This is a genomic window from Lysinibacillus sp. YS11 (genome assembly GCF_002896375.1).
Lineage (GTDB): Bacteria > Bacillota > Bacilli > Bacillales_A > Planococcaceae > Lysinibacillus > Lysinibacillus capsici.
The window spans coordinates 430858-1353603 of record NZ_CP026007.1 but is presented as its reverse complement, the minus strand read 5'-3'; the positions used below and the strand labels follow the sequence as shown (position 1 = coordinate 1353603).

The window sequence follows — 922746 nt, the reverse complement described above, 5'->3', positions numbered from 1 at the left end:
AGCTCTCCATTGGATTTACGTGGTTTTTATTGTGCTCATCATCGGATTTATGGTTAAACGTCGCGATACCACCCTCATTTGTGTAGTAGGCATCTTTATGCTAGCGATTGTTGCAACTGGTGATTTTACTTCTTCCATAAGTGGTGTGTTTAACAGCTTTATTTATGCCATAACTGAGCTGCTATCAACGATTCTTATTATTTCGATTATCGTGGCGATGAGTCGGGTCATGATGTCTTCAGGTATTAATGAGGTTATGGTGGCCCCTTTCACAAAGATCATTAAAACACCCGCACTCGCTTATTGGACGATTGGACTTTTAATGATGTTTATTTCTTGGTTTTTCTGGCCATCACCTGCAGTAGCGCTATTAGGAGCCGTGCTCTTGCCTGTTGCGATTCGGGCGGGCCTCCCAGCACTGGGGGTTGCCATGGCCATGAACTTATTTGGGCATGGTATTGCATTATCGAGTGATTTTGTCATTCAAGGGGCTCCAAAATTAACGGCTGATGCTGCTGGTATCCCTGTTGGAGATGTTGTTTCAGCCAGTATTCCGCTTGTTATCACAATGGGCGTTGTAACGACAATTGTTGCTTATATTTTTTTAAGACGTGATATGAAACGAGGAACGCTACTTTTAAATACTGGCAACAATGAGGAGGAGGATGGTGAACAAGAAACTGCGGAAAACTTACTGTCAATTGGGCAAAAACGATTCTTCGCCGTACTTATTCCTATTGCCTTTATCTTAGACGTTATCGCTATGTCAGTATTCAATTTAACGGGCGGCGATGCAACGGCTTTAATCGGTGGAACCTCTGTTTTTATTTTATTGTTGCTTAGTATGGTTGCTCATAAATCAGCGGGATTAGAAAAGACAACAAGTTATTTGATTCAAGGATTTCAATTCGGCTTTAAAGTCTTCGGACCCGTAATTCCAATTGCTGCTTTCTTCTATCTTGGAGATGCTGGCTTTACACAAATTCTTGGAGATCACCTCCCCGCTACTTCACACGGTATTGTCAATGATCTGGGTGTCGGTCTTGCAGCAATAGTTCCGTTAACAAAGGAAATTGCTGTTGTCACACTAGCAGTTGTTGGCGCAATTACGGGGTTAGATGGTTCGGGCTTCTCTGGAATTTCTTTAGCAGGTTCGGTTGGTAGTCTATTCGGGAATGCTATTGGTGATGGAACAGCAACTTTAACAGCTTTAGGGCAAATCACAGCGATTTGGGTTGGTGGTGGTACACTAATTCCTTGGGCATTAATCCCAGCAGCTGCTATTTGTAATGTCAGCCCATTTGAGCTGGCAAGACGAAATTTAATTCCTGTAGTCATTGGACTGATTGTGACAACGATAGTTGCTGTATTTTTAATTTAATAAAAATAGTAAGAGATGGTCACTAGGTTATCAGTAGCCATCTCTTTCACTCTCCGTATAATACTTTTGTAAAATGTCATAAAACATTTCTTTTAGTTGAGATTTTTTCATGCCTAAAATATAAGCCTCTATCAATAATTGCTCCACTTTCATAGCTATTTGGTGACATGAAATAGTCGTTGCTTTATTAGGATCTACGATAACAAATGCTCTAGACTGAGGCTTAATGGTGATGATCCCCTTTTTTTGAAGCTCTTTGTAGCTTTTATGAACTGTATGCAGATTGAGGTTTGTTTGTGCTGCTAGCTGGCGAATTGAAGGCAAATGGTCCCCCTTTTTTAAGCTTCCAGTCGCTATGGATAAAAGCAACTGCTGTGTGAGTTGTTGATAATATGGAATTTTGCTTCTTCGATTTACTTTTACATTCATTTGTCGAGGATTTCCTCCATATTAAAATTTCTTTTTGGCAATAAAATGATGCATGATAGCCATCATGAATAGTACAAGTAACAGTGTGACAATAATATTAAAGCTATACCATTTTTCTATGTCACCTGTCATTATTATCGTTGTAGCATACAAACTATTACTAGCTGGATTTATGACATCTAAGAATGGATGTAAACCAGCACAAAAACGACAAATAAATAAGACACCAATACTAATTAAAGCAATAAATGTTGTACTATTAAAAAATGTACTCATCATGGCAACAAATGTAATGATGAACAACAGCCAAATACAATAAAATGCTAAAGCTATCAATGCACGCGTTATCGGTACAGAGGTAAATAAATAAGATGTATAGCCAAGGGACATTGCATAGCCAAGCGAAATACATAGGACGGCTAAAATATAATGAGTAAGGAGTTTACTGTTTAAGTAGGATGTGATTGATACTGGCCTTGTTAAAATGAAGGCCATCATTCCATTCGCTTTTTCTCCTTGAATAATACCCATCGTTGCAATAGCAAGGATGATTATACCTAATTGATCAAATTGCGAATTAAGGGTTGAAGCAAGCACTTCTTCTCCCCCTGGCTTTGCCATTGTTGGATCAATTATAATCCCTTCTATACCACCCATTGATTGTAAAATAGCAGGCAAGAAATACATCATAATCGGCTGAGTTAAACCTAGGAGGATATAGACGATTGGTAGCCAAACGACTTTATATTCCTTTGTCATTTGATTCATTTCTTTTTTACTTAGTGCTATAAACGTATTCACTTCAAATTACACCACCAATTCTAAAAATATTTCTTCTAAGCTTTCTTGAAGGCCAAGATCAAACTTTGTAAATAGTACATTTGAATCCAATCCGTACTGTAGCAATCGATGGGCGTCCTTTTCCAAGTGATTGACATATACTTTAAAACCTTCCCCACAATTTTCGATTCTCTTTACATAAGGTAAATGTTCAATCGTTGTTAGCCACTTCACATCTTTCTTTTGAACCGCTAAAAAGATAGCTGAATCTTGATAGCGATTAAGTAACTCTAATTTTGTTGCATCTTCTATTTTGTAACCATTTTTAATGACCACAAAGCGCTCACAAACTTCCTCCGCATCGGCTAAAATATGTGTAGAAAGTAATATGGTCGTTTCTTTTTTATGTCTTTTAATAGATTCAGCACTTCACGTCTACCAATTGGATCTAGGGCTGAAACTGGTTCATCCATAATGATGAAAGCTGGCCTGTGTAATAAAGCTTGTGCGATTCCAAGACGCTGTTTCATACCTCCTGAAAATGTTCCAACATGAGCATATGCTTCTTTCCCTAAGCCTACCTTTTCCAGAAGAATTGGGATGTCTTTTTGTAATTGATTTTTCGAAATACCCGAAAGTGTCCCCATAAAGGCTAAAGTTTCAGAGGCTGTCATCCACGAGAAGAAATTAGGGTACTGTGGTAAATAACCAATATGATTTTTCATCTTTGAAATTTTTTGCCCATCAAGTACAATGTCCCCTGCATCTGCATAAAGAATATCAGCAATAATCTGAATTAATGTAGATTTTCCTGCCCCGTTTGGTCCAATAAGCCCTACACATTCATTCGAATCTATAACCATTGAAAAGCTACTTACTGCCGTTTTCTGTTTAAATTTTTTCGTAATATTATTAATTTCTAAGCGCACGTTTATTGACATCCTTTCTTCCCATCACGAAATATAGAACAGAACCAATTGTATTAAAGAACAAAATAATAATGGCCCACATTAGTATGTTTTCTCTGCTATCTCTATGTTTATATAAATCTATTAGTGCAACAGTGATAAGTAAAAAACCTACGAGTACAAATGGTAAAAGAATTGGTAGTATGTTTGCCCAATCAATTTGATTTAAGTCTTCAAAACCATAGTGTAATTTCATTTTTATAACCCCTTTCATTATCATTATCAATAATGATAACAAAAGAATGAAAAAATTTCATTACCTTTTTACTGTACATCTTTAAAAAAACGCTATAGTATATTTTTTGATAATGTTCTCAAATTGATAACATTTGATTGCTTCCCTTGATACTATCTCATTTTCTGGTAGGAGGATCGGTTTATGCGTAATAAAGCAGAGGTATTAATGCACCCTGTGAGAATGAAAATTTTACAAGCTCTGATGCACAATAAAGAAGAGGGTTTAAGCACATTGGAGATGATTTCTGTCATTAAAGATGTACCACAAGCCACTCTATATCGTCATATCCAAATTTTAGTCGATGAAAATATCATAAAAATTGTGAAAGAGCGAAAAGTTCGTTCTGTTACAGAGAAGTTTTATGCATTAAATGAAGGAGCAGCAAAACTTAGTAAGGAGGATTGGACTCAACTCACAACCAAGCAAAAATTAAATTATATTTCCTACTATCAATTGGCTTTACTATCTCAATATCAAAATTATTTGCATTCACTTGATGAAAAAGAAAGCACAACAGATTTAGCAACTTTTTCTTTAATCGACTTAACGTTAACGGACGATCAATTCAAAAACTTTGAAAATGAATTAAACGATTTATTAACTAAATACTATAATATGACCGATTCAAATAAAGGTTTGGAGACTAAAACAATTGCTTTAAATATTATTCCAAAGCCTTAGGTACTATTGACGTAAAGAAATGGAGAAGATTTATGAAAAAAGGAAAGTCACTAGAAAATATACGAAAATTAATTATGATCATTATTGGGGCAGTTATAGCCGCATACGGACTAGAGGCCGTGTTAATTCCGAATGCTGTCATTGATGGCGGTGTAACAGGTCTTAGTATTATGGGTGCGCACCTCTTTGGTATCCCGTTAGGCGTACTGCTCTTTGTATTAAATATTCCGTTCATTTATATCGGCTACAAGCAAGTTGGAAAAACCTTTGCCTTAATGAGTAGCGCTGGTATTGCAGCATTATCGATTTCTACAGTGCTTTTACATGACGTCAAAACCATTTTAGGCCCAAATGATCCCCTCCTAATTGTATTATCTGGTGGTATGCTCCTTGGTGTGGGTATTGGAATTGTCCTACGAAATGGTGGCGCTTTAGATGGCTCAGAGGTTTTAGCTGTACTATTATCTCGTAAAATTCCATTTTCAGTCGGCGATATTATATTATTTATCAATGCCTTTATTTTCTTAGGGGCAAGCTTTATCTTTGGCTTAGAGAGTGCTCTCTACTCAGCGTTAACTTACTATATTGCCAAAAATGTTATCGATATTATCCAAGTTGGTTTAGAAAAATCAAAAGAAGTTCGTGTTGTTAGTGGAAAATCCGAGGAGATTGGAGACGCTATCCAAGCCCGCTTAGGACGTGGTGTTACCTATACACATGGACGTGGTGGTTTCTCCAATGAACCAACAGAAATCTTAAACTGTGTCATTAACCGTATGGAAGAAAATAAATTAGTTTCGATTATTAAAGACATCGACGAAGGCGCTTTTGTAGTCATTTCTGATGTGTCAGAAGTTCGTGGTGGTAACTTTAAGAAACGAGATATCCATTAATTTCAAAGTAAGTAAGGCGCACTATGCCTTACTTACTTTTTTTAGTTGCTTCTATCATATTTTACGCCTCCTATTAAACATAATCCTCCCAGCATTACTACTAAGGAAGCCCCAACTAAGGCATACTGATAGCTATTTGTGTAACTTGCAAGTGTGCCTGCAATGGATGGACCAATCATTTGTCCGAGCGCATAGCCAGCCGTTAAATAACCTATCATTTGATGACTATTAACTGGTGCAAGTTTCCTCGCTAATGTTGTACAAACAGTTGTAATTCCCATAAAGGTTGCCCCAAAAATGAAGGCACTAGCATAAAGGGTCATCGAATTTGTAGCTAGCGCAGGTAAAACAATACCTATCGCTTGCAGTAGCATAGAGATGAGTAAAATTTTCACATAGCCATAACGCTGTGCTAGCTTAGACCAAACGATACATGAGGGAATTGCTGCAACACCCACAACAAACCATACAAAGGCTGCATCTCCATGAAAGCTTGTCGACTCCTGTGCAATTGATACAATAAATGTGCCTGTGACAATATAGCCAAGCCCCTCTAAGCTATAAGCGATGATTAACCATTTCATCCAAGACTGAGGAGGCGTTTTCTGTGAAATTATCTGGCTTTCCACTAGTTGTTTACTTGGTGTAATAGGCTTAATGAATAGTACAATCAAGACAAACAATACAATACTAAATAAAGCTAATACGATCCAAGTTCCATTCCAATGGAAAACAGCTTGGATTGGTGAAACAATTACCGCACTTAATGCAATCCCTATTCCCACCCCACTATAGAACAGCCCCGATAGATGCATATGACTACTGCTGGCTAACTGGTCTAGTATAAGGCTTGTTATAACAACAAAAATAAAAGCACTCACAATACCCGAGATAAATCGTAATAAATACCAAATGATGATTACATTTGTAAAGCCCATGAAGGCTGTTGTTAAAATGCTGATAACAAGGGTAATTTGCAAAAAGAGAATACGTTTATTCCCTATTGGTAAACGACCTGCCACCCAGGCTCCAACCAAATAACCTAAGTAATTACTTGTTGCTAAGTAACCTGCTGTTGCTCGGCTAAATTCAAAAGTTTCTTGCATATAAGGTAAAATAACCGTATACGAAAAACGGCCGATGCCCATAGCAATAACTAAAGCAAAAATGCCCCCGATTAAATAGCGTACGGTTTCCTTGTGCATATCATCACTCCTTCTATTTCACTATATCGAATATCTAGGTATCAAAAATAGATCTAATTCTTTATAATAAGTATCAATAAAATTGATAGCTGGAGGGCATATGAATATTAATGATTTAACGATTTTTCGAACAGTCGTCCAAACAGGTAGCTTTTCTAAAGCTGCCACAGCACTTAATTACACACAATCCAACATCTCTATGAAAATACAAAGTCTTGAGGCACTCTACGAAACAACCTTTTTTTATCGTGGACATCGAGGGATACGGTTAACATCAAAAGGAGAACAATTCTACGAGTTAGTCCTAAAAATGCTTCATCTCTATGAAAAAACCTTTGAGATCATACATGAAACGGAGGAACAACGAGGCGTTTTACGAATTGGTTCGATGGAAACAACTGCTGCATTACATTTACCAACTCTGTTAAGCACATTTCATCAAGCACATGAACAAGTGGATATCACCATATTAACAAGCCCTTCTCAGTACAATATTGAACGGGTAGAAAACTATGAACTAGATGGCGCATTTGTTACCGGACCTGTTTATAAAGAAAATATAATGATGAAAGAGTTTGTCTGTGAAGAGCTTGTTATTCTCACTTCTAGCAAGCATAAACCTATTAAGCATCTACAGGATTTAGAGGGAAGCACTGTGATTACATTCCGCCACGGCTGTTCCTATCGAGCCATCTTGGAACATTGGTTACATGAAGAAGGGGTTCGACCACAAAATCGAATGGAGCTTGGTACGCTTGACGGTATTATTGGCTGTGTTGCTGCTGGGTTAGGTATTACCTTACTACCACTTGCCATTGCGGAAAAATATATGGCAACACAAGCATTAACATTGCACAAGATAAAGAACAAGCAAGCACGTATTCCTACATGGTTTATTTATCGTAAGGACGAAGTACAATCCCCCATCCTAACTTATTTTTTAGAAGCCATAGAAGCTTATGACTATCCGACAGTTTGAGGGTTCTATCCTTCAGTTTTGAAATTCTATCCTTCAGTTTTGAAATTCTATCCGTCAGTTTTGAAATTCTATCCGTCATTTTAACAATTCTATCCTTCCCCTAATAAAAAAGCTGTTCAGCAGATTATCTCCACTGAACAGCTTAATATTAGGCAATAACGGTTTCCGCTATGTTAGAAGCATGATCACCAATTCTTTCTAAATTACTCACAATATCCGCAAATACAATACCTGCTGAACCTGAGCAAACTCCTTCATTTAATCGCTTAATATGCAATTTACGTAAACGTCTCTCCATATTATCAATTTCATTTTCTTTTTCTATCACTTGCTGTGCTAAGGAAAGGTCACGCTTATCAAGGGATTCAATAGACATTTTCACAGTTTCTAATGTAAAAACAAACATATCTTCTAACTCCTGCATCGCTTGTTGACTTAAACGAACGCGATTACTATCCTTGTATTGCAGAAGCTCAATTATATTTTCTACATGATCACCAATTCGTTCGATATCCCGAATATTTTCAAATAAAGCATGATGCACTTGGGAATCATGGGTTGATAGAGATTGTTTTGATAGCTCCACTAAATATTCCGTTGATTTGCGGTCTAAATTATTAATGGCTTCCTCCAATTGGCCGACCTTGCCGATTAACTTAGCATCATCCGTTTTCAAAATCGTTAACGTTTCTTCTAGACCTTGAATACTATACTCGCCCATGCGCACTACTTCCATCTTTGCTTGACCTAATGCCACTGATGGTGATTTGATAATCAAATTTTTATCCAAAAATTTTGGTTTGTATTCAATAACTGAATCTTCGCCTGGAATTAGTTTCGTTACGACATAAGCCCAAACACCTATGAATGGTAACTGAATGATTGTATTGATGACATTAAACGTTCCATGTGCAAAGGCTATTTGCATTTTCGGCTCTAAATTGAGCACCCCTGCAATCCATTCCACATAGTTCGTAAATAATCCCAATATGAGCATAAAGATAATTGTACCCACTACATTAAATAGTAAATGTGTGGCAGCTGCTCGCTTTGCTGCAATAGAAGCACCTAAAGCGGCTAGAATTGCTGTAATCGTTGTACCAATATTATCTCCAAACAAGACAGGTAATGCCCCGTGTAAAGTTATTAAATCTTCAGCATAAAGCCCTTGTAAAATCCCTACTGTAGCTGAGGAAGATTGAACAATCAGGGTGAATATCGTTCCTACTAATACCCCTAAAATCGGCACATCAGACATTTGTACAGTCAAATCTAAAAATGGTTGCCAATCTCTAAGCGGCTTCATTCCACCACTCATAAGCTCTAAACCAATAAATAAACCTGCAAACCCGAATAATACTTGTCCCATATTTTGAATGAAACTCTTCTTAAAGAAAAATAAGCATATCGCGCCCACTGCCATAATTGGATATGCGTAAGCACCTACATCTATTCCTATAATAAATGCTGTGATGGTTGTCCCAATATTAGCTCCCATAATAACGCCTATTGCTTGACGCAATTTCATAAGTCCTGCGCTCACTAGTCCAACAGTTATAACGGTCGTACCTGAACTTGATTGTATGAGAACTGTAACCACAATACCAACTAGTACACCCATCAATGGGTTTGTTGTAAATTTATCTAAAATATCTCTTAGTCGATCACCTGCAGCCTTCTGCAAGCCATCTCCCATAAATTTAATAGCGAAAAGAAATAAGCCTAACCCTCCAAGAAATTGAAAAATCATCTCCTGTACATTGATAGCCAATCCATTCAACCCTTTCCTTGTTGTCAGACTTTATTATTAATAGTTTTAAGCTAGCTGTACATATCATTTACAATGGATTAAATTAATGTTTACACGCCCTTTACAATTAGTCCAAAAAACGGACATATTCAAATCAAATTCAACAAAAACAAACAAAAAAAACATGAAAAAATCTTCAATCAGATTTTTACATGTTTTCTTTTGACGACTGAATGCATTTCCATTAGGCTGTAATTAGACACTGAAGGGAGTTTTTTATGGATATTTTTATAGCTAGTAACCGCCAATTACCGATCCGCTACTATGTGCAGGAAGCAATTTGGATTCGACGTGGTGGCAGTATTAAGCTGCCAGATTTAACACTGCCATTTTTCGTTGAGGTAGAGATTAAAAATCAATATAATTTACATATCATTGCAGATTATATTATGGACTTTCAACGACAATACAAGCATACTGAAATCCAATTATTAATCAGAAACACAGCTACCCTAGCAACCCTGCAAGACATGCTGTCACATCATACACAAACACAACATGCCATTACTATTCTTCCATTGTAGTCAGTTATGTAGCTGCTAACGGCAATGTGATAATAAAGTACAGTGTCTCATTTTTGTATTTTGCGTGAATCGTTCCTCCGTGAAGCTCCACTATGCTTTTGGCAATCGCTAGTCCAAGCCCTGAGCCCTCGGTTACATTTGTTCTCGATTGATCTTTTTTATAAAATCTCTCAAATAAACTAGCAAGCTCCACCGATGTAAAGGCATCACTTTGATTCGCTACACAAATACGCACATGGTGTGCTTGTCCTTCAAGGGAAACCATAATTTTCCCTTCAGCAGTACTATAATTGATCGCATTGATGAGGAGATTATCAAAAACTCGTACAATCTTTTCCGAATCCAGCGCAGCAACAATTCGATTTTCTGGAAAATGTTTTATAAAAATACGTTGTTTCTCCTCTGCTAACGGTACTAATTCCTCCATTAGTTGTTCGAGCAGCTCATTTACACAAACTTGTTGTCGCATTAAAGTATTTTTATCATTCGTGAGCTTAGTATATTCAAATAAATCGTCTATTAAATTTTTTAATTGTTCGGATTTAGAAAAGGCTATTTTCAAATATTCGTCATATTGCTCTTTTGTCTCATACTTCTCTTCTCTTAATAAACGCAAATAACCCATGATTGAGGTAAGAGGTGTTCTAAGGTCATGTGAAACATTTGTAATAAGCTCGTTTTTTTGTTGCTCAATTTTCCTCTCCATCTCGATACTTGTCATAATTTCTTCTGCCATTTGATTAACATTATCCGTTAGTGAAGCAATTTCATCTTGGCCTTTTTTCTCAATACGAAAGGCTAAATTTCCTTTTGCGATTTCCATAACCCCCTCTGCTAATGCCTCAATTTGATTCATTTTGCGTTTTGTTATCGAGAAAAATGATACGATAAACAACATAACACCAATGAAAAAAGGTATGGGACCTTCATTCGTACTTGTGATGGCTTCTCCTTGTGGAAGTCCACTAACAAAGAAGTAATAATTTTTATCTTGTAAAGTTAGTGGCACTAATGTAGTAAACTCTTCACGAGAAGTTTCGATCATATGATAGGCATTTTCAAAAGGTTGATTCATTGTAAAGCCCATGACATGCCTTATTTCTTCATGCAAATCGATTTGTTGCTCTTTTACCTGCTTTGTTTTATATAAGATCTTACCTGCCTCATCTGTGACGACAATTTTGAATGCATTGTCCTCATTTTCTATTTTTCCATTTTCTTGATCGATCAATTCTCTTAATGCTTCAACACTATTTTCTTGGGTTGCCAATGCTGCTGTATCCTGTGCATGATAATACATCATCTTCATACTACCACTATAATCCACAATCACTGTCTCATTGTTATTCTCAAAAAATGGCACTACTGCACGTGCCACTAAAAAACTGCCAAGTGCACATAATAAAAACGTTGTAAATAGTTGAATACGAATGCTACGTTGAATATTATTTTTTATTTTCGCACCAATTTGCTTCAGAAACCTTGGGAACTTTAAAAGCCTAAAGAACTTTTTCAACTTTATACCCTACTCCCCATACGGTTTTAATATATTGTGGATTCCTTGGATTTGCCTCAATTCGCTCTCTAATTTTTCGAATATGTACCATTACAGTATTTTCCGATTGAAATGCTTCCTCTTTCCAAACTTTTTCATAGATTTGCTCTGCACTCATGACAATGCCAGGGTTACTAACAAGCAATTCCAAAATAGCAAACTCCCTAGGTGTCAGTTTTACTCTTTCATTGTTAACAAAAACTTCATGTGTCGCTGTATTGATACGTAAATCGCCAACTTCCAGCTCCTCTCTATTGCTGCTATGTAAGCCACTCATTTTCAGATAGCGACGGAGCTGTGATTTAATGCGGGCAATTAGCTCTAACGGATTAAAGGGCTTAGTCACATAATCATCAGCACCTATCGTTAAACCACTAATCTTATCCATATCTTGAGATTTGGCAGTTAGCATAATAATAGGCATTTCTGCTATTTCTCTTACCTTCATACACATTTCAATGCCATTTACTTTAGGCATCATTAAATCCAATACAATTAAATGTACTTTATGCTTCTTTACTAACTGTAAGCCCTCTTCTCCATCACATGCCTCTAACACATGAAACCCCTCATTTTTCAAATAAATGCCTATCAGATTTCTTATCTCTTTTTCATCATCTACAATTAAAATTGTTTCATTACTCATCTAATCCCACCATTAATCAAATATTTTCCATTCATAATGCTCCTCCATTTTAGCTATTTTTTTATTTTCCGTATATAAAAATAATAAATACAGCTAACAGTCACGATGAATAACCCAAAGTACATACCATATTTCGTAGCAATCAAAGAAATATATTCAATTTGACTGCCAAATAATAAACCTAGTGTAAAATAAATCAATGTCCAGACAAAGCCTGTTGTATAGGAAAATAAGGCATATGTTTTAAAAGACATATTATTCATTCCCACCAAGTAAGGGAGGATATGTCGAACAATTGGAATAAAGTAACTCAGGACTAATGCAAAGTGTCCATATTGATCTAACAATTCTTGTGATTTGGTTAAGTACTTTGCCTTTTTCTTTTTCACAAGTTTATCGAGTACACGATGACCAAATAGTTTTCCAAGTATAAATCCTAGAGAAAGCCCTGAAACAACGCCTAAATAAGTAAGTAAGAAAGATTTCCATATGATCAATTTTCCTAGCGACGATAGAAAACCACCACTCATGACAATCATTTCATCTGGTAGCGGCATGCCTATGATCCCTAGCCATAAACTAAAAAACAAAGCAAAATAGCCATATTGTTCAATAAATAATAAAAGATCCTTTAGCTCCATTAGCTGACCCTCGTATTTCCTAGCCTACAGCTCAATACATAGGCTGGTGGCATATTAATCCATACTTTCTCATGTGAAATATTCTGAAAATAGGTTTGAAAAAATGATTTTTTCACAAGTGAATATTGGAAAGTAATGAATTTTCCATTGTACAAACAATCCCTCACATTTCTTAAAATACAACACGATACTTCCGCCTTTAACGATGTAAATGGCAGTCCAGAAATAACATAATCTATTTTTTCGATATTCAAATCTGTCAAATATTGCTTCAAATTTTCTGCTGAACCATGGATCACTACAACATTGGCTACATGAGCAAATTGCCTACGCAGTTTCTCACAAAAAATCGCATTATGTTCAATGAGAACAAGCAATGTAGCTGGCTTTTTTCTTTTCACAAGCTCCTTTGTAAAGGCCCCCATCCCAGGGCCAAGCTCTATAATGCATTGAGCCGTCTCAAAGCAAATAGGTTGCACCATTTTATGCGCTAATTTCTTAGAACTAGGTGATATAGCGCCTATTGTTTTTGGATGCTTTATAAATTCAGTAAGGAAGGTGATGAGCTGCATTTAGTTGTCTCCTCGCTTTGCTTTCTTTATTGATGGTTTTAACTATAAAGAGACTTTCTTAAAGATTTGCAAGGAGAATTCTTAACTTTTTCTTAATAATTGACATTATTTAGTTAGTAGATCAACACGATCTCATACGGTGAAACAAAAAAGTCACTCATGTTCATTCATGAGTGACTTAATTGCTTGATTTCTATATTCATCTTCTTTTTTCTTTTTACACTCTTCATCCCTAAATGCTCATAAAATTCAATTTCATTGGTATTGAACTCACACACATTAATTCTATAGATGTAGCCCCCTCCCCATTTTTTACAACGTTCAAGTAACCGTTTCCTCAAGATGATTGATCGCAATATAATCTTCATTTTTAGCTGTATCAATAGTAATGATCATATTTCCCTCTTTTCTTATAAAGGCATGGTTCTTTCTTATACGACTTATTGTAATTTTAATCTTTTACTCTATGTCTCATGATTCCTTTTCTAATCCCTCTTGTAATTAATTGCCCTAAAACATAAAAAAATGAAACAAAGATAATGGCTACATCTCTTCCAAAAGGCTTAAACCAACTTCCATCATCATCTATAAAAAAATGGCCTAACATTAAAGACAAAGCAGTCATCAAAAAATTTAGGACAATGAACAAAGGTAGCTGATCATTTCTAGATACTATGCCAACTCCAATAATGAAAAAAAGAAATAACGGAAATAAGAAGCTAGCCTCTTGGTTTGTGAGGTGGCTATTATACTCGTAAAAATGAAATAAAAACGGGAATGGAAATAGCGACAACATACTTTGAATAAATCTTTTCATTTCAGCTACACCTCCACAAAAATATAATATGATTATTTAAGTGTAATTTTACACTAATTATATTCTTTTATCTATAATAAATAAAATGTATAGGATGGTAATTCTTCTGTATTAACTTCCTCCTGAACATCAGTACAATTTCCCTTAAGATTCATAAAAGATTAAAAGGTACTTCGTTCTAATGACTATTTCCTACATAAAATAGGCATACAATTGCTGCCAATCGAATAGAAACCTATATAGGGAACATTTAGTCATAGGAAAAATAAAGTGGGGTGTGTAAGGATGCTTAAAGTAAATGATACAAAAGAAATGGTACTTGAAATTGTGCAAGATGACCCATTGTTTGTGGCACTGCAACATACACCTTTAGAGGAAAACCTCTATAATGATGGGTATTTAGCAGAGATCGATGAATCGAAACACTATACAATTGCAGAAGTCGCGGGCTGGTTTGATATTACAGACGCCATGCTTCGCTACTATTTAAAACCGTTTGAACAGTATATTTTTGACAATGCTTCGCCCAATACAAATAGCAATATTCGTTTAAACCTACCTGCTATATTGAGATTGCGCATGATTTTATTATTGAAGGATGAGTATCGTGTAAGGGGGATTAAATTATTGCTAGGTATTGATGATAACGGTCAGTTGCTGAAACACCAAATTACCGCAACGACCATGGATTCTGAGGATTTATCACATAAAATCGATTTGCTTGGAAACGTCCTACAGCAAATGATTCAAACAGGTCTTTTTCAGATTTTGCCGAATGAAGAGCAAGGGACATTACAAGTTAACATTAATCAGGACTTTCTTGACAAAAACATTCAACGTCTTTCGACCGATTCTATCCTTCAAGTGGAAGAAATTCAAAAAGAAACGTTGGAGCTAAAGCAGGAAAATGAGCATCTACAAAATCAAATTACCGAGCTGCAAGAAAATAGCGTGAAGGACATTGTCCAAAAGATTAGAGAGCGTCATATAGAAAATGAAATCGTTTCTACATTACGTACAGAAGCATTACAGCAATATTCCCAAAATCATAAAGTCGGTTTTTTCACCAAATTTTTCAAGTCCGCACAAATTGAAATGGACAAAGAGCAATTCGTTCTAAGCTATATTTCAAAGCATTTAGAAGAACGTTTAGAAATTGCATTGAACAATTATTATGATAAGTAAACTGAAGCAATGGAGAGCATGAGTGAGACTATTGGAAATGGTCAAAATCATGTTCTTTTTTATTTTCCCAAATCACATTGACCACAGTAGTCAATTTCTATATAATGGCATAAAATATGACGGAAAGGAGTAAAAAATTGTATCAAGCTTTTATGAATTTAACCGAAGAAAAGCGCCAAGCAATTATTAATGCTGCCTTAAGGGAATTTTCGCTCAATAACTATGCTTCCGCTTCAACAAACAAAATTGTGAGCAATGCCAATATATCAAAAGGCATTTTATATCACTATTTTGGTAGTAAAAAAAATTTATATCTTTTCTTATATGACTATACAACTACTAAATTCTCCGTGGCACTTAATCGCCAAATTGATTTAGCAGAGCCTGATATTTTTAAGCGTTATGAACAGATCATGAAAATTAAAATTGATCTCATGAAGCAATATCATGCGCTGTTTGATTTTTTGAAAAAGGCCTATGCTGAAACAAGCTCTGAGGTACGAGATGAACTAAATCATTACAATGCCGCTTTTCAAAAAAATGCTTATGTAACTGCATTCGAAGGAATTGATACTAGTTTATTCCGAGAAAATTTGGATATAAAAAAGGCAATTGATACTATTCAATGGGTAACAGATGGTATCAGTCATCGTTATGAGGAAAGATTAAAAGCGCATGTAGATAATCAAGAGCTCTTTAATGAATTAATCGAGCAATGCATGGAAGAGGCTAGTGAATATTTTCTATTTTTGAAAACATTATTGTATCAATAAAATGGGGTGAGTGACGTGTCCATGATTGAAGTAAACCATTTAACTAAAAAGTTTGGCGATTTTTATAGTATACAAAATGTTCATATACAAATTCCAAAGGGTGAAGTGTTCGGTTTTTTAGGACCAAATGGGGCAGGAAAATCCACAACCATACGCCATTTAATGGGTTTTTTACAGCCAACTGAGGGCTCTTGTTTCATTAACGGTTTAAATTGTCGGGAGGCATCTGCAACCATCCAACAAGTTGTTGGCTATTTACCTGGAGAAATTGCGTTTATTGATAAAATGACGGGTAAGCAATTTATTCACTTTATTGCTAAGTTAAGAGGGATGAATGATTACACCCATGCCGAGGAATTAATGCATTTCTTTGAATTAGATGCTTCTCGGCTCATAAAAAAAATGTCGAAAGGTATGAAGCAGAAGGTTGGTTTAGTTTGTGCCTTCATGCATCATCCCGAAATTGTCATTCTAGATGAACCTACTAGTGGTTTAGACCCGCTCATGCAAACCAAATTTATTGAATTCATTTTAGCTGAAAAGGACAAAGGAACGACCATTTTCATGTCCTCTCATATGATTGAAGAAGTAGAGAAAACTTGTGATCGTGTAGCGATTATTAATGCAGGTAAAATCGTGGCGACTGAAACCATTACAGATTTAAAGAAACGTAAATCTAAAAAATACATGCTTGAGTTTCAAGATGAGCAAGAGCTCACTCGCTTCCTTGATGAGGAATATGTACTTGAACGTATCTCTTCTACAAAAGTTATGATTACTATAATGGGAGACCTTCAAGCATTTCTCCATACGCTATCTAACTATAAAATTATAGACTTAGACGTTATTTCCCAGTCACTAGAAGATATTTTTATGCATTATTACGAAAGTGGAGGTGCTTAATCATGAATTTTACCCTATTCAAGCATGAGTTATTTGCCTCTCTTAAACTATTCACCATAATTATCGGTGTACTAATGCTATATATTGTCAGTGTAATTTATATGTATAACCCAGAAATGACGGATACACTAAAAAAATTAACAGAAACAATGCCTGAGATGATGGCAGCCTTTGGTATGACCAGCATTGGCGATACCTTGATAGAATTTCTCTCCACCTATTTATATGGATTTTTATTAATGATTCTTCCTTTGGTATTTTCTATCATGTTAGCTAATAAGCTCATCATGGGCTATATTGATAATGGTTCGATGGCATACTTAATCGCTACACCGAATACACGTTTTAAAATTGTCTTTACACAAGCACTATTTTTGATCATCAGCCTTTTTACACTCCTTGCTGTTACTACGTTGGTCATGATTGTCTTTGCAGAAATATTATTCCCTAATGAGCTGGACATAACGGCCCTACTGCTGTTAAATTTCGGGCTATTTTTATTGCACTTTGCCATTAGTGGATTCTGTTTTCTTATGTCTTGCAGCACGAAAGATTTAAGAACATCCTATGCCTATAGTGCTGGCATTCCCATTGCCTTTTATCTGATTGAGGCACTGAGCAATATGGGTGGTTCACTAGACAAATTACAATACATTACAATCTATTCATTGTTCGATTCCGTTCAATTAATTCAACAAAATAGCTCTTGCTGGTGGATGCTAGGTACACTTTTCCTCATTGGCTTGCTTTGCTATAGTCTAGCAATTCGTTTTTTTGTAAAACGAGATTTACATCTCTAAATTTCTAGCCGCTACAGATCCAGTGCTGTAGCGGTTTTCATTAAATAGTACCTACTACATTTCCTAAAAAACGTATTAATCGAAAATGTAGAGCGACCATTTCTTCTACTGTTAAGTTCTCGTTCCCCTTGTCCAACCACTCCTGAATGACCCCTAAAATGGCAGATGCTATAAAGGCTTGTAAGTATTGTTGAAACTCTGGATCTTGTGCTTCCTTGCGTATAAGCGATAATCTGTCCAAAATATGACTCCCAAAGATCATTTTCACCTTTTGTGTAAAGCTAGGGCTCCCCTGCTCTCCTAATAACATACGAAAAGCTGGTGCATGCTCTTTTATACACGTTATCACCTTGATAAATGGCTGATAGAGTTGCCCCATTTTTAACGTTTGAAAAGCATCCAACGGCTGAACATGTTTGACATAGCGCTCTAACTCCTTTAATAGCTCTTGCTGCAAATCCTCCATCACATCATATTTATCTGAATAATGTAAGTAAAACGTGCCACGATTAATTTCAGCTACAAACGCTAAATTCTTTACAGTCACACGCTCAAAGCCTACCTCCTCTACTTGTTGGATAAAAACATTTTTAATGGCTTGCTTCGTTTCAAAATTCATTTTTTCATGTACAGACACATATTTCCCTCCATTTACTTAACACTTGCTGATAAACTGTTGATTGTATTTGCTCACATGCTACAGTAAAATTTTTATCAAATCAACATTGTGTTCAGTGAAGGAGTGAGGACCATATGGGCAACCAGGCAATCTCTATTAAGTCTCTCGAAAAACGATTTCAACATAAGCAAGTTATTGCCCCCCTTTCTTTGGATGTTCCTAAGGGACAGTTAATGGGCTTACTCGGTCCGTCAGGCTGTGGTAAAACAACACTAATCAAAATGATTATGGGCATGCTGAAACCTGATAGTGGTACTATTCAAGTATTAGATTTGAATGTTCCTCATAAACAATTATTAAATGACATTGGCTATATGGCACAATCAGATGCACTTTATACAGATTTAACGGGAGAAGAAAATCTACATTTTTTTGCAAAGCTTTATTCACTATCTAAAGCGGAACGAATAGAAAGAGTAGCCTATGCAGCAAGCCTCGTTCGTTTAACAGATGACTTACGACTAAAAGTAGAAAATTATTCGGGGGGAATGAAACGTCGATTATCTCTTGCTATTGCCCTTATTCAAAATCCTAAACTACTCATTTTGGATGAACCAACGGTGGGGATAGATCCTGTCTTAAAAAAGGAAATTTGGCAAGAACTGATTCGTTTAAAAGATCAGGAACAAAAAACCATTTTAGTGACGACGCATGCGATGGATGAAGCGGAAAGATGTGATCAATTGGCCATGCTGAGAAGTGGACATATTATTGCACAGGGTACCCCACAAGAGTTAAAAGAACATTATCAAGCAAAAGACTTTGATGAGGTGTTTGTAAAAGCTGGAGGTGACGTTCAATGAGAATAAGTGCTATCATCACAAGAATCATCCAACAAATGAAAAGAGATAGACGGACACTTGCTTTATTATTTTTAGCCCCACTTCTTGTCTTGTCCTTAATGTATTTTATTTTCAATAGTAATGAGGCTTCCGTCACACTTGTGGTCTCTAATGCGCCCGCCCCATTGATCGACAAATTAAAAGAGACTGATTTTACCATTATCGTGGACAATGATTTTTCAAAAAAACAGCTACAAGATAAAGAGTATAATGGTTGGCTAGCAGTAGAGCAAAATGTTAGTAAGTTAACTTTATTAAATGATGATCCTTCTCTGGCAAAGGCTTTAACGATGCAACTTGCTCAAATCTTACAGCCTACACAAGCCTCTATAGGCAGTATGAAAACGGACTATGTTTATGGTGATCAGGATACGGCTATTTTTGATATATTTAGTCCTATGCTCATTGGCTTCTTTGTTTTTTTCTTTGTTTTTTTAATTACGGGCATTGCCTTATTAAAGGAGCGTACTTCTGGAACATTGGAGCGTTTACTAGCGACACCGATTAAACGTTCAGAAATTGTAGCAGGCTATATGGTTGGCTATGGTTTATTTGCGTTCCTGCAAACAATTATTATCGTCCTGTTTGGTATTTATGTGCTCGATATTGTCCATGTAGGCTCCATCTGGCTTGTCCTACTCATCAATATGATGGTTGCTCTTGTCTCGTTATCCTTAGGTGCGTTGCTATCTAGCTTTGCCTCTTCAGAATTTCAAATGATGCAATTTATTCCGCTTGTTATTGTTCCTCAAGTGTTCTTTTCGGGTATTTTCCCGCTGGATAGTATGGCGGAATGGCTTCAAAACATTGGGCGTATCATGCCTCTATACTATGCTGCGGACGCATTGAATGGTGTGATGTATAAAGGTTATTCACTTTCTGATATTATAGTGAATCTCAGCATTCTTGCTTGTTTTGCCATTGTTTTCATTACGTTAAATATTATCAGTTTAAAAAAATATCGTTCGTTGTAATCAATCCTTAAAAGTTCTGCTATTTAAAAAGCAGAGCTTTTTTATGTAATTGAAATAACTAAAAACAGGAAATATAACCAATTTAATTGAAGTGAATGGTCGATTTTCATTATAATTATTTTATGGAGAAGAATTATCCAAAATAAAGGTGTGTGAAGATGACTACTATTTTGGAAATACAAAACATCTGTAAACAATACAATGGGAAAAAAATTTTAGAGAATGTATCGTTTTCAATTGCGTCCAATCAAATCATTGCTCTAGTAGGGAAAAATGGTTCTGGAAAAAGTACTTTACTCAAGATTATTGCAGCATTCATTAAACCAGACAGTGGTTCTATTGTGAAGCATAAAACGTCTTTAAAAGTTGGCTATGTACCAGAAACAACTCCTTCTCATATTTTATTTACGCCTCAAGAATATCTTTATCACATGGGCTGTATAAGAGGTATGGCTAAAAAGCAGCTTTTGCAGAAGATAGAAGAATTACTTGATATGTTTCAACTAAAAGAGGAAAAAGATACAAGGATTGTCCATTTCTCTAAAGGGATGAAGCAAAAGGTGATGATTATGCAGGCGATGCTAGAAGAAACTGATCTACTGATAATGGATGAACCATTGTCAGGACTTGATGCCAAGGCACAAAATGATTTCGAACAAATCTTAGCTAGAGTAAGAAGCAAAGGACTCAGTATCCTCTTAACCTGTCATGAAACCAAATTACTCGAAAACCTTGTAGACTCCGTTTTACTTATTCAAGAGAATACGATCATTCAGATAGAGGGTTTCGATCGCAATCCAACGCATCGATTAATTTTTGAGATTGCTAGCCTGTCATTACTCGATGAAATCATACCTTCTATGGAGATTCAACAAAAACAACTTCTAGTGAATGGACATTATGAAATAGTGACGATTGTTCCAGCAAAGGATTCAGATGAAATTTTACTGAAATTATTACAACACAATGCTTCAATTAAATATTTAGCTACTGTCCACTACAAAAAAGAACAATTCTCTTCTCATTTTTGAAAGGAGGAATCGAAAAAGATGAGCAGTTTAGTACGTTATCAATTGATAAATTATTTAAGAACCTATCAATACGTTCCACCTTTTACAATCTTCATTCTATGTCTTATCGTTAATTATACTTTTGTGCCTAATCCAATATTAGATAGTTATTCATTTACATCTCTTGTGCTCTTTTTTTTAATGGGCTGGTTTACTGTTACATTATTTCATGCTGAAGATGAAGGACAAAAAATGATTACTACCCTTCATACGAGAAAAACAATAGACTACAATTTAGGGATATTCATCATTTGTGGGCTGCTTGCCTTTAGCCTAAGCTGTGTTTCTGTCATCTATCCAATCCTAATAGAGGCATTTTTTGAGAAGCCCAAACTATTACATATTTTACTAGGTTTCTTATCTCATTTTAGTTTATCGTTACTTGCCATTGCACTCACTGCTTTATTTACTAGGGAACTCGTGAAAAATAGGCGAAATACGTGGTGGGGTGTAATAGGCATCCTTATTATTTCTGTCGTGATCGCTACTTTAAAAGATTCTATTCTAACTGGACTTCTTTGGTTACTTCCTCCTCTTCATTTTTCATTAGAAATGATGAGTGTGGGCGATCAAATTGAAGTTATACCCAACGTTTTTTATTGGCAATACACATGGATTATAATTTATGCATTCCTTATCATTGTTTTGTTTTTTTTCCTAGTCAACCGAAGAAAATGATTTAGACATCTTACTAAGGAGAGATAGTATGTATGAGCAACGGGAACATCAAAGTACTAATTGTTGAAGACGAAAATGATATAGCTAATATTATAAGGGACTACTTAAGTGTTAATCAGTTCGATTCACATATTGTTCGAACAGGTCATGAAGCAATCCATTATTTGCAAGAATCTAAACCTGAATTCATTATCCTTGATCTTTCTCTACCCGATTGTGATGGCATTGAAATATGTCGTAAAATCCGTGAAAATAGCAATGTTGCCATTCTTATTTTAAGTGCTCGAGGAAGTGATACAGATAAAGTACTGGGATTAGGTTTTGGAGCAGATGATTATATGACAAAACCGTTCTCTCTAAGTGAACTTGTCGCAAGAATTAACGCTCATTTACGAAGACAGGATAGATGGCTTCAGCATAATGGACGGCATATGGGAGGAGATGTCATTCACATAGATAATATGGTCATAAATAAACAGGAATATATTTTTTTACGTGATAGCAAGCCAATACCGCTGTCAGCAAAAGAGTTTGAACTGCTATTTTTCCTAGCTAAAAATAGAAATCAAGTTTTCTCTAAAGGTCAGTTACTTGATGCCGTTTGGGGTTATGAGACCTATGGAGATGAAAATACAATTACAGTTTATATTAGAAGGCTTCGAGAAAAAATTGAAGTAAGCCCTTCTCATCCTGTTTATCTTCAAACGGTTTGGGGAGTCGGTTATAAATTCAGTACACCCAATCACTCATAGGAGAATCAAATGTACCTAAAAAATTGGATGAATAAGTGGTTATGGACCCTATTAATCTGTGTTGTATTATTGTTTATCGTTGTCCTTTCACTATACTTTGCAACAGAGACCTCTCAAGAAGAATCACAAGATAAATATGTTATTAATCAAATTCGTTTATCAGTAAATCCATTATTATTGTACATAGAAGATCATTTTCCAAATTTCGCATTAGATTCAGCTGTACGTAGCACGCTACAACAAATGAGTGATGACAAGAATATTGATATTACAGTAGTTCAACTAGATGGAACAGTAAGTTACACTTCAATTAAGAATGATGTTTCAACTACTATTCATATTAAACATGATATACATTATGATTTATTTACCTCACAACAAGAGCCTGGAAAGATTAATATAACCTTTCCGATTATGAATGGAGAAAGCAATGAACAGATAGGTAATGCTATTTTTTCCCTGAACAAAGACATTCTCTTTCCTTTAAAACAGACTAATTCCAACTCGATTCTTTTATTAGTCTTTATTGGCTTCTTGAGCCTTTTGATCATTTGCCTTGCCCTATTCATAGTAAGGAAAGTTCATAAAGATATTTTAAAGCCTTTAGATGAGCTAAAGGACAACACAGAGGAAATTGTAAAAGGAAATTACGAACAAATTACCATCCACTCGAAAATGGATGAGATTGGTGAATTGTATGCAGTATTTGATCAAATGCGATTAGAGATTAAACAGTTAGCCATCCAGCACAATGAACAAGAGCAAACTCAAAAGAAGCTCATTTCTAATATATCTCATGAAGTGAGAACTCCCTTAACCACAATCAAAGCATATTTAGACGCTATTTCAGAGGGTATTTGTCGAGATGAAGATTCGCTTATGGCCTATATTCAAATCATGCAGTCTAATACAGATAAGATGTCGAGGCTAGTTGATGATTTATTTATTCATACCTTAAAGGAGCTTGGTCATATCCCGATCCATTTAAAAGAACAATATAGCCAAGACGTTCTTACAAACATTCTGAAACCAATTCAATATTATGTCCAAACAACAAATATTCATTTTATAAGACCTACTAGTATTCCGAATGTCCTTATTCTAGTAGATGCTGATCGACTAGAGCAGGTGATCTCCAACCTTATTACCAATGCGTTAAAACATTCTTCTCATGAAGATACCATCACCATTACTACCTATATCGAAAATCAATCACTCTATATCCAAGTAATAGATACTGGTAATGGAATGCTTCCCGAAGATATGCCTTTTATTTTTGAACGTTACTTTAGAGGTCGGCAGCCTGGAAGTGAATCAGTCATTAAAAATGAAGGAGCAGGACTTGGCCTATCCATTTGTCAGCATATTATGGAAGCGCACCATGGGTCCATTTCATTTCATAGTAAGCCTAATGAAGGCACTACCTTTACACTTATACTCCCCATCTCGTAAAAAGACTCCCGTTTTAGGAAGTCTTTTTTTCTTTCAACGTTCTTTTCTTATATGCTAAAAAGAAAGAAAGGGTAAGTATACTACCAAAAAATGAATCGATAATACGGACAACCCATATTCCATAACTTCTTAAAGGAATGCCGTTAATAAGCTGCCATAGACATACATATCCGAGCGTTAAAACAGCTAGTAAACTCCAAAAGATGCGTTTTTTCCGTGGCGATATAGCTGGTATTTTTTTATCTTTGCTTAAAGTTGCTCTGTAATATACATATCCAAAGATTAACACAATGCCAAACAAGGTACTCCCGTGTTGTAGAAATTTATAAATCGGTATTTGATAGCCAAAGAAAGTATATGTTTGAGTAAGAACTCGAAGTTTTGTCACCATAAGCCCATTTTGATGTGTAAATGAATCCCATATGACATGTGTTAACATACCCAGCAATGCAGAGTAGCCAAAAACAAATACTTTCCATATGTTATTTCCTGCAATTTGATGGCTTTCTGTAGCTTGTAAAAACTCTGGTAAATGGCTCATGATTGGCTGTTGGATAAACCGTTGATAAATCAAATAGATGAAAAGAACGAGTGGCAGATTGAATAAAAAGAACCCTACAAAGGTATGACCAATCTCCCCTATTGGCCGACCTCTTAAATAATATTCAAAATCTGGAGCCATACTTCCTAAAACTAATGCAGAAAAATGAATATATTTACTTTTTCGAGAAAAAGGTAAGACTGCCGCTGGATGAGCAAATGTTAAGGGCATATCTCAAACCTCCTTATTTATTTCATCTATTAAATCGCATATTATAACGTTTACTATTAAGAAAGGTTACTCTGTCTGTAAGAATTTATTAATAATTTCATAAGGACTTACTAATAATTACATATTACACTAAAGAAAATGAGTTAAGGAGGCCTTATCATGGAAAAAGAGATACTGATTCGAGCCCAAAATTTATGTAAAACCTATTCAACCGGCAGCGAACAATTCCATGCTATTAAGAATATGAATGTCGACATTTATAAAGGGGATTTCACCGTTTTTATGGGGAATTCTGGTTCTGGTAAATCAACGCTTCTTTATCTTTTAAGTGGGCTTGATGCCCTTACAGCAGGTGAAGTTTATTTTCAGGGAGAAAAACTTGATACCTTTTCTGAACGAAAGTTAGCTACTTTGCGTTCACAGAAGGTTGGCTATATCTATCAAAGTAGCAATCTCATTCCAGATATGACGCTACTAGAGAATATTGCTCTTCCTGGATACATCGCGAAAAAAATAAAAAGGAAGTCATACAAAAAGCGGAGCAACTACTAAGTTTAATGGGACTTGAAAAGCAACGAAATCGATTACCCTCTCAAACATCAGGTGGACAGCAACAAAGAGCTGCCATTGCTAGAGCGTTGGTCAACAATCCTGAAGTGTTATTTGCAGATGAACCTACTGGTAGTTTAAATTTTGATCAAGGTGTAGCAGTATTAGATACCTTAACGAATTTAAATAGAAATGGGCAATCCATTGTCATGATTACACATGATATGAAGGCAGCTTGTCGTGCGAATCGTCTAATCATCATTCAGGATGGAAAAATAGATGGGATCTTAAACTTTGAAAAATATGAACATACCAGCATACAAGAACGGGAACACATTATCTTTTCTTATGTTGCCGGGAAGGAGTAAAAAATGTACGCGATTATAACCATTTGCTCTTCCTATATAAGAAAACGGAAAATACAAAATGGACTGATGGTTGTCCTTATTTTTTTATCAACACTTTTACTGGCGACTTCTGTCACTATACTGACCAATACAAACAATATTTTTGAAAAAGCCCATCATGATTCAAATGGTGCCCATCAAATTTTAACAATGGGTAACAATATTCATAACCCGATTGCTGTAAACGAATGGTGGCAGGAGCAACCAGGCGTGACTACTTCTAGTCTCATACCCTATAGAAATTTATCTAGATTTACCTTCAATGGGAAAGAAATATCCAATATCTATTTATTTATGATGAATACGCCAAATACACCGTTTATGATTGATCAATTACTATTTTCTGAGGGTGAAAAGCAACTCTCTCCTCCTAAGGGTACCATTTGGATTCCCACATCATTGGCATCAAGCGCTACCATTTCGCTCGGTGATGCAATTGAATTTCATACAGGTGAGAGCACGTTTAATTTAACAGTGTCAGGTATTGTGGTTGATATGCCATACGGAGGCCCTTTTACAACAAATGCTCGTATCTGGATGAACAATACTGATTATCAACAGCATTTAGCAACCATGACAGGTTCTGATCAGTACATGATGGCATTACGCTTTAATGACTATCAGCAAAACACCAATTATTGGGGTGATTTTGAAAAGTATCTGCAGGGACCTTATCTTGAATCTAAAATGGAATATGAAGAAATAGCTTCTTTTTATTTGATCATTAATAAAATCATTGGCTTTATTATGATCGCCTTTGGTATAGCTATGCTTTTGGTTTCCTTGTTTGTTATTGGTTTTAGCATTTCCGATGCCATTTTAACGAATTACAGAACAATAGGCGTTATAAAATCATTGGGTCTTTCTTCTCGAGAGATAAGTATCACTTACGTATTACAATTCGGATTGTTATCTGCTGTCGCGATTATACCTGGCATCATCATTAGTAAATTCCTTTCCAGAATAATTATAGAAAGCTCCTTATCATATATGAAGGCAGGAAATCATTTAACCATACATCAAGATACTCTATTTAACATAGTGATTGCTCTCATCTTATTTGGCATCGTGCTACTCACTGCCTATTTCTACTCACACAAGGCGCGAAATGTAGAGCCTGTTCAGGCCATCAAATATGGGATGTCAGAAAGTGCAAATAGTAAAATGAATCGGCGCAGAAACAGCTCGAATAGATTATTTCGATTAAGCAGTCTACCGATTCAACTTCAAATTGGTCTTAAAAGTATCACAAAAAACATAAAAAGTTCCATTCTTGTTATTGCACTTACTTCCATTACGTCTGCCATACTAGTCTTTAGTGTAGTCATATTAAATAGCTTTATTTCCATCAAAGAAACATCTCCTTCATGGGGATATGATGCCTCACATGTAGTAGTAACTGTATCTAATAAAGAAACTTTTACAAAACAACAATTTGAAGATTTTTTAATGGCTGATGAACGGGTTAAAGATCATGCATGGCTTGATCAATTCACAGGCATACTTCCTAATGACAGCAATCCCCCATTAAATATTAATGTCAATGTGATTGAGGGTAGCTTTGATGCCGCTGGCTATGTGACAATGTCTGGCCGTAATCCAATCAGTAAGAACGAAATCGCGATTGGACTCAATGTCGCTCGCGCTTTAAATAAAAATTTAGGCGATATTGTAGAAGTTTATCTTGAGGGGAAACCGCATTTTCTTATTGTGACCGGAATCTATCAATCGATAGCAAATATGTCGAATTCAGCAAGGATTACAGCAGAGGTTATTAAAGTTTATAATACTACCTACACTACTTCAGAAGTAAGTATGATTAATCTTTTAGATGAAACAGTCGCTACGCCATTCGTTGAGGATTTAAATACGCACTTTAAAAGTTCAGTATCAGCTGTCACACAACAGCTATTATTAGATGCCGTCTTTAAAGAAGTCGTGGCCGTTTTAGTCATTCCCCTTTCAATCGTTGGTATTTTATTTATCATCGTAACCTGCATCATTATTTTTAGTGTATCACGAATTAATGTTAGAAAAGAAAGTAGCACGTATGGCATTTATAAATCGATTGGAATGACCTCTACAAATATTAGATGGTCGATTACAATCGGTATTTTAATTCTATCCATAATAGGTGCATTAGCAGGAATCTTTATCGGGATAAAATTAATTCCTCTTGCACTTCAGTCAATTATTTTAGATTATGGCTTACTCGAACTACCGCTTGTTATAAACTGGCCAACAAGTATCGGTATAAGCTTTGTAAGTGTAATAGCTGCCATTTTTGGCGGCTGGATTTCGACCAAAATAATTGCTAAAACGTCGCCTCGCATATTAATTGTTGAATAAATAAATTTGGCCCCTACTAGTTTAGGGGCCTCTCTTTAATCATTCAAAAAAATTCTCTTCAGATAGCACGACGATATTGTTTCTTCGAAGCAATGCCGTAGTTACTCCTTCGCCAGCTAATTTTGTTCCAATAAACGCACCGTTATAAATCTTTGCACTGCCACAGGATGGGCTATATTCCTTTAAAATGACATGAGTTGCCCCTACCTCAAGTGCTTTTTGTAAGGCTGCATAGGCTCCCTTCAGATATAAATCTGTGACATCTCGTCCAGAACTTTCAACCACTGTTGCGTTGCCATCAAGTACATCTTGTCCATTGCCACCTACAATTTCAGCCGGTTCGCGGGGCGTTGAAAAGCCTCCCATCAGCTCTGGGCAAACCGTGACAGCTTTATTTTCTAACACAAGCTTTTGTATTTTTTTATCTAGACTGTTTGTGCCATTATAACGAACATTTAAACCTGCTAAGCAAGCACTTATTAAAATCATCTTTTTCACACTCCCTCTACTATCTTTATTCCACTATAACACGCGTGCTACAATAATTTTATGAAGACCAAGGGAGGAGATAAAATGCTTGATCCTATTTTGATTTTACCTTATACAGATGAATGGGCTAAGGAATTTCATAGCATAGGCTGTCAATTACGGGAGGTCTTAGGAAACATAGCGCTGAGAATTGATCATATTGGCTCAACTGCTGTAACAGGGCTAGCAGCAAAGCCTGTAATTGATATACAAATATCCGTCGCATCGTTTACACCATTGGCAGCATTTAAAGCTCCATTAGAATCTCTAGGTTTTAGTTATCGAGCAGAAAATCCAGACAAGTCTAAACGCTATTTTCGAGAGGCTCCTAGAGATAGACGGGTACATATTCATGTTCGACAGGCTGGTAGTTGGGCAGAGCAGCTAGCCTTATTATTTCGAGATTTTTTGCGCCGTCATCCAGATTACTGTCGTCGCTATGAGCAGGTAAAATATGAATTGGCTAAGAAATACCAATATAATCGTCAACTTTATACAAAATCTAAAGAATCGATCATATGGGAAATTTTAAAACAAGCAAATCATTGGAGTCAGCAGACTGCCTGGTCTCCTGCCAATTCAGATAACTAAAGAAAAGGAGGAACAAACTTGGCTGAATTTACAATCTGTTTTCTGAAGAAGGGAGATTATATCCTTTTATTGAATAGAGATAAGCCTCAGTGGATGGGCGCATGGAATGGTGTTGGTGGCAAAATTGAACAGGATGAAACACCATTAGCTGGTGCCTTACGAGAAATTAAAGAAGAAACAGGCATCACGGTTGAGGATATTACCTATAAGGGTAAAATAACCTGGACAGATGGGGTTGTTAACTATGGCTGTATGTATGCGTTTATAGCGGAACTACCTGAATCTTTTCCATATGTAACACCGATAAAGGTTGCTGAGGGCATTCTTGATTGGAAGGAGCTTACTTGGATTTTACACCCTGAAAATGTAGGTATTGCGGACTTAAAATATTATTTACCTAAGATGCTCAATGAAACAGCAAACTATGATTATATTTTTACATATCAAGATAAGAAATTAGTCAATATCTCTTCAGCACCAATTGAACAAACATCGACTGTCTAATAATAAATAAGCCTCGTCCATGCAATAGGTGCATAACGAGGCTTGTTTTTAGAATCTTGGTTGTGCAAAGCGCATTCTGCACATGGACCAATTTAAGCTTGTAGTTTGGATTTTATCATGTATTTCCCATAAGCTATCCACGATTTGCAATTCAACATTGCGCTCCAATAATGCTTTAGCTATATCATTGATCTCTGAGACATGGATGGGCATTTGTGTTATTTCACTCGTATAATAGCCCGCAATATCATCCTGTAAAGTGAATCCATTACTATCAAACTCATATAGGTAAAGACTTGTAGTTTTCAATACTTCCCACCACTTGTTTTCTATGACTACTACATGTGAAGCTTGATGTAGATATTGCTGTCTGTCCTGCTCTGTTGTTTGATCTCCTGCATGAAAGCAGACACGCGGACAATCTCTTGGCGTTAAATAGTTTGGCAGGCATCTTTCGTTGATTGCCCATACTAGCCCTTTTTTGGCATCTAAATCTGGTCGCTCAGGCAGTCGAGGATGAAAAATCATAATAGTAGGGTCTTCACTGACATGAAATAAACGCATCGGTACTTCTCCTTTATTTCTTTAATTTAAAAACAATAAAATCTGCACAATGCAAATCTTCCGCAAATTGAGGGTACTTCTTTAGCATGTCTTGTGATGGCTTGGGCTCTACAATAGTCTCAATAGTAAATCCAGCTTGCCTAATTGCTTGCACATAGCTTGTTAATGTTCGGTGGTATAGAACTATTGGTGGGTCAGCATCTAGCTGGTGATACTCCCCTTCATAAAAATAACGTTGGACTTTCCAATACTGTTGATCTAGCTGCTCATGTCTCATCCATCCACTATTTGGTGTCACAAAGCATGGATGTAAAATCGAAAAAATAAAAGTGCGATTAGGTTTTAATAATCGAAACATCTCACATAGAGCAGCCTGATAATCCTCTAAATCTTGGAGAACCATATTTGAAACAATACCATCAAATTGTTCATCTGCTAAAAAGGATAAATTTTCACAATTCCCGTGTAAAAATTGAATAGCTTCCTGCTGTGGTGTTCTTTCCATAGCAATGTCTAGCATTTTTTGTGAAAAATCAACAGCTGTTACTCTTGCACCCTTCTTTACCAGTAATCTGCTTAAATAGCCTTCTCCACATCCTGCATCTAATAGATGGTTTCCATCTACCTCACCTAGCAAAGAAAAGATAGTGGGATTTAACAGTACGACACGATGAATATCCCCCTGCTCATCGTAGTTTGCTGTATACCTTTCCGCATATCGATTCCAGCGTTGAATAGCTTGTTCTGTGTTCATTTACAGTCCCCATTTCAAAGTAAAATCGTAACGTTACGTCCTGTGTGCACTTGTCTATTTTTCCATATAAAGAAAAAATATATAGACTTTTATTTTATTTTTTAATATCATGTAGATAGAGGCACGGCTTCTTTAAGTAAATGATAAAGCCAGAAATCCAAATAGGATCTCTGGCTTTTATGCGTTATATAGAAATTGTATGTTCAGCAACAGCTTCTTTTTTTACAGTTAGCCATCTACCAATTACCATAACGAGCAATGCAAGAAACACTATGACACCAGCAAATATAAGTGCTGCTTTATAGCTACTATAAACTTCAACCAGTTTTCCTGCGATAATCGGTCCGATAATTTGTCCAAAAGCATAAAAGGTTGTTAATAAAGAAACAACGAATCCGCTCTTTGTCGGGAATAGCTGTCGTGCATAGGAAGTAGTTAGCGTGACAATTCCTACAAAGGTTAGACCGAATAAAAAAGATGCTAATAAAACGCTCCATACCGTTTGTGCAAAAACAGGTAACAGGATACCAACCACTTGCAGTATGTATGCCACAAACAAAATTTTTATAGCTGAAAACTTCTCTAATAAGACCGTCCAAACAGGAGCTGATGGAATAGCCGCGAGCCCCACAATGACCCAGCTATAGGAAGAGTAAGCTTGAAGAGAAGGAATATTATGAATAATATCGACTAAAAAAGTACCTGTAATAATATAGCCTAACCCCTCTAAACCATAGGATAAAATCAGCCATGGCATAAAACCCTTTGTCATTTTTGTATCAAGAGATTTCGTAACTTTTGTGATGTCCTGCACCACTAAACTTCTCCATAAATAAGAGGTAATAAATAAAAAAATCGCTGATAAAATTCCTAAGCCTAACCATGCACCCTGCCAAGCAAATCTTGCTTCTATAGCAGGTACACATAAACCTGAAATAGCAATCCCTAAGCCTATACCACTAAATACATAGCCAGACCATCGTGATAATGAATGCTTCGCCAAGTAATCCATAATAATACTCGATGTTAACACAAAAATAAGGCCCCCTGTAATGCCCGCAATTAAACGCAGAACTAGCCAAACACTATACACTTCTATTAAGCCCATTAATATAACAGATAGGACATTGGTAACAACACTTGCCATTAAAACATTTTTACGTTGACGATAAATGAACCCTGCCCATAATGCGCCAATGAAATAACCAATATAATTGCTTGAAGCTAAAAAACCAGCCACTTCCAATGAAAACCCTACATCATGACGCATAAAGGGTAGAATCGGTGTGAAGGCAAATCGACTAATCCCCATAGCAACAACTAATAATAAAATTCCTCCAAAGACAATTCCTATATGTTGTCGATTCATGATGAACCCCCTCTCATATATTCTACTGTAATTAAAAGGATACAGAGCGCAAATTAATAAATCTAATATATAATGTATATAAAAGCATAAAAAAAATTTATGAAAGGTGTAACGACATGAATTTACATGCTCTACGTTTATTTACAAAGGTGGCTGAACTCAATAGTGTTTCCAAAGCGGCACAGACACTTATGATAAGTCAGCCTGCTGTAACCATTCAAATTCGAAATTTAGAGAAAGAACTAGGCTTGACACTGCTAGAAGCCAAAGGTAGGGGCATTTCGCTAACACAAAATGGTACTTTTTTATACAAACAGGCACAGCGCTTATTTGATCTAGAAACTGATATTGAAAATAAAGTTGAACAGCTTAAAAATACGGGCAATGAAGAACTGCAAATTGCCTCCACGCATGTTCCCTCCCATTTTTTACTACCTAAATGGTTAGCTCAATTTAAACAAGTTTATCCAGCAACACATATTCATTTAAAGACCGCCAATTCCCAGCAAGTGATTGAGGATTTACTCCATTATAAAGCTGATTTAGCTTTTATCGTCAAAGAAGATGGACATCATGCTGATATTAATTATCAATTTCTAATGAATTTGGATTATTGGTTTATTGTGCCGTACAATCATCATCTGGCAGGTCAAACAGTATCGCTTGCAGAACTTATGCAGCAGCCCTTCGTCACAAGGGAGGATGGTAGTTCCACAAAAGAATACTTAAATGCCCTATGTAAAGTGCATAAAATTCCTCCACCGAAAGTAGGTTTACAACTAGACGGGATTAATGAATCCATACATGCCATTGCGGCAGGTTTTGGTACAATGCTAGCACCATCCATAGCAGCTTCTAGCTTTATTCTACAGCAGCAAGTTGCCCGCGTTTTTATTAAGGACATTGATATCCAACGACCGATTTACCTTTGTACAAGAAAAAATGAATTGCATCACTCCACATCCTTTAATAATTTTCTTCACATCATCAATGAATCGATCATATAGAAAGAAGGCACTCTCAAATAGATGCCTTCTTTTATTATCTATCAACGCTTGTCAAAGCTGTAAAAATGTAGTTAAAAAGGTGCATGCATTTCTTTAGTCATTATATTAATATTCGTTTTTTTGTAGACTTAATAGTTTTTATAGCCTATAATAATCCGTGTTATTATCAATAAACGAACATTAAGGTGGTTTTTATGTCTGAATATACGCGTATTTTCAAAGGAACAGCTTTTACTAGTAAATCTGCTACTGACGTTCACATTTTAAAGGATTATTTATTTTTCATTAATGCTGACGGTATGATTGTTAAAACTATCGCTCCCGAACAACCTGATTACCAACAACTATTAATTACATATCAAGATCAAAATAACTTCCATGCATTAGCTGAAGGCCAATATTTCCTACCGGGATTTGTCGATTTGCATGTACATGCACCTCAATGGGCACAATCTGGGACAGCTTTAGACATTCCTCTTTACGATTGGTTAAACACCTATACTTTCCCTATCGAATCAAAATTCTCCGATTTAGTATTTGCTCAAGAAGTTTATGAGGATTTAGTAAGCACACTACTTGCCAATGGTACAACTACATCATTATATTTTGCGACGGTCCATAAGGAGGCCAGTGTACTTTTAGCGAAAATCTGTGCTGAAAAGGGACAACGAGGATTAGTCGGAAAAGTGGTCATGGACGATCCTGAACAGAATCCTGATTTTTATCGAGATGAAAACACAAAAACCGCATTAGAGGATACGGAGGAATTTATTTTAGCTGTAAAAAATTTAGCCAAAACGACTAAACAGGGTGTTTACCCCGTTGTCACTCCTCGCTTTATTCCAAGCTGTACAGACGGTGCCTTAAAGGGCTTAGGTGAATTAGCTGCGAAGTATGATACACATATCCAATCACACTGTAGTGAAAGTGACTGGGAGCACAGCTACGTTAAAGAACGATTCAACAAAAATGATGCCGTCGCTTTACATAATTTTGGTTTGTTAGGTGAAAAATCTGTCATGGCTCATTGTAATTTCTTAAGCGATGAGGATGCCAGATTATTTGCTGAAACTGGCACTGCCATAGGTCATTGTCCAATCTCTAATGCCTATTTTGCTAACAGCGTGATTCCAATCGCCCGCTTTCATGCAATGGGCGTTGATATTGGACTAGGTTCAGATGTTTCAGGCGGATTTTCTCCAAGTCTTTTTGATAATGCAAGACAAGCTGTTATGTCATCGAGAATGCTAGAGGATGGTGTAGATACAACCATTTCCGCCGAAAAGCGTGGTATCCCAAATTCACGCATTACAATAAATGAGGCCTTCTATCTAGCGACAGCTGGTGGTGGAGAAAGCTTAAGTCTTCCAATTGGCCGTTTACAGGAAAACTATACATGGGATGTACAAATTATCGATACAAAAATTCCTACTGCTAGGCTTCCGATTTTTGATCCAAATGAAGATTTACACGATATATTCCAAAAAATCATGTATCTTGTACGCCCAGAAAATATCCGCGAGGTATGGGTGCAAGGAAATAAAGTTCATACGAGAGGCTAATCATTCTCTTATTCTCTAATAAAAATCTATCATTTTGAGGTGGACAACTTCGTGGAAACACAACATAGAAAACTAACTAATCAAACAAAACAAACACAATTAACCGTGTTACCAGATGAAAAAATTTCGTTCGGTCAGTCTGCTCTACTCGGTTTACAGCATGTTATGGCTATGGATGTTTATGTGGTGCCCTTTTAATTGCCATGCTAATCGGTCTACAAACTGGTCAGGCAAGCGCCTTGATTCAATCAACCTTTATTGCAGCTGGGGTCGCGACGATTGTGCAAACACATTTTTGTATGAAATTACCGATGGCACAAGGTCCATCCTATGTTCCACTTGGTGCCATTGTTGGGATCTATGCAGCAAGTGGTAGTGGTGATTTAGGTTGGAGTACTGTGCTAGGTGCTAGTTTAATTGGAGCCATTTTGGTTATTATTTTAGGCTATACAGGTATGTTCAATAAAATTGTCCAAACATTTATTCCACCAATTGTTGGTGGAACGATTATCTTTGTGGTTGGATTGTCCTTAATGCCTGTTGGTTTAAGTGATAATATTTTTAATGGTGCAGGCGCATCCATAAATCAAAACATTTATTTAGCACTTATCTCAGCATTCGTATTAATTATTTGTGTCATGTTAGGCACAGTCTTCCATCAAAAAGGACGTCTATTCCGAATTGCTTCTGTCATCATCGCCTTAATTGCTGGTAGTATTGCAGCAAATATCATGGGTGTTTTAGATTTATCTCCTGTATCGCAAGCCAAATGGTTTAGCATGCCACAACTTCCATTTGCAGATTTTAGTTTTAGCTTTAATTTTTCTGCTATTATCACAATGGTCATTATATATATTGTCTTAATGGCTGAAACAACAGGAACATGGTTTGCCATTAGCAATGTCATCGACCAACCTTTAACAAATAAACAAATTAACCGTGGTGTTATTGGTGAAGGAATTGGCTGCTTTATTGCTTCTTTACTTGGCTCCACTCCTGTGACAGGTTATTCAACAAATGCAGGTGTTATCTCTATTACTGGGATTGCGAGCCGTCGTGTCTTTATAGCAGCAGGTATTTGGTTTATCGTCTTCGGCTTCTCTGGTAAATTAGCAGCACTCATCTCAGCAATTCCTTCAGCTGTTATTGGTGGTGTATTTGTGATCGTCTGCGGCATAATAGCCATTAGTGGTTTACAGGTCATGAAAAATGAACATATTGGTGAAAAGGAAATGTATGTCATCGCGATTCCTGTTATTTTAACGTTAGCATTGACATTATTGCCTGATGATTTCCTGTATTCCTTACCTACAACCGTGCAGTATTTATTTGGTTCGCCTATTGCAACCGCTGCGCTCGTAGCGATTTTCCTTAATAAAATTTTACCAAGCTCAAAATAGTAGCTATCTACAACGCACAGCATCTCTAGTCCATTCGGATTCCAGGTGCTGTGTCTATTTATTTTCTAAAAATTCTGTTTCCTTCCCTATAAATCTGTTATACTAGAGTAAAAAAGTAGGGATTAAAATGGACTATGATGTCATAATAGTTGGTGCTGGCTCCATGGGGATGGCGGCTGGTTACTTTTTAGCAAAGGAAGGAAAAAATGTACTTATGCTAGATGCCTTTACTCCACCCCATGAAGAAGGTAGTCATCATGGGGATACAAGAATCATTCGCTTTGCCTATGGTGAAGGAGCTAGCTATGTACCTTTTGTAAAAAGAGCTGGCGAGCTTTGGCAAGAGCTAGAGTCTTTAGCAAATGAAAGCTTATTTTTACAAACTGGTGTAGTTAATATTGGAGAGCCAACATGTGCCTTCATTCAAAATGTGAAGGCTAGTGCTGCGCTCTATAATTTAGCGCTTGAACACTATTCACCTGCTGAAGCAATGAACAAATGGCCAGGGTTATTCTTGCCAAAAAATTTAGTTGCTTGCTTTGAACCTACTGCTGGTGTACTTCGTGTTGAAGCATGTATTCACGCCTATAAAAAATTAGCCTTGGAGGCGGGTGCAAGCCTCCGAACAAATGAAAAAGTATTGGCTATACAAGCTGGTGATATTGTACAGGTACAAACAGTACATAATAGCTATAAAGCAAAGCAATTAATAGTAACGGCGGGTGCATGGGCAACAGAATTATTACAAACAGTAGATGTGAGCATACCCGTCACACCAACGCGGAAAACCTTTGCATGGTTTGAGGCAGATGAGCAGCTGTATCGTGATGAAGTTTTTCCTGCCTATTGCTTTGAATTTGCCGATTCAACCTACTACGGCTTTCCAAGTATTGATGGAGCGGGGTTAAAACTTGGACGACACGATGGTGGTGATGTGGTTAATCCAAACGACCCTCTACGTCCGTTTGATGCGTCTGATGCTGTTGACTTACAAAACTTCATTGATCAGTTTATGCCTCAGCATGGAACGCTTAAATACGGAAAAACATGTAAGTATTCGATGACACCAGATGAAGATTTCATCATCGACTTTTTACCTGAACATCAGAATATTGTGATTGCTGCAGGTTTTTCTGGTCATGGCTTTAAATTTAGTAGTGCCGTTGGAGAAGCTCTTGCAGATTTAATTATAGAAGGCAAAAGTAAACAAGATTTATCTACCTTTAAACTTAGTCGATTTTAGCAAAAAAGGATTGGTACAACGGTTAGTCGTTGCACCAATCCTTTATTTTGTTAACATCGTTTGAAACTCTTGCCAATCATATAAACGTGGAAGATTTACATGCTGGTTATAAGATTGATTCTTTAAGATTACCTTAGTTGTCACATCATGAAGTGTCTCAAGTACTGCTGGTTTATCATCTACATAAATATCTAAAGCAAGCTCTTTTATAATGGCTACCTTTTCTGCATCTTGCATGCCACAAAAAAAATGACCGTCTGTTATTGGAAAGCCCTGTGCCTCCATCCAAGCTTTTGTTTGCGCACAATATTGCTTTGGACGAGATGTAATATAGTAAATGTCATGTCCCTGCTCTGCTAAAGCTTGGAGGGCTTTTAAAGCACCATCAAAAGATGGACAGTCCGTAAAATAGATCTCTTCCAATGCGCTATTCCACAAGGCAGTTCCTTCCTCATCTGTTAATCCAAATGGTTCATGAATTTCTACTCGTTGTATCGCTTGAAAGGTTTCAAAGGAAACCTTTTTGCCAAGCTTTTTATTATAAAGTGAAAAGGCATGTGCTCGTAAATCAATTAATGTGTCATCTATATCAAAGCCAAACTTCATCTAGTTGTTCGTCCTTTCACGAAGCCTTGTTTATAAAGTTAGAAGCAAATGTCTGTTCTTTTTCAATTTGTTTTGCTAATACTTCCTCAATGGCTTGCTTACGCATTTGTTGAAAATATTGTACGTTAAATTGTGCTAGTGTGTCTTTATTTAGCAATGATGCAAGACAATCTGCATCTTTTAGTGCACTATTCAGCCCAAAAGCGCCTGTTGGTGTCATTGTATGAACAGCGTCCCCTAGCAAGACAAGGCCCTTTGTCCCCCAACTATTACAATGGCTACTAAAGACATCAAGCAAAACAAAATCCTGCCAGGAAGTTATCTGTGCCTGCACTGTCTTCGTTAATTCTGGAAATGCCTCCACAAGCTGCTGGATAAAGGGTGTAAATGCTAGTTTTCGAAGCTGAGGGAAACTACCTTGCTCAATATTCCAGCCTATTTGAAGATAACCACCAACTTGTGTAAACAATGACAGCTGCTTATTATCGATGAGTGCCATTTTTATGGATGGTTCCCAATCAGCTGGCGCAGGAATTTTAGCCCACAGTAAATCAAAGCCATGCTTCTGTTTCTGAACATCAATATGTGCTTGCTTACGAATAGTAGAATAACGACCATCTGCACCGATAATTAACTGACTATCGATTTGTATAGGGTCTCCGTTTTTTATCGCCATAACGCCTCTATAATGACCAGTAGCATCCGCGATCAGCTTTGTTACCTTTGTATGTAGCAAGCATGTAAAGTTAGGGAACAGCTGTGCTTTTTGTAAAATTCCTTTTAATAAATTTGCCTGTGGTACATGAATGCCTAAATGTCCTATTGCTTCATCTGGAAGAATTGTTTTAAATGCTCTGCCACCAGCATAATACTCAAGTTTCTCCATTCGTAATATACCGAGTGCCTCGACTGCTTCGAAAAGATGGTGGCTTTTTAAAACAGCCTCCCCTTCCTCATTTAAATGCTCGCCACGAAATGCCTGACCAAGTGCTACATTTTGCTCTAATAAAATCACTGACAGCCCTTTTTTAGCAAGTAGGTAGGATAACAATGCACCAGCAGGACCTGCCCCTACTATACAGACATCTGCTTGATAGTTCACTTTTTTTCACCCTGCTTTGGATAGGCAATAATACGCAAATCCTCGCCTATTTTATCAAATGATGCAAACTCAACATTCCATGCCTCATGCATGAGAGAGGGATTATAGCCAGCAAACGGCGTTAACGATAGATTTCCACCCAAAACTTTAGGTGCTATATATACTACATATTTATCGATTGCACCTTGCTGTAAAAAGGAAGCATTCATTTTACTTCCACCTTCTAGCAAAATATCTGTTATGCCGTGTATATAAAGCTTTTCAAGCATCTCATCAATCTGTAATCCATATTCATTTTTTTGTACGGGTAAAACTGTAACACCTTTTTCTGTAAATAAATGAATTTTTTCTTGGCTTACGTCGTCACTACAAACAAGAATCGTTGGTGCATCCTCTGTATTCAAGACATTTGCATTGTCAGGTGTACGTAGAGAACTATCCATAATAATACGTGTTGGGTTTTTTCCATATCCTTCTTTTAGTCTTGTTGTTAAAGAAGGATTATCAGCAATGACTGTACCCACGCCAACTAAAATTCCATCTACTTCATGACGAATATGGTGAACATCCTCACGTGCACCCTCTCCAGTTACCCATTTTGAATGTCCTGTATGCGTAGCAATTTTCCCATCTAGAGTCATAGCAAATTTTGAAATAACAAAAGGACGATGCGTAAGCATATTGTGAATAAAACGCTCATTTAAACGGCGCGCTTGTTGCTCTAAAACCCCCACTTCCACCATTATTCCAGCATCTTGTAGCAATTGGATGCCACGACCTGCTACTGCTGGATTTGGATCTTGCATAGCAATTACCACTCGACTGACACCAGATTCCTTCACTAAATTGGCACAAGGAGGTGTCTTACCATAATGTGAACAAGGCTCTAACGTTACATATAACGTAGCACCCAGTGCATGCTCTCCAGCCATTCGAAAAGCATGCACTTCAGCATGTGGTTCCCCTGCTTTTCTGTGTAAACCTGTACCTACAATCACACCGTTCTTCACGATTACAGCCCCAACAAGTGGATTAGGGTTCGTATTTCCTTTAGCACTAGCTGCTAAATCCAAAGCCAGTTGCATATACTTTTCATCTACATTCATCATCATCGCAACCTCCACCTATTGCTTTTCACGTATATGTCCAGATTTTTCAACTTTCGTTTCTAAATAAAAACGATTCGTCTCTGTCAAACCGCCCCATAAAGGAACATGCCCTTCCGCAGCCATGCCACGAGCCTGTAATGCAGCCAATTTCTTCGGATTATTTGTAATAAGTGTTACTGGTTTGGTACGCAGTGTAGCTAATACCGCAAGTGCTTCGTCATAAGAACGTGTATCATCTGGGAAGCCAAGTGCATGGTTTGCTTCAACTGTATCGAGCCCTTCCTCTTGCAATAAATAAGCAAGAGATTTAGAGAATAGTCCAATACCACGACCTTCATGATCAGCTAAATAAAATATAGCACCACAGCCATGCTCAACTATCATTTTCATAGACTCATGCAACTGGTATCCACAATCACAACGCTGGCTGCCAAATATGTCGCCTGTGTGACAAATACTATGCATTCGGATTAAAGCATCTTCTGAATGGGTAAAATCACCATATACAAGCACAGAGGATTGTTGTAAAAATGCTAAATTAGCAGCGGCTAATCCATCAATGATTTCTTCTTTAGTTAAATTCGCATCAATTTTAAGCCAGTTATACCATTGAAAAGTTGCAGAAAAATCGCCTTGTTTTACAGGTAATTTCACTGGTCCAACTAGGCAAATATTCTCTGTATTTGTATGCTTTACTAACGTCATTTTATCTTTTACTAAGTCCATCACTTTAGTTGTAATTGTCATATTAATCTCCAACCTTCTATAGAAACAGTTGGCTAAATTCACCAACTGAGCACATGTATTTTCACATCACTTACATAACGTAACTTAGTTTATAATAATAACTAAAAAGTGTCAATCGACAGCTATTACTCTTTAATTATAATTATTAGGGATGATAATTTTATTATTACTTTTTCATCATATACTACTAGCTTATGGAGATGCTATTTTTTCTGTGCAGGCTAGTCTATAATAAGCTGTGGTACTGTAATGACGAAAGGAAGTTTAACATGAACTTAGAAAAAAATGTTCAACTAAAGCAACCAAAATATCAACAAATAGCCATTGATCTTGCCTCCAAGATTGTTGAAAGAAAATACAGCATTGGCGATAAAATATATGCAAGATCCTCTCTTGCCAGTCAATATAATGTTTCTGCTGAGACTGCAAGAAGAGCTATTGCCGTTTTGCAAGACTTAGAAATTGTTGAAGCTTCAAAAGGTAGTGGCGTAATTATAAAATCGTATGAAAAAGCGGCTCAATTCGTCAGACAGTTTCATGATGTACAATCGATTCATGAAATACAAAATGAGCTTTTGACAAGTATTCAAAAGCAACATCATGAATTGATTAATTTACAAGACAAGGCAAAGCAACTAATTAGCCGCACCGAGCATTACCGGTCAGTCAATCCGTTCATCCCCTATCAATTAGAAATGACAGCTGATAGTCCATGCATTCATCAAACTGTACAAGCTTTAAATTTTTGGCAAAATACTTCTAGTACTATCGTTGGTATTCGACGTGGCAATGAATTATTACTATCCCCTGGTCCTTATGTCTCATTTGAAGAAGGGGACATTATTTATTTTGTTGGAAATGATGAAAGTTTCGCTAGAGTTCAAGGCTTTTTATACCCAAATTAAAATCCGTTTAAGCGCTGATATAACAGCGTTTAAGCGGATTTTTTCTTATTTGTCGATTTGACAAAAGTAACAACCCTTTGCTACAGTAAGGTTGTTACTTGTTTATTTTTGGGTATCATTATCCTCACATAGTAATAATCTACGAAAGGAGTGCTTCTATGGAAAAAATTAAAATAGAACACGTATCGAAAGTGTTTGGCAAACATATTCCCCAAGCACTAGAACTCGTTAAGCAACAAAAAAGTAAGACTGATATCTTAAAAGAAACAGGTGCAACTGTTGGAGTATACGATGCAAGCTTTACTGTCAACGAAGGAGAAATCTTTGTTATTATGGGATTGTCAGGAAGTGGCAAATCCACGCTTATACGGCTTTTAAACCGCCTAATTGAACCAACGAGCGGAAATATATATATCGATGGAGAAAATATTTCTACCATGGGAAAAGAAAGTCTACGGTCTGTACGAAGAAACAAAATGAGCATGGTTTTCCAAAACTTCGGTTTATTCCCCCATCGTACATTACTTCAAAATACCGAATATGGCCTTGAAATTCGAGGTATTTCAAAAGAAGAACGGCAAGCAAAAGCTGAACAGGCTTTAGAAAATGCTGGATTACTCGCTTATAAAGACCAGTATCCAAATCAGTTATCAGGTGGTATGCAGCAGCGTGTTGGTTTAGCACGAGCCCTTGCTAATGATCCTGAAATATTACTAATGGATGAAGCATTTTCAGCACTTGATCCATTGATTCGCAAGGAAATGCAAGATGAGCTACTCGATCTACAACAAACATTGAAAAAAACAATTTTATTTATCACACATGATTTAAATGAAGCATTACGCATTGGGGATCGCATTGCCATTATGAAGGATGGCTCTATCATTCAGATTGGTACGGGTGAAGAAATATTAACCAACCCAGCAAATGATTATGTCAAAACATTCGTGGAAGATGTGGATCGTTCTAAAGTATTGACAGCTGAAAATGTCATGGTACGACCAGTTTATGTCAATACAGACCTAGATGGCCCTAAAGTGGCACTAAAGCGTATGCGTCAAGAGGCTGTAAGTTTATTAATGGCTGTTGATAAAAATAGACATTTAAAAGGCTATATCACTGCAGACGATGCACTAGCTGCAGCGAAGAAACAAGAGCAAACCGTCCATTCTATTGTGCAATCAGAAGTATTAACTGTTCCACCAGATATGCTACTACAGGATATTTTAGGGATGATTTATAATTCTCCTACTCCTATTGCCGTTGTGAAAGATGGTCGCTTGCTTGGTGTACTAATTAGGGGCGTTGTCATCCAAGCACTGTCAACTAGCGATGAGGAGGCCGAATCACATGAATAACTTTTTAGATAATATTCCAACATTACCACTAGCTCCGTGGGTAGAATCAGCTATGGACTGGTTGACGAGTAATTTTTCAGCGTTCTTTAACTCTATTCAGCAATTCGGAAAACTACTCATGAATCAGGTCACTGATTTATTAATTAGTATCCCAGCCATTATTCTTATACTTCTTGTCGTGATATTTGCCTTCTTCGTTTCAGGCAAAAAGTTAGGGCTTGCTGCATTCTCATTAATTGGCTTGTTGTTTATCTATAACCAAGGATTATGGACTCATCTTATGGAAACAACCACGCTTGTGATCTTTTCCAGTATTATATCCATCATCATCGGTATTCCACTAGGTATCTTAATGTCAAAATCAACGGTAGCTGAAAACATTATTAAACCAATACTAGATTTCATGCAAACAATGCCTGGCTTTGTCTATTTAATTCCAGCCGTTGCCTTTTTTGGTATTGGTATTGTACCTGGTGTCTTTGCATCCGTTATCTTTGCTTTACCCCCAACTGTACGTATGACAAACCTCGGTATTCGTCAAGTACCAAAAGAATTAGTGGAAGCTGCAGACTCCTATGGTAGTACAGCTAGCCAAAAATTATTTAAAGTAGAAATCCCCCTTGCTAAATCAACCATTATGGCAGGGATTAACCAAACCGTTATGCTGTCACTTTCTATGGTAGTTATTGCCTCTATGATTGGGGCTCCTGGTCTAGGACGTGAAGTATTAACAGCCCTTCAACGTACTCAAGTTGGGAATGGCTTCGTTGCAGGATTAGGCTTAGTTATTTTCGCGATCATTATTGACCGTTTAACACAAAGCCTCAATAAAAAGAAAGCATTATAGAAATGTCATCTTTCTTGCTACCATCCATCCTCCGGTGGATGTCGGCAGTTTGGATACAAAATGATGAAGAGAAAGGGAGATTCGATGAAACTGAAAACACTATCAAAGTTAGGAATGGCTCTAGGTCTAGGCTTCATGCTTGCTGCATGTAGTGGAGGCGACTCAGGCTCAAGTTCTGGAAAAAACAGTGATTCTAAGGAGGTAAACCTAGCCTATGTTGAGTGGGATACGGAAATTGCCTCAACGAATGTTGTTGGGCAGGTACTCGAAGATTTAGGTTATGATGTAACATTAACTCCTCTGGATAATGCGATCATGTGGGAGGCTGTCTCGAAAGGAGAGGCTGATGGAATGGTTGCTGCTTGGCTACCACATACACATGCTTCACAATATGAAAAATATAAAGCTGATTTAGATGAGCTAGGTGAAAACCTTGCTGGTGCAAAAATTGGTTTAGTTGTACCAAGCTATATGGATGTCAATTCTATTGAAGATTTATCTAATGAAGCAGATCATACAATCACTGGTATTGAGCCAGGTGCGGGCATTACTGCTGCTACAGAAAAAGCATTAGAAGAATATGATAATTTAGCAGATTGGAACTTTATTACTTCTTCTTCTGGTGCGATGACAACTGCATTATCAAAAGCACTGAAAGATAAGGAAGAGATAATTGTCACAGGCTGGTCACCACACTGGAAATTTGCGAAATATGATCTTAAATACTTAGAAGATCCAAAGGGTGTATATGGTGGAGAAGAAACGATTAATACATTCGTACGTAAAGGCTTAAAAGAAGATTTACCAGATGTATATTCAGTACTCGATAACTTCCACTGGACAGCAGAAGATTTAGAAAGTGTTATGTTAGAAGTAATGGATGGTAAAGATCCAAAAGATGCTGCGAAAGAATGGGTTGATGCTAATCCAGATAAAGTGGCTGAATGGACAAAAGACGTAAAAAAATAATATAAAAACAGGCACTCCTGCATAAGAGGAGTGCCTGATTAATTATGATAGCAATTTCAACATGATTGCTGCTCCTAATACAAGGATAATACAAACGATGCGTCGCCAGTCCTTAGATTCATTAAAAAACAGCATACCTAGCAGCGCTCCTCCAGCTGCACCAATCCCTGTCCAGATCGCATAGGCAGTACCCATTGGTAATGTTTCCATCGCATAGGCAAGGCCTGCAAAACTTAAGGTGAATGCACCAATCAACAGTCCTAAATTTTTCATACTCTTTGTCTTATTATATTTACTAATCATATATACGCCCAACATTTCACATAACCCTGCAACAACTAATGCCATCCATGCCATTATTCGCTCACCTCTTGTTCCTTAGGCTCTCCTGTTACTAGCTTTAAGCCTACAACTCCTGCAAGTAACACAACAATACATATGATTTTTGCTAATTTCCACGGCTCTCCAAATAGCAAGCTATCCGCACATACAGTACCAGCTGTTCCTAATCCGACAAAGATTGCATAAACGGTCCCAACTGGTAGATGCTCACCTGCTTTAATGAGCAAATAAAAACTAATAAAAATGGCAATTGCTGTACCAATCCATTCTAGTACACTTGTTGCATGCTTTAACCCAATGACCCAGCCAACTTCAAAGCAAGCCGCTATAATGACGCTGATCCATTGTTTATTCATCATAAATCCCTCCATTTTATAAGACACGGCCGAATAATTGGATAATCCAACTACTTTTTCAGCATTCGCCAAATGACTTGATTTTAGCCAAACAAAAAAGCCTGAAGAAACTGTCTTTAAACAGTATCTCCCAGGCTTTTATCCTTCCGTGTCACAAAATCAATTTGTGGTTTTCTCTCGGACCAGACTAGCAAGCGCTACGGAACCCTAGAAAACTTTTATTCGATTATTACTCTTAGTATAGCAAACTATTCAATGATTTTCCACTGGTACATAGCCAACCTTTTCTACCATTGCCTGCCCTTCCTCAGAAAGTATCCAATCAATCAGTTTCTGTACATTTTGATTTTCCGTTCCTGCTGTGATGGCATAAAATTCAGACACTAAAGGATATGTACCATTTTGAATATTCTCTTTTGTTGGTGCTACTCCGTCAATGGATAGTAATTTGATCTTTTTGTTACCAACCATCTCTGTAGAATAATATCTAAACGTAAAGCCCAAGGCATTTTTATAATTTCGATATTGCGACACTTCACGAATGATTCCACCCATTCCTGATGCAACATCTTCAGTGGGTGCCTCCATGATTGGCGTATTGCCCATCAGCTTTTCTAATGTCGTTTGGCTTCCACTATCTGCTGGGCGTTGGAAAGCACGAATGGCCTCATCCTCCCCACCCACTTCACGCCAATTAGTTATTTCTCCAGCATATATTTTTTTGACCTGCTCAAGTGTTAAATTATCGATTTTATTTTTACGATGCACAAAAAAGACAAATGCCTCTCTACCAATTGGCGTCATATCAAATGTAAGTCCTTCCTTTTCTGCCTGCCATTCTTGTGAGATGGACGGGGCTGCCACAAAGATTAAATCAACATCTCCAGCTATTAAATTTTGATAGGCCTCTGGTGTACGACTTACTTGAACTCTACTATTATATGGAGGATATTCCCCTTTGGGATACGTAGCCTCCACAAAAGCCGCATATAAAGGGTACATGGCTGTTGCACCATCTAGTCGTGGTAATGACTCTGTCAATTGTAAGGAAGCTTTATTTTTCACTTTTTCATTGCCAGGGACAAATGGCTGATAGACTGTTACATCAATTTCCGCATCAACAGTGGGAATACTCATTTTATAATAATGTTGAATCGGTTTAATGGCTGCAATCAACAGGGCGATTCCCATGACACCAAATAGCAAGCCCCTTCGTTTTTTTGTGTTGGTCCATTTAAACATACTGCAAACAATCCAGACAAATAAACAAACAGGTATAGTAAAGACCAAATTAATTAAATGCAGCCCACCACTTAATGTGATCATGAATGCAACCATTAATGTCACAACGGATAAACCAATTAGTATCGATACTATTTGTATAAACTTAAGCATACAAAGACCTCCCTAGTGTAATTTTACACTCCTTACACCAATGGTACCCGAAAGATAAAGCATTCACAACTATATATTCTGAAAATTATGGTAAAATTAATTTTGTCTGGATTTAATGAATGCTTTTTGTATGAAGGTGGTATATCAACTATAGAAAAGGGATCTTTTCGAAAATCTCAAAAAATCTCGACAACCTATGCTAGGGCATAATTGATACAAGTAGGAGGGTGTACATATGGCAATTGAAAAAGTACGTCGCCATTTAGCACAATGGCATGTAGAACACAAAATACAAGAATTAGAAGAAAGCTCCGCAACAGTTGAGTTAGCAGCACAGGCGCTTGGCTGTGAGCCAGAGCGCATAGCAAAATCTTTATCTTTTCTTGTAAATGATGGACCGATCTTAATTGTGGCTGCTGGTGACGCAAAAATCGATAATGCAAAATATAAATCCGTATTTGGTACGAAGGCAAAGATGTTATCCAAAGATGATGTGGAGACGATGATCGGCCATGATGTCGGAGGTGTATGCCCTTTTGGTGTGAATGAGGGCGTAGCCATTTATTTAGATGAATCTTTAAAACGTTTTACTACAGTATTTCCAGCGTGCGGTAGTAGTAATTCAGCCATTGAGGTAACCATTTCAGAACTTGAAACATATGCTCCCTATAAAGAATGGATTGATGTCTGTAAAGGCTGGAATGAATAAGGACCAAACGATTGGCGATACTTTTAAAAGTCTCGCCAATTCATGTTGTTGAAAAAAGATAATATCGCTAGGAGAAATAATACCTTTTGGCAAGGTAAGGGTTGATTTCCGTTCCGCCAGCGTCCTTTCCAATCAACCATTCTGCAAAGTGTCTTTACTTTTTTAATAGTAGCATAGTAATAAAATCGCCCATTATCTGTATTCATAGAGGGGATAAGCTCTTATTTTCAATGTGGAGAAGTGATGAGTGACAAGAAGTGAACACCTTCACTTTATTTGAAAACCTTTGCTAAAAAGATAACACTTTTGTAGGTTGGAGTGGAAGGCTACTTGACTCCCGTGGGATAGCGAGTCAGGCGAAACCCTGCACGGAGCGAAGGAAGCGGTTCGACGCTCGCCCACAGGAAAGCAAGTAGCCTGCAACGGCAATCCATTTTCACCTTCTAAAAAAATTTTATGGGTGGTTTTGTTTTTCAGCACTATAGATTTGCTATTCCTTGTAACCAACGGCTAACCAATGTGAATCCCATTCTGTAATTTGATTGCCTACCCGACAGCTTAAACCACATGCACGATTATCAGCAACAAATGAGCCAATTAGCCACTTCTTAGCACGATATCCTTCTTTTAACTGCACTTTTCTGCTAGGCATCTCCACATACTGTTGGTAAATAAACAAATTATCATCATAGTGTTTGGATGTGGAAGCATTTACTCTCCGCCCACTTCCTGCGTAAATTTCTACTGTATTTCCCTCACGAGAATAAACAGGCTTCTTGACATAGGGTACATCATCGCGAATAAATGGTTCTGCTGTAAGGTATGTAGGAAGCATATATTGCAAAATAGCTGCTCGTTCCTCGGAAGTAAAGAGCAATGGATCATTTCTCCGCTCCCATATTAACCATAATAAGATTTTCGATTGTAATACATAGGCAGCAGGTGGATTAATAATTGCTAGCTGTCGTTTTTTGACAAGCTCTAAAAGATGCAAGCCAATGCGATCACCATCTGCTGCCACATCATCTATTAAAAACTCTACAGGGTGTGCGGGTCTAAATAAAATATCAATTTTCTCCATTGTAGGTGTATAAAGACCTTGTGCTACCTCGGACGTGTCATTAGAAAAGATAATAAGCTTTTGTATGGGCACATACTCAATGTCAAAAGGAATACAAGACTTGATAAACTGTACCTGGCAATACTCTTCGTAGTCCTCTTTCGCTGTTTTTCCTGTGATGACAATCTTCGGCTTTTTGACATTATGTAAATATTGAATGGCAGCAAAAAGAGCGCCCGACAATGCTTTTTGTAAGGCTGTTACATCATTGGGATTTTTATAGCCAAAATGCTGACATAGTGCGTCATTCATCTTGAAGGTTTCTTGTACAAGAAAAGGGGTTTCTCCATTTAACTCTAAACATTTAATGTAGCCCTCCTCTGTACAAATAAAATCAAATCGTGCCAGAATTGATTGCTGCTGTAAATAATCTAATTGAATATATGGGATCATTTCTGGTCGAATACCTAAGGCTAAGAGCTGATCGACCGATAAATGTTTAAATTGTTTCCCGACTTTTAAAAAGATGCGCCAAAGCATTTGTGTTGCATAATGAAGTTGATCAATTTGTTGCTTTGGCAATTCTAAAACATCATATAATGCGTACTCTAAATCCTCAAAGTCAGGAAAGAAGTCAGGGAATTTTGAGTAAAATGCTTGTCGTTGCTGTGTGTGATTCATCATGTTCTTCACTCCCTATCCTAACCTTACGAGGAGGACGAGCCGCCACGAGATGCCCCACCTGAACCAAAGCCCGATTTTCCTGTGCTTGAGGAAGAGCTATTGGAGTAGGAATTGGAACTCTTAGATGAACTATCCGTCGAATAGGAGCGTTGTCCACTCGAATAAGAATTTGATCCACTTGAAGTTGAGCTACCTGAAGTTGAACTAGCCTTATTTTGCGTACTGTTTGTTATACCATTTGTTTGTTTACTTTCATCCTTAGCGCTTGATGACGATCGTGGCACTGCTGAGCCGCCACCATTGTTTTGCTCATTCCGATCTGTACCATTTTTTAAATTGCGACTTTTATATATCGCACTTCCTATCATGGCTCCAGCCGTTGCATACATCAAACCATTAAAGAAATGCTGGGCATAGTAAGGTGAATTTTCATCGATACATTCAAAGGAACCATCATCACCTTCTTGCCATTCATCACAGGCATCAGCCATTTCACTATTGTAAACACTTTCTATTTCATCACTTGTATTTGCTTGATTTTGATCTTCAGTGATCTGATTAGAAGTAGTTAAAGGGTATTCTTCTGCTGTTTGAGTTTCACTATTTCCACATGCTGCAAGCTGCACAGCCATCAAAGATGCCGTTGTCACAGCCATATATTTTTTTATTTGCTTAGCCATATTATAAACGCTCCTTTATTTCTGGTACCTAGTTTACGATTATCTCCTATTTTAGGTTTCATTTTTTACAAAAACATACAATTTATTTTAGCAGAAAAAATCCCAAACAGTAGGATTGTTTGGGATTTACAGTATTTTACGATTGTTTGGACACGACTTTTTTTCCATAAGTCATATATCGCCATAATTTTTCAAATGGTCCTATTGTAAAGAACTTAAACCAAATCACGCTAAAAATTATTTGAATGATAAACGTAATACTCGCTATCACTACAATATCTGATGGTGAAACTACTTCTAGCCCCATTAATGAAATGATGGCTGTTCCAATAAAGCTTTGCGCTAAATAATTTGTAAAGGCCATTTGCCCCACACGTCCAATTGGCTGAAGTAGCTTCGCTATTGTTTTATGTTCTAATAGAATAAACAAACAACTTAGATAAAAATAGGTTGTTGGAACAACCCCTAAGCCAATGATAGATTGAAGCTGTTGGTCATCTGCTTGTGAGGCAAACCAAATCCATAATGAGAATCCAATAAAGAACGGGAAAGTACTATAAAGCAACCATTTTATTTTTTGACTATGCGCTCCAATGTGCCCAATCCAATCAGCTTTTGCTACTAAAAATCCACTTAAAAACATAATAAAGATGGCTACGGCATCATTGCCTAAAAAGCCAAATATAGCTGACGAAACTGCATTAGACGGCACATACATTTGTCCTAATAATGCCAGAATATGCAGTGTGATAATCGTAAACAACCATTTAGAAATGGTTGAAACCTTCGCAGAGTAAAATGGTAACAATAAAAAACCAATCACTGCGTAAATGGCTAGGATAGAGCCCCAAAAAATAAAAATATGAATAATACCTATAACCAATAGAGCCAATAAGCGTCTTGCAAAGCGCATTCTCGGTCTATCTCCCCGCGCTTCTGCACGTGTAGCAAAAATATAAAAACCAACCCCAAATAGGAATGAAAAGATAGAGAAAAATTTCTTTTCTATAAAAATATTAATAAGTGAATCAATAACCCCATTGATTCCACTCATATCAGGCATTGGTGCACCCTCCATCAAGAGCTGATAGGCACCTACATTAATAAATAAAATACCAAATAACGCTAATCCTCGTATAATATCTAAGGCAATGATTCGTTCTTTTTGTGTAACGGATGGATTCATGTTGAAAAACTCCTTATCTTTTATGCTATAGCTAGCATAACTCCCCATCCTTACAAGTAATTATTTTTAAGCTTACAGGAACCTTACAAATCAAAAAGAATAGTCTTATAGTTTTTTATCCTCTTCTACGATGAAATATTACATATTTTATAGTAAAAACATCGAAAAGAGAGGTTTAGGAGATGAATAGAAATCGCAAGCTCGGTTTTTGTTATCCCGGCTACCGATACTGTGGTCCTGGCTGCTCAGGACCAGGTACGCCTACAAATGCAGTGGATGCTTGCTGTAAACTGCATGATGAATGCTATGAACGCCACGGTAGCACAAAATACTGTGATGAATTGTTTCAACAATGCCTCCGTCCCCATATGAACGCTCCAAATAAAATGGCTAGAGACGCTAGACTATTCTATCGAGTTTTTGAATTACGAAATCGTTTCTTTTAAAAGCAGATAAAGCTCACGATGTTTTTAATAACCGCGTGGGCTAGCTTTTTGTATAGATAATATATTTTTGTGGTGTCGTAAAACCAAGCTTTGTGCCTAGGTGAATGGATCCTGTATTCGAAATGTCACAATCCCAACAAGGCTTTAGCTGGTTGACAAGACAATGATCTATAAATGTTTCTGCAATGCTACTTGCTAATCCTTGTCCTCTAAAATTCGAATCTGTCATAATATCAATTTCTGCATACTCATTTGATTTAAATATAGAGACCGCTTCACTAATGATTTGTTCTTTATGTACCAAACAAAAGCCAAAGCCATTTTTGAAGAAATTAGAGGTAGAATCCCAATATTCCTCATAATATGTCTGATCAAATTCCAGTGAATTTTTAATCAAGGGTTCAGTAATAAATTTGACTTCGTAATCACGTTTCCCATGCTTCTCTCTATGATTATAAATATTTTCATCAAATGTAAATGTATAGCGTTCTAGCTTTCTCAGCTGGTTATTTAACAATTGTTCGATTTTAGAATTCCACTGTTCTGAATAAGAAAATAAGGTAAACCGTTTCTGTTGTTCTATAGCCTGTTGCAAACAATAGGCAAGCTGATGATCAATCGAAGTCTTATTTTCATCGCCATATACATAGTATATCCCTGATTTCGTGTGAAATAATAATGTTTGAAAAGCAGCTGTATCGGAATAGACAGCTCCTTCTATCATTCGATCTAGTATACTATAAACAAATGTGGGGGCACTTGAAATAAATTGTTTAATGATAGGATATTGCTCTTCCGAGACTTTTATCATGCTATTTCCTCCAGTATTTTGCAGTATGTATCATTTCTATTATAATAAACTTATATCCATATGAAGGGACTGAATTATGCGCAGATAGCAATATTTTTCATCCAACATCATCATAATTTTGGAGGTAAAAGTATTGATTGAAAATATCGACACGGAAAGATTGCGGTTACAAAAAATGGAGAAAGCTGATGCTAAAAGTTTATTAACCATTTGGTCTGATCCTGATGTAACCAAGTATATGAACATTACACAGTTTACACAAGAAGAGCAAGCCTTGGAAATGATTGAACTTCTAGAACAATTAGCTAAGCAACACAAGGCAATCCGCTTCTCTATTTTTGAAAAGGCATCCAATCATATCATTGGGTCATGTGGCTTTAATATGCTTGATTATGACAATGCTCTAACAGAGATTGGCTATGATTTGGGCAAGGAATATTGGGGAAAAGGCTATGCAACAGAAGCTATAACTGCTTTAATTGATTATGCCTTTAAGCACTTAAAAATGGAAACCATTGTGGCAGAAGTTGACGCTGCCAATATCAATTCAATCAAGGTTTTAAAAAAATTGAATTTCATTTACCAAGAGAAGCACAATACTGATGATACTCTACAACTTTACACTTTAACAAAATCGTAAGAAGAAAAGGCTAAGCATGGTAGAATTCAACCAATACTTAGCCTTTTTGATTAATGATACATGCGGTTATTCATTTTCCCTGTCAGCTTTTCTATTTTTACTTCAAATAGTTCAATTTTCGGCATAATCGGATAGCCTTCTCTTTCAAATGTCCATTCAGGCTTGCCATACTTCTCCAGTAACGCATCAAAGAACCATTCTTTTTTCGTTTCCTCTTCAATTCTTTCGATATGTCCAAACAAAACAACACTTTGATAAACTAGTGCGGATTGACAGGCATATTTTTTGCCTGGATGTAAATCACCCATATCGCAAACTTCTATACAAATTTTAGGATTTTGTTTGATATTTGACCAAAAGTGACTTTCTCGAAGATTACCAATATGCAAGTATAGTTTGTCCTCCCCTTCATATACATAGACAAACGGAATAACATAAGGAAAACCTTCCTCATCAACTGTTGCAACATGCGCAACTTTTCCCAACTTTAAGTATTGCTGTGCATCCTCTTGTGAAATTTCAACACGTTTGTTTTGAATCGTACCTCTCATCATTTCTTAACCCCCTCATGAAATTATGTAACGATTAATAAACGCCATTAAACAGTTTATTTCAAAATTTACATCTTTAACAAAACTAAAAAAGGGAAATTTTTTCAGTAGAATAATAAAAGCCAAAGATGCACTAGTATAGCATCCTTGGCTTTTTTGTTATTTAATTGGAATCCAAATTTCTGAATACGCATCAGGGCTATAAGCATCCTCTTCAGGATAAACCTCCAACTCTGCTGTTCCTGCTGGTTCATATGGGTTGGATGGGAACCACTCTGAATAAATTTGTTTCCACGTATTTTGCATTGCATCAGGCATAGGTCCATGTACTTCAAAGATAACCCATTTGGATGCAGGTACTTCCATTGTTAAGAGATCTTCCCCTACTTCTCCTACATGATCAGTAGCAATCCAATAATCAATGAAGCCCTTTTGTCCCTGTTCAGTATTTGGTACACAAACACCTAATACACCATTGACCGTGCCATTATTTAATTGGTATAGCTGGTGATCAAAGCCACTTTGGTTTACCTCTTGCCAAAATAGAGGTATTTCCGTTGTATTCTCCCCATTTTGACAGTTGTATGTTCTTTTTACACCCACAATTTGAAACTTGTCTTTTTCAATAATTTTATATTTCATTGGTTCTGCTCCCTTCAAGCTTACCTGTATGACCAGGCGATTATATGATTGTAATGGTCCTTGCTTCTTTCTTGCTTCACTAGGCGTAACATGGTGCTGTTTTCGAAACGCTTTAGTAAAGGCTTCAGGAGTTTCATAGCCGTATTTGTAGGCGAGATCGATTATTTTTTGTTCAGTACCCAGCAATTCTTGTGCAGCTAATGTTAATCTTCTTCGCCGCAGATAATCTGCAATAGACATATCTGTCAAAATGGCAAATGTTCGCTGAAAGTGAAAGACAGAAGAATTAACCTCCTGCGCAATCTGTTCAATCGTAATATCCTCTAATAAATGCTCCTCCATATAATTAATGGCCTTTTGTATCGACTCAATCCAACTCATTGCTTTCACTCCTTGATTCCATCTTAAAATAGATATCGCTGTATAACCTGTCTTTTTATGCTAACTTTGGACAGGTTTTAAGGGAAGTATTTTTTATATCTACTCTCCTTGCTTAATTTCGTCCTTTATCTACACTTTTTTCTCTATCTCCTCAAAATTTCATTGTACTCGAAATCAAAATATATTGAAAAATAACAATAATGTATTTATAATAACGGACAAGACCTTTATTGTCCTTAAATAAAAATAAAGCGTCCTAAAAAAGGAGGAAGAATTGAATGAGTGAGTTACATACGCAATTGAGTGTTGGCAAACGAAATTTTATCTTTTCATTATTATTTCTAGCATGGTTAGTCGATTCATTAACTTTGTTCGGTATGAATGTGGCCATTATCCCCATTAGCAAAGAATTACATTTAACACAGACACAAAGCGGGTTGGTCATCAGTAGCTTTTGGCTAAGCAGTGCACTGATGACATTGCTAGCAGGATGGGCCTCTGATAAGTTTGGCTCACGGAAAATAATTGTTATTGCTGTTTTCATGATTTCCCTCTTCTCCCTACTGACTGGGATGATTGGCTCTTTTATGGCAATCTTAGCTATTCGTTTTATTCTTGGTCTTGGTGATGGTGGTTTACCGACAGGCAGTGGCGTTGCCATTACAGAGATTTTTAAAAAAGATGTTCGTGCACGGGCTAAATCGATGCTTCTAGCTGCTCAATTAATTGGTGGTGTTCTTGCTTTGTATTTGGCTGGTTTAATTGCTGATACTTGGGGCTGGCGCACAATGTTTTACATTATTGGTGGTGTTGGTCTAATTGTCACTCTTTTATTGTTTAAGTTTTACAATCCCCCAAAGCTTATTAAACAACAGGTGGCAGAAACTTCAAATGGTCGTCCAATGAAAGAACTCTATAAAAGTTCATTTTTATGGATGCTTGTCGTGATGTACTTTTGCTCAAGTACAGTCCATTGGGGTTTCTCGTCATGGCTTCCCTCCTATTTGGAACAAACGCGGAATTTAAATTTACGAGAAGTCGGATCACTTGCTATGATTCCACAGGCTTGTGGATTAATCGCAGCTATTATCACAGGATTTTTAATTGATAAAGGACTTGCTGGAAAAGAAAAAATAATTATATTGATTGGTGCCATTGTTTCAGGCCTATGCCTTTATATGATGTTTAATGCATCGAGTATTCAGTTAGCGATTTCCTTTCAGAGTATCTTCTCTATAGGGGATTCAGCCATTTCAATGGCAATTTTGGCCATTCCACTTAAGTATGTTTCTCAAAAATTATAGGCTCTTTTTTAGGCATGATGTATTTCGCTAGTGGTATGGCTGGCTTTATTGCCCCAACAGCCATGGGTGCTCTTATTGATGGTTTTGGAGGCTCATTCCAAGCAGCCTTCTTCTTCCTAATCGGTGCCTTAGTCATCGTGGTAATCTGTGCGGTATTCTATAGAATTCCATCAAAGAATAGTAGTTTAATTGATCATGCATAAAAAGAAAGGTAAGGGTGAGTTTATTTGACCAAACATAGTAGACTATCACAAATTATTGAAGAAAAACGAGAAAAATTAATTGAAGTGAGTAATCAAATCTGGCAATATGCAGAAACAGGATTTGAAGAATTTAAATCTGCTGAACTATTAAGCAAAGCACTAGAGGATGAAGGTTTTGAAGTGGAGAAAGGTGTTGCCCAAATTGAAACCGCCTTCATAGGAACGTCTGGTCATGGCAATCCTGTCATCGCATTTCTAGGAGAATTTGATGCGCTTACTGGTTTAAGTCAACATGGCGGTATAGCGCAGCCAAATCCACAAGAAGCAGGAGGTAACGGTCATGGGTGTGGACATAATTTATTAGGTACAGGTTCACTTGGTGCTGCTATTGCATTACGTGATTACATGCAAGAGAACAATATCGAAGGAACGGTCCGTTATTACGGTTGTCCTGGGGAAGAAATCGGTGGCGGTAAGACCTTTATGGCAAGAGAGGGTGTTTTTGATGATGTTGATATTGCTTTGACTTGGCATCCAGGAACAACGAATAATATTATGTCGGTTGCCACACTCGCTTGTTACGAAGTGTACTTTAAATTCAAAGGTAAAAGCGCCCATGCAGCTGCTAGCCCTCACTTAGGGAGAAGTGCTCTTGATGCTGTGGAGTTGATGAATATAGGAGTAAATTATTTACGAGAGCATATCATTCCTGAAGCAAGAGTCCATTATGCCATTACAAATACAGGTGGTTTTTCTCCAAATGTTGTACAAGCAGAGGCAGAAGTTTTGTATTTTGTAAGAGCTCCAAGAGTTTCTCAAACGGAGGATATCTACCAACGTATTTGTGAAATTGCAAGAGGTGCTGCTCTGATGACTGGTACTGAGGTAGAAATAGATCTAGCCTCAGCTCTTTCTAATGTGCTTCCAAATACAACATTAGAACAGGTTATGTATGAAAATTTCATTAAATTAGGTACACCTTCTTATTCAGATGAGGAAATACAATTTGCTAGTGCTATTCGTAAAACACTATCGGAAGAGGAAAAAAAGGTGGATGTGCAAAGAAATCGTCAATTAGCTGGAAAAGATATTGCGGATATTATTGATCCATTTAAGCCTGATGAATTTATGGCTGGATCTACTGATGTAGGTGATGTTAGCTGGCTTGTCCCAACTGCACAATGCATGACCGCATGTGAACCACTCGGAACCCCTCTTCATACATGGCAAATCGTAGCGACAGGGACAACTTCCTTAGCACATAAAGGCATGCTTCATGCAGGGAAAGTTATGGCTTCTACAGCACTGGATGTCCTTCTACAACCAGAATTAATTGAACAAGCGAAGGCAGAATTAATTGAACGTCGAGCTGGTGAGGTATACACTTCCCCTCTGCCATCAGATGTAAAGCAATACAAAATTCGCTCATAGCATAACAAGAGAGTCCATATATCTATGGACTCTCCTTAGAATGGAGAAATTTTATAAACCTTACGTGGACGTCCGCGTGTATGGGGTTTCTCCTCTGCAACGACTTCAGCAAATCCTTTTTCCTCAAGAGTTGTTAATATTCGGCGCGCACTTCGAGCTGGTATCTGCATATATTTTGCTAGCTCATTAGCATTCAGCTCATCACTTGCTAATTTTTTCAATGAGGACTTTAACTTATTTAATGTCATCACACTTAAGGTGGTTTTCTGACTTAAAGCCTCTAATTCTTCTGAGGTATAGGAGTATGTAAGTTGTTCAGGCTTTCCAAGCGGTCCTGCAATTTTTTTATCATCAAAACAAACCATCCATGAACCCTTACCGCATTCCTTTGCATGCAATAAGGCATTTCCAGCGTTTATTTCTGCGTCATATACCGTTTGACCAATCCCAATTCCACAAGTCATGGCCTCTTGATCTAGCGGTGTGAAATCTTCTATATCAGGCATTTGGTTAAAATTCTTCGTTATATCCTCCATTAAGCCTCTCGTAGTGAAAATCACATAACGCCCAAATCTTGTAGATTTAATGGAACCATGGATGCTTTTTGTGTACGTCAGCAAATGCTCCATTATCTTAAGTTCCATTCTAAACAGCTCATCTGTTGAGAAGTTATTTTTTGCGATTCCTAAAAATGGATCAATTTCGATTATTTGTACAGCAATTTGAGTCGCCTTATAGCGTAGCATTTCATATGTTCGTAGCATATTCGTAATAACAGCCTCTACAGCCATCGAGGATGGGAACAATCGATAGGTTGGAACACCTAGCAGTTGTAGTTCATGATGAATGGGATGACCAGTAATGGCAGCCTTTGTTTGGCCACTTTCCCAAAGCTTAAAATGATAGTGCACAAGCTCTTTTAATGAAATTGTCTCCGATTCCACAAATTTAGGCTTTACTTCAATCCCTGCCTCCACCAAGGCCTGCTCCCATGCATCACTATTACCAGCATCGTAGCTAATTTCATTCACGTCGATTTTGTGTTCGTACAATACCTTTAACACGGTTTTATATAAGGATGATCCTTTATACATAACATAAAAAACTGGTGTCTTTAGTTGGTTCCAACTTTGCACAATATTATAGGTGATGGGCCCTGTACACAGCCACATATCCATTTCTTCCATCAATAAAGGTGTCACTTTTTCATCTAAATCCTCTTGTGCTAGACATTCTATCGAGGTAAATATAAACTCTGGCCAATTTTTCAAGACAGCTTCGACAAATTCAATCGAGTCTGAAGGGCCAAGAAGACCTAACCGTATTTTCAACCAAACCCCTCCTTTGTTCGATGAACATGATAATTTTATTATAGCAAAAGTATATAAAATACATATAAATTTCCGACAACTATCGATTTTCATTTACCCACTGTAAATATAAGAGAGGAGGTATTTTTTGTAAAATACCAAGGTGCTTTGGATAAAAAAATAGGTCTTTCCATCAAGTGGTAAAATGGCAGTAGAAAACTTTGAGGCACGCTACATTCGGCAGGATAAACAGGCCATCTCATTAAGATTATTAAAGAAGTTATTATAAGACATAATGAAGTTGTGGATGTTCATTACTTTGAAACTGTACTGGTTAGGGAGAAAAATGATGATCCATGATCCAGATGAATTAATTTATGACAATCTTAGGAAGAAGAAACCCGATTACCATTAACCTTTCCCAACAATCGAGTTTATCTTTTATTAAAAAAAGTCATGTCTCATCGACATGACCCCTCTTGTTAAATAGTGTAATTGTTTTGCTGATAAATAATTAAAGCAGAATGGATGACCGTCTGCTCTCCAATAAAGAGCGTATTGTATTTGATATCAAGTATGAAAAAGCCTTTTAAATCTACTAAAGCACGGTTAATATCAAGTTCAAATTGAACAATATCATTGTTTTGAATTGTCACAACTTGAGTTATCTGTGTCATCGTTCACACTCCTTTAATCTTATGATAGAGCAAAAAGAAGTACATGTCACATAAAAAAGTTGGAGCTAAAAAAGCCCCAACACCTTTAGTACATCGTTAAATATTCCTCACGCTCCCAGTTATGGACACGTGTGCGATATTTATTCCATTCAATTTCTTTGGCAGCTGTAAATTTATCATAAATATGGTCACCCAATGCATCACGAACAATGGTATCCATCTCTAATTCAATTAGCGCAAATTCTAATGAGGATGGTAAACTATCAATCCCGTTCAACTCCCGATCTGCTGCTGTCATTTTATAAATATTACGATCTACCGCAGCTGGTGGTGTTAAATCTTTTCGTATACCATCCAGCCCAGATGCTAGAATTACAGCCATTGCTAAATAAGGGTTTGCTGCTGGATCAACTGAGCGCAATTCAATTCGTGTAGATAAGCCACGTGCTGCTGGAATGCGAATTAATGGTGAGCGGTTTTGAGCAGACCACGCTACATAGCAAGGGGCTTCATAGCCAGGTACTAATCGTTTATAGGAATTGACAAGTGGATTCGTGATAGCTGTAAAACCATGCACATGCTTCATAATTCCTGCCATAAAGCTACGTGCGGTTGCGCTTAATTGCAAGTCTGCATGTTCATCATAGAAGGCATTTTTATCACCTTCAAATAAGGAGAGATTAAAATGCATTCCTGAGCCATTGACCCCAAATAGTGGCTTTGGCATAAATGTTGCGTGGAGACCATGCTGTGCAGCAATGGTTTTTACCACCAGTTTAAATGTTTGGATATTGTCACATGCCTCAATAGCACTCGCATACTTAAAGTCGATTTCATGCTGGCCTGGTGCTACTTCATGATGAGACGCTTCAATTTCAAAGCCCATCCCCTCTAGCTCTAAAACAATATCACGACGACAGTTCTCTCCCAAATCAGTTGGCGCTAAATCAAAATAGCCTCCACTATCATTTAATTCCAGTGTCGGATGCCCTTTTTCATCCAACTTGAATAGGAAAAATTCAGGCTCTGGCCCTAAATTAAACGACGTAAAGCCCAGCTCCTCCATTTCCTTCAATACTCGTTTTAAATTGGAGCGTGGATCTCCTTCAAACGGTGTACCATCTGGTCTTGCAATATCACATATAAAGCGAGCTACTTTCCCCTTTTCAGCAGTCCAAGGAAAAATCACAAAGGTATTGATATCTGGCTTTAAATACATATCTGATTCTTCAATACGCACAAAACCTTCGATTGAAGAGCCGTCAAACATAACTTTATTATCTAGCGCTTTTTCTAATTGACTGACAGGAACTTCCACATTTTTGATTGTCCCTAAGATATCTGTAAATTGTAGGCGAATAAATTTCACATTTTCTTCCTTCACTCGGCGTATAATATCTTCTTTGGTATAATGTTTCATTCTTCACCACTCCAATGTAATTTTAATTAACACGTTTTTTATAACTGCTCTAAAAATACATTAAATTTGAAGAATAAGCAATATGTATGTAAGGTTTTATGACATGCTTTTTATCGAATATATTAATCCTTATTTTAGATTAATTTTTCTTACCACATTTCCATCTCAAATAGCGATCTTTCATCTTTAAAAAAGGGCAAAATTACTACTTTCTACAAAAGGCCTTTAGTCTTACAAAAATTCTTCGTCACTCTAAAAATGAACAGTCTAGTATCATGACTAGAGACGAAGTATTCACTACTTCCCCATGCATTAATTGTAGATATATCAAGAACATCGTTAAAAAGATAACCCGTGAACCCTATCCAAGAACCAAGATGTCAAAAATCCTATTGATTAAGTTTTACTTTATATCACAAAAGCCTTGTATAATGCGATATTTATTGGTAAATTTATAGCAAATTAGAATTTTAATTTATTCATATTATCAGTAAATACGGAGTATATAATTATGGTTAGAAATCATTATGTTGGCTTCCAGGAAATATTTAGTTATAGATACATAAGGCGGTGAATTAAGTAGGCATGTCAGTATTAATTATTGGCAGCGTAAGTAATGATGTGCTACGTCTGCAAAAGTATTTTCATCGTATCAGCATCCCCAATATTTATTGCTTTTCAACAACGGAAGCAGCAATGAACTATTTAGTAGATTCAGCTTTGAAAGATGAGCTGGAATTAATCGTACTTGACACGAAAATGACACTCAGCAATTGCGAGGAAATTTGTCAGCACATTCATGTACTTAAAAATTGGATAGATGTCCCTATCCTTCTATCTACTACCTACGAAAAAAACATAACAATCGATAGGGTTTTTGAAGCAGGCATTTTCGACTTTATTTTAAAGCCGTTTGATTTTACTCATTTTAAGACTCGAATTCAAGTAGCCTTAAAATATCAGAGGGAAGCCAAGCTTCGAAAGCAGCAAGAAAGTATGATTCAAAAAGATTTATTTGTTGCAAAAAAATTCCAAAAGAACGCACTATCTCCTCCATTAAATCTTGAGCAAATACAGGTTGATGGTCTTTACGTAACATCCAATACACTAGGAGGTGACATGTACTGCTGGTTTAAGATTAATGACCATTTAACCGCCATTCTTCTGTACGATGCAATGGGGCATGGCATAGCTGCATCACTCGTTACTATGTCCATCAGATCATTATTAAAAGGAATGATTACTAAGTTAATTGATCCAGTAGCCGTAATCCAAGAACTTAACCGCCAAATTTACGAGCTATTTTCTGATGAGGATATGGACCGTTTTTTAATGACAGCAATCTACATACTTCTAGATACAAAAAACGGCACTTTGCACTATGTGAATGCGGCTCACCCTTCTGGTTTTTTATTTGGAAAATTTGGAGAAACAGTCTTCCTCCCAGCGAATACGCCTATCCTCGGACTATTCCCTACTATTCAAATAAATAAAAAAACAATACCTTTATCAGGCTGGCATCGTATTATTCTTTATACGGATGGATTATTAACATTGAACGAGCAAAACTCAATTGATATGGACTTTTTCTACGCCTATGCTTCACAGGATAACAGCTATGCACTACAAAAGTTTTCTCAAAAGTACAATTTATTTGATAATGATTACAGCGATGACATCACAGTCGTTTCAATAACAATTACATTAAAGGGTAGGTGATTGAAGATGGAATTCACACTCAATGTAAATCCTGATACACAAGCTATAGCCTTTATTGATCAAGTAATGGAGAATTATACAGAGTTATATAATCTACCTTATAAACGAGAGTTAAGATTTGTTGTTCATGAACTAGTCATCAATGCCGTAGAGGCTATGGGAAAAATTAATACACCCGCTCAAAAGAAGATTCAAATACAAGTAACTCAATCAAACGAAGAGATAAAAATAACAGTCACTGACGAAGCAAAAGGCATTGACAAAAAGGACTGGGACAAAGTTCTTCAATTCGATTTAGACAAATTTGATTATGCTGATCGTGGACGCGGTTTATTTTTTGTCAAAAATATGGTCGACCATATTTGGTTCGAAAATATTTCTGAAACAAAATTTTTAGTTGGTATTTCCAAAAAGATTCATCTATAAAGTAAACGTAAAATTGGGGGCGTTTTAATGAAGTTATCTATACGAAAGAAAATGAATCTGCTTATATTTGGTTGTATTATTTTACTTACTTCCCTTTTAGCAGGAGTCAATTTTTTTGTTGCCAAGAACAATCTATTAGAAAGTGCTGATACAAAGCTTTTATCAGATATACAGTTGAGCTATGAATATTTAGACGCTAAATATCCTGGTGAATGGTCCATTAAAAACAACCAACTCTATAAGGGCGATATCAATATGGTAGAAAACTTTGAGGTAGCTGATAAAGTTGGAGAACTCACAAACGGGAATGCTGTATCCATCTTTCAAAACGATACGCGTATAAGTACCAATATAGTGGATAATGGTGAACGCGCTTTAAATACAAAGGTTTCTGACGAGGTTGCTACTGTTGTACTAGGAGAAAAAAAGCGCTTTATCGGCTCTGCCAATGTCTTAGGAAGTTTGCATCAAGCAGCCTATGATCCGATTGTAAATAGTCAAGGCGAGGTTATCGGTGTATGGGCAACCGCTGTCCCTACCGCTCCTTATATAAGCATTGCCACAAAATCAGCACTGGAGAATGTAGCGATTTCCTTAGTGATCGCCATTGTAATGATCGGAGGAATTAGTTGGTTCTTACAAAAGCAAATTGTTAATCCTATTAACATTCTAAGTACCAATGCCAAGGAACTAGCAGAACTAAATTTAAATGTTAAACTGTTAAACCCTAAAGGCAAAGATGAAATCGCTGAATTAGCACGCGCATTTAGTAGTATGAAAAATCATTTAACAGAGACGATAAAAATTGTGGCTGGTAGTGCACATCAAATTGCAAAGTCATCACACACTTTGGCAGAATCATCACATCAAACAAGTGAAGCATCTAATCAGATCGCACTAACAATGAATGAAATCGCCGTTGGTACTACCACTCAATCTGATCAGGCTGAACGAATAGTTTCAATGATGCAAAAAACGCTTGAGGAAGTATCAAAGAGCTTACAAAAAGCTGAAATCACTTTAAATAGCGCTATCGAATCCACTCATATCGCACGTAAAGGAGAAGAAGCCATCAATGAAGCGATTATGCATCTAAGTGATGTTACGAAAACAGTGTCTTATGCAACAGATTCTATCCAAAAATTAGGCAAGCGCTCTGAAGAAATTGGTGGTATTATTACCGTTATCACTGGCATCGCAGAACAAACGAATCTGTTAGCACTCAATGCGGCCATCGAGGCAGCACGAGCAGGTGATCAAGGGAAAGGTTTTGCTGTCGTTGCATCAGAGGTTCGTCAATTAGCTGAACAGTCAAGTTTAGCAGCTGGACAAATTACTAATCTTATTAATGATATCCAAGCGGAAACATCTGTGACCGTACGAACAATGGAAAGTAATTTACTAGCTGTCGAGGAGCAAGTAACGATCATCAATAAAGGCGGAAGTGCCTTAAAAGAAATCGTGGAGAAAGTTGTCGAAACTGAAGAAGGTGTCGAACAAATGAAAGTGGCATTTACACATGTTAACGACAACTCCCTAGATGTGCAACAAGCCATTCAAGATATTTCTCGCATCATCGAGGACGCTGCAGCAGCTACAGAAGAGATTGCCGCAACCTCAGAAGAGCAATATGCGACTGTTGCCGAAATTACACAAAGCTCAGATGAGTTATCATCAATTGCTGATAAATTACAAAATGAAGTGAATAAATTTAAGTTTGAATAAATCCCCAAACAAGAAAAGAAAAATGGAGGCGCTATAGGATGAATCAGAAGAAAATTGCAATGAATATTGACACAAAGGCTGATTATATTGTGATTGCGTTTACAGGCGATTTAGAATACGGGATGATTGAAGAAATAAAGTCAGAGCTGCAAACACTTAGCTTAGACACAAAACACGGATACATTATCGATATGCAAAGGGTAACAAATATTGATAGTACTGGATTCGGGATGATCGTTAATTTTGCTAAGAAGGTGTCTGTAAAAGATAAGAAAATCGCCATTATTGTCGTCGATGATTTCATTCGCAACTTATTCGCTATTTCACAGGTTGATAAAGTATTCCCTATTGCCGAAAGTGAAGAACAAGCAAGGAAGATTATTAAAGAAGATTGGCTAGGTGAGCTATCACTTAACGATTATTAATCTCTATAATCATAATAAAAGGTGTATTCCTATTAGACGGAATACACCTTTTTATGTTGTTAAAAAAGAAGATGTCAACGGTAGAAATAGTAACTTTGCAAGGCGAGAGGTTGATTTCCGTTCCGCCAGCGTCCTTTCCAGGGGGGGCGTCCGATGAGCCGCTAAATCCCATAGGAGTGACGCTATCAACCATTCTACAAAGTGTCTTTACCTCATAGTAGCATAGCGATCAAATCTACCCATTATTTGTATACTTAGAGGGGATAGGCTCTTATTTTCAATGTGGAGAAGTGATGAGTGACAACACCTCTTCATAAAAGGGTAATGAACTCCTTTACTTTATTTGAAAACCTTTGCTAAAAAGATTGAGATTTTTTGGGTTGGTGTGGAAGGCTTCTTGACTCCCGTGGATTAACGAGACAGGTGAGCCCCTACACGGAGGAAGCTGCTGGCACTCGCCCACAGGAAAGCAAGTAGCCTTGCAATAGAAATCCATTTCTACCTTTCTATTGACTGTTATGTTTTTAACACTAAGAGAAGGTATTTTTCCTATGACGAAATATACCTTTTCTTTAATACTGCAGTAGCATATTAACAAACACAACTAGAATGATAATCGGTACAACAACTAGCATTAACATACGATATGTCGAATAATACCCTTGTCCCATTTGACTACCCGTTAGCAATTCTCTCTTCACAAAATCTTTATCCACTACATAGGCAATAAAAATAGCAATGAATAAATTCCCTAGCGGAAGCATGATATTCGACACTAAAAAATCGGTTGCATCAAAGATACTTTTCTCAAAAATCATTATATCCGATAAAACACTCGAAGAAAGTGCTGCTGGAATAGCTGCAATAAATACGACTATACCAAGTAAAAGTGTCCACATTGGACGGGATTTCTGACTATGCTCCATAAATGCCGCGACGATAATCTCATATAAACTAAATGATGACGTTAATGTAGCAAATAAAAATAGCAATAAAAACATGGCTAAAAACACTTCACCAAATGGCATTTGACTAAATGCTGTTGGTAGCACCATAAATAGCAAACCTGGACCCGCTGCTGGCTCTAAATCAAAGGCGAACACAACAGGGAAAATCGCTAAACCTGCTAAAAATGAAACAAGCACGGTTAACAGCACTACAGAACCCGCTGAATTCGGAAGACTGACATCTTTTTTTAGATAAGAGCTATATGTAACTAGACAAGAAAAACCTACTGCTAACCCAAAGAACGATTGCCCTAAGGCTTCTAATAATGCCTTACCCGTAATATTCGAGAAATCAGGCCATAAGAAGAATTTTACCCCTTCCATTGCCCCATCTAATGTAACTGCACGCACAACAAGGACAATAAACATTATGAAAAGTAACGGCATCATCCATTTATTGGCCTTTTCAATCCCATTTTGTACACCTAATGAAATCACAAGTACGTTGGCTAATGTAAACAACACTAGACCAACTAGCGTAATCCAAGGCGTGCCTATAATTTTTCCAAATAATTCAGCAGGATCTACTGCTGGATCAATTACCGCGCCAGCTACACCTAGCCCGCTATAAATAAAGATCCAACCTCCAACAACGCTATAAAAAGTTAATAATAAAAAACAGCCTAGCACGCCCATTCGACCAATCCAGGCCCATCCTGGCTTAGTTGGAGCAATTTTTTTATACGCTGTTACAGCCTCGGATTGTGTACCACGTCCTAAAACATACTCGGACAATAACATCGGTAGTCCTATTAACAAGGTAAATAACACAAAGATAAGGAAAAATGCTCCTCCACCACTTTGTCCTGTTACATAAGGAAGTTTCCAAATTGCCCCTAGTCCGATCGCCGCACCAGCTGACGCTAAAATAAAACCTAATTTACTAGACCATTGTCCTTTTTTTCCACTCATCTCTTCAAACTCCTCAAACATTCTAAACTCTTCTCTATTTTACATGAAAATATAGCTTTCGACTAGATTATAATTATAAAGTACTAGTTAGCTATTTTACTCCATTACTTTTTTCTATATTTATCCGTTAGTTTTGCCTTTCTTTTCTTCACACCTTTCCCTATCCATCATTCCTTCCAAAAAAAAACCTCAGGTATGTTCACCCGAGGTTAGTAAAAATTATTTTGTTATATAGATAGAACGCTGGCGGTCGATCCACTTGCGCATAGTTGTAAATAAAAACGCCATAATAGCCGTTAATAAAACACCTTTCACAATGTTAAATGGTAAAATCCCAGCGATAATCATTTTATAAAGTGAGTCACCTACAACCGGTTCCATTCCTAAGAAGTATGTGTACATCGGTAAAAATACTGCGTAGTTTAAAATACTCATCCCTACTGCCATTACGACTGTTCCTGTCGCTAAACCTCCAACAAGACCAGCAATTGTTTTAAAGCGATTAAAAATAAGGCTTACAGGCAAAATAAATAAAATACCTGTTGCAAAGTTGGCAATATGACCTACTGGCACACCTGTTGGCGTTCCAGAGAAAATCCAATCCAATACATTTTTAAATAATTCTACTAAAATACCAGCTACAGGCCCCATTGTGATGGCTGCTATTAATGCAGGCATATCACTAAAGTCGACTTCCAAGAATGCTGGGAATGGTGGAATTGGGAAATTAAAAAGCATTAATAAAAACGAAATACTGCTCAGCATGCCAATCGTAATAAACGATTGAAGTTTAACATTTTTCTTCATAGAAAACTCTCTCCTCTTTGCTGATTCAATCTCGCAAGAAGAAAGGTGACGATCTTTCAATTGTTAGCACGAAAAAACCCTTATGCATAAAGAGCACAAGGGAGAAAGGCATGACGAATAAGCGTCAATTTAAACTATTTTTGAGCACTGTTTAAAAAGCCATACAAAAAAGCGCTCGGTCATAGTTTATTTCATAACAATGAATGACGATCGTACCTCCATCTTCTCCCATCCAGACTTTAACTGTCGGCCTCGGAATCACACCAAGTCAGCCATGCAAATAAATTTGCACAGGTCGCGGGCTGAAGAGCGAAGCATAAACCATTCGAGTTAATGGAAACATTAACGGTTCACCACTCTATTACCGCCGGTCGGGATTTTCACCCTGCCCCGAAGATGAATCATATTATTTTATACTACAACCTTACTATAATTAATTATTAAGAAAAAGTAAATAGTTCTGCTTAAAAAATTCCGATTAGATTTGTAAGTATTGTAAAAATGGAGCATTCCATGTTACAGGAATGCTCCATTTTTGATTTTGACTAAGGCATATATTGTTTATTTGGCCCCACAGGCTTGGGCAAATACGTTTTTAAATCGAATCCTTCCCAGCTTTCTTGGACCACATTATCCAAGCGTAATTGTTGGTCAAAGCTAGCAGCAGTTAACATCATAGCTTCAATCAATTGGGTAGCGCGAATTGGCTCCATCGATGCTAAATCTAAGGGAATATCGAATGTTACGACTACACCTTCTGCTTCCTCTTTCACGGTATATGTTACATTTTCAGGAACCACTGTTACATAAACATCATCATTTTTGTTTTTCATTAGTGTAAGTGCCTCTGTAACATTAGCAAATGTTTGACGGAAATCTGGTGACAGATATTCTGCCCCACTACCATCTTGGTATAAATAATAATTAAAATGCTTGGCGTTTGTTAATGACATGGCTTGACTTGGCTCACTCTCCTGAGAAAACTCATAAGGTGTGCCATCTTCATTTTGAATCTCAACTTCCGTATATTCAGAATCCGAGAAGGTATCCTCTAAAGTCCCTTTGTACTCATTAACGGTAGCTGATGCAACATCATAGTCATTGTCCTTTGGTAATACGTGGACAAGCTTGTCTTCCTTCTCCTTCAGTTCACCTTTAAAAGGATGATAATCCGTAAACCCTTTGGCTTCTTCATCTATTTGAGGAGCATATTTTTCATACATCTGTAGGGTAGAAGGCTTTTCAGTTCCAAAATCAGTTGCTACACGCTCATTTGGTATCACATATGTCATTGGAACACTTTCTGCATCGCGTCCTGCCAAACCAATACGGAAAACGACAGCATCTTTCACATCTTCCTCATAGACAGACGACCGTAAAGATAGCATACGCTCATGCTCCGATACAATACTGGATTGAAGTGCCTCATCCTGGGTAGCTGCCTCTTTAGCAGAACGATCTTCCTGTAACGTAGAGTAATTAGCCGTTTCTGGCGTACTAGCTAGATCTTTTTGGCTAGCGTCATTATTCATGAACATGAAGCCAACGAGTACCGTTATCGCGAAAACTGCTGCTACACTCGTAAAAATCGGCATTTTTCGGAACTTAAATCGTGATGGTCGTTCATCTTGTATTAAAGATTTACTTTCTTGTTGTGCTTCTTCATTCTCTATAGGTTGTTGTATCGCTTCTTGTAGGTGACTATTATCCTGCAAGCGAGCATCTGCCATTAACCGATTTAATATTTCTTCTTTTGAACGGCGGTCAGAAAGCTTAGGGGCATTGTTCAAGACATGTTCAAGCTGTTCATCATCAAATGGCTTATGCGTCATTGCCGTTTCGCCTCCTGTTCTCTAATCGGCTGTAGCTGTTGCCTTAAAAATTTAATGGCTCGATGCTGGGTCGTTTTTACCTTAGCTTCTGTCCAATCTAGTATTTGCGCTGTTTCTGCAATCGATAAATCTTGAAAATAGCGCATAATAATGACCATTTTTTGGTCGCCTGTACAGTTTTCAAGTGCTGATTCTACCTGCATAAATTCATCACTGGCCTGTAGCATATCTTCCGGTGATGGCGTGGTTGAATGGAGCTGTTCCGTTTCCCAGTCAAAGAAATCATGTGAATGCTTTTGACGTACAGCTTGCTTTCTAAAATGATCAATTGCTACATTTTTAGCAATAGCAAATAGCCAAGTTTTCTCACTACTATTGCCTGCAAATTGATCGTATGAGCGCAACACTCGTACATAAACTTCATGTGCTAAATCTTCGGCAAGTGTACGGTTTTTTACTAAATATATTAAAAACTGAAACACGTCTTGGTGATATGCATCGTATAGTCGATGGAACACGGAGTCATTCAAAGCACTCCACCCCCGTTCTATAATATTTGTCGTCTTACATTCATAGAAGTTACAGCCAATTAATAGCAATACTTGTTATTAATCGAACGGTAAATAAAACGTGAAGGTCGTACCCTCTTTCAACACACTGTCTACCATAATATTACCTGAGTGTGCCTTGACAATATTTCTAGCAATGGCTAAGCCGAGACCAGTTCCACCCTTGGAACGAGTACGTGCCTTATCTGCTTTATAAAAACGTTCAAAGACATAGGGTAAGTCCTCTTGAGGGATGCCATGTCCTGTATCTTGAACAGATATTTTAGCAAATGTCGGCTCCTGCTCTACTTTTACAGTCACAGACCCTTCATCTGTATGTCTCAGGGCATTGTCAACTAAATTTGTAAGCACTTGTTCAATGCGATCCTCATCTATATTAATCATGGCCTCGTCATTAAATTCACTCTCAAACAGCAGACGAACGTGCTTTTCTTTTGCTACCTGTGCAAATTTTTGTGTAATACGTTCAAAAGTAGAATTAATTGGTAATTCATCTTTATAAAGCGTCATATGCCCTGATTCCATACGTGCCAAATCTAATAAATCTGTCACAAGGCGACCCATTCGCTTCGATTCATCATAAATAATTTTGGTAATCTCATTTCGCTCTTCCTGATCCTGAATAAAATCGTCATCCATTAATGCTTCTGAGTAACCTTGAAGCATGGCAATCGGTGTCCGAAGCTCATGAGAGACATTCGCAATAAAATCCGATCTTAGTTTTTCTAAGCGATGCTGTTCAGTCATATCACGAATAACAGCGACAGCACCACGTATCATTTCCCCACTATAAAGAGGACTAATGGTAAATGTATAATAGCTGCCATCCATTTCAATTTCCTCTTCTAGTTTATCCTCAAACATCAGTACATGATCAAGCATATGATACAGCTCAGGTGGAATTGGTTTAGCACTTTGGGAGCCTTTGTTGACAAACCATTTTTGCATCAGACGCTCGGCTGGTGGATTACTTAATAATATTGTACGATCCCGATTAAACGTAATCACTGCATCTGTCATAGATGTCAAAATATTAGAAAGCTGTTCGTTTTCTTGATTGATAACCTCTAAATTATGCTTTAATTGACGGCCCATTTGGTTGAAGGCAACGGCAAGCTGACCAATTTCGTCATTTTGGGTAGTAGGCATTTTCGCTTCAAAATTCCCTTTTGCAATTTCAAAAGCTAATTCACGCATTTTTCTTAATGGCGAAGTTATACGTGAAGAAAGGAAGAATGCGAAGAATGTCGTCAGCACAAATGCTATAAAGGCTGCTAAAAAGACAATTTTCGTAGTTTCCTTAGACGTTTTATGTAGCGCATCTGGGCTTTGGTAGATGAAGACAGCTCCATGTACTGCATTTTCAACATTTAGGGGAAAACCAAGTACGACATAAGATTCCATCTTTTCTTGATCAGTTGAAGAAGGCATCATCATTTCTTTAATAATCGGCTCATCTGATTGAAACACTTCATGAAAAGATTTATTGGCTAATATAGTATCTTGTATTTCTTTTTTGTTGACACCCTCTTGCATCGCAAAGGACACTTCAACATGACTGATAGCGATCAATGCATTGGTCCCTGTAGGTAAAATATCTTTTAATAATTCAGAGGTAGATTCGGCTGTTTCATTGTCATCTACTATACTTGCTACCGTTGCTGCTGTTTGTCGCAATGAAATTTCTGCTTGCTGCATATGGTAATTTTGAAGAAATTCAAGCATTAATACCGTGAAAACAAATAATACAAATGAAACGAGAAGCAATATGGTTACCCATAGCTTCCCGACAACACTATTCCATATTCTATTCATTGACAACCTCAAATTTGTATCCAACGCCCCAAACCGTCACAATCATTTTAGCAGCGTTTTCAGAAACTCGGTTGAGCTTTTCACGTAAACGTTTTACATGTGTGTCTACTGTGCGTAAATCACCAAAGAAGTCATAATGCCATACCTCTTTTAGTAGTTGTTCACGGTCAAATACTTTGTCTGGCGATTTCGCTAAAAAGTACAGCAATTCATACTCTTTCGGTGTTAAATTAACCTCAATGCCTTCTGCAGTCACACGGTGTGCATCATGATCAATCATTAAGTGTTGGAACACCACTAAATCTTTTGAAGAAGATGCATTAGTCGTTGGTGAGAAAGCCTGTGAACGACGTAAAATAGCCTTCACACGTAACACAACCTCACGAGGACTAAATGGTTTTACGATATAGTCATCTGCACCAAGCTCAAAGCCTTGTACACGGTTCGCTTCTTCGCCTTTGGCAGTTAATAAAATAATTGGTGTTGCTGCGCGCTCTCGAATTTCTGCACACACTTCTAGCCCATCTTTTTCAGGCATCATAATATCAAGTAAAATACAGTGATACTCTTTTTCTAAAGATTTCTCGATCGCTTGTTCTCCATTTTCGGCCTCGTCAACAAGGTATCCTTCTCGCTCAAGATACATTTTTAATAAGCGGCGAATACGATCCTCGTCATCTACTACTAATACTGAAATATTTTCTGACACTTTCACGATCCCTCTCTTCCATCTTTCTCTAACTTCTATTGTACATGGTGTGACACATATTGAAAAGAAAAGAAAGCCTCTTCGCTACAGCGAAAAGGCTTGTTGCTTCACAGGTTACGCGTAGGAGTGTAAACCTGCAAGAATTAAGTTAACAGCAATTAGGTTGAATAAAATAATCCCAAAACCAATTAGTGCTAACCAAGCAGATTTTCGACCTTCCCAGCCTTTTGATAGACGTAAATGCAGGAATGCTGCATAGAATAACCATGTAATAAGAGCCCATACTTCTTTTGGATCCCAACCCCAGAAACGACTCCAAGCAATTTGTGCCCAAATCATCGCAAAGATTAAAGCACCAAGGGAGAATACAGGGAAACCAATCAGCACTGAACGATAACCAATTTCATCAAGTAATTGTAAATTGACACGTTTAACAAGTGGTTGGAAAATGGCACTAATTCGACGGCGAGCTATTAAACGAATTAATAAATACAACACAGATCCTACCAATAATGACCAAACAACGGTTGTTAATTTTTTAGCATTGATTAACGCTGGCATTTCTACTAATGGCGACATGCCATGTTCTTCTATCACTTCATATTCATTCATACCGAATACTGGAGGTAAATTGTAAATAATTTTACGAGTAGTACCTTCTTTATCCACATAATTATAGCTAGACTCATAATCCATAGCACTAAATGTAGATGTTACCGCGACAAATCCAACAACTACTACAAGACAGTACATGACGGCTTCTAACCAAAAACGTTGTTTAGAGGGCTTTGTTAAATCTACTACTTTTAATAAGTAAATAAGTCCTGCCACAGCACTAATGGCTAAAATAGATTGCCCTAATGCTGCTGTAATAACGTGAATTGTTAACCAATGACTTTGTAATGAAGGCACTAATGGACTTACTTCTTTCGGGAACATTGCTGCATAAGCAATAATCAAAAGCGCAACAGGCAGTGCCACTAATCCAAGTGCAGTCAAACGATAAATAAAATAAATTAAGATAAACGCGCCGACAATGAACATACCAAAGGCAGTTGTAAATTCGAACATATTACTTACTGGCGCATGTCCTGTATAAATCCAACGCGTAATAAAATAGCCAAGCTGTGATAGGAAACCAATAATAGTAACCACAATGGCAAGCTTGCCCCATTTGCCAGTATTTTTACCAGTAGCATTACCTTGCTTAATTGAACCACCAAATAATAATGTCGCAACTAGATAAGCAATAAACGCTACAAATAGTAAGTTTCCACTTAAGTCAATCAAACTCATAAGGTGTTGTCACCTTCCTTTTCTTTAATGCCACCAGTAGTGGACTCTTCGCCAGCCTCATCTTTCTCTAACTGATCTTTATACGGAGGCAATGCAGCAAATGTTGTAACAGCATCTAAATCCTTTTTCATGCTGAACATATTTTTGTTGACATGGGCAGCCATTAACACACGGCCGTCTGGTTCCACTTGAAGCCATAAACGACGATGATTCCAGTAAGAGCCAATGGCAACACCGATCATAAAGATGACCCCACCAACAAACAGAATAGGGATGGTACTATCTTTTCGCACCGTAATACCTGACATATCACGCATCTCTGCACTAGCAAATTTCATTCTGTATTTATTTTCACCCAGTGGTTCTAAAGGAGGCTGCATAATTTCAACAAAGCTTACTTCTCCTTCAGGAGTTTCTGGTGTAGTCATTTTAAATAAAAATGCAGGATTATTTGGAATAGACGTTTTAGTCTGAGGTTCTCCATTTTCAAATCCATCAAAATCAGGTGTATAGACAAGAATTTGAACGGATGAACCATTCCCTAAATCATATTCTTTTTTAGGATTTGTTAAATCAATCTCTACCTTACCTAATGATTTCTCTGTCGTCTTATTAATTAATTCAAAGTTCATCTGTTTTAATTCATTTAGACGATAATCCATCTGGTAAAGAGCAAAGCCATCTTCTTTCAAAGGATGGTTTACACGAATAGAATAGTCTTTTACTTTTTCTAGATTTTCCGTATCCCCAGGCAATGCGTCTTCAGGTTGCTTGTAAAGTGTAATATCGGTCTGGAAGTTTTTAGCCACTACATTCACACCCTGTTTAACTTGCTCACCTTGAGGTGTATTATCATGTGTTTCTAAAATAAAGTCACGGTTTTCAATGAAATAGCCTTCCATTCCAGTGATAGCTCGTGTTTCACCTTCACGCACCCATATCGATTCATCAACATAGAAGCCTGGAACTAGACGTAGCATGACCCCACCTAAAAAAATGATGAGACCTACATGGTTTATGTACGGACCGTAACGAGAAAAGCGTCCTTTTTCAGCTAAGAGAGCGCTACCATCTCGACGAACAGAATACTTCATCTCAGTCATTTTTTGAGCCACTTTATCAAGCGTTTCCTCCGCACTCGCTGACACTTGTCCTTCTGCAACAATGCGCTGGCGCTTCATAAAGCTTTCATGTCTTTTAACACGTTGATTCTTTAATGATTTATAAAGTGGAATGCCTCGGTCAAGACTTGCCACTATAATTGAAACTGCTAGCATACCAACTAAAATCTGGAACCACCATGAGCTATATAAATCCGAAAGCCCCAACGTATAATAGATTTTACCGAATGTACCATATACGTCTGCGTAATAAGCCCCCTTCTCCATATCAGAAGCTTTTACGTAAAACTCTTGCGGTAGTAATGTTCCGACTGAAGCAGCAATTAATGTGATAATAATTAAGGATATACCAACTTTAACACTTGAGAAGAAATTCCATATTTTATCAACAAATGATTTGTTATATGTTTTGGAGCGAATGGCCATACCATCATAGCGCATATCAACAACTTTATTTTGTTTTTCTTCTTCGGTTAAAGGACGACCACATTTTTCACAAAGCTTCGTGCCGTATGGATTACTATGACCACAAGCACAAATGATTTTTTCCATCGTCATTACTCCTTATTTGGCTTCACTAATTCCATGTACGAAGCAATATCTTTCTCCGTCATTTCACCTGTAATAATTTTGGCCACCTTGCCTTCTGGATCAATTAACACTGTTGCAGGTAATTGTCCTACATTATAAGCAGTCATAACACTTTTTGTTTTGTCGATAACTACTGGAAATGACAACCCATATCGATCGACAAAATTCTGTACTTCAAAATCTGTTTGAGCAATATTGACAGCTAATGTTTGTACACCGTGATCCTTAAATTCTTGATACTGATTGTCCATTGCGGGCATTTCCTTCTCACAAGGCTTACACCAAGTTCCCCAGAAATTTAAAAATACCCCTTGCCCTTTATAATCCGACAATTTATGTTTTTCACCGTTTAAATCTACTAACGTGAAGTCAGGTGCCTCAGAGCCTACTGCTACTAACTCTACTTTTTCCTTTGTTGCTGTTCCATATACTGTGTACCCGATTGCCAACGCTAACACAGCTAAAATGACAGTTCGCAGTACAAGACGTTTTTTCTTTTTCTCCAAGTTAATAAACCCCCTATCAATTACGGCTTGCGTTGCTTTTACATATTGAAGAAACAAATAGAACTTTTTCACTCTCTATACGTCTATAAATATGTAAAAGCTTCTTTCACATTGACGTCAACAATACCGGATTAAATGTGTTACAGCTTTTTTGAACAAACTGCTACTAGGTGTACTATTCTCACCTATTATAGCAAAATGATACAAAAACACTTAGCTATTAATTATGAATGATTTATGAACGATTTCACCACAAAGAAAGTGTAAACATCCAAATACCTCTATTGGTATCCACACTTTCTTCTGGCAACATTGCATTAATCAAGCTTTCCTGTTTCTGCTAACACACGTAGTTGCTTTACTTCATGCTTTGATAATTCACGATATTCTCCTGGAGCAAGACCAAATAAATCTAAAAAAGCAAAGCGTTCGCGTTTTAATTTAACAACGGGTGTTCCAATCGCTTCAAACATACGACGAACTTGGCGATTGCGCCCTTCATGAATCGTAATTTCACAAATAGCTTTGCCCGCTTTTTCATCGAAAGATGTCATACTTACCTTAGCAGGTGCTGTCTTTCCATCCTCTAATTTGATCCCTCGTTGAAGCTTTTTAAGCCCTTCAATTGTTGGCACTCCTTTGACACGAGCGATATATGTTTTGTCAATTTTAAATTTCGGATGTGTCAACATATAGGAAAATTCTCCATCATTTGTCAATAGCAATAATCCAGATGTATCATAATCAAGACGACCAACTGGGAAAATACGTTGCGGAATATGATGAAATAAATCTGTGACAGTTTTGCGTCCTTTATCATCTGTAACTGCAGAAATTGTTCCACGTGGTTTGTAAAGTAAGAAATATACCTTATCTTCTTTTTCTAGTTTTACACCTTCTACTTCAATTGTATCGGAATTAGATACCTTTGTTCCTAACTCACGAACCACTACACCATTTACTTTAACTTTACCTTCTAAAATCAATTGCTCTGCCTTGCGCCTTGACGCAACACCTGCATAGGCAATGACCTTTTGTAATCTTTCCATTTTTTCACCTCTAGTTTTCTTTCACATTGACACGTTCGTCATCATTCGATTTCGATCCAATGAATAGGGTTATTTTTCCCGCTAATCTGTGAAAATTATGTCATACTTTTAGACATTATTAAAGAAAAACAAATTTCACATTTTTTAATTAAGTATTCCGACTAATTTCTCGTTCGTTAATTTCTTAACATTTGAACCGAGATTTTGTTTTGTTTACTAGCAGTATACTCATTTGATAATCATGCGAATCGATTGTAAAATGTTTATTTTGACACAAAAAAGCTACCATTCGGCAGCTTTTATTTGTATACATTTTCAATTGTTAGGCCACGCTGCTTTAACTCATTGGCTATATAGTTTTTAGCCAGTACCATGTTGCCTGCCAAAGGTTCCTCAATTGTGGAACCATCTTGAAATGTAAAAACCAGATGATCAGGCTTTGTCACACCACTTTTTTCTAGATTAACCTGCTCAACTTTCACTATTTCTTCCCACTCGACAAAATTTACTTTTAAACTAAAAAATGGATTCATATGAATACCTCTTGAATCTATCCATTTATAAGTATTAAAGCTTAATGCGATGAAGCCTAAGGCAATTAATAAGGAAGTAGATACTAGACCACGTTTTATATTCTTTCTTTTTTTCGTTTTAGGTATGATCAAATAATTGATTAGTAGTACGAGGGCCATGACAAATAAAGAGACCATAAAGATAATATAAGCATTAAAATAAGGTGCAAAATAATAAAATTCATTAGGTCGATATAGTATCTCTTGAATTGGATATAGAAGAATGACAGGCACAATTAAACTTGATAAGAATAAGATAATGATTAGCCCAAATTGAATTTGCCTACCATTACTTTCCATTGAAGCTTCCCTCAATTTCCTCACCCCTTTTTTTCGAAAATTAAGAATTTTACATTCATTATCATTTTACCAAATTTAACATCAATTGATCAAATAATGTAAAAAATCAGCAAATCGTTTTTAACGATCCGCTGATTCAACTTTTACTGGCGTTGCATAAATCCGTTCTTCTCCTATAAAGATAGACAAGACTGCTTCTTGGCGTTTCCTTGAAACATGTAATACTTGCCTCACCTGTTCTTTTTCCTCTTTATTTAACTGTAGTCGAACGGGCTCTTGTAAACGAATAGCCAACTTTTTATTGACATTGTATTTACCCTTTTTCACTACTGTTTCAAGACTATAATCTTGCCATACTTTATTGGATAAGCCTCGATGTACATTCCAATCATCTGATTCATTTAATGTGACGACAACGCAGATTTGCCCGTCCTTTTGAAAGGCCGTTGCAAGTGTTCGTCCAGCAACCTTAGTAAAGCCCGTTTTTCCAGCGAAAGCAGTGCCAGTGGCTGACTTTAAGGAACTAACAGGCTGTTCTGTCTCATCATCTATATCTGCTGCCATTCCTGAACCTTCTCTTAATAGACGGTGTTTATTTTCCCATAACATTCCGTTTACTGTATTTGCCCGATAAAGTACCGTTGAAGCAATTTTCTCAAATGTTTTATTTTGCAACGCAAGTCTTAACATCTCAGCAGTATCTCTTGCAGACGATAAATGCTCATCATGATGAAGACCAGAAGGATTCATAAAGACGGTATTGGTAAGACCTGCAATAACAGCTCTTTCATTCATTAATTTGACAAAACCCTCTACAGACCCTCCTACATGTTCGGCTAAAGCTGTTGCAGCATCATTGCCGGAACGTAGCATTAAGCCATACAATAACGTTTCAACTGTCACCGTTTCACCAGCCTGTAGGTAAATAGAGCTCCCCTCAGCCATAGCAGCCTTAGGGGATATAACGACTTCATCCTGCAAGTCACTATTTTCAATTGCCACAAGTGCTGTCCAAATTTTTGTGAGGCTAGCAATAGGTAATCGTTCATCGCTATTGGATCCAATTAAAAGTCGACCTGTATCGCCATCCAAGACAGCATAGCCGCTTCCTCCTCTTGCAAAGCTAGTCTGAGGAAGCATTACCATTAACACAATGATCATAAACAGTGTTAAACGAAATAACCGAAGCAACGAGCCACTCCTTATTCAATGTGATAGGAAATTATAGATTTAAATTTATGTTGAAGGCTACGCATTATACCTAACCATTATTTTGCTCCGCTAAAAGTCTCTTGGAACTTCGTCATAAATAAATCTGTTTCTTGTTCTGTATCAGCAAGGTCCTCTTCAGGTAGAGGAGGCATTTCTTCTATACTATTTAAGCCAAAATAATGTAAAAATTCTTTTGTTGTTCCATATAAGATGGCACGTCCAGTCCCTTCTGACCGTCCTACCTCTTTAATTAATCCTCGTGAAACTAATGTTTGGATTGGTCGTTCACACTTCACACCGCGCAAATCTTCTATTGCTACACGTGTAATGGGCTGTTTGTATGCAACGATCGCTAACACTTCAAGGGAGGCTTGAGATAAGGATTGTGCGGTTGGATTTTCTACTAATCTTTGAATCGTATCGGCAAAATCAGATTTTGTAATGAGCTGATAAACGCCTGCAATTTCTTTCACCGTAATTCCTCTTGTTAAATCTTCTTCATAGGTTTCTCTCAATGTATTCATTGTTTGCAGAATCAGCTCTTCCTGCTCTCCTAAGAGTTGTGAAAGTTGTTTAATCGTTAAGCCATCATCTCCCACAACAAATAATAAGGCTTCAATTCTACTCTGTAACATCAATGTTTTCGTCATCTTCCCATTCCTCCTTCTGTAAGGTAACCGTTAATTCTTCAAAGTTACCATCTTGCTCTACGATGACGACCTGACGTTTCATCAGTTCAAGAAGAGATACAAACGTCAGAATAAGTGTTGGCTTATCTTCATAGGGAAAAAGCTCGAAAAATGATGCACGTCCACCTGTTAATCGTAAAGAATCCACAACAGAGCGCATTTGATCTTTTACTGATCGCTCCTGCCTTGCTACAGTAGTTTTTAATGGTTTCTTTAATTTTTTGCGACGCATTAATTTCTGAAATGCTCCAAGCATATCATAGATATTCACATTCAAATCAAATAAAGCCATCTGTTCTTCTGAGGCTAATCCTGTTAAATCAGCAGGTGGCCTCGTAAATACCTGCGCTCGGTCTGTTTCAAGCTCCTGCAAATTACTAGCTGCTTCCTTGTATTTTTTATATTCGATTAAGCGTTGCACCAGTTCTTCACGAGGGTCAGGGCCGTCCACTTCTAATTCTGCGTCCTCCATCTCTCCTTCGTGAATTGGCAATAACATGCGGCTTTTAATTGCCAGTAACGTTGCTGCCATTACTAAATATTCACTTGCTTCATTTAACTCTAGTACTTGCATTGCATGAATATGGTCGATATATTGTTGTGTAATTTCAGCCATTGGGATATCATAGATATCAATTTCCAATCTGTGAATTAAATGCAATAATAAATCAAGAGGCCCTGAAAAGGCTTCTAATTTTACTTCATAAGACATTATTTTACCACCCTGAGATTCTATGTTCTTTTAGTATAGTGGAAAGGAGTCCAAAATGCATCCACAGCATCATACTTTATTTATAGATTACTGTGCCTATTTTAATGGCAATCAAGATTTTTTTGAATGCCATGAAGTGCTAGAGGAATATTGGAAGGAAATTGCACCTAGTGATAAAATGCATCCGCTTGTCGGCTATGTGCAGCTGGCAACAGGTTTCTATCATTGGCGACGTGGTAATAATACTGGTGCTAAACGAATTTTAGAAAAAGCACTTCATAACTTTCAAGTAAATGAAGGGCATGTTTTTTTCCAAGAAATTGATTATCTTGAACTCCTAACACAAATAACAAAAGCTATCACTTCGATTGAAATGGGCAAGTCCTTTCAAACTTTCCAGCTTCCTCTCTCACCTCACTTGCTGGATTTAGCCCTAGCACGTATAAAGCTTTTGCCATCAAATAGCTCAAATTATCTTCTTCATAAACATATGCTTCGAGATCGCTCACATATTCTTGCAGAGCGACAAGAAAGCAAACAAAGAAAAAGCAGACGTTGTTAATCGTCTGCTTTTTCATCGATACAATGAATACATTTTTGAACAAAACTACGTGTTTCATCTGTAGCACGCACACTTTCATATTGGCCAAGTTCCGCCACTTCTTGAAGCATCTCCGTTGCTACGCCCTCTCCCCTATAGGAAGGGATCACCGACACGTGCTGGATTGTGGCTATATTATGCTCGTCAACAACAAGCCCTACAATGCCAACATATTCATCATTCTTTTTCCATAAGTATAAAACCCAATTATCGTCATTTTCATAGGAGTGGATGGTTTCTGTAAGCTTTTTTACGTCTTTTTCGTTAGGCATAAATGAAAGTAGCCCCATTGCTATTTTCTCTAAAGCTTTTTTATATCGAATTAACATATTTGTCTATTCCCTCTTTTTCTAGCTGTACATAATCTTTGACTATCCTACACGATTTGTACTTTTACCGCAAGCCAATTTCTGTCTTACGAACCAGGTCCGAGAATACCTTTCGACGCCAACACCCAATAGACTACGCCCCATAATAAAATAAATGTTGTAATGGACGCTAGTAATACCCACTTATTTTTCCTCAAATTTACTCACCCTTTTTTAAAGTTAGCGGGAGATCGTTTTGCACAATATCTTCATAACTTTCGCGGCGAATAGCTAGTTGATGCTGTCCATCCTCTACAAATACAACTGCAGGTCTTGGCACACGATTATAGTTACTAGCCATCGAATAACCATACGCACCTGTACAGAAGATGGCTAACACATCACCTGAAGCAGCATCTTGTAGTTTAGCATCAATAATTAATTTATCGCCAGATTCACATAATTTACCAGCAACTGTATAAAGCTCATCTTTCGGCTCGTTCGCCTTACTTGCGATGACTGCCTCATACTTAGCGTCGTATAATGCGGGACGGATATTATCGCTCATACCTCCATCGACAGCAATATATTTTCGCACATCTGGCACAATTTTTTGTGAACCGATTGTATAAAGAGATGTTCCTGCATCACCTACAAGTGATCGACCTGGTTCAATCCAAATTTCCGGCATCTTCAGTCCAAGAACAGTTGCTTTATTTTTGACAACTGTAATCATATCCTCTACATATACTTGTGGTTCAAGCGGTGCATCTTCTTCAGTATAACGAATACCAAAGCCCCCACCTAAGTTTAACACAGTACATGTAAATCCGTGAGTCTTGTTCCAATCAGAAATTTTGTCAATCAATTTTTCTCCAGCCAATCCAAAACCAGCAGTGTCAAAAATTTGTGAGCCAATATGGCAATGTAAACCAAGTAGCTCTAGGAATTCATGGTTAAATGTTTGTTGGAATGCTTCATCTGCTTGACCATTGTTTAAGTCAAAGCCGAATTTTGAATCTGCTTGACCTGTCGTGATGAAATCATGCGTATGTGCTTCAACACCTGGTGTAACACGTAATAATATACGCATTTTTTGCTGACGGCGCTCCGAAATATCTTTTAAAAGCTGTATTTCATAGAAATTATCTACAACAATACATCCAATCTTGGAGTCAAAAGCTAGCTCTAATTCAGCAATGCTTTTATTGTTACCATGAAAATGAATGCGCTCTGCAGGGAAACCTGCCTTTAAAGCAGTAAATAATTCTCCACCAGATACAACATCCAATGATAAATTTTCTTCTGCTGCTAATTGATACACCGCTACACATGCAAATGCTTTTGAAGCATAAGCTACTTCTGCTTTTACACCTAGTTTTTTAAACGTATCGATAAAGCTGCGCGCACGCTTACGAATAAGTGCAGTATCATACACGAAAAGTGGTGTACCATACTCTTTTGCTAGCTCTAATGTGTCTACCTGTCCAATTGTTAAATGACCATCTTCAGAAATCGCTTGTGTTCCATATAAATGCATGTGCATCTCTCCCTTTTCACATCGTTCCATCTTGTTATTTTTACGGTTTGAAAGTGGAAGGGTTCTTTACTATATTAGAACCATTCCATCAAAAAATTATTTCCTTCACATATAAAAAAACAAATGTATAGTACTTGCTTTTTCTTGAATGAAAATAATTTTTGCAAAAATCACAAAATACTATATGTGAACTTTATCACATGAAAAAAACGAGTGCAACGGCTCCTATGATCTTTTTCGCTGTTTGGAAGCGACTACATAAGGTCTTAGTGCATCCGCTGTCATTGGGAAGCGAATAATGACGCGAAGCATTGCTGTTGGAAAGAATGGAACAAGCGGCCATAAATAAGGTGCCTGCATTGGTCGCAATGAACATAAATACGTAAACAATAAAAATAAACCAATAAATAACCCATTGACACCCCAGAGACCCGTCATCAGAAGTAGCAGTAACCTAAAAATTTTAATGGAGATACTAAGCTCATAGGACGGAATAATGAAAATAAGAATGGCTGCCACCGCTGTATAGAGAACCACCTCTGAAGAGAATAATCCAACATCAATCGCAATTTGACCAATGATTACCCCCGCAACCAATCCCATCGCAGTGGACAATGGTGACGGAGTATGAATGGCGGCCATCCTCAAAAATTCTATTCCAATATCTGCAATCAAAATTTGTAGTAATAAAGGTACATGCGATTTCTCCTCCGTACCTAAAAAGGAGAGGGCATCTGGAAGTAGGGATTCATTCGTTGCAAATACATACCACAATGGCAATAAAAGTAAACCCATTACAGAGCCAAAATATCGCATAAAACGTACAAACGTCCCTACTGTGGGTGCCTGACGATATTCCTCTGCATGCTGCAATAAATGAAACACTGTAACAGGTACTAAAATAACAGATGGAGAAGTATCGACTAATATAGCTATATGCCCTTCAAGTAGATGAGCTGCAGCAATATCAGGTCTCTCCGTATAACGTACAAATGGAACTGGGTGGAACTTTTGTTTAAAGAGCCATTCTTCTAATGATTTATCGGCCATCGTCAAGCCATCATGATTTATTTGTCCAAGACGCTGTCGTAAACTTTCGAGCATATCTTCATTGGCAACATCCTTCATAAACGCGATCGCCACGTCGGTTTGACCGATTTTGGATATTTTATGTAGCTCGAAACGTAGATTACTATTACGAATTCGCCTACGTATTAAGGCTGTGTTTTGAGAAATCCCTTCTGTAAAGCCATCCCTTGATCCACGGATAACTTTTTCATTATCTGGCTCTTCTGGAGAGCGTCCTGGATAGTTTCTAAGCTCTGCAACATAGCAATAGCCACTTTTAGTAATAAAGGTGACTTGTCCACTTAAAATGGCTAGTAAATAGGCTTTACGCTCTGTTTCTTCTGAACGTCCATGGAAATTAAAGTAAGACTCAAAATATTCCTTCTCATCCTCTACATCAATTTCAATGTCCTCATCTGGAAGCATGCTAGACAGCAACTGTGTTAAAGCTTCTCCATCTACAAGCCCACTAATATATGCACAAAGGACCGGCAAATCTTTGACAAATAAGTGTTTAATACCAACGTCAAACGATTCGCCGTCACCAAATTGTTCTATAAGAAAATCTTCGGCTTCTTCTAAGCTGTTAAATAATTTATTTGTCATGCTGTCACCATTTTCTTAGATGTCTTTTTTTATTACTTCCTGCTCCACTGTTGCACTAGTTGCCATCCAACTTTTCAGCTGGGCAAGGATTTTTTTCTCTAATCGGGAAACCTGTACCTGCGATATACCTAATCTATTTGCAATTTCAGTTTGCGTGCAATCTGAAAAATAGCGAAGATATATGATAGACTGCTCTCTTGGCTCAAGTCTCGTTAGTACTTCTTTTAATGGGATGTAATCAAATGGTTGCTCCGATTTTTCATCCTTCATTTGATCCATTAGTGTAATGGAATCACCCTCACTCTCATACAATTGCTCATGAAGAGAGGCAGGGTCTCTCAATGCATCGGATGCTGTAACAATTTCCTCTGTTGTCACACCAAGCACCTGAGCAAGCTCTTGAATGGTTGGTGGATGTTCGTTCTTTTTAATAAATTCATCTGTAGCATGACGGATTTTAAAATTGAGCTCACGAATAGAGCGGCTCACCTTCACCATACCATCATCCCTTAAAAAGCGCTGAATTTCTCCAATGATCATCGGTACAGCATAGGTTGAAAATTTCACATCATAGGTTAAATCAAATTTATCCACAGATTTCATGAGCCCTATGCAGCCAATCTGGAATAAATCCTCAAGCTCAACACCTCTCGTTGTAAAACGTTGAACAATGGACCACACAAGTCTCGTATTGCCTTCTACCATTCGTTTACGAGCCTCATGATCGCCCTGCTGTGCGCGTGCAATTAAATCACGCATTTCCTCCTGAGACAATAGCTTATCGGACGACTGTTCTAACGGCTTCACGGATTTAACCTCACATTACCGCTGTGCGAACTGTGTAAAATTTCTTCGTGAATGTTACAGTTGTTCCTTCTTGCCATTTTGATATAACTGTCAGCTGATCTGAGAAGCTATCCATAATCGTGAAGCCCATACCCGAACGCTCCATCATACTTTTTGTTGTAAATAATGGTTCCATCGCTCGACTAACGTCTTCAATTCCTATCCCTTTATCCATGACAGATACTGTCACAATATCATCCTCACGTTTAGCATGAACTGTCACAACACCCTTACCATCTTCTTCATAGCCATGAATAATAGCATTGGAAACTGCTTCTGAGACAACTGTTTTAAATTCTGATAGCTCATCAATAGTTGGATCTAATTGAGCAATAAAGCCTGTAACAGCTACACGCGCTAAAGCTTCATTTTCACTAATTGCCAAAAAAGTTAATGTCATTTCGTTATCCATTTACAATCCCCCTTACGCGATCAATCGCTTGTTCCTCTGTTGCATCCATCATCCACGGTCCTAAACCTGAAAATTGAAATACTTTTCGCATTGTTGGCGATGGATTCAATAATATAGTTCGCCCAGCAACTGCCTCTAACTCACGCATACGACCAAGCACTAATCCAACTCCCGAACTATCCATGAAAGATAGTCCTTCCAAGTTCCAAATGATGGTCGTCACAGTGCCTTGAAAAATTGCTGCAGAAATTTTCGCTCGAATTTGTTCAACGGCATGATGATCGAGCTCCCCAAACAAACGTATAACGACTGTCTCTCTTGTGACCATTTCTAATTGATAATGCATGAACATCGCCTCCTCCTCGTGCAATTCCACATTCAATAGGTTGAATCCTTGTGGCTGACAGAACTAGTGCAAAGTCTTCCGAAATAGTGTCTAATCGACATACTTATAGCTTTTTAGGTTATGTGCAGTATGGGATAAATCTACAATTTCTAAACGCTATCGAGCTCTAAATTTTGGCGATTCATCGAACGCACAAAAAAGCGAGAACCCTCATAAGTGAGGGCTCTCGCTAAAAATCTTTATGCAATTGTATAAGCTTGCTGAATTTTATTAATTGTCTCTTCGTCAATTGGCTGATTTGAATACAAATAAGCAATCGTATCGCCATTATTAACATGATCACCTTTTTTGGCGATTAGCTGAATTCCTGCATCATAATCAAGCTTTGATTCCTTCGTTAAACGTCCAGCGCCTAGACTAACACTTGCTTCTCCAACTAATAAAGCATTAATCGTCTCCACCGTGCCCTCTGAAACCGCTGTCACTGCTACTTTATGAGCTGTGTCATTTTGAACGATATCAGAGACTACTCCTCCTTGCGCCACAATAAACTCCTCGAATTTTGCAGCTGCAGAGCCATCTGCTAGCACTCGCTTAACAGCAGCTGTCGCTTCCGATTCATTCACACCTGCCGCAATTTGGTACATCAAGGAAGAGATGACAACACATTCATCAACCAAATCTTCATGCGTTTCTTCCATACGTCCACTTAATAGGGCATAAGCCTCCACTACCTCAAGCTTATTACCAATCATTTTCCCTAAAGGATTATCCATATCACTGATGTGTGCGATGACTTTACGGCCAAGTTTTTCTCCAATAGCCGTCATTGTATCTGCTAAACGCTGTGCTTCTTCCTGCGTCTTCATAAACGCACCTGAGCCACATTTTACATCGAGGACTATACCATCGGCACCACTTGCAATTTTTTTACTCATAATCGACGCTGCGATTAATGGAATAGAATCGACAGTACCTGTCACATCACGTAATGCATATAATTTTTTGTCGGCTGGTACTAGATTACCTGTTTGTCCAGCAACGGCAATTTTATGCTGATTGACATTATCAATGAACTCCTGTGATGAAAGCTCTGTTTTAAAGCCCTGAATGGATTCAAGTTTATCAATTGTCCCCCCAGTAATCCCTAAGCCTTTACCACTAAATTTCGCAACAGGAATTCCTAGAGCAGCAATAATTGGCGTAACCACAAGTGTAACCTTGTCACCAACCCCTCCAGTTGAGTGTTTATCAATTTTAAAGCCTTCAATAGATGTTAAATCAATGACATCGCCTGATTCGATCATTGCCTTTGTTAAATAAAATGTCTCATCATCAGACATGCCTAGTAAACGTATCGCCATTAATAAAGAACTTGCTTGATAATCTGGGATAGAGCCTGTCGTATAGCCTTCAACAAAATACTGAATTTCAGCTTGAGAAAGCTCTAATCCTTGTTTTTTCTTTTCAAACAATTGAACCATATTCATACAAAAAACCCCCTTATTTCAAATCATGTAAGAAACTTTTACCGAATGGCGGTGCTTCTACATGAAAGTTTTCTGCAACTGTTGCTGCAATATCTGCAAAGGTTTCACGAAGCGCAAGTTCCGCACCACCTTTAAAACGTGGTGAATAGACAATGAGTGGTACATATTCGCGTGTATGATCTGTCCCTGGGAAGGTTGGATCATTGCCGTGATCTGCTGTAATAATTAATAGATCGTCTTCTGACATTACCTCTAGAATTTCTGGTAGACGTGCATCAAATTCTTGTAATGCCTGTCCATAGCCTAGAGGATCACGTCGATGGCCGAAATTGGCATCAAAGTCGACTAAATTTAAGAAGCTTAGACCACGGAAGTCACGACGTACAACTTCTGCAAATTGATCCATACCATCCATATTATTTTTTGTACGTACAGCATCTGTCACACCTTCACCATTGAAAATATCTGAGATTTTTCCAATTGCAATCACATCAAACCCCGCGTCCTTCAAAACATTCATTGTTGTACGACCAAATGGCTTTAACGCATAATCATGACGATTGGATGTACGAGTAAAGTTTCCAGGCGTACCCACAAATGGTCGTGCGATGACGCGACCTACTAAATATTCAGGCTGTAATGTTAATTCACGAGCAATTTCGCAAATTTTATATAACTCTTCTAGTGGAATGATTTCTTCATGAGCAGCAATTTGTAAAACAGGATCGGCTGATGTATAGACAATAATCGCACCTGTTTCCATATGCTCCTTCCCAAAATCTTCAATTACTTGTGTACCACTTGCTGGCTGATTGCATAGCACTTTCCGACCTGTACGTTTCTCTAGCTCATCAATTAGCTCTGCTGGAAACCCATCTGGATACACTTTAAATGGTTTATCAATATTTAACCCCATGATTTCCCAATGGCCAGTCATCGTATCTTTACCAACTGATGCTTCTTGCATTTTACCGTAGTATGCTTTAGGGTCAGTAGTTGCATGCATTCCATGCAATGGTTCAATATTCGCTAAACCAAATGACTCCATTACTGGCATTGTAAGCCCATTCATTTTTTCAGCGATATGTCCTAGTGTATGTGCGCCAACATCCCCAAATTTAGCAGCGTCTGGCGCTTCACCAATACCTACGGAATCCATGACAACAACATGGATTTTGTTAAAAGGTTTATTCATAATGGTTGCCTCCTAATCTCATGACTCTATTTTACCAAAAAAATGCGAAAAATAAAGGTCAGACATCCGACTGAAACATAATTTTTTCCTATTATCTTTTAAGCACGTGGATGGAATTGCTTATAGACCTCAGATAATCTTGTTTTGCTAATATGTGTATAAATCTGGGTAGTAGAAATATCTGCATGACCAAGCATCTCCTGCACCGCTCGTAAATCGGCTCCATTTTCAACCAAATGAGTGGCAAAGGAATGACGCAATGTATGTGGTGTTAATTCATGTTGGATGCCTGCCTTTAACGCATGCTCCTTCATTAATTTCCAACAACCCTGCCTTGTTAAACGTTTCCCTCTTTGATTAATAAAAAACGCATCTGTTTTGGGGTACTTTCCCTGTAATTGACTACGAGCACCATTTAAATAGGCATTTATTGCCGAAAGTGCGCTTTTGCCGAGTGGAATGATTCGCTCCTTGCCACCCTTCCCAAATACACGTACAAAGCCCATGGTTAAATGAATATCAGCTAAATCCAGTGCAATAAGTTCACTGATGCGCATACCAGACCCATATAGTAACTCCAGCATGGCAAGATCACGTATACCTTGTGGCTTACTTTTATTTGGAGCTGTTAGTAAAGCCTCAATCTCTTGGATAGATAAAATATTAGGCAACTTTTGCTCAATTGTCGGCATCTCCAAATGGACTGTCGGATCAGTTTCTGCGCGCTTTTCTCGTAGTAAAAATTGATGGAAACTTCGAATCGATGAAATATGACGGGCAATGGTACGACTTGTCTTTCCCTGTGCCCGCAATTGCTCTAAATGGCGTAATATAGTTGTCCGTTCTACCACACTAAAATCAGACATACCTTCTGCTTCCTTTAAAAAATGTACATAGCTTTCTAAATCTCGGCGATAGGATGCTAATGTATTAACAGATAACTGCCTTTCCACCTGAATAAAATGGATATAGTCCTCTACTGCATATTGAAATTCATTCATCACAACGCCCCCTCACTGTCAATTATTCTCTATTTTAGCATGGCCTTAAGAAATGTGCTAAAGGACCCTCCATTCGACATAAACCACCAACCCTAATGGTGTCTATACTTCAATAAAAAAAACAAAAAACTGCCCGATTCAATCTATACCAAAGATTAAAACAGACAGTTTTTCGTTATTTTTCTTCATTCGATTCGTCGTTTTTATCATGACAGCGCCAGCATATGCCGTGGAAAGTTAGTCGGTGATCTTTTATGATAAAGTTCCAACGTTTTTCAACAACGGCTTCCACATCTTCAAGTAAATCTTCTTGAATTTCATCAACAGCACCACATTCGATACAAACTAGATGATGGTGGAAATGGGCAGCTCCCTCTTGGCGTAAATCATAGCGCGATACGCCATCGCCAAAGTTGATTTTGTCGACAATTTTGAGCTCAGTTAATAATTCTAACGTTCTATAAACAGTAGCTAGACCAATCTCAGGTGCTTTTTCTTTTACTAAAAGATAAACATCTTCAGCACTTAGGTGGTCCTCTTCGTGCTCAAGCAAAACAGCAACTGTCGCTTCTCGCTGCGGCGTCAGCTTGTAACTAGCACTATGCAACTGTTTTTTTATACGATCAATTCGGCTCTCCATGTGACGCCCCCCTAAACTCTTTCCATTATACCAAAGGAGTAAATCCTATTACAAGATAGTGAATAGATTTCTAACATGCTTCTACTTTTTTATCTGATCACAATTTTGGTCTATTCAATCCATCATTTTAACACATAAGAAATAACAATAAACTCAGCAACTATTATGATGAAAAATGCGATAAAATTCAACAAAATTGTCCGACCAGATACTTGTTTCCCGATTTTTCGCTTTGACCAAGCGGGTACAAGTAAATTGCATAGGACTAGCAACAATATACAATAGATGAGCTGAAATGGAAACCACCAAATCGTATAAAGCCAAAAAGCTTCAAGTTTTTGTAATAAAAAAACCGAACTAAAGCCAAAAAAAGTGGCACGCATGGCTACAGTCACACGCACTAACACCTTTAAGACGCTATGTGTTGCTAGTAATAATATAAGACCTATGGAAATAGCAACAGGCAGTACTAAACGAAAAATGGATTGCCTGTCCCCATCTGCTAAACGAGGCTCTATAAATAATATAAAGGGTTCCGCTTTCGGTCCACCAATAATATGAAAGAAAATAACGCCACAAACAAAACTTACTGCAATGATGGAAGCGTGATAAAAAATAGACACCGTACGAGACATAAACATGCTCCTTTTCTATCAAGGTTTGTACAGCTTATGCTCGTCCGTCTCTATTATGCTAAAAGATTATTTTCTAAATTTGCAGCTAGCCATAGCACTGCGAATGCTGTTTTAGCATCATATATACGCTGGTCAGCCACCATTACTTGTGCTTCTTCCAACGAAACTTCTAATAGTTCGACAAATTCATCCTCATCTAAATCTGCTTTATTGTCTATTGTATATAATCCCCTCGCCACAAACAAATGAAGAACTTCATCCGCAAAGCCTGGTGATGTTGCAAATGTTTGTAAAAAAGTAAGTTGATGCGCGCCATAACCTGTTTCTTCCTCTAATTCTCGACGTGCTGTTATCACTGGCTCCTCACCTGGCTCTAGCTTTCCAGCGGGAATTTCAATAATAGAACGCTCCAGCGCTTTGCGGTATTGTTCTACTAACACTAGTTTACCCTCGTCCGTAACAGCAATCACCGCTACGGCACCTGGATGCTTAATGATTTCACGTTTTGCAACCTGTCCATTTGGTAAAGTGACATCATCAATTTGTAGTTTTATTATTCTTCCGTCATAGATCGGTGTCGTTTTCGTTGTTTTTTCCTCAAACTTTTTCATTGACGATAACCTCGCTTGTTCTTCAGATATGTTCATTGTACCATTACAAGTAGAGAAATCGAAGGAGGTCATTCGTATGAAAAAAAGACAGCTTGGTACAAGTGAATTGTTTATTTCAGAGATTAGTTTAGGAGGCATGTCTCTTTCGACAGATAAAACACAAGCAGCTGCCATTGTCGATATGGCATTAGATGCTGGCATTAACTATATAGATACAGCTGATTTATATGATTATGGTGCAAATGAAGAGATTATTGGCGCAACGTTAGGTAAGCGTCGTCATGATGTCATCCTAGCAACAAAGGTAGGTAATCGGTGGGCAGAAGGGGTAGATGGCTGGCATTGGGATGCATCACCATCCTATATAAAAGAAGCTGTCCATGCTAGCTTACGACGTTTAGGAACAGACTACATTGATGTATATCAATTACACGGTGGCACAATCGAAGATGATTGGGACGGGATAATTAACACATTTGAAGGACTTAAAAAAGAAGGGCTCATTCGTGAATATGGTATATCCTCCATTCGTCCTAATGTATTGCAGCGATTTTTACCTGCAAGCTCGGCTAGAAGCGTCATGATGCAATACAGTGCCCTCGATCGCCGCCCTGAAGAATGGTTTAACTTTATTGCGAAACAGGATGCTTCTGTTGTAACACGTGGCACAGTGGCAAAGGGCTTATTAACAAATAGCTGGCAACAACGTCTTCAACATGTTAATTGTTTAAACACCTATACTGCTGAGGAGTTAACAACAACGTTAACAGACTTAGCTTTACACTATGATAACTTGCATGCTTTGGCTATCGCTTTTAATCTAAAAGAGCCGACAATCGCTTCTACGGTCATTGGCGCAAGCTCTCAACAACAACTAGCACAAACGCTTGCTTCCTACGAGAAAATTAATTCAATAACAGATTTCAAGGTAGCTAATGAGCTAACAAAAAATGAGTACTATCAAGAACATCGATGAAAAAATGGCTAATTTTACTCATTTGTCTAGTTGTGCTAGTAATCTCCTCTAGTATGACCTATGAGCAACAGAGTATACTACCAGAATTAGAAGATTTGCTCGCCAATAAACCTTTTGAAAAACAACTATCTATTTTAAAAATTCCCTATTGGGGAACCATCGTTTCAGTGGAAGAGCGAGGTTATTTTCCATTTGTAGAGTTTTTAATTCGTAAATTGACACACTTCATGGGATTTGGATGCATCGCACTTGGCCTTTACTTCGCCTGGGGAAAAAGACGTTTTGCAGCAAGTATTGCTATCGGTGGAACGGCTACAATCGCGGTGCTTGATGAATTTCGTCAAAGCTTTACGCCAGGTCGTACAATGAGTGCTCAAGATGTGCTTGTCGATACAGCTGGAGCCATTGTTTTTGTTAGTCTCGTTGTTGCACTAAGAAAAATACTCAAAAATAAAAGACAAAAGGCTCAATTATAGCCTTTTGTCTTTTATTTAAAGGTGGAACCGCCAAAAATAGAGGGACTTCGTTTCTTTAAACAAGACAGCCCCTGCTTTTTCCAAAACTCGATGGGAAGCCATATTTTCTTTTTCCGTGTCAGCGATAACGTATTTTGCATTTGGCTGATGGAGTAACCAGTCTTTTAGAGCTATGATTGATTCTGTCATATAGCCCTGCCCCATATAAGGAGGCAAAGTATAATACCCGATCACCACTTCCCCTTGCTCATTTGGCGTACCTTTTAGCATTATGCCACCAACAGCACAATTTTTTTCTTTTAATACAAGTAACCAATTCGTATGCCATAGATAATTTGGCTCATCTTCTAATACTTTGCAAAGTCTAAAATACAGCGCTTGTTTAAGCTCGCAATCTAAACTCCCTACACCTTTACTTAATGACAACTCCGCCGCCATTTGCTCCTCATGCTCTATTAGTAAATTAAGATACTTAGCATTTAAAGGAATTAATCTTATTCTTTTCGTTTGTAATTCTACCATGTTGGTCTCCTAACATAATTTAATTGATACTAAACTACAATTAGGTATATGTTATTGGCAGCGTCTCCCGTTCCATTAATTTCAAAAATCTCTCCTTATATATCGACCACAACCATATAAAAGTTATGCTGTAAATATAAAACAGCGAACCCACCTATGTGAATTCACTGTTCTCTCTTAATATTTAGTACCTTTATCGCCGTATTCGTTTAAAAGTTCTTCAAACGATTTGTTTTTTTCTCGTTGTTTACGTTCAAAAGCTAATTTTGCCTGACGCTCTTCTTCTGCCGCCTGCTCTTTAGCAGTTAAATCTTGCTTCGCTGCTTTTAATTTTGCTAGCACATCGCCACCTAGCTGATCTGCTAATGTAACGGCCTCTTGCTTAGGTAGGCTAGCTGTTACGCTATTGTCAGTATGTTGTTGCTGTTTTCGTTTCTTTCCCATTTCTATATTCACCTTCTTATTGACATCAAGGGCGCTTCACAACTGTTGCTACGCCTTGTCCACCACCGATACATAATGTGGCTAAGCCCGTTTTCACATCACGCTTTTCCATCTCATGTAATAGCGTTACCAAAATCCGAGCACCACTTGCACCGATTGGGTGACCAAGAGCAATAGCACCCCCGTTAACATTTAGTTTATCATGATTAAAGCTTAATTCACGATCTACAGCAATTGATTGTGCTGCAAATGCTTCATTTGCTTCAATTAAATCGATATCGTTTAAAGTAATCTCAGCCTTTGTCAGCGCTTTTTGTACTGCTTTTACAGGACCTGTACCCATAATTGCAGGATCTACACCAGCACTAGCATTCGCTGTAATGATCGCAATTGGTTGAATGCCTAGCTCTTGTGCTTTTTCCTTTGACATCACCACTACCGCTGCCGCACCATCATTAATTCCAGACGCGTTCGCTGCTGTGACAGAGCCATCCATTTTAAATGCTGGTCGTAGCTTACCTAATGATTCTGCTGTCACACCTGCTCGTGGAAATTCATCTTTATTGAAAAGCAGTGGCTCTCCCTTGCGCTGTGGAATCTCAACAGCAACGATTTCATTTTCAAACTTGCCCGCTGCAATTGCTGCCTCTGCGCGTTGCTGAGAACGAGCTGCAAAAGCATCCTGCTCTTCTCGAGAAATTTGATACATATCACATAAATTTTCAGCTGTAATGCCCATATGATAATCGTTAAAAGCACACCATAGGCCATCTTGTATCATTGTATCTACTACCTTTTGGTCGCCCATTCGGAAGCCTTCTCGTGCATTTTTTAAGACATATGGAGCCTGGCTCATATTTTCAAATCCACCTGCAACAACAATCTCTGCATCTCCCGCTAAAATCGCCTGTGTTGCTAAATGAACAGCCTTTAAACCTGATCCACATACTTTATTAATTGTTAAAGCTGATACCTCTTGAGGTAACCCCGCTTTAATTGCCGCTTGACGCGCTGGATTTTGTCCAAGTCCTGCCGATAAAACATTCCCCATAATGACCTCATCGACCTGTTCTCCTGCTACGCCAGCACGCACTAATGCCTCTTTAATGACAATGCTACCTAACGTTGTCGCTGGTACGTCTTTTAATGTCCCCTGAAATGAGCCGATTGCTGTACGCACCGCACTCACGATTACTACCTCGTTTGTCATAATCATTCTCCCCTTTTCCCCGTTCAAGAATCAACACTGCATGCATATGCTACTAGCAGATATGTATATTTTAACAAATATTTTGACGATTTTCGATAATAGAAATAATCGCAGTTTTGCCAAAGATATTGTAAAATGTTGACGTGTTTTAAACAATCTTAGTTGGGAACATTACAAATAAGAAACAGCATGTGGAGGTGTTTTATGATGAAAAAGAAGATGCTTTTATTCTCTGGTATTACAACAACGCTAGCCGCCGCTGCAACAGGTCTGTTCGGCTTCGCGCTTTCCAATAAATTAATGTATATCCAACAAAAAGACCCTGAATTTATACGGGAACGAGAAACGACCGCAAAGCGCTTTGATGAGGCTTGGTACAATAAAAACTTGAAATGTGAACTGAATATTGATTCTCCAAATGGCTATACAATTCGAGGCATTATGTTTCAGCCATTGCAAACAAATAACACGATCATCATTTGCCACGGTGTTACCGAAAATAAAATAAATTCCGTGAAATATGCTCGCCTTTTTGAAAGACTTGGTTATAATTCCGTTATATTTGACCACCGCCGCCATGGTGAATCTGGAGGCAAGACAACAAGCTATGGCTACTATGAGAAAAACGATCTTGATGCCGTGGTGAAAACAGTAAAAGCCATGATTGGAGAGGATGCTATACTTGGCATTCACGGTGAATCGATGGGTGCTGCAACCATGCTCCTCTATGCAGGAACAGTCGAGGATGGCGCTGATTTTTATATCTCAGATTGCGCGTTCTCGGACTTTTCTATGTTACTCAAACAAATTGCGAAAACTGAATTTAAATATGGCTCCATTATTCCTATTCGTTTTGCTGACTTTTTTGTTCGTCTTAGAGATGGTTACTCATTTAAAAGTGTAACACCTGCCGAAGCCGTCACACATATTGAAAAACCTGTGCTCTTTATCCATAGTATTCCAGATACGTTTATTCCAGCTTCCATGTCACTCGATCTCTACAATAAAAAAACCGGTCCAAAAAAATTAAAACTTTTTGATACGGGGGCACATGCACAATCCTTTAATGAAAATATGGATGAATATGAGGATTTAATTCATGATTTTTTAGACAATTTTATTTATCAAAAAATCAATCGGGATTCTTCTTCTTCGAATGTCATTCCATTCCATTTTTAGGGCAATGAAAAACCTTGCGTCATTTTACTCGCAAGGTTTTTATTTTATTTAATCTTCAAAAATAATATGCCATTCATCACGTTTCGCTAAAAACTCTTTCGCTAATGCTTGGGCCCCTTCTAAACTATGGCTAGCAGCCCAGCCACATTGCACTTCATTGCAGGCAGGCACTGCGGTTGCCTTTGTCACATCTGTAAATGTGTTCTCTAAAATAGCTAATAAATCCTCATAATCATTATGATTGATCAAGGACACATAGAAGCCTGTTTGACAACCCATTGGACTGAAATCAACAATATGATCAGAGTAATTACGGATAATGTCAGCAGATAAATGCTCTAAAGAATGTAATGCAGGCATTTCCATATGCTCCTTATTTGGCTGTTTAAAGCGAATATCGTATTTATATACCTCATCGCCATTTTTGCCCGTTTTCACACCTGCTAAACGAACATAAGGTGCCTTCACTTTTGTATGATCTAAATCAAAACTTTCTACATTTGTTTTTTCTTTTTGCAATATACACAACTCCCTTCCGTATAGTAACTCCATTATACATAGTTTCCCGATAGAGTTGTATGATTTTCAAGAATTATTTAAATACTATTAAAAATAAAAAAACAACTAGTTAAGCTTGAACTAGTTGCTCGGAACATTCCAAATTACTTCTGGAATTTATTCATTTGCGCCATCATTTGACGTACTTGCTTTTCAGACGGCGTACGACCCATTTGCGCCATCATCATACGAATCATTTGCTCATTAATAGGTGGGTTTTCTTTCAAATATTTCATCATAGCTTGACGAGCGAAATAGAAACCAAGTGCTGCGCCCGCTGCTAATGCGATAATTACGATAATAATCCAGCCCCATGTAGGCATACAACCAACCTCCTCCACTACAATATACCGAGAAAAACTCTCCACGCTCCATTATACACCAAATAATAGCGTGTTACTATATATTGTAGTGAATTTTCCTAGTGCATTGTATACTTCATCGGCTTTAACCACCCACACTCATTATCCTGTTTATTAAAAGCAATAAAACGTTCACTCATTTTAGCAAGCATTTGAAATAAATCTAAATCTAGCATTCGCGAACCTTCGCAATAAACACAAATTTTACGATCTACTAAATAAATAGCCATTTTACCTTTAATCGGATGTTCTAAAAACAAAGCATTACGAGCTCTTTCTAGGTGTGCATATTTGGAATCAAGTTGATGCTCTAACATGGCTGCAATCTCCTCAAAACGAACGGATTCACATATATATGCAAGCTCTTTTAAGGATTTCTCATTGGCATCTTCACAACCTTGCATCATCTCTAACAACTTACGCTCTCTGCCAAAAATAAACGTTAAATGCTCTTCTTTTATCTTATATATAGAATAGGTTCTCACCAGAAATCCTCCTTCGCTCAGTTTCTTTTTCATAAGTATAGCTCATTCAATCTTGTTTATTTGTCAAACGAAGGAGGGATCTCTCTTCTATTTTTGTCGAAAAAATTCTAGTTTCGGGTCTATAAATGACTTTATGACAAATGGTACTTTCAACCAAAAATAATTAATATTTTTCCAAAAACAAGCAAAAAGCTTGTTAAACATGGCCAAAAACCTTCTATTATGGCTGCCTAGATGAATCTCAGCCTCAAGACCTAGTTCAAAATCAATTTCGAGTCCGTTTTAGACAATCTTGTAAATAGGTAACATAAAGGTACAAACGAAAGGAGCTAAAACAAATGAAAAAATTTCTTTTATTAACTGGAGGCGTCATTGCAGCATGTGTTGCACTAGCGTTAATTGGACCACTGGCGGGGTTACTATTCTCTGGATTATTTGTAGCACTGGGCATGCACTTCTACATTGCTAGTAAGTCATCTTTTGGTAAAATTTTCTGGTTTACAGTTGGTCTAATCGGTGTCCTATCAGCAGTGTCTAACATTCCAGCAATGGTAGGTCTTGCTGCCATCGCCATTATCTATGTTATCTATAAAAAATGGAATGGCGAAGATGTAAAAATCCCTACAATTGAAGAAAAAAAGAAGAAGATCCGTTTACAAACTTTGAAAAAGAATGGTCAAATTTAACAAAATAAAAGGAGCGATTTTAAATGAACTTATTTCAACGTTTTAGATATACAGTAGAGGCAGACTTACACCAATTATTTGATAAGAAGGAACAAAAAAATCCGATTGCGATGTTAAATCAATACATTCGTGAAGCAGAAAAACAAACAGAACAAACAGGCAAATTATTAGAGCGACAAGGGCAATTAAAAGAAAAGCTAGAACAAGAATATAAAGAAAACGCTGATTTACTAGCGAAACGTGAATCTCAATTAGCATTAGCAAAATCTGGCGGAGAGCAGGACTTAATTGATTTCGCTACGGATGAAGTAACAGCTTATTCAGCTCGTAACCTTACATTAAAAGCTAGCATTGAAGCAAGTACTCGTGAATACTTCGAGCTCGAGCGTAAATTTGAAACAATGAAGCATAAAATTAAAGATATGAAAGTACGTCAATTACAGCTGATGGGGAAAGAAAATGTAACTCGCGCCCATCATCAAATGGATGGAATGATTGCCAAAAATAATAAAACAAACTTTGAAGATTTAGAAGCATATATCGATAAATTAGCTTATCAAATCGATAAAGACCATGAGCTTACAACTTTTGAGGCAAGACTGGCAGAATTAGAAAAAAAAGCAGTAGAAGAAAGCTCACCACTGCTAATTGAAAATAAATAACATGGTATAATGAAAGCAATGCGCCAACATTAAAAGGCGCATTCTTTCACGTTTAAGAATAGAGGGTCCCATTCCCTCTCTTATACTATTAGTAGAAGGAAGGGTGACCCTCATGCAAAATTTCACAACAAATAAGCTCACATTTTGGGTTCTTTGCTTCTTTTTACTCGTCTTTGTGGAGCTAACTATATTTAATAATGGTGGTGCCTTCTGTTTATTGATTGGGGCTGTACTTCTTTATTTAAGTTTTTCCAAAAAAGTTCGATTTTTTAAATGGACAGGAATTTTCTTTATTGCCATTGCTTTGTTCACGATGTGGAGCTTACGTTTATTTATCGTCATCATGCTCTTATATATGCTCTATCAATACTTGCAAAGAGAAAACGAGCCAAAAGTAGTTGGTGCAGAGCTTTTTGAAAAACTCCCTGCGATTAAAAATGACTTAATTGGTACAATGCCAGCGCCTATAGAAGCTTATAAATGGCAAGATGTACAAATTCAGCGCCTCGCTGGAGATATTACCATCGATACAACGCAAACGATTTTACCAGCTGGCACTAGTCTTATTACAATTCGACAAGGTATTGGTAAAGTTCAAATTTATATTCCTTATGAAATTCCATTCCGTTTACAGTATACGACGTTATTTGGTGAGCTCTCCTGCTTACATGTAGGGCCGCAACGTATAGTAAATGAAAGTATTACTTTCTCAGACGGCAACCCTGAGGATGCTAAACGTGTACTAATTATTCATGTCGCAACCTGGCTTGGAGATTTGGAGGTGCTACGAAAATGATAGCCTTTATCTCAAGATTATTTACATTACTTTTTATTTTAATGAGTGCTGTTTTCGGTCTTCTTGTTGCACTATGGGGAAATCCTGATGAAAAAACATGGGAGCCCTTATGGCAGCAGAATTACGATAATATCCCTCTAGGTGGCATCATCATAGTTAGCCTGTTTATACTTAGCTTCCTGTTTGCCAGCTGGATCAGTATGACTGCAAGGGCACGAGAAGCGCAGGCAACACGAATAGTGAAACAACTGATCGAGCCTGATTTTGTTTTTCCTAAAAAACAAGCTCTTCCGAAATCGTTAAAAAAGGCACTTGTCCAAACGAGTGAATTAATTGATACGCAACGTAAAAGTTTACAGCGTTTGTCCAATGAACGGGCTGAGGCCAATGATAAAATTATTCAGGAGCGTATTATTGCTGAACGCCAACGACTAGCTAGAGAACTCCATGATTCTGTGTCACAGCAACTATTTGCTGCCTCTATGTTACTATCTGCATTAACTGAAAATGACGAACATGCTACTAGCTTAAAACAGGTGGAGAAAATCGTTCAGCAGGCTCAGCTAGAAATGCGTGCATTACTGCTACACTTACGGCCTGTAGCTTTACACAATAAAACATTGGCACAAGGCTTAGAGGAATTGATTATTGAACTTCAGCAAAAAGTTTATTTCCATATAGAATATGAATTAGAAGAAATGGCCTTAACTAAAGCAGAGGAAGATCATTTATTTCGTATTGCACAGGAGGCACTCTCCAATACGCTGCGTCATGCCAAAGCAAGTGAGGTGGAATTACTTCTTGTGGCACGAGACGACTTAGCTATTTTACGAATTCAAGATAATGGTTTAGGCTTTGATGTGGAGGAAGATAAATCCACATCATACGGTTTACAAAATATAGCTGAACGAGCAGTTGAAATTGGCTGCACCTATAAAATTGTATCAGTGCCTGGTGAAGGAACAATTGTAGAGGTTAAAATTCCTTTACAAAAAGAGGAGGTCAATGTCGATGATACAAGTGCTCATAGTGGATGATCATGAAATGGTACGGATTGGTGTGTCAGCCTATCTTTCAGCACAGCCAGATATTACGGTTGTAGGTGAGGCTGAGAACGGTAAAGAAGCTGTGGAACGTGCCCTAGCGCTAAGGCCTGATATTATTTTAATGGATAATGTGATGCCTGTTATGACAGGAGCAGAGGCAACAGTGGAAATATTAGCAGCATGGCCTGAGGCAAAAATCATGATGGTGACTAGTTTTTTAGATGATGATAAAGTATATCCTGCCTTAGAGGCTGGCGCGGTAAGCTATATTTTAAAAACATCTAATGCCAAACAAATTGCAGATGCTATTCGAAAAACGATGGGTGGCGAAACGGTATTAGAGCCAGAGGTCACTTCCAAAATGATGCACCGCATGCGCCACGGCAATAGTACGCCACTATACGAACAATTGACTGAACGTGAAATGGAAGTATTATTGCTAATGGCCCAGGGTAAAGCCAATCAGGAAATCGCTGATGAGCTATATATTGCCTTGAAAACGGTAAAAACACATGTTAGTAATATTTTAGCAAAGCTAGAAGTTCAAGATCGTACTCAAGCCGTCGTCTACGCCTTCCAAAACGGACTTGCTAAATAATCCTACATAAAAAAACTGCATGCTGACATGCAGTTTTTCGTGTTTTTAGAGGTATTTTAGGAGATCATTTACATGGTCCACAATATATGTAGGCTCTTCATTTTTTAATTCTTCTAGCGACCCAAAACCATATGTCACACCGATGGCATCGATTTGATTTTCACGAGCGCCGATTAAATCATATTTTCGATCCCCAATCATAATAAATTGCTCTTTTGGATAGGAATCAAGTTGTTGAAGTACCTCTGCAATAATCTCACCTTTGGCAGAACGTGAACCATCTAAGTGACTTCCTACGACAAGATCGAAATAGGACTCTAGCTGAAAATACTTTATGATTTGTTCCGCAAAGACAGTTGGTTTTGAGGTGGCAATAGTTAGTATATATCCTTGTTGCTTTAAATGAGCTAACAATGCTGGAATATCTTCATATAATTTATTTTCAAACATTCCCCTTTCCGTAAATCGTTCTCGGTAATCTCTAATTGCTCGCGTTATTTGTGTATCATTGAATCCATAGATTTCTTGAAAAGATACTTGTAATGGTGGTCCAATGAATGGTTCGAGTTCATCCAAATCATTCACCATGACGCCCGCCTTCTGTAAAGCATGTTGGACTGATTTAGTGATTCCTATTTTGGGATCAGATAACGTTCCATCTAGGTCAAATAACACAACGCTATAGTTCTTCATTCGCTCACCCTTTTTATGGAGTTTTTACATGACTATGTTTGCCGCTAAAAAAAGTACCACAACACTCAGTTGATGTTTAAATCGCTGAGTATTGTGGTATTTGTTGTAAATTATAGTGCTTTCACTTTTGCTACTACGTTTTCAACAGTGAAGCCGTATTTTTCCATTACTAATTCGCCTGGAGCAGATGCACCGAACTTATCAATTGCTAGAACATCGCCTTCAAAGCCAGTATATTTATGCCAGCCGAATGATGCCCCCATTTCAATTGCAAGACGTTTTGTAACAGCTTTTGGTAGAACAGATTCTTTGTAAGCTGCGTCTTGTTTTTCGAAGCGATCCATAGATGGCATAGAAACAACTGCTACATCTATTCCGTCTGCTTTTAATGCTTTTTGTGCTTCGACAGCAAGCGAAACCTCAGAGCCTGTTGCAATTAAAATAGCATCTGCTACTTCTTTTGTAGCTGGAGACACTGTGTAAGCACCCTTTGCTACGCCCTCACGTACTGTTTCAATAGAAGCGTCAAGAACAGGTAAGTTTTGACGAGATAATACAAGAACAGTTGGTGTTTTTTCTGCTGCTACTGCAAGCTCCCACGCAACTGCTGATTCATTTGCATCCGCAGGGCGAATAACAGATAGGTTTGGCATTGCACGTAATGATGCAAGGTGTTCGATTGGTTCATGTGTTGGACCATCTTCCCCTACTGCAATCGAATCATGTGTGAATACATATGTTACAGGAAGACCCATTAATGCAGATAGACGAATTGCTGGACGAACGTAATCAGAGAATACGAAGAATGTACCACCGAATACATTTAAACCACCGTGAAGAGCCATTCCGTTCATAGCAGCACCCATTGCAAATTCACGAACACCAAACCAGATGTTACGTCCAGCATAGTCGTCTGCTGAGAAATCTCCTGCACCCTTCATCGTTGTTTTATTGGAGCCAGCAAGGTCAGCTGAACCACCAAAGAATGAAGGTGTTTTCTTCGCAATAGCATTAATTGCATCGCCTGAAGAAGAACGAGTTGCTACAGATTTACCAGCTTCATATACAGGTAACTCAGAAGCAAAGTCTTCTGGTAATTCACCATTCATCGCTTTCTCGAATTGAGCTGCTAACGCTGGGAATTCTTCTTTGTATGCAGCAAATTTTGCATTCCAAGCTTCCTCTGGTTGTGCGCCTTGCACTTCAGCAGCCGCATTAAATGTATCGTAAACTTCTGCAGGAATTTGGAATGGTTCATGTGCCCACTCATAGGCTGCCTTCGTTAAGACAACTTCATCTGTACCAAGTGGTGCACCGTGAGAATCTGCTTTACCAGATTTATTTGGAGAACCAAAACCAATCACTGTTTTCACTTCAATTAATGTTGGCTTGCCAGTAGATTTTTTGGCTTCTTCAATGGCTGCATTAATAGCATCTACATCTGTACCATCTGCCACTTTTAAATAATTCCAACCATAAGATTCAAAGCGTTTTTGAACGTTTTCTGAAAATGACTTTTCTAAGTCACCATCTAAAGAAATATCATTAGAATCGTAAAGTACGATTAATTTTTCAAGTTTTAAGTGACCAGCTAATGAAATCGCCTCTGCTGCAACACCTTCCATTAAATCACCATCGCCACATAACGCAAATGTGTAGTGGTCAACAATGTCATGACCTGGTTTATTGTAAGTAGCGGCTAAATGGCGCTCAGCCATTGCCATACCAACAGTCATAGCGATTCCTTGTCCAAGAGGACCAGTTGTTGCCTCTACCCCTACTGTATGACCATATTCAGGATGTCCTGGTGTTAATGAATCCCATTGGCGGAAGTTTTGAATTTCTTCCATTGGTAAACCATAGCCTCCAAGGTGGAGTAAGCTGTATAAAAGCATTGAGCCATGACCTGCTGATAGTACAAAACGATCACGGTTAAACCATTTTGGATTTGCTGGATTATGGCGTAATTGTTTTGTCCAAAGCGTATAAGCCATTGGTGCTGCTCCCATTGGTAAACCTGGGTGACCAGAATTTGCTTTTTCAATAGCATCGATTGACAAAGTTCGGATAGCATTAATAGCTAAAAGATCCGCGTGTTGAGTCATTATATTGTGACATCCTTTCTCGTCCTATATATTGTTCTTTTACAGTTTAGTCAACATTGCTTTAGAAAACAATGCTTTTGTTATACTATTTGCGTTTTCATACATACTTTATTGAATTGTGTCACATTAATTTAGAAATTTATTTTTTTGTGCTTGTTTTACCTTCTCAGGAGTTACATCATTTCCTTCTGCATCTACCACTTTAACGTTTTCAATCGTATCTCGCATAGTTGCTCTAAACGTATCTAAATACTCCTTGCGAAGCGCTGTTCGCTCCTTTGCTTCTTCCTCTGTTAATTGTCCGCTTTTTGCTTTAGCAGATAATTCATTAATTCGGTTAATTTTTTCCTTTGATAACATGGTTACACACCTTTCAGTACCTAGCTTAATGACCTCAGTATGCAAAGTATAGCATGGTTTCCCTTAAAATGCAGTTATACCAACCCTTAAAAACACTTCTTAGCCATTATTTACATGACTTCCAGAAGTTAGAGGTGTATAACTAATAATAAAAGGAAAAATTTGATAGATAATAGGAGGAGCTATCATGAACATCACAACACCTAGACTACTTATTCGAACATTTGAAGCCCAAGATTGGCAGGCTGTTTATAGCTATATGTCCGACAAAACGGTCATGCACTATATGCCAGAGGGTGTGTTGAATGAAGATCAGGTTCAAAATTTCGTAACAGAGAATAGCAACGAGCAAGCAAAACATTTCGCCATTGTTTTACGTGAACAACAGCGAGTCATTGGTCATCTTGTTTTCCACAAATACTTTGGCGACCATACGTATGAAATTGGATGGGTTATGAATCCTGCCTATCATAATCATGGCTATGCTTCTGAAGCTGCTCAGGCCCTATTAGATCACGGCTTTAATAAAATGAAACTTCATCGAATTATTGCCACATGCCAGCCAGAAAATATCGCTTCTTACCGAGTAATGGAAAAAATAGGAATGCGCCAAGAAGGATTTTTCAAAAAATGCATTCCTCATGGAGAGACTTGGTGGGATGAATACTATTACGCTATTTTAGAGGAAGAATGGAACAATCTAAAGGTAAGAGGTGTATGAAATGAAGAAAACTGCGGTGTTATTATACCCACAATTTAGTGAATATGAATTGAGTGTTGCTTTGTCCATATTAATGCAAGGCGGTAAACCCATCATCACACTTGGATCGAATACCAAACCTATCAGAGGAGAATCTGGTTTAAATTGTATAGCTGATTTATCCGTGAATGAGGTAGAGCTTGACGATATTGATAGTCTACTATTACCAGGCTATATGGATATTTCTACATTACAACTTGAAGAGAGCTTACTAGACTTCATTCGTCTTCTATCTGCAAAAGGAGGAATAATTGCAAGTATTTCTAGCTCCCCTTACCTATTAGCAAAAGCAGGGGTCTTAAAGAACAAAAAATATACAGTAGGACTACCTTTAGATGGCATGGAGCAGTTAGGGTGCTTTGAACTTCATAACTATTCAGATGAACTAGTGGTACAAGATGGAAATATCATTACAGCAAGAGGAAGAGGTTTTATTCCTTTCGGTATTTGTTTCGGGTATGCGTTAAAGCTAAATTTTGATGAAAATTGGTATTAAGTGATGATTTAAAACCTAAATGTCCAATTAATCGGGCATTTCATGTTGTTGAAAAAAGATGATGTCATTAGTAGAATGAGAACTTTTAACAAGGCTGTGGGGTGATTTCCGTTCCGCCAGCGTCCTTTCTAGGGTCTCATCTGTGACGCTAAATCCCCTAGGAGTGACGCTGGCTCCACTCCAATCAATCCTTCTGCAAAAGTGTCTTTACTTTTTTCATACTAGCATAGGAATCAAATAGTCTAATATCTGTATTCTTAGGGGGATGGATATAAATGTCTAATACTTTGGACAAAATGGAGGGATAATTCTGAAGAACATCATCAAAATTTTAGGAAGAAAATTAGGCATAACACAAGCGTCACTTGCAAAAGAATGTGGAGTTGTGAGACAGACGATTAATAATATTGAAAATGATAAATATGATCCGACCCTAGAATTAGCTTTTAAGATTGCTAAGGTTCTTAATAGCCGTATTGATGAGGTGTTTATCTATGACTAAATTTCACCCAGATTATATGATTACAATGAAGGATTTTGTGAAAGAACACTCGGCAATTTTAAGAAAACAAACTCAAGAAGTGTCGAGACCAGTGACCAATGAAGACCGAAATACCCTCCTAGCCATGCTGCAATATCTGAAAAATAGCCAAAATCAAACGCTAGCAAAAAAATATAAGCTTCGCCCTGGAAGTGACTCTCTGCTAATCAAATTGGCGTAGATAAACGAATGTTTGCTGTACTCTTTGATGACCAAGAAATGATGCTGATTAACCCTAAAATAATGAGTCATTCCCTTAATATGATTTATCTACCGGAAGGAGAAGGCTGTCTATCTGTAAATCGACCTGTCCCTGGTTTTGTACCGAGATATGAGAGAATTAAAGTCAAAGCTTACGACATCGATGGACATGAAATCATTGTACAGTTACAGGGCTACGGGGCCATCGTTGTACAGCATGAAATCGATCATTTAAATGGCATCATGTTTTATGACCGAATAAATAAAGAGCACCCTTTCCAACTGCCAAATCATGTTATCATCGAAAGCTTTTCTTCCCTTCAGTAGTTTTTTACAAAAAAAAATTAGCAGGAATATTATTTTCCTGCTAATCTTTCTTGGTGCTCTTGGAAACGACGATGTACTGTCGCCTTACTTACCTCAAAGCCTAACCCTCTAAGCGTTATAGAAATTTCTTCAAAGGTAAATCCACGTTTGCGTAGCTTCACAATTTCCTCTACAGGTAGATCTTTTCGCTCCTGCCCCTGCGGATTACCTCGATTCGATAAATTATTTTCTGGACGATAACCGTTTTCTACAGCACGTCGCATACCTCGTCGAATTTTAGCATTATGGATTCTACGCTGATATTCCTCTACAATCGCTAAAATTTCAAGCAGCATCGTATCCATTTCATTTAATTGGACTGGGCCTGCATCACGCATAGAAAAAACATCAGTTGCTGACTTTTGTAATAAATGTAATACAGCCATCCTTGCATTGCCTCGTCCTAAACGAGTTTCATCTTGGACAAAAAGAGCATTAATGTTCTTATCTTTTATAAAATCAAGCATTTCTAGTAAGCCTTCACGTTCTACATCATAGCCACTATGTTGATCTTTAAACACGCCCTTCACTGCATAGCCTTGCTCTTTAGCATAGCGCAGCAACTCTTCCTGCTGGCGCTCTAATGAGGAGCTTTGTGTTTCTTTTTCAGTACTTACGCGACAATAGACAACAGCCGATAGTTGATTATTTATCATTGTTCATTTCTCGCAATTTCGATAGTATTGATGGGACTGGCTTGATCACTCACTACAGGTATAACTAGAGATTTTCCCGCTACAATTTTAATATCTGCTAGTTCATTTTCAGTTTTTACAAGCTTTATCCAATCATCAGTACTCATTTTACCACGATATTGCTCGGCTAACGACCACAAGCTATCCCCATGTTCGATTTGAATTTCTGCGTAACTAACTTTTCCTGGATCAGTAATGTAAAGGTATGCTGCAAATAATAAACAAGCTCCTATTAAGATTGAGATATGTGTGTTTTTCTTAAACCATGTCATAATCATTACCCCTTTTTAAGAATGTTTGTTCGGAATGTATGTTCCCATAATAAAGCGAACAAACGTTTTTGTCAAACACTTTTCGAACCTATGTTTGCATACATGTTCGCATTCTGTTATACTATCAAATAAGAAGAATGATTTTAGAAAAAAGAGGTGAGCACTCATGAAAAAAGTTTCGAAAAGACAAGAGGACATTTTAGCTTTCATTAAGGAAGAGGTACGAGCTAAAGGATATCCACCATCAGTACGTGAAATTGGTGAAGCAGTTGGACTTGCTTCCAGTTCAACTGTTCATGGACATTTAGCTCGATTAGAACAAAAAGGCTTTATTCGTCGAGATCCAACAAAGCCACGCGCAATTGAAATTTTAGAGCCTGAAGAATCCATTCAAAAACAACAGGTGATCCATGTCCCACTTGTCGGGAAGGTTACAGCTGGTTCTCCAATTACAGCAATTGAAAATATTGAAGAATACTTCCCATTACCCGATACGTATGGCACAAGTGAAGATCAATTGTTCATGCTAGAAATCATGGGGGAATCAATGATTGAAGCTGGGATTTTAGATGGAGATTTAGTCATTGTAAAACAAAAGGCAACAGCTAATAATGGGGATATTGTTGTAGCTATGACAGCTGAGGATGAAGCAACTGTAAAACGTTTCTTTAAAGAGAAAAACCATTTCCGTTTACAGCCTGAAAATTCTTCTATGGAACCAATTATAGTCGATCAAGTTTCTATTTTAGGACAGGTTGTAGGTCTTTACAGACGTGTACATTAACGATTAAAGCAGATTTTGAGGATTATGTTCCTTCTAAGAGCATGTATCCTCTTTTTTACGCAAAAAAAGAATCCACATACGATTGGATTCTTTGTACAATGCCTCTTCTAAGCTTCCTTCTTAAATTTTAAGCTCGCTTCAATAAAGGCTGAAAATAGCTTTTGAGCACTCTCATCTCCTACTATGGCTAGTTCCTCAGGATGCCACTGAACAGCTAAGCAAAATGGCATCTCCTCATGAACTACCGCTTCGATAATACCGTCGTTAGATTTTGCCGCTACTTTTAATTTTTCTGCTAAAACATTCACCGCTTGATGATGAAATGAATTCACTGCTATTTTCTCTTGTTCAACGATAGTCGCTAATAGATTGTCAGCAATAACCTGTACAGAATGGGTAGCTACAGCTCGACCTGATTGCTGCATATGTTGGAGTAACTTGGTACTAAAGTGATCACTATCAATATCCTGATATAAGGTACCACCTAATGCAACATTTAGTATTTGAATTCCTCGACAGATCCCGAAAATAGGCATCTTACGTTGGAATGCGGCTTCAATCAATGCTAACTCAATCGTATCTCGCGCTGGATGAATTTTTCCAAGCTTTAATGAAGGCTCAGCCCCGAATAGAAATGGGTGCACATCATGACCACCAGATAATAATAAACCGTCTGTAAGGGCTAAAATCTGGGCTGCCTCTTCTTCTACTCCAATTGGAATAATCAGTGGAATTCCACCTGCTTCAATGATGCTTTTACTGTAAGCAGCATTTAATCGAGAGGATAAATCATCCTCAACAAAGGCTGTAATACCAATAATCGGTTTCACTTGCTTCCCTCCAAATTCTTGAAAATTGCACAATTACCAAAAGCCTAGATACCAATTAATTAATACATCGCCATAGAAATAAACAATAACTGCGGCCAATGCAATAGATGGCCCAAACGGAATGGGTGTTTTTCTCCCCTGTTTGTTTTTCGATAACATGGTAATCCCGACAATCATACCAATAAGTGCAGCTAAAAATAGCGTTAACAGTGTATCAATCGTACCCAGAACGAGACCAATTAAAAAGAATAATTTAATATCGCCTCCACCCATGCCACCGTTTGATAGCACAGCAATGATATATAATATGCCAAAACCAACCACAGCACCCACAAGAGAGTCCCACCACGGTGTTAATGGTGACAGCACTCGTCCAATAGCTAGCAAAGGTAAAAAGAATACTAACACCTTATCTGGAATTAGCATATAGGCTAAATCTGATACAACGATAATAACTAATAAGGAGATAAAAAAGAGTGCTACTATCAATTCTATGCCCCAGCCTAACTGCCCATAAGCAAAGGCAAATAATACACCTGTCATTAATTCTATGACTGGGTAAACCCAAGAAATTTTATTGCCACAACCACGACATTTTCCTCCTAAAAATACATAAGACAAAACTGGTACTAAATCAAGCGCCGTCAGTCGTCTCTGACATTTTGGACAATGTGAAGGAGGATGTACAATCGACTCCTTCTGTGGTACACGTAAGCCAACTACATTATAAAAAGAGCCAAAGACAAGTCCAAATAAAAAAATAAAGATCGTATAAGCCATTTCCAATTTTATGTCCTCCTAAACCAATAGGCGCCCATACAAATGCAGTATGGTGCGCCTATCAATAAAGTTATTGTTGTTCTTCGTAATAGAACGTTGTCACTTGCACTGTTGCCTTTAACGTAAGATCTGCATCTTTCTCAAGCTGTGCCTGCTCTCCAGGCAATTTAAATTCAATCTTATCGGTTTTCATGACACGCTCTAATTGTTCAACCTCCTGTAAAAAGCTTTCAAGAGAATTAAAATCAAGCGCACCCACCTCTAATATAAAAGTAACAAGCTTTAAATTAGTTGGTAAAGAGTCCTTCGAAAGAGATGCAATTGGTGTAGTAGTCTCCTTGTTCTCCTGATCACCATTGACCTCTGCTTCAGCCTGCTCCAACATATTAAGATCATTCGATACATCTGAAGGTGTCACAGTGCCGTCCTCACCTTGAACAGTTAAAGACAGTATACGAGTTCCTGTCACCTCTTCAATCTCAGCTAAATCAAGAATAATCTTTTCAACGGCTCTTGTTGCAGGTAGCTTTTGTCTTAAGGCTAATATATTGATAGTAGGCTGTCCCTGCTCTTTGTCTAATTGTGCTAGTTGTTCTTTGACACTAGCTAATTCTTGCTGCACCTGCAATACATTACTCTCTTTCTCATTCACTTCATCCAATTTTGGTGAAAGCAAATAATAATACAGCGCAAATAAAATAGCAGCTATCAGCGCCAGTAACAAGATCATAGATGAATTTTTACTACTCGTTAATTTATTCATGAGCGTCGTCCTCCAGCTAAATACATAAAATCGATTGTCGCTGTAATGGACACTGAATATCGCGGTACTTCTTTAAATTTTTGTTGGGGTGTTAACACCCTTTGTTCACCTAGCTCTATTTCAAAGTTTGAGACAGTGTTAATTTGAGCATCTGTAAAATAGCTACTCATTAAAAGTCGCTCCACATATTTCGATATATCTGTCATCGTTTCAAAATCCACTTCAATATTCACCGAGTTCTCTCCGAAAACATAGCTACGTAAATAGGAATGAGTTGGTAATAAAGTTTTTGTTTCATCAATTAACGGTGTTACAGGATAAGAAACGCTTTGAATAAAAGTTACTGACTCTTCCAACGAACCCTGATCTACATTTTGTCGTGCGTCTAGCTCTTGCTGCAATTGATCAAGCTGTGTTGTTAATGCCTGTTCCTCTGCAGTCAATCGTGACAATTCACTTTTGGATGTAAAAAATAAAAAAAGTAAATAAGCTACAATAAGTCCCACAATGACAATCACCAAGCTATAAAAAAGCTTGGGAGAGGTTGTTCTTTTTCAAGTTGTGGTAAGAGGTTTATATCTGGAACCATTAACGAACCTCCTTCAAAGCTAAGCCAAGCAACGTTGAAAATTCTCGCTTAAAGCGAGGAAACGATTTCTCAATTTTTTTCCCATCGACAACCCTTAGTGGTGGTTCTAAATTAGAAGCGAGTAAGTTCCCAATTGATTTCAATAGTGGGTTATCGCCAAGCATGATAATTTCATCCACTGTTTTTTCACCTTTATGTAAAGAAAACTTAAAGAAATTCATCATCCGATCAATCTCTAAAACCTGATCCATTACGACCATTTGATAATTCTCTGATTCGCCATTATAAATAAATTGATAGCTAAACTCATTCTCTTTCTTCCCCAGCCATTGTGTCATATCTACTTCAATGGTTTGATAGCGCAAAAACTCCACTTGGCCATTGGAAAAAATACTGATAGAGAGTTCATTAATCGACCATTCTGCAATTAAATAGGTTTTATTAGGCATTAATAAGGACATGTGCTCTAATAAGCGTATATTACAAAGTGCACGAATATCGGCAGCTTCGGGTTCTAATGAAACATCTAACAGCATCCCTACCAGTTTCGTAATCTCTTCAGAAGGTGCAGCAAATAAGATAGCCTTGCCATCCTCGGCATCTGCATCATACACATCAATTAAAGGGTCTTGAAATGGTAAATGAATAGAATGTCCCAATTCCATTTCAGCATATCCTCTTAATTCCTGAGGCTTTACATCTTTAGGGTGCTCAAAGTTTTTTAATAGAACTGTCGTATCAGGTACAAACATGCGAACTGCCTGTTTTTTCCCTGTCCATTTCATCACTTGCTCTTTAATCACCTCAAAAAGAGCTACCTCGTCGATAATAGTCCCATTTTCAACGATTCCAGCTGCTAAAGGGTATTCATAGCCCTGCCACTGATTAGGCTCTGGTCCTTTCGCCACAATCGCACGTAGCACATAATCCTTCAGTTCAATCGAAACATGCGACTTTCTTTTTCTCTTAAACATGTGAAAAGACCTCCTTATCCTACTCAGTATAAATGATTTTTTCAATTAGTCATCCATTTCCCAGCCAGAAACACAAATTTTCTTGCGCTTCTGAGTGGGTTGGGAAGACTGATTATGGCGTTGGGTTTGTAGGCTCTGTCTCTGGTTCACCGCCAGCCTTTGTCAAGTTTTTATTTAAATTAGCTTCCGTTATAGTGCTCGAACTAATATTTTCCTTAAATTCTTTTAATTTTATATCATCTAATCTTTTGTAAGTAATTTCCCACCCATCTGCTGTTAATTCAGCAGATGTATTTTCTAAATCTATTCCATCCACATAGGGTTTTAATGCATCTTTATCACATTTACCATCAGTACATGCTCCATCAATATAAGCAATCTTTGCTCCAGAAAGAATATTTGATGCCTCCGCTAAAATTGCACGGTCCTTCGACTTATTAATAATATTACCAATTGCAGGTACAGCGATTGCTGCAATAATTGCTAGGATAACAATTACAGCTAATAGTTCAACTAATGTTAAACCTTTCTCATTTTTCAATAGTTTTTTATTTTTCCATTTTTTTAACATAATGAAATCCTCCTTAATAGTTTTATATGAAGTGTGTGTACACGCGCTTCTGAACATTATGGCGAAGCTGCACAATCTCGCCCAATACATTTGCCACCAGTTCCCTTGCTGCCCTTACGAATATCGTCTGCAATATGCTGTAAGGTGGCATTATCGAAATTTATATATTTTCCATTGCTGTAATAAATCGCATGCGCATTGAAGTAGTAGGTGCCCTCGATAAATTGAACATTGGCACTCTGACCCTCTTTATCTGCCTCTAATATTTTGCCAGCACTGTCTAAATAACCGCCCGATACTAATTTTTCCACTTCGACGATTTGCCATTGATCAGCGGTTGGATGCTCCATAAAATAAAACTGCGCGGCATGAATAACATTAATGGCATCTGCTTTTAATGCCTTATAACGTGAATTATCAATGACATTACTTATAGCTGGGATTGCAATGGCAGCAACGATAGCTAGAATAACAATGACTGCCAATAACTCGACTAATGTTAAGCCCTTTTCGTTCTTTACCCTAATTTCCATGTCCAGTCTCTCCTTTAATACTTAACCATGAAGATACCTACTTGCCGCTTCCTTTTGTTAGCAAATCTAAGTAGATATTTTCTATTAAGCGGAACAAAAGGGCATCCATATAAATATTGTAAACATTACATATTTTCATATAGTTGGAACATTGGTAAGAATATAGCCGCAACGATGACTCCAACAACTAGAGCCAGTACCACAATCATTAAAGGCTCAATGAGTGACTTCATGGTATCGACAGCACGGTTTACTTCCTCTTCATAAAAATCAGCGATCTTTTCGAGCATGTAATCCAAGGACCCTGTTTTCTCGCCAATTGATGTCATTTGTGTTACAAGCGGTGGAAATAGCCAGCTTTTTTCAAGTGGCTCTGATAATGTGCCACCCTTTTCTAAATTATCGCGCGCTTCCAGTACTACTTTCCCCATTACCGGATTACCACCAACCTTTTCGACAATTGTTAAGGCTTGTAAGATTGGTACGGAGCTGCTAAAGAGTGTTGACAAGGTTCTTGTCATTCTCGCGATAATATCCTTTTGCAAAAGCTGTCCAAAGATTGGCATACGCAGTAAAAATACATTGACGGCATAATGAAACTCTTTATTATTTTTATAGAAATAGTGAAGGCCCACTACTAATACCAATAGCCCTAAAATCACAAGGTACCAAAACTGAATGAGCCAATCACTAATACCCACTACAATGACCGTTATTAACGGCATTTCCAAATTCATTTCTTTAAATGCATCCATAAAGGTTGGCACAATGAACACCATTAAAAACATACCAACCACTAGTGTTAGAAGCGATAAAATCGCTGGATAGGTCATAGCAGATTGAATTTTTTTCTTAATGTTGTATTGCTTCTCTAGTGTGCTTGCAAGACGATCTAATGTATCGTCGACGTTCCCTGTAGCCTCACCAGCACGCATCATATTGACAAATAGCAATGGGAACACTTTTGGGTGTTTGCCTGCTGCATCTGAAAATGCCATACCATTTCGAATATCCTCTTCAACCTGCATCAATGCTCGCTTTAGTGGTTTACTCCGTGTTTGCTCACCCAAAATATGGGTCGCTTCAACGACAGGAACGCCAGCACGAATTAATGTCGCATATTGTCGACAATAAATAACAAATTCCTGGTGCTTTACTTTTGTCCCAAAAGCAATATCTTTATGTAAAATGCTATTTGACTCCTGAAGTTCTCGTGCATTAATTCCTTGTGCTCGAAGCTTTTCCATGGCTACCTTTTTATTCGGTGCCTCGATAATGCCCTTTTTAGGTGCTCCTGTTTTGGTCCGACCACTATAACGAAATATCGTCAACTATAATCACCAGCGTTCATATATGGTCTTGCATCCTCTAGTGAAATCTTACCTGTGGTAATTAGGTGTTGCATGGAATATTCCAATGTGTGCATACCCAATGCTTTACTTGTCTGCATCACACTTGGAATTTGGTGAATTTTTTCGTTACGAATTAAATTTGAAATAGCAGGTGCCTGTACTAAAATTTCTGTCGCAGCAATACGCCCTTTTACATCCTTACGTACAAATAAACGCTGAGAAACAATACCTTGTAGTACATTCGCAAGCTGCACACGAATTTGACTCTGCTGATGCGGTGGAAATACATCGATAATACGGTCGATCGTCGTTGGTGCACTACTTGTATGCAGTGTAGCCATAACTAAATGCCCTGTTTCAGCAGCCGTAATAGCCGTTGAAATGGTTTCATAATCTCGCATCTCCCCAACTAAAATAATATCTGGGTCTTGACGTAATGATGCACGTAAACCATTGGCAAAGCTCATTGTATCGACACCAATCTCACGTTGATTGATGACAGACTTCTTATGTGTATGCAAATATTCAATTGGATCCTCTAACGTAATAATATGTTTAGATCTTGTTTCATTGATGTGATCTATCATTGCTGCCAAGGTAGTTGATTTCCCTGAGCCTGTTGGGCCAGTTACTAAAATTAAGCCTTGTGGTTTTTCCGCAAGCTTATATAACACCTGTGGCATATTGAGTGCTTCAATAGAAGGAATTTTAGCCTCAATTAAACGAGCTGCAATCGTCACTTCATTTCGCTGATGGTATGCATTGACACGGAATCGACATTTCCCAGGCAATGAAAAGTTAAAGTCCGTTTCTCCCTTATCCTCAAATTCCTGTTGTTTATGGACAGGAAGAATGACCTTTACCATTGCCTTCAAATCCTCTGTTTCAAGTGGGATTGTGCCATAATGCTCTAGTTGCCCATGGATACGATATACTGGTGGAATACCTTTTGTTAAATGAAGATCAGATGCTTTTTCTTCAAATGCATGTGTTAATAATTCAACGATTGAATATGCTGTCATTTTTTTCACCCCTAGTCTGCACTTGCAACACGTAATATTTCTGAAGTGGTTGTTTGGCCTGCTACAACCTTTTGTAATCCATCCACTAATAGGGTATGGTAGCCTTTTTCTTTCATATAATCGCGGAGGACGCGATCACCAACACGATTTAAAATCATATCCTTTATTTGGCGATCAACAGGGAGGATTTCATGAATCGCCATACGTCCTCTGTAGCCTGTTTGATTGCAGGCAGGACATCCACGCCCTTTTTTACCATGTGTTACACCTTCCACCCCATTCTCCTCAAGTATTTCTAGTTCACGAGAAGTGAATATATATGGTTCAGCACAATCACGACAAACTTTTCGTACAAGACGTTGCGCCATGATTCCTACAAGAGAAGAGGATAATAAAAATGGCTCGATCCCCATGTCATGGAGCCGTGAGATAGATTCGATGGCACTGTTAGTATGCAGTGTACTTAATACTAAATGGCCTGTTAGTGAAGCACGGATAGCAATTTGAGCTGTTTCAAGATCACGAATTTCCCCTACCATTACAATGTCGGGGTCCTGTCGTAAAATTGAGCGTAACCCTACCGCAAATGTTAAGCCGACTTCCTCTTTTACTTGAATCTGATTGATACCATCTAACTGATATTCCACTGGGTCCTCAACCGTAATTATGTTGACGCCTTCTTCATTTAAATGAGAAAGGGCCGCATATAACGTAGAGGACTTACCTGAGCCTGTTGGTCCAGTAATCAGCATCATACCGTTTGGATGGGCTATCATTTTCCTGAAAAGTGCTTCATTACTTGCACTAAAGCCTAATTTATCAATATCATTGGCTGAATTAGTTAAATCTAAAATACGCATAACTACCTTTTCACCATAAACTGTTGGTAGTGTAGCTAAACGGATATCGACAGGTCTAAAATTAACATTGGTTTTAATACGTCCATCCTGCGGAATACGATTTTCTGTAATATTTAAATTCCCCATAATTTTAATACGCGCCAATACGACGTTTTGCATGTGCTTTGGCAAGGATCGCTCAGTACGTAGCACACCATCTACCCGATAGCGGACACGAAGCTCTGTTTCTTGCGGATCAAAATGGATATCACTAGCGCGCTGTGCGACACCATTCGCAATAATTTGATTCACTAAACGAACAATAGGTGAATCCTCATTCTCTATTTCCTCTTGTGTTTCCGTACTTGTGGCAGCCAAATCCAACATTGCCGCATCCATTGATTCCTGTAAATCATAGTATTTTGTTATCGTCCGATATAAATCATCTTTTGCCGCAATACTTGTCTCGATTTGACAGCCTGTCGTCATACGAACTTCTTCAATGGCGAAATAATCCATTGGGTCTTCCATTGCAATAAACAATTTATTTTTTTCTTTGCGAATCGGCATAATATTTGTCCGCTTCGCCAGCTCCGCGGGAATAAGCTGTAATAATTCGGGACTAATTGAAAACTGATTCAGGCTGATATGAGGGATACCAAGCTGGAATTCTAAGACTTCAATAAGCTGCTGCTCTGTTAAGAAATTTTCTTTGATAAGGAAATCACCAAGCTTCTCATTTTTCATCTTAGTAGTTAATGCGTACTCAAGCTGGTCAGCTGTGATAACACCTGATTCCACCAGTAAATCCCCTAAACGTTTACGCCCTGGCTTCATTGCCATAAACATACCTCCAATCGTTATGGACTTGTTTGTACAAAATTACCACCCTTATCATAGTAGCCATAGACAATTTCTGGTCCATCTTCTTGCTTTGTTTCCTCTGATTTTGAAGGTTTCACATCAGGCAAACCATTACCATCTAAATCCACTTCTAAATCAGGATCTGATGCACCCGCCCCTACGTTCTGAGTAGGCGTTGTGATAATAACAGGCTCCTGCGAAGAACGCATAACAATTCGATTTTGAGGTGCATAATAATCTCTACTAATGAATTGTTCTTCTGTTGCTCCGTTCTCTAAAATGGAACGATATACTTCCACTCTTGAACCCTCTTTCCCCTCTTGCTCCACTCTTTCTTGTCCAGCCTTTAACTCCTTCGAATAGCGATAAATAATGCGTGGCTTTACAATTTTATCCTTACTAACACGTACTGTGATGTCCTTGTCTTTCGCGGCTGCAAAAACTTCTATCTTTAATTGATTACCCTCTATAGATGCTTTCAGTTTACCGAGCTGCTCAGACCGATTAATAAATTGTAAGTCTTTTGCTAATGCTGCATTGATATCTGCCTCAATTCCCTGTTGCAAATAGCTTGGATTTATTTCCTGAGAGTGTCTTTCTAAAATTTCGTAATCCGTTTGAAGAATTACACTATATAGCATTGATGCCACAAAATCTAAACCTGCATCATTGACAACCCCAGCCTGTTCACCTAAAAGTGTAAGCAACGAGATGGATTGATTTGGAACTAGATTTACATCATTTAATAACGGAATGATTTTTGCTACTCCTTGACTATTTGCTGGTAGCTCGGCAATCTGAAAGGCAATCCTTTCCCCGGTTTGCATGGAACCTTCATTGATAACGGCTTCGACCTTATGCTCCTTCAAATAGCTGGCTTGTAAGATTAGTTTCTGGAGTGTTTTATCTGTATCCCAAACACCTGCTTCATCTATTTGCTGCGTAATTGCTTCATTGACGGTAACAGGAATGGGAATATGAACGACTTTTTCTTTTTGCCAAAAAGCATACCAAGGCTTTTTAGTCAGCATTTCGTACTGAGCAATAGCTGCTGATGGATCAAAAACAAATTGTTTCGAGTCAATGGTTTTGGCTATACCATCACTAACAATTTCCATTTCGGCACCTTGCCATTCTGAAATTGCATTTTGTAGCATAGTTGCTAAATCTACTGTTTTCACATCATGGATCTCAATACCCCCAATAGTTGAAGATTTAGGACCTTCTTTAGCAAAAACTGTGTCATTTAGCACAAATGATGGAACAAAAAATCCCACAACTAGAACAATTACCAAAAACAAGCTAATTATTTTTATGTATGTTTTCATCCACATCATCCTTTATTTAACTTAGTGGTTTTTCTATTTATATACAAATGATACTACAACTATGGTATTCTGGCACTACTAAAATGCAACTTTGTTCCGATTTTGACTAGATATTTCACATGAAAATTCAAAAATAATTCAACAATTAGCCATAAAGAACTATACATAACCTTAAATTTCTTTCGATACATATTTAGAATTTGTTATAATAGCCTTAATTAACTATTTTAATTCCTTATCTTTTTAAACTTACATACATATTAAGAAATTTTTATTTTATAATAAATTGAAGCTAACTATATCTTTAGCATTAAAAATAATTATGGTATTTAGGAGGTTTTACACACTCTATATGAAATTTATGATTATGAACACCAAATGATGAAAGCTTTGTTAGTGGTCAATCTATTGATAAAGCGTTGCTCCGTGAGGTCCACATGATCATAGGAGTGGACAAAGACACTGTAAAATAAATCAATAAAACAAAATAGAGCTAAATATCGACATACAATATATTTTCGGTTACTCAACATAGACCAAACTATTGATAGATCAATAGTAATATAGGGAGGGGAGGGAATTGATTTTGATAAAATATCTTAAAAATAATCAAGGCATGACTTTGATTGAAGTTGTTGCCGCCCTTTTAATAATAGGCATTGTGTTAATTTCATTTTTTGGCTTGCTCGTTCAATCAAATAAGACAACGCATAAGTCAAATGATATTATGGATGCTACTTATGCCGCTCAAGTAAAGATGGAGGAGATTTATAATGCATCTGGTGGAGCTGTTACTTATGAAGATTTAGCAGGTGGCTATGAATTAGATGAAGAGAATGCTAAAACGTCCTCATCTTCTTTACCCACTAACCAAGTGTATAAATATCTACCACACAAAGAAGATCGTTTTACCTACTATTTAATATTAGAAACATTTCCTGCAGATACCGCTTATAAAAATGCGGTTTATGTACATCTAGAAGTTATTGAAAATAGTACAAATAGTAAAGCTACAATGGAAAATGTGTATATACTTGGGGGGGCAAAATAAGATGAAATGGCTCTTAAATAGCAAAGGTCTTACATTATTTGAAGTGCTCACAGTCGTTGTTATTCTTGCCGTCGTATCCATGCTGAGTATTAGTATTGTAACATCTGCTACAAAGCAACAACTCGAGCAAAGTACACATAATCGTGATATTAAGGATTTATCTTTTGCCTTAAAAGTAATTACGAAGGATTTTCGAAAAAGTGATAACCTTATAACAGAATCTGATGATACAACAGACCCTCCGAAAGAATTACACACATTATTGTTAGGTGAGGAAGTTGTATCAACTTATAGATTAGAAAATAATCAAATTATTCGAAATTCAAATGGCAAGGATGAAGTCATTGCATATAAAATATCATCATTTACGATCAGTGGAGGCGCTATTGAAATTATAAGTGAAGATGGCCAAACAGCAGCAACAGATATTACTCAAAGGAGAGGAAAATAATGAGTAAACAAATTAAAAATCAACGAGGTTCAGCACTTGCCCTTGCATTATTTTTAGTTGTGATTATTTCAATCCTTGGTATTTCTTTACTCAGTGTCTCTTCTAACAGTCTAAAACAAGTAGACTACGAGAGAAAAGATCAGGCTGTCTTTTATATTGCTGAGGCGGGGATGAGTTTAGCGAAATTAGAAGTAAAAAAAGAATTATCAGAAATTCAAAGTAGGTCCTATCAGCAAATTACGAAATGGATTGATAGTGAAAATACAAGAAGAAAAAGCACTCGACCTCAGCTTCCTCGTTTAAAAAAGGCGGAGGCGGAGGCGGAATACAGAAGAATTTTAAATAGTGAATTTAAAGCGTTTAAAAATGCCCCTTCTATACTAGAATCACATGCCATTTCGACAGGAAAAGTGGCATCTATTACATTAGATACTGAATTACCAGCAGATGGGACACCATTGCTTTATCGAATTAATATTGTATCAAAGGGCAGCATTGAAGGCTCCAAAGAACGAGAAGTAACACAAGAAATCGAAATTGAACCTCGTCTTCCGTTTTCGGAGGACGGTGATAGTGGTGATGGCACTGGTGAAAATAATAATGAACAACCACCTGGTAGCTTCCCTGATGGCTATGCTTCAATTGTTTCAGGAAATATCTCCATTACAGAGGGTGGTTCTGTTACAGGAAATGTAAGTTTGCAAAATGGTACTTTTACACTTAAAGGTGGAGCAAAAGTTAATGGAGATATAAGCTTAGAAAATCCAAATAATATAATTGCGGATCACTGGCTTTCATATACTACCGTTCCGAAGTTGAATATCGATCCAAAAAGTTATCTACCCTCAACATTTTTTCCAGATGATAAGTTTTTAGCTGCAAACAATATATCTTATGCATCTAAACAAACAATAGGAGATCAATGGAATCCGTATGATGTTATTGACAATCAAGGAAACTATAACGCTCCCCATACATGGAGAGATCCAAAATATACGTTAAACCTTTCTACAGGATCTTCAAGTATTAAGTTTAGAAATTTCACTGTGGATACAGGTAATGATTTCACAATTGATGTAGGAGATAAAGAGGTTGATATTTATATAGATAATTTAAATATTAAAAACGGGAAAATTTTTATTAAAGGGAACGGGAAGCTAAATATATATGCAAAAAATATAAGTAATTTCATTGGCCCCTTCAACCAAAATGGGAATCCATCTCAATTAAATATTTATCATCAAGGATCATCTACAATAAATCTTAATGCTAACTCAAAAATAGCTGGATCTATTATAAATAAAAGCTCAAACATGGTTTTAACATCAGGAGCAGCTATCTACGGAAATATTATTTCAGGAGGTAGAAGCATAGAAATTAGTGGAGGCATGCAAACTAATGGGCAATATATAATTGCACCGAATGCTACTATTAATTTAAGAGGAGGGGGAAATATTACAGGTATTGTAGTTGCAAATAATATATCCTCAAGCGGAGGTACTAGTATCACTTATGGAGGACCTGCTACCCCTCTACCTCCAGGTGTTGTACCTGAAACAGAAACATCAGATTACCCTACTCCAAATGTAAAAGATAATCTTTTCTGGACTGAGGAAACAAGTATGATTGAAAATTAATGCGACAAAACAGCCATGAGAATTTTTTGTATGGCTGTTTTTCGTCTTACTTAATTTCATAAGGGAAACTATTCTTTCATTAGTAATTGCTTGTACGATAATCATTAAGTGTCTTAGATGAGGAACTTATAGCAAAAATGTCAAAGCGCTTTTTAAATAACGCTTTGACATTTTTAATATTACTATTTACTAATATCTATACACACTAACTTTATTCATTTTTCCTCAACAACCTACCCGACAATAGCATTCCAATACCACCAATGGTAATAAATAGAACAGCTCTAATCAGTAAATCAAGGGCAGATAAGTCAAAGAAAATTAGCTTAATAAATGCGATAACTAAAATAATAAAGCCTGTTGTGCGCAATGTTTTTAAATGATGTGTGGAACTAATCCATAGTGATACACTAGCAGTTAAGAATAATGTAATAGTTGTAAGAGCGATACTTAGCTTCCAATCAAGTGCGTTGTTAAATGTAAACTGATGGATCAGTCCCCATATCGAAATCATCGTGAGCACAATCCCCGTACTTACAATGGCGTCCACATATTTCCCCAGACGGTCCTCGTACAATCGATAAATAATTCCTTTTACAAGCACATCAGCGACAATCGCTACAATCACTGCTAAATAAATTAATCTAGTGATAGTGTTTAAGCTTTCCAACATTGACACTCTAGTGCTGATCATCAAGGAGACTAGTAGGAAAAATGCACCAAGTACTGGTGTTAATGCACGTCCTTTGTAAGTTTCCTCTACAAATAAAGAACCAGTAAATAAGACAGCTAGTACGATACACACCATATATGGAATGCCATTTGTGGCTGTAAAGTATACGGCATCTAGCTTGCTAATATAGGCTAAGAAATAGCCAGCTGTGACCACTGCTAAAATATCGATTACATACAAATCCTTCATGACCTTTTCAAAAGGTGAGAGTGTCTCTTTTGGACGTCTTGCATATAAATAAATAATGATGAAATAGATGATTGGCATAAATAAGCTTAGATGATCGATGCTGAAAAATGGATTTGGTTCATGGAAAACAAAGTTTAGTGTAAATGTCATCACAAGGGAAAGTGAAGTAACGACCTTCATCATACTTGCACGTATTCGTAAGCTCATCATCACGCCTGCAAATGCAATCAAAGGATACAATAAATCATCCACTTTATTCGGAATATTCAATAGAAGTATCATATTACAGAAGGTGATAAACACAAGTGTCACAGCACTATCCAGTACCTCCTGCCATTTTTGACGATAGCTATAAAACGCTACAGCGCCAAATAAAGCCATTAAAATGAGGAGTAGCATTTCTCCATTTTCAAGAGAACGAATGATTAAATTCAGCAGTAATAAACTAAATGAGCCTAAAGAAAATTGGAGTCCAATGTGAAGTGGCTTCCATTTGGATTGTGCGTTATACAGTAAACACCATATTGCATAAAAGATTGCTAGAATTACAAGTAAGCCAAGTGCAAAAACTACTTGTTGATCACTATTCATAAATGCTACAACACTCACTGCTAGCACTGAAAAGAATGTGGCGATATAAAGGGCTAGTTTTTGCTTGTGCTGGTAAATAACTAATTGCAATGCAGCAAACAATACGACCACAAATAATAAAATAATGACAGCACTAAAATCCATATATTCTAGTAAGTAAGGTAGTAATAATGATGTAAAGGCAACAAAAACAGTTAGTGCTTCATTTTTCTTCAAATAGCTAATAGCAATACCATAGCCAATATAAAGCAGCGTAATGCCTAGTGCTGGAATAAGACCAATGATTTCATATAATATGGCACTTGCTGCGGTTGTTAAAATACCGACAATAAATGCCCCACCATATAAAGAAATCGTTATAGCCGATGAGCCTACTTTCCTACGCTCTAGTACATAGGCAATAACCGCCAATCCCAACGATAGTACATAGGCAAGGATGATTTTCACGCCATCCGATAAATAGCCATAGTCACTGACAAGTTTTAGACCCCAAAGTACGCCCATTACTAAAATAACCATGAATACTTTTGGAAGTGCCCACATAACACGTTCCTCCATCGATGGCTGTGGTTGCACTTCTTTTTCCGCTACTTTAGTCGGGATAGGCTTCGACTCCAGTACTGGTTTTGGTTTAATTGGTTCTGATTGCTTGATCATCGACTGTCTGGCATCAAGAGTATTATTTTTTTCAGTGCTTTGCGAACCTTTTAATATTGACAACTCCTGACGTAAATCTGCCATTTCCTCCTCGAGCTTCGCAATTCTGCGCTCCAATTCAAGGGACATTCAATCATCCTCCCCACTTTATCAATTTTCTAACATTATAACATATTTATCCTTATTGTAAAATTACACTTTTTGTTCATTTTATCTCGGTCTCCGATACATTAAGGCACGTTCACTATCACTAGTGCCACGTGTGGTTGGATCGACAATGACCCCCATTAACACAAAAATGGATAAGACTGTATTTAAAATAGATGATATTTGCTCACTCATCACACCTGTAAAATCATAGCCAAAAATTGCAGCCACTTGTTGTGCGAGTAAGAGCAACAATGAAAATAGCCCTAGTAGAAATGGAATATGTTGAAGACGAACCTTCCAATTAATTCTCATAAAAGCTCACCTCCCCCCCTCTTGCCACAGTATATGCATAGTGGTTATGTGACACATATGCAAAAATGGAACTCTTGCCAAGTTACTAGGATTTTTTGATAATATTTTGTGATGCAATCTATTTTCAAATATAGAAAGTGAAGGAATTTTTTTCATGAATAACATGTTCATATATTTAGTTTACTTAGAGCCCTCTCAAGAATGAGAAGGTTTTTTTCATGTAAAAATTTTTGTACATTTTTTTACCAAATCATTGACAATGGATGCCATAAGTTATATGGTTAGTTACACAAGTAATTAACCAACTAACAAGTGAGGTGGATTGTGATTCATTCTTTAAATAACGAAAAGCCCATTTTCCAACAAATACGTGAAAGAATAGAAGATGCCATTCTAGATGGACAGCTACAGCCTGAAGATCGCATTCCATCTACAAATGAGTTTGCAAAAGAATACCAGATTAATCCTGCAACTGCTGGGAAAGGCGTGAATGAATTAGTGGATAAGGGCGTCATTTATAAAAAGAGAGGTGTCGGTATGTTTGTACATGCAGACGCCAAAAATATTTTAATTACTGAGCGTAAAGAAAGCTTTTTCCAGCAACATATTGAACCATTGAAAAAGGAAGCAAGACGTCTAGGCATTTCAGATGAAGAGTTACAAAAATTGATACTAGGGGGATCATGAATGAAAATTAATGTGAGCAATGTCACGAAATCCTATAAACATAAAGCAGCTTTGAAAAATATCTCTTTCACCATGGAGGGACCAAAGATTATTGGCCTTTTAGGTCACAATGGAGCTGGTAAAACAACTTTTTTAAATTTATTATCAGGCCTCATCTCTACAACAAGCGGAGAAATTTTAGTTAACGGAGAAAATGTCTTCAATGCCCCTTCCACATTACGTGATGTTTGCTTTGTCGCTGAAAGTGGCAACTTTCAAGAAGAAATGACCATTGCCCAAACATTAAAGGCCAATCACTTCTTTTATCCAAAATGGGATGAAGAGCTAGCTCAAGAACTGCTACAAGTATTTGCCCTGAATCCAAAAGATAAAGTGCGTAATCTTTCAAAAGGGATGGTCTCTGCACTTGGAATTATTACAGGCTTTGCGAGTTGTACAGCTATAACTATATTTGATGAACCTTATATCGGTTTAGATGTAGCAGCGCGTAATATGTTTTATGATTTGTTAATTGAGCAGCAAACAGAAAATCCGCGATTATTTATTCTATCTACACATTTAATCGATGAGGCAAGCGAGCTATTTGAGGAAATTTTCATTCTACATGAGGGCGAACTTTTGCTCCAAAAGACCACTGATGAATGGCGAGAGCATATTGTGGCTGTAAAAGGCAATGCCTCAGATGTTGAGAGAGCAATTGAGGATTTACAAGTAATCTATCAACATACATTTATGCAAGAGATGACAGCTATTGTCTTCGCAAATGGTCAATCCATTGAAGATCAGAACATTACGCTTGAATCTGTCTCTCTTCAAGATATGCTCGTCTATTTAAGTAAACAGAAAGTGAGGCCGGGGCGATGAACACGATGAAAGGCAGTTTTTATATCTTATTTCAAAGCTATAAGAAGCAAAATATTATTTTTTGGAGCATTTTATTTTCTATCGTGCTTTTGTCATTTTTCTTAGATGCATTTTTTGGTCAATATGTATCATTTGCTATGACTATTTCAATTCCTGTTTATATTTTTTACAGTATGATGGCAACAAAACTTCTCAATAAAACCTTACCCTATTTTTTAAAGCTAGGATTAAGTCGTCAGCAATATATGTTGTATGTCGGGCTATTTTGTATCAGCTGGAGTCTGGTCGGTGCCTTGATTATTGCGTGTGCTCATCAAATCATTTCTTATGTTTCTACCCTATTCAAAATCAAAGATATTATTATCATCCACCCTATCTTATTTTTTGATATTACCCATTCATTTTTACAAACAGTAGTATTGGATACGGTCTTGCTTTTATTTTGTCTAAGTTCTGGCCTTCTCCTTAACGTTGTTTTTTATCGTTTAGGCATACTAGGAGGCTATAGCTTAATTGGTTTCCTTGCATTAATACCTATATTAATGGTGATCTTTGAATGGTATTCTCCGTTGTATAAACTATTAGCCAATTCATCTATATTAGCGATTTTAGGGAGCATGTTTGTTTTTAGTATTTTCCTCTATCTAGTTATTTCAGCTAGTATGCGAAAGGTTTCTGTCAATCCTGTATAAATAGAATAGGAGGAAGATAATAACATGAACCCAAAAATGTTGATAAAAATAATTGGTTTAGAGTCTCTACTCATATTTTTCTATGTTTTAAATGGTGCCTTTGTTTCTATCAAACAACCTTTAAGCCCTTTTCTACAGTTTGCGCTGTTAATCCCATTTGCATTAGGGCTCTTCATGTATATAGCGGCGAAAAAGAAATGGAGAGTATATTTCTTTTATCCTATTAAAAAGAATCATTTCTTCATCACCTTACCACTTCTTCTTATTTTAGGCATCATCTTAGTAAGCACAAAAGGATTGAATATGACATCTATTAGTGATTTAATTGTCATGTTTATCATGCAAATTTTCATAGTAGCGTTTATTGAGGAGTCTGTATTTAGAGGCATTATGCTACGCATGCTATTAGCAAAAGGGGCTTTTTCTGCTGTCTGGATTTCTAGTATATTGTTTGGCGTCACACATGCGTTACAATTACTAGGTGGCCAATCTCTAGAAGATACGATTCTTCAAATCATCTATGCTCTTTTAGTTGGCCTTGTTCTAGCTTTACTTGTATTGGAAGGTCAATCAATTATCGTAACAATTATTTTCCATGGACTGAATAATTTCTTCAACATTATGGGAAATACGGAAGGCTCCATGTTAAGTGCCTATCTTATCATTTTTGTACTCTTTATCTACATGCTTACGTTATGGAGACGTCTAAAGAAAATCGATCACAATCTGTTTATGAAAAATGCCAAGTCCATTTAAGACTTGGCATTTTAGTTAGAAGAGTAGATGACCAACCAATGCTGCAATTGGAAGAGAAATAAGCGTACGTAGTATAAATAAGACGACTAAATCCAAAAACTTCAATGGAATTTTTGTACCTAAAATAAGTCCACCTACCTCAGACATATAGATCAGCTGTGACACAGAAACAACAGCGATAACAAATCTAGTAACTTCCGATTCAATCCCTGCACCTAAAATAGAGGGTAGAAACATATCGGCAAAGCCTACGACCATTGTTTGCGCTGCTTCAGCCGCTTCAGGCAAGCCGAGGACGGTTAAAATTGGTTCAAACGGTTTTCCTAAAATCGCAAAAATACTTGTAAATTCAGCAAGCATTAAGGCAATTGTCCCAAAAGCCATAACGATAGGGGCCACACCTACCCATAAATCAATTACATTTCTAGAGCCATCTTTGAAAAATTGTCGAGGATCACGATTTGCATGTGCAACAGCAAGTGCATTTTCTAAACCATGTGAAACAGAATTATAGCCATCTGGTAATTTCTCACGTGAATAATCCACTGGTGTCCCATCTATATACGTATCCTCCTTTTTCGCAAGTGGATAGATTCGAGGCATAATAATGGCTAATACAATTCCACAAAGGACTACTGTCAAATAATAAGGAATAAAATAGCGTGCCAAATGTACAGTATCCAATACAACGATACAGAATGTGATGGACACTACTGAGAAACTTGTGGCAATAATCGCAGCTTCTTTTTTTGTGTAGTTCCCCATCTCATATTGTTTACTGGTCATTAACACACCTATTGTGCCATCACCTACCCATGACGTAAGAGCATCGATTGAAGAACGCCCTGGACTTTTAAACAGTGGCCGCATAATTTTCACCATCATTGTCCCGAAAAATTCAAGTAAACCGAAGTTTGTTAAAAATGGTAAAAGGAAACCCGCAAACAAAAAAATGGTAAATAAAAACGTCACAAGTCCCTCATTTGGATCCATGAGAAGTCCACCCGTATTTTCATTATTGATGGCAGAAGGTCCAAAATTGAAGACCACCATTGAAGCAAAGGCTAAACCGATAATACGAGTAATTGTCCAAAACCAATTAACATAAAACAATGTATCCAACATACTAGGTTCTTTAGCATTTTTACGAGGGATAAATTTCGCTATCAGTGCACCAATTGCAGAGATGGCAAACATTCCAATTGTAAAATAGCTAATGATCGGGGCCACAATCCCCGCTAAAACATTGGCTAATATGGCAATGGGTACTTTCCAGCCCTCTTCCGTTAAAATGGGGGTCATAAATAGAAAGACACCAATTAAAGACGGAATAATGAAGTAAAAATATGTAGCAACAGAATACTTTTTCATTTTTTTATAAAACCTCATCTCTTTTAATCTCAATAATTTATGTATTTTGCATAACAACAATTAAAATAGTGTTTATAAGAAACATTTATTTATCAATTGTTGAACTACTATATAAGCAAAAATATGTTGTTTTCATTCAATATCTCATCCCTCCTTCTGCTATAGAACGATTTTAAAAGCTTTGAAGTATTGAGCATTAAACAGAAAAACACTCAAATTATTCATGTTTTTATAACATAAACGTGATATAAAACTATTGTAAACGCTACAACGCAATTGGTTCAACCTCACAATATTCAGAATATTTATACATTCATAAAATAAAAGCCTAACTTCTTAATTAGAAATTAGACTCCTTTGAATTAGCTAGTAATTCTATGATGCATCAGTGATTTTTTAATTGTTTTATTGGACCTTTCGTAACTTCAGTCAGTTTTGAATTGATAGCAAAGATTTTTGCGTTGATCGTAGGGATTCCAAATTCAGCTAGCCTTTTTGAATGCATTGCTATATATTGTTCAGCTGTGCGTTTTGATTCAAATAGATAGATGCCGCCCGCTTCGTTTGTTTCAGGGCTCTCTGTCCAAATTTTCCATAAAAGTCCTTCCTCTTCATAAATACTTTTTGCTAAGTCAGAAAACGCTTCTGCCATCAAATCACCAAATGGTCCATCCAATTTAAAATCTACTTGTAATACGTATGTCATTGTCATTCTCCTCATTATTTAGTAGTAATATAACATTCACCAAGTATTTCCTTCATTTCATATTGATCTGATGAAAGCTCTTTTTTCACATAAGATATAACCTCTGACTTTTCCAAATCATACATGACTTCAATTTCTTTCGAAAATAGAAGCTTTTCTTTTTCAAGCAAGCTTAAAAGAGATGGCTGTTGTTTTGGTTGCAGCTCTTCAAAATTGAGAACCTGTTTTAGTCCTTCCACATAGTTTACAAATGGACGCCCACCAACAATTTTCAACCCTTTATTATCTTCATTCATTATAATAATAGTTGGAAATCCTCTTACGCCCAGATTTCTTGCAAGGTCAAAATCTTCATTTAATAACTGTTGCCCGCTTGTTTGTTCTGATTCGTTTACAATAGCCGCTCCATCAAGCCCCAGTCTATTTACAATGTCAATCATAACGGATTTATCTGCAATATTTTGATTAAATACGAATAGCGCTTCTCTTGCTCTGCGCAAATATTCAAATGCTATAGCATCATGCTGATTTTTTTGAATCACTTTAAAAACACGAGATGGTGGATAGGATGATTGCACTGGATTGTTCATCATCACTGTTCCATCTATTGGCATGCGATAATATTCTCCAACTTCTCTCCAGTGTCCTACAACGTCGGCAGGTCCAGATATTCCATTAGCAGGGTCTACTGGACCATCACCCCATTTTTCTAGTAATCCTCCCATAATCGTATGAAAGTTAAAATAGTGTCCGTACTGCTCGATAAAACGTCGAAGAACGGGTTCGAGTGCCCAACAATGAGAACATATTGGATCCGTTACATAGTATACTTCAATGGATTTCTTTGGTTGATTAAAATCAATTATCCCCAATTCCTCCTCGCCAGCTACTCCACATACACCTGTCTCTAAATCACAAACCATTGGATGATTCTTCAATAGACTATCCCCTTTTCTTACTTTCATTAAGAATAAATATATAACTCTCTTATTTGCCTTACAGTTGTATTTTATTCATAATAAAATCATCAATAAACCAATAATCTATTTGAATTGTTGTTTATACAACACTTTGAAGAAATTGTTTAAAAAGGAGTGTAAGTAATGACCTCATCTAAGACAGATCTTCGTGTTATACGGACTCGTAAATTAATCATGGATTCTTTCATTGCACTTTCTAGTAAAAAAGAGTTCAAGGATATAACGGTTAAGGATATTACGACAGAGGCCATGATTAATCGTGCGACTTTTTATTATCACTTTGAAGATATATATGATTTGTTAGAGAAGGTCCTATCAGAAGTATTATTAATTAATTTGAATGATGACTTTCTACAGCATAACGAACTTAATGAAGGAGCTTTCATTATTCTCTTTAAAGCGATAACTAATTTTCAAAAGTCATTGTCTAATCGTTGTCATAGAGGCTATGAAGAGACAATTGCTCGCATTATTAGAGAGCAGCTTGAAATTATCTTTTACAAAATGTTATTGAAACAAAATGCAGCGACAGAGAACGAAGCGCTAAAAATGACTGCTGTAATATTAAGCTGGGGAATCTATGGCGCTTCTATAGAATGGAGAACTAGCAATCAGGAGATACAGCCCGAAGAATTTATCAAACCTGCAATTCCTTATTTAATGGCAGGTATTGATGGTCAAAAATAAAAGTGAGTAAACACCTATGAAATGCTATAAGTGTTTACTCACTTTTGGTGGTTTAGAGATTTTGTTGTTATGATTATCTTTTTATTTTTGGACAGGAGATACAATAATCATTTGCTTCATCAGAGGTATGATAATAGAAACAACATGTTTTTCTCAAGCGTACAGGTTGCTCCGATTCCATAATTGTCACTTTAGGACCACAATAGTCCGTCAAAGGATTTTTTCTCTCTCCAAAAATGGAGCCTGGTGCTAGGTTTACAATATAGTGATAATCCTCTTGTATACGAGCCTTTTCTTGCTCACTGGCTCCTTCCCCTATTTTCGTTTCATAGAGCCAATTCACATAAATAGCTGTGTTTTCCCATAAGATTGTTTTTGGAATTTTACTTATTTTCGCTAATGACTGCCAAACCTTCGCTAAATTATTCGCAAAGATTTCTCTAAGAACCTCATCACGCCATTTTTCACGGTCTTCAGTAGGTATAGACACTGTGCAATCGATTAGCCGAATAGTAGGAAGCCAAGGTTTTGAAGATTCCGCTTCTACCCACATATTTTCAATTCTGCAATGTAGTCCTTTATCGTATCTGGACATAGCATAGAAGGCTGAAGCTATCGTTAAGACGCTATAGCGCTTCGCAAACAACGATGCCGTAACTAGGATAGAAGGCGATTGAAAGAAATGGGCAATTTTTTGTAAATAATCTAGAGCTTGTTCATTGTCCAATAAATTTTTGGCATATAAAGAGTATGTAGCATCTACTGCAGGCTCTATCGACAATCGATACTCTCTTAGTAACACGGATGTTTCTTCAGCTGACAGTGATAGGCTCAACAGATCCCTACCTCCTCTAATTCCACTGTTTGAACTGTTCGCCCCTTGCCATGTGGCACACATAAAGGTGTACCAAAGAGCGGATCTTTAATAATGGTACAATCCATACGAAAAACAGCCTGGACCATCTCTGCTGTCACCACTTCCTCTGGCTTGCCTTGGGCATAAACCTGTTTATTACGTACCGCCACAATATGATGGGCATAGCGACAGGCTAAATTTAAATCGTGTAATACCATAACGACAGTACGCCCTTCCTTGTCATTTAAATCAAATAGTAAATCTAAAATTTCTACTTGATGTGCCATATCTAAATAAGTTGTAGGTTCATCTAGTAAAATAAGATCTGTTTTTTGCGCTAATGTCATAGCAATCCATACACGTTGCCGCTGACCACCTGATAATGCATCTACTGGACGATCGGCAAATTCAGTCATCTGTGTTACTGCAAGCGCATTGTTAACAATTTTTTCATCCTCCGTAGACCATTGCTTTAACCAACTTTGGTGTGGATAACGACCTTGCTTAATCAATTGCTGAACAGTTAATCCTTCTGGTGCAACAGGGCCCTGCGGTAGAATAGCTAAACGTTTCGCTACCTCTTTCGTTGAAATGGCATCTAGTTTATTCTCATCTAAAAAAATTTCACCCGACTTCGCTTTTTGTAATCGTGCAAATGTCCGAAGTAGTGTAGATTTTCCACAACCGTTGGCCCCAACTAGTACTGTAATTTTTCCTTTTGGTATTTGAAGATTCAAATCCTCTAAAATAAGATTTTCTCCATAGCTTACATGTAAATTTTGTGCTTCTAAGACATGTTTCAAATTCCTGTCACCTTCTTCTCCCGCTTTTAACTTTTTTATTATGAAGCTTTATTGATTGCGCGTTCTAAATAATAAATAAATAAAGAATGGTGCGCCAATTGCAGCAGTAAAGACTCCTGTAGGTAAGTCCTTTGGTAAAAAGGCTGTGCGTGCCACCATATCAGCCACAATGACAATGATTCCACCTATAATAGCTGTCACAGGAATTAATCCTGCAAAGGAACGCCCAACAAGCATTCTGCTCATATGAGGAGCCACTAATCCAACAAAGGCGATGCTACCAGCAAAAGCTACTGCAGAACCAGCTAGCATGACACTAATGAGTAGAAAAAGTAAACGATACACTTGTACTTTTACTCCTAGCCCTATCGCTATTTCATCGCCTAATTCCTTCACATTCACCGTTCTTGCTAAAATAAATGTTAGTGGCACTAAAATGACTAGCCATGGTAATAGCAAAAAGACATCCTGCATATTGGCCCCATACAAACTACCTGTCAGCCATAAATAGGCTTTCGTTGTAGCGGCTACATTACTGATTACAAGCAGCATCGTCACAACCGCCTTTGCTAAAGCTGAGATGCCAATTCCAATTAGTACCATTCGAATTGGTGTGACTCCTTTTCTCCATGATAGTAGGTAAATGATGAAGGAGACAATACCAGCACCTAATATAGCAGCTAACGGTAAAAATTGAATGCTGACTGATCCCATAAAGTACACAATAAAAATAATTGCCCCCATCGATGCTCCGCTCGTTATACCAATAATATCTGGGGCAGCAAGAGGATTACGGATAATTCCTTGTAAAATTAAACCGGCCACTCCCAGCGCAGCACCAACTAATAAGGCCATCAACACACGCGGGAGCCTTAATGTATGTAAGACAAAATCGTAATCTCCATTGCCATAGCCTAATAATTCTTTCACCACAGTGACAGGATGGATAAACTCGCTCCCCGCAGATAAACCAAGAACCGTTATGAGGACTAATAATAAGCTTAAAAGTAGTAGAATCCAAGCCGTTCTTTTAGCAATTTGAAAAGATATACGATTAGTTTTCGTTCGAACCGACACATAATTAGGCATTTTTTGCTAACCCCTTTCGTGCAATATAAATGAAGAAAGGAGCTCCGATTAAGGCTGTCATGACACCAATCGGCATTTCCAATGGCATAATCACATATCTTGCCGCAATATCAGCCAACAGTAGCAATATTGCTCCCAACACGGCACTGTAGGGAATAATCCAGCGATAATCCGTGCCAACAAGATGGAGCGCCATATGAGGGACAATCAAGCCAATAAAGCCTATTGAACCTGCAACAGCTACTGAACTGCCTGCCAGTATGATAATAATTATGCCTAGCGTGATTTTCGTGAGCATTGTTCGTTGTCCTAATCCTTTGGCAATATCATCTCCTGATTGTAAAATATTGATTGAACGCCCCATAAATATTGCCACGACTGTCACTCCTAAAATAAACGGTAGGACAGGCACGAGCATTTCAATACTACGCCCCGATACAGAACCCGCTAACCAAAACAGGACACTTTGTAAACCTTGTTCATCGATGACTAAAAGCCCCTGCGTAAACGAGACAAATAGAGCTGTAATCGCTGCACCAGCTAATACTATTTTTATCGGTGTTAACCCATCTCTTCCTAATGAGCCTAGGAAAAAAACCATCGCCCCCGCTGCACCTGCCCCTAAAAGGCAATCCACATATAGCTCATTAAAGATTGAACGGAAAAAAGAGTAATAGCACTGACAATAAAAAATATGGCCCCTGCATTAATACCTAAAATATCAGGAGCTGCTAAAGGATTTCTTGTTAATGCTCGCATTAATGCGCCCGCAATGGCAAGGCTTGCGCCAACTACTGTAGCGATCACAGCTCTTGTAAATCTAGATGTTCGAATAATGACATGCTCCTTGTTAGCAGCATCAAAATGAAAAATAGCATCATAGATTGACGAAAAAGGTATGGGCGTTTGACCAATAGCTATGCTGATTATAAATGCCAGCAAAAGAATCAAACAGCTGATGAATAAACCTATTTGTTTCATCGGTGTACTGGAAAGAATAATTCTCATGTTATGCCAACTTTCTTGATCCACAATTTAGCTTATGTAGGTTTCAATTATGCTCAAACACTACAATGAGAGGGCTGTTATTCAAGTATTCTCTAACACTTTTAACAGCCCATCCTCCATTCACTATTTTTCTAATTCAAACTTGTCATAAATATCATCTAGCATTAAATTAGCACTAGTAATACCACCTGCTAGATTCCAATTAATTTCATCTACCTGATAAACTTGATTCGCTTTCACTGCGTCAAGCTCTTTCCAAAGTGGATGGTTTGTCCAATCTTCATAAGTTTTTTTCACTGTCTCATCATTTTCCATAAACATATAAATAACATCAGCATTCATTTGTGTGATGCTTTCCTTGTCAGTTAGCTTCACAATTTCTAAAGAATCATCTGTTAAATTTTTAGGACCTTGGAATCCAAGCTCAGATAAAATAGAACCCGCATAACCTGTCACATAAATACGAGCATGGTCTGCTCTGAAGTTGACAACAGAAACATGGAATGGCCATTTATCGCCAAGCTTCTCTTTGATTTTTGTTTGGAAATCAGCTACTCGTGTATCCCAATCGCCAAGTAATTCATTCACCTTATCTTCTTGATTCATTGCTTGACCCATCATTTCAGCTGTTCCTTTGAAATCGAAAACCGTTTCATGAGCAACTGTTGGTGCAATCTGCGATAACTGATCATAAATTTCTTCATGACGTACTTTAGAAGCAATAATTAAATCTGGTTTAAGCTTTGCAATTTCTTCAAGGTTTGGTTGTGTTTCTTGTCCTACAATTGCAACGCCATCAAGCTCATTCTTCATATAATTATAAACAGGCGCTTCTGCCCAAGATTCTACTACCCCAACTGGTTTAATGCCCATAGCAACTGCAACATCTGTTGCGCCTTGATATAGTGTAACGATTTTTGTAGGTGTGCCTTCAATCGTTGTAGTACCCATTGCATGTGTAATCTCACGACTAGAAGATTCTGATTCAGTGTTGCTTTCTTCTGCTTTGTCGTTCTCTTGTGAACTACTGGAGTTCGATGTTTTCTCCCCACACCCAACTAATAATAACGCGAAGGTTAATAGTAGTGTGAAAAGTACAAAAAAGTTCTTTTTTTGCAGTGATAATTTTGGCATACATTTCCTCCTAAGAAATAATCGACAACGATAATCATTATCAATTAAAGAGTATACTGTACGATTGTTTTATTGACAATATCTATTTTTTCAAAAAACATACTTTTTTAATAAAAATTTATTTTACATTATGACGCTAGGAAGAACGTTATTTGAAAAACCTATTCATCGTGTTGAAAACCAAGCATTTGGATGGTTGTTAGACTCATTATCTTCACTTTAAAAATATGTGCTATTTTGTTCACTACTGTTAGACATGAAAGAAGTTTTGCAGCATGATCAGGGGAGGATCATCGCCCTTTGGAAAGGACGATGATGGAACGGAAAACACCTCGCCCTGCGAAATTGCTTTTCTTGCCGTTGACATCATCATTTTCAACAATATGTCATGCTTTCATTTCACTCAAAGATGTAGGCAAATTGATTATAGATTTTCTACTATTTTAGTTACTTGTTAGATTTACCTATGCATTAATAGGCAAATAAATAGACCCTATCGACGTATATCTCATATCTTAATAATGAACTACAACTTATCAAAACAGGAGGTAATAACATGTTTCAACGAAGACGCCACCCGGCTAAAGGTCCACACTGCTGTCCGCCACAAATGATGCCAATGCAATATGATCCACCACAATTTTTACCACCAGAGCAATATGTACGCACAAATTATATCCATACAGTTGTTCCACACGTACAACCTGCACATGTTACAACAGTGAACAAACATATGATTGATCATCAGTATTATTTCCCATGCACAGAATCTGTCGTGAATGAATGCTGTGAAACACATACAATGTGCGGTATGCCACCTAACCCTTGCCATATGCCACACCATCATAAACATATGCGCTAATACTAAAATAACGATGGGGTTGTCAGATGACCCCATCGTTCCTAATATGTTCAGAAAAAAACCGAGTACCCTTTATCAGGCACTCGGTATCTTTATGATTAATACATTTTTAAATATTGATCGCGTTCCCATTGATGAACAGTTGTACGGTACATATCGAACTCGATTTCTTTTGCTTCTTTAAAGTTTGCATAAATATGCTCACCTAATGCTTCCTGTGCTACTTGATCTTTAGCAAGTAATGTTAGTGCATCATCAAGTGCTGCAGGTAGGTTTTCAATACCATTTGCTTGACGCTCTTCTTCCGACATCACATAGATGTTGCGGTTAATAGCAGCAGGTGGTGTTAGGCTTTGACGAATACCTTCAAGACCTGCTTCTAAAATAACAGCCATCGCTAAATATGGGTTTGCAGAAGGGTCTACAGAGCGTACTTCAACACGAGTTGAAAGGCCACGTGCAGATGGAATACGAATTAATGGTGAACGGTTTTGTGCAGACCATGCTACATAACATGGTGCTTCATAACCTGGTACTAGACGTTTATAAGAGTTAACTGTTGGGTTTGTTACAGCTGTGAAACCTTGTACGTGTGCAAGAACACCCGCCATGAATTGCATAGCTGTTTCAGAAAGACCTAATTCTGTAGATTCATCATAGAACGCATTTTCTTTGCCTTTAAATAGTGACACGTTAAAGTGCATACCAGAGCCCGCTTCACCAAATAGTGGTTTTGGCATAAATGTAGCGTGTAAGCCATGTTTACGAGCGATTGTTTTAACAACTAATTTGAATGTTTGGATGTTATCACACGCAGTAACAGCATCCGCATATTTAAAGTCGATTTCGTGTTGTCCTGGAGCTACCTCATGGTGTGATGCTTCAATTTCAAAGCCCATTTCTTCTAGCTCTAACACGATATCACGACGGCAATTTTCACCAAGGTCTGTTGGCGCTAAATCGAAATAACCACCATGGTCATTTACTTCTAATGTTGGTTCGCCTTTTGCATCTAATTTGAATAAGAAGAATTCTGGCTCAGGCCCTAAATTGAAGCTTGAGAAGCCCATTTCTTCCATTTTTTTAAGAATTCGTTTTAGGTTGTTACGTGGGTCACCAGCAAACGGTTCGCCTTTCGCAGTGTATACATCACAGATAAAACGTGCTACTTTCCCTTTTTCAGAAGTCCAAGGGAATACTACGAAAGTATCAAGATCAGGATATAAATACATATCAGATTCTTCGATTCGAACGAAACCTTCAATAGATGAGCCATCAAACATCATTTTATTTTCAAGTGCTTTGTCTAATTGACTTACAGGAATCTCAACATTTTTGATAGTGCCAAGAATATCTGTAAATTGTAAACGAATAAAGCTTACGTTTTTTTCTTCGATGAGACGTTTAATGTCCTCTTTTGTGTATTTACCCACAGTTTTCCACACTCCTATAATTTGTCTAGCTTTTATGTTTACCCTACCCTATTTATTAATAGAATCGAGATAAATCCCCTCTTCGGATGGACGATTTTTGCATGCGCTGTGCTTGACGCATTTCTTCGCGCATAATTTGGCGTAATTCTGAATCACTTAAATCTTGCTCATCAGTTGTTGCAACAGGATTTTTCTTTTTAGCAAATATTTTTTTAATCTTCGCCATATTCATACCCTGTTCTAAGTAATCTTTAACCTCAAGCAATGTGTCGACGTCATTTAGTGAAAACATACGTCGATTGCCTTCTGTTCGGTGCGGCTCAATTAAATGGTGTTCTTCATAATAACGAATTTGTCTTGCCGAAAGCTCTGTTAATTGCATCACGATACTCATCGATAATAACGGCATAGTTCGTCTAATTTCACGACTCATTTAAGTCCTCCTCCAATACCCGCTTATCATATAACGAAATTTTTTTACTGTCAACCAACCATGTAAGGTTATCTAACATGGTTGGCACTATTTTTTTCAATTCGATTAAAAATTGTAAAAAACTATTCATATTTAGGCTTTATCTATTGTCTTGTTATGCTTTTTGAATGGCTTGAACCGCACTGCAAATAGCAAATTTAACGTGTTCATATGTTAGTCCCCCCTGGATAAATGCTGTATATGGAGGTCGTATTGGGCCATCCGCTGTTAGCTCAATGCTAGACCCTTGAATAAATGTTCCAGCTGCCATAATGACATCATCTTCATAGCCTGGCATATAGGCTGGTTCAGGAGCATAATGGGCATTTATCGGTGAGTTCGCTTGTATTTCACGACAAAAATCAATCATTTGCTGAGCCGTTTGGAACGATACTGATTGAATTAAATCTGTACGCTTCGCGTGATAGCTCGGAGAAGTGCTCATGCCGATTTCCTCAAGCATTGCAGCTGTAAATATCGCCCCTTTTAGTGCTTGCGATACAACATGTGGTGCTAGGAAAAACCCTTGATAAAAATCACCTAGTGTATTTAATGTGGCCCCCGCTTCTGCTCCAATACCTGGAGATGTCATACGATAGGCACATTTCTCCACTAAATCTGCGCGTCCAGCAATATAGCCACCAATTTTAGCCAAGCCTCCACCTGGATTTTTAATGAGCGATCCTGCCATTAAGTCAGCCCCGACCTCTGTAGGTTCCTGCGCCTCTACAAACTCGCCATAGCAGTTATCTACAAAAATAATAGCTTTCGGAGCTAATTTACGTACCTTTACACACATTTCTGCAATTTCTTCAATTGTAAAGGATGGACGTGTTGCGTAGCCTTTTGAACGCTGAATCGCAATCATTTTGGTTTGTGCTGTAATGGCCTCTTCAACACCTGCCCAATCAATGACCTGATTATCTAGTAAATCCACATGTCGATAACTGATTTTATAATCTTTCAGTGAACCTGTATCTTTATCACCACCATCGACAATGGATTGCAATGTATCATATGGCTGACCCGAAATATAAAGCAGCTCATCACCAGGACGCAAAACACCGAATAGACTAAGCGTGATTGCATGTGTGCCTGAAATAATTTGCGGTCGGACTATGGCTGCCTCTGCACCAAATACTTCCGCATAAACACGCTCTAGATTATCCCGCCCCTCATCATCATAGCCATAGCCGTTTGATGGGTGTAAATGATAATCACTTACTTGATGCTTTCTGAAAGCTGCTAGCACCTTCTGCTGATTGTAGAACGCCATTTCTTCTACCTTGGCATGATAAGGCCGAACTTGCTCCTCTACTTTTGCCGCTAACGATAGCGTTTCTGTTGATAAATTTGATGTAAACGTCATTCTTTCTTCTCCATTTCACAATGTCTCGCATTTCAATCAGTAAGATTTATTGACTATCTAAATTGACTTCAATCACTCTAGAATTCCCTAACCAACTACTGGTATATAAACGCTTTTGACGAATGTTTTTCTTTATTTTAATCACATTTTATCAATTTGTATGTGCACCTGTAAAACTTGCCTATTGTTTCTAAGAGGATTTTACGCTAAGCTAATGTGCGGACTCATTTCAAGATGCGTATTTAATGACCGATTTTGGCTATTAAATTCATAGATTCTGTTACGTAAAAAGTCTTTTAACTTTTAATAAAGTTTATTTATTGATAGAAGGGGTGAAAGGGATGGCTTGGGAGGTTTTTAGTATTATAGGAACAATTGCCTTTGCTATTTCTGGGGCAATTATTGCCATGGAAGAAGAATACGATTTATTCGGTGTATATATACTTGGTATTGTGACTGCTTTTGGTGGAGGAGCTATCCGAAATTTACTCATTGGACTACCTGTCACAACACTTTGGGGACAGGATATGATGTTTCAAATAGCGCTTGCTGCGATTACGATATTCTTTATTTTTCCGCATCATCTGATTCAACATTGGCATCGTTGGGGTAACTTCACAGATGCGATTGGCTTATCAGCATTCGCTATTCAAGGCGCACTCTATGCTGTTAAGCTTGATATGCCAGTAAGCGCAGTTATTGTAGCTGCTGTTTTGACAGGTTCAGGTGGGGGTATTGTACGAGATTTATTAGCTAGAAGAAAACCATTAGTTCTCCGTGATGAAGTTTATGGTGTTTGGGCAGCTCTTGCTGGACTGCTAATCGGATTCGAGGTTTTTACAGGGGACATTTTCCTTTATATTTTATTCGCAGTGATTACAGCTTTACGAATTCTTTCCTATATGATGAAGTGGCGCTTGCCATTACGAAAATTAAATCGTGCATAAATACCATTCAGCCAATGACCAAAAATTAAGTCATTGGCTGTTTTATTGTTTTTATCTTTTTAACAACTGCATTGATTCTTCTAAAGTCACCATGTTTTTCATCATCGAGCAAGCTGCATCTAAAATAGGAAAGGCTAAGGCTGCTCCAGAACCTTCGCCTAAACGCATATTCATGTGCAACATTGGTTCAATGCCTAGTAAGGCAGCGGCAATTTTTGCCCCTGGTTCCTCTGAAACATGGGAAGGAATGATATAATCGATTACTTTTGGTTCGAGCTTATAAGCAATGAGGGCTGCTATAGTTGAAATAAATCCATCAATGACAACGGGTTTACGATGGGCAGCAGCGCCAAGAATAATACCTGTCATCGCCCCTATCTCTAACCCTCCAACCTTAGCCAGAACATCAATAACATCATTTGGATTAGGCTGATTTAAGGTAATTGCTTTTTCAATAACTGCCGCTTTATAGGCAATGCCTCCTTGGCCTACTCCTGCACCAAACCCCGTTACTTCGATAGGGTTGCATCCCGTCAAAACAGCTAATATCGCAGCACTTGGTGTTGTATTGCCGATGCCCATTTCTCCAGTCCCAAGTACATCAGCACCTTTTATGATTTCCTCAGTGGCCACACGGATTCCTACTTCTATCGATTGAATGGCTTCTTGTTTGGCCATAGCTGGACCTTGTGCCATGTTATCTGTACCATATTTAATTTTATGAATAATGACACCTGCATCAAGTGGAATATCTTCTTTTACACCCACATCTACTGTGACCACCTTTGCATTGGTAATCCCCGCAATCGCACAAACGCCTGTACCCCCCTTAGGAAAATTTAATGTTTGAAAGACCGTAACATCTTGTGGATTCGTGGTTACACCTTCCTCGCAAACACCATGATCTGCAGCACAGACAATCATCACTTTTTTGTCGACCATCGGATATAATTGTCCTGTTATACCAGAGAGCTGTACGGCAAGTGATTCTAGTTTACCCAAGCTACCTGGGGGCTTACAAAGCGCATCAATCCGCTTTCTAGCTTGCTCCATACTTTTCATATCAGCCCCCTGAATGTTTTGAATCGTGTCTTGTAATAATTGCATGATTATTTCTCCTCTCGTTCTCATTAAGACAAAATAAAAAGTCTGTAGTTTATTGTCATGACAAATAAACTACAGACTTTTCCATCATCTATATCTTCTATAGCATGTAGGCAGGTCTCCTGGCTCAAGTTCAACATCTCATAGTACCTTCCCAGCAATTTGCTAGTGGCATACACTACGAAACTCCCTCATACAGTGGCGGGTCCGCTAAAGCTTTTCACTTTATTCCCTATTCTCCCTAGTGGGCACCTATTGCTTTATGTAATTATGTTAAATCTACTTTACAACTTTTTTAGTGTCAAGAGGAAAAAATTTTTTGAGTGTTAACTTAGTACATACTGCTATTCACAATAAAAGCTTATCAAGTGCTTGTCCCAATAAATGAATCCTTCACTTGATTCCTAGTCTTCCATAATTAGTGCTTTTTAGAATTCTCTATGTCTAACACTCGGCTTGTACAAAAATCCATTACTGAATCAATTGCCATAACAAGTAAACTCAGACTTTTCAATCATCTCTATCTTCAATAGCATATGTTCTGCCAATTCACTGAGTAATGTTGAACATAAAAGTTGAAACCTTAATAATCTGTTCAATGTAAACATAAATTATTTCTATGATTAAAATTAGGGTAAGTATCAATAGTAAAACGATGAAAAGTTAGGAGTAGATACGATGAATGCAAAACAATTAAGAAACGCTATTGCTGAAACCTGTGAAACGCACGATAGCCTCTATGCCAAACTCGTAAAACCGATCAATCAGTTGTTAATCAATATCGACGCTTCGATCAGTGAAGAGACAGCAAATAAAATACTAGAAAATTTAAAGTTATTTCATAGTGGTGATAAATACATTACGGAGTGTCATTTCGAGGAGAGTCAAAATTTCTTGAAAGATGGCATTGAGCTTCTCCAAAAAGGGGATTTGGCGAATGGAGCACTACAAATTTATGGAGCTGGTGTAAACTTTGCTAGTTATGCTTCAAAAGTGCAGGGACAAAAAAATGTTAATATCTACAAAAACTTTGAAGAGAATTTTAATTTTATCATGGATGCCTTGAAAAAATAATCATGAAAAAAGAAAGAGTGTATACTCTTTCTTTTTTCATGATTTATTTAAATTCTAATTCTCCATCATAAGCCAGCATGCCGCCTTCAAGGTTTGTTACATCAAATCCTTGGGCCTCTAAGAAAGCACACGCATTGGCAGAACGAGCTCCAGCCTTACATACAATAATATATGGCTTTTCTACATCTAATTCCTCTAAACGTTCAGGGATAGTTCCGAGTGCAATATGTTGAGCACCTGGGATCATGCCATGGGCTACTTCATCCTCTTCACGTACATCGATAATATATAGGTCCTCATTTGCATCTAACAGATCTAATAATTGTGTTGTTTCCATTGTTTTCATAAACTTTGTCCTCCAAAATATCAAATTCCACTATCATTATAGCTTGTAGCAAAAAAAACAGCCAGTGTGAGAACACTAACTGTTTAACAAACTTATTATACTTCTGTCTCTAAAAACTCTATTTGTTTTGCTGGTACGAATGTAGAAATGGCATGCTTATAGATTAGGTGCTGCTTATTCTCAGCATCAAGTAGTAATACTGTAAAATTATCATATGATTTCACAGTCCCTTTTAACTGAAATCCGTTTAATAGAAATACAGTTACAAAAACACTGTTTTTACGTAGTTGGTTCAAGAACGTATCTTGCAAATTGATTGATTTCATCAAATAGCCTCCCTACTAACTTTCTACCTCTTCATTCCTATAGTAGCACGTTCTACCAATTTATCAATTAGTAATTTTTAGAAATTTTTCTTTATTCTTATAATCGATCATCCGGCGTAATAAAATGGACATCCATTTTATTACGGAAATAAGTAAGCTGTCTTTTTGCATAGCGACGGGAATTTTGTTTTAAGCTATCAAGGGCTTCCTCTAGGGTACATTTGCCATCTAAATAATCATATAATTCTTTATACCCGATGGCTTGTATAGACTGCACTCCACGGATATTTTGCTGCCATAATCCCTTCACCTCTTGCAGAAGACCATTTTCCACCATTAAATCAACACGACGATTAATACGGTCATATAGCACGTCACGGGACATGTTTTGACCTAGCCCTAAAATAACATGGTCGTAAAGGGGTACTTCCCCTCGATTTTGCGCTTCTGCTGCTTTTGATACACCGCTTAATTCCAGCATTTCTAATGCACGAATAACACGACGTGTATTGTTTGGATGGATTGTCTCCGCTGTTTGAGGGTCTAGTTGTTTTAGTTTGTCATGCATTGCCTCAGGGCCAAGCTTTGCTAATTCCTCATAGTAGGCTTTTCGTGCTTCTTCATCTACTTTTTCATCAGTAAATTGGAAATCATAGAGGACAGCTTGTACATATAAGCCAGAGCCTCCTACTATTATAGGTAATTTTTGACGAGCTTGTATTTCCGCGATCTTCGCACGTACTAATTTTTGATAATCTGCTACCGAAAAAGATTCTGTAGGCTCTAAAAAGCTAAGTAGATGATGAGGAACGCCCTCCATCTCTTCTTCGGTAATTTTAGCTGTCCCAATATTGAGCCCTTTATAAACTTGCATGGAATCACCATTAATGACTTCACCGTTATATTTTTTTGCCAGTTCAATGCTTAATGCCGTTTTACCTGAGGCAGTCGGTCCCACTATTGCTACGACCTCTGCCTGCTGCAATTTAGTTTCTATCATATTTTTCTAACCACCGTAATAAAACTTGAAAGACCGCTTCTTGATTGTCTTCATTTAAAATTTCATGTCGTTTATCCTCGAATAAATAAACCGTTACATCCTCTACACCCACCGCTGCTAACTGTTCAGCAACTTTGTAAACGCCTAGCCCCTGTTCACCAACCGGATCTTTACTGCCACTAATCAAGAGAATAGGGAGGTCTTTTCTTACTTTTGCTAATTCTTTTTTACGATTTAGTGTGGCAAAGCCAGTTGTCAAATCCACGAAAAATTGATTCGTTGGAATAAAGCCACAATAGGGATCATCGATATACTTTTCCACCTCTTGTTGTACTGAACATAACCAATCATAGGCAGTCTTCGGATTGGGAAATTGCTTATTAAAGCTACCAAAGCTCAATTGATTTAACAGCTTACTTTCAGTTTCTTTTCCTAGTCCCTTAGCTAAAGCCTTGGCTACTAGATTTCCTACAGCATGCAAGGCTGTCACATTTCCAGTACCACAGAGAATAACATTATCTACTTGCTCTCCGTATAATTGAATATAGCGTCTAGTAATGAAAGAACCCATACTATGGCCAAAGAGAATTAATGGTACATTAGCGTATGGTACGTGAAGTTGTGTAATCACTTCATGAGCATCTTTTACAACACGCTCAAATCCGTTTTCTTCAGCAAAAAAGCCCAATGTCCCATTATATGCTGCCGTTTCACCATGCCCACGGTGATCGTGCATCGTCACAACATAGCCTGCTACGTTGAGTGTTTTCGCAAATGTTAAATAGCGACCGCTGTGCTCTGCCATGCCATGCAAAATGTGAATATGTCCAATACATGGCGTTGAAGGCTCCAATGTTCGCGTGAAGACAAATTGTTCATCCGACATTTGAATATAACGCTCCATCCCTTACTCCCCTTCTTTCACAAAATTTGTTGCATCGTTAATGGCTTGCTCTAATTCAGCAATATATCTATTTTTTTGCTCCTCTGTATAATTTAAGCGTTGTTGCATCACCTGAATCACTTGCTGTTTATAAAGCTTTACTGCTTCAATATCGAAGTATAATAAACCAGTCCGACGGATAAAGAAGTCGCTTGGTGTATAGACCATTTCGGCTTCAATGCCATACAGTAGCATCGCATGTAAGGCAAGAGGCATTGTACTACCATGTTCATGTAAAAATTTCACCCGATCAAATAAGGCATCTACATTCGTGCCATACTTTTGTACGAGATGCTTGGCTTCATCATAATTTAAGCCATATTGTACGCCTTCACGAGCTTTATAGGCAATATAGTCAGGGAAATTAATAGCGTTAATTCCCTTTGCACCAGAAAGTGCTAGCTCACGTGTTAAACAGGCACTTGCATGCTTGTAGCGACGGGTCTTCACAATTTTATCCACAATCGTTTCAGCCATTTGGCGATAGCCCGTAAGCTTACCACCCGCAATCGTCATTAAACCACTTGGCGCTGTCCAAATTTCATCTTTCCTTGAAATTTCTGATGGATCCTTACCTTTTTCATAAATCAGAGGTCGGACGCCTGCCCAAGAGGATTCAATTGTGTCTCTTGTGATAGTAGCAGTTGGAAAGACCTTTTTAGCAGCCTCAATTAGATAATCCACATCTTGCTGTGTTGCCACTGGATGTACAGGATTACCTTCATAGACAGTATCCGTAGTCCCTACATAGGTTTTGCCATCTCGTGGAATGGCAAAGGCCATACGACCATCAGCAATATCAAAATAAACAGCTTGCTTTAGCGGGAAATCCTTTTGTTTGAGGACAATATGAACGCCCTTTGTTAGACGTAATTGCTTGTTATCTGCTACTTTATCTTTTTGTCGTACGTCATCAACCCAAGGACCCGTTGCATTCACAATTTGGGCGGCATGGACATTGAGCATTTTCCCCGTCACATGATCCCTCACTTTAATGCCAACAAGCTTTTTCTTTTCATAAATAAATTCCGTCATTTCAGCATAGTTGAGGCAAAGCGCTCCATATTCTACAGCCTTTTTTAATACTTCAATTGTTAGACGGGCGTCATCTGTACGGTATTCTACATAATAGCCACCGCCGACTAAGCCATCTTGATTGAGTAAAGGCTCTAATGCCAGGGTTTCCTGAGCATTTAACATCGTTCTACGTTCATGTTTTTTGACGCCCGCCAAGCGGTCATAGACCTTTAATGCCATAGATGTTGTGAAGGGACCGAGTGAACCCTTTTTATATAAAGGTAATAGCATTTTTTCAGGCGTTGTGACATGTACAGCATTATCATAAACAATTTCACGCTCTCGCCCTACCTCGGCTACAACTCCTACATCAAATTGCTTTAAATAACGTAGACCACCGTGAATCAATTTGGTTGAACGGCTCGACGTACCAGCTGAAAAATCCTGCATATCAATTAATGCGACAGAAAGGCCTCTTGATGCGGCATCTAATGCAATTCCTGCACCTGTTATACCACCACCAATGACTAATACGTCAAAGCTATAGTGCTCTAGATAATATAAAATTTTTGGTCGCTGCTCAAATGAAAACATACCTTTCTCCCCCAATAGCTATGATTTAAAAATTCGTGTTGCCTCTACTGCCTTCTGCCATCCTGTATACAGAGCTGTGGCTTGTTCTTCATCCATGTGAGGTTGATAGGTTTCCCCACTCACCCATAATGCAGATAAAGCCTCTTGGTTTGGCCAGAAGCTTGTCGCCAGCCCCGCTAAATAGGCTGCACCGAGTGCTGTTGACTCATTCAGTTTTGCTAGCTCTACTTGTAGCTGTAAAACATCACTTTGGAACTGCATTAAAAATTGATTTTTGACAGCTCCACCATCTACACGGAGTACTTCAATCGGAGTACCTGCTGCTTCTTCCATTGCATCTAGTACATCTTTCGTTTGATAGGCTAATGATTCTAGTGTTGCTCGAATAAAATGTTCTTTTGATGTTCCACGTGTTAACCCAAAAATGGCGCCACGTGCATCTGTATCCCAGTAAGGTGTACCGAGTCCAACAAAGGCAGGGACAACATAAACCCCATCGGTATGATCTACTTTTCTAGCATAGGATTCAGAATCCTCTGCTGTACGAATCATCCTAAGTCCATCGCGTAGCCATTGAATAGCTGATCCTGCTACAAATACACTACCTTCCAATGCATAGGTCACTGTCCCATCAATTCCCCACGCAATGGTTGTCAATAAACCATTTTCCGATGTCACTGCCTGCTCTCCTGTATTTAATAGCATAAAGCAGCCAGTGCCATACGTGTTTTTAGCCATTCCTTTGGTAAAACAAGTTTGTCCAAAAAGTGCGGCTTGCTGATCACCCGCAATTCCAGCTATCGGAATTTTTTCTCCAAAAAATATACTTGGAGCCGTTTCTGTATATATTTCTGATGAATTTCTCACTTCTGGAAGCATGGACATTGGGATAGCTAAAAGCTCACAAAGTTCCTCATCCCACTTCAATTCATGAATATTGTAGAGCATTGTTCGAGCTGCATTTGAGTAATCGGTCACATGAGCCTTTCCCTTTGATAATCGCCAAACAAGCCATGTATCAATCGTCCCAAATAATAAATCCCCATTGTCTGCCTTTTCACGAGCGCCTTCAACATTATCTAAGATCCATTTAATTTTTGTCGCTGAAAAATAAGCATCTAAGCGAAGCCCTGTCTTTTGCTGAAAATGTTCTTCCTGTCCTTGTTCTTTTAAGGTATTCACAATGTCCTGTGTTTGGCGTGATTGCCAGACAATCGCATTGTAAATCGGCTGACCTGTGTGTTTATCCCACACCACTGTTGTTTCGCGCTGATTGGTAATGCCGATCGCATGAACCTCACTTGCTTCATGGCCACTTTCGGTTAATACCGCCGCAATAACGGACAAGATAGAACCCCATATTTCATTGGCATTATGCTCTACCCAGCCAGCCTTTGGAAAAATTTGTTGAAATTCTTTTTGTGCTACATGAACAATTTGACCTTTTTTATCAAATAAAATGGCTCTTGAACTTGTCGTTCCTTGATCAATCGCTAAAATAAATTCACCCATCCATTTTCCCCCTCTCCCTTACATAACCCGTTTAAACATTTTTTCCACTTCATATGATGTAAAGTGAATAAGCACTGGACGTCCGTGTGGGCATGTAAATGGATTATCTGCATTGCGTAAATCTCGTAGCAATGTTTCCATTTGCTCTTTTGTTAAATAATGATTGGCTTTGATTGACTTTTTACAGCTCATCATAATTGCGGCTGCCTCACGTAGTTTTTTGATATCAGCCTTTTTAGTTGTCAACACCTGTTCAATCAAATCCTCAATGATTTCCTGTTCCTCCCCTTGTGGGAACCAACTCGGATGCTCACGTACAACAAAAGATGACTGTCCAAATTCCTCTAAAAATACGCCTACAGCTTCTAATTCATGCCTGTGTTCTCGTAAGATCAGAGCTTCATCTGCTGCATAATGGAATGTTAGTGGTAACAATAATACCTGACGTTCATGAGGATTAACTTGACCGACTTTTTCACGGAAGAATTCGTATTTAATACGTTCCTGAGCAGCATGCTGATCAATTAAATAAAAACCATCCTCCATTTGTGCAACAATGTATGTGCCATGGATTTGTCCCACTACTTCGAGTTCAGGAAAGGGTTCCTTCGTAGGCATCTCTTCTAATATTTCCGACTGTACGGCTATTGTTACTTCATCAATTGTTTCAGCCTCTATTTGTGATGTAGGCTGCCAACTTGTCTCTCGAACCGTAGAAATAGGCTTAGGCTCATCTATTGGTTCAGGATTGTTTTCTTGAATGGTTTGGACATCATATAATTTTTCTACGATGGCATTCATTTTCTCTACATCGATCTTCGGAGCAGGCTTCCAAATGTTTAATTGCTCAGTAGCTGGTTTAACTATTTTTTCTTTCTTTTCCATTTGTGGGACTCGAATAATGTTGCGTATTGTTTCACGAATGGTTTCCTCTATTAACTTTAAAAGCTCAGCCTCTTTACTTAAACGAATTTGATGTTTTGCAGGATGCACATTCACGTCTGTTAAGTAAGGATCACCCTCTATATATAGAACAACTATTGGGAAGCGCTCGATAGGTAAATACGTATGGTAAGCATCCACAATGGCCTTTTGTACTAAATAATGCTTGACCCAACGACCATTAACAAATAGAGACATATAATTTTTAGAAGCACGTGTTACCTCTGGTAAGGATACAAAACCAGAAATTCGATAATCATGTGACTCGCCTTGGAATGACACCATTTTCTTCGCATTATGTATTCCATAAATAGCTGCTAGCACTTGTTGTACATCTCCTCGGCCATTTGTTTGCAGTAGTTGTTGACCATTATGCAATAATCTGAATGCTATTTGTGGATTACCAAGTGCGAGGCGATTCATCAGGTCTATTGTATGCCCTAGTTCGGTTTGAATGGTTTTCATATATTTTAAACGGGCAGGTGTATTAAAGAATAGCTGGGAGACTGTTAAATCAGTCCCTTTACGTAACGGACCAGGTTTATGAGTGAGGATATGTCCACCTTCAAGTTCTAAATGTGTTCCAGATTCACCATTTGATGTAATCAATGTCATTTTAGAAACAGAGGCTATGGATGCTAAAGCCTCACCACGGAAGCCAAGTGTTCGAATACGAAATAAATCATGTTCCTGATGAATTTTACTAGTAGCATGACGAGAGAATGACATTAGAGCATCCTCTTCATCCATACCGCTACCATTATCTATTACTTGAATAGAAGTGAGACCTGCTTCTAGTAAAAAAACATCAATGGACGTACTCCCAGCATCAATAGCATTTTCCACTAGCTCTTTGACAACAGAAGCTGGCCTTTCTACTACCTCTCCTGCTGCGATTTTATTGGATAGCCATTCGTCCATAATTTGTATGTTTCCCACTAACGTATCACTCCTTTATTTTTTAGCGTTCACTAGCTCTTGCTGTAGCTCATATAAAATATTCATTGCCTGCATCGGTGAAGTACCTAGAATATTTACCTTTTCTAATTTCTTTAGCACCTTTGTCTCGGCTGGGGAAATCGGTTCTTCTTCTGTAAATAAAGACATCTGTATTGGTTGTTCAGCTATCACCTGTGTTTCGGCAACTACCTCTTTCCCTGCCTCAAAGTTCTCAAGTAATACACGTGCTCTAGCTAAAATTTCCTCAGGTAATTGAGCAAGCTGTGCCACATGTATACCATAGGATTTATCAGCCGCTCCTTTTTTCACCTTATGCAGGAAAACGACCGTACCATTTTTTTCAGTGGCTGAAACATGCACATTTTGTAAGCGTGGCAAATCCTTTTCAAGTGCTGTCAATTCATGATAGTGCGTAGAAAATAACGTATTGGCTCCTATTTTGTCATGAATATATTCCATCATCGATTGTGCCAAGCTCATACCATCATAGGTCGATGTTCCACGTCCAATTTCATCAAATAGCATTAAGCTATTTTTTGTTGCATGCATAATAGCATGTTGCGATTCAAGCATCTCCACCATAAATGTAGATTGTCCTGCCGCTAAATCATCAGCCGCCCCAATCCGAGTAAAAATTTGATCGGTAATTGGTAGCTTCGCTTTTTCAGCAGGTACATAGCAGCCCATTTGTGCCATAACAACAATTAATGCTACTTGACGCATATAAGTACTTTTACCAGACATATTCGGCCCTGTAATAAGCATCATATTGTTCTGCTCTTCTAGCACACAATCGTTTGGTACATACATTTGCTTGTTCAGCATTTTTTCAACGACAGGATGGCGTCCTTCTATAATTTTAAGGGCACGTCCACCATGAAATTCTGGTTTCGTAAATCGATATTTTTCTGAGACGCTTGCAAAGCTTAATAAGACATCCAATTCACTAATGTTTGCTGCTAGTGCTTGGACACGCGGAATATAAGTTTTTAATACATCACGAATTTCTACAAACAGGTTGTACTCTAATGTTAAGCTTTCTTCTTCAGCATTTAAAATCAATGCTTCTTTTTCTTTTAGTTCCTGTGTAATATAGCGTTCCGCATTTGCCAGTGTTTGTTTTCGCTCATAGCGTGTTAAATCTGCTAAATGAATATTTGATTTTGTAATTTCTATATAATAACCAAAAATGCGATTATAGCCTATTTTTAAATTTTTAATACCCGTTTTCACACGCTCTTCTTGTTCAAGTTGGGCAATCCAATCCTTACCATTACGAGCGGCATAGCGAAGTTCGTCTAAGCGTTCATTATAGCCGTCACGGATAACATCCCCTTCTTTAATGGTAATAGGGGGATTATCTGTAATCGCTTTTGCTAATAATGCCTCGACATCTGAGCATGTATCAAGTTCCGCACCTAATTGCTGTAATGTTTCTTTATTTGACCCCACCAACTGCTGTTGAATAGTTGGCACTTGGCGTAAAGAATCACGCAATTGGGCTAAATCTCGTCCACCCACATTGCCAAAAGCAACACGACCAGCCAAACGCTCTAAATCATATACTTGTTTTAAGGATGCTTGAAGCTCTGTTCGTACAAAATATTCTTCCAATAAATCCGTAACAATCGCTAGTCTAGCCTCGATTGCTGAACGTGTGGCAAGCGGTTGGTGTAGCCATTGCTTTAATTTCCGTCCACCCATCGCTGTCACCGTGTCATCTAATAGCCATAAGAGTGTACCTTTTTGATCGCCACCACGAATCGATTGAATCAGCTCTAAATTGCGCTTTGAGCTAGAATCAATGCGTAAATAATTTTTAATTTCATTAAACGTGAATGCCTGAATATGTGATAAAGATCTCATTTGTGTTTGGTCAATATAAGCTAACAATCGAAGACACGCAATTTGTAACGGTTGTGGTACAGCTTCTAGATAACTTGCTGCTTTGTCCATTGGCATTTCATTCACTTCAATTGAAAGTACGATCCCAGCATTGACGGCATGCTCTGCTAATAATAGCTGCAAACTATCCGTTACAATCAGTTCTCGAATTCCGTAAGCCTGCATTTGCATTAATAAGGCTTTTCCATCGCCTTCAATAGAAGACGCTACGGCTTCACCTGTGGATAAATCTAAATAAGCATAGCCAAATGTTGTGTCATCTAATTGCTCTGCCGCTCCAATAAAATGATTAGATTTACCATCAAGAGCCTTTCCTTCCATAATTGTTCCTGGTGTGATAAGCTGAACAACTTCACGTTTGACCACACCTTTTGCTTGCTTTGGATCTTCTGTTTGTTCACAAATAGCCACTTTATAGCCTTTTTGCACAAGTGTTTCAATATAATTTTTAGCCGAATGATGCGGCACACCGCACATTGGTATTCGCTCTTTTGCGCCTGCATCTCGGCTTGTTAATGTAATTTCTAAAATTTGTGAGGCATTGATTGCGTCCTCAAAAAACATTTCATAAAAGTCACCTAATCTAAAAAATAAAAAGGCATCTTTGTAATCTTCCTTTACCTGTAGATACTGTTGCATCATTGGTGTATATGTTGTCATATCACTATTTACCTCGCTCTTGCCTTATAGATATATTTATTATAACAAAAGATACATGCGAAACGCTTTATTCACCTTTTTTAAGATGCTAGCATTTCGCATGTATCAAAAAATGATGTTTTTTAGACTTATCTTGGTCGTTCATCAGGAAACGATGAAGACTCTAACACATACCTGCCTTCTCCTTCAGGACTTGAAGAGGAGCTAGAACTAGAGCTTGATGAGGATGAAGATGAACTTTCATCATTAAGGCTCCAATCTTCTTCATAGTCTAGTGGATGGACACTAATACAAATTGTTGTTTCACCCATTACCTCAACAACTACTTCACGTTCCACTACAATTTCAAACTTTGTACCACATGGAGAGATAATCGCTTCAATACAATTTGGTTCTTGTATCACACGTACACGAACATCATCACCAACGCTAATTTCACCGTCTCGATAGTGAAGCTTCACTTTGTCTTTATAGTGAATCGTTTCAGAAAACACAGCTGTTTTCGAATGATTACTATAGGCATACCAAACATTGACATCAAATTTCCCTGTTACTTCTACAAATTTCCCGACTCTTTTTGCAGAGCAAGTGTGATTGATTACCCAGCACCCTAAAATACTTGTCGGTTTATTTGTTGGTGATAATGTTACACGTTCTTCCGTTCTCTTCTTCCCTTTGGCAACTACTGCTTTCGTCACGATTTGTCGTAAACGTTTCAGCGCAATTCCTCCTTCGACTCTTTTCACTCCATCATATGCAGGTAGCGCCCATTGGGTGAACATATATTTTTAGAGAATGAAATGGATCATTTAAAACTTTTCGATGAGAGGTCTATTATAGCAGCTGAATGCTTCAATAGAAGAAGACGTAAAAAAAGCTCGAATGACAGCATTCGAGCTTTGATTTCTATAATCTGTTAAGAGCAGCTACCTGGTTGAGTATTTTCTACGTATGAACCCGTTTCACCACGAAGAACATCGCCACCAGTTGAGCGAATAATTTCATTTGTAACATTATTTGCGATCGTATTTGAAACAAGTTGCAATAAATCATTAACATCGCCTTGTGATTCTTTAAATTGTTGCACAACTGGGATGGCATTAATTTCTTCCTCGATTTTAGCAATTTTATCTTCAATCATTTTTAATGCTTTTTCTTTCCCTAGGTGTTGGAAATTAACCGCTTGTTTTTGTAAGCTTTTTAAGCTTGCAATACGTTCACGTACTTGTTGATTTTCGTTAATTTGCGCTTCTGCTTTTTTGAAAAATTCAACCTCTGGCGTATTTGCAATCATATGTGCAATTTCATGTGATTTTTTAATTAAATCTTCTTTTGTATATAAGACTTGTGTCATTTATGCTTCCACCTTTTCATTTTTTACGACTTCCACAAATTCACCAGTAAGTGAATAGGATGTAGTCTCTGTTATTTTTACTTTCACTAATTGACCAATTACTTCTGCTGGTGCTTTGAAGTTAACTAAACGATTTTTCCTCGTATAGCCCGCTAACACATCGTCGCGTCGTTTACTTGTGCCTTCAACTAATACTTCGACAACCTGACCATTTAAACGCTCTAATGCTTTGCGAGAGTATTCACCCACCACTTCATTTAAACGTTGAAGACGCTCTTTTTTCACCTCTTCAGGTACATTGTCAATCATTTTTGCAGCTGGTGTACCTTCACGCGGCGAATAAATATACGTAAAGGCTGCGTCAAAGCCAACTTCACGGTATAAGGACAATGTTTCCTCAAACTGTTCCTCTGTTTCATTCGGATAGCCAACGATAATATCTGTTGTTAAGGTTACTTCAGGTATTGCCGCTTTAATTCTATCCACTAAACCAAGGAAATGCTCGCGTGTGTATTTACGCGCCATAATTTTTAGCACGTCATTCGAGCCCGATTGTACTGGTAAATGGATATGCTCCACTAAGTTGCCACGCTTTGCAAGAACTTCGATTAAATGGTCATCAAAGTCACGTGGATGACTCGTTGTAAATCGAATCCGCGGAATATCGATCTTTCTTAATTCATCCATTAAATCGCCAAGACGATAATCAATATCCTCAAAATCTTTACCGTAAGCGTTGACATTTTGCCCCAATAACATAATCTCTTTGTAGCCCGCTGCCGCTAGCTCACGAACTTCAGCAATGATTTCCTCTGGTCGGCGACTGCGCTCTTTACCACGTGTATATGGAACGATACAATACGTACAGAATTTATCGCAACCATACATAATATTAACCCAAGCCTTAATGGAGCCAAGACGTTTCTTCGGCAGATTTTCAATGACATCGCCTTCTTTAGACCAAACCTCTATGACCATTTCTTTTGACATGTAGGCTTCTTTTAAAATGTTTGGCAGACGGTGAATATTGTGTGTACCAAACACCATATCAACATGTGGGTAGCTTCTTAAAATTTTATTAACCACAGATTCCTCTTGCGACATACAGCCACAAACCCCTATTAGCATCTCAGGGTTTTTTCGTTTATATTTCAGCAGGAAACCAAGTTCTCCAAATACTTTGTTTTCTGCATTTTCACGAATAGCACATGTATTTAGCAAGACAACGTCAGCCTCTTCAATCACCTCTGTTGGTGTGTAGCCTAGCTGCATAAAAATCCCGGCCATTACTTCTGTGTCATGCTCATTCATTTGGCAGCCATAAGTCATGATATGATAACTTTTTCCCTCGCCTATTCCACGGAAACCGTTTTCTAAAGCATATTGAATATGTTCAGCTACTGTTTTACGTTTTTTTCCATCAATCATTGATGGCCCTTGAAAATATGTTGAATAATCTTTTTCTGATTCTTTATTTTTATTTTTCGGTAATGTTTTTAGTTGTTCTTGCTCTAATTCAAAAACACTCTTACCTGTTCTCATTTCTTCACTCACTAAACGGACGCTCCTTCCTCACAAATGAATTATACAATTATTTTTATGTTTTATCATTAATAAGCAAAAAGTAATTGTTACAAAACTAAAACGTCACATTTCCTGTCCATACAAATAATTTTTACTAATCCTTTATAATAGATGAAACTTCACCTTTCTCAATAGTTATAACAATAATTAGAATAGTTTATAAATAATTCCAAACCTTTGTTATTATTGATTTATATAAAACAAAGGAGTTTAGGCATTATAGGCTTTACTGTTGTAGCTGACAAATCAGTGGAATTACAAACGATCTTGAAGGAAAACCCGACATAAGTAATTTTGAGTACAAACCAGGGTATTTTTGAGTAGATAATGATATTACTTCAATTTATGACTTACATTCAACTGCAAAAGATGAATTGTTAGTTGTAAATGGAGGCACAGCTTTGGACAGATTGCATTATTATCAAAGGTTACAAGTGAAGAATTTAAACCTCTTTTAGCTAAAGAAGGTGGCGGTTCAAAATATATAATGGCTTTAGCTCAAACTGTTATTGTTGATGGTAAAACTGTGTCGAACAATTTGTTTTCAGATTATTTGTTCTACAATCAAAACAGGCTATACTAATATTATTTTGGAAGCAACACCCTCAAAGTTATAAAACTAAAGCTAATGAATACGAAAATGTACGAACATTGAAAGATTGAGATATTATTGATCAATAATAAATAACAAAAGACACCAGAGTAATGAACTGCTCCCTGTCAAGTAGACAGTGGAAATAATAAAAAATGTATTAAGCGGCTTGAGCCCTGAATTCTAAAGGACTCAAGCCGTTTAATCGTTTCTGATAACGATAGTAATTATAAAAATGAATATAATCATCAATCGCTAGTTTTAACCCTTCATATGAATCGAACTTATGCAAATAATACTTCTCACACTTCAATGTGCCCCAAAATGATTCAATTGGTCCGTTATCAATACATCGACCAACACGGGACATACTTTGTGTCATATTGGCTGTTTCCACAATTCGTTTAAATCCCTTCGATGTATATTGAAAACCTCGATCACTATGTATTAATGGCTGCTCGCCTGATTGTAATGATTGAATAGCTGATTTTATTGTTTTGAAAACAAGGGAATTATTATTCGAATGACCTAACACATAACTCATAATTGAACCATCATATAAATCGATAATTGCACTTAAATAAGGTTTTTTCCCGTTTCTATACTTAAACTCTGTGACATCTGTACACCATTTTTCATTTGGCTTTTCCGAGGTAAATGCCCGATTAATACGTTCTCCGCCACTGATGCGCTGGAGATTTACGATAAGGCTTTCTCTTTCGCCTAATAACGGACTTCAATCCACTCACCTGCATTAAACGATAAATACGCTTCTCGTTAACCGTCGCTTGATTATTCTTTATTCGCTGACGATTGATTGTCAATGTCATACGACAATAGCCGTAAATGCCATCTACTTGGTGGTAAAGGAGATCAATATCCTTTGAAATGGCTTCATTTTCAACTTCTCTGTTAGATGACTTACGACTTAGCCACTTATAGTAAGCGGCGCGCGAAACACCCACGATTTCACATAATAAAAGAATCGAAAGTTTCTCCTCTTGGTGTAATTCTTGAATTGCTAAATAGCGTTGTTGTAAGCGAATTTGGCTTAGCGACGCCTCCTTTCGATTTACCTCTAACTTTTTTAAAAATAGATTTTCAGCACGTAAGCACTCATTTTCACGCTCGATTCGTTTGATTTCTAACCTTAAGTTTTTCTTCGGCTGTTAATTCAACTTCATTTTTTGTTCGACCGCGATGATCACGTAATCCCTCTTCATCAGTCGCTTCAAATTTCTTCACCCAATGGTATACCTGTTGATACGAAACATCATAGGCTTGTGCTGCTAATTGATAATTTTTCTGGCTCTTCAAACAGTAGTTGACAATTTGAATATGTTCCTCAAACGTTTTCTTTCTTCCTTATATAGAACTATTTACTTATGCAATATTTGCACAGATTTAATAAATTATTTAAATTTAAAATGTACAGATTTAATATTTCATAAATCGAATATTTAAATAAAGCACTACGTTAAATAAAGATTATGAAAAGCTATATAATTTTATCTTTGGTTAAAACCCTATTAATAATTCCACAATTGGATAATCATTATCAAAATTGTTAATATTTGTTTATTTTTGTAAATTATTATGTTATTATATAAATAATCTACTAGAAGGAGGTTACTAAATGGAAATAATATAGTTTACTAGATATTGGTTGTCACACAGTGTTGAGAATCATATTATTAAAAGGATGGGATAAAAAATGAAAAAAATTATTACAGGAATCGTTGCAATAATTTTTATGTTTTCAATAACAACGCAGTTTCCCGCAACCGCAGCACAAATAGAAAATGAAACAATAGATAATTTATCGACTATTCTTACAAGTGTATTAGAATTAGATAAAGAATTTGATAAAACAATAGGTTTCGATGGAGACTATATTGCTATAGATACTAATTTAGCAAAAAAACAAGGTGCAACAGATTCTGATATCAAGCTTGCAATATCAAAAGTAAATGAACATAATCAAATAATAAACGATACATTGGCTATACAGCCATTTGTAACATATGATGAAAATGGTTTTTATTTTGATGAAGAGTCAGCTAGAAAAGAAAATGTATCTGAAGACTTAATTGAGTCTACTACAAAAGACTTTGAATTAATGAATTCTGTCCAGCCGTTAGCTGCATGTAACGGTAAAAGTAAGTATGAAAAGACTTCAGTTGGATTCTATACTTACTTTGATAGTTGTCAAGCTTCCAAGATAATAACTTATATTCAAATTGGAGCAGGAATAGCTACACTTGGAGCTGCTATCGCTGCCTTTATTGCTCCTCCTCTTGGATTAGCTACTATTATTGCAATAGGATTAATTGATATTGGGGCAACTGCCTTAAACTTATCAAGCGTTAAGGACTGTGGATTATGGATTAAATGGACAGGTACAGTAAATCCAGATCCTTTCTGGATAGGTTCTCAATGTTAATTATTAAAAAAGGGGGATAGTTGTGTTATCTATAGTTCCTATTATTCTTTTTGGTATTTCACTCACCCTTTGTATTGTACTATTTCTTAGAATGAATCGAATCAAAGAACGTAAAGAGAAATTACCTCTAATAATTCTATTTAGTTTCACTCTACTTAGTTTTTTAGTGCTATTGTATTCTGCACTATTTCATTAAATAACATTGTTATTTTTTTGAAGTGGGAATGAGCAGAACCTCTGAATCAGACTACTATTCAGAACGATGAAAGCTGAAAAAACACTCATTTGTTTTAGAGTTAAAAACAAATGAGTGTTCTTTTTTATGCTATTCTAGGTCACGTGCGCACACGCCTTTTCTTATACTACACTATATTTACAATGTCATAAAATTACCATAAAATACACACTCATTTTCACTTATATATTTTGTAATTTAAACATAAATTGATATGATAATAGTGGGGATTAAAGAATAACTTAAAATAACAAATATACCTTTTTAAGAGGTGATAAGAGATTGAGCTATAAGTATGATTTGTCGATTCGGCAAATATAAATCGGTAAAATTTAAATATTCTCATCAAAATATGTTTGAATATTCCGAAACTGTTATTGCTATAAATAACCAAAAGAAAAAGCACAGTCTGTAAAGATAAGATTCTATCATTTCATTTTTAAAAATTATTTCTTTAAAAGACCAATAATTCTACTAATTTTATAGGAAACTAAATAATTCTCTACATTTCTCTCTATCTCCACTTCCTTCTAAAAGCGAATATATTTGAAGTAATTCAAAATAACCTTAGTGCTCCACTATTTTTATTTGATATCTAAGTGACTTTTTTAAAAGCCGCAGCAACTATATAATGTATTGTATCAGATACATAATTGTTATATCTGTAATCTGAATAGCTACTTTCTCTTAGATAATCAATTAAGCGAATTAAGTCTCCATCGAAAAAATCTTTGAGATGTTTTCGTTGATATCATTTCAATATTAATAAGATTATTGGTTAAATCTTTTCCTACTGTTGGTTTAGTTTTTCTTCTAAAGTCAACAAATCAATCTTTATATCTTTAAATTCATTAGATAAACTTTAAATAATTTGATTTCGGATTTATACAATTTATGAAAATACTCTATAGCTTTTAATTGTTCGATATTATCCACAGCGCTCTCAAAAGAGTCTTTCCTAACCCTATTGTCATACACATGTGAACTCGCTATTAAAAGATTTTATAAGCATAATCAATATTATATTCACTAATTATTTTTAACAAATTGAAATACCCATCATTTTCAATTTTATTTTTGCGCAATTCATCCGTTATTTCCAATAAAGTACTACAATATTTTTTTACTATATTTGAAGGTACCAATTTTTATTTATCAGCTATTCGAAGCTTTCTAAAACAATTTCATCTAAAAGATAATCCTTTCTTTGATTCATTCTTATTAAAGCATTTTCTATACCTAAATTTAATGTCTCATAACGCTTTTCAATATCTAAATCACTTAACAAAATGAAATAATAAATACGAATCTTAAAGCCCTATCCTTCATTTCACATATGCTAACCATTGCTTTTGTTAAAATACTTGCTGTATTTTATCTGTAAATATGAATGATACAATTTCAGCTTTATCCAACGCTTGATATTCATATCTTCTTTATATAGTAATGCATCCGTGTATTGCCCTTCTTTCATTAATTGCTTTGCTTCTATTTTTAATTTTTCATTCTTCATGTATTTAAATAGTGTTTTTGAAGGAAGTAGTGACCATACATGCTTCGTCTGGACATATGTTCGTTCATGATGAACCTGGTATAAATAATCATCCACCACATATTGCATTAAATTATACCCGCTTGCGGTCACATAGTAGCTTGAAGCCCCTGCTCGCAAATTCATTTCAAATAGCTTGTATTTCCCGTCCCTTGCATCATATTTCATATCAAAATTAGCAAAGCCCGTATAGCCGATGTCCTCTAAAAAATGCCGAATGGATTCCATTAGCTGTTCATCATAATCGGTCATAACAGCTAAAGAAATACCTTTGTTTTGTGGAGATGGATCTTCGAGTAGCTTGTTGCTAAGACACATTAATTTTACTTTTCGATCTCTTCCTACATATACATCTAGAACACGGATATAGGAATCGTCGCCTGGAATAAATTCTTGAACGATTAAGGTGTCTTGATAGCTAGAACGATAAATACAGCCAATGATGTGCTGCATCTCATCTGCATCGTGCACTAGATATATTTTTTTCTTTTCAGGAAAGGAACAGTTCGTATAGGCCACGGTATTGGAGGGTTTAATAATAATGGGATACTGGATTGGAATTTCTCTATTTGAATGATGTTCCTTTGTTATAATGATGGTTTTGGGGTATTTTAACTGATATTTATCACAAAGCCTGTAGAACTTCTCCTTTGTTTGCACCCTATTTAGTAAAGCCTGATCAATGTAAGGTAAAATAAAGTACTTTTCAAGCTGCTCTTTATTTTCAATGATAAGCTCTGCATAGTAGCAGTCACAAACTAATAAAATCAATTTCTTTTGTTGGCACTGCATGGCCAATCCCACTAGCGCTTGTACAAAACGGGTAGGATCATCTAAATGTTCAACGTATTGAAAATCCAGAATACCGCTATTCTGCGTGGCAATTCCCTGTGAGCCTTTCAAAAGGAGTGAGCGCATCGTCCTCCCTTTTTTTACTGGCTCAATGACAAGACTTTTCATGCGGTAGGCTGCATAAAATGAGCGTGCTACCCCGTATGCATGCTGACCCGATTGTATAATAATAGGTAAAAAGGGTTGTTCTTTAATAGATGTCAATCTGAATCGCCTCACATTATAAAAATGAATTTAATCATTTGTATGCGAGTAAAATTGTACTTATGTAATACGAATAAAAGGCACTACATTGAAGCTTTAGTGCCCTTTACTCAACCTATAACGTCATCATTTTTTTCACTCTCTGTTCAAAGGAGGCAATAGCTTGAACGCCATAACCCTTTAGCAGCTCTGTATTGGCAAATGTATATTTACCTAAATCATCTGGGAAATGTGCATCAGAGGATACAGTAAAAGCAACTCCATGCTCAAGTAAGGTTTGTAAAAAACGAGGACCCGGGCACATTTCCTGTACAGGGTAACGATAATACAGCCCGGCATTGATTTCAGTGGCGGTTTCAGTAGACGTTAGTGCCTTTGCAATACGTTTATACCAAACTTCAAGAAACGCACGATCCTCCACCTGATAATTAAATACTTTAAAATTATCTAAATGGGCAACAAAATCAAACATATTGGAAAGAATCATTTTCTCTACTACTTTAAAAAAACGCTCATAATTTTGTTGTAAAGAGGGTTGATCCATTTGCTCAAAAAGATACTTTGTTTGTGGATTATCAAAGCCCCACCCATCAACAAAATGAACAGAACCAATTACATAATCCCAAGGATAACCTGCTAGCAAAGCAGTTAATTCCTCCTCACCACCAACAAAATAATCTGCCTCTATACCAAGTCTCAGTGTAATGCCATGTTGACGCCATTTTTCCTTTGCCTGCTGAATGGTCGTCACAAAAGCATCCATATTTTCTGTCATCACACGATCCAGCCAATAGCGCTGAATTTGTCCAATTTTACTTTCATCCAGCCTCATAAATCGCTCAAAATAGGCACGCGTTTCTTGAAAACGATATAAGTGATCGACAATCCCCACCTCACGTAAGCCAAGCTGCTTTGCCTGTTCGAGATATAAATCCAACCATTCCTCACTATAACAGCCATTTTTCACACGCCTTGCTAGCCGCTGTAAATGACAAGTTATTTGTTGTTTGGAGCCTTTTTCCGTTTCATCATTCGAATGAAAAAACTCCAGTGCCTGCGATGTACGCTCTAGCCAGCGAAATGAATAAGGTCCCTCTTCTAAATGTACATGATAATCAATTGTCATCCACTCTTCCCTCCATTACATATCGTCCATTTTTCCTCATACGCCTGCCATTCTAATGGACAAGTGCTTTCGCAAAGAATTTCTGTACATTCATCAAGATGACAGATTTGAAAAAATGATTTGCCATTAATTTTAGATACATCGGCTAATAAATAACTCACTTTGCTATGCTTGAGCATTTTCTTTGAAATAAGAGATTCATCCAAATCGTAATCATAAACAATGCCCTCACTCATGCCACCACACGATAAAAAGGCCTTATCAAAATTCATATTATCTAGCATTTCTAACGTCATAGCACCTGCAACAGAAGATTGTTTTGGATTCGCCGTACCTCCTAGTAATATAACCTTGCCTGTCATGCGTCGTTCTTCTATGGCTAAATTAAATTGAATAGCTGCTGCAATTGAATTCGTTACAACCGTTATATCTTCCACAGCTAGTAAAAAATCGGCTATATGTACTGTTGTAGTACCTGTATCTACTGCAATAGTATCGCCGTCGCAAATGCGTTTTGCAGCAATACGAGCAATTTGTCTCTTTGCGTCCTTGTGCATTTGTAGCTTGCGTAAAAATACCGGTTCATTACGTACATTCGTATATTTAATAGCCCCGCCATGAACTCTTGATAATAAATGCTGTTGTTCTAATTCATCAAAGTCTCGGCGAATTGTTTCTGGTGCTACCTGAAGGGCATCGGCAATATTGGCAACAATAATTTTCCCTTCAGAATCTAATTGTTTTAAAATAAATTCAAATCTTTCCAGTTTAGCGTAAGTCATGATAGCGCAATCACATCTTCTTGTGCGACATAACACTTATAGGATTTTCCCATTTCAATCGAATACCCTTGTTGATGCAGTTGTTCCATTGTAAACGCCATTTCTCCTTCAAACGTAGTACGAATAATATTGCCGCTCATTAATGATTGTTTGGCAACCCCAAAGAGACATAAGTCCCCATCTCGTTGATCGAGATGTAACGCCTCAGGTCGTATAGCAAATTTCGTGGCTTGCTCTATTAAAGATGCTCCAAGCATTTTTTCTAAAGTTTGGCGAGGAAAAACATTATAATGACCGATAAAATTAGCAATAAATTCATTATTTGGTTTCGTATAGATTTCCGTTGGCGTACCATTTTGGGCAATGCTGCCATTATTCATGACAAATATTCTATCCGAAACAGCCATTGCCTCTTCCTGATCATGAGTAACTAGAATCATTGTCATATTTAATTTTCGCTGAATTGCTCGTAAATCTACTTGAAGTTTTTTGCGAATTTGAGCATCGAGCGCACTAAGCGGCTCATCTAATAACAGTACTTTAGGTCGGACAATTAATGCACGGGCTAGAGCAACACGCTGCTGTTGACCTCCAGATAATTCTTTCGGGTACGCATTAGCTTTCTCACTTAGATGAACAAGCGCTAGCATTTCATGAACACGCTGCTCTATATCTGCCTTATTAACTTTTTGCATACGCAAACCAAAAGCAACATTTTCGAGCACAGTCATATTAGGAAAAAGTGCATAGGATTGAAAGACCATACCCACTTGACGATCCTTCGGTTGTACGCCACTCATATTTTTTCCTTCAATCAAAATCTTACCTGCCGATGCATCTGTTAAGCCTGCAACAATACGCAAAATCGTACTCTTTCCACAGCCACTAGGACCTAATAGTGTGATAAATTCTCCTTTTTGAATTTCCATATGAATATTGGTTAAAACAGATACTTGTCCATATTTTTTATGAAGCCCTTCAATAACAAGATAACTCATAGATTTGTAGCACCTTTCGATCGTTTCGTTACGATAGCAATGACGAATGTTAAAAGACCCATTAGCACGAGATAGATGAAAACAACAGCACTAGCAATATGTCCACTTGTGCTAAGCTTTTTCATTAAATAAATTTGAACGGTTTCAAAGCGAGAACCTACAACAAGATTAATTAAGACAAACTCACCAAATAAGACAGAGAAGGATAATAATGCCCCTGCAAATAAGCCTGGATAAACGGTAGGCAGTAAAATTTTTGTGAATGCCTGCCTTTTGGATGCGCCTAGTAATTGAGCGGCATCAAGTAGCTGCCTCGCATCTATATTTCTTAAACTATTTCGTGTACCTTGATAGATATAAGGAAGAATTCCCACAACATAGGCACCTAAAACAACAAATATCATCGGTATACCTATTTGGCTATAAACGCGTATAAACCCTACAGCTAAAATGATTCCTGGAAAAGAATACACCATCACCACTGCCATCTGTATCCATTTTTCATATCTTGGAAAGTATAGGACGATGACGAAAATGGCTGGCACAATGACAAGGAGTGCAATGCTAACTGCCCCCCCTGCTAAAAATACTGAACGACCAAATGCCTGAATAAAATCGGTATCCTGAAACAATGTGGAAAGCCATTTTAGTGTGAGTCCTTCTGGCAATATCGTTTTATTCCATTTTGTTGCAAACGCATAGAGCATTGTTGCTAACACAGGTAATAGTAAATATCCCACGAGCAGAAGGAAAAAGAAATCAGCCAAACCACGCTTTTTCATTTTACTTTCCTCCTTGTTTTAGAGATGCTCCACTCACTGATCAGCATGGCCGTCACCATTGTCACTGCTAATATAACTGCAATGGCACTGGCTAGCTCTGGCTGAGCAAAAATATCACCTTTTATTAAGGAGCCGATACGAATCGCCACTAAATTATAATTACTGCTTGTTAATGCATAAGCAGAGGCATACGCACCCATAGCATTGGCGAACAATACACTAAAGGTTCCCACAATTCCTGGGAGCATAACAGGGAGACCAATTTTCATCCAAAACTGCCAGCTAGATGCACCAAGAAGGGCTGCCGCCTCCTTCCACTGTTGCTGAATTCCATCATAAATGGGATATAGCAGCATTAGTGATAATGGCAGCTGAAAGTAAATGTAAATAAGTAACAAACCGCTCCAACTGTATAATGAAAAGGATGTCAACGCCTCAATATCCCATTTGTCAAATAACAATGTAAATAAACCACTATTGCCAAGTAAAACGATAAAAGCAAATGCTAGCGGAATACCTGAAAAATTGGAGGTTAAGTTAGTAAGTATTAAAATCTTCTCCCGTACTGGCTCTGAAAACTTCATCATGGCATAAACTGCAAACAAGGTGATAAGTAACGCAATCATAGCTGAGATAACAGATAAAGTAATACTATTTTTAAAACCTTGAAGAATGTAGTCGTTCGTAAAAATTGATTCATACTGCTTCAGAGTAAAGCCCTCACTATTTTGAAAGCTTGTAATGAGCATATATAGGAGCGGTACTAAGAAAAACAGTAATAGTAATACAAGAAAAGGCGAAAGCCAAGCAATGGATTGCCGCTTCGATATCAACACACTCACTTCTTTCTATAAATGACTTGCGGCTCATGGGGATAATAGCCGCTCCTTATAATAAGAGCGACTACTATTATTTAAACCTCTTTTGCTGTAAACACACCTTCTAACAGGAGTGGTACCATATCTTCAGCAGGCTTGATATTTAATAAATGACAGCACAGTGGTGCAACTTGTAATTGAGAAATAATGCCTTCTTTTATGCCAGCCTTTACAGCATCTGAAATGACAAATAGCGGGACATGACGATCCTCATGTGTGGTACCGCCATGATTACCATCTCTTGTCATGCCATGATCAGCCGTAACGATAACCTCATAGCCCAGCGCCATACACTTTGGAATAAACAAGGATAGTAAAGCATCCATCGCTAAAACTCGATTGCGATATTGAGCAGAATCTGCCGTAAATTTGTGACCATCATCATCAACATTCATTGGATGAATATACAGGAAATCAGGCTGCTTTTGAGCCATTAACCATGCTGCATCGGCAAATACATGACTATCTGGATAATGATCCTCAAAATAGAACATACCATTGTCAATTGGTAAATGTGTATCGAGTTGTAACCTGTCCTCCATATGATTAAATGGCGCTCTATTATAAAGCTCACTCACCCAATAATAGGCGGAGGCTGCTGTAGTTAAACCATGCTCCTTTGCGATATGAAAGATACTTTGCCCTTTCGATAAACGCACTGTCATATTGCTGGTAACGCCATGTACAATAGGGGGTGTACCGGTTAAAATCGTCTCATACAATGGTCTTGATAAAGAAGGCACCTCTGAGCAAACCTTATAGCGAGCAGCTACCTGACGCTCGACTAAATGGTGCAAGAACCCCATATGTGTGCAGGCTGTGTCAAAGCGCAAGGCATCGATAACAATGAGAACCACTTTGTTATTTTGCATGGATTAACACCTGCTCTTGATAGAGTTGTGGGATTTGCTTTGTTGTATCTTCCCATTTCTTTTGGTCTTTAACAGGTTGTGCATTCGTATACATATCAGCAGGTAATAGTAAATCTTTTACATCCTGTGGTAATTTCACTCCGTCCCGAATTGGACGCGCATAGCCTTTTGCTAAATTTTCTTGACCTGCATCAGATAAAATATATTCACGTGCTAGCATGGCAGCATGTGGGTTTTTGGCATATTTATTAATTACCGTTGCATAACCAGAAGTGACAGATCCCTCCTTAGGTATCACTACATCAAAGCGGTCCTCATCAATTTGATGACGATAACCTAATGCATTAAAGTCCCATAAGATCGCAACATCTATTTCACCTTTTTCTAGGTTTGCTACTGATGGATCTCCCTGTAGACGTCCTTGCTTCGCTAATTCAGCAAAGAAATCTATACCTGGCTGGATGTTGGACTCATCTCCACCAAATGCCATAGCTGCTGCTAAGATGGCAAACTGTGCTTGGTTAGCTGTTAATGCATCCCCAATACTTACTGTGTAATCTCCATTTTTTAGGTCTTCCCATGATGTTGGAGCATTCTTCACATTATTTTTATCTGTCAAAAAAGAAATGGTTCCTGTATAGCCAACAATCCAGTGTCCTTCATCATCTTTAGCCCAATCAGGTATTTCATCCCAATAAGACGTTTTGTATGGTAATGTTAAGCCCTTGTCCTTAGCGATTGGTCCAAAAGCAATCCCGACATCTCCAATATCTGCCGTAGCATCATCCTTCTCTGCTTCAAACTTCGCTAACTCCTCTGCACTCGACATGTCCGTATCCTTGTGTTTGATGCTATATTCGGTCCCGAGTTCCTCCCAGGTTTCTACCCAGTTCGCCCATGTATCTGGCATACCGACAGAATTAACAGTGCCCTCTTCCTTTGCTTTTTCTGTAATGTCCTCAAGCGATAAATCCTTGTTTACCTCATTTGCACTAGATGAACTGTCAGAACAAGCTGCCAACATGGAAATAGCTAATGCACCAATTAGACCTTTTTTCCACAGTTTTTGAATTGCCATGTGTTGGACCCTCCATTTGTTTTGCTTTATTTTTATTTGCTTACAAACGTTATGTTATAAAACAAACATTAAGCAAGTATGGAGGTGTTAAGAATATTTAGTAAAAATTATTGAGGAATTATAAATATCTATGAATTTAATAAATAAATGAAGTAGGCTTGTAAAGCTAGCGGGGGAAGATAAGAAAAATCTAAGTATGTGTACGTTTGCTTTACAGACGTACACATACTTAGATTATTTGGAGAGACCTAAAAAATCAGCATATGTATGCGGCTCATTTTCCTTGAGAATTGTTAAAAATGTAAATGCCAATTGCACAACTGACCACCATCTCATATTGTAGGACATTTCAAAACGAGAGGGCTCTAATGAAAAGACATCTTGAAAAATATCTAACGGTTCTATTTGCTCATCCTTTAAAATGGATAGAAAGCCAAGAAATAACGTATGATCTTTAACCTCAATCAATTTGTCCTCTACAAGAGCGTCAATATTTTCAGGGTGTTGAAAATTACATTGTGTAGCTACATAACGTTCTAAATCCTGAGCACGCTTTCGGTCTTCACGTTCCTTTTTTTTTGCAATAAAATCAATGACGTTATTCACGTACATCGCCTCTTTTTTCTTTTATTGTAGCATTTTTTTAAAGAATATTGCCTGCACCGCCCCCTACAATTTTTACATGAAACCTTTAATTGTGCTTTTACTCGCGGTTGATCGCTAAATACTAGTGAATCCAATAAAAAAAAGACATCTTATAATTAAGACGTCGCAATGGTGGCTATCACTTTTCCTCCTCCCGTTATGGAATCATTAGCCAACGTTAGTGTTCCACCATGTTTTTGAATGATGGACTCGGCAATATAAAGACCCATGCCATGATGATTTGCTGTATTTCTACTTGGATCTCCCCGATAAAATTGCTTTGTGGCTTCCTTTACATCTTGCGGTGAAAAACCAGCACCACTATCTATCACAGTAAAATGAATAACATCTGCCTCTCCCTGAACAGATAAAGTGACTTTGCTATTATATGGCGTGTGCTCTATAGCATTGACAATCAAATTTAATAAAGCCCGATAAAAAAGCTCCTCCTCTATCATAAAGACATCAGGCAGTTTATCCTTTTCTACACTAACTTCAATTTTTTTTCTAAAGCAAGTGCCTTCATTTGCTGTTCTAGCTGTTGAATAAATGAAGCCATCTCTACAGTTGTTTTTACACCACCAACACTTTGCTCCATATTGGAAATATCTAATAATTGCTTTGTGAATTTTTCAATTTCTAGCGTATTTTTTAATATATAAGTGTTGTATTCTTTTTGTACTTCATCTTGAACAGTATCCAATAAAAGTTCCGCATTTCCTCGAATAATCGTAAGAGGTGTTTTCAAATCATGGGCAAGGGCAGAAATTTGTTCTCTGCGCGCGCGCTCTGCTTGCCATTGTTGTGTCAATGAAGTATTTAATGCTTCCTTCATCTGCTCAAAAGAAAGTGCAATATCATCAATTTCTCGAATCCCAGATGGTTTTAAATGAAAATCTAAATTTTGATGTTGGATTTTTTCAATGGCTTCTTGTAAGCCCATCATTTTTCGTTTAAGTCTTCTGCCGAAATGCACAGCAAGCACCGTTGCCTGTATGATAACGCCCATAATAAACAATAGTAAAACCGTTAATTGAGGATTAGGTAAATATTTTCTCATAACAGGTGTGCGATACTCAGGGACTAAACCATAGCGTAAAATGCACACTTCCTGTTCTCGCTCAACGAACGCATAAAATCGAGCATTACTTTTCGTCTCTCCCCTCTGCTTTAAACGCCATGCATGGGAAGCCTCTTTTTCTGTTAAAGTACCAGAAAGAAATTCACCCTTATTAGAAATCACTGCGTAGTCTACAAGATCAGGGATCATCTCGTCCGTTACCGAGCTGCTTGTAGCAATTCTGTCTTTTGCTAAAGTGATTTGTGTCTCTGCATAATTTGCAGGTAAAATAATATTAGCTGAAAAGGCAAACATAAATAGACCGATTAATAGTGCCACTAATAAAATGATACCTAAGCAAAGAAAGAATAAATATCTCAGGAAAAATGTATGAAGATGTGTTCCTTTCCTCGGTTTTATCGTCTCCATTTATAGCCGATCCCCCAAACCGTATCAATGACTTCTATGTCAAACGCATGTAGCTTTGACCGAATATTTTTGACATGCTCTGTTATCGCTGTACTGTCACTTTTGCCATCAAACCCAAAAATCGTTTCGTATATCTGCTCTTTTGAGAAAACCTGCCCGCGATGACGTGCTAAAAATTCACATATTTCATACTCACTTTTAGTTAGCAGAACGCGCTCATTCTGAACAAACAGTTCTTTACCAGAAAGATTAAAGTGAACTTTATCGCTATAAAGGATGTTCCGCTTCTCTCTGCTTTCCCTTCGGATATGCGCATTCACCCTTGCCCGTAGCTCTCCAATGCCAAATGGTTTAATCAAATAATCATCTGCGCCTAGGCCTAAACCATACATCACATCTTCTTCTAAGGATTTAGCTGTAAGAAAAAGAATAGGACAATCTACAGCGTGCCTAATTTGCCCACACAATGTAAAGCCATCCATAATAGGCATCATCACATCAAGCAAAATTAAATCAAAGGAGCCTAAATCCATCTTGCCTACTTCTGTCGGTTTAGACACAATGGTTACCAAGTGATTATCTTTATAAAGTGCATTTTTTATCAGCATTAAAATATCCACTTCATCATCCACTACTAATATATTTGCCATAATTCACCCTCTAATTTTCAGATGCTCTACCTTCCCATCTCCAAAACCATAAACAAGACAGCGTAAAAGTCAATAGGATACCCCCTAAGCACGCCATTATGCCCGTCTGGATACTTGTTTCGAGCAATGTTAAATTTGTTCCTGTCGATGATAAAATCCATAAAGAAACAAAATGACCGCTCCATCCATAAGGTAAAAAGGGCCAAATACGATCCCCTAAGCCTGTAAGCAATAGGGCGACCAGCAGAGCTTCTACAATACCTAAACCAATCGAAGCGCCTTTACCAAATTGGAAGCTTACAAACAAATGTAACATATAGAAAATCACATGACTGCCGAATAGAATACAAGCAGCCATACTATAAAATGAATAGCCCAAATCTACTTCATGTAATAGTTCTCTAAAGCCAAAACTAAAAATAGCTATAGATAGAAAGATGGCTCCAAAGCTAAACAATAATAATAAGATAAGCTTGCTCATATATGTCTTTATTTTTATGTTTGTTGTAGCTAGCATACCTTGGAAACGACCAGCGTTTGCTTCCTGCTCAGATGCCATAGCACATACTAATCCTATTATAATTGGTAGTCCACAAGCCAGCCCCTGAAAATAGGCAGTTACTTTTCCTTGAAAATTCCATGGCGAATAGGAGTAGTAGGCTAGAAATAGCCCAGAAATAGCAAGGGGGACAAGTATATGTGTCAGCAAAAAAGGTGTTCGTTTTGTTTTAAGGCATTCCACTCTTAATAATCGTAACATGTCCATCCGCTATTTCGCCTCCCTTTTTGTGAACCACTTCGCCGTAAGAAAGCTAATCATCATAAACCAAGCTAATGCTATCAGTAAGCCTGGAAGTATAACGCCTTTATCCAATAAAGGACTACCTTGTGGTACTAATAAACCATTTGGTAATATGCCAAGTGTCGAACATAACAAACGAGGACCAATCGCAAATGGATAGTAATACCACATTTCCCCATCTGCAAAGGCAACAATCCCTACGATATTGGCTACTACATTGAGTAAGATGGTCAAATAGGTACCTAGTTTAGCTGCTAAGAAAAGACATAAAGGTATTTGCCACAAAAACGTCAGGAAAATAACAAAAGTACTTAGTAAACTGCTCGCTATTGGTAAACTATGACCAAATAGCAAGCCTCCAGCCGTGATTCCTCCAAAGAAAATAATCGTAATCAGAAAAAGCCATATGCTTGATGTTACTATTTTTCCTAGCCAAATCCTTTTAAGATCAAGTGGTAAGGCAAGAATACTATGGTATTTTATTTTTTTATCCTTTTCGATCACTAAGGCACAGCAAATCGTCAGTGCACCTGGCAGAAGCATCGTATACCACCAGTTATAAGCTCCTGTTTGAAAATATTCACCTCCCATAAGTACAGCGCTTATAAGTAAGGTTATAAGTGGCGTAAGCCAAAGTAATTTGGGAATAAAAGTTCGCTTCCATTTTAATTGTTCCGCTTTCATAATGGCTATCATGCTAGTAACCCACCTTTCTATTGGTGGCAACAACCTGCATGAATAGTGATTCTAATTCCTGACCTTGCGGTGCTGGTCCCTGATAGCCAAGCTTGCCATCAGCAATAATGCCAATGTCATCCACAACCTGTTCCACCTCTGACAAAATATGACTAGATAAAATCACAGTGATGCCTTGCTCTGGAAATGAGCGAATAAGCTGACGAAGCTCCTGTATACCAATAGGATCAAGTCCATTTGTAGGTTCATCTAAAATTAACAGCTTTGGCTTGTTTAGCAGCGCAATCGCTATACCTAATCGTTGCTTCATTCCTAAGGAAAACTGCCCCGCCCGTTTTTTTCCTGTATTCGTTAAATCTACAATTTTTAATACTTCTTCAATACGACTTTGCGGTAGACCTAATGCTATCGTGCGAACTTGTAAATTTTCCGTTGCTGTTAAATTATCATACAGGGGAGGTGTTTCAATTAACACGCCGATGTCCTGTAAATCATTTCGTGTCCATGTATGTCCATTAAAAATGATATTCCCAGCATCTGGTCGTAACATACCTGTCATCATCTTTAATGTTGTGGATTTCCCCGCTCCGTTTGGTCCAAGTAAACCGTAGACCGTATTAAGTTGGACTTCTAACGCTACATTATCCACAATTTTTTGCCCTTTAAACGACTTATTAAGATTTTCTGTCTTTAATATCAAATCTTTCATCATTAGTCATCATCCTTTCGATGACCTTAGTGTAAAAAAAAATTATAAGGATTTTATAAGGATTCAATATCAAAATACTCGCGGTAGCTATGCGTTTACCCGCGATAGATCACTAAATACTGGCGATTCTTTCATCAAGCATAAAAAAAGCATTTGGAATGACTTCATTCCAAATGCTTCGATCTCATCAATTTTACATAAATTCTTTTACTAAATCATTAAAATCATTTTCGCTCATTTTGATATCGATATCTGTTAATGGTAACTCAGAGTAGCCAGGTACTTTTTCTTGATACGACGTTGTTTCCGTATCATGATAAATAATGCCTGTTACTAACCCCTCGTGTTCCATCACTGTACGCATTGCCATACCACGATCTGAGTGATCATAACCTTCAACATCTGCTAATTTTGTTAAATTTTCTTTAAACCAATCATATGTGTTCACTTTGTTATACGTTACACAAGGTGAAAAGACATTGATAAATGAGAAACCTTTATGGTTAATGCCAGCTTCAATTAGTGCTGTTAATTCTTTAATATCTGTAGAGAAGCCCTGCGCCACAAATGTTGCACCACTTGTTAACGCTACCTCTAAGGGTTTCAATGATGGCTCAATCGCTCCACCTGGTGTAGATTTTGTAATAAATCCAGCAGCTGAACGTGGAGATGTTTGACCTTTTGTTAAACCATAAATTTGGTTATCCATTACAATATAAGTTATATCAATATTACGGCGGATGGCATGAATTGTATGCCCCATACCAATAGCAAATCCATCACCATCACCACCAGAAGCGATAACATGTAAATCACGATTAGCCATTTTCAAACCCTGTGCAATCGGAAGTGCACGACCATGAATACCATGGAACCCATAAGAATTGATATACCCTGAAATTCGACCTGAACATCCAATTCCTGAAATGACAGTAAGTTCATTTGGTTCTATGCCGACATTTGCAGCAGCACGTTGAATAGCTGCTTGTACTGAGAAGTCTCCACAGCCTGGGCACCAGTTTGGTTTCACTGTATTACGAAAATCCTTAAATGTTGCCATTAGCGAGTCAACTCCTTCACACGATTTTCTAATTCACCAGGCAAGAATGGTGTACCATTATATTTAGTGATTGTCGCGATTTTATCGTGACCACCAACATTCATCTTCATAATATTAGCTAATTGACCTGTATAGTTATTTTCTACAACGATCACCTTTTTCGCTTGTGCAACAAGAGGTGCTATTTCTGCAGATGGGAATGGGTGAATTAAACGAATATGGGCATGATTCACTTTCATTCCTTGTGCATTCAGTCGTTCTTGCACTTCTTCAATAGCTCCTCTTGTTGAGTTAAAGCCTACTAATAAAATATCGGCTTCCTCATGTGGTGCATTGACAAAGACTGGGTTATCAAATTTCAAGCTCTCTAATTTGCGGAAGCGTTTATCCATTTGAGTTTGGCGATTACCCGTTGCCTCAGATGGCTTCCCTGTTTCATCATGTTCAACACCTGTAACGTGATGAATACCATGCAATGTACCTGGTAAGACACGAGGTGAAATGCCATCTTCTGTATCTTCGTAACGCTTGAAGTAGGCTTTATCTGCCGCTTCCTCAAGATCATCCATCACAATTTTACCGCGACGAATTTCAATTTTATTATAATCAAATGGCTCAACAGATTGTTTACCTAGAGATAATTGTAGATCTGTCATTAAGATTACTGGTAATTGTAATTCCTCTGCAATGTTAAATGCTTGGATCGTATCAAAGAAAGCTTCCTCCATTGTAGACGGTGCAATGACTACTTTAGGAATTTCTCCATGAGTACCGTAAAGCATAGCCATCAAGTCAGATTGTTCTTGCTTAGTTGGTAACCCAGTTGAAGGGCCTCCACGTTGTGTATCCACTACTACTAAAGGTTGCTCTGTCATACCTGAAAGACCAATTGCTTCCATCATTAATGAAAGACCAGGACCAGCAGAAGCGGTAAAGGAACGTACACCGCCAAAGTTAGCGCCAATAGCCATTGTTGCTGCTGCAATCTCATCTTCCGTTTGGATAACCGTTCCACCGAATTTTGGTAATTTTTTAATCAAGTATTCCATAATTTCAGATGCTGGTGTAATTGGGTATGCTGCCATAAAGCGTGTCCCAGCAGCTAATGCACCAAGTGCTATCGCATCGTTCCCAATCATAAACATACGACGTTTACCATCTGCAGGTGCAAGCTCCCATTCGCCTATACGATCAACTAACAGCTCATTCATAATTTGACGACCACGTGTAATGGCTTCCATATTTTTTTGTACGACTTCTTCGCCCTTTTTACCAAAAATATCATCGACAACATTTTGGAATACTGCGTCTTCTAGGTTTAGCAATGATGCAGTTGCGCCGATAGCCACCATGTTTTTCATTAACGAAGTACCAAGCTCTGCTGCTACTTCTGTAAACGGTACTGCAAATAATGGTGCTTTTGAATCCTCTGGTTTAACAGGATCAAATTTTGCATCGGCTAAAATAATACCCTTTTCTGTAAGCTCTTTATAATTGACATCAATTGTTTCTTGATCGAATGCCACTAAAATATCTAAATCATCCGCAATTGAACGTACTTCTGTTGGACGAACTGTAATTTTATTATTCGTATGGCCACCTTTAATTCGAGAAGAGAAGTGACGATAACCGTATAGGAAATAACCTAGACGATTCATTGCCATTGAGAAAATCTCACCTGTACTCTCAATCCCTTCACCCTGTTGCCCACCGACTTTCCATGAAAGCTGATGTAACATGTCAACAACTCCTTAAATCCAATGTGTACTATTATTTTTCCTTCATAAGTTTAACACGAAGAAACCGTCTGGACTATTGTTTCTCCACGATTTAGGCGAAAATCAGACCTTTGACTGAAAATCCTGTTCATAAAGTTGTAATTTTCAAATCTAAGCAAAATCACGCCCCTATTTCAAGTGACATCTATCATATGTAAAACAGGAAAACGAAAAAATGCTCCGCCACAATATTATGTGACAGAGCATTTTACTTCATTACTTTTTTATCGAATACGTTTTTCCACTAGCAGCTTTAATGCTGTTCGTTCTTCTCCAGCAATCAAAATATCGGCAAACGCCGGCGCGCAAATTAAATCTGTGCCACTTGGCGCTACAAATCCGCGTGCAATGGCCACTGCTTTCACGGCTTGGTTAAGTGCACCTGCCCCAACTGCTTGCATTTCTGCCTGCCCTTTTTCTCTGATTACCGCGACTAATGCACCTGCAACTGAATTTGGATTAGAGCGTGATGATACTTTTAATGAATCCACAATTATTCCTCCCCGTTTCGCGAATAGTGTTTACGCTCAACAACTCATGTCCCCCTTTTTGGACCTCAAGTTATTGTCCGTAGCACATTTTATGCTCCGCAAAACGGAAATAGACTAGTTTGACAAAGAAACCTATATCCCCGTAAAAGAAACGTAAAAAAACATTCTTCGACTTATCTACCCTTGAAATGGATAGTCTTCATTTATATAAATGCGTTCACAGGCAATAGCTTTTCCTGTTCGATCATCCATCTCGACAAAGAAACCACTCAAAACCTCTCGCCCTTTTTTCGGAACTTCAAAACGAGATGGCATGTTTGTTTGGAATTTATAGATGACACTTTCCTTCGTCATACCTAAAATTTCATCGTACGGCCCTGTCATACCAACATCCGTGATATAAGCCGTACCTTGCGGGTAAATTCTTGCATCTGCTGTTTGCACATGTGTATGTGTCCCAACAACCGCTGAAGCCTTTCCATCTAAATGCCAACCAAGAGCGATTTTTTCACTAGTCGCTTCAGCATGAAAATCCACGAAGACAAGTGGAGATATTTGTCGAGCCTCTGCAATCAATTGATCTGCCATTGCAAACGGATCCTCATGTGGAGGTAAAAATACGCGACCATGTAAATTAATGACAGATAATGTCACGCCATTTTTAGAAATCTGGACCATACCTTTACCAGGTGCTTCACTTGAAAAGTTTGCCGGACGGATTAAGTAATCCGCGTCATCAATAAAATCAAAAATATCTTTATTGTCCCATGTATGATTCCCCATCGTAATAACATCTACACCCATTTGTAGCAAGCTATTATAAATATTACGAGTAATCCCTCGTCCTGCCGCAGCATTTTCCCCATTTGCAATCACAACATCTGGATTATACTTCTTTTTTAAGCGAGGTAAATATTTTTCCACCGCATCTCGACCAATTGAACCAACAATATCACCAATAAATAGAACTTTCATTATGCAAGACCACACTTTCTCTAAATAACATCTTTTAGTTTACCATCTTTGCTTTGGCAATCGCAAAGTAAATCGCAAGCCTTACCCCATTTACACGTTTAAATACCAGTTTATTTAGGATTTCTGGATGGGAAATTGTGCATCTTTTTTATTAGATGAGGCCCCATTGGTATTGAGTTGCCCTATAAAAAAAGCGCCTAATTTCCATTTACTCATTATATATGTTATACAAATGGAGCAACTGAGACTGACAATAAATGAAATGGCAATGACAGAAAATACACTTAATGTTTTGATAAAATTCGTTAAAAAAATTTTAAGTAGGCTATTAACTAGGGGATGTAATAAATATATACCGAAGGAATAACGACTAATAAAAATGATAAATTTCGGCATTTTTCTTCTTTTACTCGCTATGAAAAATAACAGAAAAGCTACACTGAATGTATAAAGGATAACGTCTATTCTCTTTGAATGAACTTCCGTAATAATACCTGATAATTGAGTGGTTAGCAAAAGACTTACTGTGATTAGTAATACTGCTAGTAACAAATAACGAAAACGCTGTAACCACGATAGAAATTTATCATAATTTTTTCCACAGTAATAAGCTACTGCAAAATAAGCAATCCACGCAGGAAATGGCATCTTATTAAAAAAATCCCATTTTAAACTAGTATACGCTAAATCAGGAAAATACTTAAATGGATCCAAAAAATTAAAAAAGGCTAAGTAACCAAAATTAATGATAAAAGCAGTCATTATTACTTTATAGGCAGGGTATCTTGAGGCAATAAATTTCACAAAAAATGGATGAATGATATAAAACTGAAAAATGATCACGATAAAATAACCATGGAAGTCACCTTCCAAATAATTTAGTAGTAGTTTTTTGGCAAATTCAATAGAAGGCGATTCAATTGATTTAAGAACGGCATCGAGTAGTCCAATAAAAAGAAATGGCGTTAACATATATTTATAACGTTTTACATAAAACTTTTTCGGCAAACGATCTGAATAGGAATAGGCAATGACAAACTCTGAGATAAATATAAAAAGAGGTGTCCCGAACATAAAGATCAGCTGAATAGATGTCAGGATTACGAATAGTGGACCTTCTTCTATGTCATACATGTTCAATGCCAACGTAACACTATGCATTAACACAATCCCTAAGCAAGCAACGAATCGTAGTAAATATATTTCTTTGACTTCTCGCTTCATCACCCTCACCTGCCATTTCAAAGGAATCAATTTGCCTTTCAATTATGCTACTTACCTTACTCAATGCAGGGATAAAATTATTTACTATTGGTAATTGTTCTCTTTAATTGCACCAAAATATCTCGCATTGTTTGAGGCTCAATAATAAAATTACCTACTAATAAAATAAACATCGTCCACAAGGAAATACATATAGCTGCTACAAGCCATGAACCTGCAGATGTAATATGGAGCTCGATAAAAAATATAAATGGTATTGCTGCAGTAAGTGCAAAAATACTATTTTGCACAATTTTTTTGACAGTATCTTTAGGTGAATTTTGTAAAATCTTTTTAGAAGAATAAATGATTAAATCATAAGTACGATAGCCGTATGAACAAATTCCTCCCAGTAATATTCCTTCTGCGCCAAAAAACTGTACAAAAACAAGAGAAACTACAAGGTTGATTAATGCTTCCATAATGGCACGATTTTTCGTCTCTCTAAAATGGCCTGCAGCATTCACTAACGTATTGGCAGGAATCCGAATTGTATTCGCTACTCCTACAATGACAAACAATATTGCTAACCAGGGCCTTATGTAATTGGCATCTTCAATCCCTGCTGTATAAATCTTTATAAATGGCAATATTAAAATAGCTGTACATGTGTAGCTAAAAGCAATGATGCCATAAAAAATATATTCAAAGTGATGAAAATATTTCCGAAGAACGTCCTTATCCTCTTTGACAAGAATGTCTCCAAAAGCTGCTAATATCGCCCCTGAAAAAGTGGATATAAACAATGTGACTGCATTAAACACCATACTATAAACTGTAAACACACTGACTTCTGTTAAGCCCAGAAAAATCGTTATTAAAATAAACGGCGTGTTAAACACCACTAAAGAGGCAATTTGATGAATTAAAGCATCCCATTTATCTTTAATTGCTAACGTATTCGCTTGTTTTTTACTATTGAAATATGGATATTTCTTTTTAACATACAATCTTAAAAAAGAATATCCAGTAACAATAAGACACTTGAACTAGCAACAACAATGACGATGGAAAAACCTAATGCTATCAAAGTAACTGACAATAGTGCACTCGCAAAAAGCAACATTGTTTGAATGCGAAAAATAACATAGCTTTTTTGATCTGCCGACAGTAGAACTAAATATTTCCCTATAAAAAAATACTCCCACATGCCACTAATCCCCAAAATAAGTACCATGTAAAGAGCCGTTCGCGGATTCACTTCATCTCCTACTAATAACGGATAACAAATAGCCAAAATGGCGACTAAACCAACAAAGACATAACCCGAACGTCTATAAAAACGATTAGTGGCTGAAAGAATTCCATTTATTTGGTCTTTATCACCCTTGGCTAGTGGCTTATAAAGTGCCACTATCGATGCATTACCAACCCCAGCCTCTACTATTTTTAAATAACTTAAAAATTGCTTAATCGACGAAACAAGCCCGTTTGTAGCAGAGCCGTATGTTGTCATAAATAGTCTAGGTAAAATGAAATTAATAACCGCTGCAACAACTTGTAGTAATACATTAGACATTAAATTTAAAACTACTCTCTTAGTTCTCATGCTGGTAAGCACCTTTTCTTTTAGTAAAAGTAGGAATTAAACCTTTGCAATCACTGATCCGCCGATTAAGCCTATTCAACATGAAAAGTAAAAGAATTTGTTTTTTCTTTAATAACCAAGTATAGATCTTTGATTTGAGCGGCATATTTGTCATCCGAATCGCATGCAACGATCCATGAAACGCTTCATGAATCAACATTTTCTTAATAAAGGTACGCTTTTCATGTAAACGCTTATGGTTGAATCTATTCAATTCATTATTCACAGCTGCCATCACTAAATAAGTAAAATAATACTGAAGTTGTTCAGCAAAATTAGGAACCTGGTCTGCTTTCCTGTACTTTAAAACTTTCAATTGTTCATACAACACAAGTATTTTTTTAAAAAACATCTGATCATAACTAGCCGTCATGGAAGAAGAATGCTGACGGTAATGGTAGAGATACTGATTTTCTAATATATAAATACTTTCTGCATCAAGTAAGCTAGGATATGTACAAGCAGCATCGTCCCCCATGCAAATTTGATCATCCACATCAAAGAGATTTTTCTCTAATAGGTCTCTTTTAAATATTTTATTAGATAAAGATGGATATAAGCCAAAACGGTAATACTCGCCCGAATATAGCATAATTGGATATACTTCTTTTTCCATTCTATCCTTCCTGTACAAACCAGGCGAGACAAGCTGTGATCTCTTCACTTCTTGGAGTGGATAATTTTCTACAATGTCACAAATAACAATATCTACATCAAAAACACGTGCAGTATTACATAATGATTTATACATATCAACTTCAATCCAATCATCACTATCTACATAACCAATATACTGTCCTTTGGCGACCCTTAGCCCTGCTTTACGGGCACTGACAGCACCACTATTTGCTTGATGAATGACGGTAATTCTTGTATCAGATTCGGCATATTCATCGCAGATTACTGAGCAGCTATCAGTCGAGCCATCATTTACTAATATCAACTCAAAATCTACGAATTCCTGTCTCAGAATACTATCAAGACACATTTTTAAGTAAGGTTCCGTATTATAGACGGGGACAATAATGCTTAAATATGGCACTCACCTCACCTCTCATTCATAGTAGTTCCCTTACTTTTACTCATAGTCAGTGCAAACATAATTAATAAAATATGATATGGAAAATAATCCATGACAAATGAATCAAGTCCTATATTCGCTATTAACATGATATAGAGAGGAATAGCGTTGATTGAAAGGATTTGAAAGCCTGGTCTATTCATAATTCCGACATTCTCTCTAAGTACTTTATAGAGGCTTGAAATGTATAGTACTGACAAGACTATTCCGATTAAACCTATATAATAGGGAGTTGATAAGTACATTGTATGTGCCATCTTTACCTTCGCAAAGCTTGTGCCAAAGCCTGCACCCAAAACAAATACTTTCGTGTTTTGAAGGATTTCATTTACAAATAGGCTCCAACTACTCACTCGACCAGTGGTAATGGCATCTGTCGATATTCCTGACCCAAAAAACCGAATCCAATAAATTTCGAATAACTTCTCGTAAAAAAAATAGAGGGCACCCCCACAAATAATCACGATAAAAGACGAAAATTTAATAGCAGTCTTCACATTATTTCTAATGAATACAACAAATGTCATCATAATGAAAACGATTAATGTAATAATAAACATTTTGGAATATGTCAGTATGCCAAAAAATGCTAATATCACGAGTAATACAATTGACTTTTTCTCCTTTTTTCCATCCAGATTAAAAAGCACTAATAAACAAGCCATAGCTATTAATACTTGCAAACTAAAGTAATTTGGATCTAAATCTAAACCCGTAAATCTTGTACTAATCGAGTTCATTGTCTTCACTGTATTCACAATGGTCATTGACTCTATGAAATGATCAATTTCTGGGATAGAATAACTAATCAATCGAACGATTGAAGCAGCTAGTAAACCCGATGCATAGATATACGTATACCTTCTGAAATATGCCTTATCATCGAGGGTCAATATTGCACAAAAGAGCACACTATAATTCAACACAAAGCCTAAAACTGCAATAAGATTACCACCACTAACTATCGTTACGGCCACCGTATAAAATGCAAATAAAAAATAGGTTAATAGGAGTCGTTTTGAAATACCTTGCTTTTGTAAAAAGAGCGTCAAAATACTTAACAAAATATAGAAAGAACTAAGTACAACAAGCAGTGAATATCCTGATATATCGAATTTAATGACATACACCCACGAAATAAAAAACAATAAATAGTCAATTCGATGCTGCTGCTTATCTAGCAGCATCGCCAAACTAGTTAAAAGGAAGAAGAGCCAGAGAAATAGATTACTACCTGTATATATTTTGAATACGACAAAGATACTTGAAATTATACAAATGAGCACACTAAAATTCTTAGATTCTATCATGTACATCAAACTCCAATACTAGTTGCTCTTGAGCTTTTTTGTTTGTGTAGTGATTTTCCTCTATGTAATTTTTCATATTGTGTAGTAATTCTGTATTTTTCATAACACTAGAAATGACTTGAAAGATATCTTGAATGTTAAAGCCTGTTATCAATCCGTTATGACCATTACAAATTTGTTCACCTGCTGCGGCAAAGTCCGTTGTAATAACAGGCGTTTGTACAATTAATGCCTCCCCAATGACCATTGGATAGCCTTCGTAGGCAGATGTTAAAACGAATACATCACTACATTTTATAAATGGATACGGATTTTTCATTTCTCCTACAAATTCAACTACATCCTCTACACCTAGTTGCAAAGCTAATTGCTGATTTGAAAGTAGGTCTGGTCCATCCCCTAAAATGCGCCAGCGAAAATTATTTATAGAAGCTTCCTTTAACAACTTACACAGATGTGGAATAAGGTCGAACCTTTTTGTACTATTTTCAATTCGCCCGACAGATATTAAATCCAACTCGCTTTTATGAAACGGTGTATATTGACATGCCAGTTCTTTAATCTCTTCGATTGGAAAAAAATTATAAACCACTTGAATTTTATGTTGATATTCTGGAAGAAAATTTATTAAATTTTCCTTACATGCTACTGAAACACATAACAATCGATCAAAATTTTTATAGGTTTTGACACAAGCCTCATAATTAAAATTCGCTTTAATGGGATCTGTATGAATCCATGCGAGCTTACGATTTGCTATCACAAACTGATCTACAAATAAATTGGTCCCCTTATTGAAGTATTGATTGGGTACATCATTAAAATAAGATATGGCGATATCATAATGACAATTATTGCGATGTTTTTTTAAAAGCTTCGAATAGAAGTTATGGGAACCTATTAATCGAATAACTATCATACACACAATGCGTAAAATAATATGCCATACGTTATTTCTTTTTTTCACTTCAGCAAAAGGTGTAGCAATTAGTTGTAACAGTAAGTTCCCTGTAGTTACCTTCACATTGGAGGGAATATCGTTCATTAATTCCCCTCCACTAAATGTGAAAACATCTATCTCATATTTCTCGTAGAGGCTGATTTCTTTTAGCATATTAATTAACGCCTTTTGGATGCCACCCATTTGAAAATTTTGTGCAACAAATAATATTTTCATATTAGCCCCCTAAAAATACTACTGTAAATTTTCATATTGCTCTTACGTTTGTGGATAAAAATTGGATCGATAGCCGCTACGAGCTACTCCCTTTGCTACTCACACTCCGCATAGCTTTTATAAAATACTGTATAAATCTGTTATCCGTTTCTCCATTTTCGCCCAGCTGTAACCTTCTTCGTACAGTGCCTTCATTTCACGAGAAATTTCTGGCCATTCTTTTCTACGCTTTACCAAATTCTCAATTCCGTTTTGTAAACTCTCTCTATTGTAATCAATAAGTTCTCCAAAATTATTTGCTGCAACTACTTCTGACATTCCCGTATTTTTCACCATAATCAAAGGCTTACCAAGCATTAATGCTTCATAGAATTTATTAGGTGCAGCATAATAATGGTTAGAGATGGTAGGATCATAAATAGCCGTCATAATGTCACAACTATTTTCTAACTCTATTGTTTTTTCATAGGGTAACTTACCATAAAAGTGTATATTGTCATGCATTTTCGAAGCTTGCAGCAATGTATCAGCTAACTTACCAAATCCACCAATATGCAGCTCATAACTTGGCGTATTCTTTACTACTTCAACCAATTCACTAATCAATCGATTTTCAGTAAGTATACCTACATAGACTATTTTTACTTTTTTCGGATTCAACTCTAAGCAATCATTGGAATCTATATAACGTGGAGTATTATATATGACCTCTATTTTTTTAGGTGAAGCCTTAGCAATCTGTTCTTTGCGCTTTTCTGTACATATAATGACTGCATCCACACTATTCATAAGGCGTATATCTAGACTAGCAATGACCTTTCCAATAATCTCTGGTCCATAAAATGGTGATGTATACGAATCAAATACGTCGTAGATTACTTTTTTACGAAGTAATTTCCCACATATTGTACCTATTAACGCTGTATCAAAATCACAAGCGTGAATCATATCATACGTATTTTTATGGCGAAGTAACCATTGAAAAAGTTTAAGTTGAAATTTTATAAATGGGACTAAGTTCTTTTTCAAACCTCCTCCAAATGTTGCCGGAATACCAAACCTTGTAATACGAATTGCCTGTTCACCTTCTAACAGCTGGTTCTTTATTTTATATTTTTTATCTCTATCCCAAGCTAAAATGTGAACCTTCCAATTATTTTTCGCAAGGCAATGTGCTTCCTTTTCAACCCTTGGATCTGGAGAAACAGGGTTACTCCTCATAAAAACAACTCGCATCTCATATGCCCCCCTTAAACATAGAATGTCTCTAGTGCTTCAGCTACTTTTTCCTACCTTTTATGTCCTTACAACTTAAAGGTGCTTTCCCATTTTAAAAAAACTTCCACCATTTTTTTGTGAAAGTATCATCTGGTTCATATACAATTAATGGAAGATTGTTAATGATTCGTTCGTTATTTTCAAGCAAAAATTCTACCATATCCAAATCTTTTTGTTTTTCTAAAAATCTAAGTCCCTTTTCAAATAAGAAAGGACGTGTATTTAAGTTATGCACATCTGAACCGTATGTATGGACAAGATTCGAGCGCACTAAATTTAGCGAAAGTTTTTGGACGGTTTTTCCAAACAATCCTGCTAAACTCCCTGATGTAATTTGTGCAACTGCCCCCTCGCGTATAATTTGTTCCAAATGACTTGGATTTTCTGAAATGACTCTATTTCGCTCTGGGTGTGCAATAATTGGTGTTATGCCTGCTGTTAATAACGAGTAAATGATATCCTTTGTATATTTGGGAATATGATTAGAGGGAAGTTCCAACAGCAAATAATTGGAATTTGCTAATGTATGTAATTGTTTTTTTTCATACAATTCTAGAATGTTACCTGCCAAGCGTACCTCTTGTCCCGTGTAAAGTTTTAACGGCATATTACGTTGGTCAATTGCCATTTGTAACTGTACAATTTGCTCATTCACGACATCAAAGGGGACATTATACAATGGATGTAAAGCATGCGAAGTGGAAACAATCGTTGAAATCCCCTCCAAAACTGCCTGCTCAAATAAACAAAGTGTCTCTTCAATCGTTTTCGGACCATCATCGACATCAAATAATATATGACTGTGCATATCAATCACTGTACTTCACTTCCCTGTCTAGATACTTGAATTAACGATAATATTGCTCATAATATTGATGGAGTGGCATTTTATAGTTATTTAATACTACGCCTAAAATATTTGCTTTTGAGGCTTCAAGGCTTGACTTTGCTTTTAACACACTTTCATTTTCTGCAACTCCACTGTTCACAATTAATAATGTACCATCACATTTATTAGACAAAATTTGAGCATCTGTTACAGATAATAGGGGTGGCGCATCAAAAATAATGATGTCAAACTCTTTCTTTAGTTCCTCAATTACACTCCCCATTAAGGTAGAAGCTAGTAACTCTGCAGGATTGGGGGAATAGGCCCACTTGTCAAGACATATAGATTAGCAATATCTGTATTATTGACGACTTCGGAAATTGTAAAATGTCTTGTTAGTAAATTTGATAGACCTCTAGCATTTTGCAATAGAAACGTATAATGCATTGTTGGTTTTCGTAAATCTGCATCTACGATGACGACCCGTTTTCCTTCTTGTGCGAAAACAACACCTATATTGGCTGCATTGGTTGACTTTCCTTCACCTGGTGTTGCAGATGTTACTAATATTGTTTTAATTTCTCTATCAGGCATTGAAAAAGTAATATTTGTTCGGATTGTTCGAAATTGTTCAGAAATAAAAGAATGGCCATTTGCAATCGTCACAAGTTTTCGTGCCATTTTCACTAACTTCTTCTTTTTCTTTTTTTTCCAAAACATTATGATCCTCTCCTCGTTTTACGAGATTTTATCCTAGTGCTTTTATTGTGAGCATCACTAATTTGACTAATCAAGCCAATAATCGGTAGTCCTACTAGCTCTTCAATATCTTGCTCCGTCTTGATTGTAGTATCTAAGCTCTCTATTATGATGATGATAGCAGCACTTAAAACAAAGCCAATAAATGAGGCTGCTACTATATAAAGGGTTTTATTTGGCGCAATCGGTACAGGTTCCTTATCTAATTGTGCAACTGACAAAATATTAACATTATCAACCGTCATTAAAACTTGGATCTCCTCTTGAAACACATCTGCTATTGTATTGGCAATTTCGACAGCCAACTCTGCTTGCTTGTCTACAACATTAATATTGACAACTTGTGAGTTATTGGCACTAGATACAGTAATTTGATCCATTAAAACTTCAGGTGTGACATCCAAATCTAGCTTATTTATAACTTTAGATAAAATAGCAGAACTTGTTATGATAATGTTATACGTATTAATAAGTCGGAGATCTGTTTCAACCTGTTGTACACCTAAATGTGGTTGCTCTATATTTTTTTGATTAACTAAAATTTGCGTTTCTGCCTCATAGGTAGGTTTTAACACAAAGATACTAATAAAGGCTGTAACCAACGCTGCAAAAAGTGTAAAACTTATGATAAAAAGAAAGTTTTCTCGGACTATTTTCAATATATCTTGTAATGTGATTGTTTCTTTCAATGCTCTTCACTCCTTGTCAAAACATAAACCAGTTGTAAAAATGGAGTATAACTAGGCTGGTTAATTTTTAAAAGGTATTCTTGTTGAGGCTAGTTCACTATGCTTTATTCCATACTATATTGTTGGAATCATCCATTTATTCTTACTGGGTAGATCACATCGAATTTATTCACATACAAAAAGGCACCCCTGACCTTGGTCAAGGGATGCCTATTATTTTAATATTTATTTCGCGTATTCCACAGCACGTGTTTCGCGAATAACTGTTACTTTAATATGACCTGGATAATCGAGTTCTTCCTCAATACGTTTGCGAATATCACGCGCAAGACGATGAGACGCTAAATCATCAATTTTTTCAGGTTGTACAATAATACGAATTTCACGTCCAGCTTGAATCGCATAAGATTTTTCTACGCCATCATAGCTTTCTGAAATTTCCTCTAACTTTTCAAGTCTGCGGATATAGTTTTCAAGTGTTTCACTACGTGCACCTGGACGAGCAGCTGATAATGCATCAGCTGCAGCGACTAATACCGCAATAACAGATGTTGCTTCAGTATCACCATGATGCGAAGCAATACTATTAATGACAACTGGGTGTTCCTTATACTTTGTTGCTAATTCCACACCTATTTCAACGTGGCTTCCTTCAACTTCATGATCGATTGCTTTTCCAATATCATGTAATAAGCCTGCACGACGAGCCAATGCTACATCTTCACCAAGTTCAGCAGCAAGTAATCCTGCTAAATGTGCGACTTCAATTGAATGTTTTAGGACATTTTGTCCATAGCTTGTACGATATTTCATGCGGCCTAAAATTTTCATTAAATCTGGATGTAAGTTATGAATACCAATTTCAAATGTAGTTTGCTCACCTGTTTCGCGGATTTGTTCATCCACTTCACGTCGAGCTTTTTCCACCATTTCCTCAATACGAGCTGGGTGAATACGACCATCCTGTACAAGTTTTTCAAGTGCAAGTCGAGCTGTTTCACGGCGAATTGGATCAAAGCCTGATAATATAACCGCTTCTGGCGTATCATCAATAATTAAATCAATTCCTGTTAACGTTTCCAATGTACGGATATTACGGCCTTCGCGACCAATAATACGTCCCTTCATTTCATCATTTGGCAAGTTCACAACAGATACAGTTGTTTCTGCTACGTGATCTGCAGCAAAGCGTTGTAGTGCTAATGATAAAATTTCACGTGCTTTTTTATCTGAGTCTTCTTTCGCACGTGTTTCAGCTTCTTTCGTCATCACAGCAATATCAGTTGATAACTCTTTTTCTACTTCATTGAGGATAATTGATTTAGCTTCATCCCTAGTTAAAGCAGAAATACGTTCTAACTCTGTTTTTTGTGATGCCATGAGCTCGTCCACTTTGCTCTCCATCTGTTCAATATGCTGTTGTCTTTCAGCTAGAGCTTGTTCTTTGCGCTCTAAGCCAGCTTCTCTCTTATTTAGAGCATCATCTTTGCGATCAAGATTCTCTTCTCTTTGCAATAAACGGTTCTCTTGTTTTTGAAGTTCTAAACGACGTTCACGAATGTCATTTTCAGCTTCAGTACGAAATTTGTGAGTTTCATCTTTGGCTTCAAGTAGTGCTTCTTTCTTCATTGCCTCCGCTTCTCGTTTTCCTTCTTCAACGATTGTTTCAGCGACATGTTTAGCACCAGTGATTTTTGAGTCATTCACTTTTTTCATGTAGATATAGCTAACAGCGGCACCAACGATGAGTCCAAGCAAAGCGGAGATGATAGTAATTCCATCCATATGAACACCTCCTCTTGCTATTTGGGTATTACAGTTTCAGTCGGCGCATACATCTATGTCGCCTTAGCTAAAATGCACCAGATTTTGTTAAAATTTATGCAAAACCCGTTTCATTGGCCAAAGGCATTATCTTCATCCAGTAGGCGTTTAGACATCCATTTTAAAGGATATTTCACTATAAAACATTTGCTAAATGAGGATAAAATGTACTGCCTATTTAAAGTCATAATTCAGAAATTATACATATTTAATTGTATAGCTAGCCTCATGCTCTGTCAAGGATAGTCAGGCGTATGTTCGCCACCTTAGCCAAAAAAAGTAAGTCCTATCCATTCAGTGAATTTTTTCCCTATTACTATTTCACTAGAAAATTTTCCATGTTAAATACAATTAATAAAAAAACAGTACATAAGAAATAAACACATAGCCTCTCTCTTATTATGTGTAAAAATTTAAGAATATAGACAAAAAAATGCATTGCCCCCTCAATAAAGTGGGAACAATGCAATCATTAATTATTCTTCTTCCAGAAGTAACATTAATTCTTCATCCATCTCTTCTTCATCATCATGGGCAGCAATTGTATAAGAAGAAGCTGCAATACCATAAGAAGCTCGGATTTTATTTGCTATGTCTTCTAGGACAGCAGTATTTTCTTTTAAATACTGTTTAGCATTTTCTCGTCCTTGACCTAAGCGCTCATCGCCATATGCATACCAAGAACCACTTTTTTGTACAATGTCTAATTCTACGCCTAAATCGACTGTTTCGCCTTCTTTAGAAATTCCTTCTCCATACATAATATCTACTTCAGCTGTACGGAAAGGTGGTGCTACTTTATTTTTTACAATTTTAATTTTAGTACGGTTACCAACAATATCATTACCTTGCTTAATAGCTTCTGCACGTCGCACTTCTAAACGGACAGAGCTGTAGAATTTAAGCGCTCGTCCACCTGGTGTTGTTTCTGGATTACCGAACATAACACCGATTTTTTCACGAATTTGGTTAATGAAAATAGCAATCGTTTTTGATTTATTAATCGCACCTGAAAGTTTACGTAAAGCTTGAGACATTAGACGTGCTTGTAAGCCGACATGAGAGTCACCCATATCCCCTTCAATTTCAGCTTTTGGCACTAAGGCAGCAACAGAGTCAATAACGATAATATCAATAGCCCCACTGCGCACTAATGCTTCTGCGATTTCAAGTGCTTGCTCACCTGTGTCGGGCTGTGATAATAATAGCTCATCAATATTGACACCTAATTTTTGTGCATAGATTGGATCTAATGCATGCTCCGCGTCGATAAATGCTGCTTGTCCACCTGATGCCTGTACTTCAGCAATGGCATGTAGAGCAACAGTTGTTTTACCAGATGATTCTGGACCGTATACTTCAATAATACGTCCACGTGGATATCCACCCACTCCTAATGCAGCATCAAGTGCAAGTGAACCACTTGAAGATGTCGCAATTTCTAAATCGGTTTTTTCACCGAGTTTCATGATGGAACCTTTACCGAAATTCTTTTCAATTTGTTTTAGAGCCTGTTCTAAGGCTGCTTTACGATCACTCATTCATTTTCCTCCTTCGAAAACTGTTCACTGTTTTTATCTATCTCTACTATACTTGTTTTTGAGAAAACACGCAAGAAAAAAGCGAACATTTATTCGATTTTTCTTCAAAATAAAAATTTGGATAGTTTTCCTCTACCCAAATTCCTATGTTCTACTCTATTTTAATATCGTTTTGTGTAGCCACGTTCTTCTAAAAGTTGCATTAAATAATGGCATGTAAATTTCACCGCACGGAGTCGATTCGTATTCCGCATGCCTGATAAATGAAGTAAATATGTAAGCGGCTCCTCGTCATTTATGGCAATACCAATCCAAACCGTACCTACTGGCTGATGATCATGTGCAGTGGGACCTGCTTCTCCTGTAAGACCAATCCCAATATTTGTAGCAAATTTCTCACGAACAGCACTTGCCATTGCCGCTGCACACTCAGCACTCACAACACCATGTGTATCAATTAATTCTTGTGAAATGCCTAGCTGTTTTACTTTCGCATCTGCTGCATAGGTAACAACGCCTCCTATAAGTGCATTGCCTACCCCTGGAATTTCCGCAAGTTCAGATTGAAATAAACCAGCAGTTAAACTTTCTGCAGCCGCAATTGTTAGCTCATTATCCAGTAGCATTTCTACCGTTTTTGAGGCAAGGGAATCATCATCTACACCATATTGATAATCACCAACAAGTGCTTGTATTTCTGCAACCTTTGCCTTAATAAGCTGGCCAGCTTGTTGCTCTGTTGCGGCTTTAGCTGTTACGCGTAACGTTACCTCACCATCAGAAGCAAGTGGAGCAACTGTTGGATTGGTTTGTGCATCTAAAATATTTTGAACTTGTACTTCAAGCTCGGCCTCACCAATTCCATAAAATCGCATAACATGTGATGCAATGATCCCTCCATCATTAAGCATCGCAGCAAGTTTAGGTTTAGCCTCAAATTGAAACATTGGTTCTAACTCTTTTGGAGGTCCTGGTAATAAAATATAAGTGCGATCATTTTTTGTGAAGATCATACCTGGAGCCATTCCATGGTGATTAGCTAATACTTCACTCCCAGCTAAAATTAATGCCTGTTTACGATTATTTTCCGTCATTGGACGTCCTCGTTTAGCAAAAAATTGCTCAATATACGTCAATGCTACTTCATCAAACTCAAGAGAAACACCAAGATGACGTGCAATCGTTTCCTTCGTTAAATCATCTTTTGTTGGACCAAGTCCTCCCGAAAAAATAATGAGATCTGCACGAGACTCTGCCACTTCGATAGCTTGTTCTAAACGCTTTGCATTATCGCCTACTACGGTATGATAAAAAACGTTGATGCCAAGCTCGGATAGCTGGCTTGAGATAAATCTCGCATTTGTATTCGTAATTTGACCTAATAATAGTTCTGAGCCAACCGCAAGAATTTCAGCATTCATGATCCCAAGACCTTTCTTATTTAGACTCAAGTAATACACGTCGATTTAGATAGAAATAATCCCATCCTGACCAAAGTGTAAAGAACAATGCAACATAGAGCATGATTGTATCAAATGGAATACCAACCAATGTAAAGATTGTATTGTGTAAAAGAGCAGCAGCAATCGCTACAATTTGTGCCCAAGTTTTAATTTTACCAAGCTGATTGGCAGCTACGACTTCTCCTCCACCTGCCAAAATCAAACGTAAACCCGTTACAGCAAATTCACGACTAATAATAATGATAATTACCCAAGCAGGTGCCATCTTAAGCTCGACCATTAAAATAAAGGCTGCTGAGACAAGTAACTTGTCAGCTAAGGGATCTAAAAATTTCCCAAATGTCGTTACAAGATTATACTTACGTGCGTAATAACCATCCACCCAATCGGTTGTTGAAGCAAAGATAAAAATAAGTGCGCCTATAAAATGATGGATTGGCATCTCTGCACCAAAAAGTGATAATGTTCCCCAGCCAAAATCAAACATCATAACAATGACAAAGAATGGAATAAGTAAGATTCGAGAGATGGTAATTTTATTTGGAATGTTCATTTTTCTAACACCTTTCATGATGAAAGAAAGTAGTCATCATGTGATGACTACTGTTCTTTATTGAAATTGATGACGATATTTTGCGTTACAATTTGTTGTGCATACGTTAGAAGTTCGTCATTAATATAGATTTTAGCTTGCGTTGAATTACCGAGACGAATACGAACATAGTTTTGTGTTGAGGCGTCAAATTCAACTACTTCCCCGGCATTATAGACACGCGTATCTGTTAAGATTTCTTGTTGCTGTTGATTGCGAATACCAACAAATGTAGGGCCTGATATTTCGATTTTCAGTTTCATTGTATCCGTCCCTGTTAACGTATAAGAAGTTGTCGCTCCATCTGCTTCAACAGTACCCGCGGAAATTGTTTGCTTCATCTCTTCAGTTTGATCAGTGTCATCTTCATCAGTTGGTGTTTCTTCTGTAGCTTTTGTATCTTCTTTATCATTTTTCTGTGCATCTTTATTTTCTTGTTCTTTTTTATCCTTCTCACTATCAATTGGCTTGACATTTGTGTCATATTCAATCTCAGGAGTTGGATTTACTTCTTCGCTTGTCCCTGGACTGTTTTTTGATTGCCATAGCACCCATATAGCCACAATAATGACTACAATAAATAAAGCAACAATGATTTTTGGCATAGCCTCCATCATTTTATTCGAAGGGCCTTTCGTTACTTTTCTTCTGCTGGGGCTATTCGTCATCGATTGACTTACTTGATCGTTTGGAGTGCTCGGTAGTTCATTTTTATATGTCTCTAAGATTTCTTCCGCATCCAACCCAACAGCTTCTGCATATTGTTTGATAAAAGCTCGTACATAAAACGAACCAGGCATAATGGAATAATTGCCCTCTTCAATCCCTACTAAATAACGTTTTTGGATTTTCGTTATTTCTTGTAAATCGTCTAAGCTGTAGCCTTTAGACAGTCTCGCCTCTTTCAGTCGAGTCCCTAATTCTGCCACTAATAACACCTACTTTAACATCAAATTAAAAATTAAATCCTCCAAAAGAATCGGATTCGGACATATGATTTTTTTCCATTATTTCATAAGTAATTTCTTCATCAGTGTGATGACGTAGTTCAATAATATAATCAAAATCCTCTATTTTATATTCTGAATGCTGAACAAACATATCTGGATGCTCTACAACTTTGATACAAGGCATATTCATCATTTCACGCACTAATTGCAAATGTTTCTCATCAGATGAACGTCGAGTCACAATACCATCTAAAATAAAAATATTGTTACGACTAAATTCATCTCCCACAAGCTTATTACGAACTGTTTGCTTAATCATTGTAGATGATAAAAAGATCCATTTTTTATTGGCACAGACACTGGCGGCTACTATGGATTCAGTTTTTCCAACACGTGGCATGCCACGAATACCAATCAGCTTATGTCCCTCTTTTTTAAAGAGTTCTGCCATAAAGTCGACTAAAATACCTAATTCATCTCTTACGAAATGGAATGTGTTTTTTTCATCTGCATCTCGAGGAATATAACGACCATGCCTAATGGCTAAACGGTCGCGAAGTTTTGGTTGTCGAAATTTGGTTACGTTAATATGTTCCATTGTCGAAACAATTGTACGAAAACGCTCAATTGCCTCATCATTGTCTGTATGCACTAACATACCACGTCGATCCTCATCTACACCATTTATTGATATAATATTGACACGAAGCATCCCTAAAAGTGAAGCAATATCTCCTAATAATCCAGGGCGATTCACCTGAATTTCATATTCAAAGTACCAATCGCTCAACACACTCGTTCCCTTCCTATTAGTTAACGTAAAAAATCCTTTATAAGTTCCATCATAGCTGATTTTTTATGTAATGGAAAGTTAGAATACATGGAATTACAGTGTTATTTACTAATTTTTTTTGATGACTGTTAAATAGGCTTACATACGTTCCCGTTTTCACAGATAAAAAGTTTATTGTATAGCAAAAAGAGGAGATTGGCTCTCCTCTTTTATTTACTGCACATGCTTATTTTGTACAAGCTTAATGACACAATTCGCTAATGCATGTTTTTCATCTTCAGAGGCAACGCCCCATAAATCCGACAGCACTCGCTCTTGTTCGTTTTTAGGATCGACATTAGTCGCCAAATATTCCCCAATTTGGACAGCAGCCGTTTGAATCATTTTCTTCGGCATACCACTTGATTCAGCTTGCATAACGTTTTGTCCTAAAAACGATGTCCATTTTTGCCAGTTTTCTAAAATGGTCATATTCTTCCTCCTCCTTTACACAAGTAGTATGTGCAAAAGAGATTATTATATGTACCAGCCTCCATTTAATCGTACGATTTGTCCTGTCACATAATCAGCTTTACCAGACAAATAAAAACGTACCATTTCAGCCACATCTTTTGTTTGTCCAATGGAACCTAGTGGGATATCGTCCAAAATGTATTGAAGCTCTTCTTGATTTAGATGGCTGTTCATTGAGGTATTTATAAAACCAGGAGCAATAGCATTCACTCTAATCCGAGATAATGCCGCTTCTTTTGCATAGGATTTAACAAAAGCATGTTGCGCACCCTTAACAGTTGCATAAAGTGCCTCCCCCGCTGAGCCAGCTTCTCCCCAAATGGAACCTATAAATAGTACATAGCTCACTTCATGCTTGCGAAGTTTTCCAGAAAGTAAAGCTGTTAGTCTCATAGGATTTTGAACATGAACACGCCATAAAGCATCCATATCCTCAACTGTCGTATCTTCGAGCAATGAATAATGGGCTTGTCCATTAGCAAAAACAATAGCCTGCACATTGAAAATTTGCGCGGCTACTAATTCTGCTCCTTTAACAATTGAAAAATCCCCCTGTACAAGCATAAATTCTTGTGCAGGGAAATTTTCGGTAAGCATTTCACATAATCTCTGTGCCGCATTTTGATTGTTTGAATAATGTACATAGATGGACCAGCCGTCCTCAGCTAAGCTTTGACAAATGGCATGACCGATATCACCTGATGCACCTAAAACAAGGGCAAATTTTTTCACTGTGCATCCTGCTTACTTGGCAGAATTTTAAAGACCGTTTGCTGTGTTTCACCTTGGATAGAAGCAAATGCTTTTTGTAAATCATCCACAGTTAATGTCTCAAGTACTGGTACTACATCAAATAAATTCATGTCATTAAAGGAATATCGTGTGAATTGGTTTGCGATAAACTCGATCGAATTTAGTGCACGTAGGAAGAACCCAATTTTTTTGCGTTTTATACGATCCAAACCAGCACGATCAAACTGGCTATTTCCTTCATATTTTGCTAATTCGTCCATAATCGTTTTTGCCAATTTATCAGGCTCTGCTGAATCTGATCCGATCATGGCAAACCCAAAACCATTTTCTAAGGTAAAATCAAAAGCATATGTCTCATCAATTAAACCTTCCTCGTAAACACGTTCATAAAAATCAGAGGTACGTCCAAAAATAAGCTCAAGTGCAATTTGAACCGACAACTCATGCTTTAACATGTCCTGACCTGATAAATTAGTGTCTTTCGCTTTTAAACCTACATAAATTTTTGGTTTTTGAACATCCATATTTAATGTACGTTCTTTAATAGCTACCTCTGTTGGTTCTATATCAAAGAAGCGTTGAATAGGCGTTGGTTCTGGGAACTCTTTTTTACCTTGATTCTCACGAATAAACGTCATCATTTCTTCTGGTTCAACAGCACCAATCACAAATAACAACATATTGGAAGGATGATAAAACGTATTGTAGCACGTATATAAGTGCTCGGCTGTAATGCCATCAATCGATTCAATTGTACCAGCGATATCAATCTTTACAGGATGATGATGATACATATTTTCGATTGTGCCAAAGTATAGACGCCAGTCTGGTTGATCATCATACATTGTAATTTCTTGCCCGATAATTCCTTTTTCTTTATTGACAGTAGCTTCTGTAAAGTATGGTTCTTGGACAAAATTCAATAATGTTTCTGTACTTTTATAAATATTGTCAGTAGATGAAAATAAATAAGCTGTACGCGTAAACGATGTAAATGCATTCGCAGAAGCACCATATTCGCTAAATTTTTGGAAAACGTCTCCATCCTCTTTTTCGAACATTTTATGCTCTAAAAAGTGTGCAATACCATCTGGTACAGTAATACTTTCTGTGTCACCAATTGGCACGAACGTACGATCGACAGAGCCGTACTTTGTTGTAAATGTAACAAATGTTTTGGAAAAGCCTTTTTTCGGCAATATATAAACATCTAAGCCATTGTCTAGTTTTTCATAATAAAGTATTTCATCTAATTGTTTAAATTCTATTGTTTTCATTGTGCGGCTTGCTCCTTTCCACATAAGAAATAGACCGCTTCAAGCTGCACTTGCTTTGCCATTGCAACAACATCTTCTTTTGTCACAGCTTTCCACTTATTTGCCCAGGCTTGAACTGAGAATTCCTCAGGTAAATCCTTATATTGATCAAAAATTTCAATTTGACCTCGTGCCGAATCTAAAGATTCTTTTAGCTGATTCGTCAGCATAGCCTTTGTTTGCTCCAGCTCTAAATCGGTAATGTCCCCAGCCTGCATGACGGCAAGTTGTTCTTTAATTAAAGATAGCGCTTTTTCTTCATTTTTAGCTTCAATCCCAGATACAACAAATACAAGTCCATAATGCGAAGCATAGGAACTAGAAGCATAATAAGCAAGACTCTCTTTTTCACGAACATTCATAAACAGCTTAGCATGTGGATATCCACCAAAAATCCCATTAAAAATTTGCATCTTAGAGAAATCTGCATCACCAAATCTAACAGGTGTGCTAAAGCCAATATGAAGTTTACCTTGTTTCATTTCATGCTGTTCTCTTACATAATCATTGTCTGGATGTTGTTGGGGGAGTACTGCTGGAACTTCCTCAGGAGTACGATCCTTAAATGGTAGTGCTTTTTTTAATTTCGCAACAATTTCCTCTTCATTAATGTCTCCAGCTACATAAATATCGATTTTGTCGTTAGCTAGCATCGATTGATAAGCCTCAAATAATGAGGCAGGGGTAATCTTTTGAATTTCTTCGACACTACCATTCGCTGAAATTGATGCTGGCTCATTTGGTCTCAAGATTTGTTGTAGACGGAATTGAGCAAAGCGAGATTTATCGTCAAAAATAGATTCAATACGTTGAATAACTGTCTTTTTCTCACGCTCAACAACGGATTCCTTAAAGACACCATTTTCTAGATTAGGCTCAAAAATAGCTGTATGCAATAAACCAAGGACTTCGTTTAAGACACTTGTATTTGCTAGATAATGATCATTAACAGTCTCTACATTCATAAGAACCGTATGCTCATTTCCGCGCTTCGATGTATCAAAATACAAAACTGTACCATACAAGTCATCTAAAAAGCTTCGAAAAGCAGCAGTTGTCTTATATTTAGCATTACTGTGCTGCAGTACATTTGTTAATACTGTACGCTCTGATGCACTTTTAGCCGTTAATGCTCTTCTCCATTTAATTGAAAAATTTACGGTTTTAAATTGGGTCGTTTGTCGGATATGCAAATTGACACCTTTTGCAAAAGGTATTGTTTTAAACATATGAAACCCTCCTATCCTTCTTAATATAACGATGTACTACACATACTATACATGTCTATTGTCTATAATTGCAAAAGGAATCCAAAGTATGTATGGGAAAAATTAAAAATTACGCCAATTATAATAAAAAAAGGACCGAGCATAGTGCCCAGTCCTTAAAATGCTTTTCTTAGCGTTTACCTTTAATATAAGGTTGTCCACTCGCTTTTGGAGCGTTTGCTTTACCAATAAAGCCTGCTAAAGCAAGAATTGTTAACACATACGGTAAAATTTGTAGATATACTGCTGGAACATTCTCGATTAGCGGAATTTGATTCCCTGCAATACTTAATGTTTGTGCTAAACCGAAGAATAAGGCTGCACCTAGTGCTCCAATTGGATGCCACTTCCCGAAAATCATTGCGGCAATAGCCATGAAACCTTGACCAGCAATTGTTGCGTGTGAGAAGTCGTGTGTAATTGTTTGTGCATACACTGCACCACCAAGACCACCTAATGCCCCAGAAATCATCACGGCAATATAGCGCATTTTATTTACATTTATACCCATTGTATCTGCTGCCATTGGATGTTCACCCACTGCACGCAAACGCAAGCCGAATGGCGTTTTATAAATGATAAACCATGCCCCGAATGCTACAGCGAACGCTAAAATAGATGTGCTGTAAACATCATGGAACAGTAAACGACCGAAGAACGGAATATCCTCTAAGTAAGGGACACCAAAACGACGAATCGGTTGGTCAATCATATCTGTTTGACCTTTATCATAAATCATTTTTACTAAGAATACGGTTGCAGCTAAACCTAATAAGTTAATAGCTACCCCTGATACCGTTTGATCGGCACGGAAAGAAATAGAAGCTACAGCATGGAAAAGTGAGAACACAGCACCAATCACAACAGCTGCTAGCATTGCTACCCAAACTGTTGCTGCCCCTAATGATGAAGCGAATTCTAAATTGACAAAAATACCAACAAACGCACCGACAATCATTAAGCCTTCTAGCCCGATGTTGACAACACCAGAGCGTTCAGAGAATACCCCACCGATGGCCGTAAAAATCAAAGGTGTTGCATAAAGAATCGCTGAAGGGATGATGAAATATAACATTTCTAAAAAGCTCATGTTATTGTCCCTCCTTTTTCTTGCTCAGCTTTTGTAAGCCTACTCGAATAATATAGCCTGATGCAACGAAGAAGATAATCAATGCAATAATAATGGATACGATTTCTTCTGGAATTCCCGCAGCATTTGGCATATTTAATGCACCATATTTTAAAGAACCAAAAAGGGATGCCCCAAACACTACTCCAAGTGGTGTATTGGCACCAAGTAGCGCAACGGCGATACCGTCAAACCCAATTCCCGTAAAGCCAGGTTTAATGGATGCGTTTTGGAATGTCCCTAAAGCTTCCATCGCACCACCCAGACCTGCAAACATACCAGAAATTGTCATAGCTAAAATAATATTTTTATTGACACTCATACCTGCATAATCAGCGGCATTTTTGTTAAAACCTACTGCTTTTAGCTCGTAGCCACGTGTTGTTTTTTCTAAAATGAACCACATCACAACTACCATTAAAAGTGCAACAATGATCCCATAGTGAAGACTTGAGTTGTCTGTAAGCTCTCTTAAAAACGGAGAACGTAAAGAAGCTGACTCATGGATACGTTCTGTTTTAAAGCTGCCATCGGACAATTTTTTAATCACTGCATTTGCAATATAAAGTGCAGTGTAGTTCAGCATAATTGTCGCAATAACTTCGTGAACTTTAAATTTCGCTTTTAAGAAACCTGCAATAAAGGCCCAAAATGCACCTGCAGCAGCTGCTGCAAGCAATGCTAATGGTAAGTGAATGATTTTAGGAAGTTCAAACGCATAACCTACCCATGCAGCGGCTAACCAACCTAAAATTAGCTGACCTTCAACACCGATATTGAAGAGCCCTGTACGGAATGCAAATGCTACCGCAAGACCTGCTAAAATATATGGTGTAATTTGACGAATTGTGTTCCCGATTGAATATGAATCTCCAAAAATACCTGTCCAAAGAGCGATATAACCTTGCACTGGGTCATAGCCACTGACTACCATAACGATAGCCCCTACAATTAAACCGATAATGATAGAGATGATAGGAACGAGGATATTAATGACACGATTTGACATTAGTCGTTCCCCTCCTTCGCATCACGCTTTATATTTTTTTTACTTTGTCCTGCCATTAGTAAGCCTAGCTCTTGTTCAGTCGTTTCTTTCGGATTTAACTCATCAACAATTTGTCCATCATAGATAACAGCAATTCGATCCGAAACATTCATTACCTCATCTAATTCAAATGAGATTAATAAAACGGCTTTCCCTTTATCACGTTGCTCAATTAGACGAGAGTGAATGAATTCAATAGCTCCTACGTCAAGTCCACGTGTTGGTAGAGCAGCAATTAATAGATCAGGGTTACGGTCAATTTCACGACCAATAATTGCTTTTTGTTGGTTACCACCAGATAATGCACGAGCTGGTGTCATCTCTCCATTACCAGTACGCACATCATACTCTTTAATGATTTGGCGAGCTTTCTCTGACACCTTTTTATAGTCCATCACAAAGCCCTTCGCTATTGGAGATTGGTAATATGTTTGCAATGCAATATTATGACCAATTGGGAAATCTAAAACTAATCCATGCTTATGACGGTCTTGTGGAATATGTCCTACGCCTTCCTCTGTAATTTTACGAGGCTTCATGTTAGTAATATCTTTACCATTCAGCTTGACTTTACCACTTTTAATTTTGCGTAGACCTGTAATGGCTTCTATTAACTCTGATTGACCATTACCATCAATACCAGCAATACCTACGATTTCACCTTTACGAACATTTAAATTAAGACCTTTAACTTTATCAATATTTCGATAGTCTGTAACAACCAAGTTCTCAATCGCAAGCACTTCGTCAGTCGGAGTCGCATCCGTTTTTTCCGTTTTGAATTCAACCTGACGGCCAACCATCATTTCAGCAAGCTGATCAGGATTTGTGGCAGCGGTTACAACTGTGCCAATCCCTTCTCCCTTACGGATAATCGTCACACGGTCTGAAACTTCCATAATTTCTTTTAGCTTATGCGTAATTAAAATAATGGATTTACCCTCTGCGATAAGACGGCGCATTATTTGAATTAATTCGGTAATTTCTTGCGGTGTTAATGATGCAGTTGGTTCATCAAAAATTAAAATTTCGGCACCACGATACAATGTTTTTAATATTTCTACACGCTGTTGCATACCAACCGTGATATCCTCGATTTTGGCGTTCGGATCAACATCTAATCCATACTTTTCAGAAAGTGCTTGTACTTTCTTAGCCGCATCTTTTATATTCACAATTCCCATTTTAGTAGGCTCAGTGCCTAAAATGATATTTTCTGTTACCGTAAAGTTTTCTACCAACATAAAATGTTGATGCACCATGCCAATCCCTAAATCATTGGCAATATTCGGGTTTGTAATTTTTACAGCCTTCCCACGTACACGAATTTCGCCACCCTCTGGTTGATACAAACCAAAAAGGACGTTCATCAAAGTCGATTTACCTGCACCATTTTCACCTAGCAATGCATGAATCTCGCCTTGTTTCAGTTGGAGGGTGATATTATTATTCGCCACGAAATTACCGAATTCTTTACGGATTCCTAGCATTTCAATCACATAATCCAAATTTGTCACTCCCTTAATAGGCACTATTATTAAGTATTTTCATCTTAGCGTATAGTATCTGCTGCTACATGATGGATGGTACAGATAAGCCATACGTCCAGTAATAAATTTTCTACTAGAGGCTATATTTTATTACCGATTTAATATCCCACCTATAGAGGTAGATGTTTTGCTAAATTAATACAGGAAAGGTCATCGTTAGAAACCTTTCTTCTATTAACTTGTTACCATCATTATTCAAATCATAATTACTACCTCTATAAGGTTTCTATAAATCTAGTTAAATAGAGTATTGCGAATAATCTAAATATAACGATAGATTGAAAAATCATCATAAGGTCCTTCTAAGAGTCCCTTATGATGATCAAAAGATGAATTATTTTTCCACTTTTTCTGGAACTTTGATTTCACCCTTAGCAATTTTTTCTTTATATTCGTCGATTACTTTTTGTACATCTTCTGGAATCGCACCGCGAGAATCCGCAAGTTTAACGCCGTCTTCAGCTAAACCGTAAACAAGTGTTTCTCCACCTGGGAAATCACCATTTTTCGCTCTATTTGAAATATCTACTACTGCTGTATTAACACCTTTTAACATAGAAGTTAATGTAACGTTTGTTTTATCGTCTACTTTACCTTCTTCGTATTGGTCAGCATCTACACCGATAACCCATACATCAGCATTTGGATCTTTCGCTTTACGCTCTTTTGCTTCAGAGAATACACCGTTACCAGTTGCACCAGCAGCGTGGAAGATTACATCTACACCTGAAGAATACATGCTGTTCGCTGTAATTTTACCAAGATCTGCTTTATCAAAGGCACCAGTATATTTTACTTGAATATCGATATCTGGGTTTACTGCTTTAGCCCCTTCAACGAAACCAGCGTGGAAACGGTTAATAACTGGAATATCAACGCCGCCTACGAAGCCGATTTTACCTGTTTTAGATGTTTTCGCTGCAGCAACACCTGCTAAGAAAGCACCTTCTTGCTCTTTGAACAGTACGTTTACTACGTTGTCTGCTTCTACTTCAGCATCGATTAATGCAAAGTGGTTATCTGGATTTTCAGAAGCAACTGCATCAATTGCATCAGCCATCATGAATCCGATACCAAATACTAAGTTAAAGTCACGACGAACTAAGTTGTTTAAGTTTGTTTCATAGTCAGCATCTGAAGCTGATTGTAGGTAGTCAAAACCACCATCACCTTTTGATAAATCATGCTCTTTACCGTAAGCTTGTACACCTTCCCATGCAGATTGGTTGAATGATTTGTCATCAACGCCACCTACGTCAGTAACCATCGCTACTGAGAAAGCTTCTTCTGTGCTTTCGCCACCTGAAGCATTGTCATTTTCTTTCGCTGGCTTTTCGTCGTCTTTCGTACCACAAGCACCTAAAATAGCACTTGCCGCTAATACTGATGTTAATACTAAACCAAATTTACGTTTTTTCATTTAATTAACCCCCCAAAGGTATTGTAATTAGCAGGAAAAAATTTAGAAATGTTCTACACCCGTTTACGAACTACATGGAAGCTGAATTTATCAGCTCGGAAATAATTTTTTGAATAGAGCACTACTTGATCATGATCATCATAATGCAATTGCTTTAACACTAAAAGAGCTGTCTCACGTCCACAATTTAAAATCGGTGAGGCTTGTTCATGATACCCAACTGGATCAATATAGGTTACAGCATAAGCTACATGAATTTTGCCAGATTGCTCAAGTGCAGAGAACAGTGAAACTTCTTTTTTTTCGACAAAGTCAGTAGGCAGGAAGCTTGCAGGTAGCCTGTCTATGCAGTATACTACTGGCTCACCATCCGCTGTTCTGACACGTTCAATCGTGAGTATTTTATCGTCGCCATCACTTTGGAAGCGTTTTAAATCTTCCTCAGAAGGCACATGCTCAGTCGCTTTTAAAAATCGCGAACCTGGCTCCATACCTGCTGCCTCGATCATAGAAGAAATACTAGATAAATGCTCGATGCCTGATGTAAACAACGGCTTCGGGTTGACAAAAGTCCCAACCCCATGTCGGCGCACAATCACATTTTCCTCTTCCAACAGTCGAAGTGCTTCTCTAAGTGTTGCTCGACTGACTCCTAGTGATTTCGATAATTCAAATTCTGAAGGCAGCTTTTCATTTTCTTTAAAAACGCCAGCCTCGATGTCAGATTTTAAACGATCGATTACTTGAAGATAGAGATGACGATGATCTGCTTTAATAGTCACATATATCACCACCAAAATCAGAGATCAGACATCTGATGTACAACATTCCTACTAATCGTTCATAAATATAACATTTTTGCAGAATGAAATAAACAGTTTTGAGTAAAATCTGTTATAGAATTCATTCTTTCTTTATTTTATCTGCAAATTTTTGGACAAAAATACAAATGCTCCCACCATTTTCGTCTTCATTTTTTGCTTAGTTATCGTATTGGTGAACAAGTACTTGGCGAGGTTTACTACCCTCTGAAGGCCCAACAATACCGCGTTGCTCCATCTGATCAACAATACGTGCAGCTCTTGAATAACCGATACGGAAGCGACGTTGAAGCATAGAGACAGATGCTGTTTGCATATTGACAACTAATTGGACTGCTTCATCATACAAATCATCCGTTTCCTCTAAAATGGTCTCTTCTTCAGTAGGAATCATCTCCTCCTGATACTGAGCTTTTTGCTGTTCTATAACAAAATGAACGACTGCCTCCACTTCTTGATCTGATAAAAAGGCACCCTGCACCCTTTTTGGTTTAGAAGCTCCAGCAGGTAAAAATAACATATCGCCTCGTCCTAATAATCGTTCAGCTCCACCCATGTCTAAAATTGTTCTTGAGTCAATCGCGGAAGAAACTGCAAAAGCAATTCTGGATGGAATATTTGCTTTAATGACACCTGTTAAAACATCTACACTTGGTCGTTGTGTGGCAATAATCAAATGAATGCCAGCTGCCCTTGCCATTTGCGCTAAACGTGTAATCGAATCCTCTACATCACTTGATGCGACCATCATCAAATCCGCTAACTCATCTACAATAACCACAATATAAGGTAGCTTTGGATGCTTTTCCTCTGTTTGATCATTAACCTTTTGGACATGTGCATTATAGCCCTCAATATTTCTTGTACCTGTATGAGAAAACAAATCATAGCGACGTTCCATTTCAGATACCACTTTTTTCAGTGCTTGCGAAGCTTTACGGGCATCCGTTACGACAGGCGCTAATAAATGTGGAATCCCATTATAAACGTTTAATTCAACCATTTTTGGGTCTATCATCATGAGCTTCACTTCATGCGGTTTTGTACGCATTAGTATGGATACAACAATGCCATTTATGCAAACACTTTTCCCACTACCTGTAGAACCAGCTACAAGTAAATGTGGCATTTTATTGAGCTCTGCTAATACAGCTTGTCCTGTAATATCTCGACCAAATGCTACTTGTAATAATGCTTCAGGCTTAGCACCATCTTTCGATTCTAATACCTCACGAAGTGTTACAATGGCTACCTCACTATTAGGTACTTCTATACCAATCGCAGATTTCCCAGGAATTGGCGCTTCCATACGAATATCTTTAGCTGCCAATGCTAATGCAAGATCATCTTGTAAATTGACAATTTTGCTTACTTTCACACCGATATCTGGTAAAATCTCGTATTTCGTAACAGCAGGACCTAAATGCACCTGTGTCACCTTTGCCTTTACGCCAAAACTTTGTAATGTCTGCTCAAGCTTTTTGGCATTTGCCTGAATCACTGAATATTCACCACTTTGATCATGTTGTGGAGGTAATTGTAATAAATTATATGATGGGAGCTGATAATCTGCATTTTCTACTGCATCTGTGCCCTGAATCTGGACATCATCCGATGCTTCTTCAAGTTCATTTTCCACCATGTGAGTTGTATCAATCACTTCTCTTTCTTGTGAAACATTCTGTGTAAAAGCAGAAATAATTGGTTCATGTGGTATTTCTTCTTCTTGTTCAGGCATATCTATAGATTGATTAACAGCTGCTACTTCATCCCCACTCTCTACTCTTGAACGACGATTATTTGGTTTTTTCGGTGTATTTTTTTTCTTATCACGATGCTTTTTTTTCCATTTTCCAAATATATCTGGCGTTTTTTCTGCTAAATAAGGCACTAATGCTTTACCAGTGACAAGAATTAAACCAATAAAGAAAATAACCCAAGCAACAACTTTTGCCCCCGAGGCTTCAAACAGCACATGAAGCCCACTAAATAGTAGGGCACCAATCATGCCACCCCCTAAAGCATTACTACGATGAATGATACCATCTGTATTAATCAAAATTCGCCATGATTCACGTAGCACAGAATCAGATAGTAGACCACCTGATTTGGATAGTTGTTCAAATAATATGCCATGACTAAAAATCGTTAAGCTCATAACAATGAGGAACATGCCAAGTATTAATCGATCCTTTATCCCAACTTTTTACGACCAATCATCATTAACAATGCAACAAATATAAGCATAAATGGAACAGCAAAATGTAAATTACCAAAAAGGAACATGGCGATTGTTTGTAGAATCCGCCCGATCATGCCGTATTCAAAAATCATAATGACTGCTAATGCAATTAAGAGCAACCCTAATATTTCGTACATAAGCGGATGCATTTCTTTTTTTCTGTTGTCGCTTTACTTTTAGTAACTTTTTTTCTCTTACTAACTGCCATCAAATTCACCTTCTTCTGCAATCCATTCTATATATGTAGCGAATCATCACATGTAGAACTTGAATATTTCAAAAAAAGGATTTTCCACCGCAATTGGGAGAAAATCCTTTATCATTTATTTTTTCCTCAAAGCATATACGATGAGCTTGTTCAATTAATATTCCATAATAATAGGAATAATCATTGGGCGACGTTTTGTTTTTGGAATAAATACGTATTTAGCGTATCTCTAATTTCTTGTTTTATGTTCGTCCATTCAAAGGTTTCTTTCCCAACGTACTTTTCAATCACATTCCTCGCAATGTCAGAAGCCTCAATCATTAATTCCTCTGATTCTCGTACATAGACAAAGCCTCGTGATAAAATTTCTGGCCCAGAGGCAATTTTCTTTTGTGCTCGATTTAATGTTACCACCACAATGAAAATACCATCCTGCGATAATAATTTACGGTCACGAAGGACAATATTACCTACATCGCCTACACCAATACCGTCAATTAAGACATTACCAGCTTGTACACGACCACTCATGCGCATTTTATTATTTTTATATTCTACGATATCCCCTTTATCAGCGATAAAAATTTGGGATTTTTGCATACCTAGCTGTTGTGCTAATTTAGAATGCGCAATTAGCATACGGTATTCTCCTTGTACGGGAATAAAGTACTTTGGTTGCATCAAGTTTAGCATCAGCTTTAAATCTTCTTGGCTACCATGTCCTGAAACATGGACATTTTTGCTAGAAGTCAAAATTTCAGCGCCTGCTTTTGACATAGAGTTCATTGTATTCGCCATTTGAACTTCCATGCCAGGAGAAGGTGTAAAGGTAATTAGTACCGTGTCACCTTGTTTAATTTTAATGTCACGATGGTGCTTACGGACAATTTTTTCTAAAGCATCGAGAGGTTCTCCTCTGTTGCCTGTTGCAATAATGATAATTTCATCATCTTGATATTTTTGCATTTCCGAGATCGGAATAATTGTATCTTCTTCGACTGTTAAATAACCAAGCTGTACGCCTAAATCAACTGCCTTTTCCAATGGTTTGCCCACAATTACAACCTTACGGAATGATTTCTGTGCTTGAGCAAATACTTGTTGAATTCGAATAAAATTCGATGCGTAAACAGCTACTAAAATACGACCTGGTGCTGAGTGGAATGTTTTTGATAATTGTTCTTCAATGACAATCTCTGATGTCGTATATCCTGGTCGCTCAGCTTCGCAAGACTCAGATAGTAAAATGAAAACGCCGTCTTCTCCTAGCTGTGCCATTTTTGCTAAATCAGGTTTAAATTTACCTGTCGCTGACTGATCGAATTTAAACTCTCCTGTATGAACAATCGCGCCTTCAGATGTATGGAACACTACCCCTAACGAATCGGGAATACTATGTGTTGTGTGGAAGAATGTTACATACGTTGAGTTAAAATTCATACGACTACGGTTTGTTACTTCAAAAAACTTCACTTGATGTGGTGCAGGTAATTCTTTTAAATGTTCCTTTGCTAATGCAATAGTTAATTTCGATCCGTACACAGGTGCCTTTATTTTTTGTAATACATAGGCAATAGAGCCAATTGCATCTTCATGACCATGTGTTAAGAAAATACCTTTCACACGTTCTTTATTTTCTTCTAAGTAAGTAATGTCAGGAATCACGATATCTATACCTAGCATTTCATCTTCTGGGAACATTAAGCCGCTATCCACCACAAATAGCTCTTCATCAATTTCTACTACGTACATGGCTTTCCCAATTTCGCCTACACCACCAAGAGGGATGATGCGGATTAATTCATTTTTCTTTTTTGTCAATTTATTTCCTCCTAAAAAATATCCCGAACAGCAACCACTTAACATTTATTATACGGTTTGCAAAGCTTTTGCACAAATTAAAAATACATGTTTCACGTAGGAAATAGATTTTCCTGCTATTTGCTTATTACTAGCAGATGGAAAACAAATATTGGCTATCCTGTATAAATAGAGCTAAATAAGTATTTGTAAGGACGAGGAGTTACAAATTTTGTACATACTTTTTATTTAAAAAATATAAAAAACGAGGCTGAAATGCTATCAGCCTCGCTCCTATTTATCTAAAACTTTTCGCTTTTTCTTGATACGTATCCCAAATTCGGTCAAAATTAGCTTTCTCTTCATCTGTCATTTCCATCATCGGCAAACGAACATTGAGTGTATCAAATCCTAATTTTGTCATCGCATATTTAATCGGTGAAGGGTTGGGCTGAGCGAACAGCGCACGTACTAAAGGTAATAAGGCTCGGTGAATTTGGGCTGCTAGCTTATGATTTCCTTCTTCAAACGCTTTAATCATTAATTGCATATCATTGCCTACCACATGGGCAGCTACAGAAATAACACCTGCTCCACCAATGGCCATTAGTGGGAGTGTTAAACCATCGTCCCCACTATACACTAAGAAATCATCAGCTGGATCAACATTCTCAATAACATCACCCATCTGATCTAAGTTACCGCTCGCTTCCTTAATCCAAGCAATATTAGGAATCTTGCTTAATGCAACAGAAGTTTCATAGGCAACATTGACCCCAGTACGCCCTGGAACATTATAAAGCATAACAGGGAGACTAGTTTGTTTAGCAATGGTTTCAAAGTGAGCATAAATCCCACGTTGATTTGGCTTATTATAGTAAGGAGCTACAAGCATAATGCCGTCTGCTCCATTTTCTTCTGCCTTATGTGTCATCGCGATAGAGTAAGCTGTTTCATTATCCCCAGTACCTGCAATAACTGGTACGCGACCTGCTACTTTCTCTACGGTAAAGCGTACAACTTCAATTTTCTCTTCTGTAGACATAGTTGGGTTTTCAGAAGTCGTACCACAAGCAACAATACAATCAGTACCATTGTCTATTAAATGATTAATAATACGTTCTAGTTCTGGATAATTAATCGTGCCATCATTTTTGAACGGCGTAATCATTGCCGTTCCAATTCGACCTAAATTCATCCTTACACCTCTCTTATAGTAAGTTATCCTCAAGCATTGCTTCTGCAATTTGGATAGAGTTTAATGCGGCGCCTTTTAATAAATTGTCAGAAACGATCCATAGATGGAACCCTTTGCTGTTGTCTAAATCTTGACGGATACGTCCTACAAAAGTAGCGTCTTCCCCTTCTGCATAAATAGGCATTGGGTAAGTTTGTGTTGCAATATCATCTTGTAATACCACACCTGGTGCGTTGCGTAATACTTCGAAAATCTCTTGGATTGACGCGTCTTTCTCTACCTCAATATAAACAGATTCAGAGTGACCTGAAACGACTGGCACACGAACACAAGTAGCAGCTACTTTTAGCTCTGGTGCATGCATGATTTTTTTCGTCTCATTAATCATTTTCATTTCTTCGTATGTAAATCCATTATCTGTGAATTTATCGATTTGTGGAATGACATTACGAGCAATTGGGTAATGACGTTTATCACTACCAGACGGTAAAATATTTGCTTCTACATCTTTACCTGCATCCCAGTTTTCGCTTTGTGCCTTTAATTCTTGGATCGCAGAAATCCCTGCACCTGATACTGCCTGATAAGTTGAAACAATTACTTTTGTTAAACCAAATGCATGACGAATTGGTTCAAGCGCAGCTACCATTTGAATTGTCGAGCAGTTTGGATTCGCAATAATTCCCTTATGCTTCGCTAAGTCGCCTCGATTCACTTCAGGCACGACAAGCGGTACCTCTGGATCCATACGAAAATGGCTCGTATTATCAATAACTACTGCACCACGCTTAGCTGCTTCTGGTGCAAGCACAGCTGATACTGAACCACCAGCTGAGAATAAAGCGACATTGACGCCTTCAAAAGCCTCAGGTGTCGCTTCTTCAATTGTATATGTTTCCCCATTAAATTCGATTGATTTTCCTGCTGAACGAGCAGAAGCTAGAAATTTAATATGTCCAATCGGAAATTTACGTTTAATCAACTGCTCCATCATTTTCGATCCTACTGCACCTGTTGCCCCAACAACCGCAACTGTTAACTGCTTTGTCATCTGTCATCTCTCCTTGAATACATGTTCCATAATGTGTGCTATTGTATCACAAAAATACTGAAAATTGTGTGTAATCTCTTATTTATTTGAAATATTGTATCAACAGCGGTTGTAATTGCTTTTTCTGCGTAATTGCTGCATGAACAGTATCCACCATTTGCTCAAAATCAGCAATTAAAGAATTTGGTTTGGAGTGAGGGGCATCCTGACCAAAGGGAATAAAATATATATTTTTAGCATTTAACAGCTTCATAATATTTATGCCATTTAAGCCTAGTGCATCGTTTGTGGAAATACCTAAAACTACAGGCGAACCATTACGCAAAGTTGCCTTTGCTGCCATTAACACAGGACTATCTGTTGCCGCATTAGCAAATTTACTTATACTATTCCCTGTCATGGGGGCTATGACCATTGCATCTAATGGATTGGATGGGCCAAATGGCTCTGCCTCTTTTATAGAAGAAATAACTTTTTCTCCTGTCAAAGCTTCTATTTTGGCAATCCACTCTTCACCTGTACCAAAGCGTGTAGCTGCATGTAAAACGGAATGGGTAATGATTGGAATAACTGTTGCTCCGACATCAATAAAATTTTGGATTTTAGGTACTACATCTTCATACGTACAATGAGAAGCAGTAATACCTAAGCCAATTCGTTTCCCCGTTAACAATTTTCTTCCTCCTCTATTGCCTTGCACAATATTGTAGCTGCATCATGTGCAAAGTATTTCCCAGGCAATGATGGCAATAGTACATACGTTTGTAATTGATCAGAATCTATATCTAAACATCCTGGCTCTGAAGCCAAGTCATATAAAACAGTTGGAACATGCTCTATAAAAGACTCTGTAATCCATTTAGCAGGAATTGTATTAATAAAAATGCCATCTGTAATAGACCATTGGCGATCATCTAAATTCGTGGCTTTATAACCATAAGCTTTTGCTTCACTCACTTGTACAACTGAACGTGCAACAATATGAACATTTGCACCCATCTTAACTAGTAAAGAGGCGAGCATTTTTGCGATGCGACCAAAACCTGCGATTGTGAAATTTTGTCCGTAAATACATTTTTGCTCGAGTCCGTAAAACGTGGCGATAAATCCCTCCGCTGTTAATCGAGCATTTTGCCAAATAAATGATTCTTGTTGTAAATAGCAAATAGATTCATTTTTCTCTAGTAATTGCTTCCAATGCATTGTTAATCGACCTGTATAAAATTTCACTTGTGATATACCATAGAGCTGCTCAACTTCTATTTTTAATGGAAGAATAGGTAATACGATTTTATTAGGCTGGAATTCTAAAACAAGTTTATTTAACTCTTCGTTCCATACGGTTGTTCTTTTATAAAATACTGTTCTCGATGGACTTCTTAGCATTGTAGCTAGTTCCTTTAATCGGGAGTCCTCACCGATAACAAGCCATTTTTCGTTTTCCAAAAGCTCACCTCACTGTAAATATTCTGACTGTACTGTAGATGTCTTATTAAATAAAATACGATCTTCACCAATTAAAATAATTTCGTGCCAAGGTATCATTTCACTAACTTTCATTTTCTTTTTTTGGAATGGTAGTTTATCTTTCACAATTTCAAAACCATGTATTTTTCCTGTTTGCACATCTAATAGGCATTCTGTATGTGCCAGGATGCCAAAATGTACGCCACCCTCAATTTGAATTAACTCCTTATCCACCATCTCAGATAGTAGCATGCCTCATCTCCCTCCTTGAGCCGTTACCTCAATATATGCGGACTTTTTGCAAATCGTGACCCCTACCTAAAGTACGAATATGTTGCATTTCCATCGCCTTCTGTATATAGTGTATATATACAGTTATAAGAGGTGATGATTTGTGCATATCCATTTAAGTAATGCGAGTGAAAAACCTATTTATGAGCAAATCACCATACAGCTCAAAGAGGCTATTTTAGCTAATAAATTACAGGCTGGTGATGCACTACCGTCTATCCGCGCTTTAGCAAAGGATTTAAAAATAAGTGTGATGACCACTAAACGTGCCTATGCTGATTTAGAGCGAGATGGTTTCATTGAAACTGTCGCTGGTAAAGGGAGCTTTGTCACAGAACGAAATCAAGACTTTCTACGTGAGGAGCTATTACGGCAGGTAGAGGGGCATTTGCAAAAGGCAGCAAAAATAGCGAAAACCGCTGGACTTTCTAGTGAAGAATTACAAGAACTACTATCTTTAATGTTAGAGGAGGATAAGTAATATGAATGCCATTGAAATTCATGATCTACATAAGGGCTTTGAAGGCTTTTTTCTTAAAGATATAAGTTTTTCCGTCCCTCAAGGCACGGTAATGGGTTTTGTTGGAGAAAACGGGGCTGGCAAATCAACAACGATAAAATGCATGCTGAATTTAATAAAAAAAGAATATGGCGAAATTTTGCTATTTGGCAAAGATCATGTCGAACACGAACTATCGATAAAAAACGACATCGGCGTTGTATTTGACGATTTACATGTACCAGAAACGCTAAATGCGACGCAACTCGACAAAATCATGAGAAAAGTATTTCAAACATGGGATTCAGACTATTATTTTGAAAGATTAGCTCAATTTAAGGTGCCAAAGAGGAAGAAGATAAAGGAACTATCACGAGGAATGAGGATGAAGCTATCAATTGCCTTAGCATTGGCACATCATCCAAAATTATTGATTTTAGATGAGCCAACAAGTGGATTAGACCCTATTATTCGGGATGAAATTCTGGATTTATTTTTAGCATTTATGCAGGATGAAACGCACAGCATTTTATTTTCTTCGCATATTACAAGCGATTTAGAAAAAATTGCTGACTATATTACGTTAATTCATAATGGTGAGATTTTATTGAGCGAGAGTAAAGATGCTCTATTATATGAATATGGTATTTTCAAAGGTAACAGTGAGGAAGTAAACGACTTGCCAGAGCATGCTATTCTAAGAACCCGTCCTGGTGCGTTTGGAATAGAAGCATTAGTTCTGAAAAATGAAGTAAATGAGGCTTTCAGACTTGAAAGGCCTTCTATAGAAGATATCATGCTATTTTTCGTGAAAGGTAGTGTTTAAATATGGTAGGACTTATCCTAAAAGATTTAATGACCATTCAACGACAAATGAAAGCACAAGCATTTGTTCTTATATTTCTTCTTATGATGGCGATTTTTATGCAGCAAAGCGCAATGCTTCTAGCTGTTATTGTTTTTATTGTTACGATACAAGCGATAACTGCGCTTAGCTACGATGAACAAAGTAAGTGGGATAAATACGCTAATACTTTACCAATTTCTAAAGCAGATATCGTTTTTAGTAAATATATACTTAGTGTGATGTTAATGATTTTCGGACTTGTTATGGCATTACCTATCCTATTTTTTATCAATTTTTTTACCAAAAACGACATCACTTCAGAATTTTTCCTAACGTTTAATTTGATCATAACATCGGCGCTCTGTTTATTAGCCGTATTACTACCTATCTATATTAAATTTGGCTCTATTAAAGGAAGAATAGTCCTCATTGCGTTTTGTTTTATCCCTGGCTTTTTAACGGGGATGTTTAAAGAATATATCCCTGATATGACTCAAACGTTTCTATATTTAAAGCAATACGTCTATTTAGCACCTTTGGGCGGGCTAATACTGCTCTGCCTCTCCTCTCTAGTTTCTACTGCTATTTATAAAAGAAAAGAGTTTTAGGAGGGATCTCATGCGAGCACTGTTGTTACAAAGAATTGTCGTACAAAAATGGACTATTCTTTTTACAATGACGATATGTTCACTTCTTCATTTTGTACATTTACCTTTTGTAGATAGTCCTTCTATCGGATTATTTGTTGTCGTTATTTCTGCCAACATCGTAGATAATTTATATAAAGGCGACCGTCAAGTAAAGTGGACAATGTATGTCAATACGCTACCTCTATCAAAGAAAACACAATTGCAATCCGATTTTTTATTTTGCTATGGCCTTATTGCATTGCTCTTTATTATCCTTGCGCCTATGTATTTCTCACAACCTGATGCATCTGAAAATTTTATCGAGCATCTTGCTATGTACTTTGCTTATATAAGTAGCGCCTCTTTCCTCATCTGTAGTCAATTTTATATTCAGCATCTTGATGAAACAGAGAGAATGCGAACGGTTAGAATGCTTACAGCTATTGTGCTTATCATTCTGCTAAATTTTGTTATTCATTATTATTTATCACTAGTAGCTGCAAATTTAATTATCTTATTCATACCAACACTGGTTAGTATCCTCATCACTTTTCTTGTGTTTCACAAATGTCTTTATTTATATTTGGCAAAGGAAATTTGCTAAAGCTAAATATTCATCAAAAAATAGGCTGCCTTATTTGGCAGCCTATTTTTAATCGTGTTGAATAGCAAAACAGTCAATCAAAAGGAAATGGATTTCATTGCAGGCTACTTGCTTTCCTATGAGCATGTGCAGAGCGGCTTCCTTCGCTACCTCTCCATTTAGAGAGGGTGACATGTCTCGCTATCCCCTTGAATCAAGTACCTTCCCTCGCCAGTTCATAAAGTGTTACCTTTTGGGTAAAGGTTTTCACTACTCATTTTATGGAGGGCTGTTGACTTATCCACATTGAAAATAAATGCCAATCTCCTATCTAATAATAGCTTGAACAAATGCTATCTTATTAAAATATCTTTATTCGCTAGGACCTATGATTGAGATAGCTGGTTCTGCTTTTAAAATTTTAGCAATCAGCCGATCCACTGACTCCATCGATACAGCATCTATCGATTTAAGAACCTCGTCTACTGTTCGATGCTTGCGATGGACAAGTTCACTTGTTCCATTTCGATTCATACGAGCTCCCGTCCCTTCTAATCCAAGGACAAAGCTTCCTTTAAGCTGCTCCTTCGCATTATCAAGCTCCTCCTCTGTCACACCACCCGCTACAATATCTAATAAAGTGGCATCAATTGTGTGCTGAAGCTGTGCTAATTGCTGTCGACTAGTACTACCATAAATCGTAAAAGCACCTACATCTGCATAACACGATTGATACGAGAAAATAGAATAGGCTAGCCCACGTTCTTCTCGTACTTCCTGAAACAATCGAGAACTCATATTGCCTCCAATTATATTGTTAAGCGCAATAAAGCTATACATATCTGGATCTTTTACACCAATTGCTGGATAGGAAATCGCGACATGTGCCTGCTCTGTATCGCGTATTTTTGTAATTTCCCCTGGATAAAATGAAGGATTTGTCAGGACAGGTGCCATAGCATGCGGTGAAGGTTGATAGTGACCAAATAAATCTTCAATCGTTTGCATAAGCTGAGATGAAACATTACCTGCAATAGAAATAACAACGGACTCTGGCCCATAATGTTTATCCATATATTGTCGTATAGCATCTGCTGTAAATGTCTTTAATGTAGCAGCCGTACCTAGTATTGGACGACCGAGTGCGTCATTCGGATACATGACACCCCACAGCTTCTCATGAACGTCATCATCAGGAGCATCTTCGCTCATTAAAATTTCTTCTAATACTACTTGTCGCTCTTTTTCTAATTCTTCTTCCGCAAAGGTAGAATTGAAAAACATATCTGCTAGTATTGTGACCGCAAGCTCCGCATGATGATCTAAAATCTTAGCATAGTAACATGTATTTTCTTTCGATGTGAAGGCATTTAGCTCTCCTCCGATTCGATCAAATTCTTCAGCAATTTGACGAGCTGAACGAGTTGTTGTGCCTTTAAACAACATATGCTCAATAAAATGTGTGATACCATTCTCTTCAGGTAGCTCATAGCGAGAGCCAGCGTTCACAAAGATACCTAATGCCACTGATCTTACATGATCAATTTGCTCTGATACAATTCGAACACCATTCTGACATGTATGTACTTGAACCAAACTATCTCCCCCAATTATAAAAATCCTCTACTTTTCTTCTTGCTACTATCGAAAAAGGCTGCGCAATTTACGCAGCCTTTTAACCAATATTATTTTTCTTGTTCAGCGCGCTCTTTTTCCTCTTGAATTACTACTTTGCGAGATAAATTCACACGACCTTGCTTGTCGATTTCAATCACTTTCACAAGTAATTGATCGCCAAGTTTTAAGACGTCCTCCACTTGCTTTGTTCGTTCCTCTTGAATTTCAGAAATGTGAAGCAAGCCATCTTTCCCTGGGAAGATTTCGCAAAAGGCGCCGAATTTTTCAATACGTTTCACTGTTGATAAGTAGTATTCCCCTACTTTTGCTTCACGTACAATATCTTCAATAATTTGTTTTGCACGTGCATTCATTGCTTCATCAGCAGAAGAAATATAGATTGTACCATCTTGCTCTGTATCAATCTTAACGCCCGTTTCTTCAATAATTTTATTAATTTGTTTACCACCTGGTCCAATTACATCGCGAATTTTATCAGGATTAATTTTTACAATAACAATTTTTGGTGCAAACGCAGATAATTGTTTACGTGGCTCTGGCAGTGTAGCAAGCATTGATTCTAGAATATGCATACGTCCAACTTTTGCTTGTGTCAGTGCTTCTTCTAAAATATTGCGAGATAAACCATCAATTTTAATGTCCATTTGTAGAGCTGTTACACCTTTAGCTGTACCAGCCACTTTAAAGTCCATATCGCCTAAATGGTCTTCCATTCCTTGAATATCCGTTAAAATAGAATAATGTTCACCTTTTTTAATAAGGCCCATTGCAATACCTGCAACTGGTGCTTTTAATGGGACACCTGCATCCATCATGGCTAATGTAGACGCACAAATAGAAGCTTGAGAAGTTGATCCGTTTGATTCAAGTACTTCTGATACACAACGAATTGTATAAGGGAAGACCGACTCATCAGGAATGACTGCTTCAAGTGCACGCTCACCTAACGCACCATGACCAATTTCACGACGACCTGGCCCACGAATTGGACCCGTTTCCCCTACAGAAAATTGTGGGAAGTTATAATGGTGCATAAAGCGTTTTGACTCTTCCACACCCAAACCGTCAATAATTTGTACATCACCAAGCGCACCTAATGTACAAATAGAAAGTGCTTGTGTTTGTCCACGTGTAAACAGACCTGAACCATGTGTACGTTGTAATAAGCCTGTTTCAGAAGAAAGTGGTCGGATTTCGTCGAGCTTACGACCATCTGGACGAATCTTATCTTCCGTGATTTGACGGCGTACTTCTTCTTTTACCATCTTGTCAAGAATTGTGTACACTTGTTTCATTGTTTCGTCATCTGCTTCTTGCTCTTCATAGGAAGCGATAACTCGCTCTTTAACAGCTTGGATTGCCTCATCACGAGCATGTTTCTCTGCCGTTTGAATTGCGTCATGCATATCAGTCTCACAAGCTGCTTTTATATCGGCTTGAATTGCTTCGTCAATTTCAAATAGTGTCACTGGTAACTTTTCTTTACCAACCTCTGCCACAATTTGCTCTTGGAAAGCAATGATTTTTTTGATTTCTTCATGACCGAACATAATCGCTTCTAACATGATTTCCTCTGGTACTTCAAGTGCTCCCGCTTCAACCATATTGATAGCATCTTTGTTCCCTGCTACAGACAAATGAATTGTTGAGCGATTCGATTGCTCTACTGTCGGGTTTACAATGAATTCCCCATCAATATAACCAACTTGTACACCTGCTATTGGCCCATCAAATGGAATATCAGAGATCGCTAATGCTAATGATGAACCAACCATTGCTGCCATTTCAGATGTACAGTCAGGATCATTTGACATAACCATAGAAATAACTTGTACTTCATTACGGAAACCATCCGGGAACATCGGACGAATCGGACGGTCGATTAAACGGCTTGCTAAAATCGCCTTTTCAGATGGACGTCCTTCACGCTTAATAAAGCCGCCAGGAATTTTACCTGCAGCATATAGACGCTCTTCATAGTTTACTGTTAATGGGAAGAAATCAAGTGGTTTAGGTGATTTTGACATTGTTGCTGTAGCAAGTACAGAAGTATCGCCATAGCGTACTAATGCGGCTCCGTTTGCTTGTTTTGCTAACTGTCCTACTTCAATTACAAGTGGACGGCCAGCCCATTCATAGGAATAGACTTTCTTTTCGTTCATTCAATGAACCCCTCTCTATTATAAAAACACTTACTTCGTCTGTATGTACTAATAGTAAGTGTACCAAAAATGCTTGTTCTATGCTAAATAATATTTCATGAAATAATCATACATTTAAATTCAGTTATTGCCAATTTATTTAAGATTTATTTCATTATTTTATTGAAAAAGCATTTTTGGTATATGGATTTTTTTATATTGATTCCTTCTTGACGAAAAGTAATGTATGTAAATGGAAATAACTGCTTCGCTAACATTAGTTTTTCAAATACAAGTTTAAACAATAGACTTATTATAACATGGAGCTTATCATACAACATCCTATAAGGTAAAAGAAAGTTGGATCATCTAGGAAAGTTAGTAAGTCAGGCAAATAATAGTCGGGATTTACATAGTGTTGAAAAGTAAAACCATCAATAGAATTTTTGTGAAATTTGCGTAAGTGAGTAAAGCTGGATCATCGGACCCCAGTGGAACGGAAATCACCCCCTCACCTTGCAAAAAGGGCTTTTCTGCTAGTGACATTTCTTTTTTCAACAACTTAAATACCCCACCCATATAATGGGCGGGGTATATTCAGACTAATGAGTAGTCTCCTAATATAAGATATGTAAAAAGTTTATTATGTAATTTTAACAGGTTGAACAACTTCTTTTTTCTTATTTCTCGCCATCTTTTCACCTATGATTGGCATAATGAAGCGGTCAAGCCCGAATTTCCCAGCATTGTAACCAGCAACGGCTATAAAGATTGCAAGTAAAATATCCCAAGGATTGCTAGATATAGTACCTGCCATTAGGAAGGCAAAATTCATGACCATACCAAAAAATGCAGCGTATGTCGTTAAGCATCCCAGAATTAATCCTAGCCCTACTAAAAATTCTCCCCAAGGCACGAGAATATTAATTAGCTCAGCATTTGGCAAAGCAAATGATTCAATAAACTTTACATACAGTGGGTAGGCGAGCTCTTCTCCACTTGTCACTGGATTTGCAATAGCATTGGCTAAAAAGCCAGATGCATCAAAGCCATTAAACAATTTTCCCCAACCTGCTGTAAGCCAATGCCAGCCTAAATAAACACGAATAACTGTTAAAATACCTGCAACAATATTATTCTCTCTTAATAATTGGTTAAACATCCTACTCACCCTTCTAAATGATTTAGTTTACATTTCACCAACTATTAACATAGAAAGTTTTCTAACCCATAGCCATCGTTTACTAGTATTCAATGATAGCATTTAGATTGTATGATTGACGCTTATGTACCAATTTTGAGCCTCTATCCTATAATTTGCTGGATTGTATTTCATGAAATATAATAGCAATCTAGCCTTCAATTTATCTACTTCAATTACACTTGCAAATGATGAACGCAATGACTATAAATGGGCTGTGAAATGTGATTAGAATATATCACCCTTTTATCAAGTATCAAATCATTTTTATCTATCGTTCATCGTAGTGTAAAAAAGTTATGGCTTATTGTTGAACAAAATTAACAAGATTATCTCAAAAAAAGACTGTAGACAAACATCAGTTTGTCTACAGTCTAATATAGGATTACTTTTGCTATTAATTAGCGACGTAAGCCTAAACGGTTGATTAATTCACGGTAACGTTGTACGTCTGTTTCACGAAGGTATTTTAATAAGTGACGACGACGACCTACCATTTTAAGAAGACCACGCTCAGAGTGGAAATCTTTTTTGTGAGTACGTAAGTGAGTATTTAGAGCATTGATTTCCTCTGTTAATACTGCAACTTGTACTTCTGGTGAACCAGTGTCACTTTCGTGAGTACGGTACTCTGCGATAATTTCGTTTTTACGTTCTTTTGTAATAGCCATTTGTATGGACCTCCTAAATTATAATTAATCCCCATTAGCACAGTAAACGTTGGAGTCATCGATATACCGAGCTAAGGTTAAGCATTTATGCACTTATGAATATTACCATAAATCACATAGTCAAGCAAGTAAAACGTCGACTTGGCTAATGTGACTACAGTAATGAAGTACTTCTTATAGCTGGTTAAAGTAACGGATTGCTTCTTGTTTATCCTTTTCAATTTGTGTTTTCAAGGCCTCAATACCATCGAATTTCCGTTCACTTCGTATACGTTTATACCATGCCACATGTACTTCTTCACCGTAGATATTTTTATCAAAGTTTAAAATATGGACTTCAATCGATAATTGCTTATCATTTGGATCTTTGAAAGTTGGCTTATAGCCCACGTTGCAAACACCATCATACCAGTTATTTTGTACAAGCAGACGAACAGCATAAACACCACTAGCTGGAATAAACGTTCCTTCTAATGCTTGGACATTTGCAGTAGGGAAACCAATAGTACGACCACGTTTATCACCATGGACAACAATCCCATTGATTTCAAACGGTCTCCCTAATAAAACTGTTGCTTCTTCCATATCGCCTTCTTGTAATAGCTTGCGTATACGGGTAGAGCTGATTTTCTCAACATCATCTGTTTTCTTCTCAACAATTGTAACGCCATAATCACCATTACTTAATAAACGCATATCTTCCATTGTTCCCTTACCAAATGCTCCAAACGAATAATCGAAGCCAGCTGTCACATGCTGAATATTTAATCCACGGATAAATGTATCAATAAATGCCGCTGGTGAAAGTTTGGCAAAATCTGAAGTGAAGTGGACAACGAATACCGTATCCACACCCTGTTCTTCAAACAGCTGTAATTTCTGTTGTAAGAGTGTAATATAAAAAACCTTTTCGTTACGTCCACCAAGGACTAATGAAGGATGTGGATCGAATGTCATCACTGCAGTTGGAATTTGTCGCTTGTCGCCCTCTTCCTTAGCTGCCTTGATAACTGCTTGATGCCCTCTATGTACACCATCGAAAAAGCCAAGAGCTAATGAATACGGCTGCATGCTTTCTCGTTGCTGTAATTGATGTGGGTATTTTAAATGAATGACCTCCATTGAAAAATCCTCCTACTCTATCGTCGGAAACATCTTATGTGGCTTCATCAAACCATCCTTTGTTGGGTGAGCTTGATAAACCGCAACTGCCTTTCCATTGATTCCATACACAATTTTATCATGACTATTTAATAATGCATCTGCTGGAAGCACTTGTCCATTGAAAATTTCTTTTTCATTGGCATTCGTAATCTCAATATATGGATAGTCTGCTAATGCATACTCCACAGGTAAAATGCAGGAAGCTACTTGCTCAGTCTCCATTAGCTCAGCAACCTGTGCTAACGTAAAACAATTATCCTGTGTAAAAGTACCAGAAGCAGTACGTACAAGCTCCTTCATATGTGCTGGATAGCCAAGAGCCTCACCAATTTGCACAGCTAGTGTTCGAATATATGTCCCTTTACTACAAGCGATGCGTACTGGAAATGTGATTTCTTGTCCCTCATAATGTGCTAGCTCATCAAGTAGCTCTAAATTATAAATTGTTACTTGGCGAGTTGGTCTTTCAACACTTTCACCTTTTCGCGCATATTCATAGAGGCGCTTCCATTAACTTTTACTGCTGAAAACATGGGTGGTGTTTGTTCAATAACTCCAGTCAATGAAGCTAAAACCTCTAACAACTGCTCACGAGAAAATTTTTTATCGTAAGATCTTCTTCAACGGTTTCACCTTCTGCATCCTCGGTTGTCGTGGTACGACCGATTGAAATGATTGCTTCATAGGTTTTCCCTGCGTCAGTTAAATATTCTGCTATTCGAGTTGCTTGGCCAATACAAATTGGTAGTACGCCCTCAACACCTGGATCCAGTGTACCTGTATGCCCAACTTTTTTTGTCCGCAAAATTTTGCGTAATTTAAAGACACAATCATGGCTTGTCATGCCTCTTTCTTTCCAAAGCGGTAAAATACCGTTCATATAGCTCCTCCCAAACTGCTTACTCTATCATTTATTTATTCATTGGCAATATAACTTTTTCCATGAAGCTAAAAAGTCTGCCTGCATAAACATGCATGTGGCAGACTTTTTTAGCTTATTCTTTGTGTAAATCTCTTAACAATGAATCAATACGGTTCCCATATTCAATCGATGAATCAAATTCAAAGATTAATTCTGGTGTACGTCGTAAACGAATGCGTGATCCGATTTCAGAGCGAATGAAGCCCGAAGCTTTTACTAAAGCTTTAAGCGTTTCCTCTCGTTCACGTTCGTTGCCTAAAGATGTAATATAGATTGTCGCTTGCTGTAAATCACCCGTTACTTCAACACCTGTAACAGTCACAAAACCAACACGCGGATCTTTTATTTTACGGCCAAGAATATCACCAAGCTCCTTTTTCATTTGCTCGGCAACACGGTTTGAACGTAGAGACATAATTTGTCACCTCTATTTCGATGTACAGATAGTTGTGTGTTCCATGCCTTCGTAAGCTAGACAACTATCTACTACTACTTATAAATAATCTCGCCACACATTAAGCTGTTCCCATGACGGATTTGACTCTAAATAGTGGAGCGCGTGATTAATTTCTCGTTCAGCTGCTTCTTTGGACGAAGAAACAGCAACAAGTGCTAATTTCGTACGCTGCCATACATTTTGATGGTCAATTTCCGCAATAGAAACGTTAAATTTCTGCTTTGTGCGGGTAATCATACGCTGTAAGACAGCACGCTTTTCCTTTAACGAATGGGCAGTTTGAATGATAAATTCAACCTCTGCATACACGATCATTAGGCGCGTTTAACCTCTTCCATAATATAGGCTTCAATAATGTCGCCTTCTTTAATATCATTGAAGTTTGTAATCGTAATACCACATTCGTATCCTTTTGCCACTTCTTTTACTTCATCTTTGAAGCGTTTAAGCGTATCTAGCTCACCTTCAAAAATAACGACGTTATCACGGATCACACGTACACCTGAATCACGTGTTACCTTTCCTTCTGTTACATATGAACCAGCAATTGTACCAACTTTTGATACTTTAATTGTTTGACGAACTTCTGCTTGACCAATAATTTTTTCTTCAAATTCAGGATCAAGCATACCTTTCATTGCTTGTTCAATTTCTTCAATTACTTTATAGATAATGCGGTGTAAGCGAATATCTACACCCTCTTCTTCTGCTGCACGTTTTGCGTTAACATCCGGACGTACATTAAATCCAATAACGATGGCATTAGAAGCTGCTGCAAGAGAAATATCAGATTCGGTAATAGCTCCAGCACCTGTATGAATAATTTTCACATTTACGCCTTCCACATCAATTTTCATTAGGGAGGCTGCCATAGCTTCAACAGTACCTTGAACGTCAGCTTTCACAATTAAGTTGAGCTCTTTCATTTCGCCTTGGCTCATTTGTTCAAATAAGTTATCAAGCGTTACACGTTGTTTTTCTGAACGTTGTGCTTGAATCGCTGACATTGCTCTTGTTTCTCCAACTTGACGTGCTGTTTTCTCGTCTTCAAAGACAACGAAACGGTCACCTGCTTGAGGTACATCATTTAAACCTGTAATTTCAACTGGAGTTGATGGGCCAGCTTCTTTTACTCGACGACCTTTGTCATTTACCATCGCACGTACACGACCATACGTATGACCTACAACGATTGGGTCACCTACTTTTAATGTTCCATCTTGTACTAAAAGTGTAGCAACAGAGCCACGACCTTTATCAAGCTGAGCTTCGATTACTGTTCCAAGTGCTAAACGTTCTGGATTTGCTTTAAGCTCGCCTACTTCAGCTACAAGTAAAATCATCTCTAACAATGTATCAATGCCTTCACCTTTTAACGCTGAAATTGGAACGAAAATTGTATCTCCACCCCATGCTTCAGGAACTAAGCCATGTTCTGTTAATTCTTGCATCACACGATCTGGATTTGCGGATGGTTTATCCATTTTATTCACAGCCACAATTATTGGTACTTCAGCAGCCTTGGCATGATTGATCGCTTCTACTGTTTGTGGCATAACACCATCATCAGCAGCTACAACTAAAATTGTTAAATCCGTTACTTTTGCACCACGCGCACGCATTGTTGTGAAAGCTGCATGTCCTGGTGTATCAAGGAATGTAATTTTCTTGTCGCCTTCTGTAACTTGGTATGCACCAATATGTTGTGTGATACCACCAGCTTCTCCTGCTGTTACTTTTGTATGGCGAATAGAGTCTAATAAAGTTGTTTTACCATGGTCAACGTGACCCATAATTGTTACAACTGGCGGACGTTCTGATAAATCTGCCTCGTTTACTTCTTCTGTTTGCTCGAAGTGTGTTTCTAAATCCGTAATATCTACACGAATTTCTTCTTCCACTTCTACACCGTAGTCTGCGCAAATTAATTCAATTGCATCCTTATCTAATTCTTGGTTAATTGTTGCCATTACGCCAAGCATGAATAATTTTTTAATGATTTCAGATGGCTCACGGTGTAATTTTTTTGCTAATTCTGCAACTGATAATGATTCAACAAAAGTAATTTTTTCTGGAAGTTCCTTTTGTTTCACTGGAATTGATGGTTGATGCGTTTTTGGATGGCGACGTTTGCCTCCATGAATCCCTGGTTTTGGACGTTGGTTGTAACCACCGCCACCTCTACGATTATTATTGTTATTATTATTATTTTGTGTCATATTTCTATTTTGATTACCTTTTGTATTCTTAGATTTTTCGTTAGACGAATTTGAGTTTTGCTGTGCATGTTGTTGATTGTTTACTTTTGGCTTAGAAGTAGCAGATTGCTGCCTTTGTCCTTCTTGCTTTTTCACCGAATGCTGTGGTTTTTGCTGGCCATTTGATTGAGGTTTTTGTGCCATGTTTTGAGTTGATTGTTTTGCTACATTTTTCTCAGGTGTTGCTTTAAATGTTTGATTTAACTTTGCCACAGCGTCTTTTTCCAACATAGACATATGGTTTGTTACACTCACATTTAATTTACTTAGTGCTTCAATAACCTCTTTACTCGTTTTATTCACTTGCTTCGCATATTCATGAACTCTGATTTTGGTCATCTGCTCACCCCCGATTAGTTTTCGTTGAGTAGACTAGACAATTTACTTGCAAAACCTTTATCGGTAATAGCTAAAGCCACACGGGCCTCCTTACCTGTAGCATGTCCTAGATCATATCGATCTCCAATTACATGATACTCAACGTTGTAGTACGTGCACTTATCTTGAATTTTTTTACTAGAGTTTTTAGAAGCATCGTTTGCAAGCAGTACTAGTTTAGCATTGCCATTGCGGACTTCCTTTACTACTAACTCTTCTCCTGAAATCACCTTACGTGCTCTTGCTGCGATTCCAAGCAAATTAAATATTGCTTGATTTATCATAAAATTGACTCCCTACGAATCAGCAAAATAAGTTCCTCGTATATTTCTTCAGGAATTTTCACATCAAGTTGGTGCCCTAATACATTTTTCTTACGCGCGAGGTCAACTGCCTGCTCTGATTTAGAGACATAGGCACCACGCCCAGGCTTTTTCCCGGAGACATCTACACTTACTTCGCCCTCTTTCGAACGAACAACACGTATCATCTCTTTCTTTGGTAGCATTTCTCCAGTTGCTACACATTTACGAAGAGGTACTTTTTTGTTTACAGCCATAAGAATCACCATTCCTCTCTGAAGCTTGTCGTAAGAGGTGGACAAGTCATGCTCTACTTGACGCTCTGACAGTATTCAGTCGGCGTAGGGGGCCCACTGAATACTGTCAGCTAACTTGTCACACGGGCTTTCTTACTTATTCTTCGTCGTCTTGATATAAGTCAACTGCTACATCATCAAAATCACTTTCTTCATCATGAGCAGGGATGAAAGTGCTTGTAGCCGAAGGATAAATACCTAATTCACGAGCATCAGTCTCACTCTTAATATCAATTTTCCAGCCAGTAAGCTTCGCTGCTAGACGAGCATTTTGCCCACGTTTACCGATAGCTAGAGATAATTGATAGTCTGGTACAACGACTGTTGTCGACTTTTCTTCTTCATTCACTTGTACATCTAATACTTTTGATGGGCTTAATGCATTAGCTACAAATACAACTGGGTCTTCAGACCATTCTACGATATCAATTTTTTCACCATTTAGTTCATTGACAATTGTTTGTACACGAGCTCCCTTTGCCCCAACACATGAACCAACTGGATCCACTTCCTCATTATGAGCGAAAACAGAAATTTTAGAGCGATCTCCAGCTTCACGTGCAATTGATTTAATCTCTACAATACCCTCATAAATTTCAGGTACTTCCATCTCAAATAATCGACGTAATAAACCAGGATGTGTACGAGACACAATCACTTGAGGTCCACGAGTTGTACGTTCCACTTTTGTAATATACACTTTAATACGATCATGTGGATGATAAGATTCACCTTGGATTTGTTCATTTACAGGCAATGCCGCTTCTACTTTCCCTAAACCTACATAGATATTACGAGCATCTAAACGTTCAACAACGCCAGTTACGATATCATCTTCACGGTCTACGTACTGCTCATAAATTAAACCTCGTTCCGCTTCACGTACGCGTTGTGTAACTACTTGCTTTGCTGTTTGTGCAGCAATGCGTCCAAAGTTACGTGGTGTTACTTCCTGCTCCACGATATCCTCTAGCTGATAGGCTGGATTAATGACTTTTGCATCTTCTAAAGAAATTTGCAAACGATCATCTTCTACCTCTTCCACAACATCTTTACGTGAAAATACACGAATTGAGCCCTTATCTAAATTTAAGTCTACTCGAACATTTTGTGCTTGGTTAAAGTTGCGTTTGTAAGCTGTAACTAATGCCGCTTCAATGGCTTCGATTAACACATCTCTTGAAATTCCTTTTTGTTCTTCTAGCGCATTCAGCGCATCTAACAAATCACTACTCATTTTGTTTTCACTCCTAAATATGCTTTATGCAGAAAAATCGATGGCAAGTCGTGCCAATGCGATTTTTTCTTGTTCAATTGTTACTGTTATTTTACGTGTTTTAATACGCACTTCCATCACTAATGTATGTTCATCGTATGACGTTAAGTAGCCTTGGAATTCCTTCATGTCCTTGATGGGCTCATAGGTTTTTACATAAATAAACTTGCCAACTGCTTTGACAAAATCCGTATCTTTTTTTAATGGACGTTCCGCTCCAGGCGAAGAAACTTCTAAATAATAGTTTTGTGTAATTGGATCTTTTTCATCCAATAACAAGCTTAGTCGTTCACTCACTTGAGCACATTGATCTATGTCAATTCCACCCTCAGGTGTATCAACATAGACACGTAAAAACCAGTTTCGTCCTTCTTTTACGAACTCAATATCCACTAGCTCAAGATTTAACTCATCCACAATTGGTTTAGCGAGCTCTTCAATTAAAGATGGTACTTTGCTCATTATTTCCTCCTGTATTTATCAAATTCTAGCGTATGAATTGTTCATCACTATCAGGTTAACGCAGTAATGAACCATAATAAAACAGAAATTCCACCAGTTGCTTTGGTGAAATTTTACGGTCTTACCTGCTGTTAGTCAAAATTTGTTTTGCTACGGTTAAACAACAGAAAAGAGCGGGTATGCCCCACTCTTTTGCTGGAAAAATATCAACAAATTATTACCATTAGAATAGCACAGTTCTCGACACAATGCAAATTTCCTTCATTATAGATAACCATATTGTGTCAGGAATTTGAATTTACATTGTGACCTTTCCATGCAAAACAATTGTAATACTAGAATAGCGATAACTGATTAGCATCAGGCATGCCTTCTAAACAACCAAGCTGGTCCATGTATTCGATAAGCGTTTTGGAAACACGACCACGTTGCTGTAAATCTTCCTTGGATAAAAACTCTCCCTCTTCACGAGCAGCTACGATCGTTTTCGCCACGTTGGTTCCAAGACCCGGAATTGCATCGAACGGAGGGATTAGTGAATTGCCATCAATGACAAACTCACTAGCTTGGGAACGATATAGGTCAACCTTTTGGAAACTCATACCTCGCTCACACATTTCTAATGCAAGCTCCAGCACCGTTAATAAGTTTTTCTCTTTAGTGGATGCATCTAAGCCTTTCATATTGATTTCATCAATCCGTGCTCGAATCATTTGCGATCCTTGCACCATTGCAATTAAATCAAAATCATCTGCTCGAACTGTGAAATACGCTGCATAATAAAGGATTGGAAAATGTACCTTGAACCAGGCAATTCGTACTGCCATTAGCACATATGCTGCGGCATGGGCTTTCGGGAACATGTATTTTATCTTTTTACAAGATTCAATATACCAACCTGGTACTTTATTGGCGAGCATCTCGGCTTCAAATTCTTCTGATAATCCCTTCCCTTTACGAACAGATTCCATAATTTTGAAGGCTAGTGACGGCTCTAGACCTTGATAAATTAAATACACCATAATGTCATCACGACAACCAATTACTTCTTTTAGCACACATGTACCGTTTTGAATTAATTCTTGTGCATTCCCTAGCCATACGTCTGTTCCATGGGAAAGTCCAGAAATTTGTACAAGCTCCGAGAATGTCGAAGGCTTCGTATCTTCTAGCATTTGACGTACAAAACGCGTACCGAATTCTGGTATACCTAGTGTCCCTGTCTTACAGCCAATTTGCTTTTCTGTAACACCTAAAGATTCAGGAGAACTAAAAATTTTCATGACGACAGGATCATCGGTCGGAATTGTTTTAGGATCGATTCCCGATAAATCCTGTAACATTCTGATCACCGTTGGATCATCGTGTCCAAGTATATCTAGCTTTAAAATATTGTCATGAATAGAGTGGAAATCAAAATGGGTTGTACGCCATTCTGCATCCTGCGCATCTGCAGGGAATTGCACTGGAGAAAAATCATAAATGTCCATATAATCTGGAACAACAATAATTCCTCCAGGGTGTTGCCCAGTTGTACGTTTTACTCCTGTACAGCCTTGAACTAAACGATCAACTTCTGCTCCACGAAAATGTAAATTATGATCATTTGCATAGCCTTTCACATAGCCATATGCTGTTTTCTCCGCAACTGTACCGATTGTTCCAGCACGGAATACATAATCCTCACCAAATAGCACCTTTGTATAGTTGTGCGCTTGAGGCTGATATTCACCCGAAAAATTTAAATCGATATCTGGTACCTTATCACCTTTGAATCCAAGGAAGGTTTCAAATGGTATGTCTTGTCCATCTTTTTTATAAGGTGTTCCACATTTTGTACAGTCTTTATTTGGTAAATCGAAGCCTGAGCTGACAGATCCATCATCGAAAAACTCAGAATGTTTACAACTAGGACAAATATAGTGAGGAGGTAATGGGTTAACCTCTGTGATTTCCATAAAAGTGGCTACTAATGAGGAACCCACCGAACCACGTGACCCTACTAAATAGCCATCAGCTAATGATTTTTTCACTAGCTTGGCAGAAATTAAATAAATTACACCAAAACCGTGTCCCAAAATCGATTTTAACTCTTTTTCAATTCGAGCTTTCACAATTTCCGGTAACTCCTCACCATAAATACGATGGGCCATTTCATAAGTTAAATTGGTTACTTCATCATCGGAGCCCTCAATTTTTGGTGTATATAGGTCATCCTTAATCGGTTTAACGTCCCCAATACTTGCTGCTACTTTTTGAGCATTCGTCACAACCACTTCTTTTGCAAGGTCCGGTCCTAAAAAATCAAATTCTTTCAGCATTTCATCAGTTGTTCTAAAATGGACTTCTGGCAGCTTAGAACGATTTAAAATGTTTGCTCCACCTTGTGAACCAATAAGTATTTGCCTAAACATCCCATCTGTCGGATCTAAATAATGAACATTTCCAGTTGCAACAACAGGTTTATCTAGCTTCTTCCCGAGTTTAACAAGTTTACGGATAATATCTTCTAATGTCCATTCATCACGTACAACATTGCGTTCGATTAATGGTGCATATACAGCCTTCGGTTGCACCTCAATATAATCATAAAAACGAGCGACTTTCTCTGCTTCCTCTGGAGACTTATTCATCATTGTTTCGAATACTTCACCATTACTGCAACCTGATCCAACTAATAAACCCTCACGATATTGTTCAAGCACAGCACGTGTCACCCGAGGAACACGATAGAATGTTTTTGTATGAGAGTGGGAGACGATTTTAAATAAGTTTTTTAAGCCTGCATTATCAACTGCTAAAATTGTACAATGCATAGGTCTACCTTTTTTATAGGCATCCCCACCACCAATATGCTTATTGAAGTCATCATGGTATTTAATAGCTAGCTCATCAGCATCCTTTAATAGCTGCAGGAGTAGAAATCCTGTCGCCTCTGTATCATAAATTGCTCGGTGATGCTGTGTTAATTCAATATTGAATTTTTTACACAGTGTATTCAAGCGATGGTTTTTCATTGTAGGATAAAGCAATCTTGCTAGCTCTAATGTATCAATGACAGGATGGACTGTGTCTTCAAGACCAAATTTTTTATAGCCTGTATATAGGAAGCCAATATCAAATGATGCGTTATGAGCGACAACGATTGCATCTCCAATAAAGGCATGAAATTCTTTAATGACCTGCTCTACCTCTGGTGCATTTCGAACCATATCATCCGTAATACCTGTTAATTCAATGGTAGTAGCCGAAAGTGGATGATGTGGATTTGCAAAACTTTCATATTTATCAATAACTTGTCCATCTTTAATTTTAACTGCAGCCAATTCAATAATGGTATCATATGCAGTTGATAGCCCTGTCGTTTCTACGTCAAAAACAACATACGTTGTGTCTGCCAATAAACGATGCTCTGGAGCATAGGCAATTGGTACACCATCATCAACTAAATTTGCTTCCAGACCATAAATAATCTTAATGCCATGTTTTTTGCCCGCTGCATATGCTTCAGGGAAAGATTGCACCACCGCATGATCTGTAATAGCTATTGCTGGATGCCCCCACTTTGCAGCTTGAGCAACAAGCCGATCAACAGGTGTAACAGCGTCCATTTGGCTCATTGGTGTATGCAAATGTAACTCAACACGCTTTTCACCCTCTGGTGCTAAATCTTGTCGTGTTTCTTTTTTGATTTCATTAATATCATTCGCCATAACGATTAAATCACGAATAAACGTATCAGTTTGCACAGAGCCTCGAACTTTAACCCACATGCCCTTTTTCAGATGTTGCATTAATTCAGCATCATCATTGTCACGAGAAAACATTTTAACAATGATGGAATCTGTATAGTCGGTAATTTTGATTTGTAATAAGGAGCGTCCACTTTTTAATTCTTTTATTTCCGTATCAAAGACAAATCCTTCAATAATAACACGGCGTTCTTCTTCAACAATCCGTTTAATTTCCATGATTTCATCATCTTTAATATGCATCCCAAGTTGGAATGGACGGTCGCCAAGGTTGGCCAGTGCCGGATTGTCTTTCTTCTCTTGCTCACGCTTTTGGAAATCTTGCATCGCTTGCTGTGCCAGAGCTACTTCTTCCAGACGTTTCTGCTCCATAAATGCTTCCTGTGCCGCTATCATTTCTTCCGTTTCTTCTTGTAGCACAAAGTCGATTGCCATACGAGGGAAACCAAATTGACCATAGCTTTCTGCTAGTTTGTCCGCATACTTCGTTTTGAGCATCATAAATTCCATTTCCTGCATACAGGATAAAGTCATTTTTTGGCCGTTCCATGTTGGTATTTGAGTGATGAGACAATTTTTAAGCGTTGGAGCCATCTCATCAATTTGTTCCACAACATTTAGCCAGTACGCTTGCACCAGTTCCTCTGTGACATTTTTTTCTAATGTTTCAAATGTCGTATTAACTTGTGCTATCGTTGAAAATTTCTCTGTCAAATGCGTACGGAAAAGCTGATATAACGGAAACGGTAATATATCCTTTAACTTAATTGTGAAATGCCAAAGTCTATCCTTTTTATGAACTGTCAGGCGTGATAGTTCACCTTCCTCAAAAAATGACATATATACATCATCTGTTAACTCTAGTTGTTGCAAGAGCATTCGAAGTCTCATTCTTGCCTCTTGTTGCTGTTCCAATCTAATGACACCTACTTTCAGAAAGAGGCAATTTCTTTAGCCTCATGTTCTAATTCGTCTCAAACGCATGATGAATTCAAGAAAAAAATTCGCTCCCACACTGCGGGCGCTCTTCAAGTTTAACAGATATTTTACCATCTGTTGTTGCTTGCTTGGCTCACTGTCCCGCAGAAGTGTCGCGAATTATTTATATCTATCTTATCAAAATTATACGAAAGCCTCTATTAAAAGCATCAAATTCTAATTATCACCAATTTTTAGCTCGTCATTAATTTTTACGGAAAAATTCATTCAGACGATCAATTACTTCTTCTTTTTTCCATTCAAATGTTTCACCCGTTTGACGGAATTTCACTTCTACAATACCTTCTGTTGCTTTTTTACCAACAGTTACTCGAACAGGTAAGCCAATTAAATCAGCATCAGCAAATTTTACACCCGCTCGTTCAGGACGATCATCTAGTAACACATCATAACGGTATGATTTTAATAAGCCATAAAGCTCCTCCGCTAATGTCACTTGTGCCTCATCTTTTGTGTTTACTGGCACAACATGAATATCATATGGCGCTAATTGTGTTGGCCATGTAAAGCCATTGTCATCTTGGAAGTGCTCCGCTACAGCAGCTAGAATACGAGAAACACCAATACCATAGCACCCCATAATAAATGGTTGAGCCTTACCTTGCTCATCTAAGAAAGTACCATTCATTTTAGCAGAGTATGTAGTACCTAATTTGAAAATATGACCAACCTCGATACCTTCTGCAAACTTAATGTTACCTTGTCCATCAGGAGAAGGATCTCCCTCTTGAATAAAACGAATATCTAAATAGTCGTTAACTGCAAAATCACGCTCAGGGTTAACATTGACTAAATGGAATCCATCTTCGTTGGCACCTGCAATACCATTACGGATAGATTTAATAGCATGGTCTGCTACTACTTTTACGTCTACCGGTAATTTCACTGGACCAATTGAGCCAACGCCACAACCTAATAATTCTTGAATCGCTGCTTCACTTGCAAGTTCCACAGATCCTGCATCAAGTGCATTTTTCAATTTGATATCATTAATTTCATGATCCCCACGTGAAAGCACTACTACAAGCTCTCCATCTACATCAAAAACTAGAGATTTGATGACATTAGCAGGTTCTACTTTTAAGAATGCTGAAACATCTTCAATTGTTTTTTGCTCTGGAGTTGCTACTTTTTCTACATCTTTTAAAGCTTCATCAGATGGTTGATAGTCAACAATTACTTCAGCCATTTCGATATTTGCTGCATAATCAGAAGTATCTGAGTACGCAATTGTATCTTCCCCAATTTCAGAAAGGACCATAAATTCATGTGTTCCTTTACCGCCAATCGAACCTGCATCTGCAATAACAGCACGGTAGTTTAAGCCGAGACGGGAGAAAATATTAGAATAAGCACGATACATATCTTCATATGTTTCATCTAAACTTTCACGTGACGCATGGAAAGAATAAGCATCTTTCATGATAAATTCTCTTCCTCGTAGTAAGCCAAAGCGAGGACGTTTTTCATCACGGAATTTGGTTTGAATTTGATACAATGTTAGCGGTAATTTTTTATATGATTTAATTTCATCACGGACTAAAGTTGTAATGACTTCTTCATGTGTTGGCCCTAATGCAAAATCACGGTCATGTCGGTCTTTTAAGCGCATTAATTCAGGTCCGTATTTTTCCCAGCGACCTGATTCCTGCCATAGCTCAGCAGATTGTAGAGATGGCATTAGTAGCTCAATGGAGTTGATAGCTTCCATTTCTTCTCGGATAATTGTTTCAATTTTTGTTAGCACACGTTTTGCAAGCGGTAAATACGAGTATACCCCACTTGTATTTTGACGAATAAACCCTGCACGTAGTAATTGCTTATGTGACTTTACCTCAGCATCAGCAGGTACTTCACGTAACGTTGGGATAAATGTTTTACTTTGCTTCATTCAGTGTTCCACCTTTTTCAATAGATAAGTTTATACTCTCAATAGCATAAACAAATTTAGCTTTGAGCGCAATGTTTCATCGAAATTGCGCTCAAAGCTAGGAAATCAAATTTCATTTAACTGTAAATGAATTAAAAGAAAAATCTTTGTATATCGTTCCATGTAACAACCACCATTAGAATCATGAGTAGGACGATTCCTACAAAATGTACAATACCTTCTTTTTGACGGTCAATTGGTTTACCACGTAAAGCTTCAAAGCCAAAGAATAATAAACGGCCTCCGTCAAGTGCTGGTAATGGAAGTAGGTTCATAATTCCTAAGTTAATACTTAGCATTGCTGCCCAATTCATTAAGTTCATAATACCATACTGGGCAACTTGCTCTGTTGCTTTATAAATACCTACAGGACCTGAAAGTGCGTCTATTGTGAACTTACCGGTAATTAGCATACCTAATAGTTCAAATATTTTCACTGTCATATTATAGGTTTCTTGAGCTCCATAAACAACTGCCTTTAATGGGTTAAATTCTCTTGGACTTTCATAGCGTACACCTATTTGACCATATTTCTCGCCATCCTGCTGGATTTCCTTAACAGTCATATTTAAGTTCACTGATTGTCCATTTCGTTCAACTGTCACAGCAATATCTTCGTTTGGATGATCTTGAACGATTGCAGCTAAATCTTGCCATTTTTCAACTGCTTGTCCGTTAATAGCTGTTACTCTATCTCCTGCCAGCATCCCTGCCTGTGCAGCTGGATCATTCTCTACTACTTCTGTGATAATTGGCTCGTATGTTGGTACACCATGGATCAATCCAATCACTAAATAAATCACAAACGCGAGAATAAAGTTAAACAAAGGGCCTGCAAAGATAGTCATTGCTCGTTGACCAACTGTCTTTGCATTAAATTGACGATCGTGTGGCGCAATGACAAGTTCACGACCATTTTCCACAAGCACACAGTCTCTAGCTACTTGATAACGAACTAGACGTTCTTCTTCATCATAACCCTCTACAAATAACTCCTTCTCTAAATCGGCGCGTTCAACTTCTAAAAATAATAAATCTGGTAACTGCTTATTATTTTGATTGAAAATAATTTTTTTAACAACATTATCTTCATTCACAATAAGCCCTATTCGGTAGCCTGGCTGTAATTCTGTGCCATCCATATCCTCGCCGGCCATACGTACGTATCCCCCGATTGGTAATAATCGAAGAGTATACATTGTTTCACCATGCGTTTTTCCATAAATTTTGGGACCCATTCCGATCGCAAATTCACGTACTAAGATACCTGCACGTTTGGCAAATAAGAAATGTCCAAGTTCATGGAAGAAGACGAGCATACCAAATATTAATATAAATGCAATGGCTGTTTGCATAATACCCCACCTTTAATAGCGATTAGTTAACGATACAGCGCTTTCGTTATTTTACCATGTCTAACACTATTTTTCTTGTCTCACTATCCACATGTAATATGGTTTGTAAATCTGGTACTGCAATGTTTTGGTGTGCCTGCATCACACGTTCAATCGTCTCATCAATTTCAAGGAATGTGATTTTCCCTTGTAAAAAGGCTGCAACTGCCGCTTCGTTTGCTGCATTCATTGCTGTCAGAATCGTACCACCCATACGACCAGCCTCATACGCTAAACGCAAAGCAGGGTATCGCTCAAAGTCCATCTCTTGAAAATGTAGTTGACCAATTTGTGCTAAATTTAGTCGCTGACCATTTTGTAATGGTATACGGTCTGGGTAGCTTAAAGCATATTGGATTGGCACACGCATATCGGGTGTACCTAGCTGAGCAATAACACTAGTATCATGATACTCAACTAGAGAGTGAATAATACTTTCTCTATGCAAAAGTACATCTATTTTATCATAAGGCATATCAAATAAAACATGTGCTTCGATGACTTCTAATCCCTTATTCATCATTGTAGCGGAATCTATCGTAATCTTAGCACCCATAGACCAGTTTGGATGATTCAGTGCATCTGCGACCGTCACGTGTTTTAATTGTTCTCGTGTTTTATCACGGAAGCTACCACCAGAAGCGGTAATAATCAAACGTTCGATATTTTTCGGATTCTCACCATTCATCGATTGGAAGATGGCAGAGTGCTCACTATCTACAGGCAAGATGGCTACTTTGTATTTTTTGGCCTCTGCCATCACTAAATGACCAGCAGTTACAAGCGTTTCTTTATTAGCAATAGCAATCGTTTTGCCCATACGAATGGCTGCTAATGTTGATTCAAGGCCTACACTTCCAAGCACAGCATTGACAAGTACAGTCGAATCTGGATGTGTTGCGACCTCTACAAGTCCTTTTGCTCCAAACGTAAATTGGATATTTGGAAACTCTTTAGCTAGTGTTAGTGCGTCTTCTTCTAATTGCACAGAAACTAATTCGGGCTTTAATGTTTCAATCATTTCTCGCGTTTTCTCTAGGTTCTTTCCTGATGAAAAAGCTACTAATTGAAAAGCATCACGTTGTTCTTTTAAGATATCGTAGGTTTGCCAACCAATTGAACCAGTTGCACCTAATAAACTAATTTTTTTCACAACAAATTGTCCCCTTTTTCTATCTAAGCAAATGATTTAGCAAAATGTCTTTTTAATTACCAAATAAATGCAAAAAATGAAGTAGAGGCACGACAAATAATAGACTATCAAAACGATCTAAAATTCCTCCATGCCCTGGTAAAATATTGCCTGAATCTTTTACATCAAAGTGACGTTTAATAGCAGATTCTACCAAATCTCCCATTTGACCAATAATTGAGGCAAAAATCGTTACAAAAACAAGTGATATATAACCATTTGCGAATGGGTAAATGAGTTGCATACCTACTGCAAAAATAACAGCAATGACTATTCCACCTATAAAGCCTTCGATCGTTTTCTTAGGTGAAATTTCTGGCCATAACTTATTTTTCCCTAATTTTCTACCTACAAAATATGCACCTGAATCCGTTGTCCAAACAACTAATAAGCAATAGACAACATACTCTAATCCAACATTTCTAGTTTCAATTAGATAATGGAATCCTAATCCCACATAAAATGCGCCTAATAAAATAAAGCCAACTTCGTCAAAAGTAATTTTATTTTTTACTAAAACCACGTAAATAAGAAGTAGCATCATTAGACCATAGACTACCATTAGATTAGACGAATAGCCTATTAATTCTACAACCCTTTCACTCCAGTCCTTCGGGATAACCAGTAAAATTAAAGTGATCAGTCCTAAGAAGCCAGGCACAGATAAGATGGAAATCCCTTTCATCTTAAGTATTTCATAAAAACCGACAATAGCCATTGCTAGCACAAGTAAGGCAAATGGTACTTTTCCATAAATAACGAATGGGATAAAAAGTGCTGCTGCAATTATTGCGGTAATAATTCTTTGTTTCAAGTTGTTTCTTCTCCCTTCAACCCACCGTAACGGCGATTACGTTTCTGATAGTTTTCCACCGCTTCGAGTAAGTTTTCCTCACTAAAATCTGGCCACAATGTATCTGTAAACCAAAATTCTGTATAGGCGAGCTGCCATAGCATAAAGTTACTTAATCGCACTTCACCACTTGTACGAATTAAAAGATCTGGTTCAGGTAAATGGGCCGTCATTAAATGAGATGTTAAGCAATCTTCTGTTATGTCTTGCATCGTTAATTGACCGTCCTGCACTTTTTGAAGCATCATTTTCATGGCATTGACCATTTCAGAACGACTACCATAATTCAGCGCAAAATTTAAAATAAGCCCTGTATTATGCTTCGTTTCTTCCATTGCCTCATACAACGCTTTTTGTGTATGGGCAGGTAATAAAGATGGGTCTCCAATCATTTCGACACGTACATTACGCTCCATCATTTCTGGTAAAAAGGAACCTAAAAACTCAACAGGTAGCCGCATAAGAAAATCTACCTCAGGTTTTGGTCTCTTCCAATTTTCAGTGGAAAATGCATAGACAGTTAAGACTTTAATACCCAAGTCTGATGCAAATCTCGTCACCTTACGCACCGTCTTCATTCCTTCATGATGACCAGCCACACGTGGCATAGCTCTTTTCTTCGCCCAACGTCCATTTCCGTCCATAATAATCGCTACATGGGCAGGAATCGGCTCGCTTTTAGCTAGGGCCACACGCTCCTCCAATGATAGTGTATCCATATTTATTTGTTTACCTAATAGCTTTTTAAACATGCTAACTCCCCCACTACAACTAATCGGACGTATACTAACCTATCATAACAAACAAAAGCGCCTTTTGTCTTTTTTTTCCCTCTAAATTGACTATGTATGTACTAGCTTATTTTAGAACTATACACATATTAAAGAATGAGTTTGTTAAATAATGATGATTGTATCATTAATGACCTTTTCACATTCATACATGCTCTCTATTTGAGTAAGCAATTTGGCTATGAATAATAAAGAGAAAAGACGTCCTGTTAAGTATAGGACGCCTTCATCTCATCAAAAAGTTCCATCATAGACGTGTAAAAGGTTTATTTACACCTCTAAAATTTCTTTTTCTTTATCTTTCGCTACTTGATCTACTTTCACAATGAATTCATCTGTTAACTTTTGAATATCTTCTCCATAGCCACGTAGATCGTCTTCTGTGATTTCGCCAGCTTTTTCAAGTTTTTTCAAATCATCATTTGCATCACGACGAACATTACGTACAGCAATTTTTGCATCTTCCGCTTCTTTTTTCACTTGTTTTACTAGATCCTTACGACGCTCTTCTGTTAAAGCAGGAATCATAAGACGAATGACAGAACCATCATTTGTTGGTGTGATACCAATATCTGATTTCATAATTGCTTTTTCAATATCACCTAAAATAGATTTATCGTAAGGTGTAATTACTAATAAACGAGCTTCAGGTATAGAAACACCCGCAAGTTGGTTAATTGGTGTTGCTGCTCCATAGTAATCAACCGAAATACGATCTAATAGAGATGCGTTCGCACGACCTGCACGAATAGATGCTAGTTCGCGTGAGAAAGCTGCGATTGTTTTGTTCATTTTTTCTTTAGCTTGTTCTAAAACTTGTTTAGCCATTATACATTCCTCCTAACAACTGTTCCGATTTTTTCGCCTTGTACAGCACGTTTAATGTTACCCGGCTCCGTAATTGAGAAAACAATTAGCGGGATATCGTTATCCATACATAAAGTTGAAGCCGTTGAATCCATTACTTGTAAGCCTTGTTGGATAACGTCTAAGTATGTGAGTGTATCATATTTAATGGCTGTCTCATCCACTTTAGGATCCGCTGAATAAACGCCATCGACATTGTTTTTAGCCATTAAAATTGCATCAGCATCAATTTCTGCTGCTCGTAATGCGGCAGTCGTATCAGTAGAGAAGAATGGATTACCTGTCCCTGCTGCAAAGATAACGACACGCTTTTTCTCAAGATGTCTAACTGCTTTACGACGAATGTATGGCTCCGCTACTTGAGTCATCACAATAGAAGATTGAACACGTGTTTCAATGCCTAATTTTTCAAGTGCATCTTGTAAAGCTAGGGAGTTCATTACGGTTGCCAGCATGCCCATGTAGTCCGCAGCAGCACGATCCATTCCCATTTCACTACCTATTTTCCCACGCCATATATTACCGCCACCTACAACAACAGCAACTTCTACATCAAGATCTACTACTTCTTTTACTTCTTCTGCAACAGACTTGATTATTTTTGGTGATAAACCGAAGCCCGCTTCTCCAGCTAACGCTTCACCACTTAGTTTAATAACTACTCGTTTATATTGCGGTACACTCATTGTAAACCTCCGTAAGACTTTATTTAAAACATCCCTATTCCCTTTTCCATTATAGTATATCTAACAATAATTGCTAGTTGTGAATAAGGCAGAATAGAAAATTATCTTCATTTTTTCATTCACTTCGGAAAAATAGGGAACACGCTATGTTGTGTTCCCCATTTTTTTGTCTAGATAATCTAGATATTATTTGATTAGAATCAAATGCAAGCTAAATTAGTTACCTTTAACTTGGCTCATTACTTCTTCTGCAAAGTTATCTTCACGTTTTTCGATACCTTCACCAACAGCGTAACGTACAAAGCCGTTTACAGAACCACCAGTTGAAGCTACAAAATCACGTACTTTTTGATCTGAGTTTTTAACGAAAGTTTGGTCAAGTAAGCAAACATCTTCGAAATATTTACCAAGACGGCCTTCAACCATTTTTGCAACGATGTTTTCTGGTTTACCTTCGTTAAGAGCTTGTTCAGTTAATACTTTACGCTCACGTTCAACTTCCTCAGCAGAAACTTCATCACGAGAAACATAAGTTGGGTTAATTGCTGCAATGTGCATAGCAACATCTTTAGCAGCTGCTGCATCAGTAGAGCCTTCTAAAGTTACTAATACACCGATACGGCCGCCCATGTGTAAGTATGAACCGAATGCATCTGCATCAGTTTTTGTTTTAACTTCGAAACGACGAAGTGTAATTTTTTCTCCAATTGTTGCAATAGCAGTTGAGATTTGATCTACAATTTTTACGCCTTCAGCATTTGCAAGCTCTAAAGCAGCTTCAACTGATGCAGGTTTAGCAGCAAGTAATTGCTCAGCTAAAGATGCAACTAATACTTGGAATTTATCGTTTTTCGCAACAAAGTCAGTTTCAGCGTTTACTTCAAGGATGATTGCTTCGTTACCTTGTTCTAAAATATAAGTTGTACCTTCTGCAGCGATACGGTCAGCTTTTTTAGCAGCTGAAGAAAGACCTTTTTCACGTAGGAAATCGATTGCAGCTTCTAAGTCGCCATCAGTTTGTACTAACGCTTTTTTACAATCCATCATTCCAGCGCCAGTTTTTTCGCGTAATTCTTTTACTAATTGTGCAGTAATGTTTGCCATTTAGTGTTTCCTCCTCAAATTGGTTGAACATAATTTAATGATAGGTTCTAAAAAAGGTGATAAGGGTTTTGAGCCACTTATCACCTTTTTGTAAACGTGAATTACTCAGCAGCAGCTTCTACAGCTGGAGCTTCTTCTTCACCTTGTTTTGACTCGATTAAAGCGTCAGCCATTTTAGCAGTTAAAAGTTTAACAGCGCGAATAGCATCATCATTAGCAGGGATTACGTAGTCGATTTCATCTGGATCACAGTTAGTATCAACAATACCTACTAGAGGGATGTTTAATTTACGAGCTTCTGCAACCGCAATACGTTCTTTACGTGGGTCAACCACGAACATTACGTCTGGAAGATCGTGCATATCACGGATACCGCCTAAGAATTTGATTAGACGTTCGTGTTCTTTTTTAAGTTGGATTACTTCTTTTTTAGGAAGAACTTCGAAAGTTCCTTCTTCTTCCATTTTTTCGATTTGTTTCATACGTGCAACACGTTTTTGAATTGTACCGAAGTTTGTAAGAGTACCACCTAACCAACGTTGGTTGATGTAGTAGTTGCCTGAACGTTCAGCTTCATCTTTGATCGCTTCTTGTGCTTGTTTTTTCGTACCAACGAAAAGAACTTTACCACCGTCTTGACCAACTTGACGCATGAAGTCATAAGCTTCCTCTAATTTTTTTACAGTTTTTTGTAAGTCGATGATGTAGATCCCGTTACGTTCAACGAAGATATATTTCTTCATTTTTGGGTTCCAACGACGAGTTTGGTGACCGAAATGTACACCAGCTTCAAGTAATTGTTTCATAGAAATTACTGACATGTGAATTTCCTCCTAATATGTTTGGTTTTTATCCTCCGCATTTATCATCTACAACAAGCTACCCTAATCTTAGAGCACCACTTACTGCATCAAAATGCGTGTGTAGTAATAACACCATTTGCAACTATATCATAGCTTTGAACGATTCGCAACAATTTAGTGATGGAATTTCAGTAAAAGCTCGATTTCTGTTTTACCCTTTTGCAGTTGTTTCGCTATTTCCTCTGGTGATTTTCCCTGTTTTGCTAATTCTAGAGCCTGTTGTTCCACTGTCAGCAATTTTTCAGCTTCTTTTTGCTCCTCCACTTTTAGAGGTGGAGCTGTTTTCACCATTTTCGAGCTTGTATGTTGCTGACGTGAATAAGCATTTGCGACAATATTTTTAGGTACATAGATACGTGCATCTTTCTCTAAAGATAGAGAACTATCACTTTTCACCTCGTGTACTACAGGCAAAGTTGGCTGCTCCTGAGGTGTCATATATTGTTCCGTTTGCAGCAAGCTACTAGCAGCTATTTCCGACTGTGAGACACTTTGTAGCTCTTTAATAAGACGGTCATTTTCATCTTTCATTTCAGCTAAATACACACTAATGGTGTCGTCCATTTCTCTCATTAAACGTTCTTGCTTCTTTTCCAAATCTTTAAACTTTGCTAACTTTGTATTTAAAATAATAAGAAAGTAAAATGAAATTAGCTGTAAAAAGAATAGCACCGCTATTAGAATGGTTGTCATTGTAAACTCCTATCCACTAAAATCCACGAAATTCCCTTTAAACGGATGTTGTGCCTGTTTTTCTTGTTGATCCTTTTTTTTCTTTTTATGAATCCCTGTTAAATACTCACCACCTGCATCTTCATCCTCACTAATTTCATCCATACCTTCTGATGTGTTGACAATTTTTTGTTTGCGCTCTACTTCTTTTTTTAATGCTTCATTTGCATGTGCTTGTTGAGCCAATACTTGCTGCTGTGCCTGATCAACCATTTTTCCTGCTTCAAATGTTTTTGGAATAGCAATCTGTAACTCGACACCTTTTAAACTCATTGGAATCTCTCCCTCAAGGATATTTACGCATTAATCATTTCACTAGATAATAGCTTTCGTAGCTTTAATAGCGCTTTTGAATGAATTTGTGAAATACGAGAGGTTGATAGTTCAAGCATTTCACCAATTTCTGTCAAGGTTAACTCCTCCGTGTAAAATAAACTAAGGACAAGCTGTTCTTTTTCATTGAGTTTCTGAATATTTTCCGCAAGATCATCTAACAATTCTGATTTAATGATAGTTTGCTCAGGTGTTTTTGTTGTATCGTCTCGTATGACAAATGACTTGCCATCTGTTTCTTCTTGGTCCTGTTGTTCATTAATAGAAAGAACATTTGAAAAAAAATGCTCTTGCACAGTTTGATAGACATCTTCAACAGATACTTCCATATGCTCCGCAAGTTCCTCAGGTGTTACATGACGCATATATTTTTGTTCTAGTTGTTCAATTTGTGCATCTAATTTTTTGGCTTTTTCACGCGCTGACCGTGGTAACCAGTCTTCTTTTCGTAAACCATCGATGATGGCTCCTCTTACTCTAAACGAAGCATATGTATCAAATTTTAAATCTCTGTTAATGTCAAATTTATTTAATGCATCAAAAAGTCCTACCATCCCTAAGCTCGTTAAATCGTCTCGTGATACGCTTTTTGGCAGACCTGCACCAATACGTTGGACATGATAAGATACTAAAGAAATGTATTTTTTTATAAGTAAATCACCAGCATCGGGATCACGCTCATGTATCCAGCGATTCCACAGTTTTTGCTCATCGTTCAGAATTGGTTGTGTCATGAAATCCACCTCTCTAAAAAACGCTTTTTCACGCCTGTTTACTAACGACTACTTGCGCTCTTAAAATTTATCATTCAACAGGATTTCTCAGTTGTTTTTTATAAAAATCCACATTTTAAGCTAATCTAGACGTGAGCCTGAATTGTTAAAGCCCGATAAGCAGTTGCCATCTTTCCTATATTATAACAAGAATCGACTATAATTTCATTTGTTTCTCTTAGTCTCTAATATATTCCTTTGTTTTTGAAAGACATAGAAAAACTGTATCCTAATTGTGTAATGACACTTGGATACAGTTAGATATGATTATGCTTTTACTAAGAAGCTACTGAATTCTTTTGATATAGTTTTAGCACTACTGTAGAGCAAAGAACAAATTAAACAAAAGAGCAATAATACCCAATATAAAAAACCACTCTTTATCAATAAATTATGCTTTAAATCGAACTAGAGACAAAGTTTCCATTGAATATAGTTGCCTTACGTAGAGATCTTCGAGCAATTGCTTCAGCAGAGCAAGAAGCCTCCACAAAAACCATATTTGCACTATCTCCCACTTTTGGCCATGTTTGCTCACCTGCTTGATTGAGTGGGGTTTTTCCCCCTGTAATAAATTGAAGGGTTTGGGCTAATGAGCGTTCATCTCCCCAACCTGAGCTTTTTGCCAAACGACCAGCTCGTTCTAATAAATCTCCGTTACCAAATGGGGACCAAACATCAAAGATATTGTCACACCCAATTGCAACGGGTACTCCTTTACTGTGTAATAAACCAACAGGTGGAAACTTTCTACGCAGAGGGACACTCGTCACAATCGTAATACCTGCATCACGTAAGATGTCCGCCATTTCTTCTGCCTCAGAGTGTGAAACATCTCCTAGCCCAAAGGCATGGCTAATGGCTACTTTGCCTTGTAAACCAGCTTCCTTTGTTAATTTGGCTAATCTCTTCATTGTAAAAGTACCTAATTGATCTGGGTCATGCAAATGCAAGTCAATCCCTGCGTTTCCTTCAACAGCGAGTTCCACCATTTGTTGTAAGGAAGCCTCAATATCTCCATCCACAGTAGCTGGATCGACACCTCCTACAAATCCTGCCCCAAAACGTAGAGCCTCCCTTATTAAATTGGTTGCCTTTGTTCGTAATAGACCATGTTGAGGAAAGGCAACGATTTCATAAGACAACTTTCCTTCAAAATTTTGTAAAGCTTTTTGAACCTCTTCTAAATTTTTCAACCCTACCTCAGGATATAAATCCACATGCGTACGTACATGTGTAACTCCAAACTGGACATAACGACTAAGTAGTTTCTCAGCGCGTTGTTGCGTAGTTGTATGTAAGGTTGGAAGTACCTCTTTTTCAATTTCACAACGTTCAAAAATATTATTCACTGGTGTGACTGCCCGCCATTTGTCGCTCAACAGAGTTTTATCCAAATGACAATGTTTTTCTATAAATGAAGGTAGTGCTAATAGCTGTTTCATATCTTTTTTTGGATAATCATCATCTAATAATAGGCTATCAGCAGAAACTATTTCTGCAATTTTCCCATCTTTAATGAATAGATGAGAACAAGCCGAGTTCGTTTTAGTAATCGTGTCGTTTTCAAAGTGATAATCTGTTTCAAGACGTACATTTGTTAACCAAAAAGTAGAATTCATTTCAGATTTATCCTTTCTTCTTCAAAAATTAAAGCTCACCCGCAACTATTTTCCCTGTAAAGAGCACCGCCACTCTTCTTGCTCTTCTTGCAACTGCTTCTGCTGAGCAAGTTGCATCTACAAACACGACATTCGCCATATCTCCAATTTTCGGCCATTGGGGCTGTCCATCCTTGTTTAAAGGTGTTATGCCTCCAGCAATATACTTTAGACTTTGACTAAGTGAACGTTCATCACTTAAGCCAAAGCGTTCAGCTAGCGTGCCTAGTTTTTCTAGGCTGTCACCTATACCAAACGGGGACCAGTGATCTGTAATACTATCTTCACCCAAAGAGATTTGAACACCTTTTTGATCTAATAACGGAATAGGAATGGTATGATCCAATGGAACAGACGAAGTAATGTCAATACCGTGATGAGCTAGTAACGCTGCCACTTCACTTGCTTCATTAGTTGAAACATCGGCTAAGGCCATGGCATGACTAATTGTCACTCGGCCATGCCAACCCGCTTCCTCCGTTAATGCAGCTAATCGTTTAAAGGTAAAAATACCAAGATGACCAGGATCATGGATATGCAAATCAACATTTGCATCAGCTTCTACCGCTAATTCCATCACCGTTTGTAAGGATTTTTCTATATTTTCATCAATCGATGCAGGGTCTACACCGCCTACTAGAGACGCTCCACTTCGCAAAGCTTCCCTTACTAAAGAAATGGATTTACTACGTAAGAGGCCATGTTGTGGGAAAGCGACAACCTCTAAATCAACTTTATCTTTGTAAGCCTCTTTAGCTCTTAAGACTGCTTCTAAATTTTTCAACCCAATAAATGGATCAATATTACAATGCGTACGAATAAGTGTTGATCCTGCATGTATAAGCAAATCTAGTAATTTTTTTGCTCGTTCCTCTGCAACAGGCAATAACCCTGGCAGTAGAATCTCTTCTTCTTTTAATCTTGTAATAAGACCTTCTGTGGGAATCGAAGGAGCCTTCCATGGTCCACCAAAATAGGTTTTATCTATATGAATATGCATATCTCTAAAAGAAGGGAGCATTAAGTAACCATGTGCATCTCGCTTAGGCAAATCAGTTTTTAAAGGCTGATCTACGCTAAGAATTTGGTTTATTTCACCACTTTCTACTTGTACATTAAAAAGAGCAGTTTTTGTTCCTATAACGACCCCATTATCGTAATGATATCCTGTTTCTAATCGTACATTTGTTAGCCAATACGCTGTTGGTATCATTGATTGAACCTCCCGAAATTTATTAAAGATTGATAGCTAGATGAACCATTTGAATGGCCCTCTCCTGATGGGGTAAAGAAAGTTCATGATAGATATAATCTTGACTAGGATTACTAGCATTAAAATAATAAACTGTAGAAATTTTAGAATAGTAAATGGCACTCAAACACATAGGACAAGGTTCTGTACTTGCATACATTTCACAACCTTCTAAATTGGTCGTTTTCAGTGCGTGACAAGCTTGACGGATTGCTTGAATCTCTGCATGATTCGTCAAATCATTGGTGATTGCAACCTCATTTACACCAGAGCCAATAATCTGTCCATTTTTAACTACAATTGCACCAAAAGGAGCACCATGTTTTGTTCTTTCATTTTCTTTAGCTAACTCAAGTGCTTGTTTCATAAAGTCATGAGATCTCATGTCGTTCCCCTCCTAGAAAAAGCGAAATTCTCTTTTCTTTTTATATATTGAAATGGTCCATTTATTGGAAATATGTTACTGCCAATACATCCTCCTGTGAAAAACTAAGCACTGCCGTCTGAGGTGTTTCTCCTACAAGACCAGTAAATGGTGCCATAATCAATATCTTTTCAGTTGATAAATTCCCCGGACAAGCTACATTTTTATATTTTGGAGTTTTTAGATCTAAAGCTATTTCCTTTGTATAAATATGCTAACATGAGGACTATATATATGAATAATATAAAAATAATTAATTTCACTTAAGTTTTTCGTATACTACAAACTCCAAAGCCAAAATAAAAAAGAGTCGTTAGTCACGACTCTTACTTTTACGCATTTACTTGTTGATCTTCTTCTCGATTCATCATCGTTCTTACTACTTGTGCAATTTCCTCGGAATTTTCATCTTGAAATTCAACCGTGGAATTAGCTATTGGCACTTCTTGTTTTACGCCTTCTATTGATTCAAGTTCCTTTTCTTCTATATCGACTTCAACCGCTTCCTCATCTTCCTCTGGTGTAAACAAGATGTAAGCAATTAGAAAACGTACAATAAACATTACAAAAAATGCGATGATTGCTACAATAAAAGAGCCAATCAGGATTCGCAAAGGCGTAAATGGTTTTTGAAATGTACTAAAAAAATAAATAGAAAAGGCAATTAATGCTCCCCATAGATTGTAAAATATAGAACCAAACATTAGATTTCACTCACTCCCTGGTTAACTGTTCGGATATGTAATATCGACGTTGCAGGATTAAATTCAATCGTTCTACCACTATTTCCACCAGTATCCTCGGCCACTAAAGGGATGCCCTGCCTCTTTAATTCATTTTTGACAGCTTCTACATTGCGGGGACCAATACGCATTGTATCTTTGTCGGAAGTAAATTGGAACATCTGCGCACCCCCTGCAATTTTTGCCTTGAGTTTAAATTTTTGAACGCCTTCTAACTTTAGTAAATCAATCATTGCAGCAATCCCTGAATCTGCAAATTTCGCGACATTGATTGACTCAGCTCTTCCTAAACTTGAATCTGGTAACATCACATGGATTAAACCAGCAATTTTTTTTGACTCATCATACAAAATAACACCAACACATGAACCAAGACCAGAAGTTCGAATCGTGTTAGGTAGCTTTACTACATCCATTTGTGCAATTCCCACTTTAATCACTTGTCCACTACTATTGGTTAACATATCACGAAACCCCTAATGCTTTAAAAATGGCATCAAACGAGTCAGGATCTGGTAGTAGGAAGAAATGGCCCCTCACCGTTTCATGGTCTTCCACACCTTCTTCAAAAATGGATGTATTTATCACAATAACATTATCACTGACATGAGATAATTCTATTAAACCAATGCTTATTATAGCTCCAAACATATCAACACTTAGACCTGGCACAGTTGGATAAATTTTTAAATTAGTAAAATCCGATAAGGCAGATAAATAGGAGCCCGATAAAATATTACCCATTTCTTGCATAGCTGATAAACCTAACTCTGAAACAGGTCGTTTTTTAAAGTCAAAAGAGTCATCGAAAATAAGCCGACGTATAAAGCGGTTTGCTTGTTCGATAGGTAATATAAAGAACATACTTCCCTCTGCATCACCTTCAATACGAAGGTAAATGCCAACAACTACGTTTTCTGATCCGCCAGCCAACTCCATCATATCGTTAAAGGACACCATCTCTACCTTTGGAACACGCATATCAATTTTTTTCCCAAGTAAATTGGAAAGTGCTGTCGCGGCATGCGCAGCACCGATGTTTCCAATCTCCTTTAATACATCTAAATGTAGTGATGTAATTTTTTGATTAAATGTCATTATCGATCCCTACTTTAGTGGATTTAATACTTTTTCTAAATGTAATAAGATTAATAATCGCTTCTCTACTTTAGCAACGCCTGAAATAAATTCTTCTTCAAGTGAGCCAACGACTTCTGGTTGCGGTTCAATAGCACTTGCTGGAATATCGATAACGTCGTTAGCGGAATCCACTACAAAGCCTACTTCCATATCTTCTAATGAAATAATAATAATGCGTGTTGTTTCTTCATGTTCAGAAATAGGTAATTCAAAACGTTCACGTAAATCCACAATTGGTGTGACAACACCTCGTAGATTGATTACACCTTTTACGTATTTCGCTGTTTTCGGTACACGAGTAATATGCATTAATTTCTCAATTCCTTGAACATGGGACACTGGAATTGCATATTCTTTATCTGCTAACTGAAAAACTATTACTTTAATACTTTCTTGCTCCACTGCATTTGTCATACTTTACACCTCTCTTATTCATTCACCTTATTTAATTAGTGCGTTGCAATCTACAATTAAGGCTACTTTACCATTGCCTAAGATTGTTGCTCCTGAAATGGCAAAGATATTTGTTAAGTAATTTCCTAAAGACTTCAAGACAATTTCTTGTTGGCCAATGAATGAATCCACCACTAAACCAGCAAGTTTTTCACCTTTACGGACGATCACTACTGAGTGGAATTCTTCATCTTGATGCTCTTGACGAGGTACCTCAAAGATTTCCTCTAAGAATACCAACGGCACAACTTTGCCACGGAAGTCGATTACTTTTTGATTATGCGCATTCATAATCTCTGATGAACGGATAATAGATGTTTCAATAATAGAAGATAGTGGAATTGCATAAATTTCCTTTTCAATCTCCACAAGCATAACTGAAATAATTGATAATGTCAGTGGTAATTGAATCGAGAAGATGGATCCAACATCCTGTGTTGATTCAATTGAAATATTGCCACCTAGTGATTCAATCGTTGTTTTTACAACATCTAAACCTACTCCACGACCAGATACATCTGAAATAACATCTGCAGTGGAGAAGCCTGAAGCTAGAATAAGCTCATTAATTTGTTTATCAGACATTGAATAGGATTGTTCTTGTGTAACAATACCTTTTGAAATAGCTTTCGCTAATACTTTTTCTCGATTTATGCCCGCGCCATCGTCTTCAATTTCAATAAAGACATAATTTCCGCTATGATAGGCACGCAATACGACCGTTCCTTCTTCAGGCTTGCCTTTTGCACGACGAGCAGTTGGATTCTCAATGCCATGATCCACAGAATTACGAATCAAGTGAACAAGCGGATCTCCAATTTCATCAATTACTGTACGATCTAGTTCGGTTTCAGCACCAATAATTTCAAGGTTGATTTTCTTATTTAAATCACGTGATAGTTGACGAATCATTTTCGGGAAACGATTGAAAACTGTTTCTACAGGTACCATTCGCATTGTTAAAATAATAGTTTGCAAATCACCCATCACACGACTCATACGCTCTACTGTTTCATTTAGTTCGCCATGATTTACTTCAGTAGAGATAGATTGCAATCGACCACGATCAATGACAAGCTCTTCAAACAAGTTCATTAAAATATCTAGACGTTCAATATTTACACGAATTGTTTTATTACCTACAGGTGCATGATTTTTGTCAGCCTTGGAAGGTGTAGCTTCTTTAGCAGGTTTTGCAACAGGCTCGGCTTTAGCAGCAGGCGTATTTGTTGGTATTGCGGCTACCTCAGCCACTGCTGTTGCAGTTGCTGCTACTTCTTGGTGCGCTTCAAATACTTTTTCACTAAATTTCCTTTGGTCAATTGTAGTCACAATAACCCCATCAACTTCAGAAACTTTCATTAGCTTTTTCTGCATATCCTCAGCTGTTGTTTTTGTGACAAAAGCAACATAAAATTGTTGATCAAACTGCTCATCTTCTAGCTTTTCAACAGATGGACTTGATTTAATGACATCCCCATCTTTTTCTAAAATCTCAAACACCATAAATACACGTGCTGCCTTAAGAAGGCAATCCTCACGTAATGTTACTGAAATTTCAAAAGCATTAAAGCCTTGTTCAGCCGATTGTGTAATGACTGTTTGTTCAAACGAATCATATTCTAATACACTTTCAACAACCGGTGCAGCAACCGTTGCTACCACCTCTGGTATTACTTCCTCACCTAGTTCTATACGCTTTAGTTGTGCGACAGTTGAGGAAACATCACGCTTACCATCTCCACCGTTAGCAATATCCATTACCATTTCTTCTAAATGATCAACAGATTCAAATACGACATCTAAAATTTCAGGTGTAACATGAATCTTCTCGTTACGGATGGCATCTAAAACATTCTCCATTTTATGGGTTAAATCTGCTAAATCTTCGAAGCCCATTGTGGCAGACATACCTTTTAATGTGTGTGCAGAGCGGAATATTTCCCCAACAATTGCCAAATCGTCTGGATTTTTTTCTAATTCTAATAAATGTTCACTACACGCTTGTAAATGCTCTTTACTTTCTTCAATAAACATCTCTAAATATTGATTGACTTCCATAAGAGGACACCCCTTTTAAGGCAAATATTTCATTATTGTTTGTGCAATATCATCTACATCTGCAACTTCATCAACAAGTTGCGTTTCTACTGCTGCTTTTGGCATACCATATACAATGCAAGTTTCAGCTGATTCTGCAATAGCAATGACATTGCCAGTATTTTTTAATGCTTTTAGACCATTAGAGCCATCATGACCCATACCTGTCATAATCACTGCTACTTTATCAAAATCTTTATATTGACTAACATCTTCGAACATTACATCTACAGAAGGTCGATGGCCAGATCTTGGTGCTTCTTGATTATCAAGAACAATGCCAAAAGTTGTCCCTACTTTTCTAAGTTTTAAATGATATCCACCTGGTGCAATATAAGCTACTCCATTTTGCAAAATATCGCCCTGTTCAGCTTCTTTAACAGAAATTTCACTTAGCTGATCAAGTCGGTTAGCAAGCGATTTAGTAAATCCAGCAGGCATATGCTGTACAATTAATATGGGAGCTTGAATAGACTTAGGAATTTTAGTAACAACCTCCTGAAGTGCGCGAGGTCCTCCTGTTGATGTGCCAATTAACACAATCTTCTTTCCTATTTTACTCCATTCTACCATTGGTTTAGTTACGGCTACCTTAGTAGAAACAACATTAATAGACGTATTTGTTCGTCCATGCTGTTGTGGTTCCTTTATTACGGTACTCACCCTTGTCACTTGTTCTTGTTGTCGTTTACTACCAGAAGGTTTTTTCAATTTGGAAATTGGCACCGTTGCAGCTTGTTCCACTTTGTGCACAAGTTCATTTTGAATTTTATGTAAATCAAGGGAGATGGTCCCGCTCGGCTTGGCAACAAAATCTACTGCCCCGCCCTCAATTGCAGCAATTGCATTTTCTGTCCCACGTTGAGTGGTACTTGAGAGCATTACTACAGGAACTGGACATTGTATCATAATTTCTTTTAAAGCATCGAGCCCATTCATTTCAGGCATCTCAATATCCATTGTCACAACGTTTGGCTTCAACGATTGTATCTTTTTGATCGCATCTTTTCCATTTCGAGCTGTTCCAACTACTTCCACCTTCGAGTTGCCAACAAAAAAGTCACTAATTAGCTTTCTCATAAAAGCAGAATCATCCACAACTAAAAGCTTGCTTTTATGCAAAAAGTCCAATTAATCACGCCCTTTCGAGAAAATACTTCTAAGTTTCGTTAAAAATTTTTTCGTTGTTTGATCATGTGCATGTATTTCCCCCGCACGTTGCTCCATAAAACGAACGACTATAAGTTGCAATGTCTTTGATATTAATGCGTCTGGATAAGCAAGTGAGAATGGCACTTGCTCGCGCACTGCCTTACGCACAACAGGGTCTTCAGGTAATGAACCAAGAATGATCGTTTCTTTGTCTAAAAAACGTTTCATTGTTAACTGTAAACGTTCATTCGTTTCTATTCCTTCTTCTTTACTGAAAGCGCGGTTACAGAGAATATAAAACTGCTTATCTGGATCTCGAACATGAATATATTTCATCATGGAGTACGCATCTGTAATAGAAGTAGGTTCCGCTGTTGAAATGACGATAATTTCATCAATAGATGTGAGTAAATCTAACGACCAATTAGTAGCACCAGCGCCCATATCAAATAAAATATAATCATAGTTTTTTTGAAGTTCTTCAAATGCTTGAATAAGTCGTTCAAACATACTATGAGACCAATCAAGCACACTCGTCATACCTGACCCACCTGAAATATACCTTAAATCGTAAGGCCCTTCAAATATTACCTCATCTAGTAGCTTATTTCCTTCTAAGTAATCTTTTAAACTATAAGAAGCATTTTTCCCAATTAAGATATGGATATTCCCCATCCCAATATCCATGTCTACAATGACAACTCTTTTTCCCTTTTGGGCTAAAGTCATGGCAAAGTTCATTGTGAAGTTACTTTTACCTACTCCACCTTTGCCACTTACAACTGCAATCGCTCTACCTAGTTCGCCTTGCTGTTTCATCATTTTTAAGCGTAATGCTTCAGCTTGGTCTCTCATTTTTCTTCACCTTGAAAAAACAAATTAAGTACTGCTTCTAAATCAGCTTCTTCAATATCTTCTGGTACTTCTTGACCATTCGTATAGTAAGCAAGTCCTTTATTATATTTAATCATTAAATTGATCATTGTGCCAATAGAATTTGTTTCATCAATTTTTGTAAAAATAAATTTTTGAATTGGTAATTGTTTAAATTGATCTACAATATTCTCCATATCCCTTTCTTTCGTTGTCATTGCAAGCACTAAATAAGATTCTGCATGATCATCGAATTTTATGAGGCGTTGGAGATCATCAACATACTTGACTTCTTTATAATTTCGACCAGCTGTATCAATAAAAACCAAATCTAAATGTGATAATCTCTGGATTGCTTGTTCAAAATCTGTTGCATTGTAAGCAATTTCTACAGGAGCTTGTAAAAGACCAGCATATGTTTTAAGCTGCTCTATTGCCGCAATCCGATAAGTATCTGTCGTAATAAAGCCAATCTTTTTCTTTTTTTCTAACACAGCTCTAGCAGCCATTTTAGCAATAGTTGTAGTCTTACCAACCCCTGTTGGCCCTAAAATGTTTATATATTTTCTTTCGTAGGATAATCCTCCGACTGGAAGTACTTCTAGCTTCTTACGTAATAAATTTTTTGCTATCAATTTACATTGTGAAAAATTTATTTCGGATGCTTCTCTAAAATGCATAAAAAGCTCATCACCTATCGTTGTGATGAGCTCTTCACTTAGCTCTTGCTGTCTTAAGTATTCAATGAAGGGTAAGAGTTCATCGGGATATTGAGCTTGGGTAGTCTTTTTATGCATCGATTGCATTAATGATTTTAAATCAGCAATTTCTTTTCTCAATTCTTCTGACATGCTAGCGTCCTCATGTACTGCTGCTACATCAAGGGGTGGTTCCTGATGCATTTTTGCTTGAATAGCATTTGTAATCTCTTGTAACCTTGCATTTTCTTTTTTTACTACAGGCAGTACAGCTGGTGTTGGAATTGAAGCCACTTGCTGGGGCTCCATTGCATCAATACCCGCAACCACTTCAAAACTTTTCTTTTTTATCATGCCAAAAAATTTCTTTGTGATGACGACTTTTGAATTTAAAATGACTGCGTCCTCACCTAATTCTGCTCGCACTTGCTTCATCGCCTCTGGTATGGATGATGCATAATACTTTTTCATTTTCATTGAACATTCACCACCCCAACACTTTGAATTTCAACCGAAGCATCCAATTCATTATAGGATAGAACTGGAATTTGTGGGAAATAACGCTCCGTTAGTTGTCGTAAATACATCCGAACGGCTGGCGAGCATAATATAATAGCTGATTGCTCCATAAACGAAACACGCTCTACTTCCGCTGCAATAGTTTCTAATACTGTTTGAGAATCTTGTGGGTCCATAGCTAAATAATTACCGTGATCCGTTTGTTGGATACTATCAGCAATCATTTTTTCTACTTTACCTGAAACCGTAATCACCTTTAATACTGAACTATCCCCAACATATTGCGCTGTAATTTGACGAGCTAATGCTTGACGCACATATTCAGCTAAGATATCTGTATCACTCGTTAATTTTGCATAGTCTGCAAGTGTCTCAAAAATAATAGGTAAGTTACGCACTGATACATTCTCTCGCAGAAGCTTACCCAGTACCTTTTGGATTTCTCCAGTAGATAAAGGTGCAGGTGTTAATTCTTCTACTAAAATTGGATGGGATTCGCGTAAGTGATCGATTAACTGCTTTGTCTCTTGACGGCCTAATAACTCATGAGCATTTGCTCGAATTATTTCAGTTAAATGTGTTGACACCACACTTGGTGGGTCCACAACTGTATAACCATACATTTCCGCATCCTCTTTTACTTGCTCTGTAATCCATTTAGCTGGTAATCCAAATGATGGCTCGACAGTATCAATACCCTCAATAGAATCATCGTCTCCAGGGCTCATCGCTAAATAATGATCTAGTAAAAGTTCGCCTCGTGCCATTTCGTTCCCCTTTATTTTAATTCGATATTCATTTGGTTGAAGCTGAATATTGTCTCGAATACGGACTACTGGGATCACGATACCTAACTCCAAAGCAAGCTGTCGACGAATCATGATAACACGGTCTAATAAATCCCCACCTTGAGCGGCATCTACTAAGGGAATTAATCCATAACCAAATTCGAATTCAATTGGGTCCACATTTAATAAATTCACAACATTCTCAGGGCTCTTCATGCCGTCAGTAGCCACTTCTTCTTCAATCTCCTGTAATTCTTCTTCATCCTCTGGCTTCTTACGTTCCATCATATAAGCTCCCGCAATTAATGAAAGACCTATTGGCAGCGTTACCCAGTTTGGTATTGGCGTAAATAGCCCTAGTAATACAATGGTACCTCCTGCTACATAAAGCAGCTTAGCTTGAGCAAACAATTGGCCTGTAATGTCTTGACCAAGACTACCTTTAGAAGAGGCTCGTGTTACGACAATCCCTGTAGCAGTCGAAATAAGCAAGGCAGGAATTTGGGATACAATACCGTCCCCAACTGTTAGTTTCGAAAAATGTGTTGCTGCTTCTGCAAATGGAAGCCCCATTTGTACAACGCCAATGATGATACCAAATAATAGATTGATAATAACCATTACCATTGAAGCGATGGCATCCCCTTTTACAAATTTCGTGGCACCATCCATTGCACCGTAAAAGTCCGCTTCCCCTGCAACTTTTTCACGTCGCTCGCGCGCTTCTTTTTCGGAAATAATCCCCGCATTTAAGTCAGCATCAATACTCATTTGTTTACCTGGCATCGCATCAAGTGTGAAACGTGCCGCTACTTCTGCTACTCGTTCTGCACCTTTTGTAATTACAATAAACTGAATTAACACTAAAATTAAGAAGACGACTAAACCAACAAGTATATTTCCTCCAACTACGAAATCACCAAAAGTTTCAACGACCGAACCTGCATCTCCATTTGCTAAGATGGCACGAGTAGTGGAAACACTTAGTCCTAATCGGAACAAAGTTAATAGTAAAATTACCGAAGGAAAAATGGAAAAATCCAATGCTTCTTTCATACTCATTGCTGTGAGCAGTACAATTAATCCTAATGTAATATTAATGACAATTAAAAAACTTAACATCCACGGAGGAAGAGGGATGATGAGCATCGCAACGATTAAAATAACCGCACCTAAAACCCCAATATCGCGAACTTTCATTTGTGTCCCTCCTACAAAAAGCCTTAAATTTTTCGCTTAATACGGTAAACATAAGCGAGTATCTCTGCTACTGCTTTGAAAAATTCTTCTGGTACCTGATCGCCTATTTCTACCTGGTCATACATAGCTCGTGCTAAAGGTCGATTTTCAACCATTATTACATCATGTTCTTTGGCGATCAGTTTAATTTTTTGAGCAATAAAGTCTGTCCCCTTCGCAATAACACGAGGAGCATCCATACTGTCCTCATTATATTTGAGGGCAATTGCATAGTGAGTAGGGTTGGTAATAACTACATCCGCACTCGGAACCTCTGACATCATACGTCTCATCGCCATCTCACGTTGGCGTTGTTTGATTTTTGATTTGATTAGGGGGTCACCCTCACTATTTTTATATTCATCTTTAATATCTTGCTTAGACATTTTAAGATTTTTTTCATACTCATGTTTTTGATACATCCAGTCTAAAACGGATACACAAAGTAATACTAAAGAAGCTGCTATACCCATAATACCAACAAGCTTTCCTACCGTAATGAGAGTCATCCATGGACTTTTAAACGATAACGCCAAAACTTCTGGTAAGTTTGACCAAATAATAATTGTTGTAACACTTCCGATAAAACCAATCTTTAAAACAGACTTTATTAACTCCACAATGGCTTTGACAGAAAATATCTTTTTTAACCCTTTAATAGGGTCCATCTTTTTCAAATCAAACTTCATTGGCTCTAACGTAAAAAGAAAACCAAATTGCAAAAAGTTACCTGCAAGTGCTCCGACAAATGCAATTGCCATAATTGGCACAATGATAAAAGCCATTTGAATCAAAGTTTCTGTAAATAGGTGCATCACACTATCAATAGTCAGTGATTCGATGCGTATGTTATGAATAAAGGTTTGCCTGAAAAAAGCTAATAGCTCGTCACGCAAAGAGCCTGCAAAGAAAAACAAAAAGATAAATACCATTAACATTACAATGGCACTAGAAATATCTTGACTCTTGACAACTTGTCCTTTTTTCCGAGCATCCTGTCGTTTCTTAGGGGTTGCCTTTTCTGTTTTTTCACCCGCAAAAAATTGTAGCTCTAAATTCAGTAGTAGTCTCATATTATCCACCACCTAAAATGGCCATTAAATCACGCATCCCATAAATCATAATCGTAATAAGCTTTTGAATAACTTGAATCATAACGGCCATCATTGTAAATAACACTAAAAAACTAACACCAATTTTAATAGGAAAACCGACAACAAATATGTTTAATTGCGGTACTGTTTTTGCAGTGATCCCTAAAGCTAAATCGACCAAGAATAAGGTCGCTACAACAGGAGCAGCCATCTGGAATGCTATGGCAAAAACTGCTGTGAAAGTGGTGATAATAAATTGAGGAAAGTTTTCGTTCATAAAACTAGGGAATTGATCCATCGGGAAAAATTGATAGCTGTAGTAGATTCCATTAAGAATCATATGATGGCCATCAATCGCTAACAATAAAAGCAGTGCTAGCATATTAAAAAACTGACCGATTAATGGACTTTGAGCACCTGTTTGCGGGTCAATTATATTAGCAATGGCAAAACCCATTTGAAAATCGATAAAGCTTCCTGCAATTTGAATTGCGGACATGATGATATAGCCCATTAGACCGAGTAATAGTCCAACTAGTGCTTCTTTCACCACTAATAATATGTAATCATCATTGAATGCAAATGGCTCAACATCAATTGTATAGTACATCATCCAAGCTAAAACCAGTGCGAGAGTAATTTTGACTTGAGGTGGAATGGTTCTATAGGAAAAAAAAGGAACCGTAGCAAAAAAGGCTGAGACACGTACAAGTACTAATAAGAAAACCGTTAAATGCGGAATTAATTCATTCATGTACTCACCCTATATAACGCGTTAAATTCTCGAATATGTCTCTCGCATAGCTTGTAACTTGAGATAGCATCCAAGGGCCAAAGAATACGATGGCCACTAAGACAGCAATAATTTTTGGTACAAATGCTAACGTTTGCTCTTGTATCGAAGTTGTGGCTTGAAAGATACTTACCGCTAAACCCGAGATTAAAGCAACTAATAGTAGCGGACCGCTTGTTAGAAGGATAATCATTATAGCACGCTCTGCAATGGAAATAACCAACTCACCTGTCATACTGTATCATCCCCTAAAAACTTTGTAGTAACGATTTCATAACGAGATACCAGCCATCAACCAGTACAAATAATAATATTTTAAATGGCAATGAAATCATTACTGGCGGTAACATCATCATCCCCATCGACATTAATGTACTTGCAACAATCATATCGATCACTAGGAATGGAATAAAAATCATAAAACCAATTTGAAATGCTGTTTTAATTTCGCTTAAAGCAAAGGCAGGTACAAGCATAGTCAGTGGGATTTCCTCCACGGATGCTGGTTTTTCTGCTTGATTATATGTTAAAAATAAATCAAGATCTTTTTGCCTAGTATGCTTACTCATAAACTCTTTAAATGGCACACTAGCACGGTCATAGGCTTCTTCTATACCAATTTCTTCAGCAAACAATGGTTGTAATGCCTCTTTATTGACCTCTTGAAAGGTTGGTGCCATGATAAAAAATGTTAAAAATAGTGCCAGCCCAATGATCACTTGATTTGGTGGCATTTGCTGTGTTGCCAATGCTGTACGCACAAAGGATAAAACTATGACTATACGAGCAAAGGATGTCATTAAAATTAAAATACTTGGTGCAAGTGATAAAACTGTTAGTAATAGTAAGAGCTTTACAGATGTAGAGACATTCGTTGGATCGCTGTTGGAAAAAATATTGATTAAATCATTCATTTACCATCCTTCTCCTTCTGCTTCCATCTCTCTATCTCATCACTACGCTCCTGTTTTATTTCTGATAGCTTTTTTTCGAATAGATTGCCAAATGAATCCTGCTTTTGCTGCTCATTTCGCACCTTCGCGCTATCTTTTCTCTTAAACTTAGAAAATACTTCTGCAATATACGGTGATGTTGCTGCAAATTCTTGTCTTTCGTTATATAGGGCTAAAAGAGCTTCAACTTCTTCAGGATCTGTAATTTCTCGTAAAAGTTGAACGTCTTCTCCGACCCCAACTAAATACAATGTTTTACCTACCTGTAAAAGCTGAACTGACTTTTGTGCACCTAACGATAAACCGCCTAAATTTTGTACCATTTGATTACGTTGGAAGTTTAAATTTCGTTTATTTAAAAACTTCATCAATCCATAAAATAAAGCTACAACAAAAATAAGCGCCAAAACCATTTTTATGTATTCCCATGCAGATATATCTCCAGCTGCTGTTACAGTTGTTTCTTGTTTAGCAGCTGGATCAGTCGTATCTCCATTACAAGCTTCTGGGTCTTTAATGCAATCCGTGACACTATTTGTATCAGCGTCTGCATAGACAGAAGTCGGTGTCGGGTACAAAAACAGGAAGGATACAAGAAATGCGAAAATCATCGTTAAACGAAATGATTTTAACATTTTCATGCAATCATCCTAGCGCTTTTTGAATCGCTTCAATTACACGATCTGCTTGGAAAGGTTTTACGATAAAGTCTTTCGCACCAGCTTGAATCGCATCGATTACCATTGCTTGTTGCCCCATTGCTGAACACATGATTACAGTTGCACTTGGATCTGTTCCCTTAATTGCTTTAAGAGCTGCAATACCGTCCATCTCTGGCATTGTGATATCCATTGTTACTAAATCTGGTTTTAGTTCATTGTACTTTTCGACAGCTTGTAAACCATCTGCTGCCTCTCCAACAACTTCAAATCCATTTTTTGATAAAATATCCTTGATCATCATGCGCATAAATGCAGCGTCGTCTACAATCAAAATTCTTTTAGACATGGTTAACTCCTCCAATTGAAACTATCTTAAATTATTTAAACGCTCTGCTTGACTTAAAACATCTGTAATACGGACACCAAAGTTTTCGTCAATAACAACGACTTCCCCTTTAGCAATTAAACGACTATTGACTAAAATATCAACCGGTTCTCCCGCTAATTTATCCAGTTCAATAATTGAACCACTTGATAGTTCTAAAATCTCTTTAACAGAACGTTTCGTACGTCCTAACTCTACAGTAACTTGCAATGGAATATCAAGTAGCATATTTAAATTTCTAGCTTCAGATTGAGAGATTACATTTGTATCGAAGCTAGCAAACTGCGCTTGTTGCACATTTACAGGTTGTGCAGGTCTTGCTGGTTGTGCAAATTGCTGTGGCTCCTGATAAATCGGTTGCTGCATCGGTGCTGACTGCTGTTGATAAACTGGTTGTTCAGATGGTGGTGCTACAGGTATTTGCTGTTGAACAGGCGGTGGTGTAACTGGTGGAGCCTCAGGTGCAATAGTTGCTGCCACAGGTTCCTCAAACACTCCTGTTTCACCTAATAAAGATTTTACAATATTTTGACTAAATTTAAGCGGTAATAATTGCATTAAATTCGAATCAATTAAATTACCAATTCTTAATCTAAATGAAACTTTCACCAGCAAATCGTCTTCTGGGATATTTTCTCGACCTTCATCTTGCGAGATGTTCATTAAATCAATTGTCGGTGGAGAAATATCTACTTTTTTGTTGAAGACCGTCGACATAGATGTAGCAGCTGAGCCCATCATTTGATTCATAGCCTCTTGAACAGCACTTAGCTGAATTTCACCTAAGTCTGGCTTCGGATTTAATCCATCGCCACCTAACATTAAATCTGCGATAATTGCTGCATCAGATTGTTTAATAACAAGTAAATTCATACCTGTCAAACCAATTGTATATTCAACTTGTACAGCTACATATGGATGAGGAAATTCCTCTTCTAATTTATTACGATTAATCATCGAAATACTTGGAGTTGTAATATCTACTTTTTGACCCAATAACGCTGAAAGAGCTGTGGCAGAGCTACCAAAGGATATATTGCCTACCTCTCCTAATGCATCTTGTGCAAACGAATCAAGGTAATCCTCCACTCGTATCTCATTTATTTCTTCATTTGTTGAAGCATCAGTGTCGTTGTTTTTATCTCCCAACGTCTCGCCCCTTAATAGCGCTTCAATTTCTTCTTGGGAGAGCATTTCATCACTCATCTTCGTCTCCTCCTTTCAAAGGGTCGATAATCTGGATTGCTAATTTTTTGCCCTTTTTACCTGGTTGAACAGTGAACTTCGGCAATGTACCTACTTTTAGTAGTAATGGCGCTTCAATTTTTTGATCTAACTGTATGACATCCCCAACTTGCATTGTTAGGAAATCTTCAATAGTGATGTCCGTTAATCCTAATTCAACTGAGAGTGGTAATTGGGCTTGTTTCACACGTGTTTCAAGCATTTTTGTTTGCTCTGGTGACATCTCTTTCGTATTGGTTTGCATCCAATAGCGAACCGAAAGATTTGGAACAATTGGCTCCAATACAACATGCGGAATACAAATATTAATCATCCCGCTTGTCTCACCAATTATCGTATTTAATGAAATTACGACAACCGTTTCATTAGGTGAAATCATTTGTAAAAATTGTGGATTTACTTCAAGTTCCACTAATATAGGATCAATTTCCGCAACATTTTCCCATGCTTCGCGTAAATTGTCGAATGAGCGTTCAAAAAGGTTTGTCATAATTTTTGTTTCTATTTCCGTTAGGTTATCTACATTACTATGACTTGCCCCACTACCGCCCATTAGGCGATCTAACATCGAATAGGCAATATTCGGATTAATTTCCATCAATATATTACCATCTAATGGTGGCACTTCAAATACATTAATGAGTGTCATATTTGGAATGGAACGAACAAACTCTTCAAATGGTATTTGGTCTACTGATGCAACCGTAATTTGTACATAGCTTCTAAGCTGTGCAGAGAAAAAGGTTGTCAATAGTCGTGCGAAATTTTCATGTATTCGGGTCAAACTTCGGATTTGATCTTTTGAGAATCGAAGTGCTCGTTTAAAATCATAAACTTTAACCTTACGTCCCTCGTCCTCTTTTTTTATGTCATCCGCTGACATTTCCCCTGTCGATATAGCGGAAAGCAGCGCATCTATCTCGGATTGAGATAACACATCTCCTGCCATTTGCCCACCTCCAATTCAAGCAGTTTCTGTTTTATTGAGTAATGAAGGAGGTAAAATATACTTCCTGGACTTCTCCCTCTTGCATCAACTCATTTAATCTTGTTTTTAATGATTTTTGGAATATTTGTTTCCCTTGCTTACCTTCTAAGTCCTTTTGCTCCATTTCAGAAAGCTCTTGAATGGCGATATTTTGCACTTGGAAAACGCGCTTTGTTAATTCTGCAGCAGCATCTTTGCTTGTCGTTTGAATTTTCAATGACAAGCGAACAACTCTTTTATCTGCAAGATTTGTCGTGATCTCTGGTATCTCCACTGTTGCCTCTACAATCTCATCAATGGACGGCTCAACAGCTCCTGTGGGTTTATTAAATTGCGTAAGCAATACAAACAAAATAACCCCAATCAGAATGACTGCTACTAGTAAAATAATAATCATTGTTAGCATTTTATTATTCTTCATCTTCTTCACCTCGTAGATGCGGGTTGGATAGTATTTGTATATTGTTATAAAAGGCAGTTACCTTTTGTCGCACCTCATCTTCACTCTCTAAAACAATTAATTTTGTTCCAGTTGTTAATGTAATAGTCGTATCTGGAAATGATTCGACTGTTTCTATGTATAAAGCATTTAATGTAAATGCTTTGCCATTTAGACGTGTTAGTTCAATCATGAATTAGGGCCGGGTCTAGCATGAGAGCCGGCCCGACCCTCCCTCATATGAAAATATGTTTGTTAAAGCGTCCGTTTTGAAAGGACTATTTTATTATCGTTTTAAGTTTACTAGTTCTTGTAACACTTCATCTGAAGTTGTAATAATACGTGTGTTCGCTTGGAAACCACGCTGTGCAACGATCATCTCTGTAAACTCTTCTGATAAATCAACATTTGACATCTCTACTGTCCCAGGTACTACTTTACCCATACCTGCAACAGTGGCTACTTGTGCATAAGCAGCTCCTGAGTTAGCTGTTTGTTGGTAATAGTTGCCTCCTACCTTAGCTAAACCCCCAGCATTCGGGAATTTAGCCATAATCAGCTGTCCTGCCCATTGACGATTACCATTTAAGTCTACATATTCAATCGTACCATTTGCTCCTATACTAATCTCTTTAGCAGTTGTTGGAATACGAATTGGACCAACAGTTCCATCATCAGGTGTTAATACCCCATCATCATCGAATAAGTTTGCACCTTCATCACCTGAGGCAACTGGTGCCTCATCTGGATTAATACCATCATCATCAGCTTCCATTACAATTTCATCTCCAGCAGATACACCTACTAGATATTTACCATCAGCATTAACTAAATAGCCATTGCTATCCATATAAAACACACCATTACGAGTAAATAGGGTATTGTTGAAGCCATCTTCATCAATAAAGCCACTATCAGGGTCTGGAGCTCCATTTGCATCGGCGACCATGAAGAAACCATCTCCTTCAATCCCTAAGTCAAGTCCTCGACCAGTCCCTTGTAATGAGCCACCACCATGTATTGTATCAATTGCTGCTAATTGGGCACCTAAACCAACTTGTTGTGGATTCACTCCTCCTCGCGTAGCTGTTGCTGCGGATGCACCTGCCTGCGTTTGAGACATTAAATCTTTAAAATTTACACGCCCTTTTTTAAAGCCAATTGTATTAACGTTCGCTATATTATTACCAATTACATCCAGCTTTGTTTGGAAGTTTTTAAGACCTGAAATACCTGAGTACATAGAACGTAACATATGTTTTCGTTCTCCCTTCGTTTTATATAGGGTGAGCCTCTATCAGTCAGCTCACCAAGGCTTCCTTACGTAAGAAGGTCCAGCCTTCAAAGCACAATTGTGCCATCAATATTAGTAAATAACTGTTGCTTTGCTTCCGTGCGATCCATTGCTGTAATTACCGTAGCGTTTTTAGCACTGATAATTAAAGCTGCTTGATCCATCAAGACTAATGGTTGTTTGACACCTTTTGAGTGTGCTTCAAATACCTTATCCGATACAACCTGCCATTCTTGTTCAGAGATATCAATTTTTCTCTCCATGATACGTTCATGTGCATGTTTGCTCACTTTCAGCTCTTGTCTAGACGCTTCCTGTAAATGAGCTTTAAACGATTGTTGTGTATTGATTGGCTTAGGCTGTACTGTGCGAATAGATGGATGCAAGGGTACACGATGAATTGAAAACTTATCCATCACTATTCTCCACCTTTATTCACTAATAACTGTAAAATCTTTATCTGTTAGCTTTTTATCATTGTCTAGTACGTAATTAATGACCCCATCTTTATTAGAAACAGAGACAATTCGTCCTGTTAGCTCTTGGTCACCGTCTTTATACGTTACATTCTTTCCAATTAATTGGCTAGCCTGCACTAACGGAGATTCTTGTACATTATTATTGCCATTTGAACTAGGATTGCCAGCTCCACTTAAAATTCCAGATATATTACCAGGTGAAATTTCTTTTCCATCTACTAATTTGAAAACAACACTACCATCTACAAATTTAAGTGATTCAATTACACCAGTTCCTTCATTTACCACAGGATTTCCTTTTTCATCTTTTTCTTCTGTTATTTCATGCCATTTGACTTCCTTGCCAATAAAGGTTGCATAGTTCATCATTTGTGATTGTTGCTGTGATGACAATAATGATTCTATTGCCTTTGTCATATTTTGCATTTGTTCCAAAGAAGAAAACTGCGCCATTTGAGAAATAAACTCCCTGTCGTCCATTGGATTTGTAGGATCCTGATGCTGTAATTGTGTAATCAACAATTGTAAAAAGGCGTCTTTACCGAGCTCACTATTTCCTGTTTGCTTCGTTGGCTTTCTATAATTTGAGTAATAAAGATCATCTGTTATGGATGTATTTGTCACTTTTGTTGTAGTATCTGCCATTGTTACACCTCCTCACTTATTAAATAGTCACTAAAGGACATTCCTTCATCTTCATCATCACTTTTTTGATCCTGTTCTTCGTCCTGTTGTTGTTTAAAGAAATTATTGAAGAAGCTTTGATCACGTTGTTGACGATCGGCATCTTGTAATGATTGTGCAATATCAAGGCGATCTACTTGTATATTTTGCTGAGCAAATGCCTGTTTTAGCTGGTGTGCTTGACTATCAAGCAATTCACGTCCATGAGCTGTAGAAGCCAGCAAACGGGCTGTAAGGACACCATCATTTTGTACAAGTTCAATACGAACCGTACCTAGATTTTCTGGATACAATTTTATGGTTAAACGTGTAATACCTTGAGCGTTCGAAATCTGTGCTCGATTGATAATGGCTTGCATTTCTTTTAGTAAAGCTTCTGATTGAGCAGGCTTAGCCGTTGGTAACGTTACATGAAATGTGTCTGGTTTCGTTTGTACAGTTTGTGGCATAAGCATGTCATTTGTATTTGTATCACTTTGTTTCGTTACTTGGACTTGCTGAACAACTTGCTGGAAGCCTAGTAATGGCAATGTAACAGTTGTCTTTGTTGTTACCTGCAAAGTTCCTACCTGCGTTTGTAATGACGTTAATAGGCTCTTCACAGTCGTTAGCAGGTCTTCTTGGGATGCTGTTAAGTCTGTCTTTTGCCCTACTAATTGCACTAATTTCAACACTTGAAGAAGTTGTGATGCCTCTTTTGGTGTCACTTGACCTTCGCCTTGTAAAGCAGTGCTTATATTCGCCTGTAGTACCGGCGCTTGGGCATCTACTAATGTTAAAAGCTCCCAAACATCACTTGCTTCCTTTTCTTCTCCTAGTAACTGTTGGACGATTTTTTGAAGCTGCTCTTCATCAATCCCTAATGCATTTAATATATTTTCTAAATGAAGCATTTCATCCAGTGCCACTGCCTTACCGTCTTCTCCAAGTTGAAGCATTAATAAGCCATCATCGTGAGAAATCCCGAGTAAATCTAGTACTTCCTCCATTGAGTCAGCATTTAATAACGCTTGTAAATCCGCAAGTTCATTTGATGAAGTCGTTTTTGATGATTGAGTTGTTTGATTTGAAGAAGTTAATACTTGCCCAAAAACAGAACCAAAATTTGATAAATTTTCTTTCTTGGGAATGCTGCCTATTTTTCCTTCAGCGTTACCAACTGTTGTTGACTTTGTTGCTGCAGTTTTAGTAGGTACTGTTTTATTAATCATTTGCATCATCGCTACATCCACTATTTTTTCACCTCCTTTCAATTATCCTACTGTTTAGCCATAAGCTCCGTATATTTTGCTGCATCTTTTGCATCCATTTTCTCTAAAATAGCTGCTAATTTATCTGGCTTTAAATTCGTTAAAATCCGCAGTGCTTCTGTATCACTCATATTGATTAACACAGGTGCCGCAGCTTTCGGCGACATCTTATCAAATGTTGATAAAATATCGTTAAAGTCACGCTTCACATCATCTTGTTCACGATTTAATTTTTCAATTTCAAATTGAAGCTGTTCCTTTTCTGTCAGCAGCTTCTCTTTTTCAGTTATTGTTGAATCTAATTTTTTTTGAAGCTGGGTAATCTCTGCTTCTTTTTCTTGTACTTCTGCCTGTAAACTCACTATTTTAGAGTCGTTATTAACGACAGCATCCTTTGCTTGTTGTTCTTCTGAGGGGATAAAAGGTAAACTACCAATTGCCTTTTTTCCTAAATCAAAGACATTTGTATTCATTAATGTTGCCACAACAAGCAAAACCGCTACTACAAACATAATCGGCAGTACAATCCAAGTAAAAAACTTAAGAAAGCCCCCAGATTTTTTCTTTGGTTGCTCTTCTACTAACTCTGTTGCTAATCGATTGTCTTTCTTTGCCATGAAATCACCTGATTTCTTTCTTGTTATACGTTTGTAATGAAATTTCATCTAAAAAAAGGCTTTCTATACGATCTTGCTCTTGTTGGAAATGCTTAAAATCCTTTTCTCTCATTTTTTCAAATTTACGTACTTCCAAGTTTTTTTCTAATAGTTTTTCTTCGTGCCAATTCATCTTTGCACGAGCTTGTATCACTTTCTGTTGTACATCTGCAATTGTTTTTTCGAGACTATCAATGAAACGACTATAATGGTGGATTTCATCTATGGATGAACCTATCATTAAACGCTCCTGCTGAAATGCAATTAAATCTTCTTTCTTTTTTAGCAAGTCATATAATTTTGTTGCTATTTCTTCAAAAGAACGGACAGATTCCTTATAAGCCATTTCGGTTTCGTTTTTTTCTTGTTCGCGAATGGTTAACACTTTTTCAAAACGATACACATAACTGACCATCTATTTCGCACCACCGTTCGATAATGTTATTAACTCATTGACACTTTGTTCTAGTGTCACTTTATCTAAGTAACCCTGTTTAAGATAAGCAGTAATGAGCGGTTCATAATGAATTGCTTCATCAATTTCTTTAGAGGTTCCTCTTTTATAAGCACCAATATTGATCAAATCCTCTGATTTGTCGTAAGTATAATAGAGTTCTCTTAATCGTTCAGCAGCTTTCTTATGAGTTGGCTCTGCAACATGATTCATCAAACGACTCACACTTTTCAAGACGTTTATGGCTGGATATTGCCCCTTGTTGGCAAGATTTCGATCCAATACAATATGACCATCTAATATCCCTCGCACAGTATCCGCAATGGGTTCATTCATATCGTCACCATCTACTAAAACAGTATAGAATGCTGTTATAGAACCCTTTTCATTGGTGCCTGTACGTTCTAGTAATTTAGGCAATATCGCAAAAACAGAAGGCGTATAACCTTTTTGTGCTGGTGGTTCTCCTGTGGCAAGTCCAATTTCACGTTGTGCCATAGCCACACGTGTTACGGAATCCATCATCAGCATGACATTTAAGCCTCGATTTCTAAAATATTCGGCGATTGCTGTAGCTGTAAATGCCCCTTTAATCCGCATTAATGCTGGTTGATCAGATGTGGCTGCAACAACAATCGATCGACTTAAGCCCTCAGCACCCAAATCACGTTCGATGAATTCCCGAACCTCACGACCACGCTCACCTATTAGCGCAATGACATTCAAATCTGCTTGTGTATTTCTTGCGATCATACCAAGTAAAGTACTTTTACCTACCCCAGAACCAGCGAAAATACCAACACGTTGTCCATTTCCAACTGTTAGCATACCATCAATAGCCTTGACTCCCACTTCAAGCCTTTCATTAATTGGTGGACGAGTTAGTGGGTTTGGTGGATCTTGTTCTGTAGGGACTGTCATGAGACCTTTAGGTAATAGAGTGCCATCAATTGGATTCCCCATAGAATCCAATACTTTGCCGATTAACTCAGGACCCACTTTTACTTCCAGTGGAGCTCCCGTTCCTTCAACAAGGCAGCCAATAGATATTTCACGTAAGGAGGTAAAAGGCATCAAGACGACTATTTCATCTTTAAAACCAACGACCTCTGCTAAAATAATCTGGTGACCATGATTTACAGTTTCCACATGAATTTTACAGACATCACCTATAGAACTATCTGGACCTTGCGACTCAATCATTAAGCCAACAACTCTAGTAACCCTACCGAACTTTTTAAAAGTTGGGATATGCGGAATTTGTTCAATTAATTGAGCCGCTTTCATCAAGATCATTCCTTACTCTCTAATATTTCATGTAACTTTAATCTGAGTGCATTTAATTGCTCATCGATGCTAACCATAATTCTTCCATGATTTGTTTCAATATAGCAATCTGTCTCATTATCCAAATCTTCATTAACAAAAATCATTAATGGTACGTCTATTGGGAACATTTCTGCTAATTCATCTCGGTTGGTCGTAATTAAAGCATAATAAGCTGGCGAAACATAAATTTTAATTTCCTTCATTTCTCTAGCTTCTTTCAGCCCTCTACGCACAATCGATACAAATAGTTCGTTATCCTGTTCTAACGAAGTACCAATAATTCTTTCTGCAGCAGTTAAACCTAACTCTAAAATTACCGCTTCTTGATCTTCAATATATTTTTGAGCATTTTCTTTCGCTAACATCATTATTTCGTTCGCTGTTTGAAGTGACTGAGCCATTGCATCAGTGGCCTTATTCACGCCATCTTCATAGCCTTGTCCAAATCCCTCATCATAAGCTTCTTGAACACGATTGGGTCTCTCTTCCTCCCAATTTAGCTTTAAATCTTCAATCTCTTGATAGTGCCTATGCTTTTCCTGTTCAAACATCTCTCGTTCAGCTTGCAAAGCAGTTCTTGCTTCAGTAAGTAAACGATCTCGCTCTGCCACGACTTCATCCAACGTTAATTGATGCTGAGGAGGTCCTTCCTCTTGGTATTCTTCCATCGCTTCAAACATATCACGGATTTGTATTTCTTTGACATTATCGCTATCAGACTTAGTGTAAATAGAACGGATGATTCTAGACAATGACGTCATCTCCTCCACCACGAGCAATAATAATCTCTCCAGCATCCTCTAGACGACGAATAACAGCAACAATTCGAGATTGTGCCTCCTCTACGTCACGTAAACGTACAGGTCCCATAATTTCCATTTCTTCTTTAAATGTTTCAGCCATACGTTGTGACATATTGCGGAATATAATATCTTTTACCTCTTCACTTGATACCTTCATTGAAAGCAGTAAGTCTTCGTTTTCACAATCACGAATAACACGCTGAATGGAACGATTGTCGAGTGTAACAATATCCTCGAACACAAACATACGTTTTTTGATTTCCTCTGCAAGTTCTGGGTCTTGTATTTCCAGTGCATCGAGTATTGTTTTTTCTGTTTGTCGATCTACTCCATTTAAAACTTCAACGACTGCATCAATACCACCAGTTTCTGTATAATCCTGCGTAACGGTTGATGATAATTTACGTTCTAACACAGATTCAATTTCGCTAATCACTTCTGGTGAAGTCGATTCCATGACCGCTATACGTTTAGCAATGTCAGCTTGTACTTCCTGTGGTAAAGAAGATAAAATAACCCCTGCTTGCCCTGCCTCTAAATAAGAGAGGATTAGGGCAATTGTTTGAGGATGTTCATTTTGGATAAAGTTAAAAATTTGCGCTGGATCAGCTCTTCTAGCAAAATCAAACGGGCGTACTTGTAATGAAGATGTTAGTCGATTGATGATTGTTTGTGCTTGTTCTACGCCAAGTGCTTTTTCTAATACTGTTTTTGCATAGCCAATACCACCTTGTGTGATATAGTCCTGCGCTAGTGCAATATTGTGAAATTCTTCAATAATCTCTTCTTTTACATTTGATTCTACTTTTTTAACACTTGAAATTTCTAATGTTAAACGTTCAATTTCTTCCTCTGTTAAGTGCTTATAGACAGAAGCTGAAACTTCAGGCCCTAATGAAATTAACAAGAGAGCGGCCTTTTGTTTTCCGGTTAATTCTTTATCTTTCTTGGACACAGCCGAACCTCCTAGTTAGTCTTCAGCAATCCAACTACGCAGTAACTTTGCAAAATCGTCTGGCTTTTCTTTGGCCATTTTTTCTAGCTGCTTACGACGCATTGTAGCTTCCGTTTCAATTTCTTCATTAATATCATCAACCATTAATTCTTCTTGTTCTTCTAGGATACTTAACTCTTCCTCTTCCTTCGCACGTTTACGTGAACGGATAATGAAGAATGCTAGTAATAAGATAACAGCTAACAAGATACCTCCGATAACCCAAACCCACCATGGAATGATTGGTTTTTCATCAGCTACCTCTGTTGCCTTACCGTATAATGGTTGTACAGATACCGCCACTTTTTCATCGATCTGCTCTTGAGTAAGTTCTGCTGCTACGTCTTTGGAAATTGTTGTACGTACAATTGTACTTAAAATTTTCTCAATATCTTCTCGAACACCGTCTGGTAATGACGCTGCGTCAGTTGCTGTCGGTGGTTCAACAATTACTTGAATCCCAATATCCTGAATTTTATAAGGAGCTTCTTGAATATCCTTACGTATACGGTTCACATCATTATTAATCGTTTCTTCCGTACGTTCGTAATCACCATTTCCTGCTGTACCTTCATTATAAGTTGTGAAGTTATCAGTAGTTGTTTCAGCTTCAGGTGTTCCAGCAGCGGCAGCTGCTCCTGTACCAGAATATTGCTCTGTAATTCGCTGAGCACTTATGGCAATACCTTCCATATTTTCTTCATCAACAGGTGTCACAAGATTTTCTTCACGATTTTCTTTCTTGAAATCAATATCCGTTGTGACAGAAACCATTACTTTATCTTGTCCCATCAACGTTCCAAGCATATTTTGTACTTGACGTTGTAGATCTCGTTCTACCAATTTCTTCATTTGTAATTGGCCTTCAGCTGTTGTTGTGGAAGTACCATCAGCTGTTGCTGCATTCAGATCAAAGTACTCTGAAAATTGGTTAGAGATCACGATATTTTCAGTCTTTAAATTCGGAATACTTTTTGACACTAAATTGTACATTGTAGTTATTTGCTGTTCCGTAAATTTATAGCCAGGATCAGTATTTAAAACGATAGATGCTGTTGCCTCTCCTTGAACATCCGTTACGAATACACCTTCCTCAGGAACAGTAATCATAACTTTTGCATCTTTTACACCTTCCAGATTTTTGAAAAGTTTAGCAATTTCAGTTTCAGTAGCTGCTTTTTTTAATAGGTTAAATTCATTATCAGTCATACCAAATCCTGAACTATTAGCAAATGAGTAATCGATTGATCCTGTTTGTGGATATCCCTCTGAAGCTAATTGCACTAATAAGGAGTCAACTTGCTCTTCTGGCACTAAAATAGATGTTCCACCTGGAGCAATTTGATAGGTTACACCTTGGGAATCTAGCGCTTCCTTTACCTGTCCAATTTCCCGTGTTGATAAATCTTTATAAAGTGGAACATATGTAGTTTTGGAAGCAAAAAATGTCACAATTGCTGCTAGTGCGATTACACCTACCACGGAGCCAATCATAACTATTTTTTGCTTTTTACTTCGACTTGTCCAAAATTGACTGGTGTCGTTTTTTATTTTTGTCAATCGTTCATTCATTATGAATCCTCCGGTTATAGTGAATAACCTAGCCATCAATAATTTGCGAACATAATGAGCCACTCTGATTTGTGGTTGTTAATTTATATTGAAAAGAGGTTTCTTATCTTTACAATAAAATTAAACACTCATGCGCATTATTTCTTGGTAAGCTTCAATCACCTTATTGCGAACTTCAATTGTTGCGTTTAGGGTAATGCTTGCCTTTTGCGAAGCAATCATCACTTCATGCAACTCCACATCTTCACCTTTAATTAGCTTCTGAGTAAATTTATCAGAAGTTATTTGTTGATCATTTACTTTTGCAATTGCTTCTTTTAACGAGTTCGCGAAGCTTTGTTGCGCTTCATAAGGTGTAGCATTCAGTTTATTCGTGTTATTTACAACCTGAGTAGGTGTCATTAGCGAAATGGACGAAATGGCCATGTATGTATCTTCCTTTCTACTTAAATTTATTTACCAATCTCTAAAGCCTTTGTAAGCATGGATTTATTCGCATTAAATACAGTTATATTCGCCTCATAAGAACGAGTAGCCGACATTAAATCAACCATTTCTTTTAATGGATCGACGTTAGGCATGTTTACATAACCATCTGCATTCGCATCTGGATGAGTTGGGTCATATACAAGTTTGAAAGGTGTTTCTTGATCTTCTGAGATTCGAGTAATTTTCACACCATTACCAACACCACTTTTTGCATTTTTACCTAGTGCTATATTCAAAAAATTAGAAAATTGTCCTTCTTGAGCTGACAGCGTCACGGACTTACGTCGATATGGTTCCCATTCCCCATTCACTTGACGAGCGCGAGTTGTATCCATGTTAGCCATATTAGAAGAAATAACGTCCATACGTAAACGCTGCGCTGTTAATGCGGAGGCAGTGGTATTCATCCCATGAAAAATAGACATCTATTACTTACCTCCTTTAATAACAGTATTCAATGTGTTTAATTTCCCATTAACACGATCGATTAGAGCATTATAATAAATTTGATTCTCTGCTAATTTCGCTTGCTCAGCATCCATATCTACAGCATTGCCATTGTTTCTATATCGCAAGTTCTCAACAATATTGACACCTGGTGTAGATTGTCGAAACGTGAAATCATAATGTCTATTATCAGTGCGGTATGCAGAAATAGCTATGCTCTTCTGCTCTTCCAACATATCCTTAAAACTAACATTTTTCGCCTTATAATTAGGTGTATCGACATTCGCGATATTATTTGCGATTGTTTTATGATTTAAAGTGGCATAGGAAAGTCCATTTTCCAGGCTACTAATAGTTCCTCCAAATAAATTCAAAACTGTTCACCTCATTTTATTTAAAATCTATGTACTTGTTAATTTATCCAATAATACAATTGTAATTAAGATGATACCTAGTGTCTATTGTCTTTTGTCACTTTTTAATAGTCTATACGCCCTATTTTTTCTCTCTCTCAACCATGACAAAACTTCCCCATCCTTTGCGTCTCTAGGCTTCAGTAAAGATTAATAATCATCTAGTTATTTTACACCATTTCGACAGTGTTTACGATTTTATTGTGAAAAATGCCTTTTTATGAGGTTTATCGCCTTTTTTAATCCTTTTAAATAAAGGTCCCTTTTTACTAGTTTAATCACTATGGGAGTATTTTTTATACAGTGACTATAAGTTTATTCACCATTATTCAAAAGTAACATATCAGCATTTTTTATATGCTAATTGTAGTGACAAATTATCGAACATTTTTAGGATAAAAGCAACGAAATCCATGTTTTTATATTAATTCTCTAAAAAAACAAATGCCCTAAAATTTCGAAAATACACAAAAGCGTCTATATTTACCATAGACGCTATCATTGTTTTGAAAAACAATACATTTTATGAAAGATGAAAACGGCTTTCATTCCACACTACCTGCTTGCCACTATACTTCTCTCTCACTCAGTTTAAAGTACAAAACTATCGCTCTGTTTAAGGTCTCCCCTTTCTCACACGGGAATCAATTAGCCTTCTACTCCTCCGTTCTACATTAAAAGAAAAAATACAATCACTAGTCTGAAAAGTCACTTTTCCTTATGTTTGACTAACGGATTCATTGTACGATCTCTGGATTGGATCATGACGAAACCTAAAGCACCCCTCACCTTTCTAAAAGGTCTTTTTCAACAACATAAAAAGCGTCTATGTTTACCATAGACGCTTTCATTAGCTTCTTAAAAGAAGTATTTATTTCATTTTAATTTCTGCTAAAGCATTTAAGAATTTATCGTTTAGTACTTTAATATAAGTACCTTTCATACCTAAAGAACGAGATTCAATGACACCTGCTGATTCAAGTTTACGTAATGCGTTTACGATCACCGAGCGTGTAATACCCACTCGATCAGCAATTTTAGAAGCAACTAGTAAGCCTTCATTACCATCAAGTTCTTCGAAAATGTGTTCAATTGCCTCTAACTCACTGTACGAAAGTGAATTAATAGCCATTTGCACGACAGCTTTGCTACGAGCTTCTTCTTCAATTTCTTCCGACTTTTCACGTAAAATTTCCATACCAACCACTGTTGCACCATACTCAGCTAAAATTAGATCATCATCTTCAAATTGTGAAGATAAACGAGCAAGGATTAATGTTCCTAAACGCTCACCACCACCAACGATTGGTACAATTGTTGTTAAAGCATTTTGGAATAAATCTTTATTTTCTACCGGGAAAGCCGTATGTTCATTATTAATATCTAAATTTGATGATGTTTCAGAGATCGTAAATAAGCTATGTGTGTATTCTTCTGGGAACTGTCTCTCTTCGAACATTTTTTTCATACGTTCATTTTCAATTTGTTGGTGAATTGAAATACCTAATAATTTACCTTTACGACTTAAAATATAGACATTACTATCGATAATATCGCCTAATGTATCGGCCATTTCCTTAAAGTTTACTGGCTTACCAGCAGAAGCTTGAAGCATCGAGTTAATTTTACGTGTTTTTTCTAATAAATTCATTATATGTTCCTCCTATAAATAATCCGAAGAGTATTTACTAAATATTCTAAAGGTTTTTATTATTGAATGATACTAATCAGCTTTATCTTACAGTATAAACTGTGACAAATCTTTATTTTTTACTATTCCCGCAAGTTTTTGATCCACATACGCCGCATTAATTGGGATACTAGCAGGCGCAATTTCAGATGCCTCAAACGATAGTTCTTCCAGTAAACGTTCTAATATCGTGTGTAAACGACGAGCTCCGATATTGTCTGTTTCCTGATTCACTTCAGTTGCTATCTCAGCAATTCGTTCAATAGCATCTGTCGTGAAATGAATTTCTACGCCTTCTGTCTCTAAAAGTGCTTTATATTGCAAAATTAATGATTGATCTGGTTCTTGTAAAATACGAACAAAATCCTGTTTTGTTAATTTTTCTAGCTCTACTCGAATTGGAAAACGGCCTTGTAACTCGGGAATTAGGTCTGATGGTTTTGACATATGAAATGCCCCAGCAGCAACAAACAGCATATAATCCGTTTTCACTGCACCATACTTCGTAGTAACCGTAGAACCTTCTACAATTGGTAAAATGTCACGTTGAACTCCTTCACGGGAGACATTCGCCGAAGTATTTCCTTCTTTACTAGCAATTTTATCGATTTCGTCAATAAAAACGATACCCGTTTGCTCAGCTCTATTAATGGCTTCCTGTGCTACTTCATCAGCATCTATCAGCTTATTTGCTTCTTCTATTGTTAAAATACGACGCGCGTCTTTTACTTGCACACGGCGTTTCTTCTGTTTTTTAGGCATTAAACTAGAGAGCATATCCTGCATACCACTATTCGCAGACATATCCATCCCAGTTCCTTGTAACGCATCAAAAATGGATGGATTTTGTTCTGTTACCTCTACAGTAACCCACTCATTTTCTAACTTACCATTGCGTAAATCAATGGCAATTTGAGCACGCTTCGAGCGAACTTCTCCATCATCTGCTGATGAATCATCATTTGTTGGTTGTTCTTTCCCACCAAATAGCATTTCAAACGGATTTTGCATCGCCTGTTTTTTACGTAAAGAAGGCACCAAAAGTTTCACGATTGCTTCATTTGCTAATTCTTCTGCTTGTTCCTTGACAGACTCCATCATTTCTTCTTTAACTAGACGGTGAGAAGCTTCTACCAAGTCACGGACCATTGATTCAACATCTCTACCCACATAGCCTACTTCGGTAAACTTTGTAGCTTCAACTTTTACAAAAGGTGCATTAGTAAGCTTTGCAATCCTTCTCGCTATTTCTGTTTTGCCGACACCAGTTGGCCCAATCATCAAAATATTTTTCGGAATAACTTCAGCCTTCATATCTTCATTTAACAACGAACGACGATAGCGGTTTCGTAACGCAATAGCTACTGCTCGCTTAGCTTCATTCTGCCCAACAATGTAACGATCTAAATGCTCAGTAATTTGTCTTGGCGTTAAATTTTTTTGTGTCATTAGTTCAGCGCCTCCACGATAATATTATGATTTGTAAATACACAGATTTCAGCAGCTGTTTCTAATGCCGCTTCAGCTATTTCACGAGCAGTCATTGTTTCACCTGCATATTTTTTTAATGCTCTACCTGCAGACAATGCATAATTGCCTCCAGAGCCAATGGCCAAAATGCCATCATCAGGTTCAATCACTTCTCCTGTACCCGAAACGAGTAATAAAGTCGTTTTATCCATTACTAGTAGCATTGCTTCTAGCTGGCGCAGCATTTTATCACCACGCCATTGCTTCGCTACCTCAACAGCTGCCCGTTGCAAATTACCGTTATACTCATTTAATTTGCCTTCAAACATTTCAAAAAGTGTAAAGGCATCAGCAACTGAACCTGCAAAACCAGCGAGGACCTGCCCATTAAACAGACGTCTGACCTTCCTTGCTGTACCCTTCATCACAACTGCATTTCCCAATGTTACTTGACCATCACCAGCCATAGCACAGCCTCCGTTATGATGAACCGCAAATATCGTTGTTGCATGAATTTGTCCCATCTGCCTTCCTCCTTAGCTCTATTATGCCCTTGGATGAGCATTCATATATGTTTGACGAAGATGCTCTTTTGTTACATGTGTGTAAACTTGTGTAGAAGATAAATGTGAGTGACCTAATAACTCCTGCACCGTCCGTAAATCTGCGCCATTATTCAATAAATGAGTAGCAAAAGTATGGCGAAGCATGTGTGGGTAAATTTTCGTATGGAGTGAGGCCTTATCAATCATTTCGTTTAAAATATGACGTACCCCTCTAGGAGTAAGTTCCCCACCACGCATATTGACAAACAACTGCAGATGATTCGTTTTTTTCATCAATCGTGGACGAGCTTGCTCTATGTAGTCCTGCATTGCTAAACTCGCAAATTGACCAAATGGAATGATTCGTTCTTTTCGACCTTTGCCCATTACTCGTATAATCGAATAATGAAAATCTACATCCTCTACTTGAATTGAAGTCAGTTCACTCACACGAATACCTGTTGCATATAACAGCTCTAATATAGCTATATTTCTTAATGATTTCAAATCATCACCAGTATTCGCATCAAATAACTGTTTCAATTCCTCTTCGTAGAAAAAATTAGGTAAACGTGATTCTTTTTTCGGATGATAAAGCGAACGAAAGGCTCCGTCATCTAATCCGTACTGTCTATTTAGAAAGCGAAAAAAGGAGCGTATTGAGGAAATTTTCCTTGAAATAGAAGCCCTTGCCCTTTTCTCATCGTACAACTTTGTTACATAAAGACGTGCATGTATATATTCAACACTTGCTAAATCATCGATTCCCTCCGTTTGTAAAAAGGTTAAAAAATCTAGCAGGTCTGATTCATATTCTCGCACTGTATGAACAGAGAAGTTCTTTTCAACTTGGATGTAAAGCATGAACTGTTCGAGTGCATCTTGGGACGAAACTAACACAGAAAGATTCACCACCAATAATTTATTAATAATTTTCTTAAATGACTGACACTTGTAATATAACGGATATACAATCCTTTGTCATCTCTTACAAGTTTGTATCGTTTTCCTGATCATTAATAAACATACATATTGACACTAAACCTATCTTCATAATATAGCAAGTGTAAATAGTTATATTTTGAGAAAAACTCCATACAAAATAATAAAATACGTCTAATTAAGCATTTTGTCTACAAAAAGAAAAAGCCTCTAAGAGTATAACAACTTTTAGAGGCTTTTGGCAATTAAATTGTTTGTGAATTCACAAAATTTCGAATTGTGCTTATTGCGCGTGTTGCATGCATTTCCGCACGCTCTGGCTTAGAACGACGACCAGGTGGTAAGTCAGGGAAGATGCCGAAGTTTACATTCATAGGCTGGAAGTTTTTCGACTGTGCTTCTGTTATATAACGCGCCATGCTACCTAATGCCGTTTCGAATGGGAAAATAATCGGCTCTTGTCCTAAGGCTAAACGAGCTGCATTTATTCCTGCAATTAATCCACTACCTGCTGATTCAACATAGCCTTCTACACCAGTCATCTGACCTGCAAAGAAAATATTCTTTTGCTCACGAAGTTGATATGTTTTTTCTAAAACTTTCGGTGAATTAATGAAGGTGTTTCTGTGCATGACGCCATAGCGAACAATTTCTACATTCTCTAACCCAGGAATGAGCTGTAACACTTCCTTTTGTGGCCCCCATTTTAAATGCGTTTGGAAGCCTACAATGTTGTAAAGCGTGCCTGCTGCATCGTCTTGACGAAGTTGAACAACTGCATATGGACGTTTTCCTGTTTTAGGATCCTCAAGACCCACTGGCTTCATCGGACCAAATAACATAGTTTTCTCTCCACGAGCTGCCATGACTTCAATTGGCATACAACCTTCAAAGTAAATTTCTTTTTCAAATTCCTTCAATGGTACAACTTCAGCTTCGATTAATGCTTGACGGAAACGATCGAATTCTTCCTTTGTCATAGGACAGTTTAAATAAGCCGCTTCCCCTTTATCATAACGAGATTTTAAATAAACTTTATTCATATCAATACTATCTTTTTCGATAATAGGAGCTGCTGCATCGTAAAAGTATAAATAATCTAAACCCGTTAAACCTTGAATTTTTTCAGCTAAAGCTTTTGAAGTTAATGGTCCTGTTGCAATAACTGTAATACCTTCTGGAATTTCTGTGACTTCTTCATGAATAACCTCCACAAGTGGATGGTTTTTCACAGTTTCAGTTACATACCCTGCAAATTCGTGACGATCTACTGCTAAGGCACCTCCAGCAGGTACTGAACATTGGTCTGCTGCCTTTAAGATAACAGAATCTAACATACGCATTTCTTCTTTTATAACGCCTACAGCATTTGTTAACCCGTTTGCCCGCAATGAGTTAGAACAAACAAGCTCAGCAAATTTATCAGTATGGTGCGCTGGTGTCTGCTTTACTGGACGCATTTCATAAAGTTTAACTTTTATACCCCGCTTAGCAATTTGCCAAGCTGCCTCACTACCTGCCAGCCCTGCTCCAATTACATTTACTACTTGTTCAGTCATGTTTCTTACCATCTTCCTATTATTGAGTTGGTGCTTCTTCATAGTCACACTTCGTACATTGAATTTGCACACCTTTTTTTATCTTTTTCTCTACTAATAATGCACTACATTTTGGACATGGTCTATTAATCGGCTTGTCCCATGAGACAAATTCACATTCAGGATACTGATTGCAACCATAGAATAGACGCTTTGTTTTACTTTTTCGCTCCACAATTTCGCCCGTTTCACAGGAAGGACATTTCACACCAATAGGCTTCATAATCGCTTTTGTATTTCTACAATCCGGGAAATTAGAACAAGCCATAAATTTGCCATATCGTCCAAGCTTAAAGACCATTGGAGATCCACAAAGCTCACAGTCTTCTCCTGCAGGCTCATCTTTAATGACAACCTTTTCCATAGCTTCATCCGCATGTTTTACATGGACTTCAAAGTCTTTGTAAAATTCCTCCACAACTTTTTTCCATTGTCGATTGCCTTCTTCAATATCATCTAAATCTTGTTCCATTTGTGCTGTGAATTCGATGTTTATGATATCTGGGAAAAATTCTAGTACGAGTTGGTGTACGATCTCTCCTAGCTCTGTTGGCATAAAGCGTTTAGCATCTAATACAACATAGCCACGGCGCTGAATTGTATCGAGGGTCGGTGCATATGTGGACGGGCGCCCAATTCCTAGTTCTTCCATTGTTTTAACAAGTCGCGCCTCAGAATAACGTGGTGGTGGCTGTGTAAAATGTTGTTTAGGCTCGATTTCAAGCGATTTTACTTGATCACCAATTTCCATCTCAGGTAAAAGTTTTGTCGTCTCTTCAGTTTGATCATCAGTACCTTCAATATATAGTTTCATAAAGCCTGCGAATTTAACTTGTGAGCCATTTGCACGGAATAAAACATCACCATTTTGAAGATCTACAGCTACAGTATCAAGTACTGCCGGTGCCATTTGACTCGCAATAAAGCGCTCCCAAATTAAGCGATATAAGCGTAACTGATCACGGCTAAGTACCGCCTTTAATTCATCTGGTGTCCGCATTGTACTTGTTGGACGTATTGCTTCGTGCGCATCCTGTGCATTTGAAGCTTTCTTTGTTTGTTTTATTTCTGTTGCAATGTATTCTTTTCCATATTTACCCTCAATGTACGTAACCGCTTCTGCTTTTGCCGTATCAGAAATACGTGTGGAATCGGTACGCATATAAGTAATTAACCCGACTGTCCCCTCTTTTTTTCCAATATCTATACCTTCGTATAATTGCTGAGCTAGCATCATGGTCTTCTTAGCACGGAAATTTAATTTTCGTGCAGCTTCTTGCTGTAAAGATGATGTTGTAAAGGCTGGTGCAGCATTACGCTTACGTTCCTTTTTCGTTACATTGACAACATCAAAGTTTGTTCCTTTAACATCTTTTAAGATTGCCTTTACTTGTGCTTCATTTGTTAATTTTATTTTGTCTTTACCATTTCCATAGTAAAGGGCATCAAATGATTTTTTTCCCTTTTCAAACGTTCCTTCAATTGTCCAATATTCTTCAGGTTGGAAGTTTTTAATTTCATTTTCACGATCAATGATCATTCGTAGTGCTACAGATTGTACCCGTCCCGCTGATAAACCTTTTTTTACCTTTTTCCATAGAATTGGGCTAATGTTATAGCCAACAAGTCGATCCAATATACGTCTTGTTTGCTGCGCATCTACTAAATCCATGTTAATTGGACGTGGGTTTTTAAAAGACTCTATAATTGCATCTTTAGTAATTTCATTAAATACAACACGACAATCTGAGTGAATATCAATATTTAATGCAGTCGCAAGGTGCCAAGCAATTGCTTCTCCCTCGCGGTCTGGATCGGCCGCTAGATAAACTTTCTTTACTTTTTTAGCAGCAGACTTTAATTCCTGTAACACAGGTCCTTTACCACGTATCGTAATATATTTAGGCTCGAAATTATTTTCCGCGCTAACGCCCATCTGACTACGTGGAAGATCCCGTACGTGTCCAACCGACGCTTTCACTTTATATTTCTTTCCTAAATACCGTTCAATTGTTTTTGCTTTTGCTGGTGATTCTACAATCACTAAATAATCCGCCATCTATGTCTCCCCCTTAGCGAGGTCTATTACTAATTTTTTAAGTTACCTGTTGCAAAATGTATAACAGATTTTAAGATAATGCAACTTTTTTTCAATTTTTGTTAGAAAAGAGGTCTAATGTTTCAATGATTTGATGACCATTCACTATGGGAATTGCTCCTTCAAAAAGCAATTGATTTGTCCCTTTTGATTGCGTTGCGTCTATAGGTCCTGGCACCACAAACACATCTTTTCCTTGCTCTAATGCAAGCTCTGTTGTAATAAGCGTGCCACTTTTTAATGCCGCTTCTGTCACAACTAATGCTTGAGATAAACCACTAATGATTCGGTTACGCATTGGGAAATGCCATTTTTCAGGCTTCATATAAGGAGGATATTCTGTCATTAATAACTGGTTCTCTGCCATTTGCGTAGCAAGAATGCGGTTTTCTGATGGATAGAGATAATTAAAACCATGTCCAAGCACAGCTATTGTATGACCGCCCATATCGATAGTCGCCCTATGTGCCATTGTATCTGCACCTCTTGCAAGCCCACTAACAACCGTATAATCACGTTGAATAAGCGGCGGGACAATTAAGTCTATCGCTCTTTTTGAATACGCTGTCGCCTTCCTAGAGCCTATAATAGCTATCTGTTTTTTGTTTGTTAACAGGGAATATTGACCTTTCACATACAATACAGTAGGTGGACTTGATATTTCAAATAATTGCGCCGGGAAATAGGGATGATAAAACGGGATGGGGAAAATATTAGCCCGTGCATAGGCCTCTTCAAACGGTGTTGTCATAATTTGTCGAAAGCGCTGAGAAAGTTGATGTGCTTTTTTTGCCGATATTTGTAAAACTTTTGCGAGGTCGTCATAATGAATGTCTTCAAAAGAGCTTAAAATATTCACAGGGGACAACAATTGCTGAAGTTTCTGTAGTGGTAATGGGTACACATAATGTAAGGCTAGTAATCTCTGCGTATCTACTGCGAGAATCATTCAATAAACCTCCCTTTATAATAGAAGAAATTAAATGACCGCATGATAATTTTCAACACAACATTGCATTATTATTTATAACATCTGCCACAAAATTGTTGATTTCTTCATAAGTAAGTAGGTAATTGTTGAATGAAGTATGATAAACAGTGTATAAATAATGAAAAGATGTAGCCGTAATGGCTACATCTTCCATTTTAATGGGTTTTACACTTTTCGTATAGCCCTTTTTCTTTAATTACTTTAATCAATGTTTCACCAATTACAGAAGGTGTTTCTGCAACTTCAATACCAGCTTCGTTCATTGCTTTAATTTTCTCAGCTGCTGTTCCTTTACCACCAGAAATGATAGCACCAGCGTGACCCATACGTTTGCCAGGAGGTGCAGTTTGTCCACCAATAAAGCCTACAACAGGTTTTGTCATATTTGCCTTAATCCATGCCGCTGCTTCTTCCTCAGCTGTACCACCGATTTCACCAATCATAACAACTGCGTATGTTTCTGGATCATTATTAAAGGCTTCAAGTACATCAATGAAGTTTGTACCGTTGACAGGGTCTCCACCAATACCTACTGCAGTTGTTTGACCAATTCCAGCTTGTGTTAATTGGTGTACTGCTTCATATGTTAATGTACCAGAACGAGAAACTACTCCTACATGGCCTTTTGTATGAATATAACCAGGCATGATACCAATTTTACATTCATCAGCTGTAATAACACCTGGACAGTTTGGACCTACTAGGCGAGTGTTTTTGCCTTCCATATAACGTTTAACCTTAACCATATCAAGGACAGGAATATGCTCTGTGATACAGATTGTTAATTCTAATTCAGCATCAACAGCTTCTAAAATTGCATCTGCCGCAAATGGTGCAGGTACATAGATAACTGAAGTTGTAGCACCTGTTGCAGCTACAGCTTCTGCTACTGTATTGAAAACAGGAACTCCCTCTATTTCAAGTCCACCTTTACCTGGTGTTACACCTGCTACGATTTTAGTACCATACTCAAGCATTTGCTTCGTATGGAAAAGAGCTGTTTCGCCCGTAATCCCTTGTACAATTACCTTCGTATCTTTGTTAATAAATACAGCCATTGTTCTCCCTGCCTTCCTTAGCCTACTAGTCCCACAATTTTTTGTGCACCGTCAGCCATTGAATCCGCTGCAACGATGTTTAAACCAGATGCATTTAAAATTTCTTTTCCAAGTTCAACATTTGTACCTTCTAAGCGTACAACTAATGGCACAGCTAAACCAATCTCTTTAGCAGCCGTTACAACACCCTCAGCAATAATGTTACACTTCATAATTCCACCAAAGATGTTTACGAAAATGCCTTTTACGTTTGGATCAGAAAGGATAATTTTGAAAGCCTCTGTTACTTTTTCAGCTGTTGCACCGCCCCCTACATCTAGGAAGTTAGCAGGGCTTCCGCCATAATAACTAATTGTATCCATCGTTGCCATTGCAAGACCAGCACCGTTAACCATACAGCCAATATTTCCATCTAATGAAATATAGCTTAGGTCATATTTCGAAGCTTCGATTTCTTTTGCATCTTCTTCGTCAAAATCGCGTAATTCGACAATATCCTTATGTCGATATAATGCATTGGCATCAAAATTGAATTTAGCATCTAATGCTACTACTTCGCCTTGTCCAGTTACAACAAGTGGATTAATTTCTACAATTGATGCATCTTTGTCGATAAATGCTTGATATAAGCCTAACATTAATTTAACAGCTTTCCCTACAAGGTTTGCTGGAATATTCATATTAAACGCCATACGACGTGCTTGGAAGCTTGTTAATCCAACTACAGGATCCACAACTTCTTTGAAGATTTTTTCTGGATTTGTTTCTGCTACTTCTTCAATATCCATACCGCCTTCTTCAGATCCCATCACTGTTACACGAGATGTGGCACGGTCTAATACTAGACTTAAATAGTATTCTTTTTGGATATCAGAACCCTCTTCAATATACAAACGTTTTACTTCTTTTCCTTCTGGACCTGTTTGATGAGTCACTAAAATTTTTCCTAATAACTCTTTTGCGTATGTGCGCACCTCGTCAAGGTTTTTAGCGATTTTGACACCGCCTGCTTTACCGCGTCCACCTGCATGGATTTGCGCCTTGACTACTGTTACGTTTGAGCCAAGTTCCTTCGCTACTTTTACTGCTTCATCAGGGGAAAAAGCAACTTTTCCGTTTGGTACAGCTACACCATATTTTCTCAGAATCTCTTTCCCTTGATATTCATGGATATTCATAATACATCCTCCCATCAAACATTTGCATAGAATTGTTTTACTAACATAGACTATTCTAACGAAAGATTCTGATAAAGTCTACACTTTGTCTTTAGTTCGAATTTTCTCTCTTATTATGACGCTTTTTTCTATTTTGTGTACTAAAACAGCTTGTAAAAATAATCAGAATAATTCATTTTTTCTATATTTTTGCGCATGTTGCTGATCCAAACGATAAATAAATGCGAAAACTTCTGCTACTGCCTGATATAATTCTTCAGGAATAGACTCATTTAAATCTAATTGACCAAGTAACTGCACAAGGTTAGGATCCTCATAAATCGGCACATTATGCTCATTTGCTCTTGCCAAAATGTTCTCAGCAATTTTCCCTTTTCCCTTTGCTACAACAGTGGGACTATCAAATTGACCAAGCTTATACGTAAGCGCAATTGCCTCTTTTCGAGTAAGTTTTTCTTCGCTCATACGCGGATATCCACCCCACTCTGCTCCTCTCGCTGTTCTACTACAGGACCTACTTTTTCCGTTTGCCCTTTATCAAATTGTTTAATAAACACACCTGAAAGTTGATAATTTTTTTCAGCCAGTCCAATTTTTAAAGCAGCCTTCAACGGTTCAGCAAGTGATTGAATTTCCGAATTTTCATTAAAGACCGTTACTGTGACAACTCTATTTTGAACCTGCATATCAATCACTGTTTCTTGCATAGATGCCATTTGTAAATAAAATAATACGCGTGCATAGTTAGCATCAATTTTGCCATTATCTTTCATGCGACCATTCCATTGTAAGGTTGCATCCATCTTCTTACCAAAAAATTCAAGTGGAACTTGCATGATGAGCTGATGTTGATGACCATTTTCTCCTGAAGATAGCTGCATTCCATTCATACGCGTCATAAGCATCTCTGCCGCTTCCTTCATTTGAGGTGGTATATTAGTTTCCTGCAATAATGTATGGAGCTGTGGCTTTAGCTGATGCGCAATCATGTGTAAATCAGCCGACTTGTTTCCGAGTGTAGCCTCGTAGCTAATTCCTAAATTTTTCAACACCGTTTTAAGTGCATGTTCCATCGCTTTACTATCCATTGAATTTTGTACTAGTGCTTCTGCTTGTGTCACAACTTGCTGTATAAATGGTTGCGAAGAATTAATACTATTTTTCACCAGATTGCGCATGAGTGCCTCATTCTGTGAAGGAGAATTGGCCTCTTGCTTAATTAGGGATAACAAATGATCTTTCATAGAAAGTGTATGGGCATCCTGTGTAAATAAACGATCAGCTGTATTTTGAGTAAAAGCTTTTAATAACTGATCCTGCATTTGTTTAGCAAAAACATCTAGCGTTTGTTTTGATACTGGTAGCTGATTAAAACGATCCACCAGCTGATTGATTTGCTGTTTTTGCTCATTCGTTAATAAATTTTGACTTTCGGTCCATGATTTAAGCTGTTCCACCAGTTGTCTAGCATTTTCTGGCTTTGTAGCAAGAATGGTTTGAATAACTTGACCAGCTTGCTGTATTGGCTGAAAGGCTTTTGCTTCATTCATTTTTGACCAGTTTTGCAATGTAGCCTGCTGGGGAAGAATCCCCGACTCTTTTAGCATTGATAAAGCTTGCATTTTTTCATTCATTGTCGTAGCACTATTCGTTAAACTTTGTAAAAGCCTTGCAAGTACTGCACTACCTGTTTCTACTTCAAAGGGCTTAGCAATCGCTTGTACTTGTTGCATTAAATTTTGCCTCAATGACTCAGATAGGGTTGTATCTTTCGCTAAAAGCTGAGCAAAGTTATCCATGATAGCAGTCATACCAGATGTCTTTTGACCACTCATCAATGCTTGAAACACATCGTTTATCATAGGCATTTTAAGCTCTATCATTTTTTGAATGGTTTGTAGAGCATCTACTTTTGATATACCCTCTGGCAATGCCTTTAACCACATTTCAGCTTGCAGCATTTGCTCTTTAGAAATGGGTAGCTGCGCTTTCATAAAATGCCCTAATAATTGCTGCATCTCTGCAGATTTTGGCAAATTCATGGATTCTAATAACTGATTAATTTGCTGACTCGGTGTAGATGCCTGCGCCATCGGTCCAGTCACTATTTTCAATTCCGTTTGTGGATTTGTCCCTGTTACCTGAAAGAAATGGGCATCCCCAGCTTTTAATGGTACTTCGAGTTTAGCTATAAATTTTTGATTACCTACTTGTATTTCTGCCATTTGATCTGGATATAATTGCTTAATTGTTCCATGAAATACTTGTCCTTGTTTTAAAGCAAGTGGTTGATTTGTCGAAGTCATTGCATTTTGCTGCATCTGAATTGGATTAAATGATGTGGCTGTCATATACATACTCCTTTCATCAATTACTCCTTCGTGTAATTGTCTACCGTTTTTTATCTTTATGAAAACATAGATTTTATTGGTTCAAATGATTTACGATGGTGAATAGTCGGTCCAAATTCTTCTAACGCTTTTAAATGTTGCTTAGTCCCATACCCTGCATGTTGCGCAAAGCCATACATTGGAAATTCCTCGTCTAATTGCTCCATATAATCATCCCGTGCTGTTTTAGCTAAAATGGATGCAGCTGCTATCGCTAAGCTCTTAGCATCTCCTTTTATAATCGAATCTTGAGGAATTGTAATAGGTAATGTCATAGCATCTACTAAAACAACATTCGGCTTCGTTGACAATGATTCAACACTTACCTTCATAGATTGTTTTGTTGCCTCATATATATTCAGTTCATCAATTTGTTGGGCAGATTGAAAATGAATAAAATAGCTTATGGCATGCTCTTTAATTAATGTTGCAAAGCCGTTTCGTTTATCCTTCGATAATTGCTTTGAGTCATTCAGACCAACAAGTGCCTCACAATTTGTCGGTAAAATTACTGCTGCCGTTACGACTGGTCCTGCTAGTGGTCCTCTTCCTGCTTCATCTACACCCGCAATAAATGTATCTGTTCCCCCATAGCTTAAATCAAATGTAACTTTTTTTGATGATCTTGCAGTAATTGATGTTTTTTATCTTGTCTCTTTTGCCAAGTTAGCCAAGCCTTTTGTACACCTGCTCTTTCATCGGCTGCAACTTCTTTCATCCAATCTTGCCATTCCTCAGCAGCTTTCAATGCAGTTGTAATTTCCTTAATGGTTTTCATTGTGTACTCCTTCTTGCTTCTATTCATTCAAACTATATCATGTTCAGTTATTATGTAGTCTCTTTAACTTGAAAACTATTTTCCTCTCTATAGTCATTATCGGTTAAAAAATGTATTCCTAAAAGAAAAACTGTCACAAAAGAACGTGTGACAGTTTTAAATACTTATAATTGTTCAGTTTCCTTTTCTAACTGTTCATCCACAAAATCAAAGGTAAGTTTACCTAATTGTAATCCACGGATATCTCGAACAATTAGTTGAGCTACTTGATCATAATCTATTTCTCCACCAGGACCAAATACACGACGCAGCTTACCAATATGGTCAAAAGTATCCACTAACTCCTCATGGATAAACTCAAGACCGTAACGCTCTTCCATACGCTTTGGGTAATGATTAGATAAGAAGCGTAATCCATAGACAGCTAGGTCTTCCATATTTGTAATAGTATCCTTAATAGCACCAGTTAAAGCTAATTTAAAGCCTACTTCTTGATCCTCAAACTTTGGCCATAAAATACCTGGTGTATCCAATAGTTCAAGCTCTTTACCAACTTTGATCCATTGCTGTGCCTTTGTCACACCTGGTGTATTGCCTGTTTTAGCGATATTTTTTTTCGCTAATCGATTTATCAATGTTGATTTTCCCACGTTTGGAATACCCACAATCATGGCACGAATAGCTCTAGGCTTCATTCCTCTTGCTTTCATGCGATCAAATTTTTCTTTTAAAATATCTTGTGCCGCTTTTGTGACTTGCTGTAAGCCCTTGCCCTCAAGTGAGTTAATGGCTACTGCTTTATGGCCACGCTTTGCAAAATACTCTACCCATTTCCGTGTTTCTTGTTCATCTGCCATATCCGCTTTATTTAAGATCAAAAGACGAGGTTTTTGGTTAATGACTTCGTCAATCATCGGATTACGTGAGGATAGCGGTAAACGTGCATCTATTAATTCAAAGATAATATCGACAAGCTTTAATTTTTCAGTTACTTCACGTCGGGCTTTAGCCATATGCCCTGGAAACCATTGTATCGTCACAGCTATACCTCCTAAACTAAAAGAAAAAGGGAGTGATTATGCTCTCCCTTTCTTACATTACTTTACAATTTTTATATCACTAAATGGCCAGAAAATCAGACTAGTATTACCGATAATTTCTTTTTGGTTAACAAGGCCAATATGTCGACTGTCTTTACTATATCGACGATTATCTCCCATAACAAAGATATACCCCTCAGGAATGGTATTGCTATCCAAGGAAACATCAATGTCATTTAAGGTGAAATCTTCTGTTAAAGTCCCCTCTGTGATTTGTGCTTTATAGGCATCTAAATAGGGTTCTTCAATTGGCTCACCATTTATATACAATTGATCATCCTTATACTCTAATGTATCTCCTGGCAATCCAATTACACGCTTTATGTAATTTTTTTGTTCAGGTGCATGAAATACAACGATATCAAAACGTTTAGGCTCACCTATTTTATAACCAATTTTATTCACAATCATTCGGTCGCCATCTTCAAGGGTTGGCATCATGGACTCTCCATCAACTGCAATGGGTGTAAATAAAAAATATCGAATAACTGCAGCAATCGCAAATGCAATTAATAGTGCTTTTGTCCATTCCCATAATTCATTTTTTTCTTTCACTTGTTTTTCCATTGAGAATTGCCCCCTTGTCTAACACCATTTTAGATGATAGTGAATAAAGATGACAAGCAAAAAGAAAAGAGGCTTGAACACAAGCCCCTCACTTTTAAGTCATAATTATCGAATTTCTTTAATACGAGCAGCTTTACCACGTAGGTTACGTAGGTAGTAAAGTTTAGCACGACGTACTTTACCACGACGTACAACTTCTAAGTTAGCGATCTTTGGTGTGTGTACAGGGAATGTACGCTCAACACCTACACCGTAAGAAATTTTACGAACTGTGAAAGTTTCGCTAATTCCGCCACCACGACGTTTAATTACTACACCTTCGAAAATTTGGATACGTTCACGAGTACCCTCTACTACTTTCACGTGTACCTTAACAGTATCACCAGGACGGAAAGTTGGTAGATCAGAGCGAAGCTGAGATTTTGTAATTTCTGCAATAATGTTTGACATTGTTTTCTCTCCTTAGACAGATGCTCTTGCACGCAATCTATGCCACAGCGGAACACCGTAATTCAGTACTCCACATAGAAGTACAGATTAGATGTTATCATAAATAGATTCGGCAATCAAGCATCTAGACGATTGTTTTTTAGTTTTTCTAGATACAATTTTTGCTTGTCTGTTAATGGGTATTGCTCCAGTAAGTCAGGACGACGCTCAAAAGTTCTTTTCAGCGACTGTTCCTCTCGCCATTGCTCGATTTTAGCATGATTCCCCGATAATAAAACATCAGGTACCTTCATGCCACGGAACTCCGCAGGACGTGTATAATGTGGATGCTCAAGGAGACCTGTTGAAAAAGAATCCTGGATATGAGAATCCTCTTGTCCTAAGACACCTGGTAACAATCTAACTACGCTATCAATAACAGTCATAGCGCCTAATTCTCCACCTGTTAAGACAAAATCGCCAATGGAAATCTCGTCTGTCACGAGATGCTGACGTATACGCTCATCATAGCCTTCATAATGACCACATAAGAACACTAACTCTGTCTCCTGCGCTAGCTCCTCTGCTTTTTTCTGCGTAAATCGTTCGCCCTGAGGACACATTAATATGATACGTGGCTGTTTCCCTGCAGTTATAGCCTCTACTGCACTAAACATTGGTTCAGGCTTTAATACCATACCTGCACCACCACCATATGGATAGTCGTCAACCTGATTATGCTTGTTCCCTGAAAATGTACGAATATCCGTTACCTCTAAATTTACAGCTCCCTTTTCTTGTGCCTTCTTTAAAATAGATGCACCAAAAACACCTGAAAACATATCAGGGAACAGGCTCAATACATGAATATTCATCATAATAAGCCTTCCATAACATGAATGACTATTTTTTTGTCCCTAACATCAATATCTTTCACGATATCTTCTATATAAGGGATATAATGTTCTTTCTTAGTCCCTTTCACTACCCATACATCGTTTGCCCCTGTTTGCAGGATATCTGCTACTATACCGATTGTCTCGCCCTCTTCAGAAATAACTGTGCAGCCTATTATTTCATGGAAAAAGAACTCATTTTCTTCAAGAAGATCATCAGTCATTTGATCTTTTGTCACTTTCAGCATGCCTTCTTTAAATGGCTCAACCAAGTTGATATTGTTCATGCCTTCAAAAGTTAATAAAATAAAGTTTTTATGACGACGCATAGAGTCAATCGTTACCCAGGTTGGCTTCTTATCGTCTTTTTTAAAGGCAGCAAGCTTATTTCCTACTGCAAAACGCTCTTCTTCAAAGTCTGTTGTCGATAATACACGTACCTCACCACGAATACCGTGCGTATTGACAATTCGACCTACATTAAACCATTCCATTCTATTTCACCTCGTAAAAAACATGCTTATCTTCACAATGCATCTGGCTCATCCAAAAAAGGTTCCGTTCTTGCAGATGTGCTTTGGAAGAATGTAGTTTTAGCTAAGACTCATTTGTCTTGTCAACAATAATATAAGCAATATCCTTTATCTATACTCCTTATTTAAGCTTTAATTTCCACTTAAACAGAAGTTATAGCGATATGCTGATGTTAAAAAAAGATAAAAAAAGGAAGGAACCTACAAGCTCCCTCCTTTTTCGTCCAGATTTTACGCTTTATACTAAAAGGCCACTTTGAACTCCTAAGCGACATGTAAACACACCTATCAGGACTCACTAGTACTTGTTGCAAGAGCGTGAAAATCTTTTCTATTAATCCAATATATCGACGTAGGTCTTCTTTTGATGGTGACTACCTGCCGCTGAATAAACAATTGTACGAATCGCTTTTGCTACTCGCCCTTGCTTGCCTATGACTTTCCCTCTATCCTCTGGATGAACAAAAAGTTTATAAACAATTCGATTTGCATTTTCATCCGTCTCAATACGAACTTCTTCTGGATAATCGACTAACGGTAAAACGATTGCTTCAATCAGCTGCTTCAAAGACGTCGCCCCCGATTATTTACTGAATTTTTGGTTATGGAATTTTTCCATGATACCTTGTTCTGAGAACAGGTTACGTACTGTATCTGATGGTTTTGCACCGTCAGCTAACCATTTAAGAGCTTTCTCTTCATCAATGTTTACAGTAGCTGGTTGAGTTAGTGGGTTGTAAGTACCAACTGTTTCGATTTGACGACCATCACGTGGTGAACGAGCGTCTGCAACTACGATACGATAGAAAGGAGATTTTTTAGCTCCCATACGTTTTAAGCGAATTTTAACTGCCATTTTAATAGCACCTCCGAATAAGTTTCACACAAGATAGTATATTATCAATGTTTAGGTTGTTTGTAAAGGGTTTTTTCTTAACACCTAAAAATTATTATTTAAACAATGAATCAAAGCCTGGTAATTTCATTTTTTTCTTCCCTTTACCACTTGCCATTCCAGTCATTTGTTTCATCATTTTTTTCATTTCATCGAATTGTTTAATGAGACGATTTACCTCTTGAATAGATGTCCCAGAGCCTTTCGCAATACGCTTTTTACGGCTACCATTAATGATTTCTGGGTTGGTCTTTTCAGCAGGCGTCATCGAGTAAATAATGGCCTCTACACGCCCCATTTGCTTATCATCAACTTTTACATTATCTAAGCCTTTGATTTTGTTAGCACCTGGTAGCATTTTTAAAATTTCATCAAGAGGGCCCATTTTCTTGACTTGCTGTAATTGCTCGACAAAATCATCAAAAGTAAATGTTTGAGATTTAAACTTTTCTTCTAATTCTTTTGCCTTGGCTTCATCTACATTTGCCTGAGCTTTCTCGATAAGGGACAGAACATCGCCCATACCTAATATACGAGACGCCATACGCTCTGGATGGAATGGTTCAAGCGCATCCATTTTTTCGCCCATCCCGACAAATTTAATTGGTTTTTGCGTCACAGAACGGATAGATAATGCAGCACCACCACGCGTATCACCGTCAAGTTTTGTTAAAACAACCCCAGTAATACCGATTGCTTCATTAAAGCTTTCTGCTACATTGACTGCATCTTGACCCGTCATGGCATCAACAACTAGGAAAACCTCATCTGGCTCTTTTAATGCACGAATATCCTTTAACTCTTGCATTAGGTCTTCATCGATATGAAGTCGACCAGCTGTATCAATAATCACTACATCATGATGCTCTTCCTTTGCCAATTCAATTGCCTGACGTGCAATTTCTACAGGAGATACCTCAGTACCTAGCGCAAAAACAGGTAGTGATAACTGTTTTCCTAATGTTTGTAATTGTTGGACAGCTGCTGGACGATAAACGTCAGCGGCAACTAATAATGGTTTACGATTATATTTTTTTCGTAGAACATTTGCCAATTTACCTGTAGTGGTCGTTTTACCCGCACCTTGTAGACCAACCATCATAATGACAGTGGGTGGCTTCGTATTAAACTTAATGGGACTTTGTTCGCCCCCCATTAATTCTGTTAGTTCATCCTGTACAATTTTAATAACTTGCTGACCTGGTGTTAAACTTTGCATAACATCAACACCGACAGCACGTTCACTTACCTTTTTCACGAATTCTTTGACTACTTTTAAGTTAACATCCGCCTCGATTAAAGCAAATCGGACTTCTCGCATCATTTCTTTAACGTCTTGCTCTGACACTTTTCCTTTGCCTTTAATCTTTTGGATCGTTCCTTGGAGTCGTTCCGCTAATCCTTCAAAAGCCATTGCTTTCGCCTCCTAATCCCATTCTTTCAGCTGCTCAATAAGTGCTAGCTGCTCTTCAGCTGTCATACTTTTTTCTGTAATCCCCTGTGTTAGCTGTGACAGCATTTGGGTACGTTGTTGAAATTTTTCAAGTAAACATAATTTTTCTTCATATTCCTCAAGCATCGCTTCAGTTCGACGAATATTATCGTAAACAGCTTGGCGTGAAACACCATACGATTCAGCGATTTCTCCGAGAGAGTTATCATCCAAATAGTATAGCTCCATATAACTTCTTTGCTTATCTGTTAATAATGCTTGATAAAAGTCGAAGAGAAAGTTCATGCGTGTTGTTTTTTCAAGTAGCATCGAATGTTTCTCCTCCCGCTATTAGTCATTTGTATCATAACGAAAAGCGCCCGTCTGTGTCAAGGTAATCTCCTTGTCTAAAATCCTAAATTACAACTTTCAGGCATTTTTTGCCTTTGGCTAGTAATACTCTTTTAAACAAGTCAATTCACCTATACACAATCGAGCGTTTTTATCTATTATGTGTCAGTGTCACTTTATCCAATTTTGTTCAAAAGCTGAAGCAAACTAAGCATCCTGCTTTCTGAATAGAAAAGAGATATATGACATTCAAAACTATTCAGCCACTGTTAGCTGTTTTCATCATTATTTTGTAGTTCCTTATCCAAACCATCAGCAAATAGTCCATAGACATATCGTTCTGCATCAAATGGCTGTAAATCATCCATTTTCTCACCAAGACCCACAAATTTTACAGGAATGTGCAGCTTGTTACGAATAGCAAGAACAATACCCCCTTTAGCAGTACCGTCTAACTTTGTTAAAACAATCCCTGTCACATTCGTTGCCTCTTTAAATGTTTGTGCTTGAACAAGCGCATTTTGGCCAGTTGTTGCATCTAATGCTAATAATACTTCATGTGGAGCATTTGGAATTTCACGTGAAATAACACGATGAACTTTTTCAAGCTCATTCATTAGGTTCACTTTGTTCTGCAAGCGTCCCGCTGTATCACAAATCAACACATCCGCTTTTCTGTTTTTTGCTGCACGAATCGCATCATACATAACTGCTGCTGGGTCAGAGCCTTCTGATTGTTTAATAACCTCACAACCAACACGATCTCCCCATACTTGTAATTGATCAATAGCACCTGCACGGAACGTATCACCCGCAGCTAATACAACCGTTTTCCCTTGGGATTTTAAACGGTGTGCTAGCTTACCTATCGTTGTTGTTTTCCCAACACCATTTACGCCAACAAATAGAATAACAGTTAATTCACCATCTGGCTGCATAGTTAGTTCAATTAAATCTTCTTCACCTTGCTCGTAAATCTCTACAAGCTTCTCAGAAATCACAGCTTGAATGCCATTTGTATCTTTAATATTTTTACGTTGCACTTCATAACGCAGTTTATCCATGAGTTCCATGACTGTTTCAAATCCAACATCAGCCTGTAATAGTAAGTCCTCTAATTCTTCAAAGAAATCCTCATCCACTTTACGATAGCGTGCAACAAGGTCATTCACTTTTGATGTAAAAGAATTACGTGTTTTTTCAAGGCCAGCCTTGAATTTTTGTGTTATTGACCAAGCAGAAGGCTTTTTCTCTTCCATTGGTTCATCCTCTACTACTGCTAGCTCCTGAACATCTAGCTGTGCTTCTTCTATTTCAGGTGAGGGCTCGGCTTCCACGTCGACTTCTTTCACAATCGCCATTTCTGGTGATTCTTCATCTTGTTCAGACACTTTTAGATCAACGGTTTCAATGGCAGCAGGTTCGTTTGATTCTTTAAACTCTGGCTCCGAATGGTCAGATTCCTGTTCGTTGTCGGTTGCGTCTAACTTCTCTTCCTCTGCTGGATTACCCATTAATTTATCTTTTAAACGTTTAAAAAAACTCATGCTTGTTCGCTCCTTTGCTCCGCAAGTACGGGTTCATCTTCTAGTTTTACTGATACAAGTTTCGACACACCTGATTCTTGCATTGTTATACCATACAAGACATCAGCTCCCTCCATTGTTCCTTTACGATGAGTAATCACAATGAATTGTGTGTCGAGACTAAACTTTTTCAAATATTGGCTATAACGCACAACATTCGCTTCATCTAAAGCCGCCTCTACTTCATCCAGAATACAAAATGGTACAGGTCGAATATTTAAGATGGAGAATAGTAAAGCAATGGCCGTAAGTGCACGCTCACCACCAGAAAGCAAACTTAAATTCTGTAATTTTTTTCCTGGAGGCTGTGCCACAATTTCAATACCTGTTTCCAATAAATTTTGAGGGTCAATTAAAACCAAATCAGCTTGCCCCCCGCCAAACAATTCACGGAAAACACGTTTAAATTGCTCTCTAATAGCGTAAAACGTTTCACTAAAGCGCAACGTCATTTCTTCATCCATTTCTTTGATTGCTTCATGTAATGTTTCCTGTGCAGCAAGCAAGTCCTCTCGTTGTTCAGTTAAGAAAGTATGACGTTCTAGTACTCTATCATATTCCTCAATCGCACTTAAATTAACAGGTCCTAGCTCTTCAATGGATCTTTTTAACAATTTAACACGTCTTCGCACAAACTCTTCATCTTCTATTGCAAGAGCTTCTTTCTCAGCCTCTTCGAATGTTAACTGATAATTTTCTTCGAGTTGTTCAATAAAATTATCCATTTCAAATTCTACACGATTACGTTTTAACTCATTGGCACGAATTGCTTCAAGGTATCCTTTATGAATACGCTGTAGTTCCTTGAGTTGTTCTTCTAATGTAGAGAGTTCTTGTTGTTGTCCTATTTTCTGCTCTTTCTTTTCAGAAATAGTCTCTTGTAAGGCATCTCTTCTTGCTTTCCATGTCACAACCTGTTCCTCGACCTCTTCATCACTTAAATGATTTGTCGATTCATCAGATTGAAGCCACATTATTTCCTGAGAAATATTTTTAACTTTTTGTTGTGCTTTGTTTAATTGTAGTGCCAGTTCAGCAGTTGTAATTTGAACTTGTGACATTTGTTCTTGCATAACCGCTAGCTGTGAACGTTTTTCGGCAAGCTGTTCTCGTAAGACATCTTTCTCTGTCTCCCCCTGTAACTTTACCTTACTTAATTGTTCGACAGTTTCATTGATTTCGACAAGCTCTACAGCAAGGGTATTTAAGCGCTCCTCTGCTGCTTGCTTTTGTGTTAACAATGCTTCCTCACGTGTTTTTACATCTTTTGTTTCAGTTGAAGCAAAGGTTACTCTAGCCGATAAGCTTTTTTCTACGACTTCTAGCTCACGAATACGACTTGACTGTTGCATCTCATCTTTTCGTAATTGCTCTCCTTCAAGCTTTAATTGCTCTACTTGATCTCGCAGTACTGCAAGCTTCTCTTTTTCGGCTGCAACAGCCTGTTCAGCACTATAAATGGAAGCCTGTAACGATTCTAGCTTAATGATTAAATCATCTAACTCTGCTTTTCTTGTAAAGAGTGAGGATTGCTGTTTCAGTGCACCACCTGTTAAGGAACCCCCTGCATTAACAATATCTCCTTCAAGTGTGACAACTCGGTATCGGAAACCACATAATCGGGCAATTTGACTTGCGCCTTCTAAATTTGATGCCACGATGACATTCCCTAATAGATTTTCAACAATTGTTCGATTATCTTCATTAAAAGTGACAAGTGCATCTGCCATTTGAACAAAGGCAGGATGTTCAGTTGCTAGCTGAATAGTTCCTGGATTAATTTTGCGTGATTTCATGACTGTTTTCGGTAAAAAAGTAGCACGTCCAGCTCGTTTTTGTTTTAACCAGTGAATAGCCTGTTGCGCATGGCGCTCATTGGTTGTGACAATATGTTGAGAGGCAGCACCTAAAGCTGTTTCAATCGCTTGTGAATACTTTCCTTCAACTTGGATTAACTCTGCTACAGCACCCTCAATACCTTGTAAATCACCTTTATCTCGAGCAAGCAAGACTTCTTTAACACCTTGGAAGAACCCAGAAAAATCAGCTTCGAGTTCAGCTAATGTATCTTTTCTAGCCTTTAGTTGTTGTTGGTGTTGATACGCTTTGTACAACATATCCTGTTTTTCGCTAAAAGAAATATTGACATTTTTCAACTGTATTTGTAAGGTTTCATATTGCTCTAATTTTTTCTGTAAATCATTGGTTGTCAAAGCATGTTCAACCACTAGCTTTTCTTTTTCAGCAATGATTTGCATAAGCTCTTGTCCAATTTCATCTGTTTGATCGGACATTTTTGCCGCCATTGCCTTTTGTTGAGCTAATTGCTGATCGATATTTTTTAATTCATTCTTGACTGTTGCTTCTTCATTTAATGAATCAATATATCGATTTTTATAGTCTTCTATTTCTTCCTCGATTTCTGTCACAGACCGATTTAATGATTGTTCTAACTGCTTGATGCTCTGCTTTAATACTGATACGGCTTGTTGCTTCTCGGAGAACACTTCTTTTTTCTCCTGTTCTTGAACCAGGAGTAATTCTACTTCCGCCTTAGCCTCTTGTAATGTTGTATTCAGTTGTAATAGTTGATTCGATGCATTTTGGCGTTTTTCAGCCATTAATGCCTTACGACCATCCCAACGCTCTACCTCCATAGTGGCATTGACAAGCTCAGCCTGCGAAACATCCAAATAATCATCTAGATCTTTTAATAGCTTACGTATATTGGCGGTCTGTTTATCAATCATTGAAATATTTTGAGCTTGTTCTAGCTCTGTTGCAGAAAGCTTCGTAAATTCCTCTTTAAGCGCATGCAAAGATTGTGCACAATTTTTAAAATCATGCACAAGAATTGCAATATCAAAATCCTTTAGCTCAGAAGACATTTGTACATAATCTCTTGCACTAGATGCCTGCATTTCAAGCGGCTCTAATCGGTTGTCTAATTCATGGAGAATGTCTAATACACGATACAAATTTTCATCTGTCTCAACAAGCTTATGCTCAGCTTTTTTCTTTCTTATTTTATACTTTAAAACGCCAGCTGCCTCTTCAAAAATAGAACGACGGTCATCAGGTCGACTATTTAAAATTTCATCAACACGACCTTGAGAGATAATTGAAAATGCCTCTTTCCCAAGTCCTGAATCCATAAACAAGTCCGTAATATCCTTCAGGCGACACTGTTGGTTATTTAATAAATATTCACTATCACCTGAACGGTATACGCGTCTTGTTACACTGACTTCTGTATAAGAAAAAGCAAGTTGCTCATCAGTATTATCTAAAATAAGTGTTACTTCTGCAAAGTTGAGTGGCTTACGAGAGTCACTCCCAGCGAAAATAACATCTTCCATCTTTGCTCCACGTAACGACTTTGCCGATTGCTCCCCAAGTACCCAACGAATCGCATCTGTGACATTACTTTTTCCACTGCCATTTGGTCCAACAACGGCTGTAACACCAGGTACAAAATCAATTCCAATGCGTTCCGCAAAAGATTTAAAGCCAATCACTTCTAGTCGTTTTAGGAACATCTATTAAGCCTCCTCTTTTGCAGCTTCTTCACGCATCATCCGCATTGCACATTGTGCAGCTTGCTGCTCGGCTTCTTTTTTTGACTTTCCACGACCAATACCAAGCTCTTGTCCATTTAATAATACGCTTGATACAAAGGTACGATTATGTGCTGGGCCTTTTTCATCGATAATCTCATAATGAAGAAGTCCATTATTCGTTTGCTGTACCATTTCTTGCAATTGACTTTTAAAATCCATCACATGCGAAAAAGCACCGACTTCTACTTTTGGGAACACGATTCGTTCTAAAAATGACACGACCGTTTGTAAATCTTGATCTAAATAGAGTGCACCTACAAATGATTCAAAGACATCTGCAAGCAGCGCTGGACGTTCCCGACCACCTGTTAATTCCTCACCTTTTCCAAGTAATACAAAGCGTCCAAAGCCTAGCTCGTTAGCAAAAATCACTAGTGATGGCTCACATACAATGGAAGCTCTTAGCTTTGTTAACTCACCCTCGCTCATATTTGGGTATTTCTCAAAAAGATATTTAGAAACAGACAGTTCAAGTACTGCGTCTCCTAAAAATTCAAGACGCTCATTATCCGTAAATAATTTACGGCGATGCTCATTCACATAAGATGAATGCGTGAATGCTTGATACAATAAATTTTTATTAATAAATGTGATATTTAATTCATGCTGTAACAGCTCAAATTGGTTGCGTACTTTTTCAGGAAGTACGCCAGATTTCTGCATAGTTCCTTTTCTTTTCATAGCCATTGAACAAATCTGCCTTCCTAATAGTTTCTACCGTTTTAGTGTACCTTTTTCAGGGCGTTTATGCAAAAGTATTTCGGCTTAAACACAATGTTTTGGAAATTTTTCATAAAATTCCTCTTTATACAGCATGCATCTCCCATGAGAGAGAATTTTGAAGCTGACTGGTCATTAGATTTTTAACATAAAAAAGGGACGTTAATAGATCGAAAACCGATCCATTTCGTCCCCTTTAAATACATCTTCATTCATTGAATCTGCTCCTTCAAACAAGGAATACAGAAAAAGTAATTTCTACTTTATTCAAGCTACCATAAAACCATTGTATGATTACGATGACCATTACACCATTAGAGGTGATCTATTTTCACTAAATAAAGTTTTAACGAAATTAGTTTAATTTACTTTCGATGTATGAGATTGCAGTACCTACTGTTGAGATTTTTTCAGCATCTTCATCAGAAATTTCCATATCGAATTCGTCTTCAAGCTCCATTACAAGCTCAACTACGTCTAATGAGTCAGCACCTAAATCATCACGGAAAGAAGCTTCAAGCGTTACTTCGCTTTCTTCCACACCTAAACGGTCCACGATTACTTTTGTTACGCGTTCTAATACTGTAGACAAATGATTCACCTCCCCTCAAATGATTATACAAAAAATCAGCTTATATGCCTAATTGAAATTACATAACCATACCACCATCAATATGAAGCGTTTGTCCAGTCATATAATTTGCGTCCTCCGATGCAAGGAAAGCTACTGCTTTTGCGATATCCTCTGGCTGACCAAGTTTCGCAAGAGGAATCTGTGTTAGCATACCTTGTTTGATATCCTCTGGCAATTGTTCTGTCATTTCTGTTTCGATAAAACCTGGTGCAATAGCATTAACTAAAATATTACGAGAAGCTAATTCCTTTGCCGTCGTTTTTGTTAGTCCAATAACACCTGCTTTAGCCGCAACATAGTTGGCTTGACCAGCATTACCCGCTACACCAACGATGGAAGAAATATTAATAATGCGACCTGCACGTTGCTTCATCATTTGACGTGTGACCGCTTTTGTACAAAGGAAAACACCTTTAAGGTTCGTATTTAATACATCGTCCCATTCGTCTTCTTTCATACGCATAATCAAGTTATCTCTTGTAATACCAGCATTATTCACTAAAATATCAAGGGAGCCGTATGTTTTCACAGCAGCATCCATTAATGCTGTCACTTCTTCTGTCTGAGAGACGCTAGCTTGTACAGCAATTGCTTCGCCACCGTTTTCTTGAATCATCGCTACTACTTCTTCTGCTTTTGCCTGAGAGCCACTATAGTTCACAACAACCTTAGCACCTTCTTCTGCAAGCTTTAAAGCAATAGCACGTCCAATCCCTCTTGAAGCTCCTGTTACAACAGCTACTTTTCCTTCTAATTTACGCATTAATTGACCACTCCTTCGACGCTTCTAAAACTGCTTCTAACGAAGCTTCATCATAAACACAATAAGTTGCAACAGAGCGATCAATTTTTTTCAAGAGACCGCTTAATACTTTACCAGGTCCACATTCGATAAAGACGTCAACACCTTGCGCAAGCATTTCACGCATAGAAGCTTCCCATTGAACAGCACTGTATACCTGTTCAACTAGCTCTTGTTGTATTGCTGCTACATCTTTTAATTCCTTCGCCATCACATTGCCAATTACAGGAATTTTAGGTGCAGATAGAGAAATCTCTGCCAATGCTGCTTGCAGTTTCTCTGAAGATGGACGCATTAAATCAGAGTGGAAGGGACCACTTACAACTAAAGGTATTGCTCGTTTTGCACCAGCTTCTTTGGCAGCAACACTTGCTTTATCCACACCTTCTTTAGTGCCCGAAATAACAATTTGTCCTGGACAATTCACATTAGCCACCTGAACAGAGTCACCTGATGCTGATACCTGCTTTGTTACCTCGTTCAATGCCTCTAGTTCCATTCCTAAAATTGCCGCCATTGCGCCTTGACCTGCTGGCACAGCTTCATTCATATAAAGACCTCGTTTATGCACGATTGACACAGCATCATCAAATGACATAACACCTGCTAACACCAATGCACCATATTCTCCAAGTGAATGACCCGCTGCGTAGTGTGGTTGAATACCTGCTGCGCGTAACTTTTCAGCCACCATTACACCAGTAGTAAGTAGTGCTGGCTGTGCATGATATGTCAGTGTTAACTCTTCTGCTGGACCTTCTAACATTAATTTAGATAATTCAAATTGAAGAGCTTGATCTGCGCGATCATAAAATGCTTTACTTTCTGCAGCATTTTCAACAAACTCTTGACCCATTCCAACTACTTGTGAACCCTGTCCTGGAAAAATAAATGCTATTTTTGTCATTTGAATAATCCCCTTTGCTTAATCAATTTCTATGTGGCGTACTGTCTCCGTAATCGTCGAAATAACCGTATGCTCTACCATCGTATTGGCTTGTCGAATGGCACTGAAAATCGCTTTCGCATTTGATGATCCATGTGCCTTAATAACAGGTGCTTGTAAGCCAAACAATCCTGCACCACCATACTCTGTATAGTCCATTTTATTTTTCAAGTCACGTAAATTATTTTTCATGAGCGCTGCTGAAATTTTCGTTTTCGTTGAAGACATAAAGGCCTCTTTTAACATAGAAAATAAAGCACCTGCTGTCCCTTCAATAGACTTCAACACCATATTTCCTGTAAAGCCATCTGTTACAACAACATCAGCTACTCCTTCAAGTAAATCACGTGCTTCTACATTTCCAATAAAATTCAAATCTGCTTCCTTCAATAATTCGAAGGCAGCTTTTGTTAATTCATTCCCTTTTTTATCCTCGGTACCGATATTTAATAAGCCAATTCGTGGTTTTTGCAAACCTCCAACCTTTTTAGCATAAATATCACCCATAATGGCATATTGCACTAAATGCTCTGGGCGAGCATCTGCATTTGCCCCTAAATCAAGCATCAAAAACCCTTTACCGTCTAATGTTGGTAGCGTTGTAGCTAATGCTGGTCTAGCTATTCCCTCAATGCGACCTACTTTAAATAGGCCACCCGCCATCAGGGCCCCTGTGTTCCCTGCAGAAAGGCAAGCATCTGCTTTACCCTCTTCTACTGCATCCATCATACGTGCCATGGAAGAATCCTTTTTTCTACGAACAGCACGGGCAGGATCATCAGTTCCTTCTACTGCTTCCTCACAATGTATAACCTTTAATCGATCATGTTGTTTTAAAAATGGTTCCAGCTTATCTTGATGACCATATAGTTGAATTTCTAAGTTTGGAATTTGCTCTAATGCTAAAAGTGCACCTTCAACAACTGACTTTGGTGCATTGTCTCCACCCATTCCATCAAGCGCTAATTTCATTGTTACTCACCTTTACCTTTCGTGCGGTACATATCAAACTCACCAACAAAAACGGTTTCACCATTAACGGTAGATGTTACCTCAACTTTTGTTCGGTGTGTTTGTTCATCTCGTCCGATAACAATCGCTTTTGTAATAACACGATTTCCAGCTCGTACAGGTTTCACAAACGTAATATTGGAATGTACGGTTAATGCTAGTTCGTCATCAATTACTGCAACCGCTAATGAATTTGCTTGCGCAAACAAATGATGCCCACGTGCGATGCCATTACGCTGAAAAACATGCTCTTCTTGTACATCAAAAATCGAGAGTGCTCGATGATCTAATTCAATATCTACTATCTCCCCAATGACCTCATCAATCGGGAGAGATTTTACTTCATTTTCATAGTTTTTTGAAGCAACATCTTTAATTCGCTCGCGTAATTCTGGTATTGATAATTCCATACGGTCTAAACGAATTGTTTGGACACTTACCTGAAACTGTGTTGCTAGCTGTTCATCTGTGACGAATGGATTTTCAGCTATCGTTTCAGATAGTAGTCGCTGTCGCTCTTTTTTCGTTCGTCTCAACTTCATTCGCCACCTTTTGAGTTGTTATTAGCACTTGGTACTAATATCAGTATATAGAGTATAAAAAAAGAATGCAAGACTTGTTTTGAAATCAAGTACTTACATTCTTTCTGTGCTAACAAGCTTCTCAGATTAATCGAAGCGCTCTCCTTGTAAAACACCAGTATCTTCTAGCATTTTACGCAAGTATTGATAGTCGTCATCCTGCCAAAACTCTTTTGTTTCAAGCATCTCTGAGGCATCTTTTCTAGCGGTCTCCAATATACGATAATCATGTACTAAATCAGCTACTTTAAAATCAGGTAAACCACTTTGCTTTCTACCAAAAAAGTCTCCTGGTCCCCTTAATTCAAGATCTTTTTCAGCTAAACGGAAACCATCATTTGTTTCTGTCATCGATTGCATACGTTCTTTCCCCTCATCAGACTTAGGATCTGCAAGTAAAATACAGTATGATTGGTGCTCACCACGACCAACACGACCTCGAAGCTGATGCAACTGCGCTAGGCCAAAGCGTTCAGCATCATAGACAAGCATAAAGGTAGCATTTGGTACATTTACACCTACCTCTACAACGGTTGTAGAAACTAAAACTTGAATAGTCCCTTCACTAAAAGCACGCATAACCGCATCTTTTTCATCAGCTGATAAACGCCCATGCATTAAACCGACATGATAACGATCTTTAAAATAAGTCGCTAGCTGCTCATAAATTTCCACAGCATTCTGAACATCAAGCTTATCGGATTCCTCGATAAGCGGACAAATCGCATAGGCTTGTCTTCCAGCAGCTAACTCTAATTCTAGCTTAGATAAAACAGAGCCGAATTGTTCTTTCTTCATCCAATGCGTTTCAATCTGCTTACGCCCTGCTGGCATTTCATCAATCATCGATACGTCCATTTCCCCAAATGCAGTAATAGCTAGTGTTCGTGGTATCGGGGTAGCTGTCATAAAAAGCACATCGGGATTCTCCCCTTTATCACGCAAAATACGTCGTTGCTCCACACCAAAGCGGTGCTGTTCATCCGTGATGACAAAGCCAAGTTTATGAAAAATAACATCTGGCTGGATTAGTGCATGTGTACCAATAACAATATCAAGATCTCCATTTGCCAAATCAGCTAATATCACACGTCGCTCTTTTGTTTTAGTGGACCCGGATAAGAGTGCAACACGAACACCAAATGGTTGGAACCATTCTTTCAAATTCTCTAAGTGCTGTTCTGCTAATATTTCAGTTGGTGCCATTAAGGCTCCTTGAAAACCTGCTGTTACGGCTGCATATAGCCCTATTGCTGCTACAACGGTTTTACCCGAACCTACATCCCCTTGTAGCAAGCGATTCATTCGATGCGGCTCCTTCAAATCCTTACAAATTTCATTCACCACGCGTTTTTGAGCATTCGTTAATTCATAGGGTAAGGAAGCGATAAAATCTCGTAACTTATGCACATTAAATTGAATAACTGTACCGTGTTCACTATCCTTCCTTATTTTCCGTAAAGCTTGAATACGCAATTGGAAGTTTAATAGCTCCTCATAGGCAAAGCGTCTCCTTGCTTGTTTAGCATGCCCAGCATCCAGTGGAAAATGAATACCCTCCAAGCCCTCTCTTATTGAAACAAGCTTATACGACTCTTGTAAATAATATGGAATGGTCTCTGGCAGTACTTCTCCACAATCGTCTAACACTTGTCGCATATATTTTCGAAATCTTTTTTGGGGGATCAAGCCTTTCAGACTATAGACAGGCTCAAAGTCAACTTGATCTGTTTTAGGACCAAATGTAACTGAAGTGCCATTGATTACTTGTCTACCTCGATCCCATTTACCAGTCACCGTAATAATGGAACCAGGTACAAGCTTTTGCTTTAAATAGCCCTGATTGAAAAATACGACTTTCACTAAATGTCTTCCTGCTAAAACAGTTACTTGGAGTCTTGACTTATTACGACCTAAAAATAAAATCGTAGGCTCCCGCTCCACCTTACACTCAACTGTAACCCGTTCGTTATGTGGTGTTTGCGCTAAATCTTTTAAACGAAAATCTTCATGTCGATGTGGGAACGTCCATAATAAATCAGCTATTGTATTGATTCCTAGTGATTCAAGATGGGCTGCTGTTTCTTTCCCGACGCCTTTTAATTCATTGACGGGTCCATATAATTCAGTCATCTTATCCCACAACTCCCTTCATTGATTGTTTATGTAGTGTTATACTTTCTCTATCTAATGTACCATAAATTATTTCCCTAACCCTACACATAAGCAAAAACCCTACCAATGATTGATAGGGTTAAGCTCATCATTTATATTTCCTAATAATATCAATGAAGAGCTTTATGGCATCAGGGAAAACATCTTCATCTAAATCAAACCTTGGATGATGATGAGGATATTGGCTTTTCTCACCACCCATTCCGACAAATATGAATGCACCAGGTTTATACTTTAGATAATATGAAAAATCCTCACCACCCATAACTGGATCGACAAGCTCAAATACATCTTTCCCAAATTCTTCACAAACAATTGATTCCACAAAGCGAGATTGCCGAGGATCATTAATGAGTGGAGGTGTCCCTATAATAAAGTCGACTTTCCCCTCCGCTCCAAACGAACGGCAAATCCCTTCTGTTAAACTCACCATCTTCGTTTGAATAGTGGCTACTGTTTCTGGTGTTAATGCCCTAATCGTTCCTATTAATTTTGCTGTGTCAGGAATAATGTTATACGTTGTTCCTGCTTGGATATTGCCTACAGTTATCACGCCTGCATCTATAGGATTAATAGTTCGACTAATGATACTTTGAAAGGCTTGCATTAAATGGCTTGCAATATAGATAGGATCAATCGTTTCATGCGGCATTGAGCCATGACCACCATGACCTTGAATCTCAATTTCAAAATCATCAACAGAAGCCATCATCGATCCATGTGTTAATCCAATTTTCCCCTTCTCTAAACCCTGCCATAAATGAATACCAAAAATAGCATCGACATCTTCTAGAACGCCGTTTTGAATTAAGAAATCAGCCCCACTTGGTGTAATTTCCTCAGCTGATTGAAAAATTAGCATAATATTTAGCTCAATTTCTTCCTTATTCATTGCTATCCACTCTGCCACTGCTAATAAGATGGCTGTATGGCCATCATGTCCACACATATGTGCCACTCCTGGTTTTTGGGAAATATATGGCTTATCACCTTCTTCAACTATTGGTAATGCATCTATATCGGCTCGTAAAGCAATCGTCTTTGTACCTTTTGTTCCTTGAAGCATAGCTATTACGTTTGGTGAATCATACGCTAATATTTCTAGTTGAAGATCCTCTAATCTTTTACGAATAAATTGACTTGTTTCAAATTCCTGACCAGAAAGCTCTGGATATTGATGAAGATAACGTCGATCTTCTATAGCTTGCTTTGCTAAATATTGCAAATTTATTTCCACTAAAAAAACTCCTTTTATTTACCTTTAACGCTCCTAAATAAGCAAAATCCCCTGAGATCCTATGCAGATTTACTTGCCATCAGTATTACTTGTACTTGTTTTATTATACTAAAATCTTTCTTAACTAACCCAACATAAAAACATGCTACCTATTTAGATAGCATGTTTCTTATATTTATTGAAGTGCTTTAATGCTTTGTAAGCCACCATTTTCAAGGATGGCTTTACTGATCGCCTTCCCTGTTGGTGTTGCTGCTAGGCCGCCTCGTGCCGTCTCTTTAAGATTAGGACTCATAGATTGTCCAATGCGATACATAGCACCAATCACTTCATCACACGGAATACGACTTGTTACACCAGCAAGTGCCATATCCGCCGCTACTAGGGAGTTAGATGCACCCATTGCATTACGTTTGACACAAGGCACTTCAACCAAGCCTGCCACTGGATCACAAACAAGACCTAGCATGTTTTTTAATGTAATGGCAAACGCTTCTGAACATTGCTGTGGTGTACCTCCAGCCATTTCGACAATAGCAGCTGCAGCCATACCTGCAGCTGAACCAACCTCTGCCTGACAACCACCAGCAGCCCCAGAAATGGAAGCGTTATTGGCTACCACAAATCCAAATGCTCCTGACGTAAATAAATAACGAATCATTTGCTCACGAGTTGGATTTAGTTTGTTTTTTACTGCAAACAGTGTTCCTGGCACTACACCTGCTGAACCTGCTGTTGGTGTTGCACAGATTGTTCCCATTGCAGCATTTACTTCATTAGTTGCAACCGCTTTACTTACTGCATCTAATAATAAATCACCTGAAAGTGACTTTCCTTGTGCAATATAATTTTGAAGTAATACGGCATCCCCACCAGTTAAACCTGTTACTGATTGCACACCTTGTAATCCACGTTCAATTGCTTCTTCCATCACTGTTAAATTTCGATCCATTTGCTGGATGATTTCTTCACGCGTTCTACCAGTTATCAATATTTCTTGTTCAATCATAATTTCTGATATTAATTTATCTTCTTTCTCTGCTCGTTCAACAAGTTCACGAACATTATGAAATAAAACGTCCATCACGGGACACCTCCTTAGTTATTAATTTTTGAGACCTTTGTAATATATGGAATTAAAGATATTTGCTGTAGCACCTTATCCTCAATGTTTTGATCAACTTCAATCACCATCAAAGCAGTTAAACCACGTTCGATACGTGATACCTCCATATGCCCAATGTTGACTTCATGCATCGCCAAGCAATTGGCTACATTGGCAATACAGCCAGCACGATCGTCATGAACAACAAGAATAGCTGGCATACCACCAGTTAAACGTAACTTAAAGCCATTGACTTCACTGACTTCAATTTTTCCGCCACCAATTGAAATACCGACTACTGACATTTCCCCTTCATCGTCTCCAATGACAAGTCGAGCCGTATTTGGATGCTCGGTATTAGCTGTTTCAGGAATGAATTCGTATTCTAATCCTGCTTTTTTGGCATCTTCAAATGCCGTTTTAATACGATCATCAAATGTATCGTAATTTAATAAGCCTCCTACAATCGCAACATCTGTACCATGCCCTCTATACGTTTCTGCAAATGATCCATATAAATGAATTTTTGCCCATTTAGGTTGTCTACCAAATAAATCCCTTGCAACACGCCCGATGCGAGCTGCTCCTGCCGTATGAGAGGAGGAAGGCCCAATCATGACTGGTCCAATAATATCAAATACTGAAGTAAACTTCATACAAACACCCCTCTATTCTATCCGTATAATAATATTTATTTTTATTTATATCATGCTTGATAGTTACTATAAAAGTAAAGCATTTAATTTATCAACTTTCAGAAAATTACCACTACTATAATTTATAGTAAATATTTATGCTTATTTATTGTCCGTACCATATATACACAACTACGAAAGCGGCGACATTCCAATATTTCCAAATTTTATATCCTGTGGGTACGTACATTGAATGATTCATATTTAGTACGTTTTTAATAAATTTAATCCAACATTCTCTTTGTAGCATAAACAAAAGCAGTACACGTTTTGTGCACTGCTTTCTTTACGGAATAGCAAAGTAGCATGTAATTATTCTACTGAAATAATATATGGATATAACCCTTGTTTACCATCAAATAATTCAACTTCTACATCCGGATAGTTCTCTTCTATGAAAGCTACCAACTCAGAGGCAGCTTGTTCAGTTGTATCTTCACCATAAATGACTGTAACAATCTCAGCATCTTCATTAACTAAATCCTTAATTACTTTTTCAGCTGCATCCTTTAGTGCTGGTGTAGAAAGGACAATTTTTCCTTCTGCCAATGCCATAAAATCATCTTTGTGAATTTCAACACCATCAATAGATGTATCACGCACTGCATAGGTAACTTGACCTGTCTTCACATTTGTAAATGCTTCTGACATTGTTTTTTTATTTACATCAACAGCTGCCTCTGGGTTAAACGCTAAAATCGCTGCCATTCCTTGAGGAATCGTCTTCGTAGGAACTACTGCTGCATCAATTTCTAATAGTTCAACCGCTTGCTCCGCTGCCATCACTATATTTTTATTATTCGGTAAGATTAATACTTTCTCTGCACCGATTTCTTGTACAGCCTTCACGATATCTTCAGTTGAAGGATTCATTGTTTGACCGCCTTCAATGACATAGGAAGCACCGATAGAGCGCAATAATTCTGCCACACCCTCACCCATAGCAATCGTTACAATAGCATATGGATGTTTTTCTACTTTTTTAGCAGGCGTAGGGGCTTTATGTTCCTCGCCAACGATTGCTGAATGCTGCTCACGCATATTATCAACTTTAATTTTTATAAGACTACCGTATTTTTGGCCAATTGATAGAACAGAACCTGGTTGCTCGGAATGGATATGAACCTTCGCAATTTCCTCATCTGAAATAACAAGTAAAGAATCACCTAAAGGGTTTAATTCATTACGGAATTGTTCTTCATTAAAAGGTTCTTTTCCTTCTTCTAAGCGAACCATTATTTCTGTACAGTAACCAAATTCAATATCAGCAGTGTTCATGAAATCTTGGGCTCTATGATGTTCTGCATTGATTAAATCATCTAGCGTCGCATCATTTTTCTCCGGAAGAGCCTCCCCCTTTAAGGAAGCTAAAAATCCTTCATACACAAATAGTAAGCCTTGACCACCACTATCTACCACACCAACTTCTTTTAAAACAGGCAGTAGGTCAGGTGTACGATCCAACGATGCCTTTGCCTCTGCTGTAAAAGCTTCCATTACGGCAATGATATCGTTTTCAGTTTCTGCTACTTCTACACCTTTTTTCGCAGCTTCACGTGCCACCGTTAAAATTGTTCCTTCTACTGGCTTCATAACAGCTTTATATGCCGTATCAACACCCGCTTGGAATGCTCCAGCAAAGCCCTTTGCATCAATTGTTGACTCCTTCTCAATAAACTTCCCAAAACCACGGAATAACTGAGATAGAATAACGCCTGAATTCCCACGCGCTCCCATTAACAAGCCTTTTGATAATGCCTGTGCTGTTTTACCAATATGCTCTGAAGCTGCATGCTCTGTTTCCTTTGCACCAGATGTCATCGATAAGTTCATATTTGTACCTGTATCACCATCTGGAACGGGGAAAACATTTAATGAATCTACATAATTTGCATTTTGGTATAGGTGATGCGCCCCCATTTGTACCATTTCAGCAAACTTTATACCGTCTAAAGACTGCATTCGATTTAGTTCCTCCTCTTAATTCGCTACACGAACGCCCTGTACAAAGATATTGACAGATTTTACGCTCATACCTAATGTTTTATCTACTGTATATTTCACTTTCGATTGTACTTGATAAGCCACTTCCGAAATTTTTGTCCCGTAACTAACAATAATGTACATATCTATATGTAAATCGTCGTCCTGTTGTCGAATTACAACACCTTTTGCGAAGTTTTCTTTACGTAAAATATCAGTTAGACCATCACGAATTTGATGTTTAGATGCCATGCCAACAATACCGTAGCATTCTACAGCAGCTCCACCAGCAATTTGTGCAAGTACATCTGTTGAAATATCAATTTGGCCGAATTCATTGTTTAATTCAATTGACATAGAAATGCCCCCTTGGCTCTTTTTGACTAAACTATATTGTAACACTTTCGTTATAATTTAAGCAACCTAAGGGGGTATTGAAGGGCTTCGTAGCAACGTTTTCTGACTTCAAATAGACGCATTTGCTTCTTCATCAAAAATTGCCATTTTGCAGAAATAGTTATTTCGTCCGTTTTGCTTTGCCAAATATAGCGCTTGGTCAGCTAATTCACAACATGTTTGTAAATGCTCATATTTTGCGATTTTAGCTTGACACATTCCAATACTAACAGTAACTTGTTGGGCAATAGTAGATTGTAGGTGCGGTATATTAAGTTGTCGAATTTCCTCTAAGATTTCTTCACATACAGGTTCAGCAACCTTATAAGTATGCTGGCTTATCATAACAAATTCCTCGCCACCCCAACGGGCAACAAATGCATTATACTTCCCTGCAATTTCCTCCAATAGAGATGCGACTTTGACAATTGCTGCATCTCCCTGCAAATGACCATAATAATCATTAAATTTTTTAAAGCAATCAATATCAATCATTATGACTGTTAAAGGTTGTGTTTGATAAAGTTGCTGTCCGATCTTATTCAATTTTTGGTTAAATGCACGTCGATTAGGTAGATTCGTTAAAGAATCTTTTAATGCTTGCTCTGCTAATTCATTATTTTTAATAGCCAACAATTCTGATAGTCGCTTCGTTTTGGTCATTTCCTCATTCAATAAAATATGCTGGGTATGGATTTGTTTACGAACCTTATAGGTCTGATATTGAATCATTACACCAATAGGTATTAATAATGACATGGGTAATATAATTTTTATATTTTCACTCGATATTCCAGCACTCATATATGCACTCACAATAATGGCTGATGCAGAAAGCAAAATAATCCAGACAATTTTTCGTAAAGGTAACGCGAATACTGTACAAATAATGATTAAAATAACCTCATAGAGTGCTGCATGACGGAAAAAGTAAACATCCAATACCGATATCGCAGTAATCAAAAGCATTATTGTGTAAATATAAACAACAACCAACCGTTCATACTTCTGTATATTAACAGGAGTAATATGAATTCGCTTTTCTCGGATAAACAATAATACTGCAACATCTATATAAAACATAGCGATATGAATGGCAATATAGACGGGAACCATGGCTCTTTCCGCCTTCACAAAAAATACCTCTCCATAATGTATTAACGAAATAATGACTGATACATACATGAGTGTCCAAGCAACTATTCTCATCCCTTTTAAATTCGACTGAACCATTTCTTCGCGAATAGAAAAAGCTAATTTTTCTTGATTTTCCATCATGCTCTCTCCTAATGCCCACTTTCAAATAATTATAATGTCCTATATGTATCGTCATGATAACGAAAAATACAAGTCAATCTAAATTTTTCTGATAAATAAAAAAGTTGATACCTTTATAGCATCAACTTTTTACATTGTATTCAATTAAATATCGAAAAATTTATTTGGCTAAAATAGACTTTTAATAAGCGTGTCAATCATAACAGGCATCTCTTTAAACGCACTATCCACATGCAATCGTTCTGTTTTTTGATGGGCATCCTTACCAAATGGACCGACATTTAAGACAGGACCTTGTAATGCCGCCATCTCTTTGAATGGAATATGATACGTATCGCCCCATACAGGTGTGTTCCGTTCAAATGCTAGCCACTCATTGGATGCATCTGAATAATTGACATAGCTTAAATCACAAATTCCATTAAAGTAGTGGATCTGCTCCACCTCAATATCAAATGTTTGAGCTGTTTGCTTCATTAATTCAATCGACTGTTTCACTAATGGATGGTTGGATGAATTAATGGCTGGATAGTAAGGTGGTGCATATAACAGAACTGTGGCAGGTGCTAATTCCTGACAGCGAATCATGAGCTGATCCACAATACGAATGGATTTTTCACGATCATCCCATGCAGGATGCTGCTGAACCTGGTGCTTAATCGCTTGTACTTCCTCAGCTCCTAACTTATGGATCGCATGCTCCAATAATGCCTCGTAGCGTAAGACCTTTACCTTGCCCACACCCTGAACATTTTCGCGTGTACAAATGTCCTGATAGTGCGCATTGCAAGCAGCCATTGCCTGTAACGCAACTTCCTCAAAAATAGCCATCACCTCAGCCGCTGTACGTTTTAATAAAAAGACATTGTAAAGTGCCGCCGCACGGTATGGTGTTTGTGTAGAATACTCCATTTTTAAATCTTTTAATTGTAGAGAGACGGGGAGTGGTGTGCTTTCGCCTAAATCTGTTTCACGGAAAAGGGGATTCCACTCCATATGCTGTGTCATATAGGAAGCGATAAAGGGAGCCGTCATCCCTTTTAATGGCTCACCAACATGTGTCTCTTTTCCGTAGAACAAAGCAGCAGGCATGATTTTACCAATTGTACCTGAATAAATATATTCATTCGTATCCGAAGGCCCTTGTGAAAACGATGGCTCACTATTTAAAAATAATTTATAGGTTAAGCCATGCTGTTCCCGCAGTCTCACCAGTTCCACAACAGCCGCTCTCATACCAGCAGAGTTGACTTCCTCATCAGGAACCGTTGTTAAAATTAAATTAATCGGCCATTGCTCAAAGCTTGCCTTTTCGATCAACTGCATGTGTAAGGCAAGACCCATTTTCATATCCATTGTGCCGCGTCCAAATAAATAATTCCCAGACGCCAAATCAATGCGAGCTGCCTCTGGTAAATCTTTTAGGTATTTAGGTTCCATTAGCTTTTTCGTTAGTTCTTCTGGAGAAAAGGCTAACGGCTCTAGTTCACCATATTCCTCTGTATGCACGGTATCGAAGTGACTGATTAACACAACGGTTTCAGTTGCGGTTGGATGCTTATAGAAGGCTGTCACTGCATTTCTGCCAAGTCCTGCATCATGTAATTCAATCAAGTCTGGGTGCTTCTCAAAATATGGAAGCGTTAACAATTTATCTTTTAGTCGAAAGGCAAATTTATTTTCACCCTCCGTTAATGTTCGGCTTTCCCAGCTCACAAGTTCACATAATAGGGCACGTAGTTTTTCGGGTGTATCCCACATAAAAGTATTCATGATTTTTTCTCCTTTTACTCCCATTCGTTAGAGGTACGATTAACGAACTTCTAGTGTTTCTTCACTTTTGCTATCTGTAGCAGCAGTCGCCGCTTTCTTTAATTTCAATTGATAAAAAATCATACAGGCAATAAAGAAGCCAATCCCGTATAGTAAACCAATCCTTTGCGTTGGATCAAACGCTAAAAATACTAAAATTAAAACACAAAAGATTATACAAAATACTGGAATCAACGGGAATAGTGGTGTTTTAAATTTTAGATCAGCCACATTTCCTCCTGACTTCACATAGCGATAACGGAACATTAACTGAGAAGCACATATCCCCATCCATGAAATTGTGACAGATATACCTGCTACCGACATTAGTAATACAAATACAGCATCAGCTTCCATTACACTAGTTAATAAAGATAAGAGTGAGAATACCATCGTAAAAATAAGCGCATTTAAAGGTACTTTATTTTTCGTTAATCGACCAAATAACTTGGGCGCCATCCCCTCTTGTGACATGGAAAATAATAAACGTGTTGATGCATATAAACATGAATTACCAACTGATAAAATAGCTGTCAAAATAACAAAGTTCATGATACCAGCTGCATATGGTACACCAGCTAAATTCATTAACGTGACAAATGGACTTTCCATAAGCCCAAGCTCTGATGCTGGAAATATTGCAGATAATACAATAATGGAAGCAATATAGAAAACGATGATTCTAAATAGAATTGTACGAATCGCTCTAGGAATATTTTTTTCAGGGTTCTCGGTCTCCCCTGCTGCAATACCCACTAGCTCTGATCCCTGATAAGAAAAAATTACATTCATCATTGTGACAAAAATAATCGTAATACCTGCTGGGAATAAACCAGAAGGTGCTAAATTTGTGAGATGTGGAGTAGGACGATCTGCTAATGGAATTAAACCAAAGATTGCTGCTCCACCAATAATGATAAATGCAATCACTGCAACAACTTTTATACTAGCAAACCAGAACTCTGCTTCAGCAAAGCCCTTCGTTGTTAAAGCATTTAAGACAAATAAAAGAACCATAAACACAGCACACCATATCCAAATTGGTACACTTGGAAACCAATGCTGCATTAAAATACCTGCAGCCGTAAATTCAACGCCTGCTGTGGCAGCAGATCCAACAAAATACATCCAACCTAATGAAAAACCGGCTGAAGGACTAATGAAACGTGTTGCATATGTTTGGAAAGAACCTGTAACAGGCATGTAAACAGCCAATTCCCCTAGACAATTCATGACCATAAACAAAATTAAGCCACCAAATAAGTAACCAATCAGTGCACCGCCGGGTCCTGCCTGGTTAATGGTATAGCCTACATTTAAAAATAAGCCTGTTCCAATAACACCCCCAAGTGAAAGCATTAACAAGTGACGACTTTTCATCGAACGCTTTAATTGATTATTGTGAAGCTGATCCCCTTTATTCAACATCCATCCCTACTTCCCATATAATGTAAAAATATTAAATATTCTGATATTTTAAGAATGAAAGTACCCAATCAATTTTCTCTTTTAAATTGATTGGGTATTGTTAGATTTACTTAAAAACGTAATGATAAACAGCTTAAACCACCATCGTGTTTTCTAAATTCAGACATATCAAGTTCAATTGTTTGATAGCCAAGGTCCAGTAATTTACGATTTGTTTCTGGATAGCCAGCTGGAATAATAATATAATCATTTACTTGAATACAGTTAGCTGAATATTCATCCTCTTTAGGAATCACGATTTTTTCGTAAGATTCAAATGCAGGATGATCGACAAATTCACCAGCTAGCACCATACGATTTTCCCCAACATAGGCAATACCAGTTTTTAAATGGAAGAATTCTTTTAATGGAATAATAGTTGCTTCATAACCTTCTTGTTCAACAATCTCTTTAAATTGCTGAGCGCCTTCTTCATTTGTGCGCTCTGAGATCCCTACGTAAAACTTTTTCTCTGCTTGTAGTACATCTCCACCATCAAGTGTTCCAGAACCTTTAATATAGTAAATTTTTTCATAGAATTGCTTTACAGCTGGTTCGATTTCTTCAATTTCGCGGTTACGAGCTGCTGCTCCAGGATTCGAGATAATAGCAAATTCAGGCGTTAATACAGCTGTATCCTCTACAAATGTTGAATCTGGAAATGCTTCATTTGCTGGTAATTGTGTAACTTCTACACCGCATTTTTTTAAAGCTTCTACATAATGTTCATGTTGTTCAAATAATTTTTCTAAAATCGGCTTTCCTAAATCACTAGTTGTTAAACCGTTTACAAAACTATTACCTGGATTTTTAACAATAACATTTTTAAACATATTCATCTTCTCCTTTATCCTCTTACTACTGGGCAAGTTAGGCAAGTCGGCCCACCTGTTCCTTTAACAGTAATTTCATCGCCTTTATATTCGTACACCGTTGCTCCAGCATCAAGTAGCTGTTGCTTTGTTTCTTTGTTGCCTTGAGGAATCACACATACCCTTGGTGCAAGCGCTAAAACATTACAGCCTAACGAATCGTATTCATCTTTAGGTACTTCTACTAGCTGGATGCCACGCTCAATTAGCAGTTGTCTGAAAAATACTGGCATTAAACGCGAATGCACAACAGCTAAATCTCGGTCTACCATACTTATGAAAGACATTAAATGTAAACATTCAGCTTCACCAAGATCATGTGGTAGTTGTACAACTATAAATTCATCTACCATATCGGCTGTCATTTCCTTTAACTGACGAATGGCTTCATCGTTTGTTCGATAACCTCTACCCACAACGAGCGTTCGATCATCTAGCCAAACAATATCTCCACCGTCTGAAACTGCCTCTCCAGTAAGTTCACCAATTATTGGTATACCTTTTTGCCGTAAAAAGTCCTTGTATACTGCTGCTTCTGGTTGTCTTAATTTTTTGCCTGATTTCAGTATTATGGCACCATTTGGAGTGAATTTAACTGGATCATGTGCATAAAGAGAATCTAATCCTACTTCATCTGCTATAGGCAGATATTCAATAGTCTCAACATACTTTCCAAGAATCCCAATAAATTCAGCGTATTCGCTTAGAGCTTCTTCATAATTAGGCTCAGATAAGTAGTTAAATGTTTTCCATTCCTCACTAAGATGTGTCTGGCTTCGGAAAGCATCTTTTGGATCTTTTACAATAACATGTTTCAAAGGCGCATACATTGATGAACAATAATGCATTCCTTTCACCCCATTTCCGTGTAGTGGAAAACGTTTCCGTTAAGAGGAAAGTTTATATGAAGAATATATTCGTTTTATGCTATACTGTCAATATATTTAGAAAACTTTTATTTTTCTTTTAATCTAGATTGCGTTCACCCTTGGAAAAAATGCTATCGTTTATTAAAGAAGCCTCTTAAAGGATCCTTTTGTAGCTTTCGTGAATTAAAATAAGCATTTGTTTAGACTTCTGATTTGTACGGGAATATTGGAACTAGACGTAGATGGAGAATAAAAATAAAATAGGATGAAGGGAGGTGGGACAAATGCAATTATTAGAGCGGGCGATGACAATTGCCAAGGTTTTAGCAGCTGATGCAAACGACAGTAGCTTGTCCATTTCAGAGCTTTCTACAAAATGCGATTTACCGCTAAGTACTTTACATAGAATTTTAAAAGCCATGATTAAACAAGGGATGATTGAGCAAGATGAACAGACTAAATATTATCGGCTTGGAACCATATGGATGGAACTTGGCTTACAGGTGTATGATACGATGGATTATATTAGCAAAATCAGACCTGAGTTAGAACGATTAGCCAGGGAGGTTGAAGAAAGCGTTTATTTAAGTAAACCAGCTGGATTAGATACGATTATTATAGAACGGATAGACAGTGCAGCTAATCCGATTCGTATTTATGATCAGTTGGGTATTCGCATTCCTATGCATATCGGAGCGGCCAATAAGGCCATACTTGCCTCAATGTCAGCGCTACAATCCAAAGAAATTCTAGAGCAACTAGTAACTAAAGATGAAATGGCCGAATTAGAGGAGCAGCTTCACCAAATTCGACAACAAGGCTATGCAATAAGTCATGGAGAACGAACTGCAGGTACTTCCTCCATTGCTGTCTCTGTTTTAGATGGTTTTGGTGAAGTGATAGGAGCAGTCAGTATTGGTTTTGTAAACTTTAATGTCTCTCAAGATCATATTAATACATTGATTGAGCGATTAGTTGATACTGGTAGACGTGTATCGCTGAAACTTGGTTATCGAGGAAAAGGATAGGAGAACTATTCCCCATTAAACTTCTCTACTTTTCATAAATGTTTTATGTCTGTAAAGGTTTTTTTCTTGAAAGGTTATGTGAAAACTGTTGCACTGAACGCCATCGTATGTTAAATTATTATGGTATGTGAAATACCGAACTGAAATAATAATCTTTCAGCATCAACAGTAAGGAGGGAATACAACATGCCAAAACAATGTGTAATCACTGGACGTAAAGCTCGTACTGGTAACAACCGTTCCCACGCTATGAACGCTAACAAACGTACTTGGGGTGCTAACCTTCAAAAAGTTCGTATCTTAGTTGACGGTAAACCAAAACGTGTATGGGTTTCTGCTCGTGCATTAAAATCAGGTAAAATCGAGCGCGTTTAATCGCTGCTTCTAAAAAATCGATTTCGCATTGAGCGCAATCGATTTTTTTCTTGATTAGTATTCTAGAAGAAAGTAAAAAATCCGACTAACACTAGTCGGATTTTTTTACTTTCTTATCTTTTTTAAATAGGTTAATACACGTACGCGTGATACTACTCACGAATTTCGGCAATTGGAACGTATATACTTTCAGGACTCTCTCCCCCTTACGCTAATCTATGCTTCTTATCATTAAACATATGCCTTGCGAGAAAGATATAGACCCTGAAGTTCCTATTATTTCATTACTTGTAAATCGAGATGTTCCTAAGGTAATTTCCTCATTCGTTGTTTCATATTTTACTTGTCGTAATGTTACACCTTGAATAGGCTCCTCGTGAGCAAAAAAAGACAAGTATCGGTATCGATCATCTGCATAAATTGTATGTGTACCTGGTAGTAAAAATTGCAACATATTAGTATGATTGATTATCTTTAACTCAATTTGAGGATGCTCTTTTTGTAACCGATAAATAGAACGAACAGCTGCCTCGTAATGATCTAAACGCCCACCCGTCACACCTGTCAAAATAATTTCTTGTGGTGCAAACGTATAGGCTTTAAGCAAAGCTAAATCCGTGTCTGTTTCATTTTTCTCTTCTTGAAAACGTTGTTGATCATTGGTTTGTGCCATTACTTGTCGATATTCTTCATCCGTTAAAGAATCAAAATCACCAACAATAGCATGGGGCGTAATTCCTTGCTCAATTAAATATAAAGCGCCACGATCAGCCCCGATAAACACAACATCCTGTTGTTGCTGAAACGATGAAAATGAACAAAGCTCATTTTTTGGACCACCTGCACAAACAACGACTGTCGTCATCCTTTAATCGCTGCCTCACCAGCTAGTAAAATCTCTTGAAGAGCAGCTGTTCGATCTTCTTTACTATAGATAGCTGACCCAGCTACAAAAATTGTCGCTCCAGCCTGTGCACATGGCACAATTGTTTCAGCAGTAATACCACCATCAATTTCAATGGCAATATCTAAGCCTCGCTCCTTAATTATTGTTGATAATGCTTCAATTTTAGGTACAACAGAATGAATAAATTTTTGTCCACCGAATCCAGGATTAACAGTCATTAATAATACCATATCAATATCTTCTAAAATGTGTTGAATTGATTCTATCGGTGTATGTGGATTTAATACGACACCCGCTTTTACACCAAAAGAACGGATTAATTGAATTGTTCGATGTAAATGACGGCATGCTTCTACATGTACTGTAATATAATCTGCTCCAGCTGTTGCGAACTGTTCAATATACTGATCTGGATTTTCTATCATTAAATGCACATCTAATGGTAACTTCGTTAATGGACGGATAGCATCCAATACAATAGAACCAAATGAGATATTCGGTACAAAGTGACCATCCATTACATCAATATGAATAAGTTGTGCACCTGCTTGCTCTACTTCCTTTACTTCTTCACCTAACTTTGCAAAATTTGCTGCTAAAATTGATGGTGCTATTTGTATCATCATTAATACCTCGGCTTTCGATCCATAATTTCTTGCATAAATTGTTCATAATGCTTGTAGCGGTAGTCTCGAATTTCCCCTGCTTCTACTGCTGCCTTTACTGCACATTTTGGCTCTTTCAAGTGTAAGCAACCTCTAAATTTACAATCATCCGCTACTCTAGCCATTTCAGGAAAACATACACCTAATTCTTCTTTCTCAATTTCGTCAAAATCAAAGGAACTAAATCCAGGCGTATCTGCTAATAAACCATCACAGACCTCTATCAGTTCAACATGACGAGTAGTATGTTTACCCCGTCCTAAGCTTTGGGATATAATACCCGTTTTTAAGTTCAACTCTGGAATGAGCGTATTAAGCAAAGTTGATTTCCCAACGCCCGATTGGCCAGCTAAAACGGTGGTTTTTCCCTTTAAAATAGGACGTAACCGTTCTACTAATTCTTCTTCATCTTTATATGTTTGCAAAACTGTATAGCCCATGCTTTCATAATCTGCTATATAATTTTGTAATTCATCACGTTCATCATTTTCTAGCAAATCCATTTTTGTTAAACAAATAATAGGATGTACATGGAAGGATTCTAACACAACTAAAAAACGATCCAGTAAAATGGTATTGAAATTCGGTTCCTTTACAGAAAACACCAAAATACCTTGATCAATATTCGCAATTGGCGGACGTACTAATTCATTTTGACGCTCAAAAATCTTTTGTATTGTCCCATCAGAGCCTTCAGTTTCCATTGTATACTCTACAATATCGCCTACGAGTGGGGATTCGCCACGATTACGAAATACCCCACGTCCTCGACATTGAATCAGTTGATGTCCATCAAATACATAATAATAACCACTTAATGCTTTTCTTATTTGGCCTTGCGCCATCCAATTCCTCCTTAATCGACATCATTATAATTAACTTTGCCTTCTAAAATTATTTCTGAGTCACGAATTATTCTATAACTCGCATCTTTGCCATCTTCAATTGTAAGCTGAATGTTGTATGGCGTATCACTTAAAATTTCAAATACTTCAACAGGTTCAGACAATGTATGATTTTTATCTTGAATTTCAATTCGAATATTTTGAGCTATTCCCTCTTCTGTAGGTTTATACTCAATGACTACAGGTATGACACGTAGTTTATCGGGCTGTTTTGCTGGCCCTTTACTTATTACAACCGATATCATAGAACCTTCTTCTACCATAGTACCCGCTTTTGTCAATTGCGAAATTACACTGCCAGCTGGGATGGTTTCATGATGTTCTTCACGAGATATACGCCAATTGAGACCTGCTCTTTTCACATAGTCATCCATATCAGCTTTCGTATAATTTACAACATTTTCAACCCTTACCATTCTAACTCCTTGGCTAACTTTAAACGTAATTGTTTCTTCTTTCGCTACTACCTCAGAATTTGGTGGTATGCTTTGTTCAATAATTCTTCCTTCTGGCTCATTAGAAGGGACATCCTCTTTTATTACGTCTTTATACTTTCCTTTTATTAAAGCTTCAACTTGACTATAATTTTGTCCTACATAATTATCAACAGTCGTCATCTCTACACCTAAACTAACGATTAAGTCTACCTCTGAGCCTTTTTCACGTAATGAATTTTTTGATGGGTCCGTTTCAATAACTTTCCCCTTCTCTATTTCCTCATGATTTCGCTCCTGATGCTCTTCACCAACAACAAATCCATCTGCTTCTAATTTTTTTGTCGCTTCCTCTATTGTTAAATTTGCTACATCTGGTATAGCCACTTTTTTCGGGCTAAATAAATCTTTTGCAAAAATAAAGAATAAGAAAATGACAACCGCTGCAATGAATAGTCCTGCAACATATTTGGGCCAATTTTTCTTCTTTGCCTTTACAGGAACTGGCTTTTCTACAGGCTTTTTAGGTTGTGGTTGAGAAGGTGCTTTAGCTTCCATAATCGGTTCAATAACTCTTGTTTTAGTTAGATCTTCGTCTTTTTTATGCATCTGCTCTTTAATGATGGGAATAGCTCTCGTTACATCATTATCCACAGGTATGACAAATTTGGGATCGTTGATTCTAGATGGTGTTAGTACGGTTTCCAAATCTTCATACATTTCTTCCACTGTAGTATAACGATGGGATGAATCTTTGGCAGTAGCCTTTAATACTACATTTTCCAAGCTTTGGGGAATCGTTGCATCAAAAGCACGGACAGAAGGCGTTTCAGCTTGTAAATGCTTAAGTGCTATTGAAACAGCAGATTCACCAGAAAATGGAAGTTCACCTGTTAATAATTCATATAACACGATACCGAGTGCGTAAATATCTGATTTGTTTGTAGCTGTACCGCCGCGAGCTTGCTCTGGTGATAAATAATGGACTGTACCAAGCACAGAATTTGTTTGAGTAAATGATGTAGCACTTAACGTCATGGCAATACCAAAATCCGTAATTTTCACATTACCTTCCGCATCCATTAATATATTTTGCGGTTTAATATCACGGTGGATAATATGGTTTTCATGGGCATTAGCAATGGCAGACGTTAATTGCTTCATAATATGCACACTTCTAGCAGGTGAAATTGGTGCAAATTCTTGTATGTACTGCTTTAATGTTTTTCCTTGAACATATTCCATCACAATATAGTGTAGATCTCCATCGTCACCTACATCATAAACACTAACAATATTTGGATGTGTAAGACTTGTAGCAGACAGTGCCTCACGTTGAAAACGTCGATGTAATTCATCCTCATTGGAAAAATCATAGCGTAATATTTTAATGGCTACATCACGATTTAAGATCATATCGTGTGCTAAATAAACATTGGACATACCTCCGCCACCAATGAGTTCTAAAATTTTATAACGGTCACTAATTCTTTTACCTACAAGCATTCTTACACCTCCTCATCCTTTTTCGTTAATAGCACGAGGGAGATATTGTCTTCTCCCCCGCTGGCATTTGCTAATTCTACAAGTTTACGCCCCTTTTCCTTAATGGAGTCTGGATACGTAATTATCGATGCCATTTCATAAACAGTTAGTTTATTGCTTAATCCATCTGAACAAATGAGTAAATACGATTCTGATGCTAAATCTACTTCATAAAAGTCTGGTTCGATTGTGTCCTCTGTCCCAACCGCTTTTAAGATGAAATTTTTCTTTGGATGTGTCAAAGCCTCTTCTTCGCTTATCTCACCATTTTCGACCAAGACGTTCACATATGAATGATCTCTTGTTATTTGTTGTGCACCATCTTCAAAGAAATAATACACACGACTGTCCCCCACATGTGCAATGAAGCAATGTTGTTCTTCGATTAACACTGCAATAAATGTCGTGCCCATTCCTTTACAGTCTTCATGTGATAAAGAATAGTCATATATTGTTTTATTCAATTGCTTAACTGTTTGTAATAACCATTCTTTTTTTGATGTTGTGGATACAAAATGATGTGTGTCTGCCTGTAAAAAAAAGGATTCCATTTGTTTAATTGCCATATCACTTGCTACATCACCAGCATTATGACCACCCATGCCATCCGCTACAAGTGCTAGTGCAAGCCCATCTGGACGTTTAAAGAATGCAGCACGGTCCTCATTAATGGATCGTTTTAAACCAATATCACTTTCGACTGTGTATTCCAATACTGGTCACCTCGTTTCTTCAGATCTCTCTTGTGCACGTAATTGACCACACGCAGCAGCGATATCTGAACCTTGCTCTCGGCGGATCGTTACGTTAATACCATTTTTCTTTAATGTTTTTTCAAAAGCAAAAATTTGACTACGAGATGTACGAACATAATCACGTTCTGGTACATAGTTTACAGGAATTAAGTTGACATGACATTTAATTCCTTTAATTAAAGCAGATAGTTCCTCTGCTATTTCTACTGAATCATTTTCACCAGACATCAGCCCATACTCGAAACTCACTCGTCGACCTGTTTTTTTTGTATAGTATCGCACAGCTTCCATTAATTCTTCCAATTTATAAGCACGGGCAATTGGCATTAGCTTTTGACGTGCTTCTTGGTTTGGCGCATGCAGAGAAACGGCAAAGTTAATTTGTAATTGTTCATCTGCAAACTGGTAAATTTTAGGGACAATACCCGATGTTGAAACTGTGATATGACGTGCTCCGATATTTAAACCTTTTTCATGATTGATCACTTTTAAGAAGTTCATCATTGCATCATAGTTATCGAAAGGTTCACCAATACCCATAATGACAATATGAGATACTCGCTCGTCCAATTCATCTAATGTTTGCTGCACTTTGACAACTTGCTCCACAATTTCCCCTGCTAATAAATGTCGCTTCAAACCACCTAAAGTGGATGCACAAAACGTACAGCCAATTCGGCAGCCTACTTGTGTTGTTACACAGACAGAATTTCCATATTCATGGCGCATTAAAACAGTTTCTATTGAATAGCCATCTTGTAATTGGAATAAAAATTTAATGGTACCATCTTTAGATTCTTGTTTAATAATGGTTGATAGTGTGGATAATGCAAAATTTGCAGTTAGTTTTTCGCGTAATCCCTTTGAAAGGTTTGACATTTCTTCAAATGTCTTTACACGTTTATTATACAGCCAGTCAAAAATTTGAGCCGCACGGAAAGGCTTTTCGCCATTTTCCTTTAGCCATTCTTCTAATTGATGAGGTTGTAACGAATAAATGGATTCTTTTAAATTTGGCTTTTCTTTTTTTACACGTCGAACGGGCTTTTCTTCTGCTTCTTCTACTAAATCGTTAATACGTTCATTAAATTTCTCTTGATCCACCATTAGTTGGATTCTCCTTTTTTACGAAAGGCGGCGACAAAGAAACCGTCACTGCCAAAGTCTTGTGGAAAGACTTGAAGCATGCCATTAGCTTGCTTTTCCGCTAATTTTGTTGGTAAAGATTCTAGTTGTATAGCTTCCATTTCTGGATGTGCTGTTAAAAAGGCTTTCACAGTGCCTTCGTTTTCTTGTATGTCTACTGTACACGTACTGTATACAAGCTTACCATCTGTTTTCAAAACTTTCGTTGCTGCATCCAGTAAAGCTAATTGGATTTTTGAAGACTTTCTAAATCTTCTTCTCGCTTTGTATATTTAATATCTGGTTTACGTCGCATAACTCCTAGTCCACTACATGGTGCATCGACTAAGATAGCATCAAAAGACGCTGCTTGTAAAAATTCTGGTGCTTTCCGTCCGTCTATTGGGGCTGTTTCAACAATATCAAGCCCTAGACGCTCTGTATTATGGTCGATTAAATCTAATTTATGTGGATGAAGGTCTGTTGCTAAAATAGACCCTTCATTTTTCATTATTTCGGCAATATGTGTTGTTTTTCCACCAGGTGCCGCACACATATCCAAGACACGCATACCTGGAGTTGGATTTAGCACATTAGCAGGTATCATTGAACTTTCATCCTGAATAGTAATCATACCTTCTTTGAAGGCTTTTGTACGAGCTGGTTGACCGTTTGTAATGTATAAGCACTCTGGTATAACGTCGCTTTGATTAGCCGTTAATCCTTCTGCCTCTAACTTGGCAATTGCTTGCTGAACAGTTGCTTTTGTCGTATTAACACGCACAGTCTGCACAGGCGGTCTATTATTTTCATGCAACATTTCAGTCGCTACTTCAAGACCGTAGTTATCAACAAATCTTTGAACTAACCACATTGGATGACTTGTTTCTATTGAAAGGCGCTCAATTGGATCTGCTATGTCATCTGTTGAAGGGACTCCACTCCGTAACACGGATCTTAATATGCCATTGACCATAGAAGCGATTCCACGATGCCCTCGACGCTTGGCAATTTCTACTGCTTCGTTTACTGCAGCGTGTGGAGGGATACGTGTTAAATAATGGATTTGATACAACGAAATTCTTAATAACCAGCGAACCCAATGATCAATTGAACCACGAATAAATGGCTCTAAGTAATAATCAAGTGTCATTTTATGCTGTAAAGTTCCATACGTTATTTCAGTCAATAAAGCACGATCTTTTGCTTCAATTTTATGTCGTTTAATTGTTTCATTTAGCAATAAGTTGCTATAAGCCTGATTTTTATCAACTGCTAATAGAATTGACAATGCGGCATCTCGTACATTGCCATCCCAAATCACTACACTTTTTTTACTCATTTAAATTGGTCCCCAATCTGTAATTTAGAACCTGTCCCACGTAAATATTCCTCTGCGGTCATGCGCTTTTTACCAGCTGGTTGCACATCATATAATGCTAAAGTTGTCCCGTTGCCAGCTGCTACCTCAAAATGATCTTTATCAATGGCAACCACTGTACCTGGATTAGCCTCATGCTTACTTTTGCCAATCGTTGCCCACCAAATTTTAAAATTACCATCCTCAAAAGTAGTATAAGCAACAGGCCATGGATGAAGACCGCGCACTTGATTGTATAAAGTAATAGCATCGTTGGTCCAATCAATTCGTTCTTGTTCCCTTGAAATATTACTTGCAAAGGTAACTTGTGCTTCATCTTGAACTGTACGGTTATTTGTACCATTTATAATAGAAGGAAGTGTTTCCTTAAGTAATTCACAGCCAACCATACTTAGCTTATCAAAAAGTCCACCAGTATGATCATCTTCTTCAATAGGGATCGCTTTTTGAGAGATAATATCTCCCGCATCAAGCTTTTCTGCCATATACATGATTGTTACTCCTGTTTCTTTTTCACCATCCATGACGGCTTGGTGAATCGGAGCCCCTCCACGATATTTTGGTAATAGGGAGGCATGGACATTAATGCAGCCTAGAGCCGGTGCATCTAATAATTCTTTTGGTAGTATCTGTCCAAATGCTGCTGTTATTACTAGATCAGGCTGTAAAGCAAGAATCTGCTGTAACTCCTCGGAGCCACGCAATTTTTCAGGTTGAATAATTGGCAAGCCAAGTTCCAAAGCCGTTGCCTTTACTGGCGGCGGTGTTAATACTCGCTTACGCCCAACTGGACGATCTGGTTGTGTTACAACTGCTTTAATAGTATATCCTTCATCATGTAGCATACGCAAAATAGGTGCGGAGAAGTCAGGTGTCCCCATAAAAACGATAGATGTCATTTTATTCCTCCTCTTCAGCGTACATTTCTTCTAGTTCTTCTGCTGTGACAATACGCTTGATTTTTGAATCGAAAAGCACACCATCTAAATGATCAATTTCATGTAAAATCGCACGGGCATCAAAGCCACCTGCCTCTAATTCATAAACACGTCCTTCACGATCACATGCTTCAATTTTGACATAACTAGGACGTTCCACTTCTCCATATAACCCTGGAAAGCTCAAGCATCCTTCAATATCTACTTCTGCTCCGTCCGTTTCAACGACAGTTGGATTAATCATTTCTAAAATATCACGTTCTTCACCTAGTTCAACAATTGCTACCCGTAACCCTACGTCTATTTGTGGTGCCGCAATTCCAACGCCATCATATTCCACCATAGTGTCATATAAATCATCAAGTAATGTAATAATTTCATCATTAATTTCTGTCACTTCAGCACACGGTGTGGATAGTACTTTTGCAGGATTTTCAATTACTTTTTTTATAGCCATTATTATTTCCTCATTTCTGCTTTAAAGCTAGTGCACTAGCTAATTGATACTTTTATTAAAAATCGTGCTATTATTACACGCTAACTATATAGTAGACGGATCTAAATCTACCGTCATTAATATTCCTTGTTTAATCCACTCTGCTCTATACATAGCAAGTAAACGTTGTAAAACGGGAATTAGATTTGGTTCAATTTTATATTTTATCAAACATTGATAACGATATCTATTTTGGAGACGAGCAATACTCGCAGTTGTTGGTCCAATTATTGCTACTTGATTCGATAAGTTCCCTCGTAACCAATCAGCCACTCGACCAGCATATTCAGCAGCCATCATGACATCTTCATGGGATAATTGAATAAGAGCTACAAAATAATAAGGTGGATAGTTTGATCTGCGACGTAAAAACATCTCACGTTCATAAAATGGTTCATACTCTTGTGTTTTAGCTAATTCAATTGCGTAATGCTCAGGTGTATACGTTTGAATGATGACTTCCCCTAGCTTGTCATGTCTCCCAGCTCGGCCACTTACCTGTGTTAATAGCTGAAATGTTCGCTCTGCTGCGCGGTAATCAGGTAAATGTAAGGATGTATCAGCACTAAGTACACCGACTAGCGTAATATTTGGAAAATCCAGACCCTTTGCGATCATTTGAGTACCCAGCAAAATATCTGCATGCCCTGCCCCAAATGTCTCTAATATTTCTTCATGTGCCCCTTTATGCTTCGTAGTATCTACATCCATACGTAATACTCTTGCCTCAGGAAACAACTTATACAGCTCCTCTTCCACCTTTTGTGTACCTGTACCAAAATAACGAATATGATCACTTTGACATTGTGGACATATTTGTGGAACATGTTCCTCGTAACCACAATAATGACATTTCAATTTTTCAGTTGTTCGATGATAGGTTAATGAAATATCACAATTTGGACATTGGACAACTGTTCCACAATCTCGACAAAGTACAAATGATGAATAGCCACGACGGTTTAAAAACAGCACCATTTGTTCTTTTTTCTCAAGTCTTAAACGGATTGCTTCTATCAGTGATTGGGAAAACATCGAACGATTACCTTGTCTCAGCTCTTCACGCATATCTGCAATAAAAACAGTCGGCAAAGCCTGATGTAAAGCACGGTGTTTTAAGGAGAGTAGCTTATATACTCCCTTTTTAGCTCTTGCAAATGATTCTAATGCTGGTGTTGCACTCCCTAAAATAATAGGACAGTTATAAAATTCGCTACGCCAGATGGCTACATCTCTTGCATGATAACGCGGTGAATCTTCTTGCTTATAAGTTGATTCATGTTCCTCATCCAATATAATAAGCCCTATATTCGTAAAAGGAGCAAAAATAGCCGAACGAGCTCCAACTACGACCTTCACTTTGCCTTGTTGGATTTTACGCCATTCATCATATTTCTCCCCTACAGATAATCCACTATGCATCACAGCAACCATCTCACCAAAACGACTGCGGAATCGTTCGGTCATTTGTGGAGTTAAAGAGATTTCAGGTACCAACATAATGGCTTCTTTTCCTTCTTCTAATACCTTTTGAATAGCCTGCAAATAAACCTCTGTTTTGCCACTTCCTGTTACACCATGTAATAAAAAGGTTTGCGCTATTTGCTGGTCCATAGCTGTAGTAATAGCTTGGAGAGCAACCTGCTGCTCACTCGTTAATTGTAAGGCATGTGTACGTGAAACTTCCTTCGTAAATGGATCACGAAATACTTCCTCTTGAATAAATTGAGCAGCTCCTTTATCAATTACTGCCTCTAAAACTGAAATAGAGACCTTTGCTTCGTCACAAATTTGTTGGGGAGTAAAAATCTCTCCTAAGTGTTGACACATCCATTGCAGTAATAGCCGTTGTTTAGCTGCTCTGGTTGACTGCCCTAAAGCACGTTCAATAAGTTGTTGGTCTGCTGTTATTTGAACCATTCGAATTTCTTTCACATTTCCCTGTTGCTTCACAACATTTTCGATTGAAACAATGTTTTCTGCAACCAATTGCTTCAAAAGGGGTAGTAAACCTGCTCGCTCAAATTCTTTAAAATTTGCTCGTTGACGCTTCCCGAATATAGCCTGTACCTCTAGTGGCAATTGTTGACCTTGTTGTAGCTTAATCATTTTTTCATACTTGGCTCGAAGTGCAGATGGTAACATCACTTGCAAGGCATCTATTTCATAGCAAATCGTATCGTTCTTCAACCACTTCGCCATTCGCAACATCTCTTCTGTCAGGACTGGCTCCATATCTAAAATTTGATTGATTACCTTTAGTTTATTTAACGGTACATCTGTTTCTTTCTTCAATCCAACAACAAAACCCAGGACATTCCTTGGACCAAATGGCACTTTAACACGACTTCCTAACTCGATAACACTAATCCATTCTACAGGTACTTGATAATCAAATGGACGGTCTACATGGTAAGTAGAGACATCTACAATGACCTCTGCTATCAAGAAGCTCATTGTTCCTCACCCTTTATAATATATGACCATAATGTCTGAGCAAAAAGTTGTGGGTTAATTGTAGCCAAAAAATGTCCGTTAAGCTGCGCTTTTTCACTAAAATCAATCCATCTCTCAGAAAGTATATTAAGCATTGGAGTTCCTTGCACTTTTTGTCCGAAAGTGATCGCTTTTATGCCTTCTACCGAAATGATCGGCGTTTCCTTTATAGTCGGCACATTTGCTGCATGGATCAATATTGCCTGAGGATATTGGATTTTATAAGCCTCCAGTTGCTGTATAGCATCAAACAAATTAGAATTTTCTATTTCAATTACATGTGCGCCTAACATTCTTGCTTCATGTGCTAAAGCTCGGCCTATGGCTCCAGTTGCCTGTGGACTAATTACATGCTGTTCATCCAATGGTACATGTAGGGCACCTGCAGTCACTATAACTGTTTTACCTGTTAGTGGTGTAGTTTTTCCCGAAAAAAAATCTTGAACAAGTGCAGTGATTTTTTCTGGCTCCTCTAGACGGCCCTTCCCGACATAGCCACATGCTAAAAAGCCTTCGGAAGGCTCAATAAATTTGTAGCCATCAGCTGATAGCCTATCCAAATTACGTTTTACCGCTGGATGGTCGTACATGTGTACATTCATGGCTGGTGCAATCCATACAGGTGCTGTCGTAGCAAGCAGGGTTGTTGTGATCATATCATCTGCTATACCATTGGCCATTTTTCCTATTATATTTGCTGTAGCGGGCGCTACTAAAATTAAATCAGCCCAGTCTGCTAAGTCTATATGAGCAATCACACTTGAATCTTTTTCATCAAACGTGTCAAAATAAACATCATTTTTGGACATCACTTGAAAACTTAATGGATTCACAAACTGTCTAGCAGAGGCTGTCATGATGACTTTTACATTGGCTCCTGCTTGTGATAGCTTGCTTACGAGTGCCACAGCTTTATATACGGCAATCCCGCCTGAAACACAAAGTAAAATATTTTTATTCATGCTAGGTGTCGTCCTTTCAAATGATAAGCTCCCAAAGAAGGATTCCCTGGGAGCTTTCGGCATTCTGTATAATCAAAATCTACTGCTAACTAGACTAGCATGCATGTAAACATAGTAAAGCTCTTTACATGATGTTAGATTTCGTCCTCATACACAGTTGACTCATCCTGTGATACTTTCGTAAGTACACCTGCCGCTACTTCTTCAAGTGCTTTCCCAACATATTTATGGGAAACATACTTGTGTAAGCGTTCTGTGTCTTGCTCTTCTTGCATTTGGCGAGCGCGTTTAGAAGCAAGGCTCACTAATGAATATTTTGAATCGATTTCCTTTTTTAAAGCGTCTACTGATGGGTATAGCATTGTTTTATTCTCCTCTCAACATTGACAAATATCTTTTTTCAACACGTTCTCTACGACAATGCTCGGCTTTAATAATCGCATTTATACGATCACAGGCATTCGTCACTTCATCATTTTCCACAACATAATCATACAAGCTCATCATTTCAAGCTCTTCACTTGCAGTAGCGATTCGTTTGGCAATGATATCCTCCGTTTCTGTCCCACGTCCAACTAAACGATCTTTTAATTCCGTTAAACTTGGAGGGGCTAAGAAAATAAATAAGGCATCTGGTGCTTTTTTACGAATTTGTGCTGCACCCTGCACTTCGATTTCTAAAAATACATCACGACCTGCATCAAGTGTTTCATTTACATAAGCTAATGGTGTTCCATAATAGTTACCGACAAATTCAGCGTGCTCTAATAAGCCACCTTGTTCAATTAACACTTCAAATTCATGACGTGTCTTGAAAAAATAGTCTACACCATCTACTTCACCTTCGCGAGGATTTCGTGTTGTCATCGAGATGGAATACTCATAATTCGTATTCGGCTGAGAAAATAATTCTTTTCGCACTGTCCCTTTACCTACACCAGAGGGGCCAGACAGAACAATTAATAATCCACGTTCTTTTATCATTTATTCTCTATATCTCCCTTAATTTATAACAGACACGTGCAAGTTATTCGATGTTTTGCACTTGCTCACGCATCTTTTCTAAAATTGTTTTCGCCTGAACAACAGCAACCGCTGCTTCTGTAGATTGATTTTTTGAACCAATCGTATTAATCTCGCGATGTATTTCCTGCATTAAAAAGTCCAATTTACGCCCAACCGAAATCTTTTCAAGTAATGTTTCCTCCAGCTGGTTGAAGTGACTATCTAATCTGTCTAATTCTTCGGAGATGTCTACTCGTTCTGCAAAAATCGCTACTTCCGCTAGTAAACGATCTTCTAGCAATGTGCCGTTTGCAACTTCATTAATTCGCTCTATTAATCGTGTACGATATTTTTCAACAGCAAGTGAAGAACACAAACGAATCTGATTGACTTGCTCCATTAACTGTTCTTTATATTGTACAACAACCTCTTGTAATTCTTGCCCTTCACGCTCACGCATTTGTACGAGCTGTTCAATCGCTTGTGAAATTGCTTGTTCAACAGCGCTGAGTAAATCCTCTGGTGTAAGCTGAGGCTTTTGCTGCACAAGGGCCTGCTCTAACGATAAAAGCTCTTGCATCGTCCATTTTTCTTCAAGTGGTACTTTACTTGCTAATTGCTCTTTTGCCTTACGATACGCTTCAATTAATGACCAATTAATCTCAATAGATTGCTCTACGTTCTCTAAGTCCTTCACATATACCATCACATCAATTTTGCCGCGTGACAAAGCTTGAGAAATTAGTTTCTTTGCAAAAATTTCAGCTTCAAGCCATTCTTTCGGAAATTTTGCATTAATTTCTAAAAAACGATGGTTGACCGAGCGCATTTCCACGGTTAATTGAAAGTCTCTAGTTGTTGTGACACCTCTGCCAAAACCAGTCATACTACGCACCAAGGTTCGTCACACCTTTCTTTGCATACTGGGATTATTATAACATAAGCTTTGTCGATTATGACGACTCTCCAAAAAAATTTGGTTAAAGTAAAAGCTAATTCTACCACAATTGAAGCTATATTTTAATATTCACCTAAAAAATGCTATGATAAACATACCAAAAGAGTATTTGCGAGCTTAAAAATAGTGCATGCAGATACATAAAGAAAAAATACGAAAGTACCAAGATGCTTGATATCGTTGGAAAGAGGAATTCATATGGCATTTGATGGCTTATTTACTTATTCAATAACTGCCGACCTACAACAGCTAGTCACTGGTCGGATTACCAAAATACATCAACCCAATGCACAAGAAGTTATTTTACATGTGCGAGCGAACGGAAAGAATCATAAATTACTGTTTTCCATCCACTCTTCTTATGCACGTGTACACCTTACTGAACAGGTGATTGAAAATCCAGCAGAGCCGCCAATGTTTTGTATGCTTTTGCGTAAGCATATAGAGGGTGGTTTTATTGCTTCTATAAAACAGCGTGATTTTGATCGCATTATAATAGTAGAAATTGAAAGTAAAAATGAAATTGGAGATCCAATTGTAAGAGAAATACATGCTGAAATTATGGGTAGACATAGTAATCTACTGTTGATTGATCAAGAGCAGGGAAAAATTATTGACAGCCTAAAACATCTACCGCCTTCAGTCAATAGCTTCCGTACTGTACTACCAGGGCAACCGTATTTTGCGCCACCCACACAAAACAAATGGAATCCTTTAACAGTGACAGATGAAGAGCTAACAGCATTTTTCGCTGAAGCAAAAACCTCTAAAGAGATCGTGCAACAATTAGCTGGTTTTTCACCTCTTCACGCGGAAGAATTATTGTATCGAATGAAGACGACTTCAAATACACTAGTATGTTTCAAGGATTTTATGGCCTCCTTTGCGAACGGTGGAATGAAGCCTATGTACGTACTCTTCAATCAGAAAGTATACTTTTCCCCTATCGAATTAACGCATTTGCATGATGGGGATATAACAATCTATCCTAATGTCCATGAGCTTCTTGATCGTGTATTCTTTGCCCGTGCAGAGCGAGATCGTGTAAAACAACAAGCAGGCGATTTAGAGCGCTGGCTACAAAATGAGATTGACAAATTAGCTTTAAAAACAAAAAAGTTAACAAAGGATTATGAACGTGCCTCCAAGCTCGATCAATTCCAACTATATGGTGAGCTATTAATGGCTAATATCTATGCCTTTGAAAAAGGAGTTAAGGAAGTTACTGTCACAAATTACTATAGTGAAACTGGCGAAGAAATAACGATTCCAGTAAGCGAACGTAAAACACCTATTGAAAATGCCCAAAGTTATTACACAAAATATACAAAGGCAAAAAATGCCTTGGTCATGGTTCAAGAGCAGCTAGAAAAAACTACTGATGAAATTTCTTACTTCGAAATGCTTGCACAGCAAGTTCAGCAGGCTTCTCCTGGAGATATTGAGGAAATTCGTGAAGAGCTAGCAGAGCAAGGTTACTTAAAACTACGTCATGCGAAGAAAAAGAAAAAACAAGCGAAACCTGAACCAGAACGCTATGTTTCTTCTACAGGTGTAACAATCTCTGTTGGAAAAAACAATAAACAAAATGATATGCTGACATTTAAACTAGCAAAGCGGACTGATATTTGGTTACACACAAAAGATATTCCTGGATCTCATGTTGTCATTCATTCAAGTGAACCCGATGAAACGACATTGCGAGAAGCTGCCACACTAGCCGCCTATTTTTCTAAGGCCAGAGAATCCTCTTCTGTGCCTGTAGATTATACCGAAATACGACAGGTCAAAAAACCAAATGGTGCCAAACCTGGTTTCGTCATCTATTTTGAACAAAAGACACTGTATATTGACCCGGATGAGGCAGTCATTTTACAGTTAAAGAAACAGTCATAAAGGAAGAAACCGATACAAATTGTATCGGTTTCTTCCTTTTTATAACGAGTACACGTAATCCGTACTATAAAACGATGAAAACAACCTTATCTTGATTGATTTTTACAGACAATCTTCCTTATTATAATAACAATATAAAAACACATGAATAATCTGCACTGTTTCCTTCAACGTATATTGACTTCTACTACTGAGAAACGCTAAATTAAAGTATAAAAATTTTTATAGAGCATTCAGGAAAGGGCGTATCTATATGTCTGTAGGTAAAAAATTAAGCTTTGGTTTCTTTGCAATTATTCTCACATTAATCATTTCTTTGTTCATTATGTTCCTGTTATTTTCAAACATTGAAAAAAAGATTGAAAATGCATTAGAAGGACATGTTGCCCTTGTAGAATTAGCAGATGATATTCAATACGAAATGGCTATGCAAGGTCTTTTCATTCGTGCCATCATCATCGAAGACAAACCTGCTAACAAAGAGAGTTTCTCAAAATATGCAAGTATGCTCGACACACATGTAGATGAAATCACTGAAAAATCGAATTCAGCTGAAATGGAAACATATGCACAGGAATTAAAAGTTCATAATGATTCTTTTAACAAGGCAGCAACTGAAGCAATAGCTTTATTTGAAGCTGGTAATCTAGAAGGTGCTTTGCAGAAGGTAAATGGTGAAGTCCAACAAGCTAATAAAGGTATACAAGATGTATCCGATCAAATTGGAAACTATCAAAAGGAACAACTAGATATTGTGACAAAAGAATCTAAACAGGCCGTGTTTAATTCACAAATTATTTCCATTATCGCAATCATTATTGGTATCGCTCTAGGTATTTTCCTTATTTTCTATATACAACGGACAATCTCACGCCCTTTAAAATCTGTCGTTCTGGCTGCAAACCATGTAGCTAATGGAGAATTAATTCATCCAGATATTACCCATCAATCAAAAGATGAAATTGGTCAGCTTTCAGCAGCTTTTAATGCCATGAAGGGTAATTTGAAAAATTTATTAACGCATATACAGGACAATGCAGAGCATTTAACAGCTTCAGTAGAGGAACTTTCTGCCTCAACTGAAGAAATTACTGCCACTGCTGATGAAATTACAATACGGATTAACGAAACAGCTGAGGCTGCAGTGACAGCTACAGTTGCAGCTAACGAAAGCGCACACGCAATGGATGAAACGGCTGTAGGTGTTCAACGAATAGCTGAGGCAACTCAACAACTACATCAGAATGCTATAACAACTTCAGAATTAGCAACAAATGGAAATGAGACGGTAGAAGAAGCTCAGCAACAAATGAATGTCATCCATGAATCAACACAAACGATTAATAATCTTGTTCAAAAATTGAGTAAGCAATCAGATGAGATTAGTCAGATCACAGCTGTTATTACAGCTATTACAGATCAAACAAATTTATTGGCACTCAATGCAGCAATTGAAGCGGCTAGAGCTGGAGAGCATGGTAAAGGATTTGCGGTAGTAGCAGATGAGGTTCGTAAGTTAGCTGAGGAATCCAAACAATCAGCCAACCAAATCGTTGCCTTAACGCTAGAAATTCAACAGGATACACATAATGTAGAAAAAGCAGTCTTTGATGGACTTCATTCTGTCACAGAGGGCGTTAAAATCATCGGACATGCAGGACAAGCCTTTGAAGGAATTGTGAAAGCAATTAATACGATGACAGATCAAATAGAAGATATATCAGCTACCTCTGAAGAAATTTCAGCTAGCGCTGAACAGGTTGCAGCGTCCGTTGCAGAAATCGCCCATGGTGCTTCAACTAGCGCGGATAATACAAAAATTGTAGCTTCAGCAACTAGAGAACAATCTATAACAGTACAACAAGTAAACCAAGTTGCCTCAGATCTAAGCGAAAAGTCCTTAGATTTACAGAATCAGATCAATCAATTTAAACTTTAAATAAAAAACAGTGCATTTTATAAATGGGATGCACTGTTTTTTATATTTTTTCATGGTATACCACTTAAAAAGTGGAAGAATATCCTTCTGAATAGCTATTGTTAACGTTTTCATTCGATGAATAAACAGATTTTTAGTAATTATTTGCATTATCAATCCTCTTCAGTAAGACAAATGACATCCTCAAAAAAACAATAAGATTTAAACAGTTCTCTTTGGAAGAATACAAGGCGAAATGAAGCATTCCTTTTATTTTTTAACGGATGAATAAAACAGTAACCAACTGCATATATGCATGTATATACAACTAGCTCCAAAATTATTTCAAAAAAACTTAATCTCGTAAACTAGCTTGTCACTAAATCCAAATTTTTCTTAGTATGGGTACCCTTTTTCATACAAATGCTCATTTTTTTCTTTTTCTTCCCCACAAATGGATAATCCTAGAAAAATACAAAACAAGTTTCTTATATATCATTAATAGATAAAAATATTCATGTTTTGCGATAATAAATTACAAGAAATTACCTGTAAAAGAATCTAATTCACTGAGTTTTACATAGATTTTCTACAAATCTATACAAATTCCTCAAGGTATTACATCTATGACTTTTGATTCATTTTTCAAATATCGATAATATTATCAAAAAAATAGGAATTTTCCGTATAGTAAATCATTTTTTTATTTTTACTTTATTTTTGATATTCAGAATAAGTAAATATCAAATTTTTAATATATATACACTTCGCCTCTTTAGCGTGATAAATCGGAAAAATTTATTATTCTCCTAAATGTCAGATAATACTATATAAATTCGAATCTTTTTTATTTTGTACACAATGATTTTTTTGGTATATTAAATAGGAGCTTCACAAAAGGCTTAAAAATTGTATAAGGGGGATTCACATGAATAAAAACAAAAAGTTTTTATTACTAACAGTCCTTGCAGTATTTTCTTTAGTACTTGCTGCATGTGGCTTCGGTGGAGATTCGTCTGACAAATCTAAAGACGAAGGAAAAGATTCTGGCTCTTCAGAAACAACTTCATCAGGTGGCGAATTAAATGTAGTAGTAGCTTCTGAGCCGCCATCTCTTCATCCTGCATTAGCAACAGATACAACTTCTGGTGTTATTCTAACAAATACTTTTGAAGGATTAACAACACTTGATGCAGACGCTCGTCCAGTTGCAGCTGCTGCTGAAAGCTGGGAAGTTAGTGAAGATTTAAAAACATACACGTTCAAATTACGTGATGCTAAATGGTCAAACGGAGATCCAGTAGTAGCTGGTGACTTCGAATACGCTTGGAAATGGGCATTAAACCCAGACAATCTTTCTGAATATGCTTCAATCCTTTACCCAATTAAAGGTGCTGCAGCATACAACAATGGTGAAGGTTCTGCTGATGATGTAGGCGTTAAAGCACAAGACGAAAAAACATTAGTAGTAACTTTAGAAAACCCAACACCTTACTTCTTAGAATTAACAGCATTCAAAACATATGCACCATTAAACCAAAAAGTAGTTGAAGGTAATGATGAGTGGTATGCAGATGCTGGTGAAAACTATGTAACAAACGGTCCTTTCACATTAGCTGAATGGAGACACAATGATACAATCGTATTAAAGAAAAACCCAGAGTACTGGGATGCTGATAAAGTTTCTTTAGAAACTGTTAATATCGGTATGGTTGAGTCTGAAGCAACTGCTGCAACAAGCTTCAAAGCTGGAGAAATTGACTACTTAGGTGCACCATTCCAATCTGTGGCACTTGATTCAATCGACGCATTTAAAGCTGATGGTTCATTAAATATCAATGACCAAGCTTCTGTTTACTGGTACAAGCTAAATACAAAAGATAAAATCACTGGAAACGCTAACATCCGTAAAGCGTTAGCTTTAGCAGTTGATCGTCAAGGTTTAATTGACAACATTACTAAAGGTGAGCAAAAACCTGCATTAGGCATGGTTCCTATCGCAGTTCATGGCTTTGAAGAAGACCGTGGTTACTTCAAAGATAACGATATCGAAGGTGCTAAAGCAGCACTTGAAGCTGGTATGAAAGAACTTGGAATTACAAACCCAGCAGATATCAAAATTAACCTTTCTTACAACACTAGTGAAGCACACGCTGCTATCGCTCAATACGTTCAAGAGGGCTGGACTAAAAACCTAGGTATCACTGTAGGTCTAGATAACTCTGAATGGCAAGTATATTTAGAAAAACTTAACCAATTAGATTACCAAGTTGGCCGTATGGGCTGGGTTGGTGACTACAACGATGCTTATACATTCTTAGAAATGTATGACACTGCTGCAAACGGTAACAACGATACTGGTTGGGAAAGTGCAGAATACAAAAAATTGTTAGATCAATCTAACGTTGAAGCAGATCCTGCTAAACGTCTTGAGCTTTTAAAACAAGCTGAAAAAATTGCTGTGAATGATTTCCCAGTTATTCCAATCTACTACTACACGAACCTATCTGTAGTACAAGATTATGTGAAAAACATGAAGGCAGACATCCTTGGTAACATCTCTCTTAAAGAGGTTAAAGTAGAGAAATAATCAACTATAATTCGCTTATTTAGCTCTACAGCGAAGAGCTGCCTCGTAGCCACTTCGGCGCGAGTCAGCTCTTTTTAAAATACGAAGGCATATATTTGTCTGAAAATTGACAAATAGAAGGAGGAGTTTTATGTGATTAAATATATTTTGAAAAGGCTGATGTATATACTTCTCGCGCTTTTCGTCATCGTAACGGTTACGTTTTTCTTAATGCGTCTCGCTCCTGGTAGTCCTTTCGCGAGTGAACGTAATTTCCCACCTCAAATTGAGGAGAAGTTAAACGAAACGTATGGATTAAATAACCCTTGGTATATTCAATATAAAGATTATTTAATCGATACGGCCACATTCAATTTCGGTGAGTCAATGAAATATAAAGCGCGTTCTACAAATGATATGATTTCTGAAAGTTTCCCTGTTTCATTAACATTAGGGATTGAAGCTATGCTATTAGCAGTTGGATTCGGTGTATTAATTGGCGTAGTTTCCGCGCTATATCATAATAGGTTCCCGGATTATTTGGCAACGTCCTTTGCGGTGCTCGGTATATCAGTACCTTCATTTATATTAGCAGGTTTAATGCAGTATTTCTTAGCCTTTAAGCTAGGCTGGTTCCCTATTAGTGGGTGGAAGGGCTTTATTTATAGTATTTTACCAGCCCTTGCAATCGCTTTCTCTCATATGGGCTTTATCGCAAAATTAACACGTTCAAGTATGCTTGAACAAAACAATAGTGATTATGTAAAAATGGCTCGTGCAAAAGGTATTGGTAAATGGACAATCGTATTCCGTCATACATTACGAAATGCCCTTCTGCCAGTCGTAACATACCTTGGTCCATTAACAGCTGGTGTTGTAACAGGTAGTTTCATTGTTGAGCAAATTTTCGCTATTCCTGGACTTGGTAAGCACTTTGTTCAAAGTATTACAAACCGTGACTATACAGTAATTATGGGTACGACGGTGTTCTATTCCATCATCCTTTTATTTGCGGTATTAATCGTTGATATTCTATATAGTGTGATTGATCCGCGTATTAAACTGAAAGGAGCGAAAAAATAATGACACAGCAACAAATTGAAAAAGATAAGTTTAAAATTGTTGGTGGAAATCATGAAGCAACGGAAAAATTAGCTGATAAATCAGTCTCCTTTTGGAAAGAAGTATTTCTCCGTTTCTCTCATAACAAATTAGCCATCATTGGGATAATCATTTTAATCATTGTTATTTTAATGGCTACATTCGTACCAATGTTTTCTCAATATAAAGCAAGTGATCAGCTAGGTGTTTACAACGCACCACCATCTGCACAATTTTGGTTTGGAACGGATGACCTTGGTCGTGATATTTTCGTTCGTATTTGGGAAGGCGCTCGTATTTCCCTTTTTATCGGAATTGCTGCAGCGATTATTGACTTAATTATCGGTGTTTTATGGGGAAGTATTTCAGGCTTAGCAGGCGGTCGCGTTGATAACATCATGATGCGTATTGCTGACGTTTTAACAGCTGTACCTTACCTTCTAGTAGTAATCGTACTTTTAGTTGTTATGCAACCTGGTTTAATTCCTATGATTATTGCCCTGTCCATCACTGGATGGATTAATATGGCTCGTATCGTTCGTGGTGAAGTATTATCTATTAAAAATCAAGAATATGTTCTTGCTGCTCGTACATTAGGTGCTAGTACAGGCCATTTAATTATTAAACACTTAGTTCCGAATGCTCTTGGTGCAATCTTAGTAACGATGACGCTAACAATTCCATCTGCTATTTTCACCGAATCATTCCTAAGCTACCTTGGTCTTGGGGTGCCTGCTCCAACAGCTTCTTGGGGTACAATGGCCTCTGATGGTAATAAAGCTATTGCCAATGCTCCATGGCGCTTGATTTTCCCAGCAGTATTTATCTCACTGACAATCTTTGCGTTTAACGCAGTTGGTGACGGCTTACGTGACGCTCTAGATCCAAAACTACGTAAATAAGGAGGTGGCCGAAATGAGTAAAACAATTCTAGAAGTAAAAGATTTAAGAATTAACTTTAAAACTTATGCAGGGCTTGTCCATGCTGTACGTGGTGTTAACTTTGATTTAAAGGAGGGTGAAACACTCGCTATAGTAGGTGAATCAGGCTCTGGTAAAAGTGTTACGAGTAATGCATTAATGAAACTAATTCCCCAGCCACCTGGTATTTATGAGTCAGGACAAATTTTATTTAATGGCCGTGATTTAGTTCCATTAACTGATAAAGAAATGTCTAAAGTACGCGGAAATGAAATTGCAATGATTTTCCAAGATCCTATGACAAGTTTGAACCCAACAATGAAGGTCGGACGTCAAATAACTGAAGTAATTTTGCAACACAAAAAAGTTTCTAAAGACGAAGCGAAAAAACGTGCGATTGAGCTTTTAACTCAGGTAGGTATCCCCTTCCCTGAAAAACGCTATAACCAATACCCACATGAATTTTCAGGTGGTATGCGTCAACGTGTTGTTATTGCCATTGCCCTTGCAGCTGATCCTAAGCTATTAATTGCAGATGAGCCGACAACAGCTCTAGACGTAACCATTCAAGCGCAAATTTTAGAATTAATGAAAGAAATTCAGAAAAACTCGCAAACATCTATCATTTTCATTACACACGATTTAGGTGTAGTGGCGAATATCGCTGATCGTGTAGCAGTAATGTACGCTGGACAAATCGTTGAATATGGTACTGTAAATGATATTTTCTATAATCCAAAGCATCCTTACACATGGGGTCTACTTGGTTCAATGCCAGATTTAGATAATGATACTGATGAGCTATTACGTACGATTCCAGGCTCACCACCAGATCTGACGAATCCACCTAAGGGTGATGCATTTGCAGCTCGTAACGAGTATGCTATGGCCATTGATTATGAACAAGAGCCACCAATGTTCCAAGTAAGTGAAACACATTTTGCAAAGACTTGGTTGTTGCATCCTGATGCACCAAAGATTCCTCTTCCAGATGCGGTTGCTAAACGTATTGAAGGGTATTTAGCAAAGGAGGCACAAGAAAATGACTAAAACTGGTGCGAAAAAAATTCTTGAAATCAAAAATTTACAGCAGCATTTTGGTTCGCCAAGTAATCCTATCAAAGCTGTAGATGGTATCAGCTTCGATGTTTACGAAGGTGAAACACTTGGTCTTGTGGGTGAATCAGGTTGTGGTAAGTCAACAACTGGTCGTTCAATTATTCGTTTATATGATATTACAGGTGGCGAGATTGTTTTCGATGGTGAAAATGTCCATGGAAAAAAATCTAAAAATGAGTTAAAGAAATTTAACCGTCAAATGCAAATGATTTTCCAAGATCCTTATGCTTCTTTAAACCCTCGTATGACGGCTGGTGAGATCATTGGTGAAGCCTTTGATATTCATGGCCTTTACAAGGATAAAAAAGAACGTCGTGCAAAAATTCAAGAGCTACTTGAAGCTGTTGGTTTAAACAAAGAGCACGCGAATCGTTACGCACACGAATTCTCTGGTGGTCAACGTCAACGTATTGGGATTGCCCGTGCACTAAGTTTAGATCCTAAGTTTATCATTGCGGATGAGCCAATCTCTGCGCTAGACGTATCTATCCAAGCGCAAGTTGTTAACTTACTAAAACAACTACAAAAAGAACGTGGCTTAACATATCTTTTCATTGCCCATGACTTATCTATGGTAAAATACATCAGTGACCGTATTGCTGTAATGTACCGTGGTAAAATCATGGAAATCGGTAAAGCAGATGATATCTACAATCACCCTGTTCATCCGTATACAAAATCTTTATTATCAGCTATCCCACTTCCTGACCCAATGTCAGAGAAGCGCCGTCAACGTATTCAGTACAAGCATACAGAGGTTGACGAAAGTGCAACCTACCATGAAGTAGGTGACCAGCATTATGTTTATGGTACTGCTGATCTAGTAAAAACTTGGGTTGCTAATCGCTAAAAGCTATAACTCCTATCGACAGTATAAAAACTGTGATGGGAGTTTTTTAATTTATACCCACATTTAACTGTAGTCTAAACCTGTATAACGTAATTATCAATAAAAGGCATATATACAAGACTTTTGTAATTGTTATTGAATGTTTAAAGTAAATTTTATTAACTTTTCTACTCTATAACCTCTTTAATTTTCTTTCTTTCACAGCATCTTTAAATAGGTTTTGAAAAAACAGTCTTTCTTCTATCAAGAAAGACTGCTTCTTTGATACCTATTATTTTATTGGAGCATCTGCTGTTAATTCAATATCTTGTAACTCTGTAAGATTTGCATAATCAACATTGTAATTTTTCACGCGTTTATTAACTGGAATAACTTCAGTTCTGAAGAATGTTGGAACTACCATTGCTTTATCACTCATATATTCTTGCCATTCACGGAAAGCTTTAGAGCGTTTTTCTTGATCCATAGCATCTTCGGAGTCGATAGCTGCTAATAATTTTGTTAACTCAGGTGATACATAGCGGCTAAAGTTGAATTCAGCACCTACACTATATAAGCCCGCTGGAGATGGATTTGTTCCTGTATTCCAAGCTGCCATAAACATATCGATCTCCGGATCATCTGCTTGTACTTTATCATAAAATGCATTGAACTCGATAAGACGTCCAGTTGTTAACTGTACATCTAAACCAACTTCTTTCCAATTTTGACGGAAGTATTCAACAATTGCTTCATCCGTTTCTGACCCAGCCATAGAAGCTAAACGAATTGAGAATTTTTTACCATCCTTATCTTCACGAATTCCATCACCATCAACATCTTTAAAACCAGCTTTATCTAATAACTCTTTCGCTTTTTCTGGATCGTAATGGTAACCCTCTAATGTTTCATCATAGAATGAGAATACTGGTGGAATTAAAGAGTTGCCACGTACACGCAAGCCTTGATAGAATTTTTCAGCAACTCCCTCAACATCTGTTGCGAACGCAATTGCTTGGCGTAACTCTACATTGTTCATTTTTGATTTTTCATCAAACACGTTTACTTTTGCTGTTGTATCATACTTTCCTAACTTAAAGCCGATATAAGAATAAGACAATTCTGGTCGACCAAGTACAGAAATATTTTCTAAAGATTTAATACTATCAAATTGAGTAGTTGGATAAGATGTTGCTAGATCATATTTCCCTGTTCTTAACGCCTCACCAATTGAAGTTGGTGGAACAACTTCGATTACAACTTTATCAACTTTCGGCTTACCTTTAAAGTAATGTTCGTTAGCTACAAGTTGTACAGATTCACCATTAACAACTTTATCAAGTTTAAATGCGCCAAGAGTCACCGGATTTTTTCGTACTGCATCTGAAGCTAGTAAATCTTTTACTGGAATTGACTCTAATTGATGTTTTGGTTCTGCATAACCCCATAAGCCATCCCCACCATAATAAATTGCAGGTGATACTTTTTTAAATTGAATTTTAATTGATTTATCATCTACTTTTGTAATACCTGAGATTGTATCAGCCTTGCCATTATGATATTCTTCTGCCCCTACAATATTTCTGAAGTCATCATCGTAACGTACACCTGTATAATCAGGATGTCCAATAATTTCGTAAGGATATATTAAATCTTCTGCTGTTACTGGTGTACCATCAGACCATTTATAATCACCTTGCAATGTGACTGTTGCTGTTTTAGCATCAGTATCAACTTCTAATTTTGCAGCGCCCTTATCAGTAATAAGGAAGTCACCATCAACGTCAAATATTGAATTTGTCATATAAGCTAAAATATCTGAGTCATAGGCATCTTCATAAAGCTCATAGTTGAAAATCCCTTGGAATGGAGAGCTTGCTACAAGTCCTACACGTAATGTACCACCTTGAATTGCTTCTCCTTCATTTGTTACCTCCATTGGAAGTAAAGAATCATTAGTTGCCTCAGATTCACCAGACTTTTCTGTTTCACCAGACTTTTCAGTGTTATCTGTTTCTGTGCCTTTTTCAGACCCACTACCTCCACCACCATTGCACGCTGCTAAAATTAGCATGAATGCAAAAAGTACGGATAAGAATAACCAATTTTTCTTCATGTGTAAATCCTCCCCTTTATCCTAATCGTTGTTTTGCGTCAGCCGCACGTCTTAGCGCTTGACCAACATAATTTATACCAAGCATCAAAATTAATATTAATAATGATGCGGGCAACCAAATCCACCATTTTGTAGATAATACTATTGGGTTTGTTGCATAGCTTACTAATGTCCCTAAGCTAGGCGTAGAAGGTGGTAATCCAAAGCCTAAAAATGATAGACCTGTTTCAATACCAACATTTCCAGCAAAGTTTAAAGTTAGCTCTACTATTAACAAAGAACTTAAATTTGGTAGTATCCCTTTAAACATAATGGCAAAATCACTAGTCCCCATTGTTTTGGATGCATTTACATAATCTCTTCGTCCCTCTGATAGAGCTTTACTTCGAACAAGACGCGCTGTACTGATCCATTGAAAGGCACTTAAAATCAAAATCAACTCTAAAACACCATATTTAGGAATAATTGTGACCAAAACAATGATAATCATTAAGGTAGGTAATGTCATAAGAAAATCAATGATACGCATAAATAGGTTATCAATAAAGCCACCATAGTAACCCATTATTATTCCTAGAGCAATTCCTAAAGCATTTGCAATAAGAGTGATTGCAATTGCAATTAAAATAGAATTTTTTGCACCAATAATAAGCTGTCCATACATATCACGCCCAGCTTCATCAGCCCCCAAAATATATCCATTAACACCAGGTTCTGTAAATCTCTCTAATAATTTAATTCGTAATATCTCATCCTGGTTCATAAAAGCAGACATAATTAATATCACAACTATAAGTAAAGTTATACCTATAAATGAAAATAATGCTAATTTATCTTTTCTGAATTCACGTATAACAACTTGAATTCCTGTTGGTGGATTACTTTCAACTTTCACTACATCATTTTTTTGCTCCATTTTATTCACCTCTCCTTATGCGTTCAATTTAGCTGCTAGTCTATGCGGATACGTGGATCAACAATGCTCATAATTATATCTGACAATAGACTACCTAATAACGCTAAGAAGCCATAAAGCATGACAAGAGCGGTAATAACACTATAATCGCGACTTGTTACAGAATGGATGAATAATTGTCCCATACCTGGGAAGCCAAAAATTGTCTCTATGAATATTGAGCCACCCAATAATCCTGTTATTGTAAAGCCAAGAAAGGCTGCAATTGGTAATAAGGAGTTACGGAAAATATGTCTTCTATAGATTATTTTCATTGGTACACCTTTACTACGTGCTGTTTTAACATAATCCTGTGTCTTGGCATCAATAATTTCTGAACGTAAGTACTGAATAATTGTAGTTGTAGCTAGTATTGCATATGTCATCGCAGGTAAAATTAAATGATACAAGCGATTCCAATAATACTCGAGCGTTCCCGGCTCTACACCTACATCAACAGTTCCACTTGTCGGAAACCACATTAAACGATATCCAAAAATATATAAGAAAATTAAACCCAACACAAAGGTAGGTATTGCATAACTTATGAAGCTATACAAAGTAATCGACTTATCGTACAAAGTATCCTGTTTACGTCCCGCTATCATTCCTAATGGAATAGCTATTAAATAAACAAGAATAGTGCTAAGCAAAGCGAGCCAGAATGTGTTTAATGCACGCTCACCTATCAATGTGGACACTGCAAGTTTATATGTATAGCTTTGTCCAAAGTCCCCCTGAAAGGCATTGATTACCCAATGGTAATATTGAATATACCAAGGGTCATAGTAACCCGCTTGAATCCTTAGTTCTTCGATTCGTGCAGGGTCAGTTTCTGGAGTAATTAACCCTGTAAAAGGATCACCTGGCATTTGTTTTGCTAAAACAAAAATAATTAAACTTAGTACAAACATTTGAGGGATCATTAAAATTACTCTTCTAACAATTGTTTTCCACATTTCACATTCCCCCTGACATTGCAACCATATGTGTGTCTGAAATGGATTTCAGTGGGTAGACTTTTCCATGCTCATCATAATATTTATGTTGCTCTTTTTGATAATTTTCCTCTACTTTTTGTCGAATTAATTTACGCTCATCCCTAGTCTCTGGTTCGATATTTGGAATGGCTGATAAAAGGCGGTTCGTGTAAATATGCTGAGGATTCTTATAAATATCATGTCTTGTACCAGTTTCCACAAAGCGTCCTTTATACATAATAGAAATATAATCACACATATGTTTAACAACACCTAAATCATGAGAAATGAATAAGTAAGTAAGACCAAATTCATTTTGGATATCTTTCATAAAATTTAAGACCTGTGCTTGTACAGATAAATCTAACGCAGAAACAGGTTCATCAGCGATAATCATTTTAGGGTTACATGCAACCGCTCGTGCAATTCCAAGTCGCTGCTTTTGTCCACCTGAAAATTCATGGGGATATTTGAGTAAAACGTCCTCTGACATCCCTACAATTGCAAGCAACTCTTTAATACGTTTGCGCTCCTCTTGATCACTAAGCTTCATAAAATTTCGAATTGGCTCTGCTAGTATATCAAGAACGCGTTTTCTAGGGTTCATACTCGAATGAGAATCTTGAAAGATCATTTGAATATCTCTGTTATAGGCAGAATCACGTTTTCTCTGTTGATTTGTCACATTTTCGCCCTCATAAACGATTTGCCCAGAGGTAATTTTTTCTAAACCTATAATTGCTTTGCCTGTAGTAGACTTTCCAGATCCTGATTCCCCTACTAGTCCATAGGTTTTCCCTTTTTCAAACTCCATTGTCACACCGTCTACTGCATATACTCGATCAACAATGGTATTAAAAAATCCACCACGTATTGGATAATGAACATTTAAATCCTTAATTTGCATAAAGCTCATACAGTCCCGCCCCCTTCTTCACCTTCAAAATGAAAGTGTTTCCAGCAGGTACATCTCACAAAATGCCCTGGTGCAATTTCATGTAATTGAGGTTTTGTCTCGTGTGAAGATGCATCAATCCATGGGATTCGTCCTGAAAAACGACAACCTTCTCGAGGTAAATTTATTAAAGATGGAACCATCCCTTTAATGACTTCTAGTCTTTCATTTTCGCTATGTGTTTGTGGAATTGAATTTAATAGCGAACGAGTGTAAGGATGTCTTGGATTATTGAATAGTTCCTGAACTGGAGCTTCTTCAACTACTTCCCCTGCATACATAACTACAACTCGATCAGCCATCTCTGCTACAACACCTAAATCATGAGTAATGAGAATAATGCCTGTCTCCGTTTCAGTCTGCAATGTTTTTAATAGATCTAAAATTTGAGCCTGAATCGTAACATCTAAAGCTGTTGTCGGTTCATCTGCAATTAAAATAGTAGGCTTACATGATAAGGCAATAGCAATCATGACCCGCTGACGCATACCACCAGATAACTGATGTGGAAATTGTCTAGCCACACGTTTTGGGTTAGCGATACCAACTTGATTTAATAGTTCTAAAACTCTCTCTTCACGCTGTTGTTTTGTAAGCTTAGTATGATAGATTAATCCTTCTTCAATTTGTTCATTAATCCTCATTAAAGGATTAAGTGCTGAAAGTGGGTCTTGAAAGATAAATCCTATGTCATTTCCACGTAAGTTATTAAATTGTTGTTCATTCAATTTAGCTAAATTTTGGTTATTATAAAAAATATCGCCAGATACCTTTGTATTTACTTCATTATGCAAGCCTACAATTGTAGTCGCTAAAGTACTTTTACCACAACCAGATTCTCCAACTATTGCTAATACCTCATTTTTTTTTAGCGAAAGTGAGACATCATCTACAGCAGCGTGGTATGTATCTTTAATTCGAAAACTTGTAGTCAAATTAGATATTGTTAATAAGTATTTTGCTGTATTCAAACAATCTCTCCTCTATAATTCAATATTCTGAAAATAAAACTTGATACTTATATCAGAATCATATTTAACTTTTCTCTCCTATCCTCTCCTTTTCTATTAGATAAGCGTGAATTTAATATTTTTTTTACTTTAAATCATTAAATCACTGATAGAATTATCTGAAAATTAAACCGTGATATTATTTTAGCTAGAAAACATGTATAAACGCAAGTACCTTTTTCAAATTATTACAAACCAAAATATAAATTTCCACCATACGTCTCTCTCAAAAAAATAGTAATTTTATTATTTCGATTTCAGAAACATTTTACTTTTTATTCTCAAAGTTACATTTCCTTCAAATAAATATTTTATAAATATAATAAATAGAATTTCTTACTATATTTTTTTACAGAAATTAAATACACAAAAATTCAATAAATTCAGTATTTTTGAGTGAAAATTAAAAATTACTTTTTATGAAAAAGTTATATTTTATTCATTTTTGTTTTCAATAAATAATTTTAGACTTTAAAGTGCTAGTATTTCAAATTACTTTAAAAAAATAATTTAACAATTATAATTTATTGTTACCTTACATACTTCTTAATATCTCAAGTTGTTTACTTTTTTCTTTAATTTCAAATATAGAAATACTATTTAGAATATTATATGAGGCAATTACATGTTTTTATGTTAAAATTTTCAATAACATAGTATTATCAAATATTGTATCAGTTTACGGATATAGAAGAGGGGTGTGTCAGTTATGGTAAAAATTAATGATGTATGGTTTACAGTAGAAGAGATAAACAATGAAACATTCGCTATAAGTGAGTATGGACATTGGGAAAAAGTGCATTCCTTTTTATTGTTAGGAGACAAGCGTGCGATTCTGATTGATACAGGTTTGGGAATTGATAATATTAATAGAATTATCCTACAATTAACTTCTTTGCCTATTACAGTTATTACAACTCATGTTCATTGGGATCATATTGGTAATCATGGGCAGTTTGATGATATTTATGTTCATAAAGATGAAGTAGATTGGCTAATTAATGGAATACCCAAACTATCTATCGACCAGATTAGAAGAGATGTTGGCCGTAACATCACGTTACCTACACCAATAGCGTTCGATCCATCGACCTACCAACCTTTTCAAGGGCAGCCTTCTGGTGTTCTAGAAGATGGAGATGTTTTCGATATAGGAAACCGAAAGCTTACTGTACTACATACCCCAGGGCATTCTCCAGGACATATTGCGATTTTGGATTATAAATATGGTTATTTATTCACGGGAGATTTACTATATGATCAAGCGCCTATCTATGCCTTTTTCCCGACAACTAGCCCAGAGGACTTAGTTCAGTCTTTAGAAAGAATCGCTAACTTATCTTCTCTAACAAAAATTTTCGGCTCACATCATACACTAGGAGTTGATCCTTCTATCTTATTAGAAGTGAAAACGGCAGTTAAAATGCTACGTAAAAATAACCTTGTACGATTTGGTACAGGAATTCACCACTTTAATGGCTTTAGTATCCAATTTTAACTTATTTGTTTCCTATTTAATAGGAAGAAAAAACTGTTCCATTGATCATCAACTATGACCTATGGAACAGTTTGCAATTACAGCTCTCCAGCTTTTAATTTTCCATGCCACTCTTTTAAGAATGGAATATCTTCTTCTTTAATAGCGCCGGATTCATTTGCTGCTTCAATCAGATAATCAAAATTTGTTAATGATACGTATTGGATGCCAGCCTCATCAAATGCTTGTTCAGCGCGTGGAAGATTATATGTGTATACACAAACAACTCCAAGCACCTCACAGCCTGCTGCACGCAATGCTTCTACTGCTGTAATGGAAGAACCACCTGTAGAAACGATATCCTCCACAACCACTACTTTTTGTCCTGCTACGTATTTTCCTTCAATTTGATTACCACGGCCATGCTCCTTCGCTTTAGAGCGTACATAAACCATTGGTAATTCTAAAATATCACTTACCCATGCCGCATGTGGGATACCTGCTGTAGCTGTTCCTGCTACAATTTCTGTCGCTCCGAAATTTTCTTTGATGACAGAGGCTAAACCATTTGCTAATTGTTTACGAATAATTGGATCGGAAATTGTTAAACGTGTATCACAGTAAATAGGTGATTTAATTCCAGATGCCCATGTAAATAGCTCTGTAGGATTTAATTCTACTGCTCCAACTTTTAACATAGCGTGTGCAATTTCATTTTGTAATGTCATAATTTATGCCTCCCATAATTCACTTACGATTTTATATGCTGCTACTGGATCCTGTGCACCTGTTACAGCACGGCCAACAACGATGAGTGATGAACCATCACGCTTTGCCCCATCAGGTGTTGCTATACGTTTTTGATCGTGTGTAGCACCTCCAGCTAAACGAATTCCAGGTGTGACACGTAGAAATTCATCTCCACACACCTCAGCAATCGCCTTAGCCTCATGGACAGAGCAAACAACACCTTGTAAGCCTGCTTCCTTTGTCAGCCCTGCGTAGTGTAGGACAGACTCTTGCAATGAAAGAGCAATCTTTTGTTCTGCTTGCATTTGTTCTTCTGTTGTGGATGTTAATTGAGTAACAGCTATTAGTGCAGGACGTTCTTTGCCTGTTGGTGTTCCTGCTTCAAGTCCTTCTAGAGCTGCTTCCATCATAGCACGTCCGCCTGCAGCATGGACATTGACTAAATCTACCCCTAATTTTGCTAGCCCCTTCATCGCAGAACCTACTGTATTTGGGATATCATGTAATTTTAAATCAAGGAAAATATCATGACCTAAATCCTTTACTTTGCGTACGATATCAGGTCCTTCTTGCATATATAATTCCATTCCAATTTTCACGAAAAGAGGCTCATCGAATTTTTTAAGAAAATCGAATACTTCTTTTTCTCCTGGAAAATCTAGAGCTAGTATAGGTTTCGTATTCATCAACGATGGCTCCTTCCAATAATCTCTGTTATATGTTCTACACCTAATGCATCCAGCTTTGCTGGTAATTCTTCAATAATGTTCGGGCAAACGAAATGGTCAACAAAGTTAGCTGTTCCTACTGCTACAGCTGAAGCACCTGCGGACATAAAATCAATGACATCCTGTGCTTCCGTTACACCGCCCATACCAATTATCGGAATATTGACAGCCTTGTACACCTCATAAACCATTCGTATTGCTACAGGTTTTACAGCAGGACCAGATAGTCCACCTGTGCCATTAGCTATGACTGGCTTACCTGTACGCTCATCTAAACGCATACCAACCAATGTATTAATCATGGTAATACCATCTGCTCCACCTGCTTCAACAGCTAGGGCAATATCAACGATGTTCGTCACGTTTGGTGATAACTTCACATAGACTGGCACTTCTGACACAGCCTTGACAGCCTTGACCAGCTCACGTGCAGTAGCAGGATCTGTTCCAAATTGAATACCACCACATTTCACATTAGGACACGAAATATTCAGCTCCAACGCTTTAACATTTGAGGCTGTTGAAATACGGCGTGCTACTTCTACATAGTCTGATGTCTCTGTTCCAGCAACATTGGCGATGATGGGCACATTATAATCCTCTAAAAATTTTAATTCCTCATTCATCACTTTTTCAATGCCTGGATTTTGTAGACCAATGGCATTTAACATCCCCGCTGCTGTTTCGGCAACACGTGGCGTAGGGTTACCTGCACGCGTTTCGACCGTTGTTGCCTTAATCATGATAGCCCCCAGTTTAGATAAATCATAAAGCTGTGCATATTCACGACCAAAACCAAAGCAACCTGAGGCTGGCATAATAGGGTTTTTTAAATCTAAGCCTGGTATTTGAATTGTTAAACGACTCATAGTGCCACCGTTCCTTTCGGGAAAACTGGACCATCAGAGCAAACTTTAACATAGTCTTTTTCAACCTGATCAGTTGTTTTGCATACACATGCAAAGCAAGCTCCAATACCACAGCCCATACGTTCTTCAAATGATAAATAGCCTTCTTTTTCAGGATAAAAGCCTTCTAATGCCCTTAACATTGGTAAAGGTCCACAGGAATAAAAAACATCAAATTCAGGAGCATGCGACTCTAAAACCGTTGTTACAAAGCCTTTTGTACCTTTCGAGCCATCCACCGTAACATAATGCGTTTCACCAAGTGCACTAAATTCATCCTCATAAAAGCAGACATCTTTTGTTTGGAAGCCTAAGACGTGGATTGTTTTCACACCACGAGCATTCAATTGCTTGGCTAGCTCATGTAATGGAGGGACACCAATGCCACCACCAACTAGTAGTGCAGTACCTCCCTCTTGCACCGCTTCTACTGGGAAACCATTCCCAATTGGTCCAAGTACGTTGACCAGCTGACCTTCTCGATTTGTTGCCAGAACTTTCGTACCACGCCCCTCAGCACGATAGATCATTGTAAACTCATTGTTGTCTTTATCAATATTTGCAATACTAATTGGTCGACGTAAAAGCGGCTCCAGTGAATCCGACACCTTTACATGGACAAACTGGCCAGGAGTCATCTCCTGAACCAGTTCACCATGAAGTGTCAGTTCGAAAATGTTTGTCGCAATTTGCTTTTGAGAGACGACCGTCATTTTCTCTTGACGTATCATATTAGTGTACTACCTCCGCTTTTGGCATTTGTTCTGCTGTAAATGTCATAGATTCGATAACACGTACCATTGCTTCTGCTGTATCTAAAGATGTTAGACAAGGAACACCATTTTCTACAGACTCACGACGAATTCGGAAGCCGTCACGAGCTGGTTGCTTGCCTTTTGTTAAAGTGTTGACAACAAGCTGAGCTTCCCCATTTTGGATAAGGTCAATCAATGTTTGTCCTTTCGCCCCAATCTTGCCTACTACATCAGTTCGTACGCCTGCTGCTTCAAATGCTTTTGCTGTACCTTCAGTTGCTACAATGCGATAGCCTACTGTTGAGAAGCGTTTTGCTAATGCAATCGCTTCTTCCTTATCTTTATCAGACACAGTGAATAATACTGTACCTTCTGTTCGTATTTCCATACCTGCTGCAACTAAGCCTTTATAAAGAGCTTTTTCTAATGTTGCATCTTTCCCCATTACTTCACCAGTAGATTTCATTTCAGGTCCTAATGTAATGTCTACACGTCGTAATTTAGCGAATGAGAACACTGGTACTTTTACAAATACGCCTCTTTGCTCAGCTGCTAGGCCTGTTGGATAGCCTTGCTCTACAATGGATTTGCCAAGGATTGCTTTTGTTGCAATATTAGCCATTGGGATATTTGTAATCTTACTTAGGAACGGTACTGTACGTGATGAACGTGGGTTCACCTCGATAACAAATACTTCGTTTTGAGAAATGACATATTGGATGTTCATTAAGCCGATGATGCCTAGCCCCTTCGCAAGACGAGTTGTATAGTCAACTAATGTATCTTTTTGTGCCTGTGTTAATTTTTGCGGTGGGTAAACAGAGATTGAGTCACCAGAGTGAACTCCTGCACGCTCGATATGCTCCATAATTCCTGGTATTAACACATTCTCACCGTCACAGATAGCATCTACTTCAATTTCCTGTCCTGTTAAGTAACGGTCTACTAATACTGGATGATCTGGAGATGCCTCTACCGCGTTTTCCATATAATGCTGTAATTCTTCTTGGTTATAAACAATTTCCATTGCACGCCCACCAAGTACATAAGAAGGGCGGACAAGCACTGGGAAGCCTAGACGCTCACCAATGGCAAGAGCCTCCTCAGTAGAAACCGCTGTTTCTCCTTGAGGTTGTGGAATATCTAATTCACGTAGCGCCTGCTCAAATTTATCGCGGTTTTCTGCACGGTCAATATCCTCAAGAGACGTACCTAAGATTTTCACACCATTAGCAGCTAATTTATCAGCAAGGTTAATAGCCGTTTGACCACCGAATTGAACAACAACACCAATTGGTTGTTCTAAGTCGATAATATGCATAACATCCTCAATTGTTAATGGTTCAAAATATAATTTATCGGAAATAGAGAAATCTGTTGACACTGTTTCTGGATTTGAGTTAATGATGATCGCTTCATAACCTGCTTCTTGAATCGCCCATACTGAGTGTACTGTGGCGTAGTCAAATTCTACCCCTTGGCCAATGCGGATTGGACCTGAACCGAGTACCACCACAGAAGGTTTATCTGACTTAATCGATTCATTTTCGTCTTCATATGTGCCATAGAAATATGGTGTTTCTGATTCAAATTCTGCTGCACATGTATCCACCATTTTATAGACTGGCATAATACCATGCTCTTTACGATAAGCATACAGTTCTTCTGGTGTTGTTTCCCAAAGCTCAGCAATTTTCTTATCTGCAAAGCCTAAACGTTTAGCTGTTCGTAGTACGTCTTTATCATTCTTATTGTCAGCAAGCGTTTGTTCCATATCCACAATATTTTTAAATTTATTTAAGAAGAATAGATCGATTGCTGACCATTCATGAATTTGTTCAATTGTTACACCTCGACGTAAAGCTTCACCGATGAAGAATAGACGCTCATCCCCAGCCTTGCGAATACGTTTTTCAATCCAAGAATCTGAATTTTCTTCAGCATGTTTTAACTCTAAGTGTACTTGACCTGTCTCAAGAGAACGAACCGCTTTTAGCATAGCTTCCTCAAAAGTACGACCTAACGCCATTACTTCACCAGTAGCTTTCATTTGCGTACCAAGATTACGTTTAGCAGATTCGAATTTATCGAATGGCCAGCGAGGAATTTTTGCTACGATATAGTCCAGTGCAGGCTCAAAACAAGCATATGTTGAGCCTGTTACAGGATTTTTAATTTCATCTAACGTTAAGCCTACTGCAATTTTAGCGGCTAGCTTAGCAATTGGATAACCTGTTGCTTTTGATGCTAATGCAGATGATCGAGAGACACGTGGATTTACTTCAATCACATAGTAATTAAAGCTATATGGATCAAGTGCAAGCTGTACGTTACAGCCACCTTCAATTTTTAATGCGCGAATAATATCGAGTGAAATATTACGTAGCATTTGGTTTTCGCGATCAGATAATGTTTGCGTTGGTGCAACAACGATTGAGTCACCTGTATGAATCCCTACTGGGTCAACGTTTTCCATGTTACATACAACGATGGCATTGTCAGCTGCATCACGCATTACTTCGTATTCAATTTCTTTATAGCCTGCGATTGATTTCTCTAATAGACATTGCGTTACAGGTGAATATTTTAAACCCGATGTCACAATTTCTTCTAAGTCTTGATCGTTGTAGCAAATACCGCCCCCTGTACCGCCAAGTGTAAAGGCAGGTCGAACAATGACAGGATAGCCAATTTTCGCAACAAATCTTTTAGCTTCATCTAAGTTATGAATAATATCAGATTCAGGAACTGGAGCTCCTAGCTCATACATTAAATTACGGAATAAATCACGGTCCTCTGCTTTATGGATGGCATCTAATTTAGTACCAAGAATTTCAATCCCAAGCTCATCTAGAATACCTGATTTGTCTAATTCGATCGCCATATTTAGGCCCGTTTGACCACCAAGTGTTGGTAAAATCGCGTCTGGACGTTCTTTACGTAATATACGCGATACAAAATCAAGAGAAATTGGCTCAATATAGACTTTGTCTGCAATTTCTGTATCTGTCATGATTGTAGCAGGGTTTGAATTGATTAAAATAACGCGGTAGCCCTCTTCTTTTAATGAAAGACATGCTTGTGTTCCTGCATAGTCAAATTCTGCTGCTTGTCCGATAACAATTGGGCCTGAGCCGATTACTAAAATAGTTTCAATATCTGTACGTTTAGGCATGTTGTTTCCCCTTCCCTGCTTCTACTTCCATCATTTCGATGAATTCATCAAATAAGTGGTTTGAATCTTCTGGACCTGGTGATGCTTCTGGGTGATATTGCACTGTGAAAATTGGATATTTTTTATGACGCACACCTTCACATGTTCCATCATTTAACGCGATATGTGTTAATTCTAAATCTGTATCTTTTAATGATTCGATATCGATGGCATAGCCATGGTTCTGAGATGTTAAATCTGTACGACCTGTACGTAAATCTTTTACTGGATGGTTACCACCACGGTGTCCAAACGGTAATTTAAAGGCTTTTGCACCACTTGCTAAAGAAAAGATTTGATGGCCTAAACAAATACCGAACATTGGCACTTTTCCAATTAAGTTACGTACTGTTTCAATGCCTTCTTGAACATCTTCAGGATTTCCTGGTCCATTTGACAGCATGATGCCATCTGGATGCCAAGCTAAAATTTCCTCAGCTGACGTATTATAAGGTACTACTAGCACATCACAATCACGTTTGTTTAATTCACGTAGAATCCCATGCTTCATTCCATAATCAATTAGGACAACTCGTTTACCACGCCCTGGAGATGGATAGGCCGCTTTTGGTGATACTTCACGAACATGGTGCGTAATGGCTGGCGTTGCTTGTAATTGTGCTACTATTTCATCCACATTTACTTCTTCATCAGCAGCTGTCAAAATCGCTTTTACGGAACCTTTACTACGAATAATACGTGTTAATTTTCGTGTATCAATTCCTTCAATTCCTGGAATATCCTTTGATGTCAAATAATCATCTAAAGTTAAATCACAGCGGAAATTTGAAGGATTTTTAGCTAATTCACGCACAACAAATCCACGAATGGCTGGCGTAATCGATTCAAAGTCATCACGGTTAATGCCGTAATTACCAACTAAAGGATAAGTTAAAGTGACAATTTGTCCATAGAATGAGGGATCTGAAATCGTTTCCTGATAACCCGTCATCCCTGTTGTGAATACAACCTCACCTTGTGAAGCACGCTCGCTACCAAATGCTGTCCCTGTAAATACTGTGCCATCTTCTAAAACTAGTAAACGTTTTTTCATTACTCTGCCTCCTGATATACGATATTGCCTTCAAAAATCGTTAGTACTGGCCAACCCTTTGCCACCCAGCCGTTGAATGGTGTATTACGACCTTTTGATACAAAGCCTTCTGCATCAATCGTTTGTTCTTTTTGAGTATCAATTAAAATCATATCCGCTGAAGCACCCACTTCTAATGTGCCATATGGCAGATCAAAAATCTCAGCTGCTTTCACTGTCATCCAATCAACTAATTGTTTTAACGTCCACTTTCCTGTTTCTACAAACTGTGTATAAAGTAGTGGGAAAGCTGTTTCGAAACCTACAATACCAAATGGTGCGCCAACCATACCGCAGCATTTTTCTTCTACTGTGTGTGGCGCATGATCTGTTGCAATGCAGTCGATTGTGCCATCAAGTAGTGCTGCATGTAGAGAATCTTTATCATCCGCTGCGCGTAATGGTGGATTCATTTTCCAATTAGCATCATCAGATGGAATATCCATCTCTTCTAGTAATAAATGATGTGGACAAACTTCTGCTGTGACACGGATTCCTGCAGCCTTTGCATCTCTTACCGCACGCACTGATTCCTTCGTCGATACGTGACAAACATGGTAACGAGCGCCTGCTGCTTCTGCAAGTAGTACATCTCGTGCAATTTGTACGGATTCACAAATGGAAGGTATTCCTGGGAGGCCTAGCTCTTTATTACGCTTTCCTTCATGCATCACACCATCATAGATTAATGAGTTGTCCTCACAATGTGCTACAACGACCATATCGTGCTGGGCCGCATCTTTCATTTGCTCATACATCGTTGAGGCTAGCTGGATACCAACACCATCATCTGAGAATGCCACTGCTCCATGTGCTTTTAATTCTTCAATATTTGTTCTAACCTCACCTGATATATCCTTTGTTAGGGAACCATATGGGAGTACTCGAATAACCGCACTGTCCTTAATGAGCCCATTGATGAGTTGCATGTTTTCAACCGAATCAGGTACTGGCTTTGTATTAGGCATTGCGCAAATTGTCGTAAAGCCGCCTTTTGCTGCTGATGCCGAACCTGTTGCAATGGTTTCCTTATGCTCAAATCCTGGCTCTCGTAAATGTGTATGAACATCGATAAAGCCTGGTGCTACGATTAAGCCATGTCCTTCAATCAGTTCTGCACCTGCTACAGTCACATCTTGACCAATAGCCGTAATCTTTCCGTCTGCCATTGCAATATTGACTGTCTTCAATTCACCTTGTTCATCTAGCATTTGTACATTTTGAAGTACCTTTGTCATGTTATTCTCTCCCCTTTAAAATGGTTTCCATAATAGCCATCCGTGTGTAAACACCGTTCCGCACCTGTTCAAAAATTCGAGAGCGATCACACTCGACTAACTCAGAAGCAATTTCGACATCACGATTGACGGGTGCTGGATGCATAATAATGGCCGATTCTTTCATTTGCTTTTCTCGTTCAATTGTTAAACCAAACTCTTGATGGTAACCTTCCTTTGAGAAGCTTTTATTTACTTTATGACGTTCATGTTGCACACGTAGTAACATAATGACATCACTTATTTCGATCAGATTATCCCATGAATGGTGCGCTTCAAAACCGCCAGACCATTCTTCTGGGCAAAGGAAATGAACATTTGCCCCTAAATTTTGTAATGCTGTTGCATTTGATTTCGCTACTCGACTATGAGAGATATCTCCTGCAATGGTGACATTCAACCCTTCGAAATAGCCAAACTCTTTTTTGATGGTATAAAGATCCAATAAGGATTGTGAAGGGTGTTGCCCAGCACCGTCTCCTGCATTAATAATCGCTACGTTGATACCATTCAGCAGCTCATTGTAATACTCATCTTCTGACGCTCGAATGATGACAGCATCTAAACCAATCATTTCCAATGTTTTGACCGTATCGTACATCGTTTCCCCTTTTGTAACACTCGAAAACCCTGCATCAAAAGGGATAACATGACAGCCAATTTTGTATTCTGCCATTTCAAAGCTTGTTTTTGTACGAGTACTTGGTTCAAAGAATAGGTTGGCCACTTTGTGAGTGCGAGATAACGATGATGTTTCACCATTTTCAAATGCTTGCGCAAGATCTAGGATTTGGTTAATCTCTTCTGTTGTTAAATGTTCCATCGATAATAAGTTCTTCATCATGTGACCTCCATTAGGTTGTGAATCGTGAACGTCTTTGTATGACGTTCTCTGTATATAAAGTAAAAGCCCCGTTGATGTCATCAACGAGGCATGAGGAGGCGTGACAAACTACAGCAAGACATACATCCTACTTCAGCCTGTCCACAACTTCCCTTTTTTTGCCTCTCTGGACAATTCATTAAAAGGTACTACTATGAATCTTTATTTTGATTGTATTGTACGGGTATATCAGCTTCTTTTTTGCCTGGTAGAATCGCATTCAATAGCACACCAATAATCGCTGCTAGGGCCATTCCTTCAACACTCAATGATTCTGAGATAACAAACTTGGCACCGCCGATACCAATGACTAAAATCACTGAAGCAATTACTAGGTTACGACTGTTACCAAAATCAATATGATTATCTACTAGCATACGTAAGCCACTTGCTGCGATAATTCCGAACAGTAAGATGGAAACCCCACCAAGTACTGCGGTTGGAATCGTTGCAATTACGGCCATTGCTTTCCCGAAGAATGATAGTAAGATAGCAACCACTGCTGCACCTGCAATAACGTAGATACTGTATACTCGAGTAATGGCTAGTACACCAATATTCTCACCATACGTTGTTTTCGGAGGGCCTCCGATTAAAGCACTCACAAATGTGCCAAGTCCGTCACCTAGTAGCGAACGGTGTAGTCCTGGCTCTTTAATATAATCCCGATCTACTACTTTTCCTAATACCAGTTGATGACCAATATGTTCTGAAATTGTTACAATAACGATCGGTACCATGATAAGTAGAATTTTTGTTGTTATTTCAAACTCATAATGCACACCCGGTATTAAGAAATCAGGCATAGCGAAGAATTTTGCTTTGGCAATCGGTGTATAGTCTACTATGTCAATTATCATGGAGTAAATGTAACCTACAATTAGGCCCATCAAAATTGGCATAGTGCTTAAAATTCCTTTAAAGAAAATCGTAAAGATGATAGCTGTAAAGACCGTAACTAAAGCAGCTGAGAAGTGTAAAAAGCTATACTCTCCATTAACGTTCATTGCCATATTCACAGCCGTACCAGAAAGTCCAAGCCCAATTACCATAATTACTGGGCCTACCACAATCGGTGGCAAGATTTTCATAATCCACTTATAACCACTTTTCCAAATGATTAAGGATACAATTCCGTACGTAATGCCGACAGCCATAGCACCGATCATGGCATTGCCTGGGTTTACACTCGAACCGTCTTCATTTAAACCACCTGCAGCAAGTAGGATTGGTGCAATAAAGGCGAAGGATGAGCCTAAATAAGCTGGTACCTGGAATTTCGTAATTAATAGGAAGAATAATGTAGCAATTCCGCTTGTTAAAAGGGCAATCGCTGGACTAAGACCTACTAACTGCGGTACTAAAATCGTTGAACCAAACATCGCAAACATATGCTGGAAACTTAATGTCACTAGCTGGAGCGGGGTCGGTTTATCCTTAATATCTAAAACTGCATTTGACATACTGTTTCCTCACTTTATTGTTCGTCTTCTTTGTAAATAATGACGCAATCTTCTCCGTCTACTTCTTCTAAATTGACAACAATGCGCTCAGAGCCAGAAGTTGGAACGTTTTTTCCCACATAGTCTGCTCTAATTGGTAGCTCTCGATGTCCTCTATCTACTAGAACAGCTAGTTGAATTTGTGCAGGTCTTCCTAAATCCATTACAGCATCTAGAGCTGCACGTACTGTTCGACCTGTATAAAGTACATCATCTACTAAGATGATTTTTTGATTTTTCACTTGATACTCGATATCAACTTGTTCTACATGTGCTTGTTCGTTTTCATGTTTCGTTGTTAAATCATCTCGGTAAAGTGTAATATCAAGTTCCCCTGTACGAATCGGTTTACCTTCAATTTTTTCAATTCGCTGCGCCAAACGTCTGGCTAGAAAGGCACCTCGTGTTTTAATGCCAACTAAAATACATTCATCGATTCCTTTATTACGTTCAATTATTTCATGGGCAATACGTGTTAATGCTCGTGTCATTGATGGGCCATCTAATAATTCATTTTGTGCCATATTCGTATCCTCCTCTCTTCAATCTATTATCGGCCATGTGTCCATAAAAAAACCTCTCGAGGCGAATAGCCTGAGAGGGTTGTATACGTGTCGAAAAAGCATGTTGGAAAAATTTGCAGCACAAATTTCCACAACACTATCACATGTCCCTTCTCAGCCTCTCTGGACTGCCATTAAAGGTGAATATTTAGTTATGTTGTTCATTCACTGTCGTTAGTATAGACTTTCTTTTCGTATACGTCAATGCCTATTTCGTAAATCATTTAATAATTGTTCATAATCAGCTGGAAGTGGTGTTTCAAACTCCAAGTATTCTCCAGATGAAGGATGATCGAATCCTAAAGTCGCTGCATGTAAAACTTGTCCCCCAAAGTTGATTGTCTTTTTCGGACCATATTTTGGATCTCCAACAAGTGGGAAGCCAATATAATTCATATGCACACGAATTTGGTGTGTACGTCCCGTTTCTAAACGACATTCCACCAGCGTATAGTCACCAAAACGTTCAACAACTTGGAAGTGTGTGACAGCATGTTTACCATTATCGACAACTGCCTGTTTTTGGCGATCTTTTTGGTCACGACCAATTGGTGCATCAATTGTCCCCTTATCATGTGCAATATGCCCGTGGACAAGAGCAATATATTTACGAGTAACTGTTTTATTCACTAATTGATTGACTAATGATTCATGAGCCGTATCGTTTTTAGCAACCATCAATAAGCCCGATGTATCTTTGTCGATACGATGGACAATTCCTGGTCGTAGTACACCATTAATCCCTGATAAGTCTTTACAATGATACATTAAGCCATTTACCAGTGTACCTCCCATATGGCCCGGTGCTGGATGTACCACCATACCCTTTGGTTTATTCACAACAAGAACATCTGCATCCTCATAAACAATATCTAAATCTAAATTTTCTGCGACAACATCCAATTCTTCCACTTCTGGTACATCAATAGCGATGATGTCACCAGCTTTAACCTTATATTTTGCCTTTACAGCATCACCGTTTACTTTAATGACTCCCTCACTAATCCAGTTCCCAATTTGCGTGCGTGACCACTCAGATTGTAAGCTGGAAAGTGCTTTATCAATGCGCTCTCCTTGCTGCTGTTCTTCGATTGTATATGTTACTTGCGTCATTGTTTCACCTGTTTCTTCTCTTTTTTATCTTCCATAATTAAGCCAATCATCAGCACGACAACCGCTATTGTTAATGCAGCATCTGCCACATTAAAAATAGGAAAATCATAATTAATAATTGGAATTAAAACATCTACAAAATCGACCACTTCTCCTCTAAATAGACGGTCTATAAAGTTTCCTACTGCACCACCAAGCAAGAGCATTAAGCCGACTTGAAAAACAGGCTTTCCCTTTGCTTCTTTATGATAAAAATAGACAATCGCACAGATAACAGCAACTGTGACAATACTAAACAACCACATTTGCCCCTCTAGCATCCCCCATGCTGCCCCTCTATTTCGATGAGACAAAATACCAAACCATGGGTCCCATACAGCAATGCGTTCAGCATATTCCATATTTTTCACAATCAGCCATTTTGTCCATTGATCCAGTAAAACGACAAATGCAGCTAATCCATAATATTTATACACAGACATTCCTCCGTTCACTCAACATCTTACCTATTCTACCATAACAGTACCATTCACAATAACTAATATCATATCTAAATATGGCTGATTCTAAATCTCTTCAAGAAATATAAAAAGGCTACCCCTATTACGTTTAAGCAATAGAAATAGCCATAACTTATTGGTTAGACAGTTTCAGATTCTTTTGAATGTACTCGCTTCATGAAGTCATTAACATCAGCAGGAACTTTGCGATCTATTAATGACACGATGATAACAGATAAGAAGCCCACAGGTACTGTCACAATACCTGGAATTTTAAACTGCAAGAAGCTTGGTAACGTTCCTGGTAAAAAGATCATCCACATAGACACGCCAAGTCCTATTAATAATCCTGCAATGGCTCCTTTTTCTGTCATGCCTCTCCACCAAATACCTAAAATGAATATTGGGGTAAATGTACTTGCAGCGACAGTAAAAGCGAGCGCCACTAAATGGCCAATAGATGCATCCTTTACAAGTAAACCCAATGCTCCATATAAAATACCTAATAATACAATAGCCACTTTCCCAGCAATAACTCGTTGTTTTTGTGTAATATCCTTTTTCATGATATTGGCATATAAATCATGAGCTAGTGCACCTGAGCTTGTAATAAACAATCCTGAAAGATTGGAGAAAATAGCTGCAAATGCTCCTGCTATAACTAATCCAAGTAGCCATTTGCCACCTAGTGCAAGGGCTGTAGTAGGAATGACCATATTATTCCCACCCAGCACTAAATCACGCATGACTTCCTCACTAGCTGTCCCAGAAATGAAAATAGATCGACCTACAACACCTAAATAAACAGCTAACAAGAAGAACGCGCTTGCAATTCCAATGGCCATGAGTGCAGATTTACGGGCTGCTTTAGCACTTGGGTTTGTATAAAAGCGCAATAAAATATGAGGAAGACCAATTGTTCCTAGCGCTAATCCTATCGTCATACTAATTGTTTGCCAGAACGTGGGGAAATAAAAGCCCGTGCCTGTCCAAGCAGCACCATCAAAATTGATATCATTGCCATCTAAGGCATACGGTGAAGTGCCTGTAATTGGACCGCTAAATGAATGGATGGCTGCTAAAATTTTATCATAATGTAAACCGCCATAAACTGCTGCAATTAACATCACAATAAACGCACCAAGACGAATCCACAACTCTAATGCTTGGTTGATGGTTGTTCCTTTCATACCACCAATACCTACATAAAAAATCATAACAACACAAGTAAATATAATGCCGAATTCATAAGAAGTACCGAAAAACATACTTAAAATCTGTGCAGCACCTAATAATTGGGGAGCTGCATAAAAGCCTGAAATAGCTAACACCACTGCCACAGCTACAAGCCGTGCTCGTCTACTATGAAAACGATAGCCTAAAAAATCTGCAACGGTAAATGCACCAAAACGTCTTAAAGGACCTGCCACAAAAATCGCTAATAATGTTAACCCAATGGAGAAGCAAAAAGCATAATAAGCACCATCATATCCAAGTTGAAATGTTAACCCTGCGATGCCCAGGAATGTTGCTGCACTTAAGTAATCTCCACCAATGGCAGAACCATTTGTAAACCATCCGAAGCTTCGGCCACCTACAAAGAAATCCGAAGCTGTTGCATTTCTTTTTGTTAAATACGTAATGTATACAATTGTTCCCATTAAAGCAATGGTCATTAACATCTTTGGTTCTAATAGAGCTTCCATCATTCAACATTTCCCCCTTTGTTCCAACTACTTATTTGCTATATCATATTGCTTTAGACGTTTCTCGTACATGGCTGTGTGAACATATGCAATAATAAATGCCATAGCCATCATTACAATCGTTGTCACAAACCATGTGACTGTCATACCACCCCAGATCTTCTTAAACGCAAATGCTGGCGCAAACCAATTCATAACAGGGATACTAAAAATCAAAATAAAGTAAAATATCGATAAACCTAAACCTGTTGTAAATTCATCTTTCATAATTTTGTTTGTTGTTGCATCTAAAGGTGGTAGATCTTTCACATCAATTGTTCCTGCTTCTACATAGTCATAATCATGACTGCCTACTTCCGCCATAAGCCAACTCCCCCTTTTCTGGTAAGTGAATAATTGTCTGAAATTTCAAATTATTATTCACTACAATTATTCTATTCTATTTCAACTTCAATATAGATATAAAATATTGCTGTATTAGTACAAAAAATTGCTATTTTAAGTTAAAATATTTTTATCTTTTTATTCGTAGGGGGCTGGTAGCATTTTAAAGGTGGTATGGTATATGGAAAGCTCATTTGACAAGCAGCAAATGAGTGAATGGTTAAAAGAGGTTTTACCAAACGCTTTAGAGGAATGTAAAGTGCCAAAGCCAGAAGATGAGGTCATTATTGTCTATGAAGTCAATCGGTTATTTGATTGGGTAAAGATTAATCGATTAAAAAGAAATTATCCTAATAGTATTATTGTCCCGTTTGTTACAGAACACCTTACCTACTCGACTGGTATAGCAATTGAATTAGCTTTACCTGCACTTCTCATAAAACCATTACAAAAATCAAAATTTTTACGAATTGTAAAAAAGTTGTATACGTCCTATCAGGAAAAAAAGGCGAGTACACTTACAATGCTTGAGCTATCACAACAAGTATCCCAACAACATACCTCTCCATTTAGGGAAGCATTTTTAAAACGCCTAATCCGTGGAGAAATTGACAATGAACAAGAAATAATACAATCTGCTTCATTTTTATCGACAAGCTGTATACCTAATATTGTATTTTTAATTCAAGGCTATATTGATGGGGCTAATAGGAAAGCTGTCCCACACGATGCAAGTAGTAGTATTACAACTGTTTTTCGCCAGCACTTTGCTGAGAAGGCCTCATTATCCTTTTTACATTTTGAACGCTATTTATTACTTCTCATGCGAATTCCTACTGACTACAACTCTTTCAAACATTGGACTGAGGGTGAAGCCTGTTTATTAGAGGTTATCGAGACCCTAAAAAGGGATTGTTCTATTCATCTTTTTATGGGGGTTGGAGGTGTATTTCAGGATGCTATGCAAGTGAAGGAATCCTATAGCCAGGCTAGAAAAGCACGTAGAAAACCACCTATCCATAATATACACATCCGATATTACGAAGATTTAACAAAGCATGAGCAGCTGCAAAAAGCTATTCAGTATATTGAAGAGCATTACGACGAACAACTGACCATTCGTGATGTTGCAAAATATATTAACTTTAGCCCAACTCATTTTAGTAGACTATTTAAAAAAGAAACAGGTCGCAATTTTGTTGACTATGTTGCTTATACACGCATTATCAAAACCTTACCTTTTTTACGCAAGTACGACTACACCATAGAAAAAATCTCCTCCTCCTGTGGCTTCAATACACCAAATTACTATAGTTTAACTTTTAAAAAATATGTAGGGATCTCTCCAACAGACTATCGCAATACGACAGAAATTTTATTTAAATAATGGAAAAGAATCTGCAAAACTTCCATGAAAAAAGCAAGCCTCCAACAAGGAGACTTGCACATCCTCTACATTAAAATGCAGATTCTTGTTATTTATAGATTAAACGTAATACTTTTCTACAACTTCTGCACAGCGAGCACATACTGTAGGTTGTGCTTCATTTGAACCAACTGTTTCAGAAATTGACCAGCAACGCTCACATTTCTCACCAGTAGCCTTCTCAACAACAATGGAAACATGCTCAAGTGTTAAAGCTTCAGCAGGTGCCTCCTCGATAGCAGCTACTTCAAAAGCTGAAACGATGGAAAGTTGTGCAAAGTCAATGTTGGCATCGTTCAATAATGCGACAACATCTTCTTTCGCGTAGACAGTGACTTTTGCTTCAAGTGATTTACCAATTGTTTTCGCATTACGTGCTTCCTCTAATGCTTTTAAAATATCATCGCGTACATCAATAATTTTTTCCCATTTTGTACGTAGGCTGTCAAAATTCGCTTGAACATCTACCTCTGGGAAATCTGTTAATTGAACAGAAACTTCTTCTACAATACCTTGAGCATGTAGATAAGACCACATTTCATCTGTTGTATGTGGGATAATTGGTGTCATGATTTTTACTAATGTCATCAATGTATCATAAATAACTGTTTGCATCGCACGACGATCCTTATTGTCATGACCCTCGATATAGACTACGTCTTTGGCAATATCAAGATAGAATGAAGATAACTCTACAGCAACGAAATTATTGACTACATGATAGACAGCAGCAAAATCATAGCGATCATAGGCAGCACGCACAGTTTTTAAGACATCCTGTAAGCGCATATACACATATTGATCCATTTCACGAAGCTCAGCATAACTTACACGATCTTTCGTAGGATCGAAATCAGCAATATTGCCGTGTAAGAAACGGAAAGTATTACGAATTTTACGATACACTTCAGATACTTGCTTTAACATATCCATAGAGATGCGGACATCTGCTGTATAGTCAACAGAAGCAACCCATAAACGAAGTATGTCTGCTCCATACTGATCCATTACTTTTTGCGGAATAATCACATTCCCTAAAGATTTACTCATTTTACGTCCTTCACCATCAAGTACAAAACCATGTGTTAAAAGTCCTTTGTATGGTGCATAGCCGTTAATAGCTACAGATGTAATAAGAGAGGAATTAAACCAACCACGATGTTGGTCAGAGCCCTCTAAATAGAGATCAGCTGGATATTTCATACCACGTTCTACTAGTACACCTTGGTGTGATGAACCGGAATCAAACCATACATCCATAATATCATTTTCTTTGGTAAATTCGCCGTTCGGGCTACCTGGATGTGTAAAGCCTTCTGGTAATAACTCTTTTGCTGTTTTTTGGAACCAAATATTTGATCCATTCTCACGGAATAATGCTGAGACATGACTAATTGTTTCAGGTGTAATAATAGGTTCACCATTTTCAGCATAGAAAATCGGAATCGGCACACCCCACGCACGTTGACGTGAAATTACCCAGTCTCCACGATCACGAATCATATTATAAAGACGAGTTTCTCCCCAAGCTGGTGTAAATGCTGTTGCTTTTACAGCCTCTAATAACTCCCCACGGAATGCTTCAACAGATGCAAACCATTGTGGTGTCGCACGATAAATAACAGGCTTTTTCGTACGCCAGTCATGTGGATAGGAGTGCGTAAAGAAATCAAGCTTTTCTAACGCTCCTACTTCTTTTAGTTTTTCTGTGACGAGTTTATTCGCATCATTATAAAACACGCCTTCAAAGCCAGGTGCTTCATCTGTATAGCAGCCACTATTATCAAGAGGGCTAAGAATACCTAAACCATACTGTTTACCAATATGATAATCGTCTTCACCATGCCCTGGGGCTGTATGAACACAACCTGTACCCGCTTCAGCAGTTACGTGTTCACCCACCATAATAAGCGATTCACGATCGTAGAATGGATGTTGTGCTACAATACGATCTAATGCCTCTCCTTTTACTTCTTGTACAACCTCATAGTCTACCCATCCAAGCGTAGTTGCCACTGACTCTAATAACTCTTTGGCAATGATGAATTTTTTATTAGCCACTGCAACTACTACATAGATAAATTCAGGATTCAAAGAAATCCCTAAGTTTGCTGGTAATGTCCATGGTGTTGTTGTCCAAATGATAAATTTAGCATCTGCTGGAACAACACCCTTCGCATCCTTAATTGCAAAGCTTACATAAATGGATGGAGATTTGATGTCCTTATATTCAATTTCAGCTTCCGCCAAAGCAGATTCAGAAGAAGGAGACCAATAAACCGGCTTTAACCCTTTATAGATATAACCTTTTTCCGCCATTTTACCGAATACTTCAATTTGACGAGCTTCAAACTCAGGCTTTAATGTAATATATGGATTTTCCCAATCACCTCGAATGCCTAGACGGCGGAATTGGGCACGTTGATTGTCAATTTGCTCATAAGCATACTCTTCACAAAGTTGGCGGAATGCTGCTACTGACATTTCTTTACGTTTTACACCTTTGTTAGTCAATGCTTGCTCAATTGGTAAACCATGTGTATCCCAACCTGGAATATAATTGACATGGTAGCCAGTCATGGAGCGATGACGTGTAATCATATCCTTCAATACTTTATTTAGAGCATGGCCTATATGGATATCACCATTTGCATAGGGAGGACCATCATGTAGAACAAATTCTGGTCGACCTTCCGTACGCTCCATCTGTAATTTGTTAATATCCATGCCATTCCATTTTTCTTGCATTTTTGGCTCATTTGCCGGTAAATTTCCACGCATTGGGAAATCTGTTTTTGGCATTAATAAAGTATCTTTGTATTCAACCATTAAAATTCCTCCTTTATTTTACACAAACAGGTAGACATTTTTCTCATAAGACAGTTATTGGCAAAATTATCTAAAACGATTCGGAAACAAACAAAAAAAGCCCTCAATCCCACTAAGGGACGAGAAGCTTCTACTCGCGGTACCACCCTAATTGTAGTACAAAAATTTGCACTACCTCTTAAAAGCACGTTTAACGTCGTGCATCACGAAATAACCTACTTTTTTCAGTTATTTAGCTCAGAAGTGATGTTCAATGCTAGTTGTATGTTTGGGCTCTCACTGTCCCCAAATCGCTTAACAACGCCTAACAAATACTGTCTTCGTCTCTGCTTTTATGCATATCTGTTCAAAATAATTACTATTACAAAGTATATGAAATTCAAACAATCGCGTCAAGTTTCATTTGTCAATTACATCAATTAAAAAGAAAAGTTAAATATCCTCAGAATCCTGTGCTTCTTCAACAGATGCTTGAATTTCTGTTAAATCGATATCATATTGCAGCAAATGATCCCAGTCATCTGCATTAAGTAAATCCAGCTGTGCTTCTACAAGCATCTTGAAACGATTACGAAATACCTTAGATTGCTTTTTAAGCTCATCAATTTCAATCGTCACCTTACGAGCCTTCGTCAAAGCTTCATTGACAATTCGATCAGCATTTTTTTCAGCTTCTTTTACAATGAGCTTTGCCTCTTTTTGAGAATTTCTTCTCACTTCATCAGCCGCTTCTTGTGCAACGACAATAGACTTCTGCAAAGTTTCTTCTAAGGTGTTGAAATGTCTCGCTTGTTCTAAAGCCATCTCTAATTGCTTATCAACCTCTTTTTTTTCACGAAGCAGAATTTCATAGTCTTTAATAATCTGATCTAAAAATTCATTTACTTCATCTTCAGCATAACCTCTGAAGGCTTTTGTAAACTCCTTATTATGTATATCAATAGGTGATAATGGCATACAATCCTTCTCTCCTTTACATGTACATTCGTAATTCCTATTATACAATTGTTCCGACAACTTAGCAGTAAAAATTAATGAAATTTACTTCACTTTCAGCTTTTTTGGGCCAATCGACCGACTTGAAGACGGATTTTATCTTTTTTGTTCGGCCTTCAGTCATAATAATTTTCACCCTACCACTTCCACGTATCGATAAAATATCTCCCTCTTGTAATTCAAAAGCAACTGTATCTCTTTCTGTCCAATTTACACGAACTTTTTTCCCAGTAATTAAAGCTTGAGCTTTTTGGCGTGATACATTTAATACAGTCGCAATAATTACATCTAAGCGCATGGAAGATACTGTATGAGATTCCTCCAACCATTCTTCCTCATTTACAATAAGGGAATCCGCTTCTTTTAAAGACTCAATATGCACCTTAACTTTACCAATACCTGTTAAATGTAACCGAACATATTCTGCTACCTCTTGAGCTACAACGAATTGCACCTGCTGATCATTTACACGAATATCACCAAATTTGCCACGGTTTAAACCTAATGAAAGCAACGCACCTAAAACATCAGGATGTCGTAATTGGACAAATTTCACTGGATATTGAATCGTAAATGCCACTAACTGAAAGTCTTCTTCTATTGCTTCATAGTAAGTAGGAAAAATAAGCATACGCTGCCTCTCCGCCTCTTCAAATAAACCTGTGCATGCAGTTTTTAGGGTATCATTTTGCCCAATAATCGATGTCACAATAAAACGTTGTCTTGGATCAAGAAAATCTGTCAGCTTAGGCGCATAACGATCTTCAACCTCACGCTGCCAGCTTATTACCTGTTCAATAAAGGGCTGTTCATCTTTTCGAAAATGCTGGATTAAGTGTTCCATCTTGTTGTCTCCTCTTTCACTAGTTCCATTTTGCTTTGTTAGTTGGAAACTTAGTATTCCCAATTAATGCGTTTGGACGTCATTGTTTTAAAATTTTTTATTAGTCGCATTAGTAGCATAGAAAATTAAAATAAATAAAAAATCCCCACCAAAACGTGAGGATTTACTTCTAAGCGAACATAAAATATATTTTCTGAATGACTATATAAAGCCCTCTTTCTATAAAATTCAGCATAAAGATGGCCACAATTGGCGAAATATCAATCATACCAAGAGGCGGAATGAATTTCCTAAAAATACCTAAATATGGCTCACAAACTTTTTCAAGCATGCGACCAATTGCTGAATTTTGAGCGGCAGGCACCCAAGACATTAAGATATATGCAATTAGCATGAATGAGTAAATCTTAAATGCTAATGATACATAACCAAGTATAATAAAAAAAGTCATATAAACTACAATCCTCGCTATTAATTATCGTCTAAAATAAAGTTTGTAATTTCACCAGTCACTTCTACATTATCTGGCGTACAAAGGAAGATATCTTTACCAATACGTTGAATATCTCCAGCAAGAGCATAGACTGTGCCACTTAAAAAATCAATAATGCGTTTACCTTGTTCTCTTTCGATACGTTGCAAATTGACAATTGTTGCACGTTTATTTTTAAATGCTCTGCGATATCTTGTGCTTCTGCATAAACTCTCGGTTCTATTAAAACAACTTTTGCTCCCTTAGAACTCATAGCTGCCTGCAAACTGACAATGTTATTAGGAGTTGCTGTGCTTTGTGGCATGATTTCATGAATAGGTGCTTTGCGTTCTTTCATCATTTTTTTTGGCTTAACTGAATGAATCGGTTGCTGTTGTTGTATGGGTTGTTGTTGCTGAATAGGAGCTTGCGTGATTTCTTCTTCTAATTCTTCTTCAAGGTAAAAGAAGTTTTTAATCTTATTTTTCATGCTCATCCTGTTCCCCTCTTTCATTTCCAACAAGAGCCGTTCCGACTCGAACAAAAGTAGCCCCTTCCTCTACCGCAATTTCAAAGTCATTAGACATGCCCATTGATAACTCGGTACAAGGTGCGTGTGCGAATCCTTGCTCGGCTATTTGCTGTTGACATTGTTTTAATTGCTTGAAAACAGAGCGAATACTTGCTTCGTTTTCGGTGTTTGGTGCCATAGTCATTAAACCTACAACTTGAATCTTAGTAAAACCTTTTAATGCTTCTACAAAAGGCAAAACTTCTTCGATAGTTAAACCATGTTTTGATTCTTCACCAGAAATATTTACTTGTACAAAACATTTAACAGGTTGTTCGGCTCTTTTTTCAATTTCTTCTGCCAAACTCAAACGATCTAAGGAGTGTAAATAATCAATGCTGTTAATCACTTGTTTTACTTTACGTGTTTGAAGCGACCCAATGTAATGCCAATGAACATCAGCATGTATCTCAGTAATTTTACGATGTAAGCCCTCTGGTCTGTTTTCTCCTAAATGAGTGAGCCCTGCTTCAATTGCTTCTTGTGTTCTTTCAACAGAAACTTCCTTCGTCACGGCAATTATTTGGACTTTTTCGCCCTCACGATTCCCTTTTTTTTCTGCTGCTGTTATTAAATCATTTAGCTTGTTTAAATTTGTTAAGATTTTTGTCACTGTTTTTCCCAACTTTACAACAATAGTTTCTTTTATTGTAACAAGCAATGCTTGATTTATCAATGAATAGCCTGACCTATGTCAGCATACAATTCTCATAATTTTAATGTGCCTATGTCTTAGGAAAGGGCTTTGACTAAAATAACATCCTTACCAACAACAAGCACATCCTTCATATACACTTTTCTCACAGACTCTTCACCTTTAAAAAAACCAAGATATTTGCGAGGCTCTGCAATCAAAAATGCTGTCACATAGCCTGTTTCTTTTGATACTTCAGCATCTATGACAAAGCCTATAAATCGTCCATTTCCTGCTTCAATGACTTCTTTTTGTTGTAACATCGAAAAACGCAATGACATACCTCCTCTATTGTTTACTTTCGTATAAACATTTCTACTACCATCAAACTTTGCTGTTACTTTATATTTATGTATCATTTGTTCATTGAATGAAGATAAAATGCGCACCGAATTATACGATGCGCATTTTTTTATTTGTAATCTTTTTGCATTGTTTCAATTGCATTTTTTTCAAGACGTGAAATTTGTGCTTGAGAAATCCCAAGTTCTTTGGCAATCTCAGTTTGGGTCTCTCCATAATAAAATCGTTTGGCAACGATCATTTGCTGACGTTCATCTAGCTTTTGCAAGCTTTCCTTTACCGACACATAGGCAACCCATTGATCTTCTGATACATCATCATCACGTAATTGGTCCATCATATAAACAGCATCTCCGCCATCTGAATAAATGGGTTCCTGTAATGAAACTGGATCTTGAATGGCATCTAAAGCAAATAAAACGTCTTCCTTTTTCATGTCAATCATCTCGGCAATTTCTTCAATCGTTGGTTCTCGCAAATTATCGGTTATCCATTGCTCTTTTGCCTGCATTGCCTTATAAGCTATATCTCTTAGAGAGCGAGATACACGTAATGCATGATGATCACGCAGATGGCGACGAATTTCACCAATAATCATTGGTACAGCATATGTCGAAAATCGTACATTATGCTTTAAATCAAAATGATCAATGGCTTTCATGAGGCCAATACAGCCTACTTGAAATAAATCATCTGCCTGTTCACCTCTATAGGCAAATCTACCGACAATACTAAGCACTAACCTTAAATTGCACATCACAAGCTCTTCTCTAATCTCTGTTTCTCCAGCTTGTAATCGGATAAAGAGTTCCTTCATTTCCTCGTGCTTTAGAATTGGCAAAGTCGATGTATCTAAGCCGCAAAGATCTACTTTTGTTCGCATATTCGATTCCTCCGGATGTTATTCTCTGACTAAACCGTGACATCAGTTTGTCCGAGAGGAACAAGAATATGCACAAAAGCTGCGACCAATTTTAGGTAGGATAAATTTCCCTTTCTAAGAAATTGGTTGATTTAAATTTTCACGTAAATCTTGAATAATTTTCTTTTCTAAACGGGAAATATATGATTGCGATATGCCTAAATGATCTGCAACTTCTTTTTGTGTCATTTCAACTTTTCCATTGAGACCAAAGCGACATTCCATAATATAACGTTCACGTGCACCTAGTAAATTAATAGCGTGGAACATATGCTGACGTTCAATTTTTTTCTCCACATTATCTAAAATAATATGCTCTTCTGTTCCTAAAATATCTGACAGTAATAATTCATTTCCATCTGCATCAGAATTTAGTGGCTCATCTAAGGATACTTCACCCTTCATACGACTTGTTTTTCGTAAATGCATTAAAATTTCATTTTCAATACAGCGTGATGCGTATGTTGCAAGCTTAATATTTTTATCCGTATTGAACGTCTCAATTGCTTTTATTAAACCAATGGAGCCAATACTGATTAAGTCTTCGATTGGCGTTCCCGTATTATCAAAACGTCTAGCAATATAAACAACAAGACGTAAATTACGTTCAATTAGTGTGTCTCTAGCTCGTAAATCACCATTCATAAAGGATGCAATGACTGTAACTTCTTCTTCTCGACTTAATGGCACTGGCAATGAATCATTTCCCCCTATATAGTACGTTTCACGACTCCGAAACTTACTCCATAATTTTTTCAAGCTAGCAAGTAGCCTAAGAAGCAATAGTTCTCCCCCTCTATGAGTTATTTGAAAGCGCTGAAAAATGTAAAATTGCTGCTGTGCTATGTGGAAAATTTTTAGCTTTTTTGGTTAATACGATATATTCATTCATTTTCACTTGCGAAGGCTCCCCCTTTATATGCCACTCATCAAAGCGAAAACCAAGGACAACGGATTGCTGCTGTACTGTATTGACATGAATAAATCGTATATAACGCTGATAATCTTCTGAAAACATAGATACATTGTACGGATCTGTTTCTTGCCATTCCATTAATGATTCCCGGAACGCTGAAGGTAAATGTGGTCTCAAAGCAGTATAGGAAACAAAATGAACCGGCTTTCCTGATAATGGCTCAACGGCTTGATTTCCTGTATCTACAAAGGCAGAAAGTGGTATCTTTGCCCCAAAGATTGTTAAAGTTGTATCAAATACAAATTGACCACTTAAGCGTTCTAATTTTACAAAACCCCATTGCTTATAAAATGCAATAAGATTTAAAACTGCAAGCAAAAAGCAAATCATAATGAAATGGGTGGAAGAAAGATTTTTTAAAAAAGGTTGTAGTGCTGTTAACAATCCGCCAATAACGATCGTTGCTGTTAACACAATAGGTCCTTGCTTCTGAAAGCTTCGAATCTTAAAGTGAAACGCTATACCAATTAACAATATAAAACTAAGAATTGTCGTCCACAGCATTTGACCGCCAATGACAGCTACAAAACTACTACAAATAGAACTCATTAATAATCTTGAATTTTTTACAAGGACTCCTGTTACTCTTGCCGTAAACGTGAGTATCGCTAGATTAAAAAGCGTATTAATGAGCACCAGCCATTCTCCATACATAACAGCCGCCTCCTACTTACAAAGTTAGCACGTTACTCCCACAAATATTGTCAAACAATCGCATCATTTCCTAAAAATGTTTTGACAAAAAACATGGTTTCCTTACACATTTGAACATCATAGCAGACAATATAAAAAGCTCGTATTTTACATATGTAAAATACGAGCTTTTTAGAAGTTAATTAACCACGATTTTTGCGGTTACGTAAAAATGCCGGAACCTCAAGCATGTCATCCTGTGCATAATTTTGCTGATTTTGACGTGGCTGCTCATGTTGAACATGCATTTCTTGTCGTTGTTCACGAATAGGTGCTTGTTGCTGTGGAGCAGATTGTCTGTTCATATTAAGTGTCGGTTTTGCTGTAGGTCGTTGTTGCTGTAAAGCTTCCTCTGTGAAGCCTGTCGCAATAACTGTAACAATGATTTCATCTTTAAGATTTTCATTAATTACAGAACCGAAAATCATATTTACCTCTTCATCTGATGCAGAAGCTACGATATCTGCTGCTTCTTGTACTTCAAATAAGCTAAGATTTGAACCACCTGTAATGTTCATAAGGACACCTTTAGCACCATCAATGGATGATTCAAGCAATGGACTTGAAATAGCTTTCTTTGCAGCCTCAGAAGCTCTGTTTTCACCTGTTGCAATACCAATTCCCATTAAGGCTGAACCTTTGTTGGACATAATTGTTTTCACGTCTGCAAAGTCTAAGTTAATAAGACCAGGTGTAGCAATTAAATCTGAAATACCTTGTACACCTTGACGTAATACATTATCGGCTTCTCTAAAGGCTTCTAACATTGGTGTTGATTTATCAACTATTTGTAGTAGCTTGTCGTTTGGTATCACAATCAGTGTATCTACTGCTTCTTTCATTCCGCCAATTCCACCGATTGCTTGTGTTTGACGTTTACGACCTTCAAAAGTAAAAGGACGTGTGACAACACCTACTGTTAGGGCTCCCAATTCACGTGCAATTTGTGCAATCACTGGAGCTGCCCCAGTACCCGTTCCGCCGCCCATACCAGCAGTCACGAATACCATATCGGCGCCTCGTAAAACCTCTTCTAGCTGTTCTCTGCTCTCTTCAGCAGCTTTTTTTCCTACTTCTGGATTTGCACCTGCACCTAATCCACGCGTTAATTTAGCCCCAATTTGTAGCCTTACTTCCGCTTTGGATAAATTTAATGCCTGAGCATCCGTGTTAACTGCGATAAAGTCAACACCTTGTACACCATGTTCTATCATTCGATTGACAGCGTTGTTACCGCCGCCACCAACACCTATGACCTTTATTACTGCAAGTTCATCAACACTTGTATCAAATTCTAACATCTCTTTTTCCTCCCACGGTAACTCGACTCTGTATCATTCATTACGCATTCTAGTTAATCAAAAAACTTATCAAATAATTTTTTTGCTCTCCCAATTACGCTTTCTTTTGGTTCTGAAGGTGCAGAATACTCTTGCTTTTTGCTTATAGCTGGTTGAGCCCCTACAACTGCATATTCAACAGGCTGCGTATTCGTACTTTTACCGTAAAAATCATCTTCTAAATAGGCGTAACGAATAAGTCCAACTGCCGTCGCAAATGAAGGCTCTCTAACACCGATATAATCGGGTGTATAGATTCTAACACGCGTTTGTAGAATTTGACGTGCTAATTGGGCAATCCCCTCAAGCTTTGCAACACCACCAGTTAAAACTACACCGCCTGGTAAATCTCTAACACCTAAACGTGCTAATTCATCTATAACTAACTCTAGTAATTCTTCTAATCTAGCACCGATAATCTCCGATATATAACGTTGGCTGTACTGATCAGTAGAATCTGTACCCACGACAGGCACTTCAAAGAGTTCGTCATCTGATGCGTCATCATAAAAGGCATGTCCAAACTGGTGTTTAATTTGTTCTGCTTGTTCTGTTGGTGTTTTTAAAACGATTGAAATATCTTTCGTTATATGATCACCACCAACTGGTATGACACCCGTATGCGTTAATAATCCCTCTTCAAAAACTGCAATTGTTGTAGATCCGCCACCTAAATCAATAAAGGCAGTTCCTTGGTTTTTTTCATCTTCAGTTAATGCAAAGTAGCCTGATGCTAATGGCTGCAAATATATTTCTCGTATACTTAAACCCGCTCGCTCAACACAGCGAAGAACATTGTGTAAAAGCGTTTTGGATGTCGTTATCATTGTTGCATCCATTTCAAGACGGATGCCAATCATACCACGAGGATCTTTAATTTCATCAAGGTTGTCCACAATAAACTGTCTTGGAATGATGTTAACTAATTCACGTTCAGGAGGTATTGACATGACTTGTGCAGATTCTACCACTCTGTCTAAATCATCATCTGTAATTTCTCTATTTTCACTATTTACAGCGACAACACCTTTAACTAGCTGTAACATCGTCTGGTTAGCTGGAACGCCTAAAACGACTTCATGGATTTGATAACCAGTCATTCGTTCGGCCTGTTCTATTGCTTTTCGAATAGATTGTACTGTTGCATCAATATCAACAATTGCACCTTTTCGAACTCCATTCGACTTTACATTTCCGACGCCAATTACATGTAATTGCCCGTCACTCATTTCACCTATTAATACCTTGACAGAGGAGGACCCAATATCAAGGGAAATGTATAAATCTTGCTGATTCAATTCGCTGCACCTCCTTGAAAAATGCTCTTGTTTTCATTCTATTGTAAATTTGGCATAATGTCTAAGCAAATCGAGTATTTTGGTCAATTTTTCTCTCATTCTATGGAAGTTTTTTTCCGCTTGTGACGTTTCTCATCTAACCGAGTTAGTAATATACGCCTAATAATTGCTATATTTTGGAATAAACGTACTCCAAAAGCGAAAATCGCTGCTAAATACAAATCTATCCCCAAATTCACTCCTATAAAAGCTAATCCTGCTGCTAGAACTATATTAAAAAAGAATCCTGATACAAAAACTTTATCATCGTAAACTTGCTGTAATTGAGCACGAATACCTCCAAATAATGTATCTAAAGCTGCTAAAACAGCTATTGACAGATAATTTTCATACATAGAGGGGATTTGTATATTTGTTAACAAGCCAAGGGCAAGTCCAAATACCAAACCTAAAAATGGTAGCCACATATATTAATCTCCTTTTTTTACCTCTGCTAAATAATCATTTGTCAACGGCTGATCAAATGCTGGAATTTGTAACTGTTCAATTGGTTCTTCAATTACTAAATTAAAATTGTCTAAATAAAATGAGTCTATAAATGTTGAGGCCTGCAAGGAATTATACATTTTTTGTGCTGCTTTATAATCGCTTGTCCCAACAAATATCTCAAATGAAGGCGAAGACAGTGGTATACTGTTTACTGTTGTCTTACCATTAATATCCCGTATGGCTGTTGTTTGTACTACCCGATTACCATCAATTGAGACATTAGTAGCATTGTTCTTAAAAAGGGTATTCAATAATTGAGTTAACAAATCGGGTGAAATCTCTTTAATTTCATAGCCCATTTCTATCAGTTCAGGTGCAGGTTCAACTCGAAGTACAACACCTGGCCCTATAACTTCTGTTAATCCTGCTTGTAGCTTTAAACGATTTAATGTTTCATTTAAAGCTGCTTGCTGATTTACTTTTTCAGATTGCTCATAGCGATCCACTACTTCATGAAGTGAGCGAATTTCTGCCAGTAGTGCGGAATGTCTTTGTTTTTCTTGTGCTAATTCCTCTCTTATTGCCCAAATATCTCGTGTATCTCGCTCAGCTGGTTTTTGTATGGTATTGTATTGTACCGCTATCATCAAACCGATAATAAATAGCACGATCGTTATTCGGGTGTACATATTTCTTTTCAAAATAGCCCCTCCTAGACGTATCGTATGCCCCTCAGAATACGACTTTGAATTGTATAATTTTCTACAATCGACTATATAACTGAAGGCTAAATTAAACATGAAGTTTAAAGTATAGAACTTGTCCTAACTTTCTATTTTTACTTTTGGCATGGTAAGCTTCTGATTTTCTTCAAGTGACACAACAATATTGTCATTTAATAATTGATCCACCACGCCCCCGTTTAAGTTTAAAGAAGCTATTAATGTATCTGAATCACCAACCGCTTCGATTACAAACGGAGCTGGATGTTGTGTACCATCAATTGTTATTACTGGGCCATTACAGCGAATATAAGAACTCGCTAATACACGTTGTCCATTAATAGCAATAGCTTGCGCGCCTGAAATTTTTAGTTCATTTAACAATTTAAATACATGACTTTCATGGACAATATAGTCATTTGGATTTAAGGATTTTGGATCATAGTCTCCATCTTGAAGGGTTATGCGTATGCCCTTCCCCTCACTCTTTAGTTCACCGAGTAAAAGCCGTAAATCTTCTGCTTGCTCAACAAGCTTCTTGTAGTCCTTTTCGTTTGAAGCAAAGGATTTTTCATACTTCCGAATTTGTTCTTGTAAATGATTTAGTTCTTCCGTAAGTTCTTTATTGCGCTCTTGTTGAGTGATTAGCTCCTCACGATAAGAATCTTCTTGCTCAAAAAGCTCAGAATTAATAGTGCCTGCTTCTCGATTATCTTTCGCCTGGTTGTATGAATAGCCGATGATAAATCCTGTTGTTACACAAACAATTAGTAATTCGAATTGTTTTCTAGTAAAAAAACTACCTTTGCTATTCGTCTTCTTGTTGTTCATCTTCTGTCACTTCCTGGTTAACCATTTCACCATCTGCATTTACTTCCATGTCAATACTAATCTTGTTGTATTCCTCGTTAAAAGGACGATAGTATGAACCGACCTCTAAATCAATCACACCTTTTTCTAAGTTAGCAATTTGTGCGACGATAGAGGGGTAGTAATTTAACTTTTCCGCTAGTGTCTGAATAACAGCACGTACTTCGTAGCCATCATTCATATAAAGCTTTACTGCATTTGGATTTGCTTCATTACTATTCGTGTTAACCTGAGAAATTAAAGCTAATACTTCGGGCTTTAATTGTGCTAGCTGTTCAACAAGCTTATTAATTGTCTTTTCACCAGTTATCCCGATAAAAACAGGTGCATCAATGGGTGTATCATTTCCCGTTTGTTCAAAGCGCTTGCCGTTTTCTAGCAAAGGATAATAAGTCCCATCCCCAGCAAAGTACGCAACTTTTTTCCATTCTTTAATATCAATTGTTACGCCTTGTAACCAGTTACGGTTAACCTGTACTTCTTTTACCCATTTATCCTTTAATAAAATCTGTTCAATATCTTCCACTTTGAAACTCCACATTGATTTTCCTGGCGCAAGAGTACTTGCCTCCAAATAATATTGGTCATTCGCTAGCTTCGCACCATTGACAGTGATTTTATTGATGTTACTGTATGGAGATTGAAAATAAAGGAGTACTGCTAACACAATAAAGAAAAGTAATATTAGCACTATAAATTTCCGGTTTGTACGCTTTTTTCGTCGCTTTTTTAGCGTAGGTATGCGTTCTTCTATATCAATTACTTTCTCCATAAAAGTACTCCTCCTTTATATTTATTTCGCTAATTGATAAATAATACCTATTATTAACCACATTGTTACTAAAGATGTTCCACCATAGCTAATAAAAGGTAATGTAACACCCGTTACTGGCACTAAACCTATTACTACGGCTATATTTAGAAAAGCCTGCACCATAAGCATTGTGACTAGCCCGATAATCGCATAATAGGACGTTCGGTTTTTAGCCTGTACAGCAAATCTATAGCCTGCATAGATCGTTAGTACAAAAAGCACTAAAATAACGAGGCCACCAATCAATCCGACTTCTTCTAAAATAATGGCGTAAATAAAATCATTTTGAGGCTCTGGTAAATACAGAAACTTTTGTCGGCTTTGTCCAAAGCCATGCCCAAAAATCCCTGCTGGACCGATAGCCATTAAAGATTGCACCGCTTGGAACCCACTAACCAAGGGATCAGCCCATGGATCAAGAAATGCTTCTATACGCTTTAGACGATATGGCGCTGTCGCTATGAGACCTACTAATCCAGCGACACCAGCTAGCATAATCATGGCGTATAATTTTAGAGGATAGCCAGCGACAAAAAACAATAAAAACACAGATACAACGAGAATAAATACTGAGCCAAAATCCGGCTGCAACATGATAAGAACAACAGGAAGTAACAGGATAAAACCATGTCGCCAGTTAACAACAGGAGTGCCCGTTTTATGTTGGGCTAATATATGGCTCAAGTACACAATGACGGTAATTTTCGTTAGCTCTGCCGGCTGTATTGTTAATGGACCTACACCAATCCAGCTTTGCGAACCATTTCGCACTAATCCTATACCAGGAATCAGGACGAGAACGAGTAAAATTAACGAAAATATATAGGCCATTTTCCAAAAGGACTGCTCTCTCAAAATATTTAATCGAATCGTGATTAAAAATACGACAATGGCTACCACAAAGTATACGCTTTGCTTCATATAAAACGGCATTTTTCCACTATAATGAACGGCACTCCAATAGGTACCTGCAGAATAGACGAAAATAATGCCGATTATTGATAGCATCAAAGTTGTGACGAGCAATAAGTAGCTTTCTTTACCTCTCAGTAATGCCATCCTTCCAAGTCAAGTATATTCTAAAATAGTTACAGGCTCATTACAGCTTCATTACAGCATCAATAAAAACATCTCCCCGTATTTCAAAGCTGTCATATTGATCCCAACTTGCACATGCTGGAGATAGTAAAATAACATCTCCTTCTGCAGACATCGGTGCTGCATATTGGACAGCGTCTTCTACATTTTGAGCAATGACGGTATGTTGGACACCACACGATTTTGCAAATTCTACAAATCGTAAGCCAGTTTCTCCAAACGCAACAACACCCTTTACATGACTCATACAAGGGCGAAGCTCTTCGAAAGAATGTCCACGATCTAAGCCACCTGCGAGTAAAATGACAGGAGCTTGGAAAGCATCTAAAGCACTCTTTGTCGCTAAGCAATTGGTTGCCTTAGAGTCGTTGTAAATCTTTCGACCGTTCCATTCACGTACGAATTGTGTACGGTGTCTAACTCCACCAAATGTCGCTAAAACCTCTTCCATCTTCTCTTTGTCACAGCCAACTAAAATACAGGCTGCCACGGCTGCTAGGATATTTTCTAAATTATGCTTACCAGGCAAGGCAATGTTTGCGCGATCCATGTATGGTTCACCTTGCCAATAAATTGTTGTATCATCTGCACTAATCCCATTTGCAGTACGCCCCTTCGAACTGAATGGAATCTTCTGTGCATGAGATTGTGCTGCATATCCAACCACTATCGGTTGGTCGGCATTATAAATAAAATAATCACTGTCATCTTGATTACGAGTTACGCCAAACTTCGCTTCAGCATAGTTATTAAATGTTCCATGATAGTCTAGATGCGCATCATAAAGATTCGTCAAAATAGCAATTTTAGGCTTAAACGTTTTAATCCCCATCAATTGGAAAGAAGATAATTCTGTTACAATGATGTCATCTTGATTAGCTTCTTTTGCGACGCCACAAGCAACTGTCCCAATATTTCCAGCAATTAAAGGATTTTTACTTCCGTTACTTAACATGTCGAATATTAAAGTTGTCGTCGTTGTTTTGCCATTTGAGCCTGTTATACCAATAAATGGTGCATCACTAATTAAAAAAGCTAGCTCAATCTCTGTCCAGACTGGAATCTCTCGACTAAGGGCATCAGCCACAATTCGATTGCTATAAGGTATACCTGGATTTTTTACCACTAACTCAAAGCCTTCATCAAGTAAATCTTCGGGATGGCGACCACAGATAACTGTAATCCCCTTCTGTAAGAGCCCTTGTGCATCTGGACTTTCATCAAATGGTTTTGAATCATTTACTGTTACAAATGCACCAAGCTCATGTAAAATTTCAGCAGCGGCCACACCACTTTTTGCTAGACCTAATACAAGTACTTTTTTATGTTGTAAATCTGTATAGTTTTTCATTAGAACGCCTCCGATAAGACTGCAATTAATGCTACTGCTAAGGCAGTTGACCAGAAGACAAGCACTACTTTCCATTCTGACCAACCCGATAATTCAAAATGATGATGAATAGGGCTCATTTTAAAAATACGCTTTTTTCGCAGCTTAAAGCTACCTACCTGCAAAATAACGGAAAGTGTTTCGATCACAAACACTAAGCCAACTAGTAAAAGCAAGAATTCTTCTTTTACTAAGACAGATACCATAGCTAATGCTCCACCTAATGCTAATGACCCCGTATCCCCCATAAATACCTTTGCAGGATTTGCATTAAATAATAAAAAGCCTAATAAAGCACCTGTTACAGCAAACGAAAATAGTGCAATATCTGCCTGACTTTGGAATAGCGCAATAACACCAAATGCTGCAAAGGCAATGGAGGCAGTACCCGCCACTAGCCCGTCTAGTCCATCTGTCAAATTCACTGCATTGGAGAAGCCTACTAACCAAAAATTAAAAAGGCTACATAGAATACATCTAGATCAATAGTCCACTCCGTAAATGGAATAGCTAACGTTGTATCAAACGATCCTACATGTAGAAGGAAATACGCAAGAATAGCAATAACAATTTGACCAATCAATTTTTGAAGAGAGGTTAAACCTAAATTTCTTTTAAATACAACCTTTAAACCATCATCTAATAAACCTATTAAGCCGAATCCTGCTAATACTAATAAAAGTACTACGGTCTGTGTCGTTAATAAATCTAAAAAGCTACCTACACCAACAGTTGTTACGAGGATGGATATTAAGAAAATGATTCCCCCCATTGTTGGTGTACCAGCTTTTTTCATATGTGATTTTGGTCCCTCTTCTCGAATACTTTGCCCAAACTTTAGACGACGAAGAAGTGGAATACTAATTGGTGCCAGGATAACTGTTACTATAAAAGCAAGAGCTAAAATGGTAAGTGTTGTTGCGAGTTTCATTGAAAAATCTCCTTTAAATCTTGTTTCACTTTCTTCTTTAAGAAAAAAGCATTAACTTTCATTTTATTATTACTACCCTTCATAATAATAGTGGTTCTTTCCCATTTTTTAAAGGTAAAGTTATTTTAGTTCTCCAAATATAAATGAATGGTACCATCTTGTTTGATAACACTATCCACTTCAGGTAATTGATTACCAATTTTAGTCCCTTCTCCATGCCATTCAATACGGAATGGATAAAATTGCTTGGCAATATCATCCTTTGTTTGACCAATAAAATTCGGTACCTTCACAGTAATTGGGTCACCATAACGATAATCCTTTTCCAGTTGTTCCTTCGATTTTTCAATACCTACAAAAGGCGCAACATCCTCAATAATTTGCCCCACTATAGGTGCTGCTACAACACCACCAAACTGGGTTGTCTTTTTCGGATTGTCAACAGCTACATAGACAACAATTTGCGGATTGTCTGCTGGTGCAAAGCCAATAAAGGATACGATGTATTCTCCACTTTTATAACGGCCATTTTCAACTTTTTGCGCTGTTCCAGTTTTACCACCAATTCGCAGTCCATCTCGAAAGGCTTGTCGACCTGAACCATTCGCTACTACTGATTCCAAAGCACCTCGAACCTTAGCAGAGGTTTCTTCACGAATTACCTGATTTTTAACAACTGGTTGCGTTTCTTGTATGACTTCACCTGTATTTGGATTAAATACCTTTTTCACAACATATGGCGTATAAAGCTTGCCTCCATTTATGGCAGCAGCTACTGCTTGAACTTGTTGAATAGGTGTCACGGCTACCCCTTGCCCAAATGAAGTGGTGGCCTGCTCAACAGGACCAAAGGCATCCTTGGAAAATAAAATACCCGATGCTTCACCAGCTATATTAGACCCTGTCTTTTTTCCAAAACCAAAGTCTTTAATATATTGTAGTAGTCGCTCATTGCCTAGACGCTGACCTAATTCTATAAAGCCTGGGTTACAGGAGTTCTCAACCACCTCTAAAAAGGTTTCATGCCCATGTCCTTCACGTTTCCAACAGCGAAGCTTTGCTCCCGCCACCATCGTATAACCTGGATCATAAAAGGTTTCATGCTCCAAATCCACTAAGTTTTCTTCCAACGCAGCACTAAGGGTAATAATTTTAAAAGTAGAACCGGGCTCATACGTCATCCATACAGGTAAATTTCGATTATAGATGGCTGGCTCTACTAATTGATATTCAGCTGGATGGAAAGTAGGATAAGAGGCTAATGCCAAAATTTCGCCAGTGTTTGGATTCATCGCAATCGCTAGTGCTTGGTCAGCTTCATAGCGCTTCATTGCTTGCGACATCTCACGCTCTACGACTTGCTGTACATCAACGTCAATTGTTAGCTCGATCGTAGCACCATCCTCTCCTGCTTTCCAAGCACTTGAAACATTAGGCAAATTATTACCTTTTGCATCTGTAAAGAGACGGATAGCAGAAGAATTAGCCTGCAGAAATTTATCATATTCATATTCAATCCCAGCTAATCCTTGGGCATCATACCCCGTAAAACCTAAAAATCGAGATAATAGCGTGCCATAAGGATAATCCCTAGAATAATCAACACCACTATACAATCCTTCAATTTGCATGCCTTGTAATTCTACTGCTTTTTCATAAGGTATATTTTTGCCTTCAGGTGCTAGTTTCACTAAGTACGCTTTTTTTTGCATTTTCTCTAATAGCTTCGCTTTATCCACTTCTAGAACCTGGGCAATTTTTTCAGCAGCTCCTTCAATATCATTACTTTGTGAAGGCATGAAATATAAAGTAGGCGCTAGCTTATTAGTTACAATACTCTCTCCATCTCGATCTGTTATATGCCCTCGTTCATTCGCAAATGGAATTTCCCTGTCCCAGTTCTCCTCTGCCTTAGTAGTCAATTCTTTTTGATCTAACACTTGCAAAAAGAACAACCTAACAACAATTGCCACTGCTACACACATAAACAACACATATAAAATACGTAAACGCTTTTTAGAATGGATAGAAATCCACTTCATTCGACATCACACCTTGTTTTTTACAACGTATGAAATAAAGTGGACTTCTATTCAGTATTATTCATCCTCTACTTCTTCAACTTCACCCTCAGAGGCAGCTTCAACGTCTTGTACAAAGCTTTCAGCAGGTGTTTTGAGCTTAACAACAATCGGGGAACTATCAGTGATGACGGTTCCAGCTGAAACGCTTTGACTTGCTACAAAACCTTCGCCGAATATTTCCATCTCTAGTCCAGTCATAGATTTGAAGACTAGTAAATTACGTAATGACCAATTCGTAAAGTCAGGCAATGTTACCTCGCCATCTGTCTTTAAAAATACAAAACTACCTTTTACCAGCTTTTGAGTGTTCGTTGGATATTGTTCAATAATTTTACCACCACTACCTACAACAATTGGTTGTAAACCATCATTGGCTAATTCTACTTCAACCGCTTCAGCACTTTGACCTGTAAAGTCCTGAATGCTGACTTTATTGACATGTTGAACATCGTCTGGGTTGATATTAAGGTGCTTTAAGCTATTTAACATAACTGGATTAAAGACTTTTGATACTGGTACAGATCCAAGCTCATTGTTCAGCTTAGGTTTTTTCACTGAGACATATACAATTAGCTGTGGATCATCTACAGGAGCCAAGCCTAAAAATGAATAAAGGTATTGGTTTGAAAGATATCCACCACTAGCTTTCGGAATTTGGGCAGTCCCCGTTTTCCCTGCAACCTCATAATCCTCCAATATAAAATCCTTCGCTGTCCCATGTTTTGATGTTAATGTTGAAGCTAGGATTTCTCGTACTTGTTTCGCTGTATCAGCTTTAATCGGCTGTCCTTTTTCAACAGGCTCATGATTTTGAATAATTTTCCCTGTAGAAGAATCAACAATACGGTCGATAACATACGGTTGCATCATCTTGCCATCATTCGCTATAGCAGTCATCGCTTGGATTAACTGAATAGGTGTTACTGTTGAACCTTGGCCGTAAGTTGTTGTTACTCGTTGAATAGGGTACTTTGATAAAATAGTACCCGCTGCTTCATTCGGTAAATCAATTCCCGTTTTGTGCCCAAAACCAAAGCGATCCAGATAATCAATAAATACATCATCGCCAATCTTAGTTAATAAATGGGCCATACCAGTATTGGCAGAGCGTTGAAAACCTTCTAAATAAGTAATTGGACCCCAACCATATCTATTGTGATCTCGAATCGTACGGTCAAATACTGTATATGAACCTGACATAAATGAATCATTCGGTGTCCATTTTCCCGTATCGATAGCTGAAGCAAGCGTGAAAGTTTTCATCGTTGAGCCAGGCTCAATTGTCTCCTCAATCACCTCATTCAGCCACTTCATATTTTGACTATCACGTGTTTCTGGGTTAAATGTAGGACGCTGTGACATTGCTAGAATCTTTCCGGTCTTCGGATCTGCTACTACCGCGGTCATGGACTCAGGATTATATTCCTGTTCAACCTTTGTCATTGCTTCCTCTAAGAAGCTTTGGATTGTTTTATCAAGTGTTAAATAAATGTCGTCCCCATTTTTTGCAGGTGTAATCATTTTCTCACTGTTTGGAAGCAAATAGCGGAAAGCATCTGTCTCATATTCCACCTTGCCATTAACGCCTGTTAATTCTTTATCATACGTATATTCTAGACCCATTTCTCCCTTGGTTGTAACCGTGCCATCTTCATTATCTTTTTGAGAGCATAGCCAATTAAATGAGAGGCAAATACACCATTTGGATAATACCGTTTTAAGTCACTCACAAAGAGAATTCCTGGTAATTTTTCTTCCTTTATTTTACTCATGACCTCGTGACTAATGCCACGGCCTGCGCTACCAAACTCAACTTGATATAAAGGTTCACCATCACTTCTATATCGATTGTTCAATTTTTTAACAATCTCGTCTTCCTTTTCCTTCATCGCTGGAATATATTTCGCTAGTACTTTTGCCGTTTTCTCCGAATCCACTACATGACGAGGATTCTTTGGATCTGTTGTAGCCTTTTCGCTTACAATGGCAATCATGCGATAACTCAATGTATCCTCTGCAATTACTTGTCCATTTTGATCATAAATCTTCCCACGATTAGCTGTAATTACACTTTCCTTACCATACTTAGCTGCTGCTCTCGCTGCAAGCTCTTGTCCTTCCACTTCACCTGTAGCCTGTAATGTCACCATTCTTGTGAATAATAGAAAAAAGAGCCCTCCATAAAAAATTAATAATAGAAAGGCTCCCCATTGGAATCGAAATCTCTTTTTTTTCATTCTCCCGGCACTACCTTTACATTTTTCTCATTTTGAGTTAAACCGAGTTCTTTGGCTTTTTTCCATATGTTTTCGTATGTAGAAAGTTCACTTACACGAACCGTTAAGTCAACATTCTGTTTCGCAATCTCTTCTGCTTCTGATTCGATTTTTTGAATGTCTATACTTGTTGTTTGAATCGCTGCTTGTTTATTTAATACAAGAATTCCTAGTACAGCAATAATGCCAATTAAAACAATTAGCATTGTCTTTTCAAACTTCTGGTTCGTTTTTTTACGACGTATGATAGTGGGTTGTGGACTAGGTGGTGTTATCGGTTGTTGCACTTGTTGATGTTGGTGCTGTTGCCTTACACGAACTGCTGCCATTTACTCACGCCCTTTGTCGTTAATTTTCTCCACCACTCTAAGCTTCGCTGAACGCGCACGATTATTAACTGCCAATTCTTCATCAGAAGGAATAATAGGCTTTCGTGTAATAAGCTTTAAAGTTGGCTTCATGTCATCAGGAATTACAGGTAAATTTGGCGGTAATTCCGGTAATGATGACGCTTCCTTAAAGATTGTCTTGCATAGGCGGTCCTCCAATGAATGGAACGTAATGACACTAATGCGCCCCCCTACGTTAATCATATCAATCGCATCGACTAATGAATCCTCTGCTGCGCCTAGCTCATCATTAACAGCAATTCTTATTGCTTGGAAAATGCGCTTTGCCGGATGTCCACCTTTTCGGCGTGCCGCTGCTGGAATACCCTCTTTAATTAATTCTACAAGTTGACCAGTTGTTTCAATCGGTGCTGTTTTTCGAGCCTCTTCAATTTTACGGGCAACTTGTTTAGAAAACTTTTCTTCTCCATAACGGAAAAATATACGAACAAGATCTTCGTATGCCCATTGATTAACAACATCTGATGCTGTCAGTGTTGCAGTTTGATCCATACGCATATCAAGTGGTGCATCGTGGTGATAACTAAAGCCTCTCTCAGGTGTATCTAATTGTGGAGAAGATACGCCTAAGTCATATAAAATACCATCAACCTGCTTAATGCCATGAGCTAATAGTTCTTCTTTTAAGTAACGGAAATTCGAATGTATAAATGTAACACGCTCTATATAAGGTGCTAATCGAATTTTCGCATTTTCAATAGCCGTCATATCTTGATCAAAACAAATTAAGCGGCCTTTATCTGATAATTGTTGTACTAGATATTCACTGTGTCCCGCACCACCTAGTGTACAGTCCACATATACACCATCAGGATCTATGTTCAACCCATCAACAGTTTCTTTTAATAACACGGTTGTATGATCGAACATACCACTCGCTCCTCTCAGGCCTTAACCTCATTCAACTATCACGTTGTAATGCCTATTACAAGTTAAAAATCAAAGCCAATCATATTTTCTGCAATTTCATTAAAAGATTGTTCAGACTCACTAAAGTAAGCTTCCCAAGCATCCTTAGCCCAAATCTCGATTCGATTTGAAACACCCAACACCACACATTCTTTTACTAGATGCGCATGCTGCATAAGGGTAGCTGGGATGTTGATACGCCCCTGCTTGTCTATCTCTACCTCTGTTGCTCCAGAAAAGAAAAACCTCGCAAATGCTCGTGTATCTTTTTTGGTCATTGGTAAACCTTTTAATTTCTCTTCGAGTTTTCGCCATTCATTCATAGGATAGCCAAATAGACAGTTATCGAGACCTCTTGTGACAACAAACGTTTCGCCTAAAGCTTCACGAAATTTTGCCGGTACGATTAATCGCCCTTTCGCATCAACGGAGTGTTGATATTCTCCCATGAACATACTACTCACCCCACTTTATTAAATAATGTACCACATCCCCCCACTTTCCTCCACTTTTTTTAAAAAAAACTTGACATTTTATCACTTAATATGCAATTAGACCTTTAGGAATTTTTTTGACATGTGCTAAATGATACAAAAAAAGAGCCACCCCTGGTAGGATAGCTCTTTAAATACTATTTATCTCGACATTATTCATCAAATTCACAGGATATCAAATTACTACTTAGGTAAAAAGTATCTGTTTATTAATTTTATAAATAAAGTAAATAGTGGTGTTTACCGATGCTATAATTTTGCTTCAGCATTTCAGTAATTAACATAGGTCCAAACTCATTGAAATATTGATAAGGATTAAAGGATCTCTCTTGGAAACCATCATTCGGATATAATTCATTTTGCAATGTCATAAATTTACGAATCGTCGTTTCATGCTTACCCAATACAGTTTGTTCAATTTTTTGCTGTAGATAGTCAAATTGCTTCGCATGATTTTCTTGATTTTTCTCAAGAATCTTATCTAATTGCAGATGCTGTTTCTCTAAATAGGAGGCTAGCTCTTCATATTTTTCTACTAACAACTGCTGCATAGCTTGAATTTGACGTTTGGCTTCACTGTCCTGTACATCTGCAATAAAACGTTCTTTCAGGTGTAATGCTTTCCCTTCCCATACGTCAGTAACAGTTAGTTGATGCTCGCGTAATAATTGCTCTACATGACGAGTGACAATAGTTATATGTAGGCGCGGAGCAAAAATCGGCATTTGTAAATCTAACACTGAAAATGCATTTTTCAGTGTCGCCCAATAAGCTAGCTCTCCTGGACCTCCAACAAACGCTAATACTGGCAATGTCATCTCCTGCATCAATGGGCGAGTTACTACGTTATTACTTAAACGTTCAGGATGATTATGCGCCACTTCTAATAGCTCTTCTTGTGTAAATTTAAGGTTTGCCGCTAAATTAACAAACAGATCATTTTTTCTTTCTAAAAGATGTCGCTCCCCATCTTCTACGTAAAATAAATTGGCGGCTTCATATGTTGCTAAAATAGGCTTACCATAGCCAGCACGTTCAAGCTCTTGCTCCTTTTCCGTTACTACTCTAGCAATTTCTTCATTGGATTGAATGATTTGAGCAAAATATTTATGTTCAAATTGACGGAATTGAAAGTTAGCGGCATCGATTAATAATAAGCCTTCCTCTTTGAATAATTGATTCATTAGACAGGCAAAGAAATCTGTAAATGTTTCACTATTGTTCAATGCGTCAACTAATTGCTTAATCAGCGTTTCTGTATACTCTGTTTCTCCAATATCACGAATAATTGTATTAATTAATTGCGTCATCGACTCTTTGTTGAGGGCTGTTGCAGAAGCCATCGTTTTACGTCTAGAGCGCTCCCCATAAGCTCTTTTTTTCAGCAATTCCCCATGTACCGTATAGGTGTGATTGATTTCTTCTAAGTCATGATCTTCTCCAGCTATCCAGAAAACAGGAATAACAGGCTGTTGAAGCTTCGTACTTTGCTCTTTCGCTAATGCAATAACTGAAATAGCTTTATGAACGGAGTAAAGAGGGCCTGTTAAGATACCTGCTTGTTGTCCACCAACTATTACCATAGCTCCTTGCTCTAGTTGTTCTAAATGTTCATTCGTTTTTTTGGATAACCCCAGCGGCTCCATAAATTGACGGATGATTGTTGTTAACTCTTTTTGATCACGGGAATTTCGCGCTAAATGCTCCGCTCTTTTCTCAAAAGCTTGATCATTGTATTCATACTCAAAAAATTGATGAATGGCAGTATTTGGCGACCAGTAATCTGCTAGTACATGATTTTTTATAGGTACTTGGATTGACTCCAGTTTCATTTAACATAAACTCCTCTACTCACTAAATCATTTCCTTACTCATAACAAGAAATTGAATTTCATTCATACTATGCACATGAGGCTTTCAATGTTGCCTTGACATTCAAATTGCTCAAAAAAATCCGCGGCATCTATTAGCGGCTTTTAGGCAACAATGTTGCAGCAGACATTTCGATTTAAAAGCCATCATTCTCCCTCGAGAAATATTTTCTATACCTAACTTTGCTTTCGGTAGAAAAAAACATGCGCTGGTTCACTTCCTCATATCACTGAACTACGCTTCTAGTTTCGAAGGTTTATGAATGCAATCCATATTCTCATCCCCACAGAATGATTTTTATAACTATTTTAATGCTATTATTTTAACGCTTAAAGCTTCAACATGAAAAGAAAATGCTTAGACAACCTGTAAATATTCCATAATGGATTGGATAACACCCACGATACATATTACTAGATAAGCTGTACTAAGTATTAAGAATAAAAAACGCCAAATTTTCTTTAATAACGGCTTTACTTCTATTTCCTTTTTAGTCCGCCAATCAATATATGTAAAAATCATGGCCATCATTATCGCAAGGATCACTAAAAGCGCCCCAACATTCACACGCCAAAGCACACCGATAGCTAACGGAACAGAAAAAAACAAGCACAATGTCGTAACATCAGAGGCTGCTCCAAAAGCATGTGTGCCTCGAATTTTAACTTTCCTGCCAATCAGATAAACAATTACGAAAAGAACAATTGGACAAAAAATAATGATACTAATAACTATATGTAAAAGGTCTTTCAACTTCTTTCACCGCTCTCCTCTATTGCAAGCACTTGATGATATAAAGTACGCAAAGTAGGTAAATTATGACCGTTTGCTAAAGCTTTATTTAGAATGACACCAACAATTGTTTCGATTTCACTTTTTCTCCCCTGCAGACGATCCGCTAGCATAGATGAAGTATTGTTGGCCGTTTTCCTACATAAGTCTATCACATCACTAAAAGATATGGTGTGTTCAATATCTTCAAAAGCTTCCGTAAGCTCTCGATAAATATTTTCTAGCAGTAAAAATGCTTGTTGATTAGTCACTAACTCTCCGTTCTTTACTTGCAATACAGCTGTCAATGGATTAATTAAGCTATTAAGTACCGCTTTTGCAAAAAGCATTTGCTCTGCATTACTAGCCAATTCAATAGGAAATAAGGAACGTTGTAATTGTAGTAGCTGTTGAAAAGCCTGGTGTTCTCCTCGTTCTATTGCTATTTTAAATAGCCCTACTCCTCTATGTTGAACCGTTGAATGGTCCAACAATTGAGCTCCAAAGGTCACTGAACCAAAGGCGATATTTTTTTGTGGCAAGAGTAGTGCCTCCTCAAAATGCGCTAAGCCGTTTTGCATAAAAAGCAACGGCATTTCACTTGAGAATAAGGCTAATTGATTGTAGAGCTTTTGCAAATGTCCGTATTTAACAGCAATCACTAGTAAATCTTGCTTTGGTAGATTAGCCAAATCTGTAGTAGCAACAATCCTTTGCACAGTTTTAGTCCCATCAACGTTGATACGTGTTAACTTCTTGGCATTTAGTTCAATTACTTGTTCCTGCCTTCTGGCAACCAACGTTACTGGTACACCAGACTCCGCTAAAAAACTTGCTGTTAATTGACCAACTGCCCCTGCTCCAAGTATCGCTACTTTCATTGTCTACACCCTTTCCAACTTTACTGATCAATGTTCCTCGATGTCACCACATCCATATTATCCCAAAATACTCAAAACACTCTGTGATACTTTGAAGCAACACAATACTATTCACACCATCAAAAAGGGTGACGCACTTTTTGGCGTGCCTCCTATAACAGCAGACTTTAAAACCCCCATCTGATGCTTCACCTCTGAATAGTATACTTTCATAAAACTATAAGAATAAGGTGCCTTAGAATACATCTAAGGCACCTTCTACGCAGGTTCTTTTATTATACAGGATAGACTGATTATTGACGATATACAGAAAGGGTTTTATGTCCATAAAAGAAAAGCAATGTAATTCATGTTCCAAAAACCACGTAATCATAATTTTAATCTTTCATTAATGAATAACCTTGCTGAAGCCATTTCACTAGCTTCTCATGCTCATTTTGCAATTCCCGATGCTTTATTTCAAGCGTTTGATAAGCCTCCGTTAATTCGTCAAAACTTGTCAACGCTAATTTCAAATGACTTCGCATAGATTGTTGGGGCTGATTTCGCACAGCTAGTAGTGACTGACTATATTGACCACGCAATGTTTTATTCCATCGGAAGCCACACGCTTGTTTTGTACGACCTAGTTCTATGGCCGCCATTTCAAAGGCCTCTAGCTGTGTTTTGCCATTTTGCACATTATGCAATACGATTTCTGCTAGTCTTTCATCATCTTCCTTTGTCCATTGATCTTTTCTTTTTTTCAATTCCATAATCTATCACCCTCGCATTTTTTACTACTATATGCAAAAGCAAGCAAAATAGAATCATTGCATGAAAAAAGACAGTGATGATGTTTTTACTCTCAACACTGTCTTTATACATTACTTATTATTCTTCTTTGTCAAGAAATTATTAACCGCTTGATGGTGCGCTTCACTTTCCCACAACTTTGCACAGGTACGAACTTCTTCCATCACACGCTCATACATATTTCGTTCACGCCACTTTCTAAGCTCAATCTCCTTATAAGCTTTATGAACAGAAGGATGAATTTTTCGCATATGTTCAATAAAATCGTTCAAGGCATCTTCTTTTGAGCCTTCAAAAACACGCATAGCCCACCCTATCTCATATAATAATTGCGCAGGGTAAGGCTTCGCATCCACGAGCATCTTCATCGCACGATCATGACGCAAACCTCGTTCAAATAAATATGTACCGCCACCCCAGCCACTTGTAATGGCCAGTGTTCCTTGAATAAATCCACATTTCGCATGGCTAGCTACTAAACGAAAATCACAAGCTGTTGCAATCTCACAGCCACCTCCAACAGCCGTACCATTTATAAGTGCTATAGTTGGTACAGGAAGCGTAGCAAGGTCATATAATATTTTCCCCATCTTACTTAACATACCAAATGCCTCATCCTCTGTTTCCAATGAATGAAACTCAGATAAATCCCCTCCTGAGCAAAACGATTTATCGCCAGCACCAGTCACTACTAAGAAACGCACATCTTCATGCCCACGAATATATGTAATGACTTCTTGAAGACCGTTCATCACTTCATCATTGACAGCATTCCGTTTCTCTTCACGGTTAATGGTAAACGTCATAATGCCATCATGATTGTCAATCGTATAAGACATATTACTACCCCCTTTGTCGCAATGAATAAATTGTATCACACAATTATTTCACTATTGTAAAGAACTTCATAATCAACGAAATATTCCGTCTTTTTAAGCAAACAAAAAGGCTAGTAAAGAGCCATGGTCTCTCTACTAGCCTTTTAAGTGAGCAAACACTGTATTATTTGCTTACTACTTCTTTACCTTTGTATTGTCCGCAAGCTTTGCAAACACGGTGTGATAATTTAGCCTCACCACAGTTAGGGCAAGTTACCATACCAGGTACAGATAATTTGAAATGCGTACGACGCTTTCTTTTTGCAGTTTTAGAAGTTCTTCTAAATGGTACAGCCATTGATGGCACCTCCTTACAGATCGTCTATTCGTCTGTTTGATCAAAATACTTAGCTAAAGCAGCTAGTCTTGGATCCACTTTTTGTTCGTCAGCTTTTTTGTGTAGCTCTACGTCTTCATCTGTTGCATAAGACCAATTTTTACCACCATGCACTTGTCCTTCAGAATCTTCCTTGAACACTTGCATTGGTACCTCAAGCAAAACTAATTCCTCAAGAACCGGTTTCATGTCGATGACTTCACCGTCAATATAGTGAATGTCTCCGTCATCGTCTCCTCGTTTATCTTCGTCAATCCAGCTAAAAATTTCAACTGTCTCAACTTCAATTGGAAACTCAACATCCTCCCATGTGCGAGCACATGGTAGTGTTAACGTTGCTGTCACAGTTAACTGACATGTCATTTGCGATGCACCAAAAGTACATAGCCCTTTTACATGAACGGGCGAAATTGCTCGAATATCCTGGTTTCGCTCCATCACTTCATCCAGCTGGACAAAGGCATCGATTGGCATCCCGTTTTGGCGGTATTTAGATAATTGATGAATTGACCATTTCATTCGTTTAATCACCTCGAGACAACACTGTTGATTATATAATGTGTAAAAATAGATGTCAAGATAATTTCTTGTCACCACTTTAAAACCCACCTATAATTATATACTATAAGAAGTGTATTTACTCCTAACAGTTTAAAATAAAGACACAAATTATAAGGGGGAGAAGCATGCAAGCAGTTGGAATTGTTGTTGAATATAATCCTTTTCACAACGGACATGCTTATCATTTAGAACAGGCTAAAAAAGCAGCACAGGCAGATCTCGTAATCGCTGTTATGAGCGGCACATTTTTACAACGTGGAGAACCTGCCATGGTAGATAAATGGACACGTACTAAAATGGCGCTTTCTGGCGGTGTAGATATTGTTATTGAACTGCCTTATGTCTATAGTACAGCACCTGCTACAGATTTCGCAAAAGGTGCCATTTCCTTATTAAGTGCTGTTGGTTGCAACTCTTTTGCCTTTGGAAGTGAAGACGGCTCTATACAGCCCTTTCTAAACACTTTCGAGCTGATTGACAGCCACCGTGCAGAATATGACCTGTTCATTAAAGACAGCCTTAAAACAGGTGCCAGCTACCCAAAAAGCCTACATTACGCCTATGAACAGCTTTCTCAGATGTACCCTGCTCCATACATCGATCTTGCACAACCAAATAATATATTGGGCTTTCATTATCTTGAAGCAGCGAGGGCACTTAACAGCAACATTAAACCATTAACAATTCCTCGCGTTGCAGCAGGATATCATGATGCATTAAAGGAAGATGCATCGATCGCCAGTGCCACTGGCATACGTAAAGCCCTTGCCTCTACAAATTCTTTACAAAGTGTACAAAATGTTGTTCCTACAGCTACTTTTGATTATTTAACAGACTGGCATACAAAGTATAACCAATTTGCAAGCTGGGAAACATTTTGGCCGTTATTACAGTTCACCATTATAAGACATACCCCTTCAGAACTTACTCGTTATGCAGAAGTAACAGAGGGCATAGAAAACGCAATTGTAAAAGCAGCCAAAAGCAGCTCTACATTTTATAGCTTTATGGAAAAAATAAAATCTAAGCGTTATACTTGGACCCGCCTTCAACGGATGATAACACATATCTATACAGGGTTTACCAAAAAGCAGCTTCAAAGTTTTAACGCGCCCTCTTTTATTCGGCTATTAGGTATGAGTTCGACAGGACAAGCTTATTTAGGTCAGCAAAAAAAGAATATAGAATTACCCTTAATCAGTCGAGTTGCAGCTACAAATGATGCAATGTTAGCTATCGATATACATGCAGCAGAGCTTTATAATTTAAGTATCGAGCAAGGAACAAAGGATTTTACGCTGCCGAAGGATTATCAAACACCACCTATTCGTTGCTAAAGACATCAAAAGGGATGCTAAAGTCCTTTTAGCATCCCTTTATATTATTTTGGTTGAAGTTGCTTTAAATAATTGATAGCATCGTCAACGCTCTTCACTGGAACGATTTTCATTTTTGTTTTAATCTCTTTGGCCGTTTTGACAGCCGTTGCATAATTCGATTCTAGCTCTGGGTACTTCGCTTTCATTTCTTGAGAGATTTCATCATCTGGTGCAAAAAAGATTTCCATGCCGTCACGATCAGCGGCAATAACCTTATAGTCTATTCCACCAATTCTTCCAACAGATCCATCTATTAGCATTTCACCTGTTCCAGCAATTGCATAGCCTTTTGTTAAATCTTCATCAAGTAATTGGTCTAATATTTCAAGTGTAAACATCAGTCCAGCAGAAGGTCCCCCTATATCCTCTGTTTTCATCGTCACTTTCGGATTAGTTTCAATCGATTTGCTTTCAGTATAAGAAATACCTAAACCCGCTCTATGTTCTTGGGCGTTAGGAATTTCCTGTAGTGTAATAGTCTCCTGGTGTTGTTCTTCATTACGTATAAATTGAATGGTTACCTTATCGCCAAGCTGCTTAGGTTTTAATAGATCCACAAGCATTTGCTGGCTAGTTATTCTTTGTCCATCAACCTCGACAATTTCATCACCAGCTTTTAAAATACCGTCCGAAGCTCCTCCGTCTAAAACGTTTAATATGAATACACCATTAAAAGAACCTTTGTCTCTAGCCCTGCTCTTTGGAAGGCTACATATTTGGCATTAAATTGTGAATCAGACATTAACTTTAACTGTCGAATATTATATTCCTCATCATCCTCTAAAGGATTTCGTACTTGTTCAATATCCATTAGCTTTTGATATTTTTGAACTTTCGCCCACAAATACGAAAATGGTGTGGCTTGCTGCATAGCAACTGTCATTAAACTTAAAGACCCCTCACTATCTGCCTCTTTACTATCCACAGTAACAAATTTACTGACATCATAGGCACTTCCAGGTTTCATAATATACGCGTCTAGTCGGTATAACATCATAAAACAAATCACGACTATCAACACTGCATAAATACTAATTTTTTTCTTCACTTGAAAACACCTCCTAGGACGCTTGCAAAACCATACGTTCATGTTTTTGCCTTTCTCACATATATTGATTTTAGCATTTGCCTATGTGAATGACAAAAAGTTGAAACGAGATGATAACATGTTTGCTACAATTCAAATAGTGCTCTGCGTAATTCTAATTCTCTTACTCTTGTTATTCCCACAAACCGCTCACAGTGGTACTGATTTAGGCTTAAATCTTTTCATGGAAGCACTTTTTCCGTACTTATTGCCGTATCTTGTGTTAACACAATGGCTTCTGCGTTTAACAGCCCCTATGCGTACCAAAACAAAAAGGGCTTCTTTATACGTACAAGCCTATATTATTAGTGCTCTTGGAGGCTATCCAACTGGCGCAACCACTATTGTTTATTTGAAAAATAGTGGTCAATTACACCCTAAAGAGGCAAATTTCTTGCTAGCTGTTTGTCATGCACCTAGTCCACTTTTTGTATTAGGTTTTGTAAGCCTTGATTTACTACACAGTAATACGTTTGGATGGTTGTTTTTATGTTTACTACATACGTTTAATATTTGTTGCCTAGTAACTGGCTACTTTTTCTTTCGCAAAACTGATTCACCTAATATCTCCGTACACAACACACCACTCTATAGTGCTCCATTTTCGGAAAGTATTAAAGAAACAGCCCCAACCATTCTTCTAGTTGGTACAACCATCATCTTTTTCACAACGATTCAAACCATTGTACAACAAGGCTTAGATCAGCTGATACCAAAGCTTCCCTATACGATTGAGCTTTCCATAGCAGCTGTTCTGGAGGTAACGAACGGTCTTAAAATGACAGTTACAGCATTTCCAGATCTCCCCTATATCCATTTACTTGTTGTGATTTTGTTAACGATGCAAAGTATAAGTATTCACTTACAAATTTTTGTTATCGCCAAATCTGCAAAACTTTCTGTACGACCTTATATTAAATTCCGCCTCCTTAGCATAATCATTGTACCAACTATTTATGCTCTATTTTTTCTAAAATAACAATCGCTCTAAATATCAAAAAGAGGATGTCATCGTTCTTTTGACATCCTCTGCATCCTTATTGTGTAAAACCATATTTTTCTTTTAAAGCCTTTACGACACATGTAGGGACTAGCTCGTTAACATCACTACCGTATTTCGCAACCTCTTTTACTATACTAGAACTTAGGAATGAATATTGATTTTTCGTCATGATGAAAAATGTTTCGATTGTTTCATCAAGGAAACGGTTCATAGATGTAATTTGCATCTCATATTCAAAATCTGAAACTGCTCGTAAGCCACGAACAATTGCCTTCGCCTTTTTTTCCTTAGCATAATCAATCAATAAGCCTGAAGAACTCTCTATACGAACATTAGGTAAGGTTTTTGTCACTTCAGCCATCAAAGCCATACGTTCCTCTACAGAAAACAAAGGATTCTTTGCTGAATTGTTTAATACTGCTACATATACGATATCAAACACATCAGCCGCACGTTTAATTATATCTAAATGGCCGAATGTTACAGGGTCAAAACTTCCAGGAACTACAGCAATTTTTTCAGACAACTTATTCTCCCTCTTCCTCTGTACAGCGATAAACAGAAATAATTGTTCCGCCATAGGTTTCTTGTCTTGTTAAAACAAACTCCCCAAAATTTTGAGGTAATCCTATCTCTTTTGCATGTTCACATAAAATAATACCATCTTGTTGTATTTTACGGTTATCGACCAAAATCTGTACGAGGTCATAATATTCCTGCTGATGGTAAGGTGGATCTAAAAAAACGAGTTTAAATGTAATATCACGCTTTAATAGCGCTTTCACAGCGCGCTTTGCATCTATACGAAAAAGCTCTGTATATTCTTCATAACGGCATTTTTTTATATTTTCTTGTAGCACCTGGAATGCTTTAGGATCTTTCTCAATAAAAATAGCACGTTCTGCTCCTCTACTTAATGATTCAATCCCCAAGCCACCGCTTCCAGCAAACAGATCTAACGCTAAACCTCCATCAAAAAATGGCCCAATTATATTAAAAATGGACTCCTTTACTTTGTCAGTTGTAGGCCTTGTCGTATTTCCTGCTATTGCTTTAAGCGGCATTCCTTTGCGCTCTCCTGCTACAACTCTCATATCAGCATCTCACCGTACTTTCGTCTATATAAAGTATTTTGCAGCGAAAGGTTGGCCCTCCGCTGCAAAAGTTATTGTTGCTCTTGTTTTAATACTTGAATACGCTCATCCTTTTTTTGTAGTTCAACTAGGAATAATCGTTGTAACCAAGCTTCTTCTACATAATAATGATCAGCAATCTTAATGATTGGTTCAGAGATAGTCGAATACCTACGCTGGTTGAATACATAAAATCCAGGCTCTTTAGGGAAACGGAATGTACGATGCTCACTATTTACATAATAGCCATTCTTTCCTTCCGCAGCTGAGTAGCCGAGGTAAGGCAATAATGTATCTGCCGTATACAATACCTGTCCCTCATAGAGAATAACATGAACATCTTCCTTCAATGTATCATCCACATAGACATCACGTGCATCCTCAAATAAAAGTGGATAGGTTCCATTTTGCTGAGCTGCATTTAATGTAAAATAAGATGTCTTGGCATCTAATACCTGTGATAAGTACTTGTCCATTGTATCTGGTGAAATCGATTCATCTCCAAGCTTTTTCAATGTTTCCTGCCAAGCTTGTTGTTGAGCATCCGTCATGTAATCATTTAATGTCTTGATGATTTTCTTTGTTTTTTCTCCACCAATTGGATCGCTTATTAAATAGGATGCCACAACCTCAGGCAACCATTCTGGGGAATCTACAAAATTATATTGTGATTTGATTTGTGATAAAATTACTTCTTGCTCTACAGCTTGTGCAGTAAGTGTTGGTAAAAATAACAATCTTTCGTCATGAACTGCTACTGGACTTTTTTCTTGAATAATTGCAATATGCTCATCACTTAGAAGCTGTAAATTTTTTAATGACTTTAGAAAATCATTAGGGACTTCTTGCTGGGCATAAATTGATAACACCGGTGTCTGTTCTTGCGCTTTAAGCTCCCCGGCTTGCCAATATAAATCTTGAACAGTACCGTTTCCTCTAAACATGGTGTAATTGACAAGTACAAGTTGTTGTTGACCTACTAGGGGCAAACCCGTAACCCATTGTCCTTTCACCTTACTGTCTGTAGAAATTGAAACAATTGAATACGATGCTTCACCATTTATTAGTGTAGCAAAAACATTTTGAAGGAGCATCTTATTTTTTAAGCCACCCTCAATTGGAATTATGTATGACACAGATTGTGATTTTGTCTCCCCTTTTGCAAAGTAAGAAACTTCATCTGATAAACGATCACAGCTTTTTTCATTTTCAATAAAGCAACTAGCGTTTGTTGCTTTTTCAGGCCATTTAATTTTCACCTTTTGATTTGGTAGGTTTTTAAAATGTTGACGAATATCTAAGCTATTTTCGCGATAGACAATTTCTATTTCCTGAGAATAATGAAAATCCCCTATGCCTGTTTCTAAATCAGATGAATAAGCATGGTATTGGAAAAATACAGTTCCTGTAATGATTAGTGCTAAAATAGAAAAAAAGCTTAATGCAAATTTCATGTGCTTGACCTCCCGCAGCATGATACTATGAATATTGGAAAGGATGTGCAATTATTATGCCACAACAATTTATAGAATTAGGTGAAGGCTATGGTGATGTTTACGAGCTACTCGAAATTATTAAAACCAACCAGGAACGTTTTCATCAAGCCTTTTTACTAACATCTACAAAAGAAGACAAGAAGGTGATTTCTTTAGCTGTCGCCCTTAAACCAGTCGGCGAAAGTAAATTCATGCCTATTTATATTTGTCGAGAAGGCATCCCATACAATGAAGAACAGCCAACACAGCGACAAAAAATGTTTGAAGCACAAATAGAACAACTCGGTCGAAAAGCAGTAGTTGTAGAAATAAAGCACTCATCTATATTTTCGGAATCAAAACTATTTTATCAATACTTAATAGGTATATTAAGACTAAATAACTATATACCTGCATTAACATAAGTTTATAGACCTACTTTGTAGTCATATTCCTTTGCTTTATCTGGTTTTGCATTTTCATATTCAGTTTTTACAAAAGGACGATAAGACGCCACAACGTCTTTCACAAATGGAAGGCGTTGTAGTTTTGTTGTCATCATGTCAATATCCTCACGATCGCAGTAAAGCACTACGTATTTTTGCCTTCTAGAAATATAAAGAACATGACCATATTTCCGAAGTGACTTCGCATGTTTTAATTGATGGACGTAAACGATTAGCCCTTGTCGTTCGTTCATAGTGGATTCCCTCATTTCTTACATAAAAGAATACCATAGACCAGAAAATGATAGCAACAGAGTTTAGCTGACAGAACGCTCAATTTTCCGTTATAATGGAAAAGCATACGACGTTGAACATCGTGAAGATGAATCAGTTGTTTTAATTAAATTCAATTGTAGCATCATTACAGGAACAGAAGAATGCTGAAAGATGATTATGCCTCAAATGAACCCTTTACAAGGCATTTGCACCTCCATAATGATTGTTTTTCAAATAGGATGGCAAAAATCAGCATAAAAAAATCATCATTCACTTATATAACTAATTTTAATAGTAGGCCCTGTACTTACTACTATTGATTAAACAATGAATTCACTACTACTTTTTATATGAGGATAATTGTTAAGGAGGACGAATATGGGTAAGAAAACAAAAATTGCGCTTGCAATTGCAGCAGCAAGTGCAGCGGCTTGGGCAGGCAGTAAAGCTATTTCAAAACCACAGCAACGCGAAGGTAAACAAGCATTACAATTCGAACGCCCCATAATTCTTGCACATCGTGGCGGAGCTCTTTTAGCACCAGAACATACAATGGTTGCATTTGAAAAAGCTGCACAGCTAGGTGTCGATGGCTTTGAAATCGACATTCGCCTAACAAAAGATGAGGAAATTATTGTTTTCCATGACGAGACAGTTGAACGTACAACAGATGGCTATGGTCTCATTGCAGATATGACGTTGGCAGAAATCAATGCCTTGAACCACGGCTACCAATTTGAAGATTTAGAAGGAAATTTCCCATATCGAGAGGATAAATTAAAAGTCGTAACTTTACGAGAGTTGCTTGAAGCCTATCCAAATATGTTAATCAACATTGATATCAAAGATGCTCCTGATACGTACGAAGGGAGTCTGATGCCTTCTAAACTTTGGCGCTTAATTGAAGAACTTCAAGCTGAACATCGTGTTGTTGTGACAAGCTTTTATGGTGAGCAAATAGATCGGTTTAATTTATATGCTCAAAATCAAGTAGCACTTGGTGCAGGTGAATCAGATGTCAGAAAAGCATTTGCTTCTTTCTCAAGTCAGTTTGGACATTTATATCACCCTAAAGTGGATGTTTTTCAAATTCCTCCAAAGTCAGGGGTTATTGCATTAGATTCTCCTAAATTTATTCAGTTTTTAAACAACCTTAATATTCCTGTCCACTATTGGACAATCAATGACCTAGATACGATGAAAAAATTACTCAATAATGGGGCAAAGGGCATTATTACAGATCGTCCGGATATTGCAGTTGAGTTATTACAAGTTCAAGAGTCTAAATAAGATTAGGAATGAAAGGGGAGCACACTGAACTGATGTGCTTCCCCTTCATGTAAATGTTAGATCCATTATTACTTCCCATTACAGTAATACTTATGTTAAATAATCTATGATTGCATCAGTTACTTCTTGTAGTGTGGCAGCTCCACCCAAATCAGGCGTTTTTATACCCCGCGCTAATGTTTGCTCTATAGCATTCAATATCCTTGTTCCCACATCTTGATAACCAAGAAAATCGAGCATCATCTTACCTGTCCAAATTTGTCCAATAGGATTGGCAATTCCTTGACCAGCTATATCTGGTGCAGAACCATGGACAGGTTCAAACATTGATGGATATAGCCCTTCAATGTTTAAATTTGCTGCAGGTGCAATACCAATGCTTCCCATAATGGCACCGCCTAGATCTGTCAAAATATCCCCAAATAAATTCGATGCTACGATAACATCAAAATTTTCTGGCTTCATCACTAAAAATGCCGCTAGTGCATCAATATGATTAGATGCTTGACCTACCTCTTCATATTCTTTTCCTACTTGAGTAAACACTTCATCCCAAAAAGGCATGCTATATGTAATCCCATTTGATTTTGTAGCACTTGTCACATGTCCATTACGTGTTTTGGCTAATTCAAATGCATAGCGCATCGCCCGTTCTGTACCCTTTCTTGTAAAAACAGCATTTTGGATTGCCACCTCATCTTGACCACTATGTATTCTTCCTCCGCTTTCAGCATACTCCCCTTCAGAATTTTCCCTTACAACAATAAAATCAAAATCATTTGGTTGTCGTAAAGGTGATGGTAACCCTTGAAGTAGCTTTGCAGGTCGTACATTAATAGATTGCTGTAGCTCACGTCGAATTTTAATGAGAAGGCCCCATAATGATACATGATCTGGAACCAAGTTAGGCATACCAACTGCACCTAAAAATATTTGGTCATACTGTTTTAACAGCTCAATGCCATTATCAGGCATCATTTTTCCTGTCTCTAAATAGTATTCACAGCCCCATGGAAAAGTTGTCCATTCAAATTGAAAGCGTCCATCTAACAACGCTGCCTGATCAAGAACTTTTATTGCAGCTGGCACAACCTCTTTTCCTATTCCATCCCCAGGTATTACGGCAATTCGATAAGTTTTCATTAATGCTTCCTCCTTGAATTTAATTATAAAAAAGACTGTAAACTAACTCAGTTGCCTTCGAGTTGTCTACAGTCTAGAAGAGATATGTTATATACACATCCTATTTACGCTGAGCAAGAGCATGAACCGCCCGAGCCACATCCACCTCCGCAAGATGAACCAGATGCAAAGAATGGATTACTAACAGGAACTTTTACCGCTTCAGAGACCGTTTTTCCTATTAATAGGCTAATCTCATCCAGTAAATCCTGAAAATCGTTTTCAGCAATTTTCAAGGCTGAAACTTTCTCATTTAAGTCAAGTGCCCTTTTCTGTTGGCGAATCGACTTCATAATTGTATGGTAGTCCGGATGATATTTTCCGAAACGTTGTACATCTTCGTACTGCTCTTTCATGCGATTAAATGCATATATAGCCTCTACAATTTGTGCATCACTATATACAGCTTCATACGCTTGTTGTAGCGCCATCGCAGGTTCTGAGGAAAGAATCATCTCACAAAGCGCTTCCGCCTCATCCAAAATGATTACCCAGTCAGAGGTCATCATCATCTTTAATTCCCCCAATCTCTTTCCCATCATAACAGATTTTATGGTAATTTTACATTAATGATAATTTTAATGAAAGAGGTTTTCCAAATGATGACAACATCTAAGGAGCAGGTTGAACAGTTAGTGGCCGAGATTTTACAAGACAGTACCGAGGAAGATGAAGAAGTTTTATTACATCTTTTAAATGGCCTACGGGAGAAACAGCAAGGCATTCACCGTCGTTATATTAATGCTACTTTACATATGGTAGGTAAATTTGAGCCTGAGGTCAGTGAGGTCCGTATCCCTATTACACCGGTCATCCATAATACGATAAAGGTGCCACACGGAGGTATTGTTGCAACGATTGCCGATGCCGCTATGGGAGGGCTTGCTTCGCGCTCTGTGCCTGAGGGCTATAATGTAGTTACTACGAACATGAATATATCGTATATTGCTACCACTACAAATAAAGAATTGATTGCACGTGGTCGTTTTGTTCATAAGGGACGCCAAACGCTTGTCATGGAATGTGATGTTGAAGATGAGACTGGTCGCAGGCTTGCCATTGCTACAGGATCTTTCTTCGTTATTCAGCGTCGTCCGTAATTAAACTCGCAAAATAGTCTTTAATACATTGTTGATCGGAAAAAGGGAACTTTTGATTTTTAATTTGCTGTGTTTGTTCATGCCCTTTTCCGGCAACAAGGACAATGTCTCCCTTTTCTGCCTTTGCTAATGCTTGATGGATCGCAAGTTTGCGATCTAAATAAATTTCATAATATTGTTGCTCTGTAAATCCAGCAATAATACTTTCATTAATCACAATAGGATCTTCATCACGAGGATTATCTGTTGTTAAATAAATAACATCAGCATATTTACTTGCTACTGCCCCCATTGCAAAGCGTTTCGCCTTGTCTCGATTTCCTCCACAACTGAAGACAAGGTAAATTGTTTTAGAGCGATCAAAGGTTTGCAATACCGCTTGCAATGCTTCTGCTGTATGGGCATAATCTACATAAACATCAATTCCTAATGGATTTTCAATCTTCTCTAGCCTGCCCTCTGGTAGCCTTAACGACCACATATGTCCAACTATATCTTCCATAGGGACACCTAAGCGCCATACAGCCATTAAGGATGCAACAGCATTTTGCACATGGTATTTACCGACAAAAGGAATTTCTACAATATGCTCACTCGCGGAAGTCTGTAAACAAAGTACGGTTTTTCCAACTGATTCACTGACGATTTGAATATGTAAATCATTGTGATTATCAAAACCAAATGAGCAAGATTTTTTCTTATCATAAATACCAACAGAACGGCAAAAATTATCATCTCCATTTAATACTAGCTTTTTTGATAAATCCGCTAAACGTTTCTTGGCACGTTTATAAGCTTCTAAACCTCCATGATCTTCTAAATGATCTTCTGATAAATTTAAAAATACACCACAGTCAATGTCACAATGATCGAGCCTATGCTGCTGCAACCCCATTGAAGAAGCTTCTAATACAACATGGGTCACACCTTTTCGCACACATTGCTTAAGAATGGGGTGTAATTCTTTAGCTTGCAATGTTGTTAATTGCTCATAAGCCGTTTGTTGTTTCTCACCATTGATGAAAAAGCCAACCGTTCCAATAACTGCTGCATGTTTATGTAGTGCATTTAGAAGCTGACTAACAAAATGGCTCACTGTCGTCTTTCCATTTGTACCTGTAATGGCGATAACAGTTAAAGCTTCTGCTGGAAAAGCAGCAAGCTTCGCACTTGCATACGATAAAAATAATGCTGTATTTGGAACCCATACAAAAGGAATTTCTTTATCTATAATTGGCAAAGAGATACTTTCTTCTGAAACGATGGCAGCAGCTCCACGTGCCAATGCCTCTTTGACAAACCGACTTCCCGATGTTTTTTTACCTTTTCGCACAATAAATATATCACCAGGTTGTACCGCCTGTGCATAGTCCTCTACACCAGTAATTTCTGTCCGTATAGATCCTCCCGTCACGCTACATGGCCAGTCTTTTAATAACTCTGCTAATTGCAAACCTCATTCCCCCTTTCAGTTCTCTATCATATGACGGCGTTTGTAACGGTGTGACGAAAAATGTAGAAGCCTAAAAGAAGGAAAAACTCCACATAAAAAATGAAGACAAGCCCGTTTGTTGAAAGCTTGTCTTCATCTGAATATTCTTCTGTTATGGTAAGGTTTGATTTGATTTATCTGTAGATTCTTCGCTATCTTGTTTTTCATTTTTCGTCTCTTCATTATCTTGCTCTTCTCTACCCACTTCTTGTGTAGTAGGTTCAAGATATATTTGTGTATAATAATCTACAAAGGCGCCAGAACCAACGCGGGTATATCGATCATTCAAAAGAACTTTTCTATGTTCAGGAGAATTTGTCCAGCCATGCATGGCTTCAATCGCATCAAAATAAGCAGTTGCCAGGTTTTCGTTCGCTTCACTATACTCGATTTTTTGCGTCTGTAATCGTTTTTTTAGATCCCCATAGGTTGGAGATTCATGCGCTAAAAAATTTTGCACCTTCATGTCCTCACTATGCATTCTTGCTGCTTCCTCCAATGATTCATCCATTTCTAAAGGAAGTAAATCATGATGGACTCTTGTTACATTTAGCAAATCGTCTAATTGTTTAGCGCTAGCCACATCAATTTCTTGCTGTAAGAAAGAGGAAGGTGGAGCACGTCTAACAAGCTCCCCTTGATAGCTCATTTCATATGGCTGATGAAGGACAAGTGTTTCACTGTCTGTATATCGTATCCCTTGCAACTCACTTGTCTCCCTATCTATGTAAAGCTGTGCATAAAGACCATCAAATTTGATAAGCAGCCTTGTTTGCATATCTTCTTCACTCATTGAGAAAATGAAAATATTTTCGCCTACAGTGGCGGCTACCTCATAATCAATGATCGTCATTCTGTATATTTCATCACGTTTTTGGCCTACTTTAAAAGGAAATGCATCAATTTCTTGTCCTGCTATGTAAATTTGTGTCACAATATTATTATCAATACCAATCATAAAAAAAGTTGAAACGTCTTCATTGTAGACCCACCATTGATAACCGAATGAAGACGGCTCTTTTCTTGCAGGCTCCCCATATTGTTCTAAAACAGTTTGTGTGCCTTTTCCTATCAATGTGGATATACCCGTTTGTGGACGTGTCATTGCTCCTATTGCAGGTTCCTGCTTTAGCTGTGTTTGAGGTATGATATTCGAATTGGTATTTGGGCCTTCTAGTGGCTCATTTTCCTTAGGGGTATTAAAAAACATAAAACCAATTAATGCAACTGCACCACAAACCATTAAAATGCGGAATAAAGCTTTCATACAGGGCTCCTTTTCATCACCATTATTGTAAGTTATTATATCAATTGTAATTGGGTTGACACAATGTTGTCATTGCAACAATGTCGAATATGCTCTATTATAAAAATGAGCGTATACTTTGTACGAGAACCTAAAGGAGGACTATACATGTATTTTGAAAATACTAACCTTGAAAATTTAACAGCTGATCAAGAGCTACTTGTCAGCATTATGAAAAAACATGGTTTAGAATGTGATGGCGGCTGGGATTACGAGCGTATGACATTTGATAAACGATTCGATACTCGTGAAGGTCGTTTTTACCTACGCGTATTCGCATATGCTATTTCTGGTGACGTAGGTGCACACGATGCTATCCTTACATTAATGAAACCAGTCCTTGGTAAATACTATTATCCGCATGGTGTTGAATATGGCGATGACGAGGTTTATCCAGCACACCTTGTAAAAAAATGTGAAGAAATCTTAAAAAAGGTTAAATTAGAGTTAGATCAATTCTCAATCGAGCCTACAAATAAAAATAACTTTGAACCTGTTAACGCACGCTAATCTTTCGTACATTGAAGTGACGGCAAGTAAGCGTAAATAGCTTCATGGTTGTAAAAAGACTGGTGGTCCAGTCTTTTTTTATTTTGAGTAAAAAAAATTTTTTTCTCATACTACCTATATCTATTACAAGATGTAGGTGAGAAAAATGTTATCATTTTTTAATCGTCCTTTTTTTCGTCATCCCATTATTGTTATTGCAATGGGTATACTGATCCTTTGGTCCATCTCCATATCATTACCAATTTTACTTGCCTACTTAACCGCGTTATTGTTAGAACCAATCATCGTTCGAATGAGCAAACGGTTTAGAAAAAAACGGAAAATCGTTGTCTTCTTCTTTTTTTTGTTTTTTCTAAGTATATCTTTATTATTATGTACACTTATCCTTTATATAAGCTGGAAACAATTTTCTTCCTTTATTATTGATATACCTGATTATCTTAATCAATTGTCTGCCCTATGGATTCAAATGCAATCTAAGCTCAGCAATTACACCTATCATTTACCTGTAGAGCTAGTTTCACAAATTCAATTTATGATTGCAAAAGCTTTAGCATCCATCGAAAAATTTTCTTTATCCTTAACGAACGTCAATGTTTGGTCAACGTTACTAACATATATTCCCACACGTCTTTTTGATATATTTGTTTATTGGATTGTGTTGTATATGTTGCTTTTAGAATTACCAACAATTAATCGTAAATTATTATCGCCCGTTCCTTTTCATTACCATCAAAAAATTATCTTTATTGGCCAACGTGTTAAGCTAGCCTTATTTGGATTTCTGAAAGCTCAATTACTTGTAGGGATAGGGATCTTTGCTATATCATTCGCTGCGTTTTATTTTTTAAAAACACCATTCCCTATATTGTTAGCACTTTTACTTGTTGTTTTAGACTTTATCCCTTTTCTTGATTCATTTATTTTATTAGTCCCATGGGCAATCTATCAGGTCTTTGCTGGCGATTATTTATATGCAGCTGTCTTAATTTTACTAACCATTGGACAATTTCTAGTCCGACGAATGATTGAGCCAAAAATTATTGGCGATAAAATTGGACTTTCTTCCTTGAATACCTTTATTGCCATGTTTATTGGTTTTAAAATCTTTGGATTTATTGGAATATTAATTGGTCCATTACTGGTTGTTGTAGTGCTTTCACTATTCCAACCAACTATAAAAAATCTCCCTCCTGCACAGAAATAAGGAGGGAGATTTTTTTAAAATCCTAAAATGGCTTTAATTACTGATGTTGTTTCACCAGGCTCAAATAAAATATACAATAATAAATAAACTAATACACCAGTTATGGCAACAAAGAACCAAATAATACTTGTAATTGGCCCAATTCGTCTGTGTAATTTAATGTTCATTTTCAAACCTGAAATAATACTAACGATACCAAACACAGCTCCAGATGTCGCTAAAATAATATGGAAAATCAAGAAGAACGTATAGTATGGTTTTAAATCTTCTCCACCGCCAAAAGCCGTATTTCCAATAAAGATTGTACGGGACGCATAGATGATAAAGAAAATAAGTGCTGCAACACCTGCAGCAAGCATCACTTTCTTATGTCCCTCTACATTTCTTTTTATAATTAAGCCCCACCCTATCGCTACTAGTACAGCACTAATAACGATAAACGATGTACTAATAGTAGGCAAAATTTGCAATTCCATTGTCAAAACCCCTTACACAAAGTAAATTTCTATTCTTCAATTAATGTTGCTGTTGACTTTCCCACTTCTTTTGGTGGGCAGCTAAAGCGTCAGCAGTGATTTTATCTGGATCTTTTTGCTCAGATCGATACCATCTTGTGAAGATCGTACCAATTAGTACACCAAAAATAAGCTCTTGTAGGATTTTCATTAACACGCCACCTAATTGCTGATCTGCAACTGGTTTCATGTCTGTAAATAGCTCTGGTCCAGATAAAGATAATCCTGACAATGTAGAGGCTGGTACACAAAGCTCCATTGCCTTTAACCATGCATCACCGTTTGTATATGTCTCATACATTGCATTTGGCGCAAAGATGATTAATCCACAAGCAGGTGTAATTAAAACAGCATTAGCAATAATATACGCCAATTTATGCAAAGGCTTCATTTGATTACTATTTGGCAAATTTTGAATTAAAGGCCAGTACATAAACACTGCAGATAGAAATAATACAAATGTATAGGTACCATGTAATGTTTCATTTAATTTAATGTAATCCAATATGGACGGTAAATGATAGAAAGAAAATAGACCGATAAATACAAAGACAGCAACAACTGGTAATGTTAGCACTTTAAACAAAGTTCTAACTACAGGTGCCTCAATAGCCACCTTCCAAACCCACCAGGGAATCCCTTTAATTAAGAAAATAGGGACCAGCAATAACAGAATAGCCATTTGCACCATGTGCATGGTAAACATAATATGAGCCATTAAATCAATCGGAGATCCTTTGATAATATAGATGGTAATCATAGCTAAAACAAAGTAAATAGCTTCACTTTTTTTCAAAGGTTCACTTACTTTAAAATCTTTACGCCACTTTGTTGTGACTAAAAAATAGATGATTGTTATAAAAACAAGAACCCCTATTAAATACGGGCTCCACAATGCTTGGAAACCAAATATACTAAGTGGCATATGGAACGCACTCCTTTAAACTTCAGTACTCCTATTATAAAACGCTTACAGCTATACTGCAATGAACGAAAGGTGAACAAATGTTAAGTTTCAACAGTGTTGCCTCTTTGGATACCTAAATAACCTCAAAACATAAGAAAAGCACGTTCGTACAAAATAACGAACGTGCTTTTTTGGTGATTACCACCAAATGATTGTTAAAAATGCTAAGAAGAATGTAAATGCGATTAAAATTCCCATCCACATGAAGAAACCAATAACACCACCAAAGTGAGTTTTTTATCTTCTAAGTGCATGAAAGAATAAAGTTGAAGTACAACTTGAACGCCAGCCAATAATAATACGAATGGCATAATTAAGTATTTAGAAAAATCAGCTGCAACTACTGCGAATGCGATAAAAGTGAAGAAAATCATAATCGCAAAGTTGATTACTTGTTTACGCATATGAACGGCATTATGATGACGATCATACTCATACTGTGCCTGTGACTTAGCAACTATAGGTGTATCGTGTGAAGACATTATCCGATCACTCCCATCAAGTATACTACTGTAAAGATAAATACCCAAACTACGTCGATAAAGTGCCAATATAAAGCAGCAACGAAGAATTTAGGTGCATTGTACAGGTTTAATCCACGTTTAGCATTACGGATCATTAAAGTACCAATCCATACAAGACCTAAAGTTACGTGGAAACCGTGTGTACCAACTAACGAATAAAACGCTGTTGCGAATGCAGATTGATTAAATGTAAAACCAAGGTGCACATAGTGGTTGAACTCATAGATTTCAAGTGCTAAGAATCCAAGACCTAAAGCTAATGTAATCGCTAACCAAGTTTGCATACCTTTAAAGTTAAAGTTACGCATATGGTAAATTGCATAAACAGATGTTAGTGATGATGTTAATAATAACATCGTCATAGCAAATGCTAATGGTAATTCAAATAAACCTTGAGTTGTGAACTCCATGCCAGCTGGCCCTTTGTTCTTAAGCGCTAAATAAGTAGCGAATAAACTTGCGAAAAGTACAACTTCACAGGCAAGGAAAATCCAGAAACCAACGACTTTATTTTTACCTTCCATCGTAGCTTGTTCAGGATGATCTGGCCAAGTATGAGGAGTAAATTTAGTATTGAAATCCATTATTTATTTCCTCCTTTGCCGTAAAGATGTTCTTCAATTTCAAGAATTTCTTCTTTGTGTAAATGGAAACCATGATCGTCTTTAACAGAACGAGCAATCATCGCACCAAATGTAATTGCTAAACCAATGATTAATACATAAATAGACCATGGCTTATCTGCGTCTGGATTGTAAAGTGCACCAAATGCTGCAATAAACATACCTAATGAAATAACGAATGGAATCGCTGAGTTATTTGGCATATGGATATCACCTAGTGGCTCAGCAAATGTTACTTCTTTATTACCTTCTTGTTTTTCAATCCACCATGGATCTAAACCACGAACAAGTGGAGTTTGACGGAAATTATAGAATGGAATTGGTTGTGGAATTGACCATTCTAAAGTACGTCCATCGCCCCAAGGATCGCGTCCTGCTGGTTTGCCCTTAATGGACATTAAGCAGTTGATTACCATTAAGATAACCCCTACACCCATCATTAATGCACCGATTGTAGAGATATAGTTGAATTGATCCCAACCTTGACCTTCCATGTAAGTGAATACACGACGTGGCATACCCATCAAACCTAAGAAATGTTGAAGGAAGAATGTTAAATGGAATCCGATAAAGAATACCCAGAAAGTAATTTTACCAAGCGTTTCGTTTAACATACGGTTGAAGAAAATTGGCCAGTAGAAGTGCGCTGAACCGAATAATGCTGTAACGATACCACCAACGATTACGTAGTGGAAGTGAGCAACGATAAAGTAAGAATCATGTAATTGATAGTCAAGAGGTGCAGATGCTTGCATGACCCCTGTAACACCACCCGCAACGAATGACGGGATAAATCCAAGTGCATAAAGCATTGGTGTTGTAACTTTAATAGATCCACCCCAAATAGTTAGGATCCAGTTGAATACTTTCATACCTGTTGGAACCGCAATTGCCATTGTTGCAACAGCGAAGATTGCGTTTGCTGTTGGCCCAAGACCAACTGTAAACATATGGTGAGCCCAAACCATGAACCCTAAGAAACCAATTAAAATTGTAGCGAATACCATTGAAGAGTATCCGAATAGACGTTTACGAGAGAACGCTGGAATAATCTCAGAGAATAAACCGAATGCTGGTAATACTAAGATATAAACCTCTGGGTGTCCGAAGATCCAGAATAAGTGTTCCCAAATTACTGTGTTACCACCCATTGTATGGTCAAAGAAGTTACCACCGAACATACGGTCAAATAACATCATTAATAAACCAATTGTTAATGGAGGGAATGCGAATAAGATTAAGGCACTTGATACAAGAGCAGTCCAAGTGAATAATGGCATACGCATAAATGTCATACCTGGAGCACGCATTGTAATAATCGTAACGATAAAGTTAAGACCTGAAATTAATGTACCTGCCCCTGAAATTTGTAAACCAAGAACATAGAAATCAATACCATGTCCTGGAGAGTATAAAGATAATGATGCATAAGAAGTCCAGCCCGCATCAGGAGCGCCACCCATAAAGAATGACAGGTGAAGGAATACTGCACCTAGGAAGAATAACCAGAACCCTAATGAGTTAAGGAACGGGAATGCAACGTCACGCGCACCAATTTGTAATGGTACAAGCATGTTCATAAATGCGAATAGTAGTGGCGTAGCAGCTAGGAATAACATTGTTGTTCCATGCATTGTTAATAATTCATTGAAAAAACCAGCTGATACGAAATCATTATTTGGTTTCATTAATTGAATACGCATTAATAATGCTTCAAAACCAGCGATAGCGAAGAACAATGTACCGGCTAATAAATACATCACTGCTAACTTTTTATGGTCAACAGTAGTGATGTAATCCCAGACAGCTGCTCCAAAGCCCTTTTTCTGTGTGTATGAGCTCACAACTTTTACCTCCCTCAAAATTTGTTACATAGAACGAAAATTATTTTTCTACTGATAAGCCCATGATGTAAGTTGCAAGAGCTTCAATTTCTTCATCAGATAAATTACCGTAGATAGGCGCAGTGCCTTCAGCATTCATCATTAAGTTACCTGGTTTAAATTCCTCAGGGTTTTTAATCCAAGCTTTTAAACTTTCTTCATTATGCTCTAAGAAACCAGCAACACGGTTACGGTCACCAAACGTAGTTAAGTTTGGACCTGGTGTACCGCCTGCTCCTGAACCAGAGATAGCATGACAGCCTAAGCAGCTATTTGCAAAAGTTGCTTCACCAAGATCTGTTGAAGCTTTGTCAGCAGTTTGTCCTTCAGTTGCTTTCATTGCATCAACCCATGCATCAAATGCGTCTGGGCTTAATGTTTTTACTTTAAAGTCCATTAATGCATGTGAAGGTCCACATAATTCAGCACATTTTCCATAAAATACGCCATCTTTAAGATCTTTTGATTCTTTATCGAATACTAAGTAGAATTTGTTTAAGTTTTCCACGTTTGTATCCATTTTACCGCCTACAGCAGGAATCCAGAATGAGTGCTTAACATCGGCAGCTTTTAAATTAAAGTAAACTTTTTCACCTGTTGGTACCACTAACTCTTGAGCCGTTACGATACCTTGGTTAGGATATTCGAATTCCCACCAGTATAATTTTGCCGTTACATTGATCGTTAGGGCTGTTTTGTTCCCTTCTTCATCTACCTCATCCATTGCAGCAACATCTGCAAATTTATAAGTAGTTGTAACAACTGGTACAGCGATAATTAATAATAAAATAATCGGAATAACTGTCCAAATCACTTCTAAAGTATGACTACCCTCTACTTGCTTAGGGATAACATTTTCACCTACGCGTGCACGACGGTATTTTAGGAATGCAAGTAAATAGATAACAGATACTATTACTACTACTAGCGTCATAATTACAGTAGTTAACAGTAATAAATTTAATTGTTGTTTACCTACTTCTCCAGATGGTTTTAGTGTAGAAAGATAATCTTCACCACAACCTGAAAGGAAAACCATCATCACTGCTAGAAGTGAAAAAAGACGCCATTTTTTAAGCCCTTTCATCATAGCTTAATTAAACCCCTCTTTCTTTGTTGTATTTTCATGTGTACCTAGGACATCAGTTCTGTCTATATGAATTCTTATAAAAAGAAAGAATCCCTAACTTTAGCTAAACACCGCAAATATTATGATGGCTACAAATAGTATGGTCATATGATTCAACGAATAAATAAACATTTTATTTGCCCATTTCATATCATCTTTTGTTGTAAAGCCTTTCAGAGCTAGTATTAACCAACCCAAGTTCAATGCAGTAGCAAGAGTTAAAAAGCCAATTCCAAGCTCTGTTAAAAGGAAAGGTAACGGTAATAATAAAAGAATCCAGAATAACATTGAGTACTTTGTACGTTTAAATCCCTTTACAACAGGTAGCATTGGTATTTTAGCTGCACGATATTCCTCAGTCCGTTTCATTGCAAGCGCATAGAAATGTGGTGGTTGCCATGCAAACATGATAAGGAATAAGGCTAGTGCTCCTGGACCTAAGGCAGGCTCAATCGCTGCGAATCCAATAACAGGAGGAATAGCCCCCGAAATACTACCTACAACCGTGTTACTAACATGCTTCCTCTTTGACCACATTGAATACAGAACGACATAAGCAAATATTCCTACTAGTCCCCACATGCCGGCTGCAAACGATGCCGCAAATAACAAAATTTCACCTACAATTAAAAATGAGAGGGCAATGGTCAACACAAAGTTTGGCTTAAATCTGCCTGTCACTGTCGGTCTTGCCTTAGTTCTTTTCATGATGGGATCTATATCCTGATCAATGAAGTTATTCATTGCACCTGAGCCACCAATGATTAATGCCGCACCCAGCATGGTGTAAAATATGACATCAAGCTCTTGCAAGAAATGTCTACTAGTAAACTGAAAAGCCAGCCACATCCCTGTAAACGTTGTGACAAGATTCGAGTTAACGATTCCAATTTTTATTAGTGCTAAGAAATCTTTTACAACAGATGTTGTTTCTGGACCAGGATTTCTAGTAGCCGCCAGTGTACGACCGTTTGACATAATACCTCTCCTTTCATTTTTGTAAGCATATTCCGCTAACAATAACTATAGCGAAATTTGCGATTGATTTCTAGACATTAAGTGAAATTTAGATGAAGTTGTAAAAATTAGTTTTGTCTAGAAATATAATTAAAAACAACATATCTATAGTAAAACATTTTCTAAAATGAATTGTGAAGGTTAAAGCACGAAATTATGAACAATTTGTGAAATGGAATCGACATCTAGTAGTCCCTTCTCTTTACAAGTTGTTTTTTATACGTATTTTCGATATTATCTAGTAGCAGAAACATTACGTTCTTGTAATGTTGATAGATAAAGTAGGTGACTCATTTTATGCAACACAACAGGTATTTGAAGTGGTTTGCTGTTGCCGCTACAGTAGGGATGCTCCTTATATTACTAGGTGGGGCTCTCGTTACCAAAACAGATAGTGGCCTAGGCTGTGGTCGAAACTGGCCTGATTGTAATGGATCTCTTATTCCAAAGGAGATTACACCAGAAGTCCTTATTGAATTCTCACATCGTCTCGTAACAGGAGTTGTATCTATCTCAATTCTTGTGTTAACCGTTTGGACATGGCGTAAGCTCGGACATATTCGCGAAGTAAAACTATTAGGTTTCCTAGCAATGTTTTTCTTAATCGCGCAAGCTCTTATTGGAGCAGCTCAAGTATTATGGGGGCAAGGTGATTTCATCTTAGCACTTCATTTTGGGATATCTCTGATTTCCTTTGCCGCGGTTCTTCTTCTCTCTATGATTGTATTTGAAGTCGATCGGAAATTTGATGCCGATAACGTATTTATCGGAAAAAAGTTACGTTGGCATACAATTGCTGTCACAATTTATTCTTATTTAGTCGTTTATACTGGGGCGCTAGTTCGACATACAGATTCGAGCTTAATTTGTCCCGATTGGCCATTTTGCTATAATGAAACACCTTTGGCACCCCCGAATAATATGTATGAATGGGTGCAAATGGGACATCGATTAGCTGTTCTTATTATTTTCATTTGGATAGCATACATAACTTGGCACGCTGTAAAGGAATATAAACATCAACGTGTTATCTACTATGGATGGATAATTGCCTTTACTATAGTAGTTTTACAAGTTATTGCAGGTATGTTAGTAGTTCTTACGAAACTGAATTTAACGGTAGCTTTACTGCATTCATTATTTATTTCCCTTTTATTCGGTTTATTATGCTATATGATCATGCTAGTTGCTCGAAGTAATTATAATGAGAAAAAGAAATAACCCAGAAATAGCCCATTAAAAAAGATTCGCCACCAAAGATGTGTCGAATCTTTTTTCTATGACTATTTTTGTTTCTTCATAGCTTCAGTCCCTATAATTCCAACAATTAAAATAATCATGGATACCAGTGCATAATCTTTAAAAAATGTTGTAAAAGGAATGTCGAAATATCGACAAATTAGCGTTACGAGACGGCCTCCTAATAAAATTAAACCAATGACTAACATCCAGTTAAATAGCGCTCTAAGCATTTTTTGGCCCCTCTACTTTCATTGCTGTCCATATAATATTTGTTACTTCGAGACTGTAATCCTCTGCCGCAATAGCAAGCGGTCCCCCTATAAGCATGTATTCACCAATCGCTCCTTGAATTACTTTTGCCATTACATTGACAGAGCGAACACTAAATGTCCCCTGTTTTTTACCATCTTCCAAAATATTGCATAATGCCGTCAATAGTGGGTCTTCCTCTCCATCTGGCAGTTTATAGTAAGGGGTGTCATGCGCAGTCCGAGTGTTGAAGACAATTTCTAATAATGCTGCATTTTCTTTTGGGTGTGTCGCTTGATAAGCAATGCTTGCCTCTATGAAGTTTGCTAATTGTGTGACAGGGTCACTGGCAGTATATGTTTTTGTCAAAATGAAAGTTGTGGATTGCTCAATTAGTGCTTGCAGACTTTGATTGATTAAATCTTGTCGATCTACAAAGTGATAAGAAATTAATGCTGTGCTAATAGAAGCACGTTTAGCGATTTGTGCTAAACTCGCCTTTACATAGCCTATATCATCAAGTGTCGCTATCGTAGCTTCAATAATTTGCTGCTTTCTTGCTTCCTGAATAAAGGTATTTTTATTGTTATCCATAGAATTCTCCTGATTGATTGAATAAACATTTTCCTGATTAAGTAATCAGATTTTATATGATTTATCGCTTAAACACAATAAAAAAGGTTATGTAGATACTAATAAAAGCATCTAATAACCTTTTTTTCATGACTATTTATTCAATTTCAATTAATAGATCCCCTGTTGAAATGGCATCTCCTGCACTTGCATATACCTCTTTTACAATGCCGTCTTTAGGTGCTTGGACAGTTGTTTCCATTTTCATGGCTTCTGTAATTAACAGGTGATCACCACGTTTAACAGGACTACCTTTAGAAACAACAACTTTCAACACAGTACCTGGCATTGTAGCACCGATTTGGTTTGGATTGCTTGGATCGGCTTTTAATGCTAAATTGCCATCAACCTCAACAGTCATATCTTGAATCACCAATTCACGCGATTGGCCATTGAGCTCAAAGTAAAGGACACGTGTTCCATTGTGTTGTGGTTCCCCGATTGAAACGAGTTTAATAATCAATGTTTTACCTTTTTCAATTTCGACCTCAATAATTTCACCAAGCTTTAAGCCATATAAGAATGTCGGTGTGTCAAGAACTGAAATATTACCAAAGGATTCTGCTGTTTTCGCATATTCCTCAAAGACTTTTGGATAAAGTGCATAAGCCAGTACATCTTTTTTCGTAACTGGGCGATTTAACTTTTCCTCTAGAACAGCCTCTAATTGATCAAATTGAATAGGCTCTAATAATTCTCCTGGACGAACTGTAATTGCTTCTCGATCTTTTAACACTACTTGTTGTAATGCCTCTGGGAACCCGCCATGTGGCTGCCCAAGATAACCTTGGAAGAATTCAATCACAGAATCTGGGAAGTCAATCGTTTTCCCTCTTGTTAAGACTGTATTTTCGTCTAGATCATTTTGCACCATAAATAAAGCCATATCACCCACTACCTTGGAGGATGGTGTAACTTTAACAATATCACCAAATAGTAGATTTACACGGGAATACATGCGTTTCACTTCTTCCCATCGATCACCAAGCCCTACAGCTTTTGCTTGTTGCTGTAAGTTACTATACTGACCACCAGGCATCTCATGTACGTAAATCTCAGAATGCGGGCTGATCATGCCACTTTCAAAATCTTTATAGTATTTACGAACATCTTCCCAGTAGTACGATAATTTTTCTAATGCATCAATATCCGCTCGTACCTCACGTTTGCCGCCCTTCATTGCATAGTACAAGGAGTTTGCACTTGGTTGAGATGTTAGACCTGCCATAGATCCAAGAGCTGTATCAATAATATCAACACCTGCTTCTATCGCTTTAGCATATAAGTAAATTCCATTGCCACTAGTATCATGTGTATGCAAGTGGATTGGCAGACTTGTCGTCTCTTTTAACTCGGAAATTAAACGGTACGCCGCTTCCGGTTTCAATAAACCAGCCATATCTTTAATCGCTAAAATATGGGCACCAGCTGCTTCAAGCTCTTTCGCCATATCCTTATAGTATTGCACTGAATATTTCGCACGACTGTCATCGAGGATATCCCCCGTATAACAGATGGCTGCTTCAGCAATTTTTCCTGATTGACGCACAGCATCTATCGCTACTTCCATGCCTTTAATCCAATTTAAGCTATCGAAAATACGGAATACATCAATTCCTGATGAAGCCGATTCAGCGATAAATTCTCGGATTAGATTGTCAGGATAGTTTGTATAACCAACAGCATTAGCTCCACGCAGTAACATCTGGAATAACACATTCGGCACTTGCTCACGCAGTTTCGCTAGCCGCTCCCATGGATCTTCTTTTAAGAAGCGATATGCTACATCGAATGTTGCACCGCCCCACATTTCCAGCGAGAATAACTGATGCATCATGCGAGCTGTTGCATCTGCAATTTGATACATATCCTGTGAACGAACACGTGTTGCAAGCAGGGATTGGTGAGCATCGCGGAATGTAGTATCTGTTAGTAGTACGTCTTCCTGTGCTAAAATCCACTGCACTAAGCCATCTGCTCCCTGTGTATCTAAAATCTGCTTTGTACCTGCTGGTGGTACAATTAAAGGATCAATTTTAGGTTGGTTTGGCTGGACAAAGATAGGTTTTGACTTCTTCTCTACACCAGGGAAGCCATTTAAGGTCACATTCCCAATATAGCTTAACAGCTTTGTTCCACGGTCTTTACGCACAGGGAACTCGAAAAGCTCTGGTGTTGTATCAATAAAGCTAGTATCAAAGGCCCCTGATAAAAACTTTTCATGAGTCACCACATTATTTAAAAACGGAATATTCGTTTTAACGCCACGAATACGGAATTCTTTTAAATTACGATCCATTTTCGCTGCAGCTTCTTTAAAGTTCATACCCGAAGTAGAAATTTTCACCAACAAAGAGTCATAGTATGGTGTAACGACAGCACCCTGGAAGCCATTCCCAGCATCTAATCGCACGCCAAAACCACCACTTGAACGGTAAACCATTAACTTTCCTGTATCTGGCATAAAGTCATTTGCAGGGTCTTCTGTTGTCACACGTGCTTGAATGGCATAGCCAATCATTGGCATATCTTCTTGCTTTGGCATATGAATTTCTTCACTGTGAAGTCCATAGCCTGCCGCTACCTTAATTTGGGCATGGACGATATCAACACCTGTAATCATTTCTGTAATTGTATGTTCTACTTGAATGCGAGGGTTTACCTCGATGAAATAAAAATCGTCTCCTGCGACTAAAAATTCCACTGTCCCTGCATTTATGTACGAGACATTCTTCATTAATTTCACAGCAGCATCGCAAATACGATTTCTTAACTCTTGTGAAATCGAATGAGATGGCGCAATTTCTACCACTTTTTGATGTCGACGCTGAATTGAGCAATCACGCTCATATAAATGCACAATATTGCCATGCTTATCGCCAATAATTTGTACTTCAATGTGTTTTGGTTTTATGATTGCTTTTTCTACATATACTTCATCGGAACCAAAAGCAGCCTTTGCCTCAGATTTTGCTCTTTCATAGGAGGAAGCAAGATCCTCTGGCGTATGGACTAGACGCATCCCTCGACCACCACCGCCAAGTGCTGCCTTAATCATAACTGGATAGCCATAATTGCTAGCAAACATCTCGACCTCTGCTAGATCGGCTACTGGGCCATCTGTACCAGGAATAACAGGAATCTCAGCCGCAATGGCTTGAGAACGTGCTTTGACCTTATCTCCAAACATATCTAAATGCTGAGAAGTTGGTCCGATAAAGACAATGCCCTCTTCCTCACAGCGACGTGCAAATTCCACGTTTTCTGATAAAAAACCATACCCTGGATGAATCGCATCAACATCTGCATCTTTTGCGATGGCAATAATACCTTCAATATCTAAATAAGCATCGATTGGTTTCTTGCCAGCTCCCACTAAATAAGCTTCATCTGCTTTAAAGCGATGAAAAGCACCACTATCTTCTCTTGAATAGATGGCAACAGTTTGGATATTCAGCTCCGTACAAGCACGGAAAATACGAATTGCAATTTCTCCTCGATTGGCTACGAGAATTTTGTTGATTGATTCCATAGGTATCCCCCTTTATGATTGTGTTTTTTTCCTCTCTACCTTTTCAAACATAGAAACATTGATCAATATTCCCATCGCTAAAGATAGAATGATTATAGATGTACCGCCATAGCTTATAAAAGGTAACGTTACACCGGTTAACGGGATTAACCCGGTTACACCCCCAAGATTAATAAATGATTGCCAGCCTATCCAGCTCGCAATACCAGCCGCAATCATGCGTGCCAATGGATCTTTTGTCCGCAATGCAATAGAAAAACCTTTATATACAATAAATCCCAAGCCACATAAGACAATCAAAACGCCCCATATCCCTAACTCTTCCATTATGATTGCCATAATAAAATCTGTTTGTGGTTCAGGCAAGTATCCTAGTTTTTGAATGGATTGACCTAGACCACGTCCCTCTAAGCCGCCTCCGCCAATGGCATAATAACTATTCACCACTTGGTGACCACTACCATCCTCATATTCAAACGGATTTAAGTAAGACAATATCCGTCCTTTTCGATTTCCTGTTAGTAGCTCTCCCTTAAATATCCATAGAATACCAAGAATAGCTGTACCAAACGCACCTAATACACCGAAAAATTTCCAAAATGTTCTAAATGGAATACCACTTGAAGCTACAACTGAAACAGCAATACCACATAGAATAATCACTGCTCCTAAGTCTGTTTCAAAGGCTACCCCAGCAACCACTAAAATCCATAGAAAAATTGGGTAAAAAATTTCAGTCGGTTGTAGCTTTTCAAACGTATATTTTTGCGCTTTTCGATAAAAAGCAGCTGCAAAATATAAAATTATAAATAGTTTCGCATACTCTGAAGGTTGAAAATTCCCTAAACCTGGGATAGCAATCCAACTTTGAGAGCCTACTTCTTCTGCCCCATTCCCTGCTACTTTTACCCATGTAAATAACACAACCAATACAACAGTTAGCAATAACATAATATTCTTATTCGCATAATGTTTATATGGGAAAAATGCTGTAATGATAAAGCCAAGAAATGCCACCATTAAATTGGTCACTTGCTTTTGATAAAAATAATCAGGTGCTTGACCTTTTTGAACAATAGCAACCATCATACTTGAACTGTAAATCATTATTAATCCAAATAAACTTAATAATAGGACCGTAAAAAATAAGGGATAATCAAAATTTTGTGCGTAGCGTTTTAAGTATTGTCTCATTGGAAAACCTCGTTCTAGTAAAAAAACTCAAAGCGCAAAGAAGCGTTTGAGTTTTTCTTTTTATTTGTCTGTATACGCGTCGTGTAGTACAGAAAGTTCCTTCTCGAGTGAATCGAGAATTTCTTTGCCTTTTTCACGTTCAATCAATCCAAGCTTCACAGCAAAGTCAATTTCACGTGATAGACCGAACATTTGTGTATCTAATACTTCCTCATATAAAGGGCATTGTGGCATTGTTAAATGATCCATTTGTACTCGAATAAGGCGAGCAATCTTATCTGCATCAGCAACTAATAGCTCCAAAGCCTTCTCTTGAAAAGAAGTTTGTGATTTCGTATCCATGAGGACGCCCCCATTATCTGATATTTCTTCGATTCTATCTTAATAAAGTTTATCTTTTAGTCGATAAAAATGCAAGTGTCTTCATTGGAAAATAGAGAATTCGAATTATATTTCTTTATTATCTCTAGGCATTAGCGTTATACTATGTCATGGATATACAAGATTTGAGGAGGATTTCTATTATGGAAACAATAATTCCTATCACAGGTGCAGTCACATACCAACTAACATTAGATCCTACTGTGTGGATTTTCGATGATCGTAAATTAGATTTAAACACTTACTTCACTACTCAAAATGTTGAGGAAGATGCTGACGTCAAATATATGCGTGAAGTAGGAGCACACTGGTCACGTGAAATTATGGAAGGAGCAACTTTCCCACCTACATTAAAATCAGAAAGGAAATTTGACCGTAAAGGAATGGAGACAGGTACATTTGGTATCGAATTAAGTCATTTCTTGAAGAATGCTGAAATTAAACCAGAAGCGACAAAAATCGTCTTAACTTGCAAAGATGGCGAAGAATATCCTTTCACAATTGAAGAAGCTTATACACTTATTTTAAAATATAGCCAAGACGGTAAGCCTCTTTTAGAAGACGGTCCCATCCATGTATTACTAAGAGACGGTTCAAATATTGACAATCCTATTAAAAACGTATCAGCCATTCGCGCTGAATAGGAGGGAATGCAATGCGCGTTAAATGCGTTATTTGCGATACGATTCATAATTTAGATGATAATTTACCTTTAGCAAAAAAATTGCGTAATCGACCAATTCATACTTATATGTGCGATATTTGTCATGATCGCATTTCGGAAAATACTGTAGCACGAATGGAAACAGGCAATTTCCGTTTTTATCGTACTTCACCCCAAATGGATAAAGAATTTTAACTAAAGAACAGATTAAAAAGAGGTGCCTCTATTTTGAGACACCTCTTTTTTTACTATCCATTATTTTTAATAATCGTTTTTTCAACTAATTCTACAACTTGATACATAATGGTAGCAAAAAAGGCAATGATCAGAAGTGACATAAGGACAAGGTTAAAATTAAATACTTGGAAGCCATAGATAATTAAATAACCAAGTCCTTTTGAAGCTACTAAAAATTCCCCTACAATAACCCCTACCCATGATAAGCCAACATTCACTTTCAAGGTCGAAATGATTGTAGGAAATGAGGCTGGCAAAATGACCTCACGAAAGATTTGCCATCTTGTCGCTCCAAAGGTTTGTAAAACCTTACTATAATTCGGATCGACACCTTTAAATGCCGTATATACAACAATCGTTGTTATAATGATGGATATTAATGCACCCATAGCTATGATAGAAAAATAACCTGGGCCGAGTGCAACAATCAAAATCGGACCAAGTGCAACTTTTGGCATCGCGTTTAAAATTACTAGATAGGGATCGAGTACTTTTGATAGTAACGGGGACCACCACAAGACAACAGCTATCAATGTTCCTAATAAAGTCCCCGCTAAAAAGCCAATTACGGTCTCCATTAATGTAACACTCACATGCAATGTTAAAGAACCGTCAATGACTTTCTCAATAAATGTATGCCATACATGAGTTGGCGAGCTAAAAATTAACCGATCAATCCATTCTAATCTTGAAAGCAGCTCCCATCCACCAAAGAATAGCAGTAAAATAATAAGCTGATATATTCGAACATAGCGTTTTTCTTTTTTTAACAATTGCTGATATTGCTTAAATAATGTATTATCCAAGGCTCTCCAGCTCCTTCCAAATAGTTTGGAAAATATCTGCATAGGCTGGATGCTGTCTTACATCAAAAGGTGATAGTTCATTAAGGGCTTTAGGTATTTCAAACACTTTGTGAACTGCCCCTGGGTTTGCAGAAAATAGAACTACGCGCTCACTCATTGCGATTGCTTCACCAATATCATGTGTCACAAGAATAGCAGTCTTTTTATAAGTTTTTAATGTTTCCACCACTAAATCCTCAAGCTTTAATTTCGACTGATAATCTAACGCTGAAAATGGTTCATCTAATAATAAAATTTTAGGATTTACAGCTAAGGTACGAGCAAGGGCCACACGTTGCCGCATACCTCCTGATAATTCTCGAGGGTAATTGTTCCCCACATGCGGTAATCCTACTTCCTGTAATAACGCATTGGCCGTTACTTTATGTGTTTTATGACTTTTCTCCATTATTTTCAAGCCGATTGTGACGTTTTCTTCAATGGTCTTCCAAGGAAATAAATAGTCCTGCTGAAGCATATAGCCAATGCTTGATTGATTACTTGCTGATAGCTTTTCACCATCTATATAAACATTGCCTTCAGTGGCAGGGAATAATCCTGCAATAATTGATAATAATGTGGTTTTACCGCAGCCACTCGGCCCAATAAACGAAACAAACTCTCCTTCATGAATGGCTAAACTGATATCACGTAATACTTCCTTTGCCTGTGTACTTGAAAAATAACTATGGTGAATATTCTCCAGCTGTAAAAATTCCATATTACTCAGCAGCCTTTTTGGCAAAAGTAGTGTTCACAAGTTTTTCATACTCCACTCGTTGAGGAAGTTCACCTGCTTCCTCCATAATTGTTTGCAAGTTATCCCACTCTCCTTCATCAAGGATTGGGTCAGTAGCATAAGAGCCTTGTGCTTTATATCGCTCAATTACCGTTTCAATTATCTCTATATCCACATTTTCAAAATACGGTTGAATAATTTTTGCTACTTCAGCAGCACTTTCATTTTGCACAAAATCCTGTGCTCGTTTCAATGCATTTGTAAAGGCTTGAACAGTTGAAGCTTCATCCTTTAAATAACTACTTTTAGCCATAAAGGACGTGTAAGGAAGATTACCAGACTCCGTTCCAAACGAAGCTACAATATAACCTTTTCCTTCTTTCTCAAAGACACTCGCAGTAGGTTCAAATAATTGAACATAGTCACCAGTACCTGATGCAAAAGCAGTAGCAATGTTGGCAAAATCAATATTTTGAATGAGCGTTAAATCATTTACAGGGTCGATGCCATGTTTTTTCAGCACGAATTCACCTGCCATTTGTGGCATTCCACCTTTACGTTGCCCCAAAAACGTTGAGCCCTTCAATTGATCCCACGAAAAATTATCTATCTTATCTCTTGCCACTAAAAAGGTACCATCCGTTTGTGTTAACTGTGCAAAATTTTGAATGGGATCATTTGCACCTTGTAAAGTGACATAAATAGACGTCTCCGACCCAACTAAAGCTATATCAATTCCATCTGACAGTAACGCCGTCATCGTTTTATCGCCACCTGCAATCGTTTGTAGCTCAACAGAAAGACCCTCCTCCTCGAAGAAACCTTTCTCAAGTGCTACATATTGAGGCGCATAGAAAATCGAACGAGTTACTTCTCCTACTTTGACTTTTTCTAGCTCTGCTTTATTACATGCCGTCAAAGAAAGGAGTAACAAAGCAATGACACCTAATAATAAACCTCTTGTAAGCCAACGCATTCCCTTTCCTCCTTGATGTGTTGAAAATAAGCCTATCGACATTAACTTATTCACATAAGAAGATTTCGGTGCCTATCATTTTTTAATTTGTGTAGAGTGCGGGTGTTTCTTCAGCTTGACTACAAGGGAAACATACAAAAAAAAACAGCCTTAGCATTAAAACCGCTAAGACTGTTTATAACAGATAAAAAGTTCTTATTATAAAGTACGTAATTGTTATTGATTGGTAGCTTGTTGCTCTTCTCTTTTTTCACGCCATAGTCTTGTTTTATAGACAATTAGAATTAAGGCCGCTACAATCAGACCTTCAATCATTGGTAAGAATAGGGCGAAGAATGTAAGCATGATACAACCTAAAAATAGGAACGCATAAATAATAATATTTTGAGATAACTTTAATTTCTTGGCAAAGCCTAGTTTATAGACAATGGCAGAAAGTACAAATACAAGAAGAAATACAACATAACCTGCTATTTCATAGCTTGGTAAATTTTCATATAAAAATCTAGTGATACCAGCCATTCTCCCATATACTCGTGTTGTTTCATCTGTACCTGTCTGTGCAGCAACTTGAATAACATTTAGTTCACCCAGTAAAGCGGACTTCAGATCCAAGACTCCTCTTCCTTTCGTGGAAGCAAAAAATTATTGTTCAGCGTTTTTTAGTTTTTTCGCTATTCTTTCACGTTCATTTTTATCTAGAATTTGTTTACGAAGGCGAATAGATTCTGGAGTGATTTCTAAATACTCATCATCATTTAAGAACTCTAATGCTTCTTCTAGTGTTAATAGACGCGGCTTTTTAATAACGTTTGTTGCATCTTTTGTCGCAGAACGAACATTCGTTTTTTGCTTCATTTTTGTTATGTTTACAGTGATATCATTATCACGTGTATTTTCACCAACAATCATACCTTCATAAATTTCAGTACCTGGCTCAACAAATAGTGTACCACGGTCCTCTACTTGCATCATACCATAAGTTGTCGATTTACCAGTTTCCATGGATACAAGAACACCTTGGTGACGTCCACCAATACGGCCTGGAATATATGGTTGGTAACAATCGAATGTATGGTTAATGATACCAAAACCTTTCGTCATAGACATGAATTCTGTTGTATATCCAATTAAACCACGGGCAGGAACAAGGAATGTTAAACGTACTTGGCCATTGCCATTGTTCACCATATCCAACATTTCACCTTTACGCGTACCAATCGATTCAATAACCGAACCTACATTTTCTTCTGGAACATCAATTTGTACACGTTCAAATGGTTCACATTTTACACCATCAATTTCACGAATGATAACTTGAGGTTTTGATACTTGTAGTTCAAAGCCTTCACGGCGCATATTTTCAATAAGAATTGATAAATGTAGCTCACCACGTCCAGAAACCGTCCATGCATCTGGTGAATCTGTATCTTCTACACGTAGAGATACGTCCGTTTGAAGTTGTGAACGTAAACGCTCTTCTACTTTACGAGCAGTTACCCATTTCCCTTCACGACCTGCAAACGGTGAATTATTCACTAAGAAAGTCATTTGTAATGTTGGCTCGTCTATACGTAATGGTGTTAAAGCTTCTTGATGTTCCACCGGACATACTGTTTCCCCAACGTTGATGTCTTCCATACCTGAAACAGCAATTAAGTCACCAGCTTTTGCTGATTGGATTTCTTCACGTTTTAAACCAAAGAAACCAAATAGTTTCGTTACACGGAATTGTTTCACAGTCCCATCTAACTTCATTAAAGCAACTTGTTGTCCTACTTCAATTGTTCCGCGGAATACGCGTCCAATCCCAATACGACCAACATAATCATTGTAGTCAAGTAATGCCACTTGGAATTGTAATGGATCTGCTGAGTTGTCTACTGGTGCAGGAATTGCTTCAATTACCTTTTCAAATAGACATTGCATATTTTCTTCTTGTTTTGCTGGATCAGCATCAAGAGAAGCTGTACCGTTTACACCTGATGCATACACAACAGGGAAATCTAATTGATCATCATCAGCGCCTAGCTCGATGAATAATTCTAATACTTCATCTACTACTTCTAAAGGACGAGCTGAATCTTTATCGACTTTGTTTACAACTACAATCGGTGTTAACTTTTGTTCCAACGCTTTTTTCAGTACAAAGCGTGTTTGCGGCATACAACCCTCATACGCATCGACAACTAGTAAAACGCCATCTACCATTTTTAAAATACGTTCTACCTCACCACCGAAGTCGGCGTGTCCAGGCGTATCAAGGATGTTAATACGAGTTCCGTTATAGTTTACTGCAGTATTTTTTGCTAAAATTGTAATACCACGTTCGCGTTCAATATCATTAGAGTCCATTGCACGTTCTTCAACATGTTCGTTTGAACGGAATGTACCTGATTGTTTTAATAATTGGTCGACTAAAGTAGTTTTACCATGGTCAACGTGGGCGATAATTGCGATATTGCGAAGATCTTGACGTAAGTTTGTCATTATTCCACTCCATATTCTTTTTTCGAATGTTTAACTGTGATATTATAGCACAAGAAGGATAGAAATGTCCTTATTAGAATTTCCATCATTCTAAAAAATATATTTGATCGACAAATTTTTTATATAGGAGGCTAGGCTATGAATCGTGCAAAAATCGTAATGGCCATCTATGCATTGGCAGCTGTATTAGCAATGTGTTCTATCGGCTACTCTGTTGCAGCTAGTAATGTATTTGGTGTAATAGCTGGTATTGTGGCTACTTGTGTCATTTTCATGACAGCCTTTAAAATGAAGCGTAAACTACGTGCGCAAGGATTACTTTAAAGAACATAAAAAGGAGCTGTCTAATAAATAGACGGCTCCTTTTTATTCATATGGCACTATATATTTTTCTAATAATTCTTTATGAATAGCGGGATTAGCAATAATAAATGTATCCTGATGAAGGAAATCAAAGCCTTCACCATGTAGATTTGTAGCAACTGCTCCAACTTCCTGAGCAATGATGGTCCCTCCTGCGATATCCCATGGTGCTAAACGCATAGAGACATAGGCATCTAATTTGCCACTTACAACAAATGCAATTTCCATTGCTGCGGAGCCATAGGACCGTGTACCGCGAACTTTACGAACCATATCTATCACCTTTTCATGGTGAATATGTCGATTAGGTGCGACCCAATGTGCATTTATGCCAATGACAGACTCCTCCATTGTAACAGACTGTAGTTTACGCAATGGTGAATCATTATACCATGCGCCTTGCCCCTCGATGGCACTAAATAAATCCTCCCGCATGACATCAAATATGTAACCTAACTTTCCTACGCCATTAACAAAAATACCGATTGAAATCATAAAATGGCGATGCTGTTTAACAAAATTCATCGTTCCATCAATTGGATCAATAATCCAAACTACACCATCTAGTGATTTAACCTGTTCGCCCATTCCTTCTTCCCCTAGAATTTTATGGGTTGGATCAAAAGCTTTAATTTGCTCAATAAAGAATAACTCCGTCTCTCGATCAATATTGGTAACGAGGTCATTTGCACCTGATTTTGTCTCAATTACTAGATTATACGAAAAAGCCTCTCGAATACGTCGCCCAGCTTCAAAAATAATATCTTTTGCAAATTTATCAATTTGTTGTAAATCCACTCATAACCCACCCTTCGAATATAAGAAAAGGCCTTTTATATTAATCGCTCTCGTATGTTTATGATGCCTTTTCCCACTACTTCACAACTTTTGCTATATAAAACCTAGTACTACCTTATGATATAATTTCTATTTTACCCTTTGTCACAATAAAAATCACCTGCTGTCGGAATATTCAGCAAGTGATTTTTTAAATGGGTATTAGATTTTGATTACGCATAGGCGTGCAAACTTTCAAGTTCCATCTGAATTTCTGCCAGACGTTTTTTACTTTTTTCAATTTCCATGTCATTTTTTTCATTCATTGCTGCAAAAAGTGAAGCTAATTCATAATCTAATTCTAATTGTAAAATGTGCTCATATTGCTTTTCAATGTCAACTTTACGTATAATTTTTACGAATGGTTTCATAAAAAACACTTCCTTTTTTAATTTTTTTACAAAAACTTTACTCATTTGATAAAGTTCTTGTTATAAGATTTTTTCCCAAATTCAGCGTAAAATAAACCTTATAAAACGAAAGGAGTAAAATAAAATTGCCAAAAATAAAGTGGACAAACAAAGACTTTAAGGTTTTTACAATAGACGGTTTAGAACAAAGAATGGATGCTTTAAATTTACATGTACGTCCAAAATTTAATCAGCTAGGTGAAGATTTTTCTGCATTTTTCTCTAGCCAATTAGGTGAAGAATTCTTCCCGCATGTGGCTAAACATGCTCGAAGAACTGTTAACCCTCCAAAAGATAGTTGGGTTGCCTTCGCCCCTTATAAAAGAGGTTATAAATCATTGCCTCACTTTCAGATTGGTCTATGGCACACACATTTATTCATCGTCTTAGCTATTATTTATGAAGCGCCTCAAAAAAATGTTATGGCTGAGCGTTTACTAGCTCATAAATCTTTAATTGAGCAGCTTCCAGATGATTTTATCGTGTCAGGAGATCATATGTCCCCTGAGGCTGTTTCTCTCGAAGTGGCAAAAGAAGACAAGCTTGAAGAAATGCTTATTCGCCTACGAGATGTCAAAAAGGGTGAGTTTTTAATTGGCCGTCATATTCCAAAAGAACAAGCAACCAAACTAACAGCAAGCGAATTACATCAATTAACAGAAGACACATTTAACAGCTTACTTCCTCTTTACAACATTATTGTTGGAAAATAAGCTAACCTTATAAAGTTTTTTATTGATGTAGTTTATGCAATATGTCGTTTTTTAACACAAAAAAATAAAGAGTGGATGTGAGTTGATCTCACATCCACTTTTTTTAATGGCCATTTCTTGGGGTAACTTTTATAATCATCCCATCTTCGGCTTCCTTTGTTTGTTTTACAACTGGATAGCTAATGTAGCCACTCGCCTCTTCAAATTCGCGAAAAATTGATTTTTCCTCTGCTTGGGAAGGAACAATCTCTTTAAAGCGTCGATATTTAGCTAGCATAACTTCACGCTTGATGCCTTTTTCATAAGCTTTCTCAATTCCCTCAAAGAATTGAACAACATCCACAATCTCTTCTGTGGACCAATCAGTTGAAAACGGATAAGAGTATTCCATTCGACAAAACCACCTTTACGTTATTGCCCCCATTTTAACCGTATACTTTCAGCTTCTGCAACCATTCTCTTAATAAGGTCATCAACGGTTGGGATATCGTGAATCATTCCAGTCACTTGTCCAGCCCAGCCAAAGCCCTGTTCCTTATCACCATCGTAAATAAAGCGTTTATTTGCTGAACCACTTATATATTCTTTCAACGCCTCATATGTTGGTGTTTTTTCCTCAATTTCCAAAATCTTTGTAGTAAAGTCATTGCGTAATGCACGAGCCGGCGCACCAATTGAGCGCTTAATAATGGTTGTATCTGCTTCAGTACTTGCAACTAGTGCCTCTTTATAAGCCTCAGAAGCATCAACACACTCTCGTGTTGCTATAAAACGAGTGCCCATTTCAATGCCTTCAGCTCCCAATGCTTGAGCAGCCATCCAGCCGCGTCCATCACCAATTCCACCTGAAGCAATGACAGGAATACTAACACTATCAACCACCTGGGGAACAAGAACCATTGTACCGACATCATCACGCCCAAGATGACCGCCACCCTCTTGACCCACAACCATTACAGCATCTGCTCCAAGCTGTTCAGCCTTTTGAGCTTGTCTACGAGCAGCTACAAGGACTAATTTTTTTATAGCTGTGCCTGCCAGTAAATTAAATATAGGCGCTGGATTTCCCCCTGTCATTGTAACAACTGGAACTTCTTCTTCGATTGCAACGCGCACCATATCCTCATAGCCTGTACCATGCATGCCAATCGCAAAATTTACGCCAAAAGGTTTATCTGTTAATGTTCGTACCTTATGGATCTCTGCTCGTAATAATTCAGGATCTCGTAAACTCATAGCCGTTATTTGCCCTAAACCACCAGCATTCGACACAGCTGCGGCTAAATCAGCATATGCTAAATAGGCTAATCCCCCTTGAATAATTGGATATTTAACCTGTAAAAGATCCGTCACACGTGTATTCCAATTCATAGTACCTCCCCTTTCGTTCAATACTATTTTCTCGGTATCCTGAAAAAAATCCTTTTATTTTTTAGGAAAAGCCTATTTTTTCGTGTCGTTAGGTGCTATAATTCATTTGTTTTCTTAGATATTATAAAGTGAGGTGGTACCTGCGTTGTCACAATTAGAGACTCCATTGTTCGACGTATTATTAAAACATCGGAACAGACATCCCATTCAGTTCCATATTCCAGGCCATAAGAAAGGGCAAGGAATGGATCCTGCTTTCCGAGAATTCGTCGGCGACAACGTTTTATCAATTGATTTAATTAATATTGCTCCACTAGACGATTTACATTCACCAAAGGGTGCTATAAAAGAAGCGCAAAACTTAGCAGCTGAAGCCTTTGGTGCTGATCATACATTCTTTTCCGTTCAAGGTACTAGTGGCGCCATCATGACGATGATTCTGACCGTCGTCGGTCCAGGTGATAAAATTCTAGTGCCACGGAATGTTCATAAATCTATTATGTCGGCGATTGTATTCGCTGGTGCCATTCCAATTTTTATTCATCCTGAAGTTGACAGCGAATATGGGATTTCTCATGGCATATCCCCTGAAGCTGTTGAAAAAGCATTAAATGCTTACCCAGATACAAAGGCAGTACTTGTTATTAATCCAACATATTTTGGCTTTACAGCTGATTTAAAGCGTATTGTGGAGATTGCTCATGACCGTAATATTCCGGTAGTAGTAGATGAAGCGCATGGTGTACACATAAAATTCCATGATGACCTTCCATATTCAGCTATGGAAGCAGGTGCTGACATGGCAGCAACAAGCGTTCATAAGCTTGGTGGCTCCATGACACAAACGTCTATTTTAAATGTACGTGAGGGTCTTGTTTCTGCAAAACGTGTACAAGCTGTATTTTCTATGTTAACAACTACATCGACATCCTATCCATTACTTGCTTCACTTGACACAGCTCGACGTCAGTTAGCCATTCATGGATACGATTTAATTGACGATGCATTACGTTTAGCAAAGGATGCTCGTAAACGCATCAATCAAATACCACATTTAAAGTGTGCAGGTAAGGAAAAGTTACATTCTTCTGCAACTTATGATATGGATCCATTAAAACTTCTGATTAGTGTGAAAGATTTAGGTATTTCTGGTCATCGAGCTGAGGAATGGTTGCGTTATAATGCCAATATTGAAGTCGAATTGTCTGACCTTTATAATATCTTATGTTTAGTGACTTTAGGAGATACAAAAAAGGAAATTAATCTTTTAATAAATGCGTTAACTCGTATGTCAAAAGCATTTGATTCTGAAGCGGCTATAACAGAGGCTTTGGTAAATGTGCCAGAAATTCCAGCTCTCGCCATGTCTCCGCGTGATGCTTTTTATGCAGATACAGAAGTCGTTCCTCTTGCAGAAGCAGATAACTGTATTTGTGCAGAATTTATTATGGTATATCCTCCTGGGATTCCTATTTTTATTCCCGGGGAAATAATTACTCAAGAAAATATTCATTATATTCAAATGAATATTGAAGCAGGTTTACCCGTTCAAGGACCAGAGGATACAACATTAAAAACAATTCGTGTTATCAAAGAACGTAAGCCAATTTTCTAAAAAATATAAGCTAGCTCTTCAATATGAAGGGCTAGCTTTTATATTTATAAATACAGATGTGAGTATATTTTCTTGTTGAACACAACCAGAAAACATTCTCTTCATTACAAAATAGCTATAATAGAATATTATCTGAAGTTTTTTTCATTTCATTTTCACAATGAATAATTGCTTCTAGAAATAACCATTTATTTAAAACAAAAGGGTTGTTTCTTATCTTTTTTGAGACAGCTCCTTTTTCTATAAAGCACCATTCTATTATAAAAATAAATACACAAATAAAGGGCAGAAGAAGGCTCCGATAACAGCCGTTAAGCCCATTGATAAGGAACCAACTGATAATTCCTGTTCCCCATATTCTCTTAATTTCACAAGACCTACCCCATGTGAGGCACTTCCTACTGCCACTCCCCTACTCACGGCAGAGTCAATTTTGCCATACTTAATGACTAACGGTCCGATAATGGCCCCTACAAACCCTGCAATCATGACGAAAACAGCCGTTAAAGGAGGAATGCCCCCAATCGTTTCGCTCACCTGCATTCCAACAGGCGTTGTTAACGATTTAGGTAAGGCTGTCAGCATCCAGCTAGGTTCTACACCGATCCATTTTAGTAACACAAAAATTGTCACTAAGCCTGTTATCATGCCGATGAGAAGTCCTGATAAAATAGAATACTTATATTTCATAATAATAGCTCGTTGATTATAGAGAGGATATGCAAGTGCCACAACAGCAGGCCCAAGCATTTTCTGAAGCCATTCCCCACCTTGCATATAAGTTGAATAAGGAATATCAAATACAAGTAAAATCATTGCACTGACAATCGTAGTCGTGACCAAGGGAATCATGATAGGATGGGGAAATCGTTGATAGAGCTTTGTAAATAAAATAAACATGATGATGGTGCTAAGGACAACCGTTACTTCAATCAACAGTTAATTCCCCCTTTCCTTCTTCCACACTAGGCTTTGAGCTTTCTTTTTTGGCCAGTTCTCTTTTTTCAATGAGTTGTGTCAGCAATCCTGTTACATAAATAGAGATTAATGTACTAGCAATAACTGCTAAAATGATGAGCAGACCAGTGAGTGTCATGAGCTCTGGATAATCAATAACACCTACAGTTGCTGGAATGAAAAACAACGTTAAGATACCAATTAAAAAACCTGCTCCATCTTGTATATATTCGACCTTAATAATTTTAAAATTGAGTGAAAGTGCTAATAAAAGTAAGCCAATGACGCTTCCTGGAAGAGGTATGTGCAGATAAGAAACAATGCCAACCCCCATGTAATAGAAAATAGTAAGTATACCGATTTGCACAATAATCCGAACAGCTCGTAACAACAACGTAGCAAAATTTTCGTTCAACATTTCGCCACTTTTCACCCCCTATATCGTTCATTCTACATCTGTAGGAATTTTCTGTCTATTGTAATTTTAGAAAAATAATAATCAAATACCGAAATATCCAAGCAATTCTATGAAACAGTATTAAAAGTCCTATTCTACAAGAACTTCATGATTTTACTTTTTATCATTATGACTTATCAACTTTTTTATATTGTGACTATCCACTTCAAATCACTTTTTTAATGATCATCTAGCAAATTTCGAAATTTTTTTATATAATCGAAAATTACAAAAGATTACTAGTATTATCAATGACTAAAATTTCTAGAATAAACACAAAGGTGGGATTCACTATTTTCTTTAAAACATTAACACTCCAAGCCCGCTTTGCCTATTACAGCAGTTTTTTAATTTTTATTATTGTTATTTTAGCAGGCATCCTCTTTTATATGACCATATCTGATGCATTGCAAACACAAATTGGAAACCGGGCACTATATTTGGCGGAAACAACGGCTAGCAGGGGTGATGTAATTGAAGCGTTTCATACAAATAACCCTTCCGAAAGTCTGCAAAAAATTAGCAAAGAGATTATGCTTGCTGCAAAAGCTACTTATGTTGTAATAGGAGATAAAAATGGTATACGCTACACCCATCCTATCGCTGACCGTATTGGTAAATCGATGGTCGGAGATGATAATGACCGAGCATTAATCAACGGTGAGTCTTATATTTCCATTGCAAATGGTTCAATGGGACAATCCATTCGTGGGAAAGCACCTATCTTAGACTCAAATGGATCGATTATTGGTGTTGTTTCAATTGGTTACTTAACAAGTGAATTAGATCGCTTATATTTTTTATACCTTGATAATATTTTTTATACGATGGTTATTGCACTAGGCATTGGTATTATCGGCTCTATTTTTTTATCCCGAAACATTAAAAAGCAAATTTTTAATCTGGAGCCAAGTGAAATTGCCAGTCTATTAACAGAAAAAAATACTTTAATTGAATCAGTTCGTGAAGCTATTATTACGGTAAATCAGAAAGGTGAAATTACGACCCTAAACAATGCTGCCGCGAAAATCTTACATTTAACGGATTCAGCTTCTATAATGGGCGATAATATCGAACAGCATATACCAAACACACATCTGCTTAACGTATTAATGAAGGGTGAAAAACAACTTGATAAATTGATGATTGTTAATGGTCATGAAATTATTGTTAACCGTGTACCTATGAAGGTGAATGGTAAAGTTGTCGGCGCAGTTGCAAGTTTCCGATTACAATCAGAAATAGAACAAATGGCTATCGAATTATCACAAGTAAAGCAATATACGGAAGCTTTACGTGCTCAAACACATGAGTTTAATAATGTCCTTTACACAATATCAGGCCTTATTCAATTAAATGCATCTGATGAAGCACTATCTATTATTCATAAAGAGGTACAAGGACATTCTTCTCTAACCCAATTTATAACAAAGCGTGTAAAGGACCCATTTTTAAATGGTTTAATTATCGGATTTTTTAATCGTGCACGTGAATTAAAAATCAAGTTGATTTTTGATGAGGATAGTTATTTAGAAACATTCCCTGAAAGCATCGAAAAAAGCTTAATTATTTCTATTATTGGAAATTTATTAACCAATGCTTTTGAAGAGGTTGAAAAAAACAAAGAGCGACAACCAATTATTAGGCTTTTTATATTTGATAATGGAGAGGAAATCATCTTTGAGGTCGAGGACTCGGGACAAGGTTTTGCACAAGAAAAACTAGACGTGCTATTTTCAGAAAATATTTCTACGAAAGATAGTAAGCATCGAGGCTATGGATTAAGGAAAGTCATTTCCAGTATCCATGATTTAAACGGTACTCTTGCTCTTGAAGAAGGAGATTTAGGAGGTGCCCTATTTATCGTATCTATTAGCAAAAGGGGGACTATGATCCATGAACAATATTGAAGTGCTAGTAATTGAAGATGATGTACGTGTAGCAGATGTACATTGTCGTTTTTTAGAAAAAATTGAAGGCTTTACAGTAATTGCACGGGCAAGTACGGGAGAAGAAGCTTTAGATTGGCTTCAATCATTTTCACCACACCTTATATTACTCGATGTCTTTTTGCCAGATATACTGGGAGTAGATTTAATTGATAAAATCCAAGAAGTGAGCCCAACAAGTAGTATTATTTTGATTACCGCAGCTACAGAGGCACATATAGTACAGAAAGCTTATCAGAAAAATGTTACTGATTACATTTTAAAGCCATTTACATTCGAACAGCTAAAAGAGAGTATAGAAAAATTCCGTTACAAGTATCTATTGCTGAAAAATAATGAGAAATTTACACATGAAAAAATTCAATACCTTTGGCCAAAAGCAGGTTCATCCCCCCTTCAAGAAACACCGTTATTATTACCAAAAGGGATAGATCCAACAACAATGAATCATGTTATCAACCATTTAAGTATAATGGAGAATGGTAGTACAGCTGAGCTGTTGGGAAAGAATATAGGTGTCAGCCGCTCCACCGCTCGTCGTTATTTAGAATTTTTAGTTACACAAAAGCAGGTCTATACCGAACTGACTTATGGTACAGTTGGGCGTCCTGAACGACGATACTTTATTTCCACATAAACTTTATGAACAAAATGATGTTAATCCACATTATTATCACAATATTTCCAAAATTGAGAAGTAAGTTATAGTATGGGTAGCGCTAAATTGATAGCGCTACCATTTTATTTTTAAGGGGGATTTTTATGTGGAGGAACATTTCTAAAATAATGGTAGCTGGCTTACTATTTACTAGTTTGGTTGGCTGTTCAGCATCAAATGGAGAAAAAACAGAGGGAAAGAATGCCAGTGATTATCCAAAAAGTAATATTACCATTGTTGCTCCATCAGGTGCTGGTGGTGGCTGGGATTTAACAGCTCGTGCAGTAGCAAAAACAATGAGTGATACTGGGTTGATTGATAAGGCGATTCAAGTTGAGAATAAGCCAGGTGGTGGTGGTGCTGCCTTCATGGCAACATTTGCTACAAAGGAAGCCAATAATGATTATATGTTAATGGTTAAATCACCACCGATCCTTATAAATCATGAAAAGGCTGAAGGAAATAGTAAATTTGGCTATAAGGATACTACACCTTTAGCACAATTAACACGGGACTATGGCGCAATCGTTGTTAGAAAGGATTCTCCTTTCCAAACGCTTGCAGATGTTTTAAATGCCATGAAAACTTCACCAAAAGATGTCACATTAGCAGGTGGGTCTGCACCAGGTTCGATGGATCATCTAGTAGGAATTATCCCTGCTTATAAAGCGGGGATTGACTTAAAAACAATTAAATATGTTTCTTATGATGGTGGCGGTGAGGCGGTTACAGCATTATTAGGTGGCAATGCGGATGTAATTGCAACAGATGCCTCCACAATTGCTACTTATGTTAAATCCGGAGATGTTCGTGTATTAGCTGTCAGTTCCTCTAAACGCTTAGAAGGTGAGCTAGCAGAGGTTCCTACTTTTAAAGAAGCCGGTATTGATGAGGAGTTTACAATTTGGCGTGGTATCTTTGGTCCAAAAAATATGAGTGAAGATGCGATTGCCTATTGGTCTGAAAAATTACAGGCAATGTCTGAATCAAAAGAATGGCAAGCTGAGGTGACCCGTAATGGCTGGCAAGCAGAATACCGTAATGCGGAAGAATTTACAGCTTATCTAGACAGTCAAAATAAAATAATCATTGAACTACTAACAGCTCTTGGTATGCAAAAATAACGAATCGTTTTTTTAAAAAGCACAAGTATTTCCATTAAATATAGAACTACTTGTGTAACTTTATCTATTTTCAATGGAGGTGTAAAACGGTTGAGCTATACATTTGATAAAACATTTAGCATTACCCTCTTAGCACTTAGTATTTTGTTTATTTTTCAAGCAATACAGATTTCTGATAGTGCTTATGGGTCTACAGTTGGTCCCAAAATTTTTCCATTAGGTTTAGGTATTATTTTAGGTTTATTAAGTCTTCAATTATTTTATGAATCATGGAAAAAAGCTGTGAGAGAGCGAGTCACAGGAGGACCAACTACTTCTTCTAAAATATCTTCAACAGAGCTAAAAAAGTTCTTAATTATTTTAGGTAGCGTTCTTGCGTATGTATTTTTCCTTGAAAAAATTGGCTATATGATAACAACATTTTTATTTTTGTGTATTAGTTTCCAAACAATGGAACATACTAAACTTATTTATTCAATTATTATTGCAGCTGGATTTTCATTGGGCGTCTATTATTTATTTACAAGTTTACTAGGAGGGTCATTGCCTAGTTTCCCAATTTTTTAGTACAGGAGTGAACATATGTCGACATTGCAATTTTTAGCTGATGGATTTGCAGTTGCCCTTCAATGGCAAAACCTTTTATTCGCTCTTGTTGGTGTCATAATTGGTACAGCAGTTGGTGTACTTCCAGGTATAGGTCCAATGAGTGGAGTTGCATTATTAATCCCCGTTACAGCAACCATTACAGCTGGACTACCTACTGAGGCTGCCGCTACCAGCTCAATTATTTTACTTGCAGGGGTATACTATGGGGCCATGTATGGTGGATCAACAACTTCCATTCTATTAAACACGCCTGGTGAATCCTCATCAGTTGTGACAACATTGGATGGCTATCAAATGGCTAAACAAGGTCGTGCTGGAAGTGCTCTTTCTATCGCGGCCATTGGCTCATTTTGTGCAGGCGTTGTAGCACTACTAGGTCTGATATTATTAGCTAATCCATTGTCAAAATTAGCACTTAAATTTGGACCCGCAGAATACTTTTCTTTGATGTTATTAGGACTTGCAGCAGTAAGTGGCCTAGCAGGACGTTCTATTACCAAAGCTTTAATTATGACTGTTTTAGGGCTTATGCTCGGAACAGTTGGTATTGATGCCGTATCAGGTATAGAACGTTTTACATTTGGTCAGCCAATGCTGTTCTCTGGCATTGAATTTTTAACCATCGCTGTTGGTTTATTTGCATTAGGCGAAGTATTTAAAACCATTCTTGAAAAAGAAGAAGAGGATGGTCAATTAGCCAAAATTAATCGTGTATTACCAACAAAGCAAGATTTAAAGGATAGTGCTGTTCCTATTGCTCGCGGATCCTTATTAGGCTTTTTCATCGGCGTATTACCCGGCGCAGGCGCAACACTTGCCTCATTCTTTTCTTATATTACCGAGAAAAAATTCAGTAAAACACCCGAGCAATTTGGAAAAGGTCATATTGCGGGTGTAGCTGGACCTGAATCAGCGAACAATGCTGCATCAGGCGGTGCAATGATCCCATTACTAACTTTAGGAATTCCCGGCTCAGGTACTACTGCTATTTTAATGGGTGCACTTATTATGTATAATATTCAGCCAGGTCCATTATTATTTGATGAACATCCACAAGTTGCTTGGGGATTAATTGCCAGTATGTTTATTGGAAATTTAATGTTATTAGCATTAAATATGCCTTTGGTCCGCATTTTTGCCAAAATCATCGAAACACCTAAAAAATATTTATTGCCTATTATTATTGCAATTTCAATTTTTGGAGTTTATGCCGTACAATTCGCCACGTTTGATTTATTTTTATTAGTAGCTTGTGGTGTACTTGGTTATCTATTTGCTAAAAATGATTACCCAGTAGCTCCATTAGTACTTGCATTAGTACTAGGGCCGATGATTGAAAATAATATGCGCCGTGCATTAACCATTTCGAATGGAGACTTTTCTATTTTTATAACAAAGCCTTTATCATTACTATTTTTAGTGGTTGCCATTTCTTGGTTACTTATACCACTGATTATGAAAATACGTGGTAAAAATGTTCTTATTAATGAAGAAGGATAAATATTCTTAAAAATCCACTATACTTCTATTAGTATAGTGGATTTTTACTTTTCTATAATGCGTGACCAGAGCCACCATCAATATTAACAGCTGTACCTGTAACATAGCTCGCCGCATCAGATACTAAAAAAGTGATAACGTTTGCTGCTTCTTGCGTATCACCTACACGACCCAGCGGAATTGCTTGCCCCACTTTACGAGAATATTCTTCCCACGATAAATTTGGTTCTTCCTTTTTCCATTTCTTTTCGATTTGATCACTACGAATAAGTCCTATACATACAGAATTTACTCGAATATTATCCTTCCCTAAATCCTTGCTCATCGCTTTTGTCAAGGCAAGCCCCGCAGCACGGCTTACAGTAGTTGGAAGTGAACTTGCAGGTGGAGTTTTAGCCATCACGGCAGTCACATTAACGATTGCACCGCCCCCAGCCTTTCGCATATATGGAGCAGCATATTTTGAACAATGAATAGCTCCAAATACCTTTAAATCTAAATCTGCCTGCCACAACTCACTACTCACCGTTTCAAAGGGATTCGCTGAAGCTGTACCAGCATTATTAATAAGAATATCCACACGTCCAAAATGCTCTACAGTACGCTCAATGAGATACTTACAATCTTTTTCTTTTGTAATGTCAGTTGGAACAATTAATACATCTACGCCTGTTTCATTTTTTATGCATCCTGCAGCCACTTGCAGTTGTTTTTCACCACGAGCGCAAAGTACAACCTGTGCACCCTCTTTAACAAGCTGCATGGCTGTATAATAGCCAATTCCTTTACTCGATCCTGTTATAATTGCTACTTTCTCCGTTAAATTAAGCTCCATTATTAAATCCTCCCTTACTTTCTACAATGCTATCATTATAGCATTTATCGATTATTCAGAATAATCAAAGGAGCTTGTAAAAGGTAGAAATACGATTTAAAAGCTATAATAATTGAATATTTTCCATGAGGAGCTACTTATTACTTATCATTATCATTCAAGCCTGTTACGGGAAAAAGCTAATAGAAAAATTAATTGTTCATATAAAACATTGGCTAAAAAAAAGAGTGTAGATAAGCGAATGTCTCGCTTTATCTACACTCCTTTATTCAAATTATTTTTTCGCTACAATGTGGATTGGGTTGCCAAGTAATACTTCAGCAGTTTCCATTGTAATTTCACCTAATGTTGGGTGAGCGTGAATTGTTAATGCGATATCCTCAGCAGTCATGCCGCCTTCAATTGCTAAGCCCATTTCAGCGATCATATCAGATGCACCAGCACCTACGATTTGAGCACCAATTAATAAGCCGTCCTCTTTACGAGCAACAAGTTTCACGAAACCTTCTGATTGGTTTAATGCAAGAGCACGACCATTTGCTGCGAATGGGAATTTCGCTGCAGTGTATTCAATGCCTTCAGCTTTTGCTTGTTCTTCGTTGTAACCAACTGTCGCCATTTCTGGATCTGTGAAACATACAGCTGGCACAGCAAGATAATCAACTACTGATTTTTCACCCGCAATTGCTTCAGCAGCAACTTTACCTTCGTAAGATGCTTTATGTGCAAGTTGTGGACCTGCTACGATATCACCGATTGCATAGATGTTTGGAATATTTGTACGACATTGTTTGTCAACATTGATTAGACCACGTTCACCGAATTCAACTCCGATTTCAGCAAGGCCCATTTCATCTGTATTTGGACGACGTCCTACAGTAACTAATACGTAATCAGCTTCAACTTTTTTCTCTTCTCCGCCTACTTCATAAGTTACTACTACGCCGTTTTCAGTTTCTTCTACGCCTTTTGCAGATGCGTTAACTTCAATTTCAACGCCTTTCTTTTTAAGGCCTTTTTTCACGATTTGCGTCATTTGTTTTTCGAAGCCAGCTAAAATATCTTTTCCGCCTTCAATAATTGTTACTTGAGAGCCAAGGTTCGCATAAGCTGATCCAAGCTCAGTACCAATATAACCGCCACCGATAACAACTAATTTACCAGGTACTTCTTGTAGAGAAAGTGCACCAGTAGAATTTAATACACGATCAGTGAATTTGAATGTTGGAATTTCAACTGGACGAGAACCTGTTGCAATAATGACATTGTTAAATGTGTAAGTTTGAGCAGATTCACCATTGATGATACGCACTGAATGAGCGTCAACGAAATAAGCTTCACCTTGTACAATTTCAACTTTGTTACCTTTAAGTAAGCCTTCAACACCGCCAGTTAATTTCTTAACAACGCTGTCTTTAAATGCTTGTGCTTTTGAGAAGTCTAATTTCACATCAGAAGCGATGATTCCCATGTCATCTGAATGTTTAGCTTGCTCAAAACGGTGACCTACTGAAATTAATGCTTTTGATGGGATACAACCTACGTTTAAGCACACTCCACCAAGTACATTTTTTTCAACGATTGTTACTTTTTGGCCAGTTTGAGCTGCACGAATTGCTGCAACATATCCTCCAGGACCTGAACCAATGACAAGAGTATCTGTTTCGATTGGGAAATCTCCTACTACCATTTTTGTTACGCCTCCATTAATAATAATTCTGGCTCACTTAACAAACGCTTTAAATGATTTAAAGCATTTTGCGCAGTGGCTCCATCGATCATACGATGATCAAAGCTCAATGATAATGCTAACACAGGTGCGGCTACAATTTCACCATTTTTTATTACAGGTTTTTCTGAAATTCGACCAATACCTAGAATTGCTACTTCAGGATGGTTAATAACTGGTGTAAACCATTGTCCTCCTGCAGAGCCAATATTCGTAATGGACATGGAAGCACCTTTCATTTCATGTGGTGCTAGCTTACCTTCACGGGCTTTTGTCGCTAATTCATTAATTTCATTAGACACTGCAAATACAGATTTACGATCTGCATGCTTAATAACTGGTACTAGTAAGCCTCTTTCAGTATCTGCTGCAATACCAATGTTATAGTAATGCTTTTGGATAATTTCTTGTGTTGCATCATCTAAAGAGCGATTAAATTCTGGGAACTCGCGTAAAGTTGAAATAAGTGCTTTCACTACATATGGTAAGTATGTTAATTTAACACCTTTTTCGGCAGCGATATCTTTGAATTTTTTACGATGTGCTACAAGAGCTGTTACATCGACTTCATCCATTAGTGTAACATGAGGAGCCGTTTGTTTCGAGTGTACCATTGCTTTTGCAATCGCTTTTCGAATACCTGACATTTTTTCACGAGTCTCTGGGAAATCCCCCTCAAGAACTACTGGTGCTGCTGGTGTAGACGTTTCTTGTTGAACTGTATCTTCTGATGTTTCGATATTTGTAGTTTCAGCCTCTACAGTGCCTCCACCTTTTAAGAAGTTTTCAATATCTTCTTTAAGGATTCGACCGTTTTTGCCTGTACCCTTCACTTCACGAATATTTACATCGTTATCACGGGCAAATTTACGTACAGAAGGCATCGCGATCACACGTTTTGTTTCATCAACTACTGTCTCCACTTTTTCTGGAGCTTTTTCGGGAGCTTTTTCTGGTGCCTTTTCCTCTTTAGCAGGAGCTTTTTCTACGTTCTGACCAGATTCAGCAGTTGCTTGAACTTGTGCCTCTGTTTTTGCTTCGGCATGATCGTCACCTTTTAGCTTTAAGTCTTCATAGCCAGGTGCGTCTAATCGGATTAAAACATCGCCAACTACGGCAACTGTTCCTTCTCCTACTAAAACTTCCTCTACTGTTCCTTCAACTGGTGAAGGGATTTCTACTACTGCTTTATCATTTTGTACTTCACAAAGAATATCGTCTTCTTTTACTGTATCTCCAGCTTTAACGAACCATTTCACAATCTCGCCTTCGTGAATACCCTCGCCAATATCCGGTAATCTGAATTCAAATGCCATGTGTACCCATCCTTTCTATTTACTGTTGTTCAAGTTTAGAAGCTTTATTAGAATGTTAAAACTTTTTTTGCTGTTTCCATTACATCTTTGTAGTTTGGTAACCAAACACCTTCAGCTTGTGGGAATGGGTACACAGTATCTGGTGCAGCCACACGAAGAACAGGAGCCTCTAAGCTTAGAATTGCACGCTCTGTAATTTCTGCTACTACGTTCGCAGCGATACCTGCTTGTTTTTGAGCTTCTTGGACAACGATTGCACGACCTGTTTTTTCAACAGATGCGATAATTGTTTCCACATCGATTGGTTGAATTGTACGTAAGTCAATTACTTCTACAGAATGTCCTTCTTTTTCAAGTTCTTCTGCAGCCTTTAAGCTTTCATGAACCATTAAACCGTAAGCAACAATTGTTAAATCAGTACCTTCACGTTTTACATCCGCTTTTCCTAGTGGAATTTCGTATGCTTCCTCAGGCACTTCTTCACGGAATGAACGGTATAGCTTTAAATGCTCTAAGAAAATAACTGGGTTGTCATTACGAATAGAAGAAATAAGTAAACCTTTTGCATCATATGGTGTTGATGGAACAACAACTGTTAATCCTGGTTGTGCTGTCATTAAGCTTTCTAAGCTATCTGAGTGCATTTCAGGTGTGTGCACACCACCACCAAATGGTGAACGGATTGTTACTGGAGCATTGTAGACGCCACCACTACGGTAGCTCATACGTGCTAGCTGGCCACTAATTGAATCCATTACTTCATAAACGAAACCAAAGAATTGAATTTCAGGAACTGGACGGAATCCTTGAAGAGAAAGGCCAACTGCTAAGCCACCAATACCTGATTCTGCTAATGGTGTATCAAATACGCGGTCAACCCCAAATTCTTTTTGTAGGCCTTCTGTCGCGCGGAATACCCCACCGTTGACACCTACATCTTCCCCGAATACAAGAACGTTTTCATCATTCTTTAATTCTGTGCGAAGTGCATCTGTAATTGCTTGAATCATCGTCATTTGTGCCATAGGTTATTTCGACTCCTTCTCTTTATAGATTTCATACTGTTCTTTTAGATTAGATGGCATTTCGCCTTTATACATATTTTCCATTAATTCTGTTACTTTTTGTTTTGGAGCAGCATCTGCTTTTTTGATTGCTTCTTTAATTTCTTCTTTTGCTCGCTCAATAACTGCTTCTTCTTTTTTCTCATCCCATATACCTTTTGCTTCTAGGTATTTACGGAAGCGAACTAGAGGATCTTTTTGAGCCCATTCATTATCTGTATCAGAAGTACGGTAACGAGTTGGGTCATCCCCAGCCATTGTATGAGGTCCATAACGGTAACACATTGTTTCAATTAATGTTGGGCCTTCACCATTAACCGCGCGCTCACGAGCATCACGAGTTGCTACATAAACTGCAAGCGCATCCATTCCATCTACTAAAATACTTGGTAATCCTGCTGCTACCCCTTTTTGTGCAATTGTTTTAGCAGCTGTTTGCAATTCACGAGGTGTTGAGATTGCATATTGGTTATTTTGTACGATGAAGATTGCTGGAGATTTAAATGCACCTGCAAAGTTAATGCCTTCATAGAAGTCTCCCTGAGAAGAACCACCGTCACCAGTATAAGTTACTGCAACAGCTTTTTTCCCGCGTTTTTTAATACCAAGTGCTACCCCAGCAGCTTGAATATATTGTGCTCCAATAATAATTTGTGGAGCTAAAACGTTTACACCTTCAGGAACCTGATTCCCCATGAAGTGACCACGTGAGAATAAAAATGCTTTTTCAAGAGGTAAGCCATGCCATACAATTTGAGGTACATCACGGTAACCTGGTAAAATCCAATCTTCTTGTTCTAATGCAAAGTGAGAAGCAAGTTGTGAAGCTTCTTGACCAGCAGTCGGTGCATAGAAGCCTAAACGTCCTTGACGATTTAATGAGATTGAACGTTGATCTAAAATACGTGTGTAAACCATACGTGTCATTAACTCAACTAGTTCCTCATCTGATAATTTCGGATCTGCCTCTTTATTTATAATTTCGCCTTCTTCATTCAAAATTTGAAACATTTCAAACTTATCTTCGATTTCAGTTAGCGTTTGTTTAGCATCAAAAATATTATTGTTTTTCTTGCTCATTTGTCACATCTCCCTTTCAGCTGTATTAAAATAAATCACCTTTTTAACTAGTACAACTTATTCTTGACACTCAGTATACTGAATAAAATACTGTCGGTCAATCATCTATTACTGCTATATACAAAGATTTTTTCTAGAATAACAATCAAACACCGCTGTCCTATACTGTATTACTAATATTCAAATTCTGTATTACAACACCTTGCTCACACCATACAACTCTTACGTTTTCCAACAGGTTTTCCCCTAGTAGAATACCCCATTCTCGAAAATCTAATAGCATTAGAAAAATTTTTTGAGTATATTCAAATAAGGACTTTTTTCATGGGATTGTACGAAAACGTGATGTATACTTATTAGTAAGCACTACAAAGTTGAAAGGAAGATTACTATTATGATTTTAATGGATGATATTATCCGCGAAGGTCATCCGACTTTACGCACAAAAGCAGAGGAAGTTAAATTCCCTTTAACTGAAGAAACAAGAAAGCTTGCTGAGGATATGCTTCAATATTTAATCAACAGCCAAGATCCTGAAATGGCAGAAAAATATAATTTGCGTAGTGGCATTGGTTTGGCTGCCAATCAGGTAAATAGCTTACAGCGTATGTTTGCTCTTCATTTAAAAGATGAGGCTGGTGAACAATTAAGCTTTGTAGCCATAAATCCAAAGATCGTTAGCCATTCTGTTGAAAACACATACCTATCAGCAGGAGAAGGATGTCTTTCTGTTGACCGTAATATTCCTGGGTATGTACCTCGCCATGCACGCATCACAGTAAAATTTAAAACAATTGATGGTGAAGAGAAAAAAATGCGCCTTAAGGGCTTGCCAGCTATTGCCTTTCAGCATGAATTAGATCATCTAAATGGCATTATGTTTTATGACCGTATTAATGAAAAGAATCCATTTGCGGAAATACCAGATTCAATCCCATATGAGCGCGACTAAAAACAACCTCGGCAGTTTATTACTTCTGCCGAGGTTAATTATTATTTATATTCTAATTGTCTATCCATATTTAACCGAGCATTGATCGTTTCAATTAATGCTGGCAACTCCTCCATTGTTTCTATTGTATAATGAGCGTCTGATTCTTCAAAAACACATTTTGTTTTCTCTATGATTTGTTGCTGTTCTTCTGAAGACAGGGCATTGAATTCTTCTTCGGATAGTCCCATTTCTGAGCTTCCAATAATAACGCCAACAGCCCAAACACCTGCATTCAAGGCTTCCTTTATATCTGATGTTGTATCGCCAACCTTCACAACTTGCTTCGTCGCTTGCGAACCTAATGCCTCCATATTTTTAAAAATCATATATGGATATGGTCGCCCTTTATCACCAACCTGTGTTGGTGTTACAAGAAAATCAGGTTGATAGCCCTTGTCAGCAGCATGCTTTGTCACTACTTCCATCATTGCATCTGTATAGCCAGTTGTAGAGCCTATTCGAATACCTGCATCTCTTAATTGCTGTACTGTTGTTTTCACGTGCTGGATAGGATCTGTATAGGTCGCCAAAGACTCCATTAATTTTGTTTCAAAATGATTATACAATACATGTACATCCTTTTCAGTAAAGGATTGTCCATGTACACGATGCCATTCTGCTTTAATTCTTGGCATTTCTAGCATGGTGCGGATATGATCAATTTTCAGCATCCCCATTGGTTTACGAGCCTCTTCCAGTGTAACTATTACACCAGCATCTTCAAAAATTGTTAAAAAAACATTAACAGGGGCAAAACAACCAAAGTCAACTGCTGTGCCTGCCCAGTCCAAAATAACCGTCTCAATTTTCATTGTTTTTCACCACCATATAATTTTCAATGATTTCACATAATGCAAGAATATCTTCCTCATGAATATCACCAATATTGCCAATACGGAATGTATCGACATCCGTCAGCTTACCTGGATACATAACGAAACCTGCATTTTTTATTTCCTGATAAAAATGCTCAAAAGAAAACTCTTTATACGGGAATAAAAATGTTGTGATAATTGGTGATTGAAGCTCCTCCGAAATATACGCTTTAAATCCCAGCACCGACAAGCGAGAGCGAAGTAGTTGATTATTATACGCATAGCGTTTGTAGCGGGCATGAATTCCGCCTTCTTCATTCAACTCTTCAAGCGCCTTCGCAAAAGCTGCCACTACATGTGTAGGCGATGTGAAACGCCATTTCCCATCTTGCTTCATTACTTCCCACTGACTATGCAAATCTAATGCAACACTTCGAGCTTGTCCCTTACATTTTTCCAGTGCTCTTGTATTCGCGATAACAAAACCAAAGCCTGGGACACCCTGAATACATTTATTGGCACTACTAATACAAAAATCAATATGCAAGCTTGATAAATCCATTGGTACGCCTCCAAAGCTACTCATGGCATCCACAATAAACGTTTTGTTGAACGAATGAACAACTTCCCCAATTTCTTTAATAGGATTTAAAATACCAGTAGTCGTCTCACAATGTACGAGAGCTACATGAGTAATACTCCTATCTCTTTCAAGGAAGGATTGAACTTCTAACAAGGAGGGCTGTTCATCATAAGGAGCACTATAAACAACATGCTGTAACTTTAAGGCTTTGGCCATTTCAACAATTCTTTCACCATAAGCACCATTTGTTAGTATCAGCACCTTATCATTTTCACCAATTGCTGTTGTTAGTACAGACTCTACTACAAAGCTTCCACTTCCTTGCATTAGTACCGTAGTGTAATCAGCTTCATCAACTTTTGCTAATTTTAAGAGTTGCTTACGAATCACTTGTGTCACATTTTTATAATCGTCATCCCATGTACAACGATCTTTTAACATTTCTCGTTTCACTGCTTCAGTTGTTGTCAATGGACCTGGCGTCAATAATTTATAGTTACTCATCTGCTATAACTCCTTATCGCTGTGCTTCTTTAAAGAAGGCTTGGTGTTTTTCTAATAAATCTACGGTTAAGGTAGTATCCCATTTTTTCAAATAGGTAGGAACGTGCTCGTCCTTTACTTGTTCACCTTCATATAGAGCTACAGGATATTGCTCTAGAAGACCATCACGAGCCTCTGTTGCAATTACCTTTGCAATTTCTTTTGCTAATGCTTCCTCACCTTCTTTATCTACAACAGCTACAGATTCCGTTAAAGTGAAATTTCCTTCTGTCGGGTCAATATAATCAATCGGTAACCCTTCGTTTTTGGCATCAATAGCTTGGATACGTAAACCAAAGCCGGCAGCAACTTCTCCTGTTTTCACCTTTTTAATAGGGCCAGAGCCTGAACTTTCAATATGTGGTCCTGCATTTTTAATTAACTCTGCTAGAACTTTTTTCCCTTCCTCTTCACCATATTCCTTTAAAATAGCTTGTACTAGAAGCCACCCTGTTGAGGAGTCCATAATGTTTGGGAATGACACTAAATCCTTATAAGCAAGGTCTGTCAAATCTTTAATGGATTTCGGAATAGATAGCCCCTTTTGTTGTAATACCTCTGTATTAATAAAGATAGAGCCTACATTGCCTAAAATCGGTAATGCATACGTAACACTCCCATCAAGAGGCTTTAAGTCTGAGGAAATATCCACAAACATGGATTTTGAGGTTTGTGCACTTTCTATAAAATAAGAAGCCATTGTTACAACATCTGCTTCAATATCTGTCCCTTCCGCCATCATTTTGCCACCTAACTCAGAAGTACCAAACGACTGGATTAAATACTTACCTTTATAGCCTTTATCATCTAATGTAGTTTCCATCACTTCAATAGCTTCATCATCAGCATTTGAATAAATGATGACTTGCTCTTTGGAATCTGCTGCTACTCCTCCACATGCAGCTAAAACGACTGCTGCTGCACTTACTGTCCCTAACATCATGCCTGTTGACTTCTTCATTTTGTAATCTCCTCCGTTTTTTCTTTATGTGCTGCTATATAATCACAACCTAATTTCACAATGAGGTTTGTACATAAAATGAATATCGATAAAACAAAAATATCAGTGTACTTTGCGAAATGCTGTAGCTCTTTTATCCTTGTCGATACAAGCATTGTCTTTGTGCTGACAAGAAAAATAACACCGCTGACTGTAACCATCGCATTTAAAAAATAGTAGCTAAACATTTGATAAATCGTTGGCCTAATATTCGGTAAAATAATTCGTATCACGGTTTTTAACCACGAATCCTTTAACAGCTCAGCTGTCACTTCCCACGTAGGATCCATTTTTTGCAATGAATTTTTCGCCATTAAATAAGGTGTCGTAAAAAAATGCACGATATTACATGCGATAATGATAAGAAAAGTACCCTTTAAAGAACTTCCATTAAAGAAAAATAAGTAGGATAATCCAAGTACCATACCTGGAACTGTATTTGTCATCATAGAAGTTACATCTAAGCTTTTTCTTCCCTTTAATGGTGTCCTTGTATTAAGAAGCGCCGACATAAATGTTATGCCCACACCTAATATTGCTGTTAGAACCGCTACGATGAGAGAATTGATGTAAACCTTTGTTAAATCTTTCTCTGCGAGTACATTTTGAACATGCTCTAATGTAAAGCTGAAATCGTACGGATAGCCTTTGGTAAAAGGCACAATAAACATGGTTGAAAAAATAATACATACAGCTGTTACACAGAGAATTGAATAAATTGTAAATAGCGCGTCTCGTAAACGATGCTTTACAAGTTCACTTTGCCCAACCTGTTTATATTGAAAATTGAAGCGCTCTAAAATCGTTAGCATGACAACACCTAATACAGCAGGTACTAGCATTAACACTGAAATGACTGCTCCACGTTCAAAATGCACAATGGAACCTAACATAGCTTGGTAAAGTTCAGTAGCTATTACCCTGTAATTGCCACCAACCGATGCAGGGATTCCAAAGTCTGTGAAGCTTAAAACAAATGTTAAAATAAATGCCCCGCCAATTGTCCCAACCATAGGACGGTATACGGTATGATAAAAACGACGCATTGGCTGATCATGCATTAATATTGAAACAAGTAAAAAACGTTTATCGATATATTGCATGGAGTTTTGCATTAATATAAAAGCAACTGGTAATGTGTATAAGACGTAACCGATCACCAAGCCGTTATACCCATAGATTGTAAAAAGAGGCTGCCCCACTAATTTTGTTAGAATTCCTTGACTCCCAAATGTATAAATCAATACAAAGCCATAGGTGATGGTTGGCAGTAGCATCGGCAAGGTAATTCCAATTTGAACTAGCTTTTTTGTATGGCGATGCATCGTAGTAAAATGAACAGCATAGGCCAACCAAAAGGCTAAAATGGTTGTAATCACTGATGCTACAAAAGAAACTTTAAAACTATTCGTAAAAGCTTCACGAATTTCGATATTCCGTAAAGCTTCTATATAATTTTGAGTGGTAACGACATTGCCTATTTTGAATGACTGCCAAAACATATAAAGCAATGGCACAATTAAAAAGAATAGAAAAAATAGTAGAATCGGTAGAAAAATTAATTTCATTATTTTATTCGTTTTAAGCATATGTTTCTCCAAACAATTGATAGATGTTATGTCGCTTAATATGAAGCTGCCTTAAGATAAAATCTTCTACAAATTTATTTTTTGGCGCTGTAACAATTTCATGAGGTGTGCCAAATTGAGCAACTGTACCTTCATTAATAATGATGACTTTGTCCGATAAGGTAAGGGCTTCTTCCGGATCATGTGTCACGATAATCGTCGTCAAATTAAATTCACGGGCGATGGATTTAATACGTTCCTTTATAGATTCCTTTATAACGCCATCTAGTGCACTTAGTGGTTCGTCTAATAATAGAATTTTAGGTTGCATCACGAGTGTTCTTGCAATGGAAACGCGTTGTTTTTGCCCACCAGACAATTCATGAATCTTCTTATGCAAATGAGGAGCTAGCTCTAAAAAATCAATGTATTCTTGTATCTCCTCTTTGGACATTTTCACGTTTTTATTTTTTAATCCATAAATGATATTGTCGTATGCATTTAAATGAGGAAATAACGCAAAATCCTGAAACACTATATTAAATCCTCTTTCTTGCATTGATTGCTTGGAAATATCTTGTCCATTGTAGACAAGCTGACCAGCAGTTGGATCTACAAGTCCTAAAATGATATTAAGCAAAGTAGTTTTACCGCAGCCACTCGGTCCTAGCAAAGAAATAATCTCACCTGTTTCGACGGTTACATTGATATCTACTAAAACTTTTTTATTTTTATAGCTTTTTGAGATATTTTTTAGCTCTAACAAATTGGGTCACCTCACTCAGTTCTTAGCTTCAGTATAGAGACTATTTGTAAAGGAAAATGCTTATTTGTGTAAATGTTGAGTAAATTCTGACCAATTGTTGACAAAGTTATGGTTATTTTGAGTAAATATCTAGTAGAGGTGATGAAATGTATATGATAGAAAGGCAACACCAAATTTTGCAGTTTATACGTCAACATAAGGTAGTAAAATTAGTAACACTTACAAAAGAGTTTAACGTTTCAATGGAAACGATCCGTCGTGATGTCCAACAGTTGATGCAAGACAAAAAAATTGAAAAATTTTATGGGGGCGTTAAATATATTGAGCCAGTAGAAGGACTAATTGATCACCGACTTCACGAACAGTTAACAGAGAAAATCGCCATTGCCAAAGCATGTGCTTCGCTCGTTCAAGATGGGGAATGTATTTTCATTGATAGCGGAACAACTACCTATCAAATGACACCATTTTTATTGGACAAGGAAAAACTAACAGTGGTGACAAATTCACTACCTGTAGCATTTGATCTAATCGGCTCTAACATTGAGGTTATACTGCTTGGGGGTAAAGTACGCCATTCTGAAAAATCAGTGACATCAAATGAATTTTTATTTCGCTTCGAGCATCTTAATATCAATAAAGCTTTTATTTGCGCTAGTGGCGTTTCAATTGAAAAAGGCATATCTGATTTTAGCTTGGATGAAGCGATTACTAGAAAGCAAATTATTTCCATCTCTCAAAAAGTCTACGTAGCTACAGATTCCTCAAAATTTAATAAAGATGTAGCGATTCAAGTTTGTCCAGTGGATGACGTAGATGTCATTATCACAGATGACGCACTATCCAAAAAGACGATTCAACATTTTTCGGAAAAAGGTGTTCAAATAAAAACCGTCAATATGGCATAGACCATTAATCAATAAAAACAACTAGTTGTAAATTTCACAACTAGTTGTTTTTCATTTTTATATAATGGAGAGCTTACGCATTATTTTTGAGAGACCATCCTCGTCTACATGGTCTGCAATATGATGAGCGACTGCCTTCACTCGCTCATGGCCATTTCCCATAGCAACACTTGTCCCAACTGCCTGTAGCATCTCAATATCATTTATGCCATCGCCAAAAGCAAAGGCATCTTGTAAAGTGATGCCCATTTTTTCAAGCACCTTTTCAATACCAGCAGCCTTCGAACCTCCCTTTGGCAAAATATCACAAGAATAACGATGCCAACGTACAAATTGAACATTTGGGAATGTTTCATTATATAAAGGTTCATCTTTTTCTTCCATAAAAATAAGTGTTTGATATACATTGTTCTGCATATAATAAGATGAGTCTAATTCTGGATACGGATATTTAAGAGTATCTAAGCTTTCAGCTACCATACGATGATCGCCAACTGAGGCAATCATCCGTTTATCATCTAAAAACACTACCGGTTCGTTACGCGCCTCACCAAAGGCAATAATTTTAGCTAGTTCATCTTTCGCAATCCCATTTGTATAGACAACCTCACCTTTATAGACAACATATTGACCATTGAAGGTAACATACGTATCGATCTCTAATTCTTCTAGCAATGACTCAATCATAAATGGTGCTCGACCAGTAGCAATCGCCAATTCATAACCATTACGTCGTGCTGTCAAAAGTGCCTCTTTTGCAGATGAAGGTAACTTTTTTTCACTGTTATAGAGAGTACCATCGACATCAAAAAATAAAATTTTGTTCATTCTATTAACCCTTTCCATAAATATTATCCTTTCAAGCTAAATGACTTTACATAGACAATAATTTTAATTATAATGATCCTAAGGAGTGATGTGCCATGCTGAAGAAACTCAAACGAAAATTATTGAAGCAACTTCGCGGCGTACTCGGAAAAAAATCAATTGCCTAACATTTGCCCTTCATTATTTGAAGGGCTTTTCTTTATTTTAGAGGAAGTGCGTGATAATATAAAGGAAATGCATTTATTTGGCTATACGCAACCACTGTCTCACTACTTCCTATACAATTTTATAACATAGTGCACATCTGAAGCATTGAGATACAAGTATTACAAACGTACATTTCTTCAATAAAAGAAATTCGTTGTTTTCTTGTAGCACGTGTGTGGTAGTAGTCAAAGGTGCAAGAAAATTGTACGCAATTAAAGGAGAGCAAACTATGATTTACAAAGTTTATTATCAAGAAAATGCAAATGAGATTCCAGTTCGCGAAAATACTAAAAGTCTATACCTAGAAGCTACTTCAGAACGTGAAGTACGTGAAAAGCTAAAAGACCGAAACTATAACATCGAGTTCATTCAACTGCTTGAGGGTAACTACTTAGAGTACGAACAAGCAAGCCCGAACTTCGTCTTGGAGGAAATTTAACAAACATGAAGTTTGTTAAAAATGACCAAGCAGCTGTTTTCGCGCTCGGCGGACTGGGCGAAATCGGCAAAAACACTTATGGCGTTCAATTTCAAGATGAAATTATCTTAATTGACGCCGGTATAAAATTTCCAGAAGACGACTTACTCGGCATTGACTATGTTATTCCTGATTACACGTACTTAGTACGTAATGTCGATAAAATCAAAGGACTGTTTATTACCCATGGGCATGAGGATCATATTGGGGGTATTCCATACCTTTTACGTCAAGTAAATATCCCTGTCTATGGCGGTAAGCTTGCACTTGGCTTATTACGTAATAAATTAGAAGAACATGGCTTGCTACGTACAACAAAACTCATTGAAATTAAAGAAGAGGATGTTATTAAATTCAGAAAAACATCTGTTAGCTTCTTTAGAACAACACATAGTATTCCTGATGCTTATGGAATTGTTGTTAAAACACCACCTGGTAATATCGTTCACACAGGTGACTTTAAATTTGACTTTACACCAGTGGGTGAACCAGCCAACCTAACAAAGATGGCTGAAATTGGACGTGATGGCGTGCTTTGCTTACTATCTGATAGTACTAACGCTGAAAAGCCTAATTTCACAATGTCAGAGCGCACAGTTGGAAAAAGTATCGACGAGATTTTCCGTAAGGTGGATAGCCGTATTATTTTTGCTACCTTTGCATCAAATATTCACCGTTTACAGCAAGCCACAGACGCAGCCGTAAAATACGGAAGAAAGATTGCTGTCTTTGGTCGCTCAATGGACAATGCTATTACGATTGGTCGTGAGCTAGGTTACATTACTGCTCCAAAGGATACATTTATTGATGCTCAAAGCATCAATCGACTTCCTGCAAACGAAGTGATGATTTTATGTACAGGCTCTCAAGGTGAACCAATGGCTGCCTTGTCACGTATTGCCAACGGGACACATCGTCAGATTCAAATACAGCCTGGCGATACAGTTATCTTTTCTTCTTCACCAGTACCAGGTAATACCGTGAGTGTTAATAAAATCATTAATTTATTGTTCCGTGCAGGTGCAGAAGTCATTCATGGTGCATTAAACAATATTCATACATCTGGTCACGGATCTCAAGAAGAACAAAAACTGATGCTTCGTTTAATGAAGCCTAAGTTCTTTATGCCTATCCATGGTGAATTCCGTATGTTAAAAATGCATACACACCTAGCTGAAGATTGCGATGTTCCACTAGACAATACATTTGTTATGGAAAATGGTGATGTTCTAGCACTAAGTGCCAATGAAGCACATGTAGCTGGCCGTATTCCTTCAGGAGATGTTTACATTGATGGCAATGGCATTGGCGATATCGGTAATATCGTGTTACGTGATCGCCGTATTCTTTCTGAAGAAGGTTTAGTGATTGTAGTTGTAAGTGTTGATATGGAAAACCAAAAAATTGTTTCTGGCCCTGACATCATCTCACGTGGATTTGTCTATATGCGTGAATCAGGTACGATGATCAATGAGGCACAAAAAATGCTAAACCGTCATCTGAATGAAACAATTCAAAGCAAGACTCCTCAATGGACAGAATTGAAAAATGAAATTACAGACGTATTGGGACCTTATCTATTCGAAAAAACAAAACGTCGTCCAATGATCTTACCGATTATTATGGAGGTTTAACCTCGTAAAGAAACTATGTAAATTTTACATAGTTTCTTTTTTATTTTTGAAACCTCCTTTTTATTTTTGCGTATATAGTAATAACAACATCAAAAAGGAGCGTTTTTATGCTAGATAAAATTCTTCATTCCTTACTTAATAGTAAATCCAAACGCCATCATTCTTCATCAAGTAGTCGTAGCAGATATTCAAAGCGACATAATTATTATGGTCACAAGCATTATAAGCGTAGCTCTCGTAAAAGCTCACGCAGTTTTTTCAGCTCTATGAGTTTCTTTAGTAGCTAATGTGGTGGAAACGAATTTCCGAAAAAAGTTTTGACCAGGCTGTAGAACTTTACATAGCCGAACATCCCGATTTTTCTTTTAAAAAATTCCTTGGCTATGGCTCATATGGTCGTACGTATTTAATTGAAGATTGCTCGTCAGCAAGTCTATTTGTTTTAAAATGCTTGCGACCCAAACATCGTCACCACCAGAAAACCATTCATAAATTTCAACAAGAAATTCACATACTCCAGCAACTTTCACTACCCTATGTTCCTACCATCCATTCAGCAGGAACAATTTCGGACAGCCCATTTTTTATCATGGACTATGTCAATGGGCAAACTTTTGAGGAGCTTATTTTTCAGAATGGTGCCAAATTTACAATTGCTCAATCCCTTGCTATTACAAAGCAATTATTAGAGCAAATTGTACAGTTACACAATTATGGTATTGTACATCGCGATTTACGGATTCCGAATATATTGTTAGTGGGTCAGCAATTGCATATTATTGACTTTGGTCTAGCTACCACTTATCAAAAGCTAATCGATATCTCTACGATTGAAAATCCAAAACGTGCCGAAAATCATATTAGTGATCTTTATTTTGTCGGCCATTTTTTATTATTTTTACTATACTCAGACTACAAGCCAAGCAAGAAAAAAGAGAAAGCTTGGCAGCAGGAATTAAAATTACCAATCGAAGTCCAAGATTTTCTTGAGCGCCTATTATGGATTAAAGAACCCTTTGCAAGTGCGTTAGAGGCCTTGCAATCTATGCCCCCATCCATAGATAAAAACCATTAAAAATAGAATTGTTCACCGTTAAACGTGAACAATTCTATCCTAGAGTTCAAATATTAAAGTATTTTGCAGTTACATATGCAATCCAATGATACGCTGGGTCTAAACGTAGATTTTCAATTAGCCCCTTAATGATTGCTTTACCATAAGTAGGATTTTCTATTTCTTGCTTTAACAACTCAATGGATTCTTTTTCTATAGAATCCTCAGTATGATTTATATTTTGCTCCAATAATTGTAGTAAAGCATCTTTTGACACGTCTTCCTCACACGGCTTTGCAATAAACGGCACAAGATCTGCTGTAATAAATGGAATGGTTGTATGATGGGCAATAATATCTGTCTTTTCTGCTAAAGATTTAGCTAATTGCTCTAAATCAAGTGGCATATCTGAAAAAATAAAAAGCTCAGCATAGCTCTTCATAAATCCTTTTATGCAGTACATTACATCATATTTCATTTCTTTTAATTGATCCTGATAAAGCTGCTCAAGCATATAGAGAATTGATTTCGACATTTCTGCTTCATACGCTGTTATTTTATGAAATAGCTCTTTTTTTGTTAAAAAGACCTTTTCATTAAAGAATACACGTGCAGATGCAGAATGGTCTTTGAATGCTTGAAAAATACTTTTATAAAATTCAACCAAAACAGTTTCTTTGTTATACGTTCCTCTGACTACTTGGTCAACATCTGTAATAAACTGCTGTAAATAGTAATCAACCATAGATATAACAAGCTCATCTTTGGTTTTGAAGGATAAATAAAATGCACCTTTAGAAATCCCGCAGCGTTCTGTAATTTGTTGTACTGACGTAGCTTCAAAACCCTGTTCAGAAAACAGTTCTAACGCTTTCTCCATAATTAATTGCTTTTTTAACATATTTTTAACTCTCTCCTAATGCATTTCGTTGACAAATGACCGATTAGTCATTAGTATAAATAATTGAATTTAGATAGTCAATAAAGGGTAGGTGTGAAGGTGAAAGGTTTAGTTAATTTCGTATTAAAGAACAAATTGGCAGTGTGGTTATTAACAATTATCATCACTGTCTCTGGTATTTATTCGGGTACTAGGATGAAAATGGAATCGATACCCGATATTTCGATCCCGTATTTAATTGTCATGGGCGTATATCCTGGCGCAACGCCTGAACAAGTCATGAATGAACTTTCCATTCCGTTCGAAAAATCCATAGAAAGTTTAGAAGATGTGAAGGCTGTTTACTCAACTTCCTCTTCCAACGTAGCACAAGTTCAAGTGGAATACGACTATGGAATTGATATGGATGAGAAAAAACGTCAATTAGAAGCAGCTTTAGATAATCTTAAACTACCTGAAGGTGCTCAAGAGCCTACTATTATGGCAATCAGCATGAACATGATGCCCGTAGTCGCTTTATCTGTAAGTAGCTCTAAGGAAGATATTGTTGATTTAACTTCAACAGTAGAAGAAGTTTTACTGCCTAAAATCGAAAAGATTGATGGTGTTGCATCTGCTACCATCACAGGTCAGCATATTGAACAAGTATCGTTTAAATACGATGAAGAAAAAATGGCAGCACTTGGTTTAACAGAGGAAACTGTTAAACAAATGATTCAGGCAAGTGATATGTCACTGTCACTTGGTTTATATCAATTTACTGTCGGGGAACAAGCCGTTTCAGTAGATGGTAAGGTAAAATCAGTGGATGAACTGAAAGACTTATTAATTCCAGTTACACCTTCTGCTACAAATCCTTCACCTTTCGTTCGTCTAGGTGATATTGCAAAAATTGAAGTAGAAGGTAAAGTGCAATCTGTTTCACGTACAAATGGTCAAGATGCCATTGCTATTCAAATCGTAAAAGGCCAAGATGCGAATACGGTAACAGTTGTTAATGCAGTAAAAGACCTTATGAAGGATGAGGAAAAACGATTAGACGGCTTAAACGTAGAGATCTCTCTTGACCAAGGTGCCCCAATTGAAGATTCTGTATTTACAATGATCGAAAAAGCAGTCTTTGGCGGCGCAATTGCCGTATTAATCATTTTACTATTCTTACGTGATTTCAAATCAACGATTATTTCAATTATTTCTATCCCAGTTTCTATCTTCATGGCATTACTCCTATTAAACTGGATGGATATTACTTTAAACATCATGACCCTCGGCGCGATTACCGTCGCAATTGGTCGTGTTATCGATGACTCAATCGTAGTTGTAGAAAATATTTACCGACGAATTCACTTAAAACAAGAAAAACTTACAGGTCGTGCCCTAATTCGCGAAGCAACAATTGAAATGTTCAAACCAATTCTTTCTTCAACATTGGTAACGGTCGCTGTATTCGCTCCTCTTATTTTCGTAGGTGGTATGGTAGGCGAATTATTCATGCCATTTGCCCTTACAATGACATTTGCATTAGGTGCATCGTTATTAGTTGCGATCACAATCGTACCTGCTTTATCTCACTTTTTATTCCGTAAAAAGTTATACGGTGAGAAGACTGAAAGCCAACATAAAGAAGTTGGTAAACTTGCTACCTGGTACAAAGGTGTCTTAGAAAAAGTATTAAATCACAAAATTATTACATCTGTCCTTGCGATTCTTTTACTTGTTGGTTCTCTTGCATTAACACCACTTATTGGTTTTAGTTTTATGGGCTCACAAGAAGAAAAAGTTATGTACTTAACGTATACGCCTGCAACGGGAGAGCTGGCTGACGAAACGGCAGCAAATGTTGAAAAAGTAGAAAAAGAATTAATGAAACGTAAAGATGTTGATATTTTACAAGTTTCCATTACAGATGCGAAGAATGTCGATCCATCAGCAATGATGATGGGTGGAGGTGCTGGCGGTGCCTTAATGTACCTTATCTTTGATCCGGATATGGAAGACTTCCCTAAAGCTCGTGATGAGGTTGAAGACTATGTATTTAACATCGGGCAATCAGGAGAATGGAAGTCTCAAAACTTCACTTCTATGTCGATGTCATCAAACGAAGTCAGCTATACACTGTATAGTGATGATTTAGATAAACTTCGAGATGCTGTGAAACAAGTAGAGGGTGCTCTAAAAGAAGTGGATGGCTTAGAAGATATTAAATCTGATAATGAAGATCCATACGTAGAGCATGTGCTAAAAGTTGAACAAAAAAATGTCCTTCAATACGGGTTAACGACAGCTCAAATCGTGATGGCATTAAATTCAAATACATCGCAAGAAGTATTAACTACCGTGAAAAACGATGGTAAAGATATCGATGTCATCGTTCAACGCGATGCTAAAGCAGCTGCGACTTCACTTGATGATGTCTTAGCCACTGAAATTAAAACAGCATTAGGTACAACAATGACTATCGGAGAATTAGTAGATGTTGAGGAAGGTACAACACTTAACTCATTATCTCGTTCAAAAGGTGAATATTTCGCAACAGTATCTGGTACGATTATCGGTGACGATATTTCAAAAGCCACTACTGCTGCTGATAAAAAAATTGATAAATTAGATTTACAAAAAGGTGTAACACTTGGTGTTGCTGGTGTTGCTGCAGATATGCAAGAAACATTCACTAAGCTTGGTATTGCGATGTTAGCAGCCATTGCCATTGTTTACTTCATTCTAGTGGTAACATTCGGAGAAGGTTTAGCTCCATTCGCTATTCTTTTCTCACTACCATTCGCAGTAATTGGTGCATTTATTGGTTTATTCGTTACAGGGCAGACTATTTCTGTATCTGTCATGATGGGTCTATTGATGTTGATTGGTATCGTCGTAACAAATGCCATCGTATTAGTTGACCGTATCATTCATATGGAACATGATGGTCTTGCCATGCGTGAAGCGATCCTTGAAGCAGGAGCAACACGTTTACGTCCTATCCTGATGACAGCCATCGCTACAATTGGTGCTATGATTCCAATGGCACTTGGTACTGGCGGTAGTGGGTTAATTTCCAAAGACTTAGCTATTACTGTAATTGGCGGTTTATTATCTTCTACCCTATTAACACTCGTTGTTGTACCAATTGTTTATGAAATGCTATCTAAAATGTTAAAGAAAAACCGTAAAGATATTGAAGAAAATTAATAAAAAAATAACCACTCATGCAATCTTTGCGTGAGTGGTTATTTTTATCCTAAGCTTTTTATTGATTTTCTATTACTACAAAAACTTCCTTGCTTTCCACACCTGTATTTGATACAGCCTTAATGCCGTATGTATAGCTATGCTTAGCAAGAGCTGACTTGTCCACAAATTTAGTGAATCCATCCATATTATAAACAACATCCACTATATTTCGAGGGTCATCATAAGAGCCTTCTTTGTTTCCTGTAAAACGATAAATGACATACTTGCGTGGTTGTGTTTCATTTTCGTCTATAATCTCTATCTTACGACCTGCCGCTTCCTTTGTCACTTGCACAAAAGTCGGCACGTTCGGCACTGTGTCATCATCCCAAGTTGTTTCTGGTGTCAGTGCTGTGTAATTATATAATTGTTGACTAACAATCGTTGCATAGCCTAGTTTATTGTTTTGAAAGCTTCTTAAGGAGAAATGCATTTGCCCCTCAGCCGCTACCTTTTCCGAACGATTCGCTAGTATTTGACTAGGTAGCTCCATTTTATTTTTCCATGCTGCATCACTATCATTGCCAACTTTGTAATCAGCAAGCCCAATGTATAGATGCACAGGGTGTGTTGTTGCGTAGGTTTGCACTTCATGGCTCCACCAATCTAACAGCGTTCCATATTTCGCAACAGATAATGTTCTTGACCAATAAATTTGTGGTGTAATGTAATCAATTGTGCCATTTTGAATCCATGTTCTGACGTCTGCATATAAATCATCGTAATTATTAACACCAGCCCTTGTATCGCTTCCTGTTTTATCTAGCGATTTATTGCGCCATACACCAAATGGTGAAATACCAAATTGGACATATGGCTTTGTGTCTTTAATGGCCGTGTAAAGATTTTCTACAAGACGGTTGACATTATCTCGTCGCCAATCCTCCACCTTTTTAAAGGAAGCACCATAGTTTTTAAAAGCTGCTTGATCTGGAAAAACTTCATTAGCAACTTTATATGGATAAAAATAATCATCCATATGCACTGCGTCAATATCATAATTAGCTACTAGCTCTCTTACTACTTCAACTAAATAGTCTTGTACTTCTGGTAAACCAGGATTTAAATAATATTGCTTACCGTATTTGATAACCCAATTTGGATGTGTTCTAGCCACATTATCAGCAGCAAGGTCTGTTAGTTTTTGTCCAGACATTGTTACACGATAAGGATTCATCCATGCATGCAGCTCCATACCCCGTTTATGACTTTCCTCTATCATGATCGCAAGAGGATCGTAGCCTGGATTCGTGCCTTGCTTTTTGCCTGTTATGTAAGATGACCATGGCGCTAGATCAGAGGCATACATTGCATCATTTGTTGGTCTTACTTGATAAATAACAGTATTAAATTTATTGGCTTTTAGTTGATCCAAAGTTTGGCGTGTCCAAGCCGTGTACTGCTCCTTCGTCATACCTGCTTTCATATCAAGATTAAGAACGGTTGAAATCCAGACAGCCCTCATCTCCCTTTTTGGCTGTGTCGTGCTTGCCATGGCAGTCTTTGTAGGGATTGTCGATAGGCATAACACAAAAATCATCGCGACTAAAGTTAAGATCTTCCATTTACTATTTTTCTTTCTCATATTTCCTCCATTTGCTATTTTTCTATTTTAGTATATGACAAGTACTCGCTATATGCACGTCTCCGAAGCAACTTTATTGGAATCAATGATAAGTTTCATCTCTAACAAACGTTCCCGATAGTTTCAAAATATGTATAAAAAAACTACTGAAAAGACAATGAATAGTACTTTTCCTTTAAAGAAATCGATAAATATAGATGCATGGCGTTTCATTTTATGAGATTCATTTCACAATTTCCAAATTTTTAAATTCAACCTAGTTTTTGCTTAATTCATTCTTTACGCATCGATGAACTTTATGCTACAATCAACACAACTTATATAGAACGGAGGGTATTCCAAATGACAGCTTCAATTAGACTACGATTTCACCTTATTAATTAAATATGTGTACACTTTGCCTGCTGTGCAAGGGAAATGGAATTAGGTCTAGTCTGTTTTAGGAATACTGGAAAAGAGGGGACTTCTACTCCCCTCTTTTTTGTGTTGTCTTTTACTTTCCACACAGGCACTACTGTTAGAAAGGGATGACGAAATTGGAACATTGGAAACGTAACACAATACTTTTTTTAAGTAGTCAAACGATTTCACTTTTTGGCTCTGCTCTTGTGCAATATGCCATTACATGGTATATCACACTTACAACACAATCAGGCAGCATGATGACCATCGCGATCATTTGTGGCTTTTTACCAACCTTCTTCTTAGCACCTATTGCTGGTGTCTGGGCAGATCGCTATAACCGTAAATGGCTTATTATTTTAGCAGATGGAATGATTGCCTTATCTACGCTAATTCTAGCTATTTTATTTTTAATCGGCTATGATGAGCTCTGGCTACTATTTGTTATATCAGCCGTACGCGCAGTTGGTGCAGGTATTCAAACACCAGCAGTGGGCGCAATTTTGCCACAATTTGTGCCTGAAGAGCATTTAATGAAGGTCAATGGTGCAAATAGTAGTATTCAAGCCTTCATCATGATTCTTGCACCTATGGCAAGTGGTGCATTATTAACGATGGCTTCTATTGAATCCATTTTCTTTATTGATGTGACAACAGCAGCTATTGCCATCGCTATCTTCTTATTATTTCTGCATATCCCTGCACATGCAAAAGCTAATCAGCCACAAACAACAGGCTATTTTAGTGATATGAAACAAGGCTTCATCTATATTAAAGAGCATGCTTTCTTGAAACAATTATTCTTGTTCTTTGCCTTTTTCATGCTGCTTGCTGCACCTGCTGCCTTTTTAACCCCTTTACAAGTTACACGAACTTTTGGCAATGATGTATGGCGTTTGACTGCCATCGAAATGGCCTTTGCCATTGGGATGTTAATCGGTGGTATCGCAATCGCAACATGGGGTGGCTTTAAAAATAAAGTGCATACAATGACATTATCTGCTTTGTTATTTGGTCTTTGTACAATGGCTCTCGGCGTCATTCCTATTTTTTGGTTGTACCTCGGAATCATGGCCATTACTGGCATAGCCATGCCAATCTTTAATACACCTGCAACGGTGTTATTACAAGAAAAAGTGGAAAGTGACTATATGGGAAGAGTATTTGGCATTCTTAGTATGATATCTACCTCTATGATGCCTTTAGGAATGCTAATTTTCGGGCCAATAGCTGATATTATTGCTATTGAGTGGCTACTCATCGGTACAGGATTATTACTCTTCATCCAAGGATTTTTCCTTCTGGGCAGTAAAGTCTTATTAAAAGCTGGTAAACCTACTGCTGAGCATGTTGACTCGCTAGAAAAAAAGTGAAGATTTTATTTCAAGAAAATTGTTAATAAAAAAAATAACATTTAAATTTAGCCTCTACACAATCTCAAACAACGTTGACGCTAAAAAAGCCTTGCTTTATGCAGGGCTTTTTTCGTCTTTATTTATGTCTTGGGAATTTTTTGTGCTTTAGCATCTTGCTTCCCACAATATCTGAATTATAATTATTTAAAATTTAAATGGTCATGAAGATCTCTTCCAATACGCAACAACTTTGGTATCCAAAAAATTTAGATGTTGTCCTTAAAGGAATTTAAAGATATGTATTAGGAAATAGGACGCTTAGAATTTATCTGTACATTTTTCACCATAACTTATTAAAATACGGACTTTAATCTAATTGTACTAAAATAAATCTATTATCATTAAATATAATAACGATGAATAGGACGTCCTACGTTTCCATATTGTATATCTACTTTTAATAGTTTCTGCTTTTCTAAAAAGTCTAGATAGCGTCTAGCTGTAACACGTGCTGTACCTATATAAGCTGATACCTCCTCAGCTGATACTGCCTCGCCACTTTTTTTTATATATGCAAGTACCTTATCTAAGGTAGCTCGATTAAACCCTTTTGGGAGTTCTTCTATAAGAATGGCATCCATTCCTGTTGTTTCTACTACAATTTGTTCAGGAAGACGCTGTTGCATTAAATGATCGACATCATGCTGAGTTAAATCTTGCATACCGCTTATTTTCCTTCTATAGCTTTGATAATTTTTTAAAGTCTGCTCAATCCGCTCAAACGTAAAGGGCTTCATAATATAATCATAGACACCTAAGTGTAATATTCGCTGCACAGTGGGCATATCATTCGCAGCCGTTACAGCAATAACATCAACATGAAGATGCTCTTCTCGTATTTTCCCTAACGTAATAATGCCATCCTGCTCTGGCATAAAAATGTCCATAAAGACAAGCTCTGGGGTTAATTGTTTAATTTTTTGAATTCCCTCAATTCCATTGCTAGCATAGCCAACTAATGAAAAACCTTTGATTTGTTCAATAAATTGTCTGTTCACTTCTCGTACCATTGGATCATCTTCAATCAATAAGACATTTATTACATCCATCTATACTTCTCCTAACTCAAATAAAATTAAGAAACTTGTTCCTTTCATAAATTCACTTGTTACTTCAATATCTCCATTGCCTTTTCTTACAATTTCATAGACTAAATGCAAGCCAATGCCTCGATTTTCACTAGCCTTTGACGAAAATCCATTTTCAAACATACGCTCCTGCACCTCTTTGGTCATGCCAATACCGTTATCGGTAACTGCAATCGCTAAGACGCCATCATGCACGTCTACAGAGATGGCTACATATTTATCTTCCTTAGAAAGTACATTTAATGCCTCAAAAGCATTTTCAATTAAATTGCCAAACAACACAACAAAATCATGATGATCTAATAGAGGTGGAAAGCGTTTAAAATGACTTTTCCGATCAATTTCAACCTCGATACCCAGTTCTTTTCCATAACTTACTTTACTTAATAACAAACCTGAAATATTTTCATTATGAAAGCGTTCATTTAAAAACTTCGTTAATGAGGCTTCATTTTCAGTAGTAACAGTAACATATTCAAGTGCTTGCTTTGTATGTCCCAATTGCAGTAGTCCCGCAATCGTATGAATCTTATTTTTATGCTCATGGGTTTGTACACGTAATGCTTGAACAAAGGCCTTTACACCTGTTACTTCCTCCGCAAGCTTTTTCACAGCTGTTAAATCTTTAAACATAGCAACTGCACCAACTAGCTCTCCATTCACAATAATAGGTACACGATTACTTAAGATACTATGATGATTAATGTAAAGCTCTTGATCATAAACAGGTGTTGCTGTTTCAACAATTTCAGGCAGACGGGTATCAGGCAAAACGTCATAAATCTTTTGTCCAATACAGTCCTCTATTTTCCTAGTAACACCTAAAATATCGGCCGCTTTTCATTAAAAATAGTGATATTCATTTCCTTATCTACCGCTATTATTCCCTCATGCATGGCATTAAAGGTTTCTGTTCTTTCCACATACATTTTTGCAATTTCATGAGGTTCAAGCCCAAACATTTGTTTTTTTATATGTCGTCCTAGTGTATAGGCACCGAAAATACTGAAAATCAGTGATATAACAATAGTTATCATAATTTCTCGCTCATAACTTTGTAACATTTCCAGAAAATCTGGTAATGAATAGCCAACGACTACAATGCCCACTTGTTCCCTTTTATCATTAATAATTGGCACGAAAGCCCGTATCATAACACCCGATTCTCCACGTGCCTTTGATACATAATAATGTTCACTAAATGCGGCGTTTAAATCCTGCGACTCACTGCGTTTTCCTATTTCCTTACTTACTGGGTGTGATAGTTTAATACGCTCCATATTCATTACAACAATATACTCGGCCTTATGAATCACTCTAATGCCATCTACAATTTTATTAATATTTTTTGCAGATTCTTTTATATTGGCATTTTCCAGATGTACACTAAGCTCTGGTACATTTGATACAGTTCTTGCCACAAGCATTGCCCGCTGTCCAAAATCTTTTTCCTGTTCAGATAATAGGTTACCGAGTAAAAAAATACCACCTAGTAAAAAGGAGAGTGCAATGATTAAAAATGTCACTAACAGTATTTTGCCGTTCACAGGCATTTTCATCATTAAAAAATTCCTTCCTTTCAAATTTGCATTCTCATAATCAGTGGCACACATATTTAGTTTTAAGATTATCTGCAAAAAAATCTTTTGACAACATATTTAATCTATATAAGTAGCAGAAAATATTGAATTTAATGAACAATATTATAAACTGATAATTTTAAAAAAACTTAATTATCACTCTATGTTTTTGTATTATAACAATAATTAATTAACTATAGCGTACCATAACAGAGATAGTTATTGATATTACTATATTTATATGTAAATGTAAGTAAATGTACTTAATGAACGATATGTTTCTTATTTTCTAAATCTCTTTTTTAAAGAAATATTCGCTATGATACTTTTAGTGAAAGCGATATCAAAGAGAAAATTTAGAAAAGAGGTAGCAAAAAATGAAGTTACTGAAAAATTTGACTGTTCAGGTTATAGTGGCTATCATACTTGGGATTATTGTCGGAGCCATTTTCCCCGAGTTCGGTGCCAGCTTGAAAATCTTAGCAGACCTATTCATCAAATTAATTAAAATGTTAATTGCTCCTATTATTTTCCTAACAGTTGTTATTGGAATCGGCAGTATGGGAGATATGAAAAAGGTCGGGAAAATCGGAGGTAAGGCATTGCTTTACTTCGAAATAGTTTCCACAATTGCATTAGCAATCGGAATTGCTGTTGCTTTAATCGTAAGTCCTGGTACGGGCTTGGATACATCAGGTGCATCTGATGCTGATATTTCAAAATATACAACTGCTGCAGCTGAATCTGAGCAAGGCTTGGGTGCCTTCATTTCTAGTATTATTCCAGAAAATGTAGTTGGTGCATTGGCAACTGGTCAATTATTACCAGTCCTATTCTCTGCTGTTTTATTTGGCTTAGCAGCTGCCTCAATCGGTGCACCCGCAAAACCAGTCATCACATTCTTTGAGCAAGTAGCAGAGATATTCTTCAAGATTGTAAGTATGGTTATGAAAATATCACCAATCGGAGCTTTTGGTGCAATGGCCTATACAATTGGAAATTTTGGTTTAAAATCTTTAGGTAATCTAGGTTTATTAATGGCTGCCGTATATATAACAATGTTTTTATTTGTTGTCTTTATTTTAGGTGCCATTGCAAAGTTCTTTGGATTCAACATCTTTAAATTTATCGCTTATATCAAAGATGAGATTTTCTTAGTAATTGGGACTTCCTCTTCTGAATCAGCTCTGCCATCTATGATGCGGAAGCTTGAGAACTATGGTTGCTCGAAGCAGGTTGTAGGTTTAGTCGTTCCTACCGGGTACTCCTTCAATCTAGATGGGACTTCCATCTACCTGTCCATGGCTGCATTGTTTATCGCACAAGCATATGGAATGGAACTAACTTGGATTCAAATCATTACACTGCTCGGAATTTTAATGATTACTTCTAAAGGTGCAGCAGGTGTAACAGGCTCAGGATTTATTACATTAGCAGCAACTTTGGCTGCCTTCCCAATGATACCAGTGGAAGGAATAGCGCTGTTAATCGGTGTAGATCGCTTTATGTCTGAGGCTCGAGCTGTTACAAATTTAATTGGTAATGGCGTAGCTTGTGTTGTCGTGTCAAAATCTGAAAAAGAGTTTGACACAGCTATGGAAGAACGTGCACTTCAGGGAAAGACCACTATATCTTCCTAACAAAAATGGTAGAAATGATAGCCATCTCTTTTTCACTATACTCATTATCATTCGAGTAAAAGCTATGTCCTTATGGATTGACGCTGACAACAAACAATTAGCTTACACTATCACCCAAAATAAAATGTTTACACTCTAGTAAAAAAGTGAAAGTTAATAGTAAGAGGTGATAGTGAATGAATGATAAAAAACAGGCAAAAACACGTAATACGAATAACCCTGATGTATTGGATACAGATAAAGAAAGCATTTTTGATAAACACGAGGACATGAAAACAGTAGATCCAATACCTGTCGAAGAATTGAATGAAAAAGTGAAAGATGAACAACATAAAACCAAAACTAAGGATTCCTCTGCAACAGATAAGCGCTATCCTTAATGTGATCGCTGCAAAAATGAATAAATATAAAAAGTCGACCTAATTCATAATTATGGGTCGACTTTTTTATATACTATTTGTTAAAGGGGGTAAATCATGAGTAAAATACCAATTATGAAAACGGAAAGGTTACTATTAAGACCAATTACACATGGGGATTTAGAAGCAATGTATGACTACTCTTCCAGTGAAAATGTGGCGCGTTATGTGACATGGCAAGCACACACGAGCTTAGAGGATACAAAGGCTTTTATGGCATTAATTTTTAATGGCTATCAGCAAGGCAATTTGATGTTATGGGGTATTGAATATGCAGGCACAATTATTGGAACGATTGATTTTGTGACGATTAATGACACCCATAAATACGCGGAAATTGGCTATGTGCTTTCTGAGGATTTTTGGAATAAGGGGTACACAACAGAAGCAACAAAAAAACTCATTGACTTCGGTTTTAATGAATTAGATTTAGTACGTATCCAAGCACGATGCTTTGAAGAAAACATTGGCTCACAAAAGGTTATGGAGAAGTCAGGTATGCAATTTGAAGGGTTATTACGGAAAAGTATGCTTGTTAAGGGACAATACCAAAATGTAAAAATGTACGCTATCACTGATGATGATTATAGGAACCTCTAAAAAATAAAGCCTTGCTACGATTTGCAAGGCTTTATCATTACAACCATCTTTCCAAACAGTATATCTTCTTAGCTGTGGCATCTATCCTTACTCGTTTGCCTATCGCAATTGGATGCATAGGATGTGTATGACAAATATCCACCTCTGCTAATAAAGGAATCTTTATTCCATCCAACTGTTCAAGTAGAATATGATATGGCTGTCGACCCGTTCCTAAATCATCGTAGCATTCATGTTTCCCCAAAATAATCCCACTAACTTTGTTAAAGACACCATGCAATTTTAGCATTGCAAAATTCTTTTCAACTACAGCAGCATTTTTTAAGCAGTCCTCCACTAATAAAATATCACCTTCCACAATTTTAGGGAAATACGGCGTACCAATAAATCCATACATGGCATTGGCATTCCCGCCAATTAACCTTCCTTCAACAACCCCACCCTGAATCGCTAACCATTCATTCTTCTTGAGTTTTTTATCCACTGTCTTCTCTAGCCAATTAACAGGTTCATCCGACCAATAAGAAGGCATTGGAATTTCGTATGGTAATGCTTGAGGCTTAAAGAAATAATGCTCAAAAAATTTGAAGGTATCATTTACCAATGGTTCAAACTCGCCAAAGGAAGGTACGAGGGCTGGACCATAAAAAGTTGAGATTCCCGTCTTTGCATAAAGTGCCAGTAGAACGGCCGTTGCATCTGAATAACCTACGACCAATTTGGGATGTTGACGAAAAGCCTCATAATCAATATAAGGTAGCATACTATTGGCATTGGTGCCCCCTATCGTAGACATAATCATATCCACATTTGGATTACGTAATAACTCATTCAATTCTTCTGCTCTTTCTTTTGGCGAACCTGAACGATAATAATCAGTTTTACCAGTTAGAGAACCTGTCACGATTTGAAAATTTTTATTCTCGAGAAATGCTTTAGCACGTTCATATCGTTCCAAAGCCGTCACCGTTGCTGGGGAGGACGGGGAATAAATGCCGATGTTTATTTTTGAAGTCATAAGGTAGTTCCTTTCCCAATCAATAGTTTTGACATGTAGTATTCATTAATATATTGTCCATCTACATACAGCGAAGCCCGCTTCGTTCCTTCGATATCAAAGCCCATTTTCTTATACAAAGCAACACCAGCCTCATTATTTTCCATGACGGTTAATTCTAGACGATGTACACCATTCACTATTGCCCAATTTTCTACGTGTTGAAATAAAGCTGTTCCAATTTTTCTTCCTCTATAGTCACTATGTATGCCTATGACAAGATAAGCACGGTGAGCAATTCTTGACGGCTCATTGCCTTGTACAATTAAGTACGCCACAACCTGCTCATCCATTTCAGCAATGAACAAAGCTGAGTGGTGACTATGATATAGCTTATCTATATACTCCCCAAATGGCTTAGGTGCTAAATTGCGCTCACCTGGTCCAAATAACATAAAATTTGATGCCTCTGCATTTGCCATAACAGCTATAATTCGTTCACTGTCATGTCGGGTTGCTTCTCGTATGATCATGTTAAACACGCTCTCCTTCTAAAATATAGTCACCTGAATCCTCAATTCTTTTGTATTTATATGGACCTTGCCACCAAAGTATCATCACCCAGTGTTAGTTTTGCTGGAATTCTCATACTTTTCTTCGTCCCTTCTAGTAGGTTTGAATTTTAGCTACTAGCTTTTCATCCCTAAAATGGAGTGTCTCAGTATCTATGAGTGTGTATTCTTGTAATGTGGGATGATTTTCTATCCAGCGATCAAATGCCCTCCTTCTCTCTTGATCATTATAATGGGGACAATAGGTACCTGATAATAGTCCTAAGCCATTCCATTCCTCAAAATCATCATATGTATTTTCACTATAGCATTTTTCAAACCAACACATTGCCCCAGCACTGATGCCAGCTAATATAATCCCTTTTTGATAAGCTTCCTTTAACAATTTATCAAAACCATATTCTCGCCACTTTTCAAGAAGATAACCTGTATTCCCTCCACCCACATAGATAATATGCTGCGCTAGTACTTTTTCTCGAATGCTTCTATCATGCATATCTTTTTGCAAGATATGGGTTGCATCACAATGATGGAATGCTGCATAAAACTTCTCGATATACCCTTGTGCATCATTACTTGCTGTGGGAATAAAACAAATTTTAACTCGTTCATTTTTCTGAGTTTGTCGTAAAATGTACTCATCGATAAATGAAGGGTTCTGCTGAGAAAACCCACCACCTGATAGGGCGATGATTTGTCTTATCGGTTCAATATTTTTACTTAATTCATAGACAGCTTGTTCCTGCCCAAATCTTTCTAAAATCTGTACATTCTTCATTCCTAATTTTTCGAGCAAGCGACATGATGCCTTGTTCGCTGTTTGTGTTTCTGCCACAATAGATTCTATATTCAGATAATTCAAACCATCCTGAATTACCTGCGTTAGCACTTCAAAAGCTAACCCCTTCCCCCAAAACTGAGGTAAAAATTGATAGGAAAGCTCATATAACTCCTGATCATGGTATTCATCGATCGAGACAAGACCTATAAATTCACCTGTCTCCTTTAAAGTAATATATAAATATGTATTAGGGAATGGCGCTTCTAGCATGCCTTTAAAAGATGCTTCTATATAGCTGTTTGATGGAACACCACCGAGATAAGTTCGAACTTGTTTATTAGAGTAGAGTTTTTGTATATCTGTAAAATGCTCTGGTTGTAATTGTTCGATTACACAATTAGTTGACATGATTTTCATTACATCTAGCCCCCTTCTTTATGTCAAAGTTTAATCTAACTCTCTCGATGAAATCAAATATTTTTTCCAATTTTTTCTTAAAAATAGAATAAAAAAGTAGTGACCAGCATGAATTGCTGTATCACTACCTGCATTATTGCCCGTATTGTTCAAGTAATCGTTGCGTGTTGGTCGATTGTTCGAGTACCTTTTTCTCTTTTGCCCAATAAACCAAATATTGTGCATCATCCACACGAAAAACCATTTGCTGTAACTCTTCATCAAGTTCAGAACTAATAGCCACTTTTAATATTTCTACCTCATAAAGAGGCTTATCCTTCATTTTATAAACGATATGATATACAGGCTTTTCTTCAAAAATAGTTCTTTCCTTTTTGGAAAGCTTCCTTACATGACTTAAAGGATATTTCTCAATAAAGTCTTGTGCTTCATCGCCTGTAGCATGAAATAGCGATTGATCTCCTTGGAATAATTCAATGTCGTCAATTTCTGTGGCATGATCTAGAACAAGAGAAATAGCTTCATCTTCACTTTTTTCTCTGTTTTGCATAATAAAAGCACCGACTAATAAAATACCAGCGAATATAACAAGTCTCCATCTGCGTTTCGTCATTTGCTCTTACCCATTCAAGGCCTTTTTAACAAAGCGATTTATATCAACATCAGCGCCTATAACAAGCATAATATCTCCTAATAAAATCTTGTCACTCGCCTGTGGAGATACGATAATATCAGCCCCACGCTTAATTCCTACAATATTGATGCCATATTTAGCGCGAATATCTAAATCCATAATGGAATAGCCAGCAATCGCATCATTAGCCTTTAATTCCATAATGGAGTGTTCATCTGATAGCTCTAAATAATCTAGAACAGTATTCGACAACATATTATTAGCAATACGAATACCCATATCTCGCTCAGGATGGACGACAAAATCTGCGCCAATTTTACGTAAAACCTTTTCATGGTAATCGTTTTGAGCTTTTACTGTAATTTGCTCAACACCAATTTCCTTTAAAATGATTGTTGTTAATATACTTGCTTGAATATCTTCCCCAATTGCTACAATCACGTGCTCAAAATTACGAATACCTAATGAATTCAACACCGATTCATCGGTTGAATCTGCAATAACAGCTTGTGTAGCAATGGAAGCAAACTCATCTACACGCTCTGAAGAATGATCAATTGCCATTACCTGTGCGCCCTGACTCATTAATTCACGAACAATACTGCCTCCAAAACGTCCAAGCCCTATGACTGCAAACTCTTTTTTCATCATAAAAATCCCTCCGAAAACTACTATACCACCATTGTAGCCTATTCTCTGCGATATGTATTGTCAAAACAAGAGCCAATTCGTCAATGGTGGACAACAAAAAAGACGAGGATCTTAATCCCCGTCTTCAACATATCGTTATTATTCAGCGTTACGCATCTCATCTAGCACGCGGTTTACACGCTTTTCTAGCATTTTCATACCACTACCACCAGCTTGCATATGACGCAGCTGACCATCTTTATCGAACACAAAATATGCTGGAACATATTGGTTTTCAAAAGCATCTGTTAGCTTCATTTCACTATCTACAAAGATTGGTTGCACAATATCATGCTCTGCTGCTACTGCTTTAATTGTGTCTAAATCAGTATCTGCCTCAGAACGTGGCATATGTACTGCTACAACGTTTAATTCATCTTTATATTGATCGCGGAAATTGTTCACATCTGGCATTGCTTCTTTACATAAATGACAGCTTACTGACCAGAAGTGGATTAATGTTGGTTTTTTGCCTACTAATTCTGCTTTAGTTACTTCACCATTTAACCAAGTCGTTGCGCCAACTAATTCAGGCATTTGTTCACGAAGTTTCATAAAAATCCTCCTCTAAAAGATCGTTTGTCTTCAAATATTTAGATAACGGTATAAAAACTCTTTTCCAAAACAAAAATTCAGTTAAAAGTCCCCACAAGCTTGTCGTGGGGACTTTTAATTTTTCGCATAATGATTCGACTCTATTTAGATTATAGAGTTGCTTGGCCTGGACGCCAGTTAGCTGGGCAAAGACCACCAGTTTGTAGTGCTTGAAGTACACGTAGTGTTTCATCAACATCACGGCCGATGTTGTTATCAAACACTGTTTGGTATTTTAATTCGCCTTCTGGGTTGATGATGAATAAACCACGTAATGCGATACCTTCTTCTTCAATTAATACACCATATTCTTTAGATACTTGATGGTTTGTATCAGCAGCTAATGGGTATTTTAATTCACCAAGACCATTTTGCGTACGGTCTGTGTTAATCCATGCTAAGTGTGTGTGGATTGTGTCAGTAGAAACACCGATTACTTCTGCATCTAAGTCTTCGAACTCGTCATAACGATCGCTCATTGCAGTGATTTCAGTTGGACATACAAATGTAAAGTCCATTGGATAGAAGAAAAGAACTGTCCATTTATCTTGTGCTTTAATATCTTCTAATGATACTTTACCAAACGATTTGTCTGAAAGTACTGCTTCCATTGTAAAGTCAGGTGCTTGTTTACCTACCATGCGTTCTGCCATAATAAATCCCTCCGAATAAATATGTAGTTTATATATTCCATTCGCACTAGCGAACTCGTCTTCTACGATAGCAGAGTAACCGCAGTTTTTCAAACAAGTAAACTCCGCCCGTTTGGATGATTAAAATGGATTGACAAAAATTCGTCAAATCCATAACTGGAATTATTGCTATTGTCTATCTACAAGCTATTTTTGACAATAATATTCTACTCTATTCAAAATTTTTCTCACTTTCATTTATACCCTATTTTTTAACTTTTTACAGCTATTTTTTTCACGAAAAACGATTGCAAATTTTTTATTATTATGTATAATTGTAATGGTTTTAGTAAACTAAAAGTTTCGTTAAAGTAAACTTCATATTTCGAAAGTTTATCATTGCTAAACTTCTCTTAGGAGGGAAAAGATGCAAATAGGAGCAAAAATTAAAGCGCTTCGTTTAAAAAAAGGTCTTACCCAAGAGGAACTTGGAGAACGTACAGATTTAAGCAAAGGTTATATTTCCCAATTAGAACGTGATCTAAACTCACCTTCAATTGAAACATTATTTTCAATCTTAGAAGTATTAGGGTCAAGACCCAAAGACTTTTTTGATGATGAATCACCTGAACAGAAGGTTGTTTATACAGAGGAAGACCAATCTACCTATACAGATGAAGAAAAAAAATATGAAATTCAATGGCTGATTCCTACTTCGAATGAAAAAGAGATGGAACCCATTTTCTTAACCTTTGCAGCAGATGGCGAGTTTAAACAGTTTGAGCCTTCGCTTTCTGAAACATTTATTTATGTTGTTAAAGGGCGTATTCGTCTCGTTTTAGGGAATGAACAGTATATCGCAAGTGAAGGTAACGCACTTTATTATGACGCGACAGACCATCATCAGATTTTTAATGCACATGATGATGAAACAAAAATTTTACTTGTCGCAACAGATTCTTATTTATAGCTTAAGGAGGCGCATCCATGACAACCAATTCAATTATCCGCTTTGAAAATGTTTCAAAGTCATATAGCGACGGTACCGTCGTTTTAAAAAATATCAATTTGGAGCTTGAAAAAGGGAAATTTTATACACTGCTTGGTCCATCAGGTTGTGGTAAAACAACCATTTTACGAATTATTGCAGGATTTACGGAACCTACAACAGGAAATATATTTTTCCATGATAAAAAGATTAATGCAGTTCCTGCCAATGAACGTCAAGTTAATACTGTTTTTCAGGATTATGCGCTGTTCCCTCATTTAAATGTGTTTGAAAATGTCGCATTTGGCCTACGTATTAAAAAGCTTCCTGAAAAGGACATAAAAGAGCGTGTAGCTGAAGCCTTAAAGTTTGTCAATTTGGCAGGCTATGGTAACCGCGAAATATCTGAAATGTCTGGTGGACAACGACAACGAGTCGCGATTGCACGTGCCATTGTCAATGACCCTGAAGTAATTTTACTGGATGAGCCACTTTCAGCTTTAGACTTAAAGCTACGTACAGAAATGCAATATGAGCTACGTGAATTACAGCAACGTCTTGGTAAAACATTTGTCTTTGTTACACATGATCAAGAAGAAGCACTTGCCATGAGTGATGAAATTTTTGTCTTAAGTGAAGGACAAATTCAGCAGTCAGGTACACCAGTGGATATTTATGATGAACCGATTAACCGCTTTGTTGCTGACTTTATTGGTGAATCCAATATTGTACCCGGCGTGATGATTGAGGATTTCAAGGTTGAATTTGCTGGCAAAGTTTTTGAATGTGTCGACCAAGGGATGAAGCCAAATGAAAAAATAGACATTGTCATTCGACCAGAAGATTTAGAAATGACAACGATCGATAAAGGCAAACTTGTGGTAAAAGTGGATACACAATTATTCCGAGGGGTACATTATGAATTATCCACATACGATAAAGATGGTAATGAGTGGCTAGTCCATTCATTGAAGAAAGCAGAAGTAGGGACTGAGATTGGCTTAGACTTTGATCCTGAGGCGATTCACGTAATGCGCTTAAACGAAACAGAGGAAGAGTTTGATAAACGATTAGAATCGTATGGAGACGATGAAGATGCAAACTAAAACATCAAAATCAGCGTTATTTCCATATGTGTTATGGATTGCCTTTTTCGTTATCGCGCCAATTGCACTCGTTGTCTATTATTCCCTGCTTGATTTACATGGCAACTTTACGCTCGATAACTATAAAGCGTTCTTTTCTTCTGTTTACTTAAAGATGACTTTGAGCTCGTTTTGGTATGCATTTTTAATTACATTCTTTACACTATTAATTTCATACCCAACTGCTTATTTTTTAACGAAGACTAAGCATAAACAACTTTGGCTTCTACTTATTATTATTCCTTCATGGATTAATCTTTTGTTAAAAACATATGCCTTTATCGGCATCTTTGGGTTATACGGGCCTATTAATGCATTTATCGAAGTATTTGGCTTCGATCCAAAGCAAATGCTCTTTACCGATATTAGCTTTGTCTTTGTGTCGGTCTATATTTTTATTCCATTTATGATTTTACCGATCTTCAATTCTTTAGATCGTTTAAACCCAACGCTCATTTATGCAGCACGGGATTTGGGTGCTTCGGCTTTTACAACCTTCCGTCGTGTTGTTTTACCATTGACAATGGATGGCGTTAAATCTGGTATTCAAGTTGTCTTTATCCCTGCCCTATCCCTGTTCATGATTACTCGCTTAATTGCAGGGAACCGTGTCATTACTCTAGGCACAGCGATTGAACAGCAATTCCTTGTGACGCAAAACTGGGGTATGGGTTCCACTATTGCTGTATTCTTAATTTTATTCATGGTGATTATCATGCTAATTACGGGACAAAAGGATAAAGGAGGTCGCGTACGATGAACAAACTATCTGCTTCAGCCAAAGTCTATTTAACAATTGTTTTTATCGTTCTCTATGCTCCAATTTTCTATTTAATCTTTTACTCGTTTAATAGTGGCGGCTCCATGAATAATTTTGAATCCTTTACTTTGGAGCATTATCAAGCTGTTTTTGAAGATTCGCGTCTTCTTGTTATATTAATAAATACGGTCATCGTGGCATTACTTTCTGCTCTCATTTCTACTATTATTGGTACGCTAGGAGCAATTGGAATTGTGACGGTTAAGGATTCTAAAATGCGTAATACTTTATTATCCTTAAACAATGTCTTAATCGTCAGCCCAGACGTAATTATCGGGGCTAGCTTCTTAATTTTATTTACAATGGTAGGCATTAAACTGGGCTTTGCATCTGTTTTACTAGCCCATGTTGCATTTAGTGTACCGATTGTTGTATTAATGGTTTTACCAAAGCTACTAGAAATGAATAACTCATTAATCGATGCAGCATTAGATTTAGGGGCAACGAAAAAGGACGTTATGATGCGTGTCATTCTTCCTTATATTCAGCCAGGTATTTTTGCAGGCTTCTTCCTTGCCCTTACGTATTCATTAGATGATTTTGCCGTGACATTCTTTGTAACAGGTAATGGCTTTAGTACTTTATCCGTAGAAATTTATTCAATGGCCCGCGCAGGAATTTCTCTAACGGTGAATGCAATTTCTGGATTAGTATTCTTTGTTACGGTTTTAGTTGTTGTTGGTTATTATTTCATGACAAGTCGTACGAGTAAAAGAATGGAGGGGCATCGATGAAGTCACTAATTCAAGCTACCATCGCCATCCTTGTCGTTTCAGCCCTTTTATTCTATGCGGCTGATGCCTTAAGTGCGGGAGGCGGTAAAAGTGGAAAAGACACGTTAACCATCTTTAACTGGGGAGAATATATTGATCCTGATTTGTTAAAAGAATTTGAAAAAGAAACAGGCATTCATGTCATCTATGAAACATTCGATTCCAATGAAGCTATGATGACAAAGATTCAGCAAGGCGGAACAGCTTACGATATTGCTGTCCCTTCTGAATATATGATTGAGAAGATGAAGGAAGAAAAATTATTAATTCCTTTAGATAAAACGAAAATCCCTAATTTAAAAAATATTGACCCTTACTTTTTAGATTTACCATTCGATGCTAACAATAAATATTCTGTCCCTTATTTTTGGGGAACAGTAGGTATTGTCTACAATCCAAGCCTTGTTGGAGACTTAGACTTCTCCTCTTGGGACGATTTATGGGACCCTTCTTTAAAGCGAAAAGTCTTTTTAGTAGATGGTGCGCGTGAAGTCATTGGGATGGGCTTAAACAGTCTTGGCTATTCTCTGAATTCACTAGATGATCAGGAACTTCGTGAAGCTACTGACAAATTAATTACACTTGCACCAAATGTTAAAGCGATCATTGGAGATGAAATCACACCGTTAATGATCAATAATGAGGCAACTGTTGCCCTTACATGGTCTGGCCAAGCAGCTGATATGATGTATGAAAATGAAGAGTTAGACTTTGCTGTACCTGAGGAAGGCTCAAACTTATGGTTTGATAATATGGTCATCCCAAAAACATCGAAAAATATTGATGGTGCCCACACCTTTATTAACTTCATGCTAAGTGCTGAATCAGGTGCTCAAAATGCTGATTTTGTAGGCTATTCTACTCCTAATATTGCCGCTATGGACTTAATGGACGAAGAAGTTGTTTCTGACGAACGCTACTATCCTTCTGAAGAACAACGTGATACATTAGAGGTCTACAAAAATTTAGGACCTGATTATTTAGGGAAATACAACGAATTATTTTTAGAATTTAAAATGAGTATCAGATAATTAAACTAGCGAATTGGTTTTCACACCAATTCGCTAGTTTTTTTCTCTGCTTGTCTAACTGTTTATTAAACTAAGAACATTTTCAATCGACTATTTGCATTATTATATTTATAAAATATTTTATCTAAATTTTAATAGATTCTCACATTAGTGTACTTTTGATAGTCCATAACTTCTAACGCTCAACATCGCTACAATTTATAGCCATGCTTTATGCCATTACAGACAGACTCTCCAAATTTTTAATCTCCCTTTATAAGAGAAGTCCCTCAATTGTTGTTGCTTTACTAATTTATCCTCCCATAGCTTCTTTTCCCTCAACTTTTATGACTAAAATGTATTATTTCATCATGCATAGGTGCGTGGATAAAAACTTTTGTGGAAAACCATTCTAAATATAGAACCAGTACTATAATCTTAACTATTAGCCAAGCAATAATTCTTTATGATAGACTGTACTATATTTGATTACAAAAAGGGGGTTCATTCGATGACCCAGCAGAAGTCCAATAAGGCGGCTTTGTATATTTTAATGTTTAATATGTTTATCGCAATGGGGAGTATTGGCATTATTATTCCTGTCATGCCAGAGTATTTAAAAATATTTGGTGCAGCAGGACAAGTTCTAGGTATGCTAATCGCAACGTTCGCCTTAGCTCAATTCGTATTTTCTCCTATTGCTGGGAATCTTTCAGATCAGTACGGACGAAAAAATTTAATTATTTTCGGTCTTATCGTAACAGGTCTTGCACAAATCGGATTTGGCCTTGCTACAGATGTATGGATGCTCTTTTTAGCACGATTTTTAGGTGGTCTAGGTTCCGCATTTGTTGCACCTCCTATTATGGCTTTTGTCGCTGACGTCACAACCTATGAAGAACGTGGGAAAGGTATGGGGATGTTGGGTGCCGCTATGTCTCTTGGCTTTATGATTGGACCTGGTATTGGTGGCTTTTTAGCAAAGGTAAGCTTACATTTCCCATTTTTCACAGCTGGAGCTGCAGCCATTTTAGCATCTATTTTATCTTACTTTTTATTACCTTCTACCAAACCAAACACTGCTCAACAGAAACAAAAGCAAGACAATCTGGCGAAGCAAATGGCTCGTTCCATACATATGCCTTATTTTGTTATGCTCATAATTATGCTGGTGTTCTCGTTTGGAATTGCAAATTTCCAAACGACATTGTCATTATTTGTGACAGAAAAGTTTAATTACACACCTGTAGATATAGCGATTATATTAGTTGTTGGTGGTGCTTTTGGAGTAGTAGTACAAATGTTTATTATTACACCACTGTTCAATCGTTATGGTGAAATGAAAGTAGTACTAGTAAATTTATTTATTGCATCCGTTGCTATTTTCTTAATATTATTTGTTTCTGGCTTTGCCCTTATTTTAGTTGTAGCAACAATTTTCTCTACAGCAACGACATTAATTCGTCCAGCTGTTAATACACTCATCTCAAAGCTTGCAGAGAAAGAGCAGGGATTTGCTGCGGGCTTGAATAATGCCTATATGAGCCTCGGAAATATGATTGGACCCGCTTTGGCAGGTTTATTATTTGACTGGAATATGAATAGCCCATATATTTTCGGTTCTATCATATTATTAGCCTGTTTCTTCCTTGCGCTCATCTGGACAGTGAAAAAAGCACCTCATTTAATGCATCCCGATACAAAATAGTCTGAAAAATCATTGACTATTTTTAGCAGTATGTTACATTATTGTTGATTCACAAAATTGAATGATTTTAACCACTAGGGGAGTCTTTAAAAGGCTGAGACGTATATGGTAATATACGGACCCTTTGAACCTGATCTAGTTCACACTAGCGGAGGGAAGTGGCGCTACTTGCTGTTGTCACTATATACACGCAAGGCCGCTTCCTATTGTTTAAAGGGGGTGGCCTTTTTATTTTTCCTCACGAACTTTACCAAAAGGAGTGAACTTTATGTCAATTCGTAAATTAACAGTCATGGCTTTATTAGTAGCCGTTGCTGTTGCAGGCTCTACTTTCGTATCCATCCCAACAGGAATCGCACGTGCTTACCCAGTTCAGCATGCTATTAATGTGATAGGAGCCATTATACTTGGACCCGTACCAACAGTTATAGTTGCCTTTGTCACTGCCATCATTCGTATCCTTACTGGAACAGGCTCTCTACTAGCTATCCCTGGTAGTATCATCGGTGCGTTCTGTGCTGCCCTTGCCTATAAATATAGCAATAAAATGTGGTTAGCTGGTATCGGAGAAGTTATCGGAACGGGCATTCTGGCTTCACTTATTGCCGTCCCTTATGCAAAATTATTCATGGGAACATCTGTAGCAGCATTCTTCTTCCTACCAGCCTTTTTAACATCAAGTACGATCGGTGCTATTTTAGGTGTAATGGTTGCGAGTAGCTTGCGTAAAACAGAGCTAGTAAAGAGGTTTAATTCTTCTCTTTATTGAGAGAGATTGAATTATGAGCATTCATTGAGCTGGGGTAGTCCAATTTGGATCGCTTTTCTTCTCATTTACCCTCTTTACAAAGGGGATAACTCTTTATTTCATGCAATATAAAAAAGCAGTGCAAAACTATTCGAGTTTGCACTGCTTCCTCTATTTTAAGATCGTTTTTTCATGCCTTTTAACAACTGTGCTACATTTGTGTCTTCTGCTTCTATAGTTTTTTCCTCAACCAGCGGCTCTTTTTTCTTCGCATTCGTTAGGAAATTCCAACCAAAACGTCTTATGGTAATATCAATAAAGAAAAGAAGCATACTCGCTAAGAGTAGCCATGTGGCAATATTTTGCCGATCTGCTCCTTTTGTCGTAAAGTCACGGAAGACATCTTGTGGTTCCTTTAAAACAGTGCCTCCTGTTCGTTGAGTTAACTCTTCTATCAGTTGGTTATTTACAGGGAGTAGTTCGTATTCAGCACTATAAGGAACACTTAGCCCTGCCTGATAAATGGCCTGCTTTTCATCTGCTATACGGAAGAAAATTAATCCAGGTTCAGCTTGTACTACAGCTCGAACTTGAGATGCGGAAATGGTTTCAAGTTGTGTTTCTAGCTCCTCCCCTGCTTCATTTACCGCTACAATATCTAAAAATGCGGCTTCATTTGTAGGGTCTGTAATCATAAAGGAACCATCTGCTTCCAATCTTACATCATAGGCTACATCATTGTAGCTTGGTAGCATTTGAGAAATAAGTGTTTGCCAAAATGCTCCCCAATTCTGCCATCTTGCCCAATCTCCAGTCCATTTACCCGTTGAATCAGATGTAAAGGCAAATGTTTTACCAAGACCATATTGCCACTGCGCTAACACAGGATCTTCTTTCTCGCTTTCTGCTACAACAGTAGCCCCCTGTTTTGCCGTTGTCCCAATATATGCATTCATTTGTGGGACACCATTAGCAAACAGTGAGTTCCATCCTGCTGCATTATAAATTGCCGGATAGAATGGATTGTCCTCAATATAGGTGCGGGAAATCATAGCTGTTTCCCGAGATAAAATAGAAGGAATGGTTTGCTCATCTATCACATCATAGAAACGTCCACTGCCCATGTCACTAAGCGCTTCTAATAAGTTCGCATCGGCATCTTGTCCAATCGCTACTGTCGATAAGGTTATACCCTCTTCTTTCCCTTCACCAATTAAATCCTCATAGTTCCCTGCCTGTGACTGCCCATCTGTTAAGAGGATAATATGCTTACGTTGGAGCTTTAAATCAGCAAGGTTCTCGTAGGCTTTAGCTAATGAACTATAGATTTCTGTTCCCCCACCAGGTGTTACTGATAAAATAGTATCCACAGCCTCTTCTTTACTGTTAAGAGGCCCTGTCTCTATAATCTCCCAAGGACGATCATCAAAGGCGATGAATCCTAATGTATCCTCATCTCGCAACATCTCAACAGAACGTGCCGCTGCTTCCTTAGCAAGCTCAAGCTTCGAGCCTTGCATACTGCCAGAACGGTCAAGTACAATCACTAATCCTAAGGAAGGTAATTGCTCTTTGCCCTTAATTTCCATTTCCACTGGCAATAAGGTTTCAAACGGTGTTTTAAAATAGCCGCCTAGACCAAAACTATTTTCTCCACCCACCATTGTAAAACCAACTCCAAAGTTTTTGACTGCTTGCTCAATAACACTCATTTTTGCTTCACCCACTAAATGACCTGGTACATTGTCGAAAACGATAGCATTATATTGCAAATAGCTGGATAGTTCATTTGGTAAACTTTTAGGTGCTACAACATCATAGGCAATGGATTGACTACCAAGTGCTGCTGCGATGGGTGATGCTGTTTCATAACCATTAACGATTAATAAATGTGGTTCACTTTGAACCATTGTGACACTAGTTAACTTATTGTTTTCAAAAATGGCATCCTGACCAACTTGAACAACGGCTTCATATTTTACAAGTCCTTCAGCTGTTGCTGCATGTTTATAGGTAAACACATTCGTGCCTTCAGTCAGCTCAACTGCCTCTCGATGAATAAGCTCATCATTTTCATATAGTAATAGCTCGCCTTGACCTGCTGATGTTGCATGTATGTCTGTCACTAATTGTTGTTGCTCTCCAACGTAAGCAACTTGAGGGGATACAAAGCTTTTTAGTGATACATCATTGACAACTGGTTGACTAAAAGGCTTAATATCCACACTAATATTAGAGCCTTTCAACTTCGTAGCAAATTCTAAAGCATCGCCCTTTGTCTCATTACCATCTGTTAGTAGCACAAGACGAGTTGCTTTTTTAGGATCTATAATCCCTGAAGCAAGCTGTAGACTTTGTTCTATATTTGTTTGATCGGTAGCTTTAATTTCAGTTAGTTTCGGTACTTCCTTTAATGTTTTAGATAAAATAGCTTCTGTTTGTAAAGTAGAGGAAAATGAATAAATGCCCGCAAGTTGTGGTTCTTTTTTTGATTGGAGGCTCTCCTGTATAAACTGAACCATCTCATCTTCCGTACCATTCATAGAAGCAGAACGGTCTACTAAATAAACAATTTGTTCTTCTTTTATTGGTAATAATAGATATGGACCTGCGAGTGCAAAAACTAAACAGCCTGCTGCCGCTATGCGAATAGTAAGTACAACAATATGACTTCTTTTAAGTCGCTGCCGCTCATGAAAGTATGTCCATCCAAAATACAAGAATAATGGAAGGAGTAACAACAATACTAACGGCATATCAATTCGTAAATCCACGACGTCGTTGCACCTCCCACTCTGAAACAAGCAATAGTAAAATAATTACAATTAGCCAAGGCACGAAAGAGGTCATCGACACTTCTTCCTTTCCATTGTCTGAAATATCACCTAATGTAAAACTTGTTCCTTGTTCAATGACACGTTCTTGTGCTTGCAATTGTACAATCAATTGTTTTTCCTCATTATTTGAGCGTACCATATAAATGCCTGGCTGTTTGGGCGCAGTTAGCATCCCCTTCGTAACAGACGAAAGAAACTCGTCTTCTTGCGAATAAACATTCCAGTCTCCTTGCGCTAAAGCAACTGCACGTTGTTCATTGGGTGAAAAAATCCCAAGTGACCCAACTGATTCTGTTAGCTGCTGCTCTGTACTCCATAGAAATAGTGGGAATGATGGATGTAAAGGCCAATCTGTATCAGCAATATCGGCTAAAACAACGATATCTCCTTTTGGGGAGCGTTGGATGAACGGCTCTTCTCCAACAGAAGCAATCGTTTCATAGTCCGCAAAACCAGGATAAACAGCACTAACATAAACATCCTTTAGTTCACTAAAGGCAAATAATGCATCACTGCTAGTGCTTACCGTCCCATTCGCATCTACTTTTTCTGCATCATCACGACCAAATAATACGAGGGGATTGTCCATCTTTTCCAATAACGCTGATTGGTTTGTGATTATGGTAGCATCTTGATTGTCAGCGACTTGCAAGGAAGGGACGATTTTTACGCCACTACTAACTGTTTGAAAACCTTTTTGTATCAGTTGATGCAAGCCTTGATCAACAATAATTTTTGACGTAGTCGTTTGTAGTAAAACTGTTTGTTGATTGTCTATGTCATAATCATCTTTTGCATCAATAATAGCTGTCATGGATTTTGCTAAAGGCAAATCTTTAAATGTTTTCGTAATGGCTTCATTTGGAGGCACAACGACACTTTCTGCTACCAGCTCCTCACCCTCTGCATTATTCAATGCGAGCGTTACCTTTTGCTCGGTATTTGTATCATTATGGAGTTGTACAAGTGCCAGCGTAGCTTGCCCATCTGTCGTAGCAGCAAAGCGGGTGATAGCGATATTTGTTAAGTCTTTTGTAGCACCTCTTACTAGCCATTTCACAGAATCCTTGTCCATCGGTAATTGCTTTTTATCAAGTGTATCTGTAAAAACATAGATAGAAGTCGGTGTGTCGCCCACAAATGCCTGTGCTACATCCAGCGCCTTATTCATTTCAGCAGTTTCATAGGTTACTTGTAAATCTTGAATAGCTTTTTTTATTTCACTCGTGTTTGTTTCTTGCTGTAAAACAGCTTTTGGTGCAGCACCAGTTGTAATTAATGTGACAGGTCGACCATTCAATTCATTCATCAAGTTCAGCATTTCCTGTTTATGAGCGTCAAAGGTTGATTGCTCTTTACCTGCCAGCATTGTGGCTGAAGTATCTACAATAAATATGGTTTGTGCACCAACAATGGTTGATTTTTTTATATAAGGATTCATCAATGCCAAAACAAGTAGCAGTAAAGCAAGAAGCTGTAAATATAGTAGGGCATTTTTTTGTAAATGCTTTAAATAAGGCGATACTCGCGTTTCCTGCATAATCTCCGACCAAAAAAGCGTCGAAGAAACTGTTTGATCTGTATATTTTTTTCGAAAGAAATAATAAAGTAGGACAATGACCGGGATGATGGCCGTCCAGCTAAATATAATTTGACTAAAGCCCAATACGGCTCACCTCACCTAATCCAATGTGCTTTTAATAATTGCTGGAAAATCGCATGTTGCAATCCATCTTCCACTTTCAATTGTAATTTTCGAACACCAAAGCGACGGCAAATGGCTTCAAATTCTTCTTCATGTAGTATGCGTCTTGCATGGTAGGACTCTAATACTTTAGAGGACATCGTCACATTCACATCATTACCTGTTTCACGATCAAGGAGACGTACATCACCCGAATAATTTGGTGACAGTTCTTCTTGCGTTACAATTTGCAAAATGCGAACATCTCCAGCATAGCGTGGTATCCTTTTTAATAGCTGTTCCCATTCCTCAATTGGCTCTAATCCATCTGTAACAATGAATAATACGGTACTATCTTTAGGTAAAGCTTTAAGTGCATCCTTGGCAAAACGATTAGAGTAATTAGCTTCCTCTATATCTGTTACTAGCTGTAAAAAAGCTCGGCGATACATGGTACCCTTCCGTCGAAATGGTGGCTTCACTTCATCTTGGACAAAAGAAAAGGATAGACGATCATCTCGACCTAATACCATCAGACCGAGGGAGGCCACAATTTGACGAGCAAATAACCACTTAGCATGTTGCCCCATTGATTTGGTAGCATCTAGTAGAATATGTACACGCATCTCTTGCTCATCTAAAAACCTTTTAATAAAGTATTTATCTGTACGAGCAAAGACGTTCCAATCCACTTGGCGTACATCATCTCCTAAATGGTATTCTCGAAAATCCGAGAAATCAAGGGATGCCCCGAAGCGTTGAGAACGGTGCGAGCCCTTATGTTGCCCGCGTAGTTTGGAGGCCGTCGCTACTTGAAAGCGACTGATTTTCGCTAACCAGTCTTCGGGCAATAAGTATTTTGCTGTCACTTGCTAATACCTTGCTGAACTTTTTCTAAAATAACATCAATCACATCGTCTGCTGTTTTTCCTGAAGCCTCCCCTTCATAATTCAACAGCATGCGATGACGTAAAACAGGCTTAGCAACAGATTTAATATCCGCTACAGAAACATGAAAACGACCATTCATTAAAGCTCTTGCCTTTGCCAATTTGATTAAGCTCTGCAAACCACGTGGACCACTGCCATACATTGCATATTGTTTAACCTCATCAAGCGCATCTGTTCTCTCAGGATGCGTAGCCACTACTAGATCAGTTGCATACTCTAGCATTTCATCAGCAACCATCACTTCCTTTACCATTTGCTGAGCTTGAATGAGAGCATCCGTATCCATCTGTTTCTGTAAACCAATTTCCTGGGCACCTGTCGTTCGCTTCATAATTTCCATAAGTTCGCTTTTTTCTGGATAGGGTACAAGAATTTTACAAAGGAAACGGTCCATCTGTGCTTCTGGTAATGGGTATGTTCCTTCCATTTCAATAGGGTTTTGAGTTGCCAGCACGAAAAATGGTCTCGCCATTTTTTTTGTATCCCCTAATATGGTTACCGTTTTTTCTCCCATTGCTTCCAACAAGGCACTTTGGGTTTTGGGTGTTGCGCGATTTATCTCATCAGCCAATACCATTTGACTAAAGATTGGCCCAGGTTGAAAGGTAAATTGCTGCTTCCCATCGGGTGTACGTTCAATCATGCTCGTACCTGTTATATCTGCTGGCATAAGATCTGGTGTAAATTGAATACGTGAAAACGACAGATCCAGTACCTCTGAAATGGTACGAATTAACATCGTTTTTCCTAAACCAGGTAAACCTTCTAACAATGCATGACCATCCGCTAATACTGCATACAGGGTATAATCAATTGCTTCTTCCTGTCCAACAATGAAGCGATGGATTTCTTCTTTAACTTGTTGTAATTTCGTACTCATATCTACATACTGTTGCTCTGTAAAGGCCATTTCTTTTCCTCCTACTGCGACTCAATTGACGTGAAATAAGATTGCACGACATTTTGTAAATCCTTCGGTAATTGTAAGCGCTCTGAACTCTCTAAATAGCTGTCTTTATAAGAGCCAATTACTTCTTCATAAGGTCGAATAGAACCTTTTGTTATCGGACCATTTCCTTGTTGCTCAGATACATGGGAACCATCTCCTAATGCGCCACCATCTACTGATGTCTCACTTGCCCCACCTATTCGATTCGGTGTCGTTAGCAAATTCCGACCGCCTTGGCCACTTCCTGCTCCTTGACCACCTTGTCCCTGACCTTGACCTTGGCCCTGTCCTTGTCCTTGGCCCTGTCCTTGGCCCTGTCCTTGTCCTTGTCCCTGGCCTTGGCCTTGGCCTTGGCCTTGTCCCTGGCCTTGGCCTTGTCCCTGGCCTTGTCCCTGGCCTTGTCCCTGGCCTTGGCCTTGTCCCTGGCCTTGACCATTGCTCTGGCCACTACCATTTTGCTGTTGAGAACCACTTTGAGCATTATTTTGACTAGACTGGCTTTGTTGATTACTAGGTTGGGAATTACCAGATGACTGTTGACTGTTTTGATTGTGGCTGCTGGCATTATTGGCACTCGCAATTGCATTTTGTAAGGAGTTACTTGCTGGTTTACCAAGTTTACTCATAGCAGTTTGTGTGGCATTTGCATTTTCTGTGAGCCCTTGCTGCATTTGGGCAAGCTCTTTTAGCTGCTCAACCTCTTCCTTCGATAATCCTTGGCCTTCTGTTGTGCCATCTTGACTAGCCGTTTGTTTATCCTTTAATTGCTGCTCCTTTAATGCTAGCTCCTTTTGCTTTTTGACAACTTCTCGTAAAGCTTCTTCTGCTGTTTCAGCCTCTTTTAAAGTATTTTGAAGTTCTTGCAATTGCTCCTTTACTTCTTTTGTTTCCGCCTTCTTCTCTAATTCAGCAACTTCCTTCTTCATATCTTCGATAACTGCTTGCTCCTTTTCAACCTCTATTGCTTCAATTTGCGTAGCTGCTGGGAACATATAAAGAATGGCTAGTACAACTGTTGTAATAAATAAACCGATAAACGCCTTTGGACGAAATAGATTTTTCTTTCGAGCCTTAAAGTCTGCGAAAGCTTTTTCAGCATTTTGGATAGCTTTCGATAATAATGATTGAACAAGAGGATCCTGATCATCTTTAAATGATAAAGCTGTCACTAATTCATTATGTGAGAAATAATGATCCAGTTTATGCAATGCCTCTTTCTCTTTGACCCGTTTCCACCAAATATAAGCAATGGTTGAAATAATAACGGTAATAAAGGCTCCTAACGCTATTTGGCGATAATATGGCCAGACAAATAGTCGGGAAATAAGTACGAGAGAAGCACTCGAAAGCAATGCCAAAAACAAACCGTATTGTGCAATGGGAATGCTTCTTTCAAGAGTTAATCTCGATTTTGCACGCTGAATATATTTTCGTAATTGCTTACGACGCTCCATACCAATTCCTCCTCATCGGTTACTTTTCATGTTGGCACGCAATTTTTTAATCGCAATCGTTAAACAAAGCACAATGATGAATACATAAGCAATTAAATAAGTAATCCATACTGGTAGTTCTACACCCGACAGCTCTGCTAATGCATCCCCCATCTCTGGAGAAATAAGTGTCAGCATCAAGGCACCTGGATTAATAGATGCCCAGAAATAGGTCATAAAGGAGGCACCTGTTCCAATGGCATTGCCCATTTGATGAAAGGCCATTGTTAAAAAGAAGAAGAATGCTGTAATACCTCCTAAGAAAATGATTGAGCCGTATGTGGCAATCATGGCAACAATAGTCCTCTTAGTAATCGTAGAAAACATCACGCCTATACTACCTATTGCTACTACAGTGACTAAATAAAATAAAAATATAGAAATAAGCTGTGAAGGCGACACTCCACCGAATAGAAACACTAGACTGTATAGTGGTAATCCCGCTACCAGCATCAATACTAGAAATGCTACGGAGGATAGTAATTTTCCAATAACAATTTGTGTAGAACTTTGTGTCGTTGTTAATAAAATATTTAATGTTTGCTTTTCGCGCTCACTACTGATAGCACCAGCAGTCAAACTTGGTGTAATGAAAAGAACTAATGCCATTTGCAAGATGGTTAGCACAGCAAACATCATAAAGCTTGTCTCTGGTCTAAAGAAGCCTCTGCCAGTAAATTCAGTTGTAAGCAATAAAAACCCTGCAATGAAAATACATAGTACAGCTAAATAAAACATTAAACCTGAAAAGCTTTTAAAAGAACGGAAGCGTAACTTCAATTCTTTAACAAGTACTGGATTATAAAATCTTTCCATCATTGATTGTCCGCTCCCTTCGTAATCGCCATAAAGACATCCTCTAAATCCTTCTCTTCTTCACTTAATGCATAGATTGGTAAATCTGTAAGCATAGCTTTTTTTAGCAATGCCACCTGCTCAGCATCTGTTCCTCGATAGTTAAAGGCTATTTCTAAACGATTTTCAATGACATCAATTGATGAAATATGAGGATCTTCCTCTAAAAACGCTCGTACTGCATCCAATTGATCTGTCACTTTCAACACAATACGCTTTTCTCCTTGTAGCTGGGCCTGAATCGCGGCTACATTTCCATGTGCAATTAATTTACCATTATCAATAACACCGATTTCATCACACATCTCAGCAAGTTCAGGTAAAATATGCGACGAAATTAAAATTGTTTTTCCCATAGACTTTAAATTCCGTAAAATATCTCGCATTTCCACACGAGCACGCGGATCTAGTCCTGATGCAGGTTCATCTAGAATCAGTACATTTGGATCATGGATGAGTGCACGAGCTAAACATAAGCGTTGCTTCATACCACGTGATAATAAATCAACATATTCATAGCGTTTACTTGTTAAATTCACTAGTTCTAATAGTTGTGGAATTAACACTTGACGCTCTGCTAATTGGATACCGTAGCTCGCTCCATAAAAATCTAAATATTCATCTACTTTTAACTGATCATAAACACCAAAGAAATCGGGCATATAACCAATTTGCTTTCGAACTTCTTTTGGTTCCTTCACAACACTTTTGCCATTTATCAGAGCATCTCCTGAAGTCGGTGACAATAGTGTAGCTAAAATAGAGAATGTCGTTGATTTCCCTGCTCCATTTGCGCCAACAAATCCAAATACAACGCCTTCTTCTAAAGATAAATTTAAATGATCTAATGCTGTAAAGGAGCCGTATCGTTTCGTTAAATCACGAATTTCAATCATTATTTTGCCACTCCTTTCAGCTCTATGTCTGGTAACTTCGTTTGTTCTCCTGATGGATCGGGACCATATTTGATTTCAATTCGAAGCTCCCCATCTTGATTAAAGTATGTTGAAACCTTGTCTGTAAACACTTGCTTTGTATCGACTAAAGGCTCATATATATTCGTTTCATTATTCCAAATGGATAGCTGCATACGTGAAACATCCTTATTAGAAATTGTCAGCTCATTAAGTGATTCAACGGCATCCATGAATTGATCTGGCATGGTCATCGTTACTTCGTACAACCCTTCAGATAGGTACCATTTATTCAATTCTTCCTCGATCTTTTCATAATAGCCATTTGCTGATAGTGGCTCTACTGAATACGAGAAGTTATTACGCTTCATTGTAAATGGCCCTGTTAGCTCAACTTTTCCTTTAAATGGTTGAATAAGCATCGTAATCGGTGACATATTGGCACTTGTTTCTAATTCAACACCTACCACAGCTTGATCTGTCCAAGCTGTAAGTATTGGCTGGTTATCCTTTTCGACAAGCGGCAATGCTAAAGTTTTCATTCGTTCAATCCGCATTGGGTTTACCTCATCCTTTTTCGATGGGTAACTATAATTATAATTATTGAAAATAGATGGTTTTTGAAGAACCGTTGTTTTCAGTTCCTTATTTACCTGTAATGTTCCATTTGCTTCAATATCACCTAGTTTTACTTCTTTCACACCAGAGATTAATGTGACATCTTTTAAAGCAAACGGGAAATTATTTTTAACTGTTCCTGTTAGTTTTTCATTTTTCAGTGTTATATCTATATCCATCTTCCCGATATTTTGTGCTGATGTTTTTCCACCAAAGGATTGCACAGACCAGTAGCTTAAATCACGTAATGTTAGTGTTGAACCGCTAGCATTTTCTTTTATATAAGAAGATTCATGTAATGGTCCCATCGTGCCTGTGAAGTTATTATAATTTCTTAATGCAACGGCAGTTGTATTTTGGTCAGCATTGACCACAAAGTCCCCACTGCGATTCGTTAGAATGGACTCTACATAATAGCCATTTACACTATTGTCTTCATTTACTTTATAGAATGCAGATTGTTGAACTTGTGGCTGAACAATACGATCCTTCGCTCCGACAATAAAGAGAACAATGGAAAGAACAACAGAGATGGACGGTATTATCCACCATGCATGCTCACGCTTGTCCGCTTTTTTCAAGACAAAATAAAGAATTGGCCCGATTATTAAAATATAAAGAATAATGACAATTAGCATATAGCTCACTGATACTTCGAATGATGGAAATAGTTCATTAATGTTACGAAGTTCATAAGATATTTGATCGAGAGGAGATTGTCCCTGTCTCATCATTCCTTGCTGTGAAATACTTTGAATATTTATCACTTTGGCTAAAAGTGCTCCGTAGCCGTCCATAGAAGCAAGTGGTTGATCACCTAAAGAGAAGGTTGTTTGAATCACTTCCCCGCTACCCACTTTTTTCTTTGCTGCTAACACTTCATTATTTTCTGTTAATACAGGTAAACTTCCTTCACTACTAGTAGCTGAGTATACTGAAATCGGCTGTGTAAAAATGCCGCCTCCTGACAATTTAGTTAAAGCTTCTGCAGAAATCGCAGTCATTTCTTGTGATAATGACAAAGGTAAATACTCTTTAAAAACCCCTGCTGTAGCATTAATTTGGTCAGCAGCACCTAGAAGTAAGGTACCACCATCCTGTACCCATTTTAGTAATGCTTCTTGTTGTTTCGGTGTTAAATCAGCAATAGCCACTTCATCTACAACAATGACATTGGCCATCGCAAGTCCCTGCGAATCTTCTGGAAGTGTATAATCTTTTAATTGATTGATATTAAATACTTCCACATTACTTTGAGCTACAAATGTTGATAAACGTAATAGTGCAGAAAGACGATCACTTTTATCTGTTAATGTATAAATGAATGTTGATGAGGGGTCTAAAAAATTTGATTGCAGACGTTTAGTTCCCTTATAGGCAATCTTTTTTCCTTTTTCAATGCTTCCCTCATAAAAAGCAAATAAATCGGTGTCCGAATAACTATAGTCAGCTAAACCATCAAGATAGAAAGTAAATGTCTTTTCCTCTCCTGCTGCTATATCAATTGGAACGACAAGTGCTGAAGCTGCCTCATAAGAATTTGATGAATTAATCGCCATATCTCCTGAGAAGTCAGCTCCATTATTTTTCACTGTAACTTGGAGTGGTACTACTGATTGATATTTCGCTTTACCAGAAACACCCGCTGTTGCTTTCACCTCTAGCGTAGCAGCAGCACTTGCCTGAGTTGTAGGCAAGATAAAGCTCATTACCAGCATGACTAGTAAGGCCAGTGCCGTCCATTTTGTCTTTTTCAAAAGCTCAACCCCTTTTTATGTAAATAGATGGTTACATAATTATACGATTTATATTGCATTTTGTTCCATTTCTTATGTTATCTTCATTAATATTCATAAACTCTTAAGAATTCTACAATGCAAAAAGGCAACTCCAAAACAACCTGGAGCTGCCTGATTTTCTATTTAGTATAATCAAACAAACACCGTGCATGATCCTGCACTACTTCCACAAACGCCTCTACTTGTCTTAATTCAAAAGAGGATTCATAACCAATTAGCCAAGTATCGCGTGTAAGACCAAACTCTTTTTCATCATTTGATAGAGGGATTTTGTGAATGGCATCGTGGTCATTTAACGTAATAGAAGGCAAGATCGCATAACCGATACCATTTAATGCCATTTGCTTGCAAATTTCAATTTGATCCACTAAAATTTGTTTTCTTGGATTCGAGGCAAAATGCTGCTGCCACCATTGCTGAATTTCTTGATAATAGTTGGAATCACTCTTATATTGAATAAATGGACGGTCTGTCTTTAACACATCTTCAATTGTTTTAACCTCTTTGTCCACTAAATAAAGAGTATCTCTGAAAAGGTGGATCTTTTCTCCTTTCCAGTCAACTTGGCCTCGTACAATGCCTACATGGGCCTCGCCCTCGTAAAGAGCCTTCACAATTTCAGAACTCCAGCCCGTCATCAGTGATATTTTAGCCTCTGGATATTTTGACACAAACTCCTTCAAGATTTTTGGTAGCCAGTTCTGACCAACAATGGAAGCACAAGCAATTTTCAATGTCCCGTTTACCTTTGTCGTTAAGGATTGAATCGTTTCAAATATTTCTTCCTTTTTGGCTAGCATTTCCTTTGCATAAGCAATAACTTGTTCACCAGCAGGTGTTGCTGTTAAACCTTTTTGTGAACGAATAAATAATTGTGCACCCCAGTCTTTCTCAATCGTTTGCAATCGTTGTGAAAGGGCTGGTTGGGATAAAAATAGACGTTCTGCTGCTTTCCGCATATTGCGTTCTTCAGCTAAGATTTTTAAAATTTCTGCCTCTGTTGCCATCAATCTGTAAACCTCCAATACAAGCAAAGAGGGCCTCATGATTTTCATCTGAGTTCCCTCTTAAGCTACTACTCTTTTTGATAAATATATTTTTTCAATTGCTTTAAAATAACACGTCTTGTTAATATCCCTGCGAATGTACCATCTTCGTCCACTACACATAAAAAGGCGTGGTTAATAACTAAATCCAAAGCACGCTGGAAAGTATCCGTCAGCTTCAATACAGCGATCTCTTTTTCCATAATAGAGTCAACCTTAATATCAGGTAGCTTTTCATATTCAATATGCTCAAGTCCAAGAATCGATTCGGTAATCATTTTCATGCTAAGTAAACCTTGAAGTCGATATTTCAAATCTAATACAGGTATGGACGAGTACCCTGTACGTGTTAGTACAAGGAGTGCATGTTCCGCACTATTTCCACTTTGTACATGCGCAACTTTTTCAGAGGAAATGATAAAATCACTAATTGGCATTGCTAATAAGTCTTTGCTGTTAGTTGAAATCATGAACTTCTTCTCCTTTTCTGTCCTCACTGTGTAGAACAGTCCTTCCCTTTCATCATATCACAACTTTTCTATGTATGACCATGACCAGGCCGAGAAGAGTTTTTCATGAACAATGAATTATTTTAGCCTTTACAGCAAAAACTTAGAATATCTTCATCCAGTCAAGTTTTTCGTGACCGAATGAAGATGGTTCTTAACTAATAGCCCGCCTTACTCCAGTAGTAAAAAATCATGATCCCTAAAAAAAGCAAAAAAATTGCATAGACCCAAACAATTGGGTTCAACATCGTTGCATATTCTTCAACTGTTTCTGAAATAGGGGTATCATTTTCAGATTTCCGTTCAGAAGTCATTTTAGCTATTTTTAACGTATAAACAAACGAAATAGCAGAAATGATCACAATGGCAATAATTGCTGGTATTAACCACATACCCATCGGCAAAACTCCTTTCTTTACCCTTAGTATGCGTCAACCCAGCTATTCGTTATGCAAAGATTTTTAGAATGGATATTGATTGAGCCACTGCCCACCATCCAAAGTTACACATTCTCCATTCATATAACTTGCTTTGTTAGACATCATAAATGTAGCTAAATCAGCAATTTCTTCTGGTGTTCCTATACGGCCTAGTGGAACAGAATCTAGTGTACGAGCTGCCGCTGCTTCTGATTCCCAAAGCTTATCGGCTCCACCAGTACGCTCGATCGGACCTGGTGCAATAGCATTAACCCGAATCCCATACTGTTTCCCCCACTCAACAGCTAGCGTTCTCGTCAATGATAGTACCCCTGCTTTTGCTGCAGCTGAATGGATCACACCTGCTCCTGCATTCCAAGCATACGTCGCTACCATATTTAATATAGACCCTTTGATCTTATTCTCAATCCAATACTTGCCTACTGCTGAAGAGCAATAGAATGTACCATTTAATACAATATCTACGACAGCCTTCCAGCCATTCGGTGATAAATCCTCTGCACGTACAATAAAGTTACCCGCTGCATTATTCACAAGCCCATCCACTTGACCAAATTTTTCAATAGCAAATTCGAGCATAGCCTCAGCATGCTCAGGTACACGTACATCCATTTGGAATGTCTCAATAGAGGGACCAGCCTCCGCTATAAATTTCTTTGCCTCTGCTAATCGTTCTTCGTTACGACCTGTTATAACAACATTAGCTCCCTCAGTTACGAACTGCTTTGCCATATACAGCCCCATGCCACTTGATCCACCCGTAATAATAATCATCTTCCCTTGCAACATTCCATTTCCCCCTTTGTTAAAAATGAATGGTGATTCACTAAAAGTTTACTATATATTCTCGAATATGTCATATTAATTCTATAGAATGCGAGTTTATTTTCTGAAAAAATATAAAAGAGCCATTCATTCAATGAATAGCTCTCCAATATCATTAAAACTCATACGTATAGGCAATTTTATATAGCTCCATTAACTCTTCTAAAGTTGGTATCTTCGGATTGTTACCAGGACTCCCACTTGCAAGTGCATCCTCAGCCATTTTAGGAATGGCCTGATAATAAGCATGCTCCTCGATTCCCCACTGCTTTAAATTGCCAATTTTCATATACTTACACATATCTTTAATGGACGTAATAGCAAGCTGAGCAAGTTCCTCTTGCGATAGACGTTCTTTTGTTTTATTAAAAAATTGTCCTAAATCTGCCAATCGATCTATACAAGCGTCTTTTGAATAATCTAGTACAGCTGGTAAAAGCATCGCATTGGAGATGCCATGCGGTACGTGGAAAAGTGCCCCAATCGGACGGGACATTCCATGTACAAGGGCAACAGAAGCATTAGAAAATGACAGCCCTGCCTGCATCGAACCCAATGACATCGCTTCCCTAGCATCAACATCATCTCCATGTTCATAAACCCTTATGATGTTATTCACAATTAATTCCATAGCAGATAAGGCGAGCACATTCGAATAAGGATGAGCTAAACGCGATAAATAGCTCTCAATGGCATGGCTCAATGCATCTATTCCAGTTGCTGCGGTAATTGCTGGAGGTGAGGTAATGGTTAAAATAGGATCAACAATCGCTATAGTGGGCATAAAAGCTGGTTGCTTAATCATCATTTTCACATCACTTTTTGTATTGGTAATAACAGTGGCATCTGTTGCTTCAGAGCCTGTACCTGCTGTTGTTGGTATCGCAATGTGTGGAATTGGTGCTTCAGCTGCAACCTTTGCCATTTTCATATAATCTCCTATGTAGCCGCCATTTGTAGCCACTACTGCAATCGCCTTCGCCGTATCAATACAGCTACCACCACCAACAGAAATAATGACATCACAGTTTTCTTTCTGCAAAAGCTGCAATCCCTCTGCTACATACGTATCATCTGGCTCAGTTGTCACCCCTATATATGAAACGACGTCTATCCCTTGGGTCTTTAACAGTGTATGGCATTTCTTGATAAAGCCTAAACTGTCCATAATTGGATCACTAACAATTAATGCCTTTGAACCTAGTTTTTTCGCATACTCTCCTACTTCTTCAAATGAATCTCGACCATATACAATCGTTCCTGGTGAATGGACAGTAAAGATGGTTTTTGTTTGAATCATATTTTCCCTCCTAAGCTATTGAGCTGTATAGCCACCATCTAATAGAATGGCCTGGCCGGTTAACCCCTTTGCTACATCACTTGCTAAATATAAAGCAAGTCCTGTAATTTCAGAGACATCAAGTAAACGTTTTTGCGGTACAAGTGGATATAACACTTGTTCAAGAACTTCTTCCACTTGAATTCCCCGTGTCTGTGCTAAGTCCATAAACTGATTACGTACTAATTCCGTGTCAACATACCCTGGACAAATAGCATTTACCGTAATTCCCTCTGTCGCCACCTCTAGTGCCGTTACCTTAGTAAGCCCAATCACACCATGCTTTGCTGCATTATATCCTGCCTTCCCAGCAAACCCAATGACGCCATTGATGGAGGCCATATTGATAATACGACCAAATTGATTTTTCTTCATATGTGGTAACGCATACTTCATCGCCACAAAGGGAGCAACGACCATCACTTTTTGCATTGACTCAAAAATTTCTGTCTTAAAATCCTCAATAAGCGACACATGTTGAAATCCTGCATTATTGATTAAAATATCTAATGTTGAGAATTTATTAATCGTAAAATCAATGGCTTCTCTTATGGCTTGTTCTTCTGTCACATCACATATATAGGAAGTTAAAGAGGGGTATTGTGCGACGGCTTCCTCAAGAAGCTGTTCATTTTTATCTGATATCACAACATTAGCCCCTTGCTCAGCAAATGCTTGTGCCATAGCAAGACCAATACCACGAGCTGCCCCTGTAATAAAAACCGTTTTTCCTCGCATACTTCATCCCTCCTACATCCCTAATGAGAATAATATGATTGCAAGTATTGTACCTATGATAGGGATAATAACCGTCAAAGCTCCAAATGGCATATATGCATCCTTATGCTTTTCATTACATACTGAATTGATGGTTGTCACAACATATCCTCCGTGCGGCAATGAATCTAGGGAACCAGATGCTATAGCAATTGTCCGATGCAACGCCTCTGTATCTACACCCATCTCGATATAATGCGGTGCTAGTAAGGGCATAGCAATTGTTTGTCCCCCTGATGCTGAACCTGTTAAACCAGCAATAACCGCAATTGCTAAGGCTCCTCCAATCAGCGGACTGCCAGGGATATTGGTCATTACATCAACAGTTGCAACAAAGGATGGTGTTGCTTTTACTACTCCGCCAAAGCCGACAACAGCCGCCGTATTTGCAATGGCAATAATAGCACCCATTGCACCTGCTGCTAATGTTGCGCCAACTGACTTTGCATATTTGTAACTCACTAAATAAGCAACGATACAGCCACTAGTTAAGGCTACAATTAAAGCAGAGGTTCCAAGTGAATCATGGAAAATATAAGAAATGACTAAAACAACTAATAATGGTATGAGACTCAAAAGGGGACTCGGAAGCTTTCTTGTTTCATCAGCTACTGGATCGGTGGAGCGCTCAATGAAAATTTCCCCATTGTTAACAGCGCGTTTAATCATCCAATTCAGCCAAAGCGAGCCACCAACAGCCATAAAAATAGCCACGACAATACTAACTTGCCAACCTGCATATGGAGTTGTACCAAGATATGGAATTGGTATCCAATTTTGAATCTCAGGTGAGCCTGCTGATGTCATCGTAAATGTGACAGAACCTAGGCCCAGTGCAGCAGGAATAAAACGTCGTGGAAAGTTCGCTTGTTTAAATAAACTAATAGCCATTGGATAAACTGAAAAGGCTACGATAAAAACTGAAACACCACCATATGTGAGTACTGCTGCAGCTAAAACTACAGCATATGTGGCATATTTCACCCCTATTTTTTCTACAATCCATTTAGAGACACTATCTGCAGCGCCTGTATCCTCCATGACTTTGCCGAAAATGGCGCCCGCCATGAACATTAAATACCATGAACCAACAAATCCTGTGAACCCATCCATATAGCTCGTTAGAAAGTTGGCCTGATCTTTATCAGCTGTTTGAGGAAAAAATGCAAGACCGTTTGTTAAGGCTGCTAACAACGCAGTTAACGGTGCTGAAATAAGTAGATTTACACCCTTCATTGTTAAATAAACTAATAATGCTAAACTACCAAAAAGACCAATATACTCTAACATTTACACCCCACCCATCCCCTTTTTTAGAAAAGAGCTGTATAACTCTACAGCTCCAGGTTTTATTAGTCGTTATTGCTTGGGAATGCAAACGTGGATGCTGAGGAGGCATTGCCAGCCATCCAACGCTCTGAAATTGTCTTAGTTTTTGTAAAGAATCGTGCTTGATCTGGGCCAAACATATGCCCCTCACCAAAACGAGATCCTTTAAAGCCTGCAAAGTTATGGTAGCCAACAGGAATTGGAATTGGTACATTGACACCAACCATGCCAACATCAATTTCTGTTGTAAATTTTCGAGCTGCTAATCCATCATTCGTAAAGATTGTGACACCATTACCTAGCTCATGCTTATTGATAAGTGTAATAGCTTCCTCTAAGGAATCTACACGAACAACATTGCGAGCTGGACCAAATATTTCTTGCTCGTAAACTTCCATGCCTGGCTTTACATGATCTAATAATGTAGGCCCTACATAAAACCCTTTAGACTCTTTGACAATATCAAGTTCTCGTCCGTCACAAATTACTGAAGCTCCTTCGGCTTCCCCTCGATCAATTGCAGTAAGAATTGCTTCTTTTGATTGCTGAGAAATAACAGGGCCAAAATCTGAATCAGGGTTTGTATATGGGCCTACTTTCAGATTGGAAATTTTTTCCTTAAGAATATCCACTAGGCGATCAGCAGTATCCTTTCCTACAGGCATGATAGTAGATATTGCCATGCAACGTTGGGATGCTGCTCCATAAGCTGCACCAATAAAGGCATTAGCAACCTGTTCAAGATCCGCATCTGGCATCACGACCATATTGTTTTTACCACCACCAAGAGCCGTGACACGTTTACCGTACTTTGATCCTGTTTCATAAATATATTTAGCTACTGGTGTTGATCCAACAAATGAAATCGCTTGCACAGCTGGGTTTTCTAAAAGTTCATTGACCGCATCTTTATCACCATTGATTACTGTCCAAATACCATCAGGCAATCCCGCCTTCTTCCAAAGCTCACTAACATATAATGAAGTCATTGGCACACGCTCAGATGCCTTTAAAATAACCGCATTTCCTACAGCAATGGCCATACTCGTTTGTGCTAGAGGCACCATGATGGGGAAATTAAATGGAGAAATTGCTGCCACAACCCCTAATGGATATTTTGCAGAATAAGCATTTATTTGACCTCCAACATTTACGGAGTATTCTCCTTTCATTAAATGTGGCGCACCAATGGCTAAGTCAACAGATTCAAGTCCTCGTGTAATCTCACCTTTGGCATCTTCAATCGTTTTACCGCTTTCAGTACAAATGATTTGTAATAGCTCTTCCATATTTTCAGTGATAAGGTTACGGAACTTTAATACAATTTCTGCACGCTTAGCCACTGATGTATCACGCCAAGCCGGAAATGCTGCTTGAGCTTGCTCGATTGCATCTTGTGTTTCCTCTACTGTTGCAAGGGGTACCTTAGCAATGACTTCACCTGTTGTTGGGTTAAATACCGAACCGAATCGGCCACTTTTTCCTTCAACCAATTTGCCACCAATAAAATGTGTTAATGTTTTAACCTCTTGTGTCGTTGTCATATCCATTTCCTCCTCTTAAAATTGTTCTAGTTTACATTTTTCTTTTAAACTTAAATAAGCTGCAGACATATCTTTTTCTCCATAGCCCTGCTGAGCAATTTCACTATAAAGATCCACTAACTTTTCGCCGATTCGCAGCGATACGCCTGCTTCATCCGCCATTTCCTTAGCTAACTTCAAATCTTTTAATAGTAGACTTGTCGAAAAGCCCGGCTCATAATTATCATTTTTCATATATTCCAAATAATTACGTTCATAAATACGGCTTTGTCCATAACTATTATTTAATACTTCATAGAGCGTGTCTGCCTGAATACCCATTTTTTCGCCAAGTACAATCGTTTCAGCGACTGCCTCTGTGTAAAAGCCAATCATTAAGTTATTGAGTAATTTAATTCGCGTTCCTATACTTGAAGATGTGCCTAAATGATAAATATTTTTACCGACTATTCTGAATATTTCGCTAGCACTTATATAATCATCTGTGCCACCACCAACCATAATAGTTAATGTCGCATTGATAGCCCCTATGACACCCCCACTGACAGGCGCTCCCAAATAACGTAATCCCAAAGCTATAGCTTCTGTATGTAACGTATCATTCAATTCGGGATTAACAGTACTAAAATCAATCAGCAGGCACCCTTTCTTTGCATGTTGTAAAATTCCTTGCTCTGATTGATAAACCAATTCTACAACCTGAGGGGTAGGCAAACTTGTCATAATAACATCACATTTTTTCGCAATATCCATAGCTGTCTCAAGGCCGAAACCACCTGCTGCTGCGAATTGTTCCATTGCTTCCGCATTCGTATCGAAACCATATACCTGATAATCTGCTCTTAATAAGTTAATAGCCATCGGTAAACCCATATTCCCTAAGCCAATAAAACCCAATTTTTTCTTCATTGTGACCTCCCCATTCCTTGAAAATACAACAGAAAACTTGATGATATACTAGCCAACTTTCATTTTTTAAAGTAACATTAGTAACGAGATAACATCATTGACCGCAGTCATTGACTTCGGTCATTTAAATCATAATCAATCGAAATCCATCTCGTCAATTAAAAAATTAATATTTTCAGAATATTTTTTACAAAAGATATTTTACAATATTTAATATAGGAGGTATTAGCTACCAATGGAAACACTCACAAGCAGACAGAAAAAGGCATTAGAAACACGTGAAAAATTATTGAAAACTTCTTTAGATTTATTTAACAAGCATGGTTATGAACATGTTTCTGTTGAACAAATTACAAAGGCATGTAATGTTTCAAAGGGTACATTTTATACACATTTCCCATCTAAATATGATGTTATTTTAGAAAAATTTAAGGAGCTTGATAATTTTTATCGTACAGTTGAAAAAAATATTGATCCCACATTACCAGCAAGTGAAAAAATACTCTTAGTGTATCAAGAGCAAATGAGATATTTAACCAATATTGTGGGAAAGGATTTATTACGTACAGTATATACGGCTGCTATGACAAACCAAGTAGAACAGGATCATTATTTAATCAATCCACAACGTAAGATTTTTCAGATAATGAATACATATATCGAGGAAGGAATTCAACATGGGGAATTTAGACAAGATGTTTCTGCTGCTACCATACAAACACTTATTCAGCGCTGTATGCGTGCGAATGTCTATGATTGGTTGATACATAGTGAAGACTTTGACCTAGCCTCTGAAATGGCGCAATTCACAGCAATTGTCTTAAACGGTCTTAAATACGGCAAATAAAAAAGTAGCACTTCATCTATTTTGTGATGAAAGTGCTACCCGTTTTCTAGCTTACAAAATATTGTTGTACAATCGTTTCAACTGGTAATGGTTTATTATACAAATAGCCTTGCCCTTTTTGACAACGATGGCGTTTGAGAAAATCAACTTGTATTGGTTCTTCAATTCCCTCAGCAATGACCTCTAATCCTAAATTATGAGACATCGAAATAATGGCTTTTATGATGGCTTCATTTTTGTCATCCTTCGCTATATCTGCAATAAATGACTGATCAATTTTAATAATATCAATCGGATAACGCTTGAGATAACTTAATGAGGAATAGCCTGTCCCAAAGTCATCCACAGACACATAAACACCTAATTGCTTCAGTTCTGTAAGAATCGAAAATGTTTCATGTACATTTGTCATGGAACTTTCGGTAATTTCTACTTCTAATAATTCAGGCGGTACACCATATTTCTTTAAAGTTGTTTTAATTTTTCGGGCAAAATTTTCTTTTCTAAACTGTTTTGGGGATATATTGACTGCAATCCGTACAGGACGATATCCTTTCGATTGCCATTCTTTTTGGTAACGACATACCTCATCAATAATCCAATCACCGATTTCAATAATCAACCCTGAGGCTTCCGCAATAGGAATAAATTGCGCTGGTGATACAAAACCAAATTTACGGTTATTCCATCGTAATAATGCTTCAAAGCTATTGATGCTATTATTTGCTAAATCCATTTGCGGTTGTAGATGAAGACTTAGCTCATTAAATTCAATTGCTCGACGTAAATGTGCCTCCATTAATGCTTCGTTTGGAAAAATGGCCGTCATATCTTCACGGTAGTAGCGATAATGTGAACGACCATGTTCTTTAACAGAAAATAAAGCTTTATCTGCTTTCCGTACAAGTGTCTCGATATCTTTACCATCTGCTGGGCTAAGTGAAATCCCAATCGATACGCTAATAAAATATTCCTGTCCATCTATCATAAATGGCTGTTTTAATACGTCCATAATCAAGTTTGCAGTTCGTTCAATTTTTTGGATGGTTGCATCTTTTAGCACAAAAATAAACTCATCACTATTATATCGATATAGCGAACACTTTGAGTAGCAAAGCTCCCGTAACCTATGACTAAACATACGCATCAAATCATCTCCCTTGCTCTCGCCAAGGGATTCATTAAACTTTTTAAAACGGTCAATGTCAACTAAAATAAGAGCGGCTTGCTTATGCTCTTGCTTTTTATCATTTAAATGCTGTAGCCAATGCTCCTTAAAAGCTTTTCGATTCCAAATACCTGTTAATTCATCCATTAGTGCTAGGTAATAGAATGCTTCATGATCATTCATAAATGAATTAGCATCTTTAACAAATAGGTGGACACCCACAACTTCTCCATTATAATAGGTTGGATGCGTTCTTAAATAAAAGGGCTCTTTGCTTAGTAAATCACCTTTCAATAAGCATTTAGGCATGCCAAACGCTGAACCTTCGATTGTTTTGGTAAATAATAGTTTAAACTCATTGAGATATTTACTTTCGAGTAATGAAAAAATATCTAGTCCAATTAGACTGTGCTGCTCTCTCGATAGTGTAGCAGTAGCAGCAATATTTTGATGAATTATTCGACCTTGTAAATCTGTCGTTAACACTGGACTTATATGTTGTTCAATGAACTGTAAATAGGGATTTTCTTCAAATTGTGTCGCTCGAAGAATAATGGCAACTATTGATTCAGAAAAGTGCTGAACATGAAGCATAAATGTTTTCTCTTGAAGACCGTTACCTAATTTTAGAGTATGCTGTTTATTGATTTCTTGAATTAGAAATCCCGACAATTGCAGCCAGCATTGCTTAGTAAAAAAGTTCTCAGCGTTTTTGGCTGTTATATCCTCCAGCTCAATCATTGACGATAGCTTTTCATTAAATTCAACGACCTCAAACACTGTCTTATCAACTTGTCTCAAACAAATGATTGCATCAAATGGATTCAGTTGCATGAGCTGTTGATATTCTGCAAATGGCGCTACATTTTCTCTACATTTTTTCATTCTATCCCTCACTAAGTAGCGTGTTTGCTCTATTCTTCGTCTAGCGTAGGCTTTAATGCATCCTTCAAGAAAATTTCCTGGCTATTTAATGGATCTTCGCTACGATCAAACTCTTTATAATGATACTTACCATTAGAGTCTTGAATACGGGCTTTGGCAGTATCCATTAATTGTGCATTCATTATGTCAATAATACGAGTTTTTGCTTCACTTGCATATACAGGGAATAAAATTTCTACACGTTTAATCATATTGCGTGTCATCATATCTGCAGAGGATAAATATACTTTATTTTCCCCATTATGATGGAACCAATAAATACGAGAATGTTCAAGGAAACGACCAACAATACTTGTTACAGTAATGTTCTCACTAATACCTGGGATTCCTGGTCTAATACAGCATATACCACGAATAATAAGCTCGACCTTTACACCCGCAATCGATGCCTCATAAAGCTTCATCATTAAATCTTTGTCTGTCAATGAATTCATTTTTGCACGAATAAAACCATTTCCATATTTTTTATGACAGGCAATTTCCTCATCCATTAACCGAATAAACTCATCGCGTATATCAAATGGTGCAACGACTAAATGATTAAAGGTAGGCTTTTCTGTATAGCCACTTAAGTAGTTAAAGAAATTTGTCGCATCAATGCCAAACTCTTTATCTGTCGTTATTATGCCCATATCCGTATAAATTTTTGCAGTTGCATCATTATAATTTCCTGTACCCAAATGGACAAAACGTTCAATTTTGCCGTTACGACGACTTACGACTAGCGTGATTTTTGAGTGCGTTTTTAAATTATTCATCCCATAGATCACAAGACAACCTGCTTGTTCTAATTGTTTTGCCCAGTGCACATTGTTTTCTTCATCGAAGCGAGCCTTTAGCTCCACTAATACCGTTACTTGTTTACCATTTTCAGCGGCAAGCTTTAACGCTTGAATAATCGGTGAATTTCCGCTTACTCGATATAATGTCTGTTTTATAGCCAACACATTCGGGTTGACAGCGGCCTCAGAAATAAAATCAACAATAGGGGCAAAAGATTCATATGGATGATGGAAAAATATATCCTGTTGAAGTCCTTTTTCAAAAATATTTTCGTCAGACTGTAAATCTAAAGGTGGCTGTGGGATAAAGCTTTCATATTCTAAATGCTCACGACCTACTGAAATACCTTTCACAAAAGAGAACATAAACGTTAAATCCAAAGGACCATCAATATGGAATACATCCGATTCTTCTATTTCGAATTCATCTAGTAAGTATTGCAGCACTTCCTCGTTCATTTCTCCAACTCGAACTTCTAAACGGCTTCCTACTCCCCACTTTCGCTTTTTCAGCTCTTTTTCGATCTCCACGAGAAGATCTCGAGCCCCTTCTTCATGGATAGTTAAATCTGCATTTCTTGTTAAGCGGAAGGCTTGTGCTGATTTTACGCTATAGCCATAAAACAGCTTTTCAATATGCGCTACTATCACATCCTCCAATAAAACTACAACTGTCTTACCTTCTTCGGACGGTACTTTTATATAGCGATCTAACACAGATGGAACTTGGACAATCGCCACTTTTTCACGACTTTCAAGATCTGACTCATCCTGCTCTAACAGCACTAGTAAATTCAAAGTTTTACCAAGCAAAGTTGGGAAAGGACGATATGCATCCACTGCAACAGGGGTTAAAACAGGGAAGATAGTTTCTGCAAACATTTCATTGATAAATGATTTTTGCTTGCTATTTAAATCTTTCATGTCCGCAATATGTACATTATGTTGAGGTAGTAAATCATAGATTAAATGTCTATACACCTCAGTTTGTCGACGCACTAATGCTTGTGTGCGTTCTGCTATTTTGGCCAACTGTTCCTTCGGCGTTAAGCCAGATTTGTTTTCGGGCTTATGAAAACCAGCACGTACCTGGTCCTGTAAGCCTGCAACACGAACCATAAAAAATTCATCTAGATTGGAACTAAATATAGCTAAAAATTTTAAACGCTCGAGCAGAGGATTATTAATATCCTCTGCTTCCTCTAGCACGCGTTCATTAAAGGCAAGCCAGCTTAATTCACGATTATTATAATATTGAGGCTTTGCAATTTCCTCTAACAATAGATTGTAGTTTTCGGAGAACTCTTCCCCATGTAGCTCGTTTTTCGTTACTTCAGTTGTCATCCATTGTTCCACCCTTCTTCAATAAAATTGATCTTCATTGGGATTTTTAATGCACGTTCTAAATGCTTTCTATGTCGATTGGCTTGATACTTTTCAGCCGCAGCATTCTTTTTTACATAAATATTAAGCTGAACATGATCTTCTTCGGTGTGCATTTCAATAGCATGTACTATATTGCGTTTTGAAACATTTAATGCATAGACAAATTTTAATAACGCTCCGAAATCTCTTATTTTACGATGTTCCTCCCGACTCATCCATGTAGCAAATGGGGCAGCAAATCGTTCGAAATAATCTTTATTTTTATAGGAGGCAAGAAGTGCTAGTTTTACTCGTTCTAAATGATTTAAACCATCAATGGATTGATTCGCAATTAAATAAAAAGTATGTTGGCTTGAAGAGCTTAATTCGATATACTCTCCTATATTAAAAACCTTCGCCGCTTTTGCTAATAAATGCAAATCTTCTGGATGATATTGCAAGTAGCCTAAATGACAACATTCACGATACAATTGGTCTGCTAAATGCATTAAATAATCTACTTCCACTTCACTCCGACCATACTGACGTGCTAATCTTCTAGCATTTCCTTCAAATACATTATATTTATCAAACGCCTTTGTATCTGTTTGCAAAATCCGTTGAATAATGAGTCCCTCACGTAAACCTCGCTTTGTCAGTTGGAAGGTCTCACTACCAACTACCTCCATCAACACTCTAAATACCTCTAATGCAGGAACAATGATATCAGCACGGTCAGATGAGAGACCATCCAATTGTTTCAATTCCTGAAAGCTTAATTGCCCTAAAAATAAGCTTAAATCATCCAAATTTTCCTTTGTCATTTCATAACCATGTACGCTGGCAATAGGATAATCATGCTTTTGTTGATGTATTTGAGCAATATTACGCGCACTACCACCAATTGCGATAATAGGTAGAGCAACATTTTTTATCCAAGGGAGTGTTTGGAACTGCTCTTTGACAAAGGCAAGAAGCTCTTTTTTCTCACTACTATTGATAATGTCACCTTTTACAAAACGTTGCTTTAAAGAAACTGTCCCAAAAGGGAAACTATGTGATTGCTGAATTTCTTTATTTTCAAACAGCGTAATTTCGGTACTACCACCACCGATATCGATTGTTACGGCCGATTTCGTACCCATGGAATAAGCAACAGCAACGTAGCCAAAATAGGCCTCTTCCTCTTCTGATAAAAGCTCTATTTGGATACCAGTCCGTTCTTTCATTTCCTCTATAATTTTGTCTCGATTAGTGGCTTGTCGAATAGCCGCAGTCGCAGCAGCTTTTACATCTGTTACTTCAAAATCCTCAAGCATGGCTTTAAATGTTAATAAAGTTTCTGATAACACTTGAATACCTTCATCAGACATCTCTCCTGAGGGCTGTAAATATGTACGCAAACGTGCTACCGTCTTAATATTTCCAAGCTCACGAAGTCCCTCTTCATTATCATATTGATATAATACTAATCGTATAGTATTGGAGCCGATATCAATAATAGCTGTTTTTAATTCATTCAAATAATCACATCCTTCAAGCATCTACCATTTATTTTGTTCATAATATTTGGACATATACAAAAAAATCGGACCCTCTTAATTAAGGCATCCGACTTTACTTTCATTTATTTATACTTGCAGGATACCCATTATTAAAATTGAGAAGTATCATGTAAGCCATGGTGATTACAGAATAAGTTGGTCAACACGTAAAATGAGCTCTGCAATTTCTGGCTTACTTATTTGATCCTCAGCCCCTACTTGATCACCTTTATGACGAAGGTCATCTGTAATTAGACTTGAAAAAATGATAACAGGAAGCTTTTGAAGATCGGGATGCTCTTTGATTTTTCGTGTTAAATGATGGCCATCCATTTGTGGCATTTCAATATCCGTTACCACCAATTGAATATGCTCTGCTATATCACTACCACTCTTTGCAATTCCCTCTAAGTATTCATAAGCATCGCGGCCATTTTCAAAGAATTCAACATTGTCATAACCAGCTTCACTCATAGTATCAAACAGTAATTTACGTAATAACGGTGAATCTTCTGCAATTAAAATTCGCTTTCCAGATCGCTCACGTTTACCGAGCTTTTTAACAGATTCCACACTAATTCCTGATGCAGGATTGATATCCACCATAATTCTTTCGAAATCTAGTAATAGAATCATTTGCTCATTCTGTTTAATCACACCAATTACTTGTGATGTACCCCCTTGATACATATCTGAAGGCTTTTCGATTTGATTCCAAGAAATACGATGAATTTGTGTTACATTATCTACATGGAAAACGACACGTTGTTTATTAAATTCTGCGACAATATATTTTTGTTGTGGATTACGCTCAGCACCTTGAATTCCTAATACTCGTAGCATATCTACAACAGGTAATACCTCACCTCGTAATTGAATGATTCCTTCTACATGCGGGTGCGCGTGTGGGATAAACGTTACTGGGATCGGTTGAATAATTTCTTTTACTTTAATAACATTGATGCCAAACTTATTGTTTGCTACTTCAAATTCAACAATCTCTAGCTCATTTGTGCCACTTTCTAATAATATTCCTTTATGTTCCAATGCAACCCCGCTCCTTTCTCTACATCTGTTTATAATTCAATTGTATCATAGGCAATACATTTCTCCTACTTGCTATTTCCATTTTTATCATTAACTTTTAGATGTACCAATAGACCAACGACAGTCATAACGATCAACGTTGATAATGCTACACGACTAGCAATAGTACCATAATCCTTCATCCATAATGTAACAGTTCCATATATAGCTGGACCAATAATGGAGGATACTTTACCTGAAAAAGCAAACAACCCAAAAAATTGTCCACGTTTTTCGTTCGGTGATAATTCAATAATATATGTCCGAGATGTCACCCACATTGAGCCAAGTGATATACCAAATAGACTACCAGCAAGCCAGAACATCCATTGTGCTGAAGCAAAAACAGCGAATACCAAAGCAACAATCATAATAAGTGCAACAATTGTAATGGCACGTTTAGCGCCTATTGATTTCGTAATATACCCAAAGGCAAGTGACCCAATGATTGTTGAGACAGTAGAGACCAAATAAAGTACGATAAATTGTCCAGAACTAAAGCCAACAATCGTTGTCGCATAAACAGCCATCATAGCAATCGTTGTAGCAATGGCATCATTTAGAAAGAAATAAGCAATCATAAAGGTAAAGATTGCTTTATATTGCTTCATATCTTTAAATGTTTGAATGATTTCTTTATAACCATCTAAAAACTTTAAGGACTTTCGTTGGGACTTTGGGATCGGTGTATCTTTATTAATTAAGAATAATGGCAATGAAAAGAGTAGATACAGAATGGCTGTTGGGATAAACGCTCGATGAAAATCGCTGTTACCAACATACAAGTAAACAAGTAATCCAAAAAGTGTACCAAGATACCCGATTGCAACACCATACCCTGAAATGAGTGGCATCTCTTCTTTTGTCCCTAGATCACCCATCATAGAATCGTAAAATACTAAACTTGAATTAAAGAAAAATTTTGCTATGACAAAACTTGCAACTACCAAAAATAAACTAAGAGGCACACCAGAGTAATTGACAGTGGTTTGTACATTAGCAAATATTCCCATCATAAATGTAAATAGAATAGATATGGATGCAAACCATACAATAAATCTCTTTTTATAACCTGTGTTATCAATCCACACACCGAAAAGGGGTGAAAAGATAACGAGCAACAAGCTTGCAATGGCATTTGCATAAGATATAAAGGTGCTTGCAACTTGTTGCATGACTTCATTTGTTCCTAAAACCTCATCCATGTAAAAGGGAAAAAATATTGTATTTATATTTGAAGAAAAAATTGTATTCGCAAAATCATAAAATGCCCATGAAAGTATCGGTAATGATAAATAAATGGCTAATTGACTTCGATGTTGTACGTCTATAGCTGTACTCTTCTTCATAAAACCCTCCTCTCCATTCTCTATAATAAACAATTAATTTCTCTCTGAAATAAAAAATACCTTTTTTTAAAGAAAATTAATATTATTTACAATATAACAGTAAATTCACTGAAAAATAACTGCCAAATGGTCGATAATTGAACGCTTATTTTCTGTGTAAAACCAAAAAGGTATTCAAGCCCCTCGCTTGAATACCTTTTTATCATTCTATATCTATGGTTACCCATTCAGAGGACCATTGCTCAATCGCTTTTAGCACAGGTGCAATAGCATAACCCTTTTCCGTAAGTTCATACTCAATGACAACTGGTGTTGATGGAATTACTGTACGTAGCACTATTTGCTCAGTCTCTAACTCCTTTAAACGTTCTGTTAATACACGACTACTAATATTCAACTGATTTTTAATGGTCGAATACCTTTGCGGACCATTTAATAGCTGATAAATAAGTAGTGTATTCCAACGATGATTTAATATCATGAGTGCTTTTTCAAATCGTGGACAAATATTTTTTTGATCCAAATGACTTCCCCCCTTTGTATATTAGTTCCTATTTAACAGTATATCACTTTTTAAAAAACCTGTTCTAAAAATACATTAAGTTACTTGACAAAAGTTGTTTTTAAAAATAAACTAAGTTACGAATTGTAAGCAAAAAAGATAAGGAGTTACTTTATTATGCAAAATATTGGTTCAACAATTTTACGTATCGTTCTAGGCGTTATTTTTGCAGTGCATGGTTTTCAAAAATTTCAAGGTGGTATTAGCTATACAGCTGACTTCTTTGATAGCCTAGGTATACCAGGATTTATGGCGTATATCGTGGCAATTATTGAATTAGTTGGTGGAATTGCAATTATTTTAGGTTTAGCAACAAGAATATTTGGTGCTTTATTAACCATTACAATGATTGTGGCGATCTTTACAGCAAAACTTAGCATCGGCTTTATCGGGGCAGATGGATTGGCTGGTTATGAATTAGATTTAGCTTTAGGTGCAATAGCTCTTTACTTTACTCTCGCAGGCGCATCCAGCTTCTCACTGGATTCTCAACTTTTCGGGAAAGAGTAAAACAAAAAAACCTGAAGGTCTCCCATTTAAGGAGCCTTCAGGTTTCCTATTCAGAATCCCATCGCGAATTATTTATAATACTTTAAGAGTGCTTGTGTACCATTATCACCATAGCCTGCTGCGATTAATTTCTCATACATTTCATAGGCTAATGCAAGTCCTGGTAATGTTATGCCCATTTTGTTTGACTCGTCTAAAGCTATTTTCATATCCTTTACAAAATGTTTAATATAAAAGCCTGGTGCAAAATCTTCTTTTATCATACGTGGGGCTAAATTGCTTAAAGACCATGAACCTGCTGCACCTGAAGAGATCGATTGTAATACGGTAGGTAAATCTAATCCTGCCTTTAGTCCATAAGCTAGTGATTCACACACGCCAATCATACCAGAGGCAATAACAATTTGATTGCACATCTTTGCATGCTGCCCAGCTCCTGCTTCACCCTGATAAATTATATTTTCTCCAAATTGCTTCATAATTGGCAATACCTTGTCGTATGTGACCTGATCGCCACCAATCATGATAGACAAAGTGCCATTTTGAGCACCAATATCCCCACCTGAAACAGGGGCGTCTAAAGCCTCTACACCGATGGATTGAGCATACATATAAATTTTCTTTGCTAAAGATGGCTCTGAAGTCGTCATATCAATGACAATATTGCCTTGTTCTGCTGTTTGGAAGAGGCCATTTTCCCCAAAATATACTTCCTCTACATCTGAAGGATAGCCAACCATTGTAAAGGCAATTTCATGATTTTTAAATGCTTCAGCAGGTGAGCTTGCCCATGACGCCCCTAAGGCAACAAGAGGCTCTGCTTTTTCTTGCGTACGAGTATAGACGGTTACTTCATGACCATTTTTTAGTAAATGCTTAATAATACTAGCACCCATTACTCCAGTTCCAATAAATGCAATACGTTTCTTTGTCATATGTACATGCTCCTTTGTTCTAGAATTTCTGTACTCTCCGTGAGAGTCCAACTCTATATCTTTTCAGTTTAGGTGAAGGAATGAAATAATTCAAACTCTTCCCATAACTTGTACTAAAATTTATATGTAGGGCATATATACCGAATAAGCAAAAAAAGAGAGCAAGTGATTGGGGGATCACTGCTCTAAAGGGGGAAATGAGAATGTTGCTGTGTTCATAGTAAGTTATTCCCCATTGAAATGCATTTTAAACATATATGTTAAAATGTTTTTTACTCTGAATACTGGAACAATCTTTTTTAGTCTTCTTGATCTTTTTCTTCTTCAAATGCCATCTGTCTATAATAAGTATTCATTAACTGATCTAATCTGCGACTCAGTTGAATGGTTTTTGCATTTTGTAACCCGTTTTCTACACCTGAGCGAATCATCATCTCACGAGTTTGTTCCATTTGTTTCAAGAGTAGATTGACCATTCATACAACCCTCCACACACAAATAATCATACCATTATTATACATTTATATTTCATTTCTTACAGCATTAACTTACGACAATGTTCGACAAATTAACTTCTAGGTGTTTCAGTATAAGTATAGATAATTCGCCCATTTTGCTTGGCCTCACCTCTATAATGTTTAAATAATGGGTGTTTTACAAGAATTTCACGAAATTCGTAAAATTCTTCCTTTTGAATTTCAATACTTTCTCTTTCCCCATTTTGTAATTGTTTAAGCATATTTTCGTATTTTTCCATGAACTTTATTCCTCTCTTTGCCTCATTTGTGTAATAAATTATGAATTATTTAAAAAAAGCTTTACGTTTACCAATTTTTCATGCAAACTGTATATTATTAGTCGATGAAGGAGCTGACTGTCTGTGAAAATAGCTGAAGTTGGAAATATTATCGAGTTTAAAAATGGTCTCCAAGGTATTGTAGAAAAGGTAAATGAAAATTCGGTGATCGTTAACTTAACATATATGGAGAATTTTGATTCCCTTGAAATTGAAGAAAAAACGGTCGTCAATCATAAACGATATAAAATTTTATATACTAATGAAGCTTAATAGTCTGAATAGTCCCTATTTGTCTTAATAGATGATAAGGGACTATTTTTTTGATAAGATTAAGGTATGGAGGTCGAATATGCTAACAAATTCGAAACAAACAATACTATTTCTCCTTTCTTTATTATTCGTTTATGGTATGCTTGCTTTTACCTTTGCTAATCAAGCTGTATTTTGGTACATGTATGCATTCACTCTACTAGTATGTATTGCCATTGCCATCTTAGCTGGCTCCATTGAAGATCAATTACCTACTTGGCAATTTTTACTCTTTGGTATTGGATACGGTACCATCACATATGGTATTATTCGCTTTGGTTACTGGCTCGCTCCATATATTAATAATAACTTAGTACAATCCGTTCAAAAATTTTTAGCAAGCTACGGACCACAAAATATTTGGCACTATGTTTTACTTGTATTTATCGTTGCCATAGGTGAAGAATTATTTTGGCGTGGTTATATCCAACAACAGTTAAAACGTTTTATGCGCCCACCGCTGGCTGTCATAGTTACCGCAGTATTATGTGCTGTATCAATTGCCCTTAGCGGATTTATGCTTGGTGTCATTGCTGCATTGGTAACAAGCATTATTTGGGGCTTCTTATATGAATGGCGTAAAAGTATGCCACTTGTTATTGTAGCTCATGTCGTTTTTGTACTATTATTATTTTTAGTGTTGCCGTTAACATCATAACATTAATATTTGGAAACATTTTATCTTTACTAACGTTTAATTTAGAAAAGGAGGGTTTTTTATGCAAAAAAAATTAGTTTCAATTCTTGCATTATTACTAACAGCCGTATTAGTTGTAGGTTGTAATACATCTGATAAAACAGGGGATTCAGATGCTCAACAAAATGAGCCATCAAATACTGCTGCCGATCAAAAACCATCTGGAGATGATACAGCAGGTGAATCAAATGAGGAAGAAGAAGATACACCTGCATCAAATGATACAAATACAGAGGATGCTTCTAAACAGCCTCAACAAGATGTAAAATACGTCCAAAATGGTGTAGATAAAACTGAAAAGGCAACTGAATCAGCAAGTGTTGATCAAAGCTATAAACTACAACAGCTTCCTGGTTTTACACTGACACAAGAAGAGCCTGGTAAAGACATGTTAGTGTCCAATGATGATGACGAAGTGTTTATGCGTATTGAAACAATTGAAGCTTCACAATCGAGCTTTGAAGAAGTAAAAACAACTATGCAAGATTATATGAACGCAGTGGGTGAAACAGTAGCTCTAACTGCTGAGGAATTAGCAGCATTTAAAGATGTTCAAAATATCGAGGGTTATGTTGTGGACTTCGACACTGAGAAAGTAATTGGGGTTGTCCTTGAGAAAGATGGTCTCATTACAAAATTAACTATTCATGATAATGATGAACAAGATTTAACAGATGCTATGCTTAATATGGCAGCAACTATATCTAAAAAATAATAAAATGCTAAGGACGATAGACATAGTCTATCGTCCTTCTATTTGATCACAAAAAAGTTGTCTCAAATCAATGAGACAACTTTTTTAATAAGATAGGTCTTTGATAGAAAGGCCAATTTTCTTCAATAACGTAATAGCTTGTTCTTTTTCTTCTGGGGATAGTACACTCATTAATTCATGCAAATGCTGTTCGTGTTTTGGGAACAGCTCTCCCATAAAAGCTTCACCTTCAGGGGTGATTTCTGCATACGTAACACGACGATCAGCAGGACAAGATACTCGTAATAAGTAACCTCTCTTCTCTAGCTTATCAATGACATACGTAATAGACCCACTGGCTAACAAAATTTTATTGCCAATTTGCTGTAATGGCTGTCTTCCTTTATGATAGAGAAGTTCTAGAACAGCAAATTCAGTTGGGTTTAAACCATTATCCTGAAATAATTGATGTGTTGTTTCATTAATTGCTTTTAGTGCACGTGATAATACAATATATAGTTTTAAAGATTGTTTTAGATCTTCTGACGGCATATTCTTTTCCTCTCACTTCGCTCTTTATACATGACATTATAGCGACATTAGAAAAGCATTGTCAAAAGCAATATATGATTTAGAAGGTTTTGTTGTCCATTATGCAACCATTTTTACTTTCTTTATGTTACTAAATAAGCAGAATCTTTTGTGGATACTTCCATTGTATCCATCTGATTGAATGTGTAAATTGGAAACTGCAGATGGAAGCATGTCCCCTTCTGTAGTTCACTACTAACGCCAATTACTCCTTCATGTTCTTCAATCACCTTTTTCACGAAAGCAAGGCCCAGTCCTGTCCCTGTTGATTTTGTCGTGTAAAAAGGCTGGAATAGGTTTTGAAGTGTCGTGCTGTCCATGCCAACACCTTCATCTTTTATCATAAGTTCGACAATCGCACAGTCATTTGTTGCCATTTCGACGGTAATCGTACCACCATTATTCATGGATTCCATTGCATTTTTAATTAAATTCATCAGCACTTGCTTTAGTCGATTCTCGTTGCCGCCAATATAGACTTGATTAGAGGTTGAAATATACTGAATCATAATATTTTTCATGAGTGCATCTGGTAGCATAAACTCAATGACTTGCTTTACAATATGATCCAGTTCTAATAATTCCACTTTCATCGTTGTTGGCTTAGACAATACTAATAATTCGGATAAGATTTGTTCCATCCGTTGAAGCTCACTGTCAATAACAGAGAGATACATGCGTGATTCATCATCAGCATTTAATTTTAGTAATTCAGTAAAACCCTTTAAAGAAGTTAATGGGTTACGAATTTCATGTGCAATACTCGCTGCCATCTGTCCCACAACGTTTAATGCTTGCTGATGCTCAACTTTATGTTGAAGTTGCTTTTTCTCTGTTTCATCATTAATCACAGTGACAATAATATTATTGTATTCATCAAAAATACTTGAAATTTCATAATAGCAAGTTCTGCTTACTTGTGTTTCATCGACTACATGAATGCTTGCATGTTTTTCACCCATTAACTTAGAAAGGTAGGTTGTAATTTGCCCTTTTTTCAATGTAAACGAATCAAATATATGCTGATGCGCTTTATGAAGAAGCTGCGAATTTTCAACTTTCAGAAACATTTCCGCATATTTATTTAGCCCAAGAATAATACCACTAGCGTCACTAACAATAACAGCATAAGGTAAGTAATCGTAGGCATTAAAAGATTGCGCTCTCTCATGTGCTTGGCTAACATATAATTTATGGGCAACATCATCATTTAATGTTGAAATTTGCGCAACAATTTCCTCTGTATTAGGATCATAAAAGCATTTGAAAGATAACATTTCGTAGTCATTTCCAACTGTGCGAATATTGAAAATTTCCTCTGAACGTAAATCATTTTGTAACTGTTTGACGAACTTAGTCCATTTAAAATTAGATGGCTCGTCCATAGCTAAATAGCCAATATAGGTTAAATTAAGATTGAAAAGATTGATAGCAGCCTCATTGACGTTTAAAATTTTCCCTGCTTTATTGAGTATAAGTGTTGGTGACGAAGTACTTTTCATAAGATTTCCAAAACATTGATTAATATCATTTTGCTTCAACTTTCTCACCGAACCTTTCAAAAGAGTAAAAAACCTCTAAAATCGAATTTTGAGCCTTTACTATACTTTATGACAGCACGATTCTATTATTACAAAATTTAGTAAATTTAAGTATTTTAAATTATTTCACGAACCGTTCACAAAATAAATAGGTAAAAAGAATTATATTGTATGTCAGATACTTGACTGATACAATAGGATGTTGAAAGGAAGATTATTGCATGAATACTATTTTAACTACTTTGAATGCAAAGTATATTCACACAAATTTAGCATTGCGCTATTTAAAAGGCGCAGCTTTACCGGAGTTTAATCCAATTATAGCAGAGTATACTATTAAAGACCCTGCTTTTAATATTGTATCAGATTTATTCCAAAAAAACCTGATATCGTTGGATTTAGTTGCTATATCTGGAACATCGAAGAAACAATTCACGTTATCAAGATGTTAAAAACTGTCTGTCCAAATGTTAAAATTCTGCTCGGGGGACCTGAGGTTTCTTATGATTGTCACCATTGGTTACGTCGAATACCTGAGGTAGACTTCATTGTGATGGGTGAAGGAGAAACTTCATTTAAACAATTACTGCGCTATTTCCACGGTGAAATATTGTTAGAAGATGTTCCTGGTATTTGTTATTTAGAGGATGAGAAAGTCAAGATTCACGCTATGCCACCTAAAATTGATTTGCGCGAATTACCAAGTCCTTTTCGTTTTGAGGAGGATCTTCCCTATCTAGGTAAGCGAATTCAATATATCGAAACAAGCCGAGGCTGCCCATTTAGCTGCCAATTTTGTTTATCTTCTATTGAAGTTGGCGTCCGATACTTTAACCGTGAAAAAATAAAAGAGGATATTCGTTTCTTAATGGATAACGGAGCTCGAACAATTAAATTTGTGGATCGCACCTTCAATATCAGTCGTAGCTACGCAATGGAAATGTTCCAATTTTTAATTGATGAACACAAACCTGGTGTTGTATTCCAGTTTGAAATCACGGCTGATATAATGCGCCCTGAAGTCATTCAATTCTTAAATGATAATGCACCAAAAGGTTTGTTCAGATTCGAAATAGGTGTTCAATCTACGAACGATTTAACAAATACTCTTGTAAAACGTCGTCAAAACTTTGAAAAACTAAAGCGAACAGTTACTATGGTGAAAGATGGCGGAAAAATAGATCAACATTTAGATTTAATTGCTGGTTTACCAGAGGAAGATTACGCTAGTTTTCGTCAAACATTTAATGATGTCTTTGCAATGCGGCCAGAGGAATTACAGCTTGGATTTTTGAAACTTTTACGCGGCACAGGACTTCGATTAGAAGCCGAGAAGTTTGGCTATACCTATGTGGATCTATCTCCTTACGAAATCTTTTCAAATAATGTTCTAACATTTGATGATATCGTCCGTATTAAGCATGCAGAGGATGTTCTTGAAAAGTATTGGAATGATCACCGTATGGATCATACGATTGAATACTTGGTTACAGAGGTCTTTGATACACCATTTGATTTCTTCCAAAACTTCGGAACATATTGGGAAACAAAAGGTTGGTCTCGTATTGGCCATCAGCTAGAGGATTTATTCCGTCGTTTATTAATGTTTTTAGAAACGATTGATGATGTGAATTTAAACATTGTCCAGAGTTTAATGCAGCTTGATTACTTAATGGCTCAGCAGTTCCAACCACGGAAGCTATGGTGGAATGAGCGTCCTACAGAAGAGCAACAAAAAGCCCTTTATCACGCTTTACGAGAAGATCCAGCTATCGCAGGCGAGGAATTTGCTAACTTTAAGTTAACTGAAAAAGAGTTGTTTAAGCATACCTTGATTATCCCTCATGCTCTTGATTACCAAGAGTTTGCAAATGGCAAAATTGTACAAAAAAATGGCTATCTGTTAACCTATTTCCGACATGGTCAAGCACCTTACTTTGCAACAATCTACTCTAACTAATAAGAAACGCTAGTCCTGTCATAACTATCAGGACTAGCTTTTTTTATTACTTAAACGATTCTTAAATCCTCATAGTAACAATAAAGACTGCTAAATTTATTCCTTCTGCGCTTCATTGTTCGGTTAGTTAAGTACTCATAGCCAGCCTTACCAATATAGGTCAAATTCCTTAAACAAAGATTGATAAAACTTTGTAAAAAATGCCCAAAAAACAATCTATCTAATCAGGAAATAAAAGTTTAAATTTTTTGAATATTTTATGACAAGATAATAATTTTTACTTTTATATGAAGTTTACGAAGGAATTACTCCTTACTTAATGCCTCACATACTTTAAAAATTTAACCAATAATTACTCGTTCCTTCGGATAGTGGAAGCCTGATTTCTTTCCTCTTCCGCCACCCCCAAGAGTATAAAGGAATGATATTAATCCAACTCGGCCAATAAACATTAAAATAATGATAATGATTTTACCAACCACTGATAAATCAGATGTTATGCCTAACGACATACCACATGTACCGAACGCTGAAGTAATTTCAAAAATAATTTGAATAAGAGATGCTTGTGGCTCTGTTATAAGCAAGATAAGGGTTGCAACTAATACCATGAAAAAGGCTAATAAAATTACAACAAATGATCGGAAGACATCAATCAAATGAATTTCTCGTCCAAATACTTGGATATCCTCTCTTCCTCTAGCAAAAGTAATTAAGAATAAAATGGCCAAGGCAAAAGTTGTGGTACGAATACCTCCACCAACTGAGCTTGGGGAAGAGCCAATGAACATCAGGAAGCTCATGAATATATCTGTAGCTTCACTAAAAGTCGTGACATCGTAAGTAGTCAATCCAGCTGATCTCGTTGATACAGAATGGAACATTGCTGAAAATAATGCCTCATGCCAAGACATTTCCTTAAAAGAATGGAATGATTCAAGGAGTAAAATGACAAGCGCACCAACTATAAATAAAATAGCGTATGTTGAAGTAGTGATTTTAGTAAATAAACTAAAACGGAAATTCTCGCGTCGATTAAGCAAAAAAGTCTTCAATTCAATTAATACCGGAAATCCGATAGCACCTAATACAATCAGTACCATGGTAACCATCTGTACAAAATAATCATCATGGAATGGGAGTAAGCTCATTCCCGTTATATCGAATCCTCCATTTGTCGTAGCAGAAATAGAGGCAAAAATTCCATGTAAAAAGGCTTCTTCTAACGTATCAAAATAATTGGTAAAATGTAGCGTTAAAATAATGGTACCCGTTAATTCAATACCAAATAAAATTTTTAAAATTTCGCGGATTAATTTAACAACACCAGAGACACTGTACTGGTTATGATCAATCATTATTAACTGACGCTCACGCATGCCTATTTTTTTCCCAACAAGCAGCCACACAAAGGTACCAAGTGACATAATACCAATGGCGCCTAACTGTAAAATAACAAGAATCATTACAAGCCCAAAGGTAGTATAGGTTTCCGAAATATTAATGGTTGTTAACCCAGTAACACTTACTGCACTTACTGCTGTAAACAAGCTATCTAAAAAGAGACTTTTACACCTTCTTGATGAACGCCTGGAAGCCGTAATAACAGGAAGGAAATCGCTATTGCTATAAAATAATAAGAAACAAGTACCTGAAATGGTGTGACTAGTTTATTTGATGATTTTTTCCAAGGCACTTTAACAACTCCTCCCACATATGATGCCCAACTAGATAGATTATAGTATAGAAAAAATACATAAAAAAAGAAAGAGGAATAGTGATAACTATTCCTCCAACGTTCATCTACTTATTTTTTCTTTCTTACACCGACTAAATAGCCGACAAAAGCAATACCTACTAGGACAATCCAGAATGTTAACTCCCATGCCGTGGAATGTGGAAATTCTTTAGGCAATATTCCCACCTTCTCATGTGCCAATGTTAAGACAACTAACTTCACACCTACCCAGCCAACGATTAGAAATGCCGCTGTTTCAAGTGAAGGGTAATCATTTAATATTTTTACAAACCATTGGGCCGCAAACCGCATCATAATGACACCAATAAATCCGCCAAGGAGCATCACAATGAACTGACCGCCATTGATGCCACCAATATCAAATTCACCTAAGTGTGGCAAAGTTACAGCAATTGCAACGGCTGCTAGCATCGAATCAATAGCAAATGCTATATCGGCAGCCTCTACTTTTAGTACTGTTAACCAGAAACCAGAACCCTTTTTTCCACCATTTTCGGTTGCTGCTTCTTCTTCATCTTTATGTTTTCGTAAATCATATATATTTTTCGCAGACATAAATAATAGATAAGCTGCACCGACCGCTTGTATTTGCCAATAATTTACTAAAACTGTAATAACAAATAATGCGGAGAATCGGAATATCAATGCTCCAAATAGTCCATAAAATAACGCCTTTTTTTGCTGCTCTTGTGGTAAATGCTTCACCATAACAGCCATTACTACCGCGTTATCAGCTGCTAGTAATCCCTCTAATACAACAAGGACAATTAACACCCAGCCATATTGTAGTAAAATCGCTTCCATTCTAGTGCCTCCTCTAAGCTCTCTATACCCTCAATGACCCTGTCATTCAAGTATAAAAGAAAAAAACCCCTGCCCTAATTCAGGCAAAGGTCTCGCTAAGTAAATTCGTACCCTTTCTATTTATGGTACTTCAATCTACACGTCATACGTATAGAGCCATTCACTATCACACCCGATGGTTGTACCATGTCTTGACGAATGTGAAACCAGGGAAAGTTAATTACCTGTTAGCTACTCCCCTTTGACAAATTGTCGAAGGTATCTTCTTTCAAATATTATAGCACTATCATTTACAACTGACAAAAATATCTATATGTTTTTTTCGTTACTTAATCTGAATTTGATAGCTCTTCTCTTCCTTATGTGCTAAATAAAACTCAATCATTTTTGGCATCGTCTGTATAAAATCAGGACATGTAATACCACCTTTTTGTAAGATATGATATGCTTCAGTCGTATCAAATGAAGCATTCCATGTTAAATAATCTAATGTTTCTTGTTCGACACCTAATTTTTTTCGAATAAATGGAATCTGCAATGAAAGCTTAGCCAATGTAAATGGTAAACGTCCTTTTGGATAAGAATTTGTAACTAGTTTCACCATTGTACGGTATACCTCCTGTACAGGGTGAGGATTAGGATCAGTTAAATGAAGTGTCTTCCCTTCTGCACTCTGTTCACTAACCAGAAAAGTAGAAGCATTTATAATATAATCAACTGGCACTACATTAATTGTCGATGAAGTTTGACCAATGTACGGAATAAAAGGTAAACCTTTTAAACGTTCAACTAAGTTTAAGAAGAAATAAGGACCATCAAATTTAATGGTTTCACCAGTTTGGGAATGACCACGAACAATTCCAGGTCTAATTATTGTCAATGGTATTTCCGATTTTAAATCTTCTACTCTGTGCTCAGCCTCATATTTTGTTTCCTCATAGTGGTTTTTAAATGCTGTTGGTCGAATTAATTCATTTTCACGCAGTACGCCCTCACGTGTACCAGCCACATAGGCAGTGCTGAAATACATATAGCGCTGTAAATTTGGTAAGGTGCTAACAAAATCATTAACCATTGTTGTACCATGAACATTTACCTTCCAGGCAATATCACGTGGTACAGCTAAATCATAGATAGCAGCTAAATGCCAAAGCACTTCAATTTGCGGTACAATTTCTTTGATGATTTGATTTTCTAATCCAAGGTTTGGTAGTGTAATATCGCCTTCCACAATTCGAATCGAACAGTCAGGAAAATCCTCTAATATTTTGTTTTTTTCTTTATGTGCCTTTATGGTTTCACCAGCCAATACAATGGTAATTACTTGTTGTGCTTGTTTCTTTTGAAATAATGCTCGAATTAGTTGACTCGAAATGAAACCAGGAAAACCTGTAAAAAAATGAACCTTCATCTCCCATTCCCCCTTGAACCTAGTGCATCTTTCTTGTATCTTTATCCATTAAACTGTAAATGATCGGTACAATATACAGCGTCAGTAAAGTTGAGGTCACAAGCCCTCCGATAACAGCAATCCCCATTGGCTGATTCATCTCGGTCCCTTCTCCAATGCCCAGTGCGAGTGGTAAAAGCCCTAAAATAGTTGTTAAGGCTGTCATTAAAATTGGACGAAGCCGATCTTGGGTAGCAAGTAAAATTGCCTCATAAGCTGGCATGCCCATTGCCTTTTGCTGATTAATATAATCTACCAGCACAATACCGTTATTTACGACTATTCCTACTAGTACTAGGATACCGATAACTGAGGTTACACCAATTAAAGTATTTGTTAGGAACATAGCTATCGCCACACCAATGATCATTAATGGAACAGTAAACATGATAACAAACGGATATTTAAATGACTCAAATTGAGCTGCCATCACAATATATACAAGCACGATGGCTAGCATCACAGCTAGTAACATATCATCAATTGCACTATCATAGAGCTCTCTGTCCCCACTGAACACAACTTGAGTAGTAGATGGTAAATTAACTTGTTCTAATGCTTTATCTACTTTTGCAGAGATTCCTCCCAAAGATTCCTTTGTTTCATAATCTACAAAAAAGGCCACTGCTGCTGCTTGATCAGAACGACGAATGGATACCGGCCCCTCTTGTATAGAAACGGTAGCCACTTCCTCTAACTTTACGAATAATCCTGCTGGCGAACGCAGCTGCATGACTTTTAAAGCATCTATACTCGTATTAAATGACTGCCCAAAACCTGTATAAACGGGTAATACTGCGCCGTCATCAGTAATCAATTGGGACGTTAATTGACCTTTTGTCATTTGATTTACAGTTTGAGCGATTTGTGCTGGAGCAAAACCATAGTCTTTTGCTTTTTCACGATTAACCTCAATTTGAATCTCTTGAACAGTATTATCTAAATCCGTAGAGACATTTGTCACTTGCTGAATCGCTAGTAGTTCCTGCTGCACTTTCTTAACAGTTTGCTGTAGCCTCTGTTCATCGGAATCTGTTAAACGGAATGTTAAGGTGTGTGGTGACGATCCTGTAGCTGTCGATACATTAAATGTAATTTCAGCTTGCTCTTCAAGCTCTCCCTGTATATCTTGTTCTAGCTCTTCTACAAATTTAAAAATGGAACGTTGCCTTTCTGCTAATGGAACAAGCTTTACATATATCTCAGCTTGGTTGGCGCTAGTTTGTCCACGTGCTTGGGATTGTTGTGTACCGCCAATTAAACTAACATACACATCTACATCCTTTTCCTGCTTTAAACGTTCCTCAATTTGCTTAACAATCTTTTCTGTTTCTGATACAGCGACACCTTTTTCAAGATTGACACTTATAGAGGTAAACCCCTCATCTGTAGGCGGTAAAAATTCAGTACCTATTCTAGTCAGTCCAAACAAAGAAAGACTAAAGCAAACCACTGTAAAAAGCAGTATAAGCATTCGATGCTTTAGTACCCATACAATTGACGCCTTGTAATGCCTATAAAAACGTGATTTACTGCGTTGTACATAAAAATTATTGTTTTTCATTTTTAAAAGTCGACTTGCTAGCATCGGAACGACTGTAAGCGCAACTACTAAAGATGCAATTAAGCTGAATGAGATTGTTAAGGCAAACTCTGTAAATATTTGACCAATCAATCCTTCGATGAACATAACAGGAATGAATACTGCTATTGTGGTCAAAGTGGAAGCTGTAATGGCAAGGGCTACTTCCTTTGTTCCTTCCTTTGCTGCAGTTATCGGGTCTTTTTCTAGTTCTAGATGTCTTTCTATATTCTCAATAACGACTATGGCATTATCCACAAGCATACCAATTCCAAGTGCCAGAGCACCTAATGTCATAATATTGAGGGAAAAATCCGCAAAAAACATCAAAACAAATGTGACAATAACGGAGTAAGGAATCGCAATACCAATGATGATCGGACTCTTTACACTACGTAAAAAAACAAATAGGATGAACATCGCAAATAATCCACCTAAGAGTAAGGAAGAGCCAATATTACTAATCGCTAAATCCACATAATTACCTTGATCAATTAAAATATCTGCTGTGATACCTTTATACTGATCTTTCTTTAGTAATGTCTCTAAGGCCTTCTGGAAATCCTTAGAAACCTCTGCCGTATTTGCACCAGATTCCTGTAATACAGACATAAGAACTGCTGGATGCTCATTTGCTCGTGTTGTGGTAATAGATTGTTGTTCTGTCCTCTCAACGGTTGCAAGATCACCAATGGTTAATGATTTGCCCGTTAAAGGGTCCACCGAAACAATTAAATTGGCAATGCTTTCCGGAGAAGATAATGTGCTAACTATACGTGTTGTTAGCATTTTGCCATCATCTGTTGAAACAGGCTCACCAGGAAGAGACACATTATTCGCTTGAACTATTTGCATCACATCTGTCTGAGTCAAGCCTTTTTCAACTAGCTTTGCTTCATCCAATACTATTTGGATTTCATCAATCAATTTGCCAGAAACATTCACACTGGCAACACCCTCTGTCCGTAGCAGTTCCTTCTCTAAGTGCTCTGCTAATACACGTACATCTACTTGATTATTTTCCGCACGTAAAGACAGCTGAATAATAGGAAATTGAGACGGATCAAATTTTAGGAAACTAGGCTTGCCAGCATCATTAGGCAATGGGGTCATATCAATTCGCTGTAAAATATCAAGTTGGACAACATCCATATTTGTGGACCAGTTGAACTCAAGCACAATTAAATTGGAGCCTTCCTGTGAGGTTGACTGGATTTTTTTGATACCAGGTAAGGTGGCAAGTGTAGCCTCTAATGGCTTCGTTATCTTTTCATTTACCTCCGTCGGGCTTGCCCCAGGATAAGAGGTGACAACCACTCCAATAGGAGGATTTAACTCTGGAATTAACGTAATCGGTATTTTTAATAAAGATACACCGCCTAGTATGATGACAAAAAGCATAGTAACAATCGTAAAGACAGGTCTTTTAATAGAAAAATGACTAATATTCATATAAACAAACTCCTTTTCTACCTCTTCCTTTCTATGATAGCCGAAAAGGAGATTATTTTATAAATAAGCTCCTGTTATTGAGATACTATCTCTAAGGAAACTTATATTTCCTAATAATGTATATATTCTACAAACAGTGTCATTTTTCCTTGCAAAAAAACACGAATCGCAAAATTGTCGATTCGTGTTTTATAATTATAAAAGGCTATAAAGTTTAATGTTTTCGTTTTTATCTGCAAACCAACGCATAGCGAACTCATTTTCAAATAGGAAAACAAGATTGTCAAAACGGTCTTTTACAAGCATTGATCGACCTGATGACATTGATTCTTTGACATCCTCTTCATTTTCAATCCAGCGTGCGATTTTCGAACCAATTGGCTCCATTTTTACTTCCACATTGTATTCATTTTTCATACGATGTTCAAATACTTCAAATTGTAATTGACCAACTGCTCCAAGTATAACTTCCTCTGTATGCAGCGTTTTATAGTATTGAATAGCACCCTCTTGCACTAATTGTAAAATCCCTTTATGGAATTGCTTTGATTTCATAACGTTCTTCGCCGTTACACGGACGAATAATTCTGGTGTAAACTGTGGTAATTTTTCAAATTGGAATGTTTTCTTGCCACCTACAACAGTGTCTCCAATTTGGTATGTTCCTGTATCGTATAAACCAATAATATCACCAGCAACTGCTTCATCTACTGTCTCACGATCGTCTGCAAGGAACTGTGTAGATTGTGTGACTTTAAATGACTTCCCTGTACGAGATAACGTCATATTCATTCCACGTTCAAATTTACCAGAAACAATACGTACAAAGGCAATACGATCACGGTGTGCTGGATTCATATTGGCCTGAATCTTGAAAATAAAACCTGAAAACTCATCATGCTCCACAGGATCAATAAACTGCTCATCTTCAGTAATTCTTGGCTGTGGCGTCGGTGCGAATTGTAAATAGGTTTCCAGGAAAGTTTGAACACCAAAGTTCGTTAATGCTGAACCAAAGAATACAGGTGTTAATTCCCCACGACGAATTTTTTCCTCAGAATACGCATTCCCCGCTTCATCTAAAAGTAAAATATCGTCCATTGCTTGTGAATAATAAGAAGTCACCTTCATTGGATGCTCCACAGCAAGCTCCCCATTGTCGTCAATTGGTAAGAAACGTTCCGCTTCATCTGTACGGAATTGCTCAATGCGTTTATTGTAACGATCATAAATACCAAGGAACTCTTTACCCATACCGATTGGCCAGTTCATAGGATATGCATTGATACCTAATACCTCTTCAAGCTCTTCGATCAATTCAAGCGGCTCTTTCCCTTGACGGTCTAACTTATTAATAAATGTAAAAATAGGAATACCACGCATTTTACAAACCTTAAATAGCTTTAAAGTCTGTGCCTCGATCCCTTTGGCAGCATCCACTACCATGACAGCACTATCTACAGCCATCAATGTACGATATGTGTCTTCCGAGAAATCTTGGTGACCAGGGGTATCCAAGATATTCACACGAGAGCCGTTATAATCGAATTGCATGACAGATGAAGTAACCGAAATCCCACGTTGTTTTTCGATCTCCATCCAGTCCGATGTTGCAAATTTACCTGTTTTTTTACCTTTTACTGTACCTGCATCACGAATAGCACCACCAAAAAGTAAAAGCTTTTCTGTAATCGTCGTTTTCCCAGCATCAGGGTGACTGATAATGGCAAAAGTACGACGCGATAGTATATCTTGTTCTAAATTTGAATTCATCTCGTCATTCTCCTTTTTTCATACTTAATAATAATAAAAGAAGACTTGCCTTTCGTACAACCTTTTTACATGAAATCTCAAAAAAGAAAACCCTTTAGTTACAACTAAAAGGGTTTCCTAAGAATTTAGCTTTCATCACACGAATTTTAATCGGCCTGCTTCTATCGCAATTTCTGCATCACTATGTGGAAATTTTGTATTTTCGATAATTTGATAATCCTCATGGCCTTTACCAGCAAAAATAATCATGTCACCCGGTTCAGCAATTTCAATCGCATGGCGCACTGCCTCTGCACGATCTCCAATACAAGCATAATTATCATGAAGCATACCTTTAGCAAGATCGCCTGTAATACTATCGAAGTCTTCATAGCGTGGATCATCTGTCGTTAAAATAACATATTCCGCAGCAGACGCTTTTTCAGCCATGGCAGGACGCTTTGATTTATCACGATTGCCACCTGTTCCAACTAAGAAAATCAACTTGCCCTTTTTATAAGGTTGCGCTGCTTGAATTGCCTTTTCAATTGCATCTGGAGTATGGGCATAATCAATAAAAATTTGCACAGGTAGATCTGAACATACTTTCTCCATACGACCCTTGACTGGCGGTAGTTGCTCGATTTGTTCAATAATGGACTCCATTGAATAGCCCCTACCATAAAACGCAATCATGGCTGCCAATACATTATAAATATTAAATTCCCCAAGCAAATTCATTTTTACACGATAAATTCCTTCAGGCATTTCCACGTCAAATGATGTCATATAGTCGTGATATTCACAGTTAATGGCGCGGAAATCAGCATTTTCATTTTTTAAACCATATGTCCACACTGGAAATGGTGTCATTGCAGCATATCTCTCTGACCAAGCATCGTCTGCATTCAACACAACAAATTTATTTTTTTCTAAATCTTGTCCAAGTTGGGAAAATAATAAGCCTTTTGCATGGCCATATTCCTCCATCGTACCATGGAAATCAAGATGATCGTGCGTTAGATTCGTAAAAATAGCGATATCATAATCAACACCTGCTAAACGTCCAAGTGCTAACCCGTGTGATGAAACTTCCATTGTCATTAATCGACAGCCTTCCATTTTTGCACGGAAAATCATTTGTTGTGTCGATAACGCATCACTCGTTGTATTAGCTGATTCATATAAAATTCCATTTAAATTAAAGCCAATTGTGCCTGATAAAGCCGATTTCTCGCCCATACCATGCATTATATTTTGAATAATTCCTGTTACGGATGTTTTACCATTCGTTCCCGTTACACCAATCATCGTTATGTCCTTTGAAGGATAATCAAAGAACTTTGCAGCTAGTAAACCTACTGCACGATCTGTATCTTTCACAATCACTTGTGCGATTGTCTCTCCTAACGGTAATTCTCGCTCCGTCACAACAATTGTTGCGCCACCATCTACAGCCTTTTGCGCATAATCATGCCCATCTACTGTATACCCTTTGATACAAACAAACATGCTATTTGGTTGCACACTTCTTGAATCTACTACGATATCGCTAACCTGATCTGGCAGCACGCCAATTATTTTTTTCAAAGGTAATGCGCTTAACAATTCCTCTGCATACATTTCATAATCCTCCAATCAATCTCTACACTCATGTCATCATTCTTAATAATCGACAAAAAACGACAATATGAAATCCCCCACGTTCTATTGAACTTATTTTACTACTTATTTCATGATAAATAAAATGCCTCTCTAGTGTTTTTTCAACGAAACCGCTTTCATTTGAGGAAAAAATCATGTTTTCTTCAAATTTTCATTTATAATCACCAATCGGCATTTTTCGACATAACGAGAAAAGGTTATTTAGAGAACACTTGTCTATGCATGGTAAGCTTATAGTTATAATGGAGGCATCAAGAAGATACCTCCATTGTTAAACTATTTCATAATTGAGCGCACAATTTTCACTTTCTGTTTATATGGCGGGAACAACACATTTGTCTCCAGCTTGGAAGATTTCTTCAAGATAGATTTCGGGTGAGTAAAGTTTTCAAAGCTCGCTTTGCCATGGTATGCTTTCACACCTGATGGACCTACACCACCAAATGGTAAATGTAAATTTCCAACATGTGTGATGGTGTCGTTAATACATCCCCCACCAAATGGTAATTCTTCTAAAAAGTATTGCATGGCTTTTTCATGTTCTGAGAAGAAGTATGCCGCTAAGGGCTTTGGTAATTGCCGGATTTGATGAATGGCAAGTGGCAAATCATTATACATCATAACAGGTAAGATAGGACCAAATAGTTCTTCCTGCATGGATGGACTTGTCCATTTTACATATTCAACTATTGTAGGTTCAATATATAAATCATCCCGATCTATTCGTCCACCATATGTAATGGCATCACGTTCGTCCACAATTATTTGCTGTAAACGATCAAATTGTTTTAAATTAACGATACGTCCATAATCAGGGCTTTTTAAAGGATTTTTACCATAAAACGAACGGATTGTTTCTTTTAATATTTTCATAAAACGGTCATAAACGTCTTTGTGTACAAGCAGATAATCAGGGGCCACACATGTCTGTCCAGTATTAGTAAATTTACCCCACACAATCCGCTTTGCTGCTACCTCTAGATTTGCTGTTTGATCGACAATTGCTGGACTTTTGCCACCAAGCTCTAACGCAACTGGTGTCAAACGTTCTGCAGCAGCTTTTGCTACTACTTTACCAACGGCTACACTACCTGTAAAAAAGATATAATCGAAGGAAGCATGAATAAGAGCCGTAACCTCTTCCTTTTCGCCTTCCACGACACGTACATATGAAGACGGGAATGTTTCCTCAATGATTTTTTTCACAATGACTGCTGTGTGTACAGAGGTTTCTGATGGTTTGACGATTGCTGTGTTTCCTCCAACTATGGCGCCAATCAGTGGCTCCATTACAAGTTGGAATGGATAATTAAATGGCCCAATAATTAACGTTACGCCATAGGGCTCACGAACAATAAAGCTCTTGCCCATTTGATATTGTATTGGTGTTTTGACTGCTTCTGGTTCCATCCATTCTTCTACATGTTTTACCATATATGAAATACTATCTAATACAATGCCAATTTCTGTTGCATACGCTTCAAATTCACTTTTACGAAGGTCTAAGTAAAGCGCATTTAATATTTCCTTCTCATATTTCAAAATTGAAGTTTTTAATTTCTTTAATTGCTCTTTTCTAAATTTCACACTTTTTGTAGCACGTGAAAAATAAAATTGACGTTGCTCTGTAATCATATTTTCCACATCTTTTGACGTAAAATTCATCAATAAAGCACCCCTTTTTTTAAAATGGCATACATAGTTTTTTCATTTTGAAACAAACTATCTTTGTCTATACGATACAACATCGAGAGGCAAAAATCCTCTTTCTACATCGAGGGGGTGAAATAGCAATATGTGAAATGAAATGTTTTAGTTTTTTCATCTCGGGAAATATACAACTACATATTAAAACCGAAACGGGGGCGTAGATGAATGACAACAACAACAGGAACATGGTGGGAGTCCATTTTTTCTGGACCATTATCGCATGGAATTTGTGAAGAAAAAATATTGCTATTGCAAGATGAGGCTTTCTTATATCTCTCTACAATACCTGTGGAGAATGAAGAAAATCCAGAAGGAAATTAAAAAATAACGCATTATAGGATGCCCCTATAATGCGTTTTTATTTATTCTAATTAACAATGAATGCTTGCTGCAACTGATTTAATTGTGCTTCAAGTCTACTGATAGCCTCTTCTTCTATCGCAAAGCCGCCCTCTTCCAAACGTATAATTTGTTTATCTACAATGTAAACAGAATTGGTAATGGAAGTGGCTCCTAGTACAGCTAATACTGGCTTTAATGCATATTCCAATGCCAACAAATGACTAATCGAACCTCCTACAGCAATGGGGAGTATAGCCTTATCGAGCAAGGCTTTTTGCGGTAGTAGATCCAAGTAAGTCTTCAAAATACCTGTATAGGATGCTTTATAAATTGGTGTAAGGATGACAATAAAATCTGCTTCCTTAACATGCTCATTTTCAGACTGTATTTGCTTACTAGAAAAATTCGCTGTTAATAAATCTGTAGCTGGGAGCTCATGTATATAATTTGAGTGAACCTCTACTCCTTGTGCAATAAAATGATTCTCCACCTTTTCATGAATGGCGGTAACTCTAGAATTTTTCGAATTACTTCCATTAATAATGACTGCTTTTGTCATCTTGCCCACTCCTTTTAGCAATGTTATAAAAAAGGCCCCTATTCTACAAATCGATGAAACACCGTTTTGTAAAATAGAAGCCTCTAGATGTCTAGTTAACTTAAATTCCTAGTATTCTTATAAAATTAATTTAACATAAATTTCTAGAATGTCAACAGCTTTTTATTGGTGTATTGCTTTCCCAAACACAGCTTTAGCCACATCTCCAATATGCTCCGATACAGTAGGATGTGGAAAAATCATATGTGCAAGTGTTCGAGCTGTACCACCAGCATTTTTTGTTGCTAATAGTGCATTAAGTATTTCTGTTGCACCATCAGCTACTACACAAGCCCCTAAAATTTGCCCATTATCCTTAGATGAAATTAGCTTGACAAAGCCTTCAGTATTCCCCTCCATTAATGCCTTTGGGTTTGTTTGTAGTGGCATTTTCGTTACAATGTACGGTGCCTTGACTTGCTCTTCTAGTAAACCAAATGTAGCAATTTCAGGGTTTGTATAAACACAACGTGGAATGCTTGTTTGATCAATTGGTATTGGTTGATTTCCTACAATATAATCGACAACGTAAATTCCTTCAGCACTGGCAGAATGTGCAAGTTGATAACCACCCACTAAGTCACCTATCGCATAAATATTCGGCAGGCTTGTTTCAAAATGCTCATTAACAGCGATTAATCGACCATCAAAAGCTAATCCTAGTTGCTCAGCAATTTCTATATTGGGACGACGTCCAGTAGCAAATAAAAGGTTTTCATATGTATAAGATCCTTTAGATGTATGAATGATATTACCTTCAAATTTTTCAAAATGAAAATCTGTCACAAGTTCAATACCAAATTTCTTCATCTTTTCTCGAATCAGCGGTCTTGCTTCCGCCTCTTCCGTTTGTAAAATATCCTCGCTATGATTAAGCACTGTTACCTTTGTACCAAGTGGTGCTAAACTAAACGCCATTTCAATGGCAATTACGCCCCCGCCAATGATTGTTAGCTGGGCTGGAAGCTTGTCTATCTCAAAAAATGTGTCCGTCGTATAGTAGGTGGATGTCTCTAACCCTTCGAATCGTGGAACAAAGGGTTTACTACCTGTCGCTAAAATTATATCTGATGCCATTATCGTCTCATTCCCGATAGTTATCGTTAAGTCCTTTACGATTGAAGCTTCACCACGATATAAAGTTATATGATTATCGATAATATATTGCTCAATGTTTGTTAGTAGTTCATGAATAATTGTATCTTTCCGTTGCATTAGTCGAGGAAAATTAATTTCCACTTTAGGCACTTCTATTCCCCAGCTATTCCCTCTTTTTATTTCCTGCACAAGTTTACTATGCTCCAATAAAATCTTTGATGGAATGCAGCCAACATTATAGCAGGCTCCTCCCAATTTATCTCGTTCGATGAGTGCTACTTTTTTGCCATTCTTGGCTGCATGTATGGCAGCCACATAGCCACCTGGTCCCGCCCCAATAATAGCAATATCAAAATTTTCCATAATTTTCACCTCATGTACCACCATATCATTTGCAAATTTTGAATGCAATGACAGACATAGTAAAAGCCTTTCATTACAATGAAAGGCCTTTTGACTTATTTATATACGTTTATGAGCATTCGTTTCTCTTTCGCAGGTATAAGGCTTTCTCTCCGCGGGTATTTGCTTCTCTTTCATGAGTATTCGACGCTCATTGATCTTTTTAATAAATATTTCGTTGCCAAAATCGTTGCTGGGCAATGGCAGCTACAAACTTTTTCGGAAAATCTTTATTACCTGTAGCTAAAACGATTCCTGGCCCTACATTGGCATTCGACATATTGAAGAAGGTTGTGCCAGTTGCAGCAAATCCTATAGGCTTAAAGTGACGATATGCTTCATTTATATAATTGACGATATAAGTATTGAATTTCGCCTGATTACTTGCCTTTACTCCAACAACATATAATGAGTCAAATAATACAGCATCGGTTGTAATAAATGTGTCAGTAGCCGTTAATTGCACACCATTATTCCCTATTACCACACCTAGTCGATCAGAGATTATGCTATAGCGCACACCTTGTCTTGTTAAATATTTCAATACTTCCCCTACTTCATTTGCATCAAAGCCATCACCAATTAAGACGCCTACTTTCAACGTATAAGGTAATTTAACGGTATTGGCTTGACTCAGTGCAGGTGAAGAGGCCGTTACTTTAGACTGCTCGCCATTAGGTCGATTAACACCAACGTTGTCTGCCACTGTGGTAGCCATTACTTTATCCACATGAACAAACATATCCACTACTTGCTGTCGAACAGATTTACTTTTCACTTTTCCTACTTCAAAGCTAAAGGCATCGATAATGTGTTGTTTTTCAGGTGGAGACATGCTGTTCCAAAATAGCCTTGCTTGTGAAAAGTGATCGTCAAAGGATTTACTACGCGCTCTCGTGATTCTTCCTTCAACCTTTTCTTCATAATGAACATATCCACCTTCTCTTGCAGTAGAGGTAGCTGGTGTATTATTTGCTAATGAATTTTTATGATAGCTTACCCTGCCTAAATTAATGGTCTGTCGACTAAAGCCATTACGTTGATTGTTATGCACTGGGCAAATCGGGCGATTAATAGGGATTTCTGCAAAATTTGGTCCACCTAATCGAATCAATTGTGTATCTAAATAGGAAAACAATCGACCTTGTAGTAGAGGATCATTCGTAAAATCTATGCCAGGTACAACATTACCTGGATGAAAGGCAACTTGCTCTGTTTCAGCAAAGACATTATCCACATTGCGATTTAAGGTCATCTTTCCAATTTTCTTCACAGGTACTAATTCCTCTGGCCAAAGCTTTGTCGCATCTAAAATATCAAAATCAAATTTAAATTCATCTTCAGGTTCTAGTATCTGTATGCCTAACTCAAACTCTGGATAATCTCCAATTTCGATGGCTTCCCATAAATCTCTCCGTTGAAAATCTGGATCCTTCCCTGCAATTATTTGTGCTTCATCCCAAACAAGAGAATGCACTCCAAGCACAGGCTTCCAGTGGAATTTCACAAATCTTGATCTTCCCTTGTCATTGACGAAACGGAATGTATGCACACCGAAACCTTCCATCATACGAAAGCTTCGCGGAATGGCACGGTCAGACATTACCCACATTACCATATGTGCAATTTCCTGATTACTGGCTACAAAATCCCAAAAAGTATCGTGTGCAGAGGCTGCTTGTGGCATTTCATTATGAGGCTCAGGCTTTACGGCATGAATTAAATCGGGAAACTTAATGGCATCCTGAATAAAAAATACAGGGATGTTATTACCAACTAAATCATAATTCCCCTCATCCGTATAAAATTTTGTTGCAAACCCACGTACATCACGAGCTGTGTCCATTGAACCTAAGCTCCCTACCACTGTCGAAAATCTGACAAACACAGGTGTCTTCTTTTTCGGATCCTGCAAAAATTTTGCCTTCGTATATTCCGACATGGATTCATATAATTCAAACTCGCCATGTGCTGCAAAACCTCTGGCATGTACAACACGCTCTGGAATGCGTTCATGATCAAAATGGGTAATTTTTTCTCTAAGATGAAAATCCTCCATAATTGTCGGACCACGAACACCTGCCTTTAACGAATCCTCATCATTGGACACCCTTAGTCCCTGATTCGTTGTCATTTTCGTACCCTCATTTTCGACACGAAACGGCTCTAATTGATGATCCTTTGGGTTTCCTTCTCCATTTTTGGATTGATTCGACTTTGAGTTATCCACACAATCCCCTTTCATACATGTACTAATTTCGCTCCATATACACTATATGTTTCGGAAAAAGAAACATGCCTTCATTCCGACAAAGCATTATGTAAGATAAAAAACAGGCTTCTATTTGTTAATAGAAAACCTGCTCAATCTTAAAATATGTATCGTATCATTTCATGTATGTTACAGTATGGGTTGTCACGGCTCTCTGTCTCTCGAAGTGCCATCATATCTGTGCAATTTTTAATCGCTAACTCATGTCGTAATGCAATGGGGGCTATGAGGGATTCATCAGCCTTATGCCGGAAATAACGACTCACACCAAGGTGCTGTTCCATTTTGTCATTAAGGACAGCACGAGGGTACTTTTCTGTACTATCAACTTCCTCAAAATGCAAGAGTAACCACAATTCAAATGCTTCATTTGTATAGGCAATATGAATATTTTTTTCCTCACAAAATTGATTTACTTCCTCTAGTTGCTTTTCGGTTAGATCATCCTTATCAAAAACAATCCAAACTTCATCAAAGTATTGGTAGCTGGAATCTCGATAAGCATGTTGGGCAAGCTTAATCGCTGAACGTTTAACGTTTTTTATTTTGACGCTAACCATCTTAGAGCGCTTTAAAATACGCATTTGTTCAAAATAGATGCGTTCTGTTTCACCTTCACAATAAATTAAAATAGTTTTACGCAGTGTTCGGCTCCCTTGTTGACGTACTCTCACTGCTCAGATACCTCCGCTTCTTCTAAGTATTGTTCAGATAAATACTCATTAATGACAGGCGTTGCACCAAATTCCCCTTTCATATAGCGTTTCGCATAAGAAAGATCTCCACGTTTCCTTTGTAAATCTGCAAAATCAAATAAGGAGTATAGTTCCGATTCATTTTTAAAGCTTTTATTAACAAACCAAATTTGATCGGCGCGTAGTGGCTGATCAAGTAATTCTATTTCATGACTTGTCACGACAAATTGATTACTGCTATTGCGTTTGCTATTCATAATAGCCATTAAAAACTCACAAATCGATACATGGAAGGCTGTGTCGAATTCGTCTATAAAAATGGTTTTTCCTTTATTATAAGCATCCACCATCACACAGGCTAAATATAGCATTCGCACTGTGCCCTTAGAATCCATTGTCCAATTAATTGTTTTTGTCCCTATCGGTGCACCTGCTTCATCAAATGATAAATAATGTAGATCAATATCTACTTCTTGTATCACCTCAGGCGAATCAAACTCATAGCCAATTGTATTTTTCTCTCTGCGTTCCACACGTCTAGCCGTGACATCTTGAATGGAGAGGTCTGCAATTTTTAGCAGTTTGATCACTTCCTTTTTAAAGGGCTCCTCTTCAAGTTTACGAATAAGAGGATGACTTGATAACCGATTTGCTTCATCTAGAAAAAGAATTTTATGTAAAAACCAATCGAAAATCTTTAAAGCGTCTGGATCATTAAAAACATGTAATACGGATAGAAAGGCTGTATTATTACGAGTATATTTTGTCAATTCCTGTGAAGCTGTTTGAAATGTCTCATAAGAATATTCTGTACCATCCCATTGTCTAACAAATAGTTCTTCCTTCAGTGACTTGTTCGTTTTCACAAGACGTTCATAAAGAACTTGAGAAGCATTATACTGTATTTCATAATCATATAAAGCTCCGTCCAAAAAAAGCGATATCATAAACTCTGTTGGTTTGTCTTGCTGACTTCCTAACTTAAACGGTTGATAGGGTAGACGTAACTGCTTTACATTATTTAAGTTTTCAAAATTAAAAAGCAAGGAACGTAATACTTTAATAGCCGTAAACAGATTAGATTTTCCGCTTCCATTTGGACCAAAAATAAATGCGCTTTTTACAAGACGAAGTGTATCAAACTGAATTGTATGGGTATCCTTCCATTTTCGTAGGCGACTTCCAGCTACCATTGAAAACAACGTATCATCTTTATAACTTAAACAATTCTTTACTCTAAAATCTACAAGCATATGTAAGCCTCCGTCCACAACCATTTCTTTAATGAATTATTATACTATAGACATAGAAAAAGACATATTACTCAATGTAATATGTCTTTTTACTTTATCCACTTTTTTGTTGAATTTCTGGTAATGATTCATTTTGTAGCGCATGCAATGTACGTTCAATGCCTTCTGCAAAAGATATTTTAGGCTTCCAACCAATTGCATTGGCTAATTTATCATTATTTAAAAATGAATGCTCAATATCTCCTTCTCGTGCTGGGGCATATTGAATTTCAAGTGGATGGTTTAAGTGTTGGAGCAGTAAGATGACCTGGTGAATTGACCAAGCCTCATTAGTGGATACATTATACGTGCCTTGTAAACGTGCAGATACACCTGCGTAAATAGCATCAGCAATATCGTCTACATAAATAAAATCACGTGTTTGTTCACCATCACCATAAATTGTAAATGGTTTACCTCCCATACTGCTTTTTAACATACTTGGAATCACAGCTGCTTCACCTTGCATTTGCTGTCTTGGCCCGAAAACATTGGCAAATCTATAGATAAGAACGGGCAAACGATAATCTTTTTGCCATTTCTCACAGTAGGTTTCGCCAATGCTCTTGTTTAATCCGTACATAGATATTGGTTCACAGACATCTGATTCCTCTAATGGAGGATAGTGACTATCCCCGTAAACAGCTGCTGAGGAGGCAAAGACAAAGTGCTGTACCTTATACTTGGATGATAAAAAAAGCATTTGGCTAAGCCCAACTATATTTGTCAAAATATCCTTTACTGGCTCCTGGATAGATTGCTGCACGCTCGTTTGCGCTGCGCAATGGACGACCACATCAAAGTTTATTTCCTTAAAGAGATGCTCGCAAACCTCATCCTCAACATTTAAAAGATAGGATTTATGCTCAAAGTCAACATTCCGTAAATGCCCCGTACTTAAATTATCAATAATATAAACCGTTGCACCTTCTTCAAAAAAGCGCCTACCTACTGCACTGCCAATAAAACCATAGCCACCTGTCACTAATACATTCATCCTATCGCCCCCAAAAACAATATGATGATTTATATGCAGTAATTACTAAAAATATGCAAGAAACTTATTTACTGTAAATTTTCTCAAATTCTTTTTACTAGATTTCTTCATTCACAAGTATCTATTTTGAGCTATATAAAAAGCATGTTTGAAAATACTTCAAACATGCCCTAGCTATCTATTTTTAAGCTGGATTAATTTCTAATTCAACCGTTACTTTAATATCTTTCCCAACAAGGACTCCACCAGTTTCTAATGCCGCATTCCAAGTTAGACCAAAGTCTTCACGATTAATTGTTGTTTCAGCTTCAAAGCCGTATACTTCTTGACCCCATGGATTTGTGCCTTTTCCATTAAATTCTGTATCAAATGTTACTGATTTTGTAACGTCTTTGATTGTTAAATCACCAGTTACTGCATATTCATCGCCTGCTTTTTTAGCAATATTTGTAGATTTAAACGTAATCGTTGGATATTTTTCGGCATCAAAGAAATCTGCTGCTTTTAAATGATTATCGCGATCTTCGCTACGTGTATTAATACTTGCTGGATCGATTGTAAAACTAATGTTAGCAGTTGTTAAATCTGCAAGATCAGCTGCCTCAATATCAGCTGAGTAACTGTCAAATACACCCTTAACTTTTGATACCATCATGTGTTTTACTTGAAAGTTAATTGCTGAGTGTCCTAAATCAATGTTCCATTTTGCCATTATAAATTCCTCCAATTGGTTGATTTTATCTCGATTTCGAGATATATTTTAAAATATGAAGCAACTACATCTTTTATGTTACCCAAAATTGGATAGGATAAACATTTGTAGTTACTTATTTGTTTACATCTTAGCTTATGAAAATTTTGTAATTACTTTCTGTAACCTACTATATATTAATAATTTAGTTACGTCAAGTAATTAAAAATAAATTTTTAAAACATAAAAAAAAGTTGAGTCATCGGTACATCCCTCTCTATGTAATAAAAAGAATATCACCAATATTTGGTGATATTTAGCCACAGCAATATATTATTTTGCAAAAACCTCAAAAATACCAATCATGATAAGTAGCCATCCTGAGATTGCTGTAGAATGCTTGCCAATAAACGTTTTTGCTAGTAAAGAGCCACATCTACTTCCTACTCCAACTGTGATAAAGGAAAATACGCCGATGGAAATGACTGTCCAAAGGGCTGAGATGCCATTTGCGCCTATTGCAATCCCCCCTGCTAAACAGTTTGCTGACAAGACAAAGCCAAGTGCCATTGCTTCTCTTGTTGAGATTACTAGATTTTTATCTTCATCAAATAATTCGGGATTTCCTGCTATCCGCTGATTAGAAAAATTATTGGACATCAAAGTCCATATACCAATCACACACAGTAGTAAACTCCCTAGTAAATTGGCAGTATGCGGTGAAATATACTCAACAACTGTGCTACCAGCTGTTACTGCGACATATGTGACAATCATCGACATAACAGCAATCACAGCATTTGATAAAATTGGAATTTTAACTTGTTTAACTCCATAGGCTAGACCAATCCCCAAGTTATCTAAATTCGCAGCGATTCCTATTAGAATAATTGTAATCCAATGCATACTAAGCCTCCTCAAATCTCCGTCTCCATTTTCACCTATCGTATGTCAACAATAAAAAAATTAATGGGCACAACGAAGTTTAGTTGATTATGTTCCATCTTTTTAGCAAGGTGTGACTAAACCATCAATTTGACAAAAGTAACAACTTGTTTATAAAATTAAGTTGTTACTTGTTAATATTTTTATTTTTATGTAAGAAATAATAGAAAGGAGATGTAATATGAAACTCATCAAGTTATTGAAAATAGGAATAGCATTTATATGCCTTATTGTGTTAACTGCATGTGGTTCAGAAAATGAGGACACAAAGAATACTGATAAAGGTGAAATCAATTTAGCATATGTTGAATGGGATACTGAGGTTGCATCTACACATGTAGTAGGACAAGTACTAGAAGATTTAGGATATAAGGTAACACTGACACCTTTAGACAATGGGATCATGTGGGAAGCACTTGCAAACGGAGAGGTCGATGGTATGGTATCTGCTTGGTTGCCACAAACACATGCTCCACAAGTAGAAAAATACAACAATAAGATAGAGAACTTAGGAGAAAACCTAACTGGTGCTAAGATTGGTTTGGTTGTACCAAGTTATATGGATGTCGATTCTATTGAAGATTTAACAAACCAAGCTAATCAAACCATTACAGGCATTGAACCAGGAGCTAATATGATGGCTACGACAGAAAATGCCTATAAGGAATATAAGAATCTGGAAGGTTGGAATGTATTGACCTCGTCTGCTGGTGCAATGACCGCAGCCCTCAGTCAAGCTATCTCTAATAATGAAGAAATCATCATCACAGGATGGTCACCACACTGGATCTTTAATGCCTATGATTTAAAGTACTTAGATGACCCCAAAGGTTTATATGGAGACGAAGAATATATTGGCACTTTTGCGCGCAATGGTTTAAAAGAGGATGCCCCTGAAGCCTATAGCGTCCTTGACCGTTTCAACTGGAGTGCTGAAGATATAGAAAGTGTAATGTTTGATATAATGGAAGGCATGAGTGCCACAGATGCTGCGAAAAAATGGATTGCCAATAATCAAGATAAAGTAGCCGAATGGACGAAAGATGTACAAGCATAAAAAGAGAACCCATTTACTACTCATTAGTAAATAGATTCAGACTGTAGACGGCTCATTCTATAATAGAATGAGCCGTCTACAATTTTTAACGTTCCCAAAAATGAGGGGGGTTTCAGGAGCGTAATCATGAACTAGCAAACTTCTGGAGAAAAGTAGCTAAAGTTCATCCTCTCTACACTGTATTGTAGAACAAGGAATATTCTTTATATGATAATGATAATCATTATCATATTGATTGTCAACATTAATAAAAATGATTTTTTCATTTATCAGTAGCCGTCTTCCACTGTTAGGAAAACAAAACGTTGCTGGCATCTTGCTTTCCTTTGTGCAATCGCTTTCCGCTACCGTGTGCTGAACCTCTACAGTAGATTTTTACGACCAATATCATGAGTGCATTATATACAGAGAGACGACCCTAGAAAAGGGAATCACCCTCTCATGCCAAAAGCTTTTGCAAAGGGAATTTAAAATAGGAAGCTGCTACCAGTAAGATACTGGAAGCAGCTTCCTAGCTAAAATTAAACTTAAAAGCGTATAGTAATGGATTTATAGATTATTGAACTACTTCAGGGTGAAAACCATCTTTTTGGAAGTAATCCTCATGTGACCAAATATTTAATTTTGCATCCTGAGCTTTTTGTTGAATAGCTCTAAATGCATCTTCAAATGTATTGTTTGGTTTATGAATATAACGTACAACTGCAAGCCCTTCGTTTAATAAAGATTCCTGCAATAAGACATTATCTACAAACACGTAGGCTAGAAGGCGATCATAATTGTCTGTTTCTGGTCCAACATCATAGACCGCTTCAATTTTCTTAGCCTTTTCCAATAAATTGATCGTATACTCTTTTGCTTCTTCCGCATATGGCTGAGCGCCACCTTTATTGTAATTCATTTCAGGAGTATCCACCATTAATAGACGAATTTTTCGTTTCTCATCATTAATTGTCGCCTGAATCGTATCCCCATCATATGCTTTAATATAGTCTATCTCAAAGCGTTTATTACCTGTTTTTCCTTCCACTTGTTCAATGGTAATAGTACCTTGCTGATCTGTAACTGATTTAGTACTTTGATCTTCCGCAGGTGATCTGCCAAATATCATGTACAATGCTACAGCCAAAATAATCGTACCACTTGTTATTAATGTTTTTATATCTTGCATTTTCATGTAGTAGGCCCCTCACAACTAATCATCATTGCTTATACTTACGATTCGTATAAGTTGTGCACCTCATCATCAGAAAGACAACAAGTTTCACGATGTTTCTATTGTAAAATATCAAGCTACTACATTCAAGCTATCATATTGTCACTGCTACCCAGTGATTTGGTAAAACCTCTACTAACTGACTATTTTCTACCTCATAACGTATTTTCACGTCTTCTGCATGATCAGCATCAGTATATTTCTGCTTCTCAATTGCAGGATCTGGAATAGGAATAGAACGTAGTAATGCACGTGTATATGGATGTTGTGGGTTAGCGTATAGCTCTTCACTTTCTGCCAGTTCTACAATCTTTCCACCATACATCACGGCTACACGATCACTGATGTGCTTCACCATGGATAAATCATGGGCAATAAATAAATACGTCAGCCCAAGCTTTTGTTGTAATTCTTTTAATAAATCAACAATCTGCCTTTGAATGGAAACATCAAGTGCCGATAAGGGTTCATCACAAACAATAAAGTTTGGCTCAACCGCTAATGCTCTCGCAATACCAATTCGTTGACGCTGACCTCCCGAAAATTCATGAGGATAACGCATGGCATGCTCTTTTTTCAAACCAACAAGTTCAAGCAATTCCTCTACCCGTTGTCGCCTCTCCTCATGTGTCTTCACCAGACCATGAATATCAAGAGCCTCGCCAATAATATCTAAGATTTTTCTGCGAGGATTTAACGATGAATAGGGGTCTTGGAAAATAATTTGCATATGGCGACGCATTGCCTTTAGCTGTTTTTTCGATAGCCTCGTTACAGGTATTCCTTGATACAGAACCTCTCCATTTGTAGGCTGATGAAGTTGAAGAATCGTCCTACCTGTAGTCGATTTACCTGAACCAGATTCACCAACCAAGCCCAATGTTTCACCAGGATATATATAGAACGATAAATCATTCACTGCTTTCAACGTTTGACCACGACCTAATGGAAATTCTTTGGATAGATGGGTCACTTCGATTAACGGCTTATGTCGATCGATACCTGGCTGAATAGTAGCAATCTCTTTTGGCTGCTTTTTCTCATGCAGTTTTGGTAAGGCATTCAATAATTTCTGGGTATACGGATGCTGGGCATTTGCAAAAATTTCTTCTGTTGTGCCCTGTTCAACTATTTCTCCTTCTTTCATCACTATGATGCGATCACACATACCTGCAACAACGCCTAAATCGTGTGTAATTAAAATAATAGACGTTCCCATTTTCTTTTGCATATCGCGCATCAATTTTAGGATTTGAGCTTGAATAGTAACGTCCAGTGCTGTTGTTGGCTCATCTGCAATAAGCAGTGAGGGATTACAAGCAAGCGCCATAGCAATCATTACCCGTTGACGCATACCACCTGAAAATTCATGAGGGTATTGTCGATACCGTTCTTCTGCGTCTCTAATACCAACCAGTTTTAATAATTCTATTGTTTGTTGATAGGCTTCGTTTTTTGACATTGACTGATGCTTGATTAAACTTTCAGCCACTTGATCACCTATTCGAATAGTAGGGTTTGTGGATGTCATCGGATCTTGGAAAATCATACTAATATCTTGTCCACGTATCCCTTCCATTTGTTTTTCACTAAATTCAGTGAGTTCTTGCCCTTTAAACACAATTGAGCCAGATTTCAAAAATGAAGGTGGCGATGGTAATAAACGCATAATGGAGCGAGCCGTTACACTTTTCCCGCTCCCAGACTCTCCCACAATTCCTAGTGTTTCACCTTTATTTAGATGGAAGTTAACGTCCTTAACGGCTTCAAATTCTGTCTCCCCTGTGATAAAGGATACGCGAAGATTATTGATTTCTAAAAGCTTTTCACTCATTCGACCCATCCTTTTTAAAATTTGTGATTGACTTACTTTCAAGTATAATCCATACTTTACAATACTGATAGGAATTATACAATATAATGCTGAATATTTTATTTACGTTTGGAGGAAATGCATGGTTACTTCAAAAAATCATTTAAAACCAGAGAAATTTATTTTCTTTTCTACGGTTTATCAAAAACTAATGCATCAAAAGCCTTATCATCTACTTCTTTTTCTTTTTAGTATTTTAGTTCACCCTTTTACATACTTTATCTATCGGAAAAGGAAACTTTCAAACACTTACGATCAGGCTTTTGCATTGCGTAGTCAGTACTATATAGAGCATGGATTGGTTGCCCAGTGGCAAAAGGAATTTGAGCAACAAGAAATAGCAAAAGCTACATTTTTTAAAGAGGCTGTATTGGAGTCACAAATTCAGTTCACAGCCAAGCACTTAGCTCAAAGGAAGCTTCAACAGCAAGTGGATCAGGATTTACAAAAAGAGGACATACAACAACTATCCTATGTCCAATTTTTTAATCAGCAACTAACTAACAAACGTTTTGTGGCTCTTACCTTTCTACCAGCTGTTTTATTTTATGTAGTACTTATCTTATTTGCGAATCCATTTCTGCAATTTATCATTGAACGTATTTTACAAAGCTTCATTGTGATTGTTGGAGTGGCTACATTAGTGTTTACCATTTTATATTTATCACCTTTTGATCCAGCAAGAAACCTACTCGGAGTTGAAGCAACACCTGTGCAAATAGAAAACTTTAATCGCATTCATGGTTTGGATCAACCTTATTTATCACAGCTATGGAACGCATTATCTGGTCTATTTACATTTGATTTAGGTACATCCTTTGCAGGTAAAGAAGATATCACACATAGCATTGCTACAAAATTTCCTGTCACTCTTGAAATTGCCGTATTGTCGTTGCTAATGGCTATTGCTATTGCCATACCAGTTGGAATTATTTCAGCTGTTCGTCCAAATTCATATTTGGATTATACATTTATGTTCATTGCTTTAATTGGTCTATCCATCCCAAGCTTTTGGCAAGGTTTAATTTTTATTTTGACATTTGCTCTAAAGCTACAATGGTTTCCAGCTACCTATAACCCTCATAATTGGCTATCGCTTATCATGCCAATTGTCGTCTTAGGAACATCCATTACGGCTTCTATTGCTAGGATGACAAGGTCAAGTATGCTTGAGGTGATTCATGAGGATTACATTATTACAGCAAAAGCTAAGGGCTTAAATGAATTCAAAGTGATTTCAAAACATGCCATTCGCAATGCTATGATTCCGATTATTACGGTGATTGGACTTCTTTTTGGAGGTATGTTGGGAGGCGCATCTGTAACAGAAAAGGTATTCAACATTAGTGGTATAGGTAGCTATATCGTCGATAAACAATTTATCCCTGATATTCCGGCCATTCTTGGGGGCGTTGTTTATATTGCCATCACCATTTCGATTGTCAATTTATTCATTGATATCATGTATGCCTTTTTTGATCCACGCATTCGCTCGAAAATGAAGAAGTCTTAAAGGAGGATCACCTGTGAAAAACATCTTACATGTCAAACTACTCTTGAAGATTACACAGGAATATGTCAATTCTCATTTTACTTTTGTCTTTTCCTTACTGTTTTCTTTACTATTTCTAGCCTATAGCTATAATTTTTCCAGCAATAGCTGGCGACCAGTGGTTCTGCTTCTTTTTGTTATTTATGTCATCACTACGGTATATGTTGCCTTCGTCAATTTACGAATTAAAAAGGATTTAGCAACGTATGGTGACATTCAAAAAAATACTCGACTGTTTGGCTATCCTCTTTTAATAACGATACTGTCAGGCAATATTTTTTCGACATCCTTTGCATTTATGCTTGTGTCAAAAAGAAAGACTGCTGAATATACTTTTGCTGCCTATGCCTTTATAACACAGCTATTCATTTTAGGTATTGCAGCATTGAATTTATTTAAGCCATATGTCACAGATACCTTTGTACTGGCAATGGGCGTTTTCTTAGTACTCTCGCTTCTCTATATCGTGATGGCCATTTTATGTACGAAATATGTCACAGCAACTGAGGCACCTAAATGGATGCTCATTCCAGGTATTGTCCTATTATTGGCGACTTTCACTGGTAATCTATTTGCGACTTTACTAGGATATAGCCTTATCCAAAAGGCTCGAAGGGTAAATCCATCTTCTATTGAGAAATGGCAAAAAATATGGGAAAAGATTTTACGCAATACAATGGCTGTATTCGGCTTATTCTTCATTATTTTCATGTTCTCGTTATCCGTTACAAGTTCTTGGACTTTCGACTATGATTTCGCTACTGAAAATAATTATGGAGCATTGCTACAAACACCGACATTAGAATACCCACTAGGTACAGATAACTATGGTCGAGATTTATTCTCTCGTATTGTGTTTGGGGCACAAATATCATTAATCGTCGGATTTTTCTCCACGATTATCCCCGCAGTTATTGGTGGCGCATTAGGAGCATTTTCAGGCTATTATGGTAAATCCACTGATAATATCATCATGCGAAGTCTCGATATTTTATATGCCATTCCTGGGATATTGTTAGCCATTGCTATTATCGCCGCATTTGGTGCTAATACTGTGAATCTTATTATTGCACTTAGTGTTGGAGCAATTCCAACCTATGCCCGTACAATGCGGGCAAATGTTATGCAGCTTGCTAATTATGAGTTTGTAGAATCGGCTAGAGCTTTAGGTGCATCTGATGCAGCTATTATCTTCAAGCACATTGTCCCCAATTCTTTAGCACCAATGATTGTGAAAGCAACATTAACGATTGGTGGAGCTGTTATTTCCACAAGTAGTTTAAGTTTTTTAGGGCTAGGTATTGAGCCACACATTCCTGAATGGGGCAATATTTTAAAAGTTGGTAGTACGTACCTGGAAACACATTCATATGTCGCGATTTTCCCAGGTCTTTGTATTATGCTTCTTGTCCTCTCCTTTAACTTCTTAGGAGATGGTTTACGAGATGCTTTAGATCCAAAAACAAATTAATCGGAGGTAACTATGAAGAAATTACTTGTATTTTTATTCGTTGCAGTACTAGCTTTGGCTGGCTGTGTACAAACAAAAACTGACGTAGAAGGCAGTAAAGATTCAAAAGATAGTGACAAGAGCAATGGCAAGGTTGCCATTGAAGTATTAGGAATGGCAGCTTCTGAAGAAGACATGAACATTGTACGTGACCAATTAGTGAAAAATGGTTTTGATGTAAAGCTAAATATTCAACCTGATTACGGTTCTTTCTCTGCTCAAAAAGAAGCAGGTAACTATGATCTTGCTCTTTCAAGCTGGACGACAGTTACAGGGAACCCCGACTATGCTGTTCGTGGTTTATTTAAAACTGGCGGTGACTACAGTGTGGTGGCAGATTCAAAACTAGATGCGTTGATTGATGAAGCGAGTACATTGACTGGTGAAGAAGCAGCAGCTAAATATAAAGATTTAGAACAATTATTAGTATTCGATCAAGCTTATATTGCGCCTTTATATATTTCCAATAAGTATCAAGGTATCTACTCTGAACTTGTAAACCCTAAAACAGTACTTTTACCAAAATCTCGTGCACAAGTTTGGGAAAAAATAGAATTTAATGATACATCTAAAAATGCAACAGAACCTTTAATTTTACACCAAACAATAAATTCTCTTACTTCACTAGACCCAATCAAAGGGAATGATGGTTCAATCAACACATTAAACACGAATATGTATGTTCGTCTTGTTAACTTAACAGACACAGATGAAGTTGTGTCAGATGGTTCATTATCTTACAACCATGTAATGGCTGAAGGGAATCAAGAATATTACTTCATTTTACGAGATGATATCAATTTTGCAGCAGTGAAAGATGGTGCAGCTGTTGATACAGGTGAAATAGTGTCAGCTGAAGATGTAGTCTTCTCATTAAACCGTGCGAAAGACGCTAATTCAGTACCAGATCATCGTACTTACAGCATTCATGAAAACATTGAAACAGTCGAAATCGTTTCAGATTTAACTGAATTACAAAATAAAAAAGTAGCAGGCTCTGAGCAATCCGTTTTAGAAGCATTATCACAAAACCTACCTGCTTCTGTAGCGCAATTAGCAAAAGATAAAGGTGCTGTTAATAATGAAGCAGGTGCATACCAAGTTGTTAAAATTACAACACCTACACCTTTCCCACAAGTATTAAACTATTTAGCACACCAATCTGGTGGTATCGTATCTGAAAAACAAGTAACGAGTATTAATACGTATGATGTGGCTAACTACAACCCTGACAAGGACATTGCCTATGGTGATCAAGCTACTGTAACGGAAGGTTCAGCTACATTCAATAACCAGTTATATGCAAGTGGTCCTTACATTTTAGTGAAGAAAAATGATTATGAAGCACAGTTTGTGAAAAATCCTGCTTATCGAGCTGGTAGCGAATATGAGCCAAAAATTGCTAAAATCAATGTCCGTTTTATCTCTGATGTTGATAGTGCCCTATCTGCATTACGTAATGGTGAAATTCATGTTCTACAAACAGTACCAGAAACGAAACTGGATATTGTCAAATCAGATGCTAAATTAACATTAAATACGGCAGATAGTAATGCTGTGTCGTACCTACAAATGAATACATCTGGCCGTGCGGTTTCTGATTCAGCAGATTTACGTAAAGCAATTCTATACTCTATTAACCAAGATGAATTCATTAGCTATTATCAAGGCAATAAAAAACCAGCTGTATCCACAGTCTCTCCATTAATTGATACTGGTTTAAAACTTGAAGCAGATAGCGAAAAAGTAAAAGAATTGGTAAAAGCATATAACGATAAAAAGTAATACAAATTAGAGCCTTCTCAAAATTTGAGAAGGCTCATTTTTAATAGAAGAAACTCATTTTAAATTTCATTATGTGATTTTGGTTTTGGTCCTAGCTCTTCAGGTTCGATATCAGCGAATGTTTCGCCTTCTTCTTCTAGGTCACGCATACGATGTGCAATACGTGATGCCGCTGACGCTGCTATACTACCAACCAAATCATCTAAGAACGTGTTGACATGATGTCCGGGTTCTGTATCCAGTTTTTTAATAATCCCTATTTTCTGCTTGTCTAAGTGACCAAAAGTAGTAACGGCAATGCTGCCATATGTAAATACAGATCCTAGTGCAATTGTTTCGTCTACACCAAATAGACCTTCATCTGATTCGATAATTTGTTGTAGTGGTGAAGATAATAATTTTTTCTCTGCTAATTCATCTAATTCAATCCCTACTAATAAAGCATGTTGCACTTCTCGCTTACGTAATACACGTTCAACAGAATGAACACAATGCTCTAGTGTTAAACCTTCATTATAGGTTTTTTGCATTTCGTAAACAATTTGCGCGATATCCTCTATCGCTACACCTCTACGAATTAACGCGGCTTGAGCTGCCTTTGCTACTTCGTCAGAGTGCACACGAATACTTTTATTATGCATAATTAACCCTCATTTCGATTTTTATTGCTAGTATAATGCTAGCCCAACCTATTATACCTTTACTTACGTAATATGGTACAATTTTGTTACAAACACAAGAAGGAGTGTCATCATTGGATAAGGGAACAGTACAGGATTTAACATTTTACAGTGAGTCATTACAGGAAGAATTACAGCTTTATATTTATGTTCCTGCAAATTATTCTCCACTATATAAATACAACATTTTAATCGCATCAGATGGTAAAGATTATTTCCAACTTGGCGGTATTACAAAGCTAGCTGATGAACTGATTGATGATTATGAAATCGAAAATTTAATTATTGCATTTGTTCCTTACAAAGACATAAAAGATCGACGTCATAAATATATTCCGAGCGGTGAGCAACATGAAGCCTATCTTCGCTTTTTAGCACATGAACTAGTACCGTATTTAGATCGTGAGTATGCCACTTACCAAATGGGTATGAGTCGTGGGGTAATTGGTGACTCTATGGCTGCTACAGCTTCCTTAATGGCTGCTTTAAAGTACCCAAGCATCTTTGGCAAAGTCATTCTACAATCACCTTATGTAGATGCTGATGTATTAAAGGCCGTGGAAAATTTTAAAGATCCAGGATCTATTTCTATTTACCATATCGTAGGCAAAGGCGAGGATCAGGTTGTGACAATGGATAAAACCATCAAAGATTTTTTAACACCTAATCGTCAATTGCATGATCTCATGATAAATAAAGGGTTTACTACATTTTATGACGAGTTCGATGGTAATCATACATGGAAATATTGGAAACCAGACCTTCGACGTGCATTAATTGAAAATTTCAATTAATATGAAGCGATTCAAATTACGAAAACTGAAATTTCTGTTATACTTAATTAGAAAAATTGTTTATTTTCGGGAGGTAATGGACTATGAAGTACGGTATTGTGGCATTTCCATCAAAAAAATTGCAAGATTTAGCGAATACTTATCGCAAACGATACGATCCTCATTATGCAAAGATTACACCGCATATGACATTAAAGGACAGCTTCGATGCGTCTGAAGAAGAGATTCAAACCATCGTCAAGCAATTAGATGAACTTGCTGCTAAATATGCACCTTTAAACATTCATGCATCTCGCATTAGTTCGTTTTTCCCTACAACAAATGCGATTTACTTCCGCATTGAACCAACAGAACAATTAGCAGCATTCCAACATGAGCTTCAAGAAAAAATCCCTTATGGGGAAATGAAGCATGTCTTTGTTCCACACATTACAATCGCTCAAAAAATGTCAGATTCAGAGCATGATGACATTTTTGGTCAATTACGCATGACAGGCGTTGATGAAAAAGATACAATTGATCGCATTCATCTTTTATATCAATTAGAAGATGGTTCATGGACAACTTACGAAACATTCCGTTTGTCTGGAGCTGAGTGATTGTTGTATAACGTTAAAATTGTTGAAACAAAACAAGAACACGATGATGCCTTTGCTATTCGCAAAAAAGTATTTGTTGAAGAGCAAGGTGTTCCGCTTCATCTAGAATGTGATGCTGAGGATGCAACTGCAACACATTTTATTATGTATGATAACGATGAGCCTGTTGGAGCAGCACGTTTACGCAGTATTGACAACAATACAGCTAAAATTGAGCGTGTTTGTATTTTACAATCCCAACGTGGCAAAAAGTTAGGCGCATTAATCATGAAGGAAATGGAGAAGCACGCTATTTCCATTAATAAAAAAACCTTAAAACTTCATGCACAAAGCTATGCTATTCCCTTCTACGAAAAGCTAGGCTTTACAGTTACCTCACCCGAGTTTATGGATGCAGGTATTCCACACCGTGCTATGGAAAAGAACATTTAATGAAAGGGTGTTACGATATTTATAATGTCGTAACACCCCTTTTTTATGAGACGAATTCGCTTGCCACCATTTATCTACTCTATCGTAACAAGCTGCATTGCCAAGTAGATATGCCATGCGCTACTTCATCATTCTAGTGATTTTATCGAAATCTAGTGATGCGCCATCTTGAATAATAGATTGTACTAATTTATCTTCTAACTCTTGCGTAATCGATCTGTTAGATATTTTAGCAACACGTCGTACAATTTTTCTTACTTGTTTTTCACTGGTAAAATCCGCATGTTGAATGGCATTGGCTAATGCGAAGATTTCATCCATCGATACACCTGTTTTTTGCTCAATCGAATTAAAAAACGAGCGATGCATGTTTTCCCTCCTATCATTAAAACTCAATATGACCTTGCTTCTTGCACGAAACATTTCGCAAATGGTGGAGGCCTTAACTTTATTTAGAATTTCCTAAATAAAAGCTAAAGCCTTTATTATGTTCATCAAATTAGATGTAAGTAGCGCCAACAATAATTAATAGAATGAATAGTACAACAATTAGAACAAATGTAGAACCATAACCATAGTTGTTGCCTCCAGAGTATCCTCCGCAGTAGCTATTGTTCCACCCACCAACGTTATTTCCGTACGGTTGTGAGCCCCAGCCTTGGTATCCCATAAAAGCACCCCTCCCTTCTACAACCTATAATATGTTTCGGTCGTAAAAATGGGAGGGGTATTCGTCTAGTCAATATTTCCTTTTGGTCTAAATATTAATGCACCAATAAAGCCGAACACAATAGCAGCACTGATTCCTGAGCTTGTTACCTCGAACATGCCTGTTAATACGCCTACAAGTCCATGTTTTTCTGCCTCTGCCAGAGCACCATGTGTTAATGAATTCCCAAAGGATGTAATGGGTACTGTCGCACCTGCTCCAGCAAAATTAATTAATGGCTCATATAAGCCCATACCATCCAATATAGCGCCTACAACCACTAACGTACTTAATGTATGTGCTGGTGTTAAATTGCCAACGTCCATTAATAATTGGCCTATGACGCAAATAATGCCTCCAACAATAAATGCAAATATAAAAGTCATAACCATGTTTTTTGCCTCATTTCATCGTAATTTCTATCGCATGTGCCGTACATGGAATCGTCTCGCCTTGCTGATAGGATAGCGGAGATAATAGCGCACCCGTTGCTACTAGTAATACTCGCTTATAGCTCCCTGCACGCATTTGTTGAATAACATAACTAAAAAAAACAGCTGCCGAACAGCCTGCACCACTTGCACCAGATTGGAATGCTTCATCCTGTCCATAAAATTCAGCACCTGCATCACGTAATAACGTGAGCTCTTCATTTTTCACGCCATTTTCCACAAGCATTCCTTTCAATAGCTTTAAGCCAAGCTGGCCCAAATCGCCTGTTAAAATTAAATCGTAATGATAAATTTTTTGATTTCTCTGTTGTAAATGAGATTGAATCGTCTGAAATGCAGCAGGTGCCATTGCAGCACCCATATGGAAAGGATCATCCATACCATAGTCAACGGATTTGCCAATTGTTGCTGCTTCTATAGATGGATACTCCTCGCGATGTTTCCCAATTAGCGCATAACCAGCAGCAGTTACAGTCCATTGAGCTGTTTGTGGTTTTTGTGCTCCATAATTGATCGGGTAACGAAACTGGCGTTCAATTGCATTATGTTGACTAGAGGCACCTGCTAATGAAAAATTAGCAGCACCTAACTCGGTTAACAGGCATGCAATAATGACTGAAGATACAGATGTGGCACATGCCGAAAAGAGTCCAATAAAAGGGATTTCTAAATCCCTAGCGGCAAAATTAGTTGGCGTCATTTGGTTGACTAAATCTCCACCCATTAAATAATTGATATCACCTTTTTGTACGCCCATTTTTTTCATAGCAAATTCACAGGCCTCTTCGATCATTTTACGATGTCCCTGTTCGTTTGTTTTCATTTGCCAACGTTCATCATCATACACAGAGTCAAAATATTGACTAAAAATACTCCTATTTTCTAATGGACCTGCTACCACACCACCTGCTAAAAGAGAGGGCTTCGATTGAAATACAATTACCATGAAACCACTCCTATCGTTACGAGGATATATTTAATGAGCGCTACAAAAAATGCTGACACTACACCAAATAAAACAACTGATCCTGCTAATTTAAATAAATTTCCTCCGACTCCCAATACTAGCCCTTCAGAACGATGCTCGATTGCTGCCGAAATAACAGCATTACCAAAGCCTGTTACTGGAACTGCTGATCCAGCCCCAGCAAATTGACCAATTCTTTTATAAAGGCCAAGACCTGTTAATATCATTGCGAAAAATACCATCGTTGCAACCGTAGGATTTCCTGCTGTTGCTTCTGTAAAATTGAAGAAAATAATATAAAAAGAGACACAGCTTGACCGATTGCACAAATAAAACCGCCAACGAAAAAGGCTTTTGCTACATTCTTTAAATAAGGGGGCTTTGGTGTAACATTTTGCTCTAACTGTTGATACTGCTCTTTTTCCATTTATGTCTCCTCCTTTGCAAGCTCTTTTAGTTCTGTAATTTTATCGCTTAATTTATTATCTTCCATCTGATCCTTTTTTATTTTATTGGCTTCATAAAAAATTTTGTAATCAGCGGAGACAAACACTTCTTTGTTTGGATATTTCTCTTCAAATTTCTTTTGCAATTTTTTCTCTAACTTAGTTTTTTTCCACTTTTCCCATGGTTTAATTTGTACTGCGATAAGCATACTATCGTCATATTGAATAACCGTTGAGCGATCAACATAGTCTTCTTCTTTAATAAGGGTTTCGACTTCACTTTCATTTTGTGGAGACCCATAGACGATAAATTTTTCCTTTTCAGCACAACCATTTAACAGCGATAAAACAACTAAGAGAGGTAACGTCATTCCTAGTAGCCTCAAGTTTTACCCTCCTTTTCTTTACAGTTTCTCCACACATAAAAAAACTATTCATTCAAAGAAATACACAAAAGCCCGAGTCCAGTTTTCAAAAGTACATATTGTAGAAGTAGTAACAAGGAAAGGGGGTGACAATATGGGTTGTGGTAAGCCAACAAATCCTATTGGACCAATCCATTCAGCAGGCTGCGTTTGTGACGTAGTTCGCGCTATTTTAGATATTCAAAATCAAGCGGTGCGAGATGAGTGTTCTCCATGTACAGCAAACTGTTTCTTAGAGCCACTAGGCGGGATTGTTAGTCCTGCACGCTCACAAGCAGATACACGTGTTTTCATGTTAATTACAAAAGATGGTACTCCTTTCAAAGCATTCTTTAACTCTCCAACAGCAGATCCTTGTATTTGTACATCCGTATTCTTCCGCGTAGAAGATATGTTTGATGAATGCTGTGCTACTTTACGTGTTTTAGAGCCATTATGTACATTTGACTCTAGTGAAAGTACAGTAGACTTACTAAGCAAAGATGGTTGTTGTATCAACATGAAGAAAATCTGTAAAGTAGATGACTGGAGCTCAACAGATAGCTGTATTACTGTGGATTTATCTTGCTTCTGCGCTGTACAATGTATCGCTGATGTTGACTTAGGGATTTGTGACTAATTCTTTCACCTTTGACACACACACATAAAAAAAGTGTACAGCATCCTCTGCTGTACACTTTTTTTATAAAGTTGGCAATTTTCTTCCTCGCCAAAGTATTTGCTGTATATCTTCAAAATGAATGATTTCCTGTATTTTTAATTCTAATGATGTGAGCATTAAAGAATCATTCTGTACATCTGAAGCTGTCCCAGTTAATTTTCTACCATCCTTTAAACAAACTAATAATGGCTGATAGGCTCTCTGACGAAATGGTTTTTCTAAAAACTGGAGCTGTTTCAGTAAATAAGGATCTATTTGTACTTCATCCACTGTCTCATTTTTTTCTTCAACTATTTGCTCATCGAACATAGTGTCCTTTACATAGACAGATGTACTTTCATCCAAATCAAGTTCATGTAACACCTTAGAAATATTTAAAAAATATGATGGTGATTTTATAAACAAGCGTGGTTCTTGATCCACTTTACTCACTTCCCTTTTTTCCATACAATATGCGAAAGTAAGCAAATTGGTTCTTAGCCTATTTGGCTTAAGAAAACTGTCGCTAAGCCCAAATAAATTAAAATACTTGTAATATCATTTAATGTAGTAATAAAGGGTCCTGATGCAACAGCAGGGTCAATTTTTAGTCGATGCATTAACAATGGAATAAATGAACCAGCTAATGTTGCCACTAAAATAGAACCACAAAGCGCTGCCCCTACTAACATACCTAGGACAAGTTCATGTTTCCAAAAATAAACGATCCCAATAACAATTAATCCACAAACAATGCCTGACATTAAGCCAGTACCTGCTTCACGTAATAGTAACTTCAATTTACTATGTTCTTCTACATCACCTGTTGCAATCCCTCGAATGGCCACGGCCAATGCCTGTGTTCCACTATTACCTGAAGTTCCTGAAATTAATGGAATAAAGACCGCTAGTAAGGCAACCTTATCTAAAGTATCCTCAAATTGCCCCATTAGGTTAGCTGTTAACATACCTAGAAACAGTAGAACTACTAGCCATGGCAAACGTTTTTTAGCTGCTTGGAATGGTGTTACATCAAATTTATCCATATCCGAAATACCAGCTAATTTAGAGTAATCCTCAGAAGCCTCTTCATCAATAACATCAATAATATCGTCAACCGTGATAATACCAAGTAATTCTCCTTTATCATCAATAACAGGTGTCGCTAAAAAATTATAATCCTTCATAATTTGCGCGACTTCTTCTTGGTCATCGCCTACATGTACCATTACGACACGTTCATTCATAATTGACCGAATAAGTGTATCCTCGTCAGCAATGATTAAGTCACGTAACGATATAACACCCGTTAGACGATGTTCTTCATCCACAACAAAAATATAATAAACGGTCTCTGCATCTGGTGCCTCTTTACGCAAAATAGCCATAGCTGAACGAACTGTTGAATTTTCTGGTATAGCGACATATTCAGTGGTCATGATAGAGCCAGCAGTATATTCATCGTAGCTTAGTAGCTCATTAATATCTTCTGCCGCTTCTTCATCCATCATTTCTAAATAGCTTTCGCGCTGTGCTGTATCCAGTTCATTTAAGACATCTGCCGCATCATCCGCATACATATGAGATAGCATTTCTGCACCGTATGATGGATCCATTTCAGCAAGATATGCTTTATACTCATCATCTTCAATATCGATTGCCTCAAAAATATCAGCCATTTCTGTCGGAGACAAGAACGAATAGATGATTTTCCTTATATCAGGTTCCACCTTTTCATAAAACGTTGCCTGATCATATGGATGAAGTTCTAAAAACTCATCACGGAATGCGTCAATATTATGTGCTTCCAGCATTTCTCGTAGATGTGCCTCATCAAATTGCACATCATCCTTTTCATTTCTTTCCTCTATCATGCTTGTCCCCTCCTTCCGAGCTTTCAATCATTTTACGGGCAATGCTGCCGTAAATCTACCTTCTATATAATAGAGTGTAATGTACCTTTTCTGCAAACTCTTTTTTAAGTTATATTTATGAGCAATTGGGCAGATTTTTATAAAATTCAATATTACGCCTAAAATCATGACGATTCTATTTTACTATACCTTACCTTTGTCACTTTGTTATGAATAAGGTGTAAAAAATAATCTACTTCTCTAGCCAAACTCCAAGATAGTTGTTGTTGACGCGCAGATAAACAATACATCCAATTTTCACCTACCATACAACCTGTGATATTAAGAATCTCCCTCGTGAAGAAATACGCAGTTTAACCTAATTCAAAAAACGATAAGGAGATGCTCGTTTGCGCGAACACCTCCTTTTATCAAAAATTTATGCTGAAGATTCCTTCAGTAATCTTTGCATGTCTTCATTTAGCATACTTGTAAAGTGTAATGGCACACTTGTTAAAGGATGCTCCATACTTAAAGATACACAATGTAATGCTTGTCGATCAATCTGAAGACGACTACCACCATAAAGGTCATCCCCCACAAGTGGGTGTCCAAGATGTGACATGTGCACGCGAATTTGATGTGTACGCCCTGTATGCAATTGAAGTCGTACATGTGTCATTGGTTCAGCACCCAGTGAAAAACGCTTCAGAACCTTTACATCCGTATGTGCATATTGTCCATCTTCTCGTACTTCTCTTTCAATAATACTAGCTTCTTTACGACCAATCGGAGCTATAATCGATTGAAAGTTTTGTTCGATATGTCCATGTACAATGGCTTCATATTGTCTTGAAATCTCTCTCTTACGCTGAGCAAGCCCTGTTAAATGATGAATATGAGCATGCTTAGCTATGCATAGTAAACCTGATGTATCTCGGTCTAGCCTTGTAACAATATGAGCCGTAGAGGCCAATCCTTGTTGCTGAAAATAGCCACAAACTAAATTTGCAATGCTGTTGGTTGGATGCTCTCGTGAGGGTATCGTACTTTGATGAGCTGGTTTGTTGAGCACTATGATGGCATCATCTTCGTATACAATGGACAAATCTCCATACTCGATAGCAAGCCCTTCACTTTTTTCTTCAGGAGGAAACGTTACTTTCACACAATCTCCAACTTGCAGGATATGTCTCACATTACGTTCGACATCATTCACAGTCAACATGCCACCATCAAACTTAATAGCTGTTAGAGCTCGCTTAGAAATACGCCACTCTTGAAGAGCCTCTCGTAATAATTGGCCATTTTTCTTTGCCTCAAATTGTAATGTAAATCTTGTATCCACGTTATTCATTTGCAACAAATGATTCATGCACTCGCTCCCAAAATGGGAATGGTCGGAAACGGGCAAAACGTACTCTTTCATTTGCTACATTAAACGCTATGGCTTTGACATCACCTTGAGTAATTTGCAAGTGATCAACAGTCATATTAAAATTTTGTTCATTTACAGGACGCAATACACAATGATGGTGTGCTGGTAAGATTAATGGCGATCCTACTGTCCTGAAAACGCGGTTATTAATTGAGGCAATTTCAGTGACTTGGAGTGCCGCTAGTGTAGGATGTATGATGGCTCCACCTAGAGCTTTATTATAAGCCGTACTACCCGAGGGAGTGGATACACAAAGACCATCACCACGGAAACGCTCAAATTGATTGCCATTTAACTCTACATCCATCACAAGTGTAACATCTGGCGATTTGACGGTTGCTTCGTTTAAAGCAAGATACGTATTTGATTCGGCATTATGATGCTCTACCCTTACTTCCAGCAGTGGATATTCCACAACATTAAAATCCTTCTTAGCAATGGACAAAACTAATTTTTCTAATTCAGATGGTTTCCAATCCGCATAAAATCCTAAATGCCCTGTATGGATACCAACGAAGGCTACCTGATCTAATAAATGGGAGTATCGATGAAAGGCATGCAATAGTGTGCCATCTCCTCCAATCGAAACAACAATTTCTGGCGTCTCTTCATCATAGGTCAAGCCAAAATCCTGTAAATAGGTTTTAGCAAGTTCCATCAGCTCGTTGGATTGTGCATCTCTACGTGATTGAATCGAAAATTTCATTGTGCGTCACGCTCCTTCTCCGTTAGTAAATTAGGATTCGATGCTTCTTTATATTCGCTAAAGTAGGCCTGTGCCTCTTGAATTTCACTACGAATGGATGACATTTCCTCATCCAACCGAAATGCTGCCTCGGCAGCACTTTGCAAGCGATTCTTAATCTCTTCTGGGAACATGCCCTTATATTTATAATTTAAAGAATGCTCTATTGAAGCCCAGAAATTCATGGCTAGTGTACGGATTTGTATTTCCGCTAATACTACTTTTTTTCCTTGTATTGTTTCAACAGGATACTCCACTATCATATGGTAGGAGCGATAACCACTAGGCTTATTATGTGTAATATAATCGCGTTCTTCCACTACACGCATATCTTTTCGCTGACGAATTAGCTCAGTTACCGTTGAAATATCATCAACAAATTGACACATAATCCGAAGGCCAGCAATATCACCAAGTTCATCACCAAGTTGTTTAGAAGGCTCAAAAGCTAGTCCTTTTTCTAACGTTTTGTCATATATACTTGCTAAAGGCTTGACACGTCCTGTAACAAATTCAATTGGCGAATTGGCATTAACAATACCAAATTGCGAACGCATGCCCTTTAATTTTACTTTTAATTCGTCTACTGCTTGTTTATAAGGACTTAAAAAAATTTCCCATTGTCCCATTGTAAAAACCTCCCGACAATCGGTATCGAACACCACCATCTGTTCGTTTTGTCTTTCTATTCAGCAAGAATAGCCTTGAAGTGTTGTTCCACTGCCTGGACAAATTCTGCCCCATAATTGTAATTTCCTTCAATATTATACACGAGCATTTCCAATTCCTCGTAGAAATTTGTCAGCTCAATCACTTCTTCACCTATTCGTAGCAATGGATTTTTCCCTTTTTGTAAAATATGTACAAGATTTTCCCAACTACTCGGTGGAAAACGCAAGTAATGATAGTCTTCACCTGCATCAAGTAAATAAATGAATGCAAAATCATCTGAATCTGCAATGAGTTGTCCAGCAGGTTTTAACTGTAAATTTACTTCATTGTCGTTTAAACTAAAATGAAGTTGATCTTGTTCAAAATTCGATGTATCTATTGTATAAATTTTACGCACATGCGGTTCCCCTTTTCGTTGTACTCTTCCTCTTATTTTAGCACACAGGGTAAATAGTTGCAGTGTGTAAATATTAATTCGAGCGAAACAACGGATGAAAAATAAAAAATAAATAGGTGACTATAAATGACACAAGAAATTGAAATTGAATTTAAAAATCTATTAACAAAACAACAATACGAGCAATTATTACAAGAGTTCCACATTAGCCAAAATGCTATTCATCGTCAAACAAATCATTATTTTGACACACCTAATCAAGCAATTCGCAACCTACAAAGTGGTCTTCGTATTAGACAAATTGGTGATTATTTCGAATGTACGCTCAAAGAAAAAAACGCCGAGCATGCTCACCTTGAAACGACGGATGAAATAACAGCAATAGAGGCGCAACAAATGTTAGATGGCAAAGGATTTTATGCTCAAGAGGTAGCTAAAAGATTAGCTCTTCATCACATTCCTTTAGAACAATTGCATGTATTTGGTTCTCTCACTACAGATCGTGTCGAAATTCCTTACAAAGAGGGACTTCTCGTTTTTGATCATTCTTTCTATTTGCAGCGTGACGATTATGAGGTAGAATATGAAGCAAAAGATGCAATAAAAGGAAATATAATTTTCGACGAATTTTTACAAAAATATGGTATTGATAAGCAACCAACTGATAAAAAAATTGCTCGTTTTATGAAGGCACTAAAAGCACAAAATTTATAAAAGTAGAAAAAAGGAAGGTGTCTGACTCCTTGGATATTCAATCATTCAAATCTTTACTAGAAATTCGGGCTTTGCAAACACTTGGATCAAGCGAAAGTTCACCCACGGACAATGAGTCTATTTTTTCTGATATGATTAACGAATTATTAGGAGAAACTTCGACAGCAAGTAATGCTAAATTATCAAGCTTGCTTGCTACAGGAACAGCAAATAATTCAAATTTCGTCAAAGAATTAGCTACTTTGGAGCAAAGTCCATTAGAATCATTACTTTACAAAGGGTCTAATGCTGTGTTTATACCTGAATCAGTCAAACAAGCTTTAGCAAACACATATGCTAATAACAAACTTGATTCCTATGTTTCAGACGATGTAATAGGCTCTACAGCATATGCTAATTCACTAGCAGGATCAAATGAGTATACTGCCATTATTGAAAAAGCAGCCGCTACTTATCAGATACCCGAGAAGCTTATTGCAGCGGTTATTAAACAAGAATCTAATTTTAATCCAACTGTAGTAAGCCATGCGGGTGCGCAAGGTTTAATGCAACTCATGCCCAAAACAGCACAATATTTGGGTGTGACTAACGCTTTTGATCCAGAGCAGAATATTATGGCTGGTGCAAAATATTTGCGTCAAATGCTAGATAAGTTTAATAATGACCCTTCACTAGCATTAGCAGCTTATAATGCTGGCGCATCTCGTGTTACGAAATATGGAGGAATCCCTCCTTTCAAAGAAACACAGAATTATGTCAAAAAAGTGATGAATTACTTTACAGTGTAATCGCATCTTTCCTGTTATCTATGTCATTTCCAACAAATTTCACCCATAGTGGTGAAATTTGTGCTTTTGTAGCGAACAGCAATTCGAAAGAGCTCTTTGTTTGTGTTAACGAAAAGACGTTGATAGAATGAAGGTAGTCACAAGAATTTCACAATTTGATGAGGATGAAGTATACAATATGGTACTTTACGATATAAAGAATTAAAGGAGCATATAACTTATGAGTCGAAAATACACTGTTCCTTATGAGGAGCTGGGAGCTGAAAAACTGTCAGAACTCATTCATGCGTTCTATAAAAGAGTTGCTCAGCATCCTGATCTTATTCCAATCTTTCCAAAAGATTTAACAGAAACAGCCCGTAAACAAATTCAATTTCAAACACAGTATTTAGGGGGGCCAAATCTTTTTACTGAGGAGCATGGTCATCCGATGATGCGTGCACGTCACATGAATTTTCCTATTACACCTGACCGCGCTCAAGCTTGGCTAGAGTGTATGTCAGAAGCAATGGATGAGGTAGGTTTGGAAGGGAAGTTCCGTGAAACTTATTATCAACGTTTAGTATTAACAGCTCATCACATGGTTAATACGCCAAATGACGATGAGGGGGAATTGTTACGTGAATAATATTCAAATGTTGCAAGAGCCAACGCCAACGATTTCTACTGCAAACAAGCCAATTGAATTGTATATTTTCGTAGATCCACTTTGCCCTGAAGCTTTCAGTATGCAAGCAACTCTTCGTAAATTACAGCTTGAATACAACCATTACTTTACATGGCGCTTTGTTTTAAGTACAGAACTTACTTCTTTAAATTGCTTAAGTAAACGTGTCAAAGGCTGTATTTCAGGCATCGAACTTGATATTAATCACCCTGTTTTACCTTCTATCGCTATTAAAGCAGCTGAATTACAGGGGAAACGTGCAGGTGCGCGTTATTTGTCGAAACTACAAGAATACGTATTATTAAGTCATCAAGATGTAAACTCCTATGCAACGCTTTTAAAAATAGCTGAGGATGTTCAACTCGATATGAATGAGTTTACTGTTGACTTTGGTTCAAAAGAGGCAGCACGTGCTTTCCAATGCGATTTATATATTAAACGCGAAATGGAAGTAGATGAAGTACCAAGTATCGTATTTTTCAATGAATGTATTGAAGATGAGGGACTAAAAGTTAGTGGTAGCTATTCCTATGAAGTTTATGAACATATTTTACAAGAAATGCTGAACGAACAGCTTGTCCGTCAGCCTTTACCATCAATAGAGGACTTATTTTCTAAATTCCATACTCTTTCTACAAATGAAATAGCTTTTATCTATTCATTAACAGAGCAAGCAGCAGAGCGTGAACTAAAGAAACGCATGCTGCAACAAAAGATCGAACGAATCCAGACTACTCACGCTACGTTATGGCGTCTTAAATAATAAAATAAACAATAGGGACTCCAATCATCATGATGGAGTCCCTTTTTCAAGATAACGCAAAATACAAAGAAGCGCCTCTATCCTCGACCGATAGAGACGCTTCTTTTTCACAAAGGGGATGGGAGAAATGTTCACGTTCAAACAAAGGGGTGTATGTTTGTTTTGTGATTTATTTCACAAGAATTACTCTATCATGGAATAATATATTTAGCAATGAAACCAATACTAGATTCACAAATTTGTCAAATAGAAAGCGATTACAAACAGTATTTTTCCAAGATGCACACTTTTAAACTATTTAGAAATCAAAAAAAAACATTATTCTTTCCTTTTAATTTATGCTGTTAATAAAAATAATTGGGCTATAGGAACATTCCTATAGCCCAATTAATTAGTTATTTAACAATAATTTTTCTAATTCATTTAAACGTTCTTCAAATACTTTACATGCATCTTCAATTGGCTTAGCTACGTTCATATCAACGCCTGCTGCCTTTAATACCTCAATAGGGAAATCAGAGCATCCCGCTTTTAAGAAGTTATTAATATAACGTTCTACAGCTGGTGCACCCTCCTCTAAAATTTGTTTACTCAACGCTGTAGCGGCTGATTTACCAGTCGCATACTGATAAACATAGTAATTATAGTAGAAGTGTGGAATACGAGCCCATTCTAAGCCTATTTCCTCATCTACCACCATATCATCACCGAAGTACTTTTTGTTTAATTCATAGTAAACTTCTGTTAAACGATCTGCTGTCAAGGATTCACCGTTCTTATCCATCTGATGAATAAGGTGTTCGAACTCTGCAAACATTGTTTGTCTGAATACCGTACTTCTGAAGCCATCTAGCCAATGGTTTAATAAGTATATTTTTTGTTGTGGATCATCAATTGTTTTCAGTAAATAGTCATTTAATAACTCTTCATTGCAAGTAGAAGCGACCTCTGCCACAAAAATAGAGTAGTCTCCATAAACAAATGGCTGGTTGTTGCGTGAATAATAACTATGAACACTATGGCCAAATTCATGTGCTAATGTAAATAGATTGTTCACATTATCCTGCCAATTCATTAAAATATACGGATTCGTACCATAGGCGCCTGAAGAATAGGCTCCACTACGCTTCCCTTTATTCTCTAAAACATCGACCCAGCGGTTATCCAGTCCATTTTGAACGATGCTTTGATATTCCTCCCCTAATGGAGCTAAAGCCTTTACTAAAATATCTTTCGCTTCATCATAAGAGACCTTCATTTCCACCTCTTTAACTAGTGGCGCAAATAAATCCCACATATGCAATTCGTCTACACCCAATAATTTCTTACGCAACGAAATATAACGTTGCATAGCTGGTAAATGCTTATGAATTGTTTCCACCAGCTGATCATAGACATTTTCAGGAATGAAGTTATTAGACATGGCAGCGTGGCGTGCAGATTCATAATGACGAATTCGAGCACTTACATTATGCTTCTTTACATTACCAGTTAGCGTAGCCGAGAACGTATTTTTAAACTTGCCGTATGTTTCGTACATAGCCTTAAATGCGCCTTCACGTACAGAGCGATCCTTGCTCTCTAAAAACTTGATATAATTACCATGCGTAAGTTGTACTTCTTCTCCCTCTTCATTTTTCACATGAGGGAATACCATATCGGCATTGTTTAACATGCTGAATGTATTCGAAGCTGTACCTGTCACCTCAGACATTTGCGCTAGCAATGCCTCCTGTTCGGCTGGTAATACATGTGGACGTGCCATTGTAATTTCTTTTAAAGATTGCTTATATAGTTCTAGGTCTTGGTTTTCTGTTAAGTAGCGTTCAATCGTTTCTTCACTTAATGACAGAATTTCTGGCGTTAAATAGGAAAGGCCAGCTGAGATACTCGTTGCCAATGTTTGAATACGGCTGTTCATATCTTGATAAAAGCTATTTGTAGTATCTTGATCATAGCGCATATGAGCATATGTGTAGAGCTTCATTGCACGTTCATATATATGATCATGATACTGTAAAGCTGCTAATAATGCCTCTGCCCCATTATTTAAAGTACCTGCATAGCTAGGTGCTTGTTTAGCAAGCTCTGCAACCTCCTTCAATTCCTCTTCCCAAGCTGCATCTGTTGCAAAGATGTCTTCTAAGCGCCATGTTAATTCTTCTGGTACTTCTTTTCGAACCAAAACCTGATTACTGTTACTAGCCATATATGCCAGCCCCCTTTATATGTGCTTTTTTCCTTTTACTCTCATATTTTCTCAGTATATTGTGGCAATTGCAAATAAATGTACATAGACTTGCTCACAATTATCTAGTAAACCATCCTCATGATGCATACGCTTAAGAAGATACCCATAATTTTGAATAGCCCTGAGTGCTTGTTCGGTTACTTCCAGCTGATGCTTACATAAAAAGTTTTCCATCTGCCCCTTTGTTAATTCAAATGGAAGACGTCCTAATTGTTTACTAAAATAAAACAGCATTATTTGCCACTCGCTCGTAAACAAAGGGATAGCTGCTCCTTCTTTCACTGGAATACCAATGTATGGTGGCAGAGCAGTAAGAGAAAGATTTAATTCATAGCAATTACGTAAAAATGGATCTTGTGCCCCCTTCTTGCTATGTAAAAGACGACTATGCGCAAATTGCCTACAAGTCTGTTTATAGAGCTGCCAATAGCGTTGAAATTCTTCTGGGGTAATACGTTGAGGTCTATAAAAAGGGAAATGTTGTAGATCGACCGAAATTTTCTGTACTTTACCTATGAAAGTATGCCCATGAACATGAAGAAGATTCGTCCAATAAACAAACTGGGCTGTCACCGGGTTGTACGTCAATAAATATGGTAAATCCGTTGTCGTTATAAACGCCTTTTGCAAGAGTGGAGAGATTCTAATTTTTCTGATGCCGTTGACAGCTTCTTTGCCTTGTGGAGTTTGAAAAAGCCAAATTGCTTGTATATCGTTTCTTTCATAGCCCATTGTTCGTTGATGCCATTTTTCATGAGAGATAGTACTACATTGAAATTCAACTGCAAACTGCTCCTTATCGAGTGTAACAAGCAAATCTGGGCGCTGAGAAACCTCCTTTAAATATGGTTCTAGTTTCACCTGATGTCCATGCTTTTGGAGCCACTCATATAATTGCACTTTACCTTGTAAATGTATTTTAGATTCACCTTCTGCGAACAGCTGTGAACATTGATTTTTTGTGAAGTGAGCAAAGTGTGGAATATTATAGTTACCTATTTTCAATTGAACTTGTTCTAAACATTGAGGGCAATAAAATTTCATTTGCCGCCTATATCGCTGTAAAGCTTTCCTCGTATATTGATATGGGAGAAATAGTTGCTGTTGATTGTTATAGGCAATCAGCATAGTATCAGCTCCTTTTTAGCCAACTATAATAGAATGGATTTTCACTAACAAAAATAAAGCACCTTTTTCTTGAAATTTTAAAAATGCGCTCTTATTCAAGCTCTTTGATGCTGAAAACATAAAAAAGGACTGTAGCGAAACTCGATTCATTTACGAGTTTCACTACAGTCTAAAATAATTAGTATTTCATTGCCTATGCAAAGTATTTTCGAACTGTTTCAAAGCAATTGAATTCCATAATCTTTTCACCGTACTCCTCTAGACGATGAATTGTAAAATTGGATGGTGTTAAAAATTCCTTGATAACTGCATTTCTATCATGACGATTTAAATCCTCATCTGCGTTTCCGAAATCAACAACTAGATAGTACCAATTTTCATATTTGAATAATGAGGAATCCACTAATTCGTCTGTCATTCGTTTTGCGACAGGGATTAACTCATCAATATCTTTAAATTTATAAACATAAATGTCTGTATCCATAAATAATTCTGACTCATCCATGTCACCAAATTGAGTTAGTTGGCTAAGAAGATCCTCTCCAACTTCATCGAATGGTGCAAACATATCTTTGTGTTCATCAAAATTCGAATGACCATCTAATGTTTCACCGTCTTTTAAAATATGTGCACGTGTGACAATGATTTCTAAGCCTACTTCAGATGCATTGATATGAATCCAAATCGGACCCTCTACATCAAAATAATCCTCCGTGTTTACTTCATCAATCATATCCCAAAAAAGTTGTTCACCCTTTGCTCGATTGTACCAAATTTCTTCACGACTATAGCCGCGATCCTCTATATCATTGTACGTAATAAAGAGCTTGAGTGTATTTTCATTTACACGTTCGATGTCCACTAGACCTCATCTCCCTTCACTGTCATATGTCGAAAAACAGTTTGTTTCATTAGTATGCTTTTATTCTTTGTTTTTAACCTTCATACTGCATTTGTTTTTCAACCTTTGACCACACTACAGTAAAACCATCGAGTAACCGTAAACATGAATTTTTGTGTTCACAGTTGTCTCTAACTCTATTGTATGCTGTTCTGTCATAAAATGAAAAGGATATACACCGTTTCACAGAAGATATTTGAATTATTGAAATTGTAGTAAACTATTTAACTTAAATCAAGTTTAACATACTTTTACGGAAATATATGACTTTTCCCTATTAATTATTATACTTCATATAGAAGGTTTTACAGAAGTAAAACATAAAAAAAGATGTCACAACATGTATTCCACATCTGTAACATCTATTACATATATTATTCAGAATAGAAAGGTTTAATTCACCATTCGTTGCGCTTCTTGTAATTGATATGCTCGAACTTTTCGAGGTAAGAAACGACGAATTTCATCTTCATTGTAGCCAACCTGCAGACGTTTTTCATCTAAAATGATTGGTCTACGTAGTAAGCCAGGATATTCCTGAATTAATTCATATAAACGTTGTAATGGTAAGCTTTCAACATCCACATTTAATTTTTGGAATATTTTAGAACGAGTGGAAATGATTTCATCAGTTCCATCTTCTGTCATTCGTAAAATTTTTTTTATTTCACTTATGCTAAGCGGTTCAGAAAATATATTACGTTCTGTATATGGAATTTCGTGCTCCTCTAACCAAGCTTTTGCTTTACGACAAGAGGTACAACTTGGTGATGTAAATAGGGTTACGATCATTCTGACACATCCTTTCATTTAAAAATCATTATCTATAAACCAGAACCAATGTGTTAAATTAGAATTAATGTAATGTAAAATACACAGTACCATTATACAGTACTCAGCTGTATTTGAATATAGTTCCAATAAAAAAAATCTGAACCTATCCATAAATATTCTGTCTATTCATACAGCTTTCAAATATGATGTATTTTCTTCAAACTTATGTGCTACTACTACCATTCCCATTTTTAAAGCATTTTAAACATCTAAACAGATATCTCAGTTGTTCTCATTTAAGAAAAATAATCGAGAAAATTGTCAATCCCACGTGTACATCTAAACAATTTTTTAATAAAAAATTATAAATTTATAACAAAATTACATAATAAAAAAAGCATATAATTTTTTCTAGAAAAAAAACACCGTCAAAAGTCTGACTTTACACAAAGGAATCTTTATAATATAATTCTTTGCAATCAAATCAATTTGAACAATTTAAATTGAGAAAAACGCTGACGAAGAGTAGTACATATGCTAATTCACGTATAGAGAGTCTGTGGTTGCTGTAAACAGATCGTGGATGCATGTGGAATGGACTTCCGAGTTAGCTTTGTGAACGCTACTTGAAGCTATTAGCAAAGCTCGTCCCTTCACGTTACGAAGCTGAGTGGCCTTTTTAGGCAAGCTGGGTGGTACCGCGGATTCAAACATCATTCGTCCCTTCATTAGAAAAAATCTAATGAGGACGCATGATGTTTTTTTGTCTTCATTACCAAGTTGAAAGGTGAAGACAACACTGTGACATAAGTTACAGCAATTGAATTCGAGGAGGAATTTTTTAATGACAACTATTTTTTCTGGCGTACAGCCTACAGGTATCGTAACATTAGGGAACTATTTAGGAGCATTCAAGCAGTTCCCGGCACTACAAGATGAAGGAAACGCTATTTATTGTATCGTTGATCAACATGCCATCACTGTTGCACAAGATCCTAAAGAATTACGAGAAAGTATTCGTAAGCTTGCTGCTACCTACATTGCTACTGGCATTGACCCTAAAAAATCGACATTATTTATTCAATCAGAGGTGCCAGCGCATGCTCAGGCAGGATGGATGTTACAATGTGTTGCGTCTATCGGTGAGCTAGAACGTATGACACAATTCAAAGATAAATCACATGGTAAGGAAAGCGTATCTGCTGCTCTTTTAACATATCCACCGCTAATGGCTGCAGACATTCTACTTTATAACACAAATATTGTCCCTGTCGGCGATGATCAGAAGCAGCATATTGAGCTAACTCGTGACCTTGCAGAACGCTTTAACAAACGCTTTGGCGATGTTTTAACAATTCCAGAAATTCAATTACCTAAAGCTGGCGCACGCATTAAATCCTTACAAGAGCCAACAAAGAAAATGAGTAAATCAGATCCAAATACGAAAGCGACAATTCGCTTATTAGATACTGCGAAAGACATTGAGAAAAAAATTAAATCAGCTGTAACTGACTCTGACGGCATCGTTGCATTTGATGTGGAAAATAAACCAGGTGTTTCAAATTTATTGACAATCGAATCAGCTATTTCAGGGGTAGCCGTTGAAGATTTAGTCAAAAAATATGAGGGAATTGGTTATGGTGGATTCAAGCAGGGTGTAGCAACAGCAGTAATTGAACACCTAACACCTATTCAAGAGAAATTCTATCATCTAGTAGAATCATCAGAATTAGATGTCATTCTAGATGAAGGTGCTGAAAAGGCGAATGCGATTGCTAGTGCTACATTAAAACGTATGGAAGATGCTATGGGTCTTGGTCGCGCACGTCGCTAAACTTACGGCTTGTCTGAGGATCGATCAAAGCCCAAATCAAGCACAACTGCGCAGATGATGATACAGGCTCCTACCGCCATATAAAATTCTGTTGTTTGAAAAATAAATTTGAAAACAACCTTCCATGAATAACCTAGTGTGCGGTAATTTAAATACAATATGAGATTCCCTACAGAGAGGATCATTAAGCCATAACTTACTAAAAATAAAAAGAGACGAAACATAGTAATGGCATCCTTTCTATTTCTTCTTACTTATCATTTATTCACAAAACTATAAAAAAAGACGTCAGCCATTTAAATTTGGCTGACGTTTTTTTATGTTTATCTATTATGCTTCATATTTTTTGAATAGGAGACTTGCATTATGACCACCAAAACCAAGAGAATTACTCATTGCATATTGAATATTTGCTTCTCTTGCTTCGTTTGGAACATAATCTAAATCACATTCAGGATCAGGATCTTTTAAATTGATTGTAGGTGGTAAAATCCCTTCTTTAAGGGCTAATGCTGTGAAAATAGCTTCCACACCACCTGCTGCTCCTAATAAGTGACCCGTCATAGATTTTGTTGAGCTCATTGCAAGGTTATACGCATGATCACCAAAAGCAGTTTTCACAGCTTGTGTTTCGAATAAATCGTTATATGGCGTACTTGTACCATGGGCATTAATATAATCAACTTGTGATGGCTCTACGCCACCATCTGTTAATGCTTGCGTCATCGCACGTGCTGCACCTTCACCCTCTGGAGCTGGAGCCGTAATGTGATGCGCATCCCCAGTTGCACCATAACCTAAAACTTCAGCATAGATTTTGGCACCACGAGCTTTTGCATGTTCATATTCTTCTAAAATGACAATACCCGCTCCTTCTCCGATAATAAAGCCATCTCGGTTTTTATCGAATGGGCGACATGCTGCTTGTGGATCTTGATTTAATGATAGTGCTGTATTGGCACAAAAACCTGCAACCGCCATTGTTACGATTGGTGATTCAGCACCACCAGAAATCATAACATCAGCATCTCCACGCTCAATTACTTTAAAGGCATCACCAATAGAGTTTGTGCCTGAAGCACATGCCGTTACAGAACAAGAATTTATCCCCTTTGCACCAAAGTGAATAGAGACTTGGCCCGATGCCATATCAGGAATCATCATTGGGATAAAGAAAGGACTAACACGTCTTGCGCCACGCTCTTGGAATGTTAAAAATTGTTGTTCATATGTTTCCATCCCACCGATACCAGAACCAATCCATACACCTGCACGTGGAGCTAGCTCTTCATCAATTGTTAGCTGTGCATCTTCCATTGCCATAATAGAAGCCGCTAATGCGTATTGTGTGAAGCGATCCATTTTACGTGCTTCTTTACGATCAATGTATTTTTCAATATCAAAGTCCTTTACTTCTGCGGCGATTTTTGCGGCAAAAAGATCTTTATTTAAACGTGTCAGCTCACCAATGCCAGATTTACCAGCTTTAATGTTTGCCCATGTTTCTTCGATGCTATTTCCTAGTGGTGTAACTGCGCCAATTCCTGTAATTACTACTCGTCTTTTACTCATTGTCTTACTCCCCTCAAGCATTTTTCCTACTTATTTTCCCCATCTCATGGCTACGGCACCCCATGTTAAGCCGCCACCAAAACCTACAAGGACTAATAAATCATCCTCTTTAATCTTACCTGCTTCGAGCTCATCTACCAAGGAAATACCAATAGATGCTGCTGAAGTATTTCCGTATTTATGAATCGTTTTTGACATTTTTTCTGGTGGTAGCTCTAAACGCTCACGTGCAGATTCCATAATACGTATATTTGCCTGATGTGGCACTAGGAAATCAACGTCTTCTTTTGTTAATCCCGCTTTCTCTAATACATTAACAGCCGATTCACCCATTTGTCGAACAGCAAATTTAAACACTTCACGACCATTCATCGCAATTGTATCTTGCTTCGTTAAATAAAGATTCTTTCCGCCTGTACCATCTGCACCAAGTTCAAAGGATAGAATACCTCTACCTTCAGAGACTTGCCCAATGATAGCTGCACTGGCACCATCGCCAAATAATACAGCTGTATTGCGATCTTCCCAATCAACGACTTTAGACAGCTTTTCAACACCTACTACTAAGACATATTTATAAGCATTTGCTTCAACAAAGTGCTTTGCTGTCACTAAACTATATATAAATCCTGCACATGCTGCTGCTTGATCCATTGCTGCAGCATTTACTGCTCCGATTTGTTCCTGAATCATACAAGCTACACTTGGAAAAGTTTGATCCTGTGTGACAGTTGCTACAAGAATTAAACCAATTTCCTCAGGCGTAATACCCGCATTTGCAATAGCTTCTTTTGCAGCAGCTACTGCCAAATCTGAAGTTTCCTGATCATCTGCCGCAAAATGACGTTCTTCAATGCCTGTTCGAGTACGAATCCATTCATCAGAAGTATCCATGATTTTTTCCAAATCAAAATTTGTAACGACCTTCTCAGGAACATATTTGCCTATTCCTATAATACCAGCGTTCATATAGCAACCCCTCAGCTTTCTTACTATCAATTATTAGTAACTGGTCATAATTATAACGCATATAAAAGGAATGACGCAAGATGATTTAAAATTTATGCGGCTAAGGGTAGTGTTCTTTGAATATAGAAGTGAAGAATTTTATGGAATGAGGTTATTCTGTTTAGAGTTTTATCTATCGTACTTTGTTGAGCTTGTTCATTATTTTTCAAAGCACCTTGCATCATGTATGAGCGGTGTTCTTCCCTTTTGGAGCACTTTTCACCCGCTTAGGAGCGCATTCCCCTATTTCAGAGCTGTTCCTAAATACTTTACATTACTAAACATAAAATACTAAATCTCATATTTGTTGTGACAAAATCGCCATGTTTCACATAAATGGTTCATTTTTTTTTGATTTATGTTATGATATGATAATGAATATGAGTAAAACCTTATGATGAAAAAAGTTCGGTTGAGGTGAAATTAATGCAATATATCGTAACGTTCATATGGTCATTCCTACTAGTTTCTATGTTAAACTACGTAGTCAGCTCTGTACTTGGTGTACCATTTGATTTCAAAACTGGGGCAATCGTTTCTGTTGTATTCTCCATCCTTATCTTTATTATTGGAGCAATCATTCCAAACGACCCTACACCAGAAGCTGCAGACCATCATTAATTCAGCTAGAAAAAACCTGTTCAGCTTCATGCCGAACAGGTTTTTTCTGTTATTTTTCCACAACACATTGACCCTCATGCATTTTCACATGCAACGTCTCCCCTGGTAAAACTTCTCCGCGTAATAGTTCTTTAGCAACGGCTGTTTCGATATGTCGCTGTACAAAGCGTTTTAGTGGTCTTGCTCCAAATTGGGCATCTGCACCTTGCTCTACTACCCAATCAATGACTTCTTGCTCGACAGATAAAGTAATTTCTTGCTCTGCGACACGTTTAATCAATTGCTCCACATACTTCCAGGCAATCGCAGTAAAATGTTTAGTAGATAATGCATGGAAGAAGATGATATCATCCATTCTGTTTAATAGCTCAGGTTTAAAATGTTGTCGTAGGGCTGACATGACTAAGTCCTCCACAGCCGCATCATTTTCCTTTGCCTCCATTAAATAACTTGATCCGATATTCGAAGTTAAAATGACTACTGTATTTGTAAAATTCACCATTCGTCCCTGACTATCTGTAATGCGCCCATCATCTAAAATTTGCAATAAAATGTTCGCCACATCAGGATGAGCTTTTTCAATCTCGTCTAGTAGCACCACAGAATAAGGATTTCGGCGAACTGCTTCCGTTAGTTGTCCACCTTCCTCATAGCCCACATAGCCTGGAGGAGCCCCAACAAGTCGAGACACACTATGTTTCTCCATGTATTCACTCATATCAATCCGAATAAAGTGATCTTCTGAATCAAATAACTGTGCAGCAAGTGCCTTGGCAAGTTCTGTTTTACCTACACCAGTTGGACCTAAAAATAAAAAGCTACCAATAGGTCGGTGTGGATCTTTGATACCTGCACGTGCACGCCATACCGCTTCTGTCACTAATTGAACTGCTGTATCTTGTCCAACCACACGTTCATGTAATGTATCCTTTAAACGTAATAGTTTTTCACGCTCACCCTCTACTAATTTTGTTACAGGGATTCCTGTCCAACGTGAAACAATTGCAGCGATTTCATCTGCTGTTACCTCTTCACGTAAAATACGAGATTCTGCACCGTTCTCTAATTCCTTTTCAAGTACCTGAATGTCTTTTTCAAGTGTTGGAATTTTACCATGACGTAATTCAGCAGCTTTATTTAGATCATATTTACTTTCTGCCTCATCTAGATCACGACGATATTTATCCAATGTTTCACGTTTTTTCTGAATATCGTGTAGTTTTTCTTTTTCTGCTTCCCATTGTTGTCGCATGCCCTTAGATGATTCTTTTAACTTAGTTAATTCTTCGCGTAATTGCTCCAGACGTTTTTTACTTGCCTCGTCCTTTTCCTTACGCAATGCCTGTTCCTCAATTTCAAGCTGCATAATACGACGTGTGACTGCGTCTAATTCCTGTGGCATTGAATCAATTTCTGTACGAATCATTGCACAAGCCTCATCAATTAAATCAATGGCCTTATCAGGTAAAAATCGTTCTGTAATATAGCGATTGGATAGTTCTGCTGCCGCAACAATTGCTCTGTCATGAATACGTACTGCGTGATGTAATTCAAAGCGTTCCTTTAAACCACGTAAAATGGATACCGTATCCTCTATAGATGGCTCACGTACTAGTACTTGCTGGAATCGACGTTCTAAGGCAGGATCCTTTTCAATGTACATACGATATTCGTCTAAGGTAGTAGCACCAATACAGTGTAATTCACCACGTGCTAGCATAGGTTTTAGCATATTTCCTGCATCCATAGCGCCATCTGTTTTTCCTGCACCTACGATCGTATGAATTTCATCAATAAATAGAATGATTTGTCCTTCTGATTCTTTTACTTCTTTTAGCACACCTTTTAAGCGTTCTTCAAATTGTCCACGATAACTTGCACCAGCGATTAACGCACTCATATCTAATTCATATAATACACATTCTTTCAAGCCTTCTGGTACATCACCTTTAACAATACGCTGTGCTAAACCTTCCACAATTGCGGTTTTACCAACTCCCGGTTCACCGATTAATACAGGATTATTTTTTGTTTTACGTGTTAGAATACGAATTACATTTCGAATTTCTTCATCACGCCCGATAACAGGATCCATCTTGCCATTTTTTACTTCTTCAATTAAATTGCGTCCAAATTGTTCTAATGGTTTTTTATTGTCTGTTTGTTGAAATTGCATAGCTAGCACTCCTTTTATTCATATTTCTCATTATTTATATACCCATTCTTATTCACTAGAAAAAAGTTTGACCTTTTTTGACTAACTTTATTTTACATCACTCGACAATGCTTAGCAAAGAAATCGCCCTAAAATTTTTTCACTAATTATGGAAGTTTACGTTATAATAATGGTATGTTTCTATGTTTTAGTATCGAAATCCACTATCCTTTTGTAATAATCGCCATTTATTACAAAAAGAAAGCGATGTGTTGGAGATATGGTTTTAATGGATAATATGTTTGAAAAAATTAAAGATCTTTTTCAAAACCACGGTGTTTTTATCAAAGTGAATAAAGGAAATAAAATTTTTCTAGAGGGTGAACGGGCAAAAGAAATTTATTACATCCAATCAGGTGTTATTTCGATTAGCCAAGAATCCGAGACGGGTAAGGAATTAACCATTCGTATTTGTGGCCCTGACAGCATAATAGGAGAAGGTTCGTTATTTTGTAATCTCGTCTATAATTCGATGACTGCCAAAGTTTTAGAACCCTCTACGTTGTATGTTTTGAGTCGTAAATCTTTGGAGCATTTACTAGAAGAGCAGCCGACAGTTATGGTGGAATACATGAAGTGGCTACAAACAGAAAACTTAAAGCATCAGAGTCGTTTGCGCGATTTAGTGTTAAACGGAAAAAAAGGTGCTCTATTTTCAACGCTCATTCGGCTGTCCAATACGTATGGTAAACCTGTAGAAAATGACTCGATTTTTATTGATTTTCAGCTAACAAATACAGAAATTGCAAATCTGTGTGCGACAAGTCGGGAAATGATTAATCGTATGCTGAATGATTTAAAAAAACATGAGATTATCACTTTTGATAAAGGATTTATTACCATTCATGATTTACAATTTTTAAAAAATGAAATTGCCTGTGAAAATTGTCCATTACAAATATGCCGTATCGATTAGTTTCGTTACAAGCAAAAACCCTGCTTATTTTTCAATAAGCAGGGTTTTAAATAAGCCATTTTAACGTACGCCCAATGCCATTTTGGCATAGCGTGACATTTTATCTTTCGACCAAGGTGGATTCCATACAATATTAACATTTGTACTTTTCACTTCTGGAAGTTCACCTAACGCCGTATTCACTTGATCCACAATGACTGGACCAAGTGGGCAGCCCATAGATGTTAGTGTCATCGTAACAGTTGCAACACCTTCATCATCTAAATCCACATCATATACTAAACCTAAGTTGACAATATCAATGCCAAGCTCAGGATCAATTACGTTTTCTAAAGCACCTAACATGCTATCTTTCATATCCTGATCCATTCGTATTTCTCCTTCCATCATAGTGTTAACCTTATCATAGCAGATGCACCCTATTATGCCAAATGCTGTGCAAGCCATGCTGTAGCTGCTAGCATACCGTCACGTGGTACAGCATGTCCAGCCCGTTTGTTAACCATGAACTTTAAATATTCAGGGTTTGCTTCATAGTATTCCCGTAATGTTTCATAAAATTTATACGTTTCATGAAAAGGAACTGTTTTATCTAATTCTCCATGCCAAAAGAATACAGGGCGGCCCGCGAATTTTTCTGGTGTTAAACTGACATCATATTTAGCAAGGGCTTCATTAATTTTTTCAACGTCTTCCTCTGACATCGGCCAGTTAACTCCGCTTTTAGCAAATTGTTGCAATTGGTATTCACCCAATTTTATAAAACCAGGTGCACCCATGCATATTGCAGCTGTTTGTATCCAATCATAAAGTTTCAGACAGCCTGATGTCACGATGCCACCCATTGAAGTGCCTCCTATGCCAATTTTATGACTAGCTAATAAATTTTTATTCTTTAATTCATCATATAATTGTTGTACTTCATGAATAGAATTTAAAACAATGTCCCAAAAATTTAAATTCATTTGCATTTCCGTTAGGCCTTCGCTACGCTCACCATGAAATTTTGCATCTGGCAATAGGACACGCACCCCTTTATGCACCAATTGGTATGCATAGTGTAAGTTATGTTCTTTTGCACTCATAAAGCCATGCAAAAAAATGACTACCGGGGTTTCTTCATTCATATTGTCTGTATGTATATGTAATAAAGGAATATTTCCCCACACTTCTTTTTCTACAAACATTATTGTCACTCCCAACTATTCTCTCATCTTTATGTTAGCAAACTTTTTTCACTGTGACAAAATTTTGACGAATGTAAGACAAAGAGATACTATTCAAACTATAGGAAAGGGGCAACGAGCTATGAAACCGCATTTAATCGTATTAGACTTAGATGGAACTTTATTAACAGATCAACAGCAAATTTCTGCAAAAACGAAAAAAACATTATTGCAGGCTAAGGAACAAGGGCATCAAGTGATGATTGCGACAGGACGTCCTTACCGAGCAAGTACTATTTATTATCAAGAACTTGGGCTCACTACACCCATTGTTAATTTTAATGGCGCATATGTGCATCATCCTAAAAATGTCTCTTGGCAACATATGCACACACCAATTGATTTAAGTGTCGTACATGATGTCGTTGATTCTATTAACAGTTATGAATACGAAAATATTATCGCTGAGGTAAAAGATGAAGTTTATGTTCACACAGAGGACGATCGTATCTTAAATATCTTTAATATGGGTAACCCAAAAATTACACTTGGCGATTTATACACACACCTCTTGGAAAATCCTACAAGTTTGCTGATTCAGGCAAATGAAGCCAATTCGGTTATTATACGTGATCATTTACAGGCAGTGCATGCTGAAGTCATTGAACATCGTCGATGGGGCGCGCCACTTCATATTATTGAAATTGTGCGTCGCGGCTTAAATAAAGCTGTGGGTATTGCACATGTGGCAAAAGATTTAGGTATTCCTCGTGAGCGCATCATCGCATTTGGTGATGAAGACAATGATTTAGAAATGATCGAATATGCTGGACTTGGTGTAGCGATGGGGAACGGTATTTCAAGTCTTAAAAACATTGCCAATGAAATTACGACAACGAATAATGATGATGGAATTGCAAAAATACTCATTGAACGCTTGAAATTATCATAGTTAAGTAGTAAGTTCAAGTTAACATTCCATTTTTACCAGTTTAACTTTATTCAGTGGTACCCCTTCCATTTATCTAAAGTGAGTATCTACTGAATAAAGTTAAAAAGCTTTAAAAGTAAGTTGAAATTAGGGGGACAAGAGAATGAAGATTTTTACGGATAGTGGATGTGATCTACCAAAATCTTACTATGAAGAAAATGATGTCGTGCTACTCCCTTTACGAGTGCAATTGAACAACAAAGAATATGAAGATGTGATTTCAATTGATTCCAAAGAGATCTATGATGCAATACGCCAAGGTGCTCAGCCAAAAACATCACAAGTGTCACCTGAGCTCTTTTTGAAGCATTTTGAGGAGCTAGCCAAAAATGATGAAGAAGGTATTTATATCGCTTTTTCATCAGAATTATCAGGCACATATAGTACTGCTCAAATGATTCGCAATCAGGTACTTGAGCAGTATCCTTCCTTAAAACTAGTCATTATCGACTCTAAATGCGCATCACTAGGCCATGGCCTTGTCGTGGAAGAAGCTGTACGACTGCGAAATATAGGAGTATCCTTAGAAGACATGGCCTCTAAAATAAACACCCTTGCACCTCAGGTCGAGCATTTATTTACTGTAGAAGACTTAGATTACCTTGCAAAAGGTGGTCGTGTATCAAAAGCTAGTGCATTTTTAGGTGGCCTTCTTAGTATTAAGCCTATTTTAAATGTAGAAGATGGCAAACTTGTACCGATTGAAAAGTCACGCGGTCGAAAAAAAGCACTTAATCGTATGTTAGATTTAATGCAGGAGCGTGGTGGCAGCTTTACAAATAAAATCGTAGGTATTAGCCATAGTGACGACGCTGCCTTTGCGAATGAAGCAAAAGCCTCTATCCAGGAGCGTTTTTCACCTCAAGCTGTGCAAATTACCATGATAGGTTCCGCGATCGGCTCACATGTCGGACCTGGGACTATTGCAATTTTCTTCACAAATAAAAACTTTGAAGGCTAATAAAAAGCATGCTAGGATGGCTCCTGGCATGCTTTTTTGTCGTGTTATTATTATTGGACGTCTTGCTCCTGACGACGAACTTTCCCTCGTTTAATGATGATGACAACAAAGCCAATAAAGATCACCCATACTAAGCCAAGAGCCACCATATAAGGAGTGTTTAAGCCTTCATCATTGCGAACTTGATAAATTTCAACCATTTCTCGGTCTAAAATAACAGGATAGACTTCTTTTTCATTTATGCGAACTTTTTCCTCATGTAAAATACCGTTCAGCATTTTCCCTTCACCAAGTTGTTCAGGTGTTAAGTCGACGCGTTGTGTTTTACCAGTATTATTAACCATGATTACCCACTTTTCTTCGTCAGAAGAACGTGTAAAGACAAGAAGGCCATTTTCATTTGTAATGACTTCAAAATCACCATTACGTAAAGTAGCTGATTGATTACGTAAAGATTGAACATTTTTAATATAATCTATCAGTTCCTCGTCTGTTTTAAAGTTATAAAGCTGGTGTGTATCTGGTTTTGCTTCCCCATTCATAGCAATTTCTGTCCCGTATTGTACGACAGGAATTCCTGGTAGCATAAATAAAGCACCCATCGCCATTTTTAAGCGGGTAGGTGGGAACATATTTTCATTAGCAGAGTCAAATGTAAAACGATGAGTTTCAAGTGAATCCACCATAATTTGTGTCGGTTTTTCTCCTGCGAAGGGTTCCATTAATTTAGAAGAATCCATATCCACGTTTTTAAATATATTACGATAGATATCTGCCGTTACAGGTGAGAAAGTTGCATCAAAGTCAGCATCGCTTTCTTCATTTGCTATCACATAAAGTGATGTTTTTGTCTCTTTTAATGCAGCTATTACTGCATTGATAAACGCTGTATCAGCCCCTGCGATATTTGTTAAACGAATACCACCGATGTCATATGTAGAAACAAATTCAGTTACTGCTTGAATAAGTGCTTCTTGCACATCCTTATTCGATAAATCCCACTGTACTTGTCCATTATTGGTAGATGCAATCCAATCCGCTTTCGATGCATCCTTTGCCCACTCATGATTTGGACTCACATTTGTAAGTGGAAAATCCACCATAATGGACATATTTTTAGCTTTGTAGGCCTCTACAGTACTTTGGAATTCTTCCGTTGTTCCAAAATGACGTTCTATTGTAGTATAGCTTGTGGGCATTGATCCATCATACTTCTCTGTAGAAAAAATAGGCCCAATGGAAACAATTGTATAGCCCATCTCACCGATAAATTTCAGTTTATCCTGTAAACCTGTAAAATCGCCCCCCGCAAATTTCGAAGGGTCCTGCGTATTTGTATCAAAATCGTTTGTGCCCGAGCCATTAAAGAAACGGTCAACGAGTAAATCATAGATGCTTTCTTCTGCTATTGTTCTAGTCGCTGATTCATCCGCATGTGCTACTGGTATAGTACTTACTAATGAAGTTGCTAATAAAAGTGATGCAGCCGTCGCACTTATCCACTTCTTAAATTTCACTGTTATTCCCTCTCTTTCAAACCAATCAACGTCATTTTACCAAATAACTCTGTCACGTCGCTATCTTTTCCAAAGATTTTGCGTAAAAGCGAAATGAATTACGACAAAAAGGTGTCAATTCCGTCTTCCGTTTTCGTTTACAAAATAAAAGCCGTGAAGCAACTACTTCACGACTTTTAAATCATTATGCTAAGAAATCTTGACCCATTGGCAGTTTAAATCCTAGGAACAAAGTGATTAATAGGAATACTGCAAATAAAATCCAAAACATAGCTGTTGGTTTATTTTTCTTTTGACGTACTAATACCATTTCCATCATGCCAATTACAAGTATGCCACCTAAGAACTTAAATCCGTAAAGCATACCTTTACCATAGTCCATTGCCTCGATAAATAATGCCCCACCTGTGATGATTATTAGTACATAAAACAGACGTAATGTCATATGTAAGCCTTTTGATTGCTTGCCCATTAGTGCCGCAATTAAAAAGATGACAATACCTACTACCCACGTAGTAATATGCAAATGCGTTTGGCTAGTTAAAAAACTCATGTTTGTCCCCCTCATTCTTTTTCTATCAAACTCTATCCTACCATGCGATGGAAAGGGTTTCAAATATTACAATAGTGTTCACATAATTTACATCATTTAAAACTTGGAATCCTTGCATGTCATAGTTTTTACATCTGTTACTATGCCTTAAAGCAGTAAAAAATCCGCGGAGTATAGACTCACGCGGATTGATATCATCATTATTCAAAATGGTTGACTAAAGTACCAATTCCTTGAATAGACACTTTTACTGTATCTCCAGCTTTTAAGAATTGTGGCGGGTTCATCCCTTTGCCAACACCAGCTGGCGTACCTGTTAAAATCACATCTCCTGGCTCTAATGTTACATGCTGAGATAGGATGGATACTAACGTTTCAACAGAGAACATCATATCTTTCGTAGAGCCATTTTGACGTACTTCATCATTGACCTTTGTCACTACTGTTAAGTCTTGTGGATTTGGGATCTCATCCTTTGTCACAAGGTATGGTCCAAGAGGGCAAGTACCGTCCAAGCTTTTACCCAAGAAGAATTGTTTATGTTTCTCTTGTAAATCACGAGCTGTTACATCATTGGCAATAGTATAACCAAATACATAATCAAACGCTAAGTTTTTAGGAATGTTTTTGCCTCGTTTACCAATAACGATAGCTAGCTCACCTTCATAATCCATTTTTGAAGAAAGATCTGCATGTATGGAAATTGTTTGTCCATCTGCAGCAATTGCAGTTGGTGATTTTGTGAATACCATTAAATCCGTTGGTGCTGCCTCTGCACCCATTTCCTTTGCATGTTCATCATAGTTTTTACCAATACACATAATATTTTTAGGTGTACGTGGAATTGGTGAAAGCCATTCGATCTCTGTAAATTCACGTTTAAAACTATTAGCATTATCTGATTTTTCTGCTGCTTCTACTAATTTACGAATCTGTTCCACAAAATCAAAGCCTAAAGCAATGCCATCCACGATTGAACTTGAAAAAGAAGGGAGAACTTGAAGTTCACTTTGAATAGCGAGTACATCCCATACCGCTTCTTCTTTTTTTACTTTTGGTCCAAAGCTTACATGTCCACCTAATTTGAATGATAAAATTTTCATGATTGAAAGAGCTCCTTCTTTTTTCTACATAATACAACAATATGATAGAAATTACCTCATTTTTGCGACAACATTTTTATAAGTTGTTATATCTTCATAAAATATGCATGTGAAGAGGAATATATTAACGCACTTCTACTTTTTGCTTATATGTTAATTTACGCCATATTGTTTCTAACGGTCCTTGTTTCCACTTAGATAACCAGATTTCTGCTATGATCATTTGCACAACAATAATGCCGACAGCAATTAATACCCCTGTTTCTACACTTACTTTACCATACCAGCCAAAGCCAAATTGGTAGAATAAACAAGTACCTATAATAGATTGAAGAATATACATCGTTAATGACATGCGTCCGATTTTAGCAAAAGGACTAAGTAGTTTTGGCATTATTGGCACTAAGCAAAGTAACACAATGACCCCAATATAGCCCACCGATAGAACTGGGCCCCCTATGTATACCTTTAAATAATCTAGTAAATATGTTCTTGTAAACATAATAGATAAGCTTTTTATACCAATACCGATGACCAATCCAGCAATTGCAAACGTCAGCCAGAGCCACTTCAATTCTTTAGCCCGTTCTACTAAATGCCATTTAGAGGCAGCGGCCCCTATTAACATATACGGTAAAATCGTGAACAGTGCGACAAACCACATCTCGATGCCTGCCTGCGTTGATAAATCTGTTAAGCGTTGCAAAAAGGCATCTACCCAGTTTCCTGTCCCATAAGCCGTGATGGCCTTCTCTACTGAAACGATATCTAAGTAATCATCTACTTTTGTATTAAAATTTACAATCCCTACTACAAAAAGCATAAAAGCTTGCATCAAGCCATTAATAATCAAAGCACTCGCTAATAGCCAGATGGGACTCAATCGTAGTAAAAGCACTAAGAAAACGCCACAAAATGCATACATCATTAATATGTCGCCCCACCAAATTAGCACAGCATGGATAAAACCAAAAGCAAACAGAATGGACAGTCTACGAAGCCCCAGCGTATAAAAGTTTTGTTGACGACTTTGAGCCTTTTGCCACTGCATGGCTAGCCCATAACCAAATAGCATGGCAAAAAGCGGGTAAAAGCTGCCTTGCACATAAATATCTATATTTTTCTGCCAAACAATATCTGATGGGGTTGTAAACCATGATGCCAAATCAATATGCGGCATTGGCAAATAAAAGGTATACATATTTACAAGTAAGATACCTACTAAACTAATACCTCGTAAAATATCTAATGTTGCTATTCGTTCCTGCAACATTGTTGGTTTTAACTCCACAAAATAGCCTCCTCTTTACTAGCAGCTATGGTGAAAGCAGGGCAAGAAAAAACTTTGCCCCACTTTGCCCGTAACAAGTTCTTTATGCGTGTATGGTCTGTTCATTATCGAATAAAAATAATACTTTATCGTTCACCTTGATGTGTAAGATGGATTCAATGGCTTCGCTATAAACACGAAGCTGTACGGCATAACGACCTAGTATTTCCTTTGACAAGGCTGGCTCCTGCGCAAAATGAGATTGTATACGATCCGTTTTATAATCCAACAAGACCCAATTACCGTATTCATCCTCAAATAGGCAGTCAATGATCCCTTGCACAATTTGAGCATCACCATCTTCATCGATTCTACTAATTGTAAACGGCATTTCTCTACGTATCTGCCTTGCGCGTTGAAAGCGTTGCCCTATTTCTGTCTCAAAAAAACGATAAATTTTCGCTTGCGGAACTACTTTGCCCTCCGCCTCTGTTAAAAGCTGTCTTGCCACTAAATCCTCCACAAAGTCCCTTACAGCATCGATATGACTAAAGCCATATTGAGGAACATGCTGCATCACTGTGTGCACAGCTGTACCAATTTCAGCACCAGTTAGCTGTTGCTCCTGTAAAAAAGCGGGTCGAGGTGCAATGGACGAAGCCTTTTGCGTGATAGGAGAGGCAAAATAAAATTCAGGTTCCTCCTGGCGCTGTAAATTTTCTAATCGCTTTATTTCACTAACAGATGTTTTGGAGCGCTTTCTTGTAGATTTTTGATAGACATACTGCGCTTGAAAGCGGGTAGTGATTTCAGCCAGCAAGTCCTCATCCTCTTGCATCGCAAGCACTTGCTGTACTTCATCGCCCATCGCCTCTATCTCATATGAATAATGCTTTGTATCGATGGCTTGAACCCACCAATGTGATTGATCCTCCACTTCTTTATAAGATGTGCTTGCTACTACTGCAAAATCTGCATGTCTTGCTACTGCTGGGCCAACCCAGTCCAAATAGCTGTTAGCTCTTGCACGTAAATATTCATGAAGCGGTGCATCCATTGGTAAACTTTGTGCGTCCTGCCAGTTGTCGCGTGTTTTCTCCCAGTTCTTCACTGAGCCTACTAAAATCAAACGCTCCTTCGCACGAGTCATCGCAACATATAAGACACGCATTTCTTCTGCACGCATCTCCAGTTCTTTTTTCTCCTTCAATGCTAAAAACGGTAACGATGTATAGGTGATACGATTTTCGGGATCAATGGCCTTAACAGCTAGTCCAAAATCTTGATCAAACAAATAGGGTTGATGAAAATCCATTTTATTAAACGGACGTCCCATTCCTGCAACAAAGACGACTGGATATTCTAACCCCTTGGAAGAGTGTATTGTCACCAGACGTACTACATCATCCTTTTCGCCAATTGATTTGGCCGTACCTAAATCATCGCCACGCGTACGCATACGATCAATAAAGCGTAAAAAACGGAATAGCCCACGAAATGCTGTTTTTTCATACATTAATGCACGATCATGTAATACGCGTAGATTTGCTTGACGCTGTTTGCCATTCGGCATTGCCCCAACCATTTCATAATAATGTGTATCTAAATAAATTTTCCAAATTAAATCTGATAATGATCCACGACGTGCTAAATCACGCCAATTTTCAAAGGCTAGCATAAAGCGTTGCAACTTCTCAAATGTAGTGGTTTGCACACCATGTCCTTCACTACGAATAAATTGTCGTAAAGCATCATAAAAAGGTACCTTTTGATCGGCTAAACGAATTTTCGCCAGTTCATTTTCCGTTAAACCAACAAACGGTGCGCGCAGTACAGAGGCTAAGGGGATATCCTGATAGGGATTATCGACTACCTTCAGGACATTTAACATAATCATTACTTCGAGTGCGTCAAAATAGCCTTTAGATGATTCTGCATAGAGTGGAATCCCTGCCAGCTTAAATTCCTCTACTAAGTCTGTTGACCATGTCATCGAGCGCATTAAAATCACAATATCACTATACTTTAATGGTCGCTTTGTTTTTGTTTTCGTATCGTATACGGTTGTTCCATCTTCCATCATTTGACGTATACGATCGATAATAAATCGTGCCTCGTATTGTGATTTTTTTAATTCCTCTAGCTCCGTTGCCTCATTGCTTAGTTCTTCCAGTTCTTCTGGTGTTTCCTCTTCCTGTGGTGGATGCAATACGACCAGCTCAACAGGTATTTCTTTATCATCATAGGGCGCAGCAGGCTTTAGTGACGCATTGTCATCATACGAAATCTCACCGACACGCTCACTCATAATTTGTGCAAAAACATAGTTTGTAGCATTTAATACTTCTTTTCGACTTCGGAAGTTAGCGTTTAAATCAATTCGCATCCCCGTTACATCAGGTGACTCCAAATATTCACTATATTTTTTCATAAAAAGCTTTGGCTCAGCTAATCGGAAACGGTATATACTTTGTTTAACATCCCCAACCATAAAAAGGTTGCCGTCTTGTTCTTCACCCGTTTTGACAAGCTGTAAGATGGTTTCCTGTAGCATATTGGTATCCTGATATTCATCCACAAGTACTTCTTTAAATCGCTTTTTCATATCTAGTGCAACCGGTGATGGATGAAGTGCACCATCTATCTCTACCGTTAAAATTTGAAGTGCATAATGCTCTAAATCTGAAAAGTCAATGATTCCCCGTTCTAACTTGGCTAGTCGAAATTGTTCACTAAATGTAGTGGTCAATTCAACTAGCGTAGTAATGGTCGGTGCCATTAACCTTATTTCCTCAAGTAGCCGTGCAGGCGTACGAACAAAATATGTCTCCTTGATTTTATTCATCATTTTTTTGGCTGCTTCTCGTTTTTTCTTCGCGAGCTCCTGTAGCTCTACATTAACTAGTGCATCCTTCGATACCCGCTTTAAGGTAGACCATTTAACCGTTGCAAAATAATCAAATAGCTCCTGCCATGTCCCACTTTGACTAATGCGTATCCCTTCCTGAATCATAGCAAAATCTACCTCTGCCGTTTCTGCATAGGGTGCAGGTCCATCTGGCTGTAATGTAATTGTGCGCATTTCAGAAATTAACATAAACGCCTCTTCCAGGCTATGACGTACGGTTAATTTGACGTATTGAGATAGCTCTAAATCATCGATTGTCACTTCCTCAGCTAATTCATAAGCTTTCGGCAGGCTCCAAAGCCATTTTTGAGGCTCAGCATGGACACGAGAGGTATCATAAAGTTTACTAATCAGCGTTTCGATGGCTTGATCATCACGATCTGAGGTAAAGCTATCGACAAGACGATAGATGGCTTGTACGTGAGCCTCATCCTCCGCATCGTAGGCATCTTCTAAAACTTCTGCTAAAACATCATCTCGCAATAATGCTATTTCTGCTTCATTGGCAATACGGAAGCCTGGGTCTATATCAAGTAAGTACGCATATTGCTTCACAATTGCTAAACAGAATGAATGTAGCGTAGAAATTTGTGCTTTATTCACAAGACTTAGCTGCCGTCTTAAATGATTAGATGTTGGATTTTCTGCTATCGCCTTTTCTAATGCCTCAGACATACGATGGCGCATTTCAGCGGCTGAGGCATTTGTAAAGGTCACTACCAATAGTTCATCTACATTGATCGGGTTTTCAGTAGCAATGACTTTTTCAATCATACGATTGATCAGAACCGCCGTTTTCCCAGACCCTGCTGCAGCCGAAACAAGCGTATCTTGACCGCTAGCATAAATGGCCTTCCACTGATCGTCTGTCCATGTGACATCTACTGGCTTAACAGGAATTGTTTGTACCATGCTATTCTATCTCCTTCCGAATTTTATCGACAATATCATTCGGCTTTGCTTGCATTAATTGACGATAGCTTTGTTTACCATCTGATGGATCAAATTGGCAAACCGCAGCAAATTGACAATAATCACATGCCGTTTTAGCTTTTAATTTATAGGGGCTAATGGCCGTATCACCAGATAAGATACCATTCCCTGCCTCCTGATGTTTACGACGAACAAAATGCTGCAACTTTTTCATATCATTGACAGGAACTATACGCGATTGTGATTCTGACGGTGTTCCATCTTTTTTCATATAGACAGGAATGATTTTTGAATGTCCACCACTTTCTTCTAATTGCTCGTCCATTGATAAAATCGCTTCAGCATTTTCAGATAGCAAACCTTTCATTTTATACTGCTTTAAACGATCCTCTTCTATTTCACTGTCCGTCAAATCTTTATCCAGCTTCAGCATCGGATTATGGACATGGACATACAGTACCCCTGCTGGCTCTGCTTCACCTGATAGCCAGTATGAACTATTTTCCATTGCCACATCTAAATACGTTAGGACCTGTAAGGATAATCCGTAATAAACCTCATTTAAATCAAGGTCACGAGCTGAGGATTTATAGTCGACAATCCGCAAATAAGAGCGGTCATCTATCGTTGCACTATCCACTCTATCAATACGTCCACGCATAAACATTTTCTTACCACCAGTCAAATCAATCTCTAATGGTGGTAGCTGTTCATGTTGTCCAGGACCAAACGACGCCTCAATTGCAATTGGTTTGAAGTGTGATACATTTGCATGCTGTGTCAGTGCTGTCATTGTACGCTCAACAATTCGAATTAGCTTACGCTGAATATAGCGATAGCGGGCACTGGATAATAGGATTTGATGGGAAAAAACTGGAACAATTTGTTCTACTGCTTGACGTGCTAATTGTTTAATTTGCCTTGTTGTTAAACGAATCCAAGATAATTGCTGACGATGTGTTTCCTCTGTAATCCACTTTAATGCCTCATGGAATAAGTCACCCATTGCAAACGTTTCTAGACGATACTCAGCTCGTTCTTCAAGACGTAGGCCATACGTAGTGAAATGAGAAAAAGGACATCTGAAGTATTTCTCAATTCGCGACACACTGGATGTTAGCTTCTGACCATATAATTCCTGGGTAATATAGGTTTCAAGTGGCTCAGCCTCATTTTTATGGGTAATTGGATAAAGTACGCGGTCGAAAATGAGTGCCCAATACGGATCTTGTTTATAAAATCTTTGTAAAGCTAGCCATTCTGGCGCTAGTTCACGGCTATGTTCAGCTTGACGTAGCTGTACCATTAGATGTGCCAATGCAGTCCTTGGATGGCGTAAATATGGTAAAACATCCCCATCTAGTAATTCAATCGGATCGACTACCACTCGTTCTATCGAAACACCACTTAATAAGCCAGCCTTTTTGTCATTTCCTATTATTTTCTTAATATAAAGTGAGGCTAGAAGTGCCTTGCCTTCCTCATCCGCCGTAGGATAGGTCATATACAATTTGTTAGATGGCGTTGTAATAGCGCGATAGAACAAGAAATTTTCCTGTAATAAACGATTAGTAGAGGTAGGAGCAAGCTCATAGCCAATTTGACTAAACCATTCACGTTCGATATCTGACAACAAGCCCTCATACTCCATCCGAGTTGGATAAACACCATCATTCATTCCTATTACAAAAGCGACTTTGATATTGGATAAACGAGCTAAATCAACAGTAGCCACCATTACTTCATCAAGGGTTGGCGGAATTCTCGAAAATTCTAATGTATCAAAGCCTTCATCAAGAATTTTGGCTGCTTGCTCTACAGACATCTCCTGCTCTCCAAACATATAAACGAATTGGTCAAGAACAGCAATCCATTCATTCCAAGCTTGTTCATGTTCACTTGCAGCTAATGCGTCACCTCGCTCTAGCTCACGATCTTTCATGGCTTGCAGTTTATCATATACCTGTAATGACTCTATAAGTTCAAATAAAGCAGTCGCAATATCTCTGCCATTCTTGGCGCTATCAAGCTTGTCTTGTAAAAGTTTTAGAGGTTGGCGAATTTCATCTCGAATGGCCTCGATTTCTGCCTGCATTGCACGCTCTTCATCTGTTTGTACACGCGAATGGAATTCTAGACCTCGATATTTTTTATAAAACCAACGTGCCTCCTCAAACCATCGTTCACCATAGATGCCTTGTGCCAAGCAATAATTTTCTAATCGATCTGCTCGCTCACGCCAAATTGTTAGCTCGGCTTGTAATGGGAAAAACAAATCGGTTTTGACACTACGGAAAACTGGCTCATATTTCCAATTCGAGGTCATAACCTCCAAGGCTGAACGACTTAGCTCTATTAATGGATGATGTAGCATTGTCTTTTTTGTATTTGTAAAAATAGGAATTTCATATTGTTGGAAAATACTTGTAATAAGTGGATCGTAGAGATCTGCTTGTCTATACAAAAGTACGATATCCTGATAGCGAAAACAGTCTTCTCTTGTCAGTTTTGTTATTTCCCGGGCAATCGCATGTATCTCTGCTCGACGATTTGATGCTTCAAGCACGGTTACATCTCCTGAAGTTTTTATCGTTTGGGGCTCCAAATCAGCAAACTTTGCCTCCACATGCTGTAAATCTTTAGAATGAAATCTTTGAGTCTTATAAAAATGTAATGGTAATTCAACATCAATGCCCTCTTCTTTTGCTATATCATGAAGACGTTGATTCGTTAACGCTGCTTCATGGAATAAAGCTTGTTCATCAAAGGCTTCATCCATATGATCAAAGGGAAGGACGACAGTTACTTGCTTCGTTACCTTTAACAATTCACGAACCAGTTCTAACTCTCGCACAGTGAAGGCAGTGAAACCATCAATATAGATGGTCGCTTGCTTCATCGTTTCTGCATACTTCAGTTGCTCCGTTAAAATCGGATAATAGCCCTCGCTGTCAACATAGGTCGTACCAAGTCGTTCCTCCAATGCCTGCAAAACGACATGTAAATCATTCGCTTTCGCCTGCAATGTATTAGGTGCATCTATTGCCTTTAACGATTCCGTTACCTCTGCCAAGACTGAGCTATTGACGCTATAGCGACTAAATTCTCTTAAAAGGGTTTCAATTTCCTCCGTAAAGCCACGTTTTCCTGCTGCTTGTCGAAATAAGGAAAACTCGCTTTTTTGTTCCTCCAAAAGTTTACGTATAAGCATTCGATACCCATAGCCATTCACTTCTTTACGAGCAATACCTCCTGTTTCCTGTAAAACCAACCATGCTAAACGTTTAAACGTCATCACCTGTGCTCGAATCAAGCCTTGTAAACCATGCTTATTTGTCAGCTCATATTCCGTAGAATAAGACATTTGGTCAGGCACTATAATGAAAATTGGATGTCCCAATGGATCTGTCTTTAATTGCTCAACAATTTCCTGATGAATAAATGCGGATTTCCCTGTTCCCGAACGTCCTGAAACAATACGCAATGTCATTTACTTTCCCCCTCCTCATTAACTTGCTGTTGCGGGTGTCTCTTTTAATGAAATAAAAATTTGTACTTTTATTTGAGCGATTCTTTCGCTGAATTGATTACTTCTTATCTATTTTGGAGCGGCTTCTCCAGACTATTGATCGCTTCTCATCTATGGTGGAGCAGTTTTCCCAGCCTACTAAAAACAACATAAATCATCTATCTTAAATTCTATCGAAAAAAACTAGTAAATACTATCTATCAACCTTCACCTACCTATAAAAAGGTTAATTTATTACACAAAAAAGCAGCCTCTTCACATAATGAAAGAGGCTACAGTTTATTTACTTAACTGGCATGGTGGTCCTGCTTTTTCGTCAAATTTCGCGCTTGCTTTAAATCTCTTTCTACACGGGCATTCAAACGCTTCTCTATCAACTTCCCAACCCACCATAAAATAACAATGGCCACAGCTGCAATTATCAATCTCACTGGGCTTGTCAAGAGCGATTTTAAATCATAGCCCAATACACTCATACCTAAAATCATGACAAACTTTCCTGCAAGCAAAACGATTAAGTAAAATTTTTTATGGATATGTGACAATCCCGCTACAATATTGACAATCACAGATGGTGTAAAAGGGAAGCAGAGGAGGACAAAAAGAGGGCTGATGCCATTCATATCCACCCATTTAATAAGCTTCTGTACTTTTTTACTACCTGTTAAAAATTGTAATCTTGGATGTTTGCCAAAATGACGCACAAGTAAGAAAACCGCATAGGAGCCAGCTACAGAGCCTAGCCAAGATAATAGAAATCCTAGCCATAAGCCGAATGCACTGGCATTCGCCACAACGAATACGACTAATGGTAGGAATGGTAAAAACGCCTCTAAAAACGGGAGCAGTAAACCAATGATTGGGCCGAACGTTCGATACTGTGCCGCAACCTGTTCAATATTTTCTACAGTAAACCATTCATTCAATATCGACACCTCTATTTATACTGTAAAATTAAATGAAAAATTGTTAACCCTTCTGAAGTATTGCGATATTCATGGGGTTGATGCCCTGAGAATACTAGTGTATCCCCTTCATCTAGTAATTCATGCATGTCTCCAGCAGAAATAACTGCTTGTCCTTTAATAACCATTACAGTTTCCTCTACCCCTTCTGTATGGGCTTCACTCCTACTAACTGCCCCTGGCTCCATTTCAACCTTATAAAACTCCCAGCCTCGCTCTGGATTATACGGAATTATGGAGTAAACACGATAGCGTCCCTCATCCTCATCTACATGTGGTACATCTTTACTGCTATAACGCATGTAATGGGCAGTTGGCGGCTGTAATAATGAAGAGAATGACATACGCATACCCGCTGCAATTTTCCAAATTGTTGAAACAGTTGGATTGGCCTCCCCTTTTTCGATTTGTGCAAGCTGTGCTTTACTGACACCTGTCGCTTTGGCCACATCATCGAGACTTAAATGACGTTGCTGTCTAATTTTCTTTAATTGAAATGCTAAATTTCGACTCATTTGTTCCATCTTTACTCACCAATTTCTATTGTTTATTTTATCAGACATATGTATACTTTAATAAACATCAAGAACTATCAAACAATTCCATCAATAGTATACATGGAAATTATCAAGAAAGGATGACCTATTTATGACAAGTACAACAGAGCTTCAACATGATGACACAACAAGCTCTTCCAATGACAGTTTTTTACAAGGCGTGAAAGATTGCGTGCCTACATTACTCGGTTATATTAGTATAGGACTTGCATTTGGGGTTGTAGGTTCCGCTTCAGGGTTATCTGTCCTTGAAATCGCGCTATTAACGATACTGATTTACGCAGGTTCTGCACAATTTATTTTTTGTGCACTTCTTTTAACAAGTAGCCCTGCCTCTGCTATCATTGTAACCATTTTCGTAGTGAATCTACGTCATTTATTAATGAGTTTAACATTAGCACCTCACTTTACGCGCTACTCCATGCTTAGAAATGTTGGCTTTGGTACATTATTAACGGATGAAACCTTTGGTGTAGCAGTCACAAAGCAAATGCAAACAGGTAAATTATATGGTAAATGGATGGATGGGTTAAATATAACAGCCTATATCTTCTGGATTCTTTCCTGTGTTACGGGTGCCTTTTTAGGACAGTGGGTAGCAAATCCTGAAAAATGGGGTTTAGATTTTGCCTTGGTTGCCATGTTTGTTGCACTTTTAGTTTTGCAATTGAGCAGTGTTGGTAAAAGTAAAATCATGCATTATATCAAGTTAATTGGCTATATGGCGGTTATTATGTACGGTCTTTCTTATGTAGTCCCTTCACATGTGGCTGTGCTATTGGCAACTGTGATTGTCGCAACAATTGGGGTGGTGACAGATAAATGACAACAACTTCTTATATGGTCTGGCTTATTATCGGCTGCGCACTTGTAACATGGCTACCGCGTGTCATTCCATTTATTTTTGTGCGTAGTGTAACACTACCTGATGTTGTGCTAAAATGGCTTAGTTTTATTCCTGTTTGTATATTAAGTGCTCTTGTCATTGAAAATTTAATAGATACTGAAAGCGGCAAAGTAGTGACACTTGATTGGCCAGTCTTTATTACATTTGTTCCTACTCTTATTATTGCCCTTGTCACAAAAAGCTTATCGATTACAGTAGTTGCAGGAGTAATCATTATGGCAGCAGTGCGATTTTTCATGTAAAAAGGTCAGTCCTATTGCCTGGACTGACCTTTCCTTATTTATTCATTTTACTTGCTAGCCAAAAGCCTACTGTTAATGAAAATGCATCGATAACGAAAATAATAGGTGGGGATGTATAGCCTGCATATACAGAGGCAGCAATAAGTGCAATGGCTAATAATAATGCAACATAGCGGTTATAGGTAATTCTAGTGAATAGTAATACCAATAAAGCTGGTATGAATAATGCTAGCATCATTTTCCCAAAAACGTCCATTATACTTCCCTCGGCTCAGCTAATAATAATCCAATACGATAATGATCATTGCTATAAATCACATGTTGTGTTAAACGTAATTCATTGTTTCGGTCTAAAACCTCTAGACGACAATGAGCTGCATTTAATTGCAGTGCTTCATATAACTCATTTTCTGTAAAAATTGACACACCATTTACTTTGCGGATACATTCTCCTGCAAGTAAGCCCATCTTCTCAGCAGGTGAATCAGGAAGAACAGCTGCAATAATAGCACCCTTCGTACTTGGCGCAACTGCATAATGATCTGTTTTTTCCTGTTGTGCAAAGTAGATAGCAATTATAATGCGGATAATTACACCAACAGCAAGTGTAATGAAGCCAATCACTGGCTCAAAATATGCAGCCAATCCTCCTATTAAAATAAGCTGTCCTAGTAAAAAGACAGGTCGGCCAATTTTTGGATACATGTAGGCTGGTAATTCCTTTCTTGTCAGTTTAGTAAAGCCAATGACAAGTGGAAATAACACAAGTGCAAAGCTATTATGACCTATCGTAAACTGTGGCCAATATGGGAATATAGCCGAGATCGCATCACCAGGAATAACAAAGAAAATAGGTAATACCCATACATTTTTTGACCGATAGACAATTGCCTGCATACCCCGCTTCGTTTTCTCAATACAAGGTGTTGTAACCTTCATCGCCATACGTCGAATTAATAGCCCTTCTGCAATAACACAAAGGCCCGCAAGAATGGTAATTGTCACAATTGCGCCACTCTCTAAATGGACATCCTCTACTGAAATTTTCCACCAGGAAAATGACCAATTGTAATAGGACATACCCCATATGGCAAGTGTGGCAATCCCCATTGTCAAAATAGGCGACATTGCATTCATGACAAACAAGATAAGTGCTACTATAGAAACTGCCGTTAAAATGATTAAAAATTCCTTTGGGACAGTTAGACCTGCTCCAATACTAATGATAGAAATAATTAGTGCATAGAGCCACCCATCTTTCCATTGTCCGATTAGCTCCGTCCAGCCCCAAATAATACGTCTATTAAAATATTTACGCTCCTGTTTTACTCGACGATAACCTAAAATAATAGCAAATATTATGACTATATATAGTAATGGGTTGAGTAAAAAGCGGCCAATCGCTGTTACAATTTCTATTAATATCTCACTAACCATACGAACACCCGCCATTTCTATCTTGAATACTATGAATTTATTGTATCAAAGGACTACACGCTTGCGTAGTACAAACTCATAGAAAGCTTTGTATTATGGTATTTTTGTTCTGTCTGCGAGTTTTATTGGTCAATCGTATGCAGTAAAAAACTAGTGGCCATTTGGAATTGTTGGTCATTTTGACGATCGGCTTTAAAATCCTTTAACGTTTCGTTTAAACTATTAAAGAAAGTCGTGTCCATATAAAATTCATCTTCTGCTAGCTTTAATTTTTTCTGTTTACGATAAAGATTAACGGCCTCTGCGGTCGTTTCATCCATATAGCCATCTAAACGATCGATTTGATAGCCTAGTTTCTGCAAGGCGTTTTGTGAATAGGAAATCTCTTCACCCATATCACCCACTTTAAACTTACCTGTTAGTGGATGAAGTTGAAAAGCAAATAATTCATTTTGCTCAATCATTAAACTAGCTTCAATGCCCTGCCCATGAATCCATTCACGTTTTGGTGTTAGCCATTTGTTGGTTGATAATTTAAGCTCGCCGCCATTGGAAAGCTCCCAAGATTCTTGTACAGTCCCTTTTCCAAAGCTCTTAACCCCAACAAGTGAAGCGCGTCCCCAGCCTTTTAAAGCTCCGCTCAATACTTCACTAGCAGATGCACTACCTTGATTTTGCAAAACAACAATTGGAATTTTATTCATCGTTTCTATATATTTTTCATCAAAGCCTTTTGTTTGCGTTTTTAATGGTTCCATAGCACCTTCCGCATTTTGCATATATGCAAATACTTTGCCATTGTCCAATACTGTGCTCAGTAGCGCTGCGACGCTATGTAAATAACCACCTGGATTATCCCGTACATCGATCACAATTCCTTCCACATCTTTACGAAGTAATTTACTCGTTTCTGCCACCCATTCATTGGCGGTTTTTTCACCGAATAATGAGATCACTACATAGCCAATAGCTGTATCTTCTACCTTCACTACCTCACTAGTTACCGTTTTATTGGAAATTGCTGCTCGCTCCATCGTCATCTTAATATGCTTATCTTCACTTGGACGATAGACAACAATGGTTACTTTCGTTCCCTTTTCACCTTGAATTAAATGCATTAATTCACTCATCGTTTTCCCATCAATCCGTACCCCATCAACTTGTACAATTTCATCGAGTGAACGCATGCCTGCTTTCTCTGCTGGTGATGAGCGAACAGGTGACACAACAATAAACTTCCCTTTATTTTCGGTTAGTTCAATACCGATGCCTACTCGTTCCTCAGCTAGCATTTGCCGATGTTGCTCAGCCTCTTCCTTGGAGTAATACGTACTATAAGGATCTTTAATGGCATCAGCCATCCCACGAAGAGCCCCTTCCACTAATTCATCCTTTTTTGTACTGTATACTGATTTTTCTTCAATGATTGTCATAGCCTCACCAATAGTATCAACCTCCGTAACAGGCTCCTTTTTATCGCCAATATTAAACCAATCAAAGTAAATACCACTGCCCACCACCAAACTACTAAGTAGGACTCCGACACCGGCTGTTAATTTGCGCAAATCTTCCCTCCTCCGTCTCTTTTACTGTATGACTCTATTTTTTCAAACATACAAAATTACCTTTCAAATTTGTTAAGAGAGAATATTTCACTTTACACATGGATGTTGGCTGTTGATTCGCACGGATATACCTTGGTTCCCGCGAGTATTCATCTTGATTTCATGAAAAATAAAAAAATCTGCTTGTTTCCACTATAGAAAACGAGCAGATTTTTTATAAATCAATCTAGTGCATCTACATAATCATTTAACATATCCACGTCCATTGGTCCTCTGATGGCGCGTTGAATGAGGCCCTTGGAATCAATAAAATAAGTGGTTGGAATCGTGATGACTTGATAATTCAAGCCAGCTTCATTGTCAGGGTCCAATAAAATAGGGAACGTTAGCTCAAAGCTATCTCTAAATGTCATCACTGTGTCCACTTTGGCATCAGCGGTCACATCACGTTCGGCTTCTGTTAAATTGACCGCTATAATTTCAACGTTTTTCTCTTTTGCATACTCATCATAGAAGCTTTGCATATGAGGCATTTCCGCCTTACAAGGTGGGCACCATGTCGCCCAGAAATTTAAAACGACTTTTTTTCCACGAAGATCGCTTAACGTGATATCTTCCCCGTCTAAGCTTGTTAAGGTGAAATCAGGCGGTATATCCCCTTTGCTTAAGCCGGTTTCTAGCTCCTCCATATCCTTACCTAGGGCCGATTTATCAATAGCACGTTCTTCGTCAATTTGTTGTTTTACATATGTACCAATCATCGCAACCACTAATAGCACAACGATCAGCAGTCCAATATTTTTTTTCATTTCTTACCTCCCTCATTGATTCGTTCATGCTGAATAGTTAAGCCCAAACAAAGTAGTATTACACTGACAGCCACAGCTGTTTGCCCTATACCAAGCGGCTGGAAGATAGCCACTATCAAATAGCTAATTGTATAGAGTATGAGAGCTTGTTTCACCGCTATTAATCTCCATAATATGACGAGCGTGACTACACTTAGCACAGCTAATGTTATAACTTCACTCGATGTGTTGTTGTCATTAAATAGCACAGCAAGCATTTGATAAATGGATTGCGTGAGAATAATAGCCCAGTTACCAGCTATCATCTCTTGTTCCTCAAGCTGTAGACTCTGTCGCTTTCTCCATATTTGCAAAGATGCTACAATGACACCGAGAAGAACACCCATTGTTCCGCCATTAAAATAAAGCAATGTAATTGGATTGTTTACTACCGTTTTGAAATCTGTTACAAGCAAACTTAACTTCCAAACAATAATAAAGGTGAAAATGGCATCACTATATAGCTCAGACCACTTTTTAGAAAATTGTAAGCGCAAGATAAGCCACACAATAAAAAAAGTAATAAGTAAAGCGACTGCAGTAGCTGGTAAAGTTAATGTTCGGATTGAGTACCACTCTGTATTTATCAATTCAACGAATCCTCCTCCGAAAGCATAGCATAGAACCTTTTTAAAAAAGACTATTTCACACTGTTTTAAGAAAATCTTCAGAAATAACAACAATAAAAATACCCCACTAAGTATATATTCATCATAACATTATTTAGAATCTTATAATAGCGATGAAACTTTCAATGGAATATTTCGTAAAATGAGAAAAGGGGAGGAGTTATGCTTTCAAAGCGACTTATACTATGGATTGCTGCTATTTGTCTTAGTATTAGTGTTCTGATGCTGTACTCAGAGTATCGAACAAAGAATTTACTACAAGATTTTTTACTTAATAAAGATCTTCTAGAAATAGTAAATAAGATAACGATTTAGGAAGTTGACAATGGTACCAATAAAAGCTTTGCCATTATCAATCGTGAAAATCCACGATTAGATGTTTGCGTTTAGACTTAAGTACTTTGGAATTAAAAAGAACCTTATTAAATAACAAAAAAGCTGATGTTGTCTTTCAATTGGATCTTACTTATTTTGACCATACATTAAAAATACTGTTCTGCAAAAATGGCTTATTGGCTATTAATGGGCAAACCTATAAGTTGGTGAATGGTGAAACATTCGATGAAATATTAAAAGCTATACACTAGAAAACGCTAGTGTATAGCTTTTATGTTTACAATGGAATATATTTCAGTGGATTTACACTGCCGACTGCTTGTCCTTTCCAAGGACCAATATGCACTTCAAAGTGTAAGTGTGGGCCAGTAGAGCGACCTGTACTACCCATGGCTGCAATTTGCTGACCTTGTGTTACTTCTTGTCCTACACTAACATTAAATGCACTTAAATGTGCATAAACGGTTGTGTAAATTTGTCCATCGATAGAGTGCGTTACAATGACAACATTACCATACGAACTAAGTGGTGCTGCGTAAGAAACAACGCCATCTGCTGCTGCCCATATTGGTGTTCCCGTTGCATTTGCAAGGTCGACACCATAATGGAATTCAGGACCTGCTCCAAGATTTCGCCAACCATATGGTGATGTTAAGCGACCATTCGTTGGTTTTATCCAAGTTCCGTTTGATTGAGGCGCATGGACTGTACCACCAGATGATCCGCCACCATTGTTAGCAGCAGCTGCTGCCGCGGCCGCGGCGGCTGCTTTACGTTTTGCCTCTTGCTGACGTGCAATTTCAGCCAAACGATTTTGTTCAGCAATAATTTGATCTTGCAATTCCTGACTTACTTCCAAAGCCTCTGAGTATTCTTTTTCAAGTAATACCTTTTCTGATTTCAGCTTTTCTTGCTCTTTTTCTAATTGGTCTACTAGTTTATTTTTCTCAGTTTTTTGACTGTCTAATGATGCTTTTAATCGTTCAAGCTCAGCTTTTTTACCTTCTAGGTTTTTACGTTTCTCTTCTACACTTTGCTTTTGCTCTTCTAATTTTTGTTTATCATCTTTTTGATCTTGAATAATTTGACGATCCGCTTCCAATAATGCATTAACTGCAGAGAAACGATCAATAAAGTCTACAAAACTATTAGAGCCTAGCAAAACATCTAAATAACTTACAGAGCCCCCAGCTTGAATGGCACGTGCACGTTCTTGTAACAATAAATCGCGCTCTTCAATTTTATGCAAAAGCTCTTCAATAGAAGCTTCTAACTTTTTAATTTCCTCATTTGTTGCCCGAATATCTGCTTGTACTTTTTTAATATTACTATTAGTTTTGTCGATTTCAGCGTTCAATGCTTGAATTTGATCTAAGATTTGTTGTTGCTTTTCTTGATTAGCTGTAATTGCATTTGATTTATTGCTGATAGATGAATTTAACTGATTCTTCTTTGTTTCAACTTGTTTCTTTTCTTCTTTTAAATCCGATAAACTTGTTGCATATGCTGATGGAGTTTGGATAAAAAGAATTAGAGCAGATGCTGCTGCAAGTGTTTTTAATATGTTTTTCGCCTTACTTTTCACCGATTGAACTCCCCTTCGACTATTCTTTTCTTTTTCACAAATATCCGTTGTGACTAAATTTTTAAAAACTTACGTACTGACATGAAACTTCCCCAAATACCGATCAGTACACCAATGAGTAACAGAAGACCGCTTACCTGATACACAAGTGGAGAAAAATCTAGTAATTGAACAAGCTCTCCTTGTAAACGTGGTGCAATAATTTTATATATATTGTGGTAAAGGGTCGTGACAACCGCAATCGGAATAATTGAACCTAAAATTCCAAGCCACATACCTTCTAATAAGAATGGGATACGCACGAATGAATTTGTAGCCCCTACAAGTTTCATAATTTCTATTTCATCACGTCGAGCTATAATCGTTATACGAATTGTATTCGAAATTAAGAAAATTGCCGTAAATAATAACCCTAAAATAAGTACGATTCCTACATTACGACTAATATTTAAGAAGTTAAATAGTTTTTCAACTTTTCCTTCGCCATACATTACATCATATGTATACTCATATTTATCAATGGTTTTCGCAACTTTTGCTGTTTGCTGTGGATCAGCAGCTTTTACATAAATAACGTTACGTAAAGGGTTACTTTGTTCAAATAGTTTAAAATCATCACCGAAGTCTTTTACTAGCTTGGTTAACTCATCTTCCTTAGTGGAATACGTCATCTCGGAGACACCAGGCAATTTTTTGACTTTTTCGATGAGTGCTTTTTCAGCAGCTTCATCTGCTGTTTCATCAATTAACACTTTAATTTCGACATCATTTTCTAAATCCGTTGCTACTTTATTTAAATTCATCATAATAAGCGCAAAAACACCTACTAGAATGAGCGTAACGGTAACGGCACTGACAGAGGCAATGGTCATCCAGCTATTTCGACCAAGTGATTTGATACTTTCCCGGAAGTGGCGCTTTACTGTACTAAATTTCATAGCCGTATTCACCTCCGTGTTCATCACGGACAATTAAGCCGCCTTCAATTGCAATAACACGACGTCGAATCGTATTTACAATTTCACGGTTGTGGGTTGCCATTACAATCGTTGTCCCACGTGCATTAATTTCCTCAAATAAATTCATAATTTCCCATGATGTTTCAGGGTCAAGATTCCCTGTAGGTTCATCTGCAATCACCACTTTTGGGACATTGACGATTGAACGAGCAATCGATACTCGTTGCTGCTCTCCTCCTGAAAGTTCATTTGGAAACATTCTTGCTTTATGCTTCAATCCAACTAGTTCTAGCACTTCCATAACCCGACGTCGGATTTCATCTGGCTTTTCCTCTATTACTTCAAGCGCAAACGCTACATTCTCATAGACATTCAAACGAGGTAGCAATTTGAAATCTTGGAAAACTACACCAAGTTGACGGCGCAAAAAAGGGACCTTCTTATTCTTTAAAGTTGCTAAATCAATACCATTTACAATTATTTGTCCTGATGTTGCTTTTTCTTCACGGTACATCAATTTAATAAATGTGGATTTCCCTGCCCCACTTGGGCCAACTACATACACAAATTCGCCTTGCTTTATATTAACGGAAATACCATTTGTCGCAACAACACCGTTTGGGTATTTCTTTGTCACATTTTTCATTTCTATCATGATTAAACCACCTAAAACTCTCATCTATGTAAGAGGTATTTCTTTTACTATTATAGCACTCTATTTCTGTTTTTTTATTACAGTTTCATTTCAATCCGTGGCAGTTCCTTCTATTTCATTCTTTCCTTGCCATTATCCTTAAAAATATGACAAAAATAAAAACAAGATTCGCCTCTATGTGCTAGGTCGAATCCTGTTTGAAAAGAAAAAGCATTCAAGCTTTACCTTGAATGCTTCTACTGTTAAATTTGTTGTTCATCTGTTGTTGTGTAGCGCACTAAAACAGCACCAGTTTTCGATTCACCTTCTATAAATAGGCGATTCGCATTTTCAACTTCTTTGTCGAAACGGACTACTTTGGATAAGAATTGATCTTGTGACTCCATTTTAGAAACATCCTGGATCCCCACATCCACTTTACCGAAATTCGTTACGACTTTACCGCTCAATGAAATTGTTCGTGGGACATATAATTCCACTGCTCCAGCAACTGTTTGAGCTTTAATTTTAGAAGAATTTGTCGAGCATGTTGTTACGACTACATGTCCATTGACAGACTTAGCTTCAACTTCATCCAATGCACCATCCAAATAAACACGCCCATTCAATGTTTCAGCCTCTAAATCCTTACCTCGAACATTCGTTAATTCAATGGAACCATTAGAAGAATCCACTTCAGCTTTTCCAAAATTAAACTTCGTTCCTTTAATGGCACCGTTTAACGTTTTCACTTTTAATTCTTCGAATTCTGTATCCTGTAATGAAACACTACCATTCATTAGACGAACAGATAATTTTTCAAGTTTATCCTTTGGTACTAGCACCTTCACATTGACTTGAACAAGCTTTAATTGGCTCAAAATACGAAGTGATTGCTCTTCCTCTTTCACAACAAATTGCTCTAAGAAGTGATTACGAGTTTCTTCTTCACTTTCGTTCATCAAAGGTGCCTTTACCTTGCAAATCACCTGAATAGTTTCTCCTTCACTGGATTCCAATGAGAAGTTACCATTCGGTAATTCAACAATAATATTGTCCACATTGGCAGCAGCCACTTCTTCTGTATGGGTAAATTCAATTTTATCTCCAAATGGAGAAGCTACATCAAATTCCTTTACCTTTTTAACAGCCGTATTCATCATATCCATAAAAAGAGAACCGATTTGCGTTAAATCCTTACGAAAATCCTGCATTTCATCTTGGAAGTATTTCATAAAATCATCTTTTTCTTGTCACCATCTTTTGATTTTTCTTCAAATAATGGCTCTTTTTCATTTGAAAAGGATTGCGTCTCTTTCGACACATCATTCATAACATGTTGAGTAGACTTGCCAGGTTGCTCTAATGCTTCTAATAATGTAATCGCCTCTTGTGCCGAAATTGTTCCTTTTTCTACAAGTTCTAAAATTCGTTGACGTTCATTTTGCATAAATAAATAGCCTCCCTCAGTTCGTTATACTATTTATACGATTCATCATGTGAAAAGTTTCACTGCAAAATTGAATAAATTGGGTCTTTTCATTTCAACAACGTCAGGTTTTTACCTTTGAAGATTTTATTGCTCGTTTTTTAGATTAGTTGGATCTCTTCCGGCCTCTGTTTGAGTGGGTTCTTCACATTTCGAATCATTTTCAATCTGGATTGATCGACTTTCCCCAATTTAAGATCACCTTTCAATCCAGATTAATCATTTCCGTTCGAATGTAAAACCCTTAAGACTTAGTAGCTTCTGCTAGCAATGCATCCATTCTCATACGATCACGTTCCAGAATTGGTTTTAAGTATTTGCCTGTATAGGAGCCTGCTACTTCTACTACCTCTTCAGGTGTACCAGTTGCAACAATCGTACCACCTTTGTCTCCGCCTTCTGGACCTAAGTCAATGATATAATCAGCTGTTTTAATCACATCCAAGTTATGCTCAATAACTAATACCGAATCACCGTTTTCAACAAGACGCTGTAAAACGACAAGTAAACGAGCAATATCATCGGCATGTAATCCTGTCGTAGGTTCATCTAAAATATAGAAGGATTTCCCTGTGGAGCGTCGATGTAATTCAGAGGCTAGTTTTACACGCTGCGCCTCACCACCCGATAAGGTTGTGGCTGGTTGCCCTAATTTCATATAACCCAACCCCACATCAACAATCGTTTGTAGCTTACGCTGGATCTTTGGAATATTTTCAAAGAACACTACTGCATTTTCAATTGTCATATCGAGAATATCTGCAATACTCTTATCTTTATACTTCACTTCAAGTGTTTCACGGTTATAACGTTTGCCGTGACATACTTCACATGGTACATAAACATCTGGAAGGAAATGCATTTCAATTTTAATAATGCCGTCACCACGACATGCTTCACAGCGACCGCCCTTAACATTGAAGCTAAAGCGTCCTTTTTTATAGCCTCGTACCTTTGCTTCATTTGTTGCTGCGAAAACATCGCGAATATCATCAAAAACACCTGTATAAGTTGCTGGGTTTGAACGAGGTGTACGACCAATTGGCGATTGATCAATATCGATTACTTTTTCAAGCTCATCGATACCTGTCACTTCTTTATGCTCGCCAGGCTTAACCTTTGAACGATTCAGCTTCTGTGCCAAAGATTTATATAAAATTTCATTTATCAGTGTAGATTTCCCTGAACCAGACACACCTGTCACTGCTACAAATAAGCCTAATGGAACATCTACTTTAACATTGCGTAAATTATTTTCCTTGGCACCTTTAATGGAGAGCTTTCGACCATTTGGTTGGCGTCTTTCAATTGGTAAAGGAATAAACTTTCTACCACTTAAATATTGTCCAGTTAAGGATTTTTCATTTTTCATAACTTCCTGTGGTGTACCTGCTGCCACAATTTGACCGCCATGGACGCCTGCTCCAGGTCCTACATCGATGAGATAATCTGCAGCAAGCATCGTATCTTCATCATGCTCTACCACAATCAGCGTATTTCCAATGTCACGCATATTTTGTAATGTGCTAATCAGTCGATCATTATCTCGCTGATGCAAACCAATCGAAGGCTCATCTAAAATATAGAGGACTCCCGTTAATCGTGAACCAATTTGTGTAGCAAGGCGAATACGTTGTGCCTCTCCACCAGATAATGTACCTGCTGCACGACTCAATGTTAAATAGTCTAAACCAACATTCACAAGGAAGCCCAATCGTTCTTCGATTTCTCGTAAAACTAATCGAGCAATTTGCATATCCTTTTCAGTGAGATCAAGCTCTTTAAAGAAAGTGTCTGCTTCCTGAATTGAATATTGTGTGACCTCACCGATATGTTTATCAGCTACTTTCACTGCTAGCGTCTCAGGCTTTAAACGATACCCTTTACATGAAGGGCAAGCCTGCTGTGCCATGTATTTTTCCATCTGCTCACGAACATAATCGGATGTCGTCTCTTTAAAACGACGCTCAACATTGCGCACAACACCCTCAAATTCAATCATCTGATCTCGCACATTGCCAAACTCATTTTCATAATGGAAGTGTATCTTGTCTTTTCCAGAGCCATATAAAACTTTATCCATCTTTTCCTTTGGCAAATCCTTCACAGGCACGTCCATTGGAATATCGTAATGATCACATACAGCCTTTAGTAATTGTGGGTAGTACTGCGAACTTGTTGGTTCCCATGGTGCGATGGCATGCTCTAACAAAGAACGATCCCAATCAGGCACCACTAAATCTAAATCTACCTCTTGTGTTGAACCTAAGCCATCACAGCTTGGACAAGCACCAAACGGACTATTAAATGAAAACATACGAGGCTCTAACTCACCAATAGAAAAACCACATAATGGGCAGGCATGATGCTCACTAAATAGTAACTCTTCATGTTCCATCACATCGACAAGCACACGTCCATCTGCCAGGCGTAAAGCCGTTTCTAAAGAATCACTCAGACGAGCAGCAATCCCTTCCTTCATAACAACACGGTCCACTACTACTTCGATGGAATGCTTTTTATTTTTATCAAGTTCGATAGCATCATCTAAATCACGCAATTCCCCATCAATTCGTACACGAACAAAACCCTGCTTTTTTAAATCTTCTAGCAGTTTAACATGGGTACCCTTACGTCCAGAAACCATTGGTGCAAGGAGCTGCATCTTAGTTCTCTCAGGATAGGTTAATAAACGATCCACCATTTGCTCAATCGTTTGGGAAGTGATTTCTATGCCATGATTTGGACAAATCGGTTTACCAATACGTGCATAAAGTAAACGTAGGTAATCATAGATTTCCGTTACCGTACCGACAGTAGATCGTGGGTTACGACTTGTCGTTTTTTGGTCAATGGAAATAGCAGGCGATAAACCTTCTATCGCATCGACATCTGGCTTATCCATTTGTCCAAGAAATTGACGGGCATAGGCGGAAAGGGACTCAACGTAACGACGCTGGCCCTCCGCATAAATTGTGTCAAATGCTAGAGAAGACTTTCCAGAGCCCGATAATCCTGTTAAAACGACTAATTGGTCACGTGGAATTGTGACATTAATATTTTTTAAATTATGAGCACGTGCACCTTGCACGACGATTTCAGTATTTTTCACAAGTCATTCACCTTCTACCTTCAATTCAAATATTGTATCTCGTAACTCAGCCGCACGTTCAAAGTCAAGCGCTTTTGCTGCTTCCTTCATTTCGACTTCTAGAGAAGCCAAGAGCTGTTCTCTTTCCGCCTTTGTCAGCTTTTTGCCTTTTGTTGCCTTTGTTACATAGGATTCCTCTTCTTCTGCTACTTGTGTTGCACGAATCACATCTGGGATTTTCTTAATGATCGTTTGAGGTGTTATGCCATGCTCCTCGTTATAAGCCATTTGTAACGCACGACGACGTTTCGTTTCATCAATCGCCTTTTTCATCGAGTCTGTTACATGGTCTGCATACATAATGACATGACCATTCGCGTTTCGAGCAGCACGACCAATGGTTTGAATCAATGAACGCTCTGAACGTAAAAACCCTTCTTTATCAGCATCTAAAATTGCCACAAGGGACACTTCAGGGATATCAAGACCTTCACGCAATAGATTAATACCTATTAGCACATCATACGTTCCTTTGCGTAGCTCACGGATAATTTCAATACGTTCTAGTGTCTTAATTTCTGAATGTAAGTATTCAACTTTTAAGCCCATTTCCTTCAGGTAAGCCGTTAAATCCTCAGACATTTTCTTCGTTAGCGTTGTCACTAAAACTCGCTCATCACGCGCAATTCGATCTTGTATTTCATCAATTAAATTATCAATTTGACCTTCAATAGGACGTACATCAATTAATGGATCTAATAATCCAGTTGGACGGATAATTTGCTCTACCATTTCTGGTGTATGCTCCAGTTCATAAGGACCTGGTGTGGCTGATACATAAATCGCTTGATGTACGCGGTTTTCATACTCTTCAAAACGTAATGGACGGTTATCTAGAGCAGATGGCAATCGGAAGCCATGTTCTACGAGCACTCCTTTACGTGCTTGGTCACCATTGTACATTCCTCGAACCTGTGGAAGTGTTACGTGACTTTCATCAACCACAAGTAAAAAGTCTTCGGGGAAATAATCTAGCAAAGTATATGGAGTAGCACCTGCTTCACGCAATGTTAAATGACGTGAATAGTTTTCAATCCCAGAGCAAAAGCCCATTTCACGCATCATCTCTAAATCATAGCGTGTACGCTGTTCTAAACGCTGTGCCTCTAGTAATTTATCTTCTGCACGTAATAATGCAAGTCGTTCCTCTAATTCTTTTTCAATGTTTTCAATCGCTTTACGCATTTTCTCTTCTCGTGTAACGAAGTGAGATGCAGGAAAAATAGCAACATGCTCTCGATCCGATAAAATCTCTCCCGTTAGTGCATCTACCTCACGAATGCGATCGATTTCATCCCCAAAAAATTCCACACGAATACAATGCTCATCACGAGAGGCTGGGAAGATTTCCACTACATCTCCACGTACCCGAAATGTTCCGCGAGTAAAACTAACATCATTTCGCTCATACTGAACGTCTACAAGCTTGCGCAGTAGCTGATTACGTTCAATTTCCATACCCGTACGAATGGAAACAACCATTTCTCGATATTCTTCGGGAGAACCTAAACCATAGATACAGGACACAGATGCAATAATAATGACATCCTCACGCTCAAACAATGCAGAAGTAGCAGAGTGACGCAGCTTATCAATTTCATCGTTAATGCTAGAGTCTTTTTCTATATAGGTATCTGTCTGCGGTACATAAGCTTCTGGTTGGTAGTAATCATAGTAGCTGACAAAATATTCAACGGCGTTATTTGGGAAGAACTCTTTAAATTCACTATACAACTGGCCAGCTAACGTTTTATTGTGTGCCATGATTAGTGTTGGTTTTTTGACTTGCTGGATGACATTCGAAATGGTAAACGTCTTACCTGTTCCAGTAGCACCAAGCAATGTTTGATGACGTTTGCCTGCTTTCACACCCTCCACTAATTCCGCAATGGCCTGTGGCTGATCCCCGTTAGGCTGATATGGCGCTTGTAAATCAAATGTTTGCACTCATGTCCCCGTCCTTTCTTCCAATTTGTACATATATTTTAGCATAGCAATATTAAAATTTCGAACATTTAACGAACGAATGTTTGTAAAAAATTTTTTCATCTCTAAAATTTTTATTACATAACAATACAGTCAATTTAACTTGTTACTCTTATAATAGCCGTTTTATTAGGTTTTCAAGCTTCATCGATGGATGGGATTTCCTGTTTTGCTTTATGTGCAGCTCACACTCTCTCAAGAGCCGGGCTATGTACTTTTAGAGTGACTCTCACTTTTTTTATAAACAGCGTCTCAAACTTTTTAAATGACTTTCCCCATTCTATAAGCAAGATTACTTCTTCTAACCAAAACATACAATCTTCACATCCTCTGCAACTATTTTCAAAAGCAAAAAAATCCCACTCTCCAATAGATATGGAGAGCGGGTTCGTCAATATGATTCATCTTCTGTTTGGTGTAAGGAAGTTAGTTCGGATGCGTATTGATAAAATGCGTTTTCATCTTTTTCATCGAGTGCTCTATCTATCAGAACCATGAGCTGCTCTTGCCGATGCATACGCTGGATACGATTTAAAAATAAATCTAAATAAATCTCGTTTAATAATTTCTCTGCCCCATCAACTTTTTTCGACTGACCAACGGCTTTCAGAAAATCTGTATACGAATAATATTTATCCAACGATCTCACCTCGATCCTTTTCTAAATTATATGAAAATTGAAATTAAAAAGCAATGCTTACGATTCGAAAATATCTTGGATTAGCTATTAATCAATTGATATTTAGAGCAAATTCTCTAGGCATTTCGTGCTTTTCTGAACGATTTTCAACTATTTCATTTAATTTAAGAAAGTCATATTCTGTTTTACACTACCGTTATCACTAGAAAAAAGGAGGCACTCCCTATATGACAACTAACTTTGTAAACGGCTACTTAATTTCATTCAATACTTATTTGCTGCAGCCTATTCAGCATGACTCCAAAGTCTTCACGCATGTGATTGATAAGCATAATGAGCTGATTGTTACACGCAAACCGATGCACGTCCTTCGAAAATCCTGTCTCTCATTAGGATCAACTTATGAAGCCGCAAAACAATCGGCTAAACGTTTTTTCGGCAATCAACACAAGCTACCAATCGTCGTGGCCTTTGATTATGGTTATCCCTGTATTTTTTTACCAACTTATTCACCCAGCTCCATTCACAATATATGGATAGGGCTTCATGCAATTATTAATATTACACCTAGTGAATTGGGGTGTATTGTAACGTTAAAAAATGATAAACAAATCGAACTACCTATTCGTTATGCTTCCATTAGTAAACAATTTCTTAACGCATCTATGCTGTATAAATATTACATGAATGAACGAAAACAGCTTAGCCAAGATGCACCCTATCATCCACCCTTTTAACAAAAATTCCCCAAGAGCATCTCACTCTTGGGGAATCTGGGTATTAATTTATTTTTGAACGTAAATAGGCATTAATAAATGGATCTAAGTCGCCATCCATCACAGCACCCACATTACCTGTTTCTTCATTTGTACGATGATCCTTCACCATCGAGTATGGGTGGAAGACATACGAACGAATTTGGGAGCCCCAGCCTATTTCTTTTTGCTCACCGCGTATTTCATCTAATTGTGCCTGCTGTTTATCAAGTTCTAATTGATATAGCTTCCCTTTTAACATCGTCATCGCTTTTTCACGGTTTTTAATCTGGGAGCGCTCAGCTTGACATTGTACGATCGTACCAGTAGGAATATGCGTAATACGGACTGCAGAATCTGTCGTATTAATATGCTGACCACCTGCACCTGTTGCACGATACGTATCAATTTTTAAATCCTCTGTACGAATATCGATTTCTATATTGTCGTCAAACTCTGGCATAACATCACAGGAAACGAAGGACGTATGACGGCGGCCAGACGAATCAAATGGAGAAATACGTACTAGACGATGCACACCCTTTTCCGCTTGTAAATAACCGAAAGCATTGTGACCTTTAATCGACAATGTTACAGATTTAATCCCAGCTTCATCTCCTGGTAGATAGTCCACTGTTTCCACTTTAAATCCACGCTTCTCAGCCCATCGTGTATACATACGTAATAGCATTGAACCCCAGTCCTGTGACTCCGTACCACCAGCACCAGGATGCAGCTCTAAAATGGCATTGTTTTGATCGTATGGGCCACTTAGCAGTAATTGAAGCTCAAAATCAGCCATCTTTTGTTGGAATTCTGCTAGTTCTTTGCCTAGTTCTTCTTGTAATTCTTCGTCTGGTTCTTCACGCAAAAGTTCCAGTGTCATATCTAAATTTTCATGTGTTTCCACTAAATCTTTATATTCATTGACAATAGCTTTTAAGCCATTTCCTTCATTGATAATCACCTGAGCACCTTGCTGATCATCCCAAAAGCCTGGCTCTAGCATCATTTCATCTAGCTCCTGAATACGTGCCTCTTTGTTCTCTAAGTCAAAGAGACCCCCTAAAGTCCGCCAATTTTTTGGCTGTAGTGTCTAACACATTGCGTACATCTGCTAATTCAATCATCGTTAAATCCTCCGAACGTTAGTCATGAAGCTAACACTTTATTCATAAAGCTCCGTATCTTTTTATTATAACGTTTTTAGAAACGAAAACATACTATCTAGCAGATGTTTTGTGGAATTAAGTCAACTATCCTGCGTCTCGTCCTCAAACATATTCTTGGCAAGACGTTGAAATACTTTCACACGGTCATACTGAACAAGTAAATATTTTGTTCGTTTCTCTAGTCTATATTTTAATAAAAAAGCTCTTTGAATCCGAGACTCTAACGCATTGACACTGACATCCACAATAAATTCCTTGCCATTCATAAAAGTAACCTTTGTCCTCTTTTTATCCACAGCGACATAGTCATCTATATGATGAACAGCGAACCAGATACAGTCAGGGTGTAAAGGAGACCTACTAGGAAACCATAAAATATTACAACGTTCGTGCACGACGATAGGATTTTTATTAAGCTTGCCTAGGATCATTTTCGAACCATCGAACGCTCCTCTTAAACTAGAACCAAAATAACGCAGATTAAAGTCCAATAATTTCGTTGGTGGTAACGTAGATATATACTCATTATTTTTCTCATACACCTGCGTACATAAATTTCCAAAGGAATCATACACAGGCATATACATCATTGTTTCACTATTCATAATATCTTTTTTATGCATCTATAGTCCCCCTTTATACATTTTATGTTGCTTCCAGTCAAAATAAAAAGGAATATACAAATATGCGTACATTCCCGCTATTTTCAATGAGTAAGATTGCTTGAAAATTCCGATCCTCCTTAAGACTTAGTATCACCATCAAAAATTCAGGATAATAATAGGATAAATGACTTGTACTATATACCTATTATTACAGCTATTGTATACCCATATTTTTCAATTGTCTATAAATTCTGACTTTTTATACTAAAATTTCTTCATTTTTAAGTAATTTTAAAAAGAAAAAATCATTTCAACACGTAGTTAAAATGATTTTTTCACCTAGATATTATTGAGCTGTGCCATGACAGTTTTTAAATTTCTTGCCGCTACCACATGGACATAAATCATTACGGCCAATGTTTTCAGCTTTACGTACTGGTTGCTTTTTCGGCGCAGCGCCACCTTCTTCTTTTGGATTAACAGCCTGCCCCTTTGCCACCTCTTCACGCTCCAGATTATTGCGGATTTCTGCTTTCATCGCATATTTCGCAACATCCTCGCGAATAGAGGCTACCATATCCTCAAACATCGCAAAGCCTTCTTGTTGATATTCACGAAGTGGATCGTTTTGACCATAAGCACGCAGATGGATACCTTGACGTAGTTGATCCATTGCATCAATATGATCAATCCATTTTGTATCGATTGATCGTAATAAAATAACCTTTTCAAACTCACGCATACGCTCTGGTGTCAGTTCTGCCTCTTTTTCATCATAACGAACATGAACAGCATCAGAGATTAGCTGATTAATATCTTCAGCAGACTTGCCTTGGAAATCAGATACTTTAAGTTGACCTTCCTCTAAAAGATTAGCCGCTACAAAGTCTTCAATAGCCTTTAGGTTCCAATCCTTCTGTTCACCTTGAGTATACAGGCTAACAACATTATCGATTGTTTCTTGAATCATAGACTCAACAAGCACACGCATATTTTCTGTTTCTAGTACATCATAACGCTCTTTATAAATAATCTCACGTTGCTGACGTAGTACATCGTCATATTGTAATAAGCGTTTACGCGCATCAAAGTTATTACCTTCGACACGTTTCTGCGCTGATTCTACAGCTCTCGACACAACTTTAGATTGCAATGGCTGGGAATCATCCATACCTAAGCGCATCATCATCGACTTCATATTATCAGAGCCAAAACGACGCATTAAATCATCCTCTAAGGATAGGTAGAATTGTGTAACCCCTGGATTCCCTTGACGACCAGAACGTCCACGAAGCTGATTATCAATACGACGTGATTCATGTCGCTCTGTACCGATTACCGCTAAACCGCCAATTTCGAGTACTCCTTCGCCAGGTTTAATATCGGTACCACGTCCAGCCATGTTTGTTGCAATTGTCACTGCACCCTTTGTACCAGCGTTCGCAATGATTTCAGCTTCACGTTCATGATTTTTCGCATTTAATACATTATGAGGAATTTTATGTTTATCCAATAGTTTAGAAATAATCTCAGACGTTTCAATAGCAACTGTACCAACAAGAACAGGTTGACCAGCTCTATGACGCTCTGCGATATCAGCAGCAACTGCTTTATATTTCCCTTCCATCGTTGCAAAAATCAAGTCAGCACGATCATCACGAGCAATCGGTTTATTCGTCGGAATAGCGACAACATTCATATTGTAAATATTACGGAATTCCTCTTCCTCTGTTTTCGCTGTACCTGTCATCCCTGCAAGCTTTTGATACATACGGAAGTAGTTTTGGAAGGTAATTGTCGCCATAGTCATCGATTCATTTTGAATCTCAACGCCTTCTTTAGCTTCAATTGCTTGGTGTAAGCCATCAGAATAACGACGACCCTTCATCAAACGACCAGTAAAGCCATCAACGATCACAATTTCGCCATCCTGCACAACATAATCGACATCGTTATGCATACTTACATGCGCCTTTAATGATTGATTGATCGCATGATTTAAACGAACATGTGTCAAATCAAATAGATTATCGATGCCAAATGCTTTTTCTGCCTTTTCCACACCTGCATCTGTTAACGTAACACCTTTTGTTGACTCTTCATACGTATAGTCTGTCTCTGCATTTAACATACGCACAAACGCATTAGACTGTTTATAAAGCTGTGCTGATTTCCCAGCTTGACCCGAAATAATTAATGGCGTACGAGCTTCATCAATTAAGATCGAGTCCACCTCATCAATGACAGCATAGTGCAATGGACGTTGTACACGTTCCTCTTTGTAAAGCACCATGTTATCACGTAAGTAGTCAAATCCTAGCTCATTGTTTGTACTATACGTAATATCTGCCTCATAAGCAGTACGTTTTTCATCTTTTGAAAGGCTATTTAAATTAAGCCCAACAGATAAGCCTAAGAAATTATAAAGTTGTCCCATTTCAGCAGCATCACGACTCGCTAGGTATTCGTTGACTGTTACAACATGTACACCTTTACCAGTGATGGCATTTAAATAAACAGCCATTGTCGCTGTTAAAGTTTTACCTTCCCCGGTTTTCATCTCCGCAATATTCCCCTCATCAAGAGCGGCTGCCCCCATGATTTGAACGCGGAATGGGTACATCTCTAATACACGCTTTGCCGCTTCTCGACAAACAGCAAACGCTTCGGCACGAATCGACTCTAAATGCTCACCCTCAGCATAGCGCTTTTTAAATTCATCTGTTTTCGCTTGTAGTTGATCATCTGAAAGCTGTTCCATTTGAGAAGCGAATCTCTCAACTTGGTCAGCGATTTTTTCTAATTTTTTTAGCTCACGTTTATTGAAATCAAATAATTTATTTAATAGGTTTGCCATGAATGTTTTTCACTTCCTATATAGATTCAACTTTCATTTTACCATTGTGTAACAGTTTCATGCAAACTGTCACCCCGGCTACATATGATTATCATACCAAAAAAAGGCCCTCGCCATCGCGAGAGCCTTCGTCATCATGAAGTTTTAAGTTGTTTCAATTAAGCCATATTTCCCATCTTTACGTTTATATACAATATTTGTGCCGTTCGATTCAGCATCTGTAAAGACATAGAAATCATGTCCAAGCATATTCATTTGTAGAACTGCCTCTTCTTGATCCATAGGTTTTAAATCAAATTGCTTTGTACGAACAATTGAGTATTCTTCTTCCTCTGACACAGCATCAGCGGCTGCTTGAGTAGTAGCAAAATAAAGGCCTGCACCTTCACGCTCGCGGAATTTACGGTTTACTTTTGTTTTATGCTTGCGGATCTGACGCTCTAATTTATCAACAATTAGATCAACAGCAGCATACATATCATTATGACGCTCTTCAGCACGAAGAGTTAGATTCTTCATTGGAATAGTAACTTCCACTTTAGTTTGTTTGTCATTGTAAACCTTTAAATTGACATTAGCGTTGGCATTAACATCTTCGTTAAAATAGCGTTCAACTTTATCGATTTTGTTCTCAACATACTCTCGAATAGCTGGAGTTACCTCAATATTTTCACCACGAATGTTAAAGTTTAACATGTAAACTCCTCCTTTATAACTGCTATACTATCTATTTCTACACAAGTGTGTGAAATTCCTCTAAAATCATTCTTTTTTTACAAAAATTTTTATAAATTATTATTTTGTTTTTTCGCTTCTGCTGCTTCCTTTTTTCGTCGAAGCTTTAGTTCTTCAACAATCAAATCTTCCACGGGTCCTTGATTATTGAAATAGATGCCGTATTGCTTGCCGCTCCCAAATGGACGACTCCAAATCACTTCTCCATAAGCGCGAACTTCTTGTGTATCAAGCACAAAATGGATATCTAATGGAGGAGGGTTTATACCTAAATCCACTTCCGTAAACATCTTTAATCCACGTGGACTTATATCCAACAAGTCAGCCATAGCCGTTTGTCCATGATTGACCTTCCCATTCTCATAAATAGCAAAAGTTATTTGTATAGGCTCCTTAAATTTAAATCGGAAACCTTCTTGACGCTTAAAAATCATATTCCCACCCCAGTACTCTTTTAAACATGTTTATTGCTTTGATTATGCCATGATGCCCAACTAACAGCCACAGGGAATAAGTAACATATTTTACCGTTGAATAGCCTAATTTATGACTATTTCATGATAATAACGGTTTAACAAAAAAGAGACCATCTCTTTCGATGGTCTCTAATTGTGTCTAAATTTGTCCGCTGTTTCCCTGACCAAATTGCTGTTGTCGATTAATGCGAATTACTTCCTTCCACGTATCGCGAAATTCCGTCACCAATCCTTCCACTTCCTCAATAATGGCTACATCATTTTGAATGTTGGCTTCTACTAAACGATGATTCATATATTCATAAAGAGGTAGCATTTGTTTCGAAATCTCAATATCCATATTGAGTGTAGACATCAGTTCACTAATAATCGCCTGAGCTTTTTGAATGTTTGTATTTTTCTCTTGAATATTTTTATCTTGGATAGCTTGTTTCGCCTTATGCAAGAATTTTAAGCATCCATTATAAAGCATTAATGTCAATTCGCCAGGTGAAGCTGTAGTCACACTATTTTGTTTATACGCGTTTTGTGCTGTTAAATTTGCTGCCAATAAAGGACAACTCCTTTGAAAGGTTACTTATTTACTAGTTTAAACCATTTTCCGAAGAAAAGCTATTTACGTCTCAGCGTAAATTTGTCTGGATTTTGAAATGTATGATCACAATTCACTCATTTTAAAATCGGATGACATCTGCCAATGCTTTATCTTCATTCAGCTAGCAACTTCCAGCACGATGAATGAAGATAAACTATTAATTTTTTTTGTCATAATACATGCCATCCATTACGCGAACATTCGAGTAAGGATTATAATATTGCTGTTCACTTTTCTTCGTTTTTTGTAGGTTTGCCATGTCTTGCTTGACGGCACTCATTACAGATGTTAATCGTTCTTTAATGCCATTATCTAATTCAAGTAATGTCCGATGAATTCGGTTCTGCTCATCAAAATGAAAACCTTCCTGAACCAAACTTTCGATAATCGCTCCTCGCTTGTCCAACATAGTATTGATGTTGTCTATATAGTCATCACGATTTTCACCTATTGGGATGTCGCCTAAAAGTTTGAATAAATTAGCTGATACTTGCAATAGTTGATTTATTAGTTGCATAAATTCTCCTATCTTGCTATTTAGATGCCCTCCAGAACTCTAACCTTGCATGAACATACTTGATTGTGAGTTAGCTTTATTAATTGCTTGCTCCATAGCTGTGAATTGTTTCCAGTAACGAGCTTCGATGTCCTTTAATTTAGCTTGTAATTTAGTAATACGTTCGTCAGAATTAACAATTTGCTTACCTAAACTATAAGTCTGTTCTGTTGCTCCTTCTTTACCTGCTTTTTTCTCAATTTTAGCCGTCATATCTTTCATTGCATCACGCAAACGATATGCAATTCCTCGACTATCCTCTGTTATTTTACGGCCATTTTCATCCGTCGTTTCTGTCACTTTTCCATTTTGAGAAAATAACTTGTAAACTTGGTCAGGGTCTTTTGCTAATGCAGCATCAAGCTTAGACTCATTAATGACTAGTTTACCGCCTTCTTTAACATCATTTGAAGTTGTAATACCAATTTCAGCTAATGAATCCATTAACTTATCTCCTAGCCCTCCAACAGAGCCCAAGAATGTTGACCGCATTTTTGACATACCATCTCGTAAAATTGAATCACTGCGTAATAAACCACTTTTTGCTTTTTCATCCCAAAGTTTCTGTTCGCTTTCAGACATTTCTTTACGTTGTTCATCAGTAAGTGGAGCATAATTGCGGTATTTAGTTTCTTTAAGTAACTTATTGAACTCATCAATCATTTCATTATATTTTTCAACAAACTCCTTGATTTGTTCTTTTGCGGCACTTGTATTGGTAGAAGCTTGCATTGTAACAGGAGCTACAGTAGTATCACCTGTTGGTACATTGACTTTTTGAGCATTATCCCATGCTTGTTTTGCATCAGCCACACGCTGGTTGCCTGCTTGGTAAGCTTGTTTAGCCGCATTAAATTGTTTTAATTCAGCCTCATATTCTACTTGATTCTTTGCTATTGTTGAAAGTTCTTCTAATCGATTAGCTGCTTGAGGTGTGCCACCATTAATAGATTCCATCTCTGCTAAGTCTTTTAAAGATGTGAGATTACTATCAGAAATACCTTTTAACTTTTTCTTTAAATCTTCGTCTGTTTCACTGTTAATTGCTTGTTTTAATTCGCTAAGGCTTTTTCCTTTATTATCTTTAAAAAAGTTAACTATAGTATCATCTGCAATTAATGATTTGCTCACTGTTTTATAGGCTTGTTCACTAGTGTCTACAATAGCACGTTCGCGAATAGCAGAAATATCAGTAACATTTTCTTTTAAACTTTTTAAGTCAGCCTCATTAAAACTTTTAAAACGATCATCTTCTTTTAATTCTTCTAATGTCTTCGTCTGAATTGTTGTAATATCATCATTTGTTAATTTAGCTAACGCTTTTTTATTACTAAATCCATTGAAAAGAGCTTGTTGATCATCTGTTAAAGTTGGCTTAGCAAATGCTGTCTTATATGCTGTTTCTGCATTAAGTTTAAATTGACTCGTATAATTTTTTTCATCAAAATTTCCCAAATCTGTAATATCTACATTAAAATACTGTTTTATCGCATTAATATAGTTTTGATTGAGCTGTGGTTGAGCTGCAACCGCGTTATTGTATTCGGTTTCTGTAGCAGTTTTTTGACCAGCAGCCACTGTTCCTGCGTTAAACGTTTGCTTCAAAGTCATTTCATAACCAGATATTGTAAAAGTATTAGATGAACGTTCTGTTAAAATACCATTCACTTCAAACATTGCATTTTTACCATTACTAGCAAGCTTATTATCAGCCGTTGAAAATCCTAGCTTATTAAAGACTTCTAAGCCTTCTGTAACAACAATTTCACCTTGGCCACTTTTTTCACTGCCCGTATTTTTAGCACTTAGAGAAAGTTTTCCACCTTCAAATAATGCTGTGACTCCTGCACCACTACTATTAATTTTTTTCACTAAATCATTTATTGTCATATCTCCATTAAATTCTATTTTTGTTGCTTCTGACGCTAAACGGCCATCAGCACCAATTGATTTAATAGAAATCGATTTTAGGTTTGGATCACTTAGCTCTAACTCATTTAACTTTGAGCTACCATTGAATTTAGTCTGACTACCTACAGCTTGTGCTGCAGAAGCTAGTTGGGAAACACCTCCAATTGTAATATTGCCCGTTGCACCTGGATTTGCTTTTACCGATACTAAACTTTCATTGGAAGAGGTTGCAGTTTTTTGATTCATTTTGCCTGAAAGAATCATTTTATCAAATAAAAATGTATCAAATGTTTTTAGTTTGGCATTTACACTTCGGTACGAATCACGTTGCCACTGTAACGTTTGCTTTTGTTGGAAAGCTTTATTTAGAGGCATACGCTCCGCCTGCATTAACTTTTCTACTAGACTATCAATATCCATACCTGAGGCTAAGCCCCCAATTCTCATTACCATTTTAAATCCTCCTTAAATATTTTAAATTTTTTCATCAATAATCATTCCAAGCATTTTTTTCATTTCATAAAATGCATCTAACAACTTTCTTGGTGGAATTTCCTTTACTACTTCTTCTGTATCTTTATTCACCACAGTTACGTAATAACGCTCTAATCCTTCGTGATACATAAACTTCGATGCATTATGAGTTACTTCTAACATTTCGTTTAAAGCTTTAACCGCTTCTTGGACTTTCACCTTTGTTTCTTCACTATTATCCATTGGTTTCAACTGCTCTTTAGAGATGTTGGTAGTATTGCTTCCTTGCTTTACTACTTGCTCAACTGCATTTTTAGTAGTTGAAGTAGTCTTCATTTCAGTCATTGTATCTACATTAGAGTTTGCTGAAATACGCATGTTTTTTCTTCCTCCTTGAATCTATTACAAGCGATTAATTCTTTGTATAGTATCGGCAAAAATTCTGTATTTTTCACTTTTTTAACAATTCATTTGGACGAATTCTAAAATGATCAAAATAATAGCTTCTTGTTAATGAAAATCATTAATCAAGAAGCTATTTAAACATATTTACCAATACCATTATATTGCTTAATTAAATCAATATAGTATCTTTGAGTACTATTAATCCTTAACTATATTGCCTAGTTCTTATTAAAAATAATTCTTGCTAAATATGGATTTTCATTTTTATAAATAGAATATCCTCTTCCTTTTGAAAATTCTTCAATTGAAAATCCAAGTTTTATTAATTTGGTAAGAAGCATATCTGTATCTATATATCTTCTATAATGATCATCAAAAACTTTGTCTAACTCCTCATCTTCTTTAGTTCTAAACTCCGCTACTATTTCACATGGCATTTGAATATTATTAAGAATACTTTCTAAAATTAAATTTTCAGTTTCCTCTGAAATAGCATGTAAGAAAAACCTAGTATAAAATAAAATTCTTTTTCCTTGTGTTATCGAAATTTCATTAAATTTGTTCATTAATTTTTGAACTTCATTAATATCACTTAAATCAACACAGGCAAAATATATATTGTTATTAGTAACAAAATGTTTATTCATTATATTATTATTGATTTTAATCACTTCTTCAGAACCATCAATGCCAATTACTTCAAAACCATTTTTAGCAAAATAAAAAGTATCTTTCCCAGTTCCACATCCTAAATCAACAAGAATTGTATTTTTAAGATTCTTTTCTTTTTTCTTTAATATAAACTCACTGAAGGTTGATGATTCAGTTAAATCAACTCTATCTTTATAAAATTCTTCCCAATATTGTTTATTTATGTAACTCATTAAAATTCTCCATTCTCTTTATCTGTAATTTCTTGCTTTGATAGTTGTCATCCTATGGTCGAGCTTGAGAAAATATACTTTCAAATGTTATCTTAGAAAAGAGGATATCACTGTTAGTTACAGTGATATCCTCTTTTCTATTAAAAGCTCTTTTTTTACTAGCAATAGAGGAGATAATACTATTTATAAAATAAATTCTCAAAAAAAAAAAAAAATGGAGCTTTTTTAAACGATTCAGTAGTGTTTATTTTATTAACCTGATTTTAAAATTAATTTAGATTAGTTTTATTTAACAACAACTAAAATCATTTACAAACCATAGCTTGCATTTTCATGTATAATGATTTGATATTTTTGACTTTTATCTGATAAAATCGCAAAAACTTTATCATACTTTGAATAATCTACTGACATTAGATTATCAACGTTAATAATTTCATTCACTTGATAATTGACTTTAAATACTTGTTCATAACGAATATCAATAGCAACATCTATTTGCGTAAATCGATTCTCATAATAATATTCATTTAAAAAACCATTAAATTCATTTACGGGAATCGTTTGGATAAATAGAACCTTTTTTACATTTGGTTTTTTTGGATATTCATAACTTTTATTTACTATGTCCTTGTTTACCAAAGGAATAATATAGCCTTCCCTATCTTTAGGTATAGTAATATTTAATAATTCTAATATTGTAGGATATACATCTAATGTTCTCATTTCATCAGTTTCTATCCCCTTTAAAATTTTTTCGCCAGACCAAATCATTACCCCTTTTAGGTCATGTAATGCAGATAAAAAGCCAGGATTTCTGCCTTTCATAATAATATGATTTTCTGTAATAACACAATTATCAGAAAGACCAAATGCATTTTTTCTCACTTCTTTTGAACAATTTGGAAAAAAATCCACAATTGCCCGCTGTCCATGATCTGAAAGAAATAAAATATTTTTAGGTGACATTAATTTTACTAATTTCCCAACAAATTCATCTACATAAATAAGTGCTTTTCTCATAATTTCATGGTTTTCATCATGCATTTGAAAATGACCTATATAGTCAAAAGTCAAATCATAAAACCAAAATACATCAGTTGGTTTTTTTTGGAAAGCGTTTTCGATATTAATATACGAATTATGTAATACTTCTTTAAAATACTCTAAACCTTCTTTAAAATAGTCAGGTGTTAAATAATTTTCAATTATATTCGGGTTTTCAAACAATTCTTCCCAACTAGTTCCTAACTGTTCAGGTGTCTTTGGATAAGGAATATTTGAAATGTCACCGTAATAATTACTTATAATATTTAAATCTTTTTCACAAACTATAGGGTTGAAACTCATATAATCTTCTTTTACTTCTTTATGTTCAGATACAGCTTCACCACTAACCATAAAACCATCTATCTTAACAGGAGGTGTTGTAGCTAGACCCTTCCAAAATCCCACGCTGTAACCATTATAGTTCAAAATTTCCCACAAAGGTTTTTTATTACAATAATATTCTGGTTTCGGATACTTTTTTCCATTGTACAGTCCTTTTATAGTCCCGTGTACTTTCGGGGATACACCGGTATACATTGAAATCCAGTTATCATGTGACCCATATCCATAAACATATCCATTATATGAGCCCCCAGAACCATCTTCATACAACTTCTTCAAATTAGGATAATCTTCAATATAATCAAATAATAAATTGGGAGAAACACCATCAATACCTATTACTAATAATTCCATACTTATTCACCTATATTCTATTCAATTCTTGAATTAGTCTAATAATCTTATTTTCCTCTATGCCATGGGCTCGAGCACCTTGCTGTATTGTTTCAGAAATAGAGCCAGAGCAGCCTATACAGTGCATACCGTACCTACTTAAAACTCTCTCTGCTTGCTCACCTTTTTGTTCTAATAATTCAGCAATTGAGACGTTATCATAGCCGATAATTTGAGGATTCTTTTTATAATAAGGCGCTTGTAAAATTCTCCAAAAATCTGCATGGTATATATCTGGATCTCTGCTAAACTCGCACCAATATCCTATTGTAGCCTCATCCCACGATTCATTATTCTCAACTATAAATTTCAATATATTTTCAGGAATTGTCATTGTTAGATTAGGCATTTCTACTTTTTCAATAATTTTTAATTCACCATTTTTTATTTCAAATAAAAGTTTAAATTTAATCTCATCGTTTTTCTTTATATTTATCAAACAAGTAAGATCTTCACAAAAAATCATTTCTGGAATATTATTCAGATTCAAGAAATAATGCTCTAATTCTACTTTGCTTATTATACTATTCATATCAGGGTGAACCTTACTAAAGTAGGTTTCTCTTCTTGCTTTCTTAATAGCTTCTTCTACAGTAGGAATCGAAATATTATTAATTTTATTTCGTAATGGATACCATACGCCGCCAGGTAAAATATCTACAACGTTAATATCTGTATTAACAAAATAGTCAACTACATCTTGAACATTATTTTTATTTTGCAATAACTTTGTCTTATAATCTTCATGTGATTCGTGCCATAAAACAAAATGACTAGCAAAAGGTAATAAATACTGCGCCCCGTAAATCTTCATTGCTTGTTCTAACATAATAAGAATACCTTTTTTACTATTTTTTAAAATATCCACTTTTCTTTCATCATCCATATTACTCCAAGTTAATGGATAACCTGATGCACCTGGTGAAAAACTAGTCGCAATAATATGTACTGGACCTATTTTTGAAGCTAAATCATGGTTAATACCTGCATCATTTAAATTTAGGAAGCGCATATCTCCAATTTCAAACAGCACCATCGCATCATTCCATAAGCTAGCAGGCTCATAAACTGTAATTGTTATGTCTTCATTCAACTTAATTGGAACTCCAAAAGGCATACTTATAACTTTTAAAAAACCTAAATTTCTTAATTTATCTTCCATTCGTTTATTAGGAAAAGCAGGAATATATACAGGTGTAAGTTTATTTATTTTTCTTAAAGTAGGTTCATGAAAATGATCGGAGTGTTCATGTGAAATCCAAATCGCATGTGGATTTAGGTGCTTGGCACTGATAGAGCTAGGAGGATACTGTAACCACGCCCCCATAAAAGCTGGTCCATCTAACCATGGATCACATAATAAATTGAACCCGTTATATTCAATTTCTAAACTTGCATGTGAGTAAAGCTTAAAAGTTGGGTCTGCTTTAAACCTTTTCTGAGTCTGTATATGTGCCTTACTATCTATACTTACAAACAACTCTCCATTTTGTTCAAGTACTTTATAATTAGTAAGCTGTTTATTTACCACATTTTCGCAGTTACCCTCTAATCCAAATTTCCAACCATGTGCTGGACAAATAAATTTATTATCACAGTATGTTACATACGTTCCTTGATGCGGACATTTTCGAGATAATAATTTAAAAGTACTATCTTCATTTATTAAATAATACTTCTCGTTTTTTATAGATACCTCATTGATTTTTGATTTAAATTCATCAATTGATCCTAACTTAAGCATTATTTCACCCTCTTTTTTAATTCAATTACTATAGTATTTACATTTTAGCAACTAAAATTATATTATTCTAAAAAAAACATTTTTAATGAAATTACCAAGCACTTAAGCCGCCATCAACTATAATATTATGTCCAGTTACATAACTCGAAGCATCTGAAGCTAAATAGATTAACGCTCCCACCATTTCTTCGGCTTGTGCCATTCTGCCTAAAGGGATACGATTTGAATATTTTTGTTTAAAAATTTCGTTTTGTCCACTTTCCACTCCACCAGGGGTTATTGTATTTACACGTATTTTATCTTTTGCCCAATAGGTAGAAAGATATTTGCTTAATGCAACTACGCCTCCTTTTGATGCTGAGTAAATAGCTGGAGTATTAATTTGGCGATCTAAATAAAAAGAGCCTTCATAAATACGATTATCTGGAGCAACTACGCCGTAAATAGAAGCAGTTTGAATGATAGAGCCTCCATTTTTTTGTTCCTTCATTACTTTCCCTACGTATTTAGCAACAAGGAACATACCATCTAAATTCGTACTCATTATTTCTTTCCATTGGTTCAAATCATAATCTTCAAAGGGAGCAAAAAACGCCTCTAAGTCATTAGATTTTCCCGCCGCATTATTATGAAGTATATCAATTGTCTGAAACTCAGTAACAACCTGATTAACCATTTCTTTTACCGATTGTTCAGATGTCAAGTCGCAATAAAAAGCTAGTGCTTTTACTCCATAATCTTTTTCGATTATACTTGCAAGTTCATTAGCCTTTTCAATATTTATATCTACTACTGCTACATTTGCACCAGCATCAGCTAGCCCCATACAAAAATGGCTACCTAAAATCCCTGCACCGCCTGTTACAATAGCATTTTTACCTTGCAAATCAAAAAGCTTTTTAAATTCTTTTTTCATTATATTACCCTTCTATTCCTAAGCAATGATAAAGCTCATCCAATGTAATTTTTCTATTCTCTTGACGCGATTGCTTTCCGGCTATTAATAGTGCAATTGATATCAAAGTATTTTCAGGATTATAAAGTATTTCATTTTCATCTATTAACTTTACAAATCTATAAAGCATTCGTCTAAACATAGAAAAATTATCTTCAATTTCGACGCTAGATCTTTTCGATTCTCCCCAAACTTCTATATTAAAAGTTTTTTGTGTATTTCCAAGTATATTAATTGTCCAGACTAATCCACTATCAAAGGTAACTATATATATTTCAGCATTGCTAGGAATATATTCAATCGATTTTGGCTTTTCATCTATTAATCCTAAAACCCCGTCTATAATATGTATACCATATTTTTCCCATTCGTTGATAACTGATGATTGAATCACTTTTAGTTTACCAAACGTGTTAATATTGGCTCTTATCTCATCAAGCTCCATTGCAAATCTTAATCCTGCAACTGACATTAATTGTCCTTTATAAAGGTATTCTTTAAAAAACAATAACTCTGACATTTCCATTGTTAAAGGCTTATCTATTAAAACTTTCATTCCTGCTTCTAAAAATGGTTTAGCCATTACTAAATGTTGTTCATAATCATCTCGAGCAATGATTACTGCATCAACTTCTCCGATCATATCGGTATAATTTTCAACAACAATGTCTGCGCAAATCGCATTTGCTAATTTATTGCTAATAGCATCATCTTGAGTCCATACATGAGTAATTTTAACGTTGGGAAAACCCAATTCAGAGATGTCCCTCTTTTTAACATAGTTATAAATAACATCCCAATTTGCATCACTTAATGCGTTATCGTTATACCCGTTAATAATAGATCCCCAAGAATATGGATGTCCGTTATTTTCAGTTAAGCCAATTAATCCTATTTTTTTCACCATACTCCCCAGCCACCATCTACACAAATATTTTGTCCCGTAATATATGAGGATGCATCAGAGCATAATAATGCCACTACACCTTTAAGCTCATAAGGTTGACCAATACGGTTCATTGGATTTTTTTCCCCTAGTCGGCGTATAAACTCCTCATCTTTTTGTGTTTCTGGAAAAGGAAATGGGCCAGGGCTAATGCAGTTTACTCGAATATGATAAGGAGCTAAAAAGCTAGATAAATACTTACTAAACTGTATTACTGCTGCTTTAGCTGCCCCATAACTTGGAGGATTTGTATATTTCTCGTTATTATACATTCTATAATCTGGTGCTACATGACCATACATTGAAGCAGTATTTAAAATAACGCCTTGAGATTGCTTTAATAAATGTTGTGTTGCTTTTACAAGTCTAAAAACTGAATTTAGACTCATATCAATATCATATTCCCAATCCTCATTTGAAATTGATTCAAAAGAATTTTTATTTCCGGACCAAGCATTATTGATTAAAATGTCTAATTTATCAATTTTACTAACTGTCTCTGCAATCGAATTTTTATTCATTAAATCTAATTTCATCGCACTGAAATTTTGATTTGGATATTTAGCAACTAATTTATCAGCTAAAATTCGGCATTTATTCACATCTCTACTGGCAATATAAATGTTAGCTCCTTGTTCAGCTAAAGCTTCACACATTTCTGTTCCTAAATAACCTGCTCCGCCGGTAATTAAGGCTGTTTTCCCTGATAAATCAAATAGTTCCTTTAATAAAATACTCATAAACACTTACCTACTTTTCAAATTGTTTTTTAATAATAATTCTGCTACTAAAAGATCAATCTTATCATCTATATCTATTGAACGTTCTTTAGGCATAGTTACAGCTCCGATTTTCCCTATCATAATTTCTCTCTTTGATTTTAACAATGCCTCTATTTTTGTTACATAAACTGCTCCGTTTAGCTGATATGCTTCTGGTAACTGTTGGCGAGGTAACCATGGGATAACTCCATCAATAAACGAAGCTGGAACACCATCCTTTATTTTCCATGCTCTATTAGGATTTAACTCTGCTTCTTTAAATGTTGCTACAGAATCAAGCGATTCTTCATATATTTTTTTTATACAATTACTTATATCTTCTACTGTTCTAAAAGGTGCAGTAGCTTCTAATAATACGATGTATGTGTAATAGTCTTGTTCTTGATGTAATTCATTTATTACGTAATGCATAGTATCAATGACTAGAGAAGTGTCGGTAGCTAGTTCTGTTGGGCGCATTTGCACCTCAGCTCCATACTCAGAAGCTACTTTAGCAATTTCTAAATCATCTGTAGAAACAATTACTTTATCAATTTCAGGAGTATTTAAAGCAGTCTCGATTGTCCAAGCTATAAGTGGCTTACCGTAAAGATTAACAATATTTTTACGAGGAATAGATTTACTTCCGCCTCTTGCTGGTATTAAAGCCATTACTTTTTCTTCCCCTACCATCTTTCTTCATCTCTTTTCACTATAATAACTTTTCGCTCTATTAAAATCTTCTATCTGACCTATATCTATCCAATATTCATGAATAGGGAAGACTGATGTTTTCTTCTCTATATCAATTAATTTCTCAAATAGTGTTGGCATGTCATAAAATTCATCACTAGGAATGTAATTCAACGTTTCAGGACTTAACACATAGATTCCTGCATTTACAAAACTTCGATGAAGAGGTTTTTCTTTTATGCTCACTAATTGCGTATCTAAAGTTTCAATAACGCCATATGGAATTTGAAACTCATATTCTCTTACACACATCGTTGCAATAGATTGTTGCTCTATATGAAAATCCATAAGTTGTTCAAAATTTATCTGGGTAAGTAAATCCCCATTCATTACAAAAAATGGTTCTTTTAATCTGTGTTTAAGTAAAGATAGCGCACCTGCAGTTCCCATTCTTTTTTCTTCTTCAATATACTCAATCTGTACATCGAAAGCTTCACCATTTTGAAAATAATTCTGTATGACTTCCTTTCTATAGTTTACGGAAAAAATAAAATTTGTATATCCATATTGTTTAAATCCTTCAATGATATTTTCTAAAATAGGTTTATTCCCTATTTTTAACATCGGTTTAGGAATATCATTTGTCAGGGGACGTAACCTAGTACCTAAACCACCAAGCATTAAAACTACTTTATTTTTATTTGGGGATACATTTAGCTTATCCATAAACAACACATCTACAATTTTATTTGATTCATCGACTATCGGTAACTGCTTTAGTTTTTTCAAATGCATAAATTGCTTATATTTATATGTTTTTTGTCCAAATTTCAAACTAATTGGGGTAGCATTCATTATAGAAGTTATTGGTACCTCTAGACCTTCTCCTCGTAAAATACCGCGACGAATATCACCGTCTGTAACAGTACCAAGTAATCGTTGCTCTTCATCTACTACTACCGCAAACTGTAAAGAAGATTTATCAATAATCCTCATAGTATCTAATAATGTTTGCTTCTGATTAACAATAATTTTTTCCATTTGTTTCATATAAGTCACACTTCCTTAGCAGGTACACCAATTGCTTTCATATGATTGGCTATATTTTTGAGGACCACAGCACCCGCACCAATTAAACAGCTTTCCCCTATCTCAATCCCCTGTAAAATTGTTGCTCCTATACCTATATGAGTTCCTTTTCGGATATGGACATTGCCTGAGATTTTAGTTCCTGGTGCAATATGTACGTGAGACTCAATCCTACAATCATGGTCAATCAATGAACCAGTGTTTATAATATTATTATCGGCAATTTTCGCATTAGTTTGAATAATAGCACCAGCCATTATTTGAACTCCTTGTCCTAATTGAACGGAAGGAGCAATAATGGCTGAAGGATGAATGACAGATTTAAAACGATACTTTTTTTGCGTAAACTTTGTAAATATTTTTTCTCGTAATGGTGATGGCTTAATTGTTCCTATGGCGAGCACTAGTTCAATGTCAGATGGACTATATTTTTCTATTACCTCATCTGATCCTAAATAAGTTAAACCAAAAGCATTCTCTTCTGCAGTAGGTACAGTAAATCCGATAATCGTTTCCTTCTGTGCCAATAACATTTCAGTTAATACGGAAGCATGTCCACCATTCCCAATCATAATAATCGGCTTATTCATTAATTAGCTCATCCTCTTCATATGATCTTGATGCAGTTTCACCGATAAGAGACCAATATTTAGATGGTTGCATACCATCTCCAGGTCTTTTTACAGTTAAATTGCTAACAGAGAATTTTTCACCAGCTTGTATCGTTTGTTTAGCAACTATGCTTTTCCGTGCTGGAATGCGATTTTGAAGTTCTATAGGTGTGGGACTTTTTATGCCATCTCCTAATGCCTGTTCTACTTCTCTAATTCCTTTTATCATGGAATAAAGTTCATCAGGATTTAAAGAGGCTATATGATCTGGCCCTTCTAACGTTTTATCTAACGTAAAATGTTTCTCTAATACAGTTGCTCCCATACCTACTGCTACTAATGGAATATGGATTCCTTCTGAATGGTCTGATAAGCCAATCGGTAGTTGAAAGTTTCTTTCCATTTCAATCATTGCTTTTAAATTAATGGAATCAACTGGCGCCGGATATTGCGTTGTACAATGTAACAAAGTAACATAATTTTTTAACGCTTCTTTCGCTTCTTCAGTCGTATAAAAGTTATTTACACGCTCTATCGTTACAGGTTCCTTTGATTTTACTAAACCATAAGCTATAAATGCTAATGCCTCATGTAACTCTTCGACAGTTGCCATTCCAGTAGATAAAATTATTGGTTTTTGTTTTGTGGCTATATAATGAATAAATGGTGCGTTGGTTAATTCACCTGAAGGGATTTTAGCCGTTGCAATAGCAAGTTCATCTAGCAAAAAATCGACACTTTCAAAGTCAAAAGGTGTCGAAAGAAATTCTATTTGCTCTGATTGACAAAATGCTTGCAGTTCAATAAATTCCTCATAAGTTAATTCTAATTTCTTCAACATCGCAAATTGAGATGAAGCCTCACCTAAATTTTCAACTTGATAAGCAGCTTGCAGTGCTTGCTTTGTTACTAAGTTTTCAGCTTTAAATGTTTGAAATTTTACCGCGTCAGCTCCTGCTTCTTTTGCGACCATCACAAGCTCTTTTGCCATTTTTAATGACCCATTATGATTGACACCTGCTTCAGCGATGATATATGTTTTTTTGTTCATAAATCATAAAACCCCTTTTGAATAGAAAATGAAGGTAAGCTGCGTAATACTGTCATTATTTTTTCCGATACTTTGCCATCACCAAATATATGTTCATACTTATTGCTAAACTTTCTAGCCACTTCAATCGTCTGATAAATATTATCAGCATCCATATTTGTATTAAATACTGAATTGGGATGCTCTCGCCCTTCCTGACGGTTTCCACAATTAACAGTAGGAGTCTCTAAATAAGGAACTTCTATTAATCCACTCGAAGAATTCCCAATGACAACATCCGCATTCTTCACTGCACTTAAGTACTTTAATTGACCAAGTGAATCGAATATTTTAGCATTTTTATGTTTTAATATGAATTGTTGAATAGCTTCATTAATTAACCTTCCACCATTATCAGCATTTGATTTTGTAAATACTAAATTAACATCAGAATAATGTTCCAATGTCTTTAATAATTCATAGATTCCATTAATATGACCATTCGTTTCAGGATGATAAGTAATTAAAAACATAGGATGTTGCTCATCCAGTTGAAGATTTTGAAATAGTTCCTTACGCGTCATTAGATTTAAACTCACAATATTTTCTATGCCAAGTGCTCCGACATTAAAGACACGTTCTGGAGATTCGCCCAATTGAATAACACGTTTACGATGAGATTCTGTACTTGTAAAGTGCCAGTTAGCCATTTTTGTAATGGAATGACGAATCGCATCATCATACGCACCAAAAGTACATTCCCCACCATGTATATGGGCAATAGGGATTTGCATAATAAGTGCTGTTTGAGCAGCTGCTAGCATTTCAAACCGATCACCTAAAATGATCAGTAAATCTGGTTGTAAACGATTAAATGCATCCGCAAAACTAATTGCGGCAAGTCCAATCGATTTCACAATGCCAGTAGATGAGTCAGCAGATAAAAGAATTTCTATCTTTTCATTAATAAAAAAACCATCATTCTCAATTTCTTTATAAGTGCTTCCAAATTCTGGAGATAAATGCATGCCCGTTACAACCATCTGCAAATCAAATTCTTCATCTTGTTGTAACTTCTTAGCAAGATTGAATAGTAAACCGTACTCGGCTCTAGTACCAGTCACAATACAAATTTTACGTTTCATGTTATCCCTCACTTATTGGTGTGCTAGGAATATTGACAACGCTTCTATTCAACTGTTCTGTCACATTTAAATCGGATTTCGGACAGTTTTGATAAATTGCTAAATGGTGCATCGGTTTCCAAATCGGACGGCTCATTACACCTCGCTCATTTAAAAAACTCAATACCTCATCACGATTAATCTGTTCATCTAGGAGAATAGTTTGTAACCAATAATTGCTTCTAGTATTTGCAGGCTCTTTAAATAAATGGACGCCTTCTAAATTACTTAGCCATCGCTCATAGTGTTTTGTTAATTCTCGTTTTTGTTGAATAAACGTTGGCATTTTTTCTAACTGCGCACAACCTAATGCTGCATTTAAATTCGGCATGCGGTAATTAAATCCAATTTCATCGTGCTCATACGCCCAACTATGTGGAATTTTAGCTGTCGTTGTTAAATGTTTTGCATAATCAGCTATCGCATCGTCATCTGTTACAATCGCACCGCCACCGCCCGTTGTCATAATTTTATTGCCGTTAAAGCTAATGGCACTTACTTTTCCAAAGCTACCCGTATGTTTTCCTTTATAATAAGTACCCAATGATTCTGCTGCATCTTCCACAAGCGTAACATTATACATATCACATACTTTAAGCAAACCTTCTATATCAACCGCATGACCGAATGTGTGCATTGGTACAAGCGCAGATATACGTCTTCCTGTCTCTCTATTATAAAGCTGGTTGTTTTTTGTTGTTCCAATTTGCTCTAGGTAGATTTGTAATTTATCTGCATCCACACCTAAAGTATGAAAGGATACATCAATAAAATGAGGTACTGCCCCCAAATATGACACAGCATTGGCTGTTGCAATAAAAGTAAGGGAAGGCATTAACACTTCGTCTTCCGCTTTTACCCCCGCAACTTTTAATGCAATATGTAATGCAGCAGTACCATTTACAACAGCAACAGCACGTTTAACGCCGACAAATTTAGCGAGGTCTTCCTCTAAACGATTGACATAAGCTCCAACTGAGGAAACCCAACCTGTTTTGATACAATCCGTCACATATTCTACTTCTTTTTCATTGAATGTAGGCTCATGTAAAGGTACAAAGTCTTTTCCGTAATACCGCTTTACATTATCTGAAAATTCAACCCATTGATTATTCATATATTATAAACATCTGCCTTATATTGAGATAAGTTCTTAGGATTTGTAAACCATTCTATTGTTTCTTCAAGTCCTCTATGGAAGCCCTCTTTACCACCATATTGTGGTTCCCATCCAAGTAGTTCCTTCGCCTTTTTGTTCTCTGCCCAAAGACGTTCCACTTCACTTTTTTCAGGACGTAGACGTTGCTCATCAGTTTCGATTGTTAAATCTACACCCATAATTTCTGCAATCATTTGCGCAGTTTCACCAATAGAAACTTCGTAATTTGATCCGATATTAATGACTTCACCGATTGAATTAGCAGAATTCATTACAGTTATAAAACCATTAACAGTATCTTTTACATAGTTAAAATCACGTGTAGGACTTATAGCTCCAAGTTTAATATTCTTTTTGCCATTTGCTAACTGACTAATAATTGTCGGGATAACCGCGCGAGCAGATTGGCGAGGTCCATATGTATTAAACGGACGAATAACAGATACAGGTGTATCAAATGAACGATAAAATGACAATGCCATTTGATCAGCGCCTATTTTTGATGCAGAATAAGGTGATTGTCCTTGTAACGGATGCTCTTCATCGATTGGTACATATAATGCCGTTCCATATACTTCACTTGTAGATGTATGTACTACCTTTTCTACGCCTAACTCTTTCGCTGCTTGTACTACGTTTAACGTCCCTGTCACATTTGTATCTACATAAGTTGCAGGTGAGTGGTAGGAATACGGAATTGCAATTAGTGCTGCTAAGTTAAGGACATGCGTACAGCCTTTCATAGCTTCTTTCACACCATACGGATCACGAATATCTCCAGCAAACACATCCAATGATGATTTAATTTCCGTTGAAGACTGATCTAACCAGCCCCATGAATTAAATGAATTGTAGTAAACAAATGCACGAACATCATAGCCTTGTCGTACTAATGTTTCGGTTAAATGTGAGCCGATAAAGCCATCTGCTCCGGTTACTAAAATTTTTTTCATAAATTATCTCCATTTACTAAATGCTGAAATTGTAGTTCATCTATAAGAGGAACATTTTTTATCTTTGCACCTTTTCTGGCTGTATTAAATACTTTTAATTTTGTCGTAGTCATCTTTTGATCGTACCAGTGCTTAAAAACTTGAAACATTGGTCTAGTATAAATGATACTACCATCATTTGCTTGTTCTTCTCTAACAGAAAATTCATTAGTGAAAAATCTATTAGAAGTAGCGAAATTGGCATGTGTATGTTGTCCATAAAACCCCAAATCTTGTCCGAATAATACAATCTTTTCATAACCTAGTTGCTCTACTAAGCTAAAGGTTACAGTACCTACAGAACCTCCCGTATCAATTAGAGGCACGTTTTTTACATGTTTCTCCGCTAATTCATACCCTTTTTGATATAAAATGTAACGAGGACCTTTATGATGAATTATACTTTGATAATTCGCTGTACATAAATAATATAATTGTCCTTTATAGCCTGTTTTTTCAAAATGTTGTAATGTTATTTCATTAGCATCAGATATTACTACAGCTTTTGGATATACATCATGAGCAAGCAAAGTTTTTAATGCTGTACTTACTACATATATATCTATGTCATTTTGATATTTTTTCAACCAAAAAACAGTCTCATTTAATGATGGTCCTGCTGCTACTAAACATGCAATTTTTGTTTGTTTTTTTGTTTGAATTGTAAAATCACCTAGCATTATATTTTTATTAAAGTTCTCTCTTAGCAGTTCTCTATTCCTTTTATAGGAAATCTGTTGAATTTTAATGACCTCAAGAATTGAAAATAATGGATGTTCTTGTCCAATAGCTTTTAACCAAACATTAGGCAGTATTATTTGCACATCATTATTTAGAGATAATGAGTTTATTTTATTTACTAGATGTATGTTTTTCTTTTTCCACCAGTTAGTCACATTATACTTTTTAAATAGTTGTAATTCACTTTCTGAAAAATAGTAAACAATTATTTCTTTTCCGTTTACACATTCTAATAATGCTTGTAGATGATGTCCTAGCCCTAGCCCAATCAACAAATAGCTACCAGCATTAGAGTCGTACTCAGCTTGTATAAACCGCTTTGCTCCTTCTACTGGTCGATATTGGCTATAAATTTGAATCCCATTTAAAAGAAGTGTATTTTCACCACTTTTGGATACAGTTACTTCCCACCGCACTTTACTGATTCATTCCTTCAATCATCTTCAATTCTTTAAAGAATGGAGCAATTTCGTATTCAAATAAGTCAGCAACTAACAAAAAATCGTGCTTTTCTAGCCCTTCATTAATTTCATTTAAAAAATTGTGAATTTCCCCAATACTTAAACTAACGTCTATATTATTCTTTTCAAGTAAATTAGAAGCATCGGATAACCAAATAACTCCTTCTGAGAAATCTTTAATTGTTAAGAGTGCTTCATTTAGTTTATCTTCTCGTAAACAATTAGCAATATAAATTGCTCCCTGGGGTATTCTCACAATGTATTCATTATAACTTTCTATTACGTCGAATACTTCATTCATTATAATTCACCTATTTCAGTTTTAATTGTAGAAACTGCTTCCAATGTAAATTTTTTAGATATTTTCGTAGCTTTTAACAACTGTGAATATAGCAACATGTTTTGATTATAACTGCGCTCAAACTTTTCTTTTGGGGTTTCATTTTCTTTTTCTTTAAAACTCCTCATTACATCCATCGTGATTGGTTTAATAATATCATTCATAAGAACATCATTTAAAATTTCCTTACTTTTATTATCAATTTTATCTAATTTTTTTAATGTATTATTACTAAAAATTAATTTATTTTTATCCTTTTTTAGTGTAATAATTGCTTCTGAACATAAAGATTCTAATTGTTCATATTTCTTTATTTCATCATTTAGCATCATAAAAAGACTATTTAACCGCTCTTTACTTGTTGATTTTTCTGAATTAACTTTAAAAATATCATTTGCTTCTACATAATTATCTGCGAAATTCTTAAAAGATATTTGTTTGAAACCCTTTATTTTAACCCCCCCTTCTGTACAATTAAAAATCGATGCTGAATGCTTAATTTTTTTGTGTATTTGTTCAAAAGAATTCTTCATTGAATAAAAAACATAATCTGTCATAACTAAGTCATCGAAGTATCCTTCTACTTGAAAAGCATTTCGTTTTTTAAAATAAGAATCATCAACGGATTTTTGATTTTTATTATTATTAGCATGTGTTAAATTTTCGGTATAGGCTAAATCTTGTCCGATTAAGGCAATAGGTCCTGTTGTTATATACATTGCAATTGTAAAAGCAAAGGTTGAAACTGAACCTCCCCCTGCAATATGTGGTAACGTTAAATTTAACTCTTCTTTTATTCGTTTCTCAACTTGATTATTGACAAGAGGTAGAAACGCATATCTTTTCCCTTTATACTCATGTTGAATTTTATAATTACTACTTAGACTATATAATAGAGATGCTTTATGTGATGTTATTTGGTTAAAATGTTTATAATTAGCCTCTGACCCGTCAATTGTAACAATATAATCAGGTTCAATATTTTCTTTCAATAAAGAATTAATAGTGGAGCCTGAAGCAATTAAAATAACACTATTTTTGATTTTTTTTAATAGTGGTAGTTGCTTTGTTAATGACGGACCACCAGATGCTATTATAACAGGGCAATTATAAGCCCTGTACAATTCGCTTATCGAAGCATCCTGTGAGGCATACAATAAGTTTTTTATATAATTTTCTTGCCAATTTTCACTTGCTAATCTTAATGTGTTTTCTTCAATTATATTTAAACTTTGTATATCTTTAATATTTTTTAATAACTCTTTATATGCTTCCGGAGCAATTTTATCATAATTAGGGCTACAAATAACTTTTATGTCTCGTCTATTATCATGTAATAAATAGTTTATTTTATTGTTAATATCCTCTCTTTGTTCAATAAAAAGAATATCTTCATTTTTAGATCCTAAAAACTCTTTAAAAGGCTCTACTATAAGTAATTCACCTTTATCCTTTAATTTTGCTTTTAATGCGTTTGAAATATAGCCTAAACCATTACCAAATAAAATATGTACAAAGTTTTCTTTAAATTCTTTTTCGACAATTCGATCTGCTTCTTTGATAGGATCATATTTACTATGCAGTAAATATCCGTTTACTTCCACAGTGTTAATTCCAGTTTTTGATACTATGTAATTTATAATTTCGCTCATGTTGTCACCTCTTTTCTTATATCGACTTTTATATCAAAAAATAAAGAAAAAGCCCTTTAAAAAAGGACTTTTTCTTTTAAAAAATTATTGTAATAATTGTAGAACACCTTGTGGCTGTTGGTTTGCTTGAGCTAGCATAGATTGTGCAGCTTGCATTAAGATATTATTCTTAGTGAAGCCCATCATTTCTTTCGCCATATCTGTATCACGGATACGTGATTCAGCAGCTGTTAAGTTTTCAGATGTTGCACCTAAGTTATTAATTGTGTGCTCTAAACGATTTTGGACAGCACCTAATTTAGAACGTTGTGTTGAGACAGTTTCTAATGCAGTATTAATTGTTGTAATTGCAGCATCTGCACTTGATTGTTTAGTAATATCAATTGATGCTACACCTAATGATGTCGCACCCATATTACCAATTGTAATTTTCAAATTTTGACCTGAGTTAGCCCCAATATGGAATACTTTAGATTTAAATGATCCATTTAAAAGCTTTTGCGTGTTAAATTCAGTATCTGTTGAAATACGAGTGATTTCAGTAGCAAGTGCATCAATTTCATCCTGTAACGCTGTACGATCTGAAGATACGTTTGTATCGTTTGCAGATTGAACTGCTAATTCACGCATACGTTGTAGGATAGAGTGTGTTTCGTTAAGTGCACCCTCAGCAGTTTGGATTAAAGAGATTGAGTCTTGAGCGTTTTTAGTTGCCATATCAAGACCACGGATTTGTCCGCGCATTTTTTCAGAGATTGCTAAACCAGCAGCATCATCACCAGCACGGTTGATTTTGTAACCAGAAGATAACTTCTCAAGGTTTTTTGAAGCTTCAGTGTTGTTAAAAGCTAGGTTACGGTGTGTGTTTAAAGCAGAAATGTTGTGTTGAATTCTCATTTGGAATTCCTCCTTGAATGTTTGTTTTTTACTCCACGTCCGTGTGAAATATTGTCGGTTTGGGTTGTATGTATGTACCTCCCTTTCCCTACAATCTATATATCGTTTAGTAGTTGGAAAAGTTTAATAGTTTATTTAAAATTTTTTTATTTTTTATGTAGATTTGGGTAGCTATTATTTTATTTTTTCTTCAGATGTTCTAAAAAACTTGAAGATGAAGCAAGCGCTTCCTTATTTTGAGCTTGAATTGCTTCAAAAACTTCTGAGCGATGTACTTTAACTGTTTTGGGTGCGACTATACCAAGTTTAATTTGGTCACCTTCGACAGCTAATATTTTAATTTCGATTTGATCGCCTATCATAATCGATTCATCTTTTTTACGTGAGAGTACTAACATTATTTCGCACTTCCTTCCAATGGTTGCATTGGATAGCGTAGAGGAAAGGCTTTATTGTCTTGGAGAACGATTTGCTTGCCTCGTTTTTTAGCCATATTTAATATAACGGGAGCTAATAAGTTAATCGTAGAGTCTTGGAAAGTTTCCTTCATTGTGACAATGGAGTATGGAAGTACATCTTCTTCCTTTTCAATCTGTAATTGTTCGCGATCCTCTTCGCTAATATCAAAGCTATAATCTTTTTTGAATGCAAAAGGATAGGCAACAACAAAACCAATTTCCATATGTAGAACAGATTGTAATAGTGCAAGTGGCAGATCTGCATCGATTGGTAGCAATACAAATTCTTTTTCTTCCTCTAATCCTAGTAAGCCCTGTTCAAATGTCAGGATATCTTGTTCAGCAATATCGACTTCTCCTAAAAATTTAGTAGCTATTTTCATATTTCCCTACACTCCTTTAAATGATGACATCAATGTCAACTTCTGGCCTTTGTACCATTGTACCAGTTACTTTCCCTGGTTTGTATTCGTGAATTGGTTTGTTCACTTTTGTGTCGATTATTGGTTCCCTACGCTGAATATTGACATCAGTTGTGCCAGGCGTAAAGTCGATTTTTACAGAACCTATTGAAGGGACAAATTTAATATTGAACGGAGTACGATGTGGACCATGATTTTGTTTTGCAATATTTTGAATTATAGATCCACCTTGATCTTTACCAGCACTATCCATCATTTGTCTACCCTCTCTTGCTCTACGTGCCATACCTTTCAATGCCTCTTGTTTACCCTTTTCAGCATAATTCTTACTGGATTCCAAAGGGCCAATCATCCCTATATCTCTTCTTGCCTGTGAAGAGTCAATCCTCAAAACACTTCTTGTTGTATTTATATCTAAAATAGCAGAAGGCTGTTTGATATGCTGTGTAGCTTTAGGCTGTTCAATATGCTGTTGTGGTTTTGCAATGTGCAGATCTATTTTTGCATCTGTTGTCCGTATTTGGATTTGAGGGAGTCTCATTAACATTTCTCCTTTAAGAAAAGCGTCTGAACAAAATGTTCAAACGCCTAAATTATATTAGCGAATAAAGTCCACTAGTGTTTGTTGAATAATTTTAGAACCTACTGAAAGTGCAGCCTGATGAATTGATTCATGTGTCACCATTTCGGTAATAGCTTTTGAATAATCGACAGACTCATTATCTCTTAGTTGTTTTGTAACATTTACTTCACGGATACCTAGACGATTTTCCATCATCTCAACACGATTTTGACGGGCACCTATATCAGCTTGTGCCTCTAGAACTTTATTGTGCATTGTTAAGATATCATCATTTGTACTGGAGGACGATACGCCACCAAGCAAATCTCCAATTTCCGCACCTGTTTTTGTTGGGTCACCTAATAAGTCAGAAATTTTCCCCATCATATCATCTATATTCTTAAACAAATCTTTTCCAGGTGTATTAACTGGGATTTGAATACCATCATATATCTCAATATTCACAGTGTTATTGTTTATAGTAGGATCAATTACTTTACCACTTCCTCCAGATATAAACAGTGGCTGGTTTGTATTGGTTCCACTAAATATGTAACTACCACCAATATTCGTATTACCTACATCCTGAAGTTGCTGACGAATTTGGTCAATCTCCATTTTCATTTTTTCACGTTCTTCAGGTGTGTTTGTATCATTAGCAGCTTGTATAACAAGTTCACGAACTCGTTTCATTTGCTCACCAACTTGGTTAAGTGATTCATCCGTTGAATCTAACCAGCTACTTGCTGTAATCATATTACGAGTATATTGTTCTACTTTAGCTAAATCTCGGCGATACCCCATTCCTTTTACTGCTATTACTGGGTCATCTGATGGACGAGTAATTTTTGAACCAGAGTTTATTTGATCTTGGAGCTTTGACATTTTACCGTAGCTGTTATTTAAATTGCGTAGCATGTTATTTGAAAGCATAGATTGTGTTACACGCATTCTGAAAAAACCCTCCTTCTTGATAGTCTAAGAGAAATGTCTCTATATATTATTGTTAAAGACCAACTCGGCCCATACCATTAATGATTTTATCCAATGTTTCATCGACAACCGTAATCATACGTGCATTTGCATTGTATGCCTGTTGGAACGTAATCATATTTGTCATTTCTTCATCTAAAGAAACAGCACTTACAGCATCGCGACTATTAGATACCATTAGGCGTTGGGATTCAGACGTAGCGGCTAAACGTAAAGCTTCTTCACCGTCTACACCAACTTTTCCAACCATTGCTTGATAAAAAGATTGTAAACTTGCGTTATCTATATCTGCATATAATTTATGTTGCATATTTGCAAGTTCGTAAGCATTCTTACCATTTCCTTCTTCTGTTGGATCAGATGATGCGGCTAAAAGGTTTGGATTTTTAGATATATTTTCATTAACTTTGATTCCACCAGCACCAGTTCCTTCAAAGAATACGCCCCCTGCAACAGAAGCATTAATGATGTTTCCATTTGCATCTTTCTCTTCAAGAGTATAACCTTTTGCGTGCTGCGCGTTGAATTCTTTAATAAATGCATTGGCTAATTGATCTAATTTTTCTAATGTCTCTGGATAATATCCTTTAATATCGCCACCCGCACTTTGATAACCATATGAATTAATTAATGATAGTAATTTTCCTTTTGATGCTTCAAAGTCTTGCTGTTTAATAGCTGCTTGTGTACTAGTGACAGCACCTGCTTCATGCGCATCTAAAGATTCCAATCCTGTTAATCGTAATTCAGAGAACGAATTTGTAATATCGTCGCCTGTCACTTTAGTACCAGTGGTACCCATTGCTGTAAATTGAGCAAAGTCTTTGCCATTTACTAGATCTCTGACAACACCATCTGTCCCTTTAAATGTAATTTTTAAGCTTCCCTCTGCAACCTCTGATGCTAAACCACCTGAAGGAATACGTTCAATCGATACTGGGATATATTCATTTAATTTGTCAACTAAAGTATCACGAACATCATATAAATCATTTGGTACATGTCCACTAGGTTCAACCTCTTGAATCTGTTTATTAACAGCTGCAATCTGTTTTAGGATGGTATTAATTTGAGTGGTCGAAACATTAAGTTCATTTCCAAGATTGCCCTGAATCATTTTTAATTGTTTATCAAGATAATTAAAAGATTCGGCTAAGTGCTCAGCACGTCTAATAGCTACTTGACGTGAAGCTGCGTCTGCTGGTTTTGTCCCAACATCTTCGAGTCCCTTCCAAAACTGTTCAAAAGCTTTATCTAAGCCAAATTCCGAAGGTTCATTCATGACATCTTCCATTTGTGCAATAGCATTTGTTCTAGATTCCCAATAGCCAAATTTATTCGTTTCTTGACGATATTGGCGATCAATAAACTCACTGCGAATACGCTGGATCGAACTTGCTTCAACTCCTGTACCAAGGTGCCCTGGATAAGTAGGTTGGTTCAACCCAGCCGTTGGAAAGCCTGGTGTTGCTTGCATGTTTACTCGTTGGCGAGAGTAGCCTAAAGTGTTTGCATTAGAAATATTATGTCCTGTTGTATATAAAGCTGTTTGTTGTACAAAGAGGCCACGTTTGCTTGCTTCTAAGCCCATAAATGTTGAGCGCATGTTTCTTCCTCCTTTTATGCTTGTGAATCGAAATATGATTTTTTAGCTATATTGTTTGTTCCGAGGACCTCGTTGCTAGAGTAGTTCATTTGCTCTGTGCGAGGTCTTACGGCGTCTAGTGTTAAGTTAACAATTTGTAGTGATTGGAAAACGAGTTTTTGATTTAAATCATTTTGTTTTCGTAGGTCATTGATAATTTGCATTAAACGTTCGCGAACTGCTGATAGTGTTGCTTTGTCAGCTTGTTGTTCAGCAGCCTCGATGATATCTGCGACAGTTGTTTTGTCAGCTGAAGCAAGTCCCTTTGCTTCAAGGTAGTCCGTTACCTGTTTCTGACGCTGTTGCTCGAGCTTATCGATGGCTGCTACATGCGCCTGCTCGTCCTTGAGCAATTGGTCTAAAGCTTCGATATCGCCACTTTTAATAATTTCTGTTTTTTAAAGGCTAGTTCGAGTAAGCTTTTATGCATTCTCTCTAGCATTGTTAGTGTAGAACTAATTGCTTCTACAGACATATCGTTATACACCCTTTCTGCTATTCCCTAGAAACGATAATATTTCAGCATATCCTCTGCCACTTTACGAGCGTCTACTTTGTATTCCCCAGAAGCGATATCCTTTTTCAACTGTTGAACATGGTTTGCTCGCTCTGTGCTGTATGTTGAAACACCCTGCATTTCCTGCGCAGCCTTTGAAATTTCAATTTTATCGGCGAAAGATGCCTTGTTTGTATTTGATTTTGCATTGCGTACTTGGTTTTTATAGGCGTTTACTGCATTAACTCCATAAGATGTAATTTTCATTTCAATACCCCCCATCTCTAAATCCTATCTTACTATTATTTCGGATTGTCTCACATAATGTTAAGTTTTCACATAGAAAAAAGTGTGCTAATTTTGTTTAAAATTAACACACTTGGAGTAATTAACGTTTACGCTCTGAGTGATAGGTTACACGATCACGCTGCTCTACACTGTCGCGGAATTCCTTAGCTGCTTCAAATGTACGTAAGTCTGCCTTTAATTCATCCTGGCATTTTGCACAAAGTTTACCGGTTGTTGTCAGATGACCACAGTTATCACATGGATAGCCAAGGTTAGGGAACATGGCTGGCTGCAGGCGACCCTTACGAACCCATTTATACAATAGCTCCTCTGCCGCTCCCGTGGCTTCCACAATACGTTCTACAGTTGCCGCACGGTTTTCACGTTTACGTAAGAAACGATAAACAATTTGATAAAGCTCCTCCTCTGATTGTGCACACTTATGACACACTTCTCGGACTCCTGTATAATTAAAAAACTCATTACATTTCGGACAATTACGAACCTCTGCCATTGGCCTTTCCTCCTCTTTCTAGCAATTTTATCTACGAATGCTGTCTCATTAACTATTATACATAATGCATTGGTATTTTCATCCTTCAATTAATGTGAAGTATTGGACATTTTTAGCACCCGCCTGCATTAAAACAGTTGTAGCATGCTCTAGAGTTGTCCCTGTAGTTTTTATATCGTCAAAAAGAAGATAATTTTTATGTTCAACTTGTGCTCCCTTCTTTAAGCAAAAAAGTGGAGCTGCCTGTATTCGCTGCTCTCTATTTTTGGAGCTTTGTGTTTCTGTCGTTGTCTTTTCTAATAATTGAATAAAGGGAATATGAGCCGCTTTTAATAGTTCATCAGTATGCGAGAAAGTACGCTCCTGTTGCTTGAGAGGATGCATCGGAATGGGGAGAATAATCGCTTTTTCTTTATTGAAACGATCATAGAGCTCCTGCCGAAATACCTTTGCAAGAGCCACATCTTGAAGAAACTTTAACTGGTGTAAGTAATCCTTCATCGCCTCATTATATTGATAAAGGGATGTAGTAGATTGAGAAGGTACAAAACGAGCGGCACATCTTTCACATATAGTCGGCGAGAATTGCTTGGTTAGAATCATTTTCCAGGAAATAGTTATTTTTAATGGCTGTGTGCATATTAAACAATGAGATTCTATTTTATTCATTCAGAAAATCCCTTCTTATTATAAAATTGAATTTTTGCGCATGCCTCATCCATCTCTGCTGTGATGCCGTGATAAAAGAATAGGACGTCCCCATCAGGAAATTGAACATCTCGTCCAACTCGACCTGCAATCTGAATGAGGGCATTGGAGGTAAAAATCAATGATTCTGCCCCAATAACAGCCACCTGTACATTGCTGATTGTAATGCCTCTTTCTAATATCGTAGTGGTTAATAAGCCCGGAACTTCTTTATTTCGTAGCTTTAACACCTTCACCTTCCGCTCTGGGTCAGCTGCATGCACAGCTAATATGTCTTCATTTAACCCTTGAAAAAGAGGAGTTGCACGTTTCATTAAGTCAATTGTCGGGAAAAATAGTAAAAAGGGTTCCTTTTGGTGTAAGCGCTCCTCCACCCACTTTTTTAACCTTTTAGGGATTTTACCTCGCTTAAAGCATTTATTATAGCTCCATAAAGAACGAACTTGTGGGACTGGTAATGGATGATTATGATAGCGTTTTGGAATAAAAGAGTAGCTTTCTTGCTGGAAAGTATGGAGTAATGATGCTGATGGGGTTGCTGTCACAAATACCAGAGGAGCATTTTCCTTTTTAGCCTTATCTACTGCTCTTTGTAGAGTTTCATCAAATGTATAAGGAAAAGCATCTGCCTCATCTACAATAATGACATCAAATGCCTTATCAAATCGGTAGAGCTGATGGGTTGTTGCTATAACAAGCTGTGCATAGCCATTTTGGTGAGGTGCTCCACCGTATAAAGCATGAATAACTGTATCCGGAAAAGCCTCTTGAAAGCGTGGATACAGTTCTAACACTACATCTGTCCGTGGTGTAGCAATACAAACACGTAGCCCTCTCTTTAATGCATCATAGACAGTAGGAAAAAGTAGCTCTGTTTTGCCTGCACCGCAAACTGCATGAATTAAATGGGAGCGTTTTGCTTTCACACTTGCCAAGGTTTCATTAGCAGCCTGTTGCTGTAGTTCGGTGTATTGCCCTGCCCATTTTAATGAATGCTTGTTAATTTTTATCGTCTTGGGACCTGTCCAAATCATCAATTTTGTACAGCTACTTACTCTCCCCATTTTAATACAGTGTCGGCAGTACACACATTGTTGCTGACATTTTGAGCAATGGAATTTTGTGAATAAGTGCGGGTCTGTATTGTGACAACGATTGCATTTCATAGCTGGCTTTATTTGAATTCCTTCTATTATACTGACGTATTTTCGCTTTATTGCTTTCTCAATATCTTCAGATGAAAATGGCGAATGTTCTTTTAACCAAATGCGCCCTTCATGAAAATCACGTAATGCTGGGGGCAACAACCAACCCCTAAATCTCATTAAAACCTCCCCTTTCATAGAAAAAAGCCTCTACTTTTGCTGTAGAGACTTCTCACAATTCGTTATTTTTTTGTCCATCCTAATCCCATTGACCCTTCACCCAAATGAGTACCAATAACAGGACCAAAATAGCTCAATTTAAAGTTTATGTTTGGGTACGTTGCGGCTAATTGCTCTAGCCATTCTTGGGCTTCAGCAGGGCAATTTCCGTGAATGACAACAGCGTCCATCGCTGCATACTTTTTTGCATCCTCTGCTAGCAATTCTTCCGCACGCTTTAATGCCTTTTTACGTGTTCGGATTTTTTCGAAAGGTACAATTACCTTATCCACAAAATGTAAAACAGGCTTTACTTGTAATAAGCCACCGATTAATGCTGCGGCAGAAGATAAACGCCCACCACGCTGTAAATGTGCTAAGTCGTCTACAATGAAGTAAGCACGAATAAACTGCTGCATGTCCGCTAATGCTGCAAGTATGTCTTTTGCTGAATGGCCCTCTTTCGCCATTTCCGCTGCTCTTAATACGTAAAAGCCTTGAACAGCACAGGATATTTCACTGTCAAAGGCATAAACATTAATACCTTCCACCATTTCACCGGCCTGCACTGCACCTTGGTATGTTCCACTAATACCACTCGATAAATGGATAGAAATTATCTCATCGTAATCCTTTGCTAGCTCATCAAAAAGAGCAACAAATTCTCCAATTGGAGGTTGTGTTGTTTTAGGAAATTCTTTAGCTCCACGCACCTTATCATAAAATTCAGATGCTGTGATATCTACTTCTTCTGCAAATAATTGACCTGAGATATTAACACTTAAAGGTATCATGTGAATGTTTAAGCGTGCACGTTCCTCAGCTGTAATATATGCAGTACTATCTGTTACGATTGCCGTCCTCATCCATGTCCACTCTCCTATAATTTTTAGTTTACAATCTATTTCTACTTGGTGCAATTGTTGTTGCTGTCGCTTTTGCATAAACTACGGAAAACAAAAAGAAATGAATGTGAAATGAATGACGAACGTCGGATTCCCGTTCTCGCCCTTCTAGAGTTGTGCTAGTAAGCTAGCTTCCATTTCACATTCATTGTCTATGTATAATAGGCATATCTTCACTCAATTGTTATGTTGAATGAAGATAGCTTCTGTTAATTTCCTGTACTTGACTGTGAGTCGTCACCAATATAAAAGACACTTGTTACTTTCCAATCATTGTCCTCTTTCACAAAGACTGTTACCTGACGTCCTGCACTTTCATGTTCGACATTTGTCTCAAGCTGGAGTGAGTGCATTTTCATGTTGGCAAATACTTGCGCCTCTTCCGATTCATACTTTGCAATTGTTACATTTTCTACTTCACGCTTAATATCAAATTGATCAAATACTTCTGATGCATATGTTTTTTCTTCATCGTATTTAAAACCCTTTGGATTTTTCGAGATTGTATTCATATAACGATCAATTTCTTCAGCATTTAATGCAGCAATATACTCATCAAAAGATGCTAAAATTGCCTTTTCATCTTCCGCTGGTACATTATCAGCCTTTTCTACGTTTCCACCCATCATTTCAAAGCCAACTGTACCATCCTCTATTACTTTATCTCGTTCTTCATCACTCATCTTCTCATCTTTATTACCACAGGCAGTTAACACTAATAAGATTAGAACTGCTAGAAAACTTTTCTTTAACATCAAAAAACCTCCCGCGCATATTGTAGCATATAAATGCTTTCGTAGGAATTTTGTTGTGCATTTTCAACATTTAAGTGCTACATCTTCCTTATGACGCATTAGGCTGTAAAATGTTGCATGAATTGCTAGTTATCATATTCATACTAATGATTAGTAATGTTACAAAATTGTGAATGACCTGTTCTTCATCATGTAAGCCCAATACAAATTATTACCAAAAAACAATAAAAAACTGTTTTAAAAACTACTTCAATAAAAAGTAGCTTTTAAAAACAGTTTTAGCAATTAACGTACTTCAACCCAGCCATTTTTAATGGCTGTTACAACTGCTTGTGTACGGTCATTAACATTCATTTTTTGTAGAATACTTGATACGTGGTTTTTAACTGTTTTTTCAGAGATAAACAGTGTCTCACCGATTGTACGGTTTGATTGACCATCTGTTAATAATTGTAATACTTCACATTCACGCTTAGTTAGCAAATGGAATGGACGACGAATTTCAGTTTGATGGAAGTTTCCTTTATTTTCATGTTCTGAAAGTCGCTTGAATTCTGCTACTAGGTTTTTCGTTACTTTTGGGTGTAAATAAGAACCGCCGTTGGCAACAACTTTAATCGCCTCAACGATTTCATCTGCATCCATCTCTTTTAACATATAGCCAAGAGCACCTGATTTTAATGCATGCGTAACATATGTTTCATCGTCATGTATAGACAACATAATCACTTTTGCATCTGGAAATTCAGTAATTAACTCTGCCGTTGCTTCTACTCCATTTTTGCCTGGCATGTTAATATCCATAAGTACAACATCTGGTTCGTTTTCAGCGTATAACGTAACAACATCTGTACCATCGTCACCTTCTGCTACTACATCAAACGTATCTTCAAAATCTAAAATGCGTTTTACTCCTTCGCGGAATAGCTGGTGATCGTCTACAATAATAATCTTTGTCATTTGTCTTTACCCCCTAGATTTCTGCGACAGTTACATCATTCTACTTCTAACGGTATTTTAAATAACACCGTTGTCCCTCGATTGATTTCACTCGTAATGGTGATTGTACCATTTAAAATTTCAATACGTTCTTTCATTCCTAAAATCCCAAAGGAATGATCTTTCACTACTTGTGGGTCGAAGCCTATGCCATCATCTTTTACAACAATGTTGACGGCATCTTTTAACCATTCAAGCTTTACCCAAATGTCTTTACACTTTCCATGCTTCATGGCGTTGGTTACACATTCTTGTACTAATCGGAAAATGGATACTTCATAATTTGAAGGTATACGTTTTTCTGTACTTCTCGATTGGAAATGAATTTCAACACCTGGATTATATTCAGTCACTGTCGATAAATACTTCTTTAATGTCGGAATAATTCCCAAATCATCAAGTGCCATTGGTCGTAGATCATAAATAATACGTCGCACCTCAGATAAAGCATTACGCACCGTTTTCTTTAAATCGGCAATTTCAGCCAAAGCCTTTTCAATACCTTTTTCACGATACGTTCTATCTATTAAATCAGTGCGCATAAGGACATTTGCAAGCATTTGAGCAGGTCCATCATGAATCTCTCTTGATAAACGCTTACGCTCTTCCTCTTGAGCTGCAATAATACGTATCCCAAAATCCTGTTTCATTTTTGCTTGTTCAAGGGCTAAACCAACATTTCTTAAATCTGAAGTTAAGTAATTCAAAACGACATTTACCTGATTAACAATATGATCAGCACGTTCAATCGTATCGAGTAATCCTCTTAATCTTCTCTCTAGATCATCTCTTTTATCCCGTAGCTGTTTTTCTTGTGTTCTAATAACGGAGAGCTTTACTTGAAAATCATGTGCAGTTTCATAGGCTTCTCTAACTTGTTCTTCGGTATAATTATCAAAAGCTTTACTCACTAGCACAAGTCGTTGCTTAGCAAGCTGCGTACTTTTTTCCAATGCATCGCCATCATCAATTACGATTGATATTTGTTTTCGAACAATTTCAAGCTCTTTTTGCATATCTTCAAAGCTTCTGCGGCTTTGTTCACTTATAATAAAGATATCATCCTTTGAGCTCATGATTGTATCTAACATTCGATTAAAAATGTCATCAAGCGACTTTAAATCGAAGGTATCATTTGAAAACATAGTATACTCCCCAGTCTAATGTCTTATGATTACTTACTAATTTAATAGACTAAAATCACATATTCCATAGTCTACACCTATTATAGCATTACCATGCTAAAATTTAATGCTTTTTCTTCATGAAAATTATAGAATAGAACTCTAGTTAAAAGGAGATTGATACGAATGAGAGAAAACTATTTAACAGTAAAAGGATATGGTGAAAGCGAAATTGTCATTTCCAAATCTCGCTTTCTCACTTATATAGAACGTGCAGAAACGGAAGAGGATGCAATTTCTTTTATAGATGGTATAAAAAAATTGCATCATAATGCAACACATAACTGCTCTGCATATATTATTGGAGAGCATGATCATATTCAAAAGGCAAATGATGATGGGGAACCTAGTGGTACTGCAGGCGTCCCTATGTTAGAGGTCTTAAAAAAACAAGGGTTAAAAGATACGGTCGTTGTTGTTACCCGCTATTTTGGAGGCATTAAGCTCGGTGGTGGTGGCCTTATTCGTGCTTATGGAAAAGCAACTACAGAGGGATTAACTGCTGCACAGATAGTTGAACGTAAATTGCATCATGTCATGAAAGTAGCTATTGATTATACATGGCTAGGAAAAGTCGAAAATGAAATAAGAAGTTCATCATATTCTTTAGAGGAAATACGTTATTTGGAGGGTGTTGAAATCATTGTTTCTGTGCTAAAAGAGGAAGAAGAACAGTTCCGAAGTTGGATAACAGAAATGACAAATGGACAGGCTACCATCACTTTCGAAGATGCTCAATTTGTAGAATTTATTGTCAATTAAATAGTTTTAATTGTCGAAACTAAATATGCATAGTATAATTTTTTTGTTAAGCTATTTTATTGTCCACACAATTACTTAGTTAAAATTGAATAAAATTTAGCTTTATCGCATTATTATTCCCAATAATTAGAGGAGAATATATCTATTATGAAAAAAAGATCTGTTAGTCCGACTAAAAAGAGGTCTTCTAAAGCTTCCTTAATTATAAAAGTTACACTACTCCTAGTTGCAAGCTTGGTGATTTGTGTAACGGCTTATGCTGTTTACCTTACTAAACAGGTAGAGCATGCTGCAGACTCAGCATATGAGGAGTTAGAAGGTCGAGAGGTTTCAACGCAACGTGTAGAGAAAGTAGAGCCTGTACAAGACAATGTCTCTATTTTATTTGTAGGTGTTGATGATAGTGACAATCGAGGGCAAGGTTCGGATCATTCACGCTCCGATGCACTCGTTTTAGCTACATTAAATAACAAAACTCATACAATTAAAATGCTAAGCATTCCTCGTGATTCTTACGTTTATATTCCTAAAGTAGGTTATAAAGATAAAATTACTCATGCACACGCTATGGGTGGAACACTTACTACGATCGAAACTGTAGAAGAACTATTTGATATTCCTATTGACTATTATGTACGCATGAACTTTAATGCATTCATAGATGTTGTAGATGCATTAGGTGGTATTGAAGCTGAAGTACCATATGCATTGCATGAATTAGATGAGTTTGATAAGTTTACAATTAACTTACAGCCAGGCTTACAACATTTAAATGGTAGTGAGGCACTTGCACTCGCAAGAACACGTAAACAAGATAATGATATTGAGCGTGGTAAACGTCAACAGGAAATTCTATCTGCGATTATTAAAAAAGTCGCTTCTGTTAAGTCCGTTACGAAATATGATGATGTCATTAAAGCTCTTGGTGATAATATGAAAACAGATATGACATTCACTGAAATGAAGTCCTTCTTATCTTATTTATCAAAAGGCGCACCACGTATCGATTCCTTAACATTAGATGGCACGGATGATACATCTACTGGTATTTATTATTACCAGTTAAATCAAGATTCTGTTGAAGAAACAAAGGAGATTTTCAAAAACCATCTTGGCCTAAATGAACAATCATCAAGTCTAACAAGTGGCAATACAGGAACAGATAGTGCTGCTAGTAGCGATGACAATTCAGTTACTGAATAGAGCTTTCAGACCATAGACAAACAACTTGTCTATGGTCTTTTTATATGACTTCTCCATTGATTGACTACCCTTTTCATTTACCCCTCCTAGTAATCGATAAACAAGCTTATTTAAGTTTACCTTCTATTCCATTCCCTATATATAATCGGTTTAAAAGAGTTTCTCAGTGTCTAACTTTAATAGTAACCCTATTTAACAACAAAAAAGCAATCATACAAATTGTATGATTGCTTATATTTTATTTACTAAATATCCGTACAAAATTTAATAATGGTTTATAGTTTTTACCAGCCAATCCGATGACCTCTACAAAGATTTCAATAGCTGTTAGGATGACCGCTACAAGTAATATAGCTCCCCAAACCTTTGCCATAGAGAAAATGATAGCTGCTAATCCAAACATTACTGCAATTCCGTAGATAATTAGGACTGTTTGTCGATGTGTAAAGCCCATATCGAGTAATCGATGGTGTAAATGTGATTTATCTGGGTCAGACCATTTCTTCTTCATGCGGACACGACGAACAATGGCAAAGAATGTATCCGAAATCGGAACACCAAGGATAATAATTGGAATGATTAAAGCTACGAATGTAATATTTTTAAAACCAAGTAACGCTAACACAGAGATCATAAATCCTAGGAACAATGCCCCTGTATCACCCATAAAGATTTTTGCTGGGTGGAAATTATAAAATAAGAAACCAAGTGAAGCTACAGCTAAAATGGCTGCTAACGCTAAAACAAACACATTGCTCATGATAAACGCCATGACAGCTAATGTAATCAGTGCAATCGTAGAAACACCTGCAGCTAGACCATCAAGGCCGTCAATTAAATTAATGGCATTCGTAATACCGATGATCCAAATAATCGTTAATGGAATACTCAATAAACCAAAGTCTAATGTACCTAAGAAAGGTAGATTAACCATTTCAATTTCAATACCACCTACAAAAACAACAATCAGTGCAGCAACTAGCTGACCAAGCATTTTTGCTTTAGCAGAAATCTCACGCATATCATCAATAACACCTGTGATTACGATTATACAAGCACCAATAATGATAGCTAATAAAGCCTCATTACTACCATGTTTTGTATGAACTAAAAATGAGTATAAAATCGTCACGCCAATAATAAAGGCAAGGAAAATGGCTAAACCGCCAAGTCTTGGCATAATTCGAGCATGTACTTTTCGATAGTTTGGTGCATCAACTGCACCTATTCTAAACGCTAAACGTTTCACTAATGGAGTTAACAAAATGGATGCAACGAACGCTGCTATTAAAGACACGTAAAGCATGTCTCTCCTCCTCAAATATATAATCTACATTGAAATCCAAATTGATTATAGCATGAACAAGCATTGAAATATACTTTTTCTAAACATTTTCCACGATTTCACAAATATTTTGTACATTTTAGCATTAATAGATTCCTATACAGTCAAATGTAGTCACCATTCGCAAAATTTGATAGAATAATGGAGTGTCTAGCATGTAGACAACTTTAAAGGAGCGTATATTTCATGTTCTCAATTTTCAAAAGTAATAAAGAGCAAACTAGTGCTCGTCAATTAAAACGCTACTACAAAATAGTAGATCAAATTAACAATCTTGAAGAAAAATATGTTAACAAGTCAGATGCCGAATTACGAGAAATGACTTTTATTTTCAAAGATCAATTAGAACAAGGTGAGCCTCTTACATCGATCATCCCGGACGCATTTGCTGTTGTACGCGAAGCCTCAAAGCGTGTATTAGGAATGCGTCATTTTGATGTCCAGCTTATCGGTGGCCTGGTATTAACTGAAGGCAATATTGCTGAAATGCCTACTGGTGAAGGTAAAACACTTGTTGCTTCTCTTCCCTCTTATGTGCGTGCATTAGAAGGTAAAGGTGTTCATGTCATCACGGTTAATGATTACCTAGCAAAGCGTGACTATGAGCTTGTTGGTCAAATCCATCGTTTCCTTGGCTTAACTGTAGGTTTAAATGTACCAATGATGGAACCTGGTGAAAAGAAAGAAGCCTATAACGCCGATATTACATACGGTGTGGGTACTGAGTTTGGCTTCGATTATCTACGTGACAATATGGCTTATAGCTTAGCAGATAAAGTACAACGTCCTTATCACTTCGCTATTATCGATGAAGTAGATAGTGTATTAATCGACGAAGCGAAAACACCTTTAATTATCGCAGGTAAAATGCCTTCTAATGATGAATTACACCGCATTGCTGCTATGTTAGCGAAACGATTCAAGAAAGATGAAGATTATGACTTTGACGATGAAACAAAGGCTACTTCTCTAACGGATAAAGGTATTGAAAAGGTTGAGGCTGCCTTCAATATCGATAATTTATATGACTTAGAACACCAAACACTCTTCCATTACGTAATCCAAGCAGTACGTGCACATGTGATGTTTAAGCGCGATGTTGATTACATTGTCAAAGAAGACAAAATTGAGCTTGTTGATATGTTTACAGGTCGTATTTTAGAAGGTCGTTCACTTTCTGATGGTTTACATCAAGCGATTGAAGCTAAAGAAGGCGTAACGATTACAGATGAAAATAAATCAATGGCCCAGGTCACAATTCAAAACTATTTCCGTATGTATCCAAAGCTTTCCGGGATGACGGGTACAGCGAAAACACAGGAAAAAGAAATTCGCGAAGTATACGGCATGGAAGTTGTGCAAATCCCAACAAACCGTCCGCGTCAGCGTATTGATCAGCCTGATCTTATTTTTAACACACAGGAAGCAAAATATAAGTATGTTGCAGCTGAGGTTAAAAAACGTCATGAAAAAGGCCAGCCAATTTTAATTGGGACAACATCGATTTTACAGTCTGAAACTGTAGCTGACTATCTAAAAAAGGAAGAATTAACATTCCAATTACTTAATGCAAAAACAGTTGAACAAGAAGTTGAACTTATTTCACAGGCAGGTCAAAAAGGTCGTATTACAGTAGCGACAAACATGGCTGGTCGTGGTACGGATATCATGTTAGGTGAGGATGTACACGAGCTTGGTGGTTTATATGTAATTGGGACAGAAAAGCATGAAAGCCGTCGTGTAGACAATCAGCTACGTGGGCGTTCAGGCCGTCAAGGTGATGTAGGCGAAAGTCGCTTCATTCTCTCTATTGAAGATGATATGTTCCGCCGTTACGCAAAAGAAGAAGTAGAAAAATTCTCTGCAAAAATGATTGTAGATGATCAGGGTATTATTCAAAATAAAGAGGTTCAAGAGCTTATTGACCGAACACAACGAATTGTTGAAGGTTCCCAATATGGCATGCGGGAATATAACCTAAAATTAGACGATGTTATCAATGACCAACGTACCGTTCTTTATGGACTTCGCGACAAAATTTTAGCTGGCGAAGATTTAATGGGTGAACTGAAGAAAATGCTACGTGAAACGGTTGATTTTGCTGTTCATGACGCCGCGCCAGAAGATGTATCTCCAATTGAATGGGATTACGAACAAATGGAGAATGCGCTTAACTCATTATTCATCACACCTGTTTCAATCAACCGAGAAATAGGAAAAACAAAACAAATTCTTGCTGAAATTCAACCTTCTGAACAAGAACTGCTTGATCGCATGGAGACATTCGCTGAAAACGAAAGAGTCATAGCAGTACTTCCTCAAATTATGCTTAGCCATATTGATAGCGGCTGGATTAAGCATTTAGAGGCCATGACGCATTTAAAAGAAGGAATCGGTCTACGTCATTATCAGCAAGAAGATCCAATGCGAATTTACCAACGTGAAGGGCTAGAATTATTCGGTAAAAATTTCCAAGAATTACGTCGTTCTATTATTATAGAAATTACAGGCTTCATGAAAACAGTTGAGGCACAACAGGAGGAACAATAATGGGCTTATTTTCATTTTTTAAAAAATCAGATAAAGTTGTTCAGGAAAACACAATTGACTCAAAAGATTTACTAGGGAATACAACGAAAAATACAGGTGATAATCGCGATGTGGAAACAAAGTTATCATTCCATCCTGAATGGGATGTCCCACAAGAGCAAAAATACATTTTTAACTTCCTAGCGAATGAGCTAGAGCCGTTGAAACCAAATCAATTATCGCTTTCTTCAATTAGTATTGAAGAAGGTCGAGGTGGAAAATGGTTAGTTCGTGCATTTTTCCGTTCCTCTCTACCTCAAGCTATTGAGCTAGGTGAAATTGAGCTTTTCATTATGGATAAAAATGATGAGCTTGTTGCATCTAAAAAATTCGATTTTAAAGCACTTGGTACAATCCCAGCAGAAAGTGCTCGTCCATGGGTATTTGAATTTGAAGAGTCTACAATTAAAGTAGATGAAGTTCCTGAAGATGGCTGGAAAATTGCCTTTAATCTTGTTTCCCTTCGCGGTCATCAATTAGAATTAGATCCATCATGGGAAAAACAGTTACCAGCAGAACAAAAAGAAGAACTTGAGAAAATCGTTAAAACATTACCAAAGCTAGGTGAGACAGAAGTGAATTTCACAGGTTTACAGGCCAAACTAGCTGACAATGGTAATTTAAACGTATCTATCTTTATTCGTAATGGACATAATAAAGCAATCAATCTAGAACAATTACCATTAGAAATTGTCGATGCTACAGGTAAACAAATTGCCAAAGGTTCCTTTAAAATGGATCCAATCTTAACTGTCCAACCAAACTCCACAAAGCCTTGGACATTTATTTTCCCAGCAGAGCTTGTTGATGCTAAAGACGCTGACCTTTCTCGTTGGACAGCTCGTGTAACACAATAACCTCCCCCCCTTTCTCTTTAGTAGAAAGGGGGGTTTTGTTAAAACAAAAAGCGATTTTTGCCTAGGCAAAAATCGCTACTTTTTATTTCACGCTATCAAAACGTTTGTAGGCTACTAATTTAGAAGACCAGTAAGAGTACGTAACATCCGAAACTTCTACACCATCTGTCCCCGCATGAATGAATTTATTATCTCCGAGATAAATTCCCATATGAGAAATACCTTCTTTATACGTATTCTCAAAGAACACTAAATCGCCAGGTACTGGATTTTCCACATGGGTAGTATTACCGTAAAAATAGCCCTCACTGCTTGCTCTTCCTATTTTTAAACCACCTTGATTAAAGGCATAAAAAATAAAGCCACTGCAATCAAGCCCTACAGGTGTATTTCCACCGTATAGATAGGGTGTTCCAACCAATGTATTGGCAACTTCAACGGTTTTGTTATAAATCGCTTGTCCATTAGCTGTAGGATCTTTCGCAGTTACTTTTGATGGAGTGCCCGTACCTGAAGTCACATTATTATGTATAGTATCACCACCGGGTATCACTGCTGTTGAAGAAAGCTTCAGTACTTGTCCAACAAAAATCGTGTCTTTTTCAAGCTTATTCCAATCCATTATATCCTTAATTGTCACATTATATAGCTTTGCAATTTTTGATAAGGTGTCACCCTTTGCTACTGTATGAGAACTAGATACTGGTTTTCCAGAAGTTGATGGAGTTGTGGGCTTTACTCCCTCATTCGTTGATTGTTTTTGAATCTCAAGCTTTTGAGCTACAAAAATCGTATCTTTCGATAGATTATTCCACTTCATAATATCCCCAATCGTGACTTGATGATTTTGTGCGATTTTCGTTAAAGTATCTCCTTTTTGTACAGTATATGTTGCTGCTTCCGCTGTTTGTAATGCTAAAAATGAAGTTGCTAAAGTACTTAGAACAAGAATTCTCCATTTTTTTGTCTTTTGCATACCAAAGTGCCTCCGTTCGTGCTAGAATATTCCCTTGTGTGTCTATCATACTAGATAACTATTGCATGAAAAATCGGAAAAACTGACTATTTTTCAAACATTATAGGAAACTTATAGAATACGACGAAATCCGACTATATTGAAATACTATTTTCATTGCAAGATTAGTGTTCCTATGATAACATACACTTCTGTATTTAAAATTTTTAGAAAGTTTTAGCTTTTCAATCTTAAAGGAGTTATTATACTTATGAAAAACATCTTGCATTTCATCAAAGGAAATTTAGCAGTAGGATTACTACTATTTGCCTTGTTCTTGGGTGCTGGTAATATTATTTTCCCACCATTATTAGGCCAACAAGCAGGTGAAAACATCACTGTAGCCATGATTGGTTTCCTTATAACAGGTGTTGGTCTTCCACTATTAGCGATTGTTGCTGTTGCCAAAGCAGGAGGCGATTTACAACTGCTTGCTAACCGTGTTAGTCCTGCTTTTGGGGTGATTTTCACCTCCATTGTCTACTTAGCAATTGGACCGTTCTTTGCTGTACCACGTACTGGATCCGTGTCCTATGAAATAGGCATTGCGCCATTTCTCTCTGAAGCGATGAGGGATCATTGGGCGCCACTTTTTATCACATCTATCTTGTTTTTCACGTTAATTCTATATTTATCTATTAATCCTTCGAAGCTCGTTGATCGTGTAGGTAAAATTTTAACACCTGCCCTGCTTTTTGTTATTTTATTGCTTGCTGTTAAAAGTTTTATCTCTCCTATGGGAGAACCAGGAGAAGCCGTAGGTAACTATAAAGTGTCACCTTTAGCTGAAGGCTTTGTACAAGGTTACTTAACGATGGACGTTCTAAGTGCTCTTGTTTTTGGTATCGTTATTTTACAAGCCTTGCGTGATATGGGTATGAAAGATACACGAAAACAAGTAAAAACAACGATTTTTGCGGGGGTCGTTGCTGCAATAGGTTTATCCTTTGTCTATATCTCTCTAGGGCATATTGGTAATACAAGTATCAATGCAATCGGTATTTCTGATAATGGCGGAAATATTATTGCAAAATCAGCTGAGGTGCTCTTTGGAAGCCTTGGAAGTATTATTTTGTCTGCGACTATTTTACTAGCGTGTATATCCACAGCTGTTGGTTTATTAACTGCTAATGCACAATTTTTCCATAAGCTATTCCCTCAAATTTCATATAAAACGTTTTTAGTTGTCTTCACTATTTTTAGTACAGCTATTACAAATGTGGGACTTTCAACAATAATTAGTGCATCACTACCTGTACTATTAATCATTTATCCTTTAGCTATGGTATTGATGGTCTTGTCACTAGCTGATCATTTCTTTAAAGGTGGACAAATTGTTTATATTTTAGCGCTCGTTCCAACTTTCCTTGTCAGTCTATATGATGGCTTAAAACAAATGAAAGTTGAAATTACACCTTATGAAACTATCCTGAAAGCATTGCCAATGTATGAGCAAAATTTAGGATGGCTTTTACCAGCAATTGTTGGCGCATCAATTGGTTTTATTATTCATAAATTGATAAAAAAATAATTTACAAGAATCTACTTGCCCATAGCGACAAGTAGATTCTTTTTCTACCTCATATAAGTCCACCACTATAGCGATGGCTTCATGTATAATAAAAATCAGATACTCAATTGCATAATGTAACCATCCATTTAATACCTAATAATGATACATTCTATTTTGAGTTCTAGAAAAGAGGTGTCCAATGAAAAAGTTAATATGGTCATTCGTATTTGTTCTAGGCTTCTTCCTTCTCCCTTTTACAACTACTCACGCTGCTGAAAATGATCAACAGCTTATTAAGGAAATTAAGGAGATTGTGAAAGATACTTACGTTGGAACAATTAATGGAAATTTAGAGAAGGCTACATCCATCTCAGAAATCATGAGTATGCTTGATCCTTACTCAACCTACTTCACTAAGCAAGAATTTGAAAATTATATGAATAGCATCAACCTATCTACTATAGGTATAGGTGTGGTGATTGAAGAACACGAAGATGGAATTCATATTTTACAAGTAATCGAAGGCAGTGGTGCTTTTGAGGCTGGTGTTCAGGCTGGAGATATCATCATTGGGGTTAATGGTGAATCCATTATCGGGCGTTCTACTCAAGAGGCCTCTTCCCTTTTAATCGGTAATGAAGGGACTAAGGTGGAAGTTACATTAAAGAATAGTCACAGTTCAAAAACTACCAAAACTATTACACGTAAAAAATTCACATTACCAAATGTACAAACTGACCTACTATTTGGAAATGTGGGCTATATTTCGTTGGCTTCCTTTTCAGAGGATGGTGCACAGCTTGTTAAAAATGCGCTGATTGACTTAAAAAAACGTGGTGCAACATCGTTCATCTTAGATTTACAAAATAATGGTGGAGGTTATGTGACAACAGCTGAAGAACTAACAGGATTATTCCAATCTGCTAAAGTTGCGTATTTGTTAGAAGAAGCACATAACTCTTATACCATCCCAGCAGTTCAACAAGATACAAAGTTTCCTAAAGATACCCGTATTCTTGTAAACCGCTATAGTGCCAGTGCTTCTGAAATGCTTTCCGCATCATTGAAAGACCAGAAGGCTGCTATTTTATACGGTGAAACAACCTATGGGAAAGGCGCTATGCAAGGCTTTTACACATTACAGGATGGAAGCTATTTAAAGCTTACAGTTGGTAAATTTACAGGTCCTGCGGGTCATACTATTCATGAAGTAGGCGTTAAGCCAAATGTTCAAACCACAACAGCACCTATTTTCCAGGCACATTATGATGCATTGAAGGAGAAATATCCTAAATATAAACAACTTTCCACGGTAAAAAATATAGCTGATACACAAAAATTTACAGTAAAAATTCCTGCTGGGCTTACTTCTCAAATTGCAAAAAGTAACATTCAACTGGCTGCTTTAGGAGCTAAGGAAGTACCCGTAGCAGTTAAAATTGAAGGTCGTACATTAACTGTTACACCTAAGAGTGCTTTATCACCAAATCAGGAATATATGCTACTTATTCACCCGAAGAGCAAAGATCAAAAAGGCTACTATCAGCATATAAGAATAAGCAATTAAAAAAACTGTCATCGATAATAAGTATCGATGGCAGTTTTTTATATCACTTCTTTGGTTTTCCAAAAATATAATTGTACAATATCATTTGCAAGTTCTGCAGGTAACCTTTTTTCTTCTAATAAATTCGTAATGATGAGTCTTTCTATTGAGCCTACTAAACTATCTATCATGATTTTTATATCCACACTATACAATTGTAGATCTTTGTCACAATCATGCAGATAAATAAGGTGGATCAATTGCTGTGTCATTTGGTTTTTCACCAAATGTGCTTGCTTGGATTCAATAAAACCTATTTTTGTTAATTCAGGATTTTCAATTATGTATACGAACAAGTTCAATAACTTTTGCTCTAAGAGCGTGATAAAACCCTGTAATCCATATTCAATAATGTCAGTTGACTTACTATTCATTACTGCCAAGAATCCGCTTTGAAATTGCGCATTCAAATCGTTATAAAGGGCATCCTTGCTTTTAAAATAGAGATAAAAAGTAGGCTGAGTTACATTGGCAGCCTTTACAATGTCACTAATTTTTGTGTGATGATAACCTTTATCAGAAAATAGCTCTATCGCTTTTTCAAGTAATAGTTGTTTACTTTGTTCGCCATTTGAATTAAATTTTCTGCCTCTTGCCATACTTTCCACCTTATCTTAGTTTAGAGTAGTCATATTCCCTTTTGTATTGCTTATATAGACACACTATTCTAAATCAAAAGTAACTACAAATTCACAAAACGCACATAATTTAATCTTGATTATATACCATTTTATTATAATACACCCTGTTTTTTTTTACTATAAACTACTATTAATGTGATATTTAAATTGAAAAATGAAAAAGCGGATATCTAAGAATCACTTCTAAGAATACCCACTAATAAATTATATTAAAATATAAATAATTCTGAAATACTATCATGCCATTTCAAGTAAATCACTCTCGAAAAGTCCAATATTATACATATTCGCAAATTTAGACATATACTAATTAACATAAAGCAAATCTTTTATTTTGAAAAGTCCTTTTTTTTGAAAAAATTTTTTAATTTAAATTTTTATCATGAAAAAGTCAATGACTGCAATAGTTTTATCTCACTAACTGGCTTCGAAAAAATTTTTTCTGAAAATCAAACCATTTTACTTTTCAAAAAAAGTGTTATAATCGCCAAGAATTTAAAATTTTCATTTTTGGAGGCATATGATGGTATTACGTGACTTTTTCATTTACTTATCAGAGAACAAATTATTAAACAGCGCTGCACAAAAATATGGTTTAAAAATGGGTGCTCAAAGTGTTGTTGCTGGCACAAGTTTACCAGAAGTTGTGCAATCGATTAAAGAATTAAACAAGGCCAATATTTCTTGTACAGTCGATAATCTAGGCGAGTTCGTCTACGAAAAATCAGAGGCAACTGCTGCCAAAAATAACATTTTAGCTGTTGTACAAGCTATTCATGATGAACAGCTTGATGCACACATCTCTCTTAAACCTTCACAATTAGGTTTAGATATTGATTACGCATTTTGCTATGAAAACTTAAAAGAAATCGTAGCTCTTGCACATCAATATAATATTTTCGTGAATTTCGATATGGAAAACTACGAGCGTTTACATAGCTCTTTTGAATTATTAGAGGAATTACACAAAGAGTATGATAACGTAGGGACAGTTATTCAAGCTTACTTCTTCGAATCAGAGGAAAATATTGAGAAATATAAAAACTTCCGCTTACGTATTGTAAAAGGTGCATATAAAGAACCTGAAAATGTGGCTTATCAATCTAAAACTGATATTGACCATAATTACTTAAAACTAATTGAATATCATTTGCTACATGGTAAATTTACTTCGATTGCGACACACGATCATAATGTGATCAACCATGTAAAACAATTTGTGAAGCAACATAATATTCCAAATGAAAAATTCGAATTCCAAATGCTATATGGTTTCCGTAAAGAAATGCAGCTAGACCTTGCTCGTGAAGGTTATAATTTCTGCACATACCTACCATTCGGTAATGACTGGTACGGTTACTTTATGCGTCGTTTAGCTGAGCGTCCACAAAATGTTGCACTTGTGACAAAACAAGTGTTTAACAAAAAAACGAACATGGCAATTGGCTTAGGAGCAGCAGCATTTGCACTTGGTCGCCTTTCGAAAAAAGGAAAATAATTATACAAACTTGAAGCTATCCATCAGTTTCGTGTTTTTATCCTTCAGTTAGATCGTTGTATCCCTCACTTTCGGGAAACTATCCAAAAAAGCGAAAACATTGTTAATCAATGTTTTCGCTTTTTTTATTGAGCTTATAGTTTTTAACTCGATACTGTAAACTTTGTCGACGAATCCCCAACGCAGCAGCCGTTTTGGAGATATTGCCTTGATGAAAGTCCAACGCCTTCGAAATATAGTACTCCTCTACCTCTTTCATATAGACATCTAATGGTCGAATATCCTGTTGATTTTTAATGACAAACAAGTCACTCGTAGAAACCTCTTTTTCCGTCTCCTCACAAGAGCTTTGGATTTTCCATTTGAAATGCACTGGCAGCATATGTGATTCAACTATCGTTTCATTGGTGATTAATGAGGTTATTTCATCCAGAAGGACTTCTAATTCCTTTAAATTTCCTGGCCAATCATATTTTAAAAAGGTATCTCGTACTTCTTCTGAAAGCCCGTGAATAGATGAGCCAAAGCTATCACGATGTCTTTTGAAATAATCATCGATAAAGGGCATAATATCTTCTTTTCTTTCTCGTAAAGGAGGTACGTAAATCGTAATACCTGAAAAAAGTCTGTAAAGCTTTTTGGATAGCTCATGCTTTTGAATCAAATCAATTGGATCTTTGCCAACACTAGCAATTAAAACATGCTGATGATTAGGATGATTATTAAAAAGTTCAACAATCTTTTCTTGTGCTTCTAAAGATAAATATTCAATGCGCTCAGCAAAGAAGGTTATTTTCTCCTTTTCCACAATATATTTTTCAAATTGCTTTAATACCGTTTTCTCATCTCGACGGCAAATTAAAGCAATAAACATATCATTTTGCACCTTTAGATCATGATGTATTCCCTCTGCAATCATATCAATCCCAGTACCTGATTCCCCTATTAACACAACAGGCATTCTACTTAGTGCCACAATTTTTGCTTTTTCAATGACATCCTTCATGACTGGTGATACAGCCGTGATGATGTCAAATGTCAATGGAGCGCCATACCTTCTCAATGGCTGATACATCATGTATTCAAGCTGTGTAATATCTCGGGCAAATTCCACAGCGCCTATTAAAGAGCCTTCATAGTGCAACGGATAAATATTGCTTATGTAGGTCACTTCTTGATTTTTTTTATTCCAATACGTTTTTTTTATATTGTGCACTGGCGTTTCAGAGCTGAGGACCTTATAAATATCGCTTTTTTCAATTTCAAAATCAATAATCTCTAAGGCTCGCCTCTCCTCAAATTCATCCTCATTAACGCCTTCTAAATCTCTCATTTTTTTATTGTATATAAGCAATTTACCCTCTGTGTCTACAACACAAATTCCCATATCGCCTTTTTCAATGACGTATTTATAAATACTTAGTAGTACATTGTTATCCATTTTGTCCTCCTGTATTCCATTAAGCTTATTCTAACACCAATATGAAAAGCAGATGCAAAAATTGAAAAAGTTTTAAAATTTGAGTTGATTAATGCCAAATTATATTGCATTATATAATTAACACAATCTAAAAAGGTGCATAATCATTTGGCACTACTTATACCTGGGAGGAAACTGACATGATTCCATACAAACACGAACCATTCACAGATTTTTCACAAGAGGCAAACTACAATGCTTATGTAGAGGCTTTAAATAAAGTTGAAGGTTACTTAGGTCAAGACTACCCACTAATTATTGGTGGCGAGCGCATTACAACAGAAGATAAAATCGTTTCGTACAATCCTGCAAAGAAAACAGAAGTCATTGGTCGCGTTTCGAAAGCAAGCAAAGATTTAGCTGAAAAAGCGATGCAAGCGGCAGATGAAACATTCAAAACATGGAAAAAAGTTGATCCAGCCATTCGTGCGGACGTTCTTTTTAAAGCGGCAGCAATCGTTCGTCGTCGTAAACATGAATTCTCAGCTTTATTAACAAAAGAAGCCGGGAAACCATGGGCAGAGGCTGATGCAGATACAGCGGAAGCAATCGACTTCATGGAATACTATGGTCGCCAAATGCTACGCATTAAAAACGGTCAGCCAGTCGAAAGCCGTCCAGGTGAATACAATCGTTATGACTACATTCCATTAGGAATCGGTATTGTCATTTCTCCTTGGAACTTCCCATTTGCAATCATGGCTGGTACAACAGTAGCTGCTTTAGTAACAGGGAATACAGTGTTATTAAAACCAGCTTCTACAACGCCAGTTGTAGCGTATAAATTTATCGAAGTATTAGAAGAAGCTGGTCTTCCAGCAGGTGCGGTGAACTTCGTACCAGGTTCTGGAGCTGAAGTTGGTGACTACTTAGTCGATCATCCAAAAACACGCTTCATCAGCTTCACAGGTTCACGTGATGTTGGCTTACGTATCAACCAACGTGCATCTGTATTAAACGAAGGCCAAATTTGGATTAAACGTGTCATCGCTGAAATGGGCGGTAAAGATACAATCGTAGTGGATAAAGAAGCAGATTTAGAATTAGCTGCACAATCCATCGTGAAATCAGCATTTGGTTTCTCAGGTCAAAAATGTTCAGCATGTTCTCGTGCTGTCATCGTAGAAGATGTGTATGAGCAAGTGGTAAATCGCGTAGAAGAGTTAACAAATGCTTTAACAGTGGGTGACCCAACTGATTACAGCAACTTCATGGCAACAGTTATTGACCAAGCAGCATTCAATAAAATTACAGAGTACATCGAAATCGGTAAAGGCGAAGGTCGTTTAGTAGCTGGTGGTACAGCAGACGATTCAGTCGGCTACTTCGTACAACCAACTGTATTTGCGGACGTAGATCCTTCTGCTCGTATTATGAAGGAAGAAATCTTCGGACCAGTGGTAGCCATTGCAAAAGCAAAAGATTTCGACCATGCGATTGAAATTGCAAACGATACAGAATACGGTTTAACAGGCGCTGTTATCACAACAAACCGTATGAACCTAGAAAAAGCACGTGAAGAATTCCATGTAGGAAACCTTTACTTCAACCGTGGCTGTACAGGTGCTATCGTAGGTTACCAACCATTTGGTGGCTTCAACATGTCAGGTACAGATTCAAAAGCAGGTGGCCCAGACTACCTACAGCTGCATATGCAAGCAAAAACAACTTCAGAAATGCTTTAATTTTTACTTCAATAAAATGCCGTACATTGTTTCTTAGTAAGCAATGTACGGCATTATTTTTTGGGGGTGACACAAATGACATATATAATAGAAGAAACTCATGTGAATTTCGGTTCACTTTCCTTCCCCTATTTAAAACTAACTTTCACACCAAATTATAAAAGCATACTTATTGCCTATAAAACGCTGGTATATTTTATGGCATTTCTAACATTTGACCCTTATCTTGATTGTATAACTTTGTTAAAATGATATCAGTTTAGGAGGGTAAAACTATGAAAAAACTATCAATTTTTATGTTGCTCATGATGCTTGTTAGTCTAGTCATTTGGCAGCCTCAATCTGTCTATGCAGACGAGCTATCAGGACATATGCATGAAAGTGGTCTACGCTATTTAATTCAGAAAGATGCATTACTAAAGGATGCAAATGGAAGCTATCGTCCAAATGCTACGGTTACACGCGGTGAATTCGCCACATACATAGCAAAAGCATTAAATTTGGACACAAAGAACGAGATAACGTTTACAGATGTGTCAGACACATATTTATTTGCAAATGAAATTAAGCTTGCCGCAACTGCTGGAATTATTACTGGTTATACGGATGGCTCATTTAAGCCAGATGACCGTATTTCAAGAGAGCATATGGCAGTGATGCTAATCAGAGCAGTTGATTATTTAAAAATACCAAAAGGTACTTCTTCTATTACCTTCAAAGACAATACAACTATTTTTAAAGATTTCCGTGAGGATGTTGCAATCGGTGCACAATTAGGACTTATTAAAGGAAGCTCCAATGGCATGTTTTTACCAAGAGACAATGCCACAATTGGTGAGGCATCGACATTTATTCTACGATTAATACTTCTTGCTGATCAGCTTGACGCTGGTAAAAATGAAAACAATGGTAACTCCGAAAATAACGGTAATACTAATAATGGGAACAACAATAATACTGGTAATAACGGTAATACTACTGCATATATCGTCAAAGAAGTTTCCAATGGTAACTTGGTAGACAAACAAACCTTTACTAGCTTTGAAGCAGCTGAAAAGGCGATGACGACTAGTTCCTTAGTGATTACTCAAAATGATAAAATTATTAAAATGACTTCAGGTTATGTTGTAACGACTAATTATGTTGCTCTAAATTCTGAAACGATTAAGGATCAAATCGCAGTTGCGGGTAATACAGAAATGGAGTATCTAGGTAGTGATGCCACACAAGTAAAAGTACGCTTAGCTGGTCATACTGGCTATTTAAAACAGGCTGACGTTACCTTAATTCCTTCTGCTTTAGTGAAAGGCCGTTCTTATTACACAAATGAGTACGGTGAAATAAAACATACTTTATATGATTATAAAACTAATAAATATTCTGCTAGTTACGTGTATGGCAAGGCACCTAGCTTTATGAAGCAGGGTGAGAAATACTTTAGCTGGGATGGCATCAACTTTACCAATGCTGATGGTTCCTCAAAGGGAGAAGCCTATAACTACTATCAGTTCTTACCAGCTCGTGCAGCAACTCAATATACAGCAGATGAGCTAGATCAATATATAGTGGGAAAATTAGCAGAGGTTGAAAGCTCAGGTGCTTCGATTTATAAAAATGCCACAACTAAAAGTAAACTACTTGGTTTAGGCTCTGTATTAAAAGAAGTGGAAGCCAATTCTCATATCAATGCTATGCTTATTTTATCCCTAGCACAGCATGAGAGTGCCTATGGTATGAGTGATCACGCTCAAAATCTAAACAATCTATTTGGCTTATATGTCTATGATACAAATCCACTAAACAAGAAGTTTGATAGTGTGGAAGCCAATATTAATGAGCTAGTAGAAAAATTCCTTCAGCCAAATTATATTACGCCAGGTGGACGTTATACAAATGGCGCAGTTGTTGGTTCTAAGGCTATCGGCTTCAACGTAAAATACGCTTCAGATCCATTCTGGGGGGCAAAAATTGCAGGACATTACTATCGTGCAGAAAAAGCTTTAGGCTTTAAAGATGCAAATAATCCCTATAAAATCGCTCTCACAACAACTGCTGGACTAAATGTTCGTGCAGATGCATCAACAAGTCAAAGTCCACTTTTTACATTTAGTAAAAGTAATATGCCTGTCATCGTTACAGATACAAGCTCAAATGGTTGGTATCAAATTGTTTCAGATAAACTAAACACTGAACCTGGTTATATAAGTAAGGATTATATTAAATTCATCAATACCGTGAAATAACGTAAATGGCTGTCTCTTAATAAATGAGACAGCCATTTACTGTTGTTGAAAAAAGATAAAGTCACTGGCAAAAAGGCCTTTTTATAAGGCAGGAGGTTGATTTCCGTTCCGCCAGCGACCTTTCCAGGGGACGTCCGATGAGCAGATTCACTTACTTACGTTCGCTCTAGGCTCTCCTCTGTGACGCTCAATCAGGAGTGATGTTGGCTCCTCTCCAATCACCCATGTGCATAAGTGTCTTTTTCTTATCTTTCATACTAGCTAGCAAGCAATCTAATTAGCTTTTATTTGTATGATTAGAAAAATTTTATAGCCATTTTTATCAATTAGTTTGTCTTTTTCTTATGTGGGTATATAGAGAATAAGAAAAACGATCCCAAAGGCTAGTACACCTTTGGAATCGTCTCTTAATCAATTATTGTTTTTTATAGTATTGCAAAATACCATTATAAATAGATTCTGCAAATAATTTAACGTATTGATCATTTGTCATTTTACTGTTATCCTCTGCATTCGTTAAGAAACCAAGTTCTACTAGAATAGAAGGGATCACCATATTACGAATTACGTAGTATTGCTCTTGCTTGACACCACGATTTTTCATATTTAAATTGTTGACAATTTGATTATTAACATATGTCGCTAAATCAATGTCTTCCTGATACATATCTCCTGTAGATATTGCATAATATGTTTCAGTACCAGACGCTGACGTATTAGCAGCAGAGTTGACATGAACACTTACAAAAATTTCACCATAGTTTGCTTGAGTAAAGTCTACGCGATCTTGTAAGGATGGATACGTATCACCAGTACGTGTCATATAAACTTTTGCACCAGCATTCTCTAGTAATTGTTTCACTTGTGTGCTGACTTTTAATGTAATGTTCTTTTCAGAAGCAGAGCCCTTTACTGTACCTGGATCTTTACCACCATGACCTGGGTCTAGGATGATAATACGATTTTGTAAAGGTTTAGCTGTTTGATTTAGTAGTTTCAAATAAGACTTGTGAACATAGCCTGATTGGCCATTATAGGTGATTTCTGCCCAGTAACCACTAATGTTATTAACTTGGACATACTCTCCTTTATTCAGCTTAAATAACACGGCTGATGTAGAGTTACTTTGACTGCGAACATTTAAATTAGCAACCGTTACTCTACCTAGCACATCACCAGAAGCTGGTGGTGTTGGATCTGGATTTGGGTTTGGATTTGGGTTTGGATTTGGCTTTTCTTCTTCCACAATATCCGTAGTGCTATTCGCTACAATATAACCTGGTAAACCATTTACTTGTGTTAAGTAGTAGCCACCAATTGTTTTGTAAACAGGAAGTTTTTCGTTCGCTTTAATCGATGAAATGACTTTTGCAGAAGATGTAGGCTTCACATATAAATTGACAGCATTTTTTGTCGTTACTTCTTTTTCGACTGTTCCTAACGCATTGCCATCTGCATCTACAAATTCTGCATATTGCTTATAGATATAGGCATATGCGCCTTTATAAGTAACCTTTAGCCAATTACTTTCAACAGCGTAGACTGATAATTTACCGCCTGTATTGACTTTGCCTACAATGTTCGTGCTTGAAGTAGAATCTTTTGTCTTACGGATGTTTAACCCATCTGTAGTGACCTTCACTAAGCCAATGACTTGTGATGTATCTGGAACTTGTACACCTTTTACTGGAAGCTCTAATCGATATTTTTCACTGTTTGCACGTGCAACGAATAATGAGAATTGAGAACGTGTTACAGTGCTATTCGGTAAATACGTATTACCTGTTCCGTTTGTAATGCCATTATAATAGATGGTATTGATGTATTTCACATATTCATGTGTAATTCCTACATCAGTAAAAGGAGAGTCGATCCCCTCATACTCACTAGTATCTAAATTAAAAGCCTTTGTTAATACATAACTCATTTCTCCACGAGTTAGAGGCTTATTTGGTAAGAATTGACCTTTTATATTTTTGTCGAAAAATCCTAGCTGTACAGCACGTTCTATATAACCTGACATTTCAGTGCCAACTGTAACATCTGAAAAGCTAGATTTATTTACAACTAATGGTTTATTACCAGAGGCAACAACAACCATTTTAGCTGCTTGTCCTCTTGTAACACTATTATTTGGGCCAAAGACTCTCTTACCATTCACAAAGTAACCTTGAATTACCCCCAAATTTACTAAATAATTGATTTCTTCATAGGCTGGGTGATTTTTAGTAACATCTTCAAATGTTATATTTGAATTGTTAGCTGCACTGACACTTGCACTATGTATCGTAAACATAGAAGCCGAAATGAATAAGACGCACAAGATAAGACTAATTTTTTTGATGTTCAATGTCTTATTTCCTCCCTTCTTGTTCTCTTAACGTGTCCATTTTAACAAAATTAGCTAAATAAAGCATCATACAATAGAACTGTTAAAATTTAATTTTCCAATTCACATCCTTTCCTACAAAATTATCATAAAAATAGAAGAGTCTGCTATTGCAAACCCTTCTTCCATTATACGCTATTCAAAAGATCATTTCTTGCAATCTATGACACAATTAAAGTGTTAACTTTATGAACTTATTGTTGAATTCTTTCAATAAAAACTTTTAATTGTTCGATTTTTAATAATTCATCGGAACCGAAGCTACCGTCTCCGTCACCATTTGTAATGCCATTTGACGCTAGAGTAGAAACATATTCATTAGCCCAGCTCTTTTGAGGCACATCACTAAATGCTACACTTCCACCATTATTTTCAAGACCAAATGCTAACACTAATACTTTAGCAATTTGTGCACGCGTAATTGGTGAAGACGGGTTGAATTTACCATTTGCATCGCCTTCAAAGATACCTAATTTTGCTACAGCTGCAATAGCACCTGCATGAGCATATGTAGGTTTTACATCTACGAAACTAGTAGTAGTATCAGATGTATCTAAGTTTAAAGCTTTTGCAATTTGTACTGCTACCTCTGCACGAGAAGCATATACGGAAAAGTCAATAGCTGCTTGTTTTACTTCAGCCTGTTGTTGAGCATCAAATGTTGCTACACGTTTAGCACCTACATAACGATCGCCCCAATAATATGGGTCATTAACATTTGAGTAGCTTACACCTTGACCAGTTTGAGAGTGGATCATTTTACCATCACCTATGTATATCCCCACATGTGAAATACCACTACCACTTGTATTGAAAAATACTAAATCGCCAACTTGAAGATCACTCTTGGCAACTGCAGTACCTTGTTGATATTGAGATCCCGACGTACGGTTTAATTGAATGCCTAAGTCTGAAAATACTTTAGAAGTAAAGCCAGAGCAATCAAAACCGCTTGTTGTTGTACCGCCGTATTTATATGGAACACCTAAATATTTAGAAGCTGTATCAGTTAAATCTGCTTTAGACGCTGCTTCAGCAGTATTAATATTAGTAGTTGAAAATAACATAAATGATGCAAAAATCGGTAATAACCATTTCTTATTCATACTTTTGTTATACCCCTCTCAAAACTTTTTTGCCTATACATAGGCTATCACAAAAGAGGCGAATGTTATTTTTCAATTGTGTAACGGTTTTAGACAGCAAAAAAACGCTGTAATACCAACGTTTGGTGGTATTTCCAGCGTTAAAAAGTGGATTTTTTTATCGTTATTTGGAACTTTCGTAACATTTCTGTAATATTAGCGATTCTTTGTTACACAACAACTTATTGACTAGAGAACATTTGGACCCAATAGTAATTTCCTTTGTTATCCTGTGCTATTGCAACACCTGTGTTCGTATAGTGCTCTTTTAAAATATTATCTCGATGGCTAGGTGAAGCCATCCATGCCTTAACAGCAATTTCAGGTGTTTTAATATTTCTAGCAATATTCTCTCCAAAACTTGTATAATTGTAATCAAATAATGTCGCTAAATCCCAGGGTGCCCCATAAAATGGAGAAACGTGTTCAAAATAATGGCGATTTACCATGTCCTGCGCTTTAATAATGGCAATTTGTGTAAGTTTCGAATCATAAGCAACAGGTTCTAGCTTATTCTTCTGTCTTTCAACATTAATTAATTCAATCACCTTTTTTGACCACTCAGAAGAAAGGTTTACAGTTGGGATATAATCCTTTGCTAGATAGTCATAGGCTACTTCCAATGCCTTAATTTTTTGTTGAAAAATCATGCTTCGCTCAACAAAAACAGCAAACTGTGCACGTGTTACCAATTGGTCAGGAGCAAAATGCTTAGCATCCACTCCACCAATAATGCCGATATCTGCTAAGGATTCAATATAGTCTTTTGCCCAATGCGTACGCAAAATATCCGCAAACTGGCTATTATTTTTGCCATCTACTTTAATTTGGTAAGCTAGTGCTAGCATTTTTGCTACCTGCATACGCTTTAAAGGCTCTTCTGGATGAAAGGCATCACTTTTTTGAATAACTCCCAGTTTAACAAGCTGGCAAATTTCCTTGTAATATGGATGTGTTGTAGGAACATCCTTGAATTTTACAGGGTTCTCAATGTCAATGTTTGTTTGAAGAGAGCGAGCAATGGCAGCAGCAGCCTCCGCCCTTGTAATAGCTTGCTCTGGCTTAAAAGTGTTGTCGTTGTATGTAGTCATATATTGTTTTGTGAGCATATGTTGAATCGAGGCATTTGCCCAGTATGAATTTGTCACATCTACTACCTTAGCAGACGCTGCTTCTACTTGACTAAAACTAGTTAAACTTCCTATGGTTGCAGCTATTGAAAGTACCATTATACTCAATAATTTTTTCAACAGGGCGACCTCCTCACGTTGGCAAAATGAAAATGTATGAAATGGTACCTCCCAGTCAAAGCGACCATTTATACTATAAGATACGAATTTCAGATGATATAGTTTCACTTTTTTGGAAATTAATATTAGGATTCATTTTTTCTTACTTATAAAAGGAGTTTTCCCGTTATATTGATTGGGAAAACTCCTTTTTTATCATACTATTGAATCATTTTAAGATAGTCTTCTAGAATGCGGTAATTATACACTAAGCCCTGTTGCTCAATTGACAAATTACTATAATCTTTTTGAGCAGCTAACACTTTTTTCTCGAATGAGGAGCTGTCTGGATCAATATTTCCGATCGCTTGAACAACTTTGAGAACGGCAGCCACATCTTTTTCAGCCTGCTTTAAGACATCCTCATTAATTACCTGTCCTTTAATTTTAGAGTCCAATGCCTTATAGGCAGCAACGGCATTCGCCACATCTTCAATATACGTTGAAGAGCTTGGAGACAGTCCCGCTATGATCTCCACAACCTTCTTCACATCAGCTAAACTTTTCTCTGCTTCGAGTAAAAGAGCATAATTGGAGATACGTTGTTTATCTGTCGTATTCAAACTATCATATTCTTTACGCGCCGCTTCCACCATGCCAAAGTAATATTTATCCTTTGGATTCAATTTAGCAATATTATTATAAACCTTTATAACATTATCTAGCGAAAGCAATAGCTGGTCGTTATAAACATAGCGACGTTGATCCGCATTGAGCTTATCATAGGCTTTTAAAATCTTTTGGTATTGGCTATCCATATCTTTTGCCGTTAGCAATCGGTCTATATCTTCTACAATACTCATTACAGGCTTTATTAGCTTTTCCTGATCTTGTAGCACTTTATAATTTTGAACAGCCCTTTGCTGATCCTTTGGTAAAGCATTGTAAGCAGCACGGATTTCTTGAATACGTTTCACATATTGCTTTGGATCAACGGATGGTAAGTCATCAATCATTTGCATGACATTACCAGCCCCTAAAATACTAGACTCCGCTGCTTGCAATAAGTAGTAGTTTGTCACATATTGCTTCATATCGTCAGGTAGTGCATCGTAAAGTGAGCGTGCTCGTGATGTATCTTGAAGGAATGTGTTACTTGAAGATTTAAGTTTACTAATCAATTCCATCACATTAGAGACAGGCTCAAATTTTAAGAGAATATTAATATTATCGATGTATTTTTTTGATCTTTCGATAATTTATCATACGCTTTACGTGCTGAGTTTACCTTACTAACAAAGCTTGTTGATTCTGGATCTAGTTCATTAATTTGAACCATCACACTTAAAATTGGTTTCACTGCTTTTTCACGTGTTGTTAAATCTTTAATATTCGTTACTAATTTCTTTTGGTCAGATGACAGCTTATCGTATGCTACACGCGCATTCATCAGCTTCGTTAAATAGTCAGCATCTTGCACTTCTGTTAATTTAATTAGCTCGACCACACTTTGTGCTAATCCTTGTTCATTCTCTGCTGCTACCAGTGCATCATAGTTCACGATCGCTTGCTGCTTCTCTGCTGGCAATGCATCATAAAGCTCACGCGCTGTTTTCATATCTTGATAGAAAGTTTTACTTGTTGGCTTTAATGAGGCAATGAGACCAATCAAGGAAGCAACATCCTCTACAGCAGTGAGATTAGCATAGTTTGTCACTCGCTTTTGGGAAACTTGATCAAGTGCATTATAGGCTTTACGTGCATCAAGAACCTTTTTTGTATAATCCTTATTTGTTGGATTTAAGGCATCAATCATTTGGATAACCTTGATTACCGCCTTGTTATCCTTTTCATAGGAGCTTAACATTTTGGCTTGCTCCACTAGCTTCTGCGCGTTCTTATCCATTGCTTTATATTCTAATGTAAGCTCGGCTACCTTTTTGACAAATGTGTCAGGGCCTTCATTTGCTAAGGCTATAATACGGTCATCAAATGCTTTGGCCGAATTGATATAGCCTTGTGCGTTTGTTAGGTCCTGGCTGTTTACTACCTTTGCCTTAAGAGATTCACCCAATTTATTAAACGCTTCTTGTGCTTTTACCACATCATCTTTATACGTTTTTTTAGAAGGGCTTAATGCACTAATTTGCACCATTACATCAATCGCAGGAATTACATCTTTTAAATCTTTATAATTTTGGACAAACGTCTTATAATTATCATCTAACTTCGCGTAAGCCATATAAGCTGACTTTGCTTTAGAAATATAGCTTTTTGAATTGGAATCTAGTTTTTCAAAGAGAGATATAACATTAACGACTGATTTATAGGATTTCTCTAAATCTGTTAACACTTTAATATTTGTCACACGCTTTTTAGCTGTCGTTGATAATGCATTGTAAGCTGAGCGTGCAGCCAGTATTTCTTCAATTGCTACATTAGTGGATGCTCCAAGATTCGTAATTTTTTCTGTAACCTGTTCTACGGCTGTTTCTTCATCTGTCAAAGCCTTTAATTCTTCTGTTAGCTTTGTTTTCAAATTATTAAGAGCCATTTCATAGCCACTACCTGTTGCATCTAATTGATCTACTAGATTTTTCAACGAGGCAAGCTGTGTACTGTAGTCAGCAGTAGGCTTTAATGTAGCAATTTTTTTGGATATATCAGCGTATTTTTGAAACAGTGTTAGTTTTGTAGCACCTTGCACTAACTTTTTATCATTTTCACTTAGCTTGTTATAGGCAGTCCAAGCTGAAAGCGTCTTACTTTCAAAGTTTTTTGCAGTTGGATCAAGGCTATCAATTAACTTATCTACCTTTAAGGCAGCACCTAAATTTTTCTCCCACGCTGTGAGCTCTGCTAGATTATTGACGATTTTTTTCACATTGGACGCATTGATATTTGTGCCTGAAGGATTATTATAGGCTTCGCGTGCAGCTTTAATAGCAGCTACTTTATTAGCTTCTTCTACAACATTAATGGCTTTAATCTTTCCTTCAATATCCTCTGCATATGCAATATTTGCTAACGCCAGATCTAGGTCTCCTATGTTTTTAACAAAACCTTTACCTTCCGTTAAGAGATCGTATTCCGCTTTTATGTCTTTGACTGTTGTACGGTATACATCTTCTTTGGATACACGCAACCCTGAAATGCTTTTCGAAATATTTGCTGCTTTAAGATATTGTGCAATACTTTCATATTCCGTTTTTAATAATTGTTTGGAGGCTGCATCCAGACTATTGTAGGCTTTCTCAACAGCCGTCACAGCACTAATAAAGCTTGAGGCTGAAGTGAAATCTGCAGGTTGCTTACCTTTTAACTGTACAATGCTGGAAGTCACTTTATCTAAAGCAGATAAACCTGACAAGGCATCCTTATACTTCTTAAAAGGTGTGATTTTATCATCATTTGGATTATAAGCTTCGACCACTTTCTTTTGCTCTGCTGTCAGCGCATTATAATTCGTGGTAAAACTATTCATTCCAGGAGAAATAGCTGAATAATCCGTAGATTTCTCCAATAACTCAACTAACTGATCTAATTCTGTAATGACCGGTTCTACTTTTGCTACGTCCACTTTCAGCTTACTTAACTTGTCAACATCCATTCCCTTGCCTTTAAAATAGACATTGCGTGCTATTTCATCATAGCCATATTGCAACACTGTGCCACGAACTGTTGAGGCAATATCCTTCGCCCCATTATTAAGTGCAGCAAGAACAACTTGGTTGAATTGGTCTTGCACATATTGATAGGATGTCGCTGTTGATTCATCTCCTAAAAATGTTTCATATTGGCTTTGTACATTTTTCACATCGTTAATAAATGTTTTGCTGGTATATGAAATAGTACCCATCTTATCGCTAATTTCCTTAAGCTTCTTTAACAGTAGTCGTTGCTTAACTACATAGTCATATTTCGCTTGTATAAAAGCTTTTTCATCGGCATTAAAATCAGCTGAATTTTGTACAATCGTTATATCACCATCTGCAATAACCATTTCATTATCTGATGAATTCTCTGATAGCTTGCCAAATTGTGCAATAAGTTGTTCCCTTGCTATAGTTGCTGCAACCTCATTTGCATAAGCTACCTTTTCTGATTGTATTGAGATGTGCTCCTGTCCTTCGTTGTCCTGTGCGTGTGCGTTCGCTATAGCCGTAGGTGCCAATAAAAGACCCGTTATGACCCCTGCTGTCAATTTTCGATTCAATCGAACCACCCTTTCATCGTTTATGTATAGGAAAATGATTGTATTCATTTTCATTTAGAATTTATGACTTTAGTATCGGTAAAAATTGCTTGATTTCAAGCCATTCTAATATATTTACAAAATGAGACATATCAAAAGTAATTTTTCTAAATTACTAGCTAGAAAAACAGGAAGTTATTTCAATTATACTATACAATGGTGTTATATAAGGTTTTCATCAATTGACATATAATAAGAGATTATGTTTTTTCAATGAATTTATTGGAAAAAAACAGCTATTTTCATATGTCATAATATCTTTACAAGGTGTATACTACAACTTTGATATCCTATTTTGGAAGAAAGGACGCTGTTTTATGTTTTACCATTATAAGTTCTGGCATAGCTTAAAAAATCCTACCTACTTTACTAGCATCGTAGAGGAAGGCAAGGTCATCGGATATAAAAAACGAGTACTAACGGTGTTCATTCTTTTCATCCTGTTGTTTGCTGCTCGCGAATATTGGGGAATGGGGACAGAAAATTTAACGTCCTTATTCGCAAAGGATTTACAAAATGAATACTATGTAGCACGTATACTTTCGATGCTTGGTGCCATTTTATGGGCAATCATCTATTTTTGCTTCCACTATTATGGTGTTACCTATCTTTTACATCTATTAACGGACATTCCTTATACTTGGATAAAAAGAGTACAGCTTTATGTTGTAGCCTTTCTATTAATTGAAAAAGCAATCCTCTTTGCTGTTTTCTATGCTGTAGGCTATACAACCATGTTTTCTTTCTTCTCCTTAGCTCCTGCTGCCTTACAGGTGATTGAAACAGATTTCGTGTTATTTACCCTCAATCAATTGACGGTAACTACTGTTTTAATCATTATTGTACAGTACCTCTTCCTATCAAAATGGGAGGAAGAGGCTAGTAGAAAAATGTTAGTAGTCAAATTGATTGGTATACAGCTATTTATGGCCATATTTGTTGGTTTGATTAGTGTACTACCAATTAAAGAATGGATTGCTAGGGGGTTAGGATGATGGCATTTATCAAAACAAGACCATGGACAACTACGACCATCGTGTTAGCAATGCTAGTAATCGGCATAAATGCTTATTTTGTCTTTAAAGATAATAGCAACGTGACACGATCCTACTTTATCGATGAATTTCAAAAAGCTTATATCGGCACGAATACAGAGCGTGTTCATAAAGAAACTATTGTAGCACCTGCTGAGACATACACGATCACTGCTGATGCAACTAGCTTATCAGCTGTGAATGTAAAGCGTGGCCAAGAAGTGATGATGAATGATGTACTTGCTACCTATAAAACAGATGAGGTGGATGAGGAGTTAACAAAGCTTGAATCTGAACGCACAGCCTATGAAACAGAATTACAAGATTTACAGGATGCACTTGATCAAATTGAGGATGAATATGGTGATGATTCTAATCCAAAAAGCTCCATTAATACGGATCAAATCAATGACAAGCTATCTGTAACGCTAAAATTAGAGCTTGCTCAACAAAATTCAGCATCTACAGCGGTTGCCCTGTTAAATCGACATATTGCTGAAACAAATCGTCAAATTGCGTTACTTGAAGCCCAAATTACACAAATTCAATCTCGTCAGGGTATTGTCAGCCCTATTGATGGTGTTGTGGCAGCGATTAAGGAAGAAGCTGGTGCGCTAACTTTTGAAATCTATTCGAATGAAAAAGCAATGTATGCCTATTTATCAGAAAAGGAATGGCAAAAGGTGGAGGAAGGGCAAACTGTAGATTTCGAGGTGAAACATGTCAAGGATGATCTATCTGGCATCGTATTAGAAAAACAAACGATTGCTACTGACGATCAGACAGTTTGGGCAAATGAGTTAGCCAAAACGGCTGCCTTGCCACAACCAACTAATTATGAAGTGACCTTACAGCAAGATGCCCCACTCGAGGACATTCCATTTTCGACAACTGGCAAAGCCTCTATTATTGTCAACGAAGCATTCGATTCCTATAAAGTCGATAAATCGTGGCTAGCCACAGCTAAAAATGGGAACAAAAAGTTATATATCATCAATCAGGACGGTAAAATTCAGCTAATTGATGTCAATGTGCAATTTAAAACGGCTAAGTCAGCTATTTTTATGGATTATCTTGATGAAGGTACGCCAATGCTCTCTAATGAGAAACGTAATCTCGAAGCCTATACCTTCAGAACATTACCTGTTGAGAAAATCCAATGGAGCCATTTTAAAGAGCTAACTTGGAAGCAATATGTGAAATATATCGTTTTCTAACCTAAATCTGCCTCGTCTTTTTATGGACAAGGCGGTTTTTTTACAAAAGAAATCCCCTGTAGATTACTACAGGGGATTCGTCATTTTTATTTTAATGATAAACATCTATTTAAGAAGCTTGCAAATTGAGCACGTGTAATTTGTGCATCTGGTCTAAAAGTGTTATCTGGGAAGCCTCCAGTTAAATCATTTGCCACAAGTGCTTGGATATGGCTGTAAGCCCAATGTGTTGATTTCACATCAGAGAAGCTTACTTTACTTGTACCTGTTAATTTATAGGCCCTTGTTAAAATGGCAGACATTTCAGCACGTGAAAGCTGTCCGTTTGGATTAAACTTCCCTGCCTCTTGCCCTTTAATAATGCCCGCCTGCTCAACTGCGGCAATGGCACTGTATGCATAATGGCTCTTACTCACATCTTTAAAGCTAGAATCCTTCGTTGTAGTTAGATTCAGCGCTCTGGCAATAATCGTAGCTGCCTCTGCACGTGTAATGGATGCCTCTGGTTTAAATGTTCCATTAGAGTATCCTTTAATAAGAGATTGATCATATAGACTTTGGATTTCGGAAAATGCCCAATGTCCTTTTGTTACATCTGTATAAACTAATTCCTCATTATTATCTTTATAAACGGCTTGTAATTGATCGAAATACAGCTGACCTTTCTTTTGAAGAGAAGCTGTTGGCTGAGCAACATACAAACGCTCGAATTTCAATGGCTGTGGTAAGTCACTCGGAATATTCGCCGTCACGTACTTCCAACCACTCCAGTCTAAACCACCCTGGCTTGTAAAATCAATTGTATGCTTAGCTCCAGCACCATCAATGACAACGCCTCTTAGCCAATGCTTACCAGCATCGCCAAATACCCAAAGACCGATATTTTTAGGCTGCCCTGAAATAGCAATTGGTGTTTTCGCAACCATATAGGCTGCTTTTGTACCTGTACCTGCTGTTGTGAAATCATAGTTTAATTGTAAGCTAGCCGTTCCCTGTCTTGCATACTCTTTAGAGCTTGCTAATGAAGCATTAGCTTTCGCCACTTCTGTTGTCCAAGATGACGTATTATCAAAGCTATCTAGTACAATAGGTTTTTCTGCTAGATCTACTACTTTCACAGCTGTAGACGTACGAATTCCTTCATACTCTCCAATAATTTTCCCTTCACCCTTTTGTGTTGCTGTGAAGGTTGCACCAGCCATTTTGCCGATATTACCTTCAACTGTCCAGTTCATATTTGCTGGGTTGATGGTCATTGGATTCAAGTATTGATCATAGGCACTTACAACCTGCATATCTACAGAAGAACCTTTCATTACCTGACCAACACTACTTAACGTAATTGATTTTACTTTCCCTGGTGGCGCTGTATTCACTACCTGTAAAATGGCAGATACACGACGTTCACTACCCTCTGACGGTCTATTCACTAGGTTGGCGAAATAACCTCCTGGGTTACGCGCCACCATTGCTGTAGAGCCGCCTCCATCTAGGTTAATAGCCGAAGAAGCACCCACTGAAATTAAATGAGCAGCTAAATCTGATAAATTAACACCATTACTATGACCACTTATGCGACCATCAATCGTTACAAGAGATACCTTTGTACCTGTAGCATCTATAGCTACTGCTGTACGTGGACTACGTGTAGAAGCAAACCCTGAATTCGTTGGCATAGAAATATCCACTTTGCCGTTACGCACAAGCATTGGTCCAGCAGCTAAAATGAACTGTGCATCCATCCATTTTTGATCGATCGATAAGCTGACATCCACGCTTGAACCTGCTGTAATACTACTTAATTCAGCGGCTAACTCTTTATTTTGGACAGAGATAACAAAGCCATCTGTTGGTACAGAAGAGTTACCTTCTGCTCCGTAAGCTGTTACATGAGATACTGTACCTGAGAACTGATCACCAAAATGCAAGGTACTTGTATCTTGGCTAGCGCCCGACACAACGAGTTCTACCCCCCATGTATTTGTCCCTGTTGATTTTTTTTCAGGTGTATATAAAACGTTTTTATTTGTTCCTCGTTCACTATTAATAAGATCAATAGGATAGCTTTTGCCATTCACTTGGAAAGTTAGATTCGTAGAATAATAATCTGCAATCGCTTTTCCTGATTTCGATAAACCAAATGCAACTGGCTTTTGTGTTGGGCTATCATATGTATCTCCCAAAATACCATAGTTCACAATTTCATTGTTTTCTGCTAACAAGTTCGCAGGCATACCATTTCCTAAAAAATAAGAGGCATTGACAGCCCCAACCACACGATGCCCATCATATGTGTTTTGCTTGGCCATCGCTGATGTTGTTTTTAATGAATTAATAGGATTTGGCATACCAATTTCTAGTTTTGTATATGTATTATTTAAATTAACATCTAAAACATTTACAAACTGACGTATCGAACCTGACGTATAGTTTTGCTGTGAGTGTATTACCTGTGGTGAAACCTCTGTTTTAACTTCACTGACTTTATTGCCTAAACCAGCAGCTTGTCCATTGATGGGGCTAACTGTTAGTGTAAGCATGAATAGGACTACAATAATCGTTATTAGTTTTCTTGCCATTTTTCACTCCGAATTAATTCAAAGTATGGCACGTACCATGTCACATGACCCGTGCCAGTGACTTTTTTATTTTGTTTCTACATAGATCGCTACTGGAAGATTGACACCACCAGCATGCATTAGCTCTAATTCAATCGTATCTTTTGAACCCTTCATCTTGAAATCTGGTAATTCAACATACTCTGCCCCTACTCTTAAAGAAGGCACTAAATACACTTTGCCATTCACCTTAATCGCTCCGCTGTATAAACCTCCTCGACCAGCTAACTTCAGCTTAATCGTTTTTGTAGAGCCTGTTGGATTGATAACAGGAATGGACACTTTATAGTTCATACCGAAGTGACCTGGGTTTCCTACAGCACCATTGATTTGAGAAAATGAATTTTCAGCCGTTTGTAAATGGTCTGTACGGCCATTGGAAATGTTATAGCCTACCTCAGGAGAATCTACTGTATATTCAGGTAGCTCTGCTAGAATTGTCGCACTTGGCCAAGCACCTCTTGGATGCTTCGCATACTCATCCACGGCAACCTGCTCCGATTGGATAGTTGTTAAATCTGTATTATCTTTCGAAAGCACTGTACGAATTGTATACTCTGGCTTTCCACCATTGACTGCTTGAATATCTAAATCATGTAAAAAACCGATAATATAATCATAGTGTAAATCGTATGTTTCAATGACCTTTGTTTCCCCTGGTCCAATGACAATACCACTACTTTCCGATTTTTGAAGCTTGTTATTTAAAGTAGCGTCCGCAATAGTCAAGCCAAGGTCATGACCTACCCAGCTATTACCCGTTTTTTGGCTAATGCCCTTCGAGTCAGTCACTTTAATGCTCTCTGTCGTAGACTTATTTTGAACGGTAATCCCAAGATTGACATCCGTACCTAATGTATTGTAATGCCAGCCAAAAATACGATGCTTATTCGTTGCCGCAGTTGGTTTGACATCATATTGGGCGAGCGTCGCATTATTCATTGGTACAAGCTTACGTGTTAACGTTTCTGGATTATCACTAATAAATAAGTCACGATCCCCCTCTAAACGAGCAGAAGGAACAGCCTCGGGTGATGACGTCGTGCCATATGATTTATCTAGGAAGGGGCTTGTGAACATATAACGGTAAACATAAATATACATTTCTTTTTTCTCTGTGATATAGCGTAAATTTCCGCCTAATGCGTCCACAAGAAACTTGGTAGGAATGTACATTTTACCTTTTTGTATAAATGGCTTTTCGATCATTGTCACTGCTTCATTGTTTACCAAAGCCTGATTGCTGTTATCCTTGAAAATAAAGCTCATCCCACCAATTAACAATTCAAAGGAACCATCAGGTTGCCAAGTACCAGATGAATCATCTAAATAATCATAAATATAGCTAGCAGGTAAATAGGTTCTTCCATCCTTTGAAACAATCGGATCTTTCATAACGATACGTTTGTTATTGATATGTAAGATATATGGGTCTTCCTGCGGTGGTGCTGTTGTTTCATCTGATAATGTAATATCTACCGATTGGGTAGCCTCATCCCAATTAACAACACCATCAAAATTTTCGCTGACGAAACGTAATGGCATATAAGTACGATCCTTATACATAAATGGCGCAACATCCATTGCAACCTCTTCTCCGTCTATTAAAGCAGTCATCGAATCGATCGTTAAATCAACCATCTTACCATTGCGAATCGCCGATGCAGTCAACGTTTCCTTATCCCAATCCACACTTGCACCAACCGCTTCATATAATGCACGCATTGGTAATAACAAGAAGTCCGACTTATTTAAAATAGGATCATTGACTTGAATCGTCTCTCCATTAATCGTAATCGAAACATTGTTTTTTATCTGAATTCCATTGTTACTAGTAGCTGATGCAGACGCTTGTCCTGGCAAAATCGTAGCCAACGCAACTGCCGATACAATACATGTAGTCCTAAGTTTCTTAAACATCTTAATCTCCTTTTTCCTCTTACAATAGTCTTTATCATCTTAACACGAAAAACCCCTAAAATGTGGGATTTATATCGAAAAGAGTAGAATTTGGTACTAGGGTGCTAGCCTTTCTCCTTCGAAAGCTTCATATAAAACAATAAGGATTTCCAGAATTTCATGAATATTTTCTAGGAAAGTTGTTGCTGTTCGATTAACCCCTTTATACGACCACCATCGAATTGAATTTTCAAGTAATGAAGTTGAAATCTTGCCTGATTCAGATCGTTCTATGTTTGAATAGTATTTGATTAGTAACTTCATTCTCTAATTCAATTGTATATATCACAAAGCTATTTTCTTAAGTAGACTTGTTATTTCAAAAAAGGTTACAAGACTTTTGTATAATCACAAAAGAAAGTTAAGAATTAGTTTATTATGTTAATCCCCTTCTCTAGTGAAACAAAAACTATTCAACTACTTGTGTAAACTAACATCTGCTTCACTTCCAGCAGCTAATTTCACTTTATCTTTCTTTATACTAATGAATACATCATCAAACAACTTTTCATACATAGAGTCAATCATTATACTCCAGAATTCACTTTCTAATTAATCGTAGTCACTGCTATACCTTCTTCTTCTGATTGCTACATGTAATTAGTAAATAAAAAACGTAAAGTAGTACTTCTGGATCGACATCCTTATCATCTAAGTATTTATTAAACTTCTTACATCACTCCTGTAACTATTTATTGTTGCAACTGCTTTTTCTTCATTCTCTAACCAACCTGAAAACTCTCTAATACGTTCATTTTCAACCTCTTACATATAATCCCTTGTATCATTCTAAAAAGGTTCACTTGCTTGATTTGCTTACACTATGTAGCTCAAGTTTCTTTGAATTTTGAAACCTTCTAAAAATCAAAAAATGTAGGGTGAATAAACTTTACATTTTTACCCTACCCATTCATTTTTGATCTACCTCTTTTTAAATTACTTACCATAAGATAGGATGACCAATCTTTTCTCTTATCACGTAATCTATTACGGCTGTTACAATTGTCACCAGTACTATTTTTAATAATTCTCCCCATTTCCAATCTCACCTCCTTTCAATCAAAAGCGACCAAAGGTACTCATGACAGTTATAATACTATCATCAGTTTTTAGGCACACAAAAATAGCACATGCTATGTGTCGAATGCACTTCCTTTTTCAGCTAAATGCATTTACTAATGTCGTTAGATTTCCATTAGAAATGTCGTGAATTAATAAATTAACACGTCTAATTGCCATCTTTAACTATGACCAATTCTTTTAAATAGACAATGTAATGACGGATAATAATGCAGAGTTTACATCTTGTATTCGATTAATCAAGTAAAGTATTTCATCTACTTCTATGGTTACTTCTTCTAGAATCTATAATAGGTTCTAGTGGTTCAGATAGAAATTCTCAGTAATATCCTATAACATTCCTTTCTCTGTAGAAGGTATCTCATTTCACCTGTATTTGAATATATCGCCTAACGTCCATCATCATTACCTCCAAGGATATTGAGAATCTCTTCACCATTAATTAACCACACTTCGTACTGTAGTAATACAATTTCATCACGAGACACATATAAATACAGATAATAATTACCCTCTGCATCTGTATAATTTACTGAGGTTGTCACTACAGGTTCTGGTAAATGTGCTAGTATGTTTGTTTGAACTAGTGTTTCATCGTTTTCTTCTTTCTCAAATAATAGTGATTCGTAACCTACTTCGTGTATTGAGATTGTACTAACCCCCTCACCTTCAAAAGCTTCATATAAAGCGAAATGGATTACCTTATTATTTGAATACATTCTATTACTACATCGCACTACTCTTTTCAGTAGAGTTGTTATCTTATAAAAAGATTACGCGACTATCAAATTCTTCTGGAAATAAGGAGCTTTTCCTTCATACATGTAAAATGTGAGAAATTAATATGTAATTAAACTATGTTGCCCCAGAACAAAAATTAATAAGCTTCGGGCAAGTATTTATAATAATTTGAAGATTATACAATATTTATTGGATATTAGAGAGCGAGCTATCTGTAGAAAGTAAACTTAGATAAGATGAGGGTTCTAAGATTGTTCTTTAAATCAATGATATATTTACCATTTTTTATGAGGATCAGAATGTTAATTAGCAATTGCTAATAAAACATCAGAAATTGATGCTGTTGTTTTTTGAGTAATTGTAATTACATCATCTGTTACAGTTACTGTATATTGCAATAGAATGCAATATCGTTAGCTAAAAAAACTGCTACTTTTGTAGTAAATGAATCAACATTTGCTTCAGACCCGGTTGATGTATATTCATATTGGTGTATATTCATATAAACTATACTGGCTCTAAACATGAGCAGAGGTTTGTGCGAAAAAGAAAAGCCCTTTGCAAGATAACTCTCACAAAGGACTTTCCACATCTAACTACACTCAATATATTTTTATATTGTAGTATATTGTCAGAATTGTTCGTGCGCACAGTGCACACTATTTTTAATTATTTTACTTCTACAACTGGAGCAGTAATTGTAGTTCCTGCTGCAGCTTTTGAAGTTAATAGAACTTCACCAGCAGCTGGGCTAGTTACAGTAAATGATGCATTTGAAGCAGCAAGTGTTACTAATTCAGTAGCTTGTAGTGCAGCAGTATTTGAAGCAGCACTGAATGTATATTCTACGCCATTGATTACTAATTTTTCACCTGCAGCTAAAGCTGTATTGATTGTAAATGCATAAGTAGCTGGAGTTGCTGTAGTATTACCATTTGTACCTGTTTTCGTACTATTTAGTACTTGTGAAACAGTTGAAGCAGTTACAGCAATCGATGCACTAGAACCCTCAGCAGTTGTTTTAATTACTACTTTATCTCCTACTACTGTAGCAGTAGCATCTGTACCTGTTACAGCATTAATTGCTGCAGCTACACCAGCCGCTCCTGTTTTACCTTCTAAGTCAACTAGAACTGGTGAACCACTACCGTTGATTTCAATTTCAAAACCTTCACCTGTTACAAATGTATAATCAGAAGCAATAGATTTTGAAGTAAATTCAGCAACAGTATCAGATGTTACTGTTGATGCTTGTGTAAACGTTCCAGCTGAAAGAACTCCAGCAGTTTTCTTCAATGTTACAGAAGCTTTAATATCTTGTGCTACACCTGCAGCATTTTTAGCATCTGCATAAGTAACTGTTAATGTACCAGCAGCTAAAGTAGATAGAGTACCAGCTTGAACAGTAGTAGCGAATACACCTGTATTAGCACCAGTTTCAACTAATGTTAGAGATATTGAATTATTTGCACTATCTTTTAATGAAACAGTTGCAGTGTCAACAGTTGTTGCACTTACATTAAGATCTGCATCAGCTAATGAAATTCCTAAAGTATTAGTTGCAGATGTTAAATCAACTACACTATTTGCTACTGGTGTTAATGTTAATACGCCAGTAGATGGAGCTACAGGAGTAGTTGGCATAACTGGTTTAATTGCATCAGTAAGAGGATTAGCAAGAACTGCGCTAATTACTTTAAACGTAATATTATCGCCATCTACATTGTATGAAATTGTTACTTTTTGATTATCAGTTGCATATTGAGTTAATAATGCTTCCCATGCCGCTTCACCAAATACTTCATTACCATTAGCTCCGAAGTATTTATATGTTTTGCCTGATACACCAGCATATTTCACTGGGTTTTTACCAGCAAACCAAATAGAGTTGCTGTTTGAACCAGAATCAGCTGTATTGAATTGAGTAGCTACACCAGTGTAAGAGTTTGGAACTTCATTTGTAGCTGTGAATGTAGCTGTAGCTTCTTTAGCAGTAAATGCATAGTCTTTACCGTCTGTATTAACAGCAATACCTGTAGCAATTACTTTAACAGCAGTTGTTTTACCATCCACTGAAGTAACTTCTAAATTCTTAGCAGGTGTAATAACAGTTCCTGTAGAAGATAGAGTAGCTTCATAAGTTACTGTGTAGCTACGATTTGGTGAGATAACTTGGTTATCTACTTTAATATCATTAGCACCAGTATTGTAAACTGTATAAGTTGCTTTCTTAATAGAAGTACCAGTTACTTTTTTGCCGCTTTGGTTTACTAATTCTGCTGCAAATACTGCAGTTTCAGAACCATCAAACTTAGTTACAGCTTTATTTAGATCTGATTTTTTGTATGCTTTGATAGCTGAACCATCAAGGTATGGTGCTTGGAAGTAAGAGATTGGTGCAACTGCTTTTGGTTCACCTTCATCAAGGTCGCCTTGTTTTGCATCAGAAGTATTAATATCAATCCAAGCAATTGGTGTTGCATAATCGTTTACTGTATCAGAACCGATAACAAATGTAGCTTCACCTTTATCATTTGTTTTTACAGAGATTTGTTTTGCTTTATCGCCTGTGAAGTATACTGCTGTATCTGGATCAGTATCAACGAATTTAGCATTTGTAACTGTTGAAATTACACGATCTTTATCTTCATTGAATGCAACATTAACGATTTCGTTTTTAGCTAAGTTACCAGCTTTATCTTTTACAACAACTTTGTATTCGCGACCGTTAGTAGCGCCAATTGCAGCAACTTCTCCAGCATTATCAGCACGAGTTAACTCAATTGTATACTCTGCTTGAAGTGCAGCGAAAGTTACTTTAGAAGCAGTTGTTTGTAAAGCAGATGCACTATATTTTTTGTTTGAAGTGCTATTGTTAGTGCTGTGTAGATCATATACTACTGGCGTTACAGCTGCATTAGTACCAGAAACTGTGAATGTAGCTTCACCTTTAGAATCTGTTGTAATTTGAGCAGCGTCTAAAGCTGTACCATTGCTTAATTGTAATGCTTTTACACCATTAACTGTAGCATTTGCTACTTTATCAGAAGTAACATTCATGTTTTCTACAAAACCAACATTAAATGTTTTGTTTGCTTCTGGTTTACCTGTTTTAGGGTTTTTATAAGTAACTTTGTAAGTTTTGTTTGCACCATTATTAACTGAAGCACCTGTAGTTACTTCTTCAACTGAAAGAATTGTATCTACGCCCCAGAATACATAACCAAGTGAGAATTTAGAACGATCACCAGTTGCGTAAGCAGTTACTTCATCAGTAGTATCTTTATAACGAGTATAAGAATATGTTGCAATACCCTCTTCGTTAGTTACAGCTTCCCCTACTAATGTTGGCTTAACTGCATCATTGTCTCCTGGTACGTTGAAAGTAACAGGAATACCAGCTTTAGATTGACCATCAGCTACAGTTACTTTAGCTTGAACTTTAACTTCTTGACCAAGTTTACCTTGAACCGCAGTTGATACTAATTCAACTTTAGTTGGAATTACAGCTGCGATACCTTTAAATGAACCAAGCTTTTCGCCATCTAAAGTTACAGTGTAATCTTTACCAGCTTCTTGTGCTGCAGTAGTTAAAACTACAACTTTTTGTTAGATTGCTTTACAGAAGCATTTTTAATTTCTAAGCCATCGATTTTGAAATCTAGAGCTTGAACGTTCTCAACTTCTTCGTCGAATGTTACTTCAACAGTTGTGTTGTTGATTGCTTTGATAGCTGCATCAACTGGAGTTTCAGTATCAACTAAATCAAGAGTACGAGCGAATACTACTGCGAAATCTTGACGAGTGATAGCTGCGTTTGGTTTTAAGTTTAATTTACCGTTTTCTTCAGAACCAGTGAAGATTCCGTTTGCTACAGCAGTTTCTAGAGCAGTTTTAGCCCATGGTTTAACTTGAGAAGCGTCTGCGAATTGGCTTAGGCTTTCGCTACCTTCTAAACCGAAAGCATCTACAAGAACTTTAGCTGCTTCAGAACGAGTTAAAGATTTGTTCGGTGCAAATTCGTTTGCACTTACACCTTCAAAAATGCCGTTTGCTACTACTGCTGCGATTGAGTTGTAGTACCAAGCACCTTTTTTAACGTCTGAGAAGTTTACATCGCCGTCAGCTTCTAATTCTAGAGCTTTCGTGAAGATTTCTGCAGCTTGTGCACGAGTTACTGTGTTAAGTGGGTTGAAGTTCCCGTTAGTATCACCTTGGATTACGCCAGCGTCAACTAAAGATTGAACTGCTTCTTTAGCGTATCCAGAGATTTTGTTATAGTCATTTACTTGTGCAGCAGATGCTACAGGTACGATTGCCGATGCAACTAATGCAGCTGTTGCTGATGCCGCGAAGAACTTACGGCCTTTGTTTTGCTTTGCCATTAATGTATTCCTCCCTAAAATTCCTTAAATTGATATTAATCCAACGAAAACTATAGTACCGCCTAGTTACCTAAATGTATGTATTATAGCTTTCTTGAATAATACAAAACTAAAGCAAATTTGTTAGTAAATTTACTAGAAAAAGCGTAGTAGAATACCATTCTAGTAAGTTTATTCACTTTCTACAATAATATAACACTATCTTTTCCGAAATTCAAGCATTGGGACATAAATTTAGTTATAGAAGATTTTTTTACCATACCTAATATGGTATTTAATAGAAACCATTAAAATTACAACTAATTATATCCTCATTTGGATTGGTAACATATAGTTCCGTTACCTATTATACCTTACTCTCAATAATAACCAAGCATTTTCTGGAATGGTTACTAAATTGTCAAAAATTAAAGACTCCCGTAATATTTTAGTTATAATTGTAAAGAAACAGAAATATAGAAGGCGTTTCTTAGCGAATTCTGCCTCTTCCCCAACAACTTTATGAGTTTCTTCTTTATTAAATAAAAAGCTTAATCTATCTGTCCCCATGTTGTAATAATAGATTGCCACTTTTTATGCTACACTTTTGATAGTTTGATAGAACATATCAGCTATTGAAGGGAGCTTAAAAAATGAAACGTAAATTTCCTCTTTACGGGGCCGTGCTGGCAGGCATGTTATATCTTGCGCCAACTTCCGCTTCAGCAGAAGATATTTCGAAGCACTGGGCCTACCATGAAATGAACTATCTTATTACCAACGATTTAATGAAGGGTGATGAATTCGGCCAATATCGTCCGAATGATGCTGTCACTCGTGCTGAATTTGCAGCCTTTCTTGTTAGAACACTGAACTTACCAGCAGCTTCTAGTCAGGCAACCTTTACAGATGTTAAAAAAGGTGACTGGTATTACGAAGTAGTCGAGCAAGCAAGCTATCACGGGCTAATTAAAGGTGACGAGCAAGGCAAATTCCATCCGAATAATCACATTAATCGTCAGGAAATGGCGGCTATGTTAAAAAGAGCTCTCACTTATCAAAACATCAATACATCTTCCTCCCCTATTGCTTTTAGTGATAATGCGCGCATTGCCAAATGGGCCTATGCAGATGTACAAGCTGTCGTCACAACAGGACTACTTGTTGGGAAGCCAAATAATCAATTTGCACCTCTTGCTCAAACAACTCGTGCTGAGGCAGCTACCGTGCTCTATCGTTTAATCCATTTAGAGGCGCCTGGGACAGGTGGTAAGCAATATATGACGACGAATTACTCACATGACTACTCCTCTGTAGTAAGTAAACAAACAATGAATAATCCAAAGGTCGATGGTGCTGGCCTTTTCACGGCTAGCGAGGCACTAGTGTCATACTATGTACACCCAAAAAGCTTTATGCAGGATAGCCCATCTTATTATCAATTCCTAAAATTATCTACTGTCGTCAATAATCTGAGTGCAAAAGAGCTAAATGATAAAGTACTTGCCAATAAAGGAAGCTTAGCAGGTACAGCGGATGCCTTTATTCAAGCTGGTATAGACAATAAGATCAATGCTATTTATTTAGTCTCGCATGCCTTGCACGAAACAGCCAATGGTGGTTCTGCACTAATTAAAGGGATCGAGGTTGGCTTAGATACAAATGGCAAGCCAATGGTAGCAACACCAGAAAATCGCGATAAATTAACTGCTATTAAGACAACCTACAATGCTTACGGTATTGGCGCTATAGATGCCGATGCTAATAAGTATGGTGCGGAGCGCGCTTATACAAATGGCTGGTTTACTGTTCAGGATGCCATTATCGGCGGTGCCCAATTTGTAAAGGATCAGTATATTAGCAGGGGGCAGGATACGCTCTATAAAATGCGTTGGAATCCTGATAATCCAACAGTCCACCAGTATGCAACACATGTGATGTGGGCTGTCATTCAAGCGAAAAAGATCTATGATATTTATGAATTAATTGGTGCTCATACGACAACAAACCTAGTGTTTGATGTGCCTGCCTATCAAAGTCAATCTTCCGCTCCTTCATTACCGAGTCCATCGAAGCAATACGCATTGGATTTAGGGTTAGCTGGAGCAACAGGTAAAACGACGATTAATCTCAATATGAGAACGTATCCGAATACAGCAGATAATGCTTCGATTATTACGAATTTGCCAAAGGATACCTCCTTTAAAGTTCTTGGTGAAAATGGTGGTTGGTTGAAAGTAAGTGTCAATGGACAAGAGGGCTGGGTGATTGATGATTATGTGAGTCTTGAAAATGGCTTACAAATTGTTAATATGAACATTACACTTAATGTTCGAAGTGAACCATCTACGACAAGTGTTATTTTAGGTACTGTTAAACCGAATGGCTTTATTATCGGTGTTGTAGACGATAAAGGTGAATTCATAAAAAATGGTGCCTGGTATCAGGTGCTTTACAACGGAAAAACAGGCTGGGTACATGGCGATTATATTGTAAAAAAATGATTTTAATAGGATGCGCAAAAGAAGAGTGCGATGATGATTCGCACTCTTTTTGTTAGTCATTTTTTATCACCGAGATGAAAGCGCTATATAATAGAAGAAACTCGAAATTTTAGGATATAATTTTCATACTATCCCCCTAAAATTTAGTAAATTCTACGTCAAAATAGTGTCCTAAAAAAGCTTAATAGGACAATTGCCATACCATGTAAAAATCGTTACTAATAAGAGCTATACTTTAGGTAATCATCGTTAAACCCATTATCGAAAATTTCCTGTCAATATTGCTTTTGTGGTATGATAGATTGCAGTGAAAATGGAATTACAGAAAGGTTTGAACACTATATGAGGCATGTAACGATTATGGGCGTACCCTTTTTACATATTGGTCAGCAAGGGTTTGTTGATTTACTCGTTAATCGTATTGAACAGCAAGAAAAAACTTTCGTTGTGACAGCCAATCCTGAAGTTGTCATGCAGGCAAATGAAAATCCAACTGTCATGAATTACTTAAAGCAGGCAACATACATTTGTGCAGATGGCATTGGTGTCGTTAAGGCTGCACAAATCCTTGGAGATTCACTTCCAGAGCGCGTAACTGGCTATGATACGATGGTACGTCTGTTAGAGGTTGGTCAGCAAAAGCATTTTAAAATCTATTTACTAGGTGCTCAAAAGGAAACTATCGAAAAGACGGTTGCCAATATTCATAAGAACTACCCAAACGTTGATGTCGTTGGCTATCATGATGGCTACTTCGACTGGAATAATAATGATTTTGCAAAAGAAATTGCAACTTTACAGCCTGATCTTGTATTTGTGGCATTAGGTGTACCAAGACAGGAAAAATGGATAACAGAAAACCTTGAAAAATTTTCAAAGGGTGTATTTATCGGTGTAGGTGGCTCCTTCGATGTCATCGCTGGTACTGTAAAACGTGCACCAGTACTCTGGCAAAAGTTAAATCTTGAATGGCTCTATCGACTGTTACGCCAGCCAAGTCGGTTTGGAAGAATGCTTGTACTCCCTCGCTTTGCTTTAAAGGTATTTGCATTAAAGTTTAAAGGTCAGGGCAAAACAAAATGAGTCAGTCAACATTTGTTAAAAGCACACTCATCCTGACGATTGCCACCTTACTTTCCAAAGTAATCGGAAGTATCTTCCGTATACCACTTCAAAATATTGCTGGTGATGAAGTACTTGGTATTTTTAGTCTTGTCTATCCTGTTTATATGGTAGCACTTTATTTATCCGTTGCGGGTATCCCTATCGCTATTTCTAAGCTGATTGCGGAAGCTAGGACGAGTCATGATACTGCCAAAATTAAGAAAATTTATGTGACTGCAAGAATCCTTGCATTATCCTTTGGCGTCATTAGTTTTACAATCATTTACGGCTTTTCAGAGCAGATAGCGAATGCACTTGGTGGGCCTTCAACAGAGATTGCCTTAATTATTGTTGCCCTTACATTACTGGTAGCTCCTTATATGGCTGTCTATCGTGGATTTTTCCAAGGTTTTGGGGATATGCGACCTACTGCCATCTCTCAAGTGATTGAGCAGTTAGTACGTGTTGCATTAATTTTAATTGTTGCGTATTTCCTAGTAGCAATGGATTATTCAAATGATATCGTAGCTGGTGGAATTATGGCAGGCTCTGTATTAGGAGCCCTCGGTTCACTTTTCTATTTACTCTTTAAATATTTCCGTTCTTCGGTAAAAGTGACGAGTAAGGAGAAATATTCTGGTAAGGATTTCTCTAAATACAGTAAAACCATTTTAAAGATTTCTATTCCCATTGCGATCGGTTCTGTGACAATGGCACTCTTTAACTTTGTAGATTCCTTTACGGTTACATATGGCTTAAGAAGTGCTGGTGCAGATGCAAGTGAAATTAGCTACCTTTATGGTATTTATGGTCGAGGACTTACATTAGTTCAAATTACGACTGTTTTTGCTTCTTCAATTATCTTGCCGCTTGTGCCTTTGATTACAACGAAGCTAGCTGAGCGTAAATTGGATGAAACACGCACTATTATTGAGCAAACTCATCGTATGACACATCTTATTTCATGGCCAGCTGCGATTGGGCTACTAGCCTTAACCTTGCCTTTAAATCTAGCTCTTTTTAAAGACTTTGAGGGAAGCTTAATGTTAGCCATCATCAATCTAAGCTCTGTCTTTACATCACTAACTTTGCTAGGAACAGGTATTCTACAGGGCATGAATGCTGCCAAAACAGGAGCTCTCATTATTTTGAGCGGTGTTGTCCTTAAGGTGTTTTCTAACATCTTCCTTATTCAAGCATTTGGTTTAGATGGTGCTGCCTATGCAACCTTGCTCGTGTATTTTGTGTTATTTATTGTGAATTCTGTCTTTATTTATCGTACGATTCGCTTTACTGTCCTTGGAAAAGATACGGTGAAAATGATTGTGTCTTCCATTGTAATGGGAGCAGCAGTTGGATTACCAACACTTTGGCTTGACTTTACACATTGGTCAAGAATGTCGGCAATGGGCTATCTAACTGTCGCAATCGTAGTTGGTGGAGCTCTTTACTTCCTTCTACTATGGCTGATGAAAGCTATTCATAAACAAGATTTAAAGAAAATCCCTGTTATCGGAAAAAGATTTTCATAAATAAGAGAGGTAGGACACTTATGTCAAAACAGAAATGGCTTTGGGGAATCATTGTTCTTTTACTCGTCGTTTCCTCTACAGGTATCATGAAGAGGTGGAATGCGGAGCAATCGAATGATGCTTATGAGATTGTTATTCCCTATGATGAAATACAAACCGCAGAAAAAAATAGCGACCTAACAATGGATGAAATTCTTTCCTCCTTAAAGGATGCTGGGCTGAATACTGTGAGTCTAGAGCCCTTAACATTAAAGGAAATGGAAAAGCAAAACTTAATTACTGTTTATAAAGAAAGTGAGTTAGCAGCACAATTATTGTTTACACCTTATAAAGATGCTATTGATATCACTAATAGCGGCTATTATATTCGAGTGCCTGAAAACGAAAGCTACCAAAAACTGATCATGGAGAGCGTTGAACCAGAGGAAGTACAAATAGGAGAAGAAGCTTTCTATTTCCTTCCTGCTTCTAACCACAATTTTGATTTAAAAACTCCAATTGGCTATGATCAGCCTGCTATTGACATGATTAGTAAGCATGGACTAGCTCACATCTTTAAGGTGGAAAATGCAGATAATGAAGTAGCTAATGAAAAGTTGGTCAATCAATTAGTCGATTTAAAAGAGGCTTCAGCAGGCCGCTTACTTGGTCAAGGTGATGAAGCTATTGGTTTTGGACAAGAAGACGGCAATCAATTAGTTGAAAAATTAAATGATGCTGGCTATTACTTTTACACAATTGAAAGTAACCCACTTAAAGGCGAAAGTAAAATCGCTCAAATGACGGATTACAATATGATTCGTTTGCATAGCATCAATGTCAATAGAGAGACTAAATTAAAGCTAAATGCAAGTATTGACCGTACAACACGAGCTGTCAAAGAGCGTAATATTCGCTCTATTTTCTATCATATTAAAACAACAGGTAATGCCAAAGAAAATGTAGAAGAAACGATTGATTATTTAAATGGTGTGCATGACACAATGCCAGATCATTTCAAAGCAGGTGAACCAAAGCTATTTGATAAAGTAGTAGTGCCAGCTTGGGTCACAGCAACCGTATTAGTAGCAGGTATTTTATTTACCTTTATCATTTCAGAATTAGTAAAATGGATGCCTCTTCGTATCGCGGCAGCTGGCTTTATGGCTGTACTAGCAATTGCGTACTTTATCCTGAAAAGTACTCTATTTTTACAAGCATTTGCACTCATTATTGCAGTCCTTGCACCAACCTATGCAGTCATCAAATCAGCGCAAGGTTCTACGAAGGTTTCTAACATATTGATCCAATACTTAAAGGCAGTAGCAATTAGTGTAATTGGCATTGTTATTGTCATTGGCTTATTGAATGGTAATGCCTTTATGACAGGCTTTGCTGTATTTAAAGGGGTTAAGCTTGTTTATCTTATTCCAATTATGGGTGTTTTACTATTTACAGTGATTGAGATAAACCGACTAGCTGAACAAAACATTAAGAACTCTTTATCAAATACGGTAACATTGTTAAATAAAGAATTAAAATATTGGCATGTGTTACTACTCGTTGTGTTGGCAGGTGTCGGATTATTTTACATTAGCCGAACAGGTAACTCTGGCTCTGTAAGTGATATGGAATTAGCCTTTAGACAATGGCTAGAAAATACATTGTATGTTCGACCAAGAACAAAGGAATTTTTAATTGGTTTCCCATTCTTCATTTTAGCGTTATATGTAATGGGTATTAATCGCAAATGGGGAAGTATTCTCCTAGTACCAAGTGTTATTGGTTTCTTATCCATCATGAATACATTTACTCACCTACACATCCCAGTAGCTGTTTCTGTATTACGTACACTATACAGTGTATCTCTAGGTCTTGTAGTAGGACTTGTGTTTATCCTAATCTTCAAAATCGGTTATCGTTGGGTTTCTAAGGCAATCGCGAGGTGGTCATAATGCACGTTGTTTTATCTGGCTATTATGGATTTGATAATGTCGGAGATGATGCCATTCTACTGTCCATTATCCAATCTTTAAAAAAGTGGCAAAGTGATATAGAGATCACGGTATTATCTAATAATCCAGCAGCTACTGAGCAAACATATGGTGTCAAAGCCATTAACCGTTGGAAAATGAAAGAAATTCGTCAATTACTTAAAACAGCAGATGGACTGATTAGTGGTGGCGGTAGTCTCATGCAGGATCAAACAGGCATGAAAACGATTCCTTACTATGCGGGCGTTATTCAAATCGCAAAATGGTTGAAGAAGCCAGTATTTGTTTACGCCCAAGGTATGGGTCCAATCAATCACCCGCTTAGTAAATTTATTGTTCGTACAGTTTTTAATAAGGTCGAACAAATAACAGTCAGAGATAGAGCCTCTCTAGCTCTTTTAACAGAGATCGGTGTGCGAAAAGAAACAAAGATCGTACCAGATCCTGTTATGGGACTTAACGGTAATGACTTTCATTGTGAGTGGCTAGAAAATGTCTCTTTGTCAGCCGATAGCTATATCTCTGTAAGCGTTCGAGATTGGCCATCCGCTGTTGCCTACAAGGAAAAAATTGCACACAGCCTAGATGAATTAGTACGTCAGGGTGAGCAAATCGTTTTCCTGCCTATGCATGGTGAGCATGATTTTATTACTTCACAGGAAGTAGCAGCACTTATGAAGGAAAAGAGCTTGATTGCTCCTGCTGATTTATCTATTGAGGAAAAAATCACAGTGATTGGTCAATCTCAACTATTAATAGGTATGCGACTGCACTCCTTAATTTTCTCGGCAATCTATGCGACACCGTTTATTGCCATTTCGTATGATCCGAAAATTGATGCGTTTGCTGATATCGTTGATCAGCCTGTCATCGGTCATGTCGAGGTTGATGATTGGAATGGTGTAACATTGTTTGAACAAGCTGTAGCAATTCTTGAATCCTATACAACAGTTCAAGAAAAAATGCGCCAGGCCGTCATCCCATTGCAAGATGAAGCAACTGCAACTGCTAAATTAGCAATTGATGCTTTGTCAAAATAAACATTAAAAAATGATGAATTTCAATGTTAATTGAAATTCATCATTTTTTTCCTACTTCTAATAATTTTAAAATAGACTGGGCCTGTTGCATATGCATGGCTAAAACATATTGACCTGCTTGCATTAAAATTTGCGCCTTCACCATATTCATCATCTCTTTTGCGATATCTGCATCTCGAATACGAGACTCTGCTGCTTGTAAATTCTCTGCCGTGTTCACATTAGCATTATAGGCATGTTCCAAGCGGTTCTGATAGGCACCAAGACGTGAGCGCTCATTGGAAACATGTTTTAAGGCTTCATCCATTGAAGACATAGCTTTTTCCGCATCCTCACGAGTAGCAATAGAAGTATCCTTCAACCCAAGTGCCTCGGACCCCATCCCATTGATAAATAATTCTATACTCTGTCCTGCATTGGCGCCTGCTTGAATCTTGATGCCATTTGTTTCATAATCCCCATTAAGTAATGTCTTTGTATTAAATTCTGTATCGGTTGATGTGCGCTGGATTTCCTTTTTTAATTCCTGAAATTCCAAATCTAATTTTTTACGATCATCATCTGTTAATGTATCATTGGCTGCCTCCACTGCTAACTCACGCATACGCTGAATCATGGCATGTGTCTCATTCAGTGCCCCCTCTGCTGTCTGCACAAGCGAAATACCATCCTGTATATTCTTAGCTGCCATATTCAAGCCACGAATTTGGGCACGCATTTTTTCAGAAATCGCCAGTCCTGCTGGATCGTCTGCTGCACTATTAATTCGATATCCGGAAGAAATTCGTAGCATAGCTTTACTCATCGCCCCATAATGACGATTCATATTATTCATAATTGCCATCCCTGTCGCTGACCACTTACCAAGCATGATTTCACCACCTTCTTGTTTTTATATCGGTCCAACATCTCATCTATTGACCTTAATACTGGAAATCGTTTCTAATTTTTTATGTGTTTTTAACATTTTATAGTTGATTAACTACATAATAAAAGCACCTGCTTGTCATTTATGATAAGTAGGTGCTTACTGGACATTCCATCTATTCAATTTTGAAACCCCCAAGTTGATGGCTCTTTTGCTGTAGCAATTCGAAAAAGAGTTCTTTATCATTCTCTAGTAATGCCTGATCAATCAAATGATCCAAATTTTTCTCCTCTAACTCTGCAATAAGCTGATCGATTTCACCAACCGTCACAGTAGAAACCATCGGAATTTGTTGCTTTGGTGTAGCGCTTTCAAGTATTGGTGCTAGATGCTCATGAACATTAGTAATAAGCAATAGTTGATAAAGTGGTAACCGAATAAAGCGATTTCCTTTTTGGAAAACAAAAACCTCAGATAAATTTTCAATCTGCTGTGTCTTCATGTTGATGATCATCTCTTTACCTTCTATGGGAATGAAATGGAAAATCTCATTCTCTTTTAAAATAGAGAAATATTGATAAGCAAATACGAGACGTAATTTATCTCCAGTAACTTTTGTGTAAAACGGCTTCATGTATTGAACTTGCATCATCCTTCATCCCTCCCTAGTTATCTGATTATTCAGATTTTAACACAAATCAAAAGCCTTGTTAACTATCTTTACCTCATTTTTTTCTTTCTGATCATTCAGCTTATCATTACTGCATTTTAATCGTATAATGGAAGGACAGTCTTTTTTTCCTTTTTACAATTAACAATGTTAACTATAGCCATACATGATGAAAGGAGTGAGGTTATGGCATTGTCTATATCGCAATTAGCTAAGGAACATCAAGCATTTGTGCTGACTAAATTAAAAGAAGCTGAACAAGGGTTACATCCTTCCTCTACCGAAGATGAGGAACTAGTGCGCCGTGCTGTCTTTTCAGTAAGGAATAAGTCCATTGTTTTTGAACGATTTAATGGAGCAAGTTCTATATTATATGCAAGTGTTCAAGATGTCAGACCCGCTTCTGTTGAAATTGATTTTTCAAATGAAGAGCTACATTGTAGCTGTCCTCAAGCAAAATGGTGTCGACATCAAATAGGTGCTTTACTCGCTCTCTACCAATATTTTGATTCTGTTCAAAATTGGTCGAGTGCTTGGCGTGCACAAAAATCTGTTCAATTAAAATCTTTAGCAGATGAACGCAGCCCACAAAGCTGGTCGATGATGGTGGATGAGGTGATGAAACGATTATTACCACCTGGGCGCATACTAGAAGGCTATGGGCTTTCCGCTGTAAGAACCGATGCTTTGGAGCGTCTTCGTCGACATATGCCCTTTGAGCGTGAATGGCAACCTCTTTATAAGCTCTATATGGAGCTAGCCATTTTTAATTCGATATGGCGACATTTAAATGAAACACCTGGACATTCGTTAGATTCACCTTATATGAAATATTTTATCGAACAAAGCACGCAATCTTTTGAGAGCATTCTTACAGAGCTTTCTAATCGATCACGACTATTTGCGACAGATCCATTTTATGATGCCATCCAAGAGCTAGTAAGAGAATTTTTATTAGAAAGACAAGGGCTTTTTGCCAATCGCCTTCGTCTATATATGCTACTATGGGCAGTACTTTTTTATGAGAAGCCTCGTCGTGAACAGGAATTGGCATTTATAAATAATCTTGTTCACTCTTCAGCAGAAATTTCTCTACAATCACTAAAATTATTATTTTATGTGCTATTACAGAAAGAGGATTTACTGCTTGAAAAGTTGGCACAGGTTGATTTACCACAAATGCAGGATTTGTTTGAACTAGCTACTTTTGCACAACGTGCTGGAGAGTCCAATTCATTAGCAGTCATTTTACGAGCAATTTTACCTTTGACTGAAGTGTTTCTACAGGAGGTCGTTCCAGTCGTTCAGCGTGCCCAATACGTAAGGCAATTCCAACTTTTATTTGACGAGATTCAGCTTTCGGAGGAAGAGGAAGCAACGCTGTATAGTGCCTTTGGTGTGTATGGACTACAGCCGTTCTCAAGTTTTTTAATTAAAAAAGGTCGCTATCGGGAATGGGCAGCTCTGCATCAACTAAACCCATCATCCCTCTCTTACTTAGAAATGTGTGGATTAAAGGATGTATTACAGGTTGAACCTGCAACTGTTTTACCTTTATATCATGTCTATGCAATGGCTGAAATTACGCAAAAATCACGCTTAAATTATAAACAGGCTGTGCGTATTTGGAAAAGTATGCGTAGCGCTGCAAAGCGAGCTGGTAAAGCAGCTTATTTTGAAACATATATGCAAACCATTCGTGCAGAATATAAACGACTACGTGCGTTACAAGAAGAAATTGAGAAAGGAAACTTAGTATGATGACAATAAATGCTCCTTCCCCTTTTTCCAAAACACAACAGCTCCGTATTGAAGTAGCTCGGGAAGGATATTTTACGTTGCAGGGTTTTACTGCAAATGGTACAACAATCGATGTTGATACATTAATTTCTTCGCTATTCTTTACTTATGAGGCAAACGTTTATGGATTATTAACAAATCGAACTGATTTTACAATTGAAGTTTCTACAGCTGAGTTACTCGATATTTTTTCAACAAGCTTCCAGCACCCTTTCATCAATTGGAGTGGTGCAAATGAAGAAAGTATAGAATGGTTAAAAAAAGTTTACGCATTACAAGCATACTGGCAAGAGCCATCACTTTGGTCACATGCTGTGATTGCAGATGATTTTTCATCATTAACTTTCCCTATTGATCATATAGATTCAGCATTATTGGAAACAGCTGTACAGCAGAAGCTTTCACAGGTTGGGCTAATACTAGCTGATTTACCAAAGTTATTACCCTTTTTCCTACGTGGAGGCTGGCCATTGGATCAAGCTCGTCAAGCTGGAGCTGTTTCCGTTTCTTTACGGTTAAGTGAGCCAGAAGAAGATGCCGATGTATGGTTATTAGAAACGGTGCTAAGCACTGCTACAACGAAAAACTACTGGACACCTGCTATTCGTAAACAATCCTTACCTATTGAAGAGGCACTACCTACAAAGTGGCGAATGTTTGCGACTGAAATTACACAGCAACAACAGCAAATTGTAGAACTTCTATCCATCGATACGATCAATAGTGATATCTTTATTCGTGTGACACTGGAAGATTTAGAAGTTCGCTCTTTTTTACGGGAGGATCTTGCTAGATTGCAGGCACTTGGTTTTGATGTTGTACTGCCAGCATGGCTAAAGGATTTAAAACAATCCAAAATCCGAGTACGTGTTACAACTAGTAATGTTTCCACAAGGAAGGTAGCAGGTTTAGATGATATTTTAACGTTTAAATGGCAGTTTTCTATGAACGGACAAACGATTTCAGCTGAGCAATTTAAAAAACTTGTGGATGAGAAACGTGAATTTATTCGTATTGGTACTGAATGGTTCCGAGTAGATGCCAATTGGATGCAAGAAATGCGTGAATTGATGCAACAGGCAGAAGATGAAAGTTGGACTGTTCGAGAATTATTATTTAGGGAGTTACCAGAAGACCTGTCTGCCCCTCTTGAGGAAGAAGATGCAGATGATGCACTGAGAGATGATCCAATCTTTGCATTGGAAATACAACAATCATTAAAAGCATACATGGAGCAACTTTTGGAGAAGAAAGGCTTACCTGCCGTCTCGATTCCATTGTCCCTACAAACCGAATTACGCCCTTATCAATTAGAAGGCTTTGAATGGTTAGTCTTTATGCGCCAACAAGGTTTCGGTGCATGTCTAGCTGATGATATGGGACTTGGAAAAACGGTTCAATTGATTACCTATTTGCTCCATATTTATGAGTCATCAACTTACACAAAGCCATCCATCATTATTTGTCCCACTTCAGTACTTGGGAACTGGCAAAAAGAACTTGCTCGATTTGCCCCGTCCCTGATTGTGCATACACATTATCAAGCAAATCGAGCAAAGGATGAAGAGTTTAAAAAGCTAGTGACAGCAGAAAGGCCACATGTCATTTTATCAACCTATGGTACTGTGTCACAGGATACTGAATTTTTACAGGATATCGAATGGGCAACGGTAGTACTTGATGAAGCACAAAACATAAAAAATATGCAAACATTACAATCAAAAGCCATTCGTAAATTGCTAGGTGACCATCACATAGCTCTTACTGGGACACCTGTAGAAAATCGTTTATCTGAGTTATGGGCTATTTTTGATTTCATTCATAAGGGCTATCTAGGTAGCTTTGGTCGCTTCAATGAAGAATTTATTTTGCCTATTGAACGAGACGAATCAGAGTCGCATAAGCAGAAGCTTCGAGCTAAAATTCAGCCATTCTTATTGCGTCGTACAAAGCGAGATCCACATTTACAGCTTAACTTACCAGATAAGCTAGAATCGAATGAATATTGTCCATTAACAACAGAGCAAGCTTCACTCTATGAGGGCTATATTTTAGAGACGCTTGATCAGCTGGAGCAGTTAACAGGCTTTCAAAAAAAGGGACGCGTCTTAAAGATGCTCAGTAAATTAAAGCAACTATGTAATCATCCTGCCTTATATTTAAAGGAACCTTTCGAGGATGCCGAAACAATGCTTGCACGTTCGACTAAGCTAGAGCGCATTGTACAAATGGCAGCTGAGATTGTGGACAATGGAGAGCAATGTCTCATCTTTACACAATATATTGGAATGGGACAATTGCTACAACATTGCTTTAGTGAATTATATAATGTAGATGCACCGTTTTTAACTGGTGCCATGCCTAAGCAGCAGCGAGACCGCTTAGTAGAGGCTTTCCAGGCAGGAGATTTCCCTATATTTATCCTTTCTTTGAAAGCTGGTGGAACAGGACTTAATTTAACAGCAGCTAATCATGTTTTACATGCAGATCGCTGGTGGAATCCTGCTGTTGAAAACCAAGCAACAGATCGAGCATATCGCATCGGACAGACACAATTTGTGCAGGTCCATAAATTTGTGACAATTGGCACGATCGAGGAAAAAATTGATAAGATGCTGGTGCAGAAATCTGCATTATCCGAAGAGCTTATTCAATCAAGCCAGTGGTTGACCGAGTTAGAAGATCAAGAACTCCGCGATTTAATAACATTAGATAGATAATAATGAGATGCGCCAAGAGCAAATAGTTCTTGGCGCTCTTTTAGTGGAACTTGCTACTTCTTTTCCCTACTTACTTCATTATTCGTATTTAGTTGTGTTGAAAATTCCATTGCTGTGCGGTCTTCAGCAATGTTTATTATAGTGTTACACATCATTCCTTTCTGTTTGTTACGGTGCAAGCAATATAAGGAGAATGGCGGATCAGACAATTAAAGTACTCTTGCCCCGTATGTAAGCTATACTTGCTAAGGTAAAACAAAATCCTTTAAGTGTTCCTGTTCATTCGGTGGCTGTGGCGGTACAGTAACTGCTTCGTCACTATCTCTTTGTTTAAGTTGATAAAATCTAACATCCTCAACCACTATCTCTGTCATAAAAATCTTTGTGCTTTCCTCATTTACAAATGACCTTGTTTGAATACGGCCAGTGGCACCGATTAATGAACCTTTACCACAATATTTAACGATATTCTCTGCAAGCCTTCCCCAAGCTGTACAGAAAACAAAATCTGTATCTACTTCCCCTTGATTGTTTTTAAAATTACGATTAATGGCTAGTGAGAAATGGGTCTGCATACGATTTCCAGATAAGTAACGTAACACCGGGTCTTTTGTAAACCTTCCAACCAATCCGACTTGATTCATTCATTCACCTCCTTTGCTTTTGATTGCTCTCATCTTACAAAATGATTCCGGCATTCGCAAAAATCGATATTGTTAATTTCCTTCAGTTTTTGTGCATAAATTAGGTAAATTGGCATTTTTATTTTTCTATTTTTTTTTAATTTTCTAGCTGAATGCTTTAGGCTGTAATGGCAAATGCTATTTCATGAAATCTGCAATTTCGCAGTTTTTGAAAAACCGTCACAGGTGCGCATCACAAACAACTGCTGCCTCATGTGTTATACTAAAAGAATGACAGACTTAGGAGGAATATACATATTGAAAACCTTTAAAATGCTTTCCTTTGACCTTGTCACAAAAGATGGCGTGCAACCATTCCCTTTAATCGATGGCATCATTATTAATCAGGAAAATAGCCATCAATCTTGGGTACTTGAATTGTTTATGGAAAAACAATATCGCTCAACCTTTGATGAGCTCTTAGCAAATGCTACAGTCTTCAATGTACGTGCAGTTATTTCATTTCCAGATAATGAACCCGCTCCTTTTCAGGTGATCGTACATACTGTTGAAGAAATCGGTAATCATGTTTCAGTCCTATTAAAAGGTACGCTTAAAATTAAACGATCAAAATATGCAGAACAATTACTTTCTGAGCTACTTGCTGAGGGTGTTTCTTTAGAGGATTTACTGGATCGCTTTACACAAGATATGAAAAAGCGACCAAAATTAAAAAATGACTGACGATGCGAATTTTTGCATCGTTTTTTTTATTGGACAAGCAGTAATTTTTTTGTACAATACAATTTGAAAAAGGAGGGTTTCATTTGGTGGTTGCTATAAGGAAGAAGCCTTTAAAACAGTTATAGCGTTTTTTTAAATTAATTCCAACGATGTAGCTACTCGATTGCTCCGGAAGTTTCAGTTTCCATATACCGGTACCTATAAGAATCGTGTTTACAGAAAATATACTGGAGCATATGAAGAATTTTTTTGATGGGAGTTTTGCTTAGCTTGCAGGTATTCACTCTGTTTTCGCGGGTACTTACTCTGCTTCCACCGGTATTCGCTTTGCTTTCCTCTAAATTGAAAAAAGAGTGTTTTCCGCAGAGGAAACACTCTTTTTATGTTATCGGTTATTCATACCATCACGGTATTTTTCAGTGTTGTTTACTTTATCGTCGACAACATCATTATTATTGTTACCGTTCATGTTGTCATTACGTTCAACACCATTTACACCGTTTGCATTTGGTGTGTTGTCATAGCCGTTTGTGCTGTTGATATCGGCATTTGAACCAGGTGTTGTTGCTTCTGGTAATGTTGTATTATCGTTAACAGTACCTCGATCTACACCATTCCCATTTACATTATTGCGATCGTATGCATCGTCACGATTATTCGGATCTAATGCGTCCTCGACATCGTCGACTCCTCGACGTACGTCATTCTCGACTTCTCGAACAGGGTGATCTTCTACTGCATTATTTCCCCAGTTACAACCTCCAAGGAATGCAGTTGCAAGAATGATGGTTAAAAATGACATTTTCCACATAGTAAAAAACCTCCTTTCTTGGGTACTATGTCATCAAATACATCTACTGTATTTGTGATCCTACATAGATTGCCCGAGAAAGGAGGGAACTATCCGATTTTTGTACAAACTATTTTTGTTTTTCTTTTAATAACTGTTCAATATATGCTGCCTCTGCTTTACAGTCGTAGCTATAGTTTGTGCCTAGCTCTTTTTGCAATGCCTCGATTGTTTCGACTTGCTGTGCTGTTGGTTCTTCATTTAAAATTTTGGCAATAACCTCATCGATTTTTTGTGCCATTTCTTCATGAAACTGTGCGCTCATCAATGTATCAGCAGGGATTTTTTCGATCCACGCGGCATTCTCCTGAAAATAAGTCTGCCAGTTTGCAATGAAGTCTTCCATGGAAAAGCGCTCTTCATCCCAACCAATACTTGCTAAGTATGTTTCAAAAGATGTTGAAATCGAACGAGTAATGCTAATTTTAATACCTGAAGACAATTCCTTATACATCTTAATAATCCTCCTACGTTTGTAAAACCTAAAAATTACATCTATTTCAATTCACAATCGCTTATTTACCATCGCAATTTAAGAACCTACTAATCAATTTTTGACTTGACTTTATCTATTTTATATCTTTTGGTCTACAAATGCAAATTAAGCTTGTTTAGGCTGTTCAGGCCCAATTGCAAATAGAATATCGGCTTCACATACAAGTTCTCCATCTACAGTTGCTACACCATGACCTTTACCCATTGCGCCACGAAGTTTTACAAATTCTACTTCCAATTTAAGTTGGTCGCCAGGTACGACTTGACGCTTGAAACGACAATTATCAACACCCGTTAAAAACGCTAAACGACCCTTAAATTCTTCAGCATTTAATAAAGCCACTCCACCTACTTGAGCTAAAGCTTCCACAATTAACACACCTGGCATAACTGGATAACCTGGGAAGTGCCCATTAAAAAAATCTTCGTTAATTGAAACGTTTTTTAATCCTACTGCACGTTTCCCTTCTTCTAATTCAATGATGCGATCGACGAATAAAAAAGGATAGCGGTGTGGTAAAATTGCTTGAATTTGTTCTGCAGTTAACATGTCATTTCCCCCTCAAAAATTAAGTATGTATACACAAAGTAAGGTAAAGAATAATGTTATTCTTTACCATTCATAATATCAAATATATGCTGCCATGTTTCTCGTTTAAAAATATCCATAGCATTGCCTTCTCCAATAACGCTAAAGCCAAACATTGCGCCTAATGCTGCGGCAACAACGACTAAAATGAGAACAATTACAATGCGTAACCAAATCGGAATCAGTCGGATTTGCACCCATCGAACCTCGCGTTGCTCTCCAGTCGAGCGGCGTTCTTTCTTTTCTGGTTGCGGTTGCGTATCGGTTTCTTGTGTCGGCACAGAACGTCGACGTGAATCGTTTGTCATAGATTGTACTCCTCTTCATTCCTTACTATGCGTTTTTGGATAACTTCCTATCGAATGCCATTAATTAGTCCTAGCATTTGATCTGCTAATGTCACCGCTCTTGCGTTGAATTGATAAGAACGTTGTGTTTGAATGAGTTCTGTCATTTCTTTCGAGAGGTTAACATTGGACATTTCTAGTGTACCACTTTGCATGCCAATTTGCTGACGGTTGGCTCCCACAAGCTCTGTCAAAACTTCTGCCTGCGTATAGCCAAGTTCAGCTAAATTATTAGGTAATCCCATATAAGAACCGGCAACATGCTCCATTAATTGCGGCTTTTGGAATTCTGTTACAGCTAAATCCGTACGAATAATATCCCCATTTGGATAAGATGCTTCTAATACGCCACCATCTCGAACAGCAAACTTTTGAACCGTGTCTGGTAATGTAATAGCTTGTCCTGCAGCATTAGCTACTGGATAACCCTCTGCTGTTACAAGCATAACTGTTCCATTATTCAATGGAGATAAATAAAAGTCACCTTGTCGAGTATACACTGTTTCAGTTCCATTTTCACCATCTGGCATCAAAATATTGAAATATTGTTTCGCTTTTGTGAAAGCTAAGTCTAAATCACGATTAGTTGTTTGTAATGAACCTTGCTTTTCATTGGATTTAATTTGCCCAATCATTGCGCCAGATCCATAGCGAATACCAACAGGTGTTTGTCGTTCTGCGCGATCCTGCTTATCATTATTAAATTGCTGATAAAGTAATTCATTAAAGGATGCTTCCTTTGTTTTATAGCCCGTTGTATTACTGTTAGCAATGTTATTACTAATGGTATCCAGTTTGTTTTGTAATTGCCCCATTGTGTTTGTAGCTGTAATCATTGTACGTAGCATTGATAAAAGCCTCCTGTTCGCCCATTAAATTTTTCCGATTTCATTTACAGCCTTTTCCATGCTACGATCATAAGCTTGTAATACTTTTTGATTTGCTTCAAATGCACGGTAGGCAGTCATTAAATCTGTCATTGTGCGACCAGAATCTACGTTTGACCCTTCTAAAAAGTTTTGACGTAGTGTAAAGGAAACACCATTCGCTCCATAAGCTGTTGGCAAGTTCTCACCATTTTCTGTACGAATAAGGCCATTATCTTGTTTTTGTAGCATGTTCGGGTTTGCAGCAAATGATACACCAACACGAGCTACTTGTTGATTATTTACAAAGATAGCGCCACTTTCATCTAATCGGAAATCATCATTTGGTAGCTGGATACGTTGCCCAGCATCATTTAGTACATATAATCCTTGACCATTAACTAAATAGCCTTGCCCATCTAACGTGAAATTACCATTACGTGTGTAAGCCTCACCACCAGCAGGATGTTCTAGTCGGAAGAAAATTGAACCCATAACCCCATCTTCATTTTGTGGTAAGTTTCCATTAATCAATGCCATATCTGTTGTAAAATCAGTGTTATAGATTTGGCCTTGTATGTAATTTGGCAATGTTTCTTGTAAATATGTCCCTGTATTTAAAGCTCCTACTTGACTCATATATTCAGCGCCGGCTTGTTGGTGAGCAGGAGCATTTGTTTTTCCAATGCTAGACATTAGCATATCTGGGAATGAGCGAATCGTAGATTGATCTGCCTTAAATCCTGGCGTATTCGCATTTGATAAATTATTGGTAAGTAATTCTGTTCTTCTTTGTTGCGTGATCATACCTGTTGCAACTGTATAAAATCCTTTAAACAAAGAAATCACCTCATTTTATTTTTATAAGGATGCTGGCACACGATCAATATTTTCAAGCATGATACCTGTACCAATGGCTACACAATCCATAGGTCTCTCTGCAATGAAAACAGGTACCTTCAACTCTTCTATTAATAGCTGGTCCATTCCATGTAACAATGCACCACCACCAGTTATAATCACTCCACGATCAATGATATCGGCTGATAGTTCAGGTGGTGTTTTTTCTAAGACATTTTTAGCTGACTGGACAATCATGGCTACTGACTCATGTAGTGCACGTTCAATTTCTTCAGACTCAATTGTAATTGTACGTGGTAAACCTGTTACCATATCACGGCCACGAATATCCATTGTATCATTGCGACTACCTTTGAAAACTGTACCAATTGTCATTTTGATTGCCTCTGCAGTACGTTCTCCAATCAGCAATTTATATTCTTTTTTAATATATTGCAAAATATCGTTATCAAACACATCGCCTGCTACTTTAATGGATTCACTTGTTACGATATCACCCATTGATAGAACTGCGATATCTGTCGTTCCGCCCCCGATATCGACTACCATATTTCCACTTGGTTGGAAAATATCCATTCCAGCACCTATTGCTGCAACTTTTGGCTCTTCCTCTAAATATACTTTTTTACCACCGGATTTTTCAGCAGCTTCACGAATTGCCTTTTGTTCAACACTTGTAATATTCGTTGGACAACAAATTAATATGCGTGGCTTCGCCAAAAATCCTTTTACGTTTAATTTATTGATGAAATGTCTTAACATCGCCTCTGTCACATCAAAATCTGCAATGACTCCGTCTCTTAGTGGACGAATAGCTGTGATATTACCTGGCGTTCTCCCTACCATTTGGCGGGCTTCTTCCCCAACCGCTAATACTTTATTTGTCTTTTTATCGATCGCCACAACAGATGGTTCATTGAGGACGATCCCTTTCCCCTTAACGTGGATTAATACGTTCGCAGTCCCTAAGTCAATGCCAATATCTTTCGAAAACATTTTATAATTTCTCCTTCCCGCCAGTTCCAACTACATAACGTTCATTTTATCTCTTTATCTAGAATATTTTATCATATTCTATTGGTAATTTCACCTAAATTTAGTGAATAAGACTGTTTTCTTTTTAGGCAGTGAACGGCTATAATATAGAATTACTATTCTTAGAAAATCATCACTTATGCTTGTCCAACACAACAAAAAAGAACGAATCATTCTTGACTCGCTCTTTCTTTCCACTTGTTTTTCGTTGCTTCTCCTCCGCGAATATGACGTACGGCCTTATGGTAGGCGAGTATTTCTTTCACTTGGTCAGCTAATCCTTCATGAATTGTTGGTAATCGCTCTGTTAAATCCTTGTGCACCGTACTTTTTGAATAACCAGTCATTTTCGCGAGGACACGCACAGTCTCACGCGTCTCAATCAGTAATTCACCGAGGCGTATGCAGCGCTTCCGAATGTGCTCATGCACGTTCTTCGTCCTTTCCACACAATTTCACAAAATGCTTTGGCAATCAGATGCACATTTGCGCATTTCTTCACCTTATGTGAGGACAAAGCTATTCAGAACACGTTTTGCATTTTCTTGATAAAATGCTGACTTTTTATGCGTTACTAGCTTTTCTCATTAAAAAGCTAGTAATTTTTTCGGATTGATATATTTTCCGTTTTCAAGAATTTCGAAATGCATGTGGACGCCAGCCGCTTGATTCCACTCGTTGTCAGTCGCTTTTCCTAATGCTTGACCTTGTGTAACCTCATCGCCTTCTTTAACAGCGATATCCTTCACAGAGCTATAATGTGTCTGCATACCATTTGGATGCTCGATCACGATCTTATTGCCTGTAAATGCGTCTAGTTTTACCTCTAGTACTTTACCACTCATAGCAGCTAGTACTTCAAACTCTTCACCATTCATAGCAATAGAGATTCCTGAAGATGTAGTAAATGTTTGATTAAATACCATTAGTGCATTTTCACGAGACTCTTCATTTGCCTCTAACTCGTAAAATTCTTGTAAGACTTGTACTTTACTAAAATTCTCTTCTTTGAATGGATACTTCATGTTTTCAGTTCGTGCATTAGTTTCCACTACAGGACCTGGATCTACTTCAGCTAAATCTGGTAAAGGAGCCTCTTCTACTTTTGATACGAGACTATTGTAACCAAATAACAATCCTGCTAGAACAAGTGCACCACCTGTGTAAACTACTGGCCAAAACCACGGTTTCTTTTGTAATTGGCCATTTTCCTTTTGATTTGGATCTTGGTTTTGAGAAGCTTTGTTATTTTTATCCTCTCTCATTTTCATCACCTCTAGTTGCAGTGTGAACAACTAGAAGTTATTTTAAACATGCATCTATTTTTTTTATTTCAATATCTTGATAATAATAGTGTAAAATTTCGGCAGCTGTTTTCCCTTCATTTGCCATTGCCTCAGCTCCATATTGACTCATGCCCACTCCATGCCCATAACCTTGAGTTTTCACTTGAACTTTTCTTTTATTGGCATTAAAGATGATTGTGAAATCAGTTGATGGTATACCAAGGAGCGTTCTTACCTCTCTCCCTGTCCAGACGTTATTCCCTAGCTGTAAACGTTCTACTCGTCCAGAATCATTATAAAATAACTGGATACGATTAAAATCACTAGGTTGCCATTGTATAGGCCAGAGCTTATTCCATTGAGCTAAAGTCCATTCTTGCTCAGCCTCAAACTTAGGAGATGTTTGATCAGATATACTTGCAACACTTTGCAAATATGGAATATCATTTCCACCATATCCATAAGCACTTTCTGTTTTACCATTGCTTGTTGAATGAAACATGGCTGTAATCAATTCATTATTATAAAGAATAACTTGTCCTTGTGTTTCATTGATAGCTTCGACAATTTTCTTTTCATTTCCCAGGAAATTGCTAGCCCAATTCGCCTTTCTTTGTTCTTCATCATAGAAGACTTGCTTTGCCACAGTTGGGGCGATCGCAATTTTTCCGTAATTTGTCGTTTTCAACGCATATGTGCGTGCTGCAATAGCTTGTGCCTTCAGTGCCTCTTTTTTAAAAGAAACGGGCATTTCTGCAGCAACTACTCCTGTAATATACGTTTCCAAAGGAATTTTTTCTTCTTGCCCCTCCACTTCTATAAATATTTCACAAGCATTCTTATCACTAGTTTGAGGTATGATAGCCTCTTGTCTTTCACTAAACCCTACTATAGGAAGCATATATAATGCCCCAATCAAGCAAATGACACCTATACTAATCATCCATTTTTTCATAAGGAATAATATGCTAGATTTCTTGTAGTTATGAGAAAACAAAAACCCTCTGCATAAAAAGCAAAGGGTTTTAAAATCTATTTAGTTTGTAGGCAATTCAACTGTTACATCTTCAATTGTCACTACTTCTTCTGTAATACGTTCAATATTAGCACCAAGAGATGCTAATTTTCCATGGAAATCAACATAACCACGATCTAAATGATGAAGTTTTGTGACACGTGTCATTCCTTCTGATACAAGACCCGCTAAAATTAATGCAGCCGCAGCTCGTAAATCCGTTGCCATTACCTCAGCTCCCTGAAGATCCACAGGCCCCTCGATAAACACAGAACGTCCCTCTATTTTAGCACCAGCATTCATGCGACGGAATTCCTCAACATGCATAAAACGGTTTTCGAATACCGTTTCTGTAATAATACTCGTACCTTCAGCAGTAAGCATTAACGCCATCATTTGTGATTGCATATCTGTTGGGAAACCAGGATGTGGCATTGTTTTGATATCAACTGCTTTTAGTGTTTTAGGAACTCGTACACGGATTCCTTCATCCAACTCAGTAATTTCTACGCCCATCTCACGCATTTTAGCTATTAAAGCAGTCATATGCTCAGGAACTGCGTTTTCAATCACCACATCTCCTCTCGTAATAGCTGCTGCCACCATAAATGTACCAGCTTCAATACGGTCAGGAATAATATGATGCTCTACTCCATATAATGTATCGACTCCTTCTATACGAATCGTATTTGTCCCCGCACCGATTACACGGCCACCCATACTATTAATAAAGTTTGCAAGATCCACGATTTCAGGCTCTTTCGCTGCATTTTCAATTACAGTTGTCCCTTCAGCTAAAGATGCAGCTGTCATAATATTTTCAGTTGCCCCAACACTTGGGAAATCCAAATACACATTAGCCCCTTTTAAGCGACCCTCTGTCTTCGCCTCAACATAGCCATGGCCAAATGAAATTTTTGCACCCATTGCTTCAAAGCCTTTTAAGTGTAATTCAATCGGACGTGATCCAATTGCACAGCCTCCAGGAAGTGCTACACGAGCATAGCCATTACGAGCAAGTAGAGATCCCATTACTAAAATAGATGCACGCATTTTACTAACAAATTCAAATTGAGCTTCACTTGAAAGTTCTTTTGTTGCATCTATATATACGGCATTATCTTCAGGTATATATGTAACTGCTGCGTTTAAACTTTTAAGTACTTCATTTATTGTAAAGACGTCTGCTAAATTAGGGACTTCTTTAATTACATTTTCTCCTTTTGAAGCAAGTAAAGCTGCTGCAAGGATTGGTAACACTGCATTTTTTGCGCCCTCTACACGTACTTTCCCCTGTAGTTTTTGGCCGCCAGTCACTATTATTTTATCCACCCTATGTCCCTCCGAATTCAATCTATTAACCTACCAAATTTTTATTTTAATAAAGAAGTATAATGTCATAATCAGTAAACAAACAACTCTATAGTACAACTTTTCTAACGCTCGTTCAAGCGTCCAAATCACTATTTTAAGCCATTATTAGATTTTTTGCTATTTATTTATTGTACGCTGCTAAATTTTTTTTGTGAATGACCAATAACCCGTTCGCTTCTAATACATACCCAAAGATATATGAATAAAAAACAACTTTTCACTTTTTTCTATAAAAAATGAAGTGGCAGGCCCTATTATCGTACATTTATCAATGGGTATCTTGGTAGCTAATAGCGTAAAATTCATAAGAATTTAATGTATTAGCGTCTTTTTACATAGTTCAAAGGGCCACACAAATGGTATTATAAAGTCCTTTGAAGTATGTAGACCTCTAAATTTATGAAAGAAAGCTACGAATTCTTTAAAATAAATAAGGAAGTTTGCCTGACCAGCTAGATATTTGAAGAAAGAAATTAGATACTGCTGAGCCTATCGCAATACTAAGTAAAATATAAATGAGCTGAATTTGAAAAACTCGATTCTTTTTAAATAATTTTTCGATCATAAAAGCTTGTAATGCGTAAAAAGTAATAGCAATAAAAAATAGGTGAGACAAAATACCCAATAAAGCTTCTTGTCCGATCGCTTCATATATTTCCATGTAGCATCCTCCATTTCTCCTTCAATATGTTTATTCACCTTAAAAAACGGGCAGATGCGATATCTGCCCGTTAAAAATGAATTAGATATTACCCTCATGAACGTTGATACGATTCAACGCACGTTTTAATGCTAGGTCAGCACGTTTGAAATCAATGTTGTCTTGTTTACTTTGAAGACGTCCTTCAGCACGTTTAACGGCTTCTTTAGCACGTTGAACATCGATGCTTTCAGCAATTTCAGCAGACGGCGCTAAAATTGAGATTTTTTCTGGACGAACTTCAATGAAACCACCGCTTACTGCAACAATATCAGTCGAACCGTTTTCTTTTTTAAGCTTCACTGCACCAATTGCAAGTGGAGCAACCATTGGAATATGGCCTGCAAGAACACCGATTTCTCCTGAAGTTGTTTTAGCGATTACCATTGATACTTCAGAATCGTATACTGGGCCGTCGGGAGTGACAATATTGACTAGAACTGTCTTCATATTTTTTCCTCCTCGTCCCTAGTATTAAACCTCTACGCCCATGCTTTTCGCTTTTTCAACTACTTCATCAATTGAACCAACTAGACGGAAAGCATCTTCTGGTAGGTGATCCCATTTGCCATCAAGGATTTCCTTGAATGAACGAACAGTTTCTTTTACAGGTACATAAGAACCTTTTTGACCAGTGAATTGTTCCGCTACGTGGAAGTTTTGTGATAAGAAGAATTGAATACGACGAGCACGTTCTACTGTTTGTTTATCTTCATCAGATAACTCATCCATACCTAAGATTGCAATGATATCTTGTAATTCACGGTAACGTTGGATTGTACGTTGTACACCAGTAGCAATTGCGTAGTGCTCAGCGCCTACGATTTCAGGTGATAATGCACGAGAAGTCGAAGCTAATGGGTCAACCGCAGGGTAGATACCCATTTCAGATAATTTACGCTCAAGGTTAGTTGTTGCATCTAAGTGGGCGAAAGTTGTAGCTGGAGCCGGGTCAGTATAGTCATCGGCTGGTACATAAATCGCTTGAATAGAAGTTACAGATCCTTTGTTCGTAGATGTGATACGCTCTTGTAGTTTACCCATTTCAGTTGCAAGTGTTGGTTGGTAACCTACCGCAGAAGGCATACGACCTAATAGGGCAGAAACCTCAGAACCTGCTTGTGTGAAACGGAAGATATTGTCGATGAATAAAAGTACGTCTTGACCTTGCTCATCACGGAAGTATTCCGCCATTGTAAGACCAGTTAAAGCAACACGCATACGTGCACCAGGTGGCTCGTTCATTTGACCGAATACCATCGCTGTTTGCTTGATAACGCCTGAATCGCTCATTTCGAAGAATAAGTCGTTCCCTTCACGAGTACGCTCACCTACACCAGCGAATACAGAGATACCAGAGTGCTCTTGTGCGATATTGTTGATTAATTCTTGGATTAATACAGTTTTACCTACACCGGCACCACCGAATAGACCGATTTTACCACCTTTGATATATGGTGCAAGTAAGTCTACTACTTTGATACCTGTTTCAAGAATTTCAACTGTAGTTGAAAGATTCTCGAAAGTTGGTGCTTCACGGTGAATTGAATCACGACGTGCGTCTGCTGGAATCTCTTCACCTAAGTCAATTACTTCTCCAAGTACGTTGAATACACGACCTAGTGTAACTTCACCAACTGGTACTGAGATAGCTTTTCCTAAGTCTGTTACTTCTGCTCCACGTTGTAAGCCATCAGTAGATGACATCGCAATTGTACGAACAGAATCATCACCTAAATGAAGCGCAACTTCTAATGCAAGAATTGTTGGTTCTTCATTAGGACGTTCAATCTTAACTGTTAAAGCGTTATAGATTGCTGGTAATTGGCCATTGTCGAATTTAACGTCAACAACTGGACCCATTACTTGAATAACATGTCCTTTATTCATTACTGTGTACCCTCCTATCGTATTCTTATACGACATTGGGAAGCTGCTTGCCTATTCTAAGGCTGCAGCTCCACCAACGATTTCTGTAATTTCTTGTGTAATCGCCGCTTGACGTGCACGGTTATATTGCAAAGAAAGGTCTGAAATAAGATCAGTTGCATTATCTGTTGCATTTTTCATAGCCGTCATACGAGAAGCATGTTCACTTGCTTTTCCATCTAATAATGCGCCATAAACTAAGCTTTCCGCATATTGTGGAAGTAACACTTCTAGAATTGCTTCACCAGATGGCTCGAATTCATAAGAAGCAGTACCGCTTGCAGGGGCAATATCTGTTAATGGAAGAAGTTTTTTCTCTGTCACTTCGCTAGCAATAGCGCTGACAAAGTGATTATAGTACATATAAAGTTCGTCATACGTACCATCAATGAACATACCAACAGCATTACGAGCGATTTCTTTAATATCAGCAAATGTTGGTTGGTCAGGTAGACCGACAACATTACTGATGACATTATGATCACGTTTCACAAAGTAGTCACGAACAACACGACCTACTGCTAAAATAACGTATTCGTCTTTTGATTTATGACGCTCGTTAATCGTACGTTGTACTTGACGTAGGATACTTGAATTGTAAGCACCTGCAAGACCACGGTCAGAACCAATGACTAAGTAAGCCGTTTTCTTAACAGGACGAGCAGTTAACATTGGATGTCCGCTGTCTTTTGTCCCTGAAGCGATCGCGCCTACTACGTCCTGAATTTTTTCCATGTAAGGAACGTAAGCTTTAGCATTTTGCTCTGCACGACGTAACTTAGAAGAAGAAACCATCTGCATTGCTTTTGTAATTTGCTTCGTACTCTTTGTTGAAGTAATACGACCTTTAATTTCGCGTAAGTTTACCACTGGTATTTCACCACCTTCTGTTTTTTAATCAAGTGACTAGCTAAGACTTATTCTGATTTAGCGAAAGTTTTTTTGAATGCATTGATTGCTGCTTCATAATCCGCATCAGGAGCAAGCTCTTTAGTAGTACGAACATGATCTAAAACGTTTGTGTGGTTTGAATCTAACCAGCTTAAGAATTCTGATTCGAAGCGAACGATATCTTGTACTGGAATATCATCTAAATGACCTTTAGTTAATGCGTAAAGGATTGCAACTTGTTTTTCAACTTTTAGTGGTTTGTTAAGGTCTTGTTTAAGAACTTCAACCGTACGTTTACCACGCTCAAGTTTAGCAAGTGTTACTTTATCTAAATCTGAACCAAATTGAGCAAATGATTCAAGCTCACGGAATGCAGCTAAGTCAAGACGAAGTGTACCCGCAACCTTTTTCATCGCTTTAATTTGAGCAGATCCACCTACACGTGATACAGAAAGACCGGCGTTAATCGCTGGACGTACACCTGAGTTGAATAAGTCAGATTGTAAGAAGATTTGTCCATCAGTGATTGAGATTACGTTAGTTGGGATGTATGCAGAGATATCCCCAGCTTGTGTCTCAACGAATGGAAGAGCTGTAATTGAACCATTTTGATATGTTTCATTTAACTTCGCAGCACGTTCAAGTAAGCGGCTGTGTAAGTAGAAAACGTCACCAGGATATGCTTCACGACCTGGAGGACGGCGAAGAAGAAGTGAAAGTTCACGGTAAGCTGATGCTTGTTTAGAAAGATCATCATACACGATTAATACGTGTTTACCTTGTAACATGAATTCTTCAGCCATAGATACACCAGCAAATGGTGCTAAGAATAATAATGGAGCTGGTTGAGAAGCAGAAGCTGTCACAACGATTGTGTAATCTAAAGCGCCATGTTTACGAAGAGTTTCTACAACACCACGTACAGTAGATTCTTTTTGACCGATTGCTACGTAGATACAAATCATATTTTGGTCATTTTGGTTAAGAATTGTATCGATAGCTACAGATGTTTTACCAGTTTGACGGTCACCGATGATTAACTCACGTTGACCACGACCGATTGGTACTAATGCGTCAATCGCTTTAATACCAGTTTGTAGTGGTTCGTGTACTGATTTACGAGCCATTACACCGAAAGCTGGACTTTCGATTGGACGAGATTTTGTAGTGTTGATAGGACCTTGTCCATCCACTGGTTGTCCAAGTGGGTTTACAACACGACCAATTAGTTCTTCACCAACTGGTACTTCCATGATACGACCTGTACGACGAACTTCATCGCCTTCTTTGATGTCAGTGTATGGACCTAAGATTACGATACCAACGTTACCTTCTTCTAGGTTTTGAGCCATACCCATAACACCATTAGAGAACTCTAGTAGTTCTCCAGCCATGGCGTTGTCGAGGCCATGAGCAAGAGCAATACCGTCACCAATACGGATAACTGTACCAACTTCGCTTACTTTAAGTTCAGATTCATAATTCTCAATCTGTTGTTTAATCAGACTGCTGATTTCTTCAGCCTTGATGCCCATGTATGTCACCTCTCACATTTCTAAATTATTAACCGATTAATTCACGTTTTAGACGCTCTAGTTTATTAGCTACTGAGCTATCATAAATATGGTTACCGATTTGAACACGAATACCACCAAGTAAAGATGGATCAACTTCGTTTGTAATATTTAATGATTGTTTTCCAACAAGTTTCGCGAACGCTGCTGAAATATTAGCGCTTTCTTCTGCAGAAAGTGCACGTGTTGAAAATACTGTTGCATCTGCAGTGCCTTGTGCTTGCGCAGCAAGTTCAGCATATGCCTTAGCAATTTGTGTCATCTCGTTTACACGTTTTTTCTCAACTAGAAGTTGAACAGTGTGTAAAACTTCTGGTGTTGCACCATTAAAGATATCAGCTACCATTTGTTTTTTTCGTTCAACGGAGAACTTAGGTGCATTTAAAAGCGTTAAAAAATCAGGCGATTCTTTTACTACTTTTGTTAGTTCACTTAAGTCTGCTCCTACTTCAGTAAGAATATTTTTTTGTTGCGCCAATTCAAAAAGCGCTTGAGCGTAACGTTTTGCTACAGTTGAATTACTCATCGAGCTTCCCCTGCCTTCGCAATCGTCTCTTCAATTAGAGCACGGTTGTCTGCCTCAGAAATCTCTTTGCTAAGGACTTTAGATGCTGCAAGTACAGATAATGAAACGACTTCATCACGTACAGCTGCAATAGCTTTTTCTTTTTCAGACTCAATTTCACGTAAAGCCGATTCTTTTAAGCGATTTGCTTCATTACGAGCTACAGTAAGAATTTCTTCTTTTTGTAATTCGCCTTGCTTCTTAGCGCCTTCAACAATCGATTGTGCTTCTGTACGAGCTTCCTTAAGAAGGCTCTTTTGTTCTTCTAAAAATTGGTGCGATTCTTTGCGCGCTTTTTCAGCTGCTTCGATTTCACTCGCTACTAATTCTTCACGTTGTTGCATAATGCCCATAAGTGGACCCCAAGCGAATTTCTTAAGTAGTAACATTAATACGATGAAAATAACTAATGTTGCGATGATATCTCCACTATTTAACGAAGCACCGCCTGCACCTAGTACAAGATTATCTAAAAACACGATTGTTTCACTCCCTTCAAGAGCTTTAACTTCAACATAATTTAATGACTAAAAAACTACCTATTTTAAAAAGCTATATTTACACATAGCTTTTATCAGTTCCAAAATGAAGGGCGAAGTTTCATCTGGAGAATCCTGCTTCGCCACTAGTAAAATTCAGTGTTCAACTGAATTATTTGTTCATTACGATGAATGCTACTACTACTGCGATGATCGGTAGGGCCTCAACTAATGCAACCCCGATGAACATTGTAGTTTGAAGAACGCCACGAGCTTCTGGTTGACGAGCGATACCTTCTACTGTTTTTGATACAATAAGACCGTTACCAATACCTGCACCAAGTGCACCTAAACCGATTGCGATTGCTGCTGCTAATAAACCTAATGAACCTGTCATTTGAAAATTTCCTCCTTGGAATTGTTTGTTTTTGTTGTTCAAGCATAGGGTATATGCTTTATATTAATGGTCATCGCTCACTTTATGAGCCATGTAAACCATTGTTAACATTGTGAAGATAAAGGCTTGGATAAAGCCGATGAAAATTGAGAAACCTTGCCATGCCATCATAGGAACGATTGCCCCGATGAATCCCACAGCACCTGATGATGCTAAACCTGCAAGTAAGCCAAGTAAAATCTCACCCGCGTAAATGTTACCGTAAAGACGTAAACCTAATGTTAATGTGTTTGCAAATTCTTCTACTATTTTAAGTGGGAACATGAATGACATTGGTTTGAAGAATGTACCAACATAATGACCTGTACCCTTCATTTTTACACCATAGAAATGCGTTAAGACTAATATCATTGCTGCTAATGTCATCGTTACTGTAGGGTCAGCTGTTGGTGATTTCCACCATAGCTCATGCCCATAGACAATTGAGAAAGGAAGACCTAGTAAGTTAGATACTGCGATAAACATAATTAGTGTGATACCTAGAACGTGGAATCGACCACCAGTTTTCCAATCCATGTTGCTTTTAATGATATTCTTAACGAAATCCATAATCCATTCCATAAAGTTTTGCATACCAGTAGGTTTTAACTTTAGGCTTCTAGTTGAAATAAAGGCAATTAAAAATACGATAATTGCTGCAACTAGTAACATCATAACTGTTGATAAGTTAAATGTTAAAAAACCGACTTCTAGTAACGGAGCTTCATGATTCATTGTTATTTTTCACCTCTCTTTCTAATTTAAAGCACATTAGCGGTTCCTTACATGTGACACAATTCTCTCGACAAAGAGAAAACGTACGGAATCATTAGCCCTATAACCGTGCTAATTAAGTGAAAATAGTTTGGCAACGAAATGGCTATTGCGACTGCCGCAACACCTGATCCAAAGCGAAGCGCTGTACCAAGTGAGCCTATTTTCTTCCCTTCACTAATGGATCTGTCAAACTTCTCCATACGCCGAACTAAAATCCAAAAATTATACGTACCAAAGAATGCACCGACTGCGATGCCCGCAAAAACAGTTTGATAGGGGGTAAATCCCCAGCCTAATGCGCAGAGTGCAAGCAAAAAAAATAACGCCCTCTTCTGCACAGCAAAAATGTGATGCAAATCTAGCATTGGTTGTAATCTCCTGAATCATTTTTTCGAGTAATGAAAACGTTTGCTGACCACTATGTGAAATCAGAAAAGAGCAGTGAAAAGCACTACTCACAGCGGAATAGTAATGGGAGAGTCATTTCAATTACAGGTGTAAATGCCCAAAAAAATAACTTACACCCCTTACCGACTCGGTAAAAACCGAAACGCACAAAACGTTGCAAATCGACAGTCTTATTTTGAACTGTCAATTTAGTAGAAAGTTGATATAACAAGTGTTTCAACGTCCTATTTATGAACAGAAACCCTTATCATTCTTACCCTTTGTAAGCATACAATAGGTGATATTTGAAGTCAATTGGTAAAGGAGAAAAACTTCACAGCCTCTATACTCTTGTCAAATTGTTGACAAATTTGTGTATGAAATTTCATAGTTTCAAAATTTCTCAACCTTCTCACGCATAAAAAAAGCTAATTTACGACAAGATTATGCTCGTAAATTAGCTTACCCATTTCAACAGGTACATTAGACTTATTTTTAATATAAAATATAGTATTTTAATTAGTTTTTTGTAAAAATCCTAGCAATGCTTCAACAATACGCTTAGATGCATGTCCATCCCCATATGGATTTGATGCTTTTGCCATTGCTTCATAGGCATTATTATCTGTTAGTAATTCCTTTGCTAAGGCGTAAATTGTTTCCTCTTCTGTTCCTGCTAGCTTTAATGTTCCTGCTGCAATCCCCTCTGGACGTTCTGTCGTATCTCTAAGAACAAGCACTGGCTTCCCTAATGAAGGTGCCTCTTCTTGTACACCGCCTGAATCCGTTAAGATCATATATGAATTAGCCGCAAAGTTATGGAAATCAAATACTTCAAGAGGCTCAATTAAATGCACTCGTTTATTATTCCCTAAAATTTCATTAGCAATTTCTCTTACAGCCGGATTCATATGAACTGGATAAACAACTTGAACATCCTCATGTTCTGCGAGTATTCTGGTGATCGCTTTAAACATATGGCGCATTGGTTCTCCAAGATTTTCACGGCGATGTGCTGTTAATAAAATCATGCGATCCTTCCCAATTTTATCTAATACAGGATGCGAGTAGTGTTCACTGACTGTTGTTGCTAATGCGTCTATTGCTGTATTACCAGTAACAAAAATCGTCGCTGGATTTTTATTTTCATCTAAGAGATTCTTTTTTGATACTTCAGTTGGCGCAAAATGTAAATCTGCCATCACGCCTGTTAGTTGGCGATTCATTTCCTCTGGATATGGTGAATATTTGTTCCATGTTCGAAGTCCCGCTTCTACATGTCCTATAGCAATTTGGTTATAGAACGCAGCGAGGCTTGCAATGAAAGTCGTTGCTGTATCACCATGTACCAAAACGATATCTGGTTGTGCTTCCTTCATTACTTTATCTAAGCCCTGTAATGCGTTTGTCGTTACATCAATTAATGTTTGGCGATCCTTCATTATATTTAAGTCATAGTTTGGCGTAATACTAAACGTCTCTAATACTTGATCGAGCATTTGGCGATGCTGTGCTGTTACAGTTACAATAGATTCTATTTGCTTAGGATACTTTTGTAACTCCAAAACAAGAGGAGCCATTTTAATTGCTTCTGGTCTTGTACCAAAAATCGTCATTACTTTCCATTTCTTTGTCAAAACGATCTGCACCGTCCTTTTTGTTATTGTATGGTAAGATCAATCTCCTGTTGATGAAGGATTACTTACCTACACATACTATGAAACGCCCTTCAATTTGAAGGACGCTTTCACAAGTTATTAGTTTCCTAAATGAGGAAATTTCATGTATGGATTTTTATTTTGTACCGAATAGACGGTCTCCAGCATCACCTAAGCCAGGTACAATATAACCATGGTCATTTAATTTTTCATCAAGTGCAGCAATGTAAATATCTACATCCGAATGTTCTTCTTGAATAGCTTTCACACCCTCTGGTGCAGCGATTAAGCACATGAATTTAATGTTTTTAGCTCCACGTTTTTTCAGTGAATGAATTGCCTCTACTGCAGAACCACCAGTTGCAAGCATTGGATCTACAATGATGAAATCACGTTCTTCAACATCTGCAGGAAGTTTTGCGTAATATTCAACTGGTTTTAATGTTTCTGGATCACGGTAAAGACCAATATGACCAACTTTTGCAGCAGGGATAAGCTTTAATACGCCATCTACCATACCGATACCTGCACGTAAAATCGGTACGATTGCAAGTTTTTTACCAGAAAGTACTTTTGTTTTTGCAATTGTTACAGGTGTTTCAATTTCAATTTCCTCTACTGGCATATCACGTGTAATTTCAAATGCCATTAGTGTTGCCACTTCGTCTACTAGCTCACGAAATTCTTTTGTTCCTGTATTCTTGTCGCGAATATAAGTTAATTTGTGTTGGATTAGTGGATGATCAAATACATAGACTTTGCTCAAAGGGATTCTCTCCTCACCGTTCGGATTCATTTTTATCTCAACTAGTATAACAGAAAAAAGGAGTCGTCTCAAAAATAAATTTAGGACAACTCCATTTATCATCTATTCTTTTGTCAAAACTAAGTTATTGATCAAGGATTATATCTAATTGTTCAATTGGCATTGGCTTGAAATAGAAGTATCCTTGTCCTACTGTGCATCCTAGCGCACGTAGAATCTCAACCTGTTCCTCTGTCTCTATACCCTCTGCCACTGAAATCATCCCTAAATTTAATGCTAACTGAATGATAGAGCGAACAATAGCAAGTGTTGCTGGGTCTTCAATAGCATTGATGAAGCTACGATCAATCTTTAGTTCAGCAAACGGTAGTTGTTGTAAATAGCTTAATGAAGAAAAGCCTGTTCCAAAATCATCTACGGATGTTTTAAAGCCATAGCTCTTCAGCTCTTGAATGATCTTATAGGCTGATTGGAAATCTACTAAACCAATATTTTCTGTCACCTCTAAGATAATATAGCTAGGGTCAATATTGTACTTCCGCACAAGTTTCAGTGTATCCTGAACAAAGTGCGTGTAGTAAAAATGGTCAGGTGAAATATTGACAGCTATTTTCACTAATTTCCTTCCCAGGCGTTGTCGTTCTGAAAGCCATGAGAGTACCGTCTCTAAAATAAGCACATCAATTTCTCGAACCTTACCAGCACTCTCAGCTACTGGAATAAAGACTGCTGGTGAAACAAAACCCAATTTTGGAGAAATCCATCTTGCAAGTGCTTCAATACTTTGAATTTCCCCATTGCGTAAATCTACTTTAGGCTGTAAGTGGACTGTTATTTCTTTATTTTTGATGGCTTCTGACAAATGATTTAAAACCGTCATCTTCTGTACAAGCACATCATTTTTCTCTGTTGTAAATATTTCAGTATGTGTGCCTGGCCTATCGATTGCAAAGGATAACGCATTATCTGCAAAACGAATCGCATCATTAATATTTATGTCATCATTATAGGAAGCAATGCCTGTTTTTAATGTAATATAGATTTGCTTTCCTCCTATAATAAAAGGCTGGCGAATCGTTTCTTTTATTCTCATCTCATAATCATTCAAATCTTCATGAAGTGACATTGTAGTCATAATCAAACTAGAGCTAGTGAATCTAGCAACATACTCATTACTTTCTGACTTGTCTTGCTCAAGACGTTTGGCAAGTTGTCTTAAAAGTTCATCACCAATTTCACGGCCATATAATTCAACTACTTGATGAAATTCACTAGGTTTTAATATTTTAATAAAGCCGCTTTGCCCCTGCTGGACTTCCCTTTCAATCGTATTAACAAAGCTGTGACGATTAGGCAGACCTGTTGTAATGTCTGTATAGGCTAAATCCCAAATTTTTTTCTGCGTCCTTGCATATGAATAAGCCAATGCAACAAGAGAACCCATTTTTCGAAACATATTTTTAAGCATTTGGTCACTTTGTGTTTTTTGGCTAAATATCGAGAAAACACCTATTACTTGCCGCTGTTGATTACGTATAGGGATAAACCATCCATGCGGCTTTTTAGCTAGCGAAGCATATTGCTTATGTTCTTTAGGAATATTCACTTCATCTAAATTTTCTATGAAAGTAGACGTTTCTGATTGCATTACCTTATTAAAGAAATCATTGTTTGTACAACATTTTGGTACGCTCTCTGTTTGATTATCTCCTATGAAAACTTGTAATTGGTTTACTTCTGTTTTTATAAGCACCATACTTGCAATATTTGGCATGAAAAATTCATCGAGGCCTTGACAAATAAGCTTCATCTTTTGCTCAAAAGTAAACTCCTTCTCAATTGCCCTGTACATATCATTTTCTAAACGCATTAAGAAGTCTTCCGTATGATAATATGTAACATCCTTCACTAATATTAAAACAAATTGCGTTACATTTGCCTCATTGCAAAAAGGTAATGCTTGTATTTCTGCCCAAAAGGGAGGTTTATCGATGCCATTATGATATAGCTTCGCCTGCACCATTATGCCGTTATGTATTTTTTCTTTAATCATTTCAATGGTTGTCATTTTTTCGTCCATTGATAGCCATGAAAAATAATCAGTATTTAGAATTTGTGAACGTGCAGCATTAGTAAGCATACAAAAAGAATCATTACACTCTACTATGTAATGATGCTTCGTCGCATCAAAAATAACGTAGCTTTCTTTCGAATTATTACCTAATTTGCGAATGCTGTTTAATAATACATCATAATCTGTGTTTAACGATTTAGTGACCATCCAACCCCTCCTTTTCTATCACTTCATCTCATTTCCATTGTACATAAAATTTAATTAAATTTTCACTTTTATTAAAAAAAACTTCTTTTCTAGGACACTATCTGTCCTCTGCCTACTATAATATATCCCTTTATACCGTTTTTATGTAAATTTATTCAAAAATAAGGGGATTATTCTACTTTATTAGAAAAAAGATGTTTTTTACAGTTTAATCCTCCATTTCCAAAATAAAAAGCTGTATTTAAAGTAAATTTTGTACTTTAAATACAGCTTTTATTCTATTGATTATACATATAGTGGATGCTTATCAGTTAATGCCTTCACACGATCTTTTGCATCTGCTTTAACTGCCTCATCTTCAGGGCTTTTAAGAACAGCCGCTATAATTGCTCCTACTTCTTTCATATCTTCCTCTTTAAAGCCACGAGAAGTGACCGCTGGAGTACCAATACGAATTCCAGAAGTGACAAATGGAGATTCAGTATCGTAAGGGATTGTATTTTTATTTGTTGTAATACCTACTTCATCTAGTGCGTGCTCTGCTACTTTACCTGTTAAACCAAGAGATTTAACATTAAGCAGTAATAAATGGTTATCTGTACCACCAGAAACAATTTCAACACCCTCAGCAATTAATACTTCTGCTAATGCCTTTGCATTGGCTTTAATTTGTTTTGCATAGTCTTTAAATTCTGGTTGTAAAGCTTCTCCAAATGCTACAGCTTTTGCAGCAATAACATGCATTAATGGGCCACCTTGAATGCCTGGGAATACAGATTTATTTAGTTTTTGCTCCCATTCTTTTGAAGCAAGAATTAATCCACCACGTGGTCCACGTAATGTTTTATGTGTAGTTGATGTAACAAAATCAGCATATGGCACTGGTGATTGATGTTCGCCAGCAGCTACAAGTCCAGCAATGTGTGCCATATCCACCATGAAATAGGCTCCAACTTCGTCTGCAATTTCACGGAATTTAGAGAAGTCAATTTCACGTGGATAAGCAGATGCACCAGCAACAATCAGTTTCGGTTTATGCTCTAAAGCCTTTTGTCGTACATCTTCATAATCAATCACTTGTGTATCTTGTGTTACACCATACTCTACAAAATTATATAGAATACCAGAGAAGTTTACTGGAGAACCATGTGTTAAGTGACCACCATGCGAAAGGTTCATACCCAGAACTGTGTCACCTGGTTCTAGAATCGTATGGTAAACAGCCATGTTTGCTTGTGCACCTGAGTGTGGTTGCACATTTGCATATTCTGCTCCGAAGAGTTCTTTTACACGATCACGTGCAATGTCTTCTACTACGTCTACATGCTCACAGCCACCATAATAGCGTTTACCAGGATAACCTTCAGCGTATTTATTTGTCAGTACTGATCCTTGCGCTTCCATCACTGCTTCGGATACAAAGTTTTCTGATGCAATCAATTCAATATTTGCTTGCTGACGTGTTTTTTCTGCAAGAATTCCATCTAGTACTGCTTTGTCTTGTACTGCTAATTTTTCATATGCCATGTTTGAAAAAGCCTCCTAAAGTATCGTTATTCATCTCTACCACTAAATAGGGTGGTAATTATTTATATACTGCACGTTCTCCGCCAATTAGCTTAGGACGTGTTGTTGCAATCGTCACAACAGCTTCTCCTACCATTTTTACCGATGTTCGAACAGGCACAGCTACTGCTTTCAAATGCATACCGATTAATGTTTGTCCAATATCAATACCTGCATGTGCCTGTATTGTTTCAACAATCACTGGGTTATCAAATTGCGTATAGGCATATGCTGACATTGAGCCGCCTGCCGTACGTACTGGGACAACCGCTACTGGATCATAGCCAAATTTTTCAGCTGTAGATGCTTCCATAGTAATGGCGCGATTTATATGCTCACAACCTTGGAATGCTAAAAGCAATTGATGCTTTGCTGCAAATTCTTGTAACGGCTCAAAAATGGCTTCTGCTATCTCCAATGCTCCCGCTGTGCCAATTTTCTGACCAATCACTTCAGATGTAGAGCACCCTACTACAAAAATTGTATGGGGTCGTAATGTTACTTGCTCTTCAAATTCACTGAGTAACTGAGTCAAATGTGTTCGTATTTGTTTTACAACCATTAAGCTCAGCTCCTTCATCTATATCCATTAAAATTATGCCATATATGACATCCTATACGAATGCCATATATGGAATAACAAAACTATTATTGCTCTAGTTCAGTAATTTTTTCAATACGGCGTACATGGCGGCCACCTTCAAAATCGGTTTCTAGCCATGCTTGTACGATTTCACGTGCAAGGCCAGGGCCAATTACACGTTCGCCCATTGCTAAAATATTTGAATCATTATGGCAACGCGTTGCCTTGGCACTAAATACATCATGTACTAATGCACAACGTATGCCCTTGACCTTATTAGCGGCAATGGACATACCAATTCCTGTGCCACAAATTAAAATGCCTTTATCAAATTCTCCGTTAGCAACACCCTCAGATACAGGTTTTGCATAGTCTGGATAGTCTACTGAATCCGCAGATTGTGGACCAAAATCTTCGTAGCTAATTTGAAGTTCATCTAATAGCTGCATAATCTCACGACGTAAGTTATTGCCTCCGTGATCAGAAGAAATTGCTATTCTCACTGGGTTCCCTCTTTTCGAATTATAGTCAACCTTAGTGTACCACTTCTTTCTGAAGAATAACACGATTTTTCTTATGTTTTTACGTTGATTTTTCCCGAAAGACGAACATTAATTGTATGTTAACATAAAATTATTCACTTTTAAACTTATTTTTTGTGGATAATGTGAATATCATGTTAATAAGTTCGGATAATGGTCTTTTGTTGTAATATTCCATCTACTGAAGTTTTTTTAGCTTTTTACTTACAGTGGACATAAATTGTCCTTTAATAAAAAAGGTTATACATAAATCCGATTTTTCATGGGATTTATGTATAACCTTCAGGACTATGCTTGTCTATCAAATTGTTGGATCATTTTATGCAATGCTTCCGATTGCTTTTTCAAACTTTGAGCCAGATGCTCGACTTGTTCAATTGCATAGGCTTGCTCTTCAGCAGCACTACGAACTTCCTGTGCACCTGCTGACGTTTGTTCCGCAATGGCAGCAACTTCCTGTGATTGTCGAGCTGTCGTTTCAATATTATGCATTTGCTGTTCAATTAAAGAAGAAATCTCAACAATTGATGTTGCCATTTCATGTACATTCGAAGCCATATTTTCTACTGCTGTCGTTGTTTCAGACACTCGATCAGCTTCCTTTGTTGCAAAGGCAACTTGTTCGTTCATTTGTTTCACAACTACCTCTACGTTTTGCTGCATGGTTTGAATTAAAGCTGTAATTCCTTGCACTGCTTTTGCACTTTCATCAGCCAAACCACGAACTTCTTCAGCTACTACTGCAAAGCCTTTTCCATGTTCTCCTGCACGAGCAGCTTCTATAGAGGCGTTTAGTGCCAACAGATTGGTTTGTGCTGCAATGTCACCAACTAAGCTAATTATTCGTTCTACCTGTCCAGCATTCTCTTCTAGCGCATGAATGCTTTTTAATGCCTCATTATTGCCTGTCGCAATTTGTTGAATACTATTCACTAATGTTTCAATGGCTTTTGTTGTTGTCGATAAATTATGTAGAATCTCTTTAGTTTGTGATGCTGATGCTTCTGCCCTACTATTTACCTCTGTTGCAAGCGTTCTTACATCTTCAATCGCTTCAGCAGTATCTTGTACAGCAGTTGCAGATGCTTCTGCTCCTGTAGAAATATGCTTTACGGTAGATGCAATGCCTTCTGCCTTTCTTGTTGCCACTCCTGCTTCATCTGAAAGCTGGATAATCGATTGATTCGTTTGTTGGAAGTTATGATCAATACTTTCCACCATTTGACGTAAGTTTAACACCATTTGTTGGAATGCCTCTGCAACAGATCGAATCTCATCATTTGTATTAGGCATTTGTACATCCTGTCCTATTTTTCCTTCTGCCACAAGTGTTGCTGAGTGTTCAAGCTGCTGTAACGGCTTGATGAGGATTACACTTAAAAAGGCAGCTAATATCCCTGACCAAGTTATGCCTAACGCATACGTAATCACTTCAAAAACTTTTCGATTTGTGTCAGGGAAGAAGGTAGGTTGTAAAAACTCAATGAATATAAAACTGACACTGTAGGTGATTAGTGCAAGAACACTAACAAATAACACCAACTTTAGGCGTAAACCAAATTGTTTTTTCATAGGACCCCTCAATTCTTTTCTAGTTTTTGTATTAATTGATCAACCAGTTCTTTTAATTCTGCAAATGTTGCTTCATAAATTGCTCTATTACCACCATAAGGATCCACTACATTTTCTAAACTGCCCTCATTTGTATACTCTTTCAATGTAAATACTTTATGCTCAGCTTCTGGATAATTGGAAATGACGGTATCTTTGTGAGCAGTCGTCATCGTTAAAACTAAGTCTGCCCATGCCATTTCAGCTTGTGATAATTGCGTCGCAAAATGTTGATGGGACATTTGGGCTTCATTTAACACTTGTTGTGCATGTGCTGACATTTGTGCATTAGGCATCGCATAAATACCCGCTGAGCGCACTTCTACATTGTTTATTTGTTTATGTTTTAAAATAGCTTCTGCCATCGGACTGCGACAAGTATTGCCTGTACAAACAAATAATATTTTCACACTTATCACTCTCCAATTTTATCTATTGTTGAATAGCTAGAATACTCATGATTATAAATATAATGCCAGCAATGATTTGAATTTTATTGCCAAAAAAGACTTGGCTCCTACGTGCTATAACTAATGACCCATAAGCACAAATTAATGCACTTAAGCCTGCACTCATAATAAAAATCGTTTTTTCTAAGTTAAGCATACCAAAAGAAACACTAACTGAAAAGGTGTCTAGGCTTGCAGTCACTGCTAAAAGTACAGGTGAAATCGTTACTTTTTCATCTCTGTGAGAAAATAATAATAAATGCATCCCGATACAAAATAATAAAATACTTGAAATCCATTGTCCCCATTCTAATAGAAATCGAACTAAATAGCTTCCTAATTCAAACCCTAATAAAGGAAAAAGCATATGTAATGCAGCCGTCCATAATGATAAAAATAATCGATATCTAACATTTGGCAGCAAAACATATAGACCAATCACATCAACAGACGTTAATATACCTGCAAGAATTCCCTGCAAGAACGCACTCCTTCGCTCCCTAATATTTTATCATTTTATGCTCGAAAATACATTATTATCATAACTGTTTACTATTGTTTTTCATTTTTAACATATAATAATTGGACAAAAAAAGACAAAAAACATGTGGTTTTTCAATGTCTTTTGCCTATAATTGTTCTATTATTATTTACAATGAATACCATTTACCTCCAGAGGCTTTTTCAAGTCTATTCATAATAGCTGCACCTACTCCTTCTATTGAAGTAGTTGTTGCTAATATTACGGTAGCGGTAGTTTTATCACATGCTCTAAGTGCATTATATAAGGCCGCACCCATTTCTTCTTTACTTCCTGCTTCACCAATAGAGAAGTAAAAATCCACTTTAATTTCTTCAAAGTTCTCAGGTGCAAGTAGTGCTACACTATGTCCTTGTCTCTTTAAATGTAGAACAGCTTCGTTGACTTTCTCAACATCACAGTCTATTAAATACACGGGAGCATTTGGTGCATAATGCGTATATTTCATTCCCGGTGCCTTAGGCGTTGCGTCTAGCTTCTGTTCTATTTTAGTTGGTTGAATCACTGGACCAATCTTAGCCTCAAGCATTTCCTTCGTAATGCCACCTGGACGTAAAATTACTGGAGGTTCATGTGTCACATCTAGTACAGTAGACTCAAGCCCTATGCCTGTAGAACCTCCATCTAAAATATAAGGTATGTACCCTTCTAAATCATCTAAAACATGAACGGCTTCTGTAGGACTTGGCTTTCCACTACGATTAGCGCTCGGTGCAGCAAGCGGTTTTTGGAGCTGTTGTAGTAAGGCGAGCGCTACTGGATGATCAGGCATTCGAATGCCAACTGTTGATAACCCAGCTGTGACACTTTTAGCTAATACATCCGGCTTCGCTGGCATCACCAGTGTTAATGGTCCTGGCCAAAATAAATCCATGCATTGTTTAGCTATGTTAGAAATATGTTCGATATAGATCGCTACTTCCTCTTTTGTACCAACATGGACAATTAAAGGATTATCTGAAGGTCGACCTTTTGCTTCAAATATCTTTTTAACTGCCAGATCATTTGTGGCAATCGCTCCTAAGCCATAAACCGTCTCTGTTGGAAATGCGACTACCTCTCCTGCATTTAAGATATCCACAGCTTGTGTATAATTAATCTGACTATTCACATTACTGTCCACAACCTTACAAACAGTTTTCATGATTAATACCTACCTTCAATTATTCGTTTTTACTGAATTATCCACATATTGTTTATAACTTAATAAAAAATGTGTATAAGTTGTCTGAATTTGTGCACAATTCATTCAAAAAGTCCTTTAATCCATTCCCATATAAAGAATGTAACTTGTTCTTTTTCTTCTACTTCTACTTCTTCTTTTACCTCTTCATTATCAGGCTCACATATCGATGGGAAGATACTGCACCACCAGTTATCTCCACGGGCATCACCAATCTTTACAACAATTGATTGATAGACATTTTGTGGATAAAGTACAGCACCTTGTCTTTTTGGTGGGAATAAATTATCCCCAACAACAACCTGTGCATCCAATTGTGGATAATTTTCGCTCAGTTCAGCTTCAACTTGTTGTTTTAACGAAAGAATTTGCTCATTCCCAGCAAATCCAGCCGTACCCAGTTGTAGAAAGTATGGCTTTAAATCTTGGACAAGCTGCTGTTTCTCTAGCTGATCTTGTGCAGTATTACTGTTTGCAATAACACGTATACGAAAATCTTTTTCTTGCACATCACCGGAAGATTCCTTCGCCAAACCTACTAATGTTGGAATATATAAAACACATAACTGTAAAACAATCGCAATTAATACTAGTCTAGCAAAAGCTAGAAAGATATTTTGTTTAGGTAATCTAATAATCTTGTATTCGTTCAACATAAAAATCCCTCCTTGCTCAACATTGTTGGCAAGAATAAGAAACTTTATACATGTAGCTCACAAAAAATCATTCGAGGTTTACCGTTAATATCTTTTTCTACTGAAACTGTCGCCTGTGGAAAACTATCTTGAAAGAATTTGGCTACTTTCTCCCCCTGTGTATAACCAATTTCTAATCCAATCAACGCTGGCCTATTCATATAAGCTGGTAATTGTTCGGCTAATTTTCTATATAAAATAAGACCATCTTCCTCGGCAAAGAGGGCACTATGCGGCTCATGCTCTAGCACAACGCTTGACATTGCTTGTGCCTCATCAAATGCGATATACGGTGGGTTCGATAAAACAATATCAAATTTTTCTCCTGCAAGTGGAGCAGCTAAATCTCCCAATCTAAAATCAATATCTGCCTCTAATTGCTTTGCATTTTTTTGAGCAGTTGCTAGTGCAGCTTCTGATAAATCGGTAGCTATGACCGTTAATGCTGGGCATTCCAGCTTCATTGAAATAGCAATGGCTCCACTACCTGTACCGATATCAGCCAGCTTCAATGTTTGCTTTGTAAATAATTTAGGTAGTCGATTAATTGTTCCAAGCACCAATTCCTCTGTTTCAGGTCGTGGTATTAAGACAGATTCATCGACTAAGAATGAACGGCCATAAAACTCCTCATACCCAACACAGTATTGGACAGGGCGTCCATTGACATGTTCTTCTATGAGCTCATTAAATCTCATTTGCTGCGCTGCTGTTAATTCATCTTGCAAATGCAGCATAACTTCTCCATAACTAGTACCAAGCACATGTTGCATAACAATCCGCGCTGCTGTTTGTTCACAACCATTATCCACTAAAAAGAAGAAGCCCACTCAAGGGCCTCCATCACATTTTTATAAGTCATCATTTAAACGCTCTAACTTCGATGCTTGTTCTTCTAAAATAAGAGCATCGATAATCTCGTCTAGTCTGCCTTCAACGATTTGATCTAGCTTTTGAATCGTTAAGCCGATACGGTGGTCGGTTACGCGGTTTTGTGGATAATTGTATGTGCGAATTCGCTCAGAGCGGTCACCAGATCCAACAGCTGATTTACGTGTAGCATCAATCTCTTTTTGCGCTTCCTGCATATACATATCTGCAACACGAGCACGAAGAATTTTCATTGCTTTTTCACGGTTTTTAATTTGTGAACGTTCATCCTGCATCGAAACCACAACACCTGTCGGTAAATGGGTCATACGAACAGCAGACATTGTTGTATTTACAGATTGACCACCCGCACCAGAAGATGCGAATGTATCTACACGGATATCTTTTTCATGGATTTCAACATCTACTTCCTCAACCTCAGGTAAGCAAGCAACTGTTGCTGTTGATGTATGAATTCGGCCTTGTGATTCTGTAGCAGGGACACGTTGTACACGGTGTGCGCCATTTTCAAATTTGAATTTTGAATAGGCTCCTTGTCCATTAATCATAAAGATTACCTCTTTATAGCCGCCCATTGGGTTTGGTGTAGCTTCCATAATATCAATTTTCCAGCCTTGCGTTTCTGCATAGCGAGAATACATACGGAACAAGTCACCTGCAAAAATATTAGCCTCGTCACCACCAGCTGCCCCACGGATTTCCATAATAACGTTTTTATTATCATTCGGATCTTTTGGAATTAATAAAATACGTAATCGCTCTTCTAGCTCTTCCTGCTGTACTTTTAATAGGTTAAATTCTTCCTTTACCATTTCGTGCATATCAGGATCTTTTTCGCTATCTAACATTTCTCGTGTATCTACTAGCTGTTCTTTAACACTTTTATATTCACGATAAGTATCTACTGTCTCTTGGATATCTGATTGTTCCTTAGAATATTCGCGTAATTTCTTACTATCATTAACAATATCCGGATCGCTCAAAAGCTCAGTAAGCCTTTCATAACGATCTTCCACTGCTTGTAATCGATCAAACATGGATTTCACCTCTATTTAGTTTTTTAAATTGCTCCTTTTTTACAGAGAAGCCGCTTTCATCAAAATTACGCTAAGGCGTAATCGTTTTTTCATTTCTTATTTCCACTACTTAGTATAAGGAAATTTTCACATGTATGCTACTTTTTCTTAGCGCTTTAACAAGCTACTTAGCTTTAAAGCGGTGGATTTGCATGACATTTTCGGCAAACAGGATAATACGAATCATTGCCACCGATTTGAATTTGATCTCCTGTGTAAACTGGCTTTCCACTTTCATCTACTCGCAAATTCATTGTTGCTTTTTTATGACAGAACCAGCAAATTGTTTTCATTTCCTCAATTTTATCTGCATATGTAAGCATGTACTGGCTTCCTTCAAATAGCTCATTTTGAAAATCATTTTTTAAACCAAAGCCCATTACGGGAATGTCCAATTTATCCACAATGTTAGCTAGCTGTAAAACATGTGCTTTTTTTAGAAATTGAACTTCATCCACAAGCACACAATAAGGTTTGACAGCATTAGTTTTCACTATTTCAAAAATATTTGTATCTTCATAAACAGGAATGGCTTGTTGTCGTAAACCTACTCGACTGGAAACGAAGCCCACCTCATCACGCGTATCTAGACCTGAAGTAAACATCATTACAGGTTTTTGTTGTTCTTCATAATTATGGGCAACTTTTAGAATTTCTATTGACTTTCCACTATTCATTGCACCATGTTTAAAATATAGCTGTGCCATTTTGTCTTCTCCCTTTCTTTGTGTCAATCTGGATTTTGAAAAGACTTGCATCAACGTGTATTATTTACTGAAAAAAATACCTGCCAAGCGCATGCTTGGCAGGTATTAAACTAACATTAGTTTTTAAGACCGTATTTTTTGTTGAAACGATCCACGCGACCATCAGCAGACGCGAATTTTTGACGGCCAGTGTAGAATGGGTGACATTCGTTGCAGAACTCGACAACGATGTTTTCTTTTACTGAACCAGTTTTGAAAGTGTTCCCACAAGAGCAAGTTACTGTTGCTTCTTTGTAGTCTGGATGAATTCCTTGTTTCATATTCGTTTTCTCCTCTCGCCCTGAACCATCTGGAACAGAGTATTATCGAACTGTACCTTACATAGCCCGAATATGTCGACTACAAAAGTTGTGTCGAAGTGGAACGTCAGCTACATATGTACACGTTGCATACTTTTGAAGTATAGCATAGACATTTTATCATTTTCAAGTAAAAAATATTAAAAGCAAACCATCCCTAATACCTAACCGCGAACTTCACGATAATCATTGTCTACTAACCCAATTTTCTCATTTCGTTCTTTAAAGCGAATATTATGTGAAGATACATAGGCTACTTTCGGTGCATCTGGCTCCAAGTATAGTTTTGCACTATTTAATGCTAGTATTCCATCAGTAAATGCACCAGCTATTAATCTAACTTTACTAGGATGATCAATAAAATCACCAGCTCCATAGATACCCGCTACGTTCGTTTCCCGATTCTCATTAACAATTGCTACGCCATCCTGAATATTTAATCCCCATTCTTCAAGCGCACCGTAATCGCATTTTAAACCATGATTTACAATGACAGCATCTACCTTTACTCGTTCCAATTCATCGGTATCTTTATTAACAATAGATACATATTGAATTAAATCACCGTCCCCATGCAATTGAACCACTTCATAGGGCGTTTTTACATGAACTAAGGATTCTTTCATACGTAAGACATTTTTTTCATGTCCACCAAAATCATCTCGCCGATGAACAATCGTGACGCTTGCGGCAATTGACTCTAGCTCATTAGCCCAATCAACCGCAGAATTACCACCACCTGAAATTAACACATGCTTGTCTCGGAAGATTTCTAATTCCTGAACTGTATAATGTAAATTCGTTACTTCGTAGCGATCCGCTCCTTCAATTTCAAGCTTTTGCATAGAAAGGACGCCATAGCCTACTGCTAAAATAACCGTTTTGGAATAATGCTTTTCTCCTGTAGAGGATGTTAAAATAAATGTTCCATCCTGTTGCTTATCTAACTTTTCCACTTTTTGATTTAAGACAATCGTTGGATCAAAGGTTTCAGCTTGCTCCACAAGTTGTTTAATAAGCTGACCACCTAAAATAGGTGTTACTCCACCTACATCCCAAATCATTTTTTCAGGATATATTAACATACGACCACCTAGTTGTGAGCTATACTCGATAATTTTCGTTTTTAAATCTCGCATTCCACTATAAAAGGCAGTATAAAGCCCTGCTGGACCACCGCCAACAATCGTTACATCATATAGTTCCTCTGACATTTCCTCTTCTCCATCCCCTTCTAATCTATTCAAACGTAAATTATTTGACAAGAATTAATCTAATAACCGTCTATTCTTTCCCCTCATGGTAATACTATTCACACACAAAGGAAAAAGTGCCATTTACTCTTTTAATCGTGCTAGTAAATACAAGAAATAAGGTGCTCCTAAAACTGCTACCACAATCCCTGCTGGAATTTCTGAAGGTTCTAAAATGGAACGACCGATTGTATCAGCCATTAACACTAAGAAACCTCCTAATAATGCTGCGGTTGGCAATAAAAACTGGTGTTTAGCCCCAACAAGCTGTCGAGCTAAGTGTGGCGCAACAAGGCCAACGAAACCAATTCCACCACTTACTGAAACACTAGCTCCAGCCAAACCAACAGCAGCAGCCAACAACCAGCGTCGCTCTTTTTCTATCGAGGCACCTAGTCCTACTGCTGTTAATTCGCCTAAATTCAATATGTTTAATACACGTGATTTTGAATAGACGAATGGCAATAAGATAACTAACCATGGTAATAACGACAGAACAAATCTCCAATTTGAGCCCCAAATACTACCTGCTAGCCATGTTGCTACAAATTGATAATTCTCTGGCGATAGACGTAGTGTTAGCACAATCATAGCCGAGCTAATCCCTGCTGCCACAGCTACCCCAGTTAAGATTAAACGCATTGGTGTAATCCCCTCATGGCGTCGATAAGAAAGTGAATAAATCAGTACAGCTGTCAAACCTGCTCCTACAAAAGCCAGTATAGGCAGTAAATAAACAGGTGCTGCTTTCGTAGTTGGAAAAAATGACACATAGAGCATAACCGCTAGTCCTGCTCCCGCATTAATCCCTAAGATTCCTGGGTCTGCTAAGGCATTTTTAGAAATGCCCTGTAAAATAGCGCCTGATATAGCTAACCCCATACCTACTAATACAGCAATCACAATTCTTGGAAGTCTGAATTCATATAAGATAAGCTGCTGTTGTGCATCACCTTGACCAAAAAGAGTCCGAAGAACCTCCATTGGTGTCAGTTTAATGACACCTGTATTCATACTTATGACAAAGGTAATAACGATTAACACAATGAGCGTAGCAAGGATGGAAAAATGTTTCCTTTTCGCCTTTAGCTGACTTGGTGTTAAATAGCTGTTACTCATAGTTCTTTCCCTCCTTTTCGAGCTAAATAAAGGAAGAATGGTACTCCAATAAAGGCTATGAGCGCACCAATGGGTGTTTCATAAGGTGGATTAATAACACGTGCTACTAAATCAGCTAACACAACAAGCAATGCTCCATATACCAAGGAACAAGCGATGATCCAGCGATAATCATGACCAACTATGTATCTGGTTAAATGAGGGATAATTAACCCTACAAAACCAACTGCACCGACAACAGAAACTGCTGCACCCGCTAAAACTAAAACAATGATCATTCCCCATACTTTTACCACAGCAGTACGTTGCCCTAGCCCGACTGCAATTTCTTCACCTAAGCTCAGTACGGTGATGGAGCGTGATAGGATAAGAGCTCCTATCATCGCAACAAGTATCCATGGAGATAAGATTTGTAGATGGCTCCATTTTGTGCCTGAAACCCCACCCGCATACCAAAATGCGAGGTCTTGTCCGATACGAAAATAAAGAGCAATTCCTTCTCCGAGCGCCCCAAGTAACGCACTAACAGCAGCTCCTGCTAAAACTAGTCGCATAGGTGTTAAGCCACCTTTAGAAAGCGAGCCAATACCATAAACGATGGCCACACCAAGACCTGCACCTACAAAGGACCATAAAATTAAATACATATAAGGCAACCCAGGGAAGAAGGCAAAACATACGGCTAACATAAAGGCAGCTCCTGAGTTCAAGCCTAATAACCCTGAGTCTGCTAAAGGGTTACGTGTCATCCCCTGCATAATCGCACCCGCTACCGCAAAGCTTGCACCGACTAATGCTGCTCCAAGTACCCGTGGTAAGCGAATATCATGGATAATTTGATGTGTTGTTAATTCTGGTGAAAAATGGGTAACTGCTGTCCAAACAGTACCCAATGAAATATCTGCTGCACCAAAAGAAATTGATAAGCCAATGGCAACTATTAATCCAATTACTCCTACGATTAAAGCCACTACTCCACGGATCGGATGAGATCGCTTCTGTAGATCTTCTAAATCGTGGAGCTCTCCTACTCCTGTCGACGTAGTCATTTTATTTCCTCCTCATAACTTCCAACTAGCTTTTATTTTTCATATCGTACAACTGATAAGATAGGCAGATTGGATTTTCACTATAGGGACATACAGCCATTTCTGCATCGATATTAAATACCCTTTGTAAATTTTCTTTTGTCATCACTTCTTTTGGACTGCCATTCACCATTAAATTGCCGTCTCTCATGGCCATCATAAAATGAGAGAACCGTGATGCATGGTTTAAATCATGTAAAACCATGATAATTGTTCGTCCTTCTTCCTTATTTAATTTTTGTAGCAACAATAAAATATCGAGCTGATGTGCTAAATCTAAATAAGTTGTTGGTTCATCCAGTACTAAAATATCCGTGCCTTGCGCCAATGCCATAGCAATCCATACTCTCTGACGCTGACCACCTGATAATGCTTCGATTGGTCGATCACTAAATTCTCTTAGCCCCGTAACATCAATAGCCCAATGGATATATTCATAGTCTTCCTTTTGCAATGTACCAAACCCTACTTGATGAGGAAAACGACCATAGGATACCAGTTCAAAAACCGTTAATCCTCCTGGTGCTGTTGCTGTTTGAGGTAAAATAGCCATTCTTTTGGCCACTTCCTTTGTTTTTAATTGATGTATAGCTTTGCCATCTAAATAGACAGCTCCATTTTGTGTGCGTAATACACGTGCTACAGCCTTTAATAAAGTAGACTTGCCACAACCATTTGGACCAATAATCGTGGAGATCTCCCCTTTCGGAATCTCCACACTTAAATCATTGACGATGAGCGCTGAAGAGTAACCAATCGCAACATGATCTATTTCAAGTACTGACATCTTTAACTTCCTTTCACTTTTGAGAATGCTATTACTTTTAAATTTGTAAACCAAATTGGGCTGTATACAAGCCATAGTAAGCATTTTGGCGTTCCATTAATTGCTCATGTGTGCCTTCTTCAATAATGCCCTTTTTCGATACCACAACAATTCTGTCTGCATCCTTAATCGTTGCTAAACGGTGGGCAATCACTAATGTAGTACGACCGATAGAAAGCTCGTTTAAGGCTTGCTGGATAGCTTGTTCTGTTTCTGTATCCAATGCAGATGTTGCTTCATCTAGTATTAAGATTTTTGGATTTTTCAAGAAAATACGCGCAATTGATAATCTTTGTTTTTGTCCACCTGATAATTTGACACCCCGTTCACCTATGAGAGTATCCATGCCTTCTGGTAAAGCATTAATTACATCTGTCAGTTGTGCTCGTTGTGCGGCATACCAAATATCTTCTTCACTGGCATTTAAATCACCATAGGCTATGTTTTCACGAATGGTACCATCGAATAAAAAGACATCTTGCTGGACAATCCCGATATGCGAACGTAAAGATTGTAGTTTAAAATCTCGTATATCAACACCATCAATCTTAATGGAACCCTCATTCACCTCATAAAAACGTGGCAATAGGCTACAGATGGTAGATTTCCCTGCACCTGAAGGGCCTACTAAGGCAACCGTTTCACCAGGACGTACCTTTAAATTAATTTGATGTAAGGCATGATTATTGGCAGCGTAGCCAAACGATACATTAGAAAAAGTAATTTCACCATCAATTTCATCGATTGTTTTCGCTTCTGGACGGTCCGCAATTTCGGGCTCCGTTTCGAGGAATTCAATATAGCGCCTAAATCCTGCCATGCCCTTCGGATAGCTTTCTATAAACATATTGATTTTGTTAATTGGGCCTAAGAGAATACCTGAAAGTAAAATAAATGCGATAAAATCGCCATTTGTTAAATGCCCATTTAATACAAAATAAGCCCCAACAAATAAAGTAAAGAGTGATAATACCTTCGTGAGTATGCCTGAAATAGCTTCATTCCAAGCCATTACTTTATAGGAAAACAGCTTTGTCATACGGAATCTTTCATTATTTACTTTAAAGCGTTTAATCTCATGATCTTCATTTGTAAAAGCTTGTACAACACGAATACCACTTACATTGTTTTCAACACGTGCATTAAAATCTGCAATATCTCCAAACATTTGACGGAATGCCTTGGACATTAATTTCCCGAAAATAATGGTTAAGATTAAGATAATCGGAACAAGTAAGAAAATAAGAATCGTAAAGGTTGGATCAATATAGTACATGACACCAAATGTTCCAATAATCGTCATCGCTGCAATAAAGATATCCTCTGGACCATGGTGAGCAAGTTCACCAATATCCATCAAATCATTTGTTAAACGAGAAACAAGATGCCCTGTTTTGTTGTTATCAAAATATCTAAAGGATAGCTTTTGTACATGGCTGAAGGATTCTTTTCTCATATCCGTCTCAATATTAATGCCCAGCATATGTCCCCAATATGAAACGATAAAATGAAGAATGGAGTTAAAAATATATAATCCAAACAGCAATAAACTCGCCATAATAATCCATTTCAATTCCCCATCTGGTAGAATATCATCAATTACTTTATTTAAAACAATCGGAAACGCAAGCTCTATTAGTGCCACTAATATGGCACAGCTAAAATCTAAAATAAATAAGCCTTTATAGGGCTTATAATATGAAAAAAATCGCCGTAATAACATGGTGTAGCCTCCTATCGTGATCTCGTTTTACGTATCTATAAATGAGCTATCTACAATAGCTCTCCTGTTATCTCAGTTATTGTTGATGAGCCTTTGTAAATTCAACTATTTTGTCAGCTAGTTCTTCAGCTTGGTGTAAGCCAGAAAGCGGATCAGAAGCAAAATAATATTCAGATGGAAGCTCTAATACTTGATTACTTTTAACGACATCTAAGTTTGTCCATGTTGCTGGCAACTGGCCATCTTTGTTAAAGAAATTAATCATGAAGTTATAGTCACCTACATAGTTACCTACTACCTCATAGGAAATCTCATAGCGTCCATTATTTCCTTCCTTTGTGTCAAACAGCTCCTGCACCTTTTCTTGAGGCTGCATCCCTAAAATTTGATAGAGTGCTCTACCGCCCGATACACTAGATTTCCCTATAATCGTTGCATTTTTTTCAAACATTTCATAAATAGTAAATGTAGATCCTTTTGGAATCACATCCATGATTTTTTCTTTAGCTTTTGCGATCCGATCTTCAAATTCTTTTGTAAAGGCCTCAGCCTCTGCTTGTCTTCCTAAGTAATTCCCCATTGCCTTAATCTCTTCAGTCGCTGATTGATGGGCATCTTCAGCGAAAACAATTGTTGGGGCAATTTTTTCATACTTTGCTACATCTTCAATATTCCAAGTAATAATCAAGTCTGGCTTTAACTCTAAAACTTTTTCTAATGACACCTTACCATCTGTACCAATATTCGTAATTTCACCATCCTTATAGTGTTGCTTTAAGAAAGCAGCATAATCAAGGTTAGCCGTTACGCCTCCAACTGGTACAACATCTAACGCTAAAATTTGCCCCAGATACCAATCAGTTACGACTCTCTCTGCCTGCATTGGAATCTCTACTTCGCGTCCACTATCATCTGTTATGGTTCTAGTCTCTGCCTTCTCGGGCGAAGTTGGTTCATCAACCTTAGATTGGCTTGTCTCTTCATTACAAGCTGTCAGTAAAACGAACAGGCTTAATAAAAAAGGTAGCTTTATATGGTGAATCATCTTCTTCATCATGATTTCATTTTCTCCATTCTCAAATCGTTTTGCTTGCGCGAGCTGATTATTATTGTATTGAAAATGATTCTCATTTGTAATGGCAATTTCGGACATATTAGATGCATATTTCAGCCTAAAGCTACTTGGAGCCAGTTTTGTTGCTTTTTTAAAAGCACGGCTAAAATAATATTCATCTTCAAATCCAAGAGATATGGCAATTTCTTTTATGCCATATTGATTGGTTAATAAATACTGCTTAGCCTGCTCTATTCTTAATTGTTGTAAATATATTTGTGGACCTATTTCATAGCGAGCTTTAAAGATGCGTAATAAATGTCGTGTACTAATCTGAAGCATATCTGCTAATGTCTGGATAGATAATGGTTGATGAATATGTTGCTTTATAAATAATCGTGCAGCTTCTGCCTTATCAATTTCATGTGGTTTCCCTTGTCCTTCTGCTAATTCTCGAAAGACATGATAGATAAGCTCATAGAAGGATGCCCTTACAGATAAATGCTCCTGTATAGAGCCAGATTGCCATTTGCTATACATATCCTGAAGGATGCTGTGAATGACTATCGGATTTGCGGGTACACAAGAGAAATGTGTTTGGAATGGTTGATAGTGCATGTGCAAATGCTGCATAAAGGCATCTTTGTACATGACATCTCCTTTATAGCTAATGAGAAAATAGCTAATACTCTGCTGTGCCCTAATGTGAAGAGATTGAGATTTACCTAGATGAAAAATACTGAAGCGCTGCACATGATAAGATTGATCATCAATGACAATCTGTGCACCGCCTGCTGTGACAATAAGAAACGAGCTATATGTTAAAACCTTTGACACATGAATGTCTGATTTATTTATGTAATCGATTTGCTTCAACTGGATAAATGCATTTTGCCAAAGAAGCATATAGGCATCATAATTCATCTTCGTCTCCTTCAGAACACATATTTACTTACCATTATATTGATAATGATTATCAATTTCAATATACATTTATAAAATAAACATATACAAAAAAAAATCACCACTGACAATTTGATTGTCAATGGTGATGCCCTTTATAAAAGTCCCTTACCCTTTGTCGCTTTTTTCATATCTTCGTTTAGCTTTTCAAAAAATTCTTCATTTGATTTTGTTGTACGTATTTTTTTCAGGAAGCGCTCTGCAAAATCAGGTGCATCAGAAAACGTTTTACGAATTGCCCATAGCTTTTCAAGTTGTTCTGGTTCCAGAAGAAGCTCTTCTTTACGTGTACCCGAACGACGAATGTCAAGCGCAGGGAATATACGGCGTTCCGCTAACTGACGATCAAGATGAAGCTCTAAGTTCCCTGTTCCCTTAAATTCTTCATAGATAACTTCATCCATACGAGAACCTGTATCTACTAAAGCCGTCGCTAAAATTGTTAAACTACCGCCTTCTTCAATATTACGAGCCGAACCAAAGAAACGTTTCGGTCTATGGAATGCAGCAGGATCAATACCACCAGATAGTGTACGTCCACTTGGTGGAATTACTAAGTTATAAGCACGAGCTAAACGTGTAATAGAGTCCATTAAAATAATTACATCACGTTTATGTTCCACTAAACGTCGTGCGCGTTCTAATACTATTTCAGCCACTTTGACGTGGTTCTCAGGTACTTCATCAAATGTTGAGCTGACAACATCTGCATTGACAGAACGTTCAATATCTGTCACTTCCTCAGGTCGTTCATCAATCAATAGGACAATTAACTCCGCTTGCGGATGATTGGTTGTAATAGCGTTCGCAATCTCTTTTAATAAAGACGTTTTCCCTGCCTTTGGCGGAGCTACAATTAATCCACGTTGTCCAAAGCCTACTGGTGCCACTAAATCCATTATACGTGTGGATAAATTGCGTTGTGTTGTTTCTAGTTTAATTTGTCGATTTGGATATAAAGGTGTTAGTGCTGGGAAATGAACTCGTTCTTTCGCTACTTCAGGATCTTCGCCATTGACAGCATCTACTTGTAATAGGCCATAATAGCGCTCATTTTCCTTCGGTGGACGCACCTTTCCTGACACCTTGTCCCCATTACGCAAATCAAAGCGACGGATTTGGGATGCAGAAATATAAATATCTTCTTTACTTGGTGAGTAGTTGATTGGTCGAAGGAAGCCGAAGCCCTCTTGCGAAACAATTTCTAGTACGCCTTCCATAAAGAAATAGCCCTCTTGCTCTGAACGCGTTTTCAAAATAGCAAATATCAATTCTTTTTTCGTTAGCTTGCTATAATAAGAAATTTTATATTGGCGTGCAAGGGCGTAAAGCTCTTTTAACGTCATGTTTTCTAATTGAGCGATTGTCAATGCAGACATATGCACAACTCCAGTCTTTTTCAAAATATAATTCAATTTAATGGGGTTATCATTGAAGTTTACGATTGGCTCTGCTAACGCTTATATGGTTGCCTTTAATAATATCTATTGAAATACTTCCACCATATAACTAAACATTGCCTTAAAAATATGGGATGGTTATTTAAAGAAGAAGGTACCTAGCACAATAGATGTACTAGGTATATTTTAGAAGAAAATAACATTAATATCTAGGTTTTTTCTCAAGAGCGTGACGGCCTTCAACAAAGCGAACCGTACCAGATTTAGCACGCATAACTACTGAATGAGTTAAGGCATAAGCACCTTTATATTGAACACCCTTTAAAAGCTCGCAATCTGTTACTGCTGTCGCTGCAAAAATAGCATCGTCACCTTTTACTAGGTCATCTAAATAAAGAACTTTTTCAACATCCACACCCATTTTTGTGCAGCGTTCTAATTGCTCTTCATCTTCTGGTACTAGTTTTGCTTGGAAGTCACCACCAAGGCATTTTAAAGCTACTGCTGCTATAACACCCTCAGGTGCACCACCTGTTCCAAACATAATATCAATGCCTGTTTCATCAAAAGCCGTATTGATTGCTGCACCAACATCGCCATCTTGGATAAATTTAATACGTGCACCAGCCTCACGAATTTCATCAACAATCGCTTGGTGACGTGGTCGATCTAAAAGAGTAGCTACAACATCAGAAATATCTTTATTTTTAGCTTTTGCTACTTGTAATAAGTTATAAGTGACGGAAGCATTGATATCCACTTTGCCCGCCGCTTCTGGTCCTACAGCAATTTTCTCCATGTACATATCTGGTGCATTTAACAGATTCCCTTTATCTGCAATAGCAAGAACTGTCATAGCACCATTTGTACCTTTTGCTACAATGTTTGTACCTTCTAAAGGATCTACTGCAATATCTACTTTAGGACCACCATTTCGTAAACCAAGTTCTTCACCAATATAAAGCATTGGTGCTTCATCCATTTCGCCTTCACCAATTACTACTGTAGCATGCATTGGAATTGTATCGAACATTTTGCGCATCGCTGTTGTTGCTGCATCGTCTGCCTCAATTTTCAAACCGCGCCCCATCCATTTCCCGGATGCGATTGCTGCTGCTTCTGTTACTCGTACTACTTCCATCGATAAACTACGTTCCATTGTTGCTTTGCCTCCCGTTATGGGCACCTTTTCGTGCCAAAACATTCAAATTACCTCTATTGTAACATAATTGGTTGAAAACTTTTAGCTCTCATTATTCCTTTGTCTCAGCTACACGTGCCACAATTGTTTCACGTCGAATATCAGCGCCTAAATCACGTAATTTCTCAATAAGTGAGCTATAGCCACGTTCGATATGATAGATATCCTGAATCTCAGTTTCTCCTTCTGCTAAGAGTCCAGCTAACACTAAAGCTGCTCCAGCACGAAGATCTGTAGCTGTGACAGTTGAGCCATGTAATCTACTCGGCCCTTTAATAATTGCTGTGTTTCCTTCTACACGAGCATCTGCATTCATACGACGAAGCTCATCAATATGCTTGAAACGAGCTGTGTAAATAGTATCTGTTACTTTTGAGGAACCGAATGCTTGTGACATTAACACGGCAAGCGGTTGTTGAATATCCGTTGGGAATCCAGGGTATACCAATGTTTTGACATCCACTGCCTGTAATGTTGAGAGGTCTGTTTTTGGTACATAAATACTTTCTTCACCAATCTCAATTTTCACACCCATTTCACGAAGCTTGGCGATAATTGCTTCTAAGTGAAGTGGAATAACGTTATCGATTGTTATACCATCACCAACTGCTGCAGCCATAATCAAAAATGTAGAGGCCTCAATGCGATCAGGTATAATCGTATGTTCAGTACCATGTAGCTCTTCTACGCCTTCGATACGAATGACACTTGTACCTGCACCTTTAATATTGGCACCCATATTTGTTAGAAGTGTCGCCACATCAATTATCTCAGGTTCTTTTGCAGCATTTTCAATGACAGTACGTCCCTTAGCAAGGACAGCAGCAAGCATGATATTAATCGTAGCCCCAACACTTGCCACATCTAAATAAATTTTTGCCCCTATCAATTCATCTGCACGTAAATAAATGGCTCCGTGTTCATTAGTAATTTTAGCTCCTAAAGCCTCAAAGCCCTTTATATGTTGATCAATAGGTCGAGGTCCTAAAAAACAGCCTCCAGGTAAACCAATAACTGCTTTTTTGAAACGTCCAAGCATAGCCCCCATTAAATAATAAGAAGCACGTAACTTTTTAACGTTGCCGTTTGGTAAGGGCAATGCAATCATCTCTGTTGGGTCGATTGTCATTTTCCCATTCTCAAATGAAACTTCTCCACCAATTTCCTCTAATAGAGCCTTTAACGTCCAAGCATCTGAAATTTCGGGTATCCCTCCAATAGTCACTGGAGAGTTCGCCAAAATTGATGCAGGAATTAAGGCGACTGCACTATTTTTTGCGCCACTAACTTTAATTGTACCTTGTAGACGATTTTCGCCAGTAATTTTATAAACATCCATTTTGCGTTCTCCCTCATGATTGGAAAGTAGTATTTTTGCAATTTGCACACTTTATAATCTTATTATTCGCCTTTTCTCTTATTCCAATCCGCTAAAAATCCTTCAATTCCTTTTTCAGTTAATGGATGGTGGAAAAGTTGCTTTAATACTTTAAACGGAGTAGTTGAAATATGTGCACCTGCTAAAGCCGCTGCTGTAACATGTTGCGGGTGACGGACAGAGGCAGCGATAATTTGTGTATCGATATTATGGATTGTAAAAATATCTGCAATTGTTTCAATTAACTCAACACCATTTTGACCAATGTCATCTAAACGGCCGATAAATGGTGATACGTATGTAGCACCTGCACGCGCAGCCATTAATGCTTGGTTAGTACTAAAAATTAATGTCACGTTTGTTTTAATTCCTTTGTTTGCAAAGAATCGACATGCCTCTAATCCAGCTGGTGTCATAGGAAGCTTTACTGTGATGTTTGGCGCAATCGCAGCTAATTCCAAACCTTCTTTAATCATACCTTCTGCATCAAGTGCAATAACTTCCCCACTTACAGAGCCATCAACAAGCTCAGCGATTTCGCGAAGACGATCATGGAAAGAAACATTCTCTTCTTTAGCCACTAACGATGGGTTTGTCGTCACTCCTGATAAAATACCCCATGCATGTGCCTCTTTAATCTCTTCAAAGTTTGCTGTATCAATGAAAAATTTCATATTATTTCCTCCTGATCATTTTTCTTATATTATTAAATATTTTCCAAAATTTCTTTATTTCAAAAACAAGAGAAGGTCGATTGAAAGCATCAACACTTCTCTTATTATGTGTATTTATCTATGCTTTTGTAACATATTAAATGCAAAAATTATGCTTTTTGTGCACTTCCAAATTCACGAATTTTACCAATAACCGTAGCTTTGATGGCTTCACGTGCTGGACCAAGGAATTTACGTGGGTCGTAAACAACTTTGTCGTTGTCCAGAATTTCACGAATTACTTTTGTTGCTTCAATTTGATTTTCAGTATTGACGTTAATTTTAGCCGTACCTAACGAAATAGAACGTTGGATATCTTTTGTTGGGATACCTGTACCACCATGTAAAACAAGTGGAAGGTCTGCCAATTTAGAGATTTCCTCCATTTCTTTAAAGCCTAAGTTTGGCTCTCCTTTGTAAGGACCATGTACAGAGCCAAGTGCTGGCGCTAAGCAGTCAATGTCAGTTAGTTCAACCATTTTGCGACATTCTTCTGGATCAGCGTAAATAATACCACCGATTACGCCATCTTCATCTCCACCAACAGTTCCTAATTCTGCTTCCACAGAAACACCTTTAGCATGTGCGTATTCTACTACTTCTGAAGTAATTTTCACATTTTCCTCAAATGGGTGATGTGATGCATCAATCATCACGGAAGTAAAGCCTGCATCAATTGCTTCTTTACATTTTGCAAAGCTAGAACCATGGTCAAGGTGAATTGCTACAGGAACTGTAGTACCGTAAGATTCCATTAAACCTTTTACCATATGAACAACAGAAATAAATCCGCCCATATATTTACCTGCGCCTTCAGAAACACCAAGAATCACTGGAGATTTTTCTTCTTCAGCTGCTTGTAAAATTGCCTGAGTCCATTCAAGGTTATTAATGTTGAATTGACCAACAGCATAACCTTCTGCTTTTGCTTTAATTAACATCTCTTTCATAGATACTAATGCCATACTAAAAATCCTCCTCATAGGACTATTCTTTCTACATAAACATGCTCCTCAATCATAGCAAAAATAATAGCCCCTGAAAAGCAGGGGCTATTATTTTCTACCCGAAAGCGGAGTGTAACGTAGCGGCAGGGGTGACGAAGTGAAGTGTTACGTAACGAAGTCCTCTCACCTGAAAAGCAGGGGCTATTATTTTCTACCCGAAAGCGAAGTGTAACGTAGCGGCAGGGGTGACGAAGTGAAGTGTAACGCAACGAAGTCCTCTCACCTGAAAAGCAGGGGCTATTATTTTCTACCCGAAAGCGAAGTGTAACGTAGTGGCAGGGGTGACGAAGTGAAGTGTTACGTAACGAAGTCCTCTCACCTGAAAAGCAGGGGCTATTATTTTCTACCCGAAAGCGGAGTGTATCGTAGCGGCAGGGGTGACGAAGTGAAGTGTTACGTAACGAAGTCCTCGCACCTGAAAAGCAGGGGCTATTATTTTCTACCCGAAAGCGGAGTGTAACGTAGCGGCAGGGGGTGACGAAGTGAAGTGTTACGTAACGAAGTCCTCACACCTGAAAAGCAGGGGCTATTAATCAACATAAAAAAACAGGCCGTGTGTCCACTGCCTGCTTTTTAAACTTGTAAAGCTTTATTTACTTCATCACGCACTTCGAAAATATCAAACGGTTTTGTAAAGTAACGAATGGCTCCTAATTCTAACGCTTCTTGCACAACATCCAATTCTCCGTATGCTGTCATCATAAAAACAGGCAGCTTCGGAAACTTCTTTTTTAAACGTCTCAAAATTTCAATACCATCCATTCCTGGAATTTTCATGTCCAGTAAAACACAATCCATCTCTTGTTCGTCTGCATACTTTAATGCCTCTGAACCATTCGCTGCTAAATATGTAATATATCCTTCCTTTTTCAGCACTTCATTTAAAAGTAAACGAATTCCCTGCTGATCATCGACAATTAGTAATCGTTTCACATCGCATTCCGCCCTTTTTAGTTTTATTCTTACACAAAAACTTTCTTTATTATGTATAATTCTCCTTTTTCAGCTTAATACCTTCTAGTATTATAAATTATCTGCTTTTGCTTTCTACCTTTTACCCCCTATAATATGAATAGAGGTGGGAACATGTCAAAAATTCTAACAACACAATTAAGTGGATTATTACAAAGAATTATACAAAATGAAGAAGATGCTATCGAGGAAACAGCAAGGTTATTAGCACAAGCCGCAATCGGCGAAGGAAATGTCTATTTTGCTTGCTTTGGAGAAATGCAGGTTGTGGCATTAAATGCACTTCAAGCAGTCGAACCCTTTAGCAAGTTAGCACCTTGGACTACAGACACAAGCTTAACAGAAGCTGATCGGGTTTGCATTTTTACTCGTAGTGCATATGATGAAGAAGCACTCGTCTTAGCACAAAAATTAAATACGCAATTTATTCCCTTTGCTGCTATAGCTAGTGAAGCAGCTAGTGTAGATAACCCTCTTGCTGATTTAGCCTATACGTATGTTTCTACACGCATTAAAGGCGGTTTAATACCAAATGATCTAGGTCAACGTATTGTTGTTCCACATGCGCTTGCAGGACTCTTTGTATATGAAGCTGTCAAAATTGCTTATGATGAAATGCTTGGGTTGGATAAAGAAGAATTGTAGTCATCAAATTAAAAAGAGTTGTCTCGTATATCACGAGACAACTCTTTTTGATTATTTAAATGTTGAGCCGATAAAATCGCGGAACAATGGTTGTGGACGATTTGGACGTGACACTAGCTCTGGGTGGAATTGACATGCTACAAAGAAGTTGTTTTCTGGTAGCTCAATAATTTCAACCAATTTGCCATCAGGACTTGTACCTGAGAAGACAAGGCCAGCTGCTTCCATTGCCTCACGATATTCATTGTTAAATTCATAGCGGTGACGATGACGCTCATAAACAAGCTCTTTACCATAGGCTTGGCTAGCTTTTGAACCATCCTTTAATTTACATGGGTATAAACCTAAACGTAAAGTACCACCGATATCTACAGTATCATTTTGATCTGGTAGGAAGTCGATAATTGGATACTCCGTATTTGCATCAAGCTCTGTAGAATGAGCACCTTTTAGGCCAAGTACATTACGTGCAAATTCTACTGTTGCTAATTGCATACCTAAACAAATGCCTAGGAAAGGAACATTATTTTCACGTGCATATTGTGTGGCTAAGATTTTACCTTCAACACCACGATCACCAAAGCCGCCTGGTACTAAAATAGCGTCAGCACCTTTTAATAGAGAGGCCACATTGTTAGCATCAACGTGTTCTGCATTAATCCAGTCAATTTCAATATCAGAATTAAATGCATATCCAGCATGCTTTAATGCCTCAACTACAGAAATGTAAGCATCTTGTAGTTCTACGTATTTCCCTACTAATGCTACCTTTCTTTTATTTGGTAAGTTCTTCACTTTTTCTACAAGGTCACGCCATTCTTCCATATCTGCTTCTGGAGCTTCCATACCAAAATGATTCAAAACGATATCATCTATATCTTGCGCATGTAGGTTTAATGGTACTTCATATAAATGCTCAGCATCACGAGATTCAATAATTTCATGTGGTTGAACATCACAGAATAATGCTAATTTCTCTTTCATCTCTTGTGGTACTTCTTGTTCAGTACGAACTACGATAATATTTGGCTGAATACCTAAAGAGCGTAATTCTTTAACAGAATGCTGTGTAGGTTTTGTTTTAAGTTCACCAGCTGCTTTAATATAAGGAATAAGTGTACAGTGAATATACATTACATTGTTATGCCCTAAATTTGTTTTCATTTGGCGAATGGCTTCTAGGAATGGCAATGATTCAATATCACCTACTGTTCCACCAACCTCTGTGATCACAACATCTGCATTTGTTTCACGACCAGCACGTTGGATACGATCTTTGATTTCGTTTGTAATATGAGGAATTACTTGGACTGTTCCACCATTATAATCTCCACGACGTTCTTTCTGTAATACAGATTGGTAAACACGACCTGAAGTTACTGTAGAATGTTTCCCTAGGTTAATATCAATAAAACGTTCATAGTGTCCTAAGTCTAAATCAGCCTCAGCACCATCATCTGTTACAAAAACCTCACCATGTTGATAAGGACTCATCGTACCTGGGTCAATATTGATATATGGGTCAAATTTTTGAATCGTCACTTCTAACCCACGATTTTTTAATAAACGGCCTAAAGATGCTGCAACAATCCCTTTTCCAAGTGATGATACAACCCCACCTGTTACAAAAATATACTTCGTCATGAATAAATTCCTCCTTATGATGTTCTAAAATATTAGTGCGTTTAGGGGGGATCAGAACCATTTACATTCTAATACCCTAAAAAAAGAAAAGCCGAGAATGTCTACAAAATGTAGTCGATTCGAAGCTGTAATCGGTTCTATCTCTTTTCCACTTTCCTTTAAACCATAAAACTCTAATAACTTTTCAGTCACCGTTTACTATACATCATGAATAATTAAAAACATTTATATTCATATCGGTATTAAAAGTATGGGAGAACTAAAATGATTAAAGTTAAAAACAAAAAAACGCTCCTCCTGCATAGGTTTGCAGGGGGAGCGTATTATATACACGGTCTTTCTCCTTCTTTTAAGGAGCCCAAGTAAAAGATTAAACGTAACCGTGATAGAAGTCAAGATTTTTTGCTTCTAGCTTAAAAGAAAGAAAATTCTAAGTGTACTGTATTAGATCTCTTCTTCTTCTTCCTCAAATTCTTCTTCCTCTTCATCAATAAACTCTTCATCGATTTCTTCATCAATTTCTTCTAGTTCTTCATCGTCAAAGTCGATATCTTCTTTTTCATCATCTTCTTCATCAAGTTCTTCTTCATCAATGAACTCTTCAAAGTCTTCATCAAAGTCGATATCTTCTTCATCTAAGTCTACATCTTCATCAAGATCTTCATCATCAAAGGCAGCTTTAGATTTTTTCTTTTGAGTCTTAACAGAAGGAGCTGTTTCTTCTTCGATTTGCTCAACTTTAAACCATTCACGTAAGCCCCAGCCTGCTTCTTGATTATATAAGAAGCGACCATCAATATTGATATCTGTATAAAATTGTAACAGACGGGATTTCATTTCTGCATCACTATAGCCCACAAGCTCTTGAATTAATTTTAATAAATCATTAAAAGACACTGAGGCACGTTTTTCATTTAAAATTGCATAAGCTAAGTTAATTAACGATTCTTCTGTTAATTGTTCCTTTGTCATTTCACGAAAATTCAATTCGTGCACTTCCTTTCCCTCATCACAATGGACGTTTTAAAATTACATGGTGCTTTATTCTCCAAGCGCAGCAAAAAAGGCCACGCAAAAGGTTCTTTCCATACAATAAGCATAATACCCATTATATACAAAGTTTTAGCCCCTTTGCTAGCTTCAATTACTGTTTTTTATATTACGCATTTTTTTTATTCCAAGATAAAACAAATAGACAGATAATAGTAGTAAAGGAATAGCGCCAATTTGCTTATTATACAGGAAAAAGGCTCCCAATACTAAAGCTAATATAATTATGTAGTGAATAGCTGATTTCATCCTCTACTGCGCCTCCCCTTTTTTTACATTTCTATTATAACGAAAATAAAAAGAAGTGCCTAATCTTAAGACTAGACACTAGAAATTAGAGAAGCATGATACTTGAATAGAAAACAAGAAGTTTTGATCAACCTTGCTTACATATTACGACGATATTGTCCGCCAACTTCATATAAAGCTTTTGTAATTTGTCCTAAACTTGCTACTTTTACTGACTCCATCAGCTCAGCAAAAATATTACCATTATTGACAGCCACTTCTTGTAGACGTGCAATCGCAGCTTCACTTTCCTCTTCATGGGCTTTCCAAAAAGCTTGTAAATTACGAATTTGTGTCTCTTTTTCTTCTGTCGATGCACGTGCGATTTCCATATTATCTATATCAGCATCTGAAGGTGGATTTGGGTTCAAGTAAGTATTAACACCAATGATTGGTAACTCCCCTGAATGTTTTAACATTTCGTAGTACATAGATTCTTCTTGAATTTTACCACGTTGGTATTGTGTTTCCATAGCACCTAACACACCGCCACGATCATTAATACGATCAAACTCTTCAAGAACCGCTTCTTCCACAAGATCTGTTAATTCTTCAACAATAAACGCGCCTTGTAGTGGGTTTTCATTTTTTGCTAAACCATGCTCTTTTGTAATAATCATTTGAATTGCCATAGCACGTCTTACAGATTCCTCCGTAGGTGTAGTAATGGCCTCATCGTAGGCGTTTGTATGCAATGAATTACAGTTATCTTGTAATGCCATTAAAGCCTGTAATGTTGTACGAATATCATTAAAATCAATCTCTTGTGCGTGTAAACTACGCCCAGACGTTTGAATGTGATACTTTAGCTTTTGAGCGCGCTCATTAGCACCGTATTTATCACGCATTACAATAGCCCAAATACGTCGTGCCACACGGCCGATTACTGTATACTCTGGATCTAGTCCATTTGAGAAGAAGAATGATAAATTTGGTGCAAAGTCATTGATATTCATGCCACGACTTAAATAATACTCTACATACGTAAAGCCATTAGCTAAGGTGAAGGCTAATTGGGAAATTGGGTTTGCTCCAGCTTCCGCAATATGATAACCAGAAATGGAAACAGAATAATAGTTACGTACTTTATGGTCTATAAAGTATTGCTGAATATCGCCCATCATACGCAAAGCAAACTCTGTTGAGAAAATGCATGTATTCTGGCCCTGATCTTCTTTTAAAATATCAGCTTGTACTGTTCCACGTACGACTTGCAATGTTTTTTCACGTGTCTCGGTAAACTCTTCAACTGTCAAAGTTCGTCCTAGCTCTTGCTCACGTAATTGAACTTGTTGATCGATTGCTGTATTCATAAACATTGCTAAAATAATAGGTGCTGGTCCATTAATAGTCATTGATACAGATGTAGACGGTGCACATAAATCAAAGCCTGCGTAAAGTTTTTTCATATCTTCTAGTGTACAGATCGATACACCTGATTCTCCAACCTTACCGTAAATATCTGGACGGTAATCTGGGTCTTCCCCATACAAGGTTACAGAATCAAAAGCTGTAGATAAACGTTTTGCATCATCATCTTTTGATAAATAATGGAATCGTTTATTTGTACGTTCTGGTGTTCCCTCGCCAGCAAATTGACGCTTCGGATCTTCACCCTCACGTTTGAATTGGAATACACCCGCCGTATATGGGAATTCGCCAGGAACATTTTCTTTATAAACCCAACGCAAGATTTCCCCATAGTCTTCAAACTTCGGTAATGCTACTTTTGGAATTTTCGTGCCAGAAAGACTAGTTGTTTTTAAGATGGTACGAATTTCTTTATCGCGAACTTTAGTCACAAACTCATCGCCAGCATACGCTTCTTTTAATGCCTGCCAATTATCCAATATACGCTTGGATTCTGCTGTTAATTCATCTCTAACACCTTCTGCTAAAGAAGTAAGCGATGCCACAAGCACATCATCTGGAGCTTTTTCTTGGACAGCTGCAATAGCACCTTCTAATTGGAATAGTCGACGAGCAAATGCCACCTGCTGCTCAGTTTTTTTATGATAGCCACGGACAGTGTCCGTAATCTCACGTAAATAATAACGGCGATCGTTTGGAATGATAACATCTTGCTTTTGCGTTTTCGCAAATTGCTCATAGCTTGTTTCCCAATTAAAACCTGTTTTTTCGTTAATTATTTTAACGAGGGCGGCGAATAACGCATTTGTGCCTTTGTCATTAAATTGGCTAGCTATTGTACCGTAGACTGGCATGTTATCAAGTGATTCATCCCAAAGCTCGCGGGAACGTTGATATTGTTTTTGTACTTGTCGAAGGGCGTCCTCTGAGCCTTTTCGCTCAAATTTATTGATCGCAATAACATCTGCAAAGTCAATCATATCAATTTTCTCAAGTTGTGTAGGTGCACCGAATTCGCTTGTCATGACATACATAGATAGATCCGTGTATTTAGTAATTTCGGCATCACCTTGACCAATTCCACTTGTTTCTACGATGATTAAGTCATAACCTGCTACACGTACTACATCTAGCACATCACCAATTGATGCAGATAATTCTGTACGTGAGCCACGTGTTGCTAAACTACGCATATAAACACGGTTATTAAAAATAGCGTTCATGCGAATACGATCCCCAAGCAATGCTCCACCCGTTTTTTGCTTTGTTGGATCGACTGATAGAATGGCTACACGTTTATCTGGGAATTCTTTTAGGAAGCGGCGAATCAGTTCATCCGTTAAGGATGATTTCCCTGCACCACCTGTTCCCGTAATCCCCATTACTGGCGTACCTTTTGAAAGCTTTCTTGCCTCTGCTAGCATTTCTTTCGTAGCTTCATCGTCATTTGACTCAGCTGCTGTTATTAGATTGGCTAAAATTTCAGGCGTCTCTGTCGTTAAAGACTTTAATTTCTCTAAATAATTACCTGTTGCAGTAGGAAAATCTGTACCTTTAATTTGTTCATTAATCATTCCCTGTAGCCCTAAAACACGGCCATCCTCTGGTGAGAATATCCCTGCAATGCCATACGTATGAAGCTCTTTAATTTCACGAGGTAAAATAACTCCTCCACCACCGCCATAAATTTTAATATGTGGTGCTCCTTTTTCACGCAGTAAATCATACATATATTTAAAGTATTCCATATGTCCGCCTTGATAAGAAGAAACCGCAATCCCTTGTGCATCTTCTTGTATCGCAGCATTCACGACTTCTTCAACAGAACGATTATGACCTAAATGGATTACTTCTACACCGCTCGATTGTAAAATGCGTCGCATAATATTGACTGAAGCATCATGTCCATCAAAAAGACTCGATGCTGTCACAAAACGTACGTGATTTTTTGGACGATATACTTCTACCTTTGTCATATGAAATCCCCACTTTCTCCCCTTATTGAATAAAAAAAGCCGGCATTGCAATATCGCTATATGCAATTGCCGACAAACCCCTTACAAATATTAAAACCCCTTTATGCCTGAAATGAACAAGGTGATTTGCATGTCAATGAATTCGTCTATTGAATGCTGACGATGTAAAGCCCATTTGCGAAACGCCCAGCTTTGTCCTGAAACAACTAAGTTATTGGCTGCTAAATGGATTTGCTTCTCTGTCATAGTTAGTTCGCCAGACTGGACACATCGCTGTAACAAGCGTTCAAATGTGGCAACCATTTCAAACTCTTTACTAAAAACATAGCGTTGTGCTTCTTTTGACAATGATTTTGTTTCTTGATACATGATTGTTAGCTCATCAACCATACTATCGATTTGCAGGAAGTATTCCCGAATCATTTCTTTTAACTCATCAATAGTTCCTGCTTTAATCTCATAACTTGAAAGACGCTCCATTGCATGGTGATAGATACTGTCACAAACAAGGTATAGAACATCTTCCTTCGTTCGGATGTATTCATACAAAGTACCGATACTAAAGCCAGCAGCTTTTGCAATTTCTCTCGTCGTGGCACGGTGAAAGCCTTTTTCTTTAAATAGCTTAATAGCTCCTTGAATCATTTGTTCACGACGAATGGCGATTAGATTTTCATCTTTTACGGTTGACTGTACTTGGGGCCTTTTATCTTTATCAGTCATCAATTATTTCGTTAGTATACGCGAGATAACAAGACGTTGAATCTCCTGCGTACCTTCGTAAATTTGTGTAATTTTAGCATCACGCATAAAGCGCTCTACAGGGTAATCTTTTGTATAACCATAGCCACCAAAAACTTGAACCGCCTCTGTCGTTACACTCATTGCTGTATCGCCAGCCATTAATTTCGCCATTGCAGATGCCTTACCATATGGTAGGTTATTAGATTCTAACCATGCCGCTTGGTATGTAAGAAGTCGAGAAGCCTCAATTTGAGTTGCCATATCGGCTAATTTAAAGGAAATGCCTTGATTTGCAGTGATCGGTTTACCAAATTGCACACGTTCTTTGGCATAGTCAACTGCTGCATCGAGTGCTCCTTGTGCAATTCCTACTGCTTGAGCCGCAATACCATTACGTCCACCATCTAGTGTCGTCATGGCAATCTTAAAGCCTTCCCCTTCAGCCCCTAATAGATTTTCCTTTGGAACACGACAGTTATCAAAAATAATCTCTGTTGTTGGAGATGAACGAATTCCTAATTTTTTTTCTTTCTTCCCTACAGAGAAACCTTCAAATCCAGCTTCCACGATAAATGCGGATGTGCCATGTTTTGCTTCAGGATCTGTTACTGCAAATACAATATATGTATCTGCTACTCCACCGTTCGTAATAAAGATTTTTGAGCCATTTAAAATATAATCATCGCCATCACGTTTTGCATAAGTTTTCATGCCACCCGCATCAGAGCCAGAGCCAGGTTCTGTTAAACCGTATGCACCAATATGTTTGCCTTCAGCCATTGGACGAAGGTATTTTTGTTTTTGTTCTTCTGTACCGAACTTGTAAAGTGGCCAACCTGCCAGTGAAGTATGTGCAGATAAAGTTACACCAGTCGAAGCACAAACACGTGAAAGTTCCTCAACAGCTATGACATATGCAAGGTAATCAAATCCTGCACCACCATATTCCTCAGGCCATGGAATACCAGTAAGCCCAAGCTCCGCCATTTTGTCGAAAATCGCACGGTCAAATTCTTCATTTTCGTCACGTTCAGCAGCTGTTGGCGCCACTTCATTTATAGCAAAATCACGAATCATTTCACGTAATTGTTCATGCTCTTCTGTTAACTGAAAGTTCATTGTCCATTTCCCCTTTTTAGTTAGACTCTGTTTTGTGTTACCTGATTATTGTTAGGTTGGATTAAGCGGGTTTGCCTTATTTCAGAGCAGTTCACACCCTTAATAAACGTTTTCCCCTCACTCTTGAACGGTTTCCATCACTTTGTACCATTCGCAATATCAGGCTTTATTTCAGTAAATGTTTACTAATGACTAGTCGTTGAATTTCACTTGTACCTTCATAGATTTCTGTCACCTTTGCATCGCGGAAATAGCGCTCTACTGGATAATCTTCCGTATAGCCGTAGCCGCCAAATATTTGAACAGCCTCTATTGCCGTTTGTACCGCTGTTCGTGATGAGAAAAGTTTAGCCATTGAAGCTTCTGCTCCACATGGTAAACCTTTTGCACGTAAATCGGCTGCACGATAGACTAACAGTTTTGCAGATTCAACAGCCGTTGCCATATCCGCAAGCTTAAAGCCAACACCTTGTTGTGCGGCGATCGGCTTACCAAATTGAATGCGTTCTTTAGCATAAGCAGTAGACGCCTCTAGTGCCGCCTCAGCAATTCCTAACGCCTGTGCCGCAATGCCGATTCGTCCAACATCTAAATTGGCCATCGCAATTTTAAAGCCTTCTCCCTCTTCCCCAAGTAGGTTGTCGGCTGGAATGCGACAATTATCGAATGTCAGCTGAACTGTACGTGAGCCGTGTAAGCCCATCTTATGCTCATCTTTTCCGATGATTAAACCAGGTGTTCCCTTTTCAACAATAAATGCTGAGATACCCTTTGTTTTTTCAGCTGGGTTAGTAGATGCGAATACAATATACACATCAGCTTCTCCACCATTTGTAATAAATACTTTGGAGCCGTTAATCACATATTCATCGCCATCACGCACTGCCTTTGACTGTAAAGAACCAGCGTCTGAGCCTGCACTTGGTTCTGTTAAACAAAATGCGCCTAAATATTCGCCTGTTGCAAGCTTTGGTACATAACGTTTCTTTTGTTCGTCATTCCCAAAGTAAATAATTGGATTCGTTCCAACTGAAGTATGGACGGATAAAATAACACCCATTACAGCGCTTACTTTTGATAGTTCATTAATCGCAATAATATAAGATGTAAAATCCATACCAGAGCCACCTAAGTCTTCTGGAGTCGTAATCCCCATTAAGCCAAGTTCACCCATTTGCTGTAGAAGCTCACGTGGAAATTCTCCCGCTTCCATTCGCTCCACCCATGGTTGAATTTTTTCCTGAGCAAATTGACGAACCATATCGCGCATCATAATTTGCTCATCTGTAAATTGCAAATGCATCTATAATGTCACCCCTCTAAGTTGTCCCGAAACATCTAAATAACCCCATCCCCATAGGATTATTCGTAAACGTAAAAACCTCTTCCTGATTTCTTACCTAACCAGCCAGCTGCAACGTATTTACGTAGCAGTGGGCAAGGGCGATATTTACTGTCTCCAAGACCCTCATGTAAAATTTCCATGATGTAAAGACAAGTATCTAAACCAATGAAGTCTGCCAATGTTAATGGCCCCATCGGATGATTCATACCAAGCTTCATCACATCATCAATTGCTTCTTTTGTTGCCACACCTTCGTAAAGTGCATAAATCGCTTCATTAATCATCGGTAGTAGGATTCGGTTTGAAATAAATCCTGGGAAATCATTCACTTCTACTGGTGTTTTCGATAATTTAACCGTCATCTCTTCGACAGCTTTGTACACTTCATCTGTTGTTGCTAAACCTCGAATGATTTCAACAAGTTTCATAACTGGTACAGGGTTCATAAAATGCATACCAATTACTTGCTCTGGACGCTTTGTTACTGCTGCAATTTCTGTAATAGGCAGTGAAGATGTATTCGTAGCTAAAATAGCATGTGCTGGCGCAATGCTATCAAGTTGCTTAAAGATGGATTGCTTAATTTCCATATTTTCCACAGCTGCTTCAATGATAATATCTACATCACTAGCATCTTGTAAATCTAGCGACATACTAATTCGACTTAGAACAGCAGCCTTCTCATCTTCAGTTTTACGACCCTTTTCTACATCACGTGATAAATTTTTCGTAATAACCCCTAATCCACGCTCGAAAAATTCTTGTTTGATATCGTTCAATTTCACATCAAAGCCTGCTTGTGCACAAACTTGGGCAATACCAGAGCCCATTTGCCCTGCACCAATGACCATTACCTTTTGAATTCCCATTAGTTCAGTCCCCCTGTTTTTGGTACTTCAATCATAATTGCATCACCTTGGCCGCCGCCTGAACAAATTGCGGCAATGCCAATGCCACCGCCACGACGCTTCAATTCCTGTGCAAGTGTTAATATTATACGTGCACCAGATGCCCCAATCGGATGACCTAAAGCAACTGCACCGCCATTAACATTCACTTTTTCTGCATCTAAATCTGCCAACTGCTTGCTGACTAAAGCTACCGCTGCAAAGGCTTCATTGATTTCAATTAAATCAATATCTGCTAATGATTTGTTAGTCTTTTTCAGTAATTTATTAATAACAAGACCTGGTGTTTGCGGGAAGTTTTCTGGCTCAAGCGCAAGTTCTTCGTGACCAATGATTACTGCCAATGGTTCTCTACCTTCACGTTTTGCACGTTCTTCACTCATAACGACAAGTGCACATGCACCGTCGTTAACCCCAGGTGCATTACCTGCTGTAATCGTGCCATCCTTGTCAAAGGCTGGTTTTAGCTTCGCCAGTACTTCCAAAGACGTCCCTGCTCTTGGTGCCTCATCTGTATCAACAATAAGTGGTGCACCTTTTCGTTGAGGAATCTCCACTGGTACGATTTCTTCAGCGAAGTAACCTTTTTCAATTGCGGCTAACGCGCGTTCATGACTGCGTACTGACCAAGTGTCCTGTTCTTCTCGGCTTAGCGAGAACTCTTTAGCTGTTGCATTACCATAGCTACCCATATGTGGTCTTGCTTTATCGAAAGCACATGTTAAGCCGTCATATAGCATGCCATCTACCATTGTAGAATCTCCCATACGCAAACCATTTCGACCATTCAGAAGATAATATGGTGCATTGGACATAGATTCCATGCCACCCGCAATAATCACTTCTTCGTCCCCTAAACGAATCAATTGATCTGCTAATGTCACCGCACGCATCCCTGAAGCACAAACTTTATTGATTGTTTCTGTTTTTACTGCTGTTGGTAAATTGGCCTTCAGCGCAGCCTGTCGAGAAGGAATTTGCCCCTGTCCCCCTTGTAAAACAGAACCTAAAATTACCTCATCCACTTGCTCAGGTGCAAGATTTGCCTTCTCTAATGCCCCTTTAATGGCAATCGCACCTAAATCACTTGCATGTAATGCTGATAATGAACCTCCAAATTTACCAAACACAGTTCTTGCTCCTGCTAAAATTACAGCTCTATTCAAGTAAAACACCCCTTTTGTTTTACGTTCTCGATGAAGATGCAAAGCATTATTGACTGAACGCTCGCTCGACTTCTATCGAGGAAAAATGGGAGTTTACTATCTCAACTCCCATTCCCATTTAATCTTATTCTACAAAACAATTTTTTATTGTGCAATTTATATTTTTCAGATAACTAAAATATTTCTGCAATAGCAATCATTTTTCTGCGTTCGCTTCCGTATTCTCGTCTTGTTGAACATTTTCTATAGACGCTACCACTTCTTCGTATGTTTCTTCTGTTTCTTCGGAAGAAGGATTAACTGCCTTTACTTTTTCACCGAATACAGAACGTTCTAGTAATTCTGCAACATCAAATGTTCCAATAGAGTCTTCAACCTCTTTAGCCTTTGTACCATCCTCTAGCATTGTTAGGCAGTAAGGACAGCCTGATGAAATAACTGATGCATTTGTTGCAAGAGCCTGTTCTGTTCGCGCTACGTTTATGCGATTTCCTACATGCTCTTCCATCCACATTAATCCACCACCAGCTCCACAGCACATCGCTGTTTCGCGATTACGTTCCATTTCAACAAGCTTCACGCCAGGGATTCCTCGAAGGATCTCACGTGGGGCATCGTACACATCATTGTAGCGGCCTAAATAACAGGAATCATGGAAAACAATCGTTTCATGAACCTCATAGTTTAGAGCTAGACGATTTTCCTCAATCAACTGATTTAATAACTCAGTGTGATGATACACTTCACCTTTCCAGCCAAAGTCTTGATATTCATTTTTAAAGATATTGTAGGCATGAGGATCGATTGTTACAATTTTCTTCACGTCATTTTTCTCAAACTCATCAATATTTGCTGTAGCTAGCTCTTGGAATAAGAATTCATTCCCTAAACGACGAGGTGTATCCCCAGAGTTTTTCTCTTTATTACCTAAGATTGCAAACTTCACACCAGCCTCGTTTAATAGACGACAGAATGCTAAAGCGATTTTTTGAGAGCGGTTGTCGAAAGCTCCCATCGAACCAACCCAGAATAAATACTCCATTTCCTCGCCAGATTTTTTCAGCTCTTTTACAGTTGGAATTTGGATTGTTGGATCTAGATCACGCCAATTTTCTTTTTCCTTGCGGTTTAAGCCCCAAGGATTACCTTGTCGTTCGATATTCGTCATTGCACGTTGAGCATCAGGATTTACTTTCCCTTCAGTCATTGTTAGATAACGACGTAGATCAATAATTTTATCAACATGCTCATTCATTACAGGGCATTGATCCTCACAGTTACGACATGTCGTACAAGCCCAAATTTCCTCTTCTGTAATGACATCGCCAATTAAAGATGGGCTGTAGATATCCTCAATTACAGCACCTTCAGCACCAGCTGCAATTGCAAGCTGGTTACCCTTTGTATTGGCAAAGAATTGATAAGGCACCCATGGTTTTTGTTTTGTTACGACTGCGCCCGTAAATGTTAAATGGTCACGCAATTTTACGATTAAATCCATAGGAGACAGCATTTTTCCTGTTCCTGTTGCTGGACACATGTTTGTACAACGTCCGCATTCTACACAAGAATATAGATCAAGCATTTGCTTTTGTGTGAAGTCCTGTATGCGTCCTACCCCAATAGAAGGCATATCCTCTTCGCTTTCAGCATTTTCACCAGCTTCTTCCAAGGCCTCAAAATCAATTGGTGTTAATGTACCCGTACGATCTAAACGATTCATGTAAACATTAAGTGGACTGACAATTAAGTGGAAATGTTTAGACTGCGGTACGTATACAAGGAATGTTAATAGAATTAAAAGGTGTGCCCACCACATTACATAAAACACACCAGCGGCAACTGATGTAGGTAGGAAGCCAAAAATAGCAGCAATACTTGAAGCAACTGGCTCCGTATAAGTTAATCCCTCACCATGCCAAATTAATCCCATACCATTAGCGATTAATGTAGATACCATTAACCCACCAATGAAAATTAATACAAGGCCGTTTTTCCATCCTCGTTTTAGACGCACTAGCTTTTCAACATAGCGGCGGTAAAATGCCCACACTACCGCGACTAAAATCATTAAAACCACCAGTTCTTGGAAGAATGTAAAGACACCATAGAAAATGCCTAGTGGCAGATGTGACTCTGGTGCTAGTCCTTTCCAAATTAAATCAATGGCCCCTAACTGTACCATCAAAAATCCATAGAAAAACATAACATGTATTAAACCACTCTTTGGATCCTTTAATAGCTTATTTTGACCAAATACATTGACCATAATATAACGAAGTCGTTCTTTAACACTTTCATCAAACTCAACCTTTTTCCCCAATTGCACATACTTATAGCGTGTTTTCAACAGGTAGAAGAACAATCCTACTGCATAAAGCACAACCACGACTGTTAAGACAATGTTAGCAATTAATAATGGACTCATGGTTGGTCCCCCCTTTAGTTTGTCGTAATTTTCTCTCTTTGTGACGAATTTGCTAGTTCAAACAGAAATGTACTTAACTTTATCATTATATTCCTATTCTAATAAATGAGTGAGCATTCAGTCAACATAAAACGGAAATATTTCTGATAATTTTATATTCTTACATTTTACAAGAAAAAAAGCCACCCTGAATTTTTCAAAGTAGCAATTTTTACTTTCCTTAACTATTATACTTAGGGGGATGTCGCATATTCAGTAGACTTTTGAACATCTGCTAAATTGCATACAAACCTATACCGCCCCGTAGCTTAACATCTGGAAATTCATTTTTTGTACAAAAACATTTTTTAAATCAAACTTTATTTTTTAAAAACATTTCCACTGCGAATATATTCAACATCTGCTACGTTTAAGCGAGCATTCACAACACGTGCAGCTGCAAATAAATAATCCGATAAGCGATTTAAATATTTTTGTACAACCTTTGGTACATCTTCAACTTCTTTCATAAGTGTCACCATTTCACGCTCTGCTCGGCGTGCAACCGTGCGTGCAATGTGTAAAGTTGCCGCTGCTGGTGCACCTCCTGGTAAAATAAAACGTTGTAAAGGTGGCGCTTCGTCTGATAAAGCATCTATACGAGCTTCAAGTACTTCAATCGGTTGCTCTGTTAATTTATAATGACGTTCTTTCATCACATTAGCAAGGTCTCCACCAGCATCGAACAACTCATGCTGAATTGTCTCTAGGTCTGTTAAAATATCCTTGAAAAGCGCTTGATCTAATTCACTTACGGCCTTCCCAATAAAGGAATTTAATTCATCAATTGCCCCATATGTTTCCACACGTAAACTATCTTTATCAACCCGTCCTCCAATAAGACTTGTTTTCCCCGTATCGCCTGTTTTCGTGTAAAGCTTCATTTCTCTCATCTCCTAAAACTGGTTTTTATAATTCCTAATCGCCTGAACTGTTGTTTCATAGACACCCTTTGCAATCATTTTACCAACTTCCGTAATTGGGCCACCATACAGCATTTCTTCTCCTTTTTGAGTTGCAGCAATTAACAGACTATCTGTAGCAGTACCTGTTGCAATTGTTCCACTCCGCTCATCACGAATATTTTCTGATTGCAACGCCTTTGTTTTTGCCTCAGTTGCTGTCATCAATGCCTGAAAAAATGCCTCTTCCGATAAACAACCATTAACGATAACCCATGTATTAATAGTACCAATATATGGATCATCTTGTCTTTCATGTACTCGAGATACATCAACTGCATTGCCTACACCAGCTGTTACAGCTACGATTATACTGCCAAAAGGTGCTGAAAATTCATTGATGGCCACTAGAGCTGTTGGTACTGCTGTTAGCATAACAACAGTATTTGTAGATGAAAAATTTTCCCTTTTTAAAAATTCTTTAACTTCTCGTTTCACATCGCTAATGACATAATCACCAGGAACTGAGCGATTTAATAAGCAATTATGCCAGCCAATACCTGGGTTATGAACTGCAGAAGATACGGTCTTCAGAGGAAGCTCTGATTGAAGTTGGATATATTGTTCAGTTATCGTAAAGTGCTCTTTTTTGATGACAGCTCGCTGCTGATAGTCTGTAGCTGCGGGCATCATTGTAATTTGAGGTTTTGGTATTTCAGGGTGAGCATATGTAGTCACCCGTGCTTGATAAACTTCTTCAATTTGGGAGGCAATTAATACTTCATGTGGTGCACCAAGTGCTCTCATTTGTCCGCTTTCCATCAGCAATAATTCATCACAATAAAGAGAGGCTAAATTCATATCGTGTAGTACCATAACGACTGTTAAACCACACTCCATGGCTTCCTTCCGAACCATATCTAAAATTTGACGTTGGTGTGCAATATCAAGATGATTCGTTGGTTCATCCAGCAGTAAGATTTCAGCTGTTTGAGCTAATGCCTGTGCAACAAAAGCTCTTTGTTGTTCACCGCCAGATAAAAATTCCATCGGTGTATGCTCATATCGCTTTACACCTGTTTGAAGCATTGCATGTTGAACTGCCTTCTCATCTTGTGCAGACCAACTCGAGAAAAAGCCTGTTTGATGCGGGTAGCGCCCCAGTGAAACTGCCTCTCTCACACTGTTCGAGAAAGCATTTGCATGAAGCTGTGGTAATACAGCCATTTTTTTCGCCAAAGCACGAGCATTATAAGAAAGAATATTTTGTCCATCAATCGAGACGGTTCCAGCAGTAGCTGGTAAAATACCACTCATTACTTTTAATAATGTGGATTTCCCGCTACCATTCGGCCCTAGAATGCCAAGAATTTTTCCTTTTTCAACAGTAAAACTAATGTCCCTGACGATTGGTACATCTTCATAGCCACCTGATAGATGTTCAACAACAATCATGCCCGTACCCCCTTGCTTCTTCGCTGCTTATAAAAAATATAGGAGAAAACAGGTGCTCCAATAAATGCCGTAATAACACCAATTGGTAGCTCTCTTGGCACAATGATTGTTCGTGCTACTAAGTCGCAAATAATGAGTAATGTTGCACCATTGAAAAAAGATAATGGTAATAAGTGGCGATGATCAGAACCCCAAATCATCCTTGTCATATGCGGCACCACTAATCCTACAAAGCCAATTGTGCCAGAAACCGCTACAGCCGCTCCAGTTAACATGGAGCCACCTGCTAATATCAAATATTTACTGCGCTTTACATTAACACCTAAATGTTTTGCTCGCTCTTCACCATACAACAAGACATTTAATTCTCGTCTTTGTGTCCATAGCATAATTGAACCAACAATCACAAAAGGAATGATCATTTGGACATATGGCCAACCACGCATCGAAACAGAACCAAGTAGCCAGCCTATTACCTGACGTAATTCTTCACCAGATAAGGCAATCATTAATGAAATAAGGGAACCTAAAAAAGAACTAAAAATAACACCTGTTAATATCAACGTTTCCATTTTTAATGAGCGGTCTACGAGTCTAGCAAAGCTCATAACAACTACCATCGTAATGATAGCACCAATCATACTGAAGATTGGCAGCGCATACAAACCGACAACAGGTATAGAAATACTAAAAAAGATCGTTAAAACAGCACCAACAGAAGCCCCTGATGAAACCCCTAGTGTATATGGATCTGCTAATGGATTTTTTAATAAACCTTGGAAAGCTGCTCCAGCAATAGCTAGAGATGCGCCTACTAGTCCCGCTAATAACACGCGAGGCAAACGAATTTTCCAAAAGATATTGGCGGCTGTTTCATCAACCGCCTTATTCCACAATACTTCTAATGGAATATGAACCGAGCCTATCGCTACGCCACACCAGATGCTAATAAGAAGAAGCGTACATGTTAATGTATAGGCTAGTGCTATTTTTTTCACTTAAATACCTCAGGATAGATTGCTTTTGCTAATTCTTCTAGACCTTCAGCTAAACGTGGCCCTTGACGACTTGTCGTACTTTCATCTACCTGCACAATCGCATTATTTTTTACGGCATTAATCGTATCAAAGCCCGCACGTTTTGGTATTTTCGTTAAAATATCTGGTACATAATGATATGTCACCACGATGACATCTGGATTTTTTGCGATAATTTGTTCTGCATCAATTTTATACCAATTATCGCCATCTACAGCTACATTCTCTGCATTGATCATTTCAAGCATCGCGTTCATAAATGTACCATTGCCAGCTGTATAAATATCTGGCTCATCTGATGCTTCAACTAACACTTTTTTGGGTTCAACATCCTTGACTTTAGACAAAACTTCTTCTACTTTTGCCTTCATATTAGCGACAATTTTTTCTGCCTCTGGTAATTTCCCTGTAGCACGTCCAAGTTGCTCAATTGTTGTATATGTTTCATTAAAGTCTTGTGCATTTTTTACAACAAATACTTTCAAACCTGCTGATTCAAGCTGTGCAATAGCCTCTTCTGAAAGAGACATGCTAGATTCGTGTGAAAAAACGATATCTGGTTTTAAGGCAATAATTTTTTCAATATCGTATTCCATACCGCCAACCTTATCCTTCTCAGCTGCCTCTGGCGGATAATCGTCGTTGTCCGTAACACCAACTATTTCATCATTTAAACCTAGTCCAAAAAGGATTTCAGTATTACTTGGAATAAGTGAAACAATTTTCTCAGGAGGTGCTTCAAGTGTAATGTCCTTACCAAGGGCATCTGTTATCGTCATTGGGAATGTTGCTTCATCCACCTGTGCTGTTTCTTGCTGTGTTTGCTGCTCGTTAGATGGCTTGTTATCTTTTGCTTCCTGCCCACAAGCAGCTAGCAAGCCTACTGCTAAAAATGCTGATAATCCTATTTTCCAAAATTTCTTCATGTGAATCCTCCTTCGTTGATCCGTGCGACATTTCGCTTTATTCTACATCAAAATAAAACCCCTCATCTTTGATCGATGAGGGGGCAAAATCGCACCAAAAAAACTGATACAAAATCCACCACCCTATCCTCGTAGGTTGTCATGTCGTTATAAAGGCAGGTCTCCTGGCTAGTGCTACTTGCGATTTTTCAAGCCTTCCCGAAATCTTCAGTGGCATCATTTGAAAAAACTCACACTTACAGTGGCGGGACCGCATCGGAATTACACCGATTTCCCTTTTCACTTTACTTAAGTAAAGAACCTTTATAATATTCAGTTGATTTCATTATACATGAAAATGAAAAAAGTCGCCTCCATTCAAGACGACTCCCCGGCCATTATACAATTTCAGAAAAGTATTGGACTGTTTTCATTTGAGCACCCATTTCTCTTAATGACCATGTCTGCTCTAAATAAACGTCTGCTAGTTTTTCATATTTCCCACCAAATTTATGTGCCCACTCAACCGCTATGACACTTTCATAAAGGTGAGCCATTTTTTCCGCCATACCTTTAGCTTCAAAAGTTTTCGTTGCCTCGTCTAAAGCGCTAAAAATTTGCAGTTTCACAGACATATTCGCCAATTGTTCTTTAACGATTTGTACTAGTGAGCTGTCAGCTAATTTGTCTAATCGTTCCTCCATCTCCTGTACAAACAGTTCATGAGCATGAAACTTATCTACTAAACGAATGAGTTCTAAGGCCAAAATATTAGCCGTCCCCTCCCACACCGTTAACACTTGGGCGTCTCTTAATAAGCGGGGCGTTACAAAGTCTTCTATATAGCCATTACCTCCGTGTAATTCAATTGCCTCACTAGCATAATGAACAGCTTGCTCTGCTGTTTCCTTTTTCATAATGGCAATATATAAACGATTCATAATAAGATCTTGCTGAGTTCCCTGTCCACTTGTCACTTTATCGTATAATTGGATAAGGTCAAAAACTGTCGCTACTTCCACGTGCAACTTAGCTGCAAATTTCCCTAAAGTATCCTGAATCATAGGGTACTGTGTTAAGGGCTTGCCAAATGCATGTCGATTGCTTACATAATGTTTTGCCTCTAAGAAGCCGCGACGCATAATACCAATTGAAGCGACTGCATTACAAATTCTAGAGAGATTTAGTGCTTCTAGCATATAATAAATCCCTTTATTTTGCTCCCCTACAACATAGGCAAGTGTACCATCAAATTCTACCTCACCAGAGGGAACTGCCCGAACGCCTAGCTTATCTTTCAGTCGGCGAATACGTAGATGATTTGTTGTTCCATCTTCTTTGCGCCAAGGAACTGCAAACAATGTTAAGCCTTTGGAACCTGCTGGCGCACCTTCTAGACGTGCCAATACCATCGCTACACCACACATGCCCGCATTTGATGCAAAATATTTTTCACCATATAGACGATAAGCAGTGCCATCCTTTCTCGCCTCCACCACATTTGCACCTACGTCAGAGCCCCCTTGACGTTCTGTTAAAAAGGTCGCACCTTCATATAAATCTGTGTCACCTGTTGCACACACATGTGGTAAAAAACGCTGCTTTACCTCTTCATCTGCATAATGATCTAATAGATAGGCAGTTGCCATTGTCAATGTTACCGGACAATAAAAACCGGGCTCTGCATGTGATAGCAAATAACCTTGTGCAAAGCTATAAACATAATTCCCCTTGTGTCCTAGCTGCGGAATATGCTTGTGTACATAGCCTACAATCCCAGTATTATATGTCTCTTCAATCGTTTTTTTATAGCCATCATTAACCCAAACCTCCGATATCTCTTCACCATAGGCATCATATCTTTGAAGGCGAGGCTCACCCTGTCGATCTGTATGCTTTGCCCTCGTATCAATATCACCTGCACATAGCTCACCAAAATCTGTTAACTCTCGTTGGGCATAGGATAAAAACTCTTTATCTAACATCATTTCTACTATTTTTTGAAGCGTGTCATCTTCAGTAAAAAAGTTCGTAGTACGCATTGCTTCTTGTTGTAATACTTTCATGCTATCTCACCTCTTGCCCCTTTAAATTTTGTTTTAATATTTTGCCTGATGCATTGCGTGGTAGCGCTTCTACTTTTTCAAAAATACGTGGTATTTTAAACTTTGCAAGATGCTCCTCTAAATAAGCTTTCAAAGATTCCTCATGGATGTCTTGTTTAGCAGAATACACCGCCTTTACAGTTTCCCCCCATTGCGGATGTGGTACACCAATTACCGCAACCTCGAATATACCTTCAAAGCTCAATAAACAATCTTCAATTTCTTTCGGATAAATGTTGACACCTCCCGAAATAATGACATCCTTTTTACGATCTACGATCCAAATAAAACCATCTTCATCCTTGCGAGCTAGATCTCCTGTTTTTAACCAACCATCAATAAAGGCTTCATTAGTAGCTACTTCATCCTTATAGTAGCCGAGCATGTTGCCCTCACCCAACAAGACAATTTCCCCCACTTCGCCTACATTTACATCTTCTCCACTGTCATTCACAATACGCAACTCTGTACCAAGTGGCGCCCGCTGACCAATACTTCCTGCCTTTGCTTCATGTTCCTTGCCAAATAATAATGAACCACTTGGACCGGCCTCTGTTAATCCATATACACAAGTCAAATTATTTGTGCGGAATGCCTGCTGAATGAACCGAACCTCACTTTGAGATAACGGTGCCCCACCATAGACCCACCATTTCATAGAAGACAAATCTGCCGAATGTAGCCTTGGCAGTTGTGCCGTTAATAAATAAGCAACAGGTGCACCAAAGAAATGTGTTGTTTTCTCCTTTTCAATGGAATCAATGAATAAATCGGGTGTAAAAGTTGGTGTTAATACATTTGTTGAGCCTACCAATACACCCGCCATTAAAAATAAATGTAATGGTGCAGAGTGTGTTAATGGCATCATAAGCAAAATACGGCTCTCAGGCTTTACCTCCATTTCAACAGCTATCATTTGCGCCACTGTTAAAATATTACGGTAGCTAAATAACACACCCTTTGGTTTTCCTGTCGTGCCAGATGTATATAAAATCGTGGAAGGGTCATCCTCTTGTAACTGACAATCAATTGTTTGTGTACTAGCATTTTGAAGCATTGATTCATACTGATGCCATCCCACTTTTTCTTGACCTGTTTTAATTTTTAACGGAATACCGGCTAGCTGTTCAACTGCTGCAAAAATAACCTCATGTACGACAATTGCCTTCGCCTCTGCATGCTGCGCCACGTACTCTACTTCTTGCAATGTAAACTTCGCATTGACTGGCACAACGATCGCTCCAATACGCTGAATAGCAAAGTAACTGACAACAAACTCTAAAACGTTTGGCATAAAAATTAAAACCTTATCCCCCTGCTTTACTCCCTGCTCTAGTAAAGCATGACTAAAACATGTCACCTGCTTATCTAAATCTTGGTAGGTTACTCTTCTGCCATGACAAATAACGGCTTCATTTTTCGGATACTTACGGGCATTACGTGCTAATAAATTGGAACTATTCATCTTGCATCTCTCCCTTTAAAGTCGCTAATTTTTCGCTAAACATGCCATGCATTTGTTGTAACTCACGCTTCATCTGCGTCAGCTCAGCTATTTTACTGTCAATCTCTTGAATTTTTTGTTCCCCGTATTCAACCGTTCGCTCTAATTGCTGAATTCCTGAGCGATCAAAATCAAATAGTAGAACCATCTCTTTGATTTCCTCCAACGAAAATCCGTAACGCTTGCCTCTGAAAATAAGCTTGAGTTTCGCCAATTCTTTTTTGGAAAAGGTTCGTTGGTTGGTAGATGAACGATGGGGGCAAAGAAGCCCAAGTTCCTCATAATAACGAATTGTCCGCGTAGTTACATTAAACTCCTTTGCTACCTCCTGAATCGTCTTCAAAACCCTCTCCCCTTTCCTAATTGGCAACAGTATACCATTGACGTTAACGTAAACTTCAACAAAATTTTCGGAATTAACAGAAAAATAAAGTTTAGGACAGCTAATTTCCCACGTTTTATCCGTTTCTTTTGTCTTTCTATCCAACACATTCGGAACTTTATCTCTCATATTCAGCCTTCTATCCATTAAAAAAAGCCCCTAACACTTTTCATGTTAGGAGCCTAAAGTTTAATTACATTTTTTCAGGTGCAGATACGCCGATTAAGCGTAATGCGTTCGCAATTGTTGTGCGGACAGCCGTAATTAATGCTAAACGAGCCTCTGTTAACTCTTTATTTGAAGCATCTAATACTTTTTCTGCATTATAGAAGCTGTGGAATGCAGCTGCTGTTTCTTGAATATAGTTTGCGATACGGTGCGGTGTGCGGTGTTTCGCTGCTTCCGCTACCACTTTCGGGAAATCACCAATCTTTTTCAGTAAATCAATTTCCTTTTCTGCTGTTAACAAATTGAGATGTTCTGTTGTAGCAGCAAAGCCTTGTTCATTTGCTGAACGTAAAATAGATGAAATACGTGCATGCGCATATTGTGCATAGTACACAGGGTTTTCATTAGATTGTGATACTGCAAGGTCAAGATCAAAGTCCATATGAGAATCGCCAGCTGTTTTTACAAAGAAGTAACGAACTGCGTCAAGACCAACCTCTTCTACAAGCTCACGCATAGTTACTGCATTCCCTGTACGCTTAGACATTTTGAATTTTTCTCCGTTTTTATAAAGCTGAACCATTTGAATAACTTCCACTTCTAACGTATCTCGATCATAACCAAGTGCTTGAATCGCTGCTTTCATACGTGGAATATATCCGTGATGATCAGCTCCCCAAATATTGATTAATTTATCGAAGCCACGGACAATTTTGTCTTCGTGATAGGCAATATCTGGTGTTAAATATGTGAATGACCCATCATTTTTAATTAGCACACGATCTTTATCATCACCAAATGTTGTAGAGCGGAACCAAGTAGCACCATCCTCTTCAAACACATGTCCATTAGCTTTTAATTTATCTAAAGCTACTTCGATTTTCCCGTTTTCATATAGAGACGTTTCAGAATACCAGACATCAAAATTTACACGGAAGTTTGCTAGGTCTGTTTTTAATTTATCTAATTCTAAAGCTAAACCGTGCTGACGGAAGAAGGCAAAACGCTCATCATCTGATTTTGCTAAAATTGCATCCCCATGCTCTTTTGCTAATTTACCCGCAATATCAATAATATCTTGCCCATGATAGCCGTCTTCTGGCATTTCAGCTTCCATTCCTAATGCTTGTTTATAACGAGCTTCTAATGAATAAGCTAAGTTATTAATTTGATTACCTGCATCATTAATATAATATTCACGAGAGACACTGTAACCAGCCATATCCAACACATTACATAAGGAATCACCAACAGAAGCACCACGAGCATGTCCTAGGTGAAGATCTCCAGTAGGATTTGCTGAAACGAACTCCACTTGAATCTTTTCCCCAGCACCAGCATTTGAGCGGCCATAGTCCGTACCTTGCTCAAGCACCTGTGTCACTACCTCTGTTAGGAAATCTTTACGCACTGTGATATTCATGAAGCCTGGGCCAGCAATATCAATCTTTTCAATATCAGTGCCTGATGGATCAAGATTTTCTAAAATAGCTTCGGCGATAGCACGTGGTGGCTTTTTAGCTAACTTCGTTAATTGCATCGCAATGTTTGTTGCATAGTCACCATTTGCTTTATCCTTTGGTGTTTCTAGGTGAATCGATAATTCTGTGCCAGCCTCAACGAGACCAGCTTTTTCAACAGCCTGCACGATCGCTGCTTTAATAGCCTGTTGTACTTGTTCTACTGCGTTCATCATTGTACCTCCGTAAATGTAATATCTAATGTATAGTTGCCAACGGTTTGCCCACCCATTAGTAAATCGTACTGTACATGGAAATCTCCGCTTGTTGCCAGTTTTGTAAACGTCATATTTTTCGTATCAATCACGAGGGGCATAGAACCGAACTCACTTTCATAATGCCCTTTTTGTTGTTCGATTATGTTCAGCGGTAATCGCATATTAACCGCTCCAGCACGCATAATTAGTGCCTTCTCATGACCTAACTTCATCGTTGTGCGGACGATTTTATCCTCCTGCACCTCATCATATTTCAAATACAAGCTTCCTGCCTTTTCAAGTAGCTGCCCTTTGAGCCACATTTCATAACTTTCGGACTCCCCATCACTTGGACGAATGGTAGAAATGAGCTTTATGTTCACATGCGATCTTACTTCGTTCGCCATAACGGATGCCCCTTTTTAGTCTTTTACTATAACCTTTTTATTATAGGATGAATACTTATGGTTTTTCAAGATAGAAGTGATGTAAAGCTCCTCAACAAGTTTATTCGAGAAAATAAAAACCTCTCCTTCCAATAACGGAAAGAGAGGATTTCATTTTATCTATACCATTTTTTTATAATCAATTGTTGAACTATTAACAATAAAGCACTAACAGTCCAATAGATCGGGATAATCGCTGGATTGAACAGACTAAAAATGAGGATCATGAGAGGATTAATAAATACCATTATCTTCATATTTAATGGTTGACTTTTCTCTAGGGCTATACAACTTTGAATGAAATAAATCAAACAAGCAATCATCGAAACCCCAATATCAATCGTCCCTAAATTCATCCAAAGGAAATTTTCACTGGCAATCACTGAATCTAGCTTAATCGCGTAGTACAGTGAAAATAATATCGGTAATTGAATAATGATTGGTAAACAACCTAGTAAAGAGCTTTTCAATGAATCTGAAGTTAGCTCTTGGATTTGTTGCTGTACCATTCTTTTTTCAGATTCGCTTTGACTATTCTTATATTTATCTGTAAGCGCATCTAATTCAGGCTTAATGGTAGTCATTAATTCTTTTGAGTGCTTTTGGTGTTTTGCCGATCGAATAAATAACGGCATAAGAATTAATCTGACTGCAATCGTAATACCAATGACACTAAGTGCGTAGCTACCTGTAAAAGAATGGATGAAATGAATGAGGTTAATAATAGGTTGTGCTAAAAATGTTAACAATGGTTGTCCTCCTAGTTTTAAAGTTTAAATCAAACTAGGAGATACACTTTCTTCCTCATTGTCTTCGGACATTCTAATACACAGAACAAACCACGTTAGCATAGGTGGAGTCCAAGTATTCGTGATAGTATAGTCAACTTCAAACTCCTCGTCCTTCACATCTTGAACGGTTATTTTATTGACGAGATACAGATGCAAATGAACACTTAATACAGTTAAAACCAAAGATGCTAATAGCCAAAAGTATTCCATTGTACTGACAAAAATGAATAAATCATTCATGAGAAGTGACCAAATCATAATACTCCTCCTTCCTTTATTTAAATTGAAGAAACATACATTTTACCTAACTTATCTACGCTACAAAGTAAAATAAGTTTCAATTTTATGCTAAGGCTCATTCCTCATTTCAAAAATATAAAATGGGGCTTGCTCATAGCTAAACCCCATTCAACCAATCTTATTTATTTTACCCAGCCTAATATCATTTCACGTAATAATTTTGAAGCTGTGTTTGCTGTCATTTCTGAAGAATCGTAGATCGGTGCTACTTCAACTAGGTCGAAACCTACTACATTTACACCACTTGCTGCAATAGCATGGATGGAAGCGAGTAATTCTTTCGAAGTAATACCACCACAGTCTACTGTACCAGTGCCTGGTGCGTGTGCTGGATCTAAAACATCGATATCAATTGTTACATACACATTGCGTCCAGCTAGTGTTGGTAGGACCTCTTTTAACGGTTCAAGTACTTCAAATTTTGAAATGTGCATGCCGTTTTCCTTTGCCCATTCAAATTCCTCTTTCATACCTGAACGAATTCCAAATGAATAGACATTTTTAGGTCCTATATGTTCCGCAATTTTACGGATTGGTGTAGAGTGCGAAAGTGGCTCTCCCTCATATTCCACACGTAAATCTGTATGTGCATCAAAGTGAATAATAGCAAGATCATCATATTTAGCTGATACAGCCTTCATTACTGGCCAAGACACTAGATGCTCGCCACCCATGCCGACAGGAATCTTGCCATCCGCTAATAATTTCTCTATAAATTTCTCAATTTCATCTAAAGAACGCTGTGCATTACCGAATGGTAGTGGAATATCCCCTGCATCAAAGTACTTTACTTCCTCAAGCTCACGATCTAGATATGGACTGTACTCTTCAAGACCAATGGATACCTCACGGATACGCTGTGGACCGAAACGTGATCCTGGACGGTAACTTACTGTCCAATCCATTGGCATACCATAAATTACTGCCTGTGCATCGTCATATGTAGGATGACTTTTTATAAAAACATTTCCTGAATAAGCTTCATCAAATCTCATTGCTAGCCCTCCATATAATTAATCATCATTTTTCGTCTTCTTCTATTATGGCTTACAGGATTGTAATGAAACCTGTATCCTTTTATCCTCGTATACATTATTGGAACGTCTAGCAAATTTCGATTAAAATCTACAAGGTGCGATTTTTTGTCGAATGCCAGCATTTCAAGTAGTACAAAAAAAGTATAGATGTTTTTGAATAAAGTGCAATAGTTTTTAGTTAGAATTTCGATTAAAGATGAATGTTCGAACACATACTAAAGCTAAGTTCGAAGTTGTGAGAAAACGAGGTGAAGTCGGATGAAACGAAAAAGCTATCATCGAAAGCAACAACGTGTAAAGCGCACACGCAAAAGCCTTACGTTATTCGTGGCCTTTACATCTGCAATTGTCGTAGCGTTTGTCGCACTCCGCATCTATGTTCAAGTGGCTGGTGCACCGCCTTTAACCGTACCAAAGGCTTCTATTTTCTTAGATGAAAATGAGAACCAAATTGGGGATCACTTTACAAATCAACGACGATATTGGGTCGGCCTCGATGAGATGTCACCTTATTTAAAGGAAGCAGTTGTTGCTGTTGAAGATAAAGATTTCTATCAACATGGCGGTTTCGACTATTCACGTATTGCTGGTGCCATTTTAGTGGACATTAAGGCTGGTGGTAAGGTTCAAGGAGCTAGTACCATTACGCAACAATATGCTCGTAACCTTTATCTTTCCCATGAAAAGTCTTGGACACGTAAATTAAACGAAGCCCTGTATGCTTATAGATTAGAAGTTTTTTATGACAAGGACGAAATACTAGAGGGCTATTTGAATACGGTATATTACGGTCATGGCATGTATGGAGTAGAGGCTGCAAGTCGTTTTTATTTCGGAAAATCTGCCAGTGATTTAACGCTTGCTGAAGCAGCAATGCTAACAGGCGTACCAAAAGGACCAAGTATTTACTCACCAATTGCCAATTTAGATAAGGCTACCAATCGTCAACAAGTTATTTTAAAACTTATGGCAGACCAAGGTGCCATTACACAAGAAGAAAAAACGCGTGCTGAAAATGAACAGCTCGTCTTAAAAAATGATAGCTGGGTTGCAACCAAATCTGTTGCCCCTTATTTCCTGGATGTGGCTTGGCAAGAAGCCAGTGAAATCTTAAAATCAAAAAACCTTGATATTAGTGAAGGTGGCTGGACAATTCAAACAACGCTTAATCTGGAGCATCAAAAAGCAGCTGAAGAAGCAGTAGCCAAAAATATGCCTGCCAATGATCTGCAATCTGCGTTTGTAAGTATGGAATCTAAAACAGGAGCTGTCACTGCACTAGTCGGTGGTCGTGATTATTCAGTAAGCTCATTTAACCGAGTTACACAAGCCAAACGTCAACCAGGCTCTACTATTAAGCCGATCTTATATGCAGCGGCGCTAGAAAATGGTTACACGCCACTAACTTTTTTAGATGTGGGTGAAACAACTTTTACGTATGATAATGGGCGTGGCACTTATGCACCTAAAAACGTCAACGGTCAATTTGCAGATCATGATATGACGATGGCACAAGCTATTGCTATCTCAGATAATATTTACGCAGTAAAAACCTTAGAGGACATTGGCTTCAAAGAGTTTCATGATATGGCAAACCGTTTTAATGTAGGAATTGGTGCGAAGGATAATTTATCCATTGCACTAGGAACGATTGAAACGACATTATACGAAATGACAAATGCATATAATATTTTGGCGTCGCAAGGACAGCAAACAACACCAACAACCATTGTATCCATTAAAAATGCACATGGAGATGTTATTTATGAAAACAAAGATGTAGCAAGCAAAGCTGAAACAGCCATTTCTAAAGAAAATGCATACATCTTAACAGAAATGATGACAGGTATTTTTGATCCTGTTTTCAGTGACTATTCACCCGCTACAGGAATCAGTATTCGTTCACGTATGACACACACATATGCTGCTAAATCAGGTTCTACGAATAGTGATCAATGGTTAATTGGTTTTACTCCAAAACTAACTGCTGGTGTATGGAATGGCTATGATCAGGGTAAAAACCTTACCACGAAGGAAGATACTGCTGCAACAAAGCAAATCTGGATTGACTTTATGGAAACTGTCAACAAAGGTACAAAAAATGAGGATTTCAAAAAACCTAAAGGTGTAGAGGGCGTTGTCATTGATATTGAAACAGGTAAATTAGCGACTGACGCTTGTCCTAAACAACGTCTAGTCTATGTAGAGTCGAAGGATGTACCTACTGAAAAATGTACAAACTTCGATATTCTCGACAGTAATACATGGGGAGAATTTTGGAATATGCTACCATTCTCTATATTTAAGGACTAAAAACAAGATAATTTCGGAAACCTTTTTAATCCTAATACGTTTTTAGCTATGAAGGCTCTCGACAAAGTAACTGATATACTAAAAATAAGAAAAGCTTTCTCTTCCCCGGAGACGTGTCCGTGGGAACAGAAAGCTTTTCTTTTTTTATGGTCCGCGAAGTATGAGCATCATGGGGCATTTGGCTTGGGTTTGGGTTGTTCAAATGCCGCATAGCGCTCATCACATTCGCGATACCAAGTGTCCTAGCTTACTAAAATGTAAGCTCTGCATCAAGTGTACTTTGTTTCAAACACACTTTCAACCTAATATCGAAAGCGATTGCAAAATGTCACAGATTGTTCAATCATTACGAGTCTATTCGACAAATAAGTCTTGACGCAATTGCTCCTCACTACGTTCCCACAATTCTGGATTAAGTTGTTTAAGGAAAGAAGCTAACACTTTTTTAGACGGTGCATCCATATGCTCTACAATAATATGACGTTTCATGGATTTATCCATTTTATTTACATGATCAGCTAGAATTTTATAGCCACGTCGTTTTTCACGATTTACAACCATCTCACAGGCTGTAACTCCTGCATAATATGGCCCATTTTCTTTATGGTCTATCGTCACCCACACGAGCCAATACGGTTTCCCGCCCTCTGAATCAGCACGGTCCATTGTAAATTTAATACCACGCTCTACGTCACTTCTTGCATGCATGGCACCAATTTCAACAGAAGCCGTCCCCTCTTCTACGTCCACTATTACAGGCGATACATTCTCTAATGAAAGCGAACCGATACCAAACCCTTTATGTCCATCTGTTGGATCGTTTTTTATAATGGTAAAACCCATTTTTTGTTTTGGTTTTTCTTCATTTGTCATACTTAAATATCCTCCATTCTGCTATTATAAAGGAAAGCATATCAACGCATATTTTATCGAAACAATCACTATTTTCGCCATTGCGTATATGCCTCAACGCAAGTAAGAAGTTTATACTTTCTTATAAACTAACTATACAACATTATTCTATAAAGGAGGCAATATTATGCCATACGTAACAGTGAAAATGCTTGAAGGTCGTACAGAGGAACAAAAACGTGCTCTTGTAAAAGAAGTAACAGAAGCAGTATCTCGCACAGTTAATGCACCTGCAGAAAATGTAACAGTTTTTATTGAAGAAATGTCTAAAAACCATTACGGCGTTGCAGGCGTTCGTTTTAGCGACAAATAATAGTAAGTTGGATAGAGCAAGCATCTTAACGCTCTATCCATTTTTTTGAAATGGTCATAAGTTAACCATCTTTTGCTGGAATAAAACCTTCTATTTCAAAAACAAGGATGTGATCTACGACATGAATAAACTGAAGATAATATTGCTCATCACTATGCTCGTCCTTGGCCTAATACTTGTATTTATCAGCCCCATTCAAAATGCGATCATTGCCCATTTAAGCCATCAATTAAATACTACTGAAATCAGTGTAGAAGAGATTGAAAAGAATAATCAGGTTAATGCAGATTATGTATTTGAGGATGTACAATCGCTGTCCATAGCTGAGGTATTAAAGGCTCAAACAAAGGCCAATAAAATGCCCATAATTGGTAGTATCGCCATACCAAGTGTTGACATGCAACTTCCGATTGTCAAAGGTGTTGGAAATGCTGCACTTGCCGTAGGGGCAGGTACCATGAAGCCAAATCAAAGCCTCGGGCAGGGAAATTACGCCTTAGCAGGACATTATTTTGAAGAAAAGGATATCTTATTTAGTCCTCTATATAAAGCAAGTATAGGAGATACAGTCTATGTAACGGATTTAACCAATATTTATGAATATCATTTAGCTTCTAAGAAAGTCATTGCGGCAACAGATATTTATGTAATCGATGATATTCCAAATAAAACTGTTTTAACACTCATTACATGTGCTGATAATGGATCAAAGCGTCTTGCCATACAAGCTGATTTTGTTCAACAATATCCATTTGATAAAGCACCTGAAAAGCTATCAGAGGCATTTTAGAAATAGGTGAAGCCCCTAAGATTTAAGAGTCTTAGGGGCTTCTTCTTTTAAGTAATTATTTAACTTCAGCGTTGCGGCGACGTAAGAAGTATAATGCACCAAGAATAAGTGCTACTCCAATCAGCATTAGGGCTGTTTGATCGGCACCATCTGTCTGAGGTAATTTACCTTGTGCTTTTAATTGAGCTTCTAATCGTTTTGCATCCGATTTAATTTTGTTAATATCAAGTGATTCTGCAACAGCTTCCTGTTCCTCTTTAGTTAATTGACTATATTTATTCAAGAAATCCTTATAAGCATCTAGTGTATCTTTTGTAGCTTTAGTTGGATTATAAGGCGGTAAGTTTTTCCCTTGATCAATGACACCTTGAACAGAAGGTTTAGATCCCTCAGTTTTTCCAGGATTGGCCGAATTGTTTGAATCTGTATTTGGTTTGTTTGGTTCTACAGGATTCTCTGGATCTGGATTTGGTTTGTTCGGATCCACTGGTTTTTCTGGATCTGGATTTGGTTTGTTCGGATCCACTGGTTTTTCTGGATCTGGATTTGGTTTGTTCGGATCCACTGGTTTCTCTGGATCTGGATTTGGTTTGTTGGGATCCACTGGTTTCTCTGGATCTGGATTCGGTTTGTTCGGATCCACTGGTTTCTCTGGATCTGGATTCGGTTTGTTCGGATCCACTGGTTTTTCTGGGTCTGGATCTGGATTTCCTGGATTAGTTGTAGGAGGTGTTACTGGTAGACTTGGCTGAATTTTAGCCTCGCATGTATTACCCACGATAACTGTACCAATAATTGTCTTACCATTCTCTCTTACAATATACTTACCTGGCTTAATAATTGAATTATTGATCGTAATTTGACCCTTACTATCTGTTATAAACTCTGTTGAACCATTATCTTCAACCTGTATACCATCTTCACCTGTTATTGTTACTTTTACGCCTACACGTGGTTGACCAAACATATTGTTAATTGTCAATGTAAAGGCTGGACAAACTGGTGCAATTGATAATGTAATTTCACAAGGAACACTCGCATAAGAAACTTCTATCTCACCTAAGTAAATATTTTTATCATATACATCATATTTACCCGCAGGAGTTGTTTTAGATACAAATGTTAAATTTCCATCTTTATCCTTATTTATTGAGATTACTTTTCCAGATTTATCTTTAATAATGACATCGTTACCTGGCTTGATGATGCCAGTATTATCTTTGATTATTACTGTGAAGTTTTCACATTTTGGTGTTGGTTGAACGCTCGCTTTACAATCGATATTGCTTTCAAACTCATCAATTTCTTCTCCATCAACTACAACTGTGTAAACACCTGGCTCTAAATCACTTAATTCAATTACACCGTCTTTTGTAGTTTTTGTAGCTATAATGTTACCTGTATCTTTATTTTTAACCGTTACTGAAGTACCATCTGCAACTAAATTACCATCAACATCATAGACAGTTAATTCAAACGTTTCACATTTTGGTGCTAACTGTAATTCACTTTGGCAATTATCATTGTGATACGTAACATTTACTTCACCTAAATACTGGGTACCCTCATATAGCTTATATTTTCCTGCTGGAGTTGTTTTATCAATGATGAATTGACCATCACTATTTGTTGTGCCAGTAGCTATAATAGTATTACTTAGATCTTTAAGTGTAACTGATACATTTGGACGTGGATTTCCATTCTCATTTTTTACAGTAATTTTAAAGTTAGGACATGAATTTGTAGGTTGGACTGTATCTTGGCATTCTCCAGTACCATATTTAACGGTAACAGTACCTAAAGGAATGTCATTTTCGTCCACTAATGTATACACGCCTGCTTGGACTTCTTTACCACCTGTACCAGGTCGCTTAATATCTGATACTTGCCCTGCAGCATTTGTTGTACCCGTGTATTTTGCGTTGCCGTTGCTATCAATTAATTTAACATTTTTATTAGCAATAGCATTACCATCAATGTCTTTCACTGTTAATGTGAATGCTGGACAGGCATTTGTTAAATTAACATCCTCAATGTTATCAATAACATATGCTTTACCATCCACACCTGGAGTAATATCTATATTTGCTCCCATTGTAATCGTGATTGGCGCAATCGCAATATAGCCCGCTGGTGATTCCTCTCTTAACGTATACTTTCCGTAACGCACTTGTTCAAATGTCAATGTGCCATCTGCATCTGTTGTTCCTTCATCAAGTTTGATTGTGTTATTTTTATTCCATAATTCAAACTTAACACCAGCAAACTCTTCACGTTTACCTGTTAAAGGATTTACTTTATATTTTTTTAATTGCAATGTACCCTTAACACCTGATGCACTTGTATCAGATGAGCTATATTTAAATGTTTTGCTATCGCCACCGTGGTCACTTGTACCTGCAGCTGTTGCTCCAGCGTAACCAATAGAGGCACTATTAGAAATTGTTTCACCCGCGTTACCATCCCCCATAAAGAATGTGGAATACGTAACAACATAACCTTTGCCATTTAATTCTCCCAAATTAAGACTAAAACTACCATCTTGATTTAAGACAATTTCGCTAGCATCCACAGTAATAGGGGATCCTATATTTTGAGAAGTCCCATTTGCATTTAGTTTAATCTCTTGTTTCTTGAACGTATTTGTTAATATTTTTTGGTTACTTGATGGTTTGTCTGTTAATGTAATATTTCCTAATTTTGAATTAGAAGCATTTACTGTAACTGCCCAATTAATAATATCGCTGGCTGGAACAGGTGTCGCTGTTTTTTTAATTAACTCATTTGCAAGATTACTAATTTTTGCTGTTGCATTATAATTATAGCTTCCATTGTGTGGAGTATCTAGAGTCGCTGTATTTGTGTAATCTCTTGGAGCATTCGTTGAGTTTTGACCAAAAATATCGTCAGCATCTTTTGTTTTGTATTCAATTAAATACGCTTCGTTGTTATCAGTAATTGGATCTAGGTTAATAAACGTAATTTCAAAACCTGTAACCTTGTTATCTGTTAGTGTTTCTGTAACAGTCCATTTAGCAGGATCTAATGTACCATTTTTTGTTCCCTCTTCTGTTGTTAAGTTTAGCTTAGATATGGTAATTTGATCTTTTAATGTTTGACCATCCGGAACAGGAATATAATGACCCGCACCTAATGTATCTGTTAAGGTAGCACTATTTATATCTTGTTTATTGATATTAACCCCAATACGCCAAGAAAACTCTTGTGTCTGGTTATCTACGACAACTTTTTTGTAGCCATTATTGTTTGTTGGAGAAGTAGAATCTGGCGTATAATTAGCAGTTCTATCTAATGCTTGGTTATGAGAATCTATTGCGCCATCCCATGTTGCATCAGCCGTATTAATATACGCGGTTGCTACACCTCCGTTTGGCTTAATATCGTACTTTGTTTTGTATCGAATAGTAACTGTGCGGTCTTTTGGAATGTCACTTGAAAATTCCATTTTAAAACCTTCGTTGCCTATAGTTGGGGCACTCCCCCCCTTATCTGTAATCGTGTACGTTAAACCATTTGCACCAGTAACCTCATAGAAGTCAGTACCGTTCCATGGTGTTAAAGTGTGTTTTAACGTTTCTCCAGCTTTATTTGTGGTTGTAAAGTCATCTTCTATTACAAAGTTTTTCAAATCTTTCTCAGCATTAATGGTTAAAGTCCATGTAATTGTTTTGTTTACATAGTCAATTGCCCCGCGTGCTTTATTAAAGATGTTTGAAGCCAGGTCTAGAGTTGCTGTGTCTGAACCACTATCTCCTCTTGTTACAGTATTTGTAATCGTGCCCGTATTTGCATCTGTAACAAATTCATCTTCCAGCTCTGTATCATAGACAACTTTAAACGCTGATGTCACCTCACCAGCTGGACCTGTAGTATTTGTTGAATGATCAAAGTTGATTATAAAATTATAATTATTTTGTGAATCGAAGCTATAATCTTGACCTTCACTTAACAGAATTGAAGATTGCTCCGTTTGACCGTCATTCGATAAAGTTACACGATATACTTCAAAACTACTGTAATCAATTTTATGCTTACCAGTTGTTGGCGACGAGCCTGTTAGTGTATCTGTTAGTTTCGCTTTATCAGCAGGTATTTTTTGACCTAGCCAGTTATACTTGATTGTCCATGTCGAATTATATTTATCGCCACTTCTTGTTTTATCTAAGCTTGGTCCATACTGTACAGTTTGTGTTCCATTGGCTGTTGTGTTAGCAGGGATATTTGTCCCTGTCAAAGTAGCTACGTTTGTATAGGGCATACTTGATGCAGTTGGATCTGCTGTTACAACAGTGTTATATGTTACTTTGTATGCATAGTATCCATCTGTCAATGAGATAGGGAATGAGGTTTCATTGCTTGTATCGTCTACAGCACCTGGGCTGTTTGGATTAAATCCACTCAAACCTATTTTATATCGCTCAACTGTAATATTTCCTGCCAGCTCATGCTTTGTATCTGGTACATCATTCAAACTTGCACTTTCAAGTTTTTGCCCACCAGTATTCACCCAAACTGTCCATGGAATCGTTACTTCACCACTTGCATCACGTGTAATAGAACCAGCATTTTTAGTTAGTAATTGCCCACTACCTGTAGGTGCAAATTCAAAGTCTAGTTGAACATCTGCTCCTCCAAGCACAGGGATTATTAATGATTGTTCAAGTTCACTTTCATCAGCAAAATTATCAAATTTCGCCATAAACTCAAAGTTCATACTACCTGATTGCCCTTGTTCTAATTCACTATCTATTGTGACTGTTACTGTTTTTGTAGCACTGTTATAGCTTGACGAATAGGCTAACCAATCACCAGTATCTGTTAATGTTCTTGATTGATTAAAAGAACCTGCTGTGTACTCTTCAATCATATTGGCAGGTAATTGGAATGTGAACGTAGAACCTATTCCATAATCAATTGTTGGATCCAAAGAGAATGTGTAGTTTAGATATACTACATCACCCTTTTTCGGTTTTGGCCCTGAATAATTTGCTAAATCTGTAGCATTTGTAATTAATGCTCCACCTTGTGAAAAGAGCTTTAAGCCACTAAATGACATCGTCACATCTGCTTGCATATTTTCAACAGGGTAACCTACTGGCGCACCTAATGGCATTATTAACTGTGGCTGGTTTTCTAGCTGCTCTTCTTCTTGTTGTTCTTCTGGCTGTCCTTCTTGCTGTCCTTCTTGCTGTTCTTCTGGTTGCTCTTCTTGCTGTTCTTCTGGTTGCTCTTCTTGCTGTCCTTCTGGTTGTTCTTCTGGTTGTTCTTCTGGCTGTCCTTCTGTTTGCTCTTCTGATTTTGTTTCATCTTCTGGAGTTGTCACTTCAGCAGCATCTTCACTTGGTATTTCACTTGTAGTATTTTGGTTTCCTACTTCTCCATTAGAATCAATCACAGTATTTTCGCTAGATTCATTTTGAGGAGTCACAGGTGGTTGACTCTCGTCGGCAAACACTGAAATTGGTGAAAGTACTGTTTGAAATACAAGTAGCAATATAATTATCGCTATGTTTAATTTTTTCATGTTTCTCTCCTTTTTTAGTTAGAGAGATACCTGATACTGTTTGCTACAAGATTGATCCTTTCAGGTTTAGGAAAGGAATGAACAAACAATAGGTCACACTCTCTCCTTTAATTTTTATGGAAACATCTCAAATAAAATTCAACCATTATTTTAATATAGGTCATTAGAATTATTCACAGATGTTTCCACATATCTTTACGGCACTTTTGTATTACAACAATCAATGGGCACCACCTCCATTTCAAAATTATTGATTAATTATATCTAATTCAACTTAACAGTTTCTAAACAATTATCTAAAAATAATAAAGCAGTAAACAACATCCCCCTGGAACGTGTTTACTGCTTTATTATTTTTAAAATTTATATTTATTTATTGTCTTTCCTTAATAACATTAATATTTGTTTTTTTACAGTTGAGTTTGTTGAATCGTCCTCTAAGAAATCTAATGGGAAATAGATTTTATGATCTCGTTTCATACGCCCTGAGATAGCATCCACAATAATGGATTCACGTGAAAGCTCCCGTAGCTCACCATTTTTCATTTCTAAAAAAATTGGTACACGTACTTCTTCCTCTCCTGGTCTGTAAAAATCATATGGCAGATCTGCTGTTGTATCATGTACAAGATAATAATCGGGGTCTAATCCTGCCTTTTTGAAAAGCTCTTGGAGTTTTTGATATTTATTGAGCTCTACTCCAGGGTCTAAATCAATGTATTGAAATAGCTTACGATTCACAAAGCGGCGGCTTAAATCACTTAGAATGGCATCCTCCTCTTGCATCCATAACTGAAAATATGTAAAAAGTATACTCTCGTCTAACGCAAGATAATCCTCTAATGTAATAACATTTCGGAAAAATGCTAGGAAATGAGTAGGCTCATGCTTAAATGTATAGCCCGCTAAGCTTAATTGTTTTACTCTTTTTAATATATTATTTAAAATTACCTCTGCACTTCGTGAAACAGGATGGAAATAAATTTGTAAGTACATTTGATAGCGACTCATTATATAGTCTTCCACCGCATGCATGCCTGTTGCTTTGATTACTACTTGGTTTTTTCTTGGACGCATTACTCTTAAAATCCGTTCCATATCAAAATGACCGTAGCTTACACCTGTAAAATAAGCATCACGTTGTAAGTAATCCATACGATCTGCATCAATTTGGCTCGAAATTAAACTAATTACTTGCTTATTTGGATATGTCTTTTCAATTACTTGGGATACTTTTTCAGGAAAATCAGCTGCCACTTTTTTTAAGATCGCATTTACTTCCGTATCTCCCAACAAAATTTGCCTTGTAAAATATTCATGATCAAGCTCAAATACATTTTCAAAGGCATGGGAAAATGGGCCATGACCTAAATCATGTAAAAGGGCTGCACATAACACTAATAATCTTTCACTTTCATCCCAATCTGGACGCCCTACAAAGATATCATCTACTATGCGACGTACAATTTCGTAAACCCCCAGAGAATGACTAAAGCGACTATGCTCTGCTCCATGAAATACTAAAAATGTGGTACCTAGTTGACGAATTCTACGTAAACGCTGAAATTCTCTTGTACCCACTAAATCCCATATCACTTGATCTCGAACATGTACATAACGGTGTACTGGATCTTTAAATACCTTTTCTTCTTCTAATTTAGCGTTTGCATATGTCATTTGGATAGCACCCCCATTTTGTTATAGTTCTATTATATGCGATAAATCTAGGACTAGCATACTTATTGCCATTTTTCTATAGATATTAACAACCTATTTCGATTACCTTTATCATTATTTTTATATTTATATTGGTCTAATTTCTCAACATATAAAAAAAGCAAAACGAAAACTATCCCCCAAGTAGAGATAGCTTTTAGTTTTACTTTTTTAATTTTGCTAAAACCTTTTCCATTAGTTCATCTTCTGTTAATGCAGCAACAGGTCGGCTATTTACAAAGGTAAATGTCTTTTTGCGTCCTGGACCACAGTAAGAATGACAGCCAATTTCGATGGTTGCATCAGGATCGATTTCCTTTAATTTTGGAATTAACGTTTTTAAGTTAACGGCCTGACATTCATCGCAAACTTTAAATTCGTTTGCCATTTTGTCAACAACCCTTTCTATATAGTATTTTTCAAACATAATCTCGCTCTATTGCACACATGACCTTCACATATTTAAGTATGCAGCATGTGCGCAAACCTACATCGGGTATTGTATCGTACTTTTCCCCTTCTATTCAAGCATAATTCCTTCTACATAGATGAATAAAAGGTTAAAAGATTGGTCATGCTAGTCTTAAATAACAAGTTCCAGATAAAGGTGGGAGGATTTTAATATGAGTAAAGTAAGACAAGATGCTTGGTTAAAAGAAAACGATGAATTACTAGCAGAGGCTGTAATCCGTCATGTAACAGAAGGAAGCACACAGCTTAATGCCTTTGAAGAAGCAGGCGATGCATTAAATCGTACTGCGGCAGCCTGTGGTTTTCGTTGGAATGCCGTTGTTCGTAAAGAATACGAGGAACAATTAGCAGAAGCTAAAAAGGAAAGAAAAGAGAGAATGCGAGTGTTGGGAGCGCCAGCAAGACGCCGTGCTTCTAGTATGTTTACCGTAAATAATAGTGCTGCAGAAGGAAAATCAATTCCGCTATCTGCCCTTTCTCTTGATATTGTCATAGCTTATTTACTACGTTTACAGCATTCTGGTGAAGTAGGAAATGAATCTTCAAAATGGCGACAACTTGTACATGTAACATCTGAGAAAAATAAAAAACTAGAGAAAACCATTACAAAACTAGAAGAGGAAAATCGAGCGATTCGCAAAGATTACGAGCAATTTGTTCAAATTATGAATCGTGCTAGACGTCTTGTTACGCTTGATGAAGAGGAAGAGCGAATTGCACCTGTTTTTAAAATGGAGAAGAACGGAAATCTTGTAACTAGCAGTTCTATTTATCAACCAGAAAATGGCGATGCGCTAAATTAGCCGCATCGCTTTTTCTGTTTCATATAATCAACCAGCTTACTTACGTTCAAGCATTTTGGTGTTGCGCTCAAAAACCCGCTGTAAATAAAAACCATACAACGTTAATTCTTCGTCATAAAAGGACTGTGGACGTACTTCCTCGGCCCACTGATTAAGTAGTTGCTGTAGACGAATAACAACCGCTTCTACTGTTAAATGAGGGTCTATAAGCTCCGATAGCGAAGCCATGACTTCTGGCACGATTTGAGGGTAAGCGAATTTTGTTTCCTCTTGTTGCAAGCTCTCTTCATAAAAGTCACGGATAAGTGCCGCGCGTTGTGAGCCACTCCCCTCAATACATAAATAAATTTGCACTGCCACCCCTTGACGTAAGCGTCTTTGTGAAATACCAGCAAATTTTTTCCCATCAATACTTAAATCATAAGAACCTGGGCAATAAGAGCCCACTATTTCATAAGCCTCAATTTTTTCAGCTACTTCTGGGAACAATCCCTTCACAAGGTCCACCATCACATCATAGCCATCGTTTATACTGAGCGACTCTTTTTGTTCAGACAATACAATGGAAATATTAAGAATCCCTTCATCTAGCACAACCGCTAGTCCACCAGAATTACGAACAATAGGATGATAGCCTCTAGATTCTAGTAATTCCATACCTTGCTGGACATAAGGTAACCGATGGTCTTGAATACCTAGCACAACAGATGCCTCATGAACCCATGTACGAATTGTTGGAGGAGACATCAATTGGCCAACTAATTGGCACAATGTATCGTCCGTCGCAAAAGATTCAAGCGGTGATCTTTGCTTCGCACTAATGGATTGATCATAATAACGCCAAATTGGCTGTTGTAAAATATGTTTCATTTTGGTACTCCTCTTATTACATCTCTTCTCTTTAGAATACATGATCTTTAGATGGTGTCAAATTCGTGAATTACTATCATGAACTTAGGGTTTTTGTACAAACTATGATAAACTAATTTTTGAATGGTATTCACTTATAAAGGAGTGTTTTCAATAATGAATGAAGCAGCAATTACGTTAGATGGTTGGTACGCTTTACATGATTTCCGCTCAATTGATTGGGCATCTTGGAAACTTGTTTCTGCAGAGGAACGTCAAGCAGCAGTAGAGGAATTTATTGCTTATTTAGAAAAACTGAACGCAGCAGACGTAGCTAAAACAGGTGCTCATGCTTTCTATGCAATCGTTGGTCAAAAAGCTGACTTTATGATTATGACATTGCGTGAAACAATGGATGAGTTACAAGAGCTTGAAGCAGAATTCAATAAATTAGCTATTGCAGATTTTACAATTCCTACATATTCTTATGTATCTGTGGTAGAGCTTTCAAACTATTTAGCTGGCGAATCAAATGAAGATCCTTACCAAAATCCACATGTACGTGCGCGTCTATATCCTGAACTTCCACGGGCTAAATATGTATGCTTCTATCCAATGGATAAACGCCGTCAAGGGAACGACAATTGGTACATGCTATCAATGGATGAGCGTAAATCATTAATGCGTTCACATGGAATGATTGGTCGCGGCTATGCTGGTAAAGTAAAACAAATTATCACTGGCTCTGTAGGCTTCGATGATCACGAATGGGGCGTAACTTTATTTGCTGATGACGTACTGCAATTCAAAAAATTAGTATATGAAATGCGCTTTGACGAAGTGTCAGCACGCTATGGCGAATTCGGGGAATTTTTCGTCGGAAACCTTCTTGATAAAGATAAATTGGTTAAATTCTTAACTGTTTAATATCTAATTAAAAATGCGAGTCCATATTGACGGACTCGCATTTTTAAATTTCGTTTTCTTCTGCATTCTCGGATTCGAATATTAAAATAATAATATGAATAAAAATCCCAGTTAGAATCATAAGAAAAACTAAATACCAATTATATGGTTGATGATAATATTCTGCTATTCCAACTGCCAGAAAAGCGCTGATGATGATCGCTACAAACATACTAAAAATACGCATGGAAACGCTCCTTCATAAAAGCAAAAATAAAGTCAATTTTAGTATGTCACGCTATATTTTTAATATACTTACTAGGCAAGAATAATTATGTCTTATTGGATAGCAGCTAAAACAAGCATTGTAAAGGCATTTTTCCTGATGCCCTGCTTTCCACCCTTTTACTCACAATATAAAAAAGTGCCATCTTTTAGCGATGACACTTTCTTAACCTCAACACGTTTCTTCTATATACCTCATTTTAAGAGCTCTCGTTCTTTACTTTTAAAATTAAGATAACCGTTTGAATAAACAAACCAATCACTATAATAACAATAAAGAGATACCAGTGGAGCGGCTGTCCATAAAACTCCCCTAATAGAAAGGCCAGTACTGCACTTAATAAGATCCCAAACCAAACGCCAATTTCCATAAGCCATCACCTCACATGTATTAGATACACATGCAATTCATTGATCTCACGTTCCCCTAAATCTATTTTTTTCTATTTACCCTTTTTGCTATAAAAACTATTGGGTCTTGCAGGATTTGAAGTATTTTCTACGTACTTGTCGTTATTACTACTATATGCATAGTAACTTTAATATGTGATTGTCTTTCTTAACAAAATTGAACATGACTACTATACCTTCGTGCATATACTGTCTGCGAGGAGGTATGAAAATCGCTGTTATTAAGACGAATGATGCACAGACAGCCCTACTTGCAAGACTAATGCGTGCCGAAGCAGAAGGCGAAGGAGAGTTAGGCATGCTGATGGTTGGGAATGTTGGCGTTAATCGTGTAAGAGGTGATTGTTTAGATTTTGGTGATATTCGAACAATTGAACAAATGGTTTATCAGCGTCCGGGAGGCTTTGAGGCAACACAAAAGGGTTATTTTTATCAAAGAGCACGTGATCAAGATATCCGGTTAGCTAAAAGGGTAATTCAGGGTGAAAGATTTCATCCAGCTACCCGCTCTTTGTGGTTTTTCATGCCAGCAGGTGATTGTCCTGCACAATGGTATGGCCAATGGAATACTGGCAGGTTCAAATCCCATTGTTTTTTCTCGCCAACTGAACAAGATTGTCCTCAAATTTAAAAAGAAAGTAGGTTGATAATTGATGATGCCTTATTATTGGACACCAACAACGCAACAACAAATGACTCCTCCTCCAGTCACACTTCCGAGCGGACGACCACCTGGCCGTGAGGAGTCCTATATAGAAAATATTTTGCGTTTGAACCGTGGAAAACCAGCTACCTTCCATTTTTCTTTTGAGCACGCAGTAGAGCAGGGAAAAAACACAAAAACTGTTCGTGGTGTGGTAGAAGCAGCTGGTCGAGATCATGTCATTATTCGTGAGCTTAAGTCTAATCATCGTTTTCTTTTCCCTATGATTTATTTCGATTTTGCTGAGTATGATGAGGAAATGGCTTACTTTAATCAAAATCCATAATTCTATCTCTAAGTAAAAATCCGCAATACACTCACTGACCAAAAGTCGATGGGCGTATGCGGATTTTTATCATTCGCTATGTTCAATTTTCTTTTAAATACGTTAAGGTTGCTTTACCTAAGGTTTTTGCTGCAATTAGCATGGCACGTTCATCAAAATCAAAGCGTGCATGATGATGCGGATAAGCCGTTTCCCATTCTGGCTTTTTAGCTCCTGTGAAGAAAAATGTGCCTGGTACTTTTTCTAAATAATACGCAAAATCTTCCCCAATCATAAATGGCGGACATGTTATTACTTGATCTACCCCTGGTACAGTCGATGCCAATTGTGCCAAAAACTCGGTTTCTCTCTGATGGTTATAAACAGGTGGATAACCCCTTGTGTAACGATATTCGTAACTTGCCCCAAATGCCAAACAAGTCGCATTTAATACCGCTTCTAACTCTTGTTCCATTTGTATGCGTACTTCTTCTTCAAATGTACGAATTGTCCCCGCTAAAACTACCCGATCAGCTATAACGTTAAACGGATTAATTGCCTCAAAATGACCGATTGTTAAAACAGCTGATTTCAATGGGTCAATTCGTCTTGAAACAAGCTGTTGAGCATTAACGACAAATTGGGAGGCTAGGGTAACTGCATCAATAGAATGATGAGGCTCTGCGCCATGACCACCCTTTCCTTGTACCGTTATTTCTACTTTATCCGCGGCAGCCATGATGGCTCCATCTTTCACTAATATTTCTCCTAATGGTGTAGGTGCCCATAAATGTGTACCAAAAATAACATCTACACCTTCTAAACAACCATCCTCAATCATCGGCTTAGCTCCACCTGGAGCCACTTCCTCTGCATGCTGATGAATAAATACGACATTGCCTTCAATTTGGTCCCTCATCGCATTTAATGCCTTAGCTAGCCCAAGCAATGTAGCTGTATGTCCATCATGTCCACATGCATGCATTTTTCCAGCTATTTTAGATTTGTAAGGTACATCATTTTCCTCTTGAATCGCTAATGCATCGAAGTCAGCTCGTAAAGCCACCGTTTTGCCCGGCTTTCCGCCACGTAATATCGCTACGACGCCACGTCCTCCCACTCCTTCTCGAACCACATGACCCAATTCTCTATGAAAAGTAGCTATATAGGATGGCGTTTCGACTTCTTCAAAGGATAATTCAGGGTATTCATGTAAATGGCGACGAATCCCTACCATCTCATTATAGTTAGCATCCAGTAATGTAAATAGTTTTTCCATACTACGTAACCTCACTTTTGGTATTTTCGAAATATTGCAAGTAATATTAGTAGTGTACTATAAATTCTTACAAAATGGATAGGATTTAAATCCCTATCTTTGAAAGATGACTCATAACAAAGAAAAACCCCCCTACAAATAATGTAAGAGAGTCAGCTTAAAATTAGCGAGCATGCTTGAGAGCAGTTAAAATAATAAGTAGCCATCCAGCTAAAAATAGTACGCCACCAATTGGTGTAATAGCTCCTAATACTTTAATACCACTTATCGCCAGAACATATAAGCTCCCAGAAAAGAAAACAATACCAAGGTTAAAGAAAATACCTGCTAGATTTAATTGTTTCACTTCACCTAATAGTTTAGAGCTCATTAACAGACCAATGATTAGTAATCCTGTAGCGTGAAACATTTGATATTGAACAGCCGTTTCCCAAATACCTTGACTATATTCATCTAAAATTTCCTTTAAAGCATGTGCACCAAATGCACCGAATGCTACTGCTAATAGGCCATGAAGAGCACCTGTCACGATAAATCTTTTCATTTTCGTTACCCTACCTTTAAAATGGATTAAAAATCAAAAATGGAATCGCCATTGGCTCCATCTTCTTCAATCTTTGCTGTATATAAAGTGGATGGTTTTGACTCTGATACAAGCATTTGCGGTACATGCTTATGAGGAGTGATAGATGGTGCATCACTTGAAGAATCTAACACCACATCACATAATGCTCGAATGGCTGTAAGTGCCTCACGAATTTGCTGATCATTTCCCGCATTTTTTGCGTAAGATAATTGTTTTTCAAGTTGCTGTATAACGGCCTGATAAGAAATCATTACATTCTCCCACTTTCTACTTTTGGTACGAATTTTAAACAATCTACACCCGAGGATTGCTTCACAACAACGGATGGTATTTGCTTTGTTTTAAAGCCATAAGCTGCACATGCTCGTGGGTTTTGAGGGTCCCAGGTTACTTTAAAAAATTGACACTTAAAACAATTCACCTTCATCAATGTCCCTCACTTTCTTCTATATTAAATGTAACATGATTGCTAAAGCGTATAAAGCAAACGATTTGTGCCAATCTATTCTAAACACCAATCAATCGGCTGCTTGCCCCACTCCACTAATTGTTGATTAATCTTTGAATAAGGTTTACTACCAAAGAATCCTCGATAAGCACTTAATGGACTTGGGTGCGGCGCTTCGAGTATGACATGTGGTGTTTTATATTTTCGGATTAATTGCTTTTTGCGTTGCGCTGGTTTGCCCCACAATACAAAAATTAGTGGTTCTTCCCTTGCAGCTAATAGATCGATAACAGCATCGGTAAATTGCTCCCACCCTTGTTCTTTATGGGAATTCGCTTGTCCTGCTCGAACTGTAAGCACCGTATTTAATAGCATAACACCCTGTTCAGCCCACTTTGTTAGCGTTCCATTTTGAGGAATTGGACAGCCTAAATCATCCTGTAGCTCTTGAAACATATTCCGTAAGCTAGGAGGATGTGGAATACCTGGTTTAACAGAAAAGCTTAGCCCATGCGCTTGATTAGGCCCATGATAAGGGTCTTGTCCCAAAATAACAACCTTCACATCATGATATGCTGTTGTATAGAATGCGTTCATCACATCATTGATTGGTGGATAAATAGTTTGTGTCGAATATTCATTTGCGACAAATTGACGTAGTTTTTGATAATATGGTTTTTCTAATTCTTCTTTGAGTACTTCTTGCCAATCATTCGGGAATACTTGTTTCATCGTTCATTAAGCCCCTTTCTCTTCTTACAACGGTACAAAAAATTAAAGATGAATTCAAGCATCAGTTGAAACTGACCATATAAAAATATAGTATTCTGGCTATTTTTATAGAATCAGAATCGGACTATACTAGATGTTAATTTTATAACTCTTAACGATAAAGGAGATCCTTTACATGACTCTAAAAAAACATTAACAATTGCTGGTTCAGATACATCAGGCGGTGCAGGAATGCAAGCTGACCTTAAAACATTCCAAGAGCACGGTACATATGGGATGGTGGCATTAACAGTTGTCGTAACAATGGACCCTAACGGCTGGACACATAACGTCACACCTTTGCCAACTGATTTACTACAAAAACAAATTGACACAGCACTTTCCACAGGAATTGATGCCATTAAGACAGGAATGCTCTCAACAGAAGAAATTATTCGTATTGCTGGAAAGGCTATTGCAAATTCAGGGACTACAAATGTGGTCATCGATCCTGTTATGGTATGTAAAGGTGACGATGAAGTACTGAATCCAGGTAACACAGATGCCATGATTCAGCATCTTTTACCACTAGCAGCGGTAACAACACCAAACCTGTTTGAAGCTGGACAATTAGCTGGCACAGGTACACCAAAAAACATTGACGACATGAAGATTGCTGCTCGTAAAATCCATGAACTAGGAGCTAAAGCTGTTGTCATAAAAGGTGGAAAAGCCCTAGCTACTGAAAAAGCAATAGACTTATTCTTTGATGGTGAAACATTCTACTTATTAGAATCTGAAAAAGTTGCATCTACAAATAACCACGGTGCAGGCTGTACTTTTGCTGCCTCTGTCACAGCGAATCTTGCGAATGGACTTACTATTAAAGATTCTGTCATTGAAGCAAAAGAGTTTGTATCGGCAGCTATTGCACATGGCTGGGCGCTAAATGAATATGTAGGTCCTGTCATGCATGGAGCGAAATCACGCTTTGGTGCTCCACACGTAACAGTAACAGAAATATAAGGATGAAAGGGATGTCTCAAAGTCATTTGAGACATCCCTCTTTTTTTTACATATAATTCTCCATCATTTCTAGCCGATAATCCCATGGATCATTCATAGATATAAATTGCGCTAATGCTTTACTTTCCTTTTTACGTTCAGCACGGGCCTTCGCTCGTTCTGAAGCTGTTTCATGCAATTTTGTCTCTTCTACTGTTTCAGGTATTACTCGTGGGACCAGTGCTGGTTTGTTATTTTCATCCAATGCCACGAAAGTTAATAATGCAGTCGCTGCCACCTTTCTCTCCCCAGTTTTCAAGTTTTCAGAAATGACTTTAACAAAAACCTCCATAGAAGACCTTCCCGTCCAAGTTACATAGGATTCGAAATAAACCGAATCTGTTGGGCGAATGGGATGTAGGAAATCGACTGAATCAGTTGAGGCTGTAACACAATCTTTTCTGCTATGCTTTGCAGCTGAAATGGAAGCAACTTGATCAATATCGCTCATCAATCGTCCGCCAAATAATGTATTATGATTATTTACATCGTTTGGAAATACACGACTTGTACGCATCACTCTTGATTCCTTACAATATTTAAAGTCCTTATTCACTCTAATTCCCCCTCTAAACGTCTTGTTTATTCCTACTATAATGCTATATTTAAATGGAAAAATCAATGTAATTATTAGAAAATTACAAATACTAAACAATTATTTAATGATGAGTATTTATCCGATAAAGATTAAAATTGGACAAGATACGTTAATGCCTCATACCCCATATATTAGCTGTATGGGAGGGGAAAAAATGAAAAAAAACAAGGTAGAAGACTTAACGGAAGAATCAGGTTTACTAGCTGGAGAAATCACCTCTTCAAAAGTTGAAGTAATTGCCTCCATCATATTAACACTTGGTTACTCATTATCCACCCTTGCCACAATATTGGCTCTGCAGGAGGAGGAAGAATTGGCACAAGCCAAAACTACTGAAACCCAAGATCAAAATCTTTATATGAAGCAAATGTTTAAACAATTACAAAATGTTAATAATCGTTTAGATACAATAGAACGAAAGCTCAATCGATACTAACAAATACATAGCCTACATTAATTTTCAATAAAAAACCGCGACTCTCCGTCATAAAGAGAGTCGCGGTTTTTATTATACTATGATAATGAGCTTCATTTTTCTTCCCTTTTTCACAGCTACCTTGCATAACCTGTTCAAGGAACGTCATCTATTGTACCAAGATAGAATTCATTATTTCTGAAATAATACTACCTTCAACAGGTGGAGCTGTCTACACACACAAATTAGGAAGAAGTCATGGTTGCAATATCTTTTCAGATGTGAAAACGGATACAATGCGAAACGACACAGTTTGTACATATTTATTTTCACACTCCCTATATTGATACATTACAATAATTTTTTCAAGAATATTGCTTAAGAACTTGTCATAGGTTTAGAGATGATGATTTATTTCTCTGGATGCTAGGATTCATTTTCACACTCTCAAAAATTTGGACAAAATGGCGCTAAGGTTTGTAAATATAAATCATCAATTTTTTTATCAAAGCAATCAATTTCCCTTTGCGAATTTTTTTACTATACTTAAAGGAGAAATGATCGAGAGGAGTGTTAAGATGCAAGAAGTACAAGTAGAGACGTTGCAAAAATTGCTGAATTCTTTCGCCAACAAAGACGTTTATATTCATCTTGAGACGACAAACGGATCTTATGCAGCACACTATGATGAACAGTTTTTTAATGCAGGTGCTTTTATTCGCAATGCTAAAATTAACTATGAGCTTGCTAAGGTTGTAGATAATGCACCTCATCGTGTGGGTTTAAAATTACCTCATGGCTGGGTTTATGCTCAAGGCATTACACATTTTGAATTAGATGATTTAGGCCGTTTATTAATGGCTGGACTAGACTACTCTGGAAAATTGGCGATTGCGCTTGAAATTAGTGAAACGCCATTTACTTACTAAGGGGGACGACTATTTGAATTTACAACCACAACGTCATATTTTAATTGTGTACCCTCACCCAGATGATGAGGCTTTCTCAGTTGCGGGGACCATCGCCTACTATACAAAGAAAATGAATACACCTGTTACATATGCCTGTTTAACATTAGGCGAAATGGGACGTAATTTAGGTAATCCACCCTTTGCTACACGCGAGTCTTTACCTGAAATCCGTCGTAAGGAATTGGTTACAGCGGCAGAGGCGATGGGTATTCAAGATTTACGCATGCTTGGTCTACGTGATAAAACAATTGAATTTGAAGATGATGAGAAAATGGTAAAATTAATGGAAGGGCTAATCGAAGAACTAATGCCTTCTTTAATTTTCACATTTTTACCTGGCTTTGCTGTCCACCCAGACCATGAAGCAACAGCACGTGCTGTAATTGAAGCTGTACGTCGTATGCCAAAGGCTGCTCGTCCACAAATATTCGGTTGTGCCTTCGCCAATGATACGATTGAAAAAAATGGTGAACCACATGTGGTCTATGATATTCGGGAAATGCGAATGGACAAATTAAAAGCATTACAAGCCCATGCGTCTCAGACTGGTTGGATGATGCAGGAGACTGAAAAACGTATTGATGACGGCGAACCAATGAGCGAGAGCTGGCTTAATGTTGAAAAGTTCTATATTGTTGACCCAGATAAATATGTAAAATAAATAAAGTACTGTTCTCATTTTTGGAGAACAGTACTTTTTAATTAGGCAGCTCTTACTCTCTTCATCATATGCACAATGATTGTGATGGAAAAAGCAATCACTAAGAAAAGGAAGAATAAATAATGAGGGATGTGGATATTAAAAACACTTACTAACATTTTTAAGCCGATGACACCTATAATTATGAAGGCTGTTGCTTCAAGTTCTGGTATTTTTTCAATGATGATTAAAAATACACCTGCAATCGTCCTCATCATTAATATTCCTAACATCCCTCCAATTAAAAGCACCCAGACCTGATCTGATATCGCAAACGCAGCAAAGATTGAATCAATTGAAAAAGCAATATCCATTAGCTCAACAGAAATGACAGTTGCCCAAAACGTGCCGAAAAGACGCACCATCCATCCTGACCTCTTTACCTCTTTTACACTATCCTCATTCCCTATGTGAAGGAAATGAGCTACACAAAGCCAACCTAAATACAAAGCACCTAATACTTTAATAAACCAAAATTCTACTAGATAAACACCTATGCCAATAAATAAAAATCTAAAAAAATAGGCACCTAGCATACCATACATTAATGCCCGTTTTCGCTGTTTATCTGGTAAATGTTTCACTAGTACCGCTAATACCAGTGCATTATCTGCCGACAGCAAACCTTCTATAATAATTAATGAGGATATTAGTCCCCAGGAGACAGGGTCCATTAGTACTTCTTGCCACATCGCCAAATCAAAAAACTTCCAATATGTTGATAAAATTCCTTGAATGATTTCCACTACATACCCTCCTACTTGTCCTAAGCTAATCTAGTATATGCTTGACCATTTTTGTTATGAGAGTAGTATTTTTTAGAATTGAAACAACAGATTTTCTCCCCTTAAATTGAGCTAATTCTAGGTCTGAGACATTGCTTCTTTATAAAATAATTAGCTATATCAAGATAAAACGCTTACATCATAAAATAGACACGGAAAATTTAGAATTTACTAAAAATTAATCACAAAAAGCAAATAAAGTGTGCTATCATAGATAAATGTTTTAAACGTATAACGGAGGATGAATACTATGGAAGTTGCTGATACTAGAACCGTGCAAGTGGAGAATGTCCTGATTGCACATCATTTTTTAAAAGATGTAGTTGTGCACACACCACTACAAAAAAACGACTATTTATCCGAGAAATACGGAGCTAATATTTATATTAAACGCGAAGATTTACAGCATGTACGCTCATTCAAGCTTCGTGGTGCCTATTATAAAATTAAAAAAATCGAGGATGAAGCGCGCGATGCTGGGGTTGTCTGTGCAAGTGCAGGCAATCATGCACAAGGTGTAGCTTATGCCTGTGCCCAATTAAAAATTCAAGCAAGCATTTTTATGCCACAAACAACACCGAAGCAAAAAATAGACCAAGTACGTATGTTTGGACGTGAATATGTGGAAATTATTTTAGCAGGAGATACATTCGATGATTCTGCTGAAAGCGCGTTGAGCTATTGTGAAGAGCATGGTAAAATCTTCATTCATCCATTTGATGATTTTGATGTCATTGCTGGTCAAGGAACGGTAGCGGTAGAAATTATGAATGATATGGAGGAGCCAATCGACTACGTATTCGGAAGTATTGGCGGTGGTGGCTTAATGTCAGGCGTGTCTGCCTACATTAAAAATCTCTCTCCAGCTAGTAAAATTATTGGTGTGGAGCCTGCTGGTGCTGGTAGTATGAAGGCTGCCTTTGCTGAAGGTGGCGCAGTTGCTCTTGATTGGATTGATAAATTCGTTGATGGTGCTGCAGTAAAATGCGTCGGTCATCATACTTATGATGTTTGCCGTCGCTATTTAGATGATATTGTTCTTGTACCTGAAGGCAAGGTATGTACGACCATTCTAGATCTATATAATAAACATGCGATTATCGCTGAGCCTGCAGGAGCATTATCAGTGGCAGCTCTTGATTTTTATAAAGAAGAAATTAAAGGTAAGTCAGTCGTTGTCATCATCAGTGGTGGGAATAATGACATTGGACGAATGCAGGAGATTAAAGAAAAATCACTTATACACGAAGGCTTACTTTACTACTTCATCGTCAGCTTCCCTCAGCGTGCCGGGGCATTACGTCAATTCCTCACTAGTGTACTTGGACCAAACGATGACATTACTACCTTTGAATATACCAAGAAAAATAATAAAGAAAGTGGCCCTGCACTAGTCGGCATTGAGTTAGGTGATCGTGCTGAATATGAAGGACTACTTGCCCGAATGGATGAATTCGGCTTCAAATACAAAGAAGTAAACAACGATATTCAACTATTTGGCTTACTCGTTTAAAATGAAGAGCCTCACTTCTCTGAAAGTGAGGCTTTTTTATGCGATAAAATTTATTGATCGTTTAATTTCCCTAAATAAAAATTATTAAAACTAGTTGATGTTGAAAAAACAATATCGTCTGCGGAAAGAGACATTCTGGCAAGGCGAGAGATTGATATCTGTTCCGCCAGCGTCCAGGTGGCGTCTGATGAGCCGCTACACTCACTTACGTTCGCCCTAGGGTCTCATCTGTGACGCTAAATTCCTAGGAGTGAGGCTGGCTCCACTCCAATCAACCATCTTGAAAATATGTCTTTTTCATTTTCTTTTATACTAGCAGTAGAGACCAATGCGGAAAAACGATGTGTGACAACGCCCCTCCATAAAGAGTAGTGAGGACCTTTGCTAAATTAATGTGCTGGATTGGAAGGCTACTAGACTCCCATAAGATAGATCGGCATCCCCCACACGTGAAATTAGGGAACCTGCAACGGTCATTCATTTACACCATTCATAAAAACACTATTGATGAAATTTTTTACACTATGAAAAACACCCATACAAGTGTATGAGCGTTTCGATATTAACCTAATAGAGCACGGTCTGAATTCATTTTTTCCCCACGAATACGTTCAAACTCGGACATTAAATCAGGGATTGTTAATTCATGTTTGCGATCTTCACCAACTTCTAAAATGATTTGGCCTTTATCCATCATAATAAGACGATTCCCTAAATCTAATGCTTGCTGCATATTGTGCGTTACCATTAATGTCGTTAAATTATCTTTTTCCACTAAGTACTTCGTAATACGGGTAATTAACTCTGCACGTGATGGATCAAGTGCAGCCGTATGCTCATCCAGCAATAAAATAGATGGCTTTGTGAAGGTAGCCATTAAGAGCGACAAAGCTTGACGTTCCCCACCTGAAAGTAAACCTACCTTAGCAGAAAGACGATTCTCAAGATTCAAACCAAGCATCTCTAGCGATTCTTTAAAAAATTCCCGACGCTTTTTGTCCACACCATTGCGTAGTCCTCTATGCTTATTTCGAGAGTATGCTAATGCTAGATTTTCTTCAATTGTCATCGTAGGTGCAGTTCCTGCCATTGGGTCCTGGAAGACACGCCCAATGTATTGAGAGCGTTTATATTCAGGCAAACTTGTCACATCATTACCATCAATCAATACTGTACCGAAATCGGGTGTTAAAGCACCTGAAATCATATTCATCATCGTTGATTTACCTGCACCATTACTACCTATAATTGTCACAAAATCACCGGGCTTTAAATGTAGGTTTATCTCCGCAAGTGCAATCTTCTCATCAGGTGTTCCTTCATTAAATACCTTATTAATACCATGTAATTTAAGCAAGGCCATTACCTCCCTGCTCTACTTTTTTTACTTGTGAAAGTTCTGCAGCACGTTTAGCTTTACGTTTACGTTCTTTACTCTTATTAATAAATTGCGGTAAGATCAGCGCCAAAATAACGATAATCGCTGTAATTAATTTCATGTCTCCTGAATCAAGGAAATCTACACGTAATGCTAAAGCTAATATAATACGATAAATGATGGCTCCTGCAATAACTGCAAACGTTGTACGGATAATAGTTTTAGTCCCAAAAATAGCTTCACCAATAATAACGGATGCGAGACCGATCACAATCATACCAATCCCCATACTAACATCAGAGAACTTCGAGTATTGTGCGATTAAAGCTCCAGAAAATGCGACAAGCGCATTGGAAAGACCTAGCCCCAAAATGATAAGTGTGTCTGTATTTGCAGAGAAGCTGCGAATCATTTGTTTATTATCACCAGTTGCTCGAATAGCTAGCCCAACCTCTGTCTTTAAGAACCAGTCTGCTATTAACTTAATTAAAATCGTGATGATTAATACAACAATCAGCACACTCCATGTACCTGGTACATGCTGAAAGCCTATGCTTTTTAATAGGTTATTGATAGCATCATCGATCCCTAAATTACTCCAAAAAGATTGAAACTTTGAAAAGATTGTTTCAGAGTTTAATAGTGGAATATTCGGGCGACCTATCGTATTTTCTGCAGTTAACCCCATGATACGTAGATTAATCGAGTATAAAGCAATCATCATTAAAATTCCTGATAATAACGGATTAATCTTTCCTTTCGTGTGAAGAATTCCTGTCATACATCCAGCAATAAATCCAGCAACAATTGCCACTAAAGTCGCTAAGATTGGGTGGTAGCCAAGCAAAACCATTGTTGCTGCAGTTGCCGCCCCTGTTACAAAGCTTCCATCAACCGTTAAATCCGGAAAATCTAACACCCGAAATGTTAAATATACACCAAGTGCCATAATTGCATAGATGATTCCTTGCTCCACTGCGCCAAATAATGCTAAAAACATCGTTGAATCATCTCCTAAATCTCTTTATTATTTATATCACTTGTAAAATGAAGATAAAGCGGGGATAGTGCACCCCGCTTCGTTTTACTATTCTAGAATTTCGGCACCCCAAGAATCTTTAATTTCGATGCCTAAATCATCTGCAACTTTTTTATTGATTAATAATTTCAGATTTTGTGGGTATTGTGCTGGTGTATCGGCAGGTGTCGCTTCACCTTTTAAAATTTTCACAGCCATTTGACCTGCTTCATAGCCGATATCGAAATATTCAAAACCATAAGCTGCTAAACCGCCACGTGCTACAGAATCTAGTTCTCCTACAATTAATGGTAATTTATTCGTATTGGCAACATCAATTACCGATTCTAATGCAGAAACAACTGTGTTATCAGTAATAATATAGAAAGCGTCTACTTTACCAATTAGAGACTCTGTCGCTTGTTTTACATCCGCTGAAGTGGATGCTGATGCTTCTACCACCGCTAAAACTTGTTCGTCCATAACCTTTTTCACTTCTGAAACTTGTGCAACTGAGTTTTGCTCACCCGCATTGTAGACCATCCCTACTTTTTTCGCACCAAGTTCTTTTAGGAATGCTACAGTTTTAGAAATCGTTTCTGGATGTAAATCGATTGTGCCTGTAATATTTTTCCCTGGCTTCTCCATTGAGTCAATTAGCTGTGCACCAACAGCATCTGTAACAGATGTAAAAATAATTGGAATATCACTTGTTGCTGTTGCAGCGGCTTGTGCAGAAGGTGTAGAGTTTGCAAAAATTAAATCTACGTTTGCACTTACTAGATTGTTAGCAATCGTTGTGTTAAGGCTATTATCTCCCTGTGCAATTTGTGGATCGTAGTCAACTTTTAAGCCAGCATCTTCAATTGCTTTTTTAAAGCCTTCCGTTGCTGCGTTTAACGATGGATGCTCAACAATTTGAGTAATCCCGATTTTATATGTTTTATCGTCTGCATTTCCGCTCTCACTTGCATTGTTTTTTTCATTTCCTTTTGAATCTGCTGTACCTGAGCCACCGCTACCACAAGCAGCAAGAAGCAACACTAATCCAAAAAGAAGGAATGACAACTTCTTTACATTGCTTTTCACAAATAATCCCCCCGATTATATTCTCGAATATCTATCGCACTTTATCCAAACAAAGTGTGAATGTATCGCTATATTATCGTTATTATCGAGCTCCGTCAACAACATTATGAATGTTCTGACTTTTAAAAGTGACAAAATATTTTAGTTTTTCATTTAATTTGGCGCTTTAAACCGCTAAACTACGCTGTTTTAGTTAATCGATTTCTTTTTTCAACATAGTAAAAAATATTTATGACAATTTTGCGACGATAGGACATTATAAACAAAGTCTGACATTTGACTTCTACTAGATATCTATAATAGAATATTTACTTGTGTGAAAGCACCGTGGTTCGTAACCATCCCACGAAAAAAAACTAAGGAGAAATGAATATGAAGATAAAATTTTTAGCAGCAAGTGGTATCATTGCGGCTCTATATATAGCTGTAACCATGCTTGTTGCCCCATTTGTTTTTACAGAGGTACAGTTCCGAGTATCTGAGATGTTTAACCATTTAGTGGCCTTTAATCCACGCTTTGCCGTAGGGATTATTATTGGTGTATTGATCTCTAATCTCTTTTCACCACTTGGCATTTACGATTTAGTTTTTGGTGTAGGTCATTCAATGATTACACTTGGCCTGTTTATTTTAATCTGTAAATTTGTCAAAAATATTTGGGCACGTTTAATTATTAATACATTGCTCTTTACATGTACTATGTTTATCATTGCCTTTGAGCTGAACTTGGCTTTAGAGTTGCCATTTTTCTGGACTTGGCTAACAGTCGCGGCGGGTGAATTTGTTGTATTAGCTGTAGGTGCACCGATTATGTATGTTTTAAACAAACGCCTTCACTTTAAAAATTTGATTTAACTGACGGATCTTTTTAGATTCGTCTTTTTTCTTGACACTATTCTGAAAATACTCTACAATTCTTTCTAATAAATGCAAGGAAGAAGAGTAGTAGCAAGCATTGTTACTTTTAGAGAGCTGGTGGTTGGTGCAAACCAGTAGTACAGACTTGTGAATGGACTTCAGAGCAGCCTTATCAAATGTAAGGCCGTTTCGCTCCCCGTTACCGGAGCAGGAAAGCGCGCAAAAATTGCGAATGAAGGTGGCACCACGGTTACTCGTCCTTTTTATGAGGGATTGGAGTGGCTTTTTTTTGGAAAAATTAGCATAGAGGAGTCGAGTTAAGATGAGTACAGTAGTAGAAAAAAAGGGATATTTCGGTGAATTTGGTGGAAGCTTTGTTCCAAAGGAGCTTCAAAATGTTTTAAATAGACTAGATGAGAATTTTCAAAAGTATAAAGAGGATGATGATTTTAAGCAAGAATTAGATTACTATTTCCGTGAATATGTCGGTCGTAAATCCCCTCTTTATTTTGCAGAGAATTTAACAAAGCAATTAGGTGGCGCAAAAATTTATTTAAAACGTGAAGACCTTAACCACACAGGCTCCCATAAAATCAATAATGTATTAGGACAAATTTTACTAGCTAAACGTATGGGAGCAAATCGCGTGATTGCCGAAACAGGGGCAGGTCAACATGGTGTAGCAACAGCTACAGCGTGTGCCATGTTTGGAATGGATTGCACGATTTATATGGGCTTGGAAGATACAAAACGTCAGGCATTGAACGTATTTCGTATGGAACTTCTCGGAGCGAAAGTTGTAGCTGTCGATAAAGGGCAAGGACGCTTAAAGGATGCAGTAGATGAGGCATTCGCTGACTTAGTAGAAAACTATGAAACAACCTTCTATTTATTAGGCTCAGCAGTTGGACCACACCCCTTCCCATCAATGGTTAAACATTTTCAAACAGTGATTAGCCGCGAAAGTCGTGAACAGATTTTAGAAAAGGAAGGAAAGCTGCCGACAGCTGTTCTTGCCTGTGTAGGAGGTGGTAGTAATGCCATTGGGGCATTTGCTGATTATATTGCAGACGAAGATGTTCGTCTTATTGGAATAGAGCCAGACAAAGCTGCTACCTTGAACGAAGGAACACCAGGAGAGCTACACGGCTTCAAATGTTTAGTACTTCAGGACGCAGAAGGCAACCCACTCCCTACCTATTCAATAGCAGCTGGTTTAGATTATCCAGGTGCGGGGCCTGAGCATAGCCATTTGAAAACAATTGGTCGTGCTGAATATGTGACCGTGACAAATGAAGAAGTTTTAGATGCCTTCCAAGTACTTTCTAAGGTTGAAGGTATTATTCCTGCTCTTGAAAGCTCACATGCAGTCGCACATGCTCTAAAATTAGCACCAACTTTATCATCTGAGGAAAGCATTATTATTAATATCTCTGGTCGTGGCGATAAAGACGTTGAACAAGTCTTCCACATGCTAACTAAATAACTCAAAAAAGAGCGACTTCCATTTACGGAAATCGCTCTTTTACCTATACCAATGATTTAGGATAAATTTCTGCTACATTATCTCGCAGCTTCGCTTTCAGGAATTTTCCGACAGATGTCTTTGGAATTTCTTCTAGAAAGACGACTGCATCTGGTACCCACCACTTGGCAAATTGATATTCTAAAAAAGCAAGAAGCTCTGGTTCAGTTACTGATTGTCCCTCTTTCAATACAACACAAGCTAATGGACGCTCCTGCCATTTAGCATGGGGCATGGCAATGACAGCCGCTTCTAAAACGGCATCATGAGTCATCAGCGCATTTTCCAAATCAACAGAGGAAATCCATTCCCCACCTGATTTAATAAGATCCTTCGTACGGTCAGTAATTTTAATAAAGCCATCTGCTGTTCGTACAGCAATATCACCAGTATATAACCAACCATCTCGATAGGCATCTGCTGTTCGCTCATCACGATAGTATTCGTTGGAAATCCATGGGCCTTTTAAACGTAATTCCCCCATTGTTTCGCCATCCCAAGGTACCTCACCCGCCTCATTAATAATACTAGATTCGATACCTGCCATTGTCATCCCTTGCATCGCTCGAGCTTCAATACGTTTTTCAATCGGCCAATCTTCCATCCATGACATATAATTAGACAATGCCACGATTGGTGTAGTTTCCGTCATGCCATAGACAACAATATAAGGAATCCCATATTTTTCTTCAAATGTCCGAATGAGTCGAGTTGGTGAAGCCGATCCACCACAGCATATCGCTCTTAAAGAACTAATATCTCGTTCTTTCTTTTCCTGCTCCTGTAGGGCACCTATCCAAATGGTTGGAACACCAGCAGTTAATGTAACCTTTTCTTGTTCGATTAAATCCATTATTAATGCTGAAGTAAATTGCGGACCTGGTAGAACTTGTGTAGCACCCACATTGACACTAGCAAAAGGCAAGCCCCATGCATTTGCATGAAACATGGGTACAATCGGCATCACGACATCTCTTTCCGCAATTCCCATAGAGTCAGACATACTCAGCATGATACTGTGTAGTACTAAACCCCGATGGGAATAGACAACCCCCTTTGGATTCCCTGTTGTGGCGCTTGTATAGCACATACCAGCAGGTGCTTCTTCATCAATATCCTCTGGAAATTGAAATTCTTCATCAGCAGTAGCTAATATGTCCTCATAGGATAAAACATTTTGTAATGTAGTCTTTGGCAAAGCTGGTTCATCCGTCATAATGATATAATGTTTCACTGTCTCAAGTTTTGGCGCAATATTTTCAATGATCGGTAATAAATCTACATCGACCATTAAAATCTCATCTTCTGCATGATTAATAATATAGATCAAATGCTCTTCTGATAAACGAATATTTACCATGTGTAAGATTGCCCCTGAGCAAGGCACAGCAAAATAAGCTTCTAAATGTCGATGCTGATTCCACGCAAAGGAGCCGACTTTTGTTCCTCTTGTCATCCCAAGCTTCGTAAGGGCATCTGCTAAACGACGCGTTCTTTTTGCCCACTGCCCATATGTTAAACGATGTATTTTGTGTGGGCTTGTCCGTGAAATAATTGATTTTCTTGCAAAATAGCTCTCTGCTCGTTTAAAAAAACTAGTTAAAACTAATGGTGCTTGCATCATAAAACCCATCATCCCTTCATTTGTGAATTTCCCCTTGTGAAATTATCATAGCATCAATTTAACTGAATACTATTAATATTCCGAATATTATTATATTTTAATTTCATAATTTAATCTATATATTCCAATAATTTTCTTTTATATATAAAAAAACGGATGAAGTCTAGTCTTCACCCGTTGCCTATCTATTATGAAATTGCTTTTTTATGCAGTTTAATTTTCAATTTTTCTAACATATCTACCGTCATTTTAGCTAAATCATATTCTGCTTTGAAGCCCCACTCTTTTTGAGCCGCTTCAATATTTAAAGAGTTTGGCCAGCTATCTGCAATGGCTTGACGAACAGGATCTACCTGATAGCTCATTGTGAAATTTGGTAAGTGTTTCTTGATTTCAGCCGCGATTTGCGAAGGTTCGAAGCTCATGGCTGTAATATTAAAAGCATTGCGATGAACAAGCTTACTACCGTCTGCTTCCATTAAATCTACAATAGCTTGTAAGGCATCTGGCATGTACATCATATCCATAAATGTACCTTCCTGAATATACGATGTATATTTGCCTTGTTCGATGGCTTCATAGAAAATTTCTACAGCATAATCTGTTGTACCACCACCTGGAGGTGTTACATAAGAAATTAGCCCCGGGAAGCGTACTCCGCGTGTATCAACACCAAAACGATTAAAGTAATAATCGCATAATAACTCACCCGCTACCTTATTTACCCCATACATAGTTGTTGGTCTTTGCAAAGTATCCTGTGGTGTATCTTCCTTAGGTGTAGACGGACCAAACGCACCAATTGAGCTTGGCGTGAAAAATTGCATATTTAACTCACGTGAAACTTCTAACGCATTCATTAATCCACCCATATTTAAATTCCAAGCTAACAATGGATTTCTCTCTGCTGTAGCTGATAATAATGCTGCTAAATGCATCATCGTATCTGCACCGAAGTCCTTTGCTAAATCATGCATTCTTTGTCCATCTGTCACGTCCAATATTTCAAATGGGCCCTTAGTATGTTCAAGCTTTCTAATGTCTGTAGCAAGTATATTGTCCTCTCCATAAATACCACGAAGTTTTTCTACTAGCTCAGAACCAATTTGACCAAGTGCTCCAGTAACAATAATCTTTTTCATTTCCCAAAACCTCCACATGTGAACAATTGTACTTTCTGAAAGTACAAAAATACATTAATAAACATTGATTTAATAACACTTTCAATGAAATTCATTATAATGTGTTCGTTTTGAAAATACAACAATTATATTAATAATATTCCTTACAAAGAACATACAATCCCTTATTCACAGTATATGAGAACAAGAAAAATATTGTGCTACAAAAATATACAAAACACATTTGTACATCTCAAAAACACAAATCATTTACACTTTCATAAGCTAGTTTTGTAACCATGCAAAAAAGAATCTTCTTTGCTATTTTTTGCAAAGAAGACCCTTTTTGAATATTATTCTTTAATATTAAATTATATCGAAAAACGTTTGACAGCTATTTGCAAAACTTTTGATACTTTGCGCAATTCCTTAATATAATTATGGAACTGTTGCTGAGCTTTTAATTGATCAGCTGTTAACGTAGCAACATGCTTAGTAGACACGGCATTCGTATCGGATAAGGCTGTCAGCATACCCGCATCCTCACTTACCTTCTGCGTGTGATTAGCAATCTCTTGAACCGTAGCAGATACTTCCATAATATATGGCTTAATAGTATGTACTTTTTCTAAAATTTGATCAAAACTTGACGCAGTTTGTCCTGTAACAGCTACACCTTTTTCAGTCGCTACTAAAACCCCTTCCATCATTTGTACCGCATAACTCGAATCTAGATGGATGTTTTGTACAATGGATGTAATCGTTTGTGTCGATTGAACAGTTTGCTCTGCAAGCTTACGAACCTCATTAGCCACTACTGCAAAGCCTTTACCATGCTCTCCTGCTCTAGCGGCTTCAATGGAAGCGTTTAAAGCCAGTAAATTAGTTTGCGCTGTTATTCTTTCTATTACTTCAATCATTTGATCAATCGATGCAGCCCGCTCTACTAAATTAAAGATAGCTGTATTAGATTTTTCAACCGCCTGCTTAATAGCTTGCATTTGTGTTAAATTAGCCTGTACAATTTCAGTTCCACTTTCTGCATCTCTGGCCGTTTTTTGTGCAAAACTTTCTACAACCTGAACCTTTTCTAAAATAACCTGTACATCATTTAAAACCTCCTCTAAGGAAGCAGTATTCGAAGCTAGTTTACTAGAAGAAGCAGACGTTGACTCTGAAATAGATTGTACATCCTTCGCTATTTTTAATGTCGTTGTTGATGATTGCTCAGAGGATTTCTGCAATTTGCCTGTCATTTCTTCTACTTCATAAGCACTGTCTGTGACAGTATGTAGTAGTCGTTTCACCTCTGTTACCATTTGATTGTATGACAGAACTACTTCACCAAGCTCATCATGAGCTACATAACTTGCATTGGCAGTGAAATCACCTTGTTCTGCTCGTTTTAATAATGACTTTAGTTGACGGGTTGGCACATTGACTGCCTTCGTTGCAATAAAGCCGATAAGGATAACAAGCAAGACAACCGCTAAGCATACGCCACCTAGTAACCAGTAGCCAAATTGTACATCTTTTTGATAAGCCTGCTGTTGGTCTTTTGCTCGTTGAACCAAATAATTTTGCGTGTCTTCTAATAATGCATGACTCTCCTGACTAATTGGTAAAAATGTTTGCACATAAAACTGATCTAGCTCACCATGGTTCAATTGCTTAAAGTTCTCAATGGCTTCTTCCTGCTTCTTAAGCAATGACTTATACTTCTTAATTTGATGACTCATCTTCTTGTCAATTTCTTGGCTATCTAGATGATCTAAAGGCTGCGCCATGTTTTGTAAAATGGCTGTCATTTCTTTATCGTCACCCTTCGAATCTACTATAAAATCTAATCGACGCTGTGATTCTTCTAGCTCATTTAGCCATCCAATTGGGACAAGTCCCTGTGTGTAACTCTCACTTGCATGCCACGACATTTTCCTTAAATAATCTACACTGAATACACCTAGCAATACATTCGATAATACACAAACAATCATGAGTACAAGTAACTTGTCCTTCACCTTAATGAAACGGAAAAAATGCATGATCCTTGGCTCCTCCTCCAACTCTTACCAATAATGATAGTATAGAGATATAAAGCCAGTGTTATATTTTTGTAAATTTTAATCGAAATATTAAGAATTTATACCCATCATTTAGTTTTATTTAGGTAATTTAACTCGCTAAATTAGCCAGATTATCGCTACTTATTCATACTATTTTTAGAAAAACATTCGCAACCTTCCATACATTGTAAGCGTTCATACTAGAGAATGGAGGTGTTACATTTGACGCAATTCAAGAAGTTAGATTGGAGTTTAGTAATAAGTCTTCTTTTACTCGGCGCTATTAGTTGCCTTTTTGTCCATTCTAGTAGTGTAAATTTTGAACAGTATGCAAGCTCCTTTATTATCAAACAGTTTTTATTTTATGTCATCGGATTAACCATCATGCTTGGAATATCCTTGCTTGATATTGAACAGTTGAAGAAGATTGGATGGCCATTTTACTTCCTAATAGTTGCTTTAACGGCTGGTCTTATTGTTGCTCCTGAAAGCATTGCTCGAACGATCAATCAGGCAAAATCATGGTATCAAATCCCGTTTTTAGGTTCTCTCCAACCCTCGGAATTTTTAAAGTTTGCTTTTTTAATAGTTGTGAGTAAGGTCATTATTGCTCATCAAGAGAAAAATGTCCGCCCCTCCTATCTAGCAGATTTTTGGTTACTTATAAAAATCGGGCTAATTGTCCTTCCTCCTACGCTACTTGTTTATAGACAACCCGATACAGGTATGGTCATGTTGTATATGGCAATGATTTTACCGATGATTTTCTTTTCAGGTATTCATAGAAAGCTTCTTGTCGTATTTACGACTGTTCCTCTAGTTATCATCAGTACGCTGGTAGTGCTCTATGTCAGATTTAATGAATTTTTTACAGAGAAGGTTTTAGGTGCTCTATCAGGACATCAGATTTCTAGAATTTATGGATGGCTTCAGCCTTATGAATATACAGATTCTTCTTTTCAAGTACGCCAAGGCTTTATGGCTATCGGGTCAGGAGAATTTGTGGGCAAGGGCTATCTACATAACAATGTCTATGTACCAGAAAAACATACCGATTTTATATTCTCTGCTATTGCAGAAGAGCTAGGTTTTATTGGAGGAGCATTTGTAATCGCGCTACTTTTTTTTGTTATCTATCGTATTGTCGTTATTACGGTAGTAGCGCGAGACCCCTTTATGACTTTAATGGGGGCAGGTATTTCAAGCTTACTAGCCTTTCAAATTACTCAAAATATCGGCATGACCATTGGGCTTTTACCTGTCACAGGTGTCACCCTACCCTTTTTAAGCTATGGTGGAAGTTCGTTATTATCCAATTTTATGCTTATCGGAATCGTCATGATCATTCATCATTCATATAAGGGGTATATGTTTAAAGTAGGAGACTGACAAAATGCAAGTAGAGACATGTATATGCTATTCTCTACTTGCTAAGTTAAGGGGGGATTAATTCGTTAAAAACTTCTTCATACTTGCATTATATTGATCGATAAATAGCTTTGCCTCATTATATGGTAATCTTAAAGCAGCTAAAGCGGCACCACCTACCGGTAAGCTATAAGCACCCACGAAGTCATACTGATTACTATTCTTTTTATCAATAGCGATTAATTTTTTAGTAAATAGCTCCAATTCATTAAAAACGCCACCAGCTAGCACTACTTTGACTTGCTTATGTGCAAACGGGTTTTTTTTGTAACAAGCGTCTATACTTTGATAAAAAACATGGCACACTTGATCAATAATTGTATTGGCTTCTCCATCACCACGTTTAGCGCATTCAATTGCAACCTTACTTAAAGGTGATATGGTATCCCGCGGATGTCCTTCGCCATATACCACTTCAATTATCTGCGGAACGGATTGTAATCGAAAATATTCTAATACCGCTGCTGTTAGAAGCGTTTCAGGACCTCTTTTGTCGAATGCTTTAAATACCGCTTTTAATGTGCGAATGCCAATATCATAGCCACTGCCCTCATCATCAAAAATATAACCCCATCCTGCTGTACGCTCAATTCTTCCAGATGCATCTATACTGAGTGTAATCGCACCCGTACCAGAAATTTGTACAATGCCTGGCTGCCCCAAGGTTCCCGCATACAGCGCGTTCATTCCATCATTCGATAGTGATAGTTGACAGTCTTTCGGTAAAAGCGAGGTTAATAATGCATAGGTAATTTTCTCATTATTATTTTCTGTTACACCAGACAGGCCAGCATGGCACTTTGTAATGTGTTGAAATTCGTGAGGCTGTTGTCTTTTTAAATTATTTATTAATTCTGTTATCGTCTCTGTAAAATGCTCGAAGCTCATGGATGTGGGATTACTTTTGCCTGTTTCTGCTAGCGCCATAATTTGCCCATGACATGTTGAGATTGTTGCAATCGTTTTCGTTCCACCGCCATCTATTGCCAAAACATGCAAGTGCCTTCACCTCTATACAATTTTAATTGTAGATACAATTTCTCCTACCTCTATCCCTGCATCATTACGCACAAATGCAGGAGACAATGCTTTAATACGCTCAATTGTTTCTTGATTTGTATACTGCATTTGTTCCAATACAGAAGCAATTACATTGGGCCACGGACTTTCGGAGCCATTCATAATTTTCAAGGCAAAACTTACTCCTTCATTTCTTAGAGCAAAACAGTATACACCCTGTGCTCCGCCCTTCGCCACAATATTAGGGTCCTTTAATAATGCTGTACAAATAAAGTTTTGCGCTGCAATGATATGACTCTCTTGATTCATTACTGCTGTAAGTTTTATTACTGCTTCACGAATTAGTTCATCATCAATCAATTCTGGTCGTGCTAACTTTAAATAGGCAATGGCCATGTTTTTTAGCGGAATCGCAAAGACAGGCGCACCACAGCCATCAATCCCTGTACGAATTCTCTCTATTTCATATTCACTTAAATAAGCAATATATTTTTTTATCATCTGTTGCAGTGGATGTTCTGGATGACAATATTGCTTGACATCATAGCCATTTGCTAAACATGCAGTTAAAAATCCTAAATGCTTGCCCGCGCAATTATGAAAGAGTTTCCTCTTTTCAAATCCCTGTTGAATATACTGTGTTTTAGGTTCCTCATTTAATGGATAGGATGCTGCACAAATTAAATCATTTTCATTAATAGGGAGTTTTTCCAGCAAAGAGACTAATGCCTCTTGATGATAAATTTCACCTCTTTGCGAAGCCAGAAATAATGCACTTTCATTTGAAGTAATCCCGTATTTTTCTATAAAATCAGTCATAAAAATGGGAATGGCTTGAAATGGTTTTGCTGCAGAACGAAAATACACAGGCTCATAGTCTTGACCTACAGAGACGAATTCTTCCTTCGTTAGATTCACAGCACTCATTTGTCCATAATGCACATTTTCCATTAATCCTGAACGATACTCCTTTAAAAATTCTGAGTAAGCCACGAATCAACCAACCTTTCTTTAAACAGACAGCAACTGCTTTTGTGCTTGTAATGCCGCTCCTTTAACAACCCCTTCTTTTAATTGATTGGAAAACTGCAAATCAAAGTAGGGTTGTAATTCCTTCCATATATACTGTTTACACTTTTCACTAAGTAGTTTTTGAAATGTCACATTGTGCTCAATAATTTCTCCACTGACGATGACAGCCTCTGGTTCGTATAAACAAACTAGATTATTGATGGCTACAGCTAGAAAAGTAGCTACATCTTGTTGAATATCGATTGCCCATTGCTCACCTTGATCAACACACTGCAAAATCTCTTCTATTGATTGAATATTAAGATTTTTAGGTGTTCTTTTTAACAGCGTAACTTCAGAAACATACATCGATAAGCATCCTCTTTTACCACAGTGACACATTTCACCAAAGGGATTAATCGTTATATGACTTATTTCTCCAGCTTTATTTTGAATGCCACGATACACTTCTCCATTTAATAATATGGATGCTCCTATTCCCGTTCCAATTCCGACTAAAATACAATTTGAATACTGTGGCGTATAGATATCACCAATTTCAGCAATGATTTGCATTTTTAATTCATTATCTACGATGACTTCACAACCAAAAACACCATTTAAATCTTCTCTTATATGGCAGTTTTCCCACTTCAATTGCTCAGAGGAAACGATAATTCCTTCCTCGTTATTGATTACTCCTGGAATTCCTATCCCAATGCCTAGTAATTTATCCTGAGCAATCTGATATTCTGTCATGATATTTTCTATAGATCGTTTAAGTAGATATATAGCTTCTTCGTATTGATGCTTGATGCTACATTTGACTTCCTGAAAGGCAATAAGCTTCCCTAAGAAATCTAATATACCTATTCGAATAGTAAAACAGTCAATTTCTATACCAATCGTATATAAAGCATCTTCGCGCATATGAATTAACGTAGGACGTCTACCAATGGCTGTTTCTTCCGATACCCCTTCAAGAATAAAGCCTTCAGCTTCTAGTTCTTGCACAATACGCGTAATGGTTGTAGGGCTCATTTTTGTATATTTTGATAATTGAATTCTTGAAATTGGCGCCATCTGCCTTATTGCGTCAAGCACAATATATTTATTTTGTCTTCGCATTTGTACTTGATCTTGCTTTTTCAAATTAGATTCAACCCCTATTTAAACTTTTCTATGAATTGTACAGCTTCTTTGATGTCTTTTTCGGGATTTGATCTCACTTCTCGTTCAATAGTTAAATAGCCATTGTATCCGATTTCTTGTAAAGCTGAAAAATAAAGCTCGAAATTGACATCTCCATGACCTAATGGAAGTTCTCTGAAAAACTCTCCATTTTCCACCATTTCTTCTATTTTATCATGAGATGTTCCAGAATCGTATCCTAAGTACCCGTACACATCTTTAGGATTCGTTGACTGCAGTTGAATACCATCCTTTACATGTGTATGTACAATATATTTCTTTAATAGTTTGACTCCAGCTACAGGATCATCTTTTGTTACCATCACCATATTGGCTGGATCAAAATTAACCGATACACCGTTCGTTGATAGCTTATCTAAAAACTCTTTTAATGTTTTACTCGTTTCTGGCCCTGTTTCAATCGCAAAATAAGCATCTAATGATGTAGCATATTGTCCTAATTCTTCACAAGCTTCCAGCATTGTTTGATAGATTGGGTCATTTTCATCTTCAGGAATAATACCGATATGGGTTGTAACAATGGATGTTCCTAGGTCCTTGGCTAATTGCAGTATTTCTTTCGATTTCTTGATTTTCCAGGCATTTTCTGCTTTATCTTGGAAGCCATGTCCTCCTAAATCTCCACATAAGGCGGAGATTTCTAGACCTAACCCTAAAATATACGCCTTCAATTCTGCTCTTTGTTCAGCATTTAGGTTATCGGGGTCCAACTCACCTGAAACGGCATACATTTGTACCCCCTGTGCCCCAACTTCTTTCGCCTTTAACAAACCTTCACGAATAGGTAAACGAAAGCTGTCTACTATCACACCGATTTTATTATCCAATTTCACCATTTTAATAAACAACCTCCTTTCCTTCAGTTGCAGAAATATAAATACCTTCTAAGATTTTCATAATTTCTACCCCATCCTCCACAGGTGCAACTGAATCATAATGATGAAGGCAACAATCAACAAATGAATTAATTTCATTTTGAAAGGCAGTTGCAAAATCAAAAGTTAGATCGTTAATTTGAGGATGAATATTTAAAATCGTATTATGCTCTTCACTTACAATTTTTAATTTAGGCTCTAGCTCTGCTCCACCGTTCGTGCCATATAGCTTAATACTTATTTCATCTTTTAAAGCATGTAGTGTATAGGAAACGTCTACCATTAGCGATGCTCCATTCTCAAATGTAATGAGGGCATTTGCTAAGTCTTCTACTGTGTTTTTAGTTGCATCATAGTCTGCAGCCTTGTAGAAGGATAAATTTTCTATATGATTTCGATTTCCTAATTGATTGTAAGTATGACCTGTTATACGTTTCACCTTTGGTCTACCCATTAAGTACCAGCATATATCAATTACATGTACCCCTAGATCAATTAAAGGTCCGCCGCCAGACTTATCAATTTCGGCAAACCAGCCTCCTGGATTCCCTAATCTTCTTAGGCAGGAAGCTTTGGCATAATAAATATCGCCCAATTTGTTATCGTCGATGAAGCTTTTCAGTACTTTGGTATTTGTTGCAAATCGTCTTACATAGCCCACTTGAAATACTTTCTGATGCTTTTCTGCAACCTTTTGGATATTTAGAGCCTCTGCATAAGTCATAGATAGCGGCTTTTCTATTAGAACATGTAAGTCATTTTCCAAAGCAAAAATCGCCAATTCTGCATGCGTATTATTCCATGTACAAATACTGACAGCATCCACATTTTTATCTGCGAATAGCTCTTCTTTTGAAGAAAAAACATGTGTTGCTCCAAATTGGGCTGCTTTTGCTTTGCCTCGTTCAATGGAGGCATCATACACGCCATATAATTCAACGTATGGATTATTCGTATAGGAACCTAAGTGAAAATCTGAAATAGAACCTGTGCCAATGACACAAACTTTTAATTTGTCCATGTGCTTTCCTCCTTTAGAGCTTGCATTCATTCCATAAACGACGTACATTATCCATCCCTATTTTTGAACCAACTTGGCAATCTTCCATCCCTTCAAACTCAATAGTAAGATAGCCATCATATCCACTGCCTTTTACGAGTTTAATAATTTCTCGAATATTTATATCACCATGCCCGACAATAGCACCTCTGATGTAGTTGTTATGAACTGTACGGAACCACTCGCCCTCACCTGGATTTTCATAATAAGGACGAATATAAAAATCTTTGAAATGCACTGTAGCAGCATAAGGAATGTTTTTCATAACACCAATGAGAGGCTCTTCATCAATACATAAAAAATTACCGATATCTAAAGTTGTTTTAAAGTTGTCTCTGTTTACCGCATGAATTAATTGTTGTACACGATCACTTGTTTGAACATTAAAGCCATGATTTTCAATCGTTGTCGTAATATTAAATTGTTTCGCGTAATCTGCAATTAACTGACAGCCTCTAACCATTTCTTCAAAATGCTCGTTGTAATAATGAATGGATGTTTGTTCCTTTGGTAAGGTAAAGAGAGTAACGTCATGGCGCATAATGTGAATACCCATATGATGTACTACATCAATATGTTTCTTTAAACGTTCAACTTCTTCTAAAAAAGCTTCCTCCGTATCCTGAATAAAGTTAGCAGGTAACGAATAGGCGGATAACTCTAATCCTAGCTCTGTTGCTTTATCTTTAATTTCAGTTGCAAGTTCATAGTTATCTACAACCGTAAATTCATAGGGCACTAATTCTACATGCTGACCACCGTTGTCTGCTACCCATTGTAAAACATCTAGAACATCCATCTCTCCCTGTCTCATTTTTTTAACCATGCTGTATGTGCTTAACCCTATTTTCATTTATAAACATCCTCTCCATTAGTTAACAAAGTGACATGCAACACTTTGCTCTTCGTTAATTTTCCTCATTTCTGGTATAGCTTGCTTACATATATCTGATGCAAAGGGGCACCTTGTGTGGAAGGTACAACCACTCGGCGGATTTTTAGGATTTGGAATATCACCAGTTAAAACGATCTTCTTTTTTCGTAATGTTGGGTCTGCAATCGGTACGGAAGCAATGAGCGCTTGTGTATAGGGATGCTTTGGTTCATTAAATATGGTTTCTTTACGCCCAATTTCTACAATGGATCCTAAATACATAACCCCAATATAATGGCTAATATGTTCTACAACACTTAAATCGTGAGAAATAAAGAGATAAGATATTTTATATTCTTGCTGCAATTGCTTTAATAGATTCAATATTTGTGATTGTATAGATACATCCAACGCAGACACAGGCTCATCAGCAATAATTAATTTTGGCTTTGTTATTAAAGCACGGGCAATACCCAAACGCTGTCTTTGTCCACCACTGAACTCATGTGCATAGCGATCAGCATGTTCAGCATTTAATCCAACGACTTCCAGCATTTCAAGCACTAGTTTTTCACGCTCTACTTTCGAAAGTTTTGTATGAATTTCTAAAGGCTCTCCAACAAGCTCCTTGACCTTCATTCTTGGATTCAATGAGGCATATGGGTCTTGAAAAATCATTTGAACAGTTTGCCTTAAGTGCCTTAATTCAGATGGCTTTGCAGTAGCTACTTCTTTCCCATCCACAACGATACTTCCATTCGTTGGTGCTATTAATCTAGTAATTAATCTGCCCGTAGTAGATTTCCCACAACCACTTTCCCCAACTAAACTAAATGTCGTACCTTCTTCTATTTCAAAGGAGACATCTATAACTGCGTTAACATATTGCTTTTTTTGAAATAACCCTCCGGCTATTTGAAAGCTCTTTTTTAAATTCTCCACTTTTAATATACTGTTAGGCATTTACTTCCACATCCTTTTTCACATATAGCCAGCAGCTACATTGGCGTGTAGCCGAAATTTTTACTGTCGGTGGACTCTCCTGATGGCATATAGACATCGCTTGATTACAACGTGGAGCAAATTTACAACCATTCGGCATATTTTGTGGGGATGGTACTTGACCATTGATAGAATCTAATACTTCTTTGTTATCACCAATTTTCGGTACAGATGCAATTAAACCTTTTGTATAGGGATGCTTGGGGCTAGCAAATAATTCAAAGACATCCGCTTCCTCTACAACCTGCCCTGCATACATGACCACTACCCTATCACACATTTCCGCCACAACACCTAAATCATGTGTAATTAATAAAATAGCTGTCTCATTTTCTTCCTTTAGCTTTTTCATTAGCTCTAAAATTTGAGCTTGTATCGTGACATCAAGCGCAGTGGTTGGTTCGTCAGCAATAAGTAAATTAGGGTGGCAGGCCATAGCCATTGCAATCATTACCCGTTGGCGCATTCCTCCTGAGAGCTGATGTGGATATTCATAAATGATTTCCTCGGCTCTTCCTATGCCCACGCTTTTTAACATTTGGATTGCATGATGCTTACTTTCGTTTTTCGGCAGCTTCAAATGCATCTCAATTGCTTCCATTAACTGCTTGCCTATTTTTAAGACAGGATTTAAAGAAGTCATGGGCTCTTGAAAAATCATGGCCATTTGCTTGCCACGAATCTTCCGAATTTCTGATTCGGACATTTTCGTCAAGTCATGTCCATTAAAATGTATAGAGCCATTGACGATTTTGCCTGTAGTACCGTGAAATAATTGCATGATGGATAACGATGTTAAGCTTTTTCCACTGCCCGATTCTCCCACTAAGCCTACTATCTCTCCTTTACGGATGGAAAAATTGACACCTCTTAAAATTTTGATTTCCTTATTATCACGCGTAAAGGACGTTTCTAAGTCAATTACTCGCAATACATGTTCTGGCATAGGCATTCTCCTTAATTATTTTTTATTTTTGGATCTAACACATCTCGTAATCCATCACCTATTAAGTTAAATGCTAGTACGGTTAAAAATATGGCAATACCTGGCATGATGACTACATGCGAAGATGTCCCTAAATAGTCGCGCCCACTACTTAGCATTACTCCCCACTCAGGCATTTCAGGGCTTGCACCTAAGCCTAAAAAACTTAAACCAGAAGCTGCTAAAATGGCTGTCCCTATACGCATTGTGACAAAAATGATTAACTCACTAATTGTTTCAGGGAAAATATGTTTCCACAGCACTCTAACATGCGATGCTCCCATAGATTGTGCTGCTTCTACATAGACATTCTCCTTCGCATTCAATGTAGCACCTCTGACTAAACGAGCAAAAGATGGCACACTAAAGATCATCACAGCAATGATGACATTATTAATACCAGGGCCCAATAAGGCTACAATGGCAATCGCTAATAATAAATCAGGGAATGAAAACAACACATCACAGCTACGCATGATGATTTTGTCAACCCACCCACCGAAGTAACCGCTAATTAAACCTAAAATAGTTCCTAGTATTAAGCCTAAAAATACGGCACTGAAACTCACCATTAAGGATATTTTTGCGCCTACTATTAAACGACTAAAAATATCTCGCCCATACTCGTCCGTTCCTGCCAAATGACTTGCACTTGGTCCCTCTAATAAAGCATTATAATTCGGTTCAAAAGGATCGTAAGGTGCGATATAAGGGCCAATAATAGCGATTACAATTAACAATCCTATAAAGATACTTGCTACCAAAGCAGCCTTTTGTTTTTTAAAAGACTTCCAAAATTCTTTAAGAGGAGAGTATTTTCTTTGTGTATTTTGCACTTGGCTATTTTGCACAGTAGTTGGTGAAGTCATTTTGTTCCCTCCCTTAAGAATTTAATTGGATTTTTGGATTTAACACGGTATAAAGCACATCAACGATTAAATTTACTAAAATAAATTCAAATGCAAATAACAGCAGTGCAGACTGAATGACGGGATAATCTCGAAAGGCAATCGAATCAATTAAAAGTCGTCCCATTCCTGGAAAACTAAAGACTGTCTCCACTACCACCGATCCTCCTAAGAGAAATCCGAATTGCAGACCTGCTACTGTTACCACAGAAATCAAGGAATTTCTTAAAGCATGGGTAACAATAACGGAGTGTTCTTTCAATCCTTTTGCTCTCCCTGTTCTTATAAAATCTGCTTGTAACGTTTCAAGCATGGAAGAACGAGTAAATCGCGCAATCATTGACATAATGCCAGCCCCTAAAGTCAAGGAGGGCAAAATATAACTAGAAAAGCCATCTAATCCACCTGTCGGAAATAGCCCTAGCTGCACTGAAAATAATTGAATTAATAATAAGCCCAACCAAAATCCTGGAATTGAGATGCCAGAAACAGCCGTTACCATACCAAAATAATCAGGCCATTTGTTTTTATTGATGGCAGAAAGAACACCAATCACCAAACCCATTAATGTAGCCCAAAACATGGAAAGGAAAGTAAGATGAAGAGAAGGCATAAACCTTGTTTTAAACATATCTATGACAGGTAGTCCTGTTGTTAAAGATGTTCCAAGCTCACCCGTCACAAGATTTTTCATATAATCCATGTATTGTTTAAGAATGGGTTTATCTAAACCTAACTCATGGCGTACATTTTCAACATCTTCTAGCGTGGCATCCTTACCAGCTACTAATCTTGCAGGGTCACCTGGTATGAAATGAATAAATAAGAATGTTAATATAGAAATGACAATTAATATCGGTATCATTTCAACAGTTCTTCTTGCTATATACTTCCACATGTGGCCTTCCTCCTTTCTATTTTTATGGAAAAGGAATTGACGAGCATCAATTCCTTTTACTGTTCATTACTCCACTTTGGCATTCTTCACATCAAGCCCACCTGTAGGGTTTACTAGCACACCGCTCACATTTGAACGTACACCATATACAACTTCATCTACCCCTAAGAAAATCCAAGGTGTATCTTGATAAACGATTTCCTGTAATTTTTCATATAATTCAGCTTGGCGATCTACATCTGAAATGGAGTTAGCTTCATCCATTAATTGATCTGCCTCCGTGTTATGATAGTAAGCTGTATTTGCACCATTCGGTGGGAATGATACGCTATGGAAAAGAGGCTTTGTTGCATTCGTTATATCCGAAGCATACGCTGACCAACTCACATACCACATTTGTAATTTCGCATCATCTGGTGTTTGTGCACCATAGATTTCGTCTGATAAAGTTCCTTCTTCCATCGATTTAATTTCTACTTTTACACCGATTTGACCTAACTGTTGTTGAATAAACTGCATACCCTTCATCGTATCCGAGTTCGTGTTCCCCCAGATTTCAATATCGAAACCATCTGGATAGCCTGCCTCAGCCAATAATTCTTTTGCCTTTTCAATATTGTGTTCATACATTTTTTGCTGCTTATAATAAACGGTTTTGGAAGGAATAATAGAGTCTAATGGTAAACCAAGCCCTGCATTCACCACTTTTAAATAAGCATCCTTGTCCACGGCGTAGTTAAAGGCTTGTCGAACTTTAATATCATCCAAAGGTTTTTTATAGGTATTTAATGAAACGTAATGTGCAATTGTAGAAGGAACCTTATTTACCTCTACATCTTTACTATTAGAAAGCTCATCAATATTTTGTGCTGGCACTGGATAGATAACCTGAGCATCGCCCGCTTTTAGCATCGCTACGCGCGAGCCGTTTTCTGGCACTGGTTTATAGGTGATTTTAGCAACACGTTCTCCACCATCCCAATAGCCATCAAAGTTTTCAATTGTTAAATGGTCTCCTTGTACCCATTCAACAAATTTATATGGTCCTGTACCAACAGGTTTTTTAGGTATGTCTGCTGAATTTTCTTTAATCATTTTTGGACTAATCATTTTGGCAACTCCGAAACGTGTAATCATTGGTCCATATGGTTCTTTTAAAGTAACTTTAATTTCATAGTCGCCTAGGATTTCAACATCGCTGATTAAGCTAAAACCACGAGAATATAAACGTAAACTTTCATCATTCATGATTCGTTCAATGTTGACCTTTACAGCTTCAGCATTAAACTGCTCCCCGTCATGGAAAGTAACCCCTTCTTTAAGTTTGAATGTATAGACTAGCGCGTCTTCACTAATTGAATAGTCATCTGCTAGAACCTTAATAATTTGACCATCTGCATTAAAGCCTAACAATCCTTCTAGCATTGTCTCCTGTACAGAACTCGAATTCGTATCCCCTGTGTTATGTGGATCCATTGAAATAAAGTTTTCATTTACAGCGATAACAAGTTCATTTTTTGAACTAGCTGTACCTGAATCTGTAGTAGACTTGTCCCCAGTATTTGATGCGTTAGAATTGTCTTTCTCTGCGCATGCTGCTAAAAGCAACGTACATAGAATTACAAAAACCAATTTTTTAACATAATTCATCTCATCTACTCCCTTTGTAAAAATCTATAAGAATATTTCTTAAAACTTAAATTAAGAAATATAATTACCAAAAAATATTTATTTTCTCCACTGATGAAAATAAATAGGCAAAAATAAACTATATTTTCTTACGATTAGACAATTCAATTCAGGAAAAATTGCTCCCTCAACTATCACAATTGCTTTTAATCAGAAAGTATAGTTCAAAATACAAGGTGTATTTATTCCACTGCTGAAAATAAATGATTAAAAAATATTCCCTCTGAGGACATTTTTATTATCAGAAAATTAATTATTTTTTAACAACTATAAACTATGAAATCTATTATTTCCACTATTTTTTAAATAAATTTCAGAATTTTATAATTATTTTTATAGAAATATAATAATTATCCCTAGAATTTTTGTTGCCTCAAAGGCCAATAATAAAAGTTCTAAAAGCCCTTATTACATGGCTTTTAGAACCTACATGAATAGTTGCTATAGCGTATTTATACTATTCACAACCACATTTAGTATGCGGTCAAGATCTTCTTGTGCAATATTAAGTGGTGGTGATAACGTTAAGACATTATTAAACCCTGCTACAGTAGCTCCATTTTTCCCAATGATGACCCCTTGCCCTTTACATGCTGCAATGACAGCATTCACTTTCTCCACAGGCAAAGGTTCTTTCGAAACTTTATCTACCACTAATTCAATCCCAATCAATAAGCCTTTGCCTCGTACATCTCCTACATTTGGGTGAGGCTGTAATTCTTGTTGCAGTGTTTTTAGTGTTGCTGCACCAATTTCCTTGGAACGGTCAAATAAAGCCTCTTGCTCAAGAATCTCAATATTTTTTAATGCGACTGCACATGCCACCGGTGAGCCACCGAATGTATTTACATGGCGGAAATAGCCGTATGCATCTGATCCAGTAAACGCCTCATATATTTCACGCTTTACCGCTGTAGCTGATAATGGTAAATAGGCACTTGTAATTCCTTTGGCCATTGTAATAATATCAGGCTTTACACCATAATTCATAAATCCAAATGGCTTCCCTGTACGACCAAAGCCACAAATAACCTCATCCACAATCATTAAAGCGCCGTGTTTTTTGCATACTTCTTCAATTCCTTTTAAATAGTTTTCTGGAGGCATAATGACACCCCCACCTGTAATAATAGGCTCTAAGATCATTGCTGCAATTGTATCGCTCAGCTCCCATGTCATCGTTTTGTCTACGGCCTTTACACTCGCTAAATCTAATGGCGCAATAGTCTCACTTTCATGCTCACGATATTGATCAGGTGGTGCAACATGGATAAAGCCAGGTGATAGAGGCTCATATTTATATTTACGCTCCGCCTGCCCTGTTGCCGCTAATGCACCGAAGGAATTCCCATGATAAGCACGGTAGCGAGAGACGATTTTATAGCGCGAGCTTTGTCCTTTTTGCTGATGGTATTGTCGAGCTATTTTAAAAGCTGTTTCATTCGCTTCTGAACCACTGTTAGAGAAGAAAATAACATAATCTCCACCAAGCATTTCATTAAGTTTTTCGGCTAGTTCCACGGCTGGTAAATGTCCCTGAGATAAAGGTGCATAAGCATTTTTCATCATTTGTTCATGGGCTGCATCCGCTAATTCTTTACGACCATAGCCAACATTGACACACCATAGCCCAGCCATCGCATCAATATATTCCACACCATCTGTATCAGTAATTCTTGCACCATCAGATTTCTCTACTACATACGTGGCTTGTGGATTATAGGGTTTCATCGAATGCCATACATATTGCTCATCCTTTGCTAATACATCACTTTTAAGATTGATCTGCGTCATCGCCAAACACCCCTCATTATTATTTTAGTTTTTCGCATCGTTATTACTTGGGAACGCAAAGGAGCTTGCTGTATCCTCTGTCTCATCGGGCCAACGTTCAGAAATCGTTTTTGCCTTTGTAAAGAACCTCGCCTGATCTGGACCAAACATATGCCCTTCACCAAACTTAGAGCGTTTCCACCCACCAAAGTTATGATAGCCAACTGGAATTGGGATTGGCACATTTACCCCTACCATACCCACCTCTATTTCTTCTTGGAATTTACGCGCTGCCGCACCACTGCTTGTAAACATTGTGACACCATTGCCAAGCTCATGATCATTTATTAAATCAATAGCCTCTTGTAGTGAATCAACCCCTACTACAATACGTGCAGGACCAAAGACCTCCTCTTTGAAAATCGTCATTTCTGGTGTGACATGATTAAGTAATGTAGGACCAAGATAAAAACCATTTGACGATTCACATACTTTTGGATTTCTTCCGTCGATGACAAGATTCGCTCCTTCACTGACTGCCCCATCGATATAACGTATAATCGTTTCCTTTGATTGTTTAGTGATAACAGGACCAAAATCGACGTCTTGCTCTGTATAAGGCCCTACCTTTAGTTCGGAAATTTTATTTTTCAATATTTCCGTAAATCGTTGCTCCGTATCCTTCCCTACAACGAGTGCACCAGAAATAGCCATGCAACGCTGAGATGCTGCTCCATATGCTGCTCCTAAAAAGGCATTTGCTGTCTGTTCTAAATTGGCATCAGGCATAACAATCATAAAGTTCTTTCCACCACCAAATGCAGCGACTCGTTTATTGTGCTTTGTCCCAGTTTGATAGATATATTCAGCAACAGGCGTTGAGCCAACAAATGAAATTGCTTGAATCTCTTTATTTTCTAATAGTTCATCGACTGCCTCTTTATCTCCATTAACCATTGTCCAAATACCGTCTGGTAGACCTGCCTCTTTCCATAATTGGCTCAAATATAATGCTGAAATAGGTACACGTTCAGATGGCTTTAGAATAACTGCATTTCCTACCGCAACAGCCATACTTGTAATAGCCAGTGGTACCATAACAGGGAAATTAAATGGTGCAATGGTTGCTACTACACCAAGAGGCGATTTGGCAGAAAAAGCATTAATATTTCCACCTACATTGACGGAATACTCTCCTTTTAGCATTTGTGGGGCACTGATCGCCATATCCACAGATTCAATACCACGAACAATTTCACCTTTCGCATCTTCCTTAGTTTTTCCACTCTCTTGGCAAATCACATTGATAAGTTCTTCCTGTCTTTCTACTAACAGCTGACGGAAACGATGTAGCACTTCTACCCGCTTCCCAATTGATGTTTTTTTCCATGCTGGAAAGGCTTCCTTAGCTAACTGAATAGCATGCTTTACCTCGGCTCTTGAAGCAAGGGGTACTCTTGCAATAACCTCACCTGTTGACGGATTATATACTTCAGAGAATCTGTTACTTGTACCTGCTACCTCTTCTCCTTTGATAAAATGTGTTAGCGTTTTCATTTCTTGTTGAACTGTCATAATTGACCACTCCTTTTTTTCGTCTTATTGTTCAAAATCAAACTTGTCTTTTGTGAAAAGGGAACTTGATTCATCGGCTTGTTTGATCACCTTTTTCTTTTGAGTCAGCATATAGAAAATCATCACAATGGCCACAATAACGCATGTAAATAAAATTTGTGAGCGCATAGACTCTATAAAGAACATCGCAATGAGTAATGCTGTTGTTGCTACTATTGTTAAATATGTTAAATATGGAAATAGCCACATTTTCACCTTTAATAGCTCTGGATTTTCTTGCTCAATCTTCCTTCGCATTCTTAACTGTGAAAAGGCAATGATTAAATAAAGAATCAACGTAATAGCACTACAAGAACTTAATAAAAACATAAATACTTTATCTGGCGACACATAGTTCATAATGACCGCAATATATGAGAAAAATGTTGCGGCAAGTATGGCATTAACAGGTGCACCATTTTTATTTAATTTTAAAAATGCCTTTGGTGCTTCTCCTTTTTCCGCTAAAGAAAATACCATTCTTGATGTAGCATATAGTGCTGAATTTAGGCATGATAATACAGCAGTTAAAACAACAAAATTCATAATTTGTGCGGCTGCAGGAATACCAATATAATCAAGTACCGCTACATAAGGACTTGTTAAAATATCTGAGGAATGCCAAGGCAATAGCGTCACTACAACTGCAATAGAGCCTACATAGAAAATTAAAATACGCCAAGTAATAGAATTGGTAGCTTTTGTGACAGCGGCTAACGGTTCATCCGATTCACCAGCAGCAATCGCAACGATTTCTGTCCCCATAAATGAAAAAATAACGATAACGACACCCATTAGAACAGCGCCAAAACCATTTGGTAAAAAACCACCCTGTTCAACTAAATTGGTCATACCAACAGCATTAAAGTTTGGAGCAATACCAAAGATAATAAAAGCACCAAGACCTAGAAAAACGACTATACTTGCAACCTTAATAAGAGAGAACCAATACTCAAACTCACCAAAAGCTTTGACAGAAAGAACATTTGTTAATGTAAGTGCTACAGTTAATAACAGACTTAAAAGCCATAAAGGAATCCCATCGTACCAATATTGAATAATGGCAGCTGCTGCTGTTGCCTCTAAAGCAATGGCAATCACCCAGAAAAACCAGTACAACCATCCAATCATAAAACCTGCCCACGGACCAATGGCTTCATGTGCATAGTGAGCAAACGATCCACTCGTTGGATTGACTGCCGCCATCTCACCTAGCATACGCATAACTAATACAACGATAATTCCTGCAAATATATACGATAAAATTGCCCCTGGACCAGCTAGATTAATGACCGAGCCACTCCCCATAAATAGTCCAGCACCGATTACACCGGCAATCGCAATCATCGTCATATGCCGCTTCTTTAATCCTCTTTGTAAATGCGTTTGTTGCCCCATATCTGTCACCTCTTTTAGTAGATTGCTTGATCGCTTACAAAAATCTTACATCTTTCATAACGTTGAAGTAATAGACAAACTGTAAAATTCTATACTTTTGTTTTATACATAATGTAAAATAGACTAAATATTCTTAAAATAATTTTTAAACGATTTTATGAGTAAATTCTCTGCACCAAGCAGAAATTTTTGAATTCTAACCGCTGACACGCATGTCAAAAGGAGGGGCAAAAATGAGCCCATTTCAACTAAAAGTACTAGACGTTTTACAGAATAAATATTTTCAAAATGCAGAGGTAGTTGCAGGTCATGAGGGATTAACAAGGAGCGTTAAATGGGCACATGTACTAGAAATCATACATGTTGATAATTTTTTAGTTGGTGAAGAGTTAGTATTAACTACAGGGCTTAGTCTCCAACATAGTATTGAGGACTTTGTGTCCTTTATAGAAGCCATCATTCAAAAAAATTGTGCAGCACTTTGTATTGAATATGGCACCTCTATTCAAGCAGTACCTGAAGCGATTTTAACACTTGCCAACCGCCACCAGTTTCCTATTATTGTTTTCCATGAAGCAGTTCCTTTTGTTCGTATTACACAGGATTTACATAGTCAAATTATCAATCAGCAATATCTATTGATTTCTTCACTAGAAGCTTACTCACAAACATTGAACAAAAATGCAGTATTGGGACAAAACGCGGACGATATTTTACAAAATATGTATAATGAATTAAAAATACAAATTATGTTTTCCATTAAGGGAAGAGAACCTGTCTTTTTCCCGAATATGGCTCATAAAAAGCGGCAGCAATTCCTAACATTGAATACATCGTCTCAGCAATTTAAACATGAGCCTATTTTTCTATTTGATCAACATTATGCCGATTTATCAATTTATCGAGAAGATGGGCTTTTCTCCGAATTTGAATTATTAATATTAGATCGCACGGCAACAGCGTTGGCACAGCTTTTAATGCGAGAGTTCTATATTGAGGAAAAAAAGAATATTGAGGATGCTTCGATTTTAGCTGATTGGATTGATCAAAAACTATCTAAGGAGGAAATCTATAAATTTATCGTTACACATTATACTAACTATACACAATCCAGTGGCACTGTCTTTATTTTGGCTTCTCCTAATACGTTGACAAAGGCACAGGAGGATGTAGTCTATAGTAAGCTTTATTATCGTAATCTCTTTGAGCAACATGGCTTTATTCCATTTTTATTTGAAAGAAAAAGCTATGTTATTTTTATTTTACTGCATACAAAAGATAGTAAAGCCATTCGTGATATGTTAAACAACATGTTTTCCTCTTTGGTCAAAACTGAATTTTATAAAAAGCAGCAGGCACAAGGTTATCAGATAGCTATTGGGAAGGTCGTTTGTGATGTGGATGAAATTCCTAAAAGCTATCAAACTGCACTGGAAACCTTATATATTTGTCGAAAAGTACAAACGTCCTCGTTCTTTTATGATGATCTGCATTTATATCATTTAATCTATAAATTACAAATGCAGGTGGATTTACAGGAAGTGATTTACGACTATTTACAGCCCGTTATTGAATACGATGAAAAATATAATAGTAAGCTTCTCGAAACATTGCAAGTGTATTTACAAACAAATGGCTCTAAACAGCAAACAGCGAATCAATTGTTTATTGTTCGTCAAACACTCTATCACCGCTTAAAAAAGCTTGAAAGTTTACTTGGTAAAAATTTTATGAACGGGCATAACCGCATTACACTTGAATTTATGCTACTAGCCAATTCATTAATCGAGGATAAGAGCTAGAAAAAAGTTGGCACGCTTAAAAGGTTAACTCCCCTCCTAAGCGTGCCCTTTATTACCCTTTCACAACTACATCGTGATACAATCCAGGTCTACGATCATCGTAAACAGGAATTCTTCCACGTACTTCATCGACAATAGAAAAGTCTACATCGATCACTGCTACTTCCTCGTCCTCAGCACCTACCCATAATACTTCTCCCCAAGGTTGAATAATCATAGACTGCCCATTAAAATTTTCTACCTTTTTCGAAATACGATTTACTGCAATGACAAAGCATTGATTTTCAATTGCACGAGCCTGTAGCAACGTTTTCCAATGGTCAATCCTTGGAGTTGGCCACTGCGCTGGTACAAATAATACCTTTGCTCCTTGTAATGCATGTGCACGTAACCATTCTGGGAAGCGAATATCATAGCAAATGACACCAGCAGCTTCAATATCATCTAAAGCAAAACGATTCATTTCATCCCCTGCTTCCAAGTAAAGATGCTCGTCCATTAAACGGAAAAGATGTGCCTTGCTATATTCCCCAACAAGTTCTCCATTACGATCAAAGGTATACATCGTATTATAAAATTTATCGCCTTTCTTTGTTGAAACAGAGCCCCCTACAATATGTACATCAAGTTCCTTAGCAAGTTTAGCCAAAAAGGTCTTTGTCCGCTCACCATTGATATCTGCTAGCTCAGGCAGTTTCTCTAAAGCATAGCCTGTATTCCACATTTCAGGTAACACTATGATTTCTGCCCCATTTTTTGCAGCTTCACGAATCTTATCCTCGGCACGTTCAAAATTTTCTTCAACTTTGCCAAAGCCAACATTTAATTGAATACAACCGATTTTCATCTCTATTCCTCCTCTAGACAATTATCAGAAAAAGTAATACTATTTGCTTCATATTCTTCAATAATAATTATTATATTCTGAAAAAGGTGATCATGCATGGAATTCTCTAAAAAACTACAGCAACTACCCACTCAATTTTTTGCAGCACTCGTTCAAAAAGTAAACTTGGCTCTAGAAGAAGGGCGTGATGTCATTAACCTTGGGCAAGGAAATCCCGATCAGCCAACGCCTATTCACATCATTCAAGCATTACAGGAAGCAGCTGAAAATCCTCAAAACCACAAATATTCACCATTTAGAGGTCTCGCTGAATTACGCCAAGCTGCTGCGGACTTTTATCAACGTGAATATCAGGTAGAACTAAATCCAGATACAGAGGTAGCGATTCTTGGTGGAACAAAAATTGGTCTAGTTGAGCTACCTTTAGCTGTGTTAAACCCTGGTGACACGATGCTCTTACCAGATCCTGGCTATCCAGATTACCTATCAGGTGTTGTACTAGGAGACGTCAATTTTGAAGTAATGCCCCTTTTTGCTGAAAATGATTTCTTACCTGATTATCATGCATTACCTGATGAAGTGAAAGAAAAAGCAAAGCTTCTTTACTTAAATTACCCGAACAACCCTACAGGTGGTACAGCATCACTTGCGTTTTTTGAAGAGACCGTTCGCTTTGCGAAGGAGCACAATATTATCGTATCACATGATTTTGCTTATGGGGCAATAGGATTTGACGGTAATAAACCAGTTAGCTTCCTTCAAGCAAAGGGTGCAAAAGAAGTAGGAGTTGAAATGTATACATTATCGAAAACCTATAATATGGCTGGCTGGCGTATAGGCTTCGCTGTAGGGAATGCCGAGATTATTGCTGCTATTAATCTAATTCAGGATCATCTGTTTTGTAGTCAATTCCCTGCCATTCAACAAGCCGCAGCAGTAGCACTGACGGCTTCCCAACAATGTGCGGATGAACTACGAGCTACTTATGAGCGTCGCCGCAATGTACTCATTGAAGAAGCTCGAAGAATTGGCTGGCATGTTACGGCTCCAAAAGGCTCCTTCTTCGCATGGCTCCCTGTACCATTAGGCTATACAAGTGAACAGTTTGCTGATCTTTTGCTCGAAAAAGCTGATATCGCTGTAGCAGCAGGTAATGGCTTCGGTCAGTATGGTGAAGGCTATGTACGCGTAGGATTGCTGGTTAGTGAGGAGCGCTTACGTGAAGCAATCCATAGAATCGAGCAATTACAATTGTTTAAAAGATAATGACGTCGTATCCTGTAGCTATCCCTAGCTACAGGATTATTACTATTTTTCAATTTTCCTTGGTTGCCCTAAACCATTTTCTAATGGATAAAATTGAACATGACCTGTTTCATCATCCCATTTTCGAATATGTTGAATCCCTTGTACCTCTGCCAACACGATGTCAGCAGTAATAACAGGGTTGCCCCCTTTTATTAAATGCCCACCTGATACAACACCCCATTGATCGCTCATAGAACCATGGAAATGTGTCTCATATCCACCATCTCGCTTACACACCACACCTGAACCTTGAATAAATTCTAATGGTCCCTCTTTTTCAATCACATCACTAAAACGAACTTGAATTTGAGCTGTTGCATCTGGCACTAAATAAACAAAGCTGCTTTTTGAAAGCTGCCAATACAGCTTACAATTGTTGCTGACTCTATGCTATTCTCTTCGCAAAGCGCTTCAATCCCTTCAATGATATCTGTTCCCGTTAGAAAACGAGCACTAATAACCTTACCAAATGAACCTATACCATAATTAACTCTTACAGACATTGTTATCCCTCTTTTGCGTCGAAATATTATAATTATATAAAAAATTTAAAAATTATTTATTGACTTACTATACCCTATAAATTATATTAGTTCTATCGGAATTACAAAAAAATATTATAAATCTCTTATCAAGAGTAGCTGAGGGACTGGCCCTATGAAGCTCGGCAACCTCCTTTTTATAGGAAGGTGCTAAATCCTGCAAACGATCTTCGTTTGATAGATAAGAGAGGACATCTTTTCATGAGCCTCTCTTAATTTGTAAGAGAGTTTTTTTATTTTCAAAAAACCGATAAAAACAATCTTGGAGGTATTTTCATGAAAAAGAAAAATAAATTTTTAGTAGGTTTAGCAAGTTTAACATTAGTAGCAGCTTTAGCAGGCTGTGGCTCTAAAGAAGATAGTAAAAGCCAAGCTGAAGGAATTGATGAAAAGAAAATCGTTGTAGGCGTCACTTCTGGTCCACACGAACAAATTGCAGAAGTAGCCGCTAAAGTAGCAAAAGAAAATGGGCTAGAAGTAGAACTAAAATCATTTTCTGACTATGTTTTACCTAATACATCCTTAGCTGAAGGTGATCTTGATGCGAACAGCTATCAACACGAGCCTTTCCTAGATACATTTAATAAAGACCATGATACAGATTTAGTACCAGTGGGCAAGACGATTTTAAATCCAATGGGTATCTACTCAGAAAAATATAAATCCTTTGATGACATTCCTGACGGTGCAACGTTTGGCTTACCAAATGACCCAACGAATGGAGCACGTGCCCTCTTTGTTTTACAGGAAGCTGGCTATATTAAGTTAAAAGAGGGTGCAGACTTAACAGCCTCGATCCGTGATGTAGAAGAAAACAAAAAGAATTTAAAATTCATTGAATTAGAGGCAGCTCAAATTCCTAAACAACTTAGTGAAGTAGATGTAGCAGCTATTAATACAAACTTTGCACTAGAGGCTGGCATTAACCCTAAAGATGACTCTATTTTATTGGAATCTACCGATTCTCCATACGTGAACTATATTGTTGTACGTGCTGAAAATGAAAATGATCCAACAATTAAAAAGTTCGTTGAGGCTTACCAATCTGACGAAGTGCGTCAATTCATCGAAGAGGAATTCAAAGGTTCTGTAATCCCTAGCTGGTAATATGTTCAGAAAGCTTCTATAAAGCCGAAGAATCTGCTGAAATTCCCCAATGGGAAGACGAGCAGATTCTTGCTTTTTAGAAGGTTGAGAAAGGAGCAAACAATCGCATGATTCAATTACAAAATATCTCAAAAGAATTTAAATCGAAAAAAGGCATCATAAAAGCTGTGGATGGCATCAACCTTCACGTAAAAAAGGGACAAATTCATGGTGTAATCGGCTATAGTGGTGCTGGTAAAAGTACACTCATTCGTTGCGTTAATCTACTAGAACGTCCTACAGCAGGAAAAGTAGTGATAGACAATGTAGACATTACGACCCTTTCTCTTCACGAATTACGTCAAACACGCCAAAAAATCGGGATGATCTTCCAGCACTTTAATCTCTTAAAAACAGCAACAGTTTACAATAATATTGCAGTTCCCTTAAAGCTACTAGGCTATAAAGAGGCGGAAGTAAAAAACCGAGTAGCTAAGTATGCTGAAATTGTCGGTTTAACAGATAAACTAGATAGTTACCCAAATCAACTTTCAGGTGGTCAAAAACAGCGTGTGGCTATTGCACGTGCCTTAGCACAGGAACCAGAGATTTTACTTAGTGACGAAGCAACAAGTGCACTTGATCCTGAGACAACGGAAGCCATTCTTGAATTGTTGTTAAAAATTAATCGTGAATTAGGCATTACGATTCTGCTCATCACACATGAAATGAATGTAATTCAAAAAATTTGCGATGAGGTTTCTGTTCTAGAATCAGGGAAAGTTGTGGAATTTGGCACAGCGATTGAACTTTTTGCGAAACCGAAGCACCCTACAACGCGAAAGTTTTTGAATACAATTTCACAACGTAATTTATCCCCTTCTCTTATTGAGCAATTAAATGTTTCAGGAAGTGTAATCCGTTTAACATTCCTTGGTGAAAGTACTGGTAAGCCATTATTAGCAGAAGTCACTAAGGTATATGATGTGCAACCAAATATTTTAACAGCTAATATTATTGAATTAAAAAACGGTATTGTCGGCAATATTGTGGTGCATTTACATGGCGAAACGCAGATTGTCCAAAAGGCGTTAACGTATTTTTCAGAAAATGGCGTGGCAGTGGAAGAATTAGGAGGTGCGTTCAATGAGTAGTATCCAAAGCTTCTTTACAGATTGGTCAGATGTTATTGGCAAAGCAATTATCGAAACATTTCAAATGGTCGGAATTTCATTATTTTTCTCCATTCTGATTGGCATTCCATTAGGGCTATTAATCGTTTTAACACGACCAGGACAATCCTTTGAAAATAAATTTTTCTATCAGTTTTTTAATCTATTTATCAATATTGTTCGCTCTGTTCCATTTATCATTTTATTATTCTTCATCTTACCTTTTACCAAGTTAATTGTAGGTACAACAATTGGTGTTAAAGGTGTAATCGTTCCACTAGTTGTTTACACAGCTCCTTATATTGCACGGCTGATGGAATCTGCGCTTTTAGAAGTGGATTCCGGAGTAGTAGAAGCCTACACAGCCATGGGTATTAAACGTCGCCATATCATTTGGCATGTCCTATTACGTGAAGCGCGACCATCTATTATTTTAGGCTTAACAATTGCCACAATAGGATTAATTGGTGCAACAGCAATGGCAGGAATGGTTGGTGCTGGCGGTTTAGGTGACCTTGCCTACCGTTATGGTCATTTGCGCTATGAGGTTGATGTGATGTATGCAACTGTCTTTATCTTAATCATCCTTGTGCAGAGCATTCAATCCATTGGTAACCGCTTCGCCGCGAAGTTGAAAAAAGATTAAGAGGAGAATGAAGATGACAAACGAAATTTATGTAGAGAAAAATGGCTATATTGCAACGTTAGTATTAAACCGCCCGGATAAACGGAATTCTTTATCAAGGGCAATGTTTCAAGCCATAGTAGACCAACTAGAGCTGCTCCGTATAGATTCTTCCATCAAACTTTTAATTGTTCGCGGTGTCAATGAAGTAGCCTTTTCTTCCGGTGCAGATATTAGCGAGTTTTTAGATGTTCGTTATGCTACAGACAATGCTAAAGCCTATAATGAATTGGCTCTAAAGGCGATCGATGCTCTCTATAAATTTCCACACCCGACAATTGCTATGATTCAGGGCTTAGCAATTGGTGGTGGCTTAGAGTTAGCAAATGCTTGTGATTTTAGAATAGCAACGCCTAAGAGTAAGCTAGGCATTACCGCTGCAAACATAGGTATTGTCTATAATTTAGAAAGCACGAAACGTCTCATCAATATTGTTGGTGTCGCTAAGGCAAAGGAAATTTTGTACACAGCTACTATTTTTACAGCTGAAGAAGGAAAAAATATTGGTTTAATCACGGCCCTACACGAACCAGAGGAAATTGATGAGGCGACATTGCAATTCGCTGAACATTTATTAAGTAAATCATCCATTGCAAACGCAGGCATCAAAAAATTATCCAAGCAATTGTTGATGGTGAAATTGAAGAAAACGATGAGCTGGCACAGTTAGTTTTGGATTCATTTAGTTCAGACGATTATAACGAAGGTATTCAAGCCTTTTTAAATAAAAGAAAGCCTATTTTCAATAAATAAGTGAGGTAGTAACGATGACAAACATAACTGATGGCGATCTACTCTTAAAAAATATAACTGCACAAGCCCCCTTCCCCATTTGCTTTGCAGATTTAGAAAAGGCCGTAGCGGAAAAAATCGAAGCTGGCCCTTTTGGCTACATTCGTTCAGGTGCTGGCGGTGAACAAACACTGCGCAATAATCGTGCAGCTTTTGAGAAGTATTCCATTGTTCCCCGATTTTTAAATGATGTGTCAAACGTTGATACATCGGTTCATTTGTTTGGTAAAACATATCCAACTCCTTTGCTTTTTGCTCCTGTGGGCATGAACGGAATGGTTCACGATGAAGGTGAGCTTGCCGTTGCACGTGCCGCCCAGTTTTTAAATATCCCTTATATACAAAGCACTGTGTCCACTTTTGCTCTTGAAGAAGTTGCTCAAGCTGCGCCTTCTGCAACAAAATGGTTTCAATTATATTGGTCTACTAATGAAGAAATTGCTTTTAGCATGGCTGCACGTGCGGAGGAAGCTGGATTTGAAGCGATCGTTTTAACTGTCGACACCGTAATGCTAGGCTGGCGTGAAGAAGATGTACGCAATCAATTTTCACCATTGAAGCTAGGCTATGCAAGAGGAAATTATATGAATGATCCCGTTTTTACAGCCACTTTACCTGATGATTCATTCGAGTCCTACGTACAAGGTGTCTTGCAAAATGTCTTCCACCCAACACTTAATTGGGAGCATGTTCGAGAGCTAAAAAAACGTACCAACCTTCCTATATTATTGAAGGGAATTTTACATCCTGAAGATGCAAAGCATGCTATCGACAATGGTATTGATGGCATTATTGTATCAAACCATGGTGGCCGTCAATTAGATGGTGTGATTGGTTCACTTGATGCCCTTCCTGCTATTGTGAAAGTTGTGAATGGACAAATTCCTATTATATTAGATAGTGGTGTATATCGTGGCATGGATGCCTTAAAAGCACTTGCTTTAGGAGCGAATGCAGTTGCAATTGGACGTCCTTTCGTCTATGGACTAGCCCTTGAGGGACAACAAGGTGTCGAAAAGGTGATGACCAATCTTTATGATGAATTAAAGGTTTCTATCGCATTAGCCGGTGCTACCTCTGTCAAAGGATTACGCAACATCACATTAGTCAAACAGGATGGGACTGAGGGTAAATGAAACAAGCATTACAAGGATTAAAGGTTATCGATTTATCACAAGTCTTAGCAGGTCCCTATTGCACCATGGTATTAGCAGATATGGGTGCAGAAGTTATCAAAATTGAAAAATACCCAAATGGAGACGATACCCGTACAATGGGTCCATTCGTTAATGAAGAAAGTCATATGTATATGATGGTTAATCGTAATAAAAAAGGTGTCTGCATCAATTTAAAAACGACTGAAGGACTGACTTTATTTAAAGAATTGATTCAATCTGTTGATGTACTTGTGGAAAATTATCGACCAGGTGTCACGAAAAAGCTTGGTATTGATTATGACACATTAAAAGCCATCAATCCTGGCCTAATTTACTGCTCTATTTCTGGTTATGGTCAAACAGGTCCTTATAGTCAAAAGGGTGGCTATGATATTATGGCTCAGGGTCTGAGTGGCTTAATGCATATGACAGGTGAAGCAGATGGACGACCTGTAAAAGTTGGCTTTGCGGTGAATGATATTGCTGCTGCACAAACAGCCTTACAATCGATTTTAATGGCCTATATTTATAAGCTTCGTAGTGGTGAAGGTCAATATATTGATGTGTCCTTAGTGGAGTCAGGTCTTGCGTGGACTGTTTGGGAGGCCGCTGCTTACTTCGGAAAGGGTGAGTTACCTGAGCGAACAGGAACCGCCCATCGTGTGTCTGCGCCCTATCAAGGTTTCAAAACACAGGATGACTATATTCTAGTAGGTGCTGGCAATCAAAAGCTATGGGAGATTTTTGCGGCAAAGGTTGTCAATCGACCTGATTGGTTAGACAATCCTCTCTTTGCTACCAACTATTCACGTGCCCAACATGTGAGGGAGCTGGAAGCAGAAATTGAAAGCGAGCTAATTAAGCATAAGGCTATCTACTGGCTCGAACTATTAGATAAGCATGGTGTACCATCTAGTCCAATCTATTCTTATGACCAAACATTGAATGACCCTCATATACTAGAGCGTGGCATGGTACTGTCCTATGAGCATCCGACTGCTGGACCAATGAGAACATTGGGCTTCCCAGCTAAGTTTTCACAAACACCTGGACAGCTAACAAGTGCAGCACCCACTTTAGGACAACATAATGAAGAAATTTTACAGGCATTAAATATTTCTGGTCAAGCTATTCAACAGCTCAAGGCAGGCAAAATAATTGGGTCAAAATAAAGAGATTGTCTATTTTTAGATCGCCCTATCAATTAGATTTAAGCTTCTATCGGTCACTTTTTTGATTCTATCCTTCACTTTTTCTTTTCTATCATGCAAAAAAGGCTTCCCCATTCATGAGGAAGCCTTTTTCTTATTGAATAACGCCTAATTCACGACCAACCTTCTCGTAAATCGCAATTGCATCATCAAGCATTTCTTTTGTATGTGCCGCTGTTGGCATATTCCGAACGCGACCTGTACCTTTTGGAACTGTTGGGAAGACAATTGATTTTGCATAAACGCCTTTTTCAAATAAACGTTTTGAAAATTCCTGTGTTAATTTTTCATCCCCAATGATGCATGGTGTAATTGGTGTCTCAGACGCACCAATATTAAAGCCAAGCTTCTCAAGCCCCGCTTTTAAATAATTACCATTATCCCACAGTTTATCGTGTAGCTCTGTTGAATCAATCAGCATTTGCACGGCTGCTGTAATAGCGGCTACATCACCTGGTGGTAATGCTGTTGAGAATAGGAATGGGCGTGAGCGAACTTTTAGCCAATCAATTAAATTTTTCTTACCTGCTACATAGCCACCTACTACACCAATGGCTTTTGATAATGTACCAATTTGGAAATCAATTTCTTTTTCTAATCCAAAATGCTTCACAGTTCCTTTTCCTTTACCTGTTACACCCGAACCATGTGCATCATCCACATACGTGATTAAATCAAACTCTTTAGCTATTTCCACAATTTCAGGTAATTTAGCAATATCACCATCCATTGAGAAGACACCATCTGTGATAACCATGATTTTATTGTATAAACCTGATTCCTTTGCTGCCTTTGCCTTTGCACGTAAATCCTCCATATCAGAGTGATTGAACGCGATGATTTTTGCCTTTGATAAGCGACATCCATCAATAATAGAGGCATGGTTTAATTGATCAGATAGAATGGCATCATTTTTATCCATTACAGCCGAAATAGCTGCCATATTACAATTAAATCCAGATTGATAAGAAATAGCCGCTTCTGTTCCTTTAAATTCAGCAAGCTTTTCTTCTAATTTTACGTGCAAGTCAAGTGTCCCGTTGATTGTACGAACAGCACCTGCTCCAACACCGTATTTATCAATTGTCTCTTTGGCAATACGCTTTAATTCTTCATTTGTTGCTAAACCAAGATAGTTGTTAGAGGATAAGTTAACAAGATTTTTGCCACGGACCTGAATAATTGGGCCATTTGCTCCCTCTACTGGATCGATTTCATTGTATAAGCCTTGTTCATGTAAGGCTTGTAGGTTTTCATCTAAAAATGCATTCAATACTTTTGACAAGCGTATCATCCTTTCCTAGGAAAACTGTTCTCGCTCCTAGTTTAGCACATGCAAGCCATTAGCTACATTACTTTGTTAATCTTTCGAATAGTGGCGCTGTTTTTTCGCGCCATAAAGAAGCCGATAGACAATTATCTAATAAACGACGAACGGTATATTCAGCTTCTGCATATCGTTTGGAATGGCCCATCGCATCCTGTATAGCTTCTTTGTATTGTGCTCGCACTGCCTCGATCGCAGTTTCTGCTTCCTCTGACAGCTCACAATGTTGACCAATATCAAATATCTTATCCCCTAACCTACCATCCTCTGGATCAAAGATATGAGGCTCTGTGCTATCAAAAATACAGAAATTAAGCTCTGGGATAATGACCATATCTACAGATCCCGCATCTAAGCCACACCAAACAATTTGTGCATCAAGCCCTCTTGCATTTGCTTCATCGGCTAAGCTTTTCATTAGTGAAGATTTGCCTGTACCTGGCTTACCTTTAATCATGAAGCGAGTCGTGATACTTTTGGTGATACTATCCACTGTATTTTCCGCACCTCTAGGAGTTAGCGTTCCCAGTAAACGATGTGTCCGCATACCTGTTTTATTCAGAATAATAGATTGGAACACTTCCGACTTTAAATTTTCCACCTGTTCATTTAATGCCTGCCAGTTCATACAGCTTTGTGTGATAACCTCCCAGTCATCATGTAGCTTGATTGCTTGATCCAGTTTCGCTATGCATTTTCCACGCCATGTTGCACGCTCTTGCATCGCCTCTGCAAGCTGTTCTCCAACCTTTTTAAGCTGTATGTCTTCTAAGCATTCATAGAAAGACATGACACGATGCTTTGTACCGAGTAAAGTTGGCTCGATATTCCACTCAGATGCCCATACAAAAAGTCTGTTACAGCCTTTTATATAAACAGCCTCAACAACTTCCTCTAATAAAGCATGCTTAAACCACTCGACAGCAAAGCCCTGTTTCACATAGAAATATCCTAGTTCTTTTAACAGCTCTGAACCTTTAAATGTGGCAGGCCCTTGCAAAAAATAAACAAGCGCCGCTTCTTCCATCATTTCTTTATATAAATGCTTCACACCTTGGCCAGTCAATGCGTGTCCAAAATAATACGTTACATTTCCGTTCAAATGTCGTTCCTCCTTTAGCTTGTGCCCTGCATTATATGAAAGAACGCTAAAAAAAATGAAAAGCTACTTCTATCCTTTACAGATATAAGTAGCTTCTTGGTTTAATAGAATGGCTTCATGCCCTCCATATTTCCAATACATTTCATCAAGATTTTACGACAATACGGTAATGAATATTGCACAATATAGCCTGAAGTTAAGGCGATCAATACCGTCCCTACTCCAACTGGTCCTCCTAGAAGCCAGCCAACAATGGTTACAAGTACTTCAATTCCCATTCTTGCTGTTTTAATAGATCCACCAAACTTTTCGACAAGTATCATCATTAAGGTATCCCTTGGTCCTGCGCCCATATTCGGTGCAATATACATCCCACAGCCAAAGCTCAAAACAAATAAGCCAATAATAAAATATGTAATTTGTAAGCCATATACATCCGTTGAGGGCAACATCCAATTAAATACATCAATAAAAGAGCCAATTAACAGCATATTGAGCCAAGTACCTAACTTTGGCCATTGACGCAATACGATGGATGTTGAACCAACTATAAAGAGTCCTGTTACAATAGACCATGTGCCAATACTTAACCCAAAATTTTGAAATAGACCTATATGTAAAACATCCCATGGGCTTGTGCCAACAATTTTCCCCTTTATCGACATCGTGATGCCAAGTGACATCACCATTAAGCCACCAATAAAAAAGGTCCAACGCCACCCCATTATTCTACGCATTCCTTATCCTTCTCTCTATGAATAATATTGCTATTACTGTATCATACTTTCAACCAAAATTAAGCTATAGTGCTTAAACTAAACCGTTTATCTTACCACATAAAAAACTACCCATTCTCTCACTCATGGGTAGTTGTAATTGAGGCAAGTTGTGCCTTTGTTATATTCTTCAAATCATCTATTTGTACATGAATTTGCATACCAATTTTCCCAGCACTAACGATTATACTACCTTGTTCTTGAGCAGATACATCGATGACCGTTGGATATAACTTCTTCATCCCTACTGGTGAACATCCACCACGAACATAACCAGTATGGCTAAGTAGATCTTTTACCGCTAACATTTCAATTTTCTTTTCCCCAACTACCTTCGCGGCTGCTTTTAAGTCCAGCTCTTCAGCCACTGGAATAACAAATACAAATAACCTTTGTGCACTTGCTTTTGCTACTAATGTTTTAAATACCCGAGCAACAGGCTGTCCTATTTTCTCAGCTACAGAAACACCATCAACTTGACCGTCCCCTGTTTCATATTCCATCACATCAAAATGAATTTTTTGTTGTTCTAATAAACGAATCGCATTCGTTTTCGCGTGCTTTGCCTTTGCCATGTCAACAATCTCCTATTTACAGCATCAGGCTATCAAAGAGAACATAGAATCCTTGTCTGGACGATAGCCATTTTTCGTCATTTGAACGTGAGCCGCATATCTTTCCGATGCCTGTTTAAATGCTCTTAACTTGAATGCAGTCTCATAGTTCTTACCGAAAATTGTATCTGCAAATGGGTCCAATTTCAATTCCTTCGAGTAACGTTCAGGAACCTTCACTTCAATGATGTCACGTACAAAAGATGGTTCGCTTTCATTTGTGGCAACCTCGTCAACATTTGAATTATTTAACATATGCTGTATTTGAGCATCAACGCTTTGCGCCACACGTAAATCTTGAGGAGAAGGCTCTGCTGATGACAATGCTGCATTACGTACCTGCTCTAAAATGTGCAGTGTGTCACCTAGTTCTGAATCGGATATATTCGAGGGATCAGCGTTATCATTCATTCCTACTTTATAGGTTTGCTCATGTGCCCGTACATTCTTTTCTGTTTGCTGTAAATCTTCCATAATGGCTTTCTGCTGAGGAGTTACTTCTTTTGACTCTTCTTGCTGCTGGTCATACAAATCTTGGTCAGTACGTCCTAATAATAAATTTTCAAGTTCAATCAATAATGGGTTTTTCTTTGGCTGAAAATACATCGCATTTTTTCTATAGGCATCTCCTGCCTCTTTACGCTGAAGTATTTTTTTACGATTATGCTGGGATGAAATTCTTTCTTGTTCCATTAAATTTGATATTTTCATAGTTTTCACCTCGCCCTTCTATCTACATATGCTAATAAGTTAATAGATATGAACATTCTTCCTCACACTCTATCTATACCATTTTATAAGTTTCTGTACACTCATTATCGGAATTTTCACTATTAAATTCAAGCACTAATTACTACTAACCTCCTAAAGAGATACTAATTATTTTCAAAAATAGGTATAAAGAATCTCATCTAATTAATGTTTTCATATTCATTTATTAGCTCCATACCCTTTTCAATAAAATTTATTACCATATACACTACACAAATAGTGTTAATCAACGTAAAAAAACAGCCCTTCATACTGGACTGCTTTTCTTATTTTTTAGGTCTAATCAATATCCCTTTATAGGCTAAGTAACCAAGCCATGCACCAATTGTATTCAAAATTAAATCATCAATATCCGCAGAACCAACGGTAAAAATAAATTGAACGGTTTCGACAGCAAGACTAGAAATAAAGCCTAAACAAATAATAACCCACGCTTTTCGGAATTTCTTCGATAGCAATGGCAGTAAAAAGCCCATTGGAGTAAAAATTAATAAGTTGCCAAGTAAGTTAACGATTATAATTTCCCAATTAAAATATTGAGAGTAGTTTATATAACGGAGAATCGTTTCGAAGGGAATAAAATTAGTAGTTAATCGCCAGCTACTATAATCAAACAATCCTAAGTCACCTATAGAGTAATCTCCCTTTAATAAAATGACGACTACATCTACTAAGCGATCAATAACCAATTTATAAAAAGCCATAAATGAATAGATACTAAATAAAATCCAACCTGCGATCTTTAGCGGCAAATGATATGTATCAATGACATCCCGATATGGTAATGGGAGCTTGGCATTATTTTGAACATCCGCTATGTTGTTTTTAGACAAGCTTAACACCCACTTCCCTTTTATTCCTTCCCATATTTTAATATGCTCAACTATAGCTTGCAAGTAGCTGAAAAAATTATCATCCAAAAAGGCTGTCTCCTACCAGCAGAGACAGCCTTTTAATAAGTATGTTTAAACTGGGTTTACCCCATGCTTACGTTGTGAGAATAATAAGTATTTTGACATATAAAGTTCTAAGCGATTTTCTAGTACCTTACGCAGCTCATTAGGCTCAATCACATCATCAATGATAAGCTCTGAAGCTAAGCGATACACATCAATTTCCTCTTGATATTCTTTACGTTTCTCGGCAATGAAGCTTGCTTGCTCTTCTTTTGGAAGTTCTGCAATTTTATTGGCATAGACGGCATTGACAGCAGCTTCTGGTCCCATTACGGCAATTTGTGCATTTGATAAGGCAATACAGCAGTCTGGTTCAAACGCAGGGCCAGCCATTGCATATAATCCTGCACCATACGCTTTACGCACAATGACCGTTAGCTTAGGAACAGTTGCCTCACTCATGGCAAAAATCATTTTAGCACCATGACGAATGATTCCTGCTTTTTCTACCTGAGTACCAATCATAAAGCCTGGAACGTCTGCTAGGAATAACAGTGGGATATTGAATGCATCACAAAGTGAAATAAATTTCGCCGCTTTATCAGCAGAATCGTGGAATAGCACGCCTCCCTTAACACGTGGTTGGTTAGCGATGATCCCAACGGATTGTCCATTAATTCGTGCAAGGCCTGTAATTAATTCTGGTGCAAATAATTTCTTAACCTCACAAAACGAATCTTCATCAATAATACGATCAATTAACTTATACATATCAAATGGTACATTTTGATTTTGAGGAATTAATTCTTCAATAGATTTATCAAATGAAGCTGGTGGTTTAGGAGCCTCTACCTTGCTACGCTCTGCATAGTTATTCGGGAAATATCCTAAATATTTGCGCGCATAGGTAATAGCCTCCTGTTCGGATTTAACAAGCACATCTCCACAACCAGAAACGGAACAGTGCATTTTTGCGCCACCCATTGTTTCTAAATCTACTTTTTCACCGATAACCATTTCGGCCATTCGAGGAGATCCTAAATACATAGAAGCATTCCCTTCTACCATCACCACGATATCGCAAAATGCAGGAATATAGGCGCCACCCGCTGCGGAAGGACCAAATAATAAGCAAATTTGCGGAACTTTTCCTGACAGTTTGACTTGATTGTAGAAAATGCGTCCTGCACCTCGGCGTCCCGGGAACATTTCAAGCTGATCTGTAATACGCGCACCCGCAGAATCCACTAAATAAAGTAATGGACAATTCAACTTTTCAGCGGTTTCTTGAATGCGAATCATTTTTTCAACCGTGCGTTTTCCCCAAGAACCAGCTTTAATCGTTGAATCGTTCGCTAGCACACAAACTGTGCGACCATGGATTTTACCAATACCAGTGATAACTCCATCTGCTGGTAAATCCCCTGCTAAACAGTTCGCATAGAGCCCATCCTCTGATTGAAGACCATCATCAAGTAATAGTTCAAGACGCTCACGTACAAATAGCTTGCCTTGTTGTGCATTTTTGTCATGATATTTTGGTAATCCACCTGCTAAAATTTTATCTTTCATTGTAGGTGGTGTATTTTCTGTCGAGATATTGCTCATGTTTATTTCCTCCCTTTGCCCAATCGATTACACCAAAATTATTTCTTGGCGTTTTATTTCCCTGAATATTGTGGCGCTCGCTTCTCTTGGAAGGCAAGTAAGCCCTCTAATCGGTCTTCTGTTGGGATCAGTGCACTATATGCAAGTGATTCAATTTTTAACCCGGTAGCTAAATCTACCTCAACACCTTGATTGATCGCAACTTTGGCTTGCACTAGAGAGAGTGGTGCATTTTTTGCCATTTCCAGTGCAAGCTGTTGTGCCTTATCTAATACCTCATGTCCTTCATAAACATACTCGATAATGCCATAATTTTCAGCTTCTTTAGCACTGAGCCTACGTGCTGTATAAATTAATTCCTTTGCTTTACCAAGACCAATTAGACGTGGAAGTCGCTGTGTTCCCCCAGCTCCTGGAATAATACCGAGTGATGTTTCTGTTAAGCCAAGCTTTACATGTGTAGCCGCAATTCGTAAATCACAAGCTAGTGCCAACTCCAAGCCTCCACCAAAGGCAACACCATTTAGGACAGCAATGACAGGCTGTGCAAGCGTTTCAACTTTTGCCACAGTGGCACCAATCAGTTGCACGATCTGCTTCACGTGTCGATCAGACATTCCTTTACGTTCCTTTAAATCAGCACCTGCACAAAATGCCTTTTCGCCTGCACCTGTTAGAAGGACTACACGCACTGCTGGATCACCATTGATTTGATCAAGTGTGGCAGACAGCTCATGCAGTAATTGAACCGACATAGCGTTAGCAGCTTCTGGTCTTGAAAGAGTAATAAGTCCAATACTACCCTCTAGTAATTCAAATCGAACGAGTTGTGTCATCCTTGATTTGCACTCCTTTCATTGCGGACAATAGCCATTTGCTTTGATGCAACCGCTTTGCCTAACTTCTCTTCAATAAAGAGTGCTGCCTCTAGCACCTTTTGTCGATCTACGCCTGTTTCAATGCCCATCTCATCGAATAAATACAATAAATCTTCTGTGGCTACATTACCTGAGGCACCTTTCGCATATGGGCAGCCCCCTAGCCCACCAAGCGCACTATCAAACTTGGTAATACCCATCTCTAAGGACTTCATAATATTGGCTAATGCTGTCCCACGTGTATCATGAAAATGCATGGCAAATTTTTCAGCAGGATACCTTTTTAGCAATTCCTCTAAAAGAAACTCAACCTGCGTCGGTACACCAACACCAATTGTGTCACCAAGCGATATTTCAGTCACACCCATCTCCAATAATTTTTCCGTTACTCGTAATACCTTGTCAGGGTGTATATACCCCTCATAGGGACAACCAATAACCGTTGAGATATAACCTCGAACATGTTTTTTTGCAGCCTGAGCTCCTACTACAACTTCCTCTAATATGGGAAATGTATCTTCTATGGTTTTATTAATATTACTTTGGTTATGGCTTTCACTAGCAGACATAAAAATACTTACTTCATCTACTTCAGCCTGTAATGCGCGTTCTAAGCCCCTCATATTGGGTACAAGTGCCGCATAGGTAATATCCTTATGTCTTTTAATGGCTTGCAGAACCTCGACTGCATCTGCCAATTGAGGAATCCATTTGGGATGCACAAAAGATGTCACTTCAATATAATTTAATCCTGTTTGACCTAATAAATTTACTAATTGCACTTTATCAGCTGTTGAAATATGCGTTTTTTCATTTTGTAAGCCATCACGGGGACCAACTTCTTTGATTGCGACTTGCTTAGGTAGCTGCATAAACAAGCCTCCTCTTATTCAATTTCTAAAATATCATCATCAACGTTAATGAAGTCTCCCTCATTGGCAATGATTTTCGTCACTACGCCATCCTCTTCTGCTGCAATTGGAATTTCCATTTTCATCGATTCTAAAATAGCTACATCTTGACCTGCTGTCACTTTCTCACCCTCTGTTACGACGATTTTCCATACTGTTCCTGCCATGCTTGCTTTTACTGTTGCCATAATCATTCACTCCTATTTTTTATCATGTATTCGTCCCTCTATAGAAGCACGAATACATGATAATTGTTATTTTGTTTCTGCTAATTGCGGTAAATAATATTGCTCTACAAATTTTGTCGTCGTATAGCCTTTTAAAAATTGCTCATGTGTGACGGTTTTTAACAGCATCGGGATATTCGTTTGAATCCCCTCCACTTTATACGCCTTTAGCGCTTGTGCTAATCTTTCACAGGCAATTTCTCTTGTTTCCCCCCAGACCACCAATTTACTAATCATTGGATCATAGAATGGTGTTACCACTGAACCAGACTCTACACCACACTCATGTCGAATTCCTTCACCTGTCGGTAATTCAAGAGTCGTAATAGTACCTGGAGACGGGAAAAACGTCGAAGGATTTTCAGCGTATATGCGCACTTCAATCGCGTGCCCCTCTTTAGTAATACTTTCTCTAGTAAACGTAAGAGGTTGTTTTGCCGCAATTTTTAATTGCTCTTCTACTAAATCAAGCTTCGTAATTTCCTCGGTAACGGGATGCTCTACCTGTAGTCTTGTATTCATTTCTAAAAAATAAAAGTTTTGATCTTCATCAACCAAGTATTCGATTGTTCCAGCATTGACATAACCAATATGCTTCGCCGCCTTAACTGACGCTTCTAGCATTTTTTCTCTTGTCTCTTGTGAGATAAACGGTGATGGTGCTTCTTCTACTACTTTTTGATTTCTTCGTTGAATAGAGCATTCTCGTTCAAATAATGGAACGACATTACCTTGATGATCAGCAATAATTTGCACTTCGACATGGTGAGGGTTAGCAATGAATCGCTCCATATACATCGTGCCATCACCAAAGAATGATTGTGCACGCTTTTGATTGCCCTCAAAAGCTTTGGCTAGTTCCTCAGCATTTTCAACTAGCTGCATACCGATACCGCCACCGCCTGCCGATGCCTTTAACATAATCGGATAGCCTAAACGCTCCGCTATGTCAGTGGCTTCTTCTACATCCTTCACTGGCGCTTCTACACCCTCTACAATCGGTACACTAGCAGCTTTCATTGTTTTACGAGCCTCTAATTTACTGCCCATTGAAGCGATCACATCAGCACTTGGCCCGATAAATACTAAACCTGCCTCTGTACAACGTTTCGCAAAATTTGCATTCTCTGATAGTAAACCATAGCCAGGATGAATAGCCTCTGCGCCACTTTCTAGTGCAATTTCAAGAATGCGGTCGATGTTTAAATAGCTCTGTGCAACAGGTGGCTTCCCTACACAGAAAGCCTCATCTGCATCTTTCACATGTAAGCTTTCAGCATCTGCCTCTGAATAGATAGCAACCGTATGAATATTTAGGCGCTTGCATGTTCTGATCACACGTCTAGCAATCTCCCCACGATTTGCAATTAATACCTTGTTGAACATATCCACTGCCCCTCCTTACTTTACGGTCATAACGAAATCTTCTCGTAATTTATATTTTTGAACTTTTCCAGATGCAGTCATTGGATAGTTATCAATAAAGAAAATATGTCGTGGAATTTTATGTCTTGAAATTTTATCCCGACAATAATCTCGGATTTCTTCCGATGTGGCCTGCTCTCCTTCTTTTAAAACAATCCAAGCTGCCGCCTCCTCGCCATAAACAGGATCAGGGACACCTGCAACCTGAACATCTGAAATTTTCGGATGTGTATAAAGGAACTCCTCAATTTCACGAGGATATAGGTTTTCGCCACCACGGATAATCATATCCTTTAAACGACCTGTTACACGGACATAACCTGCTTCATCCATGGTTGCTAAATCACCTGTATGCAACCAACCATCCTCGTCAATCGCCAGATCTGTTTCCTCCTGGTTTTTATAATAGCCCTTCATCACATGATAGCCCCTCGTACATAGCTCTCCCTGTTCATTTGTCGGAGCTTCCTCGGTAGTTCCAGGAACAACAATCTTTACTTCTAGGTTAGGTAAAGCGCGGCCAACCGTCTCCACCTTTAACACTAGCGGGTCATCCGTTCTTGTCTGTGTAATAACAGGTGATGATTCTGTTTGACCGTAGCATATTGTTATATCTTTCATGCCCATCTTCTCAATGACCGCTTTCATAACCTCAATTGGACAGTTTGATCCTGCCATGACTCCTGTACGTAAAGTTGAAAGATCGAAAGATGCAAAATTCGATAAATTCAGTTCACTAATGAACATTGTTGGCACGCCATGTAATGCAGTGCATTTCTCTTGTTGAACGGTTCTTAGTACCTCTTCAGGTGAGAACTCCTGTACTGGTACCATTGTTCCACCACTTGTTGTAATGGCTAATGTTCCTATGACACAACCAAAGCAATGGAAGAATGGGACTGGGATACATAGGCGATCCTCTGCCGTTAAACGCATACATTCTGCAATGTTAACAGCATTATTGACTAAGTTAAAATGCGTTAGCATGACTCCCTTAGGAAAGCCTGTTGTACCAGAAGTATATTGAATATTAATGACATCATCATAATGAAGAGACTGCTCTCTCTGATCTAACTGTTCCTCGGTTACTTGCTCGGCAGCAGTTAAAACGTCTGACCAATTAAGTACGCCAGGGTATTTGGTTTCACCGATTAAAATAACATTTTTTAATAAAGGTAGTCGCTTTGATTGCAAATTACCTGGTTCACAATGTTCAAGCTCTGGACATAACTCTTGCAGTGTATTGATAAAAGAATGGTCTCGATAATTTTCAATTAAAAAAATCGTTTTAGCATCAGATTGCTTCAATAAATACTCCAACTCACTCGCACGGTAATTCGTATTTACCGTTACAATTGGAGCACCCATCTTCCCTGTACCAAATTGAAGCTGTACCCACTCAGGAACATTGGTCGTCCATACTGCGATATGGTCTCCCTTTTCAATTCCTAGAGCCATTAAACCTCTCGCTACGTATCGTGCTTGACGATTTAGCTGTTCATAAGTCATGCGTAAATTTCTGTCAGCATAGACTAATGCTTCATTTTGCGGGTACTTTTTTGATTGTTCATCTAGCAATTGACCAATTGTTTGATACACAAGTTCTGCCATGAAGATCCCCCTTATTTATGCTATTTAACTTAACTGATGATGATTAACAGCCAATTAGACGAGAAATAACAAGACGTTGAATTTCAGATGTTCCTTCACCGATTTCCATTAATTTAATGTCACGTAAATGACGTTCTACATCATATTCTTTCATATATCCAGAACCACCATGAATTTGGATTGCTTGATTACATGTACGGAAGCCCATTTCAGAAGCAAATAGTTTAGCCATTGCAGCTTCTTTGCCAAATGGCTTCTTTTGATCTTTTAACCATGCCGCTTTATGTACTAACGTACGAGCAAGCTCTATTTCCATCGCCATATCCGCTAATTTAAATTGGATCGCTTGTAGCTTCGAAATAGGTGCACCAAATTGCTCACGTTCCTTCGCGAATTTTAGTGCCTTTTCATAAGCAGCCTGGGCAATTCCAACAGAAAGAGCAGCGATGGAAATACGACCACCATCCAATGTATTTAAAAACTGGCTAAAGCCACGTTTTTCATCCCCTAATAGATTTGTTCTTGGGACACGGACATTTTCTAACACAATTTCACATGTATTGGAGCCACGTACACCCATTTTGTCATAATTACAGTTGATTGTTACGCCTGGTGTGTTTGTTGGCACAATAATAGAAGAAATAATCTTTTTACCATCCTCACGTTTACCTGTTACCGCCGTTACAATAATTTGTCGAGCATATCCTGCATTAGTGATCCAGCATTTCTCTCCGTTAATAATGTAGTCATCACCATCAATAACAGCTGTAGTACGTGTGCCCCCTGCATCTGAACCTGCATTTGGCTCTGTTAAACCGAATGATCCTAATGTCTCACCCTTAGCTAATGGAACTAGCCACTCTTGCTTTTGCTCCTCTGTGCCGAAGTTGTAAATTGGTGAGGCTCCTAAGCTAACAGCAGCTGCATAGCTTAACCCTGTGCCCCCACATGCTCGACCAATCTCCTCTACAGCTAAAGCGTAGGACACCGTATCACCACCTGATCCACCATATTCCTCAGGAAACGGGATACCCAATAAGCCTAGTTCTGCCATTTTCTTGAAGCTCTCTATTCTCATTGTTGATGTCTCATCAACCTCACGAGCATACGGTTTAATCTCCTTCTCAGCAAAATCACGCACCATGTCTCGAATCATTTCTTGCTCTTTTGTTAATTCAAAATTCATCCCTAATCCCCCTATTTTTGAATTTGCCATAGTAGATGTAGCTCAAGAACAATTGCTTACAGCGTAATACCGACTAGTCGGTTTGTAAAAACAAATAATAAAACCAGTGTTTCCTACTGGCTACCCCTTTATTATAAATTGCTTCGCTTCTCCCATGGCTTGTTCTGTCACAATTGCCCGTAATACCATATCGGTAAAAACATCTGTGATTTGCTCCATCGTTAATGGTCCTGATTGCTTAAACCATTTGTACGTCCAGTTAATCATCCCGACAATTGCCATTGTTACAATTGTACAAGGTAATTCGGTACGAAAAACCTTTGCTTCCTGACCCTCTGCTATCACTCTTTGTAAAATATCACGATAGTGATCTCGCTTTTTATGGATGATGTCACTATATTCATCTGAGAGTGAACGACTTTCTTCATAAAAAATCGTAATATGTGCTTGATACATATCAAATACTTGTGTCAGTGTTTGCAGCATGGCACACAAACGTGTGATGGGTGTATCGAATTTGTCATATGCAGCTTGCGATTGTTGAATGACATATGAAATAAAGACATCATGAATTTCATACAACAGTTCATCTTTTGATTTAAAATTATGATAAAATCCACCCTTTGATGCCCCAATATATTCCACAATACGATCCACGGTTACATTGTGATAACCATCTTGTTGAAACAATTCAACTGAAGCGTCTACAATTCTTTGTTTTAACGTTTTCTTTACCATAGGCCCTATCATCCTTCATCTAGCTCTATACTTCATCACTCCTTATAATCAGGAAAAACCATTAAACCCATAAAGTATTCTATTTTTTCCTAATTATAAAAATACTATGACAATACAAATATAACATTCTCAAAAATTGGTGTCTAGCACCGAATAGCTTTTTTCTATAGTTTCGAGCATAATTTTTACTTAAAACAGCATGGATAGATTTCGCAAACACAAATTAACTGTATGATATATATCTTGCTTTCATCACAAAAAAACAAAAAAATTTCCCTTACGTTCACAAAAGGGAAATTTTTACTTTATAAAGTTTTTGGTAGTTTACGTAGCCACGAAATAATAACAGCAACAATTAAGGCGAAACCTAAGTAGCCCATTGTTGAATAGACTTTACCAACTAATGTAGTAAATCCTACTAGGCTTGCAGCAAAACCTATTAATCCTATAACTACAATAGCTACTTTAAAATATTGATGGTCTGGCGCAATAAATCGAACTGTAAATGAATAGAACATCCCCACCGCAGTATTGTACATCATGCCTAATAAAGCAATAGACATTAAGACACCTACTATAGGGTGAATTTGTTTTGCTAATTCTAATGTTGGCATTGCTACTCCATCAATAACATTTATTTTAGCAAACATGGCTATATTGATTAATACAATTAAGATACCAAGCATTAAACCGCCAAGTAGTCCACCTCTGCCAGCAACTTTGCGGTCCTTTACTGTTCCACCCATTACAATTAACATTGCTGCACCAGCAGCGATATTATAGGAAACATAAAGTAACGCTCCCATTAACCAATTAGATGCTGCAGATGATTGTGCTTTCGCTAAAGTATTTTGCTCTGCAATAGATATATCCATCGTAAAGATAGAATAAATCAAAATAATAAAAATGATACCCATTAAATAAGGGGTAACCAATGCTATTAAATTAATAATATTATTAACATTTAATAGTAAGGTTAGTATAGTTATAACAACCATAAAAATACTACCAACTACTGGATTGATGCCAAACATCTGATGAAATGTTGAGCCTGATCCAGCAAACATGACAACAGCAACGCCAAATAAGAAAAACGTGATAACGATATCTAAAATAATGCCAACATATCGCCCTCCTATATGATAGATCACCTCTTTATGTGATGTTGTTTGTAAATCTGTTCCTAATTGAGCTAAACTCATTCCTAAAAATGCGAAGGCAAGGGTAGCAACAATGGCACCTACCATACTGTACAAGCCAAAGCTAGTAAAGTACTGCATTATTTCCTGACCCGATGCAAACCCTGCTCCAACAATTAAGCCTACAAATGCTCCACCTATCTGCCAACTTTTTTTCATAGCCCACCTACTATTCTAATATAAGAAATTTAAGTCTATTTATTGATATGTTTTCTGTGCGACTGTGAAGGAATTAACCGTTTCCCTATTTATTTCATAACCAATTCCTACTTGTTGTGGTACTTCAATATAACCATCTTTTACAACTACTTCTGGTTCGATAATATCCTTTTCCCAATATCGATTAGAGCCAGCAGTATCTCCCGGTAATATAAAATTTGACAACGTTGTTAAGGCTACATTGTGCGCACGACCAATACCAGATTCCAACATGCCGCCGCACCATACTGGGATGTTATGTGCCTCACAATAATCATGTATTTTTTTTGCTTCTGTGAGGCCACCAACACGACCAATTTTTATGTTTATAATTTTGGTGCTCCCTAGTTCTACAGCCTTTCGTGCATCTTCTAACGAATGGATACTTTCGTCCAAACAAATTGGTGTTTCCATTATTTTTTGTAATGAAGCATGGTCAATAATGTCATCTGAAGCCAGTGGTTGCTCAATCATTGTTAAGTTAAATGCATCCAGTTGTTTCAATGTTTCAGTATCCTCTAGACGATAGGCTGAATTGGCATCCGCCATAAAGGCTACATCAGGAAATGTTTCCCTTAATGTACGCATAACCTCTATATCCCAGCCCGGTTTTATTTTGATTTTCATGCGCTTATAGCCTTCCTTTACATAGCCGTCAACTAATGTTACTAACTCCTCGATCGAATTTTGTATGCCGATACTAATACCTACTTCAATTTTATCCTTTTTACCACCAAGTGCTGTTGCTAGGGATTGACCAGTTTGCTGTGCATATATATCCCAAATAGCTCCTTCTATTGTCGATTTCGCCATATTATTTTTGCGAATCGGCTCAAATAATTGACTCACTTCAGCTGGGTGATGAATCTCTTTATTTAAAACAAGAGGAATGAGGAAGTCTTCAAGCATATGCCAGTTTGTTTGAAGTGTTTCTTCATTGTACCAAGGTGAATGAAAGGCAACTGATTCTCCCCAACCGATTAAGCCTGTCTCATCTTTTGCCTCAAGGACTAAAAAGTTCCTCTCATCAAACGTGCCAAAGCTTGTTGTAAACGGTGCTTTTAATTTCATCTTCAATTGTCGTATTGTGATTTCTGTAATTTTCATATTAAAATGCCCCTTCCAAATTTAAAGCTGCTTTTTTCACTAAAACATATTCGTTATAGCATTCTCGTTGTTGCAGTGAAATTGCTGCATACCCTGCTGAAAATAGTTGCTTTAGTATAGTTCTTGTTTTGAAACGCCAATCCAATGCTAAGCTAGGATTTTGTGCTTTTAAGGCTTGAAAGTCCTTAGGAACAGGTAGCGTATACAACTCTTCTACAAATTCAAAATTTTCAGTCATTTTTAAACATAATAAGCCCTGCTTTGTAAGTTCACAGCTTGCCACTGGTTTTGCATCCGCTACTTCTATTGTAATGTCGTTCACCACATAATCTGAAGTTAAATGCCAGCTCACCTCAAATCGATCAGAGGGTAGCCCTTTATTGAAACCATCCTGCATTTCACCGTAGCAATTTTCTATATAGGTATAGCAAATACCCTTTAATTTAGATAAATTAAGATAAGCATTTCGGGTTTCAAGAGGGTCAAATGTCCATACCATTAAGTCATAGCCACGTTCAATAGCAATAGCTCGCTGTTCGTACTTTAACTTTTCTCCTATGCCTAGTGATCGATATTTTTCATCAATCCCTAGCATATGAGAGCATAGATAGCTTTTTCCTTCTCGAAAACCCGCAAAACCATAACTAAATCCGACTAATTTATCTTCTTGATAGGCACCTACAACGATGCCTCCATTTTTCACTGCTGTCAGCGTTTGATGGAGAGGAATAGCAGACATTCCCCATACATTCAACTCTAATTGCTGAACCTGCTCAAGTTGTTCTATTGTTTTGATTTCTCTTATCTCTATCATAGCTATCTCTTCTTTCTATATCTTTATAATGCTCTCAAAATAGCCCTTGTAATAATATTTACTCCTACTAACAGCCGGTCTTGATTAAAGGTCATTTGCGGATGATGTAAGCCAGGAGTAACCCCACAGCCTAATCCAAGCATTGTAGCTTTAAGCTTCGGACGTTCATAGGTATAAAAATGAAAATCCTCCCCTCCTGGTGTAACAACTGATGGAGCGCAAGCCTTTTCCCCAACTACATCAATAATAGCTGCCTTCATATGTTGTAAGGCTTCATCATTCACCAATGCTGCCACTATATGAGCATCTACCTGTAAGGTAATCTTGGCACCATACATCGCTTCAACAGAGGCTTTTACACGCTCCACCCCCTCTGTGATTACCTGCATCACTTCATTTGTTTGGGCCCTTGCATCAATGCTAAAGGTTGCTTTACCAGGAATAATATTTGTAGAGGTGCCTCCCGCATTAAACTGTGTCATTTTGACAGAGGCAGAGATAGTTGGATCAGTCCAAATTTTTTGAAGACCTTCGACAATAGCTGCTCCAACCTCAATTGCATTAACGCCAAGTTCTGGTCTTGAGCCATGTGCCTCTTCCCCAATAATGGTCCCTGTAAAAAGCTTTGCTGCTCCGTGGTATAACGCTGGCGCATATGACCCATCCTGTAATTCCTTTAATGGGCGAACATGAACACCAAATAAATAATCTAAATCATCTATAATACCTTTTTCGACAAATGCGCGTGCTCCTTGGGCCTTTTCCTCAGCAGGCTGAAATAGTATGCGTACAGCACCTGACAGTAAATGCTCCATGTCCTTTAACAGCAATGCAGTTCCAATAGCCATCGTCATATGACCATCATGTCCACAAGAATGGTTAGCTTGAAAGACACCATTAACCTCCTGCCAAAGTGCATCTATATCAGTGCGGAACCCTACTCTAGGTGTTCCATCCCCTATATCAACATAAAGTCCTGTCATATCTTCAAAAAGGTGTGGCTCCATTTGGGCCTCTCTTAATAAATTTGCTATATATTGAGTTGTATTGTGCTCTTGCCAACTAACTTCTGGATGTTCATGTAAATGTTTAAAAATATCTGTAAGAAGTGGCTGTAACTCTTGTAAAATTTGGTTCATATTAGTCAACTCCATCGGTTTGCTAAAAAGCTATTTTGAAAATCGTCATATTTTACGCGCTGATTTTCATAATAGTCATGATCTTGAGCAGTCATTCCTGCTATTAGTGTATTTAAAAATGCTATGAGTGCTGGCATAGCATCAATTGTTGAAACTTCTTGTTGTTGTTCATTCACAAAGGTGATAGTTGCATATTGAGTAATAGGTGCAATTTGAGAATCGGTTATGCCAATAATCTCACATTTTTTTTCTTGTAATTCGGCTGCAAATTGGATCGGCTCTTTAAAGTAACGGTGGAATGATAAAATAATTACTACACTATTTTCATCAATCTCTTGAATAGCACGTATGACCTCACTTGTTTCAAAATTTAATAAAACAACATTCGGTCGCAAAAGATTTAATGTAAAATGAAGCCACTGTGCAGCTAAATGGGAAGAGCCATTCCCTGCAATATATATTTTTTTCTTCTCATGGAGCAATACTGAAGCTCGATTAAAGTCTTCCTCGTTAATGTTTTTAGCCATATTTAAAATGCGAGATGCATCCTTTTCCATCGTCTTTACATAAAAACGTGGATTTTCAAAAAGAGCTTGCTTCGATTGCAAATAATTCTGCAAACTACTTGCATTCCCTTCATTAAATAAATGCATGGTTACCTGACGTTGCAATTGTGCATAACCAGATAAGCCTAATGCGTAACAAAAACGGATAACTGTCGTTTCACTTACTCCGGCCTTTTCCCCTACATATGAAGCAGAGTGGATTCCTACTGTCTGTAAATTTTTTAATATGAATGTAGCTACCTTTTGTTGACTTTTAGACAACTCTTGATATTTCTCTTGAATCATTTGCTGAATTGTTTGATCTCTCATAAAAGAAGCTCACCCTTTTTTTATTTATACTATGAAGCCGTTACTTCATTTTCATGTAAACTAGACTAACATAATAATTTTCAGAATTCAATATTTTTTCTGAAATTTATACTTTCTTAACTGTTACCTGCCTAAATCATCCTCCGACATTTAATAAATTCGCTTCAGTTAAACTGCGAACCCACTCAACCTATGCTATATTTAAAACCATGGAACTATGAAAGGGTGTTAACAATGGCAAAGAGCGTAGTAATTGCTGAAAAACCTTCTGTAGCACGTGATATTGCACGTGTGCTGAAGTGTAATAAAAAAGGAAATGGCTTCCTTGAAGGAGATAAATATATTGTGACTTGGGCGCTTGGACATCTTGTAACACTGGCTGACCCAGAAAGCTATGATGTGAAATATAAAACATGGAATCTTGAAGATCTCCCCATGTTACCTGAACGCTTAAAATTAACGGTTATAAAGCAAACTGGAAAGCAATTTAATGCAGTCAAAAGTCAGCTTACACGTAATGATGTTAATGAAATCATCATTGCTACAGATGCTGGACGTGAAGGTGAATTAGTAGCACGCTGGATACTTGATAAAGTGAAAATTAAAAAGCCTTTGAAACGCTTATGGATTTCCTCTGTTACAGATAAGGCAATAAAAGATGGGTTTGCCAATCTAAAGCCAGGCAATGCATATGATAATCTCTATGCCTCTGCTGTAGCTCGCTCAGAGGCAGATTGGTATATCGGGCTTAATGCTACTCGTGCTTTAACTACCCGCTTTAACGCACAGTTGAATTGCGGACGTGTACAAACACCAACAGTAGCAATAATTGCTGCACGTGAAGATGAAATTAAAAACTTTAAGGCACAAACTTATTATGGTATTGAAGCGCAAACAACTGATAACTTAAAGCTTACATGGCAAGACCAAAATGGTAATAGTCGTAGCTTTGATAAAGATAAAATCAATACACTGGTGAAAAAAATAGGAAATAACAATGCCATCGTTGCGGACATTGAAAAGAAACCTAAAAAATCATTTGCACCTGGTCTTTATGATTTAACTGAATTGCAGCGAGATGCCAATAAAATCTTCGGCTACTCAGCGAAAGAAACATTGAATATCATGCAAAAACTCTATGAGCAACATAAAGTGTTAACTTATCCACGTACGGATTCTCGCTTTATTTCACAGGATATCGTTGCTACACTACCAGAACGCTTAAAGGCCTGTGGTATTGGTGAATATCGCTTCATCGCCAATAAACTGCTTACTAAACCAATCAAGCCAACAAAGGCCTTTGTCGATGATAGTAAAGTATCAGATCATCATGCGATTATTCCAACAGAGGGCTATGTAAATTATTCAGCTTTCACAGATAAGGAACGTAAAATTTATGATCTTGTTGTAAAGCGTTTCCTAGCTGTTCTACTGCCTGCTTTTGAATATGAACAACTAACACTGCGTGCAAAAATTGGCGATGAAAGCTTTATTGCTCGTGGAAAAACGATTTTATCATCTGGCTGGAAGGAAGTTTATGAGCATCGCTTTGATGATGAGGACACAACAGATGACGTAAAGGAACAAATACTACCACGCATTGATAAGGGCGATATATTAAAAGTAAAGCTTATTGCCCAAACTTCTGGTCAAACAAAGCCACCTGCTCGATTTAATGAAGCTACTCTTTTATCAGCCATGGAAAACCCAACAAAGTATATGGCAACGAATGATAAAAAATTAGCCGATACATTAAAATCTACGGGCGGTCTTGGCACAGTCGCTACACGTGCAGATATTATTGAAAAGCTTTTCAATTCCTTCTTAATAGAAAAGCGTGGTGGCAAAGATATTTATATTACCTCCAAAGGTCGTCAACTACTCGACCTAGTGCCAGAGGAATTAAAATCCCCTGCCCTGACAGCAGATTGGGAGCAAAAGCTTGAACTTATTGCAAAGGGCAAGCTAAAAAAAGATGTATTTATTAGCGAGATGAAAAATTACACAAAGGAAATTGTTACAGAGATTAAGGGTAGTGACAAAAAGTATAAGCATGATAATATCTCTACCAAAACATGTCCTGATTGCGGTAAACCAATGCTTGAAGTGAATGGCAAGAAAGGAAAAATGCTTGTCTGCCAAGATCGCGAATGTGGTCATCGGAAAAATGTCTCACGTACCACAAATGCACGTTGTCCACAATGTCATAAAAAATTAGAGCTTCGCGGAGAAGGTGATGGTCAAATTTTCGTTTGTAAATGTGGCTATCGCGAAAAATTATCAGCCTTTGAAGCAAGACGTAAAAAAGAAGGCGGAGGCAAGGTCGACAAGCGCTCCGTACAAAAGTACTTAAAGCAGCAAAACAACGAGGAGCCTGTGAACAATGCACTTGCTGAAGCATTGAAGGGGTTAAAGTTCGATTAATTAAAAGAGCAAATTCACTCTATATGTGAATTTGCTCTTTTATTATGCATACTCACCCCATCTAAACATATCTTGAATTGACTGAATATTCTATATCGAGGGAGGTTTTTAATGGAAGCAAAAAATTTTAGGCCACGTAATGTAATTTTTATGACGGTTGTTGTAGGTGTCTCTGTGTTAATTGGCCAAGCTATTTATGTCTTGTTTATTGATGTACCTTTTCCATAAGAAAGATTTATATCTTTAATTGATTTAGTAAATATTTCCCATTATTGATTATTTCCTGATGATTCGGTTTCCATTTTTGTGCCTCTAGATTATGCTGATAGGCATTTTCAAATAACCGTAACTCTCTGTATAAAAGGCTTAATTGTAAATGAGGAATCCATGTTGAATAAGCACGCTTTTGGATAGTCATTGTATCGGCAGGAGCTTGTTGCAAGGCTTGAGAATACCAGTAAATAGCCTCTTTATGTTTTAATTGCTCCATAAAAAATTGGCCCATTCGGCAACATGCTTCTGGCTTTGGTCGATCATATAAGAAAGATTGCAAAACAGCTTGCTGTGCTTGTTGATCATCATGTAAACGTCGATAGCATTCTCCTACATGTAAACAAGCCTCAATGCGATTATCTGTAGTGCCTAAGTTGCTATCCAAAAATAGGTTGTATTGATTAATAGCTTCTAGGTAACGGTGATGCAATTTTAGTTCATTGGCATAATGAAATTTCTCAATTGCTGAAAGAAAATGTCCATTCTTTATTAATCCCTCATAAATATTTATATTGCGATGAATATCTTTCGTTAACGGTAAATGTGTGACAGCTATATCACTATGAAAGAGCTGCCCTGACACCTTTAAATTCTCATGAACAGCACCCTCCCATTGAAAATGATTCGCCCTTTTTACTAGACGAAACTTTCGTTCACTACACTCCACTTCCCCATCACAATCAAGCGTCAAATAATAATCCATTGTTACAGCATCAATAGAAGGAAATAACGTTTGCTTTAGTTGGCTGAACTTGTGCTGATTTTCCTTTGTCATAATATCATCAGCATCAAGCCATAAAATATAGTCTTTTGTTGCCTGCTGAAATGAAAAATTTCGTGCTTTGGCAAAATGATTACACCAGGAAAAGTCATAAATTCGAGAGGTAAAATTTTGAACAATCTCTTTTGTACGATCAGTTGAACCAGTATCAATAATATTAATCTCATCCACGAGGTGCTGAACCGAATCTAAGCATCTTTCAATCGTACATTGTGCATTTCTAACAATCATACATAAACTAATCGTTAACATCTGTCCCCTCCTTAGCAATGGTTTAATTTATGCTAATGTAGTATTTTATCGAAAAAATTTTTCGATTATCACCTAACTCTGTAAATTTATAATGTAAAACAAAAAAAACGAACGCGATTTACGTTCGTTTTTTCTAGCAATTGAAAACCTATTGAATCAAGATAAATATTGCTCACGCCATGTTAATTGTTCTTTGTCTGTAAGCTGTTGCTCTAAATGATGATCCCATTGATTGAGTAATGTATTCCATACTCGTACAAATACTATATCCTGTTCCTTATCATAAAGAACAAACTCTAAACATGGGCTATCATTAATTTGTTGAGCTTCTGTTTGAACAATTTTTGCGATGACTTTCTGAGAGCTACCTTCCTCTTCTTGATCCGCTTCCTGCAAAGCTGCAATCACCATGGACTCCTCAAATTGTTCCTGTTGTTCTGCCTCTTTGTCAATATAACGATAAAGCTCTGGCAATTCATCATATTCATCATTCCTCGTATCGATAGTAAGAAACGATTGATGGCAAGGACTAAAGTAAAGCGTGGAGGTTTCTTTCTCTAGTTCTTCTTCAAAAATACCTCTTTCTAGCTGCCTCTGTCCTTTTTCAGTTAGCCTATAGAAATCATCTTCATTCCTCACAAGGTTTACTCGAATCATTAAAGAAACCAAGTCTTCAATAAATAACGGGTCTACAAGCAATAACTCGCTCAATTCCTGTGCGTTGCTAAAATCCGCCTCTTGAATACTAAGCAGAAGCATTGTCATTAAGACATCCATTGTTGAACGACGAACAGGCTCATAGGTCACATCAACTGTTCGAATGGGAATACACCATTCAGCCGTTTTGACAATCTTAATATTACGATTCTGCTGAAGCTCACGCATTAGTCGTTGTTGTAATTTTGACAATCTATATCACCAATCCTTCATGATTACGTAAGCCATCGTAGGATTTTACTGTTTTTAACAAATTCGCATACATCTCTCTTGTCTCTTGATGTTTTGCACGTTTTGCAAACATTTCTGCACTTCCAACAAGCAGTAGTAACTCACGGGCACGAGATAGCGCGACATTTAATCGACGATAATCTCTGGCAAAGCCAATATCCCCGCCTTTAGGTGTATTACGAACCATGCTCACTAAAATGACATCCATTTCCATCCCTTGGAATTTATCAACAGTCCCTGTTCTAAATTGCAGATGTGGTAGCTGTAATTCTTGCTGAAGAAGGCGATTAATTTTCTTTACCTGCTCACCATAGAAACTGATGACACCAACGCTTTTTTGAGCATCCTGCGGCATACGGCCTGCTTCTTTTGCTGCCTTCACAGCTTCATTGAGATCTAGTAAAATACGTCTAATTGTGAGCAATTCTCCTTCATTAAAACGACTCGTTCCCCCTTTTACTTGCTCCTCTAAATAAGGTTTTTCTGTTGGAATATCAATCCACAGTAAATGGTCATCACGTTTTATAAACTGCCCTTCTAAGCCATGATCTCTTGCTGCATCCGAATCTGGTAAGCCACATTGCAAGCCATTTTCTTCTTCCGCATAAAACGGTGTGATACTTTGCATGATTTTCTCATGCATGCGGTATTGCAATGCTAGCATTTGCTTATGTGTTGGTGGCAAATTATTAAATAAACGCTCAAATAATGATTCACGCAACAGATTTTTTAATTCCTGTGCGCCTTCAAAGTTTGGATTTTCTTCTAGCATTGCCTTTAATGTTTCCTCCAGCGTATCATCCCCAAGTAATGGTGGTAGCTGATGATGATCACCTACTAAAATAACTTTCTTCCCCTTTAGCATTGGTAAGAGCAATTCTGGTGGTGTTGCCTTTGAAACTTCATCAATAATAACCACATCAAAGGTCGGATAATTTTCCATAAACTCCTTACTGGCAGAAGCTACGCATGTTGTACCAATAACGTTCGCATGACGCACATACAATTTTCGAATTTCATCTAAATCATACTCTGTTGCGTTTTGTAATTTTTCACGCCATTGTTCTTGTAGTTTTTTGTGAAGAGGCAGCTGTTTTTCCTGACGTTGGAATGCTTCGATTGCTTGCTTTGCAGTTTGAATAGCTTCCTTCACCTCTTCAGCCGTTCGTTCTGGCATAGATTGTAAGAGCTTTGTATAGGTAGCTAGTTGCTTTTCTTTCTTCAATCCTGCTATATTAATATCTTTTATTTGTTCTTCTATAAGCGTTAGCTGCTGTTCTACTTCCTGCAAGTTTGTTTGGACAGTCTGTAAAGAGGCTTGTTTAGGAATGAGTTGTACTTTAGCCTGTTCCACTGCCTCCAGTTGCTGCTTTGCTTGTAGAAGAGACTCTCTAGCTTGTGAGGCAAGAATTTTTAAATATTCTACAGATTCTTCTGGTTCTTCAGTAATTTGAAAGGCGTTTGCTAATTGTTGTAACCGCTCTGTATGCTGTATAAATGGTTGGAGCTGCCGCTGGTAACTTTGCACATCGAAGCTAGTTATTGCACACTCCTGATGAATTAAAGTTACTAGATTTTTACGAAAAGTTTCGTATTCCTGATCTTTATGCTCTTGCTGTTGGTTTAGTGCTATTCCCTTTTGCCAAACAAAATCACGACGCATATATAGCCCGAGCAAATAACTTTCAATAACATCACTTGCTGGTGCTTGACCATCTTGAAAAGCCGTGTTTAATTGTGCAAATACACCAGTAAGGTTTTGCAAAGAAAACGATTGTACTGGTTGTAGTCTACTTTTAGCAAGGGCACGCTCCTTGACTTCATTCGTAACCAAAGCCTCTAGCTTCACAATTGCTTTTTGTAAACGAGCATTAATCGTTGACCATGCCTCTAAATCTTTCGCATCCTCTAAATGCTGCAAGCGACCTATTTGTTGCGAAAGTACATGAGAAGGGCGAATTTGATAATGTTGTAAAAAACGCTGAATAAGCTCAAATGAGGTTAAGGTGTATATATATTTTTGCGCTTCCTTCATGATTACTAGACGATTACTTTCGATTTCATATTTCTGCTGTATCTCTTCAAATTGCTGTGTTAACTGGTGCTTTTGTTCTTGTAGTTCTTTATATTGAGCAGCAGCCTCTAGATGTTTCACTTTTTCAGTAGTTTCCTCAATCGTACGCTGTAGTTGCTCGACTGAAGGGTAATCAGCAAGTGTCTGTTCAAGCTGCTGTACAATTGGCTCAATTTGTGCGAGCTGTTTTTCATAATGCTCTTTTTGAGTCTCACATGTTTGTTGCTCTGTTTTAGCAGCCTTCAATTCTTTTTTTAATGCTTGAATCTCTTGCTGTAAAATGGGTTCTTCCATAGCTGCCTGCTCTTTTGCAGCAATTTCCTGTGTTAATTGCTCTAGCCATTGCTCTAATTTCTCTAGCTCATCTTTTGCTTTTACAAGGTTTGCTTCTAGCTCTTGCTGACGTTCTGGAAATATTGTAATTGCTTCTTCAATCGCAGCAAGTGTCTGCTCACGCCATTGAAGCGCAACATTTTCCTCTATGAATTTTTTACCCTCTTCCTCAATACTTTCCGTTCTACCATAGCGTAAAATTCGAATTTCTTGATTGGACAGTAAGCGTCCTAATGCATTATCTACAGCTAAATTAGACTGTGAGGCAACAAGTGTTTTTAAGCCTGCTTTAACATTTTGCTGACAAATCTCTGAAATGACAGTTGTTTTCCCCGTACCAGGTGGACCCTGAATGACATACAAATCCTCAACAGATAGTGCACCTAAAACGGCTCGTCGTTGATATTCATTTAAATTATTATGAAACTCAATATCTTCGCGTAGCTTAGATGCCCGAACTACAGGACGCCGCTCAAACAGTATGGTTTCTAAATTAGGGTTTACTGCCTCACCCTTTTCTAGCTTTGTAAAACCATTACGTAGTCGTCGAATTTGGCTTAATGTTGCAAAATTACTAAAGCTCGCTTGTTTGGAACGAAGATTCATCTGGTCCTTGCGAGCCAAATCCTGTATAAAAGGCTTTACATCAATTTCTACCGTTTGCTTTCCTGCATTAGCCTTAATAACCTGTCCTATCTCGCCTCGAATTCCTTGAATGCTAACACTTAACCCCTCTAGCTTTTTCCATTCTTTACTCTTTATGTAGGGACATACAATGGTTAAGCGTGTAAAGTCTTCATTGAAATAGCTTTGTTTAAATTCTGTATGAATATCATCAATGGTTGCATCTCGTTCTTGTATTTTTAAATAGCCTTCCCAGCTGGCTATACGTTTTTTTACATACTCTGTACGTTCCTCTGCAATCGGTAGCTGTCTTATTTTGGTGTGAAGCTCAAGTGGAATACCTGCTCCATTATTAGGCTTCGTCACAAATTGTAATGCGGCTGCTAAGCGACGATTTGTGTTAATAGGTCCACGCATATGGACAAATCGAATATTGGTTGCCAGCAATCCTTCCACCTTTAGCACACAATCCATAATAACCGTTTTCTCAGTAAGAATATCGATTAATTTTTCATTGTCCTCCGCATTAAAATAGATGGATAAAAAGGTTTCACCAACTGTTTTTGCTTTTCGTTTTTCAATATAGACAGTAAAAGATCTTTGTAACGCAAAAAAGGCATGCTCGTTTGCTGAGCATTCCTCTACCGCTTCCTTCGCCTTATTGGTCAAAATAAGATTACAGCGTTGTTTTTCTAGTAAAGCGATGTCCTGCATGAGCAGCCCTCCTTCCTGAGTCACTAAAGTTTTATTTTATCACATACTAAAACAATACTTACAAAGAAAAATCCCCTGCACAGTGATTTCTTACCACCGTACAAGGGCTATCTTAATGTTGGTCAATTGTTTCTTTGGGCAAGTTCTTGCTCATTTCACAGTATTGAACAAATACACGAGCTAATTCACGTAAACGACTATGAACGTCTGCATCTACAATAGTATTATTTGCATCGAAATGTGATGTATGTGTATACACATAATTTGGCGTAACAAGCGCTCGGAAGTAGTCTAAAATAGGTTTTAGCTGATTTTCGACTACAAGGTGATGCTGATATGTGCCTCCATTTGCAACAATGGATACGGGCTTATAGCGCATTGTTTTAGGGTGTAAGAAGTCAAAGGCATTTTTCAAAACGCCTGGAATAGACGCTTGGAAAATAGGCGTTGCAATAATGTAAGCGTCTGCCTCCTCAAATTGTTGAATCATTTTTTTCATATCATCATTTAATGGAGAACCATCCACAATTTGATGCTTATATTGACTAAAATGCATCATTTCTAACTCGAAACTAGCATCTAATTCTTTAATATATTGCTCTACTTGCTCTAAAATAGCACCAGTTTTACGACCAAACATCGTGCCATCTACGAGTAAAATTTTCATCTTTACTTTGCCTCCACATTCATCTTCTACAATAATATTGTAACAAATGAAAAGTGGCTCGGAAAGGATTGTCATGACAATTGATATAAATTCAGTCTTTAGACGGAACGACAAATTTAATCCCTAAATTAATTATCCTGATCACGTTGTCGGAAATGGACTTCCTTATCAATGACCGTTTCCTCAAGCTTATATTTATCTCGATTAATGACAACCTCACGATTAACTTTCTCGCCTTCATTCAGCTTATCCCAATTAAATAATATCTCTCTTGAAATGTCCTCTTCTGGTACTTCCGGATACTCTAATGTTGCTAACTCATCTGATGGATAAATAGTGACTGGCTGTTGTTTACCATATAGGGCAATGATAATCATAGCCTTTGCCACTTGTGTGGCTTCAATTGCTCTAGAACGTTTTAAAGGTCCAATTAATAAAGGTTGTGCAAGCTTTAATAATTTTTCTCCTGCCTTTTCTCCTAATCGAAATTCATCACGGTTCCCTACTAAGAGTGATGGGCGAATAATGGAAAGCCTTTGTAAGCCTAGTTCCTCTAAATCACGCTCAAGTTTACCTTTAACTCGATTATAGTAAAATGGAGAATTTTCATTAGCTCCCATTGCAGTAATCACAAGAAAATGAGGGATTCCCCGTTTTTTTGCTAAAGAGGCAATTGCTAACGGGTATTCAAAATCTACCTTTTCAAACATTTCACGAGAGCCTGCCTTTTTATTGGTTGTACCTAAGCAACAATACAATTCATGAGCAAATCCTATATCGTTTTCTTCTATTCTATCAAAATCACGAATTTTCACTTCTAACTTTGGATGCGTATAAGTTAGCTTTCTTCGTGCAATAACTGTTACTGAAATATACTCATCATGTTCACATAATTGTTCAACTAGAGCGGAGCCGGTTAAACCAGTCGCCCCTACAACAATCGCTGCACGCATACTCATTTTTTCTCCCGTCCTTCTACTTATTGATAGTATATCAATTACGCTTATCTTGACACATCGGATTTAAAAAACATCCCATCATCTCCATTTGTAGAGGGATTTTTCGAACCAAGATAAAGAACTTCCAATTGTTATGTATATTCCTACAATTCGCCTTACTATATATATCGACCATTTTTTTGATGATTAAAACTGATTAAAGATAGCTATTTTAGAAGATACCGCTAGAGACAATCATGATCAAATCCTAAATTTTACACATACTTGCTCTTTCTTCGCCATAATTTAAAGAGACAGAGGAAAGGATGGGATACATTTGCAAAACGAAACACACGCAATTGAACCAAAAAAAACGATTGTTTTCATTATTGAAAGCTGTATTGATAAAGGGCTGTATCCTTTTGAACGGGTTTCAACATTAGCTAAACTACTTTCGAATGAGAAGGTTTTTATCTTTGTAAAGACTCCTTCAAATGACGGAATTCAAATTTTAATGAATGAAGGAGTTACGCCTATTCTATTTGATCACTTTAACGAATTACCTAAGCAAATCAAAGGACTTCAACCTGATTTAATTGTTAGAGATGGGCGAAATTCTGAAGGCTGGCAAGTAGAGGAATTACGACCTTTCTGCAAAACAATTATTCATTTTGATGATTTTGGTGAAGGTGGCCAAGCCTGTGATTGTGTACTACTAGCACTCTATCAAGAAGTGAAAGATTATTTACCAGCGCATTATATTGGTGGAAGCTTTGTTTTTGCCCTGCCAGATGCATATCAGCATTTCGATAATATACCTGATAGTAAAACACCTGAAAATCCGCCTCATATCGTTGTTGCTTTCGAGGATGGGGACGAGCATAATTTAACGTATCGAACACTTCGACACCTAACTCAGCTACAAATACCACTACAAATTACAGTTATGATTGACGACAGCTATCGCCATGCAACGGATGACTTGCAAATGATGGTACTTAGTCGTCGCAATACTGCTATTCTTCGAGATAAAGATGCACTCCTCAAACTACTACCTAAAGCAGATGTCATTATTTGTAATGCTAACTATACACCTTATAAAATTGCCTCTTATGGCGTGCCATGCATTACACTTGCGCAAACTGAAGCTGAGCTTTTACATGCTTTTCCTCGTGAGCATAATGGCTTTATCCATCTAGGACTTGGTCGTAAAATGAAGCAATCACAAATCCAAAATGCTGTCATGGAATTTCTTTTACACGAAGCTCGCAGTGAACGAGCAGTGAGAAAACAGCGACAGCTCAATCTTGCTGGTAATAATGAAACACTCCAAGCATTACTCTTAGATTTTGCTTATGATCGTCATAATATCGCTTCTACTTAGTGCTACTTCCAAGATGATTATGATACAATATATAAGAATTTTTCACTCCAACTCCTCTTATAGAAGTTGGGACATCAGTATATTCAACAGGTACCCGATTGATTTTAAAGAATAAGCGGTGGGGGATTCTTAAAACCTCCATCGCTTTTACACGCATTCACTATAAAAATATTCTCAAAAGGAGTAGTCTTCATGCCAACAAAAAGTGATATTGAATACCAAATTAGAGAGTTAAAAATGGACTATATGAATTTACAAGGTGATATAGAAAAGTTGGAGTCTACTGGACACAACGATCAAGTAGCTAAGGCAGAGCAACGTCTTGCGAATATGGAAGCTCAATTAGCAGAACTTAACAAGCAGCTTGCAGAACTATAAAATGTAAACAAGAAAGATAGTTGGAGGAACAGATATGGCAATATTAACAGTAGAAAATTTAGGTCATTCTTTCGGTGATCGTACACTCTTTAAAGATGTATCGTTTCGCTTAGTGGAGGGTGATCATATTGGACTCGTAGGGGCTAATGGTGTCGGTAAGTCTACATTAATGGGCATCATTACAGGTCAAACGATCCACGATACAGGAAAAGTTGAGTGGCTGCCTGGTACACACTATGGTTATCTAGACCAACATACCGTACTAACGGCTGGTAGAACAATGCGTGAAGTGTTACGCGATGCCTTTTTACCATTATATAAAAAGAAGAAGAACTGAATGAAATTACAGGCAAGATGGCAGACGCAACGCCTGAAGAATTAGAAGTACTTTTAGAACAAATGGCAGAAGTGCAGGATGCATTAGATGCAGGAGATTTTTATTCATTAGATATGAAAATTGAAGAGGTGGCACGTGGACTTGGCTTGGATGCCATTGGCTTAGAACGTGATGTAGCTGCTCTTTCTGGTGGACAACGCACAAAAGTACTACTCGCTAAGCTTTTATTAGAAAAGCCAAAAGTACTTTTATTAGATGAGCCGACGAACTATCTTGATGAGGAACATATTACTTGGTTGAAAATTTATTTAAAGAACTATCCATATGCTTTCCTTCTAATCTCACATGATACAGAATTTATGAACGAAACAGTGGATGTCATCTTCCAATTGGAATTTTCTAAATTAACTCGTTATACTGCAACATACGAAAAATTCCTTGAACTTGCTGAAATCAATAAACGTCAGCATATTGAAGCCTATGAAAAGCAACAGGAGTTCATCAAGAAGCAAGAAGATTTTATAGCCAAAAACAAGGCTCGTTACTCCACTACTGGTCGTGCAAAATCACGCGCTAAGCAACTTGATCGTTTAGAGCGAATTGATCGCCCAGAAACAGCTGTAAAACCAGAATTCGGTTTTAAAGAAGCCCGTTCATCTAGCCGCTATGTTGTAGAGGCTGAGAACTTAGTGATTGGTTACGATAAAGACAAGCCATTACTTCCTCCACTTTCTTTTGCGATTGAACGAGGAGAAAAAATTGCTTTAGTCGGTATGAATGGTGTTGGTAAATCCACATTATTAAAAACAATGTTAGGTAAAATTAATGCACTTGGTGGGAAAGTAGTCCGTGGTGACTACCTATATCCTTCCTATTTTGAACAGGAAGTAAAAGCTGAGAAAATCACGCCAATTGATGATGTTTGGAATGCATTCCCTTCTATGGAACAAGCCCAAGTACGTGCAGCTTTAGCAAGAGCTGGCCTAAAAACTGACCATATTACACGTCCGCTTAATTCTTTATCTGGTGGCGAGCAAGCTAAAGTGCGTTTATGTAAATTAATGATGGAGGAAGCTAACTGGCTTCTCTTCGACGAACCGACAAACCATTTAGATGTAGATGCAAAAAATGAATTAAAACGTGCCATGAAAGAATTTAAAGGTACCATTGTGCTAGTAAGTCACGAACCTGATTTCTATGAAGGACTCGTAACAAAAGTCTGGAATGTTCAAGATTGGTTTACTTCTGGACAACAAGGCCAAGACTAATTATTTCAAGGGCAGCTCCAACATGTTATGGGGCTGCTCTTTTAAATTTTTTTAACTTCTATGTATAAATAGCCTCATTTAAACATACTATAATCAGTGGACTAACAATTTTACCCCTACTTCCAACTAACTCTCTCCTACGAGACAACTTAGAATTCTAGTAGTTCCTATTAATTCAACATGGATTTTATAGCTTAAAAAGACATTTTCTATAGAGTTAACATAAACTTACATCATTGTAAGCTGAATAAACGAAACTTTTTACGCTTATCTTCGTATATTTTAATATAACTGAAAAAATAATAATTCGATTGAGAAATTTTTTCAATTAACTATTGATTTATATATAGCTTACTAGTAAGATATATATATAAACTATTAACTTACTAATAAGCTATTTGTAAAATATAATCTAAAAAAGAAAGCGAGGAATGAAGAATGACAGTTACAATTTACTCACAAGCGAGCTGTTCTTCATCCAGAAAAGCACTTAAATGGTTAAAAGATCACAACATAGAATATAAAGAAAAACGTATTACATCTCACCCACTTACACTTGCAGAATTCAAAGAAATTCTAAGTATGACTGAAGATGGCACAGATGAAATCATTGCAACAAACTCAAATGACTTTAAAAACTTAAATATCGACATCGACCAACTTTCTATTCAAGAGCTATTTGCTATCATTCAGGCACACCCTAGAATGTTGCGTAGCCCTATTATAATAGATGAAAAACGTATTCAAGTTGGTTACAATGAGATGGACATCCGTCGTTTTATCCCACGTAAAGTACGTGCTTACGAATTAAATGCGATGACAAGATTGGCACAAGAAAGTTAAAACAGTTTTGGAGATGACCTTCTATGGACCAAGAAAAACAAAAAGCCATTACCTCGTTGTTTGAAGTCGTTTCATCTATTGAGCGTAAGTGGGCAAACGAGTGGAATAATCATAATGTACTCGGCTTTTCAAAATCCCATATTTTAATTTTAGACTACTTATCGCAGGAGGGCCCAAAACGCCCTTCTGCTATTGCTGAGCGGTTAAAAGTAACTACTGGTGGTGTCACTGTTTTAACAACCAAGCTGATAAATGGTGGCTTTATTGAAAAAACACAGCATGCCACAGACCGCCGTGCTTCTCAACTAGTCATTACGGCTGACGGTGAAAACATATTAAAAGAATCTCGTCAACAAGTGAGCGAAATCATTAATAATATGTTTGGTATGCTAACAGCGGAGGAACTGCAAACCTTACGAACTATTTTCTCTAAATGTTTATTGGATGTGGAGACAAATCGACCAGATTAAAGCACAATAAAAAGATGCATTTGCAACTGTTTGCCAATGCATCTTTTTTGATTAGTCGACCAAATACTTCCGTCTAAGTACTGTGATGTGCGACCAATCTGCTTTATTACGCTGGTAGCACAGATTCCACAATAGCTGTATCTGACATGAGCATTTCTTTTAATCGAGCCTTTGCACGGAATAAACGAGATTTCACAGTACCAATGGAAACTTTCATAATTGTAGAGATTTCTGCAAGTGAGTATTGGTCTATGTAGAAATACCATAAAGTCTTTCTATAAATAGCATCTAATTGCTCCATTTTATCCTGGACTAGTTTTGTTACAATGTCCTTTTCAATTTTTTCTTCTGTAGAAATATCGTTATTGGGAACCAAATCTAGAATCGGCACGTCTAATGTTTCAGGTTGGTTCATCATATATTTGCTACGTCGTACTTTTTTACGATAGCGATCTCTAAATGTATTCATTGTAATAGTTGTCAGCCAAGCTTTAATATGCTCTACTTCAGCCACGCTATCTTCATAGCGTACAACCTTAACCCAAACTTCTTGCATTAAATCTTCAGCTTCTATATTATTGCGAGTTAGTTTTAAACATAAATGATATATATAACGATTGTATTCCTCGTATACGCCTTCTAATTTTTCATTCATTGTGTATGCCTCCGCTTCTTGTTCTTGCTTCTATACACATTCTCGCAAAATAATGTATTACACTCTATCGCATTGGCTTTCAATTTCATTACAATCGTGTAAGCTTAATCGCTTTCACTTGTAATATTCGTAAAAATTGTTTTACTACTATACTGCTTTCCCTCCAAAAAAGCTTTTGATGACAATAGTTACCTATTAATTAAACTATATTTTTAATAGTATTTATTGTCAGAATATTAATTAGCATTTGAAGAAACAAAAAATGCACTCCTAATAGAAGTGCATTGGGTGTTTTAGCTTAACAGTCCTAGACGAAAGGCTGAGGCAACGACCTGTGTTCGATTCTTTGCTTTGAGCTTTGTCATAAGACTGCTTACATAATCCCTGACAGTATGCTCACTTAAAATAATAAACCAGCAATTTTTTTATTATCATATCCTTCGGCAAGCAGGCCAAGTATCATCGATTCCCTTTCAGTTAAATGAAGCACTGTATTCTTCTCTACCTTCTCCCCCTTACGTGATAAAAATAAACCTAAACGCTTCCCTACTTCCTCAAGGAGTGTTAATTCTTCCTTTGTACAATCAAACTCCTCCCCTAGCTGATCAAATGTTAGCCATCCAAATAATTGCTCTTGACGCAAAATGGGAATAAAAATAATCGAGGATAAATTAAATAATTGGATATGCTCTTCTTTCACGTAATTTTTAGGATTTTTTAAATAAATGGGCTTTCTTGAACTAAGTATCGTGTTTTCCCCAGTCAACTCCCCTTTCATGCTTTGCACCTTAGGCAGCTCTGCGCCAATAACTCCATAAAATTGATTGGACCATGGGACATATGCGTAAAATACACATCTTTTATAACTAAAATACTCTTCACATTTTTTTAAAATCAGCGCTAAATCCTGATAACCTGAGGAACTAATAAGCAATTTATCAAGCCTATCTAATAATTGTAAGTGCCTAATTTTCTGATTTTCGCTAGCTATGTTACTAGTTTGGTTATCTCCCTCACAGTCATAATAAAGCTCTACAAGTAACGTAAATGTCGATAATACATACATGAAGATGGCGTTCGTTCGACTACTCTTCTGTTGAATCATAAAAGTAATCAACGATTTCTCAAATATTAATTGAAATAAATTAAAGCTCTTCCTATCAATAATGGACAACTGTGATTGAAGCCATGTGTTGAAAAAATTCTTCTCATCATTATTTAATTCATCGATATTTGCATGTGTCATTAAACGCAAAAATGAATCTAATAGCATTGCTGTTCTTTTTCGATCTGCCCCAGTTATAGAAGGTTCTAGATTAAGGTAAATAATTGTATTCTCTTCAATTTGCTGATGATGGATTTTAATAAACAACACAAACTCTTGAAGTGTTACTTCTTCAATTGATTGAAATGGATGCGTCATAGGAAATTCTTCTCCTTCACACTAAAAATACCCCTATAAATGGAGGATATTCACTCACTATATTATACAGCATCTTATAGGATAGTATTTCAAATTGAAAGGAGTAAGATGAAGGTATCGCTAAACAATGCGAATACTTTTGAATCCTAAGGCAACCATATAACCAGAAATAATGAAAGGTGCGTGCTTGAAATGAGATTAGAAAACAAAGTGGCCATTATTACAGGTGGAGGTACAGGAATCGGGAAAGAAACTGCACTATTATTTGCTAAAGAGGGAGCAAAAATAGTTATTACTGATATAAATGAACAATCTGGGAACGATACAGTCCGTGATATTCAAACTATCGGCGGTGAGGCAGTATTTATCCGCCACGATGTTAGTAATGAAGAAGACTGGAAAAAGGTTGCAGATGAATCAATAAAAACATTTAAGAAAGTGGATATTCTTTTCAATAATGCAGGTATCTATATCATAAAACCCCTTGCAGAAATCGAGCTTTCTGACTGGAACCGCTTAATGTCCATCAATGTGACAGGTGTGTTCTTAGGCATGAAACATATTATGCCGCTTATGGCTAAACAACATAATGGTTCTGTTATTAATGCTTCCTCTATTGCAGGCTTAACAGGTGCTGCTGGTCACGTATTATACGGCGCTAGTAAAGGGGCTGTTCGCATTATGACAAAAGATGCTGCTATGGAGTATGCTCCATACGGCGTACGTGTCAACTCCATTCATCCTGGCTACATTGATACAGGTATGGCAGACTATGCATCAGCAACAACAGGAAGCTCAAAAGATGAATTAGGCAAAAACTTATTCCCATTAGGACGTTTAGGCTCTGTAAAGGAAGTAGCGCAAACTGTATTGTTTTTAGCTTCTGATGAATCTTCCTTCTCAACAGGTGCAGAATTCGTTATTGATGGCGGAGCAACAGCAAAATAACATTAAAGGTGGTCATTTATATGAAACTAAAAGATAAAGTAGCAATTGTTACAGGTGGGGCTAGTGGTATCGGTGAAGCCACAGTTCGTCTCTTTGTAGAAGAAGGCGCTAAAGTCGTTATTGCCGATTTTTCTAATCGTGGACAAAGTGTTTCTGAAGAATTAAATAACAATGGTTTTGATACACTTTTCGTAAAAACAGACGTAACAAATGAAGCGGACATTCAAAACATGATAAAGGAAACCGTTACTAAATACGGTAAACTTGATATTATGTATGCAAATGCAGGCGTAGCTGACGATGCACCAGCACACGAGCTTTCTTTTGAAAAATGGAAAAGAACAATTGATATTAATTTATCAGGTGTATTTCTATCGGATAAATATGCCATTGAACAATTCCTTGCCCAAGGAACAGGTGGCGTTATTGTTAACGCTGGTTCAATTCATAGCTTCGTTGCCTTACCAAACCCTACAGCCTACTCATCTGCAAAAGGTGGCGTTAAATTATTAACACAAAACCTATGTACTGCTTACGCTAAACAGGGTATTCGTGTAAATGCGGTGTGTCCTGGCTATATCGACACTCCTCTATTAGCTGAGGTCGATGCTCAGAAGAAAGAATATTTAGCATCCCTTCACCCACAAGGTCGACTTGGTAAACCAGAAGAAATCGCTAAAGCCGTTCTCTTTTTAGCAAGCGATGACGCAAGCTTTGTTAATGGTACAACGCTTCTTGTTGATGGTGGTTATACTGCTCACTAATGAGGCTTTGAATAGACTCGCCTAAAAGCTAGTGCATTTAATGATGCCATTCTAGCCGTTAAAAGTGCGAAGCGATCTGGCTGTTGTATCTGAACCCTTCACTGAAAAATGACGAATTTATAATCCACTCAAGTAAGACTCAACCACAATTGCTATTTAGCTCTTGTGGTTTATTTTGTAGGTGCTATGTGTAATCTTTCAATTCAATTTAAGATTCCTAAAAGCAAATTGTGCTATACTATTTCTATTATCGAAATATTAGAAAGAGGGATGCTTAATGACTAATTTACAGCAAATTGATGCTTATTTTGCAGAACACCGTGAGGCACATTTAAATGAATTGAATGAATTTTTACGAATTCCAAGTATCAGTTCTTTATCCGAGCATAAAGAGGATATTCAACATGCAGCTGAGTGGCTAGCCAGTGCGTTTGAAAAACTAAATCTTGAAAATATCTCCATTACACAAACAGCTGGGCACCCTGTTGTTTATGCAGACTGGCTACATGCAGAGGGTAAACCAACTATTTTATTTTATGGTCATTATGATGTTCAACCTGTTGATCCATTAAATTTATGGGACAGTGAGCCTTTTAATCCTACAATTCGAGACAATAAATTATTTGCTCGTGGTGCGAGTGATGATAAAGGACAAGTCTTTATGCACTTAAAAATGATTGAGGCATTGTTTGCTACAACAGGGACATTACCTGTCAATGTTAAGTTCATTTATGAAGGTGAAGAAGAAATTGGTAGTCCACATCTACCTGCCTATGTTGAACAATATAAAGAAAAACTAGCGGCAGATTTAATTTTAATTTCCGATACAGGTCTTTATGGTCCTGGGAAGCCTGCGGTATGCTATGGTTTACGGGGCTTAACGGGCATTCAAATTGATGTGCGTGGAGCTAAGGGAGATTTACACTCCGGTCTTTATGGTGGTGGCGTACAAAATGCTATTCACGCATTAGCTGAAATTTTAGCATCCTTCCGTGATGAGCATGGTACGATTCAAGTTGAAGGTTTCTACGACAAAGTGTTGCCATTAACAGAAGAGGAACGTGAGGCTTATCTTGCGCTTGGCTTCGATGAAGAGTCTGTTAAACAGGAAGTTGGCGTAAAAGAATTATTCGGTGAACAAGGGTATTCTTATTTAGAACGTACTTGGGCCCGCCCAACCCTAGAGGTTAACGGTGTATTTGGTGGTTTCTCAGGTGAAGGCATCAAAACAGTGCTGCCCGCTGAAGCTGGCGCTAAAATCACATGTCGTCTTGTACCAAATCAAGAGCCCGATGAAATTGTAACACTTTTAAAAGCACATGTTGAAAAGCACAAACCTGCTGGTGTGGAAATCAACATTTCTGAATTCGATAAAGGCCGTCCATTCCTAACGCCTTTCGATCATCCATTTATCCAGGCTGCTGGACGCTCCTATGAAAAAGTGTATAATGTACCAACAGCATACACACGTGGCGGTGGATCCATCCCTATCGTCGCTGCGTTTGATGAAATTTTAGAATTACCTGTAGTGCTAATGGGCTTCGGTCTATCAAGTGAAAACTTCCATGCACCAAATGAACACTTCCATTTAGAAAACTTTGATAAAGGCTTACGTGTTCTTAGTGATTATTTATATGAGGTTTCAGGATTGCAAAAATAAATATCGATTAATTAAAAAATCCCCTCACTGTCAAAGTGAAGGGATTTTTTTATTTGATTACTCACCAAAAATCGTAACGATATCAGCTGCTTGTTTGCGCTCTTTGCCTTTTGGCACTTCATCAAAATAACCAACTTGTAGCATAGCAATAACACGCTCACCTGGCTGTACCTTTAAAGCTTCACGGAATTTTGGATTATCTAGGAAGCCTGGTGTTTTCCAGCAAGAGCCTATGCCTCTATCCCATGCCAGTAACTGCATGTTTTGAATAAATGTACTTGCTGCTGCATAATCTTCTAAACGTTCTTTTTGACGCGCATCCTCTGGAACGATAACAAAGGCATAGCCACCTGGTAATGTAAATTTCAACATCTGCTTCGCTAAATCTTCGCTTGAAAGCTCCTGCCATTTAGGAATTGTTAAGTCACGTAATAGCTGGTGAAGATTTGTTAATTCCTTTCCACAGGCAACAACTAATCGCCATGGCTCACGATTACCATGATTGGGAGCCCATACTGCATCGTCAATAATAGCCATTAAATCCTCACGCTCTACAGGCTGGCCATTAAACTTTTTAATGGAACGACGTTGAATAATTGCATCTCTAACAGATAAAATTTGTTCGCTCATATATCAATTCTCCTTCTACCATAAGACAACATATTAGAGTTTATCTCTTCTATCTTTCACATTATCATATATTTGTATGCTTTAAAACTACCTGTTCCTAAGCAAAGCTGTCATCTATATGATAGAAAAAGTAGGTCATGCTTGGCGTATAGGCGGTGGAATCCTCATAAAAATAAGGTCGATTAATACTATCTGAGGTGTGGGCATTCACATAAGGAATACCATTTTGAATACTTGTAACAATAACGGAGTGGTCAATTCTACCATTCCCTTGAAAATCATAAAAAATGACATCTCCAAGCTCTAGTTCCTCTGCATATTGAACACGTCTACCCTTCAATCCTGTTGTAGATCCTTCTAAATACCATCGTAATGAATGGGCAACAGACCAGCTAAAGCTCCAATTCCCTTGCTGAATCCACCAGCCTTTCTCTCTACTTGGTGCACCTCGCATCGGTGCCCCTCCTGCAAGTAAACACTGAGATATATAGTTCGTGCAATCTACATCAAAATTTGGAAAAGCAGGATTGCGTCTGTTCCACCACAAATTAGCATATTGAACTGCAGCCTGCCTATTATACATTTTTGCCATACATAACCTCCTCATGCCATCATATGTCTATTTAAGCATTTCTATTAGTTAGGTCCTTCCTCATAATTCTTATTGAAATCCATTATATTCAGCATGTTCCTTTCCAATTTCAAGAACATTTTTGCTACAATAAGGATTAAAGATATGTCAATTTTATTTTATGACCAGAAGGGATGTTGAATGTGAGGCAGCATGCTGAAAAAGAGATTTTACAGCCAACTCTTTTATGCGATAAAAAAGGTAATTTAAATCCAGCAGCCATCGGATTTGCACGCAAACCACTTATTAATAGCAATTTAAGCGGCCATCTCATGCGCAAAAAGAAATGGAACTATTGGTGTGTCTACGGTGATGAAATCTTGTTTTCAGCTACGATTAGTCATCTAGATTACGCAGCAGTCTGCTTCGTTTATTTCCTTGAATATGAAACACAGCGCTATTTTGAAAAAACGATCACAATCCCCTTTGGTGGTAAACTAAAAATGCCTACACAGGTTTTAGAATCTGTTTCATTTAAAAATAGTGAAATGATGATTGATTTATTATATATACAAAATGAAACACATCTATCTGTTTCCATACCAAACTTTGACGGAGATGTTTTACGAGCAAAGCTTATCATTCAGCACCCACCAGCGGACGAAACCTTAAATGTAGTCATTCCTTGGAATCGCAAAACATTTCAGTTCACAGGCAAGCATCACATATTGCCAACATCAGGTGTTGTCACAATTGGTACTCGGCGTTTTAATTTCTCAGCTGAGGAGAATTTTGCTGTGTTGGATTATGGACGAGGTGTATGGCCACGTGAAGCATTATGGAATTGGGGAATGGCCTCTCAACGAGTACGTGGACGACGCATCGGACTTAATTTAGGAGGTAAATGGACAGATGGCACAGGCATGACTGAAAATGCTGTTTTTGTTGATGGTAAAATGACAAAAATACATGAGGATTTATTATTTCAATATGATTCTGAAGATTACATGCAGCGTTGGAAAGTGAAAACAAAATTTTCTAATCAGGTCTCCTTAACCTTTTCACCCTTTTTTGAGCGTATAGCCCAAACGAATGCCAAACTAGTTAAATCAGAGGTACATCAACTATTTGGCTATTACGACGGTTCTATTTTACTCGACAATGGTGAAACACTGGTTATTCAACAAATGCTCGGATGTATTGAGGAACATCGTGCAAAATGGTAAAAACCCTCTAGAGGACGTTGCTTTCCGTGGGTATTTTGAAAATGCAAATGATTCCACGGAAGCTTTTGTCTCCTAACTGTCCACTTTTGCTCTAACTAAGGGCTCTTAATATTTTTTCTGGATCATCTGTAAATATCGCCTGTACACCGAGCTGTTGTAAACTTAGAGCATCGCGTTGTTCATTGACGGTATACACACGTACAGTTGCACCTTCAGCGAGAGCTAGTTTAACTGATTTACGGAAGGAAGTTGGCAAACTTACATGTAACGCCTTAGCTGGTATAAGAGCAATGTAAGTTGGGAAATCCACCAGCACCTCTGCAAACAATGCTGCACTTTCTATATAAGGCGCTATTTTTGATATTGTTTGCAATGATTCATGATTGAAAGATGAAATGATCACCCGCTCTGTCATTTGCTGTGCTGCTACTTCTTTGAGCACGAGCGCTTCGATTCCTTCATATGCAATAATGTCTGTTTTCAGTTCAATATTGATACGGTGATTGGTACCTGCAAATAACTCCAACACTTCCCCTAAGGTAGGAATTACTTCATCTCCGAACTCCCGTGAAAACCACGAGCCAAAATCAAATGTACGTAATTGTTGTAATGTAAAATCTTTTACATAGCCTGAGCCATTGGAGGTACGATCAATGGTCTCATCATGAATCACCACTACCTCTTTATCTGCGGTTAAATGAACGTCTAGCTCTATCCCTGCTATAGGAAGCTTTGATGCTGCTTGAAAGGCAGCCATCGTATTTTCTGGATAGTTTATCGAAACACCTCTATGTGCAAATATGTCCAAATTCAATAACCTCCTCTATTATTATTCAAAGAAAAACCTTCCAGCCCCATGTAATAGTAGCATAATTAACATTTTAGCTTTCACTTGCTGGTAAATATTATATATAGTAGTATGATAATCTACTTTGAAATTGTAAGTACCTAGGAGGTGCTAAAAAATGACTGTACAACATCCAGATTTTCAGGCTGAAGTAGAGCGGTTAGCGTATACCCAAGGCTATATGCAACAAATATTAGACGAATCACAACGAGATTTAAAATCTGCTCAAGAAAATATCCGCAAATCTATGGCCGATCTTGATTACTTAGATTCGAGTTTAAGTTATTTAAATATCTTAACAAATGCTAGATTTTTTGAAATGGCACGTAATCAAAAAGAAGGTCTAGAGGCCGTTCGCAAGAAGCCCTATTTCGCTAGAATCCATTTCCAAAAAACCGGTGACCCAGAAGAATTCCTTTATATTGGGAAAACATCACTATTTCATCGTGAAACCCATGAGCCCATTATTGTTGACTGGCGCTCACCCGTAGCTAATGTTTATTATGATGGACGTCTTGGTGACATGGAGTACGATGTCCGTGGTGAAGTTCATAAAGGACATCTCTTTGCTAAAAGGCAATACAAGATCGAAAATGGCGAATTACTCGATATACGAGATATTGATCTAACAACAAATGATGAACTACTACAAGAAGCATTAGCTGGAAAAGCTGATGTCCGTCTAACTGAAATTGTTTCAACCATTCAAAAGGAACAAAATGAAATTATTCGAGCACATCTTCGTCAACCAATTATTGTGCAAGGTGCTGCTGGTAGTGGAAAAACAACCATTGCTCTACACAGAATATCCTATTTCCTTTATACAATGGGTGAACATTTTAATCCTGAGCAGCTCATGATTTTAGCACCGAATAAGTTATTTATTGATTATATAGGCGATGTTTTACCAGAGCTTGGCGTCGATAAAATATGCCAAACTACTTTTACAGACTACGTTCTTTCTGCCACTAAATTAAAGCTTAAGCTTCAAAATCCAAATGAACAATTAGAATTGCTCGTTGCTGGAGGCAGTCAGCCTACTGCCTGGATTGCTGAAATGAAAGGTTCACTTTACTATCGTGATGTCATCGAACGCTACGTACAAAAGCTGGAACAAAAGATCGCAGAGCAATTCGAAGATGTCTATATTGAAAAATACTGTATCATGCGTGCTTCCCACCTGAAGAAGCTGTTTTTATATGAATTCTCATATATGCCTATCGAAAAGCGACTTGAACATATTAAAAAGGTCTTAGCAAGCCATGTACGTCAAAAAAAACAGGCTGTTTTAGCTACACTCCATAAAAAGTATGATGAAGTATTGGGTAAAGCCTTAAATGGAATTCGAGATGATGAAAAACGGCGACGTGTTGTCACAAAATTCATTGATGAGCGTGATGAACGAATTCCTGCCATTGAAAAAGAAACGAAGACAACGGCATCAGCTTATATGCGTCGCTTTCCCAAACATAATATTAAAACACTCTATCGTACCCTTCTCACCGATGCAGAATTATTAGCAGAACTCGCCCCTGAATGGCATTACCTTGAACAGCAACAATTTTTGCAGGCACATCGTAAAGAACAATGGGCACTCGAAGATTTAGCTGCACTATACTATTTACAAGCACGTTTAAAAGGCATTACAGATGAATGGAAGATGCGTGTTGTCTTTATCGATGAGGTCCAAGATTACAGTTTATTTCAGCTTGCTGCTTTAAAAGCAGGTCTTGATACAGATATGTTTACTATGGTCGGTGATTTAGCACAAGGTATCCATAGCTATCGCTCATTAACAGCCTGGGAGCCTGTCCAAAGCTTATTTCCTCGTGCAAGCTTCCGCACTTTGCAAAAAAGCTATCGAACAACAATTGAAATTATGGAAGTCGCGAATCAAATTCTAGCGCAAATGAATGAACAGCTACCTTTAGTAGAACCCGTTGTGCGTCACGGTAAAGTACCAAGTTTTATTCAAGCAGAGCAATTCGATGCCTTCAAAGTTAAAGAGATTTTTGAAGCTATTCGTCAAAATGGCCATCGATCCATCGCTTTAATTTGCAAAACTACTGCAGAAGCCATTACTATGCAACAGGCATTAAAAGACAATGATATTGCTTCACAACTACTAACGGAAAATGAATCTATTAATCAAGAAATGTTACTTGTTGTGCCAAGTCACTTAGCTAAGGGACTTGAATTTGATGCTGTCATTGTAGCTGCCTACGATACACCATTTTACGATACACCAATTGACCGAAAGCTACTTTATGTAGCTCTTACACGAGCCATGCACGAGCTATACTTAATCGGTCCATCCAAAAAGACATTTTTATTAGAAAATTAAAAAGTCGCTAAAAGGCGACTTTTTTCTTTGCATCATTAATTTCTTGGGGGTAATTTATAAAACTTCCCTTTGGATAAATAAGCTTTCACAACTTTCCACCATGAATTAGGGGCTTCCTTCGGAGGAGACTTCTTCTTTGGCAATGCTGGCATGCGCATGATCACGACTCCTTTCTTAAAGCTTATTAATATTATATGAAGATAGTAGGTGATTATGATAAAAAAGGGCGATGAGTTGATATTAAATACCTCTCATCACCCCTTTTTCTATTGTTTTACATAATAATCAATTTGCTGTGCTTTCATAAAGCCTGCTTTTTCATAGACAGAAAGTGCTTTTTTATTGTCTACTTCTACATCTAGCATGACAAACGCTGCACCAACCTTACTCGCATAATCCTTTGAAAAGGAAAGAAGGGCTGTCCCAATACCTTGTCCTTCACAATTTGGATGTACAGCAAGTGCAGTTACCCACTGGATTTCATTTTCCTTAGCTGTAGTCACTGTGCCAACAACTGCACCATCTCTGTAAGCAACCCAAAGCTCTCTTCCATTTGTTGATGTATTAAAAGCAATAAGCTCTTCTGATTCTTCGGGTAGATCTCCAAAAGCCTCACAATAAATAGTAATCAGTTCAGCTTGCTCTCCGTTATAGGCTTGAATATTTATATCACTTCGTAATGTAACGGGCTCTGCTTTTGTTTCTAGGGTCGTTTCTGAAAAACTATAGGTAAACCCTTTGTTTTCAATAAATGTATGCCCATAAGGGGAACCATCAATTACTACAGCTAATTGCCCCTCTGCCCCTCTTTCTTTTAGCCCTACTTGTATACCCTCAACTAAGGCAGTTCCAATACCCTTTTGTCGATATGCAGGTGTCACCACTAATGACCACTCATATGTATGAAGTCCCATTAAGTCGATAGCACTAGCAGCACCAACTAATAAATCCTTATCATCCTCATACGCTAGTACCATGAAGCCTTTATTCTCGAAAGAGCTAGCCATAGGTACATTCATAATGGTTTCATAGACTCGATAATCTTGAACTGTTGCTTCTTCACATAATAACTTTACTTCTTTCAATGTTTCTCCATCTAATGGAAAAGACACTGTCATCACTGAAATATTCATCATTTACTCCGTTCCTGTAACAGACTATTGCCCTATTGTAGCAAGAATGAAAATAAGCTGGCAACAAAATATATTAATACCCGCTATTAATCAGAATTTTACTTCAAATATTAGAAAAATAAAAGGATTTATACTATAAAAATTCAGTAAAATGACTGAAATTTACTAGAAATAATATACTATTTTTTCTAAAATAGAGATATTTATTCTTTCACAACCCATTACTTTTAAACTATCTACTGCTTCATATTTTAATAATGTTATATAATAATTATACCATTTATTCAAATTAATAACATTTTAATTCAATAAAAAAGAGCAACTTCAAATGAAATTGCTCTTTTTCCATCTATTCCTCAAGATGGTGTGAGGATGAATGCAGCATTTGTGCATAAAGACCACCTGATTCGATTAGCTTTTGCTGAGGTCCAGCCTCCACTAATTCCCCTTTTTGCATCACTAAGACCATATCGGCATTATGGACAGTATTTAAACGATGCGCGATCACAAAGCTCGTGCGCCCTTGCATTAACGTATCGAGTGCCTCTTGTATCGCCAGTTCTGTCACAGTATCGATACTGCTTGTCGCTTCATCCAATAGTAAAATTTTCGGATCAGCAATAAGTGCCCTTGCTATAGAAAGTAATTGCTTTTGGCCTTGGGAAATCTCACGTCCATCCGCTGCAAGAATAGTATCATACCCATCCTTTAGTTTCATAATGAACTCATGTGCATTAGCTTGCTTGGCCGCTTCCTCAATCTCTGCATCACTCGCATCCAGTCTACCATATCGGATATTCTCGCGAACAGAAGCCTCAAACAAAAATGGATCCTGTAAGACAAAGGCCATTTGTGAACGAAGGGATTGTCGATCAATTTGCTGTACATTTATACCATCAAATAATACCTCTCCCTTTGAGACGTCATAAAATCTTGCAATAAGTTGAAGGATTGTCGTTTTACCAGCCCCAGTTGCACCAACAAGGGCTACCGTTTGACCAGGTTCCACTTTAAAGTCTACATTTTTTAGTGTGTACCCCTCTTCTTCTAGTTCATATTTGAAGTACACCTGCTTAAACGTTACATGTCCCAATAGCTGATGCTTTTGTGCTGACACATTTTCTGCCTCTGGTTGTTCATCAAGCAAGGAAAATACACGTTCTGCACCAGCAATGGCTGACAGTACTGTATTAAACTGGTTTGCTAAATCATTTAAAGGACGTGTAAATTGTCGTGCATATTCAGTGAATATAACAATTACCCCTATCGATACATGTCCATATAACGCAAGAACTCCTCCTACACCTGCTACAATGGTAAAGCTCATATTATTTAAGAAGTTCATAACTTTAGGAATATAACCTGAGTATGTCTGTGCCCAAAAACCAGTTCTTTTTAAGCGCAAACTTTTTTCACGAAATTCTGCTTTCATTCGCTCCTCTTGTGAAAATGCCTTCACAATCCGCTGTCCTGAAATTGTTTCTTCGATCATCCCGTTTAAGGCGCCAATAGCTACCTGCTGTTCTTTAAATAGTGGTGCTGTACGACGTGTAATCCATCGCATCGCCCAAAACATCAGTGGAATAATGATCATCGTCAGAACTGTCAGCAATGGGCTTAAACTGAGCATAATAATGACGGTTCCACCAAGCGTAAGAACACTTGAAAATACCTGAATAAAGGAACTGTTCAATGTTGAGCTGACAGCTTCAATATCATTCGTCATTCTACTCATCAATTCTCCATGCTGACGACGATCAAAGAATGCCACTGGCAGTCTTTGAAAATGAGTGAATACACTTGTCCTTAATCTATAGATCGTTTGCTGGGCGATGCCAATCATCCAATAGTTTTGTAGGAAAAGTGAAACGGCTAATAACACATAAATACCAATTAATAAGCCAATCCCTTTATCTAAGCCTGAAAGCTCGCCATGCATAACATAGTGATCAATCATTTGACCGATTACATAAGGACCAACTAAAGCTAATATGGAGCTAATCATCACTAATAAGAGCACCACAATAAGCAGTGCACGTTGTTCGTCGACAATTTTCCATAACCGCAGCAATGTACTTCTCCAATCAGCTGCACGTGGCCCCTTCTTTTTCTTCACACCCTGTTTCAGATCATCTTTTGTCAAAAGCGGTTCATAGCCAAAAGGTTTCTGGAAAAATCCCATTAATCCTCCACCTCCTGTTGAGAGATAGCTATTTTTTTATAAAGCGAGGAAGTCTCTAAAAGCTCTTCATGTGTGCCATAAGCAACTACTTTTCCAGCATCAATCAGTAAAATACGATCTGCACCTTTAGCTGTACGTATTTTTTGTGTAACAACAAGCATCGTTGCTTTTTCTTCACTCAGTGCCGCCCACAAAGACTGTTCAGTTTTCACATCTAAAGCACTAGTACTATCATCAAGCATTAAAATATGTCCCTTTCTCAAAAGAGCTCTAGCTATAGATAACCTCTGTTTTTGCCCCCCAGATAAATTGACACCCTTTTGCCCAACCTTGGTATCATAACCATTTGGAAAATCTTCAACAGATGCATGAATTTGCGCCTGCATTGTAGCCTGTAATACAGCATCCATTTCAGCCTGTGTATCTCCCCAACGCACATTATCTGCAATACTTCCTGTAAATAACAATGACTGCTGGGGGACATAGCCAATCACTTCCCGCAACTCTTGTAAATCCCAATGTTGCACATCCTGACCTTCCACAAGTATTCTGCCTTGCGTTACTTCATAGAACCGAGGAATGAGCTGTAATAATGTTGATTTTCCTGCACCAGTTGCCCCCATGATCGCTAGTTTCTCGCCAGACTTAACTTGAAAGCTCACATCTGACAGAACAGGAACATCTCCTCCTGGATAAGTAAAACTAACATGGTCAAAGGTTAATTCTCCATATTGTGTGGCATGACCTACTTCTTCTAAAAGAGATGTATCTTCAACCTCATTTTCAACGGAAAGGATTTCTGCCATACGTTCTGCAGATGCCTTCGCACGTGCGTAGAAGATAATAATAAAAGCGAACATTGAAAATGAGCCTGTCATACGCATTGCATAATTCACAATAGCCACAATATCACCAAGTGGCGTTGTTCCTGTAGCAATTTGTTTTGTACCAAACCATAAAACTGCGAGCAGGCTCATATTCATAATGAACAAAAGAACCGGCATAATATATTCCATTATGCGTAAGGCCTTCACAGTATCAACCTTTAACCGTGATGCAACTTCATCAAAGCGTGTAGCCTCATATGCCCCTCTTAAGTAAGCCTTTACTAATCGTATCGCCTGTAAATTCTCCTGTAAAACTCTGTTTAAACGATCGACCCTCTTTTGTACACGCCCAAAATAAGTCACACCTTTTGCCACCATAAAAAGAAGAAAAATAAAAATGATCGGTGCACCAATAACTAAAAATAAAGCTAATTTCGGATTTACGACAAAAGCCATAATAATGCTTCCTATCACAGCAAGTGGCGCTCGAAGCATAATACGTAAGCTCATAAACAGCACCGTTTGTACCTGTGTAACATCATTTGTTAATCGAGTAATAAGCGATGCAGTGGAGAATTTTTGATAGGTTCCTAGCGTAAAGGATTGAATCCTATCAAACAGGGCATTTCGAAGATCATATGAAAAGCTTTGAGCTGTATGTGAAGAAAAATAAGAATTGATAACGCCCGCCAGAAAGGCAACAAAAGATAGCCCAAGTAAAACAGCCCCCCATTGCAAAACCATTCCTTGATTTTGTGCCCTTACTCCCTCGTCGATTATTTTTGCCATAATGAGTGGCTGCACAAGCTCTACAAATAACTCTAAAAGCATTAAACATAAAGCAAAAATAGCTGTCCATTTATATGGCTTTACATAGGAAAAAACTTCTTTCATATTCTTTCCCCCTTGTTGGTAGATAAAATTTAATGATAGTTAAAAACTACTAACACTATAGTATATTTATGCTTTTTCTCCTGCTATAGAAAGCCAGGTTACACAAACAAGCATAACGAATACTCCTATTAATTGCCAAAAACCTAAAGAAGTACCGAAAATAATAACAGAGATCACCATTGCTGTTAATGGTTCAATACTAGAAAGAATGCTCGTTTCAACTGCCGTAATGTATTTCATACTACTTAAAAACAATATAAAAGCTACTGTTCCAAAAAATATTAAAGCAACTAATAACATTAAAATTTTAAAATCTACTAGAACAACCCATTGAGTGGACTGCTGCCAAACACGGCTTACTAAGCCCAAAGTGAAGCCACCCACCAGCATCCCCCAGCCCACTACTAAAAGCACACTCCACTCCTTCATTAAGCGTGCAGGATACAAGGTGTAAAATGCAAATGTTAAGCCTACTCCTATTCCCCATAACAAGGCTTTTGGACTAATAAGTAAACTTTCAAATGATGCATTCGTTAGTAACAGAAATAACCCTATAAGGGTACCAATAATACCTAACACTTGATATTTTGGTGGCCATTTCTTTAAACTAAGAGAGACATACGCGACAACAAATATTGGCGCTAAAAACTGTAGTAAGGTAGCAAGCACAGCATTACTTTCATTAATTGCAGCAACAAATGTAAATTGGACACCAAGCATACCTGCAATACCAAAAACTATGAGTTGCCTCCCCCATAGCTTGTGCTGCCAAATTCCAAAAATATTTTTTCCTGTTAACAATAAATATGTAAGTAGTAATATACCTGCAACCGATAAACGGATTGTTAACATAAAGGATACAGTCAAAGGTGTATGATTAAGCAACCACTCCATTAAAGGGCCAGTTGCTCCCCATAACATAGCACCCGAGACGATAAATATTATTCCTTTTAAACGTTTCATACCAATCCTGCTTCCTATATACGTACTAAAAATTGTTACTTTTCTTCAAATCATTTCTTATATTTCACTAGAAAAGTCCTATTAAATTTTACTATCAAATATTTACAAATATATTCATAATGACTAATTCCCGATTATTATCTATAATATTAGTATATATTGATTACCCAAGGAGATCGAATAATCATGAGTCATATGCATAAATCATTTACGATTGATGAACATTATTTAAATTCACTTCCTTTTCCTGCAATTATCATTAATCAAGATGGACAAGCAACAGTCTGGGGAAAGAGTGCTGAACATCTGATTGGCTTATCAGCTAATGATATTAAAGGAAATACTACTCCATCTATACACGAAAATCTACTGCGTCAGCTTCCTGTCGAAACACTTCAATCTATTTTACAAAATGAGGACAGTACGTATCTAGAAAAAATTCAAGTACACACAACTTCAAATGCAGAAATAACAACAGCTCTGCTAGCTAAACCTTTTACAGATGAGGGAGAACGTTTTATTCTATTGATTTTTATGCTCCCAGAATTAATGACGCAGGCTATCTCTCAATGCAATACCTTTGTAAACCTTAAGCAAGGTTTAGATGCAACCTTTATGACCGTTACACTCGATCACGATGGATTTATCTTGGAATGTAATAATGAATTTCTAAAAACAAGCCAATGGACACCAAAGCGTGTTATCGGCAAAACCTTTTGGCAACTGTTCCCTGATAATGAAATGAGTGAAAAAATAACACATACGATCTGGCGTAATTTAAATAATGGTCATACATGGCAAGGAGAAGTTGAAAAAATTACAAAAACGGGGCAATCCTATTGGGTGCTACTAACGGCTATCCCCCTCGTTAATCTTGAAACAAATGAACAACAGTTTATCCTAATTGAAAAGGATGTAACTAAATCAAAAACGATTCAACACCAACTTGAAAAAATTGCTTACATCGATACAGAAACTGGTTTGATGAATGCACATCGACTTGAAAAAGTAATCACCAATATGATTGACGATGAGAGACACTTTTCATTTGTTTATCTAAGTATTGATAAATTTTATACACTTAAAGAATTACATGATCAACAAATCGATCAAAGCCTTATTGTTGAATTTACAAATCGTATAAAAATGTATTTCCAAGATAGCACGATGGCTCGTATAAATGAAAATGATTTTGTTGTCATTACGCCTTTAAGTGAATGGTTTATTCAAGGCTTTTTATCTTACTTACAACAACATCCGATTTATAGCGGCAATATTGCTGTACCAATTTCTATTAGTGGTGGCATAACTAGATATCCTGAGGATCAATCAACATTCTCTCAGCTTATGAAGGCATCCATTGCTACTATTTCAACAGTCCGTGAGGCTGGCGGAGATAAAATTGTTTCTTTATCAACAGCAACACATAAAGCTTTAAATCGTAAAGCATTAATTGAAAAGCGCTTACTCCAAGCACTTGACCAAAAGAACTTGAAGGTACTCTATCAACCACAAATCGATGTGTATTCTGGAAAAGTTACTGCTGTTGAAGCACTTGTACGTTGGGAAGATGAGGTAATAGGTGTCGTAACGCCTGATGAGTTAATTCCTATCGCTGAAGAAACAGGTCTAATTAATAATATTGGGTCCTTCATGCTGGAAAAGGCATGTGAACAAGCATTACTTTGGAAAAAGGCTGGCTATGATTTAAAAGTATCTATTAACTCTTCTGTACGCGAATTCCGTGATAAGAATATGGCAAAATCTATACTTGAAATGATTACAAAAACAGGTTGTCCAGCGAACCTATTACAAATTGAAATTACTGAAAAATTTGCTTTAGAAGCTGAAGCCGCAACGTCTATTGCACAGCAAATGCGTAAGCTTGAAAACGAAGGCATTTCTTTTGTATTAGATGATTTCGGTACTGGCTACGGCTCATTTAGATATATGCAAATTTTACCAATAAGTACATTAAAAATCGATCAAACGTTTACAAATTCACTCTTGAAATCCGAAAAGAGCCAAAAGCTTATGAATGGTATGGTACAACTAGGTAAATCCATGGAATTGAAAGTGGTCGCTGAAGGTGTAGAAACAGCTGAACAAGCAGATCTATTAATCACTTACGGCTGCGATGCCATTCAGGGCTATTATATTAGTAAACCTGTTACACCTGAAGAGATTGAACTATTACTGACAAAATAACAATAATGAAGAAGGAGGCTGCGTTTATTTTGCACGCAGTCTCCTTCTATTTTTTATAAACCTTTTGTAATTTTACTTTACTGGAACGAACTGAGCGGAATATGAGTTGGATAATTACTTCTGCAAAAACTAGTCCAATAACAATAGCACCTGTAATTAAAAATGCCTTTAAGCCATATTGCAAGCCTTGTAAGTAATCATCTTCTACCACATTTCTCATTGCATTATAAGCCATGCCCCCTGGTACTAATGGTATAATTCCCCCAACAATAAAAATAATCATGGGTATTTTAAAGCGTCGGGCATATAAATGAGCAACGATGGCAATGACAAATGAGCCAAAGAAAGAAGCTTTGACAACATCCATGCCTTGCTCTGTTAGAACATAGTATATAATCCAGCCAATTACCCCAACGAGTCCGCAATGAAGTAGTGTTTTTCTAGGAACATTAAAAATAATGGCAATCCCAGCTGTCGCAAAAAAACTAACTATTAATTGTATAATAATGTCCATCATCTGCATATTATCCGCCTCCTAAAATCCTAGTGTGACGGCGATTGCTGCACCAATAGCAAAGGCTGTTAAAAAGGCCTCTGCTCCCTTTGCCATCCCTGACATAAAATGACCTGCCATTAAATCACGTACAGCATTTGTAATCAAAATACCTGGTACTAGTGGCATGACGGAACTAATAATAATTTTATCAAGTTCAGTACCATAACCATACTTTACTGCAAAGAAGGCAACAAAGCCGAGGACGAGTGATGCAGTAAATTCAGAAAAAAACTTTACCCTTGTTAAATGATTAATGATTACCAATACTAGGAAACCGAGCCCGCCTGCCAAAAAAGCTATCGGAAAATCCGACCATCCACCCTTAAACATAATAAGGAAACAACCACTAGCAAGCGCAGCTGCCAAAACTTGCAAATAAGTTGGTAAAAAATAATTTGTTTTTTGTATCGACTTTAACTCGTCATAAGCTTCTTCTAATGTTATGATTTGAGATGTGAGTCTACGAGATACTGAATTTACCAAGGCGATTTTTTGCAAATCTGTAACCCTACTGGGAATTGATGTAATTCTTGTTGGCTGTGTCTTGCCTAACGAAAAAATGATGCCCGTTGGTGTGGCATAACATTGAGCATTTGGCATATTTTGAGAATGTGCCATACGCAGCATCGTATCCTCAACACGGTATGTTTCGGCACCACTTTCAATCATAATGCGTCCTGCAAGCAACAAACAGTCAATCGTAAGTTCATTATCCGCATCTTGTAAGACCATTGCAGCTATCTGCCTCCTTCAAAAGGTTCCTTGCCAATATTAACGAACTGCCAATAAAAACTCAACTGAAAATTTTTTCTTAAGCAATGGATTATCTTTCAATTTATTTTTACAGTTACACTAATATTACGCATGTGTTTTTTCTATTTTAGTAGGTATTTTACAACCTCTTAAATAGAAGTACAACTACAATTAATTCGCTAATTCTTGAAGAAAAAGCGATCTTAATAAATTTCCACATAATTACATAAAAAGATTCTAGATTTGTATAACTTTTTTAATGACTGGCACGTCTGATTGTATAGAAAATAAAAAAAGAGGGGAGCGTATCCAAAACCATGCAGGAACGCAGAAAAAGACGCGGTCCAATAATTGATTTCTTATTACTTAGCCTTATTGTGACCTTAACAACTATTATACTTTTTATTATCCTTTCAAAGGATGACTTTAAGTTTCAAAAGATTAGTGCTTCAAAAGAATCCGAGACGGAATCGGTGAATAGTCATTTATCGACCGAAAGTTCTGCGTTTCCAGGCATACGTATTGTTACAGACGTTTCAAATGACAAACGAACACCATTTGCTATACATTACCCACAAACAGATAACGAGGTTTTTAATGATGCCGTATTACAATACATATCGGATTCAAAAGAAAACTATCTAACATCGATGAAGAAAAATAAAGATACAGATGCTATGGGTGAATTAAATATTAGTCTAGAAACTTTTCCGTACCGAGAGCATTACTATTCCTTTGTGCTAACAAAAATGCTATATGTAGGTGGAGCCAATCACGAAGTCTCCACAAAAACATTCTTCATTAACAACGAAACGGGCGAACAAATTACGATCCAAACGCTTCTACAAAATGATGAGAATAACTTATCTACGTTGGCTGTAAACGTCCGAAAAGATTTGCAAAAAAACCTCCAATTAAAGGATGAGCTTTTCAACGATGAACTATTAAAAGCTACCGAACCAAAATGGTCTAACTTCAATCGCTTTGCTATTGTTGATGATTCATTACAAATCTATTTCGATGAATATGAGATTGCTAGTGGAGCAGCAGGTACCCCAATAGTGAAACTACCCCTTTCGCTTATTAACCCTTTGTTAGCCTCCGAATTTCAAATCGCAATGGAAAATGTAAAACCAATTAATCCACCACCAACTGGTGATCCGAATAAAAAACGTATTGCTTTAACATTTGATGATGGTCCACACCCAAAAGTGACGGAGCAAATTTTAAATATTCTTGATAAGTATCACGCAAAGGCTACTTTCTTCATGCTCGGTAGTCGTGTACAATACTATCCTGACATCGTAAAAGATGTTCTTGCGCGCGGTCATGAAATTGGAAACCATTCGTGGAACCACCCTGTCTTAACAAAGCTTACGCAGGAACAAGTGATGAAAGAATATAACACGACTGCCACTGAAATTGAGAAGGCAATCAATCAAGGTGCCACAGTTTTTAGACCACCATACGGTGCAACTAATGACACAATTAATGCCGAGATTCCTATCCCTGTTGTGCTATGGACAATTGATACATTGGATTGGAAACATCGAAATGCACAGCAGCTATTGCCACACGTAAAAAATAATTTACACAATAATGCCATTGTCTTAATGCATGATATTCATCAATCCACTGCAGACGGACTTGACGCTGTTCTTGCCTATTTACAAGAGCAGGGCTATGAATTTGTGACTGTATCCGAGATACTGCCATATCGACAATAGTAATAAACAAAAAGTCCAATGAATTTCTCCATATTCATTGGACTTTCTTTTTTGTTGAAAAAGATGATGTCAACGGCAGAAAAAGCAACTTTGCAAGGCGAGAGGTTGACTTCTGTTCCGCCAGCGTCCTTTCCAGGGGGTCCGATGAGCCGCTTCACTCACCTACGTTCATCCAGGGTCTCCTCAGTGACGCTAAATCCCCTAGGAGTGACGCTGGCTCCACTCCAATCAACCATTCTGCAAATTGTCTTTACTTTTTCATAGTAGCATAGCGATCAAATAGCCCATTATCAGAGGATGATGGGTGACAACACCTCTTCATAAAGAATAATGAACACCTTCACTATATTTGAAAACCGTTGCTAAAGATACAGGATTGGAGTAGAAGGCTACTTGATACATTTCAATTGACTGTTTTGTTTTTCTTATTATTTTATTGTTAATGTATCTAAAGGCTTGAAGTCATTTAACTGATAGCTTTTTATCTCGTTACGCGCTATTGTATACAGCGTATCATCTATATAGACAACACGTTGTACAACTTGCTCCCAATTTTCATAGGACTCATTATTATTACGATTGATTATATTTCCTTTCAATACTATCCCTTTCTCTGCAGTAATTTCATAAATTTGAGCACCTTGACCTTGATAGACAACTTCGTCTCCCTTACCTGCCTCATACAGTACTACAGGGAAGCCAAAATAGTTGTATTCCTTATTGCGGAATAGCGCTTTAGGATTGTATTGCACTTCAGAGGAAGAACCTTTCCCACCAATTTTTACGGTTGATTGTTCTTTCGGATTTCGGAAGTCTGATACATCGAATAGGGACATCTTCATATTGGTTGTCACAGTAAAATTACGTTTCGTATACGAATCATAGCGTTGCTCCGTATCATAACCAATACCAATTAAATGCGTATCATCTAATGGATGTAGGTAATTACTGAAGCCAGGAATCTTCAATTCCCCTAGTACAGCAGGCTTTTTCGGATTCGCTACATCAATGACAAATAGTGGATCCACTTGTTTAAATGTCACCACATATGCTTTTTCTCCCATAAATCTAGCTGAATATATCTTTTCTCCAGGCGCCATATCTTTTACTGCACCAAGCGGTTTTAAATGTTCATCCAAAATAAAGAGATGGTTATAGGAAGTACTTTTCTCATTCCACGTATTACCTTCTGTTGTAAAGATCCGGAAGTTCCCCTTATATTCATCCATTGAATACTGATTTAACACAGTTCCCTTTACTTCCGTACTTCCGACAAAGTTCAAAGTCGTTCCATCTACATTCCACTTGAAAATTTGAGTGTCGGCTGACCTCGGTAACCAAATCATATCCATAACGCGCTTTTCTGATGAAACATCAATACTACTTTCATACATTGGTGTCGTTAAATACAGGGCATTCTCTGACATATAAAGACCACTACTTCCACCTAAGTACCCTTTCGTATTGGCAGTTGTCTTAGCTCCATTTTTTAAATCGACAGCTGTAATTAAACTATAGGTACCATCCATCGTATTTGGTAAGATTGAGATTTTTTCTAAAGGAAGACTTTGGTACTCTGTTCCTGCCATACTATCAAATGTTTTAGGCTTTAAATCGGTTTTATTGTCTTCTTGTAGCATCCAGTAATTTGGATACATATTACCGATTAAATATAATGTGTCATTCGTTATGCGAATATCCTGCAAGAAGCCTTCTTGCCCAACATCACGTACATGCTTTGGATTGCTTGGATTTGAAATATCATAAATTGAGGCTGTTACCATAGCTGTGCCTGCTTTTTCAATATATTGATCCCCGATGGCAATTAATAGATTGTCATATAGGGCAAGCTTAGAAATATATTGGGAATGTTTTAATTTGATACTTGTAGCCATCTTTAAATTCTTAGGATCTTTAGCATTCACCACTGTAATGCTCTGATCTTTTGCAGTGTAAATAAAGTCATCTTTTACCACTACAATGTCACCCTCTTCTACCCCCTCTACTTGATTATTAGTTGTAGACTCATTATTAGCTGTTGCTTTATCTTCACTTGCTGTACTTTGTAAGCTCTCTTCTTCTCTAATTTCTACTCTTTGAGTTGTTAACAACTTTTTAAAATACTGCTGTAACTCTTTCTCCGATTTAACGGCTGTTAATGTCTCGATAATTGTAAATGGAATTGTCTGTGAAGCTACATTCAGTCCGCCTTGTGCAAAGGCCTCCTTTTTTACATGCAATTGATAATTACCTGGTGCTAACTTTTTCACCACTATCGTTTTTTGATCTTCCAACAATTCAATTGTTGCAGGTACTTTGCTTCCTTTTTCCGTAGTGATATAGACATATTCCTCAGTTATTTTGTTTTTCTTTAAAGCAACTGAAAAAGATGCTTGCCAGTTTTGTGTTGCCATACTTGCGCTAGCCGCCTTTGCCGTCACATCTGTATTCACTATCAATGTAAAAATTCCAGGCACGATAGCTATAACGATAATCAGCATAATTGCGAACCATTTACTTTTCATCATTTTTCCTCTCCTTCATATACTTGTTTATTAATTAGACTAGTAAAAAAGAGGAAAGTTACATTTTTCTGAAATTTTCTAAGTATGTTGAGGCACAATAAAAAACGAGAGGGAAACACTTCCCTCTCGTCTATTCTTCAAATGGCCATTTAGGCAACATATTTTTTAATGGCTTATCTTGTCGTCTTCCCAATACATAATCTGCCTGCATAATAGTATGAATTTCGCGAGTCCCTTCATAAATGACTGGTGCTTTGGAGTTTCTTAAATAACGGGCAACTGGATACTCGTCTGAATAGCCATAGGCTCCATGAATTTGGACCGCATCATCCGCAGCCTTATTCGCAAAATCACAAGACTGCCATTTTGCCAATGATGTCTCTCGAGTATTTCGAACACCTTTATTTTTCAATTCTCCAACACGATAGACAAGGAGACGACTCATTTGATAGCCTGCTTCCATATTAGCAATCATTCGTCCGACAAGCTGATGCTCACCAATAGGTTTACCAAATGTCTCTCGTTCATGACAGTATTTCACACTAGCCTCTATGCAAGCTTGGATCAAACCAACAGCACCTGCTGCTACTGTAAATCGACCATTATCTAGCGCAGACATGGCAATTTTGAAACCCTCGCCCTCTTCACCAAGTCGGTTTTCAATTGGCACGCGTAAATCTTCAAAAAAGAGCTCACCTGTATTACCAGCACGAATACCATATTTTCCTTTTATCGCTTTAGATGTAAAGCCAGCCATGGAACGTTCTACAATAAACGCACTAATTCCATGATGTTTTTTCGATTTGTCTGTATAGGCAAATACGATAAAGTGGTCTGCAATATCACATAAAGAGATCCACGTTTTTTGCCCATTGAGGATATAATGATCCCCATCACGGACAGCAGTTGTTGACATGGCAGCTACATCAGACCCAGCCCCTGGTTCTGTGAGACCAAAAGCTCCAATCCGTACACCTTTAGCTTGCGGAACAAGGTATCTCTGCTTTTGCTCTTCAGTCCCCCACTGCATTAAGGTCATGCTATTTAAACCTGTATGAACAGATACGGCTGTGCGAAATGCCGTATCTCCCCGTTCAAGCTCCTCACATACGATAGCAAGTGCATTATAATCCATGCCACTACCTCCGTATTGTTCAGGAACACAAACACCCATTAAGCCAAGCTCAGCAAGTCTGGACCAAATTTTAGCATCAAAGCCACCTTCAGCATCCCATTTTGCAATATAGGGAATGATTTCCTCATCAACAAACTGTCTTACTGTTTTTCTTAGCATTTCCTGCTCAGTGGACATTTCAAAGTTCATGGTCAGCACCTACCATTTCACAATCATAGCAGACTTATGTGATGTCTCTTTAATGACAACACCTCGTTTAGCCATCTCTTCAATATACGTATCACCTGGCACGATTGCTTCAGGCGGGAATACACCATGCTCTGTAATAGCACCGGCACCAATCATCTGAGCAACAACTGAAATCGTATTTGCCGTAGCACGGGCCATAGCTGTTTCATTAATTGTCATATCTTTACGTACAACCATTTCATATTCATATGTCACCTGCTGTTGGGCCTTTTCACCTGCTACAATAACACGTAACAATACAGCATCAGGTTTTGAGCCCAATTCAAGCTTCTTTTTGAGTGCCTCTCGTACGACTGCACGAACAGGCACTTCTTGATTATCCACTTCTACCTTATTCGCAGAATCAAGGAAGCCTAAGTCTGCTAAAAGTTTAAATTTCTCAGCATGGCCTTTATAACGGATGGTTTTATATTCTAATGTGCGGACATTCGGGAATGTCTTATACAATGTGGAGATACCACCAGATGTATAAAATGCCTCAAGCACACCGAAATCATCAAAATAAATAGGTTCAACGCCTGATAGGGATGGAACTTCTTCAAGCTTGCCCTTCTGAATCGTTTTTGAAGGCTCAGTATAATGATCGAAAACGCCATCTAAAGAAAACACGCGTGTATAATGAAGCGGAGGCTTTGGCTCAGTTGGAATACCACCAACAAATAGTTTAATAGATTCTACTTCGTCTAATTTTGAAGCACCATAGCCCGCTAGAATATTGATCATGCCGGGAGCAACACCTAGGTCAGGAATGATTGTAACACCTTTTGCCTTTGCTTCCTCATGTAAATCTAATATCTTCTCTGTAACGCCACCGATATGACCACCTAAATCAACGGAATGGACGCCTGCCTCAATAGCTGCTCTTGCTACTCGTTCATTGAACGAATAAAACAATGCATTGACGGCAACATCCCCCTTCGAAATAACACTCATTAATGAATCGTCACGTTCTGCGTGTAGCTCTACCACTTCTACCTTATTTGTATCTAGCGTATCTACAAAGTCCTGTGCAACTTTTACATCGATATCACCTAAATACACACGCTCCACTTTATCGTTTTTTATTAAATCACGAGCTACCTCTTTCCCCATTAAACCTGCACCTAATACAACAACTTTCATCAAGAACATCCCCTTTCGTTGATCTGTTACTCTGTATCGATTTGTGCTCTTTGTAATTTACCGCTGTAGTCTACATAAATACTCTTCCACTCTGTGTATACATCTAGGGCTGCTACACCTGAATCACGGTGTCCATTTCCTGTCCCTTTAGTACCTCCGAATGGCAAATGGATTTCAGCACCTGTTGTTCCAGCATTTACATAAACAATACCTGTATCTAAATCACGTTGTGCGCGGAAAATTGTATTGACATCTTGGGAGAATATTGAGCTAGATAAGCCAAATTTCACACCATTATTTACTTCAATTGCTTCTTCCAAACTTGCCACTTCAATTAGAGATACGACTGGACCAAAGATTTCTTCTTGAGCAATAATCATGTCAGGCTTCACATTTGTAAACAATGTTGGCTCATAATAGAACCCTTTATCATAAGGTGGTTCATTTAGTATCCTGCCACCTGCTAATAATGTAGCACCCTCTTGTTTACCTATTTGTACATAGTGATTAATTTTTTCCAATGCTGCTTTATTAATCACTGGCCCGATTTTTACTCCCTCATCTAGACCATCCCCAATTGTGAGCTTTTGCATTTCATCTAAGAGACGTTTCTCTAATTGTTCTTTTACATCTTTATGCACAATGACTCGACTACATGCTGTACACCTTTGCCCAGCAGTACCAAATGCGCTCCATAAAATCCCTTCTGTAGCTAGCTGTAAATCAGCATCATTCATGACAATAACAGCATTTTTGCCACCCATCTCTAAAGAAACCTTTTTCAAATGCTTCCCGCCAAGCTCAGCTACTTTACTGCCCGTTGTTGTAGAACCTGTAAAAGAAATAACCTTGACGTCAGGATGTTCAATTAATGCTGTGCCTACTGTAGGTCCTGTACCAAATACGATATTAGCGACACCATCTGGTAAGCCTACTTCCTCAAAGATTTTACCCATTTCATAGGCCATCATTGGAGTCTCATTAGACGGTTTCCAAATGAATGTATTCCCTGCAACAATGGCAGGAAATGACTTCCATGTGGCGATAGCAACAGGGAAATTCCAAGGTGTAATGAGTGCTACAACGCCTATAGGTGCCCTTACACTCATAGCAAATTTATTGGCAAGCTCAGACGGTGTTGTTTCACCAAACAATCTACGTCCTTCACCAGCCATATAGTATGCCATGTCAATTCCTTCTTGGACTTCTCCTCTAGCCTCTTCAATGACCTTGCCCATTTCTTTTGTTAAAACGGTCGCCAAATGTTCTTTTTTCTCTTTCATTTTTTGACCGATGGCATATAAATAATCTGCACGTTTTGGTGCTGGTATAAGTGCCCAGCTCTTTTGTGCTTGTTTAGCAACAGCTACAGCCTCGCCTACCTCATTCGAAGTAGAGCGTGGAATGGTAGCAAGCTGCTCACCGTTTGCAGGGTTCGTCACTGCTATACTTTGTAAATGTGAATGTGTGATCCATTTACCACCGATATAGTTTTTAATCTCCACTACATACACCCCCTGAAATACTCTATGATGCCTCAGCTGTTGTACCAGTCGTATTCCATAGGTATAAGTCTATGAATTTAACCAGAATCCATTTCGCCTTGGAATAATTGCGTCCGAGCAGTGGAATGTTCTTACACGTTTCACTATTCGTGACAGCTACCAGTGGCTTTATCTCCATACATCAATAGTTGCTCCCCACCAAAAGAAAAAATGTCTCATTAGGAATCTTGGAGTGAGCGGAGATAAAATATGTCAAAATTCCGAATTTTCAATATACACCACACCTTGTAATACTAGCATTTCAATAATAATCGGTGACAACTGCCAGAGGCTTTATTTCCACTTAACTTCCTTACCTCAATATAGAGGATGACTTCTAAATTTAGAAGCCTCTTAAGGTTATGTATATTCACAATACCCTTAGTTAAATGAAAATAAATAATACACATTCTAGTTTTTTATATTCGACATTTTCTAACTAATTCCCTTTTTTTCTAAAATATTTAATTTTCTATTGAAACCAATGTAACTTATAATCGTATACAATATCATTAAATTTATTTTTGGAGGAATCCCTTTATGAATAATCATGAAATTGACTACAAGTTATTTGGTGACGACATGCAATATGTGCAAGTTGAGCTTGACCCTCAGGAAACAGTTGTTGCAGAAGCAGGAGCGTTAATGATGATGGATGATTCGATCCATATGGAAACTATTTTTGGTGACGGCTCACGAGGTGGCTCACAAAGTGGTCTAATGGGTAAATTATTAGGTGCCGGAAAACGCCTAATAACAGGTGAGAGTTTATTCATGACAACATTCACAAACGTTGGCTCAGGTAAGAAGCATGTTTATTTCGCATCACCATACCCAGGGAAGATTATTCCGATGGATTTAAGCCAATTAAACGGTAAAATTATCTGTCAAAAAGATGCATTCTTAGCTGCTGCTAAAGGGGTCTCTGTAGGCGTTGAATTTCAGAAAAAAATTGGAGTAGGCTTCTTCGGTGGTGAGGGCTTCATTATGCAAAAGCTAGAAGGTGACGGCATGGCATTTGTTCATGCAGGAGGAGCCATTCATGAAAAAACATTACAACCGGGTGAAGTTTTACGTGTGGATACAGGATGTCTTGTAGCAATGACATCCAATGTGGATTACGATATTGAAATGGTTGGAGGCGTAAAAACAGCCCTGTTTGGAGGCGAAGGAATCTTCTTTGCTACATTACGTGGTCCTGGAACAGTGTGGGTACAATCATTACCATTTAGCCGTTTAGCCAGTCGTGTCTTTGCAGCTGCCCCTATTTCGCAAGGTGGAGGCGGTCAATCTAAAGGTGAAGGCGGTATCGGCGGCTTATTCGATTTATTCAATAGATAAAAAAATGGAGCATATCTTTCACCGATATGCTCCTCTTTTTAATCAATTCGATTGGATATTGCCTTGCCTTGTCCATAAGCAGTCAAAGCTTTTACATTTAACATTAGCATAGCCGTTCTCGTTTCTAATGACGCGCTACCGATATGTGGCAGAGCTACTACATTTGGAAGTGTTAATAAGGGATGATCCATCGCAATCGGCTCTTGTTCAAACACATCTAGTCCTGCAGCCCAAAGCTTCCCATTTTTAAGAACATCGTATAGCGCATCCTCATCAATAATTCCACCACGTGAGGCATTAATTAATACCGCATCTTCTTTCATCAAAGCAAGTTCCTTTGCACCAATGAGTCCTTCCGTATCACTATTATAAGGTGTCATAATCACAACAAAATCAGATTGCTTTAATAGATCCTCCAGCGAAACATACTGGAAGCCATACATTTCTTCTGCTTCATGACGACGTCTGCGATTATTATACAAGATTTTCATATCAAACCCTTTTGCTCTTCTAGCAACAGCTTGGCCAATTCTCCCCATGCCAATAATGCCAATTGTGGCTCCTGAAACATCCTTGCCAACCAGTTGCATTGGATACCAGCTTTTCCATTTGCCCTCACGTAAATATCTTTCACTTTCTGGAATTCTACGAGCAGTTGCAAGCAGTAAGCCAAATACTAAATCCGCAGTTGTATTAGTTAAAACTCCAGGCGTATTTGTCGCCATAATGCCTCGTTTTTTTAAAGCCTTCACATCAATATTATTATATCCAACTGCTAAATTCGTCACTAATTTTAAGTTGGGTGCATGCGAAAGTAATTCTTCATCTACTTGGTCAGCTATCGTTACCCACAGTACCTCACAGTCAGCGACAGCTGCGAGCAATTTTTCACGTGGAATCACAATTTCTTCCTCATCCCATTGTGAGATTTCATAAAACTCCTGTAGCAGTTCAACAATATGTGTAGGAAACTTACGTGTTATAAATAATTTCTTTTTCATGCTCCAAACACCCCTCTACTCAATTCCCTAATTCGCCTATAGCGTAACACTTAAAACAAGCATTTTCTAGGGTTTTGTAATCTTCCTCTTTCTATAAAATTTGCTATTAGCTAATTCATCAGCCTCTTAGTTGATTTATCCATAAAATAAGACCTTTTATCCTAATTCACATACTAAAAAACTATGCATAGATAGTATGCATAGCTATATTTCTTTTAAAACTCTCTTATTGTTGTATTTAAGCGATTAGCCACCCTCGCTAATTCTTCCGAAGATTCACCAATCGATTCAATAATAGTAGCTAATTCAGATACTTGATTATCGACTTTTTGGAAATTTGAGATCGAAACTTCTACAGAACCCGAAATCGCATCAAAAGCTTTTAGAGATTCAGCATTACGTTCGATACTACTATTTACAAGTTCCTGTATGTTCTGAATTGCTTGTACAACTTGTGTTGTGATACCATTTGACGTCATGATTAACTCAGCAATCTGTTCAACAGAGCTTTTCGTTTGATCCGCAAGCTTGCGTACTTCGTTTGCAACAACTGCAAAGCCTTTACCATGCTCACCGGCACGTGCCGCCTCAATTGCAGAGTTTAACGCAAGTAAATTTGTT

General features: G+C 37.5%; 846 protein-coding genes, 25 pseudogenes, 7 riboswitches and 3 other annotated features (2 of these 881 cut by a window edge). Of the genes and pseudogenes, 197 read left to right on the top strand and 674 right to left on the bottom strand.

The window, feature by feature from the left end:
- Positions 1-1381 carry the 3' portion of a hypothetical protein gene (locus LBYS11_RS06390; RefSeq protein ID WP_066036644.1) on the top strand. It extends 17 nt beyond the left edge of the window, so only the last 1381 of its 1398 coding nucleotides appear in the window; its start codon lies beyond the left edge, outside the window; its stop codon occupies positions 1379-1381.
- Positions 1382-1411: 30 nt separating this feature from the next.
- On the opposite strand, the gene LBYS11_RS06385 is transcribed toward LBYS11_RS06390, so the two are convergent.
- From LBYS11_RS06385 to LBYS11_RS06370, 4 genes and pseudogenes are all read right to left on the bottom strand, one after another.
- Positions 1412-1810, bottom strand: coding sequence for a GntR family transcriptional regulator (locus LBYS11_RS06385; RefSeq protein WP_103117679.1), 399 nt, complete (start codon positions 1808-1810; stop codon positions 1412-1414).
- A gap of 21 nt (positions 1811-1831) precedes the next feature.
- Positions 1832-2611, bottom strand: a complete 780-nt coding sequence (locus tag LBYS11_RS06380; protein WP_103117678.1) for an ABC transporter permease — start codon at positions 2609-2611, stop codon at positions 1832-1834.
- A 6-nt stretch (positions 2612-2617) separates the two neighbouring features.
- Positions 2618-3519 (bottom strand): annotated as a pseudogene (locus LBYS11_RS06375) (ABC transporter ATP-binding protein).
- Positions 3503-3754, bottom strand: coding sequence for a PLD nuclease N-terminal domain-containing protein (locus LBYS11_RS06370; RefSeq protein WP_054550645.1), 252 nt, complete (start codon positions 3752-3754; stop codon positions 3503-3505). The pseudogene LBYS11_RS06375 and the gene LBYS11_RS06370 overlap by 17 nt, the downstream one beginning before the upstream one ends.
- A gap of 183 nt (positions 3755-3937) precedes the next feature.
- Between LBYS11_RS06370 and LBYS11_RS06365 the strand changes: the two genes are divergently transcribed.
- Both LBYS11_RS06365 and LBYS11_RS06360 read left to right on the top strand, forming a co-directional pair.
- Entirely contained in the window at positions 3938-4477 is a 540-nt protein-coding gene (locus tag LBYS11_RS06365; protein ID WP_048391183.1) for a transcriptional regulator, read from the top strand.
- A 32-nt stretch (positions 4478-4509) separates the two neighbouring features.
- Positions 4510-5370, top strand: a complete 861-nt coding sequence (locus LBYS11_RS06360) for a YitT family protein (protein ID WP_048391185.1) — start codon at positions 4510-4512, stop codon at positions 5368-5370.
- A gap of 41 nt (positions 5371-5411) precedes the next feature.
- Here LBYS11_RS06360 and LBYS11_RS06355 read toward each other — a convergent pair whose 3' ends face one another.
- Positions 5412-6575, bottom strand: coding sequence for a YbfB/YjiJ family MFS transporter (locus LBYS11_RS06355; RefSeq protein WP_103117677.1), 1164 nt, complete (start codon positions 6573-6575; stop codon positions 5412-5414).
- Between the two features lie 100 nt (positions 6576-6675).
- Between LBYS11_RS06355 and LBYS11_RS06350 the strand changes: the two genes are divergently transcribed.
- The gene (locus tag LBYS11_RS06350; protein WP_103117676.1) at positions 6676-7554 is read left to right on the top strand and encodes a LysR family transcriptional regulator; all 879 of its coding nucleotides are present in this window, start codon (positions 6676-6678) and stop codon (positions 7552-7554) included.
- A 148-nt stretch (positions 7555-7702) separates the two neighbouring features.
- Here the strand turns inward: LBYS11_RS06350 and LBYS11_RS06345 are convergent, their stop codons facing one another.
- Positions 7703-9304, bottom strand: coding sequence for a Na/Pi cotransporter family protein (locus LBYS11_RS06345; RefSeq protein WP_181574679.1), 1602 nt, complete (start codon positions 9302-9304; stop codon positions 7703-7705).
- 278 nt (positions 9305-9582) lie between these two features.
- On the opposite strand from LBYS11_RS06345, the gene LBYS11_RS06340 reads away from it, so the two are divergent.
- Entirely contained in the window at positions 9583-9888 is a 306-nt protein-coding gene (locus LBYS11_RS06340) for a hypothetical protein (protein WP_048391191.1), read from the top strand.
- 4 nt (positions 9889-9892) lie between these two features.
- Here the strand turns inward: LBYS11_RS06340 and LBYS11_RS06335 are convergent, their stop codons facing one another.
- The 5 genes from LBYS11_RS06335 to LBYS11_RS23495 form a co-directional block, all read right to left on the bottom strand.
- Positions 9893-11404: a sensor histidine kinase gene (locus LBYS11_RS06335; RefSeq protein ID WP_103117675.1), complete on the bottom strand. Its 1512-nt coding sequence runs from the start codon at positions 11402-11404 to the stop codon at positions 9893-9895.
- Positions 11388-12089, bottom strand: a complete 702-nt coding sequence (locus LBYS11_RS06330; protein WP_048391196.1) for a response regulator transcription factor — start codon at positions 12087-12089, stop codon at positions 11388-11390. Before LBYS11_RS06330 ends, LBYS11_RS06335 begins: the two co-directional genes overlap by 17 nt.
- 53 nt (positions 12090-12142) lie before the next feature.
- The gene (locus tag LBYS11_RS06325) at positions 12143-12730 is read right to left on the bottom strand and encodes a DedA family protein (protein WP_103117674.1); all 588 of its coding nucleotides are present in this window, start codon (positions 12728-12730) and stop codon (positions 12143-12145) included.
- Positions 12730-13302, bottom strand: a complete 573-nt coding sequence (locus LBYS11_RS06320; RefSeq protein WP_054550638.1) for a class I SAM-dependent methyltransferase — start codon at positions 13300-13302, stop codon at positions 12730-12732. Before LBYS11_RS06320 ends, LBYS11_RS06325 begins: the two co-directional genes overlap by 1 nt.
- A gap of 451 nt (positions 13303-13753) precedes the next feature.
- A complete protein-coding gene (locus LBYS11_RS23495; protein WP_233732508.1) occupies positions 13754-14119 on the bottom strand; it encodes a hypothetical protein in 366 nt (121 codons plus the stop codon).
- A 285-nt stretch (positions 14120-14404) separates the two neighbouring features.
- Between LBYS11_RS23495 and LBYS11_RS06305 the strand changes: the two genes are divergently transcribed.
- The 4 genes from LBYS11_RS06305 to LBYS11_RS06290 all read left to right on the top strand — a co-directional run bounded on the left by LBYS11_RS06305 (position 14405) and on the right by LBYS11_RS06290 (position 17780).
- Entirely contained in the window at positions 14405-15304 is a 900-nt protein-coding gene (locus tag LBYS11_RS06305) for a hypothetical protein (RefSeq protein WP_066036633.1), read from the top strand.
- A 137-nt stretch (positions 15305-15441) separates the two neighbouring features.
- On the top strand, positions 15442-16077 hold the full coding sequence (locus LBYS11_RS06300) for a TetR/AcrR family transcriptional regulator (RefSeq protein ID WP_103117672.1): 636 nt from the start codon (positions 15442-15444) through the stop codon (positions 16075-16077).
- Between the two features lie 21 nt (positions 16078-16098).
- Positions 16099-16980, top strand: a complete 882-nt coding sequence (locus LBYS11_RS06295; protein ID WP_233732758.1) for an ABC transporter ATP-binding protein — start codon at positions 16099-16101, stop codon at positions 16978-16980.
- A gap of 2 nt (positions 16981-16982) precedes the next feature.
- Positions 16983-17780 (top strand): ABC transporter permease subunit, encoded by a 798-nt coding sequence (locus tag LBYS11_RS06290; protein ID WP_175400711.1) that lies wholly within the window; start codon positions 16983-16985, stop codon positions 17778-17780.
- Between the two features lie 40 nt (positions 17781-17820).
- Here the strand turns inward: LBYS11_RS06290 and LBYS11_RS06285 are convergent, their stop codons facing one another.
- Positions 17821-18417 (bottom strand): TetR/AcrR family transcriptional regulator, encoded by a 597-nt coding sequence (locus tag LBYS11_RS06285; protein ID WP_103117670.1) that lies wholly within the window; start codon positions 18415-18417, stop codon positions 17821-17823.
- Between the two features lie 116 nt (positions 18418-18533).
- Between LBYS11_RS06285 and LBYS11_RS06280 the strand changes: the two genes are divergently transcribed.
- The 6 genes from LBYS11_RS06280 to LBYS11_RS06255 all read left to right on the top strand — a co-directional run bounded on the left by LBYS11_RS06280 (position 18534) and on the right by LBYS11_RS06255 (position 24227).
- Complete coding sequence (locus LBYS11_RS06280) at positions 18534-19262, top strand: ABC transporter ATP-binding protein (RefSeq protein WP_048391206.1); 729 nt, start codon at positions 18534-18536, stop codon at positions 19260-19262.
- On the top strand, positions 19259-20275 hold the full coding sequence (locus tag LBYS11_RS06275) for an ABC transporter permease (RefSeq protein WP_103117669.1): 1017 nt from the start codon (positions 19259-19261) through the stop codon (positions 20273-20275). Before LBYS11_RS06280 ends, LBYS11_RS06275 begins: the two co-directional genes overlap by 4 nt.
- A 158-nt stretch (positions 20276-20433) precedes the next feature.
- Entirely contained in the window at positions 20434-21306 is an 873-nt protein-coding gene (locus LBYS11_RS06270) for an ABC transporter ATP-binding protein (RefSeq protein WP_103117668.1), read from the top strand.
- 18 nt (positions 21307-21324) lie between these two features.
- The gene (locus tag LBYS11_RS06265) at positions 21325-22023 is read left to right on the top strand and encodes a hypothetical protein (protein ID WP_048391214.1); all 699 of its coding nucleotides are present in this window, start codon (positions 21325-21327) and stop codon (positions 22021-22023) included.
- Between the two features lie 32 nt (positions 22024-22055).
- Entirely contained in the window at positions 22056-22775 is a 720-nt protein-coding gene (locus LBYS11_RS06260; protein ID WP_103117667.1) for a response regulator transcription factor, read from the top strand.
- Between the two features lie 27 nt (positions 22776-22802).
- Positions 22803-24227: a sensor histidine kinase gene (locus LBYS11_RS06255; RefSeq protein ID WP_233732503.1), complete on the top strand. Its 1425-nt coding sequence runs from the start codon at positions 22803-22805 to the stop codon at positions 24225-24227.
- Between the two features lie 13 nt (positions 24228-24240).
- Here LBYS11_RS06255 and LBYS11_RS06250 read toward each other — a convergent pair whose 3' ends face one another.
- Positions 24241-24999 (bottom strand): DUF4184 family protein, encoded by a 759-nt coding sequence (locus LBYS11_RS06250; protein ID WP_103117665.1) that lies wholly within the window; start codon positions 24997-24999, stop codon positions 24241-24243.
- Positions 25000-25158: 159 nt separating this feature from the next.
- On the opposite strand from LBYS11_RS06250, the pseudogene LBYS11_RS06245 reads away from it, so the two are divergent.
- Both LBYS11_RS06245 and LBYS11_RS06240 read left to right on the top strand, forming a co-directional pair.
- Positions 25159-25916, top strand: a pseudogene (locus LBYS11_RS06245) (ABC transporter ATP-binding protein).
- Positions 25917-25919: 3 nt separating this feature from the next.
- A complete protein-coding gene (locus LBYS11_RS06240; RefSeq protein ID WP_103117664.1) occupies positions 25920-28304 on the top strand; it encodes an ABC transporter permease in 2385 nt (794 codons plus the stop codon).
- 39 nt (positions 28305-28343) lie between these two features.
- Here the strand turns inward: LBYS11_RS06240 and LBYS11_RS06235 are convergent, their stop codons facing one another.
- Positions 28344-28793 (bottom strand): 2-thiouracil desulfurase family protein, encoded by a 450-nt coding sequence (locus LBYS11_RS06235; protein WP_103117663.1) that lies wholly within the window; start codon positions 28791-28793, stop codon positions 28344-28346.
- Positions 28794-28877: 84 nt separating this feature from the next.
- Between LBYS11_RS06235 and LBYS11_RS06230 the strand changes: the two genes are divergently transcribed.
- A complete protein-coding gene (locus LBYS11_RS06230; protein WP_103117662.1) occupies positions 28878-29423 on the top strand; it encodes a GrpB family protein in 546 nt (181 codons plus the stop codon).
- Between the two features lie 18 nt (positions 29424-29441).
- Positions 29442-29927, top strand: coding sequence for an NUDIX hydrolase (locus LBYS11_RS06225; RefSeq protein ID WP_048391232.1), 486 nt, complete (start codon positions 29442-29444; stop codon positions 29925-29927).
- A gap of 48 nt (positions 29928-29975) precedes the next feature.
- Here LBYS11_RS06225 and LBYS11_RS06220 read toward each other — a convergent pair whose 3' ends face one another.
- The 3 genes from LBYS11_RS06220 to LBYS11_RS06210 form a co-directional block, all read right to left on the bottom strand.
- On the bottom strand, positions 29976-30491 hold the full coding sequence (locus LBYS11_RS06220; RefSeq protein WP_103117661.1) for a DUF6886 family protein: 516 nt from the start codon (positions 30489-30491) through the stop codon (positions 29976-29978).
- 13 nt (positions 30492-30504) lie between these two features.
- On the bottom strand, positions 30505-31245 hold the full coding sequence (locus tag LBYS11_RS06215; RefSeq protein ID WP_103117660.1) for a class I SAM-dependent methyltransferase: 741 nt from the start codon (positions 31243-31245) through the stop codon (positions 30505-30507).
- 184 nt (positions 31246-31429) lie between these two features.
- Positions 31430-32614 (bottom strand): YbfB/YjiJ family MFS transporter, encoded by a 1185-nt coding sequence (locus tag LBYS11_RS06210; RefSeq protein ID WP_103117659.1) that lies wholly within the window; start codon positions 32612-32614, stop codon positions 31430-31432.
- 116 nt (positions 32615-32730) lie between these two features.
- Between LBYS11_RS06210 and LBYS11_RS06205 the strand changes: the two genes are divergently transcribed.
- From LBYS11_RS06205 to solA, 4 genes and pseudogenes are all read left to right on the top strand, one after another.
- Positions 32731-33621: a LysR family transcriptional regulator gene (locus LBYS11_RS06205; protein ID WP_054550626.1), complete on the top strand. Its 891-nt coding sequence runs from the start codon at positions 32731-32733 to the stop codon at positions 33619-33621.
- Positions 33622-33815: 194 nt separating this feature from the next.
- Entirely contained in the window at positions 33816-35183 is a 1368-nt protein-coding gene (guaD, locus tag LBYS11_RS06200) for a guanine deaminase (RefSeq protein ID WP_103117658.1), read from the top strand.
- A 51-nt stretch (positions 35184-35234) separates the two neighbouring features.
- Positions 35235-36583 (top strand): annotated as a pseudogene (locus tag LBYS11_RS06195) (uracil-xanthine permease family protein).
- 127 nt (positions 36584-36710) lie between these two features.
- On the top strand, positions 36711-37826 hold the full coding sequence (gene solA, locus LBYS11_RS06190) for an N-methyl-L-tryptophan oxidase (RefSeq protein WP_103117657.1): 1116 nt from the start codon (positions 36711-36713) through the stop codon (positions 37824-37826).
- 42 nt (positions 37827-37868) lie between these two features.
- On the opposite strand, the gene LBYS11_RS06185 is transcribed toward solA, so the two are convergent.
- Genes LBYS11_RS06185 through LBYS11_RS06170 form a run of 4 tightly spaced genes read right to left on the bottom strand, consistent with a single transcriptional unit; the run spans position 37869 to position 41390 of the window.
- Positions 37869-38432 (bottom strand): 5' nucleotidase, NT5C type, encoded by a 564-nt coding sequence (locus LBYS11_RS06185; protein ID WP_066036621.1) that lies wholly within the window; start codon positions 38430-38432, stop codon positions 37869-37871.
- A gap of 16 nt (positions 38433-38448) precedes the next feature.
- Entirely contained in the window at positions 38449-39534 is a 1086-nt protein-coding gene (locus tag LBYS11_RS06180) for an FAD-dependent monooxygenase (protein WP_066036620.1), read from the bottom strand.
- Complete coding sequence (ribD, locus tag LBYS11_RS06175; RefSeq protein ID WP_082148121.1) at positions 39531-40643, bottom strand: bifunctional diaminohydroxyphosphoribosylaminopyrimidine deaminase/5-amino-6-(5-phosphoribosylamino)uracil reductase RibD; 1113 nt, start codon at positions 40641-40643, stop codon at positions 39531-39533. Before ribD ends, LBYS11_RS06180 begins: the two co-directional genes overlap by 4 nt.
- Before the next feature lie 15 nt (positions 40644-40658).
- Positions 40659-41390: a GTP cyclohydrolase II gene (locus LBYS11_RS06170; RefSeq protein WP_048391249.1), complete on the bottom strand. Its 732-nt coding sequence runs from the start codon at positions 41388-41390 to the stop codon at positions 40659-40661.
- Positions 41391-41659: 269 nt separating this feature from the next.
- Here LBYS11_RS06170 and LBYS11_RS06165 point away from each other — a divergent pair, with 269 nt between their 5' ends.
- From LBYS11_RS06165 to LBYS11_RS23485, 4 genes are all read left to right on the top strand, one after another.
- On the top strand, positions 41660-42295 hold the full coding sequence (locus LBYS11_RS06165; RefSeq protein WP_103117656.1) for a GntR family transcriptional regulator: 636 nt from the start codon (positions 41660-41662) through the stop codon (positions 42293-42295).
- Positions 42296-42453: 158 nt separating this feature from the next.
- Positions 42454-43653 carry a quaternary amine ABC transporter ATP-binding protein gene (locus LBYS11_RS06160; protein ID WP_048391251.1) on the top strand — a complete coding sequence of 400 codons (1200 nt, stop codon included), beginning with the start codon at positions 42454-42456 and terminating at the stop codon, positions 43651-43653.
- On the top strand, positions 43646-44500 hold the full coding sequence (locus tag LBYS11_RS23490) for an ABC transporter permease (RefSeq protein ID WP_048391252.1): 855 nt from the start codon (positions 43646-43648) through the stop codon (positions 44498-44500). Before LBYS11_RS06160 ends, LBYS11_RS23490 begins: the two co-directional genes overlap by 8 nt.
- 84 nt (positions 44501-44584) lie before the next feature.
- Positions 44585-45469: a glycine betaine ABC transporter substrate-binding protein gene (locus LBYS11_RS23485; protein WP_048391254.1), complete on the top strand. Its 885-nt coding sequence runs from the start codon at positions 44585-44587 to the stop codon at positions 45467-45469.
- A 42-nt stretch (positions 45470-45511) separates the two neighbouring features.
- On the opposite strand, the gene LBYS11_RS06145 is transcribed toward LBYS11_RS23485, so the two are convergent.
- The 3 genes from LBYS11_RS06145 to LBYS11_RS06135 all read right to left on the bottom strand — a co-directional run bounded on the left by LBYS11_RS06145 (position 45512) and on the right by LBYS11_RS06135 (position 47562).
- Positions 45512-45826, bottom strand: a complete 315-nt coding sequence (locus LBYS11_RS06145) for a DMT family transporter (RefSeq protein ID WP_103117655.1) — start codon at positions 45824-45826, stop codon at positions 45512-45514.
- Positions 45826-46167, bottom strand: a complete 342-nt coding sequence (locus LBYS11_RS06140) for a DMT family transporter (RefSeq protein ID WP_004232293.1) — start codon at positions 46165-46167, stop codon at positions 45826-45828. Before LBYS11_RS06140 ends, LBYS11_RS06145 begins: the two co-directional genes overlap by 1 nt.
- A gap of 125 nt (positions 46168-46292) precedes the next feature.
- Positions 46293-46389, bottom strand: a riboswitch (guanidine-I (ykkC/yxkD leader).
- 30 nt (positions 46390-46419) lie between these two features.
- The gene (locus tag LBYS11_RS06135; RefSeq protein ID WP_103117654.1) at positions 46420-47562 is read right to left on the bottom strand and encodes a PstS family phosphate ABC transporter substrate-binding protein; all 1143 of its coding nucleotides are present in this window, start codon (positions 47560-47562) and stop codon (positions 46420-46422) included.
- A 235-nt stretch (positions 47563-47797) separates the two neighbouring features.
- Between LBYS11_RS06135 and LBYS11_RS06130 the strand changes: the two genes are divergently transcribed.
- Positions 47798-48271: a YbaK/EbsC family protein gene (locus LBYS11_RS06130; RefSeq protein WP_103117653.1), complete on the top strand. Its 474-nt coding sequence runs from the start codon at positions 47798-47800 to the stop codon at positions 48269-48271.
- A 490-nt stretch (positions 48272-48761) separates the two neighbouring features.
- Here the strand turns inward: LBYS11_RS06130 and LBYS11_RS06125 are convergent, their stop codons facing one another.
- From LBYS11_RS06125 to LBYS11_RS06115, 3 genes are all read right to left on the bottom strand, one after another.
- The gene (locus LBYS11_RS06125; RefSeq protein ID WP_103117652.1) at positions 48762-50015 is read right to left on the bottom strand and encodes a glutathionylspermidine synthase family protein; all 1254 of its coding nucleotides are present in this window, start codon (positions 50013-50015) and stop codon (positions 48762-48764) included.
- Positions 50016-50038: 23 nt separating this feature from the next.
- Entirely contained in the window at positions 50039-50695 is a 657-nt protein-coding gene (locus tag LBYS11_RS06120; protein WP_103117651.1) for a hypothetical protein, read from the bottom strand.
- Between the two features lie 136 nt (positions 50696-50831).
- Positions 50832-51881 (bottom strand): DUF418 domain-containing protein, encoded by a 1050-nt coding sequence (locus LBYS11_RS06115; RefSeq protein WP_048391264.1) that lies wholly within the window; start codon positions 51879-51881, stop codon positions 50832-50834.
- A 182-nt stretch (positions 51882-52063) separates the two neighbouring features.
- On the opposite strand from LBYS11_RS06115, the gene LBYS11_RS06110 reads away from it, so the two are divergent.
- Positions 52064-52327, top strand: coding sequence for a Parvovirus coat protein VP1-like protein (locus LBYS11_RS06110; protein ID WP_081011051.1), 264 nt, complete (start codon positions 52064-52066; stop codon positions 52325-52327).
- Positions 52328-52367: 40 nt separating this feature from the next.
- Here the strand turns inward: LBYS11_RS06110 and LBYS11_RS06105 are convergent, their stop codons facing one another.
- Positions 52368-53138, bottom strand: a complete 771-nt coding sequence (locus LBYS11_RS06105; RefSeq protein WP_103117650.1) for a GNAT family N-acetyltransferase — start codon at positions 53136-53138, stop codon at positions 52368-52370.
- A 133-nt stretch (positions 53139-53271) separates the two neighbouring features.
- Between LBYS11_RS06105 and LBYS11_RS06100 the strand changes: the two genes are divergently transcribed.
- Positions 53272-53778 carry a GNAT family N-acetyltransferase gene (locus tag LBYS11_RS06100; RefSeq protein ID WP_103117649.1) on the top strand — a complete coding sequence of 169 codons (507 nt, stop codon included), beginning with the start codon at positions 53272-53274 and terminating at the stop codon, positions 53776-53778.
- A gap of 50 nt (positions 53779-53828) precedes the next feature.
- Here LBYS11_RS06100 and LBYS11_RS06095 read toward each other — a convergent pair whose 3' ends face one another.
- Both LBYS11_RS06095 and LBYS11_RS06090 read right to left on the bottom strand, forming a co-directional pair.
- Complete coding sequence (locus LBYS11_RS06095; protein WP_233732500.1) at positions 53829-54332, bottom strand: pyridoxamine 5'-phosphate oxidase family protein; 504 nt, start codon at positions 54330-54332, stop codon at positions 53829-53831.
- A 156-nt stretch (positions 54333-54488) separates the two neighbouring features.
- Entirely contained in the window at positions 54489-55352 is an 864-nt protein-coding gene (locus LBYS11_RS06090; protein WP_048391271.1) for an AraC family transcriptional regulator, read from the bottom strand.
- Between the two features lie 278 nt (positions 55353-55630).
- Between LBYS11_RS06090 and LBYS11_RS06085 the strand changes: the two genes are divergently transcribed.
- Genes LBYS11_RS06085 through LBYS11_RS06080 form a run of 3 tightly spaced genes read left to right on the top strand, consistent with a single transcriptional unit; the run spans position 55631 to position 58290 of the window.
- Entirely contained in the window at positions 55631-56656 is a 1026-nt protein-coding gene (locus LBYS11_RS06085; protein ID WP_103117648.1) for an MFS transporter, read from the top strand.
- A 14-nt stretch (positions 56657-56670) separates the two neighbouring features.
- Complete coding sequence (locus tag LBYS11_RS23030) at positions 56671-56859, top strand: hypothetical protein (RefSeq protein WP_158651942.1); 189 nt, start codon at positions 56671-56673, stop codon at positions 56857-56859.
- Positions 56860-56883: 24 nt separating this feature from the next.
- Positions 56884-58290 carry a M20 family metallopeptidase gene (locus LBYS11_RS06080; RefSeq protein ID WP_048391273.1) on the top strand — a complete coding sequence of 469 codons (1407 nt, stop codon included), beginning with the start codon at positions 56884-56886 and terminating at the stop codon, positions 58288-58290.
- 35 nt (positions 58291-58325) lie between these two features.
- Here LBYS11_RS06080 and LBYS11_RS06075 read toward each other — a convergent pair whose 3' ends face one another.
- From LBYS11_RS06075 to glnA (LBYS11_RS06065), 3 genes are all read right to left on the bottom strand, one after another.
- Positions 58326-59621, bottom strand: a complete 1296-nt coding sequence (locus tag LBYS11_RS06075; protein WP_048391274.1) for a helix-turn-helix domain-containing protein — start codon at positions 59619-59621, stop codon at positions 58326-58328.
- A 461-nt stretch (positions 59622-60082) separates the two neighbouring features.
- Positions 60083-60277, bottom strand: coding sequence for a hypothetical protein (locus LBYS11_RS06070; protein ID WP_048391275.1), 195 nt, complete (start codon positions 60275-60277; stop codon positions 60083-60085).
- Between the two features lie 85 nt (positions 60278-60362).
- Complete coding sequence (gene glnA / locus LBYS11_RS06065; RefSeq protein ID WP_048391277.1) at positions 60363-61697, bottom strand: type I glutamate--ammonia ligase; 1335 nt, start codon at positions 61695-61697, stop codon at positions 60363-60365.
- Positions 61698-62282: 585 nt separating this feature from the next.
- On the opposite strand from glnA (LBYS11_RS06065), the gene LBYS11_RS06060 reads away from it, so the two are divergent.
- Genes LBYS11_RS06060 through LBYS11_RS06045 form a run of 4 tightly spaced genes read left to right on the top strand, consistent with a single transcriptional unit; the run spans position 62283 to position 65992 of the window.
- On the top strand, positions 62283-63416 hold the full coding sequence (locus LBYS11_RS06060; protein WP_048391278.1) for a response regulator: 1134 nt from the start codon (positions 62283-62285) through the stop codon (positions 63414-63416).
- A gap of 6 nt (positions 63417-63422) precedes the next feature.
- Positions 63423-63842: an ATP-binding protein gene (locus tag LBYS11_RS06055; protein ID WP_103117647.1), complete on the top strand. Its 420-nt coding sequence runs from the start codon at positions 63423-63425 to the stop codon at positions 63840-63842.
- A gap of 27 nt (positions 63843-63869) precedes the next feature.
- Positions 63870-65567, top strand: coding sequence for a methyl-accepting chemotaxis protein (locus LBYS11_RS06050; RefSeq protein WP_048391281.1), 1698 nt, complete (start codon positions 63870-63872; stop codon positions 65565-65567).
- A gap of 38 nt (positions 65568-65605) precedes the next feature.
- Entirely contained in the window at positions 65606-65992 is a 387-nt protein-coding gene (locus tag LBYS11_RS06045; RefSeq protein ID WP_009370722.1) for an STAS domain-containing protein, read from the top strand.
- A 572-nt stretch (positions 65993-66564) separates the two neighbouring features.
- Here the strand turns inward: LBYS11_RS06045 and LBYS11_RS06035 are convergent.
- The 14 genes from LBYS11_RS06035 to LBYS11_RS05970 all read right to left on the bottom strand — a co-directional run bounded on the left by LBYS11_RS06035 (position 66565) and on the right by LBYS11_RS05970 (position 81691).
- Positions 66565-67911 (bottom strand): sodium-dependent transporter, encoded by a 1347-nt coding sequence (locus tag LBYS11_RS06035; protein ID WP_233732498.1) that lies wholly within the window; start codon positions 67909-67911, stop codon positions 66565-66567.
- A 219-nt stretch (positions 67912-68130) separates the two neighbouring features.
- Entirely contained in the window at positions 68131-68718 is a 588-nt protein-coding gene (locus LBYS11_RS06030; RefSeq protein WP_103117644.1) for an ECF transporter S component, read from the bottom strand.
- A gap of 216 nt (positions 68719-68934) precedes the next feature.
- Positions 68935-69120: riboswitch (FMN riboswitch) on the bottom strand.
- Positions 69121-69263: 143 nt separating this feature from the next.
- Complete coding sequence (locus LBYS11_RS06025) at positions 69264-70550, bottom strand: RNA polymerase subunit sigma (RefSeq protein ID WP_103117643.1); 1287 nt, start codon at positions 70548-70550, stop codon at positions 69264-69266.
- Positions 70547-71080, bottom strand: a complete 534-nt coding sequence (sigX, locus tag LBYS11_RS06020; protein ID WP_009370717.1) for an RNA polymerase sigma factor SigX — start codon at positions 71078-71080, stop codon at positions 70547-70549. Before sigX ends, LBYS11_RS06025 begins: the two co-directional genes overlap by 4 nt.
- Positions 71081-71158: 78 nt before the next feature.
- Positions 71159-72934, bottom strand: a complete 1776-nt coding sequence (locus LBYS11_RS06015; RefSeq protein ID WP_048391287.1) for an ATP-binding protein — start codon at positions 72932-72934, stop codon at positions 71159-71161.
- The gene (locus LBYS11_RS06010) at positions 72927-73643 is read right to left on the bottom strand and encodes a response regulator transcription factor (protein ID WP_004232215.1); all 717 of its coding nucleotides are present in this window, start codon (positions 73641-73643) and stop codon (positions 72927-72929) included. The genes LBYS11_RS06015 and LBYS11_RS06010 overlap by 8 nt, the downstream gene beginning before the upstream one ends.
- Positions 73644-73757: 114 nt before the next feature.
- Complete coding sequence (gene ccsB / locus LBYS11_RS06005) at positions 73758-74939, bottom strand: c-type cytochrome biogenesis protein CcsB (protein WP_048391290.1); 1182 nt, start codon at positions 74937-74939, stop codon at positions 73758-73760.
- Positions 74936-76612: a cytochrome c biogenesis protein ResB gene (locus tag LBYS11_RS06000; protein ID WP_054550608.1), complete on the bottom strand. Its 1677-nt coding sequence runs from the start codon at positions 76610-76612 to the stop codon at positions 74936-74938. The genes ccsB and LBYS11_RS06000 overlap by 4 nt, the downstream gene beginning before the upstream one ends.
- A gap of 5 nt (positions 76613-76617) precedes the next feature.
- Entirely contained in the window at positions 76618-77157 is a 540-nt protein-coding gene (resA, locus tag LBYS11_RS05995; protein WP_004232210.1) for a thiol-disulfide oxidoreductase ResA, read from the bottom strand.
- A 317-nt stretch (positions 77158-77474) separates the two neighbouring features.
- Positions 77475-78206 (bottom strand): pseudouridine synthase, encoded by a 732-nt coding sequence (locus tag LBYS11_RS05990; protein ID WP_004232209.1) that lies wholly within the window; start codon positions 78204-78206, stop codon positions 77475-77477.
- A 299-nt stretch (positions 78207-78505) separates the two neighbouring features.
- Positions 78506-79093, bottom strand: coding sequence for an Asp23/Gls24 family envelope stress response protein (locus LBYS11_RS05985; RefSeq protein ID WP_233732496.1), 588 nt, complete (start codon positions 79091-79093; stop codon positions 78506-78508).
- Positions 79094-79198: 105 nt separating this feature from the next.
- Complete coding sequence (locus LBYS11_RS05980; protein ID WP_054550607.1) at positions 79199-80269, bottom strand: D-alanyl-D-alanine carboxypeptidase family protein; 1071 nt, start codon at positions 80267-80269, stop codon at positions 79199-79201.
- Positions 80270-80346: 77 nt separating this feature from the next.
- Positions 80347-80940 (bottom strand): SMC-Scp complex subunit ScpB, encoded by a 594-nt coding sequence (gene scpB, locus LBYS11_RS05975; protein WP_054550606.1) that lies wholly within the window; start codon positions 80938-80940, stop codon positions 80347-80349.
- Complete coding sequence (locus tag LBYS11_RS05970) at positions 80912-81691, bottom strand: segregation/condensation protein A (RefSeq protein ID WP_054550605.1); 780 nt, start codon at positions 81689-81691, stop codon at positions 80912-80914. The genes scpB and LBYS11_RS05970 overlap by 29 nt, the downstream gene beginning before the upstream one ends.
- Before the next feature lie 55 nt (positions 81692-81746).
- Here LBYS11_RS05970 and LBYS11_RS05965 point away from each other — a divergent pair, with 55 nt between their 5' ends.
- Positions 81747-82253 (top strand): DUF309 domain-containing protein, encoded by a 507-nt coding sequence (locus tag LBYS11_RS05965; RefSeq protein ID WP_103117642.1) that lies wholly within the window; start codon positions 81747-81749, stop codon positions 82251-82253.
- Here LBYS11_RS05965 and LBYS11_RS05960 read toward each other — a convergent pair.
- From LBYS11_RS05960 to LBYS11_RS05905, 12 genes are all read right to left on the bottom strand, one after another.
- Positions 82250-82621, bottom strand: a complete 372-nt coding sequence (locus LBYS11_RS05960; RefSeq protein WP_004232192.1) for a GNAT family N-acetyltransferase — start codon at positions 82619-82621, stop codon at positions 82250-82252. The two genes, LBYS11_RS05965 and LBYS11_RS05960, sit on opposite strands and share 4 nt — an antisense overlap.
- 199 nt (positions 82622-82820) lie before the next feature.
- The gene (gene lysA / locus LBYS11_RS05955) at positions 82821-84140 is read right to left on the bottom strand and encodes a diaminopimelate decarboxylase (protein ID WP_103117641.1); all 1320 of its coding nucleotides are present in this window, start codon (positions 84138-84140) and stop codon (positions 82821-82823) included.
- 225 nt (positions 84141-84365) lie between these two features.
- Positions 84366-85814 carry a spore germination protein gene (locus LBYS11_RS05950; protein WP_004232186.1) on the bottom strand — a complete coding sequence of 483 codons (1449 nt, stop codon included), beginning with the start codon at positions 85812-85814 and terminating at the stop codon, positions 84366-84368.
- Positions 85815-85829: 15 nt separating this feature from the next.
- Positions 85830-86573: an RNA polymerase sporulation sigma factor SigF gene (gene sigF / locus LBYS11_RS05945; RefSeq protein WP_004232183.1), complete on the bottom strand. Its 744-nt coding sequence runs from the start codon at positions 86571-86573 to the stop codon at positions 85830-85832.
- A gap of 58 nt (positions 86574-86631) precedes the next feature.
- The gene (gene spoIIAB, locus LBYS11_RS05940; protein ID WP_048391296.1) at positions 86632-87072 is read right to left on the bottom strand and encodes an anti-sigma F factor; all 441 of its coding nucleotides are present in this window, start codon (positions 87070-87072) and stop codon (positions 86632-86634) included.
- Positions 87065-87418 carry an anti-sigma F factor antagonist gene (spoIIAA, locus tag LBYS11_RS05935; RefSeq protein WP_004232181.1) on the bottom strand — a complete coding sequence of 118 codons (354 nt, stop codon included), beginning with the start codon at positions 87416-87418 and terminating at the stop codon, positions 87065-87067. The genes spoIIAB and spoIIAA overlap by 8 nt, the downstream gene beginning before the upstream one ends.
- Before the next feature lie 239 nt (positions 87419-87657).
- Positions 87658-88908, bottom strand: a complete 1251-nt coding sequence (locus LBYS11_RS05930; protein WP_066036602.1) for a thymidine phosphorylase — start codon at positions 88906-88908, stop codon at positions 87658-87660.
- 13 nt (positions 88909-88921) lie between these two features.
- Positions 88922-90103 (bottom strand): phosphopentomutase, encoded by a 1182-nt coding sequence (gene deoB / locus LBYS11_RS05925; protein WP_103117640.1) that lies wholly within the window; start codon positions 90101-90103, stop codon positions 88922-88924.
- A 98-nt stretch (positions 90104-90201) separates the two neighbouring features.
- Positions 90202-91104: a site-specific tyrosine recombinase XerD gene (gene xerD / locus LBYS11_RS05920; protein ID WP_054550601.1), complete on the bottom strand. Its 903-nt coding sequence runs from the start codon at positions 91102-91104 to the stop codon at positions 90202-90204.
- Between the two features lie 175 nt (positions 91105-91279).
- Complete coding sequence (locus LBYS11_RS05915; protein ID WP_004232171.1) at positions 91280-91744, bottom strand: ferric iron uptake transcriptional regulator; 465 nt, start codon at positions 91742-91744, stop codon at positions 91280-91282.
- A 122-nt stretch (positions 91745-91866) separates the two neighbouring features.
- The gene (locus LBYS11_RS05910; protein ID WP_004232169.1) at positions 91867-92379 is read right to left on the bottom strand and encodes a hypothetical protein; all 513 of its coding nucleotides are present in this window, start codon (positions 92377-92379) and stop codon (positions 91867-91869) included.
- 53 nt (positions 92380-92432) lie between these two features.
- Positions 92433-92990: an NUDIX domain-containing protein gene (locus LBYS11_RS05905; protein WP_103117639.1), complete on the bottom strand. Its 558-nt coding sequence runs from the start codon at positions 92988-92990 to the stop codon at positions 92433-92435.
- Positions 92991-93066: 76 nt separating this feature from the next.
- On the opposite strand from LBYS11_RS05905, the gene LBYS11_RS05900 reads away from it, so the two are divergent.
- On the top strand, positions 93067-93966 hold the full coding sequence (locus tag LBYS11_RS05900; protein WP_103117638.1) for an aldo/keto reductase: 900 nt from the start codon (positions 93067-93069) through the stop codon (positions 93964-93966).
- Positions 93963-94442 (top strand): VanZ family protein, encoded by a 480-nt coding sequence (locus LBYS11_RS05895; RefSeq protein ID WP_066036598.1) that lies wholly within the window; start codon positions 93963-93965, stop codon positions 94440-94442. Before LBYS11_RS05900 ends, LBYS11_RS05895 begins: the two co-directional genes overlap by 4 nt.
- A 15-nt stretch (positions 94443-94457) precedes the next feature.
- Here the strand turns inward: LBYS11_RS05895 and LBYS11_RS05890 are convergent, their stop codons facing one another.
- The 3 genes from LBYS11_RS05890 to LBYS11_RS05880 form a co-directional block, all read right to left on the bottom strand.
- Positions 94458-94964: a GNAT family N-acetyltransferase gene (locus LBYS11_RS05890; RefSeq protein WP_103117637.1), complete on the bottom strand. Its 507-nt coding sequence runs from the start codon at positions 94962-94964 to the stop codon at positions 94458-94460.
- 177 nt (positions 94965-95141) lie between these two features.
- Entirely contained in the window at positions 95142-95408 is a 267-nt protein-coding gene (locus LBYS11_RS05885; protein WP_036080173.1) for a YqkE family protein, read from the bottom strand.
- A gap of 25 nt (positions 95409-95433) precedes the next feature.
- The gene (locus LBYS11_RS05880) at positions 95434-96618 is read right to left on the bottom strand and encodes an acetyl-CoA C-acetyltransferase (protein ID WP_199768299.1); all 1185 of its coding nucleotides are present in this window, start codon (positions 96616-96618) and stop codon (positions 95434-95436) included.
- Positions 96619-96825: 207 nt separating this feature from the next.
- Here LBYS11_RS05880 and LBYS11_RS05875 point away from each other — a divergent pair, with 207 nt between their 5' ends.
- Positions 96826-97797 carry an alpha/beta hydrolase gene (locus LBYS11_RS05875; protein ID WP_036080551.1) on the top strand — a complete coding sequence of 324 codons (972 nt, stop codon included), beginning with the start codon at positions 96826-96828 and terminating at the stop codon, positions 97795-97797.
- Between the two features lie 48 nt (positions 97798-97845).
- Here the strand turns inward: LBYS11_RS05875 and LBYS11_RS05870 are convergent, their stop codons facing one another.
- From LBYS11_RS05870 to sirA, 3 genes are all read right to left on the bottom strand, one after another.
- Complete coding sequence (locus LBYS11_RS05870) at positions 97846-98349, bottom strand: S-ribosylhomocysteine lyase (protein ID WP_048391314.1); 504 nt, start codon at positions 98347-98349, stop codon at positions 97846-97848.
- Between the two features lie 110 nt (positions 98350-98459).
- Positions 98460-98678 carry a YneF family protein gene (locus tag LBYS11_RS05865; RefSeq protein ID WP_004232154.1) on the bottom strand — a complete coding sequence of 73 codons (219 nt, stop codon included), beginning with the start codon at positions 98676-98678 and terminating at the stop codon, positions 98460-98462.
- Positions 98679-98776: 98 nt separating this feature from the next.
- Positions 98777-99202, bottom strand: a complete 426-nt coding sequence (gene sirA / locus LBYS11_RS05860) for a sporulation inhibitor of replication protein SirA (RefSeq protein ID WP_004232148.1) — start codon at positions 99200-99202, stop codon at positions 98777-98779.
- Positions 99203-99540: 338 nt separating this feature from the next.
- On the opposite strand from sirA, the pseudogene LBYS11_RS05855 reads away from it, so the two are divergent.
- From LBYS11_RS05855 to LBYS11_RS05835, 5 genes and pseudogenes are all read left to right on the top strand, one after another.
- Positions 99541-99896, top strand: a pseudogene (locus tag LBYS11_RS05855) (ABC transporter permease).
- Between the two features lie 15 nt (positions 99897-99911).
- Positions 99912-100550: a PspA/IM30 family protein gene (locus LBYS11_RS05850; protein ID WP_103117636.1), complete on the top strand. Its 639-nt coding sequence runs from the start codon at positions 99912-99914 to the stop codon at positions 100548-100550.
- A gap of 112 nt (positions 100551-100662) precedes the next feature.
- Complete coding sequence (gene liaF / locus LBYS11_RS05845; RefSeq protein WP_066036595.1) at positions 100663-101346, top strand: cell wall-active antibiotics response protein LiaF; 684 nt, start codon at positions 100663-100665, stop codon at positions 101344-101346.
- On the top strand, positions 101343-102383 hold the full coding sequence (locus tag LBYS11_RS05840; protein ID WP_103117635.1) for a sensor histidine kinase: 1041 nt from the start codon (positions 101343-101345) through the stop codon (positions 102381-102383). Before liaF ends, LBYS11_RS05840 begins: the two co-directional genes overlap by 4 nt.
- A complete protein-coding gene (locus LBYS11_RS05835) occupies positions 102358-102990 on the top strand; it encodes a response regulator transcription factor (protein WP_009370700.1) in 633 nt (210 codons plus the stop codon). Before LBYS11_RS05840 ends, LBYS11_RS05835 begins: the two co-directional genes overlap by 26 nt.
- A gap of 45 nt (positions 102991-103035) precedes the next feature.
- Here LBYS11_RS05835 and LBYS11_RS05830 read toward each other — a convergent pair whose 3' ends face one another.
- From LBYS11_RS05830 to LBYS11_RS05820, 3 genes are all read right to left on the bottom strand, one after another.
- Positions 103036-103683: an HAD family hydrolase gene (locus tag LBYS11_RS05830; RefSeq protein ID WP_048391316.1), complete on the bottom strand. Its 648-nt coding sequence runs from the start codon at positions 103681-103683 to the stop codon at positions 103036-103038.
- A 110-nt stretch (positions 103684-103793) separates the two neighbouring features.
- On the bottom strand, positions 103794-105788 hold the full coding sequence (gene tkt / locus LBYS11_RS05825; protein WP_103117634.1) for a transketolase: 1995 nt from the start codon (positions 105786-105788) through the stop codon (positions 103794-103796).
- Between the two features lie 126 nt (positions 105789-105914).
- Positions 105915-106148: a DUF896 domain-containing protein gene (locus tag LBYS11_RS05820; protein ID WP_004232132.1), complete on the bottom strand. Its 234-nt coding sequence runs from the start codon at positions 106146-106148 to the stop codon at positions 105915-105917.
- A 187-nt stretch (positions 106149-106335) separates the two neighbouring features.
- Between LBYS11_RS05820 and LBYS11_RS05815 the strand changes: the two genes are divergently transcribed.
- The 4 genes and pseudogenes from LBYS11_RS05815 to def (LBYS11_RS05800) all read left to right on the top strand — a co-directional run bounded on the left by LBYS11_RS05815 (position 106336) and on the right by def (LBYS11_RS05800) (position 108473).
- Entirely contained in the window at positions 106336-106869 is a 534-nt protein-coding gene (locus LBYS11_RS05815) for a GNAT family N-acetyltransferase (protein WP_103117633.1), read from the top strand.
- Position 106870: 1 nt separating this feature from the next.
- On the top strand, positions 106871-107404 hold the full coding sequence (locus LBYS11_RS05810; protein WP_103117632.1) for a DJ-1/PfpI family protein: 534 nt from the start codon (positions 106871-106873) through the stop codon (positions 107402-107404).
- Between the two features lie 310 nt (positions 107405-107714).
- Entirely contained in the window at positions 107715-107906 is a 192-nt protein-coding gene (locus tag LBYS11_RS05805) for a helix-turn-helix transcriptional regulator (RefSeq protein ID WP_103117631.1), read from the top strand.
- Positions 107899-108473, top strand: a pseudogene (gene def / locus LBYS11_RS05800) (peptide deformylase). The gene LBYS11_RS05805 and the pseudogene def (LBYS11_RS05800) overlap by 8 nt, the downstream one beginning before the upstream one ends.
- Positions 108474-108502: 29 nt before the next feature.
- Here def (LBYS11_RS05800) and LBYS11_RS05795 read toward each other — a convergent pair.
- A complete protein-coding gene (locus LBYS11_RS05795) occupies positions 108503-109168 on the bottom strand; it encodes a YneB family resolvase-like protein (protein ID WP_004232122.1) in 666 nt (221 codons plus the stop codon).
- Positions 109165-109479 (bottom strand): cell division suppressor protein YneA, encoded by a 315-nt coding sequence (locus LBYS11_RS05790; protein WP_048391327.1) that lies wholly within the window; start codon positions 109477-109479, stop codon positions 109165-109167. Before LBYS11_RS05790 ends, LBYS11_RS05795 begins: the two co-directional genes overlap by 4 nt.
- Before the next feature lie 166 nt (positions 109480-109645).
- Between LBYS11_RS05790 and lexA the strand changes: the two genes are divergently transcribed.
- Positions 109646-110263 (top strand): transcriptional repressor LexA, encoded by a 618-nt coding sequence (lexA, locus tag LBYS11_RS05785; RefSeq protein ID WP_004232118.1) that lies wholly within the window; start codon positions 109646-109648, stop codon positions 110261-110263.
- 107 nt (positions 110264-110370) lie between these two features.
- On the opposite strand, the gene LBYS11_RS05780 is transcribed toward lexA, so the two are convergent.
- The 11 genes from LBYS11_RS05780 to LBYS11_RS05730 form a co-directional block, all read right to left on the bottom strand.
- Entirely contained in the window at positions 110371-111093 is a 723-nt protein-coding gene (locus LBYS11_RS05780; protein WP_103117630.1) for a gamma-glutamyl-gamma-aminobutyrate hydrolase family protein, read from the bottom strand.
- Positions 111094-111126: 33 nt separating this feature from the next.
- Positions 111127-111879, bottom strand: a complete 753-nt coding sequence (locus LBYS11_RS05775; RefSeq protein ID WP_103117629.1) for a prepilin peptidase — start codon at positions 111877-111879, stop codon at positions 111127-111129.
- A gap of 64 nt (positions 111880-111943) precedes the next feature.
- On the bottom strand, positions 111944-112636 hold the full coding sequence (locus tag LBYS11_RS05770; protein ID WP_048391335.1) for a hypothetical protein: 693 nt from the start codon (positions 112634-112636) through the stop codon (positions 111944-111946).
- Positions 112633-113154: a hypothetical protein gene (locus LBYS11_RS05765; RefSeq protein ID WP_233732492.1), complete on the bottom strand. Its 522-nt coding sequence runs from the start codon at positions 113152-113154 to the stop codon at positions 112633-112635. Before LBYS11_RS05765 ends, LBYS11_RS05770 begins: the two co-directional genes overlap by 4 nt.
- Before the next feature lie 70 nt (positions 113155-113224).
- Positions 113225-114199: a type IV pilus biogenesis protein PilM gene (gene pilM / locus LBYS11_RS05760; RefSeq protein WP_066036585.1), complete on the bottom strand. Its 975-nt coding sequence runs from the start codon at positions 114197-114199 to the stop codon at positions 113225-113227.
- A 112-nt stretch (positions 114200-114311) separates the two neighbouring features.
- Positions 114312-114770 (bottom strand): prepilin-type N-terminal cleavage/methylation domain-containing protein, encoded by a 459-nt coding sequence (locus LBYS11_RS05755; protein ID WP_103117628.1) that lies wholly within the window; start codon positions 114768-114770, stop codon positions 114312-114314.
- A gap of 56 nt (positions 114771-114826) precedes the next feature.
- On the bottom strand, positions 114827-115303 hold the full coding sequence (locus LBYS11_RS05750; protein ID WP_048391344.1) for a prepilin-type N-terminal cleavage/methylation domain-containing protein: 477 nt from the start codon (positions 115301-115303) through the stop codon (positions 114827-114829).
- A 125-nt stretch (positions 115304-115428) separates the two neighbouring features.
- On the bottom strand, positions 115429-116634 hold the full coding sequence (locus LBYS11_RS05745) for a type II secretion system F family protein (protein WP_036080216.1): 1206 nt from the start codon (positions 116632-116634) through the stop codon (positions 115429-115431).
- Complete coding sequence (locus tag LBYS11_RS05740) at positions 116631-117677, bottom strand: type IV pilus twitching motility protein PilT (RefSeq protein WP_103117627.1); 1047 nt, start codon at positions 117675-117677, stop codon at positions 116631-116633. The genes LBYS11_RS05745 and LBYS11_RS05740 overlap by 4 nt, the downstream gene beginning before the upstream one ends.
- A gap of 11 nt (positions 117678-117688) precedes the next feature.
- A complete protein-coding gene (locus LBYS11_RS05735; protein WP_369823970.1) occupies positions 117689-119359 on the bottom strand; it encodes a GspE/PulE family protein in 1671 nt (556 codons plus the stop codon).
- A gap of 17 nt (positions 119360-119376) precedes the next feature.
- Positions 119377-120708: a G5 domain-containing protein gene (locus LBYS11_RS05730; RefSeq protein WP_103117626.1), complete on the bottom strand. Its 1332-nt coding sequence runs from the start codon at positions 120706-120708 to the stop codon at positions 119377-119379.
- Between the two features lie 580 nt (positions 120709-121288).
- Between LBYS11_RS05730 and LBYS11_RS05725 the strand changes: the two genes are divergently transcribed.
- The 3 genes from LBYS11_RS05725 to LBYS11_RS05715 are packed head-to-tail and all read left to right on the top strand — an operon-like array spanning position 121289 to position 123847.
- The gene (locus tag LBYS11_RS05725; protein WP_233732489.1) at positions 121289-121759 is read left to right on the top strand and encodes a type IV pilus modification PilV family protein; all 471 of its coding nucleotides are present in this window, start codon (positions 121289-121291) and stop codon (positions 121757-121759) included.
- 1 nt (position 121760) lies between these two features.
- Positions 121761-122210, top strand: coding sequence for a PulJ/GspJ family protein (locus tag LBYS11_RS05720; protein WP_103117625.1), 450 nt, complete (start codon positions 121761-121763; stop codon positions 122208-122210).
- The gene (locus LBYS11_RS05715; protein WP_103117624.1) at positions 122210-123847 is read left to right on the top strand and encodes a DUF7305 domain-containing protein; all 1638 of its coding nucleotides are present in this window, start codon (positions 122210-122212) and stop codon (positions 123845-123847) included. Before LBYS11_RS05720 ends, LBYS11_RS05715 begins: the two co-directional genes overlap by 1 nt.
- Positions 123848-124058: 211 nt before the next feature.
- On the opposite strand, the gene LBYS11_RS05710 is transcribed toward LBYS11_RS05715, so the two are convergent.
- Positions 124059-126146 (bottom strand): DUF2339 domain-containing protein, encoded by a 2088-nt coding sequence (locus LBYS11_RS05710; RefSeq protein WP_103117623.1) that lies wholly within the window; start codon positions 126144-126146, stop codon positions 124059-124061.
- A gap of 81 nt (positions 126147-126227) precedes the next feature.
- On the bottom strand, positions 126228-126479 hold the full coding sequence (locus LBYS11_RS05705; RefSeq protein ID WP_048391360.1) for a phage holin: 252 nt from the start codon (positions 126477-126479) through the stop codon (positions 126228-126230).
- 324 nt (positions 126480-126803) lie between these two features.
- On the opposite strand from LBYS11_RS05705, the gene LBYS11_RS05700 reads away from it, so the two are divergent.
- The 4 genes from LBYS11_RS05700 to LBYS11_RS05685 are packed head-to-tail and all read left to right on the top strand — an operon-like array spanning position 126804 to position 129478.
- Positions 126804-127166 carry a GntR family transcriptional regulator gene (locus LBYS11_RS05700; protein ID WP_048391366.1) on the top strand — a complete coding sequence of 121 codons (363 nt, stop codon included), beginning with the start codon at positions 126804-126806 and terminating at the stop codon, positions 127164-127166.
- A complete protein-coding gene (locus tag LBYS11_RS05695; RefSeq protein ID WP_103117622.1) occupies positions 127167-128030 on the top strand; it encodes an ABC transporter ATP-binding protein in 864 nt (287 codons plus the stop codon).
- Complete coding sequence (locus tag LBYS11_RS05690; RefSeq protein ID WP_103117621.1) at positions 128027-128722, top strand: hypothetical protein; 696 nt, start codon at positions 128027-128029, stop codon at positions 128720-128722. Before LBYS11_RS05695 ends, LBYS11_RS05690 begins: the two co-directional genes overlap by 4 nt.
- A gap of 24 nt (positions 128723-128746) precedes the next feature.
- A complete protein-coding gene (locus LBYS11_RS05685; protein WP_048391371.1) occupies positions 128747-129478 on the top strand; it encodes a CPBP family intramembrane glutamic endopeptidase in 732 nt (243 codons plus the stop codon).
- A gap of 15 nt (positions 129479-129493) precedes the next feature.
- Here the strand turns inward: LBYS11_RS05685 and LBYS11_RS05680 are convergent, their stop codons facing one another.
- The 3 genes from LBYS11_RS05680 to LBYS11_RS05670 form a co-directional block, all read right to left on the bottom strand.
- Complete coding sequence (locus tag LBYS11_RS05680; RefSeq protein WP_103117620.1) at positions 129494-130849, bottom strand: YjiH family protein; 1356 nt, start codon at positions 130847-130849, stop codon at positions 129494-129496.
- Between the two features lie 385 nt (positions 130850-131234).
- Positions 131235-131555 (bottom strand): monooxygenase, encoded by a 321-nt coding sequence (locus tag LBYS11_RS05675; protein WP_103117619.1) that lies wholly within the window; start codon positions 131553-131555, stop codon positions 131235-131237.
- 14 nt (positions 131556-131569) lie between these two features.
- A complete protein-coding gene (locus LBYS11_RS05670; protein ID WP_103117618.1) occupies positions 131570-132493 on the bottom strand; it encodes a DsbA family protein in 924 nt (307 codons plus the stop codon).
- Between the two features lie 165 nt (positions 132494-132658).
- Here LBYS11_RS05670 and LBYS11_RS05665 point away from each other — a divergent pair, with 165 nt between their 5' ends.
- Positions 132659-133222 carry a TetR/AcrR family transcriptional regulator gene (locus LBYS11_RS05665; RefSeq protein WP_103117617.1) on the top strand — a complete coding sequence of 188 codons (564 nt, stop codon included), beginning with the start codon at positions 132659-132661 and terminating at the stop codon, positions 133220-133222.
- A gap of 73 nt (positions 133223-133295) precedes the next feature.
- On the opposite strand, the gene LBYS11_RS05660 is transcribed toward LBYS11_RS05665, so the two are convergent.
- The 5 genes and pseudogenes from LBYS11_RS05660 to LBYS11_RS05640 form a co-directional block, all read right to left on the bottom strand.
- Complete coding sequence (locus tag LBYS11_RS05660) at positions 133296-134057, bottom strand: IucA/IucC family C-terminal-domain containing protein (RefSeq protein WP_103117616.1); 762 nt, start codon at positions 134055-134057, stop codon at positions 133296-133298.
- A complete protein-coding gene (locus LBYS11_RS05655) occupies positions 134054-134881 on the bottom strand; it encodes an ABC transporter ATP-binding protein (RefSeq protein ID WP_054550571.1) in 828 nt (275 codons plus the stop codon). Before LBYS11_RS05655 ends, LBYS11_RS05660 begins: the two co-directional genes overlap by 4 nt.
- A gap of 48 nt (positions 134882-134929) precedes the next feature.
- On the bottom strand, positions 134930-135970 hold the full coding sequence (locus tag LBYS11_RS05650; protein ID WP_103117615.1) for a FecCD family ABC transporter permease: 1041 nt from the start codon (positions 135968-135970) through the stop codon (positions 134930-134932).
- Positions 135963-136951 (bottom strand): annotated as a pseudogene (locus LBYS11_RS05645) (FecCD family ABC transporter permease). Before LBYS11_RS05645 ends, LBYS11_RS05650 begins: the two are co-directional and overlap by 8 nt.
- A 150-nt stretch (positions 136952-137101) precedes the next feature.
- Positions 137102-138112 carry an ABC transporter substrate-binding protein gene (locus tag LBYS11_RS05640; protein ID WP_048391385.1) on the bottom strand — a complete coding sequence of 337 codons (1011 nt, stop codon included), beginning with the start codon at positions 138110-138112 and terminating at the stop codon, positions 137102-137104.
- 556 nt (positions 138113-138668) lie between these two features.
- Here LBYS11_RS05640 and LBYS11_RS05635 point away from each other — a divergent pair.
- Positions 138669-138974, top strand: coding sequence for a CotD family spore coat protein (locus tag LBYS11_RS05635; RefSeq protein ID WP_016991980.1), 306 nt, complete (start codon positions 138669-138671; stop codon positions 138972-138974).
- A 98-nt stretch (positions 138975-139072) separates the two neighbouring features.
- Here the strand turns inward: LBYS11_RS05635 and glnA (LBYS11_RS05630) are convergent, their stop codons facing one another.
- The 3 genes from glnA (LBYS11_RS05630) to LBYS11_RS05620 form a co-directional block, all read right to left on the bottom strand.
- Entirely contained in the window at positions 139073-140407 is a 1335-nt protein-coding gene (gene glnA, locus LBYS11_RS05630) for a type I glutamate--ammonia ligase (protein WP_004225810.1), read from the bottom strand.
- A gap of 55 nt (positions 140408-140462) precedes the next feature.
- Entirely contained in the window at positions 140463-140840 is a 378-nt protein-coding gene (locus tag LBYS11_RS05625) for a MerR family transcriptional regulator (protein ID WP_004225812.1), read from the bottom strand.
- A 154-nt stretch (positions 140841-140994) separates the two neighbouring features.
- Positions 140995-142248 carry a methionine gamma-lyase family protein gene (locus LBYS11_RS05620; protein ID WP_054550567.1) on the bottom strand — a complete coding sequence of 418 codons (1254 nt, stop codon included), beginning with the start codon at positions 142246-142248 and terminating at the stop codon, positions 140995-140997.
- A gap of 341 nt (positions 142249-142589) precedes the next feature.
- On the opposite strand from LBYS11_RS05620, the gene LBYS11_RS05615 reads away from it, so the two are divergent.
- A complete protein-coding gene (locus LBYS11_RS05615; RefSeq protein ID WP_004225816.1) occupies positions 142590-143195 on the top strand; it encodes a trimeric intracellular cation channel family protein in 606 nt (201 codons plus the stop codon).
- A 51-nt stretch (positions 143196-143246) separates the two neighbouring features.
- Here LBYS11_RS05615 and cobT read toward each other — a convergent pair whose 3' ends face one another.
- Positions 143247-144302 carry a nicotinate-nucleotide--dimethylbenzimidazole phosphoribosyltransferase gene (gene cobT, locus LBYS11_RS05610; RefSeq protein WP_103117614.1) on the bottom strand — a complete coding sequence of 352 codons (1056 nt, stop codon included), beginning with the start codon at positions 144300-144302 and terminating at the stop codon, positions 143247-143249.
- Positions 144303-144393: 91 nt separating this feature from the next.
- Positions 144394-144570: riboswitch (cobalamin riboswitch) on the bottom strand.
- A 407-nt stretch (positions 144571-144977) separates the two neighbouring features.
- On the opposite strand from cobT, the gene LBYS11_RS05605 reads away from it, so the two are divergent.
- Positions 144978-145373, top strand: a complete 396-nt coding sequence (locus LBYS11_RS05605) for a hypothetical protein (protein ID WP_103117613.1) — start codon at positions 144978-144980, stop codon at positions 145371-145373.
- 43 nt (positions 145374-145416) lie between these two features.
- On the opposite strand, the gene LBYS11_RS05600 is transcribed toward LBYS11_RS05605, so the two are convergent.
- The 12 genes and pseudogenes from LBYS11_RS05600 to LBYS11_RS23480 all read right to left on the bottom strand — a co-directional run.
- Complete coding sequence (locus LBYS11_RS05600; protein WP_103117612.1) at positions 145417-145719, bottom strand: rhodanese-like domain-containing protein; 303 nt, start codon at positions 145717-145719, stop codon at positions 145417-145419.
- A 95-nt stretch (positions 145720-145814) separates the two neighbouring features.
- Positions 145815-146045, bottom strand: coding sequence for an RNA chaperone Hfq (gene hfq / locus LBYS11_RS05595; RefSeq protein WP_004225825.1), 231 nt, complete (start codon positions 146043-146045; stop codon positions 145815-145817).
- Between the two features lie 97 nt (positions 146046-146142).
- On the bottom strand, positions 146143-147045 hold the full coding sequence (gene miaA / locus LBYS11_RS05590; RefSeq protein ID WP_103117611.1) for a tRNA (adenosine(37)-N6)-dimethylallyltransferase MiaA: 903 nt from the start codon (positions 147043-147045) through the stop codon (positions 146143-146145).
- A complete protein-coding gene (locus LBYS11_RS05585; protein WP_103117610.1) occupies positions 147032-147949 on the bottom strand; it encodes an alpha/beta fold hydrolase in 918 nt (305 codons plus the stop codon). Before LBYS11_RS05585 ends, miaA begins: the two co-directional genes overlap by 14 nt.
- A 3-nt stretch (positions 147950-147952) precedes the next feature.
- Positions 147953-149599 (bottom strand): glycerol-3-phosphate dehydrogenase/oxidase, encoded by a 1647-nt coding sequence (locus LBYS11_RS05580; protein WP_103117609.1) that lies wholly within the window; start codon positions 149597-149599, stop codon positions 147953-147955.
- An 18-nt stretch (positions 149600-149617) separates the two neighbouring features.
- Positions 149618-151111 carry a glycerol kinase GlpK gene (gene glpK / locus LBYS11_RS05575; RefSeq protein WP_054550562.1) on the bottom strand — a complete coding sequence of 498 codons (1494 nt, stop codon included), beginning with the start codon at positions 151109-151111 and terminating at the stop codon, positions 149618-149620.
- A gap of 18 nt (positions 151112-151129) precedes the next feature.
- Positions 151130-152992: a DNA mismatch repair endonuclease MutL gene (gene mutL, locus LBYS11_RS05570; RefSeq protein WP_103117608.1), complete on the bottom strand. Its 1863-nt coding sequence runs from the start codon at positions 152990-152992 to the stop codon at positions 151130-151132.
- 15 nt (positions 152993-153007) lie between these two features.
- Positions 153008-155578, bottom strand: a complete 2571-nt coding sequence (gene mutS, locus LBYS11_RS05565) for a DNA mismatch repair protein MutS (RefSeq protein ID WP_103117607.1) — start codon at positions 155576-155578, stop codon at positions 153008-153010.
- A gap of 128 nt (positions 155579-155706) precedes the next feature.
- On the bottom strand, positions 155707-156360 hold the full coding sequence (gene cotE, locus LBYS11_RS05560) for an outer spore coat protein CotE (protein WP_175400709.1): 654 nt from the start codon (positions 156358-156360) through the stop codon (positions 155707-155709).
- A gap of 134 nt (positions 156361-156494) precedes the next feature.
- Positions 156495-156932, bottom strand: coding sequence for a YlbF/YmcA family competence regulator (locus LBYS11_RS05555; protein WP_004225842.1), 438 nt, complete (start codon positions 156930-156932; stop codon positions 156495-156497).
- The gene (gene miaB / locus LBYS11_RS05550) at positions 156933-158474 is read right to left on the bottom strand and encodes a tRNA (N6-isopentenyl adenosine(37)-C2)-methylthiotransferase MiaB (protein WP_036219113.1); all 1542 of its coding nucleotides are present in this window, start codon (positions 158472-158474) and stop codon (positions 156933-156935) included. It abuts the gene before it with no gap.
- Between the two features lie 794 nt (positions 158475-159268).
- A pseudogene (locus LBYS11_RS23480) lies at positions 159269-160473 on the bottom strand (IS3 family transposase); the annotation flags it as partial.
- A 349-nt stretch (positions 160474-160822) separates the two neighbouring features.
- Here LBYS11_RS23480 and LBYS11_RS05530 point away from each other — a divergent pair.
- Positions 160823-161551 carry a hypothetical protein gene (locus LBYS11_RS05530; protein WP_233732487.1) on the top strand — a complete coding sequence of 243 codons (729 nt, stop codon included), beginning with the start codon at positions 160823-160825 and terminating at the stop codon, positions 161549-161551.
- A gap of 1394 nt (positions 161552-162945) precedes the next feature.
- Here LBYS11_RS05530 and LBYS11_RS23930 read toward each other — a convergent pair.
- The 53 genes and pseudogenes from LBYS11_RS23930 to LBYS11_RS05285 form a co-directional block, all read right to left on the bottom strand.
- Positions 162946-163074, bottom strand: coding sequence for a hypothetical protein (locus tag LBYS11_RS23930; RefSeq protein WP_255409654.1), 129 nt, complete (start codon positions 163072-163074; stop codon positions 162946-162948).
- Between the two features lie 51 nt (positions 163075-163125).
- On the bottom strand, positions 163126-164394 hold the full coding sequence (locus tag LBYS11_RS05525) for a carboxylate--amine ligase (protein ID WP_103117604.1): 1269 nt from the start codon (positions 164392-164394) through the stop codon (positions 163126-163128).
- A 115-nt stretch (positions 164395-164509) separates the two neighbouring features.
- Entirely contained in the window at positions 164510-165520 is a 1011-nt protein-coding gene (locus tag LBYS11_RS05520; RefSeq protein ID WP_103117603.1) for a histidinol phosphate phosphatase domain-containing protein, read from the bottom strand.
- A complete protein-coding gene (locus LBYS11_RS05515) occupies positions 165517-166302 on the bottom strand; it encodes a DeoR/GlpR family DNA-binding transcription regulator (protein ID WP_103117602.1) in 786 nt (261 codons plus the stop codon). Before LBYS11_RS05515 ends, LBYS11_RS05520 begins: the two co-directional genes overlap by 4 nt.
- Positions 166299-167300: an ABC transporter ATP-binding protein gene (locus LBYS11_RS05510; RefSeq protein ID WP_103117601.1), complete on the bottom strand. Its 1002-nt coding sequence runs from the start codon at positions 167298-167300 to the stop codon at positions 166299-166301. The genes LBYS11_RS05515 and LBYS11_RS05510 overlap by 4 nt, the downstream gene beginning before the upstream one ends.
- Entirely contained in the window at positions 167297-168082 is a 786-nt protein-coding gene (locus tag LBYS11_RS05505; RefSeq protein ID WP_103117600.1) for an ABC transporter permease, read from the bottom strand. The genes LBYS11_RS05510 and LBYS11_RS05505 overlap by 4 nt, the downstream gene beginning before the upstream one ends.
- Entirely contained in the window at positions 168079-168924 is an 846-nt protein-coding gene (locus tag LBYS11_RS05500) for an ABC transporter permease (protein WP_181574653.1), read from the bottom strand. Before LBYS11_RS05500 ends, LBYS11_RS05505 begins: the two co-directional genes overlap by 4 nt.
- Before the next feature lie 71 nt (positions 168925-168995).
- A complete protein-coding gene (locus LBYS11_RS05495; protein ID WP_066036562.1) occupies positions 168996-169832 on the bottom strand; it encodes an alkaline phosphatase family protein in 837 nt (278 codons plus the stop codon).
- A complete protein-coding gene (locus tag LBYS11_RS05490) occupies positions 169822-170910 on the bottom strand; it encodes an ABC transporter substrate-binding protein (protein WP_066036561.1) in 1089 nt (362 codons plus the stop codon). The genes LBYS11_RS05495 and LBYS11_RS05490 overlap by 11 nt, the downstream gene beginning before the upstream one ends.
- Before the next feature lie 234 nt (positions 170911-171144).
- The gene (locus tag LBYS11_RS05485; protein ID WP_227744978.1) at positions 171145-171522 is read right to left on the bottom strand and encodes an ELKS/Rab6-interacting/CAST family protein; all 378 of its coding nucleotides are present in this window, start codon (positions 171520-171522) and stop codon (positions 171145-171147) included.
- A gap of 149 nt (positions 171523-171671) precedes the next feature.
- Positions 171672-172013, bottom strand: a complete 342-nt coding sequence (locus LBYS11_RS23475) for an ATP-binding protein (protein ID WP_233732482.1) — start codon at positions 172011-172013, stop codon at positions 171672-171674.
- A 26-nt stretch (positions 172014-172039) separates the two neighbouring features.
- Positions 172040-173044, bottom strand: a complete 1005-nt coding sequence (locus LBYS11_RS05480) for a sensor histidine kinase (protein WP_233732477.1) — start codon at positions 173042-173044, stop codon at positions 172040-172042.
- Positions 173032-173694 carry a response regulator transcription factor gene (locus LBYS11_RS05475; protein WP_103117599.1) on the bottom strand — a complete coding sequence of 221 codons (663 nt, stop codon included), beginning with the start codon at positions 173692-173694 and terminating at the stop codon, positions 173032-173034. Before LBYS11_RS05475 ends, LBYS11_RS05480 begins: the two co-directional genes overlap by 13 nt.
- 10 nt (positions 173695-173704) lie before the next feature.
- The gene (locus LBYS11_RS05470) at positions 173705-174460 is read right to left on the bottom strand and encodes a lantibiotic immunity ABC transporter MutG family permease subunit (RefSeq protein ID WP_103117598.1); all 756 of its coding nucleotides are present in this window, start codon (positions 174458-174460) and stop codon (positions 173705-173707) included.
- Positions 174461-174463: 3 nt separating this feature from the next.
- Positions 174464-175192: a lantibiotic immunity ABC transporter MutE/EpiE family permease subunit gene (locus tag LBYS11_RS05465; protein ID WP_048391501.1), complete on the bottom strand. Its 729-nt coding sequence runs from the start codon at positions 175190-175192 to the stop codon at positions 174464-174466.
- A gap of 1 nt (position 175193) precedes the next feature.
- Positions 175194-175901 carry a lantibiotic protection ABC transporter ATP-binding protein gene (locus LBYS11_RS05460; RefSeq protein ID WP_103119052.1) on the bottom strand — a complete coding sequence of 236 codons (708 nt, stop codon included), beginning with the start codon at positions 175899-175901 and terminating at the stop codon, positions 175194-175196.
- Positions 175902-176094: 193 nt separating this feature from the next.
- Positions 176095-176961 carry a 2-oxoacid:ferredoxin oxidoreductase subunit beta gene (locus LBYS11_RS05455; protein WP_103117597.1) on the bottom strand — a complete coding sequence of 289 codons (867 nt, stop codon included), beginning with the start codon at positions 176959-176961 and terminating at the stop codon, positions 176095-176097.
- A complete protein-coding gene (locus LBYS11_RS05450) occupies positions 176961-178700 on the bottom strand; it encodes a 2-oxoacid:acceptor oxidoreductase subunit alpha (RefSeq protein WP_054550545.1) in 1740 nt (579 codons plus the stop codon). Before LBYS11_RS05450 ends, LBYS11_RS05455 begins: the two co-directional genes overlap by 1 nt.
- 263 nt (positions 178701-178963) lie before the next feature.
- Positions 178964-179230 carry a stage V sporulation protein S gene (locus LBYS11_RS05445; RefSeq protein ID WP_004224903.1) on the bottom strand — a complete coding sequence of 89 codons (267 nt, stop codon included), beginning with the start codon at positions 179228-179230 and terminating at the stop codon, positions 178964-178966.
- Between the two features lie 177 nt (positions 179231-179407).
- Complete coding sequence (locus LBYS11_RS05440) at positions 179408-180205, bottom strand: TIGR00282 family metallophosphoesterase (RefSeq protein ID WP_048391507.1); 798 nt, start codon at positions 180203-180205, stop codon at positions 179408-179410.
- A gap of 114 nt (positions 180206-180319) precedes the next feature.
- The gene (locus LBYS11_RS05435; RefSeq protein WP_103117596.1) at positions 180320-181429 is read right to left on the bottom strand and encodes an acyltransferase family protein; all 1110 of its coding nucleotides are present in this window, start codon (positions 181427-181429) and stop codon (positions 180320-180322) included.
- A gap of 77 nt (positions 181430-181506) precedes the next feature.
- Complete coding sequence (locus tag LBYS11_RS23470) at positions 181507-182418, bottom strand: lipopolysaccharide biosynthesis protein (protein ID WP_233732474.1); 912 nt, start codon at positions 182416-182418, stop codon at positions 181507-181509.
- Positions 182419-182420: 2 nt separating this feature from the next.
- Positions 182421-182987, bottom strand: coding sequence for a hypothetical protein (locus tag LBYS11_RS23465; protein ID WP_233732470.1), 567 nt, complete (start codon positions 182985-182987; stop codon positions 182421-182423).
- A 19-nt stretch (positions 182988-183006) separates the two neighbouring features.
- On the bottom strand, positions 183007-184098 hold the full coding sequence (locus LBYS11_RS05425; protein WP_048391513.1) for a glycosyltransferase: 1092 nt from the start codon (positions 184096-184098) through the stop codon (positions 183007-183009).
- A 5-nt stretch (positions 184099-184103) separates the two neighbouring features.
- Positions 184104-185447 carry a hypothetical protein gene (locus LBYS11_RS05420; protein ID WP_054550541.1) on the bottom strand — a complete coding sequence of 448 codons (1344 nt, stop codon included), beginning with the start codon at positions 185445-185447 and terminating at the stop codon, positions 184104-184106.
- Complete coding sequence (locus LBYS11_RS05415) at positions 185434-186624, bottom strand: glycosyltransferase (protein WP_066036552.1); 1191 nt, start codon at positions 186622-186624, stop codon at positions 185434-185436. The genes LBYS11_RS05420 and LBYS11_RS05415 overlap by 14 nt, the downstream gene beginning before the upstream one ends.
- Positions 186625-186741: 117 nt before the next feature.
- Complete coding sequence (locus LBYS11_RS05410) at positions 186742-187860, bottom strand: glycosyltransferase family 4 protein (protein ID WP_066036551.1); 1119 nt, start codon at positions 187858-187860, stop codon at positions 186742-186744.
- 94 nt (positions 187861-187954) lie between these two features.
- Positions 187955-188710, bottom strand: coding sequence for a tyrosine-protein phosphatase (locus LBYS11_RS05405; protein WP_233732463.1), 756 nt, complete (start codon positions 188708-188710; stop codon positions 187955-187957).
- Between the two features lie 40 nt (positions 188711-188750).
- Positions 188751-189451, bottom strand: a pseudogene (locus LBYS11_RS05400) (CpsD/CapB family tyrosine-protein kinase).
- A complete protein-coding gene (locus LBYS11_RS05395) occupies positions 189451-190179 on the bottom strand; it encodes a YveK family protein (protein ID WP_048391525.1) in 729 nt (242 codons plus the stop codon). Before LBYS11_RS05395 ends, LBYS11_RS05400 begins: the two are co-directional and overlap by 1 nt.
- Before the next feature lie 225 nt (positions 190180-190404).
- Positions 190405-191964, bottom strand: coding sequence for a ribonuclease Y (rny, locus tag LBYS11_RS05390; RefSeq protein ID WP_004224930.1), 1560 nt, complete (start codon positions 191962-191964; stop codon positions 190405-190407).
- Positions 191965-192479: 515 nt separating this feature from the next.
- Positions 192480-193544 carry a recombinase RecA gene (recA, locus tag LBYS11_RS05385; protein WP_004224934.1) on the bottom strand — a complete coding sequence of 355 codons (1065 nt, stop codon included), beginning with the start codon at positions 193542-193544 and terminating at the stop codon, positions 192480-192482.
- Positions 193545-193705: 161 nt separating this feature from the next.
- Entirely contained in the window at positions 193706-194965 is a 1260-nt protein-coding gene (locus LBYS11_RS05380) for a competence/damage-inducible protein A (RefSeq protein WP_054550950.1), read from the bottom strand.
- A gap of 16 nt (positions 194966-194981) precedes the next feature.
- Entirely contained in the window at positions 194982-195560 is a 579-nt protein-coding gene (gene pgsA, locus LBYS11_RS05375; RefSeq protein WP_004224936.1) for a CDP-diacylglycerol--glycerol-3-phosphate 3-phosphatidyltransferase, read from the bottom strand.
- 47 nt (positions 195561-195607) lie between these two features.
- Positions 195608-196537, bottom strand: a complete 930-nt coding sequence (locus tag LBYS11_RS05370) for a helix-turn-helix domain-containing protein (RefSeq protein ID WP_175400707.1) — start codon at positions 196535-196537, stop codon at positions 195608-195610.
- A 16-nt stretch (positions 196538-196553) separates the two neighbouring features.
- Positions 196554-197339 carry a DUF3388 domain-containing protein gene (locus tag LBYS11_RS05365; protein WP_026023397.1) on the bottom strand — a complete coding sequence of 262 codons (786 nt, stop codon included), beginning with the start codon at positions 197337-197339 and terminating at the stop codon, positions 196554-196556.
- Between the two features lie 216 nt (positions 197340-197555).
- Positions 197556-197813 (bottom strand): DUF3243 domain-containing protein, encoded by a 258-nt coding sequence (locus LBYS11_RS05360; RefSeq protein WP_004224939.1) that lies wholly within the window; start codon positions 197811-197813, stop codon positions 197556-197558.
- A gap of 45 nt (positions 197814-197858) precedes the next feature.
- Positions 197859-198587, bottom strand: coding sequence for an elongation factor P 5-aminopentanone reductase (gene ymfI / locus LBYS11_RS05355; RefSeq protein WP_016992831.1), 729 nt, complete (start codon positions 198585-198587; stop codon positions 197859-197861).
- Complete coding sequence (yfmH, locus tag LBYS11_RS05350) at positions 198584-199885, bottom strand: EF-P 5-aminopentanol modification-associated protein YfmH (protein ID WP_066036548.1); 1302 nt, start codon at positions 199883-199885, stop codon at positions 198584-198586. The genes ymfI and yfmH overlap by 4 nt, the downstream gene beginning before the upstream one ends.
- A complete protein-coding gene (gene yfmF / locus LBYS11_RS05345) occupies positions 199882-201153 on the bottom strand; it encodes an EF-P 5-aminopentanol modification-associated protein YfmF (protein WP_054550536.1) in 1272 nt (423 codons plus the stop codon). The genes yfmH and yfmF overlap by 4 nt, the downstream gene beginning before the upstream one ends.
- A 169-nt stretch (positions 201154-201322) precedes the next feature.
- Positions 201323-202282 (bottom strand): ABC transporter permease, encoded by a 960-nt coding sequence (locus LBYS11_RS05340; protein ID WP_048391533.1) that lies wholly within the window; start codon positions 202280-202282, stop codon positions 201323-201325.
- 1 nt (position 202283) lies between these two features.
- The gene (locus LBYS11_RS05335; protein WP_004224945.1) at positions 202284-203330 is read right to left on the bottom strand and encodes an ABC transporter permease; all 1047 of its coding nucleotides are present in this window, start codon (positions 203328-203330) and stop codon (positions 202284-202286) included.
- A complete protein-coding gene (locus LBYS11_RS05330) occupies positions 203330-204877 on the bottom strand; it encodes an ABC transporter ATP-binding protein (RefSeq protein WP_054550535.1) in 1548 nt (515 codons plus the stop codon). Before LBYS11_RS05330 ends, LBYS11_RS05335 begins: the two co-directional genes overlap by 1 nt.
- A gap of 376 nt (positions 204878-205253) precedes the next feature.
- Complete coding sequence (locus LBYS11_RS05325) at positions 205254-206339, bottom strand: BMP family lipoprotein (RefSeq protein WP_048391537.1); 1086 nt, start codon at positions 206337-206339, stop codon at positions 205254-205256.
- A 53-nt stretch (positions 206340-206392) separates the two neighbouring features.
- Entirely contained in the window at positions 206393-207121 is a 729-nt protein-coding gene (locus LBYS11_RS05320; RefSeq protein WP_048391539.1) for a GntR family transcriptional regulator, read from the bottom strand.
- A gap of 199 nt (positions 207122-207320) precedes the next feature.
- Positions 207321-209318, bottom strand: a complete 1998-nt coding sequence (locus LBYS11_RS05315; RefSeq protein WP_369823965.1) for an FtsK/SpoIIIE family DNA translocase — start codon at positions 209316-209318, stop codon at positions 207321-207323.
- 35 nt (positions 209319-209353) lie between these two features.
- On the bottom strand, positions 209354-209539 hold the full coding sequence (locus tag LBYS11_RS24110) for a hypothetical protein (protein ID WP_233732458.1): 186 nt from the start codon (positions 209537-209539) through the stop codon (positions 209354-209356).
- Between the two features lie 225 nt (positions 209540-209764).
- Positions 209765-211431: pseudogene (locus LBYS11_RS05310) on the bottom strand (ribonuclease J).
- A gap of 277 nt (positions 211432-211708) precedes the next feature.
- Positions 211709-212608 (bottom strand): 4-hydroxy-tetrahydrodipicolinate synthase, encoded by a 900-nt coding sequence (gene dapA, locus LBYS11_RS05305; RefSeq protein ID WP_048391545.1) that lies wholly within the window; start codon positions 212606-212608, stop codon positions 211709-211711.
- A gap of 13 nt (positions 212609-212621) precedes the next feature.
- On the bottom strand, positions 212622-213659 hold the full coding sequence (locus LBYS11_RS05300; RefSeq protein ID WP_048391546.1) for an aspartate-semialdehyde dehydrogenase: 1038 nt from the start codon (positions 213657-213659) through the stop codon (positions 212622-212624).
- 82 nt (positions 213660-213741) lie between these two features.
- Positions 213742-214332, bottom strand: coding sequence for a dipicolinate synthase subunit B (locus LBYS11_RS05295; RefSeq protein ID WP_004224962.1), 591 nt, complete (start codon positions 214330-214332; stop codon positions 213742-213744).
- Positions 214326-215105 (bottom strand): NAD(P)-dependent oxidoreductase, encoded by a 780-nt coding sequence (locus LBYS11_RS05290; protein ID WP_004224963.1) that lies wholly within the window; start codon positions 215103-215105, stop codon positions 214326-214328. Before LBYS11_RS05290 ends, LBYS11_RS05295 begins: the two co-directional genes overlap by 7 nt.
- Before the next feature lie 9 nt (positions 215106-215114).
- Positions 215115-215378, bottom strand: coding sequence for a YlmC/YmxH family sporulation protein (locus LBYS11_RS05285; protein WP_004224966.1), 264 nt, complete (start codon positions 215376-215378; stop codon positions 215115-215117).
- A 142-nt stretch (positions 215379-215520) separates the two neighbouring features.
- Between LBYS11_RS05285 and LBYS11_RS05280 the strand changes: the two genes are divergently transcribed.
- From LBYS11_RS05280 to LBYS11_RS05265, 4 genes are read left to right on the top strand one after another with little or no spacing between them, the layout of a single operon-like run.
- The gene (locus LBYS11_RS05280) at positions 215521-215898 is read left to right on the top strand and encodes a GntR family transcriptional regulator (protein ID WP_004224968.1); all 378 of its coding nucleotides are present in this window, start codon (positions 215521-215523) and stop codon (positions 215896-215898) included.
- A gap of 1 nt (position 215899) precedes the next feature.
- On the top strand, positions 215900-216742 hold the full coding sequence (locus LBYS11_RS05275) for an ABC transporter ATP-binding protein (RefSeq protein WP_004224974.1): 843 nt from the start codon (positions 215900-215902) through the stop codon (positions 216740-216742).
- 2 nt (positions 216743-216744) lie between these two features.
- The gene (locus LBYS11_RS05270; protein ID WP_103117595.1) at positions 216745-217371 is read left to right on the top strand and encodes an ABC-2 transporter permease; all 627 of its coding nucleotides are present in this window, start codon (positions 216745-216747) and stop codon (positions 217369-217371) included.
- 10 nt (positions 217372-217381) lie between these two features.
- The gene (locus LBYS11_RS05265; RefSeq protein ID WP_103117594.1) at positions 217382-217996 is read left to right on the top strand and encodes an ABC-2 transporter permease; all 615 of its coding nucleotides are present in this window, start codon (positions 217382-217384) and stop codon (positions 217994-217996) included.
- 351 nt (positions 217997-218347) lie between these two features.
- On the opposite strand, the gene LBYS11_RS05260 is transcribed toward LBYS11_RS05265, so the two are convergent.
- The 101 genes and pseudogenes from LBYS11_RS05260 to LBYS11_RS04760 all read right to left on the bottom strand — a co-directional run bounded on the left by LBYS11_RS05260 (position 218348) and on the right by LBYS11_RS04760 (position 322584).
- Positions 218348-219571, bottom strand: a complete 1224-nt coding sequence (locus LBYS11_RS05260; RefSeq protein ID WP_054550531.1) for a M16 family metallopeptidase — start codon at positions 219569-219571, stop codon at positions 218348-218350.
- Between the two features lie 89 nt (positions 219572-219660).
- A complete protein-coding gene (gene pnp, locus LBYS11_RS05255) occupies positions 219661-221775 on the bottom strand; it encodes a polyribonucleotide nucleotidyltransferase (RefSeq protein WP_048391556.1) in 2115 nt (704 codons plus the stop codon).
- A gap of 622 nt (positions 221776-222397) precedes the next feature.
- Positions 222398-222916 (bottom strand): DoxX family protein, encoded by a 519-nt coding sequence (locus tag LBYS11_RS05250; RefSeq protein WP_048391558.1) that lies wholly within the window; start codon positions 222914-222916, stop codon positions 222398-222400.
- 440 nt (positions 222917-223356) lie between these two features.
- Complete coding sequence (rpsO, locus tag LBYS11_RS05245) at positions 223357-223626, bottom strand: 30S ribosomal protein S15 (protein ID WP_004224992.1); 270 nt, start codon at positions 223624-223626, stop codon at positions 223357-223359.
- Between the two features lie 174 nt (positions 223627-223800).
- Positions 223801-224748 carry a riboflavin biosynthesis protein RibF gene (ribF, locus tag LBYS11_RS05240; protein ID WP_103117593.1) on the bottom strand — a complete coding sequence of 316 codons (948 nt, stop codon included), beginning with the start codon at positions 224746-224748 and terminating at the stop codon, positions 223801-223803.
- A 12-nt stretch (positions 224749-224760) separates the two neighbouring features.
- Positions 224761-225670, bottom strand: a pseudogene (gene truB / locus LBYS11_RS05235) (tRNA pseudouridine(55) synthase TruB).
- Positions 225671-225785: 115 nt separating this feature from the next.
- Positions 225786-226127, bottom strand: coding sequence for a 30S ribosome-binding factor RbfA (gene rbfA / locus LBYS11_RS05230; RefSeq protein WP_004225003.1), 342 nt, complete (start codon positions 226125-226127; stop codon positions 225786-225788).
- 78 nt (positions 226128-226205) lie between these two features.
- Positions 226206-226484: a DUF503 domain-containing protein gene (locus LBYS11_RS05225; protein WP_008178987.1), complete on the bottom strand. Its 279-nt coding sequence runs from the start codon at positions 226482-226484 to the stop codon at positions 226206-226208.
- Entirely contained in the window at positions 226484-228766 is a 2283-nt protein-coding gene (gene infB / locus LBYS11_RS05220; RefSeq protein WP_048391561.1) for a translation initiation factor IF-2, read from the bottom strand. The genes LBYS11_RS05225 and infB overlap by 1 nt, the downstream gene beginning before the upstream one ends.
- A gap of 14 nt (positions 228767-228780) precedes the next feature.
- Positions 228781-229089: a YlxQ family RNA-binding protein gene (locus LBYS11_RS05215; RefSeq protein WP_004225011.1), complete on the bottom strand. Its 309-nt coding sequence runs from the start codon at positions 229087-229089 to the stop codon at positions 228781-228783.
- A complete protein-coding gene (gene rnpM, locus LBYS11_RS05210; protein WP_004269250.1) occupies positions 229086-229364 on the bottom strand; it encodes an RNase P modulator RnpM in 279 nt (92 codons plus the stop codon). Before rnpM ends, LBYS11_RS05215 begins: the two co-directional genes overlap by 4 nt.
- 136 nt (positions 229365-229500) lie before the next feature.
- Positions 229501-230640: a transcription termination factor NusA gene (gene nusA / locus LBYS11_RS05205; protein ID WP_048391564.1), complete on the bottom strand. Its 1140-nt coding sequence runs from the start codon at positions 230638-230640 to the stop codon at positions 229501-229503.
- Between the two features lie 24 nt (positions 230641-230664).
- On the bottom strand, positions 230665-231141 hold the full coding sequence (gene rimP / locus LBYS11_RS05200; RefSeq protein WP_004269252.1) for a ribosome maturation factor RimP: 477 nt from the start codon (positions 231139-231141) through the stop codon (positions 230665-230667).
- A 335-nt stretch (positions 231142-231476) separates the two neighbouring features.
- Complete coding sequence (locus LBYS11_RS05195; protein ID WP_103117592.1) at positions 231477-235808, bottom strand: PolC-type DNA polymerase III; 4332 nt, start codon at positions 235806-235808, stop codon at positions 231477-231479.
- A 268-nt stretch (positions 235809-236076) separates the two neighbouring features.
- Positions 236077-237783 carry a proline--tRNA ligase gene (locus LBYS11_RS05190; protein ID WP_048391566.1) on the bottom strand — a complete coding sequence of 569 codons (1707 nt, stop codon included), beginning with the start codon at positions 237781-237783 and terminating at the stop codon, positions 236077-236079.
- Between the two features lie 131 nt (positions 237784-237914).
- Positions 237915-239177, bottom strand: a complete 1263-nt coding sequence (gene rseP / locus LBYS11_RS05185; RefSeq protein ID WP_103117591.1) for an RIP metalloprotease RseP — start codon at positions 239175-239177, stop codon at positions 237915-237917.
- A 46-nt stretch (positions 239178-239223) separates the two neighbouring features.
- Positions 239224-240369, bottom strand: a complete 1146-nt coding sequence (gene dxr, locus LBYS11_RS05180) for a 1-deoxy-D-xylulose-5-phosphate reductoisomerase (protein ID WP_004269256.1) — start codon at positions 240367-240369, stop codon at positions 239224-239226.
- Positions 240370-240421: 52 nt separating this feature from the next.
- Complete coding sequence (locus LBYS11_RS05175; RefSeq protein WP_048391571.1) at positions 240422-241222, bottom strand: phosphatidate cytidylyltransferase; 801 nt, start codon at positions 241220-241222, stop codon at positions 240422-240424.
- Complete coding sequence (locus tag LBYS11_RS05170) at positions 241219-242013, bottom strand: undecaprenyl pyrophosphate synthase (RefSeq protein WP_004269258.1); 795 nt, start codon at positions 242011-242013, stop codon at positions 241219-241221. The genes LBYS11_RS05175 and LBYS11_RS05170 overlap by 4 nt, the downstream gene beginning before the upstream one ends.
- Before the next feature lie 309 nt (positions 242014-242322).
- Positions 242323-242880 (bottom strand): ribosome recycling factor, encoded by a 558-nt coding sequence (gene frr / locus LBYS11_RS05165; RefSeq protein ID WP_004269259.1) that lies wholly within the window; start codon positions 242878-242880, stop codon positions 242323-242325.
- Positions 242880-243605 carry a UMP kinase gene (pyrH, locus tag LBYS11_RS05160; protein WP_004269260.1) on the bottom strand — a complete coding sequence of 242 codons (726 nt, stop codon included), beginning with the start codon at positions 243603-243605 and terminating at the stop codon, positions 242880-242882. The genes frr and pyrH overlap by 1 nt, the downstream gene beginning before the upstream one ends.
- A 216-nt stretch (positions 243606-243821) precedes the next feature.
- Positions 243822-244709, bottom strand: coding sequence for a translation elongation factor Ts (tsf, locus tag LBYS11_RS05155; RefSeq protein ID WP_066037804.1), 888 nt, complete (start codon positions 244707-244709; stop codon positions 243822-243824).
- Between the two features lie 101 nt (positions 244710-244810).
- A complete protein-coding gene (gene rpsB / locus LBYS11_RS05150) occupies positions 244811-245530 on the bottom strand; it encodes a 30S ribosomal protein S2 (RefSeq protein ID WP_004269262.1) in 720 nt (239 codons plus the stop codon).
- Between the two features lie 156 nt (positions 245531-245686).
- Positions 245687-246265, bottom strand: coding sequence for a hypothetical protein (locus LBYS11_RS05145; protein ID WP_054550526.1), 579 nt, complete (start codon positions 246263-246265; stop codon positions 245687-245689).
- 9 nt (positions 246266-246274) lie between these two features.
- The gene (locus tag LBYS11_RS05140; protein WP_048391575.1) at positions 246275-246577 is read right to left on the bottom strand and encodes a hypothetical protein; all 303 of its coding nucleotides are present in this window, start codon (positions 246575-246577) and stop codon (positions 246275-246277) included.
- Between the two features lie 23 nt (positions 246578-246600).
- Entirely contained in the window at positions 246601-247371 is a 771-nt protein-coding gene (locus LBYS11_RS05135; RefSeq protein ID WP_103117590.1) for a FliA/WhiG family RNA polymerase sigma factor, read from the bottom strand.
- A gap of 437 nt (positions 247372-247808) precedes the next feature.
- Positions 247809-249032 (bottom strand): amidohydrolase, encoded by a 1224-nt coding sequence (locus LBYS11_RS05130; RefSeq protein WP_103117589.1) that lies wholly within the window; start codon positions 249030-249032, stop codon positions 247809-247811.
- Between the two features lie 28 nt (positions 249033-249060).
- Complete coding sequence (locus LBYS11_RS05125) at positions 249061-250284, bottom strand: amidohydrolase (RefSeq protein ID WP_103117588.1); 1224 nt, start codon at positions 250282-250284, stop codon at positions 249061-249063.
- Between the two features lie 22 nt (positions 250285-250306).
- Positions 250307-250708 (bottom strand): nucleoside deaminase, encoded by a 402-nt coding sequence (locus LBYS11_RS05120; RefSeq protein ID WP_054550523.1) that lies wholly within the window; start codon positions 250706-250708, stop codon positions 250307-250309.
- Positions 250709-251079: 371 nt separating this feature from the next.
- Entirely contained in the window at positions 251080-251451 is a 372-nt protein-coding gene (locus LBYS11_RS05115) for a hypothetical protein (RefSeq protein ID WP_054550522.1), read from the bottom strand.
- Positions 251451-251954 (bottom strand): chemotaxis protein CheD, encoded by a 504-nt coding sequence (locus tag LBYS11_RS05110; RefSeq protein WP_004269269.1) that lies wholly within the window; start codon positions 251952-251954, stop codon positions 251451-251453. The genes LBYS11_RS05115 and LBYS11_RS05110 overlap by 1 nt, the downstream gene beginning before the upstream one ends.
- 1 nt (position 251955) lies before the next feature.
- The gene (locus LBYS11_RS05105; protein ID WP_004269270.1) at positions 251956-252588 is read right to left on the bottom strand and encodes a chemotaxis protein CheC; all 633 of its coding nucleotides are present in this window, start codon (positions 252586-252588) and stop codon (positions 251956-251958) included.
- A 9-nt stretch (positions 252589-252597) separates the two neighbouring features.
- Positions 252598-253044, bottom strand: coding sequence for a chemotaxis protein CheW (locus LBYS11_RS05100; RefSeq protein WP_004269272.1), 447 nt, complete (start codon positions 253042-253044; stop codon positions 252598-252600).
- Between the two features lie 27 nt (positions 253045-253071).
- A complete protein-coding gene (locus LBYS11_RS05095; protein WP_103117587.1) occupies positions 253072-255144 on the bottom strand; it encodes a chemotaxis protein CheA in 2073 nt (690 codons plus the stop codon).
- A gap of 15 nt (positions 255145-255159) precedes the next feature.
- The gene (locus LBYS11_RS05090) at positions 255160-256314 is read right to left on the bottom strand and encodes a protein-glutamate methylesterase/protein-glutamine glutaminase (RefSeq protein ID WP_103117586.1); all 1155 of its coding nucleotides are present in this window, start codon (positions 256312-256314) and stop codon (positions 255160-255162) included.
- Complete coding sequence (locus LBYS11_RS05085; protein ID WP_066037807.1) at positions 256315-257190, bottom strand: MinD/ParA family protein; 876 nt, start codon at positions 257188-257190, stop codon at positions 256315-256317.
- Positions 257187-258383, bottom strand: a complete 1197-nt coding sequence (gene flhF / locus LBYS11_RS05080; protein WP_103117585.1) for a flagellar biosynthesis GTPase FlhF — start codon at positions 258381-258383, stop codon at positions 257187-257189. Before flhF ends, LBYS11_RS05085 begins: the two co-directional genes overlap by 4 nt.
- Positions 258380-260413 carry a flagellar biosynthesis protein FlhA gene (gene flhA, locus LBYS11_RS05075; protein WP_036080453.1) on the bottom strand — a complete coding sequence of 678 codons (2034 nt, stop codon included), beginning with the start codon at positions 260411-260413 and terminating at the stop codon, positions 258380-258382. The genes flhF and flhA overlap by 4 nt, the downstream gene beginning before the upstream one ends.
- Before the next feature lie 23 nt (positions 260414-260436).
- Positions 260437-261525 (bottom strand): flagellar biosynthesis protein FlhB, encoded by a 1089-nt coding sequence (gene flhB / locus LBYS11_RS05070; protein WP_048391594.1) that lies wholly within the window; start codon positions 261523-261525, stop codon positions 260437-260439.
- A gap of 1 nt (position 261526) precedes the next feature.
- The gene (gene fliR, locus LBYS11_RS05065; protein WP_048391595.1) at positions 261527-262300 is read right to left on the bottom strand and encodes a flagellar biosynthetic protein FliR; all 774 of its coding nucleotides are present in this window, start codon (positions 262298-262300) and stop codon (positions 261527-261529) included.
- Positions 262301-262304: 4 nt separating this feature from the next.
- Entirely contained in the window at positions 262305-262574 is a 270-nt protein-coding gene (gene fliQ / locus LBYS11_RS05060) for a flagellar biosynthesis protein FliQ (protein WP_004269285.1), read from the bottom strand.
- 13 nt (positions 262575-262587) lie between these two features.
- Positions 262588-263253, bottom strand: a complete 666-nt coding sequence (gene fliP / locus LBYS11_RS05055; RefSeq protein ID WP_048391597.1) for a flagellar type III secretion system pore protein FliP — start codon at positions 263251-263253, stop codon at positions 262588-262590.
- Positions 263250-263927, bottom strand: coding sequence for a flagellar biosynthetic protein FliO (locus tag LBYS11_RS05050; RefSeq protein WP_233732437.1), 678 nt, complete (start codon positions 263925-263927; stop codon positions 263250-263252). The genes fliP and LBYS11_RS05050 overlap by 4 nt, the downstream gene beginning before the upstream one ends.
- 10 nt (positions 263928-263937) lie before the next feature.
- The gene (locus LBYS11_RS05045; RefSeq protein ID WP_004269288.1) at positions 263938-264300 is read right to left on the bottom strand and encodes a response regulator; all 363 of its coding nucleotides are present in this window, start codon (positions 264298-264300) and stop codon (positions 263938-263940) included.
- Between the two features lie 21 nt (positions 264301-264321).
- Positions 264322-265545, bottom strand: coding sequence for a flagellar motor switch phosphatase FliY (fliY, locus tag LBYS11_RS05040; protein WP_048391599.1), 1224 nt, complete (start codon positions 265543-265545; stop codon positions 264322-264324).
- The gene (gene fliM, locus LBYS11_RS05035) at positions 265538-266533 is read right to left on the bottom strand and encodes a flagellar motor switch protein FliM (protein WP_004269290.1); all 996 of its coding nucleotides are present in this window, start codon (positions 266531-266533) and stop codon (positions 265538-265540) included. The genes fliY and fliM overlap by 8 nt, the downstream gene beginning before the upstream one ends.
- A 31-nt stretch (positions 266534-266564) precedes the next feature.
- Positions 266565-266993 (bottom strand): flagellar basal body-associated protein FliL, encoded by a 429-nt coding sequence (gene fliL, locus LBYS11_RS05030; RefSeq protein ID WP_004269291.1) that lies wholly within the window; start codon positions 266991-266993, stop codon positions 266565-266567.
- Positions 266983-267204: a flagellar FlbD family protein gene (locus LBYS11_RS05025; protein WP_048391601.1), complete on the bottom strand. Its 222-nt coding sequence runs from the start codon at positions 267202-267204 to the stop codon at positions 266983-266985. Before LBYS11_RS05025 ends, fliL begins: the two co-directional genes overlap by 11 nt.
- 93 nt (positions 267205-267297) lie before the next feature.
- Positions 267298-268266, bottom strand: a complete 969-nt coding sequence (gene flgG, locus LBYS11_RS05020) for a flagellar basal body rod protein FlgG (protein ID WP_103117583.1) — start codon at positions 268264-268266, stop codon at positions 267298-267300.
- A gap of 86 nt (positions 268267-268352) precedes the next feature.
- A complete protein-coding gene (locus tag LBYS11_RS05015; protein WP_048391604.1) occupies positions 268353-268721 on the bottom strand; it encodes a TIGR02530 family flagellar biosynthesis protein in 369 nt (122 codons plus the stop codon).
- Positions 268722-268736: 15 nt separating this feature from the next.
- The gene (flgD, locus tag LBYS11_RS05010; protein ID WP_103117582.1) at positions 268737-269429 is read right to left on the bottom strand and encodes a flagellar hook assembly protein FlgD; all 693 of its coding nucleotides are present in this window, start codon (positions 269427-269429) and stop codon (positions 268737-268739) included.
- Between the two features lie 2 nt (positions 269430-269431).
- A complete protein-coding gene (locus LBYS11_RS05005; protein WP_103117581.1) occupies positions 269432-270700 on the bottom strand; it encodes a flagellar hook-length control protein FliK in 1269 nt (422 codons plus the stop codon).
- 26 nt (positions 270701-270726) lie between these two features.
- The gene (locus LBYS11_RS05000) at positions 270727-271335 is read right to left on the bottom strand and encodes a MotE family protein (protein ID WP_009371153.1); all 609 of its coding nucleotides are present in this window, start codon (positions 271333-271335) and stop codon (positions 270727-270729) included.
- A 4-nt stretch (positions 271336-271339) separates the two neighbouring features.
- Positions 271340-271789 (bottom strand): flagellar export protein FliJ, encoded by a 450-nt coding sequence (gene fliJ / locus LBYS11_RS04995; RefSeq protein WP_103117580.1) that lies wholly within the window; start codon positions 271787-271789, stop codon positions 271340-271342.
- Positions 271790-273115 carry a flagellar protein export ATPase FliI gene (gene fliI / locus LBYS11_RS04990; RefSeq protein ID WP_054550948.1) on the bottom strand — a complete coding sequence of 442 codons (1326 nt, stop codon included), beginning with the start codon at positions 273113-273115 and terminating at the stop codon, positions 271790-271792.
- 5 nt (positions 273116-273120) lie between these two features.
- Entirely contained in the window at positions 273121-273909 is a 789-nt protein-coding gene (gene fliH, locus LBYS11_RS04985; protein ID WP_103117579.1) for a flagellar assembly protein FliH, read from the bottom strand.
- Positions 273902-274915, bottom strand: a complete 1014-nt coding sequence (gene fliG / locus LBYS11_RS04980; RefSeq protein ID WP_008180783.1) for a flagellar motor switch protein FliG — start codon at positions 274913-274915, stop codon at positions 273902-273904. Before fliG ends, fliH begins: the two co-directional genes overlap by 8 nt.
- A 15-nt stretch (positions 274916-274930) precedes the next feature.
- A complete protein-coding gene (fliF, locus tag LBYS11_RS04975; RefSeq protein WP_048391617.1) occupies positions 274931-276526 on the bottom strand; it encodes a flagellar basal-body MS-ring/collar protein FliF in 1596 nt (531 codons plus the stop codon).
- Positions 276527-276646: 120 nt separating this feature from the next.
- Positions 276647-276952, bottom strand: coding sequence for a flagellar hook-basal body complex protein FliE (fliE, locus tag LBYS11_RS04970; RefSeq protein WP_004269303.1), 306 nt, complete (start codon positions 276950-276952; stop codon positions 276647-276649).
- Between the two features lie 26 nt (positions 276953-276978).
- Positions 276979-277440: a flagellar basal body rod protein FlgC gene (flgC, locus tag LBYS11_RS04965; protein WP_054550512.1), complete on the bottom strand. Its 462-nt coding sequence runs from the start codon at positions 277438-277440 to the stop codon at positions 276979-276981.
- 3 nt (positions 277441-277443) lie between these two features.
- A complete protein-coding gene (flgB, locus tag LBYS11_RS04960; RefSeq protein ID WP_048391621.1) occupies positions 277444-277836 on the bottom strand; it encodes a flagellar basal body rod protein FlgB in 393 nt (130 codons plus the stop codon).
- Between the two features lie 910 nt (positions 277837-278746).
- On the bottom strand, positions 278747-279526 hold the full coding sequence (gene codY / locus LBYS11_RS04955; RefSeq protein WP_004229266.1) for a GTP-sensing pleiotropic transcriptional regulator CodY: 780 nt from the start codon (positions 279524-279526) through the stop codon (positions 278747-278749).
- 87 nt (positions 279527-279613) lie between these two features.
- Positions 279614-281014, bottom strand: coding sequence for an ATP-dependent protease ATPase subunit HslU (gene hslU, locus LBYS11_RS04950; RefSeq protein WP_103117578.1), 1401 nt, complete (start codon positions 281012-281014; stop codon positions 279614-279616).
- Positions 281014-281559 carry an ATP-dependent protease subunit HslV gene (gene hslV / locus LBYS11_RS04945; RefSeq protein WP_004229270.1) on the bottom strand — a complete coding sequence of 182 codons (546 nt, stop codon included), beginning with the start codon at positions 281557-281559 and terminating at the stop codon, positions 281014-281016. Before hslV ends, hslU begins: the two co-directional genes overlap by 1 nt.
- 21 nt (positions 281560-281580) lie before the next feature.
- Positions 281581-282480 (bottom strand): tyrosine recombinase XerC, encoded by a 900-nt coding sequence (gene xerC / locus LBYS11_RS04940; RefSeq protein ID WP_004229272.1) that lies wholly within the window; start codon positions 282478-282480, stop codon positions 281581-281583.
- Between the two features lie 287 nt (positions 282481-282767).
- On the bottom strand, positions 282768-284081 hold the full coding sequence (gene trmFO / locus LBYS11_RS04935; RefSeq protein ID WP_016994086.1) for an FADH(2)-oxidizing methylenetetrahydrofolate--tRNA-(uracil(54)-C(5))-methyltransferase TrmFO: 1314 nt from the start codon (positions 284079-284081) through the stop codon (positions 282768-282770).
- Between the two features lie 19 nt (positions 284082-284100).
- The gene (gene topA, locus LBYS11_RS04930) at positions 284101-286179 is read right to left on the bottom strand and encodes a type I DNA topoisomerase (protein ID WP_016994084.1); all 2079 of its coding nucleotides are present in this window, start codon (positions 286177-286179) and stop codon (positions 284101-284103) included.
- Positions 286180-286270: 91 nt separating this feature from the next.
- Positions 286271-287167, bottom strand: coding sequence for a DNA-processing protein DprA (dprA, locus tag LBYS11_RS04925; RefSeq protein ID WP_103117577.1), 897 nt, complete (start codon positions 287165-287167; stop codon positions 286271-286273).
- A gap of 197 nt (positions 287168-287364) precedes the next feature.
- Entirely contained in the window at positions 287365-288267 is a 903-nt protein-coding gene (gene sucD / locus LBYS11_RS04920) for a succinate--CoA ligase subunit alpha (RefSeq protein ID WP_004229280.1), read from the bottom strand.
- Between the two features lie 17 nt (positions 288268-288284).
- Positions 288285-289445, bottom strand: coding sequence for an ADP-forming succinate--CoA ligase subunit beta (gene sucC, locus LBYS11_RS04915; RefSeq protein ID WP_036080495.1), 1161 nt, complete (start codon positions 289443-289445; stop codon positions 288285-288287).
- A 162-nt stretch (positions 289446-289607) separates the two neighbouring features.
- Positions 289608-289910 carry an EscU/YscU/HrcU family type III secretion system export apparatus switch protein gene (locus LBYS11_RS04910; protein WP_048391628.1) on the bottom strand — a complete coding sequence of 101 codons (303 nt, stop codon included), beginning with the start codon at positions 289908-289910 and terminating at the stop codon, positions 289608-289610.
- Complete coding sequence (locus LBYS11_RS04905) at positions 289907-291796, bottom strand: hypothetical protein (protein ID WP_103117576.1); 1890 nt, start codon at positions 291794-291796, stop codon at positions 289907-289909. The genes LBYS11_RS04910 and LBYS11_RS04905 overlap by 4 nt, the downstream gene beginning before the upstream one ends.
- A gap of 56 nt (positions 291797-291852) precedes the next feature.
- Positions 291853-292613: pseudogene (locus LBYS11_RS04900) on the bottom strand (ribonuclease HII).
- Positions 292614-292777: 164 nt separating this feature from the next.
- Positions 292778-293653, bottom strand: a complete 876-nt coding sequence (ylqF, locus tag LBYS11_RS04895) for a ribosome biogenesis GTPase YlqF (RefSeq protein ID WP_048391635.1) — start codon at positions 293651-293653, stop codon at positions 292778-292780.
- A 57-nt stretch (positions 293654-293710) separates the two neighbouring features.
- A complete protein-coding gene (gene lepB / locus LBYS11_RS04890) occupies positions 293711-294280 on the bottom strand; it encodes a signal peptidase I (RefSeq protein WP_048391637.1) in 570 nt (189 codons plus the stop codon).
- A 105-nt stretch (positions 294281-294385) separates the two neighbouring features.
- The gene (rplS, locus tag LBYS11_RS04885) at positions 294386-294730 is read right to left on the bottom strand and encodes a 50S ribosomal protein L19 (RefSeq protein WP_004269407.1); all 345 of its coding nucleotides are present in this window, start codon (positions 294728-294730) and stop codon (positions 294386-294388) included.
- A gap of 116 nt (positions 294731-294846) precedes the next feature.
- On the bottom strand, positions 294847-295584 hold the full coding sequence (trmD, locus tag LBYS11_RS04880; RefSeq protein WP_066037837.1) for a tRNA (guanosine(37)-N1)-methyltransferase TrmD: 738 nt from the start codon (positions 295582-295584) through the stop codon (positions 294847-294849).
- Positions 295584-296099 (bottom strand): ribosome maturation factor RimM, encoded by a 516-nt coding sequence (gene rimM, locus LBYS11_RS04875; protein ID WP_054550508.1) that lies wholly within the window; start codon positions 296097-296099, stop codon positions 295584-295586. The genes trmD and rimM overlap by 1 nt, the downstream gene beginning before the upstream one ends.
- 373 nt (positions 296100-296472) lie before the next feature.
- The gene (locus LBYS11_RS04870; RefSeq protein ID WP_004269410.1) at positions 296473-296706 is read right to left on the bottom strand and encodes a KH domain-containing protein; all 234 of its coding nucleotides are present in this window, start codon (positions 296704-296706) and stop codon (positions 296473-296475) included.
- Between the two features lie 15 nt (positions 296707-296721).
- The gene (gene rpsP / locus LBYS11_RS04865; protein ID WP_004269411.1) at positions 296722-296994 is read right to left on the bottom strand and encodes a 30S ribosomal protein S16; all 273 of its coding nucleotides are present in this window, start codon (positions 296992-296994) and stop codon (positions 296722-296724) included.
- A 94-nt stretch (positions 296995-297088) separates the two neighbouring features.
- Complete coding sequence (gene ffh / locus LBYS11_RS04860; RefSeq protein ID WP_048391641.1) at positions 297089-298447, bottom strand: signal recognition particle protein; 1359 nt, start codon at positions 298445-298447, stop codon at positions 297089-297091.
- A 12-nt stretch (positions 298448-298459) separates the two neighbouring features.
- On the bottom strand, positions 298460-298795 hold the full coding sequence (locus LBYS11_RS04855) for a putative DNA-binding protein (RefSeq protein WP_048391643.1): 336 nt from the start codon (positions 298793-298795) through the stop codon (positions 298460-298462).
- Between the two features lie 290 nt (positions 298796-299085).
- Positions 299086-300363 carry a signal recognition particle-docking protein FtsY gene (gene ftsY, locus LBYS11_RS04850; protein WP_103117575.1) on the bottom strand — a complete coding sequence of 426 codons (1278 nt, stop codon included), beginning with the start codon at positions 300361-300363 and terminating at the stop codon, positions 299086-299088.
- Positions 300360-303941 carry a chromosome segregation protein SMC gene (gene smc / locus LBYS11_RS04845; protein WP_103117574.1) on the bottom strand — a complete coding sequence of 1194 codons (3582 nt, stop codon included), beginning with the start codon at positions 303939-303941 and terminating at the stop codon, positions 300360-300362. The genes ftsY and smc overlap by 4 nt, the downstream gene beginning before the upstream one ends.
- A 3-nt stretch (positions 303942-303944) precedes the next feature.
- Positions 303945-304709, bottom strand: a complete 765-nt coding sequence (gene rnc / locus LBYS11_RS04840) for a ribonuclease III (protein ID WP_012293239.1) — start codon at positions 304707-304709, stop codon at positions 303945-303947.
- Positions 304710-305097: 388 nt separating this feature from the next.
- A complete protein-coding gene (acpP, locus tag LBYS11_RS04835; protein ID WP_009371143.1) occupies positions 305098-305334 on the bottom strand; it encodes an acyl carrier protein in 237 nt (78 codons plus the stop codon).
- Between the two features lie 58 nt (positions 305335-305392).
- Entirely contained in the window at positions 305393-306139 is a 747-nt protein-coding gene (gene fabG, locus LBYS11_RS04830; RefSeq protein WP_004269418.1) for a 3-oxoacyl-[acyl-carrier-protein] reductase, read from the bottom strand.
- Positions 306132-307085, bottom strand: coding sequence for an ACP S-malonyltransferase (fabD, locus tag LBYS11_RS04825; RefSeq protein ID WP_103117573.1), 954 nt, complete (start codon positions 307083-307085; stop codon positions 306132-306134). Before fabD ends, fabG begins: the two co-directional genes overlap by 8 nt.
- Before the next feature lie 18 nt (positions 307086-307103).
- The gene (plsX, locus tag LBYS11_RS04820; RefSeq protein WP_048391651.1) at positions 307104-308096 is read right to left on the bottom strand and encodes a phosphate acyltransferase PlsX; all 993 of its coding nucleotides are present in this window, start codon (positions 308094-308096) and stop codon (positions 307104-307106) included.
- Between the two features lie 2 nt (positions 308097-308098).
- Positions 308099-308671, bottom strand: a complete 573-nt coding sequence (fapR, locus tag LBYS11_RS04815) for a transcription factor FapR (RefSeq protein WP_004269421.1) — start codon at positions 308669-308671, stop codon at positions 308099-308101.
- Between the two features lie 132 nt (positions 308672-308803).
- Positions 308804-310849, bottom strand: coding sequence for an ATP-dependent DNA helicase RecG (recG, locus tag LBYS11_RS04810; RefSeq protein WP_054550503.1), 2046 nt, complete (start codon positions 310847-310849; stop codon positions 308804-308806).
- 130 nt (positions 310850-310979) lie between these two features.
- Positions 310980-312128 (bottom strand): M20 metallopeptidase family protein, encoded by a 1149-nt coding sequence (locus LBYS11_RS04805; protein WP_103117572.1) that lies wholly within the window; start codon positions 312126-312128, stop codon positions 310980-310982.
- Between the two features lie 175 nt (positions 312129-312303).
- On the bottom strand, positions 312304-313212 hold the full coding sequence (gene sdaAA, locus LBYS11_RS04800) for an L-serine ammonia-lyase, iron-sulfur-dependent, subunit alpha (protein ID WP_004269428.1): 909 nt from the start codon (positions 313210-313212) through the stop codon (positions 312304-312306).
- Between the two features lie 14 nt (positions 313213-313226).
- Positions 313227-313889, bottom strand: coding sequence for an L-serine ammonia-lyase, iron-sulfur-dependent subunit beta (sdaAB, locus tag LBYS11_RS04795; RefSeq protein WP_004269429.1), 663 nt, complete (start codon positions 313887-313889; stop codon positions 313227-313229).
- Between the two features lie 351 nt (positions 313890-314240).
- Entirely contained in the window at positions 314241-315890 is a 1650-nt protein-coding gene (locus LBYS11_RS04790) for a DAK2 domain-containing protein (protein ID WP_048391660.1), read from the bottom strand.
- Positions 315891-315908: 18 nt separating this feature from the next.
- Positions 315909-316268, bottom strand: a complete 360-nt coding sequence (locus LBYS11_RS04785) for an Asp23/Gls24 family envelope stress response protein (RefSeq protein ID WP_004269431.1) — start codon at positions 316266-316268, stop codon at positions 315909-315911.
- 108 nt (positions 316269-316376) lie between these two features.
- Positions 316377-317582, bottom strand: a complete 1206-nt coding sequence (locus LBYS11_RS04780; protein WP_103117571.1) for a GGDEF domain-containing protein — start codon at positions 317580-317582, stop codon at positions 316377-316379.
- Between the two features lie 171 nt (positions 317583-317753).
- Positions 317754-319358, bottom strand: a complete 1605-nt coding sequence (locus tag LBYS11_RS04775) for a M20/M25/M40 family metallo-hydrolase (protein WP_103117570.1) — start codon at positions 319356-319358, stop codon at positions 317754-317756.
- A gap of 39 nt (positions 319359-319397) precedes the next feature.
- On the bottom strand, positions 319398-320825 hold the full coding sequence (locus LBYS11_RS04770; protein WP_054549887.1) for an amino acid permease: 1428 nt from the start codon (positions 320823-320825) through the stop codon (positions 319398-319400).
- A gap of 110 nt (positions 320826-320935) precedes the next feature.
- The gene (locus LBYS11_RS04765; protein WP_082148185.1) at positions 320936-321697 is read right to left on the bottom strand and encodes a dimethylarginine dimethylaminohydrolase family protein; all 762 of its coding nucleotides are present in this window, start codon (positions 321695-321697) and stop codon (positions 320936-320938) included.
- Positions 321698-321711: 14 nt separating this feature from the next.
- Complete coding sequence (locus LBYS11_RS04760) at positions 321712-322584, bottom strand: dimethylarginine dimethylaminohydrolase family protein (protein ID WP_054549885.1); 873 nt, start codon at positions 322582-322584, stop codon at positions 321712-321714.
- A 305-nt stretch (positions 322585-322889) separates the two neighbouring features.
- On the opposite strand from LBYS11_RS04760, the gene LBYS11_RS04755 reads away from it, so the two are divergent.
- Entirely contained in the window at positions 322890-323633 is a 744-nt protein-coding gene (locus LBYS11_RS04755) for an IclR family transcriptional regulator (RefSeq protein ID WP_048395357.1), read from the top strand.
- A gap of 186 nt (positions 323634-323819) precedes the next feature.
- On the top strand, positions 323820-324008 hold the full coding sequence (gene rpmB, locus LBYS11_RS04750) for a 50S ribosomal protein L28 (RefSeq protein ID WP_004227417.1): 189 nt from the start codon (positions 323820-323822) through the stop codon (positions 324006-324008).
- A 91-nt stretch (positions 324009-324099) separates the two neighbouring features.
- Here the strand turns inward: rpmB and spoVM are convergent, their stop codons facing one another.
- The 15 genes and pseudogenes from spoVM to LBYS11_RS04675 form a co-directional block, all read right to left on the bottom strand.
- Complete coding sequence (spoVM, locus tag LBYS11_RS04745; RefSeq protein ID WP_099805045.1) at positions 324100-324201, bottom strand: stage V sporulation protein SpoVM; 102 nt, start codon at positions 324199-324201, stop codon at positions 324100-324102.
- Between the two features lie 18 nt (positions 324202-324219).
- Positions 324220-324873, bottom strand: a complete 654-nt coding sequence (locus LBYS11_RS04740) for a thiamine diphosphokinase (RefSeq protein WP_103117569.1) — start codon at positions 324871-324873, stop codon at positions 324220-324222.
- Positions 324870-325538, bottom strand: a complete 669-nt coding sequence (rpe, locus tag LBYS11_RS04735) for a ribulose-phosphate 3-epimerase (RefSeq protein WP_103117568.1) — start codon at positions 325536-325538, stop codon at positions 324870-324872. The genes LBYS11_RS04740 and rpe overlap by 4 nt, the downstream gene beginning before the upstream one ends.
- 2 nt (positions 325539-325540) lie before the next feature.
- Positions 325541-326425 (bottom strand): ribosome small subunit-dependent GTPase A, encoded by an 885-nt coding sequence (gene rsgA / locus LBYS11_RS04730; protein ID WP_048395362.1) that lies wholly within the window; start codon positions 326423-326425, stop codon positions 325541-325543.
- An 11-nt stretch (positions 326426-326436) separates the two neighbouring features.
- The gene (gene pknB, locus LBYS11_RS04725; protein WP_103117567.1) at positions 326437-328425 is read right to left on the bottom strand and encodes a Stk1 family PASTA domain-containing Ser/Thr kinase; all 1989 of its coding nucleotides are present in this window, start codon (positions 328423-328425) and stop codon (positions 326437-326439) included.
- A 2-nt stretch (positions 328426-328427) separates the two neighbouring features.
- Complete coding sequence (locus tag LBYS11_RS04720; RefSeq protein WP_054549883.1) at positions 328428-329177, bottom strand: Stp1/IreP family PP2C-type Ser/Thr phosphatase; 750 nt, start codon at positions 329175-329177, stop codon at positions 328428-328430.
- Between the two features lie 6 nt (positions 329178-329183).
- Positions 329184-330326, bottom strand: a complete 1143-nt coding sequence (rlmN, locus tag LBYS11_RS04715) for a dual-specificity RNA methyltransferase RlmN (RefSeq protein WP_103117566.1) — start codon at positions 330324-330326, stop codon at positions 329184-329186.
- Positions 330326-331686: pseudogene (gene rsmB / locus LBYS11_RS04710) on the bottom strand (16S rRNA (cytosine(967)-C(5))-methyltransferase RsmB). Before rsmB ends, rlmN begins: the two are co-directional and overlap by 1 nt.
- Positions 331683-332624 carry a methionyl-tRNA formyltransferase gene (fmt, locus tag LBYS11_RS04705; RefSeq protein ID WP_103117565.1) on the bottom strand — a complete coding sequence of 314 codons (942 nt, stop codon included), beginning with the start codon at positions 332622-332624 and terminating at the stop codon, positions 331683-331685. Before fmt ends, rsmB begins: the two are co-directional and overlap by 4 nt.
- A gap of 1 nt (position 332625) precedes the next feature.
- Positions 332626-333120: a peptide deformylase gene (gene def / locus LBYS11_RS04700; RefSeq protein WP_004227388.1), complete on the bottom strand. Its 495-nt coding sequence runs from the start codon at positions 333118-333120 to the stop codon at positions 332626-332628.
- 84 nt (positions 333121-333204) lie between these two features.
- Positions 333205-335616, bottom strand: a complete 2412-nt coding sequence (priA, locus tag LBYS11_RS04695; protein WP_103117564.1) for a primosomal protein N' — start codon at positions 335614-335616, stop codon at positions 333205-333207.
- Positions 335613-336617, bottom strand: coding sequence for a bifunctional phosphopantothenoylcysteine decarboxylase/phosphopantothenate--cysteine ligase CoaBC (coaBC, locus tag LBYS11_RS04690; protein WP_103117563.1), 1005 nt, complete (start codon positions 336615-336617; stop codon positions 335613-335615). The genes priA and coaBC overlap by 4 nt, the downstream gene beginning before the upstream one ends.
- A 134-nt stretch (positions 336618-336751) precedes the next feature.
- Positions 336752-336979 carry a DNA-directed RNA polymerase subunit omega gene (gene rpoZ, locus LBYS11_RS04685; RefSeq protein WP_004227380.1) on the bottom strand — a complete coding sequence of 76 codons (228 nt, stop codon included), beginning with the start codon at positions 336977-336979 and terminating at the stop codon, positions 336752-336754.
- Positions 336980-336983: 4 nt separating this feature from the next.
- Complete coding sequence (gene gmk / locus LBYS11_RS04680) at positions 336984-337601, bottom strand: guanylate kinase (protein ID WP_004227379.1); 618 nt, start codon at positions 337599-337601, stop codon at positions 336984-336986.
- Between the two features lie 43 nt (positions 337602-337644).
- A complete protein-coding gene (locus LBYS11_RS04675; protein ID WP_233732431.1) occupies positions 337645-338508 on the bottom strand; it encodes a YicC/YloC family endoribonuclease in 864 nt (287 codons plus the stop codon).
- A gap of 270 nt (positions 338509-338778) precedes the next feature.
- On the opposite strand from LBYS11_RS04675, the gene LBYS11_RS04670 reads away from it, so the two are divergent.
- The 7 genes from LBYS11_RS04670 to LBYS11_RS04635 all read left to right on the top strand — a co-directional run bounded on the left by LBYS11_RS04670 (position 338779) and on the right by LBYS11_RS04635 (position 348954).
- Positions 338779-340476 (top strand): Rqc2 family fibronectin-binding protein, encoded by a 1698-nt coding sequence (locus LBYS11_RS04670; RefSeq protein WP_103117561.1) that lies wholly within the window; start codon positions 338779-338781, stop codon positions 340474-340476.
- A gap of 253 nt (positions 340477-340729) precedes the next feature.
- Positions 340730-342415: a methyl-accepting chemotaxis protein gene (locus tag LBYS11_RS04665; protein WP_103117560.1), complete on the top strand. Its 1686-nt coding sequence runs from the start codon at positions 340730-340732 to the stop codon at positions 342413-342415.
- Positions 342416-343322: 907 nt separating this feature from the next.
- Positions 343323-344984: a peptide ABC transporter substrate-binding protein gene (locus tag LBYS11_RS04655; RefSeq protein WP_048395383.1), complete on the top strand. Its 1662-nt coding sequence runs from the start codon at positions 343323-343325 to the stop codon at positions 344982-344984.
- 132 nt (positions 344985-345116) lie between these two features.
- On the top strand, positions 345117-346046 hold the full coding sequence (locus LBYS11_RS04650) for an ABC transporter permease (protein ID WP_004227372.1): 930 nt from the start codon (positions 345117-345119) through the stop codon (positions 346044-346046).
- Positions 346046-346966, top strand: a complete 921-nt coding sequence (locus tag LBYS11_RS04645) for an ABC transporter permease (protein WP_048395384.1) — start codon at positions 346046-346048, stop codon at positions 346964-346966. The genes LBYS11_RS04650 and LBYS11_RS04645 overlap by 1 nt, the downstream gene beginning before the upstream one ends.
- A 13-nt stretch (positions 346967-346979) precedes the next feature.
- Positions 346980-348035, top strand: coding sequence for an ABC transporter ATP-binding protein (locus LBYS11_RS04640; protein ID WP_048395385.1), 1056 nt, complete (start codon positions 346980-346982; stop codon positions 348033-348035).
- Entirely contained in the window at positions 348028-348954 is a 927-nt protein-coding gene (locus LBYS11_RS04635) for an ABC transporter ATP-binding protein (protein WP_054549873.1), read from the top strand. Before LBYS11_RS04640 ends, LBYS11_RS04635 begins: the two co-directional genes overlap by 8 nt.
- 271 nt (positions 348955-349225) lie before the next feature.
- Here the strand turns inward: LBYS11_RS04635 and LBYS11_RS04630 are convergent, their stop codons facing one another.
- From LBYS11_RS04630 to LBYS11_RS04610, 5 genes are read right to left on the bottom strand one after another with little or no spacing between them, the layout of a single operon-like run.
- A complete protein-coding gene (locus tag LBYS11_RS04630; protein ID WP_103117559.1) occupies positions 349226-351049 on the bottom strand; it encodes an oligopeptide ABC transporter substrate-binding protein in 1824 nt (607 codons plus the stop codon).
- Between the two features lie 16 nt (positions 351050-351065).
- Complete coding sequence (locus tag LBYS11_RS04625; RefSeq protein WP_103117558.1) at positions 351066-351965, bottom strand: ABC transporter permease; 900 nt, start codon at positions 351963-351965, stop codon at positions 351066-351068.
- Between the two features lie 35 nt (positions 351966-352000).
- Positions 352001-352963 (bottom strand): oligopeptide ABC transporter permease, encoded by a 963-nt coding sequence (gene opp4B / locus LBYS11_RS04620; RefSeq protein ID WP_004227362.1) that lies wholly within the window; start codon positions 352961-352963, stop codon positions 352001-352003.
- 1 nt (position 352964) lies between these two features.
- On the bottom strand, positions 352965-353900 hold the full coding sequence (locus LBYS11_RS04615; RefSeq protein WP_103117557.1) for an ATP-binding cassette domain-containing protein: 936 nt from the start codon (positions 353898-353900) through the stop codon (positions 352965-352967).
- On the bottom strand, positions 353897-354910 hold the full coding sequence (locus LBYS11_RS04610; protein WP_103117556.1) for an ABC transporter ATP-binding protein: 1014 nt from the start codon (positions 354908-354910) through the stop codon (positions 353897-353899). The genes LBYS11_RS04615 and LBYS11_RS04610 overlap by 4 nt, the downstream gene beginning before the upstream one ends.
- A 748-nt stretch (positions 354911-355658) precedes the next feature.
- Here LBYS11_RS04610 and LBYS11_RS04605 point away from each other — a divergent pair.
- The gene (locus LBYS11_RS04605) at positions 355659-356447 is read left to right on the top strand and encodes an MBL fold metallo-hydrolase (RefSeq protein WP_103117555.1); all 789 of its coding nucleotides are present in this window, start codon (positions 355659-355661) and stop codon (positions 356445-356447) included.
- Positions 356448-356524: 77 nt separating this feature from the next.
- Here LBYS11_RS04605 and pyrE read toward each other — a convergent pair whose 3' ends face one another.
- The 14 genes from pyrE to LBYS11_RS04535 all read right to left on the bottom strand — a co-directional run bounded on the left by pyrE (position 356525) and on the right by LBYS11_RS04535 (position 371781).
- Complete coding sequence (pyrE, locus tag LBYS11_RS04600; protein WP_103117554.1) at positions 356525-357154, bottom strand: orotate phosphoribosyltransferase; 630 nt, start codon at positions 357152-357154, stop codon at positions 356525-356527.
- Between the two features lie 3 nt (positions 357155-357157).
- On the bottom strand, positions 357158-357862 hold the full coding sequence (gene pyrF, locus LBYS11_RS04595; protein WP_103117553.1) for an orotidine-5'-phosphate decarboxylase: 705 nt from the start codon (positions 357860-357862) through the stop codon (positions 357158-357160).
- The gene (locus tag LBYS11_RS04590; protein WP_048394627.1) at positions 357862-358773 is read right to left on the bottom strand and encodes a dihydroorotate dehydrogenase; all 912 of its coding nucleotides are present in this window, start codon (positions 358771-358773) and stop codon (positions 357862-357864) included. Before LBYS11_RS04590 ends, pyrF begins: the two co-directional genes overlap by 1 nt.
- The gene (locus LBYS11_RS04585; RefSeq protein WP_004227355.1) at positions 358770-359543 is read right to left on the bottom strand and encodes a dihydroorotate dehydrogenase electron transfer subunit; all 774 of its coding nucleotides are present in this window, start codon (positions 359541-359543) and stop codon (positions 358770-358772) included. Before LBYS11_RS04585 ends, LBYS11_RS04590 begins: the two co-directional genes overlap by 4 nt.
- 1 nt (position 359544) lies before the next feature.
- Entirely contained in the window at positions 359545-362742 is a 3198-nt protein-coding gene (carB, locus tag LBYS11_RS04580) for a carbamoyl-phosphate synthase large subunit (protein WP_103117552.1), read from the bottom strand.
- The gene (carA, locus tag LBYS11_RS04575; protein WP_016994256.1) at positions 362735-363835 is read right to left on the bottom strand and encodes a glutamine-hydrolyzing carbamoyl-phosphate synthase small subunit; all 1101 of its coding nucleotides are present in this window, start codon (positions 363833-363835) and stop codon (positions 362735-362737) included. Before carA ends, carB begins: the two co-directional genes overlap by 8 nt.
- On the bottom strand, positions 363835-365112 hold the full coding sequence (locus LBYS11_RS04570; protein WP_103117551.1) for a dihydroorotase: 1278 nt from the start codon (positions 365110-365112) through the stop codon (positions 363835-363837). The genes carA and LBYS11_RS04570 overlap by 1 nt, the downstream gene beginning before the upstream one ends.
- 1 nt (position 365113) lies before the next feature.
- Positions 365114-365992: an aspartate carbamoyltransferase catalytic subunit gene (locus LBYS11_RS04565; RefSeq protein WP_048394636.1), complete on the bottom strand. Its 879-nt coding sequence runs from the start codon at positions 365990-365992 to the stop codon at positions 365114-365116.
- A gap of 194 nt (positions 365993-366186) precedes the next feature.
- Entirely contained in the window at positions 366187-367497 is a 1311-nt protein-coding gene (locus LBYS11_RS04560) for a uracil-xanthine permease family protein (protein WP_054549867.1), read from the bottom strand.
- A 14-nt stretch (positions 367498-367511) separates the two neighbouring features.
- On the bottom strand, positions 367512-368060 hold the full coding sequence (pyrR, locus tag LBYS11_RS04555; RefSeq protein WP_103117550.1) for a bifunctional pyr operon transcriptional regulator/uracil phosphoribosyltransferase PyrR: 549 nt from the start codon (positions 368058-368060) through the stop codon (positions 367512-367514).
- Between the two features lie 240 nt (positions 368061-368300).
- The gene (locus LBYS11_RS04550; protein WP_103117549.1) at positions 368301-369212 is read right to left on the bottom strand and encodes an RluA family pseudouridine synthase; all 912 of its coding nucleotides are present in this window, start codon (positions 369210-369212) and stop codon (positions 368301-368303) included.
- Entirely contained in the window at positions 369209-369688 is a 480-nt protein-coding gene (gene lspA / locus LBYS11_RS04545) for a signal peptidase II (protein ID WP_004227346.1), read from the bottom strand. The genes LBYS11_RS04550 and lspA overlap by 4 nt, the downstream gene beginning before the upstream one ends.
- Before the next feature lie 164 nt (positions 369689-369852).
- Positions 369853-371421, bottom strand: coding sequence for a sodium/solute symporter (locus LBYS11_RS04540; RefSeq protein WP_004227344.1), 1569 nt, complete (start codon positions 371419-371421; stop codon positions 369853-369855).
- Positions 371422-371445: 24 nt separating this feature from the next.
- A complete protein-coding gene (locus LBYS11_RS04535) occupies positions 371446-371781 on the bottom strand; it encodes a DUF485 domain-containing protein (protein WP_048394642.1) in 336 nt (111 codons plus the stop codon).
- 202 nt (positions 371782-371983) lie between these two features.
- Between LBYS11_RS04535 and LBYS11_RS04530 the strand changes: the two genes are divergently transcribed.
- A complete protein-coding gene (locus LBYS11_RS04530; RefSeq protein ID WP_103117548.1) occupies positions 371984-373189 on the top strand; it encodes a helix-turn-helix transcriptional regulator in 1206 nt (401 codons plus the stop codon).
- A 99-nt stretch (positions 373190-373288) separates the two neighbouring features.
- On the opposite strand, the gene ileS is transcribed toward LBYS11_RS04530, so the two are convergent.
- The 31 genes and pseudogenes from ileS to LBYS11_RS04375 form a co-directional block, all read right to left on the bottom strand.
- Complete coding sequence (gene ileS, locus LBYS11_RS04525) at positions 373289-376057, bottom strand: isoleucine--tRNA ligase (protein ID WP_103117547.1); 2769 nt, start codon at positions 376055-376057, stop codon at positions 373289-373291.
- A 112-nt stretch (positions 376058-376169) separates the two neighbouring features.
- Positions 376170-376393 (bottom strand) — a binding site (T-box leader).
- A 96-nt stretch (positions 376394-376489) separates the two neighbouring features.
- Positions 376490-377014, bottom strand: coding sequence for a DivIVA domain-containing protein (locus tag LBYS11_RS04520; RefSeq protein WP_004227329.1), 525 nt, complete (start codon positions 377012-377014; stop codon positions 376490-376492).
- Between the two features lie 95 nt (positions 377015-377109).
- Positions 377110-377897 (bottom strand): annotated as a pseudogene (locus LBYS11_RS04515) (RNA-binding protein).
- Between the two features lie 169 nt (positions 377898-378066).
- Positions 378067-378348, bottom strand: coding sequence for a YggT family protein (locus tag LBYS11_RS04510; protein ID WP_004227322.1), 282 nt, complete (start codon positions 378346-378348; stop codon positions 378067-378069).
- 20 nt (positions 378349-378368) lie between these two features.
- A pseudogene (locus tag LBYS11_RS04505) lies at positions 378369-378865 on the bottom strand (cell division protein SepF).
- Positions 378849-379553, bottom strand: coding sequence for a YggS family pyridoxal phosphate-dependent enzyme (locus LBYS11_RS04500; RefSeq protein ID WP_304481704.1), 705 nt, complete (start codon positions 379551-379553; stop codon positions 378849-378851). Before LBYS11_RS04500 ends, LBYS11_RS04505 begins: the two are co-directional and overlap by 17 nt.
- Before the next feature lie 119 nt (positions 379554-379672).
- A complete protein-coding gene (locus LBYS11_RS04495; RefSeq protein WP_225340754.1) occupies positions 379673-379915 on the bottom strand; it encodes a PRC-barrel domain-containing protein in 243 nt (80 codons plus the stop codon).
- Between the two features lie 131 nt (positions 379916-380046).
- Complete coding sequence (sigG, locus tag LBYS11_RS04490; RefSeq protein ID WP_004227313.1) at positions 380047-380820, bottom strand: RNA polymerase sporulation sigma factor SigG; 774 nt, start codon at positions 380818-380820, stop codon at positions 380047-380049.
- A gap of 114 nt (positions 380821-380934) precedes the next feature.
- The gene (gene sigE / locus LBYS11_RS04485; protein WP_009373518.1) at positions 380935-381642 is read right to left on the bottom strand and encodes an RNA polymerase sporulation sigma factor SigE; all 708 of its coding nucleotides are present in this window, start codon (positions 381640-381642) and stop codon (positions 380935-380937) included.
- A gap of 13 nt (positions 381643-381655) precedes the next feature.
- On the bottom strand, positions 381656-382489 hold the full coding sequence (locus tag LBYS11_RS04480; RefSeq protein ID WP_103117545.1) for a sigma-E processing peptidase SpoIIGA: 834 nt from the start codon (positions 382487-382489) through the stop codon (positions 381656-381658).
- Positions 382490-382671: 182 nt separating this feature from the next.
- Positions 382672-383829 (bottom strand): cell division protein FtsZ, encoded by a 1158-nt coding sequence (ftsZ, locus tag LBYS11_RS04475; protein ID WP_004224858.1) that lies wholly within the window; start codon positions 383827-383829, stop codon positions 382672-382674.
- Between the two features lie 53 nt (positions 383830-383882).
- Positions 383883-385166 carry a cell division protein FtsA gene (ftsA, locus tag LBYS11_RS04470; RefSeq protein WP_004224856.1) on the bottom strand — a complete coding sequence of 428 codons (1284 nt, stop codon included), beginning with the start codon at positions 385164-385166 and terminating at the stop codon, positions 383883-383885.
- A 95-nt stretch (positions 385167-385261) separates the two neighbouring features.
- Positions 385262-385633: a small basic family protein gene (locus LBYS11_RS04465; protein ID WP_048394651.1), complete on the bottom strand. Its 372-nt coding sequence runs from the start codon at positions 385631-385633 to the stop codon at positions 385262-385264.
- A 3-nt stretch (positions 385634-385636) separates the two neighbouring features.
- Complete coding sequence (locus LBYS11_RS04460) at positions 385637-386356, bottom strand: DUF881 domain-containing protein (RefSeq protein WP_036077135.1); 720 nt, start codon at positions 386354-386356, stop codon at positions 385637-385639.
- 123 nt (positions 386357-386479) lie between these two features.
- Positions 386480-387208, bottom strand: a complete 729-nt coding sequence (locus tag LBYS11_RS04455; RefSeq protein WP_048394654.1) for a DUF881 domain-containing protein — start codon at positions 387206-387208, stop codon at positions 386480-386482.
- Positions 387186-388019 (bottom strand): cell division protein FtsQ/DivIB, encoded by an 834-nt coding sequence (locus tag LBYS11_RS04450; RefSeq protein ID WP_103117544.1) that lies wholly within the window; start codon positions 388017-388019, stop codon positions 387186-387188. Before LBYS11_RS04450 ends, LBYS11_RS04455 begins: the two co-directional genes overlap by 23 nt.
- A 21-nt stretch (positions 388020-388040) precedes the next feature.
- Positions 388041-389120 (bottom strand): putative lipid II flippase FtsW, encoded by a 1080-nt coding sequence (gene ftsW, locus LBYS11_RS04445; RefSeq protein ID WP_048394659.1) that lies wholly within the window; start codon positions 389118-389120, stop codon positions 388041-388043.
- Positions 389121-389160: 40 nt separating this feature from the next.
- On the bottom strand, positions 389161-390510 hold the full coding sequence (gene murD / locus LBYS11_RS04440) for a UDP-N-acetylmuramoyl-L-alanine--D-glutamate ligase (RefSeq protein ID WP_048394660.1): 1350 nt from the start codon (positions 390508-390510) through the stop codon (positions 389161-389163).
- Positions 390510-391480 (bottom strand): annotated as a pseudogene (mraY, locus tag LBYS11_RS04435) (phospho-N-acetylmuramoyl-pentapeptide-transferase). The gene murD and the pseudogene mraY overlap by 1 nt, the downstream one beginning before the upstream one ends.
- Positions 391481-391605: 125 nt before the next feature.
- The gene (locus LBYS11_RS04430) at positions 391606-393522 is read right to left on the bottom strand and encodes a stage V sporulation protein D (protein WP_103117543.1); all 1917 of its coding nucleotides are present in this window, start codon (positions 393520-393522) and stop codon (positions 391606-391608) included.
- Positions 393523-393579: 57 nt separating this feature from the next.
- Positions 393580-395801: pseudogene (locus LBYS11_RS04425) on the bottom strand (penicillin-binding protein).
- On the bottom strand, positions 395798-396169 hold the full coding sequence (gene ftsL / locus LBYS11_RS04420; protein WP_004224836.1) for a cell division protein FtsL: 372 nt from the start codon (positions 396167-396169) through the stop codon (positions 395798-395800). The pseudogene LBYS11_RS04425 and the gene ftsL overlap by 4 nt, the downstream one beginning before the upstream one ends.
- Complete coding sequence (gene rsmH, locus LBYS11_RS04415; RefSeq protein ID WP_048394669.1) at positions 396170-397120, bottom strand: 16S rRNA (cytosine(1402)-N(4))-methyltransferase RsmH; 951 nt, start codon at positions 397118-397120, stop codon at positions 396170-396172.
- A 62-nt stretch (positions 397121-397182) separates the two neighbouring features.
- Positions 397183-397614: a division/cell wall cluster transcriptional repressor MraZ gene (gene mraZ, locus LBYS11_RS04410; protein ID WP_004224832.1), complete on the bottom strand. Its 432-nt coding sequence runs from the start codon at positions 397612-397614 to the stop codon at positions 397183-397185.
- A gap of 254 nt (positions 397615-397868) precedes the next feature.
- Complete coding sequence (gene bshC, locus LBYS11_RS04405) at positions 397869-399485, bottom strand: bacillithiol biosynthesis cysteine-adding enzyme BshC (RefSeq protein ID WP_048394671.1); 1617 nt, start codon at positions 399483-399485, stop codon at positions 397869-397871.
- A 397-nt stretch (positions 399486-399882) separates the two neighbouring features.
- Positions 399883-400278 carry a DUF3397 domain-containing protein gene (locus LBYS11_RS04400; protein WP_103117542.1) on the bottom strand — a complete coding sequence of 132 codons (396 nt, stop codon included), beginning with the start codon at positions 400276-400278 and terminating at the stop codon, positions 399883-399885.
- A complete protein-coding gene (locus LBYS11_RS04395; protein WP_103117541.1) occupies positions 400275-401177 on the bottom strand; it encodes a ketopantoate reductase family protein in 903 nt (300 codons plus the stop codon). Before LBYS11_RS04395 ends, LBYS11_RS04400 begins: the two co-directional genes overlap by 4 nt.
- Positions 401178-401554: 377 nt before the next feature.
- Positions 401555-401932 (bottom strand): transcriptional regulator, encoded by a 378-nt coding sequence (locus LBYS11_RS04390; RefSeq protein ID WP_103117540.1) that lies wholly within the window; start codon positions 401930-401932, stop codon positions 401555-401557.
- Positions 401933-402043: 111 nt separating this feature from the next.
- Positions 402044-402811, bottom strand: a complete 768-nt coding sequence (locus tag LBYS11_RS04385; protein WP_016992547.1) for an enoyl-CoA hydratase/isomerase family protein — start codon at positions 402809-402811, stop codon at positions 402044-402046.
- A gap of 163 nt (positions 402812-402974) precedes the next feature.
- Positions 402975-403148 carry a 50S ribosomal protein L32 gene (gene rpmF, locus LBYS11_RS04380; RefSeq protein ID WP_004224819.1) on the bottom strand — a complete coding sequence of 58 codons (174 nt, stop codon included), beginning with the start codon at positions 403146-403148 and terminating at the stop codon, positions 402975-402977.
- Positions 403149-403172: 24 nt separating this feature from the next.
- Positions 403173-403706, bottom strand: coding sequence for a YceD family protein (locus LBYS11_RS04375; protein ID WP_004224818.1), 534 nt, complete (start codon positions 403704-403706; stop codon positions 403173-403175).
- A 167-nt stretch (positions 403707-403873) separates the two neighbouring features.
- Between LBYS11_RS04375 and LBYS11_RS04370 the strand changes: the two genes are divergently transcribed.
- Complete coding sequence (locus LBYS11_RS04370; RefSeq protein WP_103117539.1) at positions 403874-405085, top strand: nucleotidyltransferase; 1212 nt, start codon at positions 403874-403876, stop codon at positions 405083-405085.
- A 44-nt stretch (positions 405086-405129) separates the two neighbouring features.
- On the opposite strand, the pseudogene LBYS11_RS04365 reads toward LBYS11_RS04370, so the two are convergent.
- A pseudogene (locus LBYS11_RS04365) lies at positions 405130-406175 on the bottom strand (SepM family pheromone-processing serine protease).
- Positions 406176-406293: 118 nt separating this feature from the next.
- Here LBYS11_RS04365 and LBYS11_RS04360 point away from each other — a divergent pair.
- The gene (locus LBYS11_RS04360; protein WP_231595723.1) at positions 406294-407193 is read left to right on the top strand and encodes a hypothetical protein; all 900 of its coding nucleotides are present in this window, start codon (positions 406294-406296) and stop codon (positions 407191-407193) included.
- A gap of 58 nt (positions 407194-407251) precedes the next feature.
- On the opposite strand, the gene coaD is transcribed toward LBYS11_RS04360, so the two are convergent.
- The 3 genes from coaD to LBYS11_RS04345 form a co-directional block, all read right to left on the bottom strand.
- Positions 407252-407743 (bottom strand): pantetheine-phosphate adenylyltransferase, encoded by a 492-nt coding sequence (coaD, locus tag LBYS11_RS04355; RefSeq protein WP_004224812.1) that lies wholly within the window; start codon positions 407741-407743, stop codon positions 407252-407254.
- Position 407744: 1 nt separating this feature from the next.
- Positions 407745-408311 carry a 16S rRNA (guanine(966)-N(2))-methyltransferase RsmD gene (gene rsmD / locus LBYS11_RS04350; RefSeq protein WP_048394681.1) on the bottom strand — a complete coding sequence of 189 codons (567 nt, stop codon included), beginning with the start codon at positions 408309-408311 and terminating at the stop codon, positions 407745-407747.
- A gap of 71 nt (positions 408312-408382) precedes the next feature.
- Entirely contained in the window at positions 408383-409804 is a 1422-nt protein-coding gene (locus LBYS11_RS04345) for a hypothetical protein (RefSeq protein ID WP_048394682.1), read from the bottom strand.
- Positions 409805-409860: 56 nt separating this feature from the next.
- Here LBYS11_RS04345 and LBYS11_RS04340 point away from each other — a divergent pair, with 56 nt between their 5' ends.
- Positions 409861-410250: a DUF7147 family protein gene (locus LBYS11_RS04340; RefSeq protein ID WP_036077099.1), complete on the top strand. Its 390-nt coding sequence runs from the start codon at positions 409861-409863 to the stop codon at positions 410248-410250.
- Between the two features lie 2 nt (positions 410251-410252).
- Here the strand turns inward: LBYS11_RS04340 and LBYS11_RS04335 are convergent, their stop codons facing one another.
- Positions 410253-410525: a YlbG family protein gene (locus LBYS11_RS04335; protein ID WP_004224806.1), complete on the bottom strand. Its 273-nt coding sequence runs from the start codon at positions 410523-410525 to the stop codon at positions 410253-410255.
- Positions 410526-410925: 400 nt separating this feature from the next.
- On the opposite strand from LBYS11_RS04335, the gene LBYS11_RS04330 reads away from it, so the two are divergent.
- Positions 410926-411837 (top strand): glycerophosphodiester phosphodiesterase family protein, encoded by a 912-nt coding sequence (locus LBYS11_RS04330; protein ID WP_048394685.1) that lies wholly within the window; start codon positions 410926-410928, stop codon positions 411835-411837.
- A gap of 90 nt (positions 411838-411927) precedes the next feature.
- Here the strand turns inward: LBYS11_RS04330 and LBYS11_RS04325 are convergent, their stop codons facing one another.
- Both LBYS11_RS04325 and LBYS11_RS04320 read right to left on the bottom strand, forming a co-directional pair.
- Positions 411928-412980 carry a tartrate dehydrogenase gene (locus tag LBYS11_RS04325; protein ID WP_103117538.1) on the bottom strand — a complete coding sequence of 351 codons (1053 nt, stop codon included), beginning with the start codon at positions 412978-412980 and terminating at the stop codon, positions 411928-411930.
- A 104-nt stretch (positions 412981-413084) separates the two neighbouring features.
- Positions 413085-413531, bottom strand: coding sequence for a YlbF/YmcA family competence regulator (locus LBYS11_RS04320; RefSeq protein WP_004224800.1), 447 nt, complete (start codon positions 413529-413531; stop codon positions 413085-413087).
- Between the two features lie 87 nt (positions 413532-413618).
- On the opposite strand from LBYS11_RS04320, the gene LBYS11_RS04315 reads away from it, so the two are divergent.
- The gene (locus LBYS11_RS04315; protein ID WP_066037197.1) at positions 413619-414119 is read left to right on the top strand and encodes a PaaI family thioesterase; all 501 of its coding nucleotides are present in this window, start codon (positions 413619-413621) and stop codon (positions 414117-414119) included.
- Here the strand turns inward: LBYS11_RS04315 and LBYS11_RS04310 are convergent.
- Together LBYS11_RS04310 and LBYS11_RS04305 are read right to left on the bottom strand one after the other, a co-directional pair.
- A complete protein-coding gene (locus LBYS11_RS04310) occupies positions 414100-415572 on the bottom strand; it encodes a UDP-N-acetylmuramoyl-L-alanyl-D-glutamate--2,6-diaminopimelate ligase (protein ID WP_048394690.1) in 1473 nt (490 codons plus the stop codon). The two genes, LBYS11_RS04315 and LBYS11_RS04310, sit on opposite strands and share 20 nt — an antisense overlap.
- A 151-nt stretch (positions 415573-415723) precedes the next feature.
- Positions 415724-416878 (bottom strand): CAP domain-containing protein, encoded by a 1155-nt coding sequence (locus tag LBYS11_RS04305; RefSeq protein WP_048394693.1) that lies wholly within the window; start codon positions 416876-416878, stop codon positions 415724-415726.
- A 147-nt stretch (positions 416879-417025) separates the two neighbouring features.
- On the opposite strand from LBYS11_RS04305, the gene LBYS11_RS04300 reads away from it, so the two are divergent.
- Positions 417026-417427 carry a YugN family protein gene (locus LBYS11_RS04300; protein WP_103117537.1) on the top strand — a complete coding sequence of 134 codons (402 nt, stop codon included), beginning with the start codon at positions 417026-417028 and terminating at the stop codon, positions 417425-417427.
- Positions 417428-417572: 145 nt separating this feature from the next.
- Positions 417573-418634, top strand: coding sequence for a sporulation integral membrane protein YtvI (gene ytvI, locus LBYS11_RS04295; RefSeq protein WP_103117536.1), 1062 nt, complete (start codon positions 417573-417575; stop codon positions 418632-418634).
- A 14-nt stretch (positions 418635-418648) separates the two neighbouring features.
- Here the strand turns inward: ytvI and LBYS11_RS04290 are convergent, their stop codons facing one another.
- From LBYS11_RS04290 to cyoE, 7 genes and pseudogenes are all read right to left on the bottom strand, one after another.
- The gene (locus LBYS11_RS04290; RefSeq protein ID WP_016992774.1) at positions 418649-419110 is read right to left on the bottom strand and encodes a DUF420 domain-containing protein; all 462 of its coding nucleotides are present in this window, start codon (positions 419108-419110) and stop codon (positions 418649-418651) included.
- A gap of 40 nt (positions 419111-419150) precedes the next feature.
- Complete coding sequence (ctaG, locus tag LBYS11_RS04285) at positions 419151-420074, bottom strand: cytochrome c oxidase assembly factor CtaG (RefSeq protein WP_054549850.1); 924 nt, start codon at positions 420072-420074, stop codon at positions 419151-419153.
- Between the two features lie 180 nt (positions 420075-420254).
- A pseudogene (locus LBYS11_RS04280) lies at positions 420255-420598 on the bottom strand (cytochrome C oxidase subunit IV family protein).
- Positions 420598-421224, bottom strand: coding sequence for a cytochrome c oxidase subunit 3 (locus LBYS11_RS04275; RefSeq protein ID WP_004224788.1), 627 nt, complete (start codon positions 421222-421224; stop codon positions 420598-420600). The pseudogene LBYS11_RS04280 and the gene LBYS11_RS04275 overlap by 1 nt, the downstream one beginning before the upstream one ends.
- Positions 421224-423107, bottom strand: a complete 1884-nt coding sequence (gene ctaD / locus LBYS11_RS04270) for a cytochrome c oxidase subunit I (protein ID WP_004224787.1) — start codon at positions 423105-423107, stop codon at positions 421224-421226. The genes LBYS11_RS04275 and ctaD overlap by 1 nt, the downstream gene beginning before the upstream one ends.
- 40 nt (positions 423108-423147) lie before the next feature.
- Positions 423148-424236: a cytochrome c oxidase subunit II gene (coxB, locus tag LBYS11_RS04265; RefSeq protein WP_016992772.1), complete on the bottom strand. Its 1089-nt coding sequence runs from the start codon at positions 424234-424236 to the stop codon at positions 423148-423150.
- 99 nt (positions 424237-424335) lie between these two features.
- Positions 424336-425253, bottom strand: a complete 918-nt coding sequence (gene cyoE, locus LBYS11_RS04260; protein WP_048394698.1) for a heme o synthase — start codon at positions 425251-425253, stop codon at positions 424336-424338.
- A gap of 336 nt (positions 425254-425589) precedes the next feature.
- On the opposite strand from cyoE, the gene LBYS11_RS04255 reads away from it, so the two are divergent.
- On the top strand, positions 425590-426513 hold the full coding sequence (locus LBYS11_RS04255) for a COX15/CtaA family protein (RefSeq protein ID WP_048394700.1): 924 nt from the start codon (positions 425590-425592) through the stop codon (positions 426511-426513).
- Between the two features lie 62 nt (positions 426514-426575).
- Here LBYS11_RS04255 and LBYS11_RS04250 read toward each other — a convergent pair whose 3' ends face one another.
- The 5 genes from LBYS11_RS04250 to LBYS11_RS04230 form a co-directional block, all read right to left on the bottom strand.
- Complete coding sequence (locus LBYS11_RS04250) at positions 426576-426764, bottom strand: hypothetical protein (RefSeq protein WP_004224783.1); 189 nt, start codon at positions 426762-426764, stop codon at positions 426576-426578.
- Positions 426757-427377: a TetR/AcrR family transcriptional regulator gene (locus tag LBYS11_RS04245; RefSeq protein ID WP_103117535.1), complete on the bottom strand. Its 621-nt coding sequence runs from the start codon at positions 427375-427377 to the stop codon at positions 426757-426759. Before LBYS11_RS04245 ends, LBYS11_RS04250 begins: the two co-directional genes overlap by 8 nt.
- Positions 427378-427513: 136 nt before the next feature.
- On the bottom strand, positions 427514-430948 hold the full coding sequence (gene pyc, locus LBYS11_RS04240; protein WP_103117534.1) for a pyruvate carboxylase: 3435 nt from the start codon (positions 430946-430948) through the stop codon (positions 427514-427516).
- A gap of 12 nt (positions 430949-430960) precedes the next feature.
- Positions 430961-432142, bottom strand: a complete 1182-nt coding sequence (locus LBYS11_RS04235; RefSeq protein WP_048394707.1) for an FtsW/RodA/SpoVE family cell cycle protein — start codon at positions 432140-432142, stop codon at positions 430961-430963.
- Positions 432143-432202: 60 nt separating this feature from the next.
- Complete coding sequence (locus LBYS11_RS04230; RefSeq protein WP_004224778.1) at positions 432203-432484, bottom strand: Fpa/YlaN family protein; 282 nt, start codon at positions 432482-432484, stop codon at positions 432203-432205.
- Between the two features lie 182 nt (positions 432485-432666).
- Here LBYS11_RS04230 and LBYS11_RS04225 point away from each other — a divergent pair, with 182 nt between their 5' ends.
- On the top strand, positions 432667-433167 hold the full coding sequence (locus LBYS11_RS04225) for a molybdopterin-binding protein (RefSeq protein WP_048394710.1): 501 nt from the start codon (positions 432667-432669) through the stop codon (positions 433165-433167).
- 11 nt (positions 433168-433178) lie between these two features.
- Positions 433179-433382, top strand: a complete 204-nt coding sequence (locus LBYS11_RS04220; protein ID WP_048394712.1) for a YlaI family protein — start codon at positions 433179-433181, stop codon at positions 433380-433382.
- A 53-nt stretch (positions 433383-433435) separates the two neighbouring features.
- Here the strand turns inward: LBYS11_RS04220 and LBYS11_RS04215 are convergent, their stop codons facing one another.
- The 5 genes from LBYS11_RS04215 to typA form a co-directional block, all read right to left on the bottom strand.
- On the bottom strand, positions 433436-434230 hold the full coding sequence (locus LBYS11_RS04215; RefSeq protein WP_081010995.1) for an ABC transporter permease: 795 nt from the start codon (positions 434228-434230) through the stop codon (positions 433436-433438).
- Positions 434223-434990, bottom strand: coding sequence for an ABC transporter ATP-binding protein (locus LBYS11_RS04210; protein WP_048394715.1), 768 nt, complete (start codon positions 434988-434990; stop codon positions 434223-434225). Before LBYS11_RS04210 ends, LBYS11_RS04215 begins: the two co-directional genes overlap by 8 nt.
- Before the next feature lies 1 nt (position 434991).
- The gene (locus tag LBYS11_RS04205; RefSeq protein ID WP_048394717.1) at positions 434992-435984 is read right to left on the bottom strand and encodes an ABC transporter substrate-binding protein; all 993 of its coding nucleotides are present in this window, start codon (positions 435982-435984) and stop codon (positions 434992-434994) included.
- A 216-nt stretch (positions 435985-436200) separates the two neighbouring features.
- Positions 436201-436599 carry a YlaH-like family protein gene (locus LBYS11_RS04200; RefSeq protein WP_004224772.1) on the bottom strand — a complete coding sequence of 133 codons (399 nt, stop codon included), beginning with the start codon at positions 436597-436599 and terminating at the stop codon, positions 436201-436203.
- Between the two features lie 30 nt (positions 436600-436629).
- Complete coding sequence (gene typA / locus LBYS11_RS04195; RefSeq protein ID WP_054549845.1) at positions 436630-438474, bottom strand: translational GTPase TypA; 1845 nt, start codon at positions 438472-438474, stop codon at positions 436630-436632.
- 138 nt (positions 438475-438612) lie between these two features.
- Between typA and LBYS11_RS04190 the strand changes: the two genes are divergently transcribed.
- Positions 438613-438798, top strand: coding sequence for a DUF5325 family protein (locus tag LBYS11_RS04190; protein ID WP_004224770.1), 186 nt, complete (start codon positions 438613-438615; stop codon positions 438796-438798).
- 42 nt (positions 438799-438840) lie between these two features.
- Here the strand turns inward: LBYS11_RS04190 and LBYS11_RS04185 are convergent, their stop codons facing one another.
- Both LBYS11_RS04185 and LBYS11_RS04180 read right to left on the bottom strand, forming a co-directional pair.
- Positions 438841-439635 (bottom strand): inositol monophosphatase family protein, encoded by a 795-nt coding sequence (locus tag LBYS11_RS04185; RefSeq protein ID WP_004224769.1) that lies wholly within the window; start codon positions 439633-439635, stop codon positions 438841-438843.
- Between the two features lie 212 nt (positions 439636-439847).
- Positions 439848-440045: a hypothetical protein gene (locus LBYS11_RS04180; RefSeq protein ID WP_004224768.1), complete on the bottom strand. Its 198-nt coding sequence runs from the start codon at positions 440043-440045 to the stop codon at positions 439848-439850.
- Positions 440046-440170: 125 nt separating this feature from the next.
- Here LBYS11_RS04180 and LBYS11_RS04175 point away from each other — a divergent pair, with 125 nt between their 5' ends.
- Positions 440171-440797 (top strand): YktB family protein, encoded by a 627-nt coding sequence (locus LBYS11_RS04175; protein WP_048394721.1) that lies wholly within the window; start codon positions 440171-440173, stop codon positions 440795-440797.
- A gap of 103 nt (positions 440798-440900) precedes the next feature.
- Here LBYS11_RS04175 and LBYS11_RS04170 read toward each other — a convergent pair whose 3' ends face one another.
- Both LBYS11_RS04170 and LBYS11_RS04165 read right to left on the bottom strand, forming a co-directional pair.
- Positions 440901-441188 (bottom strand): UPF0223 family protein, encoded by a 288-nt coding sequence (locus LBYS11_RS04170; RefSeq protein WP_054549842.1) that lies wholly within the window; start codon positions 441186-441188, stop codon positions 440901-440903.
- A 20-nt stretch (positions 441189-441208) separates the two neighbouring features.
- Positions 441209-442168, bottom strand: coding sequence for an NAD(P)H-dependent flavin oxidoreductase (locus LBYS11_RS04165; protein ID WP_048394725.1), 960 nt, complete (start codon positions 442166-442168; stop codon positions 441209-441211).
- 145 nt (positions 442169-442313) lie between these two features.
- Between LBYS11_RS04165 and LBYS11_RS04160 the strand changes: the two genes are divergently transcribed.
- Entirely contained in the window at positions 442314-443783 is a 1470-nt protein-coding gene (locus LBYS11_RS04160; RefSeq protein WP_004224764.1) for an aminotransferase class I/II-fold pyridoxal phosphate-dependent enzyme, read from the top strand.
- Between the two features lie 258 nt (positions 443784-444041).
- Here the strand turns inward: LBYS11_RS04160 and LBYS11_RS04155 are convergent, their stop codons facing one another.
- Positions 444042-444719, bottom strand: a complete 678-nt coding sequence (locus LBYS11_RS04155) for an LrgB family protein (protein WP_083225344.1) — start codon at positions 444717-444719, stop codon at positions 444042-444044.
- Positions 444712-445158 (bottom strand): CidA/LrgA family protein, encoded by a 447-nt coding sequence (locus tag LBYS11_RS04150; RefSeq protein WP_233436304.1) that lies wholly within the window; start codon positions 445156-445158, stop codon positions 444712-444714. The genes LBYS11_RS04155 and LBYS11_RS04150 overlap by 8 nt, the downstream gene beginning before the upstream one ends.
- 290 nt (positions 445159-445448) lie before the next feature.
- Between LBYS11_RS04150 and LBYS11_RS04145 the strand changes: the two genes are divergently transcribed.
- From LBYS11_RS04145 to LBYS11_RS04125, 5 genes are all read left to right on the top strand, one after another.
- Positions 445449-447107, top strand: coding sequence for an ATP-binding protein (locus LBYS11_RS04145; protein WP_233732424.1), 1659 nt, complete (start codon positions 445449-445451; stop codon positions 447105-447107).
- Positions 447094-447783 (top strand): response regulator, encoded by a 690-nt coding sequence (locus LBYS11_RS04140; protein WP_048391939.1) that lies wholly within the window; start codon positions 447094-447096, stop codon positions 447781-447783. Before LBYS11_RS04145 ends, LBYS11_RS04140 begins: the two co-directional genes overlap by 14 nt.
- Positions 447784-447908: 125 nt before the next feature.
- Entirely contained in the window at positions 447909-448928 is a 1020-nt protein-coding gene (locus LBYS11_RS04135; protein ID WP_103117532.1) for a Bug family tripartite tricarboxylate transporter substrate binding protein, read from the top strand.
- A 90-nt stretch (positions 448929-449018) separates the two neighbouring features.
- Entirely contained in the window at positions 449019-449495 is a 477-nt protein-coding gene (locus LBYS11_RS04130) for a tripartite tricarboxylate transporter TctB family protein (protein ID WP_103117531.1), read from the top strand.
- A gap of 15 nt (positions 449496-449510) precedes the next feature.
- Positions 449511-451037, top strand: coding sequence for a tripartite tricarboxylate transporter permease (locus LBYS11_RS04125; RefSeq protein ID WP_048391942.1), 1527 nt, complete (start codon positions 449511-449513; stop codon positions 451035-451037).
- A 52-nt stretch (positions 451038-451089) separates the two neighbouring features.
- Here the strand turns inward: LBYS11_RS04125 and LBYS11_RS04120 are convergent, their stop codons facing one another.
- The 5 genes from LBYS11_RS04120 to pdhA form a co-directional block, all read right to left on the bottom strand.
- Positions 451090-451872 carry an SDR family NAD(P)-dependent oxidoreductase gene (locus tag LBYS11_RS04120; protein ID WP_103117530.1) on the bottom strand — a complete coding sequence of 261 codons (783 nt, stop codon included), beginning with the start codon at positions 451870-451872 and terminating at the stop codon, positions 451090-451092.
- A 274-nt stretch (positions 451873-452146) separates the two neighbouring features.
- A complete protein-coding gene (gene lpdA, locus LBYS11_RS04115) occupies positions 452147-453562 on the bottom strand; it encodes a dihydrolipoyl dehydrogenase (RefSeq protein ID WP_004224738.1) in 1416 nt (471 codons plus the stop codon).
- Between the two features lie 5 nt (positions 453563-453567).
- Positions 453568-454917, bottom strand: coding sequence for a dihydrolipoamide acetyltransferase family protein (locus LBYS11_RS04110; RefSeq protein ID WP_066037206.1), 1350 nt, complete (start codon positions 454915-454917; stop codon positions 453568-453570).
- A 47-nt stretch (positions 454918-454964) separates the two neighbouring features.
- Positions 454965-455942 carry an alpha-ketoacid dehydrogenase subunit beta gene (locus LBYS11_RS04105; RefSeq protein ID WP_004224734.1) on the bottom strand — a complete coding sequence of 326 codons (978 nt, stop codon included), beginning with the start codon at positions 455940-455942 and terminating at the stop codon, positions 454965-454967.
- 3 nt (positions 455943-455945) lie between these two features.
- Positions 455946-457061, bottom strand: a complete 1116-nt coding sequence (pdhA, locus tag LBYS11_RS04100; protein ID WP_004224731.1) for a pyruvate dehydrogenase (acetyl-transferring) E1 component subunit alpha — start codon at positions 457059-457061, stop codon at positions 455946-455948.
- A gap of 394 nt (positions 457062-457455) precedes the next feature.
- Between pdhA and def (LBYS11_RS04095) the strand changes: the two genes are divergently transcribed.
- On the top strand, positions 457456-458013 hold the full coding sequence (gene def / locus LBYS11_RS04095) for a peptide deformylase (protein WP_048391947.1): 558 nt from the start codon (positions 457456-457458) through the stop codon (positions 458011-458013).
- A 41-nt stretch (positions 458014-458054) separates the two neighbouring features.
- On the opposite strand, the gene phnX is transcribed toward def (LBYS11_RS04095), so the two are convergent.
- The 5 genes from phnX to LBYS11_RS04070 are packed head-to-tail and all read right to left on the bottom strand — an operon-like array spanning position 458055 to position 463330.
- Positions 458055-458867 carry a phosphonoacetaldehyde hydrolase gene (gene phnX / locus LBYS11_RS04090; protein ID WP_066037207.1) on the bottom strand — a complete coding sequence of 271 codons (813 nt, stop codon included), beginning with the start codon at positions 458865-458867 and terminating at the stop codon, positions 458055-458057.
- Positions 458857-459957, bottom strand: a complete 1101-nt coding sequence (phnW, locus tag LBYS11_RS04085; RefSeq protein ID WP_103117529.1) for a 2-aminoethylphosphonate--pyruvate transaminase — start codon at positions 459955-459957, stop codon at positions 458857-458859. The genes phnX and phnW overlap by 11 nt, the downstream gene beginning before the upstream one ends.
- 13 nt (positions 459958-459970) lie before the next feature.
- Positions 459971-460957: an extracellular solute-binding protein gene (locus tag LBYS11_RS04080; RefSeq protein WP_066037208.1), complete on the bottom strand. Its 987-nt coding sequence runs from the start codon at positions 460955-460957 to the stop codon at positions 459971-459973.
- Complete coding sequence (locus LBYS11_RS04075) at positions 460954-462585, bottom strand: ABC transporter permease subunit (RefSeq protein ID WP_066037209.1); 1632 nt, start codon at positions 462583-462585, stop codon at positions 460954-460956. The genes LBYS11_RS04080 and LBYS11_RS04075 overlap by 4 nt, the downstream gene beginning before the upstream one ends.
- A complete protein-coding gene (locus LBYS11_RS04070) occupies positions 462578-463330 on the bottom strand; it encodes an ABC transporter ATP-binding protein (protein ID WP_066037210.1) in 753 nt (250 codons plus the stop codon). Before LBYS11_RS04070 ends, LBYS11_RS04075 begins: the two co-directional genes overlap by 8 nt.
- A 152-nt stretch (positions 463331-463482) precedes the next feature.
- Between LBYS11_RS04070 and LBYS11_RS04065 the strand changes: the two genes are divergently transcribed.
- The gene (locus LBYS11_RS04065; RefSeq protein ID WP_053075690.1) at positions 463483-464238 is read left to right on the top strand and encodes a DeoR/GlpR family DNA-binding transcription regulator; all 756 of its coding nucleotides are present in this window, start codon (positions 463483-463485) and stop codon (positions 464236-464238) included.
- A 57-nt stretch (positions 464239-464295) separates the two neighbouring features.
- Here the strand turns inward: LBYS11_RS04065 and LBYS11_RS04060 are convergent, their stop codons facing one another.
- Positions 464296-465066: a Cof-type HAD-IIB family hydrolase gene (locus tag LBYS11_RS04060; protein ID WP_054549831.1), complete on the bottom strand. Its 771-nt coding sequence runs from the start codon at positions 465064-465066 to the stop codon at positions 464296-464298.
- Between the two features lie 436 nt (positions 465067-465502).
- Here LBYS11_RS04060 and LBYS11_RS04055 point away from each other — a divergent pair, with 436 nt between their 5' ends.
- The 3 genes from LBYS11_RS04055 (at position 465503) to LBYS11_RS04040 (ending at position 468460) form a co-directional block, all read left to right on the top strand.
- Positions 465503-465712, top strand: coding sequence for a DNA-dependent RNA polymerase subunit epsilon (locus LBYS11_RS04055; protein ID WP_004224712.1), 210 nt, complete (start codon positions 465503-465505; stop codon positions 465710-465712).
- A gap of 5 nt (positions 465713-465717) precedes the next feature.
- Positions 465718-467385, top strand: coding sequence for a ribonuclease J1 (gene rnjA, locus LBYS11_RS04050; protein ID WP_004224711.1), 1668 nt, complete (start codon positions 465718-465720; stop codon positions 467383-467385).
- Positions 467386-467671: 286 nt separating this feature from the next.
- Positions 467672-468460, top strand: coding sequence for a protein kinase domain-containing protein (locus LBYS11_RS04040; protein WP_103117527.1), 789 nt, complete (start codon positions 467672-467674; stop codon positions 468458-468460).
- Positions 468461-468506: 46 nt separating this feature from the next.
- On the opposite strand, the gene LBYS11_RS04035 is transcribed toward LBYS11_RS04040, so the two are convergent.
- Positions 468507-469340 (bottom strand): TetR/AcrR family transcriptional regulator, encoded by an 834-nt coding sequence (locus tag LBYS11_RS04035; RefSeq protein WP_004224709.1) that lies wholly within the window; start codon positions 469338-469340, stop codon positions 468507-468509.
- Between the two features lie 99 nt (positions 469341-469439).
- On the opposite strand from LBYS11_RS04035, the gene LBYS11_RS04030 reads away from it, so the two are divergent.
- Complete coding sequence (locus LBYS11_RS04030; RefSeq protein ID WP_103117526.1) at positions 469440-472529, top strand: efflux RND transporter permease subunit; 3090 nt, start codon at positions 469440-469442, stop codon at positions 472527-472529.
- 58 nt (positions 472530-472587) lie between these two features.
- Here LBYS11_RS04030 and LBYS11_RS04025 read toward each other — a convergent pair whose 3' ends face one another.
- Positions 472588-474156 (bottom strand): glycoside hydrolase family 10-like protein, encoded by a 1569-nt coding sequence (locus LBYS11_RS04025; protein WP_054549828.1) that lies wholly within the window; start codon positions 474154-474156, stop codon positions 472588-472590.
- Between the two features lie 527 nt (positions 474157-474683).
- On the opposite strand from LBYS11_RS04025, the gene LBYS11_RS04020 reads away from it, so the two are divergent.
- Positions 474684-475931: an MFS transporter gene (locus tag LBYS11_RS04020; RefSeq protein ID WP_048391958.1), complete on the top strand. Its 1248-nt coding sequence runs from the start codon at positions 474684-474686 to the stop codon at positions 475929-475931.
- 383 nt (positions 475932-476314) lie between these two features.
- Here LBYS11_RS04020 and LBYS11_RS04015 read toward each other — a convergent pair whose 3' ends face one another.
- Together LBYS11_RS04015 and LBYS11_RS04010 are read right to left on the bottom strand one after the other, a co-directional pair.
- Complete coding sequence (locus tag LBYS11_RS04015) at positions 476315-477022, bottom strand: response regulator (protein ID WP_048391959.1); 708 nt, start codon at positions 477020-477022, stop codon at positions 476315-476317.
- Positions 477023-478623, bottom strand: a pseudogene (locus tag LBYS11_RS04010) (ATP-binding protein).
- Positions 478624-479018: 395 nt separating this feature from the next.
- Here LBYS11_RS04010 and LBYS11_RS04005 point away from each other — a divergent pair.
- The 3 genes from LBYS11_RS04005 to LBYS11_RS03995 all read left to right on the top strand — a co-directional run bounded on the left by LBYS11_RS04005 (position 479019) and on the right by LBYS11_RS03995 (position 481300).
- Positions 479019-480281, top strand: coding sequence for a dicarboxylate/amino acid:cation symporter (locus LBYS11_RS04005; RefSeq protein WP_048391960.1), 1263 nt, complete (start codon positions 479019-479021; stop codon positions 480279-480281).
- Between the two features lie 176 nt (positions 480282-480457).
- Positions 480458-480661, top strand: coding sequence for a hypothetical protein (locus tag LBYS11_RS04000; RefSeq protein ID WP_004224696.1), 204 nt, complete (start codon positions 480458-480460; stop codon positions 480659-480661).
- Positions 480662-480757: 96 nt separating this feature from the next.
- Positions 480758-481300, top strand: a complete 543-nt coding sequence (locus LBYS11_RS03995) for a GNAT family N-acetyltransferase (protein WP_103117524.1) — start codon at positions 480758-480760, stop codon at positions 481298-481300.
- 37 nt (positions 481301-481337) lie between these two features.
- Here LBYS11_RS03995 and LBYS11_RS03990 read toward each other — a convergent pair whose 3' ends face one another.
- From LBYS11_RS03990 to LBYS11_RS03960, 7 genes are all read right to left on the bottom strand, one after another.
- Positions 481338-482318: a S66 family peptidase gene (locus LBYS11_RS03990; RefSeq protein ID WP_048391961.1), complete on the bottom strand. Its 981-nt coding sequence runs from the start codon at positions 482316-482318 to the stop codon at positions 481338-481340.
- Positions 482315-482830, bottom strand: coding sequence for a GNAT family N-acetyltransferase (locus LBYS11_RS03985; protein WP_103117523.1), 516 nt, complete (start codon positions 482828-482830; stop codon positions 482315-482317). The genes LBYS11_RS03990 and LBYS11_RS03985 overlap by 4 nt, the downstream gene beginning before the upstream one ends.
- 133 nt (positions 482831-482963) lie before the next feature.
- Positions 482964-484067 (bottom strand): GNAT family N-acetyltransferase, encoded by a 1104-nt coding sequence (locus LBYS11_RS03980; RefSeq protein ID WP_048391962.1) that lies wholly within the window; start codon positions 484065-484067, stop codon positions 482964-482966.
- Between the two features lie 133 nt (positions 484068-484200).
- Positions 484201-484680: a hypothetical protein gene (locus LBYS11_RS03975; protein WP_048391963.1), complete on the bottom strand. Its 480-nt coding sequence runs from the start codon at positions 484678-484680 to the stop codon at positions 484201-484203.
- A 6-nt stretch (positions 484681-484686) separates the two neighbouring features.
- Entirely contained in the window at positions 484687-485349 is a 663-nt protein-coding gene (locus tag LBYS11_RS03970) for a potassium channel family protein (RefSeq protein WP_004224679.1), read from the bottom strand.
- Between the two features lie 141 nt (positions 485350-485490).
- Positions 485491-485946 (bottom strand): TlpA family protein disulfide reductase, encoded by a 456-nt coding sequence (locus LBYS11_RS03965; protein ID WP_004224678.1) that lies wholly within the window; start codon positions 485944-485946, stop codon positions 485491-485493.
- Positions 485947-486095: 149 nt separating this feature from the next.
- Positions 486096-486638 (bottom strand): peroxiredoxin, encoded by a 543-nt coding sequence (locus LBYS11_RS03960; RefSeq protein WP_004224676.1) that lies wholly within the window; start codon positions 486636-486638, stop codon positions 486096-486098.
- Between the two features lie 406 nt (positions 486639-487044).
- Here LBYS11_RS03960 and LBYS11_RS03955 point away from each other — a divergent pair, with 406 nt between their 5' ends.
- The 7 genes from LBYS11_RS03955 to thiW all read left to right on the top strand — a co-directional run bounded on the left by LBYS11_RS03955 (position 487045) and on the right by thiW (position 493830).
- Positions 487045-487587 (top strand): helix-turn-helix domain-containing protein, encoded by a 543-nt coding sequence (locus LBYS11_RS03955; protein ID WP_004224674.1) that lies wholly within the window; start codon positions 487045-487047, stop codon positions 487585-487587.
- A 17-nt stretch (positions 487588-487604) separates the two neighbouring features.
- Entirely contained in the window at positions 487605-488711 is a 1107-nt protein-coding gene (locus tag LBYS11_RS03950; protein WP_048391964.1) for an ABC transporter ATP-binding protein, read from the top strand.
- Positions 488701-489510 (top strand): ABC transporter permease, encoded by an 810-nt coding sequence (locus tag LBYS11_RS03945; protein ID WP_048391965.1) that lies wholly within the window; start codon positions 488701-488703, stop codon positions 489508-489510. The genes LBYS11_RS03950 and LBYS11_RS03945 overlap by 11 nt, the downstream gene beginning before the upstream one ends.
- Entirely contained in the window at positions 489507-490304 is a 798-nt protein-coding gene (locus tag LBYS11_RS03940; protein ID WP_048391966.1) for an ABC transporter permease, read from the top strand. The genes LBYS11_RS03945 and LBYS11_RS03940 overlap by 4 nt, the downstream gene beginning before the upstream one ends.
- On the top strand, positions 490301-491374 hold the full coding sequence (locus LBYS11_RS03935; RefSeq protein WP_048391967.1) for an ABC transporter substrate-binding protein: 1074 nt from the start codon (positions 490301-490303) through the stop codon (positions 491372-491374). Before LBYS11_RS03940 ends, LBYS11_RS03935 begins: the two co-directional genes overlap by 4 nt.
- Positions 491375-491864: 490 nt before the next feature.
- Entirely contained in the window at positions 491865-493061 is a 1197-nt protein-coding gene (locus LBYS11_RS03930; protein ID WP_103117522.1) for an MFS transporter, read from the top strand.
- A 66-nt stretch (positions 493062-493127) separates the two neighbouring features.
- A riboswitch (TPP riboswitch) is annotated at positions 493128-493235 on the top strand.
- A gap of 94 nt (positions 493236-493329) precedes the next feature.
- A complete protein-coding gene (gene thiW / locus LBYS11_RS03925) occupies positions 493330-493830 on the top strand; it encodes an energy coupling factor transporter S component ThiW (protein ID WP_054549817.1) in 501 nt (166 codons plus the stop codon).
- A gap of 155 nt (positions 493831-493985) precedes the next feature.
- On the opposite strand, the gene LBYS11_RS03920 is transcribed toward thiW, so the two are convergent.
- From LBYS11_RS03920 to LBYS11_RS03840, 17 genes are all read right to left on the bottom strand, one after another.
- The gene (locus tag LBYS11_RS03920; RefSeq protein ID WP_103117521.1) at positions 493986-496583 is read right to left on the bottom strand and encodes a VWA domain-containing protein; all 2598 of its coding nucleotides are present in this window, start codon (positions 496581-496583) and stop codon (positions 493986-493988) included.
- Complete coding sequence (locus LBYS11_RS03915; protein ID WP_048391971.1) at positions 496567-498312, bottom strand: vWA domain-containing protein; 1746 nt, start codon at positions 498310-498312, stop codon at positions 496567-496569. Before LBYS11_RS03915 ends, LBYS11_RS03920 begins: the two co-directional genes overlap by 17 nt.
- A gap of 11 nt (positions 498313-498323) precedes the next feature.
- Entirely contained in the window at positions 498324-499199 is an 876-nt protein-coding gene (locus tag LBYS11_RS03910; protein WP_048391972.1) for a DUF58 domain-containing protein, read from the bottom strand.
- Entirely contained in the window at positions 499196-500191 is a 996-nt protein-coding gene (locus LBYS11_RS03905; protein ID WP_048391973.1) for an AAA family ATPase, read from the bottom strand. Before LBYS11_RS03905 ends, LBYS11_RS03910 begins: the two co-directional genes overlap by 4 nt.
- 11 nt (positions 500192-500202) lie before the next feature.
- Positions 500203-501684, bottom strand: a complete 1482-nt coding sequence (locus tag LBYS11_RS03900) for a hypothetical protein (protein ID WP_103117520.1) — start codon at positions 501682-501684, stop codon at positions 500203-500205.
- Between the two features lie 12 nt (positions 501685-501696).
- Complete coding sequence (locus LBYS11_RS03895; protein ID WP_103117519.1) at positions 501697-502542, bottom strand: ABC transporter permease; 846 nt, start codon at positions 502540-502542, stop codon at positions 501697-501699.
- The gene (locus tag LBYS11_RS03890) at positions 502539-503474 is read right to left on the bottom strand and encodes an ABC transporter ATP-binding protein (RefSeq protein ID WP_103117518.1); all 936 of its coding nucleotides are present in this window, start codon (positions 503472-503474) and stop codon (positions 502539-502541) included. The genes LBYS11_RS03895 and LBYS11_RS03890 overlap by 4 nt, the downstream gene beginning before the upstream one ends.
- Positions 503474-505867 (bottom strand): DUF7408 domain-containing protein, encoded by a 2394-nt coding sequence (locus LBYS11_RS03885; RefSeq protein WP_103117517.1) that lies wholly within the window; start codon positions 505865-505867, stop codon positions 503474-503476. Before LBYS11_RS03885 ends, LBYS11_RS03890 begins: the two co-directional genes overlap by 1 nt.
- A 161-nt stretch (positions 505868-506028) precedes the next feature.
- The gene (locus LBYS11_RS03880) at positions 506029-506916 is read right to left on the bottom strand and encodes a transcriptional regulator CcpC (RefSeq protein WP_048391978.1); all 888 of its coding nucleotides are present in this window, start codon (positions 506914-506916) and stop codon (positions 506029-506031) included.
- A 68-nt stretch (positions 506917-506984) separates the two neighbouring features.
- A complete protein-coding gene (cbpB, locus tag LBYS11_RS03875) occupies positions 506985-507425 on the bottom strand; it encodes a cyclic-di-AMP-binding protein CbpB (RefSeq protein ID WP_004224640.1) in 441 nt (146 codons plus the stop codon).
- Between the two features lie 197 nt (positions 507426-507622).
- Positions 507623-507862 carry a hypothetical protein gene (locus LBYS11_RS03870; RefSeq protein ID WP_048391979.1) on the bottom strand — a complete coding sequence of 80 codons (240 nt, stop codon included), beginning with the start codon at positions 507860-507862 and terminating at the stop codon, positions 507623-507625.
- 63 nt (positions 507863-507925) lie between these two features.
- Positions 507926-508693: a 2,4-dienoyl-CoA reductase gene (fadH, locus tag LBYS11_RS03865; protein ID WP_103117516.1), complete on the bottom strand. Its 768-nt coding sequence runs from the start codon at positions 508691-508693 to the stop codon at positions 507926-507928.
- Between the two features lie 151 nt (positions 508694-508844).
- Positions 508845-510029 carry an iron-containing alcohol dehydrogenase gene (locus LBYS11_RS03860; RefSeq protein WP_103117515.1) on the bottom strand — a complete coding sequence of 395 codons (1185 nt, stop codon included), beginning with the start codon at positions 510027-510029 and terminating at the stop codon, positions 508845-508847.
- 15 nt (positions 510030-510044) lie between these two features.
- On the bottom strand, positions 510045-510806 hold the full coding sequence (locus LBYS11_RS03855) for a 3-hydroxybutyrate dehydrogenase (protein WP_103117514.1): 762 nt from the start codon (positions 510804-510806) through the stop codon (positions 510045-510047).
- 12 nt (positions 510807-510818) lie between these two features.
- Positions 510819-512135 carry a GntP family permease gene (locus LBYS11_RS03850; protein WP_054549811.1) on the bottom strand — a complete coding sequence of 439 codons (1317 nt, stop codon included), beginning with the start codon at positions 512133-512135 and terminating at the stop codon, positions 510819-510821.
- A gap of 62 nt (positions 512136-512197) precedes the next feature.
- Complete coding sequence (locus LBYS11_RS03845; protein ID WP_103117513.1) at positions 512198-513718, bottom strand: CoA-acylating methylmalonate-semialdehyde dehydrogenase; 1521 nt, start codon at positions 513716-513718, stop codon at positions 512198-512200.
- A gap of 15 nt (positions 513719-513733) precedes the next feature.
- Positions 513734-514627 (bottom strand): NAD(P)-dependent oxidoreductase, encoded by an 894-nt coding sequence (locus tag LBYS11_RS03840; protein WP_103117512.1) that lies wholly within the window; start codon positions 514625-514627, stop codon positions 513734-513736.
- A 235-nt stretch (positions 514628-514862) separates the two neighbouring features.
- Between LBYS11_RS03840 and LBYS11_RS03835 the strand changes: the two genes are divergently transcribed.
- Positions 514863-515474 (top strand): TetR/AcrR family transcriptional regulator, encoded by a 612-nt coding sequence (locus tag LBYS11_RS03835; RefSeq protein ID WP_103117511.1) that lies wholly within the window; start codon positions 514863-514865, stop codon positions 515472-515474.
- 46 nt (positions 515475-515520) lie between these two features.
- Here LBYS11_RS03835 and LBYS11_RS03830 read toward each other — a convergent pair whose 3' ends face one another.
- The 6 genes from LBYS11_RS03830 to LBYS11_RS03805 form a co-directional block, all read right to left on the bottom strand.
- Positions 515521-517527 (bottom strand): GGDEF and EAL domain-containing protein, encoded by a 2007-nt coding sequence (locus LBYS11_RS03830; protein ID WP_103117510.1) that lies wholly within the window; start codon positions 517525-517527, stop codon positions 515521-515523.
- 29 nt (positions 517528-517556) lie between these two features.
- Positions 517557-519713: an RNA degradosome polyphosphate kinase gene (locus LBYS11_RS03825; RefSeq protein WP_103117509.1), complete on the bottom strand. Its 2157-nt coding sequence runs from the start codon at positions 519711-519713 to the stop codon at positions 517557-517559.
- Entirely contained in the window at positions 519710-521257 is a 1548-nt protein-coding gene (locus LBYS11_RS03820) for a Ppx/GppA family phosphatase (RefSeq protein ID WP_048391989.1), read from the bottom strand. The genes LBYS11_RS03825 and LBYS11_RS03820 overlap by 4 nt, the downstream gene beginning before the upstream one ends.
- 165 nt (positions 521258-521422) lie before the next feature.
- Complete coding sequence (locus LBYS11_RS03815; protein ID WP_048391990.1) at positions 521423-522325, bottom strand: chemotaxis protein; 903 nt, start codon at positions 522323-522325, stop codon at positions 521423-521425.
- A gap of 65 nt (positions 522326-522390) precedes the next feature.
- Entirely contained in the window at positions 522391-523713 is a 1323-nt protein-coding gene (locus tag LBYS11_RS03810; RefSeq protein ID WP_054549808.1) for an MFS transporter, read from the bottom strand.
- Between the two features lie 202 nt (positions 523714-523915).
- Positions 523916-524236: a winged helix-turn-helix transcriptional regulator gene (locus tag LBYS11_RS03805; protein ID WP_048391992.1), complete on the bottom strand. Its 321-nt coding sequence runs from the start codon at positions 524234-524236 to the stop codon at positions 523916-523918.
- Between the two features lie 156 nt (positions 524237-524392).
- Here LBYS11_RS03805 and LBYS11_RS03800 point away from each other — a divergent pair, with 156 nt between their 5' ends.
- Positions 524393-524785 carry a DoxX family protein gene (locus LBYS11_RS03800; protein WP_048391993.1) on the top strand — a complete coding sequence of 131 codons (393 nt, stop codon included), beginning with the start codon at positions 524393-524395 and terminating at the stop codon, positions 524783-524785.
- A 68-nt stretch (positions 524786-524853) separates the two neighbouring features.
- Here LBYS11_RS03800 and LBYS11_RS03795 read toward each other — a convergent pair whose 3' ends face one another.
- From LBYS11_RS03795 to LBYS11_RS03785, 3 genes are all read right to left on the bottom strand, one after another.
- Positions 524854-525720, bottom strand: a complete 867-nt coding sequence (locus LBYS11_RS03795; RefSeq protein WP_048391994.1) for an NAD(P)-dependent oxidoreductase — start codon at positions 525718-525720, stop codon at positions 524854-524856.
- A gap of 299 nt (positions 525721-526019) precedes the next feature.
- Positions 526020-526196 (bottom strand): aspartyl-phosphate phosphatase Spo0E family protein, encoded by a 177-nt coding sequence (locus LBYS11_RS03790; protein ID WP_004224595.1) that lies wholly within the window; start codon positions 526194-526196, stop codon positions 526020-526022.
- Between the two features lie 92 nt (positions 526197-526288).
- A complete protein-coding gene (locus LBYS11_RS03785) occupies positions 526289-526477 on the bottom strand; it encodes a hypothetical protein (protein ID WP_048391995.1) in 189 nt (62 codons plus the stop codon).
- Positions 526478-526600: 123 nt separating this feature from the next.
- Here LBYS11_RS03785 and LBYS11_RS03780 point away from each other — a divergent pair, with 123 nt between their 5' ends.
- The 3 genes from LBYS11_RS03780 to LBYS11_RS03770 all read left to right on the top strand — a co-directional run bounded on the left by LBYS11_RS03780 (position 526601) and on the right by LBYS11_RS03770 (position 528240).
- Positions 526601-526789, top strand: a complete 189-nt coding sequence (locus LBYS11_RS03780; protein WP_004224583.1) for a YkvS family protein — start codon at positions 526601-526603, stop codon at positions 526787-526789.
- A gap of 79 nt (positions 526790-526868) precedes the next feature.
- A complete protein-coding gene (locus tag LBYS11_RS03775) occupies positions 526869-527486 on the top strand; it encodes a CPBP family intramembrane glutamic endopeptidase (RefSeq protein WP_004224581.1) in 618 nt (205 codons plus the stop codon).
- A 61-nt stretch (positions 527487-527547) separates the two neighbouring features.
- Positions 527548-528240 carry a hypothetical protein gene (locus tag LBYS11_RS03770; protein ID WP_048391996.1) on the top strand — a complete coding sequence of 231 codons (693 nt, stop codon included), beginning with the start codon at positions 527548-527550 and terminating at the stop codon, positions 528238-528240.
- A gap of 84 nt (positions 528241-528324) precedes the next feature.
- On the opposite strand, the gene LBYS11_RS03765 is transcribed toward LBYS11_RS03770, so the two are convergent.
- Complete coding sequence (locus tag LBYS11_RS03765; protein WP_004224579.1) at positions 528325-528771, bottom strand: MarR family winged helix-turn-helix transcriptional regulator; 447 nt, start codon at positions 528769-528771, stop codon at positions 528325-528327.
- A gap of 122 nt (positions 528772-528893) precedes the next feature.
- Positions 528894-530312 carry a PAS domain-containing sensor histidine kinase gene (locus LBYS11_RS03760; RefSeq protein ID WP_231595608.1) on the bottom strand — a complete coding sequence of 473 codons (1419 nt, stop codon included), beginning with the start codon at positions 530310-530312 and terminating at the stop codon, positions 528894-528896.
- A 260-nt stretch (positions 530313-530572) separates the two neighbouring features.
- On the opposite strand from LBYS11_RS03760, the pseudogene LBYS11_RS03755 reads away from it, so the two are divergent.
- Positions 530573-532311: pseudogene (locus LBYS11_RS03755) on the top strand (B12-binding domain-containing radical SAM protein).
- Between the two features lie 341 nt (positions 532312-532652).
- On the opposite strand, the pseudogene LBYS11_RS03750 reads toward LBYS11_RS03755, so the two are convergent.
- The 7 genes and pseudogenes from LBYS11_RS03750 to LBYS11_RS03720 form a co-directional block, all read right to left on the bottom strand.
- Positions 532653-534007 (bottom strand): annotated as a pseudogene (locus LBYS11_RS03750) (TrkH family potassium uptake protein).
- Positions 534008-534118: 111 nt separating this feature from the next.
- Positions 534119-534874, bottom strand: coding sequence for a TerC family protein (locus LBYS11_RS03745; protein ID WP_054549805.1), 756 nt, complete (start codon positions 534872-534874; stop codon positions 534119-534121).
- 325 nt (positions 534875-535199) lie between these two features.
- A complete protein-coding gene (locus LBYS11_RS03740; protein ID WP_103117508.1) occupies positions 535200-536285 on the bottom strand; it encodes an SDR family oxidoreductase in 1086 nt (361 codons plus the stop codon).
- 19 nt (positions 536286-536304) lie between these two features.
- On the bottom strand, positions 536305-539358 hold the full coding sequence (locus LBYS11_RS03735) for an efflux RND transporter permease subunit (RefSeq protein WP_103117507.1): 3054 nt from the start codon (positions 539356-539358) through the stop codon (positions 536305-536307).
- Between the two features lie 195 nt (positions 539359-539553).
- Positions 539554-541131 (bottom strand): peptide chain release factor 3, encoded by a 1578-nt coding sequence (locus tag LBYS11_RS03730; RefSeq protein WP_048392002.1) that lies wholly within the window; start codon positions 541129-541131, stop codon positions 539554-539556.
- Between the two features lie 135 nt (positions 541132-541266).
- Positions 541267-542733, bottom strand: a complete 1467-nt coding sequence (locus LBYS11_RS03725; RefSeq protein WP_054549802.1) for a UDP-N-acetylmuramoyl-L-alanyl-D-glutamate--2,6-diaminopimelate ligase — start codon at positions 542731-542733, stop codon at positions 541267-541269.
- Positions 542734-543051: 318 nt separating this feature from the next.
- Positions 543052-544440, bottom strand: a complete 1389-nt coding sequence (locus LBYS11_RS03720) for an aldehyde dehydrogenase (RefSeq protein ID WP_103117506.1) — start codon at positions 544438-544440, stop codon at positions 543052-543054.
- A 210-nt stretch (positions 544441-544650) separates the two neighbouring features.
- Between LBYS11_RS03720 and LBYS11_RS23185 the strand changes: the two genes are divergently transcribed.
- A complete protein-coding gene (locus tag LBYS11_RS23185; protein WP_004224556.1) occupies positions 544651-544806 on the top strand; it encodes a hypothetical protein in 156 nt (51 codons plus the stop codon).
- 46 nt (positions 544807-544852) lie between these two features.
- On the opposite strand, the gene ssuE is transcribed toward LBYS11_RS23185, so the two are convergent.
- From ssuE to LBYS11_RS03680, 8 genes are all read right to left on the bottom strand, one after another.
- The gene (gene ssuE, locus LBYS11_RS03715; RefSeq protein WP_048392005.1) at positions 544853-545386 is read right to left on the bottom strand and encodes an NADPH-dependent FMN reductase; all 534 of its coding nucleotides are present in this window, start codon (positions 545384-545386) and stop codon (positions 544853-544855) included.
- 162 nt (positions 545387-545548) lie between these two features.
- On the bottom strand, positions 545549-546886 hold the full coding sequence (gene lpdA / locus LBYS11_RS03710) for a dihydrolipoyl dehydrogenase (protein ID WP_103117505.1): 1338 nt from the start codon (positions 546884-546886) through the stop codon (positions 545549-545551).
- A 202-nt stretch (positions 546887-547088) separates the two neighbouring features.
- Positions 547089-549170, bottom strand: a complete 2082-nt coding sequence (locus tag LBYS11_RS03705; RefSeq protein ID WP_048392007.1) for a catalase — start codon at positions 549168-549170, stop codon at positions 547089-547091.
- A gap of 125 nt (positions 549171-549295) precedes the next feature.
- Entirely contained in the window at positions 549296-549871 is a 576-nt protein-coding gene (locus LBYS11_RS03700) for an RloB family protein (RefSeq protein ID WP_048392008.1), read from the bottom strand.
- The gene (locus LBYS11_RS03695; protein ID WP_103117504.1) at positions 549868-551145 is read right to left on the bottom strand and encodes an AAA family ATPase; all 1278 of its coding nucleotides are present in this window, start codon (positions 551143-551145) and stop codon (positions 549868-549870) included. Before LBYS11_RS03695 ends, LBYS11_RS03700 begins: the two co-directional genes overlap by 4 nt.
- A gap of 94 nt (positions 551146-551239) precedes the next feature.
- Complete coding sequence (locus tag LBYS11_RS03690; protein ID WP_103117503.1) at positions 551240-552181, bottom strand: NAD-dependent epimerase/dehydratase family protein; 942 nt, start codon at positions 552179-552181, stop codon at positions 551240-551242.
- Between the two features lie 184 nt (positions 552182-552365).
- Entirely contained in the window at positions 552366-552893 is a 528-nt protein-coding gene (locus LBYS11_RS03685; RefSeq protein WP_004224534.1) for a YceI family protein, read from the bottom strand.
- Between the two features lie 312 nt (positions 552894-553205).
- Positions 553206-553778 (bottom strand): manganese efflux pump, encoded by a 573-nt coding sequence (locus LBYS11_RS03680; protein ID WP_048392011.1) that lies wholly within the window; start codon positions 553776-553778, stop codon positions 553206-553208.
- 220 nt (positions 553779-553998) lie between these two features.
- On the opposite strand from LBYS11_RS03680, the gene LBYS11_RS03675 reads away from it, so the two are divergent.
- Positions 553999-554874, top strand: a complete 876-nt coding sequence (locus LBYS11_RS03675) for a glycine betaine ABC transporter substrate-binding protein (RefSeq protein WP_048392012.1) — start codon at positions 553999-554001, stop codon at positions 554872-554874.
- Between the two features lie 556 nt (positions 554875-555430).
- On the opposite strand, the gene LBYS11_RS03670 is transcribed toward LBYS11_RS03675, so the two are convergent.
- On the bottom strand, positions 555431-556051 hold the full coding sequence (locus LBYS11_RS03670; protein WP_048392013.1) for a thermonuclease family protein: 621 nt from the start codon (positions 556049-556051) through the stop codon (positions 555431-555433).
- A gap of 133 nt (positions 556052-556184) precedes the next feature.
- Positions 556185-557924: an ABC transporter ATP-binding protein gene (locus tag LBYS11_RS03665; protein ID WP_103117502.1), complete on the bottom strand. Its 1740-nt coding sequence runs from the start codon at positions 557922-557924 to the stop codon at positions 556185-556187.
- A 121-nt stretch (positions 557925-558045) separates the two neighbouring features.
- Between LBYS11_RS03665 and LBYS11_RS03660 the strand changes: the two genes are divergently transcribed.
- Genes LBYS11_RS03660 through LBYS11_RS03650 form a run of 3 tightly spaced genes read left to right on the top strand, consistent with a single transcriptional unit; the run spans position 558046 to position 562810 of the window.
- Positions 558046-559476, top strand: coding sequence for an ABC transporter permease (locus LBYS11_RS03660; protein ID WP_103117501.1), 1431 nt, complete (start codon positions 558046-558048; stop codon positions 559474-559476).
- Positions 559477-559489: 13 nt separating this feature from the next.
- Complete coding sequence (locus LBYS11_RS03655) at positions 559490-560986, top strand: ABC transporter permease (protein WP_103117500.1); 1497 nt, start codon at positions 559490-559492, stop codon at positions 560984-560986.
- 12 nt (positions 560987-560998) lie between these two features.
- Positions 560999-562810 (top strand): ABC transporter substrate-binding protein, encoded by a 1812-nt coding sequence (locus LBYS11_RS03650; protein WP_103117499.1) that lies wholly within the window; start codon positions 560999-561001, stop codon positions 562808-562810.
- 59 nt (positions 562811-562869) lie between these two features.
- On the opposite strand, the gene LBYS11_RS03645 is transcribed toward LBYS11_RS03650, so the two are convergent.
- Positions 562870-563451, bottom strand: a complete 582-nt coding sequence (locus tag LBYS11_RS03645; RefSeq protein ID WP_054549790.1) for a phosphatidylglycerophosphatase A family protein — start codon at positions 563449-563451, stop codon at positions 562870-562872.
- A gap of 113 nt (positions 563452-563564) precedes the next feature.
- Here LBYS11_RS03645 and LBYS11_RS03640 point away from each other — a divergent pair, with 113 nt between their 5' ends.
- The 3 genes from LBYS11_RS03640 (at position 563565) to LBYS11_RS03630 (ending at position 565315) form a co-directional block, all read left to right on the top strand.
- A complete protein-coding gene (locus tag LBYS11_RS03640; protein WP_103117498.1) occupies positions 563565-564284 on the top strand; it encodes an alpha/beta hydrolase in 720 nt (239 codons plus the stop codon).
- Positions 564285-564367: 83 nt separating this feature from the next.
- Positions 564368-564883, top strand: coding sequence for a YjcG family protein (locus tag LBYS11_RS03635; RefSeq protein WP_054549788.1), 516 nt, complete (start codon positions 564368-564370; stop codon positions 564881-564883).
- Between the two features lie 3 nt (positions 564884-564886).
- Positions 564887-565315 carry a GNAT family N-acetyltransferase gene (locus LBYS11_RS03630; protein WP_054549889.1) on the top strand — a complete coding sequence of 143 codons (429 nt, stop codon included), beginning with the start codon at positions 564887-564889 and terminating at the stop codon, positions 565313-565315.
- A gap of 120 nt (positions 565316-565435) precedes the next feature.
- Here the strand turns inward: LBYS11_RS03630 and LBYS11_RS03625 are convergent, their stop codons facing one another.
- From LBYS11_RS03625 to LBYS11_RS03600, 6 genes and pseudogenes are all read right to left on the bottom strand, one after another.
- On the bottom strand, positions 565436-565684 hold the full coding sequence (locus tag LBYS11_RS03625; RefSeq protein ID WP_004230969.1) for a stage VI sporulation protein F: 249 nt from the start codon (positions 565682-565684) through the stop codon (positions 565436-565438).
- Positions 565685-565814: 130 nt separating this feature from the next.
- Positions 565815-565985, bottom strand: coding sequence for a YjcZ family sporulation protein (locus tag LBYS11_RS03620; protein WP_009374137.1), 171 nt, complete (start codon positions 565983-565985; stop codon positions 565815-565817).
- A gap of 65 nt (positions 565986-566050) precedes the next feature.
- Entirely contained in the window at positions 566051-566410 is a 360-nt protein-coding gene (gene spoVAE / locus LBYS11_RS03615; protein WP_369823981.1) for a stage V sporulation protein AE, read from the bottom strand.
- A 16-nt stretch (positions 566411-566426) separates the two neighbouring features.
- Entirely contained in the window at positions 566427-567422 is a 996-nt protein-coding gene (locus LBYS11_RS03610; RefSeq protein ID WP_054549787.1) for a stage V sporulation protein AD, read from the bottom strand.
- Positions 567416-567870, bottom strand: a pseudogene (gene spoVAC, locus LBYS11_RS03605) (stage V sporulation protein AC). The gene LBYS11_RS03610 and the pseudogene spoVAC overlap by 7 nt, the downstream one beginning before the upstream one ends.
- Positions 567871-568275, bottom strand: a complete 405-nt coding sequence (locus LBYS11_RS03600; protein WP_225340734.1) for a YhcN/YlaJ family sporulation lipoprotein — start codon at positions 568273-568275, stop codon at positions 567871-567873.
- Between the two features lie 133 nt (positions 568276-568408).
- Between LBYS11_RS03600 and LBYS11_RS03595 the strand changes: the two genes are divergently transcribed.
- A complete protein-coding gene (locus LBYS11_RS03595; RefSeq protein WP_004230953.1) occupies positions 568409-568933 on the top strand; it encodes a CotY/CotZ family spore coat protein in 525 nt (174 codons plus the stop codon).
- A gap of 63 nt (positions 568934-568996) precedes the next feature.
- On the opposite strand, the gene LBYS11_RS03590 is transcribed toward LBYS11_RS03595, so the two are convergent.
- From LBYS11_RS03590 to LBYS11_RS03565, 6 genes are all read right to left on the bottom strand, one after another.
- Positions 568997-569398: a hypothetical protein gene (locus LBYS11_RS03590; protein WP_231595610.1), complete on the bottom strand. Its 402-nt coding sequence runs from the start codon at positions 569396-569398 to the stop codon at positions 568997-568999.
- A gap of 53 nt (positions 569399-569451) precedes the next feature.
- On the bottom strand, positions 569452-570828 hold the full coding sequence (gene mgtE, locus LBYS11_RS03585) for a magnesium transporter (RefSeq protein ID WP_048392024.1): 1377 nt from the start codon (positions 570826-570828) through the stop codon (positions 569452-569454).
- 418 nt (positions 570829-571246) lie between these two features.
- The gene (locus LBYS11_RS03580) at positions 571247-572182 is read right to left on the bottom strand and encodes an RluA family pseudouridine synthase (RefSeq protein WP_103117497.1); all 936 of its coding nucleotides are present in this window, start codon (positions 572180-572182) and stop codon (positions 571247-571249) included.
- Positions 572157-572951: an NAD kinase gene (locus LBYS11_RS03575; RefSeq protein ID WP_004227435.1), complete on the bottom strand. Its 795-nt coding sequence runs from the start codon at positions 572949-572951 to the stop codon at positions 572157-572159. The genes LBYS11_RS03580 and LBYS11_RS03575 overlap by 26 nt, the downstream gene beginning before the upstream one ends.
- Positions 572948-573619, bottom strand: coding sequence for a GTP diphosphokinase (locus LBYS11_RS03570; protein ID WP_004227437.1), 672 nt, complete (start codon positions 573617-573619; stop codon positions 572948-572950). The genes LBYS11_RS03575 and LBYS11_RS03570 overlap by 4 nt, the downstream gene beginning before the upstream one ends.
- A gap of 56 nt (positions 573620-573675) precedes the next feature.
- Positions 573676-574059: a UPF0738 family protein gene (locus LBYS11_RS03565; RefSeq protein WP_004227440.1), complete on the bottom strand. Its 384-nt coding sequence runs from the start codon at positions 574057-574059 to the stop codon at positions 573676-573678.
- Positions 574060-574185: 126 nt separating this feature from the next.
- Here LBYS11_RS03565 and LBYS11_RS03560 point away from each other — a divergent pair, with 126 nt between their 5' ends.
- The 4 genes from LBYS11_RS03560 to LBYS11_RS03545 all read left to right on the top strand — a co-directional run bounded on the left by LBYS11_RS03560 (position 574186) and on the right by LBYS11_RS03545 (position 576991).
- Complete coding sequence (locus tag LBYS11_RS03560; protein ID WP_103117496.1) at positions 574186-574773, top strand: CYTH domain-containing protein; 588 nt, start codon at positions 574186-574188, stop codon at positions 574771-574773.
- A 29-nt stretch (positions 574774-574802) separates the two neighbouring features.
- On the top strand, positions 574803-575561 hold the full coding sequence (locus tag LBYS11_RS24080; protein WP_103117495.1) for a lytic transglycosylase domain-containing protein: 759 nt from the start codon (positions 574803-574805) through the stop codon (positions 575559-575561).
- A 220-nt stretch (positions 575562-575781) separates the two neighbouring features.
- Positions 575782-576189 carry a globin domain-containing protein gene (locus LBYS11_RS03550; protein ID WP_004227447.1) on the top strand — a complete coding sequence of 136 codons (408 nt, stop codon included), beginning with the start codon at positions 575782-575784 and terminating at the stop codon, positions 576187-576189.
- Positions 576182-576991, top strand: coding sequence for a DsbA family protein (locus LBYS11_RS03545; protein ID WP_004227450.1), 810 nt, complete (start codon positions 576182-576184; stop codon positions 576989-576991). Before LBYS11_RS03550 ends, LBYS11_RS03545 begins: the two co-directional genes overlap by 8 nt.
- Positions 576992-577382: 391 nt before the next feature.
- Here the strand turns inward: LBYS11_RS03545 and pepF are convergent, their stop codons facing one another.
- From pepF to spxA, 4 genes are all read right to left on the bottom strand, one after another.
- A complete protein-coding gene (gene pepF / locus LBYS11_RS03540; RefSeq protein ID WP_103117494.1) occupies positions 577383-579200 on the bottom strand; it encodes an oligoendopeptidase F in 1818 nt (605 codons plus the stop codon).
- Positions 579201-579251: 51 nt separating this feature from the next.
- Positions 579252-580370 (bottom strand): competence protein CoiA, encoded by a 1119-nt coding sequence (locus LBYS11_RS03535; RefSeq protein ID WP_103117493.1) that lies wholly within the window; start codon positions 580368-580370, stop codon positions 579252-579254.
- A 193-nt stretch (positions 580371-580563) separates the two neighbouring features.
- Positions 580564-581232: an adaptor protein MecA gene (gene mecA / locus LBYS11_RS03530; RefSeq protein WP_004227456.1), complete on the bottom strand. Its 669-nt coding sequence runs from the start codon at positions 581230-581232 to the stop codon at positions 580564-580566.
- A gap of 432 nt (positions 581233-581664) precedes the next feature.
- Positions 581665-582060, bottom strand: a complete 396-nt coding sequence (gene spxA, locus LBYS11_RS03525; RefSeq protein ID WP_025116803.1) for a transcriptional regulator SpxA — start codon at positions 582058-582060, stop codon at positions 581665-581667.
- 491 nt (positions 582061-582551) lie between these two features.
- Positions 582552-582773: a binding site (T-box leader), on the top strand.
- A gap of 116 nt (positions 582774-582889) precedes the next feature.
- Here spxA and trpS point away from each other — a divergent pair.
- The gene (gene trpS / locus LBYS11_RS03520) at positions 582890-583879 is read left to right on the top strand and encodes a tryptophan--tRNA ligase (RefSeq protein WP_048392030.1); all 990 of its coding nucleotides are present in this window, start codon (positions 582890-582892) and stop codon (positions 583877-583879) included.
- Positions 583880-583881: 2 nt separating this feature from the next.
- Here trpS and LBYS11_RS03515 read toward each other — a convergent pair whose 3' ends face one another.
- From LBYS11_RS03515 to LBYS11_RS03505, 3 genes are all read right to left on the bottom strand, one after another.
- On the bottom strand, positions 583882-584103 hold the full coding sequence (locus tag LBYS11_RS03515; RefSeq protein ID WP_016994330.1) for a YuzI family membrane protein: 222 nt from the start codon (positions 584101-584103) through the stop codon (positions 583882-583884).
- A 106-nt stretch (positions 584104-584209) separates the two neighbouring features.
- Entirely contained in the window at positions 584210-585451 is a 1242-nt protein-coding gene (gene fabF / locus LBYS11_RS03510; protein ID WP_048392031.1) for a beta-ketoacyl-ACP synthase II, read from the bottom strand.
- A 30-nt stretch (positions 585452-585481) separates the two neighbouring features.
- Positions 585482-586420 (bottom strand): beta-ketoacyl-ACP synthase III, encoded by a 939-nt coding sequence (locus LBYS11_RS03505; protein ID WP_048392032.1) that lies wholly within the window; start codon positions 586418-586420, stop codon positions 585482-585484.
- A 465-nt stretch (positions 586421-586885) separates the two neighbouring features.
- Here LBYS11_RS03505 and LBYS11_RS03500 point away from each other — a divergent pair, with 465 nt between their 5' ends.
- Positions 586886-587080, top strand: a complete 195-nt coding sequence (locus LBYS11_RS03500) for a YjzD family protein (RefSeq protein WP_004227469.1) — start codon at positions 586886-586888, stop codon at positions 587078-587080.
- A 49-nt stretch (positions 587081-587129) separates the two neighbouring features.
- Here LBYS11_RS03500 and LBYS11_RS03495 read toward each other — a convergent pair whose 3' ends face one another.
- A complete protein-coding gene (locus LBYS11_RS03495; RefSeq protein ID WP_082148127.1) occupies positions 587130-589256 on the bottom strand; it encodes an ATP-dependent Clp protease ATP-binding subunit in 2127 nt (708 codons plus the stop codon).
- Between the two features lie 268 nt (positions 589257-589524).
- On the opposite strand from LBYS11_RS03495, the gene LBYS11_RS03490 reads away from it, so the two are divergent.
- Complete coding sequence (locus tag LBYS11_RS03490) at positions 589525-590211, top strand: Crp/Fnr family transcriptional regulator (RefSeq protein ID WP_103117492.1); 687 nt, start codon at positions 589525-589527, stop codon at positions 590209-590211.
- Between the two features lie 60 nt (positions 590212-590271).
- Here the strand turns inward: LBYS11_RS03490 and LBYS11_RS03485 are convergent, their stop codons facing one another.
- Positions 590272-590580 carry a metal-sulfur cluster assembly factor gene (locus LBYS11_RS03485; RefSeq protein WP_103117491.1) on the bottom strand — a complete coding sequence of 103 codons (309 nt, stop codon included), beginning with the start codon at positions 590578-590580 and terminating at the stop codon, positions 590272-590274.
- Positions 590581-590633: 53 nt separating this feature from the next.
- On the bottom strand, positions 590634-591398 hold the full coding sequence (locus LBYS11_RS03480) for a prolyl oligopeptidase family serine peptidase (protein WP_066036275.1): 765 nt from the start codon (positions 591396-591398) through the stop codon (positions 590634-590636).
- Positions 591399-591519: 121 nt separating this feature from the next.
- Here LBYS11_RS03480 and LBYS11_RS03475 point away from each other — a divergent pair, with 121 nt between their 5' ends.
- Both LBYS11_RS03475 and LBYS11_RS03470 read left to right on the top strand, forming a co-directional pair.
- Positions 591520-592329 (top strand): Cof-type HAD-IIB family hydrolase, encoded by an 810-nt coding sequence (locus LBYS11_RS03475; RefSeq protein ID WP_048392035.1) that lies wholly within the window; start codon positions 591520-591522, stop codon positions 592327-592329.
- A gap of 142 nt (positions 592330-592471) precedes the next feature.
- Positions 592472-593329: a DegV family protein gene (locus tag LBYS11_RS03470; RefSeq protein WP_103117490.1), complete on the top strand. Its 858-nt coding sequence runs from the start codon at positions 592472-592474 to the stop codon at positions 593327-593329.
- Positions 593330-593379: 50 nt separating this feature from the next.
- Here the strand turns inward: LBYS11_RS03470 and LBYS11_RS03465 are convergent, their stop codons facing one another.
- From LBYS11_RS03465 to LBYS11_RS03430, 8 genes are all read right to left on the bottom strand, one after another.
- Positions 593380-594846, bottom strand: a complete 1467-nt coding sequence (locus LBYS11_RS03465; RefSeq protein WP_103117489.1) for an alpha-amylase family glycosyl hydrolase — start codon at positions 594844-594846, stop codon at positions 593380-593382.
- Positions 594847-595030: 184 nt separating this feature from the next.
- Positions 595031-595399 (bottom strand): YisL family protein, encoded by a 369-nt coding sequence (locus tag LBYS11_RS03460; protein WP_004227486.1) that lies wholly within the window; start codon positions 595397-595399, stop codon positions 595031-595033.
- A gap of 200 nt (positions 595400-595599) precedes the next feature.
- Entirely contained in the window at positions 595600-596502 is a 903-nt protein-coding gene (locus LBYS11_RS03455; protein ID WP_048392038.1) for a fumarylacetoacetate hydrolase family protein, read from the bottom strand.
- A gap of 124 nt (positions 596503-596626) precedes the next feature.
- Positions 596627-597793 (bottom strand): DUF418 domain-containing protein, encoded by a 1167-nt coding sequence (locus LBYS11_RS03450; protein WP_048392039.1) that lies wholly within the window; start codon positions 597791-597793, stop codon positions 596627-596629.
- A gap of 82 nt (positions 597794-597875) precedes the next feature.
- Positions 597876-601592: a helicase-exonuclease AddAB subunit AddA gene (gene addA / locus LBYS11_RS03445; RefSeq protein ID WP_103117488.1), complete on the bottom strand. Its 3717-nt coding sequence runs from the start codon at positions 601590-601592 to the stop codon at positions 597876-597878.
- A gap of 1 nt (position 601593) precedes the next feature.
- Positions 601594-605103 carry a helicase-exonuclease AddAB subunit AddB gene (addB, locus tag LBYS11_RS03440; RefSeq protein WP_103117487.1) on the bottom strand — a complete coding sequence of 1170 codons (3510 nt, stop codon included), beginning with the start codon at positions 605101-605103 and terminating at the stop codon, positions 601594-601596.
- 326 nt (positions 605104-605429) lie between these two features.
- Entirely contained in the window at positions 605430-606068 is a 639-nt protein-coding gene (locus tag LBYS11_RS03435) for a TVP38/TMEM64 family protein (protein ID WP_004227497.1), read from the bottom strand.
- Positions 606069-606079: 11 nt separating this feature from the next.
- The gene (locus tag LBYS11_RS03430) at positions 606080-606631 is read right to left on the bottom strand and encodes a helix-turn-helix domain-containing protein (protein WP_048392043.1); all 552 of its coding nucleotides are present in this window, start codon (positions 606629-606631) and stop codon (positions 606080-606082) included.
- A gap of 124 nt (positions 606632-606755) precedes the next feature.
- Between LBYS11_RS03430 and LBYS11_RS03425 the strand changes: the two genes are divergently transcribed.
- Positions 606756-607490, top strand: coding sequence for an AzlC family ABC transporter permease (locus LBYS11_RS03425; protein WP_048392044.1), 735 nt, complete (start codon positions 606756-606758; stop codon positions 607488-607490).
- Positions 607487-607813, top strand: coding sequence for an AzlD domain-containing protein (locus LBYS11_RS03420; RefSeq protein ID WP_048392045.1), 327 nt, complete (start codon positions 607487-607489; stop codon positions 607811-607813). The genes LBYS11_RS03425 and LBYS11_RS03420 overlap by 4 nt, the downstream gene beginning before the upstream one ends.
- Positions 607814-607847: 34 nt before the next feature.
- Here LBYS11_RS03420 and LBYS11_RS03415 read toward each other — a convergent pair whose 3' ends face one another.
- From LBYS11_RS03415 to LBYS11_RS03350, 13 genes are all read right to left on the bottom strand, one after another.
- A complete protein-coding gene (locus LBYS11_RS03415) occupies positions 607848-608069 on the bottom strand; it encodes a DUF2198 family protein (RefSeq protein WP_004227503.1) in 222 nt (73 codons plus the stop codon).
- Positions 608069-609250, bottom strand: a complete 1182-nt coding sequence (locus tag LBYS11_RS03410) for a PDZ domain-containing protein (protein ID WP_066036282.1) — start codon at positions 609248-609250, stop codon at positions 608069-608071. The genes LBYS11_RS03415 and LBYS11_RS03410 overlap by 1 nt, the downstream gene beginning before the upstream one ends.
- A gap of 122 nt (positions 609251-609372) precedes the next feature.
- Complete coding sequence (locus LBYS11_RS03405) at positions 609373-610815, bottom strand: S41 family peptidase (RefSeq protein WP_103117486.1); 1443 nt, start codon at positions 610813-610815, stop codon at positions 609373-609375.
- A gap of 221 nt (positions 610816-611036) precedes the next feature.
- A complete protein-coding gene (locus LBYS11_RS03400; protein ID WP_048392048.1) occupies positions 611037-611624 on the bottom strand; it encodes a redoxin domain-containing protein in 588 nt (195 codons plus the stop codon).
- Entirely contained in the window at positions 611621-612253 is a 633-nt protein-coding gene (locus LBYS11_RS03395; protein WP_066036283.1) for a hypothetical protein, read from the bottom strand. The genes LBYS11_RS03400 and LBYS11_RS03395 overlap by 4 nt, the downstream gene beginning before the upstream one ends.
- Before the next feature lie 652 nt (positions 612254-612905).
- Positions 612906-614213, bottom strand: a complete 1308-nt coding sequence (locus LBYS11_RS03385; RefSeq protein WP_048392050.1) for a murein hydrolase activator EnvC family protein — start codon at positions 614211-614213, stop codon at positions 612906-612908.
- Between the two features lie 53 nt (positions 614214-614266).
- The gene (ftsX, locus tag LBYS11_RS03380) at positions 614267-615151 is read right to left on the bottom strand and encodes a permease-like cell division protein FtsX (RefSeq protein WP_004227513.1); all 885 of its coding nucleotides are present in this window, start codon (positions 615149-615151) and stop codon (positions 614267-614269) included.
- Entirely contained in the window at positions 615141-615827 is a 687-nt protein-coding gene (gene ftsE / locus LBYS11_RS03375; RefSeq protein WP_016991524.1) for a cell division ATP-binding protein FtsE, read from the bottom strand. Before ftsE ends, ftsX begins: the two co-directional genes overlap by 11 nt.
- Before the next feature lie 242 nt (positions 615828-616069).
- Positions 616070-617041, bottom strand: coding sequence for a DUF4097 family beta strand repeat-containing protein (locus LBYS11_RS03370; RefSeq protein ID WP_233732418.1), 972 nt, complete (start codon positions 617039-617041; stop codon positions 616070-616072).
- On the bottom strand, positions 617038-617256 hold the full coding sequence (locus LBYS11_RS23450) for an SHOCT-like domain-containing protein (protein ID WP_233732413.1): 219 nt from the start codon (positions 617254-617256) through the stop codon (positions 617038-617040). Before LBYS11_RS23450 ends, LBYS11_RS03370 begins: the two co-directional genes overlap by 4 nt.
- Before the next feature lie 283 nt (positions 617257-617539).
- A complete protein-coding gene (uvrA, locus tag LBYS11_RS03365; RefSeq protein ID WP_103117485.1) occupies positions 617540-620407 on the bottom strand; it encodes an excinuclease ABC subunit UvrA in 2868 nt (955 codons plus the stop codon).
- A gap of 3 nt (positions 620408-620410) precedes the next feature.
- Positions 620411-622393, bottom strand: coding sequence for an excinuclease ABC subunit UvrB (gene uvrB / locus LBYS11_RS03360; protein ID WP_103117484.1), 1983 nt, complete (start codon positions 622391-622393; stop codon positions 620411-620413).
- Positions 622394-622823: 430 nt separating this feature from the next.
- Complete coding sequence (locus LBYS11_RS03350; RefSeq protein WP_103117482.1) at positions 622824-623072, bottom strand: IDEAL domain-containing protein; 249 nt, start codon at positions 623070-623072, stop codon at positions 622824-622826.
- Positions 623073-623299: 227 nt separating this feature from the next.
- On the opposite strand from LBYS11_RS03350, the gene LBYS11_RS03345 reads away from it, so the two are divergent.
- On the top strand, positions 623300-623809 hold the full coding sequence (locus tag LBYS11_RS03345; protein ID WP_048392055.1) for a competence protein ComK: 510 nt from the start codon (positions 623300-623302) through the stop codon (positions 623807-623809).
- 43 nt (positions 623810-623852) lie between these two features.
- Here the strand turns inward: LBYS11_RS03345 and prfB are convergent.
- The 40 genes from prfB to LBYS11_RS03145 all read right to left on the bottom strand — a co-directional run bounded on the left by prfB (position 623853) and on the right by LBYS11_RS03145 (position 662791).
- Positions 623853-624957, bottom strand: a protein-coding gene (prfB, locus tag LBYS11_RS03340; protein ID WP_237497242.1) for a peptide chain release factor 2 whose coding sequence is annotated in 2 segments (ribosomal slippage) — positions 623853-624881 and positions 624883-624957 — 1104 coding nt in all. Because the reading frame shifts where the segments join, the coding sequence is not laid out codon by codon here.
- A gap of 122 nt (positions 624958-625079) precedes the next feature.
- Positions 625080-625622, bottom strand: coding sequence for a competence protein ComK (locus LBYS11_RS03335; protein WP_048392056.1), 543 nt, complete (start codon positions 625620-625622; stop codon positions 625080-625082).
- A 328-nt stretch (positions 625623-625950) separates the two neighbouring features.
- Positions 625951-628461, bottom strand: a complete 2511-nt coding sequence (secA, locus tag LBYS11_RS03330) for a preprotein translocase subunit SecA (protein ID WP_054549768.1) — start codon at positions 628459-628461, stop codon at positions 625951-625953.
- Between the two features lie 144 nt (positions 628462-628605).
- The gene (gene hpf, locus LBYS11_RS03325; protein WP_004227537.1) at positions 628606-629157 is read right to left on the bottom strand and encodes a ribosome hibernation-promoting factor, HPF/YfiA family; all 552 of its coding nucleotides are present in this window, start codon (positions 629155-629157) and stop codon (positions 628606-628608) included.
- Positions 629158-629246: 89 nt separating this feature from the next.
- Positions 629247-629630 (bottom strand): PilZ domain-containing protein, encoded by a 384-nt coding sequence (locus LBYS11_RS03320; RefSeq protein ID WP_048392058.1) that lies wholly within the window; start codon positions 629628-629630, stop codon positions 629247-629249.
- Positions 629631-629811: 181 nt separating this feature from the next.
- Positions 629812-630222: a flagellar export chaperone FliS gene (fliS, locus tag LBYS11_RS03315; protein ID WP_004227541.1), complete on the bottom strand. Its 411-nt coding sequence runs from the start codon at positions 630220-630222 to the stop codon at positions 629812-629814.
- A 202-nt stretch (positions 630223-630424) separates the two neighbouring features.
- Positions 630425-630784 (bottom strand): flagellar protein FliT, encoded by a 360-nt coding sequence (locus tag LBYS11_RS03310; RefSeq protein ID WP_103117481.1) that lies wholly within the window; start codon positions 630782-630784, stop codon positions 630425-630427.
- A gap of 39 nt (positions 630785-630823) precedes the next feature.
- Positions 630824-633187 (bottom strand): flagellar filament capping protein FliD, encoded by a 2364-nt coding sequence (fliD, locus tag LBYS11_RS03305; protein ID WP_103117480.1) that lies wholly within the window; start codon positions 633185-633187, stop codon positions 630824-630826.
- A gap of 21 nt (positions 633188-633208) precedes the next feature.
- On the bottom strand, positions 633209-633586 hold the full coding sequence (locus tag LBYS11_RS03300) for a flagellar protein FlaG (protein WP_103117479.1): 378 nt from the start codon (positions 633584-633586) through the stop codon (positions 633209-633211).
- Between the two features lie 245 nt (positions 633587-633831).
- Entirely contained in the window at positions 633832-634497 is a 666-nt protein-coding gene (locus LBYS11_RS03295; RefSeq protein WP_103117478.1) for a class I SAM-dependent methyltransferase, read from the bottom strand.
- 309 nt (positions 634498-634806) lie between these two features.
- Positions 634807-636243, bottom strand: a complete 1437-nt coding sequence (locus LBYS11_RS03290; RefSeq protein ID WP_103117477.1) for an alkaline phosphatase family protein — start codon at positions 636241-636243, stop codon at positions 634807-634809.
- A 10-nt stretch (positions 636244-636253) separates the two neighbouring features.
- Positions 636254-638026: a Rieske 2Fe-2S domain-containing protein gene (locus LBYS11_RS03285; RefSeq protein WP_103117476.1), complete on the bottom strand. Its 1773-nt coding sequence runs from the start codon at positions 638024-638026 to the stop codon at positions 636254-636256.
- A 91-nt stretch (positions 638027-638117) separates the two neighbouring features.
- Positions 638118-638942 carry an SDR family oxidoreductase gene (locus LBYS11_RS03280; protein ID WP_103117475.1) on the bottom strand — a complete coding sequence of 275 codons (825 nt, stop codon included), beginning with the start codon at positions 638940-638942 and terminating at the stop codon, positions 638118-638120.
- 4 nt (positions 638943-638946) lie between these two features.
- Entirely contained in the window at positions 638947-639888 is a 942-nt protein-coding gene (locus LBYS11_RS03275) for a Gfo/Idh/MocA family oxidoreductase (RefSeq protein WP_103117474.1), read from the bottom strand.
- A complete protein-coding gene (locus LBYS11_RS03270) occupies positions 639882-640667 on the bottom strand; it encodes an SDR family oxidoreductase (RefSeq protein ID WP_103117473.1) in 786 nt (261 codons plus the stop codon). Before LBYS11_RS03270 ends, LBYS11_RS03275 begins: the two co-directional genes overlap by 7 nt.
- A gap of 6 nt (positions 640668-640673) precedes the next feature.
- Positions 640674-641360 (bottom strand): acylneuraminate cytidylyltransferase family protein, encoded by a 687-nt coding sequence (locus LBYS11_RS03265; protein ID WP_233732408.1) that lies wholly within the window; start codon positions 641358-641360, stop codon positions 640674-640676.
- Between the two features lie 27 nt (positions 641361-641387).
- Positions 641388-642431, bottom strand: coding sequence for a nucleotidyltransferase family protein (locus LBYS11_RS03260; RefSeq protein WP_103117471.1), 1044 nt, complete (start codon positions 642429-642431; stop codon positions 641388-641390).
- 5 nt (positions 642432-642436) lie between these two features.
- Positions 642437-643060, bottom strand: a complete 624-nt coding sequence (locus LBYS11_RS03255) for an acetyltransferase (RefSeq protein WP_103117470.1) — start codon at positions 643058-643060, stop codon at positions 642437-642439.
- On the bottom strand, positions 643053-644132 hold the full coding sequence (gene neuB, locus LBYS11_RS03250) for an N-acetylneuraminate synthase (protein WP_103117469.1): 1080 nt from the start codon (positions 644130-644132) through the stop codon (positions 643053-643055). Before neuB ends, LBYS11_RS03255 begins: the two co-directional genes overlap by 8 nt.
- Positions 644129-645256 (bottom strand): UDP-N-acetylglucosamine 2-epimerase, encoded by a 1128-nt coding sequence (neuC, locus tag LBYS11_RS03245; RefSeq protein WP_103117468.1) that lies wholly within the window; start codon positions 645254-645256, stop codon positions 644129-644131. The genes neuB and neuC overlap by 4 nt, the downstream gene beginning before the upstream one ends.
- Position 645257: 1 nt before the next feature.
- A complete protein-coding gene (locus LBYS11_RS03240) occupies positions 645258-646412 on the bottom strand; it encodes a LegC family aminotransferase (protein WP_103117467.1) in 1155 nt (384 codons plus the stop codon).
- The gene (locus LBYS11_RS03235; RefSeq protein WP_103117466.1) at positions 646409-647407 is read right to left on the bottom strand and encodes an NAD-dependent 4,6-dehydratase LegB; all 999 of its coding nucleotides are present in this window, start codon (positions 647405-647407) and stop codon (positions 646409-646411) included. The genes LBYS11_RS03240 and LBYS11_RS03235 overlap by 4 nt, the downstream gene beginning before the upstream one ends.
- Positions 647404-648603 (bottom strand): motility associated factor glycosyltransferase family protein, encoded by a 1200-nt coding sequence (locus LBYS11_RS03230; protein WP_103117465.1) that lies wholly within the window; start codon positions 648601-648603, stop codon positions 647404-647406. The genes LBYS11_RS03235 and LBYS11_RS03230 overlap by 4 nt, the downstream gene beginning before the upstream one ends.
- Position 648604: 1 nt before the next feature.
- Positions 648605-648949 (bottom strand): DUF8042 domain-containing protein, encoded by a 345-nt coding sequence (locus LBYS11_RS03225; protein ID WP_103117464.1) that lies wholly within the window; start codon positions 648947-648949, stop codon positions 648605-648607.
- Positions 648949-650640, bottom strand: a complete 1692-nt coding sequence (locus LBYS11_RS03220) for a motility associated factor glycosyltransferase family protein (protein ID WP_103117463.1) — start codon at positions 650638-650640, stop codon at positions 648949-648951. The genes LBYS11_RS03225 and LBYS11_RS03220 overlap by 1 nt, the downstream gene beginning before the upstream one ends.
- 84 nt (positions 650641-650724) lie before the next feature.
- Positions 650725-651537, bottom strand: a complete 813-nt coding sequence (gene hag / locus LBYS11_RS03215) for a flagellin Hag (RefSeq protein WP_103117462.1) — start codon at positions 651535-651537, stop codon at positions 650725-650727.
- Positions 651538-651716: 179 nt separating this feature from the next.
- Positions 651717-651935 carry a carbon storage regulator CsrA gene (gene csrA, locus LBYS11_RS03210; RefSeq protein WP_103117461.1) on the bottom strand — a complete coding sequence of 73 codons (219 nt, stop codon included), beginning with the start codon at positions 651933-651935 and terminating at the stop codon, positions 651717-651719.
- A complete protein-coding gene (fliW, locus tag LBYS11_RS03205; RefSeq protein WP_103117460.1) occupies positions 651935-652378 on the bottom strand; it encodes a flagellar assembly protein FliW in 444 nt (147 codons plus the stop codon). Before fliW ends, csrA begins: the two co-directional genes overlap by 1 nt.
- Before the next feature lie 16 nt (positions 652379-652394).
- Positions 652395-652958: a DUF6470 family protein gene (locus LBYS11_RS03200; RefSeq protein WP_103117459.1), complete on the bottom strand. Its 564-nt coding sequence runs from the start codon at positions 652956-652958 to the stop codon at positions 652395-652397.
- Positions 652959-653015: 57 nt separating this feature from the next.
- On the bottom strand, positions 653016-653930 hold the full coding sequence (gene flgL / locus LBYS11_RS03195; protein WP_103117458.1) for a flagellar hook-associated protein FlgL: 915 nt from the start codon (positions 653928-653930) through the stop codon (positions 653016-653018).
- Positions 653931-653985: 55 nt separating this feature from the next.
- Complete coding sequence (flgK, locus tag LBYS11_RS03190) at positions 653986-655578, bottom strand: flagellar hook-associated protein FlgK (protein ID WP_103117457.1); 1593 nt, start codon at positions 655576-655578, stop codon at positions 653986-653988.
- Positions 655579-655592: 14 nt separating this feature from the next.
- Positions 655593-655970 (bottom strand): flagellar export chaperone FlgN, encoded by a 378-nt coding sequence (gene flgN, locus LBYS11_RS03185; RefSeq protein ID WP_233732396.1) that lies wholly within the window; start codon positions 655968-655970, stop codon positions 655593-655595.
- Between the two features lie 149 nt (positions 655971-656119).
- A complete protein-coding gene (gene flgM / locus LBYS11_RS03180; protein WP_016994952.1) occupies positions 656120-656380 on the bottom strand; it encodes a flagellar biosynthesis anti-sigma factor FlgM in 261 nt (86 codons plus the stop codon).
- Positions 656381-656501: 121 nt separating this feature from the next.
- The gene (locus LBYS11_RS03175; protein ID WP_066036322.1) at positions 656502-656915 is read right to left on the bottom strand and encodes a TIGR03826 family flagellar region protein; all 414 of its coding nucleotides are present in this window, start codon (positions 656913-656915) and stop codon (positions 656502-656504) included.
- Between the two features lie 78 nt (positions 656916-656993).
- Positions 656994-657584, bottom strand: a complete 591-nt coding sequence (locus LBYS11_RS03170; protein WP_103117456.1) for a ComF family protein — start codon at positions 657582-657584, stop codon at positions 656994-656996.
- Entirely contained in the window at positions 657581-658966 is a 1386-nt protein-coding gene (locus LBYS11_RS03165) for an ATP-dependent helicase ComFA (protein WP_103117455.1), read from the bottom strand. Before LBYS11_RS03165 ends, LBYS11_RS03170 begins: the two co-directional genes overlap by 4 nt.
- Positions 658967-659010: 44 nt before the next feature.
- Positions 659011-659853, bottom strand: a complete 843-nt coding sequence (locus LBYS11_RS03160; RefSeq protein ID WP_103117454.1) for a DegV family protein — start codon at positions 659851-659853, stop codon at positions 659011-659013.
- Positions 659854-660101: 248 nt separating this feature from the next.
- A complete protein-coding gene (locus LBYS11_RS03155) occupies positions 660102-660647 on the bottom strand; it encodes a DUF3225 domain-containing protein (protein ID WP_004227588.1) in 546 nt (181 codons plus the stop codon).
- 285 nt (positions 660648-660932) lie between these two features.
- Positions 660933-661607 (bottom strand): response regulator transcription factor, encoded by a 675-nt coding sequence (locus tag LBYS11_RS03150; RefSeq protein ID WP_004227590.1) that lies wholly within the window; start codon positions 661605-661607, stop codon positions 660933-660935.
- A gap of 35 nt (positions 661608-661642) precedes the next feature.
- Positions 661643-662791 carry a sensor histidine kinase gene (locus LBYS11_RS03145; protein ID WP_048392088.1) on the bottom strand — a complete coding sequence of 383 codons (1149 nt, stop codon included), beginning with the start codon at positions 662789-662791 and terminating at the stop codon, positions 661643-661645.
- Between the two features lie 165 nt (positions 662792-662956).
- Between LBYS11_RS03145 and LBYS11_RS03140 the strand changes: the two genes are divergently transcribed.
- Both LBYS11_RS03140 and LBYS11_RS03135 read left to right on the top strand, forming a co-directional pair.
- Complete coding sequence (locus tag LBYS11_RS03140; RefSeq protein WP_103117453.1) at positions 662957-663592, top strand: YigZ family protein; 636 nt, start codon at positions 662957-662959, stop codon at positions 663590-663592.
- 147 nt (positions 663593-663739) lie between these two features.
- The gene (locus LBYS11_RS03135) at positions 663740-664795 is read left to right on the top strand and encodes an LCP family protein (RefSeq protein WP_103117452.1); all 1056 of its coding nucleotides are present in this window, start codon (positions 663740-663742) and stop codon (positions 664793-664795) included.
- A 238-nt stretch (positions 664796-665033) separates the two neighbouring features.
- Here LBYS11_RS03135 and LBYS11_RS03130 read toward each other — a convergent pair whose 3' ends face one another.
- A complete protein-coding gene (locus LBYS11_RS03130; protein WP_004230902.1) occupies positions 665034-666101 on the bottom strand; it encodes a glycosyltransferase family 4 protein in 1068 nt (355 codons plus the stop codon).
- Between the two features lie 225 nt (positions 666102-666326).
- On the opposite strand from LBYS11_RS03130, the gene secA2 reads away from it, so the two are divergent.
- Positions 666327-668690, top strand: a complete 2364-nt coding sequence (gene secA2 / locus LBYS11_RS03125; RefSeq protein WP_103117451.1) for an accessory Sec system translocase SecA2 — start codon at positions 666327-666329, stop codon at positions 668688-668690.
- Positions 668690-669586: an accessory Sec system S-layer assembly protein gene (locus LBYS11_RS03120; protein WP_103117450.1), complete on the top strand. Its 897-nt coding sequence runs from the start codon at positions 668690-668692 to the stop codon at positions 669584-669586. The genes secA2 and LBYS11_RS03120 overlap by 1 nt, the downstream gene beginning before the upstream one ends.
- Before the next feature lie 82 nt (positions 669587-669668).
- Here the strand turns inward: LBYS11_RS03120 and LBYS11_RS03115 are convergent, their stop codons facing one another.
- Positions 669669-670562, bottom strand: a complete 894-nt coding sequence (locus LBYS11_RS03115; protein WP_103117449.1) for a C40 family peptidase — start codon at positions 670560-670562, stop codon at positions 669669-669671.
- Between the two features lie 250 nt (positions 670563-670812).
- Here LBYS11_RS03115 and brnQ point away from each other — a divergent pair, with 250 nt between their 5' ends.
- Together brnQ and LBYS11_RS03105 are read left to right on the top strand one after the other, a co-directional pair.
- The gene (gene brnQ, locus LBYS11_RS03110) at positions 670813-672132 is read left to right on the top strand and encodes a branched-chain amino acid transport system II carrier protein (RefSeq protein WP_048392094.1); all 1320 of its coding nucleotides are present in this window, start codon (positions 670813-670815) and stop codon (positions 672130-672132) included.
- A 181-nt stretch (positions 672133-672313) separates the two neighbouring features.
- Positions 672314-673681 carry a S41 family peptidase gene (locus LBYS11_RS03105; RefSeq protein ID WP_103117448.1) on the top strand — a complete coding sequence of 456 codons (1368 nt, stop codon included), beginning with the start codon at positions 672314-672316 and terminating at the stop codon, positions 673679-673681.
- Between the two features lie 38 nt (positions 673682-673719).
- On the opposite strand, the gene LBYS11_RS03100 is transcribed toward LBYS11_RS03105, so the two are convergent.
- The gene (locus LBYS11_RS03100) at positions 673720-674319 is read right to left on the bottom strand and encodes a TetR/AcrR family transcriptional regulator (RefSeq protein WP_103117447.1); all 600 of its coding nucleotides are present in this window, start codon (positions 674317-674319) and stop codon (positions 673720-673722) included.
- 565 nt (positions 674320-674884) lie between these two features.
- Here LBYS11_RS03100 and LBYS11_RS03090 point away from each other — a divergent pair.
- A complete protein-coding gene (locus LBYS11_RS03090; protein ID WP_036074906.1) occupies positions 674885-675859 on the top strand; it encodes a proline dehydrogenase family protein in 975 nt (324 codons plus the stop codon).
- Between the two features lie 103 nt (positions 675860-675962).
- On the opposite strand, the gene LBYS11_RS03085 is transcribed toward LBYS11_RS03090, so the two are convergent.
- Positions 675963-677300 carry an AAA-type ATPase lid domain-containing protein gene (locus LBYS11_RS03085; RefSeq protein WP_103117446.1) on the bottom strand — a complete coding sequence of 446 codons (1338 nt, stop codon included), beginning with the start codon at positions 677298-677300 and terminating at the stop codon, positions 675963-675965.
- 179 nt (positions 677301-677479) lie between these two features.
- Here LBYS11_RS03085 and pruA point away from each other — a divergent pair, with 179 nt between their 5' ends.
- On the top strand, positions 677480-679024 hold the full coding sequence (gene pruA / locus LBYS11_RS03080) for an L-glutamate gamma-semialdehyde dehydrogenase (protein WP_066036915.1): 1545 nt from the start codon (positions 677480-677482) through the stop codon (positions 679022-679024).
- 275 nt (positions 679025-679299) lie between these two features.
- The gene (locus tag LBYS11_RS03075) at positions 679300-681267 is read left to right on the top strand and encodes an S-layer homology domain-containing protein (protein WP_103117445.1); all 1968 of its coding nucleotides are present in this window, start codon (positions 679300-679302) and stop codon (positions 681265-681267) included.
- 415 nt (positions 681268-681682) lie between these two features.
- On the opposite strand, the gene LBYS11_RS03070 is transcribed toward LBYS11_RS03075, so the two are convergent.
- The 5 genes from LBYS11_RS03070 to LBYS11_RS03055 all read right to left on the bottom strand — a co-directional run bounded on the left by LBYS11_RS03070 (position 681683) and on the right by LBYS11_RS03055 (position 690246).
- Positions 681683-683617 carry an N-acetylmuramoyl-L-alanine amidase gene (locus LBYS11_RS03070; protein WP_103117444.1) on the bottom strand — a complete coding sequence of 645 codons (1935 nt, stop codon included), beginning with the start codon at positions 683615-683617 and terminating at the stop codon, positions 681683-681685.
- A gap of 233 nt (positions 683618-683850) precedes the next feature.
- Positions 683851-684762, bottom strand: a complete 912-nt coding sequence (locus tag LBYS11_RS03065) for a C40 family peptidase (protein ID WP_009371892.1) — start codon at positions 684760-684762, stop codon at positions 683851-683853.
- A 221-nt stretch (positions 684763-684983) separates the two neighbouring features.
- The gene (locus LBYS11_RS03060) at positions 684984-686051 is read right to left on the bottom strand and encodes a CAP and S-layer homology domain-containing protein (RefSeq protein WP_103117443.1); all 1068 of its coding nucleotides are present in this window, start codon (positions 686049-686051) and stop codon (positions 684984-684986) included.
- A gap of 200 nt (positions 686052-686251) precedes the next feature.
- Positions 686252-687220 carry a hypothetical protein gene (locus LBYS11_RS23445; RefSeq protein WP_233732392.1) on the bottom strand — a complete coding sequence of 323 codons (969 nt, stop codon included), beginning with the start codon at positions 687218-687220 and terminating at the stop codon, positions 686252-686254.
- A 20-nt stretch (positions 687221-687240) separates the two neighbouring features.
- Positions 687241-690246 carry a coiled-coil domain-containing protein gene (locus LBYS11_RS03055; RefSeq protein WP_233732389.1) on the bottom strand — a complete coding sequence of 1002 codons (3006 nt, stop codon included), beginning with the start codon at positions 690244-690246 and terminating at the stop codon, positions 687241-687243.
- 356 nt (positions 690247-690602) lie between these two features.
- On the opposite strand from LBYS11_RS03055, the gene LBYS11_RS03050 reads away from it, so the two are divergent.
- Both LBYS11_RS03050 and LBYS11_RS03045 read left to right on the top strand, forming a co-directional pair.
- The gene (locus tag LBYS11_RS03050) at positions 690603-691280 is read left to right on the top strand and encodes a hypothetical protein (RefSeq protein WP_103117442.1); all 678 of its coding nucleotides are present in this window, start codon (positions 690603-690605) and stop codon (positions 691278-691280) included.
- Positions 691280-692536, top strand: a complete 1257-nt coding sequence (locus tag LBYS11_RS03045) for an efflux RND transporter periplasmic adaptor subunit (RefSeq protein ID WP_103117441.1) — start codon at positions 691280-691282, stop codon at positions 692534-692536. The genes LBYS11_RS03050 and LBYS11_RS03045 overlap by 1 nt, the downstream gene beginning before the upstream one ends.
- A gap of 86 nt (positions 692537-692622) precedes the next feature.
- On the opposite strand, the gene LBYS11_RS03040 is transcribed toward LBYS11_RS03045, so the two are convergent.
- The 6 genes from LBYS11_RS03040 to LBYS11_RS03020 form a co-directional block, all read right to left on the bottom strand.
- A complete protein-coding gene (locus LBYS11_RS03040) occupies positions 692623-695115 on the bottom strand; it encodes an S-layer homology domain-containing protein (protein ID WP_103117440.1) in 2493 nt (830 codons plus the stop codon).
- A 66-nt stretch (positions 695116-695181) separates the two neighbouring features.
- Entirely contained in the window at positions 695182-697074 is a 1893-nt protein-coding gene (locus LBYS11_RS03035; protein ID WP_103117439.1) for a stalk domain-containing protein, read from the bottom strand.
- Between the two features lie 96 nt (positions 697075-697170).
- On the bottom strand, positions 697171-697377 hold the full coding sequence (locus LBYS11_RS23440) for a hypothetical protein (RefSeq protein ID WP_233732385.1): 207 nt from the start codon (positions 697375-697377) through the stop codon (positions 697171-697173).
- A gap of 1205 nt (positions 697378-698582) precedes the next feature.
- Complete coding sequence (locus tag LBYS11_RS03030; protein WP_103117438.1) at positions 698583-698912, bottom strand: hypothetical protein; 330 nt, start codon at positions 698910-698912, stop codon at positions 698583-698585.
- Between the two features lie 691 nt (positions 698913-699603).
- On the bottom strand, positions 699604-701994 hold the full coding sequence (locus LBYS11_RS03025) for a hypothetical protein (RefSeq protein WP_103117437.1): 2391 nt from the start codon (positions 701992-701994) through the stop codon (positions 699604-699606).
- Positions 701995-702530: 536 nt separating this feature from the next.
- Positions 702531-703319: an S-layer homology domain-containing protein gene (locus LBYS11_RS03020; protein ID WP_103117436.1), complete on the bottom strand. Its 789-nt coding sequence runs from the start codon at positions 703317-703319 to the stop codon at positions 702531-702533.
- A 632-nt stretch (positions 703320-703951) separates the two neighbouring features.
- Here LBYS11_RS03020 and LBYS11_RS03015 point away from each other — a divergent pair.
- From LBYS11_RS03015 to csaB, 5 genes are all read left to right on the top strand, one after another.
- Entirely contained in the window at positions 703952-705802 is a 1851-nt protein-coding gene (locus LBYS11_RS03015) for an S-layer homology domain-containing protein (RefSeq protein ID WP_103117435.1), read from the top strand.
- A gap of 342 nt (positions 705803-706144) precedes the next feature.
- A complete protein-coding gene (locus LBYS11_RS03010; protein WP_233732380.1) occupies positions 706145-706885 on the top strand; it encodes a WecB/TagA/CpsF family glycosyltransferase in 741 nt (246 codons plus the stop codon).
- Positions 706882-708438 (top strand): putative polysaccharide biosynthesis protein, encoded by a 1557-nt coding sequence (locus LBYS11_RS03005; RefSeq protein WP_054548722.1) that lies wholly within the window; start codon positions 706882-706884, stop codon positions 708436-708438. The genes LBYS11_RS03010 and LBYS11_RS03005 overlap by 4 nt, the downstream gene beginning before the upstream one ends.
- Positions 708439-708458: 20 nt before the next feature.
- Positions 708459-710372, top strand: coding sequence for a DUF5693 family protein (locus LBYS11_RS03000; RefSeq protein ID WP_103117434.1), 1914 nt, complete (start codon positions 708459-708461; stop codon positions 710370-710372).
- The gene (gene csaB, locus LBYS11_RS02995; protein WP_103117433.1) at positions 710372-711451 is read left to right on the top strand and encodes a polysaccharide pyruvyl transferase CsaB; all 1080 of its coding nucleotides are present in this window, start codon (positions 710372-710374) and stop codon (positions 711449-711451) included. The genes LBYS11_RS03000 and csaB overlap by 1 nt, the downstream gene beginning before the upstream one ends.
- Positions 711452-711491: 40 nt before the next feature.
- Here the strand turns inward: csaB and LBYS11_RS02990 are convergent, their stop codons facing one another.
- Together LBYS11_RS02990 and LBYS11_RS02985 are read right to left on the bottom strand one after the other, a co-directional pair.
- Positions 711492-712322, bottom strand: coding sequence for a flagellin N-terminal helical domain-containing protein (locus tag LBYS11_RS02990; RefSeq protein WP_103117432.1), 831 nt, complete (start codon positions 712320-712322; stop codon positions 711492-711494).
- A gap of 172 nt (positions 712323-712494) precedes the next feature.
- A complete protein-coding gene (locus tag LBYS11_RS02985; protein WP_004269498.1) occupies positions 712495-712971 on the bottom strand; it encodes an IDEAL domain-containing protein in 477 nt (158 codons plus the stop codon).
- Between the two features lie 204 nt (positions 712972-713175).
- Between LBYS11_RS02985 and LBYS11_RS02980 the strand changes: the two genes are divergently transcribed.
- Positions 713176-714750 carry an SWIM zinc finger family protein gene (locus LBYS11_RS02980; protein WP_103117431.1) on the top strand — a complete coding sequence of 525 codons (1575 nt, stop codon included), beginning with the start codon at positions 713176-713178 and terminating at the stop codon, positions 714748-714750.
- Positions 714747-717509: a DEAD/DEAH box helicase gene (locus LBYS11_RS02975; RefSeq protein WP_103117430.1), complete on the top strand. Its 2763-nt coding sequence runs from the start codon at positions 714747-714749 to the stop codon at positions 717507-717509. Before LBYS11_RS02980 ends, LBYS11_RS02975 begins: the two co-directional genes overlap by 4 nt.
- A gap of 245 nt (positions 717510-717754) precedes the next feature.
- Here the strand turns inward: LBYS11_RS02975 and LBYS11_RS02970 are convergent, their stop codons facing one another.
- Positions 717755-718153, bottom strand: a complete 399-nt coding sequence (locus LBYS11_RS02970; protein WP_103117429.1) for a single-stranded DNA-binding protein — start codon at positions 718151-718153, stop codon at positions 717755-717757.
- A gap of 297 nt (positions 718154-718450) precedes the next feature.
- On the opposite strand from LBYS11_RS02970, the gene LBYS11_RS02965 reads away from it, so the two are divergent.
- Positions 718451-718876 (top strand): YwpF family protein, encoded by a 426-nt coding sequence (locus LBYS11_RS02965; protein WP_048395644.1) that lies wholly within the window; start codon positions 718451-718453, stop codon positions 718874-718876.
- 385 nt (positions 718877-719261) lie between these two features.
- Here the strand turns inward: LBYS11_RS02965 and LBYS11_RS02960 are convergent, their stop codons facing one another.
- From LBYS11_RS02960 to LBYS11_RS02725, 48 genes and pseudogenes are all read right to left on the bottom strand, one after another.
- Entirely contained in the window at positions 719262-719687 is a 426-nt protein-coding gene (locus LBYS11_RS02960; RefSeq protein WP_048395642.1) for a hypothetical protein, read from the bottom strand.
- A 109-nt stretch (positions 719688-719796) separates the two neighbouring features.
- Positions 719797-720180 (bottom strand): hypothetical protein, encoded by a 384-nt coding sequence (locus tag LBYS11_RS02955; RefSeq protein WP_048395640.1) that lies wholly within the window; start codon positions 720178-720180, stop codon positions 719797-719799.
- A 147-nt stretch (positions 720181-720327) separates the two neighbouring features.
- Entirely contained in the window at positions 720328-720771 is a 444-nt protein-coding gene (gene fabZ / locus LBYS11_RS02950; RefSeq protein ID WP_016991806.1) for a 3-hydroxyacyl-ACP dehydratase FabZ, read from the bottom strand.
- Positions 720772-720827: 56 nt separating this feature from the next.
- Entirely contained in the window at positions 720828-721118 is a 291-nt protein-coding gene (locus LBYS11_RS02945; protein WP_004269489.1) for a DNA-directed RNA polymerase subunit beta, read from the bottom strand.
- Between the two features lie 47 nt (positions 721119-721165).
- The gene (locus LBYS11_RS02940; RefSeq protein ID WP_048395638.1) at positions 721166-722005 is read right to left on the bottom strand and encodes a flagellar hook-basal body protein; all 840 of its coding nucleotides are present in this window, start codon (positions 722003-722005) and stop codon (positions 721166-721168) included.
- A gap of 24 nt (positions 722006-722029) precedes the next feature.
- Positions 722030-722863, bottom strand: coding sequence for a flagellar hook-basal body protein (locus tag LBYS11_RS02935; protein WP_066036934.1), 834 nt, complete (start codon positions 722861-722863; stop codon positions 722030-722032).
- Positions 722864-722884: 21 nt separating this feature from the next.
- Positions 722885-723880 (bottom strand): rod shape-determining protein, encoded by a 996-nt coding sequence (locus LBYS11_RS02930; RefSeq protein WP_004269486.1) that lies wholly within the window; start codon positions 723878-723880, stop codon positions 722885-722887.
- Positions 723881-724089: 209 nt separating this feature from the next.
- On the bottom strand, positions 724090-724350 hold the full coding sequence (locus LBYS11_RS02925; protein WP_004269485.1) for a sporulation transcriptional regulator SpoIIID: 261 nt from the start codon (positions 724348-724350) through the stop codon (positions 724090-724092).
- Between the two features lie 156 nt (positions 724351-724506).
- Positions 724507-725184, bottom strand: coding sequence for a M23 family metallopeptidase (locus LBYS11_RS02920; RefSeq protein ID WP_048395635.1), 678 nt, complete (start codon positions 725182-725184; stop codon positions 724507-724509).
- Between the two features lie 37 nt (positions 725185-725221).
- A complete protein-coding gene (gene spoIID / locus LBYS11_RS02915) occupies positions 725222-726160 on the bottom strand; it encodes a stage II sporulation protein D (RefSeq protein WP_048395630.1) in 939 nt (312 codons plus the stop codon).
- Positions 726161-726241: 81 nt separating this feature from the next.
- A complete protein-coding gene (murA, locus tag LBYS11_RS02910; protein ID WP_048395622.1) occupies positions 726242-727552 on the bottom strand; it encodes a UDP-N-acetylglucosamine 1-carboxyvinyltransferase in 1311 nt (436 codons plus the stop codon).
- Positions 727553-728015: 463 nt separating this feature from the next.
- A complete protein-coding gene (locus LBYS11_RS02905) occupies positions 728016-728255 on the bottom strand; it encodes a DUF1146 family protein (RefSeq protein ID WP_004269481.1) in 240 nt (79 codons plus the stop codon).
- A gap of 81 nt (positions 728256-728336) precedes the next feature.
- On the bottom strand, positions 728337-728744 hold the full coding sequence (locus LBYS11_RS02900; protein ID WP_004269480.1) for a F0F1 ATP synthase subunit epsilon: 408 nt from the start codon (positions 728742-728744) through the stop codon (positions 728337-728339).
- Positions 728745-728768: 24 nt separating this feature from the next.
- Positions 728769-730184, bottom strand: coding sequence for a F0F1 ATP synthase subunit beta (atpD, locus tag LBYS11_RS02895; protein ID WP_004269479.1), 1416 nt, complete (start codon positions 730182-730184; stop codon positions 728769-728771).
- 51 nt (positions 730185-730235) lie between these two features.
- Positions 730236-731093, bottom strand: a complete 858-nt coding sequence (atpG, locus tag LBYS11_RS02890; RefSeq protein ID WP_004269478.1) for an ATP synthase F1 subunit gamma — start codon at positions 731091-731093, stop codon at positions 730236-730238.
- Positions 731094-731140: 47 nt separating this feature from the next.
- Positions 731141-732649, bottom strand: coding sequence for a F0F1 ATP synthase subunit alpha (gene atpA, locus LBYS11_RS02885; RefSeq protein ID WP_004269477.1), 1509 nt, complete (start codon positions 732647-732649; stop codon positions 731141-731143).
- A 28-nt stretch (positions 732650-732677) separates the two neighbouring features.
- The gene (locus LBYS11_RS02880) at positions 732678-733214 is read right to left on the bottom strand and encodes a F0F1 ATP synthase subunit delta (protein ID WP_036076089.1); all 537 of its coding nucleotides are present in this window, start codon (positions 733212-733214) and stop codon (positions 732678-732680) included.
- The gene (atpF, locus tag LBYS11_RS02875; RefSeq protein ID WP_016992759.1) at positions 733211-733732 is read right to left on the bottom strand and encodes a F0F1 ATP synthase subunit B; all 522 of its coding nucleotides are present in this window, start codon (positions 733730-733732) and stop codon (positions 733211-733213) included. Before atpF ends, LBYS11_RS02880 begins: the two co-directional genes overlap by 4 nt.
- A 172-nt stretch (positions 733733-733904) precedes the next feature.
- Positions 733905-734129 (bottom strand): F0F1 ATP synthase subunit C, encoded by a 225-nt coding sequence (atpE, locus tag LBYS11_RS02870; RefSeq protein WP_004269474.1) that lies wholly within the window; start codon positions 734127-734129, stop codon positions 733905-733907.
- A 63-nt stretch (positions 734130-734192) separates the two neighbouring features.
- Positions 734193-734903 carry a F0F1 ATP synthase subunit A gene (gene atpB / locus LBYS11_RS02865; protein WP_004269473.1) on the bottom strand — a complete coding sequence of 237 codons (711 nt, stop codon included), beginning with the start codon at positions 734901-734903 and terminating at the stop codon, positions 734193-734195.
- Between the two features lie 36 nt (positions 734904-734939).
- Positions 734940-735310: pseudogene (locus tag LBYS11_RS02860) on the bottom strand (ATP synthase subunit I).
- 537 nt (positions 735311-735847) lie between these two features.
- Positions 735848-736969: a non-hydrolyzing UDP-N-acetylglucosamine 2-epimerase gene (gene wecB / locus LBYS11_RS02855; RefSeq protein ID WP_103119050.1), complete on the bottom strand. Its 1122-nt coding sequence runs from the start codon at positions 736967-736969 to the stop codon at positions 735848-735850.
- 157 nt (positions 736970-737126) lie between these two features.
- A complete protein-coding gene (gene upp / locus LBYS11_RS02850; protein ID WP_004269470.1) occupies positions 737127-737756 on the bottom strand; it encodes a uracil phosphoribosyltransferase in 630 nt (209 codons plus the stop codon).
- A gap of 124 nt (positions 737757-737880) precedes the next feature.
- On the bottom strand, positions 737881-740037 hold the full coding sequence (locus tag LBYS11_RS02845) for an EAL domain-containing protein (RefSeq protein WP_103117428.1): 2157 nt from the start codon (positions 740035-740037) through the stop codon (positions 737881-737883).
- A gap of 285 nt (positions 740038-740322) precedes the next feature.
- The gene (gene glyA / locus LBYS11_RS02840; protein WP_048395620.1) at positions 740323-741564 is read right to left on the bottom strand and encodes a serine hydroxymethyltransferase; all 1242 of its coding nucleotides are present in this window, start codon (positions 741562-741564) and stop codon (positions 740323-740325) included.
- A 58-nt stretch (positions 741565-741622) separates the two neighbouring features.
- Positions 741623-742165 (bottom strand): TIGR01440 family protein, encoded by a 543-nt coding sequence (locus LBYS11_RS02835; protein WP_016992753.1) that lies wholly within the window; start codon positions 742163-742165, stop codon positions 741623-741625.
- 86 nt (positions 742166-742251) lie between these two features.
- Entirely contained in the window at positions 742252-742689 is a 438-nt protein-coding gene (gene rpiB / locus LBYS11_RS02830; protein ID WP_004269466.1) for a ribose 5-phosphate isomerase B, read from the bottom strand.
- Between the two features lie 327 nt (positions 742690-743016).
- Positions 743017-744300 (bottom strand): methyl-accepting chemotaxis protein, encoded by a 1284-nt coding sequence (locus LBYS11_RS02825; RefSeq protein WP_004269465.1) that lies wholly within the window; start codon positions 744298-744300, stop codon positions 743017-743019.
- 8 nt (positions 744301-744308) lie between these two features.
- Positions 744309-744749 carry a low molecular weight protein arginine phosphatase gene (locus tag LBYS11_RS02820; protein WP_054548714.1) on the bottom strand — a complete coding sequence of 147 codons (441 nt, stop codon included), beginning with the start codon at positions 744747-744749 and terminating at the stop codon, positions 744309-744311.
- A gap of 22 nt (positions 744750-744771) precedes the next feature.
- Positions 744772-745269, bottom strand: a complete 498-nt coding sequence (locus LBYS11_RS02815; RefSeq protein ID WP_048395616.1) for a manganese efflux pump — start codon at positions 745267-745269, stop codon at positions 744772-744774.
- 169 nt (positions 745270-745438) lie between these two features.
- A complete protein-coding gene (locus tag LBYS11_RS02810; protein WP_103117427.1) occupies positions 745439-746473 on the bottom strand; it encodes an L-threonylcarbamoyladenylate synthase in 1035 nt (344 codons plus the stop codon).
- A 101-nt stretch (positions 746474-746574) separates the two neighbouring features.
- Positions 746575-747168 carry a stage II sporulation protein R gene (locus LBYS11_RS02805; RefSeq protein WP_103117426.1) on the bottom strand — a complete coding sequence of 198 codons (594 nt, stop codon included), beginning with the start codon at positions 747166-747168 and terminating at the stop codon, positions 746575-746577.
- Between the two features lie 44 nt (positions 747169-747212).
- A pseudogene (gene prmC, locus LBYS11_RS02800) lies at positions 747213-748072 on the bottom strand (peptide chain release factor N(5)-glutamine methyltransferase).
- On the bottom strand, positions 748059-749135 hold the full coding sequence (gene prfA, locus LBYS11_RS02795; RefSeq protein WP_066036939.1) for a peptide chain release factor 1: 1077 nt from the start codon (positions 749133-749135) through the stop codon (positions 748059-748061). Before prfA ends, prmC begins: the two are co-directional and overlap by 14 nt.
- A gap of 173 nt (positions 749136-749308) precedes the next feature.
- Positions 749309-749881 (bottom strand): thymidine kinase, encoded by a 573-nt coding sequence (locus LBYS11_RS02790; protein ID WP_048395608.1) that lies wholly within the window; start codon positions 749879-749881, stop codon positions 749309-749311.
- Positions 749882-749997: 116 nt separating this feature from the next.
- Positions 749998-750201: a 50S ribosomal protein L31 gene (gene rpmE, locus LBYS11_RS02785; protein ID WP_004269457.1), complete on the bottom strand. Its 204-nt coding sequence runs from the start codon at positions 750199-750201 to the stop codon at positions 749998-750000.
- 203 nt (positions 750202-750404) lie between these two features.
- The gene (locus LBYS11_RS02780) at positions 750405-751454 is read right to left on the bottom strand and encodes an NAD(P)/FAD-dependent oxidoreductase (protein WP_054548733.1); all 1050 of its coding nucleotides are present in this window, start codon (positions 751452-751454) and stop codon (positions 750405-750407) included.
- A 123-nt stretch (positions 751455-751577) separates the two neighbouring features.
- Positions 751578-752612, bottom strand: coding sequence for a FecCD family ABC transporter permease (locus LBYS11_RS02775; protein WP_009371943.1), 1035 nt, complete (start codon positions 752610-752612; stop codon positions 751578-751580).
- Positions 752609-753661 carry a FecCD family ABC transporter permease gene (locus tag LBYS11_RS02770; RefSeq protein WP_009371944.1) on the bottom strand — a complete coding sequence of 351 codons (1053 nt, stop codon included), beginning with the start codon at positions 753659-753661 and terminating at the stop codon, positions 752609-752611. Before LBYS11_RS02770 ends, LBYS11_RS02775 begins: the two co-directional genes overlap by 4 nt.
- 25 nt (positions 753662-753686) lie before the next feature.
- The gene (locus LBYS11_RS02765) at positions 753687-754487 is read right to left on the bottom strand and encodes an ABC transporter ATP-binding protein (RefSeq protein WP_103117425.1); all 801 of its coding nucleotides are present in this window, start codon (positions 754485-754487) and stop codon (positions 753687-753689) included.
- Positions 754488-754524: 37 nt separating this feature from the next.
- Positions 754525-756249 carry an ABC transporter ATP-binding protein gene (locus tag LBYS11_RS02760; protein WP_103117424.1) on the bottom strand — a complete coding sequence of 575 codons (1725 nt, stop codon included), beginning with the start codon at positions 756247-756249 and terminating at the stop codon, positions 754525-754527.
- A 76-nt stretch (positions 756250-756325) separates the two neighbouring features.
- Positions 756326-758227 carry an AraC family transcriptional regulator gene (locus LBYS11_RS02755; protein WP_103117423.1) on the bottom strand — a complete coding sequence of 634 codons (1902 nt, stop codon included), beginning with the start codon at positions 758225-758227 and terminating at the stop codon, positions 756326-756328.
- A 134-nt stretch (positions 758228-758361) separates the two neighbouring features.
- Positions 758362-759645 (bottom strand): transcription termination factor Rho, encoded by a 1284-nt coding sequence (gene rho, locus LBYS11_RS02750; protein WP_016992739.1) that lies wholly within the window; start codon positions 759643-759645, stop codon positions 758362-758364.
- A 223-nt stretch (positions 759646-759868) separates the two neighbouring features.
- Positions 759869-760825, bottom strand: coding sequence for a class II fructose-bisphosphatase (glpX, locus tag LBYS11_RS02745; RefSeq protein WP_004269449.1), 957 nt, complete (start codon positions 760823-760825; stop codon positions 759869-759871).
- Positions 760826-760919: 94 nt separating this feature from the next.
- A complete protein-coding gene (locus LBYS11_RS02740) occupies positions 760920-762206 on the bottom strand; it encodes a UDP-N-acetylglucosamine 1-carboxyvinyltransferase (RefSeq protein ID WP_048395599.1) in 1287 nt (428 codons plus the stop codon).
- Positions 762207-762268: 62 nt separating this feature from the next.
- A complete protein-coding gene (gene fsa, locus LBYS11_RS02735) occupies positions 762269-762919 on the bottom strand; it encodes a fructose-6-phosphate aldolase (protein ID WP_103117422.1) in 651 nt (216 codons plus the stop codon).
- Between the two features lie 149 nt (positions 762920-763068).
- Entirely contained in the window at positions 763069-763923 is an 855-nt protein-coding gene (locus LBYS11_RS02730; RefSeq protein WP_004269446.1) for a class II fructose-bisphosphate aldolase, read from the bottom strand.
- Between the two features lie 615 nt (positions 763924-764538).
- Complete coding sequence (locus tag LBYS11_RS02725) at positions 764539-764898, bottom strand: response regulator (RefSeq protein ID WP_004269444.1); 360 nt, start codon at positions 764896-764898, stop codon at positions 764539-764541.
- 153 nt (positions 764899-765051) lie between these two features.
- Here LBYS11_RS02725 and LBYS11_RS02720 point away from each other — a divergent pair, with 153 nt between their 5' ends.
- Positions 765052-765582 carry a DUF2529 family protein gene (locus tag LBYS11_RS02720; protein WP_103117421.1) on the top strand — a complete coding sequence of 177 codons (531 nt, stop codon included), beginning with the start codon at positions 765052-765054 and terminating at the stop codon, positions 765580-765582.
- 51 nt (positions 765583-765633) lie between these two features.
- On the opposite strand, the gene LBYS11_RS02715 is transcribed toward LBYS11_RS02720, so the two are convergent.
- The 21 genes from LBYS11_RS02715 to speB all read right to left on the bottom strand — a co-directional run bounded on the left by LBYS11_RS02715 (position 765634) and on the right by speB (position 792367).
- A complete protein-coding gene (locus LBYS11_RS02715) occupies positions 765634-767226 on the bottom strand; it encodes a CTP synthase (protein ID WP_103117420.1) in 1593 nt (530 codons plus the stop codon).
- A 444-nt stretch (positions 767227-767670) separates the two neighbouring features.
- The gene (gene rpoE, locus LBYS11_RS02710) at positions 767671-768213 is read right to left on the bottom strand and encodes a DNA-directed RNA polymerase subunit delta (protein ID WP_103117419.1); all 543 of its coding nucleotides are present in this window, start codon (positions 768211-768213) and stop codon (positions 767671-767673) included.
- A gap of 449 nt (positions 768214-768662) precedes the next feature.
- Positions 768663-771911, bottom strand: coding sequence for a fused isobutyryl-CoA mutase/GTPase IcmF (gene icmF, locus LBYS11_RS02705; RefSeq protein WP_048393735.1), 3249 nt, complete (start codon positions 771909-771911; stop codon positions 768663-768665).
- 90 nt (positions 771912-772001) lie between these two features.
- Positions 772002-772634: a TetR/AcrR family transcriptional regulator gene (locus LBYS11_RS02700; RefSeq protein WP_048393737.1), complete on the bottom strand. Its 633-nt coding sequence runs from the start codon at positions 772632-772634 to the stop codon at positions 772002-772004.
- Positions 772635-772637: 3 nt separating this feature from the next.
- Positions 772638-773774 carry an acyl-CoA dehydrogenase gene (locus LBYS11_RS02695; protein WP_103117418.1) on the bottom strand — a complete coding sequence of 379 codons (1137 nt, stop codon included), beginning with the start codon at positions 773772-773774 and terminating at the stop codon, positions 772638-772640.
- 166 nt (positions 773775-773940) lie between these two features.
- Positions 773941-775077, bottom strand: coding sequence for an acyl-CoA dehydrogenase (locus tag LBYS11_RS02690; protein ID WP_103117417.1), 1137 nt, complete (start codon positions 775075-775077; stop codon positions 773941-773943).
- A gap of 59 nt (positions 775078-775136) precedes the next feature.
- On the bottom strand, positions 775137-775988 hold the full coding sequence (locus LBYS11_RS02685; RefSeq protein WP_103117416.1) for a 3-hydroxybutyryl-CoA dehydrogenase: 852 nt from the start codon (positions 775986-775988) through the stop codon (positions 775137-775139).
- A complete protein-coding gene (locus LBYS11_RS02680; RefSeq protein ID WP_103117415.1) occupies positions 775988-777193 on the bottom strand; it encodes an acetyl-CoA C-acetyltransferase in 1206 nt (401 codons plus the stop codon). Before LBYS11_RS02680 ends, LBYS11_RS02685 begins: the two co-directional genes overlap by 1 nt.
- 196 nt (positions 777194-777389) lie before the next feature.
- Positions 777390-779621: a heterodisulfide reductase-related iron-sulfur binding cluster gene (locus LBYS11_RS02675; RefSeq protein WP_066036946.1), complete on the bottom strand. Its 2232-nt coding sequence runs from the start codon at positions 779619-779621 to the stop codon at positions 777390-777392.
- 359 nt (positions 779622-779980) lie between these two features.
- Positions 779981-780544, bottom strand: a complete 564-nt coding sequence (locus tag LBYS11_RS02670) for a cob(I)yrinic acid a,c-diamide adenosyltransferase (RefSeq protein ID WP_004231536.1) — start codon at positions 780542-780544, stop codon at positions 779981-779983.
- Between the two features lie 12 nt (positions 780545-780556).
- Entirely contained in the window at positions 780557-782017 is a 1461-nt protein-coding gene (locus tag LBYS11_RS02665; RefSeq protein WP_103117414.1) for an adenosylcobinamide amidohydrolase, read from the bottom strand.
- Positions 782014-783015, bottom strand: coding sequence for a FecCD family ABC transporter permease (locus LBYS11_RS02660; protein WP_066036948.1), 1002 nt, complete (start codon positions 783013-783015; stop codon positions 782014-782016). Before LBYS11_RS02660 ends, LBYS11_RS02665 begins: the two co-directional genes overlap by 4 nt.
- Positions 783012-783980 carry an ABC transporter substrate-binding protein gene (locus tag LBYS11_RS02655; protein ID WP_066036949.1) on the bottom strand — a complete coding sequence of 323 codons (969 nt, stop codon included), beginning with the start codon at positions 783978-783980 and terminating at the stop codon, positions 783012-783014. The genes LBYS11_RS02660 and LBYS11_RS02655 overlap by 4 nt, the downstream gene beginning before the upstream one ends.
- A 136-nt stretch (positions 783981-784116) precedes the next feature.
- Positions 784117-784300: riboswitch (cobalamin riboswitch) on the bottom strand.
- A gap of 57 nt (positions 784301-784357) precedes the next feature.
- On the bottom strand, positions 784358-786025 hold the full coding sequence (locus LBYS11_RS02650) for an acyl-CoA dehydrogenase family protein (RefSeq protein WP_103117413.1): 1668 nt from the start codon (positions 786023-786025) through the stop codon (positions 784358-784360).
- Position 786026: 1 nt separating this feature from the next.
- Positions 786027-787529 (bottom strand): class I adenylate-forming enzyme family protein, encoded by a 1503-nt coding sequence (locus LBYS11_RS02645; protein WP_103117412.1) that lies wholly within the window; start codon positions 787527-787529, stop codon positions 786027-786029.
- Entirely contained in the window at positions 787522-787911 is a 390-nt protein-coding gene (locus LBYS11_RS02640) for a MerR family transcriptional regulator (protein ID WP_233732746.1), read from the bottom strand. Before LBYS11_RS02640 ends, LBYS11_RS02645 begins: the two co-directional genes overlap by 8 nt.
- 232 nt (positions 787912-788143) lie before the next feature.
- Positions 788144-789811 (bottom strand): arginine--tRNA ligase, encoded by a 1668-nt coding sequence (gene argS, locus LBYS11_RS02635; RefSeq protein ID WP_048393759.1) that lies wholly within the window; start codon positions 789809-789811, stop codon positions 788144-788146.
- A complete protein-coding gene (locus LBYS11_RS02630; RefSeq protein ID WP_054548572.1) occupies positions 789811-790242 on the bottom strand; it encodes a YwiB family protein in 432 nt (143 codons plus the stop codon). The genes argS and LBYS11_RS02630 overlap by 1 nt, the downstream gene beginning before the upstream one ends.
- Positions 790243-790397: 155 nt before the next feature.
- Positions 790398-791030 carry a membrane protein insertase YidC gene (gene yidC / locus LBYS11_RS02625; RefSeq protein WP_054548573.1) on the bottom strand — a complete coding sequence of 211 codons (633 nt, stop codon included), beginning with the start codon at positions 791028-791030 and terminating at the stop codon, positions 790398-790400.
- 24 nt (positions 791031-791054) lie between these two features.
- Complete coding sequence (locus LBYS11_RS02620) at positions 791055-791330, bottom strand: hypothetical protein (protein WP_004231520.1); 276 nt, start codon at positions 791328-791330, stop codon at positions 791055-791057.
- Between the two features lie 164 nt (positions 791331-791494).
- On the bottom strand, positions 791495-792367 hold the full coding sequence (gene speB, locus LBYS11_RS02615; protein ID WP_004231519.1) for an agmatinase: 873 nt from the start codon (positions 792365-792367) through the stop codon (positions 791495-791497).
- 300 nt (positions 792368-792667) lie between these two features.
- Between speB and LBYS11_RS02610 the strand changes: the two genes are divergently transcribed.
- Positions 792668-794722 (top strand): transglycosylase domain-containing protein, encoded by a 2055-nt coding sequence (locus LBYS11_RS02610; RefSeq protein WP_103117410.1) that lies wholly within the window; start codon positions 792668-792670, stop codon positions 794720-794722.
- A gap of 354 nt (positions 794723-795076) precedes the next feature.
- Here the strand turns inward: LBYS11_RS02610 and LBYS11_RS02605 are convergent, their stop codons facing one another.
- Positions 795077-795595 (bottom strand): YwhD family protein, encoded by a 519-nt coding sequence (locus LBYS11_RS02605; protein ID WP_004231517.1) that lies wholly within the window; start codon positions 795593-795595, stop codon positions 795077-795079.
- A 166-nt stretch (positions 795596-795761) separates the two neighbouring features.
- On the opposite strand from LBYS11_RS02605, the gene LBYS11_RS02600 reads away from it, so the two are divergent.
- The gene (locus LBYS11_RS02600) at positions 795762-795947 is read left to right on the top strand and encodes a 2-hydroxymuconate tautomerase (protein WP_004231516.1); all 186 of its coding nucleotides are present in this window, start codon (positions 795762-795764) and stop codon (positions 795945-795947) included.
- Between the two features lie 121 nt (positions 795948-796068).
- Positions 796069-796737, top strand: coding sequence for a class A sortase (locus LBYS11_RS02595; RefSeq protein WP_054548575.1), 669 nt, complete (start codon positions 796069-796071; stop codon positions 796735-796737).
- Positions 796738-796792: 55 nt separating this feature from the next.
- Here LBYS11_RS02595 and LBYS11_RS24075 read toward each other — a convergent pair whose 3' ends face one another.
- The 3 genes from LBYS11_RS24075 to LBYS11_RS02580 all read right to left on the bottom strand — a co-directional run bounded on the left by LBYS11_RS24075 (position 796793) and on the right by LBYS11_RS02580 (position 804386).
- A complete protein-coding gene (locus LBYS11_RS24075) occupies positions 796793-802282 on the bottom strand; it encodes a collagen binding domain-containing protein (protein ID WP_103117409.1) in 5490 nt (1829 codons plus the stop codon).
- 369 nt (positions 802283-802651) lie between these two features.
- Positions 802652-803959, bottom strand: coding sequence for an HD domain-containing protein (locus LBYS11_RS02585; protein ID WP_004227654.1), 1308 nt, complete (start codon positions 803957-803959; stop codon positions 802652-802654).
- A 202-nt stretch (positions 803960-804161) separates the two neighbouring features.
- Complete coding sequence (locus LBYS11_RS02580; protein ID WP_004227652.1) at positions 804162-804386, bottom strand: YuzB family protein; 225 nt, start codon at positions 804384-804386, stop codon at positions 804162-804164.
- Positions 804387-804621: 235 nt separating this feature from the next.
- On the opposite strand from LBYS11_RS02580, the gene LBYS11_RS02575 reads away from it, so the two are divergent.
- The gene (locus LBYS11_RS02575; protein ID WP_004227650.1) at positions 804622-805272 is read left to right on the top strand and encodes an RsfA family transcriptional regulator; all 651 of its coding nucleotides are present in this window, start codon (positions 804622-804624) and stop codon (positions 805270-805272) included.
- A gap of 36 nt (positions 805273-805308) precedes the next feature.
- Here the strand turns inward: LBYS11_RS02575 and LBYS11_RS02570 are convergent, their stop codons facing one another.
- Complete coding sequence (locus LBYS11_RS02570) at positions 805309-806142, bottom strand: octanoyl-[GcvH]:protein N-octanoyltransferase (RefSeq protein ID WP_054548577.1); 834 nt, start codon at positions 806140-806142, stop codon at positions 805309-805311.
- A gap of 156 nt (positions 806143-806298) precedes the next feature.
- Between LBYS11_RS02570 and hemQ the strand changes: the two genes are divergently transcribed.
- On the top strand, positions 806299-807048 hold the full coding sequence (gene hemQ / locus LBYS11_RS02565) for a hydrogen peroxide-dependent heme synthase (protein ID WP_103117408.1): 750 nt from the start codon (positions 806299-806301) through the stop codon (positions 807046-807048).
- Between the two features lie 464 nt (positions 807049-807512).
- Here the strand turns inward: hemQ and LBYS11_RS23180 are convergent, their stop codons facing one another.
- Positions 807513-807683, bottom strand: coding sequence for a hypothetical protein (locus LBYS11_RS23180; RefSeq protein WP_199768293.1), 171 nt, complete (start codon positions 807681-807683; stop codon positions 807513-807515).
- A 245-nt stretch (positions 807684-807928) separates the two neighbouring features.
- Here LBYS11_RS23180 and LBYS11_RS02555 point away from each other — a divergent pair, with 245 nt between their 5' ends.
- Positions 807929-808354 (top strand): cell wall hydrolase, encoded by a 426-nt coding sequence (locus tag LBYS11_RS02555; protein ID WP_004227631.1) that lies wholly within the window; start codon positions 807929-807931, stop codon positions 808352-808354.
- Between the two features lie 22 nt (positions 808355-808376).
- Positions 808377-808712: a spore coat protein GerQ gene (gene gerQ / locus LBYS11_RS02550; RefSeq protein WP_004227629.1), complete on the top strand. Its 336-nt coding sequence runs from the start codon at positions 808377-808379 to the stop codon at positions 808710-808712.
- Positions 808713-808794: 82 nt separating this feature from the next.
- Here the strand turns inward: gerQ and LBYS11_RS02545 are convergent, their stop codons facing one another.
- From LBYS11_RS02545 to LBYS11_RS02525, 5 genes are all read right to left on the bottom strand, one after another.
- Positions 808795-809970, bottom strand: a complete 1176-nt coding sequence (locus LBYS11_RS02545) for a M20 family metallopeptidase (protein WP_103117407.1) — start codon at positions 809968-809970, stop codon at positions 808795-808797.
- 163 nt (positions 809971-810133) lie between these two features.
- The gene (locus tag LBYS11_RS02540; RefSeq protein ID WP_103117406.1) at positions 810134-810514 is read right to left on the bottom strand and encodes a DUF423 domain-containing protein; all 381 of its coding nucleotides are present in this window, start codon (positions 810512-810514) and stop codon (positions 810134-810136) included.
- 26 nt (positions 810515-810540) lie between these two features.
- Positions 810541-810807 (bottom strand): YwdI family protein, encoded by a 267-nt coding sequence (locus LBYS11_RS02535; RefSeq protein ID WP_048393438.1) that lies wholly within the window; start codon positions 810805-810807, stop codon positions 810541-810543.
- The gene (locus LBYS11_RS02530; protein WP_048393435.1) at positions 810807-810983 is read right to left on the bottom strand and encodes a hypothetical protein; all 177 of its coding nucleotides are present in this window, start codon (positions 810981-810983) and stop codon (positions 810807-810809) included. The genes LBYS11_RS02535 and LBYS11_RS02530 overlap by 1 nt, the downstream gene beginning before the upstream one ends.
- 75 nt (positions 810984-811058) lie before the next feature.
- Positions 811059-811736 (bottom strand): uracil-DNA glycosylase, encoded by a 678-nt coding sequence (locus LBYS11_RS02525; RefSeq protein ID WP_103117405.1) that lies wholly within the window; start codon positions 811734-811736, stop codon positions 811059-811061.
- Positions 811737-811934: 198 nt separating this feature from the next.
- Here LBYS11_RS02525 and thiD point away from each other — a divergent pair, with 198 nt between their 5' ends.
- Complete coding sequence (thiD, locus tag LBYS11_RS02520; protein WP_255409667.1) at positions 811935-812741, top strand: bifunctional hydroxymethylpyrimidine kinase/phosphomethylpyrimidine kinase; 807 nt, start codon at positions 811935-811937, stop codon at positions 812739-812741.
- Positions 812742-812787: 46 nt separating this feature from the next.
- Here the strand turns inward: thiD and LBYS11_RS02515 are convergent, their stop codons facing one another.
- Positions 812788-813336, bottom strand: coding sequence for an acyl-CoA thioesterase (locus tag LBYS11_RS02515; protein WP_016993384.1), 549 nt, complete (start codon positions 813334-813336; stop codon positions 812788-812790).
- A 196-nt stretch (positions 813337-813532) separates the two neighbouring features.
- Here LBYS11_RS02515 and LBYS11_RS02510 point away from each other — a divergent pair, with 196 nt between their 5' ends.
- The 3 genes from LBYS11_RS02510 to bshB2 all read left to right on the top strand — a co-directional run bounded on the left by LBYS11_RS02510 (position 813533) and on the right by bshB2 (position 815425).
- Positions 813533-813814, top strand: a complete 282-nt coding sequence (locus tag LBYS11_RS02510; protein ID WP_048393429.1) for a hypothetical protein — start codon at positions 813533-813535, stop codon at positions 813812-813814.
- A gap of 557 nt (positions 813815-814371) precedes the next feature.
- Positions 814372-814722, top strand: coding sequence for a YojF family protein (locus LBYS11_RS02505; protein ID WP_004225428.1), 351 nt, complete (start codon positions 814372-814374; stop codon positions 814720-814722).
- Between the two features lie 13 nt (positions 814723-814735).
- Positions 814736-815425 (top strand): bacillithiol biosynthesis deacetylase BshB2, encoded by a 690-nt coding sequence (bshB2, locus tag LBYS11_RS02500; RefSeq protein WP_103117403.1) that lies wholly within the window; start codon positions 814736-814738, stop codon positions 815423-815425.
- Positions 815426-815466: 41 nt separating this feature from the next.
- On the opposite strand, the gene LBYS11_RS02495 is transcribed toward bshB2, so the two are convergent.
- Complete coding sequence (locus LBYS11_RS02495; protein WP_004225430.1) at positions 815467-816210, bottom strand: TerC family protein; 744 nt, start codon at positions 816208-816210, stop codon at positions 815467-815469.
- A 289-nt stretch (positions 816211-816499) separates the two neighbouring features.
- On the opposite strand from LBYS11_RS02495, the gene ilvA reads away from it, so the two are divergent.
- A complete protein-coding gene (ilvA, locus tag LBYS11_RS02490) occupies positions 816500-817762 on the top strand; it encodes a threonine ammonia-lyase IlvA (protein ID WP_048393422.1) in 1263 nt (420 codons plus the stop codon).
- Positions 817763-818324: 562 nt separating this feature from the next.
- On the opposite strand, the gene LBYS11_RS02485 is transcribed toward ilvA, so the two are convergent.
- The 3 genes from LBYS11_RS02485 to LBYS11_RS02475 form a co-directional block, all read right to left on the bottom strand.
- On the bottom strand, positions 818325-819119 hold the full coding sequence (locus LBYS11_RS02485) for an ABC transporter ATP-binding protein (RefSeq protein WP_004225432.1): 795 nt from the start codon (positions 819117-819119) through the stop codon (positions 818325-818327).
- On the bottom strand, positions 819112-820140 hold the full coding sequence (locus LBYS11_RS02480; RefSeq protein WP_103117402.1) for an ABC transporter permease: 1029 nt from the start codon (positions 820138-820140) through the stop codon (positions 819112-819114). The genes LBYS11_RS02485 and LBYS11_RS02480 overlap by 8 nt, the downstream gene beginning before the upstream one ends.
- 87 nt (positions 820141-820227) lie before the next feature.
- Positions 820228-821247: an ABC transporter substrate-binding protein gene (locus tag LBYS11_RS02475; protein WP_103117401.1), complete on the bottom strand. Its 1020-nt coding sequence runs from the start codon at positions 821245-821247 to the stop codon at positions 820228-820230.
- Positions 821248-821568: 321 nt separating this feature from the next.
- A riboswitch (PreQ1 riboswitch) is annotated at positions 821569-821613 on the top strand.
- Positions 821614-821619: 6 nt separating this feature from the next.
- On the opposite strand from LBYS11_RS02475, the gene LBYS11_RS02470 reads away from it, so the two are divergent.
- Together LBYS11_RS02470 and trpB are read left to right on the top strand one after the other, a co-directional pair.
- Complete coding sequence (locus LBYS11_RS02470) at positions 821620-822102, top strand: QueT transporter family protein (RefSeq protein ID WP_103117400.1); 483 nt, start codon at positions 821620-821622, stop codon at positions 822100-822102.
- A gap of 68 nt (positions 822103-822170) precedes the next feature.
- Positions 822171-822370 (top strand) — a binding site (T-box leader).
- A gap of 57 nt (positions 822371-822427) precedes the next feature.
- Positions 822428-823591, top strand: coding sequence for a tryptophan synthase subunit beta (gene trpB, locus LBYS11_RS02460; protein WP_103117398.1), 1164 nt, complete (start codon positions 822428-822430; stop codon positions 823589-823591).
- A gap of 43 nt (positions 823592-823634) precedes the next feature.
- On the opposite strand, the gene LBYS11_RS02455 is transcribed toward trpB, so the two are convergent.
- The 3 genes from LBYS11_RS02455 to LBYS11_RS02445 all read right to left on the bottom strand — a co-directional run bounded on the left by LBYS11_RS02455 (position 823635) and on the right by LBYS11_RS02445 (position 828417).
- Complete coding sequence (locus LBYS11_RS02455) at positions 823635-825254, bottom strand: long-chain fatty acid--CoA ligase (protein ID WP_103119049.1); 1620 nt, start codon at positions 825252-825254, stop codon at positions 823635-823637.
- Between the two features lie 188 nt (positions 825255-825442).
- Entirely contained in the window at positions 825443-826396 is a 954-nt protein-coding gene (locus tag LBYS11_RS02450) for an L-threonine 3-dehydrogenase (RefSeq protein WP_004225462.1), read from the bottom strand.
- A 350-nt stretch (positions 826397-826746) separates the two neighbouring features.
- Positions 826747-828417: a methyl-accepting chemotaxis protein gene (locus tag LBYS11_RS02445; RefSeq protein WP_048393415.1), complete on the bottom strand. Its 1671-nt coding sequence runs from the start codon at positions 828415-828417 to the stop codon at positions 826747-826749.
- 243 nt (positions 828418-828660) lie between these two features.
- Between LBYS11_RS02445 and LBYS11_RS02440 the strand changes: the two genes are divergently transcribed.
- Positions 828661-829827: an FtsW/RodA/SpoVE family cell cycle protein gene (locus tag LBYS11_RS02440; RefSeq protein ID WP_233732374.1), complete on the top strand. Its 1167-nt coding sequence runs from the start codon at positions 828661-828663 to the stop codon at positions 829825-829827.
- Positions 829828-829884: 57 nt separating this feature from the next.
- Here the strand turns inward: LBYS11_RS02440 and LBYS11_RS02435 are convergent, their stop codons facing one another.
- The 14 genes from LBYS11_RS02435 to LBYS11_RS02370 form a co-directional block, all read right to left on the bottom strand.
- Positions 829885-830865 carry an N-acetylglucosamine kinase gene (locus tag LBYS11_RS02435; RefSeq protein WP_048393411.1) on the bottom strand — a complete coding sequence of 327 codons (981 nt, stop codon included), beginning with the start codon at positions 830863-830865 and terminating at the stop codon, positions 829885-829887.
- Between the two features lie 12 nt (positions 830866-830877).
- Entirely contained in the window at positions 830878-831879 is a 1002-nt protein-coding gene (locus LBYS11_RS02430) for an asparaginase (RefSeq protein WP_103117396.1), read from the bottom strand.
- An 18-nt stretch (positions 831880-831897) separates the two neighbouring features.
- Complete coding sequence (locus LBYS11_RS02425) at positions 831898-833049, bottom strand: ROK family transcriptional regulator (RefSeq protein WP_103117395.1); 1152 nt, start codon at positions 833047-833049, stop codon at positions 831898-831900.
- 14 nt (positions 833050-833063) lie between these two features.
- Entirely contained in the window at positions 833064-833945 is an 882-nt protein-coding gene (locus LBYS11_RS02420; RefSeq protein ID WP_103117394.1) for a sugar phosphate isomerase/epimerase family protein, read from the bottom strand.
- Between the two features lies 1 nt (position 833946).
- Positions 833947-835005: a Gfo/Idh/MocA family protein gene (locus tag LBYS11_RS02415; RefSeq protein ID WP_103117393.1), complete on the bottom strand. Its 1059-nt coding sequence runs from the start codon at positions 835003-835005 to the stop codon at positions 833947-833949.
- Positions 835006-835018: 13 nt separating this feature from the next.
- Positions 835019-835897 (bottom strand): sugar phosphate isomerase/epimerase family protein, encoded by an 879-nt coding sequence (locus LBYS11_RS02410; RefSeq protein WP_103117392.1) that lies wholly within the window; start codon positions 835895-835897, stop codon positions 835019-835021.
- An 18-nt stretch (positions 835898-835915) separates the two neighbouring features.
- Complete coding sequence (locus LBYS11_RS02405) at positions 835916-836881, bottom strand: ABC transporter ATP-binding protein (RefSeq protein ID WP_048393399.1); 966 nt, start codon at positions 836879-836881, stop codon at positions 835916-835918.
- The gene (locus LBYS11_RS02400; RefSeq protein WP_054549115.1) at positions 836874-837866 is read right to left on the bottom strand and encodes an ABC transporter ATP-binding protein; all 993 of its coding nucleotides are present in this window, start codon (positions 837864-837866) and stop codon (positions 836874-836876) included. The genes LBYS11_RS02405 and LBYS11_RS02400 overlap by 8 nt, the downstream gene beginning before the upstream one ends.
- 11 nt (positions 837867-837877) lie before the next feature.
- Positions 837878-838774, bottom strand: coding sequence for an ABC transporter permease (locus LBYS11_RS02395; protein WP_048393395.1), 897 nt, complete (start codon positions 838772-838774; stop codon positions 837878-837880).
- A 13-nt stretch (positions 838775-838787) separates the two neighbouring features.
- A complete protein-coding gene (nikB, locus tag LBYS11_RS02390; protein WP_054549113.1) occupies positions 838788-839711 on the bottom strand; it encodes a nickel ABC transporter permease in 924 nt (307 codons plus the stop codon).
- Positions 839712-839777: 66 nt separating this feature from the next.
- Positions 839778-841361 (bottom strand): glutathione ABC transporter substrate-binding protein, encoded by a 1584-nt coding sequence (locus LBYS11_RS02385; protein WP_103117391.1) that lies wholly within the window; start codon positions 841359-841361, stop codon positions 839778-839780.
- Positions 841362-841841: 480 nt separating this feature from the next.
- Positions 841842-843194, bottom strand: a complete 1353-nt coding sequence (locus tag LBYS11_RS02380; RefSeq protein ID WP_066037025.1) for an aspartate aminotransferase family protein — start codon at positions 843192-843194, stop codon at positions 841842-841844.
- Between the two features lie 24 nt (positions 843195-843218).
- Positions 843219-844748, bottom strand: a complete 1530-nt coding sequence (locus tag LBYS11_RS02375) for a CoA-acylating methylmalonate-semialdehyde dehydrogenase (protein WP_103117390.1) — start codon at positions 844746-844748, stop codon at positions 843219-843221.
- 24 nt (positions 844749-844772) lie between these two features.
- A complete protein-coding gene (locus LBYS11_RS02370; protein WP_048393384.1) occupies positions 844773-846185 on the bottom strand; it encodes an amino acid permease in 1413 nt (470 codons plus the stop codon).
- Between the two features lie 233 nt (positions 846186-846418).
- Here LBYS11_RS02370 and LBYS11_RS02365 point away from each other — a divergent pair, with 233 nt between their 5' ends.
- Positions 846419-847987: a PucR family transcriptional regulator gene (locus LBYS11_RS02365; RefSeq protein WP_103117389.1), complete on the top strand. Its 1569-nt coding sequence runs from the start codon at positions 846419-846421 to the stop codon at positions 847985-847987.
- Between the two features lie 52 nt (positions 847988-848039).
- On the opposite strand, the gene LBYS11_RS02360 is transcribed toward LBYS11_RS02365, so the two are convergent.
- Positions 848040-848834 carry a carbon-nitrogen family hydrolase gene (locus tag LBYS11_RS02360; RefSeq protein ID WP_103117388.1) on the bottom strand — a complete coding sequence of 265 codons (795 nt, stop codon included), beginning with the start codon at positions 848832-848834 and terminating at the stop codon, positions 848040-848042.
- Between the two features lie 96 nt (positions 848835-848930).
- Here LBYS11_RS02360 and LBYS11_RS02350 point away from each other — a divergent pair, with 96 nt between their 5' ends.
- Complete coding sequence (locus tag LBYS11_RS02350) at positions 848931-850100, top strand: pyridoxal phosphate-dependent aminotransferase (RefSeq protein WP_103117386.1); 1170 nt, start codon at positions 848931-848933, stop codon at positions 850098-850100.
- 42 nt (positions 850101-850142) lie between these two features.
- Here LBYS11_RS02350 and LBYS11_RS02345 read toward each other — a convergent pair whose 3' ends face one another.
- Both LBYS11_RS02345 and LBYS11_RS23915 read right to left on the bottom strand, forming a co-directional pair.
- On the bottom strand, positions 850143-850469 hold the full coding sequence (locus LBYS11_RS02345; protein ID WP_255409645.1) for a PCC domain-containing protein: 327 nt from the start codon (positions 850467-850469) through the stop codon (positions 850143-850145).
- Positions 850469-850645, bottom strand: a complete 177-nt coding sequence (locus tag LBYS11_RS23915) for a PCC domain-containing protein (RefSeq protein ID WP_255409644.1) — start codon at positions 850643-850645, stop codon at positions 850469-850471. The genes LBYS11_RS02345 and LBYS11_RS23915 overlap by 1 nt, the downstream gene beginning before the upstream one ends.
- 122 nt (positions 850646-850767) lie before the next feature.
- A riboswitch (SAM riboswitch) is annotated at positions 850768-850872 on the top strand.
- Positions 850873-850960: 88 nt separating this feature from the next.
- Here LBYS11_RS23915 and LBYS11_RS02340 point away from each other — a divergent pair.
- The 6 genes from LBYS11_RS02340 (at position 850961) to LBYS11_RS02315 (ending at position 856748) form a co-directional block, all read left to right on the top strand.
- Entirely contained in the window at positions 850961-851791 is an 831-nt protein-coding gene (locus tag LBYS11_RS02340) for a MetQ/NlpA family ABC transporter substrate-binding protein (protein ID WP_048393373.1), read from the top strand.
- Positions 851792-851898: 107 nt separating this feature from the next.
- Positions 851899-852924 (top strand): methionine ABC transporter ATP-binding protein, encoded by a 1026-nt coding sequence (locus LBYS11_RS02335; RefSeq protein WP_066037030.1) that lies wholly within the window; start codon positions 851899-851901, stop codon positions 852922-852924.
- The gene (locus tag LBYS11_RS02330) at positions 852917-853588 is read left to right on the top strand and encodes a methionine ABC transporter permease (RefSeq protein WP_048393370.1); all 672 of its coding nucleotides are present in this window, start codon (positions 852917-852919) and stop codon (positions 853586-853588) included. Before LBYS11_RS02335 ends, LBYS11_RS02330 begins: the two co-directional genes overlap by 8 nt.
- A 13-nt stretch (positions 853589-853601) precedes the next feature.
- Positions 853602-854297, top strand: a complete 696-nt coding sequence (locus LBYS11_RS02325; RefSeq protein ID WP_233732372.1) for an enoyl-CoA hydratase/isomerase family protein — start codon at positions 853602-853604, stop codon at positions 854295-854297.
- Positions 854298-854394: 97 nt separating this feature from the next.
- Positions 854395-855555, top strand: coding sequence for an alpha-hydroxy acid oxidase (locus tag LBYS11_RS02320; RefSeq protein WP_103117385.1), 1161 nt, complete (start codon positions 854395-854397; stop codon positions 855553-855555).
- Positions 855552-856748, top strand: a complete 1197-nt coding sequence (locus LBYS11_RS02315) for a CaiB/BaiF CoA transferase family protein (RefSeq protein ID WP_103117384.1) — start codon at positions 855552-855554, stop codon at positions 856746-856748. Before LBYS11_RS02320 ends, LBYS11_RS02315 begins: the two co-directional genes overlap by 4 nt.
- A 133-nt stretch (positions 856749-856881) precedes the next feature.
- Here the strand turns inward: LBYS11_RS02315 and LBYS11_RS02310 are convergent, their stop codons facing one another.
- From LBYS11_RS02310 to LBYS11_RS02220, 19 genes are all read right to left on the bottom strand, one after another.
- Positions 856882-858081: a glycine C-acetyltransferase gene (locus LBYS11_RS02310; protein ID WP_199768289.1), complete on the bottom strand. Its 1200-nt coding sequence runs from the start codon at positions 858079-858081 to the stop codon at positions 856882-856884.
- A gap of 58 nt (positions 858082-858139) precedes the next feature.
- The gene (locus tag LBYS11_RS02305) at positions 858140-859216 is read right to left on the bottom strand and encodes a nucleotide kinase (RefSeq protein ID WP_103117382.1); all 1077 of its coding nucleotides are present in this window, start codon (positions 859214-859216) and stop codon (positions 858140-858142) included.
- 101 nt (positions 859217-859317) lie between these two features.
- A complete protein-coding gene (locus LBYS11_RS02300) occupies positions 859318-859953 on the bottom strand; it encodes a YczE/YyaS/YitT family protein (RefSeq protein WP_103117381.1) in 636 nt (211 codons plus the stop codon).
- A 119-nt stretch (positions 859954-860072) separates the two neighbouring features.
- Positions 860073-860567: a Cys-tRNA(Pro) deacylase gene (gene ybaK, locus LBYS11_RS02295; RefSeq protein ID WP_009371630.1), complete on the bottom strand. Its 495-nt coding sequence runs from the start codon at positions 860565-860567 to the stop codon at positions 860073-860075.
- A gap of 24 nt (positions 860568-860591) precedes the next feature.
- Complete coding sequence (locus LBYS11_RS02290; RefSeq protein WP_103117380.1) at positions 860592-861317, bottom strand: hypothetical protein; 726 nt, start codon at positions 861315-861317, stop codon at positions 860592-860594.
- Positions 861318-861643: 326 nt separating this feature from the next.
- Positions 861644-862297, bottom strand: coding sequence for a VanZ family protein (locus tag LBYS11_RS02285; protein WP_103117379.1), 654 nt, complete (start codon positions 862295-862297; stop codon positions 861644-861646).
- Between the two features lie 45 nt (positions 862298-862342).
- On the bottom strand, positions 862343-863881 hold the full coding sequence (locus LBYS11_RS02280) for an acyl-CoA carboxylase subunit beta (RefSeq protein ID WP_004225528.1): 1539 nt from the start codon (positions 863879-863881) through the stop codon (positions 862343-862345).
- A 53-nt stretch (positions 863882-863934) separates the two neighbouring features.
- Complete coding sequence (locus LBYS11_RS02275; protein ID WP_103117378.1) at positions 863935-864717, bottom strand: enoyl-CoA hydratase; 783 nt, start codon at positions 864715-864717, stop codon at positions 863935-863937.
- Positions 864714-865631, bottom strand: coding sequence for a hydroxymethylglutaryl-CoA lyase (locus LBYS11_RS02270; RefSeq protein ID WP_048393351.1), 918 nt, complete (start codon positions 865629-865631; stop codon positions 864714-864716). Before LBYS11_RS02270 ends, LBYS11_RS02275 begins: the two co-directional genes overlap by 4 nt.
- Before the next feature lie 14 nt (positions 865632-865645).
- Complete coding sequence (locus LBYS11_RS02265) at positions 865646-865858, bottom strand: acetyl-CoA carboxylase biotin carboxyl carrier protein subunit (protein ID WP_004225532.1); 213 nt, start codon at positions 865856-865858, stop codon at positions 865646-865648.
- Positions 865859-865924: 66 nt separating this feature from the next.
- Positions 865925-867283, bottom strand: coding sequence for an acetyl-CoA carboxylase biotin carboxylase subunit (locus LBYS11_RS02260; protein WP_103117377.1), 1359 nt, complete (start codon positions 867281-867283; stop codon positions 865925-865927).
- Between the two features lie 15 nt (positions 867284-867298).
- Positions 867299-868933: an AMP-binding protein gene (locus LBYS11_RS02255; protein WP_103117376.1), complete on the bottom strand. Its 1635-nt coding sequence runs from the start codon at positions 868931-868933 to the stop codon at positions 867299-867301.
- Positions 868934-868976: 43 nt separating this feature from the next.
- Positions 868977-870119 (bottom strand): acyl-CoA dehydrogenase, encoded by a 1143-nt coding sequence (locus LBYS11_RS02250; protein WP_036078132.1) that lies wholly within the window; start codon positions 870117-870119, stop codon positions 868977-868979.
- 120 nt (positions 870120-870239) lie between these two features.
- Complete coding sequence (locus LBYS11_RS02245) at positions 870240-870857, bottom strand: TetR/AcrR family transcriptional regulator (protein ID WP_036078131.1); 618 nt, start codon at positions 870855-870857, stop codon at positions 870240-870242.
- 305 nt (positions 870858-871162) lie between these two features.
- On the bottom strand, positions 871163-872215 hold the full coding sequence (locus LBYS11_RS02240) for a YkvI family membrane protein (RefSeq protein ID WP_004225538.1): 1053 nt from the start codon (positions 872213-872215) through the stop codon (positions 871163-871165).
- Positions 872216-872254: 39 nt separating this feature from the next.
- Positions 872255-873361, bottom strand: coding sequence for an o-succinylbenzoate synthase (gene menC, locus LBYS11_RS02235; protein ID WP_103117375.1), 1107 nt, complete (start codon positions 873359-873361; stop codon positions 872255-872257).
- 1 nt (position 873362) lies between these two features.
- Positions 873363-874175 (bottom strand): GNAT family N-acetyltransferase, encoded by an 813-nt coding sequence (locus tag LBYS11_RS02230; RefSeq protein WP_048393343.1) that lies wholly within the window; start codon positions 874173-874175, stop codon positions 873363-873365.
- Positions 874176-874198: 23 nt separating this feature from the next.
- The gene (locus LBYS11_RS02225) at positions 874199-875314 is read right to left on the bottom strand and encodes a M20 peptidase aminoacylase family protein (RefSeq protein ID WP_048393341.1); all 1116 of its coding nucleotides are present in this window, start codon (positions 875312-875314) and stop codon (positions 874199-874201) included.
- 5 nt (positions 875315-875319) lie between these two features.
- Complete coding sequence (locus LBYS11_RS02220; protein WP_004225544.1) at positions 875320-876189, bottom strand: MurR/RpiR family transcriptional regulator; 870 nt, start codon at positions 876187-876189, stop codon at positions 875320-875322.
- A 234-nt stretch (positions 876190-876423) separates the two neighbouring features.
- Here LBYS11_RS02220 and LBYS11_RS02215 point away from each other — a divergent pair, with 234 nt between their 5' ends.
- Positions 876424-878613, top strand: coding sequence for a DNA topoisomerase III (locus LBYS11_RS02215; RefSeq protein ID WP_103117374.1), 2190 nt, complete (start codon positions 876424-876426; stop codon positions 878611-878613).
- Between the two features lie 235 nt (positions 878614-878848).
- On the opposite strand, the gene LBYS11_RS02210 is transcribed toward LBYS11_RS02215, so the two are convergent.
- The 5 genes from LBYS11_RS02210 to LBYS11_RS02190 form a co-directional block, all read right to left on the bottom strand.
- Positions 878849-879919, bottom strand: a complete 1071-nt coding sequence (locus tag LBYS11_RS02210; protein WP_103117373.1) for a glycosyltransferase family 2 protein — start codon at positions 879917-879919, stop codon at positions 878849-878851.
- A 156-nt stretch (positions 879920-880075) separates the two neighbouring features.
- Entirely contained in the window at positions 880076-880828 is a 753-nt protein-coding gene (locus LBYS11_RS02205) for a hypothetical protein (protein WP_054549090.1), read from the bottom strand.
- Position 880829: 1 nt separating this feature from the next.
- Positions 880830-884612, bottom strand: a complete 3783-nt coding sequence (locus tag LBYS11_RS02200; RefSeq protein ID WP_103117372.1) for a DEAD/DEAH box helicase — start codon at positions 884610-884612, stop codon at positions 880830-880832.
- A 112-nt stretch (positions 884613-884724) separates the two neighbouring features.
- Entirely contained in the window at positions 884725-885279 is a 555-nt protein-coding gene (locus LBYS11_RS02195; RefSeq protein ID WP_054549088.1) for an NADPH-dependent FMN reductase, read from the bottom strand.
- A gap of 128 nt (positions 885280-885407) precedes the next feature.
- Entirely contained in the window at positions 885408-886238 is an 831-nt protein-coding gene (locus LBYS11_RS02190) for an oxidoreductase (protein ID WP_103117371.1), read from the bottom strand.
- Between the two features lie 316 nt (positions 886239-886554).
- On the opposite strand from LBYS11_RS02190, the gene LBYS11_RS02185 reads away from it, so the two are divergent.
- The 5 genes and pseudogenes from LBYS11_RS02185 (at position 886555) to LBYS11_RS02165 (ending at position 890897) form a co-directional block, all read left to right on the top strand.
- Positions 886555-887601, top strand: a complete 1047-nt coding sequence (locus LBYS11_RS02185; RefSeq protein ID WP_054549087.1) for a PseG/SpsG family protein — start codon at positions 886555-886557, stop codon at positions 887599-887601.
- 192 nt (positions 887602-887793) lie between these two features.
- Positions 887794-887979, top strand: a complete 186-nt coding sequence (locus LBYS11_RS02180) for an SE1832 family protein (protein ID WP_004225556.1) — start codon at positions 887794-887796, stop codon at positions 887977-887979.
- Positions 887980-888013: 34 nt separating this feature from the next.
- Positions 888014-889584, top strand: a pseudogene (locus LBYS11_RS02175) (ABC-F family ATP-binding cassette domain-containing protein).
- Positions 889585-890022: 438 nt separating this feature from the next.
- Positions 890023-890427: a transcriptional regulator Spx gene (gene spx / locus LBYS11_RS02170; protein WP_004225558.1), complete on the top strand. Its 405-nt coding sequence runs from the start codon at positions 890023-890025 to the stop codon at positions 890425-890427.
- A 23-nt stretch (positions 890428-890450) separates the two neighbouring features.
- Positions 890451-890897: a MarR family winged helix-turn-helix transcriptional regulator gene (locus LBYS11_RS02165; protein WP_009371643.1), complete on the top strand. Its 447-nt coding sequence runs from the start codon at positions 890451-890453 to the stop codon at positions 890895-890897.
- A 106-nt stretch (positions 890898-891003) separates the two neighbouring features.
- Here LBYS11_RS02165 and LBYS11_RS02160 read toward each other — a convergent pair whose 3' ends face one another.
- From LBYS11_RS02160 to LBYS11_RS02155, 3 genes are all read right to left on the bottom strand, one after another.
- The gene (locus LBYS11_RS02160; protein ID WP_036078118.1) at positions 891004-891552 is read right to left on the bottom strand and encodes an RNA polymerase sigma factor; all 549 of its coding nucleotides are present in this window, start codon (positions 891550-891552) and stop codon (positions 891004-891006) included.
- A 293-nt stretch (positions 891553-891845) separates the two neighbouring features.
- Positions 891846-891917, bottom strand: a complete 72-nt coding sequence (locus LBYS11_RS23420) for a helix-turn-helix domain-containing protein (RefSeq protein WP_233732743.1) — start codon at positions 891915-891917, stop codon at positions 891846-891848.
- Between the two features lie 35 nt (positions 891918-891952).
- Entirely contained in the window at positions 891953-892975 is a 1023-nt protein-coding gene (locus tag LBYS11_RS02155) for a GAF domain-containing protein (protein WP_233732371.1), read from the bottom strand.
- Between the two features lie 192 nt (positions 892976-893167).
- On the opposite strand from LBYS11_RS02155, the gene LBYS11_RS02150 reads away from it, so the two are divergent.
- From LBYS11_RS02150 to LBYS11_RS02140, 3 genes are all read left to right on the top strand, one after another.
- Positions 893168-893923 (top strand): SDR family NAD(P)-dependent oxidoreductase, encoded by a 756-nt coding sequence (locus tag LBYS11_RS02150; protein WP_048393320.1) that lies wholly within the window; start codon positions 893168-893170, stop codon positions 893921-893923.
- A 20-nt stretch (positions 893924-893943) separates the two neighbouring features.
- The gene (locus tag LBYS11_RS02145; protein ID WP_103117370.1) at positions 893944-894687 is read left to right on the top strand and encodes an SDR family NAD(P)-dependent oxidoreductase; all 744 of its coding nucleotides are present in this window, start codon (positions 893944-893946) and stop codon (positions 894685-894687) included.
- A 277-nt stretch (positions 894688-894964) separates the two neighbouring features.
- Complete coding sequence (locus LBYS11_RS02140; RefSeq protein ID WP_103117369.1) at positions 894965-896347, top strand: dipeptidase; 1383 nt, start codon at positions 894965-894967, stop codon at positions 896345-896347.
- 57 nt (positions 896348-896404) lie between these two features.
- Here LBYS11_RS02140 and LBYS11_RS02135 read toward each other — a convergent pair whose 3' ends face one another.
- Together LBYS11_RS02135 and LBYS11_RS02130 are read right to left on the bottom strand one after the other, a co-directional pair.
- A complete protein-coding gene (locus LBYS11_RS02135; protein ID WP_048393315.1) occupies positions 896405-896977 on the bottom strand; it encodes a nitroreductase family protein in 573 nt (190 codons plus the stop codon).
- A 97-nt stretch (positions 896978-897074) separates the two neighbouring features.
- The gene (locus LBYS11_RS02130) at positions 897075-897569 is read right to left on the bottom strand and encodes an amidase domain-containing protein (RefSeq protein WP_004229655.1); all 495 of its coding nucleotides are present in this window, start codon (positions 897567-897569) and stop codon (positions 897075-897077) included.
- Positions 897570-897751: 182 nt separating this feature from the next.
- On the opposite strand from LBYS11_RS02130, the gene LBYS11_RS02125 reads away from it, so the two are divergent.
- Positions 897752-898774 (top strand): DUF2804 domain-containing protein, encoded by a 1023-nt coding sequence (locus tag LBYS11_RS02125; RefSeq protein ID WP_054549082.1) that lies wholly within the window; start codon positions 897752-897754, stop codon positions 898772-898774.
- A 91-nt stretch (positions 898775-898865) separates the two neighbouring features.
- Here the strand turns inward: LBYS11_RS02125 and LBYS11_RS02120 are convergent, their stop codons facing one another.
- Positions 898866-899582, bottom strand: coding sequence for a glycerophosphodiester phosphodiesterase (locus LBYS11_RS02120; RefSeq protein ID WP_054549081.1), 717 nt, complete (start codon positions 899580-899582; stop codon positions 898866-898868).
- A gap of 157 nt (positions 899583-899739) precedes the next feature.
- On the opposite strand from LBYS11_RS02120, the gene helD reads away from it, so the two are divergent.
- The gene (gene helD / locus LBYS11_RS02115) at positions 899740-901965 is read left to right on the top strand and encodes an RNA polymerase recycling motor HelD (protein WP_103117368.1); all 2226 of its coding nucleotides are present in this window, start codon (positions 899740-899742) and stop codon (positions 901963-901965) included.
- Between the two features lie 266 nt (positions 901966-902231).
- Here helD and LBYS11_RS02110 read toward each other — a convergent pair whose 3' ends face one another.
- The 4 genes from LBYS11_RS02110 to LBYS11_RS02095 all read right to left on the bottom strand — a co-directional run bounded on the left by LBYS11_RS02110 (position 902232) and on the right by LBYS11_RS02095 (position 907964).
- The gene (locus LBYS11_RS02110; RefSeq protein WP_233436290.1) at positions 902232-903101 is read right to left on the bottom strand and encodes a GNAT family N-acetyltransferase; all 870 of its coding nucleotides are present in this window, start codon (positions 903099-903101) and stop codon (positions 902232-902234) included.
- Between the two features lie 346 nt (positions 903102-903447).
- On the bottom strand, positions 903448-905280 hold the full coding sequence (locus LBYS11_RS02105) for an ABC transporter ATP-binding protein (protein WP_066038238.1): 1833 nt from the start codon (positions 905278-905280) through the stop codon (positions 903448-903450).
- Positions 905280-907001: an ABC transporter ATP-binding protein gene (locus tag LBYS11_RS02100; protein WP_103117367.1), complete on the bottom strand. Its 1722-nt coding sequence runs from the start codon at positions 906999-907001 to the stop codon at positions 905280-905282. Before LBYS11_RS02100 ends, LBYS11_RS02105 begins: the two co-directional genes overlap by 1 nt.
- A 66-nt stretch (positions 907002-907067) precedes the next feature.
- Positions 907068-907964, bottom strand: coding sequence for a DMT family transporter (locus tag LBYS11_RS02095; protein ID WP_048393305.1), 897 nt, complete (start codon positions 907962-907964; stop codon positions 907068-907070).
- 186 nt (positions 907965-908150) lie between these two features.
- Here LBYS11_RS02095 and LBYS11_RS02090 point away from each other — a divergent pair, with 186 nt between their 5' ends.
- Positions 908151-910172 carry an EAL domain-containing protein gene (locus tag LBYS11_RS02090; protein WP_054549078.1) on the top strand — a complete coding sequence of 674 codons (2022 nt, stop codon included), beginning with the start codon at positions 908151-908153 and terminating at the stop codon, positions 910170-910172.
- A gap of 46 nt (positions 910173-910218) precedes the next feature.
- Here LBYS11_RS02090 and LBYS11_RS02085 read toward each other — a convergent pair whose 3' ends face one another.
- Both LBYS11_RS02085 and LBYS11_RS02080 read right to left on the bottom strand, forming a co-directional pair.
- A complete protein-coding gene (locus LBYS11_RS02085; RefSeq protein ID WP_081010948.1) occupies positions 910219-910695 on the bottom strand; it encodes a threonine/serine exporter family protein in 477 nt (158 codons plus the stop codon).
- 12 nt (positions 910696-910707) lie between these two features.
- Entirely contained in the window at positions 910708-911460 is a 753-nt protein-coding gene (locus tag LBYS11_RS02080; RefSeq protein WP_009371811.1) for a threonine/serine exporter family protein, read from the bottom strand.
- Positions 911461-911798: 338 nt separating this feature from the next.
- Here LBYS11_RS02080 and LBYS11_RS02075 point away from each other — a divergent pair, with 338 nt between their 5' ends.
- A complete protein-coding gene (locus LBYS11_RS02075) occupies positions 911799-913208 on the top strand; it encodes a polysaccharide deacetylase family protein (protein WP_048393300.1) in 1410 nt (469 codons plus the stop codon).
- Positions 913209-913636: 428 nt separating this feature from the next.
- Here LBYS11_RS02075 and LBYS11_RS02070 read toward each other — a convergent pair whose 3' ends face one another.
- The 4 genes from LBYS11_RS02070 to LBYS11_RS02055 all read right to left on the bottom strand — a co-directional run bounded on the left by LBYS11_RS02070 (position 913637) and on the right by LBYS11_RS02055 (position 919744).
- A complete protein-coding gene (locus tag LBYS11_RS02070; protein ID WP_233732369.1) occupies positions 913637-915736 on the bottom strand; it encodes a beta-propeller domain-containing protein in 2100 nt (699 codons plus the stop codon).
- 127 nt (positions 915737-915863) lie between these two features.
- Positions 915864-917057 carry an acyl-CoA dehydrogenase family protein gene (locus LBYS11_RS02065; protein ID WP_048393298.1) on the bottom strand — a complete coding sequence of 398 codons (1194 nt, stop codon included), beginning with the start codon at positions 917055-917057 and terminating at the stop codon, positions 915864-915866.
- 9 nt (positions 917058-917066) lie between these two features.
- A complete protein-coding gene (locus tag LBYS11_RS02060) occupies positions 917067-918239 on the bottom strand; it encodes a saccharopine dehydrogenase family protein (RefSeq protein WP_048393296.1) in 1173 nt (390 codons plus the stop codon).
- A gap of 26 nt (positions 918240-918265) precedes the next feature.
- Complete coding sequence (locus tag LBYS11_RS02055; protein WP_004229708.1) at positions 918266-919744, bottom strand: aldehyde dehydrogenase family protein; 1479 nt, start codon at positions 919742-919744, stop codon at positions 918266-918268.
- A gap of 579 nt (positions 919745-920323) precedes the next feature.
- Here LBYS11_RS02055 and LBYS11_RS02050 point away from each other — a divergent pair.
- Positions 920324-921124, top strand: coding sequence for a TIGR00266 family protein (locus LBYS11_RS02050; protein ID WP_004229711.1), 801 nt, complete (start codon positions 920324-920326; stop codon positions 921122-921124).
- A 38-nt stretch (positions 921125-921162) separates the two neighbouring features.
- Here the strand turns inward: LBYS11_RS02050 and LBYS11_RS02045 are convergent, their stop codons facing one another.
- The gene (locus LBYS11_RS02045) at positions 921163-922125 is read right to left on the bottom strand and encodes a 2-hydroxyacid dehydrogenase (protein ID WP_004229713.1); all 963 of its coding nucleotides are present in this window, start codon (positions 922123-922125) and stop codon (positions 921163-921165) included.
- Between the two features lie 215 nt (positions 922126-922340).
- Positions 922341-922746: the end of a globin-coupled sensor protein gene (locus LBYS11_RS02040; RefSeq protein WP_103117366.1), read on the bottom strand. It continues 887 nt past the right edge of the window; the window shows 406 of its 1293 coding nt (coding positions 888-1293); its start codon lies beyond the right edge, outside the window; the stop codon is at positions 922341-922343.

What these genes read in the sequence shown, in the direction of transcription:
- LBYS11_RS06385 (WP_103117679.1), bottom strand. Translation starts at nt 1,810, where the DNA reads ATGAATGTAAAAGTAAATCGAAGAAGCAAAATTCCATATTATCAACAA.
- LBYS11_RS06370 (WP_054550645.1), bottom strand. Translation starts at nt 3,754, where the DNA reads ATGAAATTACACTATGGTTTTGAAGACTTAAATCAAATTGATTGGGCA.
- LBYS11_RS06365 (WP_048391183.1), top strand. Translation starts at nt 3,938, where the DNA reads ATGCGTAATAAAGCAGAGGTATTAATGCACCCTGTGAGAATGAAAATT.
- LBYS11_RS06360 (WP_048391185.1), top strand. Translation starts at nt 4,510, where the DNA reads ATGAAAAAAGGAAAGTCACTAGAAAATATACGAAAATTAATTATGATC.
- LBYS11_RS06355 (WP_103117677.1), bottom strand. Translation starts at nt 6,575, where the DNA reads ATGCACAAGGAAACCGTACGCTATTTAATCGGGGGCATTTTTGCTTTA.
- LBYS11_RS06350 (WP_103117676.1), top strand. Translation starts at nt 6,676, where the DNA reads ATGAATATTAATGATTTAACGATTTTTCGAACAGTCGTCCAAACAGGT.
- LBYS11_RS06345 (WP_181574679.1), bottom strand. Translation starts at nt 9,304, where the DNA reads ATGATTTTTCAATTTCTTGGAGGGTTAGGCTTATTTCTTTTCGCTATT.
- LBYS11_RS06340 (WP_048391191.1), top strand. Translation starts at nt 9,583, where the DNA reads ATGGATATTTTTATAGCTAGTAACCGCCAATTACCGATCCGCTACTAT.
- LBYS11_RS06330 (WP_048391196.1), bottom strand. Translation starts at nt 12,089, where the DNA reads ATGAGTAATGAAACAATTTTAATTGTAGATGATGAAAAAGAGATAAGA.
- LBYS11_RS06325 (WP_103117674.1), bottom strand. Translation starts at nt 12,730, where the DNA reads ATGGAGCTAAAGGATCTTTTATTATTTATTGAACAATATGGCTATTTT.
- LBYS11_RS06320 (WP_054550638.1), bottom strand. Translation starts at nt 13,302, where the DNA reads ATGCAGCTCATCACCTTCCTTACTGAATTTATAAAGCATCCAAAAACA.
- LBYS11_RS23495 (WP_233732508.1), bottom strand. Translation starts at nt 14,119, where the DNA reads ATGAAAAGATTTATTCAAAGTATGTTGTCGCTATTTCCATTCCCGTTT.
- LBYS11_RS06305 (WP_066036633.1), top strand. Translation starts at nt 14,405, where the DNA reads ATGCTTAAAGTAAATGATACAAAAGAAATGGTACTTGAAATTGTGCAA.
- LBYS11_RS06295 (WP_233732758.1), top strand. Translation starts at nt 16,099, where the DNA reads ATGATTGAAGTAAACCATTTAACTAAAAAGTTTGGCGATTTTTATAGT.
- LBYS11_RS06290 (WP_175400711.1), top strand. Translation starts at nt 16,983, where the DNA reads ATGAATTTTACCCTATTCAAGCATGAGTTATTTGCCTCTCTTAAACTA.
- LBYS11_RS06280 (WP_048391206.1), top strand. Translation starts at nt 18,534, where the DNA reads ATGGGCAACCAGGCAATCTCTATTAAGTCTCTCGAAAAACGATTTCAA.
- LBYS11_RS06275 (WP_103117669.1), top strand. Translation starts at nt 19,259, where the DNA reads ATGAGAATAAGTGCTATCATCACAAGAATCATCCAACAAATGAAAAGA.
- LBYS11_RS06270 (WP_103117668.1), top strand. Translation starts at nt 20,434, where the DNA reads ATGACTACTATTTTGGAAATACAAAACATCTGTAAACAATACAATGGG.
- LBYS11_RS06265 (WP_048391214.1), top strand. Translation starts at nt 21,325, where the DNA reads ATGAGCAGTTTAGTACGTTATCAATTGATAAATTATTTAAGAACCTAT.
- LBYS11_RS06260 (WP_103117667.1), top strand. Translation starts at nt 22,056, where the DNA reads ATGAGCAACGGGAACATCAAAGTACTAATTGTTGAAGACGAAAATGAT.
- LBYS11_RS06255 (WP_233732503.1), top strand. Translation starts at nt 22,803, where the DNA reads ATGAATAAGTGGTTATGGACCCTATTAATCTGTGTTGTATTATTGTTT.
- LBYS11_RS06250 (WP_103117665.1), bottom strand. Translation starts at nt 24,999, where the DNA reads ATGCCCTTAACATTTGCTCATCCAGCGGCAGTCTTACCTTTTTCTCGA.
- LBYS11_RS06240 (WP_103117664.1), top strand. Translation starts at nt 25,920, where the DNA reads ATGTACGCGATTATAACCATTTGCTCTTCCTATATAAGAAAACGGAAA.
- LBYS11_RS06235 (WP_103117663.1), bottom strand. Translation starts at nt 28,793, where the DNA reads ATGATTTTAATAAGTGCTTGCTTAGCAGGTTTAAATGTTCGTTATAAT.
- LBYS11_RS06230 (WP_103117662.1), top strand. Translation starts at nt 28,878, where the DNA reads ATGCTTGATCCTATTTTGATTTTACCTTATACAGATGAATGGGCTAAG.
- LBYS11_RS06220 (WP_103117661.1), bottom strand. Translation starts at nt 30,491, where the DNA reads ATGCGTTTATTTCATGTCAGTGAAGACCCTACTATTATGATTTTTCAT.
- LBYS11_RS06215 (WP_103117660.1), bottom strand. Translation starts at nt 31,245, where the DNA reads ATGAACACAGAACAAGCTATTCAACGCTGGAATCGATATGCGGAAAGG.
- LBYS11_RS06210 (WP_103117659.1), bottom strand. Translation starts at nt 32,614, where the DNA reads ATGAATCGACAACATATAGGAATTGTCTTTGGAGGAATTTTATTATTA.
- LBYS11_RS06205 (WP_054550626.1), top strand. Translation starts at nt 32,731, where the DNA reads ATGAATTTACATGCTCTACGTTTATTTACAAAGGTGGCTGAACTCAAT.
- guaD (WP_103117658.1), top strand. Translation starts at nt 33,816, where the DNA reads ATGTCTGAATATACGCGTATTTTCAAAGGAACAGCTTTTACTAGTAAA.
- solA (WP_103117657.1), top strand. Translation starts at nt 36,711, where the DNA reads ATGGACTATGATGTCATAATAGTTGGTGCTGGCTCCATGGGGATGGCG.
- LBYS11_RS06185 (WP_066036621.1), bottom strand. Translation starts at nt 38,432, where the DNA reads ATGAAGTTTGGCTTTGATATAGATGACACATTAATTGATTTACGAGCA.
- ribD (WP_082148121.1), bottom strand. Translation starts at nt 40,643, where the DNA reads ATGATGAATGTAGATGAAAAGTATATGCAACTGGCTTTGGATTTAGCA.
- LBYS11_RS06170 (WP_048391249.1), bottom strand. Translation starts at nt 41,390, where the DNA reads ATGACAATTACAACTAAAGTGATGGACTTAGTAAAAGATAAAATGACG.
- LBYS11_RS06165 (WP_103117656.1), top strand. Translation starts at nt 41,660, where the DNA reads ATGAACTTAGAAAAAAATGTTCAACTAAAGCAACCAAAATATCAACAA.
- LBYS11_RS06160 (WP_048391251.1), top strand. Translation starts at nt 42,454, where the DNA reads ATGGAAAAAATTAAAATAGAACACGTATCGAAAGTGTTTGGCAAACAT.
- LBYS11_RS23490 (WP_048391252.1), top strand. Translation starts at nt 43,646, where the DNA reads ATGAATAACTTTTTAGATAATATTCCAACATTACCACTAGCTCCGTGG.
- LBYS11_RS23485 (WP_048391254.1), top strand. Translation starts at nt 44,585, where the DNA reads ATGAAACTGAAAACACTATCAAAGTTAGGAATGGCTCTAGGTCTAGGC.
- LBYS11_RS06145 (WP_103117655.1), bottom strand. Translation starts at nt 45,826, where the DNA reads ATGGCATGGATGGCATTAGTTGTTGCAGGGTTATGTGAAATGTTGGGC.
- LBYS11_RS06140 (WP_004232293.1), bottom strand. Translation starts at nt 46,167, where the DNA reads ATGAATAAACAATGGATCAGCGTCATTATAGCGGCTTGCTTTGAAGTT.
- LBYS11_RS06135 (WP_103117654.1), bottom strand. Translation starts at nt 47,562, where the DNA reads ATGCTTAAGTTTATACAAATAGTATCGATACTAATTGGTTTATCCGTT.
- LBYS11_RS06130 (WP_103117653.1), top strand. Translation starts at nt 47,798, where the DNA reads ATGGCAATTGAAAAAGTACGTCGCCATTTAGCACAATGGCATGTAGAA.
- LBYS11_RS06125 (WP_103117652.1), bottom strand. Translation starts at nt 50,015, where the DNA reads ATGATGAATCACACACAGCAACGACAAGCATTTTACTCAAAATTCCCT.
- LBYS11_RS06120 (WP_103117651.1), bottom strand. Translation starts at nt 50,695, where the DNA reads ATGGCTAAGCAAATAAAAAAATATATGGCTGTGACAACGGCATCTTTG.
- LBYS11_RS06115 (WP_048391264.1), bottom strand. Translation starts at nt 51,881, where the DNA reads ATGAATCCATCCGTTACACAAAAAGAACGAATCATTGCCTTAGATATT.
- LBYS11_RS06110 (WP_081011051.1), top strand. Translation starts at nt 52,064, where the DNA reads ATGAATAGAAATCGCAAGCTCGGTTTTTGTTATCCCGGCTACCGATAC.
- LBYS11_RS06105 (WP_103117650.1), bottom strand. Translation starts at nt 53,138, where the DNA reads ATGATAAAAGTCTCGGAAGAGCAATATCCTATCATTAAACAATTTATT.
- LBYS11_RS06095 (WP_233732500.1), bottom strand. Translation starts at nt 54,332, where the DNA reads ATGATGAGAGGTACGATTCAAAACAAACGTGTTGAAATTTCACAAGAG.
- LBYS11_RS06090 (WP_048391271.1), bottom strand. Translation starts at nt 55,352, where the DNA reads ATGAGTTGGATTGAGTCGATACAAAAGGCCATTAATTATATGGAGGAG.
- LBYS11_RS06085 (WP_103117648.1), top strand. Translation starts at nt 55,631, where the DNA reads ATGAGTGAGTTACATACGCAATTGAGTGTTGGCAAACGAAATTTTATC.
- LBYS11_RS23030 (WP_158651942.1), top strand. Translation starts at nt 56,671, where the DNA reads ATGATGTATTTCGCTAGTGGTATGGCTGGCTTTATTGCCCCAACAGCC.
- LBYS11_RS06070 (WP_048391275.1), bottom strand. Translation starts at nt 60,277, where the DNA reads ATGACACAGATAACTCAAGTTGTGACAATTCAAAACAATGATATTGTT.
- glnA (WP_048391277.1), bottom strand. Translation starts at nt 61,697, where the DNA reads ATGAAACATTATACCAAAGAAGATATTATACGCCGAGTGAAGGAAGAA.
- LBYS11_RS06060 (WP_048391278.1), top strand. Translation starts at nt 62,283, where the DNA reads ATGTCAGTATTAATTATTGGCAGCGTAAGTAATGATGTGCTACGTCTG.
- LBYS11_RS06055 (WP_103117647.1), top strand. Translation starts at nt 63,423, where the DNA reads ATGGAATTCACACTCAATGTAAATCCTGATACACAAGCTATAGCCTTT.
- LBYS11_RS06050 (WP_048391281.1), top strand. Translation starts at nt 63,870, where the DNA reads ATGAAGTTATCTATACGAAAGAAAATGAATCTGCTTATATTTGGTTGT.
- LBYS11_RS06045 (WP_009370722.1), top strand. Translation starts at nt 65,606, where the DNA reads ATGAATCAGAAGAAAATTGCAATGAATATTGACACAAAGGCTGATTAT.
- LBYS11_RS06035 (WP_233732498.1), bottom strand. Translation starts at nt 67,911, where the DNA reads ATGAGTGGAAAAAAAGGACAATGGTCTAGTAAATTAGGTTTTATTTTA.
- LBYS11_RS06030 (WP_103117644.1), bottom strand. Translation starts at nt 68,718, where the DNA reads ATGAAGAAAAATGTTAAACTTCAATCGTTTATTACGATTGGCATGCTG.
- LBYS11_RS06025 (WP_103117643.1), bottom strand. Translation starts at nt 70,550, where the DNA reads ATGACGCATAAGCCATTTGATGATGAACAGCTTGAACATGTCTTGAAC.
- LBYS11_RS06015 (WP_048391287.1), bottom strand. Translation starts at nt 72,934, where the DNA reads ATGAATAGAATATGGAATAGTGTTGTCGGGAAGCTATGGGTAACCATA.
- ccsB (WP_048391290.1), bottom strand. Translation starts at nt 74,939, where the DNA reads ATGAGTTTGATTGACTTAAGTGGAAACTTACTATTTGTAGCGTTTATT.
- LBYS11_RS06000 (WP_054550608.1), bottom strand. Translation starts at nt 76,612, where the DNA reads ATGGAAAAAATCATTTGTGCTTGTGGTCATAGTAATCCATACGGCACG.
- LBYS11_RS05990 (WP_004232209.1), bottom strand. Translation starts at nt 78,206, where the DNA reads ATGGAAAGATTACAAAAGGTCATTGCCTATGCAGGTGTTGCGTCAAGG.
- scpB (WP_054550606.1), bottom strand. Translation starts at nt 80,940, where the DNA reads ATGACGAAAACATTGATGTTACAGAGTAGAATTGAAGCCTTATTATTT.
- LBYS11_RS05970 (WP_054550605.1), bottom strand. Translation starts at nt 81,691, where the DNA reads ATGTCTTATGAAGTAAAATTAGAAGCCTTTTCAGGGCCTCTTGATTTA.
- LBYS11_RS05965 (WP_103117642.1), top strand. Translation starts at nt 81,747, where the DNA reads ATGCATCCACAGCATCATACTTTATTTATAGATTACTGTGCCTATTTT.
- LBYS11_RS05960 (WP_004232192.1), bottom strand. Translation starts at nt 82,621, where the DNA reads ATGTTAATTCGATATAAAAAAGCTTTAGAGAAAATAGCAATGGGGCTA.
- lysA (WP_103117641.1), bottom strand. Translation starts at nt 84,140, where the DNA reads ATGCATTTATATGGAACACAAGCGATTTCTGAAGATGGTCATTTAACA.
- LBYS11_RS05950 (WP_004232186.1), bottom strand. Translation starts at nt 85,814, where the DNA reads ATGACAAATAAATTATTTAACAGCTTAGAAGAAGCCGAAGATTTTCTT.
- sigF (WP_004232183.1), bottom strand. Translation starts at nt 86,573, where the DNA reads ATGCGTGATTTAATTGCACGCGCACAGCAGGGCGATCATGAGGCTCGT.
- spoIIAB (WP_048391296.1), bottom strand. Translation starts at nt 87,072, where the DNA reads ATGGATAACGAAATGACATTAACTTTTTTGGCAATTAGTGAAAATGAA.
- spoIIAA (WP_004232181.1), bottom strand. Translation starts at nt 87,418, where the DNA reads ATGCATTATCAATTAGAAATGGTCACAAGAGAGACAGTCGTTATACGT.
- LBYS11_RS05930 (WP_066036602.1), bottom strand. Translation starts at nt 88,908, where the DNA reads ATGAATATGGTTCAATTGTTTGAAAAGAAAAAACAAGGATTAGAGCTT.
- deoB (WP_103117640.1), bottom strand. Translation starts at nt 90,103, where the DNA reads ATGAATAAACCTTTTAACAAAATCCATGTTGTTGTCATGGATTCCGTA.
- xerD (WP_054550601.1), bottom strand. Translation starts at nt 91,104, where the DNA reads ATGAATGAATTTCAATATGCAGTAGAGGACTATATCCATTTTATTCAG.
- LBYS11_RS05915 (WP_004232171.1), bottom strand. Translation starts at nt 91,744, where the DNA reads ATGGAGAGCCGAATTGATCGTATAAAAAAACAGTTGCATAGTGCTAGT.
- LBYS11_RS05910 (WP_004232169.1), bottom strand. Translation starts at nt 92,379, where the DNA reads ATGTCTCGTACGGTGTCTATTTTTTATCACGCTTCCATCATTGCAGTA.
- LBYS11_RS05905 (WP_103117639.1), bottom strand. Translation starts at nt 92,990, where the DNA reads ATGAAAAAGTTTGAGGAAAAAACAACGAAAACGACACCGATCTATGAC.
- LBYS11_RS05900 (WP_103117638.1), top strand. Translation starts at nt 93,067, where the DNA reads ATGAAAAAAAGACAGCTTGGTACAAGTGAATTGTTTATTTCAGAGATT.
- LBYS11_RS05895 (WP_066036598.1), top strand. Translation starts at nt 93,963, where the DNA reads ATGAAAAAATGGCTAATTTTACTCATTTGTCTAGTTGTGCTAGTAATC.
- LBYS11_RS05890 (WP_103117637.1), bottom strand. Translation starts at nt 94,964, where the DNA reads ATGGTAGAATTACAAACGAAAAGAATAAGATTAATTCCTTTAAATGCT.
- LBYS11_RS05885 (WP_036080173.1), bottom strand. Translation starts at nt 95,408, where the DNA reads ATGGGAAAGAAACGAAAACAGCAACAACATACTGACAATAGCGTAACA.
- LBYS11_RS05880 (WP_199768299.1), bottom strand. Translation starts at nt 96,618, where the DNA reads ATGACAAACGAGGTAGTAATCGTGAGTGCGGTGCGTACAGCAATCGGC.
- LBYS11_RS05875 (WP_036080551.1), top strand. Translation starts at nt 96,826, where the DNA reads ATGAAAAAGAAGATGCTTTTATTCTCTGGTATTACAACAACGCTAGCC.
- LBYS11_RS05870 (WP_048391314.1), bottom strand. Translation starts at nt 98,349, where the DNA reads ATGGAGTTACTATACGGAAGGGAGTTGTGTATATTGCAAAAAGAAAAA.
- LBYS11_RS05865 (WP_004232154.1), bottom strand. Translation starts at nt 98,678, where the DNA reads ATGCCTACATGGGGCTGGATTATTATCGTAATTATCGCATTAGCAGCG.
- LBYS11_RS05850 (WP_103117636.1), top strand. Translation starts at nt 99,912, where the DNA reads ATGAACTTATTTCAACGTTTTAGATATACAGTAGAGGCAGACTTACAC.
- liaF (WP_066036595.1), top strand. Translation starts at nt 100,663, where the DNA reads ATGCAAAATTTCACAACAAATAAGCTCACATTTTGGGTTCTTTGCTTC.
- LBYS11_RS05840 (WP_103117635.1), top strand. Translation starts at nt 101,343, where the DNA reads ATGATAGCCTTTATCTCAAGATTATTTACATTACTTTTTATTTTAATG.
- LBYS11_RS05835 (WP_009370700.1), top strand. Translation starts at nt 102,358, where the DNA reads ATGATACAAGTGCTCATAGTGGATGATCATGAAATGGTACGGATTGGT.
- LBYS11_RS05830 (WP_048391316.1), bottom strand. Translation starts at nt 103,683, where the DNA reads ATGAAGAACTATAGCGTTGTGTTATTTGACCTAGATGGAACGTTATCT.
- tkt (WP_103117634.1), bottom strand. Translation starts at nt 105,788, where the DNA reads ATGACTCAACACGCGGATCTTTTAGCTATTAATGCTATCCGAACTTTG.
- LBYS11_RS05820 (WP_004232132.1), bottom strand. Translation starts at nt 106,148, where the DNA reads ATGTTATCAAAGGAAAAAATTAACCGAATTAATGAATTATCTGCTAAA.
- LBYS11_RS05815 (WP_103117633.1), top strand. Translation starts at nt 106,336, where the DNA reads ATGAACATCACAACACCTAGACTACTTATTCGAACATTTGAAGCCCAA.
- LBYS11_RS05810 (WP_103117632.1), top strand. Translation starts at nt 106,871, where the DNA reads ATGAAGAAAACTGCGGTGTTATTATACCCACAATTTAGTGAATATGAA.
- LBYS11_RS05795 (WP_004232122.1), bottom strand. Translation starts at nt 109,168, where the DNA reads ATGATAAATAATCAACTATCGGCTGTTGTCTATTGTCGCGTAAGTACT.
- LBYS11_RS05790 (WP_048391327.1), bottom strand. Translation starts at nt 109,479, where the DNA reads ATGACATGGTTTAAGAAAAACACACATATCTCAATCTTAATAGGAGCT.
- lexA (WP_004232118.1), top strand. Translation starts at nt 109,646, where the DNA reads ATGAAAAAAGTTTCGAAAAGACAAGAGGACATTTTAGCTTTCATTAAG.
- LBYS11_RS05770 (WP_048391335.1), bottom strand. Translation starts at nt 112,636, where the DNA reads ATGAATAAATTAACGAGTAGTAAAAATTCATCTATGATCTTGTTACTG.
- pilM (WP_066036585.1), bottom strand. Translation starts at nt 114,199, where the DNA reads ATGTTTAAGAGAAAAAGAAAGTCGCATGTTTCGATTGAACTGAAGGAT.
- LBYS11_RS05755 (WP_103117628.1), bottom strand. Translation starts at nt 114,770, where the DNA reads ATGTTAAAAAAATGGAAAAATAAAAAACTATTGAAAAATGAGAAAGGT.
- LBYS11_RS05750 (WP_048391344.1), bottom strand. Translation starts at nt 115,303, where the DNA reads ATGGAAATTAGGGTAAAGAACGAAAAGGGCTTAACATTAGTCGAGTTA.
- LBYS11_RS05740 (WP_103117627.1), bottom strand. Translation starts at nt 117,677, where the DNA reads ATGACAGCATATTCAATCGTTGAATTATTAACACATGCATTTGAAGAA.
- LBYS11_RS05735 (WP_369823970.1), bottom strand. Translation starts at nt 119,359, where the DNA reads ATGGCAATGAAGCCAGGGCGTAAACGTTTAGGGGATTTACTGGTGGAA.
- LBYS11_RS05730 (WP_103117626.1), bottom strand. Translation starts at nt 120,708, where the DNA reads ATGAAAACATACATAAAAATAATTAGCTTGTTTTTGGTAATTGTTCTA.
- LBYS11_RS05720 (WP_103117625.1), top strand. Translation starts at nt 121,761, where the DNA reads ATGAAATGGCTCTTAAATAGCAAAGGTCTTACATTATTTGAAGTGCTC.
- LBYS11_RS05715 (WP_103117624.1), top strand. Translation starts at nt 122,210, where the DNA reads ATGAGTAAACAAATTAAAAATCAACGAGGTTCAGCACTTGCCCTTGCA.
- LBYS11_RS05710 (WP_103117623.1), bottom strand. Translation starts at nt 126,146, where the DNA reads ATGTCCCTTGAATTGGAGCGCAGAATTGCGAAGCTCGAGGAGGAAATG.
- LBYS11_RS05705 (WP_048391360.1), bottom strand. Translation starts at nt 126,479, where the DNA reads ATGAGAATTAATTGGAAGGTTCGTCTTCAACATATTCCATTTCTACTA.
- LBYS11_RS05695 (WP_103117622.1), top strand. Translation starts at nt 127,167, where the DNA reads ATGAAAATTAATGTGAGCAATGTCACGAAATCCTATAAACATAAAGCA.
- LBYS11_RS05690 (WP_103117621.1), top strand. Translation starts at nt 128,027, where the DNA reads ATGAACACGATGAAAGGCAGTTTTTATATCTTATTTCAAAGCTATAAG.
- LBYS11_RS05685 (WP_048391371.1), top strand. Translation starts at nt 128,747, where the DNA reads ATGAACCCAAAAATGTTGATAAAAATAATTGGTTTAGAGTCTCTACTC.
- LBYS11_RS05680 (WP_103117620.1), bottom strand. Translation starts at nt 130,849, where the DNA reads ATGAAAAAGTATTCTGTTGCTACATATTTTTACTTCATTATTCCGTCT.
- LBYS11_RS05675 (WP_103117619.1), bottom strand. Translation starts at nt 131,555, where the DNA reads ATGACATACGTATTACAAGTAGATTTTAAATTGGATGGACCATTTGGT.
- LBYS11_RS05665 (WP_103117617.1), top strand. Translation starts at nt 132,659, where the DNA reads ATGACCTCATCTAAGACAGATCTTCGTGTTATACGGACTCGTAAATTA.
- LBYS11_RS05650 (WP_103117615.1), bottom strand. Translation starts at nt 135,970, where the DNA reads ATGCCTAATTATGTGTCGGTTCGAACGAAAACTAATCGTATATCTTTT.
- LBYS11_RS05640 (WP_048391385.1), bottom strand. Translation starts at nt 138,112, where the DNA reads ATGCCAAAATTATCACTGCAAAAAAAGAACTTTTTTGTACTTTTCACA.
- LBYS11_RS05635 (WP_016991980.1), top strand. Translation starts at nt 138,669, where the DNA reads ATGTTTCAACGAAGACGCCACCCGGCTAAAGGTCCACACTGCTGTCCG.
- LBYS11_RS05625 (WP_004225812.1), bottom strand. Translation starts at nt 140,840, where the DNA reads ATGAGTCGTGAAATTAGACGAACTATGCCGTTATTATCGATGAGTATC.
- LBYS11_RS05620 (WP_054550567.1), bottom strand. Translation starts at nt 142,248, where the DNA reads ATGACGTTTACATCAAATTTATCAACAGAAACGCTATCGTTAGCGGCA.
- LBYS11_RS05615 (WP_004225816.1), top strand. Translation starts at nt 142,590, where the DNA reads ATGGCTTGGGAGGTTTTTAGTATTATAGGAACAATTGCCTTTGCTATT.
- cobT (WP_103117614.1), bottom strand. Translation starts at nt 144,302, where the DNA reads ATGCAATTATTACAAGACACGATTCAAAACATTCAGGGGGCTGATATG.
- LBYS11_RS05605 (WP_103117613.1), top strand. Translation starts at nt 144,978, where the DNA reads ATGAATGCAAAACAATTAAGAAACGCTATTGCTGAAACCTGTGAAACG.
- LBYS11_RS05600 (WP_103117612.1), bottom strand. Translation starts at nt 145,719, where the DNA reads ATGAAAACAATGGAAACAACACAATTATTAGATCTGTTAGATGCAAAT.
- hfq (WP_004225825.1), bottom strand. Translation starts at nt 146,045, where the DNA reads ATGAAATCAATCAATTTGCAAGATACGTTCTTGAACCAACTACGTAAA.
- miaA (WP_103117611.1), bottom strand. Translation starts at nt 147,045, where the DNA reads ATGATAGAAACTAAATTGCAGCAGGCAGAGGTCGTAGCAATAGTGGGA.
- LBYS11_RS05585 (WP_103117610.1), bottom strand. Translation starts at nt 147,949, where the DNA reads ATGGAGCGTTATATTCAAATGTCGGATGAACAATTTGTCTTCACGCGA.
- LBYS11_RS05580 (WP_103117609.1), bottom strand. Translation starts at nt 149,599, where the DNA reads ATGTTTTCATTTGAGCAGCGACCAAAAATTTTATATTATCTAGAGCAC.
- glpK (WP_054550562.1), bottom strand. Translation starts at nt 151,111, where the DNA reads ATGGGTGAATTTATTTTAGCGATTGATCAAGGAACGACAAGTTCAAGA.
- mutS (WP_103117607.1), bottom strand. Translation starts at nt 155,578, where the DNA reads ATGACAACATATACACCAATGATGCAACAGTATCTACAGGTAAAGGAA.
- cotE (WP_175400709.1), bottom strand. Translation starts at nt 156,360, where the DNA reads ATGTTCACCCAATGGGCGCTACCTGCATATGATGGAGTGAAAAGAGTC.
- LBYS11_RS05555 (WP_004225842.1), bottom strand. Translation starts at nt 156,932, where the DNA reads ATGACACAAGTCTTATATACAAAAGAAGATTTAATTAAAAAATCACAT.
- miaB (WP_036219113.1), bottom strand. Translation starts at nt 158,474, where the DNA reads ATGAGAACAGGTAAGAGTGTTTTTGAATTAGAGCAAGAACAACTAAAA.
- LBYS11_RS05530 (WP_233732487.1), top strand. Translation starts at nt 160,823, where the DNA reads ATGAAAAAAATTATTACAGGAATCGTTGCAATAATTTTTATGTTTTCA.
- LBYS11_RS05520 (WP_103117603.1), bottom strand. Translation starts at nt 165,520, where the DNA reads ATGACAATTGATTATCATGTACATTTAGAAGAGGGACCTTATTCATTT.
- LBYS11_RS05515 (WP_103117602.1), bottom strand. Translation starts at nt 166,302, where the DNA reads ATGACTTACGCTAAACTGGAAAGATTTGAATTTATTTTAAAACAATTA.
- LBYS11_RS05510 (WP_103117601.1), bottom strand. Translation starts at nt 167,300, where the DNA reads ATGAGTTATCTTGTTATTGAAGGGCTTCATAAAAAATATGGACAAGTA.
- LBYS11_RS05505 (WP_103117600.1), bottom strand. Translation starts at nt 168,082, where the DNA reads ATGAAAAAGCGTGGTTTGGCTGATTTCTTTTTCCTTCTGCTCGTGGGA.
- LBYS11_RS05495 (WP_066036562.1), bottom strand. Translation starts at nt 169,832, where the DNA reads ATGCAAAATAACAAAGTGGTTCTCATTGTTATCGATGCCTTGCGCTTT.
- LBYS11_RS05490 (WP_066036561.1), bottom strand. Translation starts at nt 170,910, where the DNA reads ATGGCAATTCAAAAACTGTGGAAAAAAGGTCTAATTGGTGCATTAGCT.
- LBYS11_RS05485 (WP_227744978.1), bottom strand. Translation starts at nt 171,522, where the DNA reads ATGTACGTGAATAACGTCATTGATTTTATTGCAAAAAAAAAGGAACGT.
- LBYS11_RS23475 (WP_233732482.1), bottom strand. Translation starts at nt 172,013, where the DNA reads ATGATAGAGGAGGAGCTTTTTTATCGGGCTTTATTAAATTTGATTGTC.
- LBYS11_RS05480 (WP_233732477.1), bottom strand. Translation starts at nt 173,044, where the DNA reads ATGGAGACGATAAAACCGAGGAAAGGAACACATCTTCATACATTTTTC.
- LBYS11_RS05475 (WP_103117599.1), bottom strand. Translation starts at nt 173,694, where the DNA reads ATGGCAAATATATTAGTAGTGGATGATGAAGTGGATATTTTAATGCTG.
- LBYS11_RS05470 (WP_103117598.1), bottom strand. Translation starts at nt 174,460, where the DNA reads ATGGACATGTTACGATTATTAAGAGTGGAATGCCTTAAAACAAAACGA.
- LBYS11_RS05465 (WP_048391501.1), bottom strand. Translation starts at nt 175,192, where the DNA reads ATGATAGCCATTATGAAAGCGGAACAATTAAAATGGAAGCGAACTTTT.
- LBYS11_RS05460 (WP_103119052.1), bottom strand. Translation starts at nt 175,901, where the DNA reads ATGAAAGATTTGATATTAAAGACAGAAAATCTTAATAAGTCGTTTAAA.
- LBYS11_RS05455 (WP_103117597.1), bottom strand. Translation starts at nt 176,961, where the DNA reads ATGGCAACATTTAAGGATTTTCGTAATACAGTGAAACCAAACTGGTGC.
- LBYS11_RS05450 (WP_054550545.1), bottom strand. Translation starts at nt 178,700, where the DNA reads ATGTTACATCAGCTTTCATGGAAAGTCGGTGGGCAACAGGGTGAAGGG.
- LBYS11_RS05440 (WP_048391507.1), bottom strand. Translation starts at nt 180,205, where the DNA reads ATGAAAGTTCTATTTATTGGTGATATTGTTGGTTCAATTGGTCGAGAT.
- LBYS11_RS05435 (WP_103117596.1), bottom strand. Translation starts at nt 181,429, where the DNA reads ATGAAGCGAGAAGTCAAAGAAATATATTTACTACGATTCGTTGCTTGC.
- LBYS11_RS23465 (WP_233732470.1), bottom strand. Translation starts at nt 182,987, where the DNA reads ATGTCTAATGTATTACTACAAGTTGTTGCAGCGGTTATTAATTTCATT.
- LBYS11_RS05420 (WP_054550541.1), bottom strand. Translation starts at nt 185,447, where the DNA reads ATGATAGAATCTAAGAATTTTAGTGTGCTCATTTGTATAATTTCAAGT.
- LBYS11_RS05415 (WP_066036552.1), bottom strand. Translation starts at nt 186,624, where the DNA reads ATGAAAATATTATTTGTTGCACAAAATTTTCAAATGGGTGGCATCCAA.
- LBYS11_RS05410 (WP_066036551.1), bottom strand. Translation starts at nt 187,860, where the DNA reads ATGCGAGTTGTTTTTATGAGGAGTAACCCTGTTTCTCCAGATCCAAGG.
- LBYS11_RS05405 (WP_233732463.1), bottom strand. Translation starts at nt 188,710, where the DNA reads ATGCACAGTCATATATTATTTGATGTCGATGATGGTCCGAAAACGATT.
- rny (WP_004224930.1), bottom strand. Translation starts at nt 191,964, where the DNA reads ATGGATGGAATTACTATCATCTCCGCTTTGCTTGGACTCATCGTTGGT.
- recA (WP_004224934.1), bottom strand. Translation starts at nt 193,544, where the DNA reads ATGAGTGATCGTAAAGCAGCCTTAGAACAGGCTCTAAAACAAATTGAA.
- LBYS11_RS05380 (WP_054550950.1), bottom strand. Translation starts at nt 194,965, where the DNA reads ATGAATGCTGAAATTCTTGCGGTTGGCTCAGAACTATTATTAGGTCAA.
- pgsA (WP_004224936.1), bottom strand. Translation starts at nt 195,560, where the DNA reads ATGAACATTCCAAATAAAATTACCATCTCTCGAATCTTACTTATTCCA.
- LBYS11_RS05360 (WP_004224939.1), bottom strand. Translation starts at nt 197,813, where the DNA reads ATGACCATTTTAGAAAACTGGCAAAAATGGACATCGTTTTTAGGACAA.
- yfmH (WP_066036548.1), bottom strand. Translation starts at nt 199,885, where the DNA reads ATGAAAACAATAGAATTTAAACAATTAGATGAAATACTTTATTATGAA.
- yfmF (WP_054550536.1), bottom strand. Translation starts at nt 201,153, where the DNA reads ATGTTTAAAACAATACCTTTTGCAAAAGGTGTCAATTTGCATATCCGA.
- LBYS11_RS05340 (WP_048391533.1), bottom strand. Translation starts at nt 202,282, where the DNA reads ATGAGCTTTTTAGAAATGTTATATTTCATCATCCCTTCAGCGATTCTT.
- LBYS11_RS05335 (WP_004224945.1), bottom strand. Translation starts at nt 203,330, where the DNA reads ATGTCAAATCGTGTCATTAATATCCTCGTTCCTATCATCTCTATCATT.
- LBYS11_RS05325 (WP_048391537.1), bottom strand. Translation starts at nt 206,339, where the DNA reads ATGAAAAAACGTAAATTTGGTTTAGTATTAACATCAGTATTAGCGGCA.
- LBYS11_RS05315 (WP_369823965.1), bottom strand. Translation starts at nt 209,318, where the DNA reads ATGAGCTTAACGATTTTTAGTCATGGCATATTATTTGAACAACTATCC.
- LBYS11_RS24110 (WP_233732458.1), bottom strand. Translation starts at nt 209,539, where the DNA reads ATGTACGAAATATTAGGGTTGCTCTTAATTGCATTAGCAGTCATTATG.
- dapA (WP_048391545.1), bottom strand. Translation starts at nt 212,608, where the DNA reads ATGAATTTAGGTCGAATTGGAACGGCAATGATTACGCCGTTCAAAAAT.
- LBYS11_RS05300 (WP_048391546.1), bottom strand. Translation starts at nt 213,659, where the DNA reads ATGACAAAGCAGTTAACAGTTGCGGTTGTTGGGGCAACAGGTGCAGTA.
- LBYS11_RS05285 (WP_004224966.1), bottom strand. Translation starts at nt 215,378, where the DNA reads ATGCTACTATCTGAGATGGTGGATAAGGAGTTAATTCAAATTGAGGGT.
- LBYS11_RS05275 (WP_004224974.1), top strand. Translation starts at nt 215,900, where the DNA reads ATGAATGCCATTGAAATTCATGATCTACATAAGGGCTTTGAAGGCTTT.
- LBYS11_RS05270 (WP_103117595.1), top strand. Translation starts at nt 216,745, where the DNA reads ATGGTAGGACTTATCCTAAAAGATTTAATGACCATTCAACGACAAATG.
- LBYS11_RS05265 (WP_103117594.1), top strand. Translation starts at nt 217,382, where the DNA reads ATGCGAGCACTGTTGTTACAAAGAATTGTCGTACAAAAATGGACTATT.
- pnp (WP_048391556.1), bottom strand. Translation starts at nt 221,775, where the DNA reads ATGAACGAAAAGAAAGTCTATTCCTATGAATGGGCTGGCCGTCCACTT.
- LBYS11_RS05250 (WP_048391558.1), bottom strand. Translation starts at nt 222,916, where the DNA reads ATGTTTAACCAATTATTAAGAGAGAATAATATTGTTGCAGGTATTTTA.
- rpsO (WP_004224992.1), bottom strand. Translation starts at nt 223,626, where the DNA reads ATGGCTATTACAAAAGAACGTAAAAACGAAATTATCGCAGAGTACCGT.
- ribF (WP_103117593.1), bottom strand. Translation starts at nt 224,748, where the DNA reads ATGGAGGTCATTCATTTAAAATACCCACATCAATTACAGCAACGAGAA.
- rbfA (WP_004225003.1), bottom strand. Translation starts at nt 226,127, where the DNA reads ATGTCTCTACGTTCAAACCGTGTTGCCGAGCAAATGAAAAAGGAGCTT.
- LBYS11_RS05225 (WP_008178987.1), bottom strand. Translation starts at nt 226,484, where the DNA reads ATGATCGTGTATGCAGAGGTTGAATTTATCATTCAAACTGCCCATTCG.
- infB (WP_048391561.1), bottom strand. Translation starts at nt 228,766, where the DNA reads ATGACCAAAATCAGAGTTCATGAATATGCGAAGCAAGTGAATAAAACG.
- LBYS11_RS05215 (WP_004225011.1), bottom strand. Translation starts at nt 229,089, where the DNA reads ATGATAAATCAAGCAATATTTAATTTGCTTGGAATCGCAGCAAGAGCA.
- rnpM (WP_004269250.1), bottom strand. Translation starts at nt 229,364, where the DNA reads ATGGCTGTAAACAAAAAAGTACCTCTTCGTAAATGTGTAGCAACTGGA.
- nusA (WP_048391564.1), bottom strand. Translation starts at nt 230,640, where the DNA reads ATGAGTAGTGATTTGTTAGATGCGCTGAATGCGCTAGAAGAACAAAAA.
- rimP (WP_004269252.1), bottom strand. Translation starts at nt 231,141, where the DNA reads ATGAGCAAAGTACCATCTTTAATTGAAGAGCTCGCTAAACCAATTGTG.
- LBYS11_RS05190 (WP_048391566.1), bottom strand. Translation starts at nt 237,783, where the DNA reads ATGAAGCAAAGTAAAACATTTATCCCAACGTTACGTGAAGTACCTGCT.
- rseP (WP_103117591.1), bottom strand. Translation starts at nt 239,177, where the DNA reads ATGCAAACAGCCATTGCATTTATATTAATATTTGGTATGCTCGTCTTC.
- LBYS11_RS05170 (WP_004269258.1), bottom strand. Translation starts at nt 242,013, where the DNA reads ATGTTTAAAAAGCTATTAGGTAAACAAATAAATATGGATACACTATCA.
- frr (WP_004269259.1), bottom strand. Translation starts at nt 242,880, where the DNA reads ATGGCTAAACAAGTTTTAGAACAAGCTAAAGAAAAAATGAACAAAACA.
- pyrH (WP_004269260.1), bottom strand. Translation starts at nt 243,605, where the DNA reads ATGAGTGTACCGCAATATAAACGAGTAGTTATTAAACTAAGTGGTGAA.
- tsf (WP_066037804.1), bottom strand. Translation starts at nt 244,709, where the DNA reads ATGGCAAACATTACTGCACAATTAGTAAAAGAATTACGCGAAAAAACT.
- rpsB (WP_004269262.1), bottom strand. Translation starts at nt 245,530, where the DNA reads ATGTCAGTAATTTCTATGAAACAATTACTTGAAGCTGGTGTACATTTC.
- LBYS11_RS05145 (WP_054550526.1), bottom strand. Translation starts at nt 246,265, where the DNA reads ATGACAACCATTCTAATAGCGGTGCTATTCTTTTTACAGCTAATTTCA.
- LBYS11_RS05140 (WP_048391575.1), bottom strand. Translation starts at nt 246,577, where the DNA reads ATGAGTTTAAAAGGTGTCGAGTTACAGATTGCTATTCCAAAAACATTT.
- LBYS11_RS05135 (WP_103117590.1), bottom strand. Translation starts at nt 247,371, where the DNA reads ATGACACAACCAATTCTGAACGATGAGCAAAAACTGTGGAATCGCTGG.
- LBYS11_RS05130 (WP_103117589.1), bottom strand. Translation starts at nt 249,032, where the DNA reads ATGAATTCTACTTTTTGGTTAACAAATGTACGTCTTGAAACAGATTAT.
- LBYS11_RS05125 (WP_103117588.1), bottom strand. Translation starts at nt 250,284, where the DNA reads ATGATACCAACAGCGTATTGGCTAACAAATGTACGATTAGAAACAGGA.
- LBYS11_RS05120 (WP_054550523.1), bottom strand. Translation starts at nt 250,708, where the DNA reads ATGAGATCTCATGACTTTATGAAACAAGCACTTGAGTTAGCTAAAGAA.
- LBYS11_RS05115 (WP_054550522.1), bottom strand. Translation starts at nt 251,451, where the DNA reads ATGTTTGGTTCTATATTTTACAATCTATGGGGAGCATTAATTGCCTTT.
- LBYS11_RS05110 (WP_004269269.1), bottom strand. Translation starts at nt 251,954, where the DNA reads ATGTTAACCAATAGTAGTGGACAAGTGATTAAAGTGGGAATTGCACAA.
- LBYS11_RS05105 (WP_004269270.1), bottom strand. Translation starts at nt 252,588, where the DNA reads ATGACATTTAATCAAAAAATTACATCACTACATTTAGATGTATTAAAG.
- LBYS11_RS05100 (WP_004269272.1), bottom strand. Translation starts at nt 253,044, where the DNA reads ATGACAAATGCAGTGGAGCAAGAAAGTATTAAAGTAATAGTTTTTCAG.
- LBYS11_RS05095 (WP_103117587.1), bottom strand. Translation starts at nt 255,144, where the DNA reads ATGGAAGTCAATCAATATTTAGAGATGTTTATTGAAGAAAGTAAAGAG.
- LBYS11_RS05085 (WP_066037807.1), bottom strand. Translation starts at nt 257,190, where the DNA reads ATGAGAGACCAAGCTGAAGCATTACGCTTAAAAATGATGAAACAGCAA.
- flhF (WP_103117585.1), bottom strand. Translation starts at nt 258,383, where the DNA reads ATGAAAATGAAAAAGTATTATGCATCATCCATACCAGAGGCGATGAAG.
- flhA (WP_036080453.1), bottom strand. Translation starts at nt 260,413, where the DNA reads ATGAAAGTTCGCGATATTGGGGTTTTAGGTGCGGTTATTTTAATCGTT.
- flhB (WP_048391594.1), bottom strand. Translation starts at nt 261,525, where the DNA reads ATGAGACTACTACTGAATTTAGAGCTACAATTTTTTGCGGGTGAAAAA.
- fliR (WP_048391595.1), bottom strand. Translation starts at nt 262,300, where the DNA reads ATGAATGAATTAATTCCGCATTTAACGGTTTTCTTATTAGTACTTGTA.
- fliQ (WP_004269285.1), bottom strand. Translation starts at nt 262,574, where the DNA reads ATGACAGGTGAGTTGGTTATTTCCATTGCAGAGCGTGCTATAATGATT.
- fliP (WP_048391597.1), bottom strand. Translation starts at nt 263,253, where the DNA reads ATGAATGATTTAATCAATATTTTTTCCAACAGCGATCCAACGAATGTC.
- LBYS11_RS05050 (WP_233732437.1), bottom strand. Translation starts at nt 263,927, where the DNA reads ATGTTAAAATCATTTCGTTTAACGATGATTTTCGCATTTCTTGTATCC.
- LBYS11_RS05045 (WP_004269288.1), bottom strand. Translation starts at nt 264,300, where the DNA reads ATGTCTAAAAGAATTTTGATTGTAGACGACGCTGCATTTATGCGCATG.
- fliY (WP_048391599.1), bottom strand. Translation starts at nt 265,545, where the DNA reads ATGAGTGATGAAATGCTCTCCCAAGAAGAAATTGAAGCGCTATTAAGG.
- fliM (WP_004269290.1), bottom strand. Translation starts at nt 266,533, where the DNA reads ATGGCAGGAGATGTGTTATCTCAATCCGAGATAGATGCGCTGCTTTCC.
- fliL (WP_004269291.1), bottom strand. Translation starts at nt 266,993, where the DNA reads ATGAAGAATAATAAAATGCTAACAATGATTATTATTTTACTAGTAGCA.
- LBYS11_RS05025 (WP_048391601.1), bottom strand. Translation starts at nt 267,204, where the DNA reads ATGATTGAACTAACACGTCTAAATGGCAAAGCATTTACATTAAATGCT.
- flgG (WP_103117583.1), bottom strand. Translation starts at nt 268,266, where the DNA reads ATGTTACGTTCTATGTACTCAGGTATTTCAGGTCTTAAAAACTTCCAA.
- LBYS11_RS05015 (WP_048391604.1), bottom strand. Translation starts at nt 268,721, where the DNA reads ATGGATAAGTTTTCAATTCATCGTGTACCCTTGCATCCATCTATTCGC.
- flgD (WP_103117582.1), bottom strand. Translation starts at nt 269,429, where the DNA reads ATGGCAGATACTACAACAAAAGTGACAAATACATCCATAACAGATGAT.
- LBYS11_RS05000 (WP_009371153.1), bottom strand. Translation starts at nt 271,335, where the DNA reads ATGGCAAAGAAAGACAATCGATTAGCAACAGAGTTAGTAGAAGAGCAA.
- fliJ (WP_103117580.1), bottom strand. Translation starts at nt 271,789, where the DNA reads ATGGTCAGTTATGTGTATCGTTTTGAAAAAGTGTTAACCATTCGCGAA.
- fliI (WP_054550948.1), bottom strand. Translation starts at nt 273,115, where the DNA reads ATGAAAGCGGCTCAATTAATTGAACAAATTCCGCATATCCCAACTTTT.
- fliF (WP_048391617.1), bottom strand. Translation starts at nt 276,526, where the DNA reads ATGAATGAACGATTGACAAAAATAAAAAACGACACCAGTCAATTTTGG.
- fliE (WP_004269303.1), bottom strand. Translation starts at nt 276,952, where the DNA reads ATGGCCATTTCGTCCATTTCGCTAATGACACCTACTCAGGTTGTAAAT.
- flgC (WP_054550512.1), bottom strand. Translation starts at nt 277,440, where the DNA reads ATGTCTATTTTTCATGGGATGAATACCACTGCCTCCGCATTAACAGCG.
- codY (WP_004229266.1), bottom strand. Translation starts at nt 279,526, where the DNA reads ATGAATTTATTAGAAAAAACACGTAAAATTAACTCGATGCTTCAAGCT.
- hslU (WP_103117578.1), bottom strand. Translation starts at nt 281,014, where the DNA reads ATGACACAAAAAAATTTAACGCCAAGACAAATTACTGAGCATTTAGAT.
- hslV (WP_004229270.1), bottom strand. Translation starts at nt 281,559, where the DNA reads ATGGGACAAATTCATGCAACAACGATATTTGCGGTTCATCATAACGGA.
- trmFO (WP_016994086.1), bottom strand. Translation starts at nt 284,081, where the DNA reads ATGACTGAACAAGTAGTAAATGTAATTGGAGCAGGGCTGGCAGGTAGT.
- topA (WP_016994084.1), bottom strand. Translation starts at nt 286,179, where the DNA reads ATGGCGGATTATTTAGTGATTGTAGAATCACCAGCAAAAGCAAAAACA.
- dprA (WP_103117577.1), bottom strand. Translation starts at nt 287,167, where the DNA reads ATGATTCTCGCAGTAGATACGCAGAGATTACTAGCCTTACATTATGTG.
- sucD (WP_004229280.1), bottom strand. Translation starts at nt 288,267, where the DNA reads ATGGCTGTATTTATTAACAAAGATACGAAGGTAATTGTACAAGGGATT.
- sucC (WP_036080495.1), bottom strand. Translation starts at nt 289,445, where the DNA reads ATGAATATCCATGAATATCAAGGGAAAGAGATTCTGAGAAAATATGGT.
- LBYS11_RS04910 (WP_048391628.1), bottom strand. Translation starts at nt 289,910, where the DNA reads ATGAGCGAAGAAAAACTTACTCGAAAAGAGGCAATTGCGCTTACGTAT.
- LBYS11_RS04905 (WP_103117576.1), bottom strand. Translation starts at nt 291,796, where the DNA reads ATGACAGCCACATCATTTAATCCAATTCAGATGCAGCAAAATGCAATG.
- lepB (WP_048391637.1), bottom strand. Translation starts at nt 294,280, where the DNA reads ATGGAAAAACAAGTGAAAGAAAAAAATGAATTATGGGAATGGACAAAA.
- rplS (WP_004269407.1), bottom strand. Translation starts at nt 294,730, where the DNA reads ATGTCAAACATTATTGCAGAAATTACAAAATCTCAGCTTCGCTCTGAT.
- trmD (WP_066037837.1), bottom strand. Translation starts at nt 295,584, where the DNA reads ATGAATATTCATGTATTGAGCCTGTTCCCTGATATGTTTTCAGGTGTT.
- rimM (WP_054550508.1), bottom strand. Translation starts at nt 296,099, where the DNA reads ATGGAATGGTTTAATGTAGGTCGAATTGTCAATACGCACGGTATTCGT.
- rpsP (WP_004269411.1), bottom strand. Translation starts at nt 296,994, where the DNA reads ATGGCAGTTAAAATTCGCTTAAAACGTATGGGAGCTAAAAAATCTCCT.
- ffh (WP_048391641.1), bottom strand. Translation starts at nt 298,447, where the DNA reads ATGGCTTTTGAAGGATTAGCGGAACGACTCCAAGGAACGATCCAAAAG.
- LBYS11_RS04855 (WP_048391643.1), bottom strand. Translation starts at nt 298,795, where the DNA reads ATGCTACTTGAAAAAACAACACGCATGAACTTTCTCTTCGACTTTTAT.
- ftsY (WP_103117575.1), bottom strand. Translation starts at nt 300,363, where the DNA reads ATGAGTTTTTTTAAACGTTTAAAAGATAAATTAATGGGTAATCCAGCA.
- smc (WP_103117574.1), bottom strand. Translation starts at nt 303,941, where the DNA reads ATGTTCCTAAAACGACTAGAAGTGATTGGCTTTAAATCTTTTGCGGAA.
- rnc (WP_012293239.1), bottom strand. Translation starts at nt 304,709, where the DNA reads ATGGCTATGAAAAGAAAAGGAACTATGCAGAAATCTGGCGTACTTCCT.
- fabG (WP_004269418.1), bottom strand. Translation starts at nt 306,139, where the DNA reads ATGCGTAAATTAGAAGGAAAAGTAGCTGTTGTAACAGGAGCTTCAAGA.
- fabD (WP_103117573.1), bottom strand. Translation starts at nt 307,085, where the DNA reads ATGACAAAAATAGCATTTATTTTTCCAGGACAGGGTTCACAAGTAGTT.
- plsX (WP_048391651.1), bottom strand. Translation starts at nt 308,096, where the DNA reads ATGAAATTAGCGCTTGATGGAATGGGTGGAGACAATGCACCAAAGTCA.
- recG (WP_054550503.1), bottom strand. Translation starts at nt 310,849, where the DNA reads ATGACTGAATTATATGGACCCGTCAATGAATTAAAAGGCGTCGGGAAA.
- sdaAA (WP_004269428.1), bottom strand. Translation starts at nt 313,212, where the DNA reads ATGGACGTTTTATTTCATAATGTTCGTGAACTTGTTGAACGAGCAGAG.
- sdaAB (WP_004269429.1), bottom strand. Translation starts at nt 313,889, where the DNA reads ATGAAGTTTACTTCAGTATTTGATATTATTGGACCAGTCATGATTGGG.
- LBYS11_RS04790 (WP_048391660.1), bottom strand. Translation starts at nt 315,890, where the DNA reads ATGCAGTCTTTAGACGGTATAAAGTTTGCTGAAATGGTACAAATGGGG.
- LBYS11_RS04785 (WP_004269431.1), bottom strand. Translation starts at nt 316,268, where the DNA reads ATGTCAATTGAATTAAACAATGAATTCGGCCAAATTGATATTTCAACA.
- LBYS11_RS04780 (WP_103117571.1), bottom strand. Translation starts at nt 317,582, where the DNA reads ATGGAAAATCAAGAAAAATTAGCTTTTTCTATTCGCGAAGAAATGGTT.
- LBYS11_RS04775 (WP_103117570.1), bottom strand. Translation starts at nt 319,358, where the DNA reads ATGAATACTTTTATGTGGGATACACCCGAAAAACTACGTGCCCTATTA.
- LBYS11_RS04770 (WP_054549887.1), bottom strand. Translation starts at nt 320,825, where the DNA reads ATGTTGAATAAAGGGGATCAGCTTCACAATAATCAATTAAAGCGTTCG.
- LBYS11_RS04765 (WP_082148185.1), bottom strand. Translation starts at nt 321,697, where the DNA reads ATGTTTAAAAATGTTATTGTTAAAAATCCAGGTAATAGTTTTGTAAAC.
- LBYS11_RS04760 (WP_054549885.1), bottom strand. Translation starts at nt 322,584, where the DNA reads ATGCATTATTGTTCATCAATGTATGCGCCTTTGAAACATGTTATTGTA.
- LBYS11_RS04755 (WP_048395357.1), top strand. Translation starts at nt 322,890, where the DNA reads ATGCAATTATTAGAGCGGGCGATGACAATTGCCAAGGTTTTAGCAGCT.
- rpmB (WP_004227417.1), top strand. Translation starts at nt 323,820, where the DNA reads ATGCCAAAACAATGTGTAATCACTGGACGTAAAGCTCGTACTGGTAAC.
- LBYS11_RS04740 (WP_103117569.1), bottom strand. Translation starts at nt 324,873, where the DNA reads ATGACGACAGTCGTTGTTTGTGCAGGTGGTCCAAAAAATGAGCTTTGT.
- rpe (WP_103117568.1), bottom strand. Translation starts at nt 325,538, where the DNA reads ATGATACAAATAGCACCATCAATTTTAGCAGCAAATTTTGCAAAGTTA.
- rsgA (WP_048395362.1), bottom strand. Translation starts at nt 326,425, where the DNA reads ATGGCGCAAGGCCAAATAAGAAAAGCATTAAGTGGTTATTATTATGTA.
- pknB (WP_103117567.1), bottom strand. Translation starts at nt 328,425, where the DNA reads ATGCTTGTAGGTAAAAGAATTAGTGACCGTTATAAAATTTTAGAACTC.
- rlmN (WP_103117566.1), bottom strand. Translation starts at nt 330,326, where the DNA reads ATGGTGGATCAAGAGAAATTTAATGAACGTATTAACGATTTAGTAGAA.
- fmt (WP_103117565.1), bottom strand. Translation starts at nt 332,624, where the DNA reads ATGACATCTATCGTTTTTATGGGGACACCTGACTTCTCCGCACCTATT.
- def (WP_004227388.1), bottom strand. Translation starts at nt 333,120, where the DNA reads ATGGCTATAAAAAAAGTAATTGAAAATCCTGCAAAAGTACTATCCACA.
- priA (WP_103117564.1), bottom strand. Translation starts at nt 335,616, where the DNA reads ATGAGCTTCTTGATAGCAGAGGTCATTGTAGATGTCTCTACTTACCAT.
- coaBC (WP_103117563.1), bottom strand. Translation starts at nt 336,617, where the DNA reads ATGAATAAAAATATTTTACTTTGTGTTTCAGGCGGGATTGCCGTATAT.
- rpoZ (WP_004227380.1), bottom strand. Translation starts at nt 336,979, where the DNA reads ATGCTATACCCATCAGTAGACGCTTTAAAAAAGGAAATCGATTCAAAA.
- gmk (WP_004227379.1), bottom strand. Translation starts at nt 337,601, where the DNA reads ATGATAAAAGAACGTGGATTATTAATTGTTCTGTCTGGCCCCTCTGGT.
- LBYS11_RS04675 (WP_233732431.1), bottom strand. Translation starts at nt 338,508, where the DNA reads ATGACTGGTTTTGGCAGAGGTGTCACAACAACTAGAGACTTTCAATTA.
- LBYS11_RS04670 (WP_103117561.1), top strand. Translation starts at nt 338,779, where the DNA reads ATGGCATTTGATGGCTTATTTACTTATTCAATAACTGCCGACCTACAA.
- LBYS11_RS04665 (WP_103117560.1), top strand. Translation starts at nt 340,730, where the DNA reads ATGTCTGTAGGTAAAAAATTAAGCTTTGGTTTCTTTGCAATTATTCTC.
- LBYS11_RS04655 (WP_048395383.1), top strand. Translation starts at nt 343,323, where the DNA reads ATGAATAAAAACAAAAAGTTTTTATTACTAACAGTCCTTGCAGTATTT.
- LBYS11_RS04645 (WP_048395384.1), top strand. Translation starts at nt 346,046, where the DNA reads ATGACACAGCAACAAATTGAAAAAGATAAGTTTAAAATTGTTGGTGGA.
- LBYS11_RS04640 (WP_048395385.1), top strand. Translation starts at nt 346,980, where the DNA reads ATGAGTAAAACAATTCTAGAAGTAAAAGATTTAAGAATTAACTTTAAA.
- LBYS11_RS04635 (WP_054549873.1), top strand. Translation starts at nt 348,028, where the DNA reads ATGACTAAAACTGGTGCGAAAAAAATTCTTGAAATCAAAAATTTACAG.
- LBYS11_RS04630 (WP_103117559.1), bottom strand. Translation starts at nt 351,049, where the DNA reads ATGAAGAAAAATTGGTTATTCTTATCCGTACTTTTTGCATTCATGCTA.
- LBYS11_RS04625 (WP_103117558.1), bottom strand. Translation starts at nt 351,965, where the DNA reads ATGGAGCAAAAAAATGATGTAGTGAAAGTTGAAAGTAATCCACCAACA.
- opp4B (WP_004227362.1), bottom strand. Translation starts at nt 352,963, where the DNA reads ATGTGGAAAACAATTGTTAGAAGAGTAATTTTAATGATCCCTCAAATG.
- LBYS11_RS04615 (WP_103117557.1), bottom strand. Translation starts at nt 353,900, where the DNA reads ATGAGCTTTATGCAAATTAAGGATTTAAATGTTCATTATCCAATACGT.
- LBYS11_RS04605 (WP_103117555.1), top strand. Translation starts at nt 355,659, where the DNA reads ATGGTAAAAATTAATGATGTATGGTTTACAGTAGAAGAGATAAACAAT.
- pyrE (WP_103117554.1), bottom strand. Translation starts at nt 357,154, where the DNA reads ATGACATTACAAAATGAAATTGCACACGCTATGTTAAAAGTTGGAGCA.
- pyrF (WP_103117553.1), bottom strand. Translation starts at nt 357,862, where the DNA reads ATGAATACGAAACCTATACTAGCTCTAGATTTTCCAGGAGAAAAAGAA.
- LBYS11_RS04590 (WP_048394627.1), bottom strand. Translation starts at nt 358,773, where the DNA reads ATGAGTCGTTTAACAATTCAAATACCAGGCTTAGATTTAAAAAACCCT.
- LBYS11_RS04585 (WP_004227355.1), bottom strand. Translation starts at nt 359,543, where the DNA reads ATGATACGTCAAGAGAAAATGACGGTCGTCTCTCAAAAGCAAATTGCG.
- carB (WP_103117552.1), bottom strand. Translation starts at nt 362,742, where the DNA reads ATGCCTAAACGTACAGATATTGAAACTATTTTAGTAATCGGCTCAGGC.
- carA (WP_016994256.1), bottom strand. Translation starts at nt 363,835, where the DNA reads ATGAAAAAACGTTTACTAGTTTTAGAAGATGGCACAGTATTTACAGGG.
- LBYS11_RS04570 (WP_103117551.1), bottom strand. Translation starts at nt 365,112, where the DNA reads ATGACAAAGGTACTTCAAAATGTACAAATGCTAGATGAACAAGGTGAA.
- LBYS11_RS04565 (WP_048394636.1), bottom strand. Translation starts at nt 365,992, where the DNA reads ATGAAGAACTTATTATCGATGGAACATTTAACAACAGAAGAGATTAAC.
- LBYS11_RS04560 (WP_054549867.1), bottom strand. Translation starts at nt 367,497, where the DNA reads ATGTCAAATGCAGTTTTAGATATTAAGGATAAACCGACCCCGCTCCAG.
- pyrR (WP_103117550.1), bottom strand. Translation starts at nt 368,060, where the DNA reads ATGGCACAAAATGAATTATTAGATGGCCCATCAATGACACGAGCATTA.
- LBYS11_RS04550 (WP_103117549.1), bottom strand. Translation starts at nt 369,212, where the DNA reads ATGACGCAAGTAACATATACAATCGAAGAACAGCAGCAAGGAGAGCGC.
- LBYS11_RS04540 (WP_004227344.1), bottom strand. Translation starts at nt 371,421, where the DNA reads ATGATGGAAGCTCTATTAGAACCAAAGATGTTAATGACCATTGCTTTA.
- LBYS11_RS04535 (WP_048394642.1), bottom strand. Translation starts at nt 371,781, where the DNA reads ATGGCGGAAGTAGGCAGTCATGATTATGACTATGTAGAAGCAGGAACA.
- LBYS11_RS04530 (WP_103117548.1), top strand. Translation starts at nt 371,984, where the DNA reads ATGGAAAGCTCATTTGACAAGCAGCAAATGAGTGAATGGTTAAAAGAG.
- ileS (WP_103117547.1), bottom strand. Translation starts at nt 376,057, where the DNA reads ATGGTTGAATACAAAGATACTTTATTAATGCCAAAAACAGATTTCCCA.
- LBYS11_RS04520 (WP_004227329.1), bottom strand. Translation starts at nt 377,014, where the DNA reads ATGCCATTATCACCTATTGATATACATAATAAGGAGTTTACAAAAGCC.
- LBYS11_RS04510 (WP_004227322.1), bottom strand. Translation starts at nt 378,348, where the DNA reads ATGACTTTTTTTATTATACTTGGTTATGTATCATTAGCATTTAAGATT.
- LBYS11_RS04495 (WP_225340754.1), bottom strand. Translation starts at nt 379,915, where the DNA reads ATGTCATTGCGTTTTTCGATGTTACAACAAAAAGAAGTCATTGAAGCA.
- sigG (WP_004227313.1), bottom strand. Translation starts at nt 380,820, where the DNA reads ATGCGAACAAAAGTAGATCTTTGCGGCTTAGATACATCGACTTTGCCA.
- LBYS11_RS04480 (WP_103117545.1), bottom strand. Translation starts at nt 382,489, where the DNA reads ATGTATGGAGAATGGCTGGTGCTCATTAATACGCTTTTTAATCTAGCG.
- ftsZ (WP_004224858.1), bottom strand. Translation starts at nt 383,829, where the DNA reads ATGTTAGAATTTGATACAAGTGTTGATGAACTTGCAGTAATAAAGGTC.
- LBYS11_RS04465 (WP_048394651.1), bottom strand. Translation starts at nt 385,633, where the DNA reads ATGTGGCTACCATTTTTAGGTTTGGTATTTGGACTTGCCCTTGGCTTG.
- LBYS11_RS04455 (WP_048394654.1), bottom strand. Translation starts at nt 387,208, where the DNA reads ATGAACAACAAGAAGACGAATAGCAAAGGTAGTTTTTTTACTAGAAAA.
- LBYS11_RS04450 (WP_103117544.1), bottom strand. Translation starts at nt 388,019, where the DNA reads ATGGAGAAAGTAATTGATATAGAAGAACGCATACCTACGCTAAAAAAG.
- ftsW (WP_048394659.1), bottom strand. Translation starts at nt 389,120, where the DNA reads ATGGCATTACTGAGAGGTAAAGAAAGCTACTTATTGCTCGTCACAACT.
- murD (WP_048394660.1), bottom strand. Translation starts at nt 390,510, where the DNA reads ATGAAAAACTATACAGATTTACAACATAAAAAAGTACTTGTATTAGGT.
- LBYS11_RS04430 (WP_103117543.1), bottom strand. Translation starts at nt 393,522, where the DNA reads ATGAAGTGGATTTCTATCCATTCTAAAAAGCGTTTACGTATTTTATAT.
- ftsL (WP_004224836.1), bottom strand. Translation starts at nt 396,169, where the DNA reads ATGGCAGCAGTTCGTGTAAGGCAACAGCACCAACATCAACAAGTGCAA.
- rsmH (WP_048394669.1), bottom strand. Translation starts at nt 397,120, where the DNA reads ATGTTCGATCATACAACCGTGTTATTAAAAGAAACTGTTGATGGGTTG.
- mraZ (WP_004224832.1), bottom strand. Translation starts at nt 397,614, where the DNA reads ATGTTCATGGGAGAATATCAACACTCCGTTGATGCGAAAGGGCGATTA.
- bshC (WP_048394671.1), bottom strand. Translation starts at nt 399,485, where the DNA reads ATGAAACTGGAGTCAATCCAAGTACCTATAAAAAATCATGTACTAGCA.
- LBYS11_RS04395 (WP_103117541.1), bottom strand. Translation starts at nt 401,177, where the DNA reads ATGAAAGTAGCGATACTTGGAGCAGGGGCAGTTGGTCAATTAACAGCA.
- LBYS11_RS04390 (WP_103117540.1), bottom strand. Translation starts at nt 401,932, where the DNA reads ATGGAATTGAAAAAAAGAAAAGATCAATGGACAAAGGAAGATGATGAA.
- LBYS11_RS04385 (WP_016992547.1), bottom strand. Translation starts at nt 402,811, where the DNA reads ATGTCTTATACGATTGACAATCATGATGGCATTATGACGTTTACCATT.
- rpmF (WP_004224819.1), bottom strand. Translation starts at nt 403,148, where the DNA reads ATGGCTGTACCATTTAGAAGAACTTCTAAAACTGCAAAAAGAAAGCGT.
- LBYS11_RS04375 (WP_004224818.1), bottom strand. Translation starts at nt 403,706, where the DNA reads ATGAAATGGTCAATTCATCAATTATCTAAATACCGCCAAAACGGGATG.
- LBYS11_RS04370 (WP_103117539.1), top strand. Translation starts at nt 403,874, where the DNA reads ATGCAAGCAGTTGGAATTGTTGTTGAATATAATCCTTTTCACAACGGA.
- LBYS11_RS04360 (WP_231595723.1), top strand. Translation starts at nt 406,294, where the DNA reads ATGTTTGCTACAATTCAAATAGTGCTCTGCGTAATTCTAATTCTCTTA.
- rsmD (WP_048394681.1), bottom strand. Translation starts at nt 408,311, where the DNA reads ATGAGAGTTGTAGCAGGAGAGCGCAAAGGAATGCCGCTTAAAGCAATA.
- LBYS11_RS04345 (WP_048394682.1), bottom strand. Translation starts at nt 409,804, where the DNA reads ATGAAATTTGCATTAAGCTTTTTTTCTATTTTAGCACTAATCATTACA.
- LBYS11_RS04340 (WP_036077099.1), top strand. Translation starts at nt 409,861, where the DNA reads ATGCCACAACAATTTATAGAATTAGGTGAAGGCTATGGTGATGTTTAC.
- LBYS11_RS04335 (WP_004224806.1), bottom strand. Translation starts at nt 410,525, where the DNA reads ATGAACGAACGACAAGGGCTAATCGTTTACGTCCATCAATTAAAACAT.
- LBYS11_RS04330 (WP_048394685.1), top strand. Translation starts at nt 410,926, where the DNA reads ATGGGTAAGAAAACAAAAATTGCGCTTGCAATTGCAGCAGCAAGTGCA.
- LBYS11_RS04325 (WP_103117538.1), bottom strand. Translation starts at nt 412,980, where the DNA reads ATGAAAACTTATCGAATTGCCGTAATACCTGGGGATGGAATAGGAAAA.
- LBYS11_RS04320 (WP_004224800.1), bottom strand. Translation starts at nt 413,531, where the DNA reads ATGATGATGACCTCTGACTGGGTAATCATTTTGGATGAGGCGGAAGCG.
- LBYS11_RS04315 (WP_066037197.1), top strand. Translation starts at nt 413,619, where the DNA reads ATGATGACAACATCTAAGGAGCAGGTTGAACAGTTAGTGGCCGAGATT.
- LBYS11_RS04305 (WP_048394693.1), bottom strand. Translation starts at nt 416,878, where the DNA reads ATGAAAGCTTTATTCCGCATTTTAATGGTTTGTGGTGCAGTTGCATTA.
- LBYS11_RS04300 (WP_103117537.1), top strand. Translation starts at nt 417,026, where the DNA reads ATGTATTTTGAAAATACTAACCTTGAAAATTTAACAGCTGATCAAGAG.
- ytvI (WP_103117536.1), top strand. Translation starts at nt 417,573, where the DNA reads ATGTTATCATTTTTTAATCGTCCTTTTTTTCGTCATCCCATTATTGTT.
- LBYS11_RS04290 (WP_016992774.1), bottom strand. Translation starts at nt 419,110, where the DNA reads ATGGAATTGCAAATTTTGCCTACTATTAGTACATCGTTTATCGTTATT.
- ctaG (WP_054549850.1), bottom strand. Translation starts at nt 420,074, where the DNA reads ATGCCACTTAGTATATTTGGTTTCCAAGCATTGTGGAGCCCGTATTTA.
- LBYS11_RS04275 (WP_004224788.1), bottom strand. Translation starts at nt 421,224, where the DNA reads ATGGATTTCAATACTAAATTTACTCCTCATACTTGGCCAGATCATCCT.
- coxB (WP_016992772.1), bottom strand. Translation starts at nt 424,236, where the DNA reads ATGATGAAAGGGCTTAAAAAATGGCGTCTTTTTTCACTTCTAGCAGTG.
- cyoE (WP_048394698.1), bottom strand. Translation starts at nt 425,253, where the DNA reads ATGTCAAACGGTCGTACACTGGCGGCTACTAGAAATCCTGGTCCAGAA.
- LBYS11_RS04255 (WP_048394700.1), top strand. Translation starts at nt 425,590, where the DNA reads ATGCAACACAACAGGTATTTGAAGTGGTTTGCTGTTGCCGCTACAGTA.
- LBYS11_RS04250 (WP_004224783.1), bottom strand. Translation starts at nt 426,764, where the DNA reads ATGCTTAGAGCGCTATTTAACTGGATGTTAGTCATTGGTTTAATTTTA.
- LBYS11_RS04245 (WP_103117535.1), bottom strand. Translation starts at nt 427,377, where the DNA reads ATGGATAACAATAAAAATACCTTTATTCAGGAAGCAAGAAAGCAGCAA.
- pyc (WP_103117534.1), bottom strand. Translation starts at nt 430,948, where the DNA reads ATGGAATCAATCAACAAAATTCTCGTAGCCAATCGAGGAGAAATTGCA.
- LBYS11_RS04235 (WP_048394707.1), bottom strand. Translation starts at nt 432,142, where the DNA reads ATGAGACAATACTTAAAACGCTACGCACAAAATTTTGATTATCCCTTA.
- LBYS11_RS04230 (WP_004224778.1), bottom strand. Translation starts at nt 432,484, where the DNA reads ATGGATACGAAATCACAAACTTCTTTTCAAGAGAAGGCTTTGGAGCTA.
- LBYS11_RS04225 (WP_048394710.1), top strand. Translation starts at nt 432,667, where the DNA reads ATGGAAACAATAATTCCTATCACAGGTGCAGTCACATACCAACTAACA.
- LBYS11_RS04220 (WP_048394712.1), top strand. Translation starts at nt 433,179, where the DNA reads ATGCGCGTTAAATGCGTTATTTGCGATACGATTCATAATTTAGATGAT.
- LBYS11_RS04210 (WP_048394715.1), bottom strand. Translation starts at nt 434,990, where the DNA reads ATGGAATTTTTACAGCTGGAGAATATTCACCATAGTTATTTTTCAAGT.
- LBYS11_RS04205 (WP_048394717.1), bottom strand. Translation starts at nt 435,984, where the DNA reads ATGCGTTGGCTTACAAGAGGTTTATTATTAGGTGTCATTGCTTTGTTA.
- typA (WP_054549845.1), bottom strand. Translation starts at nt 438,474, where the DNA reads ATGACAAACTTACGTCAAGATCTTCGCAATATCGCAATTATCGCCCAC.
- LBYS11_RS04190 (WP_004224770.1), top strand. Translation starts at nt 438,613, where the DNA reads ATGAATCGTGCAAAAATCGTAATGGCCATCTATGCATTGGCAGCTGTA.
- LBYS11_RS04180 (WP_004224768.1), bottom strand. Translation starts at nt 440,045, where the DNA reads ATGAAACCATTCGTAAAAATTATACGTAAAGTTGACATTGAAAAGCAA.
- LBYS11_RS04170 (WP_054549842.1), bottom strand. Translation starts at nt 441,188, where the DNA reads ATGGAATACTCTTATCCGTTTTCAACTGATTGGTCCACAGAAGAGATT.
- LBYS11_RS04165 (WP_048394725.1), bottom strand. Translation starts at nt 442,168, where the DNA reads ATGAATTGGAATACACGTGTGACGGATCTTTTACAGGTTAAATATCCA.
- LBYS11_RS04150 (WP_233436304.1), bottom strand. Translation starts at nt 445,158, where the DNA reads ATGTTGAACGAAAATTTTGCTACGTTGTTGTTACGAGCTGTTCGGATT.
- LBYS11_RS04145 (WP_233732424.1), top strand. Translation starts at nt 445,449, where the DNA reads ATGACTAAAATTTCTAGAATAAACACAAAGGTGGGATTCACTATTTTC.
- LBYS11_RS04140 (WP_048391939.1), top strand. Translation starts at nt 447,094, where the DNA reads ATGAACAATATTGAAGTGCTAGTAATTGAAGATGATGTACGTGTAGCA.
- LBYS11_RS04135 (WP_103117532.1), top strand. Translation starts at nt 447,909, where the DNA reads ATGTGGAGGAACATTTCTAAAATAATGGTAGCTGGCTTACTATTTACT.
- LBYS11_RS04125 (WP_048391942.1), top strand. Translation starts at nt 449,511, where the DNA reads ATGTCGACATTGCAATTTTTAGCTGATGGATTTGCAGTTGCCCTTCAA.
- LBYS11_RS04120 (WP_103117530.1), bottom strand. Translation starts at nt 451,872, where the DNA reads ATGGAGCTTAATTTAACGGAGAAAGTAGCAATTATAACAGGATCGAGT.
- lpdA (WP_004224738.1), bottom strand. Translation starts at nt 453,562, where the DNA reads ATGGTAGTAGGAGATTTCCCAATCGAAACAGATACTCTTGTCATTGGT.
- LBYS11_RS04110 (WP_066037206.1), bottom strand. Translation starts at nt 454,917, where the DNA reads ATGGCATTTGAATTCAGATTACCGGATATTGGCGAGGGTATTCACGAA.
- LBYS11_RS04105 (WP_004224734.1), bottom strand. Translation starts at nt 455,942, where the DNA reads ATGGCACAAATGACGATGATTCAAGCAATTACAGATGCACTTCGCACA.
- pdhA (WP_004224731.1), bottom strand. Translation starts at nt 457,061, where the DNA reads ATGAGCAAGAAAAACAATAATATTTTTGATGCTAAACAAACGCTAACT.
- def (WP_048391947.1), top strand. Translation starts at nt 457,456, where the DNA reads ATGATTTTAATGGATGATATTATCCGCGAAGGTCATCCGACTTTACGC.
- phnX (WP_066037207.1), bottom strand. Translation starts at nt 458,867, where the DNA reads ATGAAAATTGAGACGGTTATTTTGGACTGGGCAGGCACAGCAGTTGAC.
- phnW (WP_103117529.1), bottom strand. Translation starts at nt 459,957, where the DNA reads ATGAGTAACTATAAATTATTGACGCCAGGTCCATTGACAACAACTGAA.
- LBYS11_RS04080 (WP_066037208.1), bottom strand. Translation starts at nt 460,957, where the DNA reads ATGAAGAAGTCAACAGGCATGATGTTAGGGACAGTAAGTGCAGCAGCA.
- LBYS11_RS04075 (WP_066037209.1), bottom strand. Translation starts at nt 462,585, where the DNA reads ATGCTTAAAACGAATAAAATAATGAAATTAATTTTTCTACCGATTCTA.
- LBYS11_RS04065 (WP_053075690.1), top strand. Translation starts at nt 463,483, where the DNA reads ATGATAGAAAGGCAACACCAAATTTTGCAGTTTATACGTCAACATAAG.
- LBYS11_RS04060 (WP_054549831.1), bottom strand. Translation starts at nt 465,066, where the DNA reads ATGAACAAAATTTTATTTTTTGATGTCGATGGTACTCTCTATAACAGT.
- LBYS11_RS04055 (WP_004224712.1), top strand. Translation starts at nt 465,503, where the DNA reads ATGATTTACAAAGTTTATTATCAAGAAAATGCAAATGAGATTCCAGTT.
- rnjA (WP_004224711.1), top strand. Translation starts at nt 465,718, where the DNA reads ATGAAGTTTGTTAAAAATGACCAAGCAGCTGTTTTCGCGCTCGGCGGA.
- LBYS11_RS04040 (WP_103117527.1), top strand. Translation starts at nt 467,672, where the DNA reads ATGTGGTGGAAACGAATTTCCGAAAAAAGTTTTGACCAGGCTGTAGAA.
- LBYS11_RS04035 (WP_004224709.1), bottom strand. Translation starts at nt 469,340, where the DNA reads ATGTTAAAAAAGCAATTAATTATGGAGAAAGCGTTAGAACTGTTTTCT.
- LBYS11_RS04025 (WP_054549828.1), bottom strand. Translation starts at nt 474,156, where the DNA reads ATGAGAAAGAAAAATAGTAAATGGAAGATCTTAACTTTAGTCGCGATG.
- LBYS11_RS04020 (WP_048391958.1), top strand. Translation starts at nt 474,684, where the DNA reads ATGACGAAATTGGAACATTGGAAACGTAACACAATACTTTTTTTAAGT.
- LBYS11_RS04015 (WP_048391959.1), bottom strand. Translation starts at nt 477,022, where the DNA reads ATGGATGTAATAAATGTCTTATTGATTGAAGATGATCCAATGGTACGA.
- LBYS11_RS04005 (WP_048391960.1), top strand. Translation starts at nt 479,019, where the DNA reads ATGAAGTTACTGAAAAATTTGACTGTTCAGGTTATAGTGGCTATCATA.
- LBYS11_RS04000 (WP_004224696.1), top strand. Translation starts at nt 480,458, where the DNA reads ATGAATGATAAAAAACAGGCAAAAACACGTAATACGAATAACCCTGAT.
- LBYS11_RS03995 (WP_103117524.1), top strand. Translation starts at nt 480,758, where the DNA reads ATGAGTAAAATACCAATTATGAAAACGGAAAGGTTACTATTAAGACCA.
- LBYS11_RS03990 (WP_048391961.1), bottom strand. Translation starts at nt 482,318, where the DNA reads ATGACTTCAAAAATAAACATCGGCATTTATTCCCCGTCCTCCCCAGCA.
- LBYS11_RS03985 (WP_103117523.1), bottom strand. Translation starts at nt 482,830, where the DNA reads ATGATCATACGAGAAGCAACCCGACATGACAGTGAACGAATTATAGCT.
- LBYS11_RS03980 (WP_048391962.1), bottom strand. Translation starts at nt 484,067, where the DNA reads ATGAAAATCATGTCAACTAATTGTGTAATCGAACAATTACAACCAGAG.
- LBYS11_RS03975 (WP_048391963.1), bottom strand. Translation starts at nt 484,680, where the DNA reads ATGACGAAACGCAGATGGAGACTTGTTATATTCGCTGGTATTTTATTA.
- LBYS11_RS03970 (WP_004224679.1), bottom strand. Translation starts at nt 485,349, where the DNA reads ATGAAAAAAGAGTTTGCAGTCATAGGGCTTGGACGTTTTGGAGGCAGT.
- LBYS11_RS03965 (WP_004224678.1), bottom strand. Translation starts at nt 485,946, where the DNA reads ATGAAACTTCGTGAACAAATGCCTGAATTAGTTGGCGCAACGACTTGG.
- LBYS11_RS03960 (WP_004224676.1), bottom strand. Translation starts at nt 486,638, where the DNA reads ATGGCAGAACGCATGGTAGGTAAACAAGCACCTGACTTTACAATGGAA.
- LBYS11_RS03955 (WP_004224674.1), top strand. Translation starts at nt 487,045, where the DNA reads ATGCAAATAGGAGCAAAAATTAAAGCGCTTCGTTTAAAAAAAGGTCTT.
- LBYS11_RS03950 (WP_048391964.1), top strand. Translation starts at nt 487,605, where the DNA reads ATGACAACCAATTCAATTATCCGCTTTGAAAATGTTTCAAAGTCATAT.
- LBYS11_RS03945 (WP_048391965.1), top strand. Translation starts at nt 488,701, where the DNA reads ATGCAAACTAAAACATCAAAATCAGCGTTATTTCCATATGTGTTATGG.
- LBYS11_RS03940 (WP_048391966.1), top strand. Translation starts at nt 489,507, where the DNA reads ATGAACAAACTATCTGCTTCAGCCAAAGTCTATTTAACAATTGTTTTT.
- LBYS11_RS03935 (WP_048391967.1), top strand. Translation starts at nt 490,301, where the DNA reads ATGAAGTCACTAATTCAAGCTACCATCGCCATCCTTGTCGTTTCAGCC.
- LBYS11_RS03930 (WP_103117522.1), top strand. Translation starts at nt 491,865, where the DNA reads ATGACCCAGCAGAAGTCCAATAAGGCGGCTTTGTATATTTTAATGTTT.
- thiW (WP_054549817.1), top strand. Translation starts at nt 493,330, where the DNA reads ATGTCAATTCGTAAATTAACAGTCATGGCTTTATTAGTAGCCGTTGCT.
- LBYS11_RS03905 (WP_048391973.1), bottom strand. Translation starts at nt 500,191, where the DNA reads ATGGCCTTTACAGAGCAACAGTATGTAGATATGAGTACGAAATTACAA.
- LBYS11_RS03900 (WP_103117520.1), bottom strand. Translation starts at nt 501,684, where the DNA reads ATGGAGCGTCGTAAGCAATTACGAAAATATATTCAGCGTGCAAAATCG.
- LBYS11_RS03895 (WP_103117519.1), bottom strand. Translation starts at nt 502,542, where the DNA reads ATGATGGAAAGATTTTATAATCCAGTACTTGTTAAAGAATTGAAGTTA.
- LBYS11_RS03890 (WP_103117518.1), bottom strand. Translation starts at nt 503,474, where the DNA reads ATGATTGAAATTCGTGATTTAACGAAACGATACGGCTCCTTTACAGCA.
- LBYS11_RS03880 (WP_048391978.1), bottom strand. Translation starts at nt 506,916, where the DNA reads ATGGCAACAGAGGCAGAAATTTTAAAAATCTTAGCTGAAGAACGCAAT.
- cbpB (WP_004224640.1), bottom strand. Translation starts at nt 507,425, where the DNA reads ATGATTTCAACTAACAGCAAAGACTTATTAGCAATGCCAATTAGTGAT.
- LBYS11_RS03870 (WP_048391979.1), bottom strand. Translation starts at nt 507,862, where the DNA reads ATGGGTATGTGGTTAATACCAGCAATTATTGCCATTGTGATCATTTCT.
- fadH (WP_103117516.1), bottom strand. Translation starts at nt 508,693, where the DNA reads ATGTTGCAAGGGAAGATGATTATTATTACGGGTGGATCAAGTGGCATG.
- LBYS11_RS03860 (WP_103117515.1), bottom strand. Translation starts at nt 510,029, where the DNA reads ATGATTCAAACAAAAACCATCTTTACTGTCCATTCACCAGGAACGATT.
- LBYS11_RS03855 (WP_103117514.1), bottom strand. Translation starts at nt 510,806, where the DNA reads ATGCGAGGAAAAACGGTTTTTATTACAGGGGCAGCTCGTGGTATTGGT.
- LBYS11_RS03850 (WP_054549811.1), bottom strand. Translation starts at nt 512,135, where the DNA reads ATGTTAGAGTATATTGGTCTTTTTGGTAGTTTAGCATTATTAGTTTAT.
- LBYS11_RS03845 (WP_103117513.1), bottom strand. Translation starts at nt 513,718, where the DNA reads ATGACAACGACACAAGAGGTTAAAACATTAACACATTTTATTGGTGGC.
- LBYS11_RS03840 (WP_103117512.1), bottom strand. Translation starts at nt 514,627, where the DNA reads ATGAAGAAAAAATTGGGTTTTATTGGCTTAGGGAATATGGGTTTACCG.
- LBYS11_RS03835 (WP_103117511.1), top strand. Translation starts at nt 514,863, where the DNA reads ATGGAAACACTCACAAGCAGACAGAAAAAGGCATTAGAAACACGTGAA.
- LBYS11_RS03830 (WP_103117510.1), bottom strand. Translation starts at nt 517,527, where the DNA reads ATGAAAAAATGTAGAGAAAATGTAGCGCCATTTGCAGAATATCAACAG.
- LBYS11_RS03825 (WP_103117509.1), bottom strand. Translation starts at nt 519,713, where the DNA reads ATGACAACTGAAGTAACGAAAAACGAGCTACATGGGGAAGAGTTCTCC.
- LBYS11_RS03810 (WP_054549808.1), bottom strand. Translation starts at nt 523,713, where the DNA reads ATGAAGAAGAGTACAGCTATAGACGTACAACATCGAAGTCAATTAGCC.
- LBYS11_RS03800 (WP_048391993.1), top strand. Translation starts at nt 524,393, where the DNA reads ATGCAAAATATTGGTTCAACAATTTTACGTATCGTTCTAGGCGTTATT.
- LBYS11_RS03795 (WP_048391994.1), bottom strand. Translation starts at nt 525,720, where the DNA reads ATGACAAAGAAACGTATTGCATTTATTGGAACTGGAGTAATGGGTGCT.
- LBYS11_RS03790 (WP_004224595.1), bottom strand. Translation starts at nt 526,196, where the DNA reads ATGGTCAATCTACTCTTGAAACAAATGGAACAAACTCGTGAGATGATG.
- LBYS11_RS03785 (WP_048391995.1), bottom strand. Translation starts at nt 526,477, where the DNA reads ATGGAAAAATACGAAAATATGCTTAAACAATTACAAAATGGGGAAAGA.
- LBYS11_RS03775 (WP_004224581.1), top strand. Translation starts at nt 526,869, where the DNA reads ATGCTAACAAATTCGAAACAAACAATACTATTTCTCCTTTCTTTATTA.
- LBYS11_RS03770 (WP_048391996.1), top strand. Translation starts at nt 527,548, where the DNA reads ATGCAAAAAAAATTAGTTTCAATTCTTGCATTATTACTAACAGCCGTA.
- LBYS11_RS03765 (WP_004224579.1), bottom strand. Translation starts at nt 528,771, where the DNA reads ATGCCGTCAGAAGATCTAAAACAATCTTTAAAACTATATATTGTATTA.
- LBYS11_RS03760 (WP_231595608.1), bottom strand. Translation starts at nt 530,312, where the DNA reads ATGAAAAGTACTTCGTCACCAACACTTATACTCAATAAAGCAGGGAAA.
- LBYS11_RS03745 (WP_054549805.1), bottom strand. Translation starts at nt 534,874, where the DNA reads ATGGAAGCGATTTTACTACAATATGGCTGGGTGTTAATTGTCCTTGTT.
- LBYS11_RS03740 (WP_103117508.1), bottom strand. Translation starts at nt 536,285, where the DNA reads ATGAAGGTTCATTTTTTTACAGGTTTTCCTGGTTTCATTTCGAGTCAA.
- LBYS11_RS03735 (WP_103117507.1), bottom strand. Translation starts at nt 539,358, where the DNA reads ATGAATATTAGTCATTTTTCTATTAAAAGACCTGTCTTTACGATTGTT.
- LBYS11_RS03730 (WP_048392002.1), bottom strand. Translation starts at nt 541,131, where the DNA reads ATGAATTCAAATTTAGAACAAGATATACTATCGCGTCGTACTTTTGCC.
- LBYS11_RS03725 (WP_054549802.1), bottom strand. Translation starts at nt 542,733, where the DNA reads ATGTATGCAGAGGAATTGTTAAGCGCATTACCTTTGAAAAAAATAATT.
- LBYS11_RS03720 (WP_103117506.1), bottom strand. Translation starts at nt 544,440, where the DNA reads ATGAATTTTACGTCAAAAGATGTGGAAAATATGATTACAGAGCAACGT.
- LBYS11_RS23185 (WP_004224556.1), top strand. Translation starts at nt 544,651, where the DNA reads ATGACAACAACAACAGGAACATGGTGGGAGTCCATTTTTTCTGGACCA.
- ssuE (WP_048392005.1), bottom strand. Translation starts at nt 545,386, where the DNA reads ATGACAAAAGCAGTCATTATTAATGGAAGTAATTCGAAAAATTCTAGA.
- lpdA (WP_103117505.1), bottom strand. Translation starts at nt 546,886, where the DNA reads ATGGAAAATTTTGATATTGCTATTATTGGGGCGGGACCAGGTGGCTAT.
- LBYS11_RS03705 (WP_048392007.1), bottom strand. Translation starts at nt 549,170, where the DNA reads ATGAAAGGGGATTGTGTGGATAACTCAAAGTCGAATCAATCCAAAAAT.
- LBYS11_RS03695 (WP_103117504.1), bottom strand. Translation starts at nt 551,145, where the DNA reads ATGCTTGTAGATTTTAGAGTAAAGAATTGTTTAAGTTATAAAGATGAT.
- LBYS11_RS03690 (WP_103117503.1), bottom strand. Translation starts at nt 552,181, where the DNA reads ATGAATGTATTAGTGACAGGTGGCTATGGTTTTATTGGCAGTGCAGTA.
- LBYS11_RS03685 (WP_004224534.1), bottom strand. Translation starts at nt 552,893, where the DNA reads ATGGCAAAATGGAACATTGATTTAGGACACTCAGCAATTAACTTTCAA.
- LBYS11_RS03680 (WP_048392011.1), bottom strand. Translation starts at nt 553,778, where the DNA reads ATGCATTGGATTACAATTATTCTAATAGGAATCGCTGCGAATTTAGAT.
- LBYS11_RS03675 (WP_048392012.1), top strand. Translation starts at nt 553,999, where the DNA reads ATGAAACTCATCAAGTTATTGAAAATAGGAATAGCATTTATATGCCTT.
- LBYS11_RS03670 (WP_048392013.1), bottom strand. Translation starts at nt 556,051, where the DNA reads ATGAAAATGCAAGATATAAAAACATTAATAACAAGTGGTACGATTATT.
- LBYS11_RS03665 (WP_103117502.1), bottom strand. Translation starts at nt 557,924, where the DNA reads ATGAGTGAAAAGCTTTTAGAAATCAATAATCTTCGCGTATCCTTTATC.
- LBYS11_RS03660 (WP_103117501.1), top strand. Translation starts at nt 558,046, where the DNA reads ATGGTTACTTCAAAAAATCATTTAAAACCAGAGAAATTTATTTTCTTT.
- LBYS11_RS03650 (WP_103117499.1), top strand. Translation starts at nt 560,999, where the DNA reads ATGAAGAAATTACTTGTATTTTTATTCGTTGCAGTACTAGCTTTGGCT.
- LBYS11_RS03645 (WP_054549790.1), bottom strand. Translation starts at nt 563,451, where the DNA reads ATGCATAATAAAAGTATTCGTGTGCACTCTGACGAAGTAGCAAAGGCA.
- LBYS11_RS03635 (WP_054549788.1), top strand. Translation starts at nt 564,368, where the DNA reads ATGAAGTACGGTATTGTGGCATTTCCATCAAAAAAATTGCAAGATTTA.
- LBYS11_RS03625 (WP_004230969.1), bottom strand. Translation starts at nt 565,684, where the DNA reads ATGCATCGCTCGTTTTTTAATTCGATTGAGCAAAAAACAGGTGTATCG.
- LBYS11_RS03620 (WP_009374137.1), bottom strand. Translation starts at nt 565,985, where the DNA reads ATGGGATACCAAGGCTGGGGCTCACAACCGTACGGAAATAACGTTGGT.
- spoVAE (WP_369823981.1), bottom strand. Translation starts at nt 566,410, where the DNA reads ATGACTTTTATATTTGCATTTATTGTTGGAGGCATTATTTGCGTCATA.
- LBYS11_RS03610 (WP_054549787.1), bottom strand. Translation starts at nt 567,422, where the DNA reads ATGGTAATTGTATTTCAATCGAAGCCCTCTCTTTTAGCAGGTGGTGTG.
- LBYS11_RS03595 (WP_004230953.1), top strand. Translation starts at nt 568,409, where the DNA reads ATGGGTTGTGGTAAGCCAACAAATCCTATTGGACCAATCCATTCAGCA.
- mgtE (WP_048392024.1), bottom strand. Translation starts at nt 570,828, where the DNA reads ATGATAGAGGAAAGAAATGAAAAGGATGATGTGCAATTTGATGAGGCA.
- LBYS11_RS03580 (WP_103117497.1), bottom strand. Translation starts at nt 572,182, where the DNA reads ATGAATCATTTGTTGCAAATGAATAACGTGGATACAAGATTTACATTA.
- LBYS11_RS03575 (WP_004227435.1), bottom strand. Translation starts at nt 572,951, where the DNA reads ATGAAATTTTCGATTCAATCACGTAGAGATGCACAATCCAACGAGCTG.
- LBYS11_RS03570 (WP_004227437.1), bottom strand. Translation starts at nt 573,619, where the DNA reads ATGGGACAATGGGAAATTTTTTTAAGTCCTTATAAACAAGCAGTAGAC.
- LBYS11_RS03560 (WP_103117496.1), top strand. Translation starts at nt 574,186, where the DNA reads ATGACACAAGAAATTGAAATTGAATTTAAAAATCTATTAACAAAACAA.
- LBYS11_RS03550 (WP_004227447.1), top strand. Translation starts at nt 575,782, where the DNA reads ATGAGTCGAAAATACACTGTTCCTTATGAGGAGCTGGGAGCTGAAAAA.
- pepF (WP_103117494.1), bottom strand. Translation starts at nt 579,200, where the DNA reads ATGGCTAGTAACAGTAATCAGGTTTTGGTTCGAAAAGAAGTACCAGAA.
- LBYS11_RS03535 (WP_103117493.1), bottom strand. Translation starts at nt 580,370, where the DNA reads ATGCTGATTGCCTATAACAATCAACAGCAACTATTTCTCCCATATCAA.
- trpS (WP_048392030.1), top strand. Translation starts at nt 582,890, where the DNA reads ATGACAACTATTTTTTCTGGCGTACAGCCTACAGGTATCGTAACATTA.
- LBYS11_RS03515 (WP_016994330.1), bottom strand. Translation starts at nt 584,103, where the DNA reads ATGTTTCGTCTCTTTTTATTTTTAGTAAGTTATGGCTTAATGATCCTC.
- fabF (WP_048392031.1), bottom strand. Translation starts at nt 585,451, where the DNA reads ATGAGTAAAAGACGAGTAGTAATTACAGGAATTGGCGCAGTTACACCA.
- LBYS11_RS03505 (WP_048392032.1), bottom strand. Translation starts at nt 586,420, where the DNA reads ATGAACGCTGGTATTATAGGAATAGGCAAATATGTTCCTGAGAAGGTC.
- LBYS11_RS03500 (WP_004227469.1), top strand. Translation starts at nt 586,886, where the DNA reads ATGCAATATATCGTAACGTTCATATGGTCATTCCTACTAGTTTCTATG.
- LBYS11_RS03495 (WP_082148127.1), bottom strand. Translation starts at nt 589,256, where the DNA reads ATGCAATTTCAACAAACAGACAATAAAAAACCATTAGAACAATTTGGA.
- LBYS11_RS03490 (WP_103117492.1), top strand. Translation starts at nt 589,525, where the DNA reads ATGGATAATATGTTTGAAAAAATTAAAGATCTTTTTCAAAACCACGGT.
- LBYS11_RS03485 (WP_103117491.1), bottom strand. Translation starts at nt 590,580, where the DNA reads ATGGATCAGGATATGAAAGATAGCATGTTAGGTGCTTTAGAAAACGTA.
- LBYS11_RS03480 (WP_066036275.1), bottom strand. Translation starts at nt 591,398, where the DNA reads ATGTTTGTAGAAAAAGAAGTGTGGGGAAATATTCCTTTATTACATATA.
- LBYS11_RS03475 (WP_048392035.1), top strand. Translation starts at nt 591,520, where the DNA reads ATGAAACCGCATTTAATCGTATTAGACTTAGATGGAACTTTATTAACA.
- LBYS11_RS03470 (WP_103117490.1), top strand. Translation starts at nt 592,472, where the DNA reads ATGAAGATTTTTACGGATAGTGGATGTGATCTACCAAAATCTTACTAT.
- LBYS11_RS03460 (WP_004227486.1), bottom strand. Translation starts at nt 595,399, where the DNA reads ATGAGTTTTTTAACTAGCCAAACGCATTTGCATATTACTACGTGGGTA.
- LBYS11_RS03455 (WP_048392038.1), bottom strand. Translation starts at nt 596,502, where the DNA reads ATGAAAATTTTATCATTCAAATTAGGTGGACATGTAAGCTTTGGACCA.
- addA (WP_103117488.1), bottom strand. Translation starts at nt 601,592, where the DNA reads ATGGTACAAACAATTCCTGTTAAGCCAGTAGATGTCACATGGACAGAC.
- addB (WP_103117487.1), bottom strand. Translation starts at nt 605,103, where the DNA reads ATGACATTGCGTATTGTTTCAGGACGTTCGGGAACAGGGAAATCCGCA.
- LBYS11_RS03430 (WP_048392043.1), bottom strand. Translation starts at nt 606,631, where the DNA reads ATGGAACAAATGAGTCGAAATTTAGCATTTCAATTAAAGAAAATTAGA.
- LBYS11_RS03425 (WP_048392044.1), top strand. Translation starts at nt 606,756, where the DNA reads ATGACAAGTACAACAGAGCTTCAACATGATGACACAACAAGCTCTTCC.
- LBYS11_RS03420 (WP_048392045.1), top strand. Translation starts at nt 607,487, where the DNA reads ATGACAACAACTTCTTATATGGTCTGGCTTATTATCGGCTGCGCACTT.
- LBYS11_RS03415 (WP_004227503.1), bottom strand. Translation starts at nt 608,069, where the DNA reads ATGGACGTTTTTGGGAAAATGATGCTAGCATTATTCATACCAGCTTTA.
- LBYS11_RS03410 (WP_066036282.1), bottom strand. Translation starts at nt 609,250, where the DNA reads ATGGTTAGTGAGATATTAATAGAAATTGTAACAGCGATTGGCCGCTTT.
- LBYS11_RS03400 (WP_048392048.1), bottom strand. Translation starts at nt 611,624, where the DNA reads ATGAAAAAAAATATTGGACTGCTGATCGTTGTGCTATTAGTGGTTGCG.
- ftsX (WP_004227513.1), bottom strand. Translation starts at nt 615,151, where the DNA reads ATGAAATTTAGTACAGTAAAGCGCCACTTCCGGGAAAGTATCAAATCA.
- ftsE (WP_016991524.1), bottom strand. Translation starts at nt 615,827, where the DNA reads ATGATAGAAATGAAAAATGTGACAAAGAAATACCCAAACGGTGTTGTT.
- LBYS11_RS03370 (WP_233732418.1), bottom strand. Translation starts at nt 617,041, where the DNA reads ATGAAATACTTCCAAGATGAAATGCAGGATTTTCGTAAGGATTTAACG.
- LBYS11_RS23450 (WP_233732413.1), bottom strand. Translation starts at nt 617,256, where the DNA reads ATGCAAAATGAACGTCAACGAATTTTAGAACTTGTAGAAAAAGGAACA.
- LBYS11_RS03345 (WP_048392055.1), top strand. Translation starts at nt 623,300, where the DNA reads ATGACAACTAACTTTGTAAACGGCTACTTAATTTCATTCAATACTTAT.
- LBYS11_RS03335 (WP_048392056.1), bottom strand. Translation starts at nt 625,622, where the DNA reads ATGCATAAAAAAGATATTATGAATAGTGAAACAATGATGTATATGCCT.
- secA (WP_054549768.1), bottom strand. Translation starts at nt 628,461, where the DNA reads ATGGCAAACCTATTAAATAAATTATTTGATTTCAATAAACGTGAGCTA.
- hpf (WP_004227537.1), bottom strand. Translation starts at nt 629,157, where the DNA reads ATGTTAAACTTTAACATTCGTGGTGAAAATATTGAGGTAACTCCAGCT.
- LBYS11_RS03320 (WP_048392058.1), bottom strand. Translation starts at nt 629,630, where the DNA reads ATGATTTTTAAGCGTCAAGAAGGTTTCCGATTTAAATTTAAGGAGCCT.
- LBYS11_RS03310 (WP_103117481.1), bottom strand. Translation starts at nt 630,784, where the DNA reads ATGCAACTAATAAATCAACTATTGCAAGTATCAGCTAATTTATTCAAA.
- fliD (WP_103117480.1), bottom strand. Translation starts at nt 633,187, where the DNA reads ATGGTAATGAGAATTGGGGGCTTAGCCTCAGGTATGGATATTGATAGT.
- LBYS11_RS03300 (WP_103117479.1), bottom strand. Translation starts at nt 633,586, where the DNA reads ATGCGTATTTCAGCAAACTCTAATGTAGATACAATGACTGAAATGAAG.
- LBYS11_RS03295 (WP_103117478.1), bottom strand. Translation starts at nt 634,497, where the DNA reads ATGAGTTACATAAATAAACAATATTGGGAAGAATTTTATAAAGATAGA.
- LBYS11_RS03290 (WP_103117477.1), bottom strand. Translation starts at nt 636,243, where the DNA reads ATGGAATTATTAGTAATAGGTATTGATGGTGTTTCTCCCAATTTATTA.
- LBYS11_RS03285 (WP_103117476.1), bottom strand. Translation starts at nt 638,026, where the DNA reads ATGCTTAAGTTAGGATCAATTGATGAATTTAAATCAAAAATCAATGAG.
- LBYS11_RS03280 (WP_103117475.1), bottom strand. Translation starts at nt 638,942, where the DNA reads ATGAAAAAAGAATTTAAAAAGCTTTTTGATTTGCAAGGTAAAAATGCT.
- LBYS11_RS03275 (WP_103117474.1), bottom strand. Translation starts at nt 639,888, where the DNA reads ATGGTGAAAAAAATAGGATTAATTGGCTTAACTGAAAATAACGGACAT.
- LBYS11_RS03270 (WP_103117473.1), bottom strand. Translation starts at nt 640,667, where the DNA reads ATGAGTATTTTATTAAAGGAACTATTTGATTTATCAGGGAAAACAGCC.
- LBYS11_RS03265 (WP_233732408.1), bottom strand. Translation starts at nt 641,360, where the DNA reads ATGGCTTTAATACCAGCAAGAGGCGGAAGTAAATCTATTCCTCGTAAA.
- LBYS11_RS03260 (WP_103117471.1), bottom strand. Translation starts at nt 642,431, where the DNA reads ATGAAACAAATGGAAAAAATTATTGTTAATCAGAAGCAAACATTATTA.
- LBYS11_RS03255 (WP_103117470.1), bottom strand. Translation starts at nt 643,060, where the DNA reads ATGAATAAGCCGATTATTATGATTGGGAATGGTGGACATGCTTCCGTA.
- neuB (WP_103117469.1), bottom strand. Translation starts at nt 644,132, where the DNA reads ATGAACAAAAAAACATATATCATCGCTGAAGCAGGTGTCAATCATAAT.
- neuC (WP_103117468.1), bottom strand. Translation starts at nt 645,256, where the DNA reads ATGAAACGTAAAATTTGTATTGTGACTGGTACTAGAGCCGAGTACGGT.
- LBYS11_RS03240 (WP_103117467.1), bottom strand. Translation starts at nt 646,412, where the DNA reads ATGAATAATCAATGGGTTGAATTTTCAGATAATGTAAAGCGGTATTAC.
- LBYS11_RS03235 (WP_103117466.1), bottom strand. Translation starts at nt 647,407, where the DNA reads ATGAAAAAAATTTTAGTAACCGGAGCAGATGGCTTTATCGGCTCACAT.
- LBYS11_RS03225 (WP_103117464.1), bottom strand. Translation starts at nt 648,949, where the DNA reads ATGAATGAAGTATTCGACGTAATAGAAAGTTATAATGAATACATTGTG.
- LBYS11_RS03220 (WP_103117463.1), bottom strand. Translation starts at nt 650,640, where the DNA reads ATGAGCGAAATTATAAATTACATAGTATCAAAAACTGGAATTAACACT.
- hag (WP_103117462.1), bottom strand. Translation starts at nt 651,537, where the DNA reads ATGAGAATTCAACACAACATTTCTGCTTTAAACACACACCGTAACCTA.
- csrA (WP_103117461.1), bottom strand. Translation starts at nt 651,935, where the DNA reads ATGTTAGTACTCTCACGTAAAAAAGATGAATCGATTATGATAGGCGAT.
- fliW (WP_103117460.1), bottom strand. Translation starts at nt 652,378, where the DNA reads ATGAAAATAGCTACTAAATTTTTAGGAGAAGTCGATATTGCTGAACAA.
- LBYS11_RS03200 (WP_103117459.1), bottom strand. Translation starts at nt 652,958, where the DNA reads ATGAGACTCCCTCAAATCCAAATACGGACAACAGATGCAAAAATAGAT.
- flgL (WP_103117458.1), bottom strand. Translation starts at nt 653,930, where the DNA reads ATGCGTGTAACACAATCTATGCTTTCAAATAACATGCTACGCAATTTA.
- flgK (WP_103117457.1), bottom strand. Translation starts at nt 655,578, where the DNA reads ATGCGCTCAACATTTATGGGCTTAGAAGCAAGCAAACGTGGCCTCTTT.
- flgM (WP_016994952.1), bottom strand. Translation starts at nt 656,380, where the DNA reads ATGAAAATTACATCTTATGGAGTTAATGCAGTAAACGCCTATAAAAAC.
- LBYS11_RS03175 (WP_066036322.1), bottom strand. Translation starts at nt 656,915, where the DNA reads ATGGCAGAGGTTCGTAATTGTCCGAAATGTAATGAGTTTTTTAATTAT.
- LBYS11_RS03170 (WP_103117456.1), bottom strand. Translation starts at nt 657,584, where the DNA reads ATGAATAAAATAGAATCTCATTGTTTAATATGCACACAGCCATTAAAA.
- LBYS11_RS03165 (WP_103117455.1), bottom strand. Translation starts at nt 658,966, where the DNA reads ATGAAAGGGGAGGTTTTAATGAGATTTAGGGGTTGGTTGTTGCCCCCA.
- LBYS11_RS03160 (WP_103117454.1), bottom strand. Translation starts at nt 659,853, where the DNA reads ATGAGGACGGCAATCGTAACAGATAGTACTGCATATATTACAGCTGAG.
- LBYS11_RS03155 (WP_004227588.1), bottom strand. Translation starts at nt 660,647, where the DNA reads ATGTTAAAGAAAAGTTTTCTAGCAGTTCTAATCTTATTAGTGTTAACT.
- LBYS11_RS03150 (WP_004227590.1), bottom strand. Translation starts at nt 661,607, where the DNA reads ATGACAAAGATTATTATTGTAGACGATCACCAGCTATTCCGCGAAGGA.
- LBYS11_RS03145 (WP_048392088.1), bottom strand. Translation starts at nt 662,791, where the DNA reads ATGTTTTCAAATGATACCTTCGATTTAAAGTCGCTTGATGACATTTTT.
- LBYS11_RS03140 (WP_103117453.1), top strand. Translation starts at nt 662,957, where the DNA reads ATGAGAGAAAACTATTTAACAGTAAAAGGATATGGTGAAAGCGAAATT.
- LBYS11_RS03135 (WP_103117452.1), top strand. Translation starts at nt 663,740, where the DNA reads ATGAAAAAAAGATCTGTTAGTCCGACTAAAAAGAGGTCTTCTAAAGCT.
- LBYS11_RS03130 (WP_004230902.1), bottom strand. Translation starts at nt 666,101, where the DNA reads ATGCTTTACGTGTCTTTAATAGCAGCGTTCGTTGCATCCATTTTGTTA.
- secA2 (WP_103117451.1), top strand. Translation starts at nt 666,327, where the DNA reads ATGTTCTCAATTTTCAAAAGTAATAAAGAGCAAACTAGTGCTCGTCAA.
- LBYS11_RS03120 (WP_103117450.1), top strand. Translation starts at nt 668,690, where the DNA reads ATGGGCTTATTTTCATTTTTTAAAAAATCAGATAAAGTTGTTCAGGAA.
- LBYS11_RS03115 (WP_103117449.1), bottom strand. Translation starts at nt 670,562, where the DNA reads ATGCAAAAGACAAAAAAATGGAGAATTCTTGTTCTAAGTACTTTAGCA.
- brnQ (WP_048392094.1), top strand. Translation starts at nt 670,813, where the DNA reads ATGAAAAACATCTTGCATTTCATCAAAGGAAATTTAGCAGTAGGATTA.
- LBYS11_RS03105 (WP_103117448.1), top strand. Translation starts at nt 672,314, where the DNA reads ATGAAAAAGTTAATATGGTCATTCGTATTTGTTCTAGGCTTCTTCCTT.
- LBYS11_RS03100 (WP_103117447.1), bottom strand. Translation starts at nt 674,319, where the DNA reads ATGGCAAGAGGCAGAAAATTTAATTCAAATGGCGAACAAAGTAAACAA.
- LBYS11_RS03090 (WP_036074906.1), top strand. Translation starts at nt 674,885, where the DNA reads ATGGTATTACGTGACTTTTTCATTTACTTATCAGAGAACAAATTATTA.
- LBYS11_RS03085 (WP_103117446.1), bottom strand. Translation starts at nt 677,300, where the DNA reads ATGGATAACAATGTACTACTAAGTATTTATAAATACGTCATTGAAAAA.
- pruA (WP_066036915.1), top strand. Translation starts at nt 677,480, where the DNA reads ATGATTCCATACAAACACGAACCATTCACAGATTTTTCACAAGAGGCA.
- LBYS11_RS03075 (WP_103117445.1), top strand. Translation starts at nt 679,300, where the DNA reads ATGAAAAAACTATCAATTTTTATGTTGCTCATGATGCTTGTTAGTCTA.
- LBYS11_RS03065 (WP_009371892.1), bottom strand. Translation starts at nt 684,762, where the DNA reads ATGAATAAGAAATGGTTATTACCGATTTTTGCATCATTTATGTTATTT.
- LBYS11_RS03050 (WP_103117442.1), top strand. Translation starts at nt 690,603, where the DNA reads ATGTTTTACCATTATAAGTTCTGGCATAGCTTAAAAAATCCTACCTAC.
- LBYS11_RS03045 (WP_103117441.1), top strand. Translation starts at nt 691,280, where the DNA reads ATGGCATTTATCAAAACAAGACCATGGACAACTACGACCATCGTGTTA.
- LBYS11_RS03040 (WP_103117440.1), bottom strand. Translation starts at nt 695,115, where the DNA reads ATGGCAAGAAAACTAATAACGATTATTGTAGTCCTATTCATGCTTACA.
- LBYS11_RS03035 (WP_103117439.1), bottom strand. Translation starts at nt 697,074, where the DNA reads ATGTTTAAGAAACTTAGGACTACATGTATTGTATCGGCAGTTGCGTTG.
- LBYS11_RS23440 (WP_233732385.1), bottom strand. Translation starts at nt 697,377, where the DNA reads ATGAAGTTACTAATCAAATACTATTCAAACATAGAACGATCTGAATCA.
- LBYS11_RS03030 (WP_103117438.1), bottom strand. Translation starts at nt 698,912, where the DNA reads ATGTATTCAAATAATAAGGTAATCCATTTCGCTTTATATGAAGCTTTT.
- LBYS11_RS03025 (WP_103117437.1), bottom strand. Translation starts at nt 701,994, where the DNA reads ATGAATGTTACTTCTGATAAAGTAGCAAATGCTACAGTTAATGGTGTA.
- LBYS11_RS03020 (WP_103117436.1), bottom strand. Translation starts at nt 703,319, where the DNA reads ATGGCAAAGCAAAACAAAGGCCGTAAGTTCTTCGCGGCATCAGCAACA.
- LBYS11_RS03015 (WP_103117435.1), top strand. Translation starts at nt 703,952, where the DNA reads ATGAAACGTAAATTTCCTCTTTACGGGGCCGTGCTGGCAGGCATGTTA.
- LBYS11_RS03010 (WP_233732380.1), top strand. Translation starts at nt 706,145, where the DNA reads ATGAGGCATGTAACGATTATGGGCGTACCCTTTTTACATATTGGTCAG.
- LBYS11_RS03005 (WP_054548722.1), top strand. Translation starts at nt 706,882, where the DNA reads ATGAGTCAGTCAACATTTGTTAAAAGCACACTCATCCTGACGATTGCC.
- LBYS11_RS03000 (WP_103117434.1), top strand. Translation starts at nt 708,459, where the DNA reads ATGTCAAAACAGAAATGGCTTTGGGGAATCATTGTTCTTTTACTCGTC.
- csaB (WP_103117433.1), top strand. Translation starts at nt 710,372, where the DNA reads ATGCACGTTGTTTTATCTGGCTATTATGGATTTGATAATGTCGGAGAT.
- LBYS11_RS02990 (WP_103117432.1), bottom strand. Translation starts at nt 712,322, where the DNA reads ATGCTTGGTAAGTGGTCAGCGACAGGGATGGCAATTATGAATAATATG.
- LBYS11_RS02985 (WP_004269498.1), bottom strand. Translation starts at nt 712,971, where the DNA reads ATGATGCAAGTTCAATACATGAAGCCGTTTTACACAAAAGTTACTGGA.
- LBYS11_RS02980 (WP_103117431.1), top strand. Translation starts at nt 713,176, where the DNA reads ATGGCATTGTCTATATCGCAATTAGCTAAGGAACATCAAGCATTTGTG.
- LBYS11_RS02975 (WP_103117430.1), top strand. Translation starts at nt 714,747, where the DNA reads ATGATGACAATAAATGCTCCTTCCCCTTTTTCCAAAACACAACAGCTC.
- LBYS11_RS02970 (WP_103117429.1), bottom strand. Translation starts at nt 718,153, where the DNA reads ATGAATCAAGTCGGATTGGTTGGAAGGTTTACAAAAGACCCGGTGTTA.
- LBYS11_RS02960 (WP_048395642.1), bottom strand. Translation starts at nt 719,687, where the DNA reads ATGTGGAAAATGTCATTTTTAACCATCATTCTTGCAACTGCATTCCTT.
- LBYS11_RS02955 (WP_048395640.1), bottom strand. Translation starts at nt 720,180, where the DNA reads ATGTATAAGGAATTGTCTTCAGGTATTAAAATTAGCATTACTCGTTCG.
- fabZ (WP_016991806.1), bottom strand. Translation starts at nt 720,771, where the DNA reads ATGTTAACTGCAGAACAAATTCAAGCAATTTTACCACACCGCTATCCT.
- LBYS11_RS02945 (WP_004269489.1), bottom strand. Translation starts at nt 721,118, where the DNA reads ATGACAAACGATTCACGTCGACGTTCTGTGCCGACACAAGAAACCGAT.
- LBYS11_RS02940 (WP_048395638.1), bottom strand. Translation starts at nt 722,005, where the DNA reads ATGCTACGTACAATGATTACAGCTACAAACACAATGGGGCAATTACAA.
- LBYS11_RS02930 (WP_004269486.1), bottom strand. Translation starts at nt 723,880, where the DNA reads ATGTTTTCGAAAGATATTGGCATTGACTTAGGGACTGCGAACGTATTA.
- LBYS11_RS02920 (WP_048395635.1), bottom strand. Translation starts at nt 725,184, where the DNA reads ATGAGAGAGGATAAAAATAACAAAGCTTCTCAAAACCAAGATCCAAAT.
- spoIID (WP_048395630.1), bottom strand. Translation starts at nt 726,160, where the DNA reads ATGAAAAAATGGATGATTAGTATAGGTGTCATTTGCTTGATTGGGGCA.
- LBYS11_RS02905 (WP_004269481.1), bottom strand. Translation starts at nt 728,255, where the DNA reads ATGGAAATATATGAAGCGATCGGACAAGAAGCTTTATTGGGTATTTTG.
- LBYS11_RS02900 (WP_004269480.1), bottom strand. Translation starts at nt 728,744, where the DNA reads ATGAAGACAGTTCTAGTCAATATTGTCACTCCCGACGGCCCAGTATAC.
- atpD (WP_004269479.1), bottom strand. Translation starts at nt 730,184, where the DNA reads ATGAATAAAGGACATGTTATTCAAGTAATGGGTCCAGTTGTTGACGTT.
- atpA (WP_004269477.1), bottom strand. Translation starts at nt 732,649, where the DNA reads ATGGGCATCAAGGCTGAAGAAATCAGCAGTCTGATTAAACAACAGATT.
- LBYS11_RS02880 (WP_036076089.1), bottom strand. Translation starts at nt 733,214, where the DNA reads ATGAGTAATTCAACTGTAGCAAAACGTTACGCTCAAGCGCTTTTTGAA.
- atpE (WP_004269474.1), bottom strand. Translation starts at nt 734,129, where the DNA reads ATGACAGGTTCATTAGGTTTATTAGCAGCAGCAATCGCAATCGGTTTA.
- atpB (WP_004269473.1), bottom strand. Translation starts at nt 734,903, where the DNA reads ATGAATCATGAAGCTCCGTTACTAGAAGTCGGTTTTTTAACATTTAAC.
- LBYS11_RS02845 (WP_103117428.1), bottom strand. Translation starts at nt 740,037, where the DNA reads ATGGTCACTAAATCGTTAAACACAGATTATGATGTATTATTAAACAGC.
- glyA (WP_048395620.1), bottom strand. Translation starts at nt 741,564, where the DNA reads ATGGCATATGAAAAATTAGCAGTACAAGACAAAGCAGTACTAGATGGA.
- LBYS11_RS02835 (WP_016992753.1), bottom strand. Translation starts at nt 742,165, where the DNA reads ATGGTTGTAAAACAAATACGAACACATTTGACTCAGTTACTCAGTGAA.
- LBYS11_RS02825 (WP_004269465.1), bottom strand. Translation starts at nt 744,300, where the DNA reads ATGAAAAAACAATTTGGTTTACGCCTAAAGTTGGTGTTATTTGTTAGT.
- LBYS11_RS02810 (WP_103117427.1), bottom strand. Translation starts at nt 746,473, where the DNA reads ATGAAAACTGTTTGTAAGGTTGTGGACAGTAATGTGAATAGTCAGATT.
- LBYS11_RS02805 (WP_103117426.1), bottom strand. Translation starts at nt 747,168, where the DNA reads ATGTTGAACGAATACAAGATTATTAGATTACCTAAACAAAATATCTTT.
- prfA (WP_066036939.1), bottom strand. Translation starts at nt 749,135, where the DNA reads ATGTTTGATCGATTACAAGCAGTGGAAGATCGTTATGAAAGGCTTACT.
- LBYS11_RS02790 (WP_048395608.1), bottom strand. Translation starts at nt 749,881, where the DNA reads ATGGCACAGCTATATTTTAAACATGGTGCAATGAATAGTGGAAAGTCA.
- rpmE (WP_004269457.1), bottom strand. Translation starts at nt 750,201, where the DNA reads ATGAAACAAGGAATTCATCCAGACTACAAAGAAGCAACAGTAACTTGC.
- LBYS11_RS02780 (WP_054548733.1), bottom strand. Translation starts at nt 751,454, where the DNA reads ATGTCAGAGGAACTATATGATGTAACGATTGTTGGCGGTGGTCCAGCA.
- LBYS11_RS02775 (WP_009371943.1), bottom strand. Translation starts at nt 752,612, where the DNA reads ATGAGTAACAGCTATTTAACACCAAGTCAGCTAAAGGCGAAAAGGAAA.
- LBYS11_RS02770 (WP_009371944.1), bottom strand. Translation starts at nt 753,661, where the DNA reads ATGACTACGTCGACAGGAGTAGGAGAGCTCCACGATTTAGAAGATCTA.
- LBYS11_RS02765 (WP_103117425.1), bottom strand. Translation starts at nt 754,487, where the DNA reads ATGTCAGTACTTGAAATAGATCATGTTGCGATTGGTTACTCTTCAGCG.
- LBYS11_RS02760 (WP_103117424.1), bottom strand. Translation starts at nt 756,249, where the DNA reads ATGTTATTACGGCGATTTTTTTCATATTATAAGCCCTATAAAGGCTTA.
- LBYS11_RS02755 (WP_103117423.1), bottom strand. Translation starts at nt 758,227, where the DNA reads ATGAATTATGATGCCTATATGCTTCTTTGGCAAAATGCATTTATCCAG.
- rho (WP_016992739.1), bottom strand. Translation starts at nt 759,645, where the DNA reads ATGTCTGCATTGACAATCGCTCAATTAGAAAACATGACGTTAAAAGAG.
- glpX (WP_004269449.1), bottom strand. Translation starts at nt 760,825, where the DNA reads ATGGAACGTAGTTTATCGATGGAAGTAGTACGAGTAACAGAAGCAGCA.
- LBYS11_RS02740 (WP_048395599.1), bottom strand. Translation starts at nt 762,206, where the DNA reads ATGGATGTTTATAAAATTACTGGCGAAAATCGTCTACAAGGTACAATT.
- fsa (WP_103117422.1), bottom strand. Translation starts at nt 762,919, where the DNA reads ATGAAATTTTTCATTGATACAGCAAACTTTGAAGAGATTAAAGAGGCA.
- LBYS11_RS02730 (WP_004269446.1), bottom strand. Translation starts at nt 763,923, where the DNA reads ATGGCATTAGTATCTATGAAAGAGATGTTAATTAAAGCAAAAGCAGAA.
- LBYS11_RS02720 (WP_103117421.1), top strand. Translation starts at nt 765,052, where the DNA reads ATGTCAAAAATTCTAACAACACAATTAAGTGGATTATTACAAAGAATT.
- LBYS11_RS02715 (WP_103117420.1), bottom strand. Translation starts at nt 767,226, where the DNA reads ATGACGAAGTATATTTTTGTAACAGGTGGGGTTGTATCATCACTTGGA.
- icmF (WP_048393735.1), bottom strand. Translation starts at nt 771,911, where the DNA reads ATGACAAAGGTAGAAGTATATCGTCCAAAAAATCACGTACGTTTTGTG.
- LBYS11_RS02700 (WP_048393737.1), bottom strand. Translation starts at nt 772,634, where the DNA reads ATGACTGATAAAGATAAAAGGCCCCAAGTACAGTCAACCGTAAAAGAT.
- LBYS11_RS02695 (WP_103117418.1), bottom strand. Translation starts at nt 773,774, where the DNA reads ATGAACTTTCAGTTAACAGAAGAGCATGAACAATTACGTGAAATGATT.
- LBYS11_RS02690 (WP_103117417.1), bottom strand. Translation starts at nt 775,077, where the DNA reads ATGCATTTGCAATTTACAGATGAGCAAATTATGATGCGCGATATGGTT.
- LBYS11_RS02685 (WP_103117416.1), bottom strand. Translation starts at nt 775,988, where the DNA reads ATGGGAATTCAAAAGGTAATGGTCATTGGTGCAGGGCAAATGGGCTCT.
- LBYS11_RS02675 (WP_066036946.1), bottom strand. Translation starts at nt 779,621, where the DNA reads ATGAGTCCATTATTAATTGCTAACATTGTCTTAACAGTCGTGGTTGTG.
- LBYS11_RS02670 (WP_004231536.1), bottom strand. Translation starts at nt 780,544, where the DNA reads ATGAAGCTTTACACGAAAACAGGCGATACGGGGAAAACAAGTCTTATT.
- LBYS11_RS02665 (WP_103117414.1), bottom strand. Translation starts at nt 782,017, where the DNA reads ATGATTGTTGTTGAACATCTATCAGGTGGCTATGAAGATGTACCAATC.
- LBYS11_RS02655 (WP_066036949.1), bottom strand. Translation starts at nt 783,980, where the DNA reads ATGAAGAAATTTTGGAAAATAGGATTATCAGCATTTTTAGCAGTAGGC.
- LBYS11_RS02650 (WP_103117413.1), bottom strand. Translation starts at nt 786,025, where the DNA reads ATGAAAGTATTACAACAAGAAGCAATGCGTACTACGAACTTTTTTACT.
- LBYS11_RS02645 (WP_103117412.1), bottom strand. Translation starts at nt 787,529, where the DNA reads ATGAATAGTTCCAATTTATTAGCACGTAATGCCCGTAAGTATCCGAAA.
- argS (WP_048393759.1), bottom strand. Translation starts at nt 789,811, where the DNA reads ATGAACGCAGTAGAACAAGTACAACAGGCTATTAAAGCAGCGATCGTG.
- LBYS11_RS02630 (WP_054548572.1), bottom strand. Translation starts at nt 790,242, where the DNA reads ATGGCGAACGAAGTAAGATCGCATGTGAACATAAAGCTCATTTCTACC.
- LBYS11_RS02620 (WP_004231520.1), bottom strand. Translation starts at nt 791,330, where the DNA reads ATGATTTGGTCACTTCTCATGAATGATTTATTCATTTTTGTCAGTACA.
- speB (WP_004231519.1), bottom strand. Translation starts at nt 792,367, where the DNA reads ATGAGATTTGATGAAGCTTATTCAGGAAATGTTTTTATAAAAAGTCAT.
- LBYS11_RS02610 (WP_103117410.1), top strand. Translation starts at nt 792,668, where the DNA reads ATGAAACGAAAAAGCTATCATCGAAAGCAACAACGTGTAAAGCGCACA.
- LBYS11_RS02605 (WP_004231517.1), bottom strand. Translation starts at nt 795,595, where the DNA reads ATGACAAATGAAGAAAAACCAAAACAAAAAATGGGTTTTACCATTATA.
- LBYS11_RS02600 (WP_004231516.1), top strand. Translation starts at nt 795,762, where the DNA reads ATGCCATACGTAACAGTGAAAATGCTTGAAGGTCGTACAGAGGAACAA.
- LBYS11_RS02595 (WP_054548575.1), top strand. Translation starts at nt 796,069, where the DNA reads ATGAATAAACTGAAGATAATATTGCTCATCACTATGCTCGTCCTTGGC.
- LBYS11_RS24075 (WP_103117409.1), bottom strand. Translation starts at nt 802,282, where the DNA reads ATGAAAAAATTAAACATAGCGATAATTATATTGCTACTTGTATTTCAA.
- LBYS11_RS02585 (WP_004227654.1), bottom strand. Translation starts at nt 803,959, where the DNA reads ATGACATATGCAAACGCTAAATTAGAAGAAGAAAAGGTATTTAAAGAT.
- LBYS11_RS02580 (WP_004227652.1), bottom strand. Translation starts at nt 804,386, where the DNA reads ATGGCAAACGAATTTAAAGTTTGCGATGAATGTCAGGCCGTTAACTTA.
- LBYS11_RS02575 (WP_004227650.1), top strand. Translation starts at nt 804,622, where the DNA reads ATGAGTAAAGTAAGACAAGATGCTTGGTTAAAAGAAAACGATGAATTA.
- LBYS11_RS02570 (WP_054548577.1), bottom strand. Translation starts at nt 806,142, where the DNA reads ATGAAACATATTTTACAACAGCCAATTTGGCGTTATTATGATCAATCC.
- hemQ (WP_103117408.1), top strand. Translation starts at nt 806,299, where the DNA reads ATGAATGAAGCAGCAATTACGTTAGATGGTTGGTACGCTTTACATGAT.
- LBYS11_RS23180 (WP_199768293.1), bottom strand. Translation starts at nt 807,683, where the DNA reads ATGGAAATTGGCGTTTGGTTTGGGATCTTATTAAGTGCAGTACTGGCC.
- LBYS11_RS02555 (WP_004227631.1), top strand. Translation starts at nt 807,929, where the DNA reads ATGAAAATCGCTGTTATTAAGACGAATGATGCACAGACAGCCCTACTT.
- gerQ (WP_004227629.1), top strand. Translation starts at nt 808,377, where the DNA reads ATGATGCCTTATTATTGGACACCAACAACGCAACAACAAATGACTCCT.
- LBYS11_RS02545 (WP_103117407.1), bottom strand. Translation starts at nt 809,970, where the DNA reads ATGGAAAAACTATTTACATTACTGGATGCTAACTATAATGAGATGGTA.
- LBYS11_RS02540 (WP_103117406.1), bottom strand. Translation starts at nt 810,514, where the DNA reads ATGAAAAGATTTATCGTGACAGGTGCTCTTCATGGCCTATTAGCAGTA.
- LBYS11_RS02535 (WP_048393438.1), bottom strand. Translation starts at nt 810,807, where the DNA reads ATGATTTCTTATCAGGCCGTTATACAGCAACTTGAAAAACAATTATCT.
- LBYS11_RS02530 (WP_048393435.1), bottom strand. Translation starts at nt 810,983, where the DNA reads ATGAAGGTGAATTGTTTTAAGTGTCAATTTTTTAAAGTAACCTGGGAC.
- LBYS11_RS02525 (WP_103117405.1), bottom strand. Translation starts at nt 811,736, where the DNA reads ATGAAACAAGTATTCCCGAATGATTGGCAAGAAGTACTCAAAGAAGAA.
- LBYS11_RS02510 (WP_048393429.1), top strand. Translation starts at nt 813,533, where the DNA reads ATGAAAAAAAACAAGGTAGAAGACTTAACGGAAGAATCAGGTTTACTA.
- LBYS11_RS02505 (WP_004225428.1), top strand. Translation starts at nt 814,372, where the DNA reads ATGCAAGAAGTACAAGTAGAGACGTTGCAAAAATTGCTGAATTCTTTC.
- ilvA (WP_048393422.1), top strand. Translation starts at nt 816,500, where the DNA reads ATGGAAGTTGCTGATACTAGAACCGTGCAAGTGGAGAATGTCCTGATT.
- LBYS11_RS02480 (WP_103117402.1), bottom strand. Translation starts at nt 820,140, where the DNA reads ATGTTTTTAGCATTATTTGGCGCAGTGGAGCAAGGAATCATCTATGCA.
- LBYS11_RS02470 (WP_103117400.1), top strand. Translation starts at nt 821,620, where the DNA reads ATGAAGATAAAATTTTTAGCAGCAAGTGGTATCATTGCGGCTCTATAT.
- trpB (WP_103117398.1), top strand. Translation starts at nt 822,428, where the DNA reads ATGAGTACAGTAGTAGAAAAAAAGGGATATTTCGGTGAATTTGGTGGA.
- LBYS11_RS02455 (WP_103119049.1), bottom strand. Translation starts at nt 825,254, where the DNA reads ATGATGCAAGCACCATTAGTTTTAACTAGTTTTTTTAAACGAGCAGAG.
- LBYS11_RS02450 (WP_004225462.1), bottom strand. Translation starts at nt 826,396, where the DNA reads ATGAAAAAGATTATTGTTACTGGAGCACTTGGTCAAATTGGTTCTGAG.
- LBYS11_RS02445 (WP_048393415.1), bottom strand. Translation starts at nt 828,417, where the DNA reads ATGCATTTTTTCCGTTTCATTAAGGTGAAGGACAAGTTACTTGTACTC.
- LBYS11_RS02420 (WP_103117394.1), bottom strand. Translation starts at nt 833,945, where the DNA reads ATGGTGAAATTGGATAATAAAATCGGTGTGATAGTAGACAGCTTTCGT.
- LBYS11_RS02415 (WP_103117393.1), bottom strand. Translation starts at nt 835,005, where the DNA reads ATGGACAAATTAAAAGTTTGTGTCATTGGCACAGGTTCTATTTCAGAT.
- LBYS11_RS02410 (WP_103117392.1), bottom strand. Translation starts at nt 835,897, where the DNA reads ATGAAAATAGGGTTAAGCACATACAGCATGGTTAAAAAAATGAGACAG.
- LBYS11_RS02405 (WP_048393399.1), bottom strand. Translation starts at nt 836,881, where the DNA reads ATGCCTAACAGTATATTAAAAGTGGAGAATTTAAAAAAGAGCTTTCAA.
- LBYS11_RS02400 (WP_054549115.1), bottom strand. Translation starts at nt 837,866, where the DNA reads ATGCCAGAACATGTATTGCGAGTAATTGACTTAGAAACGTCCTTTACG.
- LBYS11_RS02395 (WP_048393395.1), bottom strand. Translation starts at nt 838,774, where the DNA reads ATGACTTCACCAACTACTGTGCAAAATAGCCAAGTGCAAAATACACAA.
- nikB (WP_054549113.1), bottom strand. Translation starts at nt 839,711, where the DNA reads ATGTGGAAGTATATAGCAAGAAGAACTGTTGAAATGATACCGATATTA.
- LBYS11_RS02385 (WP_103117391.1), bottom strand. Translation starts at nt 841,361, where the DNA reads ATGAATTATGTTAAAAAATTGGTTTTTGTAATTCTATGTACGTTGCTT.
- LBYS11_RS02380 (WP_066037025.1), bottom strand. Translation starts at nt 843,194, where the DNA reads ATGACGCAGATCAATCTTAAAAGTGATGTATTAGCAAAGGATGAGCAA.
- LBYS11_RS02375 (WP_103117390.1), bottom strand. Translation starts at nt 844,748, where the DNA reads ATGACAGTTCAACAAGAAATGAAAACGCTAACACATTTTATCAAAGGA.
- LBYS11_RS02370 (WP_048393384.1), bottom strand. Translation starts at nt 846,185, where the DNA reads ATGGGGCAACAAACGCATTTACAAAGAGGATTAAAGAAGCGGCATATG.
- LBYS11_RS02365 (WP_103117389.1), top strand. Translation starts at nt 846,419, where the DNA reads ATGAGCCCATTTCAACTAAAAGTACTAGACGTTTTACAGAATAAATAT.
- LBYS11_RS02360 (WP_103117388.1), bottom strand. Translation starts at nt 848,834, where the DNA reads ATGAAAATCGGTTGTATTCAATTAAATGTTGGCTTTGGCAAAGTTGAA.
- LBYS11_RS02350 (WP_103117386.1), top strand. Translation starts at nt 848,931, where the DNA reads ATGGAATTCTCTAAAAAACTACAGCAACTACCCACTCAATTTTTTGCA.
- LBYS11_RS23915 (WP_255409644.1), bottom strand. Translation starts at nt 850,645, where the DNA reads ATGTCTGTAAGAGTTAATTATGGTATAGGTTCATTTGGTAAGGTTATT.
- LBYS11_RS02340 (WP_048393373.1), top strand. Translation starts at nt 850,961, where the DNA reads ATGAAAAAGAAAAATAAATTTTTAGTAGGTTTAGCAAGTTTAACATTA.
- LBYS11_RS02335 (WP_066037030.1), top strand. Translation starts at nt 851,899, where the DNA reads ATGATTCAATTACAAAATATCTCAAAAGAATTTAAATCGAAAAAAGGC.
- LBYS11_RS02330 (WP_048393370.1), top strand. Translation starts at nt 852,917, where the DNA reads ATGAGTAGTATCCAAAGCTTCTTTACAGATTGGTCAGATGTTATTGGC.
- LBYS11_RS02325 (WP_233732372.1), top strand. Translation starts at nt 853,602, where the DNA reads ATGACAAACGAAATTTATGTAGAGAAAAATGGCTATATTGCAACGTTA.
- LBYS11_RS02320 (WP_103117385.1), top strand. Translation starts at nt 854,395, where the DNA reads ATGACAAACATAACTGATGGCGATCTACTCTTAAAAAATATAACTGCA.
- LBYS11_RS02315 (WP_103117384.1), top strand. Translation starts at nt 855,552, where the DNA reads ATGAAACAAGCATTACAAGGATTAAAGGTTATCGATTTATCACAAGTC.
- LBYS11_RS02310 (WP_199768289.1), bottom strand. Translation starts at nt 858,081, where the DNA reads ATGATACGCTTGTCAAAAGTATTGAATGCATTTTTAGATGAAAACCTA.
- LBYS11_RS02300 (WP_103117381.1), bottom strand. Translation starts at nt 859,953, where the DNA reads ATGCGTAGAATAATGGGGTGGCGTTGGACCTTTTTTATTGGTGGCTTA.
- ybaK (WP_009371630.1), bottom strand. Translation starts at nt 860,567, where the DNA reads ATGGCAAAGGCAAAGCACGCGAAAACGAATGCGATTCGTTTATTAGAA.
- LBYS11_RS02290 (WP_103117380.1), bottom strand. Translation starts at nt 861,317, where the DNA reads ATGAAAATATCAAATTTAATGGAACAAGAAAGAATTTCATCCCAGCAT.
- LBYS11_RS02280 (WP_004225528.1), bottom strand. Translation starts at nt 863,881, where the DNA reads ATGAGCAATATCTCGACAGAAAATACACCACCTACAATGAAAGATAAA.
- LBYS11_RS02275 (WP_103117378.1), bottom strand. Translation starts at nt 864,717, where the DNA reads ATGACACAACTCGTTCGATTTGAATTACTAGAGGGTAGTATTGGACTT.
- LBYS11_RS02270 (WP_048393351.1), bottom strand. Translation starts at nt 865,631, where the DNA reads ATGCAGCTACCTAAGCAAGTCGCAATCAAAGAAGTTGGTCCCCGTGAT.
- LBYS11_RS02265 (WP_004225532.1), bottom strand. Translation starts at nt 865,858, where the DNA reads ATGGCAACAGTAAAAGCAAGCATGGCAGGAACAGTATGGAAAATCGTC.
- LBYS11_RS02260 (WP_103117377.1), bottom strand. Translation starts at nt 867,283, where the DNA reads ATGTTCAACAAGGTATTAATTGCAAATCGTGGGGAGATTGCTAGACGT.
- LBYS11_RS02255 (WP_103117376.1), bottom strand. Translation starts at nt 868,933, where the DNA reads ATGGCAGAACTTGTGTATCAAACAATTGGTCAATTGCTAGATGAACAA.
- LBYS11_RS02250 (WP_036078132.1), bottom strand. Translation starts at nt 870,119, where the DNA reads ATGAATTTTGAATTAACAAAAGAGCAAGAAATGATTCGAGACATGGTG.
- LBYS11_RS02245 (WP_036078131.1), bottom strand. Translation starts at nt 870,857, where the DNA reads ATGGTAAAGAAAACGTTAAAACAAAGAATTGTAGACGCTTCAGTTGAA.
- LBYS11_RS02240 (WP_004225538.1), bottom strand. Translation starts at nt 872,215, where the DNA reads ATGAAAAAAAGTTGGCAGATAGGTGGAGCATTTGTAGGCTTAATTGTT.
- menC (WP_103117375.1), bottom strand. Translation starts at nt 873,361, where the DNA reads ATGAAAATTACAGAAATCACAATACGACAATTGAAGATGAAATTAAAA.
- LBYS11_RS02230 (WP_048393343.1), bottom strand. Translation starts at nt 874,175, where the DNA reads ATGATAGAGATAAGAGAAATCAAAACAATAGAACAACTTGAGCAGGTT.
- LBYS11_RS02225 (WP_048393341.1), bottom strand. Translation starts at nt 875,314, where the DNA reads ATGAACCAAATTTTACAAGAGTTACAGCCACTTCTTACAGATATTTTT.
- LBYS11_RS02220 (WP_004225544.1), bottom strand. Translation starts at nt 876,189, where the DNA reads ATGAGAGATCAAACAATTCAGCAAATGATTCAAGAGAAATATCAAGAG.
- LBYS11_RS02215 (WP_103117374.1), top strand. Translation starts at nt 876,424, where the DNA reads ATGGCAAAGAGCGTAGTAATTGCTGAAAAACCTTCTGTAGCACGTGAT.
- LBYS11_RS02210 (WP_103117373.1), bottom strand. Translation starts at nt 879,919, where the DNA reads ATGTTAACGATTAGTTTATGTATGATTGTTAGAAATGCACAATGTACG.
- LBYS11_RS02200 (WP_103117372.1), bottom strand. Translation starts at nt 884,612, where the DNA reads ATGCAGGACATCGCTTTACTAGAAAAACAACGCTGTAATCTTATTTTG.
- LBYS11_RS02195 (WP_054549088.1), bottom strand. Translation starts at nt 885,279, where the DNA reads ATGAAAATTTTACTCGTAGATGGCACGATGTTTGGTCGTAAAACTGGT.
- LBYS11_RS02190 (WP_103117371.1), bottom strand. Translation starts at nt 886,238, where the DNA reads ATGAGTATGCGTGCAGCGATTGTTGTAGGGGCGACTGGTTTAACCGGC.
- LBYS11_RS02180 (WP_004225556.1), top strand. Translation starts at nt 887,794, where the DNA reads ATGCCAACAAAAAGTGATATTGAATACCAAATTAGAGAGTTAAAAATG.
- spx (WP_004225558.1), top strand. Translation starts at nt 890,023, where the DNA reads ATGACAGTTACAATTTACTCACAAGCGAGCTGTTCTTCATCCAGAAAA.
- LBYS11_RS02165 (WP_009371643.1), top strand. Translation starts at nt 890,451, where the DNA reads ATGGACCAAGAAAAACAAAAAGCCATTACCTCGTTGTTTGAAGTCGTT.
- LBYS11_RS02160 (WP_036078118.1), bottom strand. Translation starts at nt 891,552, where the DNA reads ATGAATGAAAAATTAGAAGGCGTATACGAGGAATACAATCGTTATATA.
- LBYS11_RS02155 (WP_233732371.1), bottom strand. Translation starts at nt 892,975, where the DNA reads ATGACGCATCCATTTCAATCAATTGAAGAAGTAACACTTCAAGAGTTT.
- LBYS11_RS02150 (WP_048393320.1), top strand. Translation starts at nt 893,168, where the DNA reads ATGAGATTAGAAAACAAAGTGGCCATTATTACAGGTGGAGGTACAGGA.
- LBYS11_RS02145 (WP_103117370.1), top strand. Translation starts at nt 893,944, where the DNA reads ATGAAACTAAAAGATAAAGTAGCAATTGTTACAGGTGGGGCTAGTGGT.
- LBYS11_RS02140 (WP_103117369.1), top strand. Translation starts at nt 894,965, where the DNA reads ATGACTAATTTACAGCAAATTGATGCTTATTTTGCAGAACACCGTGAG.
- LBYS11_RS02135 (WP_048393315.1), bottom strand. Translation starts at nt 896,977, where the DNA reads ATGAGCGAACAAATTTTATCTGTTAGAGATGCAATTATTCAACGTCGT.
- LBYS11_RS02130 (WP_004229655.1), bottom strand. Translation starts at nt 897,569, where the DNA reads ATGGCAAAAATGTATAATAGGCAGGCTGCAGTTCAATATGCTAATTTG.
- helD (WP_103117368.1), top strand. Translation starts at nt 899,740, where the DNA reads ATGACTGTACAACATCCAGATTTTCAGGCTGAAGTAGAGCGGTTAGCG.
- LBYS11_RS02110 (WP_233436290.1), bottom strand. Translation starts at nt 903,101, where the DNA reads ATGATGAATATTTCAGTGATGACAGTGTCTTTTCCATTAGATGGAGAA.
- LBYS11_RS02105 (WP_066038238.1), bottom strand. Translation starts at nt 905,280, where the DNA reads ATGGGATTTTTCCAGAAACCTTTTGGCTATGAACCGCTTTTGACAAAA.
- LBYS11_RS02100 (WP_103117367.1), bottom strand. Translation starts at nt 907,001, where the DNA reads ATGAAAGAAGTTTTTTCCTATGTAAAGCCATATAAATGGACAGCTATT.
- LBYS11_RS02095 (WP_048393305.1), bottom strand. Translation starts at nt 907,964, where the DNA reads ATGAAACGTTTAAAAGGAATAATATTTATCGTCTCGGGTGCTATGTTA.
- LBYS11_RS02090 (WP_054549078.1), top strand. Translation starts at nt 908,151, where the DNA reads ATGAGTCATATGCATAAATCATTTACGATTGATGAACATTATTTAAAT.
- LBYS11_RS02085 (WP_081010948.1), bottom strand. Translation starts at nt 910,695, where the DNA reads ATGCAGATGATGGACATTATTATACAATTAATAGTTAGTTTTTTTGCG.
- LBYS11_RS02080 (WP_009371811.1), bottom strand. Translation starts at nt 911,460, where the DNA reads ATGGTCTTACAAGATGCGGATAATGAACTTACGATTGACTGTTTGTTG.
- LBYS11_RS02075 (WP_048393300.1), top strand. Translation starts at nt 911,799, where the DNA reads ATGCAGGAACGCAGAAAAAGACGCGGTCCAATAATTGATTTCTTATTA.
- LBYS11_RS02070 (WP_233732369.1), bottom strand. Translation starts at nt 915,736, where the DNA reads ATGATGAAAAGTAAATGGTTCGCAATTATGCTGATTATCGTTATAGCT.
- LBYS11_RS02065 (WP_048393298.1), bottom strand. Translation starts at nt 917,057, where the DNA reads ATGAACTTTGAAATGTCCACTGAGCAGGAAATGCTAAGAAAAACAGTA.
- LBYS11_RS02060 (WP_048393296.1), bottom strand. Translation starts at nt 918,239, where the DNA reads ATGAAAGTTGTTGTATTAGGTGCAGGTTTAATGGGGAAAGAGGTAGCT.
- LBYS11_RS02050 (WP_004229711.1), top strand. Translation starts at nt 920,324, where the DNA reads ATGAATAATCATGAAATTGACTACAAGTTATTTGGTGACGACATGCAA.
- LBYS11_RS02045 (WP_004229713.1), bottom strand. Translation starts at nt 922,125, where the DNA reads ATGAAAAAGAAATTATTTATAACACGTAAGTTTCCTACACATATTGTT.